The sequence below is a fragment of the Micromonospora sp. NBC_00389 genome, assembly GCF_036059255.1.
Taxonomy (GTDB): domain Bacteria; phylum Actinomycetota; class Actinomycetes; order Mycobacteriales; family Micromonosporaceae; genus Micromonospora.
On sequence record NZ_CP107947.1, the window covers coordinates 2,841,067 to 3,763,812 of the forward strand.

At 71.9% G+C, this 922,746-nt stretch carries 836 protein-coding genes, 9 tRNA genes, 18 pseudogenes and 3 riboswitches (2 of these 866 cut by a window edge); of the genes and pseudogenes, 501 read left to right on the forward strand and 362 right to left on the reverse strand.

The features are described from left to right. Positions 1-537, forward strand: the 3' portion of a protein-coding gene (locus tag OG470_RS13520; RefSeq protein ID WP_328424221.1) for a DUF4132 domain-containing protein. 2,124 nt of this gene lie to the left of the window's left edge; the window shows 537 of its 2,661 coding nt (coding positions 2,125-2,661); its start codon lies off the left edge, out of view; the stop codon is at positions 535-537. 83 nt (positions 538-620) lie between these two features. Here OG470_RS13520 and OG470_RS13525 read toward each other — a convergent pair whose 3' ends face one another. Then, the gene (locus OG470_RS13525; RefSeq protein ID WP_328424223.1) at positions 621-1,301 is read right to left on the reverse strand and encodes an NADPH-dependent F420 reductase; all 681 of its coding nucleotides are present in this window, start codon (positions 1,299-1,301) and stop codon (positions 621-623) included. A gap of 75 nt (positions 1,302-1,376) precedes the next feature. Here OG470_RS13525 and OG470_RS13530 point away from each other — a divergent pair, with 75 nt between their 5' ends. The 4 genes from OG470_RS13530 (at position 1,377) to OG470_RS13545 (ending at position 4,059) form a co-directional block, all read left to right on the forward strand. Next, complete coding sequence (locus tag OG470_RS13530) at positions 1,377-1,742, forward strand: winged helix-turn-helix transcriptional regulator (RefSeq protein ID WP_328424225.1); 366 nt, start codon at positions 1,377-1,379, stop codon at positions 1,740-1,742. Positions 1,743-1,853: 111 nt separating this feature from the next. After that, entirely contained in the window at positions 1,854-2,459 is a 606-nt protein-coding gene (locus tag OG470_RS13535) for a hypothetical protein (protein ID WP_328424227.1), read from the forward strand. 62 nt (positions 2,460-2,521) lie between these two features. Further along, positions 2,522-2,704 (forward strand): hypothetical protein, encoded by a 183-nt coding sequence (locus OG470_RS13540; RefSeq protein ID WP_328424229.1) that lies wholly within the window; start codon positions 2,522-2,524, stop codon positions 2,702-2,704. A gap of 140 nt (positions 2,705-2,844) precedes the next feature. Next, positions 2,845-4,059, forward strand: a complete 1,215-nt coding sequence (locus tag OG470_RS13545) for an FUSC family protein (protein ID WP_328424231.1) — start codon at positions 2,845-2,847, stop codon at positions 4,057-4,059. 14 nt (positions 4,060-4,073) lie between these two features. Here OG470_RS13545 and OG470_RS13550 read toward each other — a convergent pair whose 3' ends face one another. The 4 genes from OG470_RS13550 to OG470_RS13565 form a co-directional block, all read right to left on the reverse strand. Beyond that, positions 4,074-4,472, reverse strand: coding sequence for a nuclear transport factor 2 family protein (locus OG470_RS13550; protein ID WP_328424233.1), 399 nt, complete (start codon positions 4,470-4,472; stop codon positions 4,074-4,076). Between the two features lie 77 nt (positions 4,473-4,549). After that, positions 4,550-5,101, reverse strand: a complete 552-nt coding sequence (locus OG470_RS13555) for a YdeI/OmpD-associated family protein (RefSeq protein WP_328424235.1) — start codon at positions 5,099-5,101, stop codon at positions 4,550-4,552. 1 nt (position 5,102) lies between these two features. Beyond that, positions 5,103-5,525, reverse strand: coding sequence for a VOC family protein (locus OG470_RS13560; protein ID WP_328424237.1), 423 nt, complete (start codon positions 5,523-5,525; stop codon positions 5,103-5,105). 105 nt (positions 5,526-5,630) lie between these two features. Then, positions 5,631-6,458 carry a DUF72 domain-containing protein gene (locus OG470_RS13565; RefSeq protein ID WP_328424239.1) on the reverse strand — a complete coding sequence of 276 codons (828 nt, stop codon included), beginning with the start codon at positions 6,456-6,458 and terminating at the stop codon, positions 5,631-5,633. 125 nt (positions 6,459-6,583) lie between these two features. Between OG470_RS13565 and OG470_RS13570 the strand changes: the two genes are divergently transcribed. Next, positions 6,584-7,600, forward strand: a complete 1,017-nt coding sequence (locus tag OG470_RS13570; RefSeq protein WP_328424241.1) for a glycosyltransferase — start codon at positions 6,584-6,586, stop codon at positions 7,598-7,600. Between the two features lie 2 nt (positions 7,601-7,602). Here the strand turns inward: OG470_RS13570 and OG470_RS13575 are convergent, their stop codons facing one another. Then, positions 7,603-8,469 carry a sigma-70 family RNA polymerase sigma factor gene (locus OG470_RS13575; protein WP_328424243.1) on the reverse strand — a complete coding sequence of 289 codons (867 nt, stop codon included), beginning with the start codon at positions 8,467-8,469 and terminating at the stop codon, positions 7,603-7,605. Positions 8,470-8,617: 148 nt separating this feature from the next. On the opposite strand from OG470_RS13575, the gene OG470_RS13580 reads away from it, so the two are divergent. Next, positions 8,618-9,082: a carboxymuconolactone decarboxylase family protein gene (locus OG470_RS13580; protein WP_328424245.1), complete on the forward strand. Its 465-nt coding sequence runs from the start codon at positions 8,618-8,620 to the stop codon at positions 9,080-9,082. A gap of 105 nt (positions 9,083-9,187) precedes the next feature. Beyond that, positions 9,188-9,919: a Clp protease N-terminal domain-containing protein gene (locus OG470_RS13585; protein WP_328424247.1), complete on the forward strand. Its 732-nt coding sequence runs from the start codon at positions 9,188-9,190 to the stop codon at positions 9,917-9,919. 10 nt (positions 9,920-9,929) lie between these two features. Here the strand turns inward: OG470_RS13585 and OG470_RS13590 are convergent, their stop codons facing one another. Next, positions 9,930-10,445: a hypothetical protein gene (locus OG470_RS13590; protein WP_328424249.1), complete on the reverse strand. Its 516-nt coding sequence runs from the start codon at positions 10,443-10,445 to the stop codon at positions 9,930-9,932. A 114-nt stretch (positions 10,446-10,559) separates the two neighbouring features. Then, positions 10,560-10,757: a DNA repair protein gene (locus OG470_RS13595; protein WP_328424251.1), complete on the reverse strand. Its 198-nt coding sequence runs from the start codon at positions 10,755-10,757 to the stop codon at positions 10,560-10,562. 202 nt (positions 10,758-10,959) lie between these two features. On the opposite strand from OG470_RS13595, the gene OG470_RS13600 reads away from it, so the two are divergent. Both OG470_RS13600 and OG470_RS13605 read left to right on the forward strand, forming a co-directional pair. Next, complete coding sequence (locus OG470_RS13600) at positions 10,960-11,439, forward strand: DUF4396 domain-containing protein (protein WP_328424253.1); 480 nt, start codon at positions 10,960-10,962, stop codon at positions 11,437-11,439. A 91-nt stretch (positions 11,440-11,530) separates the two neighbouring features. Next, positions 11,531-12,193 (forward strand): GNAT family N-acetyltransferase, encoded by a 663-nt coding sequence (locus OG470_RS13605; protein WP_328424255.1) that lies wholly within the window; start codon positions 11,531-11,533, stop codon positions 12,191-12,193. Between the two features lie 248 nt (positions 12,194-12,441). Here the strand turns inward: OG470_RS13605 and OG470_RS13610 are convergent, their stop codons facing one another. The 4 genes from OG470_RS13610 to OG470_RS13625 form a co-directional block, all read right to left on the reverse strand. Beyond that, complete coding sequence (locus OG470_RS13610) at positions 12,442-13,140, reverse strand: TetR family transcriptional regulator (protein WP_328424257.1); 699 nt, start codon at positions 13,138-13,140, stop codon at positions 12,442-12,444. Further along, entirely contained in the window at positions 13,103-13,597 is a 495-nt protein-coding gene (locus tag OG470_RS13615; RefSeq protein WP_328424259.1) for a thiol-disulfide oxidoreductase DCC family protein, read from the reverse strand. Before OG470_RS13615 ends, OG470_RS13610 begins: the two co-directional genes overlap by 38 nt. Further along, the gene (locus OG470_RS13620; RefSeq protein WP_328424261.1) at positions 13,594-14,070 is read right to left on the reverse strand and encodes a hypothetical protein; all 477 of its coding nucleotides are present in this window, start codon (positions 14,068-14,070) and stop codon (positions 13,594-13,596) included. The genes OG470_RS13615 and OG470_RS13620 overlap by 4 nt, the downstream gene beginning before the upstream one ends. A gap of 112 nt (positions 14,071-14,182) precedes the next feature. Further along, positions 14,183-15,637: a glycoside hydrolase family 3 N-terminal domain-containing protein gene (locus tag OG470_RS13625; protein WP_328424263.1), complete on the reverse strand. Its 1,455-nt coding sequence runs from the start codon at positions 15,635-15,637 to the stop codon at positions 14,183-14,185. 168 nt (positions 15,638-15,805) lie between these two features. On the opposite strand from OG470_RS13625, the gene OG470_RS13630 reads away from it, so the two are divergent. Next, positions 15,806-16,981: an ROK family transcriptional regulator gene (locus OG470_RS13630; protein ID WP_328424265.1), complete on the forward strand. Its 1,176-nt coding sequence runs from the start codon at positions 15,806-15,808 to the stop codon at positions 16,979-16,981. A 160-nt stretch (positions 16,982-17,141) separates the two neighbouring features. Here the strand turns inward: OG470_RS13630 and OG470_RS13635 are convergent, their stop codons facing one another. Further along, a complete protein-coding gene (locus OG470_RS13635; RefSeq protein ID WP_328424267.1) occupies positions 17,142-18,161 on the reverse strand; it encodes an ABC transporter permease subunit in 1,020 nt (339 codons plus the stop codon). Next, positions 18,158-19,165: an ABC transporter ATP-binding protein gene (locus OG470_RS13640; protein WP_328424269.1), complete on the reverse strand. Its 1,008-nt coding sequence runs from the start codon at positions 19,163-19,165 to the stop codon at positions 18,158-18,160. The genes OG470_RS13635 and OG470_RS13640 overlap by 4 nt, the downstream gene beginning before the upstream one ends. 131 nt (positions 19,166-19,296) lie before the next feature. Here OG470_RS13640 and OG470_RS13645 point away from each other — a divergent pair, with 131 nt between their 5' ends. Continuing rightward, entirely contained in the window at positions 19,297-20,139 is an 843-nt protein-coding gene (locus OG470_RS13645) for an ABC transporter ATP-binding protein (protein ID WP_328424271.1), read from the forward strand. A gap of 25 nt (positions 20,140-20,164) precedes the next feature. After that, positions 20,165-21,058 carry a ribokinase gene (locus OG470_RS13650; protein WP_328424273.1) on the forward strand — a complete coding sequence of 298 codons (894 nt, stop codon included), beginning with the start codon at positions 20,165-20,167 and terminating at the stop codon, positions 21,056-21,058. A 10-nt stretch (positions 21,059-21,068) separates the two neighbouring features. Here the strand turns inward: OG470_RS13650 and ftrA are convergent, their stop codons facing one another. Further along, complete coding sequence (gene ftrA / locus OG470_RS13655) at positions 21,069-22,103, reverse strand: transcriptional regulator FtrA (RefSeq protein ID WP_328424275.1); 1,035 nt, start codon at positions 22,101-22,103, stop codon at positions 21,069-21,071. 70 nt (positions 22,104-22,173) lie between these two features. Between ftrA and OG470_RS13660 the strand changes: the two genes are divergently transcribed. Beyond that, entirely contained in the window at positions 22,174-22,632 is a 459-nt protein-coding gene (locus tag OG470_RS13660; protein WP_328424277.1) for a rhodanese-like domain-containing protein, read from the forward strand. Positions 22,633-22,669: 37 nt separating this feature from the next. Here OG470_RS13660 and OG470_RS13665 read toward each other — a convergent pair whose 3' ends face one another. Next, positions 22,670-23,395, reverse strand: a complete 726-nt coding sequence (locus OG470_RS13665; protein WP_328424279.1) for a hypothetical protein — start codon at positions 23,393-23,395, stop codon at positions 22,670-22,672. A gap of 100 nt (positions 23,396-23,495) precedes the next feature. Between OG470_RS13665 and OG470_RS13670 the strand changes: the two genes are divergently transcribed. Further along, positions 23,496-25,112: a dienelactone hydrolase family protein gene (locus OG470_RS13670; RefSeq protein WP_328424281.1), complete on the forward strand. Its 1,617-nt coding sequence runs from the start codon at positions 23,496-23,498 to the stop codon at positions 25,110-25,112. Between the two features lie 22 nt (positions 25,113-25,134). On the opposite strand, the gene OG470_RS13675 is transcribed toward OG470_RS13670, so the two are convergent. From OG470_RS13675 to OG470_RS13685, 3 genes are all read right to left on the reverse strand, one after another. Then, positions 25,135-25,506 carry a DoxX family protein gene (locus OG470_RS13675; RefSeq protein WP_328424283.1) on the reverse strand — a complete coding sequence of 124 codons (372 nt, stop codon included), beginning with the start codon at positions 25,504-25,506 and terminating at the stop codon, positions 25,135-25,137. Further along, entirely contained in the window at positions 25,503-25,985 is a 483-nt protein-coding gene (locus OG470_RS13680; RefSeq protein ID WP_328424285.1) for a DUF6232 family protein, read from the reverse strand. Before OG470_RS13680 ends, OG470_RS13675 begins: the two co-directional genes overlap by 4 nt. A gap of 165 nt (positions 25,986-26,150) precedes the next feature. After that, positions 26,151-26,630: a DUF6232 family protein gene (locus tag OG470_RS13685; RefSeq protein ID WP_328424287.1), complete on the reverse strand. Its 480-nt coding sequence runs from the start codon at positions 26,628-26,630 to the stop codon at positions 26,151-26,153. A 98-nt stretch (positions 26,631-26,728) separates the two neighbouring features. On the opposite strand from OG470_RS13685, the gene OG470_RS13690 reads away from it, so the two are divergent. The 4 genes from OG470_RS13690 (at position 26,729) to OG470_RS13705 (ending at position 31,186) form a co-directional block, all read left to right on the forward strand. Then, a complete protein-coding gene (locus tag OG470_RS13690; protein ID WP_328424289.1) occupies positions 26,729-27,502 on the forward strand; it encodes an enoyl-CoA hydratase/isomerase family protein in 774 nt (257 codons plus the stop codon). A gap of 116 nt (positions 27,503-27,618) precedes the next feature. Further along, positions 27,619-29,241: an acetolactate synthase gene (locus OG470_RS13695; protein ID WP_328424291.1), complete on the forward strand. Its 1,623-nt coding sequence runs from the start codon at positions 27,619-27,621 to the stop codon at positions 29,239-29,241. A 167-nt stretch (positions 29,242-29,408) separates the two neighbouring features. After that, complete coding sequence (locus tag OG470_RS13700; RefSeq protein WP_328424293.1) at positions 29,409-30,380, forward strand: ATP-binding cassette domain-containing protein; 972 nt, start codon at positions 29,409-29,411, stop codon at positions 30,378-30,380. After that, positions 30,377-31,186, forward strand: a complete 810-nt coding sequence (locus tag OG470_RS13705; RefSeq protein WP_328424295.1) for an ABC transporter permease — start codon at positions 30,377-30,379, stop codon at positions 31,184-31,186. Before OG470_RS13700 ends, OG470_RS13705 begins: the two co-directional genes overlap by 4 nt. 45 nt (positions 31,187-31,231) lie before the next feature. On the opposite strand, the gene OG470_RS13710 is transcribed toward OG470_RS13705, so the two are convergent. From OG470_RS13710 to OG470_RS13730, 5 genes are read right to left on the reverse strand one after another with little or no spacing between them, the layout of a single operon-like run. Next, entirely contained in the window at positions 31,232-31,648 is a 417-nt protein-coding gene (locus tag OG470_RS13710; RefSeq protein ID WP_328424297.1) for a PLD nuclease N-terminal domain-containing protein, read from the reverse strand. A gap of 27 nt (positions 31,649-31,675) precedes the next feature. After that, positions 31,676-31,981 (reverse strand): DUF202 domain-containing protein, encoded by a 306-nt coding sequence (locus tag OG470_RS13715; RefSeq protein WP_328424299.1) that lies wholly within the window; start codon positions 31,979-31,981, stop codon positions 31,676-31,678. A 34-nt stretch (positions 31,982-32,015) separates the two neighbouring features. Beyond that, positions 32,016-32,408: a YidH family protein gene (locus tag OG470_RS13720; RefSeq protein WP_328424301.1), complete on the reverse strand. Its 393-nt coding sequence runs from the start codon at positions 32,406-32,408 to the stop codon at positions 32,016-32,018. Between the two features lie 28 nt (positions 32,409-32,436). Beyond that, complete coding sequence (tnpB, locus tag OG470_RS13725; protein ID WP_328424303.1) at positions 32,437-33,816, reverse strand: IS607 family element RNA-guided endonuclease TnpB; 1,380 nt, start codon at positions 33,814-33,816, stop codon at positions 32,437-32,439. After that, positions 33,813-34,391 (reverse strand): IS607 family transposase, encoded by a 579-nt coding sequence (locus OG470_RS13730; protein WP_328424306.1) that lies wholly within the window; start codon positions 34,389-34,391, stop codon positions 33,813-33,815. The genes tnpB and OG470_RS13730 overlap by 4 nt, the downstream gene beginning before the upstream one ends. A 62-nt stretch (positions 34,392-34,453) precedes the next feature. Between OG470_RS13730 and OG470_RS13735 the strand changes: the two genes are divergently transcribed. The 4 genes from OG470_RS13735 (at position 34,454) to OG470_RS13750 (ending at position 37,613) form a co-directional block, all read left to right on the forward strand. Further along, positions 34,454-35,251: a GNAT family N-acetyltransferase gene (locus OG470_RS13735; protein WP_328424308.1), complete on the forward strand. Its 798-nt coding sequence runs from the start codon at positions 34,454-34,456 to the stop codon at positions 35,249-35,251. Positions 35,252-35,253: 2 nt separating this feature from the next. Then, on the forward strand, positions 35,254-35,661 hold the full coding sequence (locus OG470_RS13740; protein WP_328424310.1) for a hypothetical protein: 408 nt from the start codon (positions 35,254-35,256) through the stop codon (positions 35,659-35,661). Between the two features lie 198 nt (positions 35,662-35,859). Beyond that, the gene (locus OG470_RS13745) at positions 35,860-36,639 is read left to right on the forward strand and encodes an electron transfer flavoprotein subunit beta/FixA family protein (protein ID WP_328424312.1); all 780 of its coding nucleotides are present in this window, start codon (positions 35,860-35,862) and stop codon (positions 36,637-36,639) included. A gap of 14 nt (positions 36,640-36,653) precedes the next feature. Beyond that, positions 36,654-37,613 (forward strand): electron transfer flavoprotein subunit alpha/FixB family protein, encoded by a 960-nt coding sequence (locus OG470_RS13750; protein WP_328424314.1) that lies wholly within the window; start codon positions 36,654-36,656, stop codon positions 37,611-37,613. 134 nt (positions 37,614-37,747) lie between these two features. Here OG470_RS13750 and OG470_RS13755 read toward each other — a convergent pair whose 3' ends face one another. Next, entirely contained in the window at positions 37,748-37,978 is a 231-nt protein-coding gene (locus tag OG470_RS13755; RefSeq protein WP_442931120.1) for an anti-sigma factor, read from the reverse strand. A 236-nt stretch (positions 37,979-38,214) separates the two neighbouring features. Here OG470_RS13755 and OG470_RS13760 point away from each other — a divergent pair, with 236 nt between their 5' ends. The 5 genes from OG470_RS13760 to OG470_RS13780 all read left to right on the forward strand — a co-directional run bounded on the left by OG470_RS13760 (position 38,215) and on the right by OG470_RS13780 (position 43,187). After that, complete coding sequence (locus OG470_RS13760) at positions 38,215-39,390, forward strand: cysteine desulfurase family protein (RefSeq protein ID WP_328424316.1); 1,176 nt, start codon at positions 38,215-38,217, stop codon at positions 39,388-39,390. Between the two features lie 186 nt (positions 39,391-39,576). Then, complete coding sequence (gene mnmA, locus OG470_RS13765) at positions 39,577-40,650, forward strand: tRNA 2-thiouridine(34) synthase MnmA (RefSeq protein ID WP_328424318.1); 1,074 nt, start codon at positions 39,577-39,579, stop codon at positions 40,648-40,650. An 87-nt stretch (positions 40,651-40,737) separates the two neighbouring features. Beyond that, entirely contained in the window at positions 40,738-41,742 is a 1,005-nt protein-coding gene (locus OG470_RS13770) for a methionine synthase (RefSeq protein ID WP_328424320.1), read from the forward strand. A 38-nt stretch (positions 41,743-41,780) separates the two neighbouring features. Beyond that, a complete protein-coding gene (locus OG470_RS13775; RefSeq protein ID WP_328424322.1) occupies positions 41,781-42,146 on the forward strand; it encodes a VOC family protein in 366 nt (121 codons plus the stop codon). A 30-nt stretch (positions 42,147-42,176) separates the two neighbouring features. Further along, positions 42,177-43,187, forward strand: coding sequence for an ADP-ribosylglycohydrolase family protein (locus tag OG470_RS13780; protein WP_328424324.1), 1,011 nt, complete (start codon positions 42,177-42,179; stop codon positions 43,185-43,187). Positions 43,188-43,243: 56 nt separating this feature from the next. Here the strand turns inward: OG470_RS13780 and OG470_RS13785 are convergent, their stop codons facing one another. Next, positions 43,244-43,789, reverse strand: coding sequence for a type II toxin-antitoxin system PemK/MazF family toxin (locus OG470_RS13785; protein WP_328424326.1), 546 nt, complete (start codon positions 43,787-43,789; stop codon positions 43,244-43,246). A gap of 187 nt (positions 43,790-43,976) precedes the next feature. Between OG470_RS13785 and ligA the strand changes: the two genes are divergently transcribed. From ligA to OG470_RS13815, 6 genes are all read left to right on the forward strand, one after another. Continuing rightward, positions 43,977-46,112, forward strand: coding sequence for an NAD-dependent DNA ligase LigA (ligA, locus tag OG470_RS13790; protein ID WP_328424328.1), 2,136 nt, complete (start codon positions 43,977-43,979; stop codon positions 46,110-46,112). Between the two features lie 158 nt (positions 46,113-46,270). After that, positions 46,271-48,928, forward strand: a complete 2,658-nt coding sequence (locus OG470_RS13795; protein ID WP_328424330.1) for a putative bifunctional diguanylate cyclase/phosphodiesterase — start codon at positions 46,271-46,273, stop codon at positions 48,926-48,928. A gap of 156 nt (positions 48,929-49,084) precedes the next feature. Then, the gene (gatC, locus tag OG470_RS13800) at positions 49,085-49,390 is read left to right on the forward strand and encodes an Asp-tRNA(Asn)/Glu-tRNA(Gln) amidotransferase subunit GatC (protein ID WP_328424332.1); all 306 of its coding nucleotides are present in this window, start codon (positions 49,085-49,087) and stop codon (positions 49,388-49,390) included. After that, positions 49,387-50,862: an Asp-tRNA(Asn)/Glu-tRNA(Gln) amidotransferase subunit GatA gene (gatA, locus tag OG470_RS13805; RefSeq protein WP_328424334.1), complete on the forward strand. Its 1,476-nt coding sequence runs from the start codon at positions 49,387-49,389 to the stop codon at positions 50,860-50,862. Before gatC ends, gatA begins: the two co-directional genes overlap by 4 nt. Before the next feature lie 13 nt (positions 50,863-50,875). Next, complete coding sequence (gatB, locus tag OG470_RS13810) at positions 50,876-52,375, forward strand: Asp-tRNA(Asn)/Glu-tRNA(Gln) amidotransferase subunit GatB (protein WP_328424336.1); 1,500 nt, start codon at positions 50,876-50,878, stop codon at positions 52,373-52,375. 142 nt (positions 52,376-52,517) lie between these two features. Then, on the forward strand, positions 52,518-54,875 hold the full coding sequence (locus OG470_RS13815; RefSeq protein ID WP_328424337.1) for a transketolase-like TK C-terminal-containing protein: 2,358 nt from the start codon (positions 52,518-52,520) through the stop codon (positions 54,873-54,875). A 36-nt stretch (positions 54,876-54,911) separates the two neighbouring features. Here the strand turns inward: OG470_RS13815 and OG470_RS13820 are convergent, their stop codons facing one another. The 3 genes from OG470_RS13820 to OG470_RS13830 form a co-directional block, all read right to left on the reverse strand. Continuing rightward, entirely contained in the window at positions 54,912-56,498 is a 1,587-nt protein-coding gene (locus tag OG470_RS13820; protein WP_328424338.1) for a metallophosphoesterase, read from the reverse strand. Between the two features lie 61 nt (positions 56,499-56,559). Next, entirely contained in the window at positions 56,560-57,732 is a 1,173-nt protein-coding gene (locus tag OG470_RS13825) for a PQQ-dependent sugar dehydrogenase (protein WP_328424339.1), read from the reverse strand. Between the two features lie 82 nt (positions 57,733-57,814). Continuing rightward, a complete protein-coding gene (locus OG470_RS13830) occupies positions 57,815-59,632 on the reverse strand; it encodes a SpoIIE family protein phosphatase (RefSeq protein ID WP_328424341.1) in 1,818 nt (605 codons plus the stop codon). Between the two features lie 184 nt (positions 59,633-59,816). On the opposite strand from OG470_RS13830, the gene OG470_RS13835 reads away from it, so the two are divergent. Continuing rightward, positions 59,817-60,743: a 2-hydroxyacid dehydrogenase gene (locus OG470_RS13835; RefSeq protein WP_328424343.1), complete on the forward strand. Its 927-nt coding sequence runs from the start codon at positions 59,817-59,819 to the stop codon at positions 60,741-60,743. Positions 60,744-60,776: 33 nt separating this feature from the next. Here OG470_RS13835 and OG470_RS13840 read toward each other — a convergent pair whose 3' ends face one another. Further along, entirely contained in the window at positions 60,777-61,154 is a 378-nt protein-coding gene (locus OG470_RS13840) for a PH domain-containing protein (protein ID WP_328424345.1), read from the reverse strand. A 216-nt stretch (positions 61,155-61,370) separates the two neighbouring features. Here OG470_RS13840 and OG470_RS13845 point away from each other — a divergent pair, with 216 nt between their 5' ends. Then, positions 61,371-63,842: a GGDEF domain-containing phosphodiesterase gene (locus OG470_RS13845; protein WP_328424347.1), complete on the forward strand. Its 2,472-nt coding sequence runs from the start codon at positions 61,371-61,373 to the stop codon at positions 63,840-63,842. 21 nt (positions 63,843-63,863) lie between these two features. Here the strand turns inward: OG470_RS13845 and OG470_RS13850 are convergent, their stop codons facing one another. Beyond that, the gene (locus OG470_RS13850) at positions 63,864-64,883 is read right to left on the reverse strand and encodes a LacI family DNA-binding transcriptional regulator (protein WP_328424349.1); all 1,020 of its coding nucleotides are present in this window, start codon (positions 64,881-64,883) and stop codon (positions 63,864-63,866) included. A 384-nt stretch (positions 64,884-65,267) separates the two neighbouring features. Between OG470_RS13850 and OG470_RS13855 the strand changes: the two genes are divergently transcribed. The 5 genes from OG470_RS13855 (at position 65,268) to OG470_RS13875 (ending at position 71,798) form a co-directional block, all read left to right on the forward strand. After that, positions 65,268-66,548, forward strand: a complete 1,281-nt coding sequence (locus tag OG470_RS13855; RefSeq protein WP_328424351.1) for an ABC transporter substrate-binding protein — start codon at positions 65,268-65,270, stop codon at positions 66,546-66,548. Positions 66,549-66,632: 84 nt separating this feature from the next. After that, positions 66,633-67,652 (forward strand): carbohydrate ABC transporter permease, encoded by a 1,020-nt coding sequence (locus OG470_RS13860; protein ID WP_328424353.1) that lies wholly within the window; start codon positions 66,633-66,635, stop codon positions 67,650-67,652. Positions 67,653-67,717: 65 nt separating this feature from the next. Further along, positions 67,718-68,560 (forward strand): carbohydrate ABC transporter permease, encoded by an 843-nt coding sequence (locus tag OG470_RS13865; RefSeq protein WP_328426337.1) that lies wholly within the window; start codon positions 67,718-67,720, stop codon positions 68,558-68,560. After that, the gene (locus tag OG470_RS13870; protein ID WP_328424355.1) at positions 68,557-71,007 is read left to right on the forward strand and encodes a glycoside hydrolase family 2 protein; all 2,451 of its coding nucleotides are present in this window, start codon (positions 68,557-68,559) and stop codon (positions 71,005-71,007) included. Before OG470_RS13865 ends, OG470_RS13870 begins: the two co-directional genes overlap by 4 nt. A 254-nt stretch (positions 71,008-71,261) precedes the next feature. After that, positions 71,262-71,798 (forward strand): hypothetical protein, encoded by a 537-nt coding sequence (locus OG470_RS13875; RefSeq protein WP_328424357.1) that lies wholly within the window; start codon positions 71,262-71,264, stop codon positions 71,796-71,798. Between the two features lie 109 nt (positions 71,799-71,907). On the opposite strand, the gene OG470_RS13880 is transcribed toward OG470_RS13875, so the two are convergent. The 6 genes from OG470_RS13880 to OG470_RS13905 are packed head-to-tail and all read right to left on the reverse strand — an operon-like array spanning position 71,908 to position 76,901. Then, positions 71,908-72,651, reverse strand: coding sequence for a copper homeostasis protein CutC (locus OG470_RS13880; protein ID WP_328424359.1), 744 nt, complete (start codon positions 72,649-72,651; stop codon positions 71,908-71,910). Then, positions 72,648-73,664, reverse strand: a complete 1,017-nt coding sequence (locus tag OG470_RS13885; RefSeq protein WP_328424361.1) for an asparaginase — start codon at positions 73,662-73,664, stop codon at positions 72,648-72,650. Before OG470_RS13885 ends, OG470_RS13880 begins: the two co-directional genes overlap by 4 nt. Continuing rightward, entirely contained in the window at positions 73,661-74,527 is an 867-nt protein-coding gene (locus OG470_RS13890) for an amino acid ABC transporter permease (protein ID WP_328424363.1), read from the reverse strand. Before OG470_RS13890 ends, OG470_RS13885 begins: the two co-directional genes overlap by 4 nt. Next, the gene (locus OG470_RS13895; protein WP_328424365.1) at positions 74,524-75,168 is read right to left on the reverse strand and encodes an amino acid ABC transporter permease; all 645 of its coding nucleotides are present in this window, start codon (positions 75,166-75,168) and stop codon (positions 74,524-74,526) included. Before OG470_RS13895 ends, OG470_RS13890 begins: the two co-directional genes overlap by 4 nt. Before the next feature lie 16 nt (positions 75,169-75,184). After that, complete coding sequence (locus OG470_RS13900; protein ID WP_328424367.1) at positions 75,185-76,153, reverse strand: glutamate ABC transporter substrate-binding protein; 969 nt, start codon at positions 76,151-76,153, stop codon at positions 75,185-75,187. A gap of 19 nt (positions 76,154-76,172) precedes the next feature. Continuing rightward, on the reverse strand, positions 76,173-76,901 hold the full coding sequence (locus tag OG470_RS13905; RefSeq protein WP_328424369.1) for an amino acid ABC transporter ATP-binding protein: 729 nt from the start codon (positions 76,899-76,901) through the stop codon (positions 76,173-76,175). Positions 76,902-77,094: 193 nt separating this feature from the next. Between OG470_RS13905 and OG470_RS13910 the strand changes: the two genes are divergently transcribed. Beyond that, a complete protein-coding gene (locus OG470_RS13910; protein ID WP_328424371.1) occupies positions 77,095-78,285 on the forward strand; it encodes an ROK family transcriptional regulator in 1,191 nt (396 codons plus the stop codon). Positions 78,286-78,460: 175 nt separating this feature from the next. Here OG470_RS13910 and OG470_RS13915 read toward each other — a convergent pair whose 3' ends face one another. Together OG470_RS13915 and ilvD are read right to left on the reverse strand one after the other, a co-directional pair. Then, the gene (locus tag OG470_RS13915; RefSeq protein WP_328424373.1) at positions 78,461-79,297 is read right to left on the reverse strand and encodes a hypothetical protein; all 837 of its coding nucleotides are present in this window, start codon (positions 79,295-79,297) and stop codon (positions 78,461-78,463) included. 230 nt (positions 79,298-79,527) lie between these two features. After that, positions 79,528-81,375, reverse strand: coding sequence for a dihydroxy-acid dehydratase (gene ilvD, locus OG470_RS13920; RefSeq protein ID WP_328424375.1), 1,848 nt, complete (start codon positions 81,373-81,375; stop codon positions 79,528-79,530). 128 nt (positions 81,376-81,503) lie between these two features. On the opposite strand from ilvD, the gene OG470_RS13925 reads away from it, so the two are divergent. The 4 genes from OG470_RS13925 (at position 81,504) to ilvC (ending at position 87,552) form a co-directional block, all read left to right on the forward strand. Then, on the forward strand, positions 81,504-83,858 hold the full coding sequence (locus OG470_RS13925) for a putative bifunctional diguanylate cyclase/phosphodiesterase (protein ID WP_442931194.1): 2,355 nt from the start codon (positions 81,504-81,506) through the stop codon (positions 83,856-83,858). A gap of 187 nt (positions 83,859-84,045) precedes the next feature. Further along, positions 84,046-85,938 carry an acetolactate synthase large subunit gene (locus OG470_RS13930; RefSeq protein ID WP_328424379.1) on the forward strand — a complete coding sequence of 631 codons (1,893 nt, stop codon included), beginning with the start codon at positions 84,046-84,048 and terminating at the stop codon, positions 85,936-85,938. Positions 85,939-85,965: 27 nt separating this feature from the next. Next, the gene (gene ilvN, locus OG470_RS13935; RefSeq protein ID WP_089017348.1) at positions 85,966-86,481 is read left to right on the forward strand and encodes an acetolactate synthase small subunit; all 516 of its coding nucleotides are present in this window, start codon (positions 85,966-85,968) and stop codon (positions 86,479-86,481) included. 57 nt (positions 86,482-86,538) lie between these two features. Then, entirely contained in the window at positions 86,539-87,552 is a 1,014-nt protein-coding gene (ilvC, locus tag OG470_RS13940; protein ID WP_328424384.1) for a ketol-acid reductoisomerase, read from the forward strand. A 56-nt stretch (positions 87,553-87,608) separates the two neighbouring features. On the opposite strand, the gene OG470_RS13945 is transcribed toward ilvC, so the two are convergent. After that, complete coding sequence (locus OG470_RS13945) at positions 87,609-88,598, reverse strand: hypothetical protein (protein ID WP_328424386.1); 990 nt, start codon at positions 88,596-88,598, stop codon at positions 87,609-87,611. Between the two features lie 265 nt (positions 88,599-88,863). On the opposite strand from OG470_RS13945, the gene serA reads away from it, so the two are divergent. Next, entirely contained in the window at positions 88,864-90,462 is a 1,599-nt protein-coding gene (gene serA, locus OG470_RS13950) for a phosphoglycerate dehydrogenase (protein ID WP_328424388.1), read from the forward strand. A gap of 78 nt (positions 90,463-90,540) precedes the next feature. Here serA and OG470_RS13955 read toward each other — a convergent pair whose 3' ends face one another. Further along, positions 90,541-90,897, reverse strand: coding sequence for a hypothetical protein (locus tag OG470_RS13955; RefSeq protein ID WP_328424390.1), 357 nt, complete (start codon positions 90,895-90,897; stop codon positions 90,541-90,543). 369 nt (positions 90,898-91,266) lie between these two features. After that, on the reverse strand, positions 91,267-92,109 hold the full coding sequence (locus tag OG470_RS13960; RefSeq protein WP_328424392.1) for an FAD:protein FMN transferase: 843 nt from the start codon (positions 92,107-92,109) through the stop codon (positions 91,267-91,269). Between the two features lie 227 nt (positions 92,110-92,336). Here OG470_RS13960 and OG470_RS13965 point away from each other — a divergent pair, with 227 nt between their 5' ends. Continuing rightward, positions 92,337-93,368 carry a 3-isopropylmalate dehydrogenase gene (locus OG470_RS13965; protein WP_328424394.1) on the forward strand — a complete coding sequence of 344 codons (1,032 nt, stop codon included), beginning with the start codon at positions 92,337-92,339 and terminating at the stop codon, positions 93,366-93,368. Positions 93,369-93,540: 172 nt separating this feature from the next. Next, positions 93,541-94,638, forward strand: coding sequence for a branched-chain amino acid aminotransferase (locus OG470_RS13970; protein ID WP_328424396.1), 1,098 nt, complete (start codon positions 93,541-93,543; stop codon positions 94,636-94,638). A 126-nt stretch (positions 94,639-94,764) separates the two neighbouring features. Here the strand turns inward: OG470_RS13970 and OG470_RS13975 are convergent, their stop codons facing one another. Beyond that, positions 94,765-95,505 (reverse strand): tyrosine-protein phosphatase, encoded by a 741-nt coding sequence (locus OG470_RS13975; protein ID WP_328424398.1) that lies wholly within the window; start codon positions 95,503-95,505, stop codon positions 94,765-94,767. Between the two features lie 56 nt (positions 95,506-95,561). Beyond that, positions 95,562-96,020: a PRC-barrel domain containing protein gene (locus OG470_RS13980; protein WP_328424400.1), complete on the reverse strand. Its 459-nt coding sequence runs from the start codon at positions 96,018-96,020 to the stop codon at positions 95,562-95,564. Positions 96,021-96,342: 322 nt separating this feature from the next. Between OG470_RS13980 and cimA the strand changes: the two genes are divergently transcribed. Next, positions 96,343-97,926, forward strand: a complete 1,584-nt coding sequence (cimA, locus tag OG470_RS13985) for a citramalate synthase (RefSeq protein WP_328424402.1) — start codon at positions 96,343-96,345, stop codon at positions 97,924-97,926. A 32-nt stretch (positions 97,927-97,958) separates the two neighbouring features. Here the strand turns inward: cimA and OG470_RS13990 are convergent, their stop codons facing one another. Beyond that, on the reverse strand, positions 97,959-98,897 hold the full coding sequence (locus tag OG470_RS13990; protein ID WP_328426339.1) for an endonuclease/exonuclease/phosphatase family protein: 939 nt from the start codon (positions 98,895-98,897) through the stop codon (positions 97,959-97,961). A gap of 394 nt (positions 98,898-99,291) precedes the next feature. Between OG470_RS13990 and OG470_RS13995 the strand changes: the two genes are divergently transcribed. From OG470_RS13995 to OG470_RS14035, 9 genes are all read left to right on the forward strand, one after another. After that, positions 99,292-99,795, forward strand: coding sequence for a hypothetical protein (locus OG470_RS13995; protein WP_328424404.1), 504 nt, complete (start codon positions 99,292-99,294; stop codon positions 99,793-99,795). Between the two features lie 319 nt (positions 99,796-100,114). Next, the gene (locus tag OG470_RS14000) at positions 100,115-101,164 is read left to right on the forward strand and encodes an AAA family ATPase (RefSeq protein ID WP_328424406.1); all 1,050 of its coding nucleotides are present in this window, start codon (positions 100,115-100,117) and stop codon (positions 101,162-101,164) included. A 26-nt stretch (positions 101,165-101,190) separates the two neighbouring features. Continuing rightward, entirely contained in the window at positions 101,191-102,204 is a 1,014-nt protein-coding gene (locus tag OG470_RS14005) for a DUF58 domain-containing protein (RefSeq protein ID WP_328426341.1), read from the forward strand. Continuing rightward, positions 102,201-103,160 carry a VWA domain-containing protein gene (locus OG470_RS14010; RefSeq protein WP_328424408.1) on the forward strand — a complete coding sequence of 320 codons (960 nt, stop codon included), beginning with the start codon at positions 102,201-102,203 and terminating at the stop codon, positions 103,158-103,160. Before OG470_RS14005 ends, OG470_RS14010 begins: the two co-directional genes overlap by 4 nt. A gap of 38 nt (positions 103,161-103,198) precedes the next feature. Next, on the forward strand, positions 103,199-104,056 hold the full coding sequence (locus OG470_RS14015) for a S1C family serine protease (RefSeq protein WP_328424410.1): 858 nt from the start codon (positions 103,199-103,201) through the stop codon (positions 104,054-104,056). Between the two features lie 110 nt (positions 104,057-104,166). Further along, on the forward strand, positions 104,167-104,463 hold the full coding sequence (locus tag OG470_RS14020; RefSeq protein ID WP_328424412.1) for a hypothetical protein: 297 nt from the start codon (positions 104,167-104,169) through the stop codon (positions 104,461-104,463). Positions 104,464-104,497: 34 nt separating this feature from the next. After that, positions 104,498-104,923, forward strand: coding sequence for an alternative ribosome rescue aminoacyl-tRNA hydrolase ArfB (arfB, locus tag OG470_RS14025; RefSeq protein WP_328424414.1), 426 nt, complete (start codon positions 104,498-104,500; stop codon positions 104,921-104,923). Positions 104,924-105,041: 118 nt separating this feature from the next. Continuing rightward, positions 105,042-106,040 carry an aldo/keto reductase gene (locus OG470_RS14030; protein WP_328424416.1) on the forward strand — a complete coding sequence of 333 codons (999 nt, stop codon included), beginning with the start codon at positions 105,042-105,044 and terminating at the stop codon, positions 106,038-106,040. Positions 106,041-106,113: 73 nt separating this feature from the next. Beyond that, complete coding sequence (locus OG470_RS14035; RefSeq protein ID WP_328424418.1) at positions 106,114-106,710, forward strand: TetR family transcriptional regulator; 597 nt, start codon at positions 106,114-106,116, stop codon at positions 106,708-106,710. 15 nt (positions 106,711-106,725) lie between these two features. Here OG470_RS14035 and OG470_RS14040 read toward each other — a convergent pair. Beyond that, a pseudogene (locus OG470_RS14040) lies at positions 106,726-106,980 on the reverse strand (3-methyladenine DNA glycosylase); the annotation flags it as partial. A gap of 43 nt (positions 106,981-107,023) precedes the next feature. Here OG470_RS14040 and OG470_RS14045 point away from each other — a divergent pair. Next, positions 107,024-108,418, forward strand: coding sequence for a recombinase family protein (locus tag OG470_RS14045; RefSeq protein WP_328424420.1), 1,395 nt, complete (start codon positions 107,024-107,026; stop codon positions 108,416-108,418). Positions 108,419-108,476: 58 nt separating this feature from the next. Beyond that, positions 108,477-108,626 (forward strand): hypothetical protein, encoded by a 150-nt coding sequence (locus OG470_RS14050; protein ID WP_328424422.1) that lies wholly within the window; start codon positions 108,477-108,479, stop codon positions 108,624-108,626. 170 nt (positions 108,627-108,796) lie between these two features. On the opposite strand, the gene OG470_RS14055 is transcribed toward OG470_RS14050, so the two are convergent. The 3 genes and pseudogenes from OG470_RS14055 to OG470_RS14065 form a co-directional block, all read right to left on the reverse strand. Beyond that, the gene (locus tag OG470_RS14055; protein WP_442931121.1) at positions 108,797-109,729 is read right to left on the reverse strand and encodes a 3-methyladenine DNA glycosylase; all 933 of its coding nucleotides are present in this window, start codon (positions 109,727-109,729) and stop codon (positions 108,797-108,799) included. 8 nt (positions 109,730-109,737) lie between these two features. Then, positions 109,738-109,902, reverse strand: a pseudogene (locus OG470_RS14060) (3-methyladenine DNA glycosylase); the annotation flags it as partial. Between the two features lie 34 nt (positions 109,903-109,936). Next, complete coding sequence (locus OG470_RS14065) at positions 109,937-111,397, reverse strand: hypothetical protein (RefSeq protein ID WP_328424426.1); 1,461 nt, start codon at positions 111,395-111,397, stop codon at positions 109,937-109,939. Between the two features lie 174 nt (positions 111,398-111,571). On the opposite strand from OG470_RS14065, the gene OG470_RS14070 reads away from it, so the two are divergent. The 4 genes from OG470_RS14070 (at position 111,572) to OG470_RS14085 (ending at position 112,988) form a co-directional block, all read left to right on the forward strand. Next, the gene (locus OG470_RS14070) at positions 111,572-112,375 is read left to right on the forward strand and encodes a fumarylacetoacetate hydrolase family protein (RefSeq protein WP_328424428.1); all 804 of its coding nucleotides are present in this window, start codon (positions 111,572-111,574) and stop codon (positions 112,373-112,375) included. A gap of 108 nt (positions 112,376-112,483) precedes the next feature. Beyond that, positions 112,484-112,555: transfer RNA gene (locus tag OG470_RS14075), tRNA-Gln, on the forward strand. A gap of 135 nt (positions 112,556-112,690) precedes the next feature. After that, a tRNA-Glu gene (locus OG470_RS14080) sits at positions 112,691-112,763 on the forward strand. A 152-nt stretch (positions 112,764-112,915) separates the two neighbouring features. Then, positions 112,916-112,988: transfer RNA gene (locus tag OG470_RS14085), tRNA-Glu, on the forward strand. A 131-nt stretch (positions 112,989-113,119) separates the two neighbouring features. On the opposite strand, the gene OG470_RS14090 is transcribed toward OG470_RS14085, so the two are convergent. Further along, positions 113,120-113,806 (reverse strand): IclR family transcriptional regulator, encoded by a 687-nt coding sequence (locus OG470_RS14090; RefSeq protein WP_007456408.1) that lies wholly within the window; start codon positions 113,804-113,806, stop codon positions 113,120-113,122. 49 nt (positions 113,807-113,855) lie between these two features. On the opposite strand from OG470_RS14090, the gene leuC reads away from it, so the two are divergent. The 4 genes from leuC (at position 113,856) to OG470_RS14110 (ending at position 118,934) form a co-directional block, all read left to right on the forward strand. Next, positions 113,856-115,301: a 3-isopropylmalate dehydratase large subunit gene (gene leuC, locus OG470_RS14095; protein ID WP_328424431.1), complete on the forward strand. Its 1,446-nt coding sequence runs from the start codon at positions 113,856-113,858 to the stop codon at positions 115,299-115,301. Between the two features lie 14 nt (positions 115,302-115,315). After that, entirely contained in the window at positions 115,316-115,903 is a 588-nt protein-coding gene (gene leuD / locus OG470_RS14100; protein WP_328424433.1) for a 3-isopropylmalate dehydratase small subunit, read from the forward strand. 172 nt (positions 115,904-116,075) lie between these two features. Continuing rightward, entirely contained in the window at positions 116,076-116,783 is a 708-nt protein-coding gene (locus OG470_RS14105; RefSeq protein ID WP_328424435.1) for an HU family DNA-binding protein, read from the forward strand. A 138-nt stretch (positions 116,784-116,921) separates the two neighbouring features. Beyond that, positions 116,922-118,934, forward strand: coding sequence for an endonuclease/exonuclease/phosphatase family protein (locus OG470_RS14110; protein WP_328424437.1), 2,013 nt, complete (start codon positions 116,922-116,924; stop codon positions 118,932-118,934). Between the two features lie 32 nt (positions 118,935-118,966). Here the strand turns inward: OG470_RS14110 and OG470_RS14115 are convergent, their stop codons facing one another. The 5 genes from OG470_RS14115 to cofC are packed head-to-tail and all read right to left on the reverse strand — an operon-like array spanning position 118,967 to position 124,650. Beyond that, positions 118,967-119,845, reverse strand: coding sequence for an NUDIX hydrolase (locus OG470_RS14115; RefSeq protein ID WP_328424439.1), 879 nt, complete (start codon positions 119,843-119,845; stop codon positions 118,967-118,969). Continuing rightward, positions 119,833-121,353, reverse strand: coding sequence for a CYTH and CHAD domain-containing protein (locus tag OG470_RS14120; protein WP_328424441.1), 1,521 nt, complete (start codon positions 121,351-121,353; stop codon positions 119,833-119,835). The genes OG470_RS14115 and OG470_RS14120 overlap by 13 nt, the downstream gene beginning before the upstream one ends. Positions 121,354-121,378: 25 nt before the next feature. Further along, the gene (locus OG470_RS14125; RefSeq protein ID WP_328424443.1) at positions 121,379-123,727 is read right to left on the reverse strand and encodes an RNA degradosome polyphosphate kinase; all 2,349 of its coding nucleotides are present in this window, start codon (positions 123,725-123,727) and stop codon (positions 121,379-121,381) included. 54 nt (positions 123,728-123,781) lie between these two features. Then, on the reverse strand, positions 123,782-123,979 hold the full coding sequence (locus OG470_RS14130) for a cold-shock protein (protein ID WP_328424445.1): 198 nt from the start codon (positions 123,977-123,979) through the stop codon (positions 123,782-123,784). A gap of 23 nt (positions 123,980-124,002) precedes the next feature. Beyond that, the gene (gene cofC / locus OG470_RS14135) at positions 124,003-124,650 is read right to left on the reverse strand and encodes a 2-phospho-L-lactate guanylyltransferase (protein ID WP_328424447.1); all 648 of its coding nucleotides are present in this window, start codon (positions 124,648-124,650) and stop codon (positions 124,003-124,005) included. 128 nt (positions 124,651-124,778) lie between these two features. On the opposite strand from cofC, the gene OG470_RS14140 reads away from it, so the two are divergent. The 5 genes from OG470_RS14140 to OG470_RS14160 all read left to right on the forward strand — a co-directional run bounded on the left by OG470_RS14140 (position 124,779) and on the right by OG470_RS14160 (position 129,743). Continuing rightward, positions 124,779-125,516: a lysophospholipid acyltransferase family protein gene (locus OG470_RS14140; RefSeq protein ID WP_328424449.1), complete on the forward strand. Its 738-nt coding sequence runs from the start codon at positions 124,779-124,781 to the stop codon at positions 125,514-125,516. Beyond that, positions 125,513-126,547: an NAD(P)H-dependent glycerol-3-phosphate dehydrogenase gene (locus OG470_RS14145; RefSeq protein WP_328424451.1), complete on the forward strand. Its 1,035-nt coding sequence runs from the start codon at positions 125,513-125,515 to the stop codon at positions 126,545-126,547. The genes OG470_RS14140 and OG470_RS14145 overlap by 4 nt, the downstream gene beginning before the upstream one ends. Positions 126,548-126,554: 7 nt before the next feature. Beyond that, a complete protein-coding gene (locus OG470_RS14150; protein WP_328424453.1) occupies positions 126,555-127,673 on the forward strand; it encodes a cystathionine gamma-lyase in 1,119 nt (372 codons plus the stop codon). A gap of 146 nt (positions 127,674-127,819) precedes the next feature. Further along, positions 127,820-128,608, forward strand: coding sequence for a putative protein N(5)-glutamine methyltransferase (locus tag OG470_RS14155; RefSeq protein ID WP_328424455.1), 789 nt, complete (start codon positions 127,820-127,822; stop codon positions 128,606-128,608). A gap of 85 nt (positions 128,609-128,693) precedes the next feature. Further along, entirely contained in the window at positions 128,694-129,743 is a 1,050-nt protein-coding gene (locus OG470_RS14160) for an ROK family protein (RefSeq protein WP_328424456.1), read from the forward strand. A gap of 25 nt (positions 129,744-129,768) precedes the next feature. Here OG470_RS14160 and OG470_RS14165 read toward each other — a convergent pair whose 3' ends face one another. Both OG470_RS14165 and OG470_RS14170 read right to left on the reverse strand, forming a co-directional pair. After that, the gene (locus OG470_RS14165; RefSeq protein WP_328424457.1) at positions 129,769-129,969 is read right to left on the reverse strand and encodes a DUF397 domain-containing protein; all 201 of its coding nucleotides are present in this window, start codon (positions 129,967-129,969) and stop codon (positions 129,769-129,771) included. A 5-nt stretch (positions 129,970-129,974) separates the two neighbouring features. Then, on the reverse strand, positions 129,975-130,820 hold the full coding sequence (locus OG470_RS14170; RefSeq protein ID WP_328424459.1) for a helix-turn-helix domain-containing protein: 846 nt from the start codon (positions 130,818-130,820) through the stop codon (positions 129,975-129,977). A 255-nt stretch (positions 130,821-131,075) separates the two neighbouring features. On the opposite strand from OG470_RS14170, the gene OG470_RS14175 reads away from it, so the two are divergent. Then, on the forward strand, positions 131,076-131,294 hold the full coding sequence (locus OG470_RS14175; RefSeq protein ID WP_328424461.1) for a hypothetical protein: 219 nt from the start codon (positions 131,076-131,078) through the stop codon (positions 131,292-131,294). Positions 131,295-131,487: 193 nt separating this feature from the next. Next, complete coding sequence (locus OG470_RS14180) at positions 131,488-132,588, forward strand: D-alanine--D-alanine ligase family protein (RefSeq protein ID WP_328424463.1); 1,101 nt, start codon at positions 131,488-131,490, stop codon at positions 132,586-132,588. A gap of 63 nt (positions 132,589-132,651) precedes the next feature. Here the strand turns inward: OG470_RS14180 and OG470_RS14185 are convergent, their stop codons facing one another. Together OG470_RS14185 and OG470_RS14190 are read right to left on the reverse strand one after the other, a co-directional pair. After that, positions 132,652-133,353, reverse strand: a complete 702-nt coding sequence (locus tag OG470_RS14185; RefSeq protein WP_442931122.1) for a DUF3515 family protein — start codon at positions 133,351-133,353, stop codon at positions 132,652-132,654. Beyond that, a complete protein-coding gene (locus OG470_RS14190; protein WP_013284547.1) occupies positions 133,354-133,587 on the reverse strand; it encodes an Lrp/AsnC ligand binding domain-containing protein in 234 nt (77 codons plus the stop codon). Positions 133,588-133,740: 153 nt separating this feature from the next. On the opposite strand from OG470_RS14190, the gene OG470_RS14195 reads away from it, so the two are divergent. Continuing rightward, positions 133,741-134,673: a thiamine-phosphate kinase gene (locus OG470_RS14195; protein ID WP_386989943.1), complete on the forward strand. Its 933-nt coding sequence runs from the start codon at positions 133,741-133,743 to the stop codon at positions 134,671-134,673. A gap of 29 nt (positions 134,674-134,702) precedes the next feature. Beyond that, a complete protein-coding gene (locus tag OG470_RS14200) occupies positions 134,703-135,164 on the forward strand; it encodes a GNAT family N-acetyltransferase (protein ID WP_328424467.1) in 462 nt (153 codons plus the stop codon). A gap of 24 nt (positions 135,165-135,188) precedes the next feature. Here OG470_RS14200 and OG470_RS14205 read toward each other — a convergent pair whose 3' ends face one another. Both OG470_RS14205 and rpmB read right to left on the reverse strand, forming a co-directional pair. Then, positions 135,189-136,445, reverse strand: coding sequence for an ATP-grasp domain-containing protein (locus OG470_RS14205; protein WP_328424469.1), 1,257 nt, complete (start codon positions 136,443-136,445; stop codon positions 135,189-135,191). Between the two features lie 178 nt (positions 136,446-136,623). Beyond that, positions 136,624-136,815: a 50S ribosomal protein L28 gene (gene rpmB, locus OG470_RS14210; RefSeq protein WP_007456456.1), complete on the reverse strand. Its 192-nt coding sequence runs from the start codon at positions 136,813-136,815 to the stop codon at positions 136,624-136,626. Between the two features lie 290 nt (positions 136,816-137,105). Here rpmB and OG470_RS14215 point away from each other — a divergent pair, with 290 nt between their 5' ends. Further along, positions 137,106-138,719, forward strand: a complete 1,614-nt coding sequence (locus OG470_RS14215) for a DAK2 domain-containing protein (protein ID WP_328426345.1) — start codon at positions 137,106-137,108, stop codon at positions 138,717-138,719. Further along, positions 138,716-140,914: an ATP-dependent DNA helicase RecG gene (gene recG, locus OG470_RS14220; RefSeq protein WP_328424471.1), complete on the forward strand. Its 2,199-nt coding sequence runs from the start codon at positions 138,716-138,718 to the stop codon at positions 140,912-140,914. Before OG470_RS14215 ends, recG begins: the two co-directional genes overlap by 4 nt. Before the next feature lie 98 nt (positions 140,915-141,012). Here recG and OG470_RS14225 read toward each other — a convergent pair whose 3' ends face one another. Further along, positions 141,013-141,960, reverse strand: a complete 948-nt coding sequence (locus tag OG470_RS14225) for an LPXTG cell wall anchor domain-containing protein (RefSeq protein ID WP_328424473.1) — start codon at positions 141,958-141,960, stop codon at positions 141,013-141,015. A 305-nt stretch (positions 141,961-142,265) separates the two neighbouring features. Between OG470_RS14225 and rsmD the strand changes: the two genes are divergently transcribed. The 9 genes and pseudogenes from rsmD to OG470_RS14270 all read left to right on the forward strand — a co-directional run bounded on the left by rsmD (position 142,266) and on the right by OG470_RS14270 (position 150,331). Beyond that, a complete protein-coding gene (gene rsmD, locus OG470_RS14230) occupies positions 142,266-142,829 on the forward strand; it encodes a 16S rRNA (guanine(966)-N(2))-methyltransferase RsmD (protein ID WP_328424475.1) in 564 nt (187 codons plus the stop codon). Then, positions 142,826-143,308, forward strand: a complete 483-nt coding sequence (gene coaD, locus OG470_RS14235) for a pantetheine-phosphate adenylyltransferase (RefSeq protein WP_074317724.1) — start codon at positions 142,826-142,828, stop codon at positions 143,306-143,308. Before rsmD ends, coaD begins: the two co-directional genes overlap by 4 nt. A 256-nt stretch (positions 143,309-143,564) precedes the next feature. Further along, positions 143,565-144,062, forward strand: coding sequence for a hypothetical protein (locus tag OG470_RS14240; RefSeq protein ID WP_328424479.1), 498 nt, complete (start codon positions 143,565-143,567; stop codon positions 144,060-144,062). Positions 144,063-144,172: 110 nt separating this feature from the next. Beyond that, complete coding sequence (locus tag OG470_RS14245) at positions 144,173-144,736, forward strand: YceD family protein (protein WP_328424481.1); 564 nt, start codon at positions 144,173-144,175, stop codon at positions 144,734-144,736. Between the two features lie 5 nt (positions 144,737-144,741). Beyond that, entirely contained in the window at positions 144,742-144,915 is a 174-nt protein-coding gene (gene rpmF, locus OG470_RS14250) for a 50S ribosomal protein L32 (protein WP_030335284.1), read from the forward strand. Between the two features lie 114 nt (positions 144,916-145,029). After that, a complete protein-coding gene (locus OG470_RS14255; protein ID WP_328424483.1) occupies positions 145,030-146,016 on the forward strand; it encodes a phosphate acyltransferase PlsX in 987 nt (328 codons plus the stop codon). Continuing rightward, positions 146,013-146,765, forward strand: a pseudogene (gene rnc / locus OG470_RS14260) (ribonuclease III); the annotation flags it as partial. The gene OG470_RS14255 and the pseudogene rnc, both read left to right, overlap by 4 nt. Before the next feature lie 256 nt (positions 146,766-147,021). Then, on the forward strand, positions 147,022-147,879 hold the full coding sequence (mutM, locus tag OG470_RS14265) for a bifunctional DNA-formamidopyrimidine glycosylase/DNA-(apurinic or apyrimidinic site) lyase (protein ID WP_328424485.1): 858 nt from the start codon (positions 147,022-147,024) through the stop codon (positions 147,877-147,879). Between the two features lie 232 nt (positions 147,880-148,111). Then, on the forward strand, positions 148,112-150,331 hold the full coding sequence (locus OG470_RS14270; RefSeq protein ID WP_328424487.1) for an MMPL family transporter: 2,220 nt from the start codon (positions 148,112-148,114) through the stop codon (positions 150,329-150,331). 84 nt (positions 150,332-150,415) lie between these two features. Here OG470_RS14270 and OG470_RS14275 read toward each other — a convergent pair whose 3' ends face one another. Further along, positions 150,416-151,261, reverse strand: a complete 846-nt coding sequence (locus tag OG470_RS14275) for an endo alpha-1,4 polygalactosaminidase (RefSeq protein ID WP_328424489.1) — start codon at positions 151,259-151,261, stop codon at positions 150,416-150,418. A 120-nt stretch (positions 151,262-151,381) separates the two neighbouring features. Beyond that, complete coding sequence (locus tag OG470_RS14280; protein WP_328426347.1) at positions 151,382-152,515, reverse strand: CAP domain-containing protein; 1,134 nt, start codon at positions 152,513-152,515, stop codon at positions 151,382-151,384. 391 nt (positions 152,516-152,906) lie between these two features. Between OG470_RS14280 and OG470_RS14285 the strand changes: the two genes are divergently transcribed. The 3 genes from OG470_RS14285 to OG470_RS14295 all read left to right on the forward strand — a co-directional run bounded on the left by OG470_RS14285 (position 152,907) and on the right by OG470_RS14295 (position 157,705). Further along, positions 152,907-153,101 carry a hypothetical protein gene (locus tag OG470_RS14285; RefSeq protein WP_007456482.1) on the forward strand — a complete coding sequence of 65 codons (195 nt, stop codon included), beginning with the start codon at positions 152,907-152,909 and terminating at the stop codon, positions 153,099-153,101. 369 nt (positions 153,102-153,470) lie between these two features. After that, on the forward strand, positions 153,471-157,085 hold the full coding sequence (gene smc, locus OG470_RS14290; RefSeq protein WP_328424491.1) for a chromosome segregation protein SMC: 3,615 nt from the start codon (positions 153,471-153,473) through the stop codon (positions 157,083-157,085). After that, a complete protein-coding gene (locus OG470_RS14295) occupies positions 157,085-157,705 on the forward strand; it encodes an HAD family hydrolase (RefSeq protein ID WP_328424493.1) in 621 nt (206 codons plus the stop codon). The genes smc and OG470_RS14295 overlap by 1 nt, the downstream gene beginning before the upstream one ends. 10 nt (positions 157,706-157,715) lie before the next feature. Here the strand turns inward: OG470_RS14295 and OG470_RS14300 are convergent, their stop codons facing one another. From OG470_RS14300 to OG470_RS14320, 5 genes are all read right to left on the reverse strand, one after another. Then, on the reverse strand, positions 157,716-158,237 hold the full coding sequence (locus tag OG470_RS14300) for a DinB family protein (protein WP_328424495.1): 522 nt from the start codon (positions 158,235-158,237) through the stop codon (positions 157,716-157,718). A gap of 44 nt (positions 158,238-158,281) precedes the next feature. Further along, positions 158,282-158,776: a universal stress protein gene (locus tag OG470_RS14305; RefSeq protein ID WP_328424496.1), complete on the reverse strand. Its 495-nt coding sequence runs from the start codon at positions 158,774-158,776 to the stop codon at positions 158,282-158,284. An 11-nt stretch (positions 158,777-158,787) separates the two neighbouring features. Beyond that, positions 158,788-160,407 carry an MDR family MFS transporter gene (locus OG470_RS14310; RefSeq protein ID WP_328424497.1) on the reverse strand — a complete coding sequence of 540 codons (1,620 nt, stop codon included), beginning with the start codon at positions 160,405-160,407 and terminating at the stop codon, positions 158,788-158,790. Positions 160,408-160,553: 146 nt separating this feature from the next. Next, positions 160,554-160,994, reverse strand: coding sequence for a MarR family winged helix-turn-helix transcriptional regulator (locus OG470_RS14315; RefSeq protein WP_328424498.1), 441 nt, complete (start codon positions 160,992-160,994; stop codon positions 160,554-160,556). A gap of 26 nt (positions 160,995-161,020) precedes the next feature. Next, a complete protein-coding gene (locus OG470_RS14320) occupies positions 161,021-162,733 on the reverse strand; it encodes an alkaline phosphatase D family protein (RefSeq protein ID WP_328424500.1) in 1,713 nt (570 codons plus the stop codon). Between the two features lie 83 nt (positions 162,734-162,816). On the opposite strand from OG470_RS14320, the gene ftsY reads away from it, so the two are divergent. The 9 genes from ftsY (at position 162,817) to OG470_RS14365 (ending at position 174,520) form a co-directional block, all read left to right on the forward strand. Next, a complete protein-coding gene (gene ftsY / locus OG470_RS14325; protein WP_328424502.1) occupies positions 162,817-164,004 on the forward strand; it encodes a signal recognition particle-docking protein FtsY in 1,188 nt (395 codons plus the stop codon). A gap of 6 nt (positions 164,005-164,010) precedes the next feature. Next, positions 164,011-164,874 (forward strand): aminoglycoside phosphotransferase family protein, encoded by an 864-nt coding sequence (locus tag OG470_RS14330; protein WP_328424504.1) that lies wholly within the window; start codon positions 164,011-164,013, stop codon positions 164,872-164,874. Between the two features lie 275 nt (positions 164,875-165,149). Further along, a complete protein-coding gene (locus tag OG470_RS14335; protein ID WP_328424506.1) occupies positions 165,150-166,562 on the forward strand; it encodes an ammonium transporter in 1,413 nt (470 codons plus the stop codon). A gap of 25 nt (positions 166,563-166,587) precedes the next feature. Next, positions 166,588-166,926 (forward strand): P-II family nitrogen regulator, encoded by a 339-nt coding sequence (locus OG470_RS14340; protein WP_007456507.1) that lies wholly within the window; start codon positions 166,588-166,590, stop codon positions 166,924-166,926. A 17-nt stretch (positions 166,927-166,943) separates the two neighbouring features. Then, entirely contained in the window at positions 166,944-169,274 is a 2,331-nt protein-coding gene (locus tag OG470_RS14345) for a [protein-PII] uridylyltransferase (protein WP_328424508.1), read from the forward strand. Between the two features lie 568 nt (positions 169,275-169,842). Beyond that, positions 169,843-171,006 carry a sensor histidine kinase gene (locus OG470_RS14350; protein ID WP_328424510.1) on the forward strand — a complete coding sequence of 388 codons (1,164 nt, stop codon included), beginning with the start codon at positions 169,843-169,845 and terminating at the stop codon, positions 171,004-171,006. Then, positions 171,003-171,659 carry a response regulator transcription factor gene (locus OG470_RS14355; protein ID WP_328424512.1) on the forward strand — a complete coding sequence of 219 codons (657 nt, stop codon included), beginning with the start codon at positions 171,003-171,005 and terminating at the stop codon, positions 171,657-171,659. Before OG470_RS14350 ends, OG470_RS14355 begins: the two co-directional genes overlap by 4 nt. A gap of 162 nt (positions 171,660-171,821) precedes the next feature. Next, entirely contained in the window at positions 171,822-173,378 is a 1,557-nt protein-coding gene (ffh, locus tag OG470_RS14360; protein WP_328424514.1) for a signal recognition particle protein, read from the forward strand. 62 nt (positions 173,379-173,440) lie between these two features. After that, the gene (locus OG470_RS14365; protein WP_328424516.1) at positions 173,441-174,520 is read left to right on the forward strand and encodes an amidohydrolase family protein; all 1,080 of its coding nucleotides are present in this window, start codon (positions 173,441-173,443) and stop codon (positions 174,518-174,520) included. Positions 174,521-174,727: 207 nt separating this feature from the next. Here the strand turns inward: OG470_RS14365 and OG470_RS14370 are convergent, their stop codons facing one another. After that, positions 174,728-175,330, reverse strand: a complete 603-nt coding sequence (locus tag OG470_RS14370; protein ID WP_328424517.1) for a TetR/AcrR family transcriptional regulator — start codon at positions 175,328-175,330, stop codon at positions 174,728-174,730. A gap of 144 nt (positions 175,331-175,474) precedes the next feature. Between OG470_RS14370 and proS the strand changes: the two genes are divergently transcribed. The 12 genes from proS (at position 175,475) to OG470_RS14430 (ending at position 183,756) form a co-directional block, all read left to right on the forward strand. After that, positions 175,475-176,881, forward strand: a complete 1,407-nt coding sequence (gene proS / locus OG470_RS14375; protein WP_328424518.1) for a proline--tRNA ligase — start codon at positions 175,475-175,477, stop codon at positions 176,879-176,881. A 49-nt stretch (positions 176,882-176,930) separates the two neighbouring features. Continuing rightward, positions 176,931-177,551: a DUF402 domain-containing protein gene (locus OG470_RS14380; protein WP_328424520.1), complete on the forward strand. Its 621-nt coding sequence runs from the start codon at positions 176,931-176,933 to the stop codon at positions 177,549-177,551. A 241-nt stretch (positions 177,552-177,792) separates the two neighbouring features. Beyond that, positions 177,793-178,311, forward strand: a complete 519-nt coding sequence (gene rpsP / locus OG470_RS14385) for a 30S ribosomal protein S16 (RefSeq protein ID WP_328424521.1) — start codon at positions 177,793-177,795, stop codon at positions 178,309-178,311. Further along, a complete protein-coding gene (locus OG470_RS14390; protein ID WP_172862164.1) occupies positions 178,286-178,546 on the forward strand; it encodes an RNA-binding protein in 261 nt (86 codons plus the stop codon). The genes rpsP and OG470_RS14390 overlap by 26 nt, the downstream gene beginning before the upstream one ends. After that, on the forward strand, positions 178,546-179,103 hold the full coding sequence (rimM, locus tag OG470_RS14395; RefSeq protein WP_328424523.1) for a ribosome maturation factor RimM: 558 nt from the start codon (positions 178,546-178,548) through the stop codon (positions 179,101-179,103). The genes OG470_RS14390 and rimM overlap by 1 nt, the downstream gene beginning before the upstream one ends. Before the next feature lie 19 nt (positions 179,104-179,122). Next, on the forward strand, positions 179,123-179,896 hold the full coding sequence (gene trmD, locus OG470_RS14400) for a tRNA (guanosine(37)-N1)-methyltransferase TrmD (protein ID WP_328424525.1): 774 nt from the start codon (positions 179,123-179,125) through the stop codon (positions 179,894-179,896). 143 nt (positions 179,897-180,039) lie between these two features. Then, positions 180,040-180,396 carry a 50S ribosomal protein L19 gene (rplS, locus tag OG470_RS14405; protein ID WP_091245871.1) on the forward strand — a complete coding sequence of 119 codons (357 nt, stop codon included), beginning with the start codon at positions 180,040-180,042 and terminating at the stop codon, positions 180,394-180,396. A 181-nt stretch (positions 180,397-180,577) separates the two neighbouring features. After that, complete coding sequence (lepB, locus tag OG470_RS14410) at positions 180,578-181,447, forward strand: signal peptidase I (RefSeq protein ID WP_328424527.1); 870 nt, start codon at positions 180,578-180,580, stop codon at positions 181,445-181,447. A 10-nt stretch (positions 181,448-181,457) separates the two neighbouring features. Next, positions 181,458-182,093: a signal peptidase I gene (gene lepB / locus OG470_RS14415; RefSeq protein WP_328424529.1), complete on the forward strand. Its 636-nt coding sequence runs from the start codon at positions 181,458-181,460 to the stop codon at positions 182,091-182,093. A 48-nt stretch (positions 182,094-182,141) separates the two neighbouring features. Beyond that, positions 182,142-182,630 (forward strand): NUDIX hydrolase, encoded by a 489-nt coding sequence (locus tag OG470_RS14420; protein ID WP_328424531.1) that lies wholly within the window; start codon positions 182,142-182,144, stop codon positions 182,628-182,630. Then, entirely contained in the window at positions 182,624-183,436 is an 813-nt protein-coding gene (locus OG470_RS14425) for a ribonuclease HII (protein WP_328424533.1), read from the forward strand. Before OG470_RS14420 ends, OG470_RS14425 begins: the two co-directional genes overlap by 7 nt. Next, on the forward strand, positions 183,433-183,756 hold the full coding sequence (locus OG470_RS14430; RefSeq protein WP_007075222.1) for a DUF2469 domain-containing protein: 324 nt from the start codon (positions 183,433-183,435) through the stop codon (positions 183,754-183,756). The genes OG470_RS14425 and OG470_RS14430 overlap by 4 nt, the downstream gene beginning before the upstream one ends. 63 nt (positions 183,757-183,819) lie before the next feature. Here the strand turns inward: OG470_RS14430 and OG470_RS14435 are convergent, their stop codons facing one another. After that, positions 183,820-184,998 (reverse strand): sulfite oxidase, encoded by a 1,179-nt coding sequence (locus OG470_RS14435; protein WP_328424535.1) that lies wholly within the window; start codon positions 184,996-184,998, stop codon positions 183,820-183,822. A 179-nt stretch (positions 184,999-185,177) separates the two neighbouring features. Further along, entirely contained in the window at positions 185,178-185,810 is a 633-nt protein-coding gene (locus OG470_RS14440; RefSeq protein ID WP_328424538.1) for an SAM-dependent methyltransferase, read from the reverse strand. 134 nt (positions 185,811-185,944) lie between these two features. Here OG470_RS14440 and OG470_RS14445 point away from each other — a divergent pair. Further along, positions 185,945-186,553 (forward strand): annotated as a pseudogene (locus OG470_RS14445) (murein hydrolase activator EnvC family protein); the annotation flags it as partial. 1 nt (position 186,554) lies between these two features. Here OG470_RS14445 and OG470_RS14450 read toward each other — a convergent pair. After that, entirely contained in the window at positions 186,555-187,736 is a 1,182-nt protein-coding gene (locus OG470_RS14450; protein WP_328424540.1) for an aminotransferase class V-fold PLP-dependent enzyme, read from the reverse strand. 169 nt (positions 187,737-187,905) lie between these two features. Beyond that, entirely contained in the window at positions 187,906-188,958 is a 1,053-nt protein-coding gene (locus tag OG470_RS14455) for a tyrosine recombinase XerC (protein ID WP_328424542.1), read from the reverse strand. Positions 188,959-189,513: 555 nt separating this feature from the next. Here OG470_RS14455 and OG470_RS14460 point away from each other — a divergent pair. The 8 genes from OG470_RS14460 (at position 189,514) to OG470_RS14495 (ending at position 198,857) form a co-directional block, all read left to right on the forward strand. Then, positions 189,514-190,629 carry a hypothetical protein gene (locus tag OG470_RS14460; RefSeq protein WP_442931123.1) on the forward strand — a complete coding sequence of 372 codons (1,116 nt, stop codon included), beginning with the start codon at positions 189,514-189,516 and terminating at the stop codon, positions 190,627-190,629. A gap of 487 nt (positions 190,630-191,116) precedes the next feature. Beyond that, the gene (rpsB, locus tag OG470_RS14465; RefSeq protein ID WP_328424544.1) at positions 191,117-192,028 is read left to right on the forward strand and encodes a 30S ribosomal protein S2; all 912 of its coding nucleotides are present in this window, start codon (positions 191,117-191,119) and stop codon (positions 192,026-192,028) included. Positions 192,029-192,163: 135 nt separating this feature from the next. Then, positions 192,164-192,991, forward strand: a complete 828-nt coding sequence (gene tsf / locus OG470_RS14470; protein WP_328424546.1) for a translation elongation factor Ts — start codon at positions 192,164-192,166, stop codon at positions 192,989-192,991. A gap of 161 nt (positions 192,992-193,152) precedes the next feature. Then, positions 193,153-193,920, forward strand: a complete 768-nt coding sequence (gene pyrH / locus OG470_RS14475; protein WP_328424548.1) for a UMP kinase — start codon at positions 193,153-193,155, stop codon at positions 193,918-193,920. A gap of 88 nt (positions 193,921-194,008) precedes the next feature. Beyond that, positions 194,009-194,566, forward strand: a complete 558-nt coding sequence (frr, locus tag OG470_RS14480; protein ID WP_328424550.1) for a ribosome recycling factor — start codon at positions 194,009-194,011, stop codon at positions 194,564-194,566. Positions 194,567-194,933: 367 nt separating this feature from the next. Continuing rightward, positions 194,934-196,415, forward strand: coding sequence for a phosphatidate cytidylyltransferase (locus tag OG470_RS14485; protein WP_328424552.1), 1,482 nt, complete (start codon positions 194,934-194,936; stop codon positions 196,413-196,415). A gap of 104 nt (positions 196,416-196,519) precedes the next feature. Continuing rightward, complete coding sequence (gene rlmN, locus OG470_RS14490; RefSeq protein ID WP_328424554.1) at positions 196,520-197,677, forward strand: 23S rRNA (adenine(2503)-C(2))-methyltransferase RlmN; 1,158 nt, start codon at positions 196,520-196,522, stop codon at positions 197,675-197,677. A gap of 31 nt (positions 197,678-197,708) precedes the next feature. Beyond that, positions 197,709-198,857, forward strand: coding sequence for a DivIVA domain-containing protein (locus tag OG470_RS14495; protein ID WP_328424556.1), 1,149 nt, complete (start codon positions 197,709-197,711; stop codon positions 198,855-198,857). 84 nt (positions 198,858-198,941) lie between these two features. On the opposite strand, the gene OG470_RS14500 is transcribed toward OG470_RS14495, so the two are convergent. Continuing rightward, the gene (locus tag OG470_RS14500; protein WP_328424558.1) at positions 198,942-199,163 is read right to left on the reverse strand and encodes a DUF2631 domain-containing protein; all 222 of its coding nucleotides are present in this window, start codon (positions 199,161-199,163) and stop codon (positions 198,942-198,944) included. 198 nt (positions 199,164-199,361) lie between these two features. Between OG470_RS14500 and OG470_RS14505 the strand changes: the two genes are divergently transcribed. Beyond that, positions 199,362-200,942 carry a Rieske 2Fe-2S domain-containing protein gene (locus tag OG470_RS14505; protein ID WP_328424560.1) on the forward strand — a complete coding sequence of 527 codons (1,581 nt, stop codon included), beginning with the start codon at positions 199,362-199,364 and terminating at the stop codon, positions 200,940-200,942. A 140-nt stretch (positions 200,943-201,082) separates the two neighbouring features. After that, positions 201,083-201,781 carry a TMEM175 family protein gene (locus OG470_RS14510; protein ID WP_328424562.1) on the forward strand — a complete coding sequence of 233 codons (699 nt, stop codon included), beginning with the start codon at positions 201,083-201,085 and terminating at the stop codon, positions 201,779-201,781. On the opposite strand, the gene OG470_RS14515 is transcribed toward OG470_RS14510, so the two are convergent. Next, entirely contained in the window at positions 201,770-203,371 is a 1,602-nt protein-coding gene (locus OG470_RS14515) for a phytoene desaturase family protein (protein ID WP_328424564.1), read from the reverse strand. The two genes, OG470_RS14510 and OG470_RS14515, sit on opposite strands and share 12 nt — an antisense overlap. 156 nt (positions 203,372-203,527) lie before the next feature. Here OG470_RS14515 and OG470_RS14520 point away from each other — a divergent pair, with 156 nt between their 5' ends. Continuing rightward, positions 203,528-204,691 carry an alkaline phosphatase PhoX gene (locus OG470_RS14520; protein WP_328424566.1) on the forward strand — a complete coding sequence of 388 codons (1,164 nt, stop codon included), beginning with the start codon at positions 203,528-203,530 and terminating at the stop codon, positions 204,689-204,691. Here the strand turns inward: OG470_RS14520 and OG470_RS14525 are convergent. Together OG470_RS14525 and OG470_RS37225 are read right to left on the reverse strand one after the other, a co-directional pair. Further along, on the reverse strand, positions 204,661-205,536 hold the full coding sequence (locus OG470_RS14525; protein WP_328424568.1) for a YhjD/YihY/BrkB family envelope integrity protein: 876 nt from the start codon (positions 205,534-205,536) through the stop codon (positions 204,661-204,663). The two genes, OG470_RS14520 and OG470_RS14525, sit on opposite strands and share 31 nt — an antisense overlap. 115 nt (positions 205,537-205,651) lie before the next feature. After that, the gene (locus OG470_RS37225; RefSeq protein ID WP_386989747.1) at positions 205,652-206,623 is read right to left on the reverse strand and encodes a golvesin C-terminal-like domain-containing protein; all 972 of its coding nucleotides are present in this window, start codon (positions 206,621-206,623) and stop codon (positions 205,652-205,654) included. A 68-nt stretch (positions 206,624-206,691) separates the two neighbouring features. Between OG470_RS37225 and OG470_RS14540 the strand changes: the two are divergent. Beyond that, positions 206,692-206,832 (forward strand): annotated as a pseudogene (locus OG470_RS14540) (DUF397 domain-containing protein); the annotation flags it as partial. 52 nt (positions 206,833-206,884) lie between these two features. Here the strand turns inward: OG470_RS14540 and OG470_RS14545 are convergent. From OG470_RS14545 to OG470_RS14575, 7 genes are all read right to left on the reverse strand, one after another. Then, a complete protein-coding gene (locus OG470_RS14545; protein WP_328424572.1) occupies positions 206,885-207,175 on the reverse strand; it encodes a hypothetical protein in 291 nt (96 codons plus the stop codon). A 185-nt stretch (positions 207,176-207,360) separates the two neighbouring features. Further along, complete coding sequence (locus OG470_RS14550; protein ID WP_328424574.1) at positions 207,361-208,932, reverse strand: urease accessory protein UreH domain-containing protein; 1,572 nt, start codon at positions 208,930-208,932, stop codon at positions 207,361-207,363. After that, the gene (locus OG470_RS14555; protein ID WP_328424576.1) at positions 208,929-210,290 is read right to left on the reverse strand and encodes a tetratricopeptide repeat protein; all 1,362 of its coding nucleotides are present in this window, start codon (positions 210,288-210,290) and stop codon (positions 208,929-208,931) included. The genes OG470_RS14550 and OG470_RS14555 overlap by 4 nt, the downstream gene beginning before the upstream one ends. Next, positions 210,287-210,679, reverse strand: a complete 393-nt coding sequence (locus OG470_RS14560) for a sortase domain-containing protein (protein ID WP_328424578.1) — start codon at positions 210,677-210,679, stop codon at positions 210,287-210,289. Before OG470_RS14560 ends, OG470_RS14555 begins: the two co-directional genes overlap by 4 nt. Positions 210,680-210,687: 8 nt before the next feature. After that, positions 210,688-211,929 (reverse strand): IS110 family transposase, encoded by a 1,242-nt coding sequence (locus OG470_RS14565; RefSeq protein WP_328424580.1) that lies wholly within the window; start codon positions 211,927-211,929, stop codon positions 210,688-210,690. A 376-nt stretch (positions 211,930-212,305) separates the two neighbouring features. Beyond that, the gene (locus tag OG470_RS14570; protein ID WP_328424582.1) at positions 212,306-213,499 is read right to left on the reverse strand and encodes a hypothetical protein; all 1,194 of its coding nucleotides are present in this window, start codon (positions 213,497-213,499) and stop codon (positions 212,306-212,308) included. 379 nt (positions 213,500-213,878) lie between these two features. Beyond that, positions 213,879-214,055, reverse strand: a complete 177-nt coding sequence (locus tag OG470_RS14575; protein ID WP_328424584.1) for a hypothetical protein — start codon at positions 214,053-214,055, stop codon at positions 213,879-213,881. Between the two features lie 18 nt (positions 214,056-214,073). On the opposite strand from OG470_RS14575, the gene OG470_RS14580 reads away from it, so the two are divergent. The 6 genes from OG470_RS14580 to ispG all read left to right on the forward strand — a co-directional run bounded on the left by OG470_RS14580 (position 214,074) and on the right by ispG (position 223,700). Further along, the gene (locus OG470_RS14580) at positions 214,074-214,625 is read left to right on the forward strand and encodes a GNAT family N-acetyltransferase (RefSeq protein ID WP_328424586.1); all 552 of its coding nucleotides are present in this window, start codon (positions 214,074-214,076) and stop codon (positions 214,623-214,625) included. A 392-nt stretch (positions 214,626-215,017) separates the two neighbouring features. Next, the gene (locus OG470_RS14585; RefSeq protein WP_328424588.1) at positions 215,018-218,989 is read left to right on the forward strand and encodes a CARDB domain-containing protein; all 3,972 of its coding nucleotides are present in this window, start codon (positions 215,018-215,020) and stop codon (positions 218,987-218,989) included. A gap of 379 nt (positions 218,990-219,368) precedes the next feature. Beyond that, positions 219,369-220,013: a Uma2 family endonuclease gene (locus tag OG470_RS14590; protein ID WP_328424590.1), complete on the forward strand. Its 645-nt coding sequence runs from the start codon at positions 219,369-219,371 to the stop codon at positions 220,011-220,013. Positions 220,014-220,056: 43 nt separating this feature from the next. Next, entirely contained in the window at positions 220,057-221,268 is a 1,212-nt protein-coding gene (dxr, locus tag OG470_RS14595; RefSeq protein ID WP_328424592.1) for a 1-deoxy-D-xylulose-5-phosphate reductoisomerase, read from the forward strand. Next, positions 221,268-222,518, forward strand: coding sequence for a M50 family metallopeptidase (locus OG470_RS14600; RefSeq protein ID WP_328424593.1), 1,251 nt, complete (start codon positions 221,268-221,270; stop codon positions 222,516-222,518). Before dxr ends, OG470_RS14600 begins: the two co-directional genes overlap by 1 nt. 9 nt (positions 222,519-222,527) lie before the next feature. Continuing rightward, positions 222,528-223,700, forward strand: a complete 1,173-nt coding sequence (ispG, locus tag OG470_RS14605) for a flavodoxin-dependent (E)-4-hydroxy-3-methylbut-2-enyl-diphosphate synthase (RefSeq protein ID WP_328424594.1) — start codon at positions 222,528-222,530, stop codon at positions 223,698-223,700. 107 nt (positions 223,701-223,807) lie between these two features. Here ispG and OG470_RS14610 read toward each other — a convergent pair whose 3' ends face one another. Further along, the gene (locus tag OG470_RS14610; protein ID WP_328424595.1) at positions 223,808-224,389 is read right to left on the reverse strand and encodes a PadR family transcriptional regulator; all 582 of its coding nucleotides are present in this window, start codon (positions 224,387-224,389) and stop codon (positions 223,808-223,810) included. Positions 224,390-224,498: 109 nt separating this feature from the next. On the opposite strand from OG470_RS14610, the gene OG470_RS14615 reads away from it, so the two are divergent. Further along, entirely contained in the window at positions 224,499-225,722 is a 1,224-nt protein-coding gene (locus OG470_RS14615) for an MFS transporter (protein ID WP_328424596.1), read from the forward strand. A gap of 57 nt (positions 225,723-225,779) precedes the next feature. Next, positions 225,780-226,619, forward strand: coding sequence for a GNAT family N-acetyltransferase (locus OG470_RS14620; RefSeq protein ID WP_328424598.1), 840 nt, complete (start codon positions 225,780-225,782; stop codon positions 226,617-226,619). Positions 226,620-226,974: 355 nt separating this feature from the next. Here the strand turns inward: OG470_RS14620 and OG470_RS14625 are convergent, their stop codons facing one another. Next, positions 226,975-227,532, reverse strand: coding sequence for a hypothetical protein (locus OG470_RS14625; RefSeq protein ID WP_328424600.1), 558 nt, complete (start codon positions 227,530-227,532; stop codon positions 226,975-226,977). Between the two features lie 1,053 nt (positions 227,533-228,585). On the opposite strand from OG470_RS14625, the gene OG470_RS14630 reads away from it, so the two are divergent. After that, positions 228,586-232,227: an ATP-binding cassette domain-containing protein gene (locus OG470_RS14630; RefSeq protein ID WP_328424602.1), complete on the forward strand. Its 3,642-nt coding sequence runs from the start codon at positions 228,586-228,588 to the stop codon at positions 232,225-232,227. A 79-nt stretch (positions 232,228-232,306) separates the two neighbouring features. Here the strand turns inward: OG470_RS14630 and OG470_RS14635 are convergent, their stop codons facing one another. The 4 genes from OG470_RS14635 to OG470_RS14650 form a co-directional block, all read right to left on the reverse strand. Beyond that, entirely contained in the window at positions 232,307-233,374 is a 1,068-nt protein-coding gene (locus OG470_RS14635; RefSeq protein WP_328424603.1) for an NADH:flavin oxidoreductase/NADH oxidase, read from the reverse strand. A 70-nt stretch (positions 233,375-233,444) separates the two neighbouring features. After that, entirely contained in the window at positions 233,445-234,749 is a 1,305-nt protein-coding gene (locus OG470_RS14640) for a dicarboxylate/amino acid:cation symporter (RefSeq protein ID WP_328426352.1), read from the reverse strand. A 224-nt stretch (positions 234,750-234,973) separates the two neighbouring features. Continuing rightward, a complete protein-coding gene (locus tag OG470_RS14645) occupies positions 234,974-235,690 on the reverse strand; it encodes a DUF998 domain-containing protein (protein ID WP_328424605.1) in 717 nt (238 codons plus the stop codon). After that, positions 235,683-236,648 (reverse strand): glutathione S-transferase family protein, encoded by a 966-nt coding sequence (locus OG470_RS14650; RefSeq protein WP_328424607.1) that lies wholly within the window; start codon positions 236,646-236,648, stop codon positions 235,683-235,685. The genes OG470_RS14645 and OG470_RS14650 overlap by 8 nt, the downstream gene beginning before the upstream one ends. A gap of 106 nt (positions 236,649-236,754) precedes the next feature. Between OG470_RS14650 and pcaF the strand changes: the two genes are divergently transcribed. The 12 genes from pcaF to OG470_RS14710 all read left to right on the forward strand — a co-directional run bounded on the left by pcaF (position 236,755) and on the right by OG470_RS14710 (position 253,247). Beyond that, positions 236,755-237,960 carry a 3-oxoadipyl-CoA thiolase gene (pcaF, locus tag OG470_RS14655; protein ID WP_328424608.1) on the forward strand — a complete coding sequence of 402 codons (1,206 nt, stop codon included), beginning with the start codon at positions 236,755-236,757 and terminating at the stop codon, positions 237,958-237,960. A 150-nt stretch (positions 237,961-238,110) separates the two neighbouring features. Continuing rightward, positions 238,111-238,923 carry an SAM-dependent methyltransferase gene (locus OG470_RS14660; protein ID WP_328424609.1) on the forward strand — a complete coding sequence of 271 codons (813 nt, stop codon included), beginning with the start codon at positions 238,111-238,113 and terminating at the stop codon, positions 238,921-238,923. A gap of 4 nt (positions 238,924-238,927) precedes the next feature. Further along, a complete protein-coding gene (locus tag OG470_RS14665) occupies positions 238,928-241,093 on the forward strand; it encodes a putative bifunctional diguanylate cyclase/phosphodiesterase (RefSeq protein ID WP_328424610.1) in 2,166 nt (721 codons plus the stop codon). Between the two features lie 40 nt (positions 241,094-241,133). After that, on the forward strand, positions 241,134-241,634 hold the full coding sequence (locus OG470_RS14670; RefSeq protein ID WP_328424612.1) for a DUF456 domain-containing protein: 501 nt from the start codon (positions 241,134-241,136) through the stop codon (positions 241,632-241,634). A 66-nt stretch (positions 241,635-241,700) separates the two neighbouring features. Continuing rightward, positions 241,701-242,447, forward strand: a complete 747-nt coding sequence (locus OG470_RS14675) for an MBL fold metallo-hydrolase (RefSeq protein WP_328424613.1) — start codon at positions 241,701-241,703, stop codon at positions 242,445-242,447. A 300-nt stretch (positions 242,448-242,747) separates the two neighbouring features. Next, on the forward strand, positions 242,748-244,334 hold the full coding sequence (locus tag OG470_RS14680) for an amino acid permease (RefSeq protein WP_328424614.1): 1,587 nt from the start codon (positions 242,748-242,750) through the stop codon (positions 244,332-244,334). Between the two features lie 168 nt (positions 244,335-244,502). After that, entirely contained in the window at positions 244,503-245,867 is a 1,365-nt protein-coding gene (locus OG470_RS14685) for a glutamine synthetase family protein (protein ID WP_328424615.1), read from the forward strand. Positions 245,868-245,891: 24 nt separating this feature from the next. Continuing rightward, a complete protein-coding gene (locus tag OG470_RS14690) occupies positions 245,892-247,247 on the forward strand; it encodes an aldehyde dehydrogenase family protein (RefSeq protein ID WP_328424617.1) in 1,356 nt (451 codons plus the stop codon). Between the two features lie 5 nt (positions 247,248-247,252). Continuing rightward, a complete protein-coding gene (locus OG470_RS14695) occupies positions 247,253-248,020 on the forward strand; it encodes a 3-oxoacyl-ACP reductase (RefSeq protein WP_328424619.1) in 768 nt (255 codons plus the stop codon). Beyond that, positions 248,017-248,775 carry a gamma-glutamyl-gamma-aminobutyrate hydrolase family protein gene (locus OG470_RS14700; protein WP_328424621.1) on the forward strand — a complete coding sequence of 253 codons (759 nt, stop codon included), beginning with the start codon at positions 248,017-248,019 and terminating at the stop codon, positions 248,773-248,775. The genes OG470_RS14695 and OG470_RS14700 overlap by 4 nt, the downstream gene beginning before the upstream one ends. A 71-nt stretch (positions 248,776-248,846) precedes the next feature. After that, complete coding sequence (locus tag OG470_RS14705; RefSeq protein WP_328424623.1) at positions 248,847-249,398, forward strand: pyridoxamine 5'-phosphate oxidase family protein; 552 nt, start codon at positions 248,847-248,849, stop codon at positions 249,396-249,398. 189 nt (positions 249,399-249,587) lie between these two features. Further along, the gene (locus tag OG470_RS14710; protein WP_328424625.1) at positions 249,588-253,247 is read left to right on the forward strand and encodes a SpoIIE family protein phosphatase; all 3,660 of its coding nucleotides are present in this window, start codon (positions 249,588-249,590) and stop codon (positions 253,245-253,247) included. Between the two features lie 54 nt (positions 253,248-253,301). Here the strand turns inward: OG470_RS14710 and OG470_RS14715 are convergent, their stop codons facing one another. After that, positions 253,302-253,616, reverse strand: a complete 315-nt coding sequence (locus OG470_RS14715; RefSeq protein WP_328424627.1) for an STAS domain-containing protein — start codon at positions 253,614-253,616, stop codon at positions 253,302-253,304. Between the two features lie 95 nt (positions 253,617-253,711). Between OG470_RS14715 and map the strand changes: the two genes are divergently transcribed. After that, on the forward strand, positions 253,712-254,569 hold the full coding sequence (gene map / locus OG470_RS14720) for a type I methionyl aminopeptidase (RefSeq protein WP_328424629.1): 858 nt from the start codon (positions 253,712-253,714) through the stop codon (positions 254,567-254,569). Further along, the gene (locus tag OG470_RS14725; RefSeq protein WP_328424631.1) at positions 254,566-255,279 is read left to right on the forward strand and encodes a VIT1/CCC1 transporter family protein; all 714 of its coding nucleotides are present in this window, start codon (positions 254,566-254,568) and stop codon (positions 255,277-255,279) included. Before map ends, OG470_RS14725 begins: the two co-directional genes overlap by 4 nt. Positions 255,280-255,285: 6 nt before the next feature. On the opposite strand, the gene OG470_RS14730 is transcribed toward OG470_RS14725, so the two are convergent. From OG470_RS14730 to OG470_RS14760, 7 genes are all read right to left on the reverse strand, one after another. Beyond that, the gene (locus tag OG470_RS14730) at positions 255,286-256,023 is read right to left on the reverse strand and encodes a nucleotidyltransferase domain-containing protein (RefSeq protein ID WP_328424633.1); all 738 of its coding nucleotides are present in this window, start codon (positions 256,021-256,023) and stop codon (positions 255,286-255,288) included. A gap of 125 nt (positions 256,024-256,148) precedes the next feature. Further along, positions 256,149-256,649, reverse strand: coding sequence for a nitroreductase family deazaflavin-dependent oxidoreductase (locus OG470_RS14735; RefSeq protein ID WP_328424635.1), 501 nt, complete (start codon positions 256,647-256,649; stop codon positions 256,149-256,151). 77 nt (positions 256,650-256,726) lie between these two features. Then, positions 256,727-259,525 (reverse strand): ABC transporter permease, encoded by a 2,799-nt coding sequence (locus OG470_RS14740; protein WP_328424637.1) that lies wholly within the window; start codon positions 259,523-259,525, stop codon positions 256,727-256,729. Further along, complete coding sequence (locus OG470_RS14745; RefSeq protein WP_386989680.1) at positions 259,522-260,256, reverse strand: ABC transporter ATP-binding protein; 735 nt, start codon at positions 260,254-260,256, stop codon at positions 259,522-259,524. Before OG470_RS14745 ends, OG470_RS14740 begins: the two co-directional genes overlap by 4 nt. Further along, positions 260,253-260,855, reverse strand: a complete 603-nt coding sequence (locus OG470_RS14750) for a PadR family transcriptional regulator (protein ID WP_328424639.1) — start codon at positions 260,853-260,855, stop codon at positions 260,253-260,255. Before OG470_RS14750 ends, OG470_RS14745 begins: the two co-directional genes overlap by 4 nt. A gap of 53 nt (positions 260,856-260,908) precedes the next feature. Then, positions 260,909-261,346, reverse strand: coding sequence for a ferritin-like domain-containing protein (locus tag OG470_RS14755; RefSeq protein WP_328424641.1), 438 nt, complete (start codon positions 261,344-261,346; stop codon positions 260,909-260,911). After that, positions 261,343-261,870 carry a hypothetical protein gene (locus tag OG470_RS14760; protein ID WP_328424643.1) on the reverse strand — a complete coding sequence of 176 codons (528 nt, stop codon included), beginning with the start codon at positions 261,868-261,870 and terminating at the stop codon, positions 261,343-261,345. Before OG470_RS14760 ends, OG470_RS14755 begins: the two co-directional genes overlap by 4 nt. 154 nt (positions 261,871-262,024) lie before the next feature. Between OG470_RS14760 and rimP the strand changes: the two genes are divergently transcribed. The 10 genes from rimP to OG470_RS14810 all read left to right on the forward strand — a co-directional run bounded on the left by rimP (position 262,025) and on the right by OG470_RS14810 (position 271,887). Beyond that, on the forward strand, positions 262,025-262,738 hold the full coding sequence (rimP, locus tag OG470_RS14765; RefSeq protein WP_328424645.1) for a ribosome maturation factor RimP: 714 nt from the start codon (positions 262,025-262,027) through the stop codon (positions 262,736-262,738). Then, entirely contained in the window at positions 262,735-263,778 is a 1,044-nt protein-coding gene (gene nusA / locus OG470_RS14770; RefSeq protein WP_328424646.1) for a transcription termination factor NusA, read from the forward strand. The genes rimP and nusA overlap by 4 nt, the downstream gene beginning before the upstream one ends. Before the next feature lie 16 nt (positions 263,779-263,794). Beyond that, positions 263,795-264,127, forward strand: coding sequence for a YlxR family protein (locus OG470_RS14775; RefSeq protein ID WP_328424648.1), 333 nt, complete (start codon positions 263,795-263,797; stop codon positions 264,125-264,127). 93 nt (positions 264,128-264,220) lie between these two features. Beyond that, positions 264,221-267,250, forward strand: a complete 3,030-nt coding sequence (gene infB, locus OG470_RS14780; protein ID WP_328424650.1) for a translation initiation factor IF-2 — start codon at positions 264,221-264,223, stop codon at positions 267,248-267,250. A 91-nt stretch (positions 267,251-267,341) separates the two neighbouring features. Continuing rightward, positions 267,342-267,638: a DUF503 domain-containing protein gene (locus OG470_RS14785; protein WP_328424652.1), complete on the forward strand. Its 297-nt coding sequence runs from the start codon at positions 267,342-267,344 to the stop codon at positions 267,636-267,638. A 126-nt stretch (positions 267,639-267,764) separates the two neighbouring features. Next, positions 267,765-268,256: a 30S ribosome-binding factor RbfA gene (rbfA, locus tag OG470_RS14790; RefSeq protein ID WP_328424653.1), complete on the forward strand. Its 492-nt coding sequence runs from the start codon at positions 267,765-267,767 to the stop codon at positions 268,254-268,256. After that, a complete protein-coding gene (locus OG470_RS14795) occupies positions 268,253-269,311 on the forward strand; it encodes a DHH family phosphoesterase (protein WP_328424654.1) in 1,059 nt (352 codons plus the stop codon). Before rbfA ends, OG470_RS14795 begins: the two co-directional genes overlap by 4 nt. Positions 269,312-269,406: 95 nt before the next feature. Next, on the forward strand, positions 269,407-269,814 hold the full coding sequence (locus tag OG470_RS14800) for a hypothetical protein (RefSeq protein WP_328424655.1): 408 nt from the start codon (positions 269,407-269,409) through the stop codon (positions 269,812-269,814). Then, a complete protein-coding gene (locus OG470_RS14805) occupies positions 269,814-270,023 on the forward strand; it encodes a DUF6186 family protein (RefSeq protein ID WP_328426356.1) in 210 nt (69 codons plus the stop codon). The genes OG470_RS14800 and OG470_RS14805 overlap by 1 nt, the downstream gene beginning before the upstream one ends. 550 nt (positions 270,024-270,573) lie before the next feature. After that, on the forward strand, positions 270,574-271,887 hold the full coding sequence (locus OG470_RS14810; protein ID WP_328424656.1) for an MATE family efflux transporter: 1,314 nt from the start codon (positions 270,574-270,576) through the stop codon (positions 271,885-271,887). 21 nt (positions 271,888-271,908) lie between these two features. On the opposite strand, the gene OG470_RS14815 is transcribed toward OG470_RS14810, so the two are convergent. Next, positions 271,909-272,931 carry a hypothetical protein gene (locus tag OG470_RS14815; protein WP_328424658.1) on the reverse strand — a complete coding sequence of 341 codons (1,023 nt, stop codon included), beginning with the start codon at positions 272,929-272,931 and terminating at the stop codon, positions 271,909-271,911. Between the two features lie 59 nt (positions 272,932-272,990). On the opposite strand from OG470_RS14815, the gene truB reads away from it, so the two are divergent. The 7 genes from truB to OG470_RS14850 all read left to right on the forward strand — a co-directional run bounded on the left by truB (position 272,991) and on the right by OG470_RS14850 (position 280,913). Next, positions 272,991-273,914, forward strand: coding sequence for a tRNA pseudouridine(55) synthase TruB (gene truB, locus OG470_RS14820; RefSeq protein ID WP_328424660.1), 924 nt, complete (start codon positions 272,991-272,993; stop codon positions 273,912-273,914). A 75-nt stretch (positions 273,915-273,989) separates the two neighbouring features. Then, entirely contained in the window at positions 273,990-274,919 is a 930-nt protein-coding gene (locus OG470_RS14825) for a bifunctional riboflavin kinase/FAD synthetase (RefSeq protein ID WP_328424662.1), read from the forward strand. Positions 274,920-275,120: 201 nt separating this feature from the next. Further along, on the forward strand, positions 275,121-275,390 hold the full coding sequence (gene rpsO, locus OG470_RS14830; RefSeq protein WP_074317913.1) for a 30S ribosomal protein S15: 270 nt from the start codon (positions 275,121-275,123) through the stop codon (positions 275,388-275,390). Positions 275,391-275,616: 226 nt separating this feature from the next. Next, positions 275,617-278,013: a polyribonucleotide nucleotidyltransferase gene (locus tag OG470_RS14835; RefSeq protein WP_328424664.1), complete on the forward strand. Its 2,397-nt coding sequence runs from the start codon at positions 275,617-275,619 to the stop codon at positions 278,011-278,013. A 47-nt stretch (positions 278,014-278,060) separates the two neighbouring features. Continuing rightward, positions 278,061-279,458, forward strand: coding sequence for a M16 family metallopeptidase (locus OG470_RS14840; protein WP_328424666.1), 1,398 nt, complete (start codon positions 278,061-278,063; stop codon positions 279,456-279,458). Between the two features lie 117 nt (positions 279,459-279,575). Continuing rightward, a complete protein-coding gene (gene dapB, locus OG470_RS14845) occupies positions 279,576-280,349 on the forward strand; it encodes a 4-hydroxy-tetrahydrodipicolinate reductase (protein WP_328424667.1) in 774 nt (257 codons plus the stop codon). Between the two features lie 93 nt (positions 280,350-280,442). Further along, on the forward strand, positions 280,443-280,913 hold the full coding sequence (locus OG470_RS14850) for a GNAT family N-acetyltransferase (protein WP_328424668.1): 471 nt from the start codon (positions 280,443-280,445) through the stop codon (positions 280,911-280,913). 21 nt (positions 280,914-280,934) lie between these two features. Here OG470_RS14850 and OG470_RS14855 read toward each other — a convergent pair whose 3' ends face one another. Continuing rightward, positions 280,935-283,037 (reverse strand): amylo-alpha-1,6-glucosidase, encoded by a 2,103-nt coding sequence (locus OG470_RS14855; protein WP_328424669.1) that lies wholly within the window; start codon positions 283,035-283,037, stop codon positions 280,935-280,937. A gap of 146 nt (positions 283,038-283,183) precedes the next feature. Between OG470_RS14855 and OG470_RS14860 the strand changes: the two genes are divergently transcribed. The 4 genes from OG470_RS14860 to OG470_RS14875 all read left to right on the forward strand — a co-directional run bounded on the left by OG470_RS14860 (position 283,184) and on the right by OG470_RS14875 (position 287,538). Further along, the gene (locus tag OG470_RS14860; protein ID WP_328424670.1) at positions 283,184-284,173 is read left to right on the forward strand and encodes a LacI family DNA-binding transcriptional regulator; all 990 of its coding nucleotides are present in this window, start codon (positions 283,184-283,186) and stop codon (positions 284,171-284,173) included. A gap of 24 nt (positions 284,174-284,197) precedes the next feature. Then, positions 284,198-285,451 (forward strand): sugar ABC transporter substrate-binding protein, encoded by a 1,254-nt coding sequence (locus OG470_RS14865; protein ID WP_328424671.1) that lies wholly within the window; start codon positions 284,198-284,200, stop codon positions 285,449-285,451. A 76-nt stretch (positions 285,452-285,527) separates the two neighbouring features. Continuing rightward, the gene (locus OG470_RS14870) at positions 285,528-286,649 is read left to right on the forward strand and encodes a carbohydrate ABC transporter permease (protein WP_328424672.1); all 1,122 of its coding nucleotides are present in this window, start codon (positions 285,528-285,530) and stop codon (positions 286,647-286,649) included. Position 286,650: 1 nt separating this feature from the next. Then, positions 286,651-287,538, forward strand: a complete 888-nt coding sequence (locus tag OG470_RS14875; protein ID WP_328424673.1) for a carbohydrate ABC transporter permease — start codon at positions 286,651-286,653, stop codon at positions 287,536-287,538. A gap of 46 nt (positions 287,539-287,584) precedes the next feature. Here OG470_RS14875 and OG470_RS14880 read toward each other — a convergent pair whose 3' ends face one another. Continuing rightward, positions 287,585-288,169 carry a GNAT family N-acetyltransferase gene (locus OG470_RS14880; RefSeq protein ID WP_328424675.1) on the reverse strand — a complete coding sequence of 195 codons (585 nt, stop codon included), beginning with the start codon at positions 288,167-288,169 and terminating at the stop codon, positions 287,585-287,587. A gap of 35 nt (positions 288,170-288,204) precedes the next feature. On the opposite strand from OG470_RS14880, the gene OG470_RS14885 reads away from it, so the two are divergent. Beyond that, positions 288,205-289,479 carry a glycosyltransferase 87 family protein gene (locus OG470_RS14885; protein WP_328424677.1) on the forward strand — a complete coding sequence of 425 codons (1,275 nt, stop codon included), beginning with the start codon at positions 288,205-288,207 and terminating at the stop codon, positions 289,477-289,479. Here OG470_RS14885 and OG470_RS14890 read toward each other — a convergent pair. After that, the gene (locus OG470_RS14890) at positions 289,378-289,929 is read right to left on the reverse strand and encodes a GNAT family N-acetyltransferase (RefSeq protein ID WP_328424679.1); all 552 of its coding nucleotides are present in this window, start codon (positions 289,927-289,929) and stop codon (positions 289,378-289,380) included. The genes OG470_RS14885 and OG470_RS14890 overlap by 102 nt on opposite strands. A 79-nt stretch (positions 289,930-290,008) precedes the next feature. Here OG470_RS14890 and OG470_RS14895 point away from each other — a divergent pair, with 79 nt between their 5' ends. The 5 genes from OG470_RS14895 (at position 290,009) to OG470_RS14915 (ending at position 296,139) form a co-directional block, all read left to right on the forward strand. After that, entirely contained in the window at positions 290,009-291,238 is a 1,230-nt protein-coding gene (locus OG470_RS14895; RefSeq protein WP_328424681.1) for a winged helix-turn-helix domain-containing protein, read from the forward strand. Positions 291,239-291,332: 94 nt separating this feature from the next. Then, positions 291,333-291,980: a DUF2752 domain-containing protein gene (locus OG470_RS14900; RefSeq protein ID WP_328426358.1), complete on the forward strand. Its 648-nt coding sequence runs from the start codon at positions 291,333-291,335 to the stop codon at positions 291,978-291,980. Between the two features lie 703 nt (positions 291,981-292,683). After that, a complete protein-coding gene (gene thyX / locus OG470_RS14905) occupies positions 292,684-293,424 on the forward strand; it encodes an FAD-dependent thymidylate synthase (protein WP_328426360.1) in 741 nt (246 codons plus the stop codon). Between the two features lie 47 nt (positions 293,425-293,471). Next, positions 293,472-294,398: a 4-hydroxy-tetrahydrodipicolinate synthase gene (gene dapA, locus OG470_RS14910; RefSeq protein WP_328424683.1), complete on the forward strand. Its 927-nt coding sequence runs from the start codon at positions 293,472-293,474 to the stop codon at positions 294,396-294,398. Between the two features lie 52 nt (positions 294,399-294,450). Next, on the forward strand, positions 294,451-296,139 hold the full coding sequence (locus tag OG470_RS14915; RefSeq protein WP_328424685.1) for a ribonuclease J: 1,689 nt from the start codon (positions 294,451-294,453) through the stop codon (positions 296,137-296,139). 100 nt (positions 296,140-296,239) lie between these two features. On the opposite strand, the gene OG470_RS14920 is transcribed toward OG470_RS14915, so the two are convergent. Beyond that, positions 296,240-297,970: a YbjN domain-containing protein gene (locus OG470_RS14920; RefSeq protein WP_442931126.1), complete on the reverse strand. Its 1,731-nt coding sequence runs from the start codon at positions 297,968-297,970 to the stop codon at positions 296,240-296,242. After that, positions 297,967-298,446, reverse strand: a complete 480-nt coding sequence (locus OG470_RS14925) for a YbjN domain-containing protein (protein WP_328424687.1) — start codon at positions 298,444-298,446, stop codon at positions 297,967-297,969. Before OG470_RS14925 ends, OG470_RS14920 begins: the two co-directional genes overlap by 4 nt. A 113-nt stretch (positions 298,447-298,559) precedes the next feature. On the opposite strand from OG470_RS14925, the pseudogene OG470_RS14930 reads away from it, so the two are divergent. The 3 genes and pseudogenes from OG470_RS14930 to OG470_RS14940 all read left to right on the forward strand — a co-directional run. Then, positions 298,560-300,041, forward strand: a pseudogene (locus OG470_RS14930) (DNA translocase FtsK 4TM domain-containing protein); the annotation flags it as partial. A gap of 108 nt (positions 300,042-300,149) precedes the next feature. Continuing rightward, complete coding sequence (locus OG470_RS14935; protein ID WP_442931195.1) at positions 300,150-302,504, forward strand: FtsK/SpoIIIE domain-containing protein; 2,355 nt, start codon at positions 300,150-300,152, stop codon at positions 302,502-302,504. 260 nt (positions 302,505-302,764) lie between these two features. Then, on the forward strand, positions 302,765-304,015 hold the full coding sequence (locus tag OG470_RS14940) for an RNA-guided endonuclease InsQ/TnpB family protein (RefSeq protein WP_328424689.1): 1,251 nt from the start codon (positions 302,765-302,767) through the stop codon (positions 304,013-304,015). Between the two features lie 88 nt (positions 304,016-304,103). On the opposite strand, the gene OG470_RS14945 is transcribed toward OG470_RS14940, so the two are convergent. Both OG470_RS14945 and sugE read right to left on the reverse strand, forming a co-directional pair. Next, positions 304,104-304,349, reverse strand: coding sequence for a hypothetical protein (locus OG470_RS14945; protein ID WP_328424690.1), 246 nt, complete (start codon positions 304,347-304,349; stop codon positions 304,104-304,106). 79 nt (positions 304,350-304,428) lie between these two features. Next, the gene (sugE, locus tag OG470_RS14950; protein ID WP_328424692.1) at positions 304,429-304,743 is read right to left on the reverse strand and encodes a quaternary ammonium compound efflux SMR transporter SugE; all 315 of its coding nucleotides are present in this window, start codon (positions 304,741-304,743) and stop codon (positions 304,429-304,431) included. 60 nt (positions 304,744-304,803) lie between these two features. After that, positions 304,804-304,871: riboswitch (guanidine-III (ykkC-III) riboswitch) on the reverse strand. Between the two features lie 125 nt (positions 304,872-304,996). Here sugE and OG470_RS14955 point away from each other — a divergent pair. The 9 genes from OG470_RS14955 to pspM all read left to right on the forward strand — a co-directional run bounded on the left by OG470_RS14955 (position 304,997) and on the right by pspM (position 314,148). Beyond that, positions 304,997-305,920 carry an ornithine cyclodeaminase family protein gene (locus OG470_RS14955; protein ID WP_328426366.1) on the forward strand — a complete coding sequence of 308 codons (924 nt, stop codon included), beginning with the start codon at positions 304,997-304,999 and terminating at the stop codon, positions 305,918-305,920. Between the two features lie 151 nt (positions 305,921-306,071). After that, on the forward strand, positions 306,072-306,638 hold the full coding sequence (locus OG470_RS14960) for a LemA family protein (RefSeq protein ID WP_328424694.1): 567 nt from the start codon (positions 306,072-306,074) through the stop codon (positions 306,636-306,638). A gap of 8 nt (positions 306,639-306,646) precedes the next feature. Then, positions 306,647-308,524, forward strand: coding sequence for a DUF2207 family protein (locus OG470_RS14965; RefSeq protein ID WP_328424696.1), 1,878 nt, complete (start codon positions 306,647-306,649; stop codon positions 308,522-308,524). A 169-nt stretch (positions 308,525-308,693) separates the two neighbouring features. Beyond that, positions 308,694-310,184 carry a 30S ribosomal protein S12 methylthiotransferase RimO gene (gene rimO, locus OG470_RS14970; protein ID WP_386989928.1) on the forward strand — a complete coding sequence of 497 codons (1,491 nt, stop codon included), beginning with the start codon at positions 308,694-308,696 and terminating at the stop codon, positions 310,182-310,184. A 77-nt stretch (positions 310,185-310,261) separates the two neighbouring features. After that, complete coding sequence (pgsA, locus tag OG470_RS14975; protein WP_328426368.1) at positions 310,262-310,852, forward strand: CDP-diacylglycerol--glycerol-3-phosphate 3-phosphatidyltransferase; 591 nt, start codon at positions 310,262-310,264, stop codon at positions 310,850-310,852. A 155-nt stretch (positions 310,853-311,007) separates the two neighbouring features. Next, positions 311,008-311,610, forward strand: coding sequence for a CinA family protein (locus OG470_RS14980; RefSeq protein ID WP_328424700.1), 603 nt, complete (start codon positions 311,008-311,010; stop codon positions 311,608-311,610). A gap of 151 nt (positions 311,611-311,761) precedes the next feature. Beyond that, entirely contained in the window at positions 311,762-312,223 is a 462-nt protein-coding gene (locus OG470_RS14985) for a helix-turn-helix domain-containing protein (protein ID WP_328424702.1), read from the forward strand. A 198-nt stretch (positions 312,224-312,421) separates the two neighbouring features. Next, positions 312,422-313,312 (forward strand): PspA/IM30 family protein, encoded by an 891-nt coding sequence (locus OG470_RS14990; RefSeq protein WP_328424704.1) that lies wholly within the window; start codon positions 312,422-312,424, stop codon positions 313,310-313,312. Between the two features lie 23 nt (positions 313,313-313,335). Next, on the forward strand, positions 313,336-314,148 hold the full coding sequence (gene pspM, locus OG470_RS14995) for a phage shock envelope stress response protein PspM (protein ID WP_328424706.1): 813 nt from the start codon (positions 313,336-313,338) through the stop codon (positions 314,146-314,148). 40 nt (positions 314,149-314,188) lie between these two features. On the opposite strand, the gene OG470_RS15000 is transcribed toward pspM, so the two are convergent. Together OG470_RS15000 and OG470_RS15005 are read right to left on the reverse strand one after the other, a co-directional pair. Continuing rightward, complete coding sequence (locus OG470_RS15000; protein ID WP_328424708.1) at positions 314,189-317,851, reverse strand: hypothetical protein; 3,663 nt, start codon at positions 317,849-317,851, stop codon at positions 314,189-314,191. 171 nt (positions 317,852-318,022) lie between these two features. Beyond that, entirely contained in the window at positions 318,023-318,901 is an 879-nt protein-coding gene (locus tag OG470_RS15005; protein WP_328424710.1) for a DNA-formamidopyrimidine glycosylase family protein, read from the reverse strand. A 109-nt stretch (positions 318,902-319,010) separates the two neighbouring features. On the opposite strand from OG470_RS15005, the gene OG470_RS15010 reads away from it, so the two are divergent. Continuing rightward, entirely contained in the window at positions 319,011-319,814 is an 804-nt protein-coding gene (locus tag OG470_RS15010) for a hypothetical protein (RefSeq protein ID WP_328424712.1), read from the forward strand. Positions 319,815-319,821: 7 nt separating this feature from the next. Here OG470_RS15010 and OG470_RS15015 read toward each other — a convergent pair whose 3' ends face one another. Together OG470_RS15015 and OG470_RS15020 are read right to left on the reverse strand one after the other, a co-directional pair. Beyond that, complete coding sequence (locus OG470_RS15015; protein ID WP_328424714.1) at positions 319,822-321,492, reverse strand: hypothetical protein; 1,671 nt, start codon at positions 321,490-321,492, stop codon at positions 319,822-319,824. Further along, a pseudogene (locus tag OG470_RS15020) lies at positions 321,431-322,017 on the reverse strand (IS607 family transposase). The gene OG470_RS15015 and the pseudogene OG470_RS15020 overlap by 62 nt, the downstream one beginning before the upstream one ends. A gap of 29 nt (positions 322,018-322,046) precedes the next feature. Here OG470_RS15020 and OG470_RS15025 point away from each other — a divergent pair. Then, on the forward strand, positions 322,047-322,529 hold the full coding sequence (locus OG470_RS15025; protein WP_442931127.1) for a hypothetical protein: 483 nt from the start codon (positions 322,047-322,049) through the stop codon (positions 322,527-322,529). A gap of 25 nt (positions 322,530-322,554) precedes the next feature. Here OG470_RS15025 and OG470_RS15030 read toward each other — a convergent pair whose 3' ends face one another. Continuing rightward, on the reverse strand, positions 322,555-322,797 hold the full coding sequence (locus OG470_RS15030; protein WP_278138018.1) for a CPCC family cysteine-rich protein: 243 nt from the start codon (positions 322,795-322,797) through the stop codon (positions 322,555-322,557). Between the two features lie 154 nt (positions 322,798-322,951). Between OG470_RS15030 and OG470_RS15035 the strand changes: the two genes are divergently transcribed. Both OG470_RS15035 and OG470_RS15040 read left to right on the forward strand, forming a co-directional pair. After that, positions 322,952-323,203 (forward strand): hypothetical protein, encoded by a 252-nt coding sequence (locus OG470_RS15035; RefSeq protein WP_328424721.1) that lies wholly within the window; start codon positions 322,952-322,954, stop codon positions 323,201-323,203. A gap of 22 nt (positions 323,204-323,225) precedes the next feature. After that, the gene (locus OG470_RS15040) at positions 323,226-323,552 is read left to right on the forward strand and encodes a hypothetical protein (protein WP_328424723.1); all 327 of its coding nucleotides are present in this window, start codon (positions 323,226-323,228) and stop codon (positions 323,550-323,552) included. A gap of 137 nt (positions 323,553-323,689) precedes the next feature. Here OG470_RS15040 and OG470_RS15045 read toward each other — a convergent pair whose 3' ends face one another. Continuing rightward, positions 323,690-328,405 carry an Lhr family helicase gene (locus OG470_RS15045; protein WP_442931128.1) on the reverse strand — a complete coding sequence of 1,572 codons (4,716 nt, stop codon included), beginning with the start codon at positions 328,403-328,405 and terminating at the stop codon, positions 323,690-323,692. Between the two features lie 145 nt (positions 328,406-328,550). Between OG470_RS15045 and OG470_RS15050 the strand changes: the two genes are divergently transcribed. The 10 genes from OG470_RS15050 to OG470_RS15095 all read left to right on the forward strand — a co-directional run bounded on the left by OG470_RS15050 (position 328,551) and on the right by OG470_RS15095 (position 338,807). Beyond that, a complete protein-coding gene (locus tag OG470_RS15050) occupies positions 328,551-328,937 on the forward strand; it encodes a hypothetical protein (RefSeq protein WP_328424727.1) in 387 nt (128 codons plus the stop codon). A 170-nt stretch (positions 328,938-329,107) separates the two neighbouring features. Next, positions 329,108-331,942, forward strand: a complete 2,835-nt coding sequence (locus OG470_RS15055) for a Na+/H+ antiporter subunit A (RefSeq protein WP_328424729.1) — start codon at positions 329,108-329,110, stop codon at positions 331,940-331,942. Continuing rightward, positions 331,939-332,418, forward strand: coding sequence for a Na(+)/H(+) antiporter subunit C (locus tag OG470_RS15060; protein ID WP_328424731.1), 480 nt, complete (start codon positions 331,939-331,941; stop codon positions 332,416-332,418). The genes OG470_RS15055 and OG470_RS15060 overlap by 4 nt, the downstream gene beginning before the upstream one ends. Continuing rightward, positions 332,418-333,923, forward strand: coding sequence for a Na+/H+ antiporter subunit D (locus OG470_RS15065; protein WP_328424733.1), 1,506 nt, complete (start codon positions 332,418-332,420; stop codon positions 333,921-333,923). Before OG470_RS15060 ends, OG470_RS15065 begins: the two co-directional genes overlap by 1 nt. Next, the gene (locus OG470_RS15070) at positions 333,920-334,528 is read left to right on the forward strand and encodes a Na+/H+ antiporter subunit E (protein WP_328424735.1); all 609 of its coding nucleotides are present in this window, start codon (positions 333,920-333,922) and stop codon (positions 334,526-334,528) included. The genes OG470_RS15065 and OG470_RS15070 overlap by 4 nt, the downstream gene beginning before the upstream one ends. After that, entirely contained in the window at positions 334,525-334,788 is a 264-nt protein-coding gene (locus OG470_RS15075; RefSeq protein WP_328424737.1) for a monovalent cation/H+ antiporter complex subunit F, read from the forward strand. The genes OG470_RS15070 and OG470_RS15075 overlap by 4 nt, the downstream gene beginning before the upstream one ends. Further along, positions 334,788-335,147, forward strand: a complete 360-nt coding sequence (mnhG, locus tag OG470_RS15080) for a monovalent cation/H(+) antiporter subunit G (RefSeq protein WP_328426370.1) — start codon at positions 334,788-334,790, stop codon at positions 335,145-335,147. The genes OG470_RS15075 and mnhG overlap by 1 nt, the downstream gene beginning before the upstream one ends. 181 nt (positions 335,148-335,328) lie before the next feature. Further along, positions 335,329-336,696, forward strand: a complete 1,368-nt coding sequence (locus OG470_RS15085) for a hemolysin family protein (RefSeq protein WP_328424739.1) — start codon at positions 335,329-335,331, stop codon at positions 336,694-336,696. Continuing rightward, a complete protein-coding gene (locus OG470_RS15090; protein WP_328424741.1) occupies positions 336,693-337,757 on the forward strand; it encodes a hemolysin family protein in 1,065 nt (354 codons plus the stop codon). Before OG470_RS15085 ends, OG470_RS15090 begins: the two co-directional genes overlap by 4 nt. A gap of 120 nt (positions 337,758-337,877) precedes the next feature. Beyond that, on the forward strand, positions 337,878-338,807 hold the full coding sequence (locus tag OG470_RS15095; RefSeq protein ID WP_328424743.1) for a sporulation protein: 930 nt from the start codon (positions 337,878-337,880) through the stop codon (positions 338,805-338,807). Between the two features lie 11 nt (positions 338,808-338,818). Here the strand turns inward: OG470_RS15095 and leuE are convergent, their stop codons facing one another. Then, on the reverse strand, positions 338,819-339,490 hold the full coding sequence (gene leuE, locus OG470_RS15100; RefSeq protein WP_328424745.1) for a leucine efflux protein LeuE: 672 nt from the start codon (positions 339,488-339,490) through the stop codon (positions 338,819-338,821). After that, positions 339,490-340,731 (reverse strand): bifunctional pyridoxamine 5'-phosphate oxidase family protein/GNAT family N-acetyltransferase, encoded by a 1,242-nt coding sequence (locus tag OG470_RS15105; protein ID WP_328424747.1) that lies wholly within the window; start codon positions 340,729-340,731, stop codon positions 339,490-339,492. The genes leuE and OG470_RS15105 overlap by 1 nt, the downstream gene beginning before the upstream one ends. Before the next feature lie 34 nt (positions 340,732-340,765). On the opposite strand from OG470_RS15105, the gene OG470_RS15110 reads away from it, so the two are divergent. The 8 genes from OG470_RS15110 to rny all read left to right on the forward strand — a co-directional run bounded on the left by OG470_RS15110 (position 340,766) and on the right by rny (position 349,827). Further along, entirely contained in the window at positions 340,766-342,106 is a 1,341-nt protein-coding gene (locus OG470_RS15110) for an aminotransferase class I/II-fold pyridoxal phosphate-dependent enzyme (protein ID WP_328424749.1), read from the forward strand. Between the two features lie 296 nt (positions 342,107-342,402). Continuing rightward, complete coding sequence (locus OG470_RS15115) at positions 342,403-343,107, forward strand: UdgX family uracil-DNA binding protein (RefSeq protein WP_328424751.1); 705 nt, start codon at positions 342,403-342,405, stop codon at positions 343,105-343,107. Between the two features lie 92 nt (positions 343,108-343,199). Then, entirely contained in the window at positions 343,200-344,582 is a 1,383-nt protein-coding gene (locus OG470_RS15120) for an MFS transporter (RefSeq protein WP_328424753.1), read from the forward strand. Positions 344,583-344,586: 4 nt separating this feature from the next. Next, positions 344,587-344,787 carry a DUF3046 domain-containing protein gene (locus OG470_RS15125; protein ID WP_074318010.1) on the forward strand — a complete coding sequence of 67 codons (201 nt, stop codon included), beginning with the start codon at positions 344,587-344,589 and terminating at the stop codon, positions 344,785-344,787. 184 nt (positions 344,788-344,971) lie between these two features. After that, positions 344,972-346,018 (forward strand): recombinase RecA, encoded by a 1,047-nt coding sequence (gene recA, locus OG470_RS15130; protein ID WP_053656326.1) that lies wholly within the window; start codon positions 344,972-344,974, stop codon positions 346,016-346,018. Between the two features lie 14 nt (positions 346,019-346,032). Next, complete coding sequence (locus OG470_RS15135; protein WP_328424757.1) at positions 346,033-346,731, forward strand: regulatory protein RecX; 699 nt, start codon at positions 346,033-346,035, stop codon at positions 346,729-346,731. A 49-nt stretch (positions 346,732-346,780) separates the two neighbouring features. After that, positions 346,781-347,485 (forward strand): 3-keto-5-aminohexanoate cleavage protein, encoded by a 705-nt coding sequence (locus OG470_RS15140; RefSeq protein WP_328424759.1) that lies wholly within the window; start codon positions 346,781-346,783, stop codon positions 347,483-347,485. A 575-nt stretch (positions 347,486-348,060) separates the two neighbouring features. Further along, positions 348,061-349,827 (forward strand): ribonuclease Y, encoded by a 1,767-nt coding sequence (gene rny / locus OG470_RS15145; protein ID WP_328424761.1) that lies wholly within the window; start codon positions 348,061-348,063, stop codon positions 349,825-349,827. A 199-nt stretch (positions 349,828-350,026) separates the two neighbouring features. Here the strand turns inward: rny and OG470_RS15150 are convergent, their stop codons facing one another. The 4 genes from OG470_RS15150 to OG470_RS15165 are packed head-to-tail and all read right to left on the reverse strand — an operon-like array spanning position 350,027 to position 353,438. Beyond that, positions 350,027-351,004, reverse strand: a complete 978-nt coding sequence (locus OG470_RS15150; protein ID WP_328424763.1) for an amino acid ABC transporter permease — start codon at positions 351,002-351,004, stop codon at positions 350,027-350,029. After that, positions 351,001-351,708 carry an amino acid ABC transporter permease gene (locus OG470_RS15155; RefSeq protein ID WP_328424765.1) on the reverse strand — a complete coding sequence of 236 codons (708 nt, stop codon included), beginning with the start codon at positions 351,706-351,708 and terminating at the stop codon, positions 351,001-351,003. The genes OG470_RS15150 and OG470_RS15155 overlap by 4 nt, the downstream gene beginning before the upstream one ends. A 41-nt stretch (positions 351,709-351,749) precedes the next feature. After that, complete coding sequence (locus tag OG470_RS15160) at positions 351,750-352,625, reverse strand: glutamate ABC transporter substrate-binding protein (protein WP_328424767.1); 876 nt, start codon at positions 352,623-352,625, stop codon at positions 351,750-351,752. Positions 352,626-352,682: 57 nt separating this feature from the next. Beyond that, positions 352,683-353,438, reverse strand: a complete 756-nt coding sequence (locus OG470_RS15165) for an amino acid ABC transporter ATP-binding protein (RefSeq protein WP_328424769.1) — start codon at positions 353,436-353,438, stop codon at positions 352,683-352,685. A gap of 194 nt (positions 353,439-353,632) precedes the next feature. Here OG470_RS15165 and selD point away from each other — a divergent pair, with 194 nt between their 5' ends. Continuing rightward, positions 353,633-354,622, forward strand: coding sequence for a selenide, water dikinase SelD (selD, locus tag OG470_RS15170; RefSeq protein WP_328424771.1), 990 nt, complete (start codon positions 353,633-353,635; stop codon positions 354,620-354,622). A gap of 236 nt (positions 354,623-354,858) precedes the next feature. Next, a complete protein-coding gene (locus OG470_RS15175) occupies positions 354,859-355,338 on the forward strand; it encodes a hypothetical protein (protein ID WP_328424773.1) in 480 nt (159 codons plus the stop codon). 51 nt (positions 355,339-355,389) lie between these two features. Here OG470_RS15175 and OG470_RS15180 read toward each other — a convergent pair whose 3' ends face one another. Further along, the gene (locus OG470_RS15180; protein ID WP_328424775.1) at positions 355,390-355,644 is read right to left on the reverse strand and encodes a DUF2277 family protein; all 255 of its coding nucleotides are present in this window, start codon (positions 355,642-355,644) and stop codon (positions 355,390-355,392) included. 171 nt (positions 355,645-355,815) lie between these two features. Here OG470_RS15180 and OG470_RS15185 point away from each other — a divergent pair, with 171 nt between their 5' ends. The 6 genes from OG470_RS15185 (at position 355,816) to fxsT (ending at position 365,019) form a co-directional block, all read left to right on the forward strand. Next, the gene (locus tag OG470_RS15185) at positions 355,816-356,004 is read left to right on the forward strand and encodes a hypothetical protein (RefSeq protein WP_328424777.1); all 189 of its coding nucleotides are present in this window, start codon (positions 355,816-355,818) and stop codon (positions 356,002-356,004) included. A gap of 63 nt (positions 356,005-356,067) precedes the next feature. Continuing rightward, positions 356,068-358,362, forward strand: coding sequence for an FxsB family cyclophane-forming radical SAM/SPASM peptide maturase (locus tag OG470_RS15190; RefSeq protein ID WP_328424779.1), 2,295 nt, complete (start codon positions 356,068-356,070; stop codon positions 358,360-358,362). Beyond that, a complete protein-coding gene (locus OG470_RS15195) occupies positions 358,346-359,173 on the forward strand; it encodes an aminoglycoside N(3)-acetyltransferase (RefSeq protein ID WP_328424781.1) in 828 nt (275 codons plus the stop codon). The genes OG470_RS15190 and OG470_RS15195 overlap by 17 nt, the downstream gene beginning before the upstream one ends. A gap of 52 nt (positions 359,174-359,225) precedes the next feature. After that, positions 359,226-359,885, forward strand: a complete 660-nt coding sequence (locus OG470_RS15200) for a TIR-like protein FxsC (RefSeq protein WP_328424783.1) — start codon at positions 359,226-359,228, stop codon at positions 359,883-359,885. Then, complete coding sequence (locus tag OG470_RS15205) at positions 359,882-361,153, forward strand: TIR-like protein FxsC (protein ID WP_328424785.1); 1,272 nt, start codon at positions 359,882-359,884, stop codon at positions 361,151-361,153. Before OG470_RS15200 ends, OG470_RS15205 begins: the two co-directional genes overlap by 4 nt. Beyond that, positions 361,150-365,019, forward strand: coding sequence for an FxSxx-COOH system tetratricopeptide repeat protein (gene fxsT / locus OG470_RS15210; protein ID WP_328424787.1), 3,870 nt, complete (start codon positions 361,150-361,152; stop codon positions 365,017-365,019). The genes OG470_RS15205 and fxsT overlap by 4 nt, the downstream gene beginning before the upstream one ends. 73 nt (positions 365,020-365,092) lie before the next feature. Here fxsT and OG470_RS15215 read toward each other — a convergent pair whose 3' ends face one another. Next, complete coding sequence (locus tag OG470_RS15215; protein ID WP_328424789.1) at positions 365,093-366,001, reverse strand: alpha/beta fold hydrolase; 909 nt, start codon at positions 365,999-366,001, stop codon at positions 365,093-365,095. A gap of 218 nt (positions 366,002-366,219) precedes the next feature. Between OG470_RS15215 and miaB the strand changes: the two genes are divergently transcribed. Next, on the forward strand, positions 366,220-367,713 hold the full coding sequence (gene miaB, locus OG470_RS15220; RefSeq protein ID WP_328424791.1) for a tRNA (N6-isopentenyl adenosine(37)-C2)-methylthiotransferase MiaB: 1,494 nt from the start codon (positions 366,220-366,222) through the stop codon (positions 367,711-367,713). Positions 367,714-368,028: 315 nt separating this feature from the next. Here the strand turns inward: miaB and OG470_RS15225 are convergent, their stop codons facing one another. Further along, positions 368,029-369,237 carry a DUF349 domain-containing protein gene (locus tag OG470_RS15225; RefSeq protein ID WP_328424793.1) on the reverse strand — a complete coding sequence of 403 codons (1,209 nt, stop codon included), beginning with the start codon at positions 369,235-369,237 and terminating at the stop codon, positions 368,029-368,031. Between the two features lie 150 nt (positions 369,238-369,387). Here OG470_RS15225 and OG470_RS15230 point away from each other — a divergent pair, with 150 nt between their 5' ends. The 3 genes from OG470_RS15230 to dapF are packed head-to-tail and all read left to right on the forward strand — an operon-like array spanning position 369,388 to position 371,943. Then, positions 369,388-370,155, forward strand: coding sequence for a hypothetical protein (locus OG470_RS15230; protein ID WP_328424795.1), 768 nt, complete (start codon positions 369,388-369,390; stop codon positions 370,153-370,155). Next, the gene (gene miaA, locus OG470_RS15235; protein ID WP_328424797.1) at positions 370,152-371,084 is read left to right on the forward strand and encodes a tRNA (adenosine(37)-N6)-dimethylallyltransferase MiaA; all 933 of its coding nucleotides are present in this window, start codon (positions 370,152-370,154) and stop codon (positions 371,082-371,084) included. The genes OG470_RS15230 and miaA overlap by 4 nt, the downstream gene beginning before the upstream one ends. Positions 371,085-371,091: 7 nt before the next feature. Then, complete coding sequence (dapF, locus tag OG470_RS15240) at positions 371,092-371,943, forward strand: diaminopimelate epimerase (RefSeq protein WP_328424799.1); 852 nt, start codon at positions 371,092-371,094, stop codon at positions 371,941-371,943. Positions 371,944-372,029: 86 nt separating this feature from the next. On the opposite strand, the gene OG470_RS15245 is transcribed toward dapF, so the two are convergent. Further along, entirely contained in the window at positions 372,030-373,496 is a 1,467-nt protein-coding gene (locus OG470_RS15245; RefSeq protein WP_328424801.1) for an NAD-dependent malic enzyme, read from the reverse strand. Between the two features lie 184 nt (positions 373,497-373,680). Here OG470_RS15245 and hflX point away from each other — a divergent pair, with 184 nt between their 5' ends. Together hflX and OG470_RS15255 are read left to right on the forward strand one after the other, a co-directional pair. Next, on the forward strand, positions 373,681-375,135 hold the full coding sequence (gene hflX / locus OG470_RS15250; RefSeq protein ID WP_328424803.1) for a GTPase HflX: 1,455 nt from the start codon (positions 373,681-373,683) through the stop codon (positions 375,133-375,135). Positions 375,136-375,184: 49 nt separating this feature from the next. Next, positions 375,185-376,861: a hypothetical protein gene (locus OG470_RS15255; protein ID WP_328424805.1), complete on the forward strand. Its 1,677-nt coding sequence runs from the start codon at positions 375,185-375,187 to the stop codon at positions 376,859-376,861. 95 nt (positions 376,862-376,956) lie between these two features. On the opposite strand, the gene lexA is transcribed toward OG470_RS15255, so the two are convergent. Beyond that, positions 376,957-377,742: a transcriptional repressor LexA gene (lexA, locus tag OG470_RS15260; RefSeq protein WP_074318043.1), complete on the reverse strand. Its 786-nt coding sequence runs from the start codon at positions 377,740-377,742 to the stop codon at positions 376,957-376,959. Positions 377,743-378,334: 592 nt separating this feature from the next. Between lexA and nrdR the strand changes: the two genes are divergently transcribed. The 6 genes from nrdR (at position 378,335) to OG470_RS15290 (ending at position 388,004) form a co-directional block, all read left to right on the forward strand. Further along, positions 378,335-378,838: a transcriptional regulator NrdR gene (gene nrdR / locus OG470_RS15265; protein ID WP_328424809.1), complete on the forward strand. Its 504-nt coding sequence runs from the start codon at positions 378,335-378,337 to the stop codon at positions 378,836-378,838. Positions 378,839-378,900: 62 nt separating this feature from the next. After that, positions 378,901-381,792: a vitamin B12-dependent ribonucleotide reductase gene (locus OG470_RS15270; protein ID WP_328424811.1), complete on the forward strand. Its 2,892-nt coding sequence runs from the start codon at positions 378,901-378,903 to the stop codon at positions 381,790-381,792. Positions 381,793-381,972: 180 nt separating this feature from the next. Continuing rightward, positions 381,973-383,364, forward strand: coding sequence for a hypothetical protein (locus OG470_RS15275; RefSeq protein WP_328424813.1), 1,392 nt, complete (start codon positions 381,973-381,975; stop codon positions 383,362-383,364). After that, positions 383,364-385,220 (forward strand): hypothetical protein, encoded by a 1,857-nt coding sequence (locus OG470_RS15280; RefSeq protein WP_328424815.1) that lies wholly within the window; start codon positions 383,364-383,366, stop codon positions 385,218-385,220. Before OG470_RS15275 ends, OG470_RS15280 begins: the two co-directional genes overlap by 1 nt. Then, on the forward strand, positions 385,213-387,438 hold the full coding sequence (locus tag OG470_RS15285) for a hypothetical protein (RefSeq protein ID WP_328424817.1): 2,226 nt from the start codon (positions 385,213-385,215) through the stop codon (positions 387,436-387,438). Before OG470_RS15280 ends, OG470_RS15285 begins: the two co-directional genes overlap by 8 nt. Beyond that, a complete protein-coding gene (locus tag OG470_RS15290; protein ID WP_328424819.1) occupies positions 387,435-388,004 on the forward strand; it encodes a hypothetical protein in 570 nt (189 codons plus the stop codon). The genes OG470_RS15285 and OG470_RS15290 overlap by 4 nt, the downstream gene beginning before the upstream one ends. On the opposite strand, the gene OG470_RS15295 is transcribed toward OG470_RS15290, so the two are convergent. Both OG470_RS15295 and OG470_RS15300 read right to left on the reverse strand, forming a co-directional pair. Continuing rightward, the gene (locus OG470_RS15295; RefSeq protein ID WP_328424821.1) at positions 387,968-388,657 is read right to left on the reverse strand and encodes an SDR family NAD(P)-dependent oxidoreductase; all 690 of its coding nucleotides are present in this window, start codon (positions 388,655-388,657) and stop codon (positions 387,968-387,970) included. The two genes, OG470_RS15290 and OG470_RS15295, sit on opposite strands and share 37 nt — an antisense overlap. Further along, positions 388,654-389,385, reverse strand: a complete 732-nt coding sequence (locus OG470_RS15300) for a class I SAM-dependent methyltransferase (protein WP_328424823.1) — start codon at positions 389,383-389,385, stop codon at positions 388,654-388,656. Before OG470_RS15300 ends, OG470_RS15295 begins: the two co-directional genes overlap by 4 nt. A 188-nt stretch (positions 389,386-389,573) precedes the next feature. Between OG470_RS15300 and OG470_RS15305 the strand changes: the two genes are divergently transcribed. Further along, on the forward strand, positions 389,574-390,113 hold the full coding sequence (locus OG470_RS15305) for a DUF6817 domain-containing protein (protein WP_328424825.1): 540 nt from the start codon (positions 389,574-389,576) through the stop codon (positions 390,111-390,113). 533 nt (positions 390,114-390,646) lie between these two features. On the opposite strand, the gene OG470_RS15310 is transcribed toward OG470_RS15305, so the two are convergent. After that, complete coding sequence (locus OG470_RS15310) at positions 390,647-390,856, reverse strand: helix-turn-helix transcriptional regulator (RefSeq protein WP_328424827.1); 210 nt, start codon at positions 390,854-390,856, stop codon at positions 390,647-390,649. 309 nt (positions 390,857-391,165) lie between these two features. On the opposite strand from OG470_RS15310, the gene OG470_RS15315 reads away from it, so the two are divergent. From OG470_RS15315 to OG470_RS15330, 4 genes are all read left to right on the forward strand, one after another. Beyond that, a complete protein-coding gene (locus OG470_RS15315) occupies positions 391,166-391,345 on the forward strand; it encodes a hypothetical protein (protein ID WP_328424831.1) in 180 nt (59 codons plus the stop codon). 80 nt (positions 391,346-391,425) lie between these two features. After that, complete coding sequence (locus OG470_RS15320) at positions 391,426-391,560, forward strand: hypothetical protein (protein ID WP_328424833.1); 135 nt, start codon at positions 391,426-391,428, stop codon at positions 391,558-391,560. Beyond that, a complete protein-coding gene (locus OG470_RS15325) occupies positions 391,557-391,724 on the forward strand; it encodes a hypothetical protein (RefSeq protein ID WP_328424835.1) in 168 nt (55 codons plus the stop codon). Before OG470_RS15320 ends, OG470_RS15325 begins: the two co-directional genes overlap by 4 nt. A 52-nt stretch (positions 391,725-391,776) precedes the next feature. After that, complete coding sequence (locus OG470_RS15330) at positions 391,777-392,712, forward strand: DUF2332 domain-containing protein (protein ID WP_328424837.1); 936 nt, start codon at positions 391,777-391,779, stop codon at positions 392,710-392,712. Positions 392,713-392,744: 32 nt separating this feature from the next. Here OG470_RS15330 and OG470_RS15335 read toward each other — a convergent pair whose 3' ends face one another. From OG470_RS15335 to OG470_RS15350, 4 genes are read right to left on the reverse strand one after another with little or no spacing between them, the layout of a single operon-like run. Then, a complete protein-coding gene (locus OG470_RS15335) occupies positions 392,745-393,680 on the reverse strand; it encodes a MerR family transcriptional regulator (RefSeq protein WP_328424839.1) in 936 nt (311 codons plus the stop codon). Positions 393,681-393,735: 55 nt separating this feature from the next. Further along, on the reverse strand, positions 393,736-394,575 hold the full coding sequence (locus OG470_RS15340) for an alpha/beta fold hydrolase (RefSeq protein WP_328424841.1): 840 nt from the start codon (positions 394,573-394,575) through the stop codon (positions 393,736-393,738). A 53-nt stretch (positions 394,576-394,628) separates the two neighbouring features. Further along, positions 394,629-395,192: a dihydrofolate reductase family protein gene (locus OG470_RS15345; RefSeq protein WP_328424843.1), complete on the reverse strand. Its 564-nt coding sequence runs from the start codon at positions 395,190-395,192 to the stop codon at positions 394,629-394,631. A gap of 51 nt (positions 395,193-395,243) precedes the next feature. Then, positions 395,244-396,539 (reverse strand): MFS transporter, encoded by a 1,296-nt coding sequence (locus OG470_RS15350; RefSeq protein ID WP_328424845.1) that lies wholly within the window; start codon positions 396,537-396,539, stop codon positions 395,244-395,246. A 180-nt stretch (positions 396,540-396,719) separates the two neighbouring features. On the opposite strand from OG470_RS15350, the gene OG470_RS15355 reads away from it, so the two are divergent. From OG470_RS15355 to OG470_RS15365, 3 genes are all read left to right on the forward strand, one after another. Further along, the gene (locus OG470_RS15355) at positions 396,720-397,709 is read left to right on the forward strand and encodes an asparaginase (RefSeq protein WP_328424847.1); all 990 of its coding nucleotides are present in this window, start codon (positions 396,720-396,722) and stop codon (positions 397,707-397,709) included. 31 nt (positions 397,710-397,740) lie between these two features. Next, positions 397,741-397,995: a DUF5522 domain-containing protein gene (locus tag OG470_RS15360; protein WP_328424849.1), complete on the forward strand. Its 255-nt coding sequence runs from the start codon at positions 397,741-397,743 to the stop codon at positions 397,993-397,995. A 121-nt stretch (positions 397,996-398,116) separates the two neighbouring features. Further along, positions 398,117-398,665 (forward strand): hypothetical protein, encoded by a 549-nt coding sequence (locus OG470_RS15365; RefSeq protein WP_328424851.1) that lies wholly within the window; start codon positions 398,117-398,119, stop codon positions 398,663-398,665. Positions 398,666-398,683: 18 nt separating this feature from the next. Here OG470_RS15365 and OG470_RS15370 read toward each other — a convergent pair whose 3' ends face one another. Then, positions 398,684-399,373, reverse strand: coding sequence for a metal-dependent transcriptional regulator (locus OG470_RS15370; protein WP_328424853.1), 690 nt, complete (start codon positions 399,371-399,373; stop codon positions 398,684-398,686). Positions 399,374-399,473: 100 nt separating this feature from the next. Between OG470_RS15370 and OG470_RS15375 the strand changes: the two genes are divergently transcribed. Genes OG470_RS15375 through OG470_RS15385 form a run of 3 tightly spaced genes read left to right on the forward strand, consistent with a single transcriptional unit; the run spans position 399,474 to position 404,129 of the window. Further along, positions 399,474-400,334 (forward strand): sulfurtransferase, encoded by an 861-nt coding sequence (locus tag OG470_RS15375; protein WP_328424855.1) that lies wholly within the window; start codon positions 399,474-399,476, stop codon positions 400,332-400,334. A gap of 48 nt (positions 400,335-400,382) precedes the next feature. Further along, positions 400,383-401,564 carry an acetoin utilization protein AcuC gene (locus OG470_RS15380; RefSeq protein WP_328424857.1) on the forward strand — a complete coding sequence of 394 codons (1,182 nt, stop codon included), beginning with the start codon at positions 400,383-400,385 and terminating at the stop codon, positions 401,562-401,564. Between the two features lie 9 nt (positions 401,565-401,573). Then, positions 401,574-404,129 carry a bifunctional acetate--CoA ligase family protein/GNAT family N-acetyltransferase gene (locus tag OG470_RS15385; RefSeq protein ID WP_328424859.1) on the forward strand — a complete coding sequence of 852 codons (2,556 nt, stop codon included), beginning with the start codon at positions 401,574-401,576 and terminating at the stop codon, positions 404,127-404,129. Positions 404,130-404,177: 48 nt separating this feature from the next. Here OG470_RS15385 and OG470_RS15390 read toward each other — a convergent pair whose 3' ends face one another. The 4 genes from OG470_RS15390 to sigB form a co-directional block, all read right to left on the reverse strand. Next, entirely contained in the window at positions 404,178-404,585 is a 408-nt protein-coding gene (locus OG470_RS15390) for a VOC family protein (protein ID WP_328424861.1), read from the reverse strand. Beyond that, positions 404,582-405,079 (reverse strand): SRPBCC family protein, encoded by a 498-nt coding sequence (locus OG470_RS15395; protein WP_328426372.1) that lies wholly within the window; start codon positions 405,077-405,079, stop codon positions 404,582-404,584. Before OG470_RS15395 ends, OG470_RS15390 begins: the two co-directional genes overlap by 4 nt. Before the next feature lie 5 nt (positions 405,080-405,084). After that, positions 405,085-405,462 carry an ArsR/SmtB family transcription factor gene (locus OG470_RS15400; protein ID WP_328424863.1) on the reverse strand — a complete coding sequence of 126 codons (378 nt, stop codon included), beginning with the start codon at positions 405,460-405,462 and terminating at the stop codon, positions 405,085-405,087. A gap of 124 nt (positions 405,463-405,586) precedes the next feature. Further along, a complete protein-coding gene (gene sigB / locus OG470_RS15405) occupies positions 405,587-406,603 on the reverse strand; it encodes an RNA polymerase sigma factor SigB (protein ID WP_442931129.1) in 1,017 nt (338 codons plus the stop codon). Between the two features lie 231 nt (positions 406,604-406,834). On the opposite strand from sigB, the gene OG470_RS15410 reads away from it, so the two are divergent. Next, on the forward strand, positions 406,835-407,623 hold the full coding sequence (locus tag OG470_RS15410) for a sporulation protein (protein WP_328426374.1): 789 nt from the start codon (positions 406,835-406,837) through the stop codon (positions 407,621-407,623). A gap of 113 nt (positions 407,624-407,736) precedes the next feature. On the opposite strand, the gene dtd is transcribed toward OG470_RS15410, so the two are convergent. After that, positions 407,737-408,159: a D-aminoacyl-tRNA deacylase gene (gene dtd / locus OG470_RS15415; RefSeq protein ID WP_328424867.1), complete on the reverse strand. Its 423-nt coding sequence runs from the start codon at positions 408,157-408,159 to the stop codon at positions 407,737-407,739. 40 nt (positions 408,160-408,199) lie between these two features. Further along, positions 408,200-409,684: a DUF7782 domain-containing protein gene (locus OG470_RS15420; protein WP_328424869.1), complete on the reverse strand. Its 1,485-nt coding sequence runs from the start codon at positions 409,682-409,684 to the stop codon at positions 408,200-408,202. Positions 409,685-409,779: 95 nt separating this feature from the next. Here OG470_RS15420 and OG470_RS15425 point away from each other — a divergent pair, with 95 nt between their 5' ends. Then, positions 409,780-410,370 (forward strand): HhH-GPD-type base excision DNA repair protein, encoded by a 591-nt coding sequence (locus OG470_RS15425; protein WP_328424871.1) that lies wholly within the window; start codon positions 409,780-409,782, stop codon positions 410,368-410,370. 9 nt (positions 410,371-410,379) lie between these two features. Here the strand turns inward: OG470_RS15425 and OG470_RS15430 are convergent, their stop codons facing one another. Both OG470_RS15430 and OG470_RS15435 read right to left on the reverse strand, forming a co-directional pair. After that, positions 410,380-410,691, reverse strand: a complete 312-nt coding sequence (locus OG470_RS15430; RefSeq protein ID WP_278138095.1) for a hypothetical protein — start codon at positions 410,689-410,691, stop codon at positions 410,380-410,382. Positions 410,692-410,704: 13 nt separating this feature from the next. Next, the gene (locus OG470_RS15435) at positions 410,705-410,992 is read right to left on the reverse strand and encodes a hypothetical protein (RefSeq protein WP_328424873.1); all 288 of its coding nucleotides are present in this window, start codon (positions 410,990-410,992) and stop codon (positions 410,705-410,707) included. Between the two features lie 103 nt (positions 410,993-411,095). Here OG470_RS15435 and OG470_RS15440 point away from each other — a divergent pair, with 103 nt between their 5' ends. Continuing rightward, positions 411,096-411,455 (forward strand): DUF3099 domain-containing protein, encoded by a 360-nt coding sequence (locus OG470_RS15440; RefSeq protein ID WP_328424875.1) that lies wholly within the window; start codon positions 411,096-411,098, stop codon positions 411,453-411,455. Between the two features lie 27 nt (positions 411,456-411,482). Here OG470_RS15440 and OG470_RS15445 read toward each other — a convergent pair whose 3' ends face one another. Both OG470_RS15445 and OG470_RS15450 read right to left on the reverse strand, forming a co-directional pair. Next, entirely contained in the window at positions 411,483-412,382 is a 900-nt protein-coding gene (locus OG470_RS15445; protein ID WP_328424877.1) for a carbohydrate kinase family protein, read from the reverse strand. Further along, the gene (locus OG470_RS15450) at positions 412,379-413,314 is read right to left on the reverse strand and encodes a pseudouridine-5'-phosphate glycosidase (protein WP_328424879.1); all 936 of its coding nucleotides are present in this window, start codon (positions 413,312-413,314) and stop codon (positions 412,379-412,381) included. The genes OG470_RS15445 and OG470_RS15450 overlap by 4 nt, the downstream gene beginning before the upstream one ends. An 89-nt stretch (positions 413,315-413,403) precedes the next feature. On the opposite strand from OG470_RS15450, the gene OG470_RS15455 reads away from it, so the two are divergent. The 3 genes from OG470_RS15455 (at position 413,404) to OG470_RS15465 (ending at position 416,283) form a co-directional block, all read left to right on the forward strand. Continuing rightward, positions 413,404-413,622 (forward strand): DUF3039 domain-containing protein, encoded by a 219-nt coding sequence (locus tag OG470_RS15455; RefSeq protein WP_088946800.1) that lies wholly within the window; start codon positions 413,404-413,406, stop codon positions 413,620-413,622. A 40-nt stretch (positions 413,623-413,662) separates the two neighbouring features. Further along, a complete protein-coding gene (locus OG470_RS15460) occupies positions 413,663-414,325 on the forward strand; it encodes a trimeric intracellular cation channel family protein (protein WP_328424881.1) in 663 nt (220 codons plus the stop codon). A gap of 233 nt (positions 414,326-414,558) precedes the next feature. Continuing rightward, a complete protein-coding gene (locus OG470_RS15465; RefSeq protein ID WP_328424883.1) occupies positions 414,559-416,283 on the forward strand; it encodes a DEAD/DEAH box helicase in 1,725 nt (574 codons plus the stop codon). Between the two features lie 245 nt (positions 416,284-416,528). Here the strand turns inward: OG470_RS15465 and OG470_RS15470 are convergent, their stop codons facing one another. Then, positions 416,529-416,762, reverse strand: a complete 234-nt coding sequence (locus OG470_RS15470; RefSeq protein ID WP_328424885.1) for a DUF7455 domain-containing protein — start codon at positions 416,760-416,762, stop codon at positions 416,529-416,531. 245 nt (positions 416,763-417,007) lie between these two features. Continuing rightward, positions 417,008-418,624, reverse strand: coding sequence for an RNA polymerase sigma factor (locus OG470_RS15475; protein WP_328424887.1), 1,617 nt, complete (start codon positions 418,622-418,624; stop codon positions 417,008-417,010). Positions 418,625-418,913: 289 nt separating this feature from the next. On the opposite strand from OG470_RS15475, the gene OG470_RS15480 reads away from it, so the two are divergent. After that, a complete protein-coding gene (locus OG470_RS15480) occupies positions 418,914-419,735 on the forward strand; it encodes an inositol monophosphatase family protein (protein WP_328424889.1) in 822 nt (273 codons plus the stop codon). Between the two features lie 126 nt (positions 419,736-419,861). Here the strand turns inward: OG470_RS15480 and OG470_RS15485 are convergent, their stop codons facing one another. After that, the gene (locus OG470_RS15485) at positions 419,862-420,380 is read right to left on the reverse strand and encodes a LytR C-terminal domain-containing protein (RefSeq protein WP_328426379.1); all 519 of its coding nucleotides are present in this window, start codon (positions 420,378-420,380) and stop codon (positions 419,862-419,864) included. A 435-nt stretch (positions 420,381-420,815) separates the two neighbouring features. Between OG470_RS15485 and OG470_RS15490 the strand changes: the two genes are divergently transcribed. Continuing rightward, complete coding sequence (locus OG470_RS15490; RefSeq protein ID WP_007075406.1) at positions 420,816-421,112, forward strand: DUF4193 domain-containing protein; 297 nt, start codon at positions 420,816-420,818, stop codon at positions 421,110-421,112. Positions 421,113-421,232: 120 nt separating this feature from the next. Beyond that, positions 421,233-422,033, forward strand: coding sequence for a hypothetical protein (locus OG470_RS15495; RefSeq protein WP_328424891.1), 801 nt, complete (start codon positions 421,233-421,235; stop codon positions 422,031-422,033). A 48-nt stretch (positions 422,034-422,081) separates the two neighbouring features. On the opposite strand, the gene OG470_RS15500 is transcribed toward OG470_RS15495, so the two are convergent. Beyond that, a complete protein-coding gene (locus OG470_RS15500) occupies positions 422,082-422,615 on the reverse strand; it encodes a DUF3093 domain-containing protein (RefSeq protein ID WP_442931130.1) in 534 nt (177 codons plus the stop codon). Positions 422,616-422,698: 83 nt separating this feature from the next. On the opposite strand from OG470_RS15500, the gene dut reads away from it, so the two are divergent. The 4 genes from dut (at position 422,699) to OG470_RS15520 (ending at position 425,136) form a co-directional block, all read left to right on the forward strand. Beyond that, a complete protein-coding gene (gene dut, locus OG470_RS15505; RefSeq protein WP_328424895.1) occupies positions 422,699-423,235 on the forward strand; it encodes a dUTP diphosphatase in 537 nt (178 codons plus the stop codon). 25 nt (positions 423,236-423,260) lie between these two features. Next, positions 423,261-423,932, forward strand: a complete 672-nt coding sequence (locus OG470_RS15510) for a DUF3710 domain-containing protein (protein ID WP_328424897.1) — start codon at positions 423,261-423,263, stop codon at positions 423,930-423,932. A 114-nt stretch (positions 423,933-424,046) separates the two neighbouring features. Next, positions 424,047-424,427, forward strand: a complete 381-nt coding sequence (locus OG470_RS15515; protein ID WP_328424899.1) for an OB-fold nucleic acid binding domain-containing protein — start codon at positions 424,047-424,049, stop codon at positions 424,425-424,427. Positions 424,428-424,452: 25 nt separating this feature from the next. Beyond that, on the forward strand, positions 424,453-425,136 hold the full coding sequence (locus tag OG470_RS15520; RefSeq protein ID WP_328424901.1) for a DUF3159 domain-containing protein: 684 nt from the start codon (positions 424,453-424,455) through the stop codon (positions 425,134-425,136). 13 nt (positions 425,137-425,149) lie between these two features. Here OG470_RS15520 and OG470_RS15525 read toward each other — a convergent pair whose 3' ends face one another. Continuing rightward, entirely contained in the window at positions 425,150-425,839 is a 690-nt protein-coding gene (locus OG470_RS15525) for a potassium channel family protein (protein WP_328424903.1), read from the reverse strand. A gap of 3 nt (positions 425,840-425,842) precedes the next feature. Next, entirely contained in the window at positions 425,843-426,508 is a 666-nt protein-coding gene (locus OG470_RS15530) for a potassium channel family protein (protein ID WP_328424905.1), read from the reverse strand. Positions 426,509-426,670: 162 nt separating this feature from the next. On the opposite strand from OG470_RS15530, the gene OG470_RS15535 reads away from it, so the two are divergent. The 4 genes from OG470_RS15535 (at position 426,671) to dxs (ending at position 433,290) form a co-directional block, all read left to right on the forward strand. Further along, a complete protein-coding gene (locus tag OG470_RS15535; protein ID WP_328424907.1) occupies positions 426,671-428,764 on the forward strand; it encodes an APC family permease in 2,094 nt (697 codons plus the stop codon). Further along, positions 428,757-430,028 (forward strand): class I SAM-dependent RNA methyltransferase, encoded by a 1,272-nt coding sequence (locus OG470_RS15540; protein WP_328424909.1) that lies wholly within the window; start codon positions 428,757-428,759, stop codon positions 430,026-430,028. Before OG470_RS15535 ends, OG470_RS15540 begins: the two co-directional genes overlap by 8 nt. A gap of 17 nt (positions 430,029-430,045) precedes the next feature. Further along, on the forward strand, positions 430,046-431,215 hold the full coding sequence (locus OG470_RS15545; protein ID WP_328424911.1) for an anhydro-N-acetylmuramic acid kinase: 1,170 nt from the start codon (positions 430,046-430,048) through the stop codon (positions 431,213-431,215). Between the two features lie 128 nt (positions 431,216-431,343). Then, a complete protein-coding gene (dxs, locus tag OG470_RS15550) occupies positions 431,344-433,290 on the forward strand; it encodes a 1-deoxy-D-xylulose-5-phosphate synthase (protein ID WP_328424913.1) in 1,947 nt (648 codons plus the stop codon). A gap of 53 nt (positions 433,291-433,343) precedes the next feature. On the opposite strand, the gene OG470_RS15555 is transcribed toward dxs, so the two are convergent. After that, positions 433,344-434,537, reverse strand: coding sequence for a hypothetical protein (locus OG470_RS15555; protein ID WP_442931131.1), 1,194 nt, complete (start codon positions 434,535-434,537; stop codon positions 433,344-433,346). Positions 434,538-434,693: 156 nt separating this feature from the next. Here OG470_RS15555 and OG470_RS15560 point away from each other — a divergent pair, with 156 nt between their 5' ends. Then, a complete protein-coding gene (locus tag OG470_RS15560) occupies positions 434,694-436,634 on the forward strand; it encodes a hypothetical protein (protein WP_442931132.1) in 1,941 nt (646 codons plus the stop codon). Then, positions 436,634-438,421 (forward strand): hypothetical protein, encoded by a 1,788-nt coding sequence (locus OG470_RS15565; protein WP_328424917.1) that lies wholly within the window; start codon positions 436,634-436,636, stop codon positions 438,419-438,421. Before OG470_RS15560 ends, OG470_RS15565 begins: the two co-directional genes overlap by 1 nt. Here the strand turns inward: OG470_RS15565 and OG470_RS15570 are convergent. Further along, entirely contained in the window at positions 438,418-440,292 is a 1,875-nt protein-coding gene (locus OG470_RS15570; protein ID WP_328426383.1) for a hypothetical protein, read from the reverse strand. The two genes, OG470_RS15565 and OG470_RS15570, sit on opposite strands and share 4 nt — an antisense overlap. A gap of 141 nt (positions 440,293-440,433) precedes the next feature. On the opposite strand from OG470_RS15570, the gene OG470_RS15575 reads away from it, so the two are divergent. Continuing rightward, positions 440,434-441,714, forward strand: coding sequence for an outer membrane protein assembly factor BamB family protein (locus OG470_RS15575; RefSeq protein ID WP_328424919.1), 1,281 nt, complete (start codon positions 440,434-440,436; stop codon positions 441,712-441,714). Next, on the forward strand, positions 441,711-442,997 hold the full coding sequence (locus OG470_RS15580) for an outer membrane protein assembly factor BamB family protein (protein WP_328424921.1): 1,287 nt from the start codon (positions 441,711-441,713) through the stop codon (positions 442,995-442,997). The genes OG470_RS15575 and OG470_RS15580 overlap by 4 nt, the downstream gene beginning before the upstream one ends. Here OG470_RS15580 and OG470_RS15585 read toward each other — a convergent pair whose 3' ends face one another. Beyond that, complete coding sequence (locus OG470_RS15585; RefSeq protein WP_328424923.1) at positions 442,998-444,176, reverse strand: peptidase C39 family protein; 1,179 nt, start codon at positions 444,174-444,176, stop codon at positions 442,998-443,000. A gap of 139 nt (positions 444,177-444,315) precedes the next feature. On the opposite strand from OG470_RS15585, the gene OG470_RS15590 reads away from it, so the two are divergent. From OG470_RS15590 to OG470_RS15605, 4 genes are all read left to right on the forward strand, one after another. Next, entirely contained in the window at positions 444,316-444,984 is a 669-nt protein-coding gene (locus OG470_RS15590; RefSeq protein WP_088951539.1) for a response regulator transcription factor, read from the forward strand. Next, entirely contained in the window at positions 444,981-446,165 is a 1,185-nt protein-coding gene (locus OG470_RS15595; RefSeq protein ID WP_328424925.1) for a sensor histidine kinase, read from the forward strand. Before OG470_RS15590 ends, OG470_RS15595 begins: the two co-directional genes overlap by 4 nt. 172 nt (positions 446,166-446,337) lie before the next feature. Then, positions 446,338-446,745 (forward strand): VOC family protein, encoded by a 408-nt coding sequence (locus tag OG470_RS15600; RefSeq protein WP_328424927.1) that lies wholly within the window; start codon positions 446,338-446,340, stop codon positions 446,743-446,745. Beyond that, entirely contained in the window at positions 446,742-447,161 is a 420-nt protein-coding gene (locus OG470_RS15605) for a VOC family protein (RefSeq protein WP_328424930.1), read from the forward strand. Before OG470_RS15600 ends, OG470_RS15605 begins: the two co-directional genes overlap by 4 nt. A gap of 57 nt (positions 447,162-447,218) precedes the next feature. Here the strand turns inward: OG470_RS15605 and OG470_RS15610 are convergent, their stop codons facing one another. From OG470_RS15610 to OG470_RS15625, 4 genes are all read right to left on the reverse strand, one after another. Further along, positions 447,219-448,022: a hypothetical protein gene (locus OG470_RS15610; protein ID WP_328424932.1), complete on the reverse strand. Its 804-nt coding sequence runs from the start codon at positions 448,020-448,022 to the stop codon at positions 447,219-447,221. A gap of 217 nt (positions 448,023-448,239) precedes the next feature. Further along, positions 448,240-450,309: a 3-hydroxyacyl-CoA dehydrogenase NAD-binding domain-containing protein gene (locus OG470_RS15615; protein ID WP_328424934.1), complete on the reverse strand. Its 2,070-nt coding sequence runs from the start codon at positions 450,307-450,309 to the stop codon at positions 448,240-448,242. Then, positions 450,306-451,502 carry a thiolase family protein gene (locus tag OG470_RS15620; RefSeq protein ID WP_328424936.1) on the reverse strand — a complete coding sequence of 399 codons (1,197 nt, stop codon included), beginning with the start codon at positions 451,500-451,502 and terminating at the stop codon, positions 450,306-450,308. The genes OG470_RS15615 and OG470_RS15620 overlap by 4 nt, the downstream gene beginning before the upstream one ends. A gap of 189 nt (positions 451,503-451,691) precedes the next feature. Beyond that, positions 451,692-453,029: a ribonuclease D gene (locus OG470_RS15625; protein WP_328424938.1), complete on the reverse strand. Its 1,338-nt coding sequence runs from the start codon at positions 453,027-453,029 to the stop codon at positions 451,692-451,694. Between the two features lie 277 nt (positions 453,030-453,306). On the opposite strand from OG470_RS15625, the gene OG470_RS15630 reads away from it, so the two are divergent. Further along, positions 453,307-454,641 carry a trypsin-like peptidase domain-containing protein gene (locus tag OG470_RS15630; RefSeq protein ID WP_442931133.1) on the forward strand — a complete coding sequence of 445 codons (1,335 nt, stop codon included), beginning with the start codon at positions 453,307-453,309 and terminating at the stop codon, positions 454,639-454,641. Positions 454,642-454,801: 160 nt separating this feature from the next. Further along, positions 454,802-455,995 (forward strand): hypothetical protein, encoded by a 1,194-nt coding sequence (locus OG470_RS15635; protein ID WP_328424942.1) that lies wholly within the window; start codon positions 454,802-454,804, stop codon positions 455,993-455,995. Between the two features lie 122 nt (positions 455,996-456,117). On the opposite strand, the gene OG470_RS15640 is transcribed toward OG470_RS15635, so the two are convergent. Continuing rightward, on the reverse strand, positions 456,118-456,690 hold the full coding sequence (locus OG470_RS15640) for a DUF3000 domain-containing protein (protein WP_328424944.1): 573 nt from the start codon (positions 456,688-456,690) through the stop codon (positions 456,118-456,120). A gap of 197 nt (positions 456,691-456,887) precedes the next feature. Here OG470_RS15640 and hemE point away from each other — a divergent pair, with 197 nt between their 5' ends. From hemE to hemQ, 3 genes are read left to right on the forward strand one after another with little or no spacing between them, the layout of a single operon-like run. Then, entirely contained in the window at positions 456,888-457,985 is a 1,098-nt protein-coding gene (gene hemE, locus OG470_RS15645; RefSeq protein WP_328424946.1) for a uroporphyrinogen decarboxylase, read from the forward strand. Positions 457,986-457,991: 6 nt separating this feature from the next. Beyond that, positions 457,992-459,401, forward strand: coding sequence for a protoporphyrinogen oxidase (gene hemG / locus OG470_RS15650; RefSeq protein WP_328424948.1), 1,410 nt, complete (start codon positions 457,992-457,994; stop codon positions 459,399-459,401). Next, positions 459,398-460,099, forward strand: a complete 702-nt coding sequence (hemQ, locus tag OG470_RS15655) for a hydrogen peroxide-dependent heme synthase (protein ID WP_328424950.1) — start codon at positions 459,398-459,400, stop codon at positions 460,097-460,099. The genes hemG and hemQ overlap by 4 nt, the downstream gene beginning before the upstream one ends. Positions 460,100-460,116: 17 nt before the next feature. Here the strand turns inward: hemQ and OG470_RS15660 are convergent, their stop codons facing one another. The 5 genes from OG470_RS15660 to OG470_RS15680 form a co-directional block, all read right to left on the reverse strand. Further along, entirely contained in the window at positions 460,117-460,605 is a 489-nt protein-coding gene (locus tag OG470_RS15660; RefSeq protein WP_328424952.1) for a GNAT family N-acetyltransferase, read from the reverse strand. A 91-nt stretch (positions 460,606-460,696) separates the two neighbouring features. After that, positions 460,697-461,797, reverse strand: a complete 1,101-nt coding sequence (locus tag OG470_RS15665; RefSeq protein WP_442931134.1) for a lytic polysaccharide monooxygenase auxiliary activity family 9 protein — start codon at positions 461,795-461,797, stop codon at positions 460,697-460,699. A 118-nt stretch (positions 461,798-461,915) separates the two neighbouring features. Then, positions 461,916-462,371 carry a GNAT family N-acetyltransferase gene (locus tag OG470_RS15670; RefSeq protein WP_328424956.1) on the reverse strand — a complete coding sequence of 152 codons (456 nt, stop codon included), beginning with the start codon at positions 462,369-462,371 and terminating at the stop codon, positions 461,916-461,918. A gap of 62 nt (positions 462,372-462,433) precedes the next feature. Further along, positions 462,434-463,378: a DMT family transporter gene (locus OG470_RS15675; protein WP_328424958.1), complete on the reverse strand. Its 945-nt coding sequence runs from the start codon at positions 463,376-463,378 to the stop codon at positions 462,434-462,436. 178 nt (positions 463,379-463,556) lie between these two features. Continuing rightward, positions 463,557-463,817, reverse strand: a complete 261-nt coding sequence (locus tag OG470_RS15680; protein WP_328424960.1) for a Prokaryotic metallothionein — start codon at positions 463,815-463,817, stop codon at positions 463,557-463,559. A gap of 301 nt (positions 463,818-464,118) precedes the next feature. Between OG470_RS15680 and OG470_RS15685 the strand changes: the two genes are divergently transcribed. Both OG470_RS15685 and OG470_RS15690 read left to right on the forward strand, forming a co-directional pair. Then, a complete protein-coding gene (locus OG470_RS15685) occupies positions 464,119-464,862 on the forward strand; it encodes a lytic polysaccharide monooxygenase (protein ID WP_328424962.1) in 744 nt (247 codons plus the stop codon). A 61-nt stretch (positions 464,863-464,923) separates the two neighbouring features. Continuing rightward, positions 464,924-465,514 carry a DUF305 domain-containing protein gene (locus OG470_RS15690; protein WP_328424964.1) on the forward strand — a complete coding sequence of 197 codons (591 nt, stop codon included), beginning with the start codon at positions 464,924-464,926 and terminating at the stop codon, positions 465,512-465,514. A gap of 48 nt (positions 465,515-465,562) precedes the next feature. On the opposite strand, the gene msrB is transcribed toward OG470_RS15690, so the two are convergent. Continuing rightward, entirely contained in the window at positions 465,563-465,967 is a 405-nt protein-coding gene (gene msrB, locus OG470_RS15695; protein ID WP_328424966.1) for a peptide-methionine (R)-S-oxide reductase MsrB, read from the reverse strand. A gap of 47 nt (positions 465,968-466,014) precedes the next feature. On the opposite strand from msrB, the gene ligD reads away from it, so the two are divergent. From ligD to OG470_RS15745, 10 genes are all read left to right on the forward strand, one after another. After that, positions 466,015-467,052: a non-homologous end-joining DNA ligase gene (gene ligD / locus OG470_RS15700; RefSeq protein WP_328424968.1), complete on the forward strand. Its 1,038-nt coding sequence runs from the start codon at positions 466,015-466,017 to the stop codon at positions 467,050-467,052. Positions 467,053-467,129: 77 nt separating this feature from the next. Then, the gene (locus OG470_RS15705; RefSeq protein ID WP_328424970.1) at positions 467,130-467,300 is read left to right on the forward strand and encodes a hypothetical protein; all 171 of its coding nucleotides are present in this window, start codon (positions 467,130-467,132) and stop codon (positions 467,298-467,300) included. Continuing rightward, the gene (locus tag OG470_RS15710) at positions 467,297-468,226 is read left to right on the forward strand and encodes a tyrosine-type recombinase/integrase (RefSeq protein WP_328424972.1); all 930 of its coding nucleotides are present in this window, start codon (positions 467,297-467,299) and stop codon (positions 468,224-468,226) included. Before OG470_RS15705 ends, OG470_RS15710 begins: the two co-directional genes overlap by 4 nt. A gap of 93 nt (positions 468,227-468,319) precedes the next feature. After that, positions 468,320-468,592 (forward strand): hypothetical protein, encoded by a 273-nt coding sequence (locus tag OG470_RS15715; RefSeq protein WP_328424974.1) that lies wholly within the window; start codon positions 468,320-468,322, stop codon positions 468,590-468,592. A gap of 515 nt (positions 468,593-469,107) precedes the next feature. Next, on the forward strand, positions 469,108-470,367 hold the full coding sequence (locus OG470_RS15720) for an AAA family ATPase (protein ID WP_328424976.1): 1,260 nt from the start codon (positions 469,108-469,110) through the stop codon (positions 470,365-470,367). 265 nt (positions 470,368-470,632) lie between these two features. After that, a complete protein-coding gene (locus OG470_RS15725) occupies positions 470,633-470,995 on the forward strand; it encodes a hypothetical protein (protein ID WP_328424978.1) in 363 nt (120 codons plus the stop codon). A gap of 441 nt (positions 470,996-471,436) precedes the next feature. Then, positions 471,437-471,832: a helix-turn-helix domain-containing protein gene (locus tag OG470_RS15730; RefSeq protein ID WP_328424980.1), complete on the forward strand. Its 396-nt coding sequence runs from the start codon at positions 471,437-471,439 to the stop codon at positions 471,830-471,832. Between the two features lie 250 nt (positions 471,833-472,082). Beyond that, positions 472,083-472,442, forward strand: coding sequence for a hypothetical protein (locus tag OG470_RS15735; protein WP_328424982.1), 360 nt, complete (start codon positions 472,083-472,085; stop codon positions 472,440-472,442). A gap of 446 nt (positions 472,443-472,888) precedes the next feature. Next, positions 472,889-473,281, forward strand: a complete 393-nt coding sequence (locus tag OG470_RS15740) for a hypothetical protein (RefSeq protein ID WP_328424984.1) — start codon at positions 472,889-472,891, stop codon at positions 473,279-473,281. Positions 473,282-473,645: 364 nt separating this feature from the next. Then, entirely contained in the window at positions 473,646-474,251 is a 606-nt protein-coding gene (locus OG470_RS15745; RefSeq protein WP_328424986.1) for a hypothetical protein, read from the forward strand. Between the two features lie 66 nt (positions 474,252-474,317). Here the strand turns inward: OG470_RS15745 and OG470_RS15750 are convergent, their stop codons facing one another. After that, a complete protein-coding gene (locus tag OG470_RS15750; RefSeq protein WP_328424988.1) occupies positions 474,318-474,518 on the reverse strand; it encodes a hypothetical protein in 201 nt (66 codons plus the stop codon). A gap of 472 nt (positions 474,519-474,990) precedes the next feature. Here OG470_RS15750 and OG470_RS15755 point away from each other — a divergent pair, with 472 nt between their 5' ends. The 8 genes from OG470_RS15755 to OG470_RS15790 all read left to right on the forward strand — a co-directional run bounded on the left by OG470_RS15755 (position 474,991) and on the right by OG470_RS15790 (position 485,735). Beyond that, complete coding sequence (locus OG470_RS15755) at positions 474,991-475,176, forward strand: winged helix-turn-helix domain-containing protein (protein ID WP_328424991.1); 186 nt, start codon at positions 474,991-474,993, stop codon at positions 475,174-475,176. A gap of 469 nt (positions 475,177-475,645) precedes the next feature. Further along, positions 475,646-476,212, forward strand: a complete 567-nt coding sequence (locus OG470_RS15760; protein WP_328424993.1) for an RNA polymerase sigma factor — start codon at positions 475,646-475,648, stop codon at positions 476,210-476,212. After that, the gene (locus tag OG470_RS15765) at positions 476,209-477,297 is read left to right on the forward strand and encodes a hypothetical protein (RefSeq protein WP_328424995.1); all 1,089 of its coding nucleotides are present in this window, start codon (positions 476,209-476,211) and stop codon (positions 477,295-477,297) included. The genes OG470_RS15760 and OG470_RS15765 overlap by 4 nt, the downstream gene beginning before the upstream one ends. Positions 477,298-477,445: 148 nt before the next feature. Then, positions 477,446-477,916 carry a GNAT family N-acetyltransferase gene (locus OG470_RS15770; protein WP_328424997.1) on the forward strand — a complete coding sequence of 157 codons (471 nt, stop codon included), beginning with the start codon at positions 477,446-477,448 and terminating at the stop codon, positions 477,914-477,916. Positions 477,917-478,057: 141 nt separating this feature from the next. Continuing rightward, the gene (locus tag OG470_RS15775; RefSeq protein ID WP_328424999.1) at positions 478,058-481,243 is read left to right on the forward strand and encodes an ABC transporter permease; all 3,186 of its coding nucleotides are present in this window, start codon (positions 478,058-478,060) and stop codon (positions 481,241-481,243) included. A 49-nt stretch (positions 481,244-481,292) separates the two neighbouring features. Then, positions 481,293-483,995, forward strand: a complete 2,703-nt coding sequence (locus OG470_RS15780; protein ID WP_328425001.1) for an FtsX-like permease family protein — start codon at positions 481,293-481,295, stop codon at positions 483,993-483,995. A gap of 1 nt (position 483,996) precedes the next feature. Further along, positions 483,997-484,992, forward strand: a complete 996-nt coding sequence (locus OG470_RS15785; RefSeq protein WP_328425003.1) for an ABC transporter ATP-binding protein — start codon at positions 483,997-483,999, stop codon at positions 484,990-484,992. Positions 484,993-485,003: 11 nt separating this feature from the next. Beyond that, positions 485,004-485,735: an ABC transporter ATP-binding protein gene (locus tag OG470_RS15790; RefSeq protein ID WP_328426385.1), complete on the forward strand. Its 732-nt coding sequence runs from the start codon at positions 485,004-485,006 to the stop codon at positions 485,733-485,735. 607 nt (positions 485,736-486,342) lie between these two features. Here OG470_RS15790 and OG470_RS15795 read toward each other — a convergent pair. Further along, complete coding sequence (locus tag OG470_RS15795) at positions 486,343-486,795, reverse strand: GNAT family N-acetyltransferase (RefSeq protein ID WP_328425005.1); 453 nt, start codon at positions 486,793-486,795, stop codon at positions 486,343-486,345. 74 nt (positions 486,796-486,869) lie between these two features. On the opposite strand from OG470_RS15795, the gene OG470_RS15800 reads away from it, so the two are divergent. Further along, positions 486,870-487,382, forward strand: coding sequence for a potassium channel family protein (locus OG470_RS15800; RefSeq protein WP_328425007.1), 513 nt, complete (start codon positions 486,870-486,872; stop codon positions 487,380-487,382). Here OG470_RS15800 and OG470_RS15805 read toward each other — a convergent pair. Beyond that, entirely contained in the window at positions 487,309-488,880 is a 1,572-nt protein-coding gene (locus tag OG470_RS15805; RefSeq protein WP_328426387.1) for an alpha/beta hydrolase, read from the reverse strand. The genes OG470_RS15800 and OG470_RS15805 overlap by 74 nt on opposite strands. A gap of 58 nt (positions 488,881-488,938) precedes the next feature. After that, positions 488,939-490,054: an ATP-dependent DNA ligase gene (locus OG470_RS15810; RefSeq protein ID WP_328425009.1), complete on the reverse strand. Its 1,116-nt coding sequence runs from the start codon at positions 490,052-490,054 to the stop codon at positions 488,939-488,941. Positions 490,055-490,189: 135 nt separating this feature from the next. Between OG470_RS15810 and OG470_RS15815 the strand changes: the two genes are divergently transcribed. After that, positions 490,190-490,402: a hypothetical protein gene (locus OG470_RS15815; RefSeq protein ID WP_328425011.1), complete on the forward strand. Its 213-nt coding sequence runs from the start codon at positions 490,190-490,192 to the stop codon at positions 490,400-490,402. Positions 490,403-490,519: 117 nt separating this feature from the next. Then, positions 490,520-490,942, forward strand: coding sequence for an SRPBCC family protein (locus OG470_RS15820; protein WP_328425013.1), 423 nt, complete (start codon positions 490,520-490,522; stop codon positions 490,940-490,942). On the opposite strand, the gene OG470_RS15825 is transcribed toward OG470_RS15820, so the two are convergent. Further along, positions 490,917-491,411 (reverse strand): GNAT family N-acetyltransferase, encoded by a 495-nt coding sequence (locus OG470_RS15825; protein WP_328425015.1) that lies wholly within the window; start codon positions 491,409-491,411, stop codon positions 490,917-490,919. The two genes, OG470_RS15820 and OG470_RS15825, sit on opposite strands and share 26 nt — an antisense overlap. Positions 491,412-491,506: 95 nt before the next feature. On the opposite strand from OG470_RS15825, the gene OG470_RS15830 reads away from it, so the two are divergent. Then, the gene (locus OG470_RS15830; RefSeq protein WP_328425017.1) at positions 491,507-492,010 is read left to right on the forward strand and encodes a DUF1990 family protein; all 504 of its coding nucleotides are present in this window, start codon (positions 491,507-491,509) and stop codon (positions 492,008-492,010) included. A gap of 29 nt (positions 492,011-492,039) precedes the next feature. Here OG470_RS15830 and OG470_RS15835 read toward each other — a convergent pair whose 3' ends face one another. The 10 genes from OG470_RS15835 to OG470_RS15880 all read right to left on the reverse strand — a co-directional run bounded on the left by OG470_RS15835 (position 492,040) and on the right by OG470_RS15880 (position 503,812). Beyond that, entirely contained in the window at positions 492,040-492,960 is a 921-nt protein-coding gene (locus tag OG470_RS15835; protein WP_328425019.1) for a DNA-3-methyladenine glycosylase family protein, read from the reverse strand. Positions 492,961-493,134: 174 nt separating this feature from the next. Next, complete coding sequence (locus tag OG470_RS15840) at positions 493,135-493,785, reverse strand: hypothetical protein (protein ID WP_386989324.1); 651 nt, start codon at positions 493,783-493,785, stop codon at positions 493,135-493,137. A 204-nt stretch (positions 493,786-493,989) separates the two neighbouring features. Next, complete coding sequence (locus OG470_RS15845) at positions 493,990-494,772, reverse strand: anti-sigma factor family protein (protein ID WP_328425021.1); 783 nt, start codon at positions 494,770-494,772, stop codon at positions 493,990-493,992. Next, a complete protein-coding gene (locus OG470_RS15850) occupies positions 494,769-495,461 on the reverse strand; it encodes a sigma-70 family RNA polymerase sigma factor (RefSeq protein WP_328425023.1) in 693 nt (230 codons plus the stop codon). The genes OG470_RS15845 and OG470_RS15850 overlap by 4 nt, the downstream gene beginning before the upstream one ends. Before the next feature lie 128 nt (positions 495,462-495,589). After that, positions 495,590-496,447 carry a spermidine synthase gene (locus OG470_RS15855; RefSeq protein WP_328425025.1) on the reverse strand — a complete coding sequence of 286 codons (858 nt, stop codon included), beginning with the start codon at positions 496,445-496,447 and terminating at the stop codon, positions 495,590-495,592. 18 nt (positions 496,448-496,465) lie between these two features. Continuing rightward, complete coding sequence (locus OG470_RS15860) at positions 496,466-497,425, reverse strand: hypothetical protein (RefSeq protein ID WP_328425027.1); 960 nt, start codon at positions 497,423-497,425, stop codon at positions 496,466-496,468. A 46-nt stretch (positions 497,426-497,471) separates the two neighbouring features. Next, positions 497,472-499,946: an SMC family ATPase gene (locus OG470_RS15865; protein ID WP_328425029.1), complete on the reverse strand. Its 2,475-nt coding sequence runs from the start codon at positions 499,944-499,946 to the stop codon at positions 497,472-497,474. Further along, positions 499,946-501,094, reverse strand: coding sequence for an exonuclease SbcCD subunit D (locus tag OG470_RS15870; protein WP_328425031.1), 1,149 nt, complete (start codon positions 501,092-501,094; stop codon positions 499,946-499,948). The genes OG470_RS15865 and OG470_RS15870 overlap by 1 nt, the downstream gene beginning before the upstream one ends. Positions 501,095-501,142: 48 nt before the next feature. Then, positions 501,143-502,903 carry an ATP-binding protein gene (locus OG470_RS15875; RefSeq protein WP_328425033.1) on the reverse strand — a complete coding sequence of 587 codons (1,761 nt, stop codon included), beginning with the start codon at positions 502,901-502,903 and terminating at the stop codon, positions 501,143-501,145. 162 nt (positions 502,904-503,065) lie between these two features. Beyond that, complete coding sequence (locus OG470_RS15880; RefSeq protein ID WP_328425035.1) at positions 503,066-503,812, reverse strand: pyrimidine reductase family protein; 747 nt, start codon at positions 503,810-503,812, stop codon at positions 503,066-503,068. A gap of 151 nt (positions 503,813-503,963) precedes the next feature. Here OG470_RS15880 and OG470_RS15885 point away from each other — a divergent pair, with 151 nt between their 5' ends. The 6 genes from OG470_RS15885 to OG470_RS15910 all read left to right on the forward strand — a co-directional run bounded on the left by OG470_RS15885 (position 503,964) and on the right by OG470_RS15910 (position 510,563). Then, the gene (locus OG470_RS15885; RefSeq protein ID WP_328425037.1) at positions 503,964-504,527 is read left to right on the forward strand and encodes a plasmid pRiA4b ORF-3 family protein; all 564 of its coding nucleotides are present in this window, start codon (positions 503,964-503,966) and stop codon (positions 504,525-504,527) included. A 244-nt stretch (positions 504,528-504,771) separates the two neighbouring features. Next, a complete protein-coding gene (locus tag OG470_RS15890) occupies positions 504,772-506,061 on the forward strand; it encodes an ABC transporter substrate-binding protein (protein ID WP_328425038.1) in 1,290 nt (429 codons plus the stop codon). Between the two features lie 118 nt (positions 506,062-506,179). Then, a complete protein-coding gene (locus OG470_RS15895; protein WP_328425040.1) occupies positions 506,180-507,151 on the forward strand; it encodes a carbohydrate ABC transporter permease in 972 nt (323 codons plus the stop codon). 10 nt (positions 507,152-507,161) lie between these two features. Next, positions 507,162-508,004 (forward strand): carbohydrate ABC transporter permease, encoded by an 843-nt coding sequence (locus tag OG470_RS15900; protein WP_328425042.1) that lies wholly within the window; start codon positions 507,162-507,164, stop codon positions 508,002-508,004. Further along, positions 508,001-509,434 (forward strand): GH1 family beta-glucosidase, encoded by a 1,434-nt coding sequence (locus tag OG470_RS15905; protein ID WP_328425043.1) that lies wholly within the window; start codon positions 508,001-508,003, stop codon positions 509,432-509,434. Before OG470_RS15900 ends, OG470_RS15905 begins: the two co-directional genes overlap by 4 nt. 82 nt (positions 509,435-509,516) lie before the next feature. Next, positions 509,517-510,563, forward strand: a complete 1,047-nt coding sequence (locus OG470_RS15910) for a LacI family DNA-binding transcriptional regulator (RefSeq protein WP_328425045.1) — start codon at positions 509,517-509,519, stop codon at positions 510,561-510,563. A 256-nt stretch (positions 510,564-510,819) separates the two neighbouring features. Here OG470_RS15910 and OG470_RS15915 read toward each other — a convergent pair whose 3' ends face one another. Together OG470_RS15915 and OG470_RS15920 are read right to left on the reverse strand one after the other, a co-directional pair. Then, a complete protein-coding gene (locus tag OG470_RS15915) occupies positions 510,820-512,040 on the reverse strand; it encodes an acyl-CoA dehydrogenase family protein (RefSeq protein ID WP_328425047.1) in 1,221 nt (406 codons plus the stop codon). Further along, positions 512,040-513,119 carry a phosphotransferase family protein gene (locus tag OG470_RS15920; protein WP_328425049.1) on the reverse strand — a complete coding sequence of 360 codons (1,080 nt, stop codon included), beginning with the start codon at positions 513,117-513,119 and terminating at the stop codon, positions 512,040-512,042. Before OG470_RS15920 ends, OG470_RS15915 begins: the two co-directional genes overlap by 1 nt. A gap of 146 nt (positions 513,120-513,265) precedes the next feature. Between OG470_RS15920 and OG470_RS15925 the strand changes: the two genes are divergently transcribed. Then, positions 513,266-513,970 (forward strand): amino acid-binding protein, encoded by a 705-nt coding sequence (locus OG470_RS15925; RefSeq protein WP_328425051.1) that lies wholly within the window; start codon positions 513,266-513,268, stop codon positions 513,968-513,970. 89 nt (positions 513,971-514,059) lie between these two features. Beyond that, complete coding sequence (locus tag OG470_RS15930; protein WP_328425053.1) at positions 514,060-515,136, forward strand: GNAT family N-acetyltransferase; 1,077 nt, start codon at positions 514,060-514,062, stop codon at positions 515,134-515,136. 72 nt (positions 515,137-515,208) lie between these two features. Here the strand turns inward: OG470_RS15930 and OG470_RS15935 are convergent, their stop codons facing one another. The 3 genes from OG470_RS15935 to OG470_RS15945 all read right to left on the reverse strand — a co-directional run bounded on the left by OG470_RS15935 (position 515,209) and on the right by OG470_RS15945 (position 518,408). Further along, positions 515,209-516,774 carry an aldehyde dehydrogenase family protein gene (locus OG470_RS15935; RefSeq protein WP_328425055.1) on the reverse strand — a complete coding sequence of 522 codons (1,566 nt, stop codon included), beginning with the start codon at positions 516,772-516,774 and terminating at the stop codon, positions 515,209-515,211. Positions 516,775-517,042: 268 nt separating this feature from the next. Continuing rightward, positions 517,043-517,471 (reverse strand): cysteine hydrolase, encoded by a 429-nt coding sequence (locus tag OG470_RS15940; RefSeq protein ID WP_328425057.1) that lies wholly within the window; start codon positions 517,469-517,471, stop codon positions 517,043-517,045. A 166-nt stretch (positions 517,472-517,637) separates the two neighbouring features. Then, the gene (locus OG470_RS15945) at positions 517,638-518,408 is read right to left on the reverse strand and encodes an LPXTG cell wall anchor domain-containing protein (RefSeq protein WP_328425059.1); all 771 of its coding nucleotides are present in this window, start codon (positions 518,406-518,408) and stop codon (positions 517,638-517,640) included. A gap of 357 nt (positions 518,409-518,765) precedes the next feature. On the opposite strand from OG470_RS15945, the gene OG470_RS15950 reads away from it, so the two are divergent. Continuing rightward, a complete protein-coding gene (locus OG470_RS15950; RefSeq protein WP_328425061.1) occupies positions 518,766-521,663 on the forward strand; it encodes a glycoside hydrolase family 9 protein in 2,898 nt (965 codons plus the stop codon). A gap of 113 nt (positions 521,664-521,776) precedes the next feature. Here the strand turns inward: OG470_RS15950 and OG470_RS15955 are convergent, their stop codons facing one another. From OG470_RS15955 to bioB, 3 genes are read right to left on the reverse strand one after another with little or no spacing between them, the layout of a single operon-like run. Then, a complete protein-coding gene (locus OG470_RS15955; protein ID WP_328425063.1) occupies positions 521,777-522,283 on the reverse strand; it encodes a GNAT family N-acetyltransferase in 507 nt (168 codons plus the stop codon). Positions 522,284-522,287: 4 nt separating this feature from the next. Beyond that, positions 522,288-522,497 (reverse strand): biotin synthase auxiliary protein BsaP, encoded by a 210-nt coding sequence (gene bsaP, locus OG470_RS15960; RefSeq protein ID WP_328425065.1) that lies wholly within the window; start codon positions 522,495-522,497, stop codon positions 522,288-522,290. A gap of 20 nt (positions 522,498-522,517) precedes the next feature. Further along, positions 522,518-523,513: a biotin synthase BioB gene (gene bioB, locus OG470_RS15965; RefSeq protein ID WP_328425067.1), complete on the reverse strand. Its 996-nt coding sequence runs from the start codon at positions 523,511-523,513 to the stop codon at positions 522,518-522,520. A gap of 205 nt (positions 523,514-523,718) precedes the next feature. On the opposite strand from bioB, the gene OG470_RS15970 reads away from it, so the two are divergent. From OG470_RS15970 to OG470_RS15985, 4 genes are read left to right on the forward strand one after another with little or no spacing between them, the layout of a single operon-like run. Continuing rightward, positions 523,719-524,855: an 8-amino-7-oxononanoate synthase gene (locus OG470_RS15970; protein WP_328426391.1), complete on the forward strand. Its 1,137-nt coding sequence runs from the start codon at positions 523,719-523,721 to the stop codon at positions 524,853-524,855. A gap of 58 nt (positions 524,856-524,913) precedes the next feature. After that, a complete protein-coding gene (gene bioD / locus OG470_RS15975; protein WP_328426393.1) occupies positions 524,914-525,618 on the forward strand; it encodes a dethiobiotin synthase in 705 nt (234 codons plus the stop codon). 54 nt (positions 525,619-525,672) lie between these two features. Next, entirely contained in the window at positions 525,673-527,244 is a 1,572-nt protein-coding gene (locus tag OG470_RS15980) for an ATP-binding protein (RefSeq protein ID WP_328425069.1), read from the forward strand. A 2-nt stretch (positions 527,245-527,246) separates the two neighbouring features. Then, entirely contained in the window at positions 527,247-527,924 is a 678-nt protein-coding gene (locus tag OG470_RS15985) for a response regulator transcription factor (RefSeq protein ID WP_328425071.1), read from the forward strand. A 31-nt stretch (positions 527,925-527,955) separates the two neighbouring features. Here OG470_RS15985 and OG470_RS15990 read toward each other — a convergent pair whose 3' ends face one another. The 3 genes from OG470_RS15990 to OG470_RS16000 form a co-directional block, all read right to left on the reverse strand. Beyond that, positions 527,956-528,756, reverse strand: coding sequence for an ABC transporter permease (locus OG470_RS15990; protein WP_328425073.1), 801 nt, complete (start codon positions 528,754-528,756; stop codon positions 527,956-527,958). Further along, a complete protein-coding gene (locus tag OG470_RS15995; RefSeq protein ID WP_328425075.1) occupies positions 528,753-529,685 on the reverse strand; it encodes an ABC transporter ATP-binding protein in 933 nt (310 codons plus the stop codon). Before OG470_RS15995 ends, OG470_RS15990 begins: the two co-directional genes overlap by 4 nt. Positions 529,686-529,772: 87 nt before the next feature. Beyond that, positions 529,773-530,624, reverse strand: coding sequence for a polysaccharide deacetylase family protein (locus OG470_RS16000; protein ID WP_328425077.1), 852 nt, complete (start codon positions 530,622-530,624; stop codon positions 529,773-529,775). A gap of 141 nt (positions 530,625-530,765) precedes the next feature. Here OG470_RS16000 and OG470_RS16005 point away from each other — a divergent pair, with 141 nt between their 5' ends. Beyond that, on the forward strand, positions 530,766-531,044 hold the full coding sequence (locus tag OG470_RS16005) for a hypothetical protein (RefSeq protein ID WP_328425079.1): 279 nt from the start codon (positions 530,766-530,768) through the stop codon (positions 531,042-531,044). Here OG470_RS16005 and OG470_RS16010 read toward each other — a convergent pair. Both OG470_RS16010 and OG470_RS16015 read right to left on the reverse strand, forming a co-directional pair. After that, positions 531,018-532,199 (reverse strand): cytochrome P450, encoded by a 1,182-nt coding sequence (locus OG470_RS16010; protein ID WP_442931137.1) that lies wholly within the window; start codon positions 532,197-532,199, stop codon positions 531,018-531,020. The genes OG470_RS16005 and OG470_RS16010 overlap by 27 nt on opposite strands. A 9-nt stretch (positions 532,200-532,208) precedes the next feature. Then, complete coding sequence (locus OG470_RS16015) at positions 532,209-532,877, reverse strand: class I SAM-dependent methyltransferase (RefSeq protein ID WP_328425081.1); 669 nt, start codon at positions 532,875-532,877, stop codon at positions 532,209-532,211. A gap of 177 nt (positions 532,878-533,054) precedes the next feature. Here OG470_RS16015 and OG470_RS16020 point away from each other — a divergent pair, with 177 nt between their 5' ends. Continuing rightward, positions 533,055-533,894, forward strand: a complete 840-nt coding sequence (locus OG470_RS16020) for a hypothetical protein (protein WP_328425083.1) — start codon at positions 533,055-533,057, stop codon at positions 533,892-533,894. Positions 533,895-533,945: 51 nt separating this feature from the next. Here the strand turns inward: OG470_RS16020 and OG470_RS16025 are convergent, their stop codons facing one another. After that, complete coding sequence (locus OG470_RS16025) at positions 533,946-536,876, reverse strand: M36 family metallopeptidase (RefSeq protein WP_328425085.1); 2,931 nt, start codon at positions 536,874-536,876, stop codon at positions 533,946-533,948. Positions 536,877-537,076: 200 nt separating this feature from the next. Further along, complete coding sequence (locus OG470_RS16030) at positions 537,077-537,679, reverse strand: TetR/AcrR family transcriptional regulator (protein ID WP_328425087.1); 603 nt, start codon at positions 537,677-537,679, stop codon at positions 537,077-537,079. A 399-nt stretch (positions 537,680-538,078) separates the two neighbouring features. Between OG470_RS16030 and OG470_RS16035 the strand changes: the two genes are divergently transcribed. The 3 genes from OG470_RS16035 to OG470_RS16045 all read left to right on the forward strand — a co-directional run bounded on the left by OG470_RS16035 (position 538,079) and on the right by OG470_RS16045 (position 538,345). Next, positions 538,079-538,151, forward strand: a tRNA-Gly gene (locus tag OG470_RS16035). 34 nt (positions 538,152-538,185) lie between these two features. Continuing rightward, positions 538,186-538,256, forward strand: a tRNA-Cys gene (locus OG470_RS16040). Between the two features lie 14 nt (positions 538,257-538,270). After that, a tRNA-Val gene (locus OG470_RS16045) sits at positions 538,271-538,345 on the forward strand. A 145-nt stretch (positions 538,346-538,490) separates the two neighbouring features. Here OG470_RS16045 and OG470_RS16050 read toward each other — a convergent pair. Both OG470_RS16050 and OG470_RS16055 read right to left on the reverse strand, forming a co-directional pair. Then, entirely contained in the window at positions 538,491-540,584 is a 2,094-nt protein-coding gene (locus OG470_RS16050; protein WP_328425089.1) for an ATP-binding protein, read from the reverse strand. Positions 540,585-540,969: 385 nt separating this feature from the next. Further along, positions 540,970-541,497 carry a PadR family transcriptional regulator gene (locus OG470_RS16055; RefSeq protein ID WP_328425091.1) on the reverse strand — a complete coding sequence of 176 codons (528 nt, stop codon included), beginning with the start codon at positions 541,495-541,497 and terminating at the stop codon, positions 540,970-540,972. Positions 541,498-541,559: 62 nt separating this feature from the next. Between OG470_RS16055 and OG470_RS16060 the strand changes: the two genes are divergently transcribed. Next, positions 541,560-542,312, forward strand: coding sequence for an alpha/beta fold hydrolase (locus tag OG470_RS16060; RefSeq protein WP_328425093.1), 753 nt, complete (start codon positions 541,560-541,562; stop codon positions 542,310-542,312). A gap of 35 nt (positions 542,313-542,347) precedes the next feature. On the opposite strand, the gene OG470_RS16065 is transcribed toward OG470_RS16060, so the two are convergent. After that, on the reverse strand, positions 542,348-543,079 hold the full coding sequence (locus OG470_RS16065; protein ID WP_328425095.1) for a GNAT family N-acetyltransferase: 732 nt from the start codon (positions 543,077-543,079) through the stop codon (positions 542,348-542,350). Between the two features lie 182 nt (positions 543,080-543,261). Here OG470_RS16065 and OG470_RS16070 point away from each other — a divergent pair, with 182 nt between their 5' ends. Further along, positions 543,262-543,843 carry a TetR/AcrR family transcriptional regulator gene (locus tag OG470_RS16070; protein ID WP_328425097.1) on the forward strand — a complete coding sequence of 194 codons (582 nt, stop codon included), beginning with the start codon at positions 543,262-543,264 and terminating at the stop codon, positions 543,841-543,843. Positions 543,844-543,885: 42 nt separating this feature from the next. Here the strand turns inward: OG470_RS16070 and OG470_RS16075 are convergent, their stop codons facing one another. Next, positions 543,886-544,866 carry an ArsR/SmtB family transcription factor gene (locus OG470_RS16075; RefSeq protein ID WP_328425099.1) on the reverse strand — a complete coding sequence of 327 codons (981 nt, stop codon included), beginning with the start codon at positions 544,864-544,866 and terminating at the stop codon, positions 543,886-543,888. Positions 544,867-544,936: 70 nt separating this feature from the next. Here OG470_RS16075 and OG470_RS16080 point away from each other — a divergent pair, with 70 nt between their 5' ends. After that, positions 544,937-545,752: an isocitrate lyase/PEP mutase family protein gene (locus OG470_RS16080; RefSeq protein ID WP_328425101.1), complete on the forward strand. Its 816-nt coding sequence runs from the start codon at positions 544,937-544,939 to the stop codon at positions 545,750-545,752. Between the two features lie 108 nt (positions 545,753-545,860). On the opposite strand, the gene OG470_RS16085 is transcribed toward OG470_RS16080, so the two are convergent. Beyond that, positions 545,861-546,130, reverse strand: a complete 270-nt coding sequence (locus OG470_RS16085; protein ID WP_328425103.1) for a DUF6458 family protein — start codon at positions 546,128-546,130, stop codon at positions 545,861-545,863. Positions 546,131-546,277: 147 nt separating this feature from the next. On the opposite strand from OG470_RS16085, the gene OG470_RS16090 reads away from it, so the two are divergent. Both OG470_RS16090 and OG470_RS16095 read left to right on the forward strand, forming a co-directional pair. Further along, a tRNA-Gly gene (locus OG470_RS16090) sits at positions 546,278-546,350 on the forward strand. Positions 546,351-546,396: 46 nt separating this feature from the next. After that, positions 546,397-546,471: transfer RNA gene (locus tag OG470_RS16095), tRNA-Val, on the forward strand. 35 nt (positions 546,472-546,506) lie between these two features. On the opposite strand, the gene OG470_RS16100 is transcribed toward OG470_RS16095, so the two are convergent. After that, positions 546,507-547,019: a nitroreductase/quinone reductase family protein gene (locus OG470_RS16100; protein ID WP_328425105.1), complete on the reverse strand. Its 513-nt coding sequence runs from the start codon at positions 547,017-547,019 to the stop codon at positions 546,507-546,509. A gap of 174 nt (positions 547,020-547,193) precedes the next feature. Here OG470_RS16100 and OG470_RS16105 point away from each other — a divergent pair, with 174 nt between their 5' ends. Both OG470_RS16105 and OG470_RS16110 read left to right on the forward strand, forming a co-directional pair. Then, entirely contained in the window at positions 547,194-547,847 is a 654-nt protein-coding gene (locus OG470_RS16105; RefSeq protein WP_328425108.1) for a TOPRIM nucleotidyl transferase/hydrolase domain-containing protein, read from the forward strand. Positions 547,848-547,949: 102 nt separating this feature from the next. Then, entirely contained in the window at positions 547,950-548,945 is a 996-nt protein-coding gene (locus OG470_RS16110; protein ID WP_328425109.1) for an NAD-dependent epimerase/dehydratase family protein, read from the forward strand. 42 nt (positions 548,946-548,987) lie between these two features. Here OG470_RS16110 and OG470_RS16115 read toward each other — a convergent pair whose 3' ends face one another. Further along, a complete protein-coding gene (locus OG470_RS16115; protein WP_328425110.1) occupies positions 548,988-549,962 on the reverse strand; it encodes an Acg family FMN-binding oxidoreductase in 975 nt (324 codons plus the stop codon). Between the two features lie 226 nt (positions 549,963-550,188). Here OG470_RS16115 and OG470_RS16120 point away from each other — a divergent pair, with 226 nt between their 5' ends. Further along, positions 550,189-550,827: a response regulator transcription factor gene (locus OG470_RS16120; protein WP_328425112.1), complete on the forward strand. Its 639-nt coding sequence runs from the start codon at positions 550,189-550,191 to the stop codon at positions 550,825-550,827. 15 nt (positions 550,828-550,842) lie between these two features. Here the strand turns inward: OG470_RS16120 and OG470_RS16125 are convergent, their stop codons facing one another. The 6 genes from OG470_RS16125 to OG470_RS16150 form a co-directional block, all read right to left on the reverse strand. Beyond that, positions 550,843-552,576, reverse strand: coding sequence for a sensor histidine kinase (locus tag OG470_RS16125; protein WP_328425114.1), 1,734 nt, complete (start codon positions 552,574-552,576; stop codon positions 550,843-550,845). A gap of 40 nt (positions 552,577-552,616) precedes the next feature. After that, on the reverse strand, positions 552,617-553,612 hold the full coding sequence (locus OG470_RS16130) for an Acg family FMN-binding oxidoreductase (RefSeq protein WP_442931138.1): 996 nt from the start codon (positions 553,610-553,612) through the stop codon (positions 552,617-552,619). 151 nt (positions 553,613-553,763) lie between these two features. Further along, complete coding sequence (locus OG470_RS16135) at positions 553,764-554,621, reverse strand: universal stress protein (RefSeq protein WP_328425118.1); 858 nt, start codon at positions 554,619-554,621, stop codon at positions 553,764-553,766. A 10-nt stretch (positions 554,622-554,631) separates the two neighbouring features. Further along, entirely contained in the window at positions 554,632-557,025 is a 2,394-nt protein-coding gene (locus OG470_RS16140; RefSeq protein WP_328425119.1) for a phosphoketolase family protein, read from the reverse strand. A gap of 70 nt (positions 557,026-557,095) precedes the next feature. Then, complete coding sequence (locus tag OG470_RS16145) at positions 557,096-557,956, reverse strand: universal stress protein (protein WP_328425120.1); 861 nt, start codon at positions 557,954-557,956, stop codon at positions 557,096-557,098. 139 nt (positions 557,957-558,095) lie between these two features. Then, positions 558,096-558,530: a VOC family protein gene (locus tag OG470_RS16150; protein ID WP_328425122.1), complete on the reverse strand. Its 435-nt coding sequence runs from the start codon at positions 558,528-558,530 to the stop codon at positions 558,096-558,098. Between the two features lie 157 nt (positions 558,531-558,687). Between OG470_RS16150 and OG470_RS16155 the strand changes: the two genes are divergently transcribed. From OG470_RS16155 to OG470_RS16195, 9 genes are all read left to right on the forward strand, one after another. After that, positions 558,688-558,924, forward strand: a complete 237-nt coding sequence (locus OG470_RS16155; RefSeq protein ID WP_074318164.1) for an HTH domain-containing protein — start codon at positions 558,688-558,690, stop codon at positions 558,922-558,924. Then, positions 558,924-559,502, forward strand: a complete 579-nt coding sequence (locus OG470_RS16160; RefSeq protein WP_328426397.1) for a Clp protease N-terminal domain-containing protein — start codon at positions 558,924-558,926, stop codon at positions 559,500-559,502. Before OG470_RS16155 ends, OG470_RS16160 begins: the two co-directional genes overlap by 1 nt. Positions 559,503-559,611: 109 nt before the next feature. After that, the gene (locus tag OG470_RS16165) at positions 559,612-560,616 is read left to right on the forward strand and encodes a diacylglycerol/lipid kinase family protein (protein WP_328425124.1); all 1,005 of its coding nucleotides are present in this window, start codon (positions 559,612-559,614) and stop codon (positions 560,614-560,616) included. Then, the gene (locus tag OG470_RS16170; protein ID WP_328425126.1) at positions 560,609-561,610 is read left to right on the forward strand and encodes a YihY/virulence factor BrkB family protein; all 1,002 of its coding nucleotides are present in this window, start codon (positions 560,609-560,611) and stop codon (positions 561,608-561,610) included. Before OG470_RS16165 ends, OG470_RS16170 begins: the two co-directional genes overlap by 8 nt. 73 nt (positions 561,611-561,683) lie before the next feature. Beyond that, positions 561,684-563,180: a phosphatase PAP2 family protein gene (locus OG470_RS16175; protein WP_328425128.1), complete on the forward strand. Its 1,497-nt coding sequence runs from the start codon at positions 561,684-561,686 to the stop codon at positions 563,178-563,180. A gap of 7 nt (positions 563,181-563,187) precedes the next feature. Beyond that, positions 563,188-564,003, forward strand: coding sequence for an endonuclease/exonuclease/phosphatase family protein (locus tag OG470_RS16180; RefSeq protein WP_328425130.1), 816 nt, complete (start codon positions 563,188-563,190; stop codon positions 564,001-564,003). A gap of 60 nt (positions 564,004-564,063) precedes the next feature. Beyond that, positions 564,064-564,822 (forward strand): hypothetical protein, encoded by a 759-nt coding sequence (locus tag OG470_RS16185; protein ID WP_328425132.1) that lies wholly within the window; start codon positions 564,064-564,066, stop codon positions 564,820-564,822. An 89-nt stretch (positions 564,823-564,911) separates the two neighbouring features. Then, positions 564,912-565,436 (forward strand): SigE family RNA polymerase sigma factor, encoded by a 525-nt coding sequence (locus tag OG470_RS16190; RefSeq protein WP_328425134.1) that lies wholly within the window; start codon positions 564,912-564,914, stop codon positions 565,434-565,436. Beyond that, on the forward strand, positions 565,433-566,584 hold the full coding sequence (locus OG470_RS16195) for a hypothetical protein (protein WP_328425136.1): 1,152 nt from the start codon (positions 565,433-565,435) through the stop codon (positions 566,582-566,584). The genes OG470_RS16190 and OG470_RS16195 overlap by 4 nt, the downstream gene beginning before the upstream one ends. Positions 566,585-566,855: 271 nt before the next feature. Here the strand turns inward: OG470_RS16195 and OG470_RS16200 are convergent, their stop codons facing one another. Then, a complete protein-coding gene (locus OG470_RS16200; RefSeq protein ID WP_328425138.1) occupies positions 566,856-567,818 on the reverse strand; it encodes a TIGR03557 family F420-dependent LLM class oxidoreductase in 963 nt (320 codons plus the stop codon). A 376-nt stretch (positions 567,819-568,194) separates the two neighbouring features. On the opposite strand from OG470_RS16200, the gene OG470_RS16205 reads away from it, so the two are divergent. Continuing rightward, on the forward strand, positions 568,195-569,541 hold the full coding sequence (locus OG470_RS16205; RefSeq protein ID WP_328425140.1) for a cellulase family glycosylhydrolase: 1,347 nt from the start codon (positions 568,195-568,197) through the stop codon (positions 569,539-569,541). A 55-nt stretch (positions 569,542-569,596) separates the two neighbouring features. Here OG470_RS16205 and OG470_RS16210 read toward each other — a convergent pair whose 3' ends face one another. The 7 genes from OG470_RS16210 to OG470_RS16240 form a co-directional block, all read right to left on the reverse strand. Further along, the gene (locus OG470_RS16210; RefSeq protein WP_328425142.1) at positions 569,597-569,917 is read right to left on the reverse strand and encodes a DMT family transporter; all 321 of its coding nucleotides are present in this window, start codon (positions 569,915-569,917) and stop codon (positions 569,597-569,599) included. A 7-nt stretch (positions 569,918-569,924) separates the two neighbouring features. Then, positions 569,925-571,178 carry an RNA polymerase sigma factor gene (locus tag OG470_RS16215; RefSeq protein WP_328426399.1) on the reverse strand — a complete coding sequence of 418 codons (1,254 nt, stop codon included), beginning with the start codon at positions 571,176-571,178 and terminating at the stop codon, positions 569,925-569,927. A 24-nt stretch (positions 571,179-571,202) separates the two neighbouring features. Then, positions 571,203-571,604 carry a YciI family protein gene (locus tag OG470_RS16220; protein ID WP_328425144.1) on the reverse strand — a complete coding sequence of 134 codons (402 nt, stop codon included), beginning with the start codon at positions 571,602-571,604 and terminating at the stop codon, positions 571,203-571,205. A 107-nt stretch (positions 571,605-571,711) separates the two neighbouring features. After that, on the reverse strand, positions 571,712-573,850 hold the full coding sequence (locus OG470_RS16225) for an alpha-galactosidase (protein WP_328425146.1): 2,139 nt from the start codon (positions 573,848-573,850) through the stop codon (positions 571,712-571,714). After that, on the reverse strand, positions 573,847-574,761 hold the full coding sequence (locus OG470_RS16230; RefSeq protein WP_328425147.1) for a carbohydrate ABC transporter permease: 915 nt from the start codon (positions 574,759-574,761) through the stop codon (positions 573,847-573,849). The genes OG470_RS16225 and OG470_RS16230 overlap by 4 nt, the downstream gene beginning before the upstream one ends. Further along, the gene (locus tag OG470_RS16235; protein ID WP_328425149.1) at positions 574,758-575,714 is read right to left on the reverse strand and encodes a carbohydrate ABC transporter permease; all 957 of its coding nucleotides are present in this window, start codon (positions 575,712-575,714) and stop codon (positions 574,758-574,760) included. Before OG470_RS16235 ends, OG470_RS16230 begins: the two co-directional genes overlap by 4 nt. 21 nt (positions 575,715-575,735) lie before the next feature. Then, positions 575,736-577,061, reverse strand: coding sequence for an ABC transporter substrate-binding protein (locus OG470_RS16240; protein ID WP_328425151.1), 1,326 nt, complete (start codon positions 577,059-577,061; stop codon positions 575,736-575,738). A 284-nt stretch (positions 577,062-577,345) separates the two neighbouring features. Here OG470_RS16240 and OG470_RS16245 point away from each other — a divergent pair, with 284 nt between their 5' ends. Further along, positions 577,346-579,349, forward strand: coding sequence for a beta-galactosidase (locus OG470_RS16245; RefSeq protein ID WP_328425153.1), 2,004 nt, complete (start codon positions 577,346-577,348; stop codon positions 579,347-579,349). A 36-nt stretch (positions 579,350-579,385) separates the two neighbouring features. Further along, positions 579,386-580,162 (forward strand): DeoR/GlpR family DNA-binding transcription regulator, encoded by a 777-nt coding sequence (locus tag OG470_RS16250; RefSeq protein ID WP_328425155.1) that lies wholly within the window; start codon positions 579,386-579,388, stop codon positions 580,160-580,162. 24 nt (positions 580,163-580,186) lie between these two features. Here OG470_RS16250 and OG470_RS16255 read toward each other — a convergent pair whose 3' ends face one another. Continuing rightward, entirely contained in the window at positions 580,187-580,405 is a 219-nt protein-coding gene (locus tag OG470_RS16255) for a hypothetical protein (RefSeq protein ID WP_328425157.1), read from the reverse strand. Positions 580,406-581,379: 974 nt separating this feature from the next. Here OG470_RS16255 and OG470_RS16260 point away from each other — a divergent pair. Further along, positions 581,380-582,336, forward strand: coding sequence for a sporulation protein (locus OG470_RS16260; protein WP_328425159.1), 957 nt, complete (start codon positions 581,380-581,382; stop codon positions 582,334-582,336). Between the two features lie 65 nt (positions 582,337-582,401). Here the strand turns inward: OG470_RS16260 and OG470_RS16265 are convergent, their stop codons facing one another. Both OG470_RS16265 and OG470_RS16270 read right to left on the reverse strand, forming a co-directional pair. Continuing rightward, positions 582,402-582,689, reverse strand: coding sequence for a hypothetical protein (locus OG470_RS16265; protein WP_406081833.1), 288 nt, complete (start codon positions 582,687-582,689; stop codon positions 582,402-582,404). 261 nt (positions 582,690-582,950) lie between these two features. Further along, positions 582,951-584,993 carry a glycerophosphodiester phosphodiesterase family protein gene (locus OG470_RS16270; protein WP_328425163.1) on the reverse strand — a complete coding sequence of 681 codons (2,043 nt, stop codon included), beginning with the start codon at positions 584,991-584,993 and terminating at the stop codon, positions 582,951-582,953. Positions 584,994-585,184: 191 nt separating this feature from the next. On the opposite strand from OG470_RS16270, the gene OG470_RS16275 reads away from it, so the two are divergent. Continuing rightward, positions 585,185-585,607, forward strand: a complete 423-nt coding sequence (locus OG470_RS16275) for a hypothetical protein (protein ID WP_328425165.1) — start codon at positions 585,185-585,187, stop codon at positions 585,605-585,607. 69 nt (positions 585,608-585,676) lie between these two features. Here OG470_RS16275 and OG470_RS16280 read toward each other — a convergent pair whose 3' ends face one another. Continuing rightward, entirely contained in the window at positions 585,677-587,896 is a 2,220-nt protein-coding gene (locus OG470_RS16280) for a HelD family protein (RefSeq protein WP_328426401.1), read from the reverse strand. Positions 587,897-588,119: 223 nt separating this feature from the next. Here OG470_RS16280 and OG470_RS16285 point away from each other — a divergent pair, with 223 nt between their 5' ends. Next, positions 588,120-588,755: an SGNH/GDSL hydrolase family protein gene (locus tag OG470_RS16285; RefSeq protein ID WP_328425167.1), complete on the forward strand. Its 636-nt coding sequence runs from the start codon at positions 588,120-588,122 to the stop codon at positions 588,753-588,755. Positions 588,756-588,894: 139 nt separating this feature from the next. Here OG470_RS16285 and OG470_RS16290 read toward each other — a convergent pair whose 3' ends face one another. Next, complete coding sequence (locus OG470_RS16290) at positions 588,895-590,004, reverse strand: LolA family protein (RefSeq protein ID WP_328425169.1); 1,110 nt, start codon at positions 590,002-590,004, stop codon at positions 588,895-588,897. 96 nt (positions 590,005-590,100) lie between these two features. Here OG470_RS16290 and OG470_RS16295 point away from each other — a divergent pair, with 96 nt between their 5' ends. Together OG470_RS16295 and OG470_RS16300 are read left to right on the forward strand one after the other, a co-directional pair. After that, complete coding sequence (locus tag OG470_RS16295; protein ID WP_328425171.1) at positions 590,101-590,757, forward strand: response regulator transcription factor; 657 nt, start codon at positions 590,101-590,103, stop codon at positions 590,755-590,757. Positions 590,758-590,948: 191 nt separating this feature from the next. Further along, positions 590,949-592,310: an ATP-binding protein gene (locus OG470_RS16300; RefSeq protein WP_328426403.1), complete on the forward strand. Its 1,362-nt coding sequence runs from the start codon at positions 590,949-590,951 to the stop codon at positions 592,308-592,310. 31 nt (positions 592,311-592,341) lie between these two features. Here the strand turns inward: OG470_RS16300 and OG470_RS16305 are convergent, their stop codons facing one another. Both OG470_RS16305 and OG470_RS16310 read right to left on the reverse strand, forming a co-directional pair. Then, positions 592,342-594,138 carry a tetratricopeptide repeat protein gene (locus tag OG470_RS16305; protein ID WP_328425173.1) on the reverse strand — a complete coding sequence of 599 codons (1,797 nt, stop codon included), beginning with the start codon at positions 594,136-594,138 and terminating at the stop codon, positions 592,342-592,344. A 57-nt stretch (positions 594,139-594,195) separates the two neighbouring features. Beyond that, positions 594,196-594,657, reverse strand: a complete 462-nt coding sequence (locus OG470_RS16310) for a MarR family winged helix-turn-helix transcriptional regulator (RefSeq protein ID WP_328425175.1) — start codon at positions 594,655-594,657, stop codon at positions 594,196-594,198. 49 nt (positions 594,658-594,706) lie between these two features. Between OG470_RS16310 and OG470_RS16315 the strand changes: the two genes are divergently transcribed. Both OG470_RS16315 and OG470_RS16320 read left to right on the forward strand, forming a co-directional pair. Next, positions 594,707-595,228, forward strand: coding sequence for a VOC family protein (locus OG470_RS16315; protein ID WP_252416419.1), 522 nt, complete (start codon positions 594,707-594,709; stop codon positions 595,226-595,228). 24 nt (positions 595,229-595,252) lie between these two features. Continuing rightward, on the forward strand, positions 595,253-596,146 hold the full coding sequence (locus tag OG470_RS16320) for a hypothetical protein (protein ID WP_328425182.1): 894 nt from the start codon (positions 595,253-595,255) through the stop codon (positions 596,144-596,146). 20 nt (positions 596,147-596,166) lie between these two features. On the opposite strand, the pseudogene tnpA reads toward OG470_RS16320, so the two are convergent. Continuing rightward, a pseudogene (gene tnpA, locus OG470_RS16325) lies at positions 596,167-596,629 on the reverse strand (IS200/IS605 family transposase). Positions 596,630-596,652: 23 nt separating this feature from the next. On the opposite strand from tnpA, the pseudogene OG470_RS16330 reads away from it, so the two are divergent. After that, a pseudogene (locus tag OG470_RS16330) lies at positions 596,653-597,687 on the forward strand (RNA-guided endonuclease InsQ/TnpB family protein); the annotation flags it as partial. Positions 597,688-597,901: 214 nt separating this feature from the next. Here OG470_RS16330 and OG470_RS16335 read toward each other — a convergent pair. Beyond that, entirely contained in the window at positions 597,902-598,081 is a 180-nt protein-coding gene (locus tag OG470_RS16335) for a DUF4236 domain-containing protein (protein ID WP_053653605.1), read from the reverse strand. A gap of 248 nt (positions 598,082-598,329) precedes the next feature. Between OG470_RS16335 and OG470_RS37230 the strand changes: the two genes are divergently transcribed. From OG470_RS37230 to OG470_RS16365, 7 genes are all read left to right on the forward strand, one after another. After that, on the forward strand, positions 598,330-598,407 hold the full coding sequence (locus tag OG470_RS37230; RefSeq protein WP_349881247.1) for a putative leader peptide: 78 nt from the start codon (positions 598,330-598,332) through the stop codon (positions 598,405-598,407). A 131-nt stretch (positions 598,408-598,538) separates the two neighbouring features. Further along, entirely contained in the window at positions 598,539-599,570 is a 1,032-nt protein-coding gene (locus OG470_RS16340) for an ABC transporter substrate-binding protein (protein WP_328425184.1), read from the forward strand. After that, positions 599,567-600,496, forward strand: a complete 930-nt coding sequence (locus OG470_RS16345; protein WP_328425186.1) for an ABC transporter ATP-binding protein — start codon at positions 599,567-599,569, stop codon at positions 600,494-600,496. Before OG470_RS16340 ends, OG470_RS16345 begins: the two co-directional genes overlap by 4 nt. Beyond that, a complete protein-coding gene (locus OG470_RS16350; protein ID WP_328425188.1) occupies positions 600,489-601,352 on the forward strand; it encodes an ABC transporter permease in 864 nt (287 codons plus the stop codon). The genes OG470_RS16345 and OG470_RS16350 overlap by 8 nt, the downstream gene beginning before the upstream one ends. A 13-nt stretch (positions 601,353-601,365) precedes the next feature. After that, positions 601,366-602,700, forward strand: coding sequence for an LLM class flavin-dependent oxidoreductase (locus tag OG470_RS16355; protein WP_328425190.1), 1,335 nt, complete (start codon positions 601,366-601,368; stop codon positions 602,698-602,700). After that, positions 602,697-603,266, forward strand: coding sequence for a flavin reductase family protein (locus OG470_RS16360; protein WP_328425192.1), 570 nt, complete (start codon positions 602,697-602,699; stop codon positions 603,264-603,266). Before OG470_RS16355 ends, OG470_RS16360 begins: the two co-directional genes overlap by 4 nt. 76 nt (positions 603,267-603,342) lie before the next feature. Beyond that, positions 603,343-603,954: a malonic semialdehyde reductase gene (locus OG470_RS16365; RefSeq protein WP_328425194.1), complete on the forward strand. Its 612-nt coding sequence runs from the start codon at positions 603,343-603,345 to the stop codon at positions 603,952-603,954. A gap of 12 nt (positions 603,955-603,966) precedes the next feature. On the opposite strand, the gene OG470_RS16370 is transcribed toward OG470_RS16365, so the two are convergent. From OG470_RS16370 to OG470_RS16380, 3 genes are read right to left on the reverse strand one after another with little or no spacing between them, the layout of a single operon-like run. Further along, entirely contained in the window at positions 603,967-604,485 is a 519-nt protein-coding gene (locus tag OG470_RS16370) for a GNAT family N-acetyltransferase (RefSeq protein ID WP_328425196.1), read from the reverse strand. Next, positions 604,485-604,940 carry an RrF2 family transcriptional regulator gene (locus tag OG470_RS16375; protein WP_328425198.1) on the reverse strand — a complete coding sequence of 152 codons (456 nt, stop codon included), beginning with the start codon at positions 604,938-604,940 and terminating at the stop codon, positions 604,485-604,487. Before OG470_RS16375 ends, OG470_RS16370 begins: the two co-directional genes overlap by 1 nt. A gap of 43 nt (positions 604,941-604,983) precedes the next feature. Continuing rightward, the gene (locus OG470_RS16380) at positions 604,984-605,934 is read right to left on the reverse strand and encodes a helix-turn-helix transcriptional regulator (protein WP_442931145.1); all 951 of its coding nucleotides are present in this window, start codon (positions 605,932-605,934) and stop codon (positions 604,984-604,986) included. A 211-nt stretch (positions 605,935-606,145) separates the two neighbouring features. Between OG470_RS16380 and OG470_RS16385 the strand changes: the two genes are divergently transcribed. Beyond that, the gene (locus OG470_RS16385) at positions 606,146-606,922 is read left to right on the forward strand and encodes a glucose 1-dehydrogenase (RefSeq protein ID WP_328425200.1); all 777 of its coding nucleotides are present in this window, start codon (positions 606,146-606,148) and stop codon (positions 606,920-606,922) included. Positions 606,923-607,036: 114 nt separating this feature from the next. Here the strand turns inward: OG470_RS16385 and OG470_RS16390 are convergent, their stop codons facing one another. Continuing rightward, the gene (locus OG470_RS16390; RefSeq protein ID WP_328425202.1) at positions 607,037-607,468 is read right to left on the reverse strand and encodes an SsgA family sporulation/cell division regulator; all 432 of its coding nucleotides are present in this window, start codon (positions 607,466-607,468) and stop codon (positions 607,037-607,039) included. A gap of 424 nt (positions 607,469-607,892) precedes the next feature. Here OG470_RS16390 and OG470_RS16395 point away from each other — a divergent pair, with 424 nt between their 5' ends. The 3 genes from OG470_RS16395 (at position 607,893) to OG470_RS16405 (ending at position 608,577) form a co-directional block, all read left to right on the forward strand. Then, positions 607,893-608,099 carry a hypothetical protein gene (locus tag OG470_RS16395; protein WP_328426887.1) on the forward strand — a complete coding sequence of 69 codons (207 nt, stop codon included), beginning with the start codon at positions 607,893-607,895 and terminating at the stop codon, positions 608,097-608,099. After that, positions 608,033-608,455: a TIGR02611 family protein gene (locus tag OG470_RS16400; protein ID WP_328426407.1), complete on the forward strand. Its 423-nt coding sequence runs from the start codon at positions 608,033-608,035 to the stop codon at positions 608,453-608,455. Before OG470_RS16395 ends, OG470_RS16400 begins: the two co-directional genes overlap by 67 nt. 50 nt (positions 608,456-608,505) lie before the next feature. Continuing rightward, a tRNA-Val gene (locus tag OG470_RS16405) sits at positions 608,506-608,577 on the forward strand. A 77-nt stretch (positions 608,578-608,654) separates the two neighbouring features. Here OG470_RS16405 and OG470_RS16410 read toward each other — a convergent pair. Continuing rightward, a pseudogene (locus tag OG470_RS16410) lies at positions 608,655-609,368 on the reverse strand (tyrosine-type recombinase/integrase); the annotation flags it as partial. A 165-nt stretch (positions 609,369-609,533) separates the two neighbouring features. Here OG470_RS16410 and OG470_RS16415 point away from each other — a divergent pair. Next, positions 609,534-610,142, forward strand: coding sequence for a DinB family protein (locus tag OG470_RS16415; RefSeq protein WP_328425204.1), 609 nt, complete (start codon positions 609,534-609,536; stop codon positions 610,140-610,142). Between the two features lie 414 nt (positions 610,143-610,556). On the opposite strand, the gene OG470_RS16420 is transcribed toward OG470_RS16415, so the two are convergent. Then, positions 610,557-610,895, reverse strand: coding sequence for a winged helix-turn-helix transcriptional regulator (locus tag OG470_RS16420; protein ID WP_328425206.1), 339 nt, complete (start codon positions 610,893-610,895; stop codon positions 610,557-610,559). Positions 610,896-611,035: 140 nt separating this feature from the next. Between OG470_RS16420 and OG470_RS16425 the strand changes: the two genes are divergently transcribed. Beyond that, positions 611,036-611,845 carry an MBL fold metallo-hydrolase gene (locus OG470_RS16425; RefSeq protein WP_328425208.1) on the forward strand — a complete coding sequence of 270 codons (810 nt, stop codon included), beginning with the start codon at positions 611,036-611,038 and terminating at the stop codon, positions 611,843-611,845. Between the two features lie 189 nt (positions 611,846-612,034). Here the strand turns inward: OG470_RS16425 and OG470_RS16430 are convergent, their stop codons facing one another. Together OG470_RS16430 and OG470_RS16435 are read right to left on the reverse strand one after the other, a co-directional pair. Then, on the reverse strand, positions 612,035-613,165 hold the full coding sequence (locus tag OG470_RS16430) for a serine hydrolase domain-containing protein (RefSeq protein WP_328425210.1): 1,131 nt from the start codon (positions 613,163-613,165) through the stop codon (positions 612,035-612,037). 50 nt (positions 613,166-613,215) lie between these two features. Continuing rightward, entirely contained in the window at positions 613,216-613,803 is a 588-nt protein-coding gene (locus OG470_RS16435) for a TetR/AcrR family transcriptional regulator (protein ID WP_328425212.1), read from the reverse strand. 77 nt (positions 613,804-613,880) lie between these two features. Between OG470_RS16435 and OG470_RS16440 the strand changes: the two genes are divergently transcribed. Further along, positions 613,881-615,056 carry a YbfB/YjiJ family MFS transporter gene (locus OG470_RS16440; RefSeq protein WP_328425213.1) on the forward strand — a complete coding sequence of 392 codons (1,176 nt, stop codon included), beginning with the start codon at positions 613,881-613,883 and terminating at the stop codon, positions 615,054-615,056. Positions 615,057-615,322: 266 nt separating this feature from the next. Here the strand turns inward: OG470_RS16440 and OG470_RS16445 are convergent, their stop codons facing one another. Beyond that, the gene (locus OG470_RS16445; RefSeq protein ID WP_328425215.1) at positions 615,323-615,811 is read right to left on the reverse strand and encodes a cupin domain-containing protein; all 489 of its coding nucleotides are present in this window, start codon (positions 615,809-615,811) and stop codon (positions 615,323-615,325) included. 111 nt (positions 615,812-615,922) lie between these two features. Between OG470_RS16445 and OG470_RS16450 the strand changes: the two genes are divergently transcribed. Further along, positions 615,923-616,399 (forward strand): RrF2 family transcriptional regulator, encoded by a 477-nt coding sequence (locus OG470_RS16450; RefSeq protein ID WP_328425217.1) that lies wholly within the window; start codon positions 615,923-615,925, stop codon positions 616,397-616,399. Between the two features lie 21 nt (positions 616,400-616,420). Here OG470_RS16450 and OG470_RS16455 read toward each other — a convergent pair whose 3' ends face one another. Further along, positions 616,421-617,017 carry a TetR/AcrR family transcriptional regulator gene (locus tag OG470_RS16455; RefSeq protein WP_328425219.1) on the reverse strand — a complete coding sequence of 199 codons (597 nt, stop codon included), beginning with the start codon at positions 617,015-617,017 and terminating at the stop codon, positions 616,421-616,423. A gap of 92 nt (positions 617,018-617,109) precedes the next feature. Between OG470_RS16455 and OG470_RS16460 the strand changes: the two genes are divergently transcribed. Both OG470_RS16460 and OG470_RS16465 read left to right on the forward strand, forming a co-directional pair. Beyond that, on the forward strand, positions 617,110-618,042 hold the full coding sequence (locus tag OG470_RS16460) for an SDR family oxidoreductase (protein WP_328425221.1): 933 nt from the start codon (positions 617,110-617,112) through the stop codon (positions 618,040-618,042). 123 nt (positions 618,043-618,165) lie between these two features. Beyond that, positions 618,166-618,558, forward strand: a complete 393-nt coding sequence (locus tag OG470_RS16465) for a VOC family protein (protein ID WP_328425223.1) — start codon at positions 618,166-618,168, stop codon at positions 618,556-618,558. 248 nt (positions 618,559-618,806) lie between these two features. Here the strand turns inward: OG470_RS16465 and sigJ are convergent, their stop codons facing one another. The 3 genes from sigJ to OG470_RS16480 are packed head-to-tail and all read right to left on the reverse strand — an operon-like array spanning position 618,807 to position 620,625. Further along, positions 618,807-619,781, reverse strand: coding sequence for an RNA polymerase sigma factor SigJ (gene sigJ, locus OG470_RS16470; protein WP_328426409.1), 975 nt, complete (start codon positions 619,779-619,781; stop codon positions 618,807-618,809). A gap of 23 nt (positions 619,782-619,804) precedes the next feature. Further along, complete coding sequence (locus OG470_RS37235; RefSeq protein WP_442931147.1) at positions 619,805-620,161, reverse strand: sigma factor; 357 nt, start codon at positions 620,159-620,161, stop codon at positions 619,805-619,807. A 29-nt stretch (positions 620,162-620,190) separates the two neighbouring features. Continuing rightward, positions 620,191-620,625, reverse strand: coding sequence for a hypothetical protein (locus OG470_RS16480; RefSeq protein ID WP_328425225.1), 435 nt, complete (start codon positions 620,623-620,625; stop codon positions 620,191-620,193). A gap of 209 nt (positions 620,626-620,834) precedes the next feature. Between OG470_RS16480 and OG470_RS16485 the strand changes: the two genes are divergently transcribed. Further along, positions 620,835-621,422 (forward strand): copper resistance CopC family protein, encoded by a 588-nt coding sequence (locus OG470_RS16485; RefSeq protein ID WP_328425227.1) that lies wholly within the window; start codon positions 620,835-620,837, stop codon positions 621,420-621,422. A gap of 67 nt (positions 621,423-621,489) precedes the next feature. Here OG470_RS16485 and OG470_RS16490 read toward each other — a convergent pair whose 3' ends face one another. Further along, positions 621,490-622,689 (reverse strand): low temperature requirement protein A, encoded by a 1,200-nt coding sequence (locus OG470_RS16490; protein ID WP_328425229.1) that lies wholly within the window; start codon positions 622,687-622,689, stop codon positions 621,490-621,492. A gap of 60 nt (positions 622,690-622,749) precedes the next feature. Here OG470_RS16490 and OG470_RS37240 point away from each other — a divergent pair. Both OG470_RS37240 and OG470_RS16500 read left to right on the forward strand, forming a co-directional pair. Beyond that, a pseudogene (locus OG470_RS37240) lies at positions 622,750-622,968 on the forward strand (hypothetical protein); the annotation flags it as partial. A gap of 163 nt (positions 622,969-623,131) precedes the next feature. Beyond that, a complete protein-coding gene (locus OG470_RS16500; protein WP_328425235.1) occupies positions 623,132-623,359 on the forward strand; it encodes a winged helix-turn-helix domain-containing protein in 228 nt (75 codons plus the stop codon). A gap of 13 nt (positions 623,360-623,372) precedes the next feature. Here OG470_RS16500 and OG470_RS37245 read toward each other — a convergent pair whose 3' ends face one another. Next, on the reverse strand, positions 623,373-624,155 hold the full coding sequence (locus tag OG470_RS37245) for a helix-turn-helix domain-containing protein (protein ID WP_442931148.1): 783 nt from the start codon (positions 624,153-624,155) through the stop codon (positions 623,373-623,375). Positions 624,156-624,391: 236 nt separating this feature from the next. On the opposite strand from OG470_RS37245, the gene OG470_RS16515 reads away from it, so the two are divergent. After that, positions 624,392-625,057, forward strand: coding sequence for a DUF4097 family beta strand repeat-containing protein (locus OG470_RS16515; RefSeq protein WP_328425237.1), 666 nt, complete (start codon positions 624,392-624,394; stop codon positions 625,055-625,057). A gap of 143 nt (positions 625,058-625,200) precedes the next feature. Here the strand turns inward: OG470_RS16515 and OG470_RS16520 are convergent, their stop codons facing one another. After that, entirely contained in the window at positions 625,201-625,866 is a 666-nt protein-coding gene (locus OG470_RS16520) for a GAP family protein (protein WP_328425239.1), read from the reverse strand. An 81-nt stretch (positions 625,867-625,947) separates the two neighbouring features. Between OG470_RS16520 and OG470_RS16525 the strand changes: the two genes are divergently transcribed. Next, positions 625,948-626,577, forward strand: coding sequence for a TetR/AcrR family transcriptional regulator (locus tag OG470_RS16525; RefSeq protein WP_328425241.1), 630 nt, complete (start codon positions 625,948-625,950; stop codon positions 626,575-626,577). Positions 626,578-626,671: 94 nt separating this feature from the next. Beyond that, a pseudogene (locus tag OG470_RS16530) lies at positions 626,672-626,809 on the forward strand (mycothiol transferase); the annotation flags it as partial. Here OG470_RS16530 and OG470_RS16535 read toward each other — a convergent pair. After that, entirely contained in the window at positions 626,800-628,101 is a 1,302-nt protein-coding gene (locus tag OG470_RS16535) for a glycosyltransferase (RefSeq protein WP_442931196.1), read from the reverse strand. The pseudogene OG470_RS16530 and the gene OG470_RS16535 overlap by 10 nt on opposite strands. A gap of 104 nt (positions 628,102-628,205) precedes the next feature. Next, positions 628,206-629,168: a TIGR03619 family F420-dependent LLM class oxidoreductase gene (locus tag OG470_RS16540; protein ID WP_328425244.1), complete on the reverse strand. Its 963-nt coding sequence runs from the start codon at positions 629,166-629,168 to the stop codon at positions 628,206-628,208. Between the two features lie 128 nt (positions 629,169-629,296). Between OG470_RS16540 and OG470_RS16545 the strand changes: the two genes are divergently transcribed. After that, entirely contained in the window at positions 629,297-630,409 is a 1,113-nt protein-coding gene (locus OG470_RS16545) for an RNA-guided endonuclease InsQ/TnpB family protein (RefSeq protein WP_328425246.1), read from the forward strand. 441 nt (positions 630,410-630,850) lie between these two features. On the opposite strand, the gene OG470_RS16550 is transcribed toward OG470_RS16545, so the two are convergent. Then, positions 630,851-631,786: an NADP-dependent oxidoreductase gene (locus OG470_RS16550; protein ID WP_328425248.1), complete on the reverse strand. Its 936-nt coding sequence runs from the start codon at positions 631,784-631,786 to the stop codon at positions 630,851-630,853. 68 nt (positions 631,787-631,854) lie between these two features. After that, positions 631,855-632,493, reverse strand: a complete 639-nt coding sequence (locus OG470_RS16555) for an HD domain-containing protein (protein WP_328425250.1) — start codon at positions 632,491-632,493, stop codon at positions 631,855-631,857. A gap of 258 nt (positions 632,494-632,751) precedes the next feature. On the opposite strand from OG470_RS16555, the gene OG470_RS16560 reads away from it, so the two are divergent. After that, complete coding sequence (locus OG470_RS16560; protein ID WP_328425252.1) at positions 632,752-634,005, forward strand: GlxA family transcriptional regulator; 1,254 nt, start codon at positions 632,752-632,754, stop codon at positions 634,003-634,005. A gap of 104 nt (positions 634,006-634,109) precedes the next feature. Here OG470_RS16560 and OG470_RS16565 read toward each other — a convergent pair whose 3' ends face one another. From OG470_RS16565 to OG470_RS16590, 6 genes are all read right to left on the reverse strand, one after another. Then, positions 634,110-634,718, reverse strand: coding sequence for a class I SAM-dependent methyltransferase (locus OG470_RS16565; protein ID WP_328425253.1), 609 nt, complete (start codon positions 634,716-634,718; stop codon positions 634,110-634,112). Positions 634,719-634,871: 153 nt separating this feature from the next. Next, a complete protein-coding gene (locus tag OG470_RS16570) occupies positions 634,872-635,987 on the reverse strand; it encodes a MerR family transcriptional regulator (RefSeq protein WP_328425255.1) in 1,116 nt (371 codons plus the stop codon). Between the two features lie 225 nt (positions 635,988-636,212). Then, positions 636,213-637,442 (reverse strand): hypothetical protein, encoded by a 1,230-nt coding sequence (locus tag OG470_RS16575; RefSeq protein ID WP_328425257.1) that lies wholly within the window; start codon positions 637,440-637,442, stop codon positions 636,213-636,215. A 48-nt stretch (positions 637,443-637,490) separates the two neighbouring features. Then, positions 637,491-637,820, reverse strand: a complete 330-nt coding sequence (locus tag OG470_RS16580) for a PadR family transcriptional regulator (protein ID WP_328425259.1) — start codon at positions 637,818-637,820, stop codon at positions 637,491-637,493. Positions 637,821-638,033: 213 nt separating this feature from the next. Beyond that, positions 638,034-638,987 (reverse strand): hypothetical protein, encoded by a 954-nt coding sequence (locus OG470_RS16585; protein ID WP_328425261.1) that lies wholly within the window; start codon positions 638,985-638,987, stop codon positions 638,034-638,036. A 36-nt stretch (positions 638,988-639,023) separates the two neighbouring features. After that, positions 639,024-639,380, reverse strand: a complete 357-nt coding sequence (locus OG470_RS16590; RefSeq protein ID WP_328425263.1) for a VOC family protein — start codon at positions 639,378-639,380, stop codon at positions 639,024-639,026. A 179-nt stretch (positions 639,381-639,559) separates the two neighbouring features. On the opposite strand from OG470_RS16590, the gene OG470_RS16595 reads away from it, so the two are divergent. Both OG470_RS16595 and OG470_RS16600 read left to right on the forward strand, forming a co-directional pair. Next, positions 639,560-640,888 (forward strand): NAD(P)/FAD-dependent oxidoreductase, encoded by a 1,329-nt coding sequence (locus OG470_RS16595; protein ID WP_328425265.1) that lies wholly within the window; start codon positions 639,560-639,562, stop codon positions 640,886-640,888. Next, positions 640,885-641,781 carry an RNA polymerase sigma-70 factor gene (locus OG470_RS16600; RefSeq protein ID WP_328425267.1) on the forward strand — a complete coding sequence of 299 codons (897 nt, stop codon included), beginning with the start codon at positions 640,885-640,887 and terminating at the stop codon, positions 641,779-641,781. Before OG470_RS16595 ends, OG470_RS16600 begins: the two co-directional genes overlap by 4 nt. Positions 641,782-641,974: 193 nt before the next feature. On the opposite strand, the gene OG470_RS16605 is transcribed toward OG470_RS16600, so the two are convergent. Then, a complete protein-coding gene (locus OG470_RS16605; protein ID WP_328425269.1) occupies positions 641,975-642,115 on the reverse strand; it encodes a hypothetical protein in 141 nt (46 codons plus the stop codon). Between the two features lie 25 nt (positions 642,116-642,140). Between OG470_RS16605 and OG470_RS16610 the strand changes: the two genes are divergently transcribed. Continuing rightward, positions 642,141-644,255 carry an MMPL family transporter gene (locus tag OG470_RS16610; RefSeq protein ID WP_328425271.1) on the forward strand — a complete coding sequence of 705 codons (2,115 nt, stop codon included), beginning with the start codon at positions 642,141-642,143 and terminating at the stop codon, positions 644,253-644,255. Between the two features lie 215 nt (positions 644,256-644,470). On the opposite strand, the gene OG470_RS16615 is transcribed toward OG470_RS16610, so the two are convergent. Continuing rightward, positions 644,471-645,040 carry a CPBP family intramembrane glutamic endopeptidase gene (locus OG470_RS16615; protein ID WP_328425273.1) on the reverse strand — a complete coding sequence of 190 codons (570 nt, stop codon included), beginning with the start codon at positions 645,038-645,040 and terminating at the stop codon, positions 644,471-644,473. 98 nt (positions 645,041-645,138) lie between these two features. On the opposite strand from OG470_RS16615, the gene OG470_RS16620 reads away from it, so the two are divergent. Then, positions 645,139-645,537: a hypothetical protein gene (locus OG470_RS16620; protein WP_328425275.1), complete on the forward strand. Its 399-nt coding sequence runs from the start codon at positions 645,139-645,141 to the stop codon at positions 645,535-645,537. Here OG470_RS16620 and OG470_RS16625 read toward each other — a convergent pair. The 3 genes from OG470_RS16625 to OG470_RS16635 form a co-directional block, all read right to left on the reverse strand. Then, positions 645,497-646,210 carry a hypothetical protein gene (locus tag OG470_RS16625; RefSeq protein WP_328425277.1) on the reverse strand — a complete coding sequence of 238 codons (714 nt, stop codon included), beginning with the start codon at positions 646,208-646,210 and terminating at the stop codon, positions 645,497-645,499. The genes OG470_RS16620 and OG470_RS16625 overlap by 41 nt on opposite strands. A gap of 110 nt (positions 646,211-646,320) precedes the next feature. Further along, entirely contained in the window at positions 646,321-646,983 is a 663-nt protein-coding gene (locus tag OG470_RS16630) for a response regulator transcription factor (protein ID WP_328425279.1), read from the reverse strand. Between the two features lie 76 nt (positions 646,984-647,059). Further along, positions 647,060-648,190, reverse strand: coding sequence for a sensor histidine kinase (locus OG470_RS16635; protein WP_328425281.1), 1,131 nt, complete (start codon positions 648,188-648,190; stop codon positions 647,060-647,062). A 144-nt stretch (positions 648,191-648,334) separates the two neighbouring features. On the opposite strand from OG470_RS16635, the gene OG470_RS16640 reads away from it, so the two are divergent. From OG470_RS16640 to OG470_RS16650, 3 genes are read left to right on the forward strand one after another with little or no spacing between them, the layout of a single operon-like run. Further along, positions 648,335-649,324, forward strand: a complete 990-nt coding sequence (locus OG470_RS16640; RefSeq protein WP_328425283.1) for a carboxymuconolactone decarboxylase family protein — start codon at positions 648,335-648,337, stop codon at positions 649,322-649,324. Positions 649,325-649,333: 9 nt separating this feature from the next. After that, entirely contained in the window at positions 649,334-649,786 is a 453-nt protein-coding gene (locus tag OG470_RS16645) for a DUF6220 domain-containing protein (RefSeq protein ID WP_328425285.1), read from the forward strand. After that, the gene (locus tag OG470_RS16650; RefSeq protein WP_328425287.1) at positions 649,783-651,522 is read left to right on the forward strand and encodes a multicopper oxidase family protein; all 1,740 of its coding nucleotides are present in this window, start codon (positions 649,783-649,785) and stop codon (positions 651,520-651,522) included. The genes OG470_RS16645 and OG470_RS16650 overlap by 4 nt, the downstream gene beginning before the upstream one ends. A gap of 3 nt (positions 651,523-651,525) precedes the next feature. Here OG470_RS16650 and OG470_RS16655 read toward each other — a convergent pair whose 3' ends face one another. Next, positions 651,526-652,476, reverse strand: a complete 951-nt coding sequence (locus tag OG470_RS16655; protein ID WP_328425289.1) for a LysR family transcriptional regulator — start codon at positions 652,474-652,476, stop codon at positions 651,526-651,528. A gap of 129 nt (positions 652,477-652,605) precedes the next feature. Here OG470_RS16655 and OG470_RS16660 point away from each other — a divergent pair, with 129 nt between their 5' ends. Further along, positions 652,606-653,862, forward strand: coding sequence for an MFS transporter (locus tag OG470_RS16660; RefSeq protein ID WP_328425291.1), 1,257 nt, complete (start codon positions 652,606-652,608; stop codon positions 653,860-653,862). Positions 653,863-653,871: 9 nt separating this feature from the next. Here the strand turns inward: OG470_RS16660 and bla are convergent, their stop codons facing one another. Beyond that, complete coding sequence (gene bla / locus OG470_RS16665; RefSeq protein ID WP_328425293.1) at positions 653,872-654,792, reverse strand: class A beta-lactamase; 921 nt, start codon at positions 654,790-654,792, stop codon at positions 653,872-653,874. Between the two features lie 101 nt (positions 654,793-654,893). Here bla and OG470_RS16670 point away from each other — a divergent pair, with 101 nt between their 5' ends. The 5 genes and pseudogenes from OG470_RS16670 to OG470_RS16690 all read left to right on the forward strand — a co-directional run. Continuing rightward, positions 654,894-655,157, forward strand: coding sequence for a GlsB/YeaQ/YmgE family stress response membrane protein (locus OG470_RS16670; protein ID WP_328425295.1), 264 nt, complete (start codon positions 654,894-654,896; stop codon positions 655,155-655,157). A gap of 394 nt (positions 655,158-655,551) precedes the next feature. After that, positions 655,552-656,138, forward strand: a pseudogene (locus tag OG470_RS16675) (IS607 family transposase). Next, positions 656,131-657,747, forward strand: a complete 1,617-nt coding sequence (locus OG470_RS16680; protein WP_328425297.1) for a hypothetical protein — start codon at positions 656,131-656,133, stop codon at positions 657,745-657,747. Before OG470_RS16675 ends, OG470_RS16680 begins: the two are co-directional and overlap by 8 nt. Before the next feature lie 23 nt (positions 657,748-657,770). After that, complete coding sequence (locus OG470_RS16685; protein ID WP_328425299.1) at positions 657,771-657,947, forward strand: hypothetical protein; 177 nt, start codon at positions 657,771-657,773, stop codon at positions 657,945-657,947. Continuing rightward, positions 657,887-658,585: pseudogene (locus OG470_RS16690) on the forward strand (pectate lyase); the annotation flags it as partial. The gene OG470_RS16685 and the pseudogene OG470_RS16690, both read left to right, overlap by 61 nt. Before the next feature lie 129 nt (positions 658,586-658,714). Here the strand turns inward: OG470_RS16690 and OG470_RS16695 are convergent. Beyond that, complete coding sequence (locus tag OG470_RS16695) at positions 658,715-659,311, reverse strand: TraR/DksA family transcriptional regulator (protein ID WP_328425301.1); 597 nt, start codon at positions 659,309-659,311, stop codon at positions 658,715-658,717. A gap of 153 nt (positions 659,312-659,464) precedes the next feature. On the opposite strand from OG470_RS16695, the gene OG470_RS16700 reads away from it, so the two are divergent. The 5 genes from OG470_RS16700 to OG470_RS16720 all read left to right on the forward strand — a co-directional run bounded on the left by OG470_RS16700 (position 659,465) and on the right by OG470_RS16720 (position 663,999). Then, entirely contained in the window at positions 659,465-659,929 is a 465-nt protein-coding gene (locus OG470_RS16700; RefSeq protein ID WP_328425303.1) for an SRPBCC family protein, read from the forward strand. Between the two features lie 156 nt (positions 659,930-660,085). Next, a complete protein-coding gene (locus tag OG470_RS16705) occupies positions 660,086-660,865 on the forward strand; it encodes a DeoR/GlpR family DNA-binding transcription regulator (RefSeq protein ID WP_328425305.1) in 780 nt (259 codons plus the stop codon). A gap of 363 nt (positions 660,866-661,228) precedes the next feature. Further along, the gene (locus OG470_RS16710; RefSeq protein WP_328425306.1) at positions 661,229-662,275 is read left to right on the forward strand and encodes a 1-phosphofructokinase family hexose kinase; all 1,047 of its coding nucleotides are present in this window, start codon (positions 661,229-661,231) and stop codon (positions 662,273-662,275) included. Beyond that, complete coding sequence (locus tag OG470_RS16715) at positions 662,251-663,147, forward strand: SIS domain-containing protein (RefSeq protein WP_328425307.1); 897 nt, start codon at positions 662,251-662,253, stop codon at positions 663,145-663,147. Before OG470_RS16710 ends, OG470_RS16715 begins: the two co-directional genes overlap by 25 nt. Positions 663,148-663,156: 9 nt before the next feature. Continuing rightward, positions 663,157-663,999, forward strand: a complete 843-nt coding sequence (locus OG470_RS16720; protein ID WP_328425308.1) for a class II fructose-bisphosphate aldolase — start codon at positions 663,157-663,159, stop codon at positions 663,997-663,999. Positions 664,000-664,114: 115 nt separating this feature from the next. Here the strand turns inward: OG470_RS16720 and OG470_RS16725 are convergent, their stop codons facing one another. The 3 genes from OG470_RS16725 to OG470_RS16735 form a co-directional block, all read right to left on the reverse strand. Further along, positions 664,115-665,608, reverse strand: a complete 1,494-nt coding sequence (locus tag OG470_RS16725) for an LPXTG cell wall anchor domain-containing protein (RefSeq protein WP_328425309.1) — start codon at positions 665,606-665,608, stop codon at positions 664,115-664,117. Positions 665,609-665,719: 111 nt separating this feature from the next. Next, a complete protein-coding gene (locus OG470_RS16730; RefSeq protein WP_328425311.1) occupies positions 665,720-666,748 on the reverse strand; it encodes a hypothetical protein in 1,029 nt (342 codons plus the stop codon). Positions 666,749-667,029: 281 nt separating this feature from the next. Then, positions 667,030-669,504, reverse strand: a complete 2,475-nt coding sequence (locus tag OG470_RS16735) for a M14 family metallopeptidase (protein WP_328425313.1) — start codon at positions 669,502-669,504, stop codon at positions 667,030-667,032. Between the two features lie 364 nt (positions 669,505-669,868). On the opposite strand from OG470_RS16735, the pseudogene OG470_RS37250 reads away from it, so the two are divergent. Beyond that, positions 669,869-670,399 (forward strand): annotated as a pseudogene (locus tag OG470_RS37250) (response regulator transcription factor); the annotation flags it as partial. A 52-nt stretch (positions 670,400-670,451) separates the two neighbouring features. Continuing rightward, positions 670,452-671,093 (forward strand): FAD-dependent oxidoreductase, encoded by a 642-nt coding sequence (locus OG470_RS16745; protein WP_328425316.1) that lies wholly within the window; start codon positions 670,452-670,454, stop codon positions 671,091-671,093. Between the two features lie 24 nt (positions 671,094-671,117). Here OG470_RS16745 and OG470_RS16750 read toward each other — a convergent pair whose 3' ends face one another. Further along, the gene (locus OG470_RS16750; RefSeq protein ID WP_328425318.1) at positions 671,118-672,275 is read right to left on the reverse strand and encodes an FAD-dependent oxidoreductase; all 1,158 of its coding nucleotides are present in this window, start codon (positions 672,273-672,275) and stop codon (positions 671,118-671,120) included. Positions 672,276-672,376: 101 nt separating this feature from the next. Here OG470_RS16750 and OG470_RS16755 point away from each other — a divergent pair, with 101 nt between their 5' ends. Further along, positions 672,377-672,976: a TetR/AcrR family transcriptional regulator gene (locus tag OG470_RS16755; protein WP_328425320.1), complete on the forward strand. Its 600-nt coding sequence runs from the start codon at positions 672,377-672,379 to the stop codon at positions 672,974-672,976. Positions 672,977-673,039: 63 nt separating this feature from the next. Here the strand turns inward: OG470_RS16755 and OG470_RS37255 are convergent, their stop codons facing one another. After that, positions 673,040-673,471 carry a zinc finger domain-containing protein gene (locus OG470_RS37255; RefSeq protein WP_442931151.1) on the reverse strand — a complete coding sequence of 144 codons (432 nt, stop codon included), beginning with the start codon at positions 673,469-673,471 and terminating at the stop codon, positions 673,040-673,042. A gap of 158 nt (positions 673,472-673,629) precedes the next feature. Here OG470_RS37255 and OG470_RS16760 point away from each other — a divergent pair, with 158 nt between their 5' ends. From OG470_RS16760 to OG470_RS16770, 3 genes are read left to right on the forward strand one after another with little or no spacing between them, the layout of a single operon-like run. Continuing rightward, positions 673,630-674,853, forward strand: a complete 1,224-nt coding sequence (locus tag OG470_RS16760) for a macrolide family glycosyltransferase (protein WP_328425322.1) — start codon at positions 673,630-673,632, stop codon at positions 674,851-674,853. A gap of 3 nt (positions 674,854-674,856) precedes the next feature. Beyond that, on the forward strand, positions 674,857-675,348 hold the full coding sequence (locus OG470_RS16765) for a hypothetical protein (RefSeq protein WP_328425324.1): 492 nt from the start codon (positions 674,857-674,859) through the stop codon (positions 675,346-675,348). Next, positions 675,345-676,289 carry a hypothetical protein gene (locus OG470_RS16770; protein WP_328425326.1) on the forward strand — a complete coding sequence of 315 codons (945 nt, stop codon included), beginning with the start codon at positions 675,345-675,347 and terminating at the stop codon, positions 676,287-676,289. The genes OG470_RS16765 and OG470_RS16770 overlap by 4 nt, the downstream gene beginning before the upstream one ends. A gap of 55 nt (positions 676,290-676,344) precedes the next feature. On the opposite strand, the gene OG470_RS16775 is transcribed toward OG470_RS16770, so the two are convergent. The 7 genes from OG470_RS16775 to OG470_RS16800 all read right to left on the reverse strand — a co-directional run bounded on the left by OG470_RS16775 (position 676,345) and on the right by OG470_RS16800 (position 683,845). Then, positions 676,345-678,327: a sensor histidine kinase gene (locus OG470_RS16775; protein WP_328425328.1), complete on the reverse strand. Its 1,983-nt coding sequence runs from the start codon at positions 678,325-678,327 to the stop codon at positions 676,345-676,347. Continuing rightward, the gene (gene vanY-N, locus OG470_RS16780) at positions 678,324-678,965 is read right to left on the reverse strand and encodes a D,D-peptidase/D,D-carboxypeptidase VanY-N (protein WP_328425330.1); all 642 of its coding nucleotides are present in this window, start codon (positions 678,963-678,965) and stop codon (positions 678,324-678,326) included. Before vanY-N ends, OG470_RS16775 begins: the two co-directional genes overlap by 4 nt. Positions 678,966-679,014: 49 nt before the next feature. After that, positions 679,015-680,694: a Na+/H+ antiporter gene (locus tag OG470_RS16785; RefSeq protein ID WP_442931152.1), complete on the reverse strand. Its 1,680-nt coding sequence runs from the start codon at positions 680,692-680,694 to the stop codon at positions 679,015-679,017. A gap of 219 nt (positions 680,695-680,913) precedes the next feature. Further along, positions 680,914-681,165: a BBE domain-containing protein gene (locus OG470_RS37260; RefSeq protein WP_442931154.1), complete on the reverse strand. Its 252-nt coding sequence runs from the start codon at positions 681,163-681,165 to the stop codon at positions 680,914-680,916. Further along, positions 681,095-681,553: a post-COAP-1 domain-containing protein gene (locus tag OG470_RS16790; RefSeq protein WP_328425332.1), complete on the reverse strand. Its 459-nt coding sequence runs from the start codon at positions 681,551-681,553 to the stop codon at positions 681,095-681,097. The genes OG470_RS37260 and OG470_RS16790 overlap by 71 nt, the downstream gene beginning before the upstream one ends. Continuing rightward, positions 681,472-682,986: a PKD domain-containing protein gene (locus OG470_RS16795; RefSeq protein WP_328425334.1), complete on the reverse strand. Its 1,515-nt coding sequence runs from the start codon at positions 682,984-682,986 to the stop codon at positions 681,472-681,474. The genes OG470_RS16790 and OG470_RS16795 overlap by 82 nt, the downstream gene beginning before the upstream one ends. Positions 682,987-683,137: 151 nt before the next feature. Continuing rightward, positions 683,138-683,845: a TetR/AcrR family transcriptional regulator gene (locus OG470_RS16800; protein ID WP_328425336.1), complete on the reverse strand. Its 708-nt coding sequence runs from the start codon at positions 683,843-683,845 to the stop codon at positions 683,138-683,140. Positions 683,846-684,320: 475 nt separating this feature from the next. On the opposite strand from OG470_RS16800, the gene OG470_RS16805 reads away from it, so the two are divergent. Then, entirely contained in the window at positions 684,321-684,800 is a 480-nt protein-coding gene (locus tag OG470_RS16805) for a class I SAM-dependent methyltransferase (protein WP_328425338.1), read from the forward strand. A gap of 155 nt (positions 684,801-684,955) precedes the next feature. Here OG470_RS16805 and OG470_RS16810 read toward each other — a convergent pair whose 3' ends face one another. Both OG470_RS16810 and OG470_RS16815 read right to left on the reverse strand, forming a co-directional pair. Continuing rightward, the gene (locus OG470_RS16810) at positions 684,956-686,149 is read right to left on the reverse strand and encodes an endo-1,4-beta-xylanase (RefSeq protein ID WP_328425340.1); all 1,194 of its coding nucleotides are present in this window, start codon (positions 686,147-686,149) and stop codon (positions 684,956-684,958) included. 374 nt (positions 686,150-686,523) lie between these two features. Further along, complete coding sequence (locus OG470_RS16815; RefSeq protein ID WP_328425342.1) at positions 686,524-687,912, reverse strand: serine hydrolase domain-containing protein; 1,389 nt, start codon at positions 687,910-687,912, stop codon at positions 686,524-686,526. A gap of 113 nt (positions 687,913-688,025) precedes the next feature. Between OG470_RS16815 and OG470_RS16820 the strand changes: the two genes are divergently transcribed. The 3 genes from OG470_RS16820 to OG470_RS16830 all read left to right on the forward strand — a co-directional run bounded on the left by OG470_RS16820 (position 688,026) and on the right by OG470_RS16830 (position 695,381). Beyond that, positions 688,026-688,439 carry a VOC family protein gene (locus OG470_RS16820; protein WP_328425344.1) on the forward strand — a complete coding sequence of 138 codons (414 nt, stop codon included), beginning with the start codon at positions 688,026-688,028 and terminating at the stop codon, positions 688,437-688,439. A gap of 227 nt (positions 688,440-688,666) precedes the next feature. Continuing rightward, the gene (locus tag OG470_RS16825; RefSeq protein ID WP_328425346.1) at positions 688,667-694,282 is read left to right on the forward strand and encodes a GH92 family glycosyl hydrolase; all 5,616 of its coding nucleotides are present in this window, start codon (positions 688,667-688,669) and stop codon (positions 694,280-694,282) included. Positions 694,283-694,289: 7 nt separating this feature from the next. Then, positions 694,290-695,381, forward strand: a complete 1,092-nt coding sequence (locus OG470_RS16830; RefSeq protein ID WP_328425348.1) for an alpha/beta fold hydrolase — start codon at positions 694,290-694,292, stop codon at positions 695,379-695,381. Between the two features lie 34 nt (positions 695,382-695,415). Here the strand turns inward: OG470_RS16830 and prfH are convergent, their stop codons facing one another. Both prfH and OG470_RS16840 read right to left on the reverse strand, forming a co-directional pair. Beyond that, the gene (gene prfH, locus OG470_RS16835; RefSeq protein ID WP_328425350.1) at positions 695,416-696,096 is read right to left on the reverse strand and encodes a peptide chain release factor H; all 681 of its coding nucleotides are present in this window, start codon (positions 696,094-696,096) and stop codon (positions 695,416-695,418) included. Next, on the reverse strand, positions 696,093-697,280 hold the full coding sequence (locus OG470_RS16840) for an RNA ligase RtcB family protein (protein ID WP_328425352.1): 1,188 nt from the start codon (positions 697,278-697,280) through the stop codon (positions 696,093-696,095). The genes prfH and OG470_RS16840 overlap by 4 nt, the downstream gene beginning before the upstream one ends. Positions 697,281-697,449: 169 nt before the next feature. On the opposite strand from OG470_RS16840, the gene OG470_RS16845 reads away from it, so the two are divergent. Then, positions 697,450-697,848 (forward strand): AAA family ATPase, encoded by a 399-nt coding sequence (locus tag OG470_RS16845; protein WP_328425354.1) that lies wholly within the window; start codon positions 697,450-697,452, stop codon positions 697,846-697,848. 207 nt (positions 697,849-698,055) lie between these two features. Here the strand turns inward: OG470_RS16845 and OG470_RS16850 are convergent, their stop codons facing one another. Beyond that, complete coding sequence (locus tag OG470_RS16850) at positions 698,056-698,709, reverse strand: class I SAM-dependent methyltransferase (protein ID WP_328425356.1); 654 nt, start codon at positions 698,707-698,709, stop codon at positions 698,056-698,058. Positions 698,710-698,952: 243 nt separating this feature from the next. Between OG470_RS16850 and OG470_RS16855 the strand changes: the two genes are divergently transcribed. Then, positions 698,953-699,708 carry an SDR family oxidoreductase gene (locus OG470_RS16855; protein ID WP_328425358.1) on the forward strand — a complete coding sequence of 252 codons (756 nt, stop codon included), beginning with the start codon at positions 698,953-698,955 and terminating at the stop codon, positions 699,706-699,708. Positions 699,709-699,721: 13 nt separating this feature from the next. Here OG470_RS16855 and OG470_RS16860 read toward each other — a convergent pair whose 3' ends face one another. The 3 genes from OG470_RS16860 to OG470_RS16870 all read right to left on the reverse strand — a co-directional run bounded on the left by OG470_RS16860 (position 699,722) and on the right by OG470_RS16870 (position 704,181). Next, on the reverse strand, positions 699,722-701,950 hold the full coding sequence (locus OG470_RS16860; protein WP_328425360.1) for a hypothetical protein: 2,229 nt from the start codon (positions 701,948-701,950) through the stop codon (positions 699,722-699,724). A 230-nt stretch (positions 701,951-702,180) separates the two neighbouring features. Further along, positions 702,181-703,029, reverse strand: coding sequence for a YybH family protein (locus OG470_RS16865; protein WP_328425362.1), 849 nt, complete (start codon positions 703,027-703,029; stop codon positions 702,181-702,183). A 33-nt stretch (positions 703,030-703,062) separates the two neighbouring features. Continuing rightward, positions 703,063-704,181, reverse strand: coding sequence for a sigma-70 family RNA polymerase sigma factor (locus OG470_RS16870; protein WP_442931155.1), 1,119 nt, complete (start codon positions 704,179-704,181; stop codon positions 703,063-703,065). Between OG470_RS16870 and OG470_RS16875 the strand changes: the two genes are divergently transcribed. The 21 genes from OG470_RS16875 (at position 704,180) to OG470_RS16975 (ending at position 728,549) form a co-directional block, all read left to right on the forward strand. Further along, entirely contained in the window at positions 704,180-705,394 is a 1,215-nt protein-coding gene (locus OG470_RS16875) for an FUSC family protein (protein WP_328425367.1), read from the forward strand. The genes OG470_RS16870 and OG470_RS16875 overlap by 2 nt on opposite strands. 75 nt (positions 705,395-705,469) lie before the next feature. Further along, positions 705,470-705,994: a hypothetical protein gene (locus tag OG470_RS16880; RefSeq protein ID WP_328425369.1), complete on the forward strand. Its 525-nt coding sequence runs from the start codon at positions 705,470-705,472 to the stop codon at positions 705,992-705,994. 74 nt (positions 705,995-706,068) lie between these two features. Continuing rightward, the gene (locus tag OG470_RS16885) at positions 706,069-706,911 is read left to right on the forward strand and encodes a DUF4097 family beta strand repeat-containing protein (RefSeq protein WP_328425371.1); all 843 of its coding nucleotides are present in this window, start codon (positions 706,069-706,071) and stop codon (positions 706,909-706,911) included. Between the two features lie 41 nt (positions 706,912-706,952). Continuing rightward, complete coding sequence (locus OG470_RS16890; RefSeq protein ID WP_328425373.1) at positions 706,953-707,909, forward strand: ATP-binding cassette domain-containing protein; 957 nt, start codon at positions 706,953-706,955, stop codon at positions 707,907-707,909. Beyond that, a complete protein-coding gene (locus tag OG470_RS16895) occupies positions 707,906-708,694 on the forward strand; it encodes an ABC transporter permease (protein WP_328425375.1) in 789 nt (262 codons plus the stop codon). Before OG470_RS16890 ends, OG470_RS16895 begins: the two co-directional genes overlap by 4 nt. A gap of 178 nt (positions 708,695-708,872) precedes the next feature. Further along, a complete protein-coding gene (araB, locus tag OG470_RS16900) occupies positions 708,873-710,555 on the forward strand; it encodes a ribulokinase (RefSeq protein WP_328425377.1) in 1,683 nt (560 codons plus the stop codon). After that, positions 710,552-711,244 carry an L-ribulose-5-phosphate 4-epimerase gene (locus tag OG470_RS16905; RefSeq protein WP_328425379.1) on the forward strand — a complete coding sequence of 231 codons (693 nt, stop codon included), beginning with the start codon at positions 710,552-710,554 and terminating at the stop codon, positions 711,242-711,244. The genes araB and OG470_RS16905 overlap by 4 nt, the downstream gene beginning before the upstream one ends. Before the next feature lie 130 nt (positions 711,245-711,374). Then, positions 711,375-712,373, forward strand: coding sequence for an ABC transporter substrate-binding protein (locus OG470_RS16910; RefSeq protein WP_328425381.1), 999 nt, complete (start codon positions 711,375-711,377; stop codon positions 712,371-712,373). A gap of 87 nt (positions 712,374-712,460) precedes the next feature. Then, complete coding sequence (locus OG470_RS16915) at positions 712,461-714,002, forward strand: sugar ABC transporter ATP-binding protein (RefSeq protein WP_328425383.1); 1,542 nt, start codon at positions 712,461-712,463, stop codon at positions 714,000-714,002. Beyond that, positions 713,999-715,069, forward strand: coding sequence for an ABC transporter permease (locus OG470_RS16920; RefSeq protein ID WP_328425385.1), 1,071 nt, complete (start codon positions 713,999-714,001; stop codon positions 715,067-715,069). The genes OG470_RS16915 and OG470_RS16920 overlap by 4 nt, the downstream gene beginning before the upstream one ends. Continuing rightward, positions 715,066-716,055, forward strand: coding sequence for a galactofuranose ABC transporter, permease protein YjfF (gene yjfF / locus OG470_RS16925; protein ID WP_328425387.1), 990 nt, complete (start codon positions 715,066-715,068; stop codon positions 716,053-716,055). The genes OG470_RS16920 and yjfF overlap by 4 nt, the downstream gene beginning before the upstream one ends. A 26-nt stretch (positions 716,056-716,081) precedes the next feature. Next, positions 716,082-717,584, forward strand: a complete 1,503-nt coding sequence (gene araA / locus OG470_RS16930) for an L-arabinose isomerase (RefSeq protein ID WP_328425389.1) — start codon at positions 716,082-716,084, stop codon at positions 717,582-717,584. A gap of 363 nt (positions 717,585-717,947) precedes the next feature. After that, positions 717,948-718,937, forward strand: a complete 990-nt coding sequence (locus tag OG470_RS16935) for a LacI family DNA-binding transcriptional regulator (protein ID WP_328425391.1) — start codon at positions 717,948-717,950, stop codon at positions 718,935-718,937. A 213-nt stretch (positions 718,938-719,150) separates the two neighbouring features. Continuing rightward, entirely contained in the window at positions 719,151-720,293 is a 1,143-nt protein-coding gene (gene chvE / locus OG470_RS16940; protein ID WP_328425392.1) for a multiple monosaccharide ABC transporter substrate-binding protein, read from the forward strand. Positions 720,294-720,372: 79 nt separating this feature from the next. Continuing rightward, on the forward strand, positions 720,373-721,911 hold the full coding sequence (gene mmsA, locus OG470_RS16945) for a multiple monosaccharide ABC transporter ATP-binding protein (protein WP_328425394.1): 1,539 nt from the start codon (positions 720,373-720,375) through the stop codon (positions 721,909-721,911). After that, entirely contained in the window at positions 721,908-723,158 is a 1,251-nt protein-coding gene (gene mmsB, locus OG470_RS16950; protein WP_328425396.1) for a multiple monosaccharide ABC transporter permease, read from the forward strand. The genes mmsA (OG470_RS16945) and mmsB (OG470_RS16950) overlap by 4 nt, the downstream gene beginning before the upstream one ends. 346 nt (positions 723,159-723,504) lie before the next feature. Continuing rightward, the gene (locus OG470_RS16955) at positions 723,505-724,266 is read left to right on the forward strand and encodes a DeoR/GlpR family DNA-binding transcription regulator (RefSeq protein WP_328425398.1); all 762 of its coding nucleotides are present in this window, start codon (positions 723,505-723,507) and stop codon (positions 724,264-724,266) included. Between the two features lie 54 nt (positions 724,267-724,320). Next, complete coding sequence (locus OG470_RS16960; RefSeq protein ID WP_328425400.1) at positions 724,321-725,682, forward strand: ABC transporter substrate-binding protein; 1,362 nt, start codon at positions 724,321-724,323, stop codon at positions 725,680-725,682. 61 nt (positions 725,683-725,743) lie between these two features. Beyond that, complete coding sequence (locus tag OG470_RS16965; protein WP_328425402.1) at positions 725,744-726,712, forward strand: carbohydrate ABC transporter permease; 969 nt, start codon at positions 725,744-725,746, stop codon at positions 726,710-726,712. Continuing rightward, positions 726,709-727,563 carry a carbohydrate ABC transporter permease gene (locus tag OG470_RS16970; protein ID WP_328425404.1) on the forward strand — a complete coding sequence of 285 codons (855 nt, stop codon included), beginning with the start codon at positions 726,709-726,711 and terminating at the stop codon, positions 727,561-727,563. Before OG470_RS16965 ends, OG470_RS16970 begins: the two co-directional genes overlap by 4 nt. Continuing rightward, entirely contained in the window at positions 727,560-728,549 is a 990-nt protein-coding gene (locus OG470_RS16975) for a zinc-dependent alcohol dehydrogenase family protein (RefSeq protein WP_328425406.1), read from the forward strand. Before OG470_RS16970 ends, OG470_RS16975 begins: the two co-directional genes overlap by 4 nt. Before the next feature lie 108 nt (positions 728,550-728,657). On the opposite strand, the gene OG470_RS16980 is transcribed toward OG470_RS16975, so the two are convergent. The 3 genes from OG470_RS16980 to OG470_RS16990 all read right to left on the reverse strand — a co-directional run bounded on the left by OG470_RS16980 (position 728,658) and on the right by OG470_RS16990 (position 733,327). Beyond that, positions 728,658-729,566, reverse strand: coding sequence for an ABC transporter ATP-binding protein (locus tag OG470_RS16980; RefSeq protein ID WP_328425408.1), 909 nt, complete (start codon positions 729,564-729,566; stop codon positions 728,658-728,660). Beyond that, positions 729,563-732,595, reverse strand: a complete 3,033-nt coding sequence (locus OG470_RS16985; protein WP_328425410.1) for an FtsX-like permease family protein — start codon at positions 732,593-732,595, stop codon at positions 729,563-729,565. The genes OG470_RS16980 and OG470_RS16985 overlap by 4 nt, the downstream gene beginning before the upstream one ends. 66 nt (positions 732,596-732,661) lie before the next feature. Then, positions 732,662-733,327, reverse strand: a complete 666-nt coding sequence (locus OG470_RS16990; RefSeq protein ID WP_328425412.1) for an ABC transporter ATP-binding protein — start codon at positions 733,325-733,327, stop codon at positions 732,662-732,664. Positions 733,328-733,528: 201 nt separating this feature from the next. Here OG470_RS16990 and OG470_RS16995 point away from each other — a divergent pair, with 201 nt between their 5' ends. Together OG470_RS16995 and OG470_RS17000 are read left to right on the forward strand one after the other, a co-directional pair. Beyond that, positions 733,529-734,788 (forward strand): peptidoglycan DD-metalloendopeptidase family protein, encoded by a 1,260-nt coding sequence (locus OG470_RS16995; protein ID WP_328425414.1) that lies wholly within the window; start codon positions 733,529-733,531, stop codon positions 734,786-734,788. Positions 734,789-734,852: 64 nt separating this feature from the next. Beyond that, the gene (locus OG470_RS17000; RefSeq protein WP_328425416.1) at positions 734,853-736,241 is read left to right on the forward strand and encodes an N-acetylmuramoyl-L-alanine amidase; all 1,389 of its coding nucleotides are present in this window, start codon (positions 734,853-734,855) and stop codon (positions 736,239-736,241) included. 14 nt (positions 736,242-736,255) lie between these two features. Here the strand turns inward: OG470_RS17000 and OG470_RS17005 are convergent, their stop codons facing one another. From OG470_RS17005 to OG470_RS17015, 3 genes are read right to left on the reverse strand one after another with little or no spacing between them, the layout of a single operon-like run. Further along, positions 736,256-736,822, reverse strand: a complete 567-nt coding sequence (locus tag OG470_RS17005) for a TetR/AcrR family transcriptional regulator (RefSeq protein WP_328425418.1) — start codon at positions 736,820-736,822, stop codon at positions 736,256-736,258. 53 nt (positions 736,823-736,875) lie between these two features. Next, complete coding sequence (locus tag OG470_RS17010) at positions 736,876-737,541, reverse strand: hypothetical protein (protein WP_328425420.1); 666 nt, start codon at positions 737,539-737,541, stop codon at positions 736,876-736,878. A gap of 27 nt (positions 737,542-737,568) precedes the next feature. Beyond that, positions 737,569-739,971 (reverse strand): PEP/pyruvate-binding domain-containing protein, encoded by a 2,403-nt coding sequence (locus tag OG470_RS17015; protein ID WP_328425422.1) that lies wholly within the window; start codon positions 739,969-739,971, stop codon positions 737,569-737,571. 124 nt (positions 739,972-740,095) lie between these two features. Here OG470_RS17015 and OG470_RS17020 point away from each other — a divergent pair, with 124 nt between their 5' ends. Continuing rightward, the gene (locus OG470_RS17020) at positions 740,096-740,752 is read left to right on the forward strand and encodes a M23 family metallopeptidase (protein ID WP_328426415.1); all 657 of its coding nucleotides are present in this window, start codon (positions 740,096-740,098) and stop codon (positions 740,750-740,752) included. A 108-nt stretch (positions 740,753-740,860) separates the two neighbouring features. Further along, positions 740,861-741,091, forward strand: coding sequence for a DUF2188 domain-containing protein (locus OG470_RS17025; protein ID WP_328425424.1), 231 nt, complete (start codon positions 740,861-740,863; stop codon positions 741,089-741,091). A gap of 87 nt (positions 741,092-741,178) precedes the next feature. Here the strand turns inward: OG470_RS17025 and OG470_RS17030 are convergent, their stop codons facing one another. Beyond that, complete coding sequence (locus OG470_RS17030; RefSeq protein WP_328425426.1) at positions 741,179-742,201, reverse strand: DUF4331 family protein; 1,023 nt, start codon at positions 742,199-742,201, stop codon at positions 741,179-741,181. Between the two features lie 74 nt (positions 742,202-742,275). Then, positions 742,276-743,448 carry an ROK family transcriptional regulator gene (locus tag OG470_RS17035; RefSeq protein WP_328425428.1) on the reverse strand — a complete coding sequence of 391 codons (1,173 nt, stop codon included), beginning with the start codon at positions 743,446-743,448 and terminating at the stop codon, positions 742,276-742,278. 90 nt (positions 743,449-743,538) lie between these two features. Here OG470_RS17035 and OG470_RS17040 point away from each other — a divergent pair, with 90 nt between their 5' ends. Next, on the forward strand, positions 743,539-744,837 hold the full coding sequence (locus OG470_RS17040; protein WP_328425430.1) for a DUF1479 domain-containing protein: 1,299 nt from the start codon (positions 743,539-743,541) through the stop codon (positions 744,835-744,837). Positions 744,838-744,940: 103 nt separating this feature from the next. Here OG470_RS17040 and OG470_RS17045 read toward each other — a convergent pair whose 3' ends face one another. Next, on the reverse strand, positions 744,941-746,200 hold the full coding sequence (locus tag OG470_RS17045; protein ID WP_328425432.1) for a family 16 glycosylhydrolase: 1,260 nt from the start codon (positions 746,198-746,200) through the stop codon (positions 744,941-744,943). A gap of 338 nt (positions 746,201-746,538) precedes the next feature. On the opposite strand from OG470_RS17045, the gene OG470_RS17050 reads away from it, so the two are divergent. Continuing rightward, complete coding sequence (locus OG470_RS17050) at positions 746,539-746,937, forward strand: hypothetical protein (protein ID WP_328425434.1); 399 nt, start codon at positions 746,539-746,541, stop codon at positions 746,935-746,937. A gap of 85 nt (positions 746,938-747,022) precedes the next feature. Beyond that, on the forward strand, positions 747,023-747,382 hold the full coding sequence (locus OG470_RS17055; protein WP_328425436.1) for a VOC family protein: 360 nt from the start codon (positions 747,023-747,025) through the stop codon (positions 747,380-747,382). A 17-nt stretch (positions 747,383-747,399) separates the two neighbouring features. Here the strand turns inward: OG470_RS17055 and OG470_RS17060 are convergent, their stop codons facing one another. The 3 genes from OG470_RS17060 to OG470_RS17070 all read right to left on the reverse strand — a co-directional run bounded on the left by OG470_RS17060 (position 747,400) and on the right by OG470_RS17070 (position 751,262). Next, a complete protein-coding gene (locus OG470_RS17060) occupies positions 747,400-748,878 on the reverse strand; it encodes an aminotransferase class V-fold PLP-dependent enzyme (protein WP_328425438.1) in 1,479 nt (492 codons plus the stop codon). After that, complete coding sequence (locus tag OG470_RS17065; RefSeq protein WP_328425440.1) at positions 748,868-750,550, reverse strand: ABC transporter ATP-binding protein/permease; 1,683 nt, start codon at positions 750,548-750,550, stop codon at positions 748,868-748,870. The genes OG470_RS17060 and OG470_RS17065 overlap by 11 nt, the downstream gene beginning before the upstream one ends. Before the next feature lie 91 nt (positions 750,551-750,641). Further along, positions 750,642-751,262 (reverse strand): TetR/AcrR family transcriptional regulator, encoded by a 621-nt coding sequence (locus tag OG470_RS17070; RefSeq protein WP_328425442.1) that lies wholly within the window; start codon positions 751,260-751,262, stop codon positions 750,642-750,644. A gap of 96 nt (positions 751,263-751,358) precedes the next feature. Here OG470_RS17070 and OG470_RS17075 point away from each other — a divergent pair, with 96 nt between their 5' ends. After that, positions 751,359-751,598, forward strand: coding sequence for a tautomerase family protein (locus OG470_RS17075; RefSeq protein WP_328425444.1), 240 nt, complete (start codon positions 751,359-751,361; stop codon positions 751,596-751,598). A gap of 67 nt (positions 751,599-751,665) precedes the next feature. Continuing rightward, the gene (locus OG470_RS17080; RefSeq protein WP_328425446.1) at positions 751,666-752,841 is read left to right on the forward strand and encodes a glutathione-independent formaldehyde dehydrogenase; all 1,176 of its coding nucleotides are present in this window, start codon (positions 751,666-751,668) and stop codon (positions 752,839-752,841) included. 63 nt (positions 752,842-752,904) lie between these two features. Here OG470_RS17080 and OG470_RS17085 read toward each other — a convergent pair whose 3' ends face one another. Continuing rightward, positions 752,905-753,327 carry an acyl-CoA thioesterase gene (locus tag OG470_RS17085; RefSeq protein WP_328425448.1) on the reverse strand — a complete coding sequence of 141 codons (423 nt, stop codon included), beginning with the start codon at positions 753,325-753,327 and terminating at the stop codon, positions 752,905-752,907. A gap of 384 nt (positions 753,328-753,711) precedes the next feature. Between OG470_RS17085 and mmsA (OG470_RS17090) the strand changes: the two genes are divergently transcribed. The 8 genes from mmsA (OG470_RS17090) to OG470_RS17125 all read left to right on the forward strand — a co-directional run bounded on the left by mmsA (OG470_RS17090) (position 753,712) and on the right by OG470_RS17125 (position 765,308). Then, on the forward strand, positions 753,712-755,259 hold the full coding sequence (gene mmsA, locus OG470_RS17090; RefSeq protein ID WP_328425450.1) for a multiple monosaccharide ABC transporter ATP-binding protein: 1,548 nt from the start codon (positions 753,712-753,714) through the stop codon (positions 755,257-755,259). After that, on the forward strand, positions 755,256-756,602 hold the full coding sequence (gene mmsB, locus OG470_RS17095) for a multiple monosaccharide ABC transporter permease (RefSeq protein ID WP_328425453.1): 1,347 nt from the start codon (positions 755,256-755,258) through the stop codon (positions 756,600-756,602). Before mmsA (OG470_RS17090) ends, mmsB (OG470_RS17095) begins: the two co-directional genes overlap by 4 nt. Before the next feature lie 6 nt (positions 756,603-756,608). Further along, positions 756,609-757,709, forward strand: coding sequence for a sugar-binding protein (locus tag OG470_RS17100; RefSeq protein WP_328425455.1), 1,101 nt, complete (start codon positions 756,609-756,611; stop codon positions 757,707-757,709). A gap of 112 nt (positions 757,710-757,821) precedes the next feature. Then, positions 757,822-759,084 carry an ROK family transcriptional regulator gene (locus tag OG470_RS17105; protein WP_442931157.1) on the forward strand — a complete coding sequence of 421 codons (1,263 nt, stop codon included), beginning with the start codon at positions 757,822-757,824 and terminating at the stop codon, positions 759,082-759,084. Between the two features lie 213 nt (positions 759,085-759,297). Beyond that, positions 759,298-760,311, forward strand: a complete 1,014-nt coding sequence (locus OG470_RS17110; protein ID WP_328425457.1) for an ATP-binding cassette domain-containing protein — start codon at positions 759,298-759,300, stop codon at positions 760,309-760,311. Further along, entirely contained in the window at positions 760,308-761,141 is an 834-nt protein-coding gene (locus tag OG470_RS17115) for an ABC transporter permease (RefSeq protein WP_328425459.1), read from the forward strand. Before OG470_RS17110 ends, OG470_RS17115 begins: the two co-directional genes overlap by 4 nt. Before the next feature lie 76 nt (positions 761,142-761,217). Continuing rightward, entirely contained in the window at positions 761,218-764,013 is a 2,796-nt protein-coding gene (locus OG470_RS17120) for a DEAD/DEAH box helicase (RefSeq protein ID WP_328425461.1), read from the forward strand. Beyond that, a complete protein-coding gene (locus OG470_RS17125) occupies positions 764,010-765,308 on the forward strand; it encodes an SWIM zinc finger family protein (RefSeq protein WP_328425463.1) in 1,299 nt (432 codons plus the stop codon). Before OG470_RS17120 ends, OG470_RS17125 begins: the two co-directional genes overlap by 4 nt. 120 nt (positions 765,309-765,428) lie before the next feature. On the opposite strand, the gene OG470_RS17130 is transcribed toward OG470_RS17125, so the two are convergent. Together OG470_RS17130 and OG470_RS17135 are read right to left on the reverse strand one after the other, a co-directional pair. Beyond that, entirely contained in the window at positions 765,429-766,502 is a 1,074-nt protein-coding gene (locus tag OG470_RS17130) for a hypothetical protein (RefSeq protein ID WP_328425465.1), read from the reverse strand. Continuing rightward, positions 766,427-767,038 carry a hypothetical protein gene (locus tag OG470_RS17135; RefSeq protein WP_328425467.1) on the reverse strand — a complete coding sequence of 204 codons (612 nt, stop codon included), beginning with the start codon at positions 767,036-767,038 and terminating at the stop codon, positions 766,427-766,429. Before OG470_RS17135 ends, OG470_RS17130 begins: the two co-directional genes overlap by 76 nt. A gap of 160 nt (positions 767,039-767,198) precedes the next feature. Here OG470_RS17135 and OG470_RS17140 point away from each other — a divergent pair, with 160 nt between their 5' ends. Next, on the forward strand, positions 767,199-768,293 hold the full coding sequence (locus OG470_RS17140) for a DNA glycosylase AlkZ-like family protein (RefSeq protein WP_328425469.1): 1,095 nt from the start codon (positions 767,199-767,201) through the stop codon (positions 768,291-768,293). A 40-nt stretch (positions 768,294-768,333) separates the two neighbouring features. On the opposite strand, the gene OG470_RS17145 is transcribed toward OG470_RS17140, so the two are convergent. The 3 genes from OG470_RS17145 to OG470_RS17155 form a co-directional block, all read right to left on the reverse strand. Further along, on the reverse strand, positions 768,334-769,323 hold the full coding sequence (locus OG470_RS17145; RefSeq protein WP_328425471.1) for an ABC transporter permease: 990 nt from the start codon (positions 769,321-769,323) through the stop codon (positions 768,334-768,336). Next, the gene (locus OG470_RS17150) at positions 769,320-770,210 is read right to left on the reverse strand and encodes an ABC transporter ATP-binding protein (RefSeq protein WP_328425473.1); all 891 of its coding nucleotides are present in this window, start codon (positions 770,208-770,210) and stop codon (positions 769,320-769,322) included. The genes OG470_RS17145 and OG470_RS17150 overlap by 4 nt, the downstream gene beginning before the upstream one ends. 88 nt (positions 770,211-770,298) lie before the next feature. Continuing rightward, on the reverse strand, positions 770,299-770,706 hold the full coding sequence (locus OG470_RS17155; RefSeq protein ID WP_328425475.1) for a GntR family transcriptional regulator: 408 nt from the start codon (positions 770,704-770,706) through the stop codon (positions 770,299-770,301). Positions 770,707-770,926: 220 nt separating this feature from the next. On the opposite strand from OG470_RS17155, the gene OG470_RS17160 reads away from it, so the two are divergent. Together OG470_RS17160 and OG470_RS17165 are read left to right on the forward strand one after the other, a co-directional pair. Continuing rightward, positions 770,927-772,198: an Nramp family divalent metal transporter gene (locus OG470_RS17160; RefSeq protein ID WP_328425477.1), complete on the forward strand. Its 1,272-nt coding sequence runs from the start codon at positions 770,927-770,929 to the stop codon at positions 772,196-772,198. Positions 772,199-772,358: 160 nt separating this feature from the next. Next, positions 772,359-772,904 carry a hypothetical protein gene (locus OG470_RS17165; protein WP_328425479.1) on the forward strand — a complete coding sequence of 182 codons (546 nt, stop codon included), beginning with the start codon at positions 772,359-772,361 and terminating at the stop codon, positions 772,902-772,904. A 38-nt stretch (positions 772,905-772,942) separates the two neighbouring features. Here the strand turns inward: OG470_RS17165 and OG470_RS17170 are convergent, their stop codons facing one another. From OG470_RS17170 to OG470_RS17200, 7 genes are all read right to left on the reverse strand, one after another. Continuing rightward, positions 772,943-773,215, reverse strand: coding sequence for a hypothetical protein (locus OG470_RS17170; RefSeq protein WP_328425481.1), 273 nt, complete (start codon positions 773,213-773,215; stop codon positions 772,943-772,945). Between the two features lie 210 nt (positions 773,216-773,425). Beyond that, positions 773,426-773,596: a hypothetical protein gene (locus OG470_RS17175; protein WP_328425483.1), complete on the reverse strand. Its 171-nt coding sequence runs from the start codon at positions 773,594-773,596 to the stop codon at positions 773,426-773,428. Between the two features lie 80 nt (positions 773,597-773,676). Beyond that, on the reverse strand, positions 773,677-776,547 hold the full coding sequence (locus OG470_RS17180; RefSeq protein WP_328425485.1) for a DUF5682 family protein: 2,871 nt from the start codon (positions 776,545-776,547) through the stop codon (positions 773,677-773,679). Beyond that, a complete protein-coding gene (locus tag OG470_RS17185) occupies positions 776,544-777,656 on the reverse strand; it encodes an ATP-binding protein (protein WP_328425487.1) in 1,113 nt (370 codons plus the stop codon). The genes OG470_RS17180 and OG470_RS17185 overlap by 4 nt, the downstream gene beginning before the upstream one ends. Positions 777,657-777,670: 14 nt before the next feature. Further along, complete coding sequence (locus OG470_RS17190; RefSeq protein WP_328425489.1) at positions 777,671-779,017, reverse strand: VWA domain-containing protein; 1,347 nt, start codon at positions 779,015-779,017, stop codon at positions 777,671-777,673. After that, the gene (locus tag OG470_RS17195) at positions 779,014-780,405 is read right to left on the reverse strand and encodes a hypothetical protein (RefSeq protein WP_328425491.1); all 1,392 of its coding nucleotides are present in this window, start codon (positions 780,403-780,405) and stop codon (positions 779,014-779,016) included. Before OG470_RS17195 ends, OG470_RS17190 begins: the two co-directional genes overlap by 4 nt. Beyond that, positions 780,405-780,872 (reverse strand): hypothetical protein, encoded by a 468-nt coding sequence (locus tag OG470_RS17200; protein ID WP_328426419.1) that lies wholly within the window; start codon positions 780,870-780,872, stop codon positions 780,405-780,407. The genes OG470_RS17195 and OG470_RS17200 overlap by 1 nt, the downstream gene beginning before the upstream one ends. A gap of 345 nt (positions 780,873-781,217) precedes the next feature. Between OG470_RS17200 and OG470_RS17205 the strand changes: the two genes are divergently transcribed. Beyond that, entirely contained in the window at positions 781,218-782,324 is a 1,107-nt protein-coding gene (locus tag OG470_RS17205) for an RICIN domain-containing protein (protein ID WP_328425493.1), read from the forward strand. Between the two features lie 42 nt (positions 782,325-782,366). Here OG470_RS17205 and OG470_RS17210 read toward each other — a convergent pair whose 3' ends face one another. Beyond that, complete coding sequence (locus OG470_RS17210; protein WP_328425495.1) at positions 782,367-783,461, reverse strand: hypothetical protein; 1,095 nt, start codon at positions 783,459-783,461, stop codon at positions 782,367-782,369. A gap of 21 nt (positions 783,462-783,482) precedes the next feature. Continuing rightward, positions 783,483-783,803, reverse strand: coding sequence for a PadR family transcriptional regulator (locus OG470_RS17215; RefSeq protein ID WP_328426421.1), 321 nt, complete (start codon positions 783,801-783,803; stop codon positions 783,483-783,485). Between the two features lie 144 nt (positions 783,804-783,947). Here OG470_RS17215 and OG470_RS17220 point away from each other — a divergent pair, with 144 nt between their 5' ends. From OG470_RS17220 to OG470_RS17240, 5 genes are all read left to right on the forward strand, one after another. Beyond that, on the forward strand, positions 783,948-785,063 hold the full coding sequence (locus OG470_RS17220; RefSeq protein ID WP_328425497.1) for a hypothetical protein: 1,116 nt from the start codon (positions 783,948-783,950) through the stop codon (positions 785,061-785,063). Positions 785,064-785,171: 108 nt separating this feature from the next. Then, positions 785,172-786,221 carry a nitronate monooxygenase gene (locus OG470_RS17225; protein WP_328425499.1) on the forward strand — a complete coding sequence of 350 codons (1,050 nt, stop codon included), beginning with the start codon at positions 785,172-785,174 and terminating at the stop codon, positions 786,219-786,221. Positions 786,222-786,287: 66 nt separating this feature from the next. After that, positions 786,288-787,376 (forward strand): cellulose binding domain-containing protein, encoded by a 1,089-nt coding sequence (locus OG470_RS17230; protein WP_328425501.1) that lies wholly within the window; start codon positions 786,288-786,290, stop codon positions 787,374-787,376. Between the two features lie 112 nt (positions 787,377-787,488). Beyond that, on the forward strand, positions 787,489-788,124 hold the full coding sequence (locus OG470_RS17235; protein ID WP_328425502.1) for a CG0192-related protein: 636 nt from the start codon (positions 787,489-787,491) through the stop codon (positions 788,122-788,124). Between the two features lie 67 nt (positions 788,125-788,191). Continuing rightward, complete coding sequence (locus OG470_RS17240; protein ID WP_328425504.1) at positions 788,192-788,533, forward strand: MmcQ/YjbR family DNA-binding protein; 342 nt, start codon at positions 788,192-788,194, stop codon at positions 788,531-788,533. 41 nt (positions 788,534-788,574) lie between these two features. On the opposite strand, the gene OG470_RS17245 is transcribed toward OG470_RS17240, so the two are convergent. After that, positions 788,575-790,611, reverse strand: a complete 2,037-nt coding sequence (locus tag OG470_RS17245; protein ID WP_328425506.1) for a glycosyl hydrolase family 28-related protein — start codon at positions 790,609-790,611, stop codon at positions 788,575-788,577. A 220-nt stretch (positions 790,612-790,831) separates the two neighbouring features. Between OG470_RS17245 and OG470_RS17250 the strand changes: the two genes are divergently transcribed. The 3 genes from OG470_RS17250 to OG470_RS17260 all read left to right on the forward strand — a co-directional run bounded on the left by OG470_RS17250 (position 790,832) and on the right by OG470_RS17260 (position 792,799). Beyond that, complete coding sequence (locus tag OG470_RS17250; RefSeq protein ID WP_328425508.1) at positions 790,832-791,944, forward strand: NYN domain-containing protein; 1,113 nt, start codon at positions 790,832-790,834, stop codon at positions 791,942-791,944. A 181-nt stretch (positions 791,945-792,125) separates the two neighbouring features. Beyond that, complete coding sequence (locus OG470_RS17255; protein WP_252419515.1) at positions 792,126-792,344, forward strand: hypothetical protein; 219 nt, start codon at positions 792,126-792,128, stop codon at positions 792,342-792,344. 278 nt (positions 792,345-792,622) lie between these two features. Then, a complete protein-coding gene (locus OG470_RS17260; RefSeq protein WP_328425513.1) occupies positions 792,623-792,799 on the forward strand; it encodes a hypothetical protein in 177 nt (58 codons plus the stop codon). 1 nt (position 792,800) lies between these two features. Here OG470_RS17260 and OG470_RS17265 read toward each other — a convergent pair whose 3' ends face one another. The 6 genes from OG470_RS17265 to OG470_RS17290 all read right to left on the reverse strand — a co-directional run bounded on the left by OG470_RS17265 (position 792,801) and on the right by OG470_RS17290 (position 798,517). Next, positions 792,801-793,580, reverse strand: coding sequence for a helix-turn-helix domain-containing protein (locus OG470_RS17265; protein ID WP_328425515.1), 780 nt, complete (start codon positions 793,578-793,580; stop codon positions 792,801-792,803). 44 nt (positions 793,581-793,624) lie between these two features. Further along, a complete protein-coding gene (locus tag OG470_RS17270; protein WP_328425517.1) occupies positions 793,625-794,392 on the reverse strand; it encodes an ABC transporter permease in 768 nt (255 codons plus the stop codon). Next, on the reverse strand, positions 794,389-795,186 hold the full coding sequence (locus OG470_RS17275) for an ABC transporter ATP-binding protein (RefSeq protein ID WP_328425519.1): 798 nt from the start codon (positions 795,184-795,186) through the stop codon (positions 794,389-794,391). The genes OG470_RS17270 and OG470_RS17275 overlap by 4 nt, the downstream gene beginning before the upstream one ends. A gap of 64 nt (positions 795,187-795,250) precedes the next feature. After that, positions 795,251-796,312: a Gfo/Idh/MocA family oxidoreductase gene (locus OG470_RS17280; RefSeq protein WP_328425521.1), complete on the reverse strand. Its 1,062-nt coding sequence runs from the start codon at positions 796,310-796,312 to the stop codon at positions 795,251-795,253. Between the two features lie 259 nt (positions 796,313-796,571). Then, a complete protein-coding gene (locus OG470_RS17285; protein ID WP_328425523.1) occupies positions 796,572-797,237 on the reverse strand; it encodes a response regulator transcription factor in 666 nt (221 codons plus the stop codon). Beyond that, positions 797,225-798,517 (reverse strand): sensor histidine kinase, encoded by a 1,293-nt coding sequence (locus tag OG470_RS17290; protein WP_328425525.1) that lies wholly within the window; start codon positions 798,515-798,517, stop codon positions 797,225-797,227. The genes OG470_RS17285 and OG470_RS17290 overlap by 13 nt, the downstream gene beginning before the upstream one ends. A 193-nt stretch (positions 798,518-798,710) precedes the next feature. Between OG470_RS17290 and OG470_RS17295 the strand changes: the two genes are divergently transcribed. The 6 genes from OG470_RS17295 to OG470_RS17320 all read left to right on the forward strand — a co-directional run bounded on the left by OG470_RS17295 (position 798,711) and on the right by OG470_RS17320 (position 805,952). Continuing rightward, on the forward strand, positions 798,711-799,406 hold the full coding sequence (locus OG470_RS17295; protein ID WP_328425527.1) for an SDR family NAD(P)-dependent oxidoreductase: 696 nt from the start codon (positions 798,711-798,713) through the stop codon (positions 799,404-799,406). Then, complete coding sequence (locus tag OG470_RS17300; protein WP_328425529.1) at positions 799,403-801,034, forward strand: MFS transporter; 1,632 nt, start codon at positions 799,403-799,405, stop codon at positions 801,032-801,034. Before OG470_RS17295 ends, OG470_RS17300 begins: the two co-directional genes overlap by 4 nt. 211 nt (positions 801,035-801,245) lie before the next feature. Continuing rightward, on the forward strand, positions 801,246-801,560 hold the full coding sequence (locus OG470_RS17305) for a hypothetical protein (protein ID WP_328425531.1): 315 nt from the start codon (positions 801,246-801,248) through the stop codon (positions 801,558-801,560). A 57-nt stretch (positions 801,561-801,617) separates the two neighbouring features. After that, a complete protein-coding gene (locus OG470_RS17310; protein WP_328425533.1) occupies positions 801,618-802,397 on the forward strand; it encodes a TetR/AcrR family transcriptional regulator in 780 nt (259 codons plus the stop codon). A 170-nt stretch (positions 802,398-802,567) separates the two neighbouring features. Beyond that, positions 802,568-803,770 (forward strand): low temperature requirement protein A, encoded by a 1,203-nt coding sequence (locus OG470_RS17315; protein WP_328425535.1) that lies wholly within the window; start codon positions 802,568-802,570, stop codon positions 803,768-803,770. Beyond that, entirely contained in the window at positions 803,763-805,952 is a 2,190-nt protein-coding gene (locus tag OG470_RS17320; protein WP_328425537.1) for a hypothetical protein, read from the forward strand. Before OG470_RS17315 ends, OG470_RS17320 begins: the two co-directional genes overlap by 8 nt. A gap of 35 nt (positions 805,953-805,987) precedes the next feature. Here the strand turns inward: OG470_RS17320 and OG470_RS17325 are convergent, their stop codons facing one another. The 3 genes from OG470_RS17325 to OG470_RS17335 all read right to left on the reverse strand — a co-directional run bounded on the left by OG470_RS17325 (position 805,988) and on the right by OG470_RS17335 (position 808,081). Beyond that, the gene (locus OG470_RS17325) at positions 805,988-806,383 is read right to left on the reverse strand and encodes a hypothetical protein (protein ID WP_328425539.1); all 396 of its coding nucleotides are present in this window, start codon (positions 806,381-806,383) and stop codon (positions 805,988-805,990) included. Continuing rightward, positions 806,380-806,829, reverse strand: coding sequence for a hypothetical protein (locus OG470_RS17330; RefSeq protein WP_328425541.1), 450 nt, complete (start codon positions 806,827-806,829; stop codon positions 806,380-806,382). Before OG470_RS17330 ends, OG470_RS17325 begins: the two co-directional genes overlap by 4 nt. 373 nt (positions 806,830-807,202) lie before the next feature. Further along, positions 807,203-808,081: an alpha/beta fold hydrolase gene (locus tag OG470_RS17335; RefSeq protein ID WP_328425543.1), complete on the reverse strand. Its 879-nt coding sequence runs from the start codon at positions 808,079-808,081 to the stop codon at positions 807,203-807,205. 155 nt (positions 808,082-808,236) lie between these two features. Here OG470_RS17335 and OG470_RS17340 point away from each other — a divergent pair, with 155 nt between their 5' ends. The 3 genes from OG470_RS17340 to OG470_RS17350 all read left to right on the forward strand — a co-directional run bounded on the left by OG470_RS17340 (position 808,237) and on the right by OG470_RS17350 (position 814,761). Continuing rightward, positions 808,237-811,554 carry a BTAD domain-containing putative transcriptional regulator gene (locus OG470_RS17340; RefSeq protein ID WP_328425545.1) on the forward strand — a complete coding sequence of 1,106 codons (3,318 nt, stop codon included), beginning with the start codon at positions 808,237-808,239 and terminating at the stop codon, positions 811,552-811,554. A 124-nt stretch (positions 811,555-811,678) separates the two neighbouring features. Next, on the forward strand, positions 811,679-813,250 hold the full coding sequence (locus tag OG470_RS17345; protein WP_328425547.1) for a Na+/H+ antiporter: 1,572 nt from the start codon (positions 811,679-811,681) through the stop codon (positions 813,248-813,250). A 200-nt stretch (positions 813,251-813,450) separates the two neighbouring features. After that, entirely contained in the window at positions 813,451-814,761 is a 1,311-nt protein-coding gene (locus OG470_RS17350; RefSeq protein ID WP_328425549.1) for a hypothetical protein, read from the forward strand. A 43-nt stretch (positions 814,762-814,804) separates the two neighbouring features. Here OG470_RS17350 and OG470_RS17355 read toward each other — a convergent pair whose 3' ends face one another. The 5 genes from OG470_RS17355 to OG470_RS17375 all read right to left on the reverse strand — a co-directional run bounded on the left by OG470_RS17355 (position 814,805) and on the right by OG470_RS17375 (position 819,666). Beyond that, positions 814,805-815,548, reverse strand: a complete 744-nt coding sequence (locus OG470_RS17355; RefSeq protein ID WP_328425551.1) for an amino acid ABC transporter ATP-binding protein — start codon at positions 815,546-815,548, stop codon at positions 814,805-814,807. Next, positions 815,545-816,327, reverse strand: a complete 783-nt coding sequence (locus tag OG470_RS17360; RefSeq protein ID WP_328425553.1) for an amino acid ABC transporter permease — start codon at positions 816,325-816,327, stop codon at positions 815,545-815,547. The genes OG470_RS17355 and OG470_RS17360 overlap by 4 nt, the downstream gene beginning before the upstream one ends. Before the next feature lie 45 nt (positions 816,328-816,372). Further along, positions 816,373-817,242, reverse strand: coding sequence for an ABC transporter substrate-binding protein (locus OG470_RS17365; protein ID WP_328425555.1), 870 nt, complete (start codon positions 817,240-817,242; stop codon positions 816,373-816,375). Between the two features lie 101 nt (positions 817,243-817,343). Further along, positions 817,344-817,484: a hypothetical protein gene (locus OG470_RS17370; RefSeq protein ID WP_328425557.1), complete on the reverse strand. Its 141-nt coding sequence runs from the start codon at positions 817,482-817,484 to the stop codon at positions 817,344-817,346. A 33-nt stretch (positions 817,485-817,517) separates the two neighbouring features. Continuing rightward, a riboswitch (SAM riboswitch) is annotated at positions 817,518-817,630 on the reverse strand. 86 nt (positions 817,631-817,716) lie between these two features. Next, positions 817,717-819,666: an amino acid transporter gene (locus OG470_RS17375; RefSeq protein ID WP_328425560.1), complete on the reverse strand. Its 1,950-nt coding sequence runs from the start codon at positions 819,664-819,666 to the stop codon at positions 817,717-817,719. A 221-nt stretch (positions 819,667-819,887) separates the two neighbouring features. Here OG470_RS17375 and corA point away from each other — a divergent pair, with 221 nt between their 5' ends. Then, a complete protein-coding gene (corA, locus tag OG470_RS17380) occupies positions 819,888-821,018 on the forward strand; it encodes a magnesium/cobalt transporter CorA (protein ID WP_328425562.1) in 1,131 nt (376 codons plus the stop codon). A 15-nt stretch (positions 821,019-821,033) separates the two neighbouring features. Here corA and OG470_RS17385 read toward each other — a convergent pair whose 3' ends face one another. Next, complete coding sequence (locus OG470_RS17385; RefSeq protein ID WP_328425564.1) at positions 821,034-821,225, reverse strand: hypothetical protein; 192 nt, start codon at positions 821,223-821,225, stop codon at positions 821,034-821,036. 214 nt (positions 821,226-821,439) lie between these two features. Continuing rightward, entirely contained in the window at positions 821,440-821,955 is a 516-nt protein-coding gene (locus OG470_RS17390) for a 2'-5' RNA ligase family protein (RefSeq protein WP_328425566.1), read from the reverse strand. A 76-nt stretch (positions 821,956-822,031) separates the two neighbouring features. Between OG470_RS17390 and OG470_RS17395 the strand changes: the two genes are divergently transcribed. Then, positions 822,032-822,541 (forward strand): mycothiol transferase, encoded by a 510-nt coding sequence (locus OG470_RS17395; RefSeq protein WP_328425568.1) that lies wholly within the window; start codon positions 822,032-822,034, stop codon positions 822,539-822,541. 9 nt (positions 822,542-822,550) lie between these two features. Here OG470_RS17395 and OG470_RS17400 read toward each other — a convergent pair whose 3' ends face one another. Beyond that, positions 822,551-823,597, reverse strand: coding sequence for an NAD(P)-dependent alcohol dehydrogenase (locus tag OG470_RS17400; RefSeq protein ID WP_328425570.1), 1,047 nt, complete (start codon positions 823,595-823,597; stop codon positions 822,551-822,553). A gap of 157 nt (positions 823,598-823,754) precedes the next feature. On the opposite strand from OG470_RS17400, the gene OG470_RS17405 reads away from it, so the two are divergent. Next, positions 823,755-824,144, forward strand: coding sequence for an SCP2 sterol-binding domain-containing protein (locus OG470_RS17405; protein ID WP_328425572.1), 390 nt, complete (start codon positions 823,755-823,757; stop codon positions 824,142-824,144). Next, positions 824,141-826,204, forward strand: a complete 2,064-nt coding sequence (locus tag OG470_RS17410) for an amylo-alpha-1,6-glucosidase (protein ID WP_328425574.1) — start codon at positions 824,141-824,143, stop codon at positions 826,202-826,204. The genes OG470_RS17405 and OG470_RS17410 overlap by 4 nt, the downstream gene beginning before the upstream one ends. 59 nt (positions 826,205-826,263) lie before the next feature. Here OG470_RS17410 and OG470_RS17415 read toward each other — a convergent pair whose 3' ends face one another. From OG470_RS17415 to OG470_RS17425, 3 genes are all read right to left on the reverse strand, one after another. Next, positions 826,264-826,992, reverse strand: coding sequence for a Pr6Pr family membrane protein (locus OG470_RS17415; protein ID WP_328425576.1), 729 nt, complete (start codon positions 826,990-826,992; stop codon positions 826,264-826,266). Positions 826,993-827,224: 232 nt separating this feature from the next. Then, complete coding sequence (locus tag OG470_RS17420) at positions 827,225-828,046, reverse strand: hypothetical protein (RefSeq protein WP_328425578.1); 822 nt, start codon at positions 828,044-828,046, stop codon at positions 827,225-827,227. 115 nt (positions 828,047-828,161) lie between these two features. After that, on the reverse strand, positions 828,162-828,665 hold the full coding sequence (locus OG470_RS17425) for a DinB family protein (RefSeq protein ID WP_328425580.1): 504 nt from the start codon (positions 828,663-828,665) through the stop codon (positions 828,162-828,164). A gap of 131 nt (positions 828,666-828,796) precedes the next feature. On the opposite strand from OG470_RS17425, the gene OG470_RS17430 reads away from it, so the two are divergent. Beyond that, on the forward strand, positions 828,797-829,732 hold the full coding sequence (locus tag OG470_RS17430) for a DUF72 domain-containing protein (RefSeq protein ID WP_328425582.1): 936 nt from the start codon (positions 828,797-828,799) through the stop codon (positions 829,730-829,732). Between the two features lie 90 nt (positions 829,733-829,822). Here the strand turns inward: OG470_RS17430 and OG470_RS17435 are convergent, their stop codons facing one another. Then, entirely contained in the window at positions 829,823-830,191 is a 369-nt protein-coding gene (locus OG470_RS17435; RefSeq protein ID WP_328425584.1) for a hypothetical protein, read from the reverse strand. Positions 830,192-830,366: 175 nt separating this feature from the next. Continuing rightward, the gene (locus OG470_RS17440; RefSeq protein ID WP_328425586.1) at positions 830,367-831,005 is read right to left on the reverse strand and encodes a hypothetical protein; all 639 of its coding nucleotides are present in this window, start codon (positions 831,003-831,005) and stop codon (positions 830,367-830,369) included. 206 nt (positions 831,006-831,211) lie between these two features. Here OG470_RS17440 and OG470_RS17445 point away from each other — a divergent pair, with 206 nt between their 5' ends. Then, positions 831,212-831,382 (forward strand): hypothetical protein, encoded by a 171-nt coding sequence (locus OG470_RS17445; RefSeq protein WP_328425588.1) that lies wholly within the window; start codon positions 831,212-831,214, stop codon positions 831,380-831,382. Positions 831,383-831,424: 42 nt separating this feature from the next. On the opposite strand, the gene OG470_RS17450 is transcribed toward OG470_RS17445, so the two are convergent. Then, positions 831,425-832,288, reverse strand: a complete 864-nt coding sequence (locus OG470_RS17450) for an alpha/beta hydrolase family protein (protein WP_328425590.1) — start codon at positions 832,286-832,288, stop codon at positions 831,425-831,427. Between the two features lie 125 nt (positions 832,289-832,413). Next, positions 832,414-833,670 carry a hypothetical protein gene (locus OG470_RS17455; protein WP_328425592.1) on the reverse strand — a complete coding sequence of 419 codons (1,257 nt, stop codon included), beginning with the start codon at positions 833,668-833,670 and terminating at the stop codon, positions 832,414-832,416. A 99-nt stretch (positions 833,671-833,769) separates the two neighbouring features. On the opposite strand from OG470_RS17455, the gene OG470_RS17460 reads away from it, so the two are divergent. After that, positions 833,770-834,498 (forward strand): uridine kinase, encoded by a 729-nt coding sequence (locus tag OG470_RS17460; RefSeq protein ID WP_328425594.1) that lies wholly within the window; start codon positions 833,770-833,772, stop codon positions 834,496-834,498. Between the two features lies 1 nt (position 834,499). Here OG470_RS17460 and OG470_RS17465 read toward each other — a convergent pair whose 3' ends face one another. Beyond that, positions 834,500-835,195: a hypothetical protein gene (locus OG470_RS17465; protein ID WP_328425596.1), complete on the reverse strand. Its 696-nt coding sequence runs from the start codon at positions 835,193-835,195 to the stop codon at positions 834,500-834,502. A 47-nt stretch (positions 835,196-835,242) separates the two neighbouring features. Further along, positions 835,243-835,908 carry a class I SAM-dependent methyltransferase gene (locus tag OG470_RS17470; protein ID WP_328425598.1) on the reverse strand — a complete coding sequence of 222 codons (666 nt, stop codon included), beginning with the start codon at positions 835,906-835,908 and terminating at the stop codon, positions 835,243-835,245. A 278-nt stretch (positions 835,909-836,186) separates the two neighbouring features. On the opposite strand from OG470_RS17470, the gene OG470_RS17475 reads away from it, so the two are divergent. From OG470_RS17475 to OG470_RS17495, 5 genes and pseudogenes are all read left to right on the forward strand, one after another. After that, complete coding sequence (locus OG470_RS17475) at positions 836,187-838,244, forward strand: DNA gyrase/topoisomerase IV subunit B (protein WP_328425600.1); 2,058 nt, start codon at positions 836,187-836,189, stop codon at positions 838,242-838,244. Positions 838,245-838,276: 32 nt separating this feature from the next. Next, positions 838,277-838,534, forward strand: a pseudogene (locus OG470_RS17480) (DNA gyrase subunit A); the annotation flags it as partial. A 54-nt stretch (positions 838,535-838,588) separates the two neighbouring features. Next, positions 838,589-839,335: pseudogene (locus tag OG470_RS17485) on the forward strand (LAGLIDADG family homing endonuclease); the annotation flags it as partial. Positions 839,336-839,482: 147 nt separating this feature from the next. Next, complete coding sequence (locus tag OG470_RS17490; RefSeq protein ID WP_328426423.1) at positions 839,483-842,065, forward strand: DNA topoisomerase (ATP-hydrolyzing); 2,583 nt, start codon at positions 839,483-839,485, stop codon at positions 842,063-842,065. Positions 842,066-842,271: 206 nt separating this feature from the next. After that, positions 842,272-842,790 (forward strand): TrmH family RNA methyltransferase, encoded by a 519-nt coding sequence (locus OG470_RS17495; RefSeq protein ID WP_328425602.1) that lies wholly within the window; start codon positions 842,272-842,274, stop codon positions 842,788-842,790. A gap of 70 nt (positions 842,791-842,860) precedes the next feature. Here the strand turns inward: OG470_RS17495 and OG470_RS17500 are convergent, their stop codons facing one another. The 7 genes from OG470_RS17500 to pseB all read right to left on the reverse strand — a co-directional run bounded on the left by OG470_RS17500 (position 842,861) and on the right by pseB (position 850,255). Then, positions 842,861-843,496 carry an alpha-ketoglutarate-dependent dioxygenase AlkB gene (locus OG470_RS17500; protein WP_328425604.1) on the reverse strand — a complete coding sequence of 212 codons (636 nt, stop codon included), beginning with the start codon at positions 843,494-843,496 and terminating at the stop codon, positions 842,861-842,863. Between the two features lie 91 nt (positions 843,497-843,587). Beyond that, the gene (locus OG470_RS17505) at positions 843,588-844,646 is read right to left on the reverse strand and encodes a PseG/SpsG family protein (RefSeq protein ID WP_328426425.1); all 1,059 of its coding nucleotides are present in this window, start codon (positions 844,644-844,646) and stop codon (positions 843,588-843,590) included. Then, positions 844,643-845,365, reverse strand: a complete 723-nt coding sequence (locus tag OG470_RS17510; RefSeq protein WP_328426427.1) for a glycosyltransferase family protein — start codon at positions 845,363-845,365, stop codon at positions 844,643-844,645. The genes OG470_RS17505 and OG470_RS17510 overlap by 4 nt, the downstream gene beginning before the upstream one ends. 77 nt (positions 845,366-845,442) lie before the next feature. Beyond that, positions 845,443-847,269: a class I SAM-dependent methyltransferase gene (locus tag OG470_RS17515; RefSeq protein ID WP_328425606.1), complete on the reverse strand. Its 1,827-nt coding sequence runs from the start codon at positions 847,267-847,269 to the stop codon at positions 845,443-845,445. Next, positions 847,259-848,107: a hypothetical protein gene (locus OG470_RS17520; protein WP_328425608.1), complete on the reverse strand. Its 849-nt coding sequence runs from the start codon at positions 848,105-848,107 to the stop codon at positions 847,259-847,261. The genes OG470_RS17515 and OG470_RS17520 overlap by 11 nt, the downstream gene beginning before the upstream one ends. A gap of 10 nt (positions 848,108-848,117) precedes the next feature. Next, positions 848,118-849,275, reverse strand: coding sequence for a DegT/DnrJ/EryC1/StrS family aminotransferase (locus tag OG470_RS17525; RefSeq protein WP_328425610.1), 1,158 nt, complete (start codon positions 849,273-849,275; stop codon positions 848,118-848,120). After that, entirely contained in the window at positions 849,272-850,255 is a 984-nt protein-coding gene (gene pseB, locus OG470_RS17530) for a UDP-N-acetylglucosamine 4,6-dehydratase (inverting) (protein ID WP_328425612.1), read from the reverse strand. The genes OG470_RS17525 and pseB overlap by 4 nt, the downstream gene beginning before the upstream one ends. 355 nt (positions 850,256-850,610) lie before the next feature. Here pseB and OG470_RS17535 point away from each other — a divergent pair, with 355 nt between their 5' ends. Next, positions 850,611-852,344, forward strand: a complete 1,734-nt coding sequence (locus OG470_RS17535; protein ID WP_328425614.1) for a hypothetical protein — start codon at positions 850,611-850,613, stop codon at positions 852,342-852,344. 108 nt (positions 852,345-852,452) lie between these two features. Here OG470_RS17535 and OG470_RS17540 read toward each other — a convergent pair whose 3' ends face one another. Beyond that, the gene (locus tag OG470_RS17540) at positions 852,453-852,926 is read right to left on the reverse strand and encodes a GNAT family N-acetyltransferase (RefSeq protein WP_328425616.1); all 474 of its coding nucleotides are present in this window, start codon (positions 852,924-852,926) and stop codon (positions 852,453-852,455) included. A gap of 135 nt (positions 852,927-853,061) precedes the next feature. On the opposite strand from OG470_RS17540, the gene OG470_RS17545 reads away from it, so the two are divergent. Genes OG470_RS17545 through OG470_RS17560 form a run of 4 tightly spaced genes read left to right on the forward strand, consistent with a single transcriptional unit; the run spans position 853,062 to position 855,867 of the window. Further along, positions 853,062-853,313, forward strand: coding sequence for an acyl carrier protein (locus tag OG470_RS17545; protein WP_328425618.1), 252 nt, complete (start codon positions 853,062-853,064; stop codon positions 853,311-853,313). After that, positions 853,310-854,614, forward strand: a complete 1,305-nt coding sequence (locus OG470_RS17550; protein ID WP_328425620.1) for an AMP-binding protein — start codon at positions 853,310-853,312, stop codon at positions 854,612-854,614. Before OG470_RS17545 ends, OG470_RS17550 begins: the two co-directional genes overlap by 4 nt. After that, a complete protein-coding gene (locus OG470_RS17555; RefSeq protein ID WP_328425622.1) occupies positions 854,607-855,362 on the forward strand; it encodes an SDR family NAD(P)-dependent oxidoreductase in 756 nt (251 codons plus the stop codon). The genes OG470_RS17550 and OG470_RS17555 overlap by 8 nt, the downstream gene beginning before the upstream one ends. Further along, entirely contained in the window at positions 855,346-855,867 is a 522-nt protein-coding gene (locus tag OG470_RS17560) for a hypothetical protein (protein WP_328425624.1), read from the forward strand. The genes OG470_RS17555 and OG470_RS17560 overlap by 17 nt, the downstream gene beginning before the upstream one ends. Before the next feature lie 637 nt (positions 855,868-856,504). Here OG470_RS17560 and pseI read toward each other — a convergent pair. After that, entirely contained in the window at positions 856,505-857,557 is a 1,053-nt protein-coding gene (gene pseI, locus OG470_RS17565; protein WP_328425626.1) for a pseudaminic acid synthase, read from the reverse strand. Between the two features lie 133 nt (positions 857,558-857,690). Next, a complete protein-coding gene (locus OG470_RS17570) occupies positions 857,691-858,875 on the reverse strand; it encodes a glycosyltransferase family 2 protein (RefSeq protein WP_328425628.1) in 1,185 nt (394 codons plus the stop codon). 310 nt (positions 858,876-859,185) lie between these two features. Between OG470_RS17570 and OG470_RS17575 the strand changes: the two genes are divergently transcribed. The 4 genes from OG470_RS17575 (at position 859,186) to OG470_RS17590 (ending at position 863,349) form a co-directional block, all read left to right on the forward strand. After that, entirely contained in the window at positions 859,186-860,445 is a 1,260-nt protein-coding gene (locus OG470_RS17575; protein ID WP_328425630.1) for an acyltransferase family protein, read from the forward strand. Positions 860,446-860,528: 83 nt separating this feature from the next. Next, positions 860,529-860,942, forward strand: coding sequence for a hypothetical protein (locus tag OG470_RS17580; RefSeq protein ID WP_328425632.1), 414 nt, complete (start codon positions 860,529-860,531; stop codon positions 860,940-860,942). 134 nt (positions 860,943-861,076) lie between these two features. Beyond that, on the forward strand, positions 861,077-861,844 hold the full coding sequence (locus OG470_RS17585; protein ID WP_328425634.1) for a hypothetical protein: 768 nt from the start codon (positions 861,077-861,079) through the stop codon (positions 861,842-861,844). 285 nt (positions 861,845-862,129) lie between these two features. After that, positions 862,130-862,271, forward strand: a riboswitch (cyclic di-AMP (ydaO/yuaA leader). A 232-nt stretch (positions 862,272-862,503) separates the two neighbouring features. Next, positions 862,504-863,349 (forward strand): C39 family peptidase, encoded by an 846-nt coding sequence (locus tag OG470_RS17590; RefSeq protein WP_328425636.1) that lies wholly within the window; start codon positions 862,504-862,506, stop codon positions 863,347-863,349. 70 nt (positions 863,350-863,419) lie between these two features. On the opposite strand, the gene OG470_RS17595 is transcribed toward OG470_RS17590, so the two are convergent. Beyond that, the gene (locus OG470_RS17595; protein ID WP_328425637.1) at positions 863,420-864,463 is read right to left on the reverse strand and encodes a hypothetical protein; all 1,044 of its coding nucleotides are present in this window, start codon (positions 864,461-864,463) and stop codon (positions 863,420-863,422) included. Between the two features lie 148 nt (positions 864,464-864,611). On the opposite strand from OG470_RS17595, the gene OG470_RS17600 reads away from it, so the two are divergent. Then, positions 864,612-865,358 (forward strand): alpha/beta fold hydrolase, encoded by a 747-nt coding sequence (locus tag OG470_RS17600; RefSeq protein ID WP_328425639.1) that lies wholly within the window; start codon positions 864,612-864,614, stop codon positions 865,356-865,358. A gap of 4 nt (positions 865,359-865,362) precedes the next feature. Here the strand turns inward: OG470_RS17600 and OG470_RS17605 are convergent, their stop codons facing one another. The 4 genes from OG470_RS17605 to OG470_RS17620 form a co-directional block, all read right to left on the reverse strand. Next, positions 865,363-867,033, reverse strand: coding sequence for a CDP-glycerol glycerophosphotransferase family protein (locus OG470_RS17605; RefSeq protein ID WP_328425641.1), 1,671 nt, complete (start codon positions 867,031-867,033; stop codon positions 865,363-865,365). A gap of 42 nt (positions 867,034-867,075) precedes the next feature. Next, positions 867,076-868,593: a bifunctional cytidylyltransferase/SDR family oxidoreductase gene (locus OG470_RS17610; RefSeq protein WP_328425643.1), complete on the reverse strand. Its 1,518-nt coding sequence runs from the start codon at positions 868,591-868,593 to the stop codon at positions 867,076-867,078. A 145-nt stretch (positions 868,594-868,738) separates the two neighbouring features. After that, positions 868,739-869,557 carry an ABC transporter ATP-binding protein gene (locus tag OG470_RS17615; RefSeq protein ID WP_328425645.1) on the reverse strand — a complete coding sequence of 273 codons (819 nt, stop codon included), beginning with the start codon at positions 869,555-869,557 and terminating at the stop codon, positions 868,739-868,741. After that, entirely contained in the window at positions 869,550-870,443 is an 894-nt protein-coding gene (locus OG470_RS17620) for an ABC transporter permease (protein WP_328425647.1), read from the reverse strand. Before OG470_RS17620 ends, OG470_RS17615 begins: the two co-directional genes overlap by 8 nt. Positions 870,444-870,660: 217 nt before the next feature. Here OG470_RS17620 and OG470_RS17625 point away from each other — a divergent pair, with 217 nt between their 5' ends. The 3 genes from OG470_RS17625 to OG470_RS17635 all read left to right on the forward strand — a co-directional run bounded on the left by OG470_RS17625 (position 870,661) and on the right by OG470_RS17635 (position 875,530). Further along, complete coding sequence (locus OG470_RS17625) at positions 870,661-871,260, forward strand: TetR/AcrR family transcriptional regulator (protein WP_442931197.1); 600 nt, start codon at positions 870,661-870,663, stop codon at positions 871,258-871,260. A gap of 127 nt (positions 871,261-871,387) precedes the next feature. Then, positions 871,388-873,499, forward strand: a complete 2,112-nt coding sequence (locus tag OG470_RS17630) for a DUF6077 domain-containing protein (protein ID WP_328425652.1) — start codon at positions 871,388-871,390, stop codon at positions 873,497-873,499. A gap of 273 nt (positions 873,500-873,772) precedes the next feature. Beyond that, entirely contained in the window at positions 873,773-875,530 is a 1,758-nt protein-coding gene (locus OG470_RS17635) for a CDP-glycerol glycerophosphotransferase family protein (RefSeq protein ID WP_328425654.1), read from the forward strand. 58 nt (positions 875,531-875,588) lie between these two features. On the opposite strand, the gene OG470_RS17640 is transcribed toward OG470_RS17635, so the two are convergent. Next, entirely contained in the window at positions 875,589-875,927 is a 339-nt protein-coding gene (locus OG470_RS17640; RefSeq protein WP_328425656.1) for a DUF952 domain-containing protein, read from the reverse strand. A gap of 114 nt (positions 875,928-876,041) precedes the next feature. On the opposite strand from OG470_RS17640, the gene OG470_RS17645 reads away from it, so the two are divergent. The 3 genes from OG470_RS17645 (at position 876,042) to OG470_RS17655 (ending at position 878,543) form a co-directional block, all read left to right on the forward strand. Continuing rightward, the gene (locus OG470_RS17645; protein WP_328425658.1) at positions 876,042-876,353 is read left to right on the forward strand and encodes a hypothetical protein; all 312 of its coding nucleotides are present in this window, start codon (positions 876,042-876,044) and stop codon (positions 876,351-876,353) included. A gap of 87 nt (positions 876,354-876,440) precedes the next feature. Beyond that, on the forward strand, positions 876,441-877,097 hold the full coding sequence (locus OG470_RS17650) for a response regulator transcription factor (RefSeq protein ID WP_328425660.1): 657 nt from the start codon (positions 876,441-876,443) through the stop codon (positions 877,095-877,097). 9 nt (positions 877,098-877,106) lie between these two features. Further along, complete coding sequence (locus OG470_RS17655) at positions 877,107-878,543, forward strand: sensor histidine kinase (RefSeq protein ID WP_328425662.1); 1,437 nt, start codon at positions 877,107-877,109, stop codon at positions 878,541-878,543. 3 nt (positions 878,544-878,546) lie between these two features. On the opposite strand, the gene OG470_RS17660 is transcribed toward OG470_RS17655, so the two are convergent. The 4 genes from OG470_RS17660 to OG470_RS17675 all read right to left on the reverse strand — a co-directional run bounded on the left by OG470_RS17660 (position 878,547) and on the right by OG470_RS17675 (position 882,862). Continuing rightward, positions 878,547-879,467 carry a TAXI family TRAP transporter solute-binding subunit gene (locus tag OG470_RS17660; RefSeq protein WP_328426429.1) on the reverse strand — a complete coding sequence of 307 codons (921 nt, stop codon included), beginning with the start codon at positions 879,465-879,467 and terminating at the stop codon, positions 878,547-878,549. A gap of 111 nt (positions 879,468-879,578) precedes the next feature. Further along, positions 879,579-880,271 (reverse strand): hypothetical protein, encoded by a 693-nt coding sequence (locus OG470_RS17665; protein ID WP_328425664.1) that lies wholly within the window; start codon positions 880,269-880,271, stop codon positions 879,579-879,581. 108 nt (positions 880,272-880,379) lie between these two features. Next, a complete protein-coding gene (gene yaaA / locus OG470_RS17670) occupies positions 880,380-881,177 on the reverse strand; it encodes a peroxide stress protein YaaA (protein WP_328425666.1) in 798 nt (265 codons plus the stop codon). A 65-nt stretch (positions 881,178-881,242) separates the two neighbouring features. Continuing rightward, the gene (locus tag OG470_RS17675) at positions 881,243-882,862 is read right to left on the reverse strand and encodes an ArnT family glycosyltransferase (protein WP_328425668.1); all 1,620 of its coding nucleotides are present in this window, start codon (positions 882,860-882,862) and stop codon (positions 881,243-881,245) included. Between the two features lie 123 nt (positions 882,863-882,985). On the opposite strand from OG470_RS17675, the gene OG470_RS17680 reads away from it, so the two are divergent. Both OG470_RS17680 and OG470_RS17685 read left to right on the forward strand, forming a co-directional pair. Further along, entirely contained in the window at positions 882,986-884,026 is a 1,041-nt protein-coding gene (locus OG470_RS17680; RefSeq protein ID WP_328425670.1) for an App1 family protein, read from the forward strand. Positions 884,027-884,160: 134 nt separating this feature from the next. After that, a complete protein-coding gene (locus tag OG470_RS17685) occupies positions 884,161-886,149 on the forward strand; it encodes a family 10 glycosylhydrolase (RefSeq protein ID WP_328425672.1) in 1,989 nt (662 codons plus the stop codon). An 84-nt stretch (positions 886,150-886,233) separates the two neighbouring features. On the opposite strand, the gene glgB is transcribed toward OG470_RS17685, so the two are convergent. Together glgB and OG470_RS17695 are read right to left on the reverse strand one after the other, a co-directional pair. Continuing rightward, on the reverse strand, positions 886,234-888,336 hold the full coding sequence (glgB, locus tag OG470_RS17690; RefSeq protein ID WP_328425674.1) for a 1,4-alpha-glucan branching protein GlgB: 2,103 nt from the start codon (positions 888,334-888,336) through the stop codon (positions 886,234-886,236). Further along, entirely contained in the window at positions 888,324-890,399 is a 2,076-nt protein-coding gene (locus OG470_RS17695; RefSeq protein WP_328425676.1) for an alpha-1,4-glucan--maltose-1-phosphate maltosyltransferase, read from the reverse strand. The genes glgB and OG470_RS17695 overlap by 13 nt, the downstream gene beginning before the upstream one ends. Before the next feature lie 145 nt (positions 890,400-890,544). Between OG470_RS17695 and OG470_RS17700 the strand changes: the two genes are divergently transcribed. Together OG470_RS17700 and OG470_RS17705 are read left to right on the forward strand one after the other, a co-directional pair. After that, positions 890,545-890,784 (forward strand): AbrB/MazE/SpoVT family DNA-binding domain-containing protein, encoded by a 240-nt coding sequence (locus OG470_RS17700; RefSeq protein WP_328425678.1) that lies wholly within the window; start codon positions 890,545-890,547, stop codon positions 890,782-890,784. Next, a complete protein-coding gene (locus OG470_RS17705) occupies positions 890,774-891,229 on the forward strand; it encodes a type II toxin-antitoxin system VapC family toxin (protein WP_328425681.1) in 456 nt (151 codons plus the stop codon). Before OG470_RS17700 ends, OG470_RS17705 begins: the two co-directional genes overlap by 11 nt. Before the next feature lie 62 nt (positions 891,230-891,291). On the opposite strand, the gene glgA is transcribed toward OG470_RS17705, so the two are convergent. Next, positions 891,292-892,503 carry a glycogen synthase gene (gene glgA / locus OG470_RS17710; protein WP_328425683.1) on the reverse strand — a complete coding sequence of 404 codons (1,212 nt, stop codon included), beginning with the start codon at positions 892,501-892,503 and terminating at the stop codon, positions 891,292-891,294. A gap of 70 nt (positions 892,504-892,573) precedes the next feature. Between glgA and glgC the strand changes: the two genes are divergently transcribed. Together glgC and pgm are read left to right on the forward strand one after the other, a co-directional pair. After that, on the forward strand, positions 892,574-893,806 hold the full coding sequence (gene glgC / locus OG470_RS17715; protein WP_328425685.1) for a glucose-1-phosphate adenylyltransferase: 1,233 nt from the start codon (positions 892,574-892,576) through the stop codon (positions 893,804-893,806). Positions 893,807-893,853: 47 nt separating this feature from the next. Further along, positions 893,854-895,497, forward strand: coding sequence for a phosphoglucomutase (alpha-D-glucose-1,6-bisphosphate-dependent) (pgm, locus tag OG470_RS17720; protein ID WP_328425687.1), 1,644 nt, complete (start codon positions 893,854-893,856; stop codon positions 895,495-895,497). A 44-nt stretch (positions 895,498-895,541) separates the two neighbouring features. Here the strand turns inward: pgm and OG470_RS17725 are convergent, their stop codons facing one another. From OG470_RS17725 to OG470_RS17735, 3 genes and pseudogenes are all read right to left on the reverse strand, one after another. Beyond that, positions 895,542-896,456 carry an NAD(+)/NADH kinase gene (locus OG470_RS17725; RefSeq protein ID WP_442931198.1) on the reverse strand — a complete coding sequence of 305 codons (915 nt, stop codon included), beginning with the start codon at positions 896,454-896,456 and terminating at the stop codon, positions 895,542-895,544. A 98-nt stretch (positions 896,457-896,554) separates the two neighbouring features. Then, the gene (locus OG470_RS17730) at positions 896,555-899,320 is read right to left on the reverse strand and encodes a M14 family metallopeptidase (RefSeq protein WP_328426431.1); all 2,766 of its coding nucleotides are present in this window, start codon (positions 899,318-899,320) and stop codon (positions 896,555-896,557) included. Then, positions 899,294-900,118 (reverse strand): annotated as a pseudogene (locus OG470_RS17735) (NAD(+)/NADH kinase); the annotation flags it as partial. The gene OG470_RS17730 and the pseudogene OG470_RS17735, both read right to left, overlap by 27 nt. Positions 900,119-900,691: 573 nt before the next feature. Here OG470_RS17735 and OG470_RS17740 point away from each other — a divergent pair. Genes OG470_RS17740 through OG470_RS17750 form a run of 3 tightly spaced genes read left to right on the forward strand, consistent with a single transcriptional unit; the run spans position 900,692 to position 902,608 of the window. Then, positions 900,692-901,768, forward strand: a complete 1,077-nt coding sequence (locus OG470_RS17740) for an IS110 family transposase (RefSeq protein ID WP_328425691.1) — start codon at positions 900,692-900,694, stop codon at positions 901,766-901,768. 16 nt (positions 901,769-901,784) lie between these two features. Then, on the forward strand, positions 901,785-902,465 hold the full coding sequence (locus OG470_RS17745) for a transposase family protein (protein ID WP_328425693.1): 681 nt from the start codon (positions 901,785-901,787) through the stop codon (positions 902,463-902,465). Further along, positions 902,372-902,608, forward strand: a complete 237-nt coding sequence (locus tag OG470_RS17750; protein ID WP_328426433.1) for a transposase family protein — start codon at positions 902,372-902,374, stop codon at positions 902,606-902,608. The genes OG470_RS17745 and OG470_RS17750 overlap by 94 nt, the downstream gene beginning before the upstream one ends. A 2-nt stretch (positions 902,609-902,610) precedes the next feature. On the opposite strand, the gene OG470_RS17755 is transcribed toward OG470_RS17750, so the two are convergent. Then, on the reverse strand, positions 902,611-904,461 hold the full coding sequence (locus OG470_RS17755) for a polysaccharide biosynthesis protein (RefSeq protein WP_328425695.1): 1,851 nt from the start codon (positions 904,459-904,461) through the stop codon (positions 902,611-902,613). A 695-nt stretch (positions 904,462-905,156) separates the two neighbouring features. Between OG470_RS17755 and OG470_RS17760 the strand changes: the two genes are divergently transcribed. The 7 genes from OG470_RS17760 to OG470_RS17790 all read left to right on the forward strand — a co-directional run bounded on the left by OG470_RS17760 (position 905,157) and on the right by OG470_RS17790 (position 913,910). Then, a complete protein-coding gene (locus OG470_RS17760; protein ID WP_328425697.1) occupies positions 905,157-906,776 on the forward strand; it encodes a hypothetical protein in 1,620 nt (539 codons plus the stop codon). Between the two features lie 165 nt (positions 906,777-906,941). Continuing rightward, entirely contained in the window at positions 906,942-907,991 is a 1,050-nt protein-coding gene (locus OG470_RS17765) for a hypothetical protein (protein WP_328425699.1), read from the forward strand. Positions 907,992-908,451: 460 nt separating this feature from the next. After that, positions 908,452-909,771, forward strand: coding sequence for a lipopolysaccharide biosynthesis protein (locus tag OG470_RS17770; protein WP_328425701.1), 1,320 nt, complete (start codon positions 908,452-908,454; stop codon positions 909,769-909,771). An 84-nt stretch (positions 909,772-909,855) separates the two neighbouring features. After that, entirely contained in the window at positions 909,856-910,866 is a 1,011-nt protein-coding gene (locus tag OG470_RS17775; protein ID WP_328425703.1) for a glycosyltransferase family 4 protein, read from the forward strand. Beyond that, on the forward strand, positions 910,863-911,981 hold the full coding sequence (locus tag OG470_RS17780; protein ID WP_328425705.1) for a glycosyltransferase family 4 protein: 1,119 nt from the start codon (positions 910,863-910,865) through the stop codon (positions 911,979-911,981). The genes OG470_RS17775 and OG470_RS17780 overlap by 4 nt, the downstream gene beginning before the upstream one ends. Next, a complete protein-coding gene (locus OG470_RS17785) occupies positions 911,978-912,757 on the forward strand; it encodes a glycosyltransferase (protein WP_328425707.1) in 780 nt (259 codons plus the stop codon). Before OG470_RS17780 ends, OG470_RS17785 begins: the two co-directional genes overlap by 4 nt. A gap of 16 nt (positions 912,758-912,773) precedes the next feature. After that, positions 912,774-913,910: a glycosyltransferase gene (locus OG470_RS17790; RefSeq protein WP_328425709.1), complete on the forward strand. Its 1,137-nt coding sequence runs from the start codon at positions 912,774-912,776 to the stop codon at positions 913,908-913,910. A gap of 37 nt (positions 913,911-913,947) precedes the next feature. Here OG470_RS17790 and OG470_RS17795 read toward each other — a convergent pair whose 3' ends face one another. The 4 genes from OG470_RS17795 to OG470_RS17810 all read right to left on the reverse strand — a co-directional run bounded on the left by OG470_RS17795 (position 913,948) and on the right by OG470_RS17810 (position 918,488). Further along, the gene (locus OG470_RS17795) at positions 913,948-914,607 is read right to left on the reverse strand and encodes a sugar transferase (RefSeq protein WP_328425711.1); all 660 of its coding nucleotides are present in this window, start codon (positions 914,605-914,607) and stop codon (positions 913,948-913,950) included. A 212-nt stretch (positions 914,608-914,819) separates the two neighbouring features. Further along, positions 914,820-915,023 carry a hypothetical protein gene (locus OG470_RS17800; protein ID WP_328425713.1) on the reverse strand — a complete coding sequence of 68 codons (204 nt, stop codon included), beginning with the start codon at positions 915,021-915,023 and terminating at the stop codon, positions 914,820-914,822. Between the two features lie 1,225 nt (positions 915,024-916,248). Beyond that, positions 916,249-917,334, reverse strand: coding sequence for a GNAT family N-acetyltransferase (locus OG470_RS17805; protein WP_328425715.1), 1,086 nt, complete (start codon positions 917,332-917,334; stop codon positions 916,249-916,251). Further along, a complete protein-coding gene (locus OG470_RS17810; RefSeq protein ID WP_328425717.1) occupies positions 917,331-918,488 on the reverse strand; it encodes an aminotransferase class I/II-fold pyridoxal phosphate-dependent enzyme in 1,158 nt (385 codons plus the stop codon). The genes OG470_RS17805 and OG470_RS17810 overlap by 4 nt, the downstream gene beginning before the upstream one ends. Positions 918,489-918,805: 317 nt before the next feature. Here OG470_RS17810 and OG470_RS17815 point away from each other — a divergent pair, with 317 nt between their 5' ends. Continuing rightward, complete coding sequence (locus OG470_RS17815; RefSeq protein ID WP_328425719.1) at positions 918,806-919,831, forward strand: DUF389 domain-containing protein; 1,026 nt, start codon at positions 918,806-918,808, stop codon at positions 919,829-919,831. Positions 919,832-920,404: 573 nt separating this feature from the next. Then, positions 920,405-921,373 (forward strand): LCP family protein, encoded by a 969-nt coding sequence (locus tag OG470_RS17820; protein WP_328425721.1) that lies wholly within the window; start codon positions 920,405-920,407, stop codon positions 921,371-921,373. Positions 921,374-921,456: 83 nt separating this feature from the next. On the opposite strand, the gene OG470_RS17825 is transcribed toward OG470_RS17820, so the two are convergent. Further along, positions 921,457-922,746: the 3' portion of a Tex family protein gene (locus OG470_RS17825; protein WP_328425723.1), read on the reverse strand. 1,245 nt of this gene lie beyond the right edge of the window; 1,290 of the gene's 2,535 nt are visible here — the last part of the coding sequence; the start codon falls outside the window, past its right edge; the stop codon is at positions 921,457-921,459.

Sequence of the window (922,746 nt, forward strand, 5' to 3'; positions counted from 1 at the left end):
GACACGATGGCGACCGATCAGCTGCGGATCACCCGGGAAGACAGCACGCCAATGCCGCTGGAGCAGGTCCCGGCGGTCGTGCTGAGCGAGGTGATGCGCGACGTCGACCTGTTCGTGGCCGCCGCCGGGGTGGGCAACGACCCGAACTGGTACGACGGTGGCCCTCTGGGCCGGTATCGCGACTACTGGGCGCGGAACAGCTTCGGGGACCTCACCCCGCGCGGCGAGACGCGCCGGGAGGTGCTGGCCGAGCTGATCCCTCGGCTGGCGATCGCCGACCGCTGCACCGTCACCGACAAGTTCCTTGAGGTGCGCGGTGATCTGCACACGTATCGCATCCACTGCGGTACGGGCAACATCCTGATCGCCCCGGACGGCCGCTACCTGTGCATCATCCCGGACTCGGCGAAGGCGAAGGAGCCGGAGATGTTCCTGCCCTTCGAAGGCGACAGCCGGCTCGCCGAGATCATCAGTAAGGCGCTGCTACTGGCGGCCGACAAGAAGATCAAGGACCCGGTGATTTTGCACCAGCTGTGAGGCGCTCGGCCTCGCGTACGTCGCCATGTCGAGTCGAGGAGGCCGCGACGTCGGGTCGCGACCTCCTCCAGTGGCCTGGTCGGTCAGTTGGCCGTGGCCGATCCTGCGTTCAGCAACGCCGGATCCACATCGGGGACGGCGAGCCTGGGGTTCCACCCTGCCGCCACGACACGCATGACGAATCCTGCGGCCTCCTCCAACTGACGTGCACTAGCGAGCCCACCAACCACGGCAGTCCGCGCACCAAGATCCTCAGTCAGCCTGCCGGCGCGTTCAAGCGCCTCGGGCTGATCGCCGCAGATCGCCACGACCGGCGCCGAGTCGCGCGGTCCTGCGTAGGGCCAAGACGCTCCAGCGAACAAGTGGAATGCTTTGACCACGTGAGCGCCCGGCGCAACGCGAGCGACAAGCTCTCCTGCCGAGCCCGACGTCGGCTTCAGCTGCCCGGTGGCGTAGTCGACAGCGTTGGTGCAGTCGATCACCGTAACCCCGCTCAGTGAGCCGTCAGCACCACCGACGAGGGAGAGCGCCTCCTCCAGGCCCTCCCACGCGACCGCGACCACGACCACCTCGACCTGTGCTGCGAAGTCGGCGGGACCGACAGCCTGGGCTGCGCCGCCGATCTGGCCAGCAGCCCGACTGGCGTTTTCCGGGTTGCGCCCTGTTACCACGACCAGATGGCCAGCTCCCGCCCACACTCGGCCAAGCGCTATAGCGAGGTTGCCCGTTCCCAGGATTCCTACGTTCACCGCGATCTCCTTCATCTGTGGGACGACGTGGGGAACGTTAGGAGGCCGCTTCCTACCGTTTGGTGGGAGAGATCCTGCGAAACTGGAACGATGATCGACGGCACCTGCCAGACGTTTGTCTCGGACTGTCATGTCCGCGCGGCAGTTGAACTCATCAACCACACGTGGGATCCGGTAGTCCTGTCAGCGCTGCGCGCCGGCCCAACGAGACGCAACGACCTGTTGGTACGCATCACAGGCATCAGCGACAAGGTCCTGACGCAGGCGTTGCACCGCCTTCGAGCGCGGGGACTGGTCGTCCGGCAGGGCAACGACGAGCGGCTGCCGGGAAGCCACGGCGTCGTCTATCAGCTGTCGCCTTTGGGCGGGTCGTTCGCCAACGGCCCACTCGCACAACTGGCCCAATGGGCCGCAGCGAACCAGGCAGACCTCATCGAGCCGTCAACAACGTCATGACCCGCAACACCTCTGACGAGTGTGGACCTTAATCCGCGGTTCGGGGGTCGAGTCCCTGGCGGCTCCTGCGGGACATTGGAGAACGTCGCACCCTCGCCCTAAGGTTCGCCCGTGATTCCGCGAAATTTGAAGATCCTCGATCAGGTACACGCCGAGGCGCTGAGCCGGGACATCCCAGCGGACGACGTGGAGCGGTGGCTGGGGCTCACCCGCCCGTGTGCGCTCCTGACCCAGGAGGGGGATGGGCCGGTCGTGGGCGTGGTCCGGGGTCCCGTGATGCTTCCCGCCGACGCCAAGGACCCCGATTATCCCCTCATCGCCACCATCGACTGCGCGGCCGTTCCGGCAGACGTAACGGATCTTCCGCTGCCGACCGACGGTCAGTTGCTGCTGTTCGGCTGGCCCGAAGAGCACGGCTGGGGCGAGGTGAGGTACGTGCCGGCAGGCGTGGCCGTCGAGGAGCGAGAGCAGTACCCGCCTGGCTTCCCTCCGGACGAGCCGGAGAATGCCGAGGTTTACGCGGAGCTCCCGCAGGGCGATCTGCACCTGACAGTCGATATCTCCCTGCCGTCCGTCCCGACGGTCCCAGGACCCCCGTGGTCCGCGCCGCAGCCTAGAAATCCCCAGTTCGAGGCACTGACCCGGGTGTGGCGGGACGTCCTGACCGACGTGCCGGACGGCATGTTCTCGTACGGGGGCACACAACGCCGCTGCTGATAGGCGGACACGGCACGGGCTGCAACGGCTTCAATCCGGCCTGGTTGGCCGCCGACTACGCGATGAAGGAGGAGCGACAGGGCTCCGTCCAGCCGGGGCCACCCAGCCCTGGTGACTGGGTTCTGCTGGCCGAGTTCCACGGCGGCAGGCAAGGAGGCGCGACCATCTACTGGACGATCCAACGTGACGACCTGATCGTCCAGCGCTTCGACCGTGCCCGCGTCTTCGTGTACTGGAATCCCTGAGGCCGGGCCAGCTCACTGAGCTGATCTCCACCGTGTGCTGGGCATTCGCCGTCGAGTCTGACGGTGGGTGCCCCGCACTGTTTCTTCACGCGGGCGTGGTCTCGCCGGATAGGTTCGCGTTCGGTGGGTAAGCGGCGCGCGTGCCCGGGAGCGAGGAGCCGGCAGCCGAATCCGACCCGGCACCACACGGGCGCGTTCGGGCTGCCCGAACGGTTGCCGGCCTGCGGGAGCGGGGGCAGCACGCGCTACACGCCCGCGCCTGGCGGTTACGCCTGTTCGGTCTGCTCGCCGTGCAGGCCGGCGTCGCGGCGACGATCGCCTGGTTCGTGGCGTACGAGTTCCTGGACAATGCCTCCCCGGTCGTCGCACCCACCACCGCGGTCGGCATCGTGGCCGCCGCGATGGGATCACGCCTGCGGCGCACCGTCGAGTTGCTGATCGGGGTCGTCCTCGGGCTCGCCGTCGGTGACACGCTCATGCCGCTGTTCGGCATCGGTCCCTGGCAGACCGGCGTGGTCGTCGTGCTGGCGATCATCGTCGCCGTACTGCTCAAGGGTGGTGGTTCCCTGCTCACCCAGGCCGGTGGTACCGCGGTGCTCATTGCCACCCTGGAGCCGCCCGTACGCGAACTGTCCATCCCCCGCTTCGTCGACGCCGCAGTCGGCGGGCTGGTCGGGCTGGCGGTCGGTCTGCTGTTGGTGCCCATCCACCCGCAGAAGACGGTGCTGCGGCTGGCCGAACCCGTCGTCGGCCCGGCGGCCGCCGCCATGCATAAGCTGGCTGCGGCCCTGCGCGCCCGCGATCTTGGCGAGGCCGAGCAGAGCCTGCGTGAGTTGCGGAATCTCGGCCCGCAGGTCAACGCGCTGAACGAGGGGCTCAGCGCCGCCCAGGAGGTGGTGCGCTTGGCGCCGCTGCGCTGGCGTGAGCGACAATCCCTGGCTTTCCACACGGAGTCCATCCGGCATCTTGAGCGCAGCCTGCACAGCTGCCGGTCCATGGCGAGACGACTCACGACGGCCCTCAAGGACGGTGAACCGATACCGGAGGAGTTCCCCGCGGCCATCGACCTACTGGCCGCCGCCGTGCTGACCCTGAGGTGGACGATCCAGGCCAGTGAGGAACCGCGGGAGGCGCGCGAGCAGATCCTGACGGCCGTCGAGCTGGCCGGACGGGCGCAGGGGGGTTCGTCAAGGGACAGCGGCGGCCCGCACGCCCACCGATTGCACTACTCGGGGTTGGTCGCCGTGGGGGAGATCCGGACAGCCGCGCACGATCTGCTCATCGCCAGCGGGCTGGACGCCCGCACAGCGGCCAGCATGGTGCGGCGGGCGGTGGGTTGGGAGGAGCAGGACTGAGTCAGCTCCGCGCGTCACTCGAACAGGCCGGCCGGCGGTGCGTGGTTGCCCTCCTTGACGTCCGAGTAGTCGCGAGCCTCGGCCACGAGGCCAGCCTCGTCGAACCGCAGCAACGTGCAGCCGGAGACGGTCACGGGTTTGTCCTTGACGTGGATCACCGCCCAGTACTCCACCGCTGCCGCATCGCCGTCGACCTGCGGCTCGGCGAACCACACCTGAGCGGGGCGGGTCTCCTCGGCGAAGCACTCCTCCAGATAGATCCGAAGGCCGGACCGCCCACGGTACGGACGAAACATCGAGGCCCAGTGGTCGCCGCTCTCGCTCTGCAGGGCGGTGAGCGCCTCGACGTCCCTGACCGGCCAGGCATCGGTCCAGGTCCTGGCCCACCGTTGGGCCGCCTCTCGAGTGTCCACGTACGCCTCCTCTGTCAACCGGCACCTCTGTCATCGCCTGTCGTACCACTGGCCCCTGACATCCCAAGGGACACTGCCTACTCCTGAGCCACCAGCCGTGCGACCGTCTGGGCGAGGAGCTTCGCCCGCGCCTCCGGGGTACGGGCCTTGAGCAGCGGAAGGATCACGGCGTACCGGGCAGATCGGCCGAGCCGTTCGAACGCGGCGGATGCGCGGGGGTCACCGGTGAACGCGGCCGTGAGATCGGGCGGCACCTCGGCGGTGCGCTGCGACTCGTACGCCGCCTCCCAGCGGCCGGCGGCCTTGGCGGCCGCGACTTCCGCGAGCCCGGCGGCCCGCATCCGGCCGGCCGCCGTCAGCGCTTCGACCTTCGCCACGTTGACCTGAGACCACGAACTCCGCGGGCGTCGGCGCGAGTACCGCTGGAGGAACGAGACGTCGTCGAGGCCCTTGCGGTGGCCGTCGATCCAGCCGTAGCAGAGGGCCACGTCGAGCGCGTCCGCGATCGCGATCGAGGCGAGCCCGGAGTGTCGCTTGGCGATCCGCAGCCACGCCTCGCCCCGCACCTCGTGCCGCGCGGCGAGCCAGGACTCCCACGCCTCGGCATCGGGAAAGTCGAGGACGTCCACGTCATGCCGGCTTCATGGAGGAGAGGATGTCGAGGTATTGCGGGTTGTTCATGACGCCCAGCACGTTGCCGAACGGGTCGACCACCGCGGCCGTGACGAACCCCTCGTCCCCGTGCGGGGTGATCGGCTGGTACTCCGTGGCGCCCATCGCCAGCAGTCGCCGCACGGTGGCGTCGAGGTCGTCGACGTGCCAGTGCATGACCGCGCCGCCGGGCCCGGTCGCGCCGGGCGGCGCGTACCTGCGGTCGATGATGCCCAGCTCTCCCTGGTAGTCGCCGATCCGGAACTCGGTGTAGGCCGGGCGTCCGTCGGGCCCCGACCGCAGGAAGTACGCCTCCTGGCCCAGGAACTCCGCGTACCAGGCCGTGGCCGCTGCCACGTCGTCCGCCCAGATGTTGAGTGTGGCGAATCCTCGCAGGCTCATTACGCGTCCTCTCGTCGATGTCTTCCGGGTCACGGTATCGACGATTGCGGAAGGTGAGCTTCCGCAATGACGGGCACGGTCGGGAATTGTCGGCGGCCGCACCCGTCAGAAGAGGGCCAGAGGCTCGACCGGTATCGGTTCGGGCAGTGCTTCCAGCTCGGGTACGCGGGCCCGTACCTCGTCGTGGAAGCGGCGGGCGAGCACGGGCGCGTCGGCGTTGTCCGGGGTGTGGATGAACACCGTGGGCGAGCGCCCCTCGCGCAGCCAGTCGGCGGTGACGTCGACCCAGCGCTGCCACCCCTCGACCGTCCGCGTGGTGTCGTCGCGGCCGAGGTAGCGGACGATCGGGCGATCGGTCAGCGCGAGCGACCGGAGCGGTACGCGCGGCTTCTTGGTCCAGGCATCTCGTTCCGCGTCGCTGGTCGGCGGGCTCGCGAAGAACGCGGTGGTGTCGAAGGGGATCCACTCGGCGGCCGCGGTGGTGAGTGCCTCCGCGAGGAGCCGGGCCGCACGGGGGTCGTCGAAGAACGCGGGATGGCGGACCTCCACGGCGTACCGGTGCGACCTGGGGAGCTGGCCCAGAAACCGGCTCAGTGTCGGGACGTCGGTGGGGGAGAACGAGCCTGGCAGTTGGATCCAGAGGGCGTGGGTGCGTGGGCCGAGCGGCTCGATCGCGTCCAGGAAGGCGCGCAGCGGGTCCTCGAAGTCGGTGAGCCGACGTTCGTGCGTGATGACCTTGGGAAGTTTGAGGACGAACCGGAAATCGGGATCGGTCTGCCGGGCCCACGATGTGACGGTGTCCCTGGCCGGCGTCGCGTAGAAGGTCGTGTTTCCCTCGACGGCGTCGCACCAGCTGGCGTAGTGCCGTAGGCGCTCCTGTGGTGGAAGCGGATGCGCCAGCAGTCGTCCCTGCCACGACTTGTGGGTCCACATCGCGCATCCCACGTGAAGCCGCATGACCGCCCTTCCTCGGGGTGAACCGCGCCTGACCGGAGCCCACGGTATACGCGCCGCCGGTGGGAACGGGACCGACGGTACGGCGGGTAGGGTCCCACGCCATGCGCGTGCTGTTCGCCAGCTTGGCGTCCGTCGGTCACACCTACCCGCTGATCCCGCTGGCGGTCGCGGCGCGGGAGGCTGGTCACGAGGTGCACTTCGCCGCCGGTGCGGAGGTGCACGCGCCGCTGGCCGCGAACGGCCTGCGGCCGTTCCGCCCCGGCGACGCGTTCTACGAGGTGTACGCCGAGGATCTCGAACCGGAACTGGCCCGGTTGCGCCCCGACCTGGTGGTGCACGAATGGGGACTGCCGGGCGCGGCGATCGCCGCCCAGCGTGCCGGCATTCCCGGTCTCTGGCACGGGTTCGGTCGGATGTTCCCCGACGGCATCGGTCTCGAACTGCCCACGAAGACCGGCGAGGTCGCCGGCCGTCCGCACCTCGACATCTGCCCGCCCTCCTTGCAGGACAGGGACTTCCTCGCCACGGAACGCCGGATCGAGCTGCGACCGGTCCCGTTCTCGACGCCGGCGGCGCTGCCCGAGTGGGTCAGCCGTCACGCGTCCCGGCCACTGGTCTACCTGACCCTCGGTACGGCGTTCGGCACGCCGGAGCTGCTGGCCACCGCCATCGCGGGGTTGGCGACGCTGGACGCGCGGGTGGTGGTGGCCGCCGGTCGGGTGTCCCCGGATCAGCTTGGCGGGGTGCCCGAGCAGGTGACCGTGCACCCCTGGGTGCCTCAGGCGGAGCTGCTGCCGTACGTCGACGTGGTGGTGCACCACGGCGGCAGCGGCACCACCCTCGGGGCGCTCGCGGTCGGTGTTCCGCAACTGATCCTGCCGCAGGGTGCCGACCAGTTCGCCAACGCCGACGCGGTCAGCGCCGCCGGTGCCGCCTTGCGCCTGCTCCCCGAGGAGGTGAACGCGGACGCCATCGCCGAACACACCCGGAGGCTGCTGCCGCGCCAGGGGAGCGCCGAACATCGCGACGCGGCCCGGACGATCGCCGAGGAGATCGCCCGCATGCCCTCCCCGGCCGCCGTCGCCCGCCGCCTACCCGAGTACGCCAGGGCGGGATAGACCTACCCGACGGTCAGGTCGAGCGTCGCGAGCTGCGTCGGGTCGGCCACCACCTCGATGCCGATGATCCGGTCGGTGACGATGAAGCTGATCGCGAGCCGGAGATCCCCGCCGAGGTTCACGACCGCGCCGGGCACCCCGTCGACGTACGCCGGAGACGCTGCCTGGGCGCGGCCGTTGAAGAAGCCGGCGATCGCGGCCGAGCCGTGCGTCTCGGCGGCTGACCCCAGGCCTGCGGCCACCGGATCGGCGCGCATGACGACGTGCGGGTCGAGCAGGCTGACCAGGTCGTCGAACCGGCCCTCCCGCGAGGCGGCGAGGAAGGCCTCGACCACCTGCCGCTGACGGGCTGGGTCCGTCTCCCGGACGGTCCCGCCCTGGTGCACCCTGCGGCGGGCTCGGCTGGCGATCTGGCGGACGGCGGCGGGACTGCGATCGACCACGGCTGCGATCTCCTCGAACGAGACCGCGAACATGTCGTGCAGGACGAACACGAACCGGTCGGTCGGCGCGAGGGTGTCCAGGACGACCAGGAGCGCTCGGCCGACCGACTCGGTCAGCATGGCCTCCCGCTCCGGGTCGACCGGCCCGCCGTCCGACGGGTCGGGCTCCGGTGTGGCGGTGTCCCACGGCTGCTCGGGACGGGTGGTACGCGTTCGCAGCCGGTCCAGGCAGACCCGGCCGACGGTGGTCGTCAGCCATCCGGGCAGGTTGTCGATGCCCGCGATATCCGCTCGGCTGAGCCGTAGCCAGGTGTCCTGGACGGCATCCTCGGCCTCGGTGTCGGAGCCCAGCATTCGGTGGGCGACCGCCCGTAGCCGCGACCGGTTCTCCTCGAAGCGTCGGGCCAGCAGGTCCGCCTCGCTCACGACCGCTCCGCCCCCGGGCGCACCCGAGCGGTCCTGTGACCGCTGACACATCTGTCACGCCGTCGGCTCGCGGGCCGACATCCCAGTGACAACCGGGACGTCGTAAGGCGAGACATGCCGGGCAGCCTAACAAGACGGGACGACAGAAATGATCATCGAACCGCGCATCCAGAACCCCGCCGGCCTGCTGCCGGACGCCGTGAAGGCGATCAATCTGCTCTACAAGGCCGCGCACTCGGTCGGGGTGGCGGGCAGCACGCTGGAGTTGGTGCACGTGCGGGTCAGCCAGATCAACGGATGTGGCGCCTGCGTCGACTCCGGGGCCCGGGGCGCCCGAAAGGCTGGTGAGACCGAGGAGCGGCTGTTCTCGGTGGCCGCCTGGCGGGAGACCCCGTACTTCACTGAGGCGGAGCGGGCCGCGCTCGCGCTCGCGGAGGCGGCCACCCGGCTCGCCGACCGGGCCGATGCCGTGCCCGACGACGTCTGGGCGGAGGCGGCTCGGCACTTCGGCGAGACGGAGCTGGCCGCGATCGTGCTCTGGGTGGCGACCAGCAACTTCTTCAACCGGCTCAACGTCACCACCCGGCAGCCGGCCCCGCAGGCATGGGGCTGACCGTGCGGTGACGAGGCAGCCCGGGGTGCCGTGCCGCACTCCGGGCTGCCGGCGATCGTCAACTTGAGGTTGACGACGAGGGATGCGTCAACCTATGGTTGACGCATGACGGATCCTATTCAGATGACCAATCCGGTTCGCCTCGACGACCTGATCCAGGCGATCAAGAAGGCGCACACCGACGCGCTCGACCAGCTCACCGACGCCGTGATCGCCGCCGATCACCTGGGTGACGTCGCCGACCACCTGATCGGGCACTTCGTCGATCAGGCGCGGCGCTCGGGCGCTTCCTGGACCGACATCGGCCGCAGCATGGGGGTCAGCAAGCAGGCCGCGCAGAAGCGCTTCGTGGCGAAGGCGTCGACCGAGGCGGCGGCGCTCGACCCGAACGCCGGCTTCGGCCGGTTCACCCCCCGCGCCCGCAACGTGGTGATGGCCTCACAGGAGGAGGCCCGCGCCAGCCGGCATGCCGAAATCGGCCCGGAGCACCTGGTGCTGGGCCTGCTGGCCGAGCCGGAAGCGCTGGCAGCCAAGGTGATCGTCGCCCGGGGCGTACCGCTGGAGACCGTGCGGGAGACGGTCAGCGCCGCCCTCCCGGCGCCGGCCGACCAGGTGCCGGACCTCATCCCGTACGACGCGCGCGGCAAGAAGGCGTTGGAGTTGACCTTCCGGGAGGCGCTGCGGCTCGGGCACAACTACATCGGCACCGAGCACATCCTGCTCGCCCTGCTGGAGCAGGAGGACGGCACGGGAGTGCTCACCGACCTCGGGCTGGAGAAGGCCGCCGTCGAGGCCGACCTGCTCGCTGCCGTCGCCGCGGTCGCCGGGCAGAAGTGACCTCCCGGGGTCAGGGCGTCGGGAAGCCGTAACGCAGGGCGTGCTCCGGATCGGCTGGGTCGATCTGGCGTACGCCCGCGTCGGCGAGCCGCTTGTTGACCTCGTCGAGTTGCTCGCGTACCAGTCGGGCCTCCTCCTCGGTGACCCGTCCCCGATGTGGCTTGCCCGCGTGTTCCAACGTCCCGTAGTCGATCTTCTCGGCGCTCTTGCGGGCCTTGGGCGGACGGACCCGCTCGGCCGTCTTGAGTAGCTGTGCCATCGGCACGTCGGTGGCCATCGCGTCGAACTCGCTGGCGGTCAGCACCACCCGGCGCGGCTCGCCGCCGCCGTGCCGGTCATGGATCTCGACCACCGCCACGTCCAGCGCGGCATCATCGACGTTCTCCACCTCGGTCGGAGTGGCATCCAGTTGCACGGGCCCGGCGATCAGGTCTGGGTGCTCCAGGACGACGATGCGGACCACCTCGTCGTCGCTCTGCAGAACCGTGCCACTGAAGTCGGAGACGTGGATCGTCTTCTTGCCCATGCGCGGAGCTACTCCTGTCGTAGGCCGGGATTCCGGACCAGAAGAAATTACCCGACAGGTGTGCGAAAACCCGCGTTGGACGGCTCGGGTGTGTCGTGGTCGGTACTGCCGGAGTCAGCGGGTGTTGAGGCCGGGCCGGGCGGAACTGCCGGCCGGCAGCCTGTTCAGCTCCGCCCAGGACAGGGCGGCCGCGCCTTTCGTCGTACGGGTCCCGCGGTATCGCGGCTGGGCCGGAAAGCGTTCGGCGGGCTCCGTTGACCGCCAGAGTCGCTCGGGGTCCTGCTGGTAGCGGTCGTTCGGCTGAATCGGCATGACCATACCGTCCCAAAGAAAGGTGTCCATGTATGGAAATAGATATGACGGTCGATCGGGTTCCGTTTGCCGGCACGGGATTGACGGTGACCCGAGCCGTACCCCGGGTGCCGCGTCGGTAATCGACCGGATCGGTGAACTCGACGAAAGAGTGATCCTCGTCGCTCGGCCGGGTACCCCCGGGGGGTATAGGCTACGGGTCATGGAGAACGCGAATCCCACTCGACTGGCCGTCGCCGCCACCCTGCACTGCCTGACCGGCTGCGCCATCGGCGAGGTGCTCGGCATGGTCATCGGCACCGCACTCGGCTGGTCCGACCTGGCCACCATCGCCCTCGCCGTCGCGCTGGCGTTCGTCTTCGGCTACGCGTTGACGGTCCGCCCGGTGCTCCGCTCCGGACTGCCGCTGGGCCGGGCGATCCGGGTGGCCCTGGTCGCCGACACGCTCAGCATCGCGGTCATGGAGGTGGTGGACAACGGCGTCATGCTCGCCGTGCCGGGCGCCATGCGGGCCGGCCTCGCCGACCCACTGTTCTGGGGCAGCCTGGCCGGCGCGTTGGCGCTGGCCTTTGTGGTCACCGTGCCGGTGAACCGGGCCCTGATCGTCCGCGGGAGGGGACACGCGGTCGTGCACCAGCACCACCACGGGGAGCACCACCCCACCACTCCGGCGGCGTCGTAGACTCCGGCCCCGGCCCCGACGGATCGCCCCGCCCGGTAGCGTCGCCCGGCGTACGGTGATCCACGACGGGCCGGGTGACGGGGAGGTACGCATGCTCGACCGGCGGCTTCAGCTGCACCTGGCCACCTGGCTCGGCCAGTGGCCGGCCGGGAAGGGGCTGCACGTGGTTGCCTCGCACCGGCGGGCCAGACCGGCCTGGGATGGCCGGCTGCGCCCGGCGCTCGCGGTGGACAGCGGTGAGAGCGCCGTGCTCTCCGTCCCGCCGGACCGGGTGGCGGCGATCCGCGCGCTGGCCCGGCGTACGCCGGACCGGCTGCTGCCGGCGTTGCCGGAGGCCGTCGGGTTGCCCGACTGGTGTGTGCACGACGGTCCCTTCCGGTGGAGCCTGGCCCCCGCGCCGCTGCCCGATGTGGGGGAGTGGACCGAGTCGACGGCCCCCGGCCTGCCGCCCTGGCTTCGGCTGTTCGACCGTCCGGTGCTGGTGGTCCGCGACGCGGACGGCAACTACCTGGCTGGGGCCGGGATGAAACGGCACGACGCGTACGGGCAGGAGTTGGCCATCGGCACCGTGCCCGCCGCCCGGGGTCGCGGCCTCGCCCGGCGGCTGGTGGCGCAGGCGGCCCGGCGGGTGCTCGACGAGGGGGCGATCCCGACCTACCTGCACGAGCGGGACAACGCCGCCTCGGCCCGGGTCGCGGACGCGGCAGGCTTCCCGGACCGGGGCTGGCGGGCGTACGGGGTCTATCCGCGCTGAGCGGCACCGCGAGTGCCCGCGCAGCGCTGTCGTCGTAGGGCGCGGACCGTGGATCCCGGGCCGGATCCACGGTCCGCAACCTCCCCCCAGGTCCCGGTTTCGGGCGACCGGCCGCCCGCTGGGCAGGGCCGGTTCGTGTCGATCACGCTACGTATCGAACACGCTCGGTGCAAGGTGTGAGCTGTCGGTTCGGAGTGTCGAATAGCGGACTTGACCTGCGGTGGAGTCGAGCGAAGCTGCTGGCCGGGTCAGTGACGTAGCGTGCGGATGAGGTCGAGGACCTGTCGGGTCACCGGGCGAAGTACCCGCAGCCGGGACAGCGCCACCAGCCGGTCGATCAGCGGCACGACGCCGTCGATCAGCTGCCGGGTCTTGGTCTGCCCGGGAGATCGGTCGTGTACCCAGTAGAGGACCACGCCCATGTACGCCAGCCAGAGCAGCTCGGGCAACTGGGGGCGCAGTTCGGCGTCGACCTTGGCGGTCGAGCCCGTCAGCACCTCGGCGAAGAGGTCGATCGCCGCCTGTCGGGGGCTGGACGACTCTGCGGAGAAGGGGCTGAGCGGGGAGGTGGGCTCCGCCGCCGTCTTGAAGAAGGTCGCCGCGAACTCGTGCGACGGGGTCAGCACGTCGATGCCGGCGTGCAGCACTCCGGCGAGCCGGGCGGCGAACGCGTCCTCCCGGTCGAGCACCGGTTGGGCGGCGGCCCGGTGCTCGACCTGGGACTGGGCGTAGAACTCCTGGATCAGGTGGTCCTTGGAGCCGAAGTAGTAGTAGGCGTTGCCCACCGCCACGCCGGCCTCCTGCGCGATCGCGCGCATTGTGGTCTGGGCGTAACCACGCTCGCGGAACAGCCGCATCGCGGTGTCCCGGATCAGCTGCCGGGTCTGCTCGCCCCGGGCGGTCGCAGGTTCACCCGCAGTGGTCGTCGGCGCAGGCTGCTCGGTCATCGGGGTCACCGTATCCCGCTGGTTCGTCCGTCGGCTCGGCCCACGGATCGCGAACCCGCTCCCGGATCGCTGAGGCGGTGGCCACCACCTGCCGGGCGAGCGGCAACAGGCTCGGTCGGGCCAGCCGTTCCGCCGTGGACCGGTGGTCGGCCAACGCCCAGAGGCAGGCGAACCAGGCGCCGTCGCCCGCGTACACCTCGCCGGTGTCGGCCACCACGGTGAGGTCGCGCAGCGTCGCGTCGTGGTCCAGGCCGGGAAAGCGCCGCCGGGCCTCGGCCGACCCGGCGGGCACGAACTCCAGGGGTACGAGCTGGGCGTGGGATGCCAGCCATCGGCGGGCGGTACGGCAGAGCGGGCAGTTCGCGTCGAACAGGACGGTGAACCCCCGGATCCCACCGCCCCCGTGTGCGGTGGGATCCGGGAGTCGGCCGGAGCCGTCGGTCGGTGGGAGCGTCATCGGGTCGGCGGTGGATTGGTCACCGGCCCGGCGCCCGGCTGCGCCCCGATCGGGTATGAGCCGACCGGTGAGGACGGCATGGGCAGCCGGCCGATCGGTGCGATGGGCGGGTGGGTGGCGAGCTGGCGGAGCCGACTCCGGCGGTAGCGGCCGAGCGCGAAGACGTTGAAGAAGTGCAGCGCGCCGAGCACCAGCAGCACCAAGCCGATCTTGAGGGATAGCTCTTCCATCGCCTGGCTGGTCGAATCCACCGGGTCGGGGTGCTTCATCGCCACCGTCACGTAGCCGAGGTTGAGCAGGTAGAAGCCAACCACCAGGAGGCTGTTCACCGCTCGGGCCAGCCGCTCGTCGGCGAACACCTCCTCCAGGAATACCTGTCCGTTGCGGGACAACGCCCGGGCCACCCAGATGGTCAGGCCGATGCTGACCGCGAGGTAGATCAGGTACATCCAGACCTTGATGTCCATGCGCATAGGCCCTTCTTGAACGTGTTCAACTACCGACGGTGTCAGCGTAGGGCAGTTCTTGAACGTGTTCAAGAGAGGATGGTGGGCCGTTCCCGGCCCGACCGGTTGCCGCTCTGCCTCAGCCGGACAGTCCGAGCGCCTCGGCGGCCGCCCGGCCGTTGGCGTGGCTCGCGCCGTACGTGGTGACGAAGGCGCGTACGCCCGCCGGGCGCCACTGCGCCGGCCAGCCCATCTCCACCACGGTCACCGGGTGGTCCGCGGCCAGGCCGGCGATCAGCTCCGGGCCGCCGGGCAGCCGGTGCAGGTGCCGCCCGACCAGCACGATCGGCCGGTCACCGGCCAGCCCGCGCAGCGTCGCCTGATCGGTCTCGGCGGCGATCACCCGGACCTCCTGCACTCCGTCCAGGTGCGGACCGAGGCCCCACGGCACCCGCCCCTCGGCGATGGTGGACTCGGTGTGCAGCTGCACCACCAGCGGACGGTCCAGGCCGGTGAGCACTCCGTCCACCCGGACCGCCCGGCGCGCGGCCGCGTACCCCAGATCGGTTTCGGTGGCGGTCGCCGATGCGCCGGCGGCCCGGGTCCAGGCGGCGAGCGCGGCGGCGCGGCCGGCCGCCTCCTCGACCCGGGAGGTCGCCAACCGACCGTCGGCGAGCGCGTCGACGATCTCGGCGGCCACCCGCTCGACCAGCGCGGCGTCGACCTTCGCGCCGATGCAGAGCAGGTCGGCGCCGGCGGCCAGAGCGCGGACCGCGGCCGGCCCGACACCGCCAGCGGCCACCGCGGCGCCCTTCATCTCCAGTGCGTCGGTGATGACGGCGCCGGTGAAGCCGTACTCGGTGCGGAGCAGGTCGACCAGGACGGCCCGGCTGAAGGTGGCCGGACCGGTGCCGGTCAGCTCCGGCACCCGGATGTGCGCGGTCATCACCGCGCGCGCCCCGGCGGCCACGACCGCGGCGAACGGCGGCAGGTCGCGTTGGCGCAGCAGGCTCAGCGGGACGTCCACGGTGGGCAACTCGTGGTGCGAGTCGGTGATGGTGGCGCCGTGGCCGGGGAAGTGTTTGGCGCAGGCGGCGACGCCGGCGGCCTGTAGCCCGCTCACGGCGGCGGCCGAGTGGGCGGCCACCCGTACCGGGTCCGCGCCGAACGACCGGGTGCCGATCACCGGGTTGTCGTCGGCGGTGTTCACGTCCACCGTCGGGGCGAGGTTGACGGTGATGCCGAGTGCGGCCAGCTCGGCGCCGATCGCCTGGTAGACCCGTCGGGTGAGCGCCACGTCGCCGATCGCGCCGAGGGCGGCGTTGCCGGGGTACGGGCTGCCGGTGGCGTGCGCCAGCCGGGTCACGTCGCCACCCTCCTCGTCGATGGCGATCAGCACGTCCGCGCGGCCGACGCGCAGGGCGGCGGTGCTCGCCGCGACCTGGGCCGGGTCGTGCACGTTGGTGCCGAAGAGGGTGTGCCCGGCCAGCCCGTCGGCCACCAGGTCAACGGCCCAGTCCGGCGGGATCGGTCCCGGGTACGCGGCAAGCAACGTGCCGAGCGCGAGCCGGCGTAGTCCTGGATCCAGCCCCACGTGATCTTCTCCTCTCGGTGCCCGGCGGGCATGAAACGTCGTACGGCGGTGGTCATCGCCCTGCCGGGTCGGCCGAGCGTTCCACCTCCGGGTGGCCGTTACGCTACGGCTACCCGTTCGCAGGTCGGTTTACAGTTAGCAAAGTTTACTAAAACTAAAGGACGTGGCATGAGTGCGACCCGGCTGCCCGGCACCCCCCGCCTGTTGCGGGCGCTCAATGACCGTGCGGCGCTGGAACTGCTCCTCGAACGCGGCCCGTTGACCCGGGCCCGGCTCGGTGAGCTGACCGGGCTGTCCAAGGTCACCGCCTCCCAGTTGGTCGAGCGGCTGGAGGAGCGCGGTCTGGTCAGCCGTGTCGGCGAGCAGGCCGGTGGACGAGGGCCGAACGCCCAGCTCTACGCCGTACGCCCGAGCAGTGCCCACGTGGTCGGGGTGGACGTCGGGGCGGATCGGGTGGTGGCTGCCTGCGCCGACATCACCGGCGCGGTCATCGGCCGGGTGGAGCAGTCCACCCGGGACACCGACGACCCGGTGGGCGTGGTGCACAACGCCGTCGTGGAGGCCGCGAGCAGCGCCCAGGCGCAGCTGAGCAGCGTACGGCGGATCGTGCTCGGCACGCCGGGCCTGGTCGACCCCGGCACCGGTGACATCACCTTCGCCTTCAATCTGCCGCGCTGGCACAGCGGGGTGCTCGCCGCCCTGCGCGACGACCTGCACACGCCGGTGGTCTTCGAGAACGACGTGAACCTGGCCGCGGTGGCCGAGGCGCAGTCCGGCGCCGCGCAGGGGCTGACCGACTTCGTGCTGGTCTGGGTGGGCGCTGGCGTCGGCCTGGCGATCATGCTGGGTGGGCGGCTGCACCACGGGAGCAGCGGCGCGGCCGGTGAGATCGGCTACCTGCCGGTGCCCGGCGCGCCCATCCCACGCGACGTCTCCCGCCGCGCCAAGCCGGCCTTCCAGCAGTTGGTCGGGGCGGACTCGGTGCGCGCGATCGCCCGCGAGTACGGCTACCCGGACGCCGACGCCGCCGGCGCGGTTCGCGCGGCCGTCGCCGACGGTGCCGGTGGCGGCCCGATGCTCGACGAGTTGGCCCGCCGGCTCGCGCTCGGCGTGGCCAGCACGTGCGTGGTGCTCGACCCACCGCTGGTGGTGCTCGCCGGTGAGGTCGGTCAGGCCGGCGGCGCGGCGCTCGCCGACCGGGTGCAGCAGGAGGTCGCGGCGATCACCCTGGTCCGGCCTCGGGTGGTGCCCACCGGGCTGACCGAGGAGCCGATTCTGCGCGGTGCGCTGCGTACCGCGCTGGACGCCGTCCGCGACGAGGTGTTCGGCTCCACCGTCGGCTGAGCCCGCTGGCGGGGTCATGTGAAGGAATATTTCACCGCCGGCCATCGTGCTGCAAGCTCTTGCCGCATCCATCCGTTCCGGTCCGCGGGCCGCCCGGACCAGGGCGGGCGGCCCGCAGCAGGCGGGGCCGCCCGGCCCAGGCGGACGGCCCGGCGGAGGCTCACATCAGGTCGCGGCGACGGAACACGGCGAACGCCGCCGCCGTCAACCCGCCGGTGAGCACGAGCAGTACCGCCAGGGCCGGCGCCCAGGTCAGCGAGTAGAACCCGTCGCAGAAGCCGCCGCCCACGCTGTCGCCCCTGCAGAGCTGGCCGTCGTAGAACCGCGCCTCACCGCTGAGCCACGCCCCGATGTAGCTGGAGAGCATCAGCTGGTCCGGGCGCGGGGCGTCGACGATCTGCAGCACCAGCCGGGCGCCCAACTCCCAGACCACCGCGTACGCGGCGACCGCGCCGAGCGCCGCCGAGGTGTGTCGGCCCAGCGTGGCGATGGCGAAGCCCAGCGCGCTGGCCAGCAGCACCAGCACCAGGCCACGGCCGTGCACCGCCCCCAGTGAGCGCCAAAAGTCCCCGCCCAGCCGGCCGGCCAGACCGGCCGTCTGCCCGATCACCCAGAACGTGGCGAGGTAGACCAACGAGGCCGTCACCGCCAGCGCCAGCACCGTGCCGAGCAGGGTGCCCAGCTTGACACCGAGCACCGTCATCCGGCGCGGTCGCCAGAGCAGCAGGTTCACCACGCCGCCGGAGTTCAGGTCCGCGCCGATGTAGGAGGCGCCAACCAGGAACCCGAACAGCACCAGGAACGCGATGAGGAAGTAGAGCAGCGGGCGGGCCTGCTGGGCGAAGCTGAACACCCCGGGGAGGAAGTCGGCGGCGATCGGCAGCCGGTCCTGCCGGATCGGGTCGATCTCCGAACAGTCGGAGGGGTAGTACAGCTCCGAGTCGCTCGACGGGAACGTGCCGTTCTTTCGGGCCAGGCACTGCTGGAAGTGGTTCTCCATGCTCTGCCGCGCCTCGGCGGCCTGCGCCCGCGCCGTGCTGAGTTCGCTCGGGGTGGGCTTGTGGGAGCCGGCCAGGGTGGTCGCCGCGGTGACGGCGAACGCCAGTGCCAGCAGGACGACCATGAGCTGCACGAAGCGACGCGCGGACAGACGCTCCAGCTCGGCACGAACCAGGTTCACGCGTCCACTCCTCGATCAAGATTGATCACAGCGTCACCCTCAACGTCGGGCGGCAGCGCCGAGTCGTCCACCTGGCGGGGCACCGACGGGTGCCCGCCGGCGCCGGTCAGCTCGAGGAAGACGCTCTCCAGATCGGGCCGCAGCGGGGTCAGCTCGCCCACCCAAAGCCCCTGCTCGCCGAGCACCTGGCTGATCGCCGCCGGGTCGGTCACCCCGCCCACCACCAGCGCCCCGCCATCGACGGTCGCCGCCATTTCGGCCGCGCGCAGCAACTCGGCGGCGCGCTCCGGCTCGGCCACCCGGACCAGGAACTCGTGCCGGTCGTGGCCGGCCAGCACCTCGTCCACCCGGCCGGCCGCCACCCGCCGCCCCTGCGAGATGATCGTGACGTGGTCGCAGATCAGCTGGATCTCGGCCAGGATGTGACTGGACACCAGCACCGTCACGCCGGCCGCCGCCAGCGACCGCATCAGGTCCCGCATCTCCCGGATGCCGGCCGGGTCCAGCCCGTTCGCCGGCTCGTCCAGGATGAGCAGCTGCGGATCCTTCAGCAGCGCGGACGCCACCGCGAGGCGCTGCTTCATGCCCAGCGAGTAACCCTTCACCCGCTCGTCGCCCCGGTCGTGCAGGCCGACCAGTTCCAGCACCTCGTCCACCCGCGAGGTCGGCACCCCACCGGCCCGGGCCAGCAGCCGCAGCGTGCGGTGCCCGGTGAAGTTGCCGAAGAACTGCGGGCTCTCCACGATGGCGCCGACCCTGCCGGCCACCCGGGGCAGTTGCTGCGGCGACGGCTCGCCGAGCACCCTCATCTGCCCGCTGTCGGCCCGGACCAGCCCGAGCAGGGCACGCAGCGTGGTGGTCTTGCCGGAACCGTTGGGGCCCAGGAAACCGTGGATCTGGCCCGCCTCGACCAGCAGGTCGAAGCCGTCGACCGCGACCCGTCGGCCGCTCCGCAGGCTCTGAAAGGTCTTGCGCAGACCCTCGATCTCGATGACCGCGCTCATTCGCGCGACTCCGTACCTCGACCGGACATGGTCGGTCCTCCGGGTGTGGTGATCAACGACACGGTGCCTCACCCTATGGCCGCGGCGCCGCCCGCGGGGGGCACCGCCGCGCTGCGTGGTTGGATGGTCCGGTGACTGGTGACCTGATCCGCGGCGCTGCCGGCGCCGCCTCCGCCTCCGCACCCGTGGACCCGGATCTGGTGGTCAGCCTCGACAGCGTCGGTGTACGCCGGTCCGGCACCGCTCTACTGCAGGACCTGACCTGGCGGGTCGAGCTGGACGAGCGCTGGGTGGTGCTCGGTCCCAACGGGGCCGGCAAGACCACCCTGCTCAACCTCGCCGCCGGCCGACTGCACCCCACCACCGGTGTCGCCCACGTGCTCGGTGAGCGGATCGGCCGCACCGACGTCAACGAGCTGCGCACCCGGATCGGGCTCTCCACCGCCGCGCTCGCCGAGCGACTGCCCGCCGACGAGCGGGTCAGCGACGTGGTGGTGACCGCCGCCTGGTCGGTGGTCGGCCGCTGGCGGGAGAGCTACGAGCGCGGCGACGAGGCGCGGGCGCGGGCGCTGCTGAGCCAACTCGGCATCGGCGGCCTCGCCGAGCGCCGCTACGGCACCCTCTCCGAGGGTGAGCGCAAGCGGGTGCAGATCGCCCGCGCGCTGATGACCGACCCGGAGCTGCTGCTGCTCGACGAGCCCGCCGCCGGGCTCGACCTGGGTGGCCGCGAGGACCTGGTGGCCCGCCTGGCCGAGCTGGCGTACGACCCGGACGCCCCGGCTCTGGTGCTGGTCACCCACCACGTGGAGGAGATCCCGCCGGGATTCACCCACGCACTGCTGCTGCGGGAGGGCGTAGCCGTCGCGCAGGGCCTGCTCGCCGAGACGCTGACCGGCGACAACCTCTCCAAGACCTTCGGCCTGCCGCTGGTGGTCGAGCGCTCGGGCGACCGCTTCACCGCCCGCGCCGCCTGAGCCCGGGACAGGGCGGGAGGTCACCGTGCCGCAGACCCGGGTGGTCGTGGTGGGCAGCGCCAACATGGACCTGGTCGCGATGGCGCCCGCGCTGCCCCGACCGGGCGAGACCCTGCTCGGCACCGACTTCGTGATGGTGCCCGGCGGCAAGGGCGCCAACCAGGCCGTCGCCGCCGTCCGGGCCGGCGCCTCCTGCGCCTTCCTCGGTGCGATCGGCTCCGACGCGTTCGGCGTGACCCTCACGGCCCGGATCGCGGCGGCCGGGGTGGACACCGGCCAGCTGCGGGTGGTCTACGGCGCGTCCGGGGTGGCGCTGGTGATGGTCAACGCGGAGGGGGAGAACGCCATCGTGGTGACCCCCGGCGCGAACGACGCGCTGCTCGGCCTCACCGAGGAGGAGCTGGCCACGGTCCGTGCGGCGGACGTCCTCGTCGCCCAGCTGGAGATCCCGGTGCAGACGGTGGCCGACGCCGCGGCGGCCGCCCGCGCCGCCGGCACCCGGTTCATTCTGAACGCCGCACCGGCCCGGGATGTCCCGCCGGAGCTGTTCGCGGCGGTGGACCTGCTGGTCGTCAACGAGGGTGAGGCGCAGGCGTTCACCGGCCGAGGTCGGGAGCCACGGGCGCTGCTCGACCTGGTGCCCCGAGCCGTGCTCACCCTCGGCGGCGAGGGTGCCTGGTACGTCGACCGCGAGGGCGCCGAGGTGCACGTGCCCGCCGTCCGGGTCGACGTGGTCGACTCCACGGCGGCGGGCGACGCGTTCACCGCCGCCTTGGCCGTCGGTTGGGGCGAGGGACGGGACCTGGTCGACGCGGTGCGCTGGGCGGCGGCGGCCGGCGCGGCCTGCGTGCGCCGGCTCGGCGCCTCGGTGGCTCTGCCCCGCCGCGCCGAGATCGACGAGCTGTACGCCCGGGGCTGACCCGCCCGCGCTACGCCGGCCGGCCCGTCGCCGCTCCGGTGCGGAAAGCCCGGCGGTACGCCGACGGCGAGGTCAGCATGACCCGACCGAAATGGTGGCGGTAGGTGACCGGGGTGTCGAAGCCCACCGCGCCGGCGATCCGCTCGACCGGGCCGTCGGTCTCCTCTAGCAGCGCCAGACTGGCCCGGACCCGCTGGTCGATCAGCCACCGGATCGGGCTGGTCCCGGTGGCCCGGGCGAAGTGCCGCAGGTAGGTGCGGGGCGACATGTGCGCCCGCCCGGCGATCTGGGCCACGGTCAGCGGCTCGGCGAGGTGCGCGAGCGCCCAGTCGATACTGGCGGCGATCCGGTCGTCGTCCGGGTCGGTGGTCACCGGCGCCTCCACGAACTGGGCCTGCCCACCGTCGCGGTGCGGGGGGATCACCAACCGACGGGCGACCGCGTTGGCGATCGCCGAGCCGTGGTCCCGCCGAACCACATGCACGCAGAGGTCGAGCCCGGCGGCGCTGCCGGCGCTGGTGAGCACGTCGCCGTCGTCGAGGTAGAGCACGTCCGGGTCCACCTCGACCCGCGGGTACCGCCGCGCCAGCAGCTCCGCGTACTGCCAGTGGGTGGTGGCCCGCCGCCCGTCCAGCAGCCCGGCGCCGGCCAGCGCGAACGCGCCAGAGCAGATCGACATGATCCGGGCACCCCGCCGGTGCGCTCGACGCAGGGCGCTCACCAACTCGGATGACGGGTCGGCGGTCACGTCGGGCACGCCGGGAACGATGACCGTCTGCGCCGCCGCCAGCTCCGCCAGGCCGTACGGGGTGTGCAGGCTGGCCCCACCGACGACCGGCACCGGCCCGGGCCGCTCAGCGCAGACCACCAGGTCGTACCAGTCGACGTCGAACTCGGGCCGGGGCAGTCCGAACACCTCGGTGACGATGCCGGTCTCGAACACCGACATCCCCGGGTACGCGAGCACGGCGACGCGGTGCCCGGCGGCCGGCCGACGGGCCGTTGGCAACGGGAGTGGGTTGGCGGCCACGGCGCGGGTCGGCATGGCGGGATATTAGCGCAGGACGTCGTTTCCGCCACTCGTCCGGAGCGGGGACGGCGGCCAGGATCGGTGCATGACCTACACCTTTGCCGTCCCGGCGGCCGATCCGGCCACCGCCGCCGCCCACCTCCTCGCCCGGCTCAGCGTCGAGACCGACGTCAGCGACGTGCACGCCGACCTGTCCGCCCGGACTCCCGGGTTGGTGGTCATCGACTCCCGGGGGGAGGCCGCCTGGGCGCAGGGACACCTGCCGGGGGCGGTGCACCTGCCCACCGCCGAGATCGCCACCCGGGCTGCCGGGCTGATCCCAGCCGGGTCGCCGGTGGTCACCTACTGCTGGGGGCCGGGCTGCAACGGTGCGACCCGGGCCGCGTTGGAGTTCGCCCGGCTCGGCCACCCGGTCAAGGAGATGCTCGGCGGGTTCGAGTACTGGGTGCGGGAAGGGCTACCGGTGGTGACCGGGACCGGGGTGACCCGTCGCCCGGTCGACGACCTGACCGCGCCACGGTCAACGATCACCTGCGACTGCTGACGCGGCGGCGGACAGGTCGCCGCTGGCCGACGAGGGCTCAGACGGCGTCGTCGCTGAGCTTCTCGCCGCGCCGGCGCAGCATGCCCAGCCCCGGGATGCCGGCCACGGCGAGCTTGAGGTCGCGGGTGACGTCCAGCAGGTCGTGCAGGTCGGGCCCGACCCGGTCGAGGGTGGCGAGGATCGGCAGGATGTCCGCCGTCAGGTGCTCCTTGAGCTTGGGCAGCTCGTCGATCAGGTGGATCGCCGCGGTGATCTCCTCATGGCTGAGCTGCTCGACGAACCGCTCGGTCATCGGTGCGGCCCGCCGTAGCGTCGGCTCGTACGCCGCCAGCAGCTCCGCCGCCGTGGCGGCCGCCTCCGCCGCCGTGCCCACGGTGACGGCGGCCCGGCCAGCCACCGCATCGGCCTCGGCGACCACCGTGCCGGCCACCCGGGCGACCTTGTCGGCCTCCTGGACCAGTACGGCGGCGGCCGCCGCCACCTCGGTGGCGGTGTCGATGGCGGTGGTCGCGGCGGCGCTGATCACGGCCACCTCGCGGACCGCCGTCTCGGCGTCGGCGAGCACCTGGTCGGTCCGGTCCAGGGTCGTCTCGATCCGGTCCACCACCCCGTTGATTCGGGCCAGCAGCGCCTCAACCCCGTCCAGCACCGCGAACGCGCGGGCGGGCACGGCGGCGAACGAGGCGGCCGAGCCGAGCGCCTGGTCGAGAGCGGATCGGGTCAGGCCGACCACGGCGGCCGGTGTGGGGAGGGGAATCGCCATGGGATCAAGTGTGCGTCGGCCGCACCACAACCGCCCGACGGCGCTCGGCCGGCGCGCTCGGTGGAGCGTCGGGCGGGTCGTCCGACGGTAGGGTGCCGGCATGTCGGCACCCACGCCGCACCGCCCGCCGAGCACCCGCACCGCCGTCCTGCTCGCCGTGCTGGCGGTGGCCGCCGCCGCGCTCGGCACGCTGGTGCTGGTCCGGGCGGACGCCGGCCTCACCGCCCGGCACGTCACCGTCGCCGGGGTGCCGATGACCGAGGTGCGTGCCCGCCCTCCGACGCCCGGCGTCCGGCGGCCCGGGGTGGTGATCGCGCACGGCTTCGCCGGCTCGGCTCAGCTGATGCGCCCGATCGCCGACACCGTCGCCCGGCGGGGAGCGGTCGCGCTGCTGTTCGACTTCGCCGGACACGGTGCCAACCCGGCCCGGCTGCCCGGCGCGGGCAGGGACACGTCCGCCGCCACGCTCGCCGCCGACCTGGACGCCGCCGTCGGCTACCTACGCTCCCGGCCGGACGTCGATCCGGACGGCATCGTCCTGGTCGGACACTCGATGGGCGCCGGTGCGGTCACCCGGTACGCCAGCGGGCACCCGGAGATCGCTCGAACCGTGGCGATCTCGCTGCCCGACGCCAGCGAGCTGTCCCCGGGCCGACCGGCGGAGCTGCTGCTGATCGTGGGCGGTGCGGAGTTCCCCGCCTTCCGCCGGGCGGCTGACGATGCCGTCCGGCGCGGCGCGGGAACGAGCCGACAGCCAGTGGTGGTGGTGCCCGGTGCTGAGCACATCTCGGTGCTCTTCGCCCCGCGTACCCACGAGGAGATCGCCGGCTGGCTGCCCATCGCCGACGGCACCGCCCAGCCGCGACCGACCGCCCGGCTCGCCGGGGCAGCGCTGCTGGTGTTCGCCTTCGGCATCGGCGTGGTCCCGCTGGCGGCCCTGCTCCTGCCGCGCCCGGCGACCGACCGCCGACCGACCGAGCCACCCTCTGGCCGGGAACCCGACGCCCCGACGCAGACCAACAGCCCAGCGCCGGCCGGGAGTCCGGCGCCGGCCGGGGACCGGGTGCCGTTCGGTGGCCTGCTGCTGTTCACGGTTGCGGTGCTCGCGGCCGGCGGCGGCGCGGCCGTCGCGGCGGTGCTGCCGACCGCCTGGCTCCCGCTCGCGGTCGGCGGCTACGTCACCGGCTCCCTGCTGGTCACCGGCGTGCTGTTGGTCGCCGGTCAGCGTTGGCTGCCGGGCTTGTTCGGCGCGTCGCCACCGCCGTCCGGCACGGCCGCGCTGGCGGGCCGGCGGGCACCGGCACGGACCGCCGTCGCGGCGCTGGTGCTGACCGGGTACGCCGTCCTCGCCGTCGCCCTCCCGATCCACCTCGGACTGACCTCGGGGCTGCCGGTCGGTGCCCGCTGGTGGCTGCTCCCGTTGGTGGCGGGCGCCTGCCTGCTGTTCCTGCTGGGCGTCGAGCTGGTCGCCGCCGGGCGGACGGGGCGACACCTGCTGGTCGTCGCGGTCACCGTGCTCGTGCTGACGGCGTCGGCGCTGGTGGGTCTGGCGCCCGGCTTCGTCGTGCTGGTGGTGCCGCTGTTCGCGTTGCTGCTCGGCTGGCAGGCCGCCTGGGCGACCGTGCTGCGCCGGTACGCCGGTCCGCGCTGGCTGCCGGCCGCGTTGGGTGCCGCCCTGGTGAGCTGGCCGATCGCCACCACCCTGCCGTTGACCTGACCTGACCTGACCGGCCCCGGGCCTACCGGCCGGCGCGGGCGACGCGCAGGGCCCACCAGATCAGCGGCACCTGCATCGGCACCCGGCCGTAGGCGATGGCCCGCTTCGCCGGACGCCGATGCCGCCAGTCCAGGGCCATCTTCACGTTCGCCGGCAGCACGGCGATGAAGAGGGCGGCCGCGGCCCGACCGCCGACCCGTCGGGTGGCCGGGTTCGCCACCGCCGCCGCCACCGCCAGCTCGGCGACCCCGCTGGCGTACGTCCAGAATCGGGCCGGGCCGGGCAGCGCGCCCGGCACGATCGGGTCGTAGAGGCCGGGGCGCAGCAGGTGGGTGACGCCGGCTACGGCGAGCAGCCCGGCCAGCGCGGCGGCCTCGCCACTGCGGTTGCTCACCGACGGTCCCCCTGCTGTTCGACGGCACGCTGGACGGCCCGGTAAATCTGGCCGAACCGTAGCGCGTCCGGCGTACGGAGCAGCAACTGCTCCCGGTTGTGGTGCTGCACCCACAGCTCGTGCACGTGACTGCCGCGCTCGTACGAGCGGTCCAGCCAACTCAGTGGAATCTCCAGGAACGGGGTCAGCGCCAGCGCCCCCACCGCGCAGGCGGCGAGGATGATCAGCGCCATCCTCCAGTTGCCCCGGTCCTGGGCCGCATAGGCCAGCGAGAGCACGCAGACCAGCGCGACAAGCGGTGGCAGCGAGAGCAGCAGGACCAGGACACCCCGGCCGAGCACCCGGCCGCGCACCGCGAGGGTCTTCGGGCCGCGCGCGTGCCAGACGAACGTCACATCGGAGAGGGCGATCACGTGACCGCCCGCCCGGATCGACTCGGAGGTCACCTGCACCGCGTCGTCCCGGTAATAGAGGGTCACCACTAAGCCTAACCACCGGCAGGCAACCCAGGCGTCCTGAGCGCTGGCCGGCGGTGCGGTCGGTCGAGCGCGATGTCGAGGCGGTGCGCCGCTACCCGCGTACGTTCGTCACCAGGGACATCGTCGAGCTGCCGGACGAGCCGATCCGGTTCTGAGCGTGGGCCGCTATCGGCGGCTGGTCGGGCGGACCGGGTGGTTGTGCTCGACCGCGCGCTGCACCGCCCGGTAGATCTGCCCGAAGCGCAGTGCGTCGCCGGTGCACAGCAGCCGTACCGGCTGGCCGCGCCAGCGCGCCCAGATCTCCAGTTGCCGGCTGCCCCGGGCGTACGAGCGGTCCAGGTGTTCGAAGAGGAAGTCGGCGACCGGCCCGACGGCCAGCCCGACCAGCACCGAGGCGCCGACGATCGCGATCGTCACGGTGGGTGAGCGGTGCAGCCAGACGGCCACGCCGATGCCGAGCACGGCCGCGATCAGCGGACCGGCCAGCGCGGCGCCGATCGCGCCTCGCCCGACGAGCACTCGCCAGGAGCGGCTGCCCCGGCGGTGCCAGATCATGCTGATGTCGGCCAGCGCGTAGCTGCGGCCGTCCACCCGGACTGCGGTGGAGGTGACCTGGACCGACTTGTCGTCGTAATACGTGATCATCGCTGGACTCCCGCCCGCGGGGCTGACACCAGACTACTTACTCCAACGAGCCGGGTCGTAAGGTTGGCACGCGACTTCGACGAGGAAGTGAGGGCAGCGTGGGCGAGTTCGTTCGGCTGGAGACCAAGGACGGCATCGGCACCATCCGGCTGGAGCGGCCGCCGATGAACGCGCTCAACACCCAGGTGCAGGAGGAGTTGCGCGCCGCCGCTACGGCGGCCACCGACGACCCCGAGGTCCGCGCCGTCATCGTGTACGGCGGGGAGAAGGTCTTCGCCGCCGGTGCGGACATCAAGCAGATGGCCGAGATGTCCTACGTGGACATGGCTGAGCGGGCCGCGAACTTGTCCAGTGCGCTCGGCGCGATCGCCCGGATCCCCAAGCCGGTCGTCGCCGCGATCACCGGCTACGCCCTCGGCGGGGGCTGCGAGTTGGCGCTGGCCTGCGACTGGCGGGTGGTGGCCGAGGACGCCAAGCTCGGCCAGCCGGAGATCAAGCTGGGCATCATCCCCGGCGCGGGCGGCACCCAGCGGCTGGCCCGCCTGGTCGGCCCGGCCCGGGCCAAGGATCTGATCATGTCCGGGCGGATGGTGGACGCGCAGGAGGCGCTCCGGATCGGCCTGGCCGACCGGGTCGTCCCGGCCGCCGAGGTCTACGACGCGGCGGTCGCCCTGGTCACGCCGTACCTGAACGGGCCGATGCAGGCCCTGCGCGCGGCGAAGCTGGCGGTCGACGGCGGCCTGGACATGGACCTGAACTCGGGCCTGGCCTGGGAGAGTCAGCTCTTCGCGGCGCTGTTCGCCACGGACGACCGGCGCGAGGGCATGGCGGCCTTCGTCGAGAAGCGCAAGCCGGGCTTCACCGGCCGCTGAGCGGACGGGGCCGGCGGCGCGTGTCGCCGGCCCGACGGTGAGCCGAGGACGGTTCACATTCTGCTTACCGGCCAGTAGCGTGTGGCTTCGGTCATGAGCGACGAAGGGGAGCGGCGATGACGGAGCGGGTCGAAGGTCACGGCGGGGAGCTGGCGCTCGCGGCGCTGCGGGCGTACGGGGTGCGCGAGATGTTCACCCTCTCCGGTGGCCACGTCTTCCCGCTCTACGACGCCGCGCACCGGAACGACTTCCCGATCTACGACGTCCGGCACGAGCAGTCCGCGGTCTTCGCCGCCGAGGCGGTGGCCAAGCTCCAGCGCCGTCCCGGCCTCGCCGTGCTCACGGCCGGTCCCGGTGTCACCAACGGCATCTCCGGCATGACCAGCGCCTACTTCAACGCCTCCCCGGTGCTGGTGCTCGGGGGCCGGGCGCCGGCGTTCCGCTGGGGCTCGGGCAGCCTCCAAGAGATGGACCACCTGCCGCTGGTCGCCCCGGTCACCAAGCACGCCGAGACGGTGTTCAGCACCGACGACATCCCGCGCGCGGTGGGCGCCGCGCTCACCGCCGCGCTCACCCCGCACCGCGGGCCGGCCTTCCTCGACTTCCCACTGGAGACGGTCTTCTCCGTCGCCGAGGCCGAGGTGCCCGCCCCGAGCGGCATCGACCCCGTCGCGCCGGACCCGGACGAGGTTGCCCGGGCCGCGTCGCTGATCGCCAGCGCGCAGCGGCCGGTCATCATCGCCGGCTCCGACGTGTACGCCGGCGACGCGGTGGCCGCGCTGCGCGAGGCGGCCGAGGCGTTGCAGGTGCCGGTCTTCACCAACGGCATGGGCCGCGGCTCGCTCCCGCCGGAGCACCCGCTCGCCTTCGCCAAGGCGCGCCGGGCCGCGCTCTCCGGCGCCGACGTGGTCGTGGTGGTCGGCACCCCGCTCGACTTCCGGCTCAGCTTCGGTGACTTCGGCGACGCCAAGGTGGTGCACATCGTCGACGCGCCCAGCCAGCGGGCCGGGCACGTGCAGCCGGCCGCCGCTCCCGCCGGCGACCTGCGCCTGATCCTTTCCGCGCTGGCCGACCACGCCGGTGACCGGGCCGACCACAGCGGCTGGATCGCCGACCTGCGCGCCGCCGAGGACGCGGCCCGGGCCCGCGACGCGGCGGAGATGGCCGCCGAGACCGACCCGATCCGGCCGGCCCGGATCTATGGCGAGCTGCGCCGGGTGCTGGCCCGTGACGCGATCACCATCGGCGACGGTGGCGACTTCGTCTCGTACGCCGGGCGGTACCTGGAGCCGGCCCAGCCCGGCACCTGGCTGGACCCGGGTCCGTACGGCTGCCTGGGCACCGGCATGGGCTACGCGATGGGCGCCCGGGTCAGCCACCCGGACCGGCAGATCTGCGTGCTGATGGGCGACGGCGCCGCCGGCTTCTCGCTGATGGACGTCGAGTCGCTGGTCCGCCAGAAGCTGCCGGTGGTGATCGTGGTCGGCAACAACGGCATCTGGGGGTTGGAGAAGCACCCGATGCAGGCCATGTACGGCTACGACGTGGCCGCCGACCTCCAGCCGGAGCTGCGCTACGACACGGTGGTCAGCGCCCTCGGCGGTGCGGGGGAGACGGTCGCCAAGGCCGCCGACCTGGGTCCGGCGTTGCAGCGGGCGTTCGACGCCGGAGTGCCGTACCTGGTCAACGTGCTCACCGACCCGACCGACGCGTACCCCCGGTCGTCGAACCTGGCCTGAGTCGCAACTGCCGCCGCCGTCGCCCGCCCAGCGGGCGGCGGCGCGGTCTTTCCGCAGCTAAATCAGCGGAATGTCAGCGCCGATCGTCGTAACGTCAGCCCGGGATCGGCGGGCTGTCAGCCCTGTCGCCCATGGTGGTGCCACCACCGGAGACGACAGGAGTTGCGATGGACTACGCAGTCCGCGCCGAGGGTCTGGTGCGTCGCTTCGGCGCCACCACCGCTCTCGCCGGCGTTGATCTGGCGGTCCCGACCGGGACCGTCTTCGGCCTGCTCGGGCCGAACGGCGCCGGCAAGTCCACGGCCGTACGGGTGCTCGCCACCCTGCTGCGCCCCGACGAGGGGCACGCCACCGTCGGTGGTTTCGACGTGGTCCGCGAAGCCCACCAGGTGCGCCAGTTGGTCGGCCTGACCGGCCAGTACGCCTCGGTCGACGAGACTCTGACCGGCGCGGAGAATCTGCTGCTGATCGGCCGGCTGCTCGGGCTGAGCCGGGCCGACGCCAGGCTGCGCGCCCGCCAACTGCTCGCCGACTTCCAGCTCAGCGACGCCGCCGACCGGGCCGCCAAGACCTACTCCGGCGGCATGCGGCGTCGGCTGGACCTCGCCGCCAGCCTGGTCGGCCGGCCGCAGGTGCTCTTCCTCGACGAGCCGACCACCGGCCTGGACCCGCGCAGTCGCAACGACCTGTGGGACATCGTCCGCACCCTGGTCTCCGACGGGGTGACGGTGCTGCTCACCACGCAGTACCTGGAGGAGGCCGATCAGCTCGCCGGGGAGATCGCGGTCGTCGACCATGGCCGGGTGATCGCCCAGGGCACGCCCGAGGAGCTGAAGGCCAAGACCGGCGGGCAGACCCTGACCGTGCGACCGGCCGAGCTCACCGACCTGGGCACCGTGGTCGCCATCGCTGGCGAGGTGTCCGGCGTGACCCCCGAGGTGGCCCAGAACGCCGTCACCGTCGCGGTGAACGACCCCAGCGTGCTGCCCGCGGTGGTGAGTCGCCTCGACGCCGCCGACATCCCGGTCGCCGAGCTGGCGCTGCGCGGCGCCAGCCTGGACGAGGTCTTCCTCTCCCTCACCGGCCACCGGGCCGAGGACGCCCCGGCCGACACCGACCTGGAAAGGACCTCGGCATGACCGCCGCCACTCTCACCCCTGCGCGGACGCCGGCCCGCCGGCTCGGTCCCGCCGCCGGGCTGCGGCACACGTTCACGCTGGCCTGGCGCAGCCTGGTGCAGATCAAGCACAACCCGATGGAGCTGCTCGACCTGAGCATCCAGCCGGTGATGTTCGTGCTGCTGTTCACCTACGTCTTCGGCACCGCCATCGCCGGCTCGTCCGGCGAGTACCTCACCTTCATGCTGCCCGGCATCATGGTGCAGAACGCGCTCTTCGCCACCATGACGACCGGGTTCGGGCTGAACAACGACCTCACCAAGGGCGTCTTCGACCGGCTCCGGGCGCTGCCCATCGCCCGCTGGGCGCCGCTGGCCGGCCGGATCCTCGCCGACACCGTCAAGCAGGCCTGGTCGATCGCGCTGCTGCTCGGCGTCGGGGCGATCCTGGGCTTCCGGGTCGGCAACGGGCTGCTCGGGGTGGTCGGGGCGTTCGCGCTGCTGCTGACGTTCACGCTGGCCGCGTCCTGGATCTCGGTGCTGGTCGGGGTACTGGTGAGCGAACCGGACAAGGTGCAGATCTTCGGCTTCATGGTGATCTTCCCGCTGACCTTCACCAGCAACATCTTCGTGCCCACCGACCGGATGCCGGGCTGGTTGCAGAACTGGGTGGAGGTCAACCCGGTGACCGTGGTGGCCGACGCGCTGCGCGGGCTCCTGGTCGGCGGGCCGGTAGCCGGCCCGGTGCTCCAGACACTGCTCTGGGGCTTCGGCATCGCGGTGATCTTCGCACCGCTGGCGGTGCGCGGGCTCAAGCGTCGGGTCTGACCCGCAGCGGCCCGGTCGCCGGCACCGGCGCGGCCGGGCCGGTGCTCACACCTCCGGCCGGTCACCCTCACGCGGCGGATCACCGTCGTGGCGGCGCAGGTCGTCCTCGCGTCGGCGCAGGTCTTCCTCCCAGCGGCGGAAGAGCTCCTGGTCCTGCTGTTGGGCGCGGTCCTGCACCGAGCGGAGGAACTCCGGGTCGTCGTCCGGGGCGAGCGGGCGCGGGCGCTGCCGCCCGGTGCGGCCGTTGCCGGCCGGCCCGGCCTTGCGGGTCCCGGCGCTGGGCTCCCGGCCAGCGAGGAACCAGGCGATCGAACCGATCAGCGGGAAGAACAGGATGATCAGCACCCAGGCGATCCGGGGCAGGGCACGGATCTGGCCCTCCTCGGCGGAGAGACAGCTGATCAGCGCGCAGACCGCGAGGACGATCTGCGCCAGGAAGAGGAGTACGTACAGCCGGGCCATACGCCTATCATGGCGCACCCTGTCCCGTCACCACAGTCGGCGAACCACCAGCAGCACACCCAGCAGTGCGAGCCCGACGGTGGCCAGCGCGACCAGGGGCAGCGTGCGGCCGCCGGTGCGCGCCGGCCCGGTGCCGGTGGCCCGGGGCCAGCAGAGCACGAGCACGGCCCCCCAGACCAGCACGGTTGCGCCGGCGATCAGCGCCCCGGTCGGGTCGCCGGTCGACCCCAGCCGGACGGCCAGCGCGGTCACCACGGTCAGTGTCAGCGCAGTGCGCCGCCAGGCCAGCCGGGTCCGCTCCGGTTGCAGCCCCGGATCGCGCCCGGCGGTCACCGGCCGAACCCCGGCCTTGGGCGCTGGCCGCCGGTCACGGTTCGCCGACCGCCCGGACCAGCACCGCGACCACCAGCAGCACGGCGCCGGCTCCGACGGCGAGGGCGAGGATCGCGGGGAAGCGGGAGGCGGGCAGCTCCTGGCCGAGCCGGATGGCCCGTTCGGTTCGCGCCCAGTGGTCCACGGCGCGGACCGCGACGGCGCCGCCGAGCAGCAGCAGCGCGACCGCGATCACCTCCCGCAGGTGGGTCAGCGGCAGCGGCGGCAGGAACTGCGCGGCGGCCAGCCCGCCGCCGACCAGCGCCAGGCCGGTACGCAGCCAGGCCAGGAAGGTGCGCTCGTTGGCCAGGGAGAACCGGTAGTCCGGTGGCTCGCCGACCGAGCGCAGGTCCGCCGGGTCGAACCACCGCCTGATCGCCTCCCACACGCTGCCAATTATCCGCTTCCGTTGCCGTTCATGATGCTGTCGTTGGCAGCAGATCGGCAGTCGGCCGTTGCCGGACGACGATCCCCGGTCGGGGTGGACGCTTCACGGCCACCGGCCCCGCGAGCGGGGTCTTACGGTCGGCTCCACGTCCGTTCGAGCCTTGCGGCTCCGGGTCTCCGGCCACTCCGGTACCCGCCTCGCGCTGCACTAGCCGCGCTAGATTCCTGGCCGCATTCAGATCCCGGTCGAGAACCATTCCGCAGCCTTCGCATTCGTAGGTCCGGACCTGCAGTGGCAGCTTGGCTTTCACCGCTCCGCAGGCCGAACAGGTCTTGCTGGACGGGAAAAACCGGTCGGCCGTGACCAGCCGACCACCGTTCCACGTCGTCTTGTAATCCAGCATGGTGCGGATGGCGCCGAACCCGCAGTCACTGATGGCCTTGGCGAGCTTCCGGTTGCGGAGCATCCCGGCAACGTTGAGGTCTTCCACCACGATCGTGGCGTACTCGGCGGCAAGCGTGCTGGTCAGCTTGTGCAGGCCGTCGCGGCGTAGATTCGCCACCCGCGCGTACGCCCGGGACCGGTCGGCGTTGGCTTTCAGCCAGCGCTTGGACGCTTCCTGCTTCGAGCGCCGGTCGGGACCGATCCGGCGGGACACCCGCCGCGACAGACGACGCAGGTGCTCACTTGCGCCAGTGAAGTGCCGCGGGTTGTCGATCACGTCGCCGGTGGACAGCACGGCGAGATGCTTGATGCCCACGTCGACACCAACCACTGCGGCCGGTTTCTCATGGGCGCCGATCTGGCGGTCCACCTCGCAGGAGAACGACACGTACCAGCGGCCGGCGTTCAGCTTCACCGTCGCGGACAGGATGCGGGCGGTGCCGGCGTCCAGGCGGCGGGCCAGTTTACGGGCCGACTCGTGCAGCTTGATCGTGCCCAGCCGGGGCAGCGTGACGCGCTTGCGGTCCGGCTCGACCCGGATGACGCCGGTGGTGAACGTGCACGACTTCGCCTCAGTCCGCTTGCCCTTGAACCGCGGGAAGTTGACCTTCGGCCCTTTGCGTTTGCCAGACTTCGAGTCCCGCCAAGTGTCCAGACCACGCACCAGGTTACGGATCCCGGCGGCGTACGCCTCCTTGGAGTTCTCCGCCCACCACGGCGCCACGTCGCCCTTGGCCTCGTTCCACGCCTTACGCAGCGAGGGCAGCGTCCATGACACAGCCGGGGTGAGCTGGTCGCCGGTCAGACCGTAGGTTCTCTCCGCGGCCCGCTGGTCCATCTGCGCCTTGACTAATCCAAGTGCCCAGTTGAACGCCTTGCGGCTGGCCCCGACGTGCGACGCCAGGGCGGCGAGTTGGGTTGCGTTGGGGTCCAACGCGTACCGGAACGCCTGGTTGACGATCACGACTCGTCCTCGGCGGTGGCCGCGGCGACAGCCCGGGTGGCCCGGTTCGCCGCCGCCCGGCGGCCGTAGAGCCGGGCACACAGCGACGTCAGGACCTCGGTCGCATCGCCGATCAGGTCATCGTCCACCTCGGCCGGGTCGACAACCAGCAGCCGTCGGCCCTGCGCCGACAGAGCGGCCTCGACGTACTCCGCGCCGAAGCGGGCGAACCGGTCCCGATGCTCGACCACGATCGTCGTCACGGCCGGGTCGCGCAGCAGGGCGAGGAACTCCTTGCGGCGCCCGCTGAGCGCGGACCCGACTTCGGTCACCACCCGTGACACTGCCAGGTTCTGCCCGGTCGCCCACACGGTCACCCGGACCACCTGCCGGTCCAGGTCCGCGCGTTGATCGGCCGACGACACCCGGGCGTAGACGGCGGTGACGCCTTCCGCAGCGGGCTCGGTCGCCGCCGGGTCGACCAGAATCAGCCTGCCGACCCGGCGCGCCGGGACCGGCAGCTTGCCTTCCCGGAACCACCGGTACGCCGTCGTGTGGTGCACACCTTCGCGTGCCGCCCACTCCTTCAAGTTCACTCCTGCATCATATTGCGTTTTAATCGTTAGCTGTTGCACCCCCTCCGGCTTAGCCTGGGGCGGTGACCGATCTCGACGTGATGACGCTGCGCACCGCCTATGACACCCAACTCCGCCCGGAGATCCCGGACCCGGTGCCAGCCGGGGTGACCGTGGAGCGGGACGGGCCGCTGGTCCGGATCATCGGGCTCGACGCCGGCGGGTTCCTCACCTATCGCGACCTCGGCGGGTTGACCGGAGACGAGCTGGACGCGCTGATCGCCCGGCAGGTGGAGCTGTTCCGCCAGCGCGGTCAGTCGGTGGAGTGGAAGCTCAACGAGCACGACGAGCCAGCGGACCTGGCGGACCGCCTGCGTGCCGCCGGGTTCGTGGCGGAGGACCGGGAGACCGTGGTGGTCGGCCCGGTCGCGCCGCTGGCGGCCGCGCTGCCGGTCGCCCCCGAGGGGGTACGCCTGCGTGAGGTGAGCAGCCAGGCCGACCTGGAGCGGATCGCCGCCATGGAGGAGGAGGTCTGGCAGGAGGACCGCTCGCACCTCGTCACGGGGTTGGCCAAGGAGATCGACGCCGATCCGCACTCGATCACGGTGGTGGTGGCCGAGGCGGGCGAGACGGTGGTGAGCGCTGGCTGGGTGCGTTTCCCGGCGAACACCGGCTTCGCCACCCTCTGGGGCGGATCCACCCTGCCGCAGTGGCGTCGCAAGGGCATCTACCGGGCGCTGGTCACCTATCGGGCCCGGCTGGCCGACCAGCGGGACCGGACGCTGCTGCAGGTCGACGCCTCCGAGGACAGCCGGCCGATCCTTCAGCGGCTCGGCCTCGTCCCGGTCACCACCACCACCCCGTACGTCTACACTCCGTGATCATGGAGCAGCGGTTGACGGAAGATGAGCGGCTGACCCTCAAGACCGGTGTTTTTGGCGCCGTGTTCCTGGTCTCCAACGCCGCCCCGGGCGTGTTGGGGGTGATCCGGGAGAGCTTCGCCGCCTCCGGCGCGCTGGCCGACGCCAGCGGGGTCGTCAAGGATGCGCTGACCAGCGGTCCGCTGCCCCGGCTGCCCCGGGATTCCCAGCTGGAGATCGAGTCGGTGGTGCTGCCGGCGCTCGGTCGGGCGGTGCGGATCCTGCGGGAGAAGTCGCCGGCGGACGTGGAGGCGTACCGAGAGGTGGTGCTGACGGCGGCGGACCGGGTGGCCCGGGCGCACGACGGGGTGGCTCCGGCGGAGGCCGCGGCCATCGACCGGATCCGGGGTGCGCTGGCCGGACCGGCCTGAGCAGGCGGCGGTCCCGGCGACATCGGTGAGCTGTGTCACTCTGAGTGCCCCGGGGCCCGCAACCTACTGGCAGGTAACATTGCGCCGTGGGCAACTGCACAGCAGCCCGCGGTTGACCGGGCGTCGACCGACGCGCGAGGCTGCGCCCGAGACCGGGCGAGCGAATCGCATCACCACACAGGAGGGTCGTCGAACGCGATGAATATCGTCGTACTCGTCAAGCAGGTGCCTGATTCGGGCGCGGACCGCAACCTGCGCAATGACGACAACACCGTCGACCGCGGTTCGGCGAACAACGTGATCAACGAGATGGACGAGTACGCCATCGAGGAGGCGCTGAAGATCAAGGAGGCGCACGGTGGCGAGGTCACCATCCTGACCATGGGTCCGGACCGGGCGACCGAGTCGATCCGCAAGGCGCTCTCCATGGGCCCGGACAAGGCCGTGCACGTGGTGGACGACGCCCTGCACGGTTCCTGCGCGGTTTCCACCTCGAAGGTGCTCGCCGCCGCGCTCGGTCAGCTCAACGCCGACCTGGTGATCTGCGGCGCGGAGTCCACCGACGGTCGGGTCCAGGTCATGCCGCACATGCTCGCCGAGCGGCTCGGCGTCGCGGCGCTCACCGGCGCCCGCAAGCTCACCGTCGACGGTGGCACGCTGACCGTCGAGCGGCAGACCGAGGAGGGCTACGAGGTCGTCACCGCCTCCACCCCGGCCGTGGTCTCCGTCTGGGACACCATCAACGAGCCGCGCTACCCCTCCTTCAAGGGCATCATGGCCGCCAAGAAGAAGCCGGTGCAGACGTTCTCCCTGGCCGACCTCGGCGTCGCACCGACCGAGGTGGGCTTCGACGGCGCCACCAGCGCCGTGGTCGAGCACACCAAGCGCCCGCCGCGCTCCGGCGGAGCCAAGATCACCGACGAGGGCGAGGGCGGCGTCAAGCTGGTCGAGTTCCTCGCTACCGAGAAGTTCGTGTGAGAGCGGGTCTGGACATGTCTGAGGTTCTCGTCGTCGTCGAAGCCACCAAGGAATTCGGCGTCAAGAAGGTCACCCTGGAGATGCTCACCCTCGCCCGCGAGCTGGGCACGCCCAGCGCGGTCGTGCTCGGCGGCGCTGGTGCGGCCGAGGCGCTGAGCGGCAAGCTGGGCGAGTACGGCGCGGAGAAGATCTACGCGGCCGAGGGTGACGAGATCGACGGCTACCTGGTGGCCCCCAAGGCCACCGTGCTGGCCGAGCTGGTCAAGCGGGTACAGCCCGCCGCCGTGCTGCTGGCCTCGGCGCAGGAGGGCAAGGAGATCGCCGCCCGGCTCGCCGTCAAGCTGGAGAACGGCATCCTGACCGACGTGGTCGGCCTGGCCGCCGACGGCACCGCCACCCAGATCGCCTTCGCCGGCTCCACCATCGTCAAGTCCAAGGTCACCAAGGGCCTGCCGCTGGTCACCGTCCGGCCCAACTCGGTCACCCCGACCGCGGCGGCGGCCACCCCGACGATCGAGCAGCTCACGGTGTCGGTCACCGACAGCGACAAGCTGGCCAAGGTCGTCGAGCGGGTCGCCGAGCAGAAGGGCTCCCGCCCCGAGCTGACCGAGGCCGGCGTGGTCGTCTCCGGCGGTCGCGGTGTCGGCAACGCGGACAACTTCAAGCTGGTCGAGGAGCTGGCCGACCTGCTCGGCGGCGCCGTCGGCGCGTCCCGCGCGGCGGTCGACTCCGGCTTCTACCCGCACCAGTTCCAGGTGGGCCAGACCGGCAAGACGGTCTCCCCGCAGCTCTACGTCGCGCTCGGCATCTCCGGTGCCATCCAGCACCGGGCCGGCATGCAGACCTCGAAGACCATCGTCGCGGTCAACAAGGACGGCGAGGCGCCGATCTTCGAGCTGGCCGACTTCGGCGTGGTGGGCGACCTGTTCAAGATCGTCCCGCAGGCCGCCGAGGAGATCCGCAAGCGGAAGTGACCGACCCGGGGCTGCCGCCCAACGGCACACCCCGGCACCGCACGACGAACAGTGGCCGCCCGAGTGGGCGGCCACTTTCGTGCTGGCGGAAAGGGAGCTGATCGGCGGGCCGGGGAGCTGAGCCGACCCGCCGATCAGCCCGTCAGGGTGCCCCTCAGCAGGCTGTCGCCGGAATGGGCGGGCTTGTTGTCGTACTGCTCGGCGGAGACGTCGACCACCGAGTAGGAGCGCAGGTCGACGTTCGAGGGCAGGGGCAGCAGCGCGTCCGGGCCGTCACCGAGGGTGCCGACCGAGAACATCTGCATCGTCGTCGGGTTGATGAGCCAGACCTCGTAGTACCCCGGCACGCGCGGGAGATTCGCCACGTGCAGATGTAGTTGGCCGCCCTGGAAGACCCGGGCGTCACCGTTGGCAGCCGCCCAGCGGGACCAGCCACCGCGCCGGTCTCCCGGACCCGGTCCGGATGCGGGCGGGGACGGGGGAGAGGAACCTCTTCCCGCCCCGGCCGTACCGCGTCGAGCGGGGGCCTCCGGGGTCGGCCGCTCACCGGAGTCCCCTCCGCCATCCGGTCTCCGACCTGTCGGCCGTAGGCTGAACGGTGATGGCTTACCTGGATCATGCGGCGACCACTCCGATGCTCGATGAGGCACTGGAGGCGTACGTCGCCACCGCCCGCGAGGTCGGCAACGCGTCCTCCCTGCACGCGGCGGGTCGCCGTGCCCGCCGCCGGGTCGAAGAGTCGCGCGAGCGGGTGGCCGCCGTCCTGGGCGCCCGGCCCTCCGAGGTGATCTTCACCGGTGGTGGCACGGAGAGCGACAACCTTGCGGTCAAGGGCATCTTCTGGGCCCGCCGGGGAGCCGGCCCCGACCGCCGACGGGTGGTCTCCAGCGCCATCGAGCACCACGCGGTGCTGGATGCGGTGGACTGGCTGGCCCAGCACGAGGGGGCCGAGGTCGGCTGGCTGCCGGTGGACGCCGCCGGTCGACTCGACCCGGAGGACCTGCGCGCCGAGTTGGCAGCGCACACCGACCGGGTGGCCGTGGTCACCGCGATGTGGGCGAACAACGAGGTGGGCACCGTCCAGCCGGTAGCCGAGCTGGCCGCCGTCGCCGCCGAGCACGGCGTGCCGTTCCACACGGACGCCATCCAGGCCGTCGGTCAGGTGCCGGTCGATTTCGCCGCCAGCGGGGTCGCCGCGCTGACCGTCACCGGGCACAAGCTGGGCGGTCCGACCGGGGTGGGGGCGCTGCTGCTCGCCCGGGACGTGGCGGCCACGCCGCTGCTGCACGGTGGCGGCCAGGAACGCGACATACGCTCCGGCACCCTGGACACCGCCGGCATCGTCGCCTTCGCGGTCGCCGTCGAGGCGGCCGTGAAGGGCCAGCAGGAGTACGCGGCCCGGGTGGCCGCGCTCCGTGACGACCTGATCGAGCGGGTCCGCCAGGCGGTGCCCGAGGTGATCTACAACGGTGACCCGGTCGACCGGCTGCCCGGTAACGCGCACTTCTCCTTCCCCGGCTGCGAGGGCGACGCCCTGCTGCTCCTGCTCGACGCCCAGGGCATCGCCTGCTCGACGGGCTCGGCCTGCTCGGCCGGGGTGGCCCAGCCCTCGCACGTGCTGCTGGCGATGGGCGCCGACGATGACCGCGCCCGCTCCTCGCTGCGCTTCACCCTCGGTCACACCAGCACCCAGACCGAGATCGACGCCCTCATCGCCGCCCTCCCGGCGGCCGTCGACCGCGCCCGCCGAGCCGCCGCCCACCGCACCCAGCGCTAACCCCCCCGCCCCGGCCACCCCTCACCCGGTCGATCATGGGGTCGTGGTGCCCGGAGTGCGATGGCAGGCGGCTTTTGTCCCCCACCACAACTCCATGATCGACGGAGCGGGGGCGGGGTGTTGTGGCGGGGATGGGGGTGGGTTGGGTCGGTGGATAGGCTGGGGGGAGGGAAGGGGAGTGGGCTGGTGAGGGTGTTGGCGGCTATGTCGGGCGGGGTTGACTCGGCCGTGGCGGCGGCGCGGGCGGTGGCGGCCGGGCACGACGTGACCGGCGTGCACCTGGCGCTGGCTCGCAATCCACAGACCTACCGGACCGGGGCGCGTGGCTGCTGCACCCTGGAGGACTCCCGGGACGCCCGGCGAGCGGCCGACGTGATCGGCATCCCGTTCTACGTCTGGGACATGGCCGACCGGTTCCACGCCGACGTGGTGGACGACTTCGTGGCCGAGTACGCGGCCGGCCGTACGCCGAATCCCTGCCTGCGCTGCAACGAGAAGATCAAGTTCACGGCGGTGCTGGACCGGGCGGTGGCCCTGGGCTTCGACGCGGTGGTGACCGGCCACCACGCCCGGCTCGGCCCGGACGGGCTGCTGCGGCGCAGCGTCGACGTGGCCAAGGACCAGTCGTACGTGCTGGCCGTGCTCACCCGCGAGCAGCTGGACCGGTCGATCTTCCCGCTCGGCGACTCGACCAAGGCGCAGGTCCGCGTGGAGGCCGCCGAGCGCGGCCTGGCGGTGGCCGACAAGCCGGACTCGCACGACATCTGCTTCATCGCCGACGGCGACACCCGGGGCTTCCTGGCTGGCCGGCTCGGTGCGGCGCCCGGCGACGTGGTGGACGCGAGCACCGGCGCGGTGGTCGGCAGCCACACCGGCGCGTACGCGTACACCGTGGGCCAGCGTCGCGGGCTGCACCTGGACCGACCCGCCCCGGACGGCCGGCCGCGCTACGTGCTCTCCATCACGCCGAAGACCAACACGGTGACGGTCGGCCCGGCCGAGGCGCTGGAGGTGTTCCAGGTGCACGCCGAGCGGCCGGTCTGGACCGGTGGCTCGCGTCCGGACGCGCCGGTCGAGTGCGAGGTGCAGCTGCGCGCGCACGGCGAGGTGGTGCCGGCCACCGTGGCCCTCGACGGCGACCGGCTCCACGCCGAGCTGCGTCGGCCGGTCCGCGGCGTCGCCGCCGGTCAGGCCGTGGTGGCGTACCGGCCGGACCCGGCCGGCGACGTGGTCCTCGGCTCCGCCACCATCACCGGCTGACCCGGCGCTGAGCGGCCGCCGCGAGCCGGGGCCGGCGAGGTGGCCGTCGCAGCCCGGGGCATCTCGCGCACCGGATACCCTTCGGCCGTGACAGATCAGGCGTGGCCCTGGCCGGCCGGCGCGGCAACCGGTATCGGTTCGCTGCCCGGCACCGACATCGCCGAGGCCCAGCGGGTGGTCCTCGGCGAGCTTCCGGCGCTGCCCCACCTGCCCGAGCTGCCGGCTCGCGGCCCCGGGGCCGACCTGATCGGTCGCACCGCCGGAATGCTGGTCGAGCTGCCCGTCGAGCTGTACGCGGGCCGTTGGCGGGTCGCCCCGCGCCCGGGCCGTGACCTGCGCCGTGCACGCGACCTGCTGGAACGCGATCTGGACCAGCTCGCCGAGCAGGCCGAGGAGTACGCCGGCCCGATCAAGGTGCAGGCCGGTGGCCCGCTCACCCTGGCCGCCGCGCTGGAGTTGCCGATCGGCGGCCGGTTGCTGCGTGACCCCGGCGCGGTCCGTGATCTCACCGACTCCCTCGCCGAGGGGCTACGCGTGCACGTCGCGGCGGTCGCCCGGCAACTGCCGCACGCCTCGGTGCTGCTCCAACTGGACGAGCCGTCGCTGCCGACCGTGCTGGCCGGGCGGGTGCCCACCGAGAGCGGGCTGGGCGCGTACCGGGCGGTGGAGTCGGTGGACGCGGCGGCGCTGCTGCGCACGGTCGTCGAAGCGGTCGGCGTGCCGACCGTGGTGCACTGCTGCGCCCCGGACGTGCCGCTGGAGCTGATCCGGTCGACCGGCGCTGCCGCCGTCGCCCTCGACCTGGGCCTGCTCACCGAGCTGGACCCGCTGGGCGAGGCGATCGACGCCGGCCTCGGGTTGCTGGCCGGGGCCGCGCCGACGCGGCCGCCGTCGACCGGTCCGGCGCCGACCTCCGCCCAGATCGCCGATCGGGTACGCCAGCTCTGGGACCGCCTCGGCTTCCCCCGTCGACAGCTCGCCGAGCAGGTGGTGATCACCCCGGCCTGTGGCCTCGCCGGCGCCACCCCGGAGTACGCCCGGACGGTGCTGGCCGCCTGCCGGGACGCCGGCCGGCGCCTCGTCGAGGACTGAGGTTTCCTGTCGTACCTGGTGGGGGCAGGATGAGCGTCATGGTTGGACAGCTACGTTCAGTGGTGATCGACTGCCCGGATCCGCGGGCGCTGGCCGCGTTCTACGCGGAGCTGCTCGGCATGCCTCTGGCCGAGGGCGACTCCGACGACGAATGGGTGGTGCTGGGCGGCCCGCCCGGGCAGCAGCCCCGGCTGGCGTTCCAGCGGGCGCTCAACCTGCGTCCGCCGGCCTGGCCTGATCCGGAGCGCCCGCAGCAGTTCCACATCGACGTGACAGTGACCGACGTCGAGGCCGCCGAGAAGGCGGCGCTGGCGCTCGGCGCCCGACGGCTGCCGGGTGAGGGCGACGGCTGGCGGGTCTACGCCGATCCGGCCGGCCACCCGTTCTGCCTCTGCTGGGACTGAGCCTGGCGTGGATCACGACGGCCGGGCATCATGGCCGCCGTGATCCACAACTCTCCGCTGCGCGCCTCGGGATCGCTCTTCGGTCTCGCCTACGGCGATGCGCTGGGCAAGCCGACCGAATTCCTGACCGTCGCCGAGATCGAGCGGCGGTACGGCCCGACCGGTCCGCGGGAGCTGTCCGGTGAGCCGGCGCTGGTCACCGACGACACCCAGATGGCGCTGGCGGTGGGCTGGGCGCTGCACGAGGCGCCGTCGCTCACCCCGGAGGTCGTGGAGCCGCTGCTGCGGCGGCGTTTCCTGGCCTGGGCGATCAGCCCGGACAACAACCGCGCCCCGGGGATGACCTGCCTGCGCGCCTGCGCCGAGCTGGGTCGCGGGCTCCGCTGGCAGGAGGCGACGGTCGCCGGGTCGAAGGGGTGCGGCGCCAACATGCGGGTGACGCCGGTCGGGTTGCTCGACGTGGACCTGGACACGCTGGCCGGGTTGGCCCAGCTACAGGCCGGGTTGACGCACGGCCACCCGACCGGGCTGGCTGCCAGCGAGCTCACCGCGTACGCGGTCTTCGCACTGCGCGGGGGCGCCACGCTCGCCGAGCTTCCCGCGATTCTCATCGACCGGGCGCGCACCCAGCGCCGGGTGTACCGGGAGCAGTGGCTGGGTGACCTCTGGCAGCGCCCCGGGGTCCGGACCCCGGAGGACTTCATCGCCCAGGGCTGGGACGAGTGCCTGGCGGTGCTGGGGCGACTGACGACCGCCCTGGGCCAACCGGATGACGGCGCTGACCCGTGCCGGGTCACCGGGGATGGCTGGGTGGCCGAGGAGGCGCTGGCCACCGCTCTGCTCTGCGCGGTACGGCACGCCGATGACCCGGTCTCGGCACTGGCCCGGGGTGCGACCACCGCCGGTGACTCCGACTCGATCGCCGCCCTGGCCGGCGCCTTCGTGGGTGCGGCCGCCGGGATGACCGCCTGGCCACCCGCCTGGGTCGACCGCATCGAGTACGCCGACCAGCTCGCCACGCTCGGCGCGGCCTGGGACTGATCCCGTTCGGCGGCGGAGGCGTGCCCCGCCCCGGGGGATCGCCGGGCGGGGGACGGTCAGCGGGTGGGCAGGTGGTGCAGGCTGCGGACCCGTCGCCACAGGTCGCCGTCGCAGTTGCCGGCACGGTCGGCGAAGGCGGCCGAGCTGATCCGGGCTGGCTCGGTGAGGCTCAGGTAGCTGTCGTGCTCGGCGCCCGGGTCCCAGTCCCGGGTGGGGATGCGGACGTGGTCGTCCCGCTCGCTTTTGTCCTGGCTGGTGATCTTCAGGACGTCGGCGCCCCGGGAGTCGGCGCGCAGCACCAGGCACGGCCGGACCTTCGACCCGCTGCCGTCGGCGTACGGCACGTCGGCCCACCAGATCTCGCCCGGTGCCGGTTTGCCGGTCGCCCGGTCGGTGTCGCGCGACCGGGGCTTGGTGGCGGGCCGGTCGCCGCCGCGCGGCCGGGGCGGTGTGGTGCGGCGGCCACCGGTACGCGCCGTGGCGCCCCGGCCCGGCCGGGTGCCCGACCGCCGGTTCGCCACCCGGTGCCGCCAGCTGTTCCACGCCCAGCCGGCGGCCACCGCCAGCAGGATCGCCACCGCCCAGAGCAGGGCCTCGGGCATCGGTACCTCCGCCTTCCGGTGGCCCCACCGGCCACTGTCGTCCGGCGATCCTCGCACGCCGTCGACCTTGCCGCCCGTCAACCGCGCGGCCGGTGGGCGCGGGTGGCCGACGGATTGTCTGACCGGCCCGATACCGTGCGGGAGTAGCGTGATCAGGGAGGTCGCAGGCGTGTCCGAAGGTGGCGGTGTGTCCGAGGAGCAGATCGGCCAACAGGTCAGCCCGGCGCAGGAGGCGGCGGCCGGCGCCGAGCCGACGCCGCAGGCGCGGGAGCGGCACGCCACGCTCAGCGGCGAGTTGACCGAGCACCAGTACCGCTACTACGTGCTGGACGCGCCGACCATCGCCGACGCCCAGTTCGACCAGCAGCTGCGCGAGCTGGAGGCGCTGGAGGAGGAGTTCCCGGCGCTGCGCACGCCGGATTCGCCGACCCAACGGGTGGGCGGCACCTTCTCCACCGACTTCACCCCGGTCACCCACGCCGAGCGCATGCTCTCGCTGGACAATGCCTTCGCCGACGAGGAACTGTCCGCCTGGGCCGAGCGGGTCGAGCGGGATGCCGGCGGCCCGGTGCCCTACCTCTGCGAGCTGAAGGTCGACGGGCTGGCGATCAACCTGACCTACGAGGCCGGTCGGCTGGTCCGGGCGGCCACCCGCGGTGACGGCCGCACCGGCGAGGACGTCACCGCCAACGTGCGCAGCATCCGCGACGTGCCCAGCCAGCTCACCCCGTCCGCCGAATTCCCGGACGTGCCCGAGCTGCTGGAGGTCCGGGGCGAGATCTACTTCCCGATCGCCGCGTTCGCCGACCTCAACGCGGGTCTGGTCGAGCAGGGCAAGGCACCCTTCGCCAACCCGCGCAACGCCGCCGCCGGCAGCCTGCGGCAGAAGGACCCACGGGTCACCGCCTCCCGGCCGCTGCGCCTGGTGGTGCACGGCATCGGCGCCCGTCGCGGGTTCCAGCCGACGGCGCAGTCCGAGTCGTACACCGCGCTGAAGGCGTGGGGGCTGCCGACCAGCGACCGGTGGCGGGTGGTGCCGGATCTGGCCGGTGTGGCGGAATACATCGCCTACTACGCGGAGCACCGGCACGACGTCGAGCACGAGATCGACGGCGTGGTGGTCAAGGTCGACCCGGTCTCCATCCAGGGTCGGCTCGGCTCGACCAGCCGCGCCCCGCGGTGGGCGATCGCCTTCAAGTACCCACCGGAGGAGGTCACCACCAAGCTGCTCGACATCGACGTCAACGTGGGCCGCACCGGGCGGGTCACCCCGTTCGCCGTCCTCGAACCGGTGCGGGTGGCCGGCTCCACCGTCGCACTGGCCACCCTGCACAACGCCCGGGAGGTGGAGCGCAAGGGTGTGCTGATCGGCGACACGGTGGTGCTGCGCAAGGCCGGTGACGTGATTCCCGAGGTGCTCGGCCCGGTGGTCGAGCGTCGCCCGCCCGACGCCCGGCCGTTCGTCATGCCGACCAACTGCCCGGCCTGCGGCACCCCGCTCGCGCCGTCCAAGGAGGGCGACGTCGACATCCGTTGCCCCAACACGCGCAGCTGCCCGTCCCAGCTACGCGAGCGGGTGTTCCACCTCGCCGGCCGCGGCGCGTTCGACATCGAGGTGCTCGGCTACAAGGGTGCCGGGGCGCTCCTGGACGCGGAGATCATCACCGACGAGGGCGACCTCTTCCAGCTCGACGCCGAGCAGCTGTCCCGGTCCCCGTTCTTCGTCAACAAGGACGGCAGCCTCGGCACCAACGCGGTCAAACTGCTCGACAATCTGGCGGTCGCCCGCGAGCGCGACCTGTGGCGGGTGCTGGTGGCGCTCTCGATCCGGCACGTCGGCCCCACCGCGGCCCAGGCGCTCGCCCGGCACTTCCGCTCGATGGAGGCCATCGACGCGGCCAGCGAGGAGGAGCTCTCCTCGGTCGACGGGGTCGGGCCGACCATCGCGGCCAGCATCCGGGAGTGGTTCGCCGTGGACTGGCACCGCGAGGTGGTCCGCAAGTGGGCCGAGGCGGGTGTACGGATGGCCGAGGAGGCTGTCGACGAGGGGCCGCGCACGTTGGAGGGGCTGACCGTGGTGGTGACCGGCACGCTCGCGGGCTTCTCCCGGGACCAGGCCGCCGAGGCCGTGCAGAGCCGGGGCGGCAAGGTGAGCGGGTCGGTCTCCAAGAAGACGAGCTTCGTCGTGGTGGGGGACAACCCGGGGTCCAAGGCCGACAAGGCGGCCAGCCTCAAGGTGCCGGTGCTCGACGAGGACGGGTTCCGGCTGCTGCTGGACGCGGGTCCGGACGCCGCGCGGGGGGCTGCCCGGCTGGAGGGCTGACCGCCGCCGGCGTCTCGCCGCACCGGCTGGTCGCGCATACCAACTTAATTACGACTACGACCGATTCGTGACTGTCATACCGGGAAAATCGGGGCTGAGGGCGTTTCATTGGGTCACGGCGTGCTCACCGGCACGCCGACCGTCGGTCGGGAGGTGTGATGGAGGTCGCCGACCCGCGCAACTTCGTCCCTCCCGGACGGGTGGCGCCGTTCGCCGGCTTCGTCCTCGGCATCCTGGCGGTCGCCGCGTTGACCGCCGCCGGTCCACTCGCGACACTCCCCGGCGAGCTCTCCCGGCTGCCGGTGGCGTTCTGGACGATGGCCGTGCTCGCCGTGGTCTGCGATGCCCGCCCGTTCGTCCCCCCGGGGCGTCGGCAGTCCTCCGCGGTCTTCCCCTCGACCTGCTTCACCTTCGCGATCCTGCTCGGCTGGGGGCTCGGCCCGGCGGTCGCCGTGCAGGCGGTGGGGGTGGTCGTCTCGGGCTGGCGGATGCGGCACGCCGCGTGGCGGACCGCGTTCAACGTCGGCCAGTACGCCTGCGCTCTCGCCGCCGCGTACGGGGTCATCCAGCTGGGGCCGGGCACCATCTTCTCGGGCGGCCGGTTGCACTGGACCGACGTGGCCGCCGTCGGCGGCGCCACGGTGGCGTGGTTCGTGGTCAACTACGGGCTGGTCAGCTGGGCGGTGCGGCTGCGCTTCGGCGACCGGTGGTGGCCTACCGTCCGGCAGGGCCTCGGCTTCGAACTGCTCTCCACCGGCTCGCTGCTGCTGCTCGCCCCGGTGCTGGTCGCCGCCGCGCGCGTCAGCGCGGCGCTGATCCCGCTGGTGCTGGTGCCGCTTTTCGCCGTGTACCGGATGGCCCGGCTGACCGTTGAGCAGCAGCACCTCGCCGCCGCCGACCCGCTCACCGGGCTGCCCAACCGCAAGGCCCTGCTGACCGAGGTGGCGGAGCAGGTGCACCTGCACGCCGAGCGGACCGCCCGGGGGGAACCGGACGGGCACCTGGCGCTGCTGCTGATCGACCTGGACCGCTTCAAGAACGTCAACGACGCGCTCGGGCACGCCGTGGGCGACCGGTTGCTGGTCGAGGTCAGCGCCCGGCTCACCGACGTGGAACCTCGGCCGCAGATGATCGCCCGGCTCGGCGGGGACGAGTTCGCCATCGTGATGACCGGGCTGACCGACGCGAGCCAGGCGCGTGATCTGGCCGACCGGGTGGTCGGGGCGCTGGCCGAGCCGGTGCCGTTGGACGGGCTGCCGCTGGACGTGGGTGGTTCGATCGGGATCGCCCTCTTCCCCGAGCACGGCGAGGACTTCGCCACCCTGATGCGCCACGCCGACGTGGCGATGTACGACGCCAAGCACCGCAACGACACGGTGGCGCTCTACGCCCCGGAGTCCGACCACAACTCCGCCGAGCGGCTCGGCCTCCTCGCCGACCTGCGCCGCGTGCTGGAGTCCGGCCCGTCGGCCGACGAGCGATTCTACGCCGAACCAGCGCGACACGGCGAGCTGACGGGACAGGCCGACGGGAACCGTCGGGATTCCGGACCGGTCGAGCCGGCAGGCCCGGAGCGGGCTGTCGACGTACCCCTCGGGGCGGCGGCGGAGGTGCGCGGCGGGGATGGTGCGGCGCTGCCCGCCGGTGACCTGCCCGCCGAGGCCGCGCCGCACGCGGGCGCGGCACCGGTGATCGCCGCGGCGCGGCGGGTCGGCGGCCGGTGGTGGGTTCGCCGGCGGCGGCCCGACGCCGAGCTGGTGCATGCCGACGAGCTGATCAACCGGATCGCCACCGGAGCCGACCCGATCCGTGGCCGGAACGCCCGCGCCACGGTCGCCGGTACCCGCCCGGGTCCGGCCCGGGACCGGCACTCCGGCGGCGGGCGCGGGCGGCGATCGCCAAACGGCGGTGCGGTGCCCGCCCCCGCGCTGACCGACGGCGGTCCCGGTCCGCGGCGCGACATCGGGCGGGGCGCCTCGGAGCAACCGCTCGCCCCGACCGAGTGGGCGCGCTCCGGCGGTGAGCCGGCCGACGACGCCGGCGAGATCACCATGTACTACCAGCCGCAGATCGCCATCGCGACGGGCGAGGTGGTCGGCGTCGAGGCGCTGCTGCGCTGGCGGCACCCGCGCCGGGGCATGGTCGACCCGGAGGAGCTGATCCGGGTCGCCGAGCAGAGCGCGGTGATGCGGCTGCTCACCCGGCGGGTGGTCGACGACGTGGTGGAGCAGCTCGCCAAGTGGTCGGCGGCTGGCATCGGGCTGCGCGCCGCGTTGAACGTGAGCGTGCGCGACCTGCACACCGGCGAGATCGCCGACCAGATCGCCGACCGGCTGGCCCGCTACGAGGTGCCGGCCGAGCGACTGCAACTGGAGATCACCGAGGGTGCCCTGATGGCCGACCCTCGTCGGGTGCTGGCCACCATCTCCCGGCTGCACCGGATCGGGGTGGCCATCGCGCTGGACGACTTCGGCACCGGGTATTCCTCCCTGCAACATCTGCGCCGGTTGCCGCTGTCCGAGGTGAAGGTGGACCGCTCGTTCGTGCTCGGCATGGCCGACGACGCCGACGACGCGGCGATCGTCCGGTCGATGATCGAGCTGGCCGGCGCGCTGGGGCTGCGGGTGGTCGCCGAGGGTGTGGAGGACGAGCGGACCTGGCGGATGCTGCACGCCGCCGGCTGCGACGCCGCGCAGGGCTGGTTCTACGCCCGACCGATGCCCGCCGAGGAGCTGGTCACGTGGCTGGCCCGGTACCGCCCGGTCCGCCCGACCGGCGGTCCGGAGCCGGACGGCGGCCGTCATCCCACCCGCTGACCCGCCCGTCGACGCGGCGCACCGGTCGGCGGAGGGGGAGTCGGGGACGCGGCACCGGAGCGGAACAATAGACTCGCTCCGGTCACCGCGTGTCACGCTCAGCCGTCGCGCGGCCGGCACACCGCCCGACCAGCAGGACATCAGAAGGGGGCACGGATGGCCGCCATCTCCCGCGAGGAGGTCGCGCACCTAGCGCGCCTGTCGCGGCTCGCCGTCACCGAGGAGGAGCTGGACACCTTCGCCGGCCAGCTCGACGTGATCCTCCAGGCGGTCGCCCAGGTCGGCGAGGTCGCCGCGGCGGACATCCCGCCGACCTCGCACTCGGTGCCGCTGACCAACATCCTGCGGGAGGACGTGGTCACGCCGTGCCTGACCCCGCAGGAGGCACTGTCGGGTGCGCCGGACGCTGAGGACCAGCGGTTCCGCGTTCCGCGGATTCTCACCGAGGATGTGGCCTCATGAGTGACCTCACCAGAATGACCGCGACGGAGATCGCTGCCCTGGTCGCCGGCGGCGAGACCTCCGCCGTCGAGGTGACCCGGGCACACCTGGACCGGATCGCCGCGGTCGACGACCGGGTGCACGCCTTCCTGCACGTCGACACCGACGGCGCGCTCGCCGCGGCCCGCGCGGTCGACGAGCGCCGGGCCGCCGGCGAGGAGTTGGGCCCGCTGGCCGGGGTGCCGGTCGCGGTGAAGGACGTGCTCGCCACCCGGGGTGTACCGACCACCGTGGGGTCGAAGATCCTGGAGGGTTGGCGCCCGCCGTACGACGCCACGATCGTGCAGCGGCTGCGCGCCGCCGGCACGGTGATGCTCGGCAAGACCAACATGGATGAGTTCGCCATGGGCTCCTCCACCGAGTACTCGGCGTACGGCCCCACGCACAACCCGTGGGACCTGAACCGGATCCCGGGTGGCTCGGGTGGCGGCAGCGCCGCCGCGCTGGCCGCGTACGAGGCGCCGCTGGCGATCGGCTCGGACACCGGCGGCTCGATCCGCCAGCCCGGCGCGGTCACCGGCACCGTAGGTGTGAAGCCCACCTACGGCGGCACCTCCCGCTACGGGCTGGTCGCCTTCTCCTCGTCGCTGGACACCCCCGGCCCCTGCGCCCGTACGGTGCTCGACGCGGCCCTGCTGCACCAGGTGATCGGCGGGCACGACCCGCGCGACTCCACCTCGATCCCGCAGCCGGTGCCGGACGTGGTGGCGGCGGCGAAGCTCGGCGCGACCGGCGACCTGACCGGCGTACGGCTCGGTATCGTCAGCGAGTTCGTCGGCGAGGGCGCCGAGCCGGGTGTGATGGCCGCGTTCCGCGAGTCGGTGGACGCGCTGGCGAAGCTGGGTGCGGAGATCGTCGAGGTGTCCTGCCCGACGTTCGCCTACGCGCTGCCGGCGTACTACCTGATCGCGCCGAGCGAGTGCTCCTCCAACCTGGCCCGGTTCGACGGTGTCCGGTTCGGCCTGCGGGTCGGCGACGACGGCAACCGGTCGCTGGAGGAGGTCATGTCGCTGACCCGGGAGGCCGGCTTCGGCCCGGAGGTCAAGCGCCGCATCATGATCGGCACGTACGCCCTGTCGTCGGGTTACTACGACGCGTACTACGGGCAGGCGCAGAAGGTCCGGACGCTGATCACCCGGGACTTCACCGCCGCGTTCGAGCGGGTGGACGCGCTGATCTCGCCGACCACCCCGTCGGTGGCGTTCCCGTTGGGCGCGCGCACCGCCGACCCGTACCAGATGTACCTGGCCGACCTGTTCACCATCCCGACCAACCTGTACGGCGGGCCGGGCATCTCGGTGCCCTGCGGCCTCTCCGAGGGGCTGCCCGTCGGCCTGCAGGTGATGGCCCCGACGATGGCCGACGACCGGATGTACCGGGTCGCCGCCGCGTTGGAGTCCGCGGTCGGCACGTTCACCCCACCGGCACTGTGAGGCAGGAGCCCAGATGACGACGACGCTGCCCGCGTACGACGAGGTCGTCGCGCGCTACGAACCGGTGATCGGCCTGGAGACCCACGTCGAGCTGGGCACGAACACAAAGATGTTCTGCGGCTGCCCGACCGACTTCGGTGGCGAGCCGAACACCCGGGTCTGCCCGGTCTGCCTCGGCCTGCCCGGCTCGCTGCCGGTGGCCAACAAGGCGGCCATCGAGGCGATCATCCGGATCGGCCTGGCGTTGAACTGCTCCATCGCCGAGTGGTGCCGGTTCGCCCGGAAGAACTACTTCTACCCGGACATGCCGAAGAACTTCCAGATCAGCCAGTACGACGAGCCGATCTGCGTCGACGGCTACCTGGACGTCGAGGTCAACGGCGAGACGGTGCGGATCGAGATCGAGCGGGTGCACCTGGAGGAGGACACCGGCAAGACGCTGCACGTCGGCGGCGCCACCGGCCGCATCCACGGCGCGACCGAGTCGCTGGTCGACTACAACCGGGCGGGCATCCCGCTGGTCGAGATCGTCACCAAGCCCATCCCGGGCACCGGCGTGCTCGCCCCCGACGTGGCCCGGGCCTACGTCGCCGAGCTGCGGGACGTGATCCGCACCCTCGGTGTCTCGGACGTGCGGATGGAGGAGGGTTCGCTGCGCTGCGACGTGAACACCTCGCTCAACCTGCCGGGACAGGAGTGGGGCACCCGCACCGAGACCAAGAACGTCAACTCGCTGCGTTCGGTGGAGCGGGCGGTCCGTTCGGAGATGCTCCGGCAGGCCTCGGTGCTGGACGCCGGCGGCCGGATCACCCAGGAGACCCGGCACTTCCACGAGGAGACCGGCGACACCACCCCGGGCCGCTCGAAGGAGACCGCCACCGACTACCGGTACTTCCCGGAGCCGGATCTGGTGCCGATCGCCCCGGACCCCGCGTGGGTCGCCGAGCTGAAGGCCGCCCTGCCGGAGCTGCCCCGGGTGCACCGGCGTCGGCTCCAGCAGCAGTGGGGGCTGTCCGACCTGGACATGCAGTCGGTGCTGAACGCCGGCGCGGTCGAGCTGATCGAGGCCACCGTCGCCGCCGGCACCACCCCGGCCGCCGCCCGCAAGTGGTGGCTGGGCGAGCTGTCCCGCCGGGCCAACGAGAGCGGCGTGGAGCTGGCCGACATCGGCGCCACCCCGGGCCAGGTCGCCGAGTTGCAGGGCCTGGTGGACGCCGGCAAGCTCAACGACAAGATGGCCCGCGCGGTGCTGGAGGGCGTGGTCGACGGCGAGGGCTCGCCCACCGAGATCATGACCAACCGGGGCCTGGAGGTCGTGTCGGACACCGGCGCGCTCACCGCCGCGGTGGACGAGGCGATCGCCGCCAACCCCGGCATCGCCGACAAGATCCGTAGTGGCAAGGTCGCCGCAGCCGGCGCGCTGGTCGGAGCGGTCATGAAGACCACCCGCGGTCAGGCCGACGCGAAGACCGTCCGTGAGCTGGTCCTGGAGCGCCTCGGCGTCCAGGGCTGACCGTCCGAAAGGGCCCCTTCTCAACGCCTCGTGCACAGGAAGGGGCCCTTCCTGACGTCCCACCCCGCTGGGTCGCCCACTCGGGCGGCGTGATCCGCACCCCTCGCGAGGGCGTCAACGGCGACGCCCGGATGGAGCCACCGTGAACCACCACGACCTCGATGTGCTCGACGAGATCCAGCGGCGGGTGCTCTGGCTCGCCACCCGGATCGTGGACGCCGCCAACCACGACCGGGCCACCGGCGACGGGGTGAAGGTCGGCGGGCACCAGGCGTCCAGCGCCTCCCTGGTCACCGCGATGACCGCGCTCTGGTTCGCCCACCTGGACGCCGAGGACCGGGTTGCGGTCAAGCCGCACGCCTCTCCGGTGTTCCACGCCATCCAGTACCTGCTCGGCAACCTGGACCGCTCGTACCTGCCCCGGCTGCGGGCCCGCGGCGGCCTCCAGTCGTACCCGTCGCGCACCAAGGACCCCGACGAGGTGGACTTCTCCACCGGCTCGGTGGGTCTCGGCGCGGCGGCTCCGCTCTTCGCCGCCGCCACCCGGCGCTACGTCGATGCGCACTTCGGCGCCCGGCCGCACTCCCGGTTCGTGGCGCTGATCGGCGACGCCGAGCTGGACGAGGGCAACATCTGGGAGGCGGTCGCCGACCCCGCCACCACCGGTCTGGGCAACGTCATGTGGCTGGTGGACTTCAACCGGCAGTCGCTGGACCGGGTGGTGCCGGGCATCCGGATCAACCAGTGGCGGGGTCAGTTCGAGGCGGCCGGCTGGCACGTCGTGGAGGTCAAGTACGGCCGTCGGCTCGCCGAGGCGTACGCCCGGCCGGGCGGCGAGGTGCTGCGCGACTGGATCGACGCGATGCCCAACGAGCAGTACCAGTCGCTGTTCGGGCTGGCCGGCCCGGCGCTGCGCAAGCAGTTCCTGGACGGTGCGCCGGCTGAGGTGGGTGCCTTCGTGGGAGGCATCGCAGACGAGGAGCTGGGCCCGCTCGTCACCGACCTGGGCGGCCACGACCTGTCCGCGATGCTCGACGCGTACGCCCAGTGCGACGCGGTCACCGACCGGCCCAGCGTCGTCTTCGCGTACACCGTGAAGGGGTGGGGGTTGCCCATCGCCGGCAATCCGCGTAACCACTCGGCGCTGCTCAGCACCGAGCAGGTCGACGTGTTGCGTGCCGCGCAGGGGCTGACCCGGGAGACCGAGTGGGACCGCCTCGACCCGGCGTCACCCGCCGGCATCCGGGCCGGTGCCCGTCGGGAGGCGCTGTCCCGCGCGCCCCGCGAGCGGGCGCTCGGCGTCACCGTCCCGGAGAGCACCGGAGTACGCGCGGCCAAGCCGATCTCCACGCAGGAGGTCTTCGGCCGGGTGCTGGTGGACCTGGCCCGGGACCGGGAGGTCGGCCGCTACCTGGTCACCACCGCGCCGGACGTGGCCACCTCCACCAACCTGGCCGGGTTCATCAACAAGACCGGGGTGTTCGCCCCCACCGAGCAGCGTTCCTGGACCGAGGACCGGATGCTGCGCTGGACCGAGAGCCCGGCGGGGCAGCACATCGAGCTGGGCATCTCGGAGATGAACCTGTTCCTGCTGCTCGGGCAGCTCGGCCTGTCGTGGGACCTGTCCGGGCAGCCGCTGCTGCCGGTGGGTACGGTCTACGACCCGTTCGTGCTGCGCGGCCTGGACGCGTTCCTGTACAGCACCTACTCCGGCTCCCGGTTCGTGGTCGCCGGCACCCCGTCGGGCATCACGCTGGCCCCGGAGGGCGGCGCCCACCAGTCCACGATCACCGCTTCGGTCGGCCTGGAGCTGCCCGGGGTGACCTTCCTCGAACCGGCGTACGCGGCCAGCCTGGACTGGCTGCTCTGCGACGCGCTCGGGCAGATCGCCGGTGGGTCGGCCCCGACCGCGACCGCCGCGCCCACCGAGGACGGCGCGTACTACTTCCGGCTCAGCACCCGACCGCTGGACCAGGCGCCGTTCGAGGCGGCCCGGGCCCGGATCGGTGACGCGGTGCTGCGCCGGCAGGTGGTCGCCGGGGCGTACCGGCTGGTGGACGCGCATCAGGCGTACCCGCACCTGGCCGACGCCCCGGTGGTGCAGCTGGCCGCCTCCGGTGCGGTGCTGCCCGAGGTACTGGCCGCCGCGGCGGAGCTGGCCGAGGAGGGCGTCGCCGCGCACGTGGTGGACGTGACCTCGCTGGATCGGCTCTACCGGGCCTGGCAGCGCACCCTGCGCCAGGGCGTACGGACCGCCACGGTGCCCAGCGTGCCGGGCGCGCTGCGGTCCGCGTTCGCCGACCGGGTGCCGGTGGTGACCGTGCACGACGCCGCGTCGCACGCCATGGCCTGGCTCGGTTCGGCGCTCGGCGCGCCGGCGGTGCCGCTCGGGGTGGACGAGTTTGGCCAGTCCGGCAGCGTTGCCGAGCTGTACGAGTTGCACGACCTGCTGCCCGGCAGCATCGTCAACGCCGCCCTGGCCGCCCTCGCGCTGCGCTGACGCTCACGTTCCCGACGCTGCCGCCCCGGCCCGCGCTCAGCGGGTCGGGGTGGGGGTGACCGAGGCGGGTGCCCCGGCGGACGGGTTCTCCACCACGTGCCGTTCCAGGTTGACCTGGGCCTGCCCGGTGCCGCCGACGGTGATGTCGTCGTACGCCTGGAGCATCTTCTGCTGGTCGAAGTAGAGCACGGACATCGACAGCGGGGTCGGCTTCTCACCCTCCAGGCCGCGCAGCCCGGCGCCGCCGGTGGAGCCCTCCACCATCAGCGTGGTGGGCTGCTGGCCGGGTGCCTGGGGCAGCTTGGAGACCTGCCGGGAGTGGGTGTGCCCGGCCAGCACCAGCGGGCAGGTGCCGGCGAGCGGCCCGGCGGACGCCGGGTCGTGCACCAGCGCAATGTTCACCGGCTGCGGTGAGTTGCGCACCGTGCTGGCGAGCTGCTCGCCGGCCCCGATCACCTGGTCGGCCACCTGTTGGGTCAGCCCGCTGCCGGCCGGGGAGGTGTTCTTGTCCGGGGTGAAGCGCGGGTCGCCGATGCCGGCGATGGTCAGCCCGGCGACCGTGGTCGTCGAGTTGTTCAGCACGATCGCGTTCGGTTGGCGGGCCACCGCGGCGCCGGTGCGGCCCGAGTCGTGGTTGCCCCGGATGAACACGTACGGCTTCTTCAGCAGGCCGATCGAGCCGACGAAGGACGCCTCCGGCTCGCTGCCCCAGTCGGTGATGTCGCCGGTGTCGATCACCGCGTCGATGCCGAACTGCTCCACCACCGTCCGGATCAGCTGCCAGCCGGTCGGGTTGAGGTGCATGTCGGAGACGTGCAGCACCCGGGTGGTGCCGGGTGCTGGCTCGTACACCGGCAGCGCCGACACGGTCGTGTAGAGCTGGCTGACGTTGCCGACGATGCGTTGCAGCTGCTCGGCGTACTTGGTGTAGTCGTTGGCGATGCGGCGGGCGTCGCCCACGATGGCCGGGGCGTTGACCAGCAGCCCCTCGTAGCGCGGCTCCTCGATCGCCTGTGGGCGCAGGGTGGCCGCCGCCGTGCCGAGGCTGCCGGCGGTGACGAGCAGTGCCAGCCCGCCCGCCCAGGCGGTCCGCCGCACATCGCGGAAGATCAGCCCGGCGAGGATCAGGGTGACCAGCACCACCGAGGCGAGGGTCCGCAGGCCGAGCCGCATCACCCCGGACCGGACGTCCTCGACGGCGCTCTGGCTGGCCCGGCTGATGCTGGCCGGGTCGTCGATCAGCGCCTCGGTGCGTCCCTGGTCGAGCGCGCCCAGCCGCACGGTGAGGTGTGTCGGCCCGTCGTGGCTGTTCAGCAGGAGCGCACCGAGCGGAGGCACGTCGACGGTGGTGCCGCCGTCGCTGGCGGGGGTGAGGGTGAGGCTGGCCCGGAACGGCCCGATGTCGGTGTCCACCCGGCCGCCGGCCAGCACCCCGAGCACCGCCCCGGCCAGGGCCACGGCGAGCACGGCGAGGATCACCCCGGTGCGGCGCAGTGCACCGAGCCGGCCAGCTCGCAGGCCGGCCGACCGCTGCGGCTCGCCATCAGTCACCGACTCGCCACCGGTCACCGGGTCGTCCCGGTCTCCGGCGTCGTCGTGCTGCTCGTCGTGCTGCCCGTCCATGCTGAGATTCTGACCTGCCCGTCGGAGGATCTTGGCAAACCTGCAGGGATGGTGACGAAGGTCAGCTGCGACCGCCGTCGCCGCCGGCGAAGACCACCCGCAGGAGCCGGTCGTCGTCGGCCGCCGGGTTGCCCCGCCCGTCGTGGTTGGAGGTGCTCACCCAGAGCGACCCGTCCGGCGCGGCGGCCACCGCGCGCAGCCGGCCGTACCGGTTGGTGAGCAGCTCACTGGGCTGACCGAGCAGCGTGCCCATGTCGGTCAGCTCCATCACCCAGAGCCGCTTGCCGCGCAGGCAGCCGGTGACCAGCAGCCGATCCGCGGCGGCCAGCCCGGAGCAGGACGCGTCCGAGGTCGCCCACTGGGTGATCGGGTCGCTGTACCGCTTGTCGCCGGCCCGCCCCTCGACCTGCGGCCAGCCGTAGTTGCCGCCCTTGGTGATCTGGTTGATCTCGTCCCAGGTGTTCTGGCCGAACTCCACGGCGTACATCCGCTTGGCGGCGTCCCAGGTGAAGCCCTGCACATTGCGGTGCCCCAGCGACCAGACCGGGGAGCCGGGGTACGGATTGCCCGCGGCGGGCTTCCCGTCCGGGGTGATCCGCAGGATCTTGCCGCCGAGGCTCTTCACGTCCTGGGCGGCGGGGCGCTCACCGGCGTCACCCGTGCTGGCGTAGAGCTGCCCGTCCGGGCCGAAGCCCAGCCCGCCGCCGTTGTGCACGTTGGCCTTGGGAATGCCGGTGAGGATCGGGGTGGGCTGCCCACCGAGCTGCAGCCGGACGACCCGGTTGTCCTGCTCGGTCGTGTAGTAGACGAAGACCGTGCGGTCCTTGTCGTAGCCGGGGGAGACGGTGATGCCGAGCAGGCCGCCCTCGCCCGCCGCCGCCACGTCGGTGATCGTCTGCACCACCCGGACCCGCAGCCCGTCCGGCCCGGACTCGGGGCCGACCTGGAGAATCCGGCCGCTGTCCCGCTCGGTGACCAGCGCGCCGCCGTCCGGCAGGAAGGCGATCGCCCAGGGCACCCGCAGCCCCTTGGCGAGCACCGTCGCCACCGCCTGCTGGCCGGCGCCGCCGGGGCTCGCCGGCGCCGACGGGGTCGGCAGGTTGGGCGGCTCACCGGCCGGGTCCGGCTCCGGCTCGCCGAAGCTGCAACCGGCGGCGAACAGCAGCGCCGCGCAGGACGCCGCGAGGGCCGCCCGGAGGCGGCGGGTGCGAGAGTACGGGGGACGGGCGCTCACCCGGCCCAGGGTATCCCGCCGGACGGCCCGGCCGGGCCCGACAGGACACGGCGGATGCCGGCGGTGCTCCGGGGTGGACCGTTCAGCGTGCCCGCACGGCCAGCAGCGCGGTGTCGTCCTCGCGGTGCCGGGTCGAGGCGAGCAGCAGGTCGCACAGCTCGTCGAGGGGCAGCGTGTCGGTGCCGGTCAGCCGGTCCAGCAGCTCGGCGAGCCCCTCGTCGATGGACCGGTCCCGCCGCTCGATCAGCCCGTCGGTGTAGAGCAGCAGGGTGTCGCCGGTGGCCAGGCTGGCCGACTGGCTGGTCCGCCGCACCGGCCGGGCCAGGCCGAGCAGTGCTTCCGGCGGCGCTTCGAGGACCTCCACCGCGCCGCCGGCACGGACCAGCAGGGCCGGCGGGTGCCCGGCGTTGGACCAGGTCATCTCCCAGCCGCCGGACCGTTGGGGACAGATCCGGACCAGCGTCGCGGTGGCCGCGATCGGCAGCCGCAGGCCGCGGATCGCGCCGTCCAGGTGGGTCATCAGCTCACCGACCGCGTCCTGCCGGCCGAACGCGTTGCCGCGCACCAGGTTGCGCAGCTGGCCCATGGTCGCCGCCGCCTCGATGTCGTGCCCGGCCACGTCCCCGATCGCCGCGATCAGGTCCCCGTCGGGCTGGACGAAGGCGTCGTACCAGTCACCGCCCACCTCCACCCGGTCGGCCGCCGGCTGGTAGCGGGCCGCCAGCTCCAGCTCGGGTACGACCGGCAGCTGCGGCAGCATGCTGTGTTGCAGCACCTCGGCGACGTGCCGCTGCTCGCCGTACATCGAGCTGTTGCCGATCGCCTGCCCGGCGCGGCGGCCGATGTCCACCGCGGTGAGCAGGTCGCGGTCGTCGAACTGCTGGCGCTGGGCGTCGTTGACCAGGGTGATCGCGCCGAGCACCGTGCCGCCGGCGGCACGGACCGGCACGCAGAGGTAGGAGGCGATGCCCAGGCGGTCGCCGATCGACGCCATCTCCGGATTCGTTGTGCCACGTGCCACGTCCGCCAGCGACGCCACAGCGCCGAGCCGGGGCCGGCCGGTCCGCAGCACCGCCCGGATGGCCGAATCCGCGCTCAGCCCGGTGCGCAGCAGCTCGGCGAAGCGGTCGACGTCCGCAGTCCGGGCGGGGTCCCGGTGTACCGCGACCACCTCGCGGGGCAGGCCGGTCGGCCCGACCAGGGTGAGCAGGCACCAGTCGGCGAGCAGCGGCACCATGGTGTCGGCGAGCCGGCGCAGCACGGTGCCCACGTCCAGCGTGCCGGCCAGCGTCTCGCTCAGGCCGGCGAGCAGTTCCAGTCGCTCGTGCGCCCGCACGACCCGCCGACGTGCCTCCTGCGCCCCGTCCAGCGCGATCCGCAGTCGCAGCTCCGACGAGCAGGCGGCGGCCAGGTCGGCCAGCGTCCGGAGCTGCCCGGCGGTCCAGGCCCGCGGCTTGCTGTCGATGGCGCACAGCGAGCCGAGCACCCGGCCGGAGAGGTCGGTCAGCGGCATCCCGGCGTACGCGACCACGCCGAGGTCTTCGATGGCCAGGTTGTCCCGCACGCGGGGGTAGAGCCGGGCGTCCGGCAGCACCATCGGCACCTCGATGTCCACCACGTGCTGGCAGAACGAGTGGCTCAGCGGGGTCTGCCGGCGCTCCGCCCAGGGCTCCGGCAGCCCGACCGCGCCGGGGAAGAACTGCCGCTCGGCGGAGACCAGGGAGACCAGCGCGACGGGTACGTCCAGCAGGTCGCTGACCAGGCGGGCGAACCGGTCGAACGCCTCGTCCGGGGCGGCGTCCAGCCCGGTGTCGGCGAGCGCCCGCAGCCGTGCCGGATCGCTGAGCGCCGGGGGTGGTGCGATCGAACGCCGGGGGCGGGCGGGGGAGCCGTCGGTCATGAGCACCTGTCTGCCGGGCGGAGGCCGACCGGCACTCCGACCATCCGTTATACCTGGTTCGCGCCGCGGCCGAACGTCGGTGTGCCGAGTCTCGCCCGGGCCGACTCGGCGCGCCATCCCCCGGGACGCCGGTTCGCCGCCGTGCCCGCACCGGCCGCCGGTGCGGGGGCTATCGTCGGCGGACGTGAAGGTATGGATTCCGCACCAGGCCGGCCTGAACCTCGTTGGCGAGCTGCCCCCGAACGTGACGGTGGAAGTCGTCGAGCACGCCGAGCGGCTGCCCTCCGCGGTGGCCGGCGTGCGGTTCTGGGTACCGCCGTTCCTGGCCGGCTCGGACGCGACCGCGCTGCTGCACGAGCTGCCCGATCTGGCGGTGGTGCAACTGCTCTCCGCCGGTGCGGACGCCTGGGCGGGTCGGACGCCGACGGGTGTCACGCTCTGCGACGCCCGGGGAGTGCACGATCCGTCCACGGCCGAGTGGGTCGTCACGGCGATCCTGACCCAGCTACGGGCGTTCCCGGCCTTCGTCCGGGCGCAGGCCGACCGGCGGTGGGCATTTGGCGACGTCGCCCCGACCGACGAGCTCACCGGCAAGAGGGTGCTCATCGTCGGGGCCGGTTCGATCGGCACCGCGGTACGGGACCGGCTCGCCCCGTTCGAGGTGAGCTTCACCCTGGTGGCCCGGACCGCCCGGCCCGAGCAGGGGGTGCACGGCGTCGAGGAGCTGCCCAGGCTGCTGCCGGAGGCCGACGTCGTGGTGGTGCTGGTGCCGCTCACGGACCAGACGCGCGGCCTGATCGACAAGGAGTTCCTGACCGCGATGCCGGACGGTGCGCTGCTGGTCAACGCGGCCCGGGGGCCGGTGGCCCGTACCGAGGCGCTCGTCGCCGAGCTGGGCACCGGCCGGATCTCGGCGGCGCTCGACGTCACCGACCCGGAGCCACTGCCCGCCGATTCTCCGCTGTGGACGATGCCGAACGTGCTGCTTACTCCGCACGTGGCCGGGTCGGTGCGAGGGCTGCTGCCGCGCGCCTACCGGCTGGTCGGCGATCAGGTGCGGCGCTTCGCCGCCGGCCAGCCGCTGATCAACACGGTGGTCGACGGCTACTGACCGCGTAGCTCAGCCGGCCGCTGACCGCGTGGCTCAGCCGGCCGCGCCGGGCAGCGTCTGGCCGGTTGCCGAGACCAGCCGGGGCAGGTCCGAGCCGTGTACCGCCGGTAGGACGACCTGCTGGCCGTCGTCGAGCCGGGCGACCGCCCGCCCGCGCGGGTCGGTGGCCAGCTCGACGACCCGGTCCCAGCCGATCCGGCGCTGCCCCGCCAGTGCGCGCAGGCGCAGCTCCCGGTCGTCGGCGTCGGTGCCGGCCCGCCAGGCCCACACGCCGACGGCGAGCGGGACGAGCAGCACCGGCAGCAGGTACGCCCGGGCGTTGGCCAGCGGCAGGGCGCCGATGAAAGCGATGATCGCGGCGGCCAGGATGCCTTGGTTGTACCGGAAGCGGATCGTGTTGGGCGTACTCACCCTCCGATGATCCCACCCCCGGCTGGTCCGGCTCGCGGCGGGCGGTGCCGGGCCGCCCGGCACGCCGTACAGTGGCACGGGTCACTGCCTCCTTTCGGTGGCCGGCGCGTAACCGATTTGACCGCCGGTCGTTCTCGACTGGTGGGCAGCGGACCCGCAACGTCCGATGTCCCGCACCGCCGCACCGCCCCGTGCCCCCTCACGAAGGCGACCGCCGTGCTCCTCGCGTACCCGTTCCGCGTCCTCGTCCCCCGCCGGGCGGCGCCGGAGGTCGCCGTGTCCGCGGCGGTGACGCTGCTCGTCCTCGCCGGCGCCGCTGGCCTGGCCCCGACGTCGGTGGTGATCGCACTGGCCGGCGGTGCGGGCGCCACGCTCGCCGGGGTGCGGCTCTCCCGGCTGGCCACCCGGGGCTCCGCCGATCTGTCGCCCGCCGATCTGTCGCCCGCCGATCCGTCGCACCCCGATCTGTCGCACCCCGATTCTTCGCCGCGCGCGGCGGCGGTGCTGCTCGACGCGGCGGTGGTGGCAGCCGGTGTCAGCGCCGCTGTGTTGCCGCTGGCCGACAGCGGGCATCGGGCCGCCGCGCTGGTCGGGTCGCTGGTCGTGGCGGCCCTGTCCGCGGCCGGGCTGCGCCGACTCGTCGGCCGGACGCGGTCACCGAACCAGGCCCGGTTGCGGTTGCTGATCGAGGCGACCGGCCCGGCCATCGGGCTGGCCCTCGCCGGCTGGTTGCTGCTGCCCCGCGACACGCTGCCGGTGCCGGCCCGGATGGCCGCCGCGCTGGTGCTCGGCGGGCTTGGCATGGCGGCGCTCAGTGCGTTCACCGGCCCGTACCGACGCGCGGCCGGCGCGATCTGCCGGGGTGGGGTCCTGCTCACCCTGGTCGGGTTGGTGCTGTTGACGGCCCTGCCGCCCGCGTCGGCCGGTCGGGCGGCCCTGCTGGCCGTGCCACCGCTGGTGCTCGGGATGCTGCTCACCGCGCTCGGTGCGGGCAACGCGGTGGCGCAGGGCGACGCGGTGGCGGCGGGCTACGCGGTGGCCACGGGCGACGCGGCGGCGGCGGCGGCGGGTCGGGTCGCCCCGGCCTGGCCCCGGGCGGTGCTTCCGGCGGCGGTGCTGCTGCTGGCGGGGGGCCTGCACCTGGGCGCGGGCCGGGCGCCGGATCGGACGAGCGTGCTGCTGGCCCTGGCGGCGGTGCCGCCACTGGTGCTGCGCGAGCTGCTACGCGCCGGTGACGCGGCCTTCCCCGAGCGGCGTGCCGCACACCGCCGGCGTAGCGGTCGGGCGGTCCGGCACCGCCGTGCGGCTCAGCAGCGCTGGCTCGGCACGTCGGAGCACCCAGGTACGACTGCTGTCGGGTCGGCCATCTCGTACGGCGTCGGCTCGACCTGGCCGCCCGACGACGGCGCGACCTGGTCGGCGTTCGGCCGTCGGTCCGTTCTGTCCGGTGGCGGCGGTCCGGGGGACCGCGCGGCCCTGCTGGACGCCCTCGCCGCGATCGGCGACGTGCCGGTCCCGGTCGGCGCGCTGCTGCTGGTGGACCTGCACAGCGCCGACGCGATCGGGCCGACGGGCCGCGAGGACGTGGTTGCCGAGGCGGTCCGCCGGGCCCGCGCGATCATCGCGCCCGGTGACCTGGTCGTCGGGTGCACGAGCGCCGGCTTCGCCGTGGTCACCTCCGCCGGCCCGGTGGTGGCGTATGCGCTGGGCACCCGGCTGCTGACCGTGCTCACCCCGCCCTACCAGCTGGCCGGGTCGGTGCTGCGGGTGCAGGCGAGCATCGGGCTGGCCGAGGTGAGCGGCGCCGGGCCGGCGGACGTGCTCCGCCAGGCCGAGCTGGCCCGGCGGCGGGCCGTGCAGCTGGGCCGGGACCGCGTCGAGTGGTACGACGCGTTCCTGGAGGAGCAGCTGGTCCGCCGGCTCGATCTGGAACGTGAGCTGCCCGGTGCGGTGGCGCGCGGCGAGCTGGACCTGGTCTACCAGCCGGTGCTCGACCTGGCGAGCCGGCAGCCGGTGGGCGCCGAGGCGTTGTTGCGCTGGCGCAGCCCGGTGCTCGGCACGGTGCTCCCGACCGAGTTGCTGCCGGTCGCCGAGGACCTGGACCTGGTCGGCGAGCTGGAGTGGTGGGTCCTGGACCGGGCCTGCCGGCAGTTGGCCGACTGGTCGGCGGGCAGTCGGGAGCTGTGGATGGCGGTCAACGTCACCACCCGGGAGCTGACCACCCCCGACTTCGTGCAGCGCGCCGCCGCCGTGCTGGCCGCGTACGGGGTGTCGCCGGAGCGGCTGGTGGTGGAGGTGGCCGAGCCGAGGGTCGCCGCCGACCTGTCGACCGTGGTGGCCCGATTGGCCGGCCTGCGGTCGCTGGGAGTCCGCACCGCCCTGGACGACTTCCGGGCCGAGCACGCCTCGCTGGCCCAGCTCCGCCGGCTGCCGATCGATCTGCTCAAGGTGGGCCCGGAGCTGGTGGGCGCGCGGCCGGACGGGCAGCCGCCGCTGATCGACGTGGTGGTCAACGTCGGCGAGCGGCTGGGAGTGGAGATCGTCGCCGAGGAGTTGGAGTCACCGGCCCAGGTCGAGGGGGCGCACCGGGCCGGCTGTCGGTACGGGCAGGGCTTCGCGCTGGCCCGCCCGGCGACCGCCGAGCGGGTCGAGGCGTACTTCGAGGAGTTTCCCTCGACGTCCCGCTGACCGGCCCCGGGGTGAACCGGTTCACCTGTCCCGGGGCGGTGCGGTGCTGCCGCGCGGGGTGAGGTGCGGGGTCTCGTCCTGCACCCGGGTCGCGGGCTGTCCGGCGATGACGGCGAGCAGTTGCCGGGCGGCGTGCGCGCCGTACGCCGGGATGTCCCGGCCCAGCGCCGTCAGCGGCGGGTGCACCAGCCGGCAGAGCGGCGAGTCGTCCCAGGCCACGATGGACAGGTCACCCGGCACGGTGAGCCCCATCTCCTGGGCGACGGAGAGCCCGGCGATGGCCATCACGTCGTTGTCGTAGATGACCGCGGTGGGCCGCTGGGCCGAGCTGAGCAGCCGGCGGGTGGCCCGTCCGCCCTCCTCGCCGGTGTAGTCGGACCAGACGGTGACCGCGTCGACCAGGCCGAGCCGCTGGCACACCGCCGCGAAGGCCTCGGTGCGGATCTCGGTGTGCCGCAGGTCGGGCAGGCCGCCGACCCGGGCGATCCGCCGGTGCCCGAGCGCGACCAGGTACTCCACCGCCTCGGTCAGGGCGGCCGCGTCGTCGGACCAGAGGCTGGCCAGGTCGCCGGTGCCGCCCGGCCCGCCGATCACCACCGCCGGCAGTTGGAGCTGCTCCAGTGCGGGGATGCGGCGGTCGTCGGTGCGCAGGTCGCAGACGAGTACGCCGTCGACCCGCCGCTCGCCCCACCAGCGTCGGTAGACCGCGATCTCGGCGTCGTGGTCGGCCACCACCTGGAGGGTCAGGGCGTACGAGCGGGCGGAGAGTTCGGCCTCGACGCCGCTGATCAGCTCCATGAAGAACGGCTCGATGCCCAGTATCCGGGCGGGCCGGCACAGGGCCAGGCCGACGGCCTCGGCGGTGGCGGCGGAGAGGGCCCGGGCGGCGCTGCTCGGGCTGAACCCGATCTCGGCGGCGATGGCCAGGATGCGCTGCCGGGTGGCCTCGGAGACGCCGGGCTGCCCGTTCAGCGCGTACGACACGGCGCCCTTGGACACCCCGGCTCGTCGGGCGACGTCGGCGATGGTCGGCCGCTTCACCGGCGTGCTCCTCCACTCTCCGGCCACGGGGGTCGGATCTTCTGACTGCCGCGGCAAGCCGGGGGCCTCAACCTAGCGCAACCGGTGTCGGCGGCTGCCAACCGACCGTCCACGGTAGACCTCGGCCGTCGGGCGCGGCGTACTTGCCCGGTTCAGCGTACCGGTGCGTCCTCGGTTCCGGCGTGCCGGCCGGTACACGGAGCTGCGACAGCAAGCGCTACACCACGCCTGTTCGCGCTCCCATGACCCTTTACCTGGACCGTTCGTGCACCGCGTTAACGAGCCGTTGACACTCCTGGAACCGGCCCGTACGGTGGCCTCACTTATCCGGTTCAGTCAACGTCTCTCGATGTCGGGAGCGTTCCCACTTGTTCGGAGGATGCCATGAAACGCTCCTGGACCCGGTGGGCCCGCGCGGTCACCGTGGGCACGGTCGGTCTCGCCCTGGTCGCCGCGTGCAGCGGCAAGAGCGGGCAGGATTCCGGCGCGACGGACGGGCAGGTCACCCTGAAAATCAACTTCTGGGGTGACTTCGGCCTCCAGGACCTCAAGACGAAGTACGAGGCGGCCAACCCGAACGTCAAGATCCAGCTGAACTCGGGGGAGTACAACGCCCAGCACGAGGACCTGCAGAAGAAGCTGGTCGCCGGCTCCGGCGCGGCGGACATCGCCGCCATCGACGAGGGCTTCATGGTGCAGTTCCGCAGCCAGTCGGACAAGTTCGTCAACCTGCTCGACAAGGGCGCCGGCTCGTACGAGAGCAAGTACCTGGCCTGGAAGTGGAAGCAGTCGCTCTCCGCCGACGGCAAGACCCAGATCGGCCTCGGCACCGACACCGGCGGCCTGGCCATGTGCTACCGCACCGATCTGTTCAAGGCCGCCGGGCTGCCCACCGAGCGCGACCAGGTCTCGGCGCTCTGGCCCACCTGGGACAGGTTCATCGAGGTCGGCCAGCAGTACACCGGCAAGACCAACAAGAAGTTCATCGACGCCGGCAGCAACCTGTTCAACCCGATCCTCGGCCAGCAGCAGGTCGGCTTCTACAACGAGCAGGACCAGCTCCAGATGGAGCAGGGCCCGAAGGTGGCCTTCGACTACACCATCAAGGCGATCCAGGCCGGTCTCTCCGCCAACCTGGCCAGCTTTCAGGCCGACTGGGACAAGGGCTTCACCAGCGGCTCCTTCGCCGTGCTCGCCTGCCCGGCCTGGATGCTCGGGCACATCAAGGACACCGCCCCCGGCACCCAGGGCAAGTGGGACATCGCCGCCGTGCCCGGTGGCGGCGGCAACTGGGGCGGTTCCTTTCTGACCATCCCCAAGCAGAGCAAGCACGTCGACGAGGCGTACAAGCTGCTGGAGTGGCTGGTCCAACCGGAGCAGCAGATCGAGATCTTCAAGAAGGTCGGCAATCTGCCGTCGCAGCCCGCCCTCTACAGCGACCCGGCCATCGCCGACTTCAAGAACCCGTTCTTCACCGACGCGCCGGTCGGGCAGATCTTCCCGAAGATGGCGCAGGGCCTGACCCCGCAGTACCTGGGTAAGAAGAACGGCCCGACCCGGGTGGCTGTGGAGAACGTGCTGATCCGGGTGCAGAACAAGACCCTCAAGCCCGAGGCCGCCTGGGCCGAGGCGGTCAAGGAAGCCGAGAAGGCCAGCACCTCCTGAGCCCGCTGGGCGGGGGCGGGCCGGACCCGGGCCGCCCCCGCGCCATCCGCGCGTACCCCGTCTCTTCGGCCCTGGAGTGTCCCGATGTCCACCACCCGCGCCGCGCCCGCGTCGTCGGGCCGCCGTGCCGCCGCCGGGCGGCACGGTCACGGCACCGACCCGGACCACCGCCGGCCCAGCTGGCGCGACCGGCTGTACCGGTTCGACATGCGGTACATGCCGTACGTGTTGATCGCGCCGTTCTTCCTGATCTTCCTGGTCTTCGGCCTGTTCCCGCTGATCTTCAACGGCGTCATCGCCCTGCGGAACTACCGGCTGGACGATCCGACGCTCACCGGCTGGGCCGGCCTGGCCAACTTCCGCCAGCTCTTCGGCGACGACGACTTCTGGAACGCGCTCTACAACACCTTCGGAATCTTCCTGCTCTCCTCGGTGCCACAGCTGCTGCTCGCGCTGATCGTGGCGTCGTTGCTCAACCGCCGGCTCCGGGCGCAGACCTGGTGGCGGGTGGGCGTGCTACTGCCGTACGTCACCCCGATCGTCGCCTCGACCATGGTGTTCAGCGTCTTCTTCTCCCGCGACTTCGGGATGGCCAACTGGGTGCTCGGCCTGTTCGGCATCGGCGACGACGACCCGATCAACTGGCGGGCCGACAAGCTGCACGCCTGGATCGCCATCGCCACGATGGTCAACTGGAAGTGGATCGGCTACAACGCGCTGCTCTACCTGGCCGCCATGCAGTCCATCCCGCGCGACGTCTACGAGGCCGCCGCGGTCGACGGGGCCGGCCCGTGGCGTCAGCTCTGGCGGATCACCGTGCCGATGATCCAGCCGGTGATCGTGTTCACCGTCATCCTCTCCACCATCGGTGGATTCCAGCTCTTCATCGAGCCGATGCTCTTCGACCTCAACGCCCAGGCCGCGACCGGCGGACCCAACGGCGAGTGGCAGACCATCGCCCAGCTGATCTACAAGGTCGGCTGGAAGGACCTCAACCTCGGCTACGCGGCCGCGATGAGCTGGGCGCTCTTCCTGATCATCCTGGTCGTCGCCGGGATCAACACGCTGCTGACCAACCGACTCTCCGGAGGGCGATCCAGGTGAGCGCCGTCGACACCACACCGCCCCGGTCGGCGGTCACCAAGAGCCGCCGGCGACGGGCCGCCCTGATGGGTCGCGCCCCGCAGGACACCCCGGCCGGCGTCGGGACGTACCTCCTGCTGGCCACCACCATGCTGTTCGCGGCGTTCCCGCTGTACTGGATGTTCGTCATCGCCACCAGCAACGACGAGGCCCTGGCCCAGATCCCACCGGCGGTGATCCCCGGGGACCGGTTCCTGGTCAACCTGGACGAGGTCTTCTCCCTCCAGGACGTCTACTTCGCCGCCTCGCTGATCAACAGCGTCATCGTCTCGACCGTGGTGACCGTCTCGATGCTGTTCTTCTGCTCCCTGGCCGGGTTCGCCTTCGCCAAACTGCGCTTCGCCGGCAGCCGGTGGCTGATGCTGTTCGTGGTGCTCACCCTCACCGTGCCGAACCAGCTCGGCGTCGTCGCGCTGTACATCGTGATGGGCAAGCTCGGCTGGAACGGCACCCTGCTGGCGGTCATCGTGCCCGGCCTGGTCACCGCGTTCGGCGTCTTCTACATGCGGCAGTTCATCCTCAACACCGTCCCCGACGAGCTGATCGAGTCGGCCCGGATGGACGGCGCGACCACCATGCGGGTCTACCGGTCCATCGTCCTGCCGGCGATCCGGCCGGCCCTCGCGGTGCTCGGCCTACTCACCTTCGTGGCGACCTGGAACGACTTCCAGTGGCCGTTGATCACCCTGGGCGGCACCGACTACCCGACCTCGATGGTCGCCATCTCCGACCTGGCCAGCGGCAACTACGTCATCTACCGTCGGGTGCTCGCCGGTGCCTTCGTGGCTACCATCCCCTTGCTGATCATGTTGTTCATCGGTGGACGGCAGATCGTCCGCGGAATCATGGAAGGTGCGGTGAAGTCTTGAGCCGACAGGCACTCCACGACGGCTGGACCCTGCGGGCGACGCCCGGAGCGCAGGTGCCGGCCGAGATCGCCGGGCTGACCGTCCAGGCCACCGTGCCCGGTTGCGTACACACCGACCTGCTCGACGCCGGGCTGATCCCCGATCCCTACCTCGACGACAACGAACTGGCACTGGCCTGGATCGGGCGCACCGACTGGAGCTACCGGACGAGCTTCCGGCGCCCGGCGGGCGACCACGACCGGGTCGACCTGGTCTGCGCCGGCCTGGACACCGTCGCCACGGTCACCGTCAACGGTGTCGAGGTCGGCCGCACCGAGAACATGCACCGCGGCTACCGGTTCGACGTCCGAGCGCTGCTGCGCGACGGCGACAACGACCTGGTCGTCGCGTTCGACTCCGCCTACCGCTACGCCGAGGCGCAGCAGGAGCGGCTCGGCGACCGGCCCAACGCCTATCCGGAGCCGTTCCACTTCATCCGCAAGATGGCCTGCAACTTCGGCTGGGACTGGGGCCCCACACTGGTCACCGCCGGCATCTGGCAGGAGATCGGCCTGCACGCCTGGTCCACCGCCCGGCTGGCCACCGTCCGCCCGCTGGTCACCCTGGCCGGCCGGGACGGGCGGGTCGAGCTGCACGTCGAGGTCGAGCGGGTCGCGGACGTCCCGCTGACCGTCCGGGCCACCGTCGCCGGCGCCCACGCCGAGGTGGTCGTCCCGGCCGGGCAGCGCACGGCCGTGCTGACCCTCACCGCCCGCGAGCCCGCGCTGTGGTGGCCCCGGGGGTACGGCGAGCAGGTGCGCCACCTGATGGAGGTGACCCTGCACGCGCCGGACGGCGACATCCTGGACAGCTGGTCCCGGCGGATCGGCTTCCGCTCGGTCCGACTGGACACCACCCCCGACGAGCACGGCACCCCGTTCGCGCTGTCGGTCAACGACGTCCCGGTTTTCGTACGCGGGGTCAACTGGATCCCGGACGACGTGTTTCCCAACCGGGTCACCCGGGAGCGGCTGGCCGAGCGGTTCGACCAGGCCACGGCCGCCAACATCAACCTGCTGCGGGTCTGGGGCGGTGGCCGGTACGAGTCGGCGGACTTCTACGACCTCGCCGACGAGCGCGGACTGCTGGTCCAGCAGGACTTCCTGTTCGCCTGCGCCGCGTACCCGGAGGAGGAGCCGTTCGGCAGCGAGGTGGCCGCCGAGGCCGCTGAGCAGGTGACCCGGCTGGCGCCGTACCCGTCGCTGGTGCTCTGGACCGGCAACAACGAGAACATCTGGGGCTGGCACGACTGGGACTGGCAGGAGGTGCTGGCCGGGCGCACCTGGGGTCGCGGCTACTACCTGGACGTGCTGCCCCGCATCGTCGGCGAGCTGGACCCGATCCGCCCATACTGGCCGGGCAGCCCCTGGTCAGGCACGGACGAGATCCACCCCAACGACCCGGCGCACGGCACCACGCACATCTGGGACGTGTGGAACACCGACGACTACCGCAAATACCGGGAGTACGTGCCGCGCTTCGTCGCCGAGTTCGGCTACCAGGGCCCACCGGCGTACGCCACCCTGCGTCGGGCGCTGAGCGACGAACCCCTCGCCCACGACTCGCCGGGGATGGCGCACCACCAGAAGGCGGCCGGCGGGGACGCCAAGCTCCAGCGCGGCCTGGACGCGCACCTCCCCGCCCCGGCAGATTTCGACGACTGGCACTACCTGACGCAACTCAACCAGGCCCGGGCGATCCAGCTCGGGGTGGAGCACTTCCGCTCGCACCGGAGCGTCTGCGCGGGCACCATCGTCTGGCAGCTCAACGACTGCTGGCCGGTCACCTCCTGGTCGGCCGTCGACGGAGACGGCCGGCGCAAACCACTGTGGTACGCGCTGCGCCACGCGTACGCCGACCGGCTGCTCACCGTGCAGCCCCGCGAAGGCGGCCTGGCACTGGTCGCGGTGAACGACGGTGGCACGCCCTGGCGGGCGTCGGCCTCGGTGACCCGGTTGACCCTCACCGGCGAGCCCCGGGCGAAGACGACGATGGAGCTGGACGTCCCCGCGTACTCGGCGGTGACGCTGACGCTGCCGGCGGAATTGTCGCAGCCGGAGGAGGACCGGCGGGAGCTGCTGGTGGCCGAGGCGGGCGAGAGCGCGCGGCGTGCGCTCTGGTTCTTCGCCGAGGACCGGGACGTCGACTGGCCGGCGGCGGCCTGGGACGCGACGGTCGAGCCGGTCGACGGTGGACAGCGGGTCCGGGTCACCGCCGGCACGGTGTTGCGCGACCTGACCCTCTTCCCGGACCGGCTGGAGCCGTCCGCCGAGGTGGACGAGGTGCTGGTCACCCTGCTGCCAGGGGAGTCGACGACCTTCACCGTCCACGCCGACACCCCGCTGGACGCCGCAGCCCTCACCTCCCGGCCGGTGCTGCGCTGCGTCAACGACATCGGGCGAAGCTAAGCAGCGTCACCGGTCGCCTCGGCCGATTCGCTCCAGACAGTCCATGGCAGGTTGCGGGGCTGGCGGCGTTCATCCCGATCGGCGTCGCCAGCAACCTCGTGACGGGACAGGGGGCCATGGCCTTAGCGACCGCAACCCGCGCTGTCGGCGAGCGCACCGTCAGGGCAGTATTACCGCGTCGTGGACGCTGGTGACAGCGCGGCCGACAGAGGCGAAAACGGTCGTCGAGCCAGGCGGTACCCCGGGGGAGCGCAATGATCACCGAACATGTCCGAGACGCGGCGGCGACGGCGTTCGTCTTCGGGTTCTTCGCCTCCAGTTGGTTCGGCTGGGCTCAGGAGGCGCCGCCGAAGCCGTGGCGGCCGGTGCTCATCGCCGGTTCGGTTCTCTCGCTGCTGACGGCCGCCGCCGGTGGTCTCCTCGCCTGGAGTCACTGGTCGGACGGTACGGCGTTCGACGCCGACACCAGCCGCACCTTCGGCATCGTCGTCGGGATCGAGTTCGGGGCTGCCGCCGTCGGTGCCGGCCTACTCGCCCTGCTGGGGCGCCGTGAGCTGACCGCCCCCTGGGTCGCCCTTGTCGTGGGCGTGCACCTCTTCCCGGTGGCGGTACTGATGGACTACCCGCTGATCCATGTGGTCGCCGCGCTGGTCACCCTGATCGCGGTCGCGGCGATCCCGGTGGCCCGGGCGCGCGCCGTGGCAGTGAGTGCGGTGGTCGGGCTCGGCACCGGCATCGTGCTCCTGGTCGCCGCGGTGTCCTCATTGCTCATCGCGCTGGTGGCCTACTGAGGCTGCCCGTGGGCCAGTCCGGGGCGATCGACCGGGCGACAGCGACGAGCGGTGGGCCTGAGGGGTAGGACGTCCCTCAGGCCCACCGCTCGTCGGAGTGCGTGGCGGGTCAGGCCCGGGCGGCGGCCAGCACCTGGCCGACCAACGCCCCGGACGTGCCGGACCGCTCGTACTCGGGCCGGTGCAGAGTGCCGCCCATCAGCGGCGCTGGGTTGCGGTGCACAGCCGGGCTGTCGGAGCTGACCAGGGCCGCGAAGTGGTACTCGTCGGCGCCGGTCGCCTCGACGATCCGGGCGATGTTGCGCGGGGTGATGCCGCCGCCCGGCATGATGACGATCCGTCCGGCGGCCCGGCGGACCAGGTCGGCGATGAGCGGAGCACCCTCCAGCACGCTGACCTCCTGGCCGGAGGTGAGCACGCGGTGCACTCCCAGCTCGACCAGTTGCTCCAGGGCCGCGTACGGGTCGCGGACCATGTCGAACGCGCGGTGGAAGGTGATGCTGGCGTCGCCGGCGGCGGCGATCAGCCGGCGCGTGGTCGGTACGTCGACGTCACCCTCGGCGGTCAGCGCGCCGATCACGATGCCGTGCGCGCCGGCCGCCACCGCGGCCCGCACGTCCCGCTCCATCGCCTCGATCTCCAGCGGCGAGTAGATGAAGTCGCCGGCCCGCGGCCGGACGATCACGTGCACCCGGATCCGGGTGACGGTGCGCAGGGTCGTCTCGATGGTGCCCAGGCTGGGGGTCAACCCGCCGTCGAAGAGCGCGGAGCACAGCTCCACCCGGTCGGCCCCGGCCTCCTCGGCGGAGACCGCCCCCTCGACGCTGTCGATGCAGATCTCGAATGTGCTCATGACTCTTCCTTTTCGGTGCGAGACGATGCCGCGGTCCAATCGATGACGGCGGTGACGGCGCCCACGGGTTCGCCGCCGCCGAGCACCGGCACCCGGCGCAGGGCGTCGGCCCCGCCGACCGGTACGCCCACGGCCTCCAGGGCGGCGAGCGCGATGGCGGTAGTGGCTCGGGGTGAGCCGTCGACCACCTTCACCGCCACCGCGTGGCCATCCGGGGCGGCCACCGCGAGTACGCCCTCGGCCCCGCCCTTGGCGAGTACTCCGGGCAGCGCCCGCATCAGGTCGGTGTTCGGGTGCCCGTGCCAGCCGCCCACGTACTCGGGGTGCTGGCGCATGGCCTGGGCGACCCGCTCCTCGTCGCTGCCGGTGGGTGCCGTGACCAGCGCCTGGAACGTGCGGGCCAGGCCGGTCAGCGGCAGGCCGAACAGCGGTGCGCCGCAGCCGTCGACCGCCTGGTGCGTGATCGGCGTGCCGGCCAGTCGGGCGACGGTGGCGGCGGTCTCCCGCTGGAGCGGGTGGTCGGGATCGAGGTAGTCGTGCGTGCTCCAGGACCGCGCGACGCAGGCGACGAGCATCGCGGCGTGCTTGCCGGAGCAGTTCATCCGGATCCGCTCGCGCTGCCCGCCGGCGCGGATCAGCCGGTCCCGGGTCGGCTCGTCCTCCGGCCAGTCCACCGGGCAGCCGAGCGCGTCCTCGGTCAGACCCGCGCCGGCGAGCATCGCCCGGACCACCTCGACGTGCCGGTCGTCGCCGGTGTGGCTGCCGGCGGCGAGGGCCAGCGCCCGGCCGGTCAGTGGGTCGGTGTCGCGCGGCCCGGCGGTCGCCGCGATCCGACAGGCCAGCGCCTGCACCGGCTTGAGGGTGGAGCGGGGGAGCACCGGCTCGTCGGGTACGCCGGCAGTGCGGGCGACCGCGCCGTCCGGGTCGAGCACCACGACGCTGCCGTAGTGCCGGCTCTCGACGAAACCGTTGCGGACGACCCGGGCCAGTTCGGCGTACCGGGGGATGGTCACCGGATGTTCCCTTCGGTGAGCGACGGCGGCAGGTCCGCGGATCGTCGTCCGCGCCGGCCGGTGAACCGACCGTTGCGGGCCTGGAGTACGCGGGCGAACTTCGACAGCGACGCGTTGACCACCAGGTAGATCAGCGCCACCACCAGGAATGTCTGGATCAGCAGGTGGGTGTACGAGGAGAGCACCTGCCCGCTGTAGAGCAGCTCGGTGTAGCTGACCACGAAGCCGAGCGAGGTGTCCTTGAGCAGCCCGACCAGCTGGCTGACCAGGGACGGGGTGAGCTGGAGCAGCGCCTGTGGCAGGACCACCAGCGCCATCACCTGGCCGCGGCGCAGCCCGACCGCGAGGCCGGCCTCGGTCTGCCCCCGGTCCAGGGCCAGGATGCCGGCTCGGAAGATCTCTGCGAACGCCGCCGAGTTGGAGACCACCAGTGGCACCACGAGCTTCCAGAACAGCGGGAAGTTCATCCCGTACTGCGGCAGGGCGAACAGCGTCACGTAGATCAGCAGCAGCGTGGGTACGGTCCGGAAGATCTCGACGTACGCGCCGGCCAACCACCGCAGCGGTCGGTGCGCCGACAGCCGGCCGAGCGCCAGCAGCAACCCGAGCGCGGCGCTGAGCACGGCGGTCGCGGCGGCGGCGCGCACGGTGGCCCAGAGCCCGTTGAGCAGGTACCGCCAGATCGGCCAGGTGGTGAACGGTTCCCAGCGGGCGGCGGCCAGCTCGCCGTGGCTGGCGAACTGGTACACGGCCGCGACGACGGCGCCGACCAGGATGACAGCGCCCAGCACGGTGGCGATCCGGATCCGTCGCCGGGCCCGGGGGCCGGGCTCGTCGAACAGGATCTGTTGGGTCTGGTTCATCGGACGATCGCCAGCCTTCGCTCGAGCAGGCCGGTGACCTGACCGATGATCAAGGCCAGCAGCATGTAGGCGAGGCCCGCGCCGGTGAAGACGGCGAGTGGCTGGGCCTCGATGAGGTTCACGGTGTTGGCGGCCTGGGTCAACTCGACCACGCCGACGGCGGCGGCCAGCGAGGTGTTCATCAGCAGCGCGATGCAGATGTTGCCGATCGGCTGGATCACCGCCCGCAGTCCCTGCGGCAGGATCACGTGCCGCAGGGACTGACCGAAGGTGAGCCCGATGGCCCGCGCCGCCTCGGCCTGGCCGACGCCGACCGTGTTGATCCCGGCCCGGATCGCCTCGGCCAGGTACGCCCCCTCGTAGACGGCGATGACGATCGCGGCGGAGGTGAACAGCGGGAACGTGATGCCGATGGTCGGCAGCGCGAAGACGAAGAGGACCAGCAGGGCCAGCAGCGGCAGGTTCTGGAACACCTCGACGTACGCCGTGCCGATGGCGCGCAGCAGCGGTACGGGGGCGATCCGCAGGGTGGCCACGATGATGCCCAGCAGCATCGCGCCGACGGTGGTCACGACGGTCAGTTCGACCGTCGTGACCAGGCCGTGGCCGAGTTCGCTCAGGTGGGCGGTGAGGGCGTCCATCGGCGCGGGAGGCTACTCAGGAGCCGTCGGCGGAACCGAGGGCCGGCGGAGTGGGCGCCCCGCCCTCCACCACCGAGCCGAGGGTGGCCTCCCAGACCTTCGCCCACGTGCCGTCGGCCTGGATCTTCGTCAGCCACTTGTTGACGAACTCCTTGAACTGCGCGTCCTCCCGGTTGAGGCCGATGCCGTACGCCTCGGTGGTGAACGGCTCGCCGACCACCTTCATCCCCGGGTTCGCCTTGGCGCCGGAGGCGAGCAGCGTGAAGTCCTGCACGTACGCGTCGCCGCGCTTCTGCAGCAGCGCCTGCAGCGCCTGAGGGTCGGTCCCGAAGGCGATCTGCTTCGAGCCAGGAGCGGCGCTGGGCAGCGCGGTGACCGCTGGGGTGTTCGCCCCGACGATGACGGTCTTGCCGGCGAGGTCCTTGACGCTCTTGATGGAGGTGTCGTCCTTGCGGACCCCGACCGCCAGACCGGAGGTGAGGTACGGCCCGGCGAAAGCGATCTGGGTGGCCCGCTGCGGGGTGATGGTGTACGTCTGGAAGACGACGTCCACCGACTTGGCCTGGAGCATCGCCTCCCGGGTCTGGGTGCCGATGGTCGTGGTCTTCACCTCGGTCTTGCCGGTGATGTACTTCGCCAGCAGCTTGGCCATGTCGGCGTCGAAGCCCTCGATGGTGCCGCTGACCGGGTTCTGCTGGGACAGCAGCGGTGCGTCCAGCGAGCCGCCGACGCTGAGGTAGCCGCGCTTGCGGATCGCGTCCATGGCGGAGCCCGCCGGGATGTCCGCGTCGGTGGCCACCGGGGCGGCGTCGTACACCGACTGGGCGACCACGCCGTCGCCGCCCAGGCCGGGGTTGCCGGGCAGGGCCGGTGCGCCGCTGTCGCTGTCGCCGCCGCAGCCCGTCGCGGCGAGGGCCACCGCGACCGCGGTGGCGGTGAGGGCGAGCGAGCGCCGCCCGGTGAAGCTCATCTTGAGGATTGACATGACACCCTCCCGTTGGGGGCTAGTGCTGGAGGATCTTGGACAGGAAGTCGCGGGCCCGCTCGGTGCGCGGGGCTGCGAAGAATTCGTCGGGGGCGCCGGACTCGACGATCCGGCCGTCGTCCATGAAGACGACCCGGTCGGCGGCGCGGCGGGCGAAGCCCATCTCGTGGGTGACCACGATCATGGTCATCCCCTCGGCGGCGAGAGAGACCATCACGTCGAGCACCTCGTTGACCATCTCCGGGTCGAGGGCCGAGGTCGGTTCGTCGAAGAGCAGCACCTTCGGCCGCATGGCCAGTGCCCGGGCGATGGCGGCCCGCTGCTGCTGCCCGCCGGAGAGCTGGGCGGGGTGGTGGTTCGCCTTGTCGGCGATGCCGACCCGCTCCAGCAGCGTCATCGCCTGCTGGCGTGCCTCGGGCCGGGCGATCCGGCGGACCCGGGTGGGGCCGAGGGTGATGTTGTCCAGCACCGTCTTGTGCCCGAAGAGATTGAAGGACTGGAAGACCATGCCGACGTCGGCGCGCAGTCGGGCCAGCGCGCGGCCCTCGGCGGGCAGCGGCTCACCGTCGATCTCGACGGTGCCCTGACCGGCCGTTTCCAGCCGGTTGAGGCAGCGGCACAGGGTCGACTTTCCGGAGCCGGATGGCCCCACCACGACGACCACCTCGCCGGCGGCCACCGTGAGGTCGATGTCCTTGAGCACGTGCAGTGGACCGAACCACTTGTTCAGGCCGCGGACCGACACCATCGGTCGGTCCGGACCCGTCGTCCCGGACCGGCCGGCGCGATCGGAGACCGTCGTCGGTGCCACCAGACGTCCCCACTTTCTTCGACTACAGAACTAAGTTTGCTTCATATCGAAGCAACAGCGCCATCTAAAGGTAGACGAGAAATTAAGTCAACCGGTTGCTTGAACAAACTGTGGGTGCTAAGAAGCTGACGTGACGATTGACGACGCGCCGCGCGACGCTCTCCGGAGCAGCCCCCGGGAGCTGCTGCGCTGGGTGGCCACTGGAGCGGCCGTCAGTCGTGCTGACCTGTCCCGGCTCTCCGGGCTGTCCCCCTCGACGGTCTCCCAGCGGGTGGAGGCGTTGATCAACGAGGGGTTGCTGGAGGAAACCGGCGCCGGGCGGTCCCGGGGTGGCCGACGACCGCGCCAGCTCGCCGTGCCCACCGGCGGCGCCGTGGTCGGCGCCATCGACCTGGGGGCGCATCACGCACGCGTCGGCACGCTGGATCTCTCCGGCCGGGTGGTCCAGGCCCGTACCCTGCCGGTGCGCATCGAGGACGGTCCGGAGGAGGTGCTCGGTGGGTTGTTGGCCGAGGTCTCCGCGCTGGTGGCCGTGGCCCCCGGTCCGGGCCGGGAAGCGGCCGGCCGTGCGGTGGCGGCGGGCACGCTGCGGGGCATCGGCATCGGCATCCCCGGCCCGGTGCAGCACGCGACCGGGCGGATCGTCAGCCCGTCCCGGATGCCCGGCTGGAACGGCTTCGACGTCGCCGCCTTCTGTGCCGACCGGGTCGAGGTACCGGTCCTCGTGGACAACGACGCCAACCTGATGGCGCTCGGTGCGCACCGCACGGCACATTCCGAGTTGGACCATGCCGTCTACATCAAGGCTGGCACCGGGATCGGCTCCGGAGTGATCTCCAGTGGACGGCTGCACCGGGGCGCACAGGGATCGGCCGGGGACATCAGCCACTGCCGGGTGGTGGCCGATCCCGCACCACCCTGCACCTGCGGCAACGCCGGTTGCCTGGAGGCGGTGGCCAGCGGCGCGGCCCTGGTCACCGCGCTACGTGACCAGGGCGTGCCGGTCTCCGACCTGACCGGCGTGATCCGCCTGATCGACGACGGTGACCGGCATGCCACCGCGCTCGCCCGGCAGGCTGGCCGGGCCATCGGCGAGATCCTGTCCGTGGTGGTCAACTTCTTCAACCCGCAGGTGGTGGCCATCGGCGGCCGGCTCGCCGACTGCGAACCCCTGCTCGCCAGCATGCGGGGCACCCTCTACGAGCGGTGCCTGCCGCTGGCCACCCAGACCCTGCTCATCGAGCGGGTTGCCACCGGCCAGGATGTCGGCATCACGGGCGCCGCCCACCTGGTGATCGACCACGTCGTGGCAAGTAACTGACCCGCTGCACACCAGCCCTCGCTGAAAGGACTGCGTACGCGTGCGGCACCGCGAAGACCGGCCGTGCCGGGTCAATGGGCACGGCGTGGCTCCGGGATGGGGCCTGCCCGGCTCCTGAAACGGCACTGCCCGGCCGGTGAGTCTCCTCGCCGACCGGGCAGTATTCCGATTCTGGTCAGTTGCCGGCGGTCAGGCCCTCCAGGCCCTTGAGCATCTCGGCGAAGTCGGCGGTCTCGGCCGCCGCCGGCGTCTCGATGGTCGCCGCCTTGCCGTAGTCGGTGTAGTCGACCACCATGTCGCCCATCTTGCCCATGACCATGCCCGCGCGCCGCGGCCGGTACTGCTCGTCGACCCACAGGTCGATCTTGATCTCCTTGACGCCCTGCTTGGCCAGCCCCTTCTCGACGTCCGCCCGCAGCTTGGCGTCGACCTGCCCGAGGTAGGTCGCCACGGGGGTGGTGACGGTGTAGTGGACGGTAGGCGCCCCGTTCACCGTCTCCTGCCCGACCACAGTCACACCCTCGGTGGCGAGCAGCGTCTTGACCTGCTTGATCGGGTCGACGTCCTCGAACTGCTTGGTGAAGTCCATCCCCGCCTGCTCGCCCACGGCGCTCAGGTCCATCTTCATCCAGCGCTTTCCGCCCGTGCTCTCGCGGTCCTCCGCCGGGATCTCGACGTAGACCACAGCGCCGATCATCCGGACGGTGGTCGTGGTGCCGTCCGGGTCGGACGTCTTCATCTCGGCCTTGAGCGGGTCACCCAGGTCCAGGACACCCTGCACGGAGATCTTCTCGCCGCCCGCCGTGCCCGTCATCGTCACGGTCACCGAATCGGTCTTGTCGGTGGCGTCGACCGTCTTCTGCAACGATCCCTTGAGATCACTGGCGAGCAGCTCGAGGACGCTGGGCTGCTTCGGCGCCTCGGACGAGCCGGACTTCGCGCCGCAGGCAGAGACAGCGAGCGCAGTGAGCGCCGAGACCGCTACCACCGCGGTCTTCTTCCAAAGTGACACGTGAGCGCTTCTTTCCCCGAAGGATTTGGGGCTCTCCCCAATAGACCGACGACACGCTATCCCACGCTGTCGACCCCGGGGCAACACCTTTCCGTCGATCTATCGTTGGTGCCCAGGACCGCGTTGCGCGGGTGATCGGCAAGGGGTCGGCGACATCGCGGTGTCCAAGTCGACGGGATACCCCGATATCGCTGATCAGGCGAGCGCAGAGCGTCCCGGGATGCGTCCGCTCACTCCGGGACGCGGCGGTAGGCGCCGTCGCTGGCCGAGGTGGCCATCGAGGCGTACGCGCGCAGCGCCGCCGACACCGGCCGCTGCCGGTCGGTCGGGGTGTACGGCTTGTCGCGCTTCTCCTCTTCGACCCGCCGGGCCTGGAGCACGTCCTCCGGCACGTTCAGCTCGATGGACCGGCCGGGGATGTCGATGACGATCTCGTCGCCCTCGCGGACCAGGGCGATCAGCCCACCGGAGGCCGCCTCGGGGGAGACGTGCCCGATGGAGAGCCCGGAGGTGCCGCCGGAGAAGCGACCGTCGGTGAGCAGCGCGCAGGAGCGGCCCAGCCCTCGACCCTTGAGGAACGAGGTGGGGTAGAGCATCTCCTGCATGCCGGGGCCGCCCTTGGGGCCCTCGTACCGGATCACCACCACGTCCCCGGCGACCACCTGCTTGGCCAGGATCGCCGTCACCGCGTCGTCCTGGGACTCGTAGACCTTCGCCGGCCCGCGGAAGGTCAGGCAGTCGTCCGGCACACCTGCGGTCTTCACCACGCTGCCCTCCGGGGCCAGGTTGCCGTGCAGGATGGCCAGCCCACCGTCGGCGGAGTACGCGTGCTCCCGGTCCCGGATGCAGCCCTCGGCCGCGTCGGTGTCCAGCGACGACCAGCGGTTGGTGGTGGAGAACGGTTCGGTGGTGCGTACCCCGCCCGGCGCGGCGTGGAACAGCTCGACCGCCGTCGGCGTCGGCGAGCCGCCCCGTACGTCCCAGTCGGTCAGCCACTGGGCCAGCGAGGGCGAGTGCACGGCGTGCACGTCCCGGTTGAGCTGCCCGCCCCGGTCCAGCTCGCCGAGGATCGCCGGAATGCCACCGGCGCGGTGCACGTCCTCCATGTGGAAGAGCGGCGAGTTCGGCGCGACCTTGGCCAGGCAGGGCACCCGCCGGGAGATCGCGTCGATGTCGGCGACGCCGAAGTCCATCTCCGCCTCGCGGGCGGCGGCGAGCAGGTGCAGCACCGTGTTGGTGGAGCCGCCCATCGCGACGTCCAGGGCGACGGCGTTCTCGAAGGCTGCCTTGGAGGCGACCGTGCGGGGCAGCACCGAGTCGTCGTCGCCGTCGTACCAGCGCTTGGAGATCTCCACGATGGTGCGGCCGGCCTCGACGAAGAGCGACCGGCGCGCGGCGTGGGTGGCCAGCGTCGAGCCGTTGCCGGGCAGCGCCAGCCCGATGGCCTCGGTGAGGCAGTTCATCGAGTTGGCGGTGAACATGCCGGAGCAGGAGCCGCAGGTGGGGCAGGCGGAGCGCTCGATCTCGCCGAGCTGGTCGTCGGTGACCGCCTCGTTCGAGGAGGCGATCATCGCGTCGATCAGGTCGATCTTGCTGTGCACGACGCCCTCGATCGCCATCGTCTTGCCGGCCTCCATCGGGCCGCCGGAGACGAAGACGGTCGGGATGTTGAGCCGCAGCGCGGCCAGCAGCATCCCGGGGGTGATCTTGTCGCAGTTGGAGATGCAGACCAGGGCGTCCGCGCAGTGCGCGTTGACCATGTACTCCACCGCGTCGGCGATCAACTCCCGGCTGGGCAGGGAGTAGAGCATGCCGCCGTGGCCCATCGCGATGCCGTCGTCGACCGCGATGGTGTTGAACTCCCGCCCCACACCGCCGGCCTCGGCCACCGCGTCGGCGACCAGGCCGCCCATGTCCTTGAGGTGTACGTGACCCGGCACGAACTGGGTGAAACTGTTGGCGATGGCGACGATCGGCTTACCGAAATCGTCGTCGGTCATCCCGGTGGCCCGCCAGAGGGCCCGGGCGCCGGCCATCGTCCGACCGTGCGTGGAGGTCTTCGACCGCAGCTCAGGCATGCGTACCAGTCTGACACCGCCGCCACGGTGGCTGTCCAGAGTGCGCGCGTGTCCCAACAGATGCACATCCGGTCCCCCACGACGAGCGCGCATCCGGCACTCTTGGGGGCGTGCATCTCCCCCCGGGCATGGTCGCCGTCGCGGTGCTGAGCGGGCTCGTCGCCGCTGCGGCCGTCGTACTGCTGACCGTGGTCGCCCGGCGGCGCACCGGGTCGCGCCGGCCCGCGCATCTGCTACTCGCGGTGGCCGCCGGGGTCGCTCTGCTCAGCCTCGTGGTCGGGGTGGTGGCCGCGCTCGCCGCGAACGACCACTGGGCGCACGAGCAGGGGCAGCGCACCGGCTGGGCCACCGTGGTGGCGATCGGCACGGCGGTGAGCGGGCTGGCCTTCGCGGCCGGATTGCTCCGGCTGCCCGGGGTGGCCGCCACCTCGGCGGCTACCGCCCGGCTCGCCCTGGACGGCTTGATCATGGCCGCCGCGCTGTGGTTCGTCGGCTGGGTGCTCTTCTCCGAGCCCACCCGGTTGCTCGGCGCCTCCACCCCGATGGCCTGCCCGGCGATCCTGGTGGCCACGGTGGCCGCCGCGCTCGGCGCCGGGCTCGCCGTGATCGTCGTCTTCCGGGCCGCCGCCCCGCGCCAGCGACTGGCCGCGCTCGGCGTCGGCATCAGCGCGGTGACCTGCGGCGGGCTGGGTCTCGCCGCCGGGCTCTGCCAGGCCGGGCCGACCATGGCACTGACCGGCGCGGTGGTGCTCGCCGCCGGCCTGCTGACCGTTGCGCTCGCGGTGCTCCGGGCCGACCGGCCGGGGCAGGTCGAGCTGGACCTGACCGGTCGCGACGGCGAGTACGCGATCGCCCCGATGCTGGCGATGGCCGCCTCGGCGATGCACCACCTCCTGCAGGGCGGCCGGTTCACCGCGGCGGGCATCGTGGCCGGCAGCGTGGAGGGCTTCGCCCTGGTGGCCCGGCAGTACCTCACCCTTAAGGACGTCCGGGACTACGCCGGCCGGTTGGCCGAGCGGGAGGCGCACTTCCGTGAGCTGGCACACACCGATCCGCTGACCGCGCTGGCCAACCGGCGGGGGCTGCTGCGCGCGCTGCACGACAGCGCGGCGGCGGGCACCCCGTGCGTGCTGCTCGGGCTTGACCTGGACGGCTTCAAGAACGTCAACGACATGCGCGGCCACGACGTGGGCGACGCGGTGCTGGCCGAGGTGGGCCGGCGGCTGCGCGGCAACCTGCGCCCCGGCGATGTGGCGGCCCGGCTCGGGGGCGACGAGTTCGCCGTGCTCATGCCGGGGCGGCCGGCCGAGGCGGACCGGGTCGCCGAGCGGCTGCTCGGGGTGCTCAACCGTCCGTACGACCAACCGGAGGGGCCGGTCTTCCTGTCGGTGAGCATCGGGGTGGCCGGGTGGGCCGGCGAGCCGGACGTGGAGCTGCTGCTGCGCCACGCCGACCTGGCGCTGCGCTACGCCAAGCAGCGCGGCAAGAACCGGATCGAGCGCTACGACGCCACGTACGACCAGCTGCTGCGTCGGCGCACCACGCTGGAGCACGAGCTGCGCGGCGCCATCGAGCGCGACGAGCTGCGGCTGGCCTTCCAGCCGGTGGCCTCGCTGCCGTCGGTGCGGCCGGTCGGCGCCGAGGCGCTGCTCCGCTGGCACCACCCCGAGCTGGGCAACGTCCGTCCGGACGAGTTCATCCCGTTGGCCGAGGAGTGCGGGATGATCGCCACGCTCGGGGCCTGGGTGCTGCACCAGGCCTGCTACCAGCTCTCCCGCTGGCTGGCCGACGGGCACGACGTCTGGGTCTCGGTGAACGTCTCGCCACGCGAGCTGCACGCCCCGGAGTACGTGGTCCAGGTCGCCGAGGCGCTGCGCGCCCACCACGTGCCGCCGCAGCGGCTGGTGCTGGAGGTCACCGAGCACGCGGTCGCCACCGACCTGGACGAGCTGATCCGGCGGCTGACCGCGCTGCGGCTGACCGGCGTGCGGATCGCGCTGGACGACTTCGGCGCCGGCTACTCCTCGCTGGGGCAGCTCCGCCGGCTGCCGATCGACATCCTGAAGATCGACCACAGCCTGGTCGCCGAGCACGAGCCGGTCCGCCCGGTCGGCAAGGACGGCCCGGCGTTCGCGCCGATGGTCGACATCGTCATGCGACTGGGCCACCAGCTGGGGCTGGAGGTGATCGCCGAGGGGGTGACCACGCCGACGGAGTTGGCCGCGGTGGTGGCGGCCGGTTGCCGGTTCGGTCAGGGCGCGCTCTTCGGCTGGGGTGTGCCGGCCGAGCACCTGGAGGCGATGCTGGAGGCGGCCACCTCGCCGGGTGCGCGACCCGCGCCGCTGCCCGCGCCGCGCCGGGTTTCGGGCGGGCCCGGGCAGGTCATCCCGGTTGCCGAGGGCGTGTCGCCGGCGGACGCGCCGCGTTCCGTTAACCAACATGTGGGATCAGTTGACTCATCGCGTGAGATGCGTCAGGCTTAGCCGCATGTCGTCGTACCGGTCGCTGCGAGTACTTACCTGAGCGCACTCTCCCTCATTGAGAGTGCGCTGGCCCCGTGCATCTGCACGAGGGCCGTTTTTATTGCCATCGGAACCTGTCGGGGCGGGCCCCGCCCGCGTCGCATCGCTTGACAAGCCCCAGCCACTCCAGCCGAAGGCCAGAACCGCCATGACGAGACCCACGCCCGAGACCCTCGCCCATACCGCCCGCCGTGCCCGCGCGGCCACCGAGCCGGCCGGCGACGTCGACCCCGCCGCCGCGCGCACCCCGGCCAGCCCGGCCAGCCCGGCCACCCCGGCGGTACGGCCATCCGCTCCGGCCCAGGTCTCCGGCGCCGGTTCGCTGGTGCGGTCCCTTGAGGCGCTCGGCGTCGACGTCGTCTTCGGCATCCCGGGCGGCGCGATCCTGCCGGCTTACGACCCGCTCTACGACTCCACCGTCCGGCACATCCTGGTCCGGCACGAGCAGGGCGCCGGGCACGCGGCGACCGGGTACGCGCAGGCCACCGGCAAGGTCGGCGTCTGCATGGCCACCTCCGGCCCGGGCGCCACCAACCTGGTCACCCCGATCGCCGACGCGTACATGGACTCGGTGGCGATGGTGGCGATCACCGGTCAGGTGGCCCGCCCGTCGATCGGCACCGACGCCTTCCAGGAGGCGGACATCCAGGGCATCACCCTGCCGATCACCAAGCACAACTTCCTCGTGCAGACCGCCGAGGAGATCCCGCAGGTGCTGGCCGAGGCCTTCCACCTGGCCAGCAGCGGCCGGCCCGGCCCGGTGCTGGTCGACATCCCCAAGGACGTGCTCCAGGCGCCGACCACCTTCGCCTGGCCGCCCACCCTGGACCTGCCCGGCTACCGGCCCACCCTGCACCCGCACGGCAAGCAGATCCGGGAGGCGGCCCGGCTGATGGCCGCCGCCCGCCGGCCGGTGCTCTACGTGGGCGGCGGGGTGCTCAAGGCCGGTGCCACCGACGGGCTGCGTAAGCTGGCCGAGCAGACCGGCATCCCGGTGGTCACCACGCTGATGGCGCTCGGCGCGTTCCCCGACTCGCACCGGCAGCACCTGGGGATGCCCGGCATGCACGGCACGGTCGCGGCGGTCTACGGCCTGCAGAAGGCGGATCTGATCGTCGCCCTGGGTGCGCGGTTCGACGACCGGGTGACCGGCAAGCTGGACTCGTTCGCCCCGGACGCGGCGGTGGTGCACGCCGACATCGACCCCGCCGAGATCGGCAAGAACCGGCACGCGGACGTGCCGATCGTGGGTGACGCCCGGCACGTCATCGACGAGCTGATCGCCGCGGTGACCATCGAGCGCTCGGCCGGGCACAGCGCCGACCTGGCCGACTGGTGGACTCAGCTGGACGACCTGCGCGACCGCTACCCGCTGGGCTACGACGAGCCGGCCGACGCCACGCTCTCGCCGCAGTACGTGATCAAGCGGCTGGGCGAGATCGTCGGCCCGGACGCGATCTTCGTGGCCGGGGTGGGCCAGCACCAGATGTGGGCGTCCCAGTTCATCTCCTACGAGAAGCCGCACACCTGGTTGAACTCCGGTGGCCTCGGCACGATGGGCTACGCGGTGCCGGCGGCGATGGGCGCCAAGGTCGGCAAGCCGGACACGGTGGTCTGGGCGGTGGACGGCGACGGCTGCTTCCAGATGACCAACCAGGAGTTGGCCACCTGCGCGCTGGAGGGCATCCCGGTCAAGATCGCCGTGATCAACAACGGCAATCTCGGCATGGTGCGGCAGTGGCAGACGCTGTTCTACAACGAGCGGTACTCCAACACCGAGCTCGGCACCCACAAGCACCGCATTCCCGACTTCGTCAAGCTCGCCGAGGCACTGGGCTGCGTCGGGCTGCGCTGCGAGAACGCCGCCGACGTGGACAAGACCATCGCCGCCGCCATGGAGATCAACGACGGCCCGGTGGTGATCGACTTTGTGGTCGGCAAGGACGCCATGGTCTGGCCGATGGTCGCCGCCGGCACCAGCAACGACGAGATCATGTTCGCCCGCGGCGTCCGCCCGGCCTTCGACGAGGATGACATCTGACATGAGTGAGCGAAGCGAGGTCGTGGCATGACGATGCACACCCTGTCCGTGCTCGTGGAGAACAAGCCCGGCGTGCTCGCCCGCGTCTCCGGCCTGTTCTCCCGGCGCGGGTTCAACATCGACAGCCTCGCCGTGGGCGAGACCGAGAACCCGGACGTCTCCCGGATCACCATCGTGGTCAACGCGGAGTCGTCGCCGCTGGAACAGGTCACCAAGCAGCTCAACAAGCTGGTCAACGTGCTCAAGATCGTCGAGCTGGACCCGCAGGTCTCGGTCGCCCGGGAGTTGCTGCTGGTGAAGGTCCGCGCCGACCGGTCCGCACGGACCCAGGTGCTGGAGACGGTCAACCTGTTCCGCGCCCGGGTGGTCGACGTCGCGCCGGACACCCTGACCATCGAGGCCACCGGCACCCCGGACAAGCTCGACGCGCTGCTGCGCGACCTCGAGCCCTTCGGCATCAAGGAAATGGTCCAGTCCGGGCTCGTGGCGATCGGGCGCGGCTCGCGTTCGATCACCGCTGGCCCCGCGCTGCGGGCCGCCTGACCCATCCACACGGACCACGACGGGCCGCCCCGGCCGTCGTACGAAAGGGAAGTCCCAATGAGTGTTGAGGTGTACTACGACGACGACGCCGACCTCGGCCTGATCCAGGCCAAGAAGGTCGCGGTCATCGGCTACGGCAGCCAGGGCCACGCCCACGCGCTGTCGCTGCGCGACTCCGGCGTCGACGTGGTGATCGGTCTGCCGGAGGGCTCGAAGAGCCGCCCCAAGGCCGAGGAGCAGGGCCTGCGGGTGGTCACGCCGGCGCAGGCCGCGGCCGAGGCCGACGTGATCATGGTGCTCGCGCCGGACACCGCCCAGCGTGCCCTGTACACCGAGTCGATCGCGCCGCACCTCGCCCCGGGCAAGGCGATCTTCTTCGGTCACGGCTTCAACATCCGGTACGGGCTGATCAAGCCGCCGGCCGAGGTGGACGTGGCGATGGTCGCGCCGAAGGGCCCGGGCCACCTGGTCCGCCGGCAGTACGCCGACGGCAAGGGCGTGCCCTGCCTGGTCGCCGTCGAGCAGGACGCCAGCGGCAACGCGCTCGCGCTCGCCCTCGCGTACGCCAAGGGGATCGGCGGCACCCGCGCCGGCGCGATCAAGACCACCTTCACCGAGGAGACCGAGACCGACCTCTTCGGCGAGCAGGCGGTGCTCTGCGGTGGTGCCGCGGCGCTGGTGCAGACCGGTTTCGAGGTGCTCACCGAGGCCGGCTACGCCCCGGAGGTCGCCTACTTCGAGTGCCTGCACGAGCTGAAGCTGATCGTCGACCTGATGTACGAGGGCGGCATCGCGAAGATGCGCTACAGCATCTCCGACACCGCCGAGTACGGCGACCTCTCCCGTGGCCCGCGAGTCATCGACTCGCGCGTCAAGGACGAGATGCGCAAGATCCTCGGGGAGATCCAGTCCGGCGAGTTCGCCCGCGAGTGGGTTGCCGAGGACGAGGCGGGCCGGCCCAACTTCAAGAAGTGGCAGGCCGAGGGTGCGGCGCACCCGATCGAGGAGACCGGCAAGAAGCTGCGCGGCATGATGAGCTGGGTCGACCGCCCGATCACCGAGACCGCCTGACGTCGCGGCGCGACCGCCCGGCCGTCCAGACACGGCCGGGCGGCCGCGTGCGCTACTCAGCCGCGCTCGATCGACCTGGCCTCACCGGCTGCCCAGGCTGCCTCCTCGTACCGGCCGAGGCCTTTGAGAATGCCGGCCAGCGTGCGCAGCGCGGCGACCAACCGGTGGTCGTACCGGACGGGATCGTGCTCGGCCAGCCAACGGAAGTGCCCCACCGCCTCCTCGGCCGTCGTCACGGCCGCTTCCGGTTCGCCGAGCTCTGAGTGGCACGTGGCGATCACGAACAGCAGTCGGCCGAGCGCCGGCCGGGCCCGCAGTGGCTCCCAACGGGCCCAGAAGGTCAGATCCTCGCGGGGGTCCGCTGCCAGCGTCAGCGCCTCGGCCCACCGTCCGTCGCTGGCGAGGGACTCGGCCAGCCCGGTCACCGCGTCAAATCGGGCGGGCATGTACCGCAGCCGCGCCCAGACGGAAAGCCGCCGGAAGGTCTCGACCGCCTCCTCCCGGGCGGCCAACGCCTCGACCGGCGCGTCCAGCGCCGCCCGGCAGCTACCGAGCACGGTGAGCGACCGGGCCAGCCCCGTCAGCTCTCGGACGCCGAGCGGCGCGCAGCGTAGCCATGTCGCCCGGGCCTGCTCAGCAAGGGGCAGCGCGTCCTGAGGGGCGCTGGGGGAGAGCAGGTTGGCCATCATCAGGTGCGCTGCGGCCAGAACGACCAGCCCGTCTCGGTCGGTCGCGTTCTCGACGTACCCGATCGCCTCCCGGCCCTGGTCGAGCGCGGAGGCCACGGTGCGGTCGTCGGGGACCGAACCCTGCGCGACGAGCGCTCGCGCGAGCCCCACCTCGTGCCGGTCCGGCCGGTCCTGGACCAGCCGCCGGTAGAGCGCGACCGCCTCGTCCGCGGCGGCGGTGCGCCGGACCACGAAACCGCGTCGGATGCTCACCTGCTGGGACCGGGTGACCAACGCCTCGGCCAGCATCGGACCGAACCGCGCGAGATCGATGCGGGTCAGCTGTCGGAGCAGCGTGATGCGGATGACGAGCGGCACGGGCGGCTCCTCCCCGAGGGCTGGTGCCTCCGGTTGTAGCTGGCCAGGGCAACCATGTCGGTCAGGTGAACGCCCGATGTCCGTCGCCCGACCCGCTGTGTGAGGGCCCTCACCCCGCGGACCGGAACATGCCGACCAGCGAGGCCCCTACGATCGCGGGTAGGTGCGCAGCCGGCACCTGACGGCCACGGCACGGATCAGCGCAGGGCGCAGTGCGGCGCCTTATCGCCCGGGCCGATCGCAAACACGACCTCTACGAGGACCGATGAATCCTGTCGTACTGATCGCCGAAGAACTCGCCCCCGCCGCCATCGAGGTGCTCGCCTACGACTTCGACGTCCGTCACGTCGACGGCACCGACCGTCCGGCCCTGCTCTCGGCGCTCTCCGAGGCCGACGCCGTCATCGTGCGCAGCGCGACCCAGATCGACGCCGAGGCGATCGCCGCCGCGCCGCGACTCAAGGTGGTCGCCCGGGCGGGTATCGGGCTGGACAACGTCGAGGTGCCCGCCGCCACCGCGCGCGGCGTCATGGTCGTGAACGCGCCCACCTCGAACATCGTGTCCGCCGCCGAGCAGGCCGTCGCGCTGCTGCTCGCCGTGGCCCGCAACACCGCGAGCGCCAGTTCCGCGCTCAAGGCGGGGGAGTGGAAGCGGTCGAAGTACACCGGCGTCGAGGTGCAGGGCAAGACCGTCGGCGTGGTCGGGCTCGGCCGCATCGGTGTGCTGTTCGCGCAGCGCATCGCCGCGTTCGGCACCCGGCTGATCGCGTACGACCCGTACATCCAGCCGGCGCGGGCGGCGCAGCTCGGCGTACGCCTGGTCGGGCTGGAGGAGCTGCTGCGGGAGAGCGACTTCATCTCCATCCACCTGCCGAAGACCCCGGAGACGGTGGGCCTGATCGGTGAGAAGGAGCTGGCGATCGTCAAGCCCGGCGTCCGCATCGTCAACGCCGCCCGCGGTGGTCTGGTCGACGAGCAGGCGCTCGCGAACGCCATCGCCGAGGGCCGGGTCGCCGGTGCCGGCGTCGACGTCTACAGCAAGGAGCCCTGCACCTCCTCGCCGCTGTTCGCCTTCGACAACGTGGTGGCCACCCCGCATCTGGGCGCCTCCACGCACGAGGCGCAGGACAAGGCCGGCTTGGCGGTGGCCAGGAGCGTGAAGCTGGCGTTGCAGGGCGAGTTCGTCCCGGACGCGGTCAACGTGCAGGCCGGCGGTGTGGTCGCCGAGGACGTCCGGCCGCTGCTCCCGCTGGCCGAGAAGCTCGGCCGGGCCTTCACCGCGGTCGCCGGCGGTGTCGCCGCCAGCGTCACGGTCGAGGTTCGCGGCGAGATCGTCAGCCACGACGTGTCGGTGCTCAAGCTCGCCGCCACCAAGGGCCTGTTCAGCTCGGTGGTCGAGGAGCAGGTCACCTACGTCAACGCCCCGCACCTGGCCGCCGAGCGTGGCGTCGAGGTCACCCTGGCCAGCCTGGCCGAGACGGCTGAGCAGCCGACCCTGGTCACGGTGCGCGGCGCGCTGCCGGACGGCCGGACGGTCAGCGTCTCCGGCACGGTCACCCACGCCGGTGCTCGCGACGTCCTCAAGCTCACCGAGGTGGACGGCTTCGACGTGGAGATCGGCGCGGAGGGCATCCTGCTCTTCCTGCGCTACGCCGACCGGCCCGGCGTCGTCGGCACCGTCGGCACCCTGCTCGGCGAGTCGGGCATCAACATCGCCGCCATGCAGGTGGCCCGGCGCGAGGCGGGCGGCGAGACGCTGATGACGCTCACCGTCGACCAGGCGCTCGGCGCCGACCTGCTCACCTCGGCGGCCGACTCGATCGGCGCGACGGCGGCCAGCGCCGCGGATCTGCGCGACGAGTAGTCGACGGCAGCACCACGGGGGGCCCGGCGATTCGCCGGGCCCCTCGTCATACCCGTGGTGGGGTGTCCTGCCGCCCGGTCAGCCGGGCAGCCGGGCCGGGGGCGGGTAGACGGAGCCGTCCTGCGGGTCGAAGAGCATCAGCCCGTGCTCGCCGGCCAGCCGCTCGATGTCCAGCAGCACCTGGTCCGCACAGGTCGGGTGCAGGTTCAGCTCGACGTGGTCGTGGGCGGCGTGCAGCGGCGTCACGGCCCACGGGCTGTCCGGGCCGGGGTGCCGGTCCGGGTAGGAGGCGGTGATCGCCCGATAGAAGCTGACCACTCGCGGGTCCGGGTATCGGTCGACGTGCCGCCCTTGCCGGCACCCCTCGACCGCGGCCCGTACGTCCTCGGGCGTCGCCCCGTCCTGCAGGGCCCACACGCTCAGATCGAAACTCACGGCGGACAGCGTGCCATCCGTCGTTCACCATGTCGAAACTGCCTCGCCGCAGGCCAATCGCCGAGCCGCCACACTCCGGTCACGACGGTCCGCTGTGGAGACTCTTGCGTCGAGTTGCGTCGATTCGCTAGCGTACCGACTGCGGTCACTGGCCGAGTTCGCGGCGCCGACCCGTCTTCGGGTGGCGCGGTCGACGTCCGGCCCGACCGGTCCGCACCCCTCGATTGTGCGAGCCACGCGCACTCGTCGCTGACCGGCCCCCACGGTCGTTGCCGAGACTGTGGGGGCCGATCGCGGGCCCGAGTGGCGGCCGACGTGCGAATCGGACGCAGCGCCACGGGGAGGCGGGCCGGTGCGGCGACGTTCCGCTCAGCGCCGGTGGGCGAAGAGCGCGCGGTAGTCGGAGCCGGCGCGGAACCAGGACAGGCCGGTGGGGCCGGCGGCGTAGAGCGCGGTGGCGTAGGCGTCGGCGACCGTCAGGTCGGGGCCGACGACGGTGGCGGCGACGAGCTGACTGGCCGGCTCACCGGTGTGCGGATCCACCACATGTCCCTGGCGCCCGGTCACCCCGGAGGTGCCGACCGCTCCGGCGGTCATCTCCAGCACCAGCGGCGCGCGTTCGGGTGCGGTCGGGTGATGCACCGCCACCCGCCACGGGCCGCCGTGTGGCGCGTGGCCACGGACCACCAGGTCGGCGCCCGTGAGTAGGGCGTAGTCGTGGATGCCCGCGGCGCGCAACCGGGCGGCGGCGCGCTCCACCGCCCAGCCGCCGAGCAGACCGCCCGGGTCGAAGCCGCCGGGCACCGCCCAGGCGTCGAACCACCCGTCGGTGGCGGCCCGCATCGCCGTGCAGCGGTCCACCAGGTCGGCCAGTGGGGGGTACGAATCGGGACTGATCTCACCCCGGCGCAGCATGGAAACCAGACTCTCGGGCCGGTTCGGGCCATAGGTGAGGTCGATGGCGCGCAACTCGGCGACGCTGTCCCGCAGTGCCTCGCCGACGCCCCGGCGGCCGAGCCACTCGGGTGCGTTGAGCAGCAGGGTGTACTCGGCGGTCGGGGTCTGCACGGTGTGCTGAACGGCGATCCGGCCCTCGGTGGCGCTGGCCGGATCGATCCGCTGGCGGCGGCGGCCCAGCCGCAGGTCCGGCCGGCGGTTCCGGAAGGCCGACGGATCGGGCCAGCGGGTCCGCGGCTGCTCGTCGATGCGCATGGCACCTGCCCCTCACAGTGTGGCGTCGCGTCATCGGCGACCCCGTGTCGCGGGCCCCCCTGACCCGCTGACCCCTACGTTAGGCAGCGGAGATGATTGGCTCATGGATCCCACCTGTGAGGGTGCTGTGTATCGGTGTGTCCCAGATTGTGGACGATCCGTACCGGGAGGCGGGACGACGACGTACCGTTGCCCGGTACGGGACAGTCGAGCAGAGGAGTGCGGGCGTGGCGCGGATCGCGGTGGTGGCCGGGGACGGCATCGGGCCCGAGGTGGTCGCGCAGGCCCGCAAGGTCCTCGACGCCGTGCTGCCCGGCGTGCAGGCCACCGAGTACGACCTCGGAGCGGCCCGCTGGCACCGTACCGGAGAGGTGCTGCCCGACTCGGTCCTGGCCGAGCTGGCCGGGCACGACGCGATCCTGCTCGGCGCGGTCGGTGACCCGACCGTTCCGCCGGGAGTGCTGGAGCGGGGCCTGCTGCTCAAGCTCCGGTTCGCCTTCGACCAGTACGTCAACCTGCGCCCGTCACGGCTCTGGCCCGGGGTCGCCGGCCCGCTGGGCAACGTGAAGCCGGGCGAGGTCGACCTGGTGGTGGTGCGCGAGGGCACCGAGGGTCTCTACGCCGGGGCCGGCGGTTCCCTGCATCGGGACACCCCTGCCGAGGTCGCCACCGAGGAGAGCCTGAACACCCGGCACGGCGTGGAGCGGGTGATCCGCGACGCGTTCGCCCGGGCCGGTCGCCGGGAGCGGCGCAAGGTCACCCTGGTGCACAAGACCAACGTGCTCACCCACGCCGGGTCGCTGTGGGCGCGTACCTTCGACGCGGTCGCCGCCGAGCACCCGGACATCGCCACCGAGTACCAGCACGTCGACGCGGCCGCGATGTTCCTGGTCACCCAGCCGCAGCGCTATGACGTGGTGGTCACCGACAACCTGTTCGGCGACATCCTCACCGACATCGCCGCGGCGGTCACCGGCGGGATCGGGTTGGCCGCCAGCGGCTGCATCAACCCCGCGGGGGCGTACCCCTCCATGTTCGAGCCGGTGCACGGCTCGGCGCCGGACATCGCCGGGCAGGGCATTGCCGACCCGGTCGCCGCGGTGCTCTCCGCCGCGCTGCTGCTGGAGCAGCTCGGGCACGCCGAGGCCGCGACCCGGGTCAACGCGGCGGTTGCCGCCGAGCTTGCCGGCCGGACCTCGGGCGTGACGCTGCGTACCGCCGAGGTCGGCGACCGGCTCGCCGCGCACGCCGTAGCCTGACTCGCCCCGGGGCCGACCAGCCACCCGCCAGTCGGTCCGACGAGGGGCCATCCGGGGTTCCCTATGCCCCCGAGCGGCGCTACCCGCTGAACGACCGTTCGGGGTAAGTTTCTGGCACAGCCATGTCGGTGTGCGGTCCCGCATGCCGTTGTCCCGCAGGGAGGTCAGCGCGATGAGCGGTGGTGACAAGCTCGACTTCGAGATCCGTCCGAATCCCGCGCCGGTATCCGCCGCCGACCGGGCCGCCCTGCTGGTCAATCCCGGGTTCGGCCGGGTCTTCACCGACCACATGGTCACCGTCCGGTACGCCGACGGCAAGGGCTGGTACGACGCCCGGGTGGAGGCGCGCGCGCCGATCCCGATGGACCCGGCCAGCGCGGTGCTGCACTACGCGCAGGAGATCTTCGAGGGGTTGAAGGCGTACCGGACCGCCGTCGGTGGCGTGACGATGTTCCGGCCGGACGCCAACGCCGCCCGGTTCGCCACCTCGGCGCAGCGGATGGCGATGCCGGCGCTACCGCCCGAGGTCTTCGTCGACTCGCTGCACAAGCTCATCGAAGTCGACCGGGACTGGATCCCGACCGGCGAGGACGGCAGCCTCTACCTGCGGCCGTTCATGTATGCCAGCGAGGTCTTCCTCGGCGTCCGCCCGGCCAACGAGTACCTCTACCTGGTGATCGCCTCGCCGGTCGGCGCGTATTTCACCGGCGGGGTCAAGCCGGTCACCGTCTGGGTCTCGCCGGACTACACCCGGGCCGCGCCCGGCGGCACCGGCGCGGCCAAGTGCGGCGGCAACTACGCCGCGTCACTCGCGGCCCAGGCGGAGGCCATCGAGGCCGGCTGCGACCAGGTGGTCTTCCTGGACGCGGTGGAGCGCCGGTTCGTCGACGAGCTGGGCGGCATGAACGTCTTCTTCGTCTACGACGACGACACCGTGGTCACCCCGCCGCTGACCGGCACGATCCTGCCGGGTATCACCCGGGACGCGATCATCACGCTGGCCGGCGCGGCCGGGCACCGGGTCGAGGAGCGGCCGGTCACGTTCGCCGACTGGCAGGCCGACGCGGCCAGCGGCCGGCTCCGCGAGGTCTTCGCCTGCGGCACCGCCGCGGTGATCACCCCGATCGGCGGGGTCCGCTTCCCGGACGGCGAGTTCCTGATCGGCGGCGGTGAGCCCGGCCGGGTCACCATGGCGCTGCGCCAGCAGCTGGTCGACATCCAGCGGGGCAAGGCTGCCGACCCGCAGGGCTGGGTGCACCGGGTCCTCTGACGCCCGCACGCGCCCACGGGTCCGGCTGGACGGGTGGGCGCGGCCGGGTCGACACGGTCGGTTCGGAGGGCGATACCGCACGGGCATCACCATGACCGTGCGGTATCGCCCCCGACGACCGGCGGGCTAGTCGAGCAGGTGGTCGCGGAGGGCGGCGAGCTGCGCCTCGGTGACCCCGGCGTGGCGCAGGTACCCCTCGACCGAGCCGTGCCCCGCGCGCAGCTCGGCCAGGAAGATCTCCATCGCCTCGGCGGGCGAGGCCAGGAACGGTGCCGGCACGTCCACCCTGCCGCTGGTGGTGGCAGCCAGCCAGGCGCTGTACCGGGCCGACGCCTCCGCGCTCAGCGCGTAGTCCGAGACGATGTCGGCGTCGTCGACGCCCAGTACGGCAAGGGTCAGCGCGCAGACGATGCCGGTGCGGTCCTTGCCCGCCACGCAGTGCACCACCACCGGGGCGTTGGCGGAGTCCGCGATCAGCCCCACCGCCTCGGCCAGGCCGGCGGTGCCGGTCTGCGCCAGGTCGGCGTACCGGTCCGCGAGGTAGCGGGCCAGGCTGGCACCCTCCTCGTGCGGCTGTCCGGCCCAGTCCGCGTGCTCCGGGTGGATGTGCCGGTAGGTCAGCCCCGGGTACGCCGGCACCCGGCCGTCCCGGTCCACCTCCTGGGGGCGGCGGAGGTCGATGACGGTGCGGATGCCGATCGCGGCAAACGCGTCCTGGTCCTGCTCGTCGAGGCGGTGCAGCGAGTCGGAGCGGTAGAGCCGGCCCCGGCGCACGGTCCGGTCGTCGTGGCCGGCGTAGCCACCGACGTCGCGGAAGTTGAAGGTCGCGGGCAGCGAGATGTGTCGGTTGTCGTCGATGGCGTCCACGCTGACACGGTAACGGCCGGTGGGGCAGTGCCCCACCGGCCGTCGGGTCCGTTCAGCTACCGTGCGGTGCCGGGCGGGAGTGCGCCGTACGTCTCGTCGTAGTAGCCGCCCAGCCGATCCCGGTAGCTCGGGTCGCTGTGGCTGGTCTCGTCGTACTCCGGGGCGGCCTTGATCTGGTCGCGGGTCCGGTCGACGGAGACGGTGCGCTGGTCGTGGTCGACCTGGTTGACCGTGCCGGCCGGCAGCATGACCTTCTTGCCGAAGATCCACGGGCCGGTGTCCACCACCAGGTAGCTGCCGTCCACCTCGTGGCTGGCGCTGTCGATCTTGCCGATCCCGCCGTCGATGGCCTCGACCTTGTAGTCGACCAGGTCGGCGTCGGCCACCCCGGCCTGATCCCGGTAGCGCCAGGGGTCGAAGGTGCCGGCCGGCGCGCCGCCGGGCACAGCGCCCTGGTCGCCGCCGCGCAGCGGGTCCGGCCCGGCGTGGGTGGCGTGCGGATCGATCCTGTCCATGCCGTTCACTCCTGACTGTCGCCGATCGTCTCGGCGTCGGTGGGTGCGTCCCCGCAGGAGCTACCCGGCCGCCGGGGTCCGGAAACGGCGAGGGGTCGACACCGCAGGTGCGGCGTCGGGCCGTCGGGGCGTACCGACTCTGCGTCGGCGTCCCGCCATGTGGGTTATTCCTCCCAAATACAGGAGCGGGGTGGCACAGTAGTGATCGTGACCAGCACCGCCCTGATTATTGCGACCTAGCGCGCCGGCCCTCCCCTCCGCCGAGCGCGCAGACCTCCCGCACCCGCGGGAGGTCTTTTTGTTGCTCCCAGAAAGGATCCTGATGACGTTCCAGGTCTTCGACACGACGTTGCGCGACGGCGCCCAGCGCGAAGGGCTCACCTATTCGGTGGTCGACAAGCTGGCGGTGGCCCGGTTGCTCGACGAGTTCGGCGTCGGCTTCATCGAGGGCGGCTGGCCGGGCGCGGTGCCCAAGGACACCGAGTTCTTCCGGCGGGCGCGCAGCGAACTCAACCTGCGGCACGCCGTGCTGGTCGCGTTCGGCGCCACCCGCAAGGCCGGCGTCGCGGTCACCGACGACCCCCAGGTACGCGGCCTGCTGGACGCGCAGACCCCGGCGGTGGCGCTGGTCGCCAAGGCCGACATCCGGCACGTCGAGCGCGCGTTGCGCACCACCGGCGCGGAGAACCTGGCGATGATCCACGACACGGTCACCCACCTCGTGGGCGAGGGCCGCAGGGTCTTCGTCGACGGCGAACACTTCTTCGACGGCTACCGCCACGACCCGGCGTACGGCGCGGCCGTGGTGCAGACCGCGCTGGCCGCCGGCGCCGAGCGGATGGTGCTCTGCGACACCAACGGCGGCATGCTGCCTTCGCAGGTGACCGCCGCGATCGTCGACCTGACCCAACGGCTCGGGGTCGACGCCGGGCTGCTCGGCATGCACGCGCAGAACGACACCGCCTGCGCGGTCGCCAACACGATCGCCGCCGTGGAGGCGGGCGTCCGCCACGTCCAGGGCACCGCCAACGGGTACGGCGAACGCCCCGGTAACGCCGACCTCTTCGCGGTGGTCGCCAACCTCCAACTCAAGCTGGGCATGCCGGTCCTACCGGAGGGCTGCCTGGAACAGATGGTGCGGGTCTCGCACGCCATCGCCGAGATCGCCAACATCGCCCCCGACACCCACCAGGCGTACGCCGGGGCCGCCGCTTTCGCTCACAAGGCGGGGCTGCACGCGAGCGCGATCAAGGTCGACCCGTTGCTCTACAACCACGTGGACCCGTCGGTGGTGGGCAACGACATGCGGATCCTGGTGACCGAGATGGCCGGCCGGGCCAGCGTCGAGCTCAAGAGCCGTGAGCTGGGCCTGGATCTGGCCGGCCGTCCGGAGGCCCTGACCCGGGTCACCAACCGGGTCAAGGAGTTGGAGGCGGGCGGCTGGTCCTTCGAGGCCGCGGACGCCTCCTTCGAGCTGCTGGTCCGCTCCGAGCTGCCGGAGGGCCGGCCGGCCCGGCCGTTCACCCTGGAGTCGTACCGGGTGCTGGTCGAGCACCGCGAGGACGGCGCGGTCGTCTCCGAGGCGACCGTCAAGATCCGGGTACGCGGCGAGCGGGTGATCGCGACCGCCGAGGGCAACGGCCCGGTCAACGCCCTGGACGAGGCGTTGCGAGTGGGGCTGACGCGGCACTACCCGCAACTGCGCGACTTCGAGCTGGCCGACTACAAGGTGCGCATCCTGGAAGGCAGTCACGGCACCGGCGCGGTCACCCGGGTGCTGCTGGAGACCGCCGACGGCAACGGCCGGGACTGGACCACCGTGGGCGTGCACCACAACGTGGTCGAGGCCAGCTGGCACGCCCTCGTGGACGCCCTCACCTACGGCCTGGCCCCCACCACCGTCTGACCCACGCCGGCCCCCGGATCGCGGGCGGGCGGTCAGGGGGTGGGGAGGGTGAGGGTGGCCAGCACGGGTCGGTGGTCGGTGGCGGGGAGGGTGAGCACCGTGACGGAGCGGACCGCGATACGGCGATCCACCAGCACGTGGTCGATGGTGACCGGCGGGATGAGGTCGCCGTCGTACGGGCCCCAGGTGCCGGTCAGCCCCTCCCCGGAGGCGTCCGCGGCGTCGACGTAGCCGGTGCGCAGCAGGGCTCGCAGCGGGCTGTGGTCGAGGGTGGCGTTGAAGTCCCCGGCAAGGATCCGCAGGCCACCGTCCGGGGTGGCCGGTGGCTGCGCGGCCAGGTCGGTACGCCAGGCGTCGACCTGGTCCAGCGCGTACGGCGCCGAGGGGTGGGCCGACTCGACGCGGACCGGGGGCGCGCCGGGCACGACCAGCGTGCCGTACGCCTGACTGAAGCCCCACCCTTCGAGGTTGTGCCGGATGCCGGCGTCGGTGATCGGCCACCGCGAGTAGAGCCCGGACCCGGGTGTGCCGATCTGCGGGTTGAGCTGGCGGTGGGGCAGCAGTTGGTCGAGGCCGAGTCGGTCCAGGGCGACCTGCGCGTCCGGGGTGAACTCCTGCACGGTGAGCACGTCCACCCGATGCTGCCGGACCAGTTCGACCAGCGTCCGCGGGTCGGCGGAGCCGGCGAGCAGGTTGGCGGTGAGCAGCCGCACGGTCGGCCCGCCCGCCGCCGGCTGCGGGGCGGCCAGTGCCCGGGGTGCGACCACGCCGAGCAGCGCCACCGCGGTCAGCGCCGCGATCGCCGCCGGCCACCAGCGCCGCAGCGCGAGGGTGAGGGCCAGGGCCAGCACACTCCAGCCCGCGACGTACGGGGTGAAGGCGAGCGCCTGCACCAGCGGCCCCCGGTCCAGGCCGGCCAGCCGGATGGCGGCCCAGGCGGTCGTCGGGACGACCGCCAACCAGCAGAGCACCGTGCCGAGCCGGTCGGCGCGGCGTCGGGTCGGACCGGGAGGAGCGTCGACGATCACGGCGGTCAGCCTAGCGGAACTCGTCGCGCCATTTCGTGAACGGTTATCCGCTCACATTTCACAATTATCTGACGGCTGGCCGACAGCGGCATAAGGCCAGGTCAACTATTGACGCTCGGCTTTTTACGATGCTACGTTCCACCTGGCCTAAACGACGCAACTCTGAGTAGTAAGCCCAGCTCAGGCCGGATCTCGATCGTTGAGAAATCAACCTCACCAGGTGCGCGTGAGAGACCTTTTTCCGGTCCTATTGTCGTCGTCCACCTATTTATAGGCAGTCATCCGTCCCGCCCCGCGGGTCGGCCGAATCCGCACGGTCACACAAGGGGGACCTGTCATGAAAACATCTTTCCGACGCAAGGCGGCAGCGATTACGTTCGCCGTTCTGGCGCTCAGCCTGGCCGGTGGGGGCATCGCCGTCGCACAGCCGTCGGCGAAGGCGCCGCAGGAGGCCGTCCAGCCGGCTGCGCGCGGCACGAACGCCCAGCCGCCGGTGACGGCGGAATCCGCCCGCAAGGCCCGCGCCGCGCTGAAGGCCAACTCGACGCTCATCGCGACCACCAGCATCGTCGTCGTCAACGCCAACGGCACCAAGGTGCGCGGCGTCGGCACCGTGATCAAGTACGGCCCCGGCCAGTACGAGGTCCAGGTCGGTTACACCGTCACCGCTGGTGTCTTCGTGGCCACCCTCGGCCGCGGTGACGCCTGCTGCGTCCCGGCGGGCGGCGAGATCTCGGTCGCACCGCGGCTGAGCACACCGAACGCGGTCTTCATCCAGACCCGCAACTCGGCCGGTACCCCGGTCGACCTGGGCTTCCACCTGGTCATCCACACCGCCTGACGGCACGGGTGCCGGCCCCACGCGGGGCCGGCACCCGGTTCGTCCTGCAGCCGCCGGTTCATGGCGATGGTCAACTCCAGATCACCGACATCGGGGCATCCCCGCACCGGGACACCGCCATATCGCCGACACCGAGTCGATCAACAGCGACCGCCACCGGTCGGGGCGGACGGCGTCCGGTCTGGGGCAGGTCGCGTGGCTCATGCCATCCCGGGATGTTGTCCCCCGACCGGGCAGTTCATCCCGACCCCGCCCACCTCGGAGGCTTCGGCGCCGATAATCCGACGTTTGCCGGGCTGCCGCCCGGGAAGCAAGCACCGTGACGGACATCTCGGACACCCTGGCCAGCATGCCCAGCTCGGTCGATCCCGAGCCGACCGGCGTCGAGCTGGAACAGACCCTCTTCGAGGTCAAACGCGTGATCGTGGGGCAGGATCGGCTCGTCGAGCGCCTGCTCACCGCCCTGGTCGCCAATGGCCACTGCCTCCTGGAGGGGGTCCCCGGCGTGGCCAAGACGCTGGCCGCGCAGACCCTCGCCACCGTGGTCGGCGGCACCTTCTCCCGGATCCAGTTCACTCCGGACCTGGTTCCCTCGGACATCGTCGGCACCCGGATCTACCGGGCCTCCAAGGAGACCTTCGACATCGAGCTCGGCCCGATCATGGCCAACCTGGTGCTGGCCGACGAGATCAACCGAGCCCCGGCCAAGGTCCAGTCGGCGCTGCTGGAGGCGATGGCCGAGCGGCAGGTCACCATCGGCGGGCGCAGCTGGCCGGTCCCGGCGCCGTTCCTGGTGCTGGCCACCCAGAACCCGATCGAATCCGAGGGGGTCTACCAGCTCCCGGAGGCGCAGCGGGACCGGTTCCTGATGAAGGTGGTGGTGGACTATCCGAGCGACGCCGACGAACTGGCCATCCTCTACCGGATGAGCACCGACCGGCCGAGCCCGCGCCGGGTGCTCGACGCGCAACGGCTGCTGGACCTCCAGGCCCGGGCGGAGCGGGTCTTCGTCCACCACGCGTTGGCCGAGTACGTGGTCCGGCTCATCCTCGCCACCCGTGATCCGGGCCGGTTCGGGTTGCAGGAGCTCGCGCCGCTGCTCGCGTACGGGGCCAGTCCACGCGCCACCCTCGGCCTCGTCGCGGCCGCCCGGGCACAGGCACTGCTGCGTGGGCGGGAGTACGTGCTGCCCGAGGACGTCCGTGAACTGGCCGTGGACGTCCTCGCCCACCGGCTGGTGCTCTCCTTCGACGCCGTGGCCGACGGCGTGTCGGCCGAGACCGTGGTCCGCCGGCTGGTGGAGGCGGTGCCACCGCCCAGGCTGGCCACCGGGCATCCGCAGCAGACCCAGGATCTGGCCGCGGCATGAGGCGCGCGAGCACCACGCCGGTCGCTGTGCCGGCGGACCCCGGTCTGGCCGAACTGGCTCCGGACCAGCGGCTGCGCCGCTTGGAGCTGACCGTCACCCGCCGGCTGAATGGCCTGCTGCACGGCCAGTACCGCGGCCTGCTGCCCGGGCCGGGCAGCGAACCCGCCGGCAGTCGGGAGTACCGGCCGGGCGAGGACGAGGTCCGCCGGATGGACTGGGCGGTGACGGCCCGAACCGCCGTGCCGCACGTCCGGCAGGTCGACGCCGACCGTGAACTGACCACCTGGCTGTTGGTCGACGCCAGCGCGAGCATGGAGTTCGGCACCGCCGACCTGGACAAACGGGAGTTGGCGGTCGCCGCGGTCGCTGCGATCGGCTTCCTGACCGCCGGTGTCGGCAACCGGCTCGGTGCTCAGGTGCTGCGCGCCGACGGGGTACGCCGCTTTCCGGCCCGCACTGGGCGTACCCATCTGCTCGGTCTGCTCCGCGCGCTACTGGCCGCCCCGCGCGCCACCGGGCCCGACGACCGGCCCGGGCGGATGCCGTCGGTGGGGGTGTCGGTGCCGGTCGGGCCGCCGGAGCTGACCGACGGGCTCGCCGCGCTGCACCGGGTCGCCAACCGGCGCGGTCTGGTCGTGGTGGTCTCCGACTTCCTCGACGGCCTGCCCGACGACCCCGGTGAGCCGCCGCCCTGGGAGCGGACCCTGCGCCGGCTGGCCGCCCGGCACCAGGTGCTGGCGATCGAGGTGACCGACCCGCGTGAGCTGGAGCTGCCGGACGTCGGCCTGATCACCCTGGTCGACCCGGAGACCGGCCGCCGCCGGGAGGTGTGCACATCGGACCGTCGGCTGCGGGAGCGGTACGCCGAGGCCGCAGCCGCCCAGCGTGACCAGGTCCACCAGGCGCTGCGCCGCAGTGCGGCCACCCACCTGGCGCTGCGCACCGACCGGGACTGGAGTGCGGACATCGTCCGGCACGTGCACGCCCAGCGCCGGCTGGCCGCCGCGCCGGCCGGTGTCGCCCGGGGAGGTGCCGCGTGATCTGGCAGTCGCCGCTGCGACTCTGGCTGCTGCTCGGCGTGCTCGCCCTGGTCGTCGCGTACCTGGTGATGCAGCGCGGACGCAGCCGGTACGCGGTCCGCTTCACCAACCTGCGGCTGCTGGACCGGGTGGCGCCGGAGCGGCCGGCCTGGCGCCGGCACGTACCAGCCGGGCTGTTCCTGGCCATGCTGGCGCTGCTGGTGGTCGGCTTCGCCCGGCCCACCGCCGAGGTCCAGGTGCCCCGGGAACGGGCGACGGTGATGGTGGCCGTCGACGTGTCCACCTCCATGCTCGCCACCGACGTGGAGCCGGACCGGCTGGCCGCGGCCAAGCAGGCGGCCCGGCGCTTCGTCGAGGGCCTGCCCGACGAGTTCAACGTGGGTCTGGTCGCGTTCGCCGGCAGCGCGGCCGTGCTGGTGCCACCCGGCACCGACCGGGACGCCCTGGAGGACGGGATCGGCCGGCTCGCCGAGGGGGTGACCGGGGTGCAGGGCACCGCCATCGGCGAGGCCATCAACACCTCGCTCGGTGCAGTCAAGGGCCTGGACAGCCAGGCCGCGAAGGAGCCGCCGCCGGCCCGGATCATCCTGCTCTCCGACGGGGCGAACACCTCTGGGATGGATCCGATGGAGGCGGCGGCGGACGCGGTGGCGGCGAAGGTGCCGGTGCACGCCATCTCCTTCGGCACCCCGTCCGGGTTCGTGGACCGGGGCGGGCGGCCGATCCAGGTGCCGGTCGACGGGCAGACCCTCAAGGCGGTCGCCGACGAGACCGGCGGCATGTTCCACGAGGCCAGCACCACCGAAGAGCTGAGCGCCGTCTACGACGACATCGGCAGCTCGGTCGGCTACCGCACCGAGCGGCAGGACGTCTCGGCCCGGTTCATCGGCCTCGGCCTGGTCTTCGCGATGGGCGCCGCCGCCGGCTCGATGCGCTGGTTCTCCCGGCTGCCCTGACCCCGCCGCGCAACGGACTTCGACCGGAAGGAGTACGCATGGCAGTGCAGACCGGACTGGGCGAACCGCGCGGTCCCTGGTTCATCTCGCCGGAGCTCGACCCGGACGGGCGCGGGTGGTGGGACGCGCCCGGTTCCGGCCGGGAGCCTAGCGGCCGGCGGCCGGGCCGCCTGCTCGCCGCGCTGGCGGTGGTGGCGCTCTCCGCCGTCTCCGGGGCTGTGGCCGGTGGCGTGGTGGCCAGCCGGGACGGCGTCCCGGGCGAGGCCGCGGCGTCCGCCGCCCCGGTGCCGGCGGAGTTGGTCACCGCCGCCCAGCGAACCGTGCCCGGAGTGGTGTCGGTGCTCGCTGGCGCGAACGGCGGCTCCGCGACCGGCTCCGGCTTCGCTGTGGACGACGAGCAGCACCTGATCACCAACGACCACATCCTGGCCAAGGGCGGTGGCGGACCGGTGACGGTGGAGCTGCCCGACGGCCGCCGGTTCGCCGCCGAGGTGGTCGGCCGGGAACCGCGCAGCGACCTGGCGGTGCTGAAGGTGCCACCGTCGGCCGGGCTCGCCCCGTTGCCGCTGGCCAAGCCGGGGGCGACCCGGGTCGGTGAGCCGGTGCTCGCGGTGGGCTCGCCGCTCGGTCTGTCCGGGACGGTCACCGCGGGCATCGTCAGTGCGTTGGACCGTCAGGTGCGGTTGGGCAACAATCGGCACAGCGCGGTGCAGACCGACGCCTCCATCAATCCCGGTAACTCGGGCGGGCCGCTGGTCAACGCCCGCGGTGAGGTGGTCGGGGTGAACACCGCAATCGCCACCATCGACGGCAATGGATCAATCGGCATTGGTTTCGCCATCCCGATCGAGCAGGTGCAGCAGACCGCCGACACGATCATCGGCAAGGGTGGCTGAGCTGCGCGGACGGCCCGGAGGTGGCCGCTGGGATCACGGGCAGTGTCGGATATCCGGCCGGAGAGCATCGGGCCATGGAAATATTACGCTCGGTATGGATACTGGCGGAGGTGGAGCGTCCTCTTCTCGCGGTCCTCCTGCTGGTGGGCCTGGTCATCGGATGTGCAGTGGGGTCGGCGTACACCCGCGCGCGGCGTGGGTGGAGCGATTACCAGACCGTCAAGAAATCGGTGCCGGGTGCCCGCCGTGGCGCCTGGCTGCTGATCCGCGGGGTCGCCGTGAAGGCCGCGGTGATCGGGTTGCTGCTCTTCGGCGCGGTGGCGTACGCCGCGGTCGGCTCGGACGAGGAGACCGCAGGCCCGGCGCCCAGCCCGTCAGCGACGCAGAGTGAACCGCCGCACCGCTGACCCCGGGAACGCCGGTGGGGGTTAGCCTCGGGGCGTGGACGACGGACTGCGGGTGACCGACCGGTGGGTCGTCCCTGCCGGGGAGCTGCGGGAGCGCTTCTCCCGTTCGTCCGGGCCGGGTGGGCAGGGCGTGAACACCGCCGATTCCCGGGTGGAGTTGAGCTACGACCTGGCCAACTCGCCAGCCGTGCCCGAGTCGGTCCGGTCGCGGGCGCTGGCCCGGCTGGCCAACCGCCTGGTGGACGGGGTGCTGACGATCGCCGCCAGTGAGCACCGGGCGCAGCTGGCCAACCGGGAGGCCGCCCGCGAGCGGATGCTCGCGTTGTTGCGGGAGGCCGCGTCGCCCCCGCCGCCGCCGCGCCGGCCGACCCGTCCGTCCCGGGGCGCCAAGGAGCGCCGGTTGGCCGAGAAGAAGCGTCAGTCTCAGCGCAAGCGCGACCGCCGGACCGACGGCGAGTAGCGACCACCAGTGCATCTCCAGTCCGAGCGCGACCTCTCGGGCTATCGGGTGACAGAATCTGGAATCTGTCAGTCAAAGGATGTACGCTGGCCGGGTAACCCAGGTGAGAGGAACACCCATGGACACCCGCACCCTCGGCACCACCGGCCCGACCGTCTCCGCTCTCGGGCTCGGCCTGATGGGCATGTCGGACCTCTACGGCGCCGCCGACGAGGCCGAGAGCATCGCCACCATCCACGCCGCACTGGACGCCGGCATCACCCTCCTCGACACCGGCGACTTCTACGGCATGGGTCACAACGAGCTGCTGCTGCGCGACGCGCTGCGTGGCCGCAACCGCGACAACGCCGTGATCAGCGTCAAGTTCGGCGCCCTGCGCGACGCCGACGGCGGCTGGAACGGCATCGACGTCCGACCCGCCGCGATCAAGAACTTCCTGGCGTACACCCTGCGCCGTCTCGGCACCGACCACGTCGACATCTACCGCCCGGCCCGGCTCTCCCCGGATGTGCCGGTGGAGGACGTGGTGGGCACCCTGGCCGAGTTGGTCAAGGCCGGCCACGTCCGGCACATCGGTCTGTCCGAGGTGAGCGCGGAGACGCTGCGCCGGGCGCACGCCGTGCACCCGATCACCGACCTCCAGATCGAGTACTCGCTGATCTCCCGCAACCCGGAGTCCGAGATCCTGCCGACGGCCCGCGAGCTGGGCGTCGGGATCACCGCCTACGGGGTGCTGTCCCGCGGGCTGATCAGCGGCCACTGGACGGCGCGGCGGGAGACCGCAGGCACCGACTTCCGGAGCCACCTGCCCCGGTTCTCCGGCGCCAACCTCGACCGCAACCTGGCCCTGGTGGACGCCCTGCGCGCCATCGCCGAGGCCCGGGGGGTCACCGTGGCGCAGATCGCCATCGCCTGGGTGCTCGCCCGGGGCGAGAGCATCGTGCCCCTGATCGGTGCCCGCAGCCGGGACCGGCTCACCGAGGCCCTGGGCGCGGCGGCGGTCACCCTGACCGAGGCGGACCTGGCCGCGATCGAGGCCGCCGTCCCGGCCGGCGCGGCAGCCGGCACGCGCTACGACGAGGCGCAGATGGCGTTCCTGGACAGCGAGCGGGCATGACCGCCCGGCCGTGGCGCGACCGCCGGCCGGGGGCCGCGCCACGGCCGTCCGCGCGGTCAGGAAGGCTGGGGTGATGAGCGACGCCACCGCCCTGACGGCCGACCGCATCCTCGACACCGCCGAGGAGGTGCTGCGCCGGTACGGGCCGGCCAAGGCCACCGTGCTGGACGTCGCCCGCGCGCTGGGCGTGAGCCACGGCAGCGTCTACCGGCACTTCGCCAGCAAGGCCGCGCTGCGCGAGGCGGTCGCCGACCGCTGGTTGGCCCGGGTCTCCACCCCGCTGATCGAGGTTGCCACCGGGCCCGGCCCGGCCCCGCAACGGCTGCGCCGCTGGCTGGCCGAGCTGAGCGGCACCAAGCGCCGGATTGCCCGGGAGGACCCCGAGCTGTTCACCAACTTCCACCAGCTCGCCACCCTCTCCGAGGGCGTGGTCGCCAACCATTTGGAGGTCCTCGCCGGTCAGCTCAGCCTGATCGTCGCGGACGGGGTGGCGGCTGGCGAGTTCAGCGTGCCCGACCCGGCGGTGGCCGGCCGGGCGCTGTTGCAGGCCACCGCCCGGTTCCACCATCCCGCCCACCGCGCCGAGTGGAGCGAGCCGGGTCTCGACGACGACCTGGCGGCGGTCGTCGCGCTGCTCATCGACGGCCTGCGTACCCGCCCGGCGAGCTGACCTGGCCGACCCCGGTCAGGCGGGAACGGCCGCGAGCAGCCGGTCGCGCAGCACGGCGGCCCGGTCGGCGAACCCGCGCTGCGCGGCGGCGTACTCCGCCCGGCCCTCCGGCGTCTCCACCCGTACCGGGGGGCAACCAAGCGCCGCCAGGTCGTACGGGCTGGCCCGCATGTCCAGCGTGCGGATCTCCCGGGCCAGCGCGAAGGCATCGGCCACCAGCTCCGAGCTGACCAGCGGGGAGAGCTTGTACGCCCACTTGTACAGATCCATGCGCATCATCCTCCCCGGCAACTTCGAGGGAGGGAACGCAGGGATGGACGTCGTCATCTACGCACGGCTCAGCCTGGACAAGCTGGGTAACGAGCTGGGCGTTGATCGGCAGCTCGAAGCTTGCCGGGAGTTGGCAGCTCGTCAGGGCTGGACCGTGACGCGGGAGCTGATCGACAACAGCATCAGCGCCACGACCGGCCGTGTCCGGCCGGCGTTCGAGAAGCTGCTCACCCTGAGCCCGAAGCCTAATGCCATCATCGTCTGGCATCTCGACCGGCTCGTCCGCCTCACCCGTGAGCTGGACCGGGTGATCAGCTACGGCGTACCCGTCCACGCCGTGACCGCAGGGATGCTGGACCTGAGCAACCCGACAGGCATCCTGATGGCCAACGTGGTCACCGCGTTCTCTCAGTTCGAGGGCCAGCAGAGGGCTGCTCGTCAGCGCCTCGCAGCCACGCAGCGCGCTTCCCAGGGCCGGCCCTGGTGGTCGGCTCGACCCTTCGGATACGAGCGTGACGGATCGCCTCGTGCTGGCGAAGCCGACGCCGTTCAGCGTGCGTACCAGGATCTGCTGGCGGGGCGCTCCCTGTTGTCGATCGCTGACGAGTGGAACCGCCAGGGCATGCTCACCACCAGGGGGAGGAGTTGGACGGGCGCGACTGTTCGTCAGCTCCTCATGTCTGCCAGGAACTGCGCTATCCGTACGTACGCAGGGGGTGAGGTCGGCCCTGGGAACTGGGATGCCTTGGTGCCCGAGGAGATCTACCGTTCCGCTGTCCGTGTGCTCAACTCCCCTGCCCGCAAGACTGGTGGTGGCGGTCCCCGTCGCAGCCTGCTGACGGGTGTCGCTACCTGCGCCAAGTGCGGTGGCCCCATCCGCACGGCACGGCGTGGACGGAAGGGCGAGCAGGGTAGCTACGCCGTGTACGAGTGCAAGCTCAAGCACTGCGTATCCCACCGTCAGGACGAGGCTGACACCATGGTCAGCGAGCGTGTGATCCGGTTCCTGACCGCTCCTCAGTTCGCGGAAGCGTTCGAGCAGAGCGAGGATGACCTGCCTGTTCAGCAGATGAGAGACGAACTGGGGAGCCTGCGGTCACGGCTCGATGATCTGGCCACCGACTACGCTGCCGGGCTCGTTACGCGATCGCAGTTCCTGACTGCATCCCAGACCATGCGCAGTCGGGTGGATGAGTTGGAGGATCAGCTATCCCAACTGGGGAGTGACAGCGCGGTCAAGGGCATCACCGGGATGACGGACGAGCAGGTACGCCGTCACTGGGATGGGTTGGATGTAGACCGCAGGCGGTCCCTGATCCTCGCGGTTGTCGTGAGCTGTCGTCTCCGCCAGAAGGGGCGTGGCGTCCGCCGCACCGATGAGTGGCATGTCGATGTGTTGTTCAGGGCGGGCGACCCCGCGAAGGTGGCAAGCATCTGACACAGGGGAGGAACCGAACCGGGGAGAGGGCCCCGAAGGGGCCCATCTTCGGACTCCGATGTTCGTGCTCTACGCCGGTGGATGGGTCGATGTCGACTACGTTGCGGCAGGCTCGGATGCGGTGGTGAGCGAACATGTTGAGTTGGACGACGTCGAGCAGTTCCGCGCCGTGCTGGACCGTGTGGTCGCCCACTTGACAAGCGCCTGAACGGCTGCGGCCACGCCGAGGCGGGCGTCTGTTGATGCCAGGTCGGTTACGGCAGCCGATCCGGTGGTGTCGGCACAGTTCAAGGGGGACGCCCCGTCTGATCGACCCGGAAAGCGGGGCAAGATGACAGCTGCTAACACATGGCCGTGCGGGTGAGGCCCTTCAGGGGGTCATACTCCCACCCGTGCCGCTGGCTCCGCTGGGTCGAGCAAGGCCGCGCAGACATCGATCAGTCGGGAACGCAGATGGCCGGCACGCTGCGAGAACTCGCGCTGCCGCGCGACGTACTCGGCCTTGCCCTCAGGAGTCTCGATGGCTACTGCCGGTTCCCCGTACGAGGAGAAGTCGTACGGGGATGCCTGCATGTCGAGTAGCCGGATGTCCCTCGCCAACTCGAAGCAGTCGAGCGCCAGGTCCCCTGGAACCGCAGGCCCCAGCTTGGTCGCCCACTTGTGGCAGTCCATCGAGGCGTGCAAGCAGCCTGGCTGGTCAAGCTCTACCTGGCTCTCCCTGGTGGGTTGGAGCCGGTTGAGGCTGACTGCGTCCGGGGTGAAGAACCGGAACGCGTCGAAGTGTGTGCAGCGGATCTGGTGGGACTCGACTACCGCGTCAGTGCCCTTTTGCCCAAGTCGCAGGGGGAGGGGATGCCGATGCTCACGTTGGCGGTACACCATCGCCCACTCATGCAGGCCGAAGCAGCCAGTGAAGGCTGGCCGCGATGCGATCGCGGAGAGCAGCCGATGGATGAAGCGTACCGACTCTGCCCGGTCGGCCCTGAGCGCTGCGACGTCGAGGCTCACGACTCCGTTCGCGTTCGTGGCGTACCAACGCCACTGCTGATGTGGAGCAGAGCCGTTCGGTCCGGGCTCCAAGGAGATGCCTACGCCGGGGTGCCACCGCCGCAGCACAGAGGGCCTGGTGCCGTAGTAGTCGTACAAGAAGTCATCGATCGCATGGCGTTCCCTCGTTGCCTTGCGAGCACGGTGGCCTGCGGTGAGGGAGTCGGCGCGCTTCTCGTGAGCTTCCAACAGGGGAAGCCAGGTTGTGGCTGGGAGGCTGGTCACCGGTTCGGGCCCTTGTTGTCCGCTTCGTACCGCTTGCATACCAGCCGGTGCGAGTAGTAGGTGAACAGGAAGTCGTTCACCGGGTGCCGCTCACCGCGGCGTCGGCGGGCCAGGTGCGGGGTCAGCCAGACGTCCACCCGTTCTTCGTGGGCCCGGCGGCGGGCCTGCCAGGTCGCCACGTCGAGCACGGCGGGGGCGAGGGCGGCGGTCACGGACCCCAGGGTACGACCGCCGCCCGCCCGCCGGTCAGGGCATGTCCACCCGCACGCCGGCGGAGAACACCCCGCTGCGCAGCTCCAACTGCCGGGGCGGGTCCCGACCGTCGACGGTGAAGACCAGCGGGAGCACCACCCGGCTGCCCGCCGCCATCGGGTCGGCGAAGACGTCCCGACCCAGGTTGGCCGCCCTGGTGGCCGACTCGTCGGTGCTCACCCAGCGTCCCCCGGGCAGGTAGGCCCGTTGCAGCTGACCGTGCCAGGGCTGGTGGTCGCCCGTGACGTTGCGCACGCCCACGGTGGCCTGGCAGCGTCTACCGGCGGCCGGAGCCGCGCCGCCCCCGTCAGCCGGCCGGGCGGCGCCGGCCGAGCCGCAGGACATCCCGTACACGGTGAACTCGAACGCCGACTCGCGTAGCGGCACACCAACCGGCCCGGAGACACCGGTGCCCATCCACGCGCCGCTGGTCGGCTGCTTCTGGGTGTCGATCGCCGCGACCCGCTGGGTCGCCGTCCACCCCGCCGCGCCGATCACCCCGGCCAGCACCGCCACGGCCACGCCCACCAGCAACCAGACCGGCGGGGTACGCCGGCGCTTCGCCGGGCTGGGTGCGGCCGGGCGCGGGTAGATCGTGCCCCGTCCAGCGTCTGGCCCACTGTCGGTGGCCAGCGCGGCAGCCGTCACCCGACGTCCGCGCCGCCGTCGCCACACCCAGACCAGGCCGGCGCTGAGCAGCAGCAGGATGGCCGCTCCCGCCAGCAGCACCGGGATCCGCTGCCAGGGCGGTGCCTCGGTGACCTCGGCCGGGGGTGGCGCTGCCGCCTGCCAGGTGGCCGTGCCGCAGTCGTACGGCCGGCTGCCGTCGCTGGTGAACGCGCAGGCCGGCGCGGTCAGCGGCTGGCCGGGCGCGGTCGCGGTGAGCGCGGTGCCCAGCGTGGTGGTGCTGTGCGCGGGCAGCCTCAACCGCCAGGTCACCTCTGCGGCGGACCCGCCGGCCCGGGTGGACCGGCCGCCGGCGCTGATCGAGGTGGCCGACGAGCCGGGTGGTAGCTCCTGGCGCACGGTGGTGTCGACCGGCGAGTTGCCCACGTTGCGCACGTGGATCCGGTACCGCGGTGCCGGGCTGCTCTCCGGGGCGACCGCCACCGTGACCGGTGGCGGCGGCGTCGACGCCGGTACCCGGGCGGGTGGCGCCACCGCCGGTGGGGCCGAGGGTGGTGTTGGCTCCGCGGTCGCCGTGGGCGCCCGCGCGGCCACCGCCACCGGTGGTGGCGTGCTGGTGACCGGTGGCAGCGTGGCCGCCACCGAACCGGGCGTGGCCGCCGCCGTCGGTCGTGGCGTGGCTGCCGCTGGTTGTGGCGTGACGGCCGGTGGTCGTGGCGTGGCCGCCGCCTCCGGAGCCGCCGCCGGCAGGGCCGGCACGGCGGCGAGGATGCCGAGGCAGTGCACGAACACTGCGAGGGCTCTGTGGTGTCGTGTCGATGCAGGCATACGAACGAACCTCCGGAGCCGACGCTAGGGGCGGGCTCCCTCCGTGCGGGTACGAAGTCGGGAAGTCCGCCCCGGCCGTTGCCGCCTCGGGTAAGGTGCCCCGCCCTGACGGGTTGAGCACACCCGGCAGCCGGTCCTGGCCGGCAGGCCCGTCGACGGGGCTAGATTGGCGAGGTGCGTATCGCTCGTTTCGCTCATGCCAAGGGAATGTCGTTCGGGGTCGTCGAGGGCGAGGCGGAGGCCGGGCTGCAGGGCCTGACCATCGCCGAGATCGAGGGTCATCCGTTCGGCCAACTGTCCTTCAGTGGGGCCCGCTGGGCCCTCTCCGACGTCCGGCTGCTCTCGCCGATCCTGCCCAGCAAGGTGGTCTGCGTGGGTCGCAACTACGCCGAGCACGCCGCCGAGCACGGCAGCGAGGTGCCCAAGGAGCCGTTGCTCTTCCTCAAGCCGTCCACCTCGGTGATCGGTCCCCGGGACGCCATCCGGCTGCCGATCTTCTCCAAGCAGGTCGAACACGAGGCGGAGCTGGCGGTGGTGATCGGCGCGCCGGGGGCGCGCCGGGCCGACCGGGCCGCCGCCGAGCGCGCCATCTTCGGCTACACCTGCGCCAACGACGTCACCGCCCGGGACCTCCAGCGCTCGGACGGGCAGTGGACCCGGGCCAAGGGCTTCGACTCGTTCTGCCCGATCGGTCCGTGGATCACCACCGGCCTGGACGTCTCCGACCTGGAGATCCGGTGTGAGGTGGGCCGCAACCCGGAGGAGATGGAGGTACGCCAGCTCGGCCGGACGAAGGACATGGTCTTCGACGTGCCGGGCCTGGTGTCGTACATCTCGCATGTGATGACTCTGCTGCCCGGCGACGTGGTGCTCACCGGCACCCCGGCGGGGGTTAGCCCGCTCGTCGAGGGGGATACCGTCACCGTGCGGATCGAGGGCATCGGCGAACTCAGCAACACCGTGGTCCCCGTCGCCTGATCCGCGCGATGCACCTGTTTCCACAGCTCACACGTGGTTCGGGGGGATCGGATTTGGCCTGCCGGCACCGGGAGGGTAATGTTCACTCCCGGCGCCGCAAGGGGCCAATGGGGTATGGGGTAATTGGCAGCCCGACTGATTCTGGTTCAGTTAGTCTAGGTTCGAGTCCTGGTACCCCAGCGCAGCTGGGATTCGCGAGAATCCCGGATCGCTGGATTCTGACGGAGTTCGACTCCGCCCCTTCGGGGGCGGAGAGTGGTCTCTGGTAGAGTGCAGCTCCTCCGCCCGCGAGGGCTGAGGAGCAGAATTAGTTCTGGCCCCGTCGTCTAGTGGCCCAGGACGCCGCCCTCTCAAGGCGGTAGCGCCGGTTCGAATCCGGTCGGGGCTACATCTGTGTACAGCCCGTCTCACCTGGTGAGGCGGGCTGTTTCGTGTCGAGCGGAGTGCGCCGGCCGCCCCGCACCCCGGGCTCACCCCCGGGTGCGGTGCCGCTAGACTACAGCCGCACCGCCCGCGAGGGCGGTGAAGCAGGAAAGTTCTGGCCCCGTCGTCTAGTGGCCCAGGACGCCGCCCTCTCAAGGCGGTAGCGCCGGTTCGAATCCGGTCGGGGCTACAAACCAAAGGCTCGTCTCGCTGCGCGAGACGAGCCTTTCCCGTCCCACCCCCACCTACCCGCGTTGATCATGAAGTTAGCGGTGCGACACGCCGGTGCCGGTGACGCCAACTTCATGATCACCGCGTCGGTCAGAGGCCGGAGAGGCGTTGGCCGGCTCGCACCACCGCCATGGCGTGACGTTCGCCGGGGCGGCGGCCGAGGCGCTCGATCGGGCCGGAGATGCTGACCGAGGCGATCACCCGGCCGGTGCGGTCGCGGATCGGGGCGGAGACGCTCGCCACGCCGGCCTCACGCTCGGCGACGCTCTGCGCCCAGCCGCGGCGGCGTACCTCGGCCAGGGTGCGGCCGGTGAACTTGCTGCGCGGCAGCAGCGGCATCACCGCCTCCGGCGGCTCCCAGGCGAGCAGGATCTGAGCCGCCGAACCGGCGGTCATCGGCAGCACCGAGCCGACCGGAACGGTGTCCCGCAGGCCACTGGCGCGCTCCGCCGCCGCTACGCAGATCCGCTCGTCGGCGCGGCGCAGGTACAGCTGTGCGCTCTCGCCGGTGGCGTCGCGCAGCGCGGCCAGCAACGGCTCGGCGGCGGTCAGCAGGACGTCCGGCGCGGCGTTGGCCAGCTCACCCAGCCGGGGGCCGGGCCGCCAGCGGCCCTGGGTGTCCCGGACCAGCATTCGGTGGATCTCCAGTGCCTGTGCCAGCCGGTGTGCGGTGGCCCGGGGCAGCTTCGTACGTTCAACGAGTTCGGCCAGGCTGGCGCCGTCGACGCAGGCGGCCAGGATGACCACCGCCTTGTCGAGAACGCCGACACCGCTCATACTGTGTCCCACAAGCCGAAACTTACCTCCCAGAATTTAGGATGTCCAGATGGTGGGAGTCACTCCTGAGCCGAGGACCCTGGCCGAGAAGGTCTGGGACGCGCACGTCGTACGGTCCGCCGCTGGTGAGCCGGACCTGCTCTTCATCGACCTGCACCTGCTGCACGAGGTGACCAGCCCGCAGGCGTTCGACGGGCTGCGGCTCGCCGGGCGCCGGGTGCGCCGTACCGACCTGACGCTCGCGACCGAGGACCACAACACCCCGACCGGGTACGCCGATCCGGCGTTCCGGCTCCGCCGTGGTGACCTGCTCACCATCGCGGACCCCACGTCGCGTACGCAGATCGAGACGCTGCGCCGCAACTGCGCCGAGTTCGGCGTGCGGCTGCACCCGCTCGGCGACGACAACCAGGGCATCGTGCACGTGATCGGCCCGCAGCTCGGGCTCACCCAGCCGGGCCTGACGATCGTCTGCGGCGACTCGCACACCGCCACCCACGGCGCGTTCGGCGCGCTCGCCTTCGGCATCGGCACCAGCGAGGTGGAGCACGTGCTGGCCACCCAGACGCTGCCGCAGAGCCGGCCGAAGACCATGGCCGTGAACGTCACCGGCCGACTCGCCCCCGGGGTCACCGCCAAGGACCTGGTGCTCGCGCTGATCACGCAGGTCGGCACCGGCGGCGGTCGCGGGCACATCGTCGAGTACCGCGGTGAGGCCATCCGCTCGCTCTCCATGGAGGGGCGGATGACGATCGCCAACATGTCCATCGAGTGGGGCGCCAAGGCCGGCATGATCGCGCCGGACGAGACCACCTTCGCGTACCTCAAGGGTCGGCCGAACGCGCCGCAGGGCGCGGACTGGGACGCCGCGGTGGCGTGGTGGCGGACGCTGCCCACCGACGAGGGCGCGCGCTTCGACGCCGAGGTGACCCTGGACGCCAGCCAGATCACCCCGTTCGTCACCTGGGGCACCAACCCCGGGCAGGGCGCGCCGCTGAGCGCGCCGGTGCCGGACCCGGAGGAGTTCGCCACCGACTCGGAGCGCGCCGCGGCCCGCCGCGCGCTGGAGTACATGGACCTGCGCCCCGGCGTCCCGTTGCGCGAGCTGCCCATTGACGTGGTCTTCGTGGGTTCCTGTACCAACGGCCGGCTGGAGGACCTGCGGGCCGCCGCCGACGTGCTGCGCGGCCACAGGGTCGCCGACGGGGTCCGGATGCTCGTGGTGCCCGGCTCCGCCGCCGTGCGGGAGGCCGCCGAGGCCGAGGGGCTGGACAAGGTCTTCGCCGACGCCGGCGCCGAGTGGCGGTTCGCCGGCTGCTCGATGTGCCTGGGGATGAACCCCGACACGCTGAAGCCGGGCGAGCGGTCCGCCTCCACCTCCAACCGCAACTTCGAGGGCCGTCAGGGCCGGGGTGGGCGTACCCACCTGGTTTCCCCGCCGGTCGCCGCCGCCACCGCCGTGGTTGGTCGGCTGGCCGCCCCCGCCGACCTGTAGAAGGGACCCGACCGATGGAGTCGTTCACCACCCACACCGGGACGGCCGTGCCGCTGCGCCGCTCCAACGTGGACACCGACCAGATCATCCCGGCCGTGTACCTCAAGCGGGTGACCCGGACCGGTTTCGCCGACGGGCTGTTCAGCGCTTGGCGGGAAGATCCGGCATTCGTTCTCAACGATCAAACGTATTCCGGAGCGTCGATCCTCATCGCCGGCCCGGAGTTCGGCACCGGCTCCTCCCGTGAGCACGCCGTCTGGGCCTTGCGGGACTGGGGCTTCCGCGCGGTGGTGGCCCCGCGCTTCGGCGACATCTTCCGCGGCAACGCACTCAAGGAGGGTCTGCTGCCGGTCGAGTTGGAATTGAAAGCCGTCGAAGAGTTGTGGGGCCTGATCGAGGCGGATCCGAGCACCCAGATCACCGTCGACCTGACCGCCCGTCAGCTCCGGGCCGGGGATCTCACCTGGTCATTCCCGCTGGACGACTTCAGCAGGTGGCGGTTGCTGGAGGGCCTGGACGACATTGGACTCACCCTTCGGCACGCCGCCGACATCGACGCCTACGAGACAGGCCGACTGCCGTTCCTGCCCTCGGTGGCATAGCCGTACGCCCGACCGCACACTGGATTCCACCCCCATCGGGCCAACCGGTGGGGGTGAATCCGTTACGACACAAGGGCTTTTTTCTACCGAATGTTTGTGTCCCGGCAGCACAGGGCATACCGTGCGCGCAGAATGGCTCGCGTCGAGTCAGTTGCACAATCGGGAGGAAGTCGTGAACAAGGCCGAGCTCATCGAGGCGCTCGCCGTTCGCCTGGGGGACCGGAAGACGGCGACGAACGCCCTCGAGGCGGTCCTCACCGAGGTCCAGGCGGCGGTTACCAAGGGCGAGAAGGTGGCGATCACCGGATTCGGAGCATTCGAAAAGCGTGTGCGTGGCGCGCGAACAGCGCGCAACCCGCGTACCGGCGAGGCGGTGAAGGTCAAGAAGACGTCCGTGCCGACCTTCCGCCCCGGCGCTGGGTTCAAGGAGATGGTGGCCAGCGGCAAGGTGCCGAAGGCCACGGCGGCGGCGAAGAAGACCGCCACCGCCACAACCAAGGCCGCCGGCACCAAGGCGGCGGGCACCAAGGCGGCAGGCACCAAGGCGGCAGGCACCAAGGCGGCAGGCACCAAGGCAGCGGGCACCAAGGCCACCGCCGCCAAGGCGGCCACCAAGAAGACCGCCCCGGCCAAGGCGACCAAGACCGCCACGGCGACCAAGACGGCCGCCAGCAAGAAGACCGCCCCGGCCAAGGCGACCAAGAGCACCACGGCGACCAAGACGGCCGCCAGCAAGAAGACCGCTGCGGCGAAGAAGACCACCGCGGCGACCAGATCCACCGCGGCGAGGAAGACCACCGCGGCGGCGAGCAAGAGCGCGGCGGCCAAGAAGGCCCCGGCGAAGAAGGCTCCGGCCAAGAAGGCGGCCAGCAAGCGCTGATCGACCTTCACGAAAGGGCGTCCACCCGTAGGGTGGGCGCCCTTTCGCCGTCACCGACCCGTTGACCGGGCCGGCCGGCGCGCGCAGAATCGCCGTGCCGGCCCCCTCCGCCGGCCCGTCGACGGGAAGAGTGCGCTGGTGCGCTACCGCCTGCTGACCACCGGATCGCTCGCGCTGGGCGTCATCCTGTTCATCGACGTGCTGCGGGTCTGGCTACCCGGCATCATCACCATCTTCGGCCAGGCCGCGTCCACTCCGGCCGAGCTGATGGGCGCGTTCGCCCTGGGCTGGTTCGTGCTCGCGCTGGCCGCACCGGCGCTGGTCCGCCGGGTGGGCGTCCGCCCGGTCACCGTCGTCGCGGCCGTTGTGCTGGCTGCCGCCCGGCTTGCGCTCACCGCCACTCCCGGCGGGCGTCCGCAGCTCTGGTTGGCCACCGCCGGGCTGCTCGCCGGGCTGGTCTGGCTCGTCGGCGTCGCCGCCGGCACCGAACGGCCGGTGCCGGGGCTGGCGCTGGGGCTGGCGGTCAACGCTGCCGTACACGCGTTGCTGGACACCCACGACCTGGTCTGGCGGGGCGACTGGGTGGCGTGGTTGCTCAGCGCCGCCGCGGTGACGCTGTTCCTGCTCGGTACGGCGCTGCCCACTGCGCCGGCCGGCCCCGGCGGCGCCCGGGCCTGGCTCCTGGCCGGTCCGGCACTGCTGCTGGCCGGGATGGTGGCGCTCGCCCCGGCGCTGGCCCGGACCGGAACCTCGTACCTGGTCGCCGAGGACGGCCTGGCCCGCTCGCCGCTGCTCGGCTTGGCCCCGGTGCCGCTGGCCGTCGCCGGATTCCTGCTGGCCGCGTTGACCGGCCCACCCCGGCGGTGGGGCCGCGTGCTGGGGCCGGCGGCGTTGCTGGCCGGCGCGCTGCTGTTCGCCCTCGACCGGGGCGACCTGCTCGTCCCGGCCGTCCTGCTCGCCGCCGTCGGTCTCGGCGCCTGCCTGGCCCTCACCGACACGGCCGGTGCCACCGACACTGCCGGCGTCACCGATGCGGCCGGCGGTACCGACACGGCCGGCGCGACCGGGAGTGCCGACGAGGCCGGCGGAATCGGCGATGCCGGTCGCCCTGAGGCCGCCGCTGGTGCCGGGCCGCCGGGCGGCGCGACAGGCAGCGCACGGTGGGCGGGCCGCCGCGGGTACGCGGTCGCCGCCGGCATGCTCGTCTTCGTGCTGGGCGCCGTCGCGTACTACTCCGCCTACGACCTCGGCTACCCCAACGGCGCGGTGCCGGTGGTGGTCGCCGGACTGGTCGCCGTCGTGGCCCTCGCCGCCGATCCCGTCGGCCGTACGGCACCGGCACCGTTGCCGCCGGTGCGGACCACGGCCGTGGTCGCCACCCTGGCCCTGCTGGCGCCGCTGCTCGCCGACGATGTGCCGGTGGCCGGCAACCGGGCCGGTCCGCCCGAGCGGCTGACCGTGGTGGCGTACAACATCCGGATGGGCTTCGGGCTGGACGGCCGTCTCGACCTGGACGGGCTGGCCGACGCGGTCCGACGGCAGGCGCCCGACGTGGTGCTGCTCAGCGAGGTGGACCGGGGCTGGCTGCTCAACGGTGGCCACGACACCCTGGACCTGCTGGCCGACCGGCTCGGCATGCCGTACGTCTTCGGGCCGGCCGCCGACCCCGTCTGGGGCGACGCGGTGCTCAGCCGCTGGCCGGTGACCGATCCGCGGACCCTGCCGCTGCCCGCCGTCGGGGCGCCCACCGGGGCGCAGGCCCTCGCCGTCACCCTGGACCTCGGCGACGGTGTCCGTACCGCCGTGGTCAGCACCCACCTGCAACCGCCGCCCGACCAGGGTCCGGTGGTCCAGGCCCGCGCGGTCGCCGACTTCGCCACCCGGTACGCGGCCGGCCGGCCGCTGGTGGTGGCCGGTGACCTGAACACGGAGCCGGGCGACGAGGCGTTCGGACAGTTCGCCGAGGCCGGTCTGGTCGACGCGTTGGCGGCCGCCCGACCGCTGGCGACCAGCCCGGCCGACGACCCGCGCGAGCAGATCGACCACGTCTTCGTATCGCCCGGCCTGACTCCCAGCGATCCGGTCGCGCCGCGCGGCACGGCCAGCGATCACCTGCCGGTCGCGGTCACCCTCACCCTCCCGCCCCGCTGACCCCGCTCCACGACGCCCGGGGCCGACGGGGGCTACAGGCGGTCGGCGGCGAGTAGCCGGTCGGCGGTGAAGGCGAGCAGCCACCCGCCGCCCTTCGGCGTGGTGAAGTCCTCGTCGTCGCGGCCGGTCAGCCGTTCCAACGCGCCCGGCAGCACCTTGCCCTGGCTGCACACCGCCACCTGCCCGCCGGCGCCGGCCAACTCGAGCAGCCGGGCGGCGGTGGCGAGGACCTGTTCGTCGTGCTGCTGGCCCGGCTGTGGCTCGTCCAGGTCACCGCAGATCTCGATCGGCAGGTCGAGCAGCGCGGCGGCCGGGTCCAGGGTCTGCACGCAGCGGCGCGGCGAGGCCGAGAGCAGCCGGGCCGGCCGGACCACGGCCACCAGCCCGGCCAGCGCGTCCGCCTGGGCCCACCCCTCGGCGTCCAGCGGCCGGCCGGTGTCCGGGCCGGTCCAGGTGGTCCGTTTGCCGGCGTGCGCATGCCGGACCAACGCGATCGTCCCGGTCACCGGTGGCAGTGCGGCGAACGCGGCCAGCACCTCGGCGTCGTGCGGATAGCTGACCAGCCGGATGGCGTCGTCCACGGCGAGCCAGCGCGTGTCGTCCACTTCGGTGCCGGGCTGGAAACCGCCGGTGCCCACCGCGAGCATCGACCAGTAGTCGACCAGCTTCGGCTGGCCCTCGCTGCGGTAGCGCACCGACGGCAGTCGCACCTGCGGCACACCCCGGACGTCGGACTCCTCGGCGACTTCGCGGACCGCCGCGACCAGCGGATGCTCGCCCGGCTCCAACTTGCCCTTCGGCAGCGTCCAGTCCCCGTAGCGCGGGCGGTGCACCAGGCAGACCTGTGCGCCGTCGGCGGACGGCCGCCAGACGACCCCGCCGGCCGCCCGGATGCCGGTCACGGCAGCCAACTGGTCCGCCGCCGCCGGGTGGCCCGGTGCCAGGCCGCCGGGAAACGGCCCCGCATCTGGCGTACGGTGGCGCGTTCCCGCTCGGCCAGCCGCCCGGCGGTGACGGCCATCTCGTGATCGTCCGGCCGCTCGGCGGCGATGGCCAGCCAGGTGTCCGCCGCAACGGCGGCGTCCTGGTGCTCGCCGAGCACGTCCTGCACCCCGGCGAGCGCGCGGGACAGTCGGCGCGCGGCCTTGCTGAGCGCCGGGGCCACCGCGTTGACCGCGTACCGGGCCTGCTTGCCCTCCTTGCGTACGGCGTGCCAGCGGTCGTCGGGCGCCAGGGGATCGAGCGCGTCGACGCCGTCCGGCCCGGTGAGCCGCTGCCAGGGGCGGGCCACCAGCCCGGGCAGGGCCCGCGTCGCCGGGGCGGCCGCTCGGCTGGTGAGCTGGGGAGCGTTGGCGGCCAGTACCAGGGCGTCCACCAGGGCCACGTAGCGCGCGGAGCGCAGCGCCTCGTTGACGGCGGCGAGCGCCTGCCGCTGCCGCTCGGCGAGCGCCTCGTCCAGCCGGTCCACCGCCCCCGGGTCGAGCGGGCTGAGCGGATCGGCGGTCGCCGTGCGCCGCAGCCGGTCGCGCAGCACCTCGGCGTCGCGGGCCGCGCCGAGCACCCCGGCCAGCCAGCGAAGCTCGGCACGCAGCGGGCGGGACCACTTCTTGCGGACCAGCGGCGCGAAGGTGCGCAGGTCGCTGCGGAGCCGCCGGCAGGCAACCCGCATCTGATGCACCGCGCTGTCGCCCCCGCGGCCGGGGACGTCCAGCCGGACCAGCGGGTCATGCGCCAGCAGCCGGCGGACCTCCTTGCGGACCGCCTCGGTCACCACGTCACCGGCGCTCGGGTCGGCCCTCAGCCCGGCCGGTGCGACCAGATCCGGCTCGGCCCGCGCCGCCGCGCCCAACGCCCGCACGTGTTTCGGGGTGAACGACCCGCCCCGCGCACCGGCCTTCCGCAGCACCGTGCCGACGTGGTCCAGCAGCTTCCGGTCGCCGGCCTTGCGCTCCACCTCCAACTCCCGGAAGGAGCCGATCGTGGCACCGGAGGCGTCGAGCACGGTCACGTGGTCGTCCACCACCTCGGCGAGCACCGTGCCGCCCTTGTCGCACACCTCGTGGGCGTGCCGAACGGTCCGCACCACCGTCACCGGCGCCAGCGGCGCGCCCCGGTGCAGGGCGGTGACCAGCTCCACCAACTCCGGCGGCGGCTGCTTGACCGGCCCCGGCCGCGAGATCTCGTGCCGGACGCCGGGCGTCGACGTGGGCAGCTTCACCGTCCAGGGCAGCTCGTCGCCCCGGCGGTGGCGCAACGAGGCCCCGGCGCGGGCCAGCCGCAGGTCGACCGTGTCGAGGTAGCGGGCGACCAGCGTCACCGGCGGCAGCGCCCGGACCCGGCCACCGTCCGGCGACGTGGCGGACAGGTCCGGCAGCACGTAGGCGTCGTCCACCTCGTACTTCTGCTCCTCCTCCACCATCAGCTCAGCCTATGTCGCTACCCGGTCAGCCGGCGGTGCCACCGACGCGGCGCAGCAGCAGTTCCTGGAGATGGACGCGGGCCGCGTCGTCGCCGGTGCGCCGGGTCCAGCGGCCGTCGCCGGCCAGCTCGAACGCGTCCACGTCGGGGCCCATCGCCAGGGCCAGCACGTGGTCCAGCTCGGCTCGGGCGACCGGGTCGCTCACCTGCACCAGCGCCTCCACCCGCCGGTCCAGGTTGCGGTGCATCAGGTCCGCCGAGCCCATCCAGAACTCGGCCTCGCCGTTGTTGCCGAACCGGAAGACCCGGGAGTGCTCCAGGAAACGGCCGAGGATCGAGCGGACCCGGATGTTCTCCGACAGCCCCGGCACCCCCGGGCGCAGCGTGCACATGCCCCGGATGAGCAGGTCGACGTGCACACCAGCCTGGGAGGCCCGGTACAGCGCGTCGGTCACCCCCTCGTCGACCAGCGAGTTGACCTTGAACTGGACCAGGCCCGGCATGCCCAGTCGGACGTGTGAGATCTCCCGCTCGATCCGCTCGATCAGGCCGCTGCGGATGCCCTGCGGCGCGACCAGCAGCCGCCGGTACGCGGTCTGCCGGCTGTAGCCGGTGAGCACGTTGAACAGGTCGGTGAGGTCGGCACCGATCTCCGGGTCGGCGGTGAGCATGCCGAAGTCCTCGTACAGACGGGCGGTCTTCGGGTGGTAGTTGCCGGTGCCGATGTGGCAGTACCGGCGGATCTGGTTGCCCTCCTGCCGGACCACCAGCGCGGTCTTGCAGTGCGTCTTCAGGCCGACCAGGCCGTACACCACGTGGCACCCGGCGCGTTCCAGCGTGCGGGCCCAGCCGATGTTGGCGACCTCGTCGAAGCGGGCCTTCACCTCCACCAGCACCACCACCTGCTTGCCGGCGGCGGCCGCGTCGACCAGCGCGTCGACGATCGGGGAGTCTCCGCTGGTCCGGTAGAGGGTCTGCTTGATGGCCAGCACGTTCGGGTCGGCGGCGGCCTGCTCGATGAAGCGCTGCACGCTGGTGGCGAACGAGTGGTACGGGTGGTGCACCAGGATGTCCCCGTCGCGCAGGGTGGCGAAGACGCTGCGCGGCACCTCGCCCTCGGTGAGCCGGGGGTGGGTGGCCGGCACGAACGGCGGGTCCTTGAGATCGGGTCGGTCGGCTTCGCCGTAGACCTGCCACAGCGCGGAGAGGTCGAGCAGGCCGGGCACTCGCAGCACGTCCTGGTCGTCCATGTCCAACTCCCGGACGAGCAGCTCCAGCATGTGGTCGGAGATCGACGCGGCCACCTCCAGCCGGACCGGCGGGCCGAAGCGGCGCCGGGCCAACTCCCGCTCCAGAGCCTGTAGCAGGTCCTCGTCGCGGTCCTCGTCGACCTCCACCTCGGCGTTGCGGGTGACCCGGAACAGGTGGCACTCGACCACCTGCATGCCGCTGAACAGCTGCCCCAGGTGCACCGAGATCAGGTCCTCCACCGGCAGCATCCGCACACCGGGCTGCTCCCGGTCCACCCGTACGAAGCGGGGGACGTTGTTGGGCACCTTCACCCGGGCGAACAGTTCCGAACCGCCGTCCGGGTCGCGGACCGCGACCGCCAGGTTCAGCGACCGCCCGGAGATGTACGGGAACGGGTGCGCCGGATCCACCGCGAGCGGCGTCAGCACCGGGAAGATCTGCTCCCGGAAGTAGGTGCGCAGCCGCTCCCGTTCGGCGTCGCCCAGCTCACTCCAGCGCAGGATGCGGATGCCCTCGCCGGCCAGTTTGGGCAGCACGTCGTCGCCGAAGCAGGCGGCGTGCCGGGCCACCAGCTCGGCGGTCCGCTCGGAGATCAGATCCAGCTGGGTACGCAGGGGCAGCCGGTCCCCGCCGCGTACCGGCAGGCCGGCGGAGAGCCGCCGCTTCAGACCGGCGATCCGCACCATGTAGAACTCGTCGAGGTTGCTGGCGAAGATGGCCAGGAACTTGGCCCGCTCCAGCAGCGGGGTGCGCTGGTCCTCGGCGAGCGTGAGGACCCGGGCGTTGAAGTCGAGCCAGGAGAGCTCGCGGTTGAGGAACCGGTCCTCCGGCAGCGGCGTGGGCGCCGGCGGCTCGTCGTCCGGCTCGCCGCCGGTCTGCGGTCCGTACGGCCGTACCCCACCGGCCTCCGGCCCGTCCGTCTCGGTCGGCTCGGCGGCGGGGTCGATGACCTCGTCCAGGCCGGAGGAGGCGGCGGCCGGGTCGGTGTCGAGCGCGTCGGCGCGGGCGGCGCCAGCCCTCTCGGCCCTGGACGGGCGGAAGCGGCCGTCGGCGCCGCGCGTGCGGACGCCGTTGAGGGGGTCGGTGGTGGGCGGGCTGGCCGGGTGCTCGCGAGGGGTGCTCACCCGCTCATAATCACCCGATTCTGGTTAACGCAAAATGAACTTGGCTTCGCCAGCTCAGTTCATCGTCGGCAATGTCACCCGGACGACCTCGCCGTCGGGATCGGTGTCGATGCGGACCCGCTGGCCGAGCCGGAGCAGCCGCAGCCCGGAGGCGTCGAAGGCCCGAGCCGGGAAGCGCATCTCGGTGCCGTCGTCGAGCAGCAGGACCCCGCTGCGCGTCGCCGCGTCGTAGCTGGCCACCGTGCCTTGCATGCTGGCACCGTACACCGGGCGGGTCAGCCCGCGGAGTGCGCCGGGGAGCCCGCGTCGGTCAGCGCGGCGGTGTGCGGCCCCAGCCCGAGCTGGGCGGCGGCGGTCAGGTCCGCGGCGGTGTCCACGTCCCGGCGGAGGCTGGGCCAGTCGCCGGTCAGCGGGAGCGCTCCGCTCGCCGCGTGCGCCGCCGCCGACCCCACCCCGAACCGCGGGTCCAGGGGGACACCCGGCGGCGCGGCGAGCAGCACCGTGCCGCCGCCCGGGGCGTCCGGCACGAACCGGCGCACCCCGGCCGGGCCGGTCTGCGCCGCGAGCAGCGCAGCGGCCAGCTCGGCCGGGCGCAGCGCCGGCAGGTCGGCCGTGAGCCCGGCCACCCACCCGGTGGTCGCGCCCGCCGCGCCGTGCCGGAAGGCGGCGTTCAGGCCGGCGTCCGGCTCGTCAGGGAGCACCCGTGCGCCGGCGGCCCGGGCCGCCGCCGCCACCCGGGGGTCGTCGGTCACCACCAGGGCCTCGGCGACCGCCGGGCAGGCCAGCACCGCGCGGAGCGTGTCGGCCGCCAGTGCCAGGGCCAGCTCCTCGTGCGGTACGCCCGGCAGCCCGCCCCGCAGCCGGCTCTTGGCGGCGGCCAGACGCTTCACCGGCACCACCACGGCCCACCTCGGCTGACTCACGCCCGCAATCCTGCCAGCCAGCCGCTGGGACCCTCTCTGGCCGTACCGGGGGCGAGCAGGCATGATTTCCGCTGCGGGTGTCGCGGGCGGGGTTCCGCGGCGGGGTCGGGGCGCGACGAGGAGGCACAGTGGCACGGCGGAGGCTGGGGTTCTGGCAACGGTTCGCCGTGGCGCTGGTCAAGCCGGTGATGATCGTCTGGACCCGGCGTACCTGGCGCGGCCTGGAGCACCTCGGCGGAGACGGCGGCGTGATCATCGTGGCGAACCACATCTCGCACGCCGACCCGCTGGTCTCCGCGCACTTCGTCTACGACTCCGGGCGGTGGCCGCAGTACCTGGGCAAGGCCAGCGTGTTCCGGGTGCCGGTGGTCGGCTGGATCCTGCACAGGTGCCGGCAGATCCCGGTCGAGCGGGGCACCGTCGACGCGGTCCGCTCGCTGGAGACCTCGGTCGCCGCGCTCGACGAGGGCGGCGCCGTGGTGATCTACCCGGAGGGCACCACCACCCGGCAACCCGACCTGTGGCCGATGAAGGCCAAGACCGGCGCCGCCCGGCTGGCGCTGGCCACCGGCGCGCCCGTGGTGCCGTTGGTGATGTGGGGGCCGGAGAAGATCTTCGACCCGCGGACCACCCGGCTCAGCCTGCGCCCACGGATACCGGTGACCGTGGTCGCCGGTGAACCGATCGACCTGAGCCGGTGGGCGGACGCCCCACCGACCCGGGCCACCCTCGAGGAGATGACGGAAGCCATCATGCTGCGGCTGCGGGACATGCTCGCCGAGATCCGCGGCGGTACCCCGCCGCCGTTGTGGGAACGACCGGCCCGGCCGTCCGCCGAGCGCCAGCAGCAGGGTGGTGCCGCGTGAGCGAGCGCAGCGGGCGAACCGTCGGACACGGCCATGTCGCGGTGCTCGGCGCCGGCTCCTGGGGCACCGCGTTCGCCAAGATCCTCGCCGATGCCGGGCGGGACGTCACGGTCTGGGCCCGCCGGGCGCCGGTGGCCGAGAGCATCCGCAGCGAGCGCCGCAACCCTGAGTACCTGCCGGACCTGCTGCTGCCGGCCCGGGTCACGGCCACCACCGACGCCGCCGAGGCGATCACCGGTGCCGAGGTGGTGGTGCTGGCCGTGCCGTCGCAGACCCTGCGCGGCAACCTCGCCGAGTGGGCCGGGTACCTGCACCCGGACGCCACCCTGGTGTCGCTGATGAAGGGCATCGAGCTCGGCACCACCAAGCGGATGAGCGAGGTCATCGTGGAGACCGCCGGGGTGGCCGCGGACCGCGTGGTGGTGGTCTCCGGCCCGAACCTGGCCCCGGAGATCGCCGCCGAGCAGCCGGCCGCCACGGTGGTCGCCGGAACGAACGGCCACCGCACCGCGCTCGTGCAGGCGTCGATCCGGACGCCGTACCTGCGCCCGTACACCAACGACGACGTGATCGGCTGCGAGCTGGGCGGCGCGGTCAAGAACGTGATCGCCCTGTCGTACGGCATCGCCACCGCGATGGGGTTCGGCGACAACACCCGGGCCATGTTGATGACCCGCGGGCTGGCCGAGACGGCTCGCCTGGGCGTGGCGCTCGGCGCCGACCCGATCACCTTCGCGGGCCTGGCGGGCATGGGCGACCTGGTCGCCTCCTGCTCGTCCCCGCTGGCCCGTAACCGCACCTTCGGGGAGCACCTGGGCCGGGGCGAGACGCTGGAGCAGGCCCAGGCCGCCACCCGGCAGACCGCCGAAGGCGTGAAGAGCTGCCTGGCGATCCGTGACCTGGCGCGGGCACACGGGGTCGAGATGCCGATCACCGAGCACGTCGAGCGGATCTGCCACGAGGGGATGGACCCGCGTCTCGCTGTGGAGAACTTGATGAGCCGGACAGCCAAGCCCGAGTCGTACGAGTGAGGATTCGATGAGCGATCTGGGAGACGGCACCCGCTGCGTACGCGCCGGGCTGCCCGAGCCGGCACCGGGGGACCCGTTCCTGCCGGGGCCGGTCTTCGCCGCGCCGTACCACCTCGACCCGTGGGAGGGGCCGGCCGGCTCGCCGAACGGCTACGGCCGCCCCGACAACCCGACCCGGCGGCTGCTGGAGGCGGCCGTGGGCGAGCTGGAGGGCGGTGACTGCCTGGTCTTCTCCACCGGTCAGGCCGCCATCACCGGGATGCTGCTCACCCTGTTGCGCCCGGGGGACACCGTGCTGCTGCCCAGCGACGGATACTTCTCGGTCCGGGCGTTCGCCACCGGCGTGCTGGAGACGATGGGTGTCCGGGTGCTCTTCGTCCCGACCGTCGGGCCGTACCCGTCGCTGGAGGGCGTCCGCCTGGTGCTGGTGGAGACGCCGGCCAACCCGGGCCTGGACGTGGTCGACGTGACCGCCCTGGCCGAGCGCGCGCACGCTGCCGGCGCGTTGCTCGCGGTGGACAACACCACCGCCACCCCGCTCGGCCAGCGCCCGCTGGACCTCGGTGCCGACCTGGTGGTCGCCTCGGGCACCAAGGCGCTCACCGGCCACTCCGACCTGCTGCTGGGCTACCTGGCCAGCCGGTCCGCCGAGCTGATCGAGGCGATGACGGTCTGGCGCTCCACCACCGGCGCGGTCCCGGGTGCGTTCGACGCCTGGCTGGCCCACCGGTCGCTGGCCACCCTCGACCTGCGGCTGGCCCGGCAGAGCGCGAACGCCGCCGCGGTCGCCGACCTGCTCGCCGGTCGGTCGGACGTGACCGGCCTGCGCTGGCCGGGGCGGCCGGACGACCCCGCGTACCCGGTGGCCTCGGCGCAGATGCGCCGGATGCCCGGGGTGCTCTCGTTCGACCTGGGCGACGCCGACCGGGTGGGCCACTTCATCAACGCGGCCCGGCTGGTGGCGGCGGCCACCTCCTTCGGTGGCCTGCACACCACCGCCGACCGGCGGGCGCAGTGGGGCGACGACACCTCTCCCGGCTTTGTCCGGTTCTCCTGCGGGGCGGAGGACACGGCCGACCTGGTGGCCGACATCGCGGCCGCGCTGGACGCCGCCGGGCCGGTCTGAGTTATCGTGTCGGCGGCCCGCCACAGTGGGCCTCGACCGGAGGAGGTGAGTCCGATCCGCCAGCCCAGAGGACCGGCGCTTCCTCCCGTGTGCCCGCCGCGATAGCGGCCGCGGGAGCGCCGGCGAGCGTTTCCCGGAGGTTTCCCATGGCACCACCGTTTTCCACCGACCGACCCGCCCTCGTGCACCGGCTGCGCACCGCCGGCTGTGTCTACGCCGAGGACGAGGCCGACCTGCTACTGGCCGCCGCCGACACCCCGGCGAAGTTGGCCGCCCTGACCGACCGCCGGGTGGCCGGCGAACCGCTGGAGCACCTGCTCGGCTGGGCGGAGTTCTGCGGCCGGCGGATCGCCGTCGCCGCAGGCGTCTTCGTGCCGCGCGGCCGGACCGCCCTGCTGGTCGAGGCGGCGGCCGCGGTGACCGGCCCGGCGCCGGCCGTGGTCGACCTCTGCTGCGGCTCCGGGGCCACCACGGTGGCGCTGGCGCACCGGCTCGCGCCCCGCTGGCTGGCCGCCGCCGACATCGACCCGGCGGCCGTGGCGTGCGCCCGCCGCAACCTCGCCGGGCTGGCCGCCGAGGTGTTCGAGGGTGACCTGTTCGCACCGCTGCCGTCGCACTGGCGGGGTCGGCTGGATCTGGTGGTCGCCAACGCCCCGTACGTGCCGACGGCCGAGGTGGCGCTGATGCCCGCCGAGGCGCGGCTGCACGAGGCCCCGGTGGCGCTCGACGGTGGGCCGGACGGGTTGGCCGTCCTGCGCCGGGTGGCCGCTGGCGCGGTCCGGTGGCTGGCACCCGGTGGACACCTGGCGGTGGAGGTCAGCGCCGGGCAGGCGGATGCGCTCTGCGCGGCGCTCCGCGCGGCCGGGCTGGTGCCGGCCGTACGGCACGACGAGGACCTGGACGCCACCGCGGTGACCGCCCGCAGCCCCGGCTGAGCCCGGTTGGGGTAGGCGGGCGTGGCGGGGGAGGGGCCCACGCACTAGCCTCGGCTCACACTCACGACGGCGGGAGGCGGTTTCGGTGGGCAGCGCAGGGGTGCCGGTGGTCGTCGGGCTGGACAACGGCGGCACCAGCAACAACGCCACGGTGCTGACGGTCGACGGCCGCTTCCTGGTGGACGGGCTGTTGGAGATCCCGAGCGAGGTGCGGGACGGGCCGGACGCGGCGATCGAGGCGCTGGCCCGGGCGCTGGACGGGGCCCTGGCGCAGACCGGTGTGCCGCGCGAGCTGGTCCGGGCGGTCGGGCTGGACACCCCCGGCCCGGCCAGCGCCACCGGCGTCATCTCCTCGCGGGGTTCCACCAACTTCTCCCAGCCGGCCTGGCGCGGCTTCGACGTGCGCGGCGCGTTGGAGCGGCGGCTCGGCCTGCCGGTGGTCTACCACAACGACGGCAACGCGGCCGCGCTCTACGCCCACCATGTGTACTTCGGCGCCGAGGCGATGAACCGGTCGTCGGTCTCCGCGATCGTCGGCACCGGCCTCGGCGGCGGGGTGGTCGAGAGCGGCCGGGTGATCGCCGGCGCGGCCGGGATGGCCGGGGAGCTGGGTCACGTGCACATCCCGCTGACCGGGCTGCTCGGCCCGGGGCAGCCGGAGCCCACGTGCGCCTGCGGCTTCGTCGGGGACGTCGAGAGCGTCGCCTCGCTGACCGGCATCGAGCGCAATCTGCTGCCGTACTGGCTGACCCGGTATCCCGACCACCCGCTCACGGCGGAGCCGGTGGCCCGGGCGGCGAAGCTGGTCCGGGGCTACGGCGAGCGGGGGGACGCGCTGGCCCGGGACCTCTTCGCCCAGCAGGCGATGGCGCTGGCCCGGTTGTTCACCGTGGCGGCCAACTTCACCGACCCGCACGCGTACTTCGTCGGCGGCGGGGTGGTGGAGGCGGCGCCGGAGTTCCGCGACTGGTTCCTGGCGACGGTCCGCGAGCACACCGTGCTCCGGGAGGAGCAGGCGGCGGTGGCCACCTTCGCCCTGGTGCCGGAGCGGGACATGGCCGGTGCCCGCGGGGTGGCGATCGCCGCGCTGGAGGCGCTACGTGCCGTGCCGGAGCCCAGGCCGCTGGTGGCCTGAGCCCGGCCCGGCCCACCTCGCCCGGTCAGGGGCGGGGCGGTGCCTGGGCGAAGGCGGCCCAGGCGGCCGGCGGGAACAGCAGGGCCGGGCCGGCCGGGTCCTTGGAGTCGCGGACGGCCACCAGCCGCGGGATCGCGGCCACCTCCACGCAGGCGCCCTCGTCGCCGCTGCGGCTGCTCTTGCGCCATGCCGCCGCGGCCAGCGCCGCTGTGATCGTCGGTGTCATCGGTCCTACCGTCCCTTCAGGAGTGTCAGGAGCTGGTCGCGGCTGTCGGCCGGGCTGAGCGCCACGCTCCGCAGGTGCTCCATGATCTTGGTGCAGGTGCGTGTCTCGCCGGCTCGGTCGAGGATCATCTGGCCGGCGACGGTCTCCACCGAGGCGATGATCGGGTCCTCCGGATCGGCGAATTCCAGGATGTGCAGCGAGCCGCGGGTGCCCCGGTGGTAGCCGGCGGAGAGCGGGATCACCTGGACGGTGATGTTCGGCAGCTCGGCCATCTTGACCAGGTGGCGTAGTTGCCCGTCCATCACCGACCGGTCGCCGACCGGGCGCAGCAGCGCGCCCTCGTCGATGATCGCGTCGAGGATGGGCGGCTCGTCACTGGTGAGCCGCTGTTGCCGGTCGAGGCGGACCTTGACCCGCTGCTCCACCAGGTCGTCGCCGAGGGTGTGCGGCCCGCCGCGCATCACGCCTCGGATGTAGTCCGCCGTCTGCAGCAGGCCGGGCACGACCGAGGGCTCGAAGTTGGCGATCGCGGTGGCCTCGGCCTCCAGGGCGATGAAGTCGATGGTGCGTGGGTCCAGCAGGTAGGAGTACGACACCCACCAGCCCGGCTTGCGGGCGTCCTTGGCGAGCTGCACCGCCGCGGCCACCTCGTCGGCGCCCACCCCGTACGAGGTGAGCAGGGCGCGCACGGTGGCCGGGCTGATCAGCGTCTGCGCGTTCTCGTACCGGGACAGGGTGCTGCGGGTGCTGTTGATCTCGTCCGCGGCGGTCTCCAGCGTGAGCCCGGCGGCTTCCCGGTGGTGGCGCAGGGCGATGCCGAGCCGGCGGGCACGGGCGGTCTTCGGAGCCATGCATCGATGGTCGCACACATCTGCGGGAACGTCTGCATGAGAGAACGTCGATGAGAGTTGCATTCATTGCTGTACACGTGTCAATCTGTCATCGCGTCCTCACTGCCGGTTGTCGTGGCGACGGTGGTGGTGAGCGACCGGAGGGGATGGGGCACGCGGCGATCGGGTTTCTCCCCCGTACTCGATCGCCGCGTGCCGCCGCCATCCCGGCCCGCCGGAAGGAGACGACGTGCGTACCGGTCAGGAGCCCCGGCGATGACCCGCTTCCTGGTCGTGCTCACCGACGTGCGTCCCGTCGAGGGCATCGACCGCAACGAGCGGACCGCCCCCGAGCGGCGCCGGCAGGTCGTCGGCGCCAGCAATCGGGAAGCCGCCGACCGGATCGCCGGGGCGTTCATGGCCCTGGGCATGGTCCGGGCCGGCCGGCAGCGGGTCAAGGTGATCGCGGTCGGCCGCCGACACTCCCGCGACTGACCACCCCGACCAGCGCCCCGCGCTCCGTCGAACATCCCGTCACGCACCGTATATCCTCTGTTGACCGAATGCCGTGTCGTACCGTGGCTCGCCGGGTATCGCCTCGCCCCACCGCCACGCACAGTAAGGTCAACCGGGTGAGCGCCACCGGCGAGCACGACCAGCCGCAGTCGCGTACGAAGAGGTGACCGGAGTGACCACCCCAGGCAGGACCCGCGTGGCGATCGTCTTCGGCGGCCGCAGCCCGGAGCACGGCATCTCCTGCGTCAGCGCGGGCAGCGTGTTCGGCGCGCTCGACCCGGACGAGTACGAGGTGGTGCCGGTGGGCATCACCCGGGCTGGCCAGTGGGTGTTGACCAGCGGTGATCCCGCCCAGCTCGCGATCAACGCCCGCCAACTGCCGGAGATCACCGCCGATTCCGGCGAGGACATCGTGCTGCGTGCCGACCCGACCGGCAACGGGCTGATGGTGCTCGACCCGACCGAGGGCCCCCGGGCGCTGGCCGACGTGGACGTGGTCTTCCCGGTGCTGCACGGCACGTACGGCGAGGACGGCACCATCCAGGGAATGCTGGAGATGGCCGGCATCCCCTACGTCGGGGCGAACGTGTTCGCCTCCGCCGCAGCGATGGACAAGGAGTTCACCAAGAAGCTCTGCGCGGTCGAGGGCATCCCGGTCGGCCCGTATGCGGTGCTGCGCAACGGCATGACGCTCAGCGAGCAGGACAAGGATCGGCTCGGCCTGCCGATCTTCGTCAAGCCGTCCCGGGCCGGCTCGTCGTTCGGCATCACCCGGGTCACCGACTGGGCGCAGCTGGACGCGGCCGTCGCCACCGCCCGGCAGTTCGACCCGAAGGTCATCATCGAGGCCGCGATCGTCGGCCGCGAGATCGAGTGCGGCGTGCTGGAGGGCGAGGCCGGCGGCGCGCCCGAGGCGTCCGTGCTGGCCGAGGTGCGGGTCGTCGCCGACCACGACTTCTACGACTTCGAGGCGAAGTACCTCGACGACTCCTGCGAGTACGACATTCCGGCCGGGCTGCCGGAGAAGGTGACCCGCCAGGTGCAGGAGTACGCCGTCCGCGCGTTCACGGCGCTGGACTGCGCCGGCCTGGCCCGCGCCGACTTCTTCGTCACCCCCGAGCTGGACATCTACCTCAACGAGATCAACACGATGCCCGGGTTCACCCCGACGTCGATGTTCCCGCGGATGTGGGCGGCCTCCGGCCTGGAGTACCCGAAGCTGGTCAACCGCCTGATCCGTACCGCCCAGCGACGCGGCGTCGGCCTGCACTGAGCAGCCACCACTCGACGACGGGGCCGGCCCGTGTTTCCGCTCGGGGGCCGGACGCCGGTCGGATCAGGCCCGGCAGCCGGCGGGGATGGCGCCCCCGGAGGGCACCGATGCCACGACCGCGTCGGAGAGCGGTGACACCCACTGCAACGGCTGCTCGTACGAGAGTGGAACGCGCACCGTCACCGGCGTCTCCCGGTCGACCGTGGTGAGCACGGTCGCGTCGCCCTGCACGACCGAGTGCCAGCAGACCGAGTTCACCCGCCAGACCTCGTCGGTGGCCGGGAAGGCCGGCTCGGTGCCGCCGCAGGCGACGGTGAGCGCCGGGTCGCCGTACGCGGCGTTCTGCTCCGGGCCGGCGGTGACCGGGCGCTGGGTCAGGTCGCGGATGCTCTGCGGTAGCTGGGAGAGCAGGGCGCGGCAGACCGTGGCCGGGCGGGCGGCCAACGCCGGGGCGGCCATCTCGACCGGGGCGGTGGACTGCACCCGGGCGGTGGTCGCGGAGGGGCTGGGCGCGGCAGCCGGATCGGCCGGGGAGAGCTTGGCGAAGGCCAGCACGGCCACCAGCAGCGTGACCGGCAGCGCGATCAACGTGGCCAGCAGGGCGGCGCCGCGAATGGTCCGGTCCCGGCCGGCCGGCGCGTCCGTGGCCGGTTCGGCCGGCTCGCGGATACCGTCAGCCGGCCCGGTCCCGTCGGCCACGTCACGCGTCGCGTCGGACCCGTCGCCGTCGAGAGCTGCGGAAGAGGAGGGCCTGATCTCGTCCACTTACAGCCGCACCACCGAACACGTGAGGGTGCGGGTGATGCCAGGCACCATCTGCACCTTGCTGACGATGAGTTTGCCGAGCTCGTCGACGGTGTTCGCCTCGGTGAGGACGACCACGTCGTACGGCCCGGTGACGGCGTCGACGCGCACCACGCCGGCAAGGTCCGCGATGAGACCGGCCACGTCACGTGCCCGGCCGACCTCGGTCTGGATGAGGATGTACGCCTGTACCACGACTCGACCTCCGTCCGTCGCCGCCCCGGGGCGGCCCGAAGGGTGAAACTACCTTACGGACCAGGTCTGATCCCTATCGGTGGTCAAGGAGAAGCAGTGAGCGAGCGCGGCGGAGCCGGGCAGAACGGGCGGAACGCCGGCAGTGGCGCCAGCGTGGCCGGGATCGGCGAGTTCGGGTTGATCGGGCGGATCACCGCCCGGCTGCCGTCCGGGCCGATGACCCTGCTCGGCCCAGGGGACGACGCGGCGGTGGTGGCCGCCCCGGATGGCCGGGTGGCGGCCTCCACCGACGTGCTGGTCGACGGGCGGCACTTCCGGCGGGACTGGTGCTCGGCGCGGGACGTCGGGCATCGAGCGGCGGCGGCCAACCTGGCCGACATCGCGGCGATGGGCGCCACCCCGACCGCCCTGTTGGTCGCCCTCTGCATGCCCGCGGACCTGGAGACCAGCTGGGCCGAGGAGTTGGCCGACGGGCTGGGCGCCGAGGCGGCCACGGTCGGCGCGAGCGTGGTCGGCGGGGACATGTCGTCCAGCCCCACCCTGACCATCGCGGTCACCGCGTTGGGTGACCTCGGTGGCCGCCCGCCGGTCGTGCGCTCCGGCGCCCGCCCCGGCGACGTGCTGGCCCTGGCCGGCCGCATGGGGTACGCGGCGGCCGGACTGACCGTGCTCACCCGCGGCTTCCGCACCCCCCGGCTGCTGGTCGAGGCGTACCGGCGGCCGGAGGTGCCGTACTCGGCCGGGCCGCAGGCCGCCCGGCTCGGCGCCACCTCCATGATCGACGTGTCAGACGGGTTGCTCGCCGACGTCGGGCACGTGGCGGCGGCCAGCGGGGTGGCGATCGACGTGCGCCGGGACGCGTTCGAGGTACCCCGGCAGATGGCCGACGCCGCGCAGGCGCTCGGCGTCGACCCATACACCTGGATCCTGGCCGGTGGCGAGGACCACGCGTTGGCCGCGACCTTCCCCCCGGCGGTCGCGTTGCCGCCGGAGTGGCGGCCGATCGGCCTGGTCACGGCCGGTGCCGGGGTCACCGTCGATGGGGCGGCCTACGACGGCCCGCGCGGTTGGGACCACTTCCGGTGAGGCTCCAGGCCCGTCGTACGCTGGATACCGTGAGTGAGATCGAGATCCGGGTGGTGCGGTTCGACGCGCCGGTGGCGCAGCAGTTGATCAGTGCCGCGCTGGCCGACCTCGGTGCCCGCTACGGCGGCACCGGCGACGACACCCCGGTGGACGCGACTGAGTTCGAGCCGCCGGACGGCGCCTTCCTCATCGCCTTTCTGGCCGGCGAGCCGGTCGGCTGCGGCGGCTGGCGCAGCCACGGCGCGGACACCGCGGAGCTGAAGCGGATGTACACCGCCCCGGTGGCCCGTGGGCGGGGTGTGGCCCGGACGGTGCTGGCCGCCGTCGAGCGCTCGGCCCGCGAGCAGGGCCGCAAGCGGATGGTCCTGGAGTGCGGGGACAAGCAGCCCGAGGCGATCGCCATGTACACCTCCGCCGGCTACGACCAGATCCCGAACTTCGGCTTCTACAAGGACGCGGAGGGCTGCGTCTCCTTCGGCCGCACCCTCTGACCCGACGGGTGCGGGCGGCGGTGCTCAGCCGGTGGTGATCCGGATCCCGCCGGCTGCCCGGGTGGCCGCGCCGGTCGCCTCCGCCGGGTCGGTGCCCCAGGCCAGCACCTGGCCGCTGCGCTGCACCGACGAGGTGACCTCGGCCACCTGGTCGCCCACCGCCACGCCCACGCCGACGTCCAGCACGCCGGGCACCCGGCGGGCTGCGCGTACCCCGTCCACGGCGGTGACGGTGCCCGGCGGGGCGAGCAGAAACTCCACCGCCGCCGCGCCGGACGGCCGTGCCGGCAGGTTCGGGCGTTCCCCGCGCAGAGTCCGCAGGTACGCCGCCACGAACCCGCACTCGTAGGCGACCGAGATCAGCGCGGTGATCAGGTCACCGGGCAGCCGGGCGGCGCACTCCACCAACGCCGGGCCGTCGGCGGTACGGATCCACTCGCTGTGCAGCACGCCGGTGCGGAAGCCGGCGGCGCCGGCCAGCCGGGCCGCCACGTCGAGCAACTCCCGCCGGGCATCCTCGGGCAGCGCGGACGGCACGGTGTGTCCGGTCTCGACCGGACGCCCACCGGCCAGCACCCGCTTGTCCGTGACGTTGCCGAAGCGCACCTCGCCGTCGGCCACCAGCAGTTCCACGCTGTGTTCGGTGCCGATCAGCACCTGCTCGGCGAGGACCGCGGTCGGCAGGCCACGGCCGGTGGTGTCGGGGGAGGTCTCCGGGTCGGCGCTGGCGGCCCACGCGGCGGCGACCAGGGCCGGATCGGGGACGATCTGCACGCCGAGGCTGCCGGCGCGGCGGGTCGGCTTCAACACGCACCGCCCACCCTGTCGGTGGGCGAACGCGGTCGCCTCGGCGGCGGTGCCGACCAGCGCGAACGCCGGGTTGGTCAGGCCGGCTGCCGCGGCGAGCAACCGCATCCGGTGCTTGTCGGTGAAGATCTCGGCGGCCTTGACGCCGGCACCGGGCAGGCCGAGCGCGTCGGCCAGCCGAGCCGCGGCGAGCACCCCGTACTCCTGGCCGGGCACCACCAGCCGCGCGGCGGTCAGCCCCGGTTCCCGGGCGAGCAGCGCCGCCGGGTCCAGGTCGGTCTGGTACTCCGCGGCCACCACCCGGGAGACGAACGGCAGCGCGGCGCAGTGCCGGTCGAGGTCGCGGCGGCGGATCAGGTCGGGTTCCTCGACCACCACCACGCTGCCGGTGGGCAGCAGTTCGCCGAGCCCGTGCAGCAGGTCCAACGCGGTGCCCACCATGACCATCTCGTCCCGGCCCAGGTCCAGCTGCACCCGTCACCCCTCCGCCCGCGCCGGACCGGACGGCCGGCGCAGCGCGACCCTAACCGGACGGCGGCCCGGGTCGGCAGCCGCGTCGCGTACTCGTCAGCGACCCAGCGCGGACACGACAGAGCCGGCGGACCACAGGGGTCCGCCGGCTGAGCAGTACGAGAAGGTGGGTGCTACCGCGTCAGGCGCGGGTGACCTTGCCGGCCTTGATGCACGAGGTGCAGACCTGCAACTTCTTGGTGTTGCCGCCACCGGCCGGGGTACGCACCGACTGGATGTTCGGGTTCCAGCGGCGGTTGGTCCGCCGGTGCGAGTGGGACACGTTGTGGCCGAAGCCCGGTCCCTTGCCACAGACGTCGCACACGCTAGCCACGGGATACTCCTGGGATTGAAACGTTCATGAGGTCGCCGGCAGGTGCTGCCCGGGCAACCTGGTCAGGTTACCCGATGACCCGCCGACCCGGCGAACCGGCCCGGTCGGGCGACCGCCCGCGCCCCAGCCCGCAGGTGGTGCTGGGCACTTCCGCCGTCTGGTGGGCCGGTCCGGCGGCAACGGTACCGGAAGCCCCGACCACCGGCGCCAGGATCACCGCCGGGCCGGAGGCGACCGGACACGCCGGACGAGTCCGACGGGTGTCGGCGTGCGCCAGTAGGCTTCTGGCCGTGCTGGACACCCTCGACGCCGCCGCGGTCCGTCGCTGGTGCGCGAGCGGGCTGGCCGCGCTGAAGCGCCACCAGGGTGAGATCGACCAGCTGAACGTCTATCCGGTGCCCGACGGCGACACCGGCACCAACCTGGTGCTCACCCTCACCTCGGCCCAGCAGGCTCTGGCGATGGACCTGGACACCCTCCCAAACAGCGGGCCGACCGCGCACGGGCACGCGTTGCGGCTGATGGCCCAGGGCGCGCTGCTCGGCGCACGCGGCAACTCTGGGGTGATCCTGTCGCAGATCCTGCGCGGCTTCGCCGACGCGGTCGTCGCCGTGCCGGCGGTGCGCGGCCGGGAGTTGGCCACCGCGCTGCGGTCCGCCACCGCCGCCGCGTACACGGCGGTCGCCCGGCCGGTGGAGGGCACCCTGCTCACCGTGGTCGGCGCGGCCGCTCTCGCGGCCGAGCGCACGGACAGCGACGACCTGCCGGCGGTGGCCCGGGCCGCGGCGCGGGCGGCGGCCGAGGCGCTGGCCCGGACCCCGGAGCAGCTGCCGGCCCTGGCCCGCGCCGGCGTGGTCGACGCAGGCGGCCGAGGGCTCTGCGTGCTGCTCGACGCCCTGGTCGAGGTGCTCACCGGGGAGGTCGCCGCCCGGCTCGCGCCGGCGCCGCGCTCCGCCCGGCCGGCGGCCACCGTTGCCCGGGAGACAGGCTCCGACGAGTACGCCTACGAGGTGCAGTTCCTCCTCGACGCCGACGCCGAGGCGGTGGCTGGGATGCGCCAGGCGCTGAACGCACTGGGGGATTCGCTGGTCGTCGTCGGCGACGGGCATGAGCCGGAAGGCACCTGGAACGTGCACGTGCACGTCAACGACGTGGGCGCGGCGGTCGAGGCGGGCGTCGCCGCCGGTCGCCCGTACCGGATCTCGGTGACCCGCTTCGCCGACCAGTCGGAGCCGTCCCTCGGCCCGGCGACGGACGGCCGAGCCGCCGTGGTGGTGGCCACCGGCGTCGGGATCGCCGGGCTGTTCGCCGCGGAGGGCGCCACCGTCGTGCCGGGCAACCCGTCCACCGGCGAGCTGTTGGACGCGGTGCGCAGCACCGGCGCGGCCCGGGTGGTGGTGCTGCCCAACGACCCGAACACCGAGGCCGTGGCGAGCGCGGCGGCCCGCGAGGCACACCGGTACGGCATCAAGGTGAGCGTGGTGCCGACCCGTTCGCCGGTCCAGGCGCTGGCCGCCCTCGCGGTCCGCGACGGCGCCCGCCGCTTCGAGGACGACGTGATCGCGATGGCCGAGGCGGCCGGCGCCTGCCGCTACGCCGAGGTCTGCCACGCCAGCCGGGAGGCGCTGACCGTGGCCGGCCCGTGCCGCCCTGGCGACGTGCTGGCGCTGGTCGAGGGGGAGGTGCACCTGATCGGCACCGACCTGACCGACACCTGCGCGGCCGTCGTCGACCGGATGCTCGGCGGCGGCGGGGAACTGGTCACCCTGCTGGCCGGGGTGGACGCGCCGGCCGGGCTCACCGATGCCGTCCGTGCGCACGTCGCGCGGCGCTGGCCGTTCGTCGAGGTGCAGGCGTACCCCGGCGGCCAGCCGTATTATCCGCTCCTGGTGGGAGTCGAATGAGCGAGCCGGCCACGGTGGACACTCCGTTGAAGAAGCTGGTCGGGGACAAGACGGCCAAGGCGTTGGCCGCCCACCTCGACCTGCACACCGCGGGTGACCTGGTCTACCACTTCCCGCGCCGCTACGACGAGCGCGGCGAGCACACCGACATCCGCTCGCTGGACGTCGGTGAGCAGGTCACCGTGATGGCCCAGGTGCAGCGCACCGCGGTGCGCCCGATGCGCCAGCGCCGGGGCAACCTGCTGGAGGTGACCGTCGGCGACGGCTCGGGCGGGTTGCTGACGCTGACCTTCTTCGGCAACCAGGCGTGGCGCGAGCGGGAGCTGCGTCCGGGCCGGTGGGGGCTGTTCGCCGGCAAGGTCACCGAGTTCCGGGGCAAGCGTCAGCTCAACGGTCCGGAGTACGTCCTGCTCGGCGAGGGCGGCGAAGGCGAGGCAGCGCTCAGCGACGAGATCGAGGAGTTCGCCGGCGCGCTGATCCCCGTCTACCCGGCCGCGGCGGCGGTGCCGACCTGGGTGATCGCCCGCTGCGTGCGGGTCGTGCTGGACACCTTCACCCCGCCGGAGGATCCGCTGCCGGCCACCGTGCTGGCCAGCCGCAATCTGGTCGGGCTGGGCACCGCGCTGCGGGAGATCCACCGACCGACCAGCAAGGAGGAGCTCTACCGGGCGCGGCGGCGGCTCAAGTGGGACGAGGCGTTCGCCGTCCAGGTGACCCTGGTGCAGCGCAAGCACCGGGCCGCTGACTGGCCGGCCCGGCCCCGTCCGGCGCGCGCCAGTGGGCTGCTGGACGCCTTCGACGCCCGGCTGCCGTACGAGCTGACCGCCGGTCAGCGCGAGGTCGGCGTGGAGATCGCCGCGGACCTGGCCGCCCCGCACCCGATGCACCGGTTGTTGCAGGGCGAGGTGGGTTCGGGCAAGACGGTGGTGGCGCTGCGGGCGATGCTCCAGGTGGTCGACGCGGGCGGGCAGGCGGCGCTGCTGGCGCCCACCGAGGTGCTGGCCGGTCAGCACCACCGCGGCATGCGCGACCTGCTCGGGCCGCTCGGCCGGGCCGGCGAGCTGGATTCCGCCGACAACGCCACCCGGGTGGAGCTGGTCACCGGCTCGCTGGGCGCGGCCGCCCGCCGCCGGGCGCTCGGCGAGGTGGCCAGCGGCGCCGCCGGCATCGTGCTCGGCACCCACGCGCTGCTCTACGAGGGGGTGGACTTCGCCGACCTCGGCCTGGTGGTGGTCGACGAGCAGCACCGTTTCGGCGTGGAGCAGCGTGATGCGCTGCGGTCCAAGGCCGACCAGCCGCCGCACGTGCTGGTGATGACGGCCACCCCGATCCCGCGCACGGTGGCGATGACCGTCTACGGCGACCTGGAGGTCTCCACCCTCTCCCAGCTGCCTCGGGGCCGCTCGCCGATCGCCTCGCACGTGGTGCCGGCCGCCGAGCGACCGGCCTTTTTGGACCGGGCCTGGCGCCGGCTGCGCGAGGAGGTGGCCGCCGGGCACCAGGCGTACGTGGTGTGCCCGCGAATCGGTGAGGGACCGGCGTCGGAGGAGGAGCCGCCGCCGGTGGACGACAACGGGCGCCGGCCGCCGTTGGCGGTGACCGAGGTGGCACCGCTGCTGGCCGAGGGGCCGCTGCACGGGCTGCGGATCGGGGTGCTGCACGGCCGCCTGCCGGCCGACGAGAAGGACGCGGTGATGCGCTCCTTCGCCGCCGGTGACCTGGACGTGCTGGTGGCGACCACGGTGGTCGAGGTCGGTGTGGACGTCCCGAACGCGACCGTGATGATCGTGCTGGACGCCGACCGGTTCGGTGTCTCGCAGCTGCACCAGCTGCGCGGCCGGGTCGGCCGGGGCGCCGCCGCCGGGCTCTGCCTGCTGGTCAGCGAGGCGGCCGAGGGGTCGTCGGCCCGGGAGCGGCTGGACGCGGTCGCGTCCACCAGCGACGGCTTCAAGCTCGCCGAGCTGGATCTGGAGCAGCGCCGCGAGGGCGACGTGCTGGGCGCCACCCAGTCCGGGCGCCGCTCACACCTGCGGCTGCTGTCGCTGCTGCGCGACGCCGACCTGATCCGCGACGCCCGCGCCGAGGCGATCGCCCTGGTCGAGGAGGACCCGGAGCTGACCCGGCATCCGGCGCTGGCCGCGTCGGTCACCGCCCTCGTCGACGAGGACCGCGCGGAGTACCTGGAAAAGGGCTGACGTTTCGACCCGCCACGAGGCGCGTGGTACGCGGGTGAAACGCCCGAGGGCGCGCCGACCGGGTGGTCGACGCGCCCTCGGGTTCAGCGCGGTTCGGTTCAGGCGGTGAACCGGAGCCGGCGACGGCGAGCGACCAGGAACAGGCCCGCACCGGCGGCCAGCAGGACGACAGCGCCGCCAGCGATCAGGGTGGTGTTCGTGCCGGTGAGCGGCAGGCCGCCACCCTCGCCCTCGTCGCACTCGGCCGGCTGCTCCCAGGCGATCGGCTCGGTGTCGTCAAGGCCGTCGCCGGCCGGCGTGACGGTGAGACCCTCGGTCGCGACGAAGGAGACGGAGCCGGTCTCGCCGGGCTCGACGGTCAGCGTCTTCGCCTCGCCCTTGTTCGGGGTCAGCGTGATGCTGACGGTCTCACCGTCGGCCGGGTTCTCGATCGTGAAGGTGAGCTTGTCGCAGGTCGATTCGACGGTGCCCACCGGCTCGGCCGGCGCCGGGGTGACGGTCGGCGTCGGGCTCGGGCTCTCGGCCGGCGGCTGGCTCGGCGACGGAGACGCGGTGGTGGGGGTCGGGGTCGGGGTGGGGGACGCCGTCGGGGTGGCGGTCGGCGTCGGGGTGGGCTGCACGGCGCAGGTGCCGGCCGGGGTGGCTGCCACCGTCCGGTGCTCGGTCACGATCCGGTCCGGACGCTCCCACCGCGCCTCGACGGTCAGCTCGATCTTCGGCTCCCGCTCGGTGAAGGTGTGGGTCTGGGTGGCGGTGAGGAGGTTCCCACCCTTCGCCGGGAGGATGGCATCGACCTTCAGGTCGCCAGCGGTGAACTCGCTGGTGATGGTCGACGAGACCGCGGTGATCCTGGCATCGATGTTCTCGCTGTTGCCGACCTTCCAAGTGACCGTGGTCTGGCCGTCGGCGGCCAGGCAGTAGGTGCCGGAGGGCTCGGGGTGGTGGGCGCTGGCCGGCGCGGCGAACGTCGTCATGGCGCCGACGCCGATCAGCGCGCCAGCGGCGACGGCCGCGATGCGCCGGAACGGAGACTTCGGACGGATCACTGGTACTCCTGGAGTGCTGAAGCGTTAGGGGCGTGGCCCGGGAGCGACAGTGGACGGTAACTGCACGTCCGTATGTCTAGGTGCCTTCCCGAGCCGTGGGCCGGCGGGTGGCCGCCGACACCCGGCAGACCCTAGCGAGATCCTCGCGAGTGATACAGCCCTCAGGATTTGCTAAGACTGATGTTATGAATGTGAGATCATTGATATACGAATAGTGATCATGTGCTCGCCCAGGCGATACCTATGGTGTCGGTCGTGGTCTCCATCGGCTCGCGTAGCGTCGGGGGTATGAGCAGGAGGAAACGGTGACCCGGATCGTGGCCGGGACGCTCGGCGGCCGGCGGATCGCCGCGCCTCCCGGCGCCGGCACCCGACCCACCTCCGACCGGGTCCGGGAGGCGCTCTTCAGCGCCGTCGAGGCCGAGGTCGACCTCAACGGCGCCCGCTTCGCGGACCTGTACGCCGGTTCCGGCGCGGTCGGGCTGGAGGCGCTCTCTCGGGGGGCCCGGCACGTCCTGCTGGTCGAGTCCGACGCTCGGGCGGCCCGGGTGATCCGGGAGAACACGGCGGCCCTGCGGGCCGGCCCGGCCGTCCGCCTGGTGACCGGCAAGGTGGCGACGGTGCTGGCCGCCGGCCCGGACGGTGGGCCGTACGACGTGGTGTTCGCCGACCCGCCGTACGCCGTGCCGGACGCGGAGATCACCGCGCTGCAGACGACGCTGGTCGACGGCGGCTGGCTGGCGCCCGACGCCCTGGTGGTGGTGGAGCGGTCCAGCCGCACCGGGCCGGTCGACTGGGTGGACGGGATCACTGCCGAGCGCAGTCGCCGTTACGGCGAGACCACCCTTTGGTACGGTCGCCGATCATGAGACGTGCGGTGTGTCCCGGCTCGTTCGATCCGGTCACCAACGGACACCTCGACATCATCGGCCGGGCCAGCCGGCTCTTCGACGAGGTGATCGTCGGCGTGCTGATAAACCAGTCGAAGAGTGGCCTGTTCACCGTCGAGGAGCGGATCGACATGCTCCGCGAGGTGACTGCCTCGTACGGCAACGTACGGGTCGAGTCGTTCCGGGGGCTGCTGGTCGACTTCTGCCGCGCCCAGCAGGCGAGCGTGCTGATCAAGGGCCTGCGGGCGGTCAGCGACTTCGACTACGAGCTGCAGATGGCCCAGATGAACATCGGGCTGGCCGGGGTCGAGACGTTGTTCATGCCGACCAACCCCCTCTACTCCTTCCTCTCCTCCAGCCTGGTCAAGGACGTGGCCAAGTGGGGCGGCGACATCTCCGCCCACGTCCCCGACCCGGTCCGGGAAGCCCTCCAGTCCCGCCTCGGCCCCCGCCCGTAACCCTCCGCGCCGCCGGTCTGCAGTTGCGGTCGGTGGATCGCGCGCCTCTGCGGCGACTGGGCGGGCCCTGTCGTGGCAGTGCAAGATCGACGGGGCTGGATCGTGGGTGGTCGCGGAATGTCATGATGTCGCGACGCGCCGGGTTGGGGTGGATGGGGCAGGTGTGGGGCGGGCACGACATGATTGGTAGAGCGGGGAACCGGCCGTAGCCCGCATCATGGAGGTCGGCCGAAGAACGACAGGGAGTGAGGTACCGGTGGACCCGCTCGATCGCATCGACGAACTGATCGCCATGGTGGAGCAGGCCCGCTCCGTCCCGATGTCGCGGAACAACTGCATGGTCGACCGGGGTGAGATGATCGCGGCCCTCGACGAGGTGCGCGCCGACCTCCCCGCCGACCTGCGTCGTGCCGCCGCGCTGTTGGACGAGCGCGACAAGATCATGGAAGCCGGCAAGCGCGAGGCGGACCGGATCATCAGCGAGGGTGAGGCGGAACACGCCCGCCTGGTCTCGGTGAACGAAATCACTGTGTCGGCCGAGCACGAGGGCGCCCGGATCATCGCCGAGGCCCGGGCGGAGGCGCAGCGCCTGCGCGAGGAGGTCGACGACTACGTCGACACGGCGCTGGCCAACTTCGAGCAGTTCCTCACCCGGGCGCTCGCCTCGATAGAGCGTGGCCGCGACAAGATGCACGCGCTACGGGAGATCGGCACCTTCGGTGGGGATGAGGCCGAACGCCCGCTACCCTTCTGAGCGGCACCTCACCAGCCGACATTCTCGGGCGGGCGTCGCCCCCGGTTCGACGGTCCGGCGGTCGCCCAGGTAACCTTTTTTGTCGGCCTCTCACCGGCCGGAGTCTGACTATGCCCAAGCACTCGCCATCGACACTCGACCCCAGGTCGCCGCTGGTCCTCGACACGAGGGACCTGCCGCGCCGCCCTGGCGCGTTGCGTGAGGTCCAGCGGGTCGTGCCGGCACCGGCGGACCTCGGTGTGGAGTTGATCGGCGTGCCGGAGGGCGCGGGCCTCGACCTCGATCTGAGGTTGCAGTCGGTGTCCGAGGGTGTGCTCGTCTCCGGGACCATCACCGGTCCCATCCGGGGCGAGTGCGGGCGCTGCCTACGCGAGATCAACGAATCGATGGCCGTGACGATCCAGGAGCTGTACGCGTACGAGAACAGCACCACGGACGTCACGACCGACGAGGACGAGGTGGGCCGGATGCAGGGCGATCTGATCGACCTGGAGCCGGCGCTGCGGGACGCGTTGGTGCTCACGCTGCCGACCAACCCGCTCTGCCGGGAGGACTGCCCAGGACTGTGCCCCGAGTGTGGGGTGCACTGGGACGATCTGCCGGCCGACCACAGTCACCAGCAGATCGACCCGCGTTGGGCGGGCCTGACGCAATTGACCCGTACAGAGGAGTAAGAACCGTGGCCGTCCCGAAGCGCAAGATGTCGCGCAGCAACACCCGGTCCCGCCGGGCGAACTGGAAGGCGACCGTGGTCGCGACCGTCGCGTGCCCGCAGTGCAAGTCCCCGAAGCTGCCGCACGCCGCCTGCTCCGTCTGCGGCACCTACAACGGCCGCCAGGTTCTCGAGGTCTGACCTGGACGCCGAGTGACGCCCCCGACCCCAGGTCGGGCGGCGCGCGCACCCTGGCATTCGCCCGGTGCCCCGGCTCCCTCCGACGCCGGCCGGCCTACTCCGGTCAACGTCCCGGTGGAGCCGGGCACCGCGCGGATCGCCGTTGACCTCCTCGGCGGGGACGACGCTCCCGCCGTCGTGGTTGACGGCGCTCTGCGTGCCGTGCGCGCCGACCCCAACCTGCATCTGCTGCTCGTCGGCCCGAGTGAGGTGGCCGACGAGCTGATTGCTGCCCTCGATCCGGCCCAACGGGCCCGGATCACGGTGCGGCCGGTTCGCGACGCCGTCGGCATGGCCGACCATCCGAGCGCCGCCCGCGCGGAGAGCACCGTCCGGGCCGCTGTCACCGCCGTCCGCGACGGCACCGCCGACGCCCTGGTCTCCGCCGGTGCCACCGGCGCGACCGTCACCGCGGCCGTGCTCGGCCTCGGCCGCTGGCCGGAGATCCGCCAACCCGCCCTGGTCGCCACCCTGCCCGCTGTCGCCGGGCCGGTCGTCCTGCTCGATGTCGGCGGCTCGCTGGAGCCCCGTCCGGCCACCCTCGCCCGGCACGCCGTGCTCGGCGCCGCGTACGCCGCGGTGGCGCACTCGATCGCCGAGCCTCGGGTCGGGCTGCTCTCCGTCGGCACCGAGGCCGGCAAGGGCGACCGGGTTCGCCGCGCCTCCGACCCCTTGCTCGCCGTCGAGCCGCTGCCCCGCGGGGCGCGCTACGTCGGCCTGGTCGAGGGGTACGACGTGGCCCTCGGCGCGCGCGCCGATGTGGTGGTCACCGACGGCTTCACCGGTAACGTGCTGCTGAAGGCGATCGAGGGCGCGTACGCGATGGCCGGCGGCCCGCCCGTCGGTGGTGTCGCCCCCCGCGCCGCCGCCCTGCTCGGAGTGGCCGGAACGGTGGTCGTCTGCCACGGCGCCGCCCGTGCCGACGACGTCGCCTCCGGCATCGCCCTCGCCGCCCACCTGTGGCGGCGGCGCGCCACTGACCTGATCTCCGCGTTGCTCGACGGCGACGCCGCGACGGACCGCACAGACCGTTCCACCGACACCGAGGTACGCACATCATGAGCAACGACAAGCGGCGGCAGGCGTCCGTCGGTCACCTGGAAGCCGCCTTCGGCGTGAGCCTGGAACCCGACCTGTTGCAACGCGCGCTGACCCACCGCTCGTATGCGTACGAGAACGGCGGCCTGCCGACCAACGAGCGGTTGGAGTTCCTCGGCGACTCGGTGCTCGGCGTGGTGATCACCACAGCGCTCTTCCACAACCATCCGGACCTGCCCGAGGGGCAGTTGGCCAAGCTGCGGGCCAGCGTGGTCAACATGCGCGCGCTCGCCGATGTGGCCCGTGGTCTGGGCCCGGACGGCCTCGGCGCGTACCTGCTGCTCGGCAAGGGCGAGGAGACCACGGGCGGCCGGGACAAGGCGAGCATCCTCGCCGACACCCTGGAGGCGCTGCTCGGCGCGATCTACCTCCAGTACGGGCTGGACACCGCCGGGATCGTCATCCACCGGCTCTTCGACCCGCTGATGGCCGAGTCGGCCGGTCGGGGCGCCGCCCTGGACTGGAAGACCAGCCTCCAGGAGTTGACCGCGGCGCTCGGGCTCGGCGTGCCGGAGTACCGCATCGAGGGCACCGGTCCGGACCACCTCAAGACGTTCACCGCCTGGGTGGTGGTGGCCGGCAACCGGTACGGCGGCGCCGAGGGGCGCAGCAAGAAGGAGGCCGAGCAGCGGGCCGCCGAGGCGGCCTGGCGGATGCTCGCCGACCAGGACGACAAGGACGATCAGGACAGCCAGGACGGCCAGGCCGGAGCGGACGGACGGACCAACCTGGACGGCTCGGCCGACCGCGAGGGGCCGATCGGGCCGATGGAGCGGGCCGCACGGGTGGCCCGGACCGAGGAGGCCGACCACGCGGCGCAGGCCATGCCCGCCGACGTCGCGGCGGAGCGGGCCAACGGCGCCGGTCCGAGCAGCAATGGCGCGGGTCCGGCCGCTGGCGGCAACGGTGCCCAGACGGCCGGCGCCGACCGGGCCGGAGCCACCGAAGGCCGTGAGACGGGGCGACGCCGTGCCTGAGCTGCCCGAGGTGGAGACCGTCCGGCTGGGGCTGGCGCAGTGGGTCACCGGCCGCCGGATCGCGTCGGTGGAGGTTCGTCACCCCCGTGCGGTCCGCCGGCACATCCCCGGCGGCGTGCACTTCGCCGACGTGCTCGCCGGCCGGACCGTGCTGGACGTCCGCCGCCGCGGTAAGTACCTGTGGCTGCCCCTGGACAGCGGCGACGCGGTGATCGGGCACCTCGGGATGTCCGGTCAGCTGCTGCTCCAGCCACCCGGCACGCCGGACGAGACCCATCTGCGGGTGCGGTTCCGGTTCGCCGACGATGGGCCGGAGCTGCGCTTCGTCGACCAGCGCACGTTCGGCGGGCTCTCGGTCAGCGAGGGCGGTGCCGAGCTGCCCGCGGAGATCGCGCACATCGCCCGCGACCCGATGGACCCGGGGTTCTCCGACGCGGCTTTCGTCGCCGCGCTGCGCCGCCGGCGGACCGAGGTGAAGCGGGCTTTGCTCGACCAGACCCTGATCTCCGGCGTGGGCAACATCTACGCCGACGAGGCGCTCTGGCGCGCCGGGCTGCACGGTGCCCGTCCCACCGACGCGCTGACCGGCCCGGCCGCGCAGCGCCTGCTCGGCCACGTCCGCGACGTGCTCGCTGAGGCGATCAAGGAGGGCGGCACCAGCTTCGACGCCCTCTACGTCAACGTCAACGGCGAGAGCGGCTACTTCGACCGGGAGCTGAACGTCTACGGCCGGGAGGGTGAGCCGTGCCGGCGGTGCGGCGCGCCGGTCCGCCGCGAGGCGTTCATGAACCGGTCCTCGTACAGCTGCCCACGCTGCCAGCCGCGGCCCCGGGGTTCCCTTCGGGGATGACCCGGAGTCGGCTCCGGGTCGGTGCCGGCGGGTCGCGGCCGACCGCTCCGGGTTGGACCCCGGCGGTTGTCCGAATCGCGGGCTGATGCCCGCCGCGCCGCCCGAGCGGTCCCTTCGACGTGGGGGGATCGGACTCCGGGGACGGCCGGGGCCGATCCCCGATGTGATCGCCTCGTCACGTCCCTAGCGTCAGCACCGTTGACAGGGGGCTGACGTGACAGGGGGACCCGAGATGGGGACGAGACCGGTGACGGTGCGGATGGCGCGGTGGAGCGCCGAGCACCCGTGGCGGGCGATCGCGCTGTGGGCCGTGTTCGTGGCGGTGTGCTTCGTCGGTGGCAACGCCGCCGGCCTCAACGAGGCGACCAGCGGCGACCAGGCGATCGGGGAGGCGGGCCGGGCCGGCCTGATTGTGGACGCCGGCGCCTTCGAAGACCCGGCCGTGGACAACGTCCTGATCACCTCCCGGGGCGGCGCACTGGACCCGGCGGCGGCGAAGGCGGCGGCGGACGATGCGGCGGCCCGGCTGCGTACGGTCACCGGGGTCGCCGAGGTCGGTCAGCCGGTCCTCTCCCGGGACGGCTCGGCGCTGCTGTTGCCGATCACCATGTCCGGTGACCCGGACACCGCGTCGGACCGGGTGCAGCCGCTGCGCGACGCCACCGCCACCGTGCAGGACGCGCACCCGCAACTGCGCGTCGAGCAGGTCGGTGGGCCGTCGATCGGGCAGGCCCTCGACGACACCCTGGGCAAGGACTTCAAGCGCGCCGAGCTGCTCAGCCTGCCGGTCACCCTGGCCATCCTGATCATCGCGTTCGGCGCGCTGATCGCGGCCAGCGTGCCGGTGCTGCTGGCGCTCTCCTCGGTGGCCGCCGCGATGGGTCTGTCCACCCTCGCCTCGCACCTGGTGCCGGCCACCGACACCACGGCCCCCGTGATCCTGCTGATCGGCATGGCGGTCGGGGTCGACTACTCGCTGTTCTACGTCCGCCGGGAGCGGGAGGAACGCGCCAAGGGCCGCTCCGGGCTGGACGCGGTGGAGATCGCGGCGGAGACCTCCGGGCACGCCGTGGTGGTCTCCGGCTTCGCCGTGATCATCTCGATGGCCGGGCTGCTGCTCGCCGGCGACGTGGTCTTCTCGTCGCTCGCGGTCGGCTCGATCCTGGTGGTCGCGGTCGCGGTGGTCGGCTCGCTGACCGTGCTGCCCGCTCTGCTGGCCAAGCTCGGTCGCTGGGTCGACCGGCCCCGGGTGCCGCTGCTCTGGCGACTGACCGCGCCGCGCGCCGGCCGGCACGGCGAGCCTCGCTCGCCCCGGCTCTGGCCGGCGGTGCTCCGGCCCGCGCTGCGCGCCCCGGTGCCGACCCTGGTCATCTCGGTCGGTCTGCTGCTCGCGCTGGCCTCCCCGGCGCTCGGCATGAAGCTGAAGTTCCCCGGCATGGAGGACCTGCCACGCACCACCCCGGCAATGCAGGCGTACGACCGGCTCACCGCCGCCTTCCCGAGCACCGGCACCAACCACGTGGTGGCGGTCCGGGCACCGGCCGAGCAGGCCGACCGGGTCCACGCCGCGCTCACCGACCTGGCCGCCCGGGCCGCCGGCGACCCGCTGTTCGCCCCCACGGAGACGGACGGCCCGAAGATCGAGGTGTCGGCCGACCGGCGGGTGTCGGTGCTGGACGTCGCCACCCCGTACGCCAGCCGTGACGACCGCTCCGTGCAGTCGCTGGAGAAGCTGCGTGAGGACCTGGTCCCGGCCGAACTGCGGGACATCCCGGGCATCGAGTACGCGGTCGGCGGCGGTGTGGCCGACAGCGAGGACTACGCACAGCACATCCGGGACAAGCTGCCGCTGGTGATGGGCTTCGTGCTGGTGCTCACCTTCCTGGTCATGATGTTCACGTTCCGGTCGGTGGTGGTGGCGGCCAGCTCGATCGCCCTGAACCTGCTCTCCGCCGGTGCCGCGTACGGGCTGCTGGTGTTGATCTTCCAGGGCGACTGGGCGGCCGGGCCGCTCGGCTTCACCTCGATGGGTGCGATCGTGTCCTGGCTGCCACTGTTCCTCTTCGTGGTGCTCTTCGGTCTCTCGATGGACTACCACGTCTTCGTGGTCAGCCGGATCCGCGAGGGGATCCGGGCCGGCATGTCCAACCGGGACGCGGTGGCGTACGGGATCACCTCGTCGGCCGGCGTGGTGACCAGCGCGGCGATCGTGATGGTCGGGGTGTTCTCGATCTTCGCCACGTTGAGCACGATCGACATGAAGCAGCTCGGCATCGGCCTGGCGGCGGCGATCCTGCTGGACGCCACGATCATCCGGGGCGTGGTGTTGCCGGCGCTGATGACCATGCTTGGTGACGCGAACTGGTGGACTCCGCGCTTCCTGCGGCGGCGTCCGGCGCCCGCGCCCACCGAACCGCCGGCCCCTTCCCCGGAGTTGGTGGCGGTGCCCTGACCCGCGTGTGCCGCCGGGCCGAGCCGCGACCGCGGCCCGGCCCGGCGGTGTCTCACCGTCGCGCCCCGGTCGGCCCTCGAACGTTCAGGGCAGCGGGCAGGCTGCCCGCCAGGCGTCCAGCGCCCGTTCCTTGCGGATCGACGCGAAGCCGTAGCCGACGGTGGTGACGCAGAAGTCGTCGGTCGAGCCGGTGTACTCGACGTGGAAGACCGGCTTGCCGGCGTCGGCGAACGGCAGCAGCTTGGCGCACTGGTCCAGCCGGACGCACTCCTCGTTGACCGCGAAGTCGAAGTCCGGGGCCAGCGCGGCGAGCTGCGGCACGTCGTTGACCAGCCCAGGGGAGAGGTCCAGCGACCGGGCCAGCTGCGCCAGTCGGCGGTTGAACAGCAGTTGGTCGTCGAAGTCGAGCGGGAAGCCGCTGCGAGACGCGTACCCGTCGGCGTCGGCCAGCGCCACCGCGCCGAAGCCCTTGCCCCGGCAGAGCCGGAACCGGTCGGCCAGCACCGGCTCCAGCGCGTCCCACCCCCGGACGTCCAGCCACCGGCTGCCGGGCCGGCGGCCGGCCGAGCCCTGTACGGCCACCGGGAACCGGCTGGCGTCCGGGTCGACCGAGCGAACCGAGCCGACGTGCACCTGGCAGATCAGCCGGCGCTCCCGGGAGCGCAGCTCGGCGGTCTGGGCGGCCGTGGTGACCACCGGGTCGAGCAGGAAGACGTCGGCGTCCACCGCCGGGTCGAGCGTGCCGCTGAGCTGCCACTGCCACTGCCAGTGGCGGGCCTGGTCGGACGGCCACGGGGTGGGCGCACCGGGCGGGGTGTGCAGGTCGACCCGGCAGCCGTACACCGGCACCACCAGGACGAGCGCGACGGCGGCCGACAGGATCCGGCGCAGCGGGCGTACGGCGGCGCGTCGCCGCGGCCGGATCCGCATCGGCAGCTCCCGGGTCGCGGGCGGCCCGTCGCCGCCCTCACCGGTACGCCGACGCCCCCACGCTCCGGCCCGACGTACCTCACCGGGTCAAACGAGCGCGGGGGCGGGAACGACGCGCGGTCAGCGCGGCGCCGCGAAGACCTGCGTCCAGTACGGACCGTTGCTGTTGGCGATGCCGACGCCGATCTCGGTGAAGGCGCAGTTCAGGATGTTGGCCCGGTGGCCCGAGCTGTTCATCCAGGCGTCCATCACGGCGGCCGGGGTCTTCTGGTTCCACGCCACGTTCTCGCCGTAGGTGCGCCAGGTGTAGCCGACCCTGTCCAGCCGGACGCCGGCGTTGCTGCCGTCGCTGCCGGTGTGCGACATGTTCTGGTGGTCGGCCTGATCCTGGCTGTGCCGTTGTGCCGCGGTCATCAGCTTGTCGTCAACGCTCAGCGCCTTGCAGCCGGCCTTGGTGCGCTCGGCGTTGACCAGGTTCACCACCTCTTGGGCCTGCGCGCTGACGGTGCCGCTGGAGCCGGAGCCCGAGCCGGTGGTGGTGCTCGGCGCGCTGGTGCGCGGGGTGCTGCGCCGCGAGGCGGCGGTGGTCCGCGATGACTCCGGGGTCGGCTTGACGACCTTGCTCGGCGTCGGGCTCGGCCGCGCCGGGCTGGGCGAGCCGGTCGGGGAGGGCGCGACCAGGTTGTCGCCCACCGGCTCCTCGGTCGGCACCGCCGGGGCGGCGGCGAGGGTGTCGTCGACAGCGCTCGGCTCGCTGGCCGCGCCGTCTCCGCCGGGCAGGGCGAGCGCGCCGACGCCGAAGCTCACCACGAGGGTGGCCGCTGCGGCGGCGCCGCCGATCATCAACGGGCGGCGCCAGCGCCGCTGGGACCGGTGCCGGCCCTCGTTGGAACGGCCCGCACCGGTCGTATCGGTCTGCCAGCCGCCGGTGGTCTCGTCGCCAGCGTCGGTGCTCCAGCCGCCGGTGGTCTCCTCGAGCGGGCGACTGGCGCGCCAGTCGCCGGTTGGCTCGTCCCCCGGTCGGTTGGCGGGCGCGTACGCCGGCCAGGCAGCGGTGGGGCCGTCGGCCGGCCCGGCGGGGGTCGCCGGTTCCGACTGCCAACGGCCGGTGGGCTCCGCGCGGTGCCATTCGTCGCCGGGTTGGTCGGGGTCGTCTCCGAACAGGTACGCCGAACGGGGTTCCGGGCGGTCGCTCAGCCAGTCCGGCTCGTCGGTCGGCCGCTCAGCGCGCCGCGGGGCGCCGTTCGGGTCCATCGGGTCGGTCCAGCCGTACACGCACTGCCTCCACGGGGTCGGTTATAGGCCGAGGTGACGCTACGACTAGCCCGTTACCTGCGGCAACGTGGCTAAGGAAGAGTTAAGGGGAAGTCGGACGCCAAGGTGCGGACTTCCGGCAATCACGGCGTACAGTAAAGGTGTCCGGACAGAGAGTGTCCGTGCCTTGAGGCAGCCCCCCGACAAGTGGACAGGTCGACGTAGAGATGATCTACGGCCTGCGAGAACTTGACGAAGGAGGGGTTTGCGGCTCAATATGTAGGTGTCGCCAGTCGCGCCCGGTCATGTCCAGATACAGCTGGAATGACAGCCGCGTACAAATGGGCGCGCGTTGGCCGGCCTTTCCGGCAGCGCATATCAAGGAGTCAGCATGGCGAAGGCCCTCTACGGCCACGTAGGTGCAGCGCCCGACCGGCGTCTGCTCGACGAGGTCACCCGACTGCGTGCCAGGGTTCAGGCACTGGAGTTCGAGATCACGCGTCTGCGTGCCGACAATGATCGGCTCGCGGCGGCTGCGGCGGAGGCGGACGACCTGCTCCGTCTGGCCGAGCCGGCGCTGACCTGATCTTCGGGGTCGGAAAACTGAATCGCACCATCGCAAAAATGCGCGCCGACACCTCTGTGCCGGCGCGCAACGCTGTCCGGCTCCTATCGCGGACGACGATTTATGATCTTGTTGTTGACCGCTTGGGAACCGCGCCGACTGTTTCCGAAAAGGTGTCGGCCGGCGGGTCGATCATGAATGGTGTTTGCCTTTCTCGTCACCACCGCAACAACAGCGCGACCGGCTCGCGGTCGCGTCCCGCACTCACGACGGGTGTGACCCGGGGCGGGTCGAGTGCCCGACCGTTCCCGCCACCGGGTTAGTCTGCGGGTTCACCCAGGTCCGCGCAGCCGGCGACGGTACGGCGGCCACCGGACGAGGATCGAGAAGGTGTATCTCAAAAGCCTGACGGTGAAGGGCTTCAAGTCCTTCGCCTCCGCCACGACGTTGAAGCTGGAGCCCGGGATCACCTGCGTGGTGGGCCCCAACGGCTCCGGCAAGTCCAACGTCGTCGACGCCATCGCCTGGGTGCTCGGCGAGCAGGGCGCCAAGGCGCTGCGTGGCGGCAAGATGGAGGACGTGATCTTCGCCGGCACCGCCGGCCGGGCGCCGCTGGGTCGCGCCGAGGTCACCCTCACCATCGACAACACCGACGGCGCGCTGCCGATCGAGTACACCGAGGTCTCCATCACCCGCCGGATGTTCCGCTCCGGCGAGAGCGAGTACGAGATCAACGGCAGCACCTGCCGGCTGCTGGACATCCAGGAGCTGCTGTCCGACTCCGGCATCGGCCGGGAGATGCACATCATCGTCGGCCAGGGCCGGCTCGACGGCATGCTGCACGCCAAGCCGGAGGACCGCCGGGCGTTCATCGAGGAGGCGGCCGGCGTCCTCAAGCATCGCAAGCGCAAGGAAAAGGCGCTGCGCAAGCTCGACGCGATGCAAGTTAATCTCAACCGGCTGACCGACCTCACCGCCGAGCTGCGCCGCCAGCTCAAGCCGCTGGGCCGGCAGGCGGAGGTGGCCCGACGTGCCGCCGCCATCCAGGCCAACCTGCGCGACGCCCGGCTGCGGCTGCTCGCCGATGACCTGGCCACCCTGCGGAGCACCCTCGATCGGGAGATCGCCGACGAGACCGCGGTGCGGGAGCGGCGCGAGCAGGTCGAGGCCGAGCACGCCGAGGTGCAGGGCCGGCTCGGTGAGCTGGAGGCCGCGCTGGCCGAGGACGCCCCGCTGCTCGCCGCCGCCCAGGACACCTGGTACAAGCTGTCCGCCCTGCAGGAACGCTTCCGCTCGATCGAACAGCTGGCCCGGGAGCGGCTGCGGCACCTGAGCACCAGCGGCGACGACGAGCGGACCGGCCGCGACCCGGACCAGCTGGAGGCCGAGGCTGAGCGGGTCCGCGAGCAGGAGGAGGAGCTGCGCGGGGCGCTCACCGACGACCAGATCCGACTGGCCGAGGCGGTGGAGCACCGCCAGGAGCTGGAACGGCAGCTCGCCGCCGCCGAACGGGAACTGGTCGCCGCCGCCAAGGCCATCGCCGACCGGCGGGAGGGGATGGCCCGGCTCACCGGCCAGGTCAACTCGGCCCGGGCCCGGACCACCAGCGCCGGCGAAGAGATTGAACGGCTCGCCGTCGCGCACGCCGACGCGCTGGGCCGCGCCGAGCAGGCGCAGGCCGACCTGGACGCGGTGGCCGCGCAGTCCACCGAGGCGGATCGGGACAACGCCGACCTGGACGCCCGGCACGCCGAGGCGGTCGCCGTGCAGGACCGGGCACAAGCCACCGCCCGGTCGCTGGCCGACGCCGAGCGGGCGGCGGAGAAGGACGCGGCCACCTGGAAGGCCCGGGAGGAGGCGCTCGCCCTGGGCCTGCGGCGCAAGGACGGCGCGGGTGCGCTGCTCGCCCGTGCCGGCGACGTGCCCGGCCTGCTCGGCAGCCTCGCCGGGCTGCTCACCGTCGCGCCCGGGAACGAGGCCGCGCTGGCCGCCGCGCTCGGCGGCCTTGCCGACGCGGTCGCGGTCAGCGGGGTGGACGAGGCCGTCGAGGCCATGCGGCTGCTGAAGATCTCCGACGCCGGCCGGGCCGGCCTGCTGGTCGGCAGCCCCGCCGGGCCGGGCATGACCGGCTCCGCCGACGCGCTGCGGCCGAAGCTGCCCGACGGGGCCCGGTGGGCACCCGACCTGGTGGAGTGCAGCGCCGAGCTGCGCCCCGCCGTGCACCGCGCGCTGCGCGACGTGGCGCTCGTCGACGATCTGGCCGCCGCCGCCGAGCTGGTCGCCGGCAACCCCGAACTGCGCGCCGTCACCCCGGACGGTGACGTGGTCGGGGCGTACGCGGCGGCCGGTGGGTCGGCCAAGGCGCCCAGCTACATCGAGGTGCAGGCTGCCGTCGAGGAGGCCCGCACCAACCGGCTCGCCGCCGAGCGCAGCGGCGCGGAGCTGCGCGACCAGCTCGTCGAGGCGCGTGCCGAGGTGACCGCCGCCAAGGAGGCCGTGCAGCACGCCGCTGCCGAGAAGCGCGAGGCGGAGAGCCACCGCAACGCCGCCGCCCGCCGGCTGGCCGAGCTGGGCGCGGCGGCCCGCTCGGCAAAGGCGGAGACCGACCGGCTCGGTGAGTCCCGGGCCCGCGCCGAGGCGGCCCGGCAGCGGGACCTCACCGCGCTCGACGAGCTGGAGGAACGGCTGCGGCTGGCCGAGGAGACCCCGGTCGACGCCGAGCCCTCGGCCGAGGAGCGGGACCAGCTCGCCGCGATGGTGCCGCAGGCCCGGCAGAACGAGATGGAGGTCCGGCTCGCGGTGCGTACCGCCGAGGAGCGCGTCTCCTCGATCGCCGGCCGGGCCGACTCGCTGGCCCGGCAGGCCACCGCGGAACGGGCGGCCCGGGAACGTGCCGCGGCCCGGCGGGCCGCGCGCACCCGGGGCGCGGGCATCGCCCGGGCCGTCGCCGGCGGCGCCCGGGAGGCGCTCACCCGGCTCACAACCTCGATCGCGGCAGCCGAGGAGCATCGCGACGCGGTGGCCCGGGAACGGGCCGCCCGCGAGGCGGAGCTCCAGGAGGTACGCGGGGCCGCCAAGCGGTTCGGCGCGGAGCTGGAGCGGCTGACCAGTCAGGTGCACCGGGACGAGGTGGCCCGCGCCGAGCAGCGGCTGCGCATCGAGCAGCTGGAGGCCAAGGCGGCCGAGGACTTCGGGTTGGACGTGGAGACCCTGGTCGCCGAGTACGGCCCCACCCAGCCCGTCCCGCCCACCCAGGCCGACGTCGCGGCCGCCGAACGTGACGGGCTGCCGGTGCCCGAGCCGGTCCGGTACGAGCGGCCGGTGCAGGAGAAGCGGGCCGGCAAGGCGGAACGCGAACTGGCCCTGCTCGGCAAGGTCAACCCGCTCGCGCTGGAGGAGTTCGCCGCGCTGGAGGAGCGCTACAAGTTCCTCTCCGAGCAGTTGGAGGACCTCAAGGCCACCCGGCGGGACCTGCTCACCGTGGTCAAGGACGTGGACGAGCGGATCCTGGAGGTCTTCGCCAGCGCGTTCGAGGACACCGCGCGGGAATTCGAGCAGGTGTTCACCGTGCTCTTCCCCGGCGGCGAGGGCCGGCTGATCCTCACCGACCCGGAGGACCTGCTCACCACCGGCGTCGAGGTCGAGGCCCGCCCACCCGGCAAGAAGATCAAGCGGCTGTCCCTGCTCTCCGGTGGCGAGCGGTCGCTGACCGCGGTGGCCATGTTGGTGGCGATCTTCCGTGCCCGGCCCAGCCCGTTCTACATCATGGACGAGGTGGAGGCGGCCCTGGATGACGTGAACCTGGGCCGGCTGATCACGTTGCTGGCACAGTTGCGGGAGAAGAGCCAGCTGATCGTCATCACCCACCAGAAGCGGACAATGGAGATCGCGGACGCGCTCTACGGAGTGACCATGCGCAGCGGCGTCACCCAGGTGATCAGCCAACGGCTCAACCGGGCCGACGAGGACGACCAGCGGCAGGACCGCGGCGAGGAGTACAGGTAGTGGCTCGGGAACGCGCGACGGCGCTGCTGCTGGATCTGGACGGCGTGCTGCGCCGGTTCGACCCGGCGGTGGCCGCTGGGGTGGAACGGGAGTTCGGCCTCGCCGACGGGGTGCTCACCGAGATCGCCATGCAGTGGGGGCGGCTCCAGCCGGTGCTCACCGGTCAGGTCAGTCACGCCGACTGGGTGAGCAGCGTGGCCGATGCGCTGGCCGAGCCGGCCGGCGGTCCGGACCAGGCCCGGGCGGCGGTGGAGCAGTGGCAGCGCTACCGGGGCGAGGTGGACACCGAGGTGCTCGACTTCGTCCGTGAGGTACGCGCCGCCGGGATCCGGGTCGGACTGGCCACCAACGCCACCGACCTGCTCGACGCCGACCTGGCCGCACTCGGCCTCACCGACGAGGTCGACGTGGTGGTCAACTCCTCCACGCTGGGCGTGCACAAGCCGGCACCGGAGTACTTTCAGGCGGCCTGCGCGGCGCTGGGCATCCTGCCGGCCAAGGTGCTCTTCGTCGACGACGAGGACTGGGCGATCCGGGGCGCCCGCGCGGCCGGGCTGTCGGCGCACCGCTGGGGCGGCCACGGCGACCTGCGCTACCTGCGGGCGGCGCTGGCGTACTGAGCGCCGCCGGTCACTCGCCGGTGGCGCCGTCGATGCGTTCCCGGATCAGGTCGGCGTGGCCGTTGTGCCGGGCGTACTCCTCGATCATGTGCACGTAGACCCAGCGCAGGTTGAAGACGCGCTTCTTGGCACCGACTTCGGTGAAGGTCTCGTCGAGCGAGTGCCCGGCGGCGGCCTCCCGGGCCAACGCCACCTCGCGGTGGAAGATGGCGAAGTCTGCCTGGGCGTCGGCGGCGCTGACGTCGTGATCGGCGTCCGGCGTCTCCGGGGTGAAGTACGGGTAGTCGACCGGTTGGCCGGCGAAGCTCTCCCGGAACCACCAGGCCTCCACCTCGGCCAGGTGCCGGACCAGGCCGAGCAGGGTCAGCCCGGAGGGCGGCACGCTGGGCGTGCGCAACTGGTCCTCGGTGAGCCCGGCGCACTTGAGCAGCAGCGTCTGGCGGTGGTAGTCGAGCCAGCCCTCGAGCATGGTGCGCTCGTCGCCGACGTACGGTTCGGGGGTCCGGGTGATCTCCGGTGCGGTCCAGGTCATGCCGCGTATCCTGCCCGGCGTTCCGGACAGTCCGCGACGGGTTGTCAGGGCACCACGACGACGGGCCAGCGCCCGGTGCGGACCAGACGGGTGGCGACCGAGCCGACCAGCCGGTGACCGGCCTGCTCGGAGGCGCCCACCACCACCATGTCGGCCTGGAACTCGTCGGCCGCCGCGCGCAGCTCGCCGTACGCGTCGCCGCGCCGGCACAGGAAGGTCACCGGTACGCCCAGCTCCTCGGCCCCGCGCCGGCACTCCCGGCGCAGCTCGTCGGCCAGCTCGTTGTGGGTCCGCTGCACCGCGCCGGCGTCCATCCCGGGCACCAGGGCGGTCAACCCGCTCGCTGAGCTGACGAAGACCACCACCAACGCGGCACCCTGCCGGCGGGCCAGGCCGGCGGCGTACCAGCCGGCCCGCTCGGAGGTGCGGGTGCCGTCCACGCCGACCAGGACCACCCGGGGCCCGTCCGTGCCGCGTTCGAACGGCAGCGGGCGGGTCCGGGGGCCGTACTCCTCGCGGTCCGGTGCTCCCACGCTCATGGCTGGCTACCTCACCTCTGCTCGCCGGTACGGACCACGGCGGCACCAGCGCCGGCCGCGATGGTTGATTCTTGCTCGATCTCGGCGCCGACCGGGGAGCTGTTGTGCTGCCGCAGCGGCACCTCCTTGATGAAGCTCACCGCGATCAGCGCGATCAGCGCGAAGGGGGCGGCGGCCAGGAAGATGTCGCCGGCGCCGTGACCGTAGGCGCTCTCCACCACTGCCCGGATCGGGCCGGGCAGGGTGTGCACGTCGGGCAGGACACCACCGCTGCCCGAGCTGGACGCGGAGATGCCGAGCCGGGCCAGGCCGTCTGACGTGTAACCCGTGACCTTGTGGGCGAGCACCGCGCCGAGCGCGGAGACGCCGATCGCGCCGCCCAGGCTGCGGAAGAACGCCACCACCGAGCTGGCCGCGCCGAGCTCGTGCGTGCCGACGGTGTTCTGCACGGCGAGGACCAGGTTCTGCATGGTCATGCCCAGGCCGATGCCGACCAGCGCCATGTAGACGCTGAGCAGGGTGAAGCTGGTGTCGGCCCGGAGCGTGCCCATCATCGCGAAGCCGACGGTGAGCAGCGCAGTGCCGATCACCAGGAACCGCTTCCAGCGGCCGGTACGGGTGATGATCCGGCCGCTCAGCGTCGAGGAGACCAGCAGGCCGAGGATCATCGGCAGGGTCATCAGGCCGGACATGGTCGGGCTCTGGCCGCGGCTGATCTGGAAGTACTGGCCGAGGAAGACCGAGGCGCCGAACATGCCCACGCCGACCGCGATGCTGGCGACGACGGCCAGGGTGATGGTGCGGTTGCGGAACAGCCGTGGCGGGATCATCGGCTCGGCGGCCCGGGTCTCTACCCGGATCGCCAGCGCGGCGAGCACCAGGGCTCCGACCACCATGGCGACGCTCTGCCAGGAGGCCCAGGCGAACTGGTTGCCGGCGAGCGAGACCCAGATCAGCAGCAGCGAGACGGCCGCGGTGATCAGCGTGGCGCCCCACCAGTCGATCTGCGCCTTCCGCTTCACGACGGGCAGGTGCAGGGTCTTCTGGAGCACGACCAGCGCGGCGATGGCGAACGGGACGCCGACGTAGAAGCACCAGCGCCAGCCGAGCCAGGAGGTGTCCACGATCACGCCGCCGATCAGCGGGCCGCCGATGGTGCCGACGGCCATCACGGCGCCGAGGTAGCCGCTGTAGCGGCCGCGCTCGCGCGGCGCGATCATGGTCGCCATGATCACCTGGGCCAGCGCGGTGAGGCCGCCGGCGCCGATGCCCTGGAGCACCCGGCAGGCGATCAGCTCTTCGGTGCCCTGCGCGGCGCCGGCCAGCACCGAACCCAGCACGTAGATCCCCAGGGAGAGCTGGACCAGGAGCTTCTTGCTGGTGAGGTCGGCGAGTTTGCCCCAGATGGGGGTGGTCGCGGTGGTCGCGAGCAGGGCCGAGGTGACCACCCAGGTGTACGCGGACTGACCGCCGTGCAGTTCCGTGATGATCCGCGGCAGCGCGTTCGAGACGACCGTGGAGGAGAGGATTGCGACGAACATGCCCAGCAGCAGGCCGGAGAGAGCCTCCAGAATCTGCCGGTGGGTCATGTCGACGCCGGTCGCCCGGGTGGGCGCTGTCGCCTGGCTCATCGTTGCTGCCTCCGAGTGGAGTCGAGGTGGAACGGCGGGGGCCTGCGGTGCGGCGGCCGCCTGGGAGTTGCCTGAGGCAACCATGCCTCTTGGTTGCCTCAAGCAACAACTTGTCGGAGGGGAGGAACATTCCGGGTCGGCGGGGGTCATTTCCGGGTGTCGTTGAACCGGGCGAGAAGCCGGGCGAACTCCTCGACGTCCCGTGCTGGCCAGTCGTTCAGGGTGCGCAGGAACTCTCCCACCCGCGCGGACCGGGCGGCATCAAACCGGCGCTGGCCCTCCTCGGTGAACCTGATCTGCGCGGCCCGCCGGTCGCTCGGATCGGGGTCGCGGCGGACCAGGCCGAGCGCTTCCAACCCGTTGATCTGCCGGCTCAGCGTCCCCTTGCCGACCCCGAGCCGCGCCGCCAACTCGGTCAACCGGATCGACCCGCTCCGGCGCAGCCAGAGCAGCAGCCCGTAGGTGTTCGGTTCGAGGTTCGGGTGCACCTCCCGGCCAATCTCCCAGGAAACCGCCCGACCACGGCGCAGCAGGGCGGTCAGTTCGTGCTCGACCGCCCGGATCGGCTCCGACAGGTGCTCGTCCACGGGCTCAAGACTACGGTCGGGTCGGATCAGCCGTCGTGGGAGAGTCGGCGGGCCATCACCGGGCGTAGTCGTCCGTCACTCGTGGTGCCCTCGATGGTCACGTCGGCCCCCCGGCCCTGATGGGTCAGCGTGGCCACCGCGTTGCCGAAGTACGGGCCGGCCAGCTTGCGCCAGCGCACCCCCGGCCGGCGGACACCGGCCGAGCGGGCCAGCGCCCGGGCGGCCCCCGCCGGGCCGGACGACCAGCCCAGCCGCATCACGGGACGCATGCCGGCCGGTACCTGGTTGTGGATCGGCGAACAGGTGAGCTGGTGCACCGGGGTGACCACCGTCGGATCGGCGAACCGGGCCCTCGCCACGTACGAGTGGTGCACGTCACCGGAGAGCACGCTGATCGACGCTGGCGGGGCGTACGCCGGCCCTGCGCCGACCCGCGCGCCGGGCTCGCTCGGCGTGCCGGTGCCGATCCGGGCGAAGGTCTCCGCGAGCGCCTCGAAGGATTGCCGGAAGGCCGCCCAGTGCTCCAGGTCCAGTGCGCGGCGCAGCTTCTCCGCCCCGCGGGCCACCCAGGGCCGGTGCGAGTCGGCCAGCTTCTCGTTCCACGCCTCGACGTGGTGGATGCCCTGCGGCAGCAGCCAGGGCAGCGAGGCGCCGACCACCAGGTGGTCGTAGACCCCGTGCGCCTGGTCGAGGAACCAGGACCACTCGCCCGGCGGCAGCATGGCCCGGTTGCCCTGGTCGAGCACCCGGCTGCACCGGTTGTCCAGCATGACCAGCCGGGTCCGGCCCAGGTCCAGTGCGTAGCTCCACTGGTACTGCACCGCGCGCCAGCGCTCGGTGTCGTGCGCCAGGTCGGACTCCTGGTCGACCCGGTGCCCGAACTCCCGCAGCACGCCGGTGGCGTCCTCGGCGGCCACGACCTTGGCGAAGACCGGGTCGGCGGCGACCTCGTCCGGGGAGAGGTTGCCCAGGTGCTGGTAGACCCAGTACGAGGCGAGCCCGCTGCCGATCCGCTCGGCCCACCACGGTTGCCCGCGGAGCTCCGCCCGCCAACTGGCCGAGGTGTTCCAGTCGTCGATGATCTCGTGGTCGTCGAACATCATCACGCTCGGCACGGTGGAGAGCAGCCAGCGGATCTCCGGATCCCGCCAGGACTCCAGGTAGAGCTTGGTGTACTCGTCGAAGCTCACCACCTGGTCGGCCGGGGCGCCCTTCGGCCGCCGCCGGCGCCGGCGCAGCAGCCGGCGCACCGTCGGCGAGGTGACGTCGGCGTAGACCTGGTCGCCGAGCAGCACCAGCAGGTCGGGCCGCGCGGCCGACTCCGGGTCGGCCATCAACCGCCGGGCGTACGCGTCCAGCGCGTCCGGCGGGAGCTTGCGGGTGGTGGCGTGCTGGGTGGTCTCCCGGCATGAGCCGAAGATCAGGCTGACCGGCTGGTCCCGGTCGTCGGCGGCCCGGGTGCGGATCACGCTCGGCGGGAAGCCACTGCTCGGCACCGGCCAGACGACCTCGTCGTCGACCTGCACCTCGTAGGTCGTCGCGCTGTCCGGGGTGAGCCCCTCCACCACCACGAGCGCGTAGTGGTGGTCGTACGCCGAGAAGGTGGGTGCGGTGCCGCCGGCGCCGGACGCGGTGCGGACGGTGACCACGGCGGGCGCCGCCGTCTCCACCCAGATGGTCGCCCGGGTGCCCACCACGCGCCGCAGGAGGGGGCCGATGAGCAGGTGTGGGGCGGGCATGCGGCCGAGCCTACCGCCGGTTCCTGGCACCGGTCGGGTGCGGTGGCTGGGACGCCATCGCCGGCATCTGACAGGATTCCGGCATGGCCGAATATCTCGTCCTCGTTCTGGTCCTGCTCGGTGTGCTGATCGTCGGCACAGTCGGGCTGGTGGTGCCGCGACTGCGGCGGCGGCCACAGCCTCCGCTACCGCGCACCGAGGTCGACACCCGGGCCGAAGAGGATCTCGCGGGCCCGCCGGTCGAGGCACCGGAGTCCGATCTGTCCACCGGTGTCCTGGTCGAGCCGCCAGTCATCGAGGCGCCCGCGCCGGCCGTGGAGGTGCCCGAGCCGACCGCCGGGCGGCTGGTCCGGCTCCGGTCCCGGCTGTCCCGCTCACAGAACGTCTTCGGCAAGGGCCTGCTCGGCCTGCTCGCCCGCGACCACCTCGACGAGGACGTCTGGGAGGAGATCGAGGACAGCCTCATCACCGCCGACGTCGGCGTCGACGCCACCCGCGACATCGTCGACCGGCTGCGCGAGCGGACCAGGGTGCTCGGCACCCGCTCGGCCTCCGAGCTGCGCGCGCTGCTCGCCGCCGAACTGGTCAACGCGCTGGACCCGAGCCTGGACCGGTCCCTGCGGACCGCGCCGAAGGACGGCGTGCCGGCGGTGCTGCTGGTCGTCGGCGTCAACGGCGCCGGCAAGACCACCACCTGCGGCAAGATCGCCCGGGTGCTGGTGGCCGACGGCCGCAGCGTGCTGCTCGGTGCGGCCGACACCTTCCGGGCCGCCGCCGCCGACCAGCTGGAGACCTGGGGGTCGCGGGTCGGTGCGGAGACCGTCCGCGGCCCGGAGCGCGCCGACCCGGCCAGCGTCGCCTTCGACGCGGTCAAGCGCGGCATCGACACCGGCGTGGACACCGTGCTCATCGACACCGCCGGTCGCCTGCAGAACAAGATCGGCCTGATGGACGAGCTGGGCAAGGTCAAGCGGGTCGTGGAGAAGCAGGGGCCGATCGACGAGACACTGCTCATCCTGGACGCCACAACAGGGCAGAACGGCCTGGAACAGGCACGGGTCTTCACCGAGGTGGTCAACGTGACCGGCGTGGTGCTGACCAAGCTCGACGGCACCGCGAAGGGCGGCATCGTGATCGCCGTGCAGCGCAAGCTCGGCATCCCGGTGAAGCTCGTCGGCCTCGGTGAGGGCAAGGACGATCTGGCCCCGTTCGACCCGGCGCAGTTCGTGGACGCGTTGCTGGGGACCGAGGCCGCCGGACGGGACGCGTAGTCTCGGGTGACCACCGACGATCGCGCGTACGCGGGCTGGCGCGACCCCGGCCACCCCTCGCAGCGCCTCGGGAGACCGTACGTGACTTCGCAGGAGATCCCGCTGCACGGCGGCAACGTGAGCACCGTGGTCCGGGTCGGAGACACGGTCCGCCGCAACGCCGGGCCGTGGACCCCGTCCGTGCACGCCCTGCTGCGGCACCTGGAGTACGTCGGGTTCACCGGCGCCCCCCGGGCGCTCGGCATGGACGAGCGCAACCGCGAGGTGCTGTCGTACCTGGAGGGGGAGTGCGGGGAGTACCCGCTCGCCCCGCACTGGGTGACCGACGAGGCGCTGGTCACCGTCGCCACCATGCTGCGGATGTTCCACGACGCGCAGTACGGCTTCACCCCGCCGCAGGGGGCGGTCTGGCGCTCGTTCGGGCCGCCGCCACCGGACACCGAGGTGATCTGCCACCACGACGCCGCGCCGCACAATGTGATCTGGCGGCCGGACGGCACGCTCGGGCTGATCGACTTCGATCTCGCCTCGCCGGGTTCCCGGATCTACGACGTGGCGTACGCCGCCTGGACCTGGGTGCCGATCTTCGCCGACCGGGACTCGATCACGCTGGGCTGGAAGCGTCCGGACCGGCCGCGCCGGCTGCGGCTCTTCGCCGACGCCTACGGGCTGATCCCCCGGGACCGGCACCGGCTCATCCGGACCATCCGCAAGCGGATCGTGGACCACGTCGAGGGGATCCGCCGGATGGCCGCCGCCGGTGAGCCGGCCTTCGTCCGGATCGTGCACAAGGGGCACCTGCGCCGGCCGATGCGCGACCTGCGGCTGCTCGACTATGAGCGGCACGCGCTGGAGAACGCCCTCCGCTGAGCCCTGGCCGGTCGATGCCCGGCCGGCCTCGGTGAGCGCGTCGGTCGATGTGCCTGGCCGGTCAGCCATCGGCGTACGTTGTCTGGACGATCCACCACTGTCCATGCCGCTGGCTGTGCGGACTTCGTGACACGTACGAAACAACCCGTCACGAAACGGAAACCGGCACGAGACCCTGGGTGAAACAGCCGGCCGCGAAGCTTCCGCGCAACCGGCCTACGGGCGACGCTGCCCCGGAAAGCCGCGAAGGAGGACTTCACCTTTAGGAGGCCAGCGTGCCTGAAGCACCGACGATCGACGGCGCCAATACCGTTTGGCTGCTGGTTTCGACCGCGCTCGTGCTGCTCATGACCCCGGGATTGGCGCTGTTCTACGGCGGCCTCAACCGGGCCAAGGGCGTACTCAACATGATGATGATGAGCTTCTCCGCCATTGGGCTCATCTCTATTCTGTGGTGGTTCTACGGCTTCAGCGTCGCCTTCGGGACCGACGTGAACGGATTCTGGGGCGACCCGGGCGCGTACCTCGGCACCAAGACCTTCCTCGCCGAGACCGACCTGTGGGGCGCGACGGCGGAGAACCCCAGCGGCATCGGGGTACCGCTCTACGTGTTCATGGCCTTCCAGATGGTCTTCGCGGTGATCACCGTCGCGCTGATCAGCGGTGCCATCGCCGACCGGGCCAAGTTCGCCGGCTGGCTGCTGTTCGCCTTCGGCTGGGCCACCCTGGTCTACTTCCCGGTCGCCCACTGGGTGTGGGGCGGCGGGATCATCGGCGGTGACATCCACGCGTTGGACTTCGCCGGTGGCACCGCGGTGCACATCAACGCCGGTGCGGCCGCGCTGGCCGTGGCGCTGGTGCTTGGTAAGCGGCTCGGTTGGCCGCGCGAGGGCATGAAGCCGCACAACATCCCGCTGGTCGCGCTCGGTGCGGGCCTGCTGTGGTTCGGGTGGTTCGGGTTCAACGCCGGTTCGGAGCTGACCGTCGACTCGGTCGCCGGGCTCGCCTTCATCAACACCCAGCTCGCTACGGCGGCGGCGGTGCTCGGCTGGATCGCGGTCGAGTGGATCAAGGACCGGAAGCCGACCATGGTCGGCGCCTCGTCCGGTGCCGTGGCCGGCCTGGTCGCCATCACCCCGGCCTGTGGTTTCATCGCACCCTGGGCCGCCGTCCTGCTCGGCATCGTCGCCGGAGCCGTGTGTGCGCTCGCCGTCAGCCTCAAGTACAAGCTCGGCTACGACGACTCTCTCGACGTGGTCGGCGTGCACTTCGTCGGCGGTTGGATCGGGTCGCTCTGGCTCGGTCTCTTCGCCACCAACTCGGTCAACGCCGCGATCAGCGACGTGGTGGGTGCCTCGGACGGCCTCTTCTACGGCGGCGGCGCGACCCAGCTGGGTCGGCAGGCGCTCGCCGGCCTGATCGTCTCCGTCTGGTCGTTCGGCATCGCCTGGGTGCTCGCCTTCGTCATCGAGAAGACGATCGGCTTCCGCGTCAAGGGCGAGGCTGAGGTCGATGGCATCGACATCGCCGAGCACGCCGAGAGCAGCTACGACCTGTCCCCGGCCGGCGGCGGCACGGGCAGCGCGTTCGCGATGGCCGGCATCGGCACCCCCGGTGGCGGCGCGGCGAGCGGTGCCAAGCCGGAGGCGGACTCCGCCGAGCCGGTCAGCGCGAAGGTCGCCGGTTAACGTTCCTGGGATGGAGGGGTTGGACATGAAGCTGGTGACCGCAGTCATCAAGCCGTACCAACTGGACGCGGTGAAGGAGGCTCTGCACGCCCTCGGGGTGGCCGGGCTGACCGTCAGCGAGGTGCAGGGGTACGGGCGGCAGAAGGGGCACACCGAGGTCTACCGGGGTGCCGAGTACACGGTCGAGTTCCTGCCCAAGATCCGGGTAGAGGTGCTCACCGACGAGATCGACGTGGAAAAAATCGTGGACGCCATCGTCGGGGCTGCCCGCACGGGCAAGATCGGGGACGGCAAGGTCTGGGTCACCGGTGTCGAGGAGGTCGTCCGGGTGCGTACCGGCGAGCGCGGCCTCGACGCACTCTGACCCGGACCACGACCGACATGACCTCGTTGATCAAGGGGAACGCGTCAGGGCACGCCGGTGACGGCGACGCGGACCTCTTGATCAACGAGGTCGTCGGCGTACCCGGGGGGATCGGCGAGCCGGCCCGGCTGGCCCGTGCCGCGGCGTACGACAGGTTCCTGCGGGGGTTGCTGCCCGAGGGTGACGGGGTGGCTCTGGTCGCCGTCGGCGGGCTGGGCCGGCGGCAGTGCGCCCCGTACGGCGATCTCGACCTGGTGCTGCTGCACGCCGGGGTGCCCGGCACGGACGAGCTGGCCGCCTCGGTCTGGTACCCGATCTGGGACGCCGGCCTGCGGCTGGACCACTCGGTGCGTACCGTCGCCGAGGCGCTCTCGGTGGCCCAGGACGACGTCAAGGTCGCCCTCGGGCTGCTCGACGCCCGGCTGGTGGCCGGTGACCGGTCGCTGGCCGACGCACTGATCCGCACCGCCGCCGACCACTGGCGGCGGACCGCCGTCCGCCAGCTGCCCGGGCTGCGGGAGGTCACCGCCGCCCGCTGGCAGGCCCACGGTGAGCTGGCCTTCCTGCTGGAGGGCGACCTCAAGGAGGCCGCTGGCGGGCTGCGCGACGTGGGGCTGCTGCGGGCGATCTCCGCCGCCGGGATCACCGACGCGCTGCGCCCCGCCGTGCGCGCCGCCCACCTGCGCCTGCTGGACACCCGGGACGCCCTGCACCAGCAGGTCGGCCGCCGGGTCGACCGGCTGGTGGCCCAGGAACGTGACGGGGTGGCCGCGCTACTCGGCCTCCGACAACTCCAGCTGGGCGGGTCTGACCCCGCGCGGCGACCCGGAGCCGTCGTCGAGGACGGTGACGCCCTCCTGCGTCGGGTCGCCGGCGACGCGCGCACGGTCAGCCACGCCCTGGACGACGCCTTCAGGGCCGCCGACCGGCTGCGTTCGGGCCGTTCCCGGGGCGGGAACACCCGCCCCGCCCGCCGCCCGGTGGCCCGGGACGTGGTCGAGCACGACGGCGAGCTGGTCCTCGCCCGTACGGCGATCGGCGCACGCCCTGACCCGAGCCTGTCGCTGCGCGTGGCCGCCGCCGCGGCGGCCACCGGACTGCCGATCGCCCGTGCCACCTGCGAGTGGTTGGCGGCGTACTGCCCGCCGTTGCCCGCGCCCTGGCCGGCCGAGGCCCGGGCCGCGCTGACCACCCTCCTCGGTGCCGGGCCCGGCCTGGTGCCGGCCTGGGAGACCTGCGACCGGTACGGGCTGGTCGACGGCTGGCTGCCCGAGTGGACCCGGCTGCGCAGCCTGCCCCAGCACAACCCGGTACACCGGTACACCCTCGACCGGCACCTGGTGCAGACCGCCCACGAGGCCAGCCGACACGCCCGCGAAGTGGACCGGCCGGACCTGCTGCTGCTGGGCGCACTGCTGCACGACATCGGCAAGGGGTTGCCCGGTGACCACAGCAAGGTCGGCGTGCCGCTGGCAGAGGCGGTGGCGACCCGGATCGGTCTGCCCACCGCCGAGGCCGAGCTGATCGGCAAGCTGGTCCGGCTGCACCTGCTGCTGCCCGACGTGGCCACCCGCCGGGACCTGGCCGACCCGGTCACCATCGCCTCGGTGGCCGAGGCGGTCGGCGACACCGGCACCCTCGACCTGCTGCACGCGCTGGTGCGCGCGGACGCGGCGGCCACCGGGCCGGCGGCCTGGTCGGAATGGAAGGGTCGACTGGTCGCAGAGCTGGTCGCCCGGGTCCGCACCGCGCTGGACACCGGCGTGCTGCCCGAACCGCCGGCCCCGGACCCGGCGTTGCTGGCCGGGCCACTGCCGGTCGTCCACCTGACCGGGGACCGGGTGGCGGTGGCCGCCGCGGACCGTCGGGGCCTGCTCGCCACGGTGGCCGGCTGTCTGGCCCTGCACCGGCTGGAAGTGATCTCCGCGGACGCCTCCGCGGTTGACGGGCGCGCCCTGGTCGAATGCCGGGTGCAGCCCCGCTACGGGCTGCCGCCGGACCCGGTTTCGCTCCGCGCCGACCTGCGCAGAGCGGTCGCCGGCGATGTGTCGGTCACCCAGCGACTGCGCGGCCGTGCGCTCGCCGCCCGGAGCGGCGGCGCGGCTCCCCGGGTGGTCTGGCACCGTGAGGCGGCCACCGACGCCGTGCTGCTGGAGCTGCGCGCCGCGGACGCCGCCGGGCTGCTCTACCGGGTCACCTGCGCGCTCGACGAGGCTGGCGCCCTGGTCCGCGCGGCCCGCATCTCCACCCTAGGAGCCGACGTGGTCGACGCCTTCTACCTGGTGGGCGGCTGGCCGGACGACGCCACCCGGGCCCGCCTGGAGGCCGCGGTCCTGGCCGCCGTCTGAACCACCCTCGGATCCGGCCTGCCACCCGGCCCTGCGCGGCGCTTCCCGGCCCTGCGCGGCGTTTGCCTGGCCGCCGCGCTGCCCTCGGATCTCGTGCGTGCTGCAGACGCCCCGGGGGCAGTCGCTGTCCGGCTGCCGCGCGCGGTGCCCCCTGGATGCTCGGCCGCCGGACCCTCGTCCAGCCGGTCACTCCCACGAGTGTGATACCTCAGAGTCAATATTTATGCCTCAGGGTCATCACGCACTTTCGGGTGTCCGCCACCGACCCGGTGCGACCGAGCCTTCCGCCCGCTTTCGCCGCCCCGGGTGCGTCGCAGCGGGGTGCGCCGCCGGGGGTGCGTCGCCCGGGGCGCGTTGCCGGGTGCGCTGACCGACCGAGGCGGTGGTGACGGCGCGGTTGTCCGACCGGCACATCGCCCCGCAGAACGTGCAGTGCCAGCCGGCACGGCGGGGCGGGGCAAACAGGGAGGCGTGGTGGCGCTGGGGCGGCGGGTACGTCCGGGGGCGTAGTGGCGGTGCCGCCCGTGGACGCACGCCGACTGGCGTCGACGCCGGCAGAATGACGGCCATGCGGCGGAGTGGGCAGTGGGCGAGGCGGGCGGCTCCCGATGCCGTGCTCGCCCTGGTGCTGCTCGGATTCGGGCTGCTCGCCACTGGCCTGGCCGGGGACAACCAGCCGGGGTCGAGACCGGTGGACGCCACCTGCCGGGTGCTGATCGCGCTCGCCGCGTTGGCCCTGCTGGCCCGGCGGCGTGCTCCGGTCGCGACCCTCGCCGTGGTTACCGTGGCCACCGCGACGTACCTGGTGCTCGGCTACCCGTACGGGCCGGTCCTGCTCACCTTCCTGGTCGCGGTGTACACCGTGGCGGTGCGGCTGCCGGTGCGCCCGGCGTCGCTCGCCATCGGTGGCGCGTTCGTGCTGCTGCTGACCCACGTCTTCTGGTCCCGGGGCACGGCGCCCGGCTGGGCCGGAGTGCTGCCCGCGTCGGCCTGGGCGGTCGTACCGTTCGCGGTGGGAGTGGTGGTGCGGGTCAACCGCGAGGCGGCCGAACGCAGCCGCGCCGAGCAGGCCCGCACCCGTGCCGAGCAGGCCCGCCGCCAGGCTGACGAGGAGCGGCTGCGCATCGCGCAGGAGGTGCACGACGTGGTGGGACACGGGCTGGCGGCGATCAGCATGCAGGCGGAGATCGCCCTGCATCTGCTGCCGAAACGGCCCGAGCAGGCGGAGACCGCGCTCACCGCGATCAGCCGGACCAGCCGGGAGGCCCTGGACGAGCTGCGGGTCACCCTGGGCGCGGTACGGCGGGGGGCGGAGCGTGGGCCGGTTCCCGGCCTGGCCCGGCTTCCGGCGCTGCGTGACCGGCTCGCCGGGGCTGGGCTCGCCGTCGAGGTGCGGCTGGTCGGTGATCCCCGGGAGCTGCCGGCGGCGGTGGATCTGGCCGCGTACCGGGTGGTGCAGGAGGCGTTGACCAACGTGCTGCGGCACGCCGGGGTGGCCAGCGCGGAGGTGACCGTCGGCTACCGCTCCGACGAGGTGACCGTCGAGGTCACCGACCGGGGCACGGGCGCTGCCCGCGCCGGGTTCGAGAATGCCGGCGACGAGAGCGGCGGGCACGGTCTGGCGGGGATGCGCGAGCGGGTCGACGCGCTGGGCGGGCGGCTGGCCCTCGGGCCGCGCCCCGACGGTGGGTTCCGGGTGCACGCCCGGCTGCCGGTGGAGCCGTCCCCGTGATCCGGGTGCTGATCGCCGACGACCAGGACCTGGTCCGGATCGGGCTGCGCGCGCTGGTCGAGAGCGAGGACGACCTGGCACTGGCCGGCGAGGCGGCCGACGGGCTGCGCGCGGTGGAGCTGGCCCGCCAGGAACGGCCGGACGTGGTGCTGATGGACATCCGGATGCCCGGCATCGACGGGATCGAGGCGACCCGGCGGATCGTCGCCGACCCGGACCTGGCCGGTACGCGGGTGGTGGTGCTCACCACCTTCGAGCTGGACGAGTACGTCTTCGACGCGCTGCGGCACGGTGCGAGCGGGTTCCTCACCAAGGACACCCGACCGGCCGAGCTGCTGCGGGCGATCCGGCTGGTCGCCGAGGGGGAGGCGCTGCTGTCGCCGTCGGTGACCCGTCGGGTGGTGCGGGAGTTCGCCACCCGGCCGTCCCGGGTCGCCCGTCCGCACCCCCGACTGGACGCGCTGACCGACCGGGAGCGCCAAGTGGTCGGGTTGGTCGGTGAGGGGCTGAACAACGAGGAGATCGCCGCCCGGCTGGTGGTCAGCCCGGCGACCGCGCGGACCCACGTCAGCCGGGCAATGGGCAAGCTGGGAGCCCGGGACCGGGCCCAGCTCGTCGTCTTCGCGTACCAGTCGGGGTTGGTGTCCGGTTGACGGCGCCGACGGCCCCGCGCGGGCGGCGCGGTGCACGGCCGGGACGCGGGGCCGGGCCGGCCGACAGCGGCCGTGCGGCCGGCCGGTTACCCTTGCGGTGGCCGGACTCCGCACTGCCGGCCGCGTTGTGCCCGCCGGAACACTGACAAACGGGATGTTCGCGTGTTTGACACCTTGAGTGACCGCCTGTCCGGGATCTTCACCAAGCTCCGCGGCAAGGGCCGGCTCACCGACGCCGACATCGACGCCACCGCGCGCGAGATCCGTCTCGCGCTGCTGGAGGCGGACGTCGCGCTGCCGGTAGTCAAGGGCTTCATCGCGAACGTCAAGGAGCGGGCGCGCAGCTCAGAGGTCTCCCAGGCGCTGAACCCGGCCCAGCAGATCATCAAGATCGTCAACGAAGAGCTGATCAACGTGCTCGGCGGCGAGGGCCGGCGGCTCCAGTTCGCCAAGCAGCCGCCGACGGTGATCATGCTGGCCGGCCTCCAGGGCTCCGGTAAGACCACCCTGGCCGGCAAGCTGGCCCGCTGGCTCAAGGTCCAGGGGCACCAGCCGCTGCTGGTCGCCGCCGACCTCCAGCGCCCCAACGCCGTCGGGCAGCTCCAGGTGCTCGGTGGCCGTGCCGGCGTCGAGGTGTACGCCCCGGAGCCCGGCAACGGCGTCGGCAACCCGGTGCAGGTCGCGCGCGACTCGATCGAGCACGCCAAGCGGGCCGCCCGGGACATCGTCATCGTCGACACCGCCGGCCGGCTCGGCATCGACACCGAGATGATGCAGCAGGCCGCCGACATCCGCGACGCCGTCAACCCGGACGAGGTCATCTTCGTCATCGACGCGATGGTCGGTCAGGACGCCGTCCGTACCGCAGAGGCGTTCCGCGACGGCGTCGGCATCACCGGCGTGGTGCTCTCCAAGCTCGACGGCGACGCCCGCGGCGGTGCCGCGCTGTCGGTGCGCGAGGTGACCGGGCAGCCGATCCTGTTCGCCTCCACCGGCGAGAAGCTGGAGGACTTCGACGTCTTCCACCCCGACCGGATGGCCAGCCGGATCCTCGGCATGGGCGACGTCCTCACTCTGATCGAGCAGGCCGAGCAGGCCTTCGACTCCGATCAGAAGGAGAAGATGACCGCCAAGCTGATGGGCGGCGAGCAGTTCACCCTGGAGGACTTCCTCGACCAGCTCATCGCGGTGCGGCGGATGGGGCCGATCGCCAACGTGCTGGCCATGATGCCGGGCATGGGGCAGATGAAGGATCAGCTCGCGGATCTGGACGACACCCACTTCGACCGGGTCACCGCGATCATCCGATCGATGACCCCCGCCGAGCGCACCACCCCGAAGATCATCAACGGCTCTCGCCGGGCGCGCATCGCCAACGGCTCCGGGGTCACCGTGATGGACGTCAACCAGCTGCTCAACCGCTTCGCCGACGCGCAGAAGATGATGAAGCAGATGGGCGGCATGATGGGCCTGCCCGGCGGCGGCCGGCGCAAGGCGACCAAGTCGCCCAAGAACAAGCGCAAGGGCACCAAGGGTGGCGGTCGGCCGCGTACCGGGGCGGGCGCGGGGATGCCGGGCGGCTTCCCGGGTGGCATGCCGCAGCTCCCGCCGGGGATGGACCCGAACGACCTGGCCGGCGGTCAGGGCCTGCCACCCGGCTTCAAGCTCCCGAAGATCGACTTCAACAAGCTCGGCAAGGGCGACAACCGTCCCCGGTGAACGGGTGTCGGTGAGGGCGGGCGACATCGCGGACGACGGGATGATCCGGTAGGACTGTGCACATGGCTCTTCATGTGCGCGGTGTGCTGCTTCCCGACGACGAGGTCCGGGATCTCTGGCTGGTCGGCGACCGGGTGACCTTCACTGCGGTGCCCGGAGCGGAGACGGTCTCCGACGGTGGCTTCGTCCTGCCGGGGCTGGTCGACGCGCACTGCCACATCGGCATCGCCCGTGGTGGAGCGCCGATCACCTCCCTGGACCAGGCCCGCGAGTTGGCTCACGTCGACCGGGACGCCGGGGTGCTGGCGATCCGCGACGCCGGCTCGCCGTACCCGTACCCCGAGTTGGACGACGAGCCGGGCCTGCCGCGACTGGCCCGTGCCGGCCGGCACGTGGCGCCGCCGAAGCGCTATCTGCGCGACATCGGGGTGGAGGTCGGCGCGGCCGAGGTGGCGGCCACGGTGACCGCGCAGGCGCGCGCCGGCAACGGCTGGGTCAAGCTGGTCGGCGACTGGATCGACCGCGGCGTGGGCGACCTGGCGCCGGCCTGGGACGCGGACACCCTCACCGCGGCCGTGCGGGCCGCGCACGACGCCGGGGTACGCGCGGCGGTGCACACCTTCTCCGAGTCGGCCGTGGAGATCATGGTGCGGGCCGGGGTGGACTCGGTGGAGCACGGCACGGGGCTGAGCCTCGACCTGATCGACGAGATGGCCCGCCAGGGCACCGCGCTGATCCCCACGATGATCAACATTGCCACTTTCGGCGGGATCGCCGAGCAGGCGCGGGACAAGTTCCCCGGGTACGCCGAGCACATGCTGGCGCTGCGGGACCGTTTCCCCGAGGTGGTGCGGGCCGCGCACGAGGCGGGCGTGCCGATCTACGTGGGCACCGACGCGGGCGGTGGCATCGACCACGGGCTGGCCGCCGAGGAGATGCTGCTGCTGCACGAACGGGCCGGAATGGCACCGCTCGACGTGCTCGCCGCAGCCTCCTGGGGCGCCCGGGAGTGGCTCGGCTTCCCCGGCCTGGTCGAGGGCGGCCTCGCCGACCTGACCGTCTATCCCGAGGACCCCCGCCACGACCTGCGCGTCGTCCGCGCCCCGTCCCGCACCATCCTCCGCGGTCGCGTCATCCGCTGACACACGCGCGGCCCGCGCGGCGTGCGGGGTCGCGGGTTCCCCGCACCGCCCGCGCGGCCTGCAAGATCGCGCTCGATCCTGGATGTAGTGGCCCCGGCGTCGTGGGATGCCACTACTTCCAGGAAGCAGCGTGATCTTGCGGGGCGGCGGCGTCCCGCGTGGGGTGATCTTGTGGGCGGCGCGGTGCCGCCGGGCTGGTTCGTGGGGTCAGCGGGGCGCGCGGGCGGCCGTCATGAAGAGACGCACGGCCAGGTCGGCCAGGGCCGCGGCGGTCTGGTCGATCGGGTCCCGGGGGAGCACGATGTGGCTGACGACCAGGCGGACGATGGTGTCGGCGGCGAAGGCCAGCGCGGCCGGGTCGGCGTCCGGCAGGTAGTCGCCGACCCACTCCATCAGCGCGCCGGACGCCTCGGTGAGCACCACCTCGGCCCGGGTGGTCAGGTACGGCAGCAGCTCGTCCGAGCCGCCCCGGGCGCTCGTCAGGATCGCCTTGACCAGCGGGTTGTCCGCCGCTGCGGCGAGGGTGTGCGCGATCGCCGCGTACGCGCCGGCCCGGACGTCGGGACCGTTCGCGACCAGCGCGGCCCGGACGTCGCCGACGAACCGGTCGACCTCCTGTCGGGCGAGCGCCTCGGCCAGGCCGGCCTTGCTGCCGAACTCGTTGTAGACGGTCTGCCGGCTCACCCCGGCCGCGGTGGCCACCCCACCCATCCGGACCGCGTCCCAGCCGGCGGCGATGGTCCGCGCGCGGGCGGCGTCCACGATCGTGTCCCGCAGTCGCTGCCGCGGTGAGTCCGTCGATGCAGTCATGGTGGTCGAAGTGTACGGTCGCCCCGGCAGCGCGCCCAGGGGCCGACACAGTCGCCGTGACGAGTGGGTGCGGAACACCGCCCGGCGCGGCGCGGCGCCTCCCGGACGCGGCCGCCCTCCGTACGACGCATAGGATATGCGGTCATGGCACGCGTGCTCACTCCCCGCGCGGAGGACTTCCCCCGCTGGTACCAGGACCTGATCGCCAAGGCGAAGCTGGCCGACAACGGCCCGGTCCGCGGCACGATGGTCATCCGACCGGCCGGCTACGCCATCTGGGAGCGGATGCAGGCCGAGATGGACGTCCGGATCAAGGCGGCCGGCGCGGAGAACGCGTACTTCCCGCTGTTCATCCCCGAGAGCTACCTCAAGCGTGAGGCCCAGCACGTCGAGGGCTTCTCGCCGGAGCTGGCGGTGGTCACCCACGGTGGCGGCAAGAAGCTCGCCGAGCCGGTGGTGGTGCGCCCCACCAGCGAGACGGTGATCGGCGAGTTCATGGCCAAGTGGATCGACTCGTACCGGGATCTGCCGCTGCTGCTCAACCAGTGGGCCAACGTGGTTCGCTGGGAGCTGCGCCCGCGGATCTTCCTGCGTACCAGTGAGTTCCTCTGGCAGGAGGGGCACACCGCGCACGCCACCCGCGAGGACGCCCGGGCCTACGCCCGGCGGATCCTGCACGAGGCGTACGAGGACCTGATGGTCAACGTGATCGGCATCCCGGTGGTGGTGGGCCTGAAGACGGCCCGCGAGCGGTTCGCCGGCGCGACCGCCACGTACACCTGCGAAGGCATGATGGGCGACGGCAAGGCGCTCCAGTTGGGCACCAGTCACGAGCTGGGCCAGAACTTCTCCAAGGCGTTCGACATCAGCTACTCCTCGGCCGAGGGCGGTCGGGAGCACGCCTGGACCACCTCCTGGGGCACGTCGACCCGGATGCTCGGTGGCCTGATCATGGCCCACGGTGACGACAACGGCCTGCGCGTGCCGCCGAAGCTGGCGCCGGTGCAGGCGTACGTCATGGTGGTCAAGGACGGCGACGGGGTGCGCGAGGCGGCGGCCAAGCTGCGCGACGGCCTGCGCGACGCCGGTGTCCGGGTCGCGCTCGACGACCGGACCGACACCCCGTTCGGCCGCCGGGCCGTCGACGCCGAGCTGCGCGGTTATCCGGTACGCGTCGAGGTCGGCCCCCGCGACCTGGCCGCCGGCAACGCGGTGGTGGTGCGCCGTACCGACGGATCGAAGGCCCCCACGCCGGTGGCCGACGTGATCGGCGCGGTGCTCGCCGCCCTGGAGACCGACCAGCAGGTGCTGCACGACCAGGCGCTGGCCAACCGGGAGTCGCGCACGGTGGAGGTGGCCACCCTCGCCGAGGCGATCGAGGCCGCCGCGACCGGCTGGGCGCGGGTGCCGTGGTCGGTGGTCGGCGTGGCCGGCGAGGCCGAGGCGAACGGCCAGGGCGTCACGGTGCGCTGCCTGCTCCGCGCCGATGGCTCGGTGCCGGATTCCGAGGACGAGCCCGACCTGGTCGCGATCCTCGCCCGCGCCTACTGAGGTGCGTCCGAGCGGCCCCGCCGACCGGTTTGCGCCGGGTCGGCTGATTATGCACCGCAACGTGCGGCACGGCCGGATCGGGTGGGTCCGGCCGGGCCGTGTGGTCAGCGACGACGAGCGCGGGCTGCTGGTGTGGATCGCCCGGGACTCGCCGGTGGCCCACGAGGTCACCGAGGCGGGGCTGGGGATGCGGACGATGCCGTTCGCCCAGTGGATCTCGTCGACGTACCGGCTGGCGCACGGCCGCTGGAACGGGCCGCCGCTGCTGAAGTTCCTGCCCACCGGGGCGGCGCACTCCGTCTGGTGGTTCCGCGACGAGCACGGCCGGTTCGCCCACTGGTACGTCAACCTGGAGGAGCCCGGCGTCCGCTGGGATGACGGCCCGGTGGCCGGAGTCGACGTGGTGGACCAGGACCTCGACGTGCTGGTTCGCCCGGATCGCCGTTGGCAGTGGAAGGACGAGGAGGAGTTCGTCGAGCGTCTCGCCTTCCCCGACGACTACTGGGTGACCGACGAGAAGGCGGTCCGGGCCGAGGGGGAGCGGGTGATCGCGCTCGCCGAGGCGGGTGAGTTCCCGTTCGACGGCACCTGGTGCGACTTCGCACCCCCTGAGGACTTGGACGTACCGGACGAACTTCCGCCGGGATGGGACCGCCCGCCGGTGCGCTGAGAGGTGTCCCCGGTCACCGGCCGGGGCGAGCCGGGCGCGGTGTCCGGGTCCGGTGCGAGAGATCGGCGTCGGATCTGGCAGAATGGGTCGCTGGTATCCGGCGCGCGTCCGGCGCCCTCTAACCCAGGCGCGTTGCCAGTCCACCGAGTGGTCTCCGGCCCAACCCCACTGTGCCGTCGGCGCTCACCCATACACACCGCCCGTGCCGGGCTGGTGAGATCGCAACAGGAGCGAAACAACTGTGGCCGTAAAGATCCGGCTCCTGCGGATGGGTAAGATCCGCAACCCGCAGTACCGCATCGTCATCGCCGACTCGCGCACCAAGCGTGACGGTCGGGCGATCGAGTTCGTCGGGGTGTACCAGCCGAAGGAGGACCCTTCGGTCATCGAGGTCAAGTCGGAGCGGGTCCAGTACTGGCTGTCCGTCGGCGCTCAGCCGAGCGAGGCGGTGCAGCGGCTGCTGGAGCTGACCGGTGACTGGCAGAAGTTCAAGGGCCTGCCGGCCCCGCCGCCGCTGCTGGTCGCCCCCGAGCGGGCCGACCGCAAGGCGGCGTACGAGGCTGAGGCGAAGGCCGCTGCCGGGCTCGCCCCGGAGGCCCCGGCCAAGCCGGCCAAGAAGGCCGCCAAGGCCACCGAGGCTCCGAAGACCGAGGCTCCGAAGACCGAGGCTCCGAAGACCGAGGCTCCGAGGACCGAGGCTCCGGCCGAGGCTCCGGCTGAGGCCCCGGCCGCCGCTGCCGACGCCGGTGAGCAGGCCTGACATGCCTCTGCGTCCGGCGTTGGAGCACCTGGTCAAGGGCATCGTCGACCACCCGGACGACGTCCGGGTGCGGATGGTCGATTCCCGTCGGGGCAAGCGGCTGGAAGTCCGCGTGCACCCCGAGGACCTCGGCACTGTGATCGGGCGGTCCGGCCGGACCGCCAAGGCGCTGCGCCAGGTGATCGGCTCCATCGGCGGGCGCGGGGTACGCGTCGACATCGTCGACTCGTACTGATGCAGCTCGTCATTGGCAGGATCGGCAAGCCGCACGGCGTCCGCGGTGAGGTCACCGTGGAAGTGCGGACCGACGAGCCCGAAGCGCGGTTCGCCCCTGGCTTGGTGCTGCGCACCGAGCCGGGGGCGGTTCCGCCGCCCGAGCCGGCGGACGGGCCCGGGGTGCTGTTCCGGGTCCCGGCGGAGCTGACCATCGAGGCGGCCCGCTGGCACCAGGGGCGGATGCTCGTGGCGTTCGACGGCGTACTGGACCGCGACGGCGCCGAGGCGCTGCGCGGCACCCTGCTCGTGGTGGACAGCGCCGACGTGGAGCCGCCGGAGGACCCGGAGGAGTTCCACGACCACCAGTTGGTCGGGCTGGCCGTGGTCACCCCAACAGGTGAGCGGCTGGGCGAGGTGGCCCGGATCGACCACGCCCCCTCCTCGGACCTGCTGGTGCTGCGGCGCCCCGAGGGGCGTACCGCGCTGATCCCGTTCGTCCGGGCGATCGTTCCGGAGGTCGACCTGGCCGGTGGACGTGTGATCGTCGACCCGCCGGCCGGACTGCTCGATCTCTAGCCCGCTGGAGCACCCCCGCATGCGCGTCGACGTCGTGTCGATCTTTCCGGAGTACTTCGCCCCGCTGGACCTGTCGCTCATCGGACGTGCCCGGGCCAACGGCGTACTCCAGCTCGCCGTGCACGACCTACGGACCTGGACCCACGACGTGCACCGCACGGTCGACGACACCCCCTACGGCGGCGGGCCGGGAATGGTGATGCGCCCGGAGCCGTGGGGTGAGGCGCTGGACGCGCTCGCGCCGGCCGAGGCCCCGCCGCCCCGGCTGTTGGTGCCCTCACCGGCCGGTGCCCAGTTCACCCAGGCCATGGCCTACGAGCTGGCCGCCGAGCCGCACCTGCTCTTCGCCTGCGGCCGGTACGAGGGGATCGACCAGCGGGTGCTGGCGCACGCCGCGACCCGGATGCCGGTCACCGAGGTGTCGCTCGGCGACTACGTGCTCTTCGGTGGCGAGGTGGCGGTGCTGGTGATCCTGGAGGCGGTCACCCGGCTGCTGCCCGGCGTGCTGGGCAACGCCGGCTCGCTGGACGAGGAGTCGCACGCGCACGGGCTGCTGGAGGCGCCGATCTACACCAAGCCGCCGAGCTGGCGCGGGCACGAGGTGCCGGAGGTGCTCCGCTCCGGCGACCACGGGAAGATCGCCCGCTGGCGGCGCGAGGAGGGGCTGCTGCGCACCGCCGCCCGGCGCCCGGACCTGCTCGCCGCCCTGCCGCCCGATCAGCTCGACAAACGGGACATCGCGGCGCTGGACCGGGCCGGATTTCAGTCGCCACCGGATGATGTGGCAAAGTAGAGGGGTTGCCGCATCCGTCCGCGCCCGCGGGCGGCCGCGAGGATCCCCGACCGGGGTCGGCTCGCCGACCACCACCCGGAGATCAGAATTACCCACCCGCGCGCCGAGTGACGGTGCGCCGTGAGCCTTACGAGGACGCAGCGATGAACATCCTGGACGCCCTTGACGCCCAGTCGAAGCGGACCGACCTTCCCGACTTCCGGGCCGGTGACACCGTCAAGGTGCACGCCCGGGTCGTCGAGGGCAACCGGTCCCGTGTCCAGATCTTCCAGGGCGTCGTCATCCGCCGCCAGGGTGACGGACTGCGCGAGACCTTCTCGGTCCGCAAGGTCAGCTTCGGTGTCGGCGTCGAGCGGACCTACCCGATCAACGGCCCGGGCATCGACCGGATCGAGATCGTGACCCGCGGTGACGTGCGTCGCGCCAAGCTGTACTACCTGCGCGAGCTGCGCGGCAAGAAGGCCAAGATCAAGGAGAAGCGGGAGAAGCAGCCCAGCTGACTTCACGCTCGCCACGCCGCCTGAACTGAGCGTATGCCGTACCGACCGGACCGCACTACCCTGGTCGTACGGGCGCAGCGAGGCGGCGGCCCCGCCCACGTGGCGGGCAGCCGTCCACAACCGCCCGTGGAGCCTCGACGAGGCTCCCGGGCGGTTGTGTATCTGCGGACCGGGGAGTGGCGTGGTGCAGACGCTTGACGAGGACGGCACCGTCGATCCGTGGCGCCGACGGGCCCGGCGCACCCGCCGGCAGATGCCCCTCTGGCAGGAGCTGCCGCTGCTGCTGGTCGTCGCGTTCTGCCTCGCGGTGCTGATCCGCACCTTCCTGCTCCAGGCGTTCTTCATTCCGTCCGGCTCGATGGAGGACACCCTCCTGATCGGGGACCGGGTGCTGGTCAACAAGGTCGTCTACGACGTCCGCGACCCGGTGCGCGGCGAGGTGGTCGTCTTCCGGGGCACCGACCGCTGGGCGCCGCAGGTCGACGAGCAGCCCGAGCCGGGCTTCGCCGGCAAGCTCACCCGGACAGTCGGCGACCTGGTCGGGGTGAGCCGCCCCGGTGAAAAGGACTTCATCAAGCGGGTGATCGGCCTGCCCGGCGACCGGATCAAGTGCTGCGACAGCCAGGGCCGGGTCACCGTCAACGGCACCCCGCTCGACGAGCCGTACGTGCTGCGGGACTCCCCGCTGGACCTGCCACCTAACCCGGGGGAGTGCCGCTCCCGGCGCTTCGACGAGGTGGTCGTACCGCCCGGCCAGATCTTCGTGATGGGCGACCACCGGGAGGTCTCCCAGGACGCGCGCTGCCAGGGCCCGGTGCCGATCGACAACGTGGTGGGCCGGGCCTTCATGGTGGTCTGGCCGTCCTCCCGGTGGAACGCGCTGTCGGTGCCGTCGACGTTCGACGACGTGGCCGGGCCGCGCGCCGCGTCCTCCGGGGCGCCCCCGGTCCGACCGACTCCGCAGGGCGGTGTGCTGCTGCTTCTTCCGTTGGTAGCCGCTCTGCGGGGTTCTCGCGCGTTCCGGACGGTGCCGTCCAGTCCGGCAACGTAGGCTCCTTGGCGTGATTGACGAGCAGACCGACAAGCCCCGCAGCTCCTTCTGGAAGGAGCTGCCGATCCTGCTGGGTGTGGCGATCCTGGTCGCGGTGCTGGTCCGCGCCTTCGTGCTGCAGACCTTCTTCATCCCCTCCCCGTCCATGGAGAACACGCTCAAGATCGATGACCGGGTGCTGGTCAACAAGCTGGTCTATGACTTCCGGTCACCGCACCGCGGTGAGGTGATCGTGTTCAAGGCGCCCACCGAGTGGAGCGGCAACCCCGACGGTGAGGACTTCATCAAGCGGGTGATCGGCGTCGGCGGCGACCACGTGGTCTGCTGCGACCCGCAGGAGCGGCTGGTGATCAACGGCAAGGCGCTCGACGAGCCGTACATCTTCTCGATGGACGGGGTCCGCGACAAGCCGGCCGACCAGGAGTTCGACATCACCGTGCCGAAGGGGCGGCTGTGGGTGATGGGCGACCACCGCTCGGCCTCGGGCGACTCGCTGGAGCACTGGCAGCAGTCCGGGCAGAACATCACCGATGCCACCATCCCCGAGGACGAGGTGGTCGGGCGGGCGTTCACCGTCTTCTGGCCGGTCAACCGGGCCACCTGGCTGACCGTGCCGGAGCAGTTCGAGGGCATCCCGAAGCCGTAGGCCGACCGGGGCGTGGGCGATCCGCCGTCGGTCTGGCAGGCTGGGGCGGTGACCGTCTACACCCCTCGACGCGCGGCCCGCGTGCTGCTCGTCGACGCGGCCGGCCGGGTCCTGCTCTTCCACGGCTTCGACCCGGCCCGCCCCGGGCACCGCTACTGGTTCACGCCGGGCGGCGGGCTGGATCCGGCGGAGTCGCCCGCGACCGGCGCGGCCCGGGAGTTGGCCGAGGAGACCGGGTTGCGGCTCGACCCCGCCGAGTTGGGCGAGCCGGTCTGGTCCGACACCACCGAGTTTCCGTTCGACGGCAGGTGGTACCGCCAGCAGCAGGACTTCTTCCTGCTCCGGGTGCCGTCATGGCAGGTGGACACCGCGGGCTTCGACGACATCGAGCAGCGCAGCATCGCCGGTCACCGGTGGTGGCCGCCGGCCGAACTGGCGGCCAGCGGTGAGCGGTACTACCCGGCCGAGCTGCCAGCCCTGCTGACGCGGCTCCTGCGCCCAACCGCCGACGCCGGCCGGGACGAGGCGTCGTGCTGACCCCACCGCGCACCGTCGTGCGCCGGGAGGCCGGGCTGTACGCCTTGGAGCGGGCGCTGCAACGGCGCGGCTTCCGGCAGGTGGCCGGGGCCGACGAGGCCGGCCGAGGCGCGTGCGCCGGTCCACTGGTCGCCGCCGCGGCGATCCTCCCCGAGGGGCGGCGCGGCGAGATCGACGAGCTGGCCGACTCCAAGCTGCTGACCCCGGCCAGCCGGGAGCGGGTGTACGCGGAAGTCGTGGACCGCGCACTGGCGTACGCCGTGGTGGTCATTCCGGCCGAGGAGGTCGACTCCCGGGGTCTGCACGTGTGCAACCTGGCCGCGATGCGCCGGGCGCTCGCCTCGCTCACCACCAGGCCGGAGTACGTGCTGACCGACGGCTTCGGCGTGGACGGCCTGGGCGTGCCGGGGCTGGCGGTGTGGAAGGGCGACCGGGTGGCCGCCTGCGTGGCGGCGGCCAGCGTGCTCGCCAAGGTCACCCGGGATCGGATCATGGTGGAGCTGGACGGGGTGTTCCCGGCGTACGGCTTCGCCGAGCACAAGGGCTACATCACCCCGGAGCACACCGCGGCGCTGCGCGAGCACGGGCCGTGCCGGGAGCACCGGTTCTCGTACATCAATGTCGCCGCGATCTCCGGCCGTGACGGCCGGCCGCCGCGCGCCCGTCGGCCCGTCGGTCCCGGCGCGGACGAGCCGATGGAGCGCTCCTGGGCGTCAGGGGGTACCGTCGGCGTGGCGTTGGGCGAGCAGCCTCAGCCTCCGGCGCCGGTGGGGGAAGATGTGGTCATGGAAGGCGGAGTGCGATGAGCGCGGAAGATCTCGAGAAGTACGAGACCGAGATGGAGCTGCAGCTCTACCGGGAGTACCGCGACATTGTCCGCCAGTTCTCCTACGTGGTGGAGACGGAACGCCGGTTCTACCTGGCCAACCAGGTCGACCTGCACGTGCGCAACTCCGACGGCGAGGTCTACTTCGAGGTCGAGATGCACGACGCCTGGGTGTGGGACATGTACCGTCCTGCCCGCTTCGTGAAGAACGTCCGGGTGATGACCTTCAAAGACGTCAACGTCGAGGAGCTGGAGAAGCCCGACATCTCGCTGCCCGCCGACTCCGGCTTCGGCGGCTGACCGCGCCCGTCCCGCCCGGGCGTACCACGGGCCCCCCACCCGTGGCATAGCCCTCGCGACCGGTCACTCGGCCGGCACCACGACCTCGACCCGCTGCACCAGGTTGTTGGCGAAGCCACCACGATTCCACGGCTGCTCGACCGGCTGGGTCCGCCCGGACGCGTCGGTCGCCCGCGCGCCGAGCACGTACCGGCCCGGCGTCGCGGTCCACTCGTGGCGCCACCGTCGCCAGGCGAAATCCCCGCCCTCCGCCGGGTCCAGCTCGGCCGGTACCCAACTCGCCCCGCCGTCGGTGGTCACCTCCACCGCGACCACCGGCGCGTGCCCCGACCAGGCCCGACCGTCCAGAGTGCACGGTCCCGCCCGAAGCACCCGGCGGCGGGACATGAAGTCGGGGAAGCCGGGCGGGCGGACCAGCGCGCGCGGCTCGATCCTGGTGACCGGCATTCCCGGATCGTCGGCGTCACGGCGCACCCGGTAGGCCACCGCGTTCTGGTAGCCCTCGAACGGCTCGGTCCGGACGTCGATCGAGTGAACCCACTTCACGTGCGCCATGCCGTACCAGCCCGGCACGATCAGCCGCAGCGGCGCGCCGTGCTGCGGCAGCAGGGGAGACCCGTTCATCTCGTACGCCAGCAGCACCTCCTCACGCAGCGCGTCGGCGACCGGCAGCGCCCGCTGGTAGTCCTGCTCCACCCCGCGCTCGACGCCGTGATCGGCGCCCGTGAAGACCACGTCGACCGCGTCCGGACCGAGACCCGCCTCGCGCAGCAGCGGCGCCAGCGGGGTGCCGGTCCACTCGGCGTTGCCGACCGCCTCGACCAGCCAGGGCTGGCTGACCGGCCGGGGGTGCAGCAAAGCCCGACCGTTGCCGGCGCACTCCAGCGTGACCTGGTGGGTGACCCGGGGCCGCTCGCGCAACTCGGCCAGGGTGACGGTCAGCGGCCGGTCCACCGCACCGCCGACGGTCAGCGCGTGCGTGTCCGGGTCCAGTTCCGGGATGTCGTAGTGGATGAGCAGGTAGTGCAGCCCGGCCGGGGTGACGTCGTAGCGCAGCGCCTCCAACGGGATGCCGTGGTTGCGGGCCGCGAGCTGCAACTCCTCGGCACTGATCGCCTCGTCCGCCTCGGCCAGCCGGGACGGGCCGCTCACGTCGGCCACCGTGGGCGCGCCGACGGCCCCGGGGTACGGCGTGCTGTCGTCCTTGCCCGGCCCCGACTTCCGGTCATCGACAACGGTCATGTGGGCCTCCCCGGTCCGTGCGGCGGCGCTGCATCGCGCTCGCGGCCCAGCCTAGGCCCTCCGCGAAGGTCCCAGCACTGCCCCGTGCGCGGCCTCCCCGAGCGGCGGGAGTTGCCGGCAGCGGGGCCGGCCGGTCGGGTGACGGGAGCGGCAGATTGGCGGGTCTGCGGCGTGGTGGGTCAGCGGGGGAGGAAGTGGAACATCGTCACTCCGGACGGCAGCGGCCGGGGACGGCCGAGCTGGCGGTGCACGCCGACGCCGACCCCGTCCGCCGGGGTACCGACCGCGACCGGGGCGAAACCCTCCTGCACGAACCAGTCACAGATGGTGGGCACCAGATCGGGCTCACGCCGATGCCGCGTCCAGATCACCGTGCCGCCACTCGCGCAGAGTGCGGCGCTGTGCCCGATGGTGGCCCGGACGTCGGCGTCCGAGACGTTGCCGAACACCCCGCAGAGCAGCACCAGGTCGGCCGGGGCCAGATCGGCGTACGCGTCGGTCACCGCCGCGTCGCCGACCACCACCTGCACGCCGGTGAGACCTGCCGCCTCGGCGCCGGCCACGGCCACCGCGGCGTTGCGCGGGTCCAGCTCGACCAAACGGGCGGTCACGTCGTCGCGGCGGGGGTGCGTCGCGAGGACCGGGGTGAGGTCCCGACCCTGGCCAGCGCAGGCGCTGACCACCCGCAGCGGCCCGGCCGGCGCCCGGTCCAGGGCAGCCCGGACCTGACCCCGCACCTCGGCCAGCCGGGCGGCCAGCGCCGAACCCGGCTGGTCGTAGTCGCTGTGCCAGGCGAGCCAGTCCCGGTTCATCCGCCCAGCCTATGGAGCCTCGGGCGGCTCTGACATAGCAGATCGTTGACGGCTCCGGGTGGTCGTCCACAGCACCGCCGGTCATCCACAGCTCGGCCGCCCGAGGTGGTGGGCGACCCGGGCCCGGTCGGAGGCTGCCGTCATGCGACCGCCACCCGCCCCGCGTACCGGCTCGATCCGCCGCACCGTGCTGCTCTGCGCCGCCTTTCCACTCGCGCTCACCATCCAGCTCTGCTGCCTCGCGGTGCTGGTCGCGGGCTGTGCCCGGTCGTCCACCGGCTCCGGTCGTGCCGGTCGCGGTGGTGGCGTCCGTCCCGGCCGACGCCGGGCCGGGGCGGTTCCCTTGGCCGGTCGACGGGCCGCCCCGCCCGGTGCGCCGGTTCGACCCGCCGCCCCGGCCGTGGCTGGCCGGGCAGCGGGGGGTGGACCTTGCCGCCCCGCCGGGGGCGGTGGTCCGCAGCGCCGGGCCGGGCACCGTGCTCTTCGCGGGCCTGGTGGCCGGTCGACCGGTGGTCACCGTCGGGCACGCCGGCGGGCTGCGGACCACCCACGAGCCGGTGCGCCCGGCGGTACGCCCCGGCCAGCCGGTCACCGCCGGTGCGCCACTGGGCGAGCTGCTGCCCGGGCATCCGGGCTGCCCGGCCGTGGTCTGCCTGCACTGGGGGCTGCGCCGAGGCGCGCAATATCTCGACCCGCTGGCCCTGCTCGGCCTCGGACCGATCCGACTGCTCCCTCTCAGAGGGGTCAGCGCTGGGCGAGCAGCGCCGGCAGCCGCACGGCCAACCGTTCGTACTCGTCGGCGGTGTTGTAGACCTGACCGGCGAGCCGCAGCCACCCCCGCCCGTTCCAGTTCGTCACCGCCACCTCGGCAGCCAGCCGCTCGCCGATCCGTGTCTGCAGCGCCCGCGCCGCGTCGATGGTGGTGGCCGTGCCAGCTGGCAGCGGAATGAGACGCAGAGCAACCCCCGGTCCACCCGGGTCGGGCAGGCGGGCGGGGGACACCCCCAGCGCGTCGCCCACCACCCGCTGGCCGTACGCGGCGAGCGCGGCGTTGTGCGCCCGCACCCGGTCGACGCCGAGACTGCGCAACGTGAACAGGCCCGCCGGGGCGGCCAGCCAGGAGGTGTAGTCGAGGGTGCCCTGCCACTCGATCCGGGCCGGGAAGCCGGAGTCCTGCTCCCAGGAGACCACCAGCGGCTCGATCCGGTCCCGCCACGTCTCGGCCACCGCCAGCAGGGCGGTCCCGCGGGGGGCGTACCCCCACTTGTGCAGGTTGCCCGCCCAGAAGTCGGCACCGATGCTGCTCACCGGGGTCGGCAGCATGCCCGGCGCGTGCGCGGCGTCCACCAGGACCGGCACGCCGTGTTCCCGGGCCACCCCGACGATGGCGGCGGTCGGGAAGAGCTTGGCGGTGGCCGAGGTGAGCTGATCGACGACGAGCAGCCGGGTCCGCCCTGGGCGCAGGCCGGCACGGATGGTCTGCACCACCTGCTCGTCGGTGGCCGCCAGCGGGACCGGCAGGACCCGGCTGACCGCTCCAGTCCGGCGGCACTCCCGCTGGATGGCCAGGCTCACCGCCCCGTACCCGTGGTCGGTGCTGAGCACCTCGTCACCGGGTTGCAGGCCCAGCGAGTGGAGCACCACGGCGACGCCGGTGGTGGTGTTGCCGACCAGGGCGCTGCCATCCGGGTCGGCACCCAGGAACCCGGCGAGGTGCCGGCGGGTGTGCGCGATCCGATCGACCAGCCCCTGGGTGAAGAAGCGCAGCGGGTTGCTCTCCATCTCGTCGCGCAGGCGCTGCTGGGCGCGCTGCACGCCGATCGGCACCGCCCCGAACGAGCCGTGGTTGAGATGGCTGACCGCCGGGTCGAGGGCGAACAGCAGGCGGGCGCCCGGGATCGGCTCGGGGGGTTGCGGGACGCTCACCCGATGAGCGTAACCGCCGGTCGATCATCACCGAGCGGTTCGCCAACCAGGCAGGGCCGGCGCCGATCGGCCGTGGCTCGGTTGGCTGCCCGTCGCTGGCTGCGGCCGCTGGTGGCGTTCGCTGTTGCATCTGCCGGGCTGCGTCCATGCGGAGCCGGCCCGCCCGGGGTCAGGCGCGGGGGTGGGCCTGGCGGTAGGCAGCGCGTAGCCGCTCCACCGAGACGTGCGTGTAGATCTGTGTGCTGGCCAGCGACGAGTGGCCGAGCAGTTCCTGCACGGCGCGCAGGTCCGCGCCGCCCTCCAGGAGATGGGTGGCGGCGGTGTGGCGCAGCCCGTGCGGGCTGGTCCGGGGCAGGCCGCTGGCCTCGGCGTACCCGCCGACGATCTGCCGCGCGGTGGTCGGGTTGAGCCGGCCGCCCCGGGCGCCGAGCAGCAGCGCGTCACCCGAGCGGGCGCCGGCCAGAATTGGGCGCCCCCGACTCAGCCAGTCGTCCAGCGCCCGCTGTGCTGGCACCCCGTACGGCACCGAGCGCTCCCGCCCGCCCTTGCCGAACACCCGGATCACCCGGCGGCCGTGGTCGACGTCTCCGACGTCCAACCCGCAGGCCTCGCTGATCCGCACCCCGGTGGCGTAGAGCAGTTCCAGCAGCACCCGGTCGCGCAACGGGACGGCCTCGGCCGCCGCACCTTCTGCCGTGCCAGTCGTCGCATCCGGTGTCGGCCCGCCCGGCGTTGCCCTGATTTGCGTTGCCCCGGACGGTGTTTTCAGCGTTGATGTGGGGACGGGTGGCAGCCGGGTCGGTGCCTCGACCAGGGCGGCGGCCTGGTCGGCGCGCAGGACCGAAGGCAGCTCCCGGTGCGCGCGAGGGCTGGCCAGCGTGGCGCCCACGTCGGCGGGGAGTAGCCCCGCCCGGTGCGCCCACGCGCTGAACGCCCTCGCCGACGCGGCCCGCCGGGCCAGCGATGTGCGGGCGGCACCGGTGGTCCGCTGTCGGGCCAGCCAGCTGCGCAGCACCGACAGGTCCAGTTCGGCCAGGTCGACGCAGCCCATCCGGACGGCATGGTCGAGCAGTGAGACCAGGTCGGTGACGTACGCGCGGACGGTGTGCGCCGACCGGTTGCGGACCCTGGACAGGTGCTCGGCGAAGTCGTCGACCGCATCGCGCAGCGCGGGCGGCAACTCCTGGTGCACGGCCCGGGTGCCCCGGGCGGGCCGGCTCATCGCCGCCCGGCCGGCGGCGTCGCGGTGCGGGCCGGTCGATCAGCCCGCGCATCCCCGCTGACAGCTGGCACGGCACCAGCCTACGGCCGAGCGTCGTCCACCGCCGGCCGCGCCACTGTGGTCACCGCCGGTGTCGTTCGCGCGGCCGGCAGTGGCGCCGGCGCCCCTGTGGTCACCGCCGGTGTGGTCGGCGCCGGTGTGGTCGGCGTTCCGTGCGCTGCTGTCGTCGGCGTCTCCGGTGCCGGCGTCCCGCGCTTCGGTCGAGCGTGCGGGGCGAGGGCGTAGCCGTCCTCGCGGCGGACGACCAGCGACAACTCCTCCAAGAGGGACAGCTGCGCAGCGCGATTCGCACCCCGACCCCGGCTCGGGCGGCGAGCCTGCGTTCCTCGCCGACATGGACCTGCTCGGGCGGTCGGCCCGCTGAGCCTCCGTGTCACCACGCACCTTCGCGTGACCTGCCCGCACGGTGTCGCCGCACGTTGTGGAGAGGTCAGCAGCGGTGGCGGCGGCGGGGCTGAATGGCGCGGTCGCGGCCGGTCGCATACGGTGCCGGACGTGGACGGACGACGGAGCTTTCCGGAAGATCAGGAGTCTCGCTGGCATCCCGACGAGCGGGGTCGCGGCTACGGCGAGTCGGAGTGGCGTGGCGCGGGCGAGCCGCGGTACCGGGACGACGAGGTTCCCGAGCAGCGCGGTGCCGACGAGGGGCGCTATGGCGAGGACGCCGGTGCGGGTCGGCGCCGGGACTCGGCTCGGGTCGGCTCGACCGGGACCGACCTGACGCCGCCCGAGAGCACCTCGGGCCGGTTCGCGGCGGTGCCCGACCGGCTCGGCGAGCCGGACTCTGGCCGCTTCGGCGCGGTGGACGCCGGTCGCTTCGGCACGCCGGAGCCGGACTCCGGTCGCTTCGGCGCCGTCGACGCTCAGGCTGGCCGCTTCGGTACGTCGGAGCGTGAGTCGGGACGGTTCGGCGTGGTCGACCCGTTGAGTGACGGCCGGCCGGAGGCCGACGGTTACCGGGCGACCCGTTCACGGCGGGCAGACCGTGACCCGTCGGAGGTCTCCGGTGAGCTACCCGGTCGGCGGGCTGCCCGGGACGCGGCGTCGGCGGGCTCGCCGCTGGTCGCTGGCCGGGAGTCGACACCGCCGACCGGCGCCCGCGAGGCGGCACTCGTCGGCGACCCGGCGGCCGGTCTGCTCGCCGACCAGACTCGTCCGGCCCCGCTCGGCGGGTACCCGATCGTCGAACCGGCCCGGAGCGGCGATCAGCCGCACCCGCTGGAGATGCCGACTGGTCCGATGGCCCCGGTCGGTCCCCGGGGCGGCGATCTGCCCGCGGGGGAGCCGCCGGCGTACCCGCCGGTCGCCGACGGCGTCTACCGGACCCGCCGCCCGGCACTGGCTGCGCTCTTCACCCTGCTGGTGCTGATCTTCGAGGCCCCGGCGCTGCGGGTGCTGTTGGCCGGTGTGACCGGTGATCCGCTGTCGGCCGGGAACGTGGTGACGGGTATCGCCCTGGTCGCCGGGCTGCCGATCCTCGCGACCGGGCTGTATGGGCTACGAACCGGCGGTCTGGCACTCTCCGACGGCCGGGGCTGGCTGCGCCCACCGGCGGCCTACCTGATCGCCGGCCTGGTGCTCTTCGTCGCCGCCGCGCTCGCCGCCGGCTGACCCACCGCGGCCACTCCCGGGCGGGCCGCACCGCTCGGGCCGTGCCCGCACCGCCGTCGGACCGGGCGGGCCCGCGCCGCTCGGGGCCGCGTCGGACCGGGCCGCGGCCCCGGCCGCGCCACGCCAAGCCGAAACTGCATGATCCGCGCAACATCTGGAAAGAGTGGCCTCGGGGGACGCGGAGGCCACTCTTTCCTTGAAGTAGTGCGGATCATGCAAGCGCGGCGGGCGGACGGGGCGGGCGGTGACCGTGCGGCCAGAGTGTGGCGGCGCGCACCCCGGGGCGGTCGGACGGGTGAGGGGCGTACACTGCCAACTGGCGACCGCCTTGCGCGGTCGACCTCGCGCGCCCTCTCCACGAATCGTCGTGGAGCGACGGCCTCCCTGGTCCCGATCTTGTCGGGAGCACCATGGCCGGCGACCAGGCGCCAGGACGCCCGGCCACCGGCCGGGCGTGACAACCAGGGATCTTGAGGAGTACCCCACCATGGCCGTCGTGACCATGCGCCAGCTGCTGGAGAGCGGTGTCCACTTCGGGCACCAGACCCGGCGCTGGAACCCGAAGATGAAGCGCTTCATCATGACGGAGCGCAACGGCATCTACATCATCGACCTGCGCCAGACCCTCGACTACATCGAGAAGGCGTACGAGTTCGTCCGTGGCACCGTCGCCGAGGGCGGCAGCATCCTGTTCGTCGGCACCAAGAAGCAGGCCCAGGAGGCTATCGCCGAGCAGGCGACCCGGGTCGGCCAGCCGTTCGTCAACCACCGCTGGCTCGGTGGCATGCTGACCAACTTCCAGACGGTGTACAAGCGGCTCCAGCGGATGAAGGAGCTGGAGGGTCTGGGTGACCTCAGCGGCACGGCCGCCGGGTACACCAAGAAGGAGACGCTGCAGCTCTCCCGCGAGAAGATCAAGCTCACCCGCACGCTGGGTGGTCTGCGGGACATGCAGAAGCTGCCGGCTGCGGTCTGGATCGTCGACACCAAGAAGGAGCACATCGCCGTCGATGAGGCCCGCAAGCTGGGCATCCCGGTGATTGCGGTGCTCGACACCAACTGCGACCCGGACGAGGTCGACTTCCCGATCCCGGGTAACGACGACGCGATCCGCTCGGCCGAGTTGCTGACCAAGGTCGTCGCCGCCGCCGTCGCGGACGGTCTGATCGCGCGTTCCGGCCGCCGTCGGGGCACCGACGAGAAGCCCGAGCCGGGTGTCGCGAGCGACGAGCCGCTGACCGAGTGGGAGCGCGAGCTGCTCGAGGAGCCGAAGAAGGCCGACGAGTCGGCCGCCCCGGCCGAGCAGCCGGCGCAGGCCGCCACTGAGCAGCCGACCGCCGCCCCCGAGCAGCCGGCGCAGGCCGCCACCGAGCAGCCGGCGACCGCCACCGCGGAGTGACCGCCCCGTCGCTGCCCCGCCGTCCGTTTTTTCGTACGGCGGGGCAGCGGCGGTATGCCGGGCACGATCGGCCCGGATCCGGGTAACCGGCACCTCTGACCATCCACACGCCGTCTCAACACCGAAGAGAGAGCCATGTCCCAATTCACCGCCGCGGACGTCAAGAAGCTCCGCGACCTCACCGGCGCCGGCATGATGGACAGCAAGAAGGCGCTGACCGAGGCCGAGGGCGACTTCGACAAGGCAACCGAGATCCTGCGCGTCAAGGGCGCCAAGGACGTCGGCAAGCGGGCCGGCCGGACGGCCGCCAACGGCCTGGTGGCCCACTCCGGCCAGGCGCTGCTCGAGCTCAACTGCGAGACCGACTTCGTGGCCAAGACCGACTCGTTCATCGCCCTGGCCCAGCAGTTGGTCGAGCACGGCGAGCGCTCCGGCGTGAACAGCGCCGAGGAGCTGCTGGCCAGCGAGCTGAACGGCAAGCCGGTCGCTGACCTGATCCAGGAGCAGTCCGTCAAGATCGGCGAGAAGCTGGTCCTCAACCGCTTCGCCAAGCTGGACGGCACCACCGCCGTCTACCTGCACCGCAAGGCCCAGGACCTGCCCCCGGCGGTCGGCGTGCTGGTGCAGTACTCCGGCAAGGCGGACGAGGCCGGCGACGCCGACGCTCGTGGCGTCGCCATGCAGATCGCCGCGATGCGGCCGAAGTACCTCACCCGTGACGAGGTGCCGGCCGAGGTCGTCGAGTCCGAGCGGCGTATCGCCGAGCAGACCGCCCTCGAGGAGAACAAGCCCGCGGCGGCGCTGCCGAAGATCGTCGATGGCCGGGTGAACGCCTTCTTCAAGGACTACGTCCTGGTCGAGCAGTCGTCGGTCACTGACAACAAGAAGTCGGTGAAGCAGGTGCTGGCCGAGGCCGGCATCGAGGTCACCCGCTTCGTGCGGTTCGAGGTCGGCCAGGCCTGAGCCGCCACCGGGCGCCGCACGCGCCCGTGGGCAGGAAACGTCGACGAGGAGGCCGCCGGTGTACGTGACAGGCACCGCGGCCTCCTCGTCACATAAGGTCGGCAGCGGCAGGTTCGCGGTACGCGGCGCACGGGGCGTGCGCGTGGGGAAGGGCGGGGCGGATGACGCAGGTTGTGAGTGACCGGACGCTGGCGGCGAACGATCCGACGGCACCGCCGCCCGGGCGGGCCCGCCGGGTGGTGCTGAAGCTCTCCGGTGAGGTGTTCGGTGGCGGCGCGATCGGCGTCGACCCGGACGTCGTCCAGGCCATCGCCCGGCAGATCGCCACCGTGGTCCGCCGCGGTGTGCAGGTCTCCGTGGTGGTCGGCGGCGGCAACTTCTTCCGCGGCGCGGAGCTGCAGAAGCGCGGGATGGACCGGGCCCGCGCCGACTACATGGGCATGCTCGGCACCGTGATGAACTGCCTCGCCCTGCAGGACTTCCTGGAGAAGGAAGGCATCGAGACCCGGGTGCAGAGTGCCATCACCATGGCCCAGGTCGCCGAGCCGTACATTCCGCTGCGGGCGATCCGGCACCTGGAGAAGGGCCGCGTGGTCATCTTCGGCGCCGGCGCCGGGATGCCGTACTTCTCCACCGACACCGTTGCCGCTCAGCGGGCGCTGGAGATCCGGGCTGACGTGGTGCTGATGAGCAAGAACGGCGTGGACGGCGTCTACACGGCCGACCCCCGGATCGACCCCACCGCCAGCAAGCTCGACTCGATCACCTTCTCCGAGGCGCTGCGCCGCAACCTGCGGGTGGCCGACGCGGCGGCGTTCAGCCTCTGCATGGAGAACGGCCTGCCGATGCTGGTCTTCGGCGCGCAGGGTGACGACACCATCATCCGCGCGGTGGTTGGCGACAAGATCGGCACCCTGATCACCGCCTGAGCCTGGCCCCGCCCGCGGCGACGGCAGCAGCGGTCCCGGCGACTTTCAGCAGAGCCCACGACGAGCACAGAAGGAGGCGAGGAGACCGGTGATCGACGACACCCTCCTCGAGGCCGAGGAGAAGATGGAGCGTGCGGTGGAGCACGCCAAGGAGGAGTTCGGCGCCATCCGTACCGGTCGCGCCAACCCCGCCATGTTCTCCAAGATCATTATCGACTACTACGGTACCCCGACGCCGCTGACCCAGATGGCGTCCATCGCGATCCCCGAGCCGCGGATGGCCATCATCAAGCCGTACGACAACTCGCAGATCAACGCGATGGAGAAGGCGATCCGCGACTCGGACCTCGGAGTGAACCCGAACAACGAGGGCACCCAGCTGCGCATCCTGCTCCCGCAGATGACCGAGGAGCGCCGCCGCGACATGATCAAGGTCGCCCGGCACAAGGGTGAGGAGGCCAAGGTGGCGATCCGCAACGTCCGCCGCCGTGGCAAGGAGGAGCTGGACCGGATCGTCAAGGACGGCGAGGCCGGCGAGGACGATGGTCGCCGCGCCGAGAAGGAGCTGGACGACCTGACGCAGCGTTACGCGGCCAGCGTCGACGACCTGGTCAAGCACAAGGAGACCGAGCTGCTGGAGGTCTGACCTCCGGCCCGGCATCCGCCGGGCGTGCAGTCGACGTGAGGCCCGACCCCGATCCGGGGACGGGCCTCTTGCCGTCTGTCAGCGAGGGATCCGGCCGGTCAGCGAGGGATCCGCCGGTCCGGGTGGGCCCTGGCCGGCGCCGCCTTCGCCCCGCTCGCTGCCAGGGCGGGGAGGCCGGGGCGCCATCGTCCACCTCGCGCCGGAGGCCGGTGCAGTAGGCTCGGCAGGATTCCCGGCCACCGGGCGGTGAACACCGGGAATCGACCGACCGTCGGGGCGGTCAACCGGAGGAACAAAAGTCGCGCGTGTAGGGGATGCTTGTGGTCTTGCGTCATGTGGTGGTACTCGTGCCGCGTCGCGGTGCGTGATGTCCCACCCCGACCCCTACAGCAGCGAGCCTCGTAGCTGGGACCGGCCGGAGCACCCGGTGGCCCTGCCCTGGCCCGAGCCGGAGTTCGAGCCGGGCCATCGGAGCCGCCGTCCGGCTGCTGGCGCTGAGCTGTATGCCGAGCCGCGCACCCGCCCGTCGGCCGACCCGTACCCCGCCGACCCGTACGCGGCAGAGCCGTACCCCGCCGGCCCGTATCCGGCAGAGCCGTACGACGAGCGCGGCCGGCCGGTCCGCCCGGACGACCGGGACCGGCACGACCGCTTCGACGGCCGGGGCAGGTACGAGGACGACCGCAACCAGCCGGACCGGTACGACGAGCGGGGCCGTGTCGGCCAGTACGACGCCCGCCCGCCCGCTGGCGGCGACGGCCCGGCCCGTTACGACGGCCCCGAGCGTTACGACGCCCCCGAGCGCTACGACGTGCCCGACCGTTACGACGGCCCGATGCGCCACGACGACCGCGATGGCCCGGTCCGGTACGACGACGATGCCGGGTATCCGACCGCACAGCTCGAACCGGTGCGGGACGACCTTGGGCCGGACCAGGACCCGGCGACCGAGTCGGAGCCTCCGCCCGGCCGGCGGTCGAAGGGCCGACGCCGCGCGAGCGCCGACCGACCGGCCACCCAGCAGGTGGGCACCGGGCGGGCTGGCCGGAACCTGCCGGCGGCGATCGGGGTGGGTCTCGGTCTCGGCGCGCTGATCGTGGTGCCGCTGGTGTTCTACCCGCTGGCGTTCCTGTTCGTGATCGCCGCAGCCGTGGGCGTCGGCATCTGGGAGATGGCCCGGGCGGTCCGGCGCAGCGGCGCGCACCCGCCGCTGGTGCCACTGATCGCTGGCGGCGTGTTGACCGTGGGTCTGGCCTGGTTCGCCGGCCCGGACGCGCTCAGCCTGGGGCTGCTGGTCACCGTCGTGGGCACCATGATCTGGCGGTTGGGCGATGGCCCGGCCGGCTTTCAGCGGGATCTCACCGCAGCCACCCTGATCGCCGTCTACGTACCGTTCCTCGCCGGGTTCGCGGCGCTGCTGGCGGCGGCGCCGGACGACGGCCCGCTGCGCATCCTGGCCACGCTCATCGCGGTGGTCCTCTCCGACACCGGCGGGTACGCCGCGGGCGTCTCGTTCGGTCGTCACCCGATGGCGCCGTCGATCAGCCCGAAGAAGTCCTGGGAGGGCTTCGCCGGTTCGGTCACCGCGGCGGCGCTGGGCAGTGCCCTGCTGTTGTGGCTGATGTTCGACGTGGCTCTCTGGTGGGGTGCGGTGTTCGGGGTGGCCGTCTCCTGCGCGGCGGTCCTCGGCGACCTCGCCGAGTCGATGATCAAGCGCGACCTCGGGGTCAAGGACATGAGCAACCTGCTGCCCGGCCACGGCGGGCTGATGGACCGACTGGACTCGATCCTGTTCGCGGTGCCGACCGCGTACCTGTTGCTGGCGATCTTCGTGCCGTTGGTGAAGTGAGGCATGGAACACGTCGGCACGGTCAGCCCGATCCAGTGGTCGGGGCCGGTTCGACACCTCCGGACAGGTACGTGTCGCCGATGGCGTGACACACTGGACCAGCCATGACGAGCCTGCCGTTGATCCCCGCCACCTCGGACGCCCCCGCCGCACGCCGAGCCTCGATGCCACCTCAGCACCTCGCTGACCTGGACCTTGCCGGCCGCCAGGCGCTGGTCGCCGGCCTGGGCGAGCCGGCCTTCCGCGCCAAGCAGGTCTCCAACCACTATTTCGGGCGGCTGGTCCGCGACCCGCAGGCGATGACCGACCTGCCGGCGGCGACCCGGGAGCGGCTGGCCGACCAGTTGCTGCCCAAGCTGCTCACCCCGGTGCGGGAGCTGGCTTGCGACGATGGCGCGACCCGCAAGGCGCTCTGGCGGCTGCACGACGGCTCGCTGGTGGAGAGCGTGCTGATGGGCTACCCGGACCGGGTCACCGTCTGTATCTCCAGCCAGGCCGGCTGCGGCATGGCCTGCCCGTTCTGCGCCACCGGCCAGGCCGGGCTGACCCGTAACCTGTCCACCGCCGAGATCGTCGACCAGGCGGTGTACCTGGCGGGGGTCGCGGCCTCCGGCGCGGTCGCCGGCTCTCCGCCGCGACTGTCGCACGTCGTCTTCATGGGCATGGGCGAGCCACTGGCCAACTACTCTCGGGTGATCGGCGCGATCCGTCGCCTGGTCAGCCCGGCTCCGGAGGGGCTCGGCCTGTCCCAGCGGCACATCACCGTTTCCACGGTCGGCCTGGTTCCGGCCATCCACCGACTGGCCAGCGAAGACCTCTCAGTGACCCTTGCGCTGTCGTTGCACGCGCCCGATGATGATCTGCGCGACGAACTCGTGCCGGTAAACCAGCGCTGGAAGGTAGCCGAGGTGCTGGACGCAGCGTGGGACTACGCCGCCCGGACGGGCCGTCGCGTGTCGATCGAGTACGCGATGATCAAGGACGTGAACGACCAGCCGTGGCGAGCCGACCTGCTCGGGCGGCTGCTGGCCGGCAAGTTGGCGCACGTGAACCTCATCCCGCTCAATCCGACGCCGGGCAGTCGCTGGGACGCGAGCTCGAAGCCGGTTGAGCGGGAGTTCGTCCGGCGGTTGCGCGACGCCGGGGTGTCCACCACCGTACGGGACACCCGAGGTCGCGAGATCGACGGCGCGTGTGGCCAGCTCGCCGCCGCCGAGGACACCGACACCGACACCGACCGCGCCGGAGAGGCACCGGCGTGACCGGGCGTGGCGAACGAGACCAGGAGACATAGTGGCGAGTCAGGGTCAGCGTTTCCGGCGCAAGGCGCTCCGCCGGGGATACAAGGTCGACGAGGTGGATGCCTTCCTCGACCGGGTCGAGGCGACGCTCGACGGCCGACAGGTCGGCGCGCCGGTGGCCTCCCAGGAGGTCCACGACGTCGTCTTCCGGGTCCGCTTCAACGGCTACGACGAGTGGCAGGTCGACCTGCACCTGGACCGGGTCGAGCGGCAGCTGGCCGAGCTGGAGGAGCGCAGTGCCGCCGGGCGCGGCGGCGACCCCCGGATGGGTGACCGGATGGGCCCGCCGGACCGGCTGGGTCCGCCCATGCGCGACGACCGGGGCATGGTTCCGCAGCCGATGCCGCCCCGGCCGATGCCGGCGCAGGCCGGCCCACCCGCCGATCGCTACGGCCGCTACGACGAGCCGACCGGTGCCTTCGCCGGTGGGTATGACGCCCCCCGCGGCGGTTACGACGGGCCACGCGGTCCGGGCGGCCCCGGCCCGATGGGGCCTGGCGGCCCGATGGGTGGGCACGGTGCCCCGCAGCGCGGCCTGCCCGCCGGTCCCGGTGGCTACGGCCCCCCGGATGACCAGCGGATGCCCGGTGGCTACGGCCCCCCCGACGACCAGCGGATGCCCGGTGGCTACGGTCCCCCCGATGACCAGCGCTCGCCCGGCGGCTACCCCCCGGAGGAGCCGCGCTTCGACGGCTTCGAGGCCGGTCGGCACGGTCGCGCCGACATGACCGCCGAGATCCGGATGCCCGAGCGGGACCTGCGCGACATGCGACGTGGTCCGGCCGGCCCGCCCCCGATGCCGCAGCAGGGCATCGGTGGCCCGCCGATGGCCGGTCCGCCCGCCGTTGCCGGCCCGCCGGTCGGGGGTCCGCCGATGGCCGGCCCGCCCGGCAGCGACCTGTACCGGGTCGATCAGATCCGGCGCAGCTTCCAGGTGCGCCGATTCGGCAGCGGGTACGACCCGGACCAGGTCGACCGGTTCTTCGACACCCTGCTCGGCGGTATGCAGGGCCGCAACCCGATGCCGGTCAACCCGAAGGACCTGGACACGCTCCGGTTCGGCCTGGTTCCCGGCGGCTACTTCGAGGCCGAGGTCGACGCCGCGCTCAAGGACGTGCAGGACATCCTCTTCGGGCGCTGACCCCGACGCGTACGGACGAGGGCCCGTCCCCCGGGTGGGGGCGGGCCCTCGGCGTTGTCGGCCGGTTGTCCGACGGTCGGTCGGTCAGGAGCGCAGACCGTTGCGCCGCAGCACGGCGTCGCCGATCACGATGATCAGCAGCAGCGCGGCCAGGCCGACCAGCCAGATGTCCTCGACCTTGCCCTCGTGGTTGCCGCAGATCATCGCCAGCAGCGCCAGCGCGGAGAGCACTGCGCCAATGCGCCCGGACTTACGGTGCCCGGGCTTGTGCTGGTCTGGCGACGTTACCGGCTCGCTTCCTGCCACTGTCGGTCCTTCCCTCGCGATCGGATCTTTGGTTAGTCTGGCACGCCTCCTGCCCGGGGCGGCGCGGTGGGGGTTTCCCGGCCGTCAGGCCCTGCCGGCCCGGGCCCAATGGCACTACGGGCGTCGCGGGGCGGCGGTCAGACTCCCTCCGGTAGCGTTTGGCGTACACCTGATTGTCTGTTTGAGGGGGACTGTGCGGTGCGAGTGACCGGAACCGGGCACGCCAGTATGCGGATCGACACGGCCGCGGGCAGCATCCTGTGCGACCCGTGGGTCAATCCGGCCTATTTCGCCTCATGGTTCCCATTCCCGGATAATTCTCTGCTGGACTGGGAGAGCCTGGGCCAGGTCGACTACCTGTACGTCTCCCACCTGCACCGGGACCACTTCGACGCGGAGCACCTGAGGCGGTATGTGTCGAAGCAGGCGACCGTGCTGCTGCCCGAGTTCCCCACCTCCGAGATGGAGGACGAGCTGCGGGAGCTGGGCTTCACGAAGTTCCTCAAGGCGCCGAACGAGCAGGTCGTCGAGCTGGACGGCGGGCTCAAGGTCATGATCCAGGCGCTGACCAGCCCCACCGACGGCCCGATCGGGGACTCCTCGCTCTGGGTGGAGTACGACGGGGTGCGGCTGCTCAACCAGAACGACGCCCGCCCGACCGACCTGAGCGTCTTCACCGAGCTGGGGCACGTGCACGCGCACATGCTCCAGTTCTCCGGTGCGATCTGGTACCCGATGGTCTACGAGCTGCCGCAGGCGGCGAAGACCGCGTTCGGCAAGCAGAAGCGCGAGCGGCAGTTCGACCGGACCTGGCGCTACATCGACGACCTGAAGGCGTCGCACGTCTTCCCGATCGCCGGCCCGCCGTGCTTCCTCGACGACGCGCTGTGGCAGTTCAACGACATCCACGGCGACGAGGGCAACATCTTCCCCGACCAGTCCGTCTTCCTGGCGGAGTACGCCAAGGTCGGCGGCACCAACGGGATCGTGCTGCTGCCCGGCAGCGTCACCGAGGTCACCACCGAGGGCGCGACCACCACCCACCCGGTGCCGATCGAGGAGTTCTTCGCGAACAAGGTCGCCCACCTGGAGGAGATGCGGGAGCGCAAGCGCCCCATCATCGAGGCGGAGAAGGCGTCCTGGCGGCACCCCGAGGTGGACGTGCTCGGCCAGATGAAGGCCCGGATCGAGCCGCTGCTCGACGAGTCGATCTACCTGGCCAAGGGGGTCGGAGGCCCGGTCCGCTTCGACCTGGTGGGCTACGACGGCGAGAGTGTCGAATCCATCGTGGTGGACTTCCCCGGCAAGGAGGTCCGGCCGTACGCCGACGAGAAGGTCCGCTACCGGTTCCGTACCGAGCGGGCGCTGATCGAGCACCTGCTGTTCATCGACGAGGTGGACTGGGTCAACTCGCTCTTCCTCTCCTGCCGGTTCTCGGCGGCCCGGATCGGCCAGTACAACGAGTTCGTCTACGCGTTCTTCAAGTGCCTCTCCGAGGAGCGGCTCCAGTACGCCGAGGGCTGGTACGACGAGCACGAGCGGAGCACCGACGCCGAGGACGTCACCCTGGGCGACTGGGTGATCCAGCGGCGCTGCCCGCACCTGAAGGCCGACCTGACCCGGTTCGGCATCGTCGAGGGCGACCAGCTCACCTGTCAGCTGCACGGCTGGCGTTTCGACCTGCCCAGCGGCCGCTGCCTGACCAGCGTCGGCCACAAGGTCCGCGCCCACCGCGTCGACGCGGAAGCCCCCGCCCCGGCCGGCGAAGCCGTGATCTGACGAGCCGGCCGGGGCGCGCGACGTCGTGCCCCGGTCGCACCTCGATCCGCGTCCGCGCGGCCCCTCCGTGCGCCACGATCAGTGGAGTGGCGAAAGCCGCGGGCCGGTAGCAGCCGGACACCACCGAGAGTGGGGCGGGCGTGGCGGGGGCGGACGCGCGGGAGAACGAGTACCGGTACGGGCGCGGCCGGGAGAAGGCTCGGGACGCTGCCCGGGTGGAGACGTTCAGCGACGGGGTCTTTGGGGTCGTGCTGACGGTGATGGCCGTCGAGCTGCTCCAGACGGGCCCGGCCCGGGAGGGCGGGCGGGAGCTTCCGGACGCCCTCGCCCACGCCTGGCCGTCCTACCTGGCGTACGTGATCACCTTCGCGATCGCCGGGCAGGTCTGGTTGGCCCACCACAACCTGTGGCGGTACGTGGTCCGGGTCGACCAGATGCTGCTGGTCCTCAACCTGCTCGTGCTGCTCTTCATCGCCACGATCCCGTTCACCGCCGACCTGCTGTCGGACAACCTGCGCGGTAGTGCGACCGAGCAGCGGCTGACCGCCGCCCTCTACCTCGGCACCGTGCTCGGTGAGGCGCTCTTCGTCAACCTGAGCTGGTGGTGGGCCCGTCGGCGCGGGCTGCTCCACCCCGACCTGGATCCCCGGCTGGCCCGGGCGATCGCACGGCGGATCCTGATAAAGCCCCTGCTCTACCTGGTCGCCTTCGCCTTCGTCTTCGTCGACCCCATCCTCAGCCTCGGCGCGTACCTCCTGCTGGTCGCCTTCTACCTGATCGGGGGTCCCGGCGACCTTCGGCCGTCCGCCGGCCCGTCCAGGGAGGGGTCAGCGGCCTAGGTCGGCGAGGATGCGGCGGGCGGCGTTGTGGCCGGCGGCGCCGATCACGCTGCCGGCCGGGTGGCAGCCGGCGCTGCCGGCGTACACGCCGTCGATCCCGGTGGCGTAGGGCATCCGGTCAGTGAACGAGACGGTGTTGTCGACATGGTGGATGTGCCCGCCGGTGATGCCGAAGTGGGCCTCGATGCCCGGCGGGGGCAGTGGCACCGCGTCGGCGATCAGGTCGCCGGTGCCGGGGGCGTACCGCTCGACGATCTCGATCAGCCGGTCGACGTAGCCGGGCAGCGCCGCATCCCAGGTGGTGCCGGCCAGCTCGTAGGGGACCGACTGGACGAAGAGCGCCGACGAGTGGTGCCCCGCCGCGTCGGAGAGTGACGGGTCGACGGTGGTGTGCAGGTACCACTCGATTGTCGGTTCGGCCGGCAGCCGGCCGGCCTGCACGTCCGCCCACATGGCGCGCAGCGCGGCCATGGGCGAGGTGGCCTCCCCGCCGACCAGAGACGCGGAGCCGGGCAGCAGATGGATGGTCGAGCCGAACGGGCTCGGCGTGCCGGCCGGCAGGCAGGAGAAGTGCGGCAGCCCGGTCAACGCCAGGTTGAGCTTCAGCGTGGTGCCGGGCCGGCGGACCGCCGCCATCCGCTCGCCGAGCGGCGCCGGTAGCGCGCCGTCGGGCAACAGGTCCATCAGCCGGTACGGGTCGCACGCGCCAAGCACCACCCGGGCGGCGACCTGCCGGCCGTCGGCGAGCACGACACCGCTCGCCGCGCCGCCGTCAAGGGTCACCGCGGTGACCGGCGTACCGGTCAGGATGGTCGCGCCGGCGGCGCGGGCGGCGTCGGCGAACGTACGTGAGACCGTGCCCATCCCGCCTTCGGCGATCATCCAGGTGCCGCCCGAGCCGGGCAGCCGGCACATGTTGTGGACCAGGAAGTTGTGGCCGGTGCCGGGGTCGTCCGGGCCGGCGTTGAGCCCGGAGAGCCCGTCGGTCACCGCGTACATGCTGACCAGAAGTTCGGAGCGGAACTCGAAGCGGGCGAGGTAGTCGGCGACCGAGCCCTGGACCAGGTCGACGAACACCTGGCGCAGCGCCGGGCGGACGTGCCGCTCGGCGGTCTCCTGGGCCGTCAGCGGCTCGGCCAGCCAGGCCGGGGCGAGATCCTCGCGCAGCGCGGCCAACTCGGCCTGCATGGCGTCGTCGGCGGCCACATCGGCGGGGGAGAAGAACTCGGCGAGCTGCGCCCGGGTCGCCGCGGTGTCACTGCCGAAGAGCAGGTAGGGCGAGCCGAGGCCGCCCGGCGTGGGCAGGAAGTAGTGCGGGTCGCGGCGCAGCACCGGGATCCGCACGTCGAGCGTGGCGAGCAGCTCCGGTGGCATCAGCCCGAGCAGGTACGACCCGGTGGAGTGACGCAGCTCGGGCACCTTCGGGAACGGGGTCTCGGTGCGGGTCGCACCGCCGATCACGTCGGCGGCCTCCAGCACCAGGACGTCCAACCCGGCGCGGGCCAGCAGGATGGCGGAGACCAGGCCGTTGTGCCCGGCACCGACGATCACGACGTCGGCGCGAGCGGGAAGCGCATCGGGGCTGCTCATGCCCGGGCAGCCTAGTCGCGCCGGGCCGGTTGTGGGGGTGCCGGCGGGATACGGAGCCCGGGAGGCGTCATTTCGCGTTTACCGGATAGTGGATTCGATCGATGCCCCGGTGGCCCTAGCGTCATCGGGGCATCGACCGTCATCTGGGAGGTATCCGTGGATCGTCGTACTGTCCTGCGTTCCGCCGTCGCCGGGGCGGCCGCCTTCTCCGGCAGTCTCTGGGCCGGCGCGGCGCTGGCCGCCCCCGCCCAGCCCGGGCCCGGTCCCTACGGGGAACTGTTGGAAGCCGACGCCAATGGCGTCCAGTTGCCCGCCGGTTTCACCAGCCGGGTCATCGCCCGCTCCGGTCAGCGGGTCGCCGGCACCTCGTACCTCTGGCACTGGGCGCCGGACGGGGGTGCCTGTTTCCCGGCCGGCGACGGCTGGATCTATGTGTCGAACTCGGAAATCCCGCTGGTGGGCGGCGCCTCGGCGGTCCGGTTCGCCGCGGACGGCTCGGTTGCCTCGGCGTACCGGATCCTCGGCGGCACCAACGTCAACTGTGCCGGTGGCCCCACTCCGTGGGGCACGTGGCTCTCCTGTGAGGAGGTGCCGCTCGGCCGGGTCTTCGAGACGTGGCCGGACGGCAGCCGGGCGGCCGAGGAGCGGACCCGGATGGGTCGCTTCACCCACGAGGCCGCTGCCTGCGACCCGGACCGGAGGGTGGTCTACCTGACCGAGGACGAGGAGGACGGCTGCTTCTACCGGTTCGTGCCGGACACCTGGGGCGACCTGCGCACCGGACGCGTCCAGGTGCTCTGTGCGCCGGCCGGGCAGGTCGCCGGCCCGGTCACGTGGCGGGACGTGCCGGACCGGGACGGCTTCCCGATCCCCACCCGCTTCCAGGTCGGCGCGGCGAAGCACTTCGACGGCGGTGAGGGCTGCTGGTACGACCGGGGGACCTGCTGGTTCACCACCAAGGGCGACAACCGGGTGTGGGCGTACGACGCGGTCAACCAGCGCCTCGACCTGGCCTACGACGATTCGCTGGTGCCGGCCGGCACCGCACCGCTGACCGGCGTGGACAACATCACCGGCACCGCTGCGGGTGACCTCTACGTCGCCGAGGACGGCGGCAACATGGAAATCAACGTCATCACGCCGGCCGGCGTGGTCGCGCCGGTCGTGCGGATCCTGGGGCAGTCCTCCTCCGAGATCACCGGCCCGGCCTTCTCCCCGGAAGGATCGCGCCTCTACTTCTCCTCCCAGCGCGGCCCCTCCGGCACCTCCACCGGCAGCGGCGGCATCACCTACGAGGTCACCGGCCCCTTCCGCCGCTGACCCCCCGCGTCCTGCCCGGGGCTGCGCTGGGCGCGCCACCGGGACAGGACCAGGGTGGCTGAGTAGCCGGACAGCACGATGACGTGGAACAGGTAGAGCCAGAGCAGCACGGCGACGCCGGCGCCGATCTCGTCGAAGCCGCCGAACGGCACACCCAGGTCCAGCGGAAGGGAGGCGAAGAGCACGAAGCCGTGCATGAAACCAGACAGGTTCGCCGCCGTGAACGACCCCATCACGAGCGCCGAGAGCCAGTCCGGTGACGCCGGCCCGACCACCCGGAACACCCAGAGCAGCACCGGCGTGAGCACCAGCCAGACCGCCAGGAAGGACACCACCACACCCACCGCACCCACCCAGCCGCCCTGCCGGACCAGGCCGGTGGTGAGCGGCAGCGCCAGCAGGATCGACAGCAGTAGCGCGGGGGCCGGCGCGAGCAGCGGTAGCAGGAGCAGCCGGCCCCGCCAGCCGACCAGGTGCTCGTCCGAGCGAGGCTCGGCCACCGAGACGAACGCCCGCCGTAGGCCCTCGCCGTACAGCGACGCGGGCAGCAGCGAGGCCAGCGCCAGCAGCGGCGTCAACTCCACCCCGGCGTTGACCAGCGCGGCCACCGCCCGGGGCGCGCCGATCGCGGTGGGCAGCGCCTCCACGGCGTACGAGGTGAGCCGGCGTACCCGGTCGGCCCCGGCGACCAGAGAGGTGAGCCAGATCGCCAGCAGAGCCACCGGCACCACGGCGATCGCCCCGTAGAAGGTGATCGCGGCGGCGTGCAACGACAGGTCCCGCCCCTGCACCGGGCGGAACGCCGCACTGATGATCCGCTTTGTCTGTTGCAGCCCGCCGCCCATCGGGGTTCCTTTCCCCGTACCGCCTCCCGTCACGCACGGGATCGCCCGCCGTGCGGCATGCCGGAGCCGCCGGACGGACGTCATCCGGCGGCTCCGGCGTACGGTGTGTCGGTGGTCAGCCCAGCGGCAGGCTCCGGGCCGCGCCGAGGCTCGTGTAGAAGCAGCCCGTGGTGGGCAGGCTCGTCGCCGCCGGCGGGGTCACCCCGTCGTAGAGCGCCAGCAGGAAGTTCTGCGGGCACCGCCGGGTGCTGCCGGTGCGGATACCGAAGTGCAGGTGCGGCCCGGTGGAGTTGCCGGTGTTGCCGGTGAGGCCGAGCTGCTGGCCGGGCGCGACCGACGCGCCGTTGCTCACCGACCACGCCGAGAAGTGGCAGTAGGTGTAGACCGCTCCGTCGGTGCCGGTGAGGTTGACGCCCTGGCCGCAGGAGCTGTCGTTGATGATGGTCACGGTGCCGGCCCGCACGGCGTACGCCCGGGTGCCGGTGCCGACGGGAAGGTCGATGGCGGGGTAGTCGTGGTGCGGGTCGTCGTACTCGGAGCGCGGCAGCGCGCTCTTCGTCAGCGGCAAGGACAAGCCGGAGCCGCCGGTTGTGGAGGTGATCCGGACGGCGTCCGCGACGACGTAGCCGGTGCCGGTGCTCCAGCGGCTCACCCCGACCACGGGGTGGTCGCCGGCGGCCAGCGTGAAGGTGCCGAGGCTGACCCAACGGCCTCCGTTGGAGCGCTGGTCCACGACCACGGTCTGGTTGCCGCCGGTGGTCGCCACGATGAACGGGGTGGCGCTGTTGTATCCGGCGTCCGCCGGGTACCACACCTCGACGAGGTGGGCGCCGGCAGTCGGGATCGAGGCGGAGAACCAGGCGGCGTCGCTGCCGCCGGTGTAGGGCGTCGCGAACCGGTAGTCGGCTCCGTACTTCTGGCCGGACCAGGACGAGGTGCCCCAGTTGGCGCTGGCAGTGAAGCGTCCGGCGGTCGCGTTGTCCACGGTGGTGGTCGCCGCGGACGCGGATCCCACCGGCCCGAGCAGCACCATGGCGGCCGCTGTCACCCCGGTGATCAGAGCGCGCGCGGCGGTGGCGATTTTCACGAGGTTTCTCCGAGGGTCGAAGGGGCACGAAGGTCGGTTGGGCGAAGATATTCAACCAACAACCATCGATGATTGAAAGAGACCTTCATGAATCTCCCGGTGGCGGTCCCTGCGGCGGTGCGTGGCGCACGTCTTCCCGATCCGGCGGGGACGGGGACTGTGTCGAGGTGGCGGGGTTCGGTGACGCGGCGGGAAGCCTCGACCGCCCGTTGTGACGATCCTCCGGTGCCCCGCCCCATGCGGGCGCCGGAGATCGGGGCGTCAAACGGCCGGGAAACCGAGTTGCTCGGCGGACGCTTCGCCGGCCCGCCAAGCGAACGGGTCATAGCCTCGCCCCCGAGCGATCTCGACGTTGAGAGCGAACAGTCGTCGGCCGATCTCGTCCTTGTCCTGGGCGATCGCCGTGGGCCATCCGTAACAGGCGGCCACCGCTTCGTCCAGCTCTCTGTGCAGCTTCCTGAGGTCGGCGTAGGCGCCCTCGTCCACGAGGTCGTAGAGCCTGTTCAGCCCGAACTGCTGCTCGGCGCAGATCTCCTGCCGGCGGGCGATCACCCGCCGACCTGCCTCCGCCACCCGCGCCCGCTGGTCGTCCGTGACGGGGGAAGGCCACGGGAACGTCAGGAATGTGGAGGTCGGGGCATAGCGTAGATCGTCTTTGACAGTCGAGGACTGAAACCACGCCCAGGCGCCGTGACTCGTCGGTCGACGCGAAGCGGTTGAGGCATCCGCGGTAATGGCTATGTCGTAGGTGTCAGGAGGGGCCATACCGCTCGCAGGGTGAGGACGGCGCCGACGACGAGGACGAGGGTGGCGGTGAGGATTGGGGTGGCGGTGGCGAGTCGGCCGGTCCAGCTCCCTGGCCGCGGGGAAATTCCGCGATGCAGTCGTTGGTGTAGTCCGACGAGTAGGAGCCCGGCGAGGGTCAGGGTGGCGGCCATGCCGAGGCCGTAGGCGAGGACCAGGAGAACGCCGAACCATGTTCGGCCCAGCGCGACTGCGCCGAGCAGGACGATGAGCGCGGAGGGGCTGGGCACGATGCCGCCGGCGATGCCCATGCCGAGTAGGCCGGCCCTGCCGCGGGCATGGTGATGGTGGTGGTGCCCACGGTGATGCTCATGTCCGTGATCGTGGTCGTGGCGGTGGCTGTCACCGTGATGGTGACCCGATGCCGTGACGTCGGACTCGGCGGTGACGTGGGCGCCGGGTGCCGATCCCGCGAGGACAAGTGTTTGCGGCTGTGGCAGCTGGTGCTTCCTCCGGGCAGGGAGCGCTGACCGGAGCAGGCTGGCGCCGATGCCGGCGATGAGCAGGCCGCTGACTACACCGAGCCAGCCGAGGAGGGTTTCACCGGCCAGGGTCGACGCGGTGGTGAGCAGCAGTCCTGCGGTCAGGACGCCGGCGGTGTGGGTGGCTGTGACGGTGGCGCCGACAGTGAAGGCGTCGCGGTAGGTGCCGCGCCGGCCGGCGATGTAGGCGGCCATGACCGTCTTGCCGTGCCCGGGCAGCATCGCGTGGGCGCCGCCGAGCAGCAGGGCCAGGAGGATCGCCAGTACGCCGGCCAGCGGCGTGAGTCGGTCCGCGCCGGCGATCGTGTTGAGTCGGTCACCGAGGGCGGTCATCGATCGGGCGATCGGGCCGGCGGCGGCGATCGCGGACTGACGTTCGCCGCTGGATGTGGTGCCTGCGCCCAGGGCCTGGATCCGCGCTGAGCGGTGGTTGAGCGGTGAGGACAGCAGGTCGTTGGGGTAGGTGCGCAGCTCGTCGGAGATGCTCGTGCTCGGCAACGGCGAGTCGCGCAGTCCGGTGCCGTGTCCGACGGCGGTGGCCTCGTGCCAGCCGACGCGGTCGGTGCGGAAGGTGTCTTCGAAGCTGATCGTGGTGGCCCGCCGCAGGTCGACGCTGGCGGTGAGGTGACACTCGGTGCGACCGGTGACCAGGTTCGCCGCCCCGGAGTGGTAGGTGAGGTTGCTGGCAAGAACTGTCCACGTCAGGGTGTGGCCGGCTACCTCGGCGTGTAGGGCGCCTGCCATCGCCGCGCAGGTGGTGGCAGCGTGGGCTGCCGCCTCGGCGGGCTCGATGGTGCCGTTGCCGTCCCGGTCGACGGCGGGTTTCTGCTGCAGGGTGGGCAGCTCCGCTTCGTCGAGGACGGCCAGGTCCTCGATCCGGTCGGGATGCAGCTGCAGGCCGTGATAGTGGTTGACGGAGAAATTTCCCAGCGGGTGGGCGATGGCCGGACTCGTCGGTGCCAGAGCGCACCCGACCGCGATGAAGGTCACCGCTACCGCGGCGCCGGCCTGTCGCCGCCTCATCCGCCGCCGCCGAGACTGTCGAGCAGGCGTCGCGCGATCGGCGCTTGAACGACGTCAAAGTGCGGGTTGATCGTCATCGCGAGGCTGAGATCTTCGCGAGCGTGGTCCCGGTCGCCGAGGGCGTGGCGGATCACGCCGCGGTGGTAGTAGAAGGTGGCGTTTCGCCAGCCGAGGCGGGTGGCCTGCAGGGAGTAGTCCAGAGCCTCGGCGTCACGTCCGTTGCGGTGCAGCGCCCATGCCAGGGCGTCAGCGGTCAGGACGGTGCGACGGGCGGACCATTCCGCCTGTGCCTCGGTCAATGCTTCGGCGGCCTGGTCGTGGTCGGCGAGGTAGGTCGCCGCGGTGAGGTGGTCGGAGATGCCGTTGGCGGCGGACAGCTGTCGGGCTGCGGCGACCAGGTCGTACTGCTGGCGCGCCTGGTCGGCCTTGCCGGCGACGGTGAGGAGGTCACCGTATTCGATCAGCAGCTCGGGCAGCGGGAGTGCCTGCACGGCGCGGGCGTAGTCGGCGAGGGCGTCGTCGCTCTGGCCGAGCGCGGCGCGCGCCTTACCGCGTCCGGCGTAAAGCTGCTGGTAGGTGGGATCGGCGGTGAGGCCGGCGTCGTATTCCCGCAGGGCTGCCTGCGGGTCGCCGTTGTGGAACGCCAACTCGCCGAGGTAGTAGCGGCAGAAGGCCCGGTCGGCGGGGCTGCTGGCCTGGGCCAGGGCACGGTTGAGCGCGTCGCGGGCTGCCGCGACCTGCCCGCGCTGTTCGAAGTCGTAGGAGGCGCGGGTGAACGCCGCCACCCCTGGTTCGACGTCCAGCATGCGCTGCAGCTGGATACGCGCGCCGTCGTAGTCGCCGAGTTGGGTGAGCGCGTCGACCAGCACGCCGTGGACGTTGCCGGAGTGGGGGTTGAGGGCCTCGGCGCGGCGTCCCCAGTCACGTGCGGCGCTGAAGTCGTGGCGGGCGTTGGCCAGCGCCGCCGTGCCGACCATCGCCTTCCAGTTCGTGGCGCTCTCCAGTTCCAGCGAGCGCTGCAACGCGCCGTCGGCCTTCGGGTAGTACGACGGGTCACCGGTGATCCGGCCCTGTTGCACGTATGCCGAGCCGAGCTCGGCCCACGTCGACCAGTCCTTCGGCACATCGACGAGCCGCCGCTGGGCTTTCGCGATGGTGGATCGCAGGGCGTCGGCACCCGCCTGCGGCCCGGTCCGCGCGGGCGGGCCGACCAGGCCCGGGGAACGTTGTTGTTCCTGCAGCTGCCCCGTGACGATCGGGGTGCCTACCAGCAGCACGACGCCGGCCAGCAGCAACACGACGGGCAGCCGGGTGAGCCCCCGGCACACGACGGACAGCCGACGCCGGGTGCCGCTCATGAGCCACCGCCGACAAGAGTGGCGTACGCGACGAGGTTGTCCCGATAGCTGCCCGCCCGCCGGTCGAACGTGCCGGTGCAGGTGATCAGCCGCAATTCCGCCCGCTCACTGGGGGCGTAGACCGCGCCAGCGGGAAACCTGTCCTTCGGATACTCGTCGAGCCGATAAATCCGGAAACTCATAACCGACCCGGCGATGTCGCGGACCTGAACCTCACTACCCACCACCAGGTCCCGCAACCGGTAGAAGACCCCTGGGCCGGTGTGGGAGTCCACGTGACCCACGATCACCGCCGGTGGACCTCCTGGCTCCCCCGGCATCGGGCCGCCCGCATACCAACCGGCCACCTGATAGTCGCTGGGGGCGGGCAGTGAGTTGCCCTGTGTCAACCCCTGGGTCAGGCGGCTGTTGGTTGGTTTTGGTTGAGGAGGGTTTGGAGGGTGCCGTGGGTGGCTGGGTTGTAGGGGACGTTGTCCTGCCAGCAGCGCCAGATGATGTGTGCCCAGGCGCGGGCGAGGATGCGGACGGCGTGGGGGTGGTCGCAGCCGCGGGCGGTTGCTTTTGCGTATAGATCGGCGGCCCAGGGGTTGGCGCGGCGGGAGTCGCCGGCGAAATCGCAGAGGGCGTCGCGCAGTTGTTTGTCGGCGCCCCAGCGGAACATGACGGTCTTGACCTTGCCCGATTGTCGGGTCGAGGGGGCGACCCCGGCGAGGCAGGTCAGCGATTCGCGGGTGGGGAACCGTCCGCGGGCGTCGCCGATTTCGGCGAGCAGCCGGGCGGCCCGGACGCTGCCGGAGCGGGGCAGGGACGTGAAGATCGGCGCGTCGGGATGCGCGTCCAGTTGTTCGCCGATGCTGGCGGCCAGGATCTGGATCTGGGCTGTCAGGGTTCGCAGGACGGCGACCAGCGCGGTGGTGGTGCCCGCGTGGATGCCGGCGGGCTCGCCGGTGACGCCGCGGGGTGCGGCAAGCAGCCGGGCGTGCAGCACGGCCGGGTCAACGCCTCCGCTGTATGAGACGGAGCGCAGCCAGACGGCGAGGCGTTTGGGCGAGAGCCAGTCCGCGGCCTGCTGGGTGGTGAACCGGCCCAGGAAGGTCAGAGTGATCGGCGAGTCGATGTCGGCGAACAGCGTTGCGGCGGCGGGGAACACGATCTGCAGGTGTGCCCGCAGCTGGTTGGCTGCGGCGACCCGGTGGGTGACGAGGTCTCGGCGGGCGCGGACGCTGCCGCGCAGCGCGGTGGTCTGCTCGCTGTCGACAACCATGGGTCGCAGCCGGCGGACGTCGGTGCGGACCACGTCGGCCAGGACGTAGGCGTCGAATCGGTCGTCCTTGTTCCCGGCCGATCCGTACCGGCTGCGCAGGTTCTTCACCTGACCGGGCGGGATCACGTACACGGTCAGTCCGGCCCGCATCAGGGTCTGGACCACCGGTCCGTCGCCGCGTTCGATGCCGACCTGCTCGACACCGGCGCGCAGCAGCCGGGCGGCCATCCGCTTCAACCCGGCCGCGTCGTGCGGCACGGTGAACCGGTCCAGGACCTCCCCTTGATCGCCGAGCACGCAGACGGCGTGGTCGTCCTTGGCCCAGTCCACCCCCGCCGTGACGCGCATGGCAGTGGGGTTGGGGTTGATACTCACAGTTGTCTCCTCGCTGTTGCATCAGTGGGAAGACACCCGGTGGTCCCGGGACACCGCAGCCGGTCGCTCACTGATCGGCGCTCATTGGCGCATAGCCCTGTAGCCAGTCGGGGTGTCCTGGGCCGCCGGGCCTCGCAGAACTCAAGCTGGACCTCGAAGGTCGAGCAGTGATGGCGATGGCACGGCGGGGACCAGGGGTGCACCCGAACCCTCCCACTCAGCGATCAAACGGGCGACTCGGATACAGGGATGCTGCACCAGTGAGCGGTGAAGTCATCGACCCGCTCTCGCCCGTGGTTGCCTCCGACGTCGGCGTTCGCCGGGTTCCTGTTCCCGACCGAGGTGATCGTGGTCGCGGTCCGCTGGTACCTGCGCCTCAACCTCTCGGATCGCGACGGCGCGGCCAATGGCCGGCGGGCGGAGTGGCACGGCGGATCCGGTCGGCCGTCATCTGCCACGCCTGCGCCTCGTCGACCAGGCAGCCGGCGAGCAGCTCGCGGCCCCGGGCGAGGACCGCGAGGGCGTCGGGGTGGCCCGGCAGCCACTGCTCGGCGTCCCCGACGGTCAACTCGGCCCGCCGGCCGGGCAGCGGCGTCGCCCCGGGTGGCAGGCCGCCGAGCCGGTCGAGGTGCCCGGCGGAGAGGATCTGGTACCACATGGCGTCGGGGATGAGCGCGTCGGCGAGCATCTCCACCCCGGGCCGCCGGGTCACCGGCATTCCGTCGCTCGGGAGCCACTGCGACCACTGTGGCGTGGTCACCCGACGGCTGTCCGGCTCGGCGTCCACTCCGGCCCAGGCCAGCAGTCCGCTGTGTGCGTGCAGCTTGTCGCGCAGCCGGTGCATCGACCCGGCCAGGTCGTCAGCGTCGGTAGGGTCGGCGCGCGGCGGCGCGACGGTGAACGCCGCCGCGGGTAGCACGTCGTGGTAGCCGCCGACGGTCGCGGCCACCAGCCGGTTGGTGAGGTCGCCGGCGAGCAGGGTCACCGTGATGGCTGTGGGCAGGGTGGACAGTACGGCGGCGGTGGCCGAGCCGGCCGCCTCGGCGGTGAGCGGAATCCGCACGCCGAGCACGACCGCGCTCAGCTCGTCCGCGGGTCCGCGCTCGGCGTGCAACCAGTCGAGCGCCACGTTCAGCAGGGGCGGGGGCAGTTGGCACGAGGCGTCGCCGAACGGCGCGCCGAGTGGCCCGCGCAGGTAGGCCCGGGCGGACACGCCGAACTCCTCGATGTCGTGGCTCGGGCCGCGCCTGGCCACCGAGACCAGAGCGTCGCGCACACCGGCATCGCGCAGTTGCCGGGCCAGCAGCTCCGGTATGGCGAGGACATGCTCGGCGGGGAGCGGGCCGAAGTCGATCACGAGGAGCTGCGCGCCGGGCAAGGCGATCGGTGACGAGACGACGGCCGGGCCCACCGGCTCCCCGCCGGCTCCCGTCGCTTCGAGCCGGAGCAGAGCCTGCCGGAGTGCGGCCACCGCCACGGGCACACCGGCGTCGTCCGAGCGGACTTCGATCGTCAGGCAGTGCTGCTCGCGCAGAGTTTCATCGATATCGAGCACTACGACGACGGCCATGGTGTCCCCCCAATAGTGGCGCATCCGCTCTGGGCGGCAGTCCTATTTTCGATTTCCGCTTCGTGCGTCGATCGTGGATGGGGAAAGAATTGATTGACCTTCCTCTATTGACAAGGGAAGGGGCGCGTCGGGGAGCATATTGCCGTCGCCCATTCTCCGGCGACCCTGCCAGGTGCGCTAAGCGCCGAACTGGCCGGTACATGTCATTAGTTCGAATGCGCGAAGCATGAAATAGGGCGGCCCAGATTCCACGATGTAACGCAATCGAAGGGGCCGGCGCTATTACGAATCCCAACGACTATCGCCGCACTTTTCCCAACCCTTCGGTAACGGCCGAGGCCCGTGATCGCCGTACGGGGTGCCGGCTGTCTCGGTAACGTCACCCGCAGCCGGGCGGCGGCGCGCCGGTCCGGTGCGAGGGGGTGAGCGTCGTGGCCGGCTCGGGCGGATCCCGGGGCGTGGTGGTCGGCGGCGCCATCGGCATCACCAGCACCAAGGCGGTCGCCGCGGTGGACCAGCCGGCCAATGATGCCTTTGCCTGTCCAGGGTCGGTCACTCATTAAGATCGCCCGCCATGACCGTTCTCACCACTGAACGCCTGATCCTGCGCGACTGGACCGCGGACCCGGTCGACCTGGCCCGCATCTACGACATCTACTCCCGCCCCGAGATCACGCGATGGCTGGGTGCGGCACCCGGGCTGCCGCTGACCGACCCGGCGCAGGCCGCCGACCGGCTGCAGATCTGGCGGGACCGCCACGCCGCCGACCATGGCCGGTACGGCACCTGGGCGATCGAGGTGCGCGATACCGGTCTGGTGGTCGGCACGGTGCTGCTCAAGCCGCTGCCGGGGCGGGACGAGGCGCGGCGTACCGATGACATCGAGGTGGGCTGGCACCTGCACCCGGATTCGTGGGGTCACGGCTACGCCACCGAGGCGGCCCGCGCGGTGACGGCGCGGGAGTTCGTCACCGGCACCCCGCAGATCTACGCGGTCGTCTCGCCGGGCAACGATCCGTCGATGGCGGTCTGCCGGCGACTCGGCATGGCTCACGTGGGCCGGCGCACCGACTGGTACGGCGGCGAGGAGCTGGAGACCTTCGTCCTGCCCGCCCCGACCGACTGACCACCGCCAGCGAAGCGAAGGAAGGGCCCCTGTCGACGCCAGGCGTTGACAGGGGCCCCTTCATTTCCACCGAACGCCGACGGATGGGCGGCCGTCAATAGTCACGGTGGTCGAAGTGTTGACGCCCTCGTAGCACGTCAGTAACATCTGGTCAACGTCATGCAAAATCTCGACAAAGGTGTGCTTGATTCTTTGCATGACGCCGCAAGTTTCAGCGGGACGACTCTTTGGCGTCTTTTCTGCCCTTTCCCGCTGCCACCACCACCCTCGCCTCCTCGGCACCTCCCCACACCGGCCGGCACGCCCCCGCGCGTCGGCCGACGACGCGCCGAATCACGCCCCACGCCGTGGCCAGTCCGTCGCGGCACCGTCCCCCCAACGACAGGACAGTGATGAGACGAACGAATCTGTTCAGGATGGTGGCGGCGACAGTCGCGGCCACGGTGATCGCCACGGCCGGGTCGACGGCCATCGCGAACGCGGCGGAGAACCCCCGCTCCGCCGGCACGACAGCCGCGACGAGCACCGCCTTCGCCCCGGCTGCCACCAACCTCGCCCAGGGCCGCCCGACCCAGGAGAGTGGCCACGCCGACGTCTACGACTCGTCGAAGGTCGTCGACGGCAACCCGGGCAGCTACTGGGAGAGCACCAACAACTCGTTCCCCGAGTGGGTGCAGGTCGACCTTGGCTCGTCGCAGGCCGTGAACCAGGTCGTGCTGAAGGTGCCGACCTCCGGCTGGGCGACCCGCACGCAGACCCTGAGCGTGCAGGGCAGTACCAACGGATCGTCATTCAGCAACCTGGTGCCGTCGCAGACCTACACGTTCAACCCGGCGAGCGGCAGCACGGTCACGATCAACTTCAGCCAGACCTCGACCCGCTACGTGCGTATCGACATCACGGCGAACAGCGGGTGGCCGGCCGGGCAGCTGTCCGAGCTTGAGGTCTACGGCAGCGGCGGTGGCGGTCCGGACACGACCGCGCCGAGCGTGCCGGGCAATCTCTCGTACACCCAGTCGGGCACCACGATCACCCTCAACTGGGTCGCGTCGACCGACAACCCGGGCGGCAGCGGCATCGCCGGCTACGACATCTACCGCAACGGCACGCTCCTGCAGTCCATCGGGAACGTGACCACCTTCAACGACACGCAACCGGCCACGGCGACCGTGTCGTACCACGTCCGGGCGCGCGACGTCGCGGGCAACCTCTCGGGAAACAGCAACACGGTGACCCGTACCGGCAGCGGTGACACCATCGCGCCGAGCGTCCCGGGGACGCTGTCGCACAGCACGTCGGGCACCACGATCACGCTCAACTGGGGCGCCTCCACCGACTCCGGTGGCAGCGGGCTGGCCGGCTACAACGTCTACCGCGGCGGCAGCCTGATCGCGACGCTGGGCACCGTCCTCACGTACCAGGACAACCAGCCGTCGACGGCGACCGTGTCCTACTACGTCCGCGCCCGCGACGGCGCGGGCAACCTGTCCGGAAACAGCAACACCGTCACCCGGACCGGCACCCCGCCCCCCGCCTGCACCAACGTGGCGCAGGGCAAGACCATGACGGCGAGCGGCTCCACCTTCACCTTCACGCCGGAGAAGGCGAACGACGGGCAGGTCACGACGTACTGGGAGGGCGCGGCGAGCTACCCGCAGACCCTGACCGTGGCGCTGGGCGCGAACCACTCGATCACGGCCGTCGCCGTCAAGCTGAACCCGGACCCGGCCTGGGGCACCCGTACCCAGAACATCCAGATCCTCGGCCGCGACCAGGCCTCGTCCACGTACACCAGTCTGGTGTCGGCGGCGAACTACCAGTTCGTCCAGGGCAACAACGTGGTCACCATCCCGGTCACCGCGACCACTGCCGACGTGCAACTGCGGTTCACCGCCAACACCGGTGCGCCGTCGGGCCAGGTGGCCGAGCTTGAGGTGTGCGGCACGCCGGCACCCAACCCTGACCTGGTCATCAGCTCGACTACCTGGTCTCCCGCGTCGCCCAGCGAGGTCACCCCGGTCACTCTCTCGGCCGTGGTCCAGAACGTGGGCTCGGCCGCGGCCGGACCCACCACGGTGAACTTCAGCCTGGCCGGCACGGTTGCCGGTAGCGCCGCGGTGGGTGCGCTCAGCGCGGGAGGCTCGACCACTGTCTCGTTCAACGCCGGGACCCGGCCGATGGGCAGCTACAGCGTCTCGGCGGTGGTCGACCCGACGAACACGATCGTCGAGCAGAACAACGGCAACAACAGCTTCACCGCACCGTCGCCGTTGGTGGTCACGCAGGCTCCGGGGCCTGACCTGCAGGTCCTCAGCATCAGCTCCAACCCGCCGAACCCGGCCGTCGGGGCGTCTGTCACGTTCACCGTGGCGGTACGCAACCGCGGCACCACCGCGACCGGCGCGACCACGGTCACCCGGTTGGTGGTGGGCGGCACCACGCTCAACACCAACACCGCGTCGATCGCCGCCGGCGCGACGGTCACCGTCGCGGTCGCCGGGAGCTGGACCGCCACCAGCGGCGGAGCCACCATCACCGCCACCGCCGACGCGACCAACACCGTCGCCGAGACCAACGAGACCAACAACGCGTTCACCCAGTCGATCGTGGTCGGGCGTGGGGCGGCGGTCCCGTACGTCTCCTACGAAGCCGAGGCCGGCCGGTACCAGGGCGCGCTGTTGGAGGCCGACCCGCTGCGCACCTTCGGCCACACCAACTTCGCCACCGAGTCCTCGGGCCGCAAGTCGGTACGACTAAACAGCACCGGCCAGTTCGTCGAGTTCACCTCGACCAACCAGGCCAACTCCATCGTGGTGCGCAACTCCATCCCGGACGCGCCCGGCGGGGGTGGCATCGAGGCGACGATCAGCCTCTACGTCAACGACGTCTTCTCCCGGAAGCTGACCCTCTCGTCGCGGCACAGCTGGCTCTACGGCAACACCGACGGGCCGGAGGCGCTGACCAACACCCCGCAGGCCGACGCCCGGCGGCTGTTCGACGAGTCGAACGCGCTGCTGTCGCAGTCGTACCCGGCGGGCACCCGGTTCAAGTTGCAGCGCGATGCCGGCGACTCCGCCTCGTTCTACGTCATCGACATGATCGACCTGGAGCAGGTGGCGCCGGCCGCGAGCCAACCGACCGAGTGCACCTCGATCACGTCGTACGGTGCGGTCCCCAACGACGGGCTCGACGACACCGCGGCCATCCAACGGGCCGTGACCGACGACCAGAACGGGGTCATCGGCTGCGTCTGGATTCCGGCCGGGCAGTGGCGGCAGGAGCAGAAGATCCTGACCGACGACCCGCTGAACCGGGGTACGCACAACCAGGTCGGCATCAGCAACGTCACGATCCGGGGCGCCGGCATGTGGCACTCACAGCTCTACACGCTGACCGAGCCGCAGAACGTGGTGGGCGGCATCAACCACCCGCACGAGGGCAACTTCGGCTTCGACATCGACAAGAACACCCAGATCTCCGACATCGCCATCTTCGGCTCGGGCCGGATCCGTGGCGGTGACGGCAACGCCGAGGGCGGGGTCGGTCTGAACGGTCGGTTCGGGACAGGCACCCGGATCAGTAACGTCTGGATCGAGCACGCCAACGTGGGTGTCTGGGTGGGACGCGACTACGACAACATCCCCGACCTCTGGGGCCCGGCCGACGGCTTGCAGTTCACCGGTATGCGGATCCGCAACACCTATGCCGACGGCATCAACTTCAGCAACGGCACGCGGAACTCGCGGGTGTTCAACTCGTCCTTCCGTACCACCGGCGACGACGCGCTGGCCGTCTGGGCCAACCCGTACGTCAAGGACCGGAACGTGGACATCGCCCACGACAACCACTTCGTCAACAACACCATCCAGTTGCCCTGGCGCGCGAACGGCATCGCCATCTACGGCGGCTACGACAACTCGATCGAGAACAACCTGATCTACGACACCGCGAACTACCCGGGCATCATGCTGGCGACCGACCACGACCCGCTGCCCTTCTCCGGGACGACGCTGATCGCCAACAACGGGCTCTACAGGACCGGCGGTGCCTTCTGGAACGAGGACCAGGAGTTCGGTGCCATCACCCTCTTCCCCGCCACCAGGGACATCGTCGGGGTCACGATCCGGGACACCGACATCTACGACTCGACGTACGACGGCATCCAGTTCAAGAACGGCGGCGGCAACATGCCGAACGTCGCGATCACCAACGTGCGGATCGACAAGTCCAACAACGGCGCCGGCATCCTCGCGATGAGCGGGGCCCGGGGCAGCGCCACGCTGACCAACGTGACCATCACCAACTCGGCCGACGGCAACATCGTGATCCAGCCAGGATCGCAGTTCGTGATCAACGGCGGCTAGTCCCGACCGAGGGCCGCTGCGGCGGCCCTCGGTCGCCGGCCGGCGGCTTGATCGACACGGGTTCGGCGATGTCGGGGTATCCGGGTGTCAGGGATACCCCGACATCGGCGATCTGGAGCCGATCAGCGCCGGGCGTTGTCGCGCAGCCCGGAGATTGCGGGGGAGTTCGATGCGGTCCTCACCCCGGAGTTCTGGCCGGCGCTCTGCAGCAGCCCCCGCAAATACTCAGCAGAAAGTGATCAACGGTGGGGTGGGGTCGGTGGGTGGCGTGGCATCGCAGGCGCGCTCATTGACGGACACTGCGTGCGACGTGCCTGTTGGCGGGGCTGCGCGGCTAGGCTGAGCTGAGCAGGATGGTCCGCGAAGGGGGTGAGCCCGGATGGCCCAGGCAGCGTTCGCGCCGGAGCCGGCGCCGCAGCACACCGAGCCGTCGTTCGACGTGCTGCGGTGGCACGACGAGCCGTGGACAGCGCAGCTCGCCCTTGACCTGTTGCCGGAGACCAACGGCCCCAAGGTTGAGGTCCTGAGCGGAAGCGTGATCGTGACACCACATGCGGGAATCGATCATCAGTCGGTCGAGCGAGAGTTGCCCTACGTGCTGCACCGCGCCGCGCGGAAGGCCGGATTCTGGGTCTACCCGGAGATCAACGTGTTGTCTGAGGATGATCTCTTCATCCCGGACATCGCTGTGCTGCGTAACTCGGGCGGTGGCCGCACGACGGTTCCCATCGCCGAGGCGGTGCTGCTGGGCGAGATCGTTTCACCGGGTAATCGGCGCAAGGACGTGATCGACCGCCCCCGGGAGTACGCGGCCGTCGGGGTGCCCTTCTTCCTCCGGGTGGACCTGCGCAACCGGGTGCCGACCATCGCCCTGTTCGAGTTGGTGGACGGTGAATACCGACCGTTGGCCGCCGCTGCGGCGGGAAGCACCTTCGCCATGCGGGAGCCGTTCGAGTTCGCCATCGATCCGGCGGAGCTGTTGGACGAGGAGGCGCCGCCGGAGGAGTCGGCCGGCGAGGACTGAGGCTCCCAGCGGGCGCTCAGCGCCTCTGGGGAACAATGGCCCCGTGACTTCCCCCCGCGACCTCGTCCTGCTCGGGTCCACCGGCTCGATCGGCACGCAGGCCATCGACATCGTCCGGCGCAACCCGGACCGGTTCCGGGTGGTGGCGCTCGGCGCCGGTGGCGGCAACGTCGCGCTGCTCGCCGCGCAGGCCCTGGAGCTCGGCGTCGACGCGGTCGGGGTGGCCAAGGCATCCGCCGCGCAGGACCTCCAGCTCGCGTTCTACGCCGAGGCGAGCAGGCGCGGGTGGGCCACCGGCGACTTCAAGCTTCCCAAGATCGTGGCCGGGCCGGACGCGATGACCGAGCTGGCCCAGTGGCCGTGCGACATCGTGCTCAACGGGGTGGTCGGCTCGCTGGGCCTCGCTCCTACGCTGGCCGCGCTGCGCGGTGGTCGTACTCTCGCCCTGGCCAACAAGGAGTCCCTCGTGGCCGGCGGCCCGCTGGTCAAGGCCGCGGTGACGCGGCCGGGGCAGATCGTCCCGGTCGACTCGGAGCACTCGGCGCTGGCCCAGTGCCTGCGTTCCGGGTCACGCGGTGAGGTGCGCCGGCTGATCGTCACCGCCAGCGGCGGCCCGTTCCGGGGCCGGGGCCGCGACGAGTTGACGCAGGTCACACCCGAGCAGGCGCTGGCGCACCCGACCTGGAACATGGGGCCGGTCGTCACGATCAACTCGGCCACGATGGTCAACAAGGCGCTTGAGGTGATCGAGGCGCACGAGCTGTTCGACGTGCCCTACGCCGACATCACCGTGATGGTGCACCCGCAGTCGGTGATCCACTCCATGGTCGAGTTCACCGACGGATCCACGATTGCCCAGGCCAGCCCGCCGGACATGCGGCTGCCCATCGCGCTGGGGATCGGCTGGCCGGACCGGGTGCCCGGGGCCGCCGCCGCGGTCGACTGGACGAGCGCGCACACCTGGGAGTTCGCCCCGCTGGATGACGCCGCGTTCCCGGCGGTGGCGCTGGCCAAGGCCGCCGGGGAGGCCGGGCGCTGCCGCCCGGCGATCTACAACGCGGCGAACGAGGAGTGCGTCGAGGCGTTCGTGGCGGGCCGGCTGCCGTTCCTCGGCATCGTCGACACGCTGGAGCGCGTGTTGGAGGACGCTCCCGACTTCGCCGAACCAGGTACCGTCGAGGACGTGCTCGCGGCCGAGTCGTGGGCACGCGCGCACGCGCAGGAGATCATCGCGGGTTCGGTGGAAGGAGCTTGATGTCGTACCTGCTCGGGGTGGTCCTCTTCGCCCTGGCCATTCTCATCTCGGTGAGTCTGCACGAGGCGGGGCACCTGCTCACCGCCAAGGCGTTCGGGATGAAGGTCACCAAGTACTTCGTCGGATTCGGCCCCACCCTCTGGTCGTTCAAGCGGGGCGAGACCGAGTACGGCGTCAAGGGCATCCCGCTCGGCGGTTTCTGCAAGATCGTCGGGATGACCCCGCAGGACGACGACGTGGACCCGGCCGACGAGCCGCGGGCGATGTGGCGCTACCCGGTCTGGAAACGGACGATCGTGATGGCCGCGGGGTCGATCACCCACTTCGCGCTCGCCCTGATCACCATCTGGATCCTCGCCGTCTCCGCCGGCCTGCCCAACCCGGACTTCCCGACCACCGACGCGCAGGCCCGCAATGAGCCGGCGGTCATCCAGCTCAGCCCGTGCGTGGTGCCGGAGAACGCGCTGCGGGCATGCACGCCCGCCGACGCGGCCAGCCCCGCCGCCCAGGCGCAACTGCGCGACGGTGACCGGATCACCTCGGTCAATGGCACCCCGATCGGCAACTACGGCGACCTGCTCACCACGCTGCGCAATCTCAAGCCGGGGGAGACCGCGCGGATCGAGTACGTCCGTGACGGGCAGTCGGGCAGCACCAGCACCGTGCTCGCGCAGACCCAGCGTCCGCCCCTGGACGACCCGAAGGGCGCCGCCGGGCCGGTGGCCGCCCTCGGCGTCGGACTCGTCCCCAGCACCCCCACCCGGGTGACGTATGGGCCGGTCGGCGCCTTTGGCGCGACCGCCTCCTTCACCGGCGACCTGGCCGTCGGTACGGCCCAAGCGCTGCAGCGGCTCCCGCAGAAGGTCCCCGCCCTGTGGACCGCCCTCACCGGCGGCGAGCGGGACGTGGACACCCCGATCAGCGTGGTCGGCGCCAGCCGGCTCGGCGGCGAGGCCGTGGAGAACAACGCCTGGCTGGTCTTCTTCATGCTCTTCGTGTCGCTGAACTTCTTCATCGGCGTGTTCAACCTGCTGCCGCTGCTCCCGGTGGACGGCGGCCACATCGCCATCGCCTGGTTCGAACGGGCCCGCTCCTGGATCTACGCGCGGATCGGCCGGGCCGACCCCGGCCGGGTCGACTACCTCAAACTGATGCCCTTCACGTACGTGGTGATCCTGATTGGTGGTGCGTTCACCCTGCTCACCATCGCCGCGGACGTCGTCAACCCGATCACGCTCTTCTCAAGGTGAGTGCCTGAAGTGACCGCAATCAGTCTCGGTATGCCCGCCGTGCCGCCCCCGCCGCTCGCACCACGCCGGGCCAGCCGCCAGATCATGGTCGGCTCGGTCCCGGTCGGTGGCGGTGCGCCGGTGTCCGTGCAGTCGATGACCACCACCCTCACCTCCGACGTCAACGCGACCCTCCAGCAGATCGCCGAGCTGACCGCGTCCGGCTGCCAGATCGTCCGGGTGGCGGTGCCGTCCCAGGACGACGTCGAGGCGCTGCCGGCGATCGCCAAGAAGTCGCAGCTCCCGGTGATCGCCGACATCCACTTCCAGCCCAAGTACGTCTTCGCGGCGATCGACGCGGGCTGCGCGGCGGTCCGGGTCAACCCGGGCAACATCCGCCAGTTCGACGACAAGGTCCGGGAGATCGCCAAGGCCGCCGGTGACGCCGGCGTGCCGATCCGGATCGGCGTCAACGCCGGCTCCCTGGACAAGCGGCTGCTCAGCAAGTACGGCAAGGCCACCGCCGAGGCGCTGGTCGAGTCGGCGCTGTGGGAGTGCTCGCTGTTCGAGGAGCACGGCTTCCGGGACATCAAGATCTCGGTCAAGCACAACGACCCGGTCGTGATGATCCGGGCGTACCGGCAGTTGGCCGAGCAGTGCGACTACCCGCTACACCTGGGCGTCACCGAGGCCGGCCCGGCCTTCCAGGGCACCATCAAGTCGGCGGTCGCCTTCGGCGCCCTGCTCGCCGAGGGGATCGGCGACACCATCCGGGTGTCACTCTCCGCCCCGCCGGTCGAGGAGATCAAGGTCGGCAACCAGATCCTGGAGTCGCTGGGGTTGCGCGAGCGGGGCCTGGAGATCGTCTCCTGCCCGTCCTGTGGGCGGGCCCAGGTGGACGTCTACAAGCTCGCCGAGGAGGTCACCGCCGGTCTGGAAGGGCTGCCGGTGCCGCTGCGGGTGGCCGTGATGGGCTGCGTCGTCAACGGTCCGGGCGAGGCCCGCGAGGCCGACCTCGGCGTCGCCTCCGGCAACGGCAAGGGCCAGATCTTCGTCAAGGGGCAGGTCGTCAAGACGGTGCCCGAGGCGCAGATCGTGGAGACGCTCATCGAGGAGGCGCTCCGGATCGCCGACGAGATGGGTGCCGAGCTGCCCGAGGAGTTGCGCGGGCTGGTCACCGGCCCGACCGTCACCGTGCACTGATCCGTCCGGCGGCGCTCTCTCGCGCCGACGACGCGTACCGAAAAGAGCGGCCGTCTCCCCCAGGGGAAACGGCCGCTCTTTGGCGTTCCGGGTGGTGCTGCCTCGCGTCACTCGGATTCGGCGAGGATCGCGTACAGCTTGCGCCGGGTCTCGTCGAGCACCTTGGCGGCCCGCTCCCGCTGGTCGTCGGTGCCGTTCATCATCACCTGGCGCAGCGCGCTCATCGCCTGCGTACCGGCGTCACGGATGTCGTGCCAGCTGTTCACCGTGTCCTCGGCGAACTCCGCCCACGGTGGGGTCTGCGCGGCCTCGGTGGCCTCGGCCTGACCGGCCTCGGTGACCGCGAACCGCTTCCGTCCGCCGCCGGACTCCTCCGTGCTGGCGACGATCACCCCCTCGTCCTCCAGCAGTTGGAGGGTGGGGTAGATCGAGCCAGGGCTCGGCCGCCAGGCCCCGCCGGTGCGGGAGTCGATCTCCTGGATCATCTCGTAGCCGTGCATCGGCCGCTCGGTGAGCAGTGCCAGCACCGTGCCCCGGACGTTCGGGCGTCGACCCCGACCCCGTCCCCGGCCGCGCCCACCCCAGGGGCCGCCGGGTCCGCCGTGGCCATGGCCGTGCGGGCCGGGCGGGAAGCCGAAGCCGCGCCTCCGAGCCTCGTGCATCGGGTGCTGATCTCGATGGAATCTCATGTCCGTTCCTTCCTTGGACTGTCGCTGATGCATCAACGATATATCGGCAACGCATCGCTGACAAGTACCGGGCTACAAACCGTACGTACGTCTTGTTAGGGTGTCGGGCATGCGCCTGCTTCCTCCACCGGGCCCGGCCCGGACCCTCACCCTCGGCACCCTGGTCAAGACCGTCGGTCGGGGCCTCTGGCTGGTCGCCAGCGCGCTCTTCCTCACCCGGTCGGTCGGCCTCTCACCGACCCAGGTGGGCGTCGGGCTGACCATCTCGGCGCTGGTCGGCGTACTCGCCAGCGCGCCGAGCGGCTACCTCGCCGACCGCATCGGGCCGCGCGGCGCACAGGTCGGAGGGCTGATCGCCGCCGGCACCCTGACCGCCGGCCTGATCACCGTCCGGTCGTTCGTCGCCTTCCTGGCGGTGGGCGCCGCCACGGCACTCGCCGACGCGGTCGAGCGCGGCGCCCGGGGCGCGCTGATCGCCGGCGTGATCCCCGCCGACCAGCGGGTGCACACCCGCGCCTACCTGAGGGCCACCACCAACGTCGGCATCTCCGTCGGCGCCGTCCTCGGCGGCTTCGCCATCGCCGCCGACACCCGCGCCGGGTACGTCGCGCTGATCCTGACCGCAGCGGCCGCGTCGCTGGCCGCGGCGGTGGTCTTCCTCCGGCTGCCCACCGTCGCGCCGGTCGCCGCCCCGACCCACGGACCCCGGCTGATCGCCCTGCGGGACCGCCCGTTCCTCGCGTTCACCCTGCTCGACGGGCTGATGTCCATGCACTTCAGCCTGCTCACCATCGCCCTGCCGCTGTGGATCGCCGGGCACACCCGGGCACCGGCCTGGATGATCTCCGGGTTGACGCTGGTCAACACTGTGCTGGTGGTGCTCCTCCAGGTACGCGCCGCGCGCAGCGCCGTCACCCTGCCGGGAGCCGCCCGCGCCTCCCGTCGGGCGGGGGTGGCCATCGCGCTGGCCTGCGTACTCTTCGCCGCCAGCGGCTCGCTGCCCACGGCGGCCGCCGTCGCTCTCCTCTGCTGCGGGTCGCTGGCGCACGTGATCGGGGAGCTGTGGCATTCCGCCGCCGGATGGGGGATCTCCTTCGGGCTGGCGCCGGCCAACGCGCAGGGGCAGTACCAGGGGGCATACGGCATGGGGTACGAACTGGGCAAGATGCTCGCCCCGGTCGTCGTGACCAGCCTCGCGCTCGGCTGGGGCATACCGGGCTGGCTGCTGCTCGGCGGGCTGTTCCTCCTACTTGGTGCCCTGGTGCCCCCGGTCGTCCGGTGGGCCGGCCGCACCCGACCGACCAGCCTTCCTGCCGAGCCCGTGCCCGTCTGAGGCCGGGCTCGTCACTCGGCCGGCGGGGCGGGGTTCCGATCTGGCAGGCTGGTACACGTGCTGACGGTGCCGGTACGGCAACTGGGAGAATCGGAGCGCCGCGCGGTCGAGCGACTGCTCGACTTGGACCCCTTCGCGGGCGCGCAGGTCGCCGAGCGCATCGCCGCGCGCGGGCTCTCCTGGTGGCGGGCCGAGGGCAGAATCCTGGGGTACGGCGCACGGCGCAACCTCGAATCACTCTGCTGGCTCGGCGGCAACCTGACCCCCGTACTCGCCACCGAACCAGCCATCTCCGCCTTCGCCGATCTCCTCGCCGGCGAGGAGAGGCTCTGCTCCTCCATCGTCGGCCGGGCGGACGCCGTCCTCGGCCTCTGGGACCGCCTCTCCGACGCCTGGGGCCCGGCCCGGGACGTCCGCCCCAACCAGCCGCTGCTGGCCACCGACACGCTGCCGGCCGTACCGGCCGACCCGGAGGTACGCCAGGTTCGCGCCGGTGAGGTCGACCGGCTCTTTCCGGCATCGGTGGCCATGTACACCGAGGAGGTCGGCGTCTCCCCGCTGGCCGAGGACGCCGGACGCAGCTACCGCCGGCGCGTCAACGACCTGGTCCGCGCCGGTCGGGCGTACGCCCGGTTCGTCGACGGCAAGGTCGTGTTCAAGGCCGAGCTGGCCGTGGTGACCAAGCGGACCGCGCAGGTCCAGGGCGTCTGGGTGGCTCCGGAGTGGCGGGGCCGGGGGATGGCAACCGCCGCGATGGCCGCCGTCGTACGCGACGCCCTGCTGCGGGTCGCCCCGACCGTCAGCCTGTACGTCAACGACTTCAACCTGCCAGCGCGCCGGGTCTACGAGCGCTGCGGCTTCCAGCCGATCGGCACCCTCGCCACGGTCCTCTTCTGACCGCCAGTTCCATTTGGTAGGCGGGCCAACTTTCGTGTGCAGGTTGCCTTCCGACCCGACCCGACCCGACCCGGTCCGGCCTGGCTCGGTCCGGGCCGGCCTGGCCTGCTCCGGTTCAGTTCGGCTCGGACTGGCCTGGTTCGGCTCCGCCCGCCCGCCCGGCTCTGCCTGCCTGGCCCGACTCCGCCCCCGGCCTGCCCTCGGCCCGGCCCGGCCCGGCAGATCTTGGACAGTTTCCGTTAGCGGGTAACTGTTAGCGGGTAACGGAAACTGTCCAAGATCTTGGGTGGATATGCCGCTGGCCGGCACCCCGGGTTGGGGTGCCGGCCAGCGGTTCGTTCATGCGGTGCTGGGGTCAGCTGTTCCAGTACTGGCCGACCAGGTCGGTGGCCTGCTTCTCCCACTGGGCGTAGGCGTCCGGGTAGGCCGACACCTGCACGGTCTGCGCGGCGTCGGTCAGCGGCATGTCCTGCCACCCGTCGACCTGCTTCAGACCCTTGAGGAACGCGGTGGTCGAGTACTCAGGGTCGGTGATCTGCTCCGGCGTACCCCAACCCGAGCTCGGCCGCTGCTGGAACAGGCCCAGCGAGTCGTGGTCGTTCATGTCGCCGAGGTGGCCGAGGTTCTCCAGCTTCGACTCCTGCAGGCTCGTCGCGATCGAGATGACCGCGGCGCGCTCCGGCAGACCGGCCTTCTTCGTGGCGGCGATGATCGCCTTGACGTTGGCGGTCTGCTCACCGTTCAGGTCGATGCGCGACTGCTCACCCTGCGGCGAGACCGACTGCACGGCCACGGCGGCGGGCTTGGTGTCGACGGGGGTGGCGGCGTGGGCGGCGATCGGACCGGCGAACACACCACCGGCGAAGGCCAGACCAGCAACGGACAGCACACTCTTACGCATGATCGTGTTCATGGGGGTAGCTCCTTCACGGGGGTAAACACCCAGCCGACCGGGGGATCGGCGTTACAGGGTGCGAGCACCTCGTCCGGCGCTAACAACAAAGTCTTTTCGGCGACCAACGGGCGGGGGCTCGTGGCGCCGGGTCTGTGTGTAACGACCGCCGGGCCGACATCATTCCGGGCCTGGCCCATCCGCCGGCACCCAGTGGAGCGGGGGTGCGGGGGGCGGTCGTTCAGGGGATCTGTAACGACCGGCGGGCCGGGGTCATTCCGGCATTGGCACCGGGTCGAGCGGGTGCCTGGTGCGGTCGTTCGGGGATCTGTAACGACCGGGCCGGGCCTGGCATTCCAACCCCGGGGGGTGGGGCGGCGGGCCGTGGTACTGCGATCGTCAGGGTATGTAACGACCCCAGGCCGGCCCCCATTCCACCGCACGGGTGCAGCCGGTCACACACCAGAGACCCCGATAAGGGACATTCGACGCCCGGACCGCCCACCGCTCCCGGCGTCAGCCGGACATTCGACGCGCGCCCGGCACCGCCCCCGGCGTCAGACCGGGCCGGCTGGCGATGGTCAACTCCAGATCGCCGACATGGGGGCATCACCGCGGCGGGATACCGCGACATCGCCGACACCGAGTCGATCAACCCGAAACCTCGCGACCCGGCCCGGAGTCGACAACACCGGTGATACCTCACAGGCATATTGATGCCTCACAGGGATCACGCCAACAACAGCGTCAAGCCTGACCGCCCGGAGCCGGGATCGCCTGGGTCGAGCGCGAGAAGCGGCGGCGGCGCGCGTACCACGGCAGTCCCACGTCCCACCGCATCCCGCACGGACGTGGCCCGGAAGCCCGCCCACCCGGTCAGTCCGGCACCGGCCGAGCACGGAAACCGGACGGCGTGGATGCCCGATGATGACCGGGATCACAGGTTCCACAGATCGCGAGTTCGGACCGGTTGACCTGACCGGAAGCCCTGCTCAGAGACGGTAAATCGGTTGAGTTGATCGGTTCCGTACCGGCACGCTGGGTTCGCCGCCACCCACGTCCGGAGGGACACCAATGCGCCTGCTCCGTGATCTGTGGGGCACCTCGACACGTCGGATGACGATCGTGGCCGTCCTGATCGTGCTCGGCGCCGCCGGTCAGGCGGGCGCGTCGGCGCTGGCCGGCGCGGTGCTGGTGCACCGCTCGGCCGGCTTCTTCGCCGTGCTGGCCGCGGCGCTGGTCGCCGTGGTGCTCAGCGACCTCGCGGTGAGCCTGCTGATGGCCGGCCTAACCGCCGACTGGTCCGCCGACGTGCGCCGCCGGCTCTGCCGCGTCGCCCTCGGGCAGGACCTGCCCACCCTGGAGACCACCCCGGTGGGCGAGCTGCTCGACCGCATCGACGGGGACGTCTACCAGGTCGCGTCGGCGGTCCGTAACCAGGGCACCCGGCTCGCCCAGGGCCTCTGCGTCGGCCTGTTGTCGATGGTCGTCGCGCTGGTCGTGTGGTGGCCGGCCGGTATCGCGATGCTGCTGCTCACGGTGGTGCTCGCGGTCGGACTGCGCCGACCCACGGCGCGGATCGGTCCGGCCCGGATGGCCGAGGAGGAGGCATGGTCGGACCTGGCCGCCGTGATGGAGGAGGCGGTGCACGGCCAGGACGACGTACGGACCAGCCTGGCCCGGCCGTACGTACTGCGGCTGTACGCCCGGCGGGCCGCCGCCGTGCTGTCCCGGGGCCACCTGGTCTGGGTGTTGTCCGCGCGGGTGGCCACGGCCGCCACCGCGACGATCCGGGCTGGCATCGGCGTGGTGGTGCTCGGCGGGGCCTGGGCGTTGACCACCGACCGGGTCGACGCTGCCCGGCTCACCGCCATCTGGCTGCTCGCCCTGGCCTTCGGGGCCACCGCGGAACACGTCAGCCGGATGGTGCCGGAGATCCAGGAGGCTCTCGGCGCGTGGGCCCGGGTGCAGTTGCTCCAGAAAGCCCGACAGGAGCCCGTCGGCGGGGCCAGCCCGACCGAGGGTGACCTGCGTATCCGCGAGCTGACGTTCGGGTACCAGGTGAGCGGCCCAGAGAGCGGCCGGGGGGCGGCGCTGCGCGGGCTCAGTCTCACCTTCGCGCGCGGCCGCTCGTACGCGCTGATCGGGCGGACCGGCTCGGGCAAGTCGACTCTGGCGAAGGTGCTCACCAGGGCCGTCGACGTGCCGCCGGGAACGGTCTTCCTCGGCGGCACCGACCTGTGCGACCTCGACGTCGAGCAGTTGCGCCGCTGGGTGGCGCTGGTACCGCAGCGCACCGAGATCCTGGCCGGCACGCTCGCCGAGAACGTCGCACTCTTCGACCCGGAGCTGCTCGACGCCGCAGCCCGGGCGCTGAACGAGCTGGGCCTGGCCGGCTGGATCGCCGAACTTCCGGACGGGTTGGGGACCCGGCTGGGCGAGGGCGGGCACGTGCTCTCCGCCGGTCAGGAGCAGTTGGTGGCGTTCGCCCGGATCCTGGTCCGTGACCCGCATGTGGTGATCCTCGACGAGGCCACCGCACGGCTGGATCCGGTCACCGAGGCGCGGGTGCAGCGGGCCACCGAACGACTGCTGCTCGACCGGATCGGGATCGTCATCGCCCACCGACTCTCCTCGGTGCGCCGCTGCGACGAGGTCGTCGTGCTGGCCGACGGCGCGGTGGTCGAGGCCGGCCCGCTGGAGACGTCGACACGCTTCGCCGAGCTGCTGGCGACCAGTCACGCCGCCGCGTACGCCGCAGCGGCGCCGGCCGGCCGCGCGGGCGCCGGCACCGACCTGCTGGTCGGCCCCGGCCCGGCCGACGCCTGGCCGAGCGAGCCGGCGAGCGCACCGGCCGAGCCGGTCGGGCCAGTCGGGCCGGTCGGAACGAGCACGCCGGCCGGGCCGGTTGGGCCGGTCGAGCCGAGTGGGCTGGTCGGGCCGGTCGGAACGAGCGCGCCGATTGGGCTGGTCGAGCCGACTGGATCGGTTGGGCCGGTCGGGCCGACCCGTGCCGACCCGCCGCCACTGCCGCCCGTACCGCCGGCTCGGACGCTGCGGGAGATCTTCCGACTCTGTACCAACGATCCCCGGTACGGGCTGGCCGCGATCGGGCTGTTCCTCGGGCTCAGCCTGCTGGGGCTGGACGGCCCGGTGCTGCCGTGGCTCTGGGCCGACGTGGTCGACGGGACCGGCAACCCGTACCTGCCGGCGGTGGGGATCGCGGCCGGGCTGCTGGTCACCCTGCCGCTGCCGTACTACACCCACGTCTGGTTCCCCCAGTGGTGGGTGCGGCAGATGTTGCGGATCGGCCTGCGCCTGGTGCACGGCCAGACCGGGCCGCGCCGGGTCAGCTCGCACACCCCGGCCGAGGTGGTGGCGCAGGGCGGCGACACCGAGCGGGTGGTCCAGCTCGCCGACAACGTGCTGGACCAGGCCGTCGCGCTGGTCCTGGTGGTCGCCATGACGGCGGTCACCGGCAGCGTCGTACCGGGGCTGTTCTTCCTCGGCACGATGGTCGTCTCCGGGCTGGCCGCGACGCTGTTCGGGCCGAAGCTCGAGCGTGCGGCCCGGGCGACGGTGGCGGCGCGGGCTGCCTTCGCCACCGCGTTGGTCTCCACGCTCTCCGCGGCGCGGACGGTGAAGCTCGCCGGCGCGACCGCGGCGGTGCTACGTCACCTTGCGGACCTGGATGTGGTGCGCAGCGACCGGCAGCGGCGGGAGATCTCGGTGCAGGTGTGGTCGCGCTCCACGCCGTCGGTCGCCAGCGGGCTGTTGCCGATCGGCGCGTGGGCGCTCTACCTGAACGGCGGACTCTCCGCCGGGGCGGTGCTGGTGGCCGTCTCCACCCTGGGCGCGGCCCGCTGGTTCGCCTGGACGACGGCGTCGTTGATCTCCCAGCTGCCCTCTGCGCGGGTCTGGACCCGACGCACGGTGGCGATGACCGGGGTGAACGCGTACTCCGCGGGGGTGCCGGCGGTCGATCTGGCCGCCGGGACGGCGCCCGCGCCGAGTATGCCGCCCCGGCATCCGCTGCGACGACTGGAGCTGCGCGGCTTCGGGGTGGTGCACTCCGACGGCACGGTCGCCGTCCGGGATGTGGACCTGGCCGTGCAGCGCGGGCAGTTGGTGCTGGTCGTCGGGCCGGTCGGCTCGGGCAAGTCGTCGCTGTTGCGGGCGTTGGCCGGGATCGTGCACCACACCGGTGAGCTGTCCTGGAACGGCGACCCGGTCACCGAGCCGGAGTTGTTCCTGCGCCCCAACCAGGTCGGCTACGTCGGCCAGTTGCCCCGGGTGCTCTCCGGCACGGTGGCCGACAACATCGCGCTCGGCCACCAGGTGGACGCGGCCGGGGCGGTCACCACCGCCCAGCTCGACCACGACCTGGCCGCTGCCGGCGGTGGGCTGGGCCTGCTCATCGGGCACAAGGGCACCCGGCTCTCCGGCGGCCAGCTGCAACGGCTGGCGCTGGCCCGGGCGCTGGCGCCGCGTACCGAGCTGCTGGTCGCCGACGACGTGTCGTCGGCGCTGGACGTCACCACCGAGCTGGCGCTGTGGCAGGCGCTGCGCGCGCACGGGGTGACCGTGGTCGGCTCGACCGCGAAGCGCGCCGCGTTGGTCCGCGCCGACCACGTGGTGGTGCTGCTCGGCGGCACGGTGGCAGCCCAGGGGACCTGGCGGGACCTGGAGGGCGACTGGTCGCACCTGGCTGGCTGACGGTGGGGCGGCCGCCCGGCACGGCAGCCGTCCCACCGGCGGAGGTCAGCGGGTGCGGCAGCCGCCCCACCGGCAGGGGTCAGGCGGCGCGGGCGTACTGGGCGGGCCCGGTGTACGTGACGCCGAGTTTGGCGGCGGCGCGGCGCGGCCAGTACGGGTCGCGCAGCAGCTCCCGGCCGAGCAGCACCAGGTCGGCCTCGCCACCGGCGACGATCTGCTCGGCGTGCTCCGGCTCGACGATCAGGCCGACGGCACCGGTCGGTACGCCGGCCTCGCGGCGGATCCGGGCGGCCAGCGGCACCTGGTAGCCAGGGCCCAGCGGGACGCGCGCGTCCGGGTGTGCGCCGCCGGAGGAGGCGTCGACGAGGTCCACGCCGGCGCCGGCCAGCTCGGCGGCGAGCACGACGCTGTCCTCGGCCGTCCAGCCGCCCTCGACCCAGTCGGTGGCGGAGATCCGGGTGAGCACCGGCACGGTCTCGCCGACCGTCGCGCGTACCGCGCGGGCCACCTCCAGGGTGAGCCGCATGCGGCCGGCCCGGTCACCACCGTAGGAGTCGGTGCGGTGGTTGGTCAGCGGCGAGAGGAACTCGTGGAGCAGGTAGCCGTGCGCGGCGTGGATCTCCACGGCGGCGAAGCCGGCGTCCAGCGCCCGCCCGGCGGCGGTGGCGAAGGCCTTGACCACGCCGGCGATCCCGGCCGCGTCGAGGGCGGTCGGCACCCGGTAGTTGGCGACGAACGGCTCCGCCCCGGGACCGACCGGCGTCCAGCCGCCCTCGGCGTCCGGCACGCCGCCGCGGGTCTGGGCCCACGGACGGTAGGTGGAGGCCTTGAAGCCGGCGTGCGCGAGCTGCACGGCGGGCACCGCGCCCTGGCCGGCGACGAACGCGGTCACCGGCCGCCACGCGTCGACATGCGCGTCGGACCACAGCCCGGTGTCCTGCGGGCTGATCCGGCCCTCGGGCAGCACGGCGGTCGCTTCGGTCAGCACCAGCCCGACCCCTCCGACCGCGCGCGTGCCGAGGTGGATCAGGTGCCAGTCGGTGGGCAGACCGTCCGGGCCGGCGGAGTACTGGCACATCGGCGCCATGGCGATCCGGTTGGGCAGCGTCACCGCGCGCAGGGTCAGCGGCGTGAACAGGGAGCTCATCTCGTCATCCTCTCAAGAACCGACGACGGGCCCCTCGGATGAGAGGCCCGTCGCTGGTGGTGCGAACTGGTCAGGCGGGGACGGGGCTGAGCTCGTCCTGCCGGTCGGGCCGGGTGTTCGCGACCGGCTCCGGGTCGGTCAGGTCCCGCCGGCCGGCGGATTCGTACGCGGCCCGGTCGAGGGTGCCCTCGCGGGCAGCGACGACGGTCGGCACCAGGGCCTGCCCGGCCACGTTGGTGGCGGTCCGGATCATGTCGAGGATCGGGTCGATGGCCAGCAGCAGGCCGGCGCCGGCCAGCGGCAGGCCCAGCGTGCTCAGGGTGAGGGTGAGCATCACGATCGCGCCGGTCAGGCCGGCGGTGGCCGCCGAGCCGACCACCGAGACGAAGGCGATCAGCAGGTAGTCGGTGATGCCGAGGTCCACGCCGAACACCTGGGCCACGAAGATCGCGGCGAGTGCCGGGTAGATCGCGGCGCAGCCGTCCATCTTCGTGGTGGCGCCGAACGGCACCGCGAACGAGGCGTACTCACGGGGCACGCCGAGCCGCTCGACGGAACGCTGGGTCACCGGCATGGTGCCCACCGAGGAGCGGGACACGAAGGCCAGCTCGATCGCCGGCCAGGCGCCGGCGAAGAAGCGCAGCGGGTTGAGCCGGCCGGCGAGGATCAGCACCAGCGGGTAGACCACGAACAGCACGATGGCGCAGCCGACGTAGACGGCGGTGGTGAACTTGGCCAGCGGGGCCAGCAGGTCCCAGCCGTACGAGGCGACGGCGTTGCCGATCAGGCCGAGGGTGCCGATCGGGGCGAGTCGGATGACCCACCAGAGCGCCTTCTGGACGATCTCCAACAGCGAGCGGTTCAGCGCCACGAACGGCTCGGCGGCCTCGCCGACCAGCAGCGCCGCCGCACCGACCACGAGGGCGAGGAAGACGATCTGGAGGACGTTGCCCTCGACGAACGCGCCGACCGGGTTGGTGGGCACGATGCCGGTGAGGAAGTCGGTCCAGGAGCCGGTGTTCTTCGGCGGTGCCGCGCCACCCAGGTCGAGGGTCACGCCCTTGCCCGGGTTGGTGAGCAGGCCGAGGCCGATGCCGATGCCCACCGCGATAAGCGCGGTGATGCCGAACCACAGCAGGGTCTTCAACGCGAGCCGGGCGGCGTTGGCCACGCCGCGCAGGCTGACCACGCTGACCACGATGGCGGTGAAGACCAGGGGCGGCACGGCCAGCTTGAGCAGCTGGATGAAGAGGCCGCCGACGGTGTGCAGGGTGCTGGTCAGCCAGCTCAGGTCGTTGGTGCGGGCCAGGAAGCCGAGCGCCACGCCGAGCACGAGGCCGAGCAGGATCTGCACGGAGAAGGGAATTTTGCGCAGGCCGAAAGGCATGTGGGTCTGTCCAATTGTCTGGTCCGGGCGGGGTAGGCGGGAGAGTGCGGCTACGCCGGACAGACGCCGCTGGCCTGCAGTCGGAGATCGACGTACAGGCGGACGGTAAGGCCCCAGACATTGGTCATCGCCGGCCAACGTTACGCCGGTCCTTCTCCTGGGTGGAAGGACCGCTGATCGTGAGGCTCCTTACAGTCGCCGCCGATGCGTGCTCAGCGGCGGGCCAGGGCCAGCACGGTGGCGGTGGCCAGGCCCCACAGCACCGCGAGCGCCAGGATCAGCCGTTCCAGCACGCCCACCACCCCGCCCCGACCGACGAGGAGCATGGCCAGCCCCACCGTGGCGCAGAGCGGCAGGGCCAGCGCCGCCGCCCCGCCGGCCAGCCAACGTACCGCCCGGCCGGCCGGGCCGGCCAGGGCGAGCGCGACCATCGCGAGGACCACCGCCGCGGTCGCCGCGATGCTTCCTCCGCCATGCACCAGGTCCGCCACCGTGGCTCGCTCGAACGGCGGCAGCGGACAGCCGGCGGAGCAGGTCACCGCCCCGGACACGGCGGTGCACACGGCACTGACCGCGAGCAGCGCTGGCGCAGCCCGCGCCCCGGCGAGGAGCGCCGGCGCCGCCCGCACCCAGGGGGGCAGTGCTGGCGCGGCCCGCACCTCGGCAGGCAGCGCGGCGGCGAGCAGCAGCAGCGCTCCGGCCAGTGCGAGGACCCCGATCCGGTACGTCGCGGCGTGGCCGCTGCCGGCGATGCCCGCCTCACTGACGTACCCGGTGAGCCCCGGACCGGGACCGGCGACCACGGCGACCGTCACCGCGACCGCGCCGCCCAGCGCGCAGCCGGCGGCGGCCGACGCGGCGACCCGGCGCGCGACGTCCGCGTGGACGGCGGGCGCGGTCGTGGTGCCGGGCCGACCCGGCTCAGCCACGCCCGTGCGGCGTGGTCCAGCCGGACTGGTCGGGCCCCAGCGGCACGATGGCGCTCGGGTTGATCTCCCGGTGGGTGCCGTAGTAGTGCCGCTTGATGTGGTCGAAGTCCACCGTCTCGCCGAAGCCCGGGGTCTGGAACAGGTCCCGGGCGTACGCCCAGAGCACCGGCATTTCGGTCAACTTGTGCCGGTTGCACTTGAAGTGTCCGTGGTACGCGGTGTCGAAGCGGACCAGCGTGGTGAACAGCCGCACATCGGCCTCGGTGATCGCGTCGCCCATCAGGTAGCGCTGCCCGGCCAGCCGCTCAGAGAGCGCGTCCAGCCGGGCGAACAGCGCCCGGAACGCCTCGTCGTACGCCTCCTGGGAGGTGGCGAACCCGCACCGGTACACGCCGTTGTTGACGTCGGTGTGGATCTCGGCCATCAGCGCGTTCATCTCGGGGCGCAGATCGATCGGGTACAGGTCCGGCGCGTCCGGGGCGTGCAACCGCCGCCACTCGGTGGAGAAGTCCAGGGTGAGCTGCGGGTAGTCGTTGGTGACCACCCGACCGGTCAGCGTGTCGACCAGCGCCGGCACGGTCACCCGGCCGGTGTAGTCCGGGTCGGTGGCCAGGTACGCCTCGGAGAGGAAGCTGACGCCGAGGACCGGGTCGAAGCCGTCCGGGTCGAGGGCGAACGCCCAGCCCCGCTCGTCCCGGATCGGGTCGACGGTGCCCAGCGAGATCGCGTCGTCCAGCCCGAGCAGACCGCGCACGATCCGGGCGCGGTGCGCCCACGGGCAGGCGCGGCACCAGATCAGCCGGTAGCGGCCAGCCTCCAGCGGCCAGCGGTCCTGCTCGTCGGGGCCGCCGCCGGGCGGGGAGGTCGAGTCCGGGGTGACCCGGCCAGTGAACCGGTTGGGTTGACGGACGAACGCGCCACCGCCGCTGGTCTCTGCGCTGAACTGGGCCCGGGCCATGCCGTCAACCTATCCGGTGTCGGCGCGGATATCCTGGCGCTCGGTAGCCCGCAAGACCCCAGCGGGTGCCTCCACCCCCGCCGTCTCCACCCCCGAAGGACTCGCGATGACCGTGGCATACCTGGTGGCCGGTGTCCGTACCCCGATCGGCCGGTACGCCGGCGCGCTGGCCGGCGTCCGCCCCGACGACCTGGCCGCGCACGTGATCCGCGAGTTGGTCGCCCGCCACCCGTCGGTGGACTGGGCCCGGGTGGACGACGTCGTGCTCGGCTGCGCCAACCAGGCCGGCGAGGACAACCGCAACGTGGCCCGGATGGCGGCGCTGCTGGCCGGCCTGCCCGAGCAGGTACCGGGCAGCACGGTCAACCGGCTCTGCGGCTCCGGGCTGGACGCCCTCGCCACCGCCGCCCGGTCCATCGTGGCCGGGGAGGCGGAGCTGGTGGTCGCGGGCGGGGTGGAGAGCATGAGCCGGGCGCCGTTCGTCATGCCGAAGGCGACCTCGGCGTACTCCCGCTCGGCGGAGGTGTACGACACCACCCTGGGCTGGCGGCTGGTCAACCCGCTGATGCGGGACGGCTGGGGGGTCGACTCGATGCCGGAGACCGCGGAGAACGTGGCCGCCGAGTACGGCGTCGGCCGGGCCGAGCAGGACGCGTTCGCGTACCGCTCGCAGCAGCGTGCCGCCAAGGCACAGGCCGACGGCCGGTTCGCCGAGGAGATCGTGCCGGTCTCCGTGCCGGCCGGCCGGCGGGAGACCCGGCTGGTCGAGGTCGATGAGCACCCCCGCGAGACCTCGCTGGAGAAGCTGGCCGCGCTGCCCACCCCGTTCCGGGAGGGCGGCACGGTGACCGCCGGTAACTCGTCGGGCGTCAACGACGGCGCGGTCGCGCTGCTGGTGGCCAGTGAGGCCGCGGTGGCCCGCTACGGCCTCACCCCACTGGCCCGCATCGGTGGTGCGGCGGCGGCCGGCGTGCCGCCCCGGATCATGGGGATCGGGCCGGTGCCGGCCACCCGCAAGCTGCTCGACCGGGTCGGCGTCAAGCTGGGCGCGGTGGACGTGATCGAGCTGAACGAGGCGTTCGCCGCGCAGTCGGTGGCGGTGCTGCGCGAGCTGGGGCTGCCGGTGGACGCCGAGCACGTCAACCCGAACGGCGGCGCCATCGCGCTGGGGCACCCGTTGGGTGCCAGCGGGGCCCGGCTGGCGTTGACCGCCGCGCTGGAGCTGCGCCGTCGCGGCGGCCGCCGGGCACTGGCCACCATGTGCATCGGGGTCGGGCAGGGCATCTCGCTGCTGCTGGAGTCGGCCGCCTGAGCGCGGAAAGAGCGTGAAGGGATCTCCCGAACGCGGGAGTCAGCGGCCTAGAGTGGTCCACACCACACGACCCGTGGGTCGGCCGGGGGGCGCGGGCACGCCGACGCCGGTGCCGTCCCGCGCCGCGGCGATGAACTGGGGAGCACGCTGATGCCGGACGGACTGCCGACCGAGATCGATCTGACCAGGCCGAGCGCGGCCCGGGTGTACGACTATTTCCTGGGCGGGGCGCACAACTTCGAGATCGATCGGCAGTTGGCCGAGCAGATCGCCAGCATGACCCCGAACCTCGCCGCCACCATGCGCTCCGGCCGGGAGTTCCTGCGCCGTGCCGTCCGGGCGTTGCTCGATGCCGGCATCGACCAGTTCCTCGACATCGGCTCCGGAATTCCCACCGTGGGCAACGTGCACGAGGTGGCCCAGGGGGCGAACCCCAAGGCCCGCGTGGTCTACGTCGACATCGACCCGGTGGCCGTCGCGCACAGCCGGGAACTGCTCGCCGGCAACGAGCTGACCGGGGTGATCCACTCCGACCTGCGGGAGCCGGAGCGGATCCTCGCCGAGACCCGGCAGCTCGGGCTGATCGACTTCAGCCGGCCGATGGGCATCCTGCTGGCCGGGGTGGTGCACTTCATCCCGGACGCCGACCGGCCCGAGGACATCCTGGCCACCCTGCGGGCCGCCGCCGCGCCCGGCAGCTTCCTGGTCATCTCGCACTCCACCTTCGAGGACCAACCGCAGGAGATGCTGGACGCCCAGCGGCTCTCCGCGCGGACGGACACCGAGATCACGTTGCGGTCCCGCGCGCAGGTCACCGGCTTCTTCGGCGACTGGACGGTCCTCGAACCGGGCGTGGTGCACATGCCGCTGTGGCGCCCCGACTCACCGTCGGATGTGGACGAGCACCCGGAGCGGTTCGGCGCCTTCGGGGCGGTCGCCCGGTACGACCAGCCCGCCGGCTGATCCGGTGGCCGCCGTCCCGGATCCCGTCGGGGTCGACGTCGGCCGTGCCGATGCCCAGGGCTACGCCGCCGACTGGGCCCGCGCGGTACGCCGCCTCGGTTTCGTGCCGCTCAGCGCGGCCGAGACCGAGCGGCTGCTGCTGGTGCACACGGTTCGGATGGCCCAGGCGGTGCTGGCCGAGCCGTTCTCCGCCCGGCCCGCCGAGGAGATCGGGCGGGCACTGGTGGAGGCACACCTCACCGAGCCTGGCGCCCTCGAGTGGTCGTTGCGCGCCCTCGGTGACGACTTTCCCCGCCGTGTGCTGGCCGCCGACGACCGGCCGGCGGATCTGACCGAACGGATCGCGGCGATGCAGGGCGGGCTGGCCGCCGGGTTCGCCCGGGCGCTGCGCGACCGCACCTTCACCCAGCAGGAGCGGATCGCCCGGTCGGCCTGGCAGGCGCGTGACGAGGTGGAGCAGGCGCTGCGCGACAGCGAGGCGCGGTTCCGGGCGGTCTTCACCGGCGCCGCGATCGGGATCGGCATCGCCGACCTGGACGGCCAGATCATCGACGTCAACCAGGCGTTCGCCGACATGCTCGGCTATTCGGCCGAGGAGCTACGCGAGATCAACGTGGCGGCGCTGTTCCACGCGGACGACGCCGTCGGGATGTGGGAGCTGTACCAGGAGCTGATCGAGGGCAAGCAGGACTCGGTGCGGGTGGAGAAGCGCTACCACCGCAAGGACGGCAGCGTGGTCTGGACGGATCTGGCCGTCTCGCTGATCCGGTACGACGACGGCCGGCCCCGGTTCACCGTCGCGATGATCGAGGACATCACCCAGCGGTACGAGCTCCAGCAGCGACTGCGCTTCCAGGCGTTGCACGACCCACTGACCGGGTTGCCCAACCGGACGCTGTTCTTCGAGACGTTGGGCAGGTTCCTCGACACCGCCCGGCCCGGGCAGCGGATCGGCGTGTGCTTCCTCGACCTGGACGGCTTCAAGGCGATCAACGACAGCCTCGGCCACGACTTCGGTGACCGGCTGTTGGTGATGATCGGCCGGCGGCTGGCCGAGTGCGTGGCCGACCACGGCCACCTGGTCGCCCGGATGGGCGGCGACGAGTTCGTCATCCTGGTCGACGGCGGGGACGACATCGACGACGCGGTGGCCGTGGCGGAGGCCGCGTTGGCCGCCGTCGCCGCCCCCGTGCACGTCGACGACCAGCAGTTGGCCGTCTCAGCCAGCGTGGGCATCGTGGAGTGCCCGGCCGGGGAGACCACCGCCTCGGAGCTGATGAAGGCCGCGGACACCACGCTCTACTGGGCCAAGGCGGCGGGCCGGGGCCGGTGGGCGGTCTACGACCCGGAGCGCAGCGCCCGGGACCTCGCCCGGTCGGCGCTGGTCGCCGGGCTGCCGGCGGCACTGGACCGGGGCGAGTTCGTGCTGCACTACCAGCCGATCGTGTCGCTGCTGGAGGGCAGCATGCTCGCGGTGGAGGCGCTGGTCCGCTGGCAGCACCCGGAGCTGGGTCTGATCGGGCCGGACCGGTTCATCGGCCTGGCCGAGGAGACCGGCCTCATCGTGCGGCTCGGTGAGTGGGTGCTGCGGCGGGCGTGCCGCGACGCCGAGCGGTGGCGGCGGGAGTTCCCCGACGCCCGGCTGGTGGTCAGCGTCAACCTGGCCGCCCGACAGGCCGACGACCCGGCGATCGTGGAGACCGTGGCCGACGTGCTGCGCACCAGTGGGCTGCCGGCGGAGCTGCTCCAGTTGGAGCTGACCGAGAGCGCCGTGATGGGCAGCGCCGGTGAACCGCTGCGCAGCCTGCACCGGCTTGCCGCGCTGGGCATCCGACTGGCGGTGGACGATTTCGGCACTGGGTATTCGAACCTGGCGTACCTGCGACGGTTGCCGATCCACTGTCTGAAGCTGGCCGGGCCGTTCGTCGAGGGCATCCGCGCCGACGGAACGGACATCGCGGCCGACCACCGCGACGAGCGGATCGTCGACGCGCTGGTCCGGCTGGCGCACGCGCTGGAGCTGTGGGTCACCGCCGAGGCGGTGGAGACCGGGGTGCAGGCGGAACGGCTGCGGGCACTGCGCTGTGACACCGGGCAGGGGCGGTACTTCGGCGCGCCGGCCCCGGCCGAGGCGATCACCGCCCGGCTGGGCGGCGGGGCGGCGGCGTGAGCCGGGGACCCGTCCGGCGGTGGCAACGGAAGAGGGCGGCGTGAGCCTCACGGACTCGCAGACGGTGGTGACGGTGGTGGCCGCGCTCGCCATCGTGGCCGGGCTGGCCGGCGTGGTGGTGCCCGGCCTGCCGGCGCTGCCGCTGTGCTGGGGTGGGGTGCTGGTCTGGGCGATCTTCGGCGGCGCCGGCATGGGTGGCTGGGCGGTGTTCGCCGTCGCCACGTTGGTCGCCGCGGCCGGAGTCGTGATCAAGTACGCGTGGCCCGGGCGGAACCTGAAACGCACCGGTGTGCCGACGTCCACGCTGCTCGCCGGTGGGGTGCTCGGCATCGTCGGGTTCTTCGTGGTGCCGGTCGTGGGGCTGGTGCTCGGCTTCGTCGCCGGGGTGTGGGCGGCGGAGCGACTGCGGCTCGGTGACTCCAGACTGGCCTGGCCGTCCACCAAGCAGGCGGTCAAGGCCGCTGGTCTGTCGATGCTGGTCGAGTTCGCCGCCGGCCTGGTTATCGCCGCGCTCTGGCTGGCCGGCCTGCTACTGACGTGACCCGCGGCCCTCGGGCGGACGAGCTCGGGGCCGTGCGGCGGACCCGCGCCGGCTAGGGTCGGCTCCGTGCGCATCGTGGTGCTGGGCGGTCTTGGTGCCTGGCCTTCCGCCTGCCAGGGGTGTGCTGGCTTCGTGGTCGAGCACCAGGGCTTTCGGCTGCTGATCGATCCTGGCTACGCAACCCTGCAACCGCTGCTGACCCGGCTGAATGCCTCGGCGGTCGACGCGGTCTACGTCAGCCACGGCCATCCCGACCACTGCGCCGACCTGCAGCCATTGCTGCGGGCAAGGGTGTTGCCAGACCGGTCCGCCCCGGCCCTGCCGGTGTACGCGCCCACCGGCAGCCTCGACCCGCTGCTCGCGATCGACGAGTCAGGGCTCATCGACACGGCGTACAGACTGCACGAGTTCACCCCCGGCGACGGCTTCGACGTCGGTCCGTTCACCGTGCGGACCTGGTCGCTGCCGCACTGGGTGCCTAACGCGGCGGGCTGCTTCTCCGCTGGCGGGACGGTGCTGGCCTACACCGGGGACACCGGGCCGAGCCCGATGTTGGTCGAGTTGGCCCGCGACGCCGACCTGCTGATCGCCGAGGCGACGTACGTCGACGAGATCCCGGACCGGCATGTCGGATTCCTGTCGAGCGCCGCCGAGGTGGGTCGCTACGCCAGTGCGGCACGGAGCAAAGAGGTCCTGCTGACGCACCTGTGGCCGGGCACGGACCCCGACGCGGCGGTCGCGGCGGCACGGCGGGCGTACCGCGGTCCGGTCGGCGTGGCTCGACCGGGCCTGGTGGTCGACCTGCCCGCTTGACGTGAGGGCTCGTTGTGGGGCGGCGGCGGGGGACACCCGTCGGGTACGGCGGAGCAGGCCGTACGTGAGAGAGAGGTGGGTGCCCCGCGCCGCCGCGGTGCCGGGCGGTCCGAGCGCCCGGAGGTGGACCCGTCGCGAACGGGCCTGGTCACGAGGTCAAGGATGCGCCCGGGCCGGCCGGGCGGCAACGCAATTAGCCGTGACGGCGGTGAGATTCCCACCGACTGCGTATTGACCGCCTTGATCGCCGGGACGACACTTTGCCCACTCGCACGCGGAACCACCTCAGGGAGGTGTGCAGTGGCAACGACCCCCGTGCCAACCGCCGAGCAACCAATGGACGACGACGCCCGACGGCTCGCCGAACTCGGCTACAAGCAGGAGCTGCGCCGCAAGTGGAGTGGCTTCTCCAACTTCGCCATCTCGTTCTCGATCATCTCGATCCTGGCCGGCTGTTTCACCACCTTCGGCCAGGCATGGAACAACGGCGGGCCGGTCGCCATCTCCTGGGGCTGGCCGCTGATCTCGCTCTTCATCCTGATCATCGGCTTCTGCATGGCCGAGCTGGTGTCGGCGTACCCGACCGCCGGTGGGATCTACTGGTGGGCGGCGACCATGGGCCGCCCGGTGCACGGCTGGTTCACCGGCTGGTTGAACCTGATCGGCTTGGTCGCGGTCACCGCCTCGGTCGACTACGGCTGCGCGACCTTCCTCAACCTCACCCTGTCGGCGCTCTTCGACGGCTGGGCCGGCACGCTGCGGCAGGCGTTCATCCTCTTCGTGATCATCCTGGCGCTGCACGGTCTGATCAACATCTTCGGGCACCGGATCATCGACGTCCTGCAGAACGTCTCGGTCTGGTGGCACGTGGCCGGCGCGGCCGTCGTGGTGGCCATCCTGGTCTTCGTCCCGGACAATCACCAGAGCTTCCAGTTCGTGTTCACCGAGCGGTTCAACAACTCCGGCTTCGGTGACGGGGACAGCGGCGGGCTGATCTTCTGGTTCTACGTGTTGCCGCTGGGCTTCCTGCTCACCCAGTACACGATCACCGGCTTCGACGCCTGCGCGCACGTCTCCGAGGAGACCCGGGGCGCCTCGCAGGCCGCCGCGCGCGGGCTGTGGCAGTCGATCTTCTATTCGGCGGTCGGTGGCTGGATCCTGCTGCTGGCGTTCCTCTTCGCGGCCACCGACGTCGAGGCGGTCAACGCCGCCGGCGGCTTCTCCGGCGCGATCTTCGAGTCCGCGCTGACCCCGGTCTTCTTCAAGATCGTCATCATCATCTCCACCATCGGGCAGTTCTTCTGCGGGATGAGTTGCGTGACCTCGATGAGCCGGATGGCATACGCGTTCAGCCGCGACCGGGCGGTGCCTGGCTGGCGACTCTGGTCCAAGGTGGACCGCAACGGCACCCCGGCCAACGCGATCATCGGCGCCACCCTGGCCGGCCTGGTCCTCACCCTGCCGGCGCTCTACGAAAGCTCCGCCGGCATCCCGATCGCCTTCTACGCGGTCGTCTCCGTCGCGGTGCTCGGGCTCTACCTGTCCTTCCTCATCCCGATCGCGCTGCGGCTGCGGATGGGCGACCGGTTCATCCCCGGGCCGTGGACGCTCGGGCGGAAGTACAAGCTGCTCGGTTGGATTGCGGTGATCGAGATCGCGGTCATCGCGGTCTACTTCGTGCTGCCGATCGTGCCCACCGGGGTGCCCGGCAACGACGGGTTCACCTGGTCGGCCGTGAACTACGCCCCACTGGCCGTGGGCGGGGTGCTGCTGGTGGTCGCCGTCTGGTGGTACGCCTCGGCCCGGAAGTGGTTCACCGGCCCCGTGCGTACCGTCGAGGACCCGGCACGAGCGCCCGACCCGGCACCGGTCGACGGGCCTGGCTGACCCGGACGTCCCGGTCCGCCGCACAGGCGGACCGGGACGCGGTCGTGGCCTCAGCCTGCCGCCGGTGCACAGGCGATCCACCCGAGCCATCCCGTTTGCCGGGGTGGCCGCAGCGGGCATTGACGATGATCCGCTCGACCGGTAGACCTTGGTGATGGAGGCCCGCGAATGAGGAAAGCGCCGCTCACGCTGGAACAACTGCGGGTCGCCGTCGCCGAGGGTGAGATCGACACGGTGGTGCTGGCCCTGGTCGACATGCAGGGCCGGTTGCAGGGCAAACGGTTCCACGCTCCGTACTTCCTCGACCAGGTGGTGGCCAACGGCAGCGAGGGCTGCAACTATCTGCTCGCCGTGGACGTCGACATGAACACCGTCGACGGGTACGCGATGTCGAGCTGGGAGCGGGGCTACGGCGACTTCGCGATGGTTCCGGACTTCGGCACGCTACGCCGGACGCCCTGGCAGCCCGGCTCCGCGCTGCTGTTGGCCGACCTGGCCTGGCTGGACGGCTCCGGTGACGTGATCGCCTCGCCCCGGCAGATCCTGCGCCGGCAACTGGACCGGCTGGCCGAGCACGGGCTGACCGCATACGCCGGCACCGAGCTGGAGTTCGTGCTGTTCCGTGACTCGTACGAGGACGCCTGGCGCCGCGGCTACCGCGACCTCACCCCGGCCAACCAGTACAACGTGGACTACTCGCTGCTCGGCACCGCCCGGGTCGAGCCGCTGCTGCGCCGGATCCGCACCGAGATGGCCGGCGCCGGGCTCACCCCGGAAAGCGCCAAGGGCGAGTGCAACCTCGGCCAGCACGAGATCGCGTTCCGGTACGACGAGGCGGTGGCCTGCGCCGACCACCACGTGATCTACAAGAACGGAGCCAAGGAGATCGCCGCCCAGGAGGGCATGGCGATCACCTTCATGGCCAAGCCGAACGCGCGGGAGGGCAACTCCTGCCACATCCACTTCTCCCTGCGGGACGCCGCCGGAGCTTCGGCGATGCTCGGTGACGGGCCGGCGCACCTGTCGGAGACCGGGCAGCGGGTGCTCGCCGGACTGCTGGCCACCATGCGGGAGTTCAGCCTGCTCTTCGCCCCGAACATCAACTCCTACAAGCGCTACCAGCCGGGGTCGTTCGCCCCGACCGCGCTGCGCTGGGGAGTGGACAACCGCACCTGCGCGCTGCGGATGGTCGGCCACGGGCAGGGCATGCGGGTGGAGAACCGGGTGCCCGGCGCCGACGTCAACCCGTACCTGGCGATCGCCGGGCTGGTCGCCGGCGCGCTGCACGGCATCGACGGAGAGCTGGAGCTGGGCCGGGAGTGCACCGGCAACGCGTACGACGATCCGGAGGCCGAGCGGGTGCCCGGCACCCTGCGTGACGCCCTGGCCCTCTGGGAGTCCTCCACCGTGGCCGCCGACGCCTTCGGTGCCGAGGTCGTCGCCCACTACGCCAACCAGGCCCGGGTGGAGATCGCCGCCTTCGACGCCGCCGTCACCGACTGGGAGTTGACCCGTGGCTTCGAACGCCTCTGACGACGCAGGGATGGGGGTGCCGGCGTGACTGTGGTGGTGGATCCGGCTACCGGGGAGGGGTTTCGGGACGTGCCCGCGGCCTCGGTGGCAGAGGTTGACGCGGCGATCTCGCGGGCCGCGACCGCGTTCGAGGCGTGGCGGGCGGTGGCGCCGGGAGACCGGGCACGGCTGCTGCGGCGGTTCGCCGCCGTGGTCGACGCGCACCTCGACGAGCTGGCCGCGCTGGAGGTCCGCAACTCCGGGCACACCATCGGCAACGCCCGCTGGGAGGCCGGCAACGTCCGGGACGTGCTGGACTACTACGCCGGAGCGCCGGAGCGGCTGACCGGGCGGCAGATCCCGGTGCCCGGCGGGCTGGACATCACCTTCCACGAGCCGCTCGGCGTGGTCGGGGTGATCGTGCCGTGGAACTTCCCGATGCCGATCGCCGCCTGGGGGTTCGTTCCGGCCCTCGCGGCCGGCAACACCGTGGTGCTCAAGCCCGCCGAGCTGACCCCGCTCACCGCGCTGCGCCTGGCCGAACTGGCCCGCGAGGCCGGCCTGCCCGACGACGTGTTCATCGTCGTCCCGGGCGAGGGCGCGGTGGTGGGGGAGCGGTTCGTCAGCCACCCGGCGGTCCGCAAGATCTGCTTCACCGGGTCGACCGAGGTGGGCACCCGGATCATGGCCGGCTGCGCCGGCCAGGTGAAGCGGCTCACCCTGGAGTTGGGCGGCAAGAGCGCGAACATCGTGTTCGCCGACGCCGACCTGGAACGCGCCGCCGCGACCGCGCCCGGCGCGGTCTTCGACAACGCCGGCCAGGACTGCTGCGCCCGGTCCCGGATCCTGGTCCAACGCCCGGTGCACGACCGTTTCCTGGCACTGCTCGAACCAGCGGTGCGGGCGGTGCGGGTGGAACACCCGGCCCAGGACACCGCCGAGATGGGCCCAATGATCTCCGCCAGCCAGCGGGACCGGGTCGCCGGCTACCTGGCCGGGGCGCGGGTCGCGTTCACCGGCTCCTGCCCCGACGGCCCCGGCTTCTGGCACGCCCCGACCGTGCTGCTGGCCGACTCGGCAGCCGACCGGCACTGGCGGGAGGAGATCTTCGGCCCGGTGGTCTCGGTGCTCCCGTTCGACGACGAGGCCGACGCGATCCGGCTCGCCAACGACACCGAGTACGGCCTCTCCGGCTCGATCTGGACCCGGGACGTGGGTCGCGCGCTCCGGATGGCCCGCGCCATCGACTCGGGCAACCTCAGCGTCAACTCGCACTCCTCGGTGCGCTACTGGACCCCGTTCGGCGGGATGAAGCGCTCCGGGCTGGGCCGGGAGCTCGGTCCGGACGCGCTGCACGCCTTCACCGACGTCAAGAACGTGTTCATCGCGACAGAGGAGTAACGCCAGTGCAGGGTCGGTTGCAGGACCGGGTGGCCGTGGTCACCGGAGCGGGCAGCGGGATCGGGTTGGCCACCGTCCGGCGGTTCGCCGCCGAGGGTGCCCGGGTGGTCTGCGTGGACATCGACGTGGCGGCCGGCGAGCGGGCCGCCGAGGAGTGCGGCGGCGAGTTCGTGGCCACCGACGTCGCCGACGAGTCGGCGGTGCGTGACCTGTTCGACGGGGTGGCCGACCGGCACGGGCGGGTCGACATCGCGTTCAACAACGCCGGCATTTCGCCACCGGACGACGACTCCATTCTGGACACCGGCCTGGATGCCTGGGAGCGGGTGCTGCGGGTCAACACCACGAGCGTCTACCTCTGCTGCAAGTACGCGATCCCGCACATGCGCCGCCAGGGCAAGGGCTCGATCATCAACACCGCGTCGTTCGTGGCGCTGATGGGCGCGGCGACGTCGCAGATCGCGTACACGGCGAGCAAGGGCGGGGTGCTGGCGATGACCCGGGAGTTGGGCGTGCAGTTCGCCCGCGAGGGCATTCGGGTCAACGCGCTCTGCCCCGGCCCGGTGGCCACCCCGCTGTTGCTGGAACTCTTCGCCGCCGACCCGGAGCGGGCCGCCCGCCGGCTGGTGCACGTGCCGATGGGCCGGTTCGGGCAACCGGAGGAGATCGCCGCCGCGGTGGCGTTCCTGGCCAGCGACGACGCCTCCTTCATGACCGCCGCGCAGTTCGTGGTGGACGGCGGCATCACCGGCGCGTACGTCACACCGCTATGACGCAGCGGCCACTGATCGGGATCAGTGCGTACGTCGAGCCCGCTGACTGGGCGACCTGGCGGGGTGTGCCAGCCGTGCTGGTGCCGGAGGCGTACGTGCGGGCGGTGCGCGCCGCCGGCGGGCGGGCGGTGGTGTTGCCGCCGGACGACGAGGACGGCGACGTGCTGGCGGTCCTCGACGGGCTGCTGCTGGCCGGCGGCGCCGACGTCGGCCCGCGGCGGTACGGCCAACCGCCCGACCCGCGCACCGAGGACCGGCCGGACCGGGACACCGGCGAGCTGACCCTGCTGGCCGCCGCGCTCGCCGCCGACCTGCCGGTGCTGGGTGTCTGCCGGGGGATGCAACTGCTCGCCGTCGCCTACGGCGGCACCCTGCACCAGCACCTGCCGGACGTGGTCGGTCACGAGGAGCACCGTCCGGCGCCCGGCGTCTACGGTGCCCATCCGGTGCGGTTCGCGCCGGGCAGCCTGGCCGCGACGGTGCTGGCCGGGGTGGGCCGGGTCAACTCGTACCACCACCAGGCGGTTGCCGACCCGGGGCGGCTCGCCGTCACCGGCTGGGCGGCGGACGGGGTGATCGAGGCGGTCGAGGATCCGGGCCGGCCGTTCGTGCTGGGCGTGCAGTGGCATCCGGAGAACGAGCCGGATCCGCGGCCGATCACCGCGCTGGTCCGGGCCGCCCGCCAGCGACCGCCCGGCCCGCTGGTCGCCGCCCGCGACGGTGGCGTGGATCTCGCGAGGCCGCCAACGCCGTGACGCGCGTTCCACCTGCGGGTGTGACGTACGTCGCCCCCGACGGGAGCGGCGGCCGGTGGGAGGATCAGCGCATGGGCAAGGTGTATCCGGCGATCGACGGTCGGCTGCGCGACTTCATCGCAGCCCAGCCGGTCTTCTTCGTGGCCACCGCGCCATCCGGCGCGGAGGGGCACGTCAACGTCTCGCCGAAGGGCATGCGGGGCACGTTCGTGATTCTCGGTCCGCACCGGGTGGCCTACCTGGATTACCACGGCAGCGGCGCGGAGACGATCGCCCACCTGCGGGACAACGGCCGGATCACGCTGATGTTCTGCGCCTTCGACGGGCCGCCGAAGATCCTCCGACTGCACGGCCGGGGCAGCACCGTCGCGGTCACCGAGGCCGCCTTCGCCGACCGGCTCGCCGAGTTTCCCGAGCCGCCGGATGTGCACGCCGTACGGGCCGTGATCACCGTCGAGGTGGATCGGGTCAGCGACTCGTGTGGCTATGCCGTGCCACTGATGGACTACCGCGCGGAACGCGATCTGTTGCTCAGCTCACACTCCCGCCGCACCGCCGACGATCTGGTGGTCTACCGGGCCACCAAGAACGCGGCGAGTATCGACGGGCTGCCGGTCTTCTGAGCCGCCGGGCGCGCTCCGGCACGGCCGACGCCGACGCCGCACCCGCCGCCACTGTCCGGTCACTGACAGCGGCGTAGGCAATCAGCGTCCAACAGGCGCGATGCGTTACGTTCCTCGTCCGCCGGGGTACAAGTCGGAACACGGCTGGCGAAGATCATCGGCTGGGGGGCAGCCGGAGCGGGAGGCTTTATGAGCTCGGCCCAGGGGGGCGCGGACGCGGGGCATTCCCTCGCGGCCGCCAGCGACGTGCCCCCACTGCTGACGGCCGCCTTCGCGGCCGGCGGTGAGCTGGGCGAGCGACTGGGGAACCTCGACTGGTCCACCGCTCCGCTCGGCCCGCCGGGTCGCTGGCCGACGGCGCTCTCCAGCGCGGTCGGCATGATGCTCGCCTCCAGCGCGCAGATCGTGATGTTCTGGGGCGACGACCAACTCGCCTTCTACAACGACGCCTACCGGCCGACCATCGGCAGCAAGCACCCGGACGTGCTCGGTCAACCGGCCCGGCAGCACTGGGCGGAGACCTGGGCGGTGCTCGGCCCGCTGCTGGACGAGGTTCAGCGCACCGGACAGTCGTACCGGGGCGCGGACCACCCCTTCCTGCTGGACCGGCACGGCTTTGTCGAGCAGACCTACTTCGACGTCTCGTACGACCCGATCCGGGGCGCGGACGGTTCGGTCCACGGCGTCTACTGCATCGTCAACGAGACCACCGGGCGGGTGCTCGGCGAGCGCCGGCTGCGGGCACTCGCCGAGCTGGGCGCCGAGTTGGCCGACGTGGTCAGCGCCGCCGAACTCGGCCGGACCGCCGCCGAGGTGCTCGGTCGGCACCGGGCGGACGTGCCGTTCGCGCTGATCTACCTGGGCGACGAGGCCGGCCGGTTCACCCTGGCCGGCTCCGAGGGCACCGGCCAGGCCGCTGTCGACATCGCCCCCGAGGTACTCGCCCGGGTGGCCGCCGCCGGCGCACCCGTCACGGTCGAGGTGGCCAGTCTGCTCGACCCGCCGCCGGCCGACGCAGCCGACCACGCCCTCGTGCTGCCCATCACGGCGACCAACGAAACCGTCGGCGCGCTGGTCGTCGGCATGGCCAGCCTGCTGGCGCTCAATGACGAGTACCGCGACTTCCTCGACCTGGTCGCCGCCCAGATCTCCCGCGCGGTGGGCAAACAGCGGGCATACGAGCAGGAGCGGGCACGCGCCGCGGAGTTGGCCGCGCTGGACCAGGCGAAGACCAACTTCTTCGCCAACGTCAGCCACGAGTTCCGCACCCCGTTGACCCTGGTGCTCGGCCCGATGGAGGACATGCTGGCCGACCCGGCACTGCCCGCCGCCTACACCGACCGGCTCACCATGATGCACCGCAACGCGCTGCGCCTGCTCAAGCTCGTCAACACCGTGCTGGACTTCTCCCGGCTGGAGTCCGGCCGGCTGGCCGCCCATTACCAGCCCACCGACCTGGCCGGCTACACCGCACGGCTCGCCAGCACCTTCCGCTCGGCCACCGACCGGGCCGGGTTGCGACTGGTGGTGGACTGCCCACCCCTGCCGGCGCCGATCTTCGTCGACCGGGACATGTGGGAAAAGGTCGTCCTCAACCTCGTGTCGAACGCGGTCAAGTTCACCTTCGACGGCGAGATCCGGGTCCGGGTCAGTGCCTCTGGCGGCGCCGCCCGGTTGGAGGTGACCGACACCGGCGTGGGGATCGTGCCGGCCGAGCTGCCGCACGTCTTCGAGCGGTTCCACCGGGTGTCCGGGGTGCGCGCCCGCACCCACGAGGGCACCGGGATCGGCCTGGCGCTGGTCCGGGAGCTGGTCGAGATGCACGGCGGCGAGGTGGGGGTCACCAGCCGGATCGACGAGGGGAGCACCTTCGCGGTGACCGTCCCGTTCGGATCCGCGCACCTGCCCGCCGACCGGGTGGCGCCGTTTGGCCCTCAGCCGTCGGGCGAGCCGGAACAGGCCCGGCTCTACGTCGCGGAGACCGCGCTGTGGACCGGCGCCGAGCCGCCGCCGGAGTTGGGCAGCCGGCCGGCGGCGGTCACCCCGGCCGGCCGGATCCTGGTCGTCGACGACAACCCGGACCTGCGCGAGCACGTCACCCGGCTGCTGTCCCCGACCTGGGAGGTGGTCACGGCCAGCGACGGTCTGGCGGCCCTGCCGCTGGCCCGTGAGGGCGGGTTCGACCTGGTGCTCACCGACGTGATGATGCCCCGGCTGGACGGGTTCGGGCTGGTCGGCGCGCTGCGCGCGGACCCGCGTACCCGACACGTGCCGATCGTGCTGCTCTCCGCCCGGGCCGGCTCCGCGGAGGCGGTCGCCGGCCTCTCCGTCGGCGCCGACGACTACCTGACCAAGCCGTTCTCCGGGCAGGAGCTGGTGGCGCGGGTCCGGGCCAACGTCGAGCTGGGCCAACTGCGGGGGCAGATCATCCGCCGGCTGCGGGCGCTGGCCGACGCGGCGGTGGCGGTGAACACCGCCCGATCGACCGCCGACGTCCTCCAGGTCGCCGCCCGGCATGCGCTCAGCCTCGCCGAAGCCGCCCGGGTGGTGGTCACCGCGACCGGGTCCCGGTCCGAGGCGGACGCCGGCGGCACCACCGCCGCGGACCCGTCCTTCGTGGCCGAGCTGACCGGCACCACCGGTGAGCGGCTCGGCGAGTTGCGGGTCTGGCGGTCGGCCGGCGACGACGCGCAGGCCGACGAGGCCGCCCTGACCCAGCTCGCCCGGCTGGTCGGGGTACGGCTGGAGAACGCCCAGCTCTACGAGGCCGAACACCGCATCGCCACCACGTTGCAGCACAGCCTGCTGCCCCGGTCGCTGCCCCAGTTGCCGGGCGCGGTGGTGGCCAGCCGATACCTGCCGGGCAGCGCCGACGTCGAGGTCGGCGGCGACTGGTACGACGTGATCGCGCTGGAGGGCGACGAGCTGGCGCTGGTCATCGGCGACGTGGTCGGCAAGGGCGTCCAGGCCGCCGCGGCGATGGGGCAGCTCCGCAACGCGCTGCGCGCGTACCTGCTGGAGGGCTTCGACCCGGGTGAGTCGCTGACCCGGCTCAACCGGCTGGTCGGGTCCACCGAACGCCGCTCCTTCGCCACTGTGGTCTGTCTGCTGTTCAACCCGCGCACCGGGAGGTTGCGGTACGCCAGCGCAGGTCACCCGTCCCCACTGCTGATCAGGGGAGGTGACGTGGCATTCCTGCACGACCGGGCGCTCGGCCCACCGGTCGGCGCCATCCCCGACGCGACGTACCACTCGGTCGAGGGGGAGCTGCCTCCCGGCCGCCGGCTGCTGCTCTACACCGACGGGCTGATCGAGGATCGGCAGCTCGGCATCGACGCCGCGCTGGCCCAGCTGTGTACCGACGCGGCCACCCCCGGTGAGCACGTGACGGACCTGATCGAAGCGGTGATCGAGCGGGTCGCCGGTCAACCGCGCCGCGACGACGTGGCCGTGCTCGCCCTGGAGGCGGCCGAGCTGAACCGCTTCGCGTTGCGGCTGCCCGCGGACCCGACCCGGCTGAGCGTGCTGCGCAAGCGCCTGGAGGACTTCCTGGTCGCGCACGGGGTCGGCGAGACGGACCTGTTCGACGTGACCGTGGCGGTCTCCGAGGCCGCCGCGAACGCCATCGAGCACCCGGTCCACCCCGCCGAGCCGGTGATCAGCGTTGAGGTGGCCATCGAGAACCGGACAGTGACCGTCACGGTGCGCGACAGCGGCCGGTGGCGGGAGTCGGCCGGTTCCGGGTTCCGCGGGCGCGGGCTGACCCTGATCAAGGCGCTGGGTGAGCTGACGGTGCGGCGTACCGACGAGGGCACCGAGGTGACGCTGCGCCGGCAGCTGCAGGACTGACCTCGCGCCCGACGGTGCGCGTGCGCCCTACAGACCAGCCGGGCCGCGGCTGGCTCAGGCCGGGCTCAGCCAGCTCTGCTCGCCCAGGCCGGAGATGTCCAGCACGCGGCGGACCTGCCGGGACGGCAGCACGGTGAGCGTGCCGGGAAACTGCTGGGCGAGCCGGACCAGCGCGTGGATGGCGGCCGAGTCGAAGAAGGTGACCGCGGTCAGGTCGAGGGTGATCCGCTCGGCGGGCTCGCGCAGGGCCGTCTGGAGCATGGTGTCGGCGGTAGCCATGTCGACCTCACCAGCCACCACCACGTGGAGGTGATCGCCGTGGATCTCCGCGCTGGCGGAGAAGACGGGTGGTGCTCCTCCTTGATCCACGCAGACACCATGGCACAGCCGACCTGGCAGGGCAACAACCGGTCCGGAGCGGCCGTGGCGCGGGTCACCAGCCGGGCCGGCGATAGGCTTGAGGCATGACCGTCCGTCCGCCGCTGACCCCAGGCACGCTCTCCCCGATGCGACCGGTGCCGGCCCACATTCCCCGCCCGGAGTACGTGGGCAAGAAGCGTCCCCAGGAGTGGCGCGGCTCGCACGTGCAGACGCCGGAGACCATCGAGAAGATGCGGATCGCCAGCCGGCTGGCCGCCCAGGCGACCCAGCTCGCCGGCGAGCACTCCAAGCCCGGCGTGACCACCGACGAGATCGACCGGGTGGTCCATGAGTTCCTCTGCGATCACGGCGCGTACCCGTCGACGCTGGGCTACAAGGGCTTCCCCAAGTCCTGCTGCACCAGCCTCAACGAGGTCATCTGCCACGGCATCCCGGACACCACCGTGCTGCAGGACGGCGACATCATCAACGTCGACGTGACCGCGTACATCGACGGGGTGCACGGCGACACCGACGCCACCTTCTGTGTCGGCGAGGTCAGCGAGGAGGCCCGGCTGCTGGTCGAGCGGACCCACGAGGCGATGATGCGGGGCATCCGCGCGGTCGCGCCGGGCCGCCAGATCAACGTCGTGGGTCGGGTCATCGAGTCGTACGCGAAGCGGTTCGGCTACGGCGTCGTCCGCGACTTCACCGGCCACGGCATCGGAGAGACCTTCCACAGCGGGCTGTACGTGCCGCACTACGACAGCCCGCGTCCCACGGACCTGATGGAGCCCGGGATGACCTTCACCATCGAGCCGATGATCACGCTCGGCACCTATCAGTACGACATGTGGGACGACGGGTGGACCGTGGTCACCAAGGACCGGAAGTGGACTGCCCAGTTCGAACACACGATCGTGGTGACCGACGACGGCCACGAGATTCTCACCCTGCCGTGACCGACACCCCTGCGGCGCTGCGCGAGGCGCATCACGCGGACGTCTCCGGCGGCTGGCTGCGCCCGGCCGTCTTCGGCGCGATGGACGGGCTGGTCACCAACATCGCCCTGATCGCCGGCGTTGGCGGCGGTGGGGTCTCGCCGCGCAGCATCGTGCTGACCGGCACCGCCGGTCTGGTGGCCGGCGCGATCTCGATGGGGCTCGGCGAGTACACCAGCGTGCGCTCGGCCAACGAGCAGGTCGCCGCCGAGGTGGCCAAGGAACGGCGCGAGTTGGAGCGGCATCCCGAAGCTGAGGCCCGCGAACTGGCCGACGCGTGGGTGGCGCGCGGCCTGCCCCGGGACCTGGCCACCCAGGTCGCGGAAGCCGTACGGCGCGATCCGGAGGAGGCGCTGCGGGTGCACGTCCGCGAGGAGTTGGGCGTCGACCCCGACGACCAGCCGAGCCCGTGGACGGCGGCGATCTCCTCGTTCCTGTTCTTCTCGGTGGGGGCGCTGATCCCGCTGCTCACGTACCTGCTCGGCGCCACCGAGCTCTGGCTGGCGCTCGCCGTCGGCGGGCTCGGGCTGTTCGCCGCCGGGGCGGCGGTGGCCCGGTTCACCAACCGGCCCTGGTGGACCAGCGGGTTGCGCCAGCTACTGCTGGGTGCCGCGGCGGCCGCCGCCACCTACCTGATCGGCGCTCTGATCGGCGTACAGGGCGCGCTGTGACGCCGGTCAGCAGCTGAGCAACTCGTCGACCGTGCCGTCCACCGGCCGGCCACGGGCGGCAAGCTCCTCGGCCTGCCGGCCCAGCACCAGCCCCACCTCGGTCATGTCCGCGCCGGCCAGACCGGTGCGGCGCACCGCGTCCCCCGGGTCGCGGAAATAGGTGCGGCTCAGCAGACCGGTCACCGTGGCCGCGGCCAGCCGCGCCTCGCCGAGCATCAGCAGCGCCTGGTCGGTCTCGTACCACTCGGCCAGCCGGGCGGCCCGCGCGTGCGCCGCGCTGCCCCGGTACCAGGCCTGCCGGGCTGCGGTGCTGAACTCCGCCGGCCGTGCCCGAGCCAGCCGGCCCAGGTGCTCGTCGCGCAGCGTCCGCAGCCAGCCGGTCGGGTCGTGCAACGCCCGGGTGGTGACGTACCGGTCCGCGGTCAGCGGCCAGAGCGGGGAGAGCACCCGGGCCTGCCCGAGGTAGTCCTCGGCGGCGGCCACGGTCAGGTCGACCAGCACCCCGTCCACCCGCCGGGTCGCCGGGGGTGGGCCGGTGCCGGGTCGGTAGGTGACCACCAGCATCCCCACCTCGCGGTCCCCGCCGCCATCGTCGTCGCCGTGCGCCAGCGGGCCGTGCACCGCGACCGCGAGCACGTCGGCCGCGAAACGTCGCTGGGCCGCCTGGGCGACCCCTTCCGCCACCGTCCACCGTCGATCGTCGAAGCCCCGGTCGACATCGGCCTGTTCGCTGCTCGCGCTCACGGGGTCGCCTTCGTTCCCGACTGCGGGGCTCGCAGGACCGGCTCACTCCTCGCGCTCACGGGCCACCCTTCGTTCCCGACCGTGGGGCTCACCGGATCGTCCCCGCCTGGCGACTGAGCGTCAGCCTAGCCAGCCGGTCGCGGGCCAGCCGGCGCGCCGCGCCCGGTCGGCACCAGCCGGAAGATGCGGATCTCCCGGCCGCCGGCTCGCTGGACGTATGTGCGGTACGCCGGCCACTCGGTGACCAGGAGTGCCCACAGCCGGTCCCGTTCGGCGCCGGTGGCCACGTCGGCCCGCACCGGAACCCGTCGACCCCGCACGTCCACCTCGGCGGCCGGCTCGGCGAGCAGGTTCAGCGCCCAGCCGGGCTGCTGGGTCTGCCCCCAGTTGGAGCCGATCACCACGTACGCGTCGCCGTCGGGCACGTAGATCAGGGGATTGCTGCGCGGTTTGCCGGAGCGGCGGCCGGTGGTGGTGATGATCAGGGACGAGACGAGGCCGAGTGCGACCACCCGGCCCCGGGTGAGCCGGCCGACCACCCGGTCGGCGGGAACCAGCAGGCGGGCGGCGGCGCCGAACCAACGGTGGTGGCCGACTCGACGGGTGAGGGATCCCAGCACTGACACGCCGCCCAGTCTGCCGGTTGCCGCGCCTCGGTGGCCAGCCCCCTGCGCCGCTTCGGCTGCCCGCCGGAGCGTCCCGCTCAGTCCAACCGCCGCTCGATGGGCAGGCGGGCACGCGTGAACAGGCCGGCGCCGAGCATCGCCACCATCGGCACCAGCACCAGGACGCCGAGCGCCGGCCACGGCACCAGGAACGGGTACGGCTCGCTCACGGGCCAGCTGGTGGCGTACTGCCGGTTGACGGAGAACAGCACGATCGCGGCGGTGCCCAGCCCGGCCACGATGCCGAGTACCGAGCCGAGGCCGGCGATGACCCCGGCCTGGCAGATCGCCAGCAGCCGGCGTACCGCCGGGGCCGCGCCGACGGCCGCGAGTGTGGACAGCTCGGCGCGCCCCTCGGCGGCGGCGAGCGCGGTGGCGATTCCGGCCGCGCCCACCGTGATCAGCCCGGCCGCCGCGGCGAGCAGCAGGAGCAGCGGTGACACGTCGCGGGGGGCGGCGCCCTGCTCCACGCTCAGCGAGAACGCCCCAAAGGACCTCAGCGCACCGGTGAACCGCTCCTGCCGGTTCTCGTCCGGCGGGGCCGGGGTGTCGATCACCCAGCCGGTCTGGGACGAATTCAGGCCGAGCTGTCGGACCGCGGACGGGGACAGCAGCAGGCGGGGCTGCCCGACTGCCGCGGGCAGCGCGTACCCGGGCAGATCGCTGGCACCGTTCGGCCCGTCCGTTCCGGCCTCCGCCCGGCTCACCTGCACGGTCACCAGGCCGTCGTGCAGGTAGCGCGGGTCGGTCACCACGACGCCCCCGGCGCGCAGCACCGCGGTGGCGGCAGCGGTGGCCGCCGGGTCCGCGCCGGTGAGGATCGGCAGGGCGCTGCCGTCGTCCACCAGCGTCTCGACGTAGCCGCCGTAGTAGTCCCCGTCGCGGAGCTGGCAGCGCGGGTCGGCCCGGGCCTGCCGGCGCTCCGCCGGGGCGAGGTTGTCCCCGGGCAGCCAGGGGCAGGCCCGCTCCGGCGGCAGCCTCGGTGCGACGTAGCAGTAGTCGCCGGGGTTGCCATCCGGTGGGCAGGCCACGGTGTGCACCGCGGCCACCGCGCCGGCGCCCAGCTGCGCCTGGGCCGCGGTGGTGACCTCGGCCAGCGTGGGTCGGGGCAGCCGGGTCGGCTCGGTCGCACTGACCAGCACGTGCCCGGTCGGCAGCATCGGTTGGTAGGCGCGCGTGTCGCGGGCCCCGTCGCTGGCCAGGTACCCGCCGAGCGCGACGCTGCCGGCCACCGCCGCCATCACGGCGCAGATCGCCGGTGCCGCGACGGCCCGGTTGCGGCTGGCGTCGCGTAGCGCGATCCGGGGTGCCAGGGGCAGCACCCGGCCGAGGCGGGCGAGTGCGCCGATCAGTGTGGGTGTGCAGCAGACCAAGCCCAGTTCGCCGAGGATCAGGCCGGTGAGGATCACCGCCGGTGAGGTTCGGGTGGCCCCGAACGCCGCCAGCGCCGCCCCGCCGGCCACCAGTGCCAGCCCGATGGTCAGCCACCGGGCTCGGCTCGGGGGAGGGGTGCGTCGCCCGGCGAGCCCGGCGATGACGTCCTGCCGGGCGGCGGTCCAGGCCGGTGCCAGCGCGGCCAGCACCCCGGCCAGCACCGCGACCCCCCCGAGCAGCATCAGCGCCGACGGCCAGCAGCGGTACCCGCCGAAGCGGGCGCCGAAGACGTACTGCTCCACGAGCGGACGACCGGCGAACGCCGTGCCGACGCCGAGAATCAGGCCGGCGGCGGCGCCCAGCACGCCCAGCACCACGCCGTCGGCGAGCACGACCCGACGCAGTTGGGCGGCGTCCCCACCGGCAACCGCGACCAGTGCCAGGTCCCGCCGCCGGCGGCGGACGCCGACCGCGAAGGCCGGCCCGACCAGCAGCACCACCTCCAGCAGCCCGAGGCCGGCGATCAGCACGCCGGTGCTCAGGTCCGTGGCGCTGCTCGGACCGATGGACCCGGGCCACGGCCGCGACTGTCCCGCCGCCGGGATGGTCGGGTGGCGCGGGGTGACCAGCACGCCATGGTCGTTGAGTCGGGACACCAGCGCGGCGTCGACGGTGCCGGGCACGTCCACCAGCCAGCTGCTGTCCGGCAGCGGATCGCTTCGTGGCACGGCACCCGGGTGCAACGCCAACACCGGGCCGAGATCGTCGGGAAACTCGACCACCCCGACCACGGTGTACGCCCGGGTGCCGTCGGCGGTGGCCACGGCGTCGCCGAGGCGTACGTCCAGGCGGCGTAGCGCCGCCGGGCTCACGGCGACCTCGCCGGGCTGCCGCGGTGCCCGTCCGGCCCGGAACCGCACCAGCCCCCGGGCCAACGGGTCGTTGAGGTCCAGTACCCGTCCTTCGACGTTCTCGTCGCGCTCCGGGCCGCGCACCGTCAGCGGGAGTAGAGCGCGCACCTCGGTGACCCGGCTGCCGGGGCCGAGCAGCGTGGACACCTCGGCGGCGGTGGCCACCCGACCGTTTGTCCCGTGGTCGCCCTCCCGGGTGTACCAGCCTTCGCCCCACTCGTCCTGCCCGATCGGGGTGTCGGTGATCCACCGCAGCTCCGCGTCGGCGACGCCGAGTCGGCGGTCGATGCGCTCCTGCGGGGTCAGCTCGGCCATGTCGTAGCTTACGGCCAGGAAGGCCAGCACCAGCACCGGCAGGGCGATCATGGCGAGCACCAGGGCGGTTCGCCGGCGGGCCCGGCGCGACTCCCGCCGGGCGATCCGCAGCGCCGCCCGCCAGGAGCCGGTCAGCTCGGCCAACCGACGCCGGCCCGCGGGTGCCGGCGGCGCGCCCGGCGGTGCCGCCGGGACGTCGGCACGGCCGGAGGCCCGGCGCGCCCGGCGGACGGTCACCGGTCGCTACCGGACAGCAGTTGCTCGACGCTGCCCAGCGGTGCCGTCGTGTCGACCAGCACCCCGTCCCGCAGGAACACCACCCGGTCGGCCCAGCCGGCGTGTCGCGCCTCATGGGTGACCAGTACGCCGGCTGCGCCCGCGTCGACCCGGCGGCGCAGCAGGTGCAGCACCGCCTCGCCGGTCTGCGAGTCCAACGCCCCGGTCGGCTCGTCGGCGAGCACCAGCCGCCGCTCGCCGACAAGCGCGCGGGCGATGGCGACCCGCTGCTGCTGGCCGCCGGAGAGCTGGTCGGGGAAGCGGTCGCCCAGCGCCGGCAGGCCCACCTCGGCCAGCGCGGCGAGGGCCGCCGCGCGGGCCCGGCGCCCGCCGGCGCCGTCGAGTTCCAGCGGGAGGGCGACGTTCTCCATCGCGCTTAGGCTGCCCAGCAGGTTGAGCTGCTGGAAGATGTAGCCGATCCGGCGGCGGCGCAGCTGGGCCAGCCCTCGGCGGTCCAGCGCACCCAACGGCTGCCCCTCGACCCGGACCTCGCCGCGGGTCGGGCGGTCCAGGCCGCCGGCGAGGGCCAGCAGTGTCGACTTGCCGGAGCCGGACGGACCCATCACGGCGACCAGCTCACCCGGCCGGACGACCAGGCTGACGCCGCGCAACGCGTGCACCGCCGCCGGGCCGACCCCGTGGGTGCGGTGGACGGCGCGAAGCTCCAGCACCGCGTCGTCCGCTCCGCTCACCGTCGCGCCTCCTCGTCGGCCCACCGCGCCGCGTCGGACATGTCGGCGTCGCCGGCTCTCGGCACGGGCGGCGCGGGGGTGCCGGGCTGGTGCCGGACCAGGCTGGTCTCGCAGTGGTCCAGCCAGCGCACCTCCGCCTCGGCCTGGAACACCATCGAGTCCAGCACCAGCCGCCAGGGCAGGTCCTCCGGCCGGTTGCTGCCGTACTTCAACCGGGTCAACTCCTGCAACGCCCGCATCGTCGCGCTGCGCTGGGCCTGTACCACCGAGCGGACGTCCACGCCGGGGGTGGTCAGCGCCAGCGCCAGCTTGATCGCCAGCTCGTCGCGGGGGCGGTCGGTGCGGCTGATCGGGGTGGCGAACCACAGCGCCAGATCCGCCCGGCCGGCGTCGGTGATCTCGTACGGGCGTTGCCCGGACTCGCTCTCCGGCAGCGGGCGCACCAGACCGTCCCGCTCCAGCCGGGAGAGCGTGGTGTAGACCTGCCCGATGTTCAGCGGCCAGGTCGAGCCGGTCGACTCCTCGAACGCGGCGCGCAGCTGGTAGCCGTACATCTGGCCACGTTCGAGCAGGGCGAGCAACCCGTGACGGATGGACATGGGAACGGAGTATGCATACCTGGTATGGCGCTCCGCAACCGGAGCGGACCGGTTCAGGTGGGGCGGCCGGGAAACGCGACAGTTTGCGGGGTGAGCCCGGCGGTCTTGCGCCAGCGGGTGGCCCGCACGGCGCACTCGACCAGGGCGGCCAGCGCCTGGTCCCGGTCGGCGCCGGTGGTGGACGCCAGCGCCGCCCGCCAGTGCGCCGCGGTGCGCTCCTCCACCTCGACCGCCAGCCGCAACGCGCTCGCCTTGTCGGTGACCGCGAACGGCAGCGCGTACCCGGCCCGGTCCGGTGGCACGTCGCCACCGGAGGTGCTGAGCTGCACCACCAGCGCGTCGCGCCGGCGGCGGTGCGCGGCCTCTGCCTGGCGCGCGGCGTCCCGCGCCGCCCCGGTCAGCCGGACGCCGATCCGCCCGTAGGCGTAGATGGCCGCGTACTCGGCGGAGAGGGCGGCGGCGAGCGCCTCCGGGGCGGATGGCTGCCTCACTTCAGTGCCTCCTGGTGGGTGGCCCGCGCGGCGGCGATCGACCCGAGCAGCGCTGCCCGTTCCGCCGGTGCCGCGGCGCAGGCGGCGGTCGCGGACTGCTGGCCGGTCTTCTCCAGCGCTCGCAGGGCGGCCAGCGCGCCGGCCGGTTCGGCCGCCGGGGCGGTGGTCGGGCCGGCGGCGGGCGTCGACGGCAACGCGACGCCGATCACCCGGGCCAGTTCGGTGGCGTGCGCGGTGTGCGCCTCGGCGATCGGGCCGAGCCGGTCGGCCAGCTCCGGGTGCGCCGCCGCGCTCGCCCGGTGCGCCGCGGCCAGCCCGAGCGACTCGTCCACCATCGGCCGCAACGGGTCAGGCGGCGGCGCCGGCTGGCCATCGCGGTCGAAAAGATCACAGCCGGTCAGCGGCGCCGCGGCACCGCCGAGCGCCAGCAGCGCTCCGGCGCGCAGGAGCTTTCGCCGGGAATGTCCGGATGCTTGGTCGCGCTGTGTCGTTCTGCCGATCCCCACCGGGCAAGTCAACACCATCCGGCCCGGTCCGGGGGCCACCCGCGTCGGTGCGCCGCCCGGTCCACCAGCGGGCAGGCGCGTTACGCTCTGCGCAGCCACCGGGGCGTTCGCTCCGGTGGCGTGCCGGCATGGCGGGACGACCGTCGCCGTCGACCAGGGAAAGGGTGCGGAGATGACGCAGCGTGGCCGTGCCACCAGGTCGACGGATCGACCCCGTGGTGGTGTGAGTCCCCGCGGCGGTGATCTCACCGCGCGACGTAACCGGTTGCGGGCCGTGATCGAGCCCGTGGTCAACGGCGTGGGCTACGACCTGGAGGACCTGTCGGTTTCCCGGGCCGGCCGCCGGCACGTGGTGCGGGTGATCGTGGACGCCGACGGCGGGATCGACCTGGACGCCGTCGCGGACGTCTCCCGCGCGGTCTCGGCCGCGCTCGACGCCGCCGAGGAGACCGGCGGCGACATCGTCGCCGGGGAGTACCAGCTGGAGGTCAGCTCACCGGGCGTGGACCGGCCGCTCACCCTGCCCCGGCACTGGCGGCGCAACGTCAGTCGGCTGGTCAAGGTCACCGTCCGGGGCGCGGCCGTGCTGCCCGATCAGCGCGGCGAGCAGCCCACCGGGGACCGCCAGGTCACCGGCCGGGTGGTCGGGGCCGACGACGAGGGCGTGCAGTTGGAGACCGACGACGGCCGGGCCTCCTGGGCGTACGCCCAGTTGGGCCCCGGTCGGGTGCAGGTCGAGTTCACCCGGCTCGCCGAGCTGGGTGAGCCGGACGAGTTCGACGACGCGGACGATACCGACGACGCGGACGACGCGGACGAGACAGACGAGATCGACGATTCAGACGACATCGACGACGAAGATGATGTGGAGGACGAGGAGAGGTGAACATCGACCTCGCGGCGCTGCGCGCACTCGAGCGCGAGCGGGAGATCCCGTTCGACACGATTCTCGCGGCGATCGAGACCGCGTTGCTGACCGCCTACCGGCACACCGACGGTGCCGAGCCGCACGCCCGGGTGGAGATCGACCGCAAGTCGGGCGCCGCCCTGGTGTACGCGCAGGAGATGGACGAGGACGGCAGTCTGGTGCGGGAGTGGGACGACACTCCCCACGACTTCGGCCGGATCGCCGCCATGACCGCCAAGCAGGTGATCCTCCAGCGGCTGCGGGAGGCCACCGACGAGGTGCACTTCGGCGAGTACGTGGGTCGCGACGGTGACCTGGTCACCGGCGTGGTGCAGGCGCACGAGGCGCGGTCCGAGAAGGGCATCGTCAGCGTCGACCTGGGCAAGCTGGAGGGCGTGCTGCCGCAGTCCGAGCAGGTGCCCGGCGAGCGGTACGTGCACGGCGAGCGGATCCGCTGCGTGGTGGTCCATGTGGCCAAGGGCATGCGTGGTCCGCAGATCACCCTGTCCCGGTCGCACCCGGCGCTGGTCAAGAAGCTGTTCGCGCTGGAGGTGCCGGAGATCGCCGACGGCACGGTGGAGATCGGCGCGATCGCCCGTGAGGCAGGTCACCGCACCAAGATCGCCGTACGCTCCGCCACCCCCGGGGTGAACGCCAAGGGTGCCTGTATCGGCCCGATGGGCCAGCGGGTGCGTGCCGTGATGAGCGAGCTGCACGGTGAGAAGATCGACATCATCGACTGGTCGGATGACCCGGCCACCTTCGTCGGCAACGCGTTGTCGCCGGCCAAGGCGCTGCGGGTCGAGGTGGTGGATCTGGCCACCCGGACCGCAAGGGTGACCGTGCCGGACTTCCAGCTCTCTCTTGCCATCGGGCGGGAGGGGCAGAATGCCCGCCTCGCGGCCCGGTTGACCGGTTGGCGGATCGACATCCGCTCCGACGCGGAGCAGACCAGCCCGGCCGCGCGGGGCGCGGCTGATCACGTCCGGGAGCCGGGCGGCGCGATCTCGGGCAGCTAGGGGTAGACTTCCTCCAGTGGTACGACGCGCGCAGCCGGAGCGCACTTGTGTGGGTTGCCGGCAACGTGCGCCGGCCAGCGAATTGCTGCGGGTCGTAGCGATCGGGGACGAGGCTGGTCACAGCCTCCGGCCTGATCCGCTCCGCAGGCTGCCGGGTCGGGGAGCGAACATGCACCCGGATCCGGCCTGCTTCGCGCTGGCAGTGCGGCGCCGCGCCTTCGGGCGTGCGCTGCGCATCACCGGGGTCCCCGACCACGGTGCGCTGGCGGAGCACGTCGATGCGCCAACCACTACGTCCGGTCAGCCCGACCGGGCGAGGGTCGCTAGCAAGGTAGGACGACCGACATGAGCACACGATGAAGTCCCTGAAATGACCAGGCTTCAAGTGCACGAGTGAGGTCGCTGCGGGTGCTGCCCGCACGACCTCGGAGTGAGGAGTGCAGTGGCAGGCAAGGCCCGCGTACACGAGCTTGCAAAAGAGCTCGGGGTCGAGAGTAAGACCGTTCTCGCCAAGCTGAAGGAAATGGGCGAGTTCGTGAAGTCCGCGTCCAGCACCGTCGAGGCGCCAGTCGCCCGGCGGCTGCGTAACGCATTCGTCGCGTCCGCCGGTGCTCCGGCGCCGGCCGCCCCGTCGGCGCCCGCGCCGACTGCGGCGCCGGCTTCGACCCCGACGCCATCCCCGACCCCGGGCGCGCCCCGGGTCTCGGCCAAGCCGATGCCGCCCCGGCGGCCGTCGGCCCCGGCCCCGGCCCCGGGTCCGAAGCCCAAGGGCCCGGTTCCCGGTGCGCCGCAACCGGCGGCTCCGGTCGCCAAGCCGGCGAGTGCCCACGACATCGAGGTGGCGGCCGCGGAGGCGCGTGCCGCCGCGCTGAAGGCTGAGCAGGAGGCCGCGGTCAAGGCCGCGCAGGCCGCCCGTCAGCAGCAGCGGGACAACGTCCGCCGGGAGCCTCCGGCAGACGGCAACCGTCCCGGCCCCGGCCCTCGGCCGGGTCCCACGGCGATGCCGCCCCGTCCCGGTTCACCGGCCGCCCGTCCGGGCACGCCGGCTCCGGGTCCGGGTGCCCGGCCCGGCGGTCGCCCGCCGGCGCGCGGCGCCGGTAACAACCCGTTCGGTATCCAGGGTGGCCAGCAGCAGCGGCCCCCGGCCGCTGGCGCGGGTGGTCCCCGGCCCAGTGGCCCGGCGGGTATGCCGCCGCGGCCGAGCCCGAACTCCATGCCGCCGCGGCCCAGCCCGGCGTCGATGCCGAGCCAGCGTCCGGCTGCCGGTCGTCCCGGTCCCGGTGGCGCTGGTCGCCCCGGTGGCGGTGGCGGCGCTGGTCGTCCCGGTGGCGGTGGCGGCGGCTTCCGCGGTGGTCCTGGCGGCGGTGCCGGTGGCGGCGGTGGTTACCGCGGTGGCCCCGGTGGCGGCGCGGGTGCCGGCGGTGGCGGTGGCTACCGTGGCGGTCCCGGCGGCGGTGGCGGTGCTCCCGGTGGCGGTTTCCGTCCGGGTGCTCCGTCCGGTGGCGGCGGTCGTCCGGGTGCCGGTGGTCGTGGTCGTGGCGGTGGCGCCGCGGGTGCCTTCGGGCGTCCGGGTGGCCGGCCGACGCGCGGTCGCAAGTCCAAGAAGCAGCGCAGACAGGAGTTCGACAACCTGTCGGCTCCGACCATGAGCTCGGGTGCTCCCCGGGGTCAGGGTCAGGTCGTCCGGCTCTCCCGTGGCGCCTCGCTGTCGGACTTCGCCGACAAGATCAACGCCAACCCGGGTTCGCTGGTCCAGGAGATGTTCAACCTGGGCGAGATGGTCACGGCGACCCAGTCCTGCTCGGACGACACCCTGCAGCTGCTGGGTGAGCACCTGGGCTTCGACATCCAGATCGTCAGCCCCGAGGACGAGGATCGCGAGCTGCTCGCGCAGTTCAACATCGACCTCGACGCGGAGGTGGCTGAGGAGCGTCTGGTCAGCCGTGCGCCGGTGGTGACCGTCATGGGTCACGTCGACCACGGTAAGACCAAGCTGCTCGACGCGATCCGCAAGGCGAACGTCGTGGCTGGCGAGGCGGGTGGCATCACCCAGCACATCGGTGCCTACCAGGTGCACGTCCCGCACGATGGCGTGGACCGCGCGGTGACCTTCATCGACACGCCGGGTCACGAGGCGTTCACCGCCATGCGTGCCCGTGGTGCGCAGGTGACGGACATCGTGATCCTGGTGGTCGCGGCCGACGACGGCGTGATGCCGCAGACCATCGAGGCGTTGAACCACGCCAAGGCGGCCGACGTGCCGATCGTGGTCGCGGTCAACAAGGTCGACAAGCCGGAGGCCAACCCGGACAAGGTCCGCCAGCAGCTGACCGAGTACGGCCTGGTCGCTGAGGAGTACGGCGGCGAGACCATGTTCGTCAACGTGGCAGCCAAGCCGGGCATCGGCATCGAGGAGCTTCTCGAGGCTGTCCTGCTGACCGCCGACGCGTCGCTGGAACTGACCGCTCCGATCGACGGGCCGGCGCAGGGTGTGGCCATCGAGGCGCACCTGGACAAGGGTCGCGGTGCGGTGGCGACGGTGCTGGTGCAGAAGGGCACCCTGCGGGCGGGCGACTCGATCGTCGCCGGCGGGGCGCACGGCCGGGTTCGGGCCATGCTCGACGAGAACGGCAACCAGGTTGCCGAGGCCGGGCCGGCGCGTCCGGTCATGGTCCTGGGTCTGACCGCGCCGCCCGGCGCGGGTGACACGTTCCTCGCCGCGGCGGACGACCGTACGGTGCGGCAGATCGCCGAGCAGCGCCAGGCGCGGCGGCGGGCGGCGGCATTCGCCAACTCCCGTGGTCGGGCCACCCTCGAGACGCTCATGGAGCAGCTCAAGGAGGGCGAGAAGACGTCGCTCAACCTCATCCTCAAGGGCGATGGCTCCGGTTCGGTGGAGGCCCTCGAGGACGCGCTGTTCAACCTCGACATCCCCGAGGAGGTCCAGCTCAAGGTCCTCGACCGGGGCGTCGGCGCGATCACCGAGAGCAACGTCATGCTCGCGAGCGCCTCGTCCGAGCCGGTCACGATCATCGGCTTCAACGTGCGGGCCTCGAACAAGGTCCGTGAGATGGCCGACCGCGAGGGCGTGGAGATCCGGTACTACACCGTCATCTACCAGGCCATCGAGGAGATCGAGGCTGCGCTCAAGGGCCTGCTCAAGCCGGAGTACGAGGAGGTCGAGCTGGGCAGCGCGGAGATCCGCGACGTCTTCCGCTCGTCCAAGATCGGCAACATCTCCGGTTGTATCGTCCGGTCGGGTGTCATCCGGCGCAACGCGAAGGCGCGCCTACTGCGGGACGGGGCGGTCGTGGCGGACAACCTCACGATCAGCTCCCTGAAGCGGTTCAAGGACGACGCCACGGAGGTCCGCGAGGGCTTCGAGTGTGGTCTGACCCTGGGTGGTTACAACAACGTCCAGGCCGGCGACATCATCGAGACCTTCGAGATGCGGGAGAAGGTTCGCGCCTGATCCGGCAGTGACACGCTGATCAAGGGGTTTACGCCGAACCGGCGTAAACCCCTTGATCATGCAGGGCGGGTTGCCGGTATCGTCCGGGGCGATGTTTACCGGAACCGCGGTCTTCGACCTGCTGCTGCCGGGCGACTCCCGGTCGCTCAAAGCCAAGAGATCATATGTACGGCCGATCGTGGCGGCGCTGCGCCGCTTCGAGGTGTCGGTCGCCGAGGTGGGAGCGCTCGACCTGCACGGTCGAGCGCAGATAGCGGTGGCCGTGGTGGCCGCCGAGGCGGCGCACGTCCGCGAGGTGCTGGACTCCTGCGAGCGTCTGGTGGCGGCTCGGCCCGAGGCCGAGTTGCTGTCGGTCCGGCGCCGGCTGTACGGCGCGGACGACGACTGACCAGGGTGCCGGCTGTGCCGGCGACCCGGTCCGGCCGCGAAGGTAATGTTCGAGATGTTGGCCGGTCGGCCGGCGGCCCCCGGGTCGCCGGGTCGGCCGGGAGCAGGACGCCGTGGAGGTGGCGAGATGTCTGATCCGGCCAAGGTACGCCGGCACGCGGAACGGGTGCGTGAGCTGGTTGCGTCGGTGGTGCGGAGCCAGATCAAGGACCCGCGGCTCGGCATGATCACGATCACCGACGCCCGGATCACCGCCGACCTGCGTGACGCGACGGTTTTCTACACGGTGCTCGGTGACGTGGCGGCCCAGTCGGACACGGCGGCGGCGCTGGAGAGCGCCAAGGGGATGCTGCGCAGCACGGTCGGCAAGGCGCTGGGGTTGCGGCACTCGCCGACGCTCACCTTCGTCCTGGACGACGTCCAGGACCAGGTCAAGCACATCGACGACCTGCTCGCCGCGGCCCGTAACGCCGATGCCGAGGTGCAGCGGCTCGCCGCCCAGGCGGAGTACGCGGGCGAGGCGCAGCCGTACCGGGTCGACGAGGAGGACGACGAGACGGACGAGGCCGACCAGGCCACCGACGTCGACGAGACCCCCCGGGGTGGGGAAGCGCGGTGACCGGCACCGCCGGCGCTCAATTCGCCACGGCGGTCGGCGCCGGCCCCACCGAAGCGGACTGGGCGGCGGCCGAGGCGTTGCTACGTGCTCTCCCGCCGACGGGCCGGGTGCTGCTGATCTGCCACGTCAACCCGGACGGCGACGCGCTGGGCAGCATGCTCGGCTTCGGTCTGGGCCTGCGCCAGTTCGGCGTACGCCGGTTGCAGGCGACCTTTCCCGGGCCGCCGGAGGTACCCGAGCCGTTCCGTGGGCTCCCCGGGCTGGATCTGCTGGTCCCGGCGAGCGCCGCGGACGCCGACCCGGACCTGGTGATCTGCTTCGACGCGGCGAGCGAGTCGCGCCTCGGCGAGTTGGCCGGGCGGTTGTCGTCCGCCGGCTCGGCGCTGGTGCTCGACCACCACGCCTCCAACGGCGGCTTCGGCACGGTCAACCTGATCGACCCGACCGCTGCGGCGACGTCGGTGGTGGCGGAGCAGTTGCTGGCCCGGCTCGGCGTGGCGCTGGATCCGGCCATCGCCGAATGCCTCTACGTGGCGCTGACCACCGACACGGGCTCGTTCCGGTTCGAGGCGACCACCCCGGCGGTGCACCAGTTGGCCGCCCGGCTGCTGGCCACCGGCATCTCGCCCGGTGACATCTCCCGGCGGGTCTTCGACACCCGGCCCTTCGGCGCGGTCCGGCTCTTCGGCGAGGTGCTCGGCCGGGCTCGGCTGGAACCGGCCGCGGCCGACGGTCGAGGGTTGGTGTGGACGTTCGCCACCCTGGACGATCTGGCCCGGCACGACCAGCGGCCGTACGTGCTGGAGGCGTTGATCGACTCGGTGCGGTGCACCGCCGAGGCGGACGTGAGCTGCGTGCTGAAGCAGACCACGCCCGGCGAGTGGGCCGTGTCGATGCGCAGCAAGGGCGCGGTCGACGTCAGCCGGGTGGCGATCGCCCTGGGCGGCGGTGGCCATCGGTTCGCGGCGGGGTTCACCGGTCGGGGCACGGTCGATCAGGTGGTCGAGGCGATCCGGGGCCAGCTCGACACGGCGTTGATCCGTCCCGGCGTCTGACCTCGACGCCGCGCGTTCGCCCTGCAGGAAGATCAGGGTCAACTCCGGGGAGTGTTGGTCTTTCCGCGTTCCGTGAGACCGGGAAGAATTGCGGGATGGAGCAGCCGCACGACCTCACCCTGGAGGCCCCCCGCACCTGGGACCGGCCCGCCGTCTCCGTACCGGTACTCCTCTGCCTGTCGCTCGTCGGTGGCCGGTTCGCTTCGTTCTCCACCGAAGCCAACCTGTACACCCTCGGCACCGGCGGCGTGCTGATCTGGCTCGGTCTGAGCAACCGGGTGCCCCGCCGCCCGGCGCCGCGCCGGCTGGGCGTGGGCGCGGCCTGGTGGGCGCTGCCGGTGGTGGTCTTCGGGGTCTTCGAGGGCGTCACCTTCGTGATGGCGGTGGGCGACGACTTCCCCACCTTCTCACGCCTGGCCGATCCCCTCCTGGAGGACCATCTCACCCGCTCGGCGGCCTGGTTCGCCTGGCTGGGGGCGTTCTGGGGGTTGGTGCGGCGATGATGCGGGCACTCGCGATCGGCGGTTTCATCACCGCGTTTGCGCTCTTCGCCGTGGTCGAGTGGTTGGCCCGCCGGGAGGGCTCCCGGATCCCCACGCTGGGCGAAGTCTGCGCGTACGTGATGCGCTACGAGGTCGGCCCCGTGCCGGTGGGCCGGATCGGTCTGTTCGGCTTCTGGTGGTGGCTGGGCTGGCACTTCCTGGCCCGCTGAGCCGGGCCCCGCGATGTCCAGATGGCGGGAACCGTGAGCAGTATGTGGACCTGAACGATAGCTTGGGAGACGGTCGGCATCGCGTTGCGGTGCAGGTCATGGGCGGTGGTGCCACACCTCGCGCTGCCTCCCTCCAGGGTCGGACCGACCCGGGCTCACGCTTCCCAGCCGGCTGCTCCGGTAACCCCGGACCGCCGTGGGGGCGCTCAGCACGACCGCCCGTGAGGGCCGCCGCGTGCCGGTGGCTCGCACCCTGGAAGGAGCGCCACCATGCCGAACAAGCCCAAGCCAGAGACCACCGACGACGCCCGCGAGCAGGCCCGCCGCGCGTTGCAGACGTCGATGGACACCCGCCAGTGACCCGATCCGTCCGGCGATGACGCCGCCGACGGCCTCCGTCCACGGCGTCACCGCCCGTCTGACCTCAGTCCGCCCGGGCCGCGCCTCGCACTGATCCCGTAGCGCACGACGGCGTAGCCCCGCCGGTCCTCGCCGGTAAGTGCCGGCCTACCTTGCGATCCTTACCTGGCTCGTGACAGGATCGCCGGCGATGGACACCAGCACGCTTGCCGCGTCCCCCCGCCGGATCGCCGGCCTCGCCCTGCCCGCCCTCGTGGTGCTGGCCGCCGAGCCGCTCTATGTGCTGGTCGACACGGCCGTGGTCGGTCACCTCGGCCGGGTGCCACTCGCCGCGCTCGCCGTCGGCGGCACGGTCATGACGCTCACCGCGTGGCTCGGCACTGTGGTCGCGTACGGCACCACTGGGCGATCGGCCCGCCGCTTCGGCGCCGGTGACCGGGCGGCGGCGGTGGCCGAGGGTGTCCAGTCGTCCTGGCTGGCGTTCGGCGTCGGGCTGCTGGTCGCCATCGGCATGCAGTTCGGTGGGGGCGCGCTGGCCCGTACCCTCGCCGGAGGTGGCGGCGAGGTGGCCGACGCCGCCGCGCAGTGGCTGCGGATCGCGGCGCTCGGCGCCCCCGGCCTGCTGCTCGCCGCCGCCGGCAACGGCTGGCTGCGCGGAGTACAGGACACCCGCCGCCCGCTGGTCTTCGTGCTCGGCCCCAACCTGCTCTCCGCGCTGCTCTGCCCGCTGCTGGTCTACCCCGGTGGGCTCGGCCTGGTGGGTTCGGCGGTGGCCAACGTGATCGCGCAGACGCTCGCCGGGGTGCTCTTCGCCGCGGCGCTGGTCGCCGAGCGGGTGTCGCTGCGACCCCGGCCCCGGCTGATCCGCCAGCAGTTGGTGCTCAGCCGGGACCTGCTGATCCGTGGCGTGGCGTTCCAGGCCAGCTTCCTCTCCGCCACCGCCGTCGCCGCCCGCTTCGGCGCCGCCGCCGTCGGCGCCCACCAGATCGCGCTGCAGCTCTGGTTCTTCACCGCGCTGGTGCTCGACGCGCTGGCCATCGCCGCGCAGTCCCTGGTGGGTGCCGCCCTCGGGGCCGGCGACGAGGCGGGCGCCCGGGCGCTGGCCCGCCGGATCGCGCTGCTCGGCGGCGTCTGCGGCGTCGCCTTCGCGCTGCTCATCGCCGCCGGCGCAGGAGTCGTGCCGTCGTGGTTCAGTTCCGACCCGGGGGTACGCGAGCAGGCCATGGTGGCCTGGCCCTGGTTCGTGGCCATGCAGCCGCTGGCCGGGGTGGTGTTCGCGCTCGACGGCGTGCTGATCGGCGCCGGCGACGTGCGTTACCTGCGCAACCTCACCATCGTGGCGGCGCTCGGCGGCTTCCTGCCGGCCATCTGGCTGGCGTACGGGCTCGACCTCGGGCTGGGCGGCATCTGGGCCGGGCTCACCCTGTTCGTGGTGATCCGGCTGGTCGCCCTGCTGTTGCGAATGCGCGACGGCCGCTGGGCGGTGGTCGGCGCGGTCCGCTGACCGGGTCGCCGGGCCCGCCGGTCAGCATTCCTCGCCGTCGCCGGGACGCCAGCCCGGGCCGTAGATGTCCCCGGTCGGTGCCGCCGCCGGCAGGCGTCGTTCCGGCTCAACCTCCAGGTCGATCAGGCCTTTCCGGAGCGCCGGGCAGGTGGCGTTGAGCACGGTGACGTCGGCGCTCTCCACCCAGAGCCCGCGCGAGGTCGACCGGACGTCCTCCGGATGCGGTACGTGCCAGACCACCTCGTCCCGAAGGGTGACGAGTTCGGCGCCGGGCGGGTACGCCTGCGGTCGGGGCAGGTCGAAGGAGTAGACCCAGATGAACCGGGTGGAGATCTCCAGCACCCGGATCCCGTCGCGGTCGACGGTCGACCGGTACTGCACGGTGCCGCTGGCCCGAATGCCGTCCCTGAACTCCAACTCTGGGGACGCGTCGCGGTCGGTCCGGGTGGCGTAGCCCAGGCTCGCGCCCTCCGCGAACTCCTTACGCACGTGGTCCCGGTCTTCCGGCGCCAGCAGGGCGAGGAACTTGTCGGGCTTACCGAGGAGCATCGAGACATCGAGCCGACCCTGGACCAGCGCCTGCTTGACCATCGCCAGCGCGTCGGCAACCTGCTTGGCGGTGAACGGGGCGGCGGCCCGGGCCGCAGGCAGGGTGATGGCGGCCTCGCCCACGGCGTACTTCTCGGCCGGCGTGGCGACGAACGGCCCGAGGCTGTTGCCACTCTCGTCGACCGGCCGCGGCGCCGGCGAGGGTGACCTGGCCAGTCCAGGCCGCAGCGGCTCTCCGTTGTGGATCCGCTGCACGGCGCTGAATCCGCTCCAGCCCAGGATGGCCACCACCACCAGGGCGACCACCGCGCCGACGCCGCCGAGCAGCTTTCCGGCGTGCCGCTCCCACAGCAGTCGGAGCCGATCCCGCCGGGTCAACGCGTGTTCCGTCGCGGGCTCCCGCATCCAGTCCAGTACCCGGATCCGCTCGGGTTCGGTGGCGACGCTGTATCGGGCCGCGGTGGTGGGCGGGCTGGCGGGGTCTTCGCTGGTCATCTGTCGTCCTGGGTCGACGGGAGCGGGCGAGTGATCTTCGCATCCGGCGCGCCGCCCTGGTGCCCCGTCGCCGGGCCGGTCTGGCAGGCTTGGGCGTCGTGAGCACCGATGGTCTGATCGTGGTCGACAAGCCCGGCGGCATGACGTCGCACGACGTGGTGGCGCGGATCCGCCGGCTGGCGAAGACGCGGAGGGTCGGGCACGGCGGCACCCTCGACCCGATGGCCACCGGTGTGCTGGTGATCGGGGTGGGTCGGGCCACCCGACTGCTGACCTACGTGATCGGCGCCGGCAAGAGTTACACCGGCACGATCCGACTCGGCCAGGCCACCGTCACCGACGACGCCGAGGGCGACGTGATCGCCAGCACCCCGGCGGGTCAGGTCACCGACGACGGGATCCGTGCCGCGCTGAGCGCGCTGACCGGTGAGATCGACCAGGTGCCGAGCGCGGTCAGCGCCATCAAGATCGACGGGCAGCGGGCGTACAAGCGGGTGCGCGACGGGGAGACCGTCGAGCTGCCGGCGCGGCGGGTCACCATCTCCCGGCTGGAGGTGCTGGCGATCCGCCGCAGCGAGCCGGACGTGGTGGACGTGGACGTGGACGTGACCTGCTCCTCCGGGACGTACATCCGGGCCATCGCCCGGGACGCGGGCCTGGCGCTGGGGGTCGGTGGCCACCTGACCGCGCTGCGCCGGACCGCGGTGGGCGGCTTCACCATCGCCGAGGCGGCCACCCTCGACGAGCTGGAGCAGCGCGCCCCGGACGTGGTCAACCTGCCGCTGGACGCGGCCGCCGACCGGTTCTTCCCGCGCCGGGAGGCCACGCCCGACGAGGCTCGGGTGCTCGCCCACGGCGGTCCGCTGGACCCGACCGGCCTCGCCGGGCCGTACGCCGTCTTCGGGCCGGCCGGCGGACTGATCGCTATCGTCAGCGAGCGGGACGGCCGGGCCCGCGCGGAGATCGTGCTCGCCCCGGCCTGACGGCGGGGCGCAGGTCCGCCGGCCAGCGGCCGGCGGTTTCACCCGCCGGTCGGCGGGCCAGCAGGGAGGAGCGGCATGCAGCGGTGGCGGGGGTACGACGCGGCGCCCGGTGGGTGGGGGCGCTCGGTCGTCACCATCGGCGTCTTCGACGGCGTGCACAAGGGGCACCAGTCGACCATCGGGCACGCGGTGGCCCGGGCCCGGGAGTTGGGCGTGCAGTCGGTGGTGGTCACCTTCGACCCGCACCCGGCCGAGGTGGTCCGCCCCGGCTCGCATCCGGCGGTGCTCACCGAGCCGGCCCGCAAGGCGGAGCTGATCGAGGCGCTCGGCGTGGACGTGCTCTGCGTGGTGCCGTTCACCCCGGAGTTCTCCCGGCTGCCGGCCGAACAGTTCGTGCACGACATCCTGGTCGAGCACCTGCACGCGGCGCTGGTGGTGGTCGGCAGCAACTTCCGCTTCGGGCACCGGGCGGCCGGCGACGTGGCACTTCTGGAGCGGCTGGGCCGCACCTTCGGTTTCGGCGTGGAGGGCGGCCCGCTGGTCGCCGAGGACGGGACCGTCTTCTCCTCCACGTACATCCGCTCCTGCGTCGATGCGGGCGACGTGGGCGCGGCGGCGGCCGCACTGGGTCGCCCGCATCGGCTGGAGGGCGTGGTGGTCCGCGGCGACCAGCGCGGGCGGGAGCTGGGCTTCCCCACCGCCAACCTGCTCTGCCACCGGCACGCGGCGGTGCCCGCCGACGGGGTGTACGCGGCCCGGCTGGTCCGTCGCGGGCAGCGCGAGCCGCTGATGGCGGCGGTGTCGGTGGGCACCAACCCGACCTTCTCCGGCCGGGAGCGGCGGGTGGAGGGGTACGCGCTGGACTTCGACGGCGACCTCTACGGCGAGCGGCTGGCCCTGGACTTCGTGGCGCACCTGCGCGGACAGATCCGGTACGACTCGATCGAGCCGTTGATCGCCCAGATGGAACAGGACGTCGTACGCACCCGGCGCGCTCTGGCCTGATCGTCGCGCGAGACGATGCGGCCTCGGCCGAGCCCTTGACCGGGTGCTATCGGCGAGTGCTGGTAGTCTTGCGGAGACGTCGGGTGACCGGCGTGGGGCCTCGCGTGCCTGCTCGACGCCGCGGGTGCGAGGTACCGGTCCGTTCCCGGTCTACCGGGACGACGGACACCTACTTGATCAACCCACCGAAACAGGGAGAACATGGCGCTCGACCAGGAAGCCAAGGCCACGATCCGTGCGGAGTACGCGACCGCCGAGGGCGACACCGGTTCGCCGGAGGTCCAGGTTGCGGTCCTCACCAAGCGGATCGCTGAGCTGACCGAGCACCTGAAGGTGCACAAGCACGACCACCACAGCCGCCGTGGGCTGCTGCTGCTGGTCGGCCGGCGCCGTCGGCTGCTCAACTACGTCCAGAAGAAGGACATTGCCCGCTACCGGTCGCTCATCGAGCGGCTCGGCCTGCGCCGGTGACGTGACGGGGGAGTGGCCGACCGGCCGCTCCCCCGATCGGCGTCCCACCTGAAGAACACGGGCCGCGCGACCACCCGAGAGGGAGCCGGTCAGCGTACCGGTCTCCGGTAGTGGCCCCCGGGAACCCCGGCATCATGCCGGCCACCCGGGCGCTTCGATCGAAGACCGGCCGGCTGAGCAGCTCCCCAATGTCGTGGGCCCACGACGCGAAGGAGCACGACAGCACATGACCGAGACCACACTCGGCACCGAATCCCGTACCGCTGTGATCGACAACGGGTCCTTCGGCACCCGTGAGATCACCTTCTCCACCGGCCGGCTGGCCCGCCAGGCCGCCGGTTCCGTCATCGCCCAGCTGGGTGAGACGGTCGTTCTCTCCGCCACCACCGCCGGTAAGCACCCGAAGGAGCAGTTCGACTTCTTCCCGCTGACCGTCGACGTCGAGGAGCGGATGTACGCCGCGGGCCGGATCCCCGGCTCGTTCTTCCGCCGTGAGGGCCGGCCCAGCGAGGACGCGATCCTCACCTGCCGGCTGATCGACCGGCCGCTGCGCCCGTCCTTCGTCAAGGGCCTGCGCAACGAGGTCCAGGTCGTCGAGACCATCCTCGCGCTCGACCCGCAGCACCCGTACGACGTCGTGGCCATCAACGCCGCCTCGATGTCGACCAAGCTGTCGGGTCTGCCGTTCTCCGGCCCGATCGGTGCGACCCGGGTCGCGCACATCGACGGCCAGTGGGTTGCCTTCCCGACCCTGGAGGAGCTGGCCCGGGCCACCTTCGACATGGTCGTGGCCGGCCGCACGCTCGAGGACGGCGACGTCGCGATCATGATGGTCGAGGCCGAGGCCACGCCGAACGCGGTCGCCCTGATCGCGGGCGGCGCCGTCGCGCCGACCGAGGAGATCGTGGCCAGCGGTCTGGAGGCCGCCAAGCCCGCCATCCGCGAGCTGTGCCGCGCGCAGAGCGAGCTGGCCGAGGTCGCCGCCAAGCCGGTCACCGAGTTCCCGGTGTTCCTGGACTACCAGGACGACGTGTACGACGCGGTGGCCGAGCTGGCCCGCGGCGACGTGGCCGAGGCGATCACCATCGCCGGCAAGGCGGACCGCGAGGAGGCCCTGGACCGGGTCAAGGCCCGGGTCGCCGAGGAACTGGGCGGTCGGTTCGAGGGCCGGGAGAGGGAGCTCAGCGCCGCCTTCCGGTCGCTGACCAAGTCCGAGGTGCGCAACCGGGTGCTGCGCGAGCAGGTCCGGATGGACGGCCGCGGCCCGCGTGACATCCGGTCGCTGACCGCCGAGGTCGGCGTGCTGCCCCGCGTGCACGGTTCGGCGCTGTTCGAGCGGGGCGAGACCCAGATCCTGGGCGTCACCACGCTGAACATGCTCCGCATGGAGCAGATGGTGGACACGCTGTCCCCCGAGAACCGCAAGCGCTACATGCACAACTACAACTTCCCGCCGTACTCGACCGGTGAGACCGGCCGGGTCGGCTCGCCGAAGCGGCGCGAGATCGGCCACGGCGCACTCGCCGAGCGGGCGCTGATCCCGGTGCTGCCGTCGCGCGAGGAGTTCCCGTACGCCATCCGGCAGGTCTCCGAGGCGCTCGGCTCCAACGGCTCCACCTCGATGGGTTCGGTCTGCGCCTCGACGCTGGGCCTGCTCTCCGCGGGTGTGCCGCTGAAGGCGCCGGTCGCCGGCATCGCCATGGGCCTCATCTCCGACGAGGTGGACGGCAAGACCCAGTACGTGACGCTGACCGACATCCTCGGTGCCGAGGACGCGTTCGGTGACATGGACTTCAAGGTCGCCGGCACGCCGGACTTCGTCACCGCGCTCCAGCTCGACACCAAGCTCAACGGCATCCCGTCGGACGTGCTGGCCGCCGCGTTGCAGCAGGCGAACGAGGCCCGGCAGGTCATCCTCGGCGTGATGAAGGCGGCGATCGAGGCTCCGGCCGAGATGTCGGACTACGCGCCGCGGGTCACCACCGTCAAGATCCCGGTCGACAAGATCGGCATGGTGATCGGCCCGAAGGGGCAGACCATCAACGCGATCCAGGACGAGACCGGCGCCGAGATCTCCATCGAGGACGACGGCACGATCTACGTCGGCGCCACCAACGGCCCGTCGGCCCAGGCGGCCGTCGACCGGATCAACGGGATCGCCAACCCGACGCTGCCGAAGCAGGGCGAGCGGTTCCTCGGCACGGTGGTCAAGACCGCCGCGTTCGGTGCGTTCATCTCGCTGCTGCCGGGTCGCGACGGCCTGCTGCACATCTCCAAGGTGGGCGACGGCAAGCGGGTCGAGCGCGTTGAGGACTTCCTCAACGTCGGCGACCGGGTCGAGGTCGAGATCGCGGACATCGACGCCCGCGGCAAGATCTACCTGGACAAGGTCCGTCCGGAGGGCGCCGAGGCGCCGGCCGCCGGTGAGGCCGCCGGTGGCGACCGTCCGGCTGGCCGGGACCGGGGCGACCGTGGCCCGCGTGACCGCGGTGACCGCGAGCGTGGCGGCGACCGGGGCGGGCGTGGCCCGGAGCGCGGCACTGGCGGCGGCGAGGGCGGCAACGGCGGCGGCGAGGGTGGCGAGGGCGGCGAGCGTCCGCGCCGCCGGACCCGGCACAGCTGATCGTCGTACATCGCATCACCCACCCCTCGTCGAACCGGGAGCAGTACGTGAGTCGGGCCTTCAGTGCGCCGTTTCCACCGGATCGACGGGGGGTGGCTGCGTCTCGGGACACCGGGGCGGGCCGCTCCGGCGGCACCGCCCGGGCGGTGACCCGGACGCTCAGCGACGACCCGCTGGGCGGCACGGTACGACGTACCGTGCTGCCCAGCGGCCTGCGCGTGCTCACCGAGGCGATCCCGGCGATGCGCAGCGTCTCCTTCGGCATCTGGGTGTCGGTCGGCTCGCGGGACGAGACCGGCCCGCAGGCCGGCGCCGCGCACTTCCTGGAGCACCTGCTCTTCAAGGGCACCCACAAGCGCACCGCGCTGGAGATCTCGTCGCAGATCGAGGCGGTGGGTGGTGAGACGAACGCCTTCACCACGAAGGAATACACCTGCTACTACGCCCGCGTGCTGGACGAGGACCTGCCGCTGGCGATCGACGTGATGTGCGACCTGGTCGCCGACTCGCTGCTGGAGCCGGCCGACGTGGAGACCGAGCGCGGCGTGATCCTCGAAGAGATCGCCATGCACGACGACGAGCCCGGTGACGAGGTGCACGACCTCTTCGCCCGCGCCGTCTACGGCGACCACCCGCTGGGCCGACTGATCTCCGGCACCGAGGAGACCGTCACGCCGATGACCCGGCGGCAGATCCAGAGCTTCTACCGGAGCCGCTACACCGCGCCGGAGATCGTCATCGCCGCGGCCGGCAACCTCGACCACGCCGCGGTGGTCAAGCTGGTCCGCCAGGCGGTGCGCGGCACCCCGCTGGACAGCGACCCGGCGACCCCGGCGCCGCACCGCGAGGCCACTCCCGCGGTACGAACCCGACCGGCCACCACCCTGGTGGAGCCGAAGGAGACCGAGCAGGCGCACGTCATCCTCGGCTGCCCCGGCATCGACCGCCTCGACGAGCGGCGCTTCGCCCTCGGGGTGCTCAACAACGTGCTCGGCGGCGGCATGTCCAGCCGGCTGTTCCAGGAGATCCGGGAGCAGCGCGGCCTGGCGTACTCGGTCTACTCCTACGCCAGCCAGTACGCCGACAGCGGGCTGTTCGCCGTCTACGCCGGCTGCGCGCCGGGCAAGGTGGACGAGGTGCTGGCCCTGACCCGCGCCGAGCTGGCCCGGGTGGCCGCCGACGGGTTGACCGAGGCCGAGGTTGCCCGGGGCAAGGGGATGAGCAAGGGCTCGTTCGTGCTCGGCCTGGAGGACACCGGTTCCCGGATGAGCCGGCTGGCCAAGGGCGAGCTGCTCTACGGCGACCTGATGCCGGTGGACGAGCTGCTCCGCCGTGTCGACGAGGTCACCGTGGCGGACGTGAACTCCCTCGCCGCGGAGCTGCTCAGCCGGCCGATGTCGTTGGCCGTGGTCGGCCCGTTCGGCGCCAGCGACTTCACCAACTGAGGGCTGCCGCCGTCCGTCGGGCGGGTGGTCCCGCCGCTGGGTGGGGGGCGTCCCGGCACCTGGCGGGGACCCGATCCGGCCGGGGGTGCGCGTCCCGATTGGGATAGGTTGTGCCCCGTGACTGACGAGCAGGAGAGAAACCCGGCCGAGCCGCTGCGGGTCGGTGTGCTGGGTGCCCGGGGCCGGATGGGCATCGAGGTGTGCAAGGCGGTGGACGCCGCCGACGACCTTGAGCTCGTGGCGATGATCGACCAGGGTGACGGCCTCTTCGCCGCCTCCGACGCCGGCGCCGAGGTGGTCGTCGACTTCACCACGCCGGACGTCGTCATGGACAACCTGCACTGGTGCATCGATCAGGGCATCAACGCCGTGGTCGGCACCACGGGCTTCACCGAGCAGCGGCTGGAGCGGGTGCGCGGTTGGCTGGCCCGCAAGCCCGGCGTGGGCGTCGTGATCGCACCGAACTTCGGCATCGGCGCGGTGCTGATGATGCAGTTCGCCGCGCGGGCCGCCCGGCACTTCGAGTCCGTTGAGATCATCGAGCAGCACCACCCGCGCAAGCTGGACGCCCCCAGCGGCACGGCCACGCACACCGCCCGACAGATCGCCCGGGCCCGCGCCGAGGCCGGCCTCGGGCCGGTGCCGGACGCCACCAAGGACGAGGTGCCGGGCGCGCGGGGCGCCGAGATCGACGGGGTACGCGTACACGCCGTGCGCGCCACCGGGTTGGTCGCCCACCAGGAGGTGCTCTTCGGCACCACCGGCGAGACGCTGACCATCCGGCACGACTCGTACGACCGGGCGTCGTTCATGCCGGGCGTGCTGCTGGCCGTCCGCGCGGTGCCCAACCGTCCCGGCCTCACCGTCGCCCTGGACGCCCTGCTCGACTGACCGCCGTTCGACGGGTGCGCCGGCGCCCGGTGGCCGGTCGTCCGGGGCGGAAACCTGGTCGCGGGTGGGACGGGCCGATCCTAGGCTGCCTCCATGATCAATAGTGGACACCTGGACCGGGCCGGACGCCGGGTCACCCTGCGCCCGGTGGACGACGACAACTGGCGGGCGGTGGCCGACGTCGCCCCGCGCGACGACCAGCGTCGGTTCGTGGCCGCGCTGGCCGCCCGCTACCTGCTGCTCAGCACCCGCTCCGAGGTGTGGACCTCGCTCGCGGTGTACGCCGACGAGACCGTCGTCGGCCACGTCATGTGGGGCGTGGACGACGACGGCTCGCACTGGATCGGCGGGATGGTGATCGATGCCGCCGAGCAGAACCGGGGCGTGGGCCGGGCCACCGTGCAGACCCTGGCGACCTGGCTGGCCGGCAGGGACGGCAACCCCCCGGTCCGCCTCTCGTACCACCCCGACAACACCCAGGCCGCCCGCCTCTACTCAGCCCTGGACTTCCACCCCACCGGCGCCATGGACGACGAGGAACTGATCGCCGAACGAACCCGCTGACCCACCCCGGTGGGGCTGCGGTCAGTGGGGGATTGGGGTGGTGGGGCGGCGTTGGGTGGGGACGGTCGGGGTCAGGGTTGTGGGTAGGCCGGTGAGGGTGGGGTGGCCGGTTCGGTCGACGGTGATGTTCATCGGTGCGCCGCCCAGTCGCAGGCCGTTGACCGTGAGCGCGCCGAGTTCGGCTCCGGCCAGCGGTGCCAGCCGGACCGTGCCGGCCGGCACGTCGGGGTAGAGCCCGGTGGCGGCCTGGAGCAGCAGCACCGCGCTGGCCGCGGCCCAGGCCTGCGGCCGGCACGCCGCCGGGTACGGCACCGGGCGGTTCACCAGCGACCGGTCGTCGCCGCCGTACAGCTCAGGCAGCCGGTAGTCGAACGCCTCGGCCGCGGTGAGCAGACCTTCGGCCAGGCTGAGCGCGGCGTCGCGGTGCCCGGCCCGGGCCAGCCCGGCGAGCACGATCGCGGTGTCGTGCGTCCAGATCGAGCCGCAGTGGTACGACAGCGGGCTGAAGCCGGCGTCGTCGGTGGACATGGTCCGCAGCCCGAAGCCGCCGGCGAGCGCGTCGGTGGTGAGCAGGCGCGCGACCTGGTCCTCCTCGGCGCCGCTGAGCAGGCCGGTGCCGAGCAGGTGGCCGATGTTGCTGGTCAGCGAGTCGACCGGGCGCTTGTCCCGGTCGAGGGCCAGCGCGGGCTGCGGGCCGTACCGGCCGTCGACCCAGAAGCTGTCCCGGAACCGGCGGGCCAGCACGGCGGCGTGCTCGCGCCAGCGATCCCCGCCCGGACGACCGAAGGCGTCCAGCAGCGCGGCGCCGTTCACCGCCGCCTCGTGCGCGTACCCCTGCACCTCGGCCAGCACGATGGGTGCGGTGGCCAGGGAGCCGTCGTGGAACCGGACGGCGTCGCCGGAGTCCTTCCAGCCCTGGTTAGAGAGCCCGTGGCCGGTGGTGTCGACGTACTCGACCAGCCCGTCGCCGTCGGGGTCGGCGTGCTCGCCGAGCCAGCGCAGTGCCGCCTCCAGGTACGGCAGCAGCGGTTCGATCTGCTCGACCGACAGACCCCAGCGCCAGGCGTCGTGCAGCAGGTTGACCCAGAGCATGGTGGCGTCGACGGTGCCGTAGTAGGCCGGTGGCAGGCGCAGCCCGTCGTCGGGCAGTGCGAACTCGTGCCGGCGCAACTCGTGCAGGATCTTGCCGGGGGCCTCGCCGGTGGCCGGGTCGATCCGGGTGCCCTGTCGGCGGGCGAGCACCCTGAGGGTGCCGGCGGCCAGGTCGGTGCCGAGCGGCAGCATCATCCGGGCGGCCCAGAGGCTGTCCCGGCCGAACAGGGTGAGGAACCAGGGCACCCCGGCACCGAGGAAGACGTCCCGTGGGGCGCCGGTCTCGGCCAGTCGCAGCCCGCGCAGGTCGTCCAGACTGCGGTCGAGCAGCCGGACCAGCCGCCGATCGTCCGCGGTCACCTCGGGTCGGGACCAGTCCGGCTCGCCGGCCGGGCCGACGACCACGGCGCGCGGGTCCTCGACGGTCAGGTGCCAGCGCAGCACCGTCTCGCCGCCGGGGGGCAGCTCGACAGGCCAGGCCAGCCGGGGTGCGGTGACCCGCTCATCGGTGGCGAGCACGTCGGCGCCCGCGCCGGTGACGGTGACGGTGATCCCCTCCGCCGACCAGGTGAGGACGCCGGGCTGGCCGGTCTTGGCCTCCAGTGGCGTCGCGGCGCCACCGGACTTGACCACCTCGATGGGCGCCAGGTCGCAGCCGAGGTCGACGCTGACGGTGGCGCGTACTCCGACCGTGGCGGTGGAGACGATCCGCAGCTCCTCGGTGAGGCCGTTGCGGGTGGCCCGGCGGAGCCGGTCGATCCGGACGGTGGGGTCGGGCACGGGGTCGCCGAGCCAGCGCGCCAGGCTCACGAAGCGGACGCCGTGCGGACCGTCGTCGCCGCGGGTCAGCCCTTCCAGCTCCCGGTCGTCGACGCGTAGCTCCGCCCGGGAGAGCACGCGGGCGTCGGCGTGGAAGACGCCCTGGACGCCGGTCGGGCGGATCTGCCCGGTCGCGTCCCCCAGCGCGCTGGTCGGGGCGAGGACCACCCCCACCAACTCGTGCAGGAGGGGTTGCAGCTGGCGTTCGATCACGGTGTGGCTCCAGATCCTGAGGGTGCGGGGCGGACGTCTTGACAACGCAGCCCCCGGCGGTGCAAAGTGCGAAACATTCCAGAAACTTGAACGATCTAATCCTGCCTTATCCAGATTGGATCGTTCAAGATGGCGAGAGGGATTTAGTGGCTGAAAAGGTGACCATCGCCACGGTGGCCCAGCACGCCCGAGTGAGCCGGCAGACGGTGTCCAACGTGCTCAACGCCCCGCACATCGTGCGGGAGGAGACCCGGCTGCGGGTCGAGGACGCGATCAGCGCGCTCGGCTACCGGGCCAACCAGGCCGCCCGACAGATGCGCACCGGCCGATCCCGTCTCATCGCCGCCCGGATCGAGCCCACCCGCGACGGCATCAACGGCTCCGTGCTCGACCGCTTCCTGCACGGCCTCACCGAGACCGCCGACGCCGCCGGCTACCGGGTGCTGCTCTACACCGCCACCGACGACGAGCGGGAGATCGCCACCTACAACGACCTGCTCGGCACGTACGAGCTGGACGCGTTCGTGCTCGTCGGCACGAAGTACGGCGACCCGCGTACCGCCTGGCTGGCCGGCCGGGACGTGCCGTTCGTGACCTTCGGCCGGCCGTGGGACGCACTCGACGCCCACCCCTGGGTGGACGTGGACGGCGCCGCCGGCACCGCCCAGGCCACCCGGCACCTACTGGCCGCCGGGCACCGGCGGATCGCCTTCATCGGCTGGCCGCTCGGCTCCGGCGTCGGCGACGACCGCCGGGCCGGCTGGCGCGACGCGCTGCGCGCGGCCGGCGTCGACCCGACCGGGCTGCACCGGGAGACCGAGGACAGCATCGCCGAGGGCGAGCGACGGATGCACGACCTGCTCGGCACCGTCGAGCCGACCGCCGTGGTCTGCGCCAGCGACTCGCTCGCCCTCGGCGCCCTCCAGGCGATCCGCGGCACCGACCCGCCCGTGTCGGTGATCGGCTTCGACGACACGCCGGTGGCCGCGGCGGTGGGGCTGGCCAGCGTCAGCCAGCCGCTCGGCGAGGCCGCCGCCCGCTGCGTGGACCTGCTCACCGGGGTCCTCGACGGCAACCACGAGACGCCCACCCACGTGCTGCTCCAGCCCGCGCTGGCGCTCCGGCACACCGCCTAGTCCCTTCCCCCACCAGGAGAAACCATGGCACCTCGAACCCTCACCCGGGCGGCGGTGGCCGGCCTCGCCGCCGTCGCACTCCTCGGCTCCGCGGCCTGCGGCAGCGGCTTCGACGACTCGTCCGGCGACGCCGCCCAGTCCAGCAGCGGGCCGGCCAGCCTGCAGATCCTGATCGGCTCCTCGGGCGAGGCCGAGACCAAGGCCGTCCAGGACGCCGCGGCGAAGTGGGCCGGCAGCTCCGGCAACACCGCCACGGTCACCCCGGCGCAGGACCTCACCCAGCAGCTCGGCCAGGCCCTCGCCGGTGGCACCCCGCCGGACGTCTTCTACGTCGACGCGGCCCGGTTCGCCGACTACGCCAGCGTCGGCGCGCTGGAGCCGTACGGCGACAAGGTCAGCAACTCGGGCGACTTCTACGAGAGCCTGCGCACCACGTTCTCCTACGACGGCAAGCTCTACTGCGCGCCGAAGGACTTCTCCACCCTGGCCCTGCAGATCAACACCGACCTGTGGGCCAAGGCCGGGCTGACCGACGCCGACGTGCCGACCACCTGGGACCAGCTCACCACGACCGCCCAGAAGATCAAGGCCAAGGGGCAGGTCCCGCTGGCCCTCGGGGACACCCGGGACCGGATCGGCGCCTTCATGGTGCAGAACGGCGGCTGGCTGCTGAGCAAGGACGGCAAGCAGCCCACCGCCGACACTCCGGAGAACCTGGCCGCCCTCCAGTACGTCAAGACCATGCTCACCGGTGGCCTGGCCAAGTTCCCGAAGCAGCTCGACGCCGGCTGGTCCGGTGAGGCGTTCGGCAAGGGCAAGGCCGTGATGACCATTGAGGGCAACTGGATCAAGGGTGCCCTGCAGAACGACTTCCCGAACGTCAAGTACAAGGTCGTCCCGCTGCCGGCCGGCGCGAAGGGCCAGGGCACGCTCTCCTTCACCCAGTGCTGGGGCATCGCGGCGAAGAGCAAGTTCAAGGACCAGGCGATCAAGTTCGTCGAGGCGATGACCAGCGGCGAGCAGCAGATGGCCTTCGCCAAGGCGTTCGGCGTGATGCCGTCCCGGCAGTCGGTGCGCGACCAGTACACCGCCGCCTTCCCGGCGGACAAGCCGTTCATCGACGGCGCCGCGTACGCCCAGGGTCCGGTGAACGCCCCGAAGATGGACAGCGTCCTCAGTGAGCTCGACACCGGTCTGCAGGGCCTGACCAACGGCGACCCGAAGACGGTGCTGCAGAACTTCGACAAGAACGCCAAGGCGGCACTCGGCGGCAGCTGAGGTGACGGCGGGGGTCCCGGTAGCACCGGGGCCCCCGCTTCACCTTCGGCCCGAGACAGGGAGGGAGGGAAGGAAGATGGCAACCGAGACACTGGCCGCCGTGGCGACCGCGCCGGGGAGGAGCCCTCGCCGAGGCCGGGGCGGCATCCGCAGCAACGAGAACCTCGCCGGCTGGCTCTTCGTCGCACCGGTGATCGTCATCCTGGGGTTGTTCCTGCTGCTGCCGATCCTGATGGCGTTCTGGGTCAGCCTGACCGACTGGAACGGTCAGGGCAGCCCGTTCACGGGTGAGGTGCCGTTCGTCGGTGGGCACAACTACACCCAGTTGTTCACCGAGGACGGGCTGGCCCGCCGCGACTTCATGACCAGCATCCGCAACAACATCTACTACGTGGCGATCGTGGTGCCGGCGCAGACCGCGCTCGCCCTCGGGCTGGCGCTGGTCGTCAACAACCGGATGCTCAAGGGCAAGAGCTTCTTCCGCAGCGCCTTCTACTTCCCCTCGGTCACCAGCTCGGTCGCGATCAGCGTGGTGTTCCTGTTCCTCTTCGCCAACTCCGGGGCGGTCAACGCGCTGCTCGGCTTCCTCGGGATCGACGGCCCGGAGTGGTTCGCGGACTCCCGAGGGGTGCTGCACCTGCTTTTCGGCGCGGTCGGTGTCGACTCGCCCCCGGCGGCGCTGACCGACGGCGGCCCGTTCGGGCTGAGCTGGTGGGACTGGCTGGCCGGACCCAGCGTGGCGATGATATCGATCATCACTCTGGTGGTCTGGACCACCTCCGGCACCTTCATGCTGATGTTCCTGGCCGGGTTGCAGAACGTGCCGGTCGCCCTCGACGAGGCGAGCACCCTCGACGGCGCGTCCCGGTGGCAGCGGTTCCGGCACGTCACCCTGCCGCTGATCAGGCCGACCACCTTCCTGGTGCTCACCCTCGGCCTGATCGGCTCCTGGCAGGTCTTCGACCAGGTGTACGTGATGAGTCAGGGCGGCCCGGCCAAGACCACGCTCACCCCGGCCTACCTGTCGTACCGGACCGCGTTCCGGGACTTCGACTACGGCTCCGGCGCGGCGATCTCGTTCGTGCTGTTCCTGATCATCATCGTGCTCACGCTGATCCAGCGCCGGGCGCTGGCCGAACGGGACACCGACCGGCCGCGCCGCGGTTGGTGGCGTCGGCGCGTACCGGAGAGGTCCTGAGATGGCCGTGCTGACCGACCGCCCGGCGGCGGCGCCCGCGCGGCGCGACCAGCGCGCGGCCCGCACGCTGGCCACCCGCTTCCTGGGGTACGCCACGCTGGTCTTCTTCGGGCTGGTGTTCCTCTACCCGTTCGTCATCCAGATCGGCAACGCGCTCAAGACCGAGTCGGACGCGGCCGCCAACCCGCTCTCGCCGTTCCCGGACCCGCTCTCGCTGGCCGGCTTCGAACGGATCTTCGCGGGCACCAGTTTCCCGCTCTGGCTGGGCAACTCGCTGCTGGTGACGGTGCTGGTCACCATCGGTCGGGTGTTCTTCGACTCGCTGGCCGGGTACGCGCTGGCCCGGCTGCGGTTCCGGGGTCGCGGCGGGCTGTTCGCCGCGGTCATCGCGGTGATGGCGGTGCCCGGAGTGGTGCTGCTGATCCCGAAGTTCCTGGTGCTCAACCAGCTCGGCCTCTACAACAGCTACGCCGGTCTCGTGGTGCCGCTGCTGGCCGACGCGGCCGGCGTGTTCATCATGAAGCAGTTCTTCGAGTCGATCCCGCTGAGCGTGGAGGAGGCCGCCCGGATCGACGGGGCGAGCATCTTCCGGACCTTCTGGTCGGTGGTGCTGCCGATGGCGAAACCGGCGCTGATCACCCTGACCATCCTGTCCTTCCAGGGCTCCTGGAACGAGTTTCCGCACAGCCTGGTGGCGGTGCAGGACCCGGACCTGTTCACCCTGCCGCGTGGCCTGGCGGACCTGGTCAGCGGGTCGCTCGGCAGTGGCACCCAGTATCCGCTCAAGCTGGGCGCCGCGCTGCTGGCCACCATCCCGGTGGCGATCATCTTCGTGGTGTTCCAGCGATACTTCGTCCGGGACGCCAACGACGGCTCCGACAAGGGCTGACCCGAAAGGTGCGGCGGCCCCGGCGCGGGCCGCCGCACCGGTCACGTCAGTCGTCCGCTGGCACCTTCTCGGGCGGAACGCCCACGTGCAGGCGCACCTGGGGCACCAGCATGTCGTCGACGTCCAGCGCCCGGGCCGAGCCGTCGGGCTCCCAACCGGTGCTGGTGAGGAAGTTCCGGGTCGCCTCGTCGCCTTCGAACGCCCAGGCCACCGCCCGGCTCAGGCCGTCTTCCCGCCACAGGTCGACGGTGGCGGCGAGCAGCCGGCTGCCATGCCCACGCCGACCCCAGCGCGGCTCGACCAGCAGGTCGGTCACCGCAGCCACGTCCGGGCCGAGCGCGTCGGCCGGCTCGCCCGGGGCCAGCGCCTCGGCGTCGGCCGGGCCGGAGGCGGCGAACCCCACCAGATACGATTGCTCGGCCTGTTCGACGGCGACCAGCACCCGGTGTGCGCCCGAGGGCGGCTCCAGCACCGCGGCGCTCCACCGCCGGGCGAGGAACGCCTCGTCCAGGTTGTCGAGCACGTGCCGAGGCAGGATCCGGCGGTACGCGACCCGCCAGGTCGCGAGCTGGATGCGTGCGATCTCGCCGGCGTCCTCAGGACGCGCCGGGCGGACGTAGCCGAGAGCCATGGGACGGAAGCCTACGCAGGGCCAGGGAGGCGACGGTGGCGCAGGGTGCCAACAGGACGGCCGCGCAGGTCGTCGGCGTGGTGGTGCTCGCCGCAGCGGTCACCGCGTTCCTCGCCGTCGCGGCCGTGCGGCACGGCTTCTTCGACCTGAAGGTCTACTACGGCGCGCTGACGTGGTGGGTGCACGACGGTGGGGAGATCTACGACTACCTCAAGCCCGGCACCCAGTACGGCTTCACCTACCCGCCGTTCGCGGCGCTGGTCATGCTGCCGATGGCGTACCTGCCGTGGTCGGCCGCGATCGTGGTGAGCGTGCTCGCCAGCGTGGTCACCACCACGGTGCTGATCTGGTGGCTGGTCGACCCGATCGCCCGTCGGGCCGGCTGGACCGGGTGGTTCGCCCTCGCTGTGGCGCTCTGCCTGGCTGCCGCGTTCGAGCCGATGCGGGAGACGGTCAACTTCGGCCAGGTCAACACGCTGCTGCTCTTTCTGGTGGCGGTGGATCTGCTGCGGCTGCTGCCGGCCGGCAACCGGTGGGCCGGGGTGGGCATCGGGCTGGCCACCGCGATCAAGCTGACCCCGGGCATCTTCATCGTCTACCTGCTGGTCACCGGGCGCTGGCGGGCGGCGCTCACCGCCAGCGGCGCGGCCGCCGGGGTTTCGCTGCTGGCCGGCGCGCTCTTCCCGGACGCCTCCCGCGAGTTCTGGACCGAAGCGCTGTGGAACACCGGTCGGGTGGGCGAGTTGGCATTCGTCTCCAACCAGTCGCTGCGCGGGGTGGTCGCCCGGCTCAACCCGGAGCACCCGAGCACCCTGCTCTGGCTGCTGCTGGTGCTCGGCACCCTGACGTTCTGGGCCTGGCGGTCCCGGGTCGCCGTCGCGGCCGGCGACGAGGCGACCGGCCTGGCGCTGACCGGCGCGGTGATGTGCCTGGTCAGCCCGGTCACCTGGGTGCACCACCTGGTCTGGCTGCTGCCCGCGCTGATCCTGCTGGTCGACAACGCGATGGCCGCTCCGGCCGGTGGCCGCCGCCGGACCCTGCTGGCCGCCGCGACCGTCGGGTACGTGCTGCTGATCAGCCGGACCGTCTGGTTCTGGGAGAAGGACTTCACCGGCGTCGACGGCTTCGTGGGCAGCAACGCGTACGTCTGGATCAGCCTGGCGTTGCTGGCCTTCCTGCCGGTGCGCCGGTGGCTGACCCCGGGCGGGTCAGCCGTCGAGACGTCCGGCGTACCGCAGCTCGACCAGTCCGACCGGCGGGCTCCCACCGGCGAGCGGCACGTGGTAGGTCGACCGCTCACCGTCCGCTGACAGTCCGGCCCGTTCACAGAACCGGCGGGCCCGCAGGTTCTCCGCCAGTACCCACAGCCGGTAGCCGGTCCAGCCCCGCTCGGTGAGCCCGGCTCGGGCGGCGGCCAGCAGCGCGGCGGCGGTCCCGTCGCCCCAAAAGGCCGGCTCCACGTAGAGCGCCAGCACCTCGCCGACCGCCGGGTCCAGGTCGTCCCGGTCCTGGTTGCGGCGGTACGGCCCGAAGGTGGTGAAGCCGACCACCAGCCCGTCCACCTCGCCGAGCAGGGTGGTGAACGGATGCTCCGGGTCGGCGGTGCCGATGTCGCGTCGGCGCTGCGCCCAGGCCAGCACGTTGAGCCGCCCGAGCACCTCGTCCGGCATGAACCCGGCGTAGCCCGCCTGCCAGCCGTGCACGTGTACCCGGGCGACCGCCTCGGCGTCGTCCGGTTCCTCCCGGCGGATGGTCAGCATTGCACCGTTCTATGCCCCGGTAGCCGTCCCGTCCAGCTTCCCGCACCGGCGTCGTACCAATGAATTAGGGTCCCCGACGATGGCCGCACCGGAATCACTCTCGCTTGCCCAGGCCCGGCGGGTGGCGCTCGCCGCCCAGGGCTTCGCCGACCCGGCCCCGGCCGGGTTGCCCACCCGCCGGCATCTGCGCAGGGTGCTCGACCGGGTCGGGCTGATCCAGATGGACTCGGTCAACGTGCTGCAACGCGCGCACTACCTGCCGCTGTACAGCCGGCTCGGGCCCTATCCGACCACCCTGCTCGACCAGGCCGCCTACCGCCGCCCCCGCGAGCTCTTCGAATACTGGGGCCACGAGGCGTCGCTGGTCCCGGTCGGGCTGCACCCGACGCTGCGCTGGCGGATGGCCCGGGCGCACAGCGAGTCCTGGGGTGGCATGCGACGGATCGCCCAGGAGCAGCCGGAGCTGGTGGCCTGGGTGCGCGACGAGGTGGCCGCCCGTGGTCCGCTGACCGCCGCCGAGATCGAACACGACGCACCCCGGGAGACCGGCAACTGGGGGTGGAACTGGTCGGCGGTGAAACGGGCGCTGGAGTTCCTGTTCTGGGCCGGTGAGGTGACCGCCGCAGAGCGCAGCACCTCCTTCGCCCGCCGCTACGACCTGCCCGAGCGGGTGCTGCCGCCGGCCGTGCTGGCCGCGTCCACCCCGACCGACGCCGAGGCGTACCGGACCCTGGTCGCCCTCGCCGCGCGGTCGCTCGGGGTGGCCGCCGAGCCGGAGCTGCGCGACTACTTCCGGTTGCCACTGGCCGGTGCCCGGCAGGCCGTCGCGGAGCTGGCCGAGGCCGGTGAGCTGGTGCCGGTCACCGTGCCGGGCTGGCGGCAGCCGACCTGGCTGCACGCGAGCGCCCGGCTGCCGCGCTGGGTCCGGGGCAACACACTGGTCAGCCCGTTCGACCCGCTGATCTGGGAGCGCAGCCGCGCCGAACGGCTCTTCGACTTCAGCTACCGGATCGAGATCTACGTCCCGGCGCCGCAGCGGGTGTACGGCTACTACGTGCTGCCCTTCCTCCAAGGCGATCGGTTCACCGCGCGGGTCGACCTGAAGGCCGACCGCAAGGCCAGGGTGCTGCTGGTGCCGGCCGCGTGGATCGAGCCCGGGGCCGACCCGGGGGAGACCGCGGTGGCGCTCGCCGCCGAGCTGTACCGGCTCGCCGGCTGGCTCGGGTTGGACGCGGTGGCGCCGCCCGCGGCCGGCGACCTGGCCGGTCCGCTCACCGCCGCGTTGGCCGGCGTGTCCGGTGTACCGTGAGCGCGTGACGAGCGCTCCCGGACCGGTCGACCAACCGCAGCCCGCGCCCGGGACGGTCCCGGCCTGGCCGGACGGCCAGCCGGGGTCGCCGACCGTGGCGGTCACCGCCGAGCCGCCGGGCGGGTTCCCGGCCGGCGCTGCCGACACCGGCCCCGCCGGCTGGCCGGCGAGCCCACAGGGCGGCTACCCGACAAGCCCGCAGGATGGCTGGCCGGCGAGCCCACAGGGCGGCTACCCGACAAGCCCGCAGGATGGCTGGCCGGCGAGCCCACAGGGCGGCTACCCGGTCACCGAGCCGGACCGGCTCACCCGGTTCGTGCTGCGGCTCTACGAGCGCTCGCCGCGCTGGGCGGTGCCGCTGGCCGCGGTCGGCTGCGTCGCCGTCGGCATGGCTTACGCACTGGTCAGCGACCCGACCTACGCCGACCCCGACGCCGCGCCGACCTGCCTGCTCAAGCTGACGACAGGGCTGGACTGTCCGGGCTGCGGCGGCACCCGCGCGCTCTGGTACGTGCTGCACGGCGACCTGCCGGCCGCTGCCCGGCACCACTTCCTGTTCATCTTCGCGCTGCCGTTCCTGGCGTACCTCTTCGTGGCCTGGGCGGGCAACCAGGCGTTCGGCTGGCGGCTGCCCGAGCTGCGGATCAGCTCCAAGGTCATCGGTGGCTTCCTGGCCGCGTGGCTCGCCTTCTCGGTGCTGCGCAACCTGCCCTGGGCTCCGTTCACCGCGTTCTACGTCTGACCCGCCATCGCTGGCGGTGTCTCCGCCTGGGCCCGCCAGGCCCCTTGTCGTGCCTGTCGAGCTGCCCCAGATATGGGGCGGTCGCGCCGCGTCGTAGGTGACCCGCCGCCGTGCGCTCTGGCTGACCGGTCGCCGTGCGCTCTGGCTGAGCCGCCGCCAGGCGATCGCGCCGCTTGGGTGAGCGCGAGACCGACCTCGTGTCGCGGTGATCTGCCGGTCGGGCGCCGTGCCACGTCCCACTCGTGTCACGGTGATCCGCCGGTCGAGCGCCGTGCCACGTCCCATATTTGGGGCAGCTCGACAGGCTGCGGGGGACTGTCGGGCCGCTTGGGTGGGCGTCGAGGTCGCTGTCGTGTCGCGGTGATCTGCCGGTTCAGGGTCGTGCTGCGTCCCATATTTGGGGCAGTTCGACAGGCGGCCGGGACCGTTGGGCCGCTTGGGTGAGCGTCGAGGTCGCTGTCGTGTCGCGGTGATCTGCCGGTCCAGGGCTGCGCCGCGTCCCATATCTGGGGCAGCTCGACAGGCGGTGCGGGACCCGGCCGGGGCGGGCGGGCCGTAGGTCCCGATCGTCGAGATCTTGGACACCTGCGGGCCCGATGGGCCGGGACGTGTCGGTGATTTGGCGGCGGCTGGGCGGTTTCGCCACCGCGAGCCCGAGTTGGGTGCGGGGCCGGCGACCATTACAGTCCCAGGCATGCCGGAGATGGTGCAGCCCCAGGTCAAGTTGATCGCGTGGACCCAGTTCGCGGCCCCGGACGACGTGCCGTGGTCGACCGACGCGGAGGGTGGCCAGGCGCTCGCCGAGTTCGCCGGCCGGGCCTGCTACCAGTCGTGGAAGAAGCCGAACCCGGCGACCGCCACCAACGCCGGCTACCTCGCGCACATCCTCGAGGTCGGGCACCTCTCGGTGCTGGAGCACGGCTCGGTCACCTTCTACTTCACCGGGGTGTCCCGCTCCTTCACCCATGAGTTGATCCGGCACCGGCACTTCTCGTACTCCCAGCTCTCCCAGCGGTACGTTCCGGAGCGGGACGCGGCCATGGTCGAGCCGGCGGTGATCGCCGACGACCCGGAGCTGCACAAGCGCTTCGTCGAGGCCGCCGAGGCGAGCGTGCGGGCGTACAACGAACTGCTGGAGGGGCTGGAGCAGCGCTTCTCCGACGAGCCGAACCCGACGCTGCGTCGCAAGCAGGCCCGGCAGGCGGCCCGCGCCGTGCTGCCGAACGCCACCGAGACCCGGATCGTGGTCACCGGCAACTACCGGGCCTGGCGGCACTTCATCTCGATGCGGGCCACCGAGCACGCCGACGTGGAGATCCGTGAGCTGGCCGTGGAGTGCCTGCGCCAGTTGCTGGCGGTCGCACCGAATGTCTTCGCCGACTTCGTGTTCTCCACGCTGCCGGACGGCACCGAGGTGGCGGCCAGCCCGCACGAGGCGTCCTGAGCCCTTCCCCGGCGGGTGCCGACTGGTCGTCCGCTAGGTTGGAGGGTATGACGCACGACCACCCTGACGCGGCCGGCCGGCCGGTGTCCCGCCCCTTCGGGCGGCTGCTCACAGCCATGGTGAGCCCGTTCACTCCCGACGGCTCGCTCGACCTCGACGGCGTCGTCCGGCTGGCGAGCCACCTGGTCGATGAACAGGGCAACGACGCGCTGGTGGTCAACGGCACCACCGGTGAGTCGCCGACCACCACCGATGCGGAAAAGGAACGCCTGATCCGGGCCGTGGTGGAGGCCGTCGGTGACCGCGCCAAGGTGGTCGCCGGGGTCGGCACCAACGACACCCGGCACACCATCGAGCTGGCCTCCGCCGCCGAGAAGGCGGGCGCGCACGGCCTGCTGGTGGTCACCCCGTACTACAACAAGCCGCCGCAGAGCGGTCTGCTGCGGCACTTCACCGCGGTGGCCGACGCCACCGGCCTGCCGGTGATGCTGTACGACATCCCACACCGCTCCGGTGTGCCGATCGACACCGAGACGCTGGTCCGGCTCGCCGAGCACGGCCGGATCGTCGCGGTCAAGGACGCCAAGGGCGACCTGACCGCCACCAGCTGGGTGACCAGCCGGACCGCCCTCGCCTTCTACAGCGGCGAGGACGCACTCACCCTGCCGGCGCTGGCCGTCGGCAGCGTGGGCGTGGTCGGCACCTCGACGCACTTCACCGGGGCGCTGACCGCACAGATGATCGAGGCGTACGACGCGGGGGACATGCCGGCCGCGCTGGCGCTGCACCGGCGGCTGCTGCCGCTGTTCACCGGCATCTTCCGCACCCAGGGCACCATCCTGGTAAAGGCGGGCCTGGCGGCGTTGGGCCTGCCGGCCGGCCCGGTGCGACCCCCGCTGGTGGATGCCACCGACGACGAGATAGCCCAGCTGCGCGCGGACTTCGCGGCGGCGGGCCTGGAGCTGCCCGAATGATCGAACGACACGATGGGCGCCGACTGACGGCGTCGCAGAATGAGGTGGACGCGTGACCGAGGCGCACATCGAGGCGGAACTGCCCCCGCCGCTGCCGGAAGGTGGCCTGCGGATCATCCCGCTCGGCGGGCTTGGCGCCATCGGTCGCAACATGACCGTCTTCGAGTACGACGGCAAGTTGCTGATCGTCGACTGCGGGGTGCTCTTCCCCGACGTCGAGCAGCCGGGCGTGGATCTGATCCTGCCCGACTTCGGTCCGATCCTGGACCGGCTGGCTGACGTCCAGGCGATCGTGCTGACCCACGGCCACGAGGACCACATCGGCGCGGTGCCCTACCTGCTCGCCCACAAGCCGGACATCCCGCTGGTCGGCTCACAGTTCACCCTCGCCCTGGTCGAGGCGAAGCTGGCCGAGCGGCGGATCCAGCCGTACACGCTGACCGTGCGGGAGGGCGGCCGGGAGCGGCTTGGCCCGTTCGAGTGCGAGTTCTTCGCGGTCAACCACTCGATCCCGGACGCGCTCGCCGTGGCCATCCGCACCCCCGCCGGCCTGGTACTGCACACCGGCGACTTCAAGATGGACCAGCTCCCGCTGGACGGCCGGATCACCGACCTGGCCGGCTTCGCCCGGCTCGGCGCCGAGGGCGTCGACCTGCTGCTGTCCGACTCCACCAACGCGGAGATCCCCGGCTTCGTCACCCCGGAGCGGGAGATCGGGCCGGTGCTCGACTCGATCTTCGCGAAGGCCAAGGGCCGGATCATCGTGGCCTCGTTCGCCTCGCACGTGCACCGGGTGCAGCAGGTCTTCGACTCCGCTGCGGAGCACAACCGCAAGGTCGCGCTGATCGGGCGGTCCATGGTCCGCAACATGGGCATCGCCCGCGACCTCGGCCTGCTCAACATCCCGGCCGGCCTGGTCGTCGGGATCGAGGAGGCGACCACGCTGCCGCCCGATCAGATCGTGCTGATGTCCACCGGATCGCAGGGTGAGCCGATGAGCGCGCTGGGCCGGATGGCCAGCGGGGACCATCGGCACATCACCATCGCGCCCGGCGACACCGTCGTGCTGGCCAGCTCGCTGGTGCCGGGCAACGAGACCTCGGTCTACCGGGTGATCAACCGGCTGGCCCGGGCCGGCGCGGTGGTCGTGCACAAGGACGTGGCGAAGGTGCACGTCTCCGGGCACGCCCCGGCCGGGGAGCTGCTCTACCTGCTCAACGTGGTCCGGCCCAGCAACCTGATGCCGGTGCACGGCGAGTGGCGTCACCTGCGCGCCCACGCCCGGCTGGGCATCGAGTCCGGGGTGGCCGCCGACCGGGTCGTGATCTGCGAGGACGGCGACGTGGTCGACCTCGTCGAGGGCCGGGCCACCCTGGTGGGGCACGTGAAGAGCCGGTACGTCTACGTCGACGGCCTCGCGGTCGGTGACGTGAGTGAGTCGCTGCTCACCGAGCGGCGGATACTCGGCGACGGCGGTTTCATCGCCACCACCGTGGTCGTCGACTCGGTCACCGGCAAGGTGGTCGCCGGCCCGACCCTGTCCGCGAAGGGCTTCTCCGAGGACCCGGCGGCGTTCAACCCGGTGATCCCGCTGGTCACCGAGGCGCTCAACCGGGCCGCCGCGGACGGCATCACCGACCCGCACCAGCTCCAGCAGATCGTCCGGCGGACCGTGGGGCGGTGGGTCAACGACGCGTACCGTCGTCGGCCGATGATCGTGCCCACCGTCGTCGAGGTCTGACACCGCGCGTTCCGACGCCCGCCGCACCCCAGGTGCGGCGGGCGTCGCCGTGCACGGACCGGACCGGGGTGCCGACCGGCGGGTCGGCCCGGCATGCGGGTCAGCGCAGCGCGGCGACCGCCTCGGCGTACGCGACGCCGGTGGCTATCGCGGCTTCCACCAGCACCAGCAACTGTGCCGGGGCCACCCCGTGCGCCAGGTTGGTGGCGACGTCGCCGGCCAGCATCAGCTCCTCGCCGAGGTCGTGCGCGTACGCCTTGGGCAGCAGCCGGTCGTGGTTCCACGCGTTGCAGAAGGCGTACGCCTCGGCGCGGCGGGTCGCTGGCAGCCGGCGGACGGCCATCGCCCGGGTGTGCAGCACCTCGCTGCGCTCCCCGGCCTGGCGGAACTGGATCACCGCGTCGCCCCACCGGCCGACCACCGTGCCGCCCTCGTCCACCAGGTACTGGTCGCCGCGCCGGTCCAGCACCGAGGTGATCAGATCGAGAGTGAGCGCCACCAGCTCCTGGTCGCCCAGACCGGCACCGGGCTGGCCAGCGTCGGCCCGACCGTCGCCACCCGGGTCCGTGTCGGACTCGTCGGAGCGTCCGTCGTCGGTGGCGTCGTCGACGTGCTCGGCGTCGGTGGCGTCGGTGGGCAGCGGGACCGGTGCCGTGAGAGGGCGCTCGGCCAACCAGGCGGCCATCCGACCGGAGTGGTGGCCGGTGCCGTTGCGGGCGTCGAAGCTGCCGGCCAGTTCGCTGGCCACCCCGACCAGCAGCGCGCCGAGCATGGCCACGTCCAGCTCGGTGGCCGCCCGCCCGCCGTACGCCGGGCGCTGGACGGGCCGCCCGCCCAGCCCGGCCTCGACGGCCAGCCCGCAGACCAGCGCGCCAGCGGCGGCGAACTCCATCGCGGCGAGGTCGTCGGTGGGCCGGTCCAGCCGGGGCAGTTGCTCGGCCAGGATGGCCAGCCCGCGTTCCAGGTGCCCGCCCAGCGCACAGAACCGCAGGTGCGCGGCGAGGTGCGGGAACGCGGCGCGCTCACGCCGGTGCCGGCGGTACGACCGCACGTGCGCCGCCGCCGCCCGCTCCGGCTCGCCGGCCCGTAGCGCGGGCAGCAGCCCGGCGACCAGTGCCCGCTCGGGCTGGTCGGTGCAGGCCTCCAGGTCGCCGGGGGACTCCCGCAACTCGGTGAGCGCGGCTCGCCACTCGCCCCAACCGGCCAGCAGCTCCGCACGCCGGGCGGGAGCGCAGCCGGGGCAACCGCCGGCCGGTCCGGGGCGGATGCCCGCCCAGCGCCCGTACCAGTGGCGGGCGGTGGGCTCGTCGCCGAGATGGTCGGCGATCCGGGTGCGCAGCTCCGCGACGGTCGGCGCGTCGGGCCCGTCCGCCCCGACCCGGTGGGCCAGATCGTCCAGCAGGGACCGGGTCTGGTCCAGCCCGACCCGGGGGGTGCCGAGCAGAGCCTCCACCGCGTACCGCTGGTAGCGCAGCAGCAGCCCGGCGTCGGCGTCGGTGAGCAGCTCGGGACGGTGGTCGGCGGCGGCCCGGCAGCGCCGTACCGGCTCCACCAGCCGCCACCGCTCCCCGTGCAGCAGGTACGCCTCGATCAGCGCGAACCGGGCGTCCACCCCGGACCGCACGTCCCCGGCCGCGTCTGCCCGCTCGGCGAGCCGTTCCAGGGCCACCAGCCGGCCCGGACCGTCGGGCAGGTCCCGGGCGTCGGCGAGCGCGGCCACCAGCGCGGGAACGCGACGGTCGGCGACCCGGTCACGGGGAGTGGCGTGCGGCGCGCCGGGGTCGACCGCCCCGTCGGTCCGGCTGCCCGTGGACTCCTCCCGGCCGGTCACGCCGGCACCGCGCCCGGCAACCGGCCGACCGCCACGGCGAGCTGGCAGCCGGCCGAGATGCCACAGTCGAGTAGCTGGTCGAGCTGGTGTGGGGTCACCCCACGCTCCAGGTCGGTGATCACCTCGCCGTAGACCCGGGCCCGGCCGTCATCGTCGACGTGCACGAACGCCTTCGGCCAGAGTCGGTCGTGGTTCCACGAGTTGCAGAAGGCGTACAGCGCGGGCACCTGCTCGATCGGGAAGGTGGGCGCGACCATGGTGCGAACCTGGAGCAGCTCGCCGTCCCCGCCGAGACGCAGGAACCAGATCAGGTTGTCGTCGAAGCGGCCCACCAGGTCGCCGTTCACCGACCGACCGACCCGCCGGCCGCGGGCGGCGAGCACCGCGGCGACCAGCTCGCCGGTCAGCGGGCGCAACGCACCCGGGTGCCCGGCCAGGGGATCGTCCGGACCGTCCTCGAATCCCGGCGACGCCATCGGGCATCCCTTCTGAGGCGGATATCACGACCGGCGGCGGTGTCCACGCTGCGACGCGCGGACACGACCCGGAAAAGCGGGGATCTGCGGGCCCCCACCGTTACCGTGACTCTATGGCGGGCCGTACCTCTCAGGCGAGCCGACGGCGCGGCGCGTCGCCGCGCGGTGGCTCCAACAGCCGTGCCCGTCAACCGGCGAAGAAGACCCGGGCGCCGGTCCGGCGCCGCACGACACCCGCCCGTCCGGGCCCGGCCGTCTACGTCGGCCGCGCGGTCGGTGCACTGTGGATGGGGCTGGCGCACGGAATGGGCTGGGCGGTGCGGGCCGCCGGTCGGCAGGCCGCCTCCGCCCGTGACCTCGACCCCGAGCACCGCCGCGACGGCGGCGGGCTGCTGCTGTTCGGGCTCGCCCTGCTCAGCGCCGTCGCGCTCTGGTTCTCCGGGGCGGGCCCGGTGGGCGCGCGGCTGGCCGACTCGATCCGGCTGTTCCTGGGCGCGATCTCCGTGGTGGTGCCGGTGCTGCTGATGATCGGTGCCTGGCGGCTGATGCGCCAGCCGGCCGATCCCGCGCACCGGGGCCGAGGGCTGATCGGCTGGGGCTCGCTGCTGGTGTCCACCGCCGCGCTGCTCCAGATCGGCCAGGACCCGGTCGACCCGGTGCAACGTGACTTCGCCGGCGGCCTGGTCGGCGCTGGCATCGGCGGGCTGCTGGAGCGGGCGGTCACCGCCTGGGTCGCGGTGCCGCTGCTGATCCTGCTGCTGCTCTTCGGCCTGCTCGTGGTGACCGCGACGCCGATCAACAAGATCCCCGAGCGGCTGGGCCTGCTCGCCGGTGGGCTGGTCGCCCCGCCGGACGCCACCGCGGAGGAGGCGGACGAGACGGCCGCCCGGTCGGCGCGCAAGCGACCGGCGAAGCGGATGCCGCCGCCGGTGGACCCGGACGACTTCGACGATCTGGACGGTGTCGACCTCCAGGAGACGATGGTCCTGCCGCGCAAGGCGGCGCGGAAGGTGCCGGCGAGCCGCAAACCGGCCGAGCCGCCGGAGCACTCGCCCGCGCCGACCCGGGCCGAGCAGCTCGCGCTGACCGGGCTGGCCGGCGACTACACCCTGCCGCCGGCCAACATGCTCAGCGCCGGTGCCGCCGCGAAGACCCGCAGCAAGGCCAACGACGAGGTGATCGCCGCGCTGACCGGCGTGTTCGACCAGTTCGATGTGGACGCCGCGGTCACCGGCTTCACCCGGGGCCCGACGGTCACCCGGTACGAGGTGGAGTTGGGGCACGGGGTCAAGGTCGAACGGATCACCCAGCTCTCCCGCAACATCGCGTACGCCGTGAAGTCGCCGGACGTGCGGATCCTCAGCCCGATCCCGGGCAAGAGCGCGGTCGGCGTGGAGATCCCGAACACCGACCCGGAAAACGTCGCGCTCGGCGACGTGCTGCGCTCGCGGGCGGCGACCAGCGACCACCATCCGATGGTGGTGGCGCTCGGCAAGGACATCGAGGGCGGCTACGTGGTGGCCAACCTCGCCAAGATGCCGCACATCCTGATCGCCGGTGCGACGGGTGCCGGCAAGGCGCTGGCCCTCGATACACCGATCCCGACGCCTGACGGATGGTCCACCATGGGTGCCCTCCGGGTTGGTGGGAGGGTGTTCGACGAGCAGGGCCGGCCGTGCACCATCGTCGCCGCCACACCGGTCATGTATGACCGCCCCTGTTACGAGGTGGAGTTTTCCGACGGCACGGTCATCGTCGCCGACGCCCAGCACCAGTGGCAGACGACGACGAGGGCCGGGCGGACCCAGCGAACCCACCGTTGGAAGGATGGTTCCTACTGGTCCGTCGATGATGTGCAGCGGGTGGTCGCACAGGCAGACACGGTGCTGTCGGATCTCGATCGGCCGGTGTCGACTGACGAGGTCATCGCAGATGTCGGCCAGCAGTTCCGAAACGTGCTGTACCGGGTCGTGCGTGGGTTGCCCAAGGAGCCAGGAAACGCTCTGACCACCTACCTGCGGGGTGGTCGCGAGGTGACCCGCCGGGTCCCTACCTATTCCCGTCACCGGGTCTACCAGGCATTGCGCGAGCTTGTCGCGGATCCGGGACGGTCAGGTCGGAGGCGAAGCTTTGACGACCGACCAGTCACGACGGCAGAGATAGCAGCCTCGCTACGGGTGGTCGGGCGTAGCGGATCCTGGACCAATCATGCGGTGGCAGTGTGCGGAGCGCTCGACTATCCAGAGCAGGATCTACCGATCGCTCCGTACACCTTGGGCTGCTGGCTGGGTGATGGCACCACTGGTTCGGCGGGCTTTACGTGCGACGAAGAGGAGTTGCTGGACAACATTCGTTTGGACGGGTACGTCGTGACAAAGCATCCCGCCAGCCGGATGCAGTACACGATCTCGAACAGGCCGGAACGGGACGGGCGAATCGCCGAGGCTGTGGAGCTATTCACCCGGGGCGTGAGCCTCGCTCGGGCGGCCAGGCAGTTCGGGGTCGGCCTTTCCGCGGTGTGTCTGGCAGCCCGCGGTCAGGAAAGGCTTCAGCCGCCGAGCCACTTCGAGCCGGGAGATCCTCCCCGTGACCGGTACCGGACGCTGCGGCAGTTGTTCCGCGAGCTCGGTACGAAACACATCCCTGCCAGCTATCTGCGATCTTCCGAGCAGCAGCGACGAGCCCTGCTGGCAGGTCTGCTGGACACCGATGGCACGGTCTCCGAGCAAGGCGGGGTCGAGCTCGCACTCACCAATGAGCGTCTGGCGCAGGACGCTCTCGAGTTGATCATCGGGCTCGGTTACCAGGCCACGCTGACGACCAAGCGGGTAAAGGGTCGGAGTGAGTCGACCTCCACCTGCTATCGAATCCACTTCACCCCGGCTGACAAGGTCTTTCGGCTGACCCGCAAAGCAAGCCGCCAGGTGATCAGTACGCGCGCGACGACCTCGCGGCGCTACATCGTGGACGTGCGGCCGATCCCCTCGGTTCCCGTCCGATGCATCGAGGTCGACAGTCCGAGCCACCTGTACCTGGCCAGTCGTGCGTGCATCCCCACGCACAACTCCAGTTGCCTGAACACACTGCTGGTGTCCGTACTCACCAGGGCCACCCCGGACGAGGTGCGGCTGCTGCTGATCGACCCGAAGCGGGTCGAGATGACCGGGTACGAGGGCATCCCGCACCTGGTCACCCCGATCGTGACCAACGCCAAGAAGGCGGCGGACTCACTGGACTGGGTCGTCCGCGAGATGGACATGCGCTACGACGACCTCGCCGCCAACGGGGTCCGGCACATCGACGACTTCAACCGCAAGGTGCGCAACGGCGAGATCAAGGCCCCGCCGGGCAGCGAGCGGGAGATGCGCCCGTACCCGTACCTGCTGGTGATCGTGGACGAGCTGGCCGACCTGATGATGGTGGCGCCGCGCGACGTGGAGGACTCCGTCGTCCGGATCACCCAGCTGGCCCGGGCCGCGGGCATCCACCTGGTGTTGGCCACCCAGCGGCCCTCGGTCGACGTGGTGACCGGTCTGATCAAGGCCAACGTGCCGTCCCGGCTCGCGTTCGCGACCTCGTCCCTCGCGGACTCGCGGGTCATCCTCGACCAGCCGGGCGCGGAGAAGCTGCTCGGCCGCGGTGACGGGCTCTTCCTGCCGATGGGCGCCTCCAAGCCGGTACGGATCCAGGGCGCGTGGGTCACCGAGCGCGAGATCGCCGACGTGGTGAAGTTCTGCAAGGACCAGCGCGAGCCGGAGTTCCGCAAGGACGTGCTCGCCCCCGCGCAGGACACCAAGAAGAAGGTCGAGGAGGACATCGGCGACGACCTCGACCTGCTGGTGCAGGCGGTGGAGCTGGTGGTCACCTCGCAGTTCGGCTCCACCTCGATGCTTCAGCGCAAGCTGCGGGTCGGCTTCGCCAAGGCGGGCCGGCTGATGGACCTGATGGAGACCCGCGGCGTGGTCGGGCCCTCGGAGGGTTCCAAGGCGCGCGACGTGCTGGTCAAGCCGGACGAGCTGGAGGAGGTCCTCGCCGGCCTGCGTGGCGACGAGGACTGAGCGGCTAGTGAGGTGGCCGCTAACGTTCGCCGGGTTGGTGAGTGGTTGGGAAGTTGTCGTACCGGTGGTGTTGGGTTCGGTTTGTGCCTCGCCGTCGGGATTCCGCTGCGCCGCGGGTCGTGTATCGCACGGCTCGGGTTGGGTTGCGGGTGACGCCGGGGCAGCGGCGGCGGTGTTTCGGCTTGCTGCGTTCGGGTGGTGATGTGTGGGCGTGTGTGTTGGAGGTCAATGCGTGGCGGCGTCGCCGCGGGGATGCGCCGGTGGCTGGCTATCAGGAGTTGTGTCGGGAGTTGGCGGCGTCGGGGCCGGGCACGTTCGGTGAGCTGGACAGTACGGGTGCCCGGTCGGTGTTGCGCCGGTTCTCCGATGCCTGGTTCGCGGCGGCGAAGCGCCGTAAGGCCGGTGACGACTCGGCGCGGTTTCCGCGTCGCCGGCGGGGGTTGGTGCCGGTGCGCTGGTATCACGGCACCTTCACGGTTGACGGGCGGCGGGTACGCATCCCCAGCGCGAGAGGCACCTGCCCGTTGTGGGTTCGCCTGGCCCGGGATCTGCCGTATCCGGTGGAGCAGGTCCGCTCGATCACGCTGCTGTCTGAGGGCGGGCGGTTGTTCCTCGACGTGACCGCCGAGATTCCGGTCGCGACCTACCCAGCGGGGGTGGGGCCGCAACCGGGTCGGGTGGCCGGGGTGGACCTCGGCATCATCCACCCCTACGCGGTGGCCGGGCCCGACGGTGCCGGGCTGTTGGTGTCCGGGCGGGCGGTCCGCGCGGAGCACCGGATGCACCTGGCCGACACCAAAGCCCGCCGCCGGGCGGTGGCGCGGCGGGCACCGAAACCGGGCCAGCGGGGGTCACGGCGGTGGCGTCAGTATCGCCGCCGGGCCCGTCTGGTGCAGGGACGGCATCGACGGCGGGTCCGCCAGGCCCAGCATGAGGCCGCCCGCACTGTCGTGTCCTGGGCGGTGGGTCAGCGGGTTGGGGTGCTGCACGTCGGCGACCCCCGCGGGGTGCTCGACATTGCGGCGGGGCGGCGGCACAACCTGCGGCTGCGGCAGTGGCAGATCGGCCGGTTGATTCAGGTCCTCACCGACAAGGCCACCCTCGCCGGGATCACTGTGCGGCTCGTCGACGAACGCGGCACCTCCTCGACCTGCCCCGCCTGCCGGCGGCGGGTACCGAAACCGCGTGGGCGCACCTTGTCCTGCCCCCACTGCCGATTCTCCGGGCACCGCGATCTCGTCGCGGCGGCCAGCATCGCCACCCGCACCCCGGGCGGCGGACCCACCACCCCCACGACGGCCGTTCCTGTGCTGCCTGGGGTGGTCACGCACCGTCGAGCCGGCCGGAACCTCCCCGGCGCCGGCCGGTCCCGGCGTGACCCCCGCCGCCCAGCCCGGGCAGCGAGAGGATCAGTTGGCCTGCGGAGGCCCGCCCCACCACCCAGTGGGGAGTCGCTCGCCCTCCAAGGCGAGGATCCACAACATCCCACCGGAACACCCGGTGAACGTTAGTGGACACCGCACTAGCTCGACGGCACGACCGGGCTGGGGAAACGCGACGGGCCCGCCGGTGACCGGCGGGCCCGTGACCGAGCAGTAGTCAGTTGTTGATCAGCGCGGAGATGATCACCAGGCTGATCACCGCCGCGACGACGCTGGCGGCGGCGGCGTACCAGCCGAGTGGCTTGTCGCCGAGCACGGCGCCGACGATGCCCGCGATCACGCCGAGCACGCCGAAGATGATCGGGTTGAGCAACAGGGCGAGCACCGCGAAGACGAAGCCCACGATGGTGAGGATCCGGGCGGCGTTACTGCGCGGGCGGGCGGTGCTGGGCATGTCGGCCATGTCTGCCTCCGGTTGAGAGCCTGTCGTGACGGATCGATCACTACCCACTGTGGGTGCAGGCCACGCGTGCTGCAGCAGGTCAGTGGAAGATCTTCAGTCCGATCACGCCGGCGACCACCAGCAGCAGGCAGAGGATCCGAGGCAGGCTCGCCGACTCGCCGAGCGCCAGCATCCCGACCAGGGTGGTGCCGACCGCGCCGATGCCGACCCAGACCGCGTACCCGGTGCCGACCGGGATGTCGCGCAGCGCGTACGCCAGCCCGCCCATGCTCAGCACCAGGGTCACCACGAACACCAGCGACGGAACCAGTCGGCTGAAGCCGGCACTGCGGTCCAGGGCGATCGCCCAGGCCGTCTCCAGCAGTCCCGAGATCACCAATACCAGCCAGGCCATCATTCACCTCACGGGGAGCGCCCGGGCTGTCGCGCCGGGACGAGTGGAGTCTGCACGTCACGCGGGGCGTCTTGGCCTTACCGGGTACGCCCACCACTCGTCCGGAGTGGCCACGGACGAACCGGGCCACCAGCACCGACGCTAGCACCGGACGCCGCCGGAGGCGATGTGGTTGGCGCGTCTGCCGATGGCTTGGTGACCCCTGCCACCCCACGTTGACCTGTACCTCACTTCAACTTGCAGTATGGCCGTCATGACCCTGCTCTACGCCGACCCCGAGGTCGCCGCCGTACTGGACGCCGCCACCACGGTCGACGCCATGCGCGCTGCCCTGCTGGCCGCGTACGACGGGCGGCTCGTCGCCCCGCCCCGGGCCACCGCCCCGCTGGGCGGTGGCCGGATGGTGCTCACCGCCGGTCACCTGGTCGACGAGTGGTACGGCTTCCGCTCGTACGACACCTTCGGCCACCCGGAGGGCGAGCAGCTGGTGGTGTTGCACGACGCCCGGACCGGGGCGATCCGAGCGGTCGCGGTCGGCGAGGAGCTGGGCTCCCGGCGTACCGGCGGGCTGGGTGGCGTCGCGGTCGACTCGCTGGCCCGGCCGGACGCGGCCACCCTCGGCGTGATCGGCTCCGGCCGCCAGGCGTGGACCCAGGTCTGGGCCGCAGCCGCGGTCCGCCCGCTGCGCGAGGTGGTGGTGCACAGCCGCTCCGCCGCCCGGCGGGACGCCTTCGCCGCCCGGGTCCGCGCCGAGCTGGGCGTCCCGGCTCGTGCGGTGGGCGACCCCGGTGCGGCGGTGACCGGGCGGGACATGGTGGTGCTCGCCACCACCAGCCCGACGCCGGTGCTCTGTGCCGCAGACCTGAGCCCCGGCACGCACGTCAACGCGGTCGGCTTCAAGCAACGCGACCGCAGCGAGTTCGGCACCGACCTGCTGGACGCCGCCGACCTGCTGGTCACCGACTCGCCGGCCCAGGCGGCGGACTACCAACCGCCGATGCTCGCCGCCTCGCCCCCGTACGCCGGGCGGCTGCGCGACCTGGGTGGCATCCTCGCCGGCGCGGTCCCCGGCCGCACCACCGCGGACCAGCTCTCCGTCTTCTGCTCCACCGGCCTGGCCGGCACCGAGGTCTTCCTGCTCGACCGGCTGACCCGGGTGGCCGCCGCGACGCGCTGACCGCTTCGGTTCACGGGCCGCCGCGGTCGGGACTGACCGAACAGTGGACGGTCACATCGGCGACCGAGCGGAGTTGCCGGCTCCAGGAACCGATCATCATGGGAGCGTCCGTCGCGACGGGGCCGGCGGAGCAACCCGAACGTGAGGTGCCATGAACCTCGGACTGGTGCTGGTAGCTGTCCTGGTGGTGCTCGTCGTCGTGCTGCTGGTCGTCGCGATCGGCGGCTACAACCGGCTCGTCCGGTTGCGGGCACAGGTCCAGGCGTCCTGGGCGCAGGTGGACGTCCAGCTCAGACGACGACACTCGCTGATCCCCAACCTGGTGTCGACGGTGCAGGGCTACGCCGGGCACGAGCGGGCGACTCTGGAGGCGGTGACCACCGCCCGGGTCGCGGCCACGACGGTGGCGGGCGGTGGCCAGGCCCGGGTCGACGCCGAGGGCGCGTTGACCGAGGCGCTCGGCCGGCTGTTCGCCGTCTCGGAGGCGTACCCGCAACTGCGGGCGAGTGAGAACTTCGCCGAGCTGCAGCGTGAGCTGACCGCCACCGAAGACAAGATCGCCTACGCGCGGCAGTTCTACAACAGCGCCGTCCAGTCGCTCAACACCGCCGTGCAGACCCTGCCCACCAACGTCATCGCCGGTATGGGCGGCTTCCGGACGGAGTCGTACTTCGAGGCCACCGGCCCGGAGCGCACCGACGTCTCCGTCCGGTTCTAGCCGCCGCAATGGAATTCTCCGACCCGATCGTCGAGATCGGCCTGCCGGTCGCGAGTCTCGCCCTCTGGGCACTGGTCTACGGGATCATCCGGCTGGCCAGGCGACCCGCCGCCGTCACCCCGGCGCCCGCCACCATGGACCTCCCCGGCCAGGAGCCCCCGGCGATCGTCAGCCTGCTGGCAAACCGGTGGCAGATCACCGTGGACGCCGCCGAGTCCACCCTGCTCGACCTCGCCGCGCGCCACTACCTGGAGCTGCGCCAGGCCGGCCCGGATCCCCGTCACACCACCGTGCACGTGACGGGCCGCGCCGCCGACGACCTCAACCGGTACGAGCGGCAGGTCTACGACCGGGTGGCCGCGCGGGCAGTGGACGGGGTGGTGCCGCTGACCGCGCTGAGTTTCTCTGACGGCGGCCAGGCCGCCGCCTGGTCCAAGCGACTGCGCCGGGCGGTCGTGGCCGACGCCAATCGGCTCGGGCTCTCCCGCCCACGGTTCTCCCGTCCGCTGGTCGTCCTGCTGGGCCTGCTCGGCGGGGTGGCTGCCGCCGGCGCCGCGGCCGGCGCCTGGCACTACGTGGCCCGCACCGACGGGGACTCGTTCGGCGCGGTCGCCGTGTTCGTCGTCACCACCGCCGCGCTCGCCAGCCTCGCGGGCCGGGACCTCGGGGAGCGGGACACCCCCGCCGGCCGGGCCGCCGCCGCACACTGGCTCGGGCTGCGCGCCTGGCTGGCCGGGCACGAGAGCTTCGCCGACCTGCCGCCCGCATCCGTCACGGTCTGGGACCGCTACCTGCCCTACGGCGCCGCGCTCGGGGTGACCCGCACGGCCTCGCAGGTGATCGACCTGGGCATGGCCGACCGGAGGCGGCTCTGGTCGTCGTACGGGGGCAGGTGGCGCCGGGTCAGCGTCAGCTATCCCGGCGGGCTGCCCCGGTACGGCCAGGCGCTGGGCTGGGTCGTTTTCCGGGCGCTGATCGCCGGCCTGCTGGGCTGGACGTTCGCGCGGGTGGTCGGCGGGGCGTTCCTCGGCTCGACCGGCGGCTCGTCGGCCGGCGGGACGCGGCTCACGGACCTCGGCCCGGTGACGCTCGGCATCGTCCTGCTCGGGTTCGCGCTGCTCGGCCTCGCCGGGTACCTCCTCCTTCGGGCGCTCCTGGACCTGGTGGCCCCGGCCACGGTCACCGGCGAGGTGCTCTGGCACCAGGTCTGGCAGCGACAGAGTTCGGACGAGGGGCCGGGCCGACCGATCAACCACCACCTCGTCATCGACGACGGTCACGCCGAGCGGCTCCGCGCCTGGATCATTCCGGAGAAGGTGGCGGGGGAGTGCCGGCTCGGCGACGTGGTCACCGCACGGGTCCGGCCGTGGAGCCGCCGGGTGCTCGGGGTGACCGTCCAGCGCGCCGCACCCGACCCCGATCCGTACGACGACGACGAGCCGCCGTCCGGCAGCGCCCTGCCCGCCACCGCGACCCACGGCGCCGTCCAGCCGGACCGCCTGCTCAGCGCGGCGGAGGTGGGCGCCGCGACCGGTCGACGGGTGTCGTTGGCGCGGCCGGCCGGGAGCACCGGCCAGGTACGGGGACTGGCCTCGTTCGTCGACGGCAGCGGGGCGACCGTCCTCGCGCTCCAGGTCACCCGGGGGACGATGGCCCGGTTCAACCTGACCGTCGGCCGGAGCACGGGTGTCCCGCTGCCCGGGGTGGGTGACGAGGCGTACGCAGGGCCGGACCGGGTCGTCGGCCGGCGGGGGGATCTCGTGCTGCTGCTGGTCCGCCGGTCGGGCGCTGGCGGGATCGAGGTCGCCCAGCTCGCTGGACTGCTCGCCACCGCCCTGTCCCGGCTGCCGAACGAGCCCGCACCGCAGCACAGCGGGGCGGGCTGAGCCTCCGTTCAGAAGCGGGCCCCGGGCACGAGTGCAGGCGTGCCGGGGCCGCCAGCCCGCCCGCGTGCGTGGGCTCCCCCGATCGGCCCGGTACCCTCGGATGGTGTCTGCCTCTGCCACCGCCCCTTCCGACAGCTCCAGCTCGGCGTCTCTGACGCCGCGCCGCGACCTGGAGCTGTCGCCCGCCGCCGAGGGCCGTCGCGTGGCCCTGCTCACCCTGGGCTGTGCCCGTAACGAGGTCGACTCGGAGGAGTTGGCCGCCCGGCTGCACGCCGACGGCTGGCAGGTGACCACCGACGGCGAGGGCGCCGACGTGGTGGTCGTGAACACCTGCGGCTTCGTGGAGAAGGCCAAGCAGGACTCCATCCAGACCCTGCTGGCGGCCGCCGAGACCGGCGCCAAGGTGGTCGCCGCCGGCTGTATGGCCGAGCGGTACGGCCGGGAGCTGGCCGACAGCCTGCCCGAGGCGCAGGCGGTGCTGAGCTTCGACGACTACCCGGAGATCGCCGCCCGGCTGAACGCGGTCGTCGCCGGCGAACAGGTCACCGCGCACACCCCCCGCGACCGCCGGGAGCTGCTGCCGCTCACCCCGGTGAAGCGGCGCGAGGCTGCGGTGTCGCTGCCCGGGCACGGCACCCCGACCCGCTCGGCCGTCGAGACCGACGAGCACACGCCGGCGCACCTGCGTCAGGTGCTGCGCCGCCGGCTGGACACCGGCCCGGTCGCCTCGCTGAAGCTGGCCAGCGGCTGCGACCGTCGCTGCGCGTTCTGCGCCATCCCCGCCTTCCGTGGGGCGTTCGTCTCGCGTACCCCGGACGAGCTGCTCGCCGAGGCGGAGTGGCTGGCCAAGACCGGCGTACGGGAGTTGGTGCTGGTCAGCGAGAACTCCACCTCGTACGGCAAGGATCTGGGTGACCCCCGCGCGCTGGAGAAGCTGCTGCCGCAGCTCGCCGCGGTGACCGGCATCGTCCGGGTCCGGGTGAGCTACCTCCAGCCGGCCGAGACCCGGCCCGGGCTGGTCGAGGCGATCGCCGGCACGCCCGGGGTGGCCCCGTACTTCGACCTGTCGTTCCAGCACTCCAGCGAGCCTGTGCTGCGCCGGATGCGGCGTTTCGGCTCCACTGACCGGTTCCTGGAGCTGCTGGCAAGTGCCCGCGCGCTGGCCCCGGACGCGGGCGCGCGGAGCAACTTCATCGTCGGCTTCCCCGGCGAGACCCGCGCCGACGTCGACGAGCTGGTCCGGTTCCTGACCGAGGCCCGGCTCGACGCGATCGGCATGTTCGACTACAGCGACGAGGACGGCACCGAGGCCGCGGGGCTGCCCGGCAAGGTCTCGGCCGCGACCATCAAGCGTCGCTACGACCGGCTCAGCGCGCTCGCCGACGAGCTCTGCTCGCAGCGGGCCGAGGACCGGCTCGGTTCGACCGTCGAGGTGCTGGTCGACTCGGTCGCCGACGGTGTGGTGGAGGGCCGGGCGGCGCACCAGGCGCCGGAGGTGGACGGCTCCACCACCCTGGTCGCCCCGGCCGAGGGTGGGGTCGACCTGGCCGCGCTGCGCCCGGGTGACCTGGTGCGGGCCACGGTGACCGGCACCGAAGGGGTGGACCTGCTCGCTGTGCCGGATGAGATGATCTCGGCGGCGCCCGGCGCGGCACGGTGACGCCAGGCCCGAGCGGAGCGGGGGAGCCAGGTGGTGCGGTGCCCGGAACGCCACGGCGGCCGGAGCGGGGCGAGGCGGTGACGGGGGCGACGGAGTCGACGCCCGCCCGGGTGGTGCCCGGGGTGCCCGTGCTCAACGCGGCCAACGCGCTGACTGCTTTGCGGCTGGTGCTGGTGCCGGTCTTCGGCGCCTCGGTGATCATGTCCGAGATGAGCCACGCCGGCTGGCGGATGGCGGCCTGCCTGATCTTCGCGGTGGCCTCCGCGACCGACCTGGTCGACGGCTGGATCGCCCGCCGGTTCGGGCTGGTCACCTCGGTCGGCAAGGTGGCCGACCCGATCGCCGACAAGGCGCTCACCGGAGCGGCCCTGGTGCTGCTCTCCTGGTACGACCGGCTGCCCTGGTGGGTGACCGCGCTGATCCTCGTCCGCGAGCTGGGCATCACCGGGTTGCGATTCTGGGTGATCCGGCAAGGGGTGATCGCCGCCAGTCGGGGCGGCAAGATCAAGACTGCCCTCCAGATCCTGGCCATCGCCTGGTACCTCTGGCCGATGCCGGCCGCTCTCGCCGCCGTCGGCCCCTGGATCATGGGTGCCGCCGTCCTGGTGACGGTCGCCACCGGCTTCGACTACATATCCCAGGCACTCCGCCTCCGCCGCACCCGCTAACCCCCACCGGCCCACCCACCCTGGGCCCACCCCACCCGCCACCCCGTCGATCATGAAGTTGTTGCCGTCCGGCGCGGCGTGTCGGGGCAATGACTTCATGGTCAACGTGGAATGTCGCGAAGGTTAGGGGTGGGTGGGTGGGGAAGGACCTTTTTATGGAGCGGGATGCGGATGTTGAGCGGCCGGTTGGCAGCCCGGCGGCTGGTGTGGTGCACAGGCTGGCGCAGCGGCACGAGACCCTGGCCACGGTCGAGTCGCTGACCGGGGGATTGCTCGCCACATCGATCGTCGAGATCGCCGGGGTCAGCAAGATCTACCGGGGTGGGCTGGTGGTCTACGCCACCGACCTCAAGGCCGCGCTGGCCGGCGTACCGGCTGACCTGCTCGCCGAGCGCGGGCCGGTGGACCCGGACGTCGCCGAGGCGCTCGCCGAGGGCGGCCGGCAGCGCTGCGGCGCGGACTGGGGGCTGGCCACCACCGGGGTCGCCGGTCCCGAGCCGCAGGACGGCAAGCCGGTCGGCCTGGTCTACGTCGCGGTCGCCGGGCCGAACGGTGGTGAGGTCCGCGAGCTCGACCTGAACGGTGGGCGGGAGCACATCCGCTCGGCCGCGGTGATCGAGGCGCTGCGCCTGCTCGCCGAGCGGATCCACGCCGCCGACGCTGACGCTGACGACCGGGCCGACGCCGCGGCCGACGACGCCGACGCCGCCGGGACCGCCTGGGACGGGGCGGGGACGGCCGGGGCCGGGCGGCGGTGAGCCGATCCGGCGAACCGACGGGCGGGGCGGGATGTCGCCCGGGCCCGCACCGGGTACGGTTGCGGGAAGACTTCGGCGCTCGGGGCTGGCGCGGTTCGCCGCGACTGGTTGTCCGGCACCGGGTGAGAGGTATCCCTCAGGGGGAGGTGCGATGGTCCTGCTACGCCGGGTGATCGGTGACGCACTGCGGGCGCGCCGGCAGGGGCAGCAGCGCACGCTGCGCGAGGTGTCCACCGCCGCCAACGTCAGCCTCGGCTACCTCTCCGAGATCGAGCGGGGGCACAAGGAGCCGTCCAGCGAGCTGCTCGCCGCGATCTGCGACGCGCTCGGGGCCCGCCTGTCCGAGCTGCTGCGCGAGGTGAGCGACACCGTGGCGCTGGCCGAGCAGATGCCCGGGGTGCTGGTTCCCATGCCGGACGAGCAGACCGAGGCCGCTCCCGTCGGTGCCGCGTCCGCCGTGCGCAGGAACACCCCCAACCGGGGCGTACGTCAGGTCACCTCCGACGGCAAGGTCGCGGTCTCGGTCCGTCAGGACTCGCCGCTCAAGGCCACGCTGCGCAGCACCCGGGTCCGCCCCACCGAGCGCGACCGGGACGTGGTCTGCGCCGCCTGAGGTCCTTCGTGTGGACCATGGGCGAGGTGGCACCAGCCGCGTAGGGTTGCCCTCAGGAGCTGGCGGTGCTCTCGACCGTCCGGTACGGATGCCTTGTTGGCGTCCGGCTGGGACGATGGAGATCGGCCGGGTCACGTTCGGGTCGGTCCATCCGGCCCGAGCGCGACGGAGCGACGCTACTGAGGGGATACCGCGGAGATGGCGAACCCGTTCGTCAAGGGCTGGAACTACCTGATGGCGCTCTTCGGTGCCAAGATCGACGAGCACGCCGACCCCAAGGTGCAGATCCAGCAAGCCATCGAGGATGCCCAGCGCCAGCACCAGGCGCTGGTCCAGCAGGCTGCCGCGGTGATCGGCAACCAGCGTCAGCTGGAGATGAAGCTGTCCCGGCAGATGACCGAGGTCGAGCGGTTGCAGGGCAACGCCCGGCAGGCCCTGGTGCTGGCGGACCAGGCCCGGGCCAAGGGTGACGAGGCCGAGGCCGGGCGATTCGAGCAGTCTGCGCAGACCCTGGCCACCCAGCTGGTCTCCGCCGAGCAGGCCACCGAGGACCTGAAGACCCTGCACGACCAGGCGCTGGGCGCCGCCGCGCAGGCCCGCCGTGCAGTGGAGAACAACTCGATGATCCTCCAGCAGAAGCTGGCCGAGCGCACCAAGCTGCTCAGCCAGCTGGAGCAGGCCAAGATGCAGGAGACGGTGGCCCGCTCGCTGGAGTCGATGTCGTCGTTGACCGCGCCGGGCACCACCCCGTCCCTGGACGAGGTCCGCGACCGCATCGAGCGGCGGTACGCCAACGCGATGGGCCGCGCGGAGCTGGCCGGCAACTCGGTCGAGGGCCGGATGCTGGAGATCCAGAAGGCGACCATCGACTCGGCAGGCTCGGCCCGGTTGGAGCAGATCCGGTCGAGCATGGCCGGAGAGCAGCTCGGCGGTGCGGCGCAGCGACCGGCCGTGCCGCAGGCCGGGACGCCCAGCCCGGCCAGTTCGGCCAGCCCGGCCAGTGACCCGGCGGCCGCTGCACGGCTGGACGAGCTCCGGGCCAGCATGGCCCGCGAGCGGGGCACCGGCGACCCGACCGCCGCCGGCTGAACGACCGGTCCGAGGAGGTCAGGGTGGCAGACGAGCGGACGCGGTACTTCCGCCGGCTGGATCGGCTGCGCCGGTCCGCCCGGCGGTGGAGTGTGCTGGCCGGTGGACTCGGCGGCGCGGCGGCGGTCCTGACTCCGTACGCCGGCCTCGGTCTGCCCGACGCGGCCTGGGCCGGCGCCGCCGGCAGTGCGGTGGCGCTGGCCGCCTGGCGCTGGGTCGACCTGCGCGCACTGGCCGCCCGCCCCGCGCCCCCGGCGCTGGACCCGGCCGAGGCCGCGGCACGGTCGCGGGCACGCCTGGTCGCCGCCGTCGAGCGGCTGCCGATCGGTCCGGGCGTGCTGGCCGAGGTACGTCGGGTCCGCACCCGGGTCGCACTGCGCGGCACCAGCGCCGGGCAGCAGTGGGCCCGACTGGACCGGGCCGCGCTCACCCTGGCCGGGATGGCCCCCCGTCTCACCGGGCTGGCCGAACCAGCGGTTCTGGAGGCCACCGCCGCCGACCGGTCGCTGCGCGACCTGGTCGGCCGGGTGGCCAGCGTCGAACGGGCGCTGCGGCTGGCCCCGACCGACGCCCGACCGCCGCTGGCCGAGGCGCACGGCGCGCTGACCGCCCAACTGGAGAGCGGGGTCGCGGCCTACGAACGGCTGGTGGTCGCCGCCGCCGGCTATCTGGCCGAGGACGCCCGCCCGGAGACCGCCGACCCGGCCGCCGCCCGACTCACCGAGGCGACCGACCTGCTGCACGGGGTGGCCTCGGCACTGGCCGAGCTGCGCGCCGTCGGCACGCCGCTGCGCGCCTCCGCGGAGCACAACCCGCCGCTGCGCGCGCCTCGCTGAGCACAACCCACCGCTGATCGGCGCCGCGCACTCCGGCCGGTCACGGCGGGGTGGTGACCGGGATGGGGCCGGTGTACGCCGAGCTGCCCACGACGTTGAACGACCGGATCCGGTAGTGATAGGTCACGCCCCGCGCCAGCCCGGTGTTGGTGAATCCGCGACCGGTCACCGTGAAGGTGGCCACCTCCCGGCCGAACGCCGGGTCCAGCGCCCGTTGAACGATGAATCCGGACCCCGGGCCGGCGGGCGTGGTCACCGCCCAGCCCAGGATCACCGTCGCGGTGTCCGGTGCCGGAGCGCTGGCGGTGGCGCTCACCCCGCTCGGGGCGCCCGGCGCGGGTGGGGTGCTCACCGCGGCCACCGTCGACCAGGCCGAGGCGGCGCCCAGGTACGTGGTCCGCACCCGGTAGTAGTACGTCGTGTCCGGGGCGACCGTGACGTCCAGGTGGTTGTCGCCGACCCCGATCGCGGTGGTGCCGGGGCCGCTGGTGAAGGTCGGGTTGGTGGCCCGCTGCACGTCGATGCCGGTGGCGAAGGAACGGTTCGTCCAGCGCAGTGCCACCCGTAGCGGCGCGGCCGGCGGGATCGCCCCGATCAGCCCACCCGGAGCGGCCAGGTGTACGGAGGCCGGCACGCTGTTCGACCAGGACGAGTAGCTGACCGCGTTCTCTGCCCGGATCCGGTAGTGGTAGGTGACTCCGGGGGTGACCGTCGCGTCGGTGTACCGGGTGGCGGCGGCCGCGACGGTGATCGTGGTGACCTCGCCGCCGAAGGTCGCGTCGGTGGCCCGCTGCAGCAGGTGGCTGGTGGCCGGCGGGCGGCCGCCGTTGCCGGTCCAGGCCAGCGCGATCGCGGGCAGGGCGGTGGCCGAGCCGGGCGCCGGCGTGGCGGTCAGCCCGGTCGGTGCCTTCGGTGCCACCCGCAGCACCAACGGCCGGTTCATCCCCAGGTCGCGGTGGCCGGCGAGCTGGCTGTGCAAGCGGTACTCCCAGCCCAGGTTGACCAGCTGGTTCACCACCACCGCGGGTCGCCCATCGGCTGGGCTGACCGGGGTCGACCCGGTCCGTGCCCCGGCCGGGCGACCTGGGTCGAGCAGCCGGACGCTGTCGCCCAGCTTGAACGGCAGCGTCGGGGCGACCGGGCGCAGCGCCACCACCACGTCCTCCCGGGGGTTGACCCGGACGATCTCCTTCCAGCCCAGCTCCGTACCGTGCGGGGGTCGCAGCGTGCCGTCCCAGCCGACCCGGTTGACCAGCTGCACGTCGCAGCCGCCGAAGCGCAGCGGCTCGGTCTGCCGGACGTTGCCGCTGATCCGCCAGAGCTGCGTCCCGTCCGTGGGCGCGCCGACCGGCACGGCCGGGTCGGCGGCGAAGAGCACCTCGGTGACCGGGTCGGTCGGCCCGAGAGGCAGGGTCGCCGCGGTGAGCGGCCCGGCGTGCGGGTGCCCGACGCCGAGCCGGCCGGCCAGCCGGCCGTGGTCGGGCTCGAAGACCTGTTGCGCGGCCTTGACCGCGACCGGCAGGGTGACCGGGCCGGAGCTGCCCGCCGGAGTGAAGGTCACCGTGCTGGCATGCACCGGCACGGTCGTCTCCCGCGCGGTCCGGGTGCCGAACGCCGGGTCGTACGCCGGCTGCGGCACGATCGGCGGGCGCTGGCTGGCCACGTACGCCAGCGGCAGCCGGTCGCGCAGCCGGGCCAGGTTGTACGGCGGTGCCGGCGCCCCGGTCACCCGGAACTGGAGCAGGGTGCGGGTGTTCGGGCCGTACCCCGGCTCGGTGGCGGGCGGGCCGCCCTCGGCGGTCCGGTCCGGCGCGTCGGTGTGCTGGTCGTAGCGCGGGTCGAAGCCGGGCAGCGGGGCCGGGGCGTCGTTGTACAGGATCAGCGTGCTGCCCGGTGGCACGGCGGAGAAGTCGACCAGCACGTCGGCCCGCTCGCCCGGGGCGAGCAGCAGCGCGTGCCCGTCGACGTTCAGCACGGTCGGGTCGAGGCGGTCGTAGCGGTAGCCGATCGGCTGGTTCGGCAGGACCACCGGGGCGGGCAGCAGCCCGGCCTCGTTGCCGATCTGGATGAACTCCGGTCCGGCGGCGCGCGGGTCCGGCACCCCGCCGTCCCGCCCGTCGGTCGGCCAGCTCGCCGGCCGGTCCGCCGCCCGGACGGCGGGCACCATCGGCACCTCGCCGGCGTCGGCGTCGACCAGGTCGCCGTCGTCGGTCCACATGGGGCTGTCCGAGCAGGCACGGTAGAGCTGGAGGTTGAGGCTGCGGTCCAGGCAGGCGTTGAGGATCCGGAACCGGTACGCGCGCGGCCGCACCTCCAGGTACGGGTAGGCGGCGCCGTTGACCAGCGGGGTGTCGCCGTACGCCTCGGGCACCGCGGACGGGTGCGGCACCCCGGGGCTGAGCGGCGGCTCGTCGGGTGCGCCGACCGGGTCGTGGTGCGGGTTCGGGACCGGGCCGGGCCCGGTCAGCGGCGGTCCAGCACCGTCCGCCGTCGGCCAGCCGTCGGTACGGGTGCCGTCCGGGGCCGGGTTGCGGGACCAGGGGCCGTAGTCCCACCGGCCGGTGGGGTTGCGCCCGCCGGACCGGTACGGGTTCTGCCGGGGTTGGTAGACGTGCGGATGCCAGAGGCTGCCCCGAGCGCCCCAGCGTTCCCGGTCCCAGGTCGGGTCCTCGGCGGCCAGTTGGGTGTCGTCCGGCACGAACGTCTTGTCCTCGATCACCAGCGGCAGTTGGTCGGGCGGCAGCACGCCGTCCGCGACGAGCTGCTCCTCGGCCGGGTCGGTCAGCAGGTAGAGCGCGAGCTGCCCGCCGTAGACCGTGAGGCGGGCCAGGCCGAGGGTGTTGTCGTGGAACCACAGCAGCCGGCCGCTCTGCTCGTTCGGGTAGTAGAGCGTGGTGGCGCCGGTCCCGGGCGGCGGCATGTCCGGCACGTGGGTCAGGCCCGGCCCGGTCGGGTACGGGGTGATCTCCCCGGCCGGGGTGATCCACTGCCCCGGGTTGCCGGCGCTGGTCCAGCCGGTCCGCGCCCCGGCCAGGTGCAGCACCGCCCGGTTCTGCGGGTACGGCGCCGGGCCGTCCAGCGGGCCAATGCCGGCCCCCGGGACCGTGTCGTCAACCGGCAGGAACAACTCGCCGGCCCGACCGGTGGGGAGCTGGTTGATGAACTTCACCCGGACCGGTCGGCCCCGCCGGGCGAGGATCATCGGACCGAGGTGCCAGGGCCGCTCCGGCGGCGCCACGGTGTTGTGGCCCGACGCGTCGGTGCCCAGGTTGAGCTGGCGGTAGCCGCGCAGCCGGGTGGCCGGCAGGTCCCGGTGCAGCCGCTGCGCGTACTCCTGCAGACCGATCTCGTAGTAGTCGCAGCCCGGGTAGCTGATCGTGTCCGGTACCGCCACCGGCAGGTACCCGCCGAGCTCGGTGCGGCCCTGCTGGCCCGGGATCGGCAGCGCGTCGACGAACTTCCGCAGCCCGGTGCCTCGCACCACGCGCCCGTCGAGATCACGCGCCGGGCGAGGGCTGTGCGCGAAGTTCGGCACCGGGCCGAAGCAGCGGGGCAGGACGGCCGGGTCCAGGCTGGCCGTCGGGCCGGCCTCCTCGGCGGTCCGGGCGGCCGGCACGGACGCGGTCCAGCCGTTGGCGCGGCTGTTGCTGTCGCGGGCTGTCCGCTCGAAGAAGGTGGAGCGGAGTCTGCGGAACATCGCCATGACTCTCCCGGGGTCGGGGCACGAGGGCCGCCACCCCGGCGTGGCGACCTGGTCGAGCCCTGCACTCTGCTGACGGTCGGTGAGCACCCAACCGCAGCATGAGACTCGGACGGCCGGTTAGGAATTACCCAATCGTCCGTATCTGGGATGACCTCGGTTCACGAGGGATGGTCAGCCGGGCGACGGGGCGGCCGGGTGCTCCGGCTGGCAGACCGGGCACCAGTAGGTGACCCGTTCGCCCAGCTCCCGCTTGTGGATCGCGGTGCCGCAGCGGCGGCAGGGCTGGGCGCGGCGGCCGTACACATAGCTGGTCTGCCCCCGGTGCAGCGACCCGGTGGTGCTCTGCGTCCAGCGGCCCCGGTTGGCGGCCAGCAGTCGCTGCGCGAGGGCCACCATCCCGTCCAGGTCGGGCACCGCGCCCACCGGCGCCCACGGTGACACGCCCCGCAGGAAGAGCAGCTCGGACTTGTAGAGGTTGCCCACCCCGGCCAGGTTGCGCTGGTCGAGCAGCGCTTCGCCAATCGTCTGCTCCGGGTGGGCGGCGAGCCGGCGCACCGCCTCGGCCGGATCCCAGTCCCGGCCGAGCAGGTCGGGGCCGAGGTGGCCGACCAGGCGGTCCTCCTCGACGGTCGGCACCAGGGCCAGCTCGTGCAGGTGGTAGCCCACGGCGACCGCGCCGGGGCTGCGCAGCACCACCCGGATCAGGTGCGCCGGTCGACCACTCCAGCGTTCCCCCGGCGCGTACGCCCGCCAGGCGCCGTCCATCCGCAGGTGCGAGTGCAACGTCCAGTGCGGCTCATCGGCCCCCGCGCTCGCGCTGGCGGCGGCTCCACGCGGCCCGTCGGCGGGGGCGGCTCCGCGCGGCCGGGCGGGGGCGGTGAGGCGGAGCAGCAGGTGCTTGCCCCGGCTGGCGGACTCGCGCACGGTCCATCCGGTGAGATCGGTGGTGGCCAACTGCGGCACCCGAAAGTCACTGGAGGTGAGCCGCGTGCCAGCCAGCGCACGATGCAGCACGCGCGCGGTGTTCCAGACAGTGTCGCCTTCGGGCACCCCGCCATTCTCCCTCTTTAGAGCAGCATTCGCATGTGTCGCTATTTGTACTCTGGTTCCCCATGATCTCCCGACATACGAGGGTCAGGAGGTTCTGAGGAGAATGCCCATGATGGGACCGCGTTGTCGTATCCGATCCGTCGCCCTCGTCGCCACCCTCACCCTCGGGCTCACCGTCGCGCTCATACCCGCCATCACCGCAGTCCCGGCCACCCTCGCCGCAGGCCACTCGCTCACCCTCGTCGCCGCCCCGGCCGGCGAACGCTGGAACGCTGACCTGTCGGTCGTCGACCGCGACGACGTCAACGTCCGACGTACCGCCGCCGGGTTGCGGCTGCGCGAGGCCCGGTCCGCCGGGCGCAGCCCTCGCAGCGCGGTCGCCGAAGGGATGCTGCTGACCGCCCCGCGCACCCTCAGCCGGCCGGCAACCCGGGTCCGCGCCGAGATCACCGCCCGGGTCCCCGCCGGTGCCACCGTAGAGGCGCAGGTCCGGGGCTGGCGGGTCAACGGCTGGGCCGAGTGGCGGGGCCGCCACCGCCGGCGCCGTCTTCGACCGGCCGGTCAGCCGGGTGCAGACCCGGGTAGTGCTCACCACGCGGGCCGGCGGCGCCACCGCGACGGTACGCGGTGTCCAGCTCGCCGCCGACGCGGCCGCCGCCGTCTCCGCCGCCACGCCCGGCCTCACCTACCGGGTGTACGGATCGGCTTGGTCGGCGAGCAGACCGCCAACGGTCGCACCGTGCAGCCGCGGGACCATTTCGTGGCGCTACCGTCGCGGCGTGGCCTGTCGCCGCTGAACAGCGGCGACTACACGGTGCGGGTCTGCACCACCACCGGCTCGTGCTGCGAGTACGCCCCGGTCTGGGACGTCGGGCCGTGGAACACCCGCGACGACTACTGGAACCGTTCCTGAACAGTGGTCAGAAGTGACTATGAAGATCAAACTGACACTGCGTCCATCCCGAACGGTCTTGGATGGGCTGGTCCCCCGCGTTCGCTCCCGCGGTCGGCGGCACGGATCGTGTCCGTGGTCCGGTCTGAGGAGGGCGGGTTCCCTCACGTCCCCGTCCACCGGGTCGGGCCTGGGCGGTCCGATGCCCGCCAGCGTCGCTCTGGTGCTGGCGGGGCGGTGCCGTCCGTCGCCTGATCCGGTGTCCGAGGGCGCGTCGTGCGATCGCCACGCTGGCCGTCTGGTGGCGGGTGGTGGCGCGTTTCTTGGTGGTCAGGGGCTTTTGCCAGTGCTCGGCGCCCCACATGCTGGTGTAGGCCGGGTCCACGGCGATGATGCTGATGTCCGCCTCGGCGGTCATCGCCAGCAGACGGGCACGCAGCTTGCCGGTGGGCATGCCGTTGATGAGTTGCCGGAAGCGGCGCTTACGGCCGTGCTTCTCCCGGGTCTTGGAATCGGTGAAGTCCAGGTCTTCGATGGCGATGGCTCGGCAGCCGGTGTGCTTGGCCCAGTGCAGCAGCCGGGTGATGGCGTGCCGGATCTGGGCGTCGCGCCGCTCGGCTGTCCCGCGCAACTGGTACTCGAAGGTGCGGGGCTGGCCGATCGGGTTGCCGTGGATGTCGAGTCGCCAGGCAGCGAGGTGGTCGGCGTTCATGTCCACGCCGATGATCTCGCCCGAGCGCAGGGTCTGGATCGGCACGATCGGGAGATCCTTGCGCTGCCAGGACGCATCGAGGTACCAGCGGCTCTTGGTCACATCCAGATGGATGCGGTAGGCGACCGCCCGGTTGACCTCGATCCGGTCGCGCCACTGCACGCCCCGGTGCGGGAAGCTGACACGGGCGGCCAGCACATACCGGCCGTGCTTGGCGTTCGCCAGGTGCGTCAGCGGCGCGGGCAGCTTGATCGATACATCGCCCTCGGGCGTGACGCGGATCGTTTCGTTGCCGTACCGCTTCCCGGACTCGCCATCAGCACCGAGGAACCAGCGCTGCGCCTCCCAGCGTTCCCGCCACTGGTCCTCGGTCAGATTGGCAGCGGCGAGGTTGTGCCGCGTCTTGAGCAGCTTTTGGCCGCCGCGCACTACGCGGACCTGACCGGCGTCGCGCTCGGCCAGTACGCGCTCGCGCTGGCGCTCCAGGTGTGCCAGGCGGCGGGACTTGTGGAACCACTCGTGCTCGCACCGGTAGCCGCCGGGCTTGCCCCGGCTGCCTTTCTCGCCGATCGGCAGGGACAGGCGGTGCCGCAGCATGCGGATACCAGCCCGCAGAGACTCGATGTGAGCCCACTGAGCGCGGCGGGACAGGCCCCACTGGTCGTGCGTGGCCTTGGTGATGCTCCCGGCCCAGCGGGACGACGATTCGCCGGTGAGCTCCCGCTTCCGGTGTGCCCAGGTGTCGGTGGAATGCTCGAGGCCGTCGCGGCAACGCTGCGCCAGGTCCCGGGAGGCGAGCGATCCCAGGTGTTCACCGACCAGACGCAGGATCTTGTCGTCCTCCGCAGTGAGGCCCTTGAGCCGGTCGCGTATGCACACACCCATGGCGGGGTCGGCGACGAACGGCCGGGCGATATCACGCAGATCAGCCACGCGCCGCGGCCTCCAACACGGCCTTCGCCCGGTTCTTCGCAGACCGGCGGCCATACAAGCGGGCGCAGAACGAGGTCAGTATCTCCACCATGTCCCGCACCAGGTCGTCTTCGACTTCACCTTCGTCCAAGACGACGAGACGACGGCCGTGGGCGGCGAGCGTGGCTTCGACCAGCTCCACATTCATCCGGCCCAGCCGGTCCTTGTGCTCCACCACCACGATGCTCACCTGCGGGTCGGCCAGCAGCCGACGGGCCTTGGAACGGCCACCGTTCATCCCGGAGCCGATCTCCGACTCCACACGGACGACACGGTGACCAGCCTGCGCTGCCCACCGGGCCAAGCGGGCGGTCTGCCGCTCCAGATCGTCCTTCTGGCCATGCGCGGAAACACGGGCATACAACCCGACACCACCGACCGTTTCCGGCACGGTGTTCGCTTCGATGTTCACCAGGATCGTGCGCGGCCCCACCCGTCGCGCAGGACCGGCAACGTGCCCTCACGGAACCAGCGATACGCAGTACGCGGTGCAACACCTTGCGCCTTAGCCCATTCCGTCAGAATCACAACGAGGATCATACAACACTAAAAGCACCTAACAGTCACTCATGGACACCCCACAACAAGCAGTTAGCAACCCCTCCGCGGTGCGGGAGAACTGGAAGAACCTGCCGCAGGGTCGACCCGAGGCGCAGGCCGCGTACCAGTCCGGCTACAACGGCGGGCGGGACCAGTTCGGCCGCACCATGCTCAACCCGGCCGGCGTCGACCTGGCCGACGGCACCTTCTGGCACCTCTTGAAGCTGACCACCAACGCCTGGGTGAACGTGGCCTACCTGTGGACCGGTGGCGGGCCGCGCGGGGTGGTGGGCGACGGGCCGCTCAACATCCGTACCGCCGCCAGCACGTCGTCCCCGATCCGGGGCCTCGCCGCCCGGTTCGCCAACGTGCCGATCCAGTGCTCCGTCACCGGCCAGTCGGTGGCCGGCCCCTACCGCACCACCACGCGGTGGAACCGCCTGGCCAGCGGGCAGTACGTCAGCCACGCGTACATCTCCAGCGTGTACGGAGGCGCGGTGCGGGTCTGCTGAGCCGAGTTCGTTCCGTCGGGCGCCGTCAGGGGCGCTCGTCGGGGCGGGCCTGGCGCACCATGTCCTGGTAGCGCGGGTGGCTGGCACCGTAGACGGCGTAGTTGAGGCGGGCGTGCGAGAGGCTGAGATCGCCGTTGGGGCCGCCCCGGACGGCGTCGGCATCGGCATCGGTCTGACCGTCGTCGGTCCAGAAGCAGACCGGGCACGTCCCGCCGCCGGTCCGGGAGGCGCAGCAGGGACAACCCACGGGAACTACGTGTTCACCCACCGGGGAAGCATTCCACAGTTGAATATCAGCGGGCGACCCGCAGGAGGTCGCCCGGAGCCACCCCAAAGGCCCAACGCCGGCTGGCGGATATGGGACAGGCGCACTGGCCGACCGGCCACTCCCGCCGCCGAGTGCCGTTGGGGAGACTGCCCTGGTGACATATCGGAGCCTGCCGGCCGTCGGAGCACTCATGGTCGCCGTCGCCCTCACCGCCGGTTGTGGCAGCGACGACGCCGACCGGCCGGACGCCTCGTCCGCCTCGGCTCCGGCGGCCACCGGGCTGCCGGCGGCGCCGATGCCCTCGGTAGTCGCGCCCAGCGCCGGCAGTGCCGCGCCCTCGTCGGCTCCGTCAGCCCGGCCAGTCCTGCCGGCCCCCGCCGCCCGCCGCTCCGCAGGGGCCGACTGAGCGCCGGTCCAGCCCGCCGCCGGTGGTGCTGCCCCAGCGCCCGGCCGGGGCGCCCGGCGCGAAGCAGGTCGTCGACGCGTTCGTCGCCGCCGGTCTGAAGGCGACGCACCCGAAGGACCGCTCGGTCGACTGCGGCCCGGACGGGCTCGGCCTGGGCTGTTCCGAGCTCATCGCCACCGACGCCGTCACGGTGTACGTGTTCCCCGACGAGATTAGCGCCAGTGACATCGCGGCGACCTGGAGCGGCCAGTCGTACCAGCGCGGTGCGGTGGTGCTCAACTACCTGGAGGCGAAGACCCCGGCCGCCGACCGCCCGCGCTACGAGGAGGTCCTCGCCAACCTGCGCTGAGCACCGAGCCCGTGGCGTCGGCGGCCCAGGGCATGTCTGTCTTTTGAGCGTGATACCTGTGAGTCATATCTATGACTCACAGGTATCACGCTCAACCGGGTGGGGCCCGCCGGGCGTCGGCCGTTCGGCAGGTCGGGTCAGCCGCGGAGGCGCAGGCCGCGTGGGGTGGCCCGGAAGCCGGCGGCGGTCAGCGCGTCGCGCAGCGCCGACGAGCGCACCGCCTCGCCGTCGGCCCGCTCCACCGACATGGCGCCCAACGCTCCGGAGTGGACAGCGTCGGCGAGCGCCTTGCCGGCTGTGGCGAGCGTGTCGGTGTCGTCGGTGAAGGAGAGCAGCGTCCGGCCGCCGCGCTCCACGTAGAGCACCAGGTCGCCGCCGACCTGCACCACCAGGGCGCCCGCCTTACGGCCGGCCCGGTGCCCGGTCGCGGGGACGGCCCCGTCGCCGGAGTCGACCACCCGTTCCGGCCAGGGCAGCGCCGCCCCGTACGGATTGGCCGGGTCGGTGGCGGCGAGCACCGTGGCCGGGGTGCCCCGGCCTCGGGCGCCGTCGGCCGGCTCGGCCAGTGCGCGCAGCCGGTCGACCGCGCCGGGCACCGCGAACTGCGCTGCGCCCAGCCCTTCCACGAAGTAGCCCCGGCGGGCCGCGCCGCGCTCCTCCAACGCCGACAGCACCGGGTAGACGGCGGCGAACCCGCCGACAACCTGCTCGGCCATCACCGCGCCGCGAGTGACCACCCCGTGCCGCTCCAGCAGCACGTCGGCGAGGGCGGCGGCGCGCCGGGTCGGGTCGAGGTCCCGCTCCGGCAGCCGCGACCAGCGGCCGGCGACCGTCGGCGGACCGCCCCGGCTGGGCAGCGCCACCCGGCCCGGCCGCCGGTAGCGGGTACGCGGCGCGGACGGTCGGGAGCGGTGCGCACCGCCGGCGCCGAGCACCGCGCGTAGCGGGGCGAGGGTGTCGTTGGTGAGGTGACCGGCCCAGACCAGGTCCCAGATCACGGCGGTCAGCGCCGCGTCGTCGGTCGAGCCGACCCGGTCGGCCAGTGGCCGGAAGAACAGCGCCTGCCCGTCGCCGAGTGCGTCGAGCACCGCCTCGTGCAGCGGGGTGCGGGTCAGCGCCTCGTCGGGCGGCGGGAGCAGCAGCGGCGCGGAGTCTGCGTACGCCAGGGTGACCCAGCCGTCGCCGCCGGAGATCGCCCCCGACCCGGCCCAGAGCACCTCCCCGCTGGCGCACAGCTCGTCGAGCTGGGCGGGGGAGTAGTCGGCGACCCGGCCGGGCAGCACCAGCCGCTCCAGGGCGGACGCCGGCACCGCCGCGCCCTGCAACTGCTCCACGGTCGCGGCGAGCGCCTCCACCCCCCGGGCGGACGAGCCGACCTGTTGCCAGCGGGGCAGGAAGGTGGCCAGCGCGCGGGGCGGCACCGGCTCGATCTCCCGGCGCAGCGCCGCGAGCGAGCGGCGGCGCAGCAGCCGCAGTACCTCCGCGTCGCACCACTGGGCACCGGCCGAATCCGGGGTGAACTCCCCGGAGACGACCCGCCCGGTGGCGCCGAGCCGGCGCAGCGTCTGCTCCACCACGAACACGCCGAGCCCGAAGCGGGCCGCGCAACTCGCCGCGGCGAACGGCCCGTGGGTGCGGGCGTAGCGGGCCACCAGGTCGCCGAGCGGGTCGGCCACCGGGGCGAGGTACGCCTCGGCCACCCCGACCGGCAGTGCCACGCCGAGCGCGTCGCGCAGCCGGGCGGCGTCCTCGACGCCGACCCAGCGCTGCTGGCCGGCGATCCGGACCCGCAGCACCCGGCGGGCGGCCTCCAGCTCGGTCAGCCAGGTCTCCGGCGCGCCCCGCTCGGCCAGCTCTGCGGTGCTCAGGTCGCCGAGCACCCGCAGCAGCTCGACCACGTCCTCGGCGTCGCGTGGGCGGCGCTGCTCGGTCAGCCAGCGCAGCTGCCGTTCGGTCTCGGCGAGCACCGTCGGGTCCAGCAGTTCGCGGAGGTCGACCCGGCCGAGCAGCTCGCCGAGCAGCGTCGAGTCCAGGGCGAGCGCGGCGGCGCGCCGCTCGGCGAGCGGGGCGTCGCCCTCGTAGAGGAACGCCCCGACGTAGCCGAAGAGTAGTGACCGGGCGAACGGGGACGGCTGGCTGGTCTCCACCTCGACCAGCCGCACCTTGCGGTTGGCCAGGTCGCGCATCAGCCCGGCCAGCGCAGGCTGGTCGAAGACGTCCTGGAGGCACTCCCGGGCGGCCTCCAGAGTGACTGGGAAGTCGGCGTACTCGCGGGCCACGTCGAGCAACTGCGCGGCACGTTGCCGCTGCTGCCAGAGCGGTTGGCGGCGGCGCGGGTCGCGGCGGGGCAGCAGCAGCGACCGGGCGGCGCACTCCCGGAATCGAGCGGCGAACAGCGCCGAGGTGCCGACCGACTCCTCCACGAGCTGGGCGATCTCGTCGGGATCGAAGACCACCACGTCGGCGCCGGGTGGCTCGTCGGCGGTGTCCGGCAGGCGCACGACGATGCCGTCGTCGGAGGGCATCACCTGGGCGTCCACCCCGTAGCGCTCGGCCAGCCGGCGGCCCACCGCGAGGGCCCACGGCCCGTTGACCCGCGCACCGAGGACGCTGTGCACGGCCAGCCGCCAGTCGCCCAGCTCGTCGCGGAACCGCTCGACCACGATCGTCCGGTCGTCGGGCAGCGAGCGGGTGGCTTCCCGCTGCTCGCGCAGGTACGCCATCAGGTTGGCGGCTGCCCAGTCGTCCAGCCCGCCGGCGCGCAGCGCGGCCAGCGCCGCCTCGTCGGTCTGGCGCAGCAGGGTGCGCACCCGGGCGCCGATGGCGCGGCCCAGCTCGACCGGCCGGCCCAGCTGGTCGCCCTTCCAGAACGGCATCCGGGCCGCCTGCCCGGGGGCCGGCGAGACCAGCACCCGGTCCGGGGTGATCTCCTCGATCCGCCAGGAGGACGAGCCGAGCAGGAAGACGTCGCCGACGCGCGACTCGTAGACCATCTCCTCGTCCAGCTCGCCGACCCGGGCGGCGCGCTCGGCGCCGGCCAGGAAGACCCCGAACAGGCCCCGGTCGGGGATGGTGCCGCCGCTGGTCACGGCGAGCCGCTGCGCGCCGGGGCGGCCGGTGAGCAAGTCGGTGGCCCGGTCCCAGACCAGCCTGGGGCGCAGCTCGGCGAAGGCGGTGGACGGGTAGCGGCCGGAGAGCATGTCCAGTACGGCGTGCAGCGCGGAGTCGGGCAGCTCGGCGAAGGGCGCGGCCCGGCGGACCAGCACGGCCAGGTCGCCGACCCGCCACGGCTCCAGTGCCACCATGGCGACGATCTGCTGGGCCAGCACGTCCAGCGGGTTGCGCGGGTAGTGCAGCTCCTCGATCGCGCCGTCGGTCATCCGCTCGGCGACCACCGCGCAGGAGAGCAGGTCGCCGCGGTGCTTGGGAAAGACCACCCCGCGGGAGACCGCGCCCACCTGGTGCCCGGCCCGGCCGACCCGTTGCAGCCCGGCGGCCACGCTCGGCGGCGCCTCGATCTGCACCACCAGGTCGACCGCGCCCATGTCGATGCCCAGCTCCAGGCTGGAGGTGGCCACCACCGCCGGGAGCTGGCCGGACTTGAGCGCCTCCTCGATGTGCTTGCGCTCCTCCCGGGAGACGCTGCCGTGGTGCGCCCGGGCGATCACCGGCGTCGCGCCGGTGGCCGCGCCGGACTGGGCCATGACCTCGGCCGGGGGCCGGCTGCGGACCGGACCGGCCGGGCCACCCCACCGCGGCGCGTCGCTCACCGGGCCGTCGTCGCCCGCCGGGCCGTCGCCCGGCGACCACCCGTCCGGTACGCCGACCGCGCCGTTGCCTGCCTGTGCGGTGGCCTGTGCGCTGGCCACCTCCTCGGCGGCCAACTCGTTGAGGCGCGCGCAGAGCCGCTCGGCGCTGCGCCGGGAGTTGGTGAAGACGATGGTGGAGCGGTGTGCCCCGATCAGGGAGAAGACCCGCTCCTCCACGGCCGGCCAGATCGAGGCGCGGCGCGGCCCGGGACCGCCGAGGGCGTCCTCCGATGGCTGCTCCTGCTCGTCCAGGCGGGTCATGTCCTCCACCGGGACCTGCACGCTGACCTCGATGGTCTTCGGTGTGGCCGGCTGCACGACGTCGACCGGCCGGGCGCCGCCGAGGAAGCGGGCGCAGGCGTCGATCGGCCGGACGGTCGCGGAGAGGCCGATCCGCTGTGCCGGGGCGGGCAGCAGCTCGTCGAGACGTTCCAGTGAGAGGGCGAGATGGGCGCCGCGCTTGCTGCCGGCCACCGCGTGGACCTCGTCGACGATCACCGTCTGGACGCCGCGCAGTGAATCCCGGGCGGCGGAGGTGAGCAGCAGGAACAGCGACTCGGGCGTGGTGATGAGGATGTCCGGTGGGGTGCGGGCGAAGGCTCGGCGCTCGTCGGCCGGGGTGTCGCCGGTGCGCATCCCGACGGTGATGTCGGGCGGGGCGACGCCGAGCCGGGTCGCCGCCTGCCGGATGCCGGCCAGCGGGGCGCGCAGGTTGCGCTCCACGTCGACGGCGAGCGCCTTGAGCGGGCTGACGTAGAGCACCCGGCACCGCTGTCGGGCCTCGGCCGGAGCCGGCTCGCGGGCCAGCCGGTCCAGCGACCAGAGGAAGGCCGCGAGCGTCTTGCCGGAGCCGGTGGGTGCCACGACGAGGGCGTTGCGGCCGGCGGCGACCGATCGCCAGGCGCCGGCCTGGGCGGCGGTGGGCGCGGCGAAGGCGGCGTCGAACCATGCGCGGGTGGCCGGGCCGAACCCGGCGAGCGCCGCGCCGGTGTCTGCGTCTGCGCCGGTCACCGGTCCATCGTGCCCCGCTGGTACGACAACCACGAACGATCCACGGTGGAATGTGTCCGGCTGAACGGCATAAGCACCGAACGCGCGCTTAATACGTTAAGTCTCACTTAACTGCTTGCTTCTGAGGAGCAACATAAAGTAACTTCACTCGCAACGCGAACCGGGGTGGAGGGATCGGATGGCCGGCGAGCAGCGCAACGTCGAACCCGGCACCGATGTGCTGATCCGCAAGGTCGACAGCCACCTCGCCACGCTCCGCGGCGGCCTGCACGGTGCCGAGCTGCAGCTCGCCGAACGCCTCGCCCGCTGCCTGCGCGAGTTGGTCGTCTCGACCGCCCAGGCCAGCGCCGCCGACCGCGGCCAGGTCCGCGTCGCCGTCCACTACTTCGTGCTGCGCCGGGAGAGCCGTGGCCGGCTGCTCTCGGTGCGGTCGCTGGCCGCAGCGGAGCGGGTGGTCGACAAGGTCGCGCGTCAGCTCGGTCGCGTCGACCTGCTCGCCGAGTTGGCACGAGGCCGCCCGGCCAGCGACGACACGGTGCCCGTCGAGGACGCCCTGCTGCGCTGACCGCCGACGATGTCCGCGGCCTGCTGCCGCACCTCGCACGCCTGGCGCACCCGCCCGTCGCCGACAGCGCACGAATTCCGGCAAAACGGCCCGGCGAGCGACGAACTGACGTCTGATCGCTGCTAGGCGCCACCGCTGTCCGGCGTCGGCCACCTCGATCGGGAGCGCGAGTGCTGGTACTGCTCATCCTCCACCTCGTGGCGTCCCTATCCGCGCCGCTGCTCGTCCGGTGGTGGGGGCCACGAGCGTGCTACCCGCTGGCGCTGGCGCCGGCCGCCGCGTTCTGCTGGGCGGTGGCTCGCACCCCGGCCGTCAGCCACGGCGGGGCGGTGGTCGAGACGTACCCGTGGATCCGGCAGTTGGGCCTCGACATCGCGCTACGGCTCACCACGCTGTCCTGGCTGATGACCCTGCTGATCGGCGGCATCGGCGCGCTGGTGCTGGTCTACTGCGCCCGGTACTTCGCCGCCGGCTCGACTGGGTTGGCGCAGTTCGCCGGGGTCCTGGTCGCCTTCGCCGGCGCGATGCTGGTCCTGGTCTTCGCCGACGACCTGCTGCTGCTCTACGTGGGGTGGGAGCTGACCACGATCTTCTCGTACCTGTTGATCGGCCACAGCACCGAACGGCGGTCCAGCCGGTGGGCGGCAGCGCACGCGCTGACCGTCACCACGCTGGGCGGGCTGGCAATGCTGGTCGGGTTCATCATGCTGGGCGAGCACGCCGGCACCTACCGCTGGTCCGAGATAGCCGCACAGCCGCTGCCCGGCGGCGGGTACCTGGTCACCGTGGTGCTGCTGATCCTTGCCGGCGCGCTGTCCAAGTCGGCGGTGCTGCCGTTCAGCTCCTGGCTGCCGGCCGCGATGGCGGCACCCACCCCGGTCAGCGCGTACCTGCACGCCGCCGCCATGGTCAAGGCCGGCGTTTACCTGATCGGGCTGCTCGCGCCGGTGCTCGCCACGGTCGGTCCGTGGCGGCCCGTGGTGCAGGTCGCCGGTCTGGCCACCATGCTGTTCGGTGGCTGGGCGGCGCTGCGGCAGACCGACCTGAAGCTGTTGCTGGCATACGGGACGGTCAGCCAGCTTGGCCTGCTGGTCACGGTGACCGGGGCCGGCACCCCGGACGCCGCCCTGGCCGGCACCGCGATGCTGCTGTCGCACGCGCTGTTCAAGGCGTCGCTGTTCCTGGTCGTCGGCGTCATCGACCACAGCGCCGGCACCCGCGACCTGCGCCAACTGTCCGGGCTGCGGCACTGGTCGCGGCCGCTGTTCGTGGTCGCTGTGCTGGCCGCGGCGTCGATGGCCGGGTTGCCGCCGTTGGTCGGCTTCGTGGCCAAGGAGGCGGTGTTCGCGGCGTTCACCGACCAGCCGGTGATCCTCGCTGGTCTGGTTGCCGGGACGGTGCTCACCGTCGCGTACAGCGCCCGCTTCGTCTGGGGCGCGTTCGCCGACCGGCCCGGCGTGGAGCCGGTCCAGGCCGGTCGGGTCGCTGGGCCGCTGCTGGTCCCACCGGCCGTGCTGGCCGGCGTCAGCCTGCTCGCCGGCCCGGCCGCCAGCGTGGTGGACGGCCTGCTGCGCCCGTACGCCGATCTGCTCGGCGGGGTGCACGCGCATCTGGCGCTCTGGTCCGGACCGACCCTGGCGCTCGGCCTGTCCGTGCTGGCGCTCGCCGGCGGCGGCCTGCTCTTCGCCCTGCGCGGACCGCTCGCCCCGGTGCTGGCCCGGACCCACTCGCCGATCACCGGCAGCCAGGGGTACGAGTGGATCGTGGGCCGGTTCGACCGGATGGCCATCGAGGTCACCGGAGCGACCCAGCGTGGCTCCCTGCCGCAGTATCTGGGCATCATCCTGGTCGTCCTGGTGCTGCTGCCCGGCGGGGCGATGCTCGCCGCAGGCCCGTGGCACGCTCGGATCCCGCTCTGGGACTCCGCGCTGCAACCGGTGGTCGTGGTGGTGATCGCGGTGGCCGCGGTGCTGGCGGTCGGTGCCCGCCGGCGGCTGACCGCGATGCTGCTGGTCGGGATGACCGGCTACGGCATCGCCCTGCTGTTCGTCCTGCACGGCGCGCCCGACCTCGCGCTCACCCAGTTCCTGGTGGAGACCGCGACCATCGCGGTCTTCGTGCTGGTGCTGCGCCGCCTGCCGGAACGGTTCTCGGCCCGCCCGCTGCGCCGCAGCCGGTGGGCCCGCCGGGCGATCGGGGTGGCGGCGGGCGTGGTGGCCGCCGGGCTGGCCCTCGTCGCGGCGGGCGCCCGTCGGGCACCGGAGATCTCTGCCGCCTTTCCGGACCTGGCGGTGGCCCAGGGGTACGGCCGGAACGTGGTGAATGTGACCCTGGTCGACATTCGGGCCTGGGACACCATGGGGGAGCTGTCGGTGCTGGTGGTGGCCGCGACCGGGGTGGCCAGCCTGGTCTTCGAGCGGTCCCGCGGCGGGCCACGGCCGCGCCGGCCGGGGTCGGACAGTCGGGCCAACCGAACCGGCCGGCCGGTGTGGCTGCGCGGAGGGCCCACCCTGCACGAGGAGCGGCGGTCGATCGTCCTGGAGGTGGTCATCCGGCTGATCTTCCACACCGTGGTGCTGTTCTCCCTGTTCCTGCTCTTCTCCGGGCACAACGCGCCGGGCGGCGGCTTCGCCGGTGGGCTGGTGGCGGGTCTCGCCCTGGTGGTCCGCTACCTGGCCGGCGGCCGGTACGAGCTGGCCGAGGCGGCCCCGGTCGGCGCCGGCACGGTCCTCGGCGCCGGGCTGGCCGTGTCGGTGGGCACGGGCGTGGTGGCGCTGCTGGCCGGCGGATCGGTGCTGGAGAGCGCCAAGGTCGATCAGTCCCTACCGCTGGTCGGCGACGCCCACCTGGTCACGTCGCTCTTCTTCGACGTCGGCGTGTACCTGGTCGTGATCGGGCTGGTGCTGGATGTCCTGCGCAGCCTGGGAGCCGAGGTGGATCGGCACATCGAGGCGACCGGAACCGCCACCGGCGGGCTCGCCGTCGACAAGGGGGACCGGGCATGACCACCGGCGGCGCGGGGCCCACGCTGGTGCTGGTGCTCGCCGTCGGGGTGCTGGTCGGCTGCGGGGTGATCCTGCTGCTGGAGCGCAGCCTGACCCGGATCCTGCTCGGCGTGATCCTGATCGGCAACGGGGTCAACCTGTTGATCCTGTTGGGCGGCCGGTCCGGTGGGGCACCGATCGTCGGCACCGGCCCGGTGGACCGGATGAGCGATCCGCTGCCGCAGGCCATGGTGCTGACCGCCATCGTGATCACCTTCGGGTTTACCGCGTTCCTGCTCGCCGTGGCGTACCGCAGCTGGTATCTCACCGGCGACGACGAGGTGCCCGATGACCTTGAGGACCAGCAGATCATCCGCCGGGCCGAGCGCAACGAGACGGGCGCCATGGATGTCGGTGGGGAGGGCCCGGACGAGGACCCGGAGCAGGTCGATCCCGAGCCCGCCCGGCGTCGGCTGCGGCGCGGGGACGAGGCGTGATGAGCGCGCTGCTGCCGTTGCCGGTGGTGGTGCCGCTGCTCGGTGCGGCGCTGACCCTGCTGCTGGCTGCCCGGCCCCGGCTCCAGCGGGCGGTCAGCACGCTCTGCCTGAGCGGCACCCTCGCCGTGGCGGTTCTGTTGCTGGTGCAGGCGTACCGGCACGGTCCGGTGGTGATGGCGGTGGGCGCCTGGCCGGCGCCGGTCGGCATCGTCCTGGTCGCCGATCAACTCGCCGCGCTGATGCTGGTGGTCTCCTCGGCGGTCACCCTCTGCGTGCTGCTCTACTCGATTGGCCAGGGCGGGAGCGAGAGGGACGAGAAGGCGCCGGTGGCCATCTTCCACCCGACGTACCTGGTGCTCACCGCCGGAGTCACCAACGCGTTCCTCGCCGGTGACCTGTTCAACCTCTTCGTCGGTTTCGAGATACTGCTGGCTGCCAGCTTCGTGCTGATCACGCTGGGCGGCACCGAGACCCGGATCCGGACCGGCTCGACGTACGTCGTGGTCAGCATCCTTTCCTCGATGATCTTCCTGACCGCGGTGGGGCTGGTGTACGCGGCCACCGGCACACTCAACCTGGCCCAGCTCGCCCAGCGCCTCGACGACCTGCCGGACGGCGTCCGGCTGACCCTGGAGCTGATGCTGCTGCTCGGCTTCGCGATCAAGGCGGCGGTCTTCCCCCTGTCGGCCTGGCTGCCGGACAGCTACCCCACCGCGCCGGCCCCGGTCACCGCCGTCTTCGCGGGGTTGCTCACCAAGGTGGGCGTCTACGCGATCATCCGCACCGAAACGCTGCTCTTCCCGGGCGGGCAGGTCGACGGGCTGCTCATGGTCGTCGCCGGGCTGACCATGCTGGTCGGCATCCTCGGCGCGGTGGCCCAGTCGGACCTGAAGCGGCTCCTCTCGTTCACCCTGGTCAGCCACATCGGCTACATGATCTTCGGGGTGGCGTTGAGCACGGCCGCCGGGCTCTCCGGCGCGATCTTCTACGTGGTGCACCACATCACCATCCAGACCACGCTGTTCCTGGTCGCCGGGCTGGTCGAGGAGCGGGCCGGCAGCACCGACCTGCGCCGCCTCGGCGGGCTGGCCCGGATGGCGCCGCTGCTCGGCGTGCTGTTCTTCGTCCCGGCGATGAACCTCGCCGGGGTGCCGCCGTTCTCCGGCTTCCTCGGCAAGCTCGGCCTGCTCCAGGCCGGGGCGGCAGCCGGCGGTCCGCTGCCCTGGGCGCTGGTCGCGGCCGGCACGCTGACCAGCCTGCTCACCCTCTACGTGGCCTCCCGGGTGTGGAACATCGCCTTCTGGCGGTCGCCCCGGCTGGCCACCGCCGAGCCCGCCGTCCGAGTGCCCACGCTGATGGTCGGGGCCACCGGGGGCCTGGTCGCGTTCGGGCTGGCGCTGACCGTGCTGGCCGGCCCGATCTTCGACGTCACCGCCGACTCGGCCGCCGACCTGATCTCGCGTACCCCGTACGTGCGGGCCGTGCTGCCGGGTGGCGCACCGTGACCGGCCCGCGCGGGACGACTCCGGCGGTCGCCGGCCCACCCCCGCGGCGGGGTCGGCTCGGGCGCTGGCGGGACCAGGCGCTGGCGCTCGGCTGGCTGGTGGTGGTCTGGAACCTGCTCTGGGGCGAGGTCAACTGGGCCAACCTGGCCGGCGGCCTGCTGGTGGGCGGTGCGGTGCTGCTGTTCTTCCCGCTACCGCCGGTCACCTTCGGCGGCCGCCTGCGCCCCTGGGCGCTGCTGGTGTTCGCGGTCAATTTCGGCACGGAACTGGTGAGCGCGAGCCTGCACGTCGCCCGGATCGCCGTGCAGCCCGGCTACCGGCCGCGCGGGGCGATCATCGCGGTTCAGCTGCGGGTGCCCACCGACCTGAACCTGGCGCTCACCGCCGAGGCGGTCTCGCTGGTGCCCGGCACGCTGATCCTCGAGCTCGACCGGGATTCCGGGACGCTCTACCTGCACGTGCTGGACACCCACGGGCCGGCGGACCTGACCGCCGCCCGGGAGCGCACCCTCGCCGTCGAGCGGCGGATCATCCGCGCGGTGGGCTCCGCCGCCGAGCTGCGCCGCGTCCAGTCCGATCCCGTCGAGAGGGGTATCCGCCCGTGACCACGTTCCTGGCCGTCGTCCTCACCGTCCTGCTGTCGGTGACCGCGCTGCTCGCGCTGGCCCGGCTCTATCGGGGCCCATCGCTGCTGGACCGGGTGATCGCCGCGGATGTGCTGCTCGCCACCATGGTCGGCGCGGTGGGCGCCGAGGCGGCGGTCAACCGGCACGCCACCACGCTGCCCGTGCTGGTGGTGCTCTCCCTGCTCGGCTTCGTCGGCACGGTGTCAATGGTCCGCTTCGCCGTCCGGGAGCAGCCGTGATCGGGACGATCGCGGACTGGCTCGGTGCCGGTTGCCTGGTGGCCGGCGCGCTGCTCGGCCTGGCCGCTGGGATCGGCGCCCTGCGCTTTCCGGACGCGCTGTCCCGGATGCACGCGGCCACCAAGCCGCAGGTGCTCGGGGTGCTCCTGCTGCTGCTCGGCATCGCGCTGCGGCTGCGTAGCCCGGCGGATCTCGGCATGATCCTGCTGGTGGGGGTCTTCCAGTTGGCCACCGTGCCGGTCGCGGCGCAGATGGTCGGCCGCGCGGCGTACCGGTCCGGCCGGCTGGACCGAAGTCTGCTCGACGCGGACGAACTGGCCGGACGCGACCTGGGTGGCGGCCGGGCAGGACCGGCGTGACGATCGGGCGGCCGCGTGAACCGGACGATCAGGCCCCTTCGGCCTACCCCCAGCGGAGTCCCAGACAGCGCCGATAAAATAGCGGCATGATCGACTCGTCTGCCCAGGAGGGCAGCAGTAGCCAGCCGGGTTGTGCCCGGCATCTTCCCGCCCCGACGACCCCGGGAGCCCTGAGCGACCCGTGTTGATCGTCGTTGGCCTTCTTCTGATTATCGTGCTCACCGCCGCCACCGGTTATTTCGTGGCGCAGGAGTTCGGCTATGTCGCCGTGGACCGGGGCAAGCTCCGCCAGCTCGCCGATGACGGCGACCAGGCCGCCGCTCGGGCCCTGGCCGTCACCAGCCGGCTCTCCTTCATGCTCTCCGGAGCGCAGCTCGGCATCACCGTCACCGCGCTGCTGGTCGGGTACGTCGCTGAGCCGTTCCTCGGCGGCGGCCTCGCCGACCTGTTCGGCCTGGCTGGCGTCAGCGAGGCGGTCAGCCTGCCGCTGTCGGTGGCGCTGGCTCTGATCTTCGCCACCGTGGTGCAGATGGTCCTCGGTGAGCTGGCCCCCAAGAACCTGGCCATCGCCCGGGCCGAGCGGCTGGCCCGAGTGCTGAGCCGGTCCACCCTGGTGTACCTCGCCATCGCCGGGCCGGTGATCCGGCTCTTCGACCGGGCGTCGGTGCGGCTGCTCCGCCGGATCGGCATCGAGCCGATCGAGGAGCTGCCCAGCGGTGCCACCCCTGCCGACCTGGAACAGATCATCGCCGAGTCCCGCGAGGAGGGCACGCTGGACGCCGAGATGTCCACGCTGCTCGACCGAGGTCTGGACTTCCGGGAGCTGACCGCTGGCGAGGCCATGGTGCCCCGGGTCGACGTGCACACCGTACGGGCGCACGAGCCGGTGAGCCGGGTGGTGGAGTTGTTGGACACCGGTCACTCCCGGTTCCCCGTGCGCGGCGCGGACGGCGTCGACGACCTGATCGGCATCGTCGGCATCGCCGACGTGCTGGGCGTACCGCCGGGGGAGCGGACCACGACCCCGGTGAGCGCGGTGGCCGGGCCGCCGCTGCTGGTGCCGGAGACGCTGCCGCTGCCCACGGTGCTCGACCGGCTGCGGTCCGGGCACCGACAGATGGCCTGCGTGGTCGACGAGTACGGCGGCTTCGCCGGCGTGATCACGTTGGAGGACATCGCCGAGGAACTGGTCGGCCCGATCCGGGACGAGGACGACCCGCCCGAGCGGGCGCCCGCCCGACAGGACGACGGGTCCTGGGTGGTGCCGGCCCGCTGGCGGATCGACGAGGTCGCCGACAGCACTGGCATCGCGCTGCCCGAGGCCCCGGAGTACGACACCCTCTCCGGGCTGGTCATGCGGGAGCTGGGCCGGGTGCCGGAGGTCGGCGACCGGCTGGAGATCAGGTTGCTGCCCGAGGGTGCCGACGCCGAGGACGGCGAGGCGGAGCCCCGGGCGCTGGTCGAGGTGCTGGCCGTGGACCGGCACGTGGCCGACTCGGTCCGGCTTCAGCTGGCCGAGCCGGGCGAGCGTAGCGAGGTGTCCGCATGAGCCCCGGGATCGCACTGTTCGTCTCGGTGGTCCTGCTGGCGCTGAACGGGTTCTTCGTGGCCGCCGAGTTCGCCCTGATTGCCAGCAAGCGGTACCGCCTGGAGCAGGCGGCGGCGAGCGGCGGCCGGGCGGCCCAGGCCGCGCTGGACGGCGTCCGCGAGCTGTCGCTGATGCTGGCCGGTGCGCAGCTCGGCATCACGCTGTGCACCCTGGGGCTCGGCGCGCTGGCCGAGCCGGCAATCGAGCACCTGCTCAGCCCTCTGCTGCACGCCGTGGGTCTGCCGGACGCGGCCAGCCACGGGATCGCTCTGATCTTCGCACTCGGTGTGGTCACCTTCCTGCACCTGGTGGTGGGGGAGATGGCGCCGAAGTCGTGGGCGATCACCGACCCGGAGCGCTCGGCCATCCTGCTCGCGCTGCCGTTCCGTGCTTTCGCCCGGGTGTCCCGGCCGGTGCTCTCCGCGCTCAACGCCATGGCCAACGCGATCCTGCGGCTGTTCGGGGTCAACCAGCAGGATCAGCTGGCCCAGGTGCACGGCCCGGACGAGCTGCGGATCCTGCTGGAGCAGTCCCGCGAGCACGGGTTGCTCGGTGCCGAGCAGCACCAGCTGCTCACCAGCATGCTGGAGTTGCAGGGCACATCGGTGGCGCAGGTGATGGAGCCGTTCGCCACCATGGTCACCGTTGGTAGGGACGACCCGGCCGAGCGGATCGAGCAGGTCAGCCGGGACAGTGGCCGGTCCCGGCTGGCGGTGCTGGACGAGGCGGGTGACGTCTGCGGCCTGGTGCACGTCCGGGAGGCGGTGCGGGTGGTCACCGCCGGCCGCAGCGCCACCGTCGGGGAGCTGATGACCTCCGCGTTCACCCTGCCCGCGACCTCCTCGGTCACCGAGGCGGTGGCCGCGATGCGGGCCCGGCAGTCCCAGCTCGCGCTCGTGCGCAACGGGGGTGGCCCGGCCCGGCCGATCGGTTTCGTGGCGCTGGAGGACCTGTTGGAGGAGGTCATCGGCGAGTTCGACGACGAGACCGACACGGTGCCGCGCGGCCGCCGCATGAGGTGAAAACGGAGGGGTGGTCCCTCTTCGCGGAAGTTGAGGTGGCCACGCGCGGGGTCCGCGAGAGTTGAGGGGGCCTCGCGGGGGTTGAGGTGGCTGTGAGCGTGGCCTGGTGGAGGGGGCGCGGTGCGGCTGACGGGGGTGTCCCGGGAGTCCGGCTGGACCGGGCTGTCCGTGCAGACCACGCTGGCCAATCCGAGCACCCGACCGGGCCTGCGCCTGCCAGGGCGGGTGACGCTGGCGGCCGGGCCGGGCGACGTACTGGTGCGGCACATCCGGCTCGGCCTGGTCACCACGGTCGAGCCGGATGACCCGGCCGCCGCTCGGCGCCTGATGCAGTTCTGTCAGGTGCTGATCGCCGGCCGGTTCGTCGTGCCGGCCGGTCGTCGGCGAGCGGTCGACTTCGCGATGCCGTTGCCGTGGGAGACCCCGGTGACCATCTTCGGCGGGGTGCCGCTGCTGAACCTGCGGATGGGGCTGCGGACCGAGGTGTCCGTCGACCCGGAGCTGGATCAGGGCGCCATGGTGCCGGTCTTCGTGCACCCGATCCCCACCCAGCAGCACGTGCTGGCGGCGCTGGAGACGCTGGGTTTCGTGATCCGCCAAGCCGGGTTGCAGGAGGGTGGGCTGCCCGGGGTGGAGCACACCCTGCCGCTGCACCAGCGGTGGGGCTACTGGGTGGCGCCGCTCTACGCCGGCCCGATCACCGAGCTGGAGGTGATCTTCGTGACCAACTCGGCGGGTCTGGAGGCGATTCTCTGGATGGACCGCCGGCTGGCGCTGGCCGGGATCACCCACCAGAGCATCAGCCGGTTCCGGATCTGGCACGCGGACGCCGACCGGCGGGACTGGGTCGCCACCGTGGACGGCTGGTTGCGCCAGGCCATCAACCGGCACGCCGCCGCGGCCGCGCACGCCGACTGGTCCGCGCAGATCAGTGAGTCCGCCCATGTGAGCCGCCATCCCGACGAGCCGGTCCGGCCCGGCTTCGGCCTCGGCGGCACCGCTGGCGGGGCCGGCGTCGGTGGTGGCGGCTCCGGCGGTGACGGCACCTGACCAGGGTCGGGTCAGCCGGCGCTGGCGGTGGCGAGCTTGAGGCTGAAGGCGAGGAAGAGCGCGGCGACGGCGGTGGTGCCGCCGGCGGCGAGCCGGCGGCGCTGGCTGAACTGCGCGGCCAGGAAGGTGCCCGCGAAGATCAACGCGGTCAGGTAGAGCGCGCTGGTCACCTGAGCGATCAGCCCCAGCAGCAGGAACGACAGCGCCGGCCAGGCGTAGCCGGGGTCGACGAACTGGATGAAGAACGAGATGAAGAACAGGATCGCCTTCGGGTTCAGCAGGCTGATCACCAGCGCCTTGCGGAACGGGCTGCGCATCGCCGCCGGCTCCGCGGCGTCGATGAGCCGCGGCGTGCTCGGGTCGTTGCGGTCGCGCCAGCGCCGCCAGGCGCCGCGCAGCATGGTCACCCCGACATACCCGAGGTACGCGGCGCCGACGTACTTGATCACCATGAACACCGGCGGGTACGCCTTGAGCAGCGACGCCACCCCGGCGGCGGAGAGGAACATCAGCACCCCGTCGCCGACGAACACCCCGCCAGCGGCCCGGTAGCCGGCCCCCACGCCCCGTTTGGCGGCGGTGGAGAGCACGAAGAGTGAGTTCGGCCCGGGCAGCAGGATGATGGCCACGGTGCCCAGCACGTACGTCCAGATGTCGGTGATCCCCAGCACGCCCGCCATCATCACGCCACCGGTGCCGTCCGGCGAAGCCTTTCCCGGAGCCTGAGCTGTGCGTTCGGCCACTCGTCGACGGTCATCGCGTACTGCACGGTGTCCCGCCAGGAGCCGTCCGGGCGTTGCCGGTGCATCCGCAGCACGCCCTCCCGGGTGGCGCCGAGCCGTTCGATGGCCGCCTGCGAGCGTTCGTTGCGGATGTCGGTGTGCCAGGCCACCCGCACCGCGCCCAACTCGTCGAAGGCCCGACTGAGCAGCAGCAGCTTCGCCTCGGTGTTGATCCCGGTACGCCACCACGGCCGGCCCAGGAAGGTGTACCCGATCGCGACCGACCGCCGTTCCGGGTCGATCTCGTAGTAGGACGTGCTGCCGACCACCGCCCCGGTCGCCGCGCAGCGCTGCACCCAGGGCACCCGCTCGCCGCGGTGCTGCGCGGCCAGCGCGGCGGCGATCACCTCGGCGGTCCCGTCTGGCGCGCTCGGTGCCGCGACGTTCATGTGCCGCCAGACCTCCTCGTCGGCGGTGGCGGTGTGCAGCTCGTCGGCGTGGGCCAGGTCCAGCGGCTCCAGCCGGACGTGTTCGCCGCTCATCGGGGCCGGGTCGTGCCAGGGCGTGCGGGGCGCCCGGAGGTACGCCGGCAGCGGCGCGGTGACTCCAGCGTCCGGCTCGGGCAGCCCGGCGGTCAGCCGCAGCGGCAGGACCCCGGCCCAGTGCGGCAGGTGCAGGTCGGCCTCGTCCTCGCGGACTCCTCCGCTGCGGGCCCGGACCGACACCTCGCGCAGCGGCAGTGCCAGTACGGCGGTCTCGGCCAGCTCCCGCCGGCTGGGCGGGCGGCTGTCCGCGCTGCGTCCCGCGCCCACCTTCTCCACCAGCGCGGTGAGCATGGCGGTCTTCTCCCGCTCGTCGGTGACCAGCCGGGCGGTGCCCAGCGCGACCACTGAGCGGTAGTTGGCGCTGTGGTGGAACTGGGAGCGGGCGTAGACCAGGCCGTCGAGCAGGGTCACCGTGACGCAGACCGGCAGCCCGTCGCCCCGGGCGGCGAGCAGCGGCCGGCTGCCGGTGGAGCCGTGCAGGTAGAGCGTGTCGCCGATCCGTACGTGCAGGGTGGGCAGCACCCGCGGCTGGCCGTCGACGGTGAACCCCAGCGCGCAGTGGTACGCCTCGTCGAGCACGGCGTGCGCGGCGTCCCGGTCGTAGCTCATCTTGTCGCGGGAACGGTTGGGGGTGGTCCGGGCGGTGGGTGGGTACATGCTCGCCCCTTTGTTCTAGTACAATCTCTGATTTGTGTCAGCACGCTATCAGTTCGCCGGGACGACGGCCGTCGCGATTTCGGCCAGCATCGAGTCGGGCATCCGTACGGGTGCCCTGCCACCCGGGACCGCCCTGCCACCGGTCCGGGTGCTCGCCGCCGAGCTGGGCGTCAGCCCGGCCACCGTCGCCCGCGCCTACCAGGAGCTGCGCCAGCGCGGCCTGCTCGCCACCGCCGGGCGGCACGGCACCCGGGTGCGCCCCCGCCCGCCGGTGGCCGCCCGGCGCTCCGCGCTGCGCCCGGCGCCGTTGCCCGGTGCCCGTGACCTGTCCCGGGGCGAGCCCGACTCCCGGCTGCTGCCCTCGCTCGGCCCGCACCTGGCGGCCCTCGCCGCCGAGGCCGGCCCGCCGGTCGGCTACTCCACCGCCGGAGTGCTGCCCGAGCTTGCGGTGGCGGCCCGCGCCCGGCTGAGCGCCGACGGAGTGCCGGCCGGGGAGCTCACCCTCACCGGTGGCGCGCTGGACGGCATCGAGCGGCTGCTCGGCGCCCACCTGCGTCCCGGCGACGCGGTGGCGGTCGAGGATCCGGGCTGGGCCAACCTGCTCGACCTGGTCGCCGCGCTGGGGCTACGCCCGATCGGCGTACCGCTGGACGACGAGGGTCCGCTGGTGGCCGGGGTGGCGGCCGCGCTCGCCGCCGGTGCGCGGGCGCTGGTGGTCACCAGCCGGGCGCAGAACCCGACCGGCGCGGCCGTCTCCGCCGCCCGGGCCGAGGCGCTGCGGGCGCTGCTCGCCGGCCGGCGGGACCTGCTGCTGATCGAGGACGACCACGCCGCCGAGCTGGCCCGCGTACCCCTGCACCCGCTGGCCGGGGCGACCCCGAGCTGGGCCTTCCTCCGGTCGGTGAGCAAACCCTTCGGCCCGGACCTGCGGCTGGCCGTGCTGGCTGGCGACGAGACCACGGTGGCCCGGGTGACCGGCCGGACGCGGGTGGGCGCCGGCTGGGTCTCCACCGTGCTGCAACGACTGGTGCTCGCGCTGTGGCGGGACCCGGCGGTCGCCGAGCTGGTGGAGCGGGCGGCGGAGAGTTACGAGCAGCGGCGCGAGGGGCTGCTGGCCGCGTTGGCGGAGCACGGCCTGACCGCGCACGGCCGCAGCGGCATCAACGTCTGGCTGCCGGTGGCGGACGAGACCAGCGCGGTCACCGCGCTGCGCGACGCCGGCTGGTCGGTGGCCCCCGGCAGCCTCTACCGAATCGCCGCCCCACCCGGCCTCCGCATCACCATCAGCCCTCTCGCCACGTCCGATCTCGCCCCGCTGGCCGCCGCGCTGGCCCAGGCCGCGGACCCAACCCCACTCCCGGGCTTCTCCACCTGACCCACCTCTCCCCGACCAGGTCCCGTCCAGGACAGAAAGCGGGAGATCGCGACGGTTTGGGCCGCGTGGGGTGGGTATGCGGAGCGCCGGAGGTGGGGACCATGGCTTCAGGTGGGACGCGCAAGGGGATCTGGATCGCGGTGGCGGTGGTGATCATCATCATCGTGATCGTGCTGATCGCGATGGCGTCCGGCGACGGCGGCGGCGGCAACGGGTACTGACGCGGTACGACCGGCTGCCCGCAGTCGCCGGGGCGTACCCGGCACGAGGCACCGAACAGGTATATAACAGTCGGCATGGCCAAGGAGACCGGGAGTGCCCCGGGCGCCCAGCGGTTCATCCCGCCCGACGCGGACACCATCGACGAGCTGCGTGCCGCCGCGGGTGGCTGTCGGGGGTGCGAGCTGTACCGGGACGCCTCGCAGACGGTCTTCGGCCGGGGCGACGAGAGCGCGCGAGTGGTGCTGGTCGGGGAGCAACCCGGCGACCTGGAGGACCAGAAGGGGCTGCCCTTCGTCGGTCCGGCCGGTCGGCTGCTGCGCCGCGCGGTCGACGACGCCGGGCTGGACCCGAGGCAGCTGTACCTCACCAACAGCGTGAAGCATTTCCGTTTTGAGCTGCGCGGCAAACGGCGGATCCATCAGACCCCGGACCAGGTGCACATCACCGCCTGCCGGCCCTGGCTGGTCGCCGAGTTCGCCCGGCTCCGGCCGGAGATCGTGGTGGTGCTCGGCGCGACCGCCGCCAAAGCGCTGCTCGGCCCGTCCTTCCGGGTGACCAAGCAGCGCGGGGAGTTGCTGCCCTGGCCAGCCTCGGCTCAGCACCCGGAGGACTTCACCCGCGTGCCGGTGGACAGCGCCGGCACGGTGGCCGGCGTGCCGCCGGCCCGGCTGCTGGCCACCATCCACCCGTCCGCCGTGCTGCGCGCCGACGACCAGGACAAGGCGTACGAGGGACTGGTCGCCGACCTCACCGTCGCCACCCGCGCCCTGCCCGCCTGAGAACGAGCGTCGGCTCGGCTGACAGCGAAACCCACTGCCGTCGGCGGCAGCGGGTGCGCGAGGATGGGTCACCCCCGTCCTGAGGAGCGCCGATGGCCACCGACCTGAGCGCGCCACGTACCGTCCGGCCCGACGTCGCGCCGATCCAGCGGCGCACCCTGCGGCTGCTCTTCACCACCCAGATCATCGGCGGCATCGGCGTGACCATCGGCATCGCCGTCGGTGCGCTGCTCGCCGCCCGGATCGCCGGCACCGCGGTAGCCGGCCTGGCGCAGAGCGCCGGGGTGGTCGGCGCGGCGCTGCTCGCCATCCCGGTCACCCGGATCATGGCGCGGCACGGCCGTCGGCCGGGCCTGGTGGTGGCGTACGCGGTCGGTGCCGTCGGCGGCGTGCTGGTGGTGCTGGCCGCGGTCACCCGCTCGGTGCCGCTGCTCTTCCTCGGCATGCTGTTCTTCGGCGGAGGCACCGCCGCGAACCTCCAGGCCCGTTACGCGGCGGTGGACCTCGCCGAGCCTGCCCGCCGGGCTCGGCAGCTCTCCCTGATCATCTGGGCCACCACCATCGGCGCGGTGGCCGCGCCGAACTTCGCCGCCCTGGCCGACCGGGTCACGAGTGGCTGGGGACTGCCGCCGCTGGCCGGCCCGTTCGCGTTCAGCGCGGCCGCGTTCGTGCTGGCCGGCGGCGTACTCCTCGGGTTGCTCCGGCCCGACCCGCTGCTCACCGCGCGCCGTCTCGCGGCGGCTGACGCGCCGGTGGCCGACGTGCCGGCGGCCGTGCTGGCCGCCGAGGCGCCAGCGGACGGCGGCCCGGTCGGTGGCGATGTGGCGCCGGCCGCCGCGCCGGTCGAGGTGCGTGCGCCGCGCGGCGCCGGGATGCGGGTGGCCTGGTCGGTGGTACGCGGGCGGCCCGCCGCCCGGCTCGGCATCGCGGCGGTGGCGGTCGGCCACCTGGTGATGGTGGCGGTGATGTCGATGACCCCGGTGCGGCTCGGTGAGTCGCACGCCGACGCCGACGTGCTACGGCTGGTCGGCATCGTGCTGAGCCTGCACATCGCCGGCATGTACGCCCTCTCCCCGCTGGTCGGCTGGCTCACCGACCGGCTCGGCCGGCGGGTGGTGATCCTCGGTGGGGTCGGGCTGCTGCTGGCAGCCTGTGCGGTCGCCGGCACCGCCGGGCACCACACGCCCCGGCTCTCGGTCGGTCTGGTGCTGCTCGGGCTGGGCTGGTCGGGGACGATGGTGGCCGGCTCGACGCTGCTCTCCGAGTCGGTGCCGGACGGCGTGCGGCCGAGCGTCCAGGGGCTGTCCGACCTGACCATGGGGCTGGCAGGGGCCGGCGCCGCCATGGCTAGCGGGTTTGTCATGCAGGTCGCCGGTTATCCGGTGCTCACCCTGCTCGCGGCGGTCGCGACGGTGCCCCTGGTGGCGCTAGCGTTGCGCCCGGTGCCGAGCGGGGCACCGGACGAGGAGGGCTGATCACGTGCGGCTGACCGACTTCTGGGCGCGGCTGGAGGAGGCGTTCGGGCCCGGCTACGCGGCCAGCATCGCCCGCGACCAGGTGCTGTCCCAGCTCGATGGACGCACCATCGAGCAGGCGTTGGCGTCGGGGGAGCAGACGCACGTGGTGTGGCGGGCGGTTTGCGCCGCGTACCCCGACCGAGTGCCCGCGCGACTACGCTGAGCAGCCTTTCCGGCGCTTCCGCGTGTCGCTTGTCGAGTCGTACACCTGTTCGGCTATTGTCCACAGCGGGGTGCTCGTCCACAGCTCGCGGCCCGTCGGCTGGTTTTCTGTCGGACCCAGCGCCTAGCGTGTCCGCGTGACGCGAAGCTCAGCAAAGACGCCGGCGAAGGCAGGGGTGGCAACCATGGCAGCAGGGCCTGACCGGGAGAAGGCACTCGACCTAGCTCTCGCTCAGATTGACAAGCAATTCGGCAAGGGCTCGGTGATGCGGCTGGGGGACCGGCCCGTCGTCCAGACCGCGATCATCCCGACCGGCTCCATCGCGCTCGACGTGGCACTCGGCATTGGCGGCCTGCCGCGCGGCCGGGTGGTCGAGATCTACGGCCCGGAGTCCAGCGGTAAGACCACGGTGGCGCTGCACTCGGTGGCCAGCGCCCAGCGGCTCGGCGGCATCGCGGCCTTCATCGACGCCGAGCACGCGCTCGACCCGGAGTACGCGAAGGCCCTCGGGGTCGACACCGACGCGATGCTGGTCTCCCAGCCGGACACCGGCGAGCAGGCGCTGGAGATCGCGGACATGCTGATCCGCTCCGGCGCGATCGACATCATCGTGATCGACTCGGTGGCGGCCCTGGTGCCGCGCGCCGAGATCGAGGGTGAGATGGGCGACAGCCACGTGGGCCTCCAGGCCCGGCTGATGAGCCAGGCGCTGCGGAAGATCACCGGTGTGCTCAGCAACACCGGCACCACGGCGATCTTCATCAACCAGCTCCGGGAAAAGATCGGCGTGATGTTCGGCAGCCCGGAGACCACCACCGGTGGTCGGGCACTGAAGTTCTACGCCTCGGTCCGGCTCGACGTGCGACGCATCGAGAGCCTCAAGGACGGCACCGACGTGGTCGGTAACCGCACCCGGGTCAAGGTCGTGAAGAACAAGGTCGCGGCCCCGTTCAAGCAGGCCGAGTTCGACATCATGTACGGCAAGGGCATCTCGCGCGAGGGCTCGCTGATCGACGTCGGCGTGGAGCAGGCGATCATCCGCAAGTCCGGCGCCTGGTACACGTACGACGGCGACCAGCTCGGCCAGGGCAAGGAGAAGGCCCGGGAGTTCCTCAAGGAAAACCCGGACGTGGCTGCCGAGATCGAGAAGAAGATCCTGGAGAAGCTCGGCGTCGGGGTCGGTGCGGGTGACGCCGCCGGCGGCCCGGAGCTGCCGCCGGTCGACTTCTGACCGGTCGCTGACCCATGGCAGGACGACGCGCCCGTACGGGACGGGGCTGGGATGCCAGCCCACCCCGTACGGGCGATGCCAGTGACCCGCCCCGCCCTCGCCGGGGTCGCCGTGGCCGGTCCGAGGAGGCCGACGCCGTCGAGTCCTCGGCGCCGCCTCGTGACGAGTCGGAGGTGGCGCGCGAGATCTGCCTGCGCCAACTCGCCGTCCGGCCACGCACCCGGGCCGAGCTGGCCGGGGCACTGGCCAAGCGGGGCATCTCCGAGCAGGTCTCGGCCGAGGTCCTCGACCGGTACGACGAGGTCGGCATCATCGACGACGCCGCGTTCGCTCGGGCCTGGGTGTCCAGCCGGCACACCGGGCGTGGCCTGGCCCGCCGGGCGCTCGCCAACGAGCTGCGCCAGCGGGGCGTGGACGGCGAGGTGGCCACCGAGGCGCTGGGCGAGCTGGACGAGGAGACCGAGGCCGAGACCGCCCGTGCCCTCGTGGAGAGAAAGCTGCGCACCGCCCGGGGTGAGCCCGACGCGATCTTCCGGCGACTGGTGGGCATGCTGGCCCGCAAGGGCTACCCACCCGGCGTGGCGATCCGGGCAGTGAAGGACGCGATCGCGGCGCAGAGCGCCGAGGCGGCCGAGTTCGCCGAGCAGATCGACGCCGACGCGCTCGCCGACGCCGAGGGCGAATTGGACCGCGACAACCGTCCGGTCGAGTGAGCGGCCCGGTCGGTGGTCCGGGGCGAATCCCGATGGGGGTGTGGGCCGGATGCTGAAGGCATGTCTGAACGGCGGACGCGGCCGGGAGGCCCATCCGGCCGTGCCGCTCACTCCGGCGGAGTTGGCCGCCGACGCGGCCCGCTGCGCGGCACTCGGCGTCGCGGCCGTGCACGTCCATCCCAGGGACGCGGCCGGCGCCGAGTCACTGCGGCCGGCGGTGACCGCTGACGCGCTGACCGCGATCCGCGCCGCCCGGCCGGGGCTGCCGGTCGGGGTGAGCACCGGAGCCTGGATCGAGCCGGATCCGGCCGCCCGGGTCGCCGCCGTCCGGGCCTGGCCGGTGCTGCCCGACTTCGCCTCGGTCAACGCACACGAGCCCGGCGCCGAGGCGGTCGCCGCCGCCCTGCACGAGCGCGGTGTGCTCGTCGAGGCGGGGCTGTGGACGCTCGACGCGGTCGCGGCGTACCGGAGCTGGCGGGTGCCGGCCGGGCGGGTCCTCGTCGAGTGCATGGCCGAGGACGTGGCGGTCGCGCTGGTCGACGCATCCCGGATCCTCACCGCGCTGCCGTCAGACGCACCGCCGGTGCTGCTGCACGCCGAGGGTCCGGCGACCTGGCCGGTCCTCGCCGAGGCGGTACGCCGGAGTTTGGGCGCCCGGATCGGGCTCGAGGACACCCTGCACCTGCCGGACGGCTCGCCCGCTGCGGACAACGCGGCGTTGGTGGCGGCAGCGGTGGCGGCCGGCGCCGGCTGACCGGAGTCGGGCCGGTGTTCTCAGTTAGACGGATGGGTCACACCCCGCTCGGTCGGCGGCCGTCGCCTGACAGCCGACTGGGCGCGGGCTGAGCAGGCCCGACACGTCCAGGGGGCAGTGCGCCTCGCGGAGTTTGTCCCCTCCTGTCCGACGCGACATCAGCACGCCGTGACGCTGTAACTTCGCTCCGTTCGGGGGGTTTGATCATGAGTCCTTGACCAGACCGCCCCTGGCGACCTAGCCTCGCCATACAGGCTCACATTGCCCGACCAGCGCAGGCTAAGCGCACAACATAGATCGCGTAACAGAACAGCATCACTTTGGCCGACTCCGCGGCCTTTGGCGGCAGTTCCGGACAGGCCGGTCCGGAACGCCGCGACAACTGCACCCGGTCGCCGACGTTGCCCGAGGGCACCGCCGGCGGAGAAAGCTAACCACGGCCAGCCGCTCCGGTCGGGCGTCCACAGCCGCAGGAGTGTGCCCCCGGCACAGTCGCTGCGGTCTCGACGTTCAGGGGAGGCGGCCATGGCGGGGCGGCGGCACAGGTTCACCAGCGGGCCCCACGGGGTCCCGGCATGAACGCCTTCGACATCGTGCTCCTCGCGGCCGTCCTGATCCTCGCCGTGGTGGTGGTCGGGGCCGTGCTGGTCGGCGTCCGGACGCTGCGCCGGATGGGTGCGGCGCCGGCGCCGGAGGATCCCGCCTTCATCGCCGAGAAGGACCGCCAGGAGCAGTCGCTGGCCGCCCTGCGCACCGCGGCCGACAAGGCGAACAGCACGATCGACGTGGCGAAATCCGCAGCGGCCGCCGCCCGCGCTGAGGCGGCGGCGGCTACCGCCGAGGCGAAGGCCGCCCGGGCAGAGGCCCGCCGGGTGCTCGACGACGCCCGCGCCGAGGCGGACACCGTGCTGGAACGCGCGCACAAGCAGGCCGAGGCGGACGCCGAGCAGTTGCGCACCACCGCCCGGCGCAGCGGCGAGCGGGAGGTCGCGGTGCTCGCCGCCACCACCCGGGAGCAGGCCGCGGAGGTGGAGCGCCGGGCAGCCCGGATGGACGAGCGGGAGCGGCTGCACACCGAGGAGGTGGAGCGGTTCGCCGAGCGGGAGCGGCAGCTCACCGAGGCGAGGGCCGCGCTGGCGGCCCGGAAGTCCGCGCTCAGCCAGCGCGAGACCGACCTGGCCGAGGCGGAGGAGTTGCGCCGTCGGGAGCTGGAGCGGGTGGCCGGGCTCACCGCCGAGGCGGCCCGGCTGGAGCTGATCGAGGCCATCGAGACGCAGGCCAAGCGGGAGGCCGCGCTGTTGGTGCGGGACATCGAGTCCGACGCGCGCAGCACCGCCGAGCAGCGGGCCAGACACATCGTGGTGGACGCGATCCAGCGGGTGGCCAGTGAACAGACCGCGGAGAGCGTGGTCAGCGTCCTGCACCTGCCCGGCGACGAGATGAAGGGGCGGATCATCGGCCGGGAGGGCCGCAACATCCGCGCCTTCGAGTCGGTGACCGGGGTCAACCTGATCATCGACGACACCCCGGAGGCGGTGCTGCTGTCCTGCTTCGACCCGGTGCGCCGGGAGGTCGGCCGGCTCACCCTGGAGAAGCTGGTGCTGGACGGGCGGATCCACCCGCACCGGATCGAGGAGGTCTACGACCTGGCACGGCACGAGGTGGAGGAGCTCTGCCAGCGGGCCGCCGAGGACGCCCTGGTCGAGGTCGGCATCACCGAGATCCACCCGGAGCTGGTCACCCTGTTGGGCCGACTGCGCTACCGCACGTCGTACGGCCAGAACGTGCTCAAGCACCTGGTCGAGACCGCGCACATCGCCGGCATCATGGCCGCCGAGCTGCGGCTGGACGTGCCCATCATCAAGCGGTCGGCGTTCCTGCACGACATCGGCAAGGCGCTCACCCACGAGGTGGAGGGCAGTCACGCCATCATCGGCGCCGACCTGGCCCGCAAGTACGGCGAGCACGAGGACGTGGTGCACGCCATCGAGGCGCACCACAACGAGGTGCCGCCGCAGACCATCGAGGCCGTGCTCACCCAGGCCTCCGACGCCTGCTCCGGCGGGCGGCCGGGCGCGCGCCGGGAGAGCCTGGAGGCGTACGTCAAGCGGCTGGAGCGGATCGAGGAGATCGCCGCCAGCAAGCTCGGCGTGGACAAGGTCTTCGCCATGCAGGCCGGCCGGGAGATCCGGGTGATGGTCAAGCCGGACGACGTGGACGACATCGGGGCGGCCGTGCTGGCCCGGGACGTCGCCAAGCAGATCGAGGAGGAGCTGACCTATCCGGGTCAGATCCGGGTCACCGTGGTCCGCGAGTCCCGCGTCACCGAGATCGCCCGCTGAGTCAGACCGCCAGCCCTCACCGGGCGGACCGCCCGGGCGGACCAAGCGGCCGGGCGGACCTCCCGACCAAGCGGCCGGGCGGACCAAGCGGCCGGAGTCAGCGTTCCAGGTCGCCGACGGGATGGCACGACCCTGGCATTGACCGAAGGGCCGCCCCGAATCATTCCGGGGCGGCCCTTCTTGGTCGGTGTGGCGTGGCTCAGATGCCGCCGCCCCCGCCGCCGCCCTCGGCCTGCGACATGAGCGCGGCCGGCGGCAGGTGGTCCGTCGCGATGCCTGCCGTCTTGCGGCCCCGGGAGAGCCGGCGCTGGACGTACTGGGCCAGCTTCGACAGCGAGTAGTTCACCGCGATGAAGAGCACGGCGATCACGACGTACACCTGGATCGGGTTGCCCAGCACGCCGATGATCTGCTTGCCGATGTTCAGTGTTTCCTCGTAGCTGATGATGAAGCCCAGCGAGGTGTCCTTGAGCACCACGACCAGCTGGCTGATCAGCGCCGGCAGCATGATCCGGAAGGACTGCGGCAGCAGGATCATCCGGGTGATCTGCGCCGGGGAGAGCCCGATGGCGGCAGCGGCCTCCGCCTGACCGCCCGGCAGCCCCTCCATGCCGGAGCGGAGGATCTCGGCGATCACCACCGAGTTGTAGATGGTGAGGCCGATCACCAGGTACCAGAGGTTGTCGAAGTAGAGGCCGAACTCGGGGAAGCCGCGGGCCACGAAGAAGATGGTGAGCACCACGGGCAGGCCGCGGAACACCTCGACGCAGACCCGGGTGACCGCCGACAGCAGCGAGCTCAGCCCGCGCAGCAGGTACGCCACCGGCGTCGCCGCGCCGGTGAACCGGCGCCGGGTCAGGCTCTTGAGCTGGATCCGTAGTACGGCGAGCAGCGTGCCGACCACCAGCGAGGCCAGGATGGCCAGTGCCGCCGCGATCAGGGTGTTCTTGAAGCCGAGGCCGATCCGATCCCACACCTGCGAGAAGTTCTCGTTGGAGGGGTCGACAAGGGGGCCCCACAGCTCCATCGACAGCTGGCCCTTGTCGTCCAGCGGCAGGTAGATCAGGAAGTACGCCCCGATCAGCAGCACCACCGTGGCGACCAGGCTGCTGATGAGCGTGATCCGCCGCTGGCGGGGGCCGGGAACGTCGTAGAGGACGCTGGTCTGCCGGGTCATCGGGCCACCGCCTGTCGCTTCTCCAGCCGGTCCAGCAGGGCGCCGAGCGGCACGGTCATGATCAGGTATCCGATCGAGATGCCGATGGCGACGGGGATGAAGGCGTAGCCCTCGGCCGAGGTGAGCTGGTCGGCGGTCTGCGACAGGTCACCGACCACCCCGAAGAAGCCGACCAGCGCGGAGTTCTTGATCATCGCGATGATCACCGAGCCGAGCGGCACCACGGAGGCTTTCCAGGACTGTGGCAGCACCACGTGGCGCAGGTTCTGGCCGAAGGTGAGCCCGAGCGAGCGTGCCGCCTCGGCCTGCCCCGGCGGCACCGCGTTCACCCCGGAGCGCAGCGCCTCGCAGACGAACGCCGCGGTGTAGAGCACCAGGGCGATCAGGGCGAAGCGGAAGTACGGCAGGTCAGTGCCGAGCCGGTTGAACAGCGAGTCCAGGACGGGGATGCGCAGGAAGTCGGCGTTGGAGCCGAGCGCCGGCAGACCGAACGCGGCGAAGAACATCACCACGGTCAGCGGCATGTTGCGGAAGACGTTGACGTAAACCGTGCCGACCGCCCGCAGCGGCGGCACGGGGGAGATCCGCAGTACCGCCACGATGGCGCCCAGGATCAGGGCGCCGATCGCGGCGAGTACGCAGATCTGGAGGGTGAGCCAGAAACCACCCGCAAAGACGTCGAACTTGTCGATGAGCACGTTCACGGGTCGGTGTTCCTCCCCACCCTCCAGATCGAAGGATCAGATCAGTAGCGGTTGATGGTCGGAGCCGCGCCCAGTTCCGCGCCGAACTTGCCGGCGGTGTCGTCCCAGGCCTTCTTCCAGCTACCGTCGGCGACCGCCTTGTCCAGCGTGTCGTTGATGAAGCTGCGGAAGTCCGCGTCCTCCTTCTTCACACCGATGCCGTACGGCTCCTTGGTGAAGTTGGTGCCGGCCAGCTTGAAGGACGCCTCGTCCTTGGCGATGTAGCCGAGCAGGATCACGTTGTCCGTGGTGACGGCGTTGACCTGGCCACCCTTGAGGGCGTCGCGGCACTTGTCGTAGGTGTCGAAGAGCACCAGCTGGGTGCCGACGTCCTTGACGTACTGCTTGATCGTCTCGGCCGGGGTGGAGCCGGTGACCGAGCAGACCTTCTTGGTGCCGTCCTTGAACGAGTCCGGACCGGTGATGGTGGTGTCGTCCTTCTTGACCAGGATGTTCTGGCCGGCCTCGTAGTACGGGCCTGCGAAGGCGATCCGCTCCTTGCGCTTGTCGTTGATCGTGTACGTCGCCGCGACGAGGTCGACGTTGCCGTTGACGATGACGTCCTCACGGACCTTCGACGGCGTCTCGACGTACTCGATCTTGTCCTCGGGGATACCGAGCTCCTTGACGATGATCTTGGCGATCTCGACGTCGAAGCCCTCCGGCTTGCCCGACAGGCCCTTCTGGCCGAAGCCCGGCTGGTCGAACTTGGTGCCGATCTTGATCTTCTGCGCCTTGTTCAGCTTCTCCATGGTGCTGCCGGCCGCGAAGGACTTGCTGCCGGAACCGGCGTCCTCCCCGTCGTCACCGCCACAGGCGGTCAGGCCGAGCGCCAGAGCGGCGACCGCGGCGACCGCGGCAACGCGCTTGATACGCATACTCTTCTCCTTCTTCGACGGAGCCCACCGGTGTCCGGCGCGCCCCACTGCGGACACCTAGTGCGTGAGGATCTTGGAGAGGAAGTCCCGGGCGCGCTCACTGCGCGGGTTGGCGAAGAACTCCGCCGGCGGGGCGTCCTCGACCAGTTGGCCGTCGGCCATGAAGATGACCCGGTTCGCGGCGTGCCGGGCGAAGCCCATCTCGTGGGTGACCACGACCATCGTCATGCCGTCGCGGGCCAGCGAGGTCATCACGTCCAGCACCTCGCCGACCATCTCCGGGTCCAGCGCGCTGGTCGGCTCGTCGAAGAGCATCGCCTTGGGCTGCATGGCCAGCGCCCGGGCGATGGCCGCCCGCTGCTGCTGGCCGCCGGAGAGCTGGGCCGGGAACTTGTCCGCCTGGTTGGCGATGCCGACCCGGTCGAGCAGGGCCAGGCCGCGCTCGCGGGCTGCCGCCGGCTTCTCCTTGCGGACCTTGACCGGGCCGAGGGTGACGTTCTCGAGGATGGTCTTGTGGGCGAAGAGGTTGAAGGACTGGAAGACCATGCCAACCTCGCTGCGCAGCTTGGCGAGGGCCTTACCCTCGGCCGGCAGTGGCTCGCCGTCGAAGGTGATGGTGCCTGAGTTGATCGGTTCCAGTCGGTTGATGGCGCGGCACAGCGTCGACTTGCCGGAGCCGGACGGGCCGATCACCACGACCACCTCGCCCCGACCCACCGACAGCGAGACGTCATCCAGCACGTGCAGCGGTCCGAACCATTTGTTGACCGCGTCCAGCACGATGAGCGGTTCGCCCGTCGTCACGTCGTCCACCGTCCCTGTCGTCTCCCGGATCGGGGTCGGTTGACCCCCGGTGCGGCCACTGTAGGCGGCGCTATGTGGCAGAACGCAACCTGGCGGGTCACGGAGCGGTAACACCGGTCACGATCGTCGTGCCGAGTCCGATTCCGGTCACTGTGCGGACTGCGGCGGTGGCATCGGCCGCGAGTAACCGAAATCATAGGGGGATGACCGAACCGGTACGGCTGACCCGTTACGCCCGCGGTGGCGGCTGCGCCTGCAAGATTCCCCCGGGCGAACTCGAGATCATGGTGACGGGTCTCGGCCCGGCCACCGGCACCGCCGAGCTGCTGGTCGGTCTGGACCACGGCGACGACGCGGCGGTGGTCCGCCTGGACGAGCGGACCGGCCTGGTCACCACCGCCGACTTCTTCACACCGGTGGTCGACGACGCGTACGACTGGGGGCGGATCGCTGCCGCCAACGCGCTCTCCGACGTGTACGCCATGGGTGGCGCCCCGCTGGTAGCGCTCAACCTGCTCTGCTGGCCGCGCGACGTGCTGCCGCTGGAGCTGGCCCGCGAGGTGCTGCGCGGCGGCCAGGACGTGGCCCGGGAAGCCGGCTGTCACCTGGCCGGCGGGCACAGCGTGGACGACGACGGCCCGAAGTACGGCCTCGCGGTCACCGGCACGGTCCGGCCGGAGGAGCTGATCACCCTCGACGCCGGCCGGGCCGGGGTGCCGCTGTCGCTGACCAAGCCGCTCGGGGTGGGCGTGCTGAACACCCGGCACAAGAACACCGGCGAGAGCTTCCCGGAGGCGGTGGCCACGATGAGCGCGCTCAACCGGGACGCCGCCCGGGCGGCGGTCGCCGCCGGCATCCGTTGCGGCACCGACGTGACCGGATTCGGTCTGCTCGGGCACGCCTCGAAGCTGGCCCGGGCCAGCCGCCTCACGGTGGCGATCGACACCGCCAGGGTGCCCTACCTGGCCGGTGCGCGGGAGGCGCTGCGCGACGGGTACGTCAGCGGCGGCACCCGGCGCAACCTGGACTGGGTCACCCCGTGGACCGACTTCGGCGCCGCGGACGAGGGCGAACGGCTACTGCTGGCCGACGCGCAGACCTCGGGCGGCCTGCTGGTCGCCGGTGAGCTGCCGGGCGCGCCCGTGGTGGGTGAGCTGTTGCCCCGCAGCGAGCACCTGGTCGTCCTGCGCTGACCGGCCGGGCGGCCCCGCCGTCGGGGCCTGGAACACGCGGCGGCGGTGGTGCAGATGGCGCACCATACCCGATAAACTGTCACCTTCCGGCCACTCGAAGCAATGCTGCTCGGGGAAATTTTGCCCGGAATGGTCACAGACCGGTAACTTGCCCCCGGCTGAGGTCAAATGCCCCCCACCATCGTCAGTAAGGCCCGATCCGGAGGCCGGTGGGACGAACGCAGCGAGGAGGCGGAATGACCGAGCTGTGGAACTGGAGAATCGACCGGGTACGACCCGTGGAGGTCTACCCGGCGCTGGCCGAGGCGCTCGGTCGGGTGGTGATGCCGCTGGCGGTGGCCGACCCGGCCCGACTACCGGCGTACGCGGTGGTCTGCGACGTCTGGCAGGCGCCGGGCGACTTCGCGACGATCGTGGACTGCTACGGGGTGCCCGAGCGGCTCTCCGAGCACGCCAGCATCGCCGCGCTGGCCCGGCTACTGGACCGCAACTGCCTGCTGCGCGACGACACGCTCGACGCCGGCCGACACCTGCTCGTCGCTCCGGACGGCACGGTCCGCCCGGTGCACTTCGACATCCGGGACACCGACGACGGCGAGGTGCTCAGCAGGCAGCGGCTCTGCACGCTGGCCGACCCGGGCTGCCGGGGCTGGTCGCAGTGCCACCGCTCGCGTTGGGCGCCGGACACGGTCGCTCCGGTGCTCGCCGCGGCCTGACCCTCCGGTCCCGGCCCGACCGGCCCCGGTCACCGGGCGCCGCCCTGGCGATCAGCCGCGGCCGGAGGCGGTGGCCGGCTGGTCCGCGGCGGCCGGCCCGGCACCCCGCACCACAAGCTGGTCGAGCAGGGTGCGGGTGGCCTCGGTCACGGCGGCCACGGCGGCGTCGAACGCGGCGGCGTTGTGCGCGGCGGGCGCCCGGAAGCCCGAGATCTTGCGGACGTACTGCAACGCCGCCGCCTCGATGTCCGCCTCGGTCACCTGCGGGGTGAACGGCTCACGCAGCGTCTTGATGCTCCGGCACATATGACACTCCCTCATCTGTCGCTGTCGACACCCCGACTGCCACCGGCGGTGCCGGCGATTGTACCGACGGTGACACTGGGTCGATATTTGTCTATCCTGGTCACGGACCAGAGCCTTTCGAGCCATTGCCGCCGCTCGCGCTCCCGCGCCCCGGGCCCCCGGAGACTCATTGTGGACCATGCCCCCACCCGCCCATCCCGTCCCGCGCTCGCCGATCTGACGCGTTGCCTGCACACCCCGCTGGAGCGGATCGCCGTCGACCATGCCGACCTGGTCGCGACGGTCCGGCAGCGCGTCCTCGCCGGTGATTCGATGCCCTCGGGCACCGTTCCCGTCGCCGCCTTCAACTCGTCCATCTGATCGATGGTCTGCTGGTGTGGTTCGTCCGGGTCGGGCGGATCGTGCCGGCGGATCAGCCAGTTCGTGCTGAAGGTGCACAGCAGGTGTGACCTCAGCTGCGACCACTGCTACGTCTACCAGCACGCCGACCAGACCTGGCGTGGCCGGCCCGTCCGGATGCCACTGGCCACCGTCCGGGCCGCCGCGAAGCGGATCGCCGAGCACGCGCGCGACCACGGGCTGCCGGTGGTGCACGTGGTGCTGCATGGCGGCGAGCCGCTGTTGCTCGGTGCGGCCGGGCTGCGCGAGGTGCTGGTCGAGTTGCGGGCGGCGATCACTCCCTGGACCAAGCTCGACCTGCGCATGCAGACCAACGGCGTGCTGCTAGACGAGGAGCTGTGCGGCGTGCTGGTCGACCACGACGTGAAGGTCGGCGTGTCGTACGACGGCGACCGCGCCGCCAACGACCGGCACCGCGTGTTCGCCCACGGCGGCAGCAGTCACGACCACGTCCGGCGGGCTCTGGCCCTGCTCCGGCACCCGGCTCATCGCGCCAGCTACGCCGGCATCCTCTGCACCGTCGACGTCCGTAACGATCCCGATCGGGTCTACGAGGCACTGCTGGCCGAACACCCGCCCCGGGTCGACCTGTTGCTGCCGCACGCCACCTGGGATCACCCCCCGGCCCGCCCCGACGTCACGGCCACCCCGTACGCGGACTGGCTGGGGCGCATCTACCGGCGGTGGGTGGACGACGGGCGGCCCGTGTCGATCCGGCTGTTCGAGGCGCTGCGCCCGGGTGGAGGCGGCACCGAGGCGTTCGGCCTTGCCCCGGCCGATGTGCTCGTGGTTGAGGCGGACGGCACCTGGGAGCAGGTCGATTCGCTGAAGACCGCGTACCACGGCGCGGCCGGCACCGGATTCGACGTGTTCGGTCAGTCGGTGGACGAGGCCGCCCGGCATCCGGGGGTCGCTATTCGACAGGACGGTGTGGCCGGGCTCAGTGCCACCTGCCGGGCCTGCCCGGTCGTCGACCGGTGCGGCGGGGGCCTGTACGCCCACCGTTGGCGCACCGGTTCCGGCTTCGACAACCCCTCGGTGTACTGCGCCGATCTGCGCGGCCTGATCGACACGGTGGCCGCGTACCCGCCACCGGGCCACGTCGCCCACCCCGCGTCACCCGAGCGGGACGACTCGCCCGTCGACGAGCTGCTGGACGAGCTGGCGACCGGGCACGAGTCGGAGCAGACCCTGGATCTACTCGCCGCCACCCAGCTCTCCATCACCCGGGCGCTGCTGGCGGCGTGGCGGGAGAAGACCGGCCGCACCGCCGCCTGGGAGCTGCTCGCGCACCTCGACGGCACGGCACCGGACGCGGTCCGGGCGGTCCTGACGCACTCCTTCGTCCGCCCGTGGCTGGCGCACTGCCTCGGCCCGTCGGCCCGGTCCGGGCTCGCCCGGGCGGTCGACCCGCTACCGGCCCTCGCCGTCGCCGCCGCCCTCCGGGCGGGCGTCCCGACCGCGCTGAGCATCCCGGTGCTGGCCGGCACGATCACGCTGCCCACGCACGGCAGCCTGGTGTTGCCGAGCGGCAGCGGGGAGAGCGCCGAGGTGACCGTCCTCCCGGGCGAGTTCCGGGTCCGAGTCGGGCCGGCGGCGCAGGTGGTGTCCCTCGATCCGGCCGGGCCGCCGTCGGCCGACTGGCGACCTACGCGCGGCGTGCCGGTGCCCGGTCGTCACCTGTTCGTCGAGGACGGCGACCCGTACCGGGACTGCTACGGCCAGCCCGTCGCGCCCCGCCTGGACGACGCGGCGGCGCGTGCGTTGGGCCGTACCCTGGCCGACGCCTGGCGCGTCGTGCACCGCGACGTGTCGGCCCACGCGGCCGCGCTCGACGCCGGTCTGCGCGCCGTCGTGCCGCTGGCCCCCGACCCGGCGAGACCGCTGCGGAGCGCCACCGCCCGGGACGCGTTCGGTGCGATCGCCGTCACCCCCATCCCGGACCCGGAGACGATGGCAGTGCTGCTCGTGCACGAGTGGCAGCACGCGAAGCTCGGTGCGGTGCTCGACCTGTACGACCTCGTCGAGCCGAGCTCGGCCACCCGGATCCGGGTGCCCTGGCGCCCCGATCCCCGCCCGCCGGAGGGGGTGCTCCAGGGGGTGTACGCCCACCTGGCGGTCACCCAGGTGTGGCGGTCCCGGGCGGACGCCGACCGGCCCGGCCACCCGGACGCGCCCGCGCACGCGGCCCGTTACCTGTCGTGGACCCGCAACGGCGCCGACGCGCTGCTGGCCAGCCGCACGCTCACCCCGGCAGGGGAGCGGTTCGTCGGCCGGATCCGGCACGCCCTGGAGGAGACCCGTGTCGGGCCCGGATGAGGCGCGCGACCCGCCCGCGCTGGGCCGCCCCCGCCTCGCCGCGGACCTGCGGGCGTTGGGCGTCCGTCCGGGTGCGTGCCTCCTGGTGCACTGTGGCCTCCGGCGGGTGGGTCCGCTGGAGCGCGGCCCCGCGACACTCGCCGGCGCGCTGCGCGACGTCCTCGGCCCGGCCGGCACGCTGCTGGTCCCCACCCAGACCGCCGGCAACTCGACCACCTCCCGGACCTACCTGGCGGCCACCGCCGGCATGGACGCGGCGCAGCTCGCCCGGTACGAGGCGGCCCTGCCGGGCTGGGACGGCCGGACCACCCCCTCACAACGGATGGGGGCGCTCGCCGAGTTCGTCCGGTGCGCCCCCGGTGCGGTGCGCAGCGATCATCCGCAGACCTCGTTCGCCGCGCTCGGTCCCCGGGCGCGACAGCTCACCGACCGCCACGACCTCGACTGCCACCTGGGCGAACGCTCACCGATGGGTGCCCTGTGCGCGGCGGACGGGCAGATCCTCCTGCTCGGCGTCGGCTACGAGGCGTGCAGCGCGCTGCACCTGGCCGAGTACCGGCTGCCGGTGCCGCCGCCGGAGCGGGACTACCGCTGTTTTCGGCTCGTCGACGGGCGTCGGGTCCGCCTCGACTTCCGCGCCCTCGACCTGGACGACAGCGACTTTCCGACAGTGGGGGCCGCGCTCGACGGCGAGCCGTTCGTCCGGCACGGTCGGGTCGGCCGGGCGAGCGCGCGACTGCTGCCGCTGCGCGCCACTGTGGACTTCGCGGTCGGTTGGCTCGCCGCGAACCGCTTGGCGGCCAGGCATTGACGTGGGGACTACTCTGATGGTCCGGCCGCGTGGGGAGGGCGGAGGGACTGCGGTGAGCACAGTGGACCCGCACTCCGGCACGCGCGCCCCACTGTTCTTCCTCAGCTACTCACGGTCGCCGGTCCGCCGGGCCACCGGCAACCCCGCCGAGTACGTCTCCCGTTTCTACGAGGACCTGTCGGTTCACGTCAGCGAACTTGTCGGCCCGGTGACCGGAGTCGACCCCGGCTTCATGGACAGCTCCATCGCGGGCGGCGAACGCTGGAGCCCGGAGCTGCTCGAGGCCGCCGGCACCTGCCAGGTCTTCGTTCCGCTGGTGTCCAGCGCGCTGCTCGGCAGCGACTGGTGTGGCCGGGAGTGGGATGCCTTCTCCCGCAGGCGGATCGTCCGGCGGCCCGGCGCCGCCTCGGCGCACGAGACGGCGATCGTGCCGGTCACCTGGTCGCCGACGAACGGCACGCCACTGCCCCGGGTACTCCGCGACATCCAACGGTTCACCCCGACCGCGATGCCGGATCCCGACATCGCGGTGCACTACCAGCGGGATGGGGTCTACGGATTGCTCACCATGCAGTGGGAGAACGCCTACCGGGCGGTGGTCTGGCGGCTCGCCCAACGGATCGTGGCCATCCACCGGTCGTACCTGGTGGAGCCATGGGTGCCGGCGAGCGTGGACGACCTGTGCAACCGGTTCGCCGAGGAACCGGGATGAGCCCGCCGACGGGCCGACGCCGGGCGGCGGCCCGGGGGACGTACTTCTTCCTCAGCTATGCCCACTCCGCGCCGCCGCAGGGCGCGCGGGCCGACTCCGACGTCTGGGTCGGCCAGTTCTTCGACGACCTGACCGCGGAGGTGACCCGCCAGGCGCGGCCGGTGGCGGGGTTGCGGATCGGGTTCTTCGACCAGCACATTCCGTTGGGCGCCGACTGGAAGGCGGCCCTCGCGGAGGCGCTCGGTGACGCGGAGGTCTTCGTCCCGCTCTACTCGCCCGGTTACTTCAGCCGCCCGTGGGCACTGGGAGAGCAGGAATCGTTCCGGGCCCGGCTGGCCGCTGCCGGGCAGGCCCGGACCGCCGCCGGCCACCTCACCCCGGTGCTGTGGATCCCCTTCCCACCCTGGGAGACCCACCCGGAGCTGGACGGCGCCCTGGACCTGGGCCGGGACATCCCGGAGTACGCCGAGAACGGCCTACGCGCGCTCTGCATGCTGGCCTCCTACCGGGCACAGTACGAACTCCTGCTGAGCCGGTTGGCCGCCCGGATCGTGCACACCGCCGAGCGGCAGCCGCTGGGCCCGTCCCGGGCGCCCGGCCTGGACGAGGTCACCCGCCCGGCACCGACCGACCCGGACTTCGTCGTCGCCGTCCTGGCCCCCACCCGGGACCACCTGCCGGCCGACCGTGATCCCGCCGGCTACGCCGCCAGCGGCCGGCTCTGGCGGCCGTACGGCAGCCGTCAGGAGCTGCCCGCCGCCGAGTACGCGGCCAGCACGGCCGAGCGGCTCGGGCTGTCGGCCCGCACGGCGGACTTCGCGCAGGCCGCCGGGCTGCTCGACCGCCGACCGGCCGTGCTGTTGGTCGACCCGTGGATCGTGGCGGCGCCGGACGCGCCCGGCACCCTCGAAGGCCTGCTGCACGGCCTGCGGGAGTGGGTCGTCCCGCTCGTGGTCACCGACGACGACGATCCGCAGGACGCCGCCCGATGGGCCACCGAGGTGACGGAACTGCTGCACGACGCCGGCCTGCCCCAGGTGAAGCAGGCGTGCACCATGCGGGAGTTCGTCGACCTGATGCCGGCGCTGGTGACCGAGGCCCGCCGCCAGTTCCTCAAGTACGCCCCGGTCGTCGCCTTCCCCCCGCCGCCGGAGCCGGTGCCAAGCCTGCGCGACGTGCCGCCCGGCCCCGGCCCGGCGAATCCGCCCGACCTTGCGTCCCCGCCCGATGATCCGGCGACACCGCGTCCCCACGGAGAGAACCAATGAGCAACGATCGCGAAGGCCAGGTCGTCACCTTCTACTCGTTCAAGGGTGGGACGGGCCGGACGATGGCGCTGGCGAATGTGGCCTGGATCCTGGCGGCCAGTGGACGGCGGGTGCTGGTCGCGGACTGGGACCTCGAATCACCCGGCCTGCACCGCTTCTTTCACCCCTTTCTCGACGCCGAGGCCATCCAGGGCACCAGCGGCGTCATCGACCTGATCCGCGACTACGAGTGGGAGACCACCCGGACCGACGACCGCCCCGAGCGGTGGATGGAGCAGTACGCCCGCGTCGGCCGCCACGCGTTCTCGCTGCGCTGGAACTTCCCGGACGGCGGCGGGCTCGACTTCCTCTCCGCCGGCCGCCAGAACAGCGACTACGCCGTCTCAGTGAGCGGGCTGGACTGGGACAACTTCTACAACCGGCTGGGCGGGGCGCAGTTCTTCGAGGCGCTGCGGGCGGACATGAAGCGGCAGTACGACTTCACGCTGATCGACAGCCGGACAGGGCTGAGCGACGTCGCCGACATCTGCACCCTGCACCTGCCGGACACCCTGGTCGACTGTTTCACCCTCAGCGACCAGGGCATCGACGGCGCGGCCCGGGTCGCGCACTCGGTGCGGGACCGCTATCGGCGGCGGGACATCCGGGTCCTGCCGGTGCCGATGCGGGTGGACCAGGCCGAGAAGGAGCGCGCCGAGGCGGGCCGCCTGTTGGCCATGCGCCGGTTCGGCGGGCTACCAGCCGGCATGACGGAGGCCGAGCGGCGCCGCTACTGGGCGGCGGTGGAGGTCCCGTACCGGCCGTTCTACGCATACGAGGAGACGCTGGCGACGTTCGGCGACCCGCCCGGCTCCCCGACGTCACTGCTGGCCGCGTTCGAGACGTTGACCGGGATCCTCACCGAGGGAGCGGTGACCTCGCTGCCGGTCATGGACGAGTCGGTGCGGGAACGGGGCAAGGCCCGCTTCCGCCGGCGTACCGAGGCGATCGACGACCAGATCGTGCTCCGCTGCGCCCCGGAGGACGCCATCTGGGCCGAGTGGCTGGAGCGAGTGCTCAGCTCGGCCGGGATGCGGGTCGTGGACCCCGGGTCCGCCGTCGGGTCCGCCGGTACGCCCGCCCCGCGCACGCTGACGGTGGTGTCGCCGGCCTACGTGGCGACACCGTCCGGTGGCCTGCCGGCCCGCGACACCAGCACCGGCTCCACGGCCCTCGCCGTGTACGTCTCCGACCTGCGCCCGCTGGCGGAGTTCCCGGCCCAGAGCTCGACCAACCTGGTCAACGTGAGCGCCGCGACGGCCGTGGAGCGGGTGTTGCGGCTGGTCGGCCGACCGGTGCCGTCGCCAGCGGACGGCCCGGCGGGCGGGGGTGCCCGCTATCCCGGCGCCGAGCCGTTGATCTTCAATGCGCCCAACCGGAACGCGCGCTTCACCGGCCGCGAGGACGACCTGGCGCAACTGCGCGCCCAGTTGCAGAGCGGCGGCAGCGCGGTGGTGCTGCCGGTCGCTCTGCAGGGCATGGGCGGCGTCGGCAAGACGCAGGTCGCCCTGGAGTACGTGCACCGGTTCAAGGCCGCCTACGACGTGGTCTGGTGGATCGTCGCGGACCCGCCCCAGTTCGTCGACACCGCCCTGGCCGACCTCGCCACCCGGCTCGGCATCACCGCCGGGCCCACCACGCCCGACACCGTCCGGTCGGTGCTGCAGGTGTTGGGCCGGGGCGAGCCGTACGAGCGGTGGCTCGTCGTGCTCGACAACGCCGAGGAACTCGACCAGATCGAGCCGTTCCTGCCACAGGGGCCCGGGCACGTCCTGCTGACCTCCCGCAACCGCGCCTGGGGTGATCGGGCCAACCCGATCCAGGTCGATGTCTTCGACCGGACGGAGAGCGTCGCTCACCTCGCCCAGCGGGTGCCCACGATCAGTGGGGAGGAGGCCGACCGGGTGGCCGATGCGCTCGGCGACCTGCCGATCGCGGTGGCCGCCGCGGGCGCGTGGCTCGCCGACACCGGCACGTCGGTCGCCGACTACCTGCGGCAGATCGAGCGGCACGGCCCCAGCGCGCTCTCCGTGGAGGCCACCTGGGACCTGTCGTTGAACCGGCTGCACGATCAGGCGCCCGCCGCGTACCGGCTGTTGCAACTCTGCTCGGTGCTGGCCCCAGAGATCGCCCTCGACCTGATCTACAGCGACGAGATGGCGGCGGCCCTCGTGCCGTTCGACCCGTCGGTGTCGGAACGGCTCGTGCGCGGCGCGCTGATCCAGCAGATCAACCGGCTGGCGCTGCTCAAACTCGACGTCCAGGGCGGTCGTGTCCAGGTGCACCGGTTGTTGCAGGCGGTGGTGCGGGACCGGATGACCGACGACGAGATCGTCACCGTTCGGCACCAGGTGCACCTCGTACTGGCCGCGTCCCGACCGCGCGGCGACGTGGACGATCCGACCACCTGGCCCCGGCTGCGCATGCTCTGGCCACACCTGGAGGTCTCCGACGCGGTGTCCTGCCCCGACGAGTCGGTGTGTCAACTGCTGATCGACCGGGTCCGCTACCTGTGGCAGCGCGGCGGCCTGGAGCAGGCCAACGGGTTCAGCGAGCAGGTGGACGAAACCTGGTCCGCACGGCTGGAGGGCCTGGACGACGAGGGTGAGGCCACGGCGCTGGGTCGACAGCTGCTGTACCTGCGGTTCAACCGGGCGAACATCCTGCGCAGCCTGGGCCGCTTCGACGAGTCCCGGGACCTGGACGAGGCGGTGCTGGCCGAGCAGCGCCGGCTCCTGGGCCCGTTGCACCCGCACAGTCTGATGACCGCCGGCAGTCTCGCCGGTGACCTGCGGGCACTCGGCCGGTACGCCGAGGCGCTGGAACGGGACCGGTCCACGTACGCCTCCTGGCTCCAGGTGTTCGGCGAGGACCATCCCCGGACGCTGAGCGCGGCCAACAACCTCGCTGTCTCGTACCGGCTGGTCGGCGACTACCGGTCGGCCCGCCGATGGGACGACGAGGTGCACCAGCGGCGGCGGCTGGTACTCGGCCCCACCAACCCGTACACCCTGGTCTCCGCCGTCCGACTGGGCAGCGACCTGCGCGAGGCCGGCGAGTACGAGAGGTCGGCCATCCTGCTGCGCACGGTGTACGACGCGTACTGCGAGGTGCTCGGGCCCGACGACGGCCTCTCCCTCGGTGCCCAGGTCAACCTGGCGGTGTCGCTGCGCAGTACCGGTCGGGCGGGCGAGGCCGCACCCTTGTTCGAGGCGGCCTACCGGAAGCTCGACGAACGCTTCGGGCCGGACAACCCGGACACGGTGTCGTGCCGGGCGAGCCGGGCGGCGAACCTGCTGGCCGTCGGCGACGCGGCCCGGGCGCTCACCGAGATGACCGCGGTCAGCCAGGCGTACGAGGAGGATCTGCGCCTCGGCCCCACGCACCCGCACACCCTGGCGACGTTGAGCAACATCTCCGCCGCCGAACGTGCGATCGGCCGCCGGTCGGAGGCCCGCGCGTCGGCCGCGCGGGCGGCCGGCGAGCTGCGCAAGGTGCTCGGCCCGGATCACCCGCACACCCTGGCGGCGGAGGTGAACCAGGCGGTGTGCCTCGCCGAGGAGGGTGAGTGGGTGCCGGCGCGGGAGCGGCTGCGGGAGACCGCCGACCGGCTGTCCGAGGTGATCGGCGCGGCTCACCCCGACACGCTTCGCTGCCTCGGTGATCTCGCCCTGGTGTCGAGGCACGCTGGTGACGGCGCTCCCGCCGAGGCCGTGGCCGCAGTGGCCGACCGGCTGGCCGAGGTGATCGGCCAGGAGCATCCGACCGTGCAGACCCTGCGTGAGCGGCGGTTCGTGGTCCGGGTGATCGACCCGCACTCGTTCTGACCGGGGGCAGGTGGCGGCTCGGCGGCCGGTCCGGTCGTCCGGGCCGTCGCCGTGGCCGTGCTGCGGCTCGGGCTCAGAGCTGCGGGCTGGCCGCGAGTTCCGGTGTGGTCAGCCAGGCCAGGGTCTGCGGCAGGATCTCCACCGCGCCGAAGTGCGCGGCGCCGGCCTGCACCTGGACCTCGGCGTGCGGGATCCGCGAGGCGAGCCACCAGGAGTGCTCGACCGGGGAGAAGCGGTCCTGCTCGCCGTGCCACAGCCGCACCGGCGCGTGGATGGCGCCGAGGTCGAACCCCCAGCCCCGCCGCATCGCCAGGACGTCGTCGATCCAACCCTCGGGGCCGTGCCGCAGCGCTTCGGCGTACATGTCGGTCAGCAGCCGGCGGATCGCGACGTCGTCGACCACCCGGATGTCCGCCTCGGGCAACTGAGGGCGGAGGAATTCCAGCAGCGTCATCGGGTCCCGCCGGGTTTGTTCCGCGCGGACCTTCAGGTTGAGCGTGAGTTCGGCCAGGTCCTCATCGGCCTGCCCGTAGTCCTCGACGTTGGTCTCGGACATGCCGGCGTACCAGTCCAAGTCGGGTGCGCCGGCCGGGGCGAGCCCCACCAGCACGGCGGCCCGGGTGACCCGGTCCGGCAGCAGCGCGGCGCAGGCCAGGGCGTGCGGCCCGCCGCCGGAGCGGCCCACCACCGCGAACCGCTCGATGCCGAGGTCGTCGGCGATCGCCGCCACGTCGGCAGCCGCGTCGGCCACCCGTCGACCCTCGTGCCGGCTGGAGTCGCCGTAACCGGGCCGGTCGTAGCAGACGAGTTGGATGCCGAGGCGGTAGAGGACGATGCCGCGAGGGCGAGGGCCGCTGCGGCTGCCCGGTGTGCCGTGCAGCAGGAAGACCGCGGGCCCGTCCGGCGAGCCGGAGGTCTCCACCGCGAGGCGGCGGCCATCCGGAGCGGCGACGGAGTGCTGTGCCGCATGTTGTCGCGTCACGGTTGCCTCCCGCGGGTCGTCATGTGGTCCCCCGAGTACGGAGCCGCGCATCGGCGGCACCGAGTGCAAAGCCCCCGAAATCGCCCAGACATATTCTTGTTGTGCAGCGTACTGCCCGCCGTGACCCCCCGCCATGGGCCACCGGGTCAATGCCGGTCGGCTGGGCCTGCCGACCGGGCCGCTACCCTGGTAGCCCGAGGGGAAGGGGCACCAAGAGGGTGGCTAGGACCTACAACGTCGTGACGTACGGCTGCCAGATGAACGTGCACGATTCCGAGCGCATCTCCGGCCTGCTCGAACAGGCTGGCTACGTGCGCGCGGTGCCGGCCGACGACACCCCCGACATCGTCGTCTTCAACACCTGCGCGGTCCGGGAGAACGCCGACAACCGGCTCTACGGCAACCTCGGTCGTCTGCGCCCCGTGAAGGACAAGCACCCCGGGATGCAGATCGCGGTCGGCGGCTGCCTGGCCCAGAAGGACCGTGGCGAGATCGTCCGCAAGGCTCCCTGGGTGGATGTGGTCTTCGGCACCCACAATATCGGTGCGCTGCCGGTGCTGCTGGAGCGGGCCCGGCACAACGCCGCCGCCGAGGTGGAGATCCTGGAGTCGCTGGACGTCTTCCCGTCCACGCTGCCCACCCGGCGCGAGTCGACGTACGCCGGCTGGGTGTCGATCTCGGTGGGCTGCAACAACACCTGCACGTTCTGCATCGTGCCGGCGCTGCGCGGCAAGGAGAAGGACCGCCGCCCCGGCGACATCCTCTCCGAGGTGCGCGCCCTGGTCGACGAGGGCGTGCTGGAGGTGACCCTGCTCGGGCAGAACGTCAACTCCTACGGCGTCGAGTTCGGTGACCGGTACGCGTTCGGCAAGCTGCTGCGCGCGTGCGGCGACATCGACGGGCTGGAGCGGGTCCGGTTCACCAGCCCGCATCCGAAGGACTTCACCGACGACGTGATCGCCGCGATGGCCGAGACGCCGAACGTCTGCCACTCGCTGCACATGCCGTTGCAGTCCGGCTCCGACGACGTGCTCCGGGCGATGCGCCGGTCCTACCGCTCCGAGCGCTACCTGGGGATCATCGAGAAGGTCCGGGCGGCCATGCCGGACGCCGCGATCACCACCGACATCATCGTCGGCTTCCCCGGCGAGACCGAGGCCGACTTCCAGCGCACCCTGGACGTGGTCCGCGAGGCCCGGTTCTCCTCGGCATTCACCTTCCAGTACTCCAAGCGCCCCGGCACCCCCGCCGCCACCATGGACGGCCAACTGCCCAAGCAGGTCGTGCAGGAGCGCTACGAGCGGCTGGTCGCCACCGTCGAGGAGATCACCTGGGCGGAGAACAAGCGCCTGGTGGGGGAGACCGTCGAGGTGCTGGTCGCGGTCGGCGAAGGCCGCAAGGACGAGCAGACCGGGCGGATGTCCGGCCGGGCCCGCGACGGTCGGCTGGTGCACTTCGCGACGGGAACGGCCGACGGCGGGTCGATGGCCGGCCAGATCCGGCCGGGGGACATCGTGCACACCACCGTCACGTACGCCGCGCCGCATCACCTCAACGCCGACGGTGCGCCGCTGTCGCATCGGCGGACCCGGGCCGGCGACGCCGCCGAGGCGGGGCGCTCTCCGCGTACCCCCGGGGTGTTGCTGGGGCTGCCCACGATCGGCGCCCCCGCGGTCGTGCCCGCACCCACCAGCGGCTGCGCCGCGCACTGATCCGACGGTAGGGGTCCCTTGTTGTCGCCCGGCGACAACAAGGGACCCCTGCTCACGTCGTGATCCGGCGGCCCGGCAGCCGGTGCCGTTGAGCCTCACCGTGCCGCTCGCCGTCCGCGCTGCCCGCGCCTCACGTCCGCGCCACCCTGCCCGCGGCGCGCGTACCCCGCATGATCGTGCTCGATCCTGGTTGTAGTGGTCTCGCTCCGATCCTGATGCCACTACTTCCTGGATCGAGCACGATCAGGGCGCGGGGCGCGGACGTGCGGAAGCCCCGGTCCCCTAGCGGGGCCGGGGCTTCCGGAACGCGTCAGCTCAGCCGGCCTGCTCGGCGAGCTGGAGGAACTGCCGCTTGGCGGCGAGGGCCTGCTCGGCCTCCTTGATCCGGCGGGCATCCCCGGCGCTCTGCGCCCGGGCCAGCCGGTCCTCCGCCTCCGCCACCTGCGCCCGCATCTGGGCGAGCAGCGGGTTGTCCTCCTTGGTGGTCCGGCGCCACGCCGAGTCCATCACCTCGCGGACCTTGTCGTCGATGACGCGCAGCCGGCGCTCCAGCCCGGAGGCGGCCTCCCGGGGAACCCGGCCGGCCTCGTGCCACTGGGCCTGGATCTCCCGCAGCTTGGCCTGGGCGCCCTTCGGGTCACCGTCGATGTCCAGTGCCTCGGCCTCGGCCAGCAGGGCCTGCTTGCGCTCCAGGTTGCCGCGCTGCTCGTTGTCCCGGGCGGAGAAGACCTCACTGCGCCGGCTGAAGAAGGAGTCCTGTGCGGCCCGGAACCGTTCCCAGAGCTTCTGCTCGGCCTCCTTGGAGGCGCGCGGCGCGGCCTTCCACTGGGTCATCAGCTCCTTGAGCTGGTTGGCGGTGGCCGCCCACTCCGTGGAGTCGCCGAGCTTCTCCGCTTCGGCGACCAGCTCCTCCTTGGCCGTCTGCGCCTGCTTGCGCTGCGCGTCCAGGGAGGCGAAGTGGGCGCCCCGGCGGCGGGTGAAGCCGTCTCGGGCGGCGGCGAACCGCTTCCACAGCTCACCGTCGGCCTTCTTGTCGACCCCGCGAATGGACTTCCACTCGTCGAGGATCTCCTTGAGCCGGTCCCCGGCGGTCTTCCAGCCGGTGGACTCGGCGGCGAGCTTCTCGGCCTCTTCGACCAGCGCGGTCTTGCGGGCCAGGGCCTCGACGCGAGCGGCGTCCCGGGCAGCGCGCGCCTCGCCGGCCTTCTCCTCGGCGAGGGTGGCCAGCTTGTCCAGCCGCGCGGCCAGCGCGTCGATGTCGCCGACCACGTGGGCTTCGGGCAGCGAGGCGCGGATCCGCCGGATCGTGCTCAGCGAGTGCCCGGCATCCGCCGCGCCCGAGTTGAGCCGCGCCTCAGTCAGGTCCACCTCGGTCACCAGGTCGGCGAAGCGGCGTGCGAAGTGCGCCAGGCCCTCCTCAGGTGCTCCCGCCTGCCAGGATCCGACCACCCGCTCGCCCTCGGTGGTCTTGACGTACACGGTGCCGTCCGCGTCCACCCGTCCGAAGGCAGTCCAGTCGCTCATGTGCCCATCCTCGTTCTCCCGGCGTCGAGGGAACTGGCCCCCGTCGCCGCCACGGCGCAGTCAAGTTGCTTCCGGCATTGTCACAGGTCCGACCCCGTCCGCGTCGAGCGCCTATCGCCGACCGTGACCATACGGTGTCCTAGCGCCCGAATGACCGGATCGGCGCGGAGACGCACCGAGCATTCCCGCTACGGTGAACGAGTGCCACTGGTCGCCGCCGCAGTCTGCCCCCATCCGCCCCTGCTCGTGCCCGAGGTGGCGGCCGCCGCCGCACCGGAACTGGACGACCTGCGGGCGGCCTGTGACATCGCCGTACGCGGCCTTTTGACCACCGACCCGGACGCCGTGGTGCTCCTCGGCGCCGGCCCGGCCACCGGCCCGATCCTGCCCCCGGCCACCGGCTCCCTGCAGCCCTGGGGCGTCGACCTGGACGTGCCGCTGACTCCCGGCCAGCCCGACCGGGGCGCGGTCCTGCCGCTGAGCCTGACCATCGGCGCATGGCTGCTGGCCCGGCACCGTGTGCGGCCGCCGGTGACCGCCGTGCAGGTGGCCGCCGACGCCGGCCCCGCCGAGCTGGCCGCGCTCGCCGACCAGATCAGCGCCGTCGGCGCCCGGGTGGCGCTGCTGGTGCTCGGGGACGGGTCGGCCTGCCGGGGGGAGAAGTCTCCCGGGTACGACGACCCGCGCGCCCGCCCGTACGACCAGCGGGTCGCCACGGCCCTGGCCGGGGCGGACCTGGACGTCCTGCTTGACCTCGACCCCGGCCTGTCCGCGGAGCTGAAGGCCGCCGGCCGGGCGCCCTGGCAGGTGCTCGCCGGCGCGGCCCGGTCGGCGGGGCGCCGGTGGCGGGGCGAGCTGCTGCACGACGCCGCCCCCTACGGTGTCGCCTACTTCGTGGCGTCCTGGGAGCCCGCGTGACCCGCGACGGGGTTCGCCCGGTCGGCACGGTCGTCGCGGTGGTCGGCCCGACCGCGGCGGGCAAGTCGGCGCTGAGCATCGCGTTGGCGCACGCCCTGGACGGGGAGGTGGTCAACGCCGACTCGATGCAGCTCTACCGGGGCATGGACATCGGCACCGCCAAGCTGACCCCCGCCGAGCGGGACGGGGTGCCGCACCACCTGCTGGACGTCTGGGAGGTCACCGAGCCGGCCAGCGTCGCGGAGTACCAGCGACTGGCCCGTGCCGCGGTGGACGACATCCTGTCCCGGGGCCGGGTGCCGCTGCTGGTCGGCGGCTCAGGGCTGTACGTGCGGGCCGTGCTGGAGCACTTCGACTTCCCGGGCACCGACCCGGCGCTGCGTGAGCGGCTGGAACGGGAGCTGGCCGAGGTCGGCCCGGCGCCGCTGTACGCGCGGCTGCGCGCCGCCGACCCGGCCGCCGCCGAGGGCATCCTGCCCGGCAACGGCCGGCGGATCGTCCGGGCACTGGAGGTGATCGAGCTCACCGGTGCGCCGTTCGCCGCGTCACTGCCCGAGCCGACGCCGTACTACCCGTCGGTGCAGCTCGGGGTCGACCTGGACACCGGGCTGCTGGACGAGCGGATCGCCCTGCGGGTCGACCGGATGTGGGCCGACGGCCTGGTCGCCGAGACCCGCGAGCTGGTCGGGCGGGGGCTGCCCGAGGGGCGGACGGCCAGCCGGGCCCTCGGCTACCAGCAGGTGCTGCGCCTTTTCGCCGGTGAGCTGACCGAGGCGCAGGCGCACGAGGAGACGGTCCGGGCGACCCGGCGGTTCGTCCGCCGCCAGCGTTCCTGGTTCCGGCGCGACCCGCGGATCCACTGGCTGGACTCGGCAACGCCGGACCTGATCGAGGCCGCCCTGCGCCTGGTGCCCGCCGCTGCGCGATGATGGAGACGTGGAGTTCACCAAGGGCCACGGCACCGGCAACGACTTCGTCCTCCTTCCCGACCCGGACGGTCAGCTCGATCTGACCCCGGAGTTGGTCGCGGCACTCTGCGACCGACGGCGGGGCATCGGCGCGGACGGGGTGCTGCGGGTGGTCCGCGCGGCCAAGCATCCCGACGGCGCCGGGCAGGCCGGTGAGGCCGAGTGGTTCATGGACTACTGGAACGCCGACGGCTCGTTCGCCGAGATGTGCGGCAATGGCGCCCGGGTTTTCGTCCGCTACCTGATCGACACCGGGCTGGCCACGCCTGCGGGTGCGGCGCTGCCGGTGGCCACCCGCGCCGGCCTGGTACGCGCGCTGGTCGAGGGGGACACCGTCGCCGTCGAGATGCGCCGTCCCCGGCTGCACGCCGGCTCGGCGGCCACCTTGGGCGGGCTGACCCTGCCCGGCACCGCCGTGGACGTCGGCAACCCGCACCTGGTCTGTGTCCTGCCGGCTGCCCTGGACCTGTCCGCGCTGGACCTCAAGACCGCGCCCGGGTACGACCCGGAGGTCTTCCCGGCCGGGGTGAACGTGGAGTTCATCGTGGCGGGCGAGCCGGTCGACGGCACTGACGAGCACACCCTGATGCGGGTGTACGAGCGCGGCAGCGCGGAGACCCTCTCCTGCGGCACCGGCGCCTGCGCGGTGGCCGCCGTGGCCCTGCGCGACGGCGGCCGGGACGCCGGGGTGGTCGCGGTGGACGTCCTCGGTGGCCGCGTCACGGTCACCGTGACGGACGATTCCTGCTGGCTCTCCGGCCCTGCCGTCCTGGTGGCCACCGGAGAGGTCGACCTCGCCGCGTTGCCCGGGGCCGCCTGACCCTGCCCTCTGTTGATCAAGAGGTTTGCGTCACCAGCGAGGCGCTGAATGACGCAAACCTCTTGATCAACAGGGGTTGGGAAGGGTCAGGGGGTGGCGGAGGCGTTGGCGGCGATCTCGGGGAGGTCGGCGGGGCCGGGGTCGGCGGCCGGCAGCGGGCTGGGGTTGTGGGCGGCGGCGCGCACGGCGGCGGCGACCGCCGGGGCGACCCGGGGGTCGAAGACGCTCGGCACGATCACCGTCGGGTTGATCTTTTCCTCGCCGACCACGTCGGCGATGGCCCGGGCGGCCGCGATCGCCATCTCCTCGGTGAACTCCTCGGCGTGCGCGTCGAGCATGCCGCGGAAGACACCCGGGAAGGCGAGCACGTTGTTGATCTGGTTCGGCTGGTCCGAGCGGCCGGTGGCGACCACCGCGGCGTACTTGCGCGCCTCCCGCGGGTCGACCTCCGGGTCCGGGTTGGCGAGCGCGAAGACGATCGAGTCCTTGGCCATTCCGGCGATGTCGTCGCCGGTCAGCAGGTTCGGCGCGCTCACCCCGATGAACACGTCGGCACCCTGGATCGCGCCCGGCAGATCGCCGGAGTAGTTCTCCTTGTTGGTGTTCTCCGCCAGCCACTGCCAGGCCGAGTTGAGCCCGGTCTGCCCGCGGTGCAGGGCGCCCTCCCGGTCGTACGCGATGATGTCGCCGACGCCCTGGCGCAGCAGCAGCTTCATGATCGCGGTGCCGGCCGCGCCGGCGCCGGAGACCACCACCCGGACGTCCGCGAGCTGCTTGCCCACCACCCGCAGCGCGTTGGTCAGCGCGGCCAGCACGCAGATCGCGGTGCCGTGCTGGTCGTCGTGGAAGACCGGGATGTCCAGCAGCTCCCGCAGCCGGGCCTCGATCTCGAAGCAGCGCGGCGCGGCGATGTCCTCCAGGTTGATCCCGCCGTACGCCGGCGCGATCGCCTTGACGATGGCCACGATCTCGTCGGTGTCCTGGGTGTCCAGCACCACCGGCCAGGCGTCCACCCCGCCGAAGCGCTTGAACAGCGCCGCCTTGCCCTCCATCACCGGCAGCGACGCGGCCGGCCCGAGGTTGCCCAGGCCGAGCACCGCGGAGCCGTCGCTGACCACCGCGACGGTGTTGCGCTTGATGGTCAGCCGGCGGGCGTCCGCCGGGTTCTCGGCGATCGCCATGCAGACCCGGGCAACCCCCGGGGTGTACGCCCGGGACAGCTCGTCACGGTTGCGCAGCGCGACCTTCGAGGTCACTTCGATCTTGCCGCCCAGGTGCAGCAGGAATGTCCGGTCCGACACCTTGCGCACGTCGACGCCGTCCAGCGCGGTCAGCGCGTCGACCACCTGGTCGGCGTGGCTCGCGTCGGCGGTGTCACAGGTCAGGTCGACGATCACGTGGGTCGGGTCCGAGTCCACCACGTCCAACGCCGTGACGATCGCCCCGGCTTCGCCGACCGACGTGGTGAGCCGGCCGATCGAGGAGGCGTCCGCGGTTACGGCGATCCGGATGGTGATTGAAAATCCGGCGCTCGGCAGTCGGGTGATGGCCACGGGATCCCTCCGTCACGGCTGGGCGGCCGCTCGGCCGCCGCCCCGCATTTCTACCGGGTTGTCGAGGTCGACCGGCATTCGCCCCCACTTTTGGTGACCCCTGGGGTGGGCATATAGCAGGTGCGCTCAGCGTTGCGTCATGTCAGGATTACTTTCTACTTATCAAAACGGACAGGAGACCCGCTTGCGAGACCAGGAGAGCTTCGTCCCCGTCGAGGACGAGTTCGACGACGTCACCACTGGCGAGATGGAGCTGTCGGAGCGGCAGTCGCTGCGACGCGTACCGGGCCTCTCCACCGAGCTCACCGACGTCACCGAGGTGGAATACCGGCAGCTGCGGCTGGAGCGGGTCGTCCTGGTGGGTGTCTGGACCGAGGGCACGGTGACCGACGCGGAGAATTCGCTGACCGAGCTGGCCGCGCTGGCCGAGACCGCTGGTTCGCAGGTGCTCGAAGGGTTGATCCAGCGCCGCACCCGACCCGACCCGGCCACCTACATCGGTCGCGGCAAGGTTGAGGATCTCGGCGCGGTGGTGTTGTCCAGCGGTGCCGACACGGTGATCTGTGACGGCGAGTTGTCCCCGTCCCAGCTGCGCAACCTGGAGCAGCGCACCAAGGTCAAGGTGGTCGACCGGACGGCGCTGATCCTTGACATCTTCGCCCAGCACGCCAAGAGCAAGGAAGGCAAGGCGCAGGTCGAGCTGGCCCAGCTCGAATACCTGCTGCCGCGACTGCGCGGTTGGGGCGAGACGCTCTCCCGGCAGACCGGTGGTAGCGGTCGCGGCGGTGGCGCCGGCGGCGGCGTGGGTCTGCGTGGTCCCGGTGAGACCAAGCTGGAGACCGACCGGCGTCGGATCCGTACCCGCATCTCCCGGCTGCGCCGCGAGATCAAGGGCATGAAGACGGTACGCCAGACCAAGCGTGCGCGGCGTTCCCGTAACGCCGTCCCCGCGGTGGCCATCGCCGGCTACACCAACGCCGGCAAGTCCAGCCTGCTCAACCGGCTGACCGGTGCGGGCGTGCTGGTGGAGAACGCGCTGTTCGCCACCCTGGACCCGACGACCCGTAAGGCCACCGCCTCCGACGGGCGGCTCTACACCCTCTCCGACACGGTCGGTTTCGTCCGGCACCTGCCGCACCAGATCGTCGAGGCGTTCCGCTCGACGCTGGAGGAGGTCGCCGAGTCGGATCTGGTGGTGCACGTCGTCGACGGCACCCACCCGGATCCGGAGGAGCAGGTTCGGGCGGTCCACGAGGTGCTCGCCGAGGTGGGCGCGGACCGGCTTCCCGAGCTGCTGGTGGTCAACAAGACCGACTCGGCCGACGAGGACACGCTGCTGCGGCTCAAGCGGCTCTGGCCGGACGCGATCTTCGTCTCCGCGCACTCCGGGTGGGGCATTGACGGGCTGCGCGAGGCGATCGAGGAGCGGTTGCCGCGCCCGGCTGTGGAGGTCCGCGCTGTGCTGCCGTACGACCGGGGTGACCTGGTGGCGCGGGTGCACCGCACGGGCGAGGTGCTCAGCACGTCACACCTGCCGGAGGGCACGCTGCTGCACGTCCGGGTCGGTGCGGCGCTCGCCGCTGAGCTGGCGCCGTTCGATGTCGAGCGGCAGGGTCAGGCGGCTGGCGCCCGGGCCTGAGCGTCCACGCGTCATCCAACAGAAACGCGTGGCATGCGACACTGGCCGAATGCGCCGCGTTGTTTCCTCGGTCACGGTTGCCCTCGGCCTGCTTGGGGCAACCGTGGCGCTCGCCGGAGTCGCCGCTGCGGCACCCGCTCCCGGGTCGTCCGAGCAGCCTGCCGTCACGCCTGGTAAGAAGCGTTGCACGATCGTCGACGAGCGGCTCCGGGAGCTGTCCGGGTTGGTGGCCACCAAGAGCGGCTACATCGTCATCAACGACGGCACCGACAACGCGGCACGCAAGCGGGTCTTCTTCCTGGACAGTAAGTGCAAGATCTCGAAGGAGCCGGTCCGGTACTCGGGGCAGGGTCCGTTCGACACCGAGGACCTCGCCCTCTCCAAGGACGGCGCGACCCTCTGGATCGCCGACATCGGCGACAACGCCACCTCGAAGGAGCGCCGTACCCGGATCGCGCTCTGGTCGATGCCGGTCACCGGCGCCAAGCAGCCGGTGTTGCACCGGCTCTCCTACCCCGAGGGTAAGCCGCACGACGCCGAGGCGCTGATCATCGGCGACGACGGCAAACCTTTGATCATCACGAAGGTGACCAGCGGCAAGGCCGAGATCTACACGCCGGCAGCGGCGTTGAAGAACGGTGACACCGACCCGGTGCCGATGCGCAAGGTCGGCGACATCTCACTGCCTCGGACAGAGACCGAGAACCCGCTCAACACGTTCGGTCGGGTCGCGATCACGGGCGCGGCGCGGTCGCCGGACGGCGCGCGGGTGGTCCTGCGCACCTACGCGGACGCCTTCGAGTTCGACGTGACCGGCGGTGACATCGTCGGTGCGCTCACCACCGAGAAGCCCCGGGTCACGCCGCTCGCCGACCCGTTCGGTGAGGCCATCACCTACACCCTGGACGGCAAGACCTTCCTCACCGTCTCCGACGGTCAGCAGTTCACCGAGGACGACACGGTCGACATCCTCAGCTATACGCCGTCCACCTCGACGGCGGCGCCGCTGGCGGCCGCCGGTGGCGCCAAACCGGCCGCCTCGAAGTCCTGGATCGACGGGCTGAGCTTCGACGACATCACCTACCTGGTCGGCGCGGTCGGGCTGGTCGGTCTGCTGCTGGTCGGTGCCGGCATCATCGGCATCCTTCGTGCCCGCCGCCGGCCGCCGGCCGCCGACGCGACTGACCGCTCTGATCCGGACGGCGCTCCCGTCGACCGGCGCGGCGGCCGTGCCGACGACGGTTTCCCGGCGGCCGGTGACCGCTCAGGCGGTGTCTACGGCGGCGGCGCGCCGGCTGGCGGCGCGGTCTACGGCGGAGGTCGTGGTGGTCCGGGCCCGGCGGGTGGTCCGGCCCCGGCAGGTGGCGCGGTGTACGGCGGTGGCCGTCCGGCGGCTGCCGATGGTGGCTACGGCCCGGCCCGGCCCGGCGGCGGAGGAGCCGGTGGTGTCTACGGCGGCGGTCGTCCCCCTGCGGGTGGCGGTGGCCGGCCGGCGGGTGGCGGTGGCGGTCGTCCCCCTGCGGGCGGCGGCGGTCGTCCCGGCGGTGGCGTGTACGGCGGCGGTGGCCAGCCTGGCGGCGGTCGTGCGGAGCCGCCCCGGCGTGGTGGTCAGGAGCCCGACTACCGGGGCCAGCGGCCCGGCCGTCGGCGTGACGAGGAAGTGCCCGGTGACCCGTACGGGCAGTATCCCGGTGGCGGTCGTGGCCACCGGGGCGACCGTTACTGACGCCTCGGATCAGGGCTGTGCGTGCGACGGCCGATCGATCGAACCGTCGTCGGGTCAGCGCGGGTGAGTGCTGTCGGCACTCACCCGCGGACCGGTCAGATCCGACGTAGCACCGCCACGACCCGGCCCATGATGGTGGCGTCGTCACCGGGGATCGGGTCGAAGGCCGGGTTCTGCGGCATCAGCCAGACGTGCCCGTCGCGCCGCCGGTAGGTCTTCACCGTCGCCTCGCCATCGAGCATGGCTGCCACGATCTCGCCCGAGTCGGCGGTCGGCTGCTGCCGGACGACCACCCAGTCGCCGTCGCAGATCGCCGCGTCGAGCATCGAGTCACCCTTGACCTGGAGCATGAAGACCTCGCCCTCGCCCACCAGCTCGCGGGGGAGGGGGAAGATGTCCTCCACTGCCTGCTCGGCGAGGATCGGCCCACCGGCGGCGATCCGGCCCAGCATCGGCACGTACGCCGGAGTTGGCCGCTGTGCCCGGCTCAGCTCGTCGTCGATGGCCTCGCTGGGGGCGCGGACGTCCACCGCGCGCGGCCGGTTGGGGTCGCGGCGCAGGAAGCCCTTCTTCTCCAGCTCCTTGAGCTGGTAGGCGACGCTGGACGGCGACACCAGGCCGACCGCCTCGCCGATCTCCCGGACGCTTGGCGGGTAGCCGTGCCGCTCCACCCAGTTGCGGATGAACTCCAGGATGCGGCGCTGGCGGGCGGTCAGGTCGACCGTCGCCGGGTCGGGGAAGGTGCTGACCACCGGAGTGACCGGGCGCACGGCGGGCTGGCCCGTCCGGCTGCGCGCGGCGCTGCGGCGTCGGGTGGCCGGTGGGCCCGCCTCGGTGATCTGCTGCGGGCTCTTCGGCCGGCTGGCCCGGTCCTCGGTCACGTCCGTCCTCCCTGGTCGGCGCTGGGTGCCTCGTCGGCTCGTGGTGCGTGCGGTGGTGCCACGACGGTGCTGAGGGTGGTGCGTCGCCGGGTGTGCTGAAGATCCATCACGCCCGGTTGTTCCTGACCGTATAGGTGAGATCGGTCATTTTCAAACATCTGTACGACCTCTCACCGGCGTGTCGGGGTGAAAAACGGCTCCGGTCGTACGGATGTTCTGATAAATGGTACGTCGGGTAGCACGGGTGTTCGATCGTCGGCCGTTTTCCGGGCCGCTTCGGCCTGCCGGCCGGTAACTCGCGCGGCGCCCCGACGTTGGGTCTTCCGGCGGGGCGTTGGGGTGCCGATGACCGGATGGTCCGTGACGCGCCGGACATGCCAGCCAACTTGACCCGGGTTCGCCCGCGACATACGGTCAACCCCTAGATGTAGTAGTGACATGGGCGTAAGTTGCCTACAGGTTGGGTCCGACTACCGACCGCACTCCCGTAGGGTTGCTCACGGCGGGGGCCATCTGAGGGTGGCGCCGTGGCGGTGAGCCATGTCCGGGGGTGCCCGGTGCGACCGAGTTGATCATGATTAGGAGGTAGGCGATGCGGTGTCCGTACTGCCGGCACGCTGACTCCCGGGTGGTCGACTCGCGGGAGGCCGACGACGGCCAGCTCATCCGACGGCGACGGTCCTGCCCGGAGTGCGGCAAGCGGTTCACCACCGTCGAGGAGGCGGTCCTCGCGGTCGTCAAGCGCAGCGGGGTGACCGAGCCGTTCAGCCGTACGAAGATCATCGGCGGGGTGCGCAAGGCGTGCCAGGGTCGGCCGGTCGACGAGGACTCGATCGCGCTGCTGGCCCAGAAGGTCGAGGAGACCGTACGGGCCAAGGGCGCGGCCGAGATCCCCAGCCACGACGTGGGGCTGGCCATCCTGGGCCCTCTGCGGGACCTGGACGAGGTGGCGTACCTGCGGTTCGCCAGCGTCTACCGGTCCTTCGACTCGCTCGCCGACTTCGAGCAGGAGATCGAGACATTGCGGGCCGCCGCCCGCGCCCGGGAGGGCGCGGTGGAGGCCGGGGCGGCGGGGACCGCCGGCCGTACCAATTGAGGTTTGTGTTGCTGACAGGTGGACGCGCGGCGGGTGACCGCGTGGACGAGGGGGCGGATGAGATGTCGGGGGATGGTGTGACGACAAGCAGGTCACGGAGCAAGGCCAGCGCGAGCGCCGGGCTGAAGATCGAGCGCGTGTGGACGACCGAGGGGGTCCACCCGTACGACGAGATCGCCTGGGAGCGCCGCGACGTCGTGATGACGAACTGGCGGGACGGCTCGATCAACTTCGAGCAGCGCGGGGTGGAGTTCCCGGAGTCGTGGAGCGTCAACGCGGCCAACATCGTGACCACGAAGTACTTCCGGGGCGCGGTGGGCACCCCGGAGCGGGAGTGGTCGCTCAAGCAGTTGATCGACCGGGTGGTCAGCACCTACCGCACCGCGGGTGAGGAGTACGGCTACTTCGCCAGCCCGGCCGACGCCGAGATCTTCGGGCACGAGCTGACCTGGATGCTGCTGCACCAGGTGTTCAGCTTCAACTCGCCGGTCTGGTTCAACGTCGGCACGCCGTCGCCGCAGCAGGTCAGCGCCTGCTTCATCCTGGCCGTCGACGATTCGATGGACTCGATCCTCGACTGGTACAAGGAGGAGGGGCTGATCTTCAAGGGCGGCTCCGGCTCCGGCGTCAACCTGTCGCGGATCCGCTCCTCCCGGGAGCTGCTCTCCTCCGGTGGCACCGCCTCCGGCCCGGTCAGCTTCATGCGCGGTGCGGACGCCTCCGCCGGCACCATCAAGTCCGGCGGCGCGACCCGGCGGGCGGCCAAGATGGTCATCCTCGACGTGGACCACCCGGACATCGAAGAGTTCGTGGTCACCAAGGCGCGCGAGGAGAACAAGATCCGCGCCCTGCGCGACGCCGGGTTCGACATGGACCTCGGCGGCGCCGACATCGTCAGCGTGCAGTACCAGAACGCCAACAACTCGGTCCGGGTCTCCGACGAGTTCATGTCGGCGGTGCAGAACGGCGGCGGCTTCGACCTGCGCGGCCGGCTGGACGGCGCGGTGATCGACACCGTCGACGCCAAGAAGCTGTTCCGCACCATCGCCCAGGCCGCCTGGGAGTGTGCCGACCCCGGCCTGCAGTACGACGACACCATCAACGACTGGCACACCTGCCCGGAGACCGGCCGGATCACCGCGTCGAACCCGTGCTCGGAGTACCTGCACCTGGACAACTCCTCGTGCAACCTGGCCTCGCTCAACCTGATGAAGTTCCTCCGCGCCGACGGTGGCTTCGAGGTGGAGAAGTTCGTCAAGTCGATCGAGATGGTCATCACCGCCATGGACATCTCGATCTGCTTCGCCGACTTCCCCACCGAGAAGATCGGTGAGACCACCCGCGCCTACCGGCAGCTCGGCATCGGCTACGCCAACCTGGGCGCCCTGCTGATGGCCACTGGCCTGCCGTACGACTCGGAGCAGGGCCGTTCGGTCGCCGCGGCGATCACCTCGCTGATGAACGGCACCGCGTACCGCCGCTCGGCCGAGCTGGCCGGCATCGTGGGCCCGTACGACGGCTACGCCCGCAACGCCGAGCCGCACAAGCGGGTCATGCGCAAGCACGCCGCCGCCAACGACGAGATCAAGCCCACCAGCACGGTGGCCACCGCGATCGTCCGCGAGGCGACCAAGCAGTGGACCCAGGGCAACAAGATCGGTGACAAGAACGGCTGGCGCAACTCGCAGGCCAGCGTCCTCGCGCCGACCGGCACCATCGGCCTGATGATGGACTGCGACACCACCGGCGTCGAGCCGGACCTGGCGCTGGTCAAGTTCAAGAAGCTGGTCGGCGGCGGCTCGATGCAGATCGTCAACCAGACCGTGCCGCGCGCCCTGCGTAGCCTCGGCTACCCCGAGGAGCAGGTCGAGGCGATCGTCGAGCACATCGCCGACCACGGCCACGTGGTGGACGCCCCCGGCCTCAAGCCGGAGCACTACCCGGTCTTCGACTGCGCGATGGGTGAGCGGTCGATCGCCCCGATGGGCCACGTGCGGATGATGGCAGCCGTCCAGCCGTTCATCTCCGGCGCCATCTCCAAGACGGTCAACATGCCCGAGCAGGCCACCGTCGAGGACGTCGAGAAGATCTACTTCGAGGGCTGGAAGCTCGGCCTCAAGGCGCTGGCGATCTACCGGGACAACTGCAAGGTCGGCCAGCCGCTCTCGGTGGCCAAGCCGAACAAGACCACCGCCCCGGCCGCCGTCGAGGCCGCCAAGGCCGCGCCGGTCGTCGAGAAGGTCGTCGAGTACCGGCCGGTGCGCAAGCGTCTGCCGAAGAAGCGCCCGTCCGAGACGGTCTCCTTCTCCGTCGGCGGTGCCGAGGGCTACCTCACCGCGTCGTCCTACCCGGACGACGGCCTCGGTGAGGTCTTCCTCAAGATGTCCAAGCAGGGCTCCACCCTGGCCGGTGTGATGGACGCCTTCTCGGTGGCCATCAGCATCGGGCTGCAGTACGGCGTGCCGCTGGAGACGTTCGTCAGCAAGTTCACCAACATGCGCTTCGAGCCGGCCGGCATGACCGACGATCCGGACGTGCGCATGGCGGCGTCGGTGATGGACTACATCTTCCGTCGCCTGGCGCTGGACTTCCTGCCCTACGAGCGCCGGGCCGAGCTGGGCATCTTCACGGCCAGCGAGCGGGCCGCCCAGTTGCGGGCCGAGGCTGAGGCGGAGAGCGCCGCGGTGACCGGTGCGGAGCTCACCGCGATGGCGTCCTCGGCGCCGGTGGAGGCCCCGGCCAAGCCGGAGCCCGTCGCCCAGCCGGCCCAGGAACTCGCCGAGGTGGCCGCCGCCAAGCCGGCCCCGAACGTGGGTTCCAGCACCGAGTTGCTGGAGGCCGTGATCGGCAAGGCCGCCGACGCGCCGCTCTGCTTCACCTGCGGTACGAAGATGCGCCCCGCCGGTAGCTGCTACGTCTGCGAGGGCTGCGGCTCCACCAGCGGCTGCAGCTGAGACTGACCATTCTCGGCGTGTCCCCTCCAGGGGCACCTTGAGATCGAAGAGTCATCGGCGAGTCTGACCAAAGGGATGTCCCCCGGACGCTACCGTCCGGGGGACTTTCCGTTGCTCAGGACGCGGACACGACCTGGGTTCGGCAGGCAACGACACCTGACCGAAGGAGGACCCGATCCCGTGCCGCACACCATCAAGGTCAACGAACCCATCGAGTACGACCCAGCCCTCGTGGCCGCCGTGCTCGGCGAGGACGCCCTGCCCATCGACGTGACCGACCGCGCCCTCGCGCCGTTCATCACCGTCAACGGCCGCATCCACACCCCGACCAGCAACTTCCTGCGCCACCACTGCACCATCCGGCCGAACCTCGCCACCGCCCGCCGCCTCGCCTCCGACCTCGCCGGCTGGCTCGACTACCTCTGCAACACCCGCGGCCTGCACCCCTACGAGGACCGCCGCGACCCCGCCCTCACCGCGACCGAGGACCACTTCGCCGCCTACTACCGCCAGCGCCAGTACGGCACCGACGACAAGGCCCGGTTCACCTCCGGCGGCTGGGCGCACGCCGCGTCCGCGATCAAACGCTTCTACGAGTACGCCCAGCGCCACTACCAGCACCTACCCCCATTCGAGATCATCACGGTCACCCGGCGAGATGGCGGCACGGGCACCACGATCGCCAAGTACCAACCTCGCCGCCGCAACACCGGCTCGGCCGGCATCCCGATCACGCCCGAGTTTGCCCAGTACCTGCTCATGGGTGCGCTCCGCACTGACCTCGACGGCAACCAGGTCCCTTACCTCGGCGCCGACCGCGACCACGCGCTTTTCGCGCTCGGCCTGGCCACCGGCGTCCGCCGCAACAACCTCGCCAACATCACTGTCTACGAGATTCCACCGGCGAGCAGGCTCCCGCTCACCACGATGCGGGTCGCCGACCACATCACCAAGGGCGACGCTGGTGGCGACGCTCTCGTGTTCACCCACCACCTCGCCGCGGTCCGGGAGTACCTCGACGGCGCACGCGCCGACCTGGTCGCCCGCACGACCTACCGCCCGGCTCGGCCGCTGCACATCGAATCCGCCGACTCCACCACGGTCCGCTACCGGACCCCCGACGATCCCGACACGGTCGCGAGCAAGCGATGGACCGACGCGGACGCGGACTTCCGCCGCCGACTCGTCACGCCCGAGGGCGCAAGCCCGGTTGTCTTCCTCAACGAGTACACCGGCGAGCCGCTCGCCTACCGCAGCCTCCAGCACGCCATCGAAACCGCGCGCACATTCGTACGCGAACGCATCGACCGCGACTTCCCGGAGAACTACAGGATCCACGACCTCCGCCACACCTACGCCGTTCATCTCACCGTCGCGATCTACCGAGGCGTCGTCGCGGACATCGTTGAAAAGCAACGGCGCGACGACTGGACGGTCGACCACATCGCCGCCGCCGTCGAACTCGTCAAGTTCTCCCTTGGCCACGCCAGCGAACAATCCACTCGCCTCTACACCCAAACCGCACACCGATTCCTCGGAATCCCGGTCGACCACTTCGTCGGACGGTTCTGATGGCACACGCAACCCGCGGCCACCGCAGCGGCACCTACGAAATCGAGCGCATCAACAAGGTCGACAAGCGACGACTGTCCATCACCTTCCAACACGCCGCCGCCTACCAGCCACAAGTTGTCACGCTGCACGTCGACCACACCCCGGCCGCCGAGCAGATGCTGCAAGCCATGGCCGACTCGATCAAGGTCGGCGACAACGGAGACGCAGACTCCGCGTGGGAGTCCTCGGAGACTCTGCGACAGGCGAGATGGCAGGCAACGACGATGCTCAACCGTCTGGCTGAGCGCGGATTCGATACATTCGCCGATGCGCGGCTCGACGTTGCCACGCTCAGGTGGCTCTACGAGCCTATGCACAGCAATACAAAAAGGTCGGCTTGCTGGCTCTTGGCCCGTGCCGTTCGGGATAACCACCCGAACGGTGTGGCCATTAGCCGGGCATTGAAGAACAGCCGCTTCCAGGTCGAGGAATCCACGCCGTTCATCTACGACGACGCAGTCAGCGACGCCATCGAGGCAGCGGCCAAGGCCGTCTACACCGAATACTTCACTGCTCAGCGGGAGATCTTCGAGCGGCTCGGGTACGACGTTACCGGCCGCGAGTGGCTCCGCGTTCCGGCCCAGGAACTCATCGACTGGGCGGTACGCGCACAGCCCGACGTCTCCCGGCCCGGCGCTCCGCAGCCGTCACTTGTCGCGTCGTACGAGCAGCAGATCGCTTGGGCACTGACCCACCCGCGCATGTTCGGCTACATCAAGTACAACCGGACCAGTCCGCTCCGCGGACCGCAGATCAAGGCAATCGGCCGCGCGCTCTACCCGGACAACATCCTGATCACCGCCGCGCTGATCCTGCACTGCCTCGGCGAGAACAGCGGATTCAACGCCTCCGTCCTGCTGCAGAAGGACGCCGACACCCTCACCTTCCTGGGTAGCGACCACGCCCTCGAACACAACGTCAAAGCCCGCAACCACTCCGAGGACACCCGGCCCACCCGCCTGACCTCCATCTACACCTCGGGCGGGGTCGTCGAGACGATGACCGGCCTCACCCGGTTCGCACGACACTCACGACGCGACCTCATAACCCCTGCAGGCACCCTCGCAGCCGTCGTCGACCGCCTCTACGTCGAACACGCTTCCGAACCCGTCGAAGCCCAGGTCATCAACGAGTTTCGGCGCATCAACGCCTGGAAGTCACCGATCTTCGACAAGCACTGGGACGGAGCCACAGCCGGCCCTCGCAGCGACGTTTCCCTCCGGCTGTCGGCGCTGCGCTACGTCGCCCAGCGCCGGGCAATGGGAGAGGGCCTCACCGCGGACGTCCACGGCCACACGCCGAGTACGAAACTGCACTACACCGCGCACGTGCTGCCCGACCACGTCTTCAACAAGCACGCCACCGCGGCACAGAACGCCTTCCACGACGACGCCGTCGCCGGGTTCACCGTCGTCGCCGACGCCACCGAAGGCCCGGCCGCCGACCTGGCCGCCGTCGACCCTGACGAGATCATGGACGTCGAGATCGGCGTATGCACCTCCGGCGGCAACGCGCCGGACGGCTCCGGAAGGCGCTGCGACCTCGGCATGGTCGCCTGCTTCACCTGCCCCAACGGCTACCGCACCATCGACCATGTCCCGGGCTTGCTCGCCGCCGTCGAACTCGGCGACATCATCGAGCGCAACGACCCCGTCGAATGGGAGCACGGGCAAGCCTCCCACCTGCGGTTCTACTCCCAAGCCTGTCTCGACAAGTTCCCGCCAATGGTCGTCGGCAACATCAAACGATCGACCGACCTCGTCCCCCACATCCTGACCGTCACCGGCATGTACATGGAGATGCGCCATGGCTGAGGTCGTACCACTCTTTCCGATCGACTGGGGCCGCAGCGCCAGTCTGCTGTTTCGCGACGACGAACGACTCAACGACCTGATCCCCGGCGGCGAGGACCTCGACCAGACCGTGCTGTTCAGCGACGACGTTTGGGACCTCGCCGGCCACCGGACCTGGAAGGACAAGGCCGGCGCGATGACGCGCATCCCCTTCACGGGGATCGAGGAACGTTGGCGCGACGCCGCCAAGGAGATGGTCCTGCTGCAGATGAACCCAGCCCTGGCCGTCGACCGCGCCGACAACCCGATGGCCCAAACCTGGCCCAACGTCCAGGAACCGATCCTGCCCGTCACCGCGCAGGGCAACATCAAGATGCTCAGCCACGGCCTGGCGATCATCGATCAGCAGCACATCACCCGGTTCGACAGCGACGACTGGGCACGGCTGGTTGTCCTGCTGGTCCAGCCCCGCAGCGTCAAAGAGAAACAGGCTGGCAGCACCCTCTCCAACGCCACCGGCCGGGGCCGGGCCCAGCAACTCATCACCCTCTGGCAGATCACCCAGATCGGCGGCCGCCCCGGGCTGCTGGGCGACGCACCGCCGTTCGACGGCCGCGAGACGGTCGAACTGTTCGGAGGCCGCACCAAGCGCAACGCGATCCGCCCGCACGAAGGCGTCGGACACGCCCTGGGCTTCGTGGCCTGGATCTTCGACCACATAGCCGAGGAGATCGTCTCCCACATCGAGTGGTGGGCTCAGAACACCAGCGCCGAGCCGCCGCTGAGCCGCCAGGATACCTTCGAGGCCATGCTGGACCTCACCGCCCGCATCGCCCAGGAGAACAACGGCAAGGTTCCCGGTTCCCGCAACGCCAACGGCGGACTCACCCTGGCCCATGCACCCCTGGCCCGGCTGCTCGGCGTTTACGACGCCGACGAGGCATACCTGGCTGGGCGGTGGACCATGTCGCAACTGCGCGACACCGTCCAACTGTCGACCACGGTCAGCCCGTGCCCTCTGCCGGCCTCGGAACTCCCCACCCGCACCGGCGGCCTGACCTCCTGGACCGAACGGCTGATCGCCTCGAAGGAGAGCCTCGACGCCTGGCAGCGACGCCTCGTCTACTACGCGATGTACTACCTTGCCGCCACCGTCATGCTGCGGGACAGCCAGTTGGCTGTCCTGCCGTTCGACCCGCTGCGCACCCAGGAGTTCACCAGGCCGGACGGCAGCACCTACATCAAGCACACCCTGTCGGCCTACAAGACCAAGAACCGGCACGCCGACGTCCCCACCACCGTCGTGGTCAACGGCCGCGTGGCCCGCATCGTCGCCTTGCTCCACCGGTTGCAACAGGCCCTTGGCTACGAACCCCGCCGCAGCGACGCCACCGGAGTGCCCTACCTGTTCGACCAGCTCCTCGCCACGCCGCTGGGTAAGCGCCATCACGGCATGGCCCGCGACGGCCTCTACCTCGACCTCGGCTTTCTCAAGATCCTCAAAGAAGGAGCGCAGGAACTCTTCGACCGCGGTATCACCAAGCGGTCCCTGGAGGACGTCGACATCTCGATGCGTCATGTCCGGATCACGAGCGCGCAGGCATACGCCGTCCGTGAGCACGGCCAGGCCCTCGCCGCCGCGTTCGGCCAGTGGGACACCGCGGCCGTCGCTCGCGGCTACGTCGGCGACGTCTACAAACTGATCACACCGATCGACCCCGACGAGGCGGCCGATCTCGTCCAGCAGGACGCCGGCCGCCGCGTACACCGAGCCTTCACCCACCGCTCCACGCTGACCGGCAAGGGGCTGGCTCGCCTCGACCAGACCATCGAGGCCAACCGGCCCGCGCTGTCCAATCCGCAGCCGCTGACTCCCGCCCGCCTCAAGACGCTGGGCAAACGCAACCGCAACATCGAGCAAGGCCCCCTGACGCTCTGCCTCTACCAGGCCGAAGGGGCGCTCTGCGGCGGCAAGGGCAAGCCCGATTTCCGGCTCTGCCTGCCCGGCCAGTGCCGCAACTCGGTCATGAGCCGCGCCGATCGAGCCCGCTACGAACTGATGCGCCGCCAGCACCTCGCACTCAAGTCCGACGTCCTACGCCGCGCTGCGGACAAGATGCACGAAGCCAATCCCGACATCGCCGCAGAGTTCGCCGACACGACCGACGACGAGTTGTACGAAAGCATCACCGAGCACATCGACGAGTACATCCGAGCCGCACTGGAGGATCGGGCATGACCAGCGACGACATCGCGGCCCTGGTCCGCGTCGCCGCCCGCATCGAGCGCGGCGAAGAACTGACCAGCGACCTCATGGGCCAGGAGGACGTGCCCGTCGCCCTGCGCCTGGTCATCGCCGCGGTGACCCTCGCCGCCGCGGACATGCCGGTCAACAAGAAGTCGATCACCACAATCGCCCCCGCGGCGCGGTCGGCGACCTACCGCGACCACGCCGACCTACTCGACCAGGCGAAGACGGTTGTCCCAGCTCTCGTTCAGGCGCAACTTGGCCTAGCCGGAACCAAGGTGTCCGCGGCTGACCTCGCACGGCAACTCGAAGCCGCCCACGCGACCATCGAAAAGGAACGTCGCCTTCGCGAGGATGCCGAGGAGCGGCTCAAGCACGTCGCCGCGTACGCCCGCGAGCTGCATTGGCAACTCAAGCCGGAATACGAAGCCCGGCTGCGGGAGCGAGAGGAGAAGGTCCGCTACCTCCACCTCGTGCCCGGCGGCCCGGAGGAAGGCGAGCCGGAGATCGGCCAGGAGGTTCACCAGCGGAGGTCAGCGCCCTCCAAGGAGAGGTAGCGCGGCGACGTGGTGTCGGAGCTGTCCAGCAGTTGACCGAGCCGGACGGCGGCCTCGTGGGGCGAAGTGTCCGCGTCGCCCCTTCCCATGGCGGTGGTGAGGCTGCCCGGATGGACAGCCCAGCACCGTACGCGCCCGGCAAGTTCCTGAGCGAGGGCAACCGTCAGCATGTTCTGTGCGGCCTCGGAGATGCGGTAGGCGTAGCTGGTCCGCCAGCCGGCGAAGTCGCCCGCGGCCTGCGCGGCCAGCGAACCGAGCCGGGACGATACGTTGATGATCAGCGGTGCGGGCGCGGCCAGCAGCATCGGCAGCAGGGCCTGAGTCAGGCGCATCGGGCCCGCGACGTTGACGTCAACGGCGTCCAGGATCATCCGCGGGTCGCAGTCCTCCAGCGGGCGGGCTGGCGCTCCGGTGCCGGCGTTGTTGACCAGCACATCGACCGGCCGTCCGCGGACAGCGGCCACGAGGGCCTCGTTTACCGGGGCCCGGACGTCCTGCAGAACAGGTTCAACGCCGGCACGCTTGATCGCCATGGCAGCGGACTCTGTGCGGACGCAGGCCACGACGTCCCAGCCCTGGCCGGCGAGATGCTCGGTCAGGGCCGCGCCCAGCCCTCGGCTGCTGCCGGTGACCACTGCCAGCCGGGTGGTCACCGGAGAACCAGCAGGTCGAGGGCATCGACGACCGGGCCGGACTCTGTCTGTGCGGCCTCCTGCAGGCGGGCGACGCCCGCGGCGTACGCGTCGTCGCTGATCAGCTGCAGCGGGGTGTGTGCCTCGCGCCGCAGGCCGGCGGCGGCGTCGGCCACCGACGGGGCGGTCACCTGCGGGACCGGTTCGCAGCCGGTGGTCGTGAATCCGGCGGTGGCGAACGCCACCTCGACGTCGGGAATGCTCGGGTAGCGGTCGAGCACGACGACGGCTTCCGGGAACCAGTGGAACAGGTTGATCGCTTCGTGCCGGCCGGCGAACGCGGAGCGGATCAGCACCGGCGCGCCCGGCTTCAACACTCGCCGGATCTCGCGGGCGGCAGCTTCCAGGTCGGGAACGTGGTGGATCACCGTGGAGAGCCAGACCCCGTCGAGGCTTGCGTTCGGGAACGGGATGTCGTCGGCGGCACCGGCCGCGACTAGCTGAAAAACCGCGCGCTCGCGCATCGCCGCCGACGGCTCGACCGCCAGGACGTCGATACCGGGCCACCAGGTGTGGAATGCCCGCGCCCAACTGCCGGTGCCGCATCCGAGGTCGAGCAGGCGCGCCCCGGGACAGGGCTCGAAGTGCCGGCCGATCGCCGCACGCCAGGTAGCGAGGTCATCATCCCGCAGGTGCCGGGTCTCCTCGAACGCCGCTGCGTCCACATTGTCGTACGCGATGAGAGCCATGCGCCGACCCAACCCGGCCGACCGCACGGTGAGCAAGAGGGAGTGCACCGGTTCACATCGATCGAAGTCTCCGGGCACATGAAGACGCAGGCGACTTCGCACGTCAACGATGGGCTGGCACGCACTGTGATCTATCAGGCAGTGCCGGGGAACACCCTGTGCGCGTTGATTTGCTTAGGGTCACGCCTATGACCATCGGCAGCGCGGCGCGGGCGTTTCTGCGAGACCATGGCGCGGAATCGATCGAGCATCCCGGCGGCACTCTCTACTCCCACCTGTGCCGGGTGGAACAGCGCCTCGCGACAGCCGGTGCTGCCCCACACGTGCAACTCGCCGGTCTCACCCACGCTGCCTACAGCACTGATGGGTTCGACCTGGCGCTGATCCCTTGGACCGACCGGGACCTGCTCCGGGCCGTGATCGGCCTGGAAGCCGAGGAACTCGTATATCTGTGCGGGGCTTGTGACCGTGACCGTACCTGGCCGGATCTGGTTACCACCTCCACCGTGCATGATCGCTTCACCGGGCAGGAAAGACTCCTCGAACCCCGTCACATCGGGACGTTCGTGGATCTGAGCATCGTCAACGAACTTGACGTCATCGAGCAGAATCCGGCGCTGCTTGTCAAGCACGGCGACTACTTCCGTGACCTCTTCGCCCGCTGGGCGCCCCTGACGTCGCCCGAGGTGGCAGACGAGGTCCAACGGCTAACTGGATCGCGTCAGTGAACTCGATGTCCTGACCATCGGGCCTCAGCGCTGGGCATAGCCGCCAGCGTTCACGTCGAGCGCGGATCTACGCGATGATTTCCGGCAGCGCACCGTTGCGTGGATCGTCCGCATGTCTTGCTTCCGCAAGACGCAAGGGGACAGTATGCTGAGCCGAGCCGACCCGGTGATCGAGGACGCGACCTCCACTATAGAGGGACATGCGCCGTGCCGGAGGGGACCCCGAAGTCGGGGGGACACCCCCTGATCGGTCAGGTACAGCTGACGTACGCGAAATACCGCACTGCCCCGGCCTCCTGATGGGAGGTCGGGGCAGTGTTGTTCTCTGGCTCCCGCAGGTCCTCGCCGAGGGCATGTGCCCTGAGACCGGTATACCTCAGAGGCATATTGATGACTCTGAGGTATACCGCTCAGGGTGGTGCATGCTTGCCGGCGTTCATCGCCCTGTGGCTGACCGACCGGTGAGTCTCACCCGGCGGTGATTACCGCCGTCCTGACTGCGGCCCGGCGCGGGTCTGCCATCGAGGCGTGGATCAGCGGTCTTCGTCGCCGTCGTTAGGCCGTGGTGGGCGGTTGTGCCGCGCCCACTCGTCCACCTCGTCGGCGTCCCAGATCGTCGTCCCGATCAGGCGGGCGACCGGCTCGGGAAAGCCGGGCCGGCGGGTGATCTGCAATACCCGCTGTCGCGACACGCCGAACAGGGCGGCCAACTCGCCAGGCCCGTACAAGCGCGGTCGCTTCACCGGCTGAAAGTAGGCTTGACTCGTGGTTGACTATTGTCACTTACAGATTGTCAAGCCAAAGGTGGGGTGGTGTCTATGAATCGGCTGCGCCCGGCGATGGCGGAACGGACTGCCGGGAGGCCGGATGCCCAATCGGGTGTCGTACGACGACTACGTGCTGGCGGTGGCGATGACTCTGGCGCGGCGGCATCGGCCGGTCTGGTCGTGGCGGCGGTGGCGCCGGGTCTGTCGCTGCGGCGCGGATCTGCCCTGTCGAGCCCGACACCGCATCCCGATTCGGCGAGGCCACTGGCCAGGGGAGGAGCAGGAGTGACCGAGGATCAGGTCGGACGAATCCTCTCCGTGCACCTACCCGGCGTCGACGGCCTGTGCGCTGGCTGTCGCTGGTGGTGGGCACGGCTGTCTCCGTACCCCTGCTATCAGGCGGAATGGGCGGCCCGCTGGCACGCCCGGGTCGCCACCCGGCGCTTTCTGGACGGCCGGCCGTGACCACGCACGGCCCGGTCCTTCCGGTGTGGACCTGCGGTGGCTGCGACGGCCCTTGGCCCTGCCAGACCAGGCGCACGGAGTTGCGCGCCGAGTTTGACGGTGCTCCGGTATCGTTGGGCCTCTACATGGGCTCCTACCTGGTCTGGGCGGCCGAGGACCTGACCTGGGTGCCCGCCGGGCTGCTGCACCGGCGCTTCCTGGGCTGGATTCGGTGAGTCTGATCCGGCGGGGCGACGAGCGGTTCCACTACAGCGACAACTCGCACCGGTGGATCCCGCCAGACCCGGACTACGACCAGGAAGCCTGGGACGAGATGGTCAGGCAGCACCAACGTCAGCACCTGGAGGAGATATCCCGGCGCAGGAAGCCGCGCCCGTGACCCGGGGGAGGCGGGGTCGGTATTGCCGGGGGATGGCTGCGACGATCAGGGCATGACGACCGCTGAGGCGTACGCCAGGTTCGCCAACCGCGAGGTGCGGGGGGTCTCGCCCGCGTACGAGCGGCTGTCCCGGGCGGTGTCCCGGGACGCCGCACTGCTCGCCCTGCTCGACGGGCTCCCGCCGGCCAAGCGGCAGCCGAACCTGCTGTTCGGCGTTGTCCGGTGGCTCGGCGGCCCGGTCGAGGACCCGGCTGCGTTCCACGACTACGCGGTGGCGAACTGGCCGGCCATCGAGGCGCAGATGCGGGCTCGGGCCACCCAGACGAACGAGGCCGGCCGGTGCGCGGTTCTGCTGCCGGTGCTCGCCGCGCTGCCGCAGCCGCTCGCCCTGCTGGAGGTCGGGGCGTCCGCCGGGCTCTGCCTCTATCCCGACCGGTACGCCTACCGCTACGGCGAGCACCGGGTCGGCTCTGGGGAGCCGGTCCTGGAGTGCGCGGCCAGCGGGTTGGTCCCGCCGGCAGCCGTACCCCAGGTGGTGTGGCGCGCCGGCCTGGACCTCAACCCCCTCGACGTGACCGACCCCGACGACGTGTCCTGGTTGGACGCGCTGATCTGGCCGGAGCACGCGCACCGGCGGGCGCGGCTGCGGGCCGCGGCGGCGGTCGCCGCGGCCGAACCGCCGCTGCTGATTCGTGGCGACCTGGTGGACGACCTACCGGCGCTGGCCGCGCGGGCGCCAGCGGAAGCGACGCTGGTGGTCTTCCACACCTCCGTGCTCTACCAGGTGCCCGTGCCGCGCCGGGAGGCGTTCGTCCGGCTGGTCCGTGGGCTGCCCGGTCACTGGATCGCCAACGAGGACCCGGAGGTGCTGCCCTATGAGGGGCTGCCGGAGTCGCCGGAAGAGGGGCTGTACAACGTCCTGGCGCTGGACGGCACGCCGCTGGCCTGGACCCGAGGTCACGGTCAGGCGATGAGCTGGTTCGCCTGACGCCCTTCGGCGATCAGGTCAAGCGGCCCTCGTCACTGGGCCGGCATCCGGGCGCGCAGGGCCCGACTGAACCAGTCCACTGCCGGTGCCACCCCGCCGCCGGTCGACCATCCGTTGATCACCGCGAGCAGGTCGAGGTAGCGGTCCCGGCGGGGGTCGTTCGCCGTGTCCAGCCGGTCCAGCAGCCGCTGGCGCAGGTCGGCGTCATCGGGCCGGTTGGTGAGGTGTGCGTACCGGCCGATGACCGCCGCGACCACCGGATCGGCCTCGGGTCCGGTCGGATCGAGACCGGCCGCCAGGGCGGGGGCCACACCGTCCCGGACCACCGCGACGGCGTCCGGGCGGGGCAGCCCTGGGACGTCGTGGTCGGCGGCGTACTGCCGCACCAGCCGTCGCATGCTGGCCCGGAAGTCCGGGTCCTGGGCCAGTTCGGCCAACTCCACCCACGCCTGCACCTGCTCGGTGCGGGGATCGTCGGGCAGCTCCGGGGTCAGCGACCGCATTATCCCCGGGTACGCCGGTGTGGTGGCCAGGCCGTCGAAGACCGCGTCGAGGAAGTCGGCGACCAGCCGTCGACGTTCCTGCGCGGAGAGCCGGGCCAGGGTGTGCAGCAGCTCCATCTCCTCGGCTCCGCCGCCGCGCTTGGCAGCCGCGGTGAGCACCGCCTGGCGTAGCCGCAGCACGCGGATCTGCACCGCCAACGCCTCGGCGTGCGCCGCGGCCACCTCGTGCAGCGGAACCTCGTGGTCCACCACCCGCCGGATGGCGGCGAGGTCCACGCCGAGGTCGCGCAGCGTCCGGACCAGCTCCAACCGGGCGGCGGCATCCGGGCCGTAGCGGCGGTAGCCGGCCGGGCTGCGGTCGGTCGGTGGCACGATGCCCCGGTCGGCGTAGTAGCGGATGGTCTTGACGCTCAGGCCGGTCCGTTGGGCCAGTTCGCCGATCGTGTAACGCGTCTCGCCGTTCATGCCCCTCACCATGCTGTCTCCTCCCGGTGGAGACTCAAGCGGCTGGTGCCGACGGTCAGCCGAGGAACGCCGCGAGCGTCGCGGTGAACCGGTCGGCGCCGTCGAGCCACGGGTAGTGTCCCGCGCCGGGCTGGACGACCAGGTCGGCGCCCGGCATCAGCTCGCCGAGCTGGGCCACCAGGCCCGGCGGCGCGCCGAGGTCGACCTCGCCGGCGAGCAGCAGCGCCGGGCCGTGGTGTGCGGCGAGCGCCGCGCGGGTGGCGGGCGGATCGAAGGCGCCGTCGGCGCCGAAGACCCGGGCCGCCTCCTGGTTGCGCTGGTGGGGCTCGGCCGCCTGGTGTGCCCGGGCGGCGGCGTCCCACCGGCCGTAGAAGAACGGCGCGATCGCCTGCCAGGCGTCGTCGGTGGCCCGACCGGCCACCATCGAGTCCAGTGCCGCGACCGCCGCCGGGTACCACGGTTCACCGGAGCGGACCCGGGTGACCTCCTCGCGTAGCGTCGCGGTCGCCGCCAGCCCGACGGCCCGGGTGCTCGGGGTCACCAGCGTGAGCCGGCCCACCCGCTCGGGGTGCCGGGCGGCGTACTGCAGCGCCACGTTGGCGCCTGCGGAGTGCCCGAGCAGGTCCAGCCGGTCGAGGTCCAGGTGCCGGCGCAGCGCCTCCACATCACCGACCAGCCGGTCACAGCGGTAGCTGGAGACGTCCGCCGGCTCGGCCGACCGGCCGGTGCCCCGATTGTCGAGGACGACCAGCGTCCGGTACGCGCCCAGACCGCCGAGGTCACCGAAGTACGCCGAATCGCGCATCGGGCCGCCGGGCAGGCAGACCAGCGGGGCGCCACCGCCGAGGACCCGGTAGGCGAGCGTGGTGCCGTCCGGCGCGGTGAAGGTGGTCATGAGCACACCCTGCCAGGACCGGTCATCCTGCGGGAGCCGCCCGGCGCCGTGGCTCAGCGGGCCCGCTCGTGGCGGATCAGGACGACCCCGTTGCCGAACTTCCTGCTCTCGACCAGCCGCAGGCCGGTCGGGGCGTCGCTGTCGGGGAAGAGGCGGCGGCCCCGGCCGAGTAACACCGGGTGGATGTAGGTCCGGTATTCGTCGATCAGGTCGTGCCTGGCGAACGTGGTGGCCAGGTCGGCCCCGCCGAGCGCCAGGTCGCCACCGGGTTCGGCGGTGAGCTTCCGGACCTGCTCGACGTCGACCTCACGCACCACGGTGGCGTTCCAGTCGGCGTGGTCGAGCGTACGGGAGTAGACGATCTTCGGCATGTCCCGCCAGATCTGGGCGTACTCGCGCATCGGGGCACTGGCGGTCGGGTCCTGGTCGGCGGTCGGCCAGAACGCGGCCATCAGTTGGTAGCTGACCCGCCCGTTGAGGAACCCGCCCATCGGGGCGATGACCTCGTTGAAGTGCTCGTGCAGCTCGTTGTCGACCTGGTGCCAGCTGAGGTCGCCGCCCGGGCCCTCGAAGAACCCGTCCAGCGACAGGCTCATGTGCACAACGATCTTCCGCATCGTGTTCCCTCCGTGTTCCTCGACGGGTGCCGTGCCGAGCATCGTCGGACCCTACGACGGAATCGTCGGCCGCTCCGTCGACACCGGCGGCATGTCGCGCATCCGGCGCAGCGGGGAGCAGACCACGAACAGGCACGCCGCCCAGGTGCCCAGCACGCACACCCAGAGCGCCCCGCGCAGTCCCAGCGCGGTACCGAGCGCGCCGCCGGCCAGCGCGCCGAGCGGGATCACCCCGAAGCAGATCCAGAGGAACGCCGCGTTGACCCGGCCGAGGATCGCCGGCGGGGTGATCCGTTGCCGGTACGTCATCGCCGCGACGTTGTACAGCACCGCGTTGGCGGAGAACGCGGCCAGCCCGACCCCGTAGAGCAGCACTCCCCATCCGGGCTGCGCCAGTGGCATGAGTAGGTAGAACGGGCCCGGCGCGGTCATCGCCACCCAGATCACCCGGGCCGAGCCGAGCCAGGTCGACAGCCGGGCGGCCAGCACACCCACCACGAGCCCGCCGACGGCGCTGACCGAGAAGACCAGCCCCACCTGCACCGGGGTGGCGTGCAGCTCACGGACCAGGAAGGTCACCTCGATCGAACCGGACGCCATCACGAAGAAGTTCGACCAGGTGGTGCAGGCCAGGATGCTCACCAGGATCGGTTGCCGCCGGATGAAGGCGAGCCCGTCGGTCAGCTCCACCCGCAGCGGCACCCGCGGGGCCGGCTCGCGGCGTACGGGCGCCTCCCGGATCAGGATGAGCGTCACCGCGCTGACCAGGAAGGCGCACCCGTTCGCCAGGAACGTCCGGGCGGCGCCGACCAGCCCGATCAGCGCGCCGCTGACCGTCGGGCCGACGAGTTCGGCGGCGTCCTGGCTGATGGTGAGCTTGGCGTTGCCGTCCACCAGCAGGTCCGCCGGCACCAGCCGGGGCAGCATGCTCTTGTACGCCACGGTGAACAGCACGGTGAGCACTCCGCCGAGCCCGACCACCGCGTACAGGAAGGCCAGGGTGAGCTGGTCGACCAGGGCGGCCACCGGCAGCGACAGCATGAGCGCGGCCCGACCCAGGTCGCACGCGATCATCAGGCGTCGCTGGTCGATCCGGTCGGCGACGATACCGGCCGGCAGCGAGAAGAGCAGGTACGGCAGCCAGGCCAGGACGGTCAGCAGGGAGACCTGGAACACGCTGGCGTTCAGGGTGTCGGCGGCGAGCAGCGGCACCGCCACGCTGGCGATCCTGGCGCCCAACTCGCTGACCGTCTGCCCGCCCCAGAGCAGCAGGAAGTTCCGGCTGTGCCACAGCGACGGGCCTCGCCCCGCCACGACCGTCGGGGCTTGGATCGCCTGCTCGGTCACGGTCACTGCCTGTCTGTGCGATCACGGGTGCCGCCGGGCGGCAGCCCGGGGACACTATCGGGGCCGCGACACCGTGCGACACCGCATTTCGCCCCGTCGGCCTGGTCACCGGGCCTGTCGCCAGGGCGGGTACGGTCCCAGGGCCGCCGGCACCGGGGCGGCGGAACGGAGGCTCCACCCGTGTCCATCGCCCTGATCACCCTCGGCGGCACGATCGCCATGGGCGGCGTCGACGCCGGCCGCCCAGGTGTGGTCACCCGACTCACCGGCGCGGATCTCACCGCTGCCGTGCCCGGCCTCGCCGAGCTGGGCGTACCCGTGGACGTGCGGGACACCCACGCGGTGCCCAGCGCCAACCTCACCGGCCGTCATCTGCTCGACGTGGTCGCGGACGCGTCCCGGGCGGTGGCCGGCGGCGCGACCGGCGTGGTGGTCACCCAGGGCACCGACACGCTGGAGGAGACGGCGTTCCTGGCCGACCTGGTCTGGCCGCACGACGCCCCGCTGGTGTTCACCGGCGCGATGCGCAACCCCACTCTGGCCGGCGCGGACGGGCCGGCGAACCTGCTCGCGGCCCTGCGGGTGGCCGCCGCGCCGGTCGCCCGTGACCTGGGCGTGCTGGTCGCCGTCAACGACGAGGTGCACGCCGCCCGCTGGCTGCGCAAGACGCACAGCACCAGCACCGCCACCTTCGCCGCCCCCAACGCCGGCCCGATCGGGCAGGTGATCGAGGGGGAGGTGCGGGTGCTCACCCGGCCGGCGCGGCACGAGCCGCTGCCGCCGGTCGACCCGGCCCGGCTCGACGCGACCCGGGTGGCCCTGTACGTGCTGACGATGGACGACGACGGGCTGCTGCTGGACGGCCTGGCCGGCAGCCACCAGGGCCTGGTGGTGGCCGGCTTCGGAGTCGGGCACGTGCCCGCCGCGCTGGCCCCGGTGCTCGGGGACCTCGCCGGCCGGATGCCGGTCGTGCTCACCTCCCGCTCCGGGGCCGGGTCGGTGCTGCGACACACGTACGGGGCGGTCGGCTCGGAGACCGACCTGCAACGGCGCGGGCTGCTCAACGGGGGGTTGCTCGACCCGTACAAGGCGCGGGTGCTGCTGCGGCTGCTGCTGGCCGCTGGTGCCGGATGGGACGAGGTGGCCGCCGCCCTGGCCCGGCACCGCTGACCAGTGGGTGGGGCGTCCCTAGACTGCTGCGGTGACCGGAGAGCGACGACCGTTGGCGGATCGGCCGCTCACCGAGCCGCACCCGTCCCGGCTGCCGCCCGATCACCCCGACCGGGTTCGGATCCTCGCTGCGCACGCCGCCGCGCTGGCCGCCGGGGAGGCCGGCTATCTGGACCCGGCGACGGGGTTGTTCGTGCTCAGCGCCGGGTTTCTGGCCCGGCGCGGCACCTGTTGTGGACGCGGCTGCCGGCACTGCCCGTACGTGGACGATCCGCCGGCCGGATGAGCGCGGCCGGGTCGCGGCGGACCCGCCGAACGAGGGCTTCCGCCGGACCCGGACACCCCGTACGGTTTCCGACGGACATCCGGCGGGCGCCTACCGCCGTCGGTCGGCGAGAGGGTGGAGCGTGCGCGGGCGGATCGTGGTCGCCGGGTTGGCGGGGCTGCTGGTGAGCGGCTGTGCCGCCGACGCCGAGCCGGTGGCGGTGCCGCCGCCGGCGCCGATCGCGGTGGACGTGGCGGCGGCCTCCTCGGGCGGCGCCTGCCGACTGCTGGACTTCACGGTGATCGAGCAGTTGGTGAAGGTGCGCTTCGACGTGGCGGCCGCCAGCGAACGCGGCGACACCCACACCTGCGTGCTCCGGGCTGAGAGCGCGGCGCTGCCGGAGCTGACGTTGACCGTGACCGACACCAAGATCGACAAGGCCACCTTCGGCGCGGACGTGGTGCCCGACAAGGCGGCGAAGGTCACCGGGCTGGGTCAGCAGGCGTACCGGCGGACCGTGGCAGCGGCGGGTGGGCGCGGGCCGGTCGCCGAGGTGGGCTGGCTGGCCACCGAGGGGCGGCTGGCGGAGCTGAGCTGGACCGGCGCCCGCGACGCCGAGCGGTCGGCGGTCGAGAAGCTGACCGCCGACCTGATCGCACTGGCCAAGAAGGTGAACACCCGGGCGCTGTGACGCCGGGGCCGGCCTCGGTCAGTTGGCGGCGACGAAGACCCGGGAGGCGACCTCGCGGGGCAGCCGGACCCGGTCCCCGGAGCGGTCGATCGACACCCCGTCGCGCTCCTGGGCCACGGTCACCGTGGCACCCGGGTCGACGCCGGCGGCGTGCAGCTGGCGCAGCACGTCACCGTTGGTCTGCACGCTCTCGCAGATCCGGCGAACCACGACCGGCCCGGAGAGGCCGGGGAAGGCCAGGTTGCGCTCGCCCTCGCCGGCTTCGGCGGTCTCCGCCTCCGGCGAGCCCAGCTCCTCCAGCCCGGGAATCGGGTTGCCGTACGGCGAGCGGGTCGGCCGGTTGAGCAGGTCGTACACCCGCTTCTCCACGGCGTCGCTCATCACGTGCTCCCAGCGGCAGGCCTCTTCGTGGGCCTCCTCGTAGGGCATCCCGATGACGTTGACCAGCAGCAGCTCGGCGAGGCGGTGCTTGCGCATCACGGACACAGCGCTGCCGCGGCCCTGTGCGGTGAGCATCAGGTGCCGGTCGCCCTCAACCGTGAGCAGGCCGTCGCGTTCCATCCGGGCGACGGTCTGGCTCACCGTGGGCCCGCTCTGCTTCAGCCGCTCGGCGATCCGGGCGCGCAGCGGCGGCACACCCTCCTCCTCCAACTCGAGGATGGTGCGCAGGTACATTTCGGTCGTGTCGACCAGGTCGTGAGACTTCATGACGTCAGCGGCCCTCCGGTGCACGATGCTACCTCGGAGAACGCCGATCGACCGCCGCCGAGCCGCGAGCCGACGACCGGGATGGTGTTGGATGGTCGCCATGTCCGGTACCCAGGAGCCGCTGGTCGAGGTTGATCGGCTCGCCGCCGAGCTCGACCGCGCCGATCCGCCCGCCCTGCTCGACGTCCGCTGGCGGCTCACCGGCCCGCCCGGCCGCGACGACTATTTGGCCGGTCACCTGCCCGGCGCGGTCTTCGTCGACCTGGACACCGCGCTCTGCGGGCCACCCGGTGCCGGCGGCCGGCATCCACTGCCCGACCCGGCCGCGTTGCAGGCCGCGCTGCGGGCCGCCGGCGTTCGGGCCGGTCACCCCGTGGTGGTGTACGACGGCGGCGACGGCCTGGCCGCCGCCCGGGCCTGGTGGACGCTGCGTTGGGCCGGGCACCGCCCGGTCCGCCTGCTGCACGGTGGCTATCCGGCCTGGGTCGCCGCCGGCCAGCCCGTCTCCACCGTGGCGCCCGCCCCGGCCTCGGGCGACGTCGAGGTGCGCCCGGGTGATCTCCCGGTGCTCGACGCGGGGCAGGCCGCCGCGCTGGCGACCGCGGACGACGCCGTGCTGCTCGACGTGCGGGCCGCGCCCCGCTACCGCGGCGAGGTGGAGCCGATCGACCCGGTCGCCGGGCACGTGCCAGGAGCGGCGAACCTTCCCGCCACCGAGTACGTCGGCCCGGACGGGCGCTTCCCGGCCGCCGACGTGCTGCGCGAGCGGTTCGCCGCCGTCGGGGTGACCGGGGCGCGGTCCGTCGGGGCGTACTGCGGCTCCGGGGTGACCGCCGCGCAGGCCGTGCTCGCGCTGCACCTGGCTGGCCGACCGGACGCGGCGCTCTACGTCGGATCGTGGAGCAACTGGGTGGCCGACCCGACCCGGCCGGTCGCCTCCGGACCGACATCCGGTCGCTGACCAGCGCGTGCGATGGGCCGGCGACGGTCCTCGTGCGACGATGGGCTCATGTCCGAGGACACGGTGGTGGTGTGGGACGAGTCGTTGCTCGCCTACGACATGGGCGAGCATCCACTCGACCCGGTCCGGGTGGAGTTGACCATCGCGCTCGCCCGCGAGCTGGGCATCCTGGACCGCCCAGGGGTACGCCTGGTCAAGCCGGAGCCCGCCGACGACGCCCTGCTCGCCCGGGTGCACCAGCCGGCCTACCTGGCTGCGGTGCGCGCCGCGCCGTACGACCCGCTGTTCGCCGGCTACGGGCTGGGCACCTCCGACAATCCGGTCTTCGACGGGATTCACGAGTCCAGCGCGCTGATCGCCGGTGCCACCGTGGCTGCCGCCGAGGCGGTCTGGCGGGGTGACGCCCGGCGAGCCGTGAACGTGGCCGGTGGCCTCCATCACGCGATGCCGGCCCGGGCCTCCGGCTTCTGCGTCTACAACGACCCGGCGGTGGCCATCGCCCGCCTGCTCGACCTGGGCGCCGAGCGGGTCGCGTACGTGGACGTCGACGTGCACCATGGCGATGGGGTGCAGGAGATCTTCTGGGACGACCCTCGGGTGCTCACGGTCAGCCTGCACGAGACCCCACTCGCGCTCTTCCCGGGCACCGGCTTCCCGGACGAGACCGGTGGGCCGGGCGCGCAGGGCACCGCGGTGAACATGCCTCTGCCCCCGGGCGTCAACGACACCGGTTGGCAGCGGGCGTTCCACGCGATCGTGCCGTCGGTGCTGCGGGCGTTCCGACCGCAGGTGCTGGTCAGCCAGTGCGGCGCCGACGGGCACCGGCTGGATCCGCTCGCCGACCTGAACCTGACGGTGGACGGGCAGCGGGCCACCTACCTGGCGTTGCGGGCGCTCGCCGACGAGCTGTGCGACGGCCGCTGGGTGGCCACCGGCGGCGGCGGGTACGCGCTGGTCGAGGTGGTGCCCCGGGCCTGGACCCACCTGCTGGCCGTGGCCACCGGCGCCCCGCTCGACCCGGCGACGCTCACCCCGCCGGCGTGGCGGGCGCTGGCCGCCGCCCGCGGCCCCGGTCGGGAGGTGCCTCTGCGGATGACCGACGACGCGGACCCGTCGTACGAGCCGTGGCAGCCGACCGGCGAGCCGAACGCGGTGGACCGGGCGATCGCGGCCACCCGCAAGACGGTGTTCCCGCTGCTCGGGCTCGACCCGCACGATCCGCGGGACTGAGCCGGGCCGGTGACGACCGTCGACCAGTCGGTGGACGTGCTGCTCAGCGACGGCAGCACCGTCCAACTGCGACCAATCAGTCCGGAGGACGCGCCGGACATCGTGGCGATGCACGGCCGGTTCTCCGAGCGCACCCGCTACCTGCGCTACTTCTCGCCGTACCCGCGCATCCCCGAGCGGGATCTGATCCGCTTCGTCACCGTCGACCATCGCGACCGCGAGGCGTTCGTGGTGCTGGCCGGCGACCAGATCGTCGCGGTCGGCCGCTACGAGCGGCTCGGCCCGCAGGCCCCGGAGGCGGAGGTGGCCTTCGTGGTGGAGGACGCCCACCAGGGCCGGGGCATCGGTTCGGTGCTGATGGAGCACCTGGCCGAGGCCGCCCGGCGCAACGGCATCATGAGCTTCGTCGCCGAGGTGCTGCCGGCCAACGGGACGATGCTGCGGGTCTTCGCCGACTTCGGCTACCAGGTCCAGCGCGAGTACGCCGACGGCGTGGTGCACCTGAGTTTCCCGATCGCGCCCACCGAGGCCACGCTGGAGGTGCAGCGCGGTCGGGAGCATCGCACCGAGGCCCGCTCGATCGCCCGGCTGCTCGCCCCGCGCGGGATCGCCGTCTACGGTGCCAGCGCCACCGGCCAGGGCGTCGGCGCGGCGGTGCTCGGGCACCTGCGCGACGGCGGTTTCACCGGTGCGGTGGTGCCGGTGCATCCGAGCGCGTCGACCGTGGCGGGGCTGCGCGCGTACCCGTCGGCGGTCGACGCCAAGTTGCCGGTGGACCTGGCGGTGGTGGCGGTTCCGCCGGAGGCGGCGACCGCGGTGGTCGCCGACGCGGCCGCCGCCGGGGTGCACGGCCTGGTGGTCATCTCGGCCGGCTTCGGCGAGGCCGGCGCCGAGGGCGCGGCCATGCAGCGGGCGCTGGTCCGCGCGGCGCACGCCGCCGGGATGCGGGTGGTCGGCCCGAACTGTCTCGGCGTGGCCAACACCAACCCGGCGGTACGCCTCAACGCCACGCTCGCCCCGGCGCTGCCGCCAGCCGGTCGGGCCGGCATCTTCAGCCAGTCCGGTGCCTTCGGGGTGGCGCTGCTCGCCGAGGCCGACCGGCGTGGCCTCGGGCTGTCCAGCTTCGTCTCGGCCGGCAACCGGGCCGACGTCTCCGGCAACGACCTGCTCCAGTACTGGCAGGACGACCCTGACACCGACGTGATCATGCTGTACCTGGAGACCTTCGGTAATCCGCGCAAGTTCGCCCGGCTGGCTCGGCGGATCGGCCGGGCCAAACCGGTCGTCGCGCTCGCCTCGCCCGCCCGTCCGGTCGGGGTCGGCGACACCGCCGGGCCGGACGAGGTGGCGGTGGCGGCGCTCTTCGCCCAGTCCGGGGTCATCCGGGTGGACACCGTTCCGGAGTTGCTCGACGTGGGGGTGCTGCTGGCCAACCAGCCACTGCCGGCGGGCGGCCGGGTCGGGGTGGTCGGCAACTCCTCGGCGCTGACCGGCCTGGCGGCGAGCGCCTGCGTCGGGCAGGGCCTCACCGTCGTCGACGGCTACCCCCGTGACGTCGGGCCGAGCGCTGGCGCCGCCGATTTCGCGGCCGCGCTGGCCGAGACGGCGGCCGACGACCGGGTGGACGCGCTGGTGGTGGTCCTCGCCCCACCGCTGCCCGGTCAACCCAGCAATGTGGACGCCGATGTCGCCGCCGCGCTGCCCGCCGCACTCGCGTTGGGTAAGCCGACCGTGGCGACGTTCCTGGTCGGGCGACTGCCGGCCGGGGTGCCGGTGTACGGCGGCGTGGAGGAGGCGGTGCGGGCACTCGCCCGGGTGCACCGGTACGCCGAATGGCTGCGTCGCCCACCCGGAGTCGCGCCCGAGCTGCCCCGGATCGACCGGACCGCCGCGCAGACCGCGCTGCGCGCCGACCCGCCTGACCCGGCCGCGCTACTGGCCGCGTACGGCATCGACGTGGTGGCGTCGGTGCCCGTCGACTCGGTCGACGCCGCGGCCGGCGCGGCGGCGCGGCTGGGCTTCCCGGTCGCGCTCAAGGCCGCCGCCCCGGGGCTGCGGCACCGGCTCGACCTGGGCGCGGTCCGGCTCGACCTGCCCGACGAGTCGACGGTCCGCCGGGCGTACGCCGAGCTGGCGGCGGCCTTCGGCGCGGACGTGCTGCTACAGCCGATGGTCCCGCCCGGGGTGGCCTGCGTGGTGGAGCTGGTGGAAGATCCGGCGTTCGGCCCGGTGGTCGGCTTCGGCCTCGGCGGGGTCGCCACCGAGCTGCTCGGCGACCGGGCCTGGCGGGCGGTGCCGCTGACCGACCGGGACGCCGCAGAGCTGGTCGACGAGCCCCGGGCGGCGCCCCTGCTGCGCGGGCACCGGGGCGCCGCACCGGTCGACCGGGCGGCCCTGGCCGACCTGCTGCTGCGGGTGGGTCAGCTCGCCGACGAGCAGCCCCGGGTGCGCTCGCTGACCCTCAACCCGGTGCTCGCCCGCCCGGACGGCATCTCGGTCCTGCACGCCCAGGTACGGGTCGGCGGCGTGGCCGCCCGACCGGACACCGGCCCTCGCCGCTTGTGAGGGCCCCTTCTCAGCGCGTCCGGTCAGGCCCCTTCTCAGCGGGTCCGGTCAGGCGCGGCTGGAGATCTGCTGGATGGCCCAGGCGTTGCCGTCCGGGTCGGTGAAGAAGACGAAGCCGACGTTGTCCAGCGGGTGCGGCGTGGGGCTCGGGCTGGCGCCCAGCACCTGGATCTCGCTGACCTCCACACCACGTTCGACCAGCTCGGCGCGGGCCCGTTCCAGGTCGGGCACCACCAGTTGCAGTCCCTTGAGCGAGCCCGGCGGCATGTCCGGGACGGCGCCCTTGCCGATCACGACCGAGCAGCCGGACCCGGGCGGGGTCAGCTGGACGATCCGTGCGCCGTCGCCGACCACCGTGTCGTGGTCCACGGCGAAGCCGAGCTGGTCGGCGTAGAACTTCTTTGCCCGGTCCACATCGGAGACCGGCACGATCACCACTTCCAGTGTCCAGTTCATGGTGTCTCTCCTCGCATCGTCGTTGTCAGGTGCAGCAGTTCGGCGAGCCGTGTGAAGCTCTGCCCGACGCCCCGGGCCATCGGGTAGCGCAGCACGATGTCCCGCCCCTCGGGGGTGGCGTAGCGCAGCGTGGTGGTGACTGTCGTCCGCCCGGCCAGTTCGGTGAACTCGTGGCTGACCAGCGTCTCGCCCGGGTAGGACTGGTCGTCGAAGAGCTCGGTGCAGACCAGCAGGTGCGGTGGCTCGATCTGCCGGTAGACCCCGGCCTGGACCATCCGAGCGCCCTCCGGGCCCAGTGACACATACCGCCACCGCCCGCCGACCCGCAGGTCGACATCGCATTCCGCCAGCCGCCACCCGCGTGCGCCGTACCACCGGACCAGCAGCTCAGGCTGGGTGAAGGCGTTGAACACCAGGTGCGCCGGTGCGTCGAACAGCCGACTCAACACGATCTCCCGGTCGCCCGGGGTGTGTACGACGAGCGGGTCGCCGATGCCGGTCACCCGCCCGTCCCGTCCAGTTGGGCGCGCCGGCGCTCGGCGTCGGTCTGGTCGAGGGCCTGGAGTTCGTCGAGCAGGGCGTCGAGGCGCTGGTAGCTCTCCGCCCAGTAGTCGCGGTAGTCGGCGAGCCAGGCCGTGGCCTCCCGCAGCGGTCGGGCGTCCAGCCGGCACGGTCGGCGCTGGGCGTCCCGCCCCCGGCTGATCAGGCCAGCGCGTTCCAGCACCTTGAGGTGTTTGGAGATGGCCGGCTGGCTCATCGCGAAGGGCTCTGCCAGCTCGGTCACCGTCGCCTCACCGCCCGCGAGTCGGGCCAGGATGGCCCGCCGGGTCGGGTCGGCCAGCGCCGCGAAGGTCGCGTCCAACAGTTCGGTGCCCACCGCCTATAACCTCCTGGTTGTATAACCACATGGTTTCTATCGCGGATCGGTGCCGCCGTCAAGCACCTCGACAGCATGAAAGGCCCCGGCGAACCGCCGAGGCCTTCCATGGGAACCGGGTGCGTCAGCAGGCGTACGCCTCCAGGCGCTGGGCCCGCTCCGGGGCGCGCAGCTTCAGCAGCGTCACCTTCTCGATCTGCCGGATCCGCTCTCGGGACAGGCCGAACTCCCGGCCGACCTCGTCCAGGGTGCGCTGCCGGCCGTCGTCCAGCCCGAACCGGAGCCGGATGACCGCCTGCTCCCGCTGCGACAGGGTGGCCAGCACGATGCTCACCTCGTTGCGCAGCTCGCCCTGCGCGGCCGCGTCGCCCGGCACGCCGCGCGGGTCCACCGCCGCCACGAAGTCACCGAGCGCGCTCTCGCCGTCGTCGCCGACGGCCTGGTCCAGGCTGACCGGCTCCCGGTCGTAGGAGATCAGCTCGATGACCTGGAACTCGGGGATGTTCAGCGCCTGGGCGACCTCGGCGACCGTGGGTTCGCGGCCCAGCGACACCGCCAGCTCGCGGCGGGCCCGGACCATCCGGTTGACCTGCTCGACCATGTGCACCGGGATGCGGATGGTGCGGGCCTGGTCGGCCATCGCGCGGGTGATCGCCTGCCGGATCCACCAGGTGGCGTAGGTGGAGAACTTGTAGCCCTTGGCGTAGTCGAACTTCTCCACTGCCCGGATCAGGCCGAGGTTGCCCTCCTGGATCAGGTCCAGGAAAGCCATCCCGCGACCGGTGTAGCGCTTGGCGATGCTGACCACCAGCCGCAGGTTCGCCTCCAGCAGGTGGTCCTTGGCCGCGCGGCCCTCCGCGACGATCAGCTCCAGATCGGCCCGCAGCTCCGGCGAGACCGGGGTGCAGGTGGCCAACTTCTCGTCGGCGAACAGGCCGGCCTCGATCCGCCGGGCCAGGTCGACCTCCTGGGCCGCGGTCAGCAGCTTCGTCCGGCCGATCCCGTTGAGGTACGCCCGAACCAGGTCGGTGGAGATGCCACGCTCATCGGTGGCGTCCAGGTCGGCGAGGACCTCGGTGGCCCCGTCGGTGTCGGTGCTGGCGGCCGGGCGCATCCGGTGTTCCGTCATCTGCAGGACCATCTCTGTCTCTCCCCGTGTCCACGTCTGTGCCGTGCCTCCGGCTCAGTGGTGCCGGTGTGACACACAGCTTGGCGGGCGGGGCGTGAAACGGGAGTGAGGCGATCGGGCACCCGACAGGAATCCGGTCGGATCGGCGGAGCGGTGTGTCGCCCCGGTGTGCCTTGCCCGCCCCGGCTACCGTCCCGACCGTCGGCCATCCCGGGTCGGCGGGGACAGCAGATGGAGGATGGTGTGGTCTTCAAGCGGCTCATGAAGGCGATGGGGGTCGGCGGCCCGTCGGTGGAGACGGTGCTGGCCAACCCGAACTGCCGCCCCGGCGGCCAGTTGGAGGGCCGCATTCAGGTCGTCGGCGGTGACCACCAGGTCGACATCGACCACGTGGCGCTCGGCCTGGTCACCCGGGTCGAGGTGGAGAGCGGCGACAACGACTACGACACCACTCAGGAGTTCCACCGCCAGCAGGTCACCGGTGCGTTCCGGCTGGAGCCGGGGCAGCGCCACGACATCCCGTTCCGCTTCGACGTGCCGTGGGAGACGCCGGTCACCGAGCTGTACGGGCAGCACCTGCACGGCATGACGATGGGGCTGCGTACGGAGCTGGAGGTGGCCCGCGCGGTCGACAAGGGCGACCTGGACGCGGTGGCGGTGCACCCGCTGCCGGCGCAGGAGCGCCTGCTGGAGGCGTTGCTGCGACTGGGTTTCCGGTTCGCCCGCGCCGATGTGGAGCGTGGCCACATCTACGGCGTACGGCAGACGCTGCCCTTCTACCAGGAGATCGAGTTCAGCCCGGGGCCGCAGTACGCCCGCTCGATCAACCAGTTGGAGGTCACCTTCATCGCCGACCCGCAGCAGATGCAGGTGGTGCTGGAGGTCGACAAGCGCGGCGGCGTCTTTACCGAGGGCCGCGACGCCTTCGGTCGCTTCACGGTCGACCACGCCACCGCCGACCGCACCGACTGGACCGCCGAACTCGACGGCTGGCTCCGCCAGTCCCTCTCCCGCCGAGGCCTCTTCTCCTAACGGACGTGCTCGACCCCACCTCCCCGGTGATCAAGAGGTTTGCGTCACATCGAGGGCGAGTTCTGACGCGAACCTCTTGATCACCGCTGCGGGGGTGGGGGTGCGGGGTGGGGTTAGAGGTCCAGGAGGATGGTTCGGGGGCCGATGTTGGTGCTCTCGACGAGCATGTGGGTGCGGAAGCGGCCGGTCTCGACCGGCGCGCCCCGCTCGCGCAGCGCGGTCACCACGGCGGTGACCAGGGGCTCGGCCACCTCGGCGGGGGCGGCCGCGGTCCAGCTCGGACGGCGGCCCTTGCGGGCGTCGCCGTAGAGGGTGAACTGGCTGACCACCAGGATCGGCGCACCCGTGTCGGCGGCGGACCGCTCGTCGTCCAGGATGCGCAGCTCGTGCACCTTGCGGGCCATCGTCGCGGCGGTCTCGGCGGTGTCGGTGTGGGTCACCCCGAGCAGCACCAGCAGGCCGTCCTTGATCGCGCCGACCACCGCGCCGTCCACCGTCACGCTGGCTCGCCCGACGGTCTGCACCACCGCGCGCATCAGCGGCCCGCCAGCGGCCCGGCCGCCCGTGTCACCCGCATCAGGCGGTCACCGGCTCGATGATGCCGCGCTCCACCAGGTGCGCGACGATCGGGCCGGCCGCCTCGGCCAGCTCATCGGGCGCGACGTCGTGCGCAGCGGCCAGCAGCGCGAGCTGGTCGCGCAGCGGCAGCCGCCCATCGGCGCCCCCGACCAGCGCCAACACCAGCGGGTCGACCTCCTCGGTCCAGCGCAGGCCGTGCGGCATCGCGAGGACCTGCCGGTCCACCGCCCAGCCCTCGTCGCCCATGGTGGCCTCCTGCCGCAGTTGGAGGCCCTCGGCGGCCCGGTAGCGCTCGGCGAGCAGCGCCTCGGTGTCGCGTACCCGAACGAAGTCCTGGCGGTCGAACCAGGCTGCGACCTGGTCGCCCAGCGGCGGCTGCACCCGCTGGCGCAGCTCCTCCACCCGGACCACCGGGTCGGCGTGCCCGCCCCTGCGCAGCGACACGATGCCGAAGCCGATGGCCTCCACCTTGTGCGCGTCGAACCAGTCCAGCCAGGCGGCCATCCGCTGTGGGTCGGCGCTCTCGCCGACGTCGGTGAGCCACAGGTTGACGTACGCCATCGGGTCGGCCACCTCGCGCTGGATCACCCAGGCGTCCAGGCCGGTCCCCGTGAACCAACCGGAGACCCGCTCGTCCCACTCCTCGCCGGCGACGTGCACCCAGTTCGCCAGGTACTGCATGGTGCCGCCCTCGGTGAGCAGGTCGGGGGCGGCGGCAGCCAGTTCGGCGCCGATCGCGTCACCCACCCGACCGGAGTCGCGGTAGACGTGCGTGGTGGTGCCCGGGCCCACCACGAAGGGCGGGTTGCTCACCACCAGGTCGAAGCGCCGGCCGGCCACCGGCGCGACCATGTCGCCGCGCAGCAGTTCCCAGTCCTGGCCGTTGAGCGCGGCGGTGGTCGCGGCGAAGCGCAGGGCCCGCTCCGAGAGGTCCGTGGCGGTCACCGAGCCCGCGTGGGTGGCCAGGTGCAGGGCCTGGATGCCGGAGCCGGTGCCCAGGTCCAGCGCGGTGCCGACCGGCCGACGGACGGTCGCGCCGATCAGGGTCTGGGTGGCCCCGCCAAGGCCGAGCACGTGCTCGGCGTGCAGCGGCCGGCCCGGCCGGGCGCTGGCCGGCACGTCGGCGAGCACCCACCAGTCGTCGCCGTACGGTTCGAGGTCGACGCCGGCGCGCAGGCCGTCACCGTGCCGCTCAACCAGCCCGCCGGCCACCGCCTCGTCGATGCTCAGCGGCGCCAGCGCGGCGGCCACCGTCGCCTCCGACTCGGTCTGGTCGCAGATGAACACCCGGATCAGGGTGCCGAGCGGGTCGCGGTCCTCGGTTGCCCGCAGCGCGGCCCGGTAGTCGTTGCGCGCGACCGAGCCGGTCGCCTGCGCGCCGAGCCGGTTCGCGATCCCGTTGCTGGTGAACCCGGCCCCGGTCAGCGCGGTCCGCAGCGCGTCGACGCCGGCGGGGGAGAGCAGCATGTCGTGTTCGTCCACGCCGCCATCCTGCCCCCCGTTGTGTCCCCGGTCAGCGCCACCCGCCGGATCCGACCCGGAGCGTCGGTGTTCGCCCGGCTGGGCGGCCGGGCAGGATGGTGTGCATGACGCTCGTGCTACCCATCGACCCGGAGGCCAACCTGCTGCTGGAGCGCAGCCCGCTGGCCAGACTCCTTGGCATGGTTCTTGATCAACAAGTGCCGATGGAGAAGGCATTCTCCTCGCCGTACGTGCTGGAGCAGCGGCTCGGCCACGAACTGGACGCCGCGGAGCTGGCCGGGTACGACCCGGAGGCCCTGGTCGCGATCTTCGCCACCCCGCCCGCGCTGCACCGGTTTCCGAAGGCGATGGCGGCCCGGGTGCAGGAGGTGTGCCAGGTCCTGGTGGACCGCTACGACGGCGACGCCGCCCTGCTCTGGTCCGACGTCGCCGACGGGCCCGAGCTGTTTCGCCGGGTCGCCGAGCTGCCCGGCTTCGGCAAGCAGAAGGCGCAGATCTTCGTGGCCCTGCTCGGCAAGCGGTTCGGGGTGACCCCGCAGGACTGGCGGGAGGCGGCCGGCGGGTACGGCGACCCGGGCGCGTACCGGTCGGTGGCCGACGTCACCGACGCTGACTCGCTGCGCAAGGTGCGGGAGTACAAGCAGCAGATGAAGGCGGCGGCGAAGGCGAAAACTGCGGACAGCTGACCCGATCGCTCAGGCGGCGGTGGGGTGGGCCAGCGAGGCCAGCGCACGCCGGACGTCGGCGAGCGAGACGGTGGCGGAGTCGTCCAGGTCGGCCAGGCCGGCCTCGATCCACTGACGCATGAGCGTGGTGACTCCGATGCCCCGGGCGTCTGCGGCGGCCCGCACCCGCTCGTAGGTGTCCAGCGGCAGCCGGACCGATCGGCTCACCATCGGCACGTCGGTGTCGGGGGTGGGCAGATCCACCGCCGGGCTCTCATCGATCAGCTCGGCGATCCGGTCGTCGCCGCTGTGGAACTGCTTGGTCGCGTCGTTACGGTGCATCGTCACGGCCTCCTCATCGGCGAGATCTCCGCACGGCCTCGTCGTAGCGCTTGGACTCGACGTCGCTCAGCTCGCGAGCGGAGAGGATGTCCCAGTCGTTGTCGGTGCCATCGGCCTCGGCGAGCAGCACCGCCAGTCGGCGGCCCCGCCGGGCGACGGCGTAGACGACCATCACGTCGTCGCCCAGGTGGCGAATCACCCGTCGGGCGCTGTGCAGCGCCTCCCAGACTTCCCCGGGCGTGACGTCGTAGACCCTCAGGTTGGCCAACGCCTCATCGGTGAAGCTGAACCTGCTGCCCACGTCGCGGAGCGTACCACGGGCGTAACACGCGACGGGATGAGTCGAATTTCGCTGATCACGGCGATGCGGTGACAGGATGGGGCGTATCCCCTCGAGGAGGTCCATGGTGAAGCGTCAGGCGTACCAGCCGATTCTGATCACCGACGCCTCGCGCAGCCAGGACGATCAGCTCACCAGCCGTCAGCGCCGCTATGTCCTGATGATGTGCATCAGGGTCGCCTGCATCGTTGTCGGCGCGATCCTGGTTGGCGTGAACGCCCCACTGCTCTGGCTCTGGCTGTCGCTGTGTGCCCTCGGCATGGTGCTCATCCCGTGGCTGGCCGTGCTGCTGGCCAACGACCGGCCGCCCAAGGAAGAGCACCGGCTGGCCAACCGGTTCCACCCGCGCCAGCATGACGACACCCCGCCGATGAGCCTCACCGCCGACGAGCGCCCGCACAAGGTCATCGACGCCGAACCCTGACCCGCGTGCGGGCCAGTGTCCGGCAGGTCACGGCCGCGGCCGGGCGCCGATCGTGGAGACGGCCAGCGCGCCCAGGTCGGTGGCGCGGTTCAGCGCCGCCGCCGGGGTGGTGCCGGCGAGCCAGGCGGTGAGCAGACCGGCCGCGAAGGCGTCGCCGGCACCGGTGACGTCCACCACCGTCACCCGCCGGGCCGGGGCCACGCTGACCGTGTCCGTGCGGTCCACCCAGACCGCGCCGGCCGCGCCGCCCTTGACCACCACCCGCCGGGCGGTCGCCGACAGCGCCCGCCCCTGCGCCGCCGGGTCCAGGCCGCCGGCCAGCGCCGTCGCCTCGTCCGCGTTGAGCAGCAGCAGGTCGACGTCGCGTACCCAGCCCAGGAAGGCCGCCGCGCCGACCCGCCGCAGCGGCGCCGCGGAGGCCGCGTCGACGCTGGTGGTGAGCCCGCGCTCGCGGGCGGCGGCCAGCGCCCGCAGCCCGGCGCCGCGCGACCCGGCGTCCAACAGGGTGTACGCGGACAGGTGCAGATGCCCGGCGTCGGGCAGCGCCGCGATGGCCCGCTCGACGTGCTCGGCGCTCAGCCGCAGGTTCGCGCCCCGCTGGCTGACCATGGTGCGCTCGCCATCGGTGGCCAGCACGATCACCATGCCGGTCGGGACGCCCTCGACCCGGTCGATCGCGCAGTCGACGCCCGCCCGGTCGAGCTCGGCTATCCGGTCCCGCCCCGCGTCGTCGTCGCCGACCGCGGCGACGAGCGTGACGTCAACCCCCTGCGCGGCGACCCAGGCGGCGGTGTTGGCCGCCTGCCCACCCCCACCAAGGCTGATCTCGGCCGCGGTGTCCGAGCCGGCCGCGAGCGGCCCGGACAGCACGGCGACCACATCGGTGATCACGTCCCCGACGACGACCACCCGGGCCGGGTGGGTCATGCCGGTACGGCAGTGGAGCGGGCGGCCGCTGCCACCGCGATCCGCGCGGCCAGGTCGGCGTTGCGCAGGATGATCCGGACGTTCACCGCCAGGCTCGCGCCCTCGGTGGCCGAGTGGAAGTGCGCCAGCAGGTACGGGGTCACGGCCTTGCCGGTCACCCCGTCCCGGTCCAGCCGGGCCAGGCCGTCGGCGAGGGTCCGGTCGTGCAGCTCCGGGTCGAGCTGCTCGTCGACTGGCAGCGGGTTGGCGATGATCAGTCCGCCGGCGTGCACGGCCTGCCGGTCACGGGCGGCGAGCACGGCGGCGACCTGCTCCGGCGAATCCACCGACCAGTCCAGGTCGAAGCCGCCGTCGGTGAGGTAGAAGCCGGGGAACCGGTGGGTGCGGTAACCGACCACGGCGACCCCGAGGGTCTCCAGCCGCTCCAGCGTCGCGCCCACGTCGAGGATCGACTTGACCCCGGCGCAGACCACCGCGATCGGGGTCCGGGCCAGGGTGATCAGGTCCGCCGACTCGTCGAAGGTGTGCGCGGCCTCCCGGTGCACCCCACCCAGACCGCCGGTGGCGAACACCCCGATCCCGGCGCCGGCGGCCACCGCGCTGGTCGCGGCCACGGTGGTGGCACCGTCCGCGCCGGTCGCCGCCGCCACCGCGAGGTCGCGGACGGAGAGCTTGGTCACACCATCGACGGTGGCCAGCCGGGTCAGCTGCGCGTCGTCCAGGCCGACCACCAGCTCGCCGCCGATCATGCCGATCGTCGCCGGTACCGCTCCGGCGTCCCGGACCGTCTGCTCGATCTCCCGGGCCACGCGCAGGTTCTCCGGCCGGGGCAGGCCGTGCGAGACGATGGTGCTCTCCAGGGCGACGACGGGCCGGCCGTCGTGCAGGGCCTCGGCCACCTCGGTGCCGTAGCTGATGCGAAAGTCAGTCACGGGGGGCACGGTACGGGGTGGGGCTTCGGCCGGCCTCAAGTGGACCCGGCCGTGATGACCTGCCAAACTTGACGGTTGGAGGTGCAGACGTGAGCACAGAGGTTCTCGAGCGTCCGGAGCTGAAGGACGCCGACACCGGTCCTGAGATGTTCCACTACGTCCGCAAGGAGAAGATCGCCGAGAGTGCCGTCATGGGCACCTACGTCGTGGCGCTCTGCGGGGAGACCTTCCCGGTCACCAAGGCGGCCAAGCCGGGTTCGCCGGTCTGCCCCAAGTGCAAGGAGATCTACGACTCGTACCGCGAGTGAACGCCGGCCGGCGTTCCGGCCGGCGACGTAGCCTGCGGCGGTGACCACCTCCACCGCCCTGCTCCTCGCCGACCTGACCGGGGTGGCCGTGTTCGCCGCCTCGGGGGCCTCGGCCGCGGTGGCCAAACGGCTCGACCTGTTCGGTGTCGCGTTCGTCGGCTTCGTGGCCGCCCTCGGCGGTGGAATCCTCCGGGACCTGGTCATCGACGAGGTGCCACCGCTGGCCTTCGCCGACTGGCGGTACGTGGCCACCGCCGCGGTCACCGCCCTCGCCGTCTTCTGGCTGCACCCGCAGTTGGCCCGGCTGCGCACCACGGTGCTGGTGCTGGACGCGGCGGGCCTCGGGCTGTTCACCGTGACCGGCACGCTCAAGGCGCTCGACGCCCGGGTGCCGGCGGTCGGCGCCTGCCTGATCGGCATGCTCACCGCGATCGGCGGTGGGCTCGGTCGGGACCTGCTCACCGCCGAGATCCCGGTGGTGCTGCGCCGGGAGATCTATGCCGTGGCCGCGCTGGTCGGGTCGGTCGCGGTGGCGCTGCTGTACGTCGCCGGGCAGACCGGGCCCGCGCCGCTCACCGCCGCCGCCGTACTGGTCTTCGGGCTGCGTCTGATCGCGCTGCGCCGGCGCTGGTCCGCCCCGGTGGCGACGATGCGCCCGCCGCGCACCAGCGGGGCGGATCCCCGCACCGACCGGGAGTGGTGACGCGCTCGCGCTGACCGAGTGTCGGGGCCGGGCGCCCGTGCGAGGGGGTCGTGGGGCGCTGCGGGCGGGGGTGGTGGATGTGACCAGCGTGGCGTCGCCTGGGCCGCAGCGCCCGCGCTGGTTATGCTGAGTCGGCCTTCGCGGCAGCTTCTGCGCGGAGGCGTTTTCATGGGCGGCGGTACTCGTGGCCCTCGCCCCGGATCCGCCGTCGTGCGGTCGGAGAGGAGCTTCGCGTGGCAGCCCGGACGCCGGTGCTTGAGACGTTCCCGGCCCTACGCGCCTGGCAGCGCAAAGCCCTGGTGGAGTACCTGCGCCGACGCACCGAGGACTTCACGGCGGTCGCCACGCCGGGTGCCGGCAAGACCACCTTCGCCCTGCGGATCGCGGCCGAGCTGCTCGGTGACGGCACGGTGGAGGCGGTCACCGTGGTCGCCCCGACCGAGCACCTGAAGAACCAGTGGGCGGACGCCGCGGCCCGGGTGGGCATCCAACTCGACGCCGCCTTCCGTAACGCGGACGTGCACTCCGCGGCCGACTTCCACGGGGCCGTGGTCACCTACGCCCAGGTGGGGATGGCCCCGCAGGTGCACCGTCGGCGCACCATGACCCGGCGCACCCTGGTCATCCTCGACGAGATCCACCACGCGGGCGACTCCCGATCCTGGGGCGACGGGGTGAAGAACGCCTTCGAGCCCGCCGTACGCCGGCTGATGCTCACCGGCACGCCGTTCCGCTCCGACGACAACCCGATCCCGTTCGTCAGCTACGAGCGGGGCGGTGACGGGCTGCTCCGCTCCCGCGCCGACTCGGTGTACGGCTACTCCGACGCGCTGCGCGACGGCGTGGTCCGGCCGGTGCTCTTCCTGGCGTACTCCGGGGAGACCCGCTGGCGGACCAACGCGGGGGAGGAGTTGGCGGCCCGGCTCGGCGAGCCGATGACCCAGGACCTGGTGGCGCAGGCGTGGCGTACCGCGCTGGACCCGGCCGGAGACTGGATGCCGCAGGTGCTGCGGGCCGCTGATGCCCGGCTCACCGTGCTGCGCAACGCCGGGATGGCCGACGCCGGCGGGCTGATCATCGCCACCGACCAGCAGACCGCCCGCTCGTACGCCAAGCTGATCGAGCAGGTGACCGGCGAGAAGGCCGCCGTGGTCCTCTCCGACGACCTGGGCGCGTCCGCACGGATCGCGACATTCGCGGCGTCTGAGCAGCGGTGGCTGGTCGCGGTGCGGATGGTGTCCGAGGGTGTGGACATCCCGCGGCTCGCCGTCGGGGTCTATGCCACCAGTGCCAGCACCCCGCTCTATTTCGCCCAGGCGATCGGCCGGTTCGTCCGGGCACGCCAGTCCGGGGAGACCGCGTCGGTCTTCCTGCCCAGCGTGCCGCACCTGCTCGGGCTGGCCAGCGAGATGGAGACCGAGCGGGACCACGTACTCGGCAAGCCCAAGGAAGCCGACGGTTTCGACGACGATCTGCTGGAGCGTGCCCAGCGCGACGACCAGGCCAGCGGGGAGCTGGAGAAGCGGTTCGCCGCGCTCTCGGCCACCGCCGAGCTGGACCAGGTGATCTTCGACGGCGCGTCCTTCGGCACCGCGGCCCAGGCCGGCACCCCCGAGGAGGAGGAGTACCTCGGCCTGCCCGGCCTGCTCACCGCCGATCAGGTCTCCCTGCTGCTGACCAAGCGGCAGACCGAGCAACTCGCCGCCCAGCGCCGCCGCACGGCCGCTCAGCCGGCCGCTGCGCCCACCGTGGCGCCGCCGGCACCCATGAGCGCTGCCCAGCGCCGGGTGGCGCTCCGGCGGCAACTGAACGCTCTGGTGGCCGCCCGGCACCATCGCACCGGCCAGCCGCACGGCAAGATCCACGCGGAGCTGCGCCGACTCTGCGGCGGCCCGCCGAGTGCCCAGGCCACCATCGAGCAGCTAGAGGAACGCATCGCCACCGTGCAGACCCTCTGACCCCACCGGCCCCACCCGCACCGACCACCCCCGCCCCCGCCCCGGGTGACCGGCGCTGGCTGGTGTCCGGCGGCGTCAGCTCTCCAAGATCGTGCTCGATCCAGGATCCAGTGGCATCCCGTATCGGTGAGGCCACTACTTCCAGGATCGAGGCACGATCATGGGCGCGGGGGTTTGGTGGGCAGAGAAAAGCCGACCGGAGACACCCTCGGGGTGCCTCCGGTCGGCTATGTCGGGTTGCGGGTTTAGTTTTCCATCAGGTCGGCGCCACGCCAGCTGAACTCGGGGTCCGTCGCGAACCGGACGGTGATCTTCACGAGATCCTCCGCGTACTTGTTCGCGTGGTGCCCACAGAACACCAACTCGCTACCACCCGCCAGAGTGATCCGGAGCTTGCCGGCAGCATTGCAGCGGTCGCACCGTTCATCGGCGGCTGGGGGAGCCACCGTTGCGGGCGGCGGCGTGAGGGTCGGGGTCATCGCCTTCCTCCTCTGGTCGTCACCGATGAACAATCTCTTCGGTCGTTGCTCACCTATCGTGCAACACCCATGCTGGGCCGTGCCTTCCCTGTGTGCCCGCGGGGGACCGAGGTCACACATGGCAGGGACAGTGTGCCGTGCACCCAGGGTGCCACGTCAACGATCACATTCGTGCATCCGGACGATCACCATCTGGCGTTGCACACCAGGTGGTCAAAACGACACGTTCGGTTGACGAAACCTGCTCAGTCCAGGTAATCCCGGAGGACCTGCGACCGGGACGGGTGACGCAGTTTGGACATCGTCTTGGACTCGATCTGCCGGATCCGCTCCCGGGTCACCCCGTAGACCTGGCCGATCTCGTCCAGCGTCCGCGGCTGGCCGTCGGTCAGGCCGAAGCGCAAACGCACCACACCCGCCTCACGCTCGGAGAGCGTCTGCAGCACCTGCTGGAGCTGGTCCTGCAGGAGCGAGAACGAGACGGCGTCGACCGCGACCACGGCCTCGGAATCCTCGATGAAGTCACCGAGCTGGCTGTCGCCCTCGTCGCCGATGGTCTGGTCCAGCGAGATGGGCTCCCGGGCGTACTGCTGGATCTCCAGCACCTTCTCCGGTGTGATGTCCATCTCTTTGGCCAGTTCCTCCGGAGTGGGCTCGCGGCCCAGATCCTGGAGCAGCTCGCGCTGTATGCGGCCGAGCTTGTTGATGACCTCGACCATGTGCACCGGGATGCGGATGGTGCGGGCCTGGTCGGCCATCGCGCGGGTGATCGCCTGCCGGATCCACCAGGTGGCGTAGGTGGAGAACTTGTAGCCCTTGGTGTAGTCGAACTTCTCCACCGCGCGAATCAGGCCGAGGTTGCCCTCCTGGATCAGGTCCAGGAAAGCCATCCCGCGCCCCGTGTACCGCTTGGCCAGCGAGACCACCAGGCGGAGGTTCGCCTCCAGCAGGTGGTTCTTGGCCCGCTCACCGTCGCGGGAGATCCAGCCCAGGTCGCGGACCATCTCCCGGCTGAGCTTCTCCTCGCCCTCGTCGGCCGCGCGCATCCGCTCGGCGGCGTAGAGCCCGGCCTCGATCCGCTTGGCCAGCTCCACCTCCTGCTCGGCGTTGAGCAGCGGGACCTTGCCGATCTGCTTGAGGTACGCACGGACCGAATCGGCGGAGGCGGTCAGCTCGGCGTCCCGCCGGGCCTGCTTGAGCGCCTCGGACTCCTCGTCGTCCCACTCGAAGTCGTTGTCGGTGGCCGAGGCGGCGGCGTCGGTCTCGGCGGCCTGGGCCAGCTCGGCCGGCTCCTCGACCACCACGTCCTCGATCGTGGCGGCGAGCTCCTCCGGGTCGATCTCACCCTCGGCGCCCTCGCCCTTGGCCTTGCCGCCGGCCTTGGCCGGCTTGGCGCCAGCGGCCGCGGCGACCGTCGCCTTGGTGGCCCGGGTCGACCTAGTCGCCTTCGCCGGCGTCGCCGCCGCGGCGGCGACCTCGGCGGTGCCGCCGGTGGCCTTGCGCGCGGCCACCTTCCGCGGAGCCGGCGCCGACGGCGCCTCGTCTGCGGCGGGCGCCTGCTTCGGCGCCGGCGCGACGGCCTTCTTGGTGGTCTTGGCGGTGGTGGCCCGGGACGCCGGCGTGGTCGAGCGGGCCGCGGCGACCCGGCGGCGGGTGCTCGCCGAGCCGTCCACCACCACGGTCACTCCCGCCTCGGAGAGCGCCCGCAGAATCTTCTTGGCCTGGGCCGGAGTCACCTCGGCGGACTCGACGGTGCGCGCGAGCTGGGCCGACGTGAGCTGACCACCGGCGCTCTGCGCGTGGGCGATCAGGGTGTCGGTGAGCGAGCGAACGTCGGCGCCGGTCTGGCGGGGTTCTGTCACGAATGACCTTCCGGAGGCGAAGAGCGGGTACGGCCGGGTCGTCCGGCACAGCGTGGGGCAACAGGCCGGGCGATGTGGTTGAGGGGCCCCCGTGTCACGGGCCGGCCGGTGGTCGGCGGTCCGTGGCGCGTGGGCAGGGGTGAATTGTAACGCCGTCTGCGGCGATCATCCTGCGCCGCACGGCGTAACGGCGGTTGGGGACCGCCAATTCGGCGCAGATGTGGACTTTGTAAGGATGATACTCGCGCGTGGCCCGGAACGCCCCGGTCGTGCGGGAAGGGGACCTGGGATGGACCGTTCGGTGCCGTCAGCGCAGGAATTGTTGGCGATCGCGCTCGACGTGGCGCGGGACGCCGCAGCCACCGCGTACCGGATGCGGGTCGAGGGTGTTTCGGTTGCGGCGACCAAGAGCACGGTAACCGACGTGGTCACCGCGGCGGACCGGGCGGTGGAGCGGCAGGTGCTCGAGGCGCTGCACCGGCGGCGGCCGGGCGACGCGGTGCTCGGCGAGGAGTACGGCACGGGGGACACCGGGCCGGTCGGGCCGGGCGGCGTGCGATGGATCATCGATCCGATCGACGGCACCGTCAACTACCTCTATGGGCTGCCGTACAGCGCCGTGTCGCTCGCCGCCGAGGTGGACGGGGTGGTCGTCGCCGGTGTGGTGCGCAACGTGAGCACCGGCGAGGAGTGGACCGCCACGGCCGGCGGCGGTGCCTGGCGCGACGGCGTCCGGTTGCGCTGCTCCGGCGAGACCGACCTCGGGCAGGCGCTGGTCGGCACCGGCTTCGGCTACGACGCCGGCCGCCGGGCGCACCAGGCCCGGGTGGTGGCTGGGCTGATCGCCCACGTGCGGGACATCCGCCGGCTCGGTGCCGCAGCGCTGGACCTCTGCCTGGTCGCGGAGGGGCGGTTGGACGCGTACTTCGAGAAGGGCCTCGCCGCCTGGGACCTGGCGGCCGGCGGCCTGGTGGCCGCCGAGGCGGGCGTGCGGGTCAGCGGCCTGGACGGTCGCCCGCCCGGCCCGGACCTGGTGGTCGCGGCCCCGGCGGCGCTCTTCGCGCCGCTGCACGACCGGCTGGCCGCCCTGGACGCCGCCGGCGGCCCCTGACCGGGTACCCGGACGCACGGCGCGCCAGGGCCCCGGTGCCGGCCGTCGGGCCGGCGGGGACGCCGGGCGCGCGGTGATGGACGGGCGCGTGGCGGTGGACGGGTCAGCGCCCGCCGACGTACGCGATCACTTCTTCTTGACTGGGGCGGGGCAGGAGCCCTTGGGCGCCACCGGGGCGCCCAGGTCACCGAGGGACTGGTTCACCTCGGTGGTCGTGGCGAGCTGCTGGAAGCGGTTGCCCAGCACCACGTCGACCGTGTCGCCCTTGCGCTTCTCGTCATAGGCTGGTTCGGCGTTGTTGAGGAAGTACGCCTGCAGCAGGTGGGCGGAGCCGACGCCCTCGGGGCCGTACCGCAGCACGGCCACCTCGTCGATCCCCTTGGGCGCGTTGCCGACCTTCTGGACCTGGAACTTGCGGTTGCGGAAGTCGTCCGCGACGCTGCCGGCCCGGCCGGCCTCGTCAGTCGCGTTCAACACGTTGATCTTGACGTCCTTGGTTTCGCGCAGGGTGACGTCGGCCAGTGGCCAGCCATCCGGGCAACCCTTGGCCGTGCCCGCCGTGCCCTGCGTGTCGCGGATCAGGGCAGTGACTACGAAAGCCAGGGCCAGCACCCCGAGCAGGCCGACGACGACGAGTGCTCGCACTCGCGCAAAACTCATCTGGGCGCTCCCGGGACCTCAGGTGGGTGGCGGCGGCCGCCAACGATCGCAGTGACCCGCCGGCCGTCGAATACGCCGCTGAGGTTAACGGTTGTCCGGCCGTCGCGTGGAAACAGTCCGACATGCCGGCGCGCCGACCGCGAACCGGGTACTACTACCCCTATCTTCGTGTCGCCTGAATCACATTGGGAACAACTTCGCGTGCAGGGGCGTACATCTCAGCCACGAGGGCGGTATACATGCCTCGCCCAAAGGGGGGGTAAGGTTCCGCGCTCGCAGGGGAGTCGCCCCAGCGGTCTCGACCCGTTCGGTCCCCGGGTCGGGTGCCCGACACAACTGGTGGCCGGCCAGCGGAACCGAAACAGCGTCGTCCGGCGTTACAACCGGAAGCGACAACATCGATATGGGAGAGTGAAACCGATGGCCACCGACTACGACGCCCCGCGTCGCGACGAGGTCGACCTCGGCGAGGACAGCCTGGAAGAGCTCAAGGCCCGGCGCGTCGACTCGCAGTCCGGCGCGGTGGACGTCGACGAGGCCGAGGTAGCCGAGAGCTTCGAGCTGCCCGGTGCCGATCTGGCCGACGAGGAGCTCACGGTCAAGGTGCTACCGATGCAGCAGGACGAGTTCCGGTGCGCCCGCTGCTTCCTGGTACACCACCGCAGCCAGCTGGCGGTCGAGCGTAACGGCGAGCTGATCTGCCGCGAGTGCGTCTGACACTCACGACACCAGCGGCGGCCTCCTGATCGGGGCCGCCGCTGCCGGTGTAGGCGTGCGGCACCTGTGGGTACCTGCTTGACTCGTAGCGGGTAGCCAGAGCACCGGGAGGTTCGACCCATGAGCGATCGAGGCGACACCACCACCGGCGGCGGCGCGGACGACCTCGGCGCCACGGTCGCGGCGTTGACCGCGGACGACATCGAGCCCGCCCAGCGCCGTCAACTGCTCACCCGGATGGTCGGGCAGGCCCGCGTCCGTGGGATCGCCGACCTGTTCAAGCCCCGCGCCGCCGTGCGCTGGATGGTCGACACCGTCGCCGAGATCGCCCCGCACATACCGGTGCGGGACCTGGCCACCCTGCGTCAGCACTTCCCCGGGTTGGATGACGACGCCCTGGCCGAGCGGTTGATCCGCAACGCGGCCCGGACCACCGCCGCGGTCGGCGCGGCCGGCGGGGGAGTCGCCGCCGTCGAGTGGACGGTCGCCCCGACCCTGCTCTCCGCGCCGGTGCTGCTCGCCGCCGAGACGGTCGCCGTGGTGGCGGTGGAGCTGAAGCTGGTCGGTGAGCTGCACGAGGTCTATGGCGTGCCGCTGGCGGACAGCGGCAACCAGCGGACGGTCGCCCTGGTGCACTCCTGGGCCACCCAACGCGGGGTCAATCCGATGGTGCCCGGCGTGGGGGTCGGCGCGGTGCTCGGCACCGCCGCCCGCAAGGAGCTGCGGGACACGCTGCTCCGGCGCTTTGGGCGCAACCTCACCACGCTCGGGCCGTTCCTCACCGGCGCCGCGGTGGCCAGCTTCCTCAACCGCCGGGCCACCCGGCAGATGGCCGACCAGCTCCAGGCGGACCTGCGCCGGCGTGGCATCGCCCGTCCGGCCCCGCCGCAGGCCCTCCCGGGCCCGCCGACCGGCACCTGAGCGGGCCACGCACGTCGGCGCTGGTGGAAGCCGCTGCCGCCGGTGCGGTCAGCCCGGCTCGCCGGCCGGGTGGTCGACGGGCGATCGGGCGTCCCGCGCGGTCAGCAGCGCCTCGGCCAGCTCCACCGGGTGCCGGGTGCTCACCACCCAGAACGGGGTCGGATCGGCCGGGTCGTCGAGCACCACCTGCACGGCGCCGCCGATCCACGGCCGCTGCACCACGAAGGCGAGCGGGTCCGCGCCCACGCCGAGCACCTCACGGCGGCCGGCCGCGTCCAGCGGCACCACGTCGGCCACGAAGCGCACCGGCAGCCGGGCGTCGTCCACCCGTAGCTCGGAGTCGGCGACCGCGACCCGGATCCGGCCCAGCCACCACAGCCCGGCCGCGGCGGCCGGCAGCAGCACCGCGAACGGCAGCCAGGTGCGGACGCCGCCGGCGCCCATCCAGATCTCGACGGCCAGCAGCGCGGCGGCCAGGAGCCCGACCAGCCACAGCCACCAGGGCAGATCCAGCCGTTCGGCGTAGGCCGTGCGGGCCGCGACCGGCGACTGATCGGTGGACGGAGAGGGCGACATGCTCACTCCTGCGAGGGTACGGCGCACGGCGGCCCGGGTAACCGGCAGGATGGCAGGGTCACCCGATGAACCGGACGAAGAGGGGACCCGTGACCGACGTCGTACCCGTGCCCGTACGCCTGCTCGATGCCGAGCTGCCGCTGCCCGCGTACTCCCATCCCGGCGACGCCGGGGCCGACCTGGTGGCGGCCGCGGACGTGGAGCTGCCGCCCGGCGGCCGTGCTCTGGTGCCCACCGGCGTGGCCGTCGCACTGCCGGAGGGGTATGTGGGCCTGGTCCATCCCCGCTCCGGCCTGGCGGCCAGGCTCGGCGTGACGGTGCTCAACGCGCCCGGTACGGTCGACGCCGGCTACCGGGGTGAGATCCTGGTCAACCTGATCAATCATGATCGGGAAACGCCGGCGAAGATCTCCCGGGGCGACCGGATCGCCCAGCTCGTGGTCCAGCGGGTCGCACGGGCGCGGTTCGAGCCGGTGGCCGAGCTGCCCGGGTCCCGACGCGGCACCGGCGGGCACGGCTCCACCGGCGGGCACGCCGGGCTGGTGCCGTCGCCAGCGGGTCAGGACCGGGTCGAGCAGCGGCGGGACGAGCCGGGCCGAAGGTGGACGGAAGAGGTGGCAGGGTGAGTGTGAACAGCGGAGGGTGGGCGCAGTGATCTTCTCCCGAAAGCGGGCCGGTGCTGGACGGCACACCCGCGACGAGCGGGCCACCGAGGTCGGCGGCCAGGGGGTCGAGGAGTCGACGCCGGCGCTGGAACGCGGCCCGTACGACGTCTCCGAGGTCAACGACGACGTACAGCGCCTCGACCTGGGCAGCCTGCGCATCCCGGCGATCGCCGAGGTGGAGGTGCGGGTGCAGGCCGACCCGCAGGGCGTGATCCAGCAGGTGGTGCTGGTACACGGGGAGAACGCGCTGCAGCTCGGCGTCTTCGCCGCCCCCCGGTCCGAGGGGATCTGGGACGAGGTGCGCGAGGAGATCCGCCAGTCGCTGCTCCGCGACGGTGCCACCGCCCAGGAGGTCGACGGCGAGTACGGCCCCGAGCTGCACGCTCAGGTGAGCACCCCGGACGGCCCGACGAACCTGCGGTTCGTCGGTGTCGACGGGCCGCGCTGGATGGTCCGCGGCGTGTTCCAGGGCCCGGTGGCCACCGACCCGGCCACTGCCGGTCCGCTCGCCGAGTGCCTGGACGGCCTGGTGGTCGACCGGGGCCAGGAGGCGAAGCCGGTCCGCGAGCCGCTGCCGCTGCGCCTGCCCCAGGAGATCGCCGACCAGGCCGGAGCCGAGGCCGAGGGCGCCTCCGCCGCCGAGCCCCGCCAGGTCTGATCCACGCGCACCGGCCCGCCGGAACCGGCCCCGTCGGCGTACGCTGGCGGCACGGTTCCGGCGTCGCCGGTGCCAGCTGGGGACGGTGAGCGTGGAGAGGGTGACGCGGAGGTCATGACGACCGACGAGAGCAGGGTGTCGCTGCGGCGCATCCTGCAACGGTTCACCGCCAGCGAGGCCGAGATCGACGCGCAGGAGCTGCGTCGGGAGAGCGCCGAGTGCGGCAGCGTCCCGGCCCAGCAGTGCTCCCGGGGTCAGGTGGTCTCGGTCGCCGGCCGGTTGCGCACCGTGGTCTACACGCCGCGGACCAACCTGCCCACCCTGGAAGCCGACCTGTACGACGGTAGCGACGTGGTCACCCTGGTCTGGCTGGGCCGGCGGCACATCGCCGGGATCGAGCCGGGGCGGCACCTGACCGCGCGCGGCCGGGTGGCGATGCGCGACGACCGCAAGGTCATCTACAACCCGTACTACGAGCTGGACTCGCCGAAGTGACGGCGCTGCGGACGGAAGGTCGGCGATGACCACGGGACAGCACCGGGCGGCACAGCCGGAGACCGGCCCTCCGGACGACGAGCGACTACCCACGATCGCCGAGCAGATGGCCGACCAGCTCGGCGGCTGGCGAGGGCTGGTCGAGTCCAGCATCCCGGTGGTGGTCTTCGTGGTCGCCAACATCATCGGCGAGCTGCGGCCCGCGGTGATCGCCTCGATGGCCGTCGCGCTGCTGATCGCCGGGCTGCGGCTGGCCCAGCGCCGGCCGATCCGGCACGCGGTCAACGGGCTCTTCGGCGTCGGCATCGGCGCTGCCATCGCCTGGCGTACCGGCGACGAACGGGATTTCTACCTTCCCGGCATCCTCTACGGCATCGGCTACGGCGTCGCCCTGCTGATCTCGGCGGCCATCCGGCAGCCGCTGGTGGGCTGGATCTGGTCGGTGCTGGTGGCCAAGGGTCGCGCGGAGTGGCGGGACGACCCGAAGCTGGTGCGTACCTTCACCCAGCTGACCGTGCTCTGGGGCGTGGTGTGGCTGGCCAAGGTGGGCGTGCAGGCCGGGCTCTACCTCGCCCATCAGGACACCGCGCTGGGCGTGGCCCGGCTGGCGCTGGGCTACCCGCCGTACGCGCTGCTGCTGTTGATCACGGTCTGGACGGTGCGCCGGGTCACCCGGGAGCCGCAACCGACCCCGCTGCCCGGCGCCTGAGCGCCCCCGCGGCTCAGCGTGAGCCGCGGGTCCGTTCGACGCTGTCCGGACCGAGGATCACCGCGCGGACCTGGTCCTCCACCTCGGCGGTGCAGACGAAGACCAACTCGTCGCCGGCCTCGATCGGGTCGTCCGGGCTGGGCACCAGGACCCGCTTGCCGCGCAGGATCGCCACCAGAGCGGCGTCGCGGGGCAGCGGCACGGCGTGGATCGGCTGACCGACGTACGGCGCGGTCGGCGGCAGCGTGATCTCGACCAGGTTCGCCTCGCCCTGCCGGAAGGTCATCAGCCGGACCAGGTCGCCGACGGTGACCGCCTCCTCGACCAGCGCGGCCATCACCCGCGGCTTGCTCACCGCGACGTCCACGCCCCACTGCTCGGTGAACAGCCACTCGTTCTCGGCCCGGTTGACCCGGGCGACCACGCGGGGCACCGCGAACTCGGTCTTGGCGAGCAGCGACACCACCAGGTTGACCTTGTCGTCGCCGGTCGCCGCGACCACCACGTCGCAGCCGGCGACGTTGGCCTCCTCCAGGCTGGCCAGCTCGCAGGCGTCGGCCAGCACCCACTCGGCGGACGGCACCCGCTCCGGGCGCAGCATCTTCGGCTGGCGCTCGATCAGCATCACCTGGTGGCCGTTCTCGATCAACTCCTGGGCGATCGAGCGGCCCACGTTGCCGGCGCCCGCGATGGCGATCCGCATGGCTCAGTGCCCCCCTTCCGGCGGTGTCGCCGCCACCGACGTGACCGTCGCCACGATGTGGTCGCTGACCAGCATGAAGACCTGGTCACCCTCCTGCACGACGGTGGAGGCGGTGGGCAGCGTGCCGATGCCGAAGCGGATCAGGTAGGCCACCCGTGCCCCGGTCGCCTCCTCCAGCGTGCGTACCGGCCGGCCGATCCAGTCCTTGTGCACCGGGACCTCGACGATCGACACCGTGCTCGTGGGGTCGCGGAAGATCTCCACGTTGCCCTCCGGCACCAGGTGCCGCAGCATCCGGTCGGCCGTCCAGCGCACGGTCGCCACGGTGGGGATGCCCAGCCGCTCGTAGACCTGTGCCCGGCGCTGGTCGTAGATGCGTGCCGCGACCCGGGACACGCCGAACGTCTCCCGGGCCAGCCGGGCGGAGATGATGTTGGAGTTGTCTCCGCTGGAGACGGCCGCGAAGGCGTCCGCCCGCTCGATGCCGGCCTGCCGCAGGACGTCGCCGTCGAAGCCCGCCCCGGTCACCGTGATCCCGGCGAAGTCGGGGCCGAGCCGACGGAAGGCGTCGGCGTCCTGGTCGATCACCGCCACCGAGTGCCCCCGGGACTCCAGGCTGTGGGCGAGGGTCGACCCGACCCGGCCACATCCCATGATCACGACGTGCACGCTGTCCCTCCCAAGGTGCGTACCGCTCCCGCTTCCGGTGGCCTTCGGTGCGAGCCTGCCACGTCCGGGTCGACAGCGGGGACCGACCGTACCCCGTGGCCTCGGCCAGCCGTGATCGCCCACCCCCGCACTCTTGCCGTGGTGGTCGTAGTCTTGGCGTTCGTGGCCAGTCCCACCTCGCTGCTGAAGCGGCTGCTCGTCGGTCGACCGTTCCGGTCCGACCGGCTGCAGCACACCCTCCTGCCGAAGCGCATCGCGCTGCCCGTGTTCGCCTCCGACGCGCTGTCCAGCGTCGCGTACGCGCCTGACGAGATCCTTCTGACCCTCTCCATCGCCGGAGCCTCCGCGTACGTCTTCTCGCCGTGGATCGCGCTGGCGGTGGTCGTGGTCATGCTGACCGTGGTCGCCAGCTACCGGCAGAACGTGCATGCCTACCCCTCCGGTGGCGGGGACTACGAGGTGGCCACGGTCAACCTCGGCCCGAAGTTCGGCGTCGGCGTGGCCAGTGCCCTGCTGGTCGACTACGTGCTCACGGTGGCGGTGTCGGTCTCCTCCGGCGTGGCCAACCTCGGCTCGGTGGTGCCGTTCGTGGCCACCCACAAGGTCATGATCGCGGTGGCGGCGGTGGTGCTGCTGAGCGCGGTGAACCTGCGCGGCCTGCGCGAGTCGGGCACCGCGTTCGCCATCCCCACCTACGGCTTCGTGATCGTGATGGGCGGGATGCTGCTCACCGGGCTGGTCCGGGTCTTCGTACTGGGCGACGAACTCCGCGCGCCGAGCGCCGATCTGGTGATCCAGGCCGAGCACAGCGTGACCGGGTTCGCGCTGATCTTCCTGCTGCTGCGGACGTTCAGCTCGGGCGCCGCCGCGCTCACCGGAGTCGAGGCGATCTCCAACGGGGTGCCGGCGTTCAAGGCGCCGAAGAGCCGCAACGCCGCCACCACCCTGCTGCTGCTCGGCACCATCTCGGTGAGCATGCTGGTCGGGATCATCTGGCTGGCCCGGCTGACCCACCTGCAGTTCGTCGAGGACCCGGCCCTCCAGATCGTCTCCGGCCCCGAGGGGTACGTGCAGAAGACCGTCACCACCCAGCTCGGCGAGACGGTCTTCGGCTCCGGGTCGATCCTGCTCTACGTGGTGGCCGGGGTGACCGCCCTGATCCTGTTCCTGGCCGCGAACACCGCGTTCAACGGCTTCCCGGTGCTCGGCTCGATCCTCGCGCAGGACCGTTACCTGCCCCGGCAGTTCCACACCCGGGGCGACCGGCTGGCGTTCTCCAACGGCATCGTCTTCCTCGCCGTCTTCGCGATCGTGCTGATCGTCGGCTTCCAGGCCGAGGTGACCCGGCTCATCCAGCTCTACATTGTCGGGGTCTTCGTCTCGTTCACCGTCTCCCAGGCCGGCATGATCCGGCACTGGAACCGGCACCTGCGGACCGAGCGGGATCCGGAGGCGCGCCGCCGGATGCACCGGTCCCGGGCCATCAACACGTTCGGCATGGGCCTGACCGGCACGGTGCTGGTGATCGTGCTGGTCACCAAGTTCCTGCTCGGCGCCTGGATCGCGATCGCCGCGATGGCGGTGATCTACGTGTTGATGCTGGGCATCCGCCGGCACTACGACCGGGTCGCCCAGGAGTTGACCCCGCCGGACGAGGGTCGCGCCGTGCTGCCCGCCCGTAACCACGCGATCGTGCTGGTCAGCAAGCTGCACCAGCCGACCCTGCGGGCTATCGCGTACGCCCGGGCCACCCGGCCGGACACGCTGACCGCGGTGACGGTCAACGTGGACGACAAGGACACCCGGGACCTGCAGGCCGAGTGGGAGCGGCGGGAGATGGCCATCCCGCTCACCGTGATCGACTCGCCGTACCGGGAGATCACCCGGCCGATTCTGGACTTCGTCGCCTCCACCCGCCGCAAGTCACCCCGGGACGTGGTCACCGTCTTCATCCCGGAGTACGTGGTCGGACGCTGGTGGGAGAACCTGCTGCACAACCAGAGCGCGCTGCGCCTCAAGGGCCGCCTGCTCTTCGAACCGGGGGTGATGGTGGTCAGCGTTCCGTGGCAGCTCGCCTCGACCGCGAGCAAGAACCTGGACCGGCTGGACGCCACGCTGTCCCGGACCCCGGCGCGCGGCCCACGGGTGGCCCCGCGCGGCACCCTGCCGCCGGTGGTCTCCGCGCCGGCAGGCGAGAGCGGACCGGTCGACGGCGGGCCGGTCGACAGCGGGCCGGTCGGGACCGGCCGTGACTGAGCCGGACGTGCGGGCCGTGACACCTCCGCCGCCGAAGAGTGGGCTGGCCGAGGCGGAGCTGGTCGAGCTGACCGTTGACGCGATCGCCCCCGGCGGGCACTGCGTGGCCCGGGTGGACGGGCAGGTGGTCTTCGTCCGGCACGCGCTGCCCGGCGAACGGGTGATCGCCGAGGTCACCGAGGTGCACCGGGGGTTCGTCCGAGCCGACGCGGTCACCGTGCTGGAAGCCTCCCCAGACCGCGTCGAGCCGCCCTGCCCGTACGCGAAGCCGGGCGCCTGCGGCGGCTGCGACCTGCAACACGTCGCCCCGGACGCGCAGCTGGCGTGGAAGGCCGCCGTGGTGCGCGAGCAGCTTGTCCGCCTCGGCGGGCTGACCGACGCCGAGCTGGACCAGCTCGGCGTCCGGGTCGAGGCGCTGCCCGGCGGGCTGCTGGGCTGGCGCTCCCGGGTCCGCTACGCGGTGGACGCCGCGGACCGGGCCGGCCTGCTCAAGCACCGCTCGCACGAGGTGGTGCCGATCGACCGCTGCCGCATCGCCCACCCCGCCATCCAGCAGCTGCCGGTGCTCACGCCGACCGGCGCGCTCTGGCCGGCCGCCGAGGCGGTGGAGACCATCGCCAGCACCGGCGGGGACGTGACCGTCGCGGAGGTCCGCGACGGGGTGGCCACCCCGGTGAGCGGGCCGACCGTGGTCCGCGAGGTGGCCGCCGGGCGGGACTGGACGCTGCCCGCGTCCGCCTTCTGGCAGGTGCACCCGGCCGCTGCGGACACCCTGTCCACGGCCGTGCTGGAACTGCTCGACCCGCGACCGGGTGAGCTGGCGTGGGACCTCTACGGCGGTGCCGGGCTGTTCGCCGCCGGGCTGGCCGCCCGGGTCGGTGCGACCGGCCGGGTGACCCTGGTGGAGGCGGCGCCGCAGGGCGTCGCCGCCGCCCGGGAGAACCTGGCCGATCTGCCCCGGGTCGAGGTGGTGTCGGCCCGGGTGGAGACCGCGCTGGCCCGCCGACGGATCACCGGCCCGGTCGACGTGGTGGTGCTCGACCCACCGCGCGCCGGAGCGGGCGCCCCGGTGGTCCGCGCGCTGGCCGCCGCCGGCCCACGGGCGATCGCGTACGTGGCCTGCGACCCGGCCGCCTTCGCCCGGGACGTGCGCACGTTCGCCGAGCTCGGTTGGCGGCTGACCGCGCTGCGCGGCTTCGACCTGTTCCCGATGACCCAGCACGTCGAGTGCGTCGGGCTGCTCCTCCCGCCGGCCGGGCACTAGCAGGGGAGCCGTCCTCCATGCGGATCGTTGGGTTGATGTCCGGAACGTCGTACGACGGGGTGGACGTGGTGGCGGCGGAGTTCACCGCCGAGAGGGACACCCTGTGGCTGCGTCCGCTGGGGCACCGCGGCCTGGACTACGACGAGCGGCTGCGCGCCGAGATCGCCGCGCTGCTGCCGCCGGCGGCCACCACCATCGAGGCGGTCTGCCGGCTCGACAACCGCCTCGGCGACGTCTTCGCCGAGGCGGCGGCGGTCGGCCTGGAGTTGGCCGGCGGGCGGGCCGACGTGGTGGTCTCACCCGGGCAGACGGTCTTCCACTGGGTCGCCGACGGGGTGGCCCGGGGCACCCTGCAACTGGGCGCGGTCGCCCGGGTGGCCGCCCGGGTGGGCGTACCGGTGCTCAGCGACCTGCGCTCGGCGGACATCGCCGCCGGCGGGCAGGGCGCGCCGCTGGTGCCGGCCTTCGACGCGTTGCTGCTGGACCCGGCCGACGGCGCCGCCGCACCGCGCGCGGCGCTGAACCTCGGCGGCATCGCCAACCTCACCGTGGTCGCGCCGGGGGCGCCGGTGCTCGGGTACGACGTGGGCCCGGCCAACGCCCTGCTGGACGCGGCGGCCCGGCGCTTCCTGGACCAACCGTGTGACCTCGACGGCGCCCGCGCGGCGGCCGGCCGGGTGCATCCGGGCCTGCTCGCCGAGCTGCTGGCCGAGCCGTACTACGCGGCGGCGCCGCCGAAGTCCACCGGCAAGGAGTTGTTCCACGCCGGCTACCTGGACCGGCGGCTGGCCGCGCTCGGTGAGCCGGTGCCGGTGGACGACCTGCTGGCCACGCTGACCGAACTGACCGCGCGGGTGGTGGCCGCCGAGTGCGACCGGCACCACGTGGTCGAGGTGGTCGCCGCGGGCGGTGGTGTGCGCAACCCCACCCTGCTGGGTCGGCTCGCGGCGCTGGGCGCCGGCCGGTGGCGGCTGCGTGGCACCGACGAGCTGGGTGTGCCCGCGCAGGCCAAGGAGGCGTACGCCTTCGCGTTGCTCGGCTGGCTGTCCTGGCACGGGCTACCCGGGTCGATCCCGTCGGTGACCGGCGCCACCCGGGGTGTGGTGCTCGGCTCCTGGACCCCGGCGGGGCCGGCGTACCCCGGCACCCCGGCCGACCCGCCGCGCCGGCTGCGAATCCGGTCCTGACCAGGCACGTGGCCGATCGCCGCGGGCCGGGCCGGCCGGGGTCTGACCAGGCGCTCAGCTGGCGGGCGTGGGTGTACCGGCCTCGGCCCGGGCTGCGGAGTACCGGAGGGCCGATAGACTCTCCGGTCATGAGTGTTGAAGAGGACACGGCCAACCACGGCCGGCTGCTGGCGACGGTGCGCGGTCCGCAGGACGTCAAGCGGATGTCCGGCGAGGAGCTGGACGTCCTCGCCGCCGAGATCCGGGACTTCCTGATCGCCAAGGTCTCCCGTACCGGCGGACACGTCGGTCCCAACCTCGGTGTGGTCGAGCTGACGCTGGCCATGCACCGCGTCTTCGACTCCCCCCGGGACCGGCTCCTGTTCGACACCGGCCACCAGTCGTACGTGCACAAGATCCTCACCGGGCGGCAGGCCGGCTTCGACAAGCTCCGCCAGCGCGGTGGCCTCTCCGGCTACCCCAGCCAGGCGGAGAGCGAGCACGACCTGATCGAGAACTCGCACGCCTCCACCGCCCTCTCCTACGCCGACGGCCTGGCCAAGGCGTACGCCCTGCGGGGCGAGGCGCGCAGCGTGGTGGCCGTGGTCGGCGACGGCGCGCTCACCGGCGGCATGTGCTGGGAGGCGCTGAACAACATCGCCACCGCCGGCAACCCGCTGGTGATCGTGGTCAACGACAACGGCCGCTCGTACGCCCCGACCATCGGCGGGCTGGCCGACCACCTCTCCTCGCTGCGGCTCAACCCGGGCTACGAGAAGGTCCTCGACACGGTCAAGGACGCCCTCGGCTCCACGCCGCTGGTCGGCCGGCCGATGTACGAGGTGCTGCACGCGGTCAAGAAGGGAATCAAGGACGCGGTTGCCCCGCAGGCCATGTTCGAGGACCTCGGCATCAAGTACGTCGGCCCGGTGGACGGGCACGACGTGGCGGCCGTCGAGTCGGCACTGCGCGCGGCGAAGAACTTCGGCGGCCCGGTGATCGTGCACGCGGTCACCCGCAAGGGCTACGGCTACCGCCCGGCCGAGGAGGACGAGGCGGACTGCCTGCACGGCCCCGGCAGCGCCTTCGACGTGGAGACCGGCGCGCTGCTGGCCGCCCCCTCGGTGAAGTGGACCCACGTCTTCGCCGACGAGCTGCTGGCCGTCGCCGACGAGCGGCCGGACGTGGTGGGCATCACCGCCGCGATGGCCGAGCCGACCGGCATCGCCAAGCTGGCCCGCAAGTACCCCGAGCGGGTGTACGACGTGGGCATCGCCGAGCAGCACGCCGCCACCTCGGCGGCCGGGCTCGCGCTGGGCGGCCTGCACCCGGTGGTCGCGGTCTACGCCACCTTCCTCAACCGCGCCTTCGACCAGGTCCTGCTGGACGTGGCGATGCACAAGCTGCCGGTGACCTTCGTGCTGGACCGGGCCGGCATCACCGGCCCGGACGGCCCCAGCCACTACGGCATCTGGGATATGTCGGTCTTCGGCGTGGTGCCCGGGCTCCGGATCGCCGCTCCTCGGGACGCCGCCACGCTGCGCGAGGAGCTGCGCGAGGCGGTGGCTGTCGACGACGGCCCGACCGTGGTGCGCTTCCCGACCGGCGCGGTCGCCGCGGACCTGCCGGCGCTGCGCCGGGTCGGCCCGGTCGACGTGCTGGCCGAGTCGGCCCGTACCGACGTGCTGCTGGTCGCCGTCGGCTCCTTCGGCCACCTGGGCATGGAGGTGGCCGCCCGGGTCGCCGAGCAGGGCTACGGGGTCACCGTGGTCGACCCCCGGTGGGTCCGCCCGATCCCGGCCGAGCTGGTCGAGCTGGCCGCCGGTCACCGGCTCGTGGTCAGCGTCGAGGACGGCGTCCGGGTCGGTGGCGTGGGCGACGCGCTCGGCCAGGCGATGCGCGACGCCGATGTCCGTGTTCCGCTCAGGGATCTGGGCGTACCGGCTGACTGGCACCCGCACGGCACCCGCGCGCAGATCCTCGCCGACCTGCGCCTGACCGCCCAGGACGTGGCCCGTGACGTCACCGGCTGGATCTCCGGCCTGGACGGCACCCCGGTCCAGCTGACGGCAACCGACGCCCCGGCCCAGAACTGACCCCTGCGCGACGGCGGGCGTCCCCTCCGGGGGCGCCCGCCGTCGCCGTGTAATCAGCGGGGGGTTATCGAGCGGTAGTGAGTCTTGTCGGTGCCGGCGAGGCTGAACGTCTGGGTGCGGGGTGGTTCGGGGACGACCACCAGGCCGGGGCGTTCGACCAGCACTGGGGTGCCCGGCGGGACGGAGAGTGAGCTGTCCCGGGTGGCCCGCCAACTGAGTACCACCAGCGGCTGGCCGGGCACCGGCAGGTCGTACGTCTGCAGAGGGGTGGCCCGGTCGGCCGGCGAGACCACCGGCGCGCTCCCGTCCGCGGGGCGGTAGACCACCGCCGTCATCGTGCCGGCATCGGTGTCCCAGCTGAGCTGCTGCAACTCGGCGGCCTCGCCGCCGCCCAGGGCGACCTCACCGAGCGAGCGGACCGTGAGCTTCGCCATCGGCCAGGACGTCGGCACCGAGCGCGGCGCGTCCCGGTCGCCGATCCGGCGCGGAATGCTGCCGAACGGACCCCGGTCGCCGGCCAGCACACAGGTGTCCAGGCCGGTGAGCGCCCGCCGGCCGGTGCCGGACTCGTCACGCACCAGCGGATAACGCGGATCGGCGGTGCCGGTGCCCAGGTCGAGCAGCCGGTCGGCGGCTCGGCCCCGGGGCAGCGACTCGGTGGCCCGCAGGGTCGCGGTGACCGGGACCGCCGTGCAGGCCGGCACGTCGACCGGAGCGCTGAGGCCGTCGGCGACGGTCAGCGCCCGGCCCTGCGGCCCGAGCAGCTTCTGCACACGGGCGGACACCAGGTAGCGCCGGCCGCCAGCGGTCTGCACCGGCAGCACGTCGGAGTAGACCAGGTAGCCGGGGTCGGTGTAGTCGGTCGCGCGGGTCACCGCGTACCGGTCGCCGTCGCGGGTGAGTTGCAGCAGCCAGGAGGCGCTCTCGCCGGGCACGTCGGCGGCGACCAGGGCAACCGGGGTGCCGTCGATCCGGCCGGAGAAGAGAATGCCGGACGAGGGCAGGTGCGCCCGGTCGTCGACCGGCGACCGCCAGTCGCGTACCACGTCGGTGACGGCCGCCGTCACCGCGGCGTCGGCGGCCAGGTCACCCCGGGGCGGCCACACCGCCAGCGAGCCGTCCAGGCTGTCATAGCCGACCCGCAGGTCTTGTGGCTTCCGGTCGGCGACCGGACCGCACGCGGTGCCGGCCAGCAGCGCACCGAGCAGGACCGCGAGTGTCCAGCCGTACCGGCGGCCTGGCATCACCTGATCCGCCCTCCGATCGCCTCGCAGTCGCTGTCGGAAAGCGCCATAGTACGAGATGTCCGACGCGACGCCTCCGGTGGCCGCCGGTCCACCCACCACAATGGACCTCACCGGGGCTTTAGTGCCCTTTCGAGCCTCGGGTAGACTCCGCCGACTGTGACGCCTGCCGAGTCCCGCGCCCTGTCCGCGCCGCACCCGGAGGCGGCGGCCGGCCCCGACGAGACAGTGAGCCATCGCACTCCGGCCTCCGCGCCGACCGCCACACTGACTGCAGCGCCGACCGCCACGCCGGTCCCAGTGCCGGTTGAGTCCGGGGCGGACGACCGAGCGGAGCCAACCGTCGGGACGTGGCGGCGTCGGTGGACGCGGCGGCGGCAGGACCTGGCCGTGGGCGGGTTGTTCCTGCTCGCCGCGGTCTGGGTGACCAGCCGGATCTGGCTGGACCCCGCCGGGCGGGCGGCGTCGCTCTACACCGGCGACCCGGCCCAGGTGCAGTTCTTCCTCGCCCACTCGGTACGCGTGGTGCTGCACGGCGAGTACCCGTTCTACACCGAGCAGTTCAACTACCCCGACGGCGTCAACCTGATGGCCAACACGGCCGTGTTGGCGCTGGGCATCCCGATGGTGCCGGTGACCCTGCTCTTCGGGCCTGCGGTGTCCTTCGTGGTGCTGGTCACGCTCGGCCTCGCCGGCACCGCGATGGCCTGGTACGTCATGCTCTCCCGGCACCTGGTGCGTACCCCGCTGGCGGCGGCGGCCGGCGCGTGGTTCTGCGGGTTCTCCCCGGCGATGCTCTCGCACGCCAGTTGGCATCCGAACATCATCAGCCAGTTCCTGCTGCCGTTCATCGTCTGGCGGGTGCTGGTGCTCACCCGGTCCCGCCGGCCGGTACGCGACGGGATGCTGCTGGCGCTGCTGGTCACCGCGCAGGCGTTCATCAACGAGGAGATCCTGCTCTTCACGGCGATGGCCTGCGGGATCTTCCTGCTCGCGGTGCTCGTCCAGGAGCCAGCCCGCTGGCGGGCGGCGTGGCGACCGCTGGGCGCCGGCCTGGCAGCCTGTGCGCTGCTGGCCGGGGCGCTGCTGGCGTACCCGCTGTACGTGCAGTTCGCCGGGCCGATGGCGTACCACGGGCTCAGCGACGCGGTGCAGGACTACGGCAACGACATCGCCGCCTTCTTCGCCCCCGGCTCGCCCACCCTCGGTGGCAACCAGCGGGCCAACGTCAACCTGTCGCCGAACTACTCCGAGGAGAACGCCTTCTTCGGTTGGAGCCTTTCGCTGCTGGCCATCGGCGTCGTGGTCTGGCTGCGGCGGAATCTGGTCGTCCGGGCGCTCGCGGCAACCGGCGTGTTCTTCGCCGTGCTCTCCCTCGGTGAGCGAATCTCCTGGTGGGACCGGGAGCTGGTCACCGGGCCCTGGCAGTTCCTGGTGCACCTGCCGCTGCTGGACGCCGTTGTGCCGACCCGGTTCGGTCTGATCACCAGCGTGGTGGTCGGTCTGCTGCTTGCGCTCGCCGTCGAGCGGGCCTGGGCGCTGCGTCCGGCCGACCGGCGCACGGTGCGGAAGCTGACCGTCGCCGGGCTGGCGTTCGCGCTTCTGCCGATCGCCCCGATGCCGCTGCGGATGGTCTCCCGGCCGCCGGTGCCGGACTTCATCACCGCCGACCGCTGGCGGGCGTACGTCGGCCCGGACCAGACGCTGGTGCCGATCCCGGTGCCCAGCATGGGCAACACGCACGGCATGCGCTGGGCGGCGGCCACCAATCTCGACTTCAAGATCCCCGGCGGTTACTTCCTCGCCCCCCGCAACGGCAACACCGGTGACCCTGGCCGGTTCGGTGGCCGGCCGAGCGGGGTGGGTCAGGTGCTGGAGGAGGTGGCGACCACCGGTCGCACGCCCAAGCTGGACGACCGGCAGCGCCGTCGCTTCACGGACGAGCTGCGGCACTGGCGGGCGGCGATCCTGGTGCTGCCGGTCCGGCAGCAGAACGCCGAGCCGCTGCGGCGTACCGTCGAGGATCTGGTTGGTCCCGGCCGCCAGGAGCTGGACGTCTGGGTGTGGGACGTCCGGACACTGACCGATCGCTCGGTCTGATGACCACCGGGACGGCGTCACCGGCGACGACGGTCCCGGCGACGCCAGACCGGCCGCGGCGGGCGTGGCTGCCGGACGCGCTGGTGGTGGCCGGCTATCTGGTTCTGGCCGTGCTGCTGACCAGCGGGCAGTGGCGTCACCCCGGGCGGTTGTTCCATCAGGCGGGCGACCAGGTCCTCTTCGAGTGGATGCTGGCCCACGCGGCCCACGCCGTGGCCGAAGGGGAGAACCCGCTCTACAGCACCGCGTTGAACGCGCCGGACGGGGTCAACCTGATGGCGAACACCTCGGTGCTCGGCCTGGGTGTTCCGCTGACCCCGGTCACCCTGCTCTTCGGCTCGCAGGCGGCGTTCTGCGTGGCGGTCGTCTGCTGCCTCGCCGGCACCGCCACGGCCTGGTACGCGCTGCTGCGCGGCCGCCTGGTCACCGCTCGGTCCGCGGCGGCGGTCGGTGGGCTGATCTGCGGCTTCGCCCCCGGCATGATCGCCCAGGCCGGCGCGCACCTGCACATGGCCGCCCAGTTCCTGGTGCCGGCGATCCTCGCCCTGGTGTTCCGGCCCGGGCCGGGTCCGGGCGGGGTGTGGCGGCCCGGCGTCGGCCTCGGCCTGCTGCTCGCCTGGCAGGTCTTCATCGGCGAGGAGGTGCTGGTCTTCCTGGCGCTCGCCGCCGGGGTGTTCGCGCTGGGCTACGCGCTCGCCGACCGGGTGGCGGCCCGGCGGCTCGCACCGGCACTGCTCGGCCGGCTCGGAGTGGCGGCCGTGGTGGCGGCGGCGCTGCTGGCGTACCCGCTGTGGTTCCAGTTCCGCGGCCCGCAGCACTACTCCGGGATGGCCTTCGCCGTGCCCGGCTTCCAGCTCGACGCGGCGTCGTTCACCGCATCGGCGCGGCAGACCGTGCTCGGCGACGACTGGCTGCCGGGGCTGCTCTCGCCGAACCCAACTGAGGAGAACTCGTTCTTCGGCCCCGGTCTGCTGGTGCTCGCCGTGGTGATCGTGATCTGGCTGTGGCGACGACCGCTGGTCCGCGCGCTGGCCGGCTGCGGCCTGATCTTCGCCCTGCTGTCGCTCGGCACCGAGCTGCGGGTGGACGGCACGGCCACCGGCATCCCGGGGCCGTACCGGCTGGTCGCCGGGCTGCCGCTGCTGGACCTCGCGGTTCCGGCCCGGTTCGCGCTGGTGTGTGTGCCGGTGCTGGGCCTGCTGGTGGCGCTCTCCCTGGACCGGGTCCGGGCGGCGCGCGGGCCGTCGGCCGCACCGGGACTGCCGGTACGGCTGCTCTGGACCGGCGCGGTGGCCGCCGCGCTGCTGCCCCTGGTCCCGACGCCGATCCGGGCGGTGCCCGTCGCGCCGGTGCCGGGGTTCGTCGCCGACGGCGGGTGGCGCCCGCTGGTGCCGCCGGGCCGGACCATCGTGGCGGTACCCCCGGTCACCGGTGCCGCGCTCAGCCCGGTGATGCTCTGGTCAGCCCGCGCCTTGCTGGCGTTCCGCGCGCCGGGCGGGTACTTCATCGGCCCGAGCGGCCCGGACGACCCGGCGGCCCGCTGGGGAGCGCCGGACCGGCCGACCGCCGTCCTGCTGCGCCGGGTGGCCGAGACGGGCACGGTGCCGGTGCTCAACGACACCGACCGCCGGCAGGCCCTGGAGGATCTGCGGCACTGGCGGGCCGCGCTGGTGGTGCTCGGCCGGTTGCCGCACGGCGACCCGGTCCGCCGGACCGTCGAGGAGTTGCTCGGCCCGGGCCGACCGGTCGACGGCGGGTGGGTGTGGGACGTCCGGGACCGCGTCTAACCCACCAGCGCGCGGACGTCCCAGACCCAGACGTCGTCGACCCGTTGCGGCGGCCCGAGCAGGGCGGTGACCAGGTCGCGCAGCACCGCCTCACGCGGGTGCGCCCCGAGCACCACCACCGACGCGCGCCAGAACCGCAGGTCCTCGACGGCCTGACGGCGGTTCTCGTCGGTGAGCGCCGGCACCACGCCAGTGTCCATCGTGGAGTAGATGAGGCTGCTGGTCGGCCGGTTCGGCGCGCCGAAGACCCCCTCACCCACCTCGTTCGGGCCGATGAAGTAGCCGCCCGGGACGGGGAACTCCTGCCCGGTCAGCGCGCTCCAGCGCAGTGTCGGCAGGCCGTGCACGTTGCTGGGGATCGGCACCGGCACCAGGGTCCGGCCCGCCGGCACGTACGGCCGCCAGCCGCCGGCGGTGATGAAGTGCGGCGGCGGGTCCATGGGCTGGGCCGGCAGCGGCCGGGGGAAGAGCGGCAGCAGGGCGAGGGCGACCGCCGCGTACCCCACCGGGCGTAGCCACCGCCGGCGCGACGCGACCGGCGCGGGTGCGGTCGACTCACCGGACGTCGCCGGCTTCGGCTCGCCGGCGCGCGGTGCAGGCACCCGGGGTCGGTCGGCCAGCGGCCGGCCCTGACGGGCCGCCGCGTCCCAGGTCAGCGCGAGCAGCACGCCCACCGCGGCGGCGACCACCAGGCTCAACCGGGTCGGCATCATCATCTCGACCAGTGGCAGGTCGTCCGGGACGTACGACCACGGGCCGCGCACCTCGGTCTCCACGCCGTTGAAGCGCACCGTCGGCCCGATCGCGGCCACGGTGAAGACCACGATCAGCACCGCGACGATCCGGGCGGCCAGCGACCGGCGCACGAGCAGCACCAGGGCCACCACCGAGAGCAGCACCAAAGGCAAACCGAACCAGGTGTTCTGCTCGGTCAGCCCGATCGTCTTCTCCACCACCGGGTCCCCGGCCCAGGTGTCCCGGGCGAAGGTGACGAAGGCGACCAGGTCCTCACCCCAGTTGTGGAAGACACCGCCCTGGAGGCCGCGGTACGACTGCGGGCCGTTGAACTGGAACCAGATCGGGTACGCCGCGAGCAGCAACGCCAGCCCGCCGCCGACGCCAAGCGCGGCCAGGAAGGGGCCGGCCGCGGCCCGTGCCGCCGCCGGTCGCTGCACGGCGTACGCCAGCACGACGACCAGGCAGGCCAGCGCCGTGAGCAGCAGCATCTCCTCGTTGATGAAGATCTGGTACGCCACCAGCACCCCGAGCACCAGCCCGTTGCGCCGCCACCGACCCGGCTCACCCAGCCGCAGCACCCGCACCACGATCAGCGGCAGCAGGAAGTTGGACACGAAGTTCGGCTGGCCGTTGGCGTGGTGGATGATCCCCGGCGCGAAGCCGAGGAACGCGCCGCCGACGAAGGCCGCGGCCCGGGAGCGCACCAGATGCCGGGAGAGCATCCAGTACGAGGTGCCGGCGGTGGCCGCCAACGCCCCGCCCAGGTAGAGCGCGTACATCACCTGTGGACCGAGCAGCATGGTCAGCGGGGCCAGCGGCAGGGTCACCCCGAGCAGCGAGGTGTTGGCCATCATGTTCACCCCGTCCGGGGCGTTCTGACGGGCCGTGAACAGCGGGTTCTCCAGGTGCTGCACCGAGTACGCGCCGTGCGCGAACAGCCACTCGAACCAGCTGTGGTCGGTGGGCAGGTGGGAGGAGACCCGGCCCTGCACGTCCCCCCAGTAGTTGAGGCAGACGAACACGCCCAGCAGCACATAGGCTCCGAGGGCCAACAGGTCGGCGCGGACCGGGCGCCGTCGGGGCCGTCGCGTCGGTTCGGCCTCGGCCGGGTCGACGTCGGTCACGGGATTCAGCGAAGGGTCTACCACCGGCACAGCCACGACGCGCCATCGTACAGGCGACCGCGCGTCGCATTTGCCGGGCCGGTGCACCCACGGCCGGTTTGCCGGAGGTGACCCGTCGGCCAGCCGCGCGTGGCGGGGGGAGGACGGTCGGTGTCGATCATTGAGCTGGGCGAGGTCCGGGAGGAGCCGGCCTCGGCGCCGCCGGTCCGCCAGCCGCGCGCCGCCGGCCGTCCGCTGCGCTGCGCGGCGGTGCTGCTGGTGGCGCTGGTGGCGCTGGCCAGTGCGACACCGGTGCCGGAGCGCGTGGTGACCCCGGTGCCGGCGTCGCAGGGCGCTATGGCGTACCTCGCCGGGGACGGCGTCTTCGTCGTCGACCCGTCGATACCCAGCGGTAGTCGGTACCTGACCGCGTACGCGCAGCCGTCGTCCACCTCGGGGGGCAGTGTGCGACGTCGGTGGCAGGTGCGGTTGACCCGTACCGGTGATGTCCTCGACGTGCGGGCCGAACGGGGCTTGGTGCTGATGTTGGAGGTCAGCGCCGCGAACGGGGTGTTCCAGACCACCGCCTTCGACGCCGAAACGGGCCAGCAGCGATGGCAGCATCCCGGGGCCGCCCAGTGGACGGTCGACGGCGGTCTGCTGCTGATTGACACCATGGCGGACGGGCCGGGCGCGATACGCCGGGTGGTGCCGGAGACCGGTCAGATGCTCTGGTCGGAGCCCGTCCCACCGCCGGGCAACCCCGGCTACCACCTGGGCGACGGCCAGGTCGACCGGTTCGTCCTCGTCCAGCCGACCGGCGAGGTGCAGGTGCACGACGCCGGCACCGGCCGCCTGCTGCGCAGCCTCGACACACTGCCCGGCGACCGGGCGGCGTTCCAGCGGGTGCAGGTCGTGGGTGACCTGCTGCTGCTCGTCCCACCCGGCAGCACCCGACTGGTCGGCTACGGGCTGCCCGGGCTTGAGGCCCGGTGGACGGCCGACGTGCCGCTGGTGTCCTATGTGGTCGGCTGCGGCGACCTGCTCTGCGCGCTGCAACAGACCGGCGGCATCCAGACCCTCGACCCGGCGACCGGCGCGGTGCGCTGGTCAGACCAGGGCCAGGACACGCTGGCCGACACCCGGCAGGGCCGGCTGCTGGTGGCCGGGCCGGAGCAGCGATACGCGGTGCGGGACGCGGCCACCGGGCGGGTCCGGGTCGAGCTGGGCCAGTGGGACCTGGTGCCGGTGCCCGAGCGCGAGCATCCGCTGATCGGCGTACGGCCGGGGGCCGACAATCGGCTGGTCGTCGCCGAGTTGGACCTGGTGGCCGGTCGGCCGCGGATCCTGGACGTCCTGCCAGACGTGCTGGGCGGCTGCCAGGCGGCGCTGCCGGTCCTGCTCTGCCGGCGCCTCGACGGCTCGACCGCGCTGTGGCGGTTGCGGCCGTGACCGGCCCGGTCATCGATCTCGGCGAGCTGCGGCACGAGCCGGATTCCGTCCCGCTGCCCCGCCCGCCCCGCGCCAACGGCCGGCCGCTGCGCTGCGCGCTGGTCCTGCTGCTCCTACTGGTCACCCTCGCCGCCGCCGGGCCGCCGTCCCGCCGTGCCGTGGTGACGCTGCCAGGGCAGCCGGGCACCGAAGCGTTCGTCTCCGGCGACCTCTTCTTCCTCCTCGACCCGCTCAGCTCGCAGTCGAGGCAGCGGCGGCTGGCCGCCTTCCGGCTGCCCGACGGCGAGCCGGTCTGGCAGGTGCCCCTGCCGGTGGACGGCCGGCTCTGGGGGGTCTCCGAGCAGGGCGGGATGCTGCTGGTCACCGGGCACGAGAGCGACCCGGGGGGTCAGGGCGCGCTCACCATCACGCTGGACCGGGCGACCGGGGCGTACGGCTGGCAGCAGCCGGGCAGCGCGGTCGAGTTGGCCGACGGGAACCTGCTGCTGCAGTCCACCGACGGCGAGGGGGCGGGCAGCCTACGCGCCGTCGATCCGTGCTGTGGCACCGTGCGCTGGCAGCTGTCCACCACCCCCGCTGAGATCAACTTTCGGGGCACGGAGCACGGGGTGGACCGGGTGGTGCTCAGCCGTCCGGACGGGCAGGTCGAGGTACGCGATGCGACCACCGGTACGGTGCTGGCGCGCGCCAATCTGGGCGCGCCCGGCCGTGGGCCGTACCCGACCGTGCAGGTGGTGGACGACCTGCTGGTCACCGTCGGCGGATCTCCGCCCACGGCCACCGCCTACGGGCTGGACCGGCTGGACCGGCGCTGGAGCGCCACCGGCGACGGGGAGCTGTACGTGCTGGGCTGCGGTCCCGTCGTCTGTCTGCAGAGCCCATCCGGCGGGCTGCGGGCGGTCGACCCCGCGACCGGCCGGCTGCTCTGGAGCAGCGGGCGCTGGGGGTGGGCCTGGCCGTACGACGGTCGGCTGGTGACAACCCCGTCGGAAAGCACCGGCAGCAGGAATGAGCAGTTCGTTGCGCTCGATCCAGTCACCGGGGACGTGGTGGCCGAGTTGGGCCGGTGGGAGCTGGCCCAGTTCGGTCTCAAGGATCCGATGGTCGGGGTGCGCCGGCTTCCCGGCGGCGGGCTGATCGTCGCCAAGCTGGACGTCCGCACCGGGGAGGTGCGGGTGCTGGACGTGCTGCCGGACGCGATCGGGGAGTGCCAGGCGAGCGTCGGTCGGCTGCTGTGCCGGCGGATGGACGGCTCGTACGGGCTGTGGCAGTTACCCGACTGATCACCAGTTGGCCTGGGCGGGTGGCGGGGGCAGCGGCACCGACGCCGGCCGCAGCACGTACGTCACCCCGCCGCTGCCCCGCTGCCAGGCCGGCTCGAACCGCTGCCGGGGCACGGTCCGACGAACCGTGTCGTCGTCCGGCGCGTACGGGTCGTTGAGCACCGGGTCACCGTCGGCGGTGAAGCCGATCAGCACCATCAGGTGCCCCCTGGTGTCGTAGGGCAGGCCCGGCACCTCACCGGCCCGGAACGCGGCGGAGACGATCAGTGGGATGCCGGCGGCGATGAACGCCTCCGCCTCGGCCAGCGACCGCAGTCGGGTGACGAACGCGTCCACCCCGTGCAGGCCGGCGTATGCGGTGTTGAACGGCCAGTTGCCGGCCCCGGCGTACGCGTGGTCGTAGCAGTGTCGGGCGGCGTGCACCACCACCGGTCGCGGGCCGGGCGGGTCCACCCAGGCGTAGCGCTCCGGCGTCGGCTCGGCCCCCCAGTAGGCGAGCACCATGGAGGTGCAGGTGGGGCTGCACCACGAGTCGCCGCCGCCACCCCACTGCGGGTGCTGGCCGGCGTGCAGCCGCTGCGAGTAGCCGGGCACGTCCAGCACAGTCCCACGCCCGGCGCCGACGGCCGGCTCCCGGCCTTCCTCCGGCCCCGGCTCACCGGCGGCTTCGGCCGGGGCGTGGCCGGCGGCGACCGCGCCGACGCTGCGCAGCACCGGGGCCGCGGGGCTGCCGTCCGGCCGGCACAGGGTCACCCGGGCCTGCCAGCCGGTGACCGTCGCCCCGGTCACGACCAGCGTGTCGGTGTCCACCCGGGCGTCGCCGTCGCGCTGCCCGGACACCGAGGCGCGTCGTACCGTGCGGTCGTTGGCCGCCCACCGGGCCAGCAGGTACCAGCCGGTGCTGGGCGCTTCTCCGTGCCAGCCGCGCAGCTCGACCTCGATCCAGCAGCCGTCGGGGGTGTCGGCGGTCCAGGACGGCACCACGTCGGTGACTCCGAAGCCGACCCGCACCGGCGGTGACGTCCAACTGCCCCGCGACACCGGCCGGTCGGCGCTGCGCAGAATCAGCCCGCGGTCGGTGGTGTGCAGGCCGTCTCCGGTGCCGGCCGTCTGGTCTGCCGGCAGGTGGAAGCCCTGGTAGGCGATGTTCCGCCGGGTGGGTGGTGCCGCGATGGTCATGACAGGTCCGTCCGTCGCTGGGGTGTCGGAAGCATCGCGTACGCCGGGATGGCCCGCAACGCCGGGCGGCGCGGGCGGCGAGGGACGATGGTTGCCGGCCGGCACTACGTTGTCGGTGGTCAGCAGCGAGGAGGCCGGGATGCGGGTACTGGTGGTGGAGGACGAGCGCAACCTCGCCGACGCGATCGCGCGCGGGTTGCGCAAGCGGGGGATGGCGGTCGACGTGGCCTACGACGGCGATGCCGGCCACGAGGCGGCGTTCGTCACCCGGTACGACGTGGTCGTGCTGGACCGCGACCTGCCCGGCGTGCACGGTGATCAGATCTGCGCGGACCTGGCTGCCTCGGGCGCGCTGACCCGGGTGCTGATGCTGACGGCGAGCGGCACGGTCGCCGACCGGGTGGAGGGGTTGCAGCTCGGCGCGGACGACTACCTGCCCAAACCGTTCGCCTTCGACGAGTTGGTCGCCCGGGTGCAGGCGCTGGGCCGGCGGGCCACCCCGGCCGCGCCGCCGGTGCTCGAACTGGCCGACCTGGTGCTCGACCCGGCCCGCCGGGTCGCCACCCGCGCCGGTGTGCCGGTCGACCTCACCAACAAGGAGTTCGGGGTGCTCAGCGAGCTGCTCAAGGCGCGCGGCGCGGTGGTCTCCAGCGAGGAACTGCTGGAACGGGTGTGGGACGCCAACACCGACCCGTTCACCACGATCGTCCGGGTCACCGTGATGACGCTGCGCAAGAAGCTCGGAGATCCACCGCTGATCGAGACGGTGGTCGGCGCGGGCTACCGCACCGCCGAGGTGGGGGCATGACGGGGCGGGCACGGTTGCGGCCCACCCTGCGGTTGCGGCTTACCCTGCTCAATGGCGTGCTGCTGGTCGGCGCGGGAGCGATCCTGGTGCTGCTGGCCTGGCTGCTCGTCCGGGACGCGCTACGGCCCACCGACGAGCTGCTGCCCGGCACCACGGTGGTCCTGGCCGACGGCCGGTCGCTGGACGCCGGCCAGTGGCAGCACCAACTGGTCGACGCCGCCTCCGGGGAACTGCTCGCCAAGGGCCTGGTCGCGCTGCTGGCGATCAGCATCGTGGGAGTGGCCGGGGCGTACGCGGTCGCCGGCCGGGCGTTGCGTCCACTGCACCAGGTCACCGCGACGGCGCAGCGGCTCGGCGAGGCGACCCTGGACCAGCGGATCGGCTACTCGGGCGCCGACGACGAGGTGGCCGAGCTGGCCAAGACGTTCGACGCCATGCTGGACCGGATCGCGTCCGCGTTCGAGGCGCAGAAGCGCTTCGTGGCCAACGCCTCGCACGAGCTGCGAACCCCGCTCGCGGTGATGCGGACCGAGATCGACGTGACGCTCAGCGACGACGACGCGGACGCGGCCGAGTACCGCCGGATGGCCACCGTGGTCCGGGACGCCTCCGAGCGGGCCAACGGCCTGGTGGACGCGCTGCTGGTGCTGGCCCGCAGCGAGGCGCAGGCCGGGCGGCGGCTCGGTCGGCGTACCGAATGTGACCTGGCGACCGGGACGGCCAACGCGCTGTCGGCGATGCGCCGGGAGGTGGACCGGATCGGGCTGCGGGTGCAGACCTCGCTGGAGTCCGCGCCGGTGGTCGGCGACCCGGGGCTGCTCGACCGGCTGGCCGGCAACCTGATCGAGAACGCGGTCCGCTACAACCACCTGCACGGCCGACTCTGGGTGCGCACCGGCTCGGACGGCGAGCGCTCCTGGCTGGTGGTGGGGAACACCGGCTTCGAGGTGGACCAGGTCGACGTGCCGGGGCTGTTCGAGCCGTTCCGGCGCGGCGGCCGGGAGCGGACCGGGGCCCGCGGCTCGGGCCTGGGGCTGTCCATCGTCCGGGCAGTCTGCCAGGCGCACGGCGGCACGGTGCGGGTCATCGCGCAGACCGGCGGCGGCCTGGAGGTGACGGTCACCCTGCCGTCGGCGGACGCCCCGGCGGTGACCGGCCCGGTGCCCGCCATCGGCGGCTGACCCGTCCCGTACCGGGTTGCGGGCGGTCCGCGCCGGATGGAAAGATCACGTCGTCAGCTCGAGATCGAAGGGGGGTGCGTCGAATGTCCACCAACACTGGCTCCGCGCCCCGGGTCTCTCTCGGCTGACACCCAGAGGCGGAGCGTCCCCATTCAGCACGGAGGGAACACCCGTGTATCCACGGATCCGCAACATCAGTTTTGACTGTCACGACACGTACGCCCTGGCCGGCTTCTGGTCGGCCGTGCTCGGATACGCCCGGCACTCCGAGGACGCCCCCGGTGATCCGGAGGCGGCCCTGCTGCCGCCGGACGACGCCACCCCGAACCTGTTCTTCCAAGCGGTGCCCGAAGACAAGGTGACCAAGAACCGGCTCCACATCTGCCTGGAACCCGTCGACCGGACCAGGGACGAGGAGATCGAGCGGGTGCTCGGCCTCGGGGCCAGCATGGTCGCCGACCGACGGCAGGCCGACGGCACGGGTTGGGCGGTGCTCGCCGACCCGGAGGGGAACGAGTTCTGCGTGGTCCGCAGCGCCGGCGAGCGTGTCCCTGCCACCTCTCTGGAGGCTCAACCGTGAGTTCGACGATTCACAACATCAGCATCGACTGTCACGACACGTACGCGCTGGCCGGCTTCTGGTCGCAGGTCTTCGACTGCCCCCGGCAGCCCGACGACTTCCCCGGCGACCCGGAGGCGATGCTCCTGCCGCCTGGTGGCCCGGAGGTGCTCTTCATCGCCGTGCCGGAGGACAAGGCGGTGAAGAACCGGCTGCACCTGGACGTGCAACCCACCGACCGGACCCGGGCCGAGGAGGTCGAGCGGTTGCTCGGCGTCGGCGCGGTCCACGTCGCCGATCACGTCGGCCCGACCGGCGGGGGCTGGGTGGTGCTCGCCGACCCGGAGGGCAACGAGTTCTGCGTGCTCGGTAACCCGGCCGAGCGGGCGGCGGCAGCGGCGGCGCGGGCCGCCGCGGCAGTCGGCGAACCGGCCTGACGCTGACGTACGGAGCCCCGGCCGCCCGAAGGTGGCCGGGGCTTCGGTCGGTACGGCTCAGGAGCGCTGCTCGACCTGCCCCCGGATGGTGACGAACTCGGCCTTCACCTGGGCGGCGGACTTGTAGTACATGATCACCATGCCCACGCTGCCCCGGTCAGCCCAGACACAGATGCCCACCGGTACGTCCTTGGCCTTGCCGTCGCCGCAGCGCGCGTCACCGCCGAGCGGCCCGGGCTCGACCGTCGCCATGGAGGCCATGCCCAGCTCGCTGGAGAGCCCGGCCACCGCGTCGTCCAGCTCCTTCTTCGGGTCCGTCATCAGCCCGGACGCGGCGGCGATCATGAAGAGGTCCTGCTTGGCCGGGTCGCCGTAGAAGGCGCCGACGGCGCTGGTCTCGTTCTGCGCCGTCGTCTTCATCTCGGCGACCATCGCGTCGGCGACGCTCTGCAACTGCGGGTCGGTGTTCTTCGGTCGGCCGGCGAGGGTGGCCGGTGCGGACACCCGGGTGTTGGTGGCATCGACGACGTCGCCCACCTCGTCCTTGACGGCGAACCAGGTGATCGCCGCTCCGCCGAGGCAGAGCACCAGCACCACGGCCAGCACGATCAGCACGATCCGGCCGGCCTTCGACTTCTTCGGCGGCGGGCCGGCGGGCAGGTTCGGGCCGCCGTACGGCTGACCCGGCTGCGCGGGCGGGAAGCCCTGCTGCTGCTGCGGCCAACCACCGGGCTGCTGCTGCTGCGGCCAACCACCGGGCTGCTGCTGCTGCTGCGGCCAACCACCGGGCTGCTGCGGCTGGTGCGGCGGGGGAGGGGAATTGTGCGGCGGGCCGTAGGGGGTGGCCGGCGGCTGGGACATCAGTCAGCTCCAAGATGGGATGGCAAAGCGGGTGATCTTAACCCGGTGGCGGGGCCGCCCGCTGCCCCTTCACACGTGCCCTGCGCTGCCCGTTTGCGCGCCTGCGGGCGGTCGGTGCTCGGGTCCGCGAGCAATCCGTTGGCGCAGAAGCGATCGCGGTGGCCGGACCAGTCCACGAGGGACGGTCCGACCACCGCGACGGTGGTGCTGTGATCGGTCAGGCGGGCAGGCTCGCCGCCCCGCGCGGCAGGAACCGGCGGCCGGTGACCCGTTCGCTGGTGCCGGTCCGGTCCAGGTACGGCGTGACGCCGCCCAGGTGGAACGGCCAGCCGGCACCGAGGATCATGCACAGGTCGATGTCCTGCGCCTCGGCGACCACGCCCTCGTCCAGCATCAGCCGGATCTCCTGCGCCATCGCGTCGAGCGCGTTCTGCCGTACCTGCTCGGCCGTCAGCGGCTGGTCACCGACCACGAGCAGCTTGGCGACCTCGTCGTTGATCTGGTCGTCGACCACGATCGGCTGGCCCGAGTCGGCGATCCGCTTGAGGTTCTCGCTGACACCGAACCGGTCCGGGTACGCCGCGTGCAGGGTGCCACCCACGTGGTACGCCACGGCCGGCCCGACCAGCTGAAGCAGGGCGAGCGGGCGCATCGGCAGGCCCAGCGGGTCCAGTGCGCTGTTCGCCACGTCCAGCGGGGTCCCGGCGTCGACGGCGGCGAAGACGGTGCCCAGGAAACGGGTGAGCAGCCGGTTCACCACGAACGCCGGTGCGTCCTTGACCAGCACCGAGGACTTCTTCAGCTGCTTGCTGACCGCGAACGCGGTCGCGAGGGTGGCGTCGTCGGTCCGCTCGCCGCGGACGATCTCCAGCAGCGGCAGCACCGCCACCGGGTTGAAGAAGTGGAAGCCGACCACCCGCTCGGGATGCTCCAGCTCCGCGGCCATCTCGCTGATCGAGAGCGAGCTGGTGTTGGTGGCGAGCACCGCCTCCGGGGAGACGATCTTTTCCAGCTCGGCCCAGACCTGCTTCTTGACGCCCAGGTCCTCGAAGACCGCCTCGATGACGAAGTCGGCGTCGGCGAAGGAGCTCTTGTCGACCGTGCCGCTGACCAGGCCGTACAGCTTGGCGGCGGTGCCCTTGTCCATCCGGCCCTTGGTGACGGCCTTCTCGATCTGGGTGTGCACGTAGCCGACGCCCTTGTCCACCCGGGACTGGTCCAGGTCGGTCATCACCACCGGCACCTGGAGACGACGGGCGAACAGCAGCGCGAGCTGGCTGGCCATCAGGCCGGCGCCGACGATGCCGACCTTGGTGACCGGTCGGGCCAGGCCCTTGTCCGGCGCCCCGGCCGGGCGCTTGGCCCGCCGCTGCACCAGGTCGAAGGCGTACAGGCCGCTGCGCAGCTCCTCGGAGAAGATCAGGTCCGCGAGGGCCTCGTCCTCGGCGGCGGTGCCGGCGGCGAAGTCGGCGTCCTTCGCCGTCTCCAGCAGGTCCAGCGCCTTGTACGCGGCCGGGACCGCGCCGTGCAGCCGCTGATTGAGGGTCTCCCGGGCGAAGTAGAGCACGCCCGCCCACATGTCCTTGTCAACCTCGGGCCGGGTCACGGTGACCTGGCCGCGCACCACGCCGGCGGCCCATTCCAGGGAACGCTCCAGGAAGTCGGCCGGCTCCAGCAGCACGTCCGCGATGCCCAGCTCGGCGGCCTGCTTCGGCTTGAGCATCTTGTTCTGCATCAGCGGGTTCTGGATGATCACCTGGGTGGCGGCGGGGATGCCGATCAGGTTCGGCAGCAGCTGGGTGCCGCCCCAGCCGGGGACCAGACCGAGGGAGACCTCGGGCAGGGCGAGCGCCGCCGCGCCGCCGGAGAGCGTCCGGTAGTGGCAGTGCAGCGCCAGCTCCAGGCCGCCGCCCATCGCCGCGCCGTTGACGAACGCGAACGTGGGTACGGTGCTGTCCTTCAGCCGGGCGAAGACCCGGTGGCCGAGCCGGCCGATCTCCAGCGCCTGCGCGCGGTCGGCGAGCTGCGGCAGGCCGACGATGTCCGCGCCCACGCAGAAGATGTACGGCTTGCCGGTGACCGCGATGAACGCCGGGTCGGCGGCCAGCGCGGCGGTGATCGCCTCGTTCAGGCTGGTCAGCCCACCCGGGCCGAAGGTGTTCGGCTTGGTGTGGTCGAAGCCGTTGTCCAGCGTGATCAGGGCGGCGGGCCGGTCCAGCCCCGGTACGTTCACCTGGCGCAGCAGCGCCTTGGTGACGACCTCGTTCGGTGCGGCGAGCGCGCTCACTTGTTGCCCTCCGTCCAGTGCGGGTTCTCCCAGATCACGGTGCCGCCCATGCCGATGCCGATGCACATGGCGGTCACGCCGTAGCGGACCTCGGGGTGCTCGGCGAACTGGCGGGCCAGCTGGGTCATCAGCCGTACGCCGGAGGAGGCGAGCGGGTGACCGATGGCGATGGCACCGCCCCACGGGTTGACCCGCGGGTCGTCGTCGGCGATACCGAAGTGGTCGAGGAAGGCGAGCACCTGCACGGCGAAGGCCTCGTTCAGCTCGAACAGGCCGATGTCGTCGATGCTGAGCCCGGCGATGCGCAGCGCCTTCTCGGTCGACGGGATCGGGCCGACGCCCATCACCTCGGGCTCCACGCCGACGAAACCGAACGACACCAGCCGCATGGCGACCGGCAGGCCCAGCTCGCGAGCGACGTCCTCGGAGGCGAGCAGGCTCGCGGTGGCGCCGTCGTTCAGGCCGGCCGCGTTGCCCGCGGTGACCTTGCCGTGCGGGCGGAACGGGGTCTTCAGGGTGCCGAGCTTCTCCAGCGACGTGTCCCGGGGGGCCTCGTCGACGGTGGCCAGACCCCAGCCGCCCTCCGCGTCACGGATGGACATCGACACCAGGTCGTCCTGGAGCTTGCCGTTGGCGTACGCCTTGGCGGTCTTCTGCTGCGAGGCGAGCGCGAACGCGTCGGTGCGTGCCTTGGTGATGTGCGGGACCAGGTCGTGCAGGTTCTCCGCAGTCGCGCCCATGACCAGCGCGGACGGGTCGACCAGCTTCTCCGCGACGATGCGCGGGTTGGGGTCGACGCCCTCACCCATCGGGTGGCGGCCCATGTGCTCGACGCCGCCGGCGATGGCGATGTCGTACGCGCCCATGGCGATGCCGCTGGCCACGGTGGTCACCGCGGTCATCGCACCGGCGCACATCCGGTCGATGGCGAAGCCGGGAACGGTTTTGGGTAGACCCGCCAGCAGGGCGGCGGTCCGCCCGATGGTGAGGCCCTGGTCGCCGATCTGGGTGGTGGCCGCGATGGCGACCTCCTCGACCCGCTCCGGCGGCAGCTGCGGGTTGCGGCGCAGCAGTTCTCGGATGCAGCGGATCACCAGATCATCGGCGCGGGTGTTGGCGTACATGCCACCCGCCTTGCCGAACGGGGTACGGACGCCGTCGACGAAGACGACATCCCGAACTTCACGGGGCACTTGAGCCTCCTAGCCGACACGGGCACGTTCCACCGAATGCTACTCGCCAGTAACCAACCCCGTCCGCACCCCCCGTTGTGGCCCACCCCACACCGACCACGAACGCCCAGCCCGGTCGATCATGAAGTTGTTGTCGGGACACGCCGGCCCGATGGCAACAACTTCATGATCAACTGCGGTGGAGGTGGGTCAGGGGACGGGAGGGGTGGAGGGTTCCGGGGTCAGGGCCGGGGTCAGGTGGGGGATGAGAAGGGCGATCTGCCATTCGCGGGCGTTGAAGCCGCGCAGGGTCTCCGCCACGGTCTCCTCGGTGACCTCCTCCGGCGGGGTCCAGGCCAGCCGGCGGACCGAATCCGGGGTGATCAGATTTTCCGGAGGCAGGTTGTGCTCAGTGGCGATGCGGACCACGACCTCCCGGCAACGGGCCAGCCGACCGGCGGCCACCGGGTCCCGCTCGGCCCACCGGTGCGGCGGGGGCGGACCCTCCACCGCCGGGGTGACCGGCAGCGCATCGTCCGGCAGTTGCCGGGCGTCGTCGAGTGCGGTCAGCCAGGTGCGGGCCAGCCGGCGTACCGACCGGCCGCCGAAACCGGGCAGCGTCAGCAGGGTCTTCTCGTCCTTCGGGTCCAGCTCGGCGGCGGCGATGATCGCCGAGTCGGGCAGCACGCGACCGGGTGCGGCGTCCCGTCGGGACGCGATCTGGTCCCGGGCGTACCACATCGAGCGGACCCGGGCCTGGGCCCGCGCGCCGCGCAACCGATGGATGCCGGAGGTACGCCGCCAGGGCTCCGCGCGGACCCGGGGCGGGCGTGCCCCGGTACGGACCAGCGCGGCGAACTCCTCCGCGGCCCACTCCGACTTGCCCTGCCGGGCCAACTCGGCGTCGAGCGCGTCACGGAGGTCGGTGAGCAGCTCCACGTCGAGGGCGGCGTAGGTCAGCCACGACTCGGGCAGCGGCCGGCTCGACCAGTCAGCCGCCGAGTGGTGCTTCTCCAGAGTGAACCCGAGTAGCTGCTCGGTCAGCGCGGCCAGGCCGACCCGCTCGAATCCGGCCAGCCGAGCGGCCAGTTCCGTGTCGAACAGGCGTCGCGGGCGCAGCCCCACCTCGGCCAGGCAGGGCAGATCCTGGCTGGCCGCGTGGAGCACCCACTCGGCCTCGCCGATCACCGCGTCCAGCGCGCTGAGGTCGGGCAGCGGCAGAGGGTCGATCAGCGCCGTACCCGCACCGGCCCGCCGGAGCTGCACAAGGTAGGCGCGCTGGCTGTAGCGGTACCCGGAGGCCCTCTCGGCATCCAGGGCGACCGGGCCGGTGCCCGCGGCGAAACGGGCCACGACCTCGGCGAGCTCAGCCGGCGCGGCCACCGGATCGGGGGTGCCGTCACGCGGGGCGATCAGCGGAACGGGCCCACCGTCGGTCGGGTCGGTCCCCTCGCCCGCCGGCTGCGGCTGGGCCGGCGGCGGGTGGTGGGGTGCGTTTCCCGGGAGTTCTTCGGTGGGCCGACGGCGCAGGGGTGGTTCGTCGGTCACCTGCCAACCCTAGTGCGCGCGGTGATCCGGCGGGTGCAGCCGGTCGGCTGCGTGTCGGTTGGGTGTCCACAAGGTGTCCTTTCGGATGCCGGACATCGGGGGAGACAAAGCCCTTTGACGCAGGTACGGTCCATCGAGCCGCCGGTCCCGATCTTGTGACACGCGGGTCGATGGCGGCACGGGGACACCACGGGAAGGCAAGACGATCATGACGGCTGGCTACGGTTCGGGGGACGGGCGAGCGGCGGGCGCCGAGCCTGACGGCGCGGGTGGAACGATGCCCGGGGCCGAACGGCCGGGACCGTTGCCACCGCGCATCGAGCCGTACCCCGGGTCGCCCTTCTCCGCCACCCCGACCGGCGGTACCGATCCGTCCCTGACCGTCCCGGCTCCCCGCACCGGCTGGGCCGCTCCACCCAACAACGGGCAGTGGGGCTCCGCGCCGGCTCCGCACGGCACCACCCCGGGCACTGCCCCGGCCGCGCACTACGGCACCGCTTCTGTGGCACCCCCGGGCACGTCGCCGACGCCGTACGGCACGACGCCGGCCGGCCCGTACGGCGGAGCCACCCCGGGCGCCGCCCCGACCTACGGCACGAGCGCACCACCGTCGGCCACCGGCGCCGTCGGCTATCCGCCGGCCGTCGGGCCGAGCGTCCCCGGAGCGCCCGGACAGGGCCTCCCCGGGGCGCCCGGGCCGAGCTTCCCGGGCGGCGGGTACCCACCGCTCGGCGACCCGGCCAGCGCCCCGCCGTTCGCCACCGCGGGTTACCCGGGTGGTCCCGCGCAGCCCGGCTGGCCGGGTGCCGCCCCGCCGCCGGCCGCCCGGCCCAGCCGCCGTCGCTGGCCGGTCCTGCTCGCCACGCTGACCGTCGTGGTGCTGGCCCTGGTGGCCGGGTTACAGGCGTACCAGCTCGATCGGCTCGGCGATCGGCTCAGCGACACCGACCAGCGCCTGGCGCAGGCCCAGGACGGCGACGGCACCCGCCTCGACGACCTGGAGAAGCGCGCGGAGGCACTGGAGAAGCAGGCCGGTGCCGCGTTCAACCCGGAGGCGGTGGCCAGCGCGGTGCTGCCCAGTGTGTTCCGGGTCCGGGCCGGTCAGTTCACCGGCAGCGCGTTCGCGGTCGGTAAGCCGGCCACCGGTGGCGGGACCAACCTGTTCACCAACTTCCACGTCGTCGAGGCCGTCTGGGACGGTGGCGGACGCCAGGTCTTCCTGGAGCGCACCGACCAGCGCTTCCCGGCCACCATCGTCAAGGTCGACAAGACCAACGATGTGGCGCAGCTGCGTGCCAGCGGCAAGTTCACCGGCCTGGTCACCGCGTCCGCCGCGGTGAAGTCCGGCCAGCAGATCGTCGTCGTCGGCGCTCCGCTCGGCCTGGAGGACAGCGTCACGACCGGTGTGGTGAGCGCGCTGCGCGACGCTCAGGGCAGCTCCGGGCCGGCCATCCAGTTCGATGCCCCGATCAACCCGGGTAACTCCGGCGGGCCGGTGGTCAACGGCAGCAAGCAGGTGGTCGGCATCGCCACCGCCAAGGCTCGCGACGCCGAGGGCATCGGGCTGGCCGTACCGATCAAGGTCGCCTGCGACGGTTTCAAGATCTGCTGAACCGGTGGCCCGGCCACGTCGCCGGGTCGCTCTCGTCATCCAGGGCCACCGCCGGCCCTCTCCGATCCCGCCCAGGTCCCCGGACCCGGCCGAATCTCGCCGCTGCACCCCGGTCCGTCGCGCCTACCGGCGCGGGACCAGCTCACCTGGAGGAATAACGATGTCCCAGCCACCGACCGGGCCGGAAGGTTTCCCGACGCCGTCGGCCGGCCCGGATCAGCCGCCGTCCGCCGCCGACCAGACCGTGTCGTACGCCGCCGGCCCGCGCGCCGCCGGCCCGACCGTGCCGCACCCGACCGTGCCGCACCCAGCCGTGCCGCAGCCGACTGCCGCCGACCCGACCGCGCGATACCAGGCCGGTCAGCCCGCGCCGCAGCAGCAGCCGTACGCGCCGGTCCAGCCCACGCCGCAGCAGTACGCCCCCGGGCAGGCCACGCCGCAGCAGTACGCCTCCGGGCAGGCCACGCCGCAGTACGGCACCGCCCAGCCCGTACCGCCGCAGTACGGCGTCCCGCAGGCCGCACCCACCTACCCGGCGAGCGCCCCGCCGTACGCCGGACAGGTCTCCGCGCCGCCGCACGGACAGCCGATGTCGGCGCCGCCGGTCTCCGGTTCAACGTACGGGCAGCCGATGTCCGCGCCGCCGGTCTCCGGTCCGGCGTACGGCCAGCCGATGTCGGCGCCGCCGGTTTCTGGTCCGGCGTACGGGCAGCCGATGTCCGCGCCGCCGGTCTCCGGTCCGGCGTACGGCCAGCCGATGTCGGCGCCGCCGGTTTCTGGTCCGGCGTACGGGCAGCCGATGTCGGCGCCGCCGGTTTCCGGTCCGGCGTATGGGCAGCCGATGTCGGCGCCGCCGGTTTCTGGTCCGGCGTATGGGCAGCCGATGTCCGCGCCGCCCGGAATGGCACCGCCGTACGGCCCGGCCGGGGCACCGGCGGGCGGCCGGGGTCGCGCGGTACTGGTGCTGGCCCTGGTGGCCGCGCTGCTCTTCGTCGTCAGTGGGGTGATGACCGGTCTGTACGTGACCAAGAACGGTGAGCTGAACCGCACGGAGAAGCGGCTCACCGGTCAGGTCAGCGAGCGGGACGGCACCATCGCGGCCAACACCACGGAGATCACCAAGCTCAAGTCCGACCTGCAGACCATGCAGGACAAGCTCGACAACACCGAGCAGGACCTGACCGGGACCCGCAACGACCGCGACGAGCAGGCCCGGCAGAAGAAGGTCATCGCCAGCTGCCTGGACAAGCTGACCACCGCGCTCGGTGCGGCGGCGGCCGGCAACAAGAGCGCCTACGACGCGGCGATGAAGGGCCTGGACAAGGTCTGCGACGAGGCGGAGAACTACCTCTGACAGCCGCACCAACCTGGTCGATCATGGGGTTGTGGTGCCCTGCGAATGCCGCAGTGAGGGGCATCCCGCCCACCACGACCCCATGATCGGCCCGGAGGTGGTGGGTGGCGGCTGCCTGCGGCTCAGGCCGCGCCGGCGGGGCGGCGGTCGGACAGGGCCGTCACCCCGGGCGGGGGCAGCCCTGCCGTGGAGGCGAGCAGCGCGCACCAGCCGAGCAGGTGCGGGGTCAGGTCGTCGTCGACCGGCGTCCAGGAGGCGCGGATCTCGATGTCACCGGCGGTCGGCGGGCCGGCCAGGTCGCCGAACCGGGTCGACATGGTCTGGGTGACCGTCCCCCCGATCGCCCGGTGGCCGGCGTCGTGGGCGTCCAGCGCGTCGGTCAGCCAGGTCCAGCCGACCCCGGGCAGCAGCGGGTCGGCGGCCAGGTCGACCTCCAACTCGGCGGTCACGTAGGTGACCAGTCGCAGGGTGCCCTGCCACGCCTCGTGCCCGACCGGGTCGTGCAGCAGGATCAGCCGGCCGGTGGCCACCTCGTCGCCGTCGCGCAGCACCGTCGCGGAGAGCGCGAACGCGTACGGGGCCAGCCGCTGGGGAGCGCCGACCTCCTCCAGCGTGATCTCCGGCCGGGGCGCCGCCGCCCGCAGCCCGGCGACCGCGCGGGCGAAGGTCTCCGGGAGCGCGATCGGGGGGGCCATGCCGGCAGCCTATGCCGCCGCCCGCCCACCCGCTTCGGCGGCGCGCCGACGCCCGATCCGGCCGCCGTTCCCGTTCGCTGGTCCCAGCCATCCCGGCCCGCGATCCGAGCCGCTCGGCCCGCCGCGCGATGTCAGCAACGTGTTCTTCCTTTCACCCCAGGCGGGGAGAGGGTGGGGGCCGTGGCACGATTGCGGCGATGAGCACGGACACCACGGGCACTGCCGCCCGAGACGGAGAACAGCGCGCCGGCGGACCGGCCGACTCGCCCTTCATTCGGGCCTGCCGGCGGCGGCCCGGCCCGCACACCCCGGTCTGGTTCATGCGCCAGGCTGGCCGCTCACTGCCGGAGTACCGGGAGATCCGGGCGAGCGTGCCGATGCTGGAATCCTGCCGTCGCCCTGAGCTGGTCACCGAGATCACCCTCCAGCCGGTACGCCGGCACGGGGTGGACGCGGCCATCCTGTTCAGCGACATCGTGGTGCCGGTCGCCGCGGCCGGGGTCGACCTGGACATCGTGCCGGGCACCGGCCCGGTGGTCGCCGAGCCGATCCGCACCGCCGCCGACGTGGAGCGGGTTCGCCCGATCACCCGCGACGACGTGCCGTACGTGGACGAGGCCGTCCGGCAACTCGTGATCGAGCTGGGCGACACCCCGCTGATCGGCTTCGCCGGCGCGCCGTTCACCCTGGCCAGCTACCTGGTCGAGGGGGGTCCGTCACGGACCCACGCCAAGACCAAGGCCATGATGTACGGCGATCCGGAGCTGTGGCACGCGCTCTGCGGCCGGCTGGCCGAGGTGACTCTGGCCTTCCTCCGGGTGCAGATCGAGGCCGGGGTCTCCGCCGTGCAACTGTTCGACTCGTGGGCCGGTGCGCTCTCCGAGGCCGACTACCGGCGCTACGTGCTGCCGCACTCGACGGCCGTGCTGAGCGGGCTGGTCGACGCCGGGGTGCCGCGGATCCACTTCGGGGTTGGCACCGCTGAGCTGCTCGGCGCGATGGGCGAGGCCGGCGCGGACGTCGTCGGCGTCGACTGGCGGACCCCGCTGGACGTGGCCACCGGCCGGATCGGCCCGGACAAGGCGGTGCAGGGCAACCTGGACCCGGCCGTGCTGTTCGCGCCGTGGCCGGTCGTGGAGACCGAGGTACGCCGGATTCTGGACCAGGGCAGGGCGGCCCCCGGGCACGTGTTCAACCTCGGCCACGGGGTGCTGCCGGAGACCGACCCCGACGTGCTGACGCGGGTGGTGGCGCTGGTGCACGAGCTGTCCAGCCGCCGGACCGACCAGGGCTGACACGCGATGCGGCAGCCTTGGCGGGTGGCGGTGGTCGGCGGCGGAATCGCCGGGCTGGCCGCCGCGGCCCGGTTGCGCGAGAGCGCCCCGGCCGGCACCGAGATCTTGGTGTACGAGCAGTCCGGCGCGCTGGGCGGCAAGCTGCGTACCGGCGAGCTGGCCGGCCAGCCGGTGGAGTTCGGCGCCGAGTCGTTCCTGATGCGCGACCCGACCGGTGCCGAGTCCGCCGCGGTGGCCCTGATCCGCCGGCTCGGAATGGCCGAGGAGATCGTGCACCCCACGGTCGGGCAGGCCGCGTTGGTCGTCGACGGGGGGCTGCGCCCTGTCCCGGGCGGCACGCTGGTGGGCGTACCCGGGGATCTGGACAAGGTGGCCGCGGTCGCCCGCCCGGCCGCGGACGCCGACACCGACGGCGGCCGACCGCTGGTCGCACCGGACGTGGACGTCTCGGTGGGTGCGCTGGTCCGCTCCCGCTTCGGCGACGAGGTGGTCGACCGGCTGGTCGACCCGATGCTGGGCGGCGTGTATGCCGGCCGCGCCGACAACCTCTCCCTGGTCACCACCATGCCGGCGCTGGCCCGCGCGGCCCGGGTGGAGCACACCCTGGTGGGCGCGGTCCGGGCGGCGCAGGCCGCGTCGCCGCGCGCCCCCGGCGTCCCGGTCTTCGGCACTCTGGCCAACGGGCTGAGCAGCCTGGTCGAGGCGGCGGCGACGGCCAGCGGCGCGACGGTTCGGCGGGACGCCGCGGTCCGCGAGCTGACCCCGACCGACACGGGCTGGCGGCTCACGGTCGGCCCGACCCGGGACCCGGAGCTGGTCGAGGTGGACGCCGTGGTGCTGGCGGTACCGGCCCGGCCGGCGGCCCGCCTGCTCGCCGGCCCCGCCCCGGTGGTCGCCGCAGGCGTCGGCGAGTTGGACTACGCCAGCGTCGCGCTGGTCACCCTGGCGCTGCCGCAGCCACGGCTGCCCGAGCTGTCCGGCTTCCTGGTGCCGAGCACCGAGGGCCTGCTGATCAAGGCGGCCACCTTCTTCACCACCAAGTGGGGGCACCTGCGCCGGCCGGACGGGCTGGCGCTGGTGCGTGCCTCGGTGGGTCGGTACGGCGAGGAGGCGCATCTCCAGCGCCCCGACGCGGACCTGGCCGCCACCGTGCATCGGGAGCTCTCGGCGGTGCTCGGCACCCCGCTGCCCGCCCCGGTCGACGGGCACGTGCAGCGGTGGGGCGGGGCGCTGCCCCAGTACACCCCGGGGCACGCCGACCGGGTCGCCGCCGCGCGGACGGCGTTGCGGGCCGCGCACCCCACCCTCGTCCTCGCCGGCGCCGGCTACGACGGGGTCGGCATACCGGTCTGCGTCCGCTCCGGCGAGACGGCGGCCGACGAGATCATCACAGCACTGGGAGGATCGGCGAGATGACCGAGCAGACCAACGCGGCCCGGTTGCGGGAGCTGAACGACAGCATCCGCTACACCATGTGGTCGGTGTTCCGAGCCAGCGCACCGTTGCCGTCGCTGCGAGACAACGTCACCGGCGAGGTCGAGTCCCTCTTCGAGGAGCTGGCCGGCAAGGACGTGGTGATCCGGGGCGTGTACGACGTATCCGGGCTGCGCGCCGACGCGGACGTGATGATCTGGTGGCACTCCGCCTCCAGCGACGCGCTGCAGGACGCGTACCTGCGGTTCCGCCGCACCACCCTGGGCCGGGCGCTCACCCCGGTCTGGTCGCAGATGGCGCTGCACCGGCCGGCGGAGTTCAACAAGAGCCACATCCCGGCGTTCCTGGGCGGCGAGGAGGCCCGCCCCTACATCTGCGTGTACCCGTTCGTCCGCTCCTACGAGTGGTACCTGCTGCCGGACGCCGAGCGGCGCGAGATGCTGGCCGAGCACGGGAAGATGGCTCGCGGCTACCCGGACGTGCGGGCCAACACGGTCGCCTCGTTCGCGCTGGGCGACTACGAGTGGATGCTCGCCTTCGAGGCCGACGAGCTGCACCGGATCGTCGACCTGATGCGCGACCTCCGCGCCTCCGGCGCCCGCCGCCACGTCCGCGAGGAAGTCCCCTTCTACACCGGCCGCCGCCGCTCGATCGCCGAGATCGTCGACTGCCTGGTCTGATCCCCGCCGGGCGCGGGTCAGAGCGGGCGGAGCATGACCTGTTCGCGGCGTACGCCGTCGGACAGGAGGTCGCCGAGTTCGTCGGTGCGGCCGAAGCCGGCGCGCACGTAGAGGGCCTTCGCCGCCGCGTTGTCCGGCATGACGCTGAGGCGTAGCCGGTCGGCGCCGCTCTCGCGGGCCCAGTCCGCCACCGCGTCCACCAGGAGGTGGCCGACCTTCCGACCGCGCGCCTCGGGGTGCACCCACATCGAGATCAGCTCCATGACGAGCGGGTCTGGCGTGGGTACGCCGCTGGCCATCCCGACCGGCCGTCCGCCCAGGACGGCCACGAGGTTGTGCGAGCCGGGGATGGTCAGCCGGTCGCGCCAGCGCTCCGCACGGTCGCCGTCGCCCTGCCAGTCGGCCAGCCGGGAGCCGAACGCGTCCGGCGCCTCGGTGAGGGCGGCCAGCCGCAGCTCGCGCCAGGTCGGCCAGTCGTCGGGGGTGAGCACCCTTGTCTCGATCATGTGGGGATCGTGCCGGGGGCCGGCGTCCCGCACCACCGGATTTCCCGCCGGCCGGCGCCGCACCCCCGCGCGGGTGCGGCGCCGGTCGGGGTCAACTGGTCGTCGTGCAGGAGACCAGTGGGGCGGGGTTGCTGCCGTTCCACGAGCCGAGCAGACCGAAGGTGGTGCTCGCTCCGGCGGCGAGAGTGCCGTTGTAGCCGACGTTGCGGGCGGTGACCAGCGTGCCGCTGGTGTTGATGGTGGTGTTCCACGACGAGCTGACCTGCTGGCCGTTGGCGTAGTTCCAGCTCACCGACCAGCCCTGGGTGGGTGAGCCGCCCGCGGTCACCCGGACCTCGGCCTGGAAGCCGCCGGCCCACTGGCCGGTGACCTGGTACGTCGCCGTGCAGGCCCCGGCCGGCGGCGGAGTGGTCGGCGGAGGCGTGGTGGGCGGGGGAGTGGTGGGCGGCGGGGTGGTGGGCGGCGGGGTGGTGGGCGGCGGGGTGCCCGTTCCGCCGGAGAAGTCGACGTCGCTGCACAGGTAGTACGACTGGTCCAGGTGGCTGGCCTGCCAGATGGTGTAGACGATGTGCCGACCGGTGCGGCCCGGCGCGTTGGCCGGGATCTCGATGGAGACGCCGCCGGTCTCCTGCTTCCACTGCGACGCCGGGGTGTTGCCGATCTGGCCGGTCAACTCCAGGTCGTCCCAGCCGAGCGGCTCGGTCAGCGGGTTGAAGCCCTGCCGGGTCACGTACACCCGGATGTAGTCGGCGCCGTGGCTGGCCTGGTCGAAGAAGCGGACCCGGAAGTTGCTCGACACCGCGGTGGTCTTCCAGGCGCCGACGGTGTCCAGGGCGTTGTAGCGGCCGCTGGACGTGCGCCCGCCGCTGCACAGTTGCCCGTTGGGGATGGCGCCCTGATGGTTGCCGGCCACACCCTCGCGGAACAGGCCGTTCCAGTTCCACATGGCGTTCGGGTCGGCCTGCCAGGCCTGCCAGCACATCGGGTCCTCGGTGGCCATCCGGGGATTCTGGAAGTCGCTGCCCCAGCGTTGCCAGCAGCCGTAGTTGCGCGAGGCCGGGTCGACGACCGAGCCGTGCGCCGAGGCGGGGCGGACCAGCGCGGTGGTCAGTGCGGTGGACAGCAGGAGCGTGGCGGCCGCCGCGATGGCGAGCAGCCAGAGCATGCGTGGTGATCGGACGAGAGTGGACATGGAGCCCCCGGGGGGATGAGGTCGGACGACGACACCCGGACTGCCGGGAGATGCCCGCTCCCGTGCCTACTCGCAGGCTCCCGCGATGGCTCTACCCGGCACGATGCCAGGCAGATCGTCAGACGTCAATGGCTTCGCGGCGCATCGGGGTGTGCGGGATGCCGTCCTCGACGTACTCCGGGCCGCTGACCGCGAAGCCGTGCCGGGTGTAGAAGGCGACCAGGTGCGACTGCGCGTCCAGCACGCAGGCCCGGTTGCCCACCACCTCCAGCGCCGTGGCCATCAGCCGGCCGGCGTGGCCACCGCCGCGCGCCGCCGGGGCCACCACCACCCGACCGATCCGGGCGGTGCCGTCCGGGTCGGCCAGGATTCGCAGGTACGCCAGCGGCGCGCCGCCGTCGGTCAGCCAGAGGTGGCGGGTGCCCGGTTCCACGTCCCGCCCGTCCAGCTCCGGGTACGGGCAGTGCTGCTCCACCACGAACACGTCGATGCGCAGCTTGAGCAGGTCGTGGAAGGTGCGGGCGTTCAGGTCGGCGAACGAGGCCGTCCGGACCTCGGTGGTCTGCTGGGGCACGCACCGATGGTAGGCCGTCCGGCCGGGCGGGTTCCGGTGCGTCCCCGCCCGGCCGGGCCGGGTCACGGTCTGTCGGGGCGGGCGGGGGTGAGATAGGTGGCGGCCACGGCGGTGAGCAGCAGCGCACCGCCGACGATCACCGGCAGCGGCAGTGGCTCGTGCAGCAGCACCACGGCCAGCGCCGCCGCGGTCAGCGGTTCGAGCAGGGTCAGTACGGCGGCGACGCTGCCGGAGGTGGTGCGCAGTCCGGCGTAGAACAGCGCGTACGCCACCGCGGTGGTGACCACGCCGAGGTGCAGCAGCAGCGCCACGGTGTCGACGCGCACCGGTACGCCGATCCCGGCGACCAGCGCGAACGGCGCCAGCGTCAGCGCACCGACGGTGGTGGAGATGGTGGTCAGCGTCATCGGCGCGGCGCGCTGCGACACCTGCCGGCTGATCAGGGTGGTCACCGCGTACCCGAGGCCGGACCCGGCCGCCGCGAGCAGGCCGAGCAGCGGTGCGGGCGCTGCCCCGGTGGGTTCCGCGGTGGCGCCGGCGATCAGGGCGAGGCCGGCGACGGCGGCGATCAGCGTGCCGAGCCGCAGCGGACCGGGGAGCCGCCGGGCGCGCACCGACTCCCAGGCCGCGGCGAGCACCGGGGCCAAGCCCAGGCTGACCACGGTGGCCACGCCGACTCCGGCCAGTGCCACGGCGGCGAAGTAGAGCGCCTGGTAGAGGCCGAGGCCGATTCCGGTCAGCAGCAGCGGAACCGGCGCCGCGCGCAGGGCGACGAGGATCGCGCCAAGTCGGCCGGCGGTGCACGCCAGCAGGACGAGCGCGGCGATCGCGAGGCGGTGGAAGCCGATGCTGACCGGGCTGAGCCCGGTGCTCTCGCGCAGGAGCTGCACCGCCACGCCGGTGGTGCCCCACAGCACTCCGGTGACGGTGATCTGGATCAGGCCGGTGCGGGCCTGGGCGACGGCCGGGGCCGGGGCGGCCGGCGGCGCGGTACGGGACGTGGACACGGGTGCGCTCCGAAGGGTGAGCCGTTGACGGGGACGACGTCGACGGAGCGCGTACGGCGAGATGGCCGAGCCGGGTCAGGCACCGGTCGGCGGGAGGCGCGGCGCTCCGTTCAGGAGCGCGGCGGGGGCAGGACGCCCAGGAACGGCCGCATGGGGACGACCGTACCGCAGGGCCGCGTCAGGCGGGTCGCGAGCCGACGGCGTCGCGGATCTCGGCACCCTCGGTGCCCTCGACGGAGCGGGCGCAGTGCGCGCAGCAGAAGAACCGGCCGTTGACCTCGACGCCGTGCCCGACGATCTTGATCTGGCAGTGTTCGCAGATCGGTGCCATCCGGTGGATCGCACACTCGAACGAGTCGAAGGTGTGCACGTCTCCGCTGACCGTACGCACCTCGAACGCCATCCAGTAGTCGTTGCCGCAGACCTCGCACGTTGCCATGGAAAACCTCCTGTATCAGGACATGTGCTACCAGACTGCTCCAGTACGGGGCGGTGAAGGGCGAAATGCCGCCAGTCGACCGGCCGGTGCGGCGTGTCGGCTCCGGCGTGTCGCCCGGTGGGCCGATTGAGCCGCGGCTCGACGACGAATCGGCCGACCAGGTCGACGACCGCGGCGGGCTGCTCCGGCTCTGACAGAAAACTCGTCGCCATCGATGTATTTTATCGACAAGGGTCTTTACTGTTAACAAAGTTTAAATTACCTTGAGGGGCACCACCCGACCTGGAGAAGGAGTGCCCCGATGCGTCGAAGAATCACTGTCCCGCTGGTGGCGGCGGGCGCCGTGGCCGCCACCCTCACCGTCGCCGCGCCCGCGCAGGCGCACGGTTACGTCTCCGCCCCACCGAGCCGGCAGGCGCTCTGCGCGCAGGGGCGGGTGCCCGACTGCGGGCAGATCAAGTACGAGCCGCAGAGCGTCGAGGGCCCCAAGGGTCTGCGCAGCTGCAACGCCGGAATCGCCCACTTCGCTGTCCTCAACGACGACAGCCGGGGCTGGCCGGCCACCTCGGTCGGCAGCTCGCTGACGTTCACCTGGGTGAACACCGCCCGGCACGCGACCAGCAACTGGGAGTACTGGATCGGCAACACCCGGGTCGCCTCGGTCAACGGCAACGGGCAGCAGCCGGGCGCCACCGTCTCGCACAACGTCAACCTCGGCAGCTTCTCGGGCCGGCAGAAGATCCTCGCGGTGTGGAACATCTCCGACACCGCGAACGCCTTCTACTCCTGCATCGATGTGCAGATCGGTGGCGGCGGCGGGCCGACGCCCAGCCCCACCCCGACCGCCTCACCCACCCCGCGGCCCACCCCGACCGCCACACCGACCACTCCGCCGGCGCCGGGTGGCAGCTGGACGGCCGGCCGGGCGTACCAGATCGGCGACCAGGTCACCTACGGCGGTAGGACGTACCGCTGCCGGCAGGCGCACACCGCGATCCCCGGATGGGAGCCGCCGAACGTGCCGGCGCTCTGGAGTCAGGTCTGACCGCACGGGTGCGGCCCCCGGTCGCACCCGTGCGCCATCCTCGCTGATCGGAGCACCCGGCATGACCCGCCGAACCCTGCTGGCGCCCCTGCTCACCGCGCTCCTGCTCACCGCCGCCTGCGCCGGGCCACCCGCGGTGACCCCGTCGGCCGTGCCGCCCTCGGCTGTCGAGTCCCCGAACGGGTCGGCGCCCGCCGGGGACTCGATGAGCGGCATCGACGTGGTGTTCCTGAGCACGATGGTCGGCCACAGTGAGCGCACCCTGCAGATCGTCCGGCTGGCCCGGGACCGGGTGCGCGACGACGCGCTGCGCACCCTGGCCGCCGCCATCGAGGCGACCGAGGCCGACGAGTTGTCCGCCATGCGCGGCTGGCTGCCCACGGCGGGGCCGGGTGCCAGCGCGGCCACACACCACCACGCCGGGCACGGGGATGACGCCGCGCTCGACCGCCTGCGGGCCGCGCCGGACGCCGACGTCGACCGGGTGCTGCGCGAGGTGCTCGCCGACCACCAGCGGGCGGCGGCCGACCTGGCCCGAGCCCAGGTCGACGTCGGACGCAACGAGCGGGTACGCGACCTGGCCCGGCGGATCGAGCAGTCCCGGACCGCCGAGGTCGGGCTGCTGACCATGCCGCCGGCCGCGCGACGGTGATCGGGGTACGCCGCTGGCGCACCTCCCGCCACGCGGAGGCGGCTCAGGTCAGCGGGGTTCCAGCCGGATGGAGACCGAGTTGACGCAGTGCCGGGTGTCCTTCGGCGTAAAGCCCTCGCCGTGGAAGACGTGCCCGAGGTGGCTGTTGCAGCGGGCGCAGCGGATCTCCGTACGGGCCATGCCCATGCTGCGGTCCTCGATCTCCTTGACCCGGCCCGGGATGGCGTCGTCGAAGCTCGGCCACCCGCAGTGCGAGTCGAACTTCGTGTCGCTGGAGAAGAGTTCGAGCCCGCAGGCGCGGCAGTTGTAGACGCCGGCCGTCTTGGTGTCCACGTACTCGCCGGTCCACGCGCGTTCGGTGCCGGCCTCCCGCAGCACGTGGAACTCCTCGGGGGTCAACCGGACCCGCCACTCGTCCTCGGTCTGGGGCAGCTCGTTGTCGTCAAGACTCACCCGTCAACGGTACGTCGTGCGTCGGGGCTGTGGCATAAGGTCGCGGGATGGGTGGCACCAAGGCAGCGGTCGCCGAGGTCGAGGTGGCTGGGCACACCGTACGGCTGAGCAGTCCGGATCGGGTGATCTTCCCGCAGCGGGGCTTCACCAAGGCGGACGTCTTCCACTACTACCTCGCGGTCGGCGACGGCATCATGCGCGCCCTGCGGGACCGGCCCACCACGCTGCAACGCTTTCCCGAGGGCGTCGAGGGCGAGATGTTCTTCCAGAAGCGGGTGCCCACCCGGGGCGTACCGCCCTGGATCTCCACCGCGGAGATCACCTTCCCGAGCGGCCGGAGCGCGGCGGAGCTCTGCCCGGCCGACCTGGCGCACGTGGCCTGGGCGGCGCAGATGGGCACCATCGTGTTCCACCCGTGGCCGGTGCGCGCCGCCGACGTCGACCAGCCCGACGAGCTGCGCATCGACCTGGACCCGCAGCCCGGCACCGACTTCGCCGACGCGGCGCGGGCCGCCGCGGAGGTCCGCGCGGTCCTCGACGAGTTGGGTGCCACCGGCTGGCCGAAAACCTCCGGCGGCCGGGGCGTGCACGTCTACCTGCGGATCCAACCCCGCTGGACGTTCACCGAGGTGCGCCGGGCCACCATCGCGCTGGCCCGGGAGGTGGAGCGCCGCCACCCCGCTCTGGTCACCACCGCCTGGTGGAAGGAGGAGCGCGGCAACCGGGTCTTCGTCGACTACAACCAGATGGCCCGGGACCGCACCATCGCCTGCGCGTACTCCCTGCGGGCCAACGCGCGGGCCACCGTCTCCACCCCGGTCACCTGGGATGAGCTGCCCGACGTCGAGCCGGACGACTTCGACCTGCGCAGTGTGCCGGCCCGGCTCACCGAGCGGGGCGACCCGCATGCCGGCATCGACGACGCCCCGTGGGACATCACCCCGCTAATGGAGTGGGCCGAGCGGGACGCCGCCGCCGGCCAGGGCGACCTGCCGTACCCGCCGGACCACCCGAAGATGCCCGGCGAACCGAAGAGGGTCCAACCAAGCCGTAACAGGGACCTGAACAGGGGTAACGCGACCTGAGCGGCGAGCCTCCCGGTTAGCATAACGCTGACTCGCCGGATAACCTCACCGCAGGTACCAGCCAGCGGGAGGTAATCATGACCAAGACCCATGAGTCTCTGCTCGACGCCGAACTACGCGGGAAGCTACGCGCGTACCTCGACGCCTGGAGCGAAGGGCAGATCACCGCCGAACGTGCGCTGCGCGGAGTCGAGGACGCTCTCCAGCAGCGCGGTGCCGCCCCCATGGCCGACCGGCGCACGGCATGACATCCCCGCACATCGCCGACCTCGCCACCTCATTCCGGCGACACCTACGCGCAGCCGGGAAGGCAGACCGGACGCAGGTCCTCTACGGACAATCCATCCGGTTCTTCGTCGCCTGGCTGGAGGCCCAGGGCCGCCCGGCAACCCTGGACAACCTCACCCGGCACACCATCACGGCGTGGCTCGCCGACCTGTCCGAAACCGTCGAGACCGAAACCGTCCGGACCCGGCTGCGGGGCATGAGACGGTTCTGCCGCTGGCTGGAAACCGAGGGTGAGGTGGACAAGGCACCCACCGTCGGGGTGGAGATGCCGTCCCCGGTGGAGAAGCCCAACCGCACCCTCACCGAGGACGAACTCACCCGGATGCTGAAAGCCTGCTCCGTGCCCCGAGGCCGGGCCGGAGTCTGGGACCGGGCCATCTTCGACGGTCGCCGCGATGAACTGGTCATCCGACTGCTCGCTGACTGCGGGATCCGGGTCTCCGAACTGGCGGGCCTCAACCTGGACGACGTGGATCCCGACCATGAGGTCATCTACGTCACCGGCAAAGGCAACCGACCCCGTGTCGTGCCCTACGGGGCGCGTACCGGCCAAGCCCTCGACCGGTACACCCGGATCCGGGCCGCCCACCCCAAAGCCAAGGCCACGAACCGGCTGATCCTGTCCGAGCGGGGACCGCTGTCCGCCGACGGGATCCGGTGGAGACTTGAGCAGGTCGGCAACGCTGCCGGGGTCGCGGACGTACACCCCCACGCGTTCCGGCACACCGCCGCGCACCGGTGGCTCACCGAAGGCGGATCGGAGCGGGGGTTGATGGCCGTGATGGGGTGGCGCTCCGACGCGATGCTGTCCGTCTACGCCCGGTCCACCCAGGTTGAGCGTGCCCACGCTGAGCACCGCCGGATGCGTCTCGGAGACCGGATCTAAATGACCGCGACCACCGCCATGACTGACAGGGGATGCGTCTGACCGCTGCGAGACCGGGGCACATTCAGTGCCCCCGACGCCTAGGGGTGTCGGATGACCCGCGACGAACTGTCGCCCGCTGAACGGACCCTCATCGCCCGGATCGCAGCCGGGGAACGGTGGGGCCGCACCGTTGACCGCACCGCCGCCACAGAACCCGCCAGGCGGGCCTTTCGGGACCGATTCCTAGCCCAGGTGCCCCCCGAGGTCACCGACCCGCAGAAACGCGCTGAGATGGCGGAGCACCTGCGGCGGGCCTACTACTCCCGGCTGGCCCTCAAGTCCGCGCAGGCCCGGCGGGACCGGAAAGGTCGGGACGCGGCATAGAATCGAATGCACCCCCGCCCCCGGTAAGGGGACTACTAACCCCTGGCTACGGCGTAATCCGGGGCGGGGAGCATAGAATCGAATAGCTGCGTTGGCTGCGGGTCGAGTAGCGAAAGCCTCTGGGGTACGGAGGGCAGGGAAGGCTCGGACTTCGGTCCGGGCCTTTTCTCATGCCCGCCGAAAATCTTTCGTGACACATGGTGATCATGGCCGGTCATCCTTGACTACATCGGACATTAGGCACCTAGCGGCGGGGTTGATCACCGGGCTAACGTACGTGTGTCGCCGACGGGAAGCCGGAAAGCGACACGGAGGGAACACCTTTCTGGGGAGGAAAGGCAGATTCCTTCAACCGCCCCGGAGCCACACCGTGGAACACAATCCCGAAGCAAGCAAGGCCGCCGCCGCACTAGTCGCGATCCGCTGGAGTCGACTCAATCCGGAGCAGCGGCGAGAGGCCACCCGAAAGGCCACCGAAGCTAGTCTGCGATCCCGTGCCGCGAAGAAGGCCGCCCGTGAGGCTGCCACCCGGAACGGTGGTGCCGACACCAATGGCTGACACGGAAAACGGCCCCGGCAAGGGGGCCGCTAACAGTTCCGCTGACACCGATTCTACCGTGCTGTCGCTGGTCAAGGAACTGCGTGCCCTCGGTCAGGACCCCGAACTCAAGCCAGGCGGTGCCTGGGGTGATCAATGGGTGACCGTCTGCCCGCTGCCTCACGAAAGCGAAACCCGGTGGTACCTGGACACGAGCCACTGCCTCGGCAGAGTCCACACCAAAGAGGCGATGCTCGACAAGTTCCAGGACATCAAGCAGAAGAACAAGACCACCGAGGAATCCGCCACCAAGCCGGAAGCCCTGGACTGGTCCACGTTCCTCGCCAGCGACCTTGGTGCCGTCGACTGGCTCGCGGGCCAGTTGATGGAAAAGGGCCAGCAAATGTCCCTCATCGGGGCCGGGAAGGTGGGCAAGAGCCTGCTCACCCTGGAATGGGCGGTGGCCATGTCCGCCGGATACAGCTTCCTGGGCGACGAGGAACGCGAACCCGTCCGGGTGATGTACCTGGACCAGGAGAACAGCCCACGGGACCTCCAGCGCCGGATTCGGGCACTCGGTTACAAGGCTGACGAGTTGAAGAACCTCGACTACCTATCGTTCCCGGCCGTGGGGCCGCTGGACATGAAAGACGGAGCATCCGCCCTGATTGCCCGCGTGGACCACTACAAGCCGCAGGTGGTCATCCTCGACACCGTGTCGCGGTTCATCTCCGGCAAGGAGAACGACGCGGACACCTGGATCGCGCTCTACAACACCAGCCTAAAGATCCTCAAGGGGCGAGGAGTCAGCGTGCTCCGCCTGGATCACTTCGGCAAGGACACCGACCGGGGAGGCCGGGGCAGCAGCGCCAAGACCCAGGACATCGACCACGTGTGGGAACTGACCGAGCAGGGCGGCAACACGTTCCGACTCCGGCGGACCTTCACCCGGTCCGGCATGGGTCCCGACGACTTGATGCTCACCCGTCACGGCGCACCCGGTGAGGACGGGACCACCTGGCACGAGGTCAGGACGGGCACCCCGAAGCCGTTCGAGGGCCTGGCTGCCCAGGCCGCCGCCAAGGCACTGGACCTGGCTGGGATCCCGATCGACTACGGCAGGGACCGGGCCAAGAAGGAGGGTCCTGCCCTCGGCATCAAGGAGAAGGGAAACGCCTTCTGGGGTGACGTGGTCGGCATCCGCAAGAAGCCCGGATACATCCCGTGGAACCTCTGAAAACCTGCCCGGAGGCGGTCGGGCAGGTCCAACCGAGACACCTGCCCCGGCAGATTAGGCAGGTCCAGTCCCAGGCAGCACAAAACCGCAGGTCAGAACCCTTATACACCTGCCCCGGGCAGGTTTCGGGCAGGTGTAGGCAGTGCCCACCTGACCTGCCTGCCCACCCACCCCCACAAGGGGTGGGGCAGGGCAGAGGCACCCGCTTGTTGATCTAGGCAGAAGTAACCATTCACCGGCCCGCAGCCGCAGAAAGAGGAACACCATGACCGCGCCCACCTGCTACCCCGACACCATCGCCACCCTGGAGACTCAGGGATACCGGCACGTGCCCACCGCCCCCGGCTGCGCTCACGGCCTCACCCGGGCCTCCTGCCGCACCTGCGGCCTGTACCCCCACCGGGACGGCTGTGACTACCGCTGGCTGGACCACGGGCTGATCGTCGCCAGGGACGGCACCCGGTACCTCTACGCGTGGCTGTACCAAGACCCGGACCGGGTGCAGGAATGGGCCGCCCTCTACGCCCACCGGCACGGCCTCACGTACCGCATCAACCACCCGGACGACCTGGAGGCTTACTGCCCGGGGGTCACCTCCATCCGCTACCACCGAACCGGCGAACCGTGATGTCCGGAACTGTCGCGGGTAGCCCCCTGTCCCGCCACCGGCTTATGAAAACCATTTCCATTAGCCAATATGGAACAGTGTCGATGAAGCATCATAATGACGCTTATGGTGTCTGCGGCCAGGCAGGATCATGGCCCTGACCTGCGGAAACGGGAGGCGACTCCCGGCACCAGGACCATGCCCCGATTCTGGTGACCCTCAGTAGCCAGATCGAGGGGCCTGTGCCCACAAATGTCCCGATTCCAGGCCCGAGCCGGACTGAGGGCCGGAGGGGCAGGCAAAGGCCATTTGATCTTGGGGCACCTCCCGAAGTGTGCACAGGGTCAGGGCGAGTCGAAACCCTGCCCGGGATCTATAGATAGACCAACTCGAATAGCTGAACCGTGTGCCACAGAAAGCGTCTATAGGTCATTAACCTCCTCCTCCACTACGATTAGCATCATGGCCGACAACTCCGGACAGAGTGCGACACTCGATGATCTGCGCTTTGCGCTGGCCGCTGTCGAGAACGGCGACGCGCGCAGCATCCGAGAGTCCGCGCTGATGTCGAAAGCCGAAATTGCGGCAATGTGCGGCGTAAGTGAGCGGATGATTGCCCATTGGGAGAACAAGACCCGCCCAGTTACCCCCGGTGTCGGGCAGATTTACGGGGCTTTGCTGCGGCGACTGGAAGCCCGAACCGAGCAACTGAATGAGCAGTGGGCAAGGCCGCAAGCCTGTCCGGCGTGTGTGGTCCGCGCCCGACTCGAATACCTGACACCGTTGCCGCATTCGTGTAACCGCTGCACGGAGAACCGCGAGACTGTCTTTGAGATGACCGGGGACGAGCAGCAGTGATCGCCCTTGAGGAACGTCTCACTGCGGCCCTGCGGGAAACGGTCGGGTCTGCGGAATGCTGCCGGGCCGTGGACGTGCCAATGATCCTCGCCGAGATTTCCGAGGCGGTGTTGCTGCGTCGGCATACTCCTGGCTGTGTCGCTGCCCCGGGCAGCCGTGAGGTTGCCGTGTTCGCTATCTCGCTCACTCCGATCGGAAGCCCAACATGATTGTCTCTTATCCCTCGTGCTGTTCCTTGCGTCGAGAACTGGTGCAATGGCCGTCGGCCAGCGGGGATCCTGGCGTCGCGTACCTCCAGCATTCACCGATCTGCCCCGACCGCCCGAACGCGTACGGCAACGTCCCGGTCCCGGTCGACACCGTCGCGGTGACCGTCCCGCCCGAGTCGTGGCCCCGGTCCGGCGAAAGGCGGTACGCGCAACCTGACTGGGAGCGCGACCCCGACCTTGCCCGCGCTCTGATCGTGCCGGCACCGGACCGTGCGGACGAGACTCTGCGTCGGCTGCTGGAACTGACGGACCGGCGCAGGGACGTCACCACCAACCCGGACGACATCAGCGGGTACGCGTTCGTTGTGCCCCCGTACCTGCACACCCGGTACGTCTCGTGAGGACACACCTGGACCGGGTCACACGCGATGCACTGGAGCGGCATTTCCGGTGCCCAGACTGCCACCCGGACCCGGACGCATCATGCGCCGCGCGGGTTGGCGATCATGGCTTGGTGGTGATGGTCCGCCGTCACGCCCGGTCATGCCCTGGGCCTACGACCGGCCGGAAAGAAACGATGACTTTTGAATGGCCCCCGGAGCTACACACAGTCCAGTTAGGTCAGAGCGATGAGTGAACCGATCCGTTTTTGCTGCCCGATCGATTCGAGCGCGTGCATGGAGTGCAAGCGGGGACTAGCCCAACTGGTCATCTTCCTTGGGGGCGGCCTCGGTGACGTTCGCTTCGACCCAAGACTCACGGCTTTCGTCATAGACAACGGCCGTCTACCCACCAATGCGGAGCGCGTGAAGACCCTAGACGCGTTTCTAGCTACCGAGGATGCACGATGAAGAGCGATGAAATCCGGCTGTGTTGCCCGCCGTTGTCCGGCCGTGAGTGCCGCAAGTGCAAGACCCTACTCACGCGCCTCGGGCGCAAGGTCACCATCACACGGAATATGCACGATTTGCCGCTGACCGCTTCTAGTCGGCAGGGGCACGCCGTTTACCTCCTGGAAGGTCACTACGGCAACTGGCGACTGATCCCGTGGACCGCTGACGCGCTCACCGCTGCCGCAGCGTTGCCGCAGCAAGAGCAGGCCGACCGGGCACGGCTCCTGGGCAAGGTGGACGCGTTCCTGGCCTCCCGTGTGAAGCCCGGGAAGCCACTAACGGCCACGGGGAAGCCGGGCCAGCAAAAGCCGGTCGCCCGGCCCACGTACAAGATTTGGAGAATCTGACATGGCCAGGACCCGCGCGCGGGCACGGCAGGCCAAGCCCCCCGTTGCCGTCAAGGCGAGCAACGCGGAACGGTTCCGGGCCTTGAGCGCCAAAGTCGATGCGCTACCCGCCGAGATCCCGATGCCGGCCGCGACCCCGATCAGGGTGGCGATCCGGTCCGGTGTTCAGGGGCCGCACGGTGCGATCAGTTGCGACACGTGCGGCTGTCGGACCGCGATGGGATGGTCGGCCCCGGTGCCGCTGCCCCGGAGCAGCGGGGCCAGCCTGCCCCGGGCAACCCGTCGCGGCCTGCCGATCGATGCCCTGGTGCCCCGGTGTGCCCCGTGCGCGGCACTGTGGGCGAGCATCCCGGACCCGGCCCCGATGACGGGGCGTCCCCACCGGGAGGTGATCCTTGATGCCCTGATCGCTGATCATCTCGGTGTACCGGTGCAGCGCAACCTTGCCCGCGCGGTGACCGAAGGGGCGTACTGCGGCTTAGCGGTGCATCAGCCGGAGTATCTGGCGGACAACTCAGACCGGTCCCCGCTGTGGTGGGTCGGGGACCGGGAGGACGCGCGCCGACGCGCACGGGCACCGTACGAGGGTCCCGGGTCGCTCGGCGGGAAGCTGGACTACGACGTGACCGCCCGGGAGGACGCGCAGTGCCGGCTGATGCTGGCTGATCTCCGCAACGGGCCTGTGGCGGTGCTGAAGCACTACGCGGAAACGCTGAAGGTCGACCTGTTGAACCTGACGCCAGCGCAGCGGGAAGACCTGGAAACGGCCTGTCGTCGGGGCATCATGACCGGCTATCGGCGCAATGAGCCGTTGTTCCACTTCCTGACCCGTAAGCAACTCGGCCAGGCCCTAGCGTGGTTTGAGTACGAACGGGAGCACGGGGACCCTGGGGACCCGATGAAGGTGGCGCAGGTGACACACGGACTGCTGGCGATCACCCGGATGCGCGGGGACACGGCCTGGCTATAGCTTCGCTGGCCCCACAAACGCAACCGCCCCCGGATGACGGCTCCGGGGGCGGTTGCTTGCCTGCGGCTACCGGGTGCGGCCCTTGCGGCTGGTCTGGTAGCGGGTGCTGCGCTGCTCCCGGTAGTCGGCGAGGAGTGCGGCGGCCTCATCCAGGCGGGGGCACCCGGAGTCGGTGCACCGGGTGCACAGGTTCCGGTCGTGGAACGTGACGCAGTAGCTGGCTTGTTCGACGTAGAACGGGATGCGGGAGAGCAGGTCCTCACCCATCGCGGCGCTGGCCCCTCGGACCCCTGGGGTTGACGGGCCAGGCGGGGCGGGTGTTGTACACGCGGGCCACCTGGTTGGGGCCGTGAGGGGTGTGCGGCTCGTAGGCACCGGTCCCGTATGCGCCGGCCCGGTGCGGGTAGGCGGTGGCGGGTCGGCACAGCGGCTCGGGGGCGGGGGCGGGGTGACGGCGGATTCGGGCTAGGAGCCGGAACATGTTGACCTCCTGTTTAGGTCCTGCCACCGACCCCCGTGGGGGCCGGGAACCCCGTTCACCGGCCCTCACAGGGGATTAGGGGGCGTTTCCTGCCAGGGAGACACCCGAACCGAATCTGGCATACCCGGGTATGCCCGGTCAAGAACTGATCACAGGTTGTCACCGGTGATGATTGACGACATGGCGGACAGCATGGTCAACTCGGCGAATCCTGCCAGGGAGACAGCCGTGCCAGCCCAGACGAAAACCGAACGTCTCATGTCCGCCATCACCAACCGGATCGCCGCCGGAGAGTTCAACCCCGGCGACAAGCTGCCCAGCGGATCCGAACTGATCACCGAGTACCAGGTGTCACGGATGACCGTGCGCATGGCCATGGAACGGCTCAAGGCCGCCGGGGTCGTCGAGTCCATCGCCGGCAGCGGCTACTACGTCAAGGACTGATTCAGCCGGGCCAGCAACTCCCGGCCCTCATGCGGGGCCAACTTCTCGTTGAGAACGAGACGGGCCACCAGTTCCCGCGTAATGTCGCGGTCCTGGTGGCCTGTCTTGCTGATGACCTCCGCCATGAGGCGGTGCATGGCGGACGGCTGCGGCTGGGGGCGGGTACGAAGAAACGGCAAAAGGGACACGGTACGGCTCCGGTTCCGGGCTGTGGGAGGCTCCGGACTCTCCGGATAACCTCCGCTTCTACGCTCGCCGTCCGGGTGCGTTTTCCCTGGTCATGCACAACGCTTAGGCCCCGGCACCCCGAAGATGCCCGGCGAGCCCAAGCGGGTCCAGCCCAGCCGCGCCAAGCGCACGCCCGGCGACGACAGCACCTGACGCTGGCGGTCAACGCCGGCCCCGGCGCGCGTCGCGATTTCTGGATCGAACCCGTCACGACGGGCGCTCGACCGGACATGGAGTAGACGTGAGCTCCGGGACTGAGCACGAGGACCGCTTCCGTCGCATCTACGCGGTCAACTTCGAGCCGCTGCTGGCGTACGCCATGCGGCGCGTCGAGCAGCCCGAAGACGCGGCTGACGTGGTCGCCGAGACCTTCCTCGTCGCCTGGCGGCGCAGCCGTGAGATGCCGCCGGAGGCCGAGGTCCGGCTGTGGTTGCACGGCGTGGCCCGACGGGTGCTGGCCAACCACCACCGCGGCGGAGTGCGCCGGGGACGGCTGGGTGAACGGTTGCGGCAACGGCTCAGGGCCGCGGTCGCCGTCGACCCGGGCAGCGAGGTGCCGGAACGGCTCACGGTCCAGGCCGCGCTGGCCAGGCTGGGCGAGTTGGACCGGGAGGTGTTGATGCTGACCTTCTGGGAGGGCCTGGAGCCACGCGAGGCCGCCGTGGTTCTGCACGTGAGCCCGGCTGCGGTCCGCACCCGGCTGTCGCGTGCCCGGGCCCGGTTGCGAAGTCTCGTCGGTGACGATCTCGGCCCACCCGGACATGTACTCGACGTCATGGCCGCACGAGCCCCGGAGGAGGGCAGATGACCGACGAGCAGCTCGACCGGATGGTCCGAGACGCCGACCCGTACCGACCCGATGTCATCACTCACCTCGACGGGGCCGCACAGCACCTCCTGGAGGAGATCATGTCCGCGCCGACCCTCGAGACCGTCGCCGAACCGCCGGGCAAGCCCCCGCGGGCGCGCCGAACCATGATGAGCGGCCTCGCCAGCGCCGGTGTCGCGGCCGCCGTTCTCGCCATTGTCCTCACCGTCTCGATCATGAATGTCGATCAGCCGGGAGGCCGCGAAGCATCCCCGGACACCAGTCCCACCTCCGAGGCGACGAGACCAACCTCCTACTCCGCCATGGTCCTCAAGGCGGCCGAGGAGAACCCACGGCTGTTGATCGACCAGCCTGGCTGGAAGGCCACCACCGTCTACGGGTTCACCGAGAAGGAGGGCACCATCGAGTTCAGCAACGACGGGCAGCGGTTGCAGATGAACTGGTACCCGGCCGACCAGTACGACGGCTACCACAAGGATCGGCTGCACGTCAGCAAACCGGAGCAGGTGACGGTCGACCGCTGGCCGGGCGACCTGTTCCGCTACAGCGCGAGCGACTTCGCGGTCATGCTCCGGCCCCGCGACGGGTCCTTCGTCGAACTGCGTACCGGGGGCGCCTGGACGCGAAGCGAGTTCGATCGGGTTCTCGCCGACGTGGTCCGCGTCGACGCCCGTACGTGGCTGGCCGCGCTTCCGGCGGAGATCGTCACCCCGGATCGGGTGGACGAGCAGGCGGCCAAGGTGCTCGCCGACGTGCCGCTCCCGCCGGGCTTCGACACGGCCGCCCTGACCGGCCTCGGCACGAACGACGCCTACCAGTTCGGCGCCGCGCTGACCAGCCGGGTCGGCTGCGGGTGGATCGCGGAGTGGCTGCGCGCGAAGCAGGCCGGCGACGCCGCCGCGCTTCAGCGGGCCGCTGACGCGCTGCGCAGCAGCCACAAATGGAAGGTGTTGCACCAGATGAACGACGAGGGTGACTGGCCGGAGGTGTTCTGGGAGACCGCCGACAAGGTGGCCGCCGGAGAGTTTCCCGCCGGGTACCGAGGGGCCCTGGGCTGCGAATAGCCGTCCCGGATCGGCCAGCCGGCTGTGGGGAAGGGCGCCGGGGATCAGCTGATCCCCGGCGCCCTACCTGCTCATGATCGACTCGACGTCGGCGATGGTGCGGTGTCCGGGGCCTGCGTGGTGAGCGCAGGTGGCATAGCGTGCCGGCATGGCGGCACTGGAACTCGTACCGATGACCGAGGAGCAGTACCTGCGGTATCGGCATCGAGCGGAAATCAGCTATGCGCACGACATCGCAGCTTCCGGCGCGGTGCCGTTGCCGGAGGCGCAGGAGAAGTCGCGCCAGGACTATGACCGACTTCTGCCCGGCGGCTTGGCGACGGAGGGTCATCATCTCTGGACCGCCTACGAGGGCGATGTCGAGATCGGCATGCTGTGGCTGCACCTCGAACGAAAGTCCGACGGTCTGCACGCTTTCGGCTACGACTTCTACGTGGAATCGGACCTGCGCCGCAAGGGCTACGGTCGAGCGATCATGCAGGCCGCGGAGCAGTTGTGCCGGGAGTGGGGCGTCGTGTCCGTGGGCTTGAGTGTCTTCGGTTTCAATTTCGGCGCCCGTGACCTGTACGAGCAGATGGGCTACGAGGTCACCGCGATTCAGATGCGTAAGCGTCTGTAGTCCGCGGACACCGCGCCGACCGGACGGGTCGAGCTGGAGTTGACTCTCCTCGGAGTAACGATCAAGTAACGGGCGCGAACCTTTCCCGGGGGATGACCTGTCTTGAAGGTCGTCGGCCCGTCAGGGCCAGGGGAGGCGTCGATGAAGCTGGTGTGGAGGCGGGCCCGCGAGGCACGGGGTCTGCTGGTGGCCGCGGTGATCGCCGCCCTGGTTGCCGTCGCGTTGGTCACCGGCCTGTCCGACTACAACCGCCGCGCGGTGGACGCCGGGCAGCGGGCGCTGGTGGCGGCCTCGCCGGCCGAGGAGCGCGGCCTGCTGGTCAATGGCTCCGGCGGGCGCGACGCCGCCGAGTTCGCCACCCGCGACAAGGCGGTCCGGGACGAGTTCGCCGACGGGCTCGCCGGCGTGCCGGTCACCGTTGCCGCGGCCCGGTACGGAACCGGCCGGGAGTTGACCGGCGACCTCGGGTCGGTGCCCCGTACCGGCGACGAACCGGTCTTCGCCAACCTGGCCACCCTCGAAGACCTGGCCGCGCACGCCGAGCTGACCAGCGGGGCGTGGCCCCGCCCCGGCGCGAACCCGATCCAGGTGAGCCTGCCGGAACGGGTCGCCACCGCGCTGGGCCTGACCACCGGCGAACCGATCCCGGTGCGCGACCGGTCCATCGAGCGGGCCAGCCAGGTGGTGCTCGCCGGCACCTGGCGGCCCCGCGATCCTGCCGAGGCGTACTGGCTGCTGGCCCCCGGGGTGGGTGCGGGCAGCGCCGGCTCGGCCACCTCGTACGGGCCGTTCGTGCTGGACCCGGCCGACTTCGCGGCCACCTTCCCGGGCTCGGTGTCGGCGTCCTGGCTGGCCGAACCGGACCTCGCGGGCGTCGACGCCGCCGACCTGCCCGCCGTGCGGACGGCCATGACGGCGGCCGCGACGGCGGTGCCCGAGGCCGCCAACCTGGGCGCGTCGGGGCAGACGCTGACCCGGATGGATCGGCTGCTGGACCGGATGGCCCGAGCCGACCTGGTGGGCCGCTCCGCGCTGGCCACCCCACTACTGCTCATCCTGGTGCTCGGCGGGTACGCGCTGGTGCTGGTCGCCGCACTGCTGCACGAGGACCGCCGCGCGCAGACCGCGCTGCTGCGCGCCCGTGGCGCCGCCCGCCGGCAGTTGGCCGGCCTGGCCGCCCGCGAGGCGGCCCTGGTGGTCGCCCCGGCCGCCCTGCTCGGGCCACTGATCGCCGTGGAGGCGCTGCGGTACGTCCGGCCGGGCGGGGCGGCGGAACTCTCCACCGCCGGCGGCAACACCACCCTGGTCTGGGCGGCTGCCGCCGCCACCGCGGCCGGCTGCCTGGTGGCCATGGTCGCTCCGACGCTGCGCGGCTCCGGCACGTACGTGGCCGACATGGCCGCCCGGTCCCGGCCGAACCGGGCGGCGAGCGTCCAGCGGGCCAGCGTCGACCTGGTGCTGGTGGCGCTGGCCCTGCTCGCCTGGGTGCAACTGCGCCGCTATGCCTCTCCGCTGGCCGGTTCGGGTGGCCGGCTCGGGATCGACCCGCTGCTGATCGCCGCTCCGACGCTCGGCGTGCTGGCCGGCGCCGTGCTGGCGCTGCGGGTGCTCCCGCCGCTCACCCGGTTCGCCGAGAGGTTCGTCGACCGGCGTCCCTGGACGGCCACCATGTTGGGCATGTGGCAGGCCGGCCGGCGTCCGCACGCCGGCCCGGTGCTGCTGCTCGCGCTCGCCGTCGGTGGCAGCACCCTGGCCTGGTCGCTGATCAGCACGGGGGAGCGGTCCCAGGCCGAGCAGGCCGGTCACACGGTCGGCGCCGACCTGCGGGTGACCGAGCGGGCTGGTTCCGGCCCGCCGACCCGGGTCGGTCAGCTCGCCGCGCTGCCGGGCGTGGAACGGGCGCTGCCGGTGTGGCGCGACGAGGTGCGGGTCGGCCGGAAGGACCTGCCGGTGACCGTGATCGGCCTCGACGCCGCCAGCGCCGCCGGCGTCGTACGGCTCGGCGACCAGCTGGCCGACGAGCCGGTGCCGCAGCTCTACCAGCAGATGGTGCGGGCCCGGGGTGCCCCCGCCGGCGTCGAACTGCCCGCCGACGCCCGCGAGATCACCGGCACGGTCCGTACCCCGGTGGAGGGGGCAACCCGGCCGCTCCAGATCGCGGTGACGCTGCTGGTCACCAGTTCCGACGGGCTCGCCCTGCGACTCCCGGTGGCCGACGCCGACAGCGACGGCCGGATCACCCCGTTCACCGTGCGACTGCCCGACGTCAACGGGGCACGGCTGCGGCTGGCCGGCTTCGAAGCCGACGGCGGGCCGGCGGTCGGCACGTCCTACCGGCTCCAGGTGGACGGGTTGGCCGTGGTCGGTGCGGACGGCACCACCCGGCCCGCCGGACTGACCGGTGACTGGGTCATGGTGGCCGGCGACGAGCGACCCTCGCCGGTACGGACCACCGCCACCGGGTTCTCCGAATTCCACCCGGTGGCGTTGATTCCCGGCGGGCAGTTCGCCTACCAGCCGGACACCCGGTTCGCCATCGTGCCCGCCGGGCAGAGCCCGGCCATACCGGTGCTGATGACCCCGCAGGTACGCGACACGCTGAGCCTCGGCATCGGCGACACCATCAACCTGACGCTGTCCGGAGCGACGCTGCCGGTCAAGCTGGTTGGTGAGGTGACCGCCGTGCCGGCCACCACCGGTGAGGGCATCCTGCTGGACCTGCCCGCTGCGGTCGACGCGCTGATTCGAAGCGGCGGCATCGTGCGACCAGTGCCGGAGTGGTGGATCGGCACCGACGACGCGACGGCCGCCGCCCGCGCCGCCAGCGAGCTGCCCGCTGTCACAGTGCTCGCCCGCGAGGCGGTGATCGAGTCGTCCGCCGAGGACCCGTACTGGCGCGGGTCGCGTACCGGAATGCTCGCCGCGGCCCTCGGTGCGGTGCTGCTCGCCCTGGTCGGCCTCATGGTCGACGTGTGGGCCACCGCCCGGCGCCGGCTGAGTGAGTTCGCGGTGCTGCACACCCTCGGCGCCACGCCCCGGCTGCTGGCCCGGGCGTTGCTGGCCGAACAGACCTTCCTGGCCGGCATCGGCGTGGGGGTCGGGCTGCTGCTCGGCGCCGCGGTGGGGGCAACCATGGCTCCGCTGGTCATCCTCACCCCGGCCGCCGGCCGGCCGGTGCCCCCGGCGACGTTCGAGCTGCCCTGGGTGCCGATCGGCGCGACAGCGGTCGGCCTGCTGCTGGCGGCGCTCGCCTTCAGCGCGTTCATCGCCACCGGCATCCGGCAGCGGGTGGCGGCGGTGCAGTTGCGGATCGGGGGAGAACGATGAGCGGGCGCGACGTGCGACCCGGTGACCGGGCGCGACGGGGGAGTACCCGATGAGCATCGGTGCGGCCGTCCGGCGAGTCCGGGCGTACGGCGGGCAGTTCCTGCTCCTGGCGGTGCTGACGCTGGTGGTCACGCTGCTGGTCAGCGGCGTGCCCCGGCTCGTCAACCGGCTCGCCGAACAGGGCCTGCGGGCGCAGTTGACCAGCGAGCCGGCCGCGCGCCGGGACATCTCGTACACCTCCGGGGTAATGACCGCCCCGTCCACGAAAATCATGGGCGACGCCCGCAGGCAGTTCGAGGCCATGGCCGAGAAGATGCCGGCGCCGGTGCGCTCGGCGGTGGCCGAGCGGTGGTACAGCGTGGACGCCGCGCCGACCCGAGTGGTCGGCCCCGACCTGAAGGCGCGCAACCTGCTGGTCGACCTGGGCCTGCGTGCCATGCCTGGCGTCCAGGATGCCGGCACCCTCGTCGAGGGGACGTGGCCGAACGAGACGTACGTCCCCGACCGGCCGACCGAGGTGGCGCTCGACGCCGACGTGGCCCGCAAGCTGAACCTGCGGGCCGGCAGCCAACTGCAGATCGGCACACCCACCAAGACCGGTATCACCGACCCGGCCCCGATGGTGGTGGTCGGGCTGTTCCGCCCCGTCGACCGCGCGGGCGGCATCTGGGACGCGCTGCCATCGCTGCTGCAGGTCATCAGTCCGCGCGGGGACGGCGAACCGTTCATCGCCGTGGGTGTGGTCGCCGAGGTGACCATCGACAAGCGGGCCGCGGCTGGTTGGCCGGTGCGTTCCGACTGGCGTTACCGGCTCGGCATCGACCGGATCGACGCACGCCAGCTCGACCAGTTGATCGACGGCCTGCAACAGCTGCAACGCGAAGCCGATCCGAATCTCACGCTGACCCAGGGCGCCGACGTTCCGCTGCGCGCGTTCGCCGCACAGGTGGACGCCGCCCGGACCCTGCTGGCGGTGATCTCGGCCGGGGTGCTGGCCACCCTGGCCGGGCTCGTCGTACTCGCGGCCATCCTCGCCGCCCGGCGCCGCCGCTCGGAGTTCGCCCTGCTGCGCGCCCGTGGTGGCGCGGCCACCACCGGCGCCCGGCGCAGCCTCGCCGAGTCGCTGCTGGTGGTACCGGTCGCCGCCGTCCTGGGCTGGTGGCTGGGCACCCTGGTCCCCGGCACCCCGGACCCGACCGCGCCGTACGTCATCGCGGCGGCCGTGCTGGTCACCCTGGCACTGCCGATGGCCACGCTGGCCGTGCCGGCCGTCGGGGCCGCCCGCCGGGACCTGATCCGGGTACGCCCCTCGGCCCGCCAGCTCACCGTCGAGGTCTTCCTGCTGCTGTTGGCCGGACTTGCCACGGTGCTGCTGCGCCGGCGCGGACTCACCCTCGGCGAGGTGGACCCGTTGCTGGTGTCGGTGCCCGTGCTGTTCGCGATCGCCGCGGCGGTGCTCGCGCTGCGCGCGTACCCCTGGCCGTTGTTGTTGGTCAGCCGGCTGGCCGCGCGGACCCGGGGCAGTGTGACCTTCCTCGGCACCGCGCGGGCCGGCCGGTCCGCCGTCGCCGCCCCACTGGTCGTCGTGGTGCTGGCGATCGGGACCGCGGCGTTCTGCGCGGTGGTCGCCGCCGGCGTCGACGCGAGCCGGGACCGGGCCGCCGAGCAGGCCGTCCCCGCCGACGCGCTGATCCGGGGTGAACGGTTCGCCCCGGACACCATCGACGAGCTGGGCCGCCTGCCCGGGGTACGGGCCGCAACCCGCGTGCTGAACGAGCCGGCTGACCGGCTGGCTGCCGATGAGATCGGCACCGACGCCCGGATCGGGCAGGTGGCCGTGCTGTTGGTCGACGCCCCGGGGTTGGCCACGGTGACGCGGGAGTCCGGCGTGGACCTGCCGATGTCACCCGCGCTGCTCACCGCCCGGGCCGAACCGGGGCCGCTGCCCGCGGTCGTCTCCCCGGCGGTCGCCGCAGACCTGGCCCGCGCCGGGCTGGACGGTTCCGCCTTCGCTTCCGTGCAGGGCCAGCGGTACGAGTTCCGGGTGGCTGACACCGCGGAGAGCTTCCCGCTGCTGCCGGAGAACAGCAGCCGGTTCGTCATCCTGCCCTGGCAGGCGCTGCCCGAGCGGAACACCACGCCCGTGCCGACCAGCGTGCTGGTCGCCGGGGACCGGCTGGACGCGGAGGTGCTGCGCCAGGCCGGTGACCAGGGGCAGCTGCGCTACCAGCAGACCGGGGCGGTGACCGGTCGGGAACGGCCGAGCGGGGTGACGGTCTCCACCCGGGCGGACGTCCGACAGGAGTTGGCTGACGGCGGCGCGAACGGGGTGCTGGCCTTCGGGTTCGTGGCCGGTGCCATCGGTGGCACCGTGCTCGGGTTGCTGGCCATCGCGTTCACCGTGCTGGCCGGCGCGCGGGCCCGGGGCCAGGTGCTGTCCCGGCTGCGCACCCTTGGCCTGTCCCGTCGGCAGTGGCGGGGGCTGCTGCTGGTCGAGCTGACCCCGCTGGTCGGGGTGTCGGTGCTGACCGGCGCGCTGGTCGGGGCGCTGCTGCCCCTCCTGCTCAACCCGGTGCTCGGCCTGTCCGCGTTCACCAGTGGTGTCCCGGTCCGGGTGGCCTTCGAGCCCGGTCTGGTCGCCGCCGTGCTCGCGCTCGGGGCGGTCGCCCTCGGCTTCGCGGTCGCCGTCGAGGCCCTGAACAACCGCCGGCTGCGCCTCGGTGAGGTGCTCCGGCTCGGAGAGGAGAGCTGAGATGACCGCTACTGCCCAGGTTCCCGTGGCGCCCGACCTGGCCGCCCTGCAACAGCGGGCCGCGCAGCGCGCCGCCGAGCGGGCCGGCGGCCAGGACCGGCTGCGCGGGCACATCGTCTGCGACGGCCTCGTGCGCATCTTCAAGACCGAGGGGGTGGAGGTGGTCGCCCTGCAGGGGCTCGACCTGGTCATCGACCGGGGTGAGCTGGTCGCGATCGTGGGTGCCTCCGGCTCGGGCAAGTCGACGCTGCTCAACATCCTGTCCGGCCTGGACACCCCGACCGCCGGCATCGCCCGAGTGGCCGACTACGACCTGCTCTCGCTGTCCGCCAAGCGGCGGCTGAGCTACCGGCGGGAGCTGGTCGGGTTCGTCTGGCAGCAGACCGGCCGCAACCTGCTGCCGTACCTCACGGCGCTGGAGAACGTCGAGCTGCCGATGCAGTTGGCCGGCAAGCGCTCCCGGCGGGCCCGCCGGGAGCGGGCCCGGGAGCTGCTCGACCTGGTCGGCGTGGGCTACTGCGCGGATCGGCGGCCGGGGCAGCTCAGCGGCGGCGAGCAGCAGCGGTGCGCGGTGGCGGTGGCGGTGGCCAACGACCCGGAGGTGCTCTTCGCTGACGAGCCGACCGGCGAGTTGGACGAGGCGACCGGTGCGGAGGTCTTCGCGGCGCTGCGCACCATCAACGCCGAGCTGGGCGTGACCATCGTGGTGGTCACCCACGACCAAGCCGTGGCCACGCAGGTCCGCCGGACCGTCGCGATCCGCGACGGCCGGACCGCCTCCGAGGTACGCCGGACCGCGCGGGTCGGCGCGGACGGCAGCACCGAACTGGTCAGCGAGGAGTACGCGGTGCTGGACCGGAACGGTCGGATGCAGCTGCCGGCCGCCTTCGTCGACGCGTTGGCGATGCGGGAGCGGGTCCGGCTCGATCTCGAGCCGGACCATGTGCAGGTACGGCCCGGTGACCGGGCCTCGGATGGGCAGGAGGGGCGGGCGTGAGCCGTCGGGACATGGTGGTGACCGGCCCAGCCGGGGCTGGCGGGCTGGCCCAGGCCGGGGCGGTCCCCGGTGAGGTGGTCCGGGTCAGCGGCGTCAGCCGGACCTTCGGCCGGGGCGAGCACGCCGTGCACGCGGTGCGGGACGTCTCGTTCAGCGCCAACCGCGGCGAGTTGGTCGCCATCCGGGGCCGCTCCGGCGCCGGCAAGACCACGCTGCTGAACCTGATCGGCGGGCTGGACCGGCCGGACAGCGGCCAGGTGGTGGTGGCCGGGCACGAGGTGACCGCGGCCGGCGAGGCGGAGCTGCTGAAGCTGCGCCGGGGCACCGTCGGGTTCGTGTTCCAGACGTTCGGGCTGGTGCCGATCCTCTCCGCCGCCGAGAATGTGGGCGTGCCGCTGCGGCTGGCCCAGGTGCCGGCGGCCGAGCGGGAACAGCGGGTCGCGGTGTTGCTGGAGCTGGTCGGCCTGGGCGGGCACGCGGCGCAGCGCCCGTACGAGCTCTCCGGCGGGCAGCAGCAGCGGGTCGCGGTGGCCCGCGCACTGGCCAACGAGCCGGACCTGCTCATCGCCGACGAGCCAACCGGCCAGCTCGACTCGGAGACCGGTCGGTCCATCATGGATCTGCTGCGCGCGGTGGTGCACGCCCGAGGCATGACGGCGCTGGTGGCCACGCACGACCCCGCCCTGATCGACCTCGCCGACCGGGTGCTCAACCTGCGCGACGGCCGCCTGGTCGACGCCTGACCGCTGCCCTCGACCCATGCGGGTAGGCCGTGGGCGGCGGGCGGTGCGCGTGCGGCCGTGGGCGGCGGGCGGTGCGCGTGCGGCCGTGGGCGGTGAGCCGTCGGCCGTGGGCCGTGGGCTGCGGGCCGCGGGCCGTGAGCACCGTGGGCTACGGGCTCGGCGAGAGGCGACCGGCAGGGGCATGTTCGCTCCCTGTCGAGCTGCCCCAGATATGGACCGCGGAAGGCGCGGGCACGGAAGGGGCGGGCACGGAAGGCGCTGGCACGGGAGCCCAGGTGAGGGAGCCTGGGTGGGGCGTCGCCGTCGGCTTGTTCGCAGTTCCGGATGTGGGTCACGGGGTGTTCGGGTGCGGGGGTGTGGAAGCTCGCCGTCGATGCGGTTCGCTGCCCCAGATCTGGGGCAGCTCGACAGGCATCGAGGGGCACCTGGGGACCTCGGGGCGTGATGGGGTCAGAGGCAGCCGACGGGCCGACGCCACCGACGGGTCGACGTCATCGACGGGCTGGCATCACCGACGGGCTGGCGTCACCGATGGGTCGACGTCACCGACGGACTGGCGTCACCGACGGGCCGACGTCACCGACGGGCTGGCGCCGTCGGCGGGCGGTCAGAGGGCGAGCTTCATGCCCTCGTGGCTCGCCACGAAACCGAGGCCCAGGTAGAAGCGGTGTGCGTCCTGGCGGGTCTTGTCCGTGGTGAGCTGCACCAGCGCACAGCCGCGCTGCCGGGCCTGGTCGATGGCCCAGGTCATCAGCTCCCGGCCCAGCCCCTGGCCGCGCCGGTCGGACCGGACCCGGACCGACTCGATCAGGGACCGCTCGGCGCCGTGCCGGCCGAGTCCGGGGATGTAGGTGATCTGGAGGCAGCCGACCAGCTCGCCGCCCTGCTCGGCGACGATCAGCTGGTTGCGCGGGTCGGAGCTGATGTCCGCGAACGCCCGCTCGTACGCCTCGTCGACCTCGGTGAAGTCACGGGCCTTGCCGAGGACGTCATCGGCGAGCAGGGCGATGACGGCGGGCAGGTCGGCCCGTACCGCCTCGCGGTAGATCATGTCGGTCATGCCGCTGAGCCTGGCACAGTGACGTCGGCGGATGGGTCGGTGCCGCTTGCCGGGAGGGGGCAGCATAGGGCGGCATGGACCTTCTGTTCCTGCCGTTCCGGTGGATCTACCGGGCGTTGGTGTGGTTCGCGAACTCACCCCGCACGCTGATCACGTCGTATCTGCTGATGATCGTGGTGGCGGGGGTCATCTACGGCGAGGTCGAGCAGCGCAGCCCTGCCGACGCCGTCTGGTGGGCGGTGGTGACCGCGTCCACCGTCGGGTACGGCGACATCTCGCCGACCACCTGGGCGGGCCGGACGCTCGCCGCGCTGCTCATCTCGACCATGGTGTTGCTGGTGATCCCGCTGATCACCGCACACTTCGCCAGCCGGCTCATCGTCGATGACGACGCCTTCGTGCACGAGGAGCAGGAGCAGCTCAAGACCGACGTGCGGCGGATGCGGGCGCTGCTGGAGGAGATGGCCGCCCGGCAGGGCATCGAGCTGCCGCCGCTGCCGCCGACCCGGCCGGTCACCGAGCCGGGCAGCGTAGCCCGTCCCTGGGGACGGTCAGGTCGATCAGGTAGGCGTCCACCGCCGCGGTGATGCAGGAGGTCTGCGGGTAGGCGGTGTGCCCCTCGCCTTCCCAGGTGAGCACCCGACCGACGCCCAGCATCGAGGCGAGCCGGGGGGTCTGTTCGTAGGGCGTCGCAGGATCGCCGGTGGTGCCGACCACCACGATGGGCGGCGCGCCGTTGGCCCGGCCGGTCGGGTACGGGTCCCGCCCGCCCGGCCACTCGACGCAGCTCAGCATGCCGACCGCCAGCGCCGGCCCGAACAGCGGGTACTTCGTGCGCCACTGTGACTGCAACTGGCGGATCTGGGCCCGGCTCGGCTTCTCCGTCTCGTCGGTGCAGTTGATGGCGAGGTTGGCGTCGAACAGGTTCGAGTAGTGCCCGTCGCTCTCCCGCCCCGCGTACGCGTCGGCGAGCCGGAACACGTCCTTCGGGTCACCCTCGGCCAGCCGGTCGATCGCCCGGGCCAGCTCCTGCCAGCCGGACTCGGTGTAGAGCGAGGAGATGACCGCGTAGAAGACCCAGCCGGGAGTCGCCTCCCGCCCGTCGTCGCCGCGGACCGGCGAGACCCTGGCCTTGTCGATGGCCGTCGTGACGGCGGCGCGCGCGTCCGGTGCGATCGGGCAGCGGTCGGCGGTCGCGGCGCACCAGCGGGTGAAGTTGTCGAAGGCCCGCTCGAAGCCGCGGGCCTGGCTCTCCGAGCTGGCCACCAGCCGCTGCTGCGGGTCGACCGCGCCGTCGAGCACCAGCGCCCGCACCCGCTGCGGGTAGAGCTGGGCGTAGACGGCGCCGAGCAGGGTGCCGTACGAGTAGCCCAGGTAGGTGAGCTTGTCGTCGCCGACGGCGGCGCGGACCGCGTCCATGTCCCGGGCGGCCTGCTCGCTGCCGTACAGCGGCAACTGGTCGCCGTACCGGTCGCCGCAGCCGCGCCCGATCCGCTGGCTCAGCCCCACGAAGCCGTCGAACGCCGACTGGCTGGTCGGATCCGGGTCGTAGCCGAAGCTGGCGTCCAGGTCGGCGTCGGAGATGCACTTGACCGGGCTGGACCGGGCCACCCCGCGCGGGTCGAAGCCGACGATGTCGAAGCGTTCGGTGATCGTGGTGGGCAGCCCACCGAACTGGGTGCCGAAGGAGAGGTAGACGGCGGTGTCGACGCCGGAGCCACCGGGACCACCCGGGTTGATCACCAGCGAGCCGATCCGGTCCCGCTGCTTGGTGGATCGGGCGCGCAGCAGGGCGATCTCGAAGGTCTGCCCCGCGCCCGGGCCGGCGGTCGCCCCGCCGCCGGTGCCCCAGTCGCGCGGGACGGCGATCCGGGTGCACTCGTAGCGCATGTCCGGTGCGCCCCGCCCGACCAACTCGTCGGCCACCTCCGGGCAGGCTCGCCAGGTCGGGGAGCTGCCGGTTGGCGCCGCCTCGCCCTCCACCTCGGTGCGTGGCGCGAACGCCGGCAAGGTGCAGCCGGCGGTGAGCAGCGCGGCCACGGCGAAGCCGGCGAGAGTGCGACGGACCCGGCGACTGGTCGCCATTCGAGGCTGGTCGGCGGTGCGGGTCACGTGGTCCTCCGGAGTCGAGTCGACGGCCAGGCTACGCGGGGCCGGTGGCGGCCCGGTCCACGGTGGCCGCCGGGTCGCCGCGCAGCACCTGGTCCACATCGAAGCGGATCGGGCGCTCGAGCTGGTCGTAGCGGCAGGAGCGAGGATCGCGGTCCGGCCGCCACCGGACGAACTGGGCGGTGTGCCGGAACCGTTCGCCCTCCATCGCGTCGTAACCCACCTCGACCACCAGCTCCGGGCGCAGCGGCTCCCACTCCAGGTTCTTCGTGCCGGTCCACCGGCTCACCCCGCCCGGGATGCGCTGGCCGCGCTCGTGGTCACCGTGCACCCACGGGTGCTCGCCGCCGGTGTCCCGGTAGGGCGCCAGCTCGTCGAGCAGCTCGGCCCGCCGGGCCATGCTGAACGAGGCGCTCACCCCCACGTGGTGCAGCACCCCCGCGTCGTCGTAGAGGCCGAGCAGCAGCGAGCCGACCACCGGGCCGGACTTGTGCCAGCGGAAGCCGGCCACCACCGCGTCCGCGGTGCGGGCGTGCTTGACCTTGAACATCAGCCGCTTACCCGGCTCGTACGGCAGGTCGGCCGGCTTGACGATCAGCCCGTCCAACCCGGCGCCCTCGAAGACGTCGAACCACCGGCGGGCGGTCTCCGGGTCGGTGGTCACCTGGGTGACGTGCACGGGCGGGCGCACCCCGGACAGCGCCTCCACCAACCGCTCCCGGCGGCGCGAGTAGGGCTGGTCGACCAGGGCCTCGTCGCCGATGGCCAGCAGGTCGAAGGCGACGAAGTCGGCCGGGGTGGTCTCGGCCAGCAGCTTCACCCGGGACGCGGCCGGGTGGATGCGCTGGGCCAGCAGCTCGAAATCCAGCCGGGGCTGGCCGCCCGGGCCGTCCCGCCGGATCACGATCAGCTCCCCGTCGACCACGCACCGCTCGGGTAGCTGTCGGCGGGCCTGCTCGACCACCTCGGGGAAGTAGCGGGTCATCGACTTGCCGCCGCGGCTGGCCAGCTCCACCTCGTCGCCGTCGCGGAACACGATGCACCGGAACCCGTCCCACTTGGGCTCGTAGGTCACGCCGGGCGCGGTGGGCAGCTTGGGGACGCTCTTGGCCAGCATCGGCTCGACCGGAGGGTTGATCGGCAGGTCCACGGCGACCAGTCAATCAGACGGTGCCGACAGTCGTGAGGCAGATCACCGTGGGTGCCGGGGTGGCGTGTCCGCCCGCGCGCCGCTCGTCCCGACCGGGCGAATCAGATAGCCGCAGGTCAGAGCTAGTTTCGCGAGGTGTCCGAGTGGGTCTGTGACTGCTGCGGGCGGTGGCGGGTGAGCGTCGAGCTGATCCGGGGCCGCTACCGGTACCGGCTGGTCCGTCGCTACCCGGAGCAGTTCGGCGGCGGCAAGAACGTGCTCGGCGAGGTCGGGTCGGTGCCGGAGTTGGCGGAGCTGCTGCGTCGGCGTACCCCGCTCACCCTGGCCGACCTGCGCGAAGCCGCCTGATTCCCGGCGGCGCTTCCGCAGCATGGCCGGCCAGTGGTTGCCCGGGTCACTATCCGTCGGGCAGCCTCGTCTCCATGGCGCGGTGTCGCCGGGCGGCGCCGCCGGGGAGGAGACGCGATGCGGTTCGAAGCCGGTACGGAGATCGCCGCCGACGCCCAGCGGGTGTGGGCGGTGCTGATCGACGTACAGCGGTGGCCCGAGTGGACGGCCTCGGTGAGCCAGATCGAACGGGGAGAGCCGGGGCCGCTCACCGTCGGCGCGACCGCGCGGTTGACGCAGCCAAAGCTGCGGCCGGCGGTGTGGCGGGTCACCGAGCTGACCGACGGGCGCGACTTCACCTGGGTCTCCGAGGCCCCCGGCGTGCGGACCCGGGCGGAGCACCGGTTGCTGCCGCTGCCCGACGGGCGTACCCGGGTCGAGCTGGCCATCGCGCAGTCCGGGCCGCTGGCCGGGCCGGTCGGCTGGCTGTACGGCGGTCTGCTCCGCCGCTACCTGCGACTGGAGGCCGACGGGCTCAAGCGCCGGAGCGAGCTGGGCTGACCGCCGGCTTCTCCAGCACGGCCAACCGGATGCCGTTCGGGTCCGGCCGGTGCGCCACGATCCGGTAGCCGTGCCGTTGGTACAGCCGCACGTTGCGGGCGCTGTCCGCGCCGGTGAACAGGGTGAACAGGGCCACCCGGGGCGGGCAGGCCGCCTCGATCGCAGCGAGCAGCCGACCCCCGACGCCCCGCCCCTGCTGGTCCGGGGCGACCGACAGCCGCCCGACGTGCGCGGTGTCCCCGTCGAGGTGGGCCCGCACGGAGCCGACCAGCCGGTGCCCCAGCCGGGCGGCGAGCACGGTGGTCGGACCGGTCAACACCGCCCTGACCTCGTCCAGTGTCTCGGTCAACGGCGGCAGGAACGGATCGGTGTAGTGCTGCGCCTCGGTCAGGTACGCGGCGCGCTGCACGGTGAGGATCTCGCCGGCGTCCGCGACACCGGCCGGGACGATGCTCGCCTCGACGCTCATCCGGGCAGCACACCACAGCCGCCGCCGTCCTCGACCGGCGGCCCACCCGGCCGGCCGTACCCTGACGCATGTCCAGACGAGGTCGAGGGGGAGCGGTGGCCGAGCTGACGTACCCGGAGGTGGGCCGGACCCGGCACGGGTCGCTGCCCGGCGGGTACCACCACCTGCGCCACCGGTACCCGCTGCCGGCCGGCTGTTTCGAGGTCGCGGCCGAGGCGGTGCTGAGCTGGCGGCTGCACCGCGCCGCCGGGGTCCGGATGCGCACCGACGCCCCGCGCGCCACCGAGGGCGTGCTGGTGACAGCCGGCCTGGGTGTCGGTCCGGCCCGCATCTGGGGGCCCTGCCGGGTGGTCTGGAGCGAGGAGTCGCCGGGTCTCGCCGGCTTCGGCTACGGCACCCTGCCCGGGCATCCGGAGCGCGGCGAGGAGGCGTTCGTGGTCGGCCGCGACGACGCCGGCGCGGTCTGGTTCGAGGTGCGGGCGTTCAGCCGCCCGGACCGCTGGTTGACCCGCGCCGCCGGCCCGGCCGTGCAAGCCGTGCAGCACACGTACGCCTGGTGGCTCGGCCGCACCCTGCGCCGGCTCTGCGCGGGCCGCTGACCAGCCGGCTGCTCAGGACCGCCGGCTGCTCAGAACCGGGCGAACGAGCGGATCGGGGCGCGAGGACCGTACTTCGGTGCCTGGATGCCGGCGGCCTCCAGCAGCAGGCACACCCGGCCCCGGTGGCCCCGGAACGGCTCCAGCAGGGCCAGCATCCGAGCGTCGTCACCCCGTGGCTCGCCGGCGAGGGCCCAGGCCACCGTGTTCGGGATGTGGTAGTCGCCGACGCTGACCGCGTCCGGGTCGCCGTAGGCGGTCCGGACCACCTCGGCGGCGGTCCACGGCCCGATGCCGGCGACGGCGGTCAGCCGGCGGGTGGCCTCGGTGGCGTCGGCGCAGCGCTCCAACCGGTCGGCGAGCGCGGCTACGCGGCGCAGCGTGTCGGCGCGGCGCTGCTCGACCCCGAACGGGTGGAACACCCAGTACGGGGTGGCGGCCACCGCGGCGGCCTCGGGCGGCAGCAGCAGCGGTTGCAGCGGACCGGGCGCCGGCTCGCGGAAGTGCCGCACGGTCGCCGAGTACGCCCGGTACGCCTCCTTGCCGGTGACCTTCTGCTCGAAGACCGCGCGCAGCAGCCGGGGGAAGACCTGCCCGGTGGCCGGCATCCGCAGCCCGCGATGCTCCCGGGCCAGCCGGGCGACCAGGGGGTGCGTCGCGGCCAGCTCGGCGAACCCGGTCAAGTCGTCGCGGAGCCCCGCGATCGCGTCCGCGCGGGCCAGCACGTGCTCGGCACCCGGCCCGTAGCCCTCGGCCACCAGCTCGCCGCCGGCTGGCCGCAGGGCGAGGGTTGCCGGTCCGTCCGGCGTGCGGGTGGCCCACCAGAAGGTGCCGGCGGCGACACGGGCGCACGGGTCGTACGGGCTGAAGGTGAGCGCACGGACCGACGCGGCCAGCCGGTAGCCGACCGGCGGGTGCAGCACCCGGGTCGCGGCGGGCTCGGTCTCGGTCACCCCGCCACTCTGCCAGGTCCCGCCGCGACGTCGGAGCCCGCCGTGCCCGTCATCCCTGCGCAGAGCGGGGGCGGGACGCCGGCACCACCGGTATGCCGACGTCCCGCGTACGACGGTGGCCAGCCGCGCCCTCCCCGGCTGCGACCGACCACCGCGTCCTCGTGGTGAACGTGCTCAGTACGAGTAGCCCGAGCTACCGGCGTCGCCCGTCCCGCTGTCGGCCGGCGGGGCGACCGCCTTCGGCGTCGAGGTGGGCAGGCAGCTCAGGTTCTTCTTGCCGTCCGGCTGGACCACGAACCAGGTGCCGCCGACGGCCTGGCCCTTCCACTGGCCGGGCTTCTTGTCGCCGATGTAGCGGTACACCGGCCAGCCGCCGACGGTGAGTTGACGGGTGCCGTCCTGCCGGGTGACGCTGCCGACCTTGTCGTCGGAGACGCCGGTGAGCTGCGGGTTGCCGTCGGTCAGTGCCGGCGGCCACACCTGCGCGCACTTGTCGACGCAGTTCGACGCGGGCGGGTCGGCGGTGTCCTTGTCGAAGCGGTACAGGATCCAGCCGTCCTGGTCCGTGACCACGCTGCCCATCCGGGCGACCTTCTTGCCGATCAACTGCTCGGTCAGGTCGACGTTCGCGGGCGGCGGCGCGTCGGCCACCGGGGCCTCCGCAGACGCCGAGGCCTCGGGTTCAGCCGTTGCGGTGGGCTCGGCCGCAGCGACGGCGACCGGCTCGGCCGCGCCCGGGTTCGCCCCGTCGTAACCCGCGGGAGCGCAGGCCGTTAGTGCGACCATCGCGCTCACGACGATGACGGTCCGCTTCATCTGTGCCACGTGCCCTCCTCATTCTTGGCAGTTCACCCATAGGTACGGCAGGAGAGCTGTCAAGGTTGAAGTAGTAACAGTGGTCAATTTCACTTGAATTGGTTGAACCGATTCGGGCGGTCGTCCGTATGGCACTGCACGGGACCGTTCCCACACAACGACAGATCGGCGCCGGTCATTGTGAAAATGGCCGGCGCCGACGCGGTACGCGACTTACATCGGCACCGTGACCAGCGGGCTGGCCACCCCGTTGCCGTCCACCGACTGCACCTGGAGCTGCTTGATGTCGCCGACCGGAGCCGATGTCGAGGCGCTCAGTTCGAGACCCTGTGGCCGGGTGTTGGTGCCGTAACCGCCGGCCGGCACCGACCAGGTGGAGATCACCTCGGTGGAGGCGTTCTTGCGCACCACCACCAATCGGCAGGTCCGCGGGCCGGGCAATTTCCGCAGGTTGAAGTTGATCCGGGTGCCGTAATCCCGGGTGACCAGGAACATCGTCGTCTGCACGCCCGTGGTCGGGTCGGTGGCGTCGACCTGGTCGCCCTCCTCCTCGGTGCCGCCGACGCCCGGGCCGGTCGGCCCGCCCGTCGGTCCGCCGGTCGGCGGATCGTTCGCCGGCGCGCTCGGCGTCGACTCGGCGAGCACCCCCGGCGGCTCGCTGTCGGCCAGGCTGACGAAGCCGAACCCGGTCAGGCCGCCGAGCACCACCACCGCCGCAGCGGTGGCGAGCATTTGGCGGAACCGGGTGCGCCGCCGGTCGGCCCGGACCGCGACCAGCGTCCGGTCCAGCAACGCGGGGTCGGTGGCGGTCTGCTCCAGCGCCATCATCGTCTCGCCGTCGATGTCGGAGAGCAGCCCGACCACCGGCACCATCGTCTCCAGCTCGGCCGCGCACGCCCAGCAGGTGGCGAGATGCTCCTCGAACCGCTCGGTGTCCTGCTCGTCGAGTACGCCGAGCGCGTACGCGGCGACGTCCATATGTTCTGGCCGGCTCATTCTGTCACCCCCCGTTCCTGCAGAGCCGTGCGAAGCGCACGCAGCGCGTAGTAGACCCGTGACTTGGCGGTGCCGAGTGGAAGCCCCAACTCCTCGGCGGCCTCCGGCACTGTCCGCCCCCGGAAGTACGTCGAGATCAGAATCTCGCGGTGCGACTGGCTCAGCGTACGTAGTGCGTCCGCCACCGTCATGGTGCGCAGCACCCGGTCGGTGCTGTCCGCCTCGGCGAACGCGGTCAGGTCCCGGTCGTACGTCTCCGGCGGCCGGGCCTGCTCACTGCGGTGCTCGTCGATGGCGATGCGGCGGGCCACGGTGACCAGCCACGGCCGCAGCGAACCCTGTCCCTGCGCCCCGAGGCGGTGCGCGTTGCGCCAGGCCCGCAGCAGTGTCTCCTGGACGATGTCCTCCGCGCGCTGCCGGTCCCCCCCGGTGAGCCGCATGACGAACATCAGCAACGGACCGGCGTGCTCGGCGTAGAGCAGCCGGATCAACTGGTCGGAGTGGCTCGCCTCGGTTGACGTCGCCTGATGGCGCCCGGGCGCCGGTCGCGGCGTCACCGGACCATTCTGGCGAGAGGTCGCTCGGGCGTCGACCCCTCGGGCAGACGAGGTTGGCCGCGATGAGGACCGCGCGGACAACCAGTCCGCGCGAACCGCGTCGCCATGCCAACCGGCCGCCACCGCGTGCATGCAGACCTCCGGGGTGTCCGTGACCAACGCCGGCCCACGAGGTGGGCCGCCCGGTGGTACGCACCGCCACCCCCGAGCGGATCAACGAACCGCGAAAAAAGTTTCTGCACAGCCCTCGGACGGGCCGGTCAGCGGCGGACGGAGAACAGGCCCGGCGGTGGCGGATCGGAGCCCGTGGCGTCGACGTCCCGCACCACCGGCACACCGCCGGCGAAGCGGTCCAGCTCGTCGCCGGCCACCACCCGGCCCGGAAACCAGTCGCCGGCCGCCCGGCGGGTCAGCTCGGGCACCGGGGGCATGGTCCGCCCGGCGACCAGCACCAGGTTGCCGTACCTCCGGCCGCGCAGCACCGCCGCGTCCCCGACCAGACAGGCCTGGGGCAGCACCGAGCGGACCGTGGCCACCTGCCCGCGGGCGTGCCGCAGCGGCGGGCCGTCGGCCAGGTTCGCCAGGTACCAGCCCGCCGGGCGGAGCACCCGGGCCACCTCGGCGGCGTACTCCACCGAGGTGAGGTGGGCCGGGGTGCGGGCACCGGCGAACACGTCGGCGACCACGACGTCGTAGCTGGCGTCCCGGGTGGCGGCCAGCACGGCCCGAGCGTCCTCGACCCGGACCCGCAGCCGGGCGTCGGCCGGCCAGGGCAGCGCCCGGCGGACCAGCTCCACGAGTGCGCCGTCCACCTCGGACACCCGCTGGGTGGAGCCGGGCCGGGTGGCGGAGACGTACCGGGGCAGGGTCAGCGCGCCACCGCCGAGGTGCAGCACCCGCAGCGGCTCGCCGGCGGGTGCGATCAGATCCAGCGCGGCGGCCAGCCGCCGGACGTACTCGAACTCCAGGTGGGTGGGGTCGGTCAGATCGACGTGCGACTGCGGCGCGCCGTCCAGCAGCAGCGTCCACGAGCCGGGCCGGTCCGGGTCCGGCAGCAGCTCAGCCTGCCCGGTGTCCACCTGCTCGACCAGCCGGTCACCTGCCCGTTTGCGTCCCATCGCAACCAGTATCCGCGCTCAGCGGGCGGCGCGGGCCGCGGCGGTCAGCGCGCGGTGCAGCAGCCGGGAATCGCCGAGCAGCGCCCGCAGGCGGCGCTCCAGGCCGGCGATCGGGATCAGGTTCTGCGGGGCCCGCGGGTCCTTGTACGGGGTGGAGGCGAACCGGGGCAGGGTGACCAGCGACAGGTCGGCCAGCTCGATCGCCGCCTCGATGGGCAGGTCGGCGGAGCACTCCACCCGGACGATGCCCGCCCACGGCGCGCCGAGCGCCACCGGCAGCCGCAGATACCACGACCAGCCGCCCCAGGCCGTGCCGAGCCGGAACACCGGCGAGCGCTCACCGGGCGCCAGGCTGGTCACCACCGTGGTCAGCCGGGCGTCGAGGTACTGACTGTGCTGCGTCTTGATGTAGCCGAGCGTGCGCGGCAGCTGCCGGCGGCTACGCAACGGGCCGTCCACCACCAGCAGGTCGCCGTCGACCCGGGCGGCGTCGGAGACCGCCACCTCCAGTGCGGTCAGCGGGCCCTGCACGGCGGCCGGCAGCTTGGCCAGCTCACCGGTGCCGCCCACCCGGTGCACCGGGTAGCGGATCGCCCCCGCCACCACGTCCTGGGCCGACGGGCTGGCCGTGAACAGACCCCGACCGACCCGGGTACCGGCCAGCTGCGCCGCGCCCCGGCCCAGGTCGCAGCGAACCACCCCGGCCGCGTACGAGGCGGCCAGCCCGGGGAACGACCCGCCGTCGGCCTCGGCCGTCCAGATGCTCGCGTCGATCCGGCGTACCCCGTCGACCAGCAGCACCACGTCCGGCGCCCGCACCCCCGGCCGTACCCCGATCGCCCGCCAGTCCACGGCGGGCAGCTCCACGTCCGCGTCGACCTGCGCGCTGCTCGGCGTGGCCGGCCCGGAAGCGGACGCCTCGAACGACGCCCCGTACGCCGGGTCCCACGAGTCGACGAAGAACGCGGCGTCAGTCACCGAATGAGCCTTTCGTTCGCGACTGCGGGGCTCCGCTGGGCTGCGCTCACCGGCCGGTCCGTTCCACGCGCGCCGAGCGGGCGTCCTTGCGTACCTCGAACCGGACCGGGATCCGCTCGGCCAGCGCCGGCACGTGCGTCACCACGCCGACCATCCGGTCACCCCGGGCGGCCAGGTTTTCCAGGGTGGCGGCCACCGTGTCCAGGGTGGCCGCGTCCAGCGTGCCGAAGCCCTCGTCCAGGACGATCGACTCCAGGCTCGCCGCCGTGGTGGACATCCCGGCGAGCTGTTCGGAGAGCGCCAGCGCCAACGCCAGCGACGCCTGGAACGTCTCGCCGCCGGAGAGGGTGCGCACACCCCGGCGCAGCCCGGCGTCGTGGTGGTCGACCACGAAGAACTCGCCCTTGTCGTGCACCAGCTCGTACTGCCCGGAGGACAGCTCCCGCAGGATCCCCGACGCGCCGTCGACCAGCAGGTCCAACGCCTCGGCCAGCAGCCACCGCTCGAAGTTGTTGGCCCGCAGGTGCCCGGCGAGCGCGCGGGCCACCTGCGCCTCCCGCTCGTGCCCGGTGCGCTGCTCGCGCAGCGTCCCGGCCTGCTCGCGGCGCTCCCGCAGCCGGCGTCGGTCGGCGTCGGCCCGCTCCACCGCCACCGTCGCGGCGTGTACCGGATCGTCCGCGACCGGCACGTCGGCGGCGGCGAAGATGTCGGCGATCCGCCGCTGCACGGCGTCGGCGGCCGCCTCGGCGTCGGCCACGACGGCGGCCCGGCCGGCCCGGTCGGCGCGGCGGCGCTCCGCCTCGGCTGTCGCCCAGCCGGTCAGCGCCGCCCACGCGGCGGCCACGTCGTCCCGGTCGGTCGCGGGCGGACCGAATCGGGCCAGACCGTCGCGGGCGGTGTCGAAGCCCCGCCAGGTCGCCCGCAGCCGCTCCTGCGCCGAGTCCACTCCGGCGCGGGCCTGGCGGGCGCTGTCCCGGCCCGCCCGGACGGCGGTCGCCGCCTCTTCCAGCGCGCGCCGCAGCCGCGCGTGCTCGGCCAGCTCCCGGCGCAGCGCGGCCGGCTCGGCCGCGCCAACGAGCTGCCCGTCAAGGTCGGCCAGCCGGGCGTCCAACTGCTCCTGCCGGGCCCTGGCCTGTACCAGCAGCCGCTCCAGGTCGCGCGCCGCGGTGTCCCGCTGCTGCACGGTCGCCTGGGCGGCCTTGGTGGCGGCCCGCGCCGCCTTGCCGGCCGCCGTGGCGGCGGCCACCGCCGAGTCGGCCGGCACCGCCGGCACCTCGGTCACCGGCTGCTCGCAGACCGGGCAGGGCCCGCCGGGATGCAGGTGCACCCGCAGGCTGACCGCCAGGTCGGTGGCCTTCGCCTCCTCGTGTGCCCGGAAGGCCGCCTCCAGCTCCGTGTCGGCCCGCTCGGCGTCGGCGCGGGCGGCGGCGAGCGCGGCCACCGCCGCGCTGTGCTCGTCGTTCGCCGCGCCCACCGCCGCGCGGACCGTCTCGGCCTCGCCGGTCAGCCGGTCACGATCGTCGTACGCCCGCAGCAGCAGTCGCAGCGCGCTCTCGTCCCCGGCGCCGGCCAGCTCGCCGCGCAGCTTCTCCTCCCGCTCCTCGGCCAGCGAGACGCCGGCGGCTGCCGCCTCGGCCTCGGCCCGCGCCTCGGTCACCGCACGGGCCACCTCGGCCACGCCACGCGGCGCGCGCACGCCGGTCAGCACGGTCAGCTCGTCGTCGAGGGCGGTCAGCGCACCGGCCGCCTCCCGCGCGGTGGCCCGGGCCGCTGCCAGCTCCGGCACGGCCGCGGTCACCGCGGCGGCCAGCTCGGCCATCCGGTCGACCCGGGCGTCGGCCTCGGCCAGCGCTTCGTCGTCCACGCCGGTGAGCCCGGCCAGCAGTTGGTCGACCGCGTCCAACCGGGCTTCCGCCTGCGCGGCACGCGCCGTCGCCCGCTTCTGCACGTCCTCGTAGACGCCGAGGCCGAGCAGGTTGACCAGGATCTGCTGTCGGGTCGCCGGCTTGGCGTGCAGGAAGTCGGCGAACTGCCCCTGCGGCAGCACCACACAGCTGGTGAACTGCTCGTACGGCAGCCCGACCGCCTCCAGCACCGCCTGCTCCATCTCGGCGGGGGTGCCTGCCACCACCTCACCGAGGTCGTCCGGGCTCAACCCGGTGTCCAGCTTGGTCACGTCGAAGCCGGCCGGCATCAGCTGCAACCCGGCGTTCGCGGTCTTGACGTTGCCCCGGCCGTCCCGGCGGACCACCCGGGTGGCCACGTACCGGGCGCCGCCGGACTCGAAGACCAGCCGCACCCGGGCCTCGGTCGACGACGGCGCGAGCGCGTTGGCCAGCCCTCGGGCGCCACCCCAGCGCGGCACCATGCCGTAGAGGGCGAAGCAGATGGCGTCCAGCACAGTGGACTTACCCGAGCCGGTCGGGCCGATCAGAGCGAAGAAGTCGGCGTCGGTGAAGTCGACCGTGGTGTCATCCCGGAAGACCGTGAAACCGGCCATGTCCAACCGCATGGGACGCATCAGTGGTCGACCTCCTCGAAGAGCTCGTCGAAGAGTTCCCGGACGCCCTCGTCTGCGTGGCCCCGGCTGTCCAGGTAGTCGGCGAACAACTCCCGGGGCGAGCGCCCCGACCGTTGCGCGATGCGGGCGCCGCTGCCCGGCGCGGCGAGCAGCTCCGGGTCGATCCGGATCTCCAGCGCTCGGGGGAGCAGCTCCTGGATCTCCTCGCGCAGGCCGGCGCGGGGTTGCTCCCGCACGTACACGCGCAGCCACGCGTCCGGCGCCTCGATCTCGGCGAGCTGGGCCAGGGTGCCCCGCACGGTGCGTAGCGCACTCGCCGCGGTCACCGGCACCTCGCGGACCCGGGCGGCGGTGGTGGCGGTCACCTCGACCAGCGTCACCGAGGGGATGTTTTCCTGCTCGCCGAAGTCGACCGCGAGCGGGCTGCCGCTGTAGCGCACCGGGCAGGGGCCGACGACCCGCTGCGCCCGGTGCAGGTGGCCCAGTGCCACGTAGTGCGCGGTGGCCGGGAAGACGGTGGCCGGCACGGCGTAGCCGAGCACGGTGTGCGCGTCCCGTTCGCCGCCGCCGGTGGCCGCGCCCGTCACGGTCAGATGCGCGGTGACCAGGTGCACCCGGTCCGGCTCGGTGAAGCCCTCGGTGAGCCGACCCAGCACCCGGCCCAGGTGGTCGGCGTAGGTCTGGTTGGCCTCGGCGGCGGTCAACTCGTACATCTCCAGCGCACGCACCGCGTACCGCTGGGACAGGAACGGGAGCGCGGCCAGCCGCCACCGCTCGCCGCCGGCGGTGGTGCCGTCGATCACGTGCTCGTCCGGGTTTTCCCGCACACCGCCGCGCAGCGTGATGCCGGCGGCCTCCGCCCAGGGTCGCAGCGCGTCCAGTGCCGGGCCGTTGTCGTGGTTGCCGCCGATCGCGACCACGTCCGCGCCGGTGCGACGCAGCGCGGTCAGCGCCCGGGTGACCAGCCGGGTCGCCTCCGAGGTGGGCGCGGCGGTGTCGTAGAGGTCGCCGGCGACGATGACCAGATCCGGCTGCTCGGCGTTGGCTATGTCGATCACGCCGGCCAGTACGGCCTTGTGCTCCTCGGCCCGGGACTGCCCCTTGAGCACCTTGCCGACGTGCCAGTCCGAGGTGTGCAGGATCTTCACCGTGGCTGCCTTCCGTGCTGCGCGACTGCGGGACTCACCGGGCCACCCCTAGAACGGGATGTCGTCGTCGGTGCCGCCGCCGGAGCCCACCACGGCGAACGGGTCGGCGGACTGGGTGATCGAGCGGAGCGTCTCCGATGGAGCCCGGCCCGCCTCGGAGACCCGGGTGGCCCAGGCCGGGAACGGGAACTCCAGGCAGAGCGGCACCGGGATGTCCGGCTGGTTGACGAACATGGTGCCCGGCTTGGCCAGCAGCGCCCGCTGCCGCTGCGCCGGGGGCAGGAAACCGTACTCCGGGCGGGAGGCCTCGGCCGGATCGAGCCGGCCGACCACCCGGATCGCCGAGTTGGTGACGATGCGCCGCTCCACCTCGCTCGCCGTCTGCTGGGCGCCGATCAGGATCACCCCGAGCGAACGGCCCCGCTCGGCGATGTCCAGCAGGACCTCCTTGATCGGCGAGGAGCCTTCCCGGGGGGCGTACTTGTTGAGCTCGTCGAGGACGACGAAGAGCAGCGGCTTGGCGGTGCCGGACTTCTCCTTGCGCTCGAACTCGCTCTTGAGCGTCACACCGACCACGAAGCGCTGGGCGCGGTCCGGAAGGTTGTGCAGGTCGACCACGGTGACCTGCGCGGACTCGCTGGTGTTGATCGAGTGCGGGCGGCGGGTGGTCAGGTCGCCGCGGATCAGCCGGGCGAGGTCCTTCTTGCTGCCGATCAACCGCCGGGCGAACGCGTTGACCGTGCCCAGGCCGACCGCGCTGCCCGCCCAGTCGGAGCGGGTCTCGTCGTCGTTGAGCTGGTCGACGATGTGGTCGACCAGGTCGCCGTAGGAGCCGAGCCGGACCCCGTCGATGCTCACCCCACCGTCGGCGGGCTGGGCGTACCGGGCCAGGTGCGCGGTGACCGAGTGGACCACCATCGTGTACTGCTGGCGCTCGTCGTCGGCGTCGGCGAAGACGTACGGCAGCAGCCGGTCGGCGCAGAACTCGCTGAGCGTCCAGTAGAAGGCGTCCACGCCGGTGAGGCGGCTGCTCACGTCCGGTGTGCCGGCGGAGTCGCCGACCCGGGGCGGGGCGTACACCCGCACGTCGGGGAAGGCGCCGGCGGTCAGCCCGAGCTTCGCGTACGCCGCACGGGTGGGCTCGTCGAGCCGGGTGTTGGGGTGGTCGAGGAAGAGCAGGTCCTCGCCCTTGACGTTGAAGATCAGCGCCTTGGCGTTGACCGCGTCGCCGCCCAGCACGCCCGAGCGGAAGACCGAGTAGAGCAGGAAGGTGGCGAAGCTGGTCTTGGTGGCCACCCCGGAGATGCCGGAGATGGAGACGTGCGCGCCCCGGCTGCCGTCGAGGAAGTCGGCGTTGAGGTAGACCGGCACCCCGTCGCGGCCCATCCCCATTGGGATGCGCCGCTCCATCCGGTCGAAGTGCAGCGCCCGGGCGCGCGCGTCACCCTCGGCACGGTGCACCACGGCGCCGGGGGTCGGCGGCACGTAGAACTCCGGATCGACCCGGGTGGTGGTCACCTCGGCCGCCTCCTGCACCTGCGCCGGCAGCGTCCCGTCGGCGATGGCGAAGACGTCCGAGTCGAACTGGGCACCCTCGTGCCGGGCCCGGACCTGGGTGACCACCCCGGCGATCGTCACCGGCTCCCGGTCGGGCAGCTCACGCCGGGTGACCACCACGTCGTCGAGCTGGAGGTAGCTGCCGGGCGCCACGGCCGTCCAGAACTGCAACGGGGTGGCGTCGGCGGTGCCGAGCACCCGGCCGACCGGCTGGCCCGGGCTGTCGAGGCCGTCGGGGCCGTCGTCGGTCATCGGGCGACTCGGGTCGGTCGGGCATCACGGTCGGGGCGCATGAGGTGCATCCTGCCCGAGGAGTACGACAGGTCGCCACGCGACGCGGCGGACGACACCATCCGCCGTCGCGCTCACGACGCTGGGTGTGCGACCGGCGACGGCCCGTCGCGGTGTCGGCTGTTACGGGCGGGCGTGGCGGAGCATGAGGACGCCGTCGTCGGCGGCGAGTACGTGCCGCAGCGGCAGCTGCCGGGGCGGCGTGGCGGTGCCGGCGGTGATCCGACCCGGGCCGGGGCCGGCGAGCAGCGGCGACACGGTGAGGCACAGCTCGTCGATCAGGTCGGCGGCGGTGAGCGCGCCGAACAGGTGCGGGCCGCCCTCGCAGAGTAGTTGGGACAGCCCGCGCCGGTGCAGCTCGTCGAGCCCGGCGGCCAGGTCGACCCGGTCCGCGCCGAAGGGCAGCACGTCGGCGACGTCGGTGAGGCCGGGCGGCGGGTCGGCGCCGGCGTGGGTGAGCACGATCGGGCGTACCGGCGCGTCGGCGAGGGCGGCCTGCGCGGGGTCCAGGTCGAGCGTGCCGGAGACGACCACCAGCGTCGGGTACTCGGCCAGCCCGTTCGCGCGGCGCCAGGCGCGGCGGCGCTCGTCGAGCCGAACCGCCCGGTAGCCCTCGTGCCGGAGCGTGCCGGCGGCCACCAGCAGCGCGTCGCAGAGCATCCGCAGCAGGCCGAAGACCCGCTTGTCCGGCTCGCCGGATAGTCCGGCGGAGTAGCCGTCCACGGAGACCGCGCCGTCCAGGCTGGAGACGAAGTTGACCCGCAGCCGGGGCCGGTCGGCGCGGCCGTAGAGCGTGGTCAGCGCGGCGTCGTCGAGCGGCAGCTCGGACGGCTCGGGCCAGAGCCGTCGGATCGGGATTCCGACGGTCATTCGCTGGCCGGACCAGTGACCGGAGGGGTCGGTCGGGCGGTACGGTGCTGACAGTCGCACCAGTTCCGGCCCGGGCATTCGTCGTGTCGCCGGGCCCGGCACGCTCGGCAGATCATGCTCGAAGCCTAAGCCGCGGGAGGACAGGGACAGCATGCCGCGTCAGATCTTCCAGCTGAAGATGTCCCTCGCCGGCGTACGCCCGCCGGTGTGGCGCCGGGTGCTCGTCCCGGCCGGCTACACGTTGGACCGACTGCACCGGGTGGCCCAGCACGCGATGGGCTGGCGCGACTGCCACCTGCACTCGTTCGAGATCGACGCTGTGCAGTACGGCGAACCCGACCCGGACGGGGAGTTGGCGCTGCACGACGAGCTGGACGTCCGGCTGGACGCGGTCCTCGGCAAGGGCAGTCGGTTCTCCTACACCTACGACTTCGGCGACTGGTGGGAGCACGACCTGGTGGTCGAGGACGCGCTGACCGCCGACCCCGATGAGCGGTACCCGCTCTGTCTGGACGGCGAGCGGGCCTGCCCGCCGGAGGGTATCGGCGGGCCGCTGGGCTACCGCGCGCTGCTGGTCGCGCTGGCCGAGCAGGGCGATCCGGCGGACCTCGACGACCCACAGCAGGCGATGCTGCGCGACTGGGCAGGCTCCACGTTCGACCCGTCCCGCTTTGACGCCAGCCGCACCAACACCCTCCTGCGCCGCTTCTGCTGACGTCGCGCCACCCACCGCTCGCTCCTGCCGCGCCGCCCACTGTGGGGTGAGGCGCCTGGCGGGCCGGTGGCGGTAACGATCTGGGAACGCTCCCATCGACCTATTGACACCCCCGTTACCCGCCGGCAATCTCATGGGAGCGCTCCCGGGAGTGTCGTGGGTCACCCACGCTCCTCGGATCCGGCGCGGCAAGCACCCCCCACCACACCCACCCAGCCTCACCACCGGAAAGAGGGGTCAGCGAATGAGTGTCACCACGCGGCGTACCCGCCTGGCGGCCGCTGCCCTGGCCGCGATCACCGCAATCGGCGGTCTCGCGGCCTGCGGCAACGACGACGAGCCGGCGGCCGGCGAGAAGCCGGCAAAGCTGGTCGTCGACACCTTCGGCGAATTCGGCTACGACGAGATCGTCAAGCAGTACGAGAAGGACACCGGGATCAAGGTCGAGCTGCGCAAGACTGCCCAGCTCAACGAGTACCGCCCGAAGATCGTCCGCGCGCTGGCCACCGGCAAGGGCGCCTCCGACGTCATCGCGCTCGAAGAGGGCATCCTCAACGAGTTCAAGGCCAACCCGGCCAACTGGGCCGACCTCGCTCCGCTGGTCGCCGACCACAGCAAGGACTACCTGCCCTGGAAGTACGAGCTGGGCAAGGCGCCGGACGGCCGGCTGATCGGCCTGCCCACCGACGTCGGCAGCCTCGCGGTCTGCTACCGCCGGGACCTGTTCGAGGCCGCCAAGCTGCCCACCGAGCGGGACCAGGTCGCCGCCCTCTGGCCGGACTGGAACGGCTTCATCGAGACCGGCAAGAAGTACCGCGCGGCCACCGGCAAGGGGATGCTCGACTCGGTCACCACCGCCTCCAGCGCCGTGATGTTCCAGAAGGGCGGTGACCTGTTCTACGACAAGGAGGACAACGTCGTCGCCGAGACCAGTTCGTCGGTCAAGGCGGCCTGGGACACCGGTGTCGCCATGGCGGACGCCAACATCTCCGCGAAGACGGCGACCTGGTCGCCGGAGTGGTCGGCCGGCTTCAAGCAGGGCACCTTCGCGGCGACCTTCTGCCCGTCCTGGATGCTCGGCATCGTCCAGGAGAACTCCGGCCCGGAGAACAAGGGCAAGTGGGACGTGGCGGCGGTCCCCGGCGGCGCGGGCAACTGGGGCGGCTCCTGGCTCGCCGTGCCGGAGCAGAGCAAGTACCAGAAGGAGGCGGCGAAGCTCGCCGAGTACCTCACCAACGCCCAGAACCAGGTGGCGGCGTTCAAGCTCAAGGGCCCACTGCCGACCAACCTTGAGGCGCTGAAGAACCCGGACTTCCTCGCCTACACCAACGAGTACTTCAACAACGCCCCGACCGGAAAGATCTTCGGCGACAGCGTGGCGAAGATCCAGCCGCTGCACCTCGGCCCGAAGCACCAGGGCATCAAGGAGAACGCCTTCGAGCCGGCACTGCGGTCGTACGAGAGCGGGCAGGCCGCGAAGGACAAGGCCTGGGAGCAGTTCGCCAAGGACGCCAAGACCCAGGGCGCCTTCTGACCTCTGATTCCTCTCCACAGCGGTGGCGTCCGGGCAGCCGTCCGGACGCCACCGGTGGCGTCCTGTTCCGCGTGCCACCCCGCAGCGCCGGCCTCCCGGCGCCGGGAAAGGAAATCCCATGAGCCTGCCGGCCACGACGGCGCCGCCGCCTCCCGCCGCGCCGCCCCCTGACCCGTCCACCCCGCGCCGGTCCCGCGCGCACTCGCTGACCCGCCTGGACCTGAAGTTCTCGCCGTACCTCTACATCGCGCCATTCTTCGTGATCTTCGGCGTCTTCGGGTTCTACCCGATGCTGCGGACCGCCTGGATGTCGCTGCACGACTGGAACCTGGTCGGTGACCACACCTTCATCGGGTTCGACAACTACACCGCGCTCGTCACCGACGAGTACTTCTGGAACGCCACGGTCAACACCTTCGGCATCTTCCTGCTCTCCACCGTCCCGCAGCTACTGCTCGCCCTCTTCCTGGCGAACCTGCTGAACCGGACCTTCCTCCGCGCCCGGACGGTGTTCCGGATGGCGATCTTCATGCCGAACGTGGTCTCGGTCGCCGCGGTGGCGATCGTGTTCGGGATGCTCTTCCAACGCGACTTCGGCGTGTTCAACTGGCTGCTCGGCATGGTCGGCGTCGACCCGGTGGACTGGGACGCGCAACGCTGGAGCTCCTGGACCGCCGTCGCGTCGATGGTCAACTGGCGGTGGACCGGCTACAACACGCTGATCCTGCTGGCCGGCATGCAGGCCATCCCGCGTGACCTGTACGAGGCCGCGTCGATCGACGGGGCCAACCAGTGGAAGCAGTTCTGGCGGATCACCCTGCCGATGCTCACCCCGACCTTCGTCTTCGTGGTGATCCTGTCGACCATCGGCGGACTGCAGCTCTTCACCGAGCCGCTGGTCTTCGCCAACGGCAACATCACCGGTGGCGACCAGCGGGAGTTCCAGACGCTGGCCATGTACATGTACGAGCTCGGCATCGAGAACCTGAACACGGCGGGGTACGGCGCCGCCGTGGCCTGGGCGATGTTCATCATGATCGCGCTGTTCTCGCTGCTCAACTTCCTGCTCGTCCGCCGCTCGGTGAAGTGAGGAGACAGCCGTGAACTCCGCCTCCCAGCGCCTCTGGCGCACCAGCCCGCTGACCTACTGCGCACTCGTGCTCGCGGTGCTCTTCTCGATCTATCCCTTCTACTACATGATCGTCATCGCCACCCGCAGCCTGGACGCCATCAACGACGTGCCGCCGCCGATGACGCCCGGCGACTCGTTCGGCGACAACTTCGGCCGGGTGCTCGACAACGACGCGGCGAACTTCGTCACCGGCCTGATCAACTCGCTGATCGTCTCGTCGGTGGTCACCCTCTCCGTGGTGATCACCGGGTCGCTGGCCGGCTTCGCGTTCGCCAAGCTGCGTTTCCGGGGCCGCAACGTCCTGCTGCTGTCGATCATCGTGACCATGATGATCCCCACCCAGCTCGGTCTGATCCCGCTCTGGGGGATGATCCAGGATCTCGGCTGGTACGACACCCTCTACGCGGTGACCGTGCCGTTCCTGGTCAGCGCGTTCGGCGTGTTCATGATGCGGCAGTACGCCAGCCAGGCGGTCTCCGACGAGCTGATCGAGGCCGGCCGGGTCGACGGGGCCAACACGTTCCGGATCTACTGGAACATCGTGCTGCCGGCGCTGCGGCCCGCCGCAGCCGTGCTCGGCCTGCTCACCTTCATGGAGACGTGGAACTCCTACCTGTGGCCGTACGCGGTGCTCACCCCGGAGAACCCCACCCTGCAGGTGTCGCTGGCGTTCCTGTCGTACGCCTACTACACCGACTACTCCCAGGTGTTCGCCGCCACGGCGATCGGTACCGTACCGCTGGTCATCGTGTTCATCGTGTTCGGCCGCCAGATCATCGGCGGGATCATGGAAGGTGCCGTCAAGTCGTGAGCAACCCCGCCAGCCCGCCCGCCGTCGGCGTCCTCGACGAGCGCCCCGGGCTGACCTTTCCGCCCGGCTTCCTGTGGGGGGCCGCGACCGCGGCGTACCAGATCGAGGGGGCGGCGGCCGAGGACGGCCGTACCCCGTCGATCTGGGACACCTTCAGCCACACCGACGGCCGGGTGCTCGCCGGGCACACCGGCGACGTGGCCTGCGACCACTACCACCGGCTCGGCGGCGACGTCGCGCTGATGGCCGAGCTGGGCCTGAAGTCGTACCGTTTCTCGGTCTCCTGGCCCCGGGTACAGCCCGGCGGCACCGGCGCCGCCAACCCGCAGGGCCTGGACTTCTACCGGCGGCTCGTCGACGAGCTGCTGGCGCACGACATCGAGCCGTGGCTCACCCTCTACCACTGGGACCTGCCGCAGCCGCTGGAGGACGCCGGCGGCTGGCCGGCCCGGGACACCGCCGCCCGCTTCGCCGACTACACGACGCTGGTCGCCGACGCGCTCGGCGACCGGGTGCGCTACTGGACCACGCTGAACGAGCCGTGGTGCTCGGCGTTCCTCGGCTACGGCTCCGGCGTGCACGCCCCCGGCCGCTCCGACGGCGCGGACGCCGTCCGCGCCGGACACCACCTGATGCTCGGGCACGGCCTGGCCGTGCAGGCGCTGCGGACCGCCCGGCCCAGCGCCGAGGTGGGCGTGACGGTCAACCTGTACCCGGTCGACCCGGCCAGCGACGCCCCCGCCGACGTGGACGCGGCCCGGCGGATCGACGCGCTGGCCAACCGGTTCTTCCTCGACCCGCTGCTGCGCGGGTCGTACCCGGCGGACCTGGTGGCCGACCTGAGCACGGTGACCGACTTCGACCACGTGCGCGACGGGGACCTGGCGACCATCTCCACGCCACTGGAGGTGGTCGGGGTCAACTACTACAGCCGGCACGTGGTCGCCGCCCCGGTCGAGGGCGCCGAGCCGGAGCCGTACTGGCGGGCACCCTCCTGCTGGCCGGGTAGCGAGGACGTCCGGTTCGTCACGCGCGGCGTCCCGGTCACCGACATGAACTGGGAGATCGACGCCCCGGGCCTGACCGAGACGTTGCGCCGGGTGCACGACGAGTACACCGACCTGCCGCTCTACGTCACCGAGAACGGCTCCGCGTTCGTCGACACGGTGGTCGACGGGCAGGTCGACGACGTCGACCGGCTGGCCTACTTCGACGCCCACCTGCGCGCCGCGCACGAAGCGATCAACGCCGGGGTGCCCCTGCGCGGATACTTCGCCTGGTCGCTGATGGATAATTTCGAATGGGCCTGGGGTTACACCAAGCGGTTCGGCATGATCCATGTCGACTACGACAGCCAGGTCCGCATCCCCAAGTCCAGTGCCAGGTGGTACGCCTCGGTGATCCGACGCAACGGTCTGGCCGCACAATAGGCTCGGGCCAGCCATCAGGGCGGTCCTGGTGTCCACCTCCCGCAGGTGGCACCGGGTCCGCCCGCCGTCGGAGGAGCAGACGATGACAACGCAGCGCACCCGGTCGCTCGGGCGCCCGACCCTCGATGCGGTCGCGGCGCGCGCCGGCGTCGGGCGGGGCACGGTCTCCCGCGTGGTCAACGGCTCGCCCCAGGTCAGCCCGGAGGCCCGGGCCGCGGTCCAGCAGGCCATCGCCGAGCTGGGGTACGTGCCGAACCGGGCCGCCCGCGCGCTGGTCACCCAGCGGACCGACTCCGTCGCGCTGGTGGTGTCCGAATCCGGTGATCGGGTCTTCACCGAGCCGTTCTTCGCCGGCATCGTGCGGGGGATCAGCTCCGCGCTGTTGGAGACGCCGATGCAGCTCTGGCTGGCCATGGCCCAGTCGCCGGTGGAGCGGGAGCGGGTCGAGCACCACCTGACCAACCAGCACGTCGACGGCGTACTGCTGCTGTCGTTGCACGACTCCGACCCGTTGCCGACCCTGCTGGAGGAGCGCGGCCTGCCCGCCGTCCTCGGCGGCCGGCCCGCCCGGATGCTGCAACCGGGCGCCCAGGCGGCCTGGTTCGTCGACGTGGACAACGTTGGCGGCGCCCGGCAGGCGGTGGAGTACCTGGCCGGCCGGGGGCGGCGCCGGATCGCCACCATCGCCGGGCCGCAGGACATGGGCGCCGGCCTGGCCCGGTTGGCCGGCTACACCGAGGCTGTCAAGGCCACCGGGGCCGGCGTCAACCCCGACCTGATCGCGTACGGCGACTTCAGCGAGGGCAGCGGCGCGGCCGGCATGCGGCGGCTGCTGGATGCCTGCCCGGACCTGGACGCGGTCTTCGTCGCCTCCGACCTGATGGCGTTCGGCGCGCTGCGTACCCTGCGCGAGGCCGGCCGGCGGGTGCCCGAGGACGTCGCGGTGATCGGCTTCGACGACGCGCCGATCTCCCGGCAGGCGGATCCGCCGCTGACCACGGTCTTCCAGCCGGTGGAGGAGATGGGCCGGCAGATGGCGCGACTGCTGGTCGCCCGCATCCGAGGCGACGACCTCCCCGCCCCCCACATCCTCCTGGACACCCAACTAGTCCACCGCGCCTCCGCCTAACCCCCCGGCCTCCCCGCTCGCGCCCCTCGCGCCCGCGCCCCCTCGCGGCGTGATCATGAGGTTGACGGGGACAATTCGGGCACGATGCACCGCTAACATCATGATCACCGGGTGAAGCGCGCGCATGATCGCGCTCGATCCTGGATGTAGTGGTGTTGGGCTTGGGCGAGGGGACTACATCCTGGATCGAGCGCGATCATCGGGTGCGGGGTGCGGGGTGCGGGGTGCGGGGTGCGGGGTGCGGTGGGTGGCGTGGTCAGGCGGGGGTGGGGGTCCAGCGGCGGAGTTCGCGCTTGGCCAGGGAGTTGCGGTGGACCTCGTCGGGGCCGTCGGCCAAACGCAGGGTGCGGATCTGCGCCCAGAGGGCGGCCAGCGGCGTGTCCTGGCTGACGCCGGCGCCGCCGTACCCCTGGATGGCCTTGTCGACCACCCACTCCGCCATCGCCGGCGTGCCGATCTTGATGGCCTGGATCTCGGTGTGCGCGCCCTTGTTGCCGACGGTGTCCATCAGCCAGGCCGTCTTGAGCACCAGCAGCCGGGACTGCTCGATGCGCACCCGTGACTCGGCGATCCACTCCCGGACCACGCCCTGCTCGGCCAGCGGCCGGCCGAACGCGATCCGCTCGTTGGCCCGCCGGCAGAGCAGCTCCAACGCCCGCTCGGCCATCCCGATCATCCGCATGCAGTGATGGATGCGCCCCGGGCCCAGTCGGGCCTGGGCGATGGCGAAACCGGTGCCCTCGGCGCCGATCAGGTTCTCCGCCGGAACCCGGACGTCGGTGAAGTCGATCTCGGCGTGCCCGCCGTGGGAACCGTCGGTGTAGCCGAAGACGGTCATGCCCCGGCGCACCGTCACCCCCGGGGTGTCCCGGGGGACCAGCACCATGCTCTGCTGGCGGTGCCGGTCGGCGTCCGGGTCGGTCTTGCCCATCACGATGAAGATCTCGCACTGCGGGTCCATCGCACCGGACGACCACCACTTGCGCCCGTTGATCACGTACTCGTCGCCGTCGCGGGTGATCCGGGTGGCGATGTTGGTGGCGTCGGAGGACGCGACGTCCGGCTCGGTCATGCAGAACGCGGAGCGGATCTCGCCCTCCAGCAGCGGCATGAGCCAGCGCTCCCGCTGCGCGTCCGAGCCGAACTCGGCCAGCAGTTCCATGTTGCCGGTGTCCGGAGCCGCACAGTTGACCGCCTCCGGTGCCAGGTGCGGGCTGCGCCCGGTCAGCTCGGCGAGCGGGGCGTACTGGAGGTTGGTCAGGCCGGCGCCGTAGCGCGGGTCGGGCAGGAAGAGGTTCCACAGGCCGCGCTTGCGGGCCTCCGCCTTCAGCTCGGCGAGCACCGGGGTACGCGACCACGGGTCGCCGGCGGCCGCCTGCTCGGCGTGCACCGCCTCGGCTGGATAGACGTGCTCGGTCAGGAACCGGGTCAGCTCGTCGCGCAGTTCCTCGGTCCGGGCGTCGTACGAGAAATCCATCACCGCTCCCTGGCGGCGGTCAGCCCGTGTTCGACCAGCGGTGCCACCATGTCGCCGATCCGGTCGAAGCCCTCGCCGAGCGTCTGCCCGAGCGTGTGGCGGTAGTGGATGCCCTCGCAGATGACCGCGAGCTTGAAACAGCCGAGTGCCACGTGCCAGTGCAGCGGCCCGACGTCGACGTCGCTGCGCCCGGCGTACCGGTCGATCAACTCGGCGCCGGTGGGGAAGCCGGCGCGCGGGCCGAGCCCGTCGGCGACCGGATTGCCGGCGGTCGTCTCGCTGTCGCCCAGCACGTTCCAGTACGTCAGTAGCAGCCCCAGGTCGGCGAGCGGGTCGCCGAGGGTGGCCATCTCCCAGTCGAGCACCGCGTGCACTGCCACCGGGTCGGCCGAGGCGAGGAGATTGTCCAGCCGGTAGTCGCCGTGCACGATCCGGCCCGCGTTCGCACCCTCGGGCGCGGTCGCCGCGAGCAGGTCGCGCAGCTCGTCGATGCCGGGCAGTGGGCGGCTGCGCGAGCGGTCGAGCTGCCCGGCCCAGCGGCGGACCTGCCGGGCCAGGTAGCCCTCGGGACGGCCGAAGTCGCTCAGCCCGACCGCGGCCGGCTCGACGGTGTGCAGCGCGGCCAGGGTGTCCATCATCGCCATTGCGAGGGCCCGGCGTCGCTCGTCGCCCAGCGGGTCGGTCTGGTGGCGGTTGCGGAACACCTCGCCGGGCATTCGCTCCATCAGGTAGAACGGCGCGCCGAGCACCTCCGGGTCGGTGCAGAGCAGCAACGCACCCGGCACCGGCACATCGGTCGGCGCCAGTGCCGAGATGACCCGGAACTCGCGGGCCATGTCGTGGGCGGTCGCCAGCACGTGCCCCAGCGGCGGCCGGCGCAGCACGACCTCTCGGTCGCCGAGGCGTAGCAGGTACGTGAGGTTGGACTTGCCGCCCGCGATCAGTTGGGCCCGCAGCGGGCCGACGGCCAACTCGGGGCGGTGCTCTGCCAGATAGTCGGCGAGCCGGGCCAGGTCCAGCCCGGCGGGCGAGGCCGGAACGGCTCCCGGCCGGATCGCATCGACGGCCGGATCGGTCATCCGACTAGTTGATGGCAGCCGGCTCACGTTGTCAAGGTCGGATTTTGCCCTCGGGACATGCCTCTGCAACAGGGACGAAATGGTCACGGACCAGGCTGGGACCAGCCCTGCCGGCCGCTGCCGGCCCGCCGAGCGGAGGGACAGACATGTTGCTGCGAGTTCGGGTCACCCTGCCGGACCGTCCGGGCACCCTCGGCCAGGTCGCCCGCACGCTGGGCGTATCCGGCGCGGACATCGTCCAGGTGGTGGTCCTGGAGCGGCTCGGCGGGCGCGCGGTGGACGACTTCACGGTGGTCTGGCCGGGCGCGGCCCGGGTGGAGCGGCTGCTGGCCGGCCTCGCGGCGATTCCGGGCGTCCGGGTGGACGGTGTGTGGCGGGCGATCGGCGCGCCCACCACCACCGGCCAGGACGCGGAGTTGCTGGCCCAGGTCGCGGCGAACCCCGCCGACGGGCTGGCCACCCTGGTCGACGCGGTACCCGGGCTGCTGGCGGCCGACTGGGCCGTTGCCGCCGTGGTGCCGCTGGACTGGGCGTCGCGGACCGGAGGCACCGGCGGGGCGACCGTCGAGCACGCCAGCTGGCGGGCTCCCGTACCGCTGCGGCTGCCGGAGGTGACCCCGCTGCGCGGCCGGTCGGTGACCACGCCCGACGGCACGCACCACGCGATCACGCCGTTCGGCCGGGCCGGCCTGGTGCTGGTGGTGGCCCGTGAGCACAGCGACACCCTCTCCGCCGCCGCGTTCCACAGCACCGAGGTGGACCGGCTCACCCAGCTCGTCCGGGCCAGCGCGGTGATCCTCGGTGACCGGCTGGACCTGGTCGGTGCGCCTCCGGTGGTCGCTGGCCCCTGAGTGACCCGAGGAGTTCCCGGGACGTCACCGGCGAGCAACCGGCCGGCAACAGCCGGAGGCGAGGCTCATACCGGGGAAGGGAGCCAACCATGACGTTGTGGCGGATTCGAGCCACCGTGGACGACCGACCGGGGTACCTGTCGGTTCTCACGGCGAGCCTCGCGCTGCGCGGGGTCAACATCCTCACCGTGCAGGTGCAACCCACCGAGCACGGCGCGGTGGACGATTTCCTGGTCGACGCGCCGGACGCGCTCGACGAGGCCGAACTGATCGCCGCCGTCGAGCGGGGTCGGGGCCGGGACTGCTGGGTGGCGCGCAGCGAGGCGCGCGGCCTGGCCGACCAGCCCACCCGGGTGCTCGGGCTGGCCAACCGGCTGGTGCGCGACCCGGACGCGACGGGCGAGGCGCTGCGTACCCTGCTCGGCGCGGATTCGGTCAGCTGGCGGCCCGCGTCGATCGGCCTCGACCGGGGGATCGTCGGCGCCAGCATGCTGCTGGCCGACCCGGCGGGCGGCTCGTTCGCGCTGCGACGGGCCGCGCCCGCCTTCACTCCGGCGGAGTACGCGCGGGCGCAGGCTCTGGTCGAGCTGGCCGCCACGGTGGCGCGCCGGGCCGCCGAACAGGTCACCCTGGTGCTGCCTGACGGTGCCGAGCTGACCGTCCGGCCGGCCTGCGCGGATGACGTGGCGGGCGTGCTGGAGCTGCACGAGGGTTGCTCAGCGCGCAGCCGGCACCGGCGCTACCTGGGCGGGGCGGCGCTGCCGCAGCCGGCCCGACTGCGCCGGCTGCTGGAGCCGAGCCGAGGGCTGACCCTGATCGCCTCGGCACCGGCCTCCGACGGTGTGGCGGAGTCGGTGGTCGCGATGGCGAACCTGCTCGGCGAGGGCGACGAGGCCGAGGTGGCGCTGCTGGTACGCGACGACTGGCAGCGGCGGGGGCTGGGCTCGGCGCTGCTGCGCCGGCTGGTCGGGCACGCCGACCGGGCCGGGTACGCGGCGTTGCTGCTGCACGTCCAGGCCGAGAACACCCCGATGCTGCGGACCCTGCGCCGGCTGGATCGGCCCAGCGTTGGCGAGCGTGACGGTGCCCTGCTCACCCTCACCGTTCCACTCGCCGTCCCCGCTCCGGTGGAGAGGAAGGGCACCTTCCTGACGCCCGGGGCATAGCAGGAACTCCGCCAGCGCGGTGTCGAGCGGGCCCCCTGCCGTGCCGCCAGGGGGCCCTTCCGCACACCTCGATCAGGTGGTGGGGTAGCTGCTGTAGTCGGGGAAGTTGCCGTAGAGCCGGCTGTCGCCGCCGACGGTGACCGCCTGCACCAGCAGGTCGCCGCCGACGAACGCGCCCTTCCAGGAGGCGCCCCGGCCACCGAACGCCTCGTCCCGGTCGCCGCGCGAGCGCGGCTTGTTGATGCCCACCTTGAACGCCTGGAGGTCCACCGCGAGCTTGCCGGCCTCGTCGGTGTCGTCGCAGGCCAGCGACGCGACCAGTGCGCCGTTGGAGGCGTTCATCGCGGCCAGCAGTTCGTCGGTGGTGTCGACCACGACGATCGTGTCGACCGGCCCGAACGGCTCGGCGTGCATCAGCCGGGACCGGCCGGGCGGGGCGAGCAGCACCGACGGCGCCACGTACGCCGAGGTGTCCTGCTCGGGCAGGAACGGTGCGCCGGTCAGCTTGCCCCGGTGCAGCGGCACCGCGCCGCCGCGGACCGCCTCGTCGACCTTGCGATGCAGCTCGTCGGCCTTGGCGGCGCTGATCAGCGGCCCGAAGTCCAGCTCGGGCAGCGGGTCGCCGGGCCGCCAGGTCTCGTCCACGGCGAGCGGGTGGCCGAAGCGGACCGAGCGCACCACCGGCAGGTACATGTCGAGGAACTCGTCGACCAGGTCGCGCTGCACCACGAACCGGGGGTACGCGGTACAGCGCTGCTTGCCGTACTCGAAGCCCTTCTTCAGGTGCGTGGCGAGCAGGTCCCACTGGGAAAAGTTCCAGATGCCCCAGGCGTTGAGGCCCTCCTGCTCGATGAAGTGCCGCTTGTCGCTGTCGAGCAGCGCGGCGGCCACCTTGCCCCCGTTGGAGCGCCCGCCGACGAACGCCACCGCCCCGATCTCCGGCGCGCGGACCAGCACTTCGGACAGTTCCTCGCCGCCGCCGGAGACCAGCGTGGCGGGCAGCCCGGCCCGGCGCATCAGCGCGTGCGCGACGGTCAGGCAGACCGCGCCGCCCTGTGACGGGGTCTTGGCGATGACCGCGTTGCCGGCCAGCAGTTGGACCAACTCGGCGTGCACCAGGACGCTCATCGGGTAGTTCCACGACGCGATGTTGCTGACCGGGCCGGGGAGCGGTTCGCGGCCGTCGGCGAGCATCCGGTCGATCTCGCCTGCGTACCAGCGGACGCCGTCCAGCGCGCGGTCCACATCGGCGCAGGCCAGCCGCCACGGCTTGCCGATCTCCCAGACCAGCAGCAGCGCGAGCAGGTCGCGGTGGGCGGTGAGCGCGTCCAGCGCGTCAGTGACCCGGGATTTGCGCTCGGCGAGTGGGGTCTGGGCCCAGGCCCGGTGCGCGGCGGCGGCGTGCGCGACCGCGGCGCGGGCGGTGTCGGCGTCGAGTCGGGGCAGGTTGACCACGACGGTGTTGTCCACCGGGGTGCGGACCGGTGCGGGGCGGCCGATGGCCCGCCAGTCGCCTTCGACCAGGTTGTGCAGGGTGGTGACGCCGTCGACCTCGGCGCCGAACGCCTCCGGGGTGGCGGCCACCGCGCGGGCGAGGACGTCGGACCATGCGGTGCCCTCGGCGAGTCGTAGTGCCATCGCGTTCTCCTCAGGGTTGTCCGGGGAGCGGCGGCGTCGATGGCACCACTGGTGACCGGTACTGTCTCGCGCCGGGTAGCGGGTCAGCAACAGTACGTTTGTCTGGCTGGACACGGTCGCGTCCGCGCAGCCCGGCGGCTCGCTCGATGGCGAGCCGTCGGAGCTGCGCAGACACTCGCTAATAAATCAACGAACATCGATGATGTGACCTAGCCCCCGGGCGCCGTCGACCGGTTACCCGTCAGTACGGATCGACGGCGGGAGCGGATCAACCGCCCAGTGCGTCGACCGCCTCGGCGGTGGTGCAGACCGTGCCCAGCGCGCGGAAGATGTTGTTCACCGCGAACTCGTGCGCGGACGTCTGGAGGCCGCTCATCGCGTCCTGCGGCAGCACGACCCGATAGCCGATCTCGTAGCCGATCCGGGCGGTCTGTTCGACCCCGTAGTTGGTGGCCACGCCGGCCACCACCAGCGTGTCGACGCCCCGCTCGCGCAGCGTCGCGTCCAGGCCGGTGTCGTGGAACGGGCCCCAGGTGCGCTTGGTGATCTCCAGGTCGCCCGGGTGTGGCGCGACCTCCGGCACCAGTTGGCTGCCGGCTGACTGTGGATCGACGCCCGGCTGGTCGAACCGGACCACCACGACCAACGCGCCGGCGGCGCGTGCGGCGTCGGCGAGCGCGACGCACCGGGCCACCACCTAGGTACCGGAGTGCGGCGCGAGGGCCTGGTCGACCATCTGTCGTTGTAGGTCGATCAGAAGGATGGCGGTACGGGATGGTTCCAGGGCATTCATCGTCCGACCCTAGCAACGGCGCGACCGGCCGCCGGAGGAGCTCCGGCGGCCGGTCGGCACTGCGGCGGGATCAGCTGGTGAAGGTGATCCGGTCGCGACGGCGGCGCAGCATCAGCAGCGCCCCGCCGCCGATGAGGGCGACGCCGCCCAGCGCGATGCTGGTGACGGCGACGCCGGTCTTCGGCAGGCCACCCTCGCCGCCGCCGCTACCCGTGCTCGGCGACGGCGAGATCGAGTCCGACGGCGCGACGGAGTCCGACGGCGACACCGACTGCGACGGCGAGGTCGACTGCGAGGGGGACGTGGACTGCGACGGGGAGACGGAGGTCGACGGCGTCGGCGACGCGGTGGTCGACGGGCTTGGGCTGGGCGACTGGCTGGTGCCGGCGCACGTGTGGCTGAGGTTGAACTTGTCGGCCCCGCCGGTGATCTGGGCGGTGCCGGCGCTCAGCGTCCAGCCGGCCGGGGTGAAGACGTAGGCGTGCATCACCTTGTCGCCGGCCTTGTAGAAGTAGTCCGGGTACGCGTCGGTGCTGTCGGGCACCCGCACCTGGACCGGTGTGGAGCTGTTGGCGAAGGTGAGGGTCAGCGACTCGAAGCTGCTGTCGCCCCGCCCCTGCTGCGGGAGAACGAAGTGCCACCCGTCGTAGCCGGCCGGAAGGTCGTCGAACCGTTCGTCGCCACACTCCTGGTTGGCGAAGGTCCCCGCCTGCGAACCCACGTGGGCCGGGTTGAGCGAAATCGACGTGGCGACCGCCCAGGCGGGCGAGCCGATGGCGAGACCGGCCGTGGCGGCGGCCGTGCAGACGGCCGCGCGCGCGAGGCGCCGACGCTGTGGCATGAGGATTCCTCCGAGATTGGCCGAGGGGACGGCACATGATCCATCCGCGGGATCCCCGACCGGCATCGGTCAATCGGCCTGAGCTGCGACGACGTCCTGGACAGGAGTTGGATCCCGGCGGACTTTCCCGGCCGTCGAGCGCGTGTCGCGGTAACGCGTACGTGCGTTACGACGCTGCCGGCGCACTCGGCGGGCTTCCCAACCGGCGGTGTCCACATTACATTGTCGCTTATCCATGGGAGCGCTTCCATAGATGCTCATGGTCACTCCACCACCCCGCAGTCGCTGGTGGCCGTGCCGTTCGACGCCGTCCCGCGTCGGTACGGCCGCCGGCGGCGCCTCCGACAGGAGCCCGCCATGCGCCACCCCACCCGGCCGGTCCCCGGCCACCCCGGCCGATCTCCGGTCGTTGACCAGCCCTGGCCGCGGCGACTGCTGGCTGCCGGCGTCGCCCTGCTCACCGGGCTGTCCCTCGCGGTCGCCGCACCCCCGTCCGGGCCCGCGTCCGCCGCGCCGGCCTTCAACTACGCCGAGGCGTTGCAGAAGTCGCTGCTCTTCTACGAGGCGCAGCAGTCCGGCCGGCTGCCCGACTGGAACCGGGTCTCCTGGCGTGGCGACAGCGCGCTCACCGACGGCGCCGACGCGGGGCTGGACCTCACCGGCGGCTGGTACGACGCCGGCGACCACGTCAAGTTCGGCTTCCCGATGGCGTTCAGCGCCACCATGCTCGCCTGGGGCGCGGTCGAGTACCGCAGCGGCTACACGGCCTCCGGTCAGTTGCCGCACCTGCTGAACAACCTGCGCCACGTCAACGACTACTTCATCAAGGCGCACCCCGCGCCGAACGTCCTCTATGGACAGATCGGCAAGGGCGACGACGACCACAAGTGGTGGGGACCGGCCGAGGTGCTGCCGATGGCGCGGCCCGCGTACAAGATCGATGCGAGCTGTGGCGGCGCGGACCTGGCGGGGGAGACGGCGGCCGCGATGGCCGCCTCCTCGATGGTGTTCCGGCCCACCGACGCGGCCTACGCCGACCGGCTGCTCGGGCACGCCCGGCAGCTCTACACCTTCGCCGACACGGTGCGGAAGTCGTACCACGAGTGCATCACCGACGCGACCAGCTTCTACCGCTCGTGGAGCGGCTGGCAGGACGAACTGGTCTGGGGCGCGATCTGGCTGTACCGGGCCACCGGCGAGGCCAGCTACCTGGCCAAGGCCGAGAGTGAGTACGACAAGCTCGGCACCGAGAACCAGTCCACCACCCGCTCCTACAAGTGGACCATCGCCTGGGACAACAAGCAGTTCGGCGCGTACGTGCTGCTGGCCAACCTGACCGGCAAGCAGAAGTACGTCGACGACGCCAACCGCTGGCTGGACTACTGGACCGTCGGCGTGAACGGCCAGCGGGTGCCCTACTCGCCCGGCGGGATGGCGGTGCTCGACTCCTGGGGTGCACTGCGGTACGCCGCCAACACCTCCTTCGCCGCGCTGGTCTACAGCGACAGGACCACCGACGCGACCCGCAAGGCGCGCTACCACGACTTCGCCGTCCGGCAGATCAACTATGCGCTGGGCGACAACCCGCGCAGCTCCAGCTACGTCATCGGGTTCGGCCCCAACGCGCCGCGCAACCCGCACCACCGCACCGCGCACGGCTCCTGGTGGGACAGCCAGAGCGTGCCCGTCGAAACCCGGCACACCCTCTACGGCGCGCTGGTCGGCGGCCCGTCCGCAGCCAACGACGCGTACACCGACAGCCGGTCGGACTACGTGATGAACGAGGTGGCCACCGACTACAACGCCGGCTTCACCTCCGCGCTGGTCCGGCTGGTCTCCGAGTACGGCGGCAACCCGCTCGCCGGCTTCCCGGTCGCCGAGACGCCGGACCTCGACGAATTGACCGTGGAAACCACCGTGATGCAGGCCGAGCCCCGGGCCACCGGGCTGAAGGCGATCATCTACAACAAGTCCGCGTTCCCGGCCCGGGCCCTGACCGACGGCCGGTTCCGGTACTACTTCCGCCCCGACGGCACCGGGCCGGTGCAGGTCACCGCCGGCTACACCCAGGGCTGCCCGTCCCCGACCACCGCCCGGCAGTTCAGCGGCGACATCTGGTACGTCGAGGTGGACTGCACCGGGCACACCACCGCGCCGGCCGGCCAGTCGCAGCACCGGATGGAGGTCCAGTTCAAGATCGGGGTCCCGGAGGGCGGCACCTGGGACCCCACCAACGACCCGTCGTACCAGGCCACCGCCGGGCCCAACGCGCGCGTTCCGCTGTACTCGGGCGGCACCCGGGTCTGGGGCGACGAGCCCGGACCGGCCACGCCGGACACCACCGCTCCGACCGTGCCCGGCCGGCCCGTCGCGTCCAACCTCACGGCCCGCTCGGTCACCCTGACCTGGGCGGCGTCCACGGACAGTGGCGGTAGTGGGCTGGCCGGGTACGAGGTCCGCGAATTCCTGGTCGGCAACGACGTGGTGGTGATCCGGCCCGTCACCGGCACCTCGCTGACCGTCTCGACGCTGCTGCCGGAGCGGACGTACCAGTTCACGGTGGTGGCCCGCGACGGCGCTGGCAACACGTCGGCCGCCTCGCCGACGCTCAGCGTGACCACGCCGCCAGCCGGTAGCGCCGACACCACCGCGCCGAGCGCGCCCGGCACCCCGGTCGCCTCGGCCGTCACCGCCACCGGGCTCACCCTGAGCTGGCCGGCATCGACCGACAACGTCGGCGTCACCGGGTACCGGGTCTACCGGGAGGCCGGCGCCACCGACCCGCTGGTCGGCTCGCCGACCGCCGCCACGCTGGCGGTGTCCGGGCTGACCGCCTCCACGGCGTACCAGTTCTACGTGGTGGCCGTGGACGCGGCCGGCAACACCTCCGCGGCGTCCGCGCCGGTCGCCGTGACCACCGCGCCTCCGCCAGCCGGCGGTGCCTGCGCGGTGGGGTACGTCACCAGCGACTGGAGCACCGGCTTCACCGCCACCGTGACGATCACGAACACCGGCACCACCGCGATCAACGGCTGGACGCTGCGGTTCAGCTTCCCCGGCGGGCAGACCGTCAGCCAGGGCTGGTCGGCGACGATCAGCCAGGCCGGCGCGGCGGTGACCGCGACGAACCTCTCCTACAACGGGACCGTGGCCCCGGGGGCGTCGGTGAGCTTCGGCTTCAACGGCACCCACTCCGGCAGCAACCCGAAACCCACCGCCTTCACCGTCAACGGCACCGCCTGCTCGCTCGCCTGACCGAGATCTTGGAAGTTGCCGTTCCCCGGGAACGGCAACTGTCCAAGATTCACTTGTCGTCCGGCCAGCCGGCGTCGATAAGGGCGCTACGGACGGTTGAGGCCCCGGCCGGCTCACTCCACGAGGTCGTCGGCGAGCAGATCCATCAGCAGGCCGTCGTGCCAGCGACCGTCCTCGCCGCGCTCGTAGCGGCGCAGCACCCCCACCGGCCGGAAACCAGCCTTGGCGTACGCCCGGATGGCGGCGCTGTTCGCCGCCGCCGGGTCGATGGTGAAGCGGTGGTGGCCGTACTCGTCGATCAGATGCCGGGCCAGGGTGCGGATGGCGTCCACGCCGAGCCCGGCGCCGCGCACCGCCGGGTCGAGGAAGATGTCCAGGCTGGCGTGCCGGTAGTCCGGGTCCGATTCGGCGTACCACTGGATCGCGCCGATCACCCGGCCGTCGTGCTCGATGGCGTACAGCGTCAGATCGTCGTCGTCCAGGTCGGCGCGGACGGAGTCGGTCAGGTCGTCGCCGCCCCGCCACCACCGGCGTACCTCCGGATCGGCCCGGATCGCCGCGAGGGCCGCCACGTCGTCGTCCGTCACCGGCCGCAACGTCACCGCACGCCCCCGCAGCATCGGCTCAGCCCCGGATCTCGCCGTGCTCGACGCAGACCGCCGACCAGCCGACCGGCAGCACCTGCACCTTCATCCGGCGGCGGCAGTGCGGGCAGTAGCGCGGCGGCTCCAGCGCCCGGGCCGCCGCGCACGACTCGTGCCCGCCGATCGCCGCGTCCTCGCCGCAGCGGTCACACCAGCGCTGCGCCGCCACGGGCTCGACAAGCTCGGTCACGTCGTTCTCACCGGATCATCTCAGAGGGTCGCCGAGAGGGCCTTGACCGGCATCTTCAGCTCGTCCAGCAGGTCCAGGTCGGCGGTCGCCGGCCGACCCAGCGTGGTCAGGTAGTTGCCGACGATCACCGCGTTGATGCCACCGAGCAGACCGTCGCGGGTGCCCAGGTCACCGAGGGTGATTTCCCGGCCGCCCGCGTACCGCAGGATGGTGCGCGGCATGGCCAGCCGGAACGCGGCGATGGCCCGCAGCGCGTCCTTGCCCTCCACGACCGGGCGGTCACCCAGCGGCGTGCCGGGGCGGGGGTTGAGGAAGTTCAGTGGCACCTCGTGCGGGTTCAGCTCGGCGAGCTGCGCGGCGAACTCCGCCCGCTGCTCGACGGTCTCGCCGAGGCCGAGGATGCCGCCGCAGCACACCTCCATGCCGGAGTCGCGGACCATCCGCAGCGTCTCCCAGCGCTCCTCCCAGGAGTGGGTGGTGACCACGTTCGGGAAGTACGACTGGCAGGTCTCCAGGTTGTGGTTGTAGCGGTGCACGCCCATGTCGACCAGGTCGTCGACCTGCTCCTGGGACAGCATGCCCAGCGACGCGGCGACCTGGATGTCGACCTCGGCCTTGATGGCGGCGACGCCCTCGCGCATCTGCTTCATCAGCCGGGCGTCCGGGCCGCGCACGGCGGCCACGATGCAGAACTCGGTCGCCCCGGTCTTCGCGGTCTGCTTCGCCGCCTCGACCAGCGACGGGATGTCCAGCCAGACCGAGCGCACCGGGGAGGTGAACAGGCCGGACTGGGAGCAGAAGTGGCAGTCCTCCGGGCAGCCGCCGGTCTTCAGCGAGACGATCCCCTCGACCTCGACCTCCGGGCCGCACCACCGCATCCGCACGTCGTGGGCGAGCTGGAGGGCGGCGGGCAGGTGCTCGTCGGGCAGGTTGAGCACGGCGAGGACGCCGGCCTGGTCGAGGCCGACGCCGTCACCCAGGACCTGGGTTCGGGCCTGGTCGAGGATCTCTGGCATGGCTCGTACCCTACAAGGCCCCCGGGTCAGCGGGAACGGCCTGCTGGCCGGTCGGTCCGCTCGCAGCGGGCCTGCCTCGAAGCTGGAGTTCGGTGCAGGTTTGGCCCCGCGTACCGAGTGGATCCGTCGGGCCGGTGGTGGCGGGTGGTAATTTCGCCCGGCGGGTGTCGGGGTGACCGGCCCGCACGGCGGCGAAGGGGTGACGGTGGCGGACTGGCTGGCGGCGCTCGACCGCCGCGCGGATCTGCGGGCGAAGGCCGGGCTGACCCGGCGGCTGCACCCGCGTCCCGCTGGCGACGGGATGACCGATCTGGCCGGCAACGACTACCTCGGCCTGGCCACCCATCCGGAGGTCACGGCCGCGGCCGTGGCGGCTCTGTCGGCGTACGGGCTGGGAGCGACCGGGTCGCGGCTGGTGCGCGGCTCCACCGACGCGCACCAGGCGCTGGAGGACGAGCTGGCGCAGTGGCTCGGCACCGACCGGTCCCTCGTCTTCTCCTCCGGCTACCTGGCCAACCTTGGAGCGCTGCGGGCCCTCGTCCAACCCCGGACGCTGCTCGTCTCCGACGCGCACAACCACGCGTCCCTGATCGATGGCTGCCGGATCTCCGGCGCGGAGACCGTGGTGACGCCGCACGCGGACGTCACAGCGGTGGCCGCAGCGTTGTCGGCCGCCCCGGGCCGCCCGGCGGTGGTGGTCACCGAGTCCGTCTTCTCGGTCGACGGCGACCTCGCCCCGCTGGCCCGGCTGCACGAGGTGGCCCGCCGGTACGGCGCACTCCTGCTGGTCGACGACGCGCACGCGCTCGGCGTGACCGGTCCGACCGGCGCCGGTGCGGTCGCCGCCGCCGGGCTGGCCGGCGAACCGGACGTGGTCGTCACCGCCACCCTGTCCAAGGCGCTCGGAGGAGCGGGTGGCGTGGTCGCCGGCCCGGCCGAGTTCGTCCGGCACCTGGTCGAGACCGGGCGCACCTTCATCTTCGACACCGCGCTGCCGCCCGCGGTCGCTGCCGGCGTGCACGCCGCGCTGCGGCTGGCCAGGGCCGGCGACGGCCTGCGCGCCGAGCTGGCCGACCGGGTGGCGCTGGCGGTCGCTCGGCTGCGCGCGGCCGGGCTGACCGTCTCCGCGCCGGACGCGGCGGTGATCTCGGTGACCGCTCCCGGGCCGGAGGCGGCGACCACCTGGGCCGCCGACTGCCGGGACCGGGGCGTCGCGGTGGGCTGCTTCCGGCCGCCGTCCACCCCGGACAGCCGTTCCCGCCTGCGGCTCACCATCAGCGCCGGGGTGTCCCGGGCCGATTTTGAACGCGCCCTGGACGTCATCGTGGAGTGCGCGCCGTGAGCGCGAGGAGTGAGCCGGGTTTGCGAGCGCTGCGGTGAGCGAGCCGTGGCGTGGCCCGGTGCTCGTCACCGGCACCGACACCGAGGTCGGCAAGACGGTGGTCACCGCGGCGATCGCCGCCGCCGCGCAGGCCGCCGGCCTGCGGGTGGCCGTGGTCAAACCCGGCCAGACGGGTACGTCCGGCGGCGAACCCGGCGACGTGGACGCGATCAACCGGCTGGCCGCCCCGCTCACCGGCCATACCCTCGCCAGCTTTCCGGACCCGCTGGCCCCGCTGGCCGCCGCTCGGGTCGCCGACCTGCCGCCGCTGGAGCTGTACACCGCCGTGGACGCGGTTCGCGAGGAGGCCGACAAGCACGACCTGGTGCTGGTCGAGGGTGCCGGTGGGTTGCTGGTCCCGATGGGGCTGCGCCCGTCCGGCGAGCCGTGGACGATGGCCGACCTGGCGGTGTCGCTCGGTGCGCCCGCCGTGGTGGTCGCCCGCGCCGGGCTGGGCACGCTCAACCACACGGCGCTGACCCTGGAGGCGCTGGACCGGCGGGCGGTGCCGGCCGGCGTGGTGATCGGCGCCTGGCCGGCCACGCCGGAGCTGGTGCACTGGACCAACCTCACCGATCTGGTACCGAACCTGCTCGGCGCGTTGCCCGCCGGTGCCGGCGCCATGGACCCGGGCGTGTTCCGGCGCTCCGCGCCGGGCTGGCTTACCCCAGCCCTGCACGGGGTGCTCGACGACTGGCGGGCCTGGGCCGAGGAGATCGGCTGATCACCTGACTTTCGTCGGTGTCCGGCCAGGTCGTGCGTGGGTAGCCTGGCCGCCGTGAGGATCCCGAGGTGGCCGGTGGACGGGGCGTCGGGCGTGGCGCGGCCGAAGGATGCGTTGCTCTGGGTGGTGCTCGCCGCCCCCATCGGGTTCGCGGGGCTGACCCCGCCGTTCTCGCGGCACGGTCTGGCGTCGCTGGTCGGCGGGCTGGCGCTGCTGGCCGTGGCGGTGGTGCTGAGCCGGCGTCGGCCGCTGGTCGGCCTGCTGCTGGTGGTGCTCGGGTCGCTGGTCGACGGCAATTTCGTCTTCGCCATTCCGGTGTTCAGCTACCTGACCGGGCGGCGCAGCGCCGGGGCGGCCCCGGCGGCCGTGCTGTTCGGCGTGATCGCGTTCGGTGGCACGGTGCTGAACCTGGGGTTGCTCGGCACCGCGGCGGGCACCTGGTTCATGCTCGCCTCGGTGCTGCTCTTCGCCGGTGTGTTTCCGTGGCTGGTGGGCCGGTACCGCCGGCAGCAGCAGGAGTTGGCCGACGCGGGCCGTCGGCAGGCTGACGCGCTGGCGCGCGAACAGCGCGGCGCCGCCGAGCGGATCCGGCTGCGCGAGCGGGCCCGCATCGCCGAGGAGATGCACGACTCGCTCGGCCACGACCTCAGCCTGATCGCGCTGCGCGCCGCCGCGCTGGAGCTCGCCGACGACCTCGACCCCGCACACCGGGCGTCGGTGGGGGAGTTGCGGGCCAGCGTCGCCGCCGCCACCGAGCGACTGCACGGCATCATCGGCGTGCTGCGGGAGGAGGGCGGCCCGGCTGGGCTCCGGCCCGCCGGGGAGACCGTCGCCGACCTGGTGGAGGGTGCCCGGGAGGCGGGGATGGCGATCCGGTTGGACGTCCCGCCCGGTGCGGTCGAGCTGCCCGGGATGACCGGGCTCGCCGCACACCGGGTGGTCCGGGAGGCGCTCACCAACGCGGCGCGCTACGCCCCGGGCGCCCCGGTGACCGTCACTCTCGCCCCCGCTGCGGACGAGATCGAGGTGCGGGTAGTCAACGGGCCGGCACCGGCCGGCCCGCTGCCCACCCCACCGTCCTCCGGCAGCGGGCTGCTCGCCCTCGCCGAACGGGTCCGCCTGGCCGGCGGCATGCTGGACGTTGGCCCGCGCCCGGAGGGTGGCTTCGCGGTACGGGCCCGACTGCCACTGCCCACCGCCCCTGCCAGCGTGGTCTCCGCTGTCCCTGCCGCCGGTGGGTGGCCGGCCGCGGATGAGGCGCCCGGCCCGGTCGAGGGCGGCGCGGAGCGGCCGGCCGACGCCGAGCTGCGCGACGCCCACCGACGGGTACGGCACAGCCTGCTGCTGGCGCTCGGCGCCCCGGCCGGCCTGGCCCTCGTCCTGTCGCTGATCTACTACCCGGTCGCCACGGCCGGCGCCGTGCTGGACGAGTCGGCGTTCGACCGGATGCGGCCGGGTGTGGCGCGCGGCGATCTGGCCGAGCTGCCCCGGCGGCAGGTCGACCCGAGTGCCGGCGTACGGCGGGCCGGCTGCGAGTACTACACGGACGGTAACTTTCCCCTCGCCGCGCCGACCTGGCGGCTCTGCTTCGCCGACGGCCGACTTGTCAGCAAGGAGCGGATCTGACGATGACCAGCGACACCATGGAACGTGGGCCGGTACGGGTTGTCCTCGCCGATGACGAGGCGATGATCCGGGCTGGTGTTCGCGCCATCCTCGCCGCCGATCCGGGCATCGAGGTGGTCGCCGAGGCCGGCGACGGGCGGGCCGCGGTGGAGCTGGTCCGCGCACACCGACCCCGGGTGGCGCTGCTGGACATCCGGATGCCGCGGCTGGACGGGCTGGCCGCCGCCGCCGAGATCCGCCGGGTGGCGCCGGCGACGGCGACGGTCATGCTGACCACCTTCGGCGAGGACGACCATGTGGCCCGGGCGCTCGGACACGGTGCCAGCGGATTCCTGCTCAAGGCCGGGGACCCGCGCGAGCTGATCGCCGGGGTGCACGCGGTCGCCGACGGCGGGGCGTACCTGTCGCCGCGGGTGGCCCGCCGGGTGATCGAGCTGGGCGCTGGGCGGTTGGCCCGCCGGCCCGCAGCGCGGGACCGGACGGCGGCGCTGACCGAGCGGGAACGGGAGGTGCTGGCACTGGTCGGGGCGGGGCTGTCCAACGCCGAGATCGCCCGCCGGCTGCACCTGGTGGAGGGCACCGTGAAGAGCTACCTGACCAGCATCTTCACCCGGTTGGACGTGCGCAACCGGGTGCAGGCGGCGATCATCGCCTACGAGGCGGGGCTGGTCGACGGGTGAGCGGGGGCCCGCAGGGCCCCCGCTCACCCGTTCAGGCGTCGCGGCGGCGCAGCGCCACCCGGCCCAGCAGCAGCGCCGCGCCGGCCCACCCGGCGAGCAGCAGCAGCCCGACCGCGCCCGGGTACGGCTCGGTGTCGCCGGCCAGGAAATGCCCCCCGGCCACGCCGGGGAACACGTCGGCGATCCGGTTCAGCACGGCGATGTCCGGCTCCTGAAGCGACAGCGGCACGATCATCAGGGTGGCGAAGAGCACGGTGAGGGTGAGCACCGCGCTGCGTAGTGCCGCGCCGAGGCCCAGCGCGAGCACGCCCACCAGCGCCAGGTAGGTCGCCACCGCCACGATGTCGCCGATCGTGCCGGCGACCGGCACGCTGCCCCACTCGCCGAGCACCGGCCACGCGACCAGTGCGCCGACGCCGCCGAGCAGCAGCCCGAGGGCGAAGGTGACCGCGCCGGCGACCAAGGCCTTGGCCAGCAGCACCCGACCGCGTGCCGGGGTGCACTGCAGGGTCGTCCGGATGGTGCCGCTGGTGAACTCGGCGGTGATCGCCAGTAGGCCCAGCGCCAGCACGGCGTACTGGGTCAGCTCGACGGAGTCGATCACCACGCTGCCGACGGTGACGATTCCCCGGTCGTCGAGCGGGTCGTCGTTGGTGTTGTCGTTGGCCGCGTAGATGGCCAGCTGGACGGCGCTCGCAGCCATCAGCAGCAGCGCGGCCAGCGCCGTCCACCAGGTGGTCCGCACCGAGAACAGCTTGGTCCACTCGGCGGCCACCGCGCCGCGGAAGGCGACCGGGGCGGGACGGGTGTTCGGGATGGTTCCGGTGCTCATCGTGCCCCGCTTCCGGTCGGGCCGCCCGCGTACTCGACGCTGGCGGCGGTCAGCTCCATGAACGCCTGCTCCAGCGACGCGCCGTGCGAGCTCAGCTCGTGCAACCGCACCCCCAGCTCGTACGCCAGGTCACCGACCCGGTCCACGGTGCTCCCGGTGACGGTCAGCTCGTCGGGGCCGGCCGGCTCGACGGTGGCGCCGGCCGCGACGAGGCGCGCGCCGAGGGTGGCCAGCCCGTCCGGGTGCGGACTGCGGACCCGGACGGCGACCGCGCTGCCGGCGATCACGTCGTCGATCGGCGCGTCGGCGAGCAGCCGTCCGCGGCCGATTACCACTAGCTGGTCGGCGGTGAGCTGCATCTCGCTCATCAGATGGCTGGAGACGAAGACGGTCCGTCCCTGGTCGGCGAGCGAGCGCATCAGCTGTCGGACCCAGCGCACCCCGTCCGGGTCGAGGCCGTTGACCGGCTCGTCGAACATCAGCACCGGCGGGTCGCCGAGCAGCGCGCCGGCGATGCCGAGCCGCTGACCCATGCCGAGGGAGAGGGTCTTGCCCGGCTTGGCGGCGGCGCGCTCGTCCAGCCCGACGGTGTCGAGCACCTCGTCCACCCGGCGGGCCGGGATGCCGTTGCTGCGGGCCATGGCCAGCAGGTGCGCCCGGCCGGACCGGGTCGGGTGGATGGCCCGGGCGTCGAGCAGCGCGCCCACCTCGTGCAGCGGCTGCCGCAACTCCCGGTACGCCCGGCCGCCGACCAACGCCTGCCCGGCGCTGGGCCGGTCCAGGCCGAGGACCATCCGCATGGTGGTGGACTTGCCGGCGCCGTTCGGGCCGAGGAAGCCGGTGACCCGGCCGGGCGCGACGTCGACGGTCAGGGCGTCGACCGCGACGGTCGCTCCGAACCGTTTCGTCAACCCACGTAATGTGATCATGCGCTGACGCTAGGCGTACGGACCGCCCTGCCGCCGCGCCCGAACGGCAGCACTGCGCCCTGACTTTCGTCAGGTCCGCAACGTCGGTCAGCCCACGTAGTCCTCCAGCACCGCCGGGGTGAGCCCGGCCCGGTGGATCGCCTTCAGCGCCGCGAGGAGGTCGTCCATGAGCGCCGGCCGGAAGTGCATCAGCAGTACGTCGCCGGGCCGGACGACCTTCTCCGGGGTCTGGTAGCGCACTTTCCCCTCGTGGACGGTCTCGGTCCAGTGGAAGACCGCCTTCATGCCGCAGTCGTGGGCGGCCTTCAGCGTGGTCGAGTCCCGGTCGCCGAATGGTGGGCGGAACAGGGTCGGCCGCTTGCCGAACAGCGTCTCCAACGTGTCCGCCGCGCCGCAGATCTCGTGCTTCTGGGAGGCGTACGACCGGCCCGTCAGCGAGGGGTGCGTGATGGTGTGGTTCGCCACGACCCCGCCGGCCGCCTCGATCTGCCGGAAGTAGTCGGTGTGCTCGGCTGCCGCTGGCGAGTTCAGGAACATGGTGACCGGGATGTGTGCCTCCCGGATGAAGTCGATCACCTCGGGCGGGCGGGCCAGCCCACCGTCGTCGATGGTGATGAAGGCGACCTTCTGCTCGGTTGGCACCCGGTGCCAGAACGGCGCCGAGCCGTTCGCCGCCGGCTGCACCGGTTGCGGTGGTGGTGCCGCGGGGAAGGCCGGCACCTGCGACACGTACCAGGCCAGGCTCTTGAATGCGGGCTTTCCGGTCGCGGACGGCGAGGTTGACGGCGTCGCCGAGGGCGCGACGGACGGGCTCGGTTGATCCGCGGTGATCCGCTGGACCTGGAGTCTGGGGCGGTGGTCGGCTGCGCAGGCGCTCAGCGCCAGGAGGGCCAGAAGTGTTGTTGCCGCGCGGATGCGGCGCACAGGGGTTGCTGACACGCCCGGAAACGTATCGAGTCGATGTCAGGATCTTGCAGCCCGGTGGTGCTCCCGCTGGCGGCAACGAGGTGTTGTCCGGGCTGCCTAGTCTCGGGTCAGAGTTGCTTCGGTCAACGGGGGCGGCGGATGGCGCGGTGGATCATGCAGGTGCTCGCCACATGTGGCTTCGGCCTGCTGCTCGGGTTCATCGGGCTGAGCATGACCTTCAATCTGTTCGGGACGGTCGACGAGCAGGCCCGGCGGATCTCGAAAAGCTCGTGGAACCGCCTCTGGGGAGCGCCCGATCGCGACCCGGCCGAGGTACGGCAGGATGTCGGCTTCCAGATCGGGCGGCTCATCGTGGGCGGTAGCACCCTGCTTCTCGGCGCGGCCGCGGTGATCGGGAGCATCGTGCTACTGGTCCATGGCCCGCTCGACTGACCGGATCACGAAGGCGTCGGGCATCCGGAAGGTGAGGTTGTCCGGGCACCAGGGCGCGCGGACCACGGTCACCCCGTCGAGCAGCAGCGCGGCCTCGGCCACCACCACGGCCGCCTCCATCCGCGCCAGCACGTCACCGACGCAGCGGTGCGCACCGGCGCCGAACGCCACATGCCGGCGCGATCCGCGCTGACCCGGGCGGAACTCGTCGGGCGCCTCGACGACCGCCGGGTCCCGGCCGGCGCGGGCCAGCCAGAGCACGAGGCTGGTGCCCGCCGGCACCACCGTCCCGCCCAGCATGCTGTCCGCCGCCGCGACTCGGCGCCAGGTGACGATCGGCGGTTCCAGTCGCAGTCCCTCCTCCACCACGTCGGCCGCCGCGACCTCGCCGGTGCGGAGCCCGGCCCGCACCGACGGCTCCCCGGCCAGCCGGTGCAACAGCAGGGTCAGGAACTGCGAGGTGGTCTCCTGCCCGGCGACCAGCAGGAAGAAGAGCGCGCCGACCACCACGTCCGGCGCGTGCCCGGCCGCGCGCAGTTCGGCGGCCAGCCCGCCGCCGGTGGCCGCGAAGTCGCGCAGCACGCGGTGGAACCGGCCCACCTCGGTGGCGAGCGCCTGCTGCCGGTCGGCGTCCAGCGGCGCCCAGAACAGCTCCAGCGCGGCCCGGGCGAATTCCTTGACCGCGCCGACCGGTTCGTCCGGCAGCTCGACCAGCCGGGCCAGCACCAGCAGTGGCAGGTCCGCGGCGAGTTCCGTGTGGAGGTCGACTGGCGCGCCGGCGTCGAGCGTGGCGGCCAGCCGGGTGACCCGGTCCCGGACCAGCGCGGTGAGCCAGGGGCGCTGCGCGGCGACCCGGGCGGGGTGCAGCGCGCCGGCGACGATCGACCGGATCTCCGGATGGCTGGCGCCCGAGTTGTTCGCCAGGGTCGGTGGCAGCCGGAATCGATGCCCGGCGAGCACCCGCAGCGCCGTCACCGGCATCGGGGTCACCGCGTCCAGCGCGTTGTCCGGCCGGTAGGTCGCCGGGTCGGCGAGGACCTGGCGGACCAGCGCTTGCCGGGTCACGACCAGATGGGGTACGCCGACGTGGTCGGTCACCGTGGCCACGTCCGGCCAGGGTGCCTCGACCTCGGACGCCCAGCTCCGGAACAGCACGCCGCCACGCTAGCCGGCGGCCCCCGGCAGCCCGGCCCGCAACTGCCACACGGTGGTGCGCTTCACCCGGACGCTCTCCAGGGCCTCCGGCACCGGCACGTCGTAGTGGGCCAGCTGATCGAAGCGGTCCCGGGGCAGGAACGCCCGACCGGGGTCGCCGACCAGCACCGGGGCGCCGGCCCGGGCGGCGCGGAGCAGGAATCGCAGCATCCGGCGGGCCATCGCCTCGCTGTAGAAGGCGTCCCCGGCGAGCACCACCTCGGCGTCACCGGCGTCGCCGTCGAGGATGTCGCCGAACTCGGCGTCGACGCGTACCCCGTTGGCCTCGGCGTTGAGCGCGACGGCCGCGACGGCCAGTTCGTCCACCTCGACGGCGCGGACGGCGGCCGCGCCGGCCCGGGCCGCGGCGATGGCCACCAGGCCGGAGCCGGAGGCGAGGTCGAGCACCCGGCGGCCGGCGACCAGCTCCGGGTGGTCGGTCACGTAGCGGGCGAGGGCCTGGCCGCCGGCCCAGGCGAAGGCCCAGAACGGCGGCGGTCGGTCGGTGCTGAACTCACCCTCGGTCAGCTCCCAGAGCCCGATCGGCTCGTCCGCCTGGTGCAGCCGCACCTCGGGGACGAAGGCCACCGGGGTGAGCCGGGCGTGCAGCCGGACGAAGGTGGTGGAAAGTTCGGACACGTCGGCGATTGTCCCAGCGACCCGGCACCCGGCGTGTCGCGGGGGACCGGTGACCGGTTCACCACCGTCGGTGAAAACGCGCCCTGTCCTTGCCGCCCGGTGCGAACACACCCGTCTGGTCGGGTCGACGCCCCGCTCCTAGCGTTGCGTGGTGGAGGCAACCGAACGGAGACGGCGGTGGTGACGGTGTGGCGGTACGCGCTGCGGCTCGGGGTGGTGCTGGCCTGTCTGAGCGGGGTGGAGCTGGTGCTCGCCGCTCCGGCGCAGGCGGCGTTCACCACCGAGTTGAGTGGACTGCCGGCCCGGTTCACCGCCGGCGACCAGGTGCGTACGGTCTCCGCGGTGGTCTCGCGGACCGACCGGCGCGGCGGGTGCGTGAAGGTGCGCTGGTCGATGGTGCTCAGCGTGCAGGGCATCCGACTCGACCAGGTGAAGATGGACCGGGTGGAGGAGACCGGCGACTTCCCGCTGGAGATCCAGACCGAGGGCGACGTGGCCCGGCTGACCGACCGGCAGCTCGACCCGGGCACGCTCTGCCCGGATCGCACGGTCACCGCCCGCTACCGGTTGGCCTTCGCCGAGGACGTCACCCAGGGGCGGGTCACCCTCGCCGCGGAGGCGTACGACGCGAACCTGCGCCTGCTGGCCCGCCAGACGGCCACCCGCTCGGTGGTGGGGGTGGGCGGCGTCCCGAGCAGGTCGGCGGAGCCGACCGGAACACCAGCGGAGCCCAGCGACCCGGCGAACGCGCCGGGCGAGGAGGAGAGCACGGGGCCGGTCGGCGACCAACCGGTCGACGCCGCGCCGCCGGAGGCCGGCCGCCCGGTATCGCAGGCCGGCGGCTTCGGCGTGACGCAGGCGGCGTTCCTGCTCGGCGGGCTGCTGCTCTCGCTCGGGTTGGGGCTGCTGCTGCGGCTGCGCCACCTGACCCGGGTCGCGACCGCGGAGGCCGACGACCCACCGGTGGACCGGCTGTGGGAGCGGCCGGCCGGCCGTTGGCGAACGGCCGGCCGCTGATTCGAGGTCGAGGTGGTCGGGGCCGGCGGAGGTCCGCCGGCCCCGACGGTGTCACTTCGAGAACGCCTGGAACTCGGCGATCCTGACCTGGTTCCGGGCCGGGCTGGCGGTCGCGCAGTCCGTCGTCGTGGCCGGGTCGTTGTCCTGCTCACCGGCGTACTGCGGGCCGCCGGTGCACTGGCTGGCCAGCACCTCCAGCCGCAGGTGGGTGGCGAGCGTGGTGGGCACCGCGAACGTCCGGAGGTTGATGTCCCGGGTGTACGCCCGGTACGCCCCGCCGGGGAACGCGTCGCCCGCACTGGTGTAGATCCGCTGCCAGCGCGCCGGATCCGCGCAGTCAGTGGTCTTCGCGTTGCAGGCCGACACCGCGAACGAGCGCAGCGCGCTGAGCGCGTTCTGACTGCCGGTGTCGGCGTCCCCGGTGATCGCCGGGCGCAGCATGGCGCTGACGTTCACCCGCTTGACCACCTGCGGTGCGTCCCCGGGCAGCGCCACGGTGAGCTGCCGGCCGGCCACCCCGTCCAGCGAGGCCCAGTTCGTCGCCTCGGTGTCGTCGGCGACCCGGTCCAGGTTGACCCCGTCGCCGCTGACCGTGGCGCCGGACGCCGTGGACGCGAGGTTGCGGCTCATCCGCAGGTCCACGTATCCGTCGTGATCGGCCTTGGCGACCACGCTGAGCCGCTGGTGCCCGAAGCCGGGCGCCACCGCGAGCAGGTCGTACGTGCCGGCCACCAGCTCCACGGTGTCCGGGATCGGCGTGGCCGGGTCAGTGTCCGCGATCGGCATCGCCCGTGCCTCGTACGCCCCGACGTACACCCGGATCGGCGCGTCGGCGCTGTCCCCGCGCGGGCGCAGGGTGAGCGTCGCGTTGCCGCCGCGCGGCGAGGCGAAGCTCGGCGTCGGGTCGGTGTCACCGGCGCCGTTGGTGACGGCGTCGCGGCCCATCCCGGAGCGGGCGAACTCGGCCCAGATCAGGTCCTGGTTCGCGCCGCCGAAGCGGAGCAGGTCGGCGGTGAGCATGTTGTCCCGCATGTCGAGCATGCTCACCTGGCTGGCCGCCTGGAGCAGGAACGAGTCGAAGACCAGCTGCGACCAGCGCCGGTTGCCCGGGCACTTGTCGGCGGCGACCTTCCCCTGCGCGCACTCCAGTTGCCGCTGCGGGGTGCCCAGGCCGTACCGCTTGACCAGCGCGGAGCGGACCCGGAAGTTGGTGGCGCCCCAGATCTCCCCGTCGGCGTGCACGGCGGGACCACCGGTGTTGTAGCCGATGTCGGAGTAGTTCAGCGGGCTGCGGCTGAGGTCGTAGTTGCGGATGCCGCTGACCAGGTTGCCGGTGACGTAGCCGCCGGTGACGAAGGGCGTCTCGCCGGGCGCGCGCAGCCCGTGCTGGAAGAGGTACTCGGCGGCGAGCAGGTCGCTCCACGACTCACCCATCGACCCGCCCTGGTGGCCGCCGATCCCGCTGTCCGGGCCGGCGATCATCCGGTTGCTGATCGCGTGGGTGTACTCGTGGCCGATCACCGTCATGTCATAGTCGCCGTCCACGCACGGCGGGTACGGCCCGCCGGCCTGCGGCTGCCACAGGTACATGTTGGTGGTCGGCGGCAGCCCGTCGCGCGGGGTGCCCTGGTTGGCGTTGTTCCGGTTGCCGGTCAGCGCACCCTGCTGGGCGCGGCCCTGCTCGGCGTCGCCGCCCAGCCCCGCCGGGGTGAGGTTGACCGCCTGGAGGTTCCACGCCGACTCGGTGAAGCCCAACTGGTACGCCCAGTCGTGCATCCGGTTGTGCATGGCGAAGAGGTTGCCGATCGCCGCGTCGGCGTCGTTGCGCTGCGCGGAGGTGAACACCTCCGGATTGCACTTCGCCTGGTGCCACTGGTCCGTGAACGGGTACTCGTAGCGGCGTTCCGGGCTGGGGGTGGCCGGGACGACCGGGGTGCCGGCACCCCAGGAGAGCACCGTGTTGGCCGAGTTGCCGCGCGAGGTGAAGGTGGGCGTGCCGGTTGCCGCGTCGACGTCCCACGGCTGGCCGGTCGCCGGGTCGCGGAACGCGGCCTGACAGCCGGGCGTGGGGTCGCCGCACCAGCGCACCCGGGGGTCCTGCCCGGGAGCGAGGTCGCGGGGCGGGGTGGCCGGGAAGACCGCCCAGCTCGGGTTGTCGGAGTCGAAGTCGACGAGGTCCTCACGGACCAGCACCTGCCCGGTGATCCCGTCCACGTAGGTGGTGAACGCGGCCGGGTGGTCGGTGTCCGCGCCGATCAGCGTCACCTCGTATCCGGCCCGAGGCCCGTCAACCGGGGTGGGCACGGCCACCGCGCGCACGGTGTGGCTGGCCACCGCGCTGGCGTCCAGCTTGGCGTCGGCGAGCGCGGCGGCGTACGCCTGCTCGGCGGTGCGGGTGGCCGGCACGGGTGCGCCGGTGTCGCGGGCCAGCGAGGAGCTGACCGAGAGCACCGCGCCGCCGGAGACCGCGATGGTGACCAGGCCGTCCGGGCCGGCCGGCAGGTCGCCGAAGCGCTGCCGCAGGGTGACCACGGCGCCGCTGCCGATCGGCCGGACCAGCACCCGCTCCAGGCTGGCCACCGTGGCGGTGTCCATTCCGAACAGGTCGCGGTTGGCGGCCAGGTAGGCGCGGGCCGCGGCCTCCGGGTTGGTGGGCAGGCCGGTGGCGAGCGGGGTGCGGCCGGGGCCGAGCGCCTGCGGGGTGCCGAGCCGGTTCCACCGCACGTCGGGATCGGCGGCGCGGGCCAACCCGCGCTGGCGGGCGTCCGGTGCCGCCGTACCGGTGCGGTTGTCGACGTCGGCGTGCTGGTGCCCCTCGGCGAACGGCCCGGAGCGGCGCTCGGCGGACGGCGCGCCGCCGGCGGGGGCCGCGGTGCTCGCGCCGGTGGGGAGCAGCGCGGCGACCGTCGCGGTCGTCGCCAGTACGGCGATGAGCCGGCGTCGACGCCGGCTCATCGGGGGTGACCACTCCGGTTGTGGCACGGGACCTCCTCGTGGGAGCGAGATGGCCGGCGGCCGCCGGCCGACGCTGCGCGGTAACGCATGCGCATCTGTGGATATCAGCCGCTGGGGGCGGCGGCAAGGCCCCGGGCCGGCGACGCGCCGACAGATCGAGATAAATCAACGGTGCCGGGGTCCGCACGCCCGGCTGCCCGTCGGATCGACCCGGCCAACCCGCGGGGTCAGTCCAGGTCGGTGGGGTCCAGGCCGAGTTCCCGGGAGGTCACCAGTCGGACCCACTCGCCGAACTGCCGGCGGGAGATCACCCGGTCGTGCACGGCGAGCTGCACGGCCAGGCCGTCCATCACCGCGCTGATCCGCCAGGCCGCCCCGTCCGGGTCGGCGCACTGGAAGGTGTCGTCGGCGACCCCGGCCGAGATCACCGCGGCCAGGTCCTGCCGCCAGCGCAGGTCGAGCCGGCGGGAGACCTTCTCCACCTCGGGGGTACGCAACGACTCCGACCAGCCGTCGATCCACATCGACCAGGAGGTGGCTCGCCCGGCCGGGGTGTAGAGCTTGAGGATCCGCCGGAGCTTGGTCAGCGGCGGGGCCGAGGAGCGGGTCACCACGTCCAGCCGGGCCAGGTCCTGCTCGACCGCGTACGCGAATGCCTGCGCGAGCAGTCGCTCCTTGGTGGCGAAGTGGTAGAAGACCAGCGCCTGACTCACACCGGCCGCCTGCGCCACGTCCGCTGTCCGGGTGTTGGCCAGACCGCGCTCGACGATCACGTCACAGGCGGTGCGCAGCAGGGCATCCAGGCGGATCTCGGCCGCACGTCTCGTCACGACCGTTACCGTAGCCTATCTACCCGAACACGAACAGTTACTGCCACCGTCCGATTCGTCGCACGACAGTCGGAAGCCGGACACTTCCTGAGGGTGCCTTCCGTCGTTCTTCTGGGAGTGTTCGTCGAGGTCCGCCGGCACTGGTCGACGCACCGGGACGCCCACCAAGGGGCGCCCCGCCTGTGCGGTGCCGGCAGGCCCCGGCGGTGCCGGAGTGTGACGATCAGGGAGTTACCAGGTCAGCCCCCTAGGAAGCCCGTCGGTGGTGGCTCCGATCCCGCCAGCGGTCGCACTCGTCCACCTGCTTGGGTGGGACGCGCCGAGCCGGACCCCGAGTTGGCAGTCGTTCACCGGCTCGGCTAAAGTTCTCATCCGTCACCCGGGAACGTCCGGGGGCGTGCGGACGTAGCGCAGCTGGTAGCGCATCACCTTGCCAAGGTGAGGGTCGCGGGTTCGAATCCCGTCGTCCGCTCGGAGCTGCCGCCACGTATGACGGGGGCAACCTCGGTGGGGTGGCCGAGAGGCGAGGCAACGGCCTGCAAAGCCGTGTACGCGGGTTCAAATCCCGTCCCCACCTCAGCAACAAGGCACGGGCGATTGGCGCAGTGGGAGCGCGCTTCCTTGACACGGAAGAGGTCACTGGTTCAAACCCAGTATCGCCCACCAGCAAAAAAGGCCAGGTCAGAGATTATCTGACCTGGCCTTTTCTTGATCTTCACCCTAGATCATGAGTCACCCGTGAGTTGCGACGGTCTCCATGCCCGCAGACACGCCGGCCAGCCCGGAACGAGCCGCACTCATCGCCGGTCATTTATACAACGACCCGGACTGCCGTACTACCTTCTGGCGTCACAAGCGGGCGAGGCTTCAGCTCGTGCTTCCACAGGATTTCGCATATCTGGTCGAGGCCTCGAGTGAGGTGTCGACGGTAGGTTGAGAACGGTAGATTCAACCGATGGGCGGCACTTTGCTGGGTTCGTGACCCTTCAAGGTAGGTGGCGGCGACGGCGCGATGCATTTTGACCGTACGCGGATCCTCGCGCAGTGCGCTGACGGCGTCGCCGAGCACATCTCGCAACGCCTCGGCCACTGCCGCCTCGTCGACCGGCTGACCGGCGAGCGAATGCCGGACGAGCTTAGCGTGCCTGAGTGGATTGGCAGCCAGTTCGCTGGTGCTCCGCCAGCTGCCGAGCGCATGCCGTACTGCCGAGTCGAATTCAGTTCGCGACAGTTTGTTCATGGCGCCGGCAGGTTGAGTGGTGGGCGACGTGTTGTAGCGGTCCGCGAACCAGTGTTCGAGGGGGACGTGCTCCCAATTTCGGCCGAACAGCGTGTGCTCCACGCCGTCGATTCGGGGGCGCTGCGGGACCGGCCGGTGTTGTGCGTGGTCCATGAGCCGACGCCAGTAGTCGGGATCGGAGGGCACGACATATGAGCAGGTCAGATTCTCCGCTTGTACCCACTCCGCCATGATGCGCAGCTGCATAGGGTGCAGCCTCGCCGATACGCGGTGGTACGAAGCGGGATAGACAAGAAACCGGTCAATCCTGATGTGCTCGTGGGCGCGCAGCGCGCCGGTCTCGGTGGCGTGGGCCCAGGCGGCAGCCGCGACCGGGTCTCGCTGGAGTGCCTCTCGGTCACCAGCACGAAGCCGGATCCATACCATGAACGCGACGAGAGCCCCGGATTCCGAACGATAGAGGCGTACGCACTCCGGCTCTCGCTGCAGCCAGAAGTCCAGAATGGCGATGGACTCCGGCCCTTCGGTCTCGGCCGCCATCGCGAGGACGTCGTGGCGGTCCTCCGGATTCATGGCTGCCTCGTGTAGCTGTCCTTCGTACGGGGTACTGAAGAAGTAGCGGTCCTCCTCCCCCAGTTCAGGTAGCAGGAGGTGAGACAGGTCCTGCATCGCGGGCAGCACGTCGGAACCGGTGGCGGCCCGGCCGACCTGGAGCAGATACGGCCAGATTCGATTGTAGATTTCGGCGTAGCGCTGTTGATTTCGCCATCGCAGGTCCGCCTCCAGGACCCCGCGGACGATGTCGTGCGGATATATTCCGCGTGGACCCAGTTCTACGTATGGTTGCTGAATCAGCCAGTCGAACACCATGGCAGCGTCCGACTTGCTCATCACCGTCTGGAGCAGTCCTTCCGTAGTCACACGCGCTTGGGTCAACACGGTCAGCGCCACACGATGCGTCTCACTCGGCACGGGTCCCACGAGCTGACCCATCAACGGCGCGATGAAGTCCTGCGTGGGTCTCCACCTGGCATGGGAGGCACCGATGCGGGCGGCGGCCTCTGCCATGAGGCTCAGGGCCAACGGATTCCCGCCGGCGAAGGCGGCGATGATGTCTCGTAATTCCGGCCTCACAGCACGGGCATCGAGCAACGCGGCAGACTCCTTGAGACTGAGCCCATCGAGTTCCATCACTTGAAGTGTGCCCGCCCAGGCTACGTCGGAGGTCCAGCTCGCCGCCGGTGGTCTGCGGCCGGCCACGACCACCACCACACCGGTCTTGACCTGTGGAAGGAAGCGGTCCCGCAGCCAGTCTTCCAGAACCTCGCACTTCTCGAAGGTGTCAATCAATACCACCGTTCGGTGATCGGTGTGTGCCGTCTCCGCCTCCACGAAGAATTCGGCAGGAGACGGCTCAGTGCGGCCGTCGATTTCGATCACAGTGCGACCGGCTTCCTCGGCTTCGTCCTTGAACCGCCGGAGCAGCGACGACTTGCCGATTCCGCCGGGCCCATACAGAAAACACACCGCGTATGCGCCGGGCTCACCTGCCAGCGCGGCCCGAAATTCGGCCAAGTAATGCTCTCGACCGATGAGACCTCGAGCACGAGACTCGCGGAGACGGCCCGCCAACCGGGCCTGCGGCGGGGACGGGAATTCGTGCATGACGCAAAGGTCCCTTAACAAATCTGAGCGCTAGGCTGCCGCGGCTGCGAGGCGGCCGGCTCAAAGCGTAGACGGGTTCAACGTTCTGCCATGGTCGACAACGATCACCCTTTGGCATGGCGACTTTGATGAAAGATCAGCCTACCCGAAGCGGGCGGGTCGACTGCCTCCAGGGACAGTCGACCCCCACTACCTCGGTTTATTGACCGGTTACTGCAAGACGCGGTGCGATGTGACCTGGTCGAGGGACGATTTCGCCGAGGTGGTCGAGCGCCAGAACCGAGCCGAGGACGAGGCAGCCAGGATCGGTGGACCGATCCTGGTGTGTGACACCGATGCCCGGGCCAAAGCCTTTATGTATGTGCCCCCGCTTGGCCGCACGACCTCATCGCGTGAGTGATGTCAGCAGCTCCCGCAGCCAGGCGATCTCGGTGCGGCTGGTGGTGGTGGCGATGCGGAACAGCCCTTGGCGGAAGGGGTCGTCGGGGAAGTCGGCGGCACGCAGTGGTCGGTCACCGTCCCAGAAGAAGCTCGCCGGCTGGGTGAGGAAGTCGAGCCGACGCTGCAGGACGGCGGCCTGGCCGGCCGGGTCGTCGAGATGGCGCAGGAAGGCCAGCAGCGTGAACCAGCGGTTCTCGTCGGTGATGAACAGTTCGTCGGGGGTGCGGAGCTGACGTCTCAGCTCCGCCTCCCCGGCTGGGCTGAGGATGAGCACGTGCCGTGGTGCCGCCACCTGGCCGGCCTGCACATCGCGACGGAGAAAGCCCGCACGCTCCATTCGCTTGATCGTCGGGTACAGCGTCCCGTCCGCGATCGGTCGGACGTGGCCGGTGAGCGCGGCCACGCGCCGGCGCAGCTCGTACCCGTGCAGCGGGGCGTCGGCCAGGAAGCCCAGTATCGCGAACTCCAACATCGTGTTAGCTTACCTCCGCAACGGTATACCTCGAAGCCGAGGTATTAATCAGGAGGTACGTGATGCGCGGCGCCCAGGTGCGACCAGATGGCACGACGATCCGCTGGGTGGAGCTGCCCGGCGCCGAACCCACCCGGGTCTACCTGCACGGTCTGGGCGCCTCCTCGCCGGTTTACTACGCAGGAGTGGCCACCAACCCCACACTCGCCGGACGGCGCAGCCTGATGATGGATCTGCTCGGGCACGGCATCAGCGACCGACCGGCCGACGCCTCGTACACGTTGGAGGAGCACGCCGATCTGCTCGCCACGGCGCTGACCGCGGCCGGCGTCAGCGGCGCGGAGGTGATCGCCCACAGCATGGGCGGCGCCGTCGCCATCGTCCTGGCCGCGCGCCATCCGCACCTCGTCGCCGCACTGGTCCTGGTCGACGCCACCCTCGACCCGCAGCCTCCGGGCGTCGGCATTCAGGCCCGCTACACCGAGGAGCAGTTCGTCCGCGGCGATGGTCGAGCCGAGACGCTCGACCGCGTCGGCCCGGCCTGGGCGGCGACCATGCGGCTCACCGGTGCGGAAGCGCTCTACCGCACCGCGGCGCACCTTGGCGCCGGCACCACCCCCACCATGCGTGACCTGCTGCTCGACCTGCCTGTGCCGCGTACCTACCTCCACCCGGCCGAAAGCGAACCGATCGGTGCGCGTGCCCTCAGCGACGCCGGCGTGCGGGTGGTCGCCGTGCCGGACGCCGGCCACAACATCATGTTGGACAACCCCGACGGCTTCGTCGCGGCCACCGCCGCGGCACTGCTGGCGTAGGGCAGGCGGTCGAACCCGTACCCGGAGGGCTCGGCTCAGAACGTCAGCAGCCGGAAGGTGCCCACGGTGCGGAAGCCGAGGCGGCGGTAGACGGGCTCACCGACGGGAGTCGAGGTGAGAGCGGCCGTGCGGACGCCCCGCTCGCCGGCCAGGTCGAGCGCGGCCCTGGTCATTGCCGCGCCGATGCCCCGCCGGCGCTGCTCGGGCTGAGTGCCGACGAAGTACAGCGTGAGCAGGCCGTGGCTGAGCCAGGCGACGGCCGTCCCGACGATCCGGTCGTCGAGGCGGCCGGCCAGCCTGAGCACGGTGCCGTCGCCGGAGAACGCCTTCTCCCGGTCGATCGCCGCCGCCACGCCCTCCGCCGGGATTCCGGACACCCGGGCATACGCCGGGACGAACGTGTCCAGGTCGGTGCTCTCGCTGATGTGCAGCCCGGCGGGCGTCGGAGCGTCGGCCGCGTCACCGATCGCCACGGTCATGATCGGCAGACGGGCGACATCGACGGCGCCGAGGGACGCCAGGCCGTCGGCCGTGCCGGATTCGCTGCCCGGGCCGACCCACCACACTCGGGGTACGCCGTCGAGGCGGCGCCGGGCCTCGGTGAGGGCATCCTGCGGCGTACGCCCGGTCACGCGCAGCACGCCGTTGAGGGGCGCGTGCGGCACGTCGCTGCGATAGGTCAGGAGATCGGGGTCCCCGGGCTCGCCGATGTTCCAGCCGAGCAGGTAAGCCCGGTGCGCGGCCAGGACGGTGTCGAGGAACTCCACGAGTCGGATCGTAACGCGGGCCTCTGGGCAGTATGTGGAACGAACGTACAAGTAATGATCGGCGCTGAGAGGTGTGGCTGGCTGCGGTTTCGGCAATCTGCCGGATGGAAGGCGGTCCCACCGGGCTCGCCGTGATGCACGATACTTTGGCGTACGTTCCAGATATTCGCTAGTGTGAGTGCATGGCCCGTACTCGTGAGTTCGACCTCGACGCCGCGGTGGACGCGGCCATGCAGGTGTTCCGGAGCAAGGGCTACGAGGGCACCTCGATCCGTGACCTCGCGGAGGCGACCGGCCTGGGCAGCGGCTCGATCTACGCCGCGTTCGGCAGCAAGGACGGTCTGTACCTGGCCGCGCTCGACCTCTACCGGCAGCACTACGCCGCCCCGCTGGTCGAGATGCTGCGCGCGGGCAACGACGCCCGCGAGGTCGTCCGTGCGATGTTCGTCGACCTGGTGGACGACGTCGCCGGCGACGGTCAGCGTCTCGCCTGCCTGATCGTCGGGGCATCGATGGAACGGGCCCACCACGACCTCCGGGTCGCCGAGCGACTCCGCTCGACCACCCAGTCCGTGGAGTTGGCGCTCTACGACCTGCTCGCCGAGGGGCAGCTGCGGGGTCAGATCCCGGCCGACCGCAGCGCCAGCGACCTGGCCGCCTTCCTGGTGACCAGCCTCCAAGGCCTGCGGGTGATGGGCGCCATCAACCCGGACCGAGCGGCCCTGATGCGCTCCGCCGAGGTCGCGCTCAGCTGCCTGAGCTGACCGCCCGCAGCGGGCTGACCGGCACCGCCGCGCGGCGATGGCCTACCCGGTCGCGGAGAGCAGCGCCTCGGCGAGGTCGGTGCGGGCGCTGAGCAGTGTCCGGCCCCGCCGGTGCGTCACCACCAGGCCGGCCGCGCGCAACGCGGTGAGGTGTTGGGAGACCCCGCCGGGCGACATCCCGGCGCGTCGGGCCAGCTCAGTGGTGCTCGCCGGCCCGGTCAGCTCGGTGAGCAGCCGGGCCCGCCCGCGACCGATCACGGCGGCCAGCGCGTCCGGTACGCCGTTCGGGCGCTCCCACAGTGTGCCGAGCCCGCGTGCCGGGTAGGCGAGTTGCGGCGCGCCCCCGGCGGAGACACTCAGCACCGACGGCCAGACGAAGACCGACGGGACCAGCACCAGCCCCGGCCCGTCCGGGACGTCCGGGGCCAGGCAGTGCCGCTGCGCGATGAGCAGGGTGTCGTCCTCCCACCGGACCTGCCGATGCAGGTCGTTGAGGAGCACGGCCGCGCCGTCCTCGGCCAGCAGACGGGCGCGGGCGGTGACGTCGGCGTCGAGCAGCAGCCGTAGCCGTGGCCAGTGCGGGGCCAGAGCGATCCGCCAGTACGCCTCGATCTCCTCGGTCAGCCGCCGCAGCCCGGCCGGCGGGTCGGCGTACAGGGCGGCGAGCGCCGGGCTTCGGTCGCCCGGGTACAGGTCCAGGTGCGTGCGGACGGTGTCGGCCGGGGTGGCGCGCAGGGCGGCCAGTTCGGCGGCCAGGTCCGGGATGAGACCGGCGGACGGAGGGGTGAGGAAATCGGCCAGGTACCCGGGCGGGGCCGGCACCAGCTGCCAGAGCAGCCCGCCGTCCGGGCCGGCCAATCCGGCCTCGACCAGCGGTGGACGGACCCGACGTACCCAGGGCAGGTGGACGGCGTGGTCCCCGGGGTCGCGCAGCACCCGGACGCTCGCGACGACCTCCCACAGGCAGGAGACGGCGAACCGGATGCGGGCGACGGCGCCCGCCGACAGGCCGATGGCGACCACGGCACCCCCGTTGGATTCAGCTGGGACTGAAACATTACTGCGGCGGTCGGGGCGGGCCGAGACTTGCCGGGTGAGCGAACACCACACCCGAGCAGAACTGTTCCGATCCCTGCACACCCCCGGATCGCCGCTGGTCCTCGTCAACGCCTGGGATGCCGCGAGCGCCCGGATCGTGGCGGCCGCCGGCGCCCGCGCGGTGGCCACCACCAGCGCCGGCGTCTCCTGGAGCCTGGGCGCCCCGGACGGCGACGTCCTCGGTCGCGACGCGGCCGTCGACCTGGTCGGCCGGGTCGCCGCCGCGGTGCCGCTGCCGGTCACCGCGGACATCGAGTCCGGGTACGGGGCGACGCCGGCGGAGGTCGGTACGACCATCCGCGCGGTGCTGGACGCCGGTGCCGTCGGCGTGAACATCGAGGACGCCCGACGCGAGGCCGGCCCGCCGTTGCGCGACGTGCCCGACCAGTGCGCCCGGATCGGCGCGGTGCGGGCCGCCGCCGACGCGGCGGGGCTGCCGCTCTACGTCAACGCCCGGATCGACACGTTCCTCAGCGGCACCGGCGGCCTGGACGAGACCGTGGCCCGGGCCACCGCCTATCTCGCGGCCGGCGCGGACGGCTTCTTCGTGCCCGGGGTGGTCGATCCGGTGACCATCCGCGCGCTGGTGCAGGCGGTGCCGGCGCCGCTGAACGTGCTCGCCGGGCCGGGTGCGCCGGCGGTGGGGGAGCTGGCCCGCCTGGGGGTGGCCAGGGTGAGCCTCGGCTCGTCGGTCGCGGAGGCCGCGTACGCGGTTGCCCGCCGGGCGGCGGACGAGGCGCTCGGCGCGGGCACGTACGACGTGCTGGCGGACGCCCTCGACTACGGCACGCTCAACGCGTTGATGCGCTGAACGGGGAGGGCGGGGCCGTTGCCGACGACGGGCCGGTCACCTCGGTCGAGGTGGCCGGCCCGTCGTCGCGTGATCTGCCGGCTCCACCGGCGATGGGCAGGGGTCGGATCACAGCGGCGGGGCGATGTCCCGCCGCTCCTCGACCCGGCGGTACTCCACTGGCTCCTCGACCCGTCGGTACTCGACCGGCTGCTCGCTGGTGGTGACCACCGCGCGGCGGCGACCCCAGATCAGCGTGGTCATGATCAGGCCGAGCACGCCGGCCGCCATGAGGATCCAGCCGACCACGTCGAGGTCGATGCCGCCGACGCTCGCGTCCAGGGCGAAGGTGAGGATCGCGCCGAGCGCGATGAGGAAGATGCTGGTGCCGATACCCACGACAGCCTCCTTAGGGGGTGTGGTGCGCTGTCGAGGTCCTTCAGTACCCCCTCACCAACCAGCGCAATCACCAGGCCGCAGGGTGCCGCGCCCAGCGATCTTGGCGTCGGGTAGAGTTCACCCGTCGCCGGCATTTGCCGGAGACGTGCGGACGTAGCGCAGCTGGTAGCGCATCACCTTGCCAAGGTGAGGGTCGCGGGTTCGAATCCCGTCGTCCGCTCGCGATCCGCCCCGCGATCCTGATTGTCGGATCGGGCGATCACCACGGGCGATTGGCGCAGTGGGAGCGCGCTTCCTTGACACGGAAGAGGTCACTGGTTCAAACCCAGTATCGCCCACCAGATTCATCCGTAGTGATGCTGAGCTGCGGCGGCGCTCATTCCCCCTTTTCCCTGAGGGTGCGCGCTGGTGCGGTGGCGGCTTCTACGCGGAACACGGGATAGCGCGCCGCTATCGCCTCGAAAGCCGTCAGGGGTGCGCCGCGGTCCACGGGCAGGTGTGGTCGTGCTCCAGGCACCTTCTGCAGGTACCGCTTGAGGATCGGGGCACGCTCTTCGACGGGTACCTCGACCAGTTGGCGGGGCCGGGCGCGGCCGCGTCGGATGGTGACCCGGCCGTCCGCCGCCCGGACGTTGCGGACCCAGTTGCAGTCGTTGCCCAGCATCGAGACCAGGTACCAGACGCCGTCCCGGTCGGCCATGCCGAGCGGGAACCGGGTGATCCGCCCGGTGCGACGGCCCGGCACCTCAAGGGTGACCCAACGTCGGGGCAGCAGGCCGGCACCCTGTACGACCGCCCAGAACCGGGCGAACCGGCGGGCCGTCGAGTTGCCGCGCCCTCCGGTGTACATGGCCCGGAGTTCGTCATCGGCATATGGCCAGCGTGCCATCGGGTCCTCCCAGTGCGCGGCTCGTGCGGCGTCGTCTTCCTTCTTCAAAGGTTGCCGATGTTGGACCTGAGATACAGAGTCCAAAGTCCACATCCGGTTCGAGAACGTCATCCGCGACGCGGCCCGCCGACAATCCGGTGGCGGTCCGGATCGGTCGTTGCGAGACTCTGACCTGTGCGAGAGCCGGACCGTTTCCGAGCCGCCGTCGGCGCCTGGGCGGCTGGCGGCACGGATGCCGCGGCGGCCGCCACGGCGGCCCGTGAGTTGGCCCGCGACGGCCTGGCCACGGTCGTGCTCGTCGAGGGGGTCAGCGACCAGTGCGCGGTGGAGGCGCTGGCCGCACGGCGCGACCGTGACCTGGCCGACGAGGGCGTGTGTGTGGTGCCGATCGGGGGTGCCATGAGCGTCGGTCGGTTCCTGCGGCTCGTCGGTGCACAGGGGCTCGCCCTGACGGTGCGAGGGCTCTGTGACGAGGCCGAGGAGAGCTACTTCCGGCGCGGGCTCGAACAGGCCGGCCTGGGCAGTGGCCTGACCCGGTCGGCGATGGAGGCCCTCGGCTTCTACGTGTGCGTCGCCGACCTCGAGGACGAGTTGATCCGCGCGCTCGGCAGCACCGGCGTCGAGCAGGTCCTCGCGGCGGAGAAGGACCTGGCCAGGTTCCGGGTCTTCCAGAACCAGCCCGCGCAGCGCGAGCGGTCGGTCGAGCGGCAACTGCGCCGCTTCATGGGCACCATGAGCGGTCGCAAGGCCCGGTACGCCCGCGCGCTCGTCCGCGCCCTCGACCCGGCCTGCGTACCCCGACCGTTGGACCACCTTCTCGCCGGCTAGTCCCACCGACCTGCCGCGTCAGCCAGCGGTTCTGCCAGCGGCAGATCCGCTACCGGTGAACATGGGTGTCACCCGCTCTGGCCAGCGGGCAGGGTGGACCGCATGAGACTGCTGGTGCTGGGTGGGACGGGTTTCGTGGGTGGAGCGACGGTGGCCGACGCGGTTCGCCGGGGCTGGTCGGTGACGGTGTTCAACCGGGGGATGCACGGCACGGTCCCGCCCGGCGTCCAGCGGTTGCGGGGTGACCGGACGCAGCCGGACGGCCTGGCGGCGCTGGCGGGCGGCGAATGGGACCTGGTGGTCGACACCTGGGACGGCGCCCCCCGGGCAGTGCGGGACGCGGCCCGCGCGCTGGTCGGCGCGGTCCCGCACTACGCCTACATCTCCAGCGGCTCGGTCTACGCCCAGCCGGTGCCGGCGCAGGTCGGCGAGGAGGCGCCCACTGTGGGCACGGCCGCCGCCGACGCCACCGGGGGAGACTACGCGGAGTGCAAGGCTGGCGGGGAGTTGGCCGCGACGGAGGTCTACGGCGAGCGGGCGCTGCTGGTGCGCGCCGGGTTGATCCTTGGGCCGGGGGAGGACATCGGCCGGCTGCCCTGGTGGCTGCAGCGGGTGGCCCGCGGCGGTGACGTGCTCGCGCCCGGCCCTCGGGGTCTGCCCGTGCAGTACATCGACGTGCGCGACCTGGCCGCGTGGACGCTGGACCGCGCCGCCGAGCGGGTCGGCGGTGCCTTCAACGTGATCAGCCACCCGGGGCACACCACGATGGGCGAGCTGCTCGACACGGTCGTCGCGGTGACCGGCTCCGGCGCCCGGTTGCACTGGACCGATCCGGGGCCGATCCTGGCCGCCGGCGTGGTCCCCTGGAACGACCTGCCCATCTGGGTTCCGGAGGGTCACGAGTTCCGGTGGATGCAGGAGCGCGGCGTGCAGAAGGCGTACGCGGCGGGGCTGACGTGCCGACCGGTGGCCGACACCGTCGCCGACACCTGGCGCTGGCTGCGTGCGGTGGGGTCGGTGCCACCGCGCGCCGGCCGGCCGGCCCGGGAGCCGGTGGGGCTGGATCCCGCCCGGGAGGCGGAGCTGCTCACCGCCTGACCGGGCGTCCGCCGTCGACGGGGTGCGGCTGGTGATGCCGGCTCAGGCCGGCACCACCGGCAGGTCCAGCACCTCGTCGATGCTGCGGCGTGAGGTCGGTCGGCCGGGCTGGCCGTACCCGATCCGCAGCACCATCTGCGGTGTGCCGAACCGGCCCAGCGACAGCCGCAGTTGCTCCCGCGCGCCGGGCACCTCGATCGGCTGGGAGAGCATCGACACGCTGAGCCCGGCGTCGGTGGCGGTGAGCAGCACCCGTTGCAGGGCCTGCCCGGCGATGACCTGGTCCACCGCGGTGTTGCCCACCGAGCCGAGCACCGCCACCAGCGGCTCCGGCTCGAAGTCCCGCCCAGGGGCCCGGTCGAGCCCGCCGAAGGCGCGCGCCGGCAGCACGTCCTGCGGCTCGCTCTGCGGGCCGCCGGACGAGGAGGGCACGCCGTCCGGTGCGGGCTCCCGGCGTAGCCACTGCTCGCGTTCCGCCCGGTAGGCCGGGTCCCGCTCCAGCACCCGGTGCGCGCTTCGGGCGATCTCGCCGAACGCGGAGACCGCGCTCACCCCGATCAGCATCTCCAGCCAGCACTGCTCGGTGCGGGCCGCCTCGCCGAGCCGCCAACGGGCGTCGGCCGGAACCGGGTTCGGCCAGAACGGCAGGCGGTTGCTGAACCGGCGGGGGATGGCGGCGTACAGGCTCTGCTCGGCGGGGGTGGGCGGGCGCGGGGTGTCCGGCACCAGCCGGGCCAGCAGGTTCGGCTCGGCCGGGTCGGGGCGCAGCCGCACCTGGGCCGGGATGCCGGCGACGGCCAGCGCGATCCGCAGGTTGAACAGCGCGGCGCCGCAGCCGACCCGCACTCCCCACCCGCTCGGGTCGGTCGCCGGCAGCCGGCGGGCCGGGTCGGCCAGCACCTCGATCCCGCCGTCGCGCAGCCGCAACCGCCACGGCTGGGTGTTGTGCAGAGAGGGTGCCCGTACCGCGTCCACGGCGGCGGCCCGCAGCTGTGCGGGGGTGTAGCCGATGTCCATGGCAGGTGCTCCTTTCCCGGTGCCAGCGGCCGATGGTGCCGCGACGCATCCCTACCGTCCGCCCGTCGGGTGAGCGGCGTGCAGGGCCGGACGTCCCGATCCGTCGGGCCCGACCGGCCCCCTGCCCGGGTCCGACCGTCGCGCTGGCCCGGCCTCGCGGGCGGAACCGGTGTGATCGGGACCTTCGGCCCGTGCACCTGACGCGGGACCCGGGTAGAAACGAGGAATGATCCGCGTGTTCCTCCTCGACGACCACGAGGTCGTCCGCCGTGGCCTGGCCGACCTCCTGCAGAGCAGCGGCGACATCGAGGTGGTCGGCGAGTCCGGCTCCGCGCAGGAGGCGGCCCGCCGCATTCCGGCGTTGCGGCCGGACGTGGCGATCCTCGACGCACGGCTGCCCGACGGCAACGGCATCGACGTGTGCCGCGACGTGCGCGCCGTCGACTCGTCCATCAAGGGCCTGATCCTCACCTCGTACGAGGACGACGAGGCGCTGTTCGCGGCGATCATGGCCGGCGCCGCCGGGTACGTGCTCAAGCAGATCCGCGGCACCGACCTGGTCGACGCCGTGCGTCGGGTGGCGGCCGGGCAGTCGCTGCTCGATCCGGCGATCACCACCCGGGTGCTGGAGCGCATCCGCAACGGCGTCGAGCAGCCGCGCGAGTTGAAGTCGCTCACCGAGCAGGAGCGACGGATCCTGGAGTACGTGGCGGAGGGGATGACCAACCGGGAGATCGCCGGGAAGATGTTCCTGGCCGAGAAGACGGTGAAGAACTACGTCTCCAGCGTGCTGGCCAAGCTGGGCCTGGAGCGCCGCACCCAGGCCGCCGTCCTGGCCACCCGCCTGCTCGGCAAGACCCCCTGACCCGACCCGCGCCGGTCAGTCGCGCAGCGGCACGGACCAGCTCACCTCGGTGCCGTGCGGCTCGACCGGGCTGATCGTGAAGGTGCCGGCGTGACGTTCGGCGCGTTCGCGGAGGTTGACCAGCCCGCCCCTGGCGGCGCTCGGATCGCAGCCCACGCCGTCGTCGGTGACCGTCACGGTGACATGGCCGGCGTCGACGCGTACGGCCACGGCGACCTGGTTGGCCTGCGCGTGGCGGACCGCGTTGGACAGCGCTTCGCGCAGCACGGCGGTGAGGTCCGGGCGGATCGCGTCCGGGACGGCGCTGTCCACCGGCCCGGTCAGCTCCAGGTGGGGCTTGTGGCCCAGCGACTCGGCGGCCAGCTCGATCGCCTCGCGGATCTCGGTGCGCAGCGCCGCGGTCATGGGCGTGCGCAGCTCGAAGATGGTCCGGCGGATGTCCCGGATGGTGGCGTCCAGGTCGTCGACCGCCGCGTTGATCCGTTTGGCCACCTCCGGGCGGGTCATCATCGGCGCGGCGCTCTGTAGTTGCAGGCCGGTGGCGAAGAGCCGCTGGATCACGACGTCGTGCAGGTCGCGGGCGATCCGCTCGCGGTCCTCCAGGACCACCAGCAGCTCCCGCTCCTCCTGGCCGCGGGCCCGCTCCATGGCCAGCGCGGCCTGCCCGGCGAAGCTGCCCAGCAGGGCCACGTCGTCCTCGCTGGTGCCGCCGCCGCGTTCCGGCCGGTGCGCCACGACCAGCACACCGTGCAGGGTCTCGGCAGTGGCCAGTGGTGAGATCACCGCCGGGCCGGTGTGCAGCAGCGCGGGCCACGGTGCGGCGTGCGCGAGATCGTCCACCTGGTCGTGGCGGCCCTCGGCCACCGCAGCGCCGAAGCTGGTGTCGGCGAACGGCAGGACCGTGCCGACCAGCGCCCGGGCCTGCTCGTCGGCGCCGTCGACCACCTCCACGGTGAACTGGGTGCTGTCGGTGTCGTAGAGCAGCACCAGCGACAGCTCCGCCTCGGCGACCTCCCGGGCACGGCGGGCGACCAGCGCCAGCGCGTCGGTGCGACGCACCTCGCCGAGCAGCACCGAGGTGATCTCCGCGGTCGCGGCCAGCCAGCGTTCCCGCCGGTGCGCCAGGGCGTACAGGCGGGCGTTCTCGATGGCCACGCCGGCCGCGGCGGCGAGCGCGACCACGATCTCCTCGTCGTCCTCGGTGAACTGCGCGCCGCCCTGCTTCTCGGCCAGGTAGAGATTGCCGAACACCTGGTCCCGGATGCGCACCGGCACGCCCAGGAAGCTGTGCATCGGCGGGTGGTTGGCCGGGAAGCCGTAGGAGCGGGGGTGCTGGGTGATGTCCGGCATCCGCAGTGGCCGGGGGTCGTCGATGAGCAGGCCGAGGACGCCCCGCCCGTGTGGCAGGTCGCCGATCTGCGCGTGCACCTCGGGCGAGATGCCGTGCACGATGAAGTCGTGCAGCAGCCGGTCCGGGCCGACCACGCCCAGCGCGCCGTACCGGGCGCCGGCCAGCTCGCAGGCCGCCTGAACGATGCGTTGCAGGGTGCTGCGCAGGTCCAGGTTGGTGCCGATGGCGACCACCGCGTCGAGCAGGGCGCGCAGCCGCTCCCGGCTGGTGACGACCTCGCCGACCCGGTCCAGCATCTCCTGGAGCAACTCGTCGAGGCGGACCCGCGGCAGCGGGCTGAGCCCGAGCGACGGGGTCACATGGGCTTCCTGACGAGGCTGCGGGGCGCTGTTGGTCATCGAGCGATGGTATCGCCGATGATCGCCGTGGCCAGAACCGTCAACCCCGCTCGCCGCGCACCGCGGTGGTGTCGATCACCTGCTCGGTGGTCAGCCGCGGGGTGTGCGGCGGGCCTGCGTGCGTCGGGTCCGCGATCCCCAATCGCAGCACGAGGTACGGGAAGCCGAGCCCGGCGAGCAGGTGCCGGAGGCTCTGACGGGTGCCCTCCACCTCCACCACCGAGCTGAGCGGCACCAGCGAGACGCCGAGCCGGGTGGCGGTCAGCCAGGCGGCGGAGAGCGCCTCGCCAGCGCGCAGCCAGCTGTCCGGTTCGTCCTCGTCGCCGTAGAGCATCCCGTACACGGCGGCCCGGTCGTGGCCGGGGCCGATCGGCAGGCCGCCGGGGTGGCCGAAGTCGCGGGCCGGCACGGTGGTCTGCGGAGGCTGCTCGGGCAGCACCTCCGGCGGCAGCCCGGTGCCGGTGCCGGCCCTGCTGGTCCAGTACTCCAGCTCGGCGCGCAGCTGCGGATCCTCGGCCTCGACCGTGTCGGCGTGCCCGGCCGCGGCGGCCAGCTCCAGCACCTGGTCGCCGTCGAGGATCTGCAACCGGCCGCCCTCGGTGGTGACCGCCCGGGTGATCTCCCCGATCGCGGCGGTCGGCACCGGCTCGTCGCTGACCGGCCGCCGGTCGGTGTGCCGGATCTGCATGCACTGCACCATCCGCATGGCGTCCGGGTCGGCCGTCACGCGGGTGAGGGTGGTCAGCCGGGCCAGCAGCTCGCGGTCGCCCGGGTCGGGCATTCGCTCCACCACGGCGCGCCACCCCTCGGCGGCCAGCGCCAGGCGGGCGTGGTGCAGGGCGGTGCCGCAACTGATCGCGAGCAGCCGGCCCTCCGGGTCGGTGGCGGTGAGCTGCCGGTCGGCGACGGTGCGCAGCTCCAGTGCGTCAGGCAGCACCCGCCAGCGCCACGGCTGGGTGTTGTGCACCGAGGGGGCGTGGCCAGCGGTGGCGGCGGCCTCCGCCAGCGCGGTGGTCAGCTGGCTCTCCTGACTCATGGTCACGACCTTTCCATCTCTGCCCATCGTGCCTCACGGCACGGTGCTGTGCGCGGCTTGCCGGTCCATCCTCTGGCATCCGAGGGAGTCCCGCACGGGCCGCAGGCGCCGATCACATCGCGTCGTTACGCCCGCCGGACCAGGCCCGGGGTCAGCGTTCCCGGACCACCGCGACCGGGCAGTGGGTGTGCTGGATCAGCTGTTGGCTGACCGAGCCGAGCAGCATGCCGGCCAGGCCGCCCCGGCCCCGGCTGCCGACCACCACCAGCCGCGCGTCGCGGCTCGCCTCGATCAGCATGGCCGCCGGGCTGCCCGGGACCAGGTCGACGGTCACGGTCAGTTCGGGGAACGTCCGCCGCCATGGCTCCACGTTCTCCTCCACCGCGGCCCGCTCGTCCGGGACCCCGGCCGCCCCGCCGGGGCCGGGCGTCCAGGCCCGCAGGACGCGCAGCGGCACCCGCCGCTGGGCCGCCCGCTCGGCCGCGAAGCCGAGCGCCACCAGCGACGGCTCGGAACCGTCCACGCCGACCGCCACCGGCCCGGCCGTCGCGTCCGCCGGTGCGCTGCCGGCCCCGTCCCGGACCACCACGACCGGGCAGTGCGCGTGTGCGGCAACCGCCACCGCCGTCGACCCGGCCAGCAGCCCACCGAACCCACCGTGCCCACGGCTGCCGAGCACCAGCAGCCCGGCCTTGGCCGAGCGTTCCTGCAGTACCAGGGCGGGTGGCCCGTCGAACACCTCGCCGGTGACGGTGAGCCCGGGGTGCGCGGCCGCGGCCTTCGCCGCCGCGTCCCGGACCAACTCCTCCACCTGTCGCCGGGCGGCGTCGTCCGGCCAGATGCCGGGCGCCACGCCCGGGCCGACCCAGCTGGCCACGGTCAGCCATTCGAAGACGTACGCCAGCCGCACCGGCTGGCCGCTGCGCCCAGCCTCGTCCAGCGCCCAGTCCAGGGCCACCGAGGCGTCGGTGGAGCCGTCGTAGCCGACCAGAATTTCCGAGTCGCGCACGTTGTCCTCCTCAGGGGTTGGTCGGGTCGATTTCCCGGACCCAGCGCCACTCCGCGACCTGTGGGTCATCCTCGCCGTGCCGGCGGGTGTAGTCGCGGGCCGACTGCCGGGCGTCGACCATCTGCTGTCGCAGGTGCGCGGCGCGGGCCGCCAGCCCGGGCACCCGGTCGATGACGTCGATGACCAGGTGGAAGCGGTCCAGGTCGTTGAGCATCACCATGTCGAACGGCGTGGTGGTGGTGCCCTCCTCCTTGTAGCCGCGCACGTGCAGGTTGTCGTGGTTGGTACGGCGGTAGGTGAGCCGGTGGATCAGCCACGGGTAGCCGTGGTAGGCGAAGATGATCGGCCGATCCGCGGTGAAGATGGTGTCGAACTCGTTGTCGGGCAGGCCGTGCGGGTGCTCGGTGGCCGGCTGGAGTCGCATCAGGTCCACCACGTTGACCAGCCGCACCCTCAGGTCCGGCAGGTGCCGGCGCAGCAGGTCGGCGGCGGCCAGCGTCTCCAGCGTGGGGACGTCCCCGCAGCAGGCGAGCACCACGTCCGGCTCGCTGCCGCCGTCGCTGCTGGCCCACTCCCAGATGCCCAGGCCGCGCCGGGTGTGCTGGATCGCCTCGGTCATCGACAACCAGTTCGGCGCCGCCTGCTTTCCGGCCACCACCACGTTGATGTAGTGCCGGCTGCGTAGGCAGTGGTCCATCGTCGCGAGCAGCGTGTTGGCGTCCGGCGGCAGGTAGACCCGGACCACCTCGGCCTTCTTGTTGACCACGTGGTCGATGAAGCCCGGGTCCTGGTGGGAGAAGCCGTTGTGGTCCTGTCGCCAGACGTGGCTGGAGAGCAGGTAGTTCAGTGAGGCGAGCGGCTGCCGCCAGGGGATGCCCCGGGTCACCTTCAACCACTTGGCGTGCTGGTTGAGCATCGAGTCGACGATGTGGATGAACGCCTCGTAGCTGGTGAACAGGCCGTGTCGGCCGGTCAGCAGGTAGCCCTCCAGCCAGCCCTGGCACAGGTGCTCGGAGAGCACCTCCATCACCCGGCCGTCCGGGGAGAGGTGCTCGTCGCTGGGCACCGTGTCGGCCACCCAGGCCCGGTCGGTCACCTCGAAGGCGGCGCCCAGCCGGTTGGAGGCGACCTCGTCCGGGCCGAACAGCCGGAACGTCTCCGGGTTGGCGGCGATGACGTCCCGGATCCACGCGCCGAGCACACCGGTCGCACCGGCCATCGGCTCGCCCGGCTGGGGGACGTCCACGCCGTACTCGCGGAAGTCGGGCAGGGTCAGGTCGCGGAGCACCACCCCGCCGTTGGTGACCGGGTTGGCGCTCATTCGTCGGTCGCCGTGCGGCGGCAGCGTGCACAGCTCGTCCACCGGCGCGCCGGTGGCGTCGAACAGCTCCTCGGGGCGGTAGCTGCGCAGCCAGCGCTCCAGCTCGGCCAGGTGCGCCGGGTTGTCCCGTACCCCGGACAGCGGCACCTGGTGGGCGCGGTAGGTGCCCTCCACCTGGGTGCCGTCGACCTCGCTCGGGCCGGTCCAGCCCTTCGGCGTCCGCAGGATGATCATCGGCCAGCGGGGACGCTCGACGGCGCCGCCGGAGCGCGCCTTGAGTTGGATCGCGGTGATCTCGTCCAGCGCCCGGTCCATCGTCGCGGCGAGCGTGCGGTGCACCTGGGCCGGGTCGTCGCCGGCCACCACGTACGGCTGGTAGCCCGAGCCGCGCATGAGGTCGAGCAGGTCCGCCTCGGGGATCCGGGCCAGCACGGTCGGACTGGCGATCTTGTAGCCGTTGAGGTGCAGGATGGGCAGCACCGCACCGTCGCGGGCCGGGTTGAGGAAGACGTTCGAGAGCCAACTGCCGGCCAGCGGCCCGGTCTCCGCCTCACCGTCGCCGATCACACAGGCGACCACCAGGTCCGGGTGGTCGAAGGCGGCGCCGTAGGCGTGGCTCAACGCGTACCCCAGCTCGCCGCCCTCGTGGATCGAGCCCGGCACCTCCGCCGCCACGTGGCTGGGAATGCCGCCCGGGAAGGAGAACTGCCGGAACAGCCGGGCCATCCCGGCCTCGTCGCGCGAGACGTCGTGGTAGCGCTCCGACCAGGTGCCCTCCAGCCAGGTGTTGGCCACGATGGCCGGGCCGCCGTGCCCGGGGCCGGTGACCAGCATGGCGTTCAGGTCGCGCGCCACGATCACCCGGTTGAGGTGGGCGTAGATCAGGTTGAGCCCGGGGCTGGTGCCCCAGTGACCGAGCAGCCGCGGCTTGATGTCGTCGACGGTCAGCGGCTCCCGCAGCAGCGGATTACCCAGCAGGTAGATCTGCCCGACGGTGAGGTAGTTCGCGGCTCGCCAGTAGGCGTCCAGCCGGCGCAGCTCGTCGTCGGTGAGGGCACGGCGCGCGTCGAGAGCGGTGTCCATGATGCTGAACCTCTCGCGGGTAGGAGTGGGGCGTCCGGCGTCCAGCCTCGTCGCCGCCGACGCCCCAGGGTCAGGGCCGTTGGTCCCGGGTCGGGCGGACGTCGGGTCCAGTCAGCGGAATGTCGGTCAGCCCGCGGACGACGATCACCGGGGCCGGGGAGTGGTAGAGCAGGGACTGGGCGACCGAACCGAGCATTCCACGCCCCGGTTCGTCGCCGCGGGCGGCGACCAGCGTCAGCTGCGCCGAGCGCGACATGTCGACCAGCACCTGCTCGGGAGCGCCGCGGATGACGCGGCACTCGACCGGCACCTCCGTGCGGCGGGCGGCGTGGCGGGCCATCAGCTCGGTGAGCTGATCGGTGACCTCGGCGGTGTCCTCGTCGGGCTCCACCACCCGCAGCGCCAGCAGTCGGGCGCTGCGCCGGGTCGCGCACTCGAAGGCCCACTGCAGGGCGAGGGTCGAGCTGGGCGAGCCGTCCACCCCGACCAGCATCGGGCCCGGCGGCGGCGGGTCGTCGCGGACGACCAGCAGCGGGCAGCCGGCCCGTGCGGCCAGCTGCACGGCAGGCGTGTCGGACGCGACGCACTCGCCGCTGCCGGCCATCCCGCTGTCGCCGACCGCGAGCAGGAAGGCCGCCTCTGACCGGCGGATCAGGGTGAGCAGCGTGGCGTTCTCGATGATCTCGCCGCGTACGGTCAGTCCCGGCTCGACCTCGTGGGCGAGCTGGGCGGCCCGGGTGATCAGGTCTTCGGCGTGGTCCCGGGGCGCGGCGACGGTGTCTGCGGCGAAGGCCGCCTGCCAGTCGAAGACGTGCAGCAGGTGCAGCGGCCGGCCGTGGGTGGCGGCCTCCTGTGCGGCCAGTCGGACGACCGGGAGGTCGCGGTCCGAGCCGAGACCGACCAGCACCGCTGCATCGGCGGATGCGGCCATCCGACATCACCTCCCGGGCGTCGCGCCCGGCACGACCACGCTGTCCCTGACCGAGGGTAGTCGGGTGGTCACGATGGTGGGCCGGTTCGGGGGTGCTGTCGATGTGGGTTCTCAGCGAAGGTGCCACGTTCGTGGCCACTCAGTCGAGACAGAACTCGTTGCCCTCGATGTCCTGCATCACGAGGCACGACTCGTTGTCGCCATCGGCAAGCAGTAGTCGCACGCGTGCCGCGCCGAGCGGGACCAGTCGTGCGCATTCGGCCTCAAGTGCGGCCAGGCGCTCTTCACCCACGAGCCCGGTGCCGACCCGCACGTCAAGATGCAGCCGATTCTTGACGACCTTGCCTTCGGGGACGCGCTGGAAGAACAGTCGCGGGCCCACACCTGAGGGATCACTGCATGCGAACGCTGAACCCTGTTGCTCAGGCGGCAGCGCGCGATCGAACTCGTCCCAGGTGGCGAACCCCTCCGGTGGCGGCGGTACGACGTACCCCAACACCTCGCACCAGAAGCGGGCGACGCGCTCAGGCTCTGCGCAGTCGAAGGTGACTTGGAACTGCTTGACCGACGCCATCGGTCCACCATAGGGGCGGGGTCTGTCGTTGTCTCCACGGACCCGCCCCTGGTGGTGAGAACGGATCAACCTCGCTGAGAACCCACAGTCGATTCCTGGCGGCGGTGTTCGTCAACTGAGGTTGACACGAGTGGCGTTGTCAACGTATGTTGACGGCATGAGTCAGGCGACGGAACTCGCGGCGGCAGCCGGCAGCACCGACCCCCGGGTCGGGCTGCGCGCCGTCCGCGCGCTGCGCCGGCTGCTCGAGCGGCTCGAGGTGGTCCAGGTGGACAACGCCCGTCGACAGGGCTGGTCCTGGCAGGAGATCGCCGACGCGCTCGAGGTCAGCCGGCAGGCCGTGCACAAGAAGCACGCCGGGCGGCCGGCGGTCAATCAATCCTGGGAGGCGTGATGTTCGAACGGTTCACCGACCGGGCGCGCGACGTGGTGCACCGGGCGCTGGAGGAGGCGCGGGCCGAGGGCCAGCGCCCGGTCGGCACCGAGCACCTGCTGCTCGCCCTGACGGCCGACGAGGCCGGCCTGGCCAGCCGGGTGCTGGCCGACGCCGGCGTACGCGCCGACGACCTGCGCGAGCGGGTCCGCCGACACACGGCCAGCGGCGGCGCCGGCCTCGGCGACGCGGACGCGGCGGCGCTGCGCGAGATCGGCATCGACCTGGCCGCGATCGTGGCCCGAATCGAGCAGTCCTTCGGCCCGGACGCACTGCGCGAGGCTGTGCCGGCACCGCGCCGCCGCTGGGGCCGCCGTCGCTTCCTCGGCGGGCCGTTCTCGCCCCGGTCCAAGAAGGTGCTGGAGTTGTCGCTGCGGGAGGCGCTGCGGCTGCGTCACCGCCACATCGGCACCGAGCACATCCTGCTCGGGGTGCTCCGCGAGGGCCAGGGCCTGGGTGCTCTGGTGCTCACCGAGGCCGGGGCTGACCTCGACGATCTGCGCCGACGGGTGGAGAGCGCGCTGCGGACGGCGGCCTGACAGCGGTCGCGTGAAACAGCGGTAGGCGTGTTGAAACCTGTCTGTGGCACTTCCGACGCCGGCCGCTCGTGGGCTCGCTGAAGGCGTACCGGTGCTGCACACTGGCGCCGTGGATGCTGGACAGGAAAGGCGGCCCTCGGGCGGCGACGGCGGGCTGCGGTCCGCCGTCGTGGTCAACCCGGTGAAGGTCGACGATCTCGACGAGCTGCGCCGCACCGTGAACGACGCCCTCGCCGCCGCCGGCTGGCCCGAGCCGCAGTGGTTCGAGACCACTGCCGATGACCCCGGGCGCGGCCAGACCGAGCAGGCCGTCAAGGCCGGCGTCGACCTGGTCTTCGCCTGCGGTGGCGACGGCACCGTGATGTCCTGCGTCAGCGGCCTGGTCGGCACGGACGTGGCGCTGGCCGTGCTGCCCCAGGGCACCGGCAACCTGCTCGCCGCCAACCTGGGTCTCTCCACGGACATGGCCGCCGGGCTGCAGGTCGCCATCGAGCGCGGCCGACGGCTGCTCGACGTCGGCGCCGTCGAGGACCAGTACTTCACCGTGATGGCCGGCATGGGCTTCGACGCCCAGATGCTGGCCGCCACCTCCGAGACCACCAAGGCCCGGATCGGCTGGCCGGCGTACGTGGTGGGTGCCGCCCGGCACCTGCGGGACCGGCCGATGCGGGTGCAGATCCGCATCGACGACCGCCCGCCGGTGCGCCGCCGGGCCCGCTCGGTGCTGATCGCCAACGTGGGCCGGCTCCAAGGCGGCGTGCGGCTGCTCACCGAGGCCGAGCCGGACGACGGCTGGCTCGACATCGCGGTGCTCACCCCACGCAACCTGCGACACTGGCTCGCGCTCGGCTGGGCCGTGATCCGCCGCAACGGCCAGGTGCCGCAGATGGAGGTGTTCCGCGGCCGGCGCGTGGTGGTCACCAGCAACCGGGCCCAGCCCCGGGAGCTGGACGGCGACCTCATCTCCCCGGGCCGGCAGCTGCGGGCGGACGTCCGGCCGCAGGCGCTCTGGCTCTGCGTGCCACAGCCCGAGGACGCCCCCGACCTGGCCGTCGACGCGCAGCGAGCCGGGGAACGGGGCGAGCAGCTGATCGAGGAAGCGCGCCGTGAGTAGCACCCGGATCGTGCCGGAGACCCGGCTGATGGCCGACGAGGAGCTGTCCGCCGACGACGCCTGGCACACGCTGCGCCGCCAGGGCGGCTGGCACCTGCTGCGGGACGCCTTCATCCGTTTCCGCTACGGCGACGGGTTCAGCCACGCCCGGGCCTTCGCGCTGCAGCTCTGCCTCGCCGTGGTGCCGTTCATGATCGCCCTCACCGGCCTGATCAGCGAGCTGGGCGTCGAAGAAGGCGGCCGCGTGGTCGCCGACACCGTCCTGGCGCTCACCCCCGGCCAGAGCGAGCAGGTGGTCGCCGAGCTGCTCGGCGAGGGCGAACGTGTCGAGGACGCGGGCGAACTGGCGCTCACCCTCGGCCTGCTCACCGGGCTGGTCGCGCTGACCACCACGATGGCCCAGATCGAACGAGGCGCCAACCGCATCTACGGCGTGGAGCGGGACCGGCCGGCGCTGCGGAAGTACTTCCGTGCCGCCGTGCTGGCCCTCACCGCCGGCCTGCCCGCGTTGGCCGGCTTCCTGATCCTGGTCGCCGGCGGCGCGGTGGGCGACTCGGTACGGGAGCACTACGAGTGGGGTGCGGTCGCCAACGGCGTCTGGAACGTGATCCGCTTCCCGCTGAGCCTCGGGCTGACCGTGCTCGCCGTGGCGGTGCTGTTCCGGCGCGCGCCGCGCCGCAAGCAGCCCGGCCTCTCCTGGCTGTTCTTCGGCGCCGGCATCGCCACGGCGCTGTGGTGGCTGGCCAGCCTGCTGCTCGCCGCGTACGTGCGGTTCAGCGACGACTTCGGCCAGACCTACGGCGCGCTGACCGGGATGATGGCGCTGCTGCTCTGGGCCAACCTCACCGGCATGGCGCTCTTCGGCGGGCTGGCCTTCGCCGCCCAGCTGGAGGCGTTGCGCATCGGCGTGCAGGAGCCCGCCCAACCTGACCTGTGGGAGCCGGAGGCCGACCGCGCCGAGCTCTTCGACACCGGGGACATGACGGCCCTGTAGCCGCCCCCGTCCGACGTCCGCGTGTACGGGAGGCGCCGATCGGGTAAAGCGCACCGCCAGGCAGACAAGGGAGGTGCGGGGTGACCGCGGTCAAAGAGGTGGTGCGGCGTCCGTCGGGCATTTCGCCGAGCGGAGCATCGCTGGTCTGGCGGCCGTCACCGGCGCCGGGGTGGCCTTCGGGCTGCTGTTGTTGCTCGTCCGGGTGCGGTGGAGCCCGTTGCAGGACGCCGACCACGCGGTCGCCGATTGGTTCAACGATCTCGTCGCCCCGCACCACGCACTCGTCACCGTGCTCCAGGCGGTGACCGACCTGGGCGGCCGGCCGATCCTCATCTGGCTGGTCACCATCGCCGTGGTCGGATTGCTGATCCGGCGGCAGCCACGGCTGGCCGTCTACCTGATCATCACCGGGGTCGGCGGCCTGATCCTCGACCCGTCGCTGAAGACGCTGGTCGGCCGGCTCCGCCCGGTGGTGGACCTGCCAATCGCCAGCGCCCCGGGCAACAGCTTCCCGAGCGGGCACGCGCTCGGCTCGTTCGTCGCGTACGGGGCGCTGCTGCTGGTCTTCCTGCCGGCGATGGCGCCCCGCTGGCGTAAGCCGGCGATCGTCGCGGTCGGCGTGCTGGTCACCCTGATCGGGCTGACCCGGATCGCGCTGGGCGTGCACTTCGTCTCCGACGTGCTGGCCGGCTGGCTGCTCGGCGCCGCCTGGCTCGGTGTCACCTCGTACGCCTTCCAGCTGTGGCGGCGTGAACGGGGCCGCCCGGTCCCGCCGTTGACCGAGGGGCTGGAGCCGGAGGCCGGGCACGACATCGCCCCCGCCCCGGCCGAGGAGCACGTGCTGGCCCACCCCCGCTCGGCGGTGGCCGAGCTGCTGGTCGGCTGGGTGCTGGTGTTCGGGGCGCTGTACGCCTTCGGCACGTACGTCAGCTACCACGCCAAGGGCACCTTCTTCGACACCCTCGACACCGAGGTGCCGCGCTGGTTCGCCGACCGGCACAGCGAGGTGCTGACCGAGGTGAGCTGGTGGTGGAGCAAGTTCGGCGACACCCACGCCATCCTGCTCATCGCGCTGGTGTTCTGCCCGCTGGTGCTGGCGGTGTGGCGGCGCTGGCGGCCGGTGCTGTTCGTGGCGCTGGCGATGGTCGGCGAGCTGACCCTCTTCCTTGCCTCCGCAAGGGCGGTCGACCGGCCGCGCCCGGCGGTGGAGAACCTGGACGGGCAGATGCCCACCTCGTCGTTCCCGTCCGGGCACATCGCGGCGACCATCTGCATCTGGCTGGCGATCGCCGTCATCGTGCTGCCGCGTACCGATCGCTGGTGGCGTTGGATCCTCGTGGCCCTGGCGGTGATCATGCCGGTCGGGGTGGCCACCTCCCGGATGTACCGGGGGATGCACCACCCGACCGACTTCATGGGCGCGATGCTGCTCTCCGCGCTCTGGATCGGGCTGCTCTACCTGGTCATCCGGCCGAACGCCGACGTGCGGGAGGGCAACCAACCGAGCATCGAGTCGGAGGACGTGGACACCCTCGACGACGAGCTGGCCCGGGCCGGCCGGGCGGACTGAGCGTCCCGTGCTGCGGGTGATGACCTGGAACATCCGGACCGGCGGTCGAGACCGGGGTGGCTCCGACCGGTGGGACCTGCTGGTCGAGGTGATCACCGCGCAGGCGCCGGACGTGCTGGCCTTGCAGGAGCTGCGCGGCTTCGACCGCGGCGGGCTCCTGGCCGAGGTGGCGGGTCGCGTGGGGATGACACCCCAGCTGGCCCGGTCCTGCTTCGGACAGCCCGTGGCGGTGCTGGTCCGGCCACCGCTGCGGGTCGTCGCCGCGGGGTCGCTGCGCCGGCCGTTCCACCACGCCGCCGCCCGCGTCGTGGTGGCCACGTCGGCCGGTCCGCTGACCGTGCTCGGCACCCACCTCTACCCGTACTCCGGGGGACGGCGGCGGATGGAGGTCGACTGGCTGGTGGCCGCGCTGCGACGCGCCCAGGGGCCACTGACGCTGGTCGCCGGTGACCTCAACTCGCTCGACCCGACCGTCGACCACACCGCGCGCCTGGCCGGGATGCCCGCTCTCTACCGGCGGCGCCACCTGCGGCGGGGCGGCGGCGCCGTGGACACCCGCGTTGTCGCCCGGCTGCTGGCCGCCGGCCTGGTCGACCTCTGGCCGTCGGCCGCCGCCGGAGCACCGGAGGCCGACGGCCGCACCGTGCCCACCCGGTTCGGCGGGGCCGAGTTCGCCGGGATGCGACTGGACTACCTGTTCGGGACCCCGGCGCTGGCCGAGCGGGTCCGGGAGTGCCGGGTGGTCCGTGGCGGGGCGGCGGACACCGCCTCGGACCACTATCCGTTGCTGGCCGATCTGGACCTGGACCCAGCCCCACGCTGAGCGGTCCGCTGGCCGCGACCGGGACCCCAGGCGTGGCGCGGGCCCGTTACGGTGCCCACCGTGACCGACCGTTCGACCGTCCGCCCGCCGCTGCCCGGCAACCAGGGCTCGCCCACTGTGGCCGGTCCGGCCGCCGACCCGCCGGCCGCCGCCGAGCTTCCGCTCGTCGCGGCCGTCGCGCGCGGTGTGGCGCTGGTCGTGGTGCTGCCGGTACGCCTGCTCTGGGAGCTGATCGCGGCCACCGGCCGGCTGCTGTACCGCTACCTGCTCGGCCCGACCGGCCGGTTCCTGCGCCGCTGGCTGCTGGCGCCACTGGCCTGGGCGCTGCACCGACTCCTGTGGGTCCCGCTGGTCTGGCTCGCCCGCACGTTGGTCTGGCTCCCTCTGGTCTGGCTCGTCCGCACGTTCGTCTGGCTCCCCCTGGTCTGGCTCGGCCACGCCATGGCCTGGGTGGCCCGCGTGGTGCTCCGCCCGCCGTTGGTCCTGTTCGGCCGGGCGTTGGTCTGGCTCGTCGAGCACCTGGTGGTACGGCCGCTGCGCTGGTTGGGCACGGTGCTCGCGCCGGCCGGCCGGCTGGTGGTCGCCGCCGTGGTGGGGGCGTGGCGGGTGGCCGGGTGGTTGCTGCGGCTGCTGTACCGACCGCTGCTGCGCGGTCTGCGGTGGGCCTGGTCGGCCATCGTCGTGCCGGTGGCGCGTGGCGTCGGGGCGGCGTGGCGGGCCACCGTGTCACCGGTGGCCCGCTGGATCCGCCGTTCGGTGCTCGATCCGGCCCGGCTGGCCTCCCGTGAGGTGCTCACCGCCCTCGGCCTGCGCCGCTGACGCCGGCCGCGCCGGTGCGCGTGCAACCTGATCCAGATCCGCGTCCATCCATAGGGTGACAGCGTCGGAATCCGGAACGGGAGTGGTTGATGCATGCCGCACAACGGCACGAGTACGTCGAGTTCGTCACCGGAGTGACCGAGAAACTGCGACGCACCGCCTACCTGTTGACCGGTGACCGGCACCGTGCCGACGACGTGGTGCAACAGACGCTCACCCAACTCTTCGTGAAGTGGCCCCGGGTACGGCAGGCCGACAACGTCGGTGCGTACGTCCATCGGATGCTGGTCAACGCGTTCAAGCAGGAGCGGCGGTCCCGCTGGTGGGGCGTCCAGTTGTTCGACCGCACACCCGAGCCGGTGCCCCGCGGTGCGCTGTCCGGGCCGGGTGACGCCGCCGCGGACGCGGTGACGGTGCGTGCCGCGCTGGCGGCGGTGCCACCCGGCCAGCGGGTGGTCCTGGTGCTCAGGTTCTACGCCGACCTGAGCGTCGAGCAGACCGCCGAGGTGCTGGGCTGCTCGACCGGGAACGTCAAGAGTCAGACCGCGCGGGGGCTGACCGCGCTGCGCCGGCAGTTGCCGCAGGACGCGGAGTCGAAGGGAGTGGCCCGATGATCGATCAGGAGGAGACGTACGTGCGGAGCCTGTTGGCGCGCGCGGCCGACGACCTGCCCGGCGGCGGGGTGTCGATGGAGAGGGCGTTGGCCGACGGCGAGCGGACGGTCCGCCGGCGCCGACAGTTGACCGCGGTTGGGGCGGTGGCCACGGTGTTGGCGTTGCTCGGCTCGGCCGCCCTGCTGGCCGGTGTCCGGCCGTCGGTAGGCCCGTCGCCTGCGGACGATCCGTCGCCGTCCGCGACGGCCCCGGCGGGACCGCCCACGGTGGCACCGGAGGCATTTGATCCGACGCTGCGGCTGTTCCGGCTCGGGTCGGTGACGGCCGAGGCGGTCAGCCAGTCGTACCGGACGGATGTGAAGGTCCTGGCGGTGGACGCGAGCGTTCCCGAGGCGATCAGCCCCGGCGGGCCGGTGGAGCCGGGGCCGATCATGGGCGTGGGCCGGTCGGTGACCGTGCGGCTGGGTGCGCGTGGGGTGGATCTCTTCGCCAACCAGCGGCAGCGGAGCGAGTTGGACGGTCCGCCGCCGCCGGTCGCCCTGCCCGGCGCACCGGTGGCACCGGTCGACGGGCACTCGGCCTTCCTCTACACCGACGGCAGCGAGACGCTGCTCTCCTGGCAGTACGCGCCGGACGGCTGGATGTCGATCCGCATGTCGAAGGTCGACCATCCCGAGGAGCTCGGCCGCCAGATCGCGGCGGGGCTGGTGTGGGAGACCCAGCGGGTGAGCGTCCCGTTCGCGCCGGTCGCCATACCGGCCGGCGCCACGCTGAAGGGCACCGAGCTGCGGATGTACAACGGAAAGTGGCTGGACGTCCACGTCCACTACCGCACGGGTGGACCAGGCCCCCGTCAGGACCTCAGCATCGGCGTGAGCAACGGGACCTTCGCCGGTGACGGAAGCAGCTTCGAGGAGTCCCGCACGATGGTGGCGGGCCGCGTCGGGTCGGTGATGAGCGATGACGCGGGCATCGGAGTGTTCCGGGTGGCGCAGGTGCCCGGCTGCTCGGGATGTGTCACCGAGGTCTCGACGGAGAGTCCGGCCGGCGCGAGCGCGGTGGGTGGCCGCGACGGGGGCCTGGAAATGGCAGCCTCGATGCGGATGACCGAGGGCTGGAACGACCCGGCGTCCTGGCGTCCGCTTTAGCGGTGAATGCGGTGGCCGACCCGGCGTCGGGTCGGCCACCGGACCGCCGGCTCGGCTCAGAGCACCAGATTGAGCAGTACGGTGAGCACCACCGACGCGACGATCGATGCGAGGATCATCAGCAGGCAGCCGAGACCTCCACCGAACGGCCGGATCTCCGTGTTGCCAAAGCGCATGAGGTTTCACCTGTCCGTGAGTGTGGCTACGACGACCAGCCGAGCGTTCGGGACCAGCCGGGTCATCTGGTCCCGCCAGTCAAACGGGGCAGTGCTCACAGCGAGCGCAGCCGGGGCAGCAACTCCTCCTGCGCCCAGTCCAGGAACATCGGCTGGGTCTCCCCGCCGACCTGGACGATAGCCACGTGGGTGAAGCCGGCGTCGACGAACTTCCGGAACGCCTCGACGTGCGTGTCCACGTCCGGGCCGCAGGAGATGCCCTCGGCGACGTCCTCCTCCCGGACGAACTGGGAGGCGGCGGCGAAGGAGTCCGGGCCGGGCAGTTCGGCGTTGACCTTCCAGCCCAACCCGAACCAGCGGAACTGGTCGTGCACGATCTTGCGGCACTCCGCCTCGTCCGGGCCGTAGCAGATGGGCACCTGCCCGTAGCGGGGTTGGCCGGCGCCGCCAGCGTCGTCGTACATCTCGATGATGTGCCGGTCGGGCTCGGTGGCCACGAGGCCGTTGCCGTACTCGGCGGCCAGGGTGGCGGACTGTCGGCCGGAGGCGGCGATGGCCATGGGAACCGGCCGTTCCGGGCGGTCCCAGACGTAGGCGTCGGGCACGTCGAAGTGGTTGCCGGAGAAGGTCAGCGACTCGCCGTTGAGCAGCGGCCGGATGATCTGCAACGCCTCCTCGAACATCTCGTGCCGCTGCTGCACGTGTGGCCAGCCGCCGACCACGTGCTCGTTGAGGTTCTCCCCGGCGCCCAGGCCGAGGGTGAACCGGCCGTCCGAGAGCGCCCCGATCGTGCTGGCCTTCTGCGCCACGACGGCCGGGTGGTAGCGGCGGATCGGGCAGGTCACGAAGGACATCAGCTCCGCGCGGGAGGTGGCGTGGGCGACCGCGCCGAGCACCGACCAGGCGTACGGGGAGTGGCCCTGTGCGTCCAGCCAGGGGGAGTAGTGATCGGACACCACCAGTTGGTCGAAGCCGGCAGCCTCGGCCCGGACCGCGTGGTCGATCAACTGCTTCGGACCGGACTGCTCGCACATCAGGGTGTAGCCGACACTGACCATCCTGGTTTCCCTTCCCACCGGCGACGTTCCCGGGATACCCCGGTCGGCAGCGGTCAACCATCCCGTCCGGTTCCGACGGACAACGCTTGACGGATGACGATGGCCTGCCTACGGTCGCTCTTAACCGGTTAAGAGTCCGGTGTGGCGTACATCCTGTGGTGGGGATGACCGCCCCGTGACGGCCCGCGTCCGCGTGGGCCGTCACGGCTGTCTGCCGCCCGGATCCGGCCACTGAACCGGTTGCGCCGACAGATCCATCGTCCTACGCTGATGCCTGCGCCGTCGGGATCCGGGCGGCGGCTGTCGGGCTGCAGCCGCCTTCCCCTGTCACGTCCCACCCCTGTCGGGCACCCGGGGGTCCTCCCTGAGGAAGGCCATGAAGACTCGACTCTCCGCCGCCGGCGCGGCCCTGCTCGCGCTGCTCGTCGCCGTGCTGGCGTTCGGCCAGCCGGCACACGCCGCGGCCGGTTTCTCCGTCGCGGGCGGCAAGCTGTACGACGCCAACGGCACCGAATTCATCATGCGTGGGGTCAACCACGCGCACACCTGGTACCCGCAGCAGACCAGTTCGTTCGCCGACGTCAAGGCGCTCGGCGCGAACACCGTGCGGGTGGTGCTCTCCAGCGGCGACCGGTGGACCCGCAACACCAACGCCGACGTGGCCAACGTCATCTCGACGTGCAAGGCCAACCGGCTGATCTGCGTACTGGAGGTGCACGACACCACCGGCTACGGCGAGCAGAGCGGCGCGATCACCCTCGATCGGGCCGTCGACTACTGGCTCAGCATCGCCGACGTGCTCGCCGGCCAGGAGAAGTACGTCATCGTCAACATCGGCAACGAGCCGTACGGCAACCAGAACTACGCCTCCTGGGCCACCGACAACGCCAACGCGATCAAGCGGCTGCGCGCCGCCGGGCTGACCCACACGATCATGGTGGACGCGCCGAACTGGGGGCAGGACTGGTCGTTCACCATGCGCGACAACGCCGCCTCGGTCTTCGCCGCCGACCCGGCCCGCAACACCGTCTTCTCCATCCACATGTACGGGGTCTTCGACACCGCCGCGGAGATCAGCGACTACCTGGGCCGGTTCCGCACCGCGGGGCTGCCGATCGTGGTCGGCGAGTTCGGCTTCGACCACTCCGACGGCGACCCGGACGAGGACACCATCCTGGCCTACAGCCAGGCCAACGGGATCGGCTGGCTGGGCTGGTCGTGGAGCGGCAACGGCGGTGGCGTGGAGTATCTCGACATGGCCACCGCCTTCAACCCGGCCAGCCTGACCAGTTGGGGCCAGCGGATCTTCAACGGCGCCAACGGCATCCGGCAGACCGCCCGGGAGGCAACGGTCTTCGGCGGCACCCCGCCACCCACGACCCCGCCACCCACCACTCCGCCGCCGACGACTCCGCCGCCGGCCGGTGGCTGCACCGCGACGTACACGATCGTCAACCAGTGGCAGGGCGGCTTCCAGGGTGAGGTGCGGGTGACCGCCGGCGCGACCGCGATCACCGGCTGGAGCGCCCGGTGGACCTTCGCCAACGGGCAGAGCGTCAGCCAGTCCTGGAACGTGACGCTGACCAGCAGCGGAGCCGCGGTGACCGCGCGCAACGTGGACTACAACGGCCGGCTGGCCGCCGGCGCCAGCACGAGCTTCGGCTTCATCGGCGGCTGGACCGGCAGCAACGCCAAGCCGGAGGTGAGCTGCACCGCGAGCTGACCGACGGGCAGGTGGCCGGGCCCGCGACGGGCCCGGCCACCGCGACCCTTCGTGGTCAGTGCTCCCCGGCCAGGTTCACGATGACCACCCCGGCGATGATCAGCGCGATGCCGCCGAGCTTGGCCAGCCCGACCGGCTCGTCCAGGAACACCGCACCGATCGCCACGATGGTGGCGGTGCCCAGGCCCGACCAGAGGGCGTACGCGACCCCGACCGGGATCTCCTTGACCGCCTGGGCCAGCAGGATGAACGCCACGACGTAACCGCCGAGGCAGGCCACCGTCGGCCAGAGCCGGCTGAACCCGGCAGTGGTCTTGAGGAGGCTGGTCGCCAGCACCTCGGCGGCGATGGCGATCCCCAGCAACACGTACGCCATGCGGCCCTCAGTCCTTCGTGGTGGGTTGGTGCGCCACGGCGGCGAGTCGGGCCGCCCGCATGGTGAGGTAGCGCTGCTCGGGCAGGCTGCTCGTACGCCCGGCGGCGGCCCGGTAGTCGGCGATCGCCCGAGTGTGGTCGCCGGCCATCTCGTGCAGGTGGGCGCGGGCGGCGGACAACCGGTGGTGCCCGGCCAGCCGTGGGTCGTCGGTCAGCGCGTCGAGGGCGGCCAGGCCGGCCTCCGGCCCGTGCACCATGGCGGTCGCCACGGCCCGGTTGAGGGACACCACCGGGCTGCCGGACAGTCGCTCCAGCACCTCGTAGAGCGCCAGGATCTGCGGCCAGTCGGTCGCCCCGGTGCTCGGCGCCTCGTCATGCAGCGCGGCGATGGCGGCCTGCACCTGGTACGGGCCGACCGGCCCGCGCGGCAGCGCCCAGGTGACCAGCGCGACGCCCTCGGCGATCGCCGCCGCATCCCAGCGGGTGCGGTCCTGATCGGCCAGTGAGATCAGCTCGCCGGAGGGCCCCGTGCGGGCCGGGCTGCGTGCCTCGGTGAGCAGCATCAACGCCAACAGCCCAGCCGACTCGCTGTCGGTGGGCAGCCGGGCGTGCAGCGCGCGGGTCAGCCGGATCGCCTCCACCGCGAGGTCGACCCGGCGCAGGTCCGGGCCGGCGGTGCTGGTGTGCCCCTCGGTGAAGATCAGGTAGAGCACCTGCCGCACGGCGGCGAGCCGGTCGGCCCGTTCCGCCTCGTCGGGCATCCGGAACGGCAGCCCGGAGGAGCGGATGCGCTGCTTGGCCCGGCTGATCCGCTGTGCCATGGTCGCTTCCGGCACCAGGAACGCACGGGCGATCTCGGCGGTGCTCAGCCCGCCGACCGCGCGCAGGGTCAGTGCGACGGCCGATGCCGGGGCGAGCGCCGGGTGGCAGCAGAGGAAGAGCAGGACCAGGGTGTCGTCCCGCTCGGCGGTCAGCTCCTCGTCCGCCGCCGGTGCGTGCTGTCGGTCGTACGGGTCCCGTTGGGCGACCAGGTCCTCCCGGCGACGCCGGGCCTGCTCGCTGCGGACCAGCTCGATCATCCGGCGGTAGCCGACCTGGATCAGCCAGCCGCGCGGGTTCGTCGGCGTCCCCTCGGTCGGCCACTGGGTGGCGGCGGCCAGCAGGGCCTCCTGCACCGCGTCCTCGGCGGTGGCGAAGTCCCCGAACCGACGGGCGAGCACGCCGAGGACCTGCGGCGCCAACTCGCGCAGCAGGTCCTCGATGCGGGGATCGGTGGTCGTCAGCCCTCACAACTCCACGGGTGGGGCGGACATCACCGGGTGCACCTCGATCGGCATGTTCAGCGGCCGGCCGCCGGGGCCGGGTGCGGTGGAGATGTGCGCGGCGATCTGGACAGCCCGGTCCGGGGTGTCGCAGTCGACGACCCAGTAGCCGGCGAGGAACTCCTTGGTCTCGGCGAACGGCCCCTCGGTGACCACCGGCGCGCCGTCGGCCCCGGCGCGGACGATCCGGACCTGCGCCGGGCCGCCCAGCCCCTGGCCGTCGACCATCTCGCCGTCGCTGACGAGCTTGTCGTTGACCTCCTGCATGAAGCCGATGTGCGCCCGGATCTCCTCGGGGCTCCAGGTGTCGATGCCCGGGAAGTCGGTCCCGGCGGCGCTGAACTGCATCAGCAACATGTACTTCATGGTTTCGCTCCTCACGCCTGCGCACCATCTTCGGTGCTCTCACCCTGAGGTAGAAGCAGGCGGCACCGTTCTCGACACCCCGACCCAAAGAATCTCCGGAAATTTTGTCAGCTGGCGGCGATGACCTCCAGGACCAGGCTCTGCTCCGGGTGCAACGCGGGCAGTTGCACCCCCATCCGGGCCAGTGCCGCCCCGCTGAGCGTGACGCCGGTGGCCAGCCAGCCCGGCGCGGACCGGTCGATGGTCGCCGGGGGCGGCACGTCCGACACCGGTCGGACCAGGTAACGCCGGCCCGGGTCCAGGCCGGGCAGCCGGACCGCGCCGGGGGACTGCGCCACCGAGGTGGCCAGCCGGGCGATGGCGTACACCGCGTGGGTGCCGTCGTGGTCGACCACGCCGTGCGCCCAGACGGCCGGGTCCGGGTGGTCGACCCGGACCACGCGGCCGGCGTGCAGCAGCGGCCGGAGCCGCTTGTGCAGCGCCACCCAGGCGGCCAGGTCGGTCTGCTCGGCGGCGCTGATCGACGCGATGTCCCACTCGATGCCGTGGTGGCCGAAGAGCGCGGTGGCCGCCCGGAAGCCGAGGTCGTGCACCCGGTTGGTGGTGTGCGAGCGTTCCGGCCCGACGTGTGTGCCGACCAGCTCCGGTGGCAGCAGCAGCCCGGTCCAGCGCTGGATGCTGAGCCGTTCCAGGGCGTCGTTGCAGTCGCTGGCCCACACCCGGTCGGTGCGCGCCAGGATGGCCAGGTCCACCCGGGCGCCGCCGGACGCGCAGCTCTCGATCTCCACGCCGGGGTGGCGGCTGCGCAACTCGTCGAGGAGCCGGTAGACGGCCAGGGTCTGCTCGTGCACGCCGGGGCGGCCGTGGTGCCCGGCCTCGGTGAGGTCCCGGTTGTGGTCCCACTTGAGGTAGCTGATGCCGGGGTGTTCGGTGAGCAGCTTGTCGAGCCGGTCCAGCAGGTAGTCGTACGCCTCCGGGCGGCCCAGGTCGAGCACCTGCTGGTTGCGCCAGAGCGGCGGCAGCCGTCCCGGCACGGCCAGCAGCCAGTCGGCGTGCGCGCGGAACAGGTCGGAGTCCGGGTTGACCATCTCCGGCTCGACCCAGAGGCCGAACTCCAGGCCCCGGCCCGTCACGTGGTCGATCAGCGGTTGCAGGCCGTCGGGCCAGACGCCCTCGTCGATGAACCAGTCGCCGAGCCCGGCGGTGTCGTCGCGCCGGCCGCGGAACCAGCCGTCGTCGAGGACGAACCGCTCGACGCCGATCTGCGCGGCCCGGTCGGCGAGCGCACACAGCCGGTCCAGGTCGTGGTCGAAGTAGACCGCTTCCCAGACGTTGAGGGTCACCGGGCGGGAGGAACGCGGGTGACCGGGCCGGGCGCGCAGGTGGGTGTGCAGCACGTCGCTGAGCCCGTCCAGCCCGGCGTCGGACCAGACCGCGTAGAGCAGGGGAGTGGCGTACGACTCGCCGGGGCCGAGCCGGATCTCGCCAGGGGCCAGCAGCTCGCCGCCGCCGAGGGTCGACTCGCCGGTGGGCCGGCGCTCGGCGAAGGTGACGTGGTCGCCGCTCCACGCGGTGTGCACCGCCCAGACCTCGCCGTGGGCGAAGCCGAACCCGGCGGTGCCGGCCACGAGCAGCAGGGTGGCGTCGTGCCCGGTACGCCCGTGCCGCCCCTCGCGGACCCAACTGCCCTGCTGCCACGGGTGCCGCTGCGGGGACCGTTCCCGGCACCACCGGCCGGTCAGGTCGAGCAGTTCGGTGGCGACCGCCGGCACCGGCAGCACCGGGGCCAGCTCCCGCAGCTCGTACGCGCCGTCGCCGTCATTGCGCAGCCGGTGGCGCAGCAGCAGCAACCCGGTCGGGTCCACCTCGATCTCGATGGTCAGGGACAGCTCGGCGGCCGGGTCGCTGGCCCGTACGGTCACCCGTGCCGAGCCCTCGTCGGCCGGCTGGTCGACGTCGACGCCGTCCAGCCGGAAAGCGGTGGACCAGCCGGTGCCGTCGCGGTGCCCGGCCAGCCCTGGCCGGCCGTTCCAGCCGGCGCTCGCCTCGGGCAGCAGGGAGAGCACGGTGGGCTCGTCGAAGCTGCTCGGCACCACCGGCGGTACGGTCGCGTCGGCGAGCTGGCGCAGGCCGTCGTCGTCGAGGTCGCCGACGTCGCCGCCCCAGTGCACGATGCGGGGCAGCCCCGGGCCGCGCGCGTCGAGCACCAGGCTGGTCCGCGCGCGGCGCAGGTGCAGGATCGTCATCCTTTGGAGGCTCCCAAGGTCAGGCCCCGGACGAAGTGCCGCTGGAGCATAAAAAAGATCACCAGGGTGGGGATCGCGACGAGCACGCTGCCCGCCGAGACCAGGTTGTTGTCGGTGAAGAACTCACCGCGCAGGTTGTTCAGCGAACTGGTCACCGGGAACTTGTCGCCGGTGCGCATCAGCACGGTGGCCCAGAAGAACTCGTTGTAGATCCAGGTCACCTCCAGGGTCGCCAGCGCCGCCAGGGCCGGCCGGCACAGCGGCATGGTGACCTGCCAGTACTGCCGCCAGATGCTCGCCCCGTCGACCATCGCCGCCTCGTACAGGTCGCGGGGCAGCGCCTTCATGTAGTTGCTGAGCACGAAGACGCAGAACCCGCACTGGAAGGCCACGTTGATCAGGATCAGGCCCCAGTAGCTGTCGTAGAGCAGCTCCGAGTCGCTCATGAACTCCGGCAGCGGCACCTCGGTGAACAGCCGGAACAGGGGGATGAGCAGCGCCTGCTGGGGCAGCAGGTTGGCTGCCGTGAACACCCCGAGCAGCACGAGGTTGAGCTTCCAGCTGAACCGGGCGATGACGAACGCCACGCACGAGGCGAGGAAGAGCGTCAGCAGCACTGCCGGCACGGTGATGTACACCGAGTTGAGGAAGTGCTTACCGAACTCCGCCGTCTGCCAGGCGGTGACGTAGTTGTCGATGGTCCAGCCGCCGAACGAGACGTAGCCGTTGGCGGCGGTGTACTCGTAGGAGCGCAGCGACGTCAGCACCGCCCAGGCGATCGGGAAGAGCCAGGTCAGCGAGACGACGATGAGGAAACCGTGCAGCAGCAGCCGCAGCGGGGTCAGCTTGCGGCGGCGGCCGGGGGCGTCGGCTTCGCCTTCGGTACGCCGGGTCGCGGTCGCGGTGCTCATTCCCGGTTCTCCCTCATCACGGTCGCCAGGTAGATGGTGATGAAGACGAGCGAGACGACCAGCATGATGGTCGCCAGCGCCGAGCCGAACCCGATCCGGCTCGCCTCACCCACCACGTTCTGGGTGACCAGCGCGGAGATCAGCTCCAACCCGTTGCGGCCCTTGTTGACCACCCAGACCAGGTCGAACGCGCGCAGCGACTCGATGACCGTCACCACCAGGACGATGATGTTGATCGGCCGCATCACCGGGAACACCACCCGGAAGAACGCCCGGCTCTCCGAGGCGCCGTCGACCGCGGCGGCCTCCCGCAGCGACGGGTCGACGCCCTTCAGCCCGGCCAGGTACAGCAGCATGATGTAGCCGACATGCCGCCATCCGGAGGCGACCATGACCGCCCAGATGTTGACGTTCGAGTCGCCGTACCAGTCGATGTTGCTGCCGAAGACCGCGTTGATCAGACCCTGGTCGCGGGAGTAGAGCAGTTGCCAGACGAAGCCGATCAGTGCCAGCGAGAGCACCACCGGCAGGTAGAGCGCGGTCTGGTAGAACCGGCTGCCCCGCAGTTCCTTGTCGAGCAGGACGGCAAGGAACATGCCGAACGGGGTGGCGACGACGAACAGCGCCGCCAGCCAGAGCAGGTTGTGCTGGACCGCCGGCACGAACGGCGGGTAGATGTTCACCACGTCGCTGTAGTTGCGGGCGCCGACGAATTCGATCTCGTTCAGTGGGCCGATGCCGTCCCAGTTGGTGCCGGAGAGCAGCACGGTGGCCACCGCCGGCAGCCAGACGAACCCGGTGACGAGCAGCAGCGGGACGAGCACCATCAGCGTGATGACCACGCGGTCGGTGCGGGACAGGAGCCGTAGCCGCCGGCGACGACCACCCTTGGAGGTGGTCGCGGCCGGCGGCGGCACGGCGCGATCCGCTTGGATCAGGGGCAGGTCGGACACGATGTCCTCCCCTTTCCGCCGTCAGTCAGTGAAGATCGACTTCTTCTGGTTCTCGATGCTCGAGGTGAGCCCGCCGATGTCCTTGGGGTCCTTGATGAACTGCTGGAGCGCCGGGATGATCACCGTGGAGGCGAAGTCCGGCCGGGTGTCCCGGTCGAGGAACTGGGCAATCTCGGTGGCCGACCCGACCAACTCGGCAGCCTTCTTCTGCAGCGCGGTGTAGCCGCTGACGTCCGCGCCGCTGTTGGCGACGAGGGTGGCCGGGTCGTTCTTGACCGTGATGTCCGCAGCGGCCTTGCCACCGAGGTACTCCAGCAGCTTCCTGGCGTTGTCCTCGTTCTTGGGCTTGCGGGCCATCATGTAGCCGTCGATCGGTGCGTCCAGCGCCTTGGCGCCGATCGCCGGGTCGATCTCGGGGAAGGTGAAGAAGTCGAGGTCGCTCTGCTCCTCGTTGCTGAACTGCTGGCCGACGAAGAGACCGAGCAGGTACATGCCGCTCTTCTTCTGCTGCAGCGACTGCGCCGCCTCCTGCCAGGTGCGGCCGAGGCTGTCCGGCTGGTGCAGGGGGAGCAGGCGGGCCCAGGTGTCGAAGACCTTCTTGACCTTGTCGGAGGTCCAGGCCTCCTTGCCGGCCATCAGGTCGATGTGGAACTGGTAGCCGTTGATCCGCAGGTTGAGGATGTCGAAGGTGCCCATCGCCGGCCAGCCGTCCTTGTCGGCGAAGGCGATCGGGGTCAGGCCGTCCTTCTTCATCTGGCCGGCGAGGGTGGTGAATTCGTCGAGGGTCTTCGGCTGCTGGTAGCCGTACTGCTGCCAGACCGACTTGCGGTAGAAGACCGCCCACGGGTAATACGACGCCGGAACGAAGTATTGCTTGCCGTCATCTCCGGTGGACGCCTTCTTGAAGGCGTCGGAGTAGCCCGAGAGCTTGCCCCACACGTCGCTGATGTCGCCGGCCAGGCCCTTCTGGGCGAAGAAGCGCATCCGGTAGCCGGCGAACCAGGTGAACACGTCGTCCGGCTTGCCCTGCAGGTAGTTGTTGATGTTCTCCTGGAACGTGTTGTGGTCGACCGTGTTCACCGCGACCTGGACGCCGGACGAGGTCTTGAAACCGTCCGTGACCTTGGCGACGACGTCCTTCGGTTTCGGGTCGGACTGGTTCGAGCCGAGGGACACGTCCTTCGAGTCGGACCCGCCGGAGTCGTCGCCGCAACCGGCGAGCAGGCCGGTGCCGAGCAGCGCGCCCGTGCCGGCAGCGCCGGCCAGCAGCGAGCGTCGGTTGATACCGGCGACAGAGGACGGTACGAGCCGAGCCAGGTACTCGGCTTGGGATCGGGGACGGGACATCTGTGCCTCCTGCGAATGAAGAGGTGCTACGCCCAAGGGCCGTCAGGGGTGGTGAAGGCAGGTTCGGCGCCGTGAATACACATCGGGATCCCACGAGAATCCACATTGGCAAACACGAACGGCCATTGGGGCCTCAAGCTACCCGTCCGCCGGGCGCTGTCAAGAGGGCAATTCGCCTCCCAGAACTCAGTCGTGACACGGCTGTTACGTGGTAAACGTTGGAAAAGAAATCGATGTTGGAACCTGTTGACTTCCGTGGGTTGCCAGGTGCACCCTCAGCTCTCATGCGGCGATGGCAGGGTGACGGCATCTATTTCGGCGGCGACTACAACCCCGAGCAGTGGCCCGAGCAGACCTGGTCGGAGGACGTCGAGCTGATGCGTCAGGCCGGGGTCAACCTGGTCTCCGTCGGCATCTTCTCCTGGGCCCTGCTGCAACCCGCCCCCGACCGGTTCGAGTTCGGCTGGCTGGACCGGGTGCTGGACCTGCTGCACGACGGCGGCATCCAGGTCGACCTGGCCACCGCCACCGCCAGCCCTCCACCATGGCTGGCCCGTGCGTACCCGGAGACGCTGCCCCGCCGCGCCGACGGCGCGATCCTCTGGCCGGGCGGGCGGCAGGCGTACTGCCCCAGCTCCCCGGTGTTCCGGGAGCGGTCGCTGGAGCTGGTGCGGGCGGTCGCCGGCCGGTACGCCGAACACCCGGCGGTGGTGATGTGGCACGTCTCCAACGAACTGGGCTGCCACAACGTGCACTGCTACTGCGACGTCAGCGCACAGGCGTTCCGCGATTGGCTGCGCGAGCGCTACGGCGACCTGGACCGGCTCAACGACGCGTGGGGCACCGCGTTCTGGAGCCAGCGCTACGGCGACTGGGCCGAAATCAACCCGCCGCGCACCGCGCCGACCTTCGCCAACCCCACCCAGCAGCTGGATTTCCTGCGCTTCTCCTCCGATGAGCAACGGGCCCAACTGCGCGCCGAACGCGAGCTGTTGAAGACGATGGTCGGCCAGCCGGTGACCACCAACTTCATGATCGGCACCGGGATCAAGTACATGGACTACCACTCCTGGGCCGACGACGTGGACCTCGTCTCCAACGACCACTACCTGACCGCGGCCGACCCGCAGGCGCACGTCGGGTTGGCGCTCTCCGCCGACCACACCCGTGGCGTCGCCGGTGGCGATCCGTGGCTGCTGATGGAGCACTCCACCAGCGCCGTGAACTGGCAGCCGCGCAACGTGGCCAAGCTGCCGGGGCAGATGCGCCGCAACAGCCTGGCGCACGTCGCCCGCGGGGCCGATGGGGTGCTGTTCTTCCAGTGGCGCGCCTCCCGGGCCGGCGCCGAGAAGTTCCACTCCGCGCTGGTGCCGCACGCCGGGCCGGAGACCAAGGTGTTCCGCGAGGTCTGCCAGCTCGGCGCGGACCTCAAGGCGCTGGCCGAGGTGCGCGGGAGTCGGGTGGACGCCGAGGTGGCCATCCTGTTCGACTGGGAGGCGTGCTGGGGCGTCGAGCTCGACTCGCACCCCAGCGTCGACGTCCACTACGCCGACCGGTTGGCCGCCCTCTACGGCGCGTTGTGGCGGGCCGGCGTGACGGCCGACATCATCCACCCGTCGGCGGACCTCAGCGGCTACCGACTGGTCCTGGCACCCACCCTCTACCTGGTCCGCGACGCCGACGCCGACGCGCTGAGCCGGTTCGTCGAGGCCGGCGGCACCGCGGCGGTCACCTACTTCAGCGGCATTGTGGACGAGAACGACCACATCCGGATGGGCGGCTATCCGGGTGCCTTCCGGGAGCTGCTCGGCGTACGGACCGAGGAGTTCTTCCCGCTGCGCGAGGGTGAGAGTGTCCGGCTGGACGACGGCAGCACGGCCGACGTGTGGACCGAGTGGCTGCACGCCGAGGACGCCGAGGTGCTCGCCTCGTACGCCGACGGGCCGTTGCCGGGCGTACCGGCGCTCACCCGGCATCCGGTCGGCGCGGGCACCGCCTGGTACGTCGGCACCCGGCTGGACGAGCCGGCCACCGACCGGCTGGTCGCCCGTCTGCTCGACGAGGCCGGCGTCCGCCCGGCGGCGCAGGCGCCGACCGGCGTCGAGGTGGTGCGGCGTCGCGACGGCGAGCGGAGCTGGCTGTTCGCGATCAACCACACCGAGGCCGAGGTACGACTCACGGCGACCGGCACCGAGCTGTTGACCGGAGTGCGGTGTGCCGGTGAGCTGACGGTGCCGGCCGGCGAGGTGGCCGTGGTCCGCGAGGACCGGGCCGCCGACCCAGCCTGATCCGGCGACAGCGTCGGTGCGAAGGAGGTTCCCCAGGTGCTCGCCCAGCAGCGGCAGACCGCCATCCTCGATCTGATCCGTCAGCGTGGCGGCGTACGGGTGAGCCACCTGGTCAGCCGGTTCGGCGTGTCCGACATGACGATCCGGCGTGACCTGGAGGTGCTGGCCGAGCGCGGGCTGGTGGACAAGGTGCACGGCGGCGCGACGCTGGCCGGGCCGGGCTCCGCCGAGGAGCCCGGCTTCGCCGCGAAGTCGATCCGCCAGCAGGCCGAGAAGCGGGCCATCGCCGAACGGGCGGCGACCATGGTGGAGCCGGGGATGGCCATCGCGCTCTCCGCCGGCACCACCACCGCCGCGCTGGCCACGCTGCTCTCCGACGTACGAGGGCTGACGGTGGTGACCAACTCGATCCCGGTGGCCGACGCGCTCTACCAGAATCCGCGCGCCGACCAGACGGTGGTGCTCACCGGCGGCATCCGTACGCCGTCGGACGCGCTGACCGGGCCGGTGGCCGAGGCGGCGATCAGCGCGCTCAACGTCGACCTGCTCTTCCTCGGTGTGCACGGGCTCAGCCCACGGACCGGCCTCACCACGCCGAACCTGCTGGAGGCCGGGGTCAACCGGTGCCTGATCGGTGCCGCCCGACGGCTGGTGGTGCTCGCCGACCACACCAAGTGGGAGACGATCGGCATCGCCACCATCGCCCCGCTGGAGGCCGCCGACGTGCTGATCACCGACGTCGGGTTGCCGGCGGATGCGCGTACGGCGATCGGCGAGCAGGTCGGCGAGCTGATCCTCGTCGAGGCCGACTGACGGCCTGACGCTCCGACCGCAGCGTCAGTCCGGCCGCCCAGCTTGCCGTCGTTTGAGGAGGTACGGCAGCGCGAACAGGTACAGACCGGTGAACAGGAGCAGGGCGAGGGGAAACAGCGGCACGTAGGACACCCAGACGACAGGCTCGTCCTGTGCCAGGGCGACGAAGGTGACGATGACGGTCACCGTGAAGGCGATGGCCAGCCAACGGTGAATCTGTCGCACCCACCGGTTCGAGTTCAAGGAAGCCTCCTTTGAGGACGCGTAACCCGGCGATGTGCCGGGTGGGATGTCGATGGCGGTCACGCTAACCGCGGCTCGTCGACCAGGGCTTCTCGATTCCTGACCGCTTGCACTCGGGCTGCACGCTGGCTTGGACGGAACCCTCTGGCTCTTCAAGATGCCAGCCCCGTACTCCGGTGTGGCCCATGCCTGGCAACTGTTTCGAGGGTGTTGGCCAGGAAGTTTGCGTCATCGGGGACCCGATTTCTGACGGCAGTGCACACCTTTCAAGCCCTGTAGAGCTGCCCCAGAAATGGGGCGGGGGCCGCCGGAGGGCTCGATTCAGGGGTGCGGGGTTGGCCGGAGACCCACGAACCGGCGCAGCCCCTTGATCATCTGCCCTTCCGCCGATATTGCGGTAATCCCCAGCGAGCCGCGATATCGGCGAGATGGAGTCGATCAAGCGGCTCAGCTCCGGTGAGGCGGGCCGATCGCGCCGCTCGCCCCATATCTGGGGCAGCTCGACAGGGGCCGACCGCGGCAGGGCGGCTGCGCTCGGGGGAGTGCGAGGGTCTTCAGCTCTCCTGGGAGAGGCGCTGGTCGATCAGGACCTGGATGCCGTCGAGGATCCGCTGTAGGCCGAACTGGTATAACCAGTCCCGGTCGGCCTCCGGGTCGTCGGTCGAGGCGAAGCCGGCGTCTCCGGTCGGCGGTGCTGGTGGGCCACATCATGGCGAGCGTGGCGCGCAACCTGGTGACGAGCATCGTCGTCGGGGTGGCGCTCCTGCTCGGCTTCCAGCCCAAGGCCTCGGTGCTCGGCCGGGTGGCGCTGCTCGGGCTGCGAGTCGCTGACGCGACGTACCGCGCCTGCGTGGCGACACAGGGTGGCGGCCACCTGCACTTCACAGGCACCTCACAGGGCTGCTGGATAAAGTGCCTGCGAGTCAACGTCCGACTCCATCCTGGAGCGGTCGGCTGTCGCACAGGAGTTTCCGATGGTCTTCAAGAAGATGTTGAGCGCGTTCGGTGTGGGCGGTCCCAGCGTGGACACCGTGCTGACCAACCCCAACACCCGGCCCGGCCTGACCCTCGACGGGCAGGTCAACCTTGTCGGCGGTGACAGCCCGGCGGCGATCGAGCAGGTCGTGATCGGCCTGGTCACCCGGGTCGAGGTCGAGGGCCATGACACGGAGTACGCGGGCACCATGGAGTTCCACCGGATGGCCGTCAGCGGCCCCCTCCAGCTCGCGCCCAAGCAGCAGGTCTCGATCCCGTTCCAGCTTCCGGTTCCGTGGGAAACCCCAATCACCGACGTGTACGGCCAGCGCCTGCACGGCATGACGATGGGCCTGCGCACCGAGCTGGCCGTGGCCCGCGCCGTGGACAAGAGCGACCTGGACCAGGTGGCGGTGCACCCGCTTCCGGTGCACGAGCGGATCCTGGAGGCGTTCCAGCGGCTCGGCTTCCGGTTCAAGCACGCTGACCTGGAGCGCGGCCACATCCGGGGCGTGCAGCAGACGCTGCCGTTCTACCAGGAGATCGAGTTCTTCGCCTCGCCGCAGTACTCCAGCACGATCAGGGAGGTCGAGCTGACCTTCGTGACCAGCCAGCGCGGGGTCGAGGTGATCCTGGAGTGCGACAAGCGGGGTGGCTTCCTCAGCGCCGGGCACGACGCGTTCGGCCGCTACCAGGTGTCGCACGCCGACGTCGACCGGGTGGACTGGGCGCAGGTCGTCGACGGCTGGCTGCGCGAGACCACCTCCCGCTACGGCAACCTGCGTACCCAGGGCTTCGGGCCGGGTCACGGGCACAGCCGGGGGCGCGGGATGGGAATGGGCGGCATGGTGGCCGGCGCGGCACTCGGCGTCGCGGGCGGCATGATCGCCGGCGAGATGATCGAGGACGCCTTCGAGGGTGACGCCGGTGAGGACTTCGGCGGATTCGACGAGTAGTCGCCAGATGCGACGGTGGCCTCCGGGAGATTCTCCCGGAGGCCACCGTCTCGTCTCATGGCGCGTCAGCGCCGCCTGTTGCTCCGCTCCTTGCCGGACCGGCGTGCGGATCCGGCCTTCGACAGACCACGGCTGACCAGGTAACCACCGGTCAGGATGGTCAGGAACCACCACGCCTGGTTCGGGTTGTTGATGTTCAGCCCGTTGGTGGCGGAACCCCGCCAGAACGCAGCGATCACGACGACTGCGACCGCAGCGGCGTAGATCCAGAATTCCGTCGTCAGGAACGCCTGCTTGGTCTCCGTACCCGGCGACGGCATCTGTTCCCGGTGCCCGTCAGTCATGACCGGCATTTGCTGGGTCTGCATCGACGCCGGATTCTGCACGTCCGACATCGGCCGGTTCATCGGCCTGGTGGAAGCAGCCTGCGTGCTCATCTGGTCCTCCTCAGGATGCGATGAGTCCTACCTGCATTCCCTCGCCCCGCTACCGCGTTTCGGCCACGGCAGGGTTCGCGTTCGTGGCGGGGACACCCCCCGACTACCCGAGGCCCCTGAGCAGGTAACACCGAACGCCGGCCGGAAAAGCCGGCCGGCGTTCGGGTGGTCAGCGCGTCAGCGCAGGCCGTTGCGCACCGCCACGCTCACCAACAGGTCCGGGTCGTCGGTGATCATGCCGTCGACACCGAGGTCGATGACCCGCTGCATCACCCGCGCGTCGTCGACGGTGTACGGGATCACCTTCAGGTCATAACGCGTCTGAAGGGTCCGCACGTCCGGTCCGTGGAAGTACGCCGGGTTCTCCCGCAGGTACCAGTCAGCCGAGGCGACCGTGCCCTGGCGCGAGTCGTGCACCTGCCAGTTCGCCGACACCGTGCCGGCACCCGCGGCCCGGGTCAGCTTGCCCAGGTCCTGGTACTTCCACCAGTCCAGCCCACCGGTCCACGGGCTCCGCACCGACGGGTCGCCGTACACGGCCTCCAGCGAGCACTCGTCGGCGAGGGTGGCGCACTCGGCCGGGCCGTACTGCCAGACCAGGCCGACCGTGCCGATCCGGTGGTCGAGCTGCCGCGCGTAGGTGATGGTGCGCCAGTCGAACGACTGGATGGTGGCCCGGCTGGTGAAGCCGGCCCGCTGGATCGCCTCGACCAACTTGCGGGTGAAGCTGCGGTACGGCTCGGTGTCGTTCACCACCGGGCTGATCTTCGTCTCGATGTTCATGCCGATGTCGTTGCGCCCACTCGCCTTCACCAGGGCGAAGACCTCGTCCAGGGTGGGGATTCGGGCACCAGGCGCGGGCACCTGAGCGGGCAGCTCGGGCAGCGTCTTCGTGCCGCAGTCCACGGTCTTGAGCTGCGCCAGGGTCAGCTCGTGCACCGGCTTGCCCACGTACGGGAACTGCCGGTCGCCGGGGCGTACCGGCGCGGTGTCGACGCAGTGCGAACCGTTGACGGTGCGGTCGTGCAGCACGACGAGCTTGCCGTCGGCCGTCACGCCGGTGTCCAGTTCCAGCGTGGAGATGGCCCGGTTGGCCAGCGCGTTGGCGAAGGCCGGCAGGGTGTTCTCCGGCCGGGTGGCCCGACCGCCGCGGTGCGCCTGGATGTCGAACGGCGCCGCGTACGCCTTCGGCAGCCGGTAGCCGCGCTGCGCCAGCAGGCCGCGCAGCCGGTCCGGGTAGTCGGTGATGATGCCGTCCACGCCGTCGTCGATCAGCTTGGCCATGGTCGGCACGTCGTCGATCGTCCACGGGATCACCTTGATCCCGTACCGGTGCGCCTCGGTGACCATTGCCTTCGTCACGTACGGCTTGTAGCCGGGGTCGGTGACCGTGCCGTTCTGCGGGAAGCCGTGCACCGGCGAGAAGGCGCTGGCGCCGAAGCTGCGGATCGCCCGGATCGGGTCACCGCCGAAGTCGTCGATGTCCAGCCCGCCGAGCCACGGCGAAACGCCCGGCTGGCCGGTCTGCAGGAAGTCGTAGTTGGTCAGCGCGACCAGCGGCAGCTTCGGCTCGACCTGGCGCATCCGCATCAGCGCGCCCCAGTCGAAGCTCTGGATGGTGACCTGCTTGAGCAGCCCGGCGGCCCGGATCTCGGCCGCGGTGACCCGCACGAACTGCTCACGCGGCGCGGTCTCGGTCGGCGCGCCGGCCTCCACCTTGGTCTCGACGTTGAGCGTCACGTCCTTCGCCCGGTAACGGTTGACCAGCGCGAACACCTCACGCAGCAACGGCATCCGGGCACCCGGCACGGCGAGCTGACCGGGCTTGTCCGACAGGGTCTTCGAACCGCAGTCGAGAGTGCGCACCTGGGCCAGGGTGAGCGTGTTGACGTACTTCCCGACGTACGGGAACTCCGGGTCGCCGACGGTCACCGGAGCGGTGTCGACGCACTTGGTGCCGGTGACCTTCCGGTCATGGGTGACCACGGCCTGGCCGTCCTCGGTGATCTGCACGTCCAGTTCGAGGGTGCTCACCCCGAGCTGGAGGGCGTTGCCGAAGGAGGCGAGGGTGTTCTCCACCCGCAGCCCGAGGCCGCCGCGGTGGGCCTGCACGTCGAATGTCCGGTCCGGTCGCGGCTTCGCCTGGACGGGCACCGCGAGCCCGGTCGTCACCGTCGCGGCCACCAGGGCCGCGATGGCGGTACGGCGTACTCTGCGCACGCTGTCATCCCCTCCTGCCGGCGGGCGTCTCCCACCGGTCGCCGGACAGCATGGACACCGGGAAAGACCTGTGGGCGGCTGGCGGGCGGCGCGACGGTGAACCGGGGTGGACGACCTCCCGGTCACGGCGGGTTTGGTCGGCCGGTGGCCGGGCACGCAGTCAGTTCCACAGCTTCTGCGAGGTGATGGACGTGCGTGAGGACGACATGCGACAGGACGCCGCTCGCCGGGCCGAGGACCGGATCGCCGGCGGTGTGTACGGCAAGGGCGCCGTCGACGAGGTGACGCTGCCCCGCACGGATGTGGAGCGGGTGATCCAGGACGAGGACCCGTACGACCCGGCGCACCAGCCGGTCGACCCGAACGTGCTGCGGGACGGCGGTCCCACCCGGGGGCAGGGCGCGGTGACCACCACCGGCGGCACCGCCGGCCCGGCGAGCGTGCGTCGGGTGGCGCGGCAGCCGGAGCGGCACCGGGGCACGGTGGCGCCGACCACCACCGGCGACGCCACCACCGGCGGCCTGAGCACCCCGGCGGACGGCGGCAACACCAGCGACCAGTCCACCTCCGCCATCGGCCCAGCCAAGTCCATCAGGGACAGATCCCGAGACTGACCGCGGAGCGGGAGCCCGCCCGCCGCCCCCGCCGATCGACGGATCGGCGGGGGCGGGCACGGACGTCGGTCAGTGGGTGGGGCGCAGGATGCCCAGGCGTTGGGTGGCGCGGGTGAGCGCGACATACAGGTCGCTGCGCCCGCGCGGTGACTCGGCCACCATCCGGTCCGGGTCGACCACCAGCACCGAGTCGAACTCCAGCCCCTTGGCCTGCGCGACGGTCAGCACCACCACCCGGCTCTCCAGCTCCGGGTGCTCGCCAACGGCGGCCTCCGGCAGCGCGGCGGTCACCGTCGCCCCCAGCACGTCCACCCGGCCGGCCGGCACGATCACGCCGAGCCGGCCGTCGGCCAGCCCCGCCGCCTCCCGGGTGGCCGCCGCCACCAACTCCGCCGCCAACTGCTCGTCGGGCACCGCCCGGTCCCACGGCGGTACGCCGCTCTCGCGCACCGAGCGCGGCGGCCGCAGCGCCGGGTCGATCTCCGCCAGTACGTCGGCCGCGACCGCCATGATCTCGGCGGGGGTGCGGTAGCTGACCGTCAGCTCGGTCAACCGCCATCGCTGCGCCACGTACGGGGCGAGGGCGTCCGCCCAGGAGGGCGTGCCGGTGAGCGCGCCGGTCTGCGCCACGTCCCCGACGATCGTCATCGACCGGCTCGGGCAGCGGCGCATCAGCAGCCGCCACGCCATCGGCGACAGCTCCTGCGCCTCGTCCACGATGACGTGACCGAACGCCCACTTCCGGTCGGCGGCGGCGCGCTGCGCGGTGGTCAGGCGGTCGGCCTCCTCCTGCCGCTCCAGCAGCCGATCCGCGTCGATCAGGTCGATCACGCCGAGGATCTCACCGCCCTCGGCCTCGTCCTCGACGTCGATCGAGCGGGAACCCCGGGCGATCTCCAGCACGCCCTCGGCGTACTCCCGTTCCATCATGCGGATGCGATCCCGCCGGGCGGCGGCGGCGCGCTCGTCCTCGCCGAGCAGCTCGGCGGCCTCGTCCAGCAGCGGCACGTCGGCCGGTGTCCAGCCACCCGGCTCGCGGTGCAGCAGGGCCCGCTCCGCGTCGGTGAGCATCGGGGCGGCGGTGGCGATCCGGTCCGGGTCGGCGTACAGGTCGGCGAGCAGGCGCTGCGGGGTGAGCACCGGCCAGAGCCGGTCGAGGGTGGCCCGGATCTCCGGTTCGTCTCGCAACTCCCGGCGGATCTCGGCCCGGTCGGCCTCGTCGAGCAGGTTGTCCCCGCCCAGCGGGTCGGCGCCGATCCGTTCGGCCACCTGGTCGGCGAGCGCGTGCACGATCTCCACGTCGAACAGCGCCCGGGCCAGGTTGTGCGGCCGGTCGGCGCGGCGCACCCGGTCCCGGGCAGCGCGCACGGTCTCCGGGTCGAGGGTCAGCGCCTCCCGCTCCACCTCGATCTCCAGCGGCTCGTTCGGCACCCACTGCCGGTCCTGTACGGCCAGCGCCAGCACCTCGGCCAGCACCGCTCGGCCCTTGAGCGCGGCGGTCTCGGCCGGCTCGGTCCGTTGCGCACTGACCCCGGGGAAGAGGTCGCCCTGGGTACGCAGCAGCACGCCGGTCTCGGCCAGCGTGGGCAGCACCTGGGAGATGTAGCGCAGGAAGGTCGCGTTCGGGCCCACCAGCAGGACGCCCCGACTGGACAGCTCCCGCCGGTGTGTGTAGAGCAGGTACGCCGCCCGGTGCAGCGCGACCGCCGTCTTGCCGGTGCCCGGGCCGCCCTGGACCACCATCACCCCCGGCAGATCGGCGCGGATGATCCGGTCCTGTTCGGCCTGGATGGTCTCCACGATGTCGCGCATCCGGCCGGTCCGACCGGCGTTGAGCGCGGCGAGCAGCGAGGCCTCGCCGGTCAGCTCCTCGTGGGCGTCCGGAGCGGCGGTGTCGATGTCGAGCACCTCGTCGTTGAGCCCGGTCACCTTGCGCTGACGGGTACGCAGGTGCCGGCGGCGGCGGACGCCCTGCGGGTTGGCGGCGGTGGCGAGATAGAACGGGCGGGCGGCGGGAGCCCGCCAGTCCATCAGCACAGGGTCGTAGTCGCCGGTGGTATCGAAGATGCCGATCCGGCCGATGTAGCGGCGGGAGTCGTCGTCGCCGTCGAGACGCCCGAAACAGAGCCCGTCCTCCACGGCGGAGAACTGCTCGACCTGGTCGGCGTACATCGCTACCGAGCTGTCCCGCTGGGAGCGGTCCTGGCGGGTGCCGCCGGTGCTGCGCAGCTCGTCGGTGAGCCGGGAGGCGGCCTGCTCACGCAGCCCGTCCAGCCGGTCGTAGAGCATCGAGACGTACTCCTGCTCGCGGCCGATCTCGTCGTCGAGCGGCAATTCGCCGGAACCGCCGGAGTGCCTTGACAAGCCGTCTCCCTAAAGATTAGAATCCTTTGCAGGAACGGCTTTTAAGCCGTTCTTTTTTGTGCCCTCGAACTGTTGAAGATAGCGCGTCTCGCCGGCTCGGACCAAGCCGGACGGGCGGGCGCGCCCGGTGATCGTGAGGTGGCGGCGGATGATCCTGCGGACCGGGCAACGGGTGGTCTTCATCGGCGACAGCATCACCGACTGCGGCCGGCAGGGCGCCGCCGCGCCGTACGGCGAGGGCTACGTCAGCCTCGTCCGCGCCCTCGTCAGCGCCCGCCACCCCGAGTTGGAGCTGGAGTGGGTCAACCGGGGTGTGAGCGGAGACACCGTCCGGCACCTGGCCGCCCGCTGGGCGGACGACGCGATCGCCGAGCGCCCCGACTGGCTCTCCGTGATGATCGGCATCAACGACATCTGGCGGCGCTACGGCGACCGGCCGGACGAGGCCGTCCCGATCGACGAGTACGAGCGCACCCTGCGTGACCTGCTCCGCCGGGCGGTGGACGCCACCGGCTGCCGGCTGATCCTCGGCGACCCGTTCCTGATTGAGGCCGACCGCAGCGAACCGCAGCGCGCCGACACCGACCGGTACGCCGCGGTGGTGGCCGCGCTGGCCGCCGAGTTCAACGCGGTGCACGTGCCCACCCAGGCGGCGTTCGACCGGGTGCTGGCGGTCAGTCCGGCGAAGCGCTGGGCCGACGACCGGGTGCACCCGCACCTGCCCGGCCATGCGGTGCTCGCCGACGCGTTCCTCACCGCTCTCGGCGCGACCGTCAGCGCCTGACTCAAGCACCGTCGACGCCGGTGCGCGTCGCTCGGCTATGTGCGGTGACGCCGGACACCAATGGGCCGGGCGCGGCGGGGCCGCAGACGACGACGCGCCGGGCCGACCACAAGGTCGACCCGGCGCGAACACCGCTGGATCAGCCGCGGGCGACCTGGTAGAGCCGCTCCGGCGTCACCGCGCCAGCGAGTACCCGGCCGTCGTCGGTGAGCAGCACGCTGAAGAGCTTGCCGCTGAGCAGCCGACCGCTGCCCCAGTCACCGCTGACCGCCGTGAGCCCGCCGAGCAGCTTCGACATGTCCACGTCCGGTGCCCCGGCCGGCTTGTCACCGGCCGGCTTGCCGCCGGTCGCTTCGTCGAGGCGGGCGACCAGCACGGTCGTCCAGCCGGCACCAACGGCCTTGACCTGCGGATCACCGGCCGGCGCGGAGTGGGCGGGTCGGCCCGCGGCCGACGGCTCGGCCGTCTCCTCGGTGACGGTCACCCCGGGCGGCGGGTTGAAGGTGAACTGGTCGGCGTCGGGGCGCTGGTAGTCGACCTGGGTGAAGGCCACCTCGAACGCCGGCTGGTCGCTGCCCTTGGCGAGCACCTCGAAGCGCAGCGGCACGTGCTGCTTGGCGTCGATGGCGATCCGCAGTTGGTGCACCAGCGAGTCCTTGTCGCGCGGCTGGAGCACCAGCTCGTACGCGTCCCGGCCGGCGACGGTGGCCGACCGGCCGACGCTGACCTCGGTGGTCGGGTCGATCGCGCCCAGGGCCAGGTCGGCGGCCTGCTGCGGGGTGGCCGGCAGGCTCGGGTCGGCCTCCGGTGCGGGCTTGCCCGCATCGGCGCCGAGCGTGCGGTGGCTGGCGGTGTTGCTGCGGCTCTGCCACGTCCACACGTCCCGACCGTTGCGGATCACGTCCTGCTCGCCGAGCGTGTCCAGCAGCGCGACCCGCTGCCGCTCCGGCCCGGAGTACCAGACCCGCAGGGTGTGCGTGCCGGTCAGCAGGGTGGTCAGGTCGTTGCCGGGGACCAGCCCGACCAGCGGCGGCAGGCCGAGGTCGGCGCGCTGCACGACGGTGCCGGACAACCCCTCCAGCCGGGAGGTCTGCAGATCGACCAGGAGCTGGGCGGCGGTACGCGGCGGCAGGCTCGGCTCGGCCTCGGCGGCGAACGTGCCGATCGCCGCGCCGCCACCGATGACGGCGACGGCGGCGGTCGCCGGGACCAGCCAGCGCAGGACGGGACGACTTCTCAGAACGGACATGGTGGGCACCTCCTGCGACCATCCTGCCCGGTCGCCGCTGTGAACGTGCTGAGGACGCGGATCCGTCTCAATTGACCCGGGTGGCACCCTTGAGTCGTGCGGTTGCTGGTGGTGGAGGACGAGGCCCGGTTGGCGGCTGCCCTACAACGCGGCCTACAGGCGGAGGGGTTCGCGGTGGATGTGGCGGCGACCGGCCCGGCCGGCTTGGACGCCGCCCGACACGGCGGGTACGACGCGATGATCCTCGACGTGATGCTGCCCGGCCTCTCCGGCTACGAGCTGGTCCGGCGGCTGCGCGCCGAGCAGCACTGGCTGCCGGTGCTGATGCTCTCCGCCAAGGACGGCGAGTACGACCAGGCCGACGGCCTGGACTGTGGCGCCGACGACTACCTCACCAAGCCCTTCTCGTACGTCGTGCTGCTGGCTCGCCTGCGGGCGCTGCTGCGCCGGGGCGCGCCGGAACGCCCGGCGGTGCTCGCGGTCGGCGACCTGCGGCTGGACCCGGCCCGGCGGCGGGTCACCCGGGCAGACGCGGAGGTGGCGCTGACCGCGCGGGAGTTCGCGCTGCTGGACTACCTCATGCGCCGGCCCGGTCAGGTCGTCTCCAAGATCGAGCTGCTGGACCACGTTTGGGACGCGAGCCTGGAGACCGCACCGAACGCGGTCGAGGTGTACGTCGGATACCTGCGTCGCAAGCTCGGCCGGGACCGGCTGGAGACCGTCCGGGGCGCCGGCTACCGGTTGGCGACGTGAGCACCGACGTCCCGGCCGACCTGACCGCCGGGGTGTCGCCCACTCCCGCGAACACCCCGCCGCCCGCCGCCGGCCCGACGACTTCCGCCGGCCCGACGACTTCCGCCGGCCCGCCGCCCGCCGCGGGTCCCCCGGCCGCCGGCAGGCCCTGGCGCGGCCGGTTGCCGGTGCTCGGGCTGCGGGCCCGGCTCATGGCGATCGGGGCGTTCGGCCTCACCGTCGGGCTGGCCCTCGGCGGGGTGGTGCTGCTCGGGGCGCTCGGCTTCGTGCTCCAGCGCACCGTGGACACCGAGGCGTTCCGGACCGCCGACGCGGTCGCTCTGCTCGCCGCCGAGGACGCGTTGCCCGATCCACTGCCGGTGGCCGGCGGACAGGTACGCGTCCAGGTGGTCGACGCGCAGGGGCGGGTCCGGGCCGCCTCGATCGACGCCGACCGGCTGGTACCGATGGTCCGCCCCGAGCGGTTGGAGCGCGATCGCCGGCAGCGGCTGGAGGTGTCGGCGGAGCGGGTCGGCCTCGCCGGCCCGGTCCGGGTGGTTACCGTTCCCGCCGGGACCGCAGACGACCCGCTGACCGTGCTGGTCGCCCGTTCGATGGCCGACGTGCGGCACAGCATGCACGTGGTCCGCACCATCCTGCTGGTGGCGTTCCCGCTGCTGGTGGCCGTGCTGGCCGGGGTGGCCTGGCGGGTGGTGGGGGCGACCCTGCGGCCGGTGGAGGCGTTGCGCCAGGGTGCCGAGGAGATCACCGGGCGGGCCGGGACCGGCCGACTGCCGGTGCCCGCCTCAGCGGACGAGATCCACCGGTTGGCGGTCACCCTCAACGGGATGCTGGACCGGTTGGAGTCCGCCCGGATTCGGCAGCGGGCGTTCGTCTCCGATGCGGCGCACGAGCTGCGCAGCCCACTGACCAACATCCGGACCGAGCTGGAGGTGGCTCAGCGCCTCGCCGGTCAGACGGACTGGACGGCGGTGACCGCCAACCTGCTCGCCGACACCGACCGGCTGAGCCGGCTGGTCGACGACCTGCTGCTGCTGGCTCGCCTGGACGAGACACCACCGGTCCGGGGGACCGGGCCGGTGGAGCTGGGAGCCCTGCTGAGCGAGGTCGCCGCCCGGTATCCGTCGCCGCCGGTGCGGGTGGTGCCGCCACCCGGCCCGCTGTGGACCGCCGGGAACGCCGACGAGCTGCGCCGGGTGCTGGCCAACCTGGTCGACAACGCGGTCCGGCACGCGCAGGGCAGCGTCCTGCTCGCGGCCGAGGCGACGTCGGTGCAACACCGGGAGGCGGCGTACCACCTGGTGACGGTGACTGACGACGGCCCGGGGATTCCGGTGGCCGACCGGGGTCGGGTCTTCGGCCGGTTCACCCGGCTGGACGACGGGCGGGCGCGTGACGACGGCGGGGCCGGCCTGGGCCTGGCCATCGTGTGGGAGCTGGTCCGCCGGGCCGGTGGCAGCATCACGCTGACGGACGCCGACAACCAGCGCGGGCTACGTGTCTGCCTGCTGCTGCCGGCGTTGCCAACCGAGCCGACCGCCGACACCCCGTGACGAGCCGCCACCACGCTCCGGCTCACCATGTTCAGCGGCGGCGGGTACAGACCTCGTCGGCGCTGGCGATGGTGTCGGTGGACCAGACGACGGCCACCGTGAAGCAGTAGTCGTTGGTGCGGCTCAGCGCGTAGACCACGAAGCTGGTGGCGCCGGCGGGCAGCGTGGCGAACGGGCTCTTGCCCTGACCGACCCGACCGCCGGAGACGACCACCGGCCCCTCGCCGCCGGCCGGGTAGGTCCAGGACAGGGCGATGTTGTCCCGGTTGTCGCGTAGGGCCACCGTGCCCGGTGGGGTGCCGGGTGCGGCTACGGGCGGCGCCGCGCCGGGCGGAGCCGCGCTGGTGGTGGCCGGTGTGGCGCTGGCCGGTGCGCCCGTACCGGTCGGGCCGGCGCTGGGGGAGCCGGTGTCCGGCGTGGGCACCTGGTCGTCCCGCTCGCCGACCCGGGCCACCCCGGCGATTACCGCCGCGGCGCCCAGCAGGACCACGACCACACCGCCCACCAGCACCGGCACCAACCGGTTGCGCTGCGGCGGCGGTGCCCGGTGTACGGGCACCGGCAGCAATCGGGACGGCGTGTACGGCTCGACCGGCGTGTACGACTGGGACGGCGTGTACGGCTCGGTCGATGTGTACGGCTCGGCCGACGTGTACGGCTCGGTCGGCGGACCCGGCTCGGACGGCGCGCCGGGTCGGTGCAGCCGGTACACCCCCGACGCCTCTTCCTCGCCGCCAGCGAGGCCGACCACGGACGGGGGCACCGGCGGGTCGGTGGGGTGGAGCGTGGACTCGTTGGTCGGACCGGGTGGCCACCATGAGCCCGCCGGCCCACCGGGTTCGTCGGCCGGCACACGGGGATTCGGCACCGCACCGCCGCCCGCGACGGCCCCGCCGCCGGCCGCCGCACCGCCGCTGGCCACGGGTCCGCCTCCGGCCGCCGCGCCGCCGGCAAGGGCGCCGCCGCCGGCCGTGGCCCCACCGCCGGTAACGGCAGCGTCGGTGGACGCCGGGCCGGAGTGGTGCGGCGAGGGCTCCGGCGGGTGGTAGCCGGACCCGACCCGCCCGTCGCTGTGCGGCGGGGTGCGGGCGGCCGGCACCGCCGGGGTGTCCGGGGCGGTGGGCGGGTCGTCGGCGCACACGTGGTCGGGGTTGGCCGCCGCGCGGGCCAGTGCCGCCACCTGCAAGGCCAGCGGGTCGTTGGCGGCCAGGTGCTGCCGGCACAGCTCACGGGCCAGCGCCAGATTGTCGTGTGCCTCGGCGAACTGCCCACAGTCGCGCTGCATCGCGCCGAGCCGGGCCAGCATCTTGATGCCGCTGGGATGGCCGTCGCCGTACACCTCGCGGTGCAGCTCCCAGGCGTCCTGGAGCCGGTCGCGGGCCACCGTGCACTGGCCGCGGGCGTACCCGACGGTGGCCAGGTCGGCATGGGCGGCGAGCACCCGCAGCGACTCGGGGCCGTCCTGCGCCGTCAGCTCGATGATGACTTCCTGGTAGAGCCGAGCGGCACGGGAGTGGCTGCCGACCCGGTGCAGCACCGCGGCCAGGGTCGCCGCGGCGGCCACCGTGCGGGGGTCGGTGCGGCCGTGCAGCCGGTTGGTGGCCGCGTACGCGAAGGCGGCCCAGCCCCGCGCGGAGTGCGGCTCGCCGAGGGCGACCAGCACGCGTGCCTGGAGGCTGGCCGCCTCGGCCAGCTCGGGGCTGGCGTTGGCCGGGCGGGGGTCGGCGTCGGTGAGCGCGTCGGAGAGCAGCCGCTGCGCGCCGGCCAGGTCACCGGCGGACACGAGGTGGTGCGCCTGATCAGTCAGTTCGCCGAAGCCGGAGGACACGCCCCATCGTGCTCATTTGACGACGGTAAGTACAAGTCCCGCGCCGGTGTCGATCGGTCAGGATCCGGTCAGGTGCTCGGCCAGTGTCTCGCTGATCCGGCGTAGCTGGTCGACCTGGGCCGGGCTCAACGCGTCGAACAGATGTCGGCGTACCTCCTCGACGTGGCCGGGTGCGGCGGCGGCGAGGGTGGCGAAACCGGCGTCGGTGAGCAGCGCGACCTGCCCGCGCCGGTCCGTGGGGCACTCCTCGCGGCGCACCCAGCCGGCCGACTCCAGCCGGGCCACGGCGTGCGAAAGGCGGCTGCGCGACGATCCGGTCACCTCGGCCAGATCGCTCATCCGCAGCTGGCGGTCGGGGGCCTCGGAGAGCCGGACCAGGATCTCGTAGTAGGCGTGCGGCATGCCGGCGTCGCGTTGCAGCTCGCGGTCGAGCGTGTCCATCAGCGCCCGTGAGGCGGTGAGGTACGCCCGCCAGGTGCGCTGCTCGTCGGAGTCCAGCCAGCGGGTCATGACCGCCATCATACCCGAGATAGTTGAACGCTCAACTAAACCGCGCTAGCCTGGGGTCATGGGTATCCACCGGCTCAACCACGCGGTCCTCTACGTCAGTGACCTCGCCCGCAGCGTCGCCTTCTACCGCGACGTGCTGGGCTTCCGCCCGGTGGCGATGACTCCGGACGGCTTCCGGGGCGCCACCTTCCTCCAGGCCCCCGACTCGACCAACGACCACGACCTCGGCCTGTTCGAGATCGGCGCCGGCGCCGGACGGTCGACCGCCGGCCGGGCCACCGTCGGGCTCTACCACCTGGCCTGGGAGGTGGACACCCTCGACGAGCTGGCCGCCACCGCCGAGCGGCTCACCGCCGCCGGCGCGCTGGTCGGCACCTCCGACCACGGCACCACCAAGAGCCTCTACGGGCAGGACCCGGACGGCCTGGAGTTCGAGATCGTCTGGCTGGTCCCGGCCGACCGGCTCGACGACGCCGCGCTGGCCGCGCGCAAGCGGATCGGCCGGCTCGACCTGGCCGCCGAGCGGCAGCGCTACGGCGGGCAGACCCGGGGCGGGGTGGGGATCTCCGTCCCGGCCTGACCGGCCATACGGTAGAACGGACCGATGCCGACCAACCGGACCACCAACTTCCTTCGCGAGCTGCTGGTCCGCCAGTTGACGACCTGGCTGCCCGCGGCCCTGCAACGCTCCCGGCGGGCCACCGTCGCCCTGGCATGGGCGGGCGCCGACGAAGGCGGCGGCGCGGAGGCCGCGCTGCGGGTGATCGCCGGGCACGCCGACCAGGTGCGGGGCCGGCGGGTGACCGTGCTGGTACTGGCCGACGGGGCGGCTGACCTGCCGGCCCGGCTCGGCCCGGTCGAGGCGGAGTTGCCCGCCGAGGTCACCGTCCACCTGCTGCCCGGTGTTCCGGACCGGCTGCCGGTCGCCGTGAAGGCGGCCGGCGCGGCCGGCTCTCCGCTGTTCTCCTTCGTGGACCTGCCCGGCGCCGCGACTCCGGAGCTGCTCACCGCCACGAGCAACGGCCGCGCTGGCGAGGTGCTGCTGCACGCCGGGAGCGGCACCCGCGACGCCCTCATCGCTGCCGGCTTCCCGCTGGTCGCCGAGGTGGTGCCGGTGCTCCCGGACAACGAGGCGGCCGGCGTGATCGCGTTCGGCAGCCGCTCGGACCGGAGCCTGGAGGCGGTCCGCGACGCGCTCTGGGCGATCGGCGCGGATCTCGACGTGCGCTACCGCGACCCGGCAGACCCGGCGGGGGCGCCGGTCGACGTGGCCGGCGATCCCAACCCCGAGGCGCTGGCCCGAGAGCTGCTGGCCGAGCTGCGCCGAGGCGGGTCGCGACCGGTCACCGAACTACGCCGGCACACCCTCACCACCACCGTCTACCGGGCGGCCGACGCCAACCGGGCGCTCACCGCCCTGCTCGAGGCGGGCGACGTGCGCCGCGAACGCGAGGCCGGCCGGCTGGCCGGCGACGAGATCATCACTGTGCGGGGCTGAGCGCGGCGCGCCGGCCGGCGTCACCCGGCCACGGACGCCGAGCAGGGTGCCGGTGATTCACCAGCACCCCGCTCGACCCCCGACGCTACCAAGATGCGGGCCAGTGCTCCGCCCCTCCGGGTTGCGCCGCCGACGGACCCGGCGAAGTGCGAGGCTGACCAGAGCCGGTTGGTCCGGTAGTAGTGGCGAATGAGGTCGGGGAACTCCTGGTGCATCCGATGGGAGGAGACGCCCTTCAGGCTGTCGACCAGCCTCGCCAGGGCCACCTTGGATGGGAAGTTGACCAGGTGCACGTGCTCGCCTTCGCCGTTGAACGACCAGGTCGCACTCGCAGTCGGTGCACACCGACTGCATAATTTCCTCCAGGCGAACCAAGTGCCTGTCGGTGAACACGCGGTGCCGGAACTTTGTCACGAAGACCAAGCGGGCGTGCAGCACGAAGACGCAGTGCCGACCGGTACGAACGATGTCAATCTTGGTCATAGGCCGATGCTAAATTGTCCGATGTGCAGCTTCGGTACAACTACCGCGTCTACCCGACGCCCTCGCAGCGGGAAGCGCTGGCGCGGGCGTTCGGGTGCGCGCGGGTGGTGTACAACGACGGGCTGCGCGCACGGCAGGAAGCCCGGGAGGCCGGGCTGCCGTACATCTCCGACGGGGACCTGTCCAAGCAGGTGATCACCGAGGCGAAGAAGACTGAGGTCCGCGCCTGGCTGGGCGAGGTGTCCTCGGTGGTGCTCCAGCAGGCCCTCGCGGACCTGAACAACGCCTACCGCAGCTTCTTCGCCTCTGTCACCGGCGGGCGCAAGGGGCGCAAGGTCGCGCCGCCGCGGTTCCGGTCGCGCAAGGACAACCGGCAGGCTATCCGGTTCACCAAGAACTCCCGGTTCGCGGTGCTGGACAGCGGGCGGCTGCGCCTGCCGAAGGTCGGCGATCTGGCGGTGCGTTGGTCCCGGCAGCTTCCAGTGGACCCTTCCTCAGTGACGCTCATCAAGGATGCTGCGGGCCGGTACTTCGCCTCGTTTGTCGTGCAAACCGCCGATGAGTCGCTGCCGCCAGCCGAATCCGAGGTGGGCATCGACCTGGGCCTGACCCACTTCGCTGTCCTGTCCGACGGCACGAAGGTGGTCGCGCCGAAGTTCCTACGTCGGGCCGCCCGCAAACTGCGGCGATTGCAGCAGGATCTCTGCCGCAAGCAGCGGGGCAGCAACAACCGCACCAAGGCCGTCGTTAAGGTCGCCCGAGCTCACGAGCGGGTGGCCGACACCCGGCGAGACTGGCAGCACAAGCTCTCGACGCGGATCATCCGCGATAACCAAGCGGTGTACGTCGAGGACCTGTCCGTGAGCGGACTCGCTCGGACCCGGCTTGCCAAGAGTGTCCACGACGCCGGGTGGGCCAGCTTCACCGCCATGTTGGAGTACAAGGCCGCCCGGTACGGGCGCACCTTCGCCCGCATCGACCGGTTCGCGCCCACGTCCCAGACGTGCTCGGTGTGCGGCCGGATCGACGGACCCAAGCCGCTGAACGTCCGGTCGTGGACCTGCCTGTGCGGGCACACCCACGACCGGGACGTCAATGCGGCCATCAACGTGCTCGCGGCGGGACGCGCCGAGAGCCTAAACGCCTGTGGAGCGCAGGTAAGACCGGCACCCGTGCCGGCGCAGCGCCATGAAGCAGGAATCCGCTCGGGCGTTGCGCGCTGTTTCGCGCGCAGCGCGGAGGGAATCTCTACCCTTGAGGGCAGAGAGAACGTCAAGACCGGGACTTGTCCTGCTTCCAGGACAGCGGACCCGGCAGGTCGACCCGGTGCGCCTTGGCCTTCGAGTTCCAGGACCAGCGCCCGATCTTGATGCTCCAGGAGGAGAAACCGTTCTCGGTGAAGTTCAGGATGATCGGACCGTACTTCTTGCGCTTGCGAAACATGAGGCCCATCGGAGGACTCCCTTCGTCACCGTTCCCTGCCGTGTCGAAACCGAACATGCCCGAACCGGCGATTTCTGAAACCCTCTTCGGGTCCGCTCTGGACAGTGGGCCGCACGCACCACGAATCTCTATCCAACAGATAGGTGTTGCGGGGCGGTAAACGCTGGTGGAGGCGGCTCGTAACATAGTCAGGGACATAAATCTCACCTTCTGGAAGACCGTTGACCGGTCGATCCCACCGCCGGCAGCATGGGGTCATGTCGCAGCGGGATGAGCTTCTCCTCACCGCTCGCGTGCACGTCGACCTGGTCCGGCACGCGAGCGCGCTCTGTTGAGCTGACCGGTTCATCCGGCTCGGCTCCAGCACCGCACTCCCACCGCCCGCGCTCAACGCGGAGCAGCGTGCCTTCGCGCCCATCACCTGGGCGTCCTGCGCTCCCATCGTGGACAGATCAGGAGACTCCTCATGTCCCCACCCCGTCGTGCCGTCCTGCGTACCCTCGCCACCGCCGCCGTGCTGGCCCTGGTCACCGGCACCGCCGGCTGCGGTGGCGACGCCGAGGCCGGCGCCGGACAGGCCACGGAGCTGCGCTACCAGGGCTCGGCCGGCCAGGTCACCCTCCCCGAACTCGCCGCCGACCTCGGCTACCTCGGCGACGTCCGGCTCAACTGGATCGGCAACGTCACCGGTGGCCCGCAGGACATCCAGGCCACCGCCACCGGGCAGAGCGACTTCGGCGGCGCGTTCAACGGCGCCATCGTCAAGCTCGCCGCCGCCAACGCCCCGATCACCGCCGTGGTCAGCTACTACGGCTCCGACGCCCAGAGCTTCCAGGGCTACTACGTGCTCGACGACAACCCGATCCGCGGCCCCCGCGACCTGATCGGCAAGAAGGTCGGCATGAACACCCTCGGCGCGCACGCCGAGGCGGTGCTGAAGACCTGGCTCGCCCGCGGCCGGCTCACCCCGGCCGAGATCAAGCAGGTCGAGCTGGTCGCCCTGCCGCCGGTCAACACCGAACAGTCGCTGCGCCAGAAGCAGATCGACGTCGCGGTGCTCGGCGGGGTGATCCGGGACAAGGCGATCGCCAGTGGCGGCATCCGTACCGTCTTCACCGACCACGAACTGCTCGGCGCGTTCAGCGCCGGCACCTACGTCTTCCGTGACGACTTCATCAAGCGCAACCCGGACACCGTCAAGGCGTTCGTCACCGGGGTCGGCAAGGCCATCGAGTGGGCCCGCACCCAGCCGCGGGAGACCGTGGTCGCCCGGATGCGGGACATCATCGCCAAGCGTGGCCGCAACGAGGACCCGTCGCTGGTCGCGTACTGGAAGAGCAGCGGCGTCGCCGGTCGCGGCGGGGTGATCGGCGAGCAGGAGTTCGGCACCTGGATCGACTGGCTCGCCGCCGAGGGCGAGCTCAAGGGCGACCGGCCGAAGCCCGCCGACATCTACACCAACCGGTTCAACCCCTTCGTGGACGGGGGCGGTGCGTGAGCACCGACAAGATCCTCTTCGACCAGGTGAGCAAGACCTTCCCGGTCCGCGCCACCCGGCGTGGCGCCGCGGGCGCGGTCACCGCGCTGGACCGGGTGACCCTCGGGGTACGCCCCGGCGAGTTCCTGGTCGTCGTCGGCCCGAGCGGCTGCGGCAAGTCCACCCTGCTCGACCTGCTCGGCGGGCTCACCGCGCCGACCGGCGGGCAGGTGCTGGTCGACGGCCGCCCGGTCACCGGCCCCGGCCTGGACCGGGGCATCGTCTTCCAGCAGTACGCGCTGCTGCCCTGGCGCACCGCCGCCGGCAACGTCGCGTTCGGGCTGGAGGCCAAGGGGGTGCCCCGGGCCGAACGCGCCGACCTGATCGACCACCACCTGGACCTGGTGGGCCTGCGCGGCTTCGCGGACCGCTACCCGCACGAGCTGTCCGGCGGAATGAAGCAGCGCGTCGCCATCGCCCGCAGCCTCGCCTACGACCCGGACGTGCTGCTGATGGACGAGCCGTTCGCCGCGCTGGACGCGCAGACCCGCGACTCGTTGCAGGACGAACTGGTGCGGATCTGGGCCCGCACCGGCAAGACCATCGTGTTCATCACCCACGGCATCGACGAGGCCGTGCACCTCGGCCAGCGGGTGGCGGTGCTGACCTCCCGGCCCGGGCGGGTCAAGGAGGTCATCGACATCGACCTCGGCGACCGGGACGCCGTCGAGGACGTCCGCTCCACCGACGCGTTCCGCCACCACCGGCACCAGATCTGGACGCTGCTACGCGACGAGGTGCGCGCCGCCCAGGCCGCCGAAGGCGCCGCCGCCAGCCGCACCGCCCACACCGGAGCAGCCGGTGGTCGTACCCCTGCCGTGGCCGGAGCCGACGCGCAGCGTGCGGCACCGGCGGCGACCCGTACCGAGGAGGCCCGCGTTGGTTGACATCGCCGAACGTCCAACCCGGCTGGAGGCGCCACCCGCCGTGCCCGGCGCGGCGGCCGATCCCGCCCCGCCCGGCCTGGCCGGTCGGCTGCTCGGCGCGGGCGGGAGGGTGCTGCACCGCACCGTCGCGATTGCCGCGCTGGCCGCGATCTGGGAGGGCGCACCCCGGCTCGGGCTGGTGGACCGGGTCTTCCTGCCCCCGCTGTCCGAGGTGCTGGTGGCCTGGTGGGAGCTGCTGCGCAGCGGGCAGCTCGCCGAGCACGTCGGGGCGAGCCTGACCCGGTCGCTGGCTGGGCTCGGCCTGGCCGTGCTCACCGCCATCCCGCTCGGGCTGCTGATCGGCTGGTACCGGCCGCTCGCCGAGCTGCTCAGCCCGCTGCTGGAGGTGTTCCGCAACACCGCCGCGCTGGCGCTGCTACCGGTCTTCGTGCTCATCCTCGGCCTGGGGGAGACCTCCAAGATCGCGTTGGTGCTGTACGCCTGCTCCTGGCCGATCCTGCTGAACACCATCGCCGGGGTGAAGGGCGTCGACCCGCTGCTGATCCGGTCGGCCCGCTCGATGGGGCTCAACCACCTGCGGCTGTTCCAGAAGGTGATCCTGCCGGCTGCGGTGCCGACCATCTTCACCGGCATCCGACTGGCCGGGGCGTACTCGATCCTGGTGCTGGTCGCGGCCGAGATGGTCGGCGCGAAGGCCGGCCTTGGCTACCTCATCAACTACGCGCAGTACAACTTCGCGATCCCCGACATGTACTCCGGGATCATCACGATCTCCGCCATCGGTCTGGTCGTCAACCAGCTCCTCGTCGCCCTGGAACGCCGCTTCTCCACCTGGCGCGTCGACGTCTCCGCCTGAGAGGACACCCGCAATGACCCGCACCCTGCACCTCAACGCGTTCCTGATGGGCGTCGGCCACCACGAGGCCGCCTGGCGGCACCCCCGCACCGACCCGCGCCGGGTGACCGACGTGCGGCATTTCCAGGAACTGGCCCGCATCGCCGAGCGTGGCACCCTCGACTCGCTCTTCCTCGCCGACGGGCTCTCGGTCGGGCCGAACCCCCGGCACAACATCCACAGCGTCTTCGAACCGCTGACCCTGCTCGCCTCGCTGGCCGCGGTGACCGAACACATCGGTCTCATCGCGACCGTCTCCACCACCTACAACGAGCCGTTCCACATCGCCCGCAAGTTCGCCTCACTGGACCACCTCAGCAGCGGTCGAGCCGGCTGGAACATCGTCACCTCCGCCCAGGAGCGCGAGGCGGTCAACTTCAACCGGGACAGCCACCCCGCACACGCCGACCGGTACCGGCGGGCCGCCGAGTTCGTCGACGTGGCGATCAAGCTCTGGGACAGCTGGGAGGACGACGCGCTGGTCTTCGACACCGCGGCCGGGGTGATCGCCGACACTGACCGGGTGCACGAGGTGGCCCATCGCGGACCGGAGTTCCAGGTCCGGGGTCCGCTGAACATCCCCCGTGGGCCGCAGGGCCGGCCGCTGCTGGTGCAGGCCGGCTCGTCATCGGACGGGATCGGATTCGCCGCCCGGTACGCCGAAGCGGTCTTCACCGCCCAGCAGACCCTCGCCGACGGCCAGAGCTTCTACGCCGAGCTGCGGCGGCAGGTCACCGCGGCCGGCCGGGACCCCGACCTCGTGAAGGTCCTGCCCGGCATCGCGCCGGTGATCGGCGGCACCGAGGCCGAGGCGCGGGCGCTCGCCGCCGAACTGGAGGAGCTGATCGTCCCCGACTACGCCCTCGCCCAGCTCTCCGGCATGCTCGGCATCGACCTGATCGGCCTGCCGCTGGACGGGCCGCTGCCGGAGCTGCCGGACGCCGACACCGTGCAGGCCCACCAGAGCCGCTACCAGCTCGTCACCGAGCTGGCCCGCCGCGAACAACTCACCATCCGGCAGTTGATCGGCCGGCTCGGTGCTGGCCGGGGCCACCGGGTGGTCGCCGGCACCCCGGAGCAGATCGCCGACCAGATCGAGCTGTGGTTCACCCGGGGCGCCGCGGACGGCTTCAACATCATGCCGCCGCACCTGCCCGGCGGGCTGGCCGACTTCGTCGACCACGTGGTGCCGGTGCTGCGCGCCCGTCGCCTGTTCCGCAGCGAGTACACCGGCCGGACCCTGCGCGAGCACTACGGCCTGCCCCGACCGGCCAGCTCGTACGCCGCGCCGGCGCTGGTGCCGGCGTGACCACCGTGGAACGTCCGCAGACGGACGCCGCCGAGCTGCGGCCGGTGGACCGGGACCTGTTCCGCGCGTTGCTGCGCCGGCAGGCCACCAGCGTCACCGTGGTCACCGCGGTGGCGCGGGCCACCGACCCGGCCTGCCTGGGCGGGATCGGCGCGCCGATCCGGGCCGGATTCACCGCCACCTCGTTCACCTCGGTGTCGCTGGACCCACCGCTGGTCTCGTTCTGCCTCGGGGTCGACTCGTCGAGCTGGCCGGTGCTGGCCCGGGCCGAGCACGTCGCGGTACACCTGCTGGCCGCCGGGCAGCGGGAGGCCGCCCGGGTCTTCGCCACCAGCGGCATCGACCGGTTCGCCGCGTACCCGGACTGGACCGCCGGGCCGTTCGGGGTGCCGCTGCTGACCGGAGTGCTGGCCCGGCTGCTCTGCCGGGTGGTGCACCGGGTGCCGGCCGGCGACCACACGCTCGTGATCGCCGAACCGCTGGCGCTGGGCGACGGCGGCGACGGCCCGCCACTGGTGCACCACCAGGGCGGCTACACCACGGCCATCCCGCCGGTGCCGGCGTGAGCGAGCGCAGCGAGCGAACCATTGGGCACAGCAGCGTGGCGCGTCGCGCCGGCACACAGCGAAGCGGAGTGCCGGCGTGACTGCACCCGCTCCGACCGACCTGCTCGCGCTGGACCGGGCCGCCCAGGACCTGCTGTTCCGGGCGGCCCGCACGGCCAACACGTTCACCGACGAGCCGGTCACCGACGCCCAGGTCACGGCGATCCACGACCTGATCCGGTACGGGCCGACCGCGTTCAACGGCCAGCCGCTGCGGGTGCTGCTGCTCCGCTCGGCGGCGGCCCGGGCCCGGCTGCTGCCGTACCTCTCGTCGGGCAACCGGGCGAAGACGGCCACCGCCCCGCTGGTGGCCGTGCTCGCCGCCGACGTGGACTTCCACGATCGGCTGCCCGAGCTGTTCCCGCACCGCCCGCAGGCCCGGGACTGGTTGACCGACCGGGCGGCGCGGGCCGAGCAGGCACGGCTCAACGCGACCCTCCAGATCGGCTACCTGCTGGTCGGCGTACGCGCGGCCGGGCTCGCCGCCGGCCCGATGGCCGGGTTCGACGCGGCTGGTGTGACCCGGGAGTTCTTCCCGGACGGCCGGCACGAGACGCTGCTGCTGATGAACGTGGGCCGCCCCGGCCCCGACGCCTGGCACGACCGCCTGCCCCGGCTGGACGCGACGGAGGTGATCAGCATCCGGTGACCCGACTCGGGCTCAGGCCGGGACGGTCTCCCGGTCCAGGGCGAGGACCCGGGTGACGCTGCCATCTTCCTCGGCCATGTCGCGCTCGTGGACGAAGCCAAGTTTGGCCAGCAGCCCGAGCGAGGCGTGGTTGGCGTCGGCGACCGTCGCGTACACCCGGGTCAGGTCGAGGCGTTCGAAGCCGTACCGGATCACGGCCGTGGCCAGCTCGGTGCCCAGCCCGCCGCCCCATGCCGACGTCGCCAGGGCGTAGACGATCTCGTGGCCGTCGACGTCGTCGGTCCGCTTGATCTCGGCGTGCCCGACGTAGCGGCCGTCCCGGCGGACCGCCCACACGTCAAAGAGGTCGTCGGCGTAGACCCGGCTGAACACCCGTCCGAACAGGTCGGCGGCGTCCGTCACGGTCATCGGCCCGTCGCCCATGAACCGGCCCACCTCGGGGTCGGCGAGCAGCGTGACGAAACCCTCGGCGTCGGCCGGCCGGTAGGGCTCCAGCAGCAGGCGATCGGTGTGCAGGGTCGGAGTGGACATCAGCGTGGCTCCCAGGCGTCGGGCAGCGCGGTGAGCTTGCGGACGTGGGCTGGCAGCCGGCCACTGACGATCTCGGCGAGGCTCACCTCGTCGACCACCCGCCGCACGGCGGCGCGCACCGCCACCCACAGGCCGGGCAGGTTCTCCGCCGAGCCCTCGTACCGGGTCTCCTCCGGGCGCAGGCCGCGTACCCCGGCCAGCGGGCCCTCCACGGCGCGCAGCACCGCGCCGACGGTCACCTCCCGCGGCGGGCGGGCGAGCGTGTAGCCACCCTCGGCGCCGCGCTGGGCGCGGACGACGCCGGCCCGGCGCAGATCGGCCAGCACCGCCTCCAGGAACTTGCGGGGCAGGTCCTGCTCTGCGGCGATGGCCTGGGTGGACAGCAGCGAGGGGTACGCGGTGGCGAGGCTGAGCGCCGCCCGTACCGCGTAGTCACCGCGCGCGGAGATCTGCACCCTGCCATCATGCCCGGCCGCCGCCGCTTGCTGGTCTGGCGGGCTACCAGGGTCGGATGGCGTGACCGCCGTTGGCCGGTTCGCCGGGGTTGCCGGATCGGAACCGCCCGCCGTTGGCGCTCGCCGCCTCGACGGGCGGGCGGGGCCGGACCACCCGGGCGGCCGGCTGCTCCCGGGCGGCCCGGAACGCGCCGGGGCTGACCCCGACCTCCCGCGTGAAGAAGCGGCCGAAGTTGGTGGGCTCGGAGAAACCGAGATCCCGGCCGATCCGGGCGATCGGCTCATCGGTGGCGGCGAGCAGCCGCCCGGCCTGCAACGCGACCCGCTCGTCGATGACCTGTTTGGCGCTGCGCCCGGTGACGGCCAGGCAGGCACGGGTCAGGGTCCGCACCGAGCAGCCGAGGCTGGCGGCATAGTCCTCCACCCGCCGGGTGTGCTGGTAGTCGTGCTCCACCGCCCGGCAGAACCGCTGGAACGTCTCCGCCTCGGGTCGGGGCGGAGACCGGTCCGCGCCGGGCAGGGTCAGGCGCAGCAGCAGTACGGCGAGTTGGTGGCGGAGCAGGGCGCGGGCGGCGGAGCTGTCGCCATGCCGCTGGCAGTCCACCGCGAGCTGACTCACCTCGCTGATGACGGCGTCCTCGTCCTCACCGGCCAACTGCCGCCAGGTTGGCGCGTCCGGGTCGACGTCGAAGCCGCTGAGCGCCTGGGCGTCCCAGCCGACCACGGTGGCGTCGAACTGCGGACCGGCGCAGCGCAGCACCTGGCCGGCATGGACCCGCAGCAGCGTGCCCGGTCGGCACGGCAGCAGGTGGAAATCCAGCTCGGCGTCCCCATGCCCACGGGTGGTGAGGATCAACAGTTCCCGCTCGACGAGCACGGGCCGACGCCAGCCACGGTCGCCGGCCAGGTCGGCGAGCGCGAACGTGGCCATCTCGTCGGGTACGGGTCGAGCCGCTCCGATCGGTGGCGCGGTGAAGGGACCGGTGGAGACCATCGCCTGCGACGGTAGCCCGAACCGCAGGTCACCGCATCCCCCGGCCGATGATGCCCGCCGCACCGGACCCGGCGCGCCGCCACGGGGTTGTCGCGGTCCCGACGGCCGGGCTACGTTACCCGGCGGTAGCGCCGTCCGGTTTCGGCCCGCCCGGCGCCCCGCCGGCCGCACGCCGAGCCGGCGGACCTCGCCGACTCGCGATGGGATGGGCATGACGCAGCTGTTCTCGGTCGAAGGCAAGACGGTCCTGGTCACCGGCGGGTCGCGGGGGATCGGTCTGATGATCGCCCAGGGCTTCGTCCGGGCCGGCGCGCAGGTGATCATCTCGTCCCGCAAGGCGGACGTCTGCGAGGCGGTCGCCAAGGAGCTCTCCGCCGAGGGCCGCTGCGAGGCCATCCCGGCCGACCTCAGCGACGACGCCGGCGCCGAGGGGCTGGCCGCCGCCGTGCGGGAGCGCTTCCCCCGCCTCGACGTGCTGGTCAACAACGCCGGTGCGACCTGGGGCGCGCCGCTGGAAAACTACCCGGAGGCCGCGTTCGACAAGCTGTGGGCGGTCAACGTCAAGGCCGTCTTCCGGCTGACCACCGCGCTGCTGCCGGCGCTGCGCGCCGCCGCCAGCGCCGACGACCCGGCCCGCGTGATCAACATCGGGTCGATCGACGGCGTCCGGGTGCCGTGGCTGGAGGTGTACGCGTACTCGGCCACCAAGGCGGCCGTGCACATGCTCACCCGCAGCCTGGCCCACCAGCTGGCCGGCGAGCAGATCACCGTCAACGCGATCGCGCCCGGCCCGTTCGAGAGCAAGATGATGGCGTTCGCGCTGAACGACCCGACGAGCCGGGCCTCCATCGAGCAGCAGGTGCCGCTGGGTCGCATCGGCCGCCCTGAGGACATGGCCGGCACGGCCATCTATCTGTCCTCGCGGGCCGGCGCGTACCTCACCGGCGCGGTCATTCCGGTCGACGGCGGCATCACCACGCACGGCTGAGGCACCGGCCGACCCGGGGCGGGCAGGCCCGCGTGCCCCCGGGTGTGCCGGAGCCGCGCGGTCGGCAGATCCGCGCGGCCCCGTGATGGCCGGTGTTGCCCGTTCGGGCGGTGGTCAGCGACCGGCGAGCAGCCGGTTCACCGCCGTGTCGACGTCCAGGTGCTCGGCCTCCCGGCCGCGCCGGACGACGACGTAGGTCCGTCGAAGGAAACGCACCAGGACGCTGCGCGGCACCTCGAAGAGGGCGTTGCCGTCCGGTGACGAGAGGGCCAGCGCGACGAAGTCGCCGCGCGGGGTGGCCCAGGGCCAGACCCGCACATCCCCGATTCCGGCTGGCTCGTCCAGGCCGGTGACCAGCAGTTCGCGAGCAAAGGACCAGCTCACTGCCTCGCCACCAGCCGATTCGGCATGAAACAGGACATGGACCGCATACGGGTCAGCAGGGTCGTAACGCAGACTGGCACGCACCGGCAATGCGGTGGCGTCAGGCGCGACGAGCCTTAGCGACGTCTCGACCTCTACGGTCGTCGGTCGAATGACACTCATGGACGTTCTCCCCCCGGCACCGCTGCGGAACGCGCGTGTCCCGCTTTTCCCATACTCAGGTGCTACTCCTGGCTACGCTCCGCCATACGCTGACTTCACCCAGTGGTGGGAAGGGGGACGGAAACGCCTCGTGAATGCGAGGATTCATGTAGGATTTCCGGTTCTGCCCAGTGTGTGATCCCGCCCGGCATCGGGTGGTTCAGTCGTCGACTTACTCCGGTAACGTCCAGTCGACCGTTGCAGTGACGGGCCCGAGCGACACTGGGGGGTGAAATGGTTACGAACCGATCCTCAGTGGATCCGGCCGTGGCGTCCGGCCCACCGAACGTCGCGGTCCGAGCAGCCGAAAAGCGGGGGTACGGAGTGCCGAGGAAGCAGCCCGAGTGGTCCGGTCGGCCGGGGTCCGACGCGGGACGGACCGGCGGTGGCGCGCGCGCCGGTGATGGCGGTGCTGACCAGTCCGGCGATGGCGCGGGTCGTGCCGGCGGCGGTGGTGCCGGTCACGGTGGTGCCGGTCATGGTGGTGCGGGTCATGGTGGTGCGGGTCGTGGTGCCGGTGGCGTCATCGTCGTGGCGGACCCGCCGCGGCACCCGCGCTGGCGGGATCGAATCTCGACCACCCTCGACCTGATCCGGGCCAACCCCACCGGCCGGATCGCCCTCAAGGTCTTCATCGCGATCGCCGGTGCGCTGGTGGTGACCATCGGCATCGCCCTCATTCCGCTCCCCGGGCCGGGTTGGCTGCTGGTCATCGCCGGGCTGGGCATCTGGGCCGTCGAGTACCACTGGGCCCGCCGGCTGCTCGGCTTCACCCGCCGGCACGTGCACGGCTGGACGCAGTGGGTGAAGCGGCAGTCACTGCTTGTGCGCATCGTGCTCGGCTCTGTCGGCCTGGTCTTCGTGGGCGTGGTGGTCTGGCTGTCGCTCAAGTACAGCCTCGGCATCGACGTGGTGGCGCAGGCGATGCACTACCTCGCGACGCACTGACCCCGGATTTCCGGTCTGGTTCCACGATCGGGTAGAGTCATCGGCGCTGAGGGCGATTAGCTCAGTGGGAGAGCGCTTCGTTCACACCGAAGAGGTCGCTGGTTCGATACCAGCATCGCCCACGCAGGTCAAAGGCCACTTCCCGGCTTCGGGAGGTGGCCTTTCTGCTTGTGTACAGCAGCTAAGTACAGCAGCCCGGCTATTGCGTTAGCGACTCGCCGAGGCGCTTGAGTGCGTCGCTGGTCGCTCTCGACGAGACCTGGGTGTAGATCTCCATCGCCACCGAGAAGCGGGCGTGCCGGAGGATCTGCATGACAACTCGCGGGTGGACGTCGAGGTCGGCCAGGAGCGTGGCGCAGGTCCGCCTCGCGTCGTGGACGGTGATCAGCTTGACTCCTGCCTTGTCGCATCGGGTCTGCCAGGATCGCTGGAAGTTGCGGGGCTCGATGGGTGTGCCATAGCTGGTGGTGAACACGAGGTCGTTCTCGTGCCACGCCTTGCCGGCGGTTGCTCGGGCTTCGTCACGTTGCTCGCGTCGCAGCTTCAACGCGGTCAGGCAGATGTCGGGCAGGGGCAGGGTGGCGTCGGACGCCTGGGTCTTGGTGTCGCAGAGCAGGAGTTGCCCGCGCACGCGTTGCAGTTGGCGGCCGATCGCCAGCTCTCCGGCGTCGAGGTCGACGCCCTCCCCGGTGAGTCCCAACGCCTCGCCTTTCCGCAGACCGACGACGAGGACCAGGGCGTAGGCGGCGTAGAGCGGGTCCTCGTCGTGGCGGGCGGACTCCAGGAACGTGCGGGCCTCGTCGCTCGACCACGACTTGCCCCGTCGACGGCGGACGGTGGCCAGGGTGACCGCCACGGCCGGGTTCTTGGTGATGAGGTCTTCGGCCTGGGCGTGAGTGAGGGCAGCTCGACTGTCCGAATGCCTGTCGTATGGGGTTCTCCGCGGCTTCGGACACAAGTTGAACCTCGGGCCTGGCACTGCAGATCGTCGTCGGATTCGTGTCGGCGAGTTACGAACCACGGCGCTGTGAGGTCCCCGAAGTGCTCCGCTCGCTGTCGGATGGCAAGCTCGTGTCCCATGATCGATGATTTCGCGAAGGACTGCCTGCATGGCCGGCTCAAGGGGATCCGGGAGGCACTGGTCTGGAAGCTCGACGGCCTGTCCGAGTACGACATCCGGCGTCCCCTGACAGCGACGGGGACCAACCTCCTCGGCCTGGTGAAGCACGTGGCGACGTTGGAGGCCTGGTATTTCGGTGAGGTCTTCGGCCGCCCGTCCCCGGATGCGCTGGGGCGATGGCAGGACGCGGACGGCAGCGACCTGTGGGTGTCCCCGGGCGAGACCCGCGAACAGATCATCGACTTCTATCAGCGTGCCTGGGGGCATGCGGACGCGACGATTCAAGCGCTTCCCCTCGACGCGCCCGGCCACGTGCCGTGGTGGTCGCGGTCGGACGTCAAGCTGTTCGCCATCATGATCCACGTCCTTCAGGAGACCACCCGGCATGCCGGACACGCCGACATCCTGCGTGAGCAACTCGATGGCCGCACCGGGGTGAGGCCTGAGTACGAGGAGCAGATCGACACGGCGGCCCGCGAGGCGTACCGGGCGAAGATCGAGCGGGCCGCGCAGGAAGGGGCGGGCGGCTCGCGTCATGCCGGCCTGTCCGACACGCATGGTGCATAGTGCCGCATCGTAGAGCTGCTGCGCCACGATGGTCGTCGGGAGAAATCTGGGAGACGATCTTGCTAGCGAGACCCGTCCGCACCCAAGCATGCCGACGACTGCCCCCACTCGAAGCAGCGCAAATAGTTGTCGATGCATGTCGGGGCCCCGACCTGACCTTGTGCAGGTCAGAAGCCCGTTACCGGAGTAGTCGGTAACGGGCTTCGCTGTATGTGTGACTTGCATTGGGAACAGCGGCGGAAGTGGCGGTCCCGGTCGGGCCACTGCTGGCGCGATCCGATTGACCGCCCTCTGAACTCCCAAGCAGCGATCGCGGCCGCTCGAGTGGCAGCCAACGTGCACCGCTGCTGGCAGCAGCAGGCGTAACGCCTTTGGCATGGACTGCCCTGTCCGTGGTGGCCGTGGCTGCCGCCGTCACCTGGCGCGCGGTCCGGCCGTGATCGGCGACGAGTACGGCTGAGGGGCCTCGGTGACCCAGCTGTTGTGGTCGTGCACGCCCCACTGCCACAGCGCCGCCAGCACGGGCCGCAGTGATTGCCCACGCTCAGTGAGCTGGTATTGCACCCGGCCGTCAGTGAACCGCCGCTCGACGATGTCGTAGTCCTCGAGCAACCGAAGCCGCTCGGTCAACACCTTGGCGCTGATCGGACTCACGCTGCGGCGCAGGGCGAGGAAATGTCGGGCATCGCCCAGCAGTTCCCGAATGATAAGTGCGTTCCACTTTCCACCCACGATCTCCAGCGTGCGGGACACGGGGCAATCGTTGGCTGCGAGATCGTGGGACCGCCACTCATGCACATCGATCATCTGTGCAGTGCCCTTTGGTTACTTGAAGGAAACCGGTGTCATCACGCCACACTCAGCCAGTCTCACCGATATGACAGGAGACTGACATGACGCACACCACGGTAACGATCACCCGGATCGGCGGCCCGACGGTTCTGCTGGAACTGGACGGCGTACGGCTCCTGACCGATCCCACCTTTGACGATGCCGGAACGCAGTACCGGCATGGTCCGCTGTCGTGGACCAAACACCAGGGGCCGGCCATTCCCGTCGCTGCACTCGGGCGGGTCGACGCGGTGCTGCTCAGCCACGATGAGCACATCGACAACCTAGACCGTAGTGGGCGCGCCTTGCTGGCCCAGATCCCGATGACCATCACCACCCCGGCGGCCGCGCTCAGGCTCGCTGGCGGCGCAGTCGGCCTGCAGACGGGCGCACACGTTGCCATGCGCGGCGCCTCTGGTGACCTGACCATCACCGCAGTCGACGCTCAACACGGCCCCGAGCCGCTGCTGCCTGTCCTCGGCCCGGTGACCGGCTTTCTGATCCAGCCCGCCAAGGGCACGGCCGTGTACCTCAGTGGCGACAGTGTATCCACCCATGCCGTGACCACCGCTGCCGACCTGGCCCCGATCGGGCTGGCCGTGCTACATGGCGGAGCAGCTCGTCTGGCACCATTCGGTGACGCGCTCCTGTCGTTCTCCGCGGCGGATATCACTCACGCCACGAAGCTGCTCGGAGACTGCCCTGTCCTCGTCGTACACGACGACGGCTGGAGTCATTTCCACGAGGACGCAAGCACCGTGAAGGCGACCTTCGCCGCCGAGGGACTGTCCCACAGGCTGCTGGCGCCGCGGCTCGGGCAACCAGTGACCGTGTCGCTGGCAGCCGGCCCGACCATGCTCGGTCACCCGTGACAGCACACCGCCTTTGCCGCACTCCACGGCATGCCGCCGCTTGTGGTGCTCGGGGTCGAAAGTCGGTGGACGGCCGCCCTTCGACCCCGGGCTCCGATAGTGACAAGCACGGGAGTTCATCCGTCGGAGCCACCCGGCGCCGAGGCGGAGGTCCACTCCGGCCGCGTGTGGATCAATCTGGCGGGCAGATTACGCCACTGAGGACCGCCCTCCAGTCGGCCGTTCGATGACCGCGTCATTGAGAGCGGCGAGCAGGCCGCGGGGACGGCGATCGGGATACTCGGCCCGCGCTTCATTCATCGCGTACGAGAATGCGACCTGCCGCCCCGGCCAGGCTCCGTGCCGGGAACCGCCCGCGCCCGCATGGCCGAACGCGTCAGCCGCCGGTCCGAAGACCTGTGCCGCGGTGGCGAGCTCGAATCCGGCGCCGTAGGCCATCGGGCTGCCCCACAAGGGGGAGATGCCCCGTCGCCGCTCCCGTCGACCGAGTTCCACGGTGGAGGCTTGGAGTACGCGCACGCCGTCCAGTGAACCGCCGGCGGCCAGGCAGGCGTAGAACCGGGCCATCGATCTTGCGGTGGCGAACGCGCCCACTGCGGCCAGCCCAGCGCGGCGGAACTTCGGGCTGTTCCACAGTTGCGGTGAGTCGGGGACGACGATCGGATTGTGGGTGAGCACCGCGAGCGGGTCGTTGCTGGCTGGTTGTGCGTCGAGAAGGAAGCCGGGGGCGGCCAGCATGGTGGACGCCCGGTCGTGCTGGTCGTCCGGCAGCCCGATCCAGACGTCGAGTTCCAGTGGGCGCGCGAACTCGTCGGCGAAGAAGGCGCCAACCGTGCGCCCGTCCACTCGCCGGACCAGTTCGTCGACGAGCCAGCCCCAGGTGAGGGCGTGGTAGATGAACCCGGCCCGCGGGTCGGTCTCGGGTGGCTGCTCGGCGAGCAGCTTGGCCATGATGTCGTGATCAAGCAGGTCGTCGTCAGTGACTGGCTGCCGCACGCCGGGCAGCCGTGACTGGTGCGACAGGATGTCTCCGACGGTGACGGCGCCTTTGCCGGCCGCCGCGAACTCCGGCCAGTACCGGGCGGCGGATGCATCGAGGTCGAGCACGCCGCGCTCGATGAGCAGCAGTACGCAGGCGGTGGCGAGGCCCTTTGTCCCCGAGAAGATCAGCTGCAGGGTGTCGGCCTGCCAGCGGCGTCCGGTGTCCGGATCGGCGACCCCGCCCCACAGGTCCACCACGAGGTCTCCCTTGTGGTACGCGCTGAAGGCGGCGCCCGTTTCGCCGAATTCAGTGAAGCTTCGCTCGAATGCGTCGGCCACCGGTTCAAATCCGGCAGCGGTGAATCCTTCGACCACAGGATGTTCCTTCCTCAGCGTTTGGCAGTGGACAGCAGCGTCAGCGCGGCCTGCTTGGCGTGCTCCGCGGCGGCATCGGCGGTGTCGTGATGGTCGGCGACGACGGTGGCGCCCTCGATCAGGATCAGCAGTTGCCGGGCCAGCACCTGCGGTTCACGCGCTCCGGCGCGCTGCGCGATGCCGGTCAGCAGGTTGAGGTAACGGCCCAGATGCCGGACGGCAACCGTGCGGGCGGGGTCTGCGTGGTGCTGCGTGGCGGCGTTGACGATGGCGCAGCCCCGGAAGGCCGGCTCGGCGTACCAGGTGCCGAGGGCGTCGAAGATCGCCGTCAGCTCTGCCTCGGGATCCGGCCCGGCCGCCTGTGCCACGTCGGTGAGCCAGCGGATGACCCGATCGCTGCGGGCAGCGAGGACGGCATCGACGAGCCCTTCCTTCGAGCCGAAGTGACGGTAGAGCGTCTCCTTGGACGCACCGACCGCGGCGCACAGCTCGGCGATCCCGACACCGTCGAGCCCTCGCTCATAGAGCAGGTCGGTGGCGCAGGCAAGGATCGCTTCCCGGGTGCGCGCCGGGTCGAGTGAGGTTCCTTTGGCCACTGGCATGAAACAGATGGTACCGATCGGTTCGATCTTTCGCTAGGGTCATCGTACCGCTCGGTACCATCACCGAAGGGAGTTGCATGACCCTCGAAACACCCGTTGCCGCCTCGCGCGCGACGCCCTGGTGGCCGTCCATCGGCCTCGCCCTCGGCACCGCCTCCGCTCTGGGACTCGGCCGTTTCGCCTACGGACTGTTCGTGCCGGCCATGTCCCAAGACCTGCAGTGGACGATGACCACCGCCGGTGCGCTGACCGCCGCGAACGGCGCCGGATACCTGCTCGGCGCCATTCTGTCCGCAGCAGTGATCCGCCGTGCCGGACTGACGGCGACGTTCCGCGCCGGGATGGTCCTGACTGCCGTGGCGCTCGCCATCACAGGCCTGGGCCTGTTGACGTGGGGACGCGCGGCGGCCGGACTCGGCGGAGCGCTGACCTTCATCTCCGGCGCTGCCCTGGCATCCCGACTCGCCGACCGCGCCGCAACCCTGACCCCCGTGACCGTCTACTTCGCTGGTGCGGGAGGTGGCATCGCGATCACCGGCGCCGGCGTCCCGCTCCTGCTGCACGTCCACCCCGAGCGCTGGGCGGTCGGCTGGTGGGCGCTGGCTGGTGCGGCCGCGTTGGCCAGCGCGGCCAGCTGGCGCGCGGCGGCCGTCCGCGACGCCACCACGCCGACCGCGGCGGTAAGCGGGAGGTACCTGTGGCCTCAACGACGGATCGCCGCGGCATATCTGCTGTTCGGTGCCGGTTACATCGGCTACCTGACGTTCCTGTCGGCGTACCTGGTCGACCGGCATGCATCGCTGCCCATGGTCTGCCTCACATGGATCCTGGTCGGAGCGAGTGCGATGGCCGCACCCGTCCTGTGGAGCCGCCCGATCGTGACCTGGGGCGGCAACCGACCGCTGTGCGTGATGCTGCTGGGCGTCGCTGCAGCGGCCGCGCTGGCCAGAGCAGCGCCTACAGCGGCCGGGACGACGGCATCCGCCGTGTTGTTCGGCCTGGCGTTCATGATGGTCCCGGCCGCCGTCACCGCCCATGTCACTCGAAGCGTGCCACTCGAAGCGACCAGCGCCACGCTCGCAGCATTCACCGTGGTGTTCGCGATTGGCCAGTCCATCGGCCCATGGATCTCCGGGATCCTGGCCGATCACAATGGCGCGGGCGCGACCCTGACCGTAACAGCGCTGCTGTGCACGCTGGCCGCGTTTCTGGTCTTCAGGCGATCGGCGGAACCGGCCGGTGCCAGGGGATGACGGCGGCTGGCCCTTCCGCATCGCGTCGACATGGGCCCGGTGATGGACCGGCGCCCGAGGGAGTGCAGCGCGCAAGAGACGACCGTTCAGTTGGCAGGACCGCCGCCGCACCCCTTGGTTTCGCCGCTCATCTAGGTTGACATCTCCTGGCCCACAACCTCGCCACAATCACCGCAGTCGACGCCGCCGACGCCCGAGACCCCAGCCCTCCAAGCGATCCCGGGATACCGCCTCGGCCACACCCATGCACGGCCACCCCGCCGGAACTACTTCTTCAGGTCGACGTGGTTAGCCGCGCGGCCTGCCCACACCGGGCTGTCCACGTAGTGGTTGTCGTAGCGGTCCTGGGTCTCGCCGACTTCCTGCCAGGTGGCTTCGCCCTGGTGCACCTTGTCGAGCAGTCGGTAGTAGTCGAACCGGGGCTTGCCGGGGGTGATTACGACGAGGAAGTCGACGTCCTGGTCGTCGGCGGGGGCGAAGGCATGCGGGGTGTTCGGCGGGACGAAGAGCACGTCTCCCTTGTGCAGGGTGTGCAGTTCGTCGCCGACGAGCATCTCGAGGGCGCCGTCGAGCACGAAGAACAGCTCGCCGGAGTGGGTGTGCAGGTGCGGCGGCGCGCCGTCTGTGCCGTGCTTGAGCAGGGTGCGGTTGCTGGTCAGGGCGCCGCCGGTGTGCTCGGGGTCGAGCAGCAGCGTGATCACGCTGGCCGGGTCGCTGTCGAGAACCTCGGCCTGGGCTGCGCGTACCAGTGTCATTGTCGGCTCCTTCGTTGTTTGACTGTTTCCTGGACACTAGATGTCCAGGATTGTTCGGCGCTAGTGATCATGGCACGCGTCACAAATTCTGGACATGTAAAGTCCAGGACTATGCGAATGAGTCAGGGCGTCGAATGGGCCCTCCACACGTGCCTCAACCTGAGCTGGCTGGACGCCCCGGTGCCAACCGGCACCCTCGCGGCGTTCTACGAGCTGCCGCCGGCCTACCTGAACAAGCAACTCCAGGCCCTGGTCCGGGCCGGGATCCTGACGTCGACCTCGGGGCCGCGCGGGGGCTTCCAGCTGGCCCGGGCCCCGGGGTCGGTCTCCCTGTTGGACATCGTGGCCGCGATCGAGGGCCCGGAGGAGTTGTTCCAGTGCGACCAGATCCTCAGCAAGGGGCCGGGGGAGCACGCGGGCGTCGATTATCGACAGTCCTGCGCGTTCGCCCAGGCCATGCGGGGCGCCGACCTGGCCTGGCGGCGGGAGTTGGCCGGCAAGACCGTGGCTGACGTCCGGGCCGACGTCGAGCGCGGGCACCCCGAAGCCCCGGCCAACACCCGGGCCAGGATCGCGCAACTTCGCTAGGACTATTGCTTTCCGCGTCGCTCAGCGTGGCTGTGCTTTGCCTTGTGGCCGCGGGCCGTGTTCGAGGGTTGCCAGGAAGCTGTCGGCCGCGTCCTGGACGCGGTCTTGGTCGCCCGTGGCCAGCAGGTCGAGCAGCAGCCCACGGATCGTCGCGATCACCAGGGTGGCCGTGCGCGTCGCTGTCTCCACGTCGGTGCCCGGTCTTTGCGCATCGACCAGGGCGCTCATCCAGTCGGTCACGACGCGATCGAGGAACTCCGTGAACTGTTGCGGTGCCTGTAGAGCACGTCCGTAGACCGCGAAGAACAGTCGGAACTCCGCCCACTGGCGCGGGTCGGAGGCGCGGGTCCAGACCGCACGCGCGGCCGCAGCCAGGTCAGGCTGGTCGCCGACCGCTTCGCTCGTGGCCGTGAAAGCACGCTCCCGCAACCGCCCGAGTATGGCCTCGAGCATCTGCTCCTTGGTGCCGAAGTGATGGACCAGTGTTGTGGTCGACACCCCGAGGGCGCGGGCCACCGGCCGCCACGACAGCTCGGCGAACCCGTGCTGCATCGCGTAGTCGACCGCGGCGTCGAGCAGGTCGGCCCGTCGCTGGTGGTTGACCGGCCGTCCCGTCATCGCTGCCTCGTGATCCCTCTGGGTTGCGGTTCCTAGAACGATCGTACTACATTCGTTCCTTGTACGGCCGTTCTAGGAACTGGGAGTTCCTCATGCGTGTGTTCGTTACCGGAGCGTCGGGCTGGGTCGGTCGAGGGCTCGTCCCCGAGCTAATCTCCGCCGGCCACAAGGTCACCGGGCTGGCCCGCTCGGATGCGGCGGCCCAATCCCTGCGGGCGATGGGGGCCGAGGTCCGCCCGGGATCGCTCGACGACCTCGACGCCCTGCACGACGCGGCCGCCGCCTCCGACGGCGTCGTCCACCTCGCGTTCAAGCACGACATGTTCTTCGCCGGCGACTTCGCCAGCGCCACCGACGCCGATCGCGCGGCGATCGACGCCTTCGGCGAAGCCCTCGCTTGCACCGTCAAGCCGTTCGTCATGGCCTCCGGCATGCTCGGCGTGCTCGGGCTACCGTCCGGTGTCGTCGCCACCGAACGCGACGGGCTGGCCCCGGACACCGGCAGCACGGGCCCGATCAGCGGCGCCGGCGGACGGATGGCAAACGCCCGCCACGCTCTCACGCTCGCCGGCCACGGGGTCCGCTCCTCGATCGTGCGGCTCCCACCGGCCACGCACGGCAAGGGCGACAACGGCTTCACCACCACCGCGATCGGCTTCGCGCGCCAGAAGGGCGCCGCTGCGTACGTCGGCGACGGCAGCAACCGCTGGCCCGCCGTCCACCGCGATGACGCCGCGCGACTGTTCCGCCTCGCGGTCGAGTCCGCGCCGGCCGGCTCAGTGCTGCACGCGGTCGGCGACGAGGGCGTGCCGATCCGTGTGGTCGCCGAGACTCTCGCCGCACATCTGCACCTTCCCGCAGTCTCCGTCAGCCCCGAGGAAGCTGGCGACAACGTCGGCTGGCTTGGCGGCCTCTGGGCAATCGACGGGCCTGCCTCGGCGCAGATCACTCGTGACCTTCTCGGATGGCAACCTGCGGGCCTCGGGCTGATCGCCGACCTCCAGCAGGGCCACTACTTCGCCTGAGGGCAGGCCCCGCCCACTGTTCGAGCACGCGACTGGGTGATAGGCCCAGCGACGTGGTTATCCGCATCTGCCGCAGTCCGAGCTCAGTGGCGAGCCGGACGAGATTTTCTCTAGGCTGCCCCGGTGCAGATCGACTTGGTTGCTCTGATCGTCGACGACTACGACCCCGCGATCGAGTTCTTCGCTGGCGTGCTGGGTTTCGACCTCGTGGAGGACTCACCCTCACTGACGAATGACGGGAGACCCAAGCGGTGGGTCGTTGTCCGGCCGCCGGGTGCACAGACCGGAATTCTGCTCGCTCGTGCGGATGGAGACCGTCAACGCGCTGCTGTGGGTGACCAGGCAGCAGGGCGGGTCGGCTTTTTCCTCCGGGTCGACAACTTCGATGCCTCGTACGCGCGCTTGGTCGAAGCCGGGGTCACCTTCGTCCGAGCGCCGCGCACCGAGCCTTACGGCCGGGTCGCGGTCTTCCTCGATATCGCCGGTAACCGCTGGGATCTTCTCGGCAGCGGCTGACTCCCTTGACCCTGCGGTATCTGCCGCAGATTGTTCGTCCCGGTTCCCAGCCGGCGTTCCTCGCCGATGTCCGCTCCACCGAGGACCGCCCTCCGCGACCGGCGCTCCCATCCAGACGTGACTGACCCGTCTCATGTCACGGAGGTAGCCGCTCCGACGGTGCCAGTCGACCTCAAGTCAGTCGGCTTCAGTCAGCGGGACTTTGTCGCCCCGATCGGCGTCGCCCTGCTGGTCACCGGCGCCGACGGTTACCGCTGGAACCGGGCTAGTTTCTGCGGGTTGAGGACGATCAGCACTCGTTCGATTCCGGCGGGTGAGGCGTCGATGGTGACCAACGCGACCGCTGTTCCGGGCCGCGAGATGAGGATCGCGGCTTGGCCGTTGGATTCGACGATCTCCGTTGAGAGGTCGTGGCCGAACTTCCGGATCAGTCCCAGGATGTAACGCGCGACGTTGTCACGTCCGACGATGGGTACCTGGGCGGCCCGTACGGTGCCGCCGCCGTCGGCATAGGAGGTGGCTGTTGTGGCGAGCAGTTCCTCGAGCCGGGTCAGCTCACCGGACCGGGCGGCGGCGAGAAAGGCACGCAGCAGGCGGCCGTGGTCGGCGCGGGCGACCGGATCGCGCCGCTGCTGGGCCAGGTGCGTACGGGCGCGTCGGCCGAGCTGCCGTGCGTACGCCTCACTGATGTCGAGTACCTCGCCGATCCGCCGGAACGGGTAGTCGAACGCCTCGCGCAGCACGTACACCGCCCGCTCGGCCGGGGTGAGCCGTTCCAACAGGAGCAGCATGGCGAGTCCGAGTGACTCGTTCCGTTCGGCCTGGAGTGTCGGGTCGGCGGAGGTGTCGACGGGCTCGGGTAGCCACGGTCCGGGATACAGCTCGCGTCGGGCGCGAGCCGATGTCGCGGCGTTCAGAGCGAGCCGAGAAGTCGTCGTGACCAGGAACCCGATTGGGTCCCTTACCTGGCTGCGATCGGTCTGTTGCCACCGAAGCCAGGCTTCCTGCACGACGTCCTCGGCCTCCGCGACACTTCCGAGCATTCGGTAGGCGATGCCGAAGAGCCGCGGGCGGACCGCGTCGAACACCTCTAGCGCGCCGGTCAGTGTCCCGTCTGTCCCTCGCCCTACCATGACCGCCCGCCTCGTCGCTTCTATCCCTGAATCTGCAGGTGATTTCGAACTACCGCCGATATCGCCACTGTCCGTTGGGCACCAGCGCATACAGATACCCCTACGCGGCCGGACTACAGCATTGGTGCATGGCGCCAGGCACCCCACCTCTGACGTGGAGGGCCCGCAACATGGAGGCGACCTGCTCGATCGGCGGTCTGGCCACCGGAGCGGGGCGGCGACGAGTCGAGCAGACCGATACAGATCTGCACGAGCGTGCCGACGAGCCAAAGGAAGGGCCTGTCGATGCCGTCCTGTTCGTCGTCCGGCATCGTGTACCAGCCGGCGTACGTCTCCTGCACCGCGTGTTCGGCCACGTGGACCGAACCGAGCAGGTGATATGCGAGGTTCTTGAGGAGGCGTCGTTCGGCGACGACGACGCAGAACGTGCTGGGTAGCGCGTTTGACCGAGGTGGCCGGCGGGGTTCCATCGTTTCTCCCACTGGTTGGTCCGGAAGGTTCAGTGGGCGGCCCGAGCCGACTCGAAGCCGCGCCGAGCCACTCGACGGTCGCGCAGCACCGTCAGCAGGATGATCACCAGGCCGATGAGCGCCACGGCCGCGTTTGCGGTGGTGAGGAGGATCGCCTCACCTACCGTCGCCTGCTCCATGTTCGTGATGTGGAAGAAGAAATGCGGCACCGCGAAGACCGAATAGGCACCTGCGGCAGGGATGACGAAGTGGGCCTTGGGTTTGACCGCCGCGATGCCCAGCAGCAGGGCGATCGCCAATGATGCCGTACCGAAGTCCCGCGCGTAGTGCTCGCTGAACGGCGGCGTGAGGTCCACCGTCGGGAAGTTCGTGTAGAAGCTGGCCGGCCAGAACGCGTTCCAGGCCCCGACCACGAGGTTGTCGACAAACAAGATCGCCAGCGCGATGCGGATGATGATGGTCACGAGTTGCTGCTCCTTGCGCTGTCTCGGATGCCCGCCGCCGGTGGGCGAGTGTCACCAGGTACGGACCGAGCAGGTCTCCGATTCGTGACAGATGGCCCGGCGGCGAGCTCTGCTGTCACGGATCGGGGGGCCGCTCGGTCCAGTTCGCAGATGCCGCGGTCGTTCGCGGCGGAGGGGAGCACGCCATGAAGAGAAGCGTCGCGGCAGGCGTGACCGGCGAGTCGGACACCGGTCGGGCGCCTCGCATTCGTCGTACCGTCGGATTGATCGTCGCGGTCGCGCTTGCTGCCGGTCTCCCGCTGGCGGTCACGCCCGCCCCCGCGGTCGCCCATGGCGCGACGCATTCGATCACGCCGGCCGCCGGTGCCGCGCTCGCGACTGCTCCGGAACGGGTCGAGGTGGTGTTCGCCGCCGAGATCATGTCTGACAGCACCGTCACGATCATGGACCACACGGGTACGGATTGGGCCGGCGGTCGGCCGGCTGTCCAAGGAGCGACGCTGATCGACCAGGTGAAAGCAGGTATGCCCGACGGCGGGTACGAGATCAGCTGGCGAGCAACCTTCACCGACGGACACCCGGTAGCCGGCACGGCGGAGTTCACCGTGGGAGCGGACGCTGCGGCGGCCGCCACAGCGAATCCGTTCCGGGCCCGGGTCACCCACGGCGGGGTGGTCGCGTTCTACACCGCCGCAGGCATGGCCGTACTTGCTCTCCTTCTCGCGATCATGACGCTCTCACGCGGTGTCTACGCCGCCAACAAGCGTGCGGCCACACGTGCCGGCTCCACCCTTTAGACCGACCTGCTCGGTTTCCGCCTCTGTGCGGCCTGCTCGTCTGAAGGCGTCGACCCGCCGCCGGTGGTCATGTGCTGCTGGAGCGGTGGGGACCTGGTGGGGAGATCGGTGCGGGGTGCCGTCGTACGCGAATGTTGTCGGCGATGACGATGCCGGTGAGGACTGCGCCGCTAGCGAAGGCATTGATGAGCGGCGGCAGGAGCAGCATCGGCGGAAGGAGACAGGCGAGCGCGACCAGCCCGATGACGCGGCTTCTGGAGACGTGGCCGAACACCAGGTACTCCAGGAGGATCCGACCGGCAAGGAACAGCGCGGTACCGCCGAGGATGGTGACGGTCGGGGTCGCGCGTGGATGGCCTAGTGGATCGTCGATGACCAGTTGGGCGCCGACCGAGGCGACGACGAGGCCGGCGATCATGACCAGGTGTGCGTAGGACACCAGGGTGCCGAGACGGTCGGGATTGGCTGATGCCCCGATGGCTGGCCCGACGTCTTCTCCGGCACGGAAGATGTAGATCCGCCAGATCAATGCAGTGACGGCGAATGTCAGCACGAACGCCACGGTCCGATCGGTAGCAAAACCGCGACTGGTGAGGGTCGATCCGATGGCCAGAATGACTTCGCCGAGGCCGATGACGAACAGTGCCCGGTTGCGCTCGGCCAGGAACTCGCCGCCGGCCGGCACCTGTGCACCGCCCAGGCGCATGAGTCTTGGCAGGGGGTAGCTGAACCACCGTGCGACGTAGATGAGGACAACCGCGAGCGTCCACAGCGCCGTGCGTACTCCGCTTGAGGCGACCGCCCCGACAAGCCAGGGCACCCCGGTGGCGGCATGCCAGATCGCCGCCCGTCCCGCAACACGTTGTAGCTCCTGGCCCCGCAACAGGACCACGAGGAAAAGACTGCGACCGATCTGGATGGCAAGGTAGGCGACCGCGAAGATCAAGCCGGTCCTGCCGAACGCCTCGGGGGCCGCCGCCGAGAGCACCAGGGCACCCACCATGGTGGCGATGACCAGCAGTTGCACCGGCGGCCGTCGCGGGTTCAACTGCCCGGTCACCCTCGCGGTGAGGGACCACACCCATCCGATGGCCAGCAACAGCACCAGTGCCTGGAACGCGCCGGACCAGGTCAGGTTGTTGAGCAACTGCTGGGCGAGCGCGCGGAGCGCGAAGACGAACACGACATCGAAGAACAGCTCCAGGAACGACGCACGCGCGACGTCCTCGAGCCTGCGAACCAGACCGCTTGTTCCACTTCCTGTCACCGGCTCGCCCGTTCCTACCGATCTTCGGTTGGTATCAGCGTATCCGTCCTCTTCGTCTGGGTGGCCTGGTCTCCGACCTCTCCCTCGAGATCGTCCAGCCGGCCTCTTCGAGCACCGTTGAAATGGTCAGGTGGTTGCTCTCAGGATGGCTGGCGCTTCGGCCTGCCGGACATCGACGGCTTGGAGGTCTGGCGACGCATCCGCAGCTGTAGCGACCTGCCCGTCGTCGTTCTGTCGGCCGACAGCTCCGAAGACCGCAAGGTGGACGCGCTCGACGGTGGTGCCGACGACTACATGACCAAACAGTTCGGTATGCGGGAACTTGATGCGCGCGTACGCGTCGCACCTGGCGGGACCGCGGACGATCAGACGACAGAACTGCGCGCCGGCCCCCTTCGTCTCGACCTCGTGCACTACGAGGCCACCTTCGACGGTCGTCCTCTTGACCGCACCCCGAAAGAACTTCCTCGCGTACTTCGCCCGCCACGTCGGAAAAATCTGCACCCGGCGGATGATCCTGGAAAACGTCTGGGGAGCGTCGTACTCGAAGGAGTTGCAGTACCTCAAGGTCTACGCGTATCGGATCAGGCGGAAGCTTCACGACGAGGACGGCCACTTCCTGGAGAACGACCCCTCCGTCGGCTACCGGCTGGTGGTCGCGGACAACTAGCGGACGCTTCGTCTCATGGCTGTGGCGGTCGAGACGGCTGCCTATCAGTGGTCTGGACCTGGTTGGCCGGTGCCGCCGAGGTTGTTTCGAGTTTGGTGTGGAGGACTTCGCGGGCCTGTTCGGCGGCACGGGTGATGCTCTCGCTGATGAAGTCGAGGAAGCGGGCGATGTTCTCCAGGCGGGTGGCGGCGGGGGTGTTGGGGCCGAGGATGGCGACGCCTTGGCGTGCGGTTTCGACGAGCTGGTCGTTGGATCGGGCGCTGGCGATCGTCGCCTGGTAGAAGAGCTCGTCGTCGACGACGTAGCGGTCGCGGCGGCGTTCGTCGCGTTCTCGACGGACGAGGCTCTGGCTCTCCAGGAAGGTGATCGCTTTGGAGATGGACGCCGGGCTGACCTGGAGGCGCTGGGCGAGTTGGGACGCGGTGAGGCTGCCCGCGTCGGTGGTGAACAGGCAGGTCAGCACCCGGGCTGTCATCTTGGTCAGGCCGGAAGCCATGAGGACGGTGGTGAACGTCTCCTCGTACTCGGCCACGGCCTCGGCGTCGCGTCCGTGCGGCTGGGGGACTGACTCCGCCCCCCGGGAGGAGGCGGGCCTGCGCCGGTGGGCGCGGCGTTCGGTGGCGCGGTGGGCCAGGTCGGCGCGGTAGGCGGTGGGGCCGCCGTTGCGCATCACCTCACGCGTGATCGTCGAGGTGGGACGGTCGAGGCGTCGGGCGATCTCTGCGTAGGGGAGGCTGTCGGCCACCCCCAGCGCGATCTGCTGGCGTTCCTGCTGGGTGAGCCTGCCTCCCGGCATCGCGATCTCCTTGGTGGTCCTTCATAGCGGTCCCTGATCCCCCCACTATAGCGTTCACTTCTCATTCATTGCAATGATCAGCCGCTCATCGTTGCATTGAATCCAGAGCCGTTGCAACACTTTCTAGGCTTCTACCTGCACATATGCCCATCCCGTGCAACAAAAGTGTTGCCGGGCTGTGGAAAGCAACGTAGCGTTTCCGGTGTCAGAAACACGAACGAGCACAGGAGAGCACGATGCAGAAGTTCGCCACCCCCACCCCGATCTCCGCCGTCCTGGACATCCCCGCCGGGCGCATCCAGTTCATCGCCGCAGACCGCGCTGACACCACCGTCGAGGTCCGGCCCGCCGACCCCTCCAAGAGCCGCGACACCAAGGCCGCTGAGCAGACCACCGTCGCCTACGCCGACGGCGTCCTGCGGATCACGGCCTCGACCCCCAACAGCCAGCTCTTCGGCCCCTCTGGATCCCTGGAGGTCACCGTCCAGCTGCCCGCCGGCTCCCGCATCGAGGCCAAGACCGCCAGCGCCGAGCTCCGCGGCGTCGGACGGCTCGGCGACGTCGCCTTCGAAGGCGCGTACCGCCAGATCAAGATCGACGAGGCCGCGAGCGTCCGCCTCACTGCGATCGACGGCGACGTCGAGATCGGCCGGCTCAACGGTCCTGCGGAGATCAGCACCGCAAGGGGCGACATCCGGATCGCCGAGGCCGTGCGCGGCACGGTCGTGCTCAGCACCCAGTCCGGCAACATTTCGGTCGCCGCCGCCGCCGGCGTCTCGGCCGCCCTGGACGCCGGCACCGGCTACGGCCGCGTCAGCAACGCCCTCAAGAACGATGGCACCGCCGAACTCGACATCCGCGCCACCACCTCCCACGGCGACATCACCGCCCGCAGCCTCTGAGAAGCAGAAGGGCTATACGGCCGGCCCACCGCGATCGAGATCCTGTCGGTCGCGGTGGGCCCGCCGTCTGTCCAGAAGGGCTTGCGATCCACGCGTTCGTCGCGACGCACCGGACTCTCCGGCAAGGCGGGTCATTCAGGGCGTTACCCCATGATCGAGTTGATGATGTGTTCCGCTGCTTCCAGGAGGATCAGGAGCCCTGCTATCCAGAGGATCCAGCTCAGTGCCGTGTTGGATCCCGTGGAGAGCTTTCTCTGCCACCGCTCGAACCGTTCACGCATCCGCTCGCCCAGGGCGGCCCATGTGACGAAGAGCAGGATGCCGGGGCTCACCATGATGGTCACGTATGCGACGAGGAGCAGCAACCATTGGCCGGCGGCCAGGTTGGCCGAGGTCATGATGCCGATGGCGCCGAAGTACGGCACGGCGGTGGTGAACTCGAACAGCCAGGTTCCCAGCCCCAGCAGCAGCATCGCGGGGATGGTGAAGGACCGGGCCCGGACGGGTGCACGTTCCGGCTTGCTCTTCGGGATGAAGTAGCTACCCACAATGAGCGCCGCGCCGAGGGCGGCCTGGCCCCAGGCCCACACGGTGTCGTCGACAAGTGGCACGACAGCACCCAGGCCGAGCATGAGCAGGACACCCAAGGCGAAGTACGAGATCGCGACCGATCCGAGGTACACGCCGAGCAGCGTGCCCACGCGGTGCGGACGGGCCAGCAGCAAATAGAGAGTCACCCCGATGACGGTGGGACTTAGCGTATCGAGCAAGGCCAGTCCGAGCACCGCTCCGATCGTCTCGATCGACAAACCTGTCTCCTTGAGAAGCCAGCCCATCTTGGCGACACGCCCGTGTCAGCTAAAATAACACGGCCGTGTTAGCATGTGGAAGTGCCGCGACTGGTTGATCACGATCAGCGGCGGGCCGAGCTCGGCGAGGCCGCCATCCGGGTGATCCTTCGCGATGGCCTTGCCGGGGTGACCGTCCGCGGCGTCGCCGTCGAAACCGGCTGGTCCACCGGGTCGCTGCGGCACTACTTCGGTAACCAGCGCGAATTGCAGGCCTACGTCGTGCAGGCCACCACCGACGCCCTTCGCCGGCGGATCGTCCCACGCGTGCAGCGACCCCGCACTCACGGCTCGGTGATCGAACGGATCGCCACGATCGTGGAGGAGATGCTGCCGCTCGATGCCGAGCGGCGCGAGGAGTACGCGCTGTGGTCGGCGGTGGTGGAATGGGAACGCCAGCATCCTCCGGACGGAGGCTCGGTGACGTGGACCGACCAGCGGGCGCTGTATCGCCAGTGCATCGCCGCCTTACGCGGGCACGAGACAACCAGCGAACCCAGCCAGGCCGCCATCCCGCACCCCGATGCTGAGGTCGAGCTCTGGGCGGCGCTCCTGCACACGTTCGTCGACGGACTCGCCTCTCAGATCATCAACACACCCCGCGAGGTGTCCGCCGTCGCCGCCGCACGACTGCTGCGTTCGCTGCTGCAAGCCGTACCTTCTGGTTGTTGAGACGGCGCCTGGGGTCAGCCCATGGTGGCGGTCGGGAAACGACGTCGGTCGGGGCTGGCCCCTTGTGGTGGTCGCAGGCTGAGGCCGCCGGGGCGAGCACGACATCCGCCGCCCCCTGACCGCGGCTGGCACCAATCTTCTCGGCCTGGTCAAGCACCTGTCGGTCTGGGAGGCCAGGTACTTCGGCGAGGTCTTCGGGCGGCCGTTCCCCGAACCCCGCCCTCAGCGGCGGGCGGGCGCATCGACGATTCCGGCGATCGCTTCGAACGGGTTGTACTGGCCGATCTCCTTGGCCAGGATCCCGGCCTGGGAGCGGTAGCCCGGGTCGCGCAGCACCGTCTGTACGGCGGCGTGCAACTCGGTCGCCTCCGGCATGTTGGTGCGCAGGTTGACGCCGGTGCCGCTCCACTCGACGCGGGCGGCTACCTCCGGCTTGTCCTCGCTGGCACCGGCGACCATCAGCGGCACTCCGTAGTACAGGGCGGTCTGCACCCCGCCGTAGCCGCCGTTGGTGACCAATGCGTCGGCGTGTGGCAGCAGCCGGTCGAACGGCACGAAGCCGGCCAGCCGCACGTTGTCCGGCACTTCGGCCAGCGCCCGGCGTACCAGGTCCGGCCCGTCCTCGCGAACGGTGGCGGCCACCACGAGGACGTCGAGGTCGGCGAGGGCGCGCACCGTGGGGATGACCAGTTCGTTCAGATCGTTGTTGGCGACGGTGCCCTGGGTGACGACCACCACCGGCCGGCCGGCTGACAGCTCGGGCCACCATGGCGGCTCTACGTAGTCGCCGGTGGAGGCTGGAGGAAGCGTACCGACGAACTGCAGGTGCTCCGGAAGGTCGCTGCGGGGGTACTCGAAGCTGGGCACGGTCAGCTGCAGGTAGTGGTCCGTACGGCGGAACGGCGCGTCGAAGAGGTAGCCGGGCACCGTCACACCCAACGACTCGAACGTTGCCTCGCCGAATCTCTGCAGCTCGGCAAAGACCTGGCGCACCTCAGCATTCATCGCGCGGTTGCGGGCGCGCGCCTCCTCGCCTGGCGTTGGCACGATACCGGCGCCGAACGCAGGAGTGTCCTCGCTCTGGATCAGCAGGGGGACAGAGCCCAGCGTCACGAGCGTCGGGCGTTCCTCCGGCGCTGTGGAGAGGCTGAGCACCGGTATCGACCAAAACCCAAGCTCACCAAGCACCACATCCGCGGGGAACCTCGCCAGCAGCGCGCGTAAACCCCGCACCTGCGCGGGCAGATGGCCGAGGAAGAAGTTCTCAAAGTCGAACGACAACTGGGCCGGTCCTGGTGGCAGTGTGGCCCGCACCGGAAAGAGGGTGTCCAACTTCCGGTCGTCGAGATCGGCTTGCGGCGGTAGTGCCTGGAATCGTGCTCCGATCGCCAGCGCGCGCTCCTCGAACCGGGATCCGGTGTATACGACCACCTCGTGACCACGCCCAACCAGGTCCGCCGCGACCGTGAGGACCGGGCTCACGTGTCCCTGAAAGGGAGTCGCTCCAACTATTACCTTGGCCATTCGAGTCTCCTCATTTAGTACAGCGCCGCCTTCACCACGCGAGGTTGGAGGGAGGTCCCGGCGTTCCGGCCCGATGGGCGCCGGAGCCCGCTGCTCGCTGATCCTCACGGCGCGAGGACGCCGAGGCGGTCGGCCGCCTCGATCACCTCACCGAGCAACCCGAGCCATTGGTCCACGTCGGCGGCCTTCAGGCCCACGTCGAGCCCGAGGCCCTGGCCGCCAGCGAGGTACACCTGGGTCACACCACTCTCGCGGGCGGCCATGAGGTCCTCGGCGATCTGCCGGGGCGATCCGCCGAGGAAGGGCCGGCCCTCCCCGATCGGCTCACGGGTGACCGGGGTCGGCCAGGGCACCTGGTTGACCACCATGAGATCCCCGGGGTCGCGGCCCGCCTCTCGGGCGGCGTCATAGAACGCGGACACGACGCCGCGCAGTTCCTGCGCCGAGGAGGTGATCGGGATCAGGCCGTCCGCGATCCGGGCGGCACGCTTGACGGCGGCCGGCGCATTCGCGGCCAGCAGCACCGGAATGCGGGCCTGGACCGGCTTGGGGTTCACCTGCGACGGCGCGATCCGGTAGAACTCGCCTTCGTGCCGGACCGGGTCCGGGCCCCACGCGGCCCGCATCGCCGTGATGAATTCCTCCGTGCGGGCGCCCTTGCGGCCGCTCGACACGTTCGCCGTCTCGAACTCGTTGTGCGGCCAGCCCTGTCCCAGACCGGCGATGACCCGGCCGCCGCTGAACCGGTCCAGGGTGGCGAGCCGGCGGGCGAGCATCACGGGCACATGCAGCGGCGCCACCAGAACCGCGGTGCCCAGCTTGATCCGCTCGGTCACGGCGGCGATGTAGCTCAGCGTCTCCAGCGGCTCGTACGTCGAGCCGTAGAACTCCGGCAACATCTCGGGTTCACCCCCCGTCCACAGCACGACCTTGTCGATCGGGCGGAGCAGGCGTTCAAACGTCCACAGGGCGCTGTAACCGAGCCGTTCGGCCTCCTTGGCGACCTTGACGATCGTCTCCGGCGAGGTCTGCGGCCCGGCGGTGGGCAGCGCGAGACCGAGTTCCATGGGTCCTCCCACAGGTCGAATTCATCAGGATCGCGGCGTGGAAACCCGGCCGTTTAGGGCCGGGGGAGGTAACGGCGCTCCCTCCCCTCGATGCTCGTCTTGCGTGATGGGTGGATAGAATGTGAGGCGTGGGTGAGGTGGTGAAGCGGGCGTACAAGTACCGCTTCTATCCGACCCCGCAGCAGGTTGAACAGTTGAATCGCACCTTCGGGTGCGTGCGCAAGGTTTACAACCTGGCCTTGGAGGCGCGCACCCGTGCGTGGGCCGTTGACCGGCAGCGCAGCACCTATGTGCAGTCCTCGGCGTGGCTGACCGAGTGGAAGCGCACCGAGGAGCTTTCGTTCCTCAACGAGGTCAGCTCGGTGCCGTTGCAGCAGACGCTGCGGCACCTGCAAGCCGCGTTCGCCGCCTTTTGGGGCAAGCGGTCGCGGTACCCGCGTTTCAAGTCCAAGCGTAAGTCCCGGGCGTCGGCGGAGTACACCCGCTCGGCGTTTCGCTGGCGTCACGGGCAACTCACCCTGGCCAAGATGGACGCCCCGCTGGGCATCGTGTGGTCGCGGCCCCTGCCCGAACGGGCCGAACCGTCGACGGTCACGGTGTCCCGCGACGCGGCCGGTCGCTGGTTCGTGTCCCTGCTGGTCGATGACCCCACCGTCAAGGCACTGCCGCCGCTGTTCACGGCGGTCGGGGTGGACGTGGGCATCACGAGCCTGCTCACCTTGTCCACCGGGGAAAAGGTCACCAACCCGCGTCATGAGCGCGCTGACCGGCGCAAGTTGGCCAAGGCGCAGCGGAACCTGTCCCGTAAGGGCAAGGACACCAAGAACCGGGCCAAGGCTCGCGTGGTGGTGGCCCGGATCCATGCCCGCATCGCCGATCGGCGGCGGGATCACCTGCACAAGCTGTCGACTCGACTCGTCCGCGAGAACCAAGCGGTCGTGATCGAGGATCTCAGTGTGCGCACCATGCTGCGCAACCACAGTCTGGCCCGCGCTATCTCCGACGCGGCGTGGACACAACTGCGCGGCATGATTGAGTACAAGGCCGCCTGGTACGGGCGGACCGTTATCGCCGTCGACCGCTGGTATCCGAGCACGAAGACCTGTTCGGCGTGCGGGCGGATCAACACCGCGATGGCTCTTGGCGTTCGTGTCTGGACGTGTCCCGGCTGTGATGCCGTGCATGACCGGGATGTCAACGCCGCGAAGAACATTCTCGCCGCCGGGCTGGCGGAGAGGTGAAACGCCTGTGGAGGGCCGGTGAGACCCGACCCGCGTCAGCGGTGAAGGCGCGGCCCGGTGAAGCAGGAACCCCCTCGGGTGACCGAGGGAATCCCCGCCCTTCAGGGCGGTGGAGGATGTCAAAAACGGGTTGTCAGAGATCGCGCGCAGTCCCGACGAGTCAGCGATGCCAGGACCTGGCCGGTAATTCGTCACGGCCGTATACCGCTGAGGATCTGCTCGGTGGTCCTGCCGGCACGGTGGCCAACCCACGCCCCGGGCAGCGGAGCTGCATGACGCCTTTCTCAGGCACGAGGAATGGCGTACCCAAGGGGATGAGTCAGGCATCGGGAAAGGTGGATCGTGAGGGGTGCCGCAATGGTGATGCTGGTCGCAGGGGTGCATCCGACGACCGCGGCAGCCGTGCCGGCGATCAGCACGCCGCTGGCATTCGCACACTGATCACGAGTGCTGCGTTCCTTGTTCGTCCGCGACCTGAATGATCGTCTTGCCTGGCGTGCGGCGGCGGGCGAACGCTGAGGCGGTTTCGGAAAGCGGTCGCACGGCGCCGACGATGGGGTTGAGCCGTCCGGTCCGGAGGCGCTGGGCGAGGTCGGTCAGCCGAGCGCGATCGGGTTCGACGACGAAGAAGATGGCCCGCCCGTCCTTGGGCTGCACGGTAGGTGGCGTGGCGATGGTGACGAGGGTGCCGCCCGGGCGTACCAGTTTGGTCGATCGCTCGAGGATGTCGCCGCCGATGACGTCGAACACCACGTCCACCTCGCCGACGTGCTGCAAATCGTCGGCGTCCAGGTCGAGGAAGGTCTGCGCGCCGAGGCCGAGCGCGACGTCACGGTCGCCTGCTCGGCCGGTGCCGATCACGCGAGCGCCCACCTCCCGCGCGAGTTGAACGGCGATCGAGCCGACGCCGCCCGCGGCACCGTGAATGAGGACGGTCTGGCCGGTCGTGAGGTGGGCGTGGTCGAACAGTCCCTGCCACGCGGTCAGTCCGGAGATGGGCAGCGCGGCCGCCACGGTGTGGTCGATGTCGGCGGCGAGGGGGGCGAGGTTGCGAGCCTCCACCGCGGTGTATTCGGCCAGGGATCCGTTGCGGGTCCAGTCGGTCAGTCCGAACACCCGCTGGCCCACGGTGAGGCCGGTGGTTCCGTAGCCGAGCTCGACCACGACTCCGGACAGCTCGTGCCCGGGGATGCTGGGTGCCCGGTCGCGACCGGCGCGATCGGACCACGTTCCCGGCCAGTCGAGTTCTCCGGGGGTGAAGCCTGCGGCGTGCACTTGCACGATGACGTCGTTTTCCGCAGCGTGGGGGTAGGGCATGTCGGTCAGGGTGAGCCCGCTGACACCCGCGTCACGGTCTCGCACGGTGATCGCTCGCATGCTCGAATCCTTTCCAAGAAAGTTCGTCGGCTCTTACCGTTCATCGCGTGCTCGCGTGAGATGTCCAATCAGCTCGGCCAGGGCGATCCGACGATGCGTTCGACCGTCGTGAAGCGCTGGAAGCCGGGGATGAAGTGTTCGAGCACGTCGGAGTTCACGGTGCCGTTCGTGGTTTCGGGACGGTTCTTCAGCCCGTCGACGTGGGCCCGCAGAAACTCGTTCTTGAAGTCCCCTCGTGGGTGGACGGCGAGAATCTCGCCCAGCTGATCGTGTTCCAGTCCGTCCAGGCCCAACCCGAGCACGTCGGTCAAGACACCGAGGTACGTGGTCGCGATTTCCGGGGCCATCCGGTCGGGGATGCCCGGCGTGGTGTGTAGCGCGATCGCCGTCCAAACGGTCTCGGCGGCAGCCGTCGAGAAACCCCGGTCGAGGAGGAACTTGCGCGCGTGGTCGGCGCCATCGACTTCGAAGCGCTGCTCGACGTCGGAAAAGGGAGTCAGGAGGCCGGCGTCATGGAACATGGCCGCCAGATAGAGCAACTCCGGGTCCGGTTTCACGCCGAGCTTGTGAGCGTGAATCAGGCTGAAGAGGAAGACCCTTCGGGAATGGTGGTAGATGAGAGGGCTGGTCGTCTCCCGGATGCGCCCGGTCGCTTCGGCGACCGCCGCTGTCTCAGGAATCTCCAGCCCCGCGATGACCTCTGGCACGATCTCTGACCTTCCCCGAGTGTGCGGACCATGTTTCCGACCTCCATGCTGCCCACTGATCGTCGTATGGCGCCGCCTTCGTCCGGACGGAAATCACCTATATCCGGACAGGGCGAAGTCGCAGTCGTGCTCCACGACGCGCGGTGCCGTGTCCCCCCAGCGGGACGAGCGCGTGGCCTGCGACTTCGTGTCGTCCGTCACGGCCGTTCCACGTGACGCCTGGTGTCGGGTTGATCGCGTGAGTCAATCGGGCATCGGTTGCGGAAAGAGGATTTCGTCGACCAGCCTTTGCAACGGCTCCGGCGTTTCTTGAATAAACCCCGCTGTGTACATAATCAGCCGAAGATCGCAGGGAGTTCGTTTACCTGCAATAGTCGAAACGTGAGTAACCCGGCCACGAGGATCCCCGTCGTCTCCGGTAATGGCGTGCTACCAATAAGCGGTGTCCATGCTCATGTTTCGCCGACCCGACGGCGGTCAGTGCCGCCGGGGTCCGGTCGCTCACCGCAGGGATCCGGCTCCGAAGGGACCGGTGTGGTGAACGCTGGCCCCTATCGCGTCGCGATCTTCGTCTACGACGGAGTGACGTTGCTGGACGTCGCCGGTCCCGCGGAGGTGTTCAAGGAGTCGAACCGGTTCGGTGCCGACTACCGGATCGTGCTGCTGTCGCCGACCGGTGCGGACGTCACGTCGAACCTCGGGGTCCGGGTCGCGGTCGACGGCGCCATCTCCTCGGAGCCGGCTTTCGACACGTTGCTGGTGGCCGGGTCCGACCTCTATCCGCGCGCCCGTGTCCCCGCCGACCTGGCGGACGTCGTACGGATACCGGCGGCTGTGGCCGGCCGGGTCGCATCGATCTGCACCGGGGCGTTCGTCCTCGCCGCCGCCGGGGTCCTCGACGGCAAGCGTGCGACCACGCACTGGCAGGTCGCGCACGAGCTTGCCGCCTGGTATCCGACGTGCCGCGTCGAGCCCGACGCGATCTACGTTCGCGATGGCACCACGTACACGTCGGCAGGCGTGACGGCCGGTATCGACCTGGCGCTCGCTCTCGTCGAAGAGGACCACGGGCCCGACCTGGCACGCGACGTCGCACGCGCCTTGGTGGTGTACATGCAGCGTGCGGGCGGCCAGTCCCAGTTCTCGGCGCCGCTGCAAGGACCGCCGCCCCGCTCGCCGGCGCTCCGCAGAATCACCGACCTGGTGACGGCGGACCCCCGTGGGGACCACTCGCTCGGTGAACTCGCGAAACACCTCAACGTGAGCACCCGGCACCTCACCCGGCTTTTCCACGACGAGCTGTCCACGACACCGGCCCGCTACGTGGAAAACATCCGATTCGACATGGCCAGGGCACTGCTCGACCAAGGACACACCGCGACGCAGGCAGCGACCCTCGCCGGGTTCCCCAGCTACGAAAGCATGCGACGGGTTTTCGCCAGGAAGCTGTCGATCAGCCCCGCCGCCTACCAGCGCCGGTTCAGCACGACCCGCCGCGCGAATGCGGGTTAGTACTCCAGTTGCAGTTGAGGGAGCTGGCGTGCGGCCGCGTCGTGTCTGGCCTCCGCCTCAGGACGGGTCCTGGCTTGGCGTTGCGCGTCAGGAACCGACTCAGCTCACCGGTCGGTTGCGACTGCCGCGATGGCGGCGAGCGGCCGGTGAGTGCCGTCACTGGGCCGCCGGTGGCGCTCAACTTCCGTGAAGCCGGCACGCGTCAGTCGCTCGGAGATCGCGTCGACGGGCCAGCGATAGGCGGTCACGACTTTGTGGTCGAAGGCGTCGACCTCGTCACCGTCGAAGAGACCCAGCACGATCGTTCCGGACGGGGCCATGGCTCGCCGGAACTCAGCGAGCATGCCGTCGAGATCTTGCGGCGGTAGATGGATCAACGAGTACCAGGCCAGGATGCCGGCGATGGAGTGGTCGGCGACGTCGAGGCGTTCCATCGACCCGAGGTGGAACTCGGCGCTCGGGTGGTTCGCCCTCGCGTGGGCGATGAACTCGGGGACCATGTCGATTCCCGTTGCGTCGACGCCCAGTGAGCGAAGGTAGCCGGTGATATGGCCAGGCCCGCAGCCGAGATCGAGCACCGTGCCAGGTCGGCCTGCCAGATGTCGCCCGATGAAGGCGAGGTCGTCGGCGTGTACCTGCTGGCTCGTGCCGAACAGCTCGATGTAGAGCTCTGCAACGGACGCGTACGCCTGCCGGACCTGCTCGATGTTCACCGCCTGACTATATGAGCTCTCGGATTGGCCGGAGCCGGGCCCATGACCAGTTCGCCGCCGACCGAAGGCGGCGACTCAGGCCAAGCGTCGCCGTGGTCGCAATTACCGATCGCGGTAGGTCCGCTCCTTGATGGCGTTCTCGCGCACGGTGGTTCAGGCTACGAGCAGGCGGAGGCCGAGCTCTGCGGTGTCGAGGGGGATGAGGTCGCGGTTGCGCTCGGCCCACCGACCTGAGGAAAGGTCTTCGCGGAGTGTGCTGACTGCCCGCTGCTCAGCCTGCGGTCCGACTCTGGTCCATACCGAAACCGCGCGGCGTACATGTTCGTCCAGGTATGCCTCAGGCCGGCGCCAGTGTGCCTCGAAGAAGCCGTCAGCGCAGTCCCAGGGGACGAGCACCGGCTCCGCGCGTCCTCCGATCGCGCGGGTCAGGTCGGCCAGGGACGGCCAGCCGACGAGAAGGTCCGCGAATTCAGGCAGGTAGTCGCGGGTGAGCCAGAACCGCTGACGCCAGCCGGTGTCATCGGCGTCGTAGGTGAACACCACCACGCGGCGGGCAACACGCCGCATCTCACGCAGCCCGGCGACCGGGTCGGGCCAGTGATGGACGGTGCTGACCGCCATCGCGGCATCAAAAGACTGGTCCTCGAACGGCAGACTCTCCGCGGCGGCGGCCACGCACGGCGCCGCGCCTGCGGGACGCTGCGCCCGCATGACCGCCGACGGTTCCACCGCCGTGACATCGCGGTCGGGGGGCTCGTAGGAACCGGTGCCAGCCCCGACGTTCAGCACCGTTCGTGCGTCCCCCAGCGCATCCCAAATGCGCGCGGCGATCCGCGGCTCGGTGCGCCGCGTCGCTGGGTAAGCAGATCCGATGGTGTCGTACAACTGCGCGCCGAACACTTGCAGTTGCTCCTCTGGCGTCGTCCTGATCCCCATTGCTCGTGCCTCCAGTTCCCTGTCTATGGCCGTCACCATGGCAGCAGCTCGATCGCGCTGGTCCATTAGCAGGCCGCGCAGCCGGCACAGGTGCGCGACTGCGTCGGTGGCCGGATCGTCAACCAGGTCCGCGATCTCCCGCAATCCGAAGCCGAGCCGCCGGTAGGCGAGCACCTCCCGGAGTCGCTCCACATCGTCGGCGGAGTAGGCCCGGTGCCCGGCCGCGGTCCGCGTGGACGGCTCCAGGAGGCCGATCTCGTCATAGTGATGCAGCGTGCGGACGCTGACGCCGGCCAACTCCGCCACACGTCCCACGGTCAGGTGATCCTCCACGCCACCGACTATGTGGCATGACGCCGCGTGAGGAGCAAGCACTTCGCTGCTGGCGTGACCGAGTGTCCGCTCATCGGCAACGCCTGTTTGATCATTGTGCGGTTGACGTTGCCTTCGAGGGCGCCGCCGTTCGGCATGAACGCCGTCCTCACATTGGGCCGCCGGTTAGGTTCGGTGGGCAAGCATCGTGCACCTCCCGGTCGGCGTTCGGAGCGTCCGGCTACGTCAGCCAGTGGCGCGGGTGCGCCGGCTTCCGAGCGCGGTGCCGAGGGCCGCGCCGGTGGCGGTACCCACCGTCCATTCGAAGATCATGCCGAGGAGGAACTCTGGACGCAGCACGTCGAGGACAGCGGCTTGCCACGTCGGCGGCACGGCGTCGCCGGTGCTCAGGTAGCCGGCATGCTGGTTCGCCCAGACCACGGCCTCGGGGAGGCTGACGGCGAGCACCGCGACCAGGGCGGCGAGCCCGGCCAGCGCTCCGGTGCGCAGCCCGGCGCCGAAGGATCGGTTGCGCCAGGCCGTGGTGAGCGCGACGGCCAGCAGTAGGGGCATCGGGAGGAACACCCAGAAGCCGAGTATGCCGCCGCGGTCGTGCGCCAGCGACCAGCGCGAGGCGGCCAACGTGGCACCTGCCACGACGACCGCCGTCCCTGCGGCCAGCAGCCATGCGCCGTGCGGCAGCGCGGACCGCAGCGCGGCCCGTACCCCGCTGAGGGCGAACCTGCGGCGCTCGGCTGGCGGGTCGATCGCCGCGAGTTCGGCCCGCAGCGCGGCACCCCATGCGGATCGGTTGTGGGGCAGGTCGGCGGTGGCCAGGTCGAGCAGGATCTGCCAGACGTCGAGTGCCGCGTGCTGACGGCCTGCAGTGCGGGCGCCGAGCGCGGCTCCGAGGACGGGCCACGGCATGTTCCAGGCCAGCGCGACCAGGAGGACGTCGAACGGCATCAGCAGGTCGCCGTCGCCGAGGTTCGCGACGACCGGGAACATGTCGGGCTCGGCCAGATAGGCGGCGCGCAGCGGCAGGTGCGCGGCCGCGGTGCCGGCGATGATGGCGGCGAGGGCGAGCAGCCCGGCGATGGTGCCGGCTCCGAATCCGCGGGCGCGGGCGATGGCGGCTGCAGCCGCGCCGACGAACGCGGCGCACCCGAGGGCCGCAAGCACTCCGAGCATCATGGACAGCAGCACTACGTCAAAGTCCCAGCGCGGGCCGTTGGTGACCGTGGCGAGGTACAGGCGCTCCAGGCCGGCAGTGAGCAGCGCGCCGGCTGCGGCGACGGCGATCAGTCCCGGCCACACCGGACGTCTGGTGCCGTCTCGCCACGCGGCGCGGGCGCGGGCGGCGAGCGTGCGCGCACCGCCCCGGCGTACGGCGTCACGCAGCCGGACCGCGAGCACCACGATCGCGAGCAGGGGCACCGGTAGGAGCAGCACCAGGATGAAGAGGAAAGCGAGCATCGAGGGCCTCCGAACGGCAGGTGCGGGTCGAGGTCGAGCGGTCGAAGCTCAGGTGGTCCCGGGCGCGAGCCGGGCCGCGCCCGGGGCGGGTGCGCCGTTCCTGGCACGTGCCGTCGCGGCGACGGCACGCGCGAGTTCGGCGCCTGCGGTGCTGAGCCGGTACAGGTGCCGGGCCGGCCGCCCGCGCGGCGGTTCGGTCTCCCAGGAAGTCTCGACGTGTCCGCGCTCGGCGAGGCGGATCAGGATCGGGTAGACGGTGCCCGCCTTCAGGTTGAGGGCGCGGCACAGGTCGTAGCCGTGGCTCCAGCCCTCGCCTGCCTCGGCGAGGGCGGTCAGTACGGCCGCGGTCTGCGGGGAGGGATGTCGGGTGCGGACCATGACACCATAGTCTACCTAGATAGAGTTATACGCAAGACCCATCCCTGATCTGCATTGCGCCTCCGGCTGACCGCTGGATGGCGAGCCGCTGAACCTCCCGCCATGATCAGGGCAGCGATGGTCCACTACATAGGCCCAAGGTCGAGAAGCGAACCCACGCTCATCGGAATCTGAGGGCGTCCACGACGACGGCGATTGGTAAAGCACGCTGACTCAGCTTTGTTGGTAGTTCACCGCGGCGAACCCGCACGGCTGGTGCAGGTGCAGGTAGTAAGCGCCCTCGCCGAAGTCGTCCAGGTCCGCGCCGCCGATCAAACCCACATAGTCCATCGGTTGGCCGCAACCGGGGCAGTCGGCGTGCTCGGCGTCCTGGATCCAGTCGGGCCGACCGCCCAGCGTCGAGCCGCCGCGATTCCAAGCGCTGGCCTGGTAGGGGTTCGGCAAGGCCGGCCCCAAGACCGGAAGCAGCGCCGGCGGGTCCTCCGGTTCGGCAGCATCCGGGAGGTAGCTCGGGCGGGTGTTGCCGGCCCACCAGGTAGCGGAGCCGGACGGCGTGACCCGGCTGTACAGCGTCGTATAGCAGGCGCAGAAGTGGCAGGTCTCGATCACCAATCGGCCGGACCAGGCCGCATGTGTCAGCGCAGCTTCGATGGCCGGTTCTGCGGTGTCCAGGTCCACGGCAACCCAGAGCGGCGACGCACACCATGGACAGGTGGGCCCGTCTGCGCGTCGGGGTGTTTCGCGCATGACCCACCGATGCGCGGTGTCGCCGCACAGGTCCCGTCGGCTGTCGTCTGGGCCGATCGTCCAACCGCCCTCGAGCGCGTAGCTCAGCGCACCGACGTGCAGTTCGTCCGCGCCGACAGGCGGTTGCGTCGACCAGCGGCGCATGGCGCTCTCGGCGAGCGGGTGAGCACAGTGCGCCAGGATCAGGAGCAGATGATTGAGCCGATCCGGTGTCCGCCCGTCGTCGATCCGCTCGATGACTCGGCGGACCACGTCGGCGCCTGCCGCACGGTACAACTTCGCCGGCCACAGCACGTCGAGGTCGAGCATGAGGCCCTGGTACGGGGCGAGCCTCCGCGGATCGGCGTCCGCGATCTCGCACAATTCCTCGATCGCGTCGTCGTCCTCGGCGGCCGTCCTCCTGATCAATTCCTCGATCACGAGCGGATCGTAGCCGGGTCGATCTGCCGGCCACCGTCAGCTGTAGTACTGAGCGAGGCAGAACTCGTGGTCCTCCGGGTCGGCCATGACCACGACCACACCCTCGTCATAGTCGTGCCGTTCACCGGTGAACCGGCCACCAAGACCGATGACCAGCGCCATCGCCTCGGCGATATCGTCGACGGAGACGTCGAGGTGAATCCGCACCTTGCCTGTTCGAGGCTCCGGCACTGGCTGGAACACCAGCCGCGGCTGAGGGTCACTTCGTTCGCCGAGGTAGACCCAACCCTCCTGCGACGGCCCAGGATCGCGACCGAGCAGGCCGCTCCAGAACCGGGCTACCCGCTCTGGGTCAACGCAATCGATCGTGACACCGGACCAGACGTTCGCCATGTACTGATCCTGACAGAGCTCCGGTCAGCGATCGTCCAGCGTCGACGCCACCCGGAGGCACTCGGGTCGGTATCACACGAGACGGGTGACGGCTTGGGCGCAGACCAGCGAGGTGGTCAACCGCCGTGGCGCCACTTTCCGCAGGTGGGTCTCGTCCTTCCGCGCTGAGCGGACTTGTGGTGCCGGCAAGCGTGGGGGCCTGGGGGGTCGGCATCCGGCAGGTTGCCGCAGGCCGCCCCACCGCCTGTTCTCGCGTTACTAAGTGGAGTGATTCGCATCACGTCGTGTCATGTTTCGACGTTCCGTGGTGTCTTGGGGGCATGACTGAGCACATCACACGCCACAAGATTGTCGTGATCGGCGGTGGTTATGCCGGAACGCTCGCGGCCAACCATTTGCGGATGCGTGCCGACGTCGACATCGCTTTGGTCAATCCCCGGCCGAACTTCGTCGAACGAGTGCGGCTGCACCAGTTCGTGGCCGGCACCGGCGACGCCACGGTCGACTACGCCAAACTGCTCGGCGAGGGTGTCCAGTTGGTTGTCGACAGCGTCACGCGCATCGACACCACCGCCCGCGCAGTGCAGTTGGCGTCGGGCCGCGCGCTGGACTACGACTATGTCATTTACGCGGTCGGCAGCACCGCAGCGATACCGTCATCGGTGCCTGGCGCGGCCGAATTCGCATTCCCCATCGCAGAGTTCGAGGCTGCGCGGCGGCTGCACGCCAGGCTGGAGGAGTTGCCCGTCGATGCTCCGGTCACCGTGGTCGGTGGCGGACTGACCGGCATCGAGACGGCCGCCGAGTTGGCGGAGCAAGGACGTACGGTCGCCCTGGTCTGTGGCGGAACCCTGGTGTCGTCATGGAGTTCGCCGGGTCGCCGGTACGCCGCCAAGTGGCTGTCCCGGCACGGTGTCACCGTGCGCGAAGCTGACGTGGTGATCGCGGTTCGCCCGGATGCGATCGTCTTTGCCGACGGTACGGTGCGTTCGAGCGCACTGACCATATGGGCGACCGGTTTCGGCGTGCCGGAGCTGGCGGCCGCGAGCGGGCTGCGTACCGACACGCTCGGCCGGCTGCTCACCGACGAGACGTTGACCAGTGTCGACGACGACCGGGTGGTCGCCGCCGGCGACGCCGCGGCACCGTCGGGCCAGCCGCTGCGAATGAGCTGCCAGGCCGCCGGGCCGCTGGGGGCCCAGGCCGCCAACACCGTGCTGAGCCGCATCGCGGGGATCGAACCGGCGGTGATCAACCAGGCCCTCACGGGGTCGTGCGTCAGCCTCGGCCGGCACGCCGCCATGCGGCAGCTCGCCCGCAAGGACGACACTGTGGTGAACATCTACATCGGCGGCCGGCTGGGTGCCGCGATCAAGGAGCTGACCTGCAAGGTCGCGGTGTCGAGGATCCGTCGCGAGGCCCGCAAGCCGGGTTCCACGGGCTGGGTCAAGGGCGGTCGGCGGCTGGAGCAGTCGGCCTCCGCCGCGCGGGTGGTCACGTCCCCGTGACCACCGACGAGCATGCCGAGCGATTCACCCTGTTGCGGCCGCTGCTGTTCACGATCGTCTACGAAATACTCGGCTCGGCCACCGAATCCGACGACGTGCTGCAGGACAGCTATCTGCGGTGGGCCGAGGTGGACCTCGCGACGGTGCGGGACACCAGGTCGTACCTGGCGCGGCTGGTGACCCGTCAGACGCTCAACGCGTTGCGGGCGAGCGCGCGCCGTCGCGAGGACTACGTCGGCCCGTGGCTGCCGGAACCGCTGTTGCTCGACGAGAACGACCCGTCGGCCGACGTGGTGCTCGCCGAGTCGGTGTCGATGGCGATGCTGGTACTGCTCGAAACACTCACCCCCGATGAGCGTGCGGTGTTCGTGCTGCGCGAGGTGTTCGGTTTCGGCTACGACGAAATCGCCGCAGCAGTAGGCAAATCCGTGGCGACGGTGCACCAGGTGGCGCACCGCGCCCGCGAGCACGTGCAGGCGCGACGCAGGCGATTCCAGCCCGTCGACGCCGCGAAGACGGCGCAGATCACCGAGCAGTTCATGACCGCGGCGGCCACCGGTGACATGGCAGGGCTGCTCTCCCTGCTCGCGCCGAACGTCACCTGGACCGCCGACAGTGGCGGCAAGGCCACCGCGGCACGCCGGCCGGTGGTGGGCGCGCGGAAGGTGGCGGCCGTCCTCATGGACCTCCTCCGCACAGGCCTGCAGAGGCCGGGCATGCGAATCCAGATGGCCAACTGCAACAACGGGCCCGCGATGGTCGCCCACATCGGTGACCGCCCCGAAGGCGTCCTCCTGATCGAGATCATCGACGGGAAGATCACCAACTTCTACGCCATCCGCAACCCGGACAAACTCGTCGCGATGACGGTTCCGCGGCAGATCAGCCGGTAAGGAGCCGACAATCCGCAGCGCATTGGGTCACCATCGCGTATGCCCTGCGAAGGCTGAGCGACGTGGAGGTCGGCGGCGGTTTCGTGGAGGCAAGGCTCAAGTAACGGAGGGCCTGCCGCCGATCCAGGACGGGGACAAAGTTGCCCGCCTGCTCGCTGGTGTCGCCCGGCTTCGGCAAGGCTCTCAATGTCGTCTACCGCAGCGCCAGCGGCGACTCATCGGCGCTGCTGTTCGACGGTGACTTTCCTTCGCCGTCGTCGTACTCGACCTCATTTCGGGCGACAGCCAGGGGTGCGGAATCTGCGCCGTCATCAATCCCGACAAGCTTTTCCACGTCGACTGAACACTAAGGAATCCCCATGTTGCGAAAAGTGATGACCTTGCCCAGTGGCAGGATTGCGAAATGGGCCATCGTGGCCATCTGGGTCGCCCTGATGGTGCCGGCCTTCATGCTGGCCGGCAACCTGGGCGACGTTGAGAAGAACGATAATTCGGCCTGGCTGCCGAGCAACGCGGAGGCGACCAAGGTCATCGACCAGGCCAAGAAGTTCCAGCCCGCCGATACCCTGCCCGCGATCGTGATCTACGACCGGCCCGAGGGCGTCACCCCTGCCGACATGGCCAAGGCCCAAGCCGACGCCGACGCCTTCAAGGGCATCGAAAAGATCGTGGGGCAGCCACAGGGGCCATTGAGGGCCCAGAATGGCAAGGCCATCCAGATCGTGGTCCAGGTTGACGACGGTAACGAGGGCTGGGACGGGGCTCACAAGGTCGTCGACGCGATGACCAAGATCGGCGAACAGAACGCCAACGGTCTCGGGTTCCACGTCACCGGACCGGCTGGTTACGCGTCCGACTCGATAACGGCCTTCAGCGGAGGAGGCGCCCTGGGGGCGATCACCGCGTTGGTGGTGGTCGTCATCCTGTTGTTCACCTACCGCAGCCCGTTGCTGCCACTGCTGCCGCTGCTGACTGCGGGCGGCGCCCTGGTCGCGGCGGAAGCGGTGATCTACCTGCTGGCGAAAAGCGCCGGGCTCACCGTCAACACGCAGACCAGCCTCATTTTGACCGTACTGGTGTTCGGTGCCGCCACCGACTACGCGCTACTGCTCATCTCGCGGTACCGGGAGGAGTTGAGGCGGTACGAGGACCGGCACGAGGCGATGGCGGAGGCCCTGTACCGCTCCAGTCCCGCGATCATCGCCAGCGCCGCGACCGTCGCTGTCAGCCTGCTGGTGCTGCTGCTGGCCACTCTGAACTCCACAAAAGGGCTCGGCCCGGCCTGTGCCGTCGGTATCCTCGTCGGGCTGCTCGCCATGGTCACCCTGATGCCGGCCCTGTTGGTCATCTGCGGCCGCTGGATCTTCTGGCCGGTGAAGCCGTCGTACGGCTCGGTCGGGACACCCAAGGACAGCATCTGGACGCGGGTCGGCACCGCCATCTCCGGTCGGCCGCGGATCGTGTGGGTCGGCACCGCGCTCGTCCTCGGCGTCATGGCGATCGGGGTGACGGGGCTCAAGGCCGATGGGATCCCGAGCAAGGGCCAGTTCACCAACGAGCCGCAGGCGGTCGTCGGCGAGGAGATCCAGGCCAGGCACTTCCCGGCCGGGTCGGGTGACCCCATTTACGTCGTGGCCAAGGCTGCCTCGGCGGAGCAGGTCAAGAGCGTGCTGTCAGGCGTCCCAGGGGTCGCCGACGTCGCGGCACCGATGATCAAGGATGGTGAGGTCTTCGTTCTCGGGACGCTCAAGGACGCTCCCGGCAGCAAGGCCGCGATGCGCACCGTCGAGCAGGCCAGAACCGCGGTCCACAAGATCGAGGGTGCGGATGCCCGGCTCGGCGGCAGCACGGCGATCGCACTCGATACACAACAGTCGGCCGCCCGCGACTCCAAGGTGATCATCCCCGTCGTACTGATCGTGGTCTTCCTCATCCTCGCGCTGCTACTACGGGCGATCGTCGCACCGCTGCTGCTCGTGGCGACGGTGGTGCTGTCGTTCGGTGCGGCCCTCGGCGTGAGCGCTCTGATGTTCAACCACGTGTTCGACTTCGCCGGGGCGGACGCGAACTTCCCGCTCCTGGTGTTCGTGTTCCTGGTCGCCCTGGGCATCGACTACAACATCTTCCTGGTCACCCGGGTACGGGAAGAGGCACTGCTGCACGGCACCCGGCGCGGCGCGCGGACCGGGCTGTCCGCGACCGGCGGCGTGATCACTTCGGCCGGACTGGTACTGGCCGGTACCTTCGCGGCGCTGGGATCGCTGCCGTTGGTGTTCGCGGCGCAGCTGGGGTTCGCGGTGGCGTTCGGCGTGCTGCTCGACACCATGATCGTCCGCTCGGTACTGGTCACCGCGCTGACTCTGGACGTGGGTCGATGGATGTGGTGGCCCAGCAAGCTGTTCAAGCACCACGAGCGCCAGCCGTCGGCGGGCGAGGCCGACCCCGAACCCGCTTTCGTGGACGCGGGCAGGTGACAGCCTTCCGGCGCCGGGCCGGAAGGCCCTGCCTCTGGAGGTGACGCCGCTTGGGAAGGCCGGCCGTACGGTGCGTGGCCACGACCGTGTTCGGCCGCGTTGTGTGGGCCAAATCCGGCCCTTGCGACTTACATTGCGAGCGCCGGCCCGCTCATGGACCTTGTCCATGAGCGGGCGGGGTGCGGTTGATGGTTGCTTGTTCTCCAGATGTGGGCTCACTTCGGACTGGTCGAGCTCGCTTTGGTACGCGGGTCGCGGTGGTGGTCGGGCGAGGCGCTGACGAGCTGGTGGGTCCGGTGTTGTGACGCGGCCTGGTACCGCCCGCTGAGCAGAACCCAGCCGGCCACCACGGCCATCGGCGCCGTCATCACCATCGTGGTCGCAGTGGCATCGGACCCTTCACCCAGCAGCGTGCCGGTCAGCAGCGACAGGGTCATGTTGTTCCCGGCATGGGCGACGGTGGTGGTCCAGATGCTGCCGCTGCGCAGCCGCAGCCAGGAAAGAATGATCTCTTGGCACATGAATGACACCGTCCAGACCAGCAGGCCCAGGGCCACGTTGCTGAACTCGGTGTACCCGAGGAAGGGCAGCGGGTAGTGCCAGATCGCCCAGATCAGGCCCGTGGCCAGGGTGGCGGCCAGTGGTCGTCCGGGAAGGATCCGCAGCCGCAGGTAGCTGGTCCAGCCGAACTCCTCGCCCCAGTAGAGCGGGGCGAGCAGGGGGACGACGAGCATCAGCACAGCCAGGAAGGCCCACCAGGGCAGGCCCGGTACCAGATCGTTCATCGGCGCCAGGGTTGGCCGCCACAGCCCCGCGGCCGCTGTAGGGCGATGTCTGGCATCCTTGCCCTGTGAGCCGACACCGGGCTGGGCCCCCGAACCGGGTGCTGGCCGGCGCCGACGTGGCGCTCGTGGGCCTGTTTTCGGCGCAGGACAACGAGTTCGGTGCCAAGCTCGATCTTCTGGCGACCGCAGTGGAAGCACACGGTGGTCGGGTGGTGAGTCGGCACGTCCAGCGGCGGGGCGTCTCTCGCGGCGGTGTGGACAAGATGACCACTCCCTTCTCGCGACGGACGTTGCTCAGCCCGGGTAAGGCACGCGAAGTCGCCGACGCGTGCCAGGCGTCCGGAGTCGGCGTCGCGGTCTTCGCGAACCCGTTGACCGAACATCAGCGAGCTGTCCTCAACGAGATGTTCGACTGCCTCGTCATCAGCAACGAGGACCTCTTCGTAGGCCCGGAGGTCAGGCCAGCAGACGTTCCCGCATCCTCGCGCCCAGATTGATCCCAGCTACCGCCCGAGGGCCGGTCGGATCGTGCACGGCGAGGGTGTTGTTCCGGCGCATCAGCTCACGGACCGGAGGTGGCAGCCGGGGCGGGTCATCTATGGCCGCCAGGACCTTCGCGGCGCTGGAGATCAGTCGATCGGCCAGGGCGGCGGCGTCGGTGTCTACCCGCACCCGGCCGTACTCCCAGCCGGCGGTGGTGAGGTCGAGCACCTCGAACATGTGGGTCAGGAGCGGGTTCGGGTCGGTCACCCGGTCGAGCCGGGGCGCCTGGCTGCCGACTACCGCGACGGCGGCAGCCACCTGCGCGTACGGGTGGAAGCCGCACGGCAACGCGAACAGTGGCCACCGCAGGGCCGGGCCGGCCTCCATCCACAGCGGCCGGTAGTTCCGGCGGTGCACCAGGAGCCGCCGGCCCGTCCGTCGGTGTATTTCCTGGGCCTGGGTCTTCAGGTCCGCGTGGGCCTCGTCGGCGACCTGGCTCACGATCCGGGCTGCCACCACCAAGCCGTCGTCGCTGTTCAGCATTCCGGTGACGGCCTCGACCTGCTCGGAGAACCGGATCTGCGCGCCGGCGCCGTACCGATACTGGACGTCCCGTAGCAGCGCCTCCTGCCGCCCCGCATCGAGCTGGACCCGCCCGCCGCCCAGCAACCGCCGGAGCCAACGCATTTCGCCTCGTTTCAGCCAAGCCGTCCCAGACCGCGGCAATGCTAGTGCGTCGGACCTTCCTCGTCCGGTGACGGGGTGGCAGAGCGACCTCTACGCAGGACGACGCGGTGTCACCGGCGACGCGGCGTGATCAGTCCCGACTCGTACGCCCACACGACCAGCTGGGCACGGTCGCGGCAGTGCAGCTTCATCATGGCCCGGTTGACGTGCGTCTTGGCGGTCAACGGACTGATCACCATGCGCAAGGCGATCTCGTCGTTACTCAGCCCTCGGGCGACGAGCTCGACGATCTCCTGTTCGCGGGCGGTCAGCACGTCGCGTCCGGCGGCTGGCTCGGCCGGCGGTGGGCCGGCCACGAACTCGCTGATGAGCGTACGTGTGACGGCCGGGGCGAGCAGCGCGTCGCCGCGAGCCACGACAGCGACGGCCTGCAGCAGGTCGGCGGGGTCGGCGTCCTTGAGGAGGAAACCGCTGGCGCCCGCGCGGAGTGCGGCGAAGACGTAGGAGTCGAGCCCGTAGTTGGTGAGGATGAGGACGCGGATCGCGGCGAGGTCGGGATCAGCGGCGATGCGCCGGGTGGCTTCGATGCCGTCGAGTCCCGGCATCTGCACGTCCATGAGCACGACGTCCGGGCGCAGGCGTCGCGACAACTGGACGGCCGACGTGCCGTCGGTGGCCTCGCCGACGACCTCCAGGTCGTCCTCGGCGTCGAGCAATGCCCGGAATCCGGCCCGCATCAGAGCCTGGTCGTCGGCGAGCAGGACCCTGATCATGCCGGCTCCTCCCTCCGGTCGGAGCCGCCACGATCCGTGGCTGACTGAGCTGGTTGGACCTCGCGCAAGCGCTCGGTCATGCCTGACCGTCCAGCGGGAACGTGGCCCGTACCGTGAACCCGCGGTCGTCGTGGGCGGCGGCTCGCAGTGTGCCGCCCACTCCGGTTACCCGTTCCCGCATGCCGCGCAGGCCCACACCCGGTGTCACCGGCCGGACCGGCGACGCCTGGCCGTCGTCGGTCACCGAGACGGTCAGCTGCGCCGGGGCGTACTCGACGTGGACCTGGGCGGTGGCGGGGCCGGCGTGGCGGGCCACGTTGGTCAGGGCCTCCTGGACGACGCGATATCCGGCCTGGTCGACCTCGGCGGGCAGGTCCCGGGGTTGACCCGTGACGGTCACCTGCACCGGTACGCCAGCGGCCCGGGTCCGTTCGGCGAGCTCGCCCACCCAGGTCAGCCCGACGCGGTCCTCGTCGGAGGGTGAGCGCAGAACGCCCAGCGTGGCTCGCAGTTCCCGCATCGCGGCGCTGCTGGCCTCCTGGATCGCCAGCAGCGTGGCCGAGGGCTCCTCGCCGTGCTTGCGGGCCAGGTGCACGGCGATCCCGGTCTGCACCTTGATCACGGAGATGTTGTGGGTCAGCGAGTCGTGCAGATCGCGGGCGATGCGCAGGCGCTCCTCCCCGGCGCGGCGCAACGCCATCTCCTCGCGGGTGCGTTCGGCCTCGATCGCCCGCTGCTCGACCTGTTCCAGGTACGCCCGGCGCTGCCGCGCGACGAACCCGGCGACGTTGGCCGCCACAAACCAGCCCAGCAGCAGGGCGGTCCGCTCGGCGATCAGCTGGCCGGGTTGGCCGGCGGGCGCGACCGAGATGTCGCGGGCCAGGAAGCCACCGAGGAAGACGACGCTGGCCAGGGCGGCGGCCGATCGGTGCCCCCGCCAGGCGGCGACGTAGACCGCGCCGAGGACGGGGAACGCGGCGGACACCCCGGAGTGCACCCGGACGTGGAGGGTCAGCATGGCGACGGTCACCACGCTCAACGCCACGACCGGGTACCGCCGGCACACCGCCAGGGCCGCCGCCATGGCCAGGACCAGGAGGACGTCGACAGCCCCGACCGTTGCGGCGTCCGGTGCGAGCGCGGCGTTGCCGAGCAGGAGGCCGCCGAGGGCGAGGCCGCTGAGGGCGTACGGCAGGTCGCGGCGCATGGTCGAACTGTAGAACGGCCGTCGTCAGCGGAGCATCCCGCGCCCGCAGTAGATGAGGCGTACTGCGGACGCGGTATCGGCGGCCGGGCAAGTGTCTGCGGCGGCACGACGTATTCCCGGCCCGTCGAGGCAAGCATCGAGCTCATGACATACCGCTTCTTCACCCCCAACCCCGCGAAGGCGGCGACCGGTCTCACCGCGGAGGTCTACCGGCAGCTGTGGGACGACTTCATCGGGCCGGTGCCCACCTTCCAGGCGCTCTCGCCCGTACCGGAGGTGCTGGCCGCCACCTGGGCGCTGATGCGCGAGGCCCTGCTCGCCGGGGACGCGTCCCGGGTCGACCGCGAGCTCGTCGCGTCGACGGTGTCCCGCGCCAACCGCTGCCGGTTCTGCGTCGACGCCCACGTGATGCTGCTGCACGCACTGGGCGAGCACGCGCTGGGCGAGGTCATTGCCCAGGGCGGCACGCCACCCGAGCCGAGGCACGCCGACCTCGCCCGCTGGGCGGAGGCAAGCCGCAGCCCGAAGGCCGCCGGCTGGACCAGCCCGTACGGCCCCGAGGTCACCGGCACCCTGCTCGCCTTCCACTTCATCAACCGGATCGTCTCGGCGCTGCTCGACCCGGATCTGCTGCCCGGCGGCCTGCAACGCTCCCCGCTGGTGCGGTCGGTCGGAGGTCGGCTCTACGCCAAGACGGCCCGGGGGCCGAAGGAGCCCGGCCGCGGCCTCTCGCTCGTCGACGCCGACACGACGGCGCCACCGGCCTGGGCGGGGGACAGCCCGGTCGGTGTCGCGTACGTGGCGCTGCGGAACGCCGCCACCCAGTGCGGGGACCTCCTGGGCGACGTGGCGCGCCAGACCGTCACGGCCACCGTGCGCTGGGAGGACGGGCGGTACCCGGCCCGGCCCTCGGACTGGGCCGTCGACCTGGTCCGGGACGTGCCCGGCACGGACCGCGTCGGGACGCGGATCGCGTTGCTGGCGGCGTTCGCTCCCAGCGCCATCAGCGTGGGCGACGTCGCCCTCTGGCGGCTCTCCCATCCGGCCGACGCCGATCTCGTGCGGCTTGTCGCGTACGGGGCGATCACGGCCACCGATCACGTCGCCCAGGCCCTGGCCTCGGCACACCTCTAGGAGGTCACCATGCGCAAGGCATTCGTCATCACCAGCATTCTGTTGCTCGTCTCGTTCGTCCTGCAGTTCGTCTTCGCCGCCGTGGGCGGGTTCACGAAACCCGCGGGCGACGGCGCCTATGTCCTGCACAGCGTCAACGGCATGGCGGTCATCCCCGTTCTCTCCCTGCTCACTGCCCTGTTCGCCGCGCTGGCGAAGGCGCCGGGCCGGCTCGTCGGACTGGCGATCCTGCCGATCGGCCTCGTCGTCGTGCAGGCGCTCATCGCCATGCTCGCGAACGCGTCCACCGACGCGGCGGGCGCCAGCACCCCACTCGGCCTGACCATCGCCGGGCTGCACGCGGTCAACGGAATCGTGGCGGTGCACGTCGTGGTCGGCGTGGTCCGGGCGGCGCGACAGCTGGCCAGCCCGGCGCCGGTCGACGCCACCCCCGTGACCGTCCGGGAAGCAGAGCCGGCATGACCACCGGCTCACTGCTCGCGGCCGACCTCGTGATCGCGGTCCTCGCGGCCGCCGGATGGCTGGGCGGCGGCGCCGCGTCGGCCGCCCGGCGCCGCCCGCTCGCGCTGGGACTGGCCGCCTTCGCGCTGCTCGCCACGCTCGCCCGGGCGATCACGATCACCGCGCTCGCCCGCGCCGGCTGGTGGTTCGCGGCGGAGAAGGTCCTCATCGCCGCCCCACTGTCGCTCGCGGCGGTGGCCGTCGTCGGGCCGCGGCTGCTGAGGCTGCCGGGCGACATCCGGTCCGTCGCGGTCCCGCTTCTCTTCGCCGGGTACGCCTCGAGCAGCGCACTGCTCGTGACGCTCCTGCACGGCTATCCGGCGTCGGCGGGCACGGGACTGCTAGCGGTCGCCGGGGTTGTCGCGGCGACCGCGGTCTCCTGGCGCGCCCTCGGCGCGCGCCCGTCCCGTTTGGTGTCCCGGGCAGCCCTCGTGGTGGCGGTCGCGGCGCTGGTGACCGGAACCGGGTTGGCCGCCGCCCCGGCCGCCGCTCCCGGCGTACCCCATGATCACGGATATCGGGATGCGCGGACCGCCGACGAACCCACCAGGCGGTTCGCCCTGACGGCCGGGACCACCACGGTGAGCGTGAGCGGCCGGGACGTCGCGGCGTGGGCGTTCAACGCGCAGGTTCCCGGGCCGGAACTGACCGCCACCGTCGGCGACGTCCTGGAGGTGACGCTGCGCAACCGGGACATCGAGCGAGGCGTCACGCTGCACTGGCACGGGTACGACGTGCCGAACAGTCAGGACGGAGTGCCGGGCGTGACGCAGGCGGCGGTGCTGCCCGGGCAGGAGTTCGTCTACCGGTTCCGCGCCGACCAGGCCGGGACGTACTGGTACCACACGCATTCGGTCTCCGACGTCGGCGTCCGGATGGGTCTCTACGGTGTCCTGGTGGTGCGCCCGGCGCCGATGACCGGCGTCGACGTCACGGTGCCGGTGCACACGCTGGCGGGCCTACCGCTGCCCGCACCGAGAACGGAGCCGGTCGAGGCGGGTGTGCCCGTGCGGCTGCGGCTGATCAACACCGACAGCACGACGCACCGGTACGCCCTGGCCGGGACGGCGTTCCGGGTCGCCGCGATCGACGGATCCGACCTGCAGGGCCCGACGTCGCTCGTGGACACCGCCGTGCTGATCCCGGCCGGGGGTCGTTACGACCTGGTGTTCACCGCCCCCGCCACGCCGGTGGCGCTGTTCGTCGACGGACGGGCGGTCTACTCGACCGGACCGGTGTCGGCGGAGACCGCCGCGTGGCCGGTGCTGGATCCGCTCACCTACGGCGTCGGTTCTCCGGTCCCGTGGTCCCGGTTCGACCGGGAGTTCACCCTCGTGCTCGACCGCGGCCTCGACCTGCACCGACTGCTTCCGCGATACGCCCACACCGTCAACGGCGCGGCCGATCCGGACATCCCGTCACAGGTCGTCCGCCTCGGTGACGTTGTCAGGTTCACGATCGTCAACCGGTCTCAGATCGTGCACCCGTGGCATCTGCACGGCCATCACGTCCTGGTGCTGTCCCGCAACGGAAAGTCGGCGGCCGGAAGCCCATTGTGGCTGGACTCCTTCGACGTACGCCCCGGCGACGTGTGGGAGGTGGCGTTCCGGGCCGACAACCCAGGAGTGTGGGCCAACCACTGCCACAATCTGGGGCACGCCGACGCCGGGATGATGCTGCACCTGATGTACTCGTGATCCTCAGGGATGCGGGACTGACCGCCGTGCCCAGGTCGGTGTCCAGACCTCGGCGTCGGGTGCCTCCGCCCGTCTGGAGTCGAGGTAGTCGCGAAGCTTGCGGAGCGCGGGATGCGGGTTGTCCGCACGCCAGATCATCGACATCGGGTAGATCGGGGTCGGACCACGCACCGGGATCCGCCGCAGGTGGTAGCTGTCCGGCCACAGGTACCGCGAGCCTTCGCCGACGAAGGTCGCCAACTCCGGGGAGTCGGCGATCTCCGCCAGCAGAGCCTCGTTTCCGAAGATGGGCCCGACCACGTCGATGGTGAGCCCGAACGCGGCGGCGAGTTCGTCGTAGTAGTCGGCCCATTCGGTGCCGGGGGCCATGCCGGGCATCCAGATGCGATGTCCGGCAAGGTGAGCGGGCGTGACGGCGCGCGCGTTGGCGAGCGCGTGGTTGGGCCCGACGAGGAGCTGGTGTGGGTCGTCGATCACTCGGGCGGCCTTGATCGCGCCGGGCAGATGCTGCGGGGGAGTGGTGACAGCGTGGAAGCTGGCGTCGATCGTCCCGGCCTCGACGGCGGCGATCGCGGCGTCGACGTCGGCATTCAGGGTCACGACATCCAGCTCGATCTCGGGGTGCAGACGGTAGAAGTCCTGCAGACGTACCGCCGGCGCTATCCGCCGGTTGACGACGTCGACGCGTAGGGCGCGCCGGCCAGGGCGCACGGACGCGTCGGCGCGCTCTGCCACCCGCAGGAGTTCACGGGCGTGGGGCAGGAACGCCTGGCCGTCGATCGTGAGCTGGACCCCGCGGGCCGTACGGGTGAACAGGCGTACGTTCAGGTCGTTCTCCAGCGCGGCGACGCGCTTGGAGACGGCCTGCTGGGTGATCGACAGCGCGGCGGCGGTTTCCTGGAACTGGCCGGCGTCCGCAGCGGCGACGAAGGTGCGCACGGCGTCGAGATCCATGCGAAGACCCTAATCGCACAACAGAAGGTTGTGGCTCGCCGCCGGTTCAGTTGTTTGACCCGTCGTCCCGGGCCTTGCTTTGCTCTCCAGCGATCAACGGCCGGTTGTTCGAAGCGGGAGGCGCGGAGCGTGGTCAGACGGCGATCCCTGGGCCGGCAGTTCGGATGGCTGTGGGCGGCCTACGCGGCCAGCGCCTACGGCTCGGCGCTGGGGTTCGGTGCGTTCCCGCTGATCGCCGTACTGGTGTTGGATGCCAGCCCCGCTCAGGTGTCCGTGTTGTCCGCGGTGGGGCCGGCGGTGGGCGCGCTGATCGCGCTGCCGCTCGGGCCGTGGGTGGAGTTCCGCCGTAAGCGTCCGGTGATGATCGCGATGGACCTGGCCCGGTTCGCGGTCATGCTGACGATTCCGGTCGCCTACGCCTTCGGCATGCTCAGCTTCGTCCAGCTACTGATCGTCTCGGCCGTGGTCGCCGCAGCCAAGATCGCCTTCAGCGCGGCCAGCGGCGCGCACCTCAAGGCCCTCGTCCGGCCAGATGACCTGCTGGTGGCCAACGCGCGGTTCGAGTCGACGACGTGGAGTTCCATCGCCGTCGGCCCGCCGCTGGGCGGAGCGGCGATCGGCCTGCTCGGGCCGGTCACCACCGTGGTGGCCGACGCACTCAGCTACCTGTTCTCGGCGCTGGGCATCACGGCGATTCGCGGCCGCGAAGAACACCCGCAGCGAGCCGAGAAGCGTCGGGTACGTGCCGCCGAGTTGCTCGACGGCTGGCGACACCTCCTGAGCCATCCCGGCCTGCGGGCGCTCTACCTCAACCAGCTGCTCGTCAGTGGACTGATCATGGCCACCGAGCCGCTGTTGGCCGTGCTCCTGCTCCGCGAGCTCGGATTCCCACCCTGGCAGTACGGCCTCGCCTTCGCCGTCCCCTGCGTCGGCGGACTCATCGGCTCCCGCCTCGCCCGCGGCGTCGTGGCCCGATACGGCCAACACCGAATCCTTCGTACGGTCGGTACGCTGCGCGCGGTCTGGCTGATCGGCCTCGCCTTCGTGCAGCCCGGTGTCGCCGGCCTCGTGACCGTGATGGCTGTCGAGCTCGCGATCATCATCAGCATGAGCCTGTACAACCCGGTACTCGCCACCTACCGGCTTGAACACACGCCCAACGACCGCATCGCCCGTACCCTGTCGGCCTGGTCGATCAGCAGCAGCGCAGCCATCGCCATCCTCAGCGCGCTCGGCGGACTGCTCGCCAGCGCCACCAGCCCACGTACGGCTATCGCCGTCGCGGGACTGCTCATCCTCGCCAGCCCGCTGCTGCTACCCCGCCGCCAGGACTCCGTGACCCGGCTGTCGAGCAGGTCCGATCAGTCGTCGCCGGCGGGCGTGTAGGCGGGCGGCCTACCGGCGCAGGGTCTCGACCGTCACCTTCGCCGCCTGCGCGATCAGCTTGTCGTCGTACTCGGCGTCCTTCTCGTCGCGGGTCGAGAGGATCGCGAGCACGATGGGGGCGCTGTCGGGGGGCCAGACGACGGCAATGTCGTTGCGGGCGCCGTACCCACCGGAGCCGGTCTTGTCGCCGACCTGCCAGGCGGCCGGGACGCCGGCTTTGATGAGCTTGTCCCCGGTCGTGTTCCCCTTGAGCCACGTGGTCAGCACCGTGCGGTCTTCGGCGGAGAGCGCATCGCCGAGAACGTACGCGCGGAGGTCGGTGGCAAGGGCCCGGGGAGTGCTCGTGTCGCGCCGGTCGCCGGGGGTCGCCTCGTTGAGGTCGGTCTCGAACCGCTCAGGATCGGTGACCTGGTCGCCGAGGTCACGTAGTGCCCGCTCGAAGCCAGCCGGGCCGCCGAGCCGCTTCAGCAGCAGGTTGGCGGCGGTGTTGTCGCCGTACCGTACGGCGGCGTCACCCAGTTCGCGCAGCGTCATCCCCTTCCCCACGTGCCGCTCGGTGATCGGCGAGTGGGTCACCAGTTCGGTCCTCGTGTACCGGACCACCTGGTTCAGCTCGGCGGTCGAGGTCGCGTCCAGCACCGCCGCAGCGGCGAGCGCCTTGAAGGTCGACGCGTAGGCGAACCGCTCGTCGGCGCGATGCTCGACGGTGCGGCCGGTGCCGGTGTCGATGGCATAGACGCCGAGCCGAGCGTCGAACTCCGCCTCGAGGAGGGCGAAATCCGGCCTGGCAGCGGACGCCGCGGGGGAGGTGGCGACGGGGCTCGACGGGGAGTTCGACGGGGAAACGGTCGGCCCTTCTGTTGCCGAACAGGCGGCGAGCGCGAGCGCGGTGGTGGCCGCCACGGCAGCCCGGCGGGGCGCGCGAAGCACGGTTCGTGTTCCTTTCGTCGGTTGACGCCCCGGACCGGTTTCGCCGTTAGTTGCCTGGGGCAATACGAAGTCGACGACAATCCTCTGGAGGGACGGCTCTCGTGGAAGTCTTCACCGCCATCATCATCGGTCTGATCATCGGCGCGCTCGGGCGGCTGGTCGTACCGGGCAAGCAGAACATCCCGATCTGGCTGACCCTGCTCATCGGTGTGGTCGCCGCGATCCTCGGCACCCTCGTCGCCGGCGCCGTCGGCGTCGATGACACCAGCGGGGTCGACTGGATCGAGCTGATCCTCCAGGTCGTCTTCGCCGCTATCGGCGTGGCGATCGCCGCCGGTGCCTACGGCCGCCGCCGCGTGCACTGATCTTCGCACCATCGCGCCGGCCCGACCCCGTTCAACGGGGGCGGGCCGGCGCCCGTTGTGTGGGCTCCGCGGCCTCGACTGCTATCGGCGTCATGGCCGAGGTGACGCGACCTGAACCACTCAGCCGGATGAGCGATCGCCGACGTTGGCGCCAGGGCCAAGGCCACGAGCACGGACCCCATGGCGGCGCTGGCGGGCGGCACGCCTTGTCTCTCACGCGGACTGGCCGGGTGGCGTCGATTCGCTGCCTTCTATACCATGGCACGGTTGCGCGAGGTGCCTTCCTCGATGGGGCGGTCCCGCGACCGGATTGTGCGTACGCAGTTGAGACAGGGGTTGCTAACTGCTTGTTGTGGGGTGTCCATGAGTGACTGTTAGGTGCTTTTAGTGTTGTATGATCCTCGTTGTGATTCTGACGGAATGGGCTAAGGCGCAAGGTGTTGCACCGCGTACTGCGTATCGCTGGTTCCGTGAGGGCACGTTGCCGGTCCTGCGCGACGGGTGGGGCCGCGCACGATCCTGGTGAACATCGAAGCGAACACCGTGCCGGAAACGGTCGGTGGTGTCGGGTTGTATGCCCGTGTTTCCGCGCATGGCCAGAAGGACGATCTGGAGCGGCAGACCGCCCGCTTGGCCCGGTGGGCAGCGCAGGCTGGTCACCGTGTCGTCCGTGTGGAGTCGGAGATCGGCTCCGGGATGAACGGTGGCCGTTCCAAGGCCCGTCGGCTGCTGGCCGACCCGCAGGTGAGCATCGTGGTGGTGGAGCACAAGGACCGGCTGGGCCGGATGAATGTGGAGCTGGTCGAAGCCACGCTCGCCGCCCACGGCCGTCGTCTCGTCGTCTTGGACGAAGGTGAAGTCGAAGACGACCTGGTGCGGGACATGGTGGAGATACTGACCTCGTTCTGCGCCCGCTTGTATGGCCGCCGGTCTGCGAAGAACCGGGCGAAGGCCGTGTTGGAGGCCGCGGCGCGTGGCTGATCTGCGTGATATCGCCCGGCCGTTCGTCGCCGACCCCGCCATGGGTGTGTGCATACGCGACCGGCTCAAGGGCCTCACTGCGGAGGACGACAAGATCCTGCGTCTGGTCGGTGAACACCTGGGATCGCTCGCCTCCCGGGACCTGGCGCAGCGTTGCCGCGACGGCCTCGAGCATTCCACCGACACCTGGGCACACCGGAAGCGGGAGCTCACCGGCGAATCGTCGTCCCGCTGGGCCGGGAGCATCACCAAGGCCACGCACGACCAGTGGGGCCTGTCCCGCCGCGCTCAGTGGGCTCACATCGAGTCTCTGCGGGCTGGTATCCGCATGCTGCGGCACCGCCTGTCCCTGCCGATCGGCGAGAAAGGCAGCCGGGGCAAGCCCGGCGGCTACCGGTGCGAGCACGAGTGGTTCCACAAGTCCCGCCGCCTGGCACACCTGGAGCGCCAGCGCGAGCGCGTACTGGCCGAGCGCGACGCCGGTCAGGTCCGCGTAGTGCGCGGCGGCCAAATGCTGCTCAAGACGCGGCACAACCTCGCCGCTGCCAATCTGACCGAGGACCAGTGGCGGGAACGCTGGGAGGCGCAGCGCTGGTTCCTCGGTGCTGATGGCGAGTCCGGGAAGCGGTACGGCAACGAAACGATCCGCGTCACGCCCGAGGGCGATGTATCGATCAAGCTGCCCGCGCCGCTGACGCACCTGGCGAACGCCAAGCACGGCCGGTATGTGCTGGCCGCCCGTGTCAGCTTCCCGCACCGGGGCGTGCAGTGGCGCGACCGGATCGAGGTCAACCGGGCGGTCGCCTACCGCATCCATCTGGATGTGACCAAGAGCCGCTGGTACCTCGATGCGTCCTGGCAGCGCAAGGATCTCCCGATCGTGCCGATCCAGACCCTGCGCTCGGGCGAGATCATCGGCGTGGACATGAACGCCGACCACCTCGCTGCCTGGCGACTCGACATCCACGGCAACCCGATCGGCCAGCCCCGCACCTTCGAGTACCAGTTGCGCGGGACAGCCGAGCGGCGCGACGCCCAGATCCGGCACGCCATCACCCGGCTGCTGCACTGGGCCAAGCACACCGGCTGCCGAGCCATCGCCATCGAAGACCTGGACTTCACCGATTCCAAGACCCGGGAGAAGCACGGCCGTAAGCGCCGCTTCCGGCAACTCATCAACGGCATGCCCACCGGCAAGCTGCGTGCCCGTCTGCTGGCGATGACCGCCGAGGCGGACATCAGCATCATCGCCGTGGACCCGGCCTACACCAGCATGTGGGGCGCCGAGCACTGGCAAAAGCCCCTGACCACCAAGAAACGCGCCACCACCCGCCACCAGACGGCCAGCGTGGCGATCGCACGACGCGCCCTCGGACACCGGATCAGGCGACGGACGGCACCGCCCCGCCAGCACCAGAGCGACGCTGGCGGGCATCGGACCGCCCAGGCCCGACCCGGTGGACGGGGACGTGAGGGAACCCGCCCTCCTCAGACCGGACCACGGACACGATCCGTGCCGCCGACCGCGGGAGCGAACGCGGGGGACCAGCCCATCCAAGACCGTTCGGGATGGACGCAGTGCCAGTTTGATCTTCATGGTCACTTCTGACCACTGTTCAGGAACGGTTCGTCGTGACCATGGATCCGCAGGCGATCGGCCGGCTTGAGGCTGGCCAGGTCGACGTGCAGCAGAAGCTCGACACGTCGGTGCCGCATTCGGCGCGGATCTGGAACTACTGGCTCGGCGTACCTTCTACACCAACGAGCGCGGCTACTGGCAGGTCAGCGGCAACACCTTCGACAACGTGACCTGGTCCAGCGCTGGCAGCGAGAACTACCCCGCCGGCCCCAACCCGACGTCCAACACCACCGTCAGCATCCCGTACTCGTACAGCCTCGACGGGGCGAGCTGCGTGCCGGACGTCGTGCGTCAGACGGCGGGCGCCAACACGGGTCTGAGGGTTTCGGACGGTAGCTGCTCGCCGCAGACCCCGCCGCCCACCACGCCCCCGCCGACCACGCCCCCGCCGACCACGCCCCCGCCCACCACGCCGCCGCCGACCACCCCACCCCCGCCCGGCGGGACCAACCTCAGCCTCGGTGCCGGTGCCGACGGCTCCAGCAAGGCCAGCGGGACAAGTTACGGCAACGTGCGGGACGGCAGCATCAGCACCTACTGGTCGCCGGTCGGATCGACCGGCTCCATCTCGATCAAGTGGGGTTCCGCCACCCGGGTGTCCCGAGTGATCATCCGCGAGCCATCGGGAACCCAGGGTTCCATCGGGTCCTGGCAGCTCATCAACCACGACACCGGGGCCGTCCTGGCCGCCGGCGCTGGGGCGGGTTCCATCCCCTTCCCCCCGACCTCACTGGTCAAGATCACCTTCAAGATCAACAGCTCAAGCAGTACGCCGCGAGTCGGTGAGTTCGAGACGTACGCCAGCTAGCAGCCGGCGCGGGGCGGGGGCGGCAGACACCGCCGCTCCCGCCCCGGACATCACCATCACGCAACGACCTCGCACGCAACGGCGTGTGGCTGCCGTGCCATCTGCACGCCACGGCAGCCGCATCGGGTGTTACCCCTTGTGCTTTTCCTGGCACGGCACGCAGAAGCGAGCGTGCGGGAGAACCTCAAGCCGCTCTGCCGGGATGTTCTGGTGGCACTTCTCGCAGGCACCGTAGGTGCCGTCGCTGATCCGGCTCCGGGCACCGGTGATCTGCTCGATGTTGCGGCGGGTGGCCACCAGCAGCGCGGCCCGGTTGTCGGCCTCGCTGGGGTCGCCGGTGTCCGCGTTGAGTTCGGTCAGTTCCCGCAGGCGAGCCGTCTGCGTGGCGAAGTCGTCCGCCAGGGACGCTCGCAGATCAGCCAGCCAAGTCTGGTCGACGGGATGATGATCGATGCCCATGGTCTGCCTTTCAAAAGGAACGGGAAAAAGAAAAAGGGCCGAAGCTGAGTAGCTTCGCCCTGCGGTCGTTCTGGGATGCAACGATTCCGCGGGAGGGCCTCGGCCAGTTCGCGCCGGGCTCGACAGCCGCTGTGTAGGCGCGATGTGCAGCGCGCGGACAACCGGCACCCGCATGCAGGCCTTTCGGCGCGCCGCCGTCGTCACGCGGACAGCGTCGAGCGCCGCCACCTCGGTGACGGCAGGCGAGCGGAACGTCACCGGCGGCATGCCTCCACCATAGGGTGGTGACTGACCTAAAGCCAACGCCTCTTGAGGGATGGTCACCGCAGCCGAGAGCGGCGCGGGGGTGGAGCAGTCGGGTGCTCAGCCGCCGCTTGTGAGCGGGCGGCTGGCGGTGGTGCTGAACGTTAGGCTCTCGCCGTGCCGGCCTTGATCGAGATCGTGTCCGTCATTGATGCCGCTCCGAGCGTGGTATTTGACCTGAAGCGCGACATGGATGTCCACGACGCGTCCCTGCGATCCAGCCAGGAGACAGCCGTCACCAGCACCGGTCGACGCCAACTCGCGCTCGGGGACGAGGTCACCTTCCACGCCCGCCATTTCGGTCTGCGCTGGCGGATGACGAGCCGAATCACCGTCTACGAGCGTCCAGACCGCTTCGTCGACGAGCAGACGCGGGGCCCCTTTCGCCTCCTGCGACACGAGCACCAGTTCCACAACCTCAACGGCGTAGGAACTCAGATGACCGACCGCCTGTGGGTTGTCGCGCCCCTGGGACCGATGGGCACGGTTGTGACCCGTGCCCTGATTGCGCCGTACCTCCGCCGACTCTTGAGCCAGCGGGCAGTTCACATCAAGCACCTGGCGGAAGCCAGCCATTCGTAGCGCCAGAGGTACCGGCGGGCCTGGCCAGCGCCACGGCCAGGAGAAGTTCGCGCGGCCGGGTGCTGGCCGGCCTGGCGGTGATGATCGTGCCGCACGGACTTTGCATGGGGGATGCAAGGATGGCGGCATGGGCAGGCCAAACGACCGGCGTGAGCCGTGAACCAGCACGAGCGGTGGCACCGGCTCCTGGACATGGTGGCGGCCGAGGGGCAGCTCGACATCGAGTCCACCGCCCGTGAGCTGGGCATGAGCACGGCGACCATCCGGCGCGACTTCGACGAGCTCGCCATGCAGCAGCTGGTGACCCGCACCCGCGGCGGCGTGGTCGCCACCAGCGTCTCCTACGACTTGCCGCTGCGGTACAAGGCGGTGCGGCAGGCGTCGGAGAAGCAGCGGATCGCCACGGCTGCCGCCGCACTGATCCCAGCGCGGAGCACGGTGGGGCTCAACGGAGGCACCACGACGACCGAGGTGGCACGGGCGCTCGCGCTGCGCACCGAACCGAATGGGCAGATGCCGGCGCTCACGGTGGTGACCAATGCGCTGAACATCGCCAACGAGCTCATCGTGCGGCCGCACATCCGGGTGGTGCTCACCGGCGGGACCGCCCGCCCGCGGTCGTACGAGCTGGTGGGCCGCATCGCCGAGACGATGCTCGGGTCCGTGGCGCTGGACGTGGTCGTGCTCGGGGTGGACGCGATCGACCACCAGCACGGCGCCAGCGCGCACAACGACGGCGAGGCGGCGATCAACCACGTCATGGTGACCAGCGCCGCGCGGACGATCGTGGTGGCGGACGGCTCGAAGCTGGGCCGGCGGAGCTTCAACCGGATCTGCCCGCTGGCCAACATCGACACTCTGATCACCGACAAGGCGGCGGACCCGGAGCAGGTGAGCCTCGTCGAGCAGGCCGGGGTGAAGGTGGTACAGGTCTGACCCGTCGAGATCGAGCGGTCGCAGTCCTCATCCGGGACCGCATCGCCGAGCGGCACGGTCGTGTGGCGCGACCCTGTCGGTGTTCACCTCTGCAACTTTCTGCAAGCACTGCGGCGGCGCCCGCGCACCCCGTACCGGCTCGCCGACCGGCTCCGACGGCTCGCATCGCTGCACGGATCCCGTGTTCTGTCGGATATCGCAGCCGCTGAGCCCTCGTGGTCGGAACTCCGGGGCGTTCTGGGCGGACCTTGACGGCGGTACGGCCAGATCCTAAGGTCTGCAACATCCTGATTGATTCTGGCGCTTCAGTGTCACGAAAGATCGTGCGTGCTCGACTGGCCGGCATCTTCTGGGGAGGCGGATATGAAGCGACAGGTTGGCGCGGCGCTCGTGACCGCCGAAGGCCCGTCAGCGGGCCGGGAGCGGCGTGACCTGGTCATCTCGGTGTCGCTCAATCCCGCCCTGGACATCACCTACACCGTGCCCGAGCTGGTGGCGGACACGTCGCACCGGGTGACGAGCGTGGTCTCCCGTGCCGGGGGCAAGGGTCTGAACGTCGCCCGGGTGCTGCGTCAGCTGGGTGCCGAGACCCTTGTCCTGGGCCTGTCCGGCGGCGCCGTCGGCGAGCACATCGAGGCCGAGCTGGCGGCGGCCGGCGTGCCGGCGCAGTTCACCCGCCTCGCCGCGGAGACCCGCCGGACGGTGACCGTCCTCGCGCGGGGCACGGCGACGGTCCTCAACGAACCAGGTCCGCACGTCACCGAGGCGCAGTGGGCGGCGTTCCTGGACGCGTTCGCGGAGCGGGTCCGGGCGGCACGGGTGGTGGTGCTGTCCGGCAGTCGACCACCGGGTGTGCCCGAGACCGCCTACGCCGATCTCGTCACCATCGCGCGGGCCGGCGGGGCCGAGGCCATCGTGGACGCGGAGGGCCCCGCGTTGCGACACGCGCTGGCTGCCGCACCAGCGCTGGCGAAACCGAACGCCCACGAGGCGGCGGACCTGCTCGGCCGCCCGGTACGTACCCGTGACGACGCCGTGGCGGTGGCGCACCGGCTCGTCCGACTCGGTGCCAGCGCGGGCGTGGTCTCCCGGGGCGCGGACGGGTTCGTGGCGGTTACCGGCGGGGTCGCGTTCAGCGCCCGCGCGCCCGAACAAGTGTCCGGCAACCCGACCGGCGCTGGCGACGCCCTCGCGGCCGTCCTCGCGTACGGGCTCGTCACCCGCGCGCCGTGGCGGGACGTCCTCGCCCGAGGCGCGGCCGTCTCGGCGGCCGCCGTCGCCTGCCCGTGGGCGGGCGAGTACGACGACGACGTGGCTTCCCGGCTGCTGGACGGAACCACGGTGGAAACACTGGAAGAGCACCGCACCGAGAGAGAGCAGGAACCGTGTCGTACGTCGCCTCCGAGATAGCCTCCCAACCCGAGACTTGGCGGCGCGCCGTGGACCTGGTCGCCCAGCCGGGCGTCGCGCGGGCCCTGCCCCAGGCCGGTGAACGGGTCGCCGTCGTCGGCTGCGGCACGTCGTACTTCATGGCGCAGAGTTTCGCGGCGCTGCGAGAGTCGGCGGGCCAGGGGGAGACCGACGCCTTCGCCGCCTCGGAATTCCCCGCCGGACGGCGGTACGACCGCGTGGTCGCCATTACCCGCTCCGGCACCACCACCGAGGTGATCCGGCTGCTTGAGCAGTTGCCGCCCGGCAGTCGGTCGACCGTGATCACAACCGACGCCGACCGGCCGGTGACCCGGCTCGTGAGCGACTGCGTCGTCCTCGACTTCGCCGACGAGCAGTCGGTCGTGCAGACCCGCTTCGCCACGACCGCACTCGCCGCCTGGCGCGCCGGCCTCGGGCAGGACCTGACCGACCCGATCACCCAGGCGCGGGCCCAGCTGAGCACGCCGCTCGACCCGGCCGTGGCCGGCCGGGACCAGTTCACCTTCCTCGGCACCGGCTGGACTGTGGGACTGGCGCACGAGGCGGCCCTCAAGCTGCGGGAGGCGGCACAGGTGTGGGCCGAGTCGTACCCGGCAATGGAGTTCCGACACGGTCCGATCAGCGTGGTCGACCACCGGTCCGTGGTCTGGATCTTCGGCCCGGTGGTCCCCGGCATCCGCGACGACCTGGCCGCCACGGGCGCGATCGTGGTGCACGAGGACGTCGACGCCATGGCGCACCTCACCACCGCGCAGCGGCTCGCGGTCGAGCTCGCGGTCCGTCGCGGCCTGCATCCGGACCGACCCCGACTGCTCACCCGGTCCGTCGTCCTGCCCGCACCGGCCGCCTGAGGAGCGCTGATGACCCTCGTCCCCACCGCCGACCTGGTGGCGGCGGCCCGCGCCGCTGGTACCGGCGTGCTGGCATTCAACGTGATCACGATCGAGTACGCCCAGGCGATCGCCGCCGCGGCGCAACGTGCCCACCGGCCCGCGATCCTGCAGATCAGCCAGAACGCGGCGCGCTACCACTCTGGCGTGTCGGCCATCGCCGCGGCGACGGCCGAGATCGCGCGGAAGTCCAGCGCGAACCTGTCACTGCATCTGGACCATGTGGACGACATCAGCCTGCTGGAGCAGGCCGCCGACACCGGTTTCAGCTCCGTGATGGTCGACGCGTCCGCGCTGCCGTACGCCGCCAACGTGGCCACCACCCGCAAGGCGACCGACTGGGCGCACGACCACCGGCTGTGGGTGGAGGCGGAACTCGGCTACGTCGGCGGTAAACCGGATGCCCCGGCGAGCGCTCACACCGCTGGCGTCCGCACCGACCCGGCCGAGGCCGCCCGGTACGTGGCCGAGACCGGCGTCGACGCGTTGGCGGTCGCGGTGGGCAGCTCGCACGCGATGGCCGACCGAACCGCCTCGCTGGATCTCGACCTGGTGGCCGCGATCCGCGACGCCGTACCCGTGCCCCTGGTCCTGCACGGTTCGTCCGGGGTGCCGCTGGAGCAGATCCGCGCCGCGGTCGGTTGCGGCATGGTGAAGATCAACGTTGGTACGGCGCTCAACGTGGCGTTCACCGACGCGGTCCGGGGCGCCCTGCCGGAATCCCGCGACCCGCGCCGGTACCTCGCCGCTGGACGGGACGCGGTGACCGGTGTTGTCGAGCGGCTGCTCACGCTCCTGCCCGCGGCACCGTAGCCGGTCGCGCCACCGCAGGGCTGCCGCGACGGCGCCGCCCTCGTCGCCGCTCAGAAGCCCTGGTCGGACTGGGCCGACCAGGGCTTCTGGTTGTCCTGCTGAACCAATCCCGGTGTCAGGCGACGAAGCGGGTACGGCGGCGGCGGGTGACCACGAACAGGGCGGCACCCACGGCCAGCAGAGCGGCCGCGCCGGCCAGCACGATGCCGGACTGGCCCGTGATCGGCAGCGACGGGCCGTCGCCCTCCCCACCGCCACCGATGCCGCCGGCCGGGTTCACGACCAGCTTGGCCACGTCGTTGTCCGACGTCACGTCAGGGGTCGAGGACTTCGCCGCGACGGTGCCGGTGAGTTCCCCGGCGGCGTCGACCCGCAGCCCGAAGTCCCACGTGACAGCCTGGTCCACCGCGAGCGGGTGGACGGCCGTCCGGCAGACGTAGCCGGTGTCCGCCTTCGTGCAGCCGGCGGGCACCGTCGTCACGGTGGTGCCCGTCGGGGGAGTGAAGGTGACGGTCGCGGCCGGCTCGGTGATGCCGGAGGCGTACGCGGGACCGAGGTTCTTGACGCCGAGCTTCGCGGTGACCGTGCTGCCCACGACGGCCCGGACCTCCCCGCCGACGGCGCTCACGTCGGAGCGGTTCGTGCCCTCGACCGTGAGGATCACGTGCTGCGTGTCCAGGAAGAACGAGTCCTCGGTCTGGGCGCCCTGGGCGCGCAGCCCGGCGGGCTTGCGGACGAGGCCGAGGGTGCCCTGCGTGCCGCGGGTCGGCTTGGTGGCCCGGACCATGTCGAGGTTGTCACGCCCGTCGATCGGGGTCGACCACGTGAAGCTGGCTCCGGCAACACCTGGCGCCGGCACCTCCGGCCGCAGCCGCAACGGCAACTCCTCGGAGAGCACGTACTCCTGCTTCGGATCCAGCGTCGCGTCGAAGTGGCAGTACGCGGCGAAGCTGCCGTACTCGCAGTTGTCGTAGCGCTTGGGCACGGTGAACATGGCCTCGTAGAAGAAGAACAGGTCCACGCCGGTGATCGCGTTGTCCCCGGTGTTTCGCACCGTGAGCGGGTTCGTGACGGTGTCGCCCGGTTTGGCCTTCTTGGTGGTGATCGGCCCAACCTCCAGAGCGACCTTCTCGCTGATGGTCACCTTCGAGGTCTTGGTGAACGTCTGGTCTCGGCTGGTGACCTTCACGCTCACCTCGCCCTCGTCGCCGACCTTCGCTGCCGTCTCGGGCCGGAAGGTGAGCGTGGTGATACCCGCGAACAGGCTCTCCGAGGAGAGGGTGTCGAACCTGCAGGTGATGCTCGTGCCCGACTGCTCGCACGGGCTGGGGCCGTCGAACGTGAGCTTGGCCGTGGCGACGCCGGCGAGCTTCGCGGTGTCGATGGTGACCGCCACGTCGTTCAGGGTGAAGTCGGCGTCGTAGTTGTAGAGGTAGACGGACTGGGTCTTGCCAAACGAACCGGGCACCAGTGCGGTGTGGTCCAACCTGAGCTGCGTGCCCTTTGGCAACGCGACCGCGGAGACCGGTGCGACCGCGTTGGCACCGAGCACACCGATGGTGCAGGCGCCGAGCCACGCGGCGACGCGCAGCAGACGTGAACGACTCACAAGCGTTCCTCCCCCGTAGATGAACGGGGGGGATCATAGCCGTCGCGACGCGTTTCGGTGGGGCGCGATGAGGCCCCGGTGAGCAACCGGGTGCGCCGGCGCCCGGCTGGGCTACTGCAGACGCTGGTCGTCGAGGTCGAGGCGGTACCAGTGGCCGTCGTCGATCAGATGCAGGTCGGGTCCGCGGCCGGTCACCTGGGTCGCCTCGGGCATCGGGGAGCCGTCGGGCAGGACGAGCCGGTACTCGGCGACCTTGTGCAGCTGATCCTGGTCGCAACGGGCGATGACCAGCACGTCATGGTTGGGGCCGTAGCCGCCGTACATGGCTATGGTCTGGTCCGCGACAGCGAGGGCGCGTACGCCCCGGGCGATCGAGTTGTGCCAGCCGGTGACCGTGCCTGCCTGGATCCGCACAACGGGAAAGCCGGTGTAGTAGCAGGCCCAGGCGGTGTCGCCATCGACGTTGAGGGCGTAACAGTCGCTGATGGCACCCCAGGGCTCGTCGACGTGCGAGGGGTAGCGCCAATCAGGCTCCAGGTCAGGTGAGAACCGCACCAGCCCTGGCGCGCCCAGCGGGGGTGGCGATTCAGGGCCGCCCCAGCCGTAGTTGCCATAGACACCCTCGTCGAAGTAACCCATCCAGATGTGGCCGGAGCGGGAGACGCGCACGTGCTCGATGCCGTCACCGACGGTCTTCTCGGCGACAACGCGCCCATCGCCGTCGTAGATGATCGCGTTGCGGTCGGGGCCGCCCGGTCGCCACCGGCAGCGCGCGGCCACGACGAGCACACGGCCGTCGGGCAGCACCTGGACAGTCGGATGAGCAAGCGGCAGATCTGAGATACGGACACTCGTTGCCACGCCCTCCCGGTGCACGGTGACGCGCACCGTCACCGCCTCGGACGCCCGTGGGTCGGGAAAGCTCGCCCATCCCGGCTGCGTGGTGGTCGCGGTCAGCGCGGCGACACCCTCCGGCGAGGTCGATAGCGCGATGGCCTCACCGTTGGGGCCGACGGACGTGGTGACCAGCACGTCATCGGCATCGCCTGCCGTGATCACGCCATGCCGACGCACCGCCATCTCCGGCAGCGCCGCCACCTCCGCGCGTCGCTTCTTCTCCCGCTTGCGCCAGTCCCTCATGGCCACATCTGATCATCGACAACGCGACCGGTCCACCTGTTAGCGCATTCGATGCCCTCGATCTCGTTCGCGCTGGCCGCCACGACGTAGACCCCGGCTCATCATGCGGACAGCCCCTGATCGGTCATCCTCGCGTTCAGCGAAGAAGATCAAAATCAAGGGCTGTCAGCTGATCAGTACGCATGTTCCGGCGTAGCGCCAGCGAGGGTGCGCCTGCGCGATCAGTGCCTCGTCAGTGCGGGCGGACCGCACTGACGAGGCACATGATCACGGGATGGGCGCTACTTCTCGACGATCTCGATCGTCGCCGTACGGTAGTTGTTGCGCTTGTCGTTCTTCGTCGGGTCGTAGTTCTTCTCGATGTTGCCGGCGCTGTCGACCGAGAACCAGCGGAACGTCGTCGTCTCGGTCACGTGGAACACCTGCCCCGGCTCACGGAACTCGGTCGCCGCATAGCGTGGCGACTCGAGCGTGGGTCGGCTGCCGTCCGTCGTGTAGTAGATGGTGGCCGGCTCGCTGGTCTCGAAGCGCACGTCGACGGGCCCGCGGTACTTCCCGTCGCCGGGGACGAGCCGGGACGTCGGGTCCTTCTTGTCCTGGCCCCAATCCGCCGCGACCCGGAACATCTCCATGATCCCGTTGGCGTACTCCATCGTCTCGGCGTGACCGCTGACGAGCTCGGGATTGCCCGCCCATTCTGGCTGGAACGAACCGCCCTGCCAGTCGCCGGTGGCCGGGTTGTAGACGGAGCCGCCGACCTCCCAGCCGAAGGCGTAGATCCCGTAGGTGTAGTACAGGTCCTCGCGCACGTTGCCCGCGGAGGAGTAGAGGACGTCGGACGAACCGCCGACGTTCTCCGGCGTGACGACGGTCTCCCGGTGCGCCTTGACCTGCGACAGGATCCTGGCGGCCGACTGCCAGTAGAACGCCTCGTCACCCAGCGGCGGGCGCGGCGTGGTGATCCGCCCGTCCGCGATGTAGGCGCCGGGCTGCCAGAACAACTGACCGCCGTTGGAGTGCACCGACATCATGAACTTGATGTTCGAGTACTTCTCGACCAGCCAGATGATGTTCTTCGACTCGGGCTCGGACAGCTCCTCCGGCCCCTGGTAGGTGCCGCTGACGCAGTTGGTTGACCCTCCCGCGTAACCGTCGTGGCCCGACCCGACCCGGTAGTTCCGGTTCAGGTCGACGCCCCAGGAGTTCCGCTGCGCCGGATCGGCGGTCGCGTCCGGGCAGTGGTTCGTCATGTTCTTCCGCTGCGAGGCGAAGTTGTAGAAGCTGTAGTTCGCCCCGTCGGGGTTGTTGGAGAGGATGAAGAAGACGTCGGTGTTGTCGACGATCTTCTTCGTCTCCCGGTCGGACCGGTAGTTGTGCACCAGGCGCTCGGCCGACTCCAGGCTGGTCGTCGCCGGCACCCACTCGCGGGCGTGGTCCTGAGCCTGGATCAGGACACCAGGCTTCTTGCCGTCACGGTGCTTGCCGATCCGCAGGACGGGGATCGTGACCGGGCCTCGCGGCACCTCGCCCGCCGGTGCGCCGGCCCGCTTCTGGTCGAGGAAGTCGCTCAGCGCAACCGGGCCGGACGTCGGCGCGACGATGCCGGTGCCCGCGTTGGTGCGGTACGGGTGTGCCCGGTCGATGAGGCCCTGGGACTGGGCCCGCACTGCGTCCGCCACCTGGGTGGCCGTACTCGCCGGTCCACCGGAGGCGTCCTTCGCGAGGAGGACGCGGACCGCCTTGCCCGCGACCTCCACCGCGAGCGGGAGGCTCGCGCCCGGCCGGTCCACGAACTCGACCGTGATGTCGTTGCCGCCCTCGTGACCCCACGCCGCCGAGCTGACGACGACCGCCGCCTGCCCCGTGCCGCCGATCGTGGCCTGCGCCTTGCGCTGGTAGCCGTTCGTCTGGTTCGGCAGGTAGACGATCTCGGCGATGTCCGGGTACTGGCGGGCGATCTCCTTGGCGCGGCTGTAGAGCTGCTGCGGGTGCTTGTAGCCGTCCACGAAGTCCGACTTGTAGGACGGGTTCGCCGTCAGCGGCGGCGGAGCATCCTCGAGCCAGTTGGAGACGACGCCGGTGACGACGCCACCGGTGGAGCTCGTCACCTGGATCTTGTCGGGGCGTGCGTCGAGCTTGAACAGGTTCCGATGGAACATGTACTGCCCGGAGTCCACGAACCGGCTCATCGTCCGGGCGAAGCCGAACGGCGTGCCCTTGCCCGAGTCGTTCTCGAGCTGCATCCCGACGATCGGGTCTGCCTGCTGCCCCTCGGTGGTCCGCGCCTCGACGTAGAGGAAGCCCTGGCCCTTCGTGGTGAACCAGTCGGCGCGGGCGATGCGTACCGTCGCCTCGTGGTTCAACGGCTGGACCGCCCGCGAGGCAGCGCCGTTGATGCCGCCGTCGGCCTCGTCGCTCCACGCGAAGCCCACCTCGTCGCCGAGGACCTCGACGCCCATCGCCTTCAGTTCGGCGACCTGCTCGGCGGTGACCACCGCCTCGCCTTCGATGCCGGTCGGCACGCGCTTGAGGCCGTGCTCAAGGTCGAAGCCGGCGGCGACCACCTTGTCCAGCATGTCGGCGCCGGCCAGCTTGATGTGTACGAGGCGAACCTGCTCCCGATCCTCGAGTTGGGATCGCCCGGCCGTGGCTGTCGACTCCGTGGGATCCGCGCCCGCGGGCCCGGTCGCCACGAGGACGCCCGCCACCAGGGCGGGCAGCGCGAGAAGCGCGATGCGTCGTTGTATGTGTCGCATACTCCCCCTCCTTCTGCTTGCGACGTGTGATTGATGTGCTGGTCGGCCCTCGCGGAGGTCGCTCCTCCATTGAGGACAGTCTGGTGAAGCCGTCGTACGGTGTGCCTGCGTACGACGGTGGTTGCCGTTGCGAGAAGGGTCGGGAAGGGCCGTGAGCGAGCTGAGTGCGGTGAGCGTATGTGCGTTTCGGGCGTCAGCGGCTCACGTGCATCGAATTTGAGCATTACTTGAGCTGAGGGGGTTTCTCCGCCGCATAGACGACCGTGAGTACTGGCGGGGATGCTGGGGTGAGTCGGGTCGATCCGATGTGTCCGCCAGCCGGCCCCGGGGAGGGACGGCGTCACTGGAGGGTGAGGTCTGCACCATGCGCGTCGGCCAGACAGCGAGGTCTCCGTACGATTTCCGCCTGCTCGTGGTGGCGCCGGACCCGGATCTGCGTGGTTCGCTCACGGCCCAGCTGAGCTTCGCGGGCTATCTGGTCACCTCTGCCGCGACCGGCGCCGCCGCGCTGCGACTGCTCGGGGAGCATCACGTCGATCTGATCGTGGTCGACGTGGAGATCCCCGATGTTCACGCCCTCGCCCGTGATCGTCCGATCCTCACCGACCGCCCGCCGGTCCTGTGCCTTGCCGCATGCGAGTTTCTGGGGGCTCTGGTACCCGTGCTCGGCACCGAGATCCAGGACTACATCACCAAGCCGTGCCGGAGCGCGGAGTTGTTGGCCCGCGTGCAGGTGCTTCTGCGCGACAGGACGAACACGGGATCGGGGACCGTGCTGCGGCACGGTGATCTGCTGCTCGACGAGGTCGTCTGCCGGGCGTGGCGGGGTGATCGGGTGCTCGACGTGACCCCGGCGGAGTACCGGCTCCTGCTTCACCTGTTGCTCAACGCCGGCCGGGTGCTGTCGAAGGAGCAGATGGCCTGGCAGGTCTGGAGCGAATCCCCCGGTGCCGCTCGCCCATGCCGTCGGCGAGCAGATCGGGCGGGTCCTCTCGCAGGCGCACCGCGAACACGGCGTCGACCTGCGCACCGGCGTCGCGGTCTCGGCTGTCACCGACACCGGTGTTTTGCTGACCGGGGGAGAGCTGGTCGAAGCCGACGAGGTTCTGGTCGCGATCGGGTCGCAGCCCAACACCGAGTGGCTCGACGGCAGCGGCCTGGAGATCGCCGACGGACTGGTCTGCGACCAGTACAGCGCCGCCGCGCCGGACGTCTACGGCGCCGGCGACGTCGCTCGCTGGCACAACCCGCTGTTCGGCGTGCCGATGCGCGTCGAGCACCGCACCAACGCCGCCGAGCAGGGCATGGCGGCCGCCCGGAACCTGCGGTATCCCGATGCGCGGAAGCCGTTCGCGCCGGTGCCGTACTTCTGGTCCGACCAGTACGACATGAAGATCCACGCCTACGGCCACCTGCGCGGCAGCAACGAGGTCGCCGTCGTTGACGGCGATCTCGAACAGCGACGGTTCGTGGCCGCGTACCGCAGTGGCGACCGTCTGGTCGGCGCCCTCGCCGTCGGCATGCCGCCCAAGGCCATCCGCCGGTGGCGGCAGGCCGTCGTTACCGGCACCGCCTGGAAGGACAAGTGACGGACGGTATGGCGTCGTACGCACTCATCGGGATGTGCGTTCGATACCGCGCCGGACGAGACCGCGGACGCCGGGGAGTGTGATCGCTCGGATCGCCAGGTCGTTCATCCACACGTGGAACTGGCTGGGCGGCGCGTACTGGTGCATTCCCCGGCGCGCGAGTGCCTGCCGTTTGGTGACCTCCGGGCGCAGGCCGGCTTCCCACTCGGCCAGGGCTGCCGGGATGTTGTCGTCGTGCCGCCGCAGGGCTGCGCCGAGCTGGTCGGCGCCGGCGAGCGCGAGGGCCGCGCCGTGTCCGGCGAAGAGGGTGACGCACCAGGCCGCGTCTCCGAGCAGCACAATCCGGCCGGCGCTCCATCGGGGCATGACCACCTGGCTGACTGAGTCAAAGTAGGCATCGGCCGGATCCTTCTCAAGATGACGGATCGCATCGGGCACGCCCGCGCCCAGATCGCCGAACGTCGCGCTGAGCGCATCCACCGGTCCGCGTCTCAGGTCCGAGCCCGGGTCCGCGCATCGGTACGTGAAGAATGCCGACGACCGTTGTGGGCCCAGGTTGACGATCGCCGCGGTGCGTCCTGGACCGATGAAGGTCGTGGCGGACGACTCCGGCACGCCCGCCACCGGATGGACAAGCGGGAACGCGGCCACAACGTACGGGAGATCGACCCGGTGTCCAGAGCCGAATGCCGCCGTGCGGGTCGCGGAGTGAACACCGTCGGCACCGATCAGGAGATCGGCGTCCGCTGTCGTGCCGTCGCTCAACATCACCCGTACCCGGTCGGCGTCCTGGTCGACCGACGCGACCGTGGTGCCGAAGCGAATTTCGGTGCGGTCGCGCACCGCTTCGTACAGGGCGGTCTCCAGGTCGCCACGGAACACCGACATGGTCCGTTTGCCGAGGGCGGCTTCGGCGATGGCGGACGGCACGGTGAACTTGGGCCGCCCGTCGGCCCGGACCAGCACGGTGGTGAACAGGCCCAGCTGCCGGTCGGACAGGGCGGGTAGGAGGCCGATGCGCTCGGCGGCGTCGTAGCCCGCCCCGAGCAGGTTCACCAGGTAGCCACTGCTCCGCCGGGCCGGAGCGCGCTCCACGATGAGCGTGTGCCACCCGTCCTGTCCGAGACGTAGGGCCGTGGCCAGCCCGGCGATACCGGCGCCAACGATTACCGCGCGTTTCATCCATACTCCCAGCGCCGAGAATGAGCATCTGCTCAAACCAGTATGAGCATCTGCTCATACTGACGCAACAGCGGCTGGGGCCAACGCTTAGAATTCGGGGCATGCCACGCGGAGTCGCCATCCCCGAGCCCAGGCAGCAGTTGTTCGCTGCCGTGGAGCGGGTGATCGCGGAAGACGGACCGAGTCGACTCACCGGCCGGGCCGTGACCCGCCAGGCCGGCGTCGCCACCGGCCTGCTGTACGCACATTTCGCGAACTTCGACGACTTCCTGGTCGGCTACGCGGTCGACCGCGCCTTCCAGATCTCCGGCGAGGTCGCCGGCCTCCCGGGGCGCGCCGGGACCGGCACGGTCACCGGGAATCTCAGCGACGCCATCCTGGCGACACCGCTGGCCATGCTGCTGGCATTGACCCGGCTGATGGCCTACCGGCCGGAACTGGCGGCACGCGTCGAAGCGGTGCTGGGCGAAGGTAACGCCGGACTGCAGACGGTCGAGCGTGCGACCGCCGACTACCTGGCCGCCGAGCAACAACTCGGGCGGGTGCCTGCGGGGGCCGACACAGAGGCGCTGGCCTTGACGGTGGTCGGCGTGCTGCACCACGTCGCACTCACCGGCGGGACCAGCCCGACGGCGACCAACCGGATTCGCCGGGCACTGGCCGCACTGACCGACGGGTTCCCGGCCGTCGCCCCGTCCTGACCCCAGTCCTCGCCAAGCGAGCGTCCGCATCCCCGACGTGCTGGGCTGACGGGATCGGGGTCGCTACGGTTTCCCCGCCTTCGTGCGCTCAGGGTGCATGTCGCCCGAGGTCACTGGGCGACCAGGGAGGTTGATGCACAGCTGTCCCGGCTCAGCACCGCACACCGGGCAGGGGCGGTACGACTCGACGGGTCCCGGATCGAGGCCCCTCGCCCGGGCCGCTCGGACAATGTCCTCGGCCGCGTGGTGCAGCTCAAGGTCCCGATGTCTCACGGCAGCCTGGTGGATTCGCTGGAGTGCGCTTCGCGCCAGCTCCCCTGGGTCGGTCATCCAACCGACCTTCCCGCTGTACTCGCCGACACACGCACCCCTCTCCCCTTCCGGCGTGCCCGCGAACGGGGAGAGTGCCTGGTCCACGGCGTGCTGCCGCCGGCAACGTCTACGCTGTGACCAGCGGCCACCGCACCATGCGACTGTCGTCCACACACAGCCCATGCGGTGGCTGCGTTGCGCCTGTCGGCCCCGTCCAAGATCCGATCGGGCGACTGCAGTACCAGGTGCGAACGAACGCGATCCTGCGTCGGGCGAGAAGGGCGGATCATGATCGCTACGTGGTGCCGGGCGCTGACTCCCTTCCTGGCCGGGGCAGGCGGATGAGCGCAGTCGCGTTCCTCAACATCGCCATGCACGGGCACGTCAACCCGACGCTGCCGGTCGTGGCCGAGCTTGTTCGTCGCGGGCACTCCGTCACCTACCACACGATGCCCGCCCATGCCGAGGAGATCGCGGCCACCGGCGCGCGAGTGCTCCTGTACTCCGGGGCTGACGTACCGCTGTCCGGCCCGCCGATGCCGCTCACGGTGATGGAGCAGCTTGCGCGCACCGCCGTACGGGTGCTGCCCGGCGTTCTCACCGATCTGCGCGGCGTCCGGCCCGATCTGATCGTGCACGACTCCCTCTGCCCGTGGGGGCCGGTGGCCGCCCGCGAACTCGACGTGCCGGCGGCGTCGTCGTTCACCACGTTCGCGTTCAACCGGCACGTGCCCAGCCCCACCCGCGGCTCCTGGGAGCTGCTCGCCGCGGCGGCGTCCAATCCCCGCCAAGCCGGGGGGTATCTGAGGTCGCGCTGGGAGCTGCGCCGCCGGTACGACAGCCGTGCGGTGCCCCTGATCGACCTGGCGAACATCCGTCAGCCGCTCAACCTGGTCTACACCTCTCGGGCGCTCCACCCCGAGGCCGACAGTTTCGACCAGTCCTACCGGTTCGTCGGGCCGAGCGTCGGTGCCCGCCCAGCCGACTCGTCGTTCCCGGTCGATCGGCTGCGGGACCCGGTGCTGTACGCGTCAATGGGCACGGTGTTCGGCGCCGGCCCACAGCTGCTGCGCAGCTTCGTCGAGGCGCTCGCCCCGCTGGGTGGCACCGTGATCGTCTCCACCGGACAGACCGATCCCGCCGCGCTCGGTCCGCTGCCGGCCAACGTGATCGCCCAGCGCTCCGTACCGCAGCCGGAGGTGCTGGCCCGCGCAGCGCTGTTCATCACCCACGGCGGGGTGAACAGCGTCAACGAGGCCCTGTACGCCGGCGTCCCGATGCTGGTGGTTCCGCAGGGCGCGGACCAACTGATGGTCGCTTCCCGCATCGTCGAGCTCGACGCCGGCCTCTCGATCCGCACCGAGGACGTCAACGTGGAGGTCGTGCGCGCCCTCGCCCAGCGCCTGCTCGACGAGCCGCGATTCCGGGCCGCCGCACGCACCCTGCAGGTCGCCCAGCGTCAGGCAGGGGGCTCTTCGCGCGCCGCCGACGAACTTGAGCGCTATGTGCAGCAGACCGGCCCGGTCACTCAGCCGGCCTCTGCCGAGCTGCCACCGCAGGGCTGACCGGTGTCCCCCGTCGTCGCCATCCTGCTGCTGCTCGCCGGGCTGTCCGAGGCCGCCGGGCGTCTCCTGCCCGTGGTGGCACGGCTGCCCAGCGTGTCGCGTACCAGGGTGGTCGGGTTGATGCTGGCCGGCGCCCTGGTCGACGGCGCGGTGTTCGCGCTCTGGCCGCTGTCCGCGTGGACCCTTGCCGAGCTGGCACTGCCCACCTCACCGTCCGACGAGGCCGCGCTGATCTGGACACCAGACATGGCCGCCCCGCTGCTGCTGGCCGCGGTCCTCGCGTTCCCGCTGCTCGGGCCGCTGCTGCACCTGGTGCTCATGGTGGGAGTGGGGGCCGGCCTCGCCGCCGCGCTCGCCACGGTGGCCGGCCTCGGCTGGTGGGATGCCGCCGGCTGCGTGGCCGTCGCGGGAATCGGGCTCGGCGTCGCCGTCGAGGGCGTCCGTCGCCTGGTCGTGAGGCTCAACACGAGAAGAGCACCGGAGCCACGTACATGATCGAGTTTGCGCTCCTGCTGCTGCTCGGCGGGATCGGCCCGGTGCTGCTCGCCGAAGCTCTGCTCGCCCGCTATGAGGTGCTGGCCTATGCCGCCGGCTGGCGAACTCCCACCACCGCGCTGCCCAAGGGCATGCCCTACGCCCGGGGCGCGGACCCGGACCGCCCTCCGGACGCCTACCTGGTCTATCTGGACGGCATCGGGAAACGCCGCTTCCACGACACCCGCGACGGTGGCCGACTGGTCAAGTCCCTGATCGCCCGAGCGCCGGAGCTCAGGGTGCTGGGCCAGGTGCAGCCCTACTCGCCGCTGGCCGATCCGTTGGCCGACCGTCCGGTGTGGACCTGGCTACGCCGCCACATCGGGCTGGTGCTGTTCCTGCACAACGTCGTGCAGATCTTCGTCGCCGCCGACCGCCGGTACCGTCCCCTGTACAACCGCGCCGTCGGCTCGCAGATCGCCACGCAGCTCCGGTTCGCCGGCTACCAGCATGACAGCGGTATCCCCGTGGTACTGCTCTGTTACAGCGGCGGCGCCCAGGTCGCCACCGGCGCGGTCGACGAACTGTGGTCCCAGCTGCGCTGCCCGCTCTGGCTGATCACTCTCGGTGGGTTCCACAACGGCGCCAACGACATCACCCACGCCGAGCACCTCTGCCGGCTCACCAGTGCCGGCGACCGGATTGAGCGAGTAGGCACCTGGATGTTCCCGCAGCGGTGGCGGCTGTTCCGCTGGAGCGGCTGGAACCGGGCTGACCGCGCGGGAAAGATCACGGTGCACCGGCTCGACCCGGCGACCCACGTCGGGCCGCACAGCTACATCAGTCCGGAGGTCGGGCTACCCGATGGCCGCAGTTACCTCGACCGGACCACCGACACCGTGATCACGCTGATCCGGGAGCGCCTGGCCGCGCCTGCGGAGACCGACCGCCCGCTGCCCTGACGTCCCTGCCTGATGTCGGGGCTTGCTGGCCACCCCGGTTACCCGGCCCTCGGCCTTACCGCTGCCGTGGCACCCAGAACTCCACCTCGGTGCCCTCCGGCGGGTGACTGTGGATGCTGGTCGTGCCGCCGAGATCGGCGATCCGGCCCCGCATCGACTGAGCCACCCCCAGCCGGCCGGCGCGGGCCGCGTCGGCCAGCCGCTGTGCGTCGAACCCGACCCCGTCGTCACGGACGGTCACTCGCACCCCGTCTCCTTCGTCTTCCAACAGCACCCACGCCCGGGCGGTCTGGCCGGCGTGCAGGCGGACGTTGTCCAGGGCGGCCTCGACCGCCGCGACAAGTTCGGCGGCGGGACCCGACGGCAACACGACTGGTTCTGCGGGCGCGGACACCTCGACCATGGGGGAGGCCAGGGCGGTGAGCGCCGTCCGCAGGTCCGCTTCACCGCCGGTACGGGCCACCTCGGCGCCGCCGGTGAGTAGGTTGCGCAGCGCGACCTCCTGCTCGCCGGCCAACTTTGCCAGCTGCGAGCCGGTCGCTCCCAGCTGCGAGCCCTGCCGCTGAACCAGCGCCAGCACCTGCAGAACACCGTCGTGGATCGGCCGGGCCAGCCGGTCCCGTTCGGCGGCAGCAGCCTCCTGTCGGATCAGCTCGGCCCGTTTCCGTTCCGCCCAGCGTTCGGCAATGTGATGCGCGACGCCCAGACCGCCGATCGCCGCGCCCGCCACGAGAAGCAACACGGCCGATGTGGTGATGTGGAAGACCGGGTTGAGATACGACGACACCGGCAGGCCATCCTGCAGATACGTCACCTGGACAATCTGTAGCCCGCTGGCGGCGAGCACGCCGACGAGGGGGCCGAGCACGGCAGGAACAGCACCACGGGCCGCGAGGACCGGCGCGGTCGCGCCGGCGACCGCCGTAGCCGCCGCGGTAACCAGAACGAGCAACAGCAGCGCCGGAATGACCCGCTGCTGTTCGGCCAGTTTCTCCGGATGGCCGGTCGTGGCGGCGTACGCGATGAGCACCGCCGTTGCCGCGCCCGCCGCCAGCGTACCGGCGGCCGCGACCCGCCACCGGCTGCTGGCGGCCGCCGCACCGACCACCGCACCCGCGAGCGCACCCAGCCAGCGCACCGGACCCATCGCGCTGAGCGCGGTGAACGCCAGGATCAGCGGTGCCGCCACCGCCACCTGGACGGTTGCGACAGCGAGCGCCGCGGCCAGCGACCACAGTCCCGCGACGGCCGCCAGGCCCATCGCCACCACCAGCGTGACCACACCTGTCACCGCGATGGCCACTGCCTCGTGCCGGTACAGCGACGACCAGCTGACGTCCAGCAGCGCCGCGAGCCGCTCGGTGGTCAACAGGGACAGCGGAAGCACCAGGCACACCGCCAGCCCGGCGGCGATGACCAACCGCAACCGCTGCCACGCCCACGGGCTGGTGTCCGGCGGCCCGGCCGCGGCGCCGTCGCCACGTCGGATCCGCCGGGCCGCGGGGATGAGCGCAACGAGGGCAACCGCGGTCATACCGGCATGCCAGGCAGGCCGCGACGGGTCCGAGTACAACCAGCCGGGGCCGACCAGCGCGGAGCCGACCAGGCGGGACCCGAAAGCCAGCCCCACCAGGGCCGCGCCCACACGTGGTGAGCCGTTGCCCAACAGACTCTGGGCACCGGCGAGGACGCCCACCAGGGCGAGTGGATACGCCGCGGAATGCGCGAAGGTCAGCACCAGCGGGTACGACAGGCCCGTCAGCTGCGCCCAGACGTAGGGCACGCTCAGCAGGCCGGCCACGGCCAGCAGAAACGGCCACCAACGCAGCAGGCACAGGCCCACCACGGTCGCCAGGATGGGGATCAGGGCGAGTATCCACCCCTGACCGTGGTACACCGGCCGCACGGGCGTGGCGATGAACGGCGGCAGCCCGCCAGCGTACTGGGGCGATGTCGCTACCGTGAGTAACAGGCAGCCGCCCAGGCCAGCCAGAGCCTCCCGCCACTGCGGCGGCTTCTCCATCATGGCGCCGATCATGACCGATCCATCGGAACCGCGCCGTCCGCCCGGCCACAGGTGACGGCCGCGGCCACGCCAGGATGCGGCAGGCGGTCGGGCCGACCCTCAGGGCAGTATTCGAAGTGCCACCACTCGTTGTCGTACCTGCGGTACAGGCCGTACCGCGCGCCATGCCGCTCCAGCCAGCGAGCGCCTTCCGAGGGTCGGATGTCCAGCGCGGTGCCCGCCACGTGGCGGGACTCGTCTGGCGGGAGCGTCCACCGCCGAGCGGCCGCCACCGACCCGCTGCGCCGGACCTCCTCGGCGTAGAGAGCCGCTTGCGTGGCGGCGTCCCGGTAACCAGAGGTCAGGCCTATCAGCTCCCCGTACCGCCACAACGCCTCGCTGCGCGCCGCCTCGAAAGCCGCCCGGGCCGGGGGAGCCAGGCCGGCCAGGTTCTCGGCCGGGAAGCGCAGCGCCAGCGCCCACTGGCAGGCCGTATGGCGGGCACGCCCCGGAGCGACCACGTACGCCACGGGCGCCAGCAAAAGGGCCAGCAGCCTGGTGACGGCAGGGTAGACCAGATCCCTGGTGCGAACGGTCCGGGCAGTGCCGACACGGTGGGTGGCGTGCAGAGACATGCCCACCACGATCTCGATACCGACGGCCGTGGGCATGAGTCTGAGTACTCAGCACCGATGGCTCAGGCGGTGTCGCGGCGACGGGTCAGCTGAATGCCCGCTTCGGGAGCAGCAGCTCCTCATGATCGAGTTCACGTTCCAGAATGCGGAGCTCTTCGTCGGGCAGCCGGCCGGCGTCGCGCCAGCGCACGAGCTCCTCGCGCTGCGCGTCGATGGCAGTACGGCGGACACGAAGCGCCGTCTCGTACTGCGGTGAGGTCGGTATCTCGGATGACCCGCTCCGCTCGAGCAGATCGAGCCGCCCGCGGTAGCGCGCCAATCGGGTCAGCAGCTGCGTACGGGTGGTGTTGACGGCAACTGCGCTGTCTGGCTCGTCGGCGGCAACTTCGTCGAGGCGGGCCAAGGCGGCCTCGACCGCCGCCGAGCGGGCCTCGTTACGTACGCGAGCCTGGTCGGTCTCGTTGGCGCGCAGGCCCAGCATCCGCACGAGCGGTGCGAACGTCAGGCCCTGCCCGACGAGCGTCACCAGTACGACCACGAAGGTGCAGAACAGAAGGAGGTCGCGATCGGGGAAGGGCGCGCCACTGTCGGTGGTCAGCGGCAAAGTGAAGATCGCGGCCAGGCTGATGACGCCGCGGGTGCCGGACCAGCTCAGTGCCGTCACCTCGCGGAAGGAGAGCCGGCGGGCGTTGCGATCCGCGCGCGCGACCTGCCGGGCGCTGCTGGGCTCGTCGGGGTCGTCCTGCTCGGATATGCCACCCAACCGGGTGTGCAGCGACCGGGGGAGGGACTGGGTCAACACCAGCCACGCCGGGCGGAGAAGCAGCACCACGCCGACAGATATCGCGACGGCGATGACGATGGTGGACAGGTCGTACTGGCGCAGGCCCTTGATGACCTCGGGAAGCTGCTGGCCGATCAACAGGAAGACGAAGCCTTCGAGGAGGAAGTCGACCAGCCGCCACACCGCGCTGGTCTGCAGCCGGGCGGCGCCGGACCCGAGCTGGGGCGTCTGATGGCCGACGATCAGCCCGGCGACCACCACGGCGAGCACTCCGGAGACGTGTAGCTCCTCGCCCAGCAGGTAGGCCACGAACGGTGTCGCGAGCGAGATGGCGTTGGACATCAACGGGTCCGCGGTGAGCGGTCGGGCCAGACGTACCGCCCAGGCGACGGCCGCCCCCACGGCGACCCCGCCGACCGCCGCCAGCAAGAACTGCCCAACGGCGGACGGGAACGAGAACTCACCACCTACGGCAGCGGCCACCGCGACGCTGAGCATCGTCAGCGCGGTGGCGTCGTTCAGCAGTCCCTCGCCCTGAATGAGCGTGACCAGCTTCGGCGGCAGGTTGACCCGGCGGCCCACCGCCAGGGCGGCCACCGGGTCGGGCGGCGCGATAGCGGCGCCGACCGCGATGCCGGCAGCCAGGGTCGCCCCGGCGACGAACAGGTGGAACCCGACTCCCACGAGTACCGCGGTGAGGAGCACCAGCACCACGGACAGGCTGACCACGATGCGGAGGTTCCGGCGGATGTCCAGCAGCGAGGAGTCCAGTGCGGCGCTGTAGAGCAACGGCGGCAGCACGACCATGAGCACAAGGTCGGGATCAAGGCTGACGTTGGGGCCCGGGAGCAGCGCGTACGCGATGCCGATCAGCGGCAGAAGCGCTGCCGCCGGCAGGCCGGTGTGGGCCGCCACCCACCGCACGGCGACGATGACCGCGACGGCGGCGAGCACGAACAACAACATCGAATGGGTGCTCACCTGGCGACTTCCCCCTGGAGCGGCGCGAGGTGCGAGGTTCTTCGGGTCGACTGCCGGCTCGCGGCCGAGCCGGCCGGTCGTATCCGATCGGTGACACCCGTCGACGCCGTAAGGCCTGGCAGCGCGGCCTGCAGCAATCCCGAGCCTACCCGTTTGATCAACGCGCCGTTCAGCGGCGGTCCCGGGAGAGCGTGCGACCAGGGGAGGACGTCGCGCAGCTCAGCGGTGGGATGGTTGTACCGAGAGTTCGTGCTGGAAGACGTTCCGTGGGTCCCATCGGGCCTTGACCTGCTGCAGTCGCGGGTAGTTGGGGCCGTAGTAGAGGTCGGTCCAGGATCGGGATTCGGCGGCTCGTGGCCGCTGGTGTCGACCAGCGGCCACGAGCCTTCGCCGACGGCTGCTAACCGACGACCACGACACCGCCGTCCTGCACCGGTTGCAGGTGGGCCGGGTCGAGGTCGTCGGGCGCACCCCGCCCGCTGTCGTAGACGACCCGTCCGCCGTCGTTCTCCCAGATCCTGATCCGGAACCGGTCCACGTCGCGCCCGCCCGCCGCGTCGTCGGCGACCGTCACCTGGTACGAGTACCCGGACTGGCCATTCACCGTGCCCTCGCCGCGGTACTGGCCCACCGCGCCGGAGACGGTCAGGCGCTCGTTCGTCGTCCCGGCGAACGCGAAGTCGCGGTCCCGCAGCCGGAACGTGGTCTCCCCGAACGGGGTGGGCGAGCCCTTCACCAGGCCGGCGACGAAGGCGAATTCGCCCGGGCCGGTGGCGGTCAGGTCCGCGCTCCAGGACCCAGGTGGGGAGACGATCGCACCCGCACCGGCGACCGTGACATCAGCCGGGTCGTAGACCACGATCCGGATCGTCTGCTGCCCCGTCCCGCCGTCGCTGTCGGTGATGGTGAGGCGGGCGAGGTGCACACCGGGCCCCAGGTTGCCGGTGGCCACACAGACGCCCTCGTTGCGCGCCTCGGTGACCACGCCGGGGATCGCCGGCTCGGCATCGTCGACGTCCAGTCCATCGTGCACCGGTGAGCGTCCGGGACGCCCGGGTCGGTGAACGTGGCCCGCACGCTGACCGGACCGGCCGCCCGCAACTCCTCGTCGAGCGCGATCGGGCTCACCTCGATCGGCGGGTTCGCCACGGTGACCGTCACGGTGTCGGTCGTGGTGCCGTGCCGGGCGTCGGTGGCGGTGAGTTCCAGCCGATAGGTGCCACCCCGGTTGACCCGGAACGACGGCCGGCTGGCCGTCCCCTCCAGTTGCAGGCCGCTGCCGAGCCCGCCGCCGTTCGGCTCGGCGAGCACCGTCCAGGACAGGGTCACCGGGTCGCCGTCCGGGTCGGTGGTCCGGCTCGCGTCCGGGGTGACCACGTCGCCCTCGGTAGCTGTCCGGTCCGGCCCGGCGTCGGCGAGCGGTGGGCTGCCGGCGGGCAGCAGCCGTCCCACGGTCACCTCCGTGCGCGCGGTGGCCTGGCCACCGTCGGCATCGGTGGCGGTGACGGTGATGAGGTGGCTTCCCTCGGTGAGCTGTCCGGGGGTGAGGGTGGCGCCCGCGCCGAGGTCGCCGTCGAGGCTGGACGCCCAGCGCACGGCGGAGCCGTCGAGGGTGCCCTGCTCCGGGTCGGCGGCCGACGCGGCCAGCGTCACCGTCTGCCCGACGGCGAAGAACGCGCCGCCGAGCGGGGCGGTGATCCGTACCGCCGGGGTCTTGCCGGCGACCGTGAGCGGCCCGCTGGTGGCCTCGGCGGTGTTGACCCCGTCGGTGGCCCGTACCCGCAGCCGGCCGGTGGCCGCACCGCCGGTGCCCGCGAGCAGCCCGGCATCGAGGGTGTACGACGTCCCGGTGACGCCGTTGGCCAGCACCCGCCAGTCGTCGGACCCGTCCGGGCTGTAGAGGACGCTCGCGGTGACCGGGCCGCCGTCGGCGTCGCCGGCCGTCCAGCGGAGCGTGACCGGCCCGGTGGCCGGCACCGGGTCGGGCGGTGCCTCGCCGGTCAGCGACACGGCGGGCCGGTTCGCCGACACCGCGAGGGCGGCGAGTTCCCGTCCCGTCCGGGTGTCCACCAGGGTCACCCGTCGGGTGCCGGGTGCGAAGTCCACCACCTCGTCGAAGGTGCGTGTCGCCCCGTGTTCGGTGGCAGCCGGTGGGGTGAACGCGTGCTCGACCAGGGTGGTGCCGGCGGCGTCGAGCAGCCGCAGCGCGTACGGGCCGGGGCTGGTCGCCGGGCGCTGGGTGATCCTGGCGACGCGCTGCCCGGTGGGCAACCCCTGCCCGTCCGTCCACATCGGCCGGACGAGTCGGGAAGGCGATTGCGTCGGCGACGATCGGCAACGAGCGGAGGCTCGTCAGGTCAGTGGCGGCCGGGGGTGGCGTGCACAGGGTGGAGTCGCCTTCCTGACCCTGCTGAGACGGCGGCCGGGCACCGGGGGAGACGGGTCAGGAGGCGGCCAGTCGATCCAGCAGTTCGTTGAGCAGGGCCTGCTCCCCGGCTGACAGGCCGGCCGAATCTTGATCGAGCAGTGTGCGCAGGGTCAGTGCGGTGCAGGCGCGGGTCATCGCCGGTTGGTCGGCCTCCGGGCTGTTCCGCAGGACACCGGCGAGCGCTGCTTCGCGGACGCGATCGGAGAGGTTCATGTCGCGCTGGTCATCCGGCTGGGTGATGAGACTGAGAGTGGCACCGATGTTGGCGGCCAGGATCTGCTCGGCCGCGTCGTCGGCCGGCACCTTGAGCAGCCCTTCCCGCGCTGCCGCGACCAGCAGGTCCCGCAGGATGGCATGCGCTGGTGCGGTGATGGTGCAGGGCTTACCGAGCTCGACCTGTCCGTACAACAGCGCGTAGAACGTCGGATGGTCCAGCCCGAACTGGACATGCCGGTCCCAGCCCTGGCGGATGGCGTCCACCGGATCGCCGGTGTCGCCGGAAGCCGGCGAGGGCCGGACGTACTGGGCAAAACCGTGGCCGATCACCGCGTCGACCAGACCCTGCTTGCTGCCGAAGTGGTGGTACAGAGTTGGTGCCTGCACTCCGGCGCGTTCACAGACCGCTCGGGTCGACAGGGCGCGGTCGTCGGAGCTGGCCAGAAGTTCGGCTGCGGCCAGCAGGAGTCGGTCCCGGGTGGTTCCGGTCGATGCTCTACTGCCCATGGCGCTAGCATATTCGATGTAGCGCTACGTACCCAGCTGTAGCGGTATGAGTGGGTGGGGTGGTGGCTGAACTGGGCCCGGCAGCCGGTCACGACCAGGGGTTCTGGCGGAGGCGCATGGTTGGGCGCTACAGTTGCCACTGTAGCGATTGACATTCTTTCGGTGCCCACGTTTCTGCTCGCTCGCCGAGGGCAAATGCTGCTCAGGGGTCCCGCCAGTCCGCACAGCCCATCCCGCGCCGCCGCACGGGTCGCCGACGACAACGTGAACGGCGCCACCCCGAAAGGTGCAATCAGGTGCGTGCAGGGTCCAGTCGGTGCACCTCGGAGGCTTCGGCCACGGCTCGGCGAGTGACATCATGAGATGCACGTTCCCCCTCCGGCGGTCGAGCCTTGTTCGTGGCAGGCCCGTCCCACCACACCAACCGGCTCGAACGACCGCAGACGCGCAGCGGCAGCGGTGGGCGGTCGAGACGATGGCGGTGGCTCCACACGACCACCTGCTGGAGATCGGTTGCGGTCGAGGAACAGCCGTCGCGCTGGTCGCCGAACGACTCACCACCGGCAAGATCGTGGCGATCGATCGCGCGGCGACGATGGCGCGGCTCGCAGCAGAACGGAACGCGAGCCACATCAGCGCCGGCCGGGCCGAGATTCGACGTGCGGGGTTCGAGTCGGCCGATCTTGCGGCCTGTCGCTTCACCAAGATTTTCGCAGTGAACGTCAGCCTGTTCTGGCTGGGCGCCGCGACAGAGCAGATCGAGCGGATCCGGGACCTGCTGGCTCCGGGGGGCGTGTTCTACGTCTTCGGTGAGCGGCCCACGTCTGCGAACGCCACGGGGAACGTCATGTCGACCGAACGCCTGCTCCGCGCACACGGGTTCCGCACGACAAGATCAATCGTGGCTCGCGGGCAGAGCCGCCTGTTCACCTGCGTCACCGGTACGCCGATCTGACGATCGATGATGGACGGCACGGTCGGTGGCTTCCGCCGCGCCGCGTGGGTGTCGGAGCCCGGGTGGTGACCGGGCCCCGACACCCGCCGAGGGATGTCCGGCGATGGGGAAGGGGCCGTCATTCCCCTCCGCCTGGTTTGGGTCGAACCAGCGGGTCAGCGGCGCGGCTTGGGTGCGATGCGCGGCAGGACGTACGGCGGTCCCGCGAAGATCAGGTCGGACTTGAGCTCGTGGTACGCCCGCTTGGGTTGGTAGCTCTCGTCGTAGATGGTGGCCATGCCCTGCGGCGGGTCGTTGAACCAGCCCGGCACCCAGGAGTGCTTGTCGCTGAAGCCCCAGACGGTGTAGGACAGGCAGCTGCGTACGGCGAGGCAGGCCTTCATCAGCACGCTGAAGTTGGCGGCCGACGCCTGCAACCTGGGGTTGATCTCCGCCGAGTTGCCGGCCCGGACCGCCTCGGTCATCTCGCTGCGGACGTCGACCTCGGTGAACGCGGTGGCGACACCGAGCGCGGCGAACTCCTTCAGTGCGGCGGTCACCTGGAGGGTGTCGTAGTTGCCGTACTGGGTGCCCAGGTGGCCCTGGGAGCCGACGCCGTCGATCGGGACGCCCTGAGCGAGCAGACCCTTGACCATGTCGTGGACGAACTGCGGCTTGTCGTCGGCCGGATTGCCGGAGCCGAACGCCTCGATGTTGTAGTCGTTGTAGAACAGCAGCGCCTTGGGATCGGCGGCGCGTGCCCAGCGGAACGCGTCGGCGATGTAGCCGGGCCCGAGGTTCTGGGCCCAGAAGCCCTTGTAGTGCAGGGTGGACGGGGTGTCCCACGGGTCGCTGACCGCCTCGTTGACCACGTCCCACTGCCAGATCTTGCCCTTGTATCGGCTGACGACGGTGGTGATGTGCCTGCGTAGCAGCTCGCGCAGCTCCTGCCTGCTGATGGAGCCGTCGGCGACGCCACTGGTCAGCCAGGCGGGCAGCTGGTTGTGCCAGACCAGCACGTGGCCGCGCACGCTCTGCCTGTTGCGCTTGGCGAACTCGACGAGCTGGTCTGCCGCGGCCCAGTCGTAGGCGCCGCGGGTGGGCTCCAGGCTCTCCCACTTCATCGCGTTCTCGGCGGTGACCGAGGAGAACTCGGAGGTGGTCAGCCGGCGGTACTGCGGGTCGCTGGTGTCGTTGAGGGCCGCCATGTCCACCGCGGTGCCGACCTGGAGGCCGTGGCGCAGGCCGAGAGTGGCCAGGCTCTGCGCGGTCGGATCGTAGGGCCGGTTCGCGGCGGCTGGCACCGTGTTCAAGGCCGCAACGGTCGCGACGGCGACCGCGCCGGCGGTCATCCACCGTCTTAGCTTCATCTGCCTTCCTTTCATATTGATCGACAAGCGTCGATCATGAAACAGAGGGTGCGGGGCCGGTGCTGATGATCTGGGGGTGGGGTCGACGCCGGGTGTCGAGCGGTCGGGCTGACCGTGGGTGGTGCCGGTAGCTCGGGGTGGAAACCGGAAAGCTGCTCGAAACATTATGGTTGTCGATGTTCCTCGTCAACCTCGAAAACTTCCGGAAATCAGTTGTGTGAGCTGCGAAGCCCTGATTGCGCTGATGCCGAAACTTTCGAAGGGTGGCGGCGCGACGGCATAGCCGGCAACACGAGGTCGCCGGCTGTGCCGTACGTGGATGTGTCTGCGGGTTGCCCTAGGCGCGGACCACGGCATCGCGCCAGAGACGCGGCCTAACGTCGACGGGCAGGCGGCGACGTGGTTGCCGACCCCTGACGCCCCGACCGCTGCGGGCCGGTCGGCTGGGCATGCCAGCGGGCCAGTTCGTCGGCGGTGGCGACGCGTACCGGGTCGGGGTTGGCCCAGCTCCAGTTGGGGTGGGCCCGGTTGGTGAGAAGGACGAACACGAGCTTGTGGGTGGGGTCGACCAGCAGGGAGGTGCCGGTGAAGCCGGTATGCCCGAAGGTGGTCGGACGGCTGAGCCGACCCATGAACCAGGGCTGGTTGAGCACCACGCCGAGCCCGTGGTCGGCGGTGCGGTGTGGCCGTTCGGGGTCGACGGCGGGCAGTCCAGCGTTGGCGTTGGTGAGCATCCGGCGCACCGTGCTCTCGGCCAGGACCCGGCGCCCACCGTAGGTGCCGCCGTCGAGCAGGAGTTGACCGATGACGGCGACCTCCTGGGCGGTGCTGAAGATGCCGGCGTGCCCGGCGATGCCGCCGAGGTGGTTGGCCACGTCGTCGTGCACGACCCCGCGGAGAAGTCCGCGTGAGGAGCGGGCGTCGGTGGCGACCATCCGAGCGTCCCGTTCGGTGCTGCTGATCCAGGTGTTCGGATTGAAGCCCGTCCACCGCAGGCCGAGCGGGTCGGTCAGTCCGGTCTTCAGGGCCTGGTCGAGGCGTTGGCCGGTGACCTTCTCGACGAGCTTGCCGGCGACCATCAGGCCGACGCTGGAGTAGCGGAACACCCGGCCGGGCACGCCGCCGCTGACCAGCGGGGTGGCCAGGACCGCCTTCCACTTCTCGGCGAGGGTGGGGTAGCCGGTGACGGTGGCGCCCACGGGCAGACCGCTGGTGTGCGCCAGGAGCATCGCCACGGTGACGGCCGACTTGCCGGTGCCGGTGAACTCGGGCAGGTAGCTCACCACTGGTGCGTCGAGGTCGAGGCGCCCCTGCTCGACCTGCTGCAGCACGAGGATGGCCGTGTAGACCTTCGTGATCGACGCGAGGTCGAAGATGGAGTCGGGACGCATCCGGACGCGCTGCGCGGCTGGCAGGAGCACCGGCCCGGCGCCGAAGCGAAGCGCCTCGCCGACGGTTGCCTGAGCGCTCGGCTGCCCGCCGGCGAGGGTGAGCGCCACCGCCCCCGCGTACGTGGGGTGCGAGGGGTTCTGGCTGGTGGGCTGCAGGTGGACGTTCAGGACGCCGGTCAGCCGCTGGCTGATCGTTCTCGACGTGCGGGCCAGGGGGCCGGTGGCCGCGGCGCCACCCTGTCCGGCTACGGGCTCAGCCGGGATCTGCCATGAGCCGGCCTGCCCGGTCGAAGGCTTCGACTGGCAGCCGGTGAGCGCCGCAGCGGCAGCGGAGAGTCCGAGGCCAAGCATCGAGCGTCGATCGATACGCACGGCAGGATCATGCCATCTCATCAGGCGTGACGACAGCGCAGCTCTGCGACCGGCTGTTGTCCGTACCTCTGTCGATGGACGGACGGCCACGCGGTCCGTGGTTGGATGCGGGCATGGCTGAGTATCCGCAACTGCTGCACACGGTCATCGACACCACCGACGTCCGTGCCCTTGCCGAGTTCTATCGGCAACTCCTGGGACTGCGGTACCGGCAGGGCGACGAACCTCCGGCGGACGGGGTTGCGGACGACGCGGACTGGCTCGTCCTCGTGGACGCGAACGGGGCCCGCAGGCTGGCGTTTCAGCAGGTGGAGCGTCTGGAGCGTACGACGTGGCCCAAGCATGACATTCCCATGCAGATGCACCTCGACTGCACAGTGTCCAGTTTCGAGGAGCTGCAGCGGCAGCGGGAGCGGGCCGAGTCGCTCGGGGCGCAGTTGCTGCTGGACCGGTCGGACCACGCGGACGAGCCGCTCTATGTCCTCGCGGACCTCTCGGGTCACCCGTTCTGCATCTTCGTCGGCTGATCCGCGGCTTTTCGCCACGCGGTCGCCGCTGGGCGGCATGTTTCGCTCGGATCAACCCGTTGACACGGCCGTGGTCTGCCCGGAACTATCAGCCACAGTCCAGCGGTCCCGCGTCGTCGGTCACGAGCTTCATGACAACGATGTCAGGATCGATCGCAGCAGCCATGGTCCACTCTGCCCAGACGTTCGACGTACTCGACCCGTTCGAGGCGAAAGGCCCTGTCCCCATGTCGCATTCCCCCCCTGTGCGCTCCTGGTCCCCTCGTCTGCTCGCCGCGACAACCGCAGTCCTGCTCCCGGTAGGGCTGCTCGTCGCCGCACCGCTGGCCAGCGCCGCGCCCCCCACGCCGCAGCCCGGCAACTTCAACTCCTCGTTCGAGTCGGCCGACCCGCAACCCGCCACGAGCACCGTGGAGATCGGCCAGAACGGAAAGCCGATCCAGGCGAACCTCAGCGGATCGGTCACCACGCTGCCAGGAAGCCTGCTCGACCAGGTCAGCGCGGTAACCGCGAGCGCCGACAACCCGCCCAACGAGATCGCCGCGAACCTCAAGGACGACGACCCCGCGACAAAGTGGCTGGTGTTCGCCTCGACCGGCTGGGTGACCTACCGGCTGGCTGAGCCCGCGGCGGTCGTGCGGTACTCGCTGACCTCAGCGGACGACGCACCCGGCCGCGACCCCCGGGACTTCGTCGTGCAGGGCTCGAACGACGGCAGTACCTGGACCGACCTGGACCGGCGCGCCGGCGAGACGTTCAGCGGGCGGTTCGCCACCAACATCTACAGCTTCACCAACACGACCGCCTACGGCTACTACCGGCTGAACGTCGCCGCGAACTCCGGTGACCCCCTCGTGCAACTCGCCGACTGGAACATCAGCGACGGCTCGGACGTGCGGCCGCCGGCCACCCCCATGGTCAGCGAGGTCGGCGCCGGTCCGGACGGCGGCTACACCACGAAGCCGGAGGCCGGTTTCACCGGATTGGCCGCACTGCGGTACTCCGGTGGCGCCGAAGGCGACGGACGCTCGTACGGGACCAACAAGCTGTTCGACGTCGACATCCCGGTCGGGCCGAAGACCCGGCTGTCCTACAAGATCTTCCCTGAGTTCACCGGGAAGGACGGACGCTACCCGTCCACCTACGCGGCGGTTGACCTGCACTTCACCGACGGCAGCTACCTGAGCGGGCGTTCGCCCGTCGACCAGCACGGCTACGCGCTCACCGCAGCCGGACAGGGTGCGTCGAAGGTGCTCTACGCCGATCAGTGGAACGCGGTGCAGTCCGACATCGGCGCCGTGGCAGACGGCAAGACGATCGACCGGATCCTGCTCGCCTACGACAATCCGCAGGCCACCGGGCAGACCCGGTTCCAGGGCTGGCTCGACGACGTCGAGCTGACGGGCTCGCCGGCGTCGATCGACGGCTCACGGCTGACCAACTACGTCGACACCCGGCGCGGGACCAACTCGACGGGCGGGTTCTCGCGCGGCAACAACCTGCCGATCACCTCCGTGCCGAACGGCTTCAACTTCTTCACGCCGGTGACCGATGCCACGTCCAACTCGTGGGAGTACCAGTACCACCGGGTCAACAACGCGGCCAACCTGCCGACCCTGCAGGGCCTCGCGATCTCTCACGAGCCCAGCCCGTGGATGGGTGACCGCAACCAGATGTCGGTCATGCCGGTGGCGGGCGACAGACCCCTCACCGGGACGCCCGCCAGCCGGGCGCTCGCCTTCAGCCACGAGGACGAGACGGCGCAGCCGGACCTCTACCGGGTCACGACGCAGAACGGTCTGACGGCGGAGATGTCGCCGACCGACCACGCCGGAATCATGCGGTTCACCTTCCCGTCCGGCCAGCCGACCGGAAGCCTCGTCTTCTACAACGGCACGTTCACCATCGGCGCGGACGGCACGTTCACCGGCTGGGTCGACAACGGAAGCGGCCTGTCGGCCGGTCGTACCCGGATGTTCGTGTCCGGCGCCTTCGACCGGGCGCCGACGGCGTCCTCGGCGACGTCCGCCACCTTCGACGTCACCGCGGACCGTCAGGTGACGATGCGCATCGCGACGTCGTTCCTCTCGGTCGACCAGGCCCGCCGGAATCTCGACCTGGAGGTCACCGGGAAGAGCTTCGACCAGGTCCACGCCGCCGCCACCGCGGCTTGGAAGGATCGACTCGGCCGGGTTGAGGTCCGGGGCGCGACCGAGGCGCAGTTGGTCACGATGTACTCGAACCTCTACCGGCTGAACCTGTACCCGAACTCGCAGTCGGAGAACACCGGCACCGCCGCCGCGCCGCGCTGGCAGTACGCGAGCCCGGTGTCGGCGCCGACCGGTACGTCGACCCCCACCCAGACCGGCGCGAAGATCGTCGACGGGCAGATCTACGTCAACAACGGCTTCTGGGACACCTACCGCACCGTGTGGCCCGCCTACGCGCTGCTCTACCCGGACGTCGCAGCCAAGATCTCTGACGGGTTCGTCCAGCACTACCGCGACGGCGGTTGGATCGCCCGCTGGTCGTCTCCCGGTTACGCCGACCTGATGACCGGCACCAGCGCCAACGTGGCACTGGCGCAGGCGTACCTCACCGGGGTCAAGCTGCCCGACCCGCTGGCGGCGTACGACGCGGCGGTCAAGGACGCGACCGTCGCGTCCGGGCGCAGCGAGGTCGGCCGTAAGGGCATCGAGACCTCGCTGTTCCTCGGCTACACGCCGACCTCCACCGGGGAGTCGGTGTCGTGGGCGCTGGAGGGCTTCATCAACGACTACGGCATCGGCAACATGGGTGCGGCCCTGGCCAAGGACCCGGCCACGCCGAAGTCGGAGCGCGAGCGGCTCAAGGAGGAGTCGCGGTACTTCCTGGAGCGCGCCCGCAACTACGTCCACCTCTTCGATCCGAAGACGAAGCTGTTCCAGGGCCGCGACGCCGCCGGCAACTTCCTCGCCGGTGACCCGCTGGACTGGGGTGGCGTCTACACCGAGACCAACGGGTGGAACTTCGCGTTCACCGCGCAGCAGGACGGCCAGGGACTGGTCAACCTGTACGGCGGCCAGAAGGCGCTGCAGGACAAGCTCGACGAGTTCTTCTCCACCCCGGAGAAGGCCGACCGTCCCGGCGGTTACGGCGGCACGATCCACGAGATGCTTGAGGCCCAGGCGGTGCGGATGGGTCAGCTCGGCATGAGCAACCAGCCGTCGCACCACATCCCGTACATGTACGACTTCGCGGGCGCGCCGGCCAAGACGCAGGCGATCGTGCGGGAGATCCTGCAGCGCCTCTACGTCGGCAGCGAGATCGGCCAGGGCTACCTGGGCGACGAGGACAACGGCGAGATGTCGGCGTGGTACATCCTCAGCTCGCTGGGCATCTACCCGCTGCAGGCCGGGTCCGCCCAGTGGGCCATCGGCTCGCCGCAGTTCACCAAGATGACCGTCCACCGCACGAGCGGCGACATCGTCGTCAACGCGTCGAACAACAGCACGACGAACGTCTACGTGCAGAGCGTCAAGGTCAACGGTAAGAAGCAGCGCGAGGTGTCCCTCGACGTGTCCGCGCTCGCCAAGGGCGGCACGATCGACTTCCAGATGGGTCCCAAGCCGTCGTCCTGGGGCAGCGGCAAGAACGACGCGCCGCCGTCACTGACCAAGGGTGACGCCGCGCCCAAGCCGCTGCAGGACACCACCGGCCCCGGTCTCGGCACCGCGACCGCGAGTGACGGGCAGGACGCGTCGAAGCTGTTCGACGACTCGTCGACCACGCAGCTGACGTTCACCTCGGCCACGCCGCAGATCAGCTGGGCCTCCCGTGCTGGCAAGCAGAAGCCGAGGTACTACACCGTCACCTCCGGTGCGGCCGCGGGCGATCCGGCGGCCTGGCGACTGCAGGGCTCCAACGACGGCATCACCTGGAGCACCGTCGACTCCCGAAAGGACGAGGTGTTCCCGTGGCGTAACCAGACCCGTCCGTTCACGATCAGCGATCCGGGACGGTTCGCGCAGTTCCGCCTCGCCGTGACGAAGACCGTCGGCGCCGCCCAGACGAACCTCGCCGAGATCGAGTTGCTCGCCGGAGGCGACCTCGAAATCGGTGGCGGCGACATCTCGGTGACCGCCGCGGGCAGCGTGCACGCGACGTCCGGCGTGCCCGTGTCGGTGCCGTTGGCCTCCGTCACCGGGGGCACCGCCACCGGCTACCGGGCCACGATCGACTGGGGTGACGGCTCACCGGTCACCGAAGGAACCCTGACGCTGAGCTCTCGGGCCGTCTACAGCGTCAGTGGCGCGCACACCTACGCCACGCCGGGTCACCACCAGGCGAGCGTCACGGTGACCGACGGCACCGGCCAGAGCTCGGCGACGGTCGGCGTCGACGTGGCCTACGCGCCGAGTTCCGGGCTCACCGCGGCATTCGACACCGTCTGCATCGGCGACGAGGGCGCCCTCGCGGCGAACTGCGACGCCAAGTCGTGGGCGTACTCGCGGGCGGCCCTGACGGCAGCCGGCGTGACCCAGGGCCAGCGGCACGAGGTGCCCGGGACGGCACTGACCTTCACGCTGCCGGCGATCCCGGCGGGTCAGCCGGACAATGCCACCGGTAACGGCAAGACGATCGTTCTGAACCTTCCGACCGACGCCAGGAGCATCTCGTTCATCGGCGCCGGCACGCAGGGCAACCAGAGCACCACCGGCACGGCGACGTTCAGCGACGGCAGCACCGCCAGCATCCCGATCCAGATGAGTGACTGGACGCTGGGCGGCAACGCCAACGGCACTCCGTCCTACGGCAACATCGTCGTCGCCAAGGCCGCGTACCGGCTGAGCGGTACGAGCCGGGACGGCGCGCAGCCGTTCCTGTTCGCCACCGCGCCGTACCAGATCCCGGCGGGCAAGACGCTCGTCTCGGTGACCCTCCCGACGCAGACCGGCAACCCCGGCTCGGAGGGCAGGATCCACGTGTTCGCCATCGCGGACGACGGCACACCGGCCCCCGCGCTGGCGACCGTCGCCCCGAGTGACCAGACGGTCAACGCCGGTCAGGTCCTCTCGGCGAAGCTCGGCTCGGTCACCGGCGGCGTGCCCGGCACCCCGGGCTACCGCGCCCGCGTCCAGTGGGGTGACGGCACGATTCCGGGCGACGTCACGATCGACCAGTCCGGTGTGATGAGCGGACAGCACACCTACACGCAGGAGGGCACCTACACGGTGCACGTCACCGCGTGGGACACGTTGTCGAGCAGCACCGGGACGTTCACCGTGACCGTGGCACGTGGCGCCCGCCAGCCGGCGATCGCGGTGTCCGCGTCCGCCACCACTGGTGACACGATCACCGTCAACGGCAGCGGGTTCGCTGCCGGTGAGCAGGTGACCGTGACTCTCGGCACCAGCCCGACACGGACCATGAAGGTCGCGGCCTCCGCGGCGGGAGCGGTCCGAGTCTCGGTCCCGACGTCCGATGACGCGCAGCCCGGCCGGTACTCCGTCACCGCCACCGGCGCGTCCTCGCGGACTCCGGCGACGGCCACCGTCCAGGTGACCGAGCAGCAGGAGGCGCCGAGGTACGCACCGGCAGCGGCGTTGACGACCACGGCGGGCCCGCGCGGCACCGCGATCACGGTCGACGGTTCCGGGTTCGCGCCGAATGAGGCGGTCACCATCAGCCTTGGTGACGGCCTCGCGGTAAGCACCGTGCGCGCGAATGGTGACGGCGTCATCTCTGGCGCGACCGTCAGCGTTCCCGGGGCGGCGAAGGCCGGCTCGACCAGCGTCACGCTGGCAGGGGCGAAGTCGACGACGCGGGTTTCCCTGCCCTTCACCGTCACCGGCCCGAACTGAGCCGGAGGTGACAGAGCCGCCGTGGGCGGGCCGTGATCACGGCCCGCCCACGGCGGCGGCGCATCTTACCCAGGTGGCAATCGGTCGCCCCGGTCCTTGTGCAACCCGCCGTCCTGGCCTGCCCACCGCCCTACGATTCAACCTTGTCCAGCAGGCCCGAACCGCGTTCAGGCACGGGGAGCAGTCGACAAGAGGGGCCGGTGCGATGGCAACGTTCGATGAGGTGAAGCAGGTCGATGCCGGTGTCCTGAATATCGGCTACGTCGACGCTGGCCCGTCGGATGGTGCCGCCGTGATCCTTCTCCACGGCTGGCCGTACGACATTCACAGCTTCGTTGACGTCGTGCCGCTGCTGACGGACGCCGGCTACCGGGTCATCGTGCCGTACCTGCGTGGATTCGGCTCGACGCGGTTCCGGTCCGACGAATCAATTCGGAACGGCCAACCGGCGGCCATCGCACGCGACCTCGTCGCCCTCATGGACGCCCTCAAGATTGAGGCGGCGAAGCTGGCCGGCTTCGACTGGGGTGCCCGCACCGCCGACATCGTGGCCGCGCTGTGGCCCGAGCGGTGCCGCGGCCTGGTCTCGGTGAGCGGCTATCTGATCGACGGCCAGGAATCGGGCCGGAACCCGCTCCCGCCGAAGGCGGAAATTGCCTGGTGGTACCAGTTCTACTTCGCCACCGAACGCGGCCGGAAAGGGTACGACAAGAACCGGCGCGACTTCGCCAAGCTGATCTGGCACACCGCCTCGCCGAGATGGATGTTCGACGACGCGACATTCGACCGCAGCGCGGCGGCGTTCGACAACCCCGATCACGTCGAAATCGTGATCCACAACTACCGGTGGCGGCTGGCCCTCGCCGCGGGTGAGCCGCAGTACGAGGAGTTCGAGAAACGGCTGGCCGACAAGCCGAAGATCACGGTGCCCAGCATCTCCCTGGAAGGGGATGCCAACGGTGCGCCACACCTGGAGCCCAGCGTCTACGGCGCGCAGTTCTCCGGCCGGTACGAACACCGGACCATCAGCGGCGGGGTGGGGCACAACCTGCCGCAGGAGGCGCCCGGGGCCTTCGCCGACGCGGTGCTGCAGGTCTGAGCCGCCCCCGAGCGGGCCGCGCCAACGGCCTCTCTCAGGCTGCCCCACCGGCCGGTCGCCGTCGCTTGTGCCCGCGCTGCTGAGCGGCCAGATCGCGTCCCGACGGTTCGGGGCGTTCGACGCGGGTGGGGTTGCCGCGTACGAGCTCGTCGTGGATACGCCAGCGGGATGTGGTGACGGCGCGTCGGGCCGCCTCGTCGCCGTGCTCGATGCGCTGTCGCAGCAGGTTCAGGGCGATCCGGCGGTTCAGGCCGAACTGCCGCTCGTCGTCCACCACCACGACGATGCCCGAGGGGCGGTGGGTCGCCCGTACCGCCGTGCTGGCCTTGTTGCGGTGCTGACCACCGGGGCCCCCGGTACGGCAGGCCACGATGTCGACATCCGCCTCCGTGAACCTCGTCGGCGCGGCGTCGAGCTGGGGCGGTTGAGCGATGACGTACCAGTTCTTGCGCCCGGTGCTCGCCCGGTACGGGCTGGGAGCCTGCCAGCACAGGGTGCCGGTCCAGGAGGCGGCGAACGCCTCGGCGCCGGCGCCCGAGACCTGGATCAGGACCGACCGGTAGGTGTCGGGCCGGTCGCCCGGCACGGCCTGGACCCGCTGGGTCGTCAGGCGCTGTCCGGTGGCGTCGTCCTCCAGGCGGCTCAGCAGTTGGGCCAGCGCCCAGGCGCACTCCTGCGGGCCACGCCCGGCCGACAGCAGCAGCTGGACGCTCATCGCCGGCCTCGCCCGCGGCGCTGGTCCCGGCGGTCGGATCGGTGCGGGGACCCGAGGTCGGGTGTCTTGTAGGTGACCAGCGGAGTGGTGGTGGCCACCGGCGTGGCCAGGTGGTGGTCGACGAGGTCGGCGATCACCTGCTCGATGCGCTTGTACGCCGTGGGTGCCTCCTCGAAGAGCAGTTGGCGGTCGCCGCACACCACGATCGAGCCCACCGGTGTGCGGCGCAGCTCCTCGACCGTGTGCTTGGCCCGGCCTCGGCGCAGGGCGTCGGCGCGGGACATCTTGCGGCCCGCGCCGTGCGCCACCGAGTGGTTGGCGTCCGAGCCGGCGTGGGCGGCCACGAGGTACGAGGCGGTACCGCGCGTACCGGCGATGAGCACGTCGCGGCCGTCGCCGGCGGCAGCCCCCTTGCGGTGCAGGTAGACCCCGTCACGGACCTCGACCAGGTTGTGGCACTGGTCGACGATCGGCTCGGTTGGTTCGGCGCCCAGGGCGTGCGCGACCCGGGCGGCCATCAATCGCCGGTTGAGCGACCCCCATCGCACGGCGTCGTCATGCATCGCCAGGTAGGCCGCCGGATCGGGGGCGGGGCCGGCACCGTGGGCACCGGTGTGCGCCCGCAGGATCCGCTCGCCCAGCCCGCGCGAGCCACTGTGGACGATGAGGACGAGGTCACCGGCGTCGGGCCCGAGGCGGCTCGCGTGGCCCGGGTCGAAGACGGTCTCGACGCGTGCGAGCTCGACGAAGTGGTTGCCCCGGCCCACCGTCCCGAGGCCCTCCAGGTGGCCGGCGGGAATGTCACCCGACACGACGGCCCAGGCCGGGTCGTCGGCGTCCTGCGCAGGGTCCAGCGGGCGGTCCAGGTCGGGGAACCGGGCGGCGAGCCGTTCGGGTACGGCGCGCTTGAGGTGGATGGGGAACACGGCGATGCCGCAACCGATGTCGGAGCCCACCAGGAACGGGTACAACACGCTCGACGCCATGGCCGCGCCGATGGGCGCGCCCTTGCCTGGGTGCAGGTCCGGCATGGCGGCAACATGGATCATGCCGTCGAGGGCGGCCACCTGCTGGCACTGCGCGAGCGCGTCAGACTCGATCCAACTGGCGGGGGAGGCGAATACGGTGACGGTTGCAGGGGTGGACGGAGACAGAGACTCCCGACGGGAGTGGTGCTGGGACAAGGATGCTCACTTCTGGCTGAGACGTAGGGGCGGACGGCGTCACGGCCCCGGGGCGGCGTCACCGGGGGCTCGGAGCAGAGGGGTTGTCCGTCAGTACGTCATGGACGCCACTCTGGTGGAACCCACCGCGCCCGGCAAGCGAGTTTCGATCGCCGCGTACGCTGCCGCGATGAGCGCACCGCGTCGCGTCCTGATCTACGGGGTGCATGGCGCTGGCAAGTCCACCCTCGCGGAGCGGCTGGCCGAGCACCTCGGGTTGCCGTGGTACCCGGTGGACGATCTGCTCTGGAAGCCGGGGTGGGTTGAGGTGCCGGTCGCGCAGCAGCGGAGTCGGATCGAGAAGATCTGCCAACGGGACCGCTGGATCCTCGATGGGGCGTACCACGGGTGGCGCGACGTACCCCTGGCTCGGGCCGACCTGGTGGTCGGCCTGGGCTATCCGCGGTGGTGCTCCTTCTGGCGGTTGCTGCGTCGCACCATGCGCCGATTGGTGACGGGCGAGGAGATCTGCAACGGCAACCGCGAATCACTGGGCAGTGTGCTGTCCCGGGACTCGATCCTGGTCTGACACATCGGCGGGTTCGGCCGGGCCCGGCGGCGGATGCGGGCGTGGCAGGCCGATCCGTCCGCGCCACCGGTGCTGTTGATGCGGTCCCCGGCCGACCTGGATGACTGGCTGATCGACCTCCCCCGTCGTTGAACGACCGCGCTCACCGGCTGAACCGACCAGCCGGTGACGGCCGGATCGCCGCCGGCGGTCGACTGGCTGCCGTCGTCACTGCCCGCTGGTGGGCGCCGGTTTGATCGCGCGCCCGACGACGCACGGCGAGGATGGGCTGTTGCTGGCTGTCGGGAACCGGAACCGGTGCAACTCCTCGATGACGAAACCGGCTGCCGTGATGGCGGCGGTGGTGTCGCGGCCGGTGTGGCAGCCGGCGAACAACTTCGGCCACAGCGTTGCGTCGAGCACCCGTTGGACCCGGCGCAGACCGCCGGGCTCCTCGGCGGCGACGTGCTCGAAGAAGCGCAACTGACCGCCGGGGCGCAGCACCCTGCCGATCTCGGCGAGCGCGCCCGCCTGATCGGGCACGGTGCACAACACCAACGCGACCACGGCAGCGTCGAACTCGCCCTCGCCGGCCGGTAGTGCCTCGGCCAGAGCGTCGACGACCCGGACCGGTACCGGCGCTGTCGTGGCCGCTCGGACGGCGGCGGCACGCAGACGCCGTTCCGGCTCGACCGCGACGACCTCGGTCACCCTGGGTGGGTAGTGGGGGAACATGCGGCCGTTGCCCGCGCCTATCTCGATCACCCGGCCGGAGAGTCCGGCGACCAGATTCCGTCGGTGCTCGGCGGTGCCGGCGCGATCCATGGCCACGCTGAGCCGCTCGTAGAACCGGGCGAACACCGGGTGGGACACCGCTGCCATGCCGACCTCCAGAGGCGATGGGATGCCGTCACCCATCGTGTACGACGCACACAATCATGAGTCGTGATGTCTCCCCGCCGCGTACCCGCAGGTACGTAGCCTGATTTCATCCGTGACACCGCCCACCGTAGCCACCTCGTGCACCGACATCGGTGGACGTGTCACGGATCGGCGCCCTGGTTACGTCGTACTTGGTTGGCAACGACTCGGCCCCACCGCGGGCAGGTAGGAAGTGTCTAGATCATGAAGATAGTCGTCATCGGCGGCAGCGGCCTCATCGGCTCCAAGCTCGTGGACCGCCTCGGTGCGCAGGGGCACGAGGCGGTGGCGGCGTCGCCCAAGACCGGCGTGAACACGCTGACCGGCGAAGGAGTGGGCGAGGTACTCGACGGCGCCGATGTCGTCGTGGACGTGTCGAACTCGCCCTCGTTCGAGGACGCCGCCGTGCTGGACTTCTTCCAGACGTCCACCCGGAATCTCCTCGCGGCCGCGGCGGAGGCCGGAGTGGGGCACTACGTGGCGCTCTCCGTCGTGGGCTCGGACCGCCTTCCGGACAGCGGGTACATGCGGGCGAAGGTCGCCCAGGAGAAGCTCATCGCCGAGTCCGGGCTGCCCTATTCGCTGGTACACGCCACGCAGTTCTTCGAGTTCGTCCAGGGCATCATCGACGCCGGCACGGATGGCGACACGGTTCACCTCGCGCCGGTGCTCATCCAGCCGATCGCGGCCGACGATGTCGCGGCCACGGTGGCCGACGTCGCGGTCGGGACGCCGACGAACGCTGTGGTCGAGGTCGCCGGGCCGGAGCAGTTCCGCCTCGACGAGCTGGGCCGGTCCGTTCTCGCGGGCAGTAAGGACCCCCGTTCTGTGGTGACCGACCCCGCCGCCCGGTACTTCGGCGCCACCCTGGGCGAACGCTCACTCGTTCCCGCCGACGGCGCCCGCGTCGCTGACCGGAGCCTTGACGACTGGCGCACGCAGGCGGCCCGCGGGCGGTAACGCCCCGGCCGCGCTACGGCGGGCCGGCGGTCGGATCCGCCGGCCTGCCGAGGCGCTCCAGCAGGTCCCGCACCGCCTGGGTGAACCGTTCCTCGGATTCGCACGGCCAGTGCCCCTGAATGGGTGGTGGGACGCTGTCGCTGGGCGGGGTCACCACGTCGCGGGGATCTCGCAGGCGGCGGTCCACCGTCGCCGCCGGACCGTCGACGGCCGCCGGCTCACCTGGCCGGTGGCCGGAGAAGATCCAGCCGCCGATGGCATCGGTGTCGCGCCACAGGTTCACCCACCGCCAGCCGACCCGGCTGCCGACCTCGTGTAGCACCGCATCGTTGATGAAGGCGGGGAAGAGCCGCCCGTAGAGTCGGCGCAGCGGTGCCCCTTCGGTGATCAGGGCGACCCGGTTGCCGACCTGCGGTGGCAACTGGAGCACCGTCGCGGCGACCAGGACCGAACCATGGCTGTGCCCGGTGAGCAGCACCGCGTTGCCGCGGGAGACCAGGTACGTGATTCGTCGGGCCAGCTCCGGCACGGCTCGTTCGGCGTAGCAGGCCGGTGCGAACGGGTGGGCGGCCCGCGGCCAGAAGGTGCCCAGGTCCCAGAGGACGCCGACGTGCCGCCGGAACGGGAGGGTCCGATAGCCGAAGATCCCGCCGATGATCAGGCCGAGGATGATCGCCGCGATCACCCAGCTGCCGAACGCGATGCCGAAGGTGACCACGTCGGCCGGCACGCCGATGTTGCGCTCGATGACGTCGCTCGGGAACAGCTCCAGCAGGCCGATGGTGGTGGTGGCCGTGCCGAGTCCGGCGAGGCAGCTGTAGACCACGGCCAACGGCACCAGTTTCTCGGTGAACAGGGCCCGGGCGATCGTTTGCTGCACCTGTCGCAGGCGGGGCGCGGCCTCGGCGGGCGGGTCGGGGAAGTCGTGCTCGACGATCTTCGCCGCAGCGCGGTACCGCCCGCGGCGGGAGATCAGAATGAGCAGGCCCAAGACGATCAGCGTGATCAGTACCGCCCGGAAGAAGCCGTAGATCGCCCAGGTGTACGCCCGGGCTGGCACGCTTTCCAGGCCATCTCCGGTCGGCGTATCGCGATCCAGGAAGTCCGCCACCCGGTAGATCAGCTCGGCGGAGTACGCCACCGCCAGACTGATCGAGGCGGCCACGATCACCAGCGTTCCCAGCCCGAACAGCGGGGTGACGTCCCGCTGCCGGTCCCGGCGCCAGAGCAGCACGATGCCCAGAGCCACCAGCAGCGTCGTCTGGGCGAGGAACAGGCCGGTCAGGGTCGCCTCGTAGCCGGGCAGGCCGCCCCCCTGAGGCCAGGGCGCCGGGCTGGCCAGCACGTGGGCCACGACCACGACGGTCAGGATGATGGCGATCGTCCGCAGGGTGCGGGTGATCCCGTCGAGCCGCCGGTCCGTGGCGGCCCGGTCGATCAGCGGGGGCGTGCAGAGCAGGACCACGCAGACGGCCAGTACGGTCCCGGTGGCCACGGCCAGCGCGATCGTGCCGGCCGAGCGGCTGGTTGTGGCTCGGGCGGCGAGCAGAGTGACGTCCAGCGTCGCGAACGCCGCCGCGACGTGGATGGAGCGCAGCCGACCCACCAGCGGCTCGGCGTCCCACTGACCGACCGCACCGAGCGGGAAACCGGAGACCTCCTTCTCGGGTGCGCGAAACGCCTCGAACGTTCTTCCCGGGCGGTTGGTGAGTCGCCAGAGCAGACCGACGGCGGCGGCCGGGACCAGCGCGAGCAGCGCCAGCCGCAGTCCGACAGGGCGTCCTCCCAACCAGGACAACCAGCTGCGCCCGGCCAGGCAGCGGGGCAAGGACATGCACTTCCAGGCGAGCAGGTCCAGGGCGACGCCGGCGACGGCGAGCACGTGCAGCACGGTGAGCGTGAGCGCCAGCACCCGGCACAGTGACTTGACCATCGTCTCGGAGCCAGGGTTCGCCGGGCGCATCCAGATCGCCACATTGGCCAGCATGAACGGCAGCAGGAAAACCAGCGCCAGGGTGCGGGCCACGGTCCCGGAGGGCAGGTCACCCCAGCGGTACGCCTCCAGCTTCACCCCGTACGCGCCGGTGTCCGAACGGCACGGGCTGGGTCGGTAGAAGCCCCCACTGCGGTCGCCCGCGACCTGCGCCACCTGCTGCAGGCCCAACACCTGATCGGCGCTCGCGCTGGAGACCCCGTGCACCCGCAACTCCACGACGTCGCCGGAGCTGCGTGGCCCGCTCAACGGCGCTGATCCATCCGACATCGCCCCCCGAGGTGTCCCGGCAGCCCCTGCCACGCGATCAGCCGCCGAGGCGGGCCCCGCCACCCGCGTGGCAGACCGGGGTCTACCCCACCTGGACCAGCCCAATCGTGGCAACAGCGGACGCACTGCGCACGCGCCGCCCGCCGGGTGGCCGCCCACGCTCTCGACCCGGCCACCCGGCTTCCCGGAGCCGACCCCGGTGGCGAGGGCTAGTGCGCCCGGGTGGGCATCAGGTCCGTCCTCGCCAGCCCGGTCTCCAGGTCGAGCGGGAACGACACGTGCTGGTGGACCATCTCCCAGCCGTGGTCGGTCCGGTGGAACACCCGCGTGCCCCGCGACCAGCTCTCGCTGGTGGTGCCGTCCTCCTGTTGCGCGGTCATCCGGTTCAGGCCCCATGACACGGCCAGGTCGTCGCGGACGACGACCGCCAGATCGGGAACCTCCCAGGTGACGGTGCCGCCGCTGGCGTCGAGGCCGCGGGCGCAGACCTCGCGGACCTGGTCCCGGCCGACGTACTCCAGCGGCTGCTCGTGTTCGTACGACACGACGGCCGGGGCGATGGGCTCCATGAGGCCGTCGAGGTCCTTCGCCGCAGTGGCCTCGAACCAGCGCCGGTGCAGCGCCCGCACCTCGCGTTCGGATTCTTCGCGCTCGCCGGCGCCGTTGTCGTCGGGGAACGAGTGGTGCTCGTGTGCGACGACCCACGATCCGCCCTCCTTGCGCAGGCCGAGGGTCAGGCGCAGCAGGAACTCCGGCCTCTTCGCCAGGTCGGCGGGGGTGCCGCAGCGCAGCAGCGCGTGGGCGTAGGCGACGGTGTCGCCCGCGGTGATGTCGAGGCTGGCCAGCTCGAACGTGGCGCCCGATGCCTGCCACCGGAAGAAGTCGGGCCAGCTCCGCTCGTACGCCTCAATGCCCTCGACGCCCTGGTATGGCGGGGGGACGTCGTACATGACGATGTCCTCGGCGTGGTCGGCGAGGACGGCGGGCAGGTCTCCAACCCGGACCGCCTGCGTCCAGCGTTCGATCAGTTCGCGGATCTGTGTCTCGTCGTCGGCCATGATGTCCCCTCGTGGGTCGGGTAGCTCTCACCTCTACAACCCGCGCGGAGCGACGAACTCATCGCCGCGTACTGACCAACTTTCCTCGTCCTGCCCGAGTTCCATGCCGAGGCCGCACATCCGGAGGGTCTCCGGGGTTAGGAACGACACCACCTCGGCGATCATGGTGCCGCGCAGCGCGACGACGTCCAGTGCCGCCGCGGTGAAGACAGACGTCTCCGGATCCCAGAGGTAGGTCCCGAAGGCGAGCTGCCCGTTCGCGTACGTCGGGACGAACCGCCACCGCACCGCCATCGGGCCGTCCAGCAGGAACCCTCGGATGCCCTCGTGGCCCTCGTACCACCGGGGCAGCGGCGGCATCGAGTACCGGGCGTCGTCGGTGAGCATCGCCAGGATGGCGTCGACATCGCCCCGCTCCCACGCGGCCACGTACCGCCGGGCCACCTCGCGTACCTTCTCGTCGCCGAGGCCGCTCAACTCCGTCTGCTGGCTGGTGGCGGTCGGGCGCAGCGCGTCGACCACCCGGCGGGCCCGTTGCAGGGCACTGTTGACCGCCGCGGCGGAGGTGTCGAGCAGATCGGCGACCTCGGCGGCGGGGTAGCCGAGCACGTCCCGCAACAGCAGCACGGCCCGCTGCCGGCCGGGCAGGTGCTGCAGCGATGCGACGAACGCGAGCTCCAGATGCTCGCGCTCCACCATCCGCTGCGCCGGGTCCAGTTCCCCGGCGGGGGCCGACCGCCGGTCCGGGTACGGCCCGAGCCAGGCGGTTTCGGCCACTGCCGCCGCCCCCGGCGTGAGGTCGGTGGGCAACTCCCGGCGCCGACCCCGGCGTTCGATCATGGTGAGGCACCGGTTGGTGGCGATCTTGTAGAGCCAGGCTCGCAGCGTGCCGCGATCCTCGTACCGGTCCCCGCTCTGCCAGGCCCGCGTGAAGGTCTCCTGCACCGCGTCCTCGGCGTCGTGGAAGGAGCCGAGCATCCGGTAGCAGTGGGCCGTCAGCTCGTCGCGGTATGCCTCGACCAGCAGGACGAACGTCACGGTGGTAGAGCCTACATTCACCACGGCCGACGTCCGGTCGCCCAACGAGCTGACCGCTGGCTGCGGCGACGGCTGCCAGGATTGATCCGGGCATGGCGGGGTAGGTGCCGCCATGGTCGATGCGGGTCGGCACGAAGCGGACAGGGGAGCCTCGACCCGCACCGACGACACCGCCCAGACCGGCCTGGCGGCGATCGTCGCCCGGCTCCGCGGCCGTTCGGCGGCCACCGTGCGGGACCGGTTGCGTCGGGTACGCGCCATGGGCGGGCTCGCCGTGCAGGCCGGCCTGGCCGCGACGCTGTCCTGGCTGGTGGCGCACGACCTGCTGCACATCTCGCAGCCGTTGTTCGCGCCGATCTCCGCGGTGTCGACCCTCGCCGCGTCGGTCGGCCAACGCCTGCGCCGCACCGTCGAGCTGATCATCGGGGTGACCGTCGGGGTGCTGATCGGTGACCTGCTGCTCGTCGTGATCGGCACCGGGTGGTGGCAGCTCGCCGTGGTCGTCGTCCTGGCGATCCTCGTCGCGTTGTTCCTCGTCGGCAGTGCGGCGGTGGTGGTCCAGGCCGGGGCGACCGCGGTGCTCATCACCACGCTCAGCCCATCCGTGCGTGACCTGGAGATCCCCCGGTTCGTGGACGCGCTCGTGGGGGGAGGGGTGGCGCTGCTGGTGACCGCGGTGCTGCTGCCGCTGAACCCCCTGCGGGTGCTCAACCGGGCCGCGCGGCCGGCGCTGGATCTCCTCAGCACCCAGCTCGACGCCACCGCCGGCGCGCTGACCGAACGCGATGCCGCTGCGGCGCGTACGGCCCTGGCCGAGCTGCGGCAGAACAAGGACGAGTTGAAGGCACTCGTCGAGGCGACCCAGGGCGCCCGGGAGGCCAGCACCCTCTCGCCGGTGCACTGGCACGAGCGGCACGGGCCGGTGGGCCGGTTCGCGCATGCGGCGGAACCGATCGACCGGGCGATGCGCAACAGCGGGACGTTGATCCGCAGGGCGGTGAGTCTCATCGAGGACGGCGAGCCGGTCCCGGAGCCGATGCCGAGGGCGGTCGCCTGCCTGGCCGAGGCGGTCCGGCTCCTGAAACGGCAGTTCGCCGTCGGCGACGAACCGCGGCAAGCGCGGGATCAGGCGCTGCGAGCGGTCTGTGCGGCCGGTGACGCCTACCGGGAGGGGGTCGGCTTCTCCGGTGCCGTCGTGGTCGCGCAGGTCCGAACGGCCGTCAGTGACCTGCTGGTGGCTACCGGGCTGGACCAGGAGGACGCGAACCTCCTGGTCAGGCGCGCCTTCGGCGAGTTGACGTCGCCCATCGGGGGCCGCGGGGACTGACCGGTTCCTACCTGGTGGCACCATCGTGAGCCAAGGGGTGTTGCGGCTGAGCCAAAGTGGTGCCATGATGGTGCCATGGAACTGAGGCCGTACGTCGAGAACCTGCGAAACGAGTTCGCTGTGGCCGCGGAGGGCGTCGACCAGGACGGTCGCGCGCTGGCCGAGCGGCTCTTCACCCAGTTGGAGGCGGCGACCCGCCTCACGCTGCTCGAGGCCCTGTCCGACGCGGCCGACGAGATCACCCGCGAGCTCGCCCCGGGTTCGGTGCACGTACGGCTGCGCGGTCGCGAGCCCGACTTCGTGGTGACGCCGGCCAGCCCGCCGGTCGACGGCGCTGGCGAGCAGACCCGCGCGCCCGCGCAGCCAGCGCCGGTGCTCACACCCGAGGGTGACGACGGCGGCACGTCGAGGATCAACCTCCGCCTCCCCGACCACCTGAAGGCCAGCGTCGAAGAGGCCGCCGGCCGCGCCGGGCTGTCGGTCAACGCCTGGCTGGTGCGTGCTGTCGCCGGCGCCATCGGGGCGGGCGATCCAGATCGTCGTCCGACCCGCCGGACGGAACCGCGCTCCGGCCAGCACTTCACCGGCTGGGCGCGCTGACCGCGTACCCCTGCTTCTTTCTTCCCGCCGCTCACCTGCAGCGATGCCCGCTGCCCACATTCCGGGAGACCACCATGCCTGTTTTCGATACGCCAGAGCCCATCTCCGTCCAGATCGACCTGCCCGTCGGCGACGCCTGGATCGCCGCGACCGACCGCACCGACACAGTCGTGCGGGTGCGGCCCCGTGACCCGTCGAGCAAGGCCGACGTGAGCGCCTCCGAGCAGACCACGGTCGAGTTCGCCGCCGGCCAACTGATGATCAAAGCGCCGAAGAGTTGGCGTCGCTTCGGCCCCGGAGCCGGACCCTCGGTCGACCTCCTGATCGAGGTGCCGAGTGGATCGCGGGTGGACGCCAAGGCATCCTGGGCGGCCTTCCGCTGCGAGGGGCGGCTCGGCGAGTGCAACGTCAAGACCGGTGGCGCGATCCGGCTCGACCGGACCGGGCCGGTGGACATCGACAGCAGCCACGGCGAGGTCACCGTCGAGCACGTCGCCGGATCTGCCCAGGTGAAGGCGTCCTCCGGCAAGGTACGCATCGGCGTGGTCGACGGCACCGCCGAGATCAAGAACTCTTCCGGCGACTGCTGGATCGGCCAGAGCAACGGCAACGTCCGGCTCAACACCGCCTACGGCGACATCGCCGTCGACGAGCCGATGGCCTCGGTGGAGGCGCGCACGGCCTACGGCAACGTCCGCCTCGGTGGGGTCGTGCGGGGGTCGATCGAGGTGCAGACCTCCTACGGGGCCATCGAGGTCGGCGTCCGCCGCGGGACCGCCGCCTGGCTCGACGTCAGCTCCCGCCATGGCCGGGTGCACAACGCGCTCGACACGACAGACAGCCCGGGGCAGACCGACGAAACGGTCGAGGTCCGGGCGAGCACCGCCTACGGCGACATCATGATCCGCCGCGCCTGATGGACCGCGCACGGCGAGACCGTCCACGAATCGAGGAGACCATGGCCCGACCCACCCGGCCCGCGATCATCGCGACCGGCCTGCGCAAGTCTTACGGCGACAAGGTCGTGCTCAAGGGCATCGACCTGGAGATCGCCGAAGGAACGATCTTCGCGTTGCTCGGCCCCAACGGCGCCGGCAAGACCACCGCCGTGCAGATCCTGTCCACTCTGATCAATGCCGACAGCGGCGAAGCCCGCATCGCCGGCCACGACCTCACCCGAGAGCCCGACGCCGTACGCGAGCTGATCGGCGTCACCGGCCAGTTCTCCGCCGTCGACAACCTGCTCACCGGTCAGGAGAACCTGAACCTGATGGCCGACCTGTGCCACTTGGACCGGGCGGCCGGCCGGCGGCGCACCGCCGAACTGCTCGACCAGTTCGACCTGGTGGAGGCGGCGAGCAAGCCGGTGTCGACCTACTCCGGCGGCATGCGCCGGCGGCTCGATCTCGCGATGACCCTGGTGGGGGAGCCCCGCCTCATCTTCCTCGACGAGCCGACGACCGGCCTCGACCCGCGCAGCCGCCGCGCCATGTGGCAGATCATCCGTGACCTCGTGGCGGATGGCGTCACCATCTTCCTGACCACGCAGTACCTGGAGGAGGCCGACCAACTCGCCGACCGAGTCGCGTTCCTCGACCACGGCCGCCTGATCGCCGAGGGCACCCCGCACGAGCTCAAACGGCTCATCCCCGGTGGACACGTCGTGCTGGAGTTCGCCGACCTGGCGGGGCTCGACGCGGCCGCCCGCACGCTCGCGACGGCCACCCGCGACGACACGGCGCTCACCCTGCAGGTCCCGAGCGACGGCGGGGTCGGGTCGCTGCGGTCCCTGCTCGACCAACTCGACCGTGCCTCGGTCAGCGTGGCCGGCCTCGCCCTGCACACCCCCGATCTCGATGACGTCTTCCTTGCCCTCACCGGCCAACCCGACAACGAAAGGGCCATGGCGCGATGAGCACTCTCTCTCTTGCCGTCCGTGACTCGAGCACGATGCTGCGGCGCAACCTCCTGCACATGCGGCGCTATCCGTCGATGACCCTCATGCTCGTCGGCATCCCGGTCATCATTCTGCTGCTCTTCGTCTATGTCTTCGGTGGCACGCTCGGCGCCGGCCTCGGGCCCTCCGGCGACCGTGCCCAGTACGCCAACTACGTCACCCCTGGCATCCTGATCATCACGGTGGTCAGCGGGGCGCAGGGCACCGCCATCTCGATTGCCATGGACATGACCGAGGGCATTATCGCCCGGTTCCGCACCATGGCGATCTTCCGACCGTCGGTCCTCACCGGCCACGTGCTGGGCAGCCTGTTCCAGACACTGATCAGTCTCGCGGCCGTCACCGGCGTGGCACTGCTGGTCGGGTTCCGACCGACCGCCAACCCGATCGAGTGGCTCGCCGCGATCGGCGTCCTGGCCATGATCACCTTTGCGCTCACCTGGCTGTCGGTGGCGCTCGGCCTGGTCAGCGAGAGTGTCGAGACGGCGAGCAACCTGCCGATGCCGCTGGTGCTGCTGCCGTTCCTCGGCAGCGGGTTCGTCCCCACCGACTCCATGCCCACCGCGGTACGGTGGTTCGCGGACTACCAGCCCTTCACGCCGGTCATGGAGACCATTCGCGGCCTGCTGCTCGGCACCGGGATCGGCAACAACGCGATCCTCGCGGTCGGCTGGTGCGCCACCATCTCCGTGCTCTGCTTCTTCTGGGCCAAGGCGCTGTACAAGCGCAGGGCCGCGGGCTGATCCCGGCCAATCCACCGAAGACCGACGGCCCGGCTGACCAGCCGGGCCGTCGGTTCATGCTCGGGTCTGCCGGGAGCACCATGGGCACCCGCGGACGTTGCGAAGCTGTTGCGGGCAGATGTCTTGACGGCTTTGGATGTGAGCGTTAACACTGGGTCCGTCAACGGTGGAGGTGGACATGACCCGTGTGGACGGAGCAGGCGAAAGCTACGTCGTCGGCGTCGACTTCGGCACCCTGTCCGGGCGAGCCCTGGTGGTCCGTGTCGGTGACGGCGCAGAGTTGGGGACCGCGGTGCACGAGTACCGCGACGGAGTCATCAGCGCGGCGCTTCCCGGAGGCCGGCCACTGCCGCCGGACTGGGCCCTGCAGAATCCGGACGACTACCGCGACGTGCTGCGGTACGCCGTACCGGCGGCCGTGTCCGCCGCCGGGGTCGACCCCGCCGCGATCGTCGGCATCGGCATCGACTTCACCGCCTGCACCGTGCTGCCGACGTTCGCCGACGGCACTCCGTTGTGCGAGGTGCCGGAGCTGCGCGACCGCCCGCACTCCTGGGTCAAGCTGTGGAAGCACCACGCCGCCCAGCCGCACGCCGACCGGATCAACGCCCTGGCGCACGATCGTGCCGAGCCGTGGATCGGCCGGTACGGCGGCAAGATCTCCGCCGAGTGGCAGTTCGCCAAGGGCCTGCAGATCCTGGAAGAGGACCCCGAGGTCTACCACCGGGCCGAGCGTTTCATCGAGGCCGCGGACTGGATCGTCTGGCAGCTCAGCGGCACCGAGACCCGGAACGTCTGTACGGCCGGTTACAAGGGGATCCGGCAGGATGGCCGGTACCCGTCGGCGGGTTTCCTGACCGCGCTCAACCCCGACTTCGCCGACTTCGTGGCCAAGTTGGACGGCCCACTGCTGCCCCTCGGCGCCCGGGCCGGCTCGCTCACCGCCCGTGCCGCGGCCTGGACCGGCCTGCCGGAGGGGATCGCGGTGGCCGCCGGCAACGTCGACGCGCACGTCACGGCGGCCTCCGCGCAGGCCGTGGAGCCCGGTCGGCTCGTGGCGATCATGGGCACCTCGACCTGCCACGTGGTCAACGGCGCACACCTCGCCGAGGTGGCCGGGATGTGCGGCGTCGTCGACGGTGGCATCAGCCCCGGCGCATGGGGTTACGAGGCCGGGCAGAGCGGAGTCGGCGACATCTTCGGCTGGTTCGTCGAGCACGCCGCCCCGACCGGGTTCGACTCGCACGAACGCCTCACGGAGTTGGCCGCCGGCCAGCCGGTCGGCGCGCACGGCCTGGTCGCGCTGGACTGGTGGAACGGCAACCGCTCGCTGCTGGTCAACCACGACCTGAGCGGGATGATCGTCGGGATGACCCTGGCCACCCGGCCGCAGGACATCTACCGGGCGCTGTTGGAGTCCACGGCGTACGGCACGCGGATGATCATCGAGGCGTTCGTCGAGGCCGGCGTGGCGGTGGACGACCTGGTGATCGCCGGCGGTCTCACCTCCAACGAACTGCTGATGCAGATCTACGCCGACGTGACCAACCGGCCGCTGAGCATCATCGGCTCCGCGCAGGGGCCGGCGCTCGGGTCGGCGATCCATGCCGCCGTCGCCGCTGGCGAGTACCCCTCGATCCACGAGGCGTCGCGGGCGATGGGCCGGGTGCACGAGGCCGTCCACCGGCCGGATCCCGATCGGGCACGGGCGTACGACGCCCTCTACGCCGAGTACCGGGCGTTGCACGACCACTTCGGTCGCGGTGGCAACGACGTCATGCTCCGCCTGCGGACGATCCGCAACGCCGCCCTCGGGACCGGTGTGGCCACGCACGAGACAGCGCTGGAGGTGGTGGCGTGAACGCCGAGGTGAGCCGACAGATCGGCGAACTGCGCGAGACGGTCGCCCGGCTGCACGCCGAACTGACCCGGTACCGCCTGGTGGCCTGGACGGCCGGCAACATCTCCGCGCGGGTTCCCGGTCTGGACCTCATGGTCATCAAGCCCAGCGGCGTCGGCTACGACGAACTCTCGGCGGACACCATGGTGGTCTGCGACCTCGATGGCGTCCTCGTCGAGGGCGACCTCGCCCCGTCCAGCGACACCGCCGCCCACGCCTACGTCTACCGGGCGATGCCGGAGGTCGGCGGGGTCGTCCACACGCACAGCAGCTACGCCACCGCCTGGGCGGCCCGGGGGGAGGCGATCCCCTGCCACCTGACCGCCCAGGCCGACGAGTTCGGCGGGGAGATCCCGGTCGGCCCGTTCGCCCTGATCGGTGGTGACGACATCGGCAAGGGCATCGTCGCCACGCTCGCCGGGCATCGCTCACCCGCGGTGCTCATGCGCAACCACGGCGTCTTCACCGTCGGTCGTGACGCCCGCGCGGCGGTCAAGGCCGCGGTCATGTGCGAGGACGTCGCCCGCACCGCGCACCTGGCTCGCGCACTCGGGCAGCCGGTGCCGATCGCGCAGGCCGACATCGACGCGCTCTACCACCGCTACCAGAACGTCTACGGCCAACAACCGCTCTCACCGGCGGGTTCCTGACCGACCACCGGCCACGCCCGGATCCGCCGGCCGGCACCACCGAGGTACCAGTACGCACCACCCGCGTACGCCGCTCTCCGCACGTCGGCGGTTGGCGCGGTCACCCACCACCCCGAGCCAAGGAGATCCGATGCGAAAGATGCGAACGCCCTCCGCTCCGTGGCGCGCCGCGGCGGTCCTCGCCAGCGTGCTGCTCGTCGGCAGCGTGGCCGCCTGCGGCAACAGCGACACCGGCGGGGCAGCCGACGACGGAAAGATCACCCTGGGCTTCTCCCAGGTCGGTGCGGAGAGCGGCTGGCGTACCGCGAACACCACCTCCATCAAGGACTCCGCCGCCGCGGCCGGCATCGAGCTGAAGTTCGACGACGCTCAGCAGAAGCAGGAAAACCAGATCAAGGCGATCCGCAACTACATCCAGCAGAAGGTCGACGTGATCGCCTTCTCGCCGGTGGTGGAGTCGGGCTGGGACACCGTGCTCAAGGAGGCCAAGGACGCCGGCATCCCGGTGATCCTGACCGACCGCTCGGTCGACTCGGCCGACAAGTCCCTCTACAAGACCTTCATCGGCTCGGACTTCGTCAAGGAGGGCCGGCTCGCCGGGGAGTGGCTGGTCGAGCAGAAGAAGACCGCGTCCGGGCCGGTGAACATCGTCGAGTTGCAGGGCACCACCGGCGCGGCGCCGGCCAATGACCGCAAGAAGGGCTTCGCCGAGGCGATCGCCGCCAACCCGAACCTGAAGGTCGTCGCCTCCCAGTCGGGCGACTTCACCCGGGCCGGCGGCAAGCAGGTCATGGAGCAGTTCCTCAAGGCCAACCCGAAGATCGACGTGCTGTTCGCGCACAACGACGACATGGGCCTGGGCGCGCTGGAGGCGATCACCGCCGCCGGCAAGGTGCCCGGCAAGGACATCACCATCATCACGGTCGACGCCGTCAAGGACGGCATGCAGGCCCTCGCCGACGGCAAGTTCAACTTCATCGCGGAGTGCAGCCCACTGCTCGGCCCGCAGTTGATGGACCTGACGAAGAAGGTCCACGCGGGCGAGGAGGTGCCGGCTCGGATCGAGACCGAGGAGACCACCTTCACCTCTGAGCAGGCCAAGGAGGCACTGCCCAACCGCAAGTACTGATCGACGCCGGGGTCGCCGCGCTCGCGTGGCGGCCCCGCCTCGTCGCCAGGGCACGTCCACGTCGACAACCAGAAGAGGTCTGATGGGATGACGGATAGTCGTCCGGTCCTGACGATGACCGGGATCAGCAAGTCCTTCCCCGGGGTGCGCGCACTCCACGACGTCGACTTCCGGCTTCTCCCCGGCGAGGTGCACGCCCTGATGGGCGAGAACGGCGCCGGCAAGTCGACCCTCATCAAGGTGCTGACCGGCGTCTACGACACCGACGAGGGCGTGATCACCCTCGACGGCGAACCGGTGTCCTTCACCGGGCCGATGCAGGCCACGGCCGCCGGGGTGAGCACCGTCTACCAGGAGGTCAACCTCTGCACCAACCTCTCGGTGGCGGAGAACATCTTCATCGGGCGCGAACCTCGCCGGCTCGGCGCGGTCCGCTGGGGCGAGGTCCGCCGTCGAGCCCGTGGCCTCCTGACCCGCCTCGACCTCGACCTGGACGTCAGCGCACCGCTCGGGACGTACTCCCTCGCCATTCAGCAGATGGTCGCCATCGCCCGCGCGATCGACATCCAGGCCCGGGTGCTGATCCTGGACGAGCCGACCTCCAGCCTCGACGCCGGTGAGGTCGCGCAACTGTTCCGCATCATGCGCCAGCTCCGCGACGAGGGCATCGCGATCCTCTTCGTGACCCACTTCCTCGACCAGGTCTACGAGATCGCCGATCGCATCACCGTGCTGCGCAACGGCGGGCTCGTCGGCGAGTACCCGATCGCCGAGCTACCCCAGCTCACGCTGGTCGAGAAGATGATCGGCAAGGAACTCGACGTGCTCGAAAGCATCGAGGAGCACTCCCGGCGGGACGTGACGGCCCTGGAAGAGGGCACCCCGCTCCTTGCGGTGTCAGGCCTCGGCCGCTCCGGAGCGGTCGAGCCGTTCAGCCTCACCATCCACGCCGGGGAAGTGGTCGGCCTGGCTGGCCTGCTGGGCTCCGGGCGTACCGAGGTGGCCCGGCTGTTGTTCGGCGCCGACCGGGCCGACGGCGGACAGGTCACGGTGGACGGCACCACGAGCAGCCTCCGCACCCCCGCCCAGGCCATCGGCCACGGCGTCGGCTTCTGCTCGGAGAACCGCCGCGCGGAGGGCATCGTCGCCGACCTGTCGGTGCGCGAGAACCTGATCCTCGCCATGCAGGCCGCCCGCGGCTGGCTGCGGCCCGTCCCGCGCCGCCGCCAGGACGAGCTGGTCGAAAAGTACATCAAGGCCCTCAGCATCCGGCCGTCCGACCCGGAGGTGCCGGTGCGCAATCTCTCCGGCGGCAACCAGCAGAAGGTGCTCCTGGCCCGGTGGCTGATCACCGAGCCGCGGCTGCTGATCCTCGACGAACCCACCCGGGGCATCGACATCGGCGCGAAGACCGAGATCCAGAAGCTCGTGACGCAGTTGTCCGACGGCGGGATGGCCGTGCTGTTCATCTCCGCCGAGCTGGAGGAGGTGCTGCGCCTCAGCCACAAGGTGGCCGTGATGCGTGACCGGCAACTGGTCGCGCAGCTCGCCAACGACGACAGCCTCGACGCCGACCGCATCATGCAGACCATCGCCAGCGGGTCCCACCGGGAGGAGGTAGACCGATGAACGACACCATGGGCCGCTACCGGGCGCTGACCGCTCACCGGCTGTTCTGGCCCGCCGCCGTGCTGGTCGTCATGCTGGCCGCGAACACGATCTACCGGCCCGGGTTCCTGTCCATCGAGGTCACCGACGGGCACCTGTACGGCACGCCGATCGACATCCTGCGGCTGAGCGCGCCGCTGATCCTCGTGGCGCTGGGCATGACCGTGGTCATCTCGACCGGCGGCATCGACCTGTCGGTCGGCTCGCTGTGCGCGATCAGTGGCGCGATCGCCTGCATGTACATCAGCCAACAGCCCGACCAGAACAGCCTTCCCGTGGTGCTGACCGCGCTCGCGATGGCGCTCGGGGTCTCGCTCGTGCTCGGCGCCTGGAACGGGGTGCTGGTCGCGGTGATCGGTATCCAGCCGATCATCGCCACGCTGATCCTGATGGTGGCCGGCCGAGGGCTCGCGCAGCTGATCACCGAGGGCCAGATCATCACCATCAACTCCGGCCCGTACCGGGCGATCGGGCTGGGCCACGTGCTGACCCTGCCACTGGCCATCCTCATCGCGCTGGCGGCGGCCCTGCTCGTCGGCGCGTTCACGCGCCGCACCGCGCTCGGCATGATCATCGAGTCGGTGGGCGGTAACGCCGAGGCCAGCCGGCTGGCCGGCATCCGCTCCGGCCGGGTCATCTTTCTCGCGTACGTGCTCAGCGCCGGCTGCGCCGCGATCGCCGGTTTCATGATGACGGCCAACGTCTCCAGCGCCGACGGCAACGCCGCCGGCCTCTGGGTGGAGCTCGACGCCATTCTCGCGGTCGTCATCGGCGGCACGTCCCTCGCGGGCGGCCGGTTCTTCCTCAGCGGCACGATCCTGGGCGCGCTGATCATCCAGACCCTGACCACCACGGTGTACGCCATGAACATCTCGCCGCAGACCGCGCTGTTGTTCAAAGCGGTCGTCGTCATCGCCGTCTGCCTCATCCAGGCCCCGGCCTTCCGGGCCCGCTTTACCCGCCGAAGGAGCGGCGCCCCGCCGCGCGGCGCCGTTGCCGACAAGCCGAAGGAGCAGGTGCCGGCATGACCACTGGATCGCTCACCGCCCGTCGGCCCCGGATCCGGCTGCCGCGGCGGCAGGTACCCGTTCTGGCCACGCTCGCCCTGCTCCTGGTGATGTACGGCATCGGCGTGTCCCAGTACCAGGCGTTCTCCAACGTGCAGGTCATCTTCAACGTCTTCATCGACAACGGCTTCCTGCTCGTCGTCGCGGTGGGGATGACCTTCGTGATCCTCACCGGCGGCATCGACCTGTCGGTCGGGTCCGTCGTCGCCATGACGGCCATGGTGTCGGCCTCGCTGCTCCAGCAGGGCCTACCGGCGGCGCTCGTGCTCGTCATCGCGCTGCTGATCGGGCCGACGCTCGGCCTGCTGATGGGCTGCGCCATCCACTTCTTCGACATCCAGCCGTTCATCGTCACGCTCGCCGGGATGTTCTTCGCCCGGGGCATGTGCACGTTCATCTCCGGGTCGTCCATCCCGATCACCGACGGGTTCTGGACCAGGATGTCGCAGGAGCGGGTCGGCGATCCCCGGGGCAACTTCGTCTCGATCAGCGTGCTCATCGCCTTCGCCGTGGTCGCCGTCGCCGCTTACACGCTGGCCTACACCCGGCTGGGGCGCAACGTGTACGCCATCGGCGGTAACCCGCAGTCGGCGCTGCTGATGGGCCTGCCGGTGGGGCGTACCCGGATCGCCGTCTACACGATCAGTGGTCTCTGCTCCGCCATCGGCGGGATCCTGCTGTCGTTCTACACCCTCTCCGGTGCGCCCCTGATCGCCGTCGGCATGGAGTTGGACGTCATCGCCGCGGTCGTGATCGGCGGCACCGTGCTCACCGGTGGCTCGGGATACGTCCTCGGCACCGTGCTCGGCGTGCTGGTCCTGGGCGTGATCCAGACGCTCATCACCTTCGACGGGAGCCTCAACTCCTGGTGGACCAAGATCGTGATCGGGGGTCTGCTCTTCGCGTTCATCCTCCTTCAGCGCCTCATCGGAATCCGTTACAAGTGACCGCCCCTCTCGCGGAAGGCAACCCCATGGCACCACGCACCGAACCCGAGATCTGGTTCCTCACCGGCAGCCAGGGCATGTACGGCGAGGAGACGCTCCGGCAGGTGGCCGAGCAGTCCCGTCTGATCGCGGCCGTGCTCGACGACTCGCCGCAGATTCCCGCCCGGGTGGTCTGGAAGCCGGTCCTGACCAACAGCGGTGACATTCTGCGGGTCTGCCGCGATGCCGCCGCCCAGGGCGCGATCGGGGTCATCGCGTGGATGCACACCTTCTCCCCGGCGAAGATGTGGATCGCCGGCCTGGACGCGCTGCAGACGCCGCTGCTGCATCTGCACACCCAGGCCAACGTCCTGCTGCCGTGGGACGAGATCGACATGGACTTCATGAACCTGAACCAGGCCGCCCACGGCGACCGGGAGTTCGGGTACATCCAGACCCGCCTCGGTGTGGCCCGCAAGACCGTCGCGGGCCATGTCAGCGACCCGCGGGTGACGAGCCGCGTCGGGGCCTGGGCCCGGGCGGCAGTCGGCTGGTCGGCGATGCGGTCGTTGCGCCTGGCCCGCTTCGGCGACAACATGCGCGACGTCGCGGTGACCGAGGGCGACAAGGTCGAGGCGGAGCTGCGCTTCGGGGTCTCGGTCAACACCTACGGCGTCAACGACCTGGTCCAGGTGGTCGACGAGGTCGCCGACACCCAGGTGGACGACCTGGTCAAGGAGTACGACGACAGCTACCGCATCGTCCCCGAGCTGCGTCCCGGCGGTGAGCGGCACGACTCGCTGCGGTACGCCGCCCGCCTGGAGATTGGCATGCGCGCCTTCCTCGACGAGGGCGGGTTCCGGGCGTTCACCACCAACTTCGAGGATCTCGGCGGCCTGCGTCAGTTGCCCGGCATCGCCGTGCAGCGGCTGATGGCGGACGGCTACGGCTTCGGCGGCGAGGGCGACTGGAAGACCTCCGTCCTGGTCCACACCCTCAAGGCAATGTCGGTCGGCCTGGGCGGCGGCACGTCGTTCATGGAGGACTACACCTACGACCTCACCCCGGGCGAGGAGTTGGTGCTCGGTGCCCACATGCTCGAGGTCTGCCCGACGATCGCGGCGGGCGTGCCCGACGTGGAGATCCACGCGCTGAACATCGGCGGACGGGAGGATCCGGTCCGGCTCGTGTTCGACGCCGCACCCGGTCCGGCGGTGGTGCTCGGGCTGGCCGACATGGGGGATCGCTTCCGGCTGGTGGCCAACGAGATCGACGTGGTGTCTCCGCCGCAGCCGTTGCGGCGGCTGCCGGTGGCCCGGGCCGTCTGGCGTCCACGACCGCACCTGCCCGGGTCGGCCGAGGCGTGGATCACCGCCGGCGCGCCGCACCACACGGTGCTGTCGCAGGCGGTGGGCGTGGAGGAGTTGCACGACCTGGCCGAGATGAGCCGGACCGAACTCGTGGTCATCGACGCCGACACCGAGCCCCGCCGTTTCGCCAACGAGATCCGCTGGAACCAGGCGTACTACCGGCTGGCCCGCGGCTTCTGACCTCGCGGCCCGCGCAGCCATGACGGATGGCCCGTCCCTGCCTTCGCCGGGCGGGTAGGGATCGGGCCACCCCGCGCCGGCGACGGAATGCCCTCCCGGCGGAAGGAGTCCGAGCTGCCATGCCGTACCACGAGAACGTCGCCGCCCGAGTCCCGCATGCTCCGCCGTCCCGGCTCGGCCGCGCCGGGTCGACGAGGGCTGTTGGCGTAGGCTGTCGGCAATCAGCGCTGGTCACCAGGGATTCAGCACCGGTTCGGTGGGTGAGCCGGAGGATCGGGGCCCGGGCCGCCCCGGTCGACGTCGGCGGGCCGCAGCTTCGACGTCGTGGGCGGGGGGAGTGACATGGCCGTGCACGGTCCGGCGATGACGGACGTCGCTCGTCTGGCCGGTGTCTCCCACCAGACAGTGTCGCGGGTGCTCAACGGGCACCCCAACGTGCGTGAGCAGACCCGGCTGCGGGTGCGGGCGGCGATCGCCGAGCTCGGTTACCGGCCCAACGGCGCGGCGCGTGCGTTGGTGACCGGCCGGTCGCAGGTCATCGGCGTGGTCGCGCAGAACACGACGTTGTACGGTCCGGCGTCGTTGCTGGCCGCGTTGGAGCAGACCGCCGCGGAAGAGGGTTTCGCGGTCAGTGTGGGCAGTGTGCGGGACCTGGACCACCGTTCCATCTCGGCTGCGGTGGAGCGGCACCTGTCGCACCGGGTCGCTGGCATCGTCGTCATCGCACCGGTCGAGTCGGCCGGTGAGGCTCTGGAACGTCTGCCCAAGGACGTCCCGTTGGTCACCGTCGACGGTGATCCGCGCAGGCCGGTGCCGTTGGTGACGGTCGACCAGGCGGCTGGTGCCCGGGCGGCGACCCAGCACCTGCTCGATGCCGGGCACCGCACGGTCTGGCACGTGTCGGGGCCGTCCGACTGGTTCGACAGCGTCGGTCGGATCGAGGGCTGGCGGGAGGCATTGGCGGCAGCAGGGGCGGAGCTCCCACCGCTGATGCCGGGGGACTGGTCCGCGGCCTCGGGATACCGGTGCGGGCAGATGTTGGCGCGGATGCCGGAGGTCACCGCGATCTTCACCGCCAACGACCATCTCGCGCTGGGCGTGCTGCGGGCGTTGCACGAGTTCGGTCGGCGTGTGCCGGACGAGATCAGCGTGGTCGGCTTCGACGACGTGCCGGAGGCGGCGTACTTCATCCCGCCGCTGACCACCGTCCGGCCGGACTTCGACGCGGTGGCTCGGGCGAGTCTTCAGCTGTTGCTGACCCAGATCGAGACGGGCACCGGAGGGGCGCTGCGGCAGACCATCGCCCCGACCCTGGTCGCCCGCGACAGCGTCGCCGCGCCGCCCCGCCGCTGACGGCTCCCGCTCCTGCCGCCCAGCCCCGCCGGGCGGCTCCGGTCCGGAGTGGAGGGAGCGCGAGCGGCCTCGCTCGCCGGGTGGCTTCCGTTACGAGACTGTGGCGCCGGGATTTCCGAGAAGGTGTTGACGTGTGCTGTGTGAGCGCTAACACTACCCGAAAGGTGACAGCTTGCCCCGGCGGTCGGCGGGGAGTCCGGAGAGGAGAAACCCGTGCGCAGGAAATTCCTGGCTGCTCTCGGCGGCGCGGTGTTGGCGCTGAGCCTGGCGGCGTGCAGTGGCGAGGGTGCTGGCAGCGGCGGTGACACCAGCGAAGAGAAGCCCGGCGACCTGACCATCGGTGTCTCGATGCCGACCCAGACCTCGGAGCGGTGGATCGCCGACGGCAAAGCGGTGAAGGAGAAGCTGGAGGCGAAGGGCTACAAGGTCGACCTCCAGTACGCGGGCGACGACATCCCGACCCAGTCGCAGCAGGTCGACCAGATGATCACCCAGGGCGCGGACGTCCTGGTCATCGCGGCGATCGATGGCACGGCGCTCAGCGGCCAGTTGCAGGCCGCCGCCGACGCGAAGATCCCGGTCATCGCCTACGACCGGTTGATCCGCGGCAGCAAGAACGTCGACTTCTACGTCAGCTTCGACAACTACAAGGTCGGCGTCGCCCAGGGCACCGGTCTGCTGGTCGGTCTCGGTCTGCTGAACAAGGACGGCTCGAAGGGCACGGCGAAGGGACCGTTCAACATCGAACTCTTCGCCGGGTCGCTGGATGACAACAACACCCAGTACTTCTTCGGCGGTGCCATGGACACGCTGAAGCCGTTCATCGACGCCGGCACCCTGAAGGTGAAGTCGCGCCAGACCACCGCCGAGCAGGTGGCGACCCTGCGGTGGCAGCAGGAGACCGCGCAGAAGCGGATGGAGGACCTGCTCACCTCCAGCTACAACGACGGCTCGCGGGTCGACGGCGTCCTGTCGCCGTACGACGGCATCTCCCGGGGCATCATCACCGCCCTGCAGAACGCCGGCTACGGCAAGGCGGGTAAGAAGCTCCCGGCGGTGACCGGCCAGGACGCCGAGATCGCCTCGATCAAGCTGATCAACGACGGCGTGCAGACCTGCACCGTCTTCAAGGACACCCGTCTGCTGGCCGAGCAGGCCGTGAACGCTTCCGAGGCGTTCCTGCAGGACAAGCAGCCGCAGGCCAACGACACGCAGACGTACAACAACGGCGTGAAGGTCGTGCCGTCGTACCTGCTGCCGATCGCGACCGTCTACAAGGACGACATCAAGACCGCGCTCATCGACTCGGGCTACTGGACGGCCGAAGAGGTCGCCGCCGGTCAGGCCAAGAACTGACCGTCCGCCGGGCTCGGCGGCCACCGCCGAGCCCGGCGCCACGGAGTACCGCGTCCGTACCTGACAGAGGACAGTGAGCATGGACGACACCATCCTCGAGATGCGCCGCATCACGAAGACCTTCCCCGGGGTGACCGCGCTGGAGGACGTCACCCTCGCGGTGCGCCGGGGCGAGATCCACGCCATCTGTGGTGAGAACGGCGCCGGCAAGTCGACCCTGATGAAGGTGCTGTCCGGCGTCCACCCGTCCGGCTCGTACGACGGCGAGATCCTGTTCGACGGCAAGCCGATGCAGTTTCGCGGCATCCGGGACAGCGAGGCCAACGGCATCGTCATCATCCATCAGGAGCTCGCCCTGGTGCCGTACCTGTCGATCGCCGAGAACCTCTTCCTCGGCAACGAACGTCGCGGCCGCAGCGGGCTCATCGACTGGAACCGGGCCAACGCCGAGGCGGCCGAGCTGCTGGCGTCCGTCGGGTTGCACGAGAACCCCGTCACCCCGGTCATCCAGCTCGGCGTGGGCAAGCAGCAGCTGGTGGAGATCGCCAAGGCGTTGTCGAAGAAGGTGCGCCTGCTCATCCTGGACGAGCCGACCGCCGCCCTCAACGACGTCGACTCGGCTCACCTGCTCGACCTGTTGCGACAGCTCAAGGACCAGGGGATCACCTGCATCATGATCTCCCACAAGCTCAACGAGATCACCGCGATCGCCGACTCGACCACGGTCATCCGGGACGGGCGCGCGGTGGAGACCCTCGACATGCGAGCCGACGACGTGACCCAGCAACGGATCATCCGGGGCATGGTCGGGCGCGACCTGGACAGCTTCTACCCCGACCGGGAGTCGTCACCCGGCGAGGAGGTGCTCCGGATCGAGGACTGGACGGTGCGGCACCCGACCCAGGACCGGATGGTCGTCGAGGGCGTCGGCCTGTCCGTACGGGCCGGTGAGGTCGTCGGCGTCGCGGGGCTGATGGGGGCCGGGCGGACCGAGCTGGCGATGAGCGTGTTCGGCCGGTCCTACGGCCGCGACATCAAAGGCCGGCTGTTCGTGCACGGGCGGGAGATCAGCGCCCGTACCGTCGCGGAGGCGATCGACAACGGCATCGCCTACGTCACCGAGGACCGCAAGCGGTTCGGCCTGAATCTCATCGACGACGTCCGGCGCAACGTCTCCGCCGCCGCCCTCGACCGGCTGGCCCGGCTGGGCTGGGTGAACGGCAACGAGGAGATCAAGGTCGCCGAGGCGAGCCGGCGGGAGATGAACATCAAGACGCCCAGCGTCATGGCCGTCGTCGGCAAGCTCTCCGGCGGCAACCAGCAGAAGGTCGTGCTGTCGAAGTGGCTCTTCACCGACCCGGACGTGCTGATCCTGGACGAACCGACACGCGGGATCGACGTCGGAGCCAAGTTCGAGATCTACACGATCATCAATCGGCTGGTGGCCGACGGCAAGGCGGTGATCATCATCTCCTCCGAGCTGCCGGAGCTGCTCGGGATGTGTGACCGCATCTACACCCTCGCCGCGGGCCGGATCACCGGTGAGAAGCCGGTGGGCGAGGCGACCCAGGAGAGCCTCATGGAGCTGATGACCAAGGACAAGGAGTTCGTGGGATGACCAGCATCAAGACCCCATCGACGGAGCGCCCGACGCCCCCGGACGGCGCGCCGGCCGCCGCCCTGCACACCGGGACGAGCGACCTGCGGGCACTGGTGCTGAACAACCTGCGGCAGAGCGGGATCTACGTCGCCCTGGTCGTCATCGTCGCGCTCTTCGCGATCCTGACCGACGGGGTGTCGCTGAGCCCCGGGAACATCACCAACATCGTCCTGCAGTACTCGTACATCCTGGTGCTCGCGATCGGGATGGTCATCCTGATCATCGGCGGGCACATCGACCTGTCGGTGGGGTCGGTGGTCGCGCTGACCGGAGCGGTCTCCGCCGTCCTGGTGATCCAGCAGGGCTACCCGTGGTGGGTCGGCATCCTGGCCGCACTGGCCGTCGGCGTCGCGGTCGGCGCCTGGCATGGCTTCTGGGTCGCGTACGCCGGCATCCCGGCCTTCATCGTGACCCTGGCCGGGATGCTGCTGTTCCGTGGCCTCACCCTGCGGGTGCTCGACAACATCTCGCTGTCGCCGTTCCCGGCCGAGTACCAGCGCGTCGCGGCGGGATTCCTCAACGGACTGCTCGGCGGGCAGGGCTACGACGCCTTCACGCTGCTGATCGGCGCCGTAGCCGTGGCCGGGTACGCGGTGAGCGGCTTCCGCACCCGCGTCGCGCGCATCCGCTACCAGCAGCCCGTCGAGTCGTTCCCGCTGTTCGTCGCCCGGGTCGCCGTCGTCGGCGCGGTCATCATGTACTTCGCCTGGCAGTTGGCGCACGCCCGTGGGCTCCCGATCGTGCTGATCGTCCTGGCGGTCCTCGTCCTGGTCTACGGCCTGCTCACCCGGCGTACCGTCTTCGGTCGCCAGGTCTACGCGATCGGTGGCAACCTCTCGGCGGCGGCGCTCTCCGGAGTGAGGGTCCGCACCGTCAACTTCTGGATGTTCGTCAACATGGGCTTCCTCGCGGCGGTCGCTGGCGTCATCTACTCCTCGCGGTCCAATGGCGCTCAGCCCGCCGCCGGCAACATGTTCGAGCTGGACGCGATTGCCGCGGCGTTCATCGGTGGCGCGGCGGTCACCGGCGGGGTGGGCACGGTGGTGGGCGCGATGGTCGGTGGTCTGATCATGGCGGTGATGAGCAACGGCATGCAGCTGATGGGCGTCGACCAGTCGACGCAGTCGGTGGTGAAGGGGCTCGTCCTGCTCGTCGCCGTGGCCTTCGACGTCTACAACAAGCGACGCGCCGGCGCGGCCCGCTGACGCCGGGACGGCGCGTGCCGTCGCGCCTCTGGGGCTGAACCCGTCCGTGCGCCCTCCTGTCGAGCTGCCCCACATCTGGGGCAGCTCGACAGCGTTTCAGGGAGGTCCTCCGGCCCGGTGGGTGAGGGCCGTTATCCAAGATCGGTCACCAGGCGGGCAGGTAAGCGGGCCGATTCGGTCACCGGGTCGGGCCGTCGAATCGCCGGATGTCAGGTCGTAACGCCGAGGCGCGCGTCCGACCCGGGCACAACCCGGGCACCGGAGCGACCCCTGTGAGTCTCGCCACATCGATGCGCCGGTGTTAGACAGGACCCAGACAAAGCGGTGCCAGCGGAGGAGGTGCGGAATGCAGGCTCAGGAGCGGCGGCATCGGATCCTGGAGCTGGTCCGCGCCGAGGGCCAGGTGCTGGTCGCCAAGCTCGCCGTCGAGCTGGTCGCGGCTCCCGAGACCATTCGTCGGGACCTGCGGGTTCTCGAGGAACACGGGCTCGTGCGGCGTACTCACGGGGGTGCCTACCCGGTGGAGAGCGCGGGCTTCGAGAGCAGCCTGGCGGTGCGGACGACCCGGCGGGTGCATGACAAGCGCCGGATCGCCGCGGCTGCCGTCGGTCTGCTCCAGGACGCGGAGACGGTGTTCATCGACGAGGGCTTCACCCCTCAGTTGATCGCCGAGGCGCTGCCCCGGGACCGGCGGCTGACCGTGATCACCGCGTCGCTGATCACGGCCGCCGGCCTGGCCACCGCCCCGGCGGTGACCGTCCTGCTGCTCGGCGGCAGGGTCCGCGGCCGGACACTGGCCACGGTGGACCACTGGGCCGGTGACATGCTGGCCGGCTTCGTCATCGACCTGGCCTTCGTCGGCGCCAACGGGATCAGCCGCGAGCACGGGCTGACCACACCCGATCCCGCCGTGGCCCACGTCAAGTCACGTGCCATGCGGGCGGCCCGGCGCAGCATCTTCGTCGGCCTGCACACCAAGTTCGGCGCGAGCAGCTTCTGCCGCTTCGCGGAGATCGCCGATCTGGAGGCCATCGTCACCGACGCCCACCTCGGTGCCGCCGAGGCGCACCGGTACTCCGTTCTGGGGCCGCAGGTCATCCGGGTCTGACCCCGACCGAAAAACCACACCGCCATCACCCGACCGCCATCTGGGAGGTTCGTTGTGCCTCATCGTGCCCGAACAATCGCCGTCGCCGTCCTGGCGGCCGCCTCCACCGTCCTGGCAACCGCCGGCTGTAGCGGCGCCGGTGGCGGAGGTGACGCCGGCGGCGCAAAGACGATCAACGTCCTCATGGTCAACAACCCGCAGATGATGGACATCCAGAAGCTGACCGCGGACAACTTCACCAAGCGGACCGGCATCACGGTCAACTACACGGTGCTGCCGGAGAACGACGTCCGCGACAAGATCAGTCAGGAGTTCTCCAGCCAGGCCGGCCAGTACGACGTCGCCACCATCAGCAACTTCGAGGTGCCGTTCTACGCGAAGAACGGTTGGCTGACCCCGCTGGACGACCACGTCGCCAAGGACAGCGCGTTCAACCAGGCCGATATCCTGCCGCCGATGACCGCGTCGCTGACCGCGGCCGACGGCAAGCTGTACGCGGAGCCGTTCTACGGCGAGTCCTCCTTCCTCATGTATCGCAAGGACGTGTTCGCCGCCAAGGGCCTGACGATGCCCGAGAAGCCGACCTGGCAGCAGGTCGCCGACCTGGCCGCGAAGGCCGACGGAGCACAGCCCGGCATGAAGGGCATCTGCCTGCGTGGCCAGCCGGGTTGGGGCCAGCTCTTCGCGCCGCTGACAACGGTGGTGAACACCTTCGGCGGGACCTGGTTCACGAAGGACTGGCAGGCTCAGGTCAACTCCCCGGAGTTCACCCAGGCCACCAAGTTCTACGTGGACCTCGTGCGTAAGCACGGTGAGGCTGGCGCGCCGCAGGCCGGCTTCACCGAGTGCCTGAACAACTTCATCCAGGGCAAGGTCGCCATGTGGTACGACGCCACCTCCGCCGCCGGGTCCATCGAGGCCAGCTCCTCGCCGGTCGCCGGCAAGGCCGGGTACGCCCTGGCTCCGGTGAACCGGACGGCCAGCTCCGGCTGGCTCTACACCTGGGCCTGGGGCATCCAGAAGGCCAGCAAGAACGCGGACAACGCGTGGAAGTTCATCTCCTGGGCGTCCAGCTCCGAGTACGAGCAGTTGGTCGGCAGCCAGCTTGGCTGGGCCAAGGTGCCGGACGGCAAGCGGGCCTCGTTGTACGCCAACCCGCAGTACCAGCAGGCGGCGGCCGCCTTCTACAAGGTGACCGAGCAGGCCATCACCACCGCCGACCCGAGCAACCCGGGAGTGCAGCCGCGGCCGGCACCCGGCATCCAGTTCGTCGGCATCCCGGAGTTCACCGACCTCGGCACCCAGGTCTCCCAGGGCGTCAGCTCGGCGATCGCCGGCCGGACCTCCGTCGAACAGGCGCTCGCCGACGGGCAACGGCTCGCCGAGCAGGTCGCCGAGAAGTACCGCGGCAAGTAACCGTCGGGTGGTGCCGGTCCCGCCGTGCGGGACCGGCGCCACCGTAGAGGAGGAGGCAGCGATGAGCGCTGTTGACCTACGGGCCACGACCGCGACCGGGACCGCAACGGCCCGCGGCTCGTCCGACGGGCGGCGGCAGTGGCGGCGGCAGCAGTGGATCCGCCGGGCACCACTGTTGCCGGCCCTGATCTTCACGATCGTGGTGACCCAGTTGCCGTTCGTGGCGACGCTGGTCATCTCGTTCCTGAACTGGAACTCGCTCTATCCCGACGAGCGGCGGTTCACCGGTCTGGACAACTACGCGGCGGTCGCCTCAGACCGGGTGCTGCGCAATTCGGTGGTGACCACCGTCCTGCTCACCGTCCTGGTAGTGATCATCAGCCTGCTGATCGGGTTGGGGCTGGCGCTGCTGCTCGATCGTTCCTTCCCGGGGCGCGGCATCGTGCGGACCCTGATGATCGCCCCGTTCCTGGTGGTACCGGTCGCCGCTGCACTGCTGTGGAAACACGCCCTTTACAACCCCGAGTACGGCCTGTTCAACGGGATGATCGCCGTCGTCGCGAACTGGTTCGGGGTGACCGCCCCGCAACCGGACTGGATCTCGAACTTCCCGCTGCCGGCGGTGGTCGCCTCGCTGGTCTGGCAGTGGACGCCGTTCATGATGCTGATCCTGCTGGCCGGCCTGCAGAGCTGTCCGCTGGACGCCCTCGAGGCGGCCCGGGTCGACGGCGCCGGGGCCTGGCAGGTGTTCCGCTACGTGACCCTGCCCCACCTGCGCCGCTACCTCGAACTGGGTGCGCTGCTCGGCTCGATCTACATCGTGCAGAACTTCGACGCCGTCTTCACCATCACCTCGGGCGGTCTCGGTACCGCCAACCTGCCGTACACCATCTACACCACCTTCTACCAGGCACACGACTACGGCCGCGCCTCGGCGGCCGGCGTGATCGTGGTGATCGGCTCGATGATCATCGCCACCTTCGCGCTGCGGGTGGTGCTGTCCATGTTCCGGGAGGAGACGAAGCGATGACTGCCCCTGCTGTCGCCAGGGCGAGGCCGCGCAGCCGCAGCGGCCCGCTGCTCGGCCTGCTCGCCTGGCTGCTCGGCCTGCTGTTCTTCGCGCCGGTCGGCTGGATGGTGCTGACCTCGTTGCACAGCGAGTCGGACGCCGCCCGCAACCCGCCGGCCTTCACCGCGCCGCTGACCCTCGACGGATACCGCGAGTTCTTCGGCGCCTCCAGCGGCGCGAGCCCGTGGCCGCCGATGCTCAACTCGGTCACCGCCAGCGTCGTGTCGACCCTCATCGTGCTCGCGCTGGCCATCCCGGCGGCGTACGCGCTCGCCGTGAAACCGGTCCGCAAGTGGACGGACGTGCTGTTCTTCTTCCTGTCCACCAAGATGCTGCCGGTGGTCGCCGCGCTGCTGCCGATCTACCTGATCGCCCAGACCGTCGGTCTGCTGGACAACATCTGGTTGCTGGTCATCCTCTACACCTCGATGAACCTGCCGATCGCGGTCTGGATGATGCGGTCGTTCCTGGCGGAGGTGCCGGTCGAGATCCTGGAGGCCGCGGCGCTCGACGGCGCCCGGCTGCCGGCCATCCTGCGTCGGGTCATCCTGCCGGTCACCGCCCCCGGGATCGCCGCGACCGCCCTCATCTGCTTCATCTTCAGCTGGAACGAGATGCTGTTCGCCCGGGTGCTGACCGGCGTCGTGGCCGGCACCGCGCCGGTCTTCCTCACCAGCTTCGTCACCAGCCAGGGCCTCTTCCTCGCCCAGGTGTGTGCCGCCGCGACCGTCATCTCGCTGCCGGTGCTCGCGGCCGGGTTCGCCGCTCAGGACAAACTCGTGCAGGGACTGTCGTTGGGAGCCGTCAAGTGAGAGCCGCTGTGATCACCGCGCCGGGCAAGGTCGAGGTCACCACCGTCGAGGATCCCACCCCGGGTCGCCGCGAGGTTGTCGTGCGCGTCGCCGCCTGTGGCCTCTGCGGGACGGACCTGCACATCCTGCAGGGCGAGTTCGCGCCCACCCTGCCGGTCGTGCCCGGGCACGAGTTCGCCGGCGAGGTGGCGGCGGTCGGCGCCGACGTCACCGAACTGGCGGTGGGCGACCGGGTCGCGGTCGACCCCTCCCTCTACTGCCACGAATGCCACTACTGCCGGCTCGGGCGGAGCAACCTCTGTGAGCGGTGGGCCGCGATCGGGGTGACCGTCGCCGGCGGCGCCGCCGAGTACGCCGTGGCGCCGGTCGCCAACTGCGTCCGGCTGCCCGAGCACGTCCGCACCGAGGACGCGGCCCTGATCGAGCCGCTGTCCTGCGCGGTGCGTGGCTACGACGTGCTGCGCTCCCAACTCGGCTCGCACGTGCTCATCTACGGGTCCGGCACGATGGGGCTGATGATGCTCGAACTCGCCAAGCGCACCGGTGCGGCCAGCGTGGACGTGGTGGACATCAACCCGGAGCGCCTCACCACCGCCCGTTCCCTCGGCGTCTCCCGTACCGCCGCCGGCCCGGACGAGCTCGACCAGCCGCGCGGCTGGGACCTCGTGGTCGACGCCACCGGTAACGTCGCCGCCATCCAGGACGGCCTCACCCGGGTCGGCAAGGGCGGCACGTTCCTCCAGTTCGGTGTCGCCGACTACGCCGCCCGCGCGGTCATCGAGCCGTACCGGATCTACAACCAGGAGATCACCATCACCGGGTCGATGGCCGTTCTGCACAGTTTCGAACGGGCCGCGGACCTGTTCGCGCAGGGCGTGCTCGACCCGGATGTGTTCATCAGCGACCGCCTGAGCCTGGAGCGCTACCCCGAGGCGCTGGACCGTTTCGCCGCCGGCTCCGGCCGTAAGATCCAGGTTCGCCCGTAGGCCCCCGGAGTCCGACGGGCGTCGATCCCGCTGCGCCGCCAACAGCGCAGCGGGATCGACGGATCACTGTCGAGTGGCGGCAACTCCGCACGACCACCGGGCCCGGTGTCAATCGACGTGGCCGGGTTGATCGCTGCTCGTGGCCATCTCCTGCCGGCCGGCCGACGACGGGTTCGCTGTGGCGCGCAGGGTGATCGACTCCTCGGTGTGGTCGACCGTGAAGAGCGTTCCCGCCGGGAAGGCCGCCAACGTCTCCGGCGGCAACTGGATCGTGCCGTCCCCGGCCACCACGGCGAAGTCCCGGCCGTCCCGGCCCTCGGCGCCCACCCGACCGTCGCGGATGGTGACCGCTCGGCCCAGCCGGGCACCGACGTCACCGTCGTGGGTCACCACGACCACCGTCGTCCCCCGCTCGGAGTTGATGGTGGCCAGCGCCGCGAGCACCTCGTCCCGGCCGGCCCCGTCGAGCTGGCTGGTCGGCTCGTCGACGAGGAGCAGCCCAGGCCCGGCGGCGAGCCCCTGCGCCAGTGCGGCCCGCTGACGCTGCCCCGGGGTCAGATCGCCGACGCGCCGCGCGCCGGCATCGGCGAGACCCACGAGGTCCAGGATCGCCTCCGGCGGGTCCAACCGGCGCCCAGCGAGGCGGGCCGCGGGTCGCTGGGCCAACCAGATGTTGCGCGACAGCGACACGTACGGCAGCAGGTTGCGTTCGGCGCCCTGCAACACCGTGCCCACCGTGGTCCCGCGCAGGGCGGCCAGGGCGGTCGTGGAGAGCCGGGACAGGTCGTGCTCGCCCACGTACACCCGCCCGGCGCTGGGCTGCATGAGCCCGCCGAGGATCGCCACCAGAGTGGACTTGCCCGAGCCGGACGGGCCGACCAGCGCCAGCATCTCGCCGGCGGAGATCTGCAGGTCCACGCCGGAGAGCGCGACCACGTCACCGGTGCTCGTGGAGTAGATGTGGATCAGCCGGTGGCAGGTGACCGCTACGCCCCCTGCGGGCACCTCGGCGGTCATTGGCCGGTCCGGCGGCGAACCGAGGCGGCGACGATCCGGCCGAGCACCGCCGCGGTGACGGCGAAGAACGCCACCGTGGGCACCGTGAACAGCAGCAGCCGGCCGACGTCCGGCCAGTCGGGCAGCGGGACGGGCGATCGGCCGTCACTGAACAGGCGTTGCCCGTCCCGAGTGAGGAGCCAGATCGCCAGGGTGGCGAGGCCACCCGACACGGTGGCGATGACGACCGGCCAGCCGTAGCCGCCACGGACGGCGCGTGGGGCCAGCCCCTGCCGCCGGAGCGCCACCAGCATCGCGACCCGGTTGCGCTGTTCGGCCGCTGCCATCGCGATGAGGCCGGCTGCCCCGATCAGGACCCCGGCCAGCGCGGCGAACAGGTTGAAGCGCAACGCCAAGGCCGCACCCTGCCGGTCGAAATCCTGTCGTACGCCGGCGATCGTCCGGTCGTCCTTGATGACCAGACCCTCCGCGCGAAGCCGGTCGAGGATGTCGGCAGGAGCCGTCGGGGCCAGCCAGACCTCCTCGACGCCGGTCTGGCCGGCGACGGCGAGCCGGTCGGCGTACTCCAGGTCAACGATCAGGCCGGATCCCCCGAGCCGGGGCAGCCGGTCCGCCAGGCCCTCGACCGACGCCTGCGTCGGCGACCCGTCGACCCCCTCGTACTGATGAGGCCGGCCCAAGGGCGTCCCGTTCGACCGGGTCAGCCAACCGGGCAGCGGGAACGGCGAATCGACCACGCTGATGCCGGCCGGCCGCACTCGCCGGTTCTCCACCAAGCCAAGGACCAGCGCCGCGTCCGGCCCGCTCGTGGCGTCGAGAAAGGTGTCATCCGGGTCGGTCAGCCGCCACCGATTCAGGTCGGCGAACTCCGCACCGGTCAGCAGAACCGTCTCGCCGTCGCCGTCGCCGCTGCGCAACTCCTCGAACCGGACCTTCAGTTGCCGGGATACCACCGGAGCGACGATCTCGACATTGACCAGGCGGCATTCCTGCACGCACTCGGGCACCTGTATGACGTAATCGCGGCGGCCGGGCTCGATGTCATCGCGAGCGACGACCACTCGGCTGCCGTTCCTGTTGGAGACCGTGACCGCGAGGCGGACCCGATTCCCGGCAAAGGCCGCCGCGTCGAGGTCGGTGGAGATCACCACGGTGAGCAGACGCCCTCGCAGGTGTAGCGGTGCTCCGGGTGGGTCCGGGCGGACCGTTCGCGCGATGTCCGCCAGATCCGCGCCATAGGAGGCATGCGGTACGGCCACCGTCGCCAGCCGGTCGGAGTCGACGGCGAGTACCGGTGTGCCGGCCTCGGAGGCCGCGTTCGTCACGACCGCGGCCATCGCGGAGCGACCCGTGGGGTCGGCCGCCCGGACGGACGCCAACAGGTGCGACCGCGAGGATGCCTTGACCTCGACCACGCGGGGAGCCCCGACCTCGACGGTTGCCCGATCCGCGTAGGCGGCCGACGCGACCTCGCTCGTCGCGGCGGTGAAGGCGAGCATCGCGACAACGACCGTGAGCAGCGCCATCAGGGGCCGGAAGCGTGGTTGCCGCGCCACCTGCACGAGGGCGAGGCCGACGGTTGTCCGGCCTCGCGCCAGCAGCGCAGCGCCTACCGCCGCTCCGGCGATCATGGCGACCCGCGCCAGCAGGACGCCCGCGGCGAGCGCGCCCACAACCGGTGCCACCAGGGCCAGCCCGGTGGGCGATCCGCCGAGGCGCAACTGCACCACGGCGGCCACGGCGACGGCCACCGCGACGACGTCACCGACGCTTGCCCGCCACCCCCGCACCCGCGCCGGCACCCGGCGCAGCAGGTCGACGACCGGTGCGGACATGGTCCGCGCCTGAGCCAGCAGCACCGCGGCGAGCGCGCCAACGGCACCGACGGCGGCGTAGCCGACCGCGGTCGCGTCCAATGTGACGTCGGCCTGGGCGGGCAGGGTGTGCGTGGCGAGCAGTTTGGCAGCGGCCAGGCCGCCCAGGCAGCCCAGGGGGATCGCGACCAACACGGGTACGGCGTGCTCGCCGACCGCCAGGGCCCACCGTCGTCGGCGCTGCACCCCGCGCAGCAGGAGCAGGCCCTGTTCTGGTCGGCGCTCGTCGGCCGCCGAACTGATCGCCACGAACAGCACCAGCCAGCAGAGCAGGACGAGCAGCCCGGCACCCAGTGTCACGCCGGCGGCCAACTGCCCGCGCTGCAGGGTGACGCGATCAAGCAGGCTCGGCAGAGAGGTGCCGGCACCGAAGCCCTGCCGGCTCCCGTCGCGCGTCACCGTCGCGACGGTCGACCGCAGGTCCTGCACCGACCCCGTGACCACCAGTTGTCTGCTGACGAAGAGGTCGGCCGTCGATCGGTACAGGATGGCATTGTCGTCGGCCAGGGGCGAGGACTCCGCCGTGAAGATCGCGTCGAGGGCGCTGCCCACGGTCGACGTGGAGGCCGGGCCGGGTGCGGGTGGCCGTAGGTACTCCTCACCCAGCCAGAACGGGTCGGTCGCGTCGAGCGGCCGGTAGACGCCGGCCACCCGTACCGGAACGGCGCCGAAGGTGAACTGGCCGCCGGTGGCGACACCCAGATGTGCTGCGGTGTGCGTGCTGACCATCACCTCGGGGAGCTGGCCCCGCGAGGTGGACCGGGGGCACGCGCCGGCCACGGCGACCCGTTCGCAGACCCCCGCTCGGAAGATCAGGTTCGAGGTGACCGTCCCGGCCGGGCCGGTGGCGACGCCACCGCTCTGCGCACCGAGGACGACCTCGAACCCGGCCGGCGCGAGTCGCTCGACCTGAGCGCCGAACACGCTTCCGGCCGGGTCGCCCGGCATCCCCGGGTACTCCGTGGGGGCGACGAGCCGCAGCCGGAGCTCGTTCGGATCGGCTGTGGAGAGCTCGTACCGGGCGAGGGCCTGCCCGGCAGCGGCCACGTAGCTCACCGCGGCTGCGGCGGCGGCACTGGCGAGCACCGCGAGCAGGAGCACCGCCAGGGCTTGTGCCCGGCGGGCCGCAAGTGCTCCCCCGATGACGGCCAGCATTGAGGCTCACGCTATCGAGCGGACGGCCTGCACACCGCCCCGCGGACGCGCATCGATACCGAGCGGTTACCTACCGCGAACTTCTCCACCGCGCACGACCTGCGCCCGCCCCTCGGCGAGGTGGAGTTCCGCTTCGCAGGAGGCGGCCACCTCCGCGTCATGGGTGGCGAACACGACCGCCGCACCCCGCCGGGCCTCGTCGTGCAGCAGATCCAGCACCCGCTGTCGGTTGCCCGCGTCCAGCTCGCTGGTCACCTCGTCGGCCAGCAGCACGCCGCCGCGCAGCGCCAGGCCGCGGGCGATGGCCGTGCGCTGCTGCTGGCCGCCGGACAGCTCCTCGACCAACTGGTCGGCCTGCCCGGCGAGGCCCAGCTGGGCCAGCGTCGCGGCGGTCTGCCGGCGCGCCTCGGGCGGTGCCACGCCGCCGGCGACGAGGGCCACCTGCACGTTCTCGGCGGCGGTCAGGATCGGGGCCAGCCCGTTGTCCTGCGGGATGAGGACGATCCGGTGGTCCACCGCGTGGTCACGGTCGCGCAGTTGCTGCCCGTCGACGCTCACCGCGCCGTCGCGCGGCCGCAGCAGCCCCGCCATCGCGTTGAGCAGGGTGGTCTTGCCCGCGCCCGACGAGCCGGTCAACGCCAGCACCCGACCCGGGCGGACCGTCACCGAGACGTCCCGGAGGACGGCCGGCGCATCGCCGTACCCGAGAGACACCCCTTGGATGGTCAGCATGTGCAACCGCCCCCTCCGGTACCGGCGTCCGCAGAATGCCACGCCCGGTCGGGACCGCACAATCCTCATCGATCGTCGCGCCGCCATGTAGAAAACTTTCGATGTCGCGGTTGACTTCGATGGTTTGTGACACAACAATCACCGTCAATATCGACGTACATCTCTTTTGTTCGGCGGGCCGTGTGCTACCAGGGCCGGCCGGTGACGGCGGTGTCCGCCGTGCCGCTGGCCAACCGCGAACCCGACGGGGTGCGGGTCGCCGTGGTCGACGAAACCCGCACCGAGAGTGAGGTCACGATGAGACACGGTCGACGATGGGCCGGCGGCGCCGCCGCGGCCCTGCTGATGGTCACGGGCCTGATCGGGGCGGCGCCCAGCGCCGCCGCCGCGGCCGACGGCCCCGCGCTCACCGCCGCGGTGACCGCCAAACTGCTCAGCTCGGTCGAGCTGTCCACCGCTGGCGCGGAACGAGACACCCGGGTCACCGTCAGCCGCAGCAGCGGCCGGTGGGCGTTCGGCACCGCCGTCGCCCTCGCACCCCGACAGGAGGACGCCCACCCGACCGGCTCGATCTTCATCGCCCGGGCCGACCCGGCCGGGTGGCGGGTCGCCTTCGACGGTGAGGCCGCCTTCGGTGAACTGGCCGCCCAGTCGCCCCTGGTGACGGGTCCGGAGAGAAGCGCGCTCAGCACCGCTCCGACCCCGATGTACGCGGGCGGGGACTACCGGACCGGGATGGCGCTGCCGTTCGCGGTGGGCCAGACGTGGACGCTCACCGGCGGCCCGCACGGCTGGGGTGGCAGCGCGCCGTACAGCTCGGTCGACCTGGCCGGCGGCGACCAGGTGGTCCGCGCGGCCCGGGCCGGCGCGGCGTACACGATGTGTCAGGGGTGGATCCGGGTCATCCACGACCGGGGCTACTCGACCGACTACTACCACCTGTGGAACAGCATCTCCGTCAACGGCGCCAGCGTCGGTCAGGGCGCCTTCCTGGGCAACACCGGCACCGACGTCACCTGCGGCGGATCCGCCACCGGCCGCCACGTCCACTTCGGCCTGCGGCAGAACAGCGCCTACGTGCCGATCGCCGGCCACGACATCGGCAAGTGGGTGCTGGCCAACGGCGCCGCCGCCTACCAGGGTGGGGCGCGACACGGGTCGGCCTGGGCCGGGGTCGGCTCCGGCCTCTACAACTACGGCGCACTCGGCCTCACCCAGGCGGTGGTTGACGCGAACGGCGGTGGGGCACTGACCCGTCGAGCCGGGCCGGGGACCGGTTACGGGGCGGTCGGCTCGCTGGCTGACGGTGTCACCGTCTCCGTCTCCTGCTCCGCCAACGGCACCTCCCACACCGGGCGGTACGGCACCACGGCGCTCTGGGACCGGTTGAGCGACGGCAGTTGGGTGTCCGACGCCTACCTCTGGACCGGTGTGAACGCTCCGATCAACGGCTGGTGCTGACGAGCTCGACCGCCGAGCCGGCGGGCCGCCGGCCGCCCGACCCCCTTCGTCGCAAGGAGTGGCAATGACCGTACGAACCTCCCGCCGGGGCCGGCTCCTGCTCGGCGGCCTGCTCACCCTGACCACCGCCCTGGCCGGTCCCGTCGCGGCCATGTCACCGGCGGCTGCCGCCCCGACCGGTACGCCGGCGTCGGCCGGCCCGCTGGCCGCCGCGTTCGACACCGCCGCCGCCCGGTACGACGTCCCGCGCGACCTGCTGGTGGCGCTGGGGTACGCCGAGTCGCGCCTGGACATGCACTCCGGTGCGCCGAGCGCGGCCGGTGGCCACGGGCTCATGCACCTGGCGAGCAACACACAGGTGCACACCCTGGAGGAGGCGGCGACGCTCACCCGGCTCACCCGGGCAGCGCTGCGCGCCGAACCCGCCGCGAACGTCCTCGGGGCGGCCGCCGTGCTGCGCTCGTACGCCGACCAGGTCGGCCTCACCGCCGCTGCCCGCGACGACGTGAACGGCTGGTACGGACCGGTCGCCCGGTACGGCGGCGCCAGCGACGCGTCGGTGGCGCGGCTCTACGCGGACACCGTCTACGACCTGCTGCGCGTCGGGTTCACCTCGACGCGCGGCGAGGCGGTGGCCGGGCGGCCGGTCGCACCCCGGCGGGGCGGCCTGGAGCGGGCCGGCGTGCTCGGCGGATTCGGCACCCTCAGCACCGACTACGGGCCGGCCGCGTGGGCACCGGCCAGCACGAGCAACTACACCGTGGCCAGTCGACCGGGCAGCCACCCGGTCACCCGCATCGTCATCCACATGACGCAGGGCTCCTACGCCGGCGCGGTCAGCTGGTTCCAGAACCCGGCCGCCCAGGCCAGCGCCCACTACACCTTCCGCTCCTCCGACGGCGCCGTCACCCAGTCGGTGCGGGAGAAGGACATCGCCTGGCACGCCGGCAACTGGACCTACAACACCCAGTCGATCGGCATCGAACACGAGGGGTACGTCGACAACCCCGCCTGGTTCACCGATGCGATGTACCGCGCCTCCGCGACGCTCACCCGTAGCCTCGCCACCAAGTACGGCATACCCAAGGACCGGGCGCACATCATCGCGCACGCCGAGGTGCCCGGCGCCACCCACACCGACCCGGGCCCGAACTGGAACTGGACCTACTACCTGCAACTGGTGAACGGAATCACCGGCATCGGCTCCGGCACGGTGAACACCGAGGCGTCCAGCCTCAACGTGCGTTCCGGCCCGGGCGCCAGCTATCCGGTCGTCGGCTCGGTCGCCGACGGCGCCACCGTCGCCATCTACTGCCAGGCCGTCGGCAGCACGGTCACCGGCCCGTACGGCACGACCTCCGTGTGGAACCGGATCGGCACCAACCGCTACGTCTCCGACGCCTACCTGCTGACCGGCTACGACGGATACATCCCGACCGTGCCGCGCTGCTGACGGCGCGGCACCCGTCAACCGAAGAGCAGGTCGAGGTGGGCATCCAACGCCGCCACGGCCTGCTCGGCGGTGTACTGCCCACCGAGCAGATAGACGCCCAACCCCTCCATCAGTGCCAGCAGGCCGGCCGCGGCGGCGTCGGCGTTTCGGCGGGGCAGGATGCTGGCGATGAACTCGGTCAGCTGCGCGGTGTCCTCGCGCAGGCTGGCCGCGGCGGCCGGTCGTACCGCGGTGTAGGCGAAGAACGCCAGCGCCACGCTCCCGTCGTCGCGGCTCCGCTCGTCGAGCGGCAGCAGCGCGGCGATCATCGTGCGCAGCAGCAGCCGAGGGGAGGGGTCCGCGCCCAGTCGCGCCATCGCCTCGGCGATCCGGATCTCACCGCGCTCGCGGACCACGGCCAACGCGAACGCCATCATCTCGTCCTTGGTGCGGAAGTAGTGCTGGACCATCCCGGCGGACACACCGGCCTCGGCAGCCACGTGACGGAGGCTGACGGCCTCCAGGCCCTGGTCCGCGGCGACCCGCATCAACGCGTCCGCGATGAGGGTGCGTCGCTCCTGGTGATCGACCTTCTTGGGCATGACCTCGATCGTTTCACAGTGGGTGGCCTGGAAGCCCCGCCGGCGGTCGGCGGCTAACGGCTGACGGTTCCGGTGGCGGGGGTGCCCCGCGCGCTACGCAGGAGGCCGTCCGGATCGTCGGCGTACAACCGCAGCTCGTTCATCGGCTCGGACCCGACCTTCGGCAGGTCGAAGCTCGTCGGGTGGCGCAACAGGACGTCGATGCTCGTCTGGCTGCCGACCGAGATGGACACCACCCGGCGGTCCCCCTCCTGCTCGACCTGCACCGACTTGCTGGACGGCAGCGAGCGGTAACGCTTGCGCAGAACCTCGATGTCCGTCCACGGGATCCAGATGTCGATGCCGGAATTCAGCCGCACCCGCAGGCCCGTGTCACCCACCACGTGGGGGTTGATCGTCATGCTCGCGAAGAGGCCGACCATCCAGAGCAGACCCCAGACGCCGAGCGCGAGCACGATCCAGCGGGCCGGCCCCCACGGCACCACGTTGGTGACGATGAGGTCGAAGATCGGAATCTCCACGATCGACAGGCCGATGAAGATGCCGAGAATCGGCTTGACCACGCCCAGGTAGCCGAACGGCTCGTCACCCGGCGCCAGCGGCAGCGGCCTGCGCCGCGCCCACAGGTACAGGTTGCGCCACATGGCGGCTTCCAGCTTGGCCACCCGGCGCAGCAGCGGGCCCACCTTCGCTCTGGTGGGGGTCTTCATGTCGGTCATGTCGTCCTCGCGATGGTGGTCGGGCGGTCAGTGGACGGTGACGGTGCCGGCGCCGCCGTCCACGGTGACGAGCTGACCGGTGGAGATCGTCCGGGTGGCGTCGGGCACGCAGATGACGGCGGGGATGCCGTACTCCCGGGCCACTGTGGGGCCGTGCGCCATGATCGCGCCGGTCTCGGTGATCAGCGCCGAGGCGGTGAGGAACAGCGGGGTCCAGCCGGGGTCGGTGGTCGCGGCGACCAGGACGTCGCCGGGCTCGATGTGCGCGGTGGCCGGATCGTGGACGACCCGGGCTGGGCCGGTCACCCGGCCCGCCGACGCGCCCACGCCGGTGAGTGTGCCGTCCACGGCGGGCGCCGTCGGCAGTACGGCCTCGACGTCGGTGCCGTCGGACAGCAACGCCACCGGCACCGCCCTGCGGCGTGACTCCCTGCGGTGCACCGCCCTGCGGGAGGCGACCGTCGCCCGGTGATCGCTGCCGTCGTGCACCGCGGCGTGCACCTCGTCGAGGGTCAGGAACATGATGTCGTCGGGCTGCTCCAGCAGCCCGGCGCCGTGCAGGTCGACGCCGATGAGCAGCAGTTGCCGGCGCGTCTCCCGTAGCGGGTACAGCCCGGCGAACTTGCCGGCCTCGCGCAGGCCGGCCAACGAACGGGCCCGGCGTAGCAGGAACCCGGCGATCGTGCCGCGTACCGGCCGACGACGGCGGGCACGCCTGACCAGTTCCTGAAGCGCGGCCTCGGCCTCTGCGGCGGCCCGCTGGAAGCGCTGGTCCGGCCCCTGCCGCGGATCGGTGACCCGCAGGTAGTTGGCGATCGCCGCGAAGACCGGTGCCGGATCCTCCGCCCAGCGCGGCACCCCGAGGTCGACCTCGGCAACGCCGCGATGGCCGTAGGCGTCCAGGAAGCCGGCCATCCCGACGTCGGGCAGCGTCCCGCGCAGATACCGCGCGGCCAACTCGTCCGGCGGGGTGTCGAGCAGGAGCCGGCGGTGTTCGCCGGCGCCCTGGGCGAGCCGCCAGAGCGCCAGATCCATCTCGATGGTGACGTTGTGCGGCATCCCGCCCAGCACGGTGTGGATCTCGTCGGAGCTCGCGACGCCCTTGAGCAACGACGCCGGCAACGCGGCGGCGAGCATGCCGGTGACGATCGGCCACATGATCGCGTCGGCGCTGTCCCCGGAGTCCCGCGACTCCACGAAGCGGAGCCGGTCGGCGGCGGTCCGCAGGTCGGCGGGGGCCGCCGACCGTACTCTCATCTGCTCGATCGCCCGGAACATCCGGACCCGCGCCGCGTCGGGACGGGCCAGCGCGCGCAGGATCCCCGCCACCGCGCGGCCGGCGGTCCGCAGGGACGCCGCCCCCTGTGCCGCGCCGCGCTCGGTGCTGGCCGTGGTCACGGCGAACCGTGGATCCGTCAGGACGTGCTGCATCACCGCCTGCGCCCGTGGGCCGAAGTCGACCGCCAGGAGCTTGACCAGCCGCTTGCGGGACGACCTGCTCCGAGCCAGGTCGGTCAGGTCACCGTAGAGGCGACCGCCGATGTCGACGACCTCGACCCGGACGCCGAGAGCGGCGAGCATCGCCGCGATCTGCGACCGCAGGGTCGACATGCCCATCGGGGTGACCGGTTGCAGCATGCCCTGAACGTGGCCGAACTCCAGGTAGACGCGGGGGAGGGGCTTCCCGGTCTCCGGCGGGAGGGGAAACAGGCTGGTGATCGGCCGCGACTGCAGCAACCACAGCACGCCGTCGCCGTCGATCGCCCACTCCACGTCCTGCGGGGAGCCGAAGTGACCCCGCAGCCGCTCACCTGTGGCCCGCAGCTCCGCCAGGTGCGCGGACGTCAGGCACCCAGCCTCGTCTCGGGTGACGCCGTCGAGCACGTAGTGGTCCACGGCCGCCGCGCCGTCCACCACCGTCGTGCCGAGGCCCGGCGCGGCGTCGACCGCCATCTCGTCGCGGCGACCGGTCAGCGGGTTCGCGGTGAACAGCACCCCCGCCACCGCAGGGGCAACCATGCGTTGCACGACGACGGCCATCCGCACCGCCTGATGATCGATTTCGCGGGCGTCGCGGTAGGCGACGACGCGATCGGTGTGCAGCGAGTCCCAGCATTTCCTGATCGCGGCGATCAGCTCGGCGGTGCCCGTGACGTTCAGGACGGTGTCCGACTGCCCGGCGAAACTCGCGTCCGGTAGGTCCTCGGCGGTGGCGCTGGAGCGCACCGCCACCGCGCCCGCACCGAGCCGTTCGTACGCGGCGACGATCTCCGCCTGCGGGATGACGCCGAGCCGGTGCGCCTCGGTGGTGACGCAGAATCCCTCGGGGACCCGCTCGCCTCGCCGGATCAGCTCGCCCAGCCCGGCCGCCTTTCCGCCGACCAGGTCGACCATGTCGGCAGTCGCCTCGGACAACGCGATGACGTGCATGGGGCCTTCTCTCTATGCAATGCAACTGCATTGCATCCCAAGGTACCCACTTGGCGATACGACTGCAATGTAACGGCCAGGCGTGGCGGTGCGACCCCGGGTCGGGGCGTTGTCGGCGTCTGCCATGCTCGGGACGGTGACGACCGGCCGCCCCACCAGAGTTCGCACCCACCGTCGCGTCCGCAGCCGCACCGCCCGGATTCTCCTCGCGCTCGTCGCGGCCGTGGCCGTCCTCGGCGTCGCCTTCGTCGTCGTGCCGATGCTGCGGCCGCCCGGTCCACGACCGCTCTTCCAGCTCCCGGTCGCCTGCGGTGAGACGTGGCAGCTCAGCACCTACCCCGGCCATGACGACTACGACGTCGACCTGTTTCCGACCGAGGGCGAGGCGTGGGGGCGCCCGGTGCTCGCGTCGTACGCCGGCACCGTCACCGTGGCGGGCGTCAACGGGTCGGTGGGCGGGCGAAACCCGGAGAATCCGGAGGGCCCGCGCGGTCGCGGCGGCGGCTACTGGGTGAAGATCGATCACGGTGGCAAATGGGAGACGCAGTACCTGCACCTGCTCGAACCGCCGTCGGTCCGGGTCGGTCAGCGGGTCGCCCAGGGCGAGCAGATCGGGCGGCTCGGCAGCACCGGCAACTCCGGCGCCCCACACCTGCACTACGAGCAGCGCCGAGGCTGGGAGAAGGTCGAGACCCACTTCGACGGGGAGCCGTCGGGCATCACCACCGACGAACGCGAACTCATCCTCAAGCGCAAGAGCAACAACTGCGTCTCCGGGTGACCGCGCACGCCGCCCACCGTCTCCTGAGGACGACATCGGGCACGTTTGCCCGACACGGCTCGGGGCACTGTGTCTGGCGAACAGTCCAGACGCAGGGAGGAGCCGGCCGTGGCCAAGGGTGACGTCGAGACGTACCAAGAGGACGGGCAGTGGAAGAACCGCCCGGAGGGCAACGAGCGAGCCAGCAGCACGCACGAGGGCAAGGCCGACGCGCAGACCCAGGGCCGCGAGATGGCGGCCGACCGTGGTGTCGAGCACGTGATCAAGAAGCAGGACGGCACGATCGGGGAGAAGAACACCTACCCGCGCAGCCGCGACCCGCGAGACATCCCGGGCTGACATCCTCCGTATCCTGCGGGCTGACCTCCTCGGCGCGACCGAGGAGGTCAGCCTGTGGCACCGCCGTCGGGAGCTGAGGCGGCCCGATCAGGCCGGCACCACGTACGGGAACGCGTCGGCGCGCGCGCCTTTGGTCCCGTCCGGGGTGAGGCCGGAGGTCATGCCGGTGTTCAGCACCAGGGAGAACATCACCTCGGGTGCGTTGTCGGCCATGGTGCGTCCGTTGCGGACGGCGAAACCGTAGTTGGCCGGCGTGCCGACCTGGTACGACAGCACGTCGGGATAGAGCTGCCGCGCCACGCTCCAGCCGTACGCCTGCGGATCCGGCGCCGTACCGTTCGCCGCCACGACCCCCGCGACCGCGGAGGCGATCTCCTCGCCGTCCTCCTTGAGATCGTCGCCGGGGTGCCGCGCGTTGGCCGGGTTGGTGAAGTCGGTGTCGGTGGGCCAGAAGATCGGCCACATCATGGGGTGGCCGAAGCGGTTGATCTGGCGCCACCCGCCCGCGTCGGTGGCCAGCAGGGTGCGGCACCAGACGCCGATCTCGGTGCCGTCACGCAGCATCGGCTCGTCATGGGACACCTCGAGGACGATCGACTCGACCGTGGTGCCGGCGAAGCTGTTCGTGGCCTTGTCGGCCCGCCACGCCGAGCGGTCCAGCTTCGCGCCGTTCTTGATCGCGGCGTTGACGGTCGCGAGCTCGCCGAGGTCGATGTAGAACGGGTCGGTGATCCGCCCGGCCCAGACCCGGACGTTGCGGCCGCTGGACACCTCGCCGCTGTGGCCCTGGACGATGGGAGTGCCCATCGCGCCGTCGTCGCGGGCATCGGCTCCGGTGAGTTCGTACAACTCCAGCGTCTGCCTGCCGTCGCCGTCCGGCTCACCGAACGCGAGCCGGTAGGCCAGCCCCTCTACCTCGGCGCCGTTGAAGTGAATCTTGAACTCGTAGCGCGCCTCGGCGTGGAAGCCGCGCTTGATGTCGGCCTTTGTCACCGAACTGTTGACGTCCATGACGAACACCGTGGCGCGGTCGCCGTTGAAGACGTACAGGTCGTCGATGAAGAGCTGACCGCTCTGGGCGGCGAGGGGGGTGTCAAGGTGGTGCGACATGGACTCACTCCCAGTGATGCCGGACTTACAGGACTAATCCGAACATAGCGGCGAGCCTCGCACCCCTCGCGTCATCAGCCGAATCCGTGGTCCTGCTGGTCCGGGAACCGGAGGGTCGCCGAGGGGTCCGTCCGTTGGGGGAGGGCGATGATGGCCGAGCGGAGACGGTCGAGGGCTTCGGCGCGGGCCCCGGCCAGCGACGGTTCCTTCGTCAGCCGTGCCGGGCGTACCTCGACATGCCGGGGCATCTGGGTGAAGGCCGTGGTGATGGCGTCGAGGATCGCCGGGTGACTGCCCCAGGGGCCGCCGATGAGGACCAGTCGCGGGTCGGTGAGCGCGACGATGGCGGCGAGCACGCCGCTGACGGCCCGCCCCAGCGCCTGCCGGTCGACTGCGGCGAGCTGACGGACGCGATCGACGTCGATGGCCGTCGTGCCGGCGCGTCGAAGGTTGAGGTCGGCGAACACGTCGATGAACCGGGTCGCCTGACCGTGGGGGCCGATGGTCAGCAGGTGCGCGATCTCGCCGGCGACTCCGGAGTGGCCGCGGCGTACCTCGCCGTCGCTGACGATCGCGCATCCCAGTCCTTCGCCGAGGAACACGTAGGCGAAGTCGCCCAGGCCCGTCGGATCGGTGTCGCGCTCGGCCTGCGCCGCCCAGTTGACGTCGTTGTCGACGATGACCGGGCCGGCGACCTGTGGCGTCAGCACCTCGACCGGGTCGAGCTCGCCGAGCAGGAACGGCGCGTCGGGCAGTCGGACCAGGCGACCACTGGCGCGTTCCACCGGGTCGGCGGCGCTGACGACCGCCAGCCGGATGGCCTCTCCGGTGCCCTCCTGCGCCTGCGTGGCGGCGGTGCGCAGGGCGTCCGCCACCTGCTCGGCCCGGGCTGGCCGACTGATGTCGTGCCGGGTCCGCCCGAGGACGTCGCCGTGTGCGCCGACCCGCTCGACCACCACGCCGTCGGGAGCGATGCTGATGGCCAGGGCGGTGCCGACGGTGTCGGCGAGGGCGTAGTACGAGCCGACGCGACCCCGGCCGCGCCCGCCGGGCGTCCGTTCCCCGGTGTCCACGACCAGGCCGGCCTCGGTCAGCCGGCGCACGCTCTCGCCCACGGTGGGCTTGGACAGGCCACTGCGGGCCGCCAGGTCGGCGCGGGTCAGCCGCCGCGCCCGCATCAACTCCCGCAGCACGTGCTCGTCGGTCAGGGTGCGCAGCAGCTCCAGCGAGGGCTTGGCGATGGTCACCCCACGATTCTAGGCAGGAGTCTTGCCTAGAAGGGTGCCCGACCCCTACAGTCTTTCCAAGAAGGAGCCCTAACTAGAAGGAGTCGCGCCATGAACGCCCAGCCCGCCCTGGCCGTCGCCCCGCTCCCGCCCCTGCCGCACTGGGAGTCGACCCCGGACGACCTCCCGGCCGCCATCCGCCAGATCAAGGCCGCGCTGCGCGACCGGATCGAGGCCTCCGGCCGCACGGTCGAGGAGGTGTTCGCGGTCGTCGAACGGCGGGTCCAGGCGAAGGTCGACGAGATCGCCGCCGCCAGGGATCGCGGCGAGACGATCTGGCCGGTCATCGAGTACGCCGACATCGAGGCCGGCACCGTGCCGGCGGAGGCGCTGGCGAAACTGCGCCAGCGGGGCTGCCTCGTCGTCCGCGGCCACTTCGACCGCCAGCAGGCCCTCGCCTGGGACCGCGGCATCGTCGACTACGTGGACAGCAACGGGTTCACCGAGGCCTACCGCGGTCCCGCCGACGACTTCTTCGGCAGCGTGGGGTCCAAGCCCGAGATCTACCCGGTCTACTGGTCGCCCGCGCAGATGCAGGCCCGCCAGAGCGACCGGATGGCCCGGGTGCAGGCGTTCCTCAACCGGCAGTGGAAGCACGAGTCCGAGGGCGTGCGGTGGTTTGACCCGGACCGCGACTCGCTCTACCCGGACCGGATCCGCCGCCGGCCGCCGGGCGCCGACTCCAACGGCCTCGGTACCCACCTCGATCCCGGCACCCTCGACCTGTGGATGACCGAGGCGTACCAGAAGGCCTTCCGCCACCTCTTCGACGGCACCGTCGAGCAGTACGACCCCTGGGACCCGGCCCACCGCACCGCCGGACCGCAGTACCCCGGCACCACCATGTGCTCGGCCTTCCGCACCTTCCAGGGCTGGACGGCCCTCTCCGACATGGACCACGACCAGGGGGTGCTGCACACCGTCCCGATCCCCGAGGCGATGGCCTACCTGATGCTCCGGCCGCTGCTCGCCGACGTGCCCGCGGACGACATGTGCGGCGTCACGGTCAACCAGGTCTTCCCCGCCAACGAGACGTGGCACCCGCTGCTCATGCAGGCACTCGCCGGCATCCCCGACGTCAAGGCGGGCGACTCCGTCTGGTGGCACTGCGACATGATCCACAGCGTGGCACCGGTCCAGGGCCAACAGGGTTGGGGCAACGTCATGTACATCCCCGCGGCCCCGTGGTGCCCGCGCAACGAGCGGTACTCGGTATCCGTCCGGGAGGCGTTCCAGACCGGGTCCAGCCCGACGGACTTCCCGGCGGAGCACTACGAGCGCAGCTGGCCCAACCGGTTCCAGCCCGACGACCTCAATCCCACCGGGCGGCGTGGCCTGGGCCTCGACTGATCGCCGACCAGCCGACGCGGTCCGGTCGCGGCGGGCCCGCAGACGACGGTGGGCCGCCCGGACGTGTTGCCGGGCGGCCCACTCGCCGGTGGTACGTGGGGCCTCAGATGCGGGACCACGTCTGGTTGGCTGCACCCGTGCAGTCCCACAGGTGCAGCTTGCCGCCGTTGTTGGGGTTGGCGTCCCGGACGTCCACGCACCGGTTGGCGCTGATGTTGACCAGGTCGCCAGCGGCGCTGAGGGTGAAGCGTTGGGCGGGATTGCCGTTGCAGGTGACCAGGTTGACCTCGGTGCCGTTGGCGGTGCCGGCCCAGGCCGGGTCCATGCACTTGCCCATCGCGCGGACGGTCCCGTCGGAGGCGAACGTCCAGGCCTGCGCGGCGGTGGTGTTGCAGTCCCAGATCTGCAGCTTGGCGCCGTCGACCGGGTTGGCGCTCGGGATGTCGATGCAGCGCCCGCTCTGCGCACCCCTGATCCGGCTGGTGCCGGGAGCCGGGTCGCCGCCACCGCCGGAGGTGTAGCTGGACACCCGGACGTAGTCGACCAGCATCTGCTGGGGGAACTGCGTGGAGCCATCCGGGTAGCCGGGCCAGTTACCGCCGACCGCCACGTTGAGGATCATGAAGAAGGGGTGGTCGAACACCCACCGGTTGCCGCCGAGCCGGGCGGGGTCGACCCGGTGGTACTGTACCCCGTCGATGTACCAGGTGATGACGTTCGGCTCCCAGTCCACCCGGTAGGTGTGGAAGCCGTCGGCGAGCGGGCCGCCGAGGGTGCGGCTGCCGGTGATGCCTCCGCCGCCGGAGTAGCCGGGACCGTGCACGGTGCCGTAGACGGTGTTGGGTTCCCGGCCGATGTTCTCCATGATGTCGATCTCGCCGGCGTCGGGCCACCCGCCGCCGGTGCCGAGCATCCAGAACGCCGGCCAGATGCCCTGGCCGCGCGGGATCTTGATCCGGGACTCGAACCGGCCGTACGTCTGGCTGAAGGTGGCCGCGGTCAGCAGCCGCGCGGACGTGTACTCGCAGCGCCCGTAGTGGCACTGGTAGTTGGCGGGGTTGTCCCGGCGGGCGGTGATGACCAGGTTGCCCTGGCCGTCGTGCACCGCGTTGCTGGTGCTGTTGGTGTAGTACTGCCGCTCGTTGTTGCCCCAGCCGCCACCGCCGATGTCGAACCGCCACTTGTTCTGGTCGACGGGCGTGCCGGCCGGGGCGTTGAACTCGTCCTGCCAGCTGATCGGGCCGATGGCGGCCTCGGCCCGGTCGTTCTGGGCCGGGAGGACGAGCGCCACGGAGGTGGCGATGAGGGCGACCGCCGCGAGGACGAACGGTCGGAGGCGGGGGGTGGGACGGGCTGTGAACACGGGAGGCTCCTCAGCGAGGGGGTGGCGGAAGCTTCGCGCCCGGAGAACGTAGGAGAGCGCTCTCTATAACGAAGAATGTCGATATGCTGGCCTTCCGTCAAGAGTGTTACCAGTACGGTGACGGGTGGTCACCGCCCGATGCTCGCGGGTGAGCGCCCGCACCCGCGGGGCCTGCTGGTCCGCCCCGGACCGCGGACACGTGCTACCACGAAAGCGGTCGAATCGACCCTTCCTATTGCCGTGGGGCGTCCACGGGGGACAGGATGACGAGGCTCGCCGGAAACATCCCCGTAACCTGCGCGCTGCTGGTCTCTGTCACGAGGAAGTGGGAGTCAGTCATGAGCGACGTGTCGACGGCGCTGGGTGTGCGCCTTTACCCGGATCTGGTCGAGCGGGGTGGTCTGGCCCCCGCGCTCATTGAGATCGCTGCCCGCCACGAGCTCGACCTCGGCCGGGTGACCGCCCCCGAGCAGGGGCGTAGCCGGTTCACCTGTGCTGAGCTGCACTCCGATCAGGGTGTGGTCTGCGTCGGGCTGGGCTCCCAGGCCCGATACTTCATGGTCGACCTTCGGGTGTCGGGTGAGGTCCAGGCTCGGGGCGACGCCATGGACCTCGTCCAGGTGGCCCAGTTGGCCTCGGCCTGGCGCGCCGGGCTGACGCTCGCCGAGCTGACCGCGCGGTTCCCGTTCATGGAGGAGATGAAGCGCCGCCCGACGTCGGCGGCCCAGGTCCGCTGACGCTCCGCTGGCCACAGCGGGTGTCCGCGAACGGCCGACACGTGGTGGGCGTTCGCCGTCGAAGCGCAAGTCGAGGGGAGTGGCCATGGCCGCCCAGCGAATAGTCGCCGATCTGCACAGCGCCTCGATGGCCGAGGCGACCGCCTTCTACACCACGGTCCTCGGCCTGCGGGTGGTCATGGACCATGGCTGGATCGTCACGCTAGCCGACCCCGACCGGCCGGAGGTGCAACTGAGCCTGATGACCGAGGACGCCACCGCGCCGGTCGCCCCGGTCGTCTCCATCGAGGTGGCCGACGTGGACGCGAGCTACCGGGCGGCGCGGGCCGCCGGGTCCGAGATCGTCCACGACCTGACCGATGAACCCTGGGGCGTCCGCCGGTTCTTCGTCCGGGACCCGAACGGCCACGTCGTCAACATCCTCGCCCACCAGCCTCCGGCGTGACGCGCGCACGATCGGGCTCAGCAGCGCAGCCGGGGCGGCAACGGTGACTCGGTGCTGGCGTCGCGGTCCAGGTAGGTCGACTCGGCGAACGCGAGGAAGCGCTCCGCGTCGGCCGCGTTGGACGCCAGGCCGAACGAGACGCGCACCGCGCCGCCGGTCGGCAGCTGCAGCGCACCGAGGTACTGGTCGATCGTGTCGACCCGCGCGAGCAGCCGCCGGCGCAGCGAGCCCCGGCTGATCCCGAACGCGCCCTCACCCGCACCCGGGTTGCAGAAGCAGCCGGTACGCAGGGAGAAGCCCGCCTCAGCCGATTCCCGCGCGACGAGCCGCTCGTCGACCAGGGAGCCGTCCGGCTGGCGGAAGTTGAACGTCACCGTGCCGCCCCGGCCCTCAGCCGTCGCCGGCCCGTACACCTGGACCAGGGGCCGGCCGGTGCGGTGCCGCAGCGTGGTCAGCCGGTCCAGCAGCCAGCCGGTGAGCAGGCCGACCCGGGTGTGCACGAGTTGCACGCCGATGGTGTCGAGCCAGCGCAGGCCGAACTCCACGTCCGGGATGCTCAGGAAGTTAAGCGTGCCGTCCTCGAAGGCCGACTCGTCGTCCATCGACCGGTGCCAGTCACCCTGGACGCTGACCATGCGGATCGTGCCGCCGGCGAACCACGGCCGGCGCAGCCGGGCCAGCGCGTCGCGGCGGGCCAGCAGCGCGCCGACCCCAGTGGGATAGCCGAAGAGCTTGTACCAGCTCAGGCAGACGAACTCGGGCTGGACGACGCTGAGGTCCAACCGGTTCGTGGGTGCGAACGCGGCGGCGTCGAGCAGCACGTCGTACCCGTGCCGGTGGGCCAGTTCCACCCAGCCCAGCGGGTGCTGCACGCCGGAGAAGTTGCTCTGCGCCGGATACGCGAACAGCCCTCGACCGCCGGGCCAGCCCCACCGCCCAGCCAGCCCGCCGCGGCCGGCGTCGAGCATCGTGGACAGGTCCGACTCGGCGACCCGCAGCTCCGGCCCGGTGAGCGGTACGTAGCGCACCCGCGCGCCGGCCGCTCGGGCGTACTCGCGGATGCCGTTGACCGAGTTGTGGTTGTCCCAGGTCAGCACGAACGGTGCGGCCCGACCGAAGTCGTACGCCTCGCCGACCAGCCGGCAGGCGCCACTGGCGTTCGGGGTGAAGACGACCGTGTACTCGGCCGGGTCCGCGCGGAAGAAGTCGAGCACCGCGCGCCGCGCCGACTCGACCAGCGAACCGGCCGCCTCGCTGGTCGGGTTCTCCGAGTGTGGATTGCTGTACAGGCCCGTTAGCAGCCGATCGTGGTGGGCTCTCACCTGGGCCTGTGCGGCCACCCCCGCCCCGGCGTAGTCGAGGTAGACCTGGCCGTGCCGGTCCAGGTGCCGGTACTCGGTGGCGCGCAGTTCGTCGATCGGAGCGGTGTCGGCGTACCCCGGCAGTGCCGTCGGCGAGGTGCGGGTCGCGGCGCGGGGACCCGGCTCAGGCAGCACGGCGGGCCTCCCGACGCGCCAGCACCGCCCAGGTCGCGCCGAGGAAGAGCACCACGAACCCGCCGAGCACCAGCCAGTTCACCCACACCGGCCGGGAGAAACTGTCGCCGTACGTGGCCAGCAGTGGCGGGCCGAGCGGGGAGCCGCCGTCGCGCCAGAGCCGCTCCACCCCGGCGGTGTGTCCCAAGCCCTCGAACGCCCACCGGTTCGACATCGCGTAGCTGAGCCACTGGCCGCCGACCGCCATGACCGGCACCGGCAGGATCGCGCCGACGAACAACACCTGCGGGAAGCAGAGCATCGGCAGCATGAGCGTCGCCTGGGCGGCGTCGGAGACGGCCGCGGAGCAGAGCAGGCCGAGGGTGAGCGCGGCTGCCGAGGAGAGCAGCAGCGTCGCGTACAGCGCGGCGAAGTTGGCGCCGCCGACCGGCGGCAGCCGGTCGATACCGCGCAGCACCCCGAGCAGGGCCAGGTCCACCAGGGCCAGTAGCGGCAGCAGCACCGCGACCTTCGCCAACAGGTACGGCACCAGCCGGACACCCGCCAGCCGCTCCCGGCGCAGGATCGGCAGCTCGGTGCAGATCTGGAGCAGGCCGTAGGTCAGCCCGAAGAAGAAGCCGCCGAACGCGATCCAGAACAGGATCATCACGGTCACGTTCGGGCTCGGTTGGGCCGGGTCGAACGCCCCGGGCCGGAACAGCAGCGCGAACATGCCGAGCACCATCAGCGGCGAGCCGAGCAGGATCGCCAGGGTCAGCCGGTTTCGGGCAACGATCTCCGCGTTGCGCGCGGAGAGGACGGCCCACTGCCGCAACCTGCCGACCTGCCGACGCCCCGAGCTGTCGACCCCCGGCTCGACCGTACGGGCCGCCGGGTCGCCGTCGTGGCACGCGGCGAAGCGGTCGGGCCAGGCCGTCGGGTCCGTCTCCTCGTCCAGCCGGAGGTGCACCTCGGCGAGGGACCGCAGGCCGAAGAACTCCCGGGCGACGGCCGGTGTGCCGGCGAACGCCAACCGGCCCTGGCGGGTCAGTACGACAACGCGGTCGCAGCGGTCCACGTCGGTGATCTGGTGGGTGGTGAGCACCACCGTGGTCCCCGCGTCGGCGAGGGTCCGCAGCACCCGGAGCAGGTCCACGGCGATCGCCGGGTCCAGCCCGGAGGTGGGCTCGTCCAGGAAGAACACGCCCGGTCGGGTGAGCAGTTCGACGGCGATGCTGGCGCGTTTGCGCTCACCGCCGCTGAGCCGGCCCACCGGCACCGCGGCCCGCTCGGTGAGCCGCAACTCGGCGAGCACCTCGGCGACCCGGCGGGTGACCTCGGCCGGCCCGGTGTCCGGCGGCAGGCGCAGCCGGGCCGCGTACCGCAGGGTGCGTCCCAGCGGCAGCTCGCGGTGGATGATGTCGTCCTGCGGGACGAAACCGATCGCGCCGACCCCGGCGGCGCCGTCGTACGCCACGGTGCCGGCGTCGGGTCGCCGGATCCCGGCGAGCGTCTCCAGCAGGGTGGTCTTGCCGGCGCCGCTGGCGCCGATGATCGCGACGACCTCGCCCGGCTGGATGGCCAGCGAGATGTCGTCCAGGATCCGGCGACCGCCCCGGACACGGTGGCCCAGACCAGTGGCCGTGATACCGACGCCGGTGCGCGGGGGAGACGTGGTCTGCTCGGTCGTCATGTCGGGTGCCCGATCCGGTCGGGGAGTGGTCCGCCTGAATATCGTGCCTCGCCGATGCTACGTCCGGTGTGGACCGTGCGGTCCTGGCCCTTCAGTCCGTGGTGGTGCGCGCTTCCGGTGGTACCTGGAGGAGGTCCAGGCAGTTGCGCCACAGCGTCTCCAACTGGGCCGGGTCGTTGAGCAGCTTTGCGAGCAGGACCCGACCCTCGATCTGGGCGACGATGGACCGGGCGGCCTCGCGGGTGTCGACCGACGAGCCGGCCAGGCCACGTTCCTTCGCCTCGACGACCACCTGCTCGATCAGGTTGATCTGTTCCTCGAAGATCTCCTGAAGCCGACGGCGGATCTCCTCGGCCTGGTTGCTGAGTTCGAGGGCGAGGTTGCCGAACAGACAGCCGGCGACCACCCCGGCCTTCTGCTGGCCGGCGCGCTGGATCTCCTCGGTGGCCTCGAACAGGTCCCGTAGCCGCCGCAGGGGGTCGCGCCCGCTGCCGAGCAACTGCTCCCACTGGCGGCGCTGGGTCGCCCAGTGCTCGTCGATGACAGTGCGGGCGAGCGCCTGCTTGGACTCGAAGAAGTAGTAGAAGCTGCCCTTCGGGACGCCCGCCGCCGCGCAGATCTCGGCCACGCCCAGCGCCGAGTAGCCACGCTGCTCGATCAGCGTGGCGGCCGAATCGAGGATCTTGTTCCGCGCGTCACTGGTCCGTCCCATGTCTTGAAGGTACACGACCGGTCGGCTAGTTTTAGTCGACCAGTCGTCTAGTGGCTTCGGAACCCACCCCACCCCCTTCCGAAGAGGAGCAGGCCCATGCCGATCGTCACCATCCAGATCACCCGCGAGGGCAGCACACCCGGCGCGTCCGCGGCGACCGCCGAGGAGAAGGCCGCACTGATCAAGGGCGTGAGCGAACTGCTGCGCGACGTCCTGAACAAGCCGTTGACATCGACCTTCGTGGTGATCGACGAGGTCGAGACCGAGAACTGGGGTCGCGGCGGCCTCCCGGTCGAACAGTTCCGCCAGCAGCAGAGCGCCCAGCTGCCCGAGTAGCGCCGGGCGGCATGAACGCACCGGCCGCGGGAAGAACCGGTTCTCCGCCGCTGGTGAGGGAGCCGGGATGAGAGCCGTCGTCTACGCGGACGTCCGCAGCGTCGCGGTGCGGGAGGTGCCGGACGCCACGTTGGAGGCCGAGACCGACGCGCTCGTGCGGATCACCTCCACCGCCATGTGCGGCACCGACCTGCACATGTACGACGGGCGGACCGGCGCCGATGCCGGCCTGGTGCTCGGCCACGAGCCGTTGGGCGTGGTGCAGCAGGTGGGCGCCGCGGTGCAGACCGTCCGTCCGGGCACCCGCGTGGTGATCCCCACGCACCTGTTCTGCGGGACGTGCGTGATGTGTGCCCGAGGGCTCTCGGCGGCCTGCCTGCGGGTCCGGGCCGAGGGGCCGGGCGCGGCGTACGGCTACGCCGGGATGGGCCCCTACCGGGGGGCTCAGGCCGACCTGCTGCGCGTGCCGTGGGCCGACGCGAACTGCGTACCCGTGCCCGGGGAGCCGGGGGACGCGTACGAGGACGACTTCGTGCTGCTCGCCGACGCGTTCGTCACCGGTTGGCACGCCGCAGCCACCCTGGCCGGGGTCGAAGCCGGCGACACGGTGGCCGTGTTCGGCGCCGGCACCATCGGCCTGCTCAGCGCGTACTCGGCGCTGATCCGGGGAGCCCGGGTGGTGTACTGCGTGGACGGCGTCGACGCCCGGCTCGACAAGGCCGGCGAGATCGGCGCGGTGCCGGTCGACTTCCGCCGCGGCGACCCGGTCGAGCAGATCCGCGCGGACCGGGCGCGGACCGGGCTGCCGCTCGGCGAGGAGAAGCTGGGCGGGATCGACAAGGTCATCGACGCCGTCGGGTTCCAGGCCCGGGACCGGGAGCGCCCCGACCAGGAGCGCCCCGACCAGGTCATCGCCGACGCGGCCCGGCTGGTCAACCCCGCCGGGGCGATCGCGGTCGCTGGCGTGTACCCGGAGAAGGACCTGCAACCCCGTCCCGGCGCGAGCGCCCGCGAGGATCTGGTCGCGCCGTGGGGGACGCTGTTCAGCAAGGGCGTCGCGGTCCGGTTCGGCCGTACCCACGACCGCCGCTACACGGTGCTCTTGCGGGACCTGGTCGTCGCCGGCCGGGCCCGGCCCAGCGTGATCGTCACCCACCACGGCAGCCTCGACGATGCGCCCGAGCTGTACCGCAGCTTCGACCGCCGTGAGCACGGGGTGATCAAGGCGGTGCTGCACCCGTGAGCGACGAGCCGGAAAGCGGCGCGGCGGAGCACGTCGACCCGCTCGGGCCGGTGGAGACCAGCCTCAGAGGTTGAGCCGCCCCGGGTCGGTGGCCAGCTGCCGAAACCGTACGCGCGGGTCGGGCACCAGCCGTCGCGTCGACAGGTCCAGCAGCCCGCCCACCCCGGTCAGCCGGGCGACCGGAGTGCCGTCGACGAGGGTGTAGTCCTGCTCGATCTGGAACACCTTGCTCTCGCTCCAGTGGAACTGGCAGGACACGTCCACCTCGTCCCCGCCACGCAGCTCCCGTAGGTACTTCAGGTTTGACTCCAGGGCGACCGGTCCGATGCCAGCGGCCAGGAGCCGGTCCTGCGCGATGCCGGCGGCGCGCAGGCACTCCCACCGGGCGTGCTCGCCGTACTGGACGTAGACGGCCTGGTTCAGGTGGCCCTGGGTGTCCAACTCGTAACCCCGGACGGTGATGCGTACCCGGAAGGGATCTGCCACGCGGCGAGGGTAGCGGGACCTACCGACACGAGGTGCCGCCCGTCCGGTCTGGGCGGCGGCCATCCGGCACGGTACCCTTCCGCCGGCGGAAGTCGCGTCGTGCCTGTTGAGGGTCCTTGCCCAGCGGCCGGGGTCGATCCCGCTCGGCCGGCGGAAGTCGCCCGGGAGCGTGGCGATCGGGTCGTCCGCTGCCGGCGGGACTATAGGGGCCGCTGGGGCAGGCGAACACAGTGCGACGTCTATATTGCCGGATTGTTACATTTTCAACACGCCCCCGCCTTGCGGATGGGCCTCTCGCCGCAATACGTTGCCGTCAACAACAAAACCGAGTGAAGGTCAAACCTTCCGGAGGCAACCGATGACGTTGGCGAGGTGGTACGAGCGATGAGCGACGTGCCCATCCTCCTTGAGATGCGCTCCATCACCAAGGAGTTCCCAGGAGTCAAGGCCCTCTCCGACGTCAACCTGGTGGTTCGCGCCGGCGAGATCCATGCCATCTGCGGTGAAAACGGCGCGGGCAAGTCCACGCTGATGAAGGTCCTCAGCGGTGTGTACCCGTACGGCACCTACGACGGCCAGATCGTCTACCAGGGGTCGGAGACGCGGTTCTCCGACATCCGGGCCAGCGAGAACGCCGGAATCGTGATCATCCACCAGGAGCTCGCGCTCATTCCGGGCATGTCGATCGCCGAGAACATCTTCCTCGGCAACGAGCCGCGCAAGCGGGGCGCGATCGACTGGAAGGCCGCGAACCGGATGGCGCTGGACCTGATGGCCCGGGTCGGTCTGCAGGAGGACCCGGACACCCTGATCAAGGACATCGGGGTCGGCAAGCAGCAGCTTGTGGAGATCGCCAAGGCGTTCGCCAAGGACGTGAAGCTGCTCATCCTGGACGAGCCGACGGCCGCGCTGAACGAGGCCGACTCCCGGCACCTGCTGGACCTGCTGCGCGGCTTCCGTTCGCGTGGCATCACCTCGATCATGATCTCGCACAAGCTGAACGAGATCGAGGCGATCGCCGACCAGATCACCATCCTGCGCGACGGCCGGACGGTGGAGACGCTGGACGTCAGGGCCGAAGGGGTCGACGAGGACCGGATCGTGCGGGGCATGGTCGGCCGCGAGCTGAGCAGCCGATTCCCGGACCACACGCCGAAGATCGGTGAGGTCTTCTTCGAGGTCCGCGACTGGAACGTGCGGCACCCGATCTCCGCCGACCGGCAGGTCTGCAAGAACGAGAGCTTCGTGGTGCGCCGCGGCGAGATCGTCGGCTTCGCCGGCCTGATGGGCGCGGGCCGCACCGAGCTGGCGATGAGCGTGTTCGGCCGCTCCTACGGGGTGTACGAGTCGGGCACGATCATCAAGGACGGCAAGGAGATCGTGCTCAAGTCGGTGGCGGACGCGATCGACCACGGGCTCGCGTACGTCAGTGAGGACCGCAAGGCGATCGGCCTCAACCTGCTCGACGACATCAAGTCGTCGACGGTGGCCGCCAAGCTGTCCAAGATCTCCCACCACGGCGTCCTGGACCAGGTCGAGGAGTACCAGGCGGCCGAGGCGTACCGCAAGGAGTTGCGGACCAAGGCCCCGACGGTCGACGAGAGCGTCTCCAAGCTCTCCGGCGGCAACCAGCAGAAGGTGGTGCTGGCGAAGTGGATGTTCACGGACCCGGACCTGCTGATCCTCGACGAGCCGACGCGCGGTATCGACGTGGGCGCCAAGTACGAGATCTACGGCATCATCCAGCGGCTCGCCGACCAGGGGAAGGGTGTCGTCATCATCTCCTCGGAGTTGCCTGAGCTGATCGGGCTCTGCGACCGCATCTACACCGTGTTCGAAGGTGCCATCACGGGCGAGATCGCCCGGGAGGACGCCACCCCGGAAAACCTCATGAAGCAGATGACCTCGACGAAGAAGATGCTGACACGATGAGCCGATTGAAGGACCTTCAGAAGAACCTGTTCGGAGGCACCACCTCCAACGCTCGCCAGTTCGGGATGATCTTCACCCTGGTGGCGATCGTCGTCCTGTTCCAGATCCTGACCGATGGCCTGACTCTGCGCTCGGACAACCTGATCGCGCTGTTCCAGCAGAATTCGTACATTCTGATCCTGGCCATCGGCATGCTCATGGTGATCGTCGCCGGGCACATCGACCTCTCGGTCGGCTCCGTGGCAGCATTCGCCGGCATCCTGGTGGCGAAGGCGATGGCCGACTGGTCACTGCCCTGGCCCCTCGCCATCCTCTTCGGCCTCGGGATCGGCGCGCTGATCGGCGCCTGGCAGGGCTTCTGGGTGGCCTACATCGGGGTGCCAGCGTTCATCGTGACCCTGGCCGGCATGCTGCTCTTCCGCGGCGGCAACCAGTTCATCGGTAACGCGAACACCATCCCGGTGCCGGAAGGCTTCCGGGAGATCGGCTCCGGCTTCCTGCCCGAGTTCGGGCCGAACACCGGCTACAACAACGCCACGCTGCTACTCGGTCTGGCCGCGGCGGTGGCCGTGGTGTGGCGCGAGCTCCAGGCGCGCAAGACCCGCCGGGCGATGGACGCCGATCCGGCCCCGATGTGGATCTCGATCCTGCGCATGGCCGTCATGGTCGGGGTGATCGCCTTCGCCGCGCTGCGCTTCGCCAGCGGTCGCGTCGGCACCAGCTTCCCGATCTCCGGCATCATCCTGGTCGCGCTGGTCCTCGCGTACTCCTTCTACACCCGCAACACGGCCGGCGGCCGGCACATCTACGCGGTGGGCGGCAACTCCCGGGCGGCCGAGCTGTCCGGTGTGAAGCTCAAGCGGGTCAACTTCTTCGTCATGATGAACATGTCCGTCCTGGCAGCCCTGGCCGGCATGATCTTCGTGGCCCGTTCGGCGGCCTCCGGCCCGCAGGACGGCAACGGCTGGGAACTGGACGCGATCGCCGCGGTCTTCATCGGTGGCGCGGCCGTCTCCGGCGGTATCGGAACCATCAGCGGCTCGATCGTTGGTGGTCTCGTCATGGCCGTGCTCAACAACGGCCTGCAACTGATGGGCGTGGGCACCGACCGCGTCCAGATCATCAAGGGCCTGGTCCTGCTGCTGGCCGTCGCGATCGACGTCTACAACAAGAGCCAGGGGCGCTTCTCCGTGATCGGGAGCATCACCCGCTCCTTCAAGCGGGACGCACCCACCACCCCCGTTTCACCGCCCGACGCGGAGCGCGAGCCCGCCACGGCACCGGTGCCCGGACCACGGGCCACCGACCTCTCCTCCGTGTCACCTCTCCAGAAGGGCAAGTAACTTCCCATGCGTAGATTCTTCGGCAAGTCGGTGGCCATCGGTGCCGTCGCCATGCTGGCTCTCACCGCCTGCGGCTCCGGCCGCGACGAGGAGACCGGCGGCTCCAACGGTGACGCCAAGGGCTTCGCGGCGAACTCCCTGATCGGTGTCGCCCTGCCGGCCAAGACCTCGGAGAACTGGGTCCTCGCCGGTGACCTGTTCAGCAACGGTCTCAAGGAGGCCGGTTTCCAGAGCGACGTGCAGTACGCGGGTGCGTCGACCACGGTCGCCGACCAGCAGGCTCAGATCACCGCCATGGTGACCAAGGGCGCCAAGGTCATCGTCATCGGCGCGACCGACGCCGCGCAGCTGTCGACCCAGGTCGCCGCGGCCCACCAGGCCGGCGTGAAGGTCATCGCGTACGACCGGCTCATCACCAACACGCCGGACCTCGACTACTACGTCGCGTTCGACAACTTCAAGGTCGGCGAGCTCCAGGGCCAGGCCCTGCTCGAGGGCATGAAGGCCAAGAAGCCGAACGGCCCGTACAACATCGAGCTGTTCTCCGGCTCGCCGGACGACAACAACGCCGGTGTCTTCTTCAACGGCGCGATGAGCGTGCTCAAGCCGGAGATCGACAAGGGCAACGTGGTCGTCGCCTCGAAGCAGACCGACGTCAAGCAGACCGCCATCCAGGGCTGGAAGGCCGAGGGTGCGCAGGCCCGCATGGACCAGCTGCTGACCTCGACCTACGGCAACAAGGAGCTGGACGGCGTCCTCTCCCCGAACGACACCCTGGCCCGCGCGATCATGACCTCGATCAAGGGTGCTGGCAAGCAGGTCCCGGTCGTCACCGGTCAGGACTCCGAGGTTGAGTCGGTCAAGTCGATCGTCGCTGGCGAGCAGTACATGACGATCAACAAGGACACGCGGAACCTGGTCAAGGAGACCATCAACATGGTCAAGGCCCTCCAGGCCGGTAACACCCCGCAGGTGAACGACACCAAGTCCTACAACAACGGCAGCAAGGTCGTCGACACGTACCTGCTCCCGCCGGTCGCCGTCACCAAGGCCAACGCGGCTGAGGCGTACGCCAACGACCCGAAGCTCGCGCCGCTCACCAAGTAAGCACCACACGGTAGGCAGCAACGCCGATGGGTCCCGGATCTCCTCTTCCGGGACCCATCGTCGTCCTGGCACCCCCGCACCACCCGCCGCCGACCCGGAAGGAGGTCTGACCGTGGAAACACCCGTCCGGTCCAGGCCAGCCGGCGTCGGCCGCAATCCCGAATCCCCGCTGCCCTCGGTCCCCGGCGCGAGCCAGGAGGAGATCCGGCGGCAGAACCTCGGCGCCGTCCTGCGCTACGTCCACCTGCACGGGCCGACGTCCCGGGCCGAGCTGACCAGCCGGCTCGGCCTCAACCGCAGCACCATCGGTGCCCTCGCGGCCGACCTGGTCGCCAGTGGCCTGGTCACCGAGGAGGCGCCGACCACCGCCCGCCGCGCCGGCCGCCCCTCGCTGGTGGTCAGCCCTCGCTCCGACCGGGTCTACGCGCAGGCGCTGAGCATCGACGCGGACCGACTGCGCGCCGCCCGGGTCGGCCTCGGCGGGCGCATCCTCGATCTGCGCGAGGTCGCCCGACCCGTCGGCATGTCGGCCGTCGACGCCGTCGGCCCGCTCGCCGACCTCGTCCGCGACATGGAACGCTGCGTGGCCGCCGACGCGCTGCTGGTCGGCGGCGCGGTCGCGGTCACCGACACCACCCGTGACGCGGACGACAGGATCCGGATCGTCGGCATCGACGGGACCCTCGGCGCCGCGCTCGAGGCCGAACTCTCCGCCGGCCCGGGTTTCGTGGCCGGCGACCTGGCCGACATCGCCGGCCTGGCCGAGCACGTCCGCGGCGTGGCGGCGGGCGTCGACGATCTCATCTACCTGCACGGCGGCCTCGGCATCAGCGCCGGCATCATCGTGGGTGGCCGGCTGATGATCGGGCACCGGGGCCACAGCGGCAAGGTCGGCCACATGGTGGTCAACCCGAACGGGCTGCCCTGCGGGTGCGGCTCACGCGGCTGCTGGGAGACCGAGATCGGTGAGAACGCGCTGCTGCGGCACGCCGGCCGGGACCCCGGCGACCGCGCGGCGGTGGCCGAGGTGCTGCGCGCGGCGGCGGACGGCGACCGGACCGCGCGAGAGGCGGTCGAGCGGGTCGCCGACTGGCTCGGCTTCGGCGTGGCCAACCTGGTCAACGTGGTCAACCCGGACGCCGTGGTGTTCGGCGGCTCGCTGCGCGACATCTTCACCGCCGGGGCGGACACGGTCCGCAGCCGGCTGGGCGCCATGCCGCTACCGGTCTCCCGCGAGCACCTGCGCCTGGAGGCGGCGGCGCTCGGCCCGGACGCCGTCCTGATCGGCGCCGCCGAACTGGCCTTCGACAAGCTGCTGGCCGACCCGCTGAACGTCGGCGTCGCCGGCCACGTGGGGACCGTCGACCCGGCGTAGCCGCAAGCGCCTGCTGCGGCCGATGCGGCACGTCCTCGACGGCGCTGGTGCCGGGCCGGGTGGCCGGCACGCGGAGTGCGGCTGATCGGGCTCATCGATCACCTCGAACAGATGACCGTCATCAACCGACGGGAATTCCATGTGCCCATCGCTGCCGTAGCTGCTACCGTACGTCGTACGACAGCGGCGATGGCGGCATCGAGGGGGAGCGAAATGACGACCGGTGAGGACGCGATAGTCGCGCAGGGGCTGCGCAAGCGGTACGGGGACCGGCACGCGCTGGACGGCTTCGACCTGCGGGTCCGGGCCGGCACGGTGTACGGCCTGCTGGGCCCGAACGGTGCCGGCAAAACCACTGCCGTACGGATCCTGTCCACCCTGCTCCGCTTCGACGAGGGGCGGGCCGAGGTGGCCGGGTTCGACGTGGCACGCCAGCCCGAGCAGGTGCGCTACCGCATCGGGCTGGTGGGGCAGCAGGCTGCGCTGGACGAGATGCTCAGCGGCCAGCAGAACCTCGTCATCTTCGGCCGACTGTTCCACCTCGACCCGAAGGCGGCTCGGCGGCGCGCCACCGAGTTGCTGGAACGGTTCGGCCTCGCCGACGCCGGTGAGCAGCCGGTGAAGGCGTACTCGGGTGGCATGCGCCGGCGGCTGGACCTCGCCGCCGGGATGATCCTCACCCCGTCGGTGCTCTTCCTCGACGAACCCACCACCGGTCTGGACCCGCGCGGTCGCAACGAGGTCTGGGAGTCGGTCCGGGAGTTGGTCCGCGCCGGCACCACCGTCCTGCTCACCACCCAGTACCTGGACGAGGCCGACCAGTTGGCCGACCGGGTCTCCGTGGTCGACGCCGGCCGGGTGATCGCCGAGGGTACCCCGGACGACCTCAAGGGCCGCCTCGGCGGCGACCGCCTCGACCTGGTCCTCCGCGACCGCGCCGATCTCGCCGCCGCCCTGCCGCGGCTGCGGCAGGTGGTCGGGGTCGAGCCGACGGTCGACCACGACCGGCGGCTGCTCAGTGCCCGGATCGGGGACCGGGCCGCCACACTCGCCGCCGTGCTACGGGCGCTTGAGGAGGGCGGCGTGCAGGTGGCGGACATCGCGCTGCGCCGCCCCACCCTGGATGAGGTGTTCCTGCACCTCACCGGGCATCGACCGCAGCCCGCCGAGGACGGCGGCGCCGAGGCGGTCGGTGTGCCCGCCGACAGCGCGGAGGTTTCGGCATGACCAGTCTGACCCTGCCCGGCACCGGATCGCCGGCCCACCGGCCCGGCCGTCCCACCCTGCTGGCCGACAGCGTCACGCTGACCCGGCGGGGCCTCGCCCACTGGCGCCGCGATCCCGGGCCGCTGATCGGCTCGCTCGGCTTCGACATCCTGATCGTGCTGATGTTCGTCTACCTCTTCGGCGGCGCGTTGGAGGTGCCGGGGGGCGGGAGCTATCGGGAGTTCCTGCTGCCCGGCATGTTCGTGATGACCATGGTGTTCGGCATCAGCCTCACCACCATCGCCGTCTCGGCCGACCTGGACCGCGGGGTGACCGACCGCTTCCGGTCGATGCCCGTCTCGCCGCTGGCCCCGCTCATGGGTCGGGCGGCGGCCGACATGCTGTTCGCCTTGGTCACCCTCGTGGTGATGCTGTTGGCCGGTCTGGCGCTCGGGTGGCGGGCGCACGGCGGTGTCGGCGACACGCTGGCCGCGGTGGGGCTGATCCTGCTGCTGCGGTTCGCCCTGGTCTGGGTCGGCATCTTCCTGGGCCTGGTGATGCGGGGCCAGCAGGCGGTGGCCGGGGTGCAGATCCTGGAGTTTCCGCTCGGCTTCCTGTCCAACGCGTTCGTGGCGCCGTCCACCATGCCCGCCTGGCTGGGCACGGTGGCCGAGTGGAATCCCCTGTCGGTGACCGTCGGCGCGACCCGTGAACTCTTCGGCAACGCCGGCTGGGGCGGGGACTCCTGGGTGGTCCAGCAGTACCCCTGGCTGGCCGTCGCGTGGCCAGTCGTACTGGTCGCCGTATTCCTGCCGCTCTCGGTGGCCCGCTACCGGCGGCTGAGTGGTTGAACCGGGGCTTGTCGAACGTCGTAGGTCACGATTGTCGGGTCGGCGGCCGCCCACCGACGATCCATCAGGAGGCAGAGTGCCGTTCGTGGTCGTCTTCACCCCGGGCGACCCGCCCCGCGCCGGCACGGTCCACGTCCACCATCCGTCCGCCGACGCGCTGCCCGAGGAGTTCGACGGGTTCGGCGAGGGCGGCGAGCTGGGGCTGGTCCTCCCGCGCGGCGGCCGGCCGGAGCTGTGCACCGTCCCGGTCCGGTCCATCCCGGTGGGCGACGCGGTCCGCCGGCTGGTGGCGTTGCGCGACGCCGACCAGCTCGACCCGGCCGCCGCGTTCTGGTCGGCGGTCGCGGTCACCGGGCTCCACCTCGTCGCCCGAGGGCGAATCCTGCCCGGAGTGTCACCGCAGGGGTACGACGGCTGGCGCGCCGGCCCGTTCGACGTCGAGGACATGCGACGTATCCGGGCGTTGGCCTCCGCGATGCCCCCGACGGCGCGCGCGGTGCCGCTCGACCCCACGGCGCGACGGCTGGTCCTCCCCGACCCGGAGGAACTGGTCCGCGCCTTCCTCGACGCGGTGGCCGACACGCTGCCGCGTACCCCGGCCGCGCCCTGGCTCACCGGCGATCCCCGCTTCACCGCCCCGGCGCCCCAGCCGGCCGAGGAACTGCGCGGCTGGGCCAGGCAGGTCTCCGCCGGGGTGGACACCGGCCTGCGAGTGGCGCTGCGCGTGGAGATGCGGGGGGATCTCGACACCACCGCGCCCAGCGCCGTGGTCCGGCTGCGCAGTCTCGCTGACCCCACCCTGGTCAGCGACGCCGAGGCCCTCTGGGCGGGCGACCAGCACGGTCTCGGCGACCGGGCCACCGTGGAGGCGATGCTCGCCGTACGACGCGCGGCCGCGCTGTGGCCGCCGCTGGAACGCCTCCTCGACGAGGCCGCGCCGGTCGAGCTGGAGCTGCTCGACGAGGACCTGGTCGACCTGTTCGACGGCGCCGAGGCACGGCTGGTCGCGGCCGGCATCGACATCGAGTGGCCGGCGCAGCTCTCCCGCGCGCTCGCCGCCCGGGTGCTGGTCAGTTCCCCACCGGAGCAGCCCGCCGACCCGGCGGCCTTCTTCCGTTCCGCCGCGCCGATGCCGCTGAGCTGGCAGCTGACCCTCGCCGGGGTGCCGCTGACCGACGCCGAGGCGGACCTGATCGCGGTCGCCCGGCCGATCGTCCGGCTGCGCGACGGGTGGGTTGCGGTTCCACCGGAGCTGGCCCACCGGGCCGCCGAGCGCCGGCTCACCCCGCTCCCGGCGTACGACGCCCTGGCGGCGACCCTGACCGGCAGCACCGAGGTGGCCGGCGAGCGGGTCGACGTGGTGGCCGACGGGTGGCTGGACGCGCTGTGTGAACGGCTCGCCGACCCCGACCGGGGGCCGGAGCCGCTGACCCCGCCGGCCGCGCTCGCCACCACCCTGCGCGGGTACCAACTGCGTGGGCTGCGCTGGCTGGAGCGGATGACCTCGCTCGGGTTCGGTGGCTGCCTCGCCGACGACATGGGCCTGGGCAAGACGGTCACCGTCGTGGCCCTGCACCTGCGCCGCCAGCTCGACCGGGCCACCGCCGGCGCGACCCTGGTGGTCTGCCCCGCCTCGGTGCTCGGCACCTGGGAGCGGGAGATCCGCCGGTTCGCCCCTGGCACGCCGGTACGCCGCTTCCACGGCAGCACCCGGTCGCTCGCCGAGCTGGCCGACGGGATCGTGCTGACCAGCTACGGCACCATGCGCCTCGACGCCGACACCCTGACCACCCAGCGCTGGGGGCTGGTGGTCGCCGACGAGGCGCAGTACGTGAAGAACAGGCTCAGCGGCACCGCGAAGGCCCTGCGGACGATCCCGGCCCAGGCCCGGGTCGCGCTCACCGGCACCCCCGTGGAGAACGACCTCACCGACCTGTGGGCGATCCTCGACTGGACCACGCCCGGCCTGCTGGGCACGGCGGGGGAGTTCCGCGCGACCTGGGCCCGGCCCATCGAGGTGGACCGGGACTCCGCGAGCGTCGGCCGGCTGTCCCGCCTGGCCCGCCCCTTCCTGCTGCGCCGCCGCAAGACGGACCCGGGCATCGCCCCCGAGTTGCCGCCCAAGACGGTCACCGACCATCTGGTCCCGCTGACCGCCGAGCAGACCGCCCTCTACGAGAAGGTGGTCGACGAGGTGCTGGCCGAGATCCGGGCCAGCGGCACCAGCATCGCCCGGCGCGGCCTGGTGCTCAAACTGCTGGTCGGGCTGAAGCAGGTCTGCAACCACCCGGCGCACTACCTGAAGGAGGCGCACGGTCCGCTGCGCGGCCGGTCGGAGAAGCTGCACCTCCTCGACGACCTGTTGGACACCATCCTCGCCGAGGGTGGCGGTGCGCTGGTCTTCACCCAGTACGTGCGGATGGCCCGGCTGCTGGCCCGGCACCTGGCCGAGCGGGGCGTACCGGCGCAGCTGCTGCACGGCGGCACGCCGGTGTCGCGGCGCGAGGAGCTGATCCGCCGGTTCCAGGCCGGCGAGGTGCCGGTCTTCCTGCTGTCGCTCAAGGCGGCCGGCGCCGGCCTGACCCTGACCCGGGCCGACCATGTCATCCACTACGACCGCTGGTGGAACCCGGCCGTCGAGGAACAGGCCACCGACCGGGCCCACCGGATCGGGCAGACCAGGCCCGTGCAGGTGCACCGGCTGATCGCCCAGGGCACCCTGGAGGAGCGCATCGCCGCCCTCCTGGAGGCCAAGCGAGCCCTGGCCGACGCCGTGCTCAGCGGCGGCGAGACCGCCCTGACCGAGCTGTCCGACGCCGAGTTGCTCCGGCTCGTCCGGCTCGGCGACCAGGAACGAGGGGACGGGACGTGACTGGCGACGAGGAGTTCGACGACCTGTGGGACGACGACGCCGAACCGGTGCGGGACGACGGACGGGCCCGCAGCTTCCCGGCCTTCGCACCGGACCGGCGGATCGGCCGGACGTTCGCCGCCACCTGGTGGGGCACCGCCTGGATCGACGCCATGGAGCGGGCCGCGCTCGACCGTGGGCAGCTGAGCCGGGGGCGCCGGTACGCGCTCGCCGGTCAGGTCGGCCCGATCACCGTGAGTCCGGGCCGGATCTCCGCCCCGGTCCATGACGGCGACCCGGACCGTCCGCACGACACCGTGGTGCGCGTCGGCCCGCTCTCCGAGCGCCAGTGGGACCGTCTGCTCGACGCGCTCGCCGCGAAGGCCGGCCACATCGCCGCCCTGCTCGACCGGGAGATGCCGCCCGAGCTGGTCAACACCGCCGAGGACGCCGGGGTACGCCTGCTGCCCGGCTACGGCGACCTGGAACCGGAGTGCGAATGCCCGTCCTGGGACCAGCCCTGCCGGCACGCCGCAGCGCTGGCCTACCAGACGTCCTGGCTGCTCGACCGCGACCCGTTCGTGCTGCTGCTGATGCGCGGGCGGGCCGAGACCGAGCTGGTGGAGGAGCTGCGCCGGCGCAACGCCCGGCGGCACATCGCGGTGGCGGACGCCGCCGCCCCGGTCGGCACCCCGGCGGAGGAAGCCTGGGCCGCCGCCCCGGCGCCGCTACCTGCACCGCCCGCGCCGGTACCCGGCGCACCGCTGGCGCTCGCCCCGATCCTCGCCGGACACTCCGCGCCCGGCGTCGATGCCGAGGCGCTCGGGCTGCTCGCCGCCGACGTCGCTTCCCGGGCCCGGCACCTGCTCGCCGCCACCCGCGCGGAGCTGCTCGCGCCGGAGCCCGACGCCTGGCCGAACGCCGTCCGGCTGGCCGCCAGCGTGCCGCGCTCGCCGGCCGTCGAGCGGCTCGCCGAGGCCAGCGGGCGAGCGGCAGAGCTGCCCCGGGCCGTCCGGGCCTGGGAGTACGCCGGTCCGGCCGGCGTGGCCGCCCTCGACGCGGTGTTCACCCCGCCGCCCGAGGTGACCGCCCGAACCACCGCGGCGCTGCGTGCGGTGGTGGACGGCGACGTGAAGTCCTGGCGCAACCGGTGGACCGTCGGCCGGGACGTGCAGTTGCGCCACGGCCCGGACGGACGCTGGTATCCGTTCCGGCGCCGCGCCGGTGCCTGGTGGCCAGCGGGCCCGCCCCGCACCGATCCGACCGACGCCCTGCTCGACCTGCCGCCCGAGGGGTCCGACACCGAACGCCGGTGACGTACCCGCTGCCCCCGCGGGCCGCCGGTGCCCCTGCCGGCGTTCGACCAGGCGCAGGTGCGGGACTCCGACCGGACAGGCGGCGTGCCCCGGTGACCGATCACCGGGGCGCGCCACGGATCAGCCGGCGGGGCGCAGCACCCGGCCCGGTCCGGCGGCGTTGTCGGCGGCGGCCTGGCTGCGTTGGGTGCCGGTGACGCAGACGTCGTCCCCGGCGTACGCCTCGCGCCACACGTAGCCGGCGACGCAGGTGTGCGGCCCGTACGGTCCGTTGACCCAGCGGCTCGCGGCGGCCGCGTTGTCCGCGAGCACCTGGGAGCGGGTCGCGCCGGTCACGCAGACGTAGTCGGACTGGTCGCCGTCGCGCCAGACGTACCCGCTGACGCAGCTGTTCGGGCCGAACACCAGCCGGGCGGGATTGCGCCGCGACGCCGCGGCGGCGTTGTCGGCGGCGGCCTGGCTGCGCTGCGTGCCGGTGACGCAGACGTGGTCCCCGGCGTACGCCTCGCGCCACACGTAGCCGGCGACGCAGGTGTGCGGCCCGTACGGTCCGTTCACCCAGCGGCTCGCCGCGGCGGCGTTGTCCGCCCACACCTGGCTGCGGGTGGCGCCGGTAACGCAGACCAGGTCACCGGGGCGGGCCTCGCGCCACACATACCCCTGCAGGCAGCGGTTGACCACATCGGTGGTGACGGTCACCGAGGCGGCATTGCCGGAGACCCAGTTCACGCCGATCTGCACACCGTTGGCGTTGACCGACTGCGTCGGCCCGCCGCCGGGCCCGGTACGGAGCAGGGTGGGGGTGCCGTTGCGGACCTCATGCAGCAGCACGGTGTCGCCGGGGATACCGGCGCTCCAACCGGTCTTCCGGCGGAACTCGATGGTGTAGTAGTGGAACAGGTCGGCCGGGTCGAACGGGATCCGGATCAGTTGCGGGCCACTCGCGGCGGGCACCTCCAGCGGCGCCATGGTGAGGGTGCGCGATCCGATGCCGTCGGCGGCCATGGTGAAGATCCGGTTCTTGGGCAGCCAGCCCAACTCGTCGCGGTGGGGCCCGTTGAGCCCGACCGCGCTGGTGCCGTAGTTCGCGGTGCCGAAGGCGTAGATGTGCATGGCGCTCATCTCGTCCCACGGGTCGTCGTACTCGCCCGGCTGGGACCATGGCGCGTTCTGGTACGTGGTGTCGTTGGACAACGAGTGTCCCAGTTGTAGCCGTGCAGCATCTCGTGCGCGGCGAAGCCGACGTTCCAGGCGCCCGGGTCGAGCAGCACCCGGCCACCGGCCGCACCCGAATCCACCCAGTCGTTGAGCATGACCGCGATCCGGTTCCCGGCGGGCACCGCGTAGCCGGCGGTCGCCGCGGTGTCCACGCAGCGCTGGATCCGGGTCCACCGGTCGATCGACTGGAACTGCGCCAGCGTGTACGGCATGGTGTACCAGCCTCGAACGACCGAGCCCGCCAGCGACACCCGCCCGCCGGACTGGTCGGCCAGGTAGTCCGCCACCCCGCCGGTGCCGATCCCGGCCGCGGTGAGGAAGTTGGCGAAGTGCGACGGCGGTTGCGGCTCGGCCGGCTTGTCGCTGAACTTGCACAGCAGCACCGACCAGGCGGTCGCGTTGCGGATCGGGCTGGCGGTCGCCGGGGCGGCCGGCAACGCCACCGCGCCCAGCACGGTGCAGGCGAGCGCCACGGCCGACGCGGCGACCCGACGGAGGATTCTGGACTTCACTCGTGCGCTCCCATCCCTGCGGCCCGGCCGACCCGGCCCTGAGGTCCACATCGGAGCACCAGGTGTGATCGGATGGGCACTTTCAGTCGCGTTGGCGACGGGCCGGAATCCGACTTCACGTTCCCGCGCAATGTCGGGCGTCGCCGTTAGGCTCGGCGACGTGGTGGTGCACCAGCTCGATCGGGCGCAGGCGCGGCGGATCGCCGTCCGGGCCCAACTGCTGGCCGCCCAGCGGCCGACGGACCTGCTGACCGTGGTGCGTCAGCTGACGCTGTTGCAGATTGACCCGACGGCCGCCGTCGCGCCGAGCGCCGACCTGGTCGCCTGGAGCCGACTCGGCTCGTCGTACCAGCCAGCCGAGTTGCGGCAGGCGCTGGAGCGGGACCGGACGCTTTTTGAGCACCAGGCGATGGTGCGGCCGATGGACGATCTGCGGCTCTATCTCGCCGCCATGGCGACCTGGCCCAGTTACGAGCGCCCGCGCGAGTGGCTGCGCGCCAACGACTCGTTCCGCCGGGACGTGCTCGACCTGCTCGGCCGCTCCGGGCCGCTGCTCTCGCGCGACATCCCGGACACCTGCGTGGTGCCCTGGCCGTCGTCGGGGTGGACCAACAACCGCAACGTCACCCAGATGCTGGAGTTCCTGGTCCTGCGGGGAGAGGTCGCGATCGCCGCCCGCCAGGGCCGACAGCGCCTCTGGGACGTGGCGGAGCGGGTCTACCCAACAGGCACACCCGTCGTCCCACTAGAGCAGGCGCACCGACTCCGCAACGAGCGGCGGCTGCGGGCGTTGGGCATCGCGCGGGAGAAGGCGGTGACTGTCCCCGGCGAGCCGGCGGAGGTCGGTGACGCCGGTGAACCGGCGGTCGTCGAGGGCGTCCCGGGCGTCTGGCGGGTCGACCCGGCTGCGCTCGGGCAACCGTTCACCGGGCGTACCGCCGTGTTGTCGCCCTTCGACCGGCTGGTGCACGACCGGGTCCGCCTCGCGGACCTGTTCGAGTACGAGTACGTCCTGGAGATGTACAAGCCGAAGGCCAACCGGCGGTGGGGCTACTTCGCGTTGCCGATCCTGCATGGCGACCGGCTGGTCGGAAAGGTCGACGCCACGGCCGACCGCCGGCGCGGCACGCTCACGGTGCACGCCATCCACGAGGACGTGCCCTTTACGCCGGAGGTGACCCGGGCCGTGCACGACGAGCTGCACGACCTCGCGTCCTGGCTGAAACTGACCGCTGAGGGCCTGCGCAGCGGGTGATCGCCGGGCCCCGTGGCCCCGGCGATCACCCGCTGCCGGGTTACGCGATCCGGCGGACCCGGCGGATGGCCAGGTAGAGCAGGAGCAGCGCGAGGGCGACGAAGATTCCCGTCTCGATGCCCTGGAACAGCCAGAACCGGTCCGCCGGCTGGTAGAGCTGCCAGTTGTACGCGCCCGGCTCGAGACCCAGTTCGGCGCCGCAGGTCCGACCGTCCGGCCCCTTTCCGCCCGGCGGGCACTGGATTCGGGTGTCCTCCGCGATCATCGTCCCGTCGGGGTTCCGGACGCCCTGGGCGAGGATCCAGTCCCCCCGGCCCATCTCCGGTGTCCCGTCCCCCTCGATCGGGAAGGTCTGGGTGCGGGCGGGCTGGTAGTGCGGTCGGGCCAGGATCGCTACCGCCGCCCGTACGCCGATGAACCCGGCCAGGGTGATGCCCATGGCGGGCAGCATCCGCTTCCAGACGGTGCCGGCGAAGATGCCGAGCGCCACGGCGAAGAGCGTGTAGCCGATCGGGGCGACGCCCTGGAGGTCGAAGACGATCAGGCCGAGTCGGCCCTCCTGGGCGGACTGGGTGAGCGGGTCGACCCACCACGACATGCCCAGGCCGTAGCAGACCGCGAGGGCCAACACGGCGATGCCGACCAGCCCGAACTTCACCAGCGCCCAGCGGTTCCGGCCGACGCCCTGGGTCCAGACGAACCGGTGCGTGCCCTGCTCCACCTCCCGGGCGACCAGCGGGGCGCCCCAGAACAGGCCGACCAGCACCGGCAGCGTGATCAGCAGCACGGCCACCAGGTTGAGGCTGCCGTAGCGGTTGCTGAAGCGGTGGAAGGCGGCGTCGCAGCCGTCCCGTGTCGCCGCCGCCAGGTTCGGGTCGTTCAGTTGGCGTACGCACTCCGTCAGCCCGAGGTCGGCGAAGCTGTGCCGCATCGACAGGCCGATCGGCACCATCAGGGCGGCGAGCGCCGCGAACCCCAGCAGGGTGAAGAGTGCCTGCTTGCGGTGTTGCCGCCAGGTCAGCCAGATCATGCCGGCACCCCCCACTCGCTGTGACTGGTCTGCGTGTTGCCGTCCGCCAGGTAAGCCAGGATGACGTCCTCCAGGCCGACCTCGCGCACCGTCCAGGCCGGATCGGTGACCGGACCGTCGGCGCGGACGAGCAGCGTGGACTGTCGGTCGGTGTGGCTGGCCCGGATGACGGCGGCGACGCCCCCGATCGGGCCGCCGTCGTGCCGCGGGCCGACCAGCTGCCGGTGCCCGGCGACCAGGTCGTCGACCGCGCCGGCGAGCTGCACCTGGGCGGCGTTGAGCACGATCAGGTAGTCGCAGACGCGTTCCAGGTCGGCCAGCAGGTGCGAGGAGAGCAGGACGGTGGTCCCGGAGTCCGCCACGCTGCCCATCAGCGACTGGAGGAACTCCCGCCGGGCCAGCGGGTCGAGGCTGGCGACCGGCTCGTCGAGCAGCAGCAGCCGGGGCCGCTTGGCCAGCGCCAGGGCGAGCGCCACCTGGGCGCGTTGCCCGCCGGAGAGTTTGCCGACCGGCCGATCTGGCGGTATGCCGAGCTGGGCCAGCCGGTTGCGGGCCAACTCGGCGTCCCACCGCCGGTTCAGCTTGCCGCCGGCGGTGACCAACTCGGCTGCGGTGAAGTCCCGGTACAGCGGGGTGTCCTGTGCGACGAAACCGATGTCGGCCAGGCCCTCCGTGTCGCCGTACGGCGATCTGCCGAACACCCGTACCGCTCCCGCGTCGGGCTTGAGCAGCCCGACGGCCAGGTGCAGCAGCGTGCTCTTGCCGGCACCGTTCGGCCCGACCAGCGCGGCGATCCGGCCGGCCGGCAGGTGCAGCGAGCAGTCCCGCAACGCCCAGGTCCTGCCGTACCGCTTGCCCAGCTGGTCGGCCTCCAAGACCATGTCCATCCTCTGTCCTCTCGTTCCGTTCACGCCACCGCCTCGCGGTGGCGCGAGCGCTGGCTGCTGTGCCTGATGGTTCGCACGCTGTGCTCGCTCACGCGGGCTCCTTCTGTGGGGCTTCGTCGGCGAGGGTGGCTCGCAACGTGGTCTCCACCAGGGCGACGACGTCCTCGGCCGTGAGGCCGGCGGCCTGCGCCCGGTGCAGCCACGCCACCAGGTCTTCACGCAGCTCGGCCTGGTTGGGCAGGGAAGCGCCGGCCAGGGTGCGCTGGACGAACGTCCCCACCCCGGGTCGGCCACCGACCAGACCCTCGATCTCCAGCTCCCGGTACGCCTTCAGCACCGTGTTCGGGTTGATCGCCAGCGACTGCGCGACGTCCCGGACCTTCGGCAACTGGTCGCCCGGCACCAGCAGGCCGACCCGCAGCGCCTGTTTCACCTGCTGCACGAGCTGCATGTAGGTGTTCACCTTCGACCGGCTGTCCAGCACAAACTCGATCACTCGAGACGATCCTTCCTGTTGTCCTACGACAGTAGGACTAATAGACAGCTTCATCGGGAGCCCCACCGCTGTCAAGGGCGGCACCGCAAGTCCCCCCGAACGGGCGAGTCCTCGGGCCTGGTCGGCGGTGCTGGCACCGGTAGGCCACACCTTGGCCCCGACGGGTCAGCCGCCTGGGAAGGGACGGACACGCGATCCGTGCCGGACGGGGAGGTGTTCGATGGTCACCAACGAACTCATGGTGTCGACGGCGACGCCGCTGCAGGTCGCCCGCGCCCGGGGCCGGGTACGCGGCCGGCTGATCCTGCTCGGCCCGGCGTTCGTCGCCGCTGTCGCCTACGTCGACCCCGGCAACTTCGCCACCAACTCCGCCGCCGGCGCCCGCTACGGCTACCTGCTGGTCTGGGTCGTGGTGGTGGCCAACGTGATGGCCATGCTGGTGCAGACACTCACCGCCAAGCTGGGCCTGGCCACCGGGCGCAGCCTGCCCGAGCTGTGCCGGGAACGCCTGCCCCGGCCGGTGAACCGGATGATGTGGGTGCAGGCGGAGCTGGTCGCGATGGCCACCGACCTGGCCGAGGTGATCGGCGGCGCGGTCGCCCTGTACCTGCTCTTCGGCATCCCCCTGCTGCCCGGCGGGATCATCATCGGCACCGCCGCGTTCGCCGTGCTCGCCCTGCGCTCGCGCGGGTTCCGCGCCTTCGAGATCGCCATCGCCGTGCTGCTCGGCGTCATCGTCCTGGCCTTCGCCGCGAACCTGCTCGCCGCCGGCTCCGACCCGGGCTCCGCCATGGCCGGCCTGGTGCCCCGGCTCCAGGGCACCGACAGTGTGTTGCTCGCCGCCGGCATCCTCGGCGCCACCGTCATGCCGCACGTCATCTACGTGCACTCCGCGCTGACCCGCGACCGCATACCCGCCGCCGACGACACGGAGCGCCGGACCCTGTTCCGTGGCCAGCGCACCGACGTGCTGCTCGCCCTGACGGCGGCCGGCGCGGTCAACCTCGCCATGCTGCTGATCGCCGCGGCCAGCTTCCGCGGCGGCGGCCCGGCCGGCGCGGACAGTCTGGAGGGGGTGCACGCCGGCCTCGGCCAGACCATCGGCACCGCCGCCGCCGCGTTCGGCTTCGCGATCGCCCTGCTGGTCTCCGGGCTCGCCTCCACCAGCGTCGGCACCTACGCCGGCGAGGTGATCATGCAGGGCTTCCTGCGCCGCCGGGTCCCGCTGCTGCTGCGCCGGCTGGTCACCCTGGTGCCCGCGCTGGCCGTGCTCGCCATCGGCCTCGACCCGACCCGTGCCCTGGTGCTGTCGCAGGTCATCCTCAGCTTCGGCATTCCGTTCGCGCTGATCCCGGTGGTCGCCTTCACCCGGCGCCGCGACCTGATGGGCAACCTGGTCAACCACCCGCTCACCACCGTCGCCGCGTCCCTGGTGGCCGTCCTGGTCGTCGCGCTCAACGCCTTCCTCCTCTGGCGGGTCGTCGCCGGCTGAGCAGGTCGGGCGGGTCGCGACCAGAGCGTGTAGGCCGGGCCGGAGCGGGTACCGCGTTCGGGCTGGTCGGGGGCGTGATCCGGCGACGAGCCGAGGTGCCGTACTGCGGAAGGGTCCTGCCGTGGGGTCAAGCCGGATTGGGTGGTTGGCCGGAAGCCGGGTGCGAGCGGATCCGGCCGGCAGCCGGCCGCTGACCAGGCTCGCCACGGCGGGCCTGGCGGCGCAGGCGTTCTTCGAGCTGGGCGCCGGCGTCGGCATGCCGGCGGCCGCCGTCCTGGGCCCGGTGCCCGCCGCCGGGCTGTGGGCACTCGGTACCGGAACGCTGTGGCGGACGGCCGGCAACCGCCCGGCATCCGCCGATGCGGTCTTCGCCGTCTGCAACGGCGTCGGGCTGGCCACGGTGCTCGCCCAGCTGCGCGGCTGGCCGCGCCGGCGGACCCGGCTGGGCGTGCCCTGGCTGCGCGAGTACGAAGGGCTGGGGCCGGAGCTGATGCGGTTCTACAATCCGATCCTGTACGTGTCGGGTGCGGCCGCCCTGGCCGCGTCGCTGCGGGAGAACCGCTCGGCGCCGCGCTACCTGCCGCTGCTGGCGCTCGGCCTGGTGCCGCTGTTCATCGTGACCCAGCACGCCGAGCACTGGCGGTTGCGCGAGGTGGCCCGCCGCCGCCCGGGCTGGTGGAACCGCAGGCTGTGGCAACTGGACTGAACCGTCTCCGGACGTGCCTCAGCCGGTGGCCGGCACCGTCACGTCCGCCGGCCCTCGTCGCGAGTGGGGATCTCCTGGCGCTGTTCGAGGACGTCCGCCGCGTCGGCCTCAATCGGAAGCGACGTCGCCTCCTCAAGCGTGCCCGCCGGCAGGGATCCCTGCTCGGCCAGATCGGCCTCGGAGGCCTCCGGGTCCACGTCACCCGACATTCGGTCCGGCGGCCCCATGTCGACCGCGTCCTGCCGTTGCTCCATGGCGTCCGCCTCCGGCGGGGGAACCGGATCACTCTGCTCGTCCCGGTACGTGCTCATCGCGGCCTCCTACCCGGCTGTTGTCGACATGCCGCCGGGCCGCTGCCTACCCGTCACCGTCCCACTCACGCCTGACCACCACGAGCCGGTCGGTTTCCTCGGCCGCCGCCGGCACCGGGCGTCGAACCGGTGCCGCCCTCCCCCGGCCGGGGGAGGGCTGCGCGAGCGTTGGCCCGCGCCGCCCCCGAGGCGGTTGTGCGTCGCGCGGCGTCAGGCCGCCGGCGTCGACCCGCATCGGCCGGAGGTCGCGCCGCGCACGGTGGTGGGGGCGCCGAGATCGATCGGGGTCGGGCCGGAACAGGCCAGCGAGCCCACCCGGCTGCCAGCGAGGGTGGGCGCCGTCGCGGTGCCCGCGCTGGCCAGCACCAGCCGACCGGTCACCCGTGCCCCCACCACCGTGACGTCCGCCGTGTGACCCTGCGCTGCCCGGCGCGTGACCCCGCACCGGGCGTCGACAGTCGTCAGTGGACGTCGTGGCTGACCGTCGGGCCCGGCACCGCGAGGAGCGCTGCCACCGCCTCGATGGTGTCCGGATGCCCGGCCAGCAGCGCGGCCACCGCGCTCGGGCTCGCGCTCGGATTGAGGGTCGGTTGCCATCCGCCGGGACAGCCGAGCAGCGCGGCCACCGCGTCGACCGCCGCCGGATGGGCGGCGAGCAGTGCGCCCGTCCGTCGCAGCGGCTCGGCGACGGGGACCACCGGCGCGGAGGATGGCGGCGCCACCCATGGCGGCACCCAGGCGTCCAGCTCGGACAGTGCCCCCGGGAAGGTGCGCCCCGCCTCGCGGACCAGCAGCGGTACCAGCTCCGGCCCCTGATCGCGTAACGTGGTGATCAGGGTGGGCAGCCAGGGCAGCAGCACCGGGTCGGGAAGCCGGGCGAAGGCGGTGGACATCGTCTCCACCACGAACGGCGCCAGCCCGGGCACCGGCTCCAGTGCGTGCACGAAGCCGGAGAGGTACTGCGGGAACGCGGGCACCACCAGTGGATTCGCCAGCAGGTCAGCACACCGGGCCCGCAGCTCCGCCAGCGGCAGCAGGCCGAGCTGGTGCCGGGCGGCCCAGAGCAGGGAGACCTTCGCCGGAGCCGTCGGATGCGACTGAGCGACGGCGAGCTCCAGTTGGGACCGGTCGCACCCCAGGGAGAGAGCAAGGCCCTCCATGGAGAACAGAAAGCCGAGCATCGCGGAGACCTGCCGGACCTCGGTCTCCTCCGCCGCGATGGCCGTCGGCAGCAGCGTGCAGTAGTGGGCGTACCCGGTGGTCACGAATGCCTCACACCAGGCCGGCAGGGCTGGCGCGGTGGCCCGGAGGTGGGCCAGCAGCCGACGGATGCGGCGCAGCACGTCCGGGGCGTCGTCGACCGTGCGCTCGGCGGCGAGCAGGTCGACCGCCCGCTCGCCCAACTCGTCGACCAGGCGCGGGCTGTTGAGCAGCCGAATGGCATCCTCCACGGCGGCGAGCGCGCCGGCCGCGGTGGCCCCGGTGCCGCGTACCGCACGGCGTAGCCGCTGCTCAAGCACCTGCTCGACGGTCACCCCCTCGTAACCCAACTCGATCAGGGCGCGTTGATCGCGGCCGAGGGCCAGGTCCCAGCTCTCCTGGACGGAGCGGTGCCCGAGCCTGCGCTCACCCATGATCGGGCGGACTGCGCCGGGCGGCAGCAGGTGCCGCAGCATCCACAGCAGGTCCGAGCAGCCGGCCAGCTCCGGTTGGGCGTGCAGGTCCAGCAGCGCCCGCTGGATGGTCCGCTTCTCCAGGTCCAGCGCGAGCGGCTGGAGCCGGTCGAGCACGTCGCGGGCCAGCGGTGGCAGGGCGTCGTAGCCGACCTGGCCGATCCGGTCGCCGCCCAGCAGGATCTCGCAGAGCCGCCGGACGTCGCGCCGGCCGGGCACCACGTCCTTCTCGATGCAGGTGACCGCGGCGTCGGCGAAGTCGTACGGGGTGGGTCGGGCCCGGTTGCGCAGGGCGGCCAGCAGGACCGAGGTCTCGAAGACGGCGATCGCGTCGGCGGTGCTGGCCAGGTATCCATTGCGCCGGGCGAGTCGGACGATGTCGACGCACCAGCCGCGCAGCTCCGCCTCGTCCAGGCCGTCCAGGACGGGCGCCCCGGCGAGGAAGCCGCTGAGCCGGTCGGCGACCGGCGCGGCCGCGGAGGGGACGGCGGTGGGGGAGGGCGCGACGTCGGGGGAGGAGGCGGCGGCGGAGCGACCGCGTCGGCCACGGGTCGACGTGCCGCGCTGGCCGTCCAACCGGAACGGGGTCAGCCCGTTGCGGCTCACCGCCTTGGTCCAGGTCGCCGCCGCGATCGAGACCGAGCCGGGTGCCAGGCCGAACTGCGCCTCGATCGCCGAATGGCTGGACGGGATGAGGCCGTACCGCCAGCGGGTGGCGGTGCGCGGAGTGATCTCGAAATCCGGGGCGGCCGAGCCGATGCCGAACTGCTCGACCCGGCTCGCGGCATGGAACGCGCCGCAGACGTAGAGGCAGTCGGCGGGGTCGACGCCCGAGGCGGCGAGGTGCTGACGCATCCGAGTCCACATGTAGCGCTCGCGGTCCTCGTCGCGGTCCAGCCGATCGGACCCGCTAGGGCGCAGCCGCCGGAACAGGCTGCCGATCAACACCATCACCTGCCGGTAGGTGTCGTGGTCGGCGTCGGCGAGCGGCCGTTCGACGTACTGGTCCCACCACTCCGACCAGTGCCGCACCTTGCCGTGGTGCAGCAGGTACGCCTCCAACTCCGCGAACCGGGGCCGCAGGTCGCCGATCTCCACGCCGACCGCGTCACCGTGCAGCGCGGCCTCCTCGCCCGCCCCGCCGGCCGGGCCGATCCCGTCGTCGCCGTCGGCGCGTGGTGTCCACTGGAAGACGTGGTCGGTGGACCGGTCCACCAGCACCAACTCGACCCCTGGGGTCTCCATCGCGTACGCGATGGCCTGGTATTCCGCCGAGGCTTCGGTGACCGGCGCGACGACGCTGAGCGGGCCCCAGTCGGCCGGAAAGTCGGCCAGTTCCGAGGCGAACGCCTGCACCGCGACCGGCAGCCGGCAGTTGCGCAACTCCCCGAGCAGCGGCTGGAGATCCTCGCACAGCTCCAGGTAGATCACCCGGGGCTGCTTCGCCCGCAGCCGGCGCACCATGGCCAGGCCGGAGGCTGGCGAGTGGTGGCAGACCGGGAAGATCTCCAGCCGCTCGCCGAGGGCGCGGTCGACGTCATCGACGATGCCGGCGAGGATCCCGGCCAGCGCGTCCGGGGAGTCGGCGAACGCGGCGACCGCGTCGGTGAGCTGCTCCCGCAGCGCGCCGAACGGGCCGGCGACGGTGGGTGCGGTCATGACAGGGTGGCGATCGCCTGACGACCGCCGTCGAGAAAGCCCGCCCACTCCTCGTCGTCCTTGCGGGCCCGGGGCTCCACCACGCCGTGCAGGTACTTGTTGAGGATCGCCAGATCCTCCGGGCTGCGCCGGGCCAGCGACCCGACCAGCGACCCGGCGAGGGTCGCCGCCCGCAGCGTGCGGTCGCCGAAGAACTGGCTGTGCAGGATGGCGTCCTCCAGCACGCCGATCTGCTCGGCGGTGGACAGCGCCGACTCCAACTTTTCGTCGTCACTGGTCGCCGCCGCGGCGCCGGCGCGCAGGTCGGCGAAGCTCTGCAACAGGATGTCCAGCAGGGTGGGCGGCACGTCCAACTCGATCCGGTGCCGCCGCAGCAGCTCCTCGGTGCGGAAGCGGACGATCTCCGCCTCGCTGCGCTTGTTGGTGACCACCGGGATCCGGACGAAGTTGAACCGCCGCTTGAGCGCCGAGGAGAGGTCGTTGACCCCCCGGTCGCGGCTGTTCGCGGTGGCGATGATCGAGAAGCCGGGCTGGGCGAAGACGATGTTGTCCTGGTCCAGCTCGGGAATGGCGACGTACTTCTCGGAGAGGATCGAGATCAGGGCGTCCTGCACGTCGCTCGTGGAGCGGGTCAGCTCCTCGAAGCGGCCGACCACGCCGCGCTCCATCGCCGTCATGATCGGCGATGGGATCATCGAATCCCGGGACTGCCCCTTGGCGATCACCATGGACACGTTCCACGAATACTTGATGTGGTCCTCGGTGGTGCCGGCGGTGCCCTGCACGACCAGGGTGGAGTTGCGGCAGATCGCAGCGGCCAGCAGCTCGGCCAACCAGCTTTTGCCGGTGCCTGGGTCGCCGATCAGCAGCAGGCCGCGATCCGAGGCCAGGGTGACGATGCTGCGCTCGACGAAGCTGCGGTCACCGAACCACTTCTGCGGGATCTCCCGGTCGAGGCCGTCGGCCCGCTCCGAGCCGAGGACGAACAGCCGGACCATGCGCGGGCTCAGCCGCCACGAGAACGGCTTCGGGCCGGTGTCGACCGACTCGAGGAAATCCAGCTCGTCGGCGTACGTGACCTCGGCGGGGGCGCGCAGCATCTCGGTCATGAGGGATGGGTCTCCTAGGTGAGGAAGTTCTTGAGCTCGACGACGAGTTTGCGGATGTGACCGGAGATGACCGGGGTGCCCAGGTCCTTGAAGCGCTGGCGAAACCAGGGGTTGACGCTCTGCTGGCCGGAGCTGCTGACCGAGCCGACCGGGATGACCCGGACGCCGGAGCGATGCACCGCCGCGAGGCCGTCGTAGAGCGGCTGGGACCGGTCGAACTCGTAGAAGTCCGAGATCCACACCAGCACGGTCTGCTTCGGTTCGACGATCTTCGGCCGGGCCAGCGCCAGCGCCACCGGCCCGTCGTTGCCGCCACCCAGCTGGGTACGGAGCAGCACCTCGAACGGGTCGTGCACCCACGGGGTCAGGTCCAGTGCACGGGTGTCGTAGGCGATCAGGTGGACGTCCACCTTCGGCAGCCCGGCGAAGATCGACGCGAGGATGGTGCAGTTGACCATCGAGTCGACCATGGATCCGGACTGGTCCACCACGACGATGAGCCGGGCCGGCGTGGTCCGCCGGGCGGTCTGCCGGTAGTAGAGCCGGTCGACGTAGAGCCGCTCGTCGTCCGGGCTCCAGTTGGTCAGGTTCTGCCAGATGGTCCGGTCGAGGTCCAGGTTGCGGAACACCCGCTTGGGCGGCACCGACCGGTCCAGCGTCCCGACGCTGGTCTGCTGCACCTGCGTCCGGAGCACCTCGGCGACCTCGTCGACGAAGCGCCGGATCAACGCCTTGGCGTTGGCCAGCGCCACCCCGGAGAGGTTGGCCTTGTCCCGGAGCAACTGCTCGATCAGCGACATGCTGGGGGTCAACTGGCTGGCCAGCGCCGGATCGGCCAGCACCTCCCGCAGGTGCATCCGCCGGACCAGGTCGCCCTCCAGGCCGGCGAGGATGGCGCCCAGCCCGGCGCCCTGGCGGCGCACCTCGCCGGGCTCGCAGCCGAGCGCCTGCTCGAACCAGCCGGCGTCGGACTGCCAGCGGGCCAACTGCCCGGCACTGACCGACCCGGAACCGGTCGCGAAGACGTTCAGCAGCAGCTTCGACACCAGCGCGGCACGGCGTACCTCGGACTCGCCGGGCTGGTAGGGGTCGTCGTCACTCGACGCGGCGCCGTCGTCGGTGGACGTGAGCAACCCGCGCAGCTCGGCCGCGAGCGCCGGGAAACGTTGCACGATGGTGTCCACCGAGACCGCCGGGTCCAGCAGTGCGGCCGGCAGCCCGAGGTCGTCGACCACGGCCACGCTCGCCAACTCCAGGTTGGGCTGCTCGTCGTGGTCGAACAATCGGGACAGCAGCCGCCAGTAGAGCACCTGGCGGCGGTTGGCATCGGCGAGCCCGCCGGTGGGTTCGTCGTCGGTCATCGGCGCAGCAACCGTCCCGCGCGCTCGCGCAGCACGGCCACGGCGTCGCCCGCCCTGGCCTCATCCTTGGCGATCTTCGGATCGGTGACGCCGCACGCCCAGTCGCCGTTGTGCGCCTGCACCGGCCGGCGCTTCACGGTGGCTCGTACCGCCAACGGCTGCATCAGCCACCGGCCGCCGTCCCAGCGCAGCAGACCCAGGCAGGCCGACGAGGCGGCGACCAACTCGGCGGTGAGCGGGCCGGCGGTCGGCAACCGGTCCACGGCAAGCGCCACCGGCTCGCCGTCCAGCTCGATGGTGAGCGCACCGGCCTGTTCGCGGACCGGGTGGCCCTCGATGAGGACCGGCTCGGCGATGGCGGTCGGGTGCCGGTCCAGTGGGGCGATCGCGGCGGCGCTCGCCCTGGGCAGCAGCACCCGGGCGGTGGCGAACGGGTCGGCGGGCTCGTCGAGCTGGACCCGGTCGTCGACCCAGCCCAGGTCGCCGCCGTGCAGCGGTAGATCGGTGACGGTCAGAGCCCGCCGCTCGGCCAGCGCGGTGAGCAACAACGGATGCGTCGACAGCAGCCGCCACACGGCCGGACCGACGATGGTGTCCACCTTCGCGGCGGTGACCGCGGTGCGGACCAGCCGGGCCGGCCCGCCGCCGGCCGGCTCCAGGATGGCGTGCAGTTGGACCTGTACGGCTGTGTCGTGGGCGTGCACGTCCACGCCGAGCGGCAGCAGCCGTCCGGAGACCCTTGGCGGCTCGTTGGCCGCCGGCATCCCCTGGGTGAGCAGCACACCCCGGGCCCACAGGTCGGCCCAGCGGCGAGCCGGCACCCGAGTCATGGTGGCGACCGGGATGCAGGCCCGCAGCTCCGCAGCGAGCCCGTCGAGCAGGACCGCGGGCCGGCGCAGCTCCGGCACGGCCAGCGCAGCCTCGACGACCGTGGCCGCGGCCGAGAGCAGCTCGTGGTCGACGCCGCGCCAGCCGGTGACGGCCACCTCGTGCCACCAGGCCCGCGCCCCGGCGAGGGCGGGCGGCGCCTGGGCGGGCCCGGTGTTGGGTGCGGTCCACGGTGACCTGTCCCGGCTCAGCGTCGCGTCGAGCTGCCCGAGCAGTGCATCGTGCGCCGCGCCGAGTAGCGCAGAGCGTGCCCCGGCGAGCGCGGCGAGATGCTCCGGCGTGACCGAACCGGCAGTGACCGCGTCGACCGCGCTGGCCACCAGGTCGGCGAGCGGCGTGCCGGTCAGCGCGCTGGCGAACGCGGCCAGCGCCGCTGCGTCCCGCTCACCGACCCGGCCGAAGCCGTTGGTCAGGGCGTCGTCGAAGCCGGCGACCACCTCGAGTGCGTCGGCCAGCCCGGCCGGTGCCTCGCGCAGCCGCGCGACCTGGGTGCCCCGCATCAGCGACCCACCCCGGGGGCCGGGAACCAGTGCAGCTCGGGCAGCGCGACCGTGCTGTCCGGCAGCTCCAGGTAGGCCAGGTGGCGCAGGAAACGACTGAACACCACCGCGGACGGGGTCGGCTCCGGCCGCCCGTCCAGCCGGGACAGCAGCTCGGCACCGGTGCCCAGCCCGTCGCCGACGTCAACCCGCAGGTAGCGTGCGACCCGGTCAACGCCGTACTGGAGCAGGGCCTCGTCGGTCAGCGCGTGCAGGTGCTTGCAGGGTGCGCCGCGCAGCCCGCCGCAGGGCCGGTTGTTGTTGGTGCTGCAGTGGTAGGCGTGGGTGCCGGCGGCGATCGACGAGACGTAGACCCGTTCGACGTCCGACCCGCTGGAGACCACCCCCTGCAACCGCCCGTCGGCCAGCTCCACGAAGGGCACCTTGGCCAGCTTGCGGGGCCGGGCGGGCGGCACCACCGCCAGCACGCTGCGCCGCCGCCACTCGGCTCCGTCGGCGTCCGTCACGTCCCGCCCTCCCGCTGTCGACCAACCCAGGGTGATGCGCGCGCCAGCCCGTGCCGGCGGCGCTGCGACGACACGATCATGGACCACGGGTACGACAGATCACGCACGTGGTGCCGGACCACCGGCGGCGTCGGAGCGACCATTCGGCGCAACCAACGCGGCGTTCGGCTCGCGCCCGCACCCGGCCGGCCCGACCAGTCCATCCATAGCTAAACATCAATGGTTACGTCCAGCTGTGGGCGCCGTTTTCGGCGGGCGGCACCACCACCGAAGTCCCTGGACGACCGGTGAGGAGAGGGATCAACCATGCGATGGAACGCACGACGGGCCGCCGCCGGCGGCTTCGGGCTCATCCTCGGCGCCGTGCTGGCGCTGGCCCAGGTCGCACCCGCGCAGGCCGAGTCGAACGGCGGGGTACGGGTGATGCCGCTCGGTGACTCGATCACCGACGGGTACAACGTGCCCGGCGGGTACCGGATCAACCTGTGGCAGCGGCTGGCCACCGGCGGTTACACGGTCGACTTCGTGGGCTCGGGGTTCAACGGGCCGGCCAGCCTCGGCGACCACGACCACGAGGGCCACTCGGGTTGGCGCATCGACCAGCTCGACGCCAACATCGTGGCCTGGTTGCAGGCCACCACCCCGCGTACGGTGCTGCTGCACATCGGCACCAACGACGTGAACCAGAACTACGACCTGGCCAACGCTCCGGCCCGGCTCTCCGCCCTGATCGACAAGATCAGGGCGACGGCGCCAGAGGTCGAACTCTTCGTCGCCACCATCACCCCGGAGACCGACTCGACCCGGGAGGCGCGGGTGCAGGCGTACAACGCGGCGATCCCCGGCATCGTGGCGCAAAAGGGGAGCTGGGTGCACCTGGTCGACATGCACGCCGCGCTCGGCACCGCCGACCTCGCCGACGGCGTCCACCCCAACGCCGGCGGGTACGACAAGATGGCGGCCCGCTGGTACGAGGCGCTGCGGTCGGTGCCCGGCAGCCTGATCCCGCCGGGACCTCCGGTCGGCAGCCCGGTCGGCCTGACCAACCCGAACTCCGGGCGCTGCCTGGACGTCTCCGGTGCCAGCACCACCGCTGGTGCCCAGACCATCATCTGGGACTGTCACGGCGGTGCCAACCAGCGCTGGACCCGTACCGCCGCCGGGGAGCTGCGGGTCTACGGCGACCGGTGCCTGGACGTGGACGCCGGGGGGAGCGCCGACGGCACCAAGGTGCAGATCTGGACCTGCAACGGCAGCGGCGCCCAGCGTTTCACCTTCCGCGCGGACGGGGCGATCGTGCTCACCGCCGTCGGCAAGTGCGTGGACGTGGCGTCCGCCGGCACCGCCAACGGCACCAAGGTGCAGCTCTGGACCTGTAACGGCACGGGCGCCCAGCGCTGGTCCGTGCGGTAGCGGTCGCGGGGCCAGCCCGCCGCGGCCGCGGGTGGCGCGGGGTCAGTCGACCAGCGCCACCGGGGACCGGTCGCGGCGGGGCGCGGCGGCCAGCCCCAGCGCCAGCAGCGCGCACACCGCGCCGACCAGGAAGAGCAGCGAGGCCACCGGCTGACCGAGCCACTCCCACAGTGGGTGCCACGCCGGGTGCGACTCGCGGAGGTGGTGCTCCAACAGTTGCGGCGCGGCCAGCAGCACCGGCAGCCACCACAGCACCATGGTCGTGCCGAAGAGGACGCTCGCCGCGCCACTCACCCGGCGTCCCTCGGTGCGTCGGCTCGCCCAACCGAAGACCAGCCAACCGGCCACCGCACCGAGCAGCGCCCCGAGCACCCCGGCGGGGGCCACCGCCGGCGGCGGCGCCCGGTGCACCTCGACCGCCAGGTAGGTGGCGTCGAGGGCGGTCTGGGAGGAGACCGAGGCGTTCAGGATGGTGTCGCCGCGCCGGGCGACCATGGAGGTGTCGGTGATCGCCAACGGAGTGGCGCACAGCTTGTCCGCGCAGCTCGTGCCGCCGGTCACCTCCGGGTCGTACACCCGCCAGCCGGCGTCGGTCAGGCGTTGCCGTGCCACCGTGACGATCTGCTCGGCGGGCACCGGTGGCGCGCCGAAGGCGGCGGCGCCGGTGGCGCTCTCCTGGTATTCGCCGCCGTCGCCGAGGAGCACCGTCTTGACGTTGCGCAGGCTCAGCGGCTGCCCGTAGACCACGAAGAGGGCGGGCGGCGTGTCGATGTCGCCGAGGTCGTGCCCGGGGAAGACCTCGGTCAGGATGGCACCGGCCTCGGCCCGGTCGGGTTGCGGTCGAGAGGTCTCCCAGGCGGCCCGGCTGGCCAGCGCGCCGGCGAAGAGGCCGCAGATGACCGAGGCGAGCGCGGCCCATGCGACGACCGTGCGACTGGCGGGACGGCCGAGCCGGCAACGCAGCCCGGCCCGTACCAGGTCGGCGGTTTCCCGGACGGTGGGCCGGGTGCGGCCGGTCGGCGCCGTGTCGAGCAGCAGTGAGATCACCTCCGTCGCGCGGGCCTGGCGCCACTCGCGGGGATAGCAGCGCAGCAGCCGCCGGTACCGGCGGGCCAAGGAGGGGTCGGTCGGCGGCATGACCATCCTTCGGATCCGAGATCAGGCGGGGCGGGAACGCAGGTGACGCAGCCGCGCCTCGGCGGCGGTGGTGAGCTGGCGGAGCCGGGCCGTCTCCGCGTCGAGTGCGGCGATGCCGCCGCCGGTGAGCCGGTAGTAGCGGCGTAGCCGCCCGTCGACGGTCTCGTCGTGGTCGTGGGCGATCAACCCTTCGGCGGCCAGCCGGTCCAGCGCGGTGTAGAGGGTGCCGGCCAGCACGGTGACCCGCCCGTCCGACAGCTCGGAGACCTCGCGGACGATCCCGTAACCGTGCCGTGGACCGTTGGCGAGCGCGGTGAGGATGAGGAACGTCGGCTCGCGCATTCCTGCCATGCCAGCACTATAGATAGATCATCGATGCATAGGGAAGGATCTGGTCGGTTCCCCGTCGATGTTCACCACCCGCGGCCGGGATCAGCCAGGATTGGCGAGGCGGCCGGGCCATGGCCGCGACGAGGAGGGCGCGCGATGGGGGTACGGAAGCGGGTGACCCGGTACCGGCACGCCCGCGCCGGTGCGGCGCTGGCCACCCTGCTCACCGGTGCGGTGGTGCTGACACCGGGCGCGGCGGTGGCCGGCGCGCCGGGGGCCGGGGCGCCGGTGTGCGAGGTGCGCGACGAGCGGCTCACCGAGATCTCCGGGATGGTCGCCACGGACACCGGGTACGTGGTGGTCAACGACGGCGCCGACAACGAGGCCCGCCGTCAGATCTTCTTCCTCGACCGGCGCTGCGCGGTGGTGCGAACGGTCGGCTATCCCTCCCGGCCCCGGGACACCGAGGACCTGGCAATCGGCTCGGACGGCACCATCTGGGTCGCCGACATCGGCGACAATGACCGGTCCCGGGAGACGATCGCGCTGTGGCGGCTCGCGCCCGGCGCGGACCGGCCGGTGCTGCACCGGATGGCGTACCCGGACCGCCCGCACGACGCGGAGGCTCTGCTGCTCGACGCCGACGGCCGGCCGTTGGTCGTCACCAAGGGAGGCAGCGGCACCGTCTTCCTGTACGCACCGGCTACCGCGTTGCGGCCGGCCGCGACGACGCCGCTAGCCTTGGTCGGCCAGGTGGTCCTGCCGGCCTCGACGACCAGCAACCCGTACTTCTTCGTCGGCCGGGGTGTGGTCACCGGCGCGGCGAGTGCGCCGGACGGGCGCCGGGTGGTGCTGCGCAGCTACGCCGACGCCTTCGAGTACGACGTGCCCGACGGCGACGTGGTCGCCGCGCTGACCACCGGCACCCCGCGGATCACCCCGCTGCCGGACGAGCCGCAGGGCGAGTCGATCACCTACAGCCGCGACGGCCGGTCGCTGCTCACCGTTTCCGAGTCTGCCAACCAGCCGCCGGGCACCCGTCCGGCGATTCTGCGGTACCCCACACCGACAGGGCCGGCTGCCTCCCCGCGTCCACCAGAGCCTTCCACCGCCGGCCCGGAGCCTTCCACCGCCGCCCCGGCCAGCCCGGCGGCCGGGAACGCGGGTGCCGCGGGCAACCGGACCTGGCCGGTGGCGGCGGGCGCCGGGACGCTGGTGGCGCTGCTCGGGCTGGCCGGGGTGCTGCGGTGGCGGCGCGCCGCCCGCCGATGACCGGTCCCTCAGTGGACCCGGGCAGCTGCCAGGGGCTCATCCGCGGCTGACCGATCTGACCGCCGAGCACCGGCCCGAGGAGTCGGGCCGATGCGACAGGATGGGTGGATGTCCGTGCTGTCCGCGTTACGCCACCCGATCGTCGCCGCCCCGATGGCCGGCGGCCCGTCCACGCCTGCGCTCGTGGCGGCCGCCTCCGCCGCCGGTGGGTTGGGCTTCCTGGCTGCCGGGATGATCGACACCGGCCGGCTGGCCGCCGACATCGCCGAGGTCCGTGCGCGCACCGACCGGCCGTTCGGGGTCAACGTCTTCCTGCCCGGTTCCGGCAGCGTCGACGAGGCCGCCATCCGGGCGTACGCCGACCGGCTTGCCCCGCAGGCCGGCCAGCATGGGGTGACCCTGGGCGAGCCGGTGGGCGGCGACGATGGGTACCCGGAGAAGCTGACGGCGCTGCTCGCCGACCCGGTCCCGGTGGTGTCCTTCGCGTTCGGGCTGCCAAACCGTGCCGCGGTGGCTGCCCTGCGTGAGCGGGGTACCGAGGTGTGGGCCACGGTCACCCGGCCGGACGCCGCCACTACCGCCGCCGAGCTCGGCGTGGACGCCGTGGTGGTGCAGGGCACCGAGGCCGGTGGGCATCGCGGCGGCCTGCCGGACGACGACGACTACGCGCTGCTGCCGCTGCTCCGGCTGGCCGCCGCCGGCTGTCGCCTCCCGCTGGTGGCCGCCGGCGGAATCGTCGACGGCCCAGGGGTGGCCGCCGTGCTGGCCGCCGGCGCCGCCGCCGCGCAGCTCGGCACGGCGTTCCTGTGCTGCCCGGAGGCGGGCACCTCGCCGATGCACCGGGAGGCGGTGGCCAGTTGGACGCCGACCGCCCTGACCCGGGCGTACACCGGCAAGCGAGCACGTGGTGTGGTCAACGAGTTCCTGCGCCGGCACGACGCGACGGCGCCGACCGGCTACCCGCAGGTGCTGCACCTGACCCGCCCGCTGCTCGCCGCCGCCCGGCGCGACGGGGACGCCTCGGTGGTCAACCTCTGGGCCGGGCAGGCACATCCCCTCTCCCGGGACGTGCCGGCGTCCGCGCTGGTCGCCGAGCTGAGCGCCGGTGCTCGGGCCGCGTTGGCGGCGGCGGCCGAGCGGTCGACCCGCTGGGGCTGAGCGGGCTGCCGACAACTGGCCCGGGCGGGCGGTACGGGCCGGGCGCGAAACCCGTAGAGTCGCGCCGTGATCGAGATCGGTGCGCAGGTCGACCTGTCCCACCCGCCTGACCGGGTCTGGCTCGCATTGACGGATCGGGAGCTGCTCGGCCGGTGGTTCGCCGAGGCCGAGACGGTGGCGGGCGTGCCGGACCGACTGGTGCTGCAGACGGCCGGGTTGCCTGGCTTCGACGCCAACGTCGAGGTCGAGGTGACCGAGCGGCGGGTGCCGGAGCTGCTGGCGCTGCGCTGCGACGAGGCTGGCCGGCTCACCGAGCTGACCTGTGCCGTCACCGTCACGAAGCAGGGCTGCCGGCTGGCGGTCCGCGAGGTCACGACGCACGGCACCTGGTCCGCCGAGCAGAGCGAACCGCGCGAGCAGCAGCTCCGGCAGGCGCTGACCGTTCGCCTGCCGGCCATCCTCGACTGGCTCGCCTTCCAGCAGGTCGACCTTCGCCGCGGCGAGGCCGGGATGACGGCCGAACTGCCGATGATCGGCGCGGTCGGCACCGGACGCGCCCGGGCCCGCCGCCGCCGCACGGTGGTCGCGGTGCTGGCCGGTGCCGTGCTACTGGCGGGGCTGGCGGCGTGGGTCACGATGCCGGCCGAGTCGAACCACGCCGCCACGCCACTCCCGACGACATCACCGACGCCGACCGTGGCGGCCGACGCGCCCACCGACACTCCGAAGGCGACGGCGGCCTCGGCGCGCCCCTCGCGGACCACCGCGTCGCCGACCACCAGCCCGAGCCGTACCCCGACGGCCAAGCCGTCCCGCACCCCGACGGCGGCCCCGCCGCCGACGCAGCCGGTGACGGCCCGCTACGACACCGACTCCAGCCGGCTGTTCGGCTACACCGGAGAGGTGGTGGTCGAGAACCCGGGCAGCGCGCCGGCGGAGCAGTGGGCCGTGGTCGTCACCCTCGCCGAGGGCAGCACCATCGACGACGTCAACGGCGCGGACTGGCGGCAGGACGGGTTGGCGGTCACCTTCACCGGGCCGGCCGTGCCGACCGGTGGGTCGCAGACGTTCCGCTTCGACGTGCGCGACAGCCGACCCAAGGCCAGGGAACCGGAGGGCTGCACGGTGAGCGGCAACCCGTGCACGGGCCTGTGACCCGAGCGCCGCTGCGGCGACCATCAGACCACGCCCACCGGTGCTCTCGGCCGACGGTGGGCGGCCCCGACCCGGGGGCGGCCGGCCGGTAGGCCGTCCCTAGGCTGGCGGCATGGCACTGCTGCACCGGGCGACTCTGCGCCCCTCGAAGCTCGACCTGCTGGCGACCTGGCTGCCCGGCCGACCGTGGTACCACGGGCCGGCCGGCGTGGAGGTGCTGAGCCGCGGCGCCTACCGCTTCGACGACCCGGCCGGCGAGGTCGGCATCGAGACGATGCTGGTCGGCACCGCCGACGGGCCGGTCCACCAGGTCCCGCTCACCTACCGTGCCGCGCCCCTTGATGGCGCCGACGACTGGCTGGTGGGCACCACCGAACACTCGGTGCTCGGCCCGCGCTGGGTGTACGACGGCTGCGCCGACCCGGTGTACGCCACGGCGCTGGCCCAGGCGATCCTCGCCGACACCGGTCAGGCGGAGCAGTACATCGAGGTCGACGGTCGGCGCGAACTGCGCGAGCCCACCATGACGATCGCCGCCAGCGGCGCTGGGGACGCCGACGTGGCACCGGTCGGCGCCGTGCGGCGGGTGGTCGACGAGGACGCCACGCTGATCGTCACCGACTCCGTCGAACTGGCCGTCGTCCGCCGGCCCGGGGGCGGGGACGCCGCTGCCTCCGGGGCCACCCTGCTCGGCACCTGGAACGGGCAGCCGACGAGTGTGCCGCTGGCGTACGCCCGGCCGCGCTGACGTCACGGCGGCCCGGTCCGCCCGTCGCGGGTCGACGGACGGGCCGGCCGGCCGTTACGGTCGGGGTGTGGTCACCGTCGCCGACGTGCGAGCCCTCGCCCGGACGCTGCCGCGCAGCAGCGAACACCTGATCCGGGACCGGGTGAAGTTCCGGGTCGGGTCGATCGTCTATGTCGCATTCTCGCGGGACGAGGCGACGATGGGCTTCGGGTTCCCGAAGCAGGAGCGGGCCGGGTTGGTCGCCGCCGAGCCGGAGTTGTTCTTCCTGCCAGGCGAGGCCGACCTGCGCTTCCACTGGGTGTGCTGCCACACCGCGCGACTGGACCACGGGTACATGACCGAGCTGGTCACCGAGGCGTGGCGGATGGTGGTGCCGAAGTTCCTGGCCCGGCAGCGGCTGGGCAGCTGACGGACGGCGGGCGGCCCGACTGCTCGGGCCGCCCGCCGCGCTCACCAGTGCGCCGGGGGTGGCGGCGGCGAGACCGGCGGCCGGTCGTCGCAGGTGATGGTGTTGGGCAGCAGCCACGGGGCCAGCCAGCCGCCGTCGTTGCCGCCGAGGTCGGTCAACGCGAACTCCGATCCGGCCGGGGTGAAGTGGAAGGACCCGCAGTTGTTGACGCCGACCGCCCCCACGTTGCGGGCGTCCACATTGGCGAATGAGGCCGATCCGGCCGTGCGGGCGCTGACCACCGAGGTGCCGGTGCCGTCGACCCGGATGTCCCGGAAGTGCACGTTGGTGATCGAGTAGAGGTCCTTCACCGGCCAGTCGCTGACCAGCATGATCGCGTTGTACGTGCTGTCGAGGTACGCGTCGCCGGCCACCTCGATGGTCGCGTCGATGCTCCGGTCCAGGGCGAAGAACCAGATCGCGCCAAGGCCGATGTTCCAGTTCAGCTCGTACGTGCCGGCCCGGGCGGTGGTGTTGTTGGTGATCCAGAGGTGCCCGGTGAACGGCTCCGCGCCGAAGCGGGAACCGACCTGGATGCCGCTGCCCTCACGGACCGGATCGGCGATGAGGTTGTGCGAGACGGTGTTGTCCGTGCCGCCGTAGATGGCGATGCCGTTGGCCAGCGTGGGCGACTGCACCGTGTTGTGGTCGAACGTGTTCCGCGTGTTGGCTGTCTTCTCCGACCACATCGCCAGGCCGTCGTCGCCGGTGTTGCGCACGAAGTTGTGCGCGACGAGCGAGTTGGTCACGCCGGTGTGGAAGTTGAGCGCGTCCGCGATCTGGTCGACGATGATGTTGTTCGTGACGCGCACGTTCGTCATCGGCCCGTCGAACCAGAGGCCCACCTTGGTGTGGTGCAGGTAGAGCCCGTCGATGGTCGAGTTGCTCATCGCCCCACCGATCGCGTTGACCTGGTCGGTGTCGATGCGCTCCCGGACGTCGCCCTCGATGGCGAAGCCGGAGAGGTGGACGTTCCGGCTGCCACCGTCGACGGCGTCCCGGCCGTAGAAGCCGACGCCGGTGTGCACCGAGCCGTCCGGCGCGGCCGTGGGCAGGGCGACCTCCCGGCCCTTGATGATGGTGTACCAGTTGCCGGCGCCCTCGATGGTCACGTCGTCGACGATGATGTGCCGGTTGACCTGGTAGGTGCCCGGCGGGATGTACACCTTCAGGTGGGTGCGCCGGGCGAAGGCGATGGCCTTGTCCAGGGCATCGGCGGAGTCCCGCCGCCCGGTCGGGTCGGCGCCGAAGGCCAGCACGTTGGCCGCGAGCAGCCGGATGCGCGGCGGCGCGACCAGCTCGGAGTCGAGCAGGTCGATGACGGTCCAGGCGGCGGCGCTGCCGGCCGGCGCGGTGAGCCGGATCCGGTCACCGGCCCGGTAGGTGCGCCCGAGCAGGAGTCGCTGCTCGTCGTAGAAGTGGGTGGGCCGGAACGGCGTGCTGATGGTCGGGTACGGGGTGGTGGCCGACGGCACGCACGAGCACTCGGTGATCCACCAGTCCGGGTGCAACAGCCCGGCCTGGGGGTCGTTGGAGAACGGGTACTGGTTGTAGAGCCACGAGTACTGCGAGGTCAGCGTCACGCTGCGCAGGTGCTTGCCGTTGACCGCGACGCCCAGCGGTGCGGTGATCCCGCCGCCCTGCGGCGCGTCCGGGATGCTGTACCGCACGGTGATGGCGTTGGCCGCGCTGGGCAGGACGAACTCCACGTACCGGCCCGGGGTGAGCCGGACGGCCCGACGGCCGGAGGCCTCCGCGGGCAGTGTGTACGCGGACCGGTCCGGACCGATGATCTCGCCGTTGGTGCGGGCGTTCTCCGCCTCCTGCTCGACGAAGTCGACGTCGGCGCCGCGCCCGGCGACCAGAGCCGGGTCGAGGGCGGCCCGGGTGACCACCGGCGCCGCTCCGGAGTGCGTGGGTGGACCGGCGACGGCCACGGTGGGCCCGCCGACCAGCGTGGTGAGGGCGGTCGCGAGCGCGACTGCGGTGGCGACCGATCGGCCCGGGCGTCCCCGCGCCGGCATGATGCTCCGAAACATCGGTGACCCTCCTGTGTGGGTGGTGATGGAGGTCCGCCCGGCGTTCCCCCGACGCCCGACATTGATCGTCATGATGCAGCACCGAACACTGTGCTGCAAGACACCAATCGAACAACGAAAAGAAGCGACAGTTTGGCCGCAAGAACTGAACGGGCAGCGAACCGACGTGTCGTGCGTCACCTGGGCCCGGCCAGGTCACCCCGGGCGTAGGCTGGCCGACGTGGATCAAGAAGACCGGATCGCCCTTTTCCTGGACTACGAGAACCTCGCGTTGGGGGCGCGCGACAACCGTGCCGGCGCGGACTTCGACTTCCGGCCCATCGCCGACGCGCTGGCCGAGCGGGGGAGGGTGGTGGTGCGGCGGGCGTACGCCGACTGGTCGTACTTCGACGAGGACCGCCGGATGCTCACCCGGTCCCACGTCGAGCTGATCGAGATCCCACAGCGGATGGGCGCCTCCCGCAAGAACGCGGCCGACATCAAGATGGCGGTGGACGCGATCGAGTTGGCCTTCGAGCGCGACTACATCTCCACCTTCGTGATCTGCAGCGGCGACAGCGACTTCACCCCGCTGGTGCACAAGCTCCGCGAGCTGAACAAGCGGGTCATCGGCGTCGGGGTCGAGGGGTCGACCTCGGCGCTGCTCCCGCCAGCGTGCGACGAGTTCCTCTACTACGACCGGCTGGAGGGTGTGGACATCCCGCCGACCAGCAGCCGGCGCGGCCGTCCGGTGCGGCAGCCCGGCCCGGACCAGCGACCGCCCGAGCCGGAGCGCGAGCAGGTGGCGCCGGAGCGGGAACGGGAGCCGGAGGCGGAGCGTCGGCCGGCGGGGGAGGAGCCCGGCCGGGACGTGGATGCCCTCGCCGTGCTGGTGGCCCAGACGGTGGCCGGGCTGCAGGGCAGCGCCAGCGGCGAGGTGACCGCCTCCCGGCTCAAGCGCACGCTGCTGCGCAAGGACCCGACGTTCAGCGAGTCCGACTACGGGTTCCGCACCTTTGGTGAACTGCTGCGCCACCTCGCCGGGCACAACGTGGTCGAGCTGGCCGAAGGCCCCGCGAAGGGCGACCCCGAGGTCTCGCTGCCCGAGCATGGTGACCGGGAGGTGGCCTTCGGCCTGCTCCGTGGCGTGGTGGCGGAGCTCGGCAGCGGCGGCAATCCGGTGGCGCTGTCCGGGCTGAAGAACCAGCTGCGCAGGGCCCGCCCCGACTTCAGTGAGAAGAAGCTCGGCTACCGCAGCTTCCTCCAGTTCTGCAAGGCCGCCGCGACCAGTGGCGCGGTCGACCTACGGTGGAGCCCCGAAGCCGACGACTACCTGCTCACCGCGCAGGGGTGAGTGCGGGCGCAGGCAGCGTCTGATCCGTGGTCTGTTTCGTTGCTCAGGATGGGAGGAAACCGCCGGTACGGTCCTTCCTCGTCAGCAGGCGGCCGGAAATGTGACTGAATTGCGGTTTTTGCCACGGTTGCAGCCCACCTGTGCCGTACCCCTGGCCGGCGAATTGCTATACGGTCGGCGAATGATGGTGGAGGAGCACTGGTGGAACGGAGACACGACCCCACGCGGGCGTCGGGACGTGTACATCCGTACTGACGGGCAGGGTTGGGAGGTCCGCGCCCAGATTGGTGGGGCGTCGGGTCGTGAGCGGGTGCAGCAGTGCCCCAGCCGGGCCTCGGCGGCCATCCTCGCCGACGCCTGGCGCGGTACCCACCCTTCCTGGCGCGAACTGAAGCGCTGATCCGGCACCGGGCCGGGCCGGCGACGCGCCCGGGCACCAGCCCGGCGCGGTCATCGGCCGGCCCGGTGTTCGACTCCCCCTGACGGTGCCAGGGTGCGGGTCACTGCTGCTGGACCATGACTGAGGTGACCTCCGCCACAAGCGCCAACGGCTGCCCTTCGCTGGTCTGCGGCCTTACCTGGCCGACTCAGCGCGGTTCCTGCCCTGTCGGCCGTGTCCGCCGTGCCAGGCGGGGTACCAGGAGAGGGTAGGCACCCGCCCGATGGAGGTCGTCGCCCATGTCCCAGGAGCCCGATGAGGAGAGCCCTCAGATCGACGAGGAGGCGCGGGAGGCGCAGCGTCGGCTCGCCGTGTTCGACGACCGGTCTGACCGGTCCGACGGGTCCGACGACGCGCTGACCGACGAGGACGCCCGGGAGCCGGACGACGCCCCTACCGACGAGGATGCCGAATAGGTCAGTCGGGCCGCTCTGCCAGCCGCTCCATCCGGTTCCAACCGGTCCAGCCACGCTCGCGCATCAGTTCCACCATCCGCTCCGTCCGCGGGTCGGACTCGACGGCAAGTGCGTCCAGAAGGTCAAACGGTAGATCGTCGTGCCCCAGGTCGCCGAGGCCGGCCTCACCGGAGGCGTATGCCTGCTCGGCCAGGCCGGCCATGATGTCGGCGGCTTCCTCCAGACGCCGGTCGTCGCCTGCGTCGCAGTCGAGGATCTCCGACAGGACCCGATAGAGCCGAACGTTTTGCGGGTCGTCGAGCATCGCGAATTTTCCGGACATCACCTCGGGGATCCGATCCGGCCAGCGCGCCGCAACCAGGATCCACCCGTCCCGTTCGGACTCCACCATTCGCTCTGACACCCCCATCTCCCGAAGCCGATCGAGATAGGAGGTCACCTCCGGTGGGAGCGCCAGGCTGTCCCCGGCAGCGAGCTGCGCGATCTGCTTGCGGCTGGTCTCCAGCCGTTCGATCTCGTCGCGCAGGTGGCTGTCGATTCTCTCGACAACTTCGGCAAACGTCGACGGGTCGGCTTCGAGCATCCGACTGATCTGCGACAGGGGCACGCCTGCGTCGGCGAGGGTGCGGATCTTGATGAGGGACACGACTGCCATTGCGCCATACCGCCGGTAACCCGAGGCATCCCGCTCCGGCTCGGGCAGTAGTCCGATCTGGTGGTAGTGCCGCACCGCCCGCACTGTGACGCCGGCGTACTCCGCCAGTTGACCGATCGTCAGCATGCTCTGATCCTGCCCTCAACTCGCCCAGACCGGTCGACGCCGGTTCAGGAGATTCTGCGACGGTAGGACATGTTGGCGAAGATGTAGGCAACGACGAGGATGCCGACGCACCAGGCGAGGGCGGTCCAGATGTCCGCGCCGACCGGCTGCTGGGTGAACAGGTCTCGGATCGCGTTGACGATGGAGGTCACCGGCTGGTGCTCGGCGAAGGCGCGCACCGGACCGGGCATGGACTCGGTGGGCACGAAGGCCGAGCTGATGAACGGCAGGAAGATGAGCGGGTACGAGAACGCGCTCGCGCCGTCCACGGACTTTGCGGTGAGGCCGGGGATCACGGCGATCCAGGTCAGCGCCAGGGTGAACAGGACCAGAATGCCGGCGACCGCGAGCCACCCCAGCACGCCCGCCCCCGTGCGGAAGCCCATGAGGAGGGCGACGAGGACGACGACCACGAGTGAGATCAGGTTGGCGACCAGCGAGGTCAGCACGTGCGCCCACAGCACCGAGGATCGTGCGATCGGCATGGACTGGAACCGTTCGAAGATGCCGCCCTGCATGTCCAGGAAGAGCCGGAAGGCGGTGTAGGAGATTCCCGAGGCGATCGTGATGAGCAGGATGCCGGGCAGCAGATAGTTGACGTACGAGCCGGTCCCGGTCCCGGTCTCGATCGCGCCGCCGAAGACGTAGACGAACAGCAGCATGAAGGCGATCGGCATGATCGCGGTCGTGATGATGGTGTCCGGGCTGCGGCTGATGTGGCGCAGCGAACGTCCCAGGAGGACGGTGGTGTCGCCGAGGAAGTGCTTGTTCATCGTTGTTCCTTGTCCGTCCTGGCGCCGACGAGGGTGAGGAAGACGTCCTCGAGGCTCGGCTGCTTCTCGACGTACTCGACCTTGGCGGGTGGGAGGAGCTGCTTGAGCTCGTTGAGGGTGCCGTTCACGATGATCCGACCCTCGTGGAGGATCGCGATCCGGTCGGCGAGCTGCTCTGCCTCGTCGAGGTACTGAGTCGTGAGCAGCACGGTCGTGCCGCCCTCGGCGAGCTTCTTGACCGCCTGCCACACCTCGATGCGGGCCTCCGGGTCCAGCCCGGTCGTCGGCTCGTCGAGGAAGATGACCGGCGGATCGCCGATGAGACTCATCGCGATGTCCAGACGGCGGCGCATGCCACCGGAGTACGTCGCCACCCTCCGGGCGGCCGCCTCGGTCAGCGAGAAGCGCTTCAGGAGGTCATCCGCGATGGTGCCCGGGTCCTTGAGATGCCTCAACTTGGCGACCAGGACGAGGTTCTCCCGCCCGGTGAGGATCTCGTCGACCGCCGCGAACTGCCCGGTGAGACTGATGGACTCGCGTACGTCGGCGGCCTGCGTCGCGACATCGAAGCCGTTGACCCGGGCAGCCCCTGCGTCGGCCTTGAGCAGCGTGGACAGGATCTTCACCACTGTGGTCTTGCCCGCCCCGTTTGAGCCGAGCAGGGCGAAGATGCTGCCCCGTGCCACGTCGATGTCCACGCCGCGCAGCACCTTCAGCTGCTTGAACGACTTTTCCAGGCCTTGCACGTGTATCGCGGGTTGCTCGACCCGATCGGTTGTAGGTGGGGTGTTCATGACAGCCAGCATGAAGGGTTGACGCAGCGTCAGGGTCAAGCCCGCAAGCAGATTCGATTCGCGGTCAGGAGGCCGGAACCGGAAGCACCACGCCCTCGGCCGCCGATCGGTGCGCCAGCTCGATCAGCTCAACGGTGGCAACCGAGTCCCGTGGATCCACGGGCATCGGCGCGCCGTCCCGCAGCGCCGCCGCCACCTGCTGGTAGAAGCTCTGGTAGGCGCCGGGCTCGGTGGGCACCGGCCGCAGGTCACCGTCGACACCGAGCAGGCCGTACCGCTCCGGCGGGACCTCGCCCCAGCCCGGCTGGTCCGGCCGGCCGCCGTCGTGCAGCGCCGCCTCCTGCACGTCCAGCCCGTACGTCGTGTAACCGGCCCGGTCGCCGAGCACCCGCAGTCGCGGCCCGAGCTGAGCGGTCATCGCGCCCATCCACAGGTGCGAGTGCACCCCTGTGGTGTGGGTCAACGCCACGAACGCGTCGTCGTCGACCGCGGCGCCCGCGCGACGACGGTCCACCTCCGCGTAGACGCGGTCGACCGGGCCGAAGAGCTGCACCGCCTGATCGATGAGGTGGGCGCCGAGGTCGAACAGGGCGCCGCCGGCCTCCTCGGGACCGGCAAGCTCCCGCCAGCCCGGCTTGATCGTCGGACGGAACCGCTCGAACCGGGACTCGAAGCGGAGCACCCGTCCCAGCTCGCCCTGCTCCACCAGGCGGCGGGCGGTCAGGAAGTCGCCGTCCCAGCGGCGATTCTGGAACACGGTCAGCGGCACTCCCTGGCGGTCGGCCTCCTCGACCAGCGCCCGACTCTCGGCGGCGGTGGGGGCCAACGGCTTGTCCACCACCACCGGCAGACCGGCGGTCACCGCAGCCCGAGCCATCGGCACATGCAGCCGGTTCGGCGTCGCCACCACGACCAGGTCCAGCGCGTCGGGCGTACGCCACAGCTCGTCGGCGTCGTCGACCAGGCGGGCGTCCGGGAAGTGCTGCCGGGCCTGCTCGCGTCGCTGCGGATCACGGGTCATGATGGCGTCCAGCCGCAGCCCGGGCGTCGCGGCGATCAGCGGCGCGTGGAACACCCGGCCCGCCAGCCCGTAACCCAGCAGACCGACCCGCAGCGCCTCCGCCATGCCGTACTCCCGTCTCCCGGTCCGCGTCCCGGTGACGGCGGTCCCGCTGATCGAATCTACGCCCCGGCTGGTCAGGCCCGACCCGAGCCCGGGTGGGCAACGGCGCAGACCGAGTGGCCGCCCCGATCCGGGGCATCACTCGGTTGAGGGCGATACCTGTGAGTCATAGATATGACTCACAGGTATCACGCTCGAAAGACAGACATGCCCGGTGCGCGCCACGCCGGACTGCTCATCCTGAGCCGCGGCAGCGCGCCGGTCAGGCGGCCGGGTCGGCGCGCAGGTAGGTGAGCACCGCGAGCACCCGACGATTGGTGTCGTCGTTGGGCGGCAGGTCGAGCTTCAGCAGGATGTTGCCGACGTGCTTGCCGACCGCCGCCTCGGTGACGTGCAGCCGGCCGGCGATCGATGCGTTGGACCGGCCCTCGGCCAGCAGCGCCAGCACCTCACGTTCCCGGGCCGAGAGTGCGGCGAGCGGGTCACGTGGGCGGTGCAGCAGTTGCCGGATCACGTCCGGGTCGATGGCCGTGCCGCCGGCGGTGACCCGGCGCAGCGTGTCGACGAACTCGGTCACCTCCGCCACCCGGTCCTTGAGCAGGTAGCCCACCCGCTGGCCGTCGCCGCTGTCCAGCAGCTCTGCGGCGTACCCGGTCTGCACGTACTGGCTGAGCACCACGACCGGCAGTTGGGGCCGCTCGGCGCGCAGCGCGACGGCCGCGCGCAGCCCGTCGTCTCCCCGCCCCGGTGGCATCCGGATGTCGGTCAGCACCAGGTCTGGCTGGTAGGCGCGGGCCGCGTCCAGCAGCTCCGGCGCGGAGCCGACGGCGGCGCACACCGCGAAGTCGAAGCGGGTCAGCAGCGCGACCAGGCCCTCTCGCAGCAGCACCTCGTCCTCGGCGAGCACCACCCGGGTCACCGACGACATGGCAGCTCCACCCGGATCAGGGTGGGCCCGTCGGGCGGGCTGGCCAGCAGCAGCCGACCGTCGGCAGCCGCGACCCGGTCGGCGAGGCCGGTCAGGCCGGTACCCCGGGCCGGGTCGGCGCCGCCGCGGCCGTCGTCGGACACCTCGACGACGAGATCCGCGCCGACCCGGGTGAGGCGCACCTCGGCGCGGGTCGCCCCGGCGTGCCGGGCCACGTTGCCCAGTGCCTCGGACACCACGAAGTAGGCGGTGGTCTCGACAATCTCCGGCAGTGCGCCGTCGAGGTCGGTGCGCACCGTGACCGCGACGGTGGCCGCGTCGGCCAACTCCCGTACCGCGCCGGCCAGGCCGAGGTCGGTGAGAGTCTGTGGCCGGATGCCGTGCACCAACTGCCGGAGCATCACCATCAGACCCCGGGCCTGGTCGTGGGCGACGGCCAGTGGGCGGGCCGCGGGGGAGTCCTCGGGCACGTCCAGCCGGGCCAGGCCCAACTGGAGGGTGAGGCTGGTCAGCCGGGGTTGCGCACCGTCGTGCAGGTCACGCTCGATCCGACGGCGTTCGGCCTCGTACGCGCCGACCAGCCGGGTCCGGGACCGGGCGACCTCGCGCAGCGCCGTCGCGTCGACCGGCCAGGCCAGCGCCCACCGGGCCACGGCGGCCTGGGCGGCGGCGAGCAGCCCGGCCGCGTACCAGAGCACCGGGATGAGCAGCACACCCACGATCGCGTACGGGGCCGCCTCGCTGGCGGTGTCCACCGTGCCCCACAGCACGATGACCTCGTTGGCGTCGCCGGCCAGCCAGGGGCTGGCGACCAGCCCGAGGTCGAGGAGCACCAGCAGCAGGAACACCCAGTACGCGACCGGAACGAACCCGCCGAGCCAGAACAGGTACGCCACCTCCCGCCAGCCGGCGGCGGTGCGGTAGCGGGCAGCCAGGCCCTGCCACCGGGACGGGGGCAACGGTCGGCCGTCCACGAGGCCGAGCCGCCACCGCTCGACGGCGGCCACCGGGAAGCTCGCGAGCGGCGCCAGCGCCAGCAGAGTGAGGCTGCCGACCGCCAGGAACAGCATGAGCCCGATCTCGGGCGGCCGGCCCTGTAGCCGTACCGCGTTGACGGCTGCCAGCAGCGGCGCGACGATGACGAGCAGCCCGGCGGCGAGAGCGCCGGCGATCGGCACGGTGCTGACCAGGTAGACCAGCGCGCGCCAGGGCCAGGCGGAGATCAGCCAGCGGCGGCGGCGCAGCGCGTCGGCCAGGTGACGGGGGTGTTCCGGGGTCATGCCGCAGACGCTAATCGCCAGCGTACGGGTCGACCCAGCCGTCCAGATCCACTTCTGAGGTATGCCCAGCCCTACCCTCGCTACCCGGACGCCGGCCGCAGGTCGGGCGGAACGGGTGTGGCGCGGCCGGAAATGGGAAGAACGCGCCGTCACGCGGCACCGCGTGACCTGCGTTGGCGGCGGCTGGAGTGACATGGGTGCCAGAACCTTCGTGGTGGTCGGCGGTACCAGCGGGCTCGGCCTCGCGGTGGCCCGGCTGCTGGTCAACGAGCACCAGGTCGTGGTGTTCGGCAATGTGGCGGGCGAGGTCGCCGCGGCGACCGACGAGCTGGGGTGCGACGGCGCGCTCTGCGACGTCTCCTCCTACGAGCAGGTTCGTGAGGCGTTCGCCGAGGTGGTCGGGCGTTACGGCAGGATCGACGGGGTGGCGGCCTGCGCGTCGATGTGGGCGGGCGGCGACCTGGCGGACCTCGCCGTGGAGCACATCCGGCGGGCCGTGGACATCAACGTACTGGGCATCACGTACCTGCTCCGGGAGGTGCTGGAGCACCTGCACCGGCAGGGCCACGGGAACGTGGTGTACATCGGCGCGCTGGCGCTGGCGGCCCCCCGGCCCGGCATCCCGGTGTACCGGGCCACCAAGAGCTACGGCAGCAGCCTGGTCGATTCGCTGGCCGAGGCCCAGCACAGCAACCAGATCAAGGTGATGCAGCTACATCCCGGGCCGATGCCGACCCGCCTGCAGGAACGGGTTGGCGCCGAGTTCCTGGACGAGGTGTACGCCATGCCCGAGCAGGTCGCCACCGAAGTCGTCCGGCTGCTGCTGCTCGAACCCGACGATCTCTACGTCTCCGGCGAACGCGTGCTACGCGCGGACGGGCGGTGGTGACGGCGGCAGCCGGACCCGCCGACCGTCCGGCCTCGGCGTGGGCGCCGCTGCGGACCGCGGCCTACCGCAACCTGTGGCTGGCCCTGCTCGCCGCCAACATCGGCACCTGGATGCAGACGGTCGGCGCGCAGTGGTTGCTGATCCACCACTCCAACGCCTCCACCCTGGTCGCCCTGGTCCAGACCGCCAGCCTGCTGCCGGTGCTGCTGCTGGCGCTGCCCGCCGGCGTGCTGGCCGACAACTTCGACCGCCGACATCTGTTGATCGCCGTGCAGCTGTTCCTGGTCGTGGTGGCGCTGGCGCTGACCCTGCTCACCGTGACCGACCGGATGCCGCCGGCGCTGCTGCTCACGCTCACCTTCGCGTTCGGGGTCGGGCAGGCGCTCACCCTGCCGGCCTGGGCGGCGGTGATCCCGGAGCTGGTGCCGCAGGGTCAACTGCGGGCGGCGTCCGCGCTCGGTTCGATCAGCGTGAACGTGGCGCGGGCGGTCGGGCCGGCGGTGGCCGGCGTGCTGATCGCGTGGACCGGTGTCGCCCCGGTCTTCGCGCTCAATGCCGTCGCGTTTCTGATCTTCACGTACGCGTTGGTGCGCTGGCGACCCGGCAACGCTCGTGCGGTCGAGGTGCCCGAGCGGTTCGCCGCGGCGCTGCGCGCCGGTGGCCGCTACGTGAAGCACTCGCCGACCGTGCGTCGGCTGCTGCGCCGCTCCCTGGTCTTCGTGGTCCCGGCCAGCGCACTCTGGGCACTGTTGCCGCTGGTGGCTGCCCGGCGGCTCGGGCTGGGCTCCGGCGGGTACGGGCTGCTGCTGGCCGCCCTCGGGGTCGGGGCCATCGTGGGTGGGCTGCTGCTGGCCGTGATCCGGACCCGGCTGTCGGCCAATCAGCTCCTGCTGATCGCCGGGGTGCTGTTCACCATCTCGCTGGCCGTGGTCGGCGCGGTACCGGTGGTGCCGCTGGTGCTCCTCGCCCTGCTGCCCGCCGGGATGGCCTGGGTGACGGTGCTGGCCAACGTCAACGCCGAGATGCAGCTCTTCCTACCGAGCTGGGTGCGGGCCCGGGGGTTGGCCGTCTACCAGGTGTGCTTCGCCGGTGGGCAGGCGGTCGGTGCGCTCGTCTGGGGGCTGTTGGCCGACGTGGCCGGGCTGGTCCTCGCCTATCTCGCGGCGGCGGGGTTGATGCTGGTCGGCACCGTGACCAGTCAGATCTGGCCGCTTCCGGACCTGCGGACGGTGAACCGTGACCCGGCGGCCTACTGGCCGGAACTGCACCTGGCGTACGAGCCGGACCCCGGGGTGGGGCCGGTGCTGGTGACGGTGCAGTACACCGTCCAGCCGGAGCGGACGCAACCGTTCCTGGTCGCGATGGACCTGGTGCGTGGTGCCCGCCAGCGGACCGGCGCGATGCGTTGGGGGCTGTTCCGGCCGGCCGAGACCACGAACCTGTTCGTCGAGGTGTACGTGGTGCCGTCCTGGGGCGAGCACCTGCGCCAGCACGGCGGCCGGTTGACGGGCGAGGACCGCCAGGCCGAGGAGCGGGCGCGGGAGCTGACCGACGGCGAACCGGAGGTTCGTCATCTGGTGCCGGCCGCCGCCGGCCCGACGCTGCGCGACAACGACGAAGGTGTGTGATCCGGCGGCTGCGCGTCAACGCGGCGTCACAATCGCGCTGATCGGCGTAGTGGACGCGTGAAAGCCGTCGCCGACGCCCGCCGCGGTGCGCTGATATGGCCATTGGCGGGTCCGAGGTACGGGCCGTCGCCCTCGCCGGAGGCGTGCTGTGGTTGTCGATCAGGAGCAGAGGACCGCGGCGGCCGGCGGATCGACGCCGACCGGGATTAGTGTGGCGATCGGTTGGGCGGTCATGATCGGTGCGGCGCTGCTCGCGGGGGCGCTGTTCTCCCCGGCGGAACTGCCGGCCCGGACGCTGCTCATGTCTGTCGCCGCCGGGGCGTACGCGGCGGTGGTGGCCGATCTCCGCGCGGTCGTCGCGGTCACCGGGCTGGCCATGGCCACCTTCGTCGGCTTCCTCGCGCACCGCTTCGGTGAGCTGACCGGTGGCGGGGACGCCTGGTCGTACGCCATCGTGATCGCCTTCGCGGCCACGCTCGGGGCGGGATACCGCTGGTTGCGGTCGATCGCCCCGGCGGGCGACTGACCGTCGGGCCGGCGCGCGGCGTACGGCGTACGCCCGCGTTGTTAGGATTGCCGCACCATGGCGAGTGAGCGCAAGGCGACGGCGGACCCGGCCCGCAGCCTGGCCATCCTCTGGCGCACCCGGGAGCCGACCAGCCGCAGCGCCGGGCCGGGGCTCAGCGTCGACCGGATCGTCCGTGCCGCCATCGGCATCGTGGACGCCGAGGGCCTCGACGCGCTGACCATGCGCCGGGTCGCTGAGGCGCTGGGCGTCGGCACGATGTCGGTCTACACCTACGTGCCGGGCAAGGCCGAACTCGTCGACGTCCTGATCGACACGGTGTACGGCGAGATGCCCCGCGCCGCCGTCGCGGGGGACTGGCGGGCCCGGCTGGAGCGGATCGCCCGGGACAATCTCGTGCTCTACCAGCGCCATCCCTGGATGCTGCGGGCCGAGACGACGACCCGGCCGGTGCTCGGTCCCCACCTGCTGGCCAAGTACGACCACGAGCTCACCGCGATCGCCGACATCGGGCTCACCGACGTGGAGATGGACGCGGTGCTCACCCTCGTCCTCGGGCACGTGAAGAGCGCCGCGCGTGCCGCGTCCGAGGTGGTCGACCTGGAGCGGGAGACCGGCATGACCGACGGCCAGTGGTGGCAGTCGCACGCGCCCTGGCTGGAGACGTTCATGACGGCCGGCAGCTATCCGACCGCCGCGCGGGTCGGTACCGCGGCGGGCCAGCAGCACGGCGCCGCGTACGGGCCGGAGTACGCCTTCGAGTTCGGCCTGCAACGCGTCCTCGACGGCATCTCGGTGGTGGTCGCCGAGCGGGCGGCCGCCGGCCAACCCGGGTAGCCCGACCCGATCGCCAGCCGGTGTCGCCGCGGTCCGGGGTACCGCGCCACCAGGGGCTCGTCCGCCTCGGCGACCGTGATCCGCCCGGACCCGGCTGAACCCGCCCAGCCACCGCCCTTCGGGTGGTACGACTGGGACGGCGGTGGCATCGGGGGCCGGGAAGGATGGCGATGGCGAACGGGCTTCCCGGGCGGCTGCTGCAGCGGCGGGAAGACCCGCGCCGGGCGTCGTTCCTGGAACTCTTCTTCGACCTGGCCTTCATCTTCGCGCTGACCCGGCTGTCCCGGGCACTGCTCAACGACCTCAGCCTCCACGTCGCCTTCCAGGTGCTCCTGCTGCTGGCCGCGATCTGGTGGGTGTGGTTCGTGACCGCCTGGTCGGCGGACTGGTTCGACCCGCGTACCCCGCTGATCGTCGCCCTGCTGCTCTGGGTGATGTTCGGCGGGCTGCTGATGGCCGCCGTCGTGCCCACCGCGTTCGGCAGGCACGCCATGGTGTTCGCCGTCGCGTACGTGGCCATCCACCTGGGCCGGGCCGCCCTGCTGATCCCCGCCCTGCGGGGGCACCCGCTGCAGCTGCGTACCGCCCGGGTGGCGATCTGGTTCGCCGCCTCCGGCGTGCTGTGGGTGGTCGGGGCGGCCGTCGCCTCGGCCCGGGAGGTGCTGTGGACCCTCGCCCTGGTCCTGGAGTACGTCCTGGCGCGCCTGGGCTGGCCGACGCCGCGGCTCGGCCGCAGCTCCTGGCCGGACCTCCAGGTGAACGGCGAACATCTCTCGGAGCGCTACCAGCAGATCTTCATCATCGCGTTGGGTGAGCTGATCCTGATGTCCGGCCTCGCGTACGGCGACTCCGGCTTCGACTGGCAGCGCACCCTGGCGTTCGCCGGGGCGTTCCTGACCGCGGTGGCCCTCGCCCGGCTCTATCTGGTGCCCGCCGGCGGGCGGCTGGGCGCCGCCATCGAAGCGGCCGGTCCGCCCGGTAGCCGGCTCGCGCTGCTCGCCGGCTACCTGCACCTCGTCATGATCGCCGGGGTCCTGGCCACGTCGGTCGGCATGGAGTTGGCGATCACCGACCCGAGGTCGCGCGAGCCGGCCGCACTGGCCGTGGCCGTCACGGGTCCGGTGCTGTTCCTGCTCGGGCGGATCCTGCTCTCGGTGGTGGTCGACGGCAGCCTGTCCTGGCCCCGGCTGATCGTGGTGCCGATGATCGTGGTGGGCGGCTTCGCGAGCGTGGAGCTGCCACTGCTCGGTGCCGGCGCGATCGTCACCGTCCTGCTTCTGATGGTGATCGCGGCCGAGGATCTGCTGGACCGGAGTCGCTGGCGCCGATCGGCCCACGCGGGCGTGGCCGTTGAACGGCGGCGGCATGGGTAGTCAACCGGAGTCGCCGCGCCACCGCGACGGGCCGGGGCGGTACGACATCGTGGAGTTGCGCGTGCACGGCGTGTCCGGGGCGCGACCGGAGCGTGTCCTCGACCGGGCGGACGTCCAGCAGGTCGCCGGCGACCGCAGTGGCGGCTTCCACCGTCCGGTGCCCGAGCGGCCGGACGACGCCGCCGACCCGGACGGGGTGACGCTGGAGGCGTACCGGTGGGGCGACCTGCCCTCGGGCACCGTGGCCCGGACGCTGTCCCTGGTCTTCCTGCTGCCGTTCATGCTCAGCAACGTGGCGGTCTGGATGCGACCGGTCGACCGGCGGAGCGGTCCCGGTGTTTCCGTGCTGTGCCGGCTCCTCGCGCTCAACCTCACCGTGGTGTACGTGCTGTCGATCGCCGGGGTCGCGCTCGACCTGCTCGCCTGGCGGTGTCTCGAGGTCGCCCAGTGTCCGGCACCCTTCACCACGATGACCGAGCTCAACGGCCGGCAGGTGGGGCAGCGACTGGCGGTGCTGGCTCTGCTCCCGGTCGCCGCCGTCGCCTTCCTCCGCCTGCTCGGAACCCGCCGATCCCGTCCGTCCGGCAACCCGCTGTGGGCCGTCGAGCCGCTGGTGGGGCGGCTGCGGGCGATCCACGTGGCCGCCGCGCTCGCCGTGCTCGACGTGGTGTTGCTCGCGGCCCGTTCCACCGGCGGCCGGACGGCGTGGACGACCGTGCTGCTGGCGCTCAGCGGAGCGGTGCTGCTGGCCTGCGTCGGCCTGCTCGCCGCCCCCGGGCTGCTGGACGGGGCGTCGACCGCGCGGGCGGCCACCCGGACCGCCGGTACCTTACGGGCGTTGGCGTACGGCCTGAGCGCGGCCACCTTCGCCGCCGTCGCCCTGGACGGGCGCGACTGGCAGTCGTCGGCCGGGCTGCCGGGCTACGACCAGATCGCCGGCTGGGCGAAGCTAGGCCAGATGACGCTGCTGGTAGTGCTCAGCGGGCTGGTGCTGTGGCACCACGGCCGGGGGGACCGCCAATCCCCGCTGGCGCGTGGGCTGGGCGCGGCGGTCATCGCGGCTATCGCGGTCGGCCTGGCCGGCGCGTTCGCCTCCGATCTGGTCTACCAGACCGGGCACCTGCTCGGCGGCTACCGCGGCGACGGTGGGCCGCCGCTGTCGTACCGGTGGACGATCCTGGCATTCTTCCTCCACGTGGCCGCGGCGGTGGTGCTGTGCGGCGCGTTGACCCTCACCTCGCGGCGCCGCCGGTGGCGGGCCGCGGCGGCGATCACCGCCCGGGACTTCCCGGTGCCCCCGCCGGGAGCCGCCGGGCAGCTGCGGCGGGTGACGAAGGCCATCGCCCAGGCGCGGTTCACCGAGTGGCTGGGAAGGCTCGCCGTGACGTACGCGGCGCTGGCGGCGATCGGCCTGACCACGAGCCTGCTGGGCCTGTTCGGGCTCGAACCGGACCAGTTGGCGCGGCGTCTTTTCGGGCTGCCGGCTGGGGCCGTCGGTGTCGGCCTCGCCGTGGGCAGCTACCTCACCGCCGGCGTGGTGCTCGCCCTGCTGTTGGGTGGGGTCCTCGCCTACCGGACGGCGTGGTTCCGCCGGCACGTGGGGATCCTGTGGGACCTGGGTACCTTCTGGCCCCGGGCCGCCCACCCGTTCGCACCCCCGAGCTACGCAGACCGCGCGGTGCCGGAATTGGCCGACCGGATCACCCAGCTCGCCGAGCGACACGCCGGGGTGCTGCTCTGCGGGCACAGCCACGGCTCTGCGCTGCTGGCCCTCGCGGTGCTGCGGCTGCCCCCGGAGGTGCGCCAACGGGTCGCGCTGCTCACCTACGGGTCCCCGCTGGGCCGCCTGTACGCCCGGCTGTTCCCGGCGTACCTGAACGACGAGGTGCTCCGCGAGGTGGGGAAGCGGATCGGGTGGCGGTGGCTGAACCTGTGGCGGGACACCGATCCGGTCGGCGGCTGGATCTTCGCGGCGCACCGGCCCGGCGATCCGCCTCCGGACACCACCGACCCCGCCGCGCGGGTCGACCGGCGGCTGCGGGACCCGCGGGACGTGGTGCCGCCGTCGGGGGACCGTCAGCCGCCGCTGCTGCGGGGACACCAGCCGGGCGAGTCCGATCCCGAGTTCCGGGCGGCGGTGCGCGAGCTCGCCGGACGGCTACGCGACCAGGGCCGTACCTGAACGGTCGACGGATCAGGGTCGTCGGGAGCCGTTCGTCACCGGTCCTCCGGCAGCCGTTCGGACTCCGCGACCACCGCACGGACCTTGCGCAGGGTGGCGTCGGGCGAGCGGATCGCGGCACGCCACCGGTCGAGGGTCCGAGTGAGCACCCGGACCACGAACTGCAGCTGGTTGACCTGTTCGCGCAGCACCCCCAGCTCCGATCGGGCGCTCAGCGCCTCTTCCTCCAACTCGGTGATCCGGCTCTGCAGCGGTTGTACCAGGGTGATGGCGGCCTCGGTGAGGGTGTCGGCGGCGTCGGCCTTGAACTTGCCGCGTTGCACCACGACGGTGGCGATGGCGGCCAGGCCGGTGGTGCCGCCGAGGATGCCGAATACGCTGAGCGCCACCTGCAGCCACGGGGGTGCGGCGGGCGCCGGTGTGGAGATCACGTGACACCGCCTTCTACCGGTGCGTCGCCTATGCACTGGCTGGCCCGGGCCAGCCGGCGCAGGTCGATGGCGATCTGGGCGGCGCGCCACAGGGACCCGACCGCGAGCGCGGTGATGAACGACGCTGCCGCGGTGGCCTGTCGGCCCGACACGACCAGCAGCGCCATCGTGTACATGCCGCTGATGGTGCCGAACACCAGGACCGACGCGAGCTCGATGCCGAGCCCGGTGGCGAGCCGGCCGGGCCACAGGATGCCCAGCATGCCGCCCACACCGACCAGGACCAGACCGATCTCCCAGCCGAACTGGATCGGCAACGGCATGGACATCTGGACCGACGTGGGTCGGACGCCGAGCAGCAGCATGAGGACACCGCAGATGGGGGCCATGGCCAGGGCGGCCACCTCGAACGGCTGGTGCCGGGACCGGATGCGCAGATGTCCCACGGCAACTCCCTGGTCGAGGACCATCGTCAGCCGCCGACGGCCGGTGGGCGGTGCCGTGGTGGGCCGTGATCGGCCCCTGCGGTCCGCGTGGCAAGCCCTGGGTCGGGGTGTGGACGGTCGGTGGTCGAGGAGATGAGCGACTCGCCGCCGTTGGCTGGCCGGTTACTGCCTGTGTATCACCGGTGACTGCTTGGCGTCCACCTGGTGTCACGTCACATATCCGCAGGTCAGGGTCCATTTCGGGGGGCGGAGGCCCGGCTTGTGCGCTGCGGGCCGGGAGAAGGGGTCGGTGGGCCGGCCGCCATGGCGTTCAGTGGCGATGAGTGTCGGAAATCTTACTTGCCGTGACGTGGCGGCCGGCCCGTTGGATCGGTTAGCGGGCGAGCAGGGCGCGCAGTGCCCGGACCACCTCGGCCGGTGCCTCCTCCGCCATGAAGTGCCCGCAGGTGACCGTCCGGTGCTCCAGATCCGGCGCCCAGGCCCGCCACACCCCGGCCGCGTCGTAGCCGAGCGCCGCGCCCCAGTCCTGTTGCAGCACGGTCACCGGCATCCGCAGCTGGTTACCTGCTGCCCGGTCGGCGGTGTCGTGGGCGACGTCGACACCGGCGGACGCCCGGTAGTCGGCGACGATCGAGGTGACCGCGGCCCGGGACGCGCTCAGATACGCGGCCCGCACGTCCGCCGGCAACGCCTCCGGATCGCGGGTCCAGATGTCCAGGAAGTGGCCGAAGAAGGCGTCCGGGCTGCCAGCGATCAGCTCCTCGGGCAGGCCGGGCGGCTGCGCCATCAGGTACAGGTGGAAGGCGACCGAGGCGTTGGCGCCGTGCAGCACGTCCCACATGTCCAGGGTGGGCAGCACGTCGAGCATGGCGAGCTGGGTGATCGCCTCCGGGTGGTCGAGGCCGGCGCGGAACGCGACCAGGGCACCCCGGTCGTGCCCGGCCAGCGCGAAGCGCTCGTGGCCGAGCGCGGCGGCCAGCGCCACGATGTCGTCGCCCATGGTGCGTTTGGCGTACACGTTGCCGTCGGTGTCGACGGGCTTGTCGCTCTCGCCGTAGCCGCGCAGGTCGGGGCAGATGACCGTGTGGTCGGCGGCCAGGTCGGCCGCAACGTGCCGCCACATGAGGTGGGTCTGTGGAAAGCCGTGCAGCAGCACGATCGCGGGCCCGGAGCCGCCCACGGCGACGTTGAGCGTCACGCCGTCGGCGACGGTGACGCGTCGGTAGTCGAATCCGTTGATTCTGGGATCCACGGGGGAACACCTTCCTGGTGAGCGGGGCCGGCGCGGGTGGTGGCCCGTCGCCGTCGTACGTCGTCGAGCCTGCTCGGCGGTGATCAGCAGCCGGTCAGCGTCCGATCAGTGCCGGCGGCTGCGGCGGGCCGCGTGCACCTGCCTAGATTGGTGCCATGACCAGGCAGCCGACTGCACCCGTGGCGGTGACCTTCGGCGTGCTGGGACCGGTGACCGCCGCGGCCGGGCGTGGCCCGGTCCCGCTCAGGGGGCCCCGGCAGCGCTCGGTGCTGGCCCGGCTGCTGATCGCCCGGGGCCGGGTGGTGCCGGTGGACCGTCTGGTCGAGGACCTGTGGGAGGTCCCTCCGGAGGGCGCGGTGGGCGCGATCCGGACCTTCGTCGCCGACCTGCGCCGGGCACTGGAGCCCGACCGGCCGCCCCGGCAGCCGCCCCGGCTCCTGGTCACCGAGCCACCGGGGTACGTGCTGCGGGCCGCCCCGGAGGCGGTGGACGCCGAACGGTTCGAGGCGGCGGTCGGCGAGGCGGGCCCGCTGCTGGCGGCGGGACGTCCCGCCCTGGCCCTGGCCGATCTGGACGAGGCGCTCGGGCTCTGGCGCGGGCCCGCGTACGCCGACTGCGCGGGCGAGGTCTGGGCGGTCGCGGAGATCAACCGGCTGGACGAGCTGCGGCTGCTCGCCGTCGAGCGTCGAGCGGAGGCGCTGTTGGCGCTGGGCCGGCCGGACGAGGCCGCCGCCGACCTGCCGGCCCACCTCGCCAGCCACCCGCTCCGCGAGGACGCCTGGCGGCTGCTCGCGATCGCCCGGTACCGCTCCGGACGGCAGGGCGAGGCGTTGGCCGCGCTGCGCCAGGCCCGGGACGTCCTGGTGACCGAGCTGGGTGTCGACCCGGGGCCCGAGCTGCGGCGGCTGGAAGCCGAAATCCTCGCGCAGGCGCCACACCTCACCCTGCCGGTTGAGCCCGCCGCTGCGGTGGTCGCCACCCTGACCGCACCGGAGCTGACCGGACCCGTCGGACCGGGCGGGCCGACGCCGGCGGAGAAGCGACCGTTCGTCGGCCGTGACGCGGAGCTGGACCGGCTGCGGCGGGCCGCCGGGGCCGCCGCCCGGGACGTCCGACCCACCCTCGCCCTGCTCAGCGGGGACCCGGGCGCCGGCAAGACGGCGCTGGCCGAGACGCTGACCCGCCGGCTCGCCACCGAGGGCTGGACCACAGCGTGGGGTCGCAGCCCGGAGTACGAGGGCGCCCCGGCCGCCTGGCCGTGGACGCAGATCACCGACGCGCTCGCCGGGCCGTCCGACTCCGTTGTGGCCGCCGGGACCGAGGGCGCGGGCGATCCCGCCGTGGCCCGTTTCCGCCGGCACCGCGCGGTGGCGTCGCTGGTCTCGGCGGTCGCCGACCGGGGGCCCGTGCTGCTGGTCCTCGACGACCTGCACCGCGCCGACGGGGACACCCTGGACCTGCTGACCGCGCTGCTCAGCGGTCCGCAGCCGGCCACCGGGCCGGTGCTGCTCCTCGGCACCTACCGGGCCACCGAGATCAGCCCGGCGCTGACCGCGACCCTGGCCCGGGCGGCCGGGCTGGAGCCGGTCCGGGAGTACCTCGCCGGCCTGCCCGAGCCGGCGACCGGCGAGCTGGCACGCACCGTCGCCGGGGTGGAGCTGGACCCGCCCACCGTGCGGCTGATCCACCACCGAAGCGGCGGCAACCCGTTCTTCGTCCGGGAGCTGGCCCAGCTGTACGCCACCGAGGGTGGCGCGGCGCTGGCGGCGGTGCCACCGGGGGTGCGCGACGTCATCCGGCACCGGCTGGCGCAGCTACCCGCGCCGACCCGGACCGTGCTGCGGCAGGCAGCCGTCCTCGGCCGGGACGTCGATCCCGAGGTGCTCGGCACGCTGGCCGACGACCCCACGACCCTGCTGGACGCCGTGGACCGCGCGTTGCGGGCCGGCTTCCTCACCGAGCAGGACCCCGACGGCCGGCTGCGCTTCACCCACATCCTGGTCCGCGACACGCTCTACGCCGACCTGTCCGCGCCGCGCCGCGCGGCCTGGCACATGGCCGTCGCCGAGGCGTTGCGACAACGGCAGCCCACCGACCCCGCCGCGCTCGCGCACCACCTGCTGCGCGCCGGTGGGCCGGTCGCTGCCGGCCGCGCCGCGGTCTATGCCCGCACCGCCGCCGAGCAGGCGGAACGGGGCGGTAACCCGCATGAGGCGGCCCGCCTGTGGGGGCAGGCGATCGACGCGTACGACCGTTCCGGCGGGACCGACCGGCGCGAGCGGCTGAGCGCGGTGCTCGGCCTGGGGCGCGCGCTGGCCGTGACGGGCCGGCTGGCCGAGGCGCGGCGGCGGCGAGCCGAGGCGATCGACGACGCGGAGGCCGTCGGCGACCCCCGGCTGATCGGGGAGGTGCTGGCCGGCTTCGACGTACCCGCCGTCTGGACCCGCAACGACGACGACCTCCTCTCCGGGCGGATCGTCCGGGCCGCCGAGCACGCCCTGGCCGCACTCGGCGTGCAGGACTCGGCGCAGCGCAGCCGGCTGCTGAGCACCCTCGCGCTGGAGCTGCGCGGCACCACCACCGACCGTGGTCGCCGGGCGGCGGACGAAGCCGAGTCCATCGCGCGCGCCATCGGAGACCCCGGGCTGCTGGCGTTCGCGCTCAACGCCCGCTTCATGCACGCCTTCCACCGGGTCGGAATGGCCGGTGAGCGGGCCCGGATCGGTGCCGAGCTGGTCGACGTGGCCGCCCGGCACCAACTGGTGACCTTCGAGGTGCTGGGCCACCTCGTCCGGGTGCAGGCCTGCTGCGCGCTGGCCGACCGGGCGGGCGCCGACCTGCACGCCCGCGCCGCCGACCGCCTCGCCCAGCGGTACGAACTACCGCTGGTCGGCCTCTTCACCCGCTGGTACGCCGCGCTGCGCCTGGCGCTGGACGGCGAGTCGGCTGCGGCGGCGGACGCGTACCGGGCGGCTGCCGACCGGCTGCCCGCCGACGGCATGCCGGGCCTGACCCGTGGGCTGCTCCCGCTCGCCCTGCTCGGCCTGCGCCTGGCTGACGCCGTCGGGGACGACCGGCCGATTCCCGGGCCCGACGGCGAGGACTGGGCGGGCATGGACTGGGGCCCGCACGAGCCGTGGGTCCGGCCGCTGCTGCTGCTCACCGCCGGCGACCGGGACGCCGCCGGAGCGGCCCTGCGGGTCCTCCCGGACGGGCCGCACGACCTGCTGCGGGAGGCGCGGCTCTGCGTCACCGCCCGGGCGGCGTTCGCCCTGGACGACCGGGCCACGATGAAGCGCGTCGCCGCCGAGCTCCGACCGGCCGCCGACGAACTGGCCGCCGGCAGCGGGGTGCTCACCGTCGGCCCGGTGGCCGGACACCTCGCCGACCTGGCCGCCGCCCTGGGCCGCGACGAAGAGGCGGCCGGTTACCGTCGTGCCGCCCGGGCGGTCACCGCCCGCGCCCGCGCCTGACCGCTGGCGGTGGCCTCACCCCGCCCCGGCGACTTGCCGGTTTCCCCCCGAACCGGGCGGCACGGTGCGGTCAGATGGAACCACCGGCGCGGCCACCGTCGGCCATGGATCGAGGGGGTACGCCGTGGAGGTGCTCGTCCTGATCGTGGTGCTGGGCGTCACCGTCCTGATCGGCACCACGCTCGGCGGCCGGTACAGCGTCGCGCCACCGGTCCTGCTCATCGCGTTCGGGGTGCTGATCGGGCTGGCGCCACCGCTGTCCAACCTCACCCTTGAACCGGAGCTGGTGCTGCTGATCTTCCTCCCGGCGATCCTCTACCGGGAGAGCCTCACGATCAGCCTGCGCGAGATCCGGGCCAACCTCCCGGTGATCGGGCTGCTCGCCGTGGTGCTGGTCGTGCTCACCATGGTCACGGTCTCGCTGACCGCGCAGGCGTTCGGGGTGAACCCCGCCGCCGCCTGGGTGCTCGGCGCGGTCCTCGCGCCGACCGACGCCGCCGCGGTCACCGGGCTGGCCAAGCGGCTGCCCCGGAAGCTCCTCACCACCCTGCACGCGGAAAGCCTGATCAACGACGGCACCGCGCTGGTGCTCTTCGCGGTGACCGTGGGCCTGCTCGCCGGGAGCGCGGCGCCGGGCGCGCTCGGCATCGGCGGGGAGTTCCTCGGGGCCAGTGCCGGGGGAGTGATCGCGGGGCTGCTGGTCGGCGGCGGTGTGGTGCTGATCCGCAAGCGGCTCGACGATCCGCTGCGCGAGGGCGCGTTGAGCGTGCTGACCCCGTTCGCCGCGTTCCTGCTCGCCGACGCGGTACACGCCAGTGGCGTGCTGGCGGTGGTGGTCGCCGGCCTGGTCCTGGCCTACGCCGGCCCTCGGGTGATCCGCGCTCGGTCCCGGGTGCTCGCGTACGCGTTCTGGGACCTGTCCACGTTCCTGATCAACGGCGGGCTGTTCGTCCTGCTCGGCACGCAGATCCCCCGGGCGGTGAAGGGCATCACCAGCACCTCGCCGGGGCGGGCGCTGGTCATCGTGCTGGTGGTCACCGTGGTCGTCCTCGTCACCCGGCTGCTCTTCGTCTACGTGACGGCGGAGTCGGTGAAGTTGCTGGACCGCCGAGTAGTGAGCATGAGCCAGGGGCAGGGCAGTTGGCGGGTGGGCACCGTCGCCGGCTGGTCCGGCTTCCGGGGTGCCGTCTCGCTCGCCGCCGCCCTGGCGGTCCCGGCGACGACGGTCGCCGGTCGACCGGTGGCCGAACGTGACCTGATCATCTTTGTCACCGCGCTGGTGATCGTGCTGATCATGCTCGTTCAGGGCACCACCCTGCCGCTGGTGGTGCGCTGGGCGGGGCTGGTCGGCGACCCCGAGCGCGTCGACGAGTTGCGGCAGGCCCGACAGCGGGCCACCGAGGTGGGTTTGGCCGCGCTGCCGCAGGTCGCCGCCGAGATCGGAGCCGGGGAGGAAGCGGTACGCCGGCTGCAATCCGAGTACCAACGGCACCTGGATGACGTCAGCGAGGGCGTTGGTACGTCCGAGGAACGCCGCCTGGAACGCGACCTGCGCCTCGGCGTCCTCGAACACAAGCGGCGGGAGGTCACCCGGTTGCGCGACAGCCGGGAGATCGACGACCTCGTGCTGCGCGACCTCCAGGCCGCGCTGGACAACGAGGAGATCCGGCTGCTGGGTCGCGGGCCCAACGAGTGACCTCGCCCGGCCTGACCCTCGGGTGCCGACGGCCGTGCGGGACGACGGAGCGGAGGTCTTGCCGCCGCACACCTCCGCGGGGCCGACCGACGGATTGGTGACAGTGGCCAGCCCCTGTGGAGGGCACCCGGCCCCCCGCCGCCGGGTACGGTGGGACGAGTCGGCGTCGGTCGATGCGCTGGGTTCGCGAGGGGGTGCCCATGACCACCGGAGCGACCGAGGCCGACCTGCGGGTGGTCACCGAACGGGCGTTCCTCGACGAGCTGACCTCGGTCACCCGCGAGCGCGGCGCCACCGAGTTCCTGTATCTGATGGCGCAGGGCGACGGCGTGATCGGGGTGCAGTGGGAGCAGCCCGGCATCGACCATCTGCGCCGCTATCGGGTGCGCGATTCCGGTGGCCCGGCCTGCCCACACTGCGCGATTCTGGCCGCGGTGCTCACGCTGGCGCCGGTGCTGCCGCTGGACGTGTTGCGGACCATGCGCGCCCGGCCGCAGTACGAGACGGTGTTACGCACCGGTCGGCTGCCACACCTGGCGTTCGCCCGGCCGGTGCGGCAACCCGGGACGAGTTGGCTCGGTGACTGCCACGCGGTGCCCGGCGACCCGCATACCGAGGCCGACTGCGCGACCCACGCCGTGCCCGCGCCGAGCGGCGACCTGCTGGACCTGCGCCTCGGGACGCTGCCCCGGGCGGTGCGGGAGCTGTACCCGCACGACGGTGCCGCGACTGCGGATCTTCAGCAGCGGCTGCAGATCGCCCGGGACTGGCGGGCCGACGCGCAGGCCGTGGCGAGCGGGATCCGCGAGGCGGAGGCGACCTGGGCGTTCCTGCGCAACTCCTGCATGCTGGGCGTGCCGGTGCCCGGCGCTGCCGGCCTCGTCCTCACCCTTGCGCCGGACCGGGCCCCGGACGACCGCCCGCTGGCCGAGTTGCACACGGCGGCGGTGCGCACCCTGCCCGCCGGGGGTCCGCCGTTGGCCTACCAGGAGCGGGCGTGCCTGGTGCCGGAGCCGGGCACCGGGGCGCAACGGATGCCGTCGTACGGCGGTGCGGTGGACCTGACCGGCGCGGCGCCGGTGCGTACGCTGCGGTTGCCGGCGCCCCGCCGGCCGCTGAGCACCACCGGTCGGGGCGTGCTGCTGCTGTACGAGGCCCGGCACGCGATGGGCCGGCACCACGCGAGCGCGCCGGAGCGCGACAGCGCGTACTGGGAGTCCGAGGCGGCGTTGAACGTCTTCGAGTTCACCCTGCTGGTACGGGTCGCCGGCCGGCCCTACCAGGACGCGGTGGCCGCGTACCTGCAGGCCCTGCGCCGGGAGGGCGACCTGCTCACCCGCCCGCACAAGGTGCTCGACCGGCGCCGACGCAAGGCCCTGTCGGCGGCGTTCGGTGGGTTGGACGACGAGGAGCTGCACCTGTGGGCCTCGGTCGCCTACCGCAACGCCATCCTGGTGCTGCTCGGCGATCTGCAGGCGTTCGCCGCGCACCTGCGGCGGCAGGCCGGCTGACGTCGATCGGGGCCAGGTCGGGCGGGCCGTCGTCGGCGCGGGCTCAGAGCACCTGAGCGAGGAACCGGCGCAGCCGTGGATGCTCGGCCCGCTCGAAGATCGCCTCCGGCGGGCCGGCCTCCAGCACCACGCCCCGGTCCATGAAGGCAACGGTGTCGGCGACCTGCCGGGCGAAGCCCATCTCGTGCGTGACCACGACCATGGTCATGCCCCCGGCGGACAGGTCGGCCATCACCCCGAGCACCCCCTTGACCAGCTCCGGATCGAGCGCCGAGGTGGCCTCGTCGAAGAGCATCACCTCGGGCCGCAGCGCCAGCGCCCGGGCGATCGCCACCCGCTGCTGCTGACCGCCGGAGAGCTGCGCCGGCCGTGAGTCGGCCTTGCCGGCCAGCCCCACCAGCTCCAGCTGTGCCCTGGCGACCGCCACCGCCTCGTCCTCGTCGAGCTTGCGCAGCCGACGCAGCGCCAGGGTGACGTTGCGCAGCACGCTCATGTGCGGGAAGAGGTTGAACTGTTGGAAGACCATGCCCACCCGCTGCCGCAGCGCGTCCGGGTCGTCGCGCAGCACGCTGCGCCCGTCCAGCAGCACGTCGCCGCGGTCCGGCTCGATCAGCCGGTTGATCGTCCGCAGCAGGGTGGACTTGCCCGACCCGGACGGGCCGATCACGCAGGCCGTCGCGCCGCGTGGCACGGCCAGGTCGACGCCGCGCAGCACCCGGTTCGGTCCGAAGGCGAGGTGCACGTCGCTTATGTCGAGGCTGACCGAGGTGGTCGTGCCAGTGGTCATCGCCGGTCCCCTTCGGTCGTGCCGGCCAGCGCCGACTCGGTGTCGTCCTCGTCCTCGTCGGACGGCGCGGTGGCCGGCCGGCCGTGGCGCAGACGCCGGTCGATCCAGTTGACCACGTGCGTCAGCGGCACGGTCAACGCCAGGTAGAAGAGCCCGGCCAGCAGCAGCGCGGACTCGTTGCCGGTGGTGGCCGCGTAGTCCTGCCCGATCCGGAACAGCTCCCGCTGGCTGGCCACCAGTCCGAGGAAGTAGACCAGGCTGGAGTCCTTGATCAGTGCGATGAGCTGGTTCACCCAGGCGGGCAGCACCCGCCGGATGCCCTGCGGAATGATCACCAGCCGCATCGAGTCGGCCCAGGAGAAGCCGAGCGCCCGGGCGCCCTCCAGTTGGGCGGCCTCCACCGACTGGATGCCGGAGCGGAAGATCTCCCCGATGTACGCCGCCGCGATCAGCGACAGCGCCAGGATGCCCAGCGGGTACGGGTCGGGTCCCCAGACCTCCATGCCCAGCGGCGCCAGCCCGACGCCGATCAGGAGGATCGTCGCCGCGGCCGGCAGCCCCCGGAACACGTCGGTGTAGACCCGCGCCGGCCAGCGCAGCCACCGGGTACGGGAGATGCCGGCGACGGCCAGCAGCAGGCCCAGCACCGAGCCGAGCAGGGCGGCGGAGACCGCCAGGATCAGCGTGTTGGGCAACCCGACAGTCAGCATCTCGGGTAGCGCCTCGCGCATCGCGTCCCAGTCGAAGAAGGTCTCCCACAGGGTGCTCAACGGATCCATTGGTCGCCTCTCCTACCGCCCCGCTCGCTCGTCACCGGGTATGCCTCAGGACGCGGTCGACGCGGACGCCGACGCCGACGGCACGGTCACCGTGCCGCTGCCCGGCCGGAAGTCCTCCGGAACTGGCCGGCCCGGGTAGTACTGCGCCTGCAACCGGCTCCAGGTGCCGTCCGCGATCACCTCGTCGAGGCCCTTGTTCAGCGCCTCGCGGAGCTTGTCGCTGCCCTTGGCGACCGCGTACGCGGTCGGTGCCGGGCTGAGCTGCTTGGCCGCCACGGTGATCTTGCCGTTGCTGTCGGCGGCCGACTTCTCGCCGATCTCCGCCGGGGCGATCCACGCGTCGGCGGTGCCCGCCTTGAGCTGGTTGATCGCGCCGTTGTAGTCCGGCACTCGGACCGGGTCGAGCTGCTTGCCGGTGGCGTAGTCGTCCTGGACGGTGCCCTGGACCACCACGACCCGCTTGCCGGCGAGCTGGTCGAAGCTGGTGATCGGCGAGCCGGCCGGGACGTCCAGGCCGAAGTAGCCGAAGTCGTAGCCGTTGCCGAAGTCGACCGTCTTCTTCCGCGCCTCGGTGATGGTGATCGAGGAGCTGCCGACGTCGAACTTGCGGTTGTTCACCTGGGAGAGCAGCGCGGAGAAGTCGGTGCCGACGAACTCGACCTTCAGGCCGAGCTTGCCGGCCACCGCGGCCAGCAGGTCGTTGTCGAACCCGGTGAACTTGCCGTCCTTGAGGTACACGTTCGGAGGGGCGTCGGTCAGCGTGCCGGCGCGCAGCACGCCCGGCTGCGACAGGCCGTACGGGTTGGCGGTGGCGTCGGACGACGTGTCGTCGCCGCAGGCGGTCAGCGCGGTGGCGGCCAGGATCGTGGCCGCGCCGAGGGCAGCGGCGCGGGTCAGGGCAGGAAGAATTCGCACGGGTGTCTCCGAAGGTTGCGCAGCGGCGTGCGCAGGCGTGCGCCGCCGACGGTGCGCCCGATGGGCGTACCGCTGGGGTGGGTTCGGGAAAGAGGGGTGCGCTAGTGCGCGGCGCGGCAGCGACAGGCGGCGCTGCACACCCGCATCATGTCCACGTGCCGCCGCCGGGTCAGTGCCGGCGGAAGCCAACCGGCGCGGGAATCCGCGGTGTCGGTCGGTGGGGCGGTGCTGAGGATGCGCATGGGTTCTCCCAGGTCTGTGCTGACCTGGGCGCCAGGCCACGCTTGCACCGACGTCTTTGCCGGTGCCTGGTCTTCACCCGGGGCACCCCACCGCGGAGGAGGGTTGCCGGCCAGCGAGCCGGGGCTTCGCGCTGGCGCTCATGACCTGTCCAAAGGCTAGCAGCCGGAACCGGCGGATCGTCCAGCCGCTATGACCACGCTCACCCTCCGCGACGACCACCGGACCGCCGGGTCAACCGGCGTGCACGTGCGGCCGGCGGCTCCGGTCGGGCTCCTGGCGGCGCAGGATCTCGCGGGTGACCGGGGCGATCTCGCCCTGCCCGAAGACCAGGTAGCGCAGGAGGTTGCCACCCGGGTTGCCCTCGGTCCACTCGAAGTAGATGTGCGGGCGCCGCTCGATCCGGTCGCGGATCTCCAGCAGCAGGGCGGCCAGCGCGTTGGGCACCGCGGAGCTGGCCAGGCTGAGCACCAGGTAGTTGTCGTGCACCACGCTGCCGCGCACCAGCAGCTCGGTCTCGAAGTCGGACGGGTCGGTGACCGTCACCTCGACGAAGATCACGTCGCTGTCGGCCGGGAAGTCGTTGTCCGCGACGGTCTGGGCCAGCTTGTCGTGGTACTCCGCCGGGTCTCGGCCGGCCGGCTCGTGCGCGATCAGGCGGATCCGGCGCCCGGCGCACTCGTCGATCATCCGGGCCGCCTCGGGGTCCAGCTCCACCCGTTGGACCCGCAGTTCGAAGGCGCGGTTCAGCCGTGACAGCAGCGAGACCAGGATGATCCCGCCGATGAAGCAGGCCGCGATCTTCACGCCGTCGGGGCGCTCCACCACGTTCGCTGCGGTGGTGTAGACGAAGATCACCGTGATGACGGCGAAGGCGACCGTGCGGCCGCGCTGGCGCCGGCGCCGTGCCGCGAGGGTCACGGCCGTCGCCGCCGAGGTGATCAACACCAGAACCCCGGTGGCATAGGCGCCGCCCTGCGCGTCCACGCTGGCCTCGAAGACCACGGTGATCAGGAACGCCACCGCGGTGAAGACCAGCACCAGCGGCCGGACCGCCCGGGCCCAGGTCGGTGCCATGCCGTAGCGGGGCAGGTAGCGGGGTACGAGGTTGAGCAGGCCGGCCATCGCCGAGGCGCCCGCGAACCAGAGGATCCCGATGGTGGACAGGTCGTAGGCCGTGCCGAACACCTCGCCGAGGTACTCGTGCGCCAGGTAGGCCAGCGCCCGGCCGTTCGCCGGCCCATCCGGCTCGAACGCCTCGGGCGGGATCAGCACGGTAGTGGTCACGCTGCTGGTGATCAGGAAAACGCTCATGATCGTCGCGGCGGTGGTGAGCAGCCGGCGCGTGCCGCGGATCCGGCCCAGTGGCCGGTCCTCCGTGTCCTGCGGGTCGCCCCGCACGCTCGGCATCACCGCCACCCCGGTCTCGAAGCCGGACAGGCCCAGCGCCAGCTTCGGGAAGACCAGCAGGGACAGCCCGACCACCATCCACGGGTCGCCGTGGCCGGTGGTCAGCGCGGTGGTCCAGTCCCCGACCGCGCTGGGGTGCGTCACCACCTGCCACAGCGCGGCGGCGATCACCACCGTGTTCAGCGCCAGATAGACCGCGACCAGGACGACGGCGATCCCGATGGCCTCGGTGAATCCCTTGAGGAACACCGCGCCCAGCAGCGCCACGAGCAGCAGCGTGAGCAGGACTCTCTGCCCACTGAGCCCTTCGGGCCAGAACGGGTTCTCGTCGATGTGTGCGGTCGCGTCGGCGGCGGAGAGGGTGATGGTGATGATGAAGTCGGTGGCCACGAAACCGAGTAGCACCAACACCAGGAGCTTGCCCGGCCAGTAGCTCAGCAGGCGTACCAGCATCGCGATCGAGCCCTCACCGTGCGGGCTCTCCACCGCCACCCGCCGATAGATCGGCAGCGCGCCCAGCAGGGTCACCAGCACCAGCACCAGGGTCGCCACCGGCGAGAGCGCCCCGGCGGCCAGTGCCGCGATGCCCGGCTGGTAACCCAGGGTCGAGAAGTAGTCGACACCGGTCAGGCACATCACCTTCCACCACGGGTGGTGCCGGCGCTCCGGCGGGCGGCCGTGCGGGCCCTGCTGCCGAGGCCGCTCCGAATCGGCGCCGAGCAGCCAGTCCCGCAGCCGGCGGGTCCGCGGGCCGGCGCGCCTGTCGACCTCCATCGGCGCTTCCCCCGTCATCCCGCCCGTGGTCACCGCGAGTATCCGCCAGCCGGCCCGCGCCCGTCCGGCGGTGCGCGGAAACCGCCCCGGCCGGGCAACCGGCGCGTAGGTGGGTTTTGGCGCGCGGGCACCGGGGAAGCAGCGCCTCCCGGCGTCCCTGCCCGAACTGCCCGGGCGGTTCGGGCAGCCGCCGGTTGAGGCGTCCGGGGAGGGGGCGGGTCATGGTCGGTGGCCGTCGGTTCCGCCGGGGCGAGGGCTTCGGCCGCCAGCTCGACGAGCACGAGATCCGCGGCAGCGAGCCGCCGCGCGAGCAGCCGGCCGAGCCAGGTGCTGGCGGTCTGGTGGACAGCGCCGTCTACATCCAGGGACACCGCTTCGCGTCGCCGGCCGGGCTCGCCGAGACGTACCGCTGCCTCCAGGAGCAGGACGAGGCGATGGCCTGGATCGGGTTGTACCGGCCCGACATCGACCAGATCACCTCGCTGGCCCGGGAGTTCCGGCTGCACGACCTGGCGGTGGAGGATGCGATCAACGCCCACCAGCGGCCCAAGCTGGAGCGGTACGGGCACACCCTCTTCGTGGTGCTGCGCGCCGCCCGCTACGACGACCTGCGGGAGGAGGTCGAGTTCTCCGAGCTGCACCTGTTCATCGGGCCCGGCTTCGTCGTCACCGTCCGGCACGGCGAGGCACCGGATCTGGCCGCCGTGCGACGGCGGCTGGAAGCCGACGCGCAGATGCTCGCCCAAGGCCCGGAGGCCGTCCTGTACGCGATCCTCGACCAGGTGGTCGACGGCTACGCGCCGGTGGTGGCCGGCTTGGAGAACGACATCGACGAGATCGAGACCCAGGTCTTCGGCGGCGACCCGAACGCCAGCCGGCGCATCTACGGGCTCAGCCGCGAGGTCATCCAGTTCCAGCGGGCCGCCCGCCCGCTGCTCCACGTGCTCGACGCGCTGGCGGCCGGCGCCGGCAGCTACGGCACCGACGAGGAGCTACGCCGCTATCTGCGCGACGTGACCGACCACCTCACGCAGGTCGTGGAACGGGTCGACGGCTTCCGGCACCTGTTGCAGAACATCCTCACCGTCAACGCCACCCTCGTCTCGCAGCAGCAGAACGAGGAGATGCGCAGCCTCACCGCAGCCAGCTACGCGCAGAACGAGGAGCTGAAGAAGGTCTCGTCCTGGGCGGCGATCCTGTTCGCACCCACGCTCATCGGGACGGTGTACGGGATGAACTTCGTCCACATGCCCGAGTTGCAGTGGCGCTTCGGCTACCTGTTCGCGCTGCTGCTGATGGCGCTGGTCTGCGGCACCCTCTACCTGATCTTCAAGCGGCGCGGATGGCTGTGACGGTGTGACCGAGGGTCACTCGATGCCGCGCAGGATATGCCGTTCGTCCTCACTGTCGTCCTCGCCGGCACCGATCCGGCCGAGCAGCACGGCAGCGGCCCAGATGGTCAGTGGCGTGGCCGCCCCGGTCATGCCGCCGCCGGTCCGGTCGTCCCTGGTCTGGCTCCGCTCCGTCCGCGGTGGCCTGCGCTGAGCCTGCATGGGCACTGCCTCTCCTCGTCGAAGCCGTCCCGGGCAGCGCCGCGTGCGCCCGCGCCACCGGATGGGCCGGCCGCGTGCAGGCGGGAGGCCACCGGAACGACATCCATGTCGAACCATCCCACGCCCGGCCTCGTCAGCACCCCTCGTTTTCAGTTTCCCGACTGCGACCCGCCAAACCGGACATTCCACGCGGGGCCCCGTCTGTCGTGCCCTGGTCGCCTCAGGGCAGCGGGTGGGCGATGTTGCGGGCGTGGTCGGTGAGCGCCGCGCCGACCACGGTCGCGGCCAGCGGCAACACCTCCAGGCAGCGACGCACCGCGGCGGCCATCAGCGCGTTCGGCACCCGCATGGAGAGCGTGCAGTGCGGCACCCAGCGTCCCGGCTGGTAGTGCTCCACCAGGGTGATGCCGGCGGCGGCGAGCCGGTCGTGCACCAGCCGGTGGTGTGCCAGCAGCTCCGGGGTGGGCGTCGGGCCGAGCCAGAGCACCCGGCCGACGAACTGACCGGTGTGCTGGAATTCGAGCCGAAGTGGGGCGGCCACGACCGTGCCGCGCAGCGCCGCGGCGACCTGCTCGGGGTCGAAGCGGGGAGCCACGGCGAGCGAGACGTGCGGGCGGTGGCGCTGCTCCAGCAGCGAGCGCATGCTCTGCACGCCCTCGGCTTCGAGAGCGTCCCAGAGCACCCGGATCCGCCGGGTGGCGTCCGGGTCCAGATACAGCTCCAACGCCGCGACCACTTGATCACCGTAGCGGCCGAGGTTTGGCCGCCGGTTTCGGCGGTACCTGATCGGAAACAGACCAGGAGGCGTGCCCGTGGACGTGAAAGACCTGCTGACCGAGACGTACGACCGGCTGCCCGACCTCGTTCGCGCGGCGGTCGACGGCCTCAGCCCGGAGCAACTGCGCTGGGCGCCCGGCCCTGGTGCCAACCCGATCGGCTGGCTGGTCTGGCACCTGACCAGGATCCAGGACGACCACGTCGCCGACCTGCTCGACGCCGACCAGGTCTGGACGAGCGGCGACTGGGCGAGCCGGTTCGGGCTGGCCGCCGACCCGAACGACACCGGCTATGCCCACTCGCCCGCACAGGTCGCCGCGGTGCGGCCGGAGAGCGCGCAGGCATTGATCGACTACTACGAGGCGGTCGCGGCGCGGACCGCGCCGTTCCTGGCCGGACTGCGCCCGGCGGACCTGGACCGCGTGGTGGACGAGGCGTGGGACCCGCCGGTAACCCTCGGCGTCCGCCTGGTCAGCGTCGCCGAGGACGACCTGCAGCACGTCGGCCAGGCCGGGTACGTCCGCGGCCTGCTCGGGGCCGCCTGACCGGCCGGCTCACGGCACGATCACGGCGCGGCCCTGCAGCGTGCCGTCGCGCATCTGGCGGTACGCGTCGAGGGCGTCGTCCAGCGCGAAGGTGGTGGTCTTCGGCCGGACCAGACCCCGGGCAGCCAGGTCCAGCACCTCGACCAGCTCGGGGCGGCTGCCCCAGTAGGTGGTCGCGATGCTCACCTCGTACGGCACGGAGAAGTACGAGACCGGCAGGGTGCCCCCGCCGATGCCCACGATGGTCAGGTCGCCGACGGTGCGGGCCGCCGCCGCGCCGAGCGCCAGGGTGGCGTCCACGCCAACGAAGTCCAGCACCACGTCGGCGCCCCGACCTCCGGTAGCCTGGCGGATCTCCTCGGCGGCGGTCTCGCCCGAGGTCACGGTGCCGTCGGCGCCGCACTCCTCGGCCAGCCGCAGCGCGTCGGCGCGGGTGTCCACCGCGATCACCCGGGCGGCCGTGGTGGCCTTGAGGATCTGCACGCCGACGTGCCCCAGCCCACCGACCCCGATCACGACTGCCGTGCTGCCCGGCGGCAGCTTGGGCCAGGAACGCCGCACGGCGTGGTACGGGGTGAGCCCGGCGTCGGTCAGCGGCGCGGCGTCCACCGGATCGAGCCCGGCCGGCAGCGGGACGATGTGCCGCGCGTCCGGGACCAACTCGTACGCGGCCATTCCACCGTCCAGGCCGAGCCCGCCGCCCCCGCCCGGCACCGGCGCGCCGGCCGGGTTCTCGCAGTACGGGTCGATGCCGACCCGGCAGCGGGCGCAGGTGCCGCAGCCCCACGCGCCGAAGACGGCGACGGGTTGCCCGACCGTCAGCCCGGTCACGCCGTCGCCGAGGGCGTGCACCCACCCCGCGTTCTCGTGGCCGAGGGTGAACGGCGGGTTCCAGGGCACGGTGCCTGGCTCGAACTCGTCCATCAGGTGCAGGTCGGAGTGGCAGGCGCCGGCTCCGCCGATCCGGACCACCACCTGGCCCGGCCCGGGCGTCGGCTCAGCGACCTCGACCAGTTCCGGTTCCGACTTCCACTCCCGCAGCCGCAACGCCCGCATCCGGTGCCTCCTGTCCGTGTCGGCCGGTGCCTGCCCTTTTCATCGGCCGGCAAACAGCGCCCGCCGGCCGACCCGGGCCGGTTGTCACCCGGTTCGGGTGAGCCGGGCTCACCCCGGCTCGGGTGATCCTGCGGGGAACCGGGGAAGGGGGACGTGGATGAGCACGACGGCGGCACAGTATCTGCAGCACCTGGACACCGGCCGGCGTCCCGATCTGCCGGAGACCACCGCCGGGACGCTACGGCTGGACGTGCGCGGTGACGGCGGTACCAGTCACTGGTACCTGACCATCGCCGACCAGCACGTGGCCGTGACCCGGTCGGCCGACGAGGCCGAGCTGGTGGTCCGCGCCGACCGGGCGGTCTTCGACCAGCTGGCCAGCGGCGAGAGGCACGTCGCGGCGGCGTTGCTGCGCAACGAGCTGACCGTGCGGGGCAACATGCGGCTGCTGATGGCGCTGCGGCGGATCTTTCCCGGCCCGTCCGGCGCACGGCACCCCCGCGAGCTGGGCCAGGCTGCCCTGGCGGAACGGGACCAGCGGCGATGAGACAGGAACAGGTGCACGTCATCGCCGGCAACGCGTTCGCGCTCAGCGACGCCCAGGGTGACATGGAAGTTGACCCGAAGGAGCCGGTCGGGCTCTTCTCGTTCGACACCCGCTTCCTGTCCCACTGGGTGCTCAGCGTTGACGGGGAACGGCTCAACGCGCTCTCCCGCGACGACATGACGTACTTCGAGACCCGGTTCTTCCTGGTCCCGGGCGCGGCGAGCCACTACGTCGACGCTGACGTGTCGGTCATCCGGCACCGTTCGATCCACGACTGCTTCCACGAGCAGATCATCTTGCTCAACCACTCGGCGCATCCTGCCGAGTTCACCGTGCGGATGGAGATGGGCAGCGACTTCGTCGACATCGTCGACGTCGGGCAGCGCAGGCAGCGGGTCGTGCGGGCCACCGCCGACTCCGCGCGCCACCAGCTTGTGCTGCGGTACGCGCGAGAGCGGTTCGTTCGAGAGACCACGGTGAGCAGCACCGCTCCCGCCGAGGTCGACGAGAAGGGGATGACGTTCCGGATCCGGATCGCGCCCGAGGGGAAGTGGGAGACCGACCTGCACGTGACCATGACCATCCGGGGTGAGGGTGGCCGGGATCTGCGCAGCGCTCTGGAGTCGCACCAGCAGATCGTGCGCGGGGGGATGCGCGAGGACCTGGCCGACTGGCTGGACCGGGCCCCGCAGTTGGCGGCGGAACGGGACGGCCTGGAGGCGATGTACCAGGGCAGCCTGGCCGACCTGGCGGCGCTGCGGTACAAGCCGCTGTCGTACAGCAATCGGGTGCCGGTCGGTGGCCTGCCGTGGGCGATGGGGCTGTCCGGGCGGGACAGCATCATCACCTGCCTGCAGACCATGGCGTTCACTCCCGAACTGGCCCCCGCGACGCTGCGGATGCTGGCGCTGTTGCAGGGCGGCCAGCTCGACGACGAGCACGACGAGGAGCCGGGCAAGATCCTGGCCGAGCTCCGTTACGGCGAGTCGGCCGCGTTCGGCGAACGGCCGGACGCGCCGTACTACGGCGCGGCGGACACCACCCCGTTGTTCGTCGTTCTGCTCGACGAGTACGAGCGCTGGTCCGGCGACGTCGACCTGGTCCGCGAGCTGCGGCACCCGGCTCGGATGGCCCTGGACTGGATCGACGAGTACGGCGACCTGACCGGCGACGGGTACCTGCGCTACCAGCGCCGCAACGAGCGGCACGGCGTGCTCAACCAGTGCTGGAAGAACTCCCCGAACGCGATCACCGACGCGCACGGGCGGCAACCGGCCTTTCCCCGGGCCACCTGCGAGTTGCAGGGCTACGCGTACGACGCGAAACGGCGCGGCGCCCGGCTGGCCCGGGAGTTCTGGGGTGACCCCGGGTACGCCGACCGGCTGGAACGGGAGGCCGCGGAGCTGAAGGACCGGTTCAACCGGGACTTCTGGCTGCCGGACCGGGAGTACTACGCGCTGGCGCTGGGGCCGTACGGCGAACCGGTCGACGCGCTGACGTCCAACATCGGGCACCTGCTGTGGAGTGGGATCGTTGCGGATGACCACGCCGAGGCCGTCGCCGAGCACCTGGTCGGGCCGCGGCTGTTCAGCGGTTGGGGGGTGCGGACCTTCGCCACCGGGCAGCGCCCGTACAACCCGGTGGGCTCACACCTGGGAGCGGTGTGGCCGTCAGACAACGCCCTGATCGCCGCCGGGCTGCGGCGCTACCACTTCGATGCGCAGGCGGGCCGGATCGCGGCCGGAATCTTCGACATGGCGCAGACGCTCGGCGGAGCGGTACCGGAGCTGATCGCCGGCTACGAGCGCAGCCTGACGAAGTACCCCGTCCAACTGCCCGCGGCCGGTCGTCCCCAGTCATGGTCGTCGGGCGCGCTGCTGATGCTGCTGGGCACCCTGCTGGGGCTCCGACCCACCGGCGACAACCTGCTGGTCGACCCGGCCCTGCCAAAGGGCTTCGGCCGGGTGGAGCTACTCGACGTCCCAGGCCGCTGGGGCCGCTCGGACGCCTACGGCCGCGACCATTCCACCACCCGAGGCCCCCGAAACCGCCTCCGCTAAACCCCCGCCCCCCGCCCCCTCCCCGTCCCACCCACCCCCCGGTGATCATGAAGTTAGCGTCACGACACGCCGTTGCCGGTGACGCTAACTTCATGATCACCGGGCGGGGTTGGATGGGGAGGGGGAGAGGGAGGGGGAGAGGGAGCGGGGGAGAGGGCGGGGGTTCGGGTGTTTAGGGTGTGGTCTATTCCGATGTAGAGCAGGCCGAGTAGCCAGAAGGCGATGGCGAAGAAGACGGCGCTGATCGCGACTCCGGCGTAGCCCAGCTCGGCCGCGTCCAGGAACGGGTACGGGTACCGGTGCACGACCAGCCCTCGGAGCAGGGCGAAGCCCAGATAGCCCAGCGGGAACGCCAGCCACCAGGCCGCGTACCGAAGGCGCAGCCGGCCGCGTTGGTCGAACAGCACCCAGTCGGCGACCGCCAGCAGCGGTACCACCGTGTGCAGCAGTTGGTTGCCGAGCGCCTCGCCGCCGGACCGGTCCGGCTGGACCATCGCGAACGGGCTCGCCGGGTTGGCCAGCACCAGGTGGTAGACCACGCCGGTGATGGTGATGTAGAGGGTGACCGCGCCGCGCAGCGCCGGCGGTGGGTCGGGCCGGTCCCGCCAGGCCCGCAGAGCGGCGTACCCGGCGAGGGCGCCGACCGCGAGGTTGCTCTGGATGGTGAAGTACGGCAGCAGTCCCGTGACGGTGGCCGGGCCGAGCGCGGTGAGCACGACCCCGGCCAGCACGCTGAACACCACCATCAGGCGCAGGATCGCCGCCGCGCGTCGGCGCCGCAGACTCATCGGGGCAAGCTATCAGCCCACGGTGCCCCGCGCTCCGCTGGACGAACCGCCCGCTGGACGAACCGCCCGCAGGGCCACAGGACCGCAGCGCCGCAGGGCCGCAGCGCCGCAGGGCCGCAGCGCCGCAGGGCCGCAGCGCCGCAGGGCCGCAGCGCCGCAGGGCACGGCCGCCGGGCACGGTTGCCCGGCAGGGCAACTCGGCCCGGCCGCCAGGCGGGGCTGCGGGGCGTCGTCAGTGCGGGTCGCGGGCTGGTGTCGGTTGGCGGTCCCCGGGGGAGGGCCGCCGGTCGGCTGGTTCGCTGCGGTCCGGTCCGGGTGCGGTGGGCCGTCCGGCGGGGAGGGCCGCCGGACGGCTCGTTCCGCTGCGGTTAGGGACGTCGGGCCGACCATCGGGCGGGCCGGGCGACGTCGGACGTCGGCTCGGCACGGCCCCGGGCCGTCCATGGGTCGTGTCCGGAACCGCCTCCGCGGCCAGGACCCGCACGCAGTAGTCCGCCACCTGCTCCGGGCCGCCGGCGGCGGCGATCAGCCCGGAGAAGACCGGGTTGTCCAGTGCCCGGCCGTGGTCGTTTCCGGCGACCGTCTGGTACGCCCGACACCGGCCGACCATCCCACCGGGAACCGAGGTCGGCGGCACCGCCCCGGTCGTGGCGGGTGCGCCCGCGGTGCCCTGCTCGGGTGTAGCCGGGGCGGTCGCGGCGGGCGGCGTCGGGGTGGCCGTGGGTGGGTGCGGCGGACGGGGCGCAACGCCTGTCGCGGCGGCCAGTGCCACCCCGCCGATGGCGGCGAGCGCCAGGGCCGCCACCGAGGCCCGGGCACCGAACCCGGCGAGGGTGCGTGACCGGCGGGCCGGCCGTTGGGCAACGGCCGGCTCAGCCAGGGCACGGCGGAAGGCCTGCACGGCCACGTCTTCGCCGGCCAGCTCGGCGGGGCGGGGTGTGGCGCGTACCGCTGTCATCAGCAGCACGACCGACTGCGGGCCGCCCGATGGGCCGACGATGCTCCCGCCGAGCAGCCGCTCGGCGGTCTCCTGATCGATCCGGTCTGCGTTCATCTCGTGTCCCTCAGCGCCGCTCACCTGTGCGCTGTCACATCCGTTCACGCAGGGCGGACCGGAGGCGCCCCGCGGAAGGTGGACGGTGGGGGAACGTCGCCGTGGCCGGCCGGGCTCAGCCCATGGTCTTGGCGCCGTCGATCGCCTCGCGCAGGATGTCGGCGTGCCCGGCGTGCTGGGACGTCTCGGCGATCAGGTGCAGCAGCACCCGCCGAACCGTCCAGCTCGCCCCCGGCTCGAACCAGGGCGCCTGCGGCAGCGGGTGCGCCGCGTCCAGGTCGAGGGTGGTGATCAGGTCGTCGGTCTGGTCGGCCACCTCCCGGAACCGCACGACCAGACCGGCGAGGGTCTCGCCCGGCGTCATCCGGAACTGACCGGTCCAGTCGACCGCCTCGCGCTGCATCGCCTCCGCGCCGCCCACGGCGAAGCGCATCCACCGCTCCTCGGTGCCGGCCACATGCTTGATGAGGCCGCCGAGGCACAGCTCGCTGACGGTGGTGCAGGTGGCCGCCTGTTCGTCGGTCAGCCCGTCCACGGTCTGCAACAGGAAACCCCGGTGCCGGCGCAGCGTCTGCAGCAGGTCTGCCCGCTCTCCGGTGAGCTGCTCGGTGCTGGTCATGGTGCCGCCCTTCGGTCGAAGTTCGCTCGGCGCCAGCGTAGGACGCGGCACCGATACTTCCGGCTCGACACGGTGGCGGCGTGGGCCGCCAGCGGTTGCCGATCCACGCGCGGGGCGGTCCACTGAATGACATGGGTGTGATTAAGGTGGGTACGTCCTCCTGGGCCGACCAGTCGCTGCTGCGCTCCGGGTGGTACCCGCGTTCGGCCAACACGCCGGCCGGCCGGCTGGGTTTCTACGCGGGCCGCTTCCCGCTGGTCGAGGTGGACACCTCCTACTACGCGATCCCCGCACCGGAGACCACCCAGGGCTGGGTCGACGCCACACCGGACGACTTCACCTTCGACGTCAAGGCGTTCAGCCTCTTCACCGGTCACCCGACGCCGGTCGCCGCGCTGCCCCGCGACCTGCGGCCGGCCGCCGGTCCGAGCCGGATCCGTCGCCGCGACCTGCCGGAGCGGGCGTACGACGAGCTGTGGTCCCGGTTCCGAGCTGCGCTGGCCCCGGTCACGGCCGCCGGCAAGCTGGGTGTGGTGCTGCTGCAGTTCCCGCCGTGGCTGGTACGCGGCGCCGCCGCCGAGCGCCGGATCATCGAGTTGGCGCAGCGGTGCCGGCCGTGGCGGGTCGCCGTGGAGCTGCGGCACGGGTCCTGGTTCGACGGTTCGGCCGCACCCAACACGATGGACCTGCTGCGTGCGCACGACCTCTCACTGGTCTGCGTCGACATGCCGCAGGGGCACCCGTCGTCGGTACCACCGATCCTGGCCACCACGGCGGAGCCGGCGATCGTCCGGTTCCACGGCCACAGCGGCGCCTGGCGCGACGGCGACAAGCAGGACAAGTTCCGCTACGCGTACGCCGAGGAGGAGCTCCGGCACTGGGCCGGGCTGCTGGCCGAGCTGGCTGGGTCGGCCGACGAACTGCACGTGCTGTTCAACAACTGCTGCGCCGGCCAGGCCCAGCGCGACGCGACCCGGCTGGCACAGCTGCTCACCGAGACCATGCTCTGGCCCGAGCCCCGCGAAGACCGACGGGACGTCCCCGCCCGGGCCGCGTCCACCAATTGACGGTGCCCGGCAACGGCGTCCGGAGCACCACCGCCCTGGGAGCGCCAGCCGCCGCCGGCCGGAGACCGGCGGCGGGCGTCGCGGGTTGTGCTAGGACCGCCGGCCGCGGCTACGCAGCGCGTCCTGGCTGCGTTCGTTGATGTCCGCGTCGTCCGGGAAGGTCCGGCCGCTGGGTGCCGGGTCCGGTGGCGCACCCGGGCCGGCCTCGGGGGTGCGGGTGGGTTCCACCGAGCCGAAGCCGTGCCGACCGGCCGGGTTGGCTCGGCCCGCCGGGGCGCCCGCGCGGCGTTCCCCGCGATGCCCCTCGGGCACCGCCGTCTCCTCGCTGCCCTCGTCCATCGGGGAGTCCTCGCCCGTGCCCCACGGCGGTTCGGCATCGAAGCCGTCTCTGGTGCCCCATGGCTCGACCGCCTCCGGCACCAGCCGATCGCCGCCGCCCTTGCGTCCCTCGTGCGCCATCGTGGTCACCTCAGCTCGTCGGTCCGCCGCTATGGGCGGACGATTGCCCGTCCCCGGGCCGGTCATGCCGGTCCCGGCGGACCGTGCGCCGTACCCCGGTCGTGCCCGGTGGTTGCGTGGGGCCGGCCGGCGCCCCGCCGTCAAGGAGCCGGCAGGGTGCCGCCCGGCCCCATGCTCAGCGTCCGGCCATCGCCATCGGCCGCTTGCCGTTGCTCATGGTCGCCATGCTTGCCATCTTGGCCATCCCCTTCGGGGCGCTCATCAGCCCGCTGGCGCGGCCGAGCATCCCCCGGAACACCTGGCCGGGCTTCTGCTGCTCGCCCATGTACGCGGTGATCACCACCAGGGTCCCGGTCAGTGCCGGGATGGCCCACTGGAGCAGCTTCATCTGCCGCTGCGAGGAGGCCACGCTGGCCGGAGTCTGGTGGTTCGGCTCGGTGGCACCGTTCACCGGTGGGGCACCCGCCTTCTCCAACCGCATGCCGATCAGCCGGCTGTAGCCGGTCACCGCGAGCGCGCCGATCGTCAGCGCCGTCTTGATGGTGCTGGCCCGGGCGACCCCTGACTGGGCGGCCATCCGTGGGCTCTCCGTCACCAGCTCGCCGACCGCCCCGGCCAGGTGAGCGCCGATCGCCGCCGCGTTGACCGGGGTCCACTTGGACCATCCTGCCGAGGCGACCGGGAGACGCTGGGTCGAGTCGCTGATCTTCGCCGCTGCGCCGTTGACGCCGAGCGCTCCCATCAGGGAGCCGCCGAACCAGGCCGCCAGGCCCAGATCGTGCATCGAGCGCAGTGCGGTATGCCGTTCGGACATCTGATCCCCTTCCGCCGTGTCGGGCGCTGCGGCTTACCCGCCGCCCGGGCCGCTAACCCCGCCCCGTGCGTGCCGAACCGGCGCCGCATCGGTACGTCGGGGACGTCAGGGACATCGGTTCGCTGCGGTGCCGGACCGCCGCCGGCAGGAGTCGTCCGGTCGGTGGCGGGTAGATGTCGGGGGACGCTGACGGAGAGGGGAACGGGATGTCGCAGCCGGACGAGAGCCGGGAAAAGACCGCCAAAACCGACGCGGTGCTGATGCATCCGGACAACGACCCGCACAGGAACATCGCCGAGGTCGCCCCACGCAAGGACCACGGTGAGGTCCGGGTGGAGCGCGACGGCAAGCTGGTGCCGCTGGACCAGGAGGAGTGAGCGGGCCGGTCGGGCGGCCACCGACCGGTCGGCCGGTACGGCTCAGCGGGGCGGCAGGTCGCTGGCGAAACCGGCGATCCGCTGCGCCAGCGGGGTGGCCGCCCGGACCCAGGTGAAGTGGTCCAGCGCCGCGCCGGCCTGCGCCACTGTGTACCGCTCCCGGGTCACCGGGGCCGCGGTGAGCTTCCCGCAGAGGTGATCCATGGTCTCGTGCGGGGTGTACTGGTCGTCGTCGACGCTGACGGCCAGCACCGGGGTCCGCACCGCGCGCACCGCCGCCTCGGTGTCCGTACCGTCGAGACGGGGGAAGCGGCCGGTCCGCGCGGTGTACGCCCAGTCCCGGATCACCCCACGCGCCTGCCGGCCGCCGAAGCCCCACCCCGGCCAGACCCCGAGCAGCGCCGTGGTGGCGGCGATCCCCTGCGTGTACGGCAGCACGCCGACGCCACGCCGGCCGGGATAGCTTCGCCAGTACGGGATTCCGACCGCGACCAGCGCCAGCCCGTCCACCGCGTCGGCGCCGTGCAGGGCGAGGTGCAGCAGCGCGGCCTGCCCCCCGAGTGAGTGCCCGAGCAGCAGCCGGGTGCGGCCGTCCAGCTGCGGCTTGAGCGCGGCCAGGACAGTGCCCACGTCGTCGGCCAGCTCGGTGTAGCCGTGCCGGTCGGCGCGACTCGGCGCGGGGGTGCTCGTCCCGGTACCGCGCAGGTCGGCGACGACCACGGCCAGCCCGGCGGCGCGGAGCGCGGTGGCGAACGGCCGGTAGTAGCGGGCCCGCACCCCCATCGCCGGCCAGATCACCACCACCGGCGCACCCGCCGGGCCGGTCGGCTCCGGATAGATCTGCACGCCGAGCCGACCGCCGGCGATGTCAACGAACTCCTGCGCGTACTCCGGGTCCCCGTTCACGGGCCTAGCCTACGGGCCTAGGTTACCGACGGGTAGCCGCAGGCGTCGGACGACCGGTTCGAGCCGACGTGGCCGGACACGACGGAGGCCCCGCCGGGTGGCGGGGCCTCCGGTGACGATTCCGGTCAGGATACGGAGATCGTCCCGTTGCTGGCGCGAACGCAGGCCACCGACCGCGCGCTGGTGGCGGCCGCGCCGGCCAGGCACTGGCCGAGCACCTGGTGCCCGGTGGCGTTCGGGTGCCACGACTCCTGGCAGGTCTGGAAGTAACTGACGCAGGTGTTGGCGATCCGCTGAATGTCGATCTTGTCCTTGCCGGAGAGGCTGGTGACGAAGGTGCCGCTCGCGCCGTCCTGCAGCCGGATCGGGGTGGCCAGCGCGCCGGTCGGGCTGGCCGCCGACTCGCAGAGCCGGGCGCCGTCGAAGGCCCGCTGTACGTTGAGGTAGACCAGGTCCGCACCGGGGAACTCGGCAGCGAGGGTGTCCCGGGTGGACTTCACCAGGGTGCCCAGGCCCTGCGAGAAGCGGTGACCGGGCGCGAGGCTGGCCCGGTGGATCGGGCAGCCGCCCGCGTACCGCTCGGCACCCAGGTCGCGGAACTTGTCCCGGGTGTCGTCCCGGCTGTCCTGGGTGTGGAACGTCGGCTCGAGATCCAGCGGCAGCGGGTTGGTGTAGTCCTGGAACACGACCCGGTGCTGCCCATCCGCGTCCACCTGGTCCAGGGTGGTCAGCAGTTGGCGCACCGCAGCAGTGGTCTCGGCGGTGGCGGCATTGAACTGCGCGGCGGTGGCCAGATCGGCGTCGGTGCACGGCTTCTGCTCCACCGGGCCACCCAGGTAGGCCCAGAACTCCCACCAGCCCGTCCACGCGTCGGCGATGAACCGGTTGGCGCACTTCTCCGCGACGCTGCCGAAGGTGAACGAGCTGTTGTTCGAACCCAGGCCGAGCAGCACCAGGTCGATGTCCTGGGTCTGCGCGACGGTCCGGAGTTGGGCGATCTGCGCGGCCACCGTGCGGCCGTTGGTCCGGGCGTTCGAGGCGTTGGCGATGTCGTGTGGCTGGCCGCCGGAGCAGGCCAGGTTGAACCGATTCTGGATGCCCGGCAGGTTGGCCTGGTTCAGCGAGGCGTTCGCGGAGCGGTGGCAGAAGAACGCGTTGTTGTTCGGCGCCGTCCAGCCGGGGAAGCCCTGGGCGACCCCGTTGACGTCGACCACCGGGGTGTACGCCCCAGCGCCCTCGCCGCTGATGAAGCTGTCGCCGACCGCCACCGCAGCGGTGGGCAGCGCGGCGGATGCGGGAGCGGGAAGCGCGATGGCGGTCGACAGCGCGGCCATGGCGATCGTGAGTGCCGCGGCGAACGCGGTACGCCGGAACCTGAGCATTGGCTCACATCCATCCATCGAAAGATGAAAGATTCTCTGAGGGCGCGATCAGATCACCCCCGTGCGACGGGGGTCAATGGCCCGTAACAGAATCGTTCGATGAAAGACACGCCCGCCCCGGTGCGCCATTCGGTCTCCACCTGGCAGCAGCCCCTGCCTCCGCCCGCGTCGGCCACCCGGACCGCGCTGGTCGACGATTTGACCAACCGGATCCTCGCCAGTGGACCCGCCCGCCTCCGAGTCGGCGTCGACGGCCTGACCGCCGCCGGCAAGACCAGCCTCGGCCACGAACTGGCCCAGCGCGTCGCCGCCGCTGGTCGGCCGGTGCTGCGCGCCAGCCTGGACGACTTCAAACGCCCCTGGTCGGAGCGGCACCAGTACGACCGGACCTCCGGGCCCGGCTACTACCGCAACGCCTTCGACCTGCCGGCGATCCGCACCCTGCTGCTGGAACCGGCCGGGCCGGCCGGATCCGGGGCCTGCGTGCTCTGCCTGCGCGACCCGCTCACCCAGCGCGCGCACACCGACATCGTCACCCCCGCCTCGCCGGACGCGGTGCTCATCGTGGACGGTGTGTTCGCGTTCCGCCCCGAGCTGGACGACCTCTGGGACTACCGGATCTGGGTGGAGGTCGCGGCCGAGCTGTCGGTGCGGCGCGGGGTGGCCCGCGACGGCGACCGAGAAGGCGTCGCGGCGGCCGAAGCACTGCACCGGGACCGCTACCTCGCCGCCCAGCGCGTCTACCTGGCCGAGGCGGACCCGCTGTCCCGGGTGGACGCGATTGTCGACAACACCGACTTCGCCCGGCCCCGACTGCTCCCGCGCTGACCTACCGGGCGGGCTGCTGGCGCCGCTTCAGCAGCGCCGCGCCGGCGGCGTTCAGACCGACACCCCAGATCAGCAGGACGCAGAGCCACTGCACCCACCGCAGCACGCTCATGTCCCCGGAGAGCAGGTTGCGCACGCTGCCGAACGGGGTGAGCCACGCCTGCGCGGGACGGAGGGCGTCGACAGCGCCCAGCAGTGCGAACAGGCCCAGTGGCAGGACGATCGTGGCGAGGAACGCGACCACCGGTGAGCGCAGCAGCAGGCCCAGCCCGGTGCCCACCAGCCCGGCGACGATCTGCACCAGCACGCTGCCCACCGCGATCGTCCCGGAATGCCGCCACGGCTCGTCGGCGATGTCGGCCGGGGTGAGCGCGAGCGTCGCGGCACAGATCAGCACCCCGACGACGCCGATGACGGCGGCCGGGAGCCCCACCGCCAGCACGGTGGGGATGACCCGGGCGGCGTCGGGTGCCCGTCGCAGGTCGCGCACCAGCAGGATGCCGAAGAGGGGCGTCAGGACCGACATCAGGCTCTGGACCGTGCCCGAGAGCTCGGCGAACGTCCGGTCGGCCGGGGCCGCCGCCGCGGTCAGCGCCACGGCGGCGAGCAGCCCCGCCAGCAGGGTGCCCGCGAGCAGCCACCGCCGGGCCCGCGTACCGATGGCCCGCCGGAGCGCACCGCGAATCGTCCCGTCCATCTCGATGGCCTCCTGACGATCGGTCGTACCCGGCTCTGTCGGCGCGGTCACCGGATCGGCCCGCGACGGAACTCGGCGCGCCAGCGGCGTACCCCGCTCTGGTCCTGGATCTCTTCCACCCGCACCGGCGCGAGCCCGACGCCCGCGAACGTGTCGATCTCGGCACGGGTCAACGGCCACGGCGGCCCGGCCGGCGTGGGTTCGTCGTCGGCCCGGCCGGCGGCGATGACCAGCAGCGTGCCGCCCGGCGCGACCAACTCGCCCACCGCGCCGACCGCGCCGGCCCGGATCTGCGCCGGCAGCGCCTGCACGGTCATGCTCTCCACCACCAGGTCGAACGACCGTCGCCAGGCCGGTGGCGGGTCCAGCAGGTCGGCGGGACGGTAGTCGACCGCCGAGGCGGGGTGCCGTCCACGGGCGCCGGCCACCGCGGTGGGGGAGATGTCGAAGGCCACCGTGTCGAAGCCCAAACCGGCGACGTGCTCGGCGTCGCGGCCGTAGCCGCAGCCGACCACGACCGCCCGACGGCCGGTGCCGGTCAGACCCCGCTCGACGGTCCACTCGGTGAGCAGGCTGTGCGGGGCGTCCCGGTCCCACGGGACGACCGCCTCGCCGCGCTCGGCCTCGGTGTAGAGCCGCTCGAACCAGCCGGTCGGATCACCCGCCGCCAGCGACTCGGCCGCCAGCCGGTCTGCCGACTCGTCCTCGTCCATGTCGCCCCCCGCCCCGCGCCGGCGCTCCGACCGGCCGCGATCGCCGGTCAGAGTACCGGCCGGACGGCCCCTCCGTGGCCCCGTGAACGCCGCCGCCGGGCTGGTCCGGGCGCTGAAGGGCTGTTCCGTGGCTCACTTCCGGTGGGTCGACACCCGGCGGGTCGCAGAGGTCCTCCGGGAGTTGTCCTAGCCTCGGGCTAGGCTCGCTGCGGCGCGCCACGCCGGCTGATGTCGCCGGTGAACGGCAGCACACCGCCGAGACCGGGGAGTACGACCAGTTGACCGCAGAGCCTGACACCCTGTACGGGGCCGACGACCTCACTCACCTTGAGGGGCTGGACGCTGTCCGCAAGCGGCCCGGCATGTACATCGGTTCCACCGACAGCCGTGGCGTGGGTCACCTCGTCAACGAGATCCTCGACAACTCCACCGACGAGGGTGTCGCCGGTCACGCCGCCAACGTCGAGGTGATCCTGCACGCCGACGGCTCGGTGCAGGTCGACGACGACGGCCGGGGCATTCCGACCGACGTGCACGCCAAGTCCGGCATCTCCGGCGTCGAGCTGGTGCTCACCCGGCTGCACGCGGGCGGCAAGTTCGGCGGCTCCGGCTACAAGACCTCCGGCGGCCTGCACGGCGTCGGCGCCTCCGCGGTCAACGCGCTGTCCCGCCGGTTCGACGTGACCGTCCGCCGCGCCGGCAAGATCCACTCGATGTCCTTCCGCCACGGCGTGCCGGGGATCTTCGACGGCGACGGGCCGGACGCGCCGTTCACCGCCGGCCCCGGGCTCCAGGTGGTCGGGGCCATGAAGCGCAGGCAGTCCACCGGCACCTCGATCCGCTGGTGGCACGACGCCCGCTACTTCGAGACCGGCGCGGCGCTCGACGTCGACGCGGTCCGGATGAAGCTGCGCAACACCGCCTTCCTGGTCCCCGGTGTGCTGTACGTGCTGCGCGACCTGACCGGCGAGGAGCCCGTCGAGGAGAAGTTCCACTACCCCAACGGGCTCAGCGACATGGTGGACTTCCTCGCCCCGGCCGGCGACCGGCCGGTCTCCGGCACGCTGCTGGTCACCGGCGAGGGGACGTACCGGGAGAATGCCGCCGACGCCAACGGCGTCATGCAGTCCAACGTGCAGCGCCGCGCCGAGGTCGAGGTGGCGTTCCGTTGGGGTACCGGCTACGAGCGCACCGTCGAGTGCTTCACCAACACCATCCGCAACGCGCACGGCGGCACCCACCGCAAGGGCTTCGAGCGGGCCCTGGTCCGCACCCTCGCCGACGCGGTGCGCAACACCCGCGGCCTGCTCAAGGCCAAGGAGGAGCCGCCCACCCTGGACGACGTCCTGGAGGGGATGACCGCGGTCGTGCACGTGCGGATCCCCGAGCCGCAGTTCACCTCGCAGACCAAGGACGAGCTCTCCACCACCGGCATCACCAAGGTGATCCAGACCCAGGTCGACGCGCACATCAAGGCGTGGCTGGAGGACCGTCGCACCAAGGCCGAGGCGCGCACCGTTCTGCAGAAGATCGTCGACGCGGCACGGGTGCGGCTCACCCAGAAGCAGCAGAAGGACGCCGCCCGGCGCAAGACCGCCCTGGAGGGCGCGTCGATGCCGCCGAAGCTGGTCGACTGCCGCGCCACCGGCGTGGAACGGAGTGAGCTGTTCATCGTCGAGGGCGACAGCGCCCTCGGGACGAGCCGCATGGCCCGCTCCTCGGAGTACCAGGCGTTGCTGCCGATCCGGGGCAAGATCCTCAACGTGCAGAAGGCCAACCTCCAGCAGGTTCTGGACAATGCCGAGTGCGCCGCGATCGTCCAGGTCCTCGGTGCCGGCTCGGGGCGTACGTTCGACCTCTCCGCGCTGCGCTACGGCCGGGTGATGATCATGGCCGACGCCGACGTGGACGGCGCGCACATCCGCACGCTGCTCATCACCCTCTTCGCCCGGTACATGCGCCCGCTGATCGAGGCCGGCCGGCTCTACGCCGCGATGCCGCCCCTGCACAAGATCACGACCAAGGGGCGCAACCCGCAGACCGTCTACACCTACACCCAGGCCGAGATGGTGGCGACGGTCCGCAAGCTGGAGAAGGCCGGCAAGCAGATCGTCACCCCCATCCCACGGTTCAAGGGCCTCGGTGAGATGGACGCCGACGAGCTGTGGGACACCACGATGAACCCGGCCACCCGCGCCGTCCGCCGGATCACCATCGAGGACGTCGACGCCGCCGAACGCATCCTCGAACTGCTGATGGGCGAGAAGGTCGAGCCGCGCCGCAACTGGCTGATCGACTCCGCCGACCGGGTCGACCGGGAAGCGATCGACGCATGAGCACCGGTCTCGTTCAAGGGGAAAGCTGAGTCATGGCACGCCGCAAGGAAAACAAGGTCGACCTCTCCTCGTTCGACCAGGCCGGCGCGCGGGTCTTCGACAACCCGCTGGTCACCGAGGTCTCCGACTCCTACCTGGAGTACGCGTTCTCGGTCATCCACTCCCGCGCCCTGCCCGACGCCCGCGACGGCCTCAAGCCCGTACACCGGCGCATCCTCTGGTCGATGTACGAGCAGGGCTACCGGCCCGACCGTGGCCACGTGAAGTCCGCCCGCATCGTCGGCGACTGCTTCGTCGCCGGCACTCTCGTCTCGACACCCGATGGTCTGCGCGCCATTGAGGAAATTGAGATTGGTGACCGCGTCCTGGACGGCGACGGCGCCCCGGTGCCGGTGACTGCCGTGTATCGGAACCCGACGTCGGACCTCGTGCGCGTCACCTGGAGCAATGGGCACACGATGCTCGTCACCCCGGGCCAGCGGTTCCGCGTGGTCGCCGATGATCTCTCGGTCCGCTGGGTGGAGGCTCGGGATCTCCCGGGGCAACTGACATTGGCGTACGGGAGTCGCCGCAGTGCGGTGTCGACGCCCGCTGGCGACGACTACGACTATGTGCGCGGGCTGTTGGTGGCCGAGGGCTTCCCTGCGCACCGGTCTCGCGAAGCGGACGGTCGGGTCCGGATCCACATGTGTGACGTCGAGCCGCTGGATGTCGCCCACGGCTGGGCCATCGCCAGTGGATTGAACGTCTCCCGGGGTAAACGTGAGGCCCGGAACCCCCTCCATCGCGACCAGCACATCTTGACCTTCAGCCGGCACGAGGGGCTGCTGGAGGCCGCACAGCCGCTCAGCCGCGACAAGCACGTGCCCGGCGACATCATTGGGGACCGGTCGGCGTGGGCGCCGTTCCTCGCCGGCTTCTTCGACGGAGACGGCTACATCCGTAAACGCTTCAGGGAGATTGTCTTCGTCAGCACCAGCGAGGTGCTGGTGCGGCAGATCTACGCCATGCTTGCCGACCTGGGGCTGCACGGGCACCACTGGACCAGCGGTCGTCGCTCCGGGAATCGTCCGCTTCTCGGTCTATCGGTCACGGGCCGAGACGCCTCGGATCTCGCCCGGCTGCTGCTGCCCTGGGTGCGGATCGGTTACAAACACGACGGCTTGCAACGGGTCGCCGAGACTGACTACCAGTACAGCGGCAAGCAGGGCAACGACCGGTTGCCGTGCGGCCCGGTCATGGCGGAATTCACGGCGGCGCATCAGGGCGGCGGTTGGTTCCGAGATGCGGATGGACGGGCGTTCCGCGACTCGCTCTCGGCGGGCGACGGGCCGAAGGTGCGTTACGGCAAGGACCGCAATGGTGTCCCCCTCGCAGACCGGTCGTTCCAACTGGAGCGCGCGGTACGAGACGGTTGGATCCGCAAGCTTCACCGCCTCGGCTCACCACTCGCTCCTCGGCTGGACGCGTTGGTCGGTGGTTCTTTCCTCCGGGTCACGTCGGTGGAGCCGGTGTCACCTGATGTCACGTACGACATTCAGGTCGGCAGCGACGAGCACGCCTTCGTCGCCGAGGGCTTTGTCGTTCACAACTGCATGGGTAAGTACCACCCGCACGGCGACACGGCGATCTACGACGCGATGGTCCGCCTCGCGCAGGACTTCTCGCTCAACGTGCCGCTGATCGACGGCCACGGCAACTTCGGTTCCCCGGACGACGGTCCGGCCGCCGCCCGCTACACCGAGGCGCGGATGTCCCGCGAGGCGATGCTGCTCGTCGGTGAGCTGGGCGAGGACACCGTCGACGTCGAGCCCAACTACGACGGGTCGCTGACCCAGCCGACCGTGCTGCCTGCGGCCTTCCCCAACCTGCTGGTCAACGGTGCGTCCGGGATCGCGGTCGGGATGGCCACCAACATGATCCCGCACAACCTCGCCGAGGTGGTCTCCGCTGCCCGTTGGTTGATCAACCACCCGGACGCCACGCTGGACCGGCTCATGGAGTTCGTCCCGGGCCCGGACCTGCCCACCGGTGGAGTGCTGCTCGGCCTCGACGAGGTGCGCCGGGCGTACGAGACCGGGCGCGGCGTGGTGCGGATGCGCGGCAAGGTCGAGATCGGCCCGATCGAGGGCAGCCGGGGCCGCCAGGCGATCACGGTGGTCGAGCTGCCGTACGGCGTCGGCGCGGAGAAGGTCATCGCGGCGATCACCAACGAGGTCACCAAGACCAAGCGGCTGACCGGTATTGCCGACGTCAAGGACCTCACCGACCGCGAGAGCGGCACTCGGCTGGTAGTCGAGTGCAAGGTCGGGGTCAACCCGCAGGCCCTGCTCGCCGACCTCTACCGGTTGACCCCGCTGGAGCAGTCCTTCGGCGTCAACAACCTGGTGCTGGTTGACGGGCAACCGCGCACCCTCGGGCTGAAGGCGCTGCTGGAGGTCTTCCTGGCCCACCGGTACGAGGTGGTCACCCGGCGCAGCTCGTACCGCCGCCGCAAGCGCCAGGAGCGGCTGCACCTGGTCGACGGCCTGCTGATCGCACTGCTGGACATCGATCGGGTGGTCCGGCTGATCCGGGGCAGCGACGACGCGCAGGCCGCCAAGGACGGGCTGATGAGCCAGTTCGGCCTCTCCGACATCCAGGCCACCTACATCCTGGACACCCCGCTGCGCCGCTTGACCAAGTACGACCGGATCGAGCTCGAGGCCGAGCAGGAGCGGCTGCGCACCGAGATCGCCGAGCTGTCCACGATCCTCGACGACGACAAGGTGCTCAAGAAGCTGGTTTCCGACGAGCTGGCGGCCGTGGTCAAGCAGTTCGGCAGCGAACGGCGCACCACGCTGGTCGACGGCGACCTCAAGGAGGTGCTGGCCGCGTCCGCGCCGGCTGGTCCGCTGGAGGTCGCCGACGACCCGTGCCAGGTGATCCTCTCCGCGACGGGGCTGGTCGCCCGCACCGCGGCCGAGTCGGAGGAGAGCGCCGAGGGGCGCCGGCGCAACGGCCGGGTCAAGCACGACACGGTACGCGCGATCGCGCACTCCACCGCGCGTGGTCGGGTGTTGCTGGTGACTAGTGCCGGTCGGGCCTTCAAGGTCGACGTACTGCCGCTGCCGGTGCTGCCCGAGCAGGCCGGCACGGTGTCGCTGCGCGGCGGCATGTCCGCCGCCGAGTTGGTGCCGTTGGAGCCGGGGGAGACGGTGGTCGGCCTGGCCCCGCTCGGCGGGTCGGCGGAGGGTTCGCCGGGGCTGGCGCTGGGCACGCGGCAGGGCATGGTGAAGATCTGCGCGCCGGAGTGGCCGGTGCGCTCCGACGAGTTCGAGGTGATTGGCCTGCGCGACGGCGACGAGGTGGTCGGGGCGACCTGGCTGGCTGACGGCGCCGAGACGCTGACCTTCATCACCTCGGAGGCGTCGCTGCTGCGCTTCGCCGCCGGGCTGGTCCGCCCGCAGGGCCTCAAGGGTGGCGGCATGGCTGGCATCAACCTGCCCGCCGGGGTGCAGGTGGCCTTCTTCGGCGCGGTGCGCACCGACGACCCGGGGCACGGTGAGCCGATGGTGGTCACCTCCACCGGGGCGACGGTCAAGGTGACGCCGTTCAAGGCGTACCCGGCGAAGGGCCGGGCGACCGGCGGGGTGCGTGCGCACCGCTTCCTCAAGGGTGAGACGGACGTGGCGGTCGCCTGGGTGGGGCCGCGCCCGGTCGGCGCCACCGGTACCGGCGACCCGGTCGAGTTGCCCGCGGCGGACCCGCGCCGCGACGGCTCCGGCTTCGCCGTCATGCTCGGCCCAACGGTGGTAGGCCACCTCATCGAACGCGACTAACCCCAACCCGCCCCAACCCGCCTCGTTGATCATGAGGTTATTGCGGCGACGCGCCGACGTTGCCGGCAGTAACCTCATGATCGACCGGGCTCGGGCTGGGGTGGGGCGCGGTATGGTGAGTGCTCTGTTGTCGGTGAGGGTTCGGGTGCGCCGCTAAGCACCCTTCACATGATCTTTCTTCTGTCCGGCGGAGTCGCCGGCGCGGCGTGAGCGCCGCCATCCGGGTCCGGCCGCCGCGCGAGCTGCGCGCCGCTCGCCGGCCCCGGCCGCACCGCTGTTGGGGTCACCTGATCGCCGCCCCGCTCTGGCCGCTGCACGGCGCGAACCTGGGTACCCTGCTGCGCACCTGCGACGCGGTCGGTGCCTGCCTCGCCGTGCCGCCGTTCCGCTGGGTGGACGAGGCCGTGGCCCGGGGCAACACGCTGCGCAGGCCGGGCTGCGTCCACCGGGTCGGCAGTCCGCTGCGCTGGCTGGCTGCCGAACGGGCCGCCGGTGCCCGGATCCTCGGGGTGGAGTTGGCCGACGAGGCCGTCCGGCTCGGTGATCTGCCCGCCGCTCGGGGCCGCACCGTGGTGCTGCTCGGGCACGAGGCGACCGGCATCCCGCCCGAGGCGCTCGACCACCTGGACGCGGCCGTGGAGATTCCCATGGTCGGGCACGGCCACAGCCTGAACGTCGCCGTCGCCGGCTCGCTGGTCCTCTACAAACTCGCCGGCCTCCTCTAGCCCTCAGCCCGTCCTCTGACCGCGTCGATCGTGCACTTGCTGCCCCGACGTGGCGGGTAAGGGGATGAGGTCAGGCGACGTTGATGGGGCGGAACTGGACGCTGACCCGGGGGCCGACCGGGCGGGTGGTCTTCGGGATGGCGTGTTCCCAGGTGCGTTGGCAGGAGCCGCCCATCACGATCAGGTCGCCGTGGCCCACCGGAAAGCGCAGGCTGTCGCCGCCGCCGCGAGGTCGCAGCAGCAGCGGCCGGGGCGCGCCGAAGGAGACGATCGCGACGATGGTGTCGGTGTGCGCCGACCGGCCGATGGTGTCGCCGTGCCAGGCCACGCTGTCCCGCCCTGAGCGGTAGAGGCACATGCCGGCGGTGACGAACGGCTCGCCCAGCTCGGGGGCGTAGTGCCGGGTCAGCTCCGCCCGTGCCGTGGTGAGCACCGGATGCGGCAGTTGCCGGTCGCCGTCGTACCAGCAGAGCAGGCGGGGCACGTCGACCTCGCTGTCGTACATGGTGCGCCGCTCGGCCCGCCAGGGGACTTCGGTGAGCAGGGTGTCGAGGACCGCGTCGGAGCCCTGCACCCAGCCGGGGAGGTGGTCGACCCAGGCGCCCCGGCTGAGGTGGTGCCGGCGGATCTGGCCGGGCAGCGGACCCAGGGTCGGCCCGGTGTCGGTCAGGTCGAGCATCGACGGCTGGTAGGCGGCCTGCGTCATGGGATCACCCTAGCAGCACTTTCGTACACCCGTGCCAATTGGTCGTGGCGGCCTGGAAGGGCCGAGATCAAGCGGTGAGCCCGGGCCGCGGTCAGCCAGTGACGGCGGCTGGGCTGACGGCGTCGAACACCGCGTCCACGACCCGCGCCCGTCCCCGCCCGTCGACCGTGGACCAGGCCCGAGCGGCGAGCGCCGTGCGTCGGTGCGGCGAGCTGAGCAACCCGTGCAGGGTGCGCGCCGCCGTCGCGCGGGCGGCCCGTCCGGCGACCCCGGTGCCGGTCAGCTCGGGCAGCTCGCCGAGACCGGCGGCCAGGCCGTGCCGCACCACCCGGGCGTACGACTCGCGCTGGTTGTCGACCACGCAGACCAGCGCGGCGGGTGCGCCGAGGCAGCAGAGTTCCCAGGTGGACGTGCCGGCGGCGCTGACCACCAGGTCGGCGTCGGTGATCAGCGTCGGCAGTGAGCCGGTGGGTGGGACCGGTCGGATGATCTGCCCGCGTCCGGGGGTGATCTCCTCCAGCTCCGCCTCGATCTCGGGTCGGCCGACGACGACCGTGAGGTCCATCGGATGGCCGGTGGCCACCAGTACCCGGGTCAGCACCGGGGCCGCGCCGACCGCGTCCGTGCCGCCGAAGAAGGCCAGCACCCGGGGTCGGCTGACCTCCGTGGCGGGCCGTGGTGCCGGCGGTCGGGCGGTCACCACCGAGTCGCGCAGCAGGGCGTACCCGCTGCCGGCGAGCAGCCGTCCGGGCAGCGCGGGGGCCTGCGCCCCGAAGTTCTGATCGAGGTAGAGGTCCGCGTCCTGGCCCCGGCTGTCCCCGTCGATCACGGCGAGGGTGAACACGCCGGCGGCGCGTAGCGCGCCCGCTCCGGCCGGGTCCAGCTCGTAGGAGTCGAGAACCAGCACGTCCAGCTCGTGCCGGCGGGCCGCCTCGACCAGCTCGGCCGGCGAGTCAGGGCCCGGGTGCAGGGGGATGCCCCGCGCGGCCAGTTCCGCGGTGGCCCAGTCGAGCCGCTCGACCGCGCCGAACACCGCGACGTGGGCGCCCCGGGCCAGGAACTCCTCGGCGAGCGCCAGGCAGCGGACGAGGTGGCCGACGCCGCGTCGCGGCCCGGCGTCGCAGCGCAGTCCGACCCGTAGCGTGCTCAGGACTCCTCCAGCCGCTTCTGCCGTACGTCGGCGTTGAGCGCGCGCAGCCGGGGCTGCCCGTCGAGCCAGTCGGCGAGCTTGGCCAGCGGCACGCTGACGTCGCCGAAATGGTCGATCACCGCGTTCACCAACGCCCAGTCCTGCTCGGTGTCGAGGGTCAACCGCAGCGCCGAGCGGTCCGGGGTGAGCGTCACCCCGAGGACCCGGAACAGCTCCGGATGGGTGTACGCGTACGAGGTCACGTGCACCCGGTGGTGACCGGTGGCGAGCCGGTCCAGGGTACGCAGCGTCTCCGCCCGGATGATCTCGACGTCCAGCCCGCGGGGCAGGGTGCGGGCGATCGACGTGCTCGCGTAGTCCAGCCCGGGCACCGCGCGGTACACCGAGGCGACCAGCGTGATGATCTCCGGGTCGAGCAGCGGGCAGTCGGCGGTGAACCGCATGACCGCATCGCCCGGGTGCGCCGCCAGCGCGCCCACGAAGCGGTCCAGCACGTCGTCGACCGGCCCGCGGTGACAGGGCACGCCCAGTCGCGCGGACTCGGCCACCACCGCGTCGTCGACCGGGTCGGTGCTGGTGGCGACCACCAGGTCGGCCAGGACGCCGCTGTCCCGGGCGGCGCGCACCACCCGGCCCAGTACGGAACGCCCGGCGAGCGGGCGGAGCACCTTGCCGGGCAGTCGGGACGACCCCATCCGGGCCTGCACGATCCCGACGATCCGTGGCCCCCCGTTCGCGCCCGTGCCCTCCGTCGGGCCCACCCTGTGCGTCGTACCCGACGCGCTGTCGTGGCCGGTCACTGCTGCTCCTCCTGCTTCGGGGCGAGCGCCGAGCGGGCCCGGCGTTTGGCGGCACGGGCACCCCGCTTGGCCAGCCGGGCCGGGGTGATGGCGAGCCGGCCGACCCGGTAGCTGAGCGAACCGCTGAGCAGACCGATCGTCGCCTCGGCCCGGCGCAGCGCCCGTTCCCGCGAGGTGAGCATCTCGTCGGTCCACTTGGCCAGTGCGGCGAGTCGGCTGATCTCCTCGCGTTGGCGCAGCCACGCCTCCCGCAACTGCTGGTAGCTGCGTGTACCGACCGGCGGGTCGGTCGACTCGATGGCGTGCAGCTTGGCGGCGAGGCTGCCCCGGTTGCCGGTGTCCAGCCCGTGCAGTGCCGCGGTGATCGCCACCTCGGCGTCCACCGCCTGCGCCACGGTCTCCCGGGTCAGGTCGTGGCCGGCGAGCCCGCCGAGCACCACGGTCAGTCCCGCCACGTCGAGGGTGGACGACCAGGGGTGGGCGTACCCGCCGGTGAGCAGGCCCGTCGCGAAGCGCCACAGCCCACGGGCCAGCACCACGTCGCGGGGCAGGGCTTTGGTGGCCCGCCAGCTCGGGTCGAGTACCGCGTAGCGCTCCCCGGCGACCACCACGTTGTCGGTGCTGGCCAGCGCGCCCGCTCCGGCGATCCGGCCGTCGTCGTCGGCCTGACCGGCGAGCCAGCCCGCGTACCCGTGCAGCAGCGTGCGCAGCATTGCCAGGTCGCGGCGCAGGGCCGCGTCGAGCAGCAGGGTGCGGAGCAGCCGTCCGGACGGCACCGGCCCGGTCAGCGCGCCGGGGTCCCGGTACGCGGCCTCGCGGCTGGCGAACGGCGCGGCGGCCGGCACGCTCGCACTGGCCGGCGCGGTGAACCCCCACCGCCAGCCCGACGGGCCGTCGAACACTTCCAGCACGCCGATCCCGGGCTGCCCGGTCTGCGCCAGCACCGCCGGCAGGTCCCCGTCAGCGGTCGGCGCGGCCGGGTCGTCGGGCCGGACGGGGCGCCGGGCCAGCATCAGCCAGCCCGGCGCGAGGTCGGCGGCGCGCCCGGCGTGCAGCGCGTCCACGGCCAGCCGGGCCGGGTCCTGGAGCACCGGCGCGGTGGTGAAACCCCCCGCGCAGGCGCCGTGCAGCACGGCGTCGAACAGCCCCGACCCGGCGTCCCGGTCGAGCTGGTCGGCGTCGAGCAGCGCCGTGGCGGCGCCGGCGGTGGGGTACGCGGCCCAGCACGCGGTCGGCCGCAGTCCGGCCCCGGTGAGCCGCTCGCGCAGCTGCTCCCGGTTGGCGGGGTGCGCCCGGTCCAGGACCCCGCCGACCACCCAGGCGGAGTCGTTCCGGTCGGCGTACCAGGGGGAGGTGGCGACCAGCCGGTGCAGCCCGAGCGGGTTGTCCAGTCGCAGCAACAGCGCGCCACCCGGCCGTACCGCGGCGACCAGGCGCGCCAGCACCCCGTCCCAGCCGAACCGGGTGCCCTCCACCGACTCCACCGGGTCGAGCCCGGCGGCGGCGATCACCACGTCGTACGTCTCGTCGTCGGTCAGCCCGGCCGGGCCACCCACCACCACGCGGGCGGCCCGCTGGGCCAGCGCCACCGCGTCCGGGTGGCTGCGCAGCAGGCAGGTCACCTCGGCGTGGGCGAGCCGATCGAGCAGCGCCGGGTCGTGCGGCCCGGCCAGCAGGACCCGGGCACCGGCCGGCACGATCCGGGCGGCCAGCGCGGCCAGCGGCCCCCCGTCGGCCAACCGCTCCTTCGGCAGGTCGGACCAGGCCAGCATCTCGCCGCCCGGCAGGGTGATCCGGCCGGCGGGTGCCGTCTCAGTCGTCACGGTCTTCCTCTTCCTCCTGGAGCGTCGCCCAACCGAGCAGCTCGCGCAGCTCGGCCGGCGTGCAGCGGTGATCCGTGCCCAGCTCGGAGCGGGCGATCTCGACCGCGGTGGGCAGGTCGACCGCGGCGCCGTGCAACTCCGGCCACTGCCGCCGGATGCGGGCGGTCCCGCCGAAGGTCGGGTCCTCATTGGACAGGATCATCGGGTCGCCGTAGACCGCTGGTTCGCAGCCGGCCGCGATGCCGTAGAAGATGGCGCTGGTCAGCCGGTTTGACGCTACCCGACGGTGCCGGCGCAGCTCGGTCAGCTGATTGTCGAGGAACTCCGGGTTGGTGTCCTTCCACCAGTGCCCCCGGTAGCCGTGGCAGATCACCCGGAACCCGGCGCGTTCGTAGAGGCGGCGGACGTGACGCATCCGGTACTCGTGCCAGTAGAGGCAGACCGTGACGGGGCCGGGTTCGGTGTCCTGGATGCGGGCGATCAGCGCCCGGTGGTCACCCTTGACGTGCTGGCCCTCCCAGCCGTGGAAGGGGTACCAGATGGTGCCCTCCCGCTCCTCGGCGGGCGGCTCCTCGGGCCGCATGGCCAGCAGGTACACGAACGGAGCGCCGATCACGACCACGTTGCGCCGCCCCACCGACCAGGCCCGGCGGCGGGTCTGCTCCGACCAGAGCAGGCTCGGGGTGCGCTCGGCGTACGGATGGCCGGGGGCCAGGCCGTCGCCGATGTTCCAGCCGTGCTGCACGTACCCGTTGATCCGGGGTGGGTGCCGGTCGCCGAGGCCGGCGTACCGGGCCAGCACGTGAGCATGGCCGTAGAAGTGGTTGGCGTGGTGCATCAGGTTCCCATCAGGCGGCGGAACGCACCGAGCCGGCCCGTAGGGCCGCGACCAGCGCGTCGATGACGCGGTCCTGGTCGGCGTCGCTGAGTCCCGGGTAGAGCGGCAGCGACAGCTGCTGAGAGTAGAACGACTCGGCCACCGGGCAGGATCCGCGCCGGTAACCCAGGTCGGCGAAGGCCGGGTGCCAGTGCACGGGGACGTAGTTCACCTGGACGCCGATGCCGGCGGCGCGCATCCGGTCGTACACCTCGCGGCGGCGTCCGTCGAGCACCCGGATCGGGTAGAGGTGCCAGGCGGGTCGGGCCCACGCCCGCCGGCCCGGCAGCCGGACGCCCGGCAGGTCGGCGAGGGCCTCGTCGTAGCGGGCCACCAGCCGGTCCCGGCGGGCCAGGAACTCGCCGAGCCGCCGCAGCTGGCTACGGCCCAGCGCGCAGAGCACGTCCGGCAGCCGGTAGTTCAGCCCGAACTCGTGCACCTCCTGGTGCCAGCCGCCCTCGTCCGGCCACCGTTGCTCGTCGCGCTCGCGGACCAGGCCGATGTTGCGGAACCGGCAGGCCCGCTTCAGCAGCTCCGGGTGCGGGGTCACCACCGCGCCGCCCTCGGCGGTGGTGAGGTTCTTGGTGGGGAAGAACGACAGCGTGGTCAGGTCGGCCAGCGACCCGACCGGCCGGTCCTTGTAGCTGGCGCCGATGGAGTGCGCCGCGTCCGCGAGCAGCAGCGCGTCGTGCCCGCCCAGCGCGGTGCGCAGCGCGTCGTAGTCGGCCGGGTGGCCGGCGTAGTCGACGGCGGACACCACCCGGGTACGCGCGGTGGTCGCGGCGGCAGCCGCCGCCGGGTCGAGGGTGAAGGTGTCCTCCTCGACGTCGGCGAACACGATCTTCGCGCCGAGCGCGACGGCGCTGCTGGCGGTCGCCACGAACGTCATCGGCGGCACGATCACCTCGTCTCCGGGGCCGACGCCGGCCGCCGCGTACGCCACGTGCAGCGCCGCGGTGCCGTTGGAGACGGTGGCGCAGCCCGCGCCGCCGGTCCAGCCGGCGAGGTCGGCCTCGAACGCCTCGACCTGCGGTCCGGTGGTGAGCCAGTCGCCGCGCAGCACGCCGGCCACGGCCGCGATGTCGTCCTCGGTGACGGAGTGCCGGCCGTACGGGAGCATCCCCGTCATGCGGTGAGGCCGAGCATGTCGCGCAGTTGGTCGACGCTGAGCCACTCGTCGTTGGTGTCCGACTGGTACGCGAAGCCGTCCGGCACCGGCTCGCAGTCGACCGGCGGCTGGTAGCCCCAGCCGGCGATGGTCGGCTGGACGATGAACCGGTCCTTGGCGCGCAGCGTCCGGCGGCTGTCGTCCGGCGCGATCATCTCCTCGTGCAGCTTCTCGCCGGGCCGGATGCCGATCTCGTGCGTGGTGGCCTCCGGGGCGACCGCCTCGACCAGGTCGAGGATCCGCATGCTGGGGATTCTCGGCACGAACAGCTCGCCGCCCTGCATCTGGTCGAACGAGTCCATGACGAACTGGACGGCCTGCTCCAGCGTGATCCAGAAACGGGTCATCCGCTTGTCGGTGATCGGCAGGCTCTTGCCCTCGGCGGCCAGCCGGCTGAACAGCGGGACCACCGAGCCACGGCTGCCGACCACGTTGCCGTAGCGGACCACCGCGAACCGGGTCGGGTGGTGGGCGGCGTAGTGGTTGGCCGAGACGAACAGCTTGTCGCCGACCAGCTTGGTCGCGCCGTACAGGTTGATCGGGCTGGACGCCTTGTCGGTGGAGAGCGCGATGACCTTCCGGACGCCGGCCTCGATCGCGGCGTCGACCACGTGCTGCGAGCCGGTGATGTTGGTGGCGATGTACTCGGAGGGGTTGTACTCCGCCGTGTCCACCTGCTTGAGGGCTGCGGCGTGCACGACGTGCTCCACGCCGTGCATCGCCCGGGTGAGGCGGTGCCGGTCCCGGATGTCGCCGATGAACCAGCGCAGCCGGGGGTCGTCACCGAGCTGCTGGCGCAGCTCGTACTGCTTGAGCTCGTCGCGGGAGAACACCACCACCCGGGCGGGGTCGGCTTCGGTGAGGATGTGCCGCAGGAAGGTCCTGCCGAAGGAACCCGTTCCCCCGGTGATCAGAATGGACGATCCATTCAACTCACTCAATTTGGTGCTCCCGTGTTCGTGGATGAACGGGCGGCCCTCGGCCGGCCGACCGGGGTGAGACGCTAACCATGGCGGGTTAACGGGCCGGCGCTCCCGGGTTAACCCCGCCCCCTGCCCCCGTGAATGCCGGGCACCGGGCAGACGAACACTTCCGGCCACCCGCCAAGCGGGCTGACCAGGCCCGATCGGGCCGTTACAGTGGCCGCGCGAGCGACCCGGCCGCCCCTGCGCGCCGCTGGTACCCGCGTTCACCCGACATTCGCACCACCCCGGTTCGAGCGGGCCACCCCGAGCGTCAGCGGCGTGCCCGCCGGCCCGCGTGGCCCCGGTGCGGCCGGCAAATCAGGAGGCGTCGATGGCATCCGGCAGCCACGTGATGGAACGCCCGGCTGACCCGGTCGAGACACGACCGGCCGTACCCGCACGGCGTTGGCTGGTGCCGCTGCTGCTGCTCGTCGGTTGGGTGCTCAGCGTGGCCTGGCGGATGTGGCTGTCCCGTCACATCGTGCTGCCGATCGCGCACACCGACGAGGACAGCTACCTGAACACCGCCCGCGCGCTGGCCGGCGGGCCGGGCGGGTTCAGCAGCGAGAACGGCCTGCTGCGCCGGGTCGGCTACCCGATGCTGATCTCGCCCGCGTTCCTCGGGGACCGGGACTTCAGCGACAGCTACCGGCTCGTCCAGCTGATCAACGCGATGGTGAACTCGACGCTGCTGCCGCTGGCGTACCTGCTCGGCCGGCGACTGCTCCAGCTGCGCCGGTCGTACGCCCTGCTCGGGGCGGTGGTGGCGGCGACCCTGCCGGCCACCGCCTTCTACGCCGGCGTCGCCATGATCGACTCGGTGATGGCGCCACTGGTGATCGCCTGGCTGCTCGCCGTGCACCGCTGGATCGAACGGCCCGGCCCGCTCGCCGCGGCAACCGTCGGCCTGCTGGTCGGCGCGTTCCACCTCCTGCACTCCCGCGGCCTGGTGATCGTGGCGGTGCACATCGGGCTGGTGCTGCTGCTGCTGATCCGCCGCCGGATCACCCCGACCGTGCTGGTCGCGGCGCTGCTGCCGGTGCTCGCCCTTGCGCTGGTCAACGAGGCCGGTATCCGGCTGCTCGGGGACAAGGTCTACCTGCTCGGCAATACCCCGGGCGGCAGCATGGTCGACGCGGTCTCCTCCGCCGCGGGTGTGGTCCGGGTCGGCGCGGCGGTCACCACCCAGCTTTGGTACCTCGTGGTCATCACGTTCGGGATGGCCGGGGTGGCCTGGGCGGCAGCCGTCCGGGAGCTGTGGCGGCCCCGGCGCGGCGACGCCACCCGCTGGACGATGGGCGTGGCGCTGGTGGTGAGCGTCGGAGTGGCTAGCGGGGCGTCGTTGATCCTGGCCGGCATCACCGGAAAGCCGCTGGACGCGATCTACGGCCGCTACGTGCAGATGTTGGCCCCGTTCTGGCTGCTGGTCGGGCTCGGGGTGCTCCTCACCGCCGGGCGCCGGGTGGTGCTGCGCCGGGCTGCCGTCGCGGTGGCGCTGCTGATCGCTGGCGGCGCCCTGATCGCCGTCCGCCTCGCGTACGTGGCCAGCCGGGGGCACTCGCTGCGCTACGGCGGCTTCGGCGCGCCGGACCTGATGGCGCTGACCGGCGGCTGGCGGGAGATGCGGCCGGTCGTCGCGTCGCTGATCGGCATCGCCGGCTGCGTGTTGCTCGTCGCCGCGGTCCAGGTGCCCCGGCTGCGGCTGCCGCTGCTCGGGGCGCTGGTGGTGGTCAACCTCGTGACCACGCAGGTGATCGACCAGCGGTTGGTGCGGCCGATGGTGGCCAGCAGCGCGCCGACGCCCTGGGTGGCCGACGTCGGGGTGCGGCCCGGCGAGCGGGTGTGGGCCTCCACCGGCGTCCAGTACATCCACCGGTTCAACCTCAGCCACCAGGTGACCTGGACCGACGTGCGGTGGTTCCAGGAGCAGCCGCCGGACACGGCTCAGGTGGTGTTCGCCCGCTGGGCGCCCGGCCAACCCGACGACTGGGACGGCGCGAAGTACGGCTTCGTGCGGCTCGGTGGCAACGTGCGTCAGCACTGGGCGGCCTGGCGGCGGGCCTGACCCGCACCGCCCCGCGTCCGGTGGACATCAATTTTCGTGAACGGGGGATGTCCACCGGACGCACGGCCGGTTAATGGTGCCGGGCCAGTGCGGAAAGGCTCGCCGTAATCAGCGCTGGCGGCGGTCGGCCCGGTTCAGGGAAATCGGGATTACGGTGATTTCCCGACCATCGGACAGCTCCTGTCGGGGGGTGCCCTCGACGAATCGGAAACGCCGGTTCATCTGCCGTACGACGGTGTTGTGCGCGAGCACCTCGCCGTCGAGTCGGTCCAGGTGCAGCCCGTCGAAGGCGTACTCGACGGCCTCCCGCATGACCGCCAGCCAGGCGGGCAGCGTCTCGTCCCGCTCGGCCAGCCCGTCAGCGTCCAGATAGAAGCCCCAGGCGCCGGTCCGGGGGCCGTCCAGCCGCAGGTCGAAGAAGGTGACCACGCCGCTGGGCAGGTCGTCGCGGACGTACACCAGCACCCGCCGGGACGGGTCGTCACGGACCGCCGACCACCACCGGGCGTGCTCGTCGGCGGTGATTTCGTGGCTGGTCTTGCTGACCTGACGGTTGGTTTCCTGATTACGCCAGGACAACATCAGGTGAACGTCTTCCGTCGTCGCTTCGCGCAGCACGTGCTCTCACTTTCCTTACTGTTCACGTCCGGTCCCGGCACCCTACCCGGGCGCACCGGGAAATCAGATATCTATTCGCGGGGCTGTAGACTCCGGCGCATGAAGGAATTGAGTCGCGCGCAGATCCGCGACCTCATGGCTCAGGTGCTGAAGAACCAGGACAAGGAGCTGCCCGCCGACGACGCGGCGCAGTTGCGGGAGATCGGCTTCCGGTCGCTGGACTTCTCCGAGCTGGCCCTGCGGGTGGAGGACGAGACGGGGGAGGAGCTCAACTTCGACGCCCCCGGCCTGCGCCGCATCGCCACCGTCGGGGACGTCCTCGACTTCCTCGTCGAGCTCCAGCAGCAGTGACCGTCGCGCCACCCCGCCCCCCGGCCGCCGCGCCCCCGGAACCGGCCGGCGTCGACAACCGGCTCGTCGTCGGCGGCGCCGCGCTGACCTGGCGGACGCTGCCGACGCCGGTGCTACCGGACCCCGCCGCGGTGCTCGCCCACTCCGCCGGTCACGCGCTCGCCGCCGCGCGGCAGCACGCCGTGCACGGCACCGAGCTGCTGCTCAGCGCCGCGAGCCGGGTCGACGCGACGATGCGCGCGGAGCTGCTGGACGCCGGGTTCACCGTGACCGTCCTCGACGACGACGGCGCCCACCCGAGCGCGCCGCCCCAGCCGCGCGCCGCCGAACCCGGCCGGCTCTGGCTGCTGACCTCGGGCTCGACCGGCCGTCCCAAGCGGGTCGGGCACACCCTCGACACGCTGACCACCGTGCGGGCCGACCAGCCGGAGCGGACCTGGCTCTGTCCCTACGCCCCCGGCACGTACGCCTGGTGGCAGGTGGTCACCCTGTCGCTGACCCAGCCCGGTCAGCACCTCGTGGTGGTCGAGCCGGAGGAGCTGGACGACTGGCCCGCGGTCGCCGCGGCGCACGGGGTCGACGCCGCGTCCGGTACGCCGACCTTCTGGCGCCGCACCCTGCACCGGGACGCCGCCGCGCTGGCCCGGGTGCCGCTGCGCCAGATCACCCTCGGCGGGGAACCGGTGGACCAGGCGATCCTGGACCAACTGCGGGAGGTCTTTCCCACCGCCCGGATCTCCTGGATCTACGCGTCTTCCGAGGTGGGCGCGTCCATCGTGGTGCACGACGGGCGGGCCGGGTTCCCGGTCGGCTGGCTGGACCGGGAGGCTCCCGGCCGGCCGACTCTCTCCATCCGCGACGACGAGCTGATCGTCACCTCGCCGTACCACGGCGCCGGGCTGGGCGGCCCGGTCCGTACCGGGGACCGAGTGCAGGTGGTCGACGAGCGGGTGCTGATCACCGGCCGCCTGGACTCCGACGAGATCAACGTCGGCGGCAGCAAGGTCTCCGCCGGTGTGGTCCGCGGTGTGCTGGCCGGGCACCCCGCGGTGGCCTGGGCCCGGGTCACCGGCCGCCGCGCCCCGGTGCTCGGCCGGATGGTGGTCGCCGAGGTGGTCCTCGTCCCCACTGACCCGTCCGACCGCCCCGCCGACCCGTCCGGCCAGCCCGCCGTCAGCGTGCCGGACGAGGCCGCGCTGGTTCGCTGGTGTGCCAACCGGCTGCCCGAGCACGCGGTGCCGCGCCGGATCCGCGTGCTGACCGAAATTCCCGTCAAGGAGACCCTGAAGAGCGATGTCTGACCTCGCCGACACCCAGTTCGTTCCGCCCAGCTCCGTGGTCCTCGTCTCCGGCGGCTCTCGGGGGCTGGGCCTGGCCATCGTCACCGACCTGCTCGACCAGGGCGTACGGGTGGCGGCGTTCGCCCGCACGGTCACCCCGGAGCTGTCGAAGCTCGCCGCCGAGCACCCCGACCGGGTGCACGTCGGCTCGGTGGACGTCACCGACCTGCACGCCGCTCAGGGCTTCGTCCGTGAGGTGGAGCAACGCCTCGGCCCGATCGACGGGATCGTCAACAACGCCGCCGTCGGGCAGGACTCCCTGCACGTACACACGGCCACCGACGACATCGCGCGGATCATCGAGACCAACCTGACCGCCCCGCTCCAGCTGACCCGGCTGGTGGTCCGGCGGATGCTTGGCAAGGGGCTGCGCGGGCGGATCGTCAACATCACCTCGATCTGCGCACAGCGCGGCTTCCCGGGCCTGGTCGCGTACTCGGCCACGAAGGGCGGCATGGACGCCGCCACCCGCTCGCTCGCCCGGGAGTTGGGCGGCCGGATGCTGGTCAACGCGGTCGCTCCCGGCTTCTTCGCCTCGGAGATGTCCGCCGTGCTCGGCCCGACCCAGCTCGACCAGATCGTGCGACGCACCCCGACCGGCCACCTGACCGAGCCGGTGGAGGTCGTACCGGTGGTCCGGATGCTGCTCCAGGCGCACACCAACATCAACGGCCAGGTCATCGTGGTGGACGGTGCCGCCTCCATCTGACCTGGACCCGGTCGTCCGGCCCCGCCCGGTGCCAGCGCTGCTCGCCGCCGCCGAGCGGTACCTGCGGGTGGTCGCCGACGCGGGGCAGTTGGCCGATGCGGCGACCCGCAGCCACCTTGACGACGGCCGCTGCGTGGGCTGGTACGGGCCGCCGACGGCCGGTTGGCGGGTCGCGGTCGACGCGGAGCGCGCCGACGCCCCGGTCCCTCCGGCGCTGGCCCGCCGGTTCGGCACGGCGGACTTCTGGGCCCGGTGGACCCGGGCCGAGTGCTGCTGCAAGCTGGCCGACGTGCCGGTGGCGCTCTGGTGGCGTCGCTACGGGCTGGGTACGCCGGCCGACGGAGCGGCGGTCTGGCGCACCCTGCGGGTCGCCGACCTGGTAGTCACGGTCGGCTTCGCCCCAGGGTCTGACTTGGCCCGGGGGTCTGACTTGGCCCCGGGTTCTGGCATCGCCCCGGGTTCTGGCATCGCCCTCTCGATGGGCCGGGGTCGCTCCTGCTTCTGACGGCCGCCGTGCTGCCGATGTCGCGCGTGCCTGTCGAGCTGCCCCACATCTGGGGCGCTCGCCACCGTCAGGTTCGCCGACGGGTGGGCGGTGTTCGCCTCCGTCGGGTTGTCGCGACGGGTGGGCGGTGTTCGCTTCCGTCGGGTTGCCCAGACGGGTGGGTGGTGGTCGCTTCCGTCGGGTTGTCGCGACGGGTGGGTGGTGGTCGCTGCCGTGAGGGCCGCCTAGAAGCGGCCGTGTTCGCCTCCGTCGGGGTGCTCCACGAATGGGCGGTGCTCGCTGCCATCAACACTGCCCAGAAGTGGGCGGTGCGTGCGACCGTCAGGGCTGCCCCGTCGATGGGCGGTGCTCGCCGCCGTCAGAGCCGCCCCATATCTGGGGCAGTTCGACAGGGACGCAACGGTGGTCGCCCACCCCCGCCCCGCCCTGCTCGCCAACGCCGGGCCGCCCCGCGGGGGCGCATGCCGGCCCGAGCCCGAGCCGGGCCCGAGCCGAGCCGGGCCGGGCCGGAGCCGGGCCGGGCCCGAGCCAGGCCGGGCCCGAGCCGAGCCCGAGCGAGCTGAGCCTCGGGCCGAGCTGAGCCGGGGACAGGGGGACCGGGGGACGAGCTGAGCCGGGTTCGGGGCCGGGTCGACGGTCAGATGAGGTCCCAGCTGAGCGGGGTGCCGCGCGGGACGTCGGTGGTGAAGGTGCGGCCCAGGACCCGGTCGATCTCCACCGGGGCCAGCCCGCCCGCCGGTCGGATGGATCGGACGTTGCGCGCCGTGACGGGGTCGCCGGCCCGCACGTCCTCGACCACGAAGAGCGAGCGACGGAACCGCAGTCCCTCCCGCTCGGCCGGCGTCGGACCGATTGCGGTGCTGCCCAGCGCCGCGTACGCCCGGCCCGACTCGGCGACCAGGGCCGTCAGCTCCGTCGGGTTCAGCGAAAAGTCGGAGTCCACGCCGCCGTCAGCCCGGTCCAGCGTCACGTGCTTCTCGATGAAGCAGGCGCCCAGCGCCACCGAGGCGACCGCCACTCCGATGCCGGGGGTGTGGTCGGAGAGCCCGACCGGCACGTCGAACGCGCCGGCCAGCACCGGCAGCCGGCGCAGGTTGCTGTCGGCCGGCGGCGCCGGGTAGGACGCGGTGCAGGCCAGCAGCACGATGCCCGCCGCGCCGCCGTCCCGGGCGGTCCGCACGGCCGCGTCGATCTCGGCCACCGTCGCCATCCCGGTAGAGATCACCATCGGCTTGCCGGTGCTGGCCACCAACCGGATCAGCGGTAGGTCGACCAGCTCCGACGAAGCGATCTTGTACGCCGGCGCGTCCAGCGACTCCAGCAGCTCCACGGCGGTCGCGTCGAACGGTGACGAGAAGACGGTCAGACCGCGCGCGCGGGCCCGCTCGAAGATCGGGGCGTGCCACTCGTACGGGGTGTGTGCCCGCTCGTAGAGGCGGTACAGGTTCTCCCCGCCCCACAGCTCGTGTCCGCTGGAGATGCGGAACGCCGGGGTGTCGACGTCGATCGTGATCGTGTCCGGCCGGTAGGTCTGGAGTTTGAGGGCGTGCGCCCCACTCTCGGCCACCGCGTCGACGATGGCCAGCGCCCGGTCCAGGTCGCCGTTGTGGTTACCGGACATCTCGGCGACCACGAAGGGTCGCTCCCCGGCACCGACCGCGTGCGGTCCGATCTTGATTGTCGCCGTCATTCCGACCTCTGCTCAGGTACGCCCGCACCAAGGTGCGGTGGTGCTGTCGTCGTCCACCCGGCGGGCGGAAGACCTGAAAAACCAGGGCGCCGGCAGCCGACCCGGCTCCCGGCGTGGTGTGCGGTGGAGGTGGTCACGGCAGGCGGCGCCCGACCAGCGCGTCGCCCCGGTCCAGCTCCGCGTCGCCGACCGCGAGCCCGCCGCCCGTCCCCGTCGCGGACTCGGCCGGTCGGCTCGGATCCTCGTCGGCGACGGCCGGCCCGGCACCGTTGTCGGCGCCCCCCGCAGGGCCGGACCGGCGCAGCCGGCCCGCGACCCGGTGCGCCTGCCGCAACGCCGAGTACGCCAGGTAGTCGCCGCGACCGACCAGGCGATGCTTGAGCCCGGCCACGCCCGGTGGCACCGGGTAGCCACCGGTGGGCAGGTAGCGGCGGTAGTGCTCGGCCACCCGGTGGAAGAAGGCCCGCCGCAGGTGCGGGTGCAGCCGATCGTCGTTGCCGACCACCACCAGAAGGTGACTGATCATCAGCTCGAACAGCTCGGCCCGCAACTGCTCGTCCGGGTGCCGCAGGCGCAGCCAGTCCATCAGCCGCTCGTACTGGGCGAACGCGTCGAAATGTCGGCCGCTGCGGGTGGAGGTGATCGCACCCTGCCGACCCTGCCGGTACAGGTAGCAGACCTGGTCCAGCACGGAGATCTTCTCCGCGCCGATCAGCAGCGGGTGGCTGAACGGAATGTCCTCGTACCAGCCGGGGTAGAACCGCAGCTCCAGCTCGTCCAGGACAGCGCGGCGCACCACCTTGTTCCACGCGGTGTGCTGCACACGCAGCAGTTGCGGCTGGTCGGCCAGGCGGGCCACGCCCGGCATCCCGCGCAGCAGGTGGCTGCTCGCGTCGACCTCCCGCCGGCCGTCCTCGTGCACCCGCAGGTGGTCCAGCATCAGCACGTCGGGCTGATGCTGGCGCAGCCGGTCCAGCACCGCCGGGATGGTGCCCGGCGGCAGCCAGTCATCGCTGTCGACGAACCAGACGTACCGGCCGGAGGCCACGTCGAGGCCGGCGTTGCGGGCCAGGCCCAGGCCCACGTTGCTGCCCAGATGAACGACCCGGACCCCGTCGCGGCCGGCGGCGTACGACCGCAGCATCGCGCCGCAGCCGTCCGGGGAGGCGTCGTCGACGGCGATCAGCTCGACCGCGTCCGCCTCGCCCGCCGGTACGTCGGCCCGGATCGATTCAAGGCACTGGTACAGGTACGCCTCGACGCCGTACACGGGCACGACGATGCTCAGCAGCGGTGCGTGCGTCGGCTCATTGACCACGCCGCCACCTTCGACGGTCCGGGTGGCCGGCCTCGGAACCTGACGTGGCCGACGAAGGTGGAATCCCTGAACTCCCGCGGAGCGGAAGGTTAACGCCGGCCGCCCCGCGGGGCCCGGAGCCGGGGCGCCGGGACGGTCCGCCGCGCGCCCGCCACCCGTGGGACACGTCCGATTCACCCTGGAGTAACCCGGTAGGGTGCCCCGGTGCGGCCCTGCCGGGCCGCCGTGGGCGTCGCCGTTGCGCCGTCCGACGCCGCGCCGAGGAGGAGACGCACGTGCTGGTGATCCTGCGGAGCGCCGGGACCTCGGCATGACGAGCACCGTCGCCGAGCCGGAGGTCCGGCCCGCACCCGTCCCGGCCCGGCTGCCCTCGCTGACCGGGCTGCGCTGGATCGCCGCGTTGCTGGTGTTCGGCTTCCACGCCGGCACCATGCGGATCATCGCGGAGCCGGACTACAAGGCCGTGGTCGACGCCCTGTTCACCCTCGGCCTGTCCGGGGTGCAGTTCTTCTTCATTCTCAGTGGCTTCGTACTGGTCTGGTCGGCCCGCCCCGGCGACTCCCGGCGGAGCTTCTGGCGGCGCCGGGTCGCCAAGATCTATCCGAACCACCTGGTGCTGTGGGCGGCGGCGCTGCTGGTCGCCTGGTGGTTCGCCGATCCGGTGCTGCCGGCTGCCGCGCTGGAGAACCTGCTGCTGCTGCAGGCCTGGGACCCTCGGCCGGGTTGGTTCTACAGCATCAACACGGTGAGCTGGTCGCTGTCCTGCGAGTTCTTCTTCTACCTCTGCCTACCGCTGGCACTGCCGCTGCTACGCCGGTCCCGGCCGGCACTGCTCTGGACGCTGGTCGTCGCGTTGCCGCTGCTGATCCTTGCGCTCTGGCCGGCCCAGCACCTGGTGCCGGAGCCCAGCCGCTGGTGGTTCACCCAGGTCTTCCCGCTGGCGCGGTCGCTGGAGTTCTGGTTGGGCGCGGTGGCGGCCGAGTTGATGCGTCGGGGCCTCTGGCGGGGTCCCGGGTTGACCGGAGCCAGCCTGATCTTCGTGGCCACCTGGGTGGCCGCCGCGCAGTGGATCCGCGCCGAACTGTGGACCACCCTGCTCGCGGTGGCGTATCTGCTGGTGATCACCGCCGCCGCGGACGCGGACGTGCGGGGGCGACGCTCACCGTGGCGGTCCCGCCCGCTGGTGTGGCTCGGCGAGGTCTCGTTCGCCTTCTACCTGGTGCACGTGCTGGTGATGACGAGCGTGCTGCGCTGGACCGGGGACTGGGGTACCGGCTTCGGCGGCTGGCGCGGCCCGGCGGCGGTGCTCGGCTTCCTGCTGGTGAACCTGATCCTCGCCGGGCTACTGCATCGTTTCGTCGAGACCCCGATGATGCGCAGGCTCACTCCGCGCCGTTCGGCCCGCCCGGCGGTCATTCCTCGACAGCGAGCAGGCGGCACCGAAGCCCGCGACGCTGAAGCCAAAGCCGCTGAAGCCAAAGCCGCTGAAGCCCGCGACGCTGAAGCCCGCACCGAGGCCGGCGGGGCGAGTAAAGCTGGCGAGCGATCGACCTACGCCGACTCGCGCTGACAGCGTCCACTCTGGTCGGCGCGGCGCGGGCCGACACGCCCGTCGTCGATGCGCCTGGTCGGCCACGACGGTAGCGTGGGGACGTGCTTTCGGTCGCGCTCACCTGTCCGCTGTGGTGGGTGGCGCGCTGGGCGACACGTGTGCTGACCAGCCTCGCCGTTGTCGCCGCCCTCGCGCTCGGCGCCGGCACGTCGCCCGCCTCGGCCTCCGGGCTGTCGGCGCCGGCATCCGGGCTGTCGGCGTTCAGCCCCGGGTCGGTCGCGCCGTCGGGCCGGCCCGCCCCGATGGATGGCACCGTGCACATGCCGCCGATCGCCGCCGAGGAGGCTGCTGAGCAGCCCAGCCCGACGCGGTCGAGCGACGGGCAGGCAGCGCCCCTCGGTGGCGAGGCCGCTGTCCCCGCCGACGCGGCCCCGGTGCTCGCGGCCGGCGCCGACCGGCTACCTCGCGCGGATGGCCCGGCCAGCCGCGCGCCCCGGGCCCCACCCGGGCGCTGAGCCACCGGGACGAGCGTCCCGCCGCCGCGCCTGTCGACTCATCAGCTTCACACCCGCCGGACCCGTGGCCCCGCCGCAGCCTGGGTGGCCCGTGCGGATCCCCATCGCATCGCTCTCTCCCCGAGGTGCCCACCATGGAGACCGTCGTCTTCTACCAGTTCCTGACCGAGGTGCCGCAGGCCGTCGCCATCTGGTCGGCCCTGTTCCTGCTGGTGCTGACCGTGCTCGCCGTGCTGGTCGCCCGCCCGGAGCGGGACCGGCCGGCGGTCGACCCGACTCCGGCGCCCACCGCCCGGGAGGTGGCCGCAGCCGAGGCCGCCGACCTGCGCCGGTACGCCGAGGAGGTGGCCGTCGCGGCGGCCGGCGCGGCGCAGACCGCCCGCCGCCGACGCGCGGACTGGCTGGCCGCTCAGGAGCAGGTGGAACGTGCGTGGGCCGGGTACGACGAGGCGGACACCGCCGCCCGTCGGTTCGCCGGCGCCGCGGCACTGCCCACCCCTCGTACCCCGCGTACCCCCGCCGAGTACGCCGCCCGGGAGCGCTATCTGCATCGCGCGGCGATGGCGGCGTACTGGCGCGGCGACCTGTCCATGCGGCAGCTCGCTGACGTGTTCGGGCAGCGGCACGGCTGGGACCCCCGCCGGCACCCGGTTGAGCAGGAGGTGCTGCTCAACCGGGCGGTCCGGGACGCGAGGCTCGCCGACTACCGGGCCGCCGCCGGGCGGGAACGGTCGGCCTGGCGAGACGCGGAGCTTGCGGCCTCCTCGGCCCGGGCCCTCACCGAGGAGGCTTACGCGGCGGCGGCCCGGCTGCGTCCGAACCCGCTGCCGGCGCGTCGGACGATGACCGCAGTGCTCCGTCCGGCGGCCGCGACGCGCTGGCGGCCGGCCCGGGTTGGCTGAGTCGTCAATTAGGCCGTGAGCCCGGTCACACTCACTCGAAATCGGGCGGACGGCTCGATCGGCAGCATTGTTCCCACGAATTCGAGGCCATTGCCGACGGCCTGTCCGGTTGTCGCCCGCAGGCGCCGCCGTAACCGGTTGTCCCATCGAGTCGCGTCAGCGGCAATACGCGCAGAAATTGCTGCGACAGTTCAGGTTTACGCAGGTGAACCTGACTTGGCAGGGTGCGGAGCGGCCAGTAGTGTCGTCCCGTCCGGTGCGGTAACCGATCGCAAGAGGCGACGCCGCGCTGACCCGCTTAATCGTGATCAACGAACCGGGGACCCACCAGTAAGTCCGGGGTGAATCCGCGAGCCACGGCCCGCGGTAGGGCGATCTTCCCGCCCGAATCCGTCAGCTAACCCGGTAGGCGGTGTCGGAAGGAGTTCCATCGTCGTGCAGCAACTCTCGACCCCTCGATTGTTCCCCCGCCTCCACGGCGCCGCGGTACCCCCGCTCATCCGTCCAGTGACGGTGAGCTGACCCCCGGGTCACCGCCTCTTCCGCCCGGCCGCGCCGGGCATTCCCCTGAGCGGTTCATCATCCGCGGACCACGGTCCGCGCGCTGGCGCCTGCCCGGATATCGGTCCGGCCCCGGTGTGCCGCTCTCCCCCTGATCCGTGGAGGACCCCGTGAAGCACACCCTGAAGCGTCAGCTCCGCCGCCTCACCACCGAGCGTCCGTACCAGATCGTCACCGCCTCCGCTGCGGCCCTCGTGATCGCGACCACCACCGGTGCTCTGTTCGCCGGCGCCGACGACGCCCCGGCCAGCCAGCACACCGCGACCACGGTCGCCGAGATGCGCAGCGACTCCGTTGCCTCCCGTGGCGAGGCGCGTGCCGCGTCCCCCTCGGCCAGCACCGCGCCGACCACCGCTGCCCCCGCGCCGGCCACCAAGGCCGCGTCGCCCGCCGCCAAGGCCAGCAGCAACCCGGACCTGACCAGTAAGCCGAAGCCGCCCGCGACCAAGGTGCTCGACTACGACTACCAGGTGCAGAACACGTACTACAACTGTGGCCCGGCTGCCACCCGCAACGCCCTCAGCGCCGCCGGCATCGACCGCACCCAGGGTGAGCTGGGCGCCGAGCTGGGCACCACCGAGATGGGCACCAACTCGGCCCTGGACACCACTCGGGTGCTCAACGCCGAGGTGAAGGGCTCCCCGTACCGGACCCGAATGTTCGCCGGCACGCCCAGCCCGGCCCAGATGGACCAGCTCCAGGCCGACGTGGTCAAGGCGATCACCGACGGCCGCGGCGTGGTGGCCAACGTCGCCGGCGACGCCACCGACACCGATGGCGGCTGGCACTCCTACGGCGGCGGCCACTACATCGCCGTGGTGGGTTACAAGGACAACGGCCGGACCGTGCGGATCGCCGACTCGGCCAACGCGGCCGACCCGTCGTACTGGATCACCACGATCAACCTGGCCAACTGGATCGCCACTCGGGGCTACTCCGCCTGACCCGGGCGTAGCCGCCGCGGGCGCCGTCCCCCACAAGGGGCCGGCGCCCGCGGCGTCTCTGTCCGTGCGATCAGTAGCTGATGAAGCCGTACAGCGCGAGGTGGTTCGACTTCGTCCCGCTGACCGTGTGGTCGATGCCGGACGGCTGCACGCTGCCCTTCACGAAGAGATAGTCGATCTTGCTGGAGCCGCTGGTGGCCTTCGACCCGTAGCCGGTCATGCCGTACCCGCCCAGCGTGCCGGGCGCGATGCCAGTGCGGTTCGCGTCGATGCCCACGATGCGGATCGTGGAGGCGTTCAGCAGGCTGGTCGCGTCGGCACCGAGGTGGATGCCGCTGTTGGCGATGCCCCGGTCGCCGTCGCCAGCGCACGCGTTCTGCCGGTTCTCCTGCGGTAGGTGCATCGTCGCGGCGAACACGCTGGTGCCGGTGGCCTTGATGGTGAACCGGGCCGCGATGGCGCTGGTCCGCTTCCACTTGTAGTAGTCGGTGCTGTCCGGGTCGCTGTTCGGCGGCTTGTACAGGGTGCACCCGGCGCCGTTGGCGTAGGCCGTGCCGGGCTTGAGCCAGCCCGCGCTCCAGTACTTCGAGATGTCACCGGCGGCGAGGCTGAGCGTCCGGGTGTTCCAGATGATCCCGTTGGTCTGCTTCTTTTTGAGGTCGCCGAGCGACTGCGAACTGCACTTGTGCGTGCTGCCCCACGGCTCCGGGTCACTCCACGCCACGATCGCACCGTAGGTGCCCGCCGGGTGGCCGAACTTGGCCGACAGTTGGTCGGCGTACGCCTCGGCCTGGCCGGTGCCGCGCACCTGCTGCACGATCAGGATGTCGGGTGCCACCACGCCACTGGTGCCGGTGCGGCCGGCGTCGTCGACCAGGATCGAGGTCAGGTGGTCCGGCCCGGAGATCCGGGTGCACGTCCCGTCGGAGTTGTTCACCACCAGGTTCTCGATGTTGTTGTTGTAGACCCGCAGGACCCGGTCGGCCGCCGCGACCGCGGTGGCGCCCTGCGTGGGGCTGGTTGACGATGTGCCGAGCGCGGGAGCGCTGGGCGCGGTGGCGAGCGCGACGGCCGCCAGGGCCGCCACCAGTGTTGATCGATGCCTCCTGCGCACGGTCGGCTCCTCTCCACGGTGGGCTCGACGGGTGGCTGGGCCCGTCCAGGCGCCGAACTCTACAGTGGATCTTCCCTGGTCGCGGTCCCCGCGCGCATCGGCGGTGACGACTCTCGTACCCGGGGGCGAACCGTGGAAGACTGCGGCCGTGGTGGATGAATCAGGTGGCCGGACAGGCCGCGGGCCGATCCTGTTGCTGCTGCACGGGATGGGGGCGACCGGAGACGTCTGGCTGCCCTGGGCCCCACTGCTGGAGCAGCACTGGCCCGGGCGGTGGCTGGCACCGGACCTGGCCGGTCACGGTTGGTCGGCCCCGCTGCCGTCGTACTCCTTCGAGGGGTTCGCCGAGCGTATCGCCCACGGCCTATCCGCCGACGACCGGATCGTCGTGCTCGGGCACTCGCTGGGCGGGGTGGTGGGCCTCGCGCTGGCCGCCCGCGCCGCCGGGATGCCGGTGGACGCGGTGGTCGGGCTGGGCATCAAGGCGGTCTGGTCACCCGACGAGCTGAGCCGCTCCGCCGAACTCGCCGCCCGCCCGGTGAGCTGGTTCGCCAGCCGCACCGAGGCGGCCCGCCGCTACCTGCGGGTCTCGGGGCTCGCCGGCCTGATCCCGTCGGATGATCCGGTGGTGGACGCCGGGCTGCGCCAGGTCGACGGCCGGTGGCGGCTGGCGATGGACTCGACCGCGTTCGCCGTCGGCGAGCCCCACCTCGCCGCTCTGCTGGCCGCGACCGACGTGCCGGTGGTGCTGGCCCGCGGCGAGCACGACCCGATGGTCACCGACGCACAGCTCAAGGAGTTCGGCGTACCGGTCGTCACGCTGCCGGGGCTCGGGCACAACGCGCACGTGGAGGACCCGGCGGCGGTGCTGGCGCTGCTGGACGCGTACCGCTGAGCTGCTACACCGGGGTGGCGGTGGCCAGGGGCTTCGCCGGCTCCAACTCGTGGCGGGCGGCGGTCAGGAACGCCTCGGCGTACGACTCGGCCGGGAAGTCACCCAGGTAGCGGCGGCGGGTCGCCCAGCGCGCCTCGGCCAGCGGGTCGGTGTCCAGCAGGGCGGCCAGCACATCGTCCACATTCGACATGTCCCGGCGTAGCACGTAGCCGGCGCCGGCCAGCGGGAAGCGCTCCACGAACCGGTCGCCCTCGTCGCCCATGTCGGTGACCGCGTAGGGCTTGCCGGAGTAGAGGTAGTCCGAGATCACCCCGGACACGTCGGAGACCAGCGCGTCGGACCGGTTGACGCACTCGGTCAGGCTCAGCTCCCGGGCCGCCGCGCCCATCACGTGCTGCCGCCCGGTGCGGGCCCGGTCGGCGACCAGCAGCTCGGTCAGCCGGCCCAGTTGCCGGGCCGAGGCCGGGTTCTGCGCGGTGTACGGGTGGGCACGCAGGATCACCGTCGCGCCGCGCTCCAGCAGCCGGCGCAGCAGCTCCTCCGCCACCGGCAGCGAGCAGTAGTCGGCGTCGGCGTGGTGCCCGGTCCAGGTCGGGGTGTAGAGCACGGTCGGGTTCGCCAGCCCGCGCACCGGCTCCGGGCGTACCTCGATCGACTCGACCTGCGGGCGGCCCACCACCACGAACTTCTCCGCCGGGATCTGCACCCCGGCGCGGGCGTACCGGTCGATCGCGGCCGGACCGGCCACGAAGATCCGGTCGAAGATCCCCGAGACCGGGTTGGCGCTCGGCGCCTTGTCGCTGTCGCCGTGGTGCAGCTGCACGTGGGTGAGCTGGGTGAACCGGATGCAGTGGCTGTTCTTCGCACCGTGGTTGACGTAGAACGCCGCCCGCAGGCTGGGCACCAGCGCCTCGTCCATCGCCCGCAGGGTGGGGCAGTAGACCACCGGCGCGTCGGTGGCCGCGGCGATCGGCGCCAGGAACTCCGGCTCGCGCAGCACGACCATGAACGGCCGGCCGATCCGCTCCAGGTACGGCAGCCACATGGTGACCTGGTACTCGGAGCCGGGCGGCGCGGAGAAGTAGAGCAGGAACTCCGGCTGGTGCCGGCGCAGCGCGCGGGCCACCGCCCCGCCACCGGCGGTCGGCCGGAACCGCCGCCGGGCCAGGTCCAGTGCGACCGCCCCGGCTCCGGCGCCCACCAGCAGGCTGGCGACCAGCGCCACGGCTGCGGGCAGGGTCAGCGCGGCGGCCAGCGTGACCGCGGCGAGCAGCCCGAGCAGGGCGGTGCCGAGCTGATCGGCGATCACCGGGGTCCAGGTCCGGACCGGCAGGTTGGCCCCCCGGATCTCCAGGTTGCCGGCGGTCCGCAGCGGCCCCACCAGCAGCACCAGCCCCAGCAGGACCAGGGCGGTGGCGACCAACGCGGGGTCGAACCCGTCGTCCAGCCGCCGGGAGTATCCGACCAGGACCGCGGCAGCGATCAGCGCCGTCTCCGCGACGAGGTCCGCGCTGGGCCGGATCCGCCGTTCGGCGGCCGCCGCGGCCAGTGCGGCGACGGCCAGCGCCAGCCCCCACCCGGTGGCGCCGGTCAGCGCCACCACGACGAACGCCAGCACGGCCAGGCCGGTGCTCAGGCACCGGGCGGCCAGCTTTCGGACCAGGTCACCGCGCATGTCGCTCCGTTCGCCGCCGTCCCGGATCTGCCGCCGTCAGCGTCAGCTCGCGGAGACCGCGCCAGCGGGCGCCTCGACCCGACCCGGCCCGGACTGGGCCGGCACGGTCGGCGCGGGGCCGTCACCGGGTGCCCGGCGTACGTCGATCACCTGGCCGGTCAGATCGGAGATCAGCACGTCCAGCGACGACTGGGCGACGGCCTCCGCGGCGAGCAGGGTGTGCTCCGGCTCCTCGCCGAACGCCCGGGTCCGCATCGGGGTCGCGGTCCGCTCCGGGTTGATGCAGTTGACCCGTACGCCGAACTCGGCCCACTCGTCGGCGAGCGCCTGGGTGAGGTTGACCAGGGCGGCCTTGGTGGCCGAGTAGAGCGCGTAGCGGGCCCGCCCCCGGGTGTAGGAGCTGGAGGTGTAGAGCAACAGCTGACCCTTGGTCTGCTGCAGGTACGGCAGGGCCTGCCGGGCGATGGTGACCGGGCCGACGAAGTTGACCTGGAGCACGCGGTCCATCGTCGCCTCGTCCATCTCGGTCAGGGCGCCCTTCTCCAGGATCCCGGCGGTGACCACCACGTGGTCGATCCGGCCGGTGGCCTCGAAGGCGGTCTTCAGCGCGGCCTCGACGTCCTCGGCGCGCTCCACGTGCGTGCCGGTGGTGGAGCGGCTGAACGGGAAGACCTGCGCGCCGTAGCGCTGGGCCAGCTCGCTCAGCTCGTGGCCGATGCCGTAGCTGCCGCCGAACACCACGACGGTGCGGCCGGTCAGCTCCTCGGTGTAGCTGCGGTGGTCGGTCAGCCGGGGCGCCTGCGCCGCGGCGAGCTGGAAGAGCTTGTCCGCCAGGTGCACGTCGACCGGGTGGGTGACCTTGATGTTCTCGTCCGAGCCGTCGATCACCTTGATCGGGGTGCCGGGCAGGTAGCGCAGCACCACCCCGCAGTCGTCGGTGGCGGAGAAGTTCGGGTCACCCTCGGCGATCCGGTACGCCTCGCGGATGGTGGGGGAGCGGAACGCCTGCGGGGTCTGGCCCCGACGCAGCCGGGAGCGCACCGGGATGTCGGTGATGCAGTCGTTGTCGTCCACCTGGATGATCGTGTCCGCGGACGGGATGGCCACGTCCACGGCGTCGTAGGTCCAGAGGGCGTTCACGCACTCGCGCACGATCCGGCCGCTGAGCAGCGGGCGCACCGCGTCGTGGAAGAGGATGTTGCAGTCCGCCGGGCCGACCGCGTCCAGCGCGATCCGAGTGGTCGCGTTGCGGGTTTCGCCGCCCTCGATCACCTGGGTGACCTTGCGTAGGCCGGCCTTCTCGACGATCAGCCGGGCGTCCTCGACGTGCCCGGTGGCCATCAGCACGATGATCTCGTCGATCTCCGGCGCGGCCTCGAAGACGGCCAGGGTGTGCTCGATGATCGGCTTACCGGCGATCTTCAGGAGCTGCTTCGGGATGCCGAGGCCCAGCCGGGTCCCGGTGCCGCCGGCCAGCACCACGGCCACCGTCCGCGAGGGCCGCCACGGTGCCGGGGTCTCCGGTGCGGCGTCCGGGCCAGTGGTCTGGTCCTGCGTCATTGCCGGATCCTCACTCTCAGGAATGCGTTAACGGAAGGTTCCGCCCGAGCGGCGACGGAATGAACCTTAACGCGCGGACCGCGTCACCCCAACGGGGGAGACGCGGTCGACGGCGCCGTGTCGATGCCGGAGGTTCTCCGGCGCTCTACTTGCTGTTCGCATAGGCCTCGTATGCCCGGATGACCTCGTCGGTGGGCCCGTCCATCCGCAGGACGCCGGATTCCAGCCAGATTGTCCGTTCACAGGTGTCGCGCACCGAAGAGAGCTGATGGCTGACCAGGAACACGGTGCCGGCCCCCTCCCGCAGCTCCCGCACCCGCTGCTCGCTGCGCTTGCGGAAGCCCTTGTCGCCGGTGGCGAGCGCCTCGTCGATGAGCAGCACGTCGTGCTTCTTCGCCGCGGCGATGGAGAAGCGCAGGCGGGCCGCCATGCCGGAGGAGTACGTACGCATCGGCAGGCTGGCGAAGTCACCCCGCTCGTTGATCCCGGAGAAGTCGATGATCCCGGCGGCCTGCTGGGCCACCTCGTCGGGATGCATCCCCATGGCCAGGCAACCGAGGACGACGTTGCGCTCACCCGAGAGGTCGTTGAGCAGTGCCGCGTTCACACCGAGCAGCGACGGCTGCCCCTGGGTGTAGATCGCGCCCCGGTTGACCGGCAGCAGGCCGGCGATGGCCCGCAGCAGGGTGGACTTGCCGGAGCCGTTGCTGCCGATCAGCCCGATCGCCTCGCCCCGGTACGCGGTGAACGACACCCCCTTCACCGCGTGCACCTCCCGGATGTTCGGCGCGGAGGTGCGCTTGATCAGCCGGCGCAGCGCGGCCACCGGAGTGGTGCCACCGGCGGCGCCCTGGTGCACCCGGTAGATGAGGTGCGCGTCGTCCACCACCACGGTCGGGATGCGCTCCTCGACCGGAGCCAGCGTCACGGTCGCCTGGAGGGAGTCGTCGAAGTGCTCAACCACGGCCGTACTCCTGTTCGCCGCGCCAGAAGTAGATGAAGCCACCGATCCCGGCCACCAGCGCCCACCCCGCGCCGACCAGCCAGAGCTGGGTCAACGACTCGTTGAGCAGTGGCGCCTGCTCCAGCAGCGTGTACCGGGCCAGCTCGATGTAGACCAGCATCGGGTTGTACTGCACCAGCGTCGTCGCCCAGCCGGGCAGCCGTTCGAAGAGGCTGACGCTGTAGAGGACGCCGGAGCCGTACATCCAGGTGCGCAGGATGAACGGCATGACCTGCTTCAGGTCGCTCGCCTTGGCGCCCATCCGGGCCACCAGCAGCACGACGCCCGCGTTGAACACCGCCTGCAGGATCAGGGCCGGCACCAGCATCAGCCACTTCAGGGTGATCGGCTCGCCGGTGGCCAGCACGATGCCGATCAGCACCACCATCGAGGCCAGCAGCTGCTGGAACTGGGTCATCGTCGTGGACAGCGGCAGGGTGGCCCGGGGGAAGTGCAGCGCCCGGATCATCCCCAGATTGCTGCTGATCGACTGAGTGCCGGCCAGGACGGCGCTCTGGGTGAAGTTGAAGATGAACAGGCCCGTGGTCAGGTAGGCGATGTAGTTCGGGATGTCGTTCTGCGCCAGCACCACACCGAAGATCAGGTAGTACACCGCCGCGTTGGTCAGCGGGGTGAGAACCTGCCAGAGCTGTCCCAGCTTGGCGTTGCTGTACGAGGCGACCAGTTTGGCGTTGGCGTACGCGGCGATGAAGTGCCGGTAGGCCCACAATCGGCGGCTGTACTCGGCGAGGCTGGGTCGCTCACCGGCGACCCGTAGCCCGTGCCGAGCGGCCAGCTGCGCCTGGGTCAGGCCCGTTTCAGGGTCGACCAGCGCGGTGGTGGCCATGGAAAGGGCGCTCCGATCTTTCGGGACGACGGGTTGCTCGCGACGATGGAATCCTAGTGGGAGTTGTGCGCGGAGCGCCGCCTCGTCGCTGCGAGGACAGTAGTCCGAAACACGTCGGGACGCAACCGTACCGTCGTTGCGCTACTCTGGCCTTCGTGACCTGCGAGAAGAGTCCCTGGTGACGACCGAGAAGAGGCGCGCTCCGGCCGGCGCGGCGGTGCTCCGTGGTGAGATCACCACGGCCATCCGGCGCGCGCTGATGCAGGAGCTCGCCGCGGTCGGCTACGGCCGGCTCTCCATCGAGGCGGTGGCCCGCCGGGCCGGCGTCAGCAAGACGGCGGTCTACCGGCGGTGGAACTCCAAGCTCGACCTGGTCCTGGAGATGGTCGCCGCCGCGGCGCACGGCAAACTGCCGGCACTTGACACCGGCACCCTGCGCGGCGACCTCGCACTGCTGTTCCAGGTGGTGGCGCACGCGCTGCGCCACCCGCTGGCCTCGCAGATCATCCCGGACCTGTTGGCCGAGGCCGCCCGCAACCCCAGCATCGACCAGACCCTTCGGCAGGTGCTGCACGACCGACAGCAGGAGATCGGCGGCCGCCTGGTCACCCGCGCCATCCAGCGCGGCGAGCTGCCCGCCGACACCGACCCGGACGCCGCAGTCGACCTCATCGTCGGCCCGCTCTACTGGCGGCTCGCCATCGCTCGCCTCCCGCTCACCGACAGCTACCTGGACAGTCTGGTCGAATCCGTGGCCCTCGGGCTCGGTGTGGACAGCCCCTGTGCCCGACCTCGGGCGGCCCCGGTCTCCGGCTGAGCACGCCCGCGACACCCGCCACGAGGGGGATCGGTTCAGCTGTCGGTCTCCGCTAGGCTGCCCCATTGACACCCGGCCGTCACTGTGCCGAAACCCGCCCCTGATCCGCCCGACGAGAAGGACACCCGTGGCCAACGTCGACAGCATCGCCGTCGCGCCCACCAGCACGGACCCGGCACCGGGGTCCGACCAGGCTCCCCAGCCCAGCACCGGCCCCGCCCGCGTCCCGGCAGCCAGGTTCCGCACGCTGGTGGCCGCCACCCCGGCGCTGCTCACCGATGGCGCCGTGGTCGCGTTCGCACTCTGGACCGTGCTCTACCACGCGGCCTTCCTGGGGGACCTGCGCCCGTCGGTGACCTTCCGGATCTGGCTGGTCGCCTGCGTGCTGCTCGCCGTCGTGGCCCTGCTGCGCGCCCGCCGCCGTTCCGCCGGCACCCTGAACGCCAGCGAGCCGGCCTCGGCCGATCCGGCACCCGCGCCGCCCGCCGTCGACCGTCGCCTGCTGATCGGGGTGCTGGTCGCCGCCGTCGTGGCCGCGATCACCGCCGGAGTGGCCGGGACGGATGTCGACATCTCCTGGTGGATCCCCGCGGTGGCCGGTCTGCTCGCGGCGGTCGGCGGCATCCTGCTGCTGCGCAAGGTCTGGCTGAGTGGCCCGACGTCCGCGTCGGTCGCGCCCGCGCCCACCGCCGCGCAGTCGGCGTACGCGCTGGTCGTCTCGGTGCTGGTCGGGATCTCCTCGTTCTTCCTGGCCCGGAACACCCCGGACGACGTGTACTACGTGGGCAAGTCGGTCTGGATCGCCGAGCGGGACATCGTTCCGCTCAACGACTTCCTGTTCTCCGAGAACGTCCTGCCGGCGATGGGCTCGCAACCGCCGATCCCCTCGATCGAGGTGTTCGACGGCGCGCTCGCCAACGTGATCGGCATCCACGCGGCCTCGGCCACCTGGTACCTGGTCCTGCCGATCATGGCGGTACTCGCGGTGCTGGCGCTCTGGCGGCTGACGCACCGGTGGGCGCCGCGCCGCCCGGTGCTCGCCTTCAGCGTGGCCGTCGCGTACCTCTACCTGGTCGTGGGCGGGGACGCCGCACTGGGGACGTTCCACCTGCCCCGGCTGTACGAGGGCAAGGGCATGTTCGTCTCGGCGGTGATCCCGCTGATGTGGCTCTACCTGACCGAGTGGTTCGACAACCGCTCCCGGCGCAGTCTGCTGCTCATCGTGGCGCTGTCGATCACCGCGATCGGCCTCACCACCACCGCCGCGATCATCCTGCCGATGCTGGTCGGCGCCGCCGGCTTCGCCATGCTCCTGGTCGGGCGGTGGAAGGCCGCACTGGTGGCCGGGGTTGCCGCGCTCGCGTACCCGATCGGCTCGGTGGTCGTCTCCCGCCTGGTGCTCGGCGGGATGAGCGCCAGTGGCGCGGACGATGCCTTCTTCGACGCGGCGTACACCTACCGGCGGACGCTGATGGTCGGCGTGGTCGGAGTGATCGGCGGCCTGGCGCTCTGGTGCGGCCCGCTGCTGGCCCGTCGTCGCACGCCCGCGCTGATCACAGCCGGTGCCACCCTGGCGCTGAGCGTGCTGTTCGTTCCCGGCGTGCTGGAAGCGATGAGCGCGCTCAGTGGCATCTCGGTGGTGCTCTGGCGGGTGCCGTGGCTGCTCGCCCTGCCAACGCTGATCGGGTTGCTCTGCACCGTGCGCGTGCCGGTCGCGTCACGGGCTATCCGCCGCGCGGCGTCCGGCGGGATCGCGGTGCTGCTGGTCGCGTCGTTCGCCCTCTTCGCCACCCCGATGTGGTCGCCGACGAGCTGGGTCGACGTGCACGACCGACCCACGTGGAAGCTGCCCCAGCAGCGCCAGTCGATCGCCTTCTGGATCAAGGGGCTGGACCGGCCGCCGGGCCTGCTGCTCGCGCCGAAGACGATCATGCGGACCTCCCTGATCGTCACCAGCGAGGTCCGGGTCGTCCTGCCCCGCGACTTCTACCTCGTCGAGTACGACCTCAACTCGCAGTTCGCCAAGGACCGTCTGCTGCTCGCCGCGTTCGCCGACGGCGGCGACACCACCCCGTCGCCGTCCGAGCTGGCGCCAGCGCTCGACCGGCTGGACGTGGGAACCATCTGCGTCTACAACGGCAACCAGTACGCCCGCGACATGGCACCACAGCTCGGCTACCAGGAGTTCGCCGAGCGCCGGGCACCCGGTGCGATGACCTGCTTCCGGCGGGTCGGCTGAGCGCACGCCCAGCAGAGATGGCCGGCTCCGTTGTGGTGCCCGGCTTACCGAGCTACGGAGCTTTGACCGGAATGGTGCCGGATACCCGAGCGACGCCATCGTGTCCCTTCGCGTTAAGGTCGCAGTCACACGTGGCCGGCCGCCACGAGGAATCGGGGCCGCGGCCACCGTGGCCCGCCGCACTCCTGCGGGTGCGGTCGGCCAGGCGCGGCGGGAAGTGACGCCGACCACCACGGGCCCAGCCCGTCCTCGAACTCGTAGGGAGCGAACTCTTTGTTCGGCACGTTGACAGGACGCATCGGAGTGGCCGCCCAGAGCGCGCTGCTGGTGCTGTCCTACCTGGTCATGCTCGTCGCCGGCGCACTCGGCTGGATCGGTCTGTTCGCCGTTGCCGGGCTGATCGCCGTGCTCGGCGAGTTCGCCCTGTCCCGTTGGTCGCCGCCGTCACTGCTGCTGCTGGACAAGGTCGGCCTGCACTGGTCGTACCGGCAGCTGACCCGGGACCTCGCGGCCGTGCTGGTGGTCGCCGCGGAGGTGTCTCTCAGCGGCACCGAGCTGACCTGGCTGCTGGTCCTGCCGGCCACCGTCTGGGTCGTCTCGGTCTTCGCCGGAGCGCTCTCCACGATGATCGACCGTCGTAACCCGCTCTCCGCCATGGTGCGCAACATCGAGCTGGGTCCGCTGCGCTCGGCCCCCCGGCCGCCGGCCTGGGCGGCCGCGGTCGCCGGGGACCGGATGCCCCTGCTCAACGTGCTGCTCGTGCCGGCAGCCGTCGCGGCCGCGGTGCAACACGACCCGACGCCGTTCTTCGTCGCCGCGGTGGTGGCGGTGGTGGCGACCGGACTGGTGGGCGCGATCATCGCGCTGACCTGGCTGCGTGGCCGGGGTACCGGGCAGGACCCGCTGCTGCCCGCCGTCCAGCGTTGGTTGGACACCCACCGGCCCGAGGTGGCGCTCTACTTCGCCGGCCCGGCCAAGGACGTCTACCAGGCGAACATGTGGCTCGCTCCGACCGAGGCGCTGGGCCAGCCCGCGGTGGTGCTGATGCGCAACCGGGAGGCGTTCCTGGAGTTGGCCGACACCCGGCTGCCGGTGATCTGCGTACCGGCCGGGGTGGACTTCATGAACCTCGAGCTCAGCAGCGTCCGCGCGGCGCTCTACTCCGCGAACGTCGGCGCGAACATCCACCTGCTCCGCGATCCCGGCATGAAGCACGTCTTCGTCGGGCACGGCGACAGCGACAAGCAGGCCAGCGTCAACCCGTACAGCAAGGTGTACGACGAGGTCTGGGTCGCCGGCCTGGCCGGCCGGGAGCGGTACGCCCGGGCCGGGGTGGGCGTGCTCGACTCGGACATCGTCGAGATCGGCCGGCCGCAGCTGGCCGGTGTGCACACCTTCGGCGCCGAGTCGGTGGACCAGCCGTTCACCGTCCTCTACGCGCCCACCTGGGAGGGATGGCTCGACGACGACCCGTACCACACCTCGCTGGTGCTGATGGGGGAGCGGATCGTCAAGGGGCTGCTGGCCACCAATCCCCGGGTGCGTCTGATCTACAAGCCGCACCCGCTCACCGGGTCGCGGTCCAAGGCTGCCAGGGTCACGCACGAGCGGGTGGTGGATGCCATCCGGGCCGCCGGCGGCAACCCGAACGCGGCCTCTCTGGACGGGACCGCGCACCTGGTGGTCACCGGCCGCACGCCGGCGCTGTTCGACTGCTTCAACCAGACCGACCTGCTGATCAGCGACGTGTCCAGTGTGGTCTCCGACTTCGTGCAGAGCCAGCGGCCGTACGTGGTGGCCAACCCGGCCGGCCTGCCGGAGGACGAGTTCCGCCGGGAGTACCCGACCGCGCGGGCCGCGTACCTGCTCTCCAAGGACTGCGGCGAGCTGGAGAAGATCGTGGCGGTGACCCGGGCCGGCGACGACCCGATGACCGAGGCCCGCCGGGAGCTGAAGACCTACCTGCTCGGCCCCGCCGAGGCCAACCCGATGGACCGGTTCCAGGAGGAGATCGGCCGTCTCTGCCGCTGAACCTCGCGTTCGGAGATCCGCGCCCGGCCCGACACCCGTCGGGCCGGGCGCGGTCACGTCAGCCCAGCAGGGCGGCCACCGCGTCGGGCACCGGGACGTCGGCCGGCAACGCCCGCGCCGCCGCCACCGCCGTCACCGGCAGCGGGCCGTACAGGTGCGGGAAGGGTTGCCCGCCCCGCGACGGCTCCCAGCGCAGCGCGTCGCCCAGCCGCTCCTCCTCGACGCTGAGCAGGGTCAGCCCGCTCGCTCCGCTGAAGTATCGGCTGGCGGTCTGCACCACCTGGTCCGGACCGGAGAGGTGGATGAACCCGGACTCGTGGTCCATCGCCGTGCCGGTGAAGGTGCCGGCGGCGAGGGCGTCGTTCCACTCCGCGGTCGGCAGCAGTTTGTAGATCACAGCGGCAGCCTACGTGCGCCTCGCGGCCGTCCCCGCCCGGTTTTCGCGCGTACCGCCTCGGCCGTCGCCCCCTGCCGGGCATGCTCAGGTGGAGCGGCCGCGGAGGGGATGGCGATGGAGAGCTACGACGACGACTGGACCGACAGCCAGCGCGCGCTGTACGACGAGTGCTACCGGGCCGGCGGCGAGTGGGCGGACGATCCGGACACCCCGTCCGACGACGTGCAGCACGTGATCAACCTGGCCGAGGCGGACGACGACGCCTTCCAGGACGCCGAGATCGACTACGCACCCCTGGTCGACGCGGTCACCCAGGCCAGCGGGGTCAACGTCACCAGCGTGCCGGCCCGCCACGACGACCCCGGTTTCCGGGGCTTCACCGACGGCGTCCGGGACGCCACCGCCGACGACGTCTTCGGCCTCTGACCGACCCGTCCGGGAGGCGGCCCTCCCGCTCGCGCCCTGCTTCTGCCACCATTCGCTGGACAGCGCTGCGAACGGACGGGGGCACAGGTGCGGATCCTGCTGGTGGAGGACGACCGTCGGGTTGCCGCCGCGCTCTCCTCCGCCCTCACCCGCCGCGGCTACCAGGTCGAGCACGCGGCCACCGTCGCCGCGGCGCTCTCCGCCGCTCCGTGCGACCTGGTGCTGCTCGACCTGACCCTGCCCGACGGGGACGGCACCGACCTGTGCCGGGAGCTGCGTCGGCGCAGCAGCCAGCTCGGGATCATCGCGGTGACCGCGCGGGGCGAGGAACGCGATCGGGTGCTCGGCCTGCGCCTCGGCGCGGACGACTACGTGGTCAAGCCGTTCTCGATGGTGGAGTTGCAGGCCCGGATCGAGGCGGTGCTGCGCCGGGCCGCGAACACCGCGCCGGAGCGGCACCTGATCGAGGCCGGGGCGGTGCGCATCGACGTGGCCGCCCGGACGGTGAGGGTGGACGGCCGCGAGGTCACGTTGACCCGCAAGGAGTTCGACGTGCTGCTCTCGCTGGCCCGCCAGCCGGGGGTGGCGGTGCCCCGCGACCGCATCCTGCTCGACGCCTGGGGCACCACCTGGGCCGACCGGCACACCGTCGAGGTGCACGTCGGGTCGCTGCGCGGCAAGCTGGGCGACGCCCGCCTGGTGGAGACCGTACGCGGGGTCGGCTACCGGCTGCGCGATGCGTGAGGGGCTGCCGTGCGCCGTCGACTGGTGATCAGCTATCTGCTGCTGATGGTGCTCGTCCTCATCGCGTTGGAGAACCCGCTGGCTGTCACCCTGGCCAGCCGCGAGACCGAACAGGTCCGCGCCGACCGGCTCGCCGACGCCACCCGGTTCGCCTCGCTGGCCGGGCCGGCGCTGCGCGGCGGCGGGCCTGGCCCGCTCGAAGCGGAGCTGCGCAGCTACGACGAGCTGTACGGGATCGGCGCGGCGGTCGTCGACCGGGACCGGCGCACCGTGTTCGCCTCGGCGAGCTGGCGGCCCGCCGGGGGGACCGCGACGGCTCTGGACATCGCGCTGTCCGGGCAGCAGACCAGCACCCCCGCCACGGTCTGGCCGTGGACGGCCGGCGCGGTGGTGGTGGCGGTGCCGATCAACGACGGTGGCGAGGTGCTCGGCGCGGTGGTGATCGTGACGTCGGTCGACCCGATCCGCCGGGCCGTCACCTCCTGGTGGTTGCTGCTCTTTCTGGCCGGCCTGCTCGCCATGCTGGCCTGCGTACTCACCGCGTTCGGGCTGGCCAGCTGGGTGCTGCGCCCGGTCACCGAGCTGGACGCGGTCACCCATGAGATCGCCGAGGGCGATCGGGGTGCCCGGGTGCAGCACCGACTCGGCCCGTCGGAGCTGCGCCGGCTCGCGGCCAGCTTCAACCACATGGCCGACGTGGTCTCCGACGTGATGGACCGGCAGCGCGCGTTCGTCGCGCACGCCAGCCACCAGCTGCGGAACCCGCTCACCGCGTTGCGGCTGCGGGTGGAGGAGCTGGGTCCCAGCCTCACCGACCCCGACGGGCGCTCCGAGCACCGGCTGGCGCTGGAGGAGACCGACCGGCTGGCGCTGGTGCTCGACGCGCTGCTCACCCTGGCCCGGGCCGAACGCGAGGAGAACGAGCGGGTCACCGTGGACGCCGCCGCCGTGGCCGCGTCCCGGGTGGCCGCGTGGGCGCCGTTGGCCCGGCACCGGTCGGTCGCGCTGCGGCTCGCCACGAGCGACGCCCCGGCGTACGCCCGGACCGTGCCGACCGCCGTCGACCAGGCTCTGGACGCATTGATCGACAACGCGGTGAAGTTCAGTGGGGCCGGCGGGGCGGTGACGGTGACCGTGGCCCGCCGAGACCAGGGGGTGGCTCTGGAGGTGCGGGACACCGGCCCGGGGATGACCGAGAGTCAGCTCGGGCAGGCCACCGAGCGGTTCTGGCGGGCACCGGACGCACAGAACGTGGACGGCGCCGGGCTCGGCCTGACCATCGCCGCGGTGCTGGTGGACGCCTCCGACGGGCGACTCACCATGCGACCGGGGGAGCGGCGCGGGCTGGTCGCCGCCCTGTGGTTCCCGGCGCCCGCACCCGACCCCGAAGCCGACCCGGCCGACGGGGAACCGACCGCCGACCTGCGGCCCGCCCCGGCTCGGTAGCGGTCAGGGCTTGGCCGCGCGGTACCAGGCGGCGGCCCCCGGGTGCAGCGACAGCGGCGCGGTGGCGATCGCCGAGCGGGGGCTCATCTGCCCCGCCGCCGGATGCGCGGCGCCCAACTCGGCCCGGCGCTCCATCAGCAGCCGGGTCACCTCCCGGACCAGCCGCTCCGGCAGGTCGGCCCGGACGATCAGGTAGTTCGGGTCGGCCACCGTGGTCACCGGGTCCACGCCGTACACCGAGCGGGGGATGTCCCGGGAGACGTAGACCTGGCCGTAGCGGGCGCGCAGCGGCTCCGTCCACTCGCCGAGGTCCACGATTCGGGTGGCGCTGCGTCCGGCCAGCTCCTTGATGCCCTGCACCGGCAGTCCGCCGGAGAAGAAGAACGCGTCGATCTCCCCGGCGCGGAGCGCGGCCACCGAGTCGTCCAGCCCGAGCCGCTCCCGGAGCACCCCGTCGCCGCCGAGCTGGGCCACCTCCAGCAGCCGCATCGCGGTGATCTCGGTGCCTGATCCGGGTGCGCCGACGGAGACCCGCCGGCCGCGCAGGTCGGCGACCGTGCGGACCGGCCCGCCGCCGGTGGTGACCAGGTGCAGCTGGTCGTCGTACACCCGGGCGACAGCGTTGACCGACGGGCTTTCCGAGGTGGTGGTGGGCAGCACGTCGGCCTGGGTGAAGCCCAGTTCGGCTGCTCCGGAGCCGATCAGCCGGACGTTCTCCGCCGAGGCGGCGGTGACCACCACGGTGGCCCGCACGTTGGGCAGCTCCCGGTTGAGGATGGCGGCCAGGGACTGCCCGAAGGCGTAGTAGACGGCGGTCGGGCTGCCGGTGGCGATCCGGATCGGCAGCGGCTCGGCCTGGGCGTCCCGGCAACTGGCGGCACCGGCCACGGTTGTGGCCAGCAGCAGCGCCAGCAGCGCGGCCATTCCCACGCGGCGGCGGCCGAGCCGGCCGGACGAGGTACGACTCACGCGGAGCACTGTGCGCTGCCGGAACGGTGCGCGCAAGCCCCGTTCGGGTGGGTGGGGCGTGCCGGGTCAGCAGGCCGGGCGGCGTTCCGGCTCCGTTTCCGAGCCCCGTGCGGCCTCCATCGCCGCGCTGCGCAGAATCCGCTCCCGGTCCGGCCCGTCGGCGACACTGACCAGGAAGCAGCCGGTGCCGGGGCGGAGCACGGCCGGGACATCGAGCACGGCCGCGCTACGGATCAACACCGCGGCCAGGTCCCGGTCAGTGAGCCGTACGCCGAGGATGTGCCGGCGGACGTGCCGCCCGCCGGCCAGCAGCGCCGACCGCCAGGCCGCCGCCGCGAGCCGGGACACCCACCGGCGACGGGCCGGTGAGGCACCGGGCTGCGGCCCACCGAGCAGCTCCCGACGCCCCTGCCACCAACCGGCGTTCAGCAGCCGGGTGTACGCGCCGTGATGCTCCGGGGGCACCCAGAGCCGGTGCAGCTCGTAGCGGCGGCGCAGGCCGCCGACGGCCACCTCCTGGGTCACCGGAATGTCCAGCCGGGCGAGCAGCTGCCGCATCCGCTGAGCGGCGTCCTCCCGGTTGAACTCCACTCCCGGCGAGTGCGACCGGAGCGCCGCGGTCGGCCGGGCGACGGTCGGCAGGGGTGTGCACCGCAACAGGCAGGCGGCCTCGAACGCGTCGCCCAGGGTCAGCCAGTCCAGCGGGGGTGGCGTCGCCGGCGAGCGGAGCCGGTCGAGCAGGGCGGGTTCACGGGCCAACGAGGCGCTCCCTTGTCGGAGTCTGGGTTCCCCTACCGTGACCCCTGCCCTGCCCTTGCGGAACTGATCCCGCCCAGCCTTGAGGAAATCTTGCGGCTGGCGACCCGCCTACAGCTCGGTGACCACCAGATCCACCTGTCGCGGCCGGCCGGCTGGGGCGGCCTGCTCCACGACGGTGTGCTTCAGCTCGCGCAGCGTGCCGACCAGTTCCCCGGCGGTTCGCGGCCGGGCGCCGGCGATCAGCAGGTCACGGACCAGCCGCCCCTTGGTCGCCTTGTTGAAGTGGCTCACCACCGAGCGGACCGGCACACCGTCGACCTCCCGCTCGTGCAGCACCCGCACGGTCACCGTGCGCTCGGCCAACTCCCCGCGCGGCGTCCAGGTGGCCGCGTACGAGCCGGAGCGCAGGTCGAGCACCGGCCCGGTGCCGGCCGCAGCCGTCAGGGCCGGCGCCAGCACCGGCCGCCAGTACGCCGACAGCGCCCCCACGCCGGGCAGCCGGGCACCGATCGGGCAGCGGTACGGCGGGATCCGGTCGGCGAGCCGGACCGCGCCCCACAGGCCGGAGCTGATCAGGATCGACCGGCGGGCCGCCCGCTGCGCCGCCGCCGGCAACGAGGCCAGCTCCAGCGCCTCGTAGAGCACCCCGGTGTAGATCTGCGCTGCCGGCGCGGTGGCCGCCACCCGCAGCCGGGCGTTGCGGCGCAGCTCGCCGCGCTGGCCCTCGCTGAGCCCGAGCGCCGCCCGCGCCGCCGCCTCGTCCGGCCCGGTGCTCAGCGCCACCAGCGCGTCCAGCACCCGCTCCCGGGCCGGGTTCAGCTCGGGCAGCGCGAGCCGGTCCGGGTCCCACCGTCGGCCGGTGCCGGCGTCGGCCTTCCCCTCCGAGGGCGGCAGCAGGATGAGCATCGGACCTCCGCGACGGGTGGGACGGCGGCGCCCACGCGCCGGTTCGGCCAGCGTACGACCCGCCGTTACCGCCAGGGCCGCACCGGGGTGTCGGGGTGGTACACGCGATAGCCGTCGACCTCCCGTACCGGTGCGGCATCGGGCTCGTCGGCGAGCAGTCGACGCAGCCGCCGCTCCATCGGCGAGTCGATCTCCACCACGTAGCCGGGTCGCTCGGCCCGCCCGACCTGCCGCCAGTACGGCAGGTACCGGTTCTGGCCGGGGGACAGGTCATCGTCGAGCACCCCGCAGACCACCGTCTCGTCGGTGTTGAAGACCAGTCGGTTGCAGGTCCAGTAGTCCCCGTACACCTCGTGGGGGCCGTTGGCGCGCAGCGCGGCGGCGAGTTCCCGGGCCTGGCGCTCCTCGGTCCGCGACGCCCGCACGTCGGTGGTCACGAAGAGCACGGTGATCACCAGCATGGTCGCCGTCAGGCCGGCCAGCACGGCGGTGGCCAGTGCGCCGGTGAGCCGACCGAGCACCCCGACCGTGCCCCGCCAGCAGGCCACCGCGGCCACCCAGAGCGGCCAGAGCACCGCCGGCAGCGACAGTTGCAGCACCGACAGGTAGCGGGCGTTGTCCAGCGGACTGGTCGCGGCGAGCGGGCTGCGCACGTACGACAGCAGGGTCAACGCGGCGCCGGCGACCAGGGCGAGCTGCACCACCGGCCGGACCCGCTCCCCGCGCGGCGCTCTCGCGGCCCGGCGGTACGCGAGGACCGCGAGCACCGCGGCGACCACCAGCAGCACCGGGTAGAGCAGCCCGAACCACTGCTGCCAGCGGCCGCAGCCGTCCACCGGGCAGAGCCCGTGCGCCAGCGGCACCCCCTCCAGCAGTCCGCCCCAGATCCGGTCCGACCACGGTGGCAGCGGGCCTTCCTTGGTGCTCACCTCCCGGAACACCGACAGCGAATCGTCACCCGGCGCCGCCCGGAGGTTGTCCCAGAGCATCGGTGCCACCCCGACCACGACGCCCGCCACCAGCAGCAGGCCGGACCAGCCGACGAGTTCCCGCCGCACCGCCCACACCAGCGCCAGCCCGGCCACCGCCAGGTAGGGCAGGATCAGCCAGTCCGACCAGGCGGCCAACCCGACGAGCAGGCCGAACAGCGCGACGGCGAGCCGGCGGCGGTGGACCGTGCCGGCCGCCAGCCCCACGGTGATCAGCAGCATCAGCAGCACCGCCGGCTTCACCTCGGGCCGTCCGCCGACCACGGTAAGCTGATCGCGCACCACCCGCTCCGGCCCGAGCGCCAGCAGGCCGACGATGAAGGCGGCGAACCACGGCGCGCAGAGCCGGCGGGTCAGCCGGTGGATCAGGTAGAGGAAGACCGCGTACAGCGCGAGCATCGGCAGCCGCAGCACCGGCCAGCTCGGCCCGGCCACCGCGACCAGCGGCGCGGCCAGGTACGACTCCAGCATCCCCATGTAGTGCTGGCCGTAGAGGAAGACCGGGTGCTCCCGGCCCTGCCCGATGTGCAGCGCGGCGAGGCCGAAGGTGGCCTCGTCGCTGTTCGACACCGGCACGGTGTACAGCGTCAGGACCAGCCGGTACCCGATGCCGGCCAGCCCGAACAGCAGCGCGACGAGCGCCGGTCGGTCGAGTCGTGGGCGCCACCGCCCACGGTGTTGCTCTGGTTTCGACACGACCACGCCCCCGTCGTCGTCCCGACCGGAGTGTTTCACGCGTGGCGGGCTGGTCGGGGTGGTTCGGCTCAGCCGGGGTCGGCTCGCGTGGCCGTGGCTGTCGACGTGTGGCAGGGTTGGCGCGTGCCACCCACTCCCGCCGGCCAACTGGCCGTTCCGAACCTGCACCGGGCCGCGCGGATCGAGGACGCCGTGCACCAGCTCGTGGAGCGTCGGTTGCGGCGCACCGGCTGGCGGATCAACATCATCGCGTACACCAACTACGGCTCCCCGGGCTGGGTGCGGGTGATGTGCCGGGTGCTGCTCGGTCGGCCGGACACCCGTCAGCGGGGCCGGTTGGACAAGGTCCGCGGCTGGCGCAGCTTCACCACCCTGCCGGCCAAGCACGTCACGGTGACCATCGAGGCCGGCGGCGTGCGGCACGAGACCCGGGCCGACCGCAGCGGCTTCGTCGACACGCTGGTAGAGGCCGACCTGCCGCCCGGGTGGGGCACTGTCCGGCTCAGCGTCCCGGACGCCGAGCCGGTCGACGCGCCGGTGCGCATCCTCGACCCGGACGTCAAGTTCGGCATCCTCTCCGACATTGACGACACGGTGATGGTGACGGCGCTGCCCCGGCCGCTGCTCGCCGCGTGGAACACGTTCGTGCTCGACGAGCACGCCCGCAACGCCGTGCCCGGCATGGCGGTGCTCTACGAGCGGCTGGTCACCGCGCACCCCGGCGCCCCGGTCTTCTACCTCTCCACCGGCGCCTGGAACGTGGCGCCGACGCTGACCCGGTTCCTGTCCCGGCACCTCTACCCGGCCGGGCCGCTGCTGCTCACCGACTGGGGCCCGACGGCGGACCGTTGGTTCCGCAGCGGCCGGGAGCACAAGCGGGTGACCCTGGCCCGGCTGGCCCGGGAGTTCCCCGACGTGCGTTGGCTGCTGGTCGGCGACGACGGCCAGCACGACCAGGAGATCTACCGGGAGTTCGCCGCCGCCCACCCGGAGAACGTGGCGGGGGTGGCGATCCGCCGACTCTCCCCGACCCAGTCGGTGCTGGCCGGTAGCCTGCCCGCCCCGGCCGGCCTCCCGTCGACGGGGCCGGTGGGGCAGAAGTGGCTCTCCGCGCCGGACGGCGCCGGCCTGTGGAAGCTGCTGCGCGACGCCGGCCTGGTCTGACCGCCGGTCCGCCGGGTATCGGGCGGTGGTCGGCGTCGCGAGGTGACTTCGTAGCGGGAAAATTGTGAAGGATACTTGCGCAACGGATCGGCAACCTTGAACATATTTTCGTGCGTAGAGACTATGGTCGATATATGTCAGGGCTGGCGCTGGTAGCGGCGCTGGTGCTCGGCGCGGCAGCCCCCGCCTCCCCACCCGCCCCTCCGGACACCGTGCCGGTGGCCGCCCAGGCGGCCTGCGTGACCGATCCGGCAACCCCGAAGCGGCAGCTACGCGGCATGTGGATCGCCAGCGTGGCCAACATCGACTGGCCCAGCCGCACCGGGCTCACCCAGGCGGCCCAGCAGGCGGAGTACCGGGGCTGGCTCGACCTGGCCCAGCAGCGGCGGATGAACGCCGTCGTCGTGCAGATCCGCCCCGCCGCCGACGCGTTCTGGCCGTCCACCTACGAGCCCTGGTCGCAGTGGCTCACCGGCACCCAGGGCGGCAACCCCGGCTACGACCCGCTGGCCTTCATGGTGGCCGAGGCGCACGCCCGCAACCTGGAGTTCCACGCCTGGTTCAACCCGTATCGGGTCGCCACCCACACCGACCTGACCAAGCTGGCGGCCAGCCACCCGGCCCGCAAGAACCCGGGCTGGGCCGTCGCCTACAACGGCCAGCTCTACTACAACCCCGGCATCCCCGCTGTCCGCGCCTTCGTGCAGGACGCCATGATGGACGCCGTCCGCCGCTACGACATCGACGCGGTGCACTGGGACGACTACTTCTACCCGTACCCGGGCAGCGGTGGGGGTTTCCCCGACCAGGCCACCTTCGCCCAGTACGGCGCCGGCTTCAGCAACATCGCCGACTGGCGGCGCAACAACGTCAACCTGTTGGTGCAGGAGATGCACAACCGGATCCAGGCGATCAAGCCGTGGGTGAAGCTCGGCGTGAGCCCGTTCGGCATCTGGCGCAACGCCGGCACCGATCCGCTCGGCTCGCGCACCAGCGGCCTCCAGTCGTACGACGCGATCTACGCCGACACCCGCCGCTGGGTGAAGCAGGGCTGGATCGACTACATCGCTCCGCAGATCTACTGGCACATCGGCCACTCCTCGGCCGACTACGCGGAGCTGGTCCGCTGGTGGTCCGAGACCGTGGCCGGCACCGACGTGCAGTTGCTCGTCGGGCAGGCCACCTACCGCGCCGGGGCGTCCGGGCAGGACGCCGCCTGGCAGGACCCGGCCGAACTGACCGACCACCTGACGCTCAACCGCACCTACCCCCGGATCCTCGGCGACATCCACTTCAGCGCCAAGGACGTCCGCGCCGACCGCATCGGCGCCGTCTCCCGGGTGGCGACCGACCACTACCGCCGGCCCGCGCTGGCGCCGGCCGGGTTGGGCGGCGCCGCGCCCGCCGCGCCGAACCTCACCTCGGCGGTACGCGGCACCGGCGGTGTGACCCTGAACTGGCAGCGCGGTGCGACCGGCAGCACGTCCGCGTACGCGGTCTACCGGCTGCCCGGCGACGGCGCGGTCGACCCCTGCGACCTGGCCGACGCCCGCAACTTGCTCGGCACCGTCCGCGCCTCGGGCAGCACCGGGACGTTCACCGACGCCACCGCCGCGGCTGGCTCGACCTACCGGTACCTGGTGACCGGGCTGGACCGGCTGCACCACGAGAGCCCGGCCAGCAACGCGCGGGTGGTCACCGGCACCGGCGGCACGTTCAGCGTGATCGTGGACAACGCCACCGCCGGTGGCTTCACCGCCGCCGCCACCTGGGGCACGTCGTCGTACCTCGCCACGCGGTACGGCGCCAACTACCGGTTCGCCGAGCCGCAGGCGGTCAGCGATCCGGCCTGGTTCAGCGCGACGCTGCCCGCCGCCGGCTCGTACCGGGTCGAGGTCTGGTACCCGGCCGACTCCGGCTACAACAGCGCCACGCCGCACCTGGTGGCGACGGCGAACGGGACCGTGACGGCCATCGTCGACCAGCGCAGCGGCGGCGGGCAGTGGCGGGTGCTGGGCACCTACGACTTCGCCGCGGGGACGCGCCAGGTCGTCGGGGTCAGCCGCTGGACCAGCACCCAGGGGTACGTCGTGGCCGACGCGGTCCGCATCACCCGGCTCTGAGCGCGCCGTTCCCCCCGGGGCGTCTCGACGCGTCGGGGGAACGGTCCCGCCCGCCCAGACGTCGCCCGGACCCGGCGCGCCCGGTCAGTCGCGGCGGAGCCAGATGACGCCGAGTGGGGGGACCTGGAGGGCGGCGGAGGCGACCATGCCGTGCCACGGCACGTCCTCGGCGTGCACCTCGCCCAGGTTGCCCACCCCGGAACCGCCGTAGTGGTGGGCGTCGGTGTTGAGCACCTCAGCCCAGGTGCCGCCGGCCGGCAGACCGATCCGGTAGTCGTGCAGCGGCTGGGCGGAGAAGTTCGCCACGCAGACCAGCGTCGAGCCGTCCGGGGCGATCCGGATGAACGACACGGTGTTGTTGGCGACGTCGTCACCGGCGATCCAGCGGAACCCGGCCGGCTCGGTGTCCTGCGCCCAGAGCGCCGGGGTGTCCCGGTAGACCCGGTTCAGGTCACCGACGAGGCGCTGCACCCCGGCTCGTGCCGGGTCGTGCAGCAGGTACCAGTCGAGGCCGCGCTCCTCGCTCCACTCCCGGTCGTCGGCCAGCTCGGAGCCCATGAAGAGCAGCTGCTTGCCCGGGTGCGCCCACATGTAGGCCAGCAGCGCCCGTACGTTGGCCAGCCGCTGCCAGGTGTCGCCGGGCATCTTGCCGGCCAGGGAGCCCTTGCCGTGCACCACCTCGTCGTGGCTGATCGGCAGCACATAGTTCTCGCTCCAGGCGTACGCCAGGGAGAAGGTGAGCTGGTGGTGGTGGTGCTGCCGGTAGATCGGGTCCTTCGAGGTGTAGAGCAGGGTGTCGTGCATCCAGCCCATGTTCCACTTGAACCCGAAGCCCAGCCCGCCCTCGGCGGTGGGCCGGGTCACGCCCGGCCAGGCGGTGGACTCCTCGGCGATCATCACCACCCCGGCGTGGTGCTTGTAGACGGTCGCGTTCACCTCCTGCAGGAACGCGATGGCCTCCAGGTTCTCCCGACCGCCGTACTGGTTGGGGGCCCACTCGCCGTCCTTGCGGGAGTAGTCCAGGTAGAGCATCGAGGCGACGGCGTCCACCCGCAGCCCGTCGATGTGGAACTGGTCGCACCAGTAGAGCGCGTTGGCGACCAGGAAGTTGCGGACCTCGCGGCGGCCGAAGTCGAAGACGTAGGTGCCCCAGTCGGGGTGCTCGCCGCGCCGCGGGTCGGGGTGCTCGTAGAGCGGGGTGCCGTCGAAGCGCGCGAGGGCCCACTCGTCCTTGGGGAAGTGCGCCGGCACCCAGTCCAGGAGCACGCCGACGCCGGCGGCGTGCAGCTGGTCGACCAGGTACCGGAACTCGTCCGGGTCGCCGAAGCGGGAGGTCGGCGCGTAGTAGCCGGTCACCTGGTAGCCCCAGGAACCGCCGAACGGGTGCTCCATCACCGGCAGGAACTCCACGTGGGTGAAGCCCAGTTCGGTCACGTACGCGGTGAGCTGCTCGGCCAGCTCGCGGTAGCCGAGCCCCGGCCGCCACGAGCCGAGGTGCACCTCGTACACACTCATCGGCTCCTGGTGCGGCTGCCGCTCGGCCCGCTGGGCCAGCCAGTCCGCGTCGGACCACCGGTACGTCGAGTGGTGCACCACCGACGCGGTGGCCGGCGGCACCTCGGCGTACGCCGCGAGGGGGTCTGCCTTGTCCCGCCACTGCCCGTCGGCGCCGAGCACCCGGTACTTGTAGCGGGCCCCGACCCGGGCGTTGGGGACGAACAGCTCCCACACGCCGCTGGAGCCGAGCGAGCGCATCGACCAGCCGTCGTCGGGCGCCCAGCCGGTGAAGTCGCCGACCAACCGCACCCCGTGCGCGTTGGGCGCCCAGACGGTGAACGCGACGCCCTCGTCGAAGACCCGGGCGCCGAGCGCCTCCCACAGCCGCTCGTGCCGGCCCTCGCCGATCAGGTGCAGGTCCAGCTCGCCGAGGGTCGGCGGGTAGCGGTACGGGTCGTCGTGCACGGCACCGTCGACCTCCACCCGGTAGTCGAGCACGGTGCCCTCGACGCGACTCTCGAAGACACCGATGTCGTGCACCCGCTTCATCGGGTGCCGCTCGTCGCCGATGAGCAGCACGACGTCGCCGGCGCCTCGGCGCATCGTGCGGATCGTCGTCCACCCGTCGGCGGGGTGCGCGCCGAGCAGCGCGTGCGGGTCGTGCGTCACGCCGGTGATCAGCTGGTCCATCGGGCGTCCTTCGAGGCGGGAGCGGTCGGCGTGGTACCGCCGGACAGGTCGGCGGGGACGTCCGCGACGGTGAGCGTGGCCGGAACGGTCGCTGCGCGTACCGGTGCGGCGGGCGGGTTCGACCGGCGCACGGTCAGCACGTGTGCCGGTTGCAGGTACGGGTCGAGCCGCACCGCGTTGCGCTGACCCCAGTCGTAGCTGGTGCCGGTGAACTCGTCGTGCACGGTGAACCGCTCGTGCCAGTCGAAGCCGAGGGCGGGCATGTCCAGCGTGGTGTTGCCCCACTGCACGGTGCGCGGGTCGAACGAGCAGATCACGATGACGGTGTTGCCGGTCTCCGGGTCGTGTTTGGACCAGCAGAGCAGCGCCGGGTTGTCGATCTCGTGGAAGCGCAGGTTGCGCAGCTGGTGCAGGGCCGGATTGTCGCGGCGTACCCGGTTGAGGGTGGCGAGGAACGGTGCCAGCGAACGGCCCTGCGCCTCGGCGCCGGCCCAGTCCCGGGGGCGCAGCTCGTACTTCTCGTTGTCCAGGTACTCCTCGGCGCCGGGGCGGGCCACGTGCTCGAACAGCTCGTAGCCGGCGTACAGGCCCCAGGAGGGGGAGAGCAGCGCCGCCAGCACCGCCCGGATCTTGAACATCGGTGGGCCGCCGTGCTGCAACGACTCGTGCAGGATGTCCGGGGTGTTCGGCCAGAAGTTGGGCCGCATGTAGTCGGCCGCTGCGAGCAGTTCCTCGCAGTACGCCCGCATCTCGGCCGCCGATGTGCGCCAGGTGAAGTAGGTGTACGACTGGGTGAAGCCGATCTTGCCGAGACCGTGCATGATGGCCGGCCGGGTGAACGCCTCGGCCAGGAACAGCACGTCCGGGTCGACCGCCTTCACCTCGGCGATGAGCCAGTGCCAGAAGTCGAACGGCTTGGTGTGCGGGTTGTCCACCCGGAAGATCCGGATGCCCTCGCCGACCCAGTGCAGCACCACCCGCAGCACCTCGGCCCGGATGCCCTCCGGATCGTTGTCGAAGTTCACCGGGTAGATGTCCTGGTACTTCTTCGGCGGGTTCTCCGCGTACGCGATGCTGCCGTCGGCCCGGGTCGTGAACCACTCCGGGTGCTCGCTGACCCACGGGTGGTCCGGCGCGCACTGCAACGCCAGATCCATGGCCACCTCCAGGCCCTGGGCCGCCGCGGCCTCGATGAAGGCCCGGAAGTCTGCCGGCGTACCCAGGTCGGGGTGGATGGCGTCGTGGCCGCCCTCGGCGGCGCCGATCGCCCACGGCGAGCCCACGTCGTCCGGCCCGGCGGTGAGCGCGTTGTTGGGGCCCTTGCGGTTGACCCGGCCGATCGGGTGGATCGGTGGCAGGTAGAGCACGTCGAAGCCCATCGCCGCGACGCCCGGCAGTCGATCCGTGGCGGTGGCGAAGGTGCCGGAGCGCGCGCCCACCGCTCCCTCTGAGCGCGGGAAGAACTCGTACCAGGCGGAGAAGAGCGCGCGCTGCCGGTCCACCCAGAGGGAGTACGTGTCACCCTCGGTGACCAGCTCCCGCACCGGATGCTCCCAGAGCAGGTCGGCCAGGGCCAGCGCCGGGTCGACCCGCTGCGGCAGCGGCAGGTCGGTGTCGACCAGCGCCGTGAGAGCCGTGGCGACCCGGGCCCGCTCGGCGGCCGGCACCAGCTCGTTGGCGGCGGTGAGCACCCGGGCTCCCTCGGCCAGGTCGTTGGCCAGCTCGGCCGGCCCCTGCCCGGCGGCCACCTTCTTGGTCACCGCGTTCTGCCAGGTCAGGTACGGATCCTGGAACGCCTCGACGGTGAAGACCCAGGCGCCGACCGTGTCCGGACGAATGGTGGCGTGCCAGCGGTCCTGACCCGGCTCGCCGGGGCGCATCCGGGTGAACGGCCGCGCCGCACCGTCCGGGCCGAGCCACACCACGTTGCAGCCGAGGGCGTCGTGGCCCTCGCGGTAGGCGCGGGCCGACACCGGCACCGGCTCGTCGACCACTGCCTTGGCCGGGTAGCGACCGCAGGCGACGGCGGGGGAGACGTCTTCGATCGGGAACCGTCCAGTCACCCCGCCAACCTACTGTGCGAGATCCTCTCGCGCGCGGCAAGCAACTGACGTTGGCGAGCTATGCGTGACCGAGGGGCAGGCGTCATGGGTGATGCCCGCCTGCAAGTATCGCGTATCATATGTGACACGTGACAGGAGGTCGGGTATGAGGTTGAATAGCAAGGGCCAGGTCACCATCCCGGCGGCCTTGCGGGCCCAGTACAACCTGCACGAGGGCGATGAGGTGGACGTGGTTGAGGAGGGCGGAGCCCTCCGCATCGTCCGGGTCCACGGCGCCGACACCCGGGGGCAGCGCCTCGTGCGCCACATGCGAGGCCGGGGTAGCGCCAAGGAGACCGAGCACATGTCCACCGAGGAGTTGATGGAGTTGCTGCGTGGCGAGTGACCGGCTCCGCGCCCTGCCGTCGCGTTCGCCGCATGCGGCGACGACCCTGGTCGACACCAATGTGCTGCTGGACATCCTGACCGATGACCCGAAGTGGGCGGAGTGGTCGGGAGTTGCCCTCGCCGAGGCTCGTGACGCCGGCAACCTGGTGATCAATCCGATCGTGTACGCCGAGGTGTCGGTCCGTTTCGCCGGTATCGAAGAGCTGGACGAGGCATTGCCCGCCGGGGACTTCCTTCGCGAGGAGCTTCCGTACCCGGCGGGCTTCCTTGCCGGTAAGGCCTACGCGCGGTACCGCAAGTTAGGCGGCGTGAAGCGATCGCCTGTCGCCGACTTCTACATCGGTGCGCATGCGGCGGTGTGCCGGTACAACCTCCTGACCCGTGATGGGGCGCGATACCGCACGTACTTCCCGACCCTGACGCTGATCACGCCGACCGACTGACTGCCGCTCGGTCGTCGTCCAGCCGCCCGCTGTCAAGATCCGCGCACTTTCGAGGAAACTGCTTACCTCGCCGAGCGGTAGACGTCGAGTGTCTGCCGGGCGACGGCGTCCCAGGAGAAGTGCTCCACGGCGCGCTGCCGGCCGGCCTTGCCGAACCGCGCGGTGCGGGCCGGGTCGGCCAGCAGCGTGTTGACCGCTGCCGCCAGGTCGGCGACGAACTTATCCGGGGCCAGCGGCCGGCCGGACCCGTCGGTCGCCTGCTCGATCGGCACCAGCAGGCCCGTCTCACCGTCGGCGACCACCTCGGGGATGCCACCGGTGGCGGTCGCCACCACCGCCGTCTCGCAGGCCATCGCCTCCAGGTTGACGATGCCCATCGGCTCGTACACCGACGGGCAGACGAAGACGGTGGCGTGGGTGAGCACCTGGATCACCTCGGGCTTGGGCAGCATCTCGGCCACCCAGACCACCCCGGAGCGGTTGGCCCGCAGCTCGGCGGCCAACTCCTCCACCTCGGCGGCGATCTCCGCGGTGTCCGGAGCGCCGGCGAGCAGCACGAGCTGGGTGTCCGCCGGCAGCTCCCGGGCGGCCCGCAGCAGGTAGGGCAGCCCTTTCTGGCGGGTGATCCTTCCGACGTACACCACGCTGGGTCGGGCCGGGTCGATGCCGAGCCGGTCCAGCACGTCGGTGCCCTGGTCCGGGGCGTACTGGATGGTGTCGATGCCGTTGTAGACCACCCGGACCCGGTCCGGGTCGACCTGCGGGTAGGCGGCCAGCACGTCGCGGCGCATCCCGCCGCTGACCGCGATCACCGCGTCGGCGGCCTCCACGGCCGTGCGCTCGCACCAGGAGGAGAGCGCGTAGCCGCCGCCGAGCTGCTCGGCCTTCCACGGCCGCAGCGGCTCCAGGCTGTGCGCGGTCATCACGTGCGGCACCCCGTGCAGCAGCTTCGCGGTGTGTCCGGCCAGGTTGGCGTACCAGGTGTGGCTGTGCACCACGTCGGTGCCGGCCGTGCCGGCGGCCATCTCCAGGTCCACGCCCATGGTGCGCAGCGCGGCGTTTGCGCCGGTGAGGCCGGGCGGTTCGGCGTACGCGGTGACGCCCGGCTCGGTGCGCGGCAGGCCGAAGCAGTGCACCCGCACGTCGGTGAGGCGGCGCAACTCCCGGGCCAGGTACTCGACGTGCACTCCGGCGCCGCCGTAGACCTCCGGCGGGTACTCCCGGGTCAGTAGATCGACGCGCAGGGAGCCGGTGGCCGGGGAGGAGTCGGTCATGTGCGCACCCTAGTGCAGAAGACTCCCCGTACGAGTGGTGAAGTGCGACGCGGGTGGATAGCGTCGGGGCATGGCTGCCAAGGTGCTCGCGATCGTCCTGGCGGGTGGGGAGGGCAAGCGCCTGATGCCACTCACCACGGACCGGGCCAAGCCGGCCGTCCCGTTCGGCGGGATGTACCGCATGGTCGACTTCGTCCTCTCCAACCTGGCCAACGCCGGCTATCTCAAGATCGTCGTGCTGACCCAGTACAAGTCCCACTCCCTCGACCGGCACATCACCAAGACCTGGCGGATGTCCACGCTGCTCGGCAACTACGTCACCCCGGTACCCGCGCAGCAGCGTCGCGGCCCCTGGTGGTTCGCCGGCTCCGCCGACGCCATCTACCAGAGCTTCAACCTGATCAACGACGAGCAGCCTGACTACGTGATCGTCTTCGGCGCCGACCACATCTACCGGATGGACCCGCGGCAGATGGTGGAGGACCACATCGCCTCCGGCGCTGCGGTGACCGTCGCCGGCATCCGCCAGCCGCTGTCGACGGCCGACCAGTTCGGCGTCATCGAGGTCGGCGAGGACGGTCGGCGCATCCGGGCGTTCCGCGAGAAGCCCACCGACGCGGTCGGCCTGGCGGACGCACCGGACGAGATCTACGCGTCGATGGGCAACTACGTCTTCACCACCCGGGCGCTCTGCGAGGCGGTCGAGCGCGACGCGGAGGACAAGACCAGCAAGCACGACATGGGCGGCAGCATCATCCCGATGCTCGTCGAGCGGGGCGAGGCCAACGTCTACGACTTCCGGGACAACGAGGTACCGGGCACCACCGACCGGGACCGCGGTTACTGGCGGGACGTCGGGACGCTCGACTCGTTCTACGACGCGCACATGGATCTGATCAACGTGCACCCGGTGTTCAACATGTACAACTTCGACTGGCCGATCTACACGGAGCAGCCGCCGTGGCCGCCGGCGAAGTTCGTGCACCAGTGGGGCGAGCGGGTCGGCCGCGCGGTCGGCTCGATGGTCTCCCCGGGCGTGGTGATCTCCGGCTCGCTGGTGGAAAACTCGATCGTCTCGCCGAAGGTGCGGGTGCACTCCTGGGCGCACGTCGAGGGCTCGGTGCTGATGGAGGGTGTCGAGATTGGCCGGCACGCGGTGATCCGACGAGCCATCCTGGACAAGAACGTGTTCGTCCCGGAGGGCGCCGAGATCGGCGTCGACCTGGAGAAGGACCGGCAGCGCTACACCGTCTCCGACAACGGCATCGTGGTGATCGGCAAGGGCCAGAAGGTCGAGCTGTGATCCCTGCCGGCCCGTCGTCCGTCGCAGTACCGAGGAGGTAGACCCCCGTGACCCACCCCCGTGCCGGCCAGCCCGCCGAGGCCGCCGACCTGGTCGACGTGCCGCGCCTGGTGACCGCCTACTACGCCGAGCACCCGGACCCGGCGGACCCGGCGCAGCAGGTCTCCTTCGGCACCTCCGGCCACCGGGGCTCCAGCCTGCGCAACGCGTTCAACTCCGACCACATCCTGGCGGTCACCCAGGCGCTCTGCGACTACCGACGGGAGCACGGCCCGGACGGCCCGCTCTTCCTCGCCCGGGACACCCACGCGCTCTCCGCGCCGGCCGCGGTGGACGCCCTGGAGGTGCTCGCCGCCAACGGGGTCACCGTCCTGGTGGACAGCCGCGACGGCTACACCCCGACCCCTGCGCTGTCGCACGCGATCCTCACCCACAACCGGGGGCGCACCAGCGGGCTCGCCGACGGCATCGTCATCACCCCGTCGCACAACCCGCCCGACGACGGCGGCTTCAAGTACAACCCCACCAACGGCGGGCCGGCCGACACCGACGTCACCCGGTGGATCCAGGACCGGGCCAACGCGATCCTCACCGCCGGGCTCAAGGAGGTCCGCCGGATCACCTACGCGCGGGCCCGGGCCGCCGACACCACCGGGGAGTACGACTTCCTCGCGAGCTACGTCGACGACCTGCCGGCGGCGATCGACATCGACGCCATCCGTGACGCCGGGGTCCGCATCGGCGCGGATCCGCTCGGCGGCGCGAGCGTGGCGTACTGGGGCGAGATCGCCGAGCGGCACCGGCTGGACCTGACCGTGATCAACCCGACGGTCGACCCGACCTGGCGGTTCATGACCCTCGACGGGGACGGCAAGATCCGGATGGACTGCTCCTCGCCGAACGCGATGGCCTCGCTGATCGCCGCCCGCGCCGAATACCAGGTCTCCACCGGCAACGACGCCGACGCCGACCGGCACGGCATCGTCACCCCCGACGGCGGCCTGATGAACCCCAACCACTACCTGGCGGTGGCGATCGGCCACCTGTTCCGTACCCGGTCGCTGTGGGGCCCGGCGGCGGCGGTCGGCAAGACGCTGGTCTCCTCGTCCATGATCGACCGGATCGCCGCCGACCTGGACCGGCCACTGCTCGAGGTGCCGGTCGGGTTCAAGTGGTTCGTGCCGGGCCTGCTCGACGGCGCGGTCGGCTTCGGCGGCGAGGAGAGCGCCGGCGCGTCCTTCCTGCGGCGCGACGGGGGCACCTGGACCACCGACAAGGACGGGATCCTGCTCTGCCTGCTCGCCTCGGAGATCATCGCCATCACCGGGCGGACCCCAGGCCAGCACTACGCAGAGCTGACCGAGCGGTTCGGCGCCCCCGCGTACGCCCGGATCGACGCCCCGGCGACCCGCGAGCAGAAGGAGGTGCTCGGCAAGCTCTCCCCGGAGCAGGTCACCGCCACCGAACTGGCCGGCGAGCCGATCACCGCCACGCTCACCACGGCCCCGGGCAACGGCGCGCCGATCGGCGGGCTGAAGGTGACCACCGAGTCCGGCTGGTTCGCCGCCCGCCCGTCCGGCACCGAGGACGTCTACAAGATCTACGCCGAGTCGTTCCGCGGGGCCGACCACCTCGCCCAGATCCAGGAGGAGGCGAAGGCGCTGGTGGACGGAGTGCTGGCCAAGGCCTGAGCAGACCCGCCGCCCGTGCACCCCGGGTGGGCGGGCGGCTCCGGTCAGCAGGGCGGCGGCAGCTTCCGCTCGTGGCGCTGCCGCCGTATTTCGTCGGGAAGCAGCTCGCGGAGCTGGTCGGGCAGGAACGGCAGGTCGAGCAGGCTCAACTTGAGCTGGTTGCGCTCCTGGTGACGGAGCGGGTCGAAGCGGACCACCCGGCCGGCGTCCCGGCGGTAGCTGATGTCCACCCACCCCTCGGTCGCCGCGTCCTTGAAGATCACCCCGTCCATCTCGACGGCGACCGCCGCCGATTTCGGCTCCAGCTCCAGCCGGATGCGCTCCTGCGGCGAGAGCACCAACGACCGGGAGATGCCCGCCATCGGCGCCGACGGGGTCACCACCACCGCGTCCGCCGCCGGGGAGACCAGCGGACCGCCCGCGGCGTAGCTGTAGGCCGTGGAGCCGGTCGGCGTGCTCACCACCAGGGCGTCGCAGCGGTAGTAGCCATACCGCTGGCCGTCCACGGCCAGGGTGGCGGTGACGAAGCCGGAGCCGGGCTGGCGGACCATCGCGATGTCGTTGAACGCCACCACGTCTTCGCCGCACACGTCGCAGGCCAGGCAGGCGTGCGACTCGACGGTGAAGTCCTTCGCCAGCAGCCGGCTCAGCGCCTCCGGCAGATCCGGCGGCTCCACCTCCACCAGGAAGCCGAGCCGCCCCAGGTGTACCCCGAGCACCGGCTTCGGGTCCCGCACCGCGGAGCGCAGCGCGCCCAGCATGGTGCCGTCCCCGCCGATGCTGATCAGGGCGTCCGCTCGGGTGGCCACCTCCGCCGCGGGGACCGGTTCGACGCTCGACGGCACCCGGTGCGCGTCCTCCGCGCGCACCATCAGCGTCTTGCGGTGGCGCGACGCCCACCGTTCGATGATTCCGACCACCTCGGAGACGTCCCGGGTGGGGTGCAGCACCAGACCCAGCCCCGCCACCCGTACAGCTCACCACATCGGGTTGGGATGCGCCCGGCTTACTGGGAGGTGCGCCGGCGGTGCGGCCACCGCCGGCGCATCCCCGACCGCTACCGGCGCGGACGTCCGGTCAGGTGGGTCAGCGACCGGGCGACCAGGTCGTCCCGGGCCGCCGGGGCCAGCCCCTCCAGCCCGAAGCCGAGGTAGACGGTGTCGTCGGTGACCACCGCCGCCCCTTCGGAGAAGGCCTGCTGGCTGCGGGCGCAGTCGTTGGCGCCGGGCGCGGAGCCAGCCGGCGCCCCGGCCACCGTCCAGCCGCCCAGGTCCGGCGTCTCGAACGAGGTCTCCGAGACGACGGCGCCGTCGGCGATCACCCGCACGTCGTCCAGGAAGACGCCCAGGCCCTGGGTGCCCCAGTCGGAGACGTACGAGATGGAGACCTCGACCTTCCTGCCGGCGTAGGCCGACAGGTCGGCGGTGAACTCCTTCCAGCCGCCGGAGGCGCCGGTGGCCGCGTTCCAGGTGCCGGTGCTGCCGGTGGGGGAGCAGTCGGCGCCCTGGTAGTGGGCGAGGAACGGGTGCAGCTGGTCCACCCAGCCCGAGGCGCAGCTGTCCCCGGTCACCGTGCCGGTGAGGCCGCCGGAGTCCGGCAGGGTGGTCCAGTCGTCGTCGCTGCCCACCTCGTGCGCCTCGACGATCAGGAAGTCCCAGTTCTCCTCAATGTCGTACGAGGTGAAGAAGCGCAGCTCACCGCTGGTCGCCGAGGTCAGGTCGACGGTCCGGGTGAGCCGCTTGTACGACTCGTCGGCCCGCCCGCTGTACAGGTACCACTCGCCCGTGCGCGGGTCGAACGGCGCGCTGCCCGGCCGGGCCCAGTCCACCGCCGCCGAGCTGGCGAACTGCGGGAACTGGTCCGGCGGCAGGAAGCTCGACGTGGTGAGGAACGACGCGGTGTGGTCCTGGTTGCCGGCCGACCCGGCCGCGTTGAGCTGCCCGGCGAAGCCGGCGAACGCCCCGTCCGACCCGCTGACCGGGTACGGCGTGCCGTCCGCCGCGGTGCCCCCGTCGCTGACGTAGTTGTACGCCCCCAGGTAGTACTGCTGGAAGTCGTTGAGCAACGGCAGGCAGGTGACGTCGTCGGGATCGGTGCACTCCGGCGGGGCGTCCGGGCGGTAGGCGTACGACCCGTTGGCGCCCTGGGCGAAGAGCGCGTACTTGCCGCTCACCAGGAGCTTGCCGCCCTCGTTGAGGTAGTCGCGCACGGCCAGCTCGGTGTTCAGCGCGGCCTCGGCCGCGGTGCCGCCGACCTGCCCTTGCGAGCGGAGGATGATGTCGTCCCCGGTCTCCCAGACCACCGCCTGGTAGTGCGAGAGCACGCCCAGCGGGTGCGGGGCCCGCCGGCCCATCGCGTCGAAGTCGTAGACGTCGCTGCTGCGGCCCGCGGCGGCCAGCGATGCGCCCATCTCGTCGGCGTACTTCGCGGTGGTGGTGCCCTGGGCCGGACTCAGGCCGGTCGCGTCCTCCACCGCCAGCACCAGCACGTCGCCGACGATGTCGGTGTGCACGCGGTAGGTGAAGTGCTCGCTGGCGACCGGACCCTTGCGGGGCTTGACGCCGGAGAACCAGACCTCGACCCGGTCGCCGGCCTTCGTCCCTGTCACGGTGCCGCGCAGCTCGGCGTAGTACTCGTCGTTCGTGTCGCCGTACCGCTCACCGCCGCGCCACTCGTGGACGATGACGGTCTTCGGCCGGCCGCCGTTGACCGCGTAGTGCATCCGGACGTCCTTGAGCGCCCGCCGCGTGATCGAGGCGACCTGCTGCGTACGCCCGTACGAGGTGTCGAAGGAGTCCACCACGAAGTCCGGGGTGTTGCGGCCGACCACCGAGACCGGGTCGTCCGGGTCGGCCGCCGACTTCGCCACCGCGAGGGCGAACGGCAGGTTCTTCGTCACCTCGGCGGAGATCAGGTCCTCGTCGTCGGGGAAGATGAACCCGCTGATGCAGTCCTCCGGGCGCCACTCGTCGTCCGGGTCGGAGGCGGCCGCCGCCTGGCAGGTGGACATCTCCAGGGTGAAGCCGAGGGTGCCGTACCGGACCGTGGCGTGGGAGTCGGTGTCGCCGTTGGTGGTGTACAGCTCCGCGGAGATGTCCGGGTCGTAGCCGGGCACCGCCGGGTGCGCGTCGTCGCCGACCATCGCCTGGTAGATCACGTCGTCCGGCGTGGGGGTGCTCACCTGCCACCCGACGCCGTAGAGCAGCAGCTGCGCCGCGGAGTGGTAGTTGACGAAGAACTCGAAGCCGATCCGCTTGAAGAGGGCGTCCAGCGCCTTCGTCTCCGGCTCCGAGTTGGGGCCTGGGCCGCGGTAGGTGTCGCTGTTCGGCTCCGGCGAGGAGCCCTCGTCGTCGTACCCCCACTTGTAGCTGTAGTTGCGGTTGAGGTCGACGCCGTCCGCGGTGGTGATCTGCCCGTCACCGTCGTTGTCGCGCAGGTTCTTGCGCCACAGCCGGTTGCCCGGGGTGAACGTGTGGTCGTAGCCGTCCGGGTTGGCCACCGGCAGGAACCACAGCTCGGTGCTGTTCACCAGGCGGGTGATCTCCGCGTCGGTGCCGTAGCTGTCCAGCACGTGGTGCAGCAGCCGGCGGGTCATCTCCGGCGTGATCCACTCGCGAGCGTGCTGGGTGCTGGCGTAGAGCACCGCCGGACGCCGGCCGTCCGGGACCGTCCTCGCGTTCTTCGTGACCTTGACAGCGAGGATCGGTTTGCCCTGCACCGTACGGCCGAGGGTCTCCACCTTGGCCAGTCCGGGGAAACTGGCGGCGGTTGCGGTGATCTCGTCCCGGCAGCGCGGCGGCAGGTCGAGCAGGCTCAGCTTCAGCTGGTTGCGCTCCTGGTAGCGGCGCGGGTCGAAACGGACCACCTGCCCGGCGTCCCGGCGGTAGCTGATGTCCACCGTGCCCTCGGTCGCCGCGTCCCGGATCACCACCCCGTCCATCTCGACGGCGACTGCGGCAGAGGGGAGCCGGGGCGCAGCTCCAGCCGGATGGTCTCGTCGGGGGAGAGCACCACGGACCGGGAGATGCCGGCCATCGGCGCGGACGGCGTCACCACCACCGCCAGGGTGGCCGGGGAGATCAGTGGCCCGCCGGCAGTAGCCGTCCGCCATGGAGCCGGTCGGCGTGCTGACCACCAGCGCGTCGCAGCGGTAGTAGCCGTACCGCTGCCCGTCCACCCCGAGGGTGGCGGAGACGAACCCGGAGCCGGGCTGGCGGACCAGCGCGATGTCGTTGAAGGCCACCACGTCGTCCCCGCACACGTCACAGACCAGGCAGGCGTGCGACTCGATGGTGATGTCGTTGGCGGCCAGCCGGTCCGGCACGGCCGGCTCCGGCGGCTCGACCTCGACCAGGAAGCCGAACCGGCCCAGGTGCACGCCGAGCACGGGCTTCGGATCCCGTACCGCCGAGCGCAGCGCGTCCAGCATGGTGCCGTCCCCGCCGATGCTGATCAGGGCGTCCGCGCGGGTGGCCAGCTCGGCGGCGGGGATAGGCTCGACCGTGGGCGGCACCCGGTGCCGGTCCTCCGCGCGTACGAGCAGCGTCTTGCGGTGGCGCGCCGCCCACCGTTCGATGATCCCGACCACCTCGGAGACGTCCCGGGTGGGATGCAGCACCAAGGCCCAGCCGGTATCCCGCCACCCCTACAGCTCATCACATCGGCCCGGTGTCCGGCGGTCGTACCGGAAGGCGCGCCAGCGGTAGGTTCACCGCCGGCGCACCCGGCAAGGTCACCGCTGTGCTCCCGACAATAGTTGCCGTTACTGCAGAGATCAGCTCTAGTTGGCGAGTGCGGCATTCAGTGAGGTGATCTCAGCAAGGATTGCGGCGCCGATTGGGGCGACACGGGCATTAGGTCCATAGCGGACGATGCCGGGAGAAGTGTGGGGCCCCCGATAGACAGGTTCTTGCGAAGGAAGCTGATCTATCCGGAGGGCCCCACGTGATCGCCTATCGTGCCTGTGAGGATGATCAGGCGCTGCTTCGGGGTCGTGGTCTGACCCGTATCGTGCCTGGCCTGGTCGCCTTGAGCTTGATCTGTCGACCGCGACCCCGAGGCGGTGCGAGCCACCACCGGTGCTCGTGCGTGTCCGAATAGGGGCCTTGGCATCAGCACCGTCACAGGTCTGACCGTGCCGACCACCGGTGGTGACGCCCCTGCTGGTCACGTCGAGCGATGCGAGGTTCTTGTGGTGGTTCGGGTTGATGCTGGGGATGGCGACCGGGAGGTCGTCGTGGGTGTGGACACCCACAAGGACGTGCACGTGGCGGCGGTGCTGGACACGGTCGGTGTGCTGCTGGACAGTCGGTCCTTCCCGGCGACGGGCGACGGGTATCGGCAGCTCATCGCCTGGGCGCGCGGACACGGCCTCCTCCACCGGGCGGGGGTGGAAGGCACCGGCGCGTACGGCGCTGGCCTGACCCGCGCCCTGTACGCCGAGGGCGTCGCGGTGGTGGAGGTCAACCGGCCTGATCGGGCCGCCCGGCGACGGCGCGGTAAGAGCGACGCGGTCGACGCCGAAGCTGCGGCCCGCGCCGTCCTGGCCGGTTCGGCGACGGCCACGCCGAAGACCGCCGACGGGCCGGTGGAGGCCCTGCGCGTGCTCAAGCTGGCCAAAGACTCGGCCGTCAAAGCGCGTGTCCAGGCGGTGAACCAGCTCAAGGCGGTCCTGATCAACGCCGAGTCCGGCCTGCGTGAGCAACTCGCGTCGTTGACTCCGGCGCGGCTGCTACGCGCCTGCCGTGCGCTGGACCCAGCTCACTACGACGGGGTCACGGCGGTAGTCGCCCACACCCTCACCAGCCTCGCCCGGCGGGTACGCCACCTCGACGAGGAAGTACGTGACCTGCATCAACGCATCACCGACACCGTGCAGGCCACCGCACCCGACCTGCTCGACCTGCGTGGGATCGGACCCGACAGCGCCGCGACGCTGCTCATCGTCGCCGGCGACAACCCGCACCGACTGACCAGCGAGGCGTCCTTCGCCGCCCTGTGCGGCGTCAGCCCCGTGCAGGCGTCCTCCGGCAGGATCCAACGACACCGCCTCAACCGCGGCGGCCACCGACAGGCCAACGCCGCCCTGTTCCGTGCCGCCCTCACCGGCCTGCGCTGGGATCCCCGCACCCAGGCCTACCTGCAACGACGCACCACCGAAGGCCTCTCCAAGCGTGAGATCATCCGCTGCCTCAAACGCTACCTCGCCCGCACCATCTACAAGATCCTCACAACGCCGAACTCGACAACCGCGGTTCCCACGCCCGCTTGACATCCATAGGGGCATCATGCTCGATGTCCCCAGGGAACTCGTACAGCACGTGGCGCGGCTACTACGCGCCGAACGCCTGGCGATGGGCACCCGACCGGGAACCCGAGCCCTGACCTGCTTCTACCAGGCAGTCCTTGTGTTGGTGTGGTTCCGCAAGGGCGAGGACAAGACCACCCTCGGGGCCAGTTTCGGAGTCTCGCGGGCCACCGCCTACCGGTACGTCGCCGAGGCCGTACGGGTCCTCGCGGCGCAGACACCCACCCTGCACGACGCGCTCGCGCGGGTCGCCGCCGACGGCTGGTCACACGTGATCCTCGACGGCAAGCTGTTCGACACCGACCGAGTCGCCGAGACCACCACCAGCGTCAAAGGCGAGACGATCGACGCCTGGTACTCCGGCAAGCACCGTGACTTCGGCGCCAACATTCAAGCCGTGATGCGTCCCGACGGGCTGCCGATCTGGACCTCCGATGTGATGCCCGGACACCTGCACGACTTGACCTGCGCCCAGAACCTGGACGTCACCGGCGCCCTGACTGGGCCGCCTCGCACCTGCACCTACCGACGCTGGCCGACTCCGGCTACGAGGGCGCTGGCCAGGGCATCCACACCCCGTACAAGCAGCCCGCCGATGGCCGCCGCCTCGCCGTCGACAACCGCACCTACAACGCCGTACTTCGATCCATGCGATGCCTAGGAGAACGCGGCTTCGCCATCCTCAACGGCCGCTGGCGAACGCAACGACACAGCACCGCCAGCCCCCGCAGACTCGGCGACATCGTCCGCGCCGCCCTGCACCTCACCCATTTCGAATACCGCTACCTACCCGAATCTTGTTGAGATCACCTCAGTGCGACACGGGAAGCCGGACCTGCCGGCGGCTCACAGAGCCAGGCGAGTTGTTCGATGATCTTTTCCGGGTCGTCGAACGGGTCTAGCGCCGTGACCTCGGTGGGGTCGAGCGGCGGAACCGGTACGTGCGAGATGAGCGGGTGCAGGGGGCGTAGATCCGGCTCGTCCCTGCCGAACAGGTCCTCGTGCAGCTTCTCGCCAGGACGCAGGCCGGTGTAGACGATGCGGGTGGGCCCGGGCGCCTGGGCGGCGAGTTGGCGGGCGAGGTCGTCGATCCGTACGGGTCCGCCCATGTCGAGGACCAGCGCCTCGCCATCCCGGCCGAGCGCCGCCGCTTGCAGCACCAGGTGCACCGCTTCCTGCACGGTCATCAGGTACCGGGTGACGTCGGGATGTGTCACGGTGATCGGCAGCCCCCCGTCGATCTGAGCGCGGAACGAGGTCACCACAGAGCCGCGGCTGCTCAGTACGTTGCCGAAGCGCACGCTGAGAAAGGTGCCCGGGTAGGTCTGCGCGGCGTGAGCGGTCATCCGCTCGGTGATCCGTTTGGAGTAGCCGAGCACGCTCACCGGATCGGCGGCCTTGTCGGTGGAGATGTTGACGAACTTGGCTACGTCCCGGCACGCCTCGAGGACCGCCTGGGTTCCATGGACGTTGGTTTTGACGGCTTCACCTGGGTGCCTCTGCAGGAGGGTGAGGTGCTTGAGCGCGGCGGCGTGGAAGATGATGTCGGGCCGCCGCTGGTGGATGACGCGCCGGATGCCCTCGTGGTCGCGGAGGTCGGCGAGGATCAGCTCGGGGCCGTCCAGCAGGGCTCGGCCGGAGAGCGAGAGCTGCAGGCTGTGCAGGGCGGATTCGTCCCGGTCGAGCATCATCAGCTCACCTGGATTGGCCCGCATGATCTGCCGGCACAGTTCGGAGCCGATCGATCCACCCGCCCCGGTGACCAGGATTCGTCGACCGGTCAGTCCGCTCTCGTTGGTGACCGGGTCGGTCACCACCTGCCGTCGACCGAGCAGGTCGGAGATGTTGGGGTTGCGGACGTCGGTCACGCTGATCCGGTGATCCACCAGTTCGCGAACCGGGGGTAGTACCTTGAACTCGGCGCCGGCCGTCAGCGTCAGCGCGCGGATCTCCCGGACCACCTCCGCGTCCGCATTGGCGACGGAGAAGATCAGCGTTCTGGCGCCGGTCCGCTGGACGGCGTTGGCGATCTCGCCGCGACCGCCGAGTACCGGTACGTCCTCGATGCGCAGGTGCCTTTTTTCCGGGTCGTCGTCGAGGAGCCCGACCGGGAGGTAACGGCCGCGCGGGTCGCTGAGCAACGCCCGCAGCAGCGCCTGCCCGGCCGAGCCCAGCCCGAACAGCAGCACCGGGGTCGCGGAGCGCGCATCCGGCCGTAGTGCACGGTCGGTGCGGCGGCGGTGCACCAAGCGGGTCACGAGCATGCAGAGCAGCGCAATCGCGGCCCCGACAAGTGGCGAACTGGCCGGCACCGGCCGGTCCATGACCAGGGTGACGGCGAGAAGCAACGCGAGGCCGGTGCAGGCGGTCGTCACGGCCAGGGCCTGCGCCTCCGCTGCGCTGCCCAGCGGGTATCGCCCCCGGTGCTTTCGCCGCGCCCACGAGATGCCGAGATGCAGCACGGCGGCGGACAGACCCGCGGTGATGGCCGCGGCCATTTGGCCGGCGGTGACAGCGAACTCGTATCGGGCCCATACCGCCGCGGTCAGGCCGCCCACCCAGGCCCCACAGTCGGCGGCGAAGAGAGCCGGCAGTAGTAGGCGCGGCCCCTTCCGGCGAGGTTCCGAAGCGTGCTGGGACGCGGTGGCGATGGGCATGAATGCTCCCTTTGCGTACTCAAGGTTCCGGGCCACGGTCGGTGCAAAACGCAGGAGGGGGCTACCAATCCGTCAGGGCCAGACGGTACCGGGAGCAAAGCGGACGGTCGGCGTGAATAACCTTCTAACTATCAAATCCACCCAAAAGGGCGTGGCGGTCCGGTTCGCCTGCACCGAGCCCTACTCGACCGAGGGCTTGAGCGTGCCCGATAGATACGCACGTGGGGTGTGGTCGGGCGTCCCGCAGGGGAAGACGGTTCGGGCCCCGGTTGTGGATCTCGGTGTATCGCACTGCCTGACGGGCCGCGATGGTAGGCGTCTCCGAGCGACTCTCCGATATAGAAGAACTCCGCGGCCGGTCGCGTGACCGTCGGCCGTGACAACTTCGCCGGGCAGCTTGGTCATGGCGCTTCGGCTTGTCGTTCGCGGACGACGGGGCCGGGCCGGTGAGCCGGATGCGGTAGCGGTCGTGGCCGTCGATGGGGCAGGCCGGCTGGCCGGTCGCGCCCCAGCCCGTGCCGGATCGCCACGAACCGCCATGTCCGCAGTGACGTGTGGCCTCGTGCGTGACTGCGGGAAACCTCGTTCGTTGTAGGGGGGACAAACCGGATCTAACGGTCAAAGGTGGGTGGTCGTGCCGGCGCACACGGCCGCTCTCATCAGATGGGGCGGCGAGACGAAGAGGAGTGCCAGCGTTGACCGGTAGCCAGGCTGAAAAGGTGTCGGTGGTGTCGGTGACCGCCGAGGCCCGGGCGCCAGTGCGTTCGCGTCCCGCAGAGTCTGCATGGCTTAGGGCGCCCACCGCCAAGCCGTCAGGCAGCTATGTCGAAGCGGGGGTATCGACGCCGGATCCAGAAGGCAAGGGCCAAGGCGTGACGGCCACTGTTGTCCTCGCTGCCTTACTGTCTCTGGTTGCGCTAGTGGCTTTTGTCGCCATCTTGGTACGGCCGGAGACCCCGTATCCGGCGGCTGCCGTCAGTGCAGTGGTGTACTTCGTGATCTTGCTTGTCGTGCCGGCCGCCCGTCCGGTGACCCCTTTGCCGGCGCCTCGAAACGTCTGCCTGGCGGTGTGGTTCCTGGTGATGGTCGCACTTCCCGCGATTATCAACGTTGTTCCGCCATGGGCCGGCACTCTGCCCGACATCCCGCCGCACCGCACAATCAACGGCGCGATCCTGCTCAACACGATTGCCTACGTGGCGTTCTTCATCGGAGCCAGCTGCGTTCGGTCGAGGGCCGGCGGCGGTTCGTCCGGCACGCCGATCGGTCGGCCGATCCGCCAGCGACGTCACCGGCAGCGCAGCCTCGAGGGCCTGATCACAGGCTTCGCCGCTATCGGAATCATCGGCGTCGTCGCACGAGTGGGCACGGTCGGTCAGGCGCTTGCGTATTTCCAGGGCAGGATCGACGTCAAGCAGCTCGAGAACGTCACCGCTCTCCGGGGGCTGGTGGCAGCGATCGGGCCGCCCTTCCTGTCGTTCGCGTTCGTGCTGCTGATCGAACGGTTGAGGAGATCCGGGTCTCTGACCCTGTCAAGGATCGGCCTTCCTCTGGTTGGAGTCATTGCCCCGTTAAGCCTCTATAGCTACAACCGGACGGCGGTAGTGGTACCCGTGATCGCCATCTTCGCCGCCTATGGGCTCCTGGCGCTAAGGTCGCGGAAGGCGCTTACAATTTTGGTTCTGGTCGGTCTGTTCGTCTTCGCTTATCAGGTGGGCAATGTCCGGCGCGAGATCCTTGCTACCGAAGGGGGACGATACAGCCGTGCCCAGGTCGGCCTCGACGAGGATCCTGCCGCGTCTCTCCTCGAAACCATTCAGGTCTACGGTCAGAGCCCCCAGTTCCCGGCGTTCGCGCTCGAGTCAACTCCACCGCAAGATTATCCCGGGCAGTTGTTGATATCGTCGGCACTTTCACCTATTCCCGCGCTCGGCGGTCCTTACCGGGACTCAAACGGGACCGCCATGTACAACCGTGCCATCTACGGCACTCCCGATGTTAATGACCAGGTCCTACCGCTCGCCGTGGAAGCCTGGTGGAGTCTCGGGCCGCCGGGTGTGCTACTCATCTTCGGCATGTTCGGCGCCCTGCTTGAGTTCGTGCAGAGGCGGTTCTGGAGGGCAACCTCGTTCGCGGGCGCTTATGGCTCGGCGGTCATCGGCATCTGGTTGGCCCTCACCCCAATTGTGTCCATGCTCGTCATATCTCAGCTGTTCCTGTATTTCGCTCTGCCGCTGTTGGCCTTCAGGCTCGTGCAAGCGTCTCGAAGCAGCGGGCGTGACTCGAACCCTTCCGCTGGTGGGTTGAGCGTCTAGAGCCTAATTGCGCGGTGTCGACCCCGGCCACACGAGGCCAATCCGCGCACAATTGACCGATACTTACGTCGGTCTTTCAAATGAGATGGACAATAGAGATTCGACTACCCGTCGCGTGCCGCCACATATCTCACAGTCGCATTTATCTGAAAGGAAAGGGCGGTCATGTCGCTCGCTCTCTATGTCGGTGTCCAGTCCGGGAGTCACCTTTATCTGCCACATATGGGATACGTGCGCTGTCTCCGTCGCTTCGGCTGGACGGTGGACGAACTGTCAGCGGCGCATGCTACCGAGATGCACCTGGGAAACTACGATCTCATCATCTGGAACGGGATGTGCCCGGAGACCGTCCTGCGGAGCATCCGGCCACAAAGCCAGACGTTGGTACTGATGAACGGTGCTGGCGACAACCTCAGTCACTACGGGAAGTACGCGGACCGAATCGCGGTGGCAACGAGCAGCCTGGCGTACTTTGATGAAATGAGGACGCCACTAGGGTGGCGCCATCTGAACCCGAGGCGAGCTCTCTCTCGGCAGTATTTCCATACTCTGCGGCACGCACGTTACTTCCACCGATTCGCCAGCCCGCGATTCTGGCGGGCGCTGGGGATCCCACTGCTGTACTTGCCCTTCGCTGCTGACCCGGAAATCTTCCACCCTACCGGCGTGACTCCGGACTTGGTTTGGTCATTCGTCGGGCACATCCGGGCTCGGGTCCTCGTGCACCAATTGATGAAGGAAAGCGATCGGCGCGGGTGGGCCTACGAGGTCCATTCTCCTCAGACGGGAAACCCGCTCGAGCCGCTGGCGCTGAACGATCTCTACAACAGGTCCATGATCGGGTTCAATGAGCAGCACCAGATGCACTTCGGGCGGGAGCTGAACGAGCGGACGTTCGACTTGGGGATGGCCGGGCGGTTGCAGATTTCTGACATGGGATGGCTGGCGGCGCAGGAGACCGGACGGTTCGCGCGGTTCTACAACGGGAACGTCGGAGCCGCTCGGGACCTGGGTTACATCCTGAGGCTCTTGTCCAACCGGGACCTCCCGGACCCCGCCGCAGTGCACGCCCACTTCAGCCGCCACCATTCGTTCGTGGCGCGGCTTGCGGTACTCAGTGCGGCACTCGGCCAGGACCTCTCACTCGGCAAGATGGATCTTTCGCACGGCCAGGTTGCCTACGACGGCGTGATTCACACCCCGGCGGTGATCTGAGACAGCGGCCGCTGTGGATGATGAATTGAGGCATAGGCCACGCCCTGCCGCTTGAGCATGGTGTTGACCGCTTTATGCCGGCAGGGCCAGGTCCGCCAAGGGGTCACAGCGGTGTGCCTGCCCGGGTCAACCGGCGGGTCCGGACCGCCCTCGTCCGCACTAAGGAACATCACAGGTGGCGGGGGTCATCGTGCACCAATATTGCGGCATTGGGTAGCCCCGCCCGTTTTCGTCTCCTACGATGGTTTCAGCCCGGTAAGTCCCCCTAGGCACTCGATCTTCCGGCTATGGAGACGTCGACTTCCCTTGATATGAGGGCCAGGCAGTGGATTGAGGAGAGGCTGTGGGTCTTCCTGTCGCGGACCGTCGAGCAAGGGTTCGGGACTTGTTGAGGGCTGGCAGCATCGGAAGGGCAACGGCCCTCACTGCGGTCGGATCCGGTCTCGCCGGAGCGGTGGCAATGTTGGCGGCACTCGCGGGGGCGGCGGTGCTTGGCTCCGAGCAGTACGGACTGTTCGCCTTCTTGACGCTGACCGTGAGCCTGCTCAACTCTTTCGCCGTCCCCGGACTCGCACCGCTGGTCAACCAGGCCATAGCGGCCACCGGCGATCTGCGGCGGGCTGGAGCGCTCACTTCGGTGGCGCTGTCCTTCGTCGCCGTCCAGCTGTTCATCTGCTGCACGGGCTTCCTTCTGCTGGTGGACGTAGCCAAGGTCGACTGGTCGGGCCAGGGAAACGAGCTGTTGCAGGGCTTCGGGAGCGCGGTGGCGGTGTGGTGGACGGTGGCAACCGGCTTCGGGATCGTGATCTCGGCGGTGTTCGCCGGACACAAGCGGTTCGCCACCCTGGCCAAGCTGACCTTCGCCAGGGCGGTGCTTGTCGGCTGCACCACGGTGACTGTTGGAGCGATGTACGGATCAGCGACACTGTCGGCCGCCGCAGCGGGGACCGCCGAAATGGCGATGACGGCCGTCGGCCTGGTGATTGTCCTCAAAGCGCGTTGGTTGGTCCCCGCCGGGAGGCACGAGGCCATGGCTCTGGCTAGGAGTCTCGTCCGGCGTGCGGTCCCGGCCGGTGCGGCCGCGTTGTCGATCAACGGTGCAGCCTGGCTTCTTCAGAGCCTCTTGTTATCTCGAGCGGATGGACTCGCCGAAAACGGCGGATTCGCACTGGCCAGCCGGTTGAGCCTCGTTGTGAGCTTTCTTCCGGGCGCGCTCGCAAACTCTTCGATCACCTATGTGGCAGGTCCGAGCGACCCGCTGCGGACGCGATCCGTCGTGCTCCGCGTGGTGAAGATCGGAATGGCTTTCGCCGTGGCGGCGGCGCTTTCGATCGTTGTGGCGGCGAACTACCTTCCGGCACTGCTGGGCCCGACGTACGAACAGTTCAGCTCGGTTATTGTGATCATGGCGTTGACTGGCGTCGCTGTCTCCGCCAACCACGTGCTCGGCAGTGTGGCGGTCGGCCTCGGTAGGATCCGTGCCTGGGTAATCAGTGACGGCGTCCTGGCGGCCGCCCTGTGCATCCTCGCACTTCTCCTGGCCCCGCGTTACGGCGCGAATGGCGCGGCGATCGCAACCGGCTTCGCCTATGCCGTCTCGGCGGCCTTGCTTGCTGCCGTTCTGGTCCCCCGGGTCATGAAGAGGGAATCGACGGAACGAGATGGTTTACCGTCTGGCGACTCCCCTTTCCGGACCGTTCGCTCGCCAATTCATCAAGTGCCCATGTCTGAGACGGTGCCCTGGGGAGACGATGAGATCCGGCGACATGGTGTGTCGTGACGCCGCCGCAACTTTCCGGGCCCGGGCGGCATTGCTCTACTAAATCGGTCGTCGGTTTCACGACTCGTGCGAGGAGGTCAATGCATGAAAATACTGGTGGCTGGCGGCGTTTTCCGCCACTCGGCGGAGGAACTGGCCAAAAGGGAACCCGCCCCGGAAGTCGTACTGGTCGATGGCCTGCGGAGGCGCGGCATAGAGGTGCGCGCCTGTCGACTTGAGGACCGTGGGACAGTGGCGCTGGCACGCGAGAGCGACATCGTCCACGTACACCATTTGTCGAAGGCAGCCGTTCTCGCGGCTCTCTCGCCCCTCGCGCGCCCGTTCGTCTTCACGGCGCACCGTTTCGCGCTGCCGCCGACCCCGCTGCAGCGGAGGGCCCAGCGTATGGTCATGTCCCGGGCAACGGCGGTCGTCTGCCTGAGCCAGGTGGAGGCGGAGCAGACAACAAGCCGCTATCGCCTCCCCCGGTCGCGTGTGGAAGTGATTCCGAACGGGATAGGCATCTCCAGTGACGTCTGTCGACCGCGTCGGTTGGCCCCTGACGGCCAGATCATCCTTCTGTTCGTTGGCCAGCTCATCGCGATGAAGCAGATCCATCGGGTCATCGAGGCATTGCCTGACCTGCCCCGACAGGTCGTCCTCCGGCTCGTCTACCACAACGACGAGCTGGAGTGCCGGCTGCGGGAGCGGGCCCGCGCCCTGGGGCTGCTCGATCGGGTCACCTTCGTCGGCCAACGCAGTGGGCCGGAGCTGGTGGAGGAGTACCGGCGGGCCCATCTGCTCGTTCTGCCGTCCGAGCTCGGGTACGAATGCCTGCCCAGTGTCGTCACCGAGGGCCTGCTGACCGGTCTGCCAGTGGTGGCCAGCGAGGTCGGGGGCGTACCGGACCAGGTGCGCGATGCAGGCGTGCTGGTCAGTCCGTCCAGTTCGGTCAGTCTGGCGCCGGCGATCACGACCGTGCTGCAGGCGTACGAACACTTCGCCAACCGCGCGCTCGCGCGTGCCCGAACCGCCGCCAACGACTACTCGGTCGATCACATGATCGACCGGCATCTGGATCTCTACCAGCGCCTCATGCAAAAGGGGGAAATGTGAGGATCGTACACATCGGCACGTCGGACGTGCCGGTCCTGCACCGCTTCGGGGGCGCGCTCCAGCGCAGGATCATGGAAATGGCACGGCTTCAGGCCGCCGCCGGTCATGAGGTCGTCGTGCTCACTCCGGGTGAGCATTCCGGCGTGCTGGATGTGGACGGGGTCCAGGTCAGAAGCCTTCCGCTGCGTAGCCATCGGCCCTTACGCGACTACGAAATGTTGATCGGCGCGAGGCGGTGGCTGAACGGGGTGCCCCGTTATGACGTGTTGCACGCCCACGGATCGCCCGTAGCGGCAACCGCACTGGGAGCCAGGTTCGCCGCGACCGTGCAGTCGGTCGATTTCTTCCGGTACCGCGGTACCTCGAACGGGGCGGTGCACCGTTACTATCGCGCGCGGCTTGACGACTTCGACCTGATCCTGGCGGCGTCCGAATTCTGCGCCCGTCACTTCGTCGGCTTCTATCCGAATCTCGGTGACAGGACCCGGGTCCTTTACAACGGAGTGAACACGCTTCAGTTCCGCAACGACCCGGAGGCGGCCCGCCGAGCTCGCTCGGCGCTGAACCTGCCGTCCGGGCGGCTCGTGGTGTATCTCGGCCGGGTCTGCGAGCAGAAGGGGTCGGACCTGCTGGCACCGTTGGCCGCGGCCCTCCGGCGGACGCTACCGCAGGTGACCGTCGTCGCGGCCGGACCGCCCGAGCGCTTCGCGCGCAACGGCCCGTCCGAGCTGACGAAGGTCCTCACCGGAGCAGGAGTGCGTTGCCTCGGGGCGGTGGACGAGAAGATCGTCGCCGGACTTCTGTCTGCGGCTGACGTCTGTGTACTCCCGACCCGACGGGATGAGATGTTCGGGATGGCGGCGCTGGAGGCTGCCGCCTGCGGGACGCCGGTGGTGGCGGCAGACCTCGGCGGGATTCCAGAGGCCGTGGGGCCATGTGGCCTTCTGTTTCCACAGGGCGACGACCGTGGCTTCATCGAGGCGGTGACCCGCCTACTCCAGGATCCGGAACTCGCGGGGACCCTGCGCGCACGAGCGCCGCAGCACGTTGCGCGGTTCGAGTGGTCGTCGATAGTCAACGAAGCCACGAACTACTACGAGAAGGTCCTTCCGTGAGCGAGTTGGTCAGTGTTCTCATGCCCATTGCGCCACGGTCCGCCTGGCTTGGCCAAGCTGTTTCAAGCCTGATCGCCCAGACTCACCAGGACTGGCTCCTGGTCGCGGTTCTCGATGGTGAGTGCGACCAGAATCGTGCCGTCCTGCAGCAGCCCCAGCTGTCCGGCAGGATTCGCGTCAAGGTGGTGCCACCCGGATCGGGCGTCGCGAGGGCGCTCAACACCGGCTTGGAGGCGAGTTCCACCGAACTTGTTGCGCGGTTCGACTCGGATGACGTCTGTGAACCGGAGCGACTTCGTACACAGATTGCGGAAATGCGCGCGCGGCCCGAACTGGTGGTGCTCGGCTCCAGCGCCACCGTGATCGACGAGCGCGGCAGGAAGATAGGCGTGCTGTCCGTCCCGGTCGGCCCCGAGCGGGTACGGCGGCAGTTGCTGTGGCGGAACGCCGTCATTCACCCGTCCGCCGTCCTGCGGCGGGAGCAGGTCCTGCGGGCCGGTGGCTACGACCCGACCTTCGTCCGGGCACAGGACTACGAGTTGTGGCTTCGCATGTCCCGCCGCGGTCTGCTGGACAACCTGGCGTCGCCGCTCCTCCGGTACCGAAGACATTCCCAACAGCACAGCAGACCCATCACGGAGCCGGCTGAGACCATGCAACTCCGGCTGGCCCGTCGCCGGGCGGCCGGATCCCATCCCGGACGTGTCGCGCTTTCGGACGCCCGGCACTTCGCGTGGTTGACCGTGCAGCACGTGAAGGCGTGGCAGCGTGGCTAGGTCGGGGTCGGCGTCCGTGCTCTTTCTGGCACCTCTGGGTGCGACCCTGGAAGGCTTCGTGGCGCCGGTGTCCCGCGCGCTCCGGCCATACGGGCTGCGACCGGTGGCCGTTGCCGGCCGTGGAAGCGTACCGCCGTCGCTGCACCGGAGCTTCGACGCAGTGCACGAGGTCGCGCCATTCCGGCGGGCAGGCCTCAGGAACCTCGCCCGAGCGGGACGAGACCTCGCACGGATTGTGCGCGAGGAGCGGGTGGATCTGCTGCACCTGCACACCCCGTACGCGGTCGCAGTCGGGCGTGTCGTCGCCCGGGTCACGAGGACTCCACACGTGGCGGTGGTGCACGGGACGCTCTTCGGTGCTCCCGGCAGGGCCGGTCAGCTCTTCTCGGTCATCGAGACGGTCTCGGCCCGGCTCACCCCCACCTACGTCACCCTCAACCCAGACGACCAGGAGATCTACCGCCGACTCGCTCCGCGCAGCAGGGTGCACTATGCGCCGTGCGGGGGAGCGGGTGTTGACGCGGAACGCCTGCGCGCCTCCGGGCCCGGCGAGCCGGTGGGGGAAGGGCGGCCGCCACGGGTCGTCGTCATGGGTCGGCTGACGCCGGACAAAAACTTCGACTTGGCCGTCAGCGCCTGGCGGGTGGCGCGGCGATCCTTACCGGACCTCGAACTACGGATCGTCGGCTCGACCAGCATCGGTGAGCCCGCATGGGTGCCGCCGGATGAGCCCGGCATCAGCGCGGTCGGGTGGACACCGGAACCGGGTGTCGAACTCGCTGCTGCCGATGTCGTACTGTCGACCAGCCCCCGTGAAGGGTTCGGGCTGACCGTGGCCGAGGCGTTGGTAATGGGAAAGCCGGTGGTGGCGGTCGACAATCGGGGGACGCGCGGGATCGCCGAAAAGGTCGCGGAAGGACTGATTCTCGTCCCGCCACGAGCTGCCTCCATCTCCTCGGCACTGCTCTCACAGCTACGGGCACGCACAGTACGAATCGGGCCGGGGGTGCTGGAGTCCTGGCGACAGGAGAACGTGGTCGCCTTTCACGCTTCGGTGATCCTCGACGCCCTCGCGAGATCAACTGGCGGTGGCCGCAGGGAAGGGCGAGGCGGAGCGGTCGCCGCGCCGGCGGAAACGGTGGCGGCTGGGTAGGTCAACCTGAAGCGCCGCCCGCCGCCCGCCAGTGTGATCAGGCCGGGGGCGCGCCGCCACGGTCGGCGTTCGTCAGCGACACTGAGTCGGCGGTGCCGAGGAACTCGGGGGCGGTCGCGTAACCGTCCGCTGTGATGCCCTCGCCGCGGAGGACCACGACCACCGTCTCCAGCAGGATGCGCAGATCAAGGCGGAGACAGCGCGCATCGACGTAATGCACATCGTAGCTGAACTTCTTCTCCCAGCTCAGCGCGTTGCGCCCGCGTACCTGGGCCAGTCCGGTTATGCCGGGCCGTACCTCATGGCGGCGTGCCTGCTCCGGCGTGTACCGCTCGAGATATGACACCATGAGCGGGCGCGGCCCTACCAGGCTCATGTCGCCGCGCAGAACATTCCAGAGGGTCGGCAGTTCGTCCAGACTGCTCGAGCGCAGCCACCTGCCGAAACGGGTCAGCCGCTCGCCGTCGCTGACCCGACCTGGACCGATCGGATGCATCGTCCGGAACTTCCGAAGCTCGAACAACCTGCCGCCGAGACCTGGCCTCGTCTGCCGGAAGAGCACGGGGCGGCCCATCATCAGGGCAACCGCGACGCCTACGCCCAGCAGGACCGGTGACAGGACCAGCAGAGCGAGGCCGGCGAACAGCGCGTCGAGTCCCCGTTTGACGCGGTCGTAGGGCTGACGGTGCGCAGGCATGGAACCACCGGATTTCCGTGTGCCCGCATCCGCCCGGTCAGAGCCGCTCAGCCTCGTACTGTTCACTCTTGCTCCTATCTGGGAGAAACACTCGGCTGTCGGTCCGGGGACGTCGTGATCGGGTGGGGCACGGTTGTCCGTTCGTGCCGCGACGGATACCGTTGGCGCAGCTTGCGCACGACCGTCGCCGCCTGTCGCATGTCACTGCCGTTTCACCGGAAGTCGGTGTGCGGGTGGAGCATCCGGCGGCAGAAGTCCAACTGGTTCGGTGGTGTGCCCTCCGGGGCGATGTCCCAGAGCACAGCCGGGTAGACGTTCCTGGCGATCAGTCCGTGGCGGACGGACTCGCGTCGTTCGGGCGAGTCGAACTCCAGCACCACGTCGAAGGTGCGGGTGTGGACCACTACGCCGGGCACGGTTCCGCAGGCACGAAGCGAGCTCCGCGGCGGCGATCCGGCGCCGGCGCAGGTCCTGAGCGGGGAGGACGTGCAGGGCCTGCCGGGAGCGGTCGGAGATGCCGCTCACCGGGGCCGAGCGGAACCCCGCATCACCTGCGGCGTAGAGCGGGAGATATTCCTCCTTCCGCAGCGGCGCGCCGTCCAGATAGGCCGTTTTCAGGCACATCGCGGAGAGGCCCCGGCTGACCGTGGCGAGGTGACCCTCGGTCGGCGGCACGGCGGGCGGCAGCGGGCGGCCGTTGCCCGACCAGAGCATTCCACCGTCGGGCAACGGCAGGGTCTTGTACAGCGAGGCGAAGACGTAGGCGGCCCGTGACCGGTCGAGCCAGGGTGCGACCTGGTCGTGCGTCACGTCGATGATCATGGCCGCCGGAGTTGACGGCAGTAGGGGCGGCTCGCCGAAGTACGAAACGGTGATCACCGCGTCTCCGGGACCGGCCTCGGGCCGCGGGTGGGGACCCAGCGGTCCGCTGTCGTACCGCCGCACGGAGATTAGGTCGACGATGCCATCCACTACGGCCGGGCAGTAGTAGGCCGGCACGTGAACCGCCTCCCACCCGTACTCCCGCCGGCCGAACTCGACGAGGGCCCACAGCGCCTGCCGCCCGGACCCGAAGAACCGGACCTGCTCGGGGGGTTCAACGCGACTGTCGCCGGAGGGCAGCAACATCGGGAACGCGGATCCGACCTCCCAGCGGTCACCGTTTCTCATTCGACCAGCTCCATCCGGAACCACATCGCTCTCCTCACTTGCGCTGCAGCCGAGGCGGGGATCCGACTTCCCGGGATCCCCGCCGTCAGTGGCTGCGCCTGCACCTGAACGCCGAGCCCGGCGTAGGGACCGCGAGGCGGCACGTCGGACGGGGGGACTCCACCGCGGATTGTCGATGCATAGACCGGCGGTCAGCCACGGCTCGCGCCGGGTCCTCCGGCTATCGGTTATGCCGGACAAATCCATTTCTAACAGGCCTCATGCGGTTATGTTCCTGTTATCCCCCAAATATGACTTACCCAGCGCTCTCCGGAGCTTGGCGAAACCGCCTCGACATCAGACTGTTGGCGGCGACGCGGGCGCCGTGGCCCATCGCGCTCGCTGTCGCCTTCGACCCGTCGAGGCAGGTGGGACCACGGAGAGTGCTGGACGCCCCACACCCGGCCGTGGATGGACGTGGGCGCGCGCCGGTCAGGCCGGTACGGGCGGCAGGTCCTGCCGGTACGCGGGAAAGAAGCCGGGAAGCGGTTGCCAGCCGGCGAGCCGGCCCCGCGCCTCCGCCTGGTGCGCGTCGACCAGTCGCGCGTACGTCCACTCATCGAATACCCTGGTGCCGACCGCGTAGGGGACCAGGCCACGGGGGGCGAAGGCTCGCTTGTAGCGGAAGATGCCGTCCTCGGGTGCGTACCCGCCGCCGAGTACGACATGTGTCATCCCGTGCTCCTGCCCCCACCGGAAGACCTCGAACTTCAGCAGGTCGTTCGGTCGCAGGTCGAACGCGGACCGTTCGGTGCCACCCAGGTACGAGTAGAGCGTGTGGGCGGACCGGAGGAGGAGTTCGGTGGAGACCACGCGCCCGTCGTGCAGGGCGTGGAAGAACGCAAAGTCTCCGGGTAGCTCGTGGAGGATGCTCTCGAAGAACTCTCGGGGGAAGTAGTAGCCCGTCCTGGCGTGGCGACGGTCCATCGTGCCCTGGTAGATCTGGAGGAAGTCGTCCAGCCGTGCCCCGGTCTCGTCGACCTCGATCCGGACACCCAGCCGCCTGGCCTTGTTGACGTTCTTGCGGACCTTGTGGTCGAACTCCTGCCACATCTGGTCCCGAGGCGTCCGCAGGTCACGCACCACGTTGACGAGCTTTTGCTCAGTCTGACCCGGGTACGGCAGGCGCCGGTCCTCGAAGAGACAGAGGCGGCTGAACTCCGACACCACCCTGCGGGACCGGCAGAAGTCGTCAAACGCCGACCAGAACTCCTTTGCCTCCACCTCATTCGCACCACAGTGGAACGCCCCGCCGTAGCCGTACGGGCTGATGATGTCGGAAACCGGCCGCCCCGGGCGGACCAGATGCCGTGCAGTGACCGGCCGGAGTACGAACGGGTACAGGATGAACCCGGACTGCGTTTCGGCATAGGCCGCGAGCGGTTCATCCCGCTCACCAGCGAAGAGGCGTACGTAGGAAGGGTGGGCGAACACCTCCCGGGCGGCCCACGCCCGGTGCACCGCCAGCCATCGCGTCGCGTCCGCGGTCCTTCGGGCGTTCCAGATCTCGAAGTTCATCTCACTGTCTCATCCCCGCCGGGGCATCGGCCCTCGAGGAACTGTTCGATCGAATTGAGCACCCGGACAACCTGGCTCTCGGTCATCGCGGTGCCGCTGGGCAGGGTGAGGCCGTTCTCGAAGAGCCGCTGCGCGGCGCCGGTGAGCAGCGCGCGCGCACCGGCGAAGACAGGCTGAAGATGCATCGGCTTCCAGACTGGCCGGGTCTCGATGTCATTCGCGCCGAGGTGGGCGGCGAGGTCCGGCGCCCGCCAGCCGGCGGCTGCCGGATCGATGGCGATAGTGGTTAGCCAGCAGTTGGCATCCACGTCATCGTCGGCGAGCAGGCGTACGCCAGGGACCGCGGCGAAGAGTTTCGCGTAACGCTCCCGCAGCCGGCGCCGCCGCGCCACGACCTCGTCCAACCGGCGCAGCTGTGCCCGACCGAGTGCGGCGAGCACGTTGCTCAGCCGGTAGTTGTAGCCCACGTCGGTGTGTTCGTAGTGGGACACCGGCTGGCGGGCCTGGGTCGACAGGTAGCGGCAGCGGGCGATCAGGTCGGCGTCGTCCGAGAGGAGCATCCCGCCGCCGGACGTTGTGATGATCTTGTTGCCGTTGAACGAGAGCACCCCGGCCCGGCCGAACGACCCGGCGGCCCGGCCGTGCCGGGTCGACCCGAGCGCCTCCGCGGCATCCTCCACGACCGGTACCTCGGCCTCGGCGCAGAGCGGCAGGATTCGGGAGTAGTCGGCGCAGGCTCCGAACATGTCCACCGGCATCACGGCGGCGATCCTGCGGCCGCGGGCGCGCAGGTTGCGCAGGAGCTCGTCCAGCAGCGCCGGATCGAGGTTGCCGGTGGCGGGCTCGCAGTCGACGAAGACGGGTTCCGCTCCGGTGTAGAGCACGGCGTTGGCCGTCGCGACGAACGTCAGGGTGGGGACCACGACGACGTCCCCGGGCCGTACGTCGAGGCCGAGCAGGGCCAGGTGCAGGCCGGCGGTTCCCGAGGCCAGCGCCACCGCGTGCGCGCAGCCGACCCGCTGGGCGACCTCGCGTTCGAACGCCTCTAGGTGCGGTCCCGCCGGTGCGACCCATCCGGATCGGAGCGCGTCCAGGACGTAGGACTCCTCGAGTGGGCCGACATCGGGAGGCGACAGGAGGACCGGATCGGTCACGGGACAGACTCCTTGGTGGATGCGACCACCGGTCGCCCGCGCAACCGTCGGGTATAGGCATCGAGGGCATCCGGCGCTCAGTGTGCGGTTCGGGCATACGCGTCCGACCCGCTCGAATGTTCTTTCGAGGTTAACGAGGAGAATGTCCCCCCGTGGCCGTATTGCCATCTTTCGGGGATAAGTGATGCAACCCTCGGCGCGGCAATCGTCCACCGTGGGCGCAGGCTGGAGGGTGGCCGAGTCGGTCTTCGATTCCCAGGAAACTGCCCCGTAGAGTGGGCCGACCACGATGTCGCCGAATGGCGGATGGGGGAGGCATGCTACACCTGAGGATCATCGCTCCCGCCGACCAGACGGCGGCGGTGGCCGACCTGCTGGCCGCGGATCCCGGGGTCACTCACCTGGCCGTGCTCAACGGAGCCGGCCGCCAGCCCGCGGGCGACCTGATCCTCTGCGACGTCGTGCGGGAGAGCGCGGACGGCGTGCTGCACGGACTCCGGCAGTTGGGGGTCGAGGCCCGCGGTGGGATTGCCGCCGACGATGTGGAGTTGACCCTGTCGACCGCCGCCGACCGGGCCGCCCGGGACGCTCCGGGCAGCGGCGCCGACGCGCTGGTCTGGGACGAGATCGCCGCCAAGACCGGTGAGCAGACCGAACTGTCCGGGACCTACCTGGTCCTGATCGTCGTCGCCACCATGATCGCCGGGATCGGCGTGCTCCTCGACCAGCCCATCCTCATCGTCGGTGCGATGGTGGTCGGCCCCGAGTTCGGTCCGCTCGCCGCGCTCTGCGTCGCGCTGCTGCGGCGCAAGGCGAAAATCATCCTGCGGTCGGTGCAGGCCATCGTGGTCGGGTTCCTGGTCGCCATGGTCGCCACCGTGCTGAGTACATGGGCGCTCACCGCCGCCGGTCTCGTCAGTCGGGAGATGCTGCTCGCCGACCGGCCGCTCACCGACTTCATCTGGCGGCCGGACGCGCTCTCCTGGGTGGTCGGCCTGCTGGCCGGGGTGGCCGGGATGCTCTCGCTCACCTCGAAGAAGTCCGGGTCACTCGTCGGGGTGCTGATCTCGGTCACTACCGTGCCCGCGGCCGCGAACGTCGCCGTCGCCGCCGCGTACGGGGTCTGGCACGAGGCCGCCGGGTCGGCGCTTCAGTTGGTCATCAACCTCTGCGCCATCGTCCTCGCCGGCCTCGTGACCCTGGCCCTGCAACAGCTGTGGTGGTGGAATGTGGCTCGCCGCACCACCGGGCCGATCGCCCCCAGGCGTCCCCGCCCTCCAGCCGACGATCGAGCAGCGTCCGCAGGGGTACGGATTCGCCATCCCGACCGCCCGCTCCGATGACCAGCGGCGGCGGTTGCGGTCGCGGGTCGGCGCCGAGCAGCCGGGCCCGCAGGCTGGCCGCGACGGTCAGCAGGTAGAACCGTCCGTCGGCGTCGACCGCCCGGGACCGGGCCCGGTCGATGTACCACCCGGTGAGCCGGGTCCGGTAACCACCGGGGCCGTCGTAAGGCTTGACGGCCGGCGGCACGGTGCGCAGAGCGCGCCGGGTCGCTTCGGCCGCGAACCGGGCGACGAGTTCCGCGGCCTCGGCCTGTTCGGCCGCGCGGCGCCGCTCCTCGGCCGCCGCGCGTGCCCGCACCGCCCGCTGCCGCTGCTCGTGCCATGTCGGGCCGTTGTCCTCCACGTCTGGACGGTACGCGATGCGCTGTCGCTCGCCCCTTCCGAAAGCCCGTACTGGCCATACATCGGTTCGACTGCCTGCATCGCCTTTAGCGGGTAATGTCCGTATTCATGGTGGAGCAGGCGCATCCTGGCGAGATCGGTCGGTCGTCCCGACCGCCGTGGAATCCGCGGGGCGACGACACCGGTCGACGGCGACGTCGACGGTGGTTGCCGAGGAGCCGGTGGGCCCGGGTGACCATCCTCGTCGCCGCCCTCGTGCTGCTGGTGATCGGCGGCGGTGGGGTCGGCGGGTGGCTCTACGTGCGGTCACTGGAGAAGCAGGTCGAGAAGGTGGACGCCTTCAACGGGCTGCAGGAGGAGCAGCGACCGGTCCGGGCCGCGGATTCCGCGCTCAACTTCCTCGTGGTCGGCAAGGACCAGTCCGAGCCGGGCGACACCGTCTCACGTACCGACAGCATCATGCTGATCCACGTACCGCACAGCCGGGACCGGGCTCAGCTCATTTCGATTCCGCGGGACACCTGGACCACCATCCCCGCCTCCCTTGTGGAGGACGGCGGAGGCCCGACGAAGGCGAAGATCAACGCCGCGTACGCCTGGGGCGGGACGCCCCTGCTGGTCCGGACGATCGAGGGCTTCACCGGCGTACGCATAGACCACGTGGTCGAAGTCGACTTCGTCGGCTTCGGCAAGGTCATCGATGCGCTGGGCGGGGTCGACGTCACGGTCGATCGGGCCTTCACGTCGAGCGTGCCGCCCGGGCGTGTCTACGAGCCCGGCGTGCATCACATGGACAGCGCGGTTGCCCTCGAGTACGCGCGGGAGCGGCACCAGTTCGCCGACGGGGACTACAGCCGAATGCGCCACCAGCAGGCCATCATCGCCGCGGTGATGCGGAAGGCCAGCAGCAGGGGCGTCCTGACCAATCCGGGCCAGCTCAACGACTTCCTCCAGGGGACGGCCGGCGCCGTGCAGGTGGACCAGAAGCTGTCGGTCTTCGACACCATCTGGAACCTAAGCGGCGTCAGCGCCGAGGATGTCACCATGTTGACCAGCCCCACAACTGGCGTGGGGATGGTCGGCGACCAGAGCGTGTTCTTCCCCGACCTGGCCGCCTCGGCGAAACTTTTCGCGGCGGTCAAGAACGACACCATGGACGAGTGGCTGGCCGAGAACTCCCCGGCCCGCAATCCCAACTGACGAGCCGACTGCAGACGGTGGAGCGGCCCCGCTCGCGTGGCGCCGGGCCGCCGCCCGTTCGGACCAGACTGGCCCGGCCTGCCTCAGGCCAGGCCGGCCCGCCGCAGCGCATCCGCCATCGCGTCGTTGGTCGGGGGTGGGGTGGAGCCGCCTCGGCCCTGCAGCTGCTGCGGCCCGCCCCGGGAGGTGCCCCGGTCCCCCCGCGCGCCAGCCCGACCGTCGCCCTGCCGGCTCTGACCACCGCGCTGGCCACCCTGGCCACCGCGCTGGCCACCCTGGCCACCGCGCTGGCCATCCTGGCCACCGCGCTGGCCGCCCGCGCCGCCGCGCTCGCCTCGGGGACCGCCCCGCTCGCGGCGGCCCCCCTCGGGCGACCGGCCGGTGCTCGCCCCAGCCTCGTCCTCCAACCGCAGGGTCAGCGAGATCCGCTTGCGCGGCACGTCCACGTCGAGCACCTTGACCCGCACCACGTCCCCGGACTTCACCACGTCCCGCGGGTCCTTGACGAAGGTGTTCGACATCGCCGAGACGTGCACCAGGCCGTCCTGGTGCACGCCGACGTCGACGAACGCGCCGAACGCGGCGACGTTGGTGACCACGCCCTCCAGCACCATGCCCGGGGTGAGGTCGCTGATCTTCTCCACGCCTTCGACGAAGGTGGCGGTGCGGAACTCGGGCCGCGGGTCCCGGCCGGGCTTCTCCAGCTCGGCGAGGATGTCGGTGACGGTGGGCAGGCCGAACGTGTCGTCGACGAAGTCGGTGGCCCGCAGCCCGTGCAGGATCGCCGACTTCCCGATCAGCGAGCGCACGTCCTGCCCGGTGCTGGCCAGGATCCGGCGGACCACCGGGTAGGCCTCCGGGTGCACGCTGGAGGAGTCCAGCGGGTCGTCGCCACCGGGGATGCGCAGGAAGCCCGCGCACTGCTCGAACGCCTTCGGGCCGAGCCGGGCCACCTTCTTCAGCTCCGCCCGGGAGCGGAACGGGCCGTTGGCGTCCCGGTGCAGCACGATGTTCTCCGCCAGCCCGGCGCCGATGCCGGAGACCCGGGTGAGCAGGGGAGCCGAGGCGGTGTTGACGTCGACGCCGACCCCGTTGACGCAGTCCTCGACCACCGCGTCCAGCGAACGGGAGAGCTTCACCTCGGACAGGTCGTGCTGGTACTGCCCGACGCCGATCGAACGCGGGTCGATCTTTACCAGCTCGGCCAGGGGGTCCTGCAGCCGCCGGGCGATCGAGACCGCGCCGCGCAGCGACACGTCCAGCCCGGGCAGTTCCTGAGACGCGTACGCGGAGGCGGAGTAGACCGACGCGCCGGCCTCGGAGACCACCACCTTGGTGAGGTTGAGCTGCGGGTGCCGCTTGATCAGCTCACC

Coding starts and splice junctions, on each gene's coding strand:
- OG470_RS13525 (WP_328424223.1), bottom strand. CDS start 1,301: ATGAAGGAGATCGCGGTGAACGTAGGAATCCTGGGAACGGGCAACCTC.
- OG470_RS13530 (WP_328424225.1), top strand. CDS start 1,377: ATGATCGACGGCACCTGCCAGACGTTTGTCTCGGACTGTCATGTCCGC.
- OG470_RS13540 (WP_328424229.1), top strand. CDS start 2,522: ATGAAGGAGGAGCGACAGGGCTCCGTCCAGCCGGGGCCACCCAGCCCT.
- OG470_RS13560 (WP_328424237.1), bottom strand. CDS start 5,525: ATGAGCCTGCGAGGATTCGCCACACTCAACATCTGGGCGGACGACGTG.
- OG470_RS13565 (WP_328424239.1), bottom strand. CDS start 6,458: ATGTGGACCCACAAGTCGTGGCAGGGACGACTGCTGGCGCATCCGCTT.
- OG470_RS13570 (WP_328424241.1), top strand. CDS start 6,584: ATGCGCGTGCTGTTCGCCAGCTTGGCGTCCGTCGGTCACACCTACCCG.
- OG470_RS13580 (WP_328424245.1), top strand. CDS start 8,618: ATGATCATCGAACCGCGCATCCAGAACCCCGCCGGCCTGCTGCCGGAC.
- OG470_RS13585 (WP_328424247.1), top strand. CDS start 9,188: ATGACGGATCCTATTCAGATGACCAATCCGGTTCGCCTCGACGACCTG.
- OG470_RS13590 (WP_328424249.1), bottom strand. CDS start 10,445: ATGGGCAAGAAGACGATCCACGTCTCCGACTTCAGTGGCACGGTTCTG.
- OG470_RS13595 (WP_328424251.1), bottom strand. CDS start 10,757: ATGCCGATTCAGCCGAACGACCGCTACCAGCAGGACCCCGAGCGACTC.
- OG470_RS13600 (WP_328424253.1), top strand. CDS start 10,960: ATGGAGAACGCGAATCCCACTCGACTGGCCGTCGCCGCCACCCTGCAC.
- OG470_RS13605 (WP_328424255.1), top strand. CDS start 11,531: ATGCTCGACCGGCGGCTTCAGCTGCACCTGGCCACCTGGCTCGGCCAG.
- OG470_RS13610 (WP_328424257.1), bottom strand. CDS start 13,140: ATGACCGAGCAGCCTGCGCCGACGACCACTGCGGGTGAACCTGCGACC.
- OG470_RS13615 (WP_328424259.1), bottom strand. CDS start 13,597: ATGACGCTCCCACCGACCGACGGCTCCGGCCGACTCCCGGATCCCACC.
- OG470_RS13620 (WP_328424261.1), bottom strand. CDS start 14,070: ATGCGCATGGACATCAAGGTCTGGATGTACCTGATCTACCTCGCGGTC.
- OG470_RS13630 (WP_328424265.1), top strand. CDS start 15,806: ATGAGTGCGACCCGGCTGCCCGGCACCCCCCGCCTGTTGCGGGCGCTC.
- OG470_RS13640 (WP_328424269.1), bottom strand. CDS start 19,165: ATGAGCGCGGTCATCGAGATCGAGGGTCTGCGCAAGACCTTTCAGAGC.
- ftrA (WP_328424275.1), bottom strand. CDS start 22,103: ATGCCGACCCGCGCCGTGGCCGCCAACCCACTCCCGTTGCCAACGGCC.
- OG470_RS13660 (WP_328424277.1), top strand. CDS start 22,174: ATGACCTACACCTTTGCCGTCCCGGCGGCCGATCCGGCCACCGCCGCC.
- OG470_RS13665 (WP_328424279.1), bottom strand. CDS start 23,395: ATGGCGATTCCCCTCCCCACACCGGCCGCCGTGGTCGGCCTGACCCGA.
- OG470_RS13670 (WP_328424281.1), top strand. CDS start 23,496: ATGTCGGCACCCACGCCGCACCGCCCGCCGAGCACCCGCACCGCCGTC.
- OG470_RS13685 (WP_328424287.1), bottom strand. CDS start 26,630: ATGATCACGTATTACGACGACAAGTCGGTCCAGGTCACCTCCACCGCA.
- OG470_RS13695 (WP_328424291.1), top strand. CDS start 27,619: ATGACGGAGCGGGTCGAAGGTCACGGCGGGGAGCTGGCGCTCGCGGCG.
- OG470_RS13700 (WP_328424293.1), top strand. CDS start 29,409: ATGGACTACGCAGTCCGCGCCGAGGGTCTGGTGCGTCGCTTCGGCGCC.
- OG470_RS13705 (WP_328424295.1), top strand. CDS start 30,377: ATGACCGCCGCCACTCTCACCCCTGCGCGGACGCCGGCCCGCCGGCTC.
- OG470_RS13710 (WP_328424297.1), bottom strand. CDS start 31,648: ATGGCCCGGCTGTACGTACTCCTCTTCCTGGCGCAGATCGTCCTCGCG.
- OG470_RS13740 (WP_328424310.1), top strand. CDS start 35,254: ATGGAGCAGCGGTTGACGGAAGATGAGCGGCTGACCCTCAAGACCGGT.
- OG470_RS13745 (WP_328424312.1), top strand. CDS start 35,860: ATGAATATCGTCGTACTCGTCAAGCAGGTGCCTGATTCGGGCGCGGAC.
- OG470_RS13750 (WP_328424314.1), top strand. CDS start 36,654: ATGTCTGAGGTTCTCGTCGTCGTCGAAGCCACCAAGGAATTCGGCGTC.
- OG470_RS13760 (WP_328424316.1), top strand. CDS start 38,215: ATGGCTTACCTGGATCATGCGGCGACCACTCCGATGCTCGATGAGGCA.
- OG470_RS13775 (WP_328424322.1), top strand. CDS start 41,781: ATGGTTGGACAGCTACGTTCAGTGGTGATCGACTGCCCGGATCCGCGG.
- OG470_RS13780 (WP_328424324.1), top strand. CDS start 42,177: ATGGCCGCCGTGATCCACAACTCTCCGCTGCGCGCCTCGGGATCGCTC.
- OG470_RS13785 (WP_328424326.1), bottom strand. CDS start 43,789: ATGCCCGAGGCCCTGCTCTGGGCGGTGGCGATCCTGCTGGCGGTGGCC.
- OG470_RS13795 (WP_328424330.1), top strand. CDS start 46,271: ATGGAGGTCGCCGACCCGCGCAACTTCGTCCCTCCCGGACGGGTGGCG.
- gatC (WP_328424332.1), top strand. CDS start 49,085: ATGGCCGCCATCTCCCGCGAGGAGGTCGCGCACCTAGCGCGCCTGTCG.
- gatA (WP_328424334.1), top strand. CDS start 49,387: ATGAGTGACCTCACCAGAATGACCGCGACGGAGATCGCTGCCCTGGTC.
- gatB (WP_328424336.1), top strand. CDS start 50,876: ATGACGACGACGCTGCCCGCGTACGACGAGGTCGTCGCGCGCTACGAA.
- OG470_RS13820 (WP_328424338.1), bottom strand. CDS start 56,498: ATGGACGGGCAGCACGACGAGCAGCACGACGACGCCGGAGACCGGGAC.
- OG470_RS13830 (WP_328424341.1), bottom strand. CDS start 59,632: ATGACCGACGGCTCCCCCGCCCGCCCCCGGCGTTCGATCGCACCACCC.
- OG470_RS13855 (WP_328424351.1), top strand. CDS start 65,268: ATGAAACGCTCCTGGACCCGGTGGGCCCGCGCGGTCACCGTGGGCACG.
- OG470_RS13860 (WP_328424353.1), top strand. CDS start 66,633: ATGTCCACCACCCGCGCCGCGCCCGCGTCGTCGGGCCGCCGTGCCGCC.
- OG470_RS13865 (WP_328426337.1), top strand. CDS start 67,718: ATGGGTCGCGCCCCGCAGGACACCCCGGCCGGCGTCGGGACGTACCTC.
- OG470_RS13875 (WP_328424357.1), top strand. CDS start 71,262: ATGATCACCGAACATGTCCGAGACGCGGCGGCGACGGCGTTCGTCTTC.
- OG470_RS13880 (WP_328424359.1), bottom strand. CDS start 72,651: ATGAGCACATTCGAGATCTGCATCGACAGCGTCGAGGGGGCGGTCTCC.
- OG470_RS13890 (WP_328424363.1), bottom strand. CDS start 74,527: ATGAACCAGACCCAACAGATCCTGTTCGACGAGCCCGGCCCCCGGGCC.
- OG470_RS13895 (WP_328424365.1), bottom strand. CDS start 75,168: ATGGACGCCCTCACCGCCCACCTGAGCGAACTCGGCCACGGCCTGGTC.
- OG470_RS13900 (WP_328424367.1), bottom strand. CDS start 76,153: ATGTCAATCCTCAAGATGAGCTTCACCGGGCGGCGCTCGCTCGCCCTC.
- OG470_RS13905 (WP_328424369.1), bottom strand. CDS start 76,901: ATGGTGTCGGTCCGCGGCCTGAACAAGTGGTTCGGTCCACTGCACGTG.
- ilvD (WP_328424375.1), bottom strand. CDS start 81,375: ATGCCTGAGCTGCGGTCGAAGACCTCCACGCACGGTCGGACGATGGCC.
- OG470_RS13925 (WP_442931194.1), top strand. CDS start 81,504: ATGGTCGCCGTCGCGGTGCTGAGCGGGCTCGTCGCCGCTGCGGCCGTC.
- OG470_RS13930 (WP_328424379.1), top strand. CDS start 84,046: ATGACGAGACCCACGCCCGAGACCCTCGCCCATACCGCCCGCCGTGCC.
- ilvN (WP_089017348.1), top strand. CDS start 85,966: ATGACGATGCACACCCTGTCCGTGCTCGTGGAGAACAAGCCCGGCGTG.
- ilvC (WP_328424384.1), top strand. CDS start 86,539: ATGAGTGTTGAGGTGTACTACGACGACGACGCCGACCTCGGCCTGATC.
- serA (WP_328424388.1), top strand. CDS start 88,864: ATGAATCCTGTCGTACTGATCGCCGAAGAACTCGCCCCCGCCGCCATC.
- OG470_RS13960 (WP_328424392.1), bottom strand. CDS start 92,109: ATGCGCATCGACGAGCAGCCGCGGACCCGCTGGCCCGATCCGTCGGCC.
- OG470_RS13970 (WP_328424396.1), top strand. CDS start 93,541: ATGAGCGGTGGTGACAAGCTCGACTTCGAGATCCGTCCGAATCCCGCG.
- OG470_RS13980 (WP_328424400.1), bottom strand. CDS start 96,020: ATGGACAGGATCGATCCGCACGCCACCCACGCCGGGCCGGACCCGCTG.
- cimA (WP_328424402.1), top strand. CDS start 96,343: ATGACGTTCCAGGTCTTCGACACGACGTTGCGCGACGGCGCCCAGCGC.
- OG470_RS13995 (WP_328424404.1), top strand. CDS start 99,292: ATGAAAACATCTTTCCGACGCAAGGCGGCAGCGATTACGTTCGCCGTT.
- OG470_RS14015 (WP_328424410.1), top strand. CDS start 103,199: ATGGCAGTGCAGACCGGACTGGGCGAACCGCGCGGTCCCTGGTTCATC.
- OG470_RS14030 (WP_328424416.1), top strand. CDS start 105,042: ATGGACACCCGCACCCTCGGCACCACCGGCCCGACCGTCTCCGCTCTC.
- OG470_RS14035 (WP_328424418.1), top strand. CDS start 106,114: ATGAGCGACGCCACCGCCCTGACGGCCGACCGCATCCTCGACACCGCC.
- OG470_RS14045 (WP_328424420.1), top strand. CDS start 107,024: ATGGACGTCGTCATCTACGCACGGCTCAGCCTGGACAAGCTGGGTAAC.
- OG470_RS14050 (WP_328424422.1), top strand. CDS start 108,477: ATGTTCGTGCTCTACGCCGGTGGATGGGTCGATGTCGACTACGTTGCG.
- OG470_RS14055 (WP_442931121.1), bottom strand. CDS start 109,729: ATGCAAGCGGTACGAAGCGGACAACAAGGGCCCGAACCGGTGACCAGC.
- OG470_RS14065 (WP_328424426.1), bottom strand. CDS start 111,397: ATGCCTGCATCGACACGACACCACAGAGCCCTCGCAGTGTTCGTGCAC.
- OG470_RS14090 (WP_007456408.1), bottom strand. CDS start 113,806: ATGAGCGGTGTCGGCGTTCTCGACAAGGCGGTGGTCATCCTGGCCGCC.
- leuC (WP_328424431.1), top strand. CDS start 113,856: ATGGTGGGAGTCACTCCTGAGCCGAGGACCCTGGCCGAGAAGGTCTGG.
- leuD (WP_328424433.1), top strand. CDS start 115,316: ATGGAGTCGTTCACCACCCACACCGGGACGGCCGTGCCGCTGCGCCGC.
- OG470_RS14120 (WP_328424441.1), bottom strand. CDS start 121,353: ATGGTGGAGGAGGAGCAGAAGTACGAGGTGGACGACGCCTACGTGCTG.
- OG470_RS14130 (WP_328424445.1), bottom strand. CDS start 123,979: ATGCAAGGCACGGTGGCCAGCTACGACGCGGCGACGCGCAGCGGGGTC.
- OG470_RS14150 (WP_328424453.1), top strand. CDS start 126,555: ATGAGCGATCTGGGAGACGGCACCCGCTGCGTACGCGCCGGGCTGCCC.
- OG470_RS14155 (WP_328424455.1), top strand. CDS start 127,820: ATGGCACCACCGTTTTCCACCGACCGACCCGCCCTCGTGCACCGGCTG.
- OG470_RS14165 (WP_328424457.1), bottom strand. CDS start 129,969: ATGACACCGACGATCACAGCGGCGCTGGCCGCGGCGGCATGGCGCAAG.
- OG470_RS14170 (WP_328424459.1), bottom strand. CDS start 130,820: ATGGCTCCGAAGACCGCCCGTGCCCGCCGGCTCGGCATCGCCCTGCGC.
- OG470_RS14175 (WP_328424461.1), top strand. CDS start 131,076: ATGACCCGCTTCCTGGTCGTGCTCACCGACGTGCGTCCCGTCGAGGGC.
- recG (WP_328424471.1), top strand. CDS start 138,716: ATGAGCGAGCCGGCCACGGTGGACACTCCGTTGAAGAAGCTGGTCGGG.
- coaD (WP_074317724.1), top strand. CDS start 142,826: ATGAGACGTGCGGTGTGTCCCGGCTCGTTCGATCCGGTCACCAACGGA.
- OG470_RS14245 (WP_328424481.1), top strand. CDS start 144,173: ATGCCCAAGCACTCGCCATCGACACTCGACCCCAGGTCGCCGCTGGTC.
- OG470_RS14270 (WP_328424487.1), top strand. CDS start 148,112: ATGGGGACGAGACCGGTGACGGTGCGGATGGCGCGGTGGAGCGCCGAG.
- OG470_RS14275 (WP_328424489.1), bottom strand. CDS start 151,261: ATGCGGATCCGGCCGCGGCGACGCGCCGCCGTACGCCCGCTGCGCCGG.
- OG470_RS14280 (WP_328426347.1), bottom strand. CDS start 152,515: ATGGACCCGAACGGCGCCCCGCGGCGCGCTGAGCGGCCGACCGACGAG.
- OG470_RS14285 (WP_007456482.1), top strand. CDS start 152,907: ATGGCGAAGGCCCTCTACGGCCACGTAGGTGCAGCGCCCGACCGGCGT.
- OG470_RS14300 (WP_328424495.1), bottom strand. CDS start 158,237: ATGACCTGGACCGCACCGGAGATCACCCGGACCCCCGAACCGTACGTC.
- OG470_RS14305 (WP_328424496.1), bottom strand. CDS start 158,776: ATGAGCGTGGGAGCACCGGACCGCGAGGAGTACGGCCCCCGGACCCGC.
- OG470_RS14310 (WP_328424497.1), bottom strand. CDS start 160,407: ATGAGCCAGGCGACAGCGCCCACCCGGGCGACCGGCGTCGACATGACC.
- OG470_RS14320 (WP_328424500.1), bottom strand. CDS start 162,733: ATGCCCGCCCCACACCTGCTCATCGGCCCCCTCCTGCGGCGCGTGGTG.
- ftsY (WP_328424502.1), top strand. CDS start 162,817: ATGGCCGAATATCTCGTCCTCGTTCTGGTCCTGCTCGGTGTGCTGATC.
- OG470_RS14340 (WP_007456507.1), top strand. CDS start 166,588: ATGAAGCTGGTGACCGCAGTCATCAAGCCGTACCAACTGGACGCGGTG.
- OG470_RS14345 (WP_328424508.1), top strand. CDS start 166,944: ATGACCTCGTTGATCAAGGGGAACGCGTCAGGGCACGCCGGTGACGGC.
- OG470_RS14350 (WP_328424510.1), top strand. CDS start 169,843: ATGCGGCGGAGTGGGCAGTGGGCGAGGCGGGCGGCTCCCGATGCCGTG.
- OG470_RS14365 (WP_328424516.1), top strand. CDS start 173,441: ATGGCTCTTCATGTGCGCGGTGTGCTGCTTCCCGACGACGAGGTCCGG.
- OG470_RS14370 (WP_328424517.1), bottom strand. CDS start 175,330: ATGACTGCATCGACGGACTCACCGCGGCAGCGACTGCGGGACACGATC.
- proS (WP_328424518.1), top strand. CDS start 175,475: ATGGCACGCGTGCTCACTCCCCGCGCGGAGGACTTCCCCCGCTGGTAC.
- OG470_RS14380 (WP_328424520.1), top strand. CDS start 176,931: ATGCACCGCAACGTGCGGCACGGCCGGATCGGGTGGGTCCGGCCGGGC.
- rimM (WP_328424523.1), top strand. CDS start 178,546: ATGCAGCTCGTCATTGGCAGGATCGGCAAGCCGCACGGCGTCCGCGGT.
- trmD (WP_328424525.1), top strand. CDS start 179,123: ATGCGCGTCGACGTCGTGTCGATCTTTCCGGAGTACTTCGCCCCGCTG.
- rplS (WP_091245871.1), top strand. CDS start 180,040: ATGAACATCCTGGACGCCCTTGACGCCCAGTCGAAGCGGACCGACCTT.
- OG470_RS14430 (WP_007075222.1), top strand. CDS start 183,433: ATGAGCGCGGAAGATCTCGAGAAGTACGAGACCGAGATGGAGCTGCAG.
- OG470_RS14435 (WP_328424535.1), bottom strand. CDS start 184,998: ATGACCGTTGTCGATGACCGGAAGTCGGGGCCGGGCAAGGACGACAGC.
- OG470_RS14440 (WP_328424538.1), bottom strand. CDS start 185,810: ATGAACCGGGACTGGCTCGCCTGGCACAGCGACTACGACCAGCCGGGT.
- OG470_RS14455 (WP_328424542.1), bottom strand. CDS start 188,958: ATGAGCCGGCCCGCCCGGGGCACCCGGGCCGTGCACCAGGAGTTGCCG.
- rpsB (WP_328424544.1), top strand. CDS start 191,117: ATGGCCGTCGTGACCATGCGCCAGCTGCTGGAGAGCGGTGTCCACTTC.
- tsf (WP_328424546.1), top strand. CDS start 192,164: ATGTCCCAATTCACCGCCGCGGACGTCAAGAAGCTCCGCGACCTCACC.
- pyrH (WP_328424548.1), top strand. CDS start 193,153: ATGACGCAGGTTGTGAGTGACCGGACGCTGGCGGCGAACGATCCGACG.
- OG470_RS14485 (WP_328424552.1), top strand. CDS start 194,934: ATGTCCCACCCCGACCCCTACAGCAGCGAGCCTCGTAGCTGGGACCGG.
- rlmN (WP_328424554.1), top strand. CDS start 196,520: ATGACGAGCCTGCCGTTGATCCCCGCCACCTCGGACGCCCCCGCCGCA.
- OG470_RS14515 (WP_328424564.1), bottom strand. CDS start 203,371: ATGAGCAGCCCCGATGCGCTTCCCGCTCGCGCCGACGTCGTGATCGTC.
- OG470_RS14525 (WP_328424568.1), bottom strand. CDS start 205,536: ATGGGCGGCGGGCTGCAACAGACAAAGCGGATCATCAGTGCGGCGTTC.
- OG470_RS14550 (WP_328424574.1), bottom strand. CDS start 208,932: ATGAGGCGGCGACAGGCCGGCGCCGCGGTAGCGGTGACCTTCATCGCG.
- OG470_RS14555 (WP_328424576.1), bottom strand. CDS start 210,290: ATGAGCGGCACCCGGCGTCGGCTGTCCGTCGTGTGCCGGGGGCTCACC.
- OG470_RS14570 (WP_328424582.1), bottom strand. CDS start 213,499: ATGGCCGTCGTCGTAGTGCTCGATATCGATGAAACTCTGCGCGAGCAG.
- OG470_RS14580 (WP_328424586.1), top strand. CDS start 214,074: ATGACCGTTCTCACCACTGAACGCCTGATCCTGCGCGACTGGACCGCG.
- OG470_RS14585 (WP_328424588.1), top strand. CDS start 215,018: ATGAGACGAACGAATCTGTTCAGGATGGTGGCGGCGACAGTCGCGGCC.
- OG470_RS14590 (WP_328424590.1), top strand. CDS start 219,369: ATGGCCCAGGCAGCGTTCGCGCCGGAGCCGGCGCCGCAGCACACCGAG.
- OG470_RS14600 (WP_328424593.1), top strand. CDS start 221,268: ATGTCGTACCTGCTCGGGGTGGTCCTCTTCGCCCTGGCCATTCTCATC.
- OG470_RS14610 (WP_328424595.1), bottom strand. CDS start 224,389: ATGAGATTCCATCGAGATCAGCACCCGATGCACGAGGCTCGGAGGCGC.
- OG470_RS14615 (WP_328424596.1), top strand. CDS start 224,499: ATGCGCCTGCTTCCTCCACCGGGCCCGGCCCGGACCCTCACCCTCGGC.
- OG470_RS14625 (WP_328424600.1), bottom strand. CDS start 227,532: ATGAACACGATCATGCGTAAGAGTGTGCTGTCCGTTGCTGGTCTGGCC.
- OG470_RS14630 (WP_328424602.1), top strand. CDS start 228,586: ATGCGCCTGCTCCGTGATCTGTGGGGCACCTCGACACGTCGGATGACG.
- OG470_RS14635 (WP_328424603.1), bottom strand. CDS start 233,374: ATGAGCTCCCTGTTCACGCCGCTGACCCTGCGCGCGGTGACGCTGCCC.
- OG470_RS14650 (WP_328424607.1), bottom strand. CDS start 236,648: ATGGCCCGGGCCCAGTTCAGCGCAGAGACCAGCGGCGGTGGCGCGTTC.
- pcaF (WP_328424608.1), top strand. CDS start 236,755: ATGACCGTGGCATACCTGGTGGCCGGTGTCCGTACCCCGATCGGCCGG.
- OG470_RS14660 (WP_328424609.1), top strand. CDS start 238,111: ATGCCGGACGGACTGCCGACCGAGATCGATCTGACCAGGCCGAGCGCG.
- OG470_RS14685 (WP_328424615.1), top strand. CDS start 244,503: ATGAGGAAAGCGCCGCTCACGCTGGAACAACTGCGGGTCGCCGTCGCC.
- OG470_RS14700 (WP_328424621.1), top strand. CDS start 248,017: ATGACGCAGCGGCCACTGATCGGGATCAGTGCGTACGTCGAGCCCGCT.
- OG470_RS14705 (WP_328424623.1), top strand. CDS start 248,847: ATGGGCAAGGTGTATCCGGCGATCGACGGTCGGCTGCGCGACTTCATC.
- OG470_RS14710 (WP_328424625.1), top strand. CDS start 249,588: ATGAGCTCGGCCCAGGGGGGCGCGGACGCGGGGCATTCCCTCGCGGCC.
- map (WP_328424629.1), top strand. CDS start 253,712: ATGACCGTCCGTCCGCCGCTGACCCCAGGCACGCTCTCCCCGATGCGA.
- OG470_RS14750 (WP_328424639.1), bottom strand. CDS start 260,855: ATGTCCATCCGTCACGGGTTGCTCGCCCTGCTCGAACGTGGCCAGATG.
- OG470_RS14760 (WP_328424643.1), bottom strand. CDS start 261,870: ATGGTGTTGACTTGCCCGGTGGGGATCGGCAGAACGACACAGCGCGAC.
- rimP (WP_328424645.1), top strand. CDS start 262,025: ATGACGCAGCGTGGCCGTGCCACCAGGTCGACGGATCGACCCCGTGGT.
- OG470_RS14785 (WP_328424652.1), top strand. CDS start 267,342: ATGTTTACCGGAACCGCGGTCTTCGACCTGCTGCTGCCGGGCGACTCC.
- rbfA (WP_328424653.1), top strand. CDS start 267,765: ATGTCTGATCCGGCCAAGGTACGCCGGCACGCGGAACGGGTGCGTGAG.
- OG470_RS14800 (WP_328424655.1), top strand. CDS start 269,407: ATGGAGCAGCCGCACGACCTCACCCTGGAGGCCCCCCGCACCTGGGAC.
- OG470_RS14805 (WP_328426356.1), top strand. CDS start 269,814: ATGCGGGCACTCGCGATCGGCGGTTTCATCACCGCGTTTGCGCTCTTC.
- OG470_RS14810 (WP_328424656.1), top strand. CDS start 270,574: ATGGACACCAGCACGCTTGCCGCGTCCCCCCGCCGGATCGCCGGCCTC.
- OG470_RS14815 (WP_328424658.1), bottom strand. CDS start 272,931: ATGACCAGCGAAGACCCCGCCAGCCCGCCCACCACCGCGGCCCGATAC.
- OG470_RS14825 (WP_328424662.1), top strand. CDS start 273,990: ATGCAGCGGTGGCGGGGGTACGACGCGGCGCCCGGTGGGTGGGGGCGC.
- rpsO (WP_074317913.1), top strand. CDS start 275,121: ATGGCGCTCGACCAGGAAGCCAAGGCCACGATCCGTGCGGAGTACGCG.
- OG470_RS14835 (WP_328424664.1), top strand. CDS start 275,617: ATGACCGAGACCACACTCGGCACCGAATCCCGTACCGCTGTGATCGAC.
- OG470_RS14850 (WP_328424668.1), top strand. CDS start 280,443: ATGATCAATAGTGGACACCTGGACCGGGCCGGACGCCGGGTCACCCTG.
- OG470_RS14865 (WP_328424671.1), top strand. CDS start 284,198: ATGGCACCTCGAACCCTCACCCGGGCGGCGGTGGCCGGCCTCGCCGCC.
- OG470_RS14870 (WP_328424672.1), top strand. CDS start 285,528: ATGGCAACCGAGACACTGGCCGCCGTGGCGACCGCGCCGGGGAGGAGC.
- OG470_RS14875 (WP_328424673.1), top strand. CDS start 286,651: ATGGCCGTGCTGACCGACCGCCCGGCGGCGGCGCCCGCGCGGCGCGAC.
- OG470_RS14880 (WP_328424675.1), bottom strand. CDS start 288,169: ATGGCTCTCGGCTACGTCCGCCCGGCGCGTCCTGAGGACGCCGGCGAG.
- OG470_RS14890 (WP_328424679.1), bottom strand. CDS start 289,929: ATGCTGACCATCCGCCGGGAGGAACCGGACGACGCCGAGGCGGTCGCC.
- OG470_RS14895 (WP_328424681.1), top strand. CDS start 290,009: ATGGCCGCACCGGAATCACTCTCGCTTGCCCAGGCCCGGCGGGTGGCG.
- thyX (WP_328426360.1), top strand. CDS start 292,684: ATGGTGCAGCCCCAGGTCAAGTTGATCGCGTGGACCCAGTTCGCGGCC.
- dapA (WP_328424683.1), top strand. CDS start 293,472: ATGACGCACGACCACCCTGACGCGGCCGGCCGGCCGGTGTCCCGCCCC.
- OG470_RS14925 (WP_328424687.1), bottom strand. CDS start 298,446: ATGGCGTCGCCGGGATTCGAGGACGGTCCGGACGATCCCCTGGCCGGG.
- OG470_RS14935 (WP_442931195.1), top strand. CDS start 300,150: ATGTATGACCGCCCCTGTTACGAGGTGGAGTTTTCCGACGGCACGGTC.
- OG470_RS14945 (WP_328424690.1), bottom strand. CDS start 304,349: ATGGCCGACATGCCCAGCACCGCCCGCCCGCGCAGTAACGCCGCCCGG.
- sugE (WP_328424692.1), bottom strand. CDS start 304,743: ATGGCCTGGCTGGTATTGGTGATCTCGGGACTGCTGGAGACGGCCTGG.
- OG470_RS14955 (WP_328426366.1), top strand. CDS start 304,997: ATGACCCTGCTCTACGCCGACCCCGAGGTCGCCGCCGTACTGGACGCC.
- OG470_RS14960 (WP_328424694.1), top strand. CDS start 306,072: ATGAACCTCGGACTGGTGCTGGTAGCTGTCCTGGTGGTGCTCGTCGTC.
- OG470_RS14965 (WP_328424696.1), top strand. CDS start 306,647: ATGGAATTCTCCGACCCGATCGTCGAGATCGGCCTGCCGGTCGCGAGT.
- OG470_RS14980 (WP_328424700.1), top strand. CDS start 311,008: ATGGAGCGGGATGCGGATGTTGAGCGGCCGGTTGGCAGCCCGGCGGCT.
- OG470_RS14985 (WP_328424702.1), top strand. CDS start 311,762: ATGGTCCTGCTACGCCGGGTGATCGGTGACGCACTGCGGGCGCGCCGG.
- OG470_RS14990 (WP_328424704.1), top strand. CDS start 312,422: ATGGCGAACCCGTTCGTCAAGGGCTGGAACTACCTGATGGCGCTCTTC.
- OG470_RS15000 (WP_328424708.1), bottom strand. CDS start 317,851: ATGGCGATGTTCCGCAGACTCCGCTCCACCTTCTTCGAGCGGACAGCC.
- OG470_RS15010 (WP_328424712.1), top strand. CDS start 319,011: ATGATGGGACCGCGTTGTCGTATCCGATCCGTCGCCCTCGTCGCCACC.
- OG470_RS15015 (WP_328424714.1), bottom strand. CDS start 321,492: ATGGCCGCCGGTCTGCGAAGAACCGGGCGAAGGCCGTGTTGGAGGCCG.
- OG470_RS15025 (WP_442931127.1), top strand. CDS start 322,047: ATGGACACCCCACAACAAGCAGTTAGCAACCCCTCCGCGGTGCGGGAG.
- OG470_RS15050 (WP_328424727.1), top strand. CDS start 328,551: ATGGCCGGCGAGCAGCGCAACGTCGAACCCGGCACCGATGTGCTGATC.
- OG470_RS15060 (WP_328424731.1), top strand. CDS start 331,939: ATGACCACCGGCGGCGCGGGGCCCACGCTGGTGCTGGTGCTCGCCGTC.
- OG470_RS15065 (WP_328424733.1), top strand. CDS start 332,418: ATGAGCGCGCTGCTGCCGTTGCCGGTGGTGGTGCCGCTGCTCGGTGCG.
- OG470_RS15090 (WP_328424741.1), top strand. CDS start 336,693: ATGAGCCCCGGGATCGCACTGTTCGTCTCGGTGGTCCTGCTGGCGCTG.
- leuE (WP_328424745.1), bottom strand. CDS start 339,490: ATGATGGCGGGCGTGCTGGGGATCACCGACATCTGGACGTACGTGCTG.
- OG470_RS15105 (WP_328424747.1), bottom strand. CDS start 340,731: ATGTACCCACCCACCGCCCGGACCACCCCCAACCGTTCCCGCGACAAG.
- OG470_RS15115 (WP_328424751.1), top strand. CDS start 342,403: ATGGCCAAGGAGACCGGGAGTGCCCCGGGCGCCCAGCGGTTCATCCCG.
- OG470_RS15120 (WP_328424753.1), top strand. CDS start 343,200: ATGGCCACCGACCTGAGCGCGCCACGTACCGTCCGGCCCGACGTCGCG.
- recA (WP_053656326.1), top strand. CDS start 344,972: ATGGCAGCAGGGCCTGACCGGGAGAAGGCACTCGACCTAGCTCTCGCT.
- OG470_RS15135 (WP_328424757.1), top strand. CDS start 346,033: ATGGCAGGACGACGCGCCCGTACGGGACGGGGCTGGGATGCCAGCCCA.
- OG470_RS15140 (WP_328424759.1), top strand. CDS start 346,781: ATGCTGAAGGCATGTCTGAACGGCGGACGCGGCCGGGAGGCCCATCCG.
- rny (WP_328424761.1), top strand. CDS start 348,061: ATGAACGCCTTCGACATCGTGCTCCTCGCGGCCGTCCTGATCCTCGCC.
- OG470_RS15150 (WP_328424763.1), bottom strand. CDS start 351,004: ATGACCCGGCAGACCAGCGTCCTCTACGACGTTCCCGGCCCCCGCCAG.
- OG470_RS15160 (WP_328424767.1), bottom strand. CDS start 352,625: ATGCGTATCAAGCGCGTTGCCGCGGTCGCCGCGGTCGCCGCTCTGGCG.
- selD (WP_328424771.1), top strand. CDS start 353,633: ATGACCGAACCGGTACGGCTGACCCGTTACGCCCGCGGTGGCGGCTGC.
- OG470_RS15175 (WP_328424773.1), top strand. CDS start 354,859: ATGACCGAGCTGTGGAACTGGAGAATCGACCGGGTACGACCCGTGGAG.
- OG470_RS15180 (WP_328424775.1), bottom strand. CDS start 355,644: ATGTGCCGGAGCATCAAGACGCTGCGTGAGCCGTTCACCCCGCAGGTG.
- OG470_RS15205 (WP_328424785.1), top strand. CDS start 359,882: ATGAGCCCGCCGACGGGCCGACGCCGGGCGGCGGCCCGGGGGACGTAC.
- fxsT (WP_328424787.1), top strand. CDS start 361,150: ATGAGCAACGATCGCGAAGGCCAGGTCGTCACCTTCTACTCGTTCAAG.
- OG470_RS15225 (WP_328424793.1), bottom strand. CDS start 369,237: ATGAGCGACTGGACTGCCTTCGGACGGGTGGACGCGGACGGCACCGTG.
- OG470_RS15230 (WP_328424795.1), top strand. CDS start 369,388: ATGACCGGATCGGCGCGGAGACGCACCGAGCATTCCCGCTACGGTGAA.
- OG470_RS15255 (WP_328424805.1), top strand. CDS start 375,185: ATGCGCCGCGTTGTTTCCTCGGTCACGGTTGCCCTCGGCCTGCTTGGG.
- nrdR (WP_328424809.1), top strand. CDS start 378,335: ATGCGGTGTCCGTACTGCCGGCACGCTGACTCCCGGGTGGTCGACTCG.
- OG470_RS15270 (WP_328424811.1), top strand. CDS start 378,901: ATGTCGGGGGATGGTGTGACGACAAGCAGGTCACGGAGCAAGGCCAGC.
- OG470_RS15280 (WP_328424815.1), top strand. CDS start 383,364: ATGGCACACGCAACCCGCGGCCACCGCAGCGGCACCTACGAAATCGAG.
- OG470_RS15285 (WP_328424817.1), top strand. CDS start 385,213: ATGGCTGAGGTCGTACCACTCTTTCCGATCGACTGGGGCCGCAGCGCC.
- OG470_RS15290 (WP_328424819.1), top strand. CDS start 387,435: ATGACCAGCGACGACATCGCGGCCCTGGTCCGCGTCGCCGCCCGCATC.
- OG470_RS15300 (WP_328424823.1), bottom strand. CDS start 389,385: ATGGCTCTCATCGCGTACGACAATGTGGACGCAGCGGCGTTCGAGGAG.
- OG470_RS15305 (WP_328424825.1), top strand. CDS start 389,574: ATGACCATCGGCAGCGCGGCGCGGGCGTTTCTGCGAGACCATGGCGCG.
- OG470_RS15330 (WP_328424837.1), top strand. CDS start 391,777: ATGACGACCGCTGAGGCGTACGCCAGGTTCGCCAACCGCGAGGTGCGG.
- OG470_RS15335 (WP_328424839.1), bottom strand. CDS start 393,680: ATGAACGGCGAGACGCGTTACACGATCGGCGAACTGGCCCAACGGACC.
- OG470_RS15340 (WP_328424841.1), bottom strand. CDS start 394,575: ATGACCACCTTCACCGCGCCGGACGGCACCACGCTCGCCTACCGGGTC.
- OG470_RS15345 (WP_328424843.1), bottom strand. CDS start 395,192: ATGCGGAAGATCGTTGTGCACATGAGCCTGTCGCTGGACGGGTTCTTC.
- OG470_RS15370 (WP_328424853.1), bottom strand. CDS start 399,373: ATGAAGTCTCACGACCTGGTCGACACGACCGAAATGTACCTGCGCACC.
- OG470_RS15375 (WP_328424855.1), top strand. CDS start 399,474: ATGTCCGGTACCCAGGAGCCGCTGGTCGAGGTTGATCGGCTCGCCGCC.
- OG470_RS15380 (WP_328424857.1), top strand. CDS start 400,383: ATGTCCGAGGACACGGTGGTGGTGTGGGACGAGTCGTTGCTCGCCTAC.
- OG470_RS15390 (WP_328424861.1), bottom strand. CDS start 404,585: ATGAACTGGACACTGGAAGTGGTGATCGTGCCGGTCTCCGATGTGGAC.
- sigB (WP_442931129.1), bottom strand. CDS start 406,603: ATGGTCCTGCAGATGACGGAACACCGGATGCGCCCGGCCGCCAGCACC.
- dtd (WP_328424867.1), bottom strand. CDS start 408,159: ATGCGCGCGGTGGTGCAGACCGTCGGGCGAGCCAGCGTGACGGTGGAC.
- OG470_RS15425 (WP_328424871.1), top strand. CDS start 409,780: ATGGTGTGCATGACGCTCGTGCTACCCATCGACCCGGAGGCCAACCTG.
- OG470_RS15430 (WP_278138095.1), bottom strand. CDS start 410,691: ATGCACCGTAACGACGCGACCAAGCAGTTCCACAGCGGCGACGACCGG.
- OG470_RS15440 (WP_328424875.1), top strand. CDS start 411,096: ATGGTGAAGCGTCAGGCGTACCAGCCGATTCTGATCACCGACGCCTCG.
- OG470_RS15445 (WP_328424877.1), bottom strand. CDS start 412,382: ATGACCCACCCGGCCCGGGTGGTCGTCGTCGGGGACGTGATCACCGAT.
- OG470_RS15470 (WP_328424885.1), bottom strand. CDS start 416,762: ATGACCCCGACCCTCACGCCGCCGCCCGCAACGGTGGCTCCCCCAGCC.
- OG470_RS15480 (WP_328424889.1), top strand. CDS start 418,914: ATGGACCGTTCGGTGCCGTCAGCGCAGGAATTGTTGGCGATCGCGCTC.
- OG470_RS15490 (WP_007075406.1), top strand. CDS start 420,816: ATGGCCACCGACTACGACGCCCCGCGTCGCGACGAGGTCGACCTCGGC.
- OG470_RS15495 (WP_328424891.1), top strand. CDS start 421,233: ATGAGCGATCGAGGCGACACCACCACCGGCGGCGGCGCGGACGACCTC.
- OG470_RS15515 (WP_328424899.1), top strand. CDS start 424,047: ATGACGACCGACGAGAGCAGGGTGTCGCTGCGGCGCATCCTGCAACGG.
- OG470_RS15520 (WP_328424901.1), top strand. CDS start 424,453: ATGACCACGGGACAGCACCGGGCGGCACAGCCGGAGACCGGCCCTCCG.
- OG470_RS15525 (WP_328424903.1), bottom strand. CDS start 425,839: ATGCGGATCGCCATCGCGGGCGCCGGCAACGTGGGCCGCTCGATCGCC.
- OG470_RS15545 (WP_328424911.1), top strand. CDS start 430,046: ATGCGGATCGTTGGGTTGATGTCCGGAACGTCGTACGACGGGGTGGAC.
- dxs (WP_328424913.1), top strand. CDS start 431,344: ATGAGTGTTGAAGAGGACACGGCCAACCACGGCCGGCTGCTGGCGACG.
- OG470_RS15565 (WP_328424917.1), top strand. CDS start 436,634: ATGACCACCGGGACGGCGTCACCGGCGACGACGGTCCCGGCGACGCCA.
- OG470_RS15585 (WP_328424923.1), bottom strand. CDS start 444,176: ATGACCATCGCGGCACCACCCACCCGGCGGAACATCGCCTACCAGGGC.
- OG470_RS15590 (WP_088951539.1), top strand. CDS start 444,316: ATGCGGGTACTGGTGGTGGAGGACGAGCGCAACCTCGCCGACGCGATC.
- OG470_RS15595 (WP_328424925.1), top strand. CDS start 444,981: ATGACGGGGCGGGCACGGTTGCGGCCCACCCTGCGGTTGCGGCTTACC.
- OG470_RS15610 (WP_328424932.1), bottom strand. CDS start 448,022: ATGTCCCAGCCGCCGGCCACCCCCTACGGCCCGCCGCACAATTCCCCT.
- OG470_RS15630 (WP_442931133.1), top strand. CDS start 453,307: ATGCCCGGGGCCGAACGGCCGGGACCGTTGCCACCGCGCATCGAGCCG.
- OG470_RS15635 (WP_328424942.1), top strand. CDS start 454,802: ATGTCCCAGCCACCGACCGGGCCGGAAGGTTTCCCGACGCCGTCGGCC.
- OG470_RS15640 (WP_328424944.1), bottom strand. CDS start 456,690: ATGGCCCCCCCGATCGCGCTCCCGGAGACCTTCGCCCGCGCGGTCGCC.
- hemE (WP_328424946.1), top strand. CDS start 456,888: ATGAGCACGGACACCACGGGCACTGCCGCCCGAGACGGAGAACAGCGC.
- hemG (WP_328424948.1), top strand. CDS start 457,992: ATGCGGCAGCCTTGGCGGGTGGCGGTGGTCGGCGGCGGAATCGCCGGG.
- hemQ (WP_328424950.1), top strand. CDS start 459,398: ATGACCGAGCAGACCAACGCGGCCCGGTTGCGGGAGCTGAACGACAGC.
- OG470_RS15660 (WP_328424952.1), bottom strand. CDS start 460,605: ATGATCGAGACAAGGGTGCTCACCCCCGACGACTGGCCGACCTGGCGC.
- OG470_RS15665 (WP_442931134.1), bottom strand. CDS start 461,797: ATGTCCACTCTCGTCCGATCACCACGCATGCTCTGGCTGCTCGCCATC.
- OG470_RS15680 (WP_328424960.1), bottom strand. CDS start 463,817: ATGGCAACGTGCGAGGTCTGCGGCAACGACTACTGGATGGCGTTCGAG.
- OG470_RS15685 (WP_328424962.1), top strand. CDS start 464,119: ATGCGTCGAAGAATCACTGTCCCGCTGGTGGCGGCGGGCGCCGTGGCC.
- OG470_RS15690 (WP_328424964.1), top strand. CDS start 464,924: ATGACCCGCCGAACCCTGCTGGCGCCCCTGCTCACCGCGCTCCTGCTC.
- ligD (WP_328424968.1), top strand. CDS start 466,015: ATGGGTGGCACCAAGGCAGCGGTCGCCGAGGTCGAGGTGGCTGGGCAC.
- OG470_RS15705 (WP_328424970.1), top strand. CDS start 467,130: ATGACCAAGACCCATGAGTCTCTGCTCGACGCCGAACTACGCGGGAAG.
- OG470_RS15710 (WP_328424972.1), top strand. CDS start 467,297: ATGACATCCCCGCACATCGCCGACCTCGCCACCTCATTCCGGCGACAC.
- OG470_RS15715 (WP_328424974.1), top strand. CDS start 468,320: ATGACCCGCGACGAACTGTCGCCCGCTGAACGGACCCTCATCGCCCGG.
- OG470_RS15725 (WP_328424978.1), top strand. CDS start 470,633: ATGACCGCGCCCACCTGCTACCCCGACACCATCGCCACCCTGGAGACT.
- OG470_RS15730 (WP_328424980.1), top strand. CDS start 471,437: ATGGCCGACAACTCCGGACAGAGTGCGACACTCGATGATCTGCGCTTT.
- OG470_RS15740 (WP_328424984.1), top strand. CDS start 472,889: ATGAAGAGCGATGAAATCCGGCTGTGTTGCCCGCCGTTGTCCGGCCGT.
- OG470_RS15745 (WP_328424986.1), top strand. CDS start 473,646: ATGACGGGGCGTCCCCACCGGGAGGTGATCCTTGATGCCCTGATCGCT.
- OG470_RS15750 (WP_328424988.1), bottom strand. CDS start 474,518: ATGGGTGAGGACCTGCTCTCCCGCATCCCGTTCTACGTCGAACAAGCC.
- OG470_RS15755 (WP_328424991.1), top strand. CDS start 474,991: ATGTCCGCCATCACCAACCGGATCGCCGCCGGAGAGTTCAACCCCGGC.
- OG470_RS15765 (WP_328424995.1), top strand. CDS start 476,209: ATGACCGACGAGCAGCTCGACCGGATGGTCCGAGACGCCGACCCGTAC.
- OG470_RS15770 (WP_328424997.1), top strand. CDS start 477,446: ATGGCGGCACTGGAACTCGTACCGATGACCGAGGAGCAGTACCTGCGG.
- OG470_RS15775 (WP_328424999.1), top strand. CDS start 478,058: ATGAAGCTGGTGTGGAGGCGGGCCCGCGAGGCACGGGGTCTGCTGGTG.
- OG470_RS15780 (WP_328425001.1), top strand. CDS start 481,293: ATGAGCATCGGTGCGGCCGTCCGGCGAGTCCGGGCGTACGGCGGGCAG.
- OG470_RS15785 (WP_328425003.1), top strand. CDS start 483,997: ATGACCGCTACTGCCCAGGTTCCCGTGGCGCCCGACCTGGCCGCCCTG.
- OG470_RS15790 (WP_328426385.1), top strand. CDS start 485,004: ATGGTGGTGACCGGCCCAGCCGGGGCTGGCGGGCTGGCCCAGGCCGGG.
- OG470_RS15795 (WP_328425005.1), bottom strand. CDS start 486,795: ATGACCGACATGATCTACCGCGAGGCGGTACGGGCCGACCTGCCCGCC.
- OG470_RS15800 (WP_328425007.1), top strand. CDS start 486,870: ATGGACCTTCTGTTCCTGCCGTTCCGGTGGATCTACCGGGCGTTGGTG.
- OG470_RS15805 (WP_328426387.1), bottom strand. CDS start 488,880: ATGGCGACCAGTCGCCGGGTCCGTCGCACTCTCGCCGGCTTCGCCGTG.
- OG470_RS15820 (WP_328425013.1), top strand. CDS start 490,520: ATGCGGTTCGAAGCCGGTACGGAGATCGCCGCCGACGCCCAGCGGGTG.
- OG470_RS15825 (WP_328425015.1), bottom strand. CDS start 491,411: ATGAGCGTCGAGGCGAGCATCGTCCCGGCCGGTGTCGCGGACGCCGGC.
- OG470_RS15845 (WP_328425021.1), bottom strand. CDS start 494,772: ATGAGCCGGCCAGAACATATGGACGTCGCCGCGTACGCGCTCGGCGTA.
- OG470_RS15850 (WP_328425023.1), bottom strand. CDS start 495,461: ATGCACGCGGTGGCGGCCGGTTGGCATGGCGACGCGGTTCGCGCGGAC.
- OG470_RS15855 (WP_328425025.1), bottom strand. CDS start 496,447: ATGGGACGCAAACGGGCAGGTGACCGGCTGGTCGAGCAGGTGGACACC.
- OG470_RS15865 (WP_328425029.1), bottom strand. CDS start 499,946: ATGCGTCCCATGCGGTTGGACATGGCCGGTTTCACGGTCTTCCGGGAT.
- OG470_RS15875 (WP_328425033.1), bottom strand. CDS start 502,903: ATGACCGACGACGGCCCCGACGGCCTCGACAGCCCGGGCCAGCCGGTC.
- OG470_RS15880 (WP_328425035.1), bottom strand. CDS start 503,812: ATGACCGTCGGAATCCCGATCCGACGGCTCTGGCCCGAGCCGTCCGAG.
- OG470_RS15885 (WP_328425037.1), top strand. CDS start 503,964: ATGCCGCGTCAGATCTTCCAGCTGAAGATGTCCCTCGCCGGCGTACGC.
- OG470_RS15890 (WP_328425038.1), top strand. CDS start 504,772: ATGAGTGTCACCACGCGGCGTACCCGCCTGGCGGCCGCTGCCCTGGCC.
- OG470_RS15895 (WP_328425040.1), top strand. CDS start 506,180: ATGAGCCTGCCGGCCACGACGGCGCCGCCGCCTCCCGCCGCGCCGCCC.
- OG470_RS15910 (WP_328425045.1), top strand. CDS start 509,517: ATGACAACGCAGCGCACCCGGTCGCTCGGGCGCCCGACCCTCGATGCG.
- OG470_RS15915 (WP_328425047.1), bottom strand. CDS start 512,040: ATGGATTTCTCGTACGACGCCCGGACCGAGGAACTGCGCGACGAGCTG.
- OG470_RS15920 (WP_328425049.1), bottom strand. CDS start 513,119: ATGACCGATCCGGCCGTCGATGCGATCCGGCCGGGAGCCGTTCCGGCC.
- OG470_RS15925 (WP_328425051.1), top strand. CDS start 513,266: ATGTTGCTGCGAGTTCGGGTCACCCTGCCGGACCGTCCGGGCACCCTC.
- OG470_RS15930 (WP_328425053.1), top strand. CDS start 514,060: ATGACGTTGTGGCGGATTCGAGCCACCGTGGACGACCGACCGGGGTAC.
- OG470_RS15935 (WP_328425055.1), bottom strand. CDS start 516,774: ATGGCACTACGACTCGCCGAGGGCACCGCATGGTCCGACGTCCTCGCC.
- OG470_RS15945 (WP_328425059.1), bottom strand. CDS start 518,408: ATGCCACAGCGTCGGCGCCTCGCGCGCGCGGCCGTCTGCACGGCCGCC.
- OG470_RS15950 (WP_328425061.1), top strand. CDS start 518,766: ATGCGCCACCCCACCCGGCCGGTCCCCGGCCACCCCGGCCGATCTCCG.
- OG470_RS15955 (WP_328425063.1), bottom strand. CDS start 522,283: ATGCTGCGGGGGCGTGCGGTGACGTTGCGGCCGGTGACGGACGACGAC.
- bioB (WP_328425067.1), bottom strand. CDS start 523,513: ATGCCAGAGATCCTCGACCAGGCCCGAACCCAGGTCCTGGGTGACGGC.
- OG470_RS15985 (WP_328425071.1), top strand. CDS start 527,247: ATGACCAGCGACACCATGGAACGTGGGCCGGTACGGGTTGTCCTCGCC.
- OG470_RS15990 (WP_328425073.1), bottom strand. CDS start 528,756: ATGAGCACCGGAACCATCCCGAACACCCGTCCCGCCCCGGTCGCCTTC.
- OG470_RS15995 (WP_328425075.1), bottom strand. CDS start 529,685: ATGATCACATTACGTGGGTTGACGAAACGGTTCGGAGCGACCGTCGCG.
- OG470_RS16005 (WP_328425079.1), top strand. CDS start 530,766: ATGCAGGTGCTCGCCACATGTGGCTTCGGCCTGCTGCTCGGGTTCATC.
- OG470_RS16050 (WP_328425089.1), bottom strand. CDS start 540,584: ATGCACGAATTCCCGTCCCCGCCGCAGGCCCGGTTGGCGGGCCGTCTC.
- OG470_RS16055 (WP_328425091.1), bottom strand. CDS start 541,497: ATGTTGGAGTTCGCGATACTGGGCTTCCTGGCCGACGCCCCGCTGCAC.
- OG470_RS16060 (WP_328425093.1), top strand. CDS start 541,560: ATGCGCGGCGCCCAGGTGCGACCAGATGGCACGACGATCCGCTGGGTG.
- OG470_RS16070 (WP_328425097.1), top strand. CDS start 543,262: ATGGCCCGTACTCGTGAGTTCGACCTCGACGCCGCGGTGGACGCGGCC.
- OG470_RS16100 (WP_328425105.1), bottom strand. CDS start 547,019: ATGGCACGCTGGCCATATGCCGATGACGAACTCCGGGCCATGTACACC.
- OG470_RS16110 (WP_328425109.1), top strand. CDS start 547,950: ATGAGACTGCTGGTGCTGGGTGGGACGGGTTTCGTGGGTGGAGCGACG.
- OG470_RS16115 (WP_328425110.1), bottom strand. CDS start 549,962: ATGGACATCGGCTACACCCCCGCACAGCTGCGGGCCGCCGCCGTGGAC.
- OG470_RS16120 (WP_328425112.1), top strand. CDS start 550,189: ATGATCCGCGTGTTCCTCCTCGACGACCACGAGGTCGTCCGCCGTGGC.
- OG470_RS16125 (WP_328425114.1), bottom strand. CDS start 552,576: ATGACCAACAGCGCCCCGCAGCCTCGTCAGGAAGCCCATGTGACCCCG.
- OG470_RS16130 (WP_442931138.1), bottom strand. CDS start 553,612: ATGAGTCAGGAGAGCCAGCTGACCACCGCGCTGGCGGAGGCCGCCGCC.
- OG470_RS16140 (WP_328425119.1), bottom strand. CDS start 557,025: ATGGACACCGCTCTCGACGCGCGCCGTGCCCTCACCGACGACGAGCTG.
- OG470_RS16145 (WP_328425120.1), bottom strand. CDS start 557,956: ATGGCCGCATCCGCCGATGCAGCGGTGCTGGTCGGTCTCGGCTCGGAC.
- OG470_RS16150 (WP_328425122.1), bottom strand. CDS start 558,530: ATGGCGTCGGTCAAGCAGTTCCAAGTCACCTTCGACTGCGCAGAGCCT.
- OG470_RS16155 (WP_074318164.1), top strand. CDS start 558,688: ATGAGTCAGGCGACGGAACTCGCGGCGGCAGCCGGCAGCACCGACCCC.
- OG470_RS16160 (WP_328426397.1), top strand. CDS start 558,924: ATGTTCGAACGGTTCACCGACCGGGCGCGCGACGTGGTGCACCGGGCG.
- OG470_RS16190 (WP_328425134.1), top strand. CDS start 564,912: ATGCATGCCGCACAACGGCACGAGTACGTCGAGTTCGTCACCGGAGTG.
- OG470_RS16195 (WP_328425136.1), top strand. CDS start 565,433: ATGATCGATCAGGAGGAGACGTACGTGCGGAGCCTGTTGGCGCGCGCG.
- OG470_RS16200 (WP_328425138.1), bottom strand. CDS start 567,818: ATGGTCAGTGTCGGCTACACCCTGATGTGCGAGCAGTCCGGTCCGAAG.
- OG470_RS16205 (WP_328425140.1), top strand. CDS start 568,195: ATGAAGACTCGACTCTCCGCCGCCGGCGCGGCCCTGCTCGCGCTGCTC.
- OG470_RS16210 (WP_328425142.1), bottom strand. CDS start 569,917: ATGGCGTACGTGTTGCTGGGGATCGCCATCGCCGCCGAGGTGCTGGCG.
- OG470_RS16220 (WP_328425144.1), bottom strand. CDS start 571,604: ATGAAGTACATGTTGCTGATGCAGTTCAGCGCCGCCGGGACCGACTTC.
- OG470_RS16225 (WP_328425146.1), bottom strand. CDS start 573,850: ATGACGATCCTGCACCTGCGCCGCGCGCGGACCAGCCTGGTGCTCGAC.
- OG470_RS16230 (WP_328425147.1), bottom strand. CDS start 574,761: ATGAGCACCGCGACCGCGACCCGGCGTACCGAAGGCGAAGCCGACGCC.
- OG470_RS16240 (WP_328425151.1), bottom strand. CDS start 577,061: ATGTCCCGTCCCCGATCCCAAGCCGAGTACCTGGCTCGGCTCGTACCG.
- OG470_RS16245 (WP_328425153.1), top strand. CDS start 577,346: ATGCGGCGATGGCAGGGTGACGGCATCTATTTCGGCGGCGACTACAAC.
- OG470_RS16260 (WP_328425159.1), top strand. CDS start 581,380: ATGGTCTTCAAGAAGATGTTGAGCGCGTTCGGTGTGGGCGGTCCCAGC.
- OG470_RS16265 (WP_406081833.1), bottom strand. CDS start 582,689: ATGCCGGTCATGACTGACGGGCACCGGGAACAGATGCCGTCGCCGGGT.
- OG470_RS16280 (WP_328426401.1), bottom strand. CDS start 587,896: ATGCTCTACGACCGGCTGGACGGGCTGCGTGAGCAGGCCGCCTCCCGG.
- OG470_RS16285 (WP_328425167.1), top strand. CDS start 588,120: ATGATCCTGCGGACCGGGCAACGGGTGGTCTTCATCGGCGACAGCATC.
- OG470_RS16290 (WP_328425169.1), bottom strand. CDS start 590,004: ATGTCCGTTCTGAGAAGTCGTCCCGTCCTGCGCTGGCTGGTCCCGGCG.
- OG470_RS16300 (WP_328426403.1), top strand. CDS start 590,949: ATGGCGATCGGGGCGTTCGGCCTCACCGTCGGGCTGGCCCTCGGCGGG.
- OG470_RS16310 (WP_328425175.1), bottom strand. CDS start 594,657: ATGGCGGTCATGACCCGCTGGCTGGACTCCGACGAGCAGCGCACCTGG.
- OG470_RS16315 (WP_252416419.1), top strand. CDS start 594,707: ATGGGTATCCACCGGCTCAACCACGCGGTCCTCTACGTCAGTGACCTC.
- OG470_RS16320 (WP_328425182.1), top strand. CDS start 595,253: ATGCCGACCAACCGGACCACCAACTTCCTTCGCGAGCTGCTGGTCCGC.
- OG470_RS16335 (WP_053653605.1), bottom strand. CDS start 598,081: ATGGGCCTCATGTTTCGCAAGCGCAAGAAGTACGGTCCGATCATCCTG.
- OG470_RS37230 (WP_349881247.1), top strand. CDS start 598,330: ATGTCGCAGCGGGATGAGCTTCTCCTCACCGCTCGCGTGCACGTCGAC.
- OG470_RS16340 (WP_328425184.1), top strand. CDS start 598,539: ATGTCCCCACCCCGTCGTGCCGTCCTGCGTACCCTCGCCACCGCCGCC.
- OG470_RS16355 (WP_328425190.1), top strand. CDS start 601,366: ATGACCCGCACCCTGCACCTCAACGCGTTCCTGATGGGCGTCGGCCAC.
- OG470_RS16370 (WP_328425196.1), bottom strand. CDS start 604,485: ATGTCCACTCCGACCCTGCACACCGATCGCCTGCTGCTGGAGCCCTAC.
- OG470_RS16380 (WP_442931145.1), bottom strand. CDS start 605,934: ATGGTCTCCACCGGTCCCTTCACCGCGCCACCGATCGGAGCGGCTCGA.
- OG470_RS16385 (WP_328425200.1), top strand. CDS start 606,146: ATGACGCAGCTGTTCTCGGTCGAAGGCAAGACGGTCCTGGTCACCGGC.
- OG470_RS16390 (WP_328425202.1), bottom strand. CDS start 607,468: ATGAGTGTCATTCGACCGACGACCGTAGAGGTCGAGACGTCGCTAAGG.
- OG470_RS16415 (WP_328425204.1), top strand. CDS start 609,534: ATGATCGATGATTTCGCGAAGGACTGCCTGCATGGCCGGCTCAAGGGG.
- OG470_RS16425 (WP_328425208.1), top strand. CDS start 611,036: ATGACGCACACCACGGTAACGATCACCCGGATCGGCGGCCCGACGGTT.
- OG470_RS16435 (WP_328425212.1), bottom strand. CDS start 613,803: ATGCCAGTGGCCAAAGGAACCTCACTCGACCCGGCGCGCACCCGGGAA.
- OG470_RS16440 (WP_328425213.1), top strand. CDS start 613,881: ATGACCCTCGAAACACCCGTTGCCGCCTCGCGCGCGACGCCCTGGTGG.
- OG470_RS16445 (WP_328425215.1), bottom strand. CDS start 615,811: ATGACACTGGTACGCGCAGCCCAGGCCGAGGTTCTCGACAGCGACCCG.
- OG470_RS16450 (WP_328425217.1), top strand. CDS start 615,923: ATGCGAATGAGTCAGGGCGTCGAATGGGCCCTCCACACGTGCCTCAAC.
- OG470_RS16455 (WP_328425219.1), bottom strand. CDS start 617,017: ATGACGGGACGGCCGGTCAACCACCAGCGACGGGCCGACCTGCTCGAC.
- OG470_RS16460 (WP_328425221.1), top strand. CDS start 617,110: ATGCGTGTGTTCGTTACCGGAGCGTCGGGCTGGGTCGGTCGAGGGCTC.
- sigJ (WP_328426409.1), bottom strand. CDS start 619,781: ATGCGCTGGTGCCCAACGGACAGTGGCGATATCGGCGGTAGTTCGAAA.
- OG470_RS37235 (WP_442931147.1), bottom strand. CDS start 620,161: ATGGAACCCCGCCGGCCACCTCGGTCAAACGCGCTACCCAGCACGTTC.
- OG470_RS37245 (WP_442931148.1), bottom strand. CDS start 624,155: ATGCCGGGAGGCAGGCTCACCCAGCAGGAACGCCAGCAGATCGCGCTG.
- OG470_RS16515 (WP_328425237.1), top strand. CDS start 624,392: ATGCAGAAGTTCGCCACCCCCACCCCGATCTCCGCCGTCCTGGACATC.
- OG470_RS16535 (WP_442931196.1), bottom strand. CDS start 628,101: ATGGCCAAGGTAATAGTTGGAGCGACTCCCTTTCAGGGACACGTGAGC.
- OG470_RS16540 (WP_328425244.1), bottom strand. CDS start 629,168: ATGGAACTCGGTCTCGCGCTGCCCACCGCCGGGCCGCAGACCTCGCCG.
- OG470_RS16550 (WP_328425248.1), bottom strand. CDS start 631,786: ATGCGAGCGATCACCGTGCGAGACCGTGACGCGGGTGTCAGCGGGCTC.
- OG470_RS16575 (WP_328425257.1), bottom strand. CDS start 637,442: ATGCTCGCTTTCCTCTTCATCCTGGTGCTGCTCCTACCGGTGCCCCTG.
- OG470_RS16580 (WP_328425259.1), bottom strand. CDS start 637,820: ATGGTCCGCACCCGACATCCCTCCCCGCAGACCGCGGCCGTACTGACC.
- OG470_RS16590 (WP_328425263.1), bottom strand. CDS start 639,380: ATGGCGAACGTCTGGTCCGGTGTCACGATCGATTGCGTTGACCCAGAG.
- OG470_RS16610 (WP_328425271.1), top strand. CDS start 642,141: ATGTTGCGAAAAGTGATGACCTTGCCCAGTGGCAGGATTGCGAAATGG.
- OG470_RS16615 (WP_328425273.1), bottom strand. CDS start 645,040: ATGAACGATCTGGTACCGGGCCTGCCCTGGTGGGCCTTCCTGGCTGTG.
- OG470_RS16625 (WP_328425277.1), bottom strand. CDS start 646,210: ATGCGTTGGCTCCGGCGGTTGCTGGGCGGCGGGCGGGTCCAGCTCGAT.
- OG470_RS16630 (WP_328425279.1), bottom strand. CDS start 646,983: ATGATCAGGGTCCTGCTCGCCGACGACCAGGCTCTGATGCGGGCCGGA.
- OG470_RS16635 (WP_328425281.1), bottom strand. CDS start 648,190: ATGCGCCGCGACCTGCCGTACGCCCTCAGCGGCCTCGCCCTCGGCGGC.
- OG470_RS16640 (WP_328425283.1), top strand. CDS start 648,335: ATGACATACCGCTTCTTCACCCCCAACCCCGCGAAGGCGGCGACCGGT.
- OG470_RS16645 (WP_328425285.1), top strand. CDS start 649,334: ATGCGCAAGGCATTCGTCATCACCAGCATTCTGTTGCTCGTCTCGTTC.
- OG470_RS16650 (WP_328425287.1), top strand. CDS start 649,783: ATGACCACCGGCTCACTGCTCGCGGCCGACCTCGTGATCGCGGTCCTC.
- OG470_RS16655 (WP_328425289.1), bottom strand. CDS start 652,476: ATGGATCTCGACGCCGTGCGCACCTTCGTCGCCGCTGCGGACGCCGGC.
- OG470_RS16695 (WP_328425301.1), bottom strand. CDS start 659,311: ATGCCGCCGGTGACGTTCCGCTCGCCTGCCGTCACCGAGGTGGCGGCG.
- OG470_RS16710 (WP_328425306.1), top strand. CDS start 661,229: ATGAAGCGACAGGTTGGCGCGGCGCTCGTGACCGCCGAAGGCCCGTCA.
- OG470_RS16720 (WP_328425308.1), top strand. CDS start 663,157: ATGACCCTCGTCCCCACCGCCGACCTGGTGGCGGCGGCCCGCGCCGCT.
- OG470_RS16730 (WP_328425311.1), bottom strand. CDS start 666,748: ATGAGGGACTGGCGCAAGCGGGAGAAGAAGCGACGCGCGGAGGTGGCG.
- OG470_RS16735 (WP_328425313.1), bottom strand. CDS start 669,504: ATGCGACACATACAACGACGCATCGCGCTTCTCGCGCTGCCCGCCCTG.
- OG470_RS16750 (WP_328425318.1), bottom strand. CDS start 672,275: ATGAAACGCGCGGTAATCGTTGGCGCCGGTATCGCCGGGCTGGCCACG.
- OG470_RS16755 (WP_328425320.1), top strand. CDS start 672,377: ATGCCACGCGGAGTCGCCATCCCCGAGCCCAGGCAGCAGTTGTTCGCT.
- OG470_RS37255 (WP_442931151.1), bottom strand. CDS start 673,471: ATGGGCTGTGTGTGGACGACAGTCGCATGGTGCGGTGGCCGCTGGTCA.
- OG470_RS16760 (WP_328425322.1), top strand. CDS start 673,630: ATGAGCGCAGTCGCGTTCCTCAACATCGCCATGCACGGGCACGTCAAC.
- OG470_RS16770 (WP_328425326.1), top strand. CDS start 675,345: ATGATCGAGTTTGCGCTCCTGCTGCTGCTCGGCGGGATCGGCCCGGTG.
- OG470_RS16775 (WP_328425328.1), bottom strand. CDS start 678,327: ATGATCGGCGCCATGATGGAGAAGCCGCCGCAGTGGCGGGAGGCTCTG.
- vanY-N (WP_328425330.1), bottom strand. CDS start 678,965: ATGCCCACGGCCGTCGGTATCGAGATCGTGGTGGGCATGTCTCTGCAC.
- OG470_RS16795 (WP_328425334.1), bottom strand. CDS start 682,986: ATGTGGACGGACGGGCAGGGGTTGCCCACCGGGCAGCGCGTCGCCAGG.
- OG470_RS16800 (WP_328425336.1), bottom strand. CDS start 683,845: ATGGGCAGTAGAGCATCGACCGGAACCACCCGGGACCGACTCCTGCTG.
- OG470_RS16805 (WP_328425338.1), top strand. CDS start 684,321: ATGGCGGTGGCTCCACACGACCACCTGCTGGAGATCGGTTGCGGTCGA.
- OG470_RS16810 (WP_328425340.1), bottom strand. CDS start 686,149: ATGAAGCTAAGACGGTGGATGACCGCCGGCGCGGTCGCCGTCGCGACC.
- OG470_RS16820 (WP_328425344.1), top strand. CDS start 688,026: ATGGCTGAGTATCCGCAACTGCTGCACACGGTCATCGACACCACCGAC.
- OG470_RS16825 (WP_328425346.1), top strand. CDS start 688,667: ATGTCGCATTCCCCCCCTGTGCGCTCCTGGTCCCCTCGTCTGCTCGCC.
- prfH (WP_328425350.1), bottom strand. CDS start 696,096: ATGAGCGTCCAGCTGCTGCTGTCGGCCGGGCGTGGCCCGCAGGAGTGC.
- OG470_RS16845 (WP_328425354.1), top strand. CDS start 697,450: ATGAGCGCACCGCGTCGCGTCCTGATCTACGGGGTGCATGGCGCTGGC.
- OG470_RS16850 (WP_328425356.1), bottom strand. CDS start 698,709: ATGGCAGCGGTGTCCCACCCGGTGTTCGCCCGGTTCTACGAGCGGCTC.
- OG470_RS16855 (WP_328425358.1), top strand. CDS start 698,953: ATGAAGATAGTCGTCATCGGCGGCAGCGGCCTCATCGGCTCCAAGCTC.
- OG470_RS16865 (WP_328425362.1), bottom strand. CDS start 703,029: ATGGCCGACGACGAGACACAGATCCGCGAACTGATCGAACGCTGGACG.
- OG470_RS16875 (WP_328425367.1), top strand. CDS start 704,180: ATGGTCGATGCGGGTCGGCACGAAGCGGACAGGGGAGCCTCGACCCGC.
- OG470_RS16870 (WP_442931155.1), bottom strand. CDS start 704,181: ATGGCGGCACCTACCCCGCCATGCCCGGATCAATCCTGGCAGCCGTCG.
- OG470_RS16880 (WP_328425369.1), top strand. CDS start 705,470: ATGGAACTGAGGCCGTACGTCGAGAACCTGCGAAACGAGTTCGCTGTG.
- OG470_RS16885 (WP_328425371.1), top strand. CDS start 706,069: ATGCCTGTTTTCGATACGCCAGAGCCCATCTCCGTCCAGATCGACCTG.
- OG470_RS16890 (WP_328425373.1), top strand. CDS start 706,953: ATGGCCCGACCCACCCGGCCCGCGATCATCGCGACCGGCCTGCGCAAG.
- OG470_RS16895 (WP_328425375.1), top strand. CDS start 707,906: ATGAGCACTCTCTCTCTTGCCGTCCGTGACTCGAGCACGATGCTGCGG.
- araB (WP_328425377.1), top strand. CDS start 708,873: ATGACCCGTGTGGACGGAGCAGGCGAAAGCTACGTCGTCGGCGTCGAC.
- OG470_RS16910 (WP_328425381.1), top strand. CDS start 711,375: ATGCGAAAGATGCGAACGCCCTCCGCTCCGTGGCGCGCCGCGGCGGTC.
- OG470_RS16915 (WP_328425383.1), top strand. CDS start 712,461: ATGACGGATAGTCGTCCGGTCCTGACGATGACCGGGATCAGCAAGTCC.
- OG470_RS16920 (WP_328425385.1), top strand. CDS start 713,999: ATGAACGACACCATGGGCCGCTACCGGGCGCTGACCGCTCACCGGCTG.
- yjfF (WP_328425387.1), top strand. CDS start 715,066: ATGACCACTGGATCGCTCACCGCCCGTCGGCCCCGGATCCGGCTGCCG.
- araA (WP_328425389.1), top strand. CDS start 716,082: ATGGCACCACGCACCGAACCCGAGATCTGGTTCCTCACCGGCAGCCAG.
- OG470_RS16935 (WP_328425391.1), top strand. CDS start 717,948: ATGACGGACGTCGCTCGTCTGGCCGGTGTCTCCCACCAGACAGTGTCG.
- mmsA (WP_328425394.1), top strand. CDS start 720,373: ATGGACGACACCATCCTCGAGATGCGCCGCATCACGAAGACCTTCCCC.
- mmsB (WP_328425396.1), top strand. CDS start 721,908: ATGACCAGCATCAAGACCCCATCGACGGAGCGCCCGACGCCCCCGGAC.
- OG470_RS16955 (WP_328425398.1), top strand. CDS start 723,505: ATGCAGGCTCAGGAGCGGCGGCATCGGATCCTGGAGCTGGTCCGCGCC.
- OG470_RS16965 (WP_328425402.1), top strand. CDS start 725,744: ATGAGCGCTGTTGACCTACGGGCCACGACCGCGACCGGGACCGCAACG.
- OG470_RS16970 (WP_328425404.1), top strand. CDS start 726,709: ATGACTGCCCCTGCTGTCGCCAGGGCGAGGCCGCGCAGCCGCAGCGGC.
- OG470_RS16980 (WP_328425408.1), bottom strand. CDS start 729,566: ATGACCGCCGAGGTGCCCGCAGGGGGCGTAGCGGTCACCTGCCACCGG.
- OG470_RS16985 (WP_328425410.1), bottom strand. CDS start 732,595: ATGCTGGCCGTCATCGGGGGAGCACTTGCGGCCCGCCGGGCACAAGCC.
- OG470_RS16990 (WP_328425412.1), bottom strand. CDS start 733,327: ATGCTGACCATCCAAGGGGTGTCTCTCGGGTACGGCGATGCGCCGGCC.
- OG470_RS17000 (WP_328425416.1), top strand. CDS start 734,853: ATGACCGTACGAACCTCCCGCCGGGGCCGGCTCCTGCTCGGCGGCCTG.
- OG470_RS17005 (WP_328425418.1), bottom strand. CDS start 736,822: ATGCCCAAGAAGGTCGATCACCAGGAGCGACGCACCCTCATCGCGGAC.
- OG470_RS17010 (WP_328425420.1), bottom strand. CDS start 737,541: ATGACCGACATGAAGACCCCCACCAGAGCGAAGGTGGGCCCGCTGCTG.
- OG470_RS17015 (WP_328425422.1), bottom strand. CDS start 739,971: ATGCACGTCATCGCGTTGTCCGAGGCGACTGCCGACATGGTCGACCTG.
- OG470_RS17020 (WP_328426415.1), top strand. CDS start 740,096: ATGCTCGGGACGGTGACGACCGGCCGCCCCACCAGAGTTCGCACCCAC.
- OG470_RS17030 (WP_328425426.1), bottom strand. CDS start 742,201: ATGTCGCACCACCTTGACACCCCCCTCGCCGCCCAGAGCGGTCAGCTC.
- OG470_RS17040 (WP_328425430.1), top strand. CDS start 743,539: ATGAACGCCCAGCCCGCCCTGGCCGTCGCCCCGCTCCCGCCCCTGCCG.
- OG470_RS17050 (WP_328425434.1), top strand. CDS start 746,539: ATGAGCGACGTGTCGACGGCGCTGGGTGTGCGCCTTTACCCGGATCTG.
- OG470_RS17055 (WP_328425436.1), top strand. CDS start 747,023: ATGGCCGCCCAGCGAATAGTCGCCGATCTGCACAGCGCCTCGATGGCC.
- OG470_RS17065 (WP_328425440.1), bottom strand. CDS start 750,550: ATGACGACCGAGCAGACCACGTCTCCCCCGCGCACCGGCGTCGGTATC.
- OG470_RS17070 (WP_328425442.1), bottom strand. CDS start 751,262: ATGGGACGGACCAGTGACGCGCGGAACAAGATCCTCGATTCGGCCGCC.
- OG470_RS17075 (WP_328425444.1), top strand. CDS start 751,359: ATGCCGATCGTCACCATCCAGATCACCCGCGAGGGCAGCACACCCGGC.
- OG470_RS17080 (WP_328425446.1), top strand. CDS start 751,666: ATGAGAGCCGTCGTCTACGCGGACGTCCGCAGCGTCGCGGTGCGGGAG.
- mmsA (WP_328425450.1), top strand. CDS start 753,712: ATGAGCGACGTGCCCATCCTCCTTGAGATGCGCTCCATCACCAAGGAG.
- mmsB (WP_328425453.1), top strand. CDS start 755,256: ATGAGCCGATTGAAGGACCTTCAGAAGAACCTGTTCGGAGGCACCACC.
- OG470_RS17100 (WP_328425455.1), top strand. CDS start 756,609: ATGCGTAGATTCTTCGGCAAGTCGGTGGCCATCGGTGCCGTCGCCATG.
- OG470_RS17110 (WP_328425457.1), top strand. CDS start 759,298: ATGACGACCGGTGAGGACGCGATAGTCGCGCAGGGGCTGCGCAAGCGG.
- OG470_RS17115 (WP_328425459.1), top strand. CDS start 760,308: ATGACCAGTCTGACCCTGCCCGGCACCGGATCGCCGGCCCACCGGCCC.
- OG470_RS17145 (WP_328425471.1), bottom strand. CDS start 769,323: ATGATCTGGCTGACCTGGCGGCAACACCGCAAGCAGGCACTCTTCACC.
- OG470_RS17150 (WP_328425473.1), bottom strand. CDS start 770,210: ATGGACATGGTCTTGGAGGCCGACCAGCTGGGCAAGCGGTACGGCAGG.
- OG470_RS17160 (WP_328425477.1), top strand. CDS start 770,927: ATGGTCACCAACGAACTCATGGTGTCGACGGCGACGCCGCTGCAGGTC.
- OG470_RS17170 (WP_328425481.1), bottom strand. CDS start 773,215: ATGAGCACGTACCGGGACGAGCAGAGTGATCCGGTTCCCCCGCCGGAG.
- OG470_RS17180 (WP_328425485.1), bottom strand. CDS start 776,547: ATGACCGCACCCACCGTCGCCGGCCCGTTCGGCGCGCTGCGGGAGCAG.
- OG470_RS17185 (WP_328425487.1), bottom strand. CDS start 777,656: ATGACCGAGATGCTGCGCGCCCCCGCCGAGGTCACGTACGCCGACGAG.
- OG470_RS17190 (WP_328425489.1), bottom strand. CDS start 779,017: ATGACCGACGACGAACCCACCGGCGGGCTCGCCGATGCCAACCGCCGC.
- OG470_RS17195 (WP_328425491.1), bottom strand. CDS start 780,405: ATGCGGGGCACCCAGGTCGCGCGGCTGCGCGAGGCACCGGCCGGGCTG.
- OG470_RS17205 (WP_328425493.1), top strand. CDS start 781,218: ATGCGATGGAACGCACGACGGGCCGCCGCCGGCGGCTTCGGGCTCATC.
- OG470_RS17210 (WP_328425495.1), bottom strand. CDS start 783,461: ATGCCGCCGACCGACCCCTCCTTGGCCCGCCGGTACCGGCGGCTGCTG.
- OG470_RS17215 (WP_328426421.1), bottom strand. CDS start 783,803: ATGCGCGAGCCGACGTTCCTCATCCTCACCGCGCTCGCCAACGGTCCA.
- OG470_RS17220 (WP_328425497.1), top strand. CDS start 783,948: ATGGGGGTACGGAAGCGGGTGACCCGGTACCGGCACGCCCGCGCCGGT.
- OG470_RS17225 (WP_328425499.1), top strand. CDS start 785,172: ATGTCCGTGCTGTCCGCGTTACGCCACCCGATCGTCGCCGCCCCGATG.
- OG470_RS17235 (WP_328425502.1), top strand. CDS start 787,489: ATGGCACTGCTGCACCGGGCGACTCTGCGCCCCTCGAAGCTCGACCTG.
- OG470_RS17245 (WP_328425506.1), bottom strand. CDS start 790,611: ATGTTTCGGAGCATCATGCCGGCGCGGGGACGCCCGGGCCGATCGGTC.
- OG470_RS17255 (WP_252419515.1), top strand. CDS start 792,126: ATGATGGTGGAGGAGCACTGGTGGAACGGAGACACGACCCCACGCGGG.
- OG470_RS17260 (WP_328425513.1), top strand. CDS start 792,623: ATGTCCCAGGAGCCCGATGAGGAGAGCCCTCAGATCGACGAGGAGGCG.
- OG470_RS17265 (WP_328425515.1), bottom strand. CDS start 793,580: ATGCTGACGATCGGTCAACTGGCGGAGTACGCCGGCGTCACAGTGCGG.
- OG470_RS17270 (WP_328425517.1), bottom strand. CDS start 794,392: ATGAACAAGCACTTCCTCGGCGACACCACCGTCCTCCTGGGACGTTCG.
- OG470_RS17275 (WP_328425519.1), bottom strand. CDS start 795,186: ATGAACACCCCACCTACAACCGATCGGGTCGAGCAACCCGCGATACAC.
- OG470_RS17280 (WP_328425521.1), bottom strand. CDS start 796,312: ATGGCGGAGGCGCTGCGGGTCGGTCTGCTGGGTTACGGGCTGGCGGGC.
- OG470_RS17285 (WP_328425523.1), bottom strand. CDS start 797,237: ATGTCGTCGGTGACCCGGGTGGTGCTCGCCGAGGACGAGGTGCTGCTG.
- OG470_RS17290 (WP_328425525.1), bottom strand. CDS start 798,517: ATGACCCCGGAACACCCCCGTCACCTGGCCGACGCGCTGCGCCGCCGC.
- OG470_RS17295 (WP_328425527.1), top strand. CDS start 798,711: ATGGGTGCCAGAACCTTCGTGGTGGTCGGCGGTACCAGCGGGCTCGGC.
- OG470_RS17310 (WP_328425533.1), top strand. CDS start 801,618: ATGGCGAGTGAGCGCAAGGCGACGGCGGACCCGGCCCGCAGCCTGGCC.
- OG470_RS17315 (WP_328425535.1), top strand. CDS start 802,568: ATGGCGAACGGGCTTCCCGGGCGGCTGCTGCAGCGGCGGGAAGACCCG.
- OG470_RS17320 (WP_328425537.1), top strand. CDS start 803,763: ATGGGTAGTCAACCGGAGTCGCCGCGCCACCGCGACGGGCCGGGGCGG.
- OG470_RS17340 (WP_328425545.1), top strand. CDS start 808,237: ATGACCAGGCAGCCGACTGCACCCGTGGCGGTGACCTTCGGCGTGCTG.
- OG470_RS17350 (WP_328425549.1), top strand. CDS start 813,451: ATGACCACCGGAGCGACCGAGGCCGACCTGCGGGTGGTCACCGAACGG.
- OG470_RS17355 (WP_328425551.1), bottom strand. CDS start 815,548: ATGACCACTGGCACGACCACCTCGGTCAGCCTCGACATAAGCGACGTG.
- OG470_RS17360 (WP_328425553.1), bottom strand. CDS start 816,327: ATGGATCCGTTGAGCACCCTGTGGGAGACCTTCTTCGACTGGGACGCG.
- OG470_RS17370 (WP_328425557.1), bottom strand. CDS start 817,484: ATGCGCATCCTCAGCACCGCCCCACCGACCGACACCGCGGATTCCCGC.
- OG470_RS17375 (WP_328425560.1), bottom strand. CDS start 819,666: ATGGAGGTCGACAGGCGCGCCGGCCCGCGGACCCGCCGGCTGCGGGAC.
- corA (WP_328425562.1), top strand. CDS start 819,888: ATGGTCGGTGGCCGTCGGTTCCGCCGGGGCGAGGGCTTCGGCCGCCAG.
- OG470_RS17400 (WP_328425570.1), bottom strand. CDS start 823,597: ATGCGGGCGTTGCGGCTGCGGGAGTGGAAGTCGGAACCGGAACTGGTC.
- OG470_RS17405 (WP_328425572.1), top strand. CDS start 823,755: ATGAGCACGACGGCGGCACAGTATCTGCAGCACCTGGACACCGGCCGG.
- OG470_RS17410 (WP_328425574.1), top strand. CDS start 824,141: ATGAGACAGGAACAGGTGCACGTCATCGCCGGCAACGCGTTCGCGCTC.
- OG470_RS17415 (WP_328425576.1), bottom strand. CDS start 826,992: ATGAGTCTGCGGCGCCGACGCGCGGCGGCGATCCTGCGCCTGATGGTG.
- OG470_RS17420 (WP_328425578.1), bottom strand. CDS start 828,046: ATGAACGCAGACCGGATCGATCAGGAGACCGCCGAGCGGCTGCTCGGC.
- OG470_RS17425 (WP_328425580.1), bottom strand. CDS start 828,665: ATGACCAGCACCGAGCAGCTCACCGGAGAGCGGGCAGACCTGCTGCAG.
- OG470_RS17430 (WP_328425582.1), top strand. CDS start 828,797: ATGGGTGTGATTAAGGTGGGTACGTCCTCCTGGGCCGACCAGTCGCTG.
- OG470_RS17435 (WP_328425584.1), bottom strand. CDS start 830,191: ATGGCGCACGAGGGACGCAAGGGCGGCGGCGATCGGCTGGTGCCGGAG.
- OG470_RS17440 (WP_328425586.1), bottom strand. CDS start 831,005: ATGTCCGAACGGCATACCGCACTGCGCTCGATGCACGATCTGGGCCTG.
- OG470_RS17445 (WP_328425588.1), top strand. CDS start 831,212: ATGTCGCAGCCGGACGAGAGCCGGGAAAAGACCGCCAAAACCGACGCG.
- OG470_RS17455 (WP_328425592.1), bottom strand. CDS start 833,670: ATGCTCAGGTTCCGGCGTACCGCGTTCGCCGCGGCACTCACGATCGCC.
- OG470_RS17460 (WP_328425594.1), top strand. CDS start 833,770: ATGAAAGACACGCCCGCCCCGGTGCGCCATTCGGTCTCCACCTGGCAG.
- OG470_RS17465 (WP_328425596.1), bottom strand. CDS start 835,195: ATGGACGGGACGATTCGCGGTGCGCTCCGGCGGGCCATCGGTACGCGG.
- OG470_RS17470 (WP_328425598.1), bottom strand. CDS start 835,908: ATGGACGAGGACGAGTCGGCAGACCGGCTGGCGGCCGAGTCGCTGGCG.
- OG470_RS17490 (WP_328426423.1), top strand. CDS start 839,483: ATGGCGGAATTCACGGCGGCGCATCAGGGCGGCGGTTGGTTCCGAGAT.
- OG470_RS17500 (WP_328425604.1), bottom strand. CDS start 843,496: ATGACGCAGGCCGCCTACCAGCCGTCGATGCTCGACCTGACCGACACC.
- OG470_RS17520 (WP_328425608.1), bottom strand. CDS start 848,107: ATGCACCACGCCAACCACTTCTACGGCCATGCTCACGTGCTGGCCCGG.
- OG470_RS17525 (WP_328425610.1), bottom strand. CDS start 849,275: ATGACGGGGATGCTCCCGTACGGCCGGCACTCCGTCACCGAGGACGAC.
- OG470_RS17535 (WP_328425614.1), top strand. CDS start 850,611: ATGGCATCCGGCAGCCACGTGATGGAACGCCCGGCTGACCCGGTCGAG.
- OG470_RS17540 (WP_328425616.1), bottom strand. CDS start 852,926: ATGTTGTCCTGGCGTAATCAGGAAACCAACCGTCAGGTCAGCAAGACC.
- OG470_RS17545 (WP_328425618.1), top strand. CDS start 853,062: ATGAAGGAATTGAGTCGCGCGCAGATCCGCGACCTCATGGCTCAGGTG.
- OG470_RS17555 (WP_328425622.1), top strand. CDS start 854,607: ATGTCTGACCTCGCCGACACCCAGTTCGTTCCGCCCAGCTCCGTGGTC.
- pseI (WP_328425626.1), bottom strand. CDS start 857,557: ATGACGGCGACAATCAAGATCGGACCGCACGCGGTCGGTGCCGGGGAG.
- OG470_RS17575 (WP_328425630.1), top strand. CDS start 859,186: ATGACGAGCACCGTCGCCGAGCCGGAGGTCCGGCCCGCACCCGTCCCG.
- OG470_RS17585 (WP_328425634.1), top strand. CDS start 861,077: ATGGAGACCGTCGTCTTCTACCAGTTCCTGACCGAGGTGCCGCAGGCC.
- OG470_RS17605 (WP_328425641.1), bottom strand. CDS start 867,033: ATGCGCGGTGACCTGGTCCGAAAGCTGGCCGCCCGGTGCCTGAGCACC.
- OG470_RS17610 (WP_328425643.1), bottom strand. CDS start 868,593: ATGACGCAGGACCAGACCACTGGCCCGGACGCCGCACCGGAGACCCCG.
- OG470_RS17620 (WP_328425647.1), bottom strand. CDS start 870,443: ATGGCCACCACCGCGCTGGTCGACCCTGAAACGGGCCTGACCCAGGCG.
- OG470_RS17645 (WP_328425658.1), top strand. CDS start 876,042: ATGGAGAGCTACGACGACGACTGGACCGACAGCCAGCGCGCGCTGTAC.
- OG470_RS17660 (WP_328426429.1), bottom strand. CDS start 879,467: ATGGCCGCGCTGCTGGCGCTGCTGCTGGCCACAACCGTGGCCGGTGCC.
- yaaA (WP_328425666.1), bottom strand. CDS start 881,177: ATGCTCATCCTGCTGCCGCCCTCGGAGGGGAAGGCCGACGCCGGCACC.
- OG470_RS17685 (WP_328425672.1), top strand. CDS start 884,161: ATGTCAGGGCTGGCGCTGGTAGCGGCGCTGGTGCTCGGCGCGGCAGCC.
- glgB (WP_328425674.1), bottom strand. CDS start 888,336: ATGGACCAGCTGATCACCGGCGTGACGCACGACCCGCACGCGCTGCTC.
- OG470_RS17700 (WP_328425678.1), top strand. CDS start 890,545: ATGAGGTTGAATAGCAAGGGCCAGGTCACCATCCCGGCGGCCTTGCGG.
- glgA (WP_328425683.1), bottom strand. CDS start 892,503: ATGACCGACTCCTCCCCGGCCACCGGCTCCCTGCGCGTCGATCTACTG.
- glgC (WP_328425685.1), top strand. CDS start 892,574: ATGGCTGCCAAGGTGCTCGCGATCGTCCTGGCGGGTGGGGAGGGCAAG.
- OG470_RS17745 (WP_328425693.1), top strand. CDS start 901,785: ATGCTCGATGTCCCCAGGGAACTCGTACAGCACGTGGCGCGGCTACTA.
- OG470_RS17755 (WP_328425695.1), bottom strand. CDS start 904,461: ATGCCCATCGCCACCGCGTCCCAGCACGCTTCGGAACCTCGCCGGAAG.
- OG470_RS17765 (WP_328425699.1), top strand. CDS start 906,942: ATGTCGCTCGCTCTCTATGTCGGTGTCCAGTCCGGGAGTCACCTTTAT.
- OG470_RS17770 (WP_328425701.1), top strand. CDS start 908,452: ATGTTGGCGGCACTCGCGGGGGCGGCGGTGCTTGGCTCCGAGCAGTAC.
- OG470_RS17775 (WP_328425703.1), top strand. CDS start 909,856: ATGAAAATACTGGTGGCTGGCGGCGTTTTCCGCCACTCGGCGGAGGAA.
- OG470_RS17795 (WP_328425711.1), bottom strand. CDS start 914,607: ATGCCTGCGCACCGTCAGCCCTACGACCGCGTCAAACGGGGACTCGAC.
- OG470_RS17805 (WP_328425715.1), bottom strand. CDS start 917,334: ATGAACTTCGAGATCTGGAACGCCCGAAGGACCGCGGACGCGACGCGA.
- OG470_RS17815 (WP_328425719.1), top strand. CDS start 918,806: ATGCTACACCTGAGGATCATCGCTCCCGCCGACCAGACGGCGGCGGTG.